This window comes from Pseudomonas sp. TH32, from assembly GCF_016650855.1.
Taxonomy (GTDB): domain Bacteria; phylum Pseudomonadota; class Gammaproteobacteria; order Pseudomonadales; family Pseudomonadaceae; genus Aquipseudomonas.
In genome coordinates this window covers 1,088,402-2,011,147 of sequence record NZ_JAEKFA010000002.1, presented here as the reverse complement: position 1 = coordinate 2,011,147, position 922,746 = coordinate 1,088,402, and the positions used below count along the sequence as shown (strand labels likewise).

Here is a 922,746-nt window from a genome sequence, read left to right as displayed (position 1 = left end):
TCTTACACAGGTGATGGGGACCGGTAAATTATTGCGCCCCACCCCTGCTGTGTATTTAGGATTGGTCCTAATGGCCTCTGGAAAAACTCCGTGTGCCAAACGGAAATTTCCGACACGAACAGGAAACGTCCGAAGGCTGACCCAAGGGCCCGTGACCCTGGGGTTTCATGGCAAGGCGATCAAGGCCGCTTTCAGTGCAAGCATGGCTTGCTCCAGGGCCAGGGTGGCGGCGGTCACTTCGCCGGGCTCCGCCTCCTCACAGGCCGTTTCCAGCTGCGCACAACGAATCAGCACGTTCTGTGCGCCGACAATCCGCCCGCCGCCCTTTATCCGGTGCGCCAGCGTGGCAAGGCCTTCGACGTCCATGTTTGCGTAGCATTGCATCAGCACGCACATGTCCTCTTCCAGGCTGAGCGCGAGGTTCTTGGTAATGGTGCTGACCGAGTCCTCGTCGCCCCGGGCCAACTGGATCAGTGAGGTCAGGTCGAGATTGATCCCCTGCCCCACCATGGCCAAGGGCGCTTCATGGGGATGTGCCAATGGCTCGATGATGGACATCCGGGCACTCAGCTCCCTGAGCCGGATGGGCTTGAACAGGCAGTCGTCCATGCCGGCATTCAGGCACCGCTGTTTTTCCTCGGGCTGGGCATTGGCGGTCAGGCCGACGATGACGCAGGGTTTCGAGCCTTTGCGCTGTTCTTCGTCGCGGATGGCGCGGGACAGCTCGTAGCCGTTCATGATCGGCATGTGACTGTCGGTGATCACCACGTCATACGTACCCTGGCGCCATGCCCTGAGGCCGTGTGCACCATCCTCCGCGTCGGCGACGTCATGCCCCAGGTACGTCAACTGTTGGGACAGCAGCAAACGGTTTGCCGGGTAATCGTCCACCACCAGCACACTCAGGCGCTTCGCTCGAAGCACCGGCGAGACTGAGTCGTGGGTGGTCGGGGCAAGGTTTTCAAGCACCGGCAGGCGCAAGCTCACGTCTATGCGGGTGCCCCGCCCCAGCTCACTCGACAAGGTCAAGCGCCCGCCCATCATTTCGCACAGCGTGCGAGAAATGGCCAGGCCCAGTCCCGACCCCGTACGCATCGCCTCAGCCGGCTGGCCGACCTGGGTGAAGGGGCTGAACAACAGGGCCTGGTCCTCTGGCGAGATGCCAATGCCGGTGTCGATGACGCTCAATGTCAGGTCCAGCTCGGAGCCATCCACCACCGGGGTGCAGCGCAGAAAAACCGTACCTGGCCTCTGACGGTAAACTTGATCGCGTTACTCAACAGGTTCGACAACACCTGCTTGACCCGCATGGCGTCGACCAGCACTTCACAGTCCGCCTGGGGGTCGAGATCAATCTGCAGTTCGAGAAATTTCTGCTGCGCGACGCCATCAAAGATACGGGCGACCTTGAGCACCTCGTCATACAGGTTGGCTCTTTTCGGCGCCAGGGTGAGTTGGCCGGACTCAATGCGCACGATATCCAGGATGTCACCCAGCAAATCCACCAGGCTGTTGGCGGCGCTGGAGGCGATGTCCAGTGACACCCGATCGATAATGCCTTGTTCGGCCCGTTTGCTGGCCATTTCGAGCATGCCCAGCACGGCGTTCATGGGCGTACGAATTTCATGGCTCATGGTTGCCAGGAACAAAGTCTTCGCGTTGTTGGCGTCGTCGGCCTCTTTTTGTGAGGCCTTCAACTGAATCATTAACTGTTCGCGGTCGCTGACATCCACCCATCCCGCAATCACCCCGACCGCCCGCCCGCGAGCATTGAAGCAGGGGAAAATCCAGTAGAACAGCGCCAGCGTTTCCCCGTACGGCGCGACGAGGCTGCCGCTGCCAATCAGCGGGACACCCTCGCGCACAACCCTGAGGTAATGCTCGTGGTATTGCCGGGATTCAGACAACGGCATCAGTTGCAGTTCGGTGATGGGCTTGCCCAGGACCTGGTTCAGGTCCATGGCCAGGAAATCCAGGTAGCTGTTGTTGCACGCGACCAGGCGGCCCTCATGGTCGCGAATGAACACCGGCCGGGGGACGTTATCGATCATCTCGCGCATGTTGGCGACAAATGTCGCCAGGACCCGACGCGGGTCATCGGCCTTGCGCCGCCACAGCAGCACCCCAAGGTTCCAACAGAGGATAGAACCCAGCCCTGCCAGCGCCATACCCCAATAGAGCGTGGATTGACCCTGGGTGCGCACCACCATGTCGAGTTCGAAATCGGGCGTGCCGGCAATGTGCGGTTCCGCCCGCGCCAGTAACGGCACCCCGGCGATCAGCAACGCGGCAACAATCGTTTTGGCGGCCTTCATCAGATAATACTGTTGCGCTTGGCCACTTCCGAAAGTGACACGACTGACGTCACTTCAAAGCGCTCCAACAAACGCGTCTTGTAAGTGCTGATGGTTTTATTGCTGAGCAGCATCGAGTCGCCGATTTCCTTGTTACTGCGCCCCTGCGCAAGATGCTTGAGGATCACCAGTTCGCGATCCGACAGGTTTTCGATCACCCGCGCTTCATTCATTTCGACGTCACTGCGCCGAACCGAACCAATTGCCAGGTTGGGGAAGTACGTGTAGCCGGACATCAGCACTTTGACGGCGCGACGCAGGTCGTCCAGGCCGTCGATCTTCGAGATAAAACCGGCAGCGCCCGCGCTCATGCAACGCTTGAGGTACAGACCGGCTTCCAGGGACGTGAGGACCAGAATTCGCGTGGCGATATTCAGGTCGATAATGCGCCGGATGACTTCCAGTCCGTCGAGCTTGGGCATCGAAATATCCAGCACTACCAGGTCCGGTGTCTCCTGACGCGCCTGTTGCACAGCGTCGGCACCGTCGCCCGCCTCTACTACTGTTTCGAAACCTTCCTGTTTCAAGACCATTTTGACCGTCGCCCGAACTATCGGGTGGTCATCCACTACCAGCGCCTTGCGCATATCTATCTCACTTATTGTGTTTATCTGGACACAGACCACGAAACGAGAAGGCGTAGAGGGAGGCAAGCGACTACACCGGCAGAGTCTAGTCCAACCGCACCTGAACAATGCGGGTTATTTTTGCCCTTCGCGCGTTGTCATTTTCAGATCGGCTGTGTCATTCCAGCCACTCTTTCAAGCGGCGTGCACTCATGGGTTTGGCCAGGTGAAAACCTTGTGCAAAGGTTCCACCCATGGCGAGGGCCTGGTCGCGTATTTCCTGGCTGCTGACACCTTCGATCACCAGGCTGATCTCAAGCGCGCGGGCCAACGCAATCGTGCTGATCATCATGGCCCTGCTGTGCAGGTCGGATAAATCCTGCACCACCGAACTGTCGAGTTTCAACTCCTGGAAAGGCAGCTGGCACAGCAACGTCAACGAAGAAAAACCGGTGCCAAAATCATCGATCGACAGGCCACACCCCAGCAGGCGCAAACACAGCAAACTTTTCTGGGTGGCCACCGGCATATCCAGCAGGCCGTTTTCGGCCAACTCGAACATCAATGCCGAGCCTGGAAGATCGTGCTCGATCAATGCGTTTTCGATGTACAGCGCCAAATCAAAACGGGCCAATTGCGACGCATGCAAATTGAACGCAACCTGCAGCGTAATATTGCGGCCTCGCAGGGCAACCAGCAGGTCAAGGCCTTGGGCAAACACCTGCTTGAACATGTCGTCGATCAGGTCGTACGCCAGCACCGCTGGCAGAAACTCACCGGGCAGCAGCAACCCACGGGTTGGGTGCTCCCAACGCGCCAACGCTTCCACGCCGCACAGGGCGCCGGTCCGCAAGTCGAACTTGGGCTGGAACCACGCCTTGAACTCCCGCGCCTCAAGGCCATTTCTGACCTCGGGCTCGGTAGGCAACTTGAAGGAATCCGTGACCAACAACGGTGAAAAGGTTTTGTGCTTGATGTAATCACGCAGGATCGTGCTCAGGTCTTGCACGGGCGCGACAACGCCCATCACACCAATCAACTTGAGCTGTGAAAACTGATTGATGCACTCCACTGCCCGTAAGAACTGAGGTTCAAGGGTCGCGCCTAAAATCAGCGCATTCACCAGGCGTGCCCGGCCCGCGAGCATCAGGAAGTCAAAATAGCCGAGCTTCTCGTTGCTCAAGTCGCAGATAACGATGTCCACGCCTTCTGCACGGGTGATCAGGTCCAGGGCTTTTTCACATTCCCCCGCCTGGAAAACCGCACGCACGCCCAGCACCGTCAAGGCCTGAGCAATGGCTTTGCGACGTGGCAGGCGATCCTCAAGTACGAGAATTCGTAAAGAAATCATGTTGGTACAGACCCTGTTTTCGTTGCCGCCATGCTGCCGTCTTTATTGGCGAATTACGAAAGCCGTTTTCCTGCATATCGCAGGGAAATTTCCGAGGAGATGGCAGAAGGCTTTTATTGGTTGAACGTGAAGCCTTGGCGGATGCCCCGACCTGTTGGAGGCGTCTATTGATAAACGAAGGTGACACCGATAACGGACTGCACATTTCCTGCGACGACCCGCCCACCGGTGCGGGCATAGGACGCCGTCATCCCTAGCTCTACGGGGCTGACGCCGACCGAGCCCAGCGAAATATTGTGGTTGGTCGCGATCACGCCGCTGGCGTTTGACAGCTGCACGCCAATACCGGAGGCGGGAGACGCGGAAGCCGTATTGCTAAAGGTGGTGTTGGCGCTGTCGGTGGTCGGACCCGTCAGGAAATAGGACAGGTTCTGGTTTTGCGCACAGTGCACGTTCAACGGCACTGCGGCCGATCCCGGGTAATCAGGCAGGGTTATGCTCACATTGCGTGAGGAGACATCGCAGCCACCCGTGGGAACAACCACGGTGTTATTGGCATAAATATTCCAAGTATATATTTCATTCGGGGTGGGAGCGGTGTTGTACTTCGTCATGGTGAGGACGGCTAGCATCTGCCCGGCATTAACAGCGATTCCAGCGGCGTTAGCGCCGATAACTTTCAAATAAAGTGTGGCATTCCATGGCACCGTCCCCTCCGGCCACGATTCAAAGATATCGGTGGCTGAGTTAATAGGGAAATTATAGGATTTTCCATAAAAGCTTATGCTGCCTGTAAGACTATTTAGTGGCCCAGTGTACTGGCCGGAAGTAATAGCTACAGGGTCGAGAAAGTGGGCAGGATCTAAGTTCTGGCACGTGATGCTTTCGCCGAGGTTGACGACGAGATTTCCTCCTACTTGAACGGACGGATCCAGGTTTACATAGACGTTGGAAGAGGTATTGTTGCCGACGGGAACTGGTTGAGTCCCGTTCACAAAGCACAAAAAAGCATTGGCACTGGTTGAAAGTCCCAAGGTCAGCAACAGCACTAGCACGGCGCTGATTTTCATCTTCATTGGTCACACCTTTACTAGGAGTATGTATACGTAACGTTAATCGTGGCTTGAATACTGCCTTGCTGTGCATTGCCATTAACGGATAACGCACGCACCTGCAGCGATAGGCTCGCTGACTGCGTCGACCCATCTACATGGACGGTAGTGGAGTTGCCATTATTCAAGTTGTTGCCGTTGGTGTCCTGCAACTCCAGCTGAAGATTGAGCGCGTCGCCCTGGTTCTGGTAGTAGCCGGTGTCGTCGGCAACGCCTGTAAATGTCGCTGTTACGCTTGATGTTCCCACCGGGCAATTAGTCAAACCCAGCGTCACCGGGTACCAGCCTGAACTTGATCCTGCCTGACTGAAATCGGCGGCAAACAGGTCTCCCAGAGCAACGGCTGCCGGTGGGGTTGAGACCGTACAAGGTTGCGCTACAACTCTCCCGTTGACCGTAATGGTCACGTCTGCCGCATGGGCATTGATGATTCCGGCAATCAGTAATAATCCTGCCAACAGGGTTGTCTTCATAGCGTTCATTCCCAGCCTCCTTTATTGAAACTCGAGCGTGAAATTGGCAGTCGCATTCACGACTCCCGCCGTCACAGGGGAATGGGTCGCCATCAGGCACGCATAAAAATTCAGGGTATTTGATTGGCCCGCGATCAGGTGCGTCCAGCTGAGGGATTGTTCAGCGGTGTTTAAAGGGATCGCCTGTTTTTCACTGTTCAGTATCTGTATGCCCATACCGCTGGCGGCATTAACGCCATCGTCAATTTTAAGCAGTGCGATATTGTCATTGTCTGATGTGCCACTGTAGCCAACCCGGACGCCAGTCGTTGAGCCACCGCACTTATCAAAGACTATCGTGAAGGGAACAGGAACAGTCGTCGTCCCAACATGATTGAGTTGTTTGGACGCATTGCTCATCAAGTCCACAGTAAAGTCTTTGGAGTCGACCGACACCGAACAGGAATTGTCTTTAAGGTAACCGGTGATAGAAATGCTGGTGTCCACTGCATAAGATTGATTCGCGAGGCACGGCATCAGGCACAGGATACAAAGGTACTTTTTCATGGCTGGAGCATCCTGTTTTGATTACTGGCACGTCGCCGAGGCATAACTCAAGGCCTGCGCCAGGCTGTCGGCCGGCAGGCTGTACGTTGCGGTACAGCGATCGTTCGTACCGTCCCCCACTTCACGCTTATTTGCCCTGTCAGCGACAGCCCGGTCAGATAGACTTGGCCACCTTCAGCAACAATGCTCCCCGCCAAGCCCTCGCCGTATGAGGCGATTGAGCCGAATGGCACCGGCTTGTCGTTGTGGGTCAGCGTCATCAGGACTTTCATCCCGACACGGGCTTTAAAATCAGCACGCACGACGGCCCCACGCGTCGGCACGACGCTTAATATCGGGTCTTCCAATTCAATGTTATTGGCCAGCGAGTTAGTGTTCAGGGCTATCCGGTTCTCACGATAATCCGTCGCATACGGAAGCACGGCATATCCCCTCCAGTCCGTGCGTATGCCGGTCTGGTTTTCGACGGCGACATGCTCTGCCCCCGGTACTTTTATCAGCACCATGGTGTCGTTCAACGGCTGACTGAAGGTCACGCCATCCGCGTGCGCCAATACGCCACCGCTGACGCCGTAATACACCTGGCTGTAGTCTTCACTGGTGCTGTACCCGATATTGGAATTGCCGTAGGGGCCGCGATAGTTCAGAGAGGTGTTGCCGGTTTTCGAAGCGTCTTCGATACCACCACTGGCGTATCCGGTTTGTACGCTGTAACTGAGGTTGTGCTCATCAAGCAGCGTGCCATAGAGCCCTGCCGTGCTGGTGTCCCGACCTTTTAAATCACTGGATGTATTGAAACTGGCATTGGTGTTTTTAAAGGATGAGTGACTGTCTGAACGCATCCAGTGGCTAAACGGAATACTGATATTGATCGCCAGCAACTGATCTTTATTGTCCGCCCAGGCGCTCTTTGTCAGGCTGTAGTTCACCCCCCAACTGATGTCTCCGATTGTACTGTTGTACCCGAGTTGGAGTTGTTCGTCCGACTGCCCCGTTCCCCAATAGCTCTGTTGGCTACCGGTTAAATACACCGTAGACGTCTTGCCCACCTGTTGCGTCAACGTGGCCTGGAAGCGACCCCGCTTGCTGTAGTTCAGATTGTAGGCATCCGTGATTTGCGGCGTTATTTGAACCGGTTGATCCTGGCTGACCAGCGTGAAGCCACTCATCTGGCTCCATGCCGTGTCAGCCAGGGTGTAGAAATTTTTCGTCGAGTAGCGGTAGCCCAACAGTTGCAGGTTGGTCCCCCACTGGTTGATGGACTTGTTGTAAAGAAACCGCAGGGACTGCCCTTGGTGTTGAGTGTCGTCAGGCAATGTCGCCCGGGCCTCCGTCAGGTCGGCCGATATCGCACCGAGGTCGCCCAGATTCTTGCCCAAGCCAATGTCCAGGGCGTGATAATTGTTCGAGACCTGCGTGCCTCCGAAGACTGTCCAGTCATGAGGCAAACCCCAGAATGCAGTGCCCTGAAGAAACTCCGGCACGTCTTGCTGCGCATTGCCGCTGCGATACTGCCCCCCCGTCAGCGAATACTTCAGTTGGCCTTCACGCTCCAGCATCGGCACAGATGAATAAGGCACCGTGAACGATTGCGTTGAACCGTTAGCCTCTACAACCGTGACCTGTAAATCGCCGCTGGTGCCTGGCGCATAGATGTCGTTGATGGTGAAAGCACCGGGGGGCACGGTGGCCTGATAGATTTCATACCCATTCTGTTTCACCGAAACCTTGGCTGTGCTTCGCGCGATGCCGCGCACAACGGGTGCAAAGCCTCGCTGACTGTCCGGGAGCATGTTGTCGTCCGACGCAATTTGAGCGCCCCGGTAGTTAATGCCATCGAAAATATCGCTAGCGGTGAAACCGTCACCCAGGGTCAATCGGCTGTGCCACGAGGAAATGCCCCGCTCCACATAGGTGTTGGTGTGTTGCCACTGGTTCTGCGTCACGCCCGCGCCGTGGCTGTAGCTCCACGTGGTGGTGTCCCTTAATCGCCAGGCGCCCAGGTTGAGGCCGCTTTGCAGGCTGAGGTATGAATAGTTGGACACCCCGCCCTGCTCGCTGCGCACTTCGCTGCCGGTGTAGTTGTAATTGAGCAATCCCGCGGTAATGCCGTCATCCCATAGTTCCGGCGCAATGTACCCGCGCGCCTGGCTGCCCATGAGTGCCTGGGGAACGCTGAGGGAAAGGCGCTGCAGGCCAACGTCGAATGTGCTGGTGGCGTCGTTGATGAGTCGCGTAAACGGTACACACGCCGTGCTCTTCATGGCCATGATCTCGGGCACGGCTAACGTGTTGATGCCGAAGGACGCGAGTTGAGCGCGGGTCAGGCACGGTTCCAGCTTCTGCCCATCGGGGCTTTTGGCGAAGGTAACGTCCCGGGTCGCCATATAGCCATCGTTCATGTAGATGTCCACACGGTAGGTGCCGGGAGGCGCCTCCAGGCCTTTTTCAAAGGCAGAGAGATCCGCCACTGATGCAGGGTCATCGGCAAGGAATCGCGGGTTGAAATAGTTGTCTGCACGCGCCGAATAAAAGGGGACTACGAGAACCAACGCCAAGGGTGATAACAGTGATCTTTTACGTGCTGACTCCCAGGTTCCATTTTTCATGTGTGTGTTACCGCCAGCTCCATAACCCGGGATTGATTCGCTCAACACTATTACTGCTCGGTTCCTTTCATCACTGGCGTCAGCGCGCCGTAGTCGTTGATGGTTCGATAGCTGATCGCCCCGGCCGTGTCCCCAGGCAGGCCCACTGTCACGGAGCCCATAGGCGGCGCCATCGCGTTCTCCAGCGTCCGAGTACCGGCAGCAAGTTCCGTGATGGTCAGGAAGTAAGGGCTGGGATTGGTAATAAGCAGGGTTTTCCCACTGCGCTTGAAGGTCAACTTTGCCGGTGCGTCTTCCGGGGAAATACTCAGATCCCGTGGGCGATACAGCAGTTTTATCCGGCTGGTGATTGCCAGTTGCAGCGTATTGTCTTTCTGTTGGGCCTTGTCTACAGACGGAATGGCCTTGACGTTGATCCAGAATAAACTTTCCCGGTCTTTCGCCAGGCTACTGTTGCTGGCATCGACAATACGCAGCGTGTTGTCCTTTTTTCCCTGCATCACAAACAAGGGCGGTGTAATGACAAACCGACCGTCTTTCTTGCCTTCACTGTTCTCAACCCAGGACTGGATAAGAAAGGTGTCCTTGTTATTGTTGTTACTTAATCCCAGCGCTGTTTGTTTCTGATCGGCAGGGTAAATAACGCGCGTTGCACCGAGGGCCACGCCCGCTTCCGCGGGGCTGGCGAGAACAGCCACTGCCAATGCGAGCAGGGTTGGAATTGTCTTTGCGGTTATCATGATTTTTTTCACATCAATCTTGTCGGCGAACACAAACTTATTACAACAGGAAGGCCTTCCTGGCCTGAGCACATCCTTGTCAGTTACGGGTTACTGGTATTGCACTTTGAAGTTCGCGTTGGCGTTGGCAGTACCCGCTGTGGCTACACCCGTCGCGATGTAACGTGCCTGGAACGGCAAGGTGTTGGTGCCATCATTGAGGGTCAACGGGTTGCTGAACGTGGCGCCGTCAAACGTCAAGGGGTGCCTACGCGGTCCAGAACCTGAACGCCGACGTTGGTTGCAGCACCGGCAGCAGAGCTTTCCAGGGCCAGCGCTTCGGTATTGGTGGGATCAGTGACACCCGTGAACGCGACAGACGCTTGAGATGAAACCGAGGTGTCGCAGTCATTCAGCTGGATATTAAAACCAACAGCCGTACTGGTCTGACCGGCCGCGCTCAGTGCCGCGGTTCTCACCTGGCCCAGTTGTACGGTCTGGTCAGTAGAGCCCGTATCAACTGCGCAAGCTGCGTTAACAACTTCACCCTGAAAGTGAATGGTGCCGCCATTGACTGTTGTAATGTCTGCGTGAGCCACGCCTACAGACAGCAGTGAGGCTGCAATCACGCTGTTAATCAGATTAATTTTCCGCATAACTCTAAACTCCATATCTTTTGGGATTCCAGTACTTGGTATAAGGCAACTCAAGCACCCGAACTATAAGTAGCTCTTTAAGGAATAAGAATGGAGCAGGTTCCCGCCGGGTTTTATGAAACCTCTTGGGTTTAGAGCGATAATTCCGTACCCCGGAGAAATTTCCTCCACCGAACCGTTTCATTGGCGATGCCGTGCACGCATCCACCGCCACATCTGTCATTCGACTGCAATACAACCCTGCCTAAGATCCGCCCAAGGATCTCCACCATCGGCCTTTGAGGTTTACCCCGGGCCGATTTTCAAGGTCAGTTATCTACGCGCGTAGATACCTGTAGAAGCAGAACAAACACACCCATTGGTCATGTCCGGGCCTTCCTTGGATCAGGAGTTTTTTGATGTCGACAGTTGCAAGTGCTGCTCAACCCGATGCGCCTATCGCATGGGGCGCAGCGGATGAAAGCTTGATAACCCCGCAAGGACGCCGGGAGTTGTATCGCGCCACCCTCGCCTGTTGGCTGGGCACGGCAATGGAGTACGCAGACTTCGCCCTGTATGGCCTGGCGGCGGGCCTTATCTTTGGCGATGTGTTTTTCCCCAATGTGTCGCCTGCGATGGCGTTGCTTTCCACCTTCGCGACCTGGTCGGTGGGTTTTGTGGCGCGGCCGATCGGCGCGCTGTTCTTCGGATGGCTAGGTGATCGTAAAGGCCGCAAGGTGGTCATGGTCTCGACCGTCGTGTTGATGGGTGCTTCCACCACGTTGATCGGCTTGATCCCCAGCTATGCATCGATCGGTATCTGGGCGCCGGCATGCCTGGTACTGCTGCGCTTTACCCAGGGCTTTGGTGCCGGCGCCGAATTGGCCGCGGGCACGGTGATGCTGGGCGAGTTCGCGCCCGCCAGACAACGAGGCCTGGTGTCTTCGGTGATTGCCCTGGGCTCCAACAGTGGGACCTTGCTGGCTTCACTGGTGTGGCTTGCCGTGGTGCAAATGGATCAACAGCAATTGCAGGAGTGGGGCTGGCGCATTCCGTTCCTGTGCAGTTCGCTGATTGCCCTGGCCGCCCTGTGGCTGCGGCGCAACCTGCGGGAAACGCCGGTGTTCGAACTTCGAAAGGCCCAATTGCAAGCGCAGCGCGATAACGCCCTCACTGCCCCTGTACAGCCGGTTGGTTTCTGGAAAGGCAGCCGGGCATTTCTGACCATGGTGGGCCTGCGCATTGGCGAGAACGGCCCGTCTTACCTGGCCCAGGGGTTTATCGTCGGCTATGTGGTGAAGGTGCTTGCGGTGGACAAATCTGTCGCGACCCAGTCCGTGTTGATCGCGTCGATCCTCGGCTTCTTGATCATCCCCTTGGCAGGCTGGCTGTCTGACCGGTTCGGTCGACGCATCGTGTACCGCTGTTTCTGCCTGCTGCTGATGCTCTACGCCTTCCCGGCGTTCATGCTGCTGGATTCCCGCGACCCGGCCATTGTGATGACCACCATCGTGGTCGGCATGGGCCTCGCTTCCCTCGGTATTTTCGGCGTACAGGCGGCCTGGAGCGTTGAGATATTCGGCGTAAAAAACCGCTACACCAAACTCGCCCTGGCCAAGGAACTGGGCTCGATTCTCTCCGGCGGTACCGCGCCTCTGGTGGCTGCCGCGCTGCTGACCTGGACCGGCCACTGGTGGGCGATTGCCGGGTACTTTGTCGCCATGGCCGGGATCGGTTTCGTGACGACCTTTGTCGCCCCGGAAACCCGTGGGCGCGACCTCAACGCGCTGGAAGATGCTATCTAGTTTCATCCCCCTGAAAAACCACTGACGCCTCGCAGAAAGGCGCAAACCCGCACGACGGTTCAACCACCAGTCGGGCGAAGCCATGCCTGTAAATCGGCAATCCATAGGAGCATTGACATGAAACGGTCCACCCTCGCACTGGCAGTGACTACCAGTATCCTTGCGCAACAAGCACTGGCCGCAGGCTTTATCGACGACAGCACGGCGTCGGTCAACGCGCGCACTTTTTACCTTCGCAGTGATAACCCGAACACCCCGGGCGTCGATCAGAACGAACTGACCCAGGGTTTCAAACTCGACTATCTCTCCGGGTTTACCCAAGGCACGGTCGGCTTCGGTCTCGACGTTCAAGCCATGCAGGCATTCAACCTTTCCGGTGGTACCCAACACCCGAGCGCCAGCACCTCGAACTCACTCGCACCGGTCGATTCGGACGGCACGCCGGTGGACAGCTGGAGCCGCCTCGGGGCCAACGCCAAGCTTCGCGTGTCCAAGACCGAGTTCCATGCCGGCAGCGCGCTGCAGCCTAACCTGCCGATCCTGGTGGCCAACGACGGGCGGTTGCTGCCGCAAACCTTTGAAGGCGTGACGGTAACGTCCAAAGACATCGATAACCTGACGGTCAATGCCGGGCAACTCAACCGCTCCACGGGGCGTGCGTCGTCCAACTCCACAGGGTTGGCCATTGCCGGTGGCACCCAGGACAGCAACTCATTCACCTACGCCGGCGCCGACTGGAAAATCACCCCCACCACCACCCTGCAGTACTACCGCGCCGACCTGAAGGACTATTACACCCAGGATTTCCTTGGCCTGTTGAACACCACGCCGCTGGGTGAAAACTCCCGCTTTAAAACCGACCTGCGCTACTTCAACAGCAAATCCCAGGGTCAAAACGGCACCACCGGCTACCTCTTCAACAACAACGGCGGCTACGCCAGCGAGCCGGGCAAAGTGGATAACACCACCTGGAGTGCGGCGTTCACCTACTACCTGGGCGGCAACGCGTTCATGCTCGGCCGCCAGCAGGTGTCTGACTCCGGCGGCACCGTGTACTTGAACCAGGGCAACGTAGTGGGCGGCGCCGGCAACAGCGAAGGCAACGGCGGCGCCAGCGTCTACCTGATTACCGACGTGATGGATAACTCGTTCATCCGTGCAGGCGAAAACACCAACTTTGCCCAGTACTCCTCCGATTTCGCCGCGCTGGGCGTGCCCGGTCTCTCGGCCTCGGCGCTGTACCTGCATGGCGACAACATCCGCTCGGTCGACGGCGCCAGCCGCTACTCGGAGTGGGAACGTGACATGCGTATCGACTACGTGGTGCAGAGCGGTCCGTTGAAAGGGTTTGGCACCTCGTTGCGCGAAGGCAGTTTCCGCAGCGGCATTCCCAACGTGGGTGCGGTGGACCAGGCGCGTGTGATCTTCAGCTACACCTACGCGATCTTCTGACCCCGAAGGGGCTGCGGGTGTCTAAGCGAAGCCGTACACAGGTCATCAAACTGAAATAAACCAGCAGTGATAATGCCGCCCATCTCAGCCCCTTCTCTTGCCGTAAACATCTACGCGGGTAGACCTGTTATCGGGTACCGCCCCGCGTGTCCATCGACTCACAGGAAATGGCAGGTCGCTTTGACAAAACAGTATCCCACCCGGGCCACACGCGATGATGTGGCCCGCGAAGCAGGAACCTCGGTCGCGGTCGTCAGCTATGTGATCAACGACGGCCCAAGGCCCGTCGCCAAGGCGACGCGCCAGCGTGTCCTGGATGCCATAAAACACACCGGTTACCGGCCCAATGGCGTCGCCCAGGCGCTGGCCTCGGGCAAAACCCGCACCTATGGGCTGGTTGTGCCGAATATCTCGAATACCTTCATCGCCTCTTTCGCCCATGCACTGCAACAGGAAGCATTGGACAACGGCCTGGTCATCCTGCTGGGCGATTCCGGTGACTGCCGCAAGCGTGAGCTGAACCTGATCAACAACCTCCTGAGCCAGCGAGTGGATGGCCTGTTCTACACCAGCGTCGACCGCCACCCGCATATCGAGCTGATCCAGGCCAGCGGCACGCCTTTTGTGATGCTCGACCGGGTCAACCCCAGCCTGGCCGTCAATATGCTGCGGGTCGACGAGCGCGGCGCTGCACGTCAAGTCACCGCGCATTTGCTGAGCCATGGTTACCGCGAGGTAGGCATCATTTGTGGCCCCCTGGAAATGCTCAACGCCCAGGACCGCTTGAACGGCTGGCGTGACGCGCTGGCGGACGACGGGATTGAGGAGCGCGCCGAATGGATATTGCCCGCCAGCTACACGCGACAAGGCGGGTATGACGCGACGCAGCGCATGTTGGCCGCCGGCCCCCGGCCCGCGCGCTGTTTTGCTCCAACGAAGCGCAAGCCATCGGCTGTATTCGGGCCCTGTCGGAACACGGCATAAAAGTCCCCGAACAGGTAGCCCTGGTGTGCTTCAACGGTACCGAGGAGTCGGCGTTTTATGCGCCGTCACTGACTACCGTGTGCCAGCCCGTGCGGGAGATGGCCAAAGCCGCCATTGCCATGCTGCTGGCCTGGAATGGCGAGGTGAAGCTGCAAGAGTTTTCTCACCGTCTGGTGATTGGTGAGTCCTGCGGATGCGGCGCTGTGCAAACACCGCGAGTCTAAAAAAAAGAAGGTGAAATGAAACGTTTAATTATTGATTGCGATCCCGGAAACGGGATTGCAGGCGCCAATGTTGACGACGGTCTGGCATTGGCGCTGGCACTGGCTGCACCCGAATTGTCGCTTGAACTGGTCACCACGGTGGCAGGCAACACCCCCAGCGCCGTGGGTTACAACGTCGCCAAAGACCTGATGGCCCGAACCGGCCGCTCGCTACCCGTGGTCAGGGGCAGCACCCAGGCACTGCAGGAACCCGGCGGGCCCTGGCGCGATGCGCTGGACAACACCGTCCATAAACGCCAGCTCGCGCATTTATGGAATGGCGTGCGCCCTCCCCTGAATTTCGAGGCCCCGGCCCAGGAAGCGGCCGACGCCATAGGCCAGTTGATTTGCGCGAACCCCGGGGAAATCACCCTGGTGGCGATCGGGCCGCTGACCAACGTGGCGCTGGCGATTGAACGCTACCCGGACATGATCAAGGCGGTCAGGCAAATCGTGATCATGGGCGGTGTTTTCGCCCTGGATGACTTCATCAAGGACACCAACTTCGGCTTCGATCCGGAAGCGGCGGACCGTGTCCTCGGTTGTGGCGCCAATATCACCCTGGTGCCCCTGGACGTCACCACGCAAACCCTGATGACGCACCACGACCTGGACCGTATCCAGCAACTCGATACGCCCCTCGCCCGTTTTATCTGCGAGACGTTCAGGCCCTGGATCGACTATTCAATGGCCACCCGCAGCCTGGCCGGTTGCTGGGTCCATGACGCCCTGGTGATTGCCTGGTTGCTGGATCCGCGCGTTGCCACCGCCACGCAGTACTACACGGAAGTAGAACTGCGCGCCGGCCGTACGCGGGGCAAAACCTGGCGCTATAAGCAGCCACTGCGGCTGGACGTTGGCATCACACCGCCTACCACTGGCCTGGTGAACGTATTGCAGACCGTGGACAACCGCTTGCTGCTGGAAATCATCGAACGGTACTTGTCGATGCAGCCGCTCAAAGCATCGGCGAGCTACTGACCACCCGCAGCGCCAAGCCTTCATACGCATCCAGCGTAATGGTGAAGTCCCCCTCGGGCGTCAAATCACCCTCTACCCGCTCATTGATGATGTCCACCACCGGCCCGGGCGCAATATCGGGCAGGTGCAGGGTTTCGGTGATGGGTGTGGAGCCGAAGTTCAGTGCGGTGATCTGGGTGCCTTTGCCCGCCGGCAGCTCGTGAACCATGATCAACAGCCCTGGGTGCTGCACGTCCGGCACCAGGATCTGGCGACTGGCGGCGATGTCGTAGGCACGGCGCACTGCGAGGATTCTTTGCAGTTGGGAGGCAAACGAGTCCGGGTCGGTCAACTGGCGGGTCAGGCTGCCGTACAGGGTTTTAGGGCGCGGCATGTGCCCGGCGGACTGCGGCGCGTCCGGGTTCAGGTCTACCAGGTCGTAGGCGCCGCGGTGAATCCAGCGCGTGTCGCCATCCAGCATCAAATGGGCAACGTCCTCTGCCGGCAATGGCAGTGCGCCGACCAGGTCCCAACCGGAGAGTGCGAACACCCCTGGTTGCATCGCGTTGTACATCACCAGCAGCAGGTGAATCTGGCGGATCTGCTGGATATCTGCGGGGGTGATTGCCTCAAGGTCGCGAATCCCCAGCGCCGCCGTGATGATGCTGGCGGTGGTGCAGGACACCCCGTTGGTCACGAACTTCAGGTTATACGGCGCGTGCTCGCCCGCCAGGCGTTCGTACATCTGCTCACGAATGTGCTCGCGCAGGATGCCGCCGGGGAAGGTCTGCCCCTGGTACAGGTAGGTGTCATGGGCGTGCAGCGTCCAGAAGTGCACCAGCTCCAGGGTCAGTTCGTCATGGTTCTGCAAGGCATGGATCAGTGAGCCAGGGTCGATGCCGAGGGTATGCATCTCCCGGAGCATCAGGCGCAGGAATTCGGTGTCCCCCATCAACAGCGCGTGCTGGTACGCCGGGCGGGTGATGAAGTCATAGGACAGATCGGCGCCGCCGTGGGACATGGCGGCAATGTCGTCCACCGTCAGGTTCAGCTCCTGGAAGCTGAAGCCGCCCGCCTTGCGAATCGCGCCGCCCAGCAATTGGTTGCCGGTGATGGACAGCGGATGGCTTTCAGACCAGGCGTTACCTTCAAGTTTGCGCTCCACGCCGAGGAATCCGTTGGCGTCCAGGCGCAGGATTTTCGCGCCCATCACGTCGATGGCGTGCAGTGCGTCACCAATGATCATCTGCTGCGCGGCGAAGGTCGGGTCCAGCCAGTTCAGCGACGGTTGGCCTTCCTTGAAGTAATGCAAGTACACCCAGCGCCGGGGCTTGCCGTCCACGCCGATGACCACGTCGGTGGCGCTCCAGTCGGTTTCCTTGACCCCGGGCTCGAAGAAAATCACCCGCTGCAACTGGCCGACGATGTAGTGCTTGTCTCTGAGGGCGTCGACCTGCGTCGGGCTGAGGTTCTGTGCATCGCGGCCTTCGGTAATCTCGGGCAGCAATGGCCAGTCTTCCTCGCGGATTTCCACCATGTGGTAGAGCCCGGGGTAGTCTTCGTAGGCCATCTCGGCCAAGCGGAAGTCCGCGCCCTTGCCGGTGTGGGACGGAATCACGTCGTCAATGATCACCGCGTTATGCGCGGCGGCCATGCGGGCCAGGGATTGAAGCTGCGCTTCTGTACCCAGTTGCGGGTCGATGTCGAAACTGATGCGGTCAAAGTTGCCGTCAATGGTCGGCGTGTGCTCGGTGCCCGTCAGGCCGCCCGAGCGTTTCAGCGGGCCGTTATGAATGCCCTGGATGCCGATTTTCGACAGCGCGTGCCACAAGGTTTCATCACCCAGGGCCTCCAGTACGCTGCCGTTTTCGCGAGTAACGATAGACGCCGGGTACGCCGTGAACCACACCGACGCCAGGGCTGAAGCATCACGGGGCCGCGTGTGTGCATAGGGCTGTTGCCACAGCCTGCCTTGCCCCGAGTAGAGTTTGGCCCGCTGTTTAGCGGCGTGCAGCATCGATTGTTCCACCAGCCAGGCCACATGATTCTTCTCGGCATCCGTCATAAATCGATCACCTGCGCTCATTAAGTATTCGATTCCGGCGCCTGCATTTGAGCTTGCATCGCCGCACCGTTGGTTATTGTATGAGGCCCTGAGCGACCATTCGTTGCATTGGCCGTCACCCATCATCAAGACCGAGGGCTGCACGTGGACTACTTCGCAGCGTTAACCGCCTTTGTGGAAGCGGCCGAGGGGAATAACTTCTCCCGCGCTGCCGACCGGCTGGGCATCAAGGCGTCTACGGTTTCACGCTACGTGAAAGACCTGGAGCAGGACCTGGGCATCGCCCTGTTCAACCGCTCGACCCGCACGCTGCGCCTGACCGAGGGCGGCCAGACCTTCCTGATGCACGCACGCCGGGTGCTGGACGAACTGGAGCAGGCCAAGGCGGCCACCTCGGCGCTGAACGAACAGCCCCGTGGCGTGCTCAAGCTCAACCTGCCGCCCGCCTTTGCCCGCCACCATGTGCTGCCCACCTTGAACGCGTTCCTGGCCCGCTACCCGCAGATCAAGCTGGAACTGGTGCTGGATGACCGCCACGTCAACCTGATCCACGCCGGCGCGGACCTCGCGATCCGGATTGGCACCCTGGCGGATTCCACGTTGAAGGCCCGCAAGATTTGCGATGAAAACTACCGGCTGGTGGCCAGCCCGGGGTTTTGCCGGGAGCACCCGGCACCGTCCAGACCTGCCGACCTGGCGGCACTGCCCGGGATTCTGGGGGCGGCTGAGATTGCTTTCGCCAACGGGCATGAAGTGTCGCCGCTGGTGCATCAAGACTGCCTCCGGATCAACGACCTGGACGCGCAGATGATCGCCGTACAGCAAGGCCTGGGGTTTGCCTTGCTGCCCGACTGGCTGGTGGCCGAGCGCATTGACGCCGGCGAGTTGGTGGTGTGGTTGCCTGAGTGGAGTATCCGGATCGCCGGCCGCGAATCGGCGGTGTGGTTCGTCTATCCACCCAAGCGCATCGTGTCTTCCAAGGTGCGGTGTTTCATCGACTTTATCGTCGAGCAACTCGGCGAAACGCCGCACTGGAAGCGCGTCAGCTGAAGCGTATATCCAGCGAGCGCAGGTAGGTTTGCAGCCCGGCGTCCTGGATCGGAATCAGGAACGCCTCGGTGTCGGACTCGTTGAAATGGGCATGCCAGTAACCCGGCGGTGTGACAAACGCCAGCCCCGGCGACCAGTCGACCCGCACCGGGTTGCGGATTTGCCCGTCGGCGTCCAGCTCGGTGCCCACCAGCGAGTAGCAGCCCTTTGGGCAATCGATGATGAAATCCAGCGCAATCGACTGGTGCCGATGGGGTTTTTGAATCGATCCGGCAGGCAGGATGCCGTACATCGCCCACAGCACATGGGTCACGGTGCGGGTTTGCGGGAAATGCCGATTGCCCAGCAGGATGCTGATGCGGCTGCGGTCCTGGGCGCGAGGATCATCGGCGGCTTCACGCAGCTTGGCGTTGGCCAGGTCCGCCGGGTACAGCGTCGGCACGAAGCGGTCGGCACTGCGGGTCACGCCCAGATAACGCAACAGCGGCTCGTCATGCACGTAGTACAGTCGCGCATCCGCGGTTGCGCTGAAGTGCGCTGGCTGCAGGCCCGGCAGCGCCAGGAAGCACCCCTTGGACCATTCGATCCGATGCTCACCCTGAACCACACTGCCCTGCCCCGCGATCACATAAAACACCTGTGAGGTGGCGTTGGGTTGCAGGTCCAGCGTGTCGCCGGCGTTCAAGCGAATGAAGTTCGCACACAGCCCCGGGCCGGTGGCCGGGCCTTCGCAGCCCAGTGCCTCGCTGAGGTCCAGCGGCACAACCCGGGACGGGCCGCTGTCGTACAGCGAGGCCGGGAAGCTGTGGTAGGGAATGCGGGTGATCAGGTTGGCACTGATGGGGTTGGCGGCTTTGCTGTATTCGAAGTATTCGGCGTCGAGCAGGTGCAGCGGCTGGGTATCGGTCACGTCAGGCTTGGATTCACGGTTCATTATGATCACCAATCTACGGCTGGATTTCGCGACGCCTGGTGGGACGTTGCGGCGGTGAAAACACTATAGGCACTGCGCGACGGCGGATTAATCCCCCCTGCCGCACAGCAGTTGTGCGACAGGGGGCAGGAACGTTCCCTAGAAGTAGTACTTGGCCACCAGCTCGTACTCATCCTGCCCGGTGTAGTCGCCTTGTTTGTTCCTGGCCATTTCGAACTTTCGCTCCAGGCCAATCGCCAGGGTGTCATGCAGGGTGATCAGGGCAAAACCGGCTACTGAATAGCCGCTGCGCCCCGAACTGTTTTTGTCCGAGAACAGGTTTACCCCGCCATACGCCTTGAAGAATCCCAGCTCGCCCATTTCTGGAAACGAATAGCTGCTATAGGACTCCAGCGCCTTTGCCTCGCGATAGCCACTGGAGGTGGGTGCCGACGCGTTCAGGTTGCGATACTCGCCATAGACCACGGCGTGGTACCAGGGCGCGTTGGTGTAAGTGACGCCGGACAACCAGCCTTCGACATTCGGGTGCCGGGTGTTGAGTTGGGCCTGGGCGTCCAGTGAACGCTCACTCATTTCGGTGTAACCGTAGGCCAGGCGCAGCGACCAATGCTCCGCCGGGCGCCAGACCGCGCCGACCTGATACAGGGCATCGCGGGAACTGTCGACAAACTTGCCGGCGCCCACACTGCTCGGGTTGACGGAATTGTGCACCGGGCCGGTGCCCAGGCCATACATGACGCCAAATTCGAAATCGTCGCTTCTGACCCGGTAGTACAGGGTTTTGTTCGGCCGTGAAAAGCCCAGCAACTGGTTGCCGCCATAACCATTGAAGGTGCCCTGGCCTTTGGTGCCATAACCCAGGTACCAGTCAGTGATCGAGCCGACCATGTCGAAAGTCAGGGACTTTTGCTGCCCATAACTGAGTTGGCCCCAGCGCGCATTGCGCACGAATACATACTGGAAACGCTTGGTCTGGGCGGCGGTGCCGTCATAGTAGAACGGGTCGTAGGCCCACTCCTGACGCATGCCCACGGCCCACTGCGTGTTGAGCTGGTGGGTGTAGATCATGTTGATGCGGTGGCCAATGCTGCCGGTGTGACGGCCCTGGATGTAAACCTTGTCGTTGGAGGCGAAAATGCCCTGGGCATGCAGCTCCAGGCGATCACTGTCGGTTTTGATCAGGTCAATGGCCATGGCCGTTTGGGCACTGCCCAGGGCCAAAAGACCCGCCAGGATAAAACGATGACGCACGCAAAAGCCTTGTCCAACACGACGAACAGGGGAAATCATGGATGAGTGCTCCCGCTGCGCCACCAGGCAATGGCGCAGACGTTCAAGAGGTAGGTGACGCTAAAGCCTGGATATTTTTATTTTTATGGGGTGTAACGGTCAGAACGAGACGGCTTGGCTGGCCCTCACGTTGTCCGACGCACTGGCCAGTTTCAGGGTGCGCTGGCCTCGTGGCAGCGCCCAGGATTGAGTCTTCACGGCCCAATACTGAAGCTTGCGCAGCGGCACTATGATGGACACGTCGCGTGTCTCCCCGGCCTTGAGGCTGACGCGATCAAACCCGACCAATGTCTGCGGCGCGAACTCGGCGCCCTCGATCGCCCGTTGCGGTGCACTCAGGTACAGCTGCGGCACTTCATCGCCGGCAACGTGGCCACTGTTGGTCAGCGTGAAGTCGACCTTCAGGTCGCCGTTGCCCAGGCGCCGGGTTTGCAATCCGCTGTAATCGAAGCGGCTATAGGACAGCCCGTAGCCAAACGCGAACAGCGGTGTCTTGTGCTGTGCTTCAAACCAGCGGTAGCCGATATTGACGCCCTCGGTGTAGCTGACCACGCCATCCAGTTGCTGGCCGCGCTCGGGGTGCTGCGGGTCAGTGGCCGGGTAGTCCTGCAGGCTGCGGGCCCACGTAAACGGCAAGCGGCCTGCGGGGTTGCTGCGCCCGGTGAGGATATTCGCGGTCGCCGGGCCGCCTTCATCGCCGGTCCACCACATCTGCACCAGGCCCTTGACCTTGCCCAGCCAGGGCATGGCCACCGGTGTGCTGGTGTTGAGCACCACCACGACGTTGGGATTGATCGCGGCGACTTCTTCGATCAGCTTGTCCTGGTCTCCCGGCAAGCCAAACTGCGGGTCGGTGCGCGCCCAGGCGAAAAACACCACCTTCTTCGCACTGCGCGCCGCCGCGAGTGCCTGGGCCCGGTTGGCTTCGCGCATGGCCGGCGTGACCCACGCCAGGCGTACTTGAACCGGCGCACCTGAGGTGTCGTTGTAGGTGCTGACTTCGATCAAGTGCTCGCCACGACTGAGCTTGACCATGCGCCGCACGTTGTTGAGGCCGTCGGTGGTCGGCATCAAGGCGTCCTGCCCCGGATGCACCACGTCACCGTGCAGCGCATTTTTCAGCGAGCTGCTTTCGCCGATGATTTTCCCGTCGACTTTCAGCACTGCACCGGCGCCGAGTATCTGCAGGTTGAGGTTGTAATCCCCTTCCTGGTCGATCGTCAGTTGGGTTTTCCAACTCGGCAAGGAGCTGGCCGCCAGGGCATTGGCACCGGTGAATGCCAGTTGGTTGTCGCGCTGGCCCTGCCCTTCGCCCGCTCTGATCCACCCCGGCTTGCCATCAAACGAAACCCGGTCTGCCGGAATCGCGACGCCGGTCATGTCATTGGCGACTGCCACGCTGATCACGGCGCTTGGCTCGAGGGCTTTCAGTGCATAGGCCGGCCCGACTTGCAGCTCCGGCATGCCGATCGCGTGTTCGGCGGAAACCCCCAGCGCCACCGGCTGCACGGCGCCCGGGCCAATCATCGCAAGGCCCTTGAGGTCGTCTTTCGACAGCGGCAGCACGTCGTCCTGGTTTTTCAGCAATACCGCAGAATGCTCGCTGGTGCGGCGCACGATGGCAGACAACCCTGCGACCATTGGGGTCGATTGCGGCTGATGACTGCCCTTGTCCAGCAGGCCAAAGCGCTCCATCTGCCCGAGCACGCGCCTGGCGGCCTTGTCGATGTCCTGTTCCTTGACGGTTTTATCCCGCAGGGCTTCAAACAGGTTGCTCGGCTTCTCGTCATTGGGGAATTGGCCCAGCAGCACGTTAGGCCGCTGGCCGACCATCCACTCCTCCGGCATCGGCCGGGCGAACACCTTTTTCATGCTGCCCATGGAGGTGTGCAACGCTGGCTGTTGCTGCTCGGTGTTGTCGTAGTAAGAACGCATGATGTCCCAGAACGGGTGCTTTTCATCGATGCGTCCGGGCATCTCCATGTCCATGCCGCGCTTGATGTATTGGGCGCTGTGCACGCCGCCCCAGTCAGAGGTGACAAAACCCTTGAAGCCCATCTGCTTGCGTAATACCTGCTCCAGCAGTTGCTCGTTGCCGCAGGCAAACTCGCCATTGAGCTTGTTGTAGGAACACATGATCGAGGCCACGCCTGCGTCCACGGCGTCCTGGAACGGCGCCAGATAGACCTCGTGCAAGGCCTGCTCGGGAATGCTCACGGCATACCCGGTCATGTCGTAGCCCACCAGGTGCTTGGCCTGGGCCATCACGCCCTGGCCCTGGATGCCCTTGATCACCTCGGCGCCCAGGCTGCCGGTCAACAGCGGGTCTTCACCATAAGTATTCCAGCCACGCCGAAAGCCCGAGTCACGAAACAGGTTGATGAAGGGCTCCAGCGCCACGTCGATGCCCAGGCGCTTGGCCTCTTCGCCGATCACCGTGCCGTTGTCAAAGGCATCCTGTTTGCTGAAGGTGGCGGCCAGGCCCATGGTGGCGGTGGGAATGATCGAGGCCTTGCGGGTCAGGATGCCCGGCGGACCGTCGGCCATACGCAGGGCCGGCACGCCGAGGCGCGGTACTCCCGGCAGGTAACCGGCCTGGCCCTGGTTGGTGGCGTCGGCTTCGGTCATGCCACGGATCAGGTTGAATTTTTCGTCCAGCGTCATCTTTTTCAGCAGGGCATCCACTCGGGCCTGGTCGGTCTCCCTCGCCATGGACTGCCCTGCCAAGGTTGAACACAACACCGCCGCCGTCAGTATCGACAGTCGGAAAAAACCAGGGCAAACACGCCCGTACCGCGTAAATGAGGTGGTCATAGGTAGCTCCGTTACTTCTGGGTTAACGTTGAGTGGGTTCTTTGACAAGCATCAGGCCCAACAGGGAAACCAGCCCACACACAATCAGGTAGAACGCCGGCGCATTGGGGTTGCCGGTAAGTGAGATCAGCAGCGTGCAGAAGAACTGCGCAAAACCACCGAAAACGATGCTGGCCAGGGCGTAGGTCACCGAGAGGCCGGTGGCCCGGACTTGGGCGGGGAAGATCTCTGCCAGCAGCACCAGCGATGGCACGGTGTTGCACACCAACAGCGCTGCGAGAATGCTCGCCACGATCACCAGTGCGGGCAACGTGGGCGAATGCTGCAACAGCACGAACGCCGGGTAGATCAGCAGCAGCAAGGCCAGCCGCGACCAGATGATCATGCGCTTGCGCCCCCAGCGGTCACAGGCGCGGCCGGAAGCCACTGCCAGTGCGACCTGCACGGCGCCCGCCGCGCAGCCGGTCCAGATTCCCGCCGACAGTGGCAGATGCAACTGCGCCACGGCAAAATTCGACAGGTAATGCAAAATCACATAGGAACCGGACGTGCCGCCGATGGCGATGAGGATCCCGGCGACCAGCGCACGTTTATGCTCGCCCCAGCTCAAGCGATGGCTGACGCCGCGCTTTACCTGGTCACTTTCCTGCAGGTGCCGGCGCATGTACGAGCCCACCGGAATTACCAGCAGACCGATCACGAACGGCAGGCGCCAGCCCCAGGCCATCACCTGTTCTTCGCTCAGGGCGTAGTTCACGCTCAAGCCCACCACCGCACCGAGCAACACGCTCAAGCCTTGGCTGAAGAACTGCCAACTGGTGAAGTAGCCGCGTTCATGACTGCCGGCTTTTTCCATCAGGTAGGTGGTCGAGGCACCGACTTCGCCACCAATCGCAAAACCTTGCAGCAGCCGGGCAAACACGATCAGCAGAGGTGCTGCGATACCGATCTGCCCGTAGGTGGGCGTCAGCACAAATATCAGCGAACCGATGGCCATCAACCAAAGGGTCAGTACCATTGCGGCCTTGCGCCCTACCCGGTCGGCATACTGGCCGAGCAAGATACTGCCCAGCGGGCGCATGAAAAAGCCGATGCCGTAGGTGGCGAACGCCAACAGCAGCTGGTTTGAGCTTTCCATGGGAAAGAATTGCTTACCGATGACCGTGGCAAAAAAGCTGTAGACCGTGAAGTCGTAGAACTCCAGACCGTTGCCAATGGTGACGGCCGCGATGTTGTTTTTCCTGCGGGGCTGGACCGGCGCCGACGAATACGCCGGCACGGCAGACGCTTCAGATGAAGTAGTTTCCATGATCGGGTCAGGGCCTCAATTAACAGCAGGAGTGTGCTTGAGCATTTTTTCCACCAGCTTCACCCAATACGACGCCCCGACCAAAAGGCACTGGTCGTTGAAATCGAACTTGGGATGGTGACACATCACGTTCTGCGCACTGTCGCCATTGCCGATGATCAGGTACGAGCCCGGACACTTCGCCAACATGAAGGCGAAGTCTTCGCTGCCGGTGAGCGGGCGCATGTTTTCGATCAGGCCCTTCTCGCCGAACCATTCCAGCGCCGCACCGCGGGCCAGTTCGGTTTCGTGCTCATCATTGACCAGTACCGGATAACGGCGGTTGTAATGCACGTCTGCGTTACCGCCGTAACTCTGCGCGATGTTCTGCGCCAGGGTCGTAATGCGGGTTTGCAGCAGGTCGCGCGTGTCGGCACGCAACGAGCGCACGCTGACTTGCAGCTTGGCCGATGCGGGGATCACATTGGCAGCAGAACCTGCATGAATGGAGCCAACACTGACAATCGCAGTGTCCAGTGGGTCGATATTGCGCGACACCACGCTTTGCAGGCACAGGGTCAAGGTAGCCGCCATCACGACCGGGTCCACGGTTTTGTGGGGCACCGCGCCGTGGCCGCCGACTCCGTTCAGGGTGATCGTTGCGGTGTCGGACGAGGCCATGAACGGCCCTGCGAGAAAGCCCAGCTTGCCCTGGGGGAAGCCCGGCATGTTGTGCATGGCGAAGATTGCATCGCACGGAAACAGCTCGAACAAGCCCTGCTCGACCATCTCGCGGGCTCCGCCCAGGCCTTCTTCCGCCGGCTGGAAGATCACATTCAAGGTGCCGCTGAAGCGTCGGGTGCTGGCCAAGACTTTGGCCGCTGCCAGCAGTGTGGCGGTGTGACCATCATGGCCGCAGGCGTGCATTTTGCCGGGCTGGGTGCTGGCGTATTCCAGGCCCGTCTCCTCGGCAATCGGCAGCGCGTCCATGTCGGCCCGCAAGCCTATGCGCGGTCCGTCACCGTTGCGCAACTGCCCTACTACGCCGGTGCCGGCCAGGCCGCGATGCACCTCGAAGCCCCATTCCTCAAGTTTTTGCGCCACCAGGTCACTGGTTGCAAACTCCTCGAAGCCCAATTCCGGATGAGCGTGGATAGCGCGCCTGATGGCTATCATCTCGTCCTGAATCTGTTCGATCTCTGCCAGAATCTTCATTTTTGTTGTCTCCTCAGACTCGATATGGGCTTGATTCTGACCCGTATTGACAGAATGAAAAGACAACCTTTAGGCTCGATGACAACATTTAGTTGTCATCAGGGGCAGCATGAAAACCAACCAGTTCACCGCTTTGGTGGCGGTCGCCGAAGCCGGGAGCATCCGCAGTGCGGCCAAATCCGTCGGCCTGACCCAGGCCGCAATCACCCGCACCTTGCGTGATCTGGAGCAGCAACAAGGGGTGGAATTGCTGGAGCGTACCCACACCGGCGTGCGTTTTACCGAGGCTGGCAAAAGCCTGCTGCACCACGCGCGCCTGATACTCAGCGAGATTGAAAAGGCCAAGGCCGACCTGAATCTGATTCGCAGCGGGCAGGCCGAACGCCTGCGTATTGCCGTCTCTCCGTTTATCAACTTCAGCTTTCTGCCGGAGTGCCTGAGCCTCTACCAGCAAGAGTACCCCCACGTATTCCTGGAGGTGTTCGAGGGGCTGCACGGCATTTCGGTGCCGCAGCTTCGGGACGGCTATCTGGATTTCGCGGTGATCCAGGCCAGTAATTTCATTACCGAAAACGAGTTCTCCATCGAACCGCTGTTTTCCTATCAGGCCCATGTGGTGGGGCGTAAAGACCATCCGCTACGGCACTCCAGTTCCATTGATGAACTGAATGCCATGAAGTGGCTGGCGAACTACCCTCCTTCGCTGCACAACACGTTTATCAGCGATCTGAACCGGGAGTTTCGCCTGTCACCCCCGCCCAGTCATGTGGTGAGCGTGCACTCGGCGGGGATTTTGCTGCCGGTGCTGTTGCAGACGGACTCGCTGACTGTTCTGCCTGACTTATTGCTCAAATCCGAGTGTTTTGCCGGTGCGGTCGCGCCGTTGAGTGCGTTCAAAGGCTCCAAATCAAGGATCCTCGGCGTGGTCAGTCGCCGGGGTAACGTGCGCAGCAAGGCTGCAACTGCCTTCATCGGTGTGTTGAAGCAGGTAATCAAGCAATATGCCAGGAATCACGGCTCACCGTTCAGCGAGATGCTGTCGCCGAAGGATTTGTTCTTTTGAGTGCCGTCTTAACAAGCTTTTAATCCGCCTAAAAATTTCTTAAATCCTCCCCGACATACTCCGCCTCAGACCCCCATCTGAGAAAACATACATGTCACCCATCGAAGCTAAATCACCGCCCGTGAACGCGTTGACCTCGTTTGCCGGGACACTGTTCCTGGCCAGCCTGTCACTAATGCCCGTCACCACCCTCGCGGCGTCAGAGAGCGATAAAGCGTTTGGCTGGGGCCTGGGGCTGGGGGCCGCTGTGACGAATTCCCCCTACCGTGGCCATGACGACGACAGCCAGCTCCTGCCGGCCGTGTCCTATGAAAGTCGCTGGATCAGCGTGATGGGCCCTGGCATCGACTTCAAGATACCCAGCGACAGCGCGCTGTCATTTCGTTTGCAGGCCCGGTACGGGCTGGATGAAGGCTATGACGCATCCGATTCCGATGACCTGGACGGCATGCGTGACCGCGACCCGGGTATCTGGCTGGGGGCCAAGGCCATCTGGCAGAGCCCTGTCGCGCAGTTCTCCGCGCAATGGGCTGGCGATGCATCAGGCAACAGCGACGGGCAAATCATCCGGCTGGCCGTCGAGCGACGCTTTACAGCGGGTCACTTCGACTTCACCCCGCGCCTGGCGGCGGTGCACCTGGATGAAGACTACGTCGCTTACTACTACGGCGTACGCGCCAGCGAAGCCAGGGCGACGCGTCGGGCTTACGCCGGTGACGCCACCGTCAATATCGAGGCGGGGGTACGCGTTGGCTACCCGTTAGAGACTAACCAGCACGTCTATCTGGACCTGAGCGCCACACGCCTGGGCAGTGAGATTGAAGACAGCCCGATCGTGGACCGATCCACCCTCGGCTCGGCAAGGCTTTGGTACATGTACCGTTTTTGACTGACACGGCCGCCGCTCGCCCTGCCTGCGGCGGCTTCACGGTACTGGCTCACTCCCACGGAGGCCCCATGAGATCACTCGGGACGCTGTTGTTGTCCTGCATCGCTGGCTGCGCCGAGCTGCCGGTCAGCCCTGTATCGCCGGCCCCGGAGAATTTTGCCGACTATCGCCAGAAAACCCTCTTGCTGCTGGAGCGTAACCGACGGTTTCAGAGCGCGGACCATGCCCTGGAGCTGGCCTGGAACGCCCCTCGGGAATGGCAGCCTGAGCACCCCAACGGCAAAGGGATACTGCTGGTGCACGGCCTGGGGGACTCGCCGGGCTCCTTCATTGATATTGCACCGCAGCTCGCCGGCCAGGGTTATCGGGTACGCACGCTGTTGCTGCCCGGGCACGGGACTCAACCCGCCGACATGCTGGGCGTCGACGTCACCGATTGGCAGCACACTGTGGCCCGGCAAGTGGCGCTGCTGCGCCAGGACGCCGACGAGGTTTACCTGGGCGGTTTCTCCACTGGGGCCAACCTGGTGCTGGAATACGCCATGGACGACCCGGCGATCGCTGGCTTGCTGCTGTTTTCACCCGCGTTCAAGGCCCGCCTGCCCTTCGATTGGTTGTTGCCGTGGCTGTCCAAGGTCAAGCCCTGGTTGCGCCAACCTGACGGCCCTGCCCCCCAGCAGACAGCGTTGCGCTATCAAAACGTACCCACCAACGGCTTTGCCCAGTTCTACTTCACCAGTACCGTCGTACGCAGCAGGCTGGCGATGCAGACCTATGACCGGCCAGTGCTGATCGTCAGCGCCGCCCATGACTCAGTGGTGGATGTCGGGTTTGTGCGGGAGACGTTCAGCCAGCGCTTTCCGAACCCGGCGTCACGGATGATCTGGTATGGCGACCTGGTTCCCGGGCAGCGCCATCCACGGATGCTGGTGCGCAGTGACCGGTTTCCCGCCGAACACATCAGCCAGTTTTCCCATATGAGTGTGCTGTTCTCGCCGGACAACCCCCAGTACGGTCGTCAAGGCAAGCAGCCGATGTGTTCCAACGGGCAGAACGCCGAGGGCTACCGCCAATGCCTGGCGGGGGCCACCGTGTGGTATTCCGATTGGGGCTATCGGGAAGCAGGCAAGGTGCATGCGCGTCTCACCTACAACCCTTATTTTGAATGGCAGGCCCAGGTTATGGCGCAGGTGCTGGAGGCGGCACAATCCCAGGAAAATACACACTGATGGACAATCCCTTGCCGGCCAGGCCGCTGCTTGTGACGATGCTTGCATGGTGCCCTTGAACGATATTTTTCACCAGCGACAGGCCGATCCCACTGCCCTGCCCGCCGCTGCCGGGGACACGGTAAAAACGCTCGAAGATCGACTCTCTCTCGGCGGCGGCCACCCCCGGCCCGTCATCGGCGACTTGCAGGCAAGGCCCTTGGGGCGATGGGCCACAGCTGATTTTCACGTGGTCGCCCGGCCCGGTGTAGCGCAGGGCGTTGTCGATCAGGTTGCGCAGAAGAATGCCCATGGCGTCGACATCACAGTCGATCAGACACGGTTGGGTCTCAAGCAGCAGCGTGCGTTGTGCCTGCGCGGCCTGCACCTCAAATTCATCGGTGACATAGCCGATGAGTTCGCTCAGGTCGACCTGGGTGCGATGGGGTTTATGCACCGCCTCCAGGCTCGCCAGGTCCAACAATTGCTCAGACAAACGCGTGCTGCGTGCCACCACCGCCAGCAGCTTGTGCAAGGTCGCGTCCTTTTCAGCAAGGGTCGTGGCCCGCAGGGCAATTTGCGCATGGGCCTGCAAGGCCGAGAGCGGCGTGCGTAACTCGTGGGCCGCATTGGCGATAAAACGCCGTTCACCTTCCAGTGCCTGGTCGAGTTGCCGCAGCAAGTGATTGAATCCCTCCACAAGCGGGCGTAGCTCGACCGGCAGCGCGCCCACCCACAACGGCGTAAGGTCAAAGCGGTGCCTGCCCCGCAGGGCATTTTCGATCACCAGAACGGGCCGTAGCGCACGCCGCAACACCTGCCACATCAACAGCCCTACCAGCGCCAACAGCGATGAGGCGATACACAGCGCAACGAAGGCTTTTCGACGCATGTCCGCGCTGATCACACTGTGCAGGTAGCCGACCTGGACGGTCAGTTGCCGGTTGCTGTCGGATATTGAATACACCCGCCACTTGCGCCCATCGATCATCGGGCTCGAAAAACCGTCCAGGAAACTCCCCTGCAACGCCGTCGACGGGGCGCCCGGTGCACCGGCCAGCAAACGGTCGTGGCCCGCCCACACCTGATAAGTCAACAGCCCGGCTTCGGCCAGCCCGGCGCTGCGTAATAGCGGGCTCGCGTCCTTGCCCGGGAGCTGCTCATTATTCTGCGGGATGGCCAGCAACAGCTGAGTCGCGATGGCTTGCAGCTTGCTGTCCCAGATGCTGCTGGAGCTGACCTGGGTGTAAATCAGCAATGCCGTCAAGGCCAGCGCCCAGCAGATACCGATGGTCAGGAACAGCACACGCATCATGCGTTGGCGCAGGGATTTCATTGACGGGCCCCGGCGATCATATAGCCCTGGCCATGGACCGTGGTGATCAGCTCATCGCCCAATTTGCGCCGCAATTGGTGGATATACACGGCAATGGTATTGCTCTCGATGTTGCTGGCATGGCCATAGACCACTGCCTGCAAATGATCACGCGCAAGCACGTGACCGGGGCGCTCCAGCAGCGCGAGCAGCGTGCGGTATTCATACGCGCTCAATGCCACCCGCCGGCCACCTCGGGTTACCACGTGACGGCTGCGGTCCAGCACGATATCCCCCAGGGTCAGCAGTGAGATCACCCGCCCTTCACTGCGCCGGCTCACGGCCCGCAAGCGCGCCCACAGTTCGTCGAGCTGGAACGGCTTGACCAGATAATCATCGGCCCCGGCATCCAGGCCGACGATGCGCGCACTCAACTGCCCGCTGGCCGTGAGGATCACCACCGGTGTGGGGTCGTGTTGTTTGCGCAGGGCCTTGAGCACGCTCAAGCCGGATTCACCTGGCAGGCCAAGGTCAAGCAGGACCGCGTTGTAGGTATGTTCGACCAACGCCAGGCGCGCTTGGGAGGCGTCCTTGACATGGTCAATGTTCCAGCTGTTTTGCCGTGCGCCATCGCAGATGGCTTCGGCCAGCATGGCGTCGTCTTCCACCAATAATAAATACACAGCAGGCCCTCGTGTGCTGCTTGGAATGGGGCAACACAATCCACACATACGGGATGATGAGCAAGGGCCGGAACCATAGACCGATTTTTTAAGAAAGTATTAAAACGGGGGGTGATGAAATCACGTGCTGTTGCGCCAATAAAATCGCTGACAATTAGTTGCGGCCATTAATAGAAAAAAGCACTCATGGCGATTTTATTAAACCAATGCTAAATAAGTTTACATGCTGTTTTTATAAAAAATCCGCCGCAGAGACTGCGGCGGCAAACCAAAGGATTTTGTCGAAGCAGAGCGGCTAAGACACGACCAAAACTACAGCAGCACGCGCAGCGGCATAGTGAATTTTAATTAATCGAGTTTAACCATCCCTTCACTGGTCCTTTACCGCAAACCGGTTAAAAATCCCCCATCGCGCAAAGGCCAGCGCCGCCCGCCAAGGGGTGCCCGGCTAAAACTACAACACGCGAAACCCGGCTTGAATGCCCGTCTTAATATCGCCTGCCCAAAAGTTATATACGCCATAAAAAATAAGGCCGTGCATCTGCGCACGCAACTATTAGCGATTAATCTATCCGGGGTAGCTATAACCATGGTTAAACAGTGGAGCCTATTAGCGCTGGTCATTTCCAGCAGCCTGAGCCAGGTGGCTTTGGCAGAATCAGTAACGGATCAGGCAGATGCCAAGGGTTTTGTCGATGGCAGCACTCTCACCGGCGTCGCGCGCAACTACTACTTGAACCGTAACCGGGAAGAAGGCCGCGCCGATCAGCGTGACTGGACCCAAGGGGTCATGGCCAACTACATCTCCGGTTTCACCCAGGGCACTATCGGGTTCGGCGTCGACGCCTATGCCTACGGCGGGCTGAAACTCGACTCACAGCGCAAATACGCGAACACCGGCAACCTGCCGCTTGATCGCAACGGCGACCCTCAGGACGCCTACGGCTCGCTGGGTGGTGCGTTGAAACTGCGGATCTCCAGGACGCAGCTCAAATACGGTGAAATGCAGCCCACCGCGCCGGTGTTTGCCGTCGGTGGTGTCGGGTTGCTCGACCAGACCGCCACAGGCTTTGACCTGACCAGCAACGAAATCGCCGGCCTGAACCTGGAAGCCGGTCACTTCACCGCGACCAACGGTGGCGATACCACCAACCATGAGCACGATATCTTTGCCACCTACGCCAACGTAGCGACCAAGAGTGCCAGTTTTGTCGGTGGCAAATACACCTTCACCCCGGACTTGAGCGCGACGGTGTACGCCGGCGAATTGCAGGACGTCTGGCGCCAGTACTACACCAACCTCAATTACGTGATGCCCCTGAGCAATGGCCAGTCGGTGACCCTGGACGGCAACCTGTACCGCACCCTCGATACCGGGAGTGCCAATGCGGGCACGATCAACACCACGGCGTACTCGCTGGCGGCGGCCTATTCGTTCCTGCAGGCCCACACGCTGACGCTGTCGTTCCAGAAGATCGATGGCAATGAGCCGTTCGACTATATCGGCGCGGGTGACAACGGTGCCGCCGCGGCCGGCGACTCGATCCTGCTGGCCAACTCGGTGCAATGGTCTGACTTCAACGGCCCAGGCGAAGCCTCCTGGGCCCTGCGGTACGACTTGAACATGGCGCCCTACGGTGTGCCGGGGCTTAGCTTCATGAGCCGCTACATCAACGGCTCCGACATTGACGGCAGCCACACCCCCGCCAACAGCGCCTATCTCGGCGCCTACGGCGATGGCGCCAAGGAGCACGAAACCGACGTAGAAGTTAAGTACGTGGTCCAGAGCGGGCCGGCGAAAAACCTTGCGTTCCGCCTGCGCCAGGCCTACCACACCGGCAGTTCCGAGTCGGGCAGTGGCGGCGACGTCAACGATACGCGCCTGATCGTCAATTACCCGTTCAGCATCCTGTAAGCCCTTCCCGGGACGTGCCGGCGACGTCGGTCGCTGGCACGGTGATCGGCTATTTGGGTTGGCAGTTCTGCTGGAGGCGTTAAACTGCGCGGCCTCACTCTGCAGCAAAACGAGACCTCCATGTCCAACCACGACCTCGCCTTCACCCCCGATCTCGACCCGGACTCCATCTCCTCCGACGTCATCGGCTTCAACGGCATCCTCGTCTCCACGCAAATCCCCACTCGCGCCGACGGCAGCCTGGAACTGGGCGACATCACCCTGCAAAGCGAATGCACCCTGCAAGCCCTGAAAGTGGCCTTGGAACGTGCCGGCAGCTCGATTGACCGGGTCATGCACTTGACCATTTATCTGACCGACATGGCCGATCGCGCCGCTTTCAACGAAGTCTACAAACGCTATTTCGCCAAGCCCTGGCCCGTGCGTGCAGCGGTTGGCGTGGCCGCCCTGGCGGTGGAAGGCATGCGGGTTGAAGTCACGGCGATGGCTGCCAAGGCCTGATGACTAAGGGGGTCGACGCTCCAATGTGGGAGCTGTCGAGCCCCAGCGAGGCTGCGATGGGATCGCCTCGGTGTAACGGATACACCGTGGTGCCTGCATCGCGGGCAAGCCCGGCTCCCACAGTTGACTGCATTCCACTGTGGGAGCGCACGTAGGCCCTGATAGATGTCGATAAGGCATTTCGCAGCTACAATGCCCGCCTCCGTGACAAGCCTGACTAAAAAAACTATGTCCTTGCCCAAGCATCACCTGGAATTGCTCAGCCCTGCGCGCGATGTTGCCATCGCTCGCGAGGCTATCCTGCATGGCGCCGACGCCGTGTACATCGGCGGCCCGAGTTTCGGCGCGCGCCATAACGCCTGCAACGACGTGAGCGATATCGCGCAGTTGGTGGAGTTCGCCCGGCGCTACCACGCGCGGGTGTTCACCACCATCAACACGATCCTGCACGATAACGAGCTGGAACCGGCCCGCAAGCTGATCCACCAGCTCTACGACGCCGGCGTCGACGCGCTGATCGTCCAGGACCTGGGGGTGATGGAGCTGGATATTCCGCCCATCGAGCTGCACGCCAGCACCCAGACCGACATCCGTACCCTGGGCCGGGCAAAGTTTCTCGACCAGGCGGGTTTCTCGCAGTTGGTATTGGCCCGCGAGCTGAACCTGCAAGAGATCCGTGCGATTGCCGACGAAACCGATGCGGCCATCGAGTTCTTCATCCACGGCGCCCTGTGCGTGGCCTTCTCCGGCCAGTGCAATATCTCCCACGCCCAGAATGGCCGCAGCGCCAACCGTGGCGATTGCTCCCAGGCGTGCCGCCTGCCCTACACCCTGAAAGACGACCAGGGCCGCGTGGTTGCTTTTGAAAAGCACCTGCTGTCGATGAAAGACAACAACCAGAGCGCCAACCTGCGTGCCCTGGTGGATGCCGGCGTGCGTTCGTTCAAGATCGAAGGCCGCTACAAGGACATGGGCTATGTGAAGAACATCACCGCCTATTACCGTCAGCGCCTCGACGAGATTCTCGAAGACCGCCCCGACCTGGCCCGCGCGTCCAGCGGCCGTACTGCGCATTTCTTCCTGCCCGACCCGGAAAAGACCTTCCACCGTGGCAGCACCGACTACTTCGTCACCGACCGCAAGGTCGACATCGGCGCCTTCGACACCCCGACCTTTACCGGCCTGCCGGTGGGTGTGGTGGAAAAAGCCGGCAAGCGCGACTTGCAAGTGGTCACCCATGAGCCGCTGTCCAACGGTGACGGCCTCAACGTGCTGATCAAGCGCGAAGTGGTGGGCTTCCGCGCTAACATTGCCGAGCCAAAAGGTGAGTTTGAAGAGGACGGCGAAAAGCGCTATCGCTACCGCGTCGAGCCCAACGAGATGCCGGCCGGCCTGCATCAACTGCGTCCGAATCATCCGCTGAACCGTAACCTGGACCATAACTGGCAGCAGGCATTGCTCAAGACCTCCGCCGAGCGCCGTATCGGCGTGTCGTGGGCGGCCCGCCTGCTGGAAGATCGCCTGGACCTGACCGTCACCAGCGAGGAAGGCATCAGCGCCAGCGTCGCCCTGCCCGGTCCGTTCGGCGTGGCCAACAAGCCGGAACAGGCGCTGGAAACCCTGCGCGACCTTCTGGGCCAACTGGGCACCACCCAGTACCACGCCACGTCAATCGAGCTGGATGCACCGCAGGCGTTCTTCATCCCGAACTCGCAGCTCAAGGCATTGCGCCGTGAAGTGATCGAGGCGCTGACCGAGGCGCGTATCCAGGCTCATCCACGGGGCGGTCGCAAGGCAGAAACCACGCCGCCGCCGGTGTACCCGGAATCGCACCTGTCGTTCCTGGCCAACGTCTACAACCAGAAGGCCCGCGACTTCTATCACCGTCACGGCGTGCAACTGATCGACGCGGCGTATGAAGCCCACGAAGAAACCGGCGAAGTGCCGGTGATGATCACCAAGCACTGCCTGCGGTTCTCGTTCAACCTGTGCCCGAAACAGGCCAAGGGTGTGACGGGCGTGAAGACCAAGGTGGCACCGATGCAGTTGATCCACGGCGATGAAGTGCTGACGCTGAAGTTCGACTGCAAGCCGTGCGAGATGCACGTGATCGGCAAGATCAAGGGCCACATCCTCGGCCTTCCGCAACCGGGCAGCGTGGTGGGTTACATCAGCCCGGACGACCTGCTCAAGACCATCCCTCGCGCGCCGCACTGATCCCTTTGCGCCTGCGTACCCGCAGGCACCACAGCGGAAACGGCAAGGTCACCAGCAGCAGCAACCACAACAGGGCGTAGACACTGTCTACGCCTTCGTTCTGCAGGTTGACGAACAGCTTGACCGGAATCCCCTGCGGGAAATACGCAAACACCATCACAATCCCGAACTCACCAATCACCCGCACCCAGACAATCGCCAAGGCGTTGGCCAGGGCCCGCCGGGTGACGGGCAAGGTCACCTGCAAAAACACCTCGACCGGTGTGCAACCCAATCCCCGAGCGGCTTCTTCCAGTGAGCGCGGCACCGCCTCGAATGCCGTGCGTGCGCACAGGATGTAATAGGCCTGCCCGCCATAGAGTTGCGCGAGGATAAACGCCGGCAGGTTGTTGCTCAGGGAAATGCCCAGCCGGCCCAGTGCCTCGCCCAAGGTGGCGTAGGGTCCGTAGGCGGTGACCAGCAGAATCCCCATGGCCAAAGGCGGCGTCAGCAGCGAGATCAGCAATAACGCCTCGACCCCGCCGCGCAACGGCGACGCGGTGCGCGCGAGCCACAAGGCCAGTGGCGTGCCCAGCAGCACAATCAACAGCGTCGAGACACTGCTCAGCCCCAGGGAAACGCCCACCGCCGACCAGTCGCCATAGGCCAAGTGCAACTGGCCCCAGGACGTTGCACCCGCCAGGGCTACAAACGGAATGATCAGCAGCACCGCCGCCGGCAGGCTCAACCACATTGAGCGTGAGCCTTTCAGCACATCAAAGCGCTCCGCCTTTCGGCTGGCCGTAGCCATTGGCTTCAAACACCTTCTGGCCTTCAGGCGACTGCAGGTAACTCACAAACGCCTGGGCTTTTTGCGGGTTGGGCGCGTTTTTCAGCACGGCTGCGTAGAACACCAACGGCTGCGGCTTGAGGGTTTGCATCTGGCCGTTCTTGTCCGGCAATTGCAGGCTGACGGTGTCGTACCAGTCTTGAGTGAAGGTCGGGTTGCTCAAGTTGATCTCGTCGGGCAGCGCGATGTACGGCAGCTTGGCCGAGATCGTCGCGCTCTCGTAGCCGGAAGCGGCATCAATCTGGCCGGCTTGCAGGCGAGTCAACAGGCCGCCCTCAGCAAACACCTGCTGCGGGTTTTGTACGTCGCCAAGGATGTGTTGGGCCAGGCCCGGCTGCCGGTAATACTTCTCGGCCAGTTGCACCGCAAAAATGATGTTCTGCCCTTGCGGGTCGGTGGCGGCGTCCGTGCGACCAAAGCGCAGGCCGGGGCTTTGCAGCACCTTCCACCAGGCCGGCGAGTTGGCGTTCCTGCTCGCTTCCAGTGCCGGCGCGAACGCGCTCTTGGGGTTGTAGGCAATCACCATGCGGGTGCTGGCCACCGGCACCGCCTGCCCGACCAGCCCGGCTTTTTGCAGCACCTCAATCGGCCCCGGGGTGATGGACACGAACACGTCGGCCACCACCTTCTTCGACGCCAGCAACCGCGCCATCCCATAGGCGCCTTCGCCCTGCCCCAGATACGTCAGGTGTTCACGTTCGGCAAAGGCCGGGCCGAGGGCCTTGTCCATCACCACGCCCATGGAGCCGGCGTAGGTCACATGGATTGCGCTTTCGGCATGGGCCGATAACGCCACGGACAGCACCAGGCCGCTGAGCAGCCAGGCACGGGTTTTCTTTAACATGAGCAGTTCCGCTGTAAAGGTAGATATACAGCGAAACATAGTAACCAAGGTGCTATCACTGCTTCATGAAACATGCCCCGCCAACGCCTTCGGGCGCCACCACCAACCCCGCTGCAGCCCCGCCGCCGCGAGCAGAATCGCCGCCACGCCGAGCCATTGCAGCCAGCCGAGGCGATGCCCAAACGCAATCCAATCGACAAAAATAGCCGCGATTGGGTAGATAAACGACAGCGCCCCGGTGATTGCCGTGGGCAACTTCTGGATCGCCCCATACAGCAACACGTACATCAGGCCGGTATGCACCACGCCCAGGGTCAGCAGTGCCGCCCACGAATCCATCGAGGCGGACAGGCTCTGCCACTGCATCAGCGGCGCCAGCAGCACGGCGCCCGTGGTCACCTGGATCAACGCCATCAAATGCGGCGGCACGTCCTTCAAGCGCTTGATGATCAGCGCCGCAATCGCATACAGAAACGCCGCCCCCAGCGCCAATGCCACGCCCACCAGATAGTCATCCCCGGCGTTTTGCTGATCGCCATGGGCGGTGACAATCGCCAGCATCCCGACGAACGCCACGCTCAGCCAGGCAAGCTTCTGCACGGTGATTTTCTCGCCCAGGAACACCGCGGCCAGCATCACCAGCATGAACGGCTGCACGTTATACACCGCCGTACTGATGGAGATTGAAGCCCTGGCGTAGGACTCAAACAGCAACAACCAATTGCCCACGATCGCCACGCCGCTGAGCATCGCCAGCCCCAATTTGGCGTAGCTCAGCAGGTCAAGTCGCAGATAGCCCATCAGCCAGCAGACCACCAGCAACGTCACTGCGCCGATCACGCAGCGCCAGAACACCACCTCGACAACGGGCACACCCGACACCAGTACAAACCAGCCGATGGTGCCGGATATCAGCATGGCGGCGACCATTTCCCATGAACCGCGACGTATGGATTTGTCCATGATTGAGCTCCTCAAGTGAGGCTCAATTATGGCAATCTGAGTTGAAGCGACTCCAGATTCTAAATAAGGCGAACCGTGTGTTTCGCCTATTCTTATTAGGCAAACCCGCGCAATGGCTTTCGGAGCGACCATGATTGACAGCATTGACCAGCAACTGATCGCCGCACTGATGGATGATTCACGCCTGTCCCTCAAGGCCTTGGCGGGCATCACCGGCCTCTCCTCCCCCAGTGTCGGCGAGCGACTGCGCCGCCTGGAAGAGCGCGGCGTGTTGAAAAACTACACCGTGGACATCGACCCCAAGTATTTTGGCTATCTGCTGCAAGCCATCGTGCGTATTCGCCCGCTGCCCGGGAAACTGCAGGAAGTGGAACGGCAGATCCAGGCGATCCCGGAGTTCACCGAATGCGACAAGGTGACCGGCGATGACTGCTTCATTGCGCGCCTGCACGTGCGCACCATGGATCAGTTGGACACCCTGCTGGACCGGCTCAACGCGTACGCCGAAACCAACACCGCCATCGTCAAGAAAACCCCGGTAAAACGCCGGTTGCCGCCACTTGGCGACTCGTGACTTTGAGTCACTGATGCAGTGACGGGATCGCTATTCTGTGCATCGAGTGCGGTGTTTATGCTTGATCCACACATTGGAACAACAGGCGTAAACACCATGTATGTCATTACCGGAATCACAGGCAAAGTCGGCGGCGCCCTGGCGCGGTTTCTCCTCAATGATCATCAACCGGTGCGCGCGGTGATCCGCGATGCCGCCAAAGGCGCCGAATGGGCCGCGCTGGGTTGCGAGGTCGCCATCGCGAACATGGACGACGCCGCCGCACTTACCGAAGCGTTCAAGGGCGCCACCGGCGTGTTCATCCTGCCGCCGTCGGACTTCGACCCGGCGCCCGGTTTTCCCGAGGCGCGCAAGGTGATTGCCGCCGTCGCCCAGGCCATCGAGGCTGCAGCACCGCAAAAGGTGGTGTGCCTGTCGACCATCGGCGCCCAGGCCGAGCACGTTAACCTGCTGAGTCAGCGCACCTTGATGGAACAGGCGTTGAGCGCGCTGAACGTACCGGTGACCTTCCTGCGTCCGGGCTGGTTTATGGAAAACGCGGCCTATGACGTGGTCGCCGCCCGTGAACACGGGGTGATCAACAGCTTCCTGCAACCGCTGGACAAAGCCGTACCGATGATCGCCACCGCTGACGTCGGCCGCCTCGCCGCGCAACTGTTGCAGCAACACTGGAGCGGGCACCGGGTGGTTGAGCTGGAAGGCCAGTGGGTCAGCCCGAACGACATTGCCCGCACCTTGACCGAAGTGCTCGGTCGCGGCGTGATCGCGCAGGTGGTGCCTCGGGATACCTGGGAACCGATGTTTCGTGAGCAAGGTGCGCAGAATCCGTTGCCGCGCATGCGCATGATCGATGGGTTCAATGAAGGCTGGATCTGCTTTGAGCATGCCGGGGTGGTCAAGGGTGAGACCACGTTGCTCAAGGTGCTGCGCGAACTGGCTGCCAAAGCCTGAATCGTCTCTGTGGCGAGGGGGCTTGTCCCCGTTGGAGTGCGAAGCGCTCCCGTTTTTTGGGGCTGCTTCGCAGCCCAGCGGGGACAAGCCCCTCACCACAAGAGCCCTGGCCACAGGTTTAAGGCCAGGCCGGGTTGCCCAGTCAGTTACGGCCCGCAGTCACGCCACCATCGACAGGCAACACCGTACCGGTAATCCACGAAGCCTCGCTCGACGCCAGGAACAGGATTGCCTGGGCAATATCCGCCGGCTGGCCATTACGGCCCAACGGGTGAAAGGCGTTGAACGTCGGCAGCACTGCCTTGACCTGGTTTTCGTCCATGAACGTGCCATACACCGGGGTTTCCACTACGGCCGGGGCCACGGTGTTGATCCGGATATTGGACGAGGCCAGCTCAATCGCAAGGTTGCGGGTCAGCGCATGCACCCCGGCGTTGGCCGCCGAGTACGCCGCCGACGGTGTAGCGCCAATGGCCTGGATCGCCCACAGGGAACCGGTCTGCACAATCGCACCGCCACCGCGTTGCAGCATGGCTTTTGCCGCAGCCTGGGCCATGAAGAATTTGCCTTTGAGGATGGTGTCGAGAAACCAGTCATATTCCGTGGCATCCACTTCAGGAACGGCTTGGGACGGAACACGCCCGCGTTGTTTACCAGGATATCCACCCCGCCGAACGCCTTCACCGCCTCGTCTACCAGGGCCTGGGCCGTGGCCGGGTTGGCGATGTCGCCGGCCAGTGCGCGAATCGAGGTGCCGCTTGGGTCGATTGTTTCAGCAACACGCTGCAGTTTGGCGGCGTCTCGACCGCCAATCACCACGTTGGCGCCCTCCTCCACAAAACGGCGTGCGACTTCTTTGCCGATACCCGAACCGCCACCGGTAACGATCACAACCTTGGAAGAAAATCTTTGCATGGCAAATAACCTCTGAGTGTAGGGTTTCCAGCGCCTGTTACTGTTATCGCCGGGTTGCCTGCTATTCTTGCGGCTTGGCGTAAGGCCAACAAACCAGATCTCTTTCGCCATCATTAAAGAAATTCTTTAGATGAACTCACTCGGATACCTCAACGCCCTGCGCGCGTTCGAAGCCGCGGCCCGGCATCAAAGCTTCTCTGCGGCAGCTGAAGAGCTGAACGTCACTTCAGCCGCCGTCGGCCAGCAAGTGCGCAGTTTGGAGGCGTGGCTCGGGGTGCCGTTATTCACCCGGGCCAGCAGCGGCAATACGCGGTTGCTGCTGACGGACGTGGCCCGGTCGGCGTTGCCGGATATCCGCGAGGGTTTTGATCGGTTGCGGGTGGGGTTGGCGCGGTTGAAGGAAGCCTCACAGAGCGCCGACCTGACCGTGACGGTCAGCCCGGCGTTTGCCGGCAAGTGGTTGTTGCCCAGGCTGGAGCGGTTTCAGCAGCTGCATCCGGAGATCGATGTACTGCTGAACACCAACCTCAAGACCCTGGATTTTCTCGCAGAGAGTATCGACATCGGCGTGCGCTATGGCGCCGGCAGCTGGCTCGGATTAACCGCGATCAAGTTGATGGACGAGGACCTGTTTCCCGTCTGCTCCCCCAACTATCCAGCCCTCGCTGACGGCACGCTCAGCCTGGAACAACTCGCGCAATGCACGCTGATCCATGACCTTTCCATGGCCGGAGACCCCGGCTTTCCCACCTGGCGAACCTGGCTGGATGCCATGGGGCAAACGGGTACGGATGCCAGCCACGGGTTGCGCATCAACAACTCGGCGGCCGTGGTGCAGGCGGCGATCGAAGGGCAAGGCATCGCGTTGGGCCGCAGCGTAATGGTGCACGACGACCTGGCTTCCGGGCGCCTGATCCGCCCGTTTGGCCAGGTCAAAAGCGCCGTGGCCCTCGCCTACTACGTGGTGTACCGGCCAGATTGCGGCGAGCTGGCGAAAGTGCAGGCGTTTCGTGACTGGTTACTGGCCCAGTAGGAGTTTAATCGTGCAACGCCTTGGCGGCGCCCAACAGCCCCTGGAACTTGTGATACCGCGCGTGCAGCACAGTTGCCTGCGCACTATCCGGGAAAAACCGGGCCTTCACCGGCATCCCCGCCCTCAGCAGTGCCGCGCCCTGCCCGTTCGCCACAAACCCCAGCTTCGCCGCCCCCATACACGCACCCAGTTCACTGCCGTGCAAGGTGTAGATCTCCCGCTCAAGAATATTGGCCAGCAACTGCGCCCAATATTCACTGCGCGCGCCACCGCCCACCAGTGCGCAGGGGCCCACCGTGGCTCCGGCTGACTGCACCGCATTCAGTGCATCCAGCAGCCCGAACCCGACCCCCTCCATCACCGCATAACCCAGCATCGCCGGCGTGCAGTCATGCCCCAGGTTCATGAAACCACCGCGCAGCAACGGGTCGTTATGGGGCGTACGTTCGCCCGCCAGGTACGGCAAGAACAACGGATTGGAAACCGCCACAGCCTGCCCGAGCGGCAACTCGGCCTGCACGCGATCCAGCAACGCCTGCTCATCGACAGCGCCCGTCAACCGTGTCACCCAGCGCAAGCAACTGGCTCCGGCCAGCATGGCGCCCATGGTGTACCAGCGATTGGGCAGTGCATGACAGAAGCTATGCACGGCACTCGCCGGATTGCCCGCCGCGTGGTCGGTGATGGCAACAATGGCCGCGCTGGTACCAAGGGTGATAAACGCATCCCCCGCATTCACCGCGCCGATGCCCACCGCCGCCACCGGGTTGTCCCCGCCACCGCCGGCAATCACCAGGCCCTCGGCCAGGCCCAGGCGCCGCGCTGCCGCAGCGTTCAAATGAGCACTGGCCGCCCCGCCTTCCACCAGCCTTGGCATTTGGGCCAATCGCAAACCCGTTGCACGCAGCATGGGCTCGAACCATTGCCGGTTGGCCACGTCCAGCCACAACGTGCCGGCACCGTCGGACACATCGCTCACACGCTCACCACTCAAGCGCAGGCGCAGGTAATCCTTCGGCGACAGTACGCAGTCAATTGCCTCGAATACATCGGGTTCGTGCTGCTGCAGCCACAGCAGTTTCGGAGCGGTGAGGCCGGCCATCGGCAAGCTGCCGGTGACCTCGGCAAACTCGCGGCCCAGGGCTTCGGCCTGGGCCATGGCGCGGGAGTCATCCCAGAGGATGGCCGGGTACAACACCCGGTCGTCATCCCCCAGCAATACGGCGCCGTGCATCTGCCCGGACAAGCCAATGCAGCTCACGCGGCCATAAGCCTGCGGCTGATCCGCGCGCAACTGGTCCAGGGCGCTGAGGCATGCGTGCCACCAATCCTCCGGCGCCTGCTCGGACCAGCCCGTGTGCCGGCGCGATATCGTCAGGCGCGCACCGGCATGGGCGAGGACGCTGCCGTGCTCGTCCATCAGGATCGCCTTGAGTTCCGAGGTGCCAAGATCAATGCCAAGGGAAACCGGGTTGTTCATATCAGGGGCAGCCGCATGAATTACGAATCTTCAGGGTGGGCGCAAGCCGCACGCTGTGTTTTTTACGCTTGGGCGACGCCATGCGCTCAAGCAGCAGGTTGACCGCACGGGCGCCGAGTTCCTGCACCGGTTGTGCGATCAGGGTCAGGCGCGGTACGAAGAAGTCCGCCCAGTCAAAATCATCAAAGCCCACCAGGGCCATTTGCCCGGGCACCTCGATACGCGCATCGCGCAAGGCATGCATTGCACCGAGGGTCATCAGGTTGTTGCCCGCCATGATTGCCGTGGGCGGTGTCTCCAGGGCCAGCAATTGCGTGGTGGCGTGGCGCGCCGGCTCACTGCTGGAGCCGCCATTGACCAGCAACTGTGGATCAAGCGGCAATCCAGCCGCCTGCAACGCAGCGTGATAACCGGCCACGCGCTCATCGGAAGTGCCCAGCCCCGCCCGCCCGGAAATAAAACCGATGCGCCGGTGGCCATGCTCGATCAAGTGCGTCACCAGGGCCTGGGTGGACAGCGTATTTTCCACCCCGACCTGATCGAAACGGTCGCTCATCATCCGGTCCACCAACACCGCCGGTACTTCATTGGCCTGCAAGTATTCCAGGGCCAGCGAACCGGTGGACGGCGCCAGCAGAATGCCGTCCACCCGCCGGTGGTGCAGCGCAGTAACCACGCGCAGTTCCTGCTCGGGATCGTCGTGGGTATCGACAAACAGCATCATGTAGCCGTGCTTGGCGCACTCGGTTTCAATCGCGTGCACCGTTTCACTGAAGTAATGGTTGGACAGCGCCGAGATCGCCACGCCAATCGTGTTAGTGGTGGACCTCGCCAGGGAGCGCGCCAGCGTATTGGGGATGTAGCCCAACTGGCTGATCGCGCTCTGCACCGCTTGCACCGTGTCCGGGCTGACCTTGCGGGTGCCGTTCAAGACGTGAGAAACCGTCGACGTCGACACCCCTGCAATTCTTGCCACATCCTCCATGGTTGCCACGGTACTCACTCCTGCGCGCGCTTAATGTTTGCTTGACCAGCCGCTGTAGGAACCGACGTTGTCGCGGGTGATCAGTTTTGGGGTCAGCAGGGTAACCGCTTCGGCGGGTTGTTTGTCATTGAGAATGTCATTGCCGACGTTGACCGCCGTCTGAGCCATGGCCCATGGGTCCTGGCTGGCGGAGGCCTGGATCAGGGTGTCAGTCTTCAAGGCATTCTCGATGTCCGGCGCACCGTCCACGGAGGTGATGATGATGCCGCTGCGTTTCAACTGCTTGGCGGCCAGGTCGCTGCCGATGGCCTGGGGATCGTTGATCGCAAACAGGCCGTCGATTTTCTGGAAGCGCGTCAGGTAGCCCTGCATCACGTTCAAGCCGCCTTCGCGCGAGCCTTTGCCGTCCTGGTCGTCCGACAGCACCTTGATATCCGGTGCGCTGGCCAGGGCCGCTTTACAGCCTTTGACGCGATCGGTCACCGCGGTCACTTGCGGACCGTTCTGGATAATCACGTTGCCCTTGCCCGAGAGCTTGTCGACGATGAACTGACAGGCGAGCTTGCCGGCTTCGACGTTGTCGGTCTGCACCGTGGCATTTACGCCCTTGGCGTCGACGTCCACCGCCACCACCACGATCCCGGCGTCACGGGCTTTCTTGATCGCCGAGGCCATGGCCGACGGGTCGACGGCGTTGAGCAGGATCAGGTCGACCTTGGACGAGATGAAGTTGTCGATCTGCGAGAACTGCTTGCTCAGGTCATAGTCGGCCGACACCGAGGTCACCTTGACCGCCGGGTTCAGCTCCTTGGCCCGGGCCGTGGCGCCATCGGCCAGGGTCACGAAATACGGGTTACCCAGGGAGCCCATGCTGATGCCGATGGCTTTCAGCTCACGGGCCTCTACGGCGTGGGACATCAACACGGCAACGCCCAGGGAGGCGACAACAGGAAACATGCGTTTGAAGTTCATGATGACTCTCTTGTGATTGTTGTTTGAGTGAAATCAGGTCCGTGCACGGGACTGGCGATAACGATCCAGCGCCACCGCGCCAATGATCACGATGCCCTTGATGATGTATTGCCAGATATCCGACACGCCCAGCAGCACCAGGCCGTTGGTCAATACCGCGATGATCAGCGCGCCAATCAGCGTGCCGCCAATGGTGCCGACGCCGCCGGTAAAACTGGTGCCGCCGAGAATCACCGCCGCGATGGCATCCAGTTCATAGGATTGCCCCAGTTGCAGGCCATTGGCGGCGAACAGGCGCGACGCGCTCATCACCGCGCCGAGACCGGCCAAAGCGCCGGACATGGCATAGACGAACAGCAGGACTTTCCACACCTTGATCCCCGACAGACGCGCCGCTTCCGGGTTGCCGCCCACGGAGTAGATCTGCACCCCCATCACCGTGCGCCGCAGGATGAACCACGACAGCGCGATCACGGCCACGGCGATGATCACCAGCCATGGCACACCGAGCACTGAATCGTTGCCGATAAAGGCGAACGGCAAGTCAGGGTTGAACACGGTTTTATCGTCGGCCAACAGGCGCGCCAAACCGCGCATGGCGGTCAGCGCACCCAGGGTGACGATAAACGGCGGCAGGCGCATGAAGGCGATCAGGCCGCCGTTGACCAGGCCGAGCAACAGCCCGAAGCCGATCCCGGCAGCAATCCCGAACATGCCGAATTGCGGCGACATCGAGGCTTGCAGCGCAACCACCGCCGAGGCGGCGAGAATCGCGCCTACCGACAGGTCGATGCCCGCCGTGAGGATCACAAAGGTCATGCCCGCCGCCAGCACCACGTTGACCGACGCCTGCTGGGTGATGATCGACAGGTTCTGCACGGTCATGAAGTTTTCGCTGGCCAGGGCAAAGCCCACCAGCAGCAACACCAGCACCGGCAACATGCCCACCGTGCGCATCAGTTCCCGAATACGCTCAGCCTTGCCGATCGTTGCCACAGTCATGGTGTTGCTCCCGCTCGTGTTTGAATTAGCCATGGGCCGGCACCTGCTCGCTGCCGGTGGCGAGGTCGATAATCGCCTCCTGGGAAATATCCAGCCCGGATGCCCCGCCCACTTCGGCCACCAGTTGCCCTTCGCGCATGATCAGCACGCGGTCGCAGGTGCCGATGATTTCCGGCAGCTCGCTGGAGATCACCACGATGCCCACGCCGGCCTTGGCCAGTTGATTGATGATGCGGTAGATCTCGGATTTGGAGCCGATGTCCACGCCCCGTGTAGGTTCGTCGAGGATCAGCACATGGGGCTTGACCTCCAGCAGCCGCGCCAACAGCACCTTCTGCTGGTTGCCGCCGGACAACGCCCCGACATTGACCTTGCCCGACGCCACGCGGATCGACAGCGACTTGATTGCATCACGTGCCCGCTGCGCACCGTGGCCACGGTCGAGCACGCCGCCGGCATGGGCATCCGGCACACAGGCGCACACGTTGATGTTGTCGGCCACGCTCATGTCGAGAAACAGGCCCTGGGCCTTGCGGTCTTCGGTGAGGTACACCACGCCGGCGCGAATCGCGTCCGCCGGGTTGCGCAGCTGGGTCACGGTCTTGCCGACCACCTCAAGGGTGCCGGAGGTACGTGGGTCGGCCGCAAATATCAGCCGCGCCAGTTCGGTACGGCCGGCGCCCACCAGCCCGGCGATGCCCAGCACTTCACCGGCGTGCAGGTCGAAGCTGCAGTGGCGCACGCGCTTGCCGTCGGCCATGTCACGTACGCGCATCACCACCTGGCCCGGGTCGTAGGCGGCATGTTCTTTCTTGTAGAAACCGGAAAGGTCGCGGCCCACCATCATCTTCACCAGCACCTCGGCCGACAGCACGTCCCGCGCCAGTTCGCCGACGTACTCGCCGTCCCGCAGCACCGAAACCCGGTCCGACAGCTCGTAGATTTCGGCCATTCGGTGGCTGATGTAGATGATCGCCAGGCCCTGGCTGCGCAGCTGTTTGATCAGCGCGAACAGACGGTCGGTCTCCCGGGATGAAAGCGGCGTGGTGGGTTCGTCCATCACCAGGATTTTCGCGTGGGCATGCAAGGCCCGGGCGATTTCCACCAGTTGGCGCTCGGCGATGGACAGGCTGGCGACGCGCGTGGTGGGCAGGAACTCCGCACCGAGCCGCGCCAGTACCTCGGCCACCCCGGCCTCCATGCCCTTGCGGTCGATGGTCCAGCCACGGCGCAGTTCACGGCCCAGGTAGATGTTCTCGGCCACCGTGAGGTTCGGGCACAGGCTGAGTTCCTGGTAGATCACGGCAATGCCGAGGGCTTTGGCGGAGGCAGGGTTGTAACTGGCGACGGGCTGGCCATCGATGCGGATGCTGCCGCCGTCATCGGCCTGGTAGGCACCGGAGAGGATCTTCATCAACGTCGATTTGCCGGCGCCGTTCTCACCCATCAAGGCGTGAATTTCACCGGGATAGACTTTCAGGCTGACGTTCTTGAGCACCCGCAGGCCATTGAAGGTCTTGCTGATGCCCTGCATTTCAAGCAAGGGGTCAAGGCTCATGACTGAGCTCCTGGTTTTATTATTTTTGTGTTCAAGCGTGTGCCGATGACAGCCATCGGCAGACCTGATTGCTGCCGACTCTAATCAGATACATTTGTTTACGCAAGCGCTTGCGTAGGCCTTTTATCGGTTGATTAAACGTTTCATCAGATGAAGAAACCTTCATTTGGTTAACGCCTGACCACTATCCGTAAATCAAATAGTGTGAATAAACAGATACGCCTTCTCCGTTCCCCGCCCACTCATGAATGATCCGCACAAACTTCCTCCCACCACCTGCAGGTCGCACCATGACTACCGTTAACCAAAACCTCACCTTGCTGTTTGGCCGTGCCTTGCTGGTCGCGCTGTTTCTTTTCAGCGGTATCGGCAAACTGATGGCACCGTCGGCCACCCTCACGTATATCGCGGCTTCCGGCGCGCCCTTCCCGTCCCTCGCCTACGGCATTGCGCTGGTGGTGGAGTTGGGATTGGCCACGGCGTTGCTGCTGGGCTATCGCGTGCGCCCGGTGGCGCTGTTGATGGCGGCCTTTACGTTGATGACGGCGTTGCTGTTCCACAATCACTTCGGTGACAAGGGCCAGTTGATCAACTTCCAGAAAAACCTGGCGATTTGCGGCGGGTTCCTGCAAATCGCGGTGTTTGGTGCGGGTAGCTTCAGCCTCGACCACCTGCGCTCACAGCGTGCGGTATTGAGCTGAATCTATTCATTTGAGGGCTGAAAGCTTCCGGGGGATGTTTTCAGCCATCAAATCGCTCAACGACTATGATCAGATCCGGGGTTATCTGTTCAGTCGACCTGTGCCGATGAAAAAGCTGGAGCGCTAGCTACTGGACGATTAGCTCCGGCGGTACATCCCCCTTGATATAAAAAACTTCTTTTTCATAGTTGAGAATTTCGTCGGTGGCTTTCAATAGTGTTGCCTTGGTGATCTTCCCTTCCCTCACCAACCTTTCACCATCCTTGAGAATAATGTCGGGAATTGTCCGAAATGCCTGTGGATCTCTTGTAGTGTCGATTGTATAAACTGGAGCTGATTTTCCGTCCTTAAGGTATTGCGTGGAGAAACTCTGTGCTTTTGCCTTGCTCGCACTGAAAGACATGACTTCTCCACCGCTTCCACCTTGTCGAGCCGTATGCTTGATAATAGCGGCCAAGTAGTCGTCCCCGGATAGCTCGGTTCCGGCAGCACGCCGAAGACCGCTATCTTTGCTTTCCGCTCCAGTATGGGCCCGGTATATTTTCTCCGGAATGGGGAAGTCCGCTTTCTTAATGTCGGCTACGGATCTTACTCTAGGGTAGGCACCAGGCGTTTCGTTACGCTGTTTAAGCAGACCCTCCATAAAGCCCTCGGGGCTGTTAGCATTCAGTGTGTTGTTATTTGGCTCTTTGGTTTTTCTTGGCCAGCCACCGCCTTTGACTCCTCTTTTTTGCCATACACCGGTTTCATCAGGCTTGGCGATAATACCAGAGCTCACTAGTTTAGAAGGATCATTGGGGTCTTCCACGCGCAATAGATAATGTTCGCCGTCACCGGCGTCGGGGGTGTCAGCGACATAATATTTCTTACTCCCGTTATACTCGATTTTAACCATTCCCGGATGCTCAGCACCTGTCGGCGGTAAAGCCGTAGTACGTTCAGGTTCTGACTTAGTGCTTGGTTTTTCTACAGGCTTATTCTCATCAAACGGGGATTTTTTTAAGCTGGATTTAACTTCAGATGATGGCGGCTGCAAATTTCTCCTTGCCTGACTGCCCGGTTTTAATGCCATCGCATCAGCCATGTCTCTTTTTTCTTCGTCGGTAAGTGGTTCATTTCTGAGTGCCTTGGCCGTAGGAGAGCCCAACACTCTGGCTTGCCCGTAGTAAGGAATAAAACCCTGGGCAGTTCCACCAACCATCGTCAAGTCTTTATCCATCGTTTCCTTGTCAACACCGAATAGTTTGCCAAACATATTATTTTTATTCAGGTCAAGGAGCAATGCAGTAAAGGGGTTATCCAGATAGCGCTCGACGGTATTGGCCGCATCCTTATTTATTCCTAAGCTCTGAAGTGCGTCACTTATTCCATACGCGGGATTTTCCAAATGATGAAGAAATTCCTGATAAAGCCCTTTTACATCGTTGGCGCCCACATTGTCCTGCGCGACACTGGTTATTTTGGCCCTGAACTGTCCGGCGGTAAGTGGAGAAAGCATCTCGGGACGATTCAGACCATTCTTCACAAAGTAAAAATTACCCTTGCGGTCTTCACCTTGAAAATTACCGTAGGCATCGTACTCGTAATACACCGTTTCACCACTTGGACGTTTGCCCGAAAAGAGGAGGCGTCCGTCTGCACCTTCTTTCTCCAGGCGCAGGTCAGTCAGGCCGTTAACAGGGGCTGGCGGAGCGCTATATGCATTATCCAGTCGAGAGAAAACATCATCGCCCTCATAGGCATAAGGCCCAACTACTGCGTTGACATCATTTTTTTCGAACTTTATCAAGCTGTCTTTTATCTGGCTGTGCAAGTGCGGCGGAAAGTGACTTAATAAAGTTTCCAGCTTATTCGGATCAGTGATGAGGTGTTTTAACCAATCATTCATCTCTTGGCCGTTTTTAAAACTAAAAAATGAATCGCCGTCATTCTGAGGCAAATACAGTAGGTGATTTGTGCCGTTCGGTGTAGGAGGAACACGCTCAATAAGTATGATGTTGTTGGCTTGAATACCATTAACGGCAAATGTCTTGACTTGCACTTTTTGGGTGTTGGGCTTGTCTGTAGTCAGCAACGCATCCACCAACTCTTTGGCTTCAGGGGTTAAACTTCCGTTGTTCATGTCCCTCACAATCGCTTCGACGTACTTTTCTTTTGTCGACGACAGGGTGTAGGTATCGTTGGATTGGTCCCAGTTTTTTTCTGATACTGCCACGGAGGAGCTGCCGGCGGGCGCGGCATTCGGGCCCAATGATCCCGATGGTCCGGGGATGTGATTTAAGGGATAGTTACCGGCGTTGATCAGCATGCTTAGTCGTCCGTTCAAGGGGGGGAATGAATGAATTCTCTTCATGAGGCGCAAGACCTCACCAGGTTATCCGTCATCCTTGCGTGGCCAGAGCGTAGGAATCTGTTCCTCCGAAGGCATTACTTTTTATGTCGCGTCGTTGATGGAGGCGACAGATAGAACCCAAATGAATTGATTCATGCTTTAAGGCACTCAAATGGATTTCATTCGGCGTGACTAATACCTGCTATTGTCAAAAGACCTCATCTCCTCCTCATCGCACCCGTGCGATCTTCTGTGAGCATGCTCTGCGGCACGGCCTTCGGCGGTGTCGGGCCTGAAGTTCACGGAATGCCCTGCGATGGAAAAACCTGCTCTCGACAACTCGCCCGAACCCCAATCCCGGGCCGAAAAAATCGTCGAATTCAAACGCCAGAAAACCCTGCTCAAGACCGGCGCCCTGCAAGACGCGATCTTCAACAGCGCCTACTTTTCCAGCATCGCCACCGACGAAAAAGGCGTGATCCAGATCTTCAACGTCGGCGCCGAACGCATGCTCGGGTATGCCGCCGCCGATGTGCTGAACCGCGTCACACCGGCCGACATCTCCGACCCCGCCGAACTGATCACCCGCGCCGCCGCCCTCAGCCTGGAACTGGACACGCCGATCACGCCGGGCTTTGAAGCCCTGGTGTTCAAGGCGTCCCGGGGCATCGAAGACATCTACGAGCTGACCTATATCCGCAAGGACAACAGTCGCCTGTCGGCGATGGTCTCGGTGACGGCCCTGCGCAATAAAAGCGACGCGATCATCGGCTATCTGCTGATCGGCACCGACAACACCGCGCGCAAGCAGGAAGAAGCCGAACGCAAAGGCTTTGAGCGCGCCCTGGAAGAAAAGAACCTGGAACTGGAACACGCCAGCCACATGAAGTCCGAGTTCCTGGCCACCATGTCCCACGAGCTGCGCACGCCGCTGAACGCCGTGATCGGTTTTTCCGAGGCGCTCAAGGACGGCCTGGTGGGCGACATGAGCGATATCCAGCGCGAATACATCGGCGACATCTTCACCAGTGGCCAGCACTTGCTGTCGCTGATCAACGACATCCTCGACTTGTCCAAGGTCGAGGCCGGGATGATGGACCTCGAGCTGGAAGCCGTGGAGTTGGCGGGCTTGTTGGCCAACAGCCTGCTGATCGTGCGGGAAAAGGCCGCCTTGCAACGCATCCAGTTGAAGCTTGAAAGCCCGGACGACTTCGGCACCCTTGAGCTGGACCTGCGCAAGACCAAGCAAATCATCTACAACCTGCTGGCCAATGCGGTGAAGTTCAGCGAGCACGGCGGCTCCGTGACCCTGTCGGTGCGTGAAGTGAGTCGCTTGCAAGTCGGGCAGATTCCCGGCGACTGGCCCACCCACGGCTTTGCCCTGCAGCCCAGTGCGCATCAACAGTTCCTGGAGCTGAGCGTCAGCGACAGCGGAATCGGGATCGCCCGCGACGACATGAGCAAGTTGTTCAAGGCCTTCAGCCAGATCGACAGCAGCCTGGCGCGCAAATTCGAAGGCACGGGCCTGGGCCTGGCGATGGTCAAGCAACTGACCGACCTGCACGGCGGCAGCGTCGCCGTGGCCAGCCGCGAAGGTGCCGGCGCCCGCTTTGTGGTGTGGCTGCCGCTGCACCGCGCCGCGGATACGGAGGCCCCATGGCCGAAATCCTGATCGTGGAAGACAACGAGGCGAATATGCGCCTCGCCCGCCTGCTGCTGGTGAACGCCGGCCACAGCGTGTTGTGGGCCGCCGATGCCGAGACCGGGCTGACCCTGGCCCGGGAAAAACAACCGGCGCTGATCCTGATGGACATTCAGTTGCCCGGCATGGATGGCCTGGCGGCCACGTCGTTGCTCAAGCAGGACCCGCACACTGCGCACATCCCGGTGATCGCCCTGACCGCCATGGCCATGAAGGAAGACCGCGATAAAACCCTGCGGGCCGGCTGCGACGCCTACATCATCAAGCCGCTGCGCTACAAAGAGCTGTACCAGGTGATCGACACGCTGCTGCAACAAAACATTACTCCTCTGACGTGAGTCCTCTCCATGGCCAGCCAACCCGCAACGCTGTTGATCGTTGATGATGAAATCCAGGTGCGCAAGCTGCTGGAAACCCTGCTGCGCCACGAGGGTTACCAGACCTTGAGCGCCGCCAGTGGTGAAGAAGCCTTGCAGCTGGTGGCGCGACGGCCGCCGGACTTGATCCTGCTGGACATCATGATGCCGGGTATGGACGGTTACGAAGTGGCCAACCAGCTCAAGCAGGACCCGACCACCGCGAACATCCCGATCATCATGCTCTCGGCCCTGAGTGAGCCCAGCGCCCGCCTGAGCGGACTGGAAAACGGTGCCGAAGAGTTCATCAGCAAGCCGGTGGAACGGGTCGAGTTGTGGTTGCGGGTGCGTAACTTGCTGCGGCTCAAGGCCCATGGCGACCGGCTGAAAAATCACAGCCTGATGCTGGAGCAGCAACTGCAACATCACCAGCATGCCGCCGCCCGGTTGAACATCCGAGACCTGGCTCGCCTGGAGCTGGAAAAAGCCCTGGGCCTGGCCGTCGAACGTGAAGAATTCGTATTGCACTACCAGCCCAAGGTCGAGCTGGCCGGCGGTCAGGTATGTGCCCTTGAAGCCTTGCTGCGCTGGGACCGGCCCGGTTATGGCGCGGTGTCTCCGGCGGTATTCATTCCGATCCTGGAGAGCCTGGGGTTGATCGTGGTGCTCGGTCGCTGGGTGATCGACAACGTGTGCCGCCAGATCGCCGAGTGGCAATCCAGTGCGGTGGGTGCCGTCGAAGTGTCGGTCAACGTGTCGGGGCATCAATTGATCGAAGGTGACTTGATTGCCGACATCACACAGTCCCTCGCCAGCGTTAACGTAGAACCGCATTGGCTGGAGGTTGAGATCACCGAAGGCTCGCTGATGGAAAACACTGAGCACACCATCGCCAGCCTGCACCGGCTGCGGGCGATGGGGGTAAAGATTTCCATCGATGACTTCGGCACCGGTTATTCAAGCCTGGCTTACTTGCGGCGATTTCCGATTGATACGCTGAAAATCGATATCGCGTTTATCCGCGAAGTCACCAGCAACCCCCAGGACGCGGCGATCACCCGCACCATCATCGAACTGGCCCACAGCCTGAAGCTGCGGGTGGTGGCCGAGGGCGTGGAAACCCAGGCGCAGCTGGAGTTCCTGCGGGAAGCCGGCTGCGATCAGATCCAGGGCTATCTGTTCAGCCGGCCGTTGCCGATGCAGGAACTGGAGCGCCTGTTGCTGGAGAAACGTGGCCTGGTCAGGCCGCAGCCCCACTGACCTCAAACAAGCCCACCAGCTTCTGCAACTTGTTGGCATTCACCCGCACGGTTTCCGCGCTGGTCTGCAACACCCCCACGGTCAGGCGCATTTGCTCCGAAGAGTGGCTGACCTGCTTGATCGTCTTGCCATAGTCGAGGCTGCGGGCGTTGAGCTGCTGGATGATGCTGAACATGCTCTCCACCGCCTGGTGCAGGTGCACGTTTTCCGACGACGCATCCTCGGCCAGGCGCAGGCTGCTGTCGACATTGGTCACGCCGTTTTCCATGAAGCCTACGGCTTTGCGGGTCTCGCTCTGCAAGCCTTCGACCATCTGGCGAATGTCTTCGGCGGCCTTGGAGGTGCGCGACGCCAGGGTGCGAACTTCGTCGGCCACTACCGCAAAACCGCGGCCATGCTCGCCGGCACGGGCCGCCTCAATCGCCGCGTTCAGGGCCAGCAGGTTGGTCTGGTTGGTGATGTCGCTGATCAACCCGGTGATGTTGCTGATCTGCGCCATGCGGCTGTCCAGCAGTTGCACGCTTTCGGAGGAGCGCTGCACCACATCGCGAATCGACTGGGTGCCGACCTGCACCGCGAGGAATTGCTCGCGGGCGCGGCTGACCACCTCGTCCATGGCCTGCTTCATTTGCTCGGCGCTCACCGAGGCTTGCTGGATTTCCCCCAGTTGCTCTTCAACGATGATCATCATGCGGTGGGTGGCGTCTGCCACTTCATGGGACATCAACCCGGCCGCCTCGCTGCGGCCCAGCATCAACTGATTGGTGTTGCCGACGCTGTGGCTGGCTTTGACCACTTGGCCGACCACCGAATCCAGGCGGTCGATAAAGCTGTTGATCCAGCGGCTCATGTCGCCTGTCTCGTCGTTGACCATGCGCCCGCTGTCCAGGCGCTGGCGCAGGTTGCCTTCGCCCTCGGCGATGGTGCGGATCACTTCGGTCATTTCATTCAGGCGTGCGGCCAGGCGCTTGGGCCCCAGGCGGCTGAACAGCATGGCCGCCACGACCATGCTCAATACTTCGCACGCATCGGTCCAGGCGGCGGGCAAGCCGCTGTAGTGGCGGACCAGGAAATTGCAGGCAAACAGACCGGCCATGGTCGCCATGTAGGGTTTCATCAAGCCGTGGCTCAGGGAGCGCCGGCGGTAGACCTCTTCCAGGTCGGCCTCGCACATCATGCCCCAGCGGTCCGGCGAGCCCGGCAGTTCAAAGGTCACGCCCTTGCCCACCACCGGGATGTGGCGGTAGTCGGAGTAGCCGGGATAGGTGACAAACAGGTTCGAGCCCTTGCGGATGGTCTCGCGTACACCGGGGTGCAGTTGTTGGGTGGCCGGGTCGATAAAGCGCAATTCCAGTTCGGTATGGCGCTGGATCTGCACGGTTTTCCAAGGCGTGTGCACGCCGCTCTTGAGGTTTTCGCCGTGGGTGAAGGCGCCGTCCTCGAAGCGCGAACGGGACAATGCGATACCGGGTTGAAGCGCCGGGTCGAAGCGCGATTGCACCATGAACAGGTAGTTGTCGCCGGACTCCGGGAAAATATGCCCGGCCTCGCGCTGGATCAAATCCCCGAGGATGTCGTTGGGCACTCGCCCGCACAGGCAGCCAAGCACCCTGCCCTCACGGGTCAGCGGTTGGTAGAACATCAGGGTCACTTCGTCATGGAAGCGCGAGGACGAAGGGCCGATCTGCAAGGTCAGCGGGTCGCTGTAGGGGCCATGAAGGAACGGCGCCTTGAGACCGGCGGCCAGGGCTTGATGGTTCAGGGTGCGGTGCGCGGACGGGTTCCAGGTGGTGGTCAGCACCTCGCCCTTGAGGTCGACGATAAACAGTTCGGAGAAGTCGCCAGCCTGTTGCAGTTTGTCCAGCAGCAGGCTGTTGTCGGTGAGCACGGTGTCGCGGGTGAGCACACTGGCCAGTTCGCTGAGGTGTTCCCACTGTTCCCGGGTCCAGGTTTGCAAAAGCTTGACCCGGGTTTCGGCGATGGCCTCGAAGGTTTGCTCCATCACCGGGTACACGCTGCGGTTGAGGCGGCAGGACCAGCCCATGGCGAACTTGCCGGTCTTGCCCCACCAGGGCAGCCAGCTTTTTCGGCGGAAGATAACTGCATCGTGCTGCTCGACAGGCTGCTCATGGCGGACTCCGGGAGTGATGTCTAATTGCCATAACTCAAGGCAATTAACACGCCAATTAGCTAGCCTGCTATTTATTAGGGTGCTGGGCCTGTTGCGCAGCCCAACGGGAGCGCGCTCCCTCGCCACAAAAAGTTGCATGCAATCAATAAGATGCACCAGTGTGTGGCAGTGAAATCTCTTCCCGCAGGAATTCGATCAGGCCTTGGTGCGTCGGGCCCAGGCGTTCGGCGCCACTGACCAGTGCCAGTTCCGAGGGCGGCACCGGCGGCAGTTCGGTACAGACGCGATGGCTGGCGAGCACCGCGCTGACCGGCAAAATGCTCAGCCCCAAACCGGAGGTCACCGCCGCCTGAATCCCGGTCAGGCTGTGGCTGCCGAACGCCACCCGCCAACTGCGCCGGGCCTTGTCCAGGGCACGGGTGGCACGTTGGCGGTAGATGCAGCCTTGGGGGAACAGCGCCAATGGCAGGGTCTCGAGGTCAAGGTCCTGGCCTTGCCCGCTCACCCACACCAGCGGCTCGGGCCAACTGGCGTGGCAGTCGCCGCTGCCGGTTTCACGCTTGACCAGGGCGATGTCGATTTCGCCGGCGTCCAGTTGCCGGCGCAGGTCGGTGCTCATGCCGCTGACGGTTTCCAGCCGCGCTTCGGGACGCGCCCGCACAAACCCGCTGAGCATCGAGGCCATGCGCACGGCGTCGAAATCTTCCGGCACGCCCAGGCGCACGGGCACCACGCTGGCTTCGGTGCTCAGGGCGTCCCGCGCTTCCCTGGACAGGTTCAGCAACCGGCGTGCGTAGTGGGTGAGCAACTCGCCCTGCTCGGTGGGGCTGACTTGCTGCCCGGAGCGGTCGCGTACCAACAACGTCTGCCCGGCGCTCTCTTCGAGCTTGCGAATCTGCTGGCTGACCGTGGACTGAGTGCGGTGCACGCGCTCGGCAGCGCGGGTGAAGCTGCCTTCATCCACGACGCAGACCAGGGTGTGCAGCAGTTCGAGATCAAACATGGCGCGACCTTCATATCGACAATTCAACTGAGTTGTAGAGGGTAATTTAATTTCCAACTGACGGGTACTGTTCCTATGCTTCAGTCATCACTGACTTCCCTGAACAGGTGCCCCATGTCCCTTGAACACTCCCCTCGCCCGCTCTGGCTGACCTTTGACTGCTACGGCACGTTGATCCAGTGGGATGAAGGCTTGCGTGCGGCGATCGACCAGATTCTCACCGCCAAGGGGGCGCACAGGGTCGATACGGAGACGTTGATCAGCGTGTATGACCGCCATGAACATGCGCTGGAGCAAACGCCACCGCATCGCAGCTTTCGGACGTTGGCGGGGCTTGGGTTACGGCAGGCGCTGCAGGAGTTGGGTTTGCCAGCCGATGCGCGCGACGCTGCGATCCTGACGGACCGCATCAGTGCGATGCCGCCGTTCCCGGAGGTGGTCCGGACGCTCAAGCAACTGAAGGCCATGGGCTACAAGCTGTGCATCGTCTCCAACACGGATGACGATGTGATTGCCGGCAACGTTGCCCAACTGGGCGGGACCATTGACCGGGTGATCACAGCCCAGCAGGCCGGGGCCTACAAGCCGGATCGGCGGTTGTTTGACCATGCCCATGCGCAGTTGGGGGTGAGTCTTGAGGAGGTGGTGCATATTTGCGCCAGCCCGCATCTGGATCACGCGGCGGCGCGGGATATCGGGTTTCGCTGCGTGTGGATCGACCGGGGAACGGGTCGCACATTGCTGCCCGACTACCGGCCGGATGCGATTTTGCCGACGCTGGAGGGGGTGCCTGGGTTGTTTGAGTCGTTGGGGTGGTGAGGTGGTTTTGGGTACATATCCGTTAGTTGGGTAACGGCGGCTTAGGGTTTCGCTCTTACAGCGAGTCACTTTGCAAAAGCGGCAAAGTAACCAAAACGCTCTGCCCCGCCTGTCGGCACCTCGCTAAGGCTCGGTGTTCCCTCACTCCGGCGATGCTCCGCGGGCCGCCGCGATGGGCCATCCTTGGCCCAGCGCGGCTAAACCGGCGTCCTGCTGGTTTACCCGCTCCGCACCACCTGCGTTCGGCCTCGGGCTTATTGGGGCAGTCAGAGCCAGATCAAAATCAAAAGCAAGAGCACAGCGGCCTACAGGCCGGCTTGAGTGGTAGAAGCCACAGCAAAAGCCAAAGCGAAAGCAGAGCTGCTTTTCTGTAGGAGCCGGCTTGCCGGCGAAAAACCTGAGAGCGCCGCGTTGAATCAGTATGCCCGCGTCATCGTTAGCGACCATCGCCGGCAAGCCAGCTCCTACAGGGGGATCGTGCTCGCTTTTGATTTTGATTTTGCCTTTGCTTCACACCACTCAAGCCGGCCTGTAGGCCGCTGTGTTCTTGATCTGCTTTTGATCTTGATCTTGATCTTAGGCGCCCCGTTAAACCACGCTGGCCGAACGCAGGTAGTACGGAGCGGGTAAACCGGCAGGACGCCGGTTTAGCCGCGACGGGGCAGGGACGCCCCGTCGCGGCGGCCCGCGTAGTAATACCGGAGTGAGGGCACACCGAGCATTAGCGAGGTGCCGAGTGGTGGGGCAAGAGCCTTTTGGTTACTTTTGGGCTCCTTTCAAAAGTGACCCGCTGTAAGAGCGGAACCCATCGAAGCCATCACAAAAAAACGGATATGTACACCTCTACTAAGGATCCAACACCCCACCGCTGTAGCTGTCAGACAACCGCGAACCGGTAAACTTGGCCACCACAGAACCCTGAGACACCAGGCGCTCCCGATGCCCCGTCACCATGCGCCCGGTTTGCGCCGCATGCAGCACCACTTCAGACGCCGGGTCCCCGGGCCGCCGGATAATCCGCGCAAACCGTTCGCCCTCCTCGACCTGTTCACCGAGGCGTTTTTCAAACACCAACACCCCGGGGCACGGCGCCAGGATGGTCTCCATGCACCCCATGTCCACCACCTGCCCCTGCCAATCGGCAATCACGGGGGCTTCGTCGATCACCCCGCTTGCACAGAGCCAGGCCCAGATACCATCGCCATCCTGCCCGGCCAGGGCGTCACTCACATCCGCCTGCCCGCGCAATTCAATGGTCGCAGCCATTCGCGGGTTGGCGTGATTGATGATGGTTTCCTCAAACGACCCGTCGCCGCCCTCGTCCCAGACAATCACCACGTCCACCTGCAACGCCGCCGCCAATGCCCGACCCTCGGGCCAAAAGCTGCGGTGGATATACAGGTACGGCAGCGCTTCATCATCCGTGTGCAGGTCCAGCACCAACTCGGCATCGGCCGCCAGTTGCACCAGGCTTTTCTGCCATTGCGCCAGGTTGCTGGCCGGGCGCTCCATCGCCAATGAATGATCGAACGCCCGGTTAAAATTCTGCCCGGTGGCTTCATGAAAGCGCCCCAGCAACCGCCCCTGGCGAAACTGGCCAATGCCGAACGGGTTGGCCTGGGGCACCACTGTCACCGTGCCCTTGAGCCGCCCCTGGTCCTGGCACGCCTGTAAACGTGGCAGCAGTTGGTGCAACACCAGCATCCCGGCGATTTCATCGGCGTGCACGCCGGCTTGCAGGTGCACCCGCGGGCCGCTGCCATCCCCCTCAAAGCGCCAGGCGCCGATGTGCAGGGTGTTCCCCGAATCGCCCGGGACTTGCCACGAAAGGTCTTTTGCCATGCCGCTGCCCTCCTCTTGTTGGAGCTGTGGGTATATATTGAACACACGTTCAACCATGTATTTTTACCAAGGGTGTGCCTGTGACCGAAGACCGTCGCGACCTGTTGATTGCCGCCACCCTCACCAGCCTCGCCCGGGACGGGCATGCCGGTATCTCCGTGCGGCGCATCGCCGCTGAAGCCGGGGTTTCGGTGGGGTTGCTCAATCACCATTTCGGCAGCATCGATGCACTGATCGCCGAGACCTACCACAAGCTCGCCAGCGAACTGACCACCGCCCTGTGGCAGGAAGTCGACCAGGCCCAGGGCCCTGCCGCACGGCTGGATGCGTTCCTCGCCGGCTCGTTTTCCTCACGGGTCATGGACCCGAAACTGCTGGGTGTGTGGGTGGTGTTCTGGAGCCTGATCCGCCATTCGGACCCCGTGAACGACTCCCATGAAAAAAGCTACCGCGCCTACCTCGAACTGATTCGCCAACTGCTCGACGACCTGGCCGCGAGCGAAGGCTTCGTGATCCACGACACGCGCCTGGCGGCCATCGGCTTATCGGCGATGCTCGACGGACTCTGGCTCGAGTGGTGCCTCAACCCCGGCACCTTCAGCCCCGCCGACGGGCTGCACATCTGCCGCTGCTGGATACAAGGGCTGCGTCACGGAGCATTCAGCGCCGACCACGTCTTGTGACACAGGGTGCCGGGCGCTGAGCATGGCCAGGGTGCCGCTGATGGCGATCAGTACGGCGCCGAAGATCAGCGATACGTCCATCAGCGTGCCCCACACCAGGCTCGACAGCAGGAACGCCCAGATCAACCCGGTGTACTCGAACGGCGCCAACAGCGTTGCCGTGGCCCGGCGGAAACTCGCAAACAACAGGAACTGGCCAATACCGCCCACCAGCCCGGCGCCGAGCATGCCCAGCCATGCCGGTGTCGGTGAGGGTGTGTGCGTCCAGGGCAATGTCACCGCCATGCAAATCACGAACACCACGTTGGTGATCAGCATCTGTTCGAGCACCGAGGTGTTGTCGTCTACCTGGCGCAGCTGGATATAGGTAAACGCCCAGCACAGCGCGGCGGCCAGCGTCAGGCCAATGGGCAGCGGGTCGACCATGCTGCTGGGGCGACAGGCGATCACCACGCCCACAAAGCCAATGATCAGCGAAACCCACTGGCCACGGCTGGCGCGCTCCTTGAGGATCAGCGCGGCCAGCAACGTGACCATGATCGGCGCGGAAAAATACAGGGTGGTCATTTCCGCCAGGGTCAGGTCCTTGGCGGCGGTGTAGTACAGCAGCCAGGCCAGCAGCGACAACAGGCCGCGGATGATCAACAGTCTGCGGCTGACCGAGTGCCAGGCACGCTTGAGCAGGCCCAGGCGCCCGGCGATCACGCAGGCGGCGACCACCACCAGGCTGCGCCAGAACAGGATGGTGAACACCGAATAGTCGGCCACCAGCCATTTGATCCCGGCGTCCTGCAACGCCAGGAACGCATAGGCCAGTGAGCACAGGGCAATCCCTTGCAACGAGCGATCGGTTTTCATCCGGCAGACCTGCGCAACGGTGTGCCACGCCGCTCGGCAATCGCGTACAGGGCTTCAATCAAAAAGGTCAGGCACAGGTAAACCCCGGCCACCAGCAGCAGCGGCTGGTAGATCTGCAGGGTCTGGGCGCGCACCACGTTGGCGGCGCCGAGCAGGTCGACCACCGCGATGGTGGAGGCCAGTGCCGTGGACTTGAGCAACATCACCGTTTCCCCCGCCAGTGTGGGCAGCAACAGGCGCATGGCCCGTGGCAGGCGCACGCGCAATAGCGCCTGGCGAGGCGTCATGCCAAACGCCGAGGCGGCTTCCATTTCGCCCTTGGGCACCGCCAGCAGGCCGCCGCGAATCACTTCGCCGACGTACGCCCCCACCGATAACACCAGGGCAAACACGATGTACCAGTAACCGTCCCGCAGGAACGGCCAGAAAAAGCTGCCACGAATCATCGGAAACTGGGCAAACAGGCTGCCCAGGCCGTAGTAGAAAATGTAGATCTGGATCAGCAGCGGTGTGCCCCGCAGCACGCTGGTGTAACCCAGTGCGCAACGGGCCAGCCACTTGCGCCGGGACAGCCGTGCCAGCGCCACCAGCACCGCCAGGGCGAAACCCAGCAGCGCCGAGATCACCAGCAACGACAGGGTCGTCTGCAAGCCCTTGGCGATCAGTCCTGCGTAATAACTTATCCACTCAGGCATGTGCGGCTCACTCGACAACCGGCATCCAGCGACGAATACGTCGTTCCAGGCGCCCGGACAGGTAGTTGGAGGCCAGTGTCACCAGGTAATACAAGGCGGCGGCCGTGAGGTAGAACAACAGGTATTGCCGGGTCGAGCCCGCCGCCTGCTTGGCGGTGTACAGCAGTTCGTTGGTGCCCACCACGCTGATCAGCGCGCTGTCCTTGATCAGGTTGATCCACAGGTTGGACATGCCGGCCAGCGCGTACGGCGCCATGATCGGCAGGGTCACCCGGCGAAACAGACCCAGGCCGCTCAAGCCGAAGGCCCGCGCCGCTTCGATCTGCCCGTGGGGAATCGCCAGGATCGCCGCGCGGAAAATCTCCGAGGCGTACGCGCCCTGCACCAGCCCCAATACCAGGATCGCAACCAGCGGCCCGCTGATGTTGAACTGCTCGAACCCCAGCCACAGCATCAGCGCATTGAGGGCCATGGAGCCTGCGTAATACAGCAACAGGATCAGCAGCAACTCGGGCACCGCGCGGAACACCGTGGTGTAGCCGCGCATCAGCATGGCAATCGGGCGCGGCGCACTGAGCTTGGCACAGGCCACCACCAGGCCGATCAGCAGCCCCACCGCAAACGAACCGGCGGAGATCTGCAGGGTCATCCATAACCCTTTGAGCAATGCGTTGCCCCAGCCTTGCTCGCTGAAGTTGAGTAGATCGAACATCGGCGCTCCCTATTTCAATGATGCGCAATGACCCTTGTGGCGAGGGGGCTTGTCCCCCGTTGGGCTGCGGGGCAGCCCCAAAAAAGCGGGAGCGCTGCGCACTCCAACGGGGGACAAGCCCCCTCGCCACAGGACAAGCCCCTTCACCACAGGAAGATCACAGGTCAGTTTGTGTAGGGACTGTCACATACCTTGCTGACGTAGGCTGGCGTGTCGGCGCGCTTGCAAGGGCTCACCGACACACCAAACACACTCTGCGAGAGGTCAGCGTAGTCCTTGCTCACCAGCAGCTCGCCGATGGCCTTATCGAGGCGGGCCTTGAGTTCAGTGTCTTCCTTGCGCAGGCCCGCGCCCACGCCACGGCCGATGATGGGGTCGTAAGGCACTTCGGCGATCTCGGCCAGGCCCTGGGCTTCAGGCGTTTTCACCATCATGGCGATGGCGACACCGTCGGCCATCATCAGGTCGGTGCGCCCGGCAATCAGGTCGGCGTTGGCCGATTCCTGGGTGTCGTAGTACTTCAGGTCAGCAATTTTCTCGTAGTACTTCTTCAGGTAGTTGGCGCTGACGGTGGAGATCTGCACGCCGATGATCTTGCCTTTCAGGCCCGCCGGCGAGACGTCGACGGTGGTGCCCTTGGGACCGGCAATGCCCAGCAGCGAATCGTAGTAGGCGCGGCTGAACGCGATCTGTTTTTCACGCTCCTCGGTGACCGACATCGAGGAGAAAATCACGTCGATTTTCTTCGCCAGCAACGACGGGATGATCCCATCCCACGCCACTTCCTTGATCTGGCACTCAGCTTTCATCAAGTCGCAGAGCTTGTGGATCAGGTCCACCTCAAACCCCGTCCATTCGCCGTTGCCGCCCTTCACCGTGAACGGTGGGTAGGGCTCCGCCGCCACCGCGAACACGATGGGTTTCTCCGCCGCCAACGCAGTACCTGCCGCCAGCATCAACACTGCACTGCTCAACCACTTTGCCAATCGTTTGGATTTCATGATCTTGCCCCGTCTTTTTTGGAGTTAGCGAGTTTGATGCGCGTTGACGAACTGCCGGCAACGTTCACTGCGTGGGTCGATAAACACCGAGTCCGGCGAGCCGGTTTCCTCGATCAAGCCTTGGTGCAAAAACGCGACTTTGGATGACACGTCCCGGGCGAACGCCATTTCATGGGTCACCAGGATCATGGTGCGGCCTTCTTCGGCCAGGGAACGAATCACCCGCAGCACTTCGCCCACCAGCTCCGGGTCGAGGGCCGAGGTGGGTTCGTCGAACAACATGACTTTGGGGCGCATGGCCAACGCACGGGCGATGGCCACCCGCTGTTGCTGGCCGCCGGAAAGGAACGCCGGGTATTCGTTGCGCTTGGCGGCCAGGCCAACCCGGTCGAGCAAGGCTTCGGCGCGCTCAATGGCTTCGGCACGGCTTTCGCGCAGGACCTGGATCGGCGCTTCGATAAGGTTTTCCAGCACGGTGCGATGGGGCCACAGGTTGAAGTTCTGGAACACCATGCCCAGCGTCGAGCGAATCCGTACCAGCTGTTTGGCGTCGGCCACCAGCGGTGCGCCGGGGCGGCCGTAGTTGAGCTTGATGCTCTCGCCGTCGACATGAATGCTGCCCTGGTCCGGCACTTCGAGCATGTTGATGCAACGCAGCAAGGTGCTTTTACCCGAGCCGCTGGCGCCGATCAGCGAGATGACTTCGCCTTCGTGCGCAGTCAGGGAGATGCCCTTGAGCACTTCGATATTGCCGAAGCGTTTGTGCAGGTCGAGCACCTCGATCATCTTCTTCGCGGCCGCCGGCTGCACGCTGATGATTTTCGCAGCAGGCTCTATTCGCGGCTCGCCGGCGAGCTTGGCGACGAAGCGGCTGATGCGCTCGCAGGCCTCGGCCAGTCGCGCTTCACCCAGGGTGAACGACAGCCGCACAAAGCCCTGGGCCGGTTCACCGAAAGCGGCGGCATCCAATACGGAAACGCCCGCTTCGCGGAACAGCCGCCAGGCAAAATCCAGGGAACTGAGGCCGGTGTCCCGCACATCCACCAGCACGAACATGCCGGCTTGGGGGGCGCGTACGTGAATGCCCGGGCAATCGCTCAGGCCGGCGACCACCAGGTCGCGGCGTCGCCGGTAGGTTTCACGCATGCCCTGGGTGACTTCATCGTGGGCCAATACGGCGGCGGTGGCGGCTTCCATCACAAACCCCGGCAAGCCGTACAGCATGCTCAACACCAGGGTTTCGGCGTGGGCCACCATGGCAGGCTCGGCAACGATCCAGCCGATGCGCCAGCCGGTCATGGCGTGGGATTTCGAGAGGCTGCCGATCACGATGCAGCGGTCGGCCATGCCCGGCAGCGCGGCGAGGCTGTGGTACTCACCGTCGAACACCAGGCTTTCGTAGACTTCGTCTACCACCACCCACAGTTCATGCTCGATCGCCAGGTCGGCAATTGCCTGCAGCTCCTGGGGGTTGAGCACCACGCCGGTGGGGTTGTTGGGGTTGGAGAAGAAAATCGCCCGGGTGCGCGGCGTGATGGCGGCGGCCAGCAGCGCCGGGTCGAGGCGAAAGCCCGAATCGGCAGCACACGGCACCCGCACCAGCGTCGCGCCGCTGGCCTTGAGCGTGGCTTCGTAGGTGACGTACATCGGGTCGAGGACAATCACTTCATCACCGGCCTGCAACAGGCACAGCGAGGTGACGAACAAAGCGTTCTGCGCGCCGGCCACGGTGATGACGTTTTCAGCGTTTAACGGGCGAGCCAGGGACTGGCTGTAACGGGCGGCGATCGCATCCCGCAGTGCCGGGCGGCCGGGGATTTCGGTGTAGTGGGTATCGCCCTGGCGCAGGGCTTCGACGGCGGCGTCGGTGATGAACGAGGGGTGGCGAAATCCGGGTCGCCGACGCTCAGGATAATGATGTCTTCGCCCTTGCTGCTGGCCTGGAACGCGGCGTGGTGGATGTCCCAGGCGGCTACGCCCTGCCCTGCAATTCGCTCAACAAAGGGTGAAAACCGCATGCCAGTGCCTCTCGTTCAATCAGAAAAAGCGCAAGCCCGCTGGTTGCCCAGCGGGGGTTGCAGCCAACATAATTGAAACTGAACACTCGTTCAACGGATAGCGTCGCGGATGTCGTAAACAGTTAAAACAGGTCGTTGTGGTGGATATCTTCAGGTAGGTATGAATTCAGCCGGCAGTCTGGGTCATCAGCTTGCACTGGTGGTCTTGCAGCTCCTCGGCAGACGCCAGGTTCCACTCCTTGAGCGTCAAGCGGGTGGCCAGCAGCACGAAGTTGCCATCCGCCTCGGGTGCCAGCAGCAGGCTGTAGCTGGCCATGGCGTCGCCCTGGGCCTGCACGTAATCATTCAGGATCGCCAGTGGGTCACGCAGGTCGAAGTCGGCTGCCGACAAGGTGCGGGCGCTGTAGGTATGCCCCTGCAGTTTGACCGGCAGGGTTTGCCATTGCTCGTTAAGGGTGGCGGCGCGTTCGGTGAGGGTGTTGAACACGTCGGGGCGCAGGCAGGCAATATGGATATGCAACTGGTTCTGCGAGCGGCCGTAACGCGAGTTGATCGCCAGCGACACATAGCGGTCGGCAATCGGCGTTTGCAGGCCGGTGGAGAGCACGTCGTGGTTTTTCCAGGCCTGGGCAAAGTAATGCGGCAGCAGGTTGCGGGTCAGTGCGACGTCTTCGATGCCGGTGACTTTGTCGGTGGGGATCAGCAGGTCCTGATACGGGCCATTGAGGTCCTTGAGCAACACGAAACCCTTGTCCGGGTCGACCTTGAGGCAGGGGCTGGGGTTTTGATGCTGGCGCTGGTCGGGCACGCATTGGCGGCTGACGATCTGCCACAACACATCGGGATTGCCCCGCCATTTCCAGGCGCCCGCCAACGCCACCACACACAGCAAACCACCGATGCTCTTGAATACGGTACCGCGCTTCATGCCAAAAACCTCAACGCCAAAGGGATGTCTTTTGTTGTTTTACAACTGCCAGACATCCCTGTCGCAAAGGTTAACGTTTGGCCGGAGCCATAAATTCCGGGCCTACCGGATCTTTTATCGTGTTGGCCAGAATACGGTCGATATGTTGCAGGTCATCGGCGCTGAGTTGCCAGCCGAATGCGTCCTCGATGCCTTTCAATTGTTCCGGGCGACGGGCGCCCCACAACGCCACCGTCGGGCCCTGGTCCAGCACCCAGCGCAATGCCAGGGCCAGCACGGACTTGCCGTGGCATTCGCGGGCATACACATCCAGCGCCGCGACCGCCGCCAGGTATTGCTCAAAGCGTGGCGCCTTGAATTTCGGGTCGAGCTTGCGCACATCATCACCGGTAAAGCGTGTGGCGGCGTGCATGCTGCCGGTCAACAGGCCCCGGCACAGCGAGCCATAGGCCAGGACCACCAGGGCGTTCTGTCTGGCGTACGGCAGGATGTCGCTGTCGATCGCCCGTTCGAACAGGTTGTAGGGTGGTTGCACCGTGTCCAGGTGGGTGTACTGGCGGAAGTCGTCCATCTGCGCGGGGGAATAATTGCTCACGCCCACCGCCAGGATCTTGCCTTCGCGGCGCAGTTTTTCCAGCTCGCCGGCGGTTTCTTCCTGGGCCACCAGCGGGTCGGGCCAGTGGATCTGGTAGAGGTCGATGTAGTCGGTTTCCAGGCGCAGCAGCGAGTCTTCGACTTCCTTGCGGATGCGCTGGGCCGTGGCGTTGCGGCGCACGGTGCCGTCGTCCCATTGCAGGCCGGCCTTGGTCGCGATCACCGCCGTATGGCGCACGCCGCGCAGGGCCCGGCCGATCAGCTCTTCAGACAAACCGAGGCCGTAGACCGGCGCACTGTCAATAAAATTGATGCCGCTGGCCAGCGCATGGCGAATGGTCTTGATCGACACTTCATTATCGGCGCCGCCCCACATCGAACCGCCCATGGACCAGGTACCCAGGGCAATCCGCGAGACGGCCTTGTCGATCCCCGGGATCTTGATGGTTTCGATACTCATTAAAAAGCCTCCGCCAGAAACATTCAGTAAAAAAACGATTACTCTAGATCATCCGTGGTTGAATCGGGCTCAACGCCGCGTGAAACCCAAACCGTACAAAAGGTGCTTGATATGGCTGCGTTCAACCGCTCCGAGTTGGCCGACCTGAATGTGTTCATGGCGATCATCCGTCGCCGCAGTTTCCGGCATGCCGCCCATGAACTGGGTGTCACCACCTCGGCCCTGAGCCACACCATGCGCAACCTGGAAACCCGCCTGGGGGTCAAGTTGCTCTACCGCACCAGCCGTGCGGTGGAGCCCACCGACGCCGGTGTGGTGCTGGCGGAAAAACTCAGTGCGGGCTTTGCGACGATCCAGGATGGCCTCGACACCCTGGAGCTGTACCGCGAGGCACCGATTGGCCGGCTGCGCCTGAACGTTCCCCGGGACGCCGCGGTGCTGCTGATCTCGCCACTGTTGGGCGAGTTCACCCGCACCTATCCGCAACTGCGCCTGGACGTGATGATCGAAGACCGCATGCTCGACATCGTCGCCGAAGGCTACGACGCGGGTATCCGCTATGGCGCCACCGTGCCCCAGGACATGGTGGCCGTGCCGCTGACCGGCGAGCTGCGCTGGATCATGGTCGCCTCCCCGGCCTACCTTGCAAAGGCCGGAACGCCTGCCGTGCCCAAGGACCTGCTCGCACACGCTTGCATACGCATGTACCTGGGCGACAAGACCACCTACAAGTGGGAGCTGGGCAACGGCACCCGCCAACAGCGCCTGGATGTGCCCGGCCACTTCAGCGCGGCCGACACACAAACCATCGTCGACGCCGCCCTGCAAGGTGTGGGCATCGCCTACTGCCTGGAGAATCGCGTGTTATCGGAACTGGCAGACGGCCGCCTGGTGGAAGTGCTGCCCGACTGGGCCTGCATCGGCGCGCCACTGTGCATGTATTACCCCAGCCGGCGTCAGTCTCATCCGGGGTTGCGGCAGTTGATAGACATGATCCGTGTGAAAACCATCGGTTCGCAGTTGTTGGAATCACATTGAACCTGGGCCCGGCCGTGGTCCTCAAACCTGGACAGACCACGGCCCGGTGCACACCCGATGACTTTTATTCTATGGATGGCCGTACTGGGCGCGGTGTTGCTCACCCTCGCCCTCACCTCCTCCTACCTGCGCTGGATGCCGGTCACCACCTCGGCGGTGTGCCTGTTGCTTGGCGTGGGTATTGGCCCGCTGGGCGCGGACCTGCTGCACCTGGACATCAAGGACTCCGCCCGCTGGATGGAACACCTGACGGAGGTCGCGGTGCTGTTTTCGCTGTTTGTCAGCGGCTTGAAGCTGCGCCTGCCCCTCAAGCATCGAACCTGGCGCATTGCGTTTGGCATGGCCGGTCCGGTCATGCTCCTGACCATACTCGGGACGTGCCTGGTACTGCATTGGCTGCTGGGGTTGTCGTGGGGCGTTTCGCTGTTGGTGGGGGCGATTCTCGCGCCCACCGATCCGGTGCTCGCGGGCCTGGTGCAGGTCAATAACGCTCAGGACTATGACGCACTGCGCTTCGGCCTCTCCGGTGAGGCCGGCTTGAACGATGGCACCGCCTTCCCGTTTGTGATCTTCGCGCTGATGTTCATGCAGCATGGTGGGTTCGACGGTGACTGGCTTGGCGGGTGGGTCCTGAAAAACCTGCTGTGGGCGGTGCCGGCCGGCTTGTTGACCGGTTATTGGATGGCCCGGGGCATCGGCCGGCTGACCCTCAAGATGCGCATCACCAATGCCGACAGCACCCTCTCCCCGAATGACTACCTGACGCTGGCCCTGATCGCCCTGGCCTACGTGGTGGCCGAGGCCATCGGCGGCTACGGCTTTCTATCGGTATTTGCCGCCGGCCTCGGGCTGCGCCAGGCGGAGTTCAAGTCCACCGGCAACTCACAAACCCCTGCCGAGCATCTGGCAAAACCGTTAGTGGGCCACATGGAAGTGGAACCGGAGCACGCATTGCACGGTGACGTCGGGCAGTTGCAAGACACGCAGATCGCTGCCGGCGTGATGATGGGCGACATGCTCGCGTTTGGCGGCCTGGTGGAGCGTTCGATGGAAGTGTTTCTGGTGACCCTGCTGGGCGTGGTGCTGGTCAGCCACTGGGACTGGCGGGCGCTGGCGGTGGGCGCCTTGCTGTTTTGCGTGATTCGCCCGCTCAGCGTGGTGTCGATGCCATGGGGCAGCCTGCTGGATCGTAATCAGCGCGGGCTGGTGGGCTGGTTCGGAATTCGCGGGATCGGCAGCATCTACTACCTGTTCTATGCCATCAACCATGGGTTGGTGGGCACCAGCAGCACCGTTGCGGTAAACCTGACGCTGTCAGTCATTGCCCTGAGCATCATCGTTCATGGCCTCAGCACACAGCCGATGCTGGCGTGGTATGAACGACGCGCCCAGGCACAACAATGACGGTTATTCCTGGTTTTCGGTGTTGCCGACGTCGGCGGCATCATCCAGGTCGTTAAGCGGAACTTCGGCATCATCCATCAGTGAGCCCGGGTCTTCATTGCCCGGGTCATTGAGTTCATCGTCTTCGTCTATTTCAACTGACATGACCGTCTCCTCTAACCGCCTTGAGTATCGATATCGGCATCGGTTTCAGGCTTGGGCTCGCGCTCGGGCTTGAAGTCTGGACTGTAGTCGTTTTCTGCCGCCTTGGGGTCGGCGGCAGGCGTTGGGTCTTTCGGCGCGTCGGCCGCTGTCCCCGGTGCCGGCTCACCGCCGTCGATGGCGGGGTCATTGCGGCCGCTGACTTGCGGGTCGTCTTTATCGGTTGCGTTCATGGTCACCTCTTCGCAGATCTTGGGAAACGTGCCCTGCGTAAAGGTAAGGCGCCGCACGCCGGGTGGAAGTTCATTCCGATTCCCTAGGAGCCCGGGTTGTCGACCTGGATATAGAACGCATAGGCCCCCAGGATCACCCAGAACACCATGAACAACCAGGGTGCACGCATCGAGAACAACAGCGACTTGCGATAGCCCTTGTGGGACGACTCCGTCTCGCTGAACAGCGGCGACTCGTCATACGCCAGGCCCATCACCGGCTCACTGCGCAGCAGTTCGCTTTGCTTGTAATGCCAGTGATCAATGATGTCGTAGGCGGCCCGAATGCCTGGCCAGGCGTTGAGGGAACTGAGGATGCCCAGCATCGCCAGGAACACCGGCACCACCAGGGTGAACAGCTTGCCCCATTCCGGGTTGAGGTTGCCCATGCCGGACACAAAGGCGATCACCAGGAATGACTGCGCCGTGAGGTAGGCGTCGGTGCGGTTGGCCAGGATGCTGGTTTCGTACTGGATCTCGCGCCGGTAGAAGTCGAGGCGGTCCTTGGGTGAACCGAACATCTTCGCGGAGTGTTCGCTATGGTCGGTCACGGCCGACTCAGGGTTCTGTGGGGAAATGATTCTGGGCACGATCAGTGCTCCACGCAGGTATTTGAAGCCCGTTAGAAGAACCGCGCTGGTGCAAAGTTCAAGTAATCGATGCACCGTTTTGAGGCAATCGAGTTCTCTATGTGGCGAGGGCGCTTGCTCGCGCTGGACTGCGTAGCCGGCCTGCTTCCTGGGGGCGCTTCGCACCCCAGCGGGAGCAAGCTCCCTCGCCACAGGAGAGTCGCTACGGGTGGATGGCACAGGCATTGCTTTATTCCTTCAATCATCCACCTGCCCCGCCTGAATACAGGAGCAATCGTTACCCCCGACCCAGAGCCCACCCCAAAAGAAAGTAAGGACCAGGCCTGTTGGCACCATCAGCCACGGGCTCATAAAAAATGCGTTTTCTAAAGCGGCAGTGCCAAAGCGCAGTTAGTCCCGGCACTGACAAGGTAATTGGAATGGCTCGATCTTTCTTTGATGAAATGAATGACGCACAAGGCGTTTGCCGTGCGCACTATCAGGAATTCTCCCGCTGGCTGGCCAATACGCCGCCAGAACTGCTGGCCCAGCGCCGCCGTGAAGCCGACCTGCTGTTTCACCGCGCCGGGATCACCTTCACCCTGTATGGCGACGAGCAAGACACCGAGCGCCTTATCCCCTTCGATATCATCCCCCGCAGCATCCCCGCCAGTGAGTGGAGCGTCATCGAGCGCGGCTGTATCCAGCGGGTCAATGCATTGAACATGTTCCTTGCCGACATCTACCACGACCAACGCATCATCAAGGCCGGAATCATCCCCGCCGATCAGGTGCTCGGTAACGAGGGTTACCAGAAGGCCATGGTCGGCCTGGACCTGCACCGCGATATCTACTCGCACATTTCCGGGGTCGACCTGGTTCGCGATGGCGACGGCACTTACTACGTGCTCGAAGACAACCTGCGCACCCCCAGCGGCGTGAGCTACATGCTCGAAGACCGCAAGATGATGATGCGCCTGTTCCCCGAGGTGTTCGCCAAGCAGCGCATCGCCCCGGTGGACCACTACCCCAACCTGCTGCTCAAGACCCTGAAAAGCTCCAGCCGCCTCGACAACCCGAATGTGGTGGTGCTGACGCCGGGCCGCTTCAACAGCGCGTTTTTTGAGCATGCGTTCCTGGCCCGGGAAATGGGCGTCGAACTGGTGGAAGGCGCCGACCTGTTCGTGCACGACCTCAAGGTGTTCATGCGCACCACCGATGGCCCCAAGGCCGTTGATGTGATCTACCGCCGCATCGACGACGCCTTCCTTGACCCGCAAGCGTTCAACCCCGACTCGATGCTCGGCGTCCCGGGGCTGGTGGCGGCCTATTGTGCGGGCAACGTGGTGCTGGCGAACGCCATCGGCACTGGCGTGGCGGACGACAAGTCGATCTACCCGTATGTGCCGGAGATGATCCGTTTCTACCTGGATGAAGAGCCGATCCTGCAAAACGTGCCGACGTTCCAGTGCCGCAAGCCGGACGAGTTGTCCCACGTCCTCGCGCACCTGCCGGAACTGGTGGTCAAGGAAACCCAGGGCTCCGGCGGTTACGGCATGCTGGTGGGCCCCGCTTCCAGCGCCGCCGAGATCGAGGACTTCCGTCAACGCATCAAGGCCCGCCCCCACGCCTACATCGCCCAACCGACCTTGAGCCTGTCCACCTGCCCGACCTTTGTCGAAAACGGCATCGCGCCCCGGCACATCGACCTGCGGCCATTTGTGCTTTCAGGCAAGGAAACCCGCCTGGTACCCGGTGGCTTGACCCGCGTGGCACTGCGCGAAGGCTCATTGATCGTCAACTCGTCGCAAGGCGGCGGAACCAAGGACACCTGGGTGGTGGAGGGCTGAGTATGCTGAGTAGAACCGCCGCAGATTTGTATTGGATGTCCCGTTACCTGGAGCGTGCCGAGAACCTGGCGCGCATGCTGGAAGTCAGTTATTCGCTGTCGCTGATGCCCCAGGCCGGGCGCAGTGACGGGCTGGACGAGTTGGCCATGTCGTTGCTCAGCAGCGGCACCCTGGACAGTTACCTTGAGCGCCATCAACAGCTGGACGCCGAGCGCATGCTGCACTTCTTTGCCCTCGACGAGGAAAACCCGGCCAGTATCTACAACTGCCTGCGGGCCGCTCGCGGGAATGCCCACGCGGTGCGCGGGCGGATCACCGCCGACATGTGGGAAAACCTCAACGCCACCTGGCTGGAGATGCGCAGCATCGCGGCCGGCGGGTTGGCGCGCCACGGCATCAGCCACTTTTGTGACTGGGTGAAGCAGCGTTCGCACCTGTTTCGCGGGGCCACTTCCGGGACGATCATGCGTAATGACGCGTATCGGTTTATCCGGCTGGGCACGTTTGTCGAGCGAGCGGATAACACCCTGCGCCTGCTGGATGCACGGTATGAGATGTTTGGCGAAGAGTCCGAAGAGGTCAGCGACCTGTCGGCACGCGGGTATTACCAGTGGAGCGCGTTGCTGCGGGCGTTGTCGTCGTTTGAGGCGTACACCGAGCTGTACCCGAATGCGTTGAATGCGCGGTCAGTGTCGGAGCTGTTGCTGTTGCGCAGTGATGTGCCCCGCTCATTGCATGCGTGTATCGAGGAGTTGAGCCACATCCTGGCGGATTTGCCCGGGAGTTATGGGCGCACGGCCCAGCGCCTGGCGGCCGAGTTTGAAGCGCGGCTGAGGTATACGGGGATTGACGAGATTCTGGAGGACGGGCTGCACAGGCGGCTGACGGAGTTTATCGACACCGTGCGCGAGCTGGCGCGGGCGATTCATAGCTCGTACCTGGAAGTGGTCTGATGTGCGGCTCAATCATATAACTGTCAATTTGGATCATTGATCGGCCTTGGTGCCGCTCTTATGTTGGTGGGGTGCAACGCCCCGCCAATCATAAGAACAGGTGCCCGACATGTCCGAACAACTGAACCTATCGCCCCAGGCCGCCCACAGCCTCAAGCGCTGGCACGCCATGCTGGTTGCCGGTGATTTGAAAGCCCTCCCCGAATTGCTGGCCCCCGACGCGGTATTCCGCTCGCCCATGGCCCACACGCCCTACCCGGGCGCGCCGGTGGTGTCGATGATCCTCAACACCGTGTTCAACGTCTTTGAAGACTTCACCTATCACCGCGAGCTGGCCACCGCCGACGGTCAAAGCGTGGTGCTGGAGTTCAGCGCACGGGTGGGTGACAAGCAGCTCAAGGGCATCGACCTGATTCGCTTTAACGAGCAAGGGCAGATCATCGAGTTTGAAGTGATGATCCGCCCCTTGAGCGGGCTGCAAGCCCTGGGTGAGGAAATGGGCCGGCGCCTGGCGCCCTACCTGGCAAAAGCCAAGGGCTGAGAGCCTACTGGTTTTTCACCAGCACCGGCTCTGCCCGGTATTGATCGGGGAACAGTTTTTTCAGCTGGGCCACCTTGGGCAGATCGTTGATCACGATGTACGGGTAGGACGGGTTTTCCGTCAGGAAGTCCTGGTGATAGGACTCCGCCGGGTAGAACGCCTTGCCCATTTCGATCCTGGTCACGATCGGCTTGTCGAAGGATTTGGCGGCGTCGAGCTGGTCGATGTAGGCCTGGGCGACTTTTTGCTGTTCGGCATTCTGGGCAAAGATCGCCGAGCGGTACTGGGTGCCGCTGTCCGGCCCCTGGCGATTGAGTTCCGTGGGGTTGTGGGCCACCGAGAAGTAGATCTGCAGCAGCTTGCCGTAGCTGACCTTGCTCGGGTCGTAGGTCACGGAGACGGATTCGGCGTGGCCGGTATCACCGCCGCTGACGCTTTCGTACTGGGCGGTGCTGGCCGCGCCGCCGTCATAGCCGGAGACGGCGTTTTTCACCCCTGCACGTGTTGGAACACGCCCTGCACGCCCCAGAAGCAGCCGCCGGCGAACACCGCGGTTTGCAGATTGCTACCGTTTGCCGGCAGGTCCATGGCCGGTGGTGCGATGGCCACGGCGTCGTCGGACGGGCCGAAAGAGAACGCCGAGGCGTGGCCGACGAAGGCAGCAAACGCGAGGGCCGGTAAGTAATTAAGCAGTTTCATCTCATTCACTCCAAGACATCAGAATAAACACGGTCAACGGTGGGAGCTGGCTTGCCTGCGATGGCGGTGGTGAATTCAACATCGCTATCGCAGGCAAGCCAGCTCCCACATTGATTGGGTTTTCAGTTCAAGCGTTACGTCGCCGGGTTAGCCGAAGGTGAAGGCGTAAGCCGCCACGTGTGGGTCAAGAAACTCGATGCTGAACGTACGATCCTTGACCGCGCCCGGCTGACGAACAAGCTGGTACAAGCGTTGTTCGGTCACGGTGCCGCTGCCGTCCGGTGCGACGTCGGTGCCGTGGGCATCACCCGGCGCCTGGCCGTCGACGGTGACCTTGAAGCGCACCGGCTTGCCGTCGGCGCCAGGGCCCAGCACCAGGTGCAAATCACGGGCGTGGAAGCGGTAGACGATCTTGCCGTTGGCCGCCGCGAGGGTGGCTTGCTGCCCACCGACGTTCCACTGGCCTTCCAGGGTCCAGTCATTCAGGGCCAGGTTGCCGGCTGCCGGGTAGTTGGCGACCTTGTCAGTGGCCAAGGTGCCGGTGGACACAAAGTTCTCGGCGCGCTGGAAGCCCAGGTAGGTTTCCGGCGATTGCACTTCGTTCATGTCCGGTGCGGCCTGGATGCCCTTGGCGTCGGCTTCGATCAAACCGCCCGCCACCTGGGTGGCGCCCGCTTCACGCAGCAGTTGCTGGATAACCCGCTCGGACTCGGCGTAATCACCCTCGCCAAAATGGTGGTAGCGGATCTGGCCCTTGGCGTCGGCAAAGTAATGCGCCGGCCAGTACTGGTTGTTGAACGCGCGCCAGATTTTGTAGTTGTTGTCGATCGCCACCGGGTAGGTAATGCCCAGGTCCTTCATGGCCTTGGTGACGTTGTTGACGTCGCGCTCAAAGGCAAATTCCGGGGCGTGCACACCGATCACCACCAGGCCCTGGTCGCGGTACTTCTCGGCCCAGGCTTTCACGTACGGCAAGGTGCGCAGGCAGTTGATGCAGGAGTAGGTCCAGAAATCCACCAGCACCACCTTGCCTTTCAACGCCTCGGCGGTCAGCGGCTCGGAGTTGAGCCATTGCACGGCGCCGTCCAGCGGCGGCAACTGGCCTTCCACCGGCAGCGTGTCGCTGTGGTTGGCCGACATCATCATCGCGCCACCGGCCATCATCGCCCCGCTCTTCTGTTCAGGCTTGGCGCTGAGTTTTTCCACCAGGCTCTGTTCCAGGCCGCCGGTGGAGGCCGTCGACAAGCGTGCGAGGATCCCGGTGTCCAGGCCCAGGGCAATCGCCGCCACACCCGCCAGCATCAGCGCGCCCAAGCCGCGACGCAGCCATTCACCGGCACCGAGCGAGCGCTTCATGAAGCCAAAGACTTTACCGCCGACCAGCAGCGCCAAGGCCAGGGAGGTGGCAGCCCCGGCCGCGTAGGCCAGCAAGAGCAAGGTAGTGCCGATACTGGCGCCCTGCAGCGCGGCGCCCGTCAGCACCAGCCCCAGGATGGGCCCGGCGCACGGTGCCCACAGCAGCCCGGTGGCCACGCCGATCAGGAACGATGCGCCGGGACGCGGCCGCGAATCGGCCCCGGCGGCTTCCGACAGGCGACTGCCCGCGGCCACCAGTGGCCGGGTCAGGCGCTCGGACAGGCTGGGCAGCAGCAGCGTCAGCCCGAATAGCGCAACAAACAGCAACGCGAGCCAGCGACCGTACTGATTGACTTGCACCACCCAACCGCCGCCCACCGCCGCGAGCGACGCGACCAGGGCGAAGGTCATCGCCATCCCCAGCAACAGCGGCAAGCCACTGCGCAAAAACGGCTGCCCGGTGCGAGCGAAGACAAAAGGCAGAACCGGCAGGATGCAGGGGCTGACAATTGTCAGCACGCCGCCCAGGTACGCGAGAACCAAAAGCCACATGGGGTATTCCCTTATAAGAAGACATTGAATTAAGCCGCGGTGAACGTCATGGCTGCGCCGTTCATGCAGTAGCGCAGGCCGGTGGGTGCGGGGCCGTCGTCGAATACGTGGCCCTGATGGCCACCACAGCGCCGGCAGTGGATTTCCTTGCGCACCACGCCAAAGGAGGTGTCGACGTGGCTGGCCACGGCGTTTTCCAGGGGTTGCCAGAAGCTGGGCCAGCCGGTGTGGCTTTCAAATTTGGTGGTCGAGGAATAAAGAGGCAGTGCGCAACCGGCGCAGGCGAAGGTGCCATTGCGGTGTTCACTGTTGAGCGCGCTGCTGTAGGGGCGTTCGGTGCCCTCCTCGCGCAGGATCGCGTATTGCTCGGCGGTCAGCAGGGTGCGCCATTCGGCGTCGGTGTGACTGACTTCGAAGTCTTCGGCGGCCTCGGCTTCGGCGATCAGCCCGGGGCCGGCGTTGATTTTTTGCAGCAGGCCACCGGCGATGACCGCGAGCCCAAGGCCGCCGCCGGCCAGCAAGATCTGTCGACGTGAATACATGACCTTCTCCTAAGTTCCAACGCTATACGGCCGGCAAATAACCCTGTGGCGAGGGGGCTTGTCCCCCGTTGGAGTGCGCAGCGCTCCCGCTTTTTTTGGGGCCGCTACGCAGCCCAACGGGGGACAAGCCCCCTCGCCACAATTTTTGCCATTGCGATGAGTGAAGGTTAGGCCCGGGGTGGTCGCGGAATCCTCACGCAGAGTTAAACAATTCGTGATAACTACACTGTTGCAAAAGCCGCACAATGCGCGAATTACGAAGACAGGTTTCTATCAATGGATCAGCCCAAACGTGTCCTGGTGGTCGAGGACGATGCCCATATTGCCGATTTGATCTGCCTGCACTTGCGGGACGAGCAGTTCGAGGTGGTCCACAGCGCCGACGGTGACGAAGGCCTGCGCCTGCTGGAGCAAGGCGGTTGGGATGCGCTGATCCTCGACTTGATGCTGCCCGGCGTCGACGGCCTGGAAATCTGCCGGCGGGCGCGGGCCATGACGCGCTACACGCCGATCATTATCACCAGTGCCCGCTCCAGTGAGCTGCACCGCATCCTGGGCCTGGAACTGGGGGCCGACGACTACCTGGCCAAGCCGTTTTCCATGCCGGAGCTGGTGGCGCGGGTCAAGGCACTGCTGCGGCGGGTCGACGCCATGGCGCGCAACCTGAAGATGGACGCCGGCAGCCTCGACCTCGGCCAGTTGTTCATCAACCCGCTGACCCGCGACGCCACCCTGCAAGGCCAGCGGCTGGACCTCACGCCCCGGGAATTCGACCTGCTGTACTTTTTCGCCCGCCAGCCGGGCAAGGTGTTTTCGCGCATGGACCTGCTCAACGCCGTGTGGGGCTACAGCCACGAAGGCTATGAACACACGGTCAACACCCATATCAACCGCCTGCGGGCCAAGGTCGAGGCTGACCCGGCCAACCCGGCGCGCATCCTCACGGTGTGGGGCCGTGGCTACAAATTTGCCGAGCAGTCCGCATGAGGCTGACCCTGACCCAGCGCCTTTCCCTGGTGTTCGCCCTGTTGCTGTTGATTTGCAGCGGCACCTCGGCGTGGCTGCAAGTGCGCTCCAACCACATGCATGAGCTGGAAGTGGTGCAAGGCCTGTCCCGCGACCTCGCCGCGCACATCGCCCGCGACACCCAATTGATGGACGCCGACGGCCTGAAGCCGGAGGCGGTGCGCAACCTGTTCAGCCAATTGATGCTGGTGAACCCGAGCGTAGAGGTGTACCTGCTGGACATCAACGGCCGCGTGGTCGGCAATGCGGCGCCCAGCGGCCACCTGCGCCGCGACCAGGTCAACCTGGAGCCGGTGCGGCGGTTCCTCAGCGGTGCAATGTTGCCGATCCTCGGCGATGACCCGCGCAGCGTCGACGGCCTCAAGGTGTTCAGCGCCGCGCCGCTGCGGGTCAATGGCCAGCAGGCCGGCTACCTGTATGTGGTGCTGTTGGGCGAGGCCCATGATGTATTCGACGCCCGGGACGCCACCGGCATGGCCCTGAATATCGCCCTGTGGTCCATCGCGCTGGTGGCGTTGCTGTGCCTGTTGGCGGGTTTGACCGCGTTTGCATGGATCACCCGGCCCCTGCGGCAGTTAACCGAAAAGGTTGGCCAGTTCGATATCAACGGCGCACCGAAAGTCCCGCAAGCCGTGGCCCCCGAGGTGGCCAGCCAGGATGAGATTGCGGTGCTCGACCACGCCTTCGTGCAGATGGAAAACCGCCTGGGTGAACAGTGGCGGGCCATCACTCATCAAGAGCAGGAACGCCGGGAGATGGTCGCGAATATCTCCCACGACCTGCGCACGCCCCTGGCCTCCTTGCATGGCTACCTGGAAACGCTGTCCCTGAAAGACGCCAGCCTGACCCCGCAGGAACGCCGGCGCTACCTGGGTATCGCCCTGGACCAGAGTCGCAAGGTCGGTGGGCTTGCCCAGTCGCTGCTGGAGCTGGTGCGCCTGGAACACGGGTTTGTGCAGCCGGTCATCGAAGGTTTTTCGTTGCCCGACCTGGTGCAGGACATCTTCCAGAAGTTCGAACTCACGGCCGAAGCCCGCAGCATCACCCTCACCGCCAGCCTGCCGCCGGTAGTGCCGACCGTATTGGCGGATTTGGGCCTGATCGAACGGGTGCTCACCAACCTGCTGGACAATGCCTTGCGCCATACGCCGCTCAATGGCGAAATTGAAGTGACCCTGGCGCCCAGGGCCGGCGTTGTTGAAGTGACGGTGAGCGACAGCGGCCCGGGGATTGCGGCGGATTTGCGCGAAGGTCTGTTCCTGCGTGCGTTCACCATTGGCGGTGCCCGACGCGATGGCGGCCTGGGCTTGCGCATCGTGCACCGGATCCTGCAGTTGCACGGTCAGGAAATCCGCCTGATCGACGTGCCAGGACGCGGCGCGACGTTCACGTTCGCCCTAGAAACCCGACCAGCAACTCGTTGACCCTGGCCCCCTGCTCGTTCTGAATCCAGTGGCCGCAGTTGGCCAGGACCGCTTGCTGCAGGTTGGGCACCACCTCAGGCATGCGCTTGAGGGTGTGAGCTTCGAACACGCCCACCGGGTCGCGGTCGCCGATCAGGAACAGCGTCGGTTGCAGCACCTGTTTGCCGGCCAGGAACTCGGTGCGCTGCCAGTTACGCTCGAAGTTGCGGTACCAGTTCAACGGGCCGCGAAAGCCGTCATTGGCGAAGGTCTGCACATACACATCGAGATCCTGCTGGCTGCACCAGGCCGGAAGCTTGCCCGGCAGCGGGACACCTTCCAGCAGTTTCGCGCTGGCGGGTTTCTGCTGCAGGAACACGTCCTGGTCCTGCATGAACAGGCGCAGGGTTCGCTCAATGTCGGCATCCAGCTCCTTTTCGGCCACGCCCGGGGCCTGGAAGTACAGGATGTAATTGAAGCGATCGGCGTACAGCTCGCGCATGATCTCGATCACCGGCCTGCGCGAGCGCCCGGCGAACGGCACCGACATCGTTACCAGCCGGGTGACCCGCTCAGGCTCCAGCAACGCCAGGTGCCAGGCCACCACTGCGCCCCAGTCGTGGCCGACCATGACGACCTGGCGATGCCCGAACAGGTCCATGGCGCCCTGGATATCGGCGCACAGGGTCAGCAGCTCATAGTCGGCCACCTCCGGCGGCGCGCTGGACTGTCCATAACCGCGCATTTGCGGCACAAACACCCGATAACCCAGCGCGACAAGCGCCGGAATCTGCTCGCGCCAGGAGTACCAGCACTCGGGAAACCCATGCAGCAGCCACACCGGCGGACCGTTCTCGGGCCCGGCGATGTGCACGTTCAATTCAATGCCGTTGACCTTGACCTTCTGCTGCTGGATCTCGCTCATCACTGGGTTCCTTGTGTGGGGTTCGCTCGCGGTATTCCCGGGGAGAGCAGGCCATCACCCGCTTGAAAGCATTGCTGAACGCGCTGTCTGACTGATAACCCAGGGACTGGCCGATCGTGGACACGCTGTTATCGCTGGCTTTCAAGGCCTGCACCGCCAGGTGCATGCGCCAGCGGGTCAGGTATTCCTGCGGTGCCAGTCCTACCCGTTGCTTGAAGTGCAAGGCAAAGGTAGAGCGGGATTGACTCGCCACGGCGGCCATTTCATTCAATGTCCAGCGCCGGGCAGGTGCCGCGTGAATTTCCCGCAGCACCGGAGCCAGCCTTGGATCGGTCAATGCCCCCAACCAGCCAGTGGCGTTCGCGCCCATGGAAGATTGATAGAGCCGCAGGATTTGCACCAGCATCATTTGCGCCAAATGCTCGGTCATCAGCGCCGCACCTTGTAGCGGGCTGGCATATTCCCGGGCCAGGCGGTCCAGGCACCAGCGCAATACGGCGGCCTGTTCGGAGTGGGCGCTCACCCGCAGCACCGGCGGCAGGCTGTCCAGCAACAGCCGAGCGTCATCCCCGTAGATAAAGCGCCCGGCAATCAAAAACAGATCCACCGTGTCCCCCAGTGTGGCGATACCGCCCACCGCATCGGCATACACCTCCCGTGCATCAACGCCTTCACCCGACAGATGACTGGACAGCCTCCACGGGCGTGCCTGGGTCAACAGGAAACAATCACCCTCATACAAGCGCATCGGCACCACCAGCCCTTCCACCTCCAGCCAGCAACTGCCCTCCACCACCGCGTTGAACTTGATGCCGTCCGGCGCCGCAAAGTTAATGGCCCATGTGCCTCCGGCCTTCAGGCCGGCGAAGGTCGAGCGATGGCTTTTTAACAGTGCCAGCACATCGGAAAGGGTATCCATAAAAGCTCCGGACGATCGCGACAGAAAAACGGACTCTAGGGCATTCCGCGTCCGGGTTCCAGCGGGGAACCTAGGCCTCCCTTAAGGAGATCTTTCATGACTGAAAAACAAATCCCGGTTGGCAGCGGCTTCAACGCCTGCACTACCGCCCTGCAAGCCTTGGCGGCCTGCGACTTGCTTGGCAAGACTGTGATCGTCACTGGCGGCTATTCCGGCATTGGCCTGGAAACTGTTCGCGTGCTGTCCAACGCCGGTGCACAGGTGATCGTTCCCGCACGGGATCCTCAAAAGGCCGAACGCAATCTTGCGGGCATTATCGGCGTTGAACATACCAGCCTCGATTTACTCGACCCGACCTCAATTGATCGCTTTGCCGAAAACTTTCTATCCAGCGGGCGGGCATTGGACCTGCTGATCAATAGCGCCGGAATCATGGCCACGCCACTGCAACGGGATGCACGAGGCCTCGAAGCTCAGTTCGCTACCAACCACCTGGGCCACTTCCAGCTCACCGCAAGGCTGTGGCCGGCGCTGTGCCAGGCCCGCGGGGCACGGGTGGTTTCGGTGTCGTCCCTCGGCCATCGGCTCAGCCCTGTGCACTTCGAGGACCCGCAATTCGAGCGCCGCCCCTATGACAAGTGGCTCGCCTATGGCCAATCAAAAACCGCCAACGCGCTGTTCGCGGTAGCGCTCGACCGACGCGGTATAGCTGATGGTGTGCGCGCATTCTCCGTGCATCCTGGGGAAATTCTCACTGACTTGATCCGCTATTTGAACAAGGACGACCTGGCGTTCGTCGGTGCCCTGGATGACCAAGGCAATATCCGTCGCGCCAGTCACTACAAGAGCCCCGAGCAAGGCGCCGCAACGTCGGTATGGTGCGCCGTCAGCCCGCAACTAGAGGGTCTGGGCGGAGTCTACTGCGAAGATTGCGATGTGGCTGCGCCGTCGCAGGATGACTCCCGGCGTAACGGAGTACGGGCTTGGGCCGTCGACCCGGAGCAAGCCGAACGTTTGTGGGGACTGAGTCAGCAACTGTGCAGTGTCTCGTTGTAGTTTGGGGCCCTTGTGTTCATATTTGTTGGTCATGCACTACCGATGAGAGAGCCTGACCCATGCAGCCGTCTACCAGACACCTTGTGGCCTTCGCCGCCTCGCTTTGCACTACCCTCGCCTGCGCCGACAGCCAGGACCCGCTGCTCGCGCAACGGGTGGATGCGGTAGTCGACAGCGCCATTGCCGACAAGCGCCTGGTGGGCACAGTGGTGCTGGTGCTGCGGGATGGGCAGTTGGTTTACCACCGTGCTGCCGGGTTGGCGGACCGGGAAGCCGGGCGGCCGATGACGGAGGACACGATCTTTCGCCTGGCATCGGTCACCAAGCCGCTGGTCTCCGCCGCCGCGATGCACCTGGTGGAACAAGGCCGCCTGGGCCTGGACGATCCGGTCAGCCGCTGGCTGCCCGACTTCAATCCCAAGCTGGCGGATGGCACCACCCCGGTGATCACCGTCAGCCAATTGCTCAACCACACCGCCGGCCTCAGCTACGGTTTTCTGGAAAGCCCGCACGGACCCTACCGCACCGCCGGGGTTTCCGATGGTTTGGGCGAGCCGGAAATCAGCTTTGCCGAGAACCTGAAGCGCATCGCCAGCGTGCCCTTGAGTTACCCGCCGGGTACCGGCTGGCAGTATTCGATGGCCACCGATGTGCTGGGTGCGGTGCTGGAAAAAGCGTCGGGCCAGCGCTTGCCGGAATTGCTCCATGAGTCGGTGACCGGGCCTCTGGGCCTGCGCGATACCGGGTTTGCCGTGACCGACCTCACGCGGCTGGCCGCCGCGTATCAGGATGGATCACCGCAGCCGTTGCGTATGGTCGACAAGGCCACCATCACCTCGGGCAACAGCACCGCGCTGTTTGATGTGCGGCGGATTCTTGATCCCCGTGCCTACCCTTCCGGCGGCGCCGGCATGGCCGGGACGGCAAGTGATATTGCGCGGTTCCTGGAAACCATTCGCCAGGGCGGCGCACCGATCCTGTCCGCGCACAGCGTGCAGTTGATGGTCACCGATCAGGTCGGCGCCATGGCGCAAACCCAGGGCCCGGGTTGGGGGTTCGGTTACGGTTGGGCGGTGCTGAATGACCCGGCGCTGACGGGCACGCCGCAATCCCGTGGCACCTTTGAATGGGGCGGTGCCTACGGTCACAGCTGGTTTGTCGACCCGCAGCAAAAGCTCACAGTGGTCGCATTGACCAATACCGCGTACGAAGGCATGTCCGGGCTGTTCACCCACCAGTTGCGGGACGCGGTGTATCCGCCGCAGTGATCGACCACCAGCGTGGCAACAACTGCCGCACTCGGGCTTCGCCAAAACGGTCATCGATCAGCATCACCACGCCGCGGTCCTGCTGGCTGCGAATCACCCGGCCCGCGGCCTGCACCACCTTCTGAATGCCCGGGTACAGGTAGGTGTAGTCGTAACCGGCGCCGAAAATCGCGCCCATCCGCACTTTGAGCTGCTCATTCACCGGGTTCAGTTGTGCCAGGCCCAGGGTGGCGATAAACGCACCGATCAGTCGCGTTCCCGGCAGGTCAATGCCTTCGCCGAATGCACCGCCCAGTACGGCAAAACCGATGCCCTGGCTGTGCTGGGTGAACTGGTCGAGAAACGCCTGGCGCTCGGCCTCGGCCATGCCCCGTGATTGCTGCCACAGCGGGATGTGCGGGTGCCGTTCGGCCAACAATTGCGCCACTTGCTGCAAATAATCGAAGCTGCTGAAAAACGCCAGGTAGTTGCCCGGCGCCTGCGCAAACTGTGTGGCGATCAGCTCGACGATGGGTTCCAGGGACGCCTGGCGATGCACGAACCGGGTGGAGATCCGGTCGACGATATGCACCTGCAATTGCTCGGCCTTGAACGGCGACTCCACATCGACCCAGGCCGTGTCGGGCGGCATTCCGAGCAAGTCCGCGTAGTAATGCCGCGGGCTCAGGGTGGCGGAAAACAGCACGCTGCTGCGGGCCGCCGTCAATCGCGGGCGAATGAACTCGGCGGGCACTACGTTGCGCAGGCACAGATTGGATGAGCTGCGTTTGCCGCTGAGTTCGCGCTTGCTGATGTCGAAAATGAAGTGTTCGTTGAACAGTTCGGCGACCTTGGCGAACTGCAACGCCTCGAAGTAAAAGGCCTGCAGGTCGCCATTAAGCGCTTCGGGGTGATCGTTGAAATACTCGCCCATGGCGCTGGTGCACAGGCTCAACGCTTGCAGCAGTTTCTCGGGTTTGCGGGCATAGGCCTGATACGGCGCGACTTGTTCTTTGTGCAAGGCGTTCCACTCTCGGTTCAGGCGCTGCAAGGACTTCTTGAGCGGTTCCGGGGCGGTGTCACGCAACGTCTTGAGGCTGTACTGATCGAGGGCGGCGCTGTACATCGAACGGCCGCGTTCCACCAGGTTATGGGCTTCATCCACCAGCACCGTCACCCGCCACTGGTTGAGCTGGGCCAGGCCGAACAGCATGGCGCCGAAATCGAAGTAGTAGTTGTAGTCGGCAACCACCACGTCGGTCCAGCGCGCCATTTCCTGGCTCAGGTAATAGGGGCACACGTCATGGGCCAGGGCGACGTCCCGCAGGTTGCGCTGGTCCAGCAGGCGCACCTGCGAAGCGGCCTGGCGGGCGGCGGGCAGGCGGTCGTAAAAGCCCTTGGCCAAAGGGCATGAGTCACCGTGACAGGCTTTGTCGAGGTGTTCGCAGGCCTTGTCCCGCGCGACCAGTTCCAGCACCCGCAGCGGCAGCTCCGGGCTGCTGTCATAGAGCACTTGCGCGGCGTCCAGCGCCAATTTGCGGCCGGGGGTCTTGGCCGTGAGAAAGAACACCTTGTCCAGTTGCTGCGGCGCCAGGGCCTTGAGCATCGGAAAAATCGTGCCGACGGTCTTGCCAATCCCGGTAGGCGCCTGGGCCATCAGGCAACGGCCGGTGCTGACGGCCTTGTAGACCGTTTCTGCCAGGGAGCGCTGGCCCGGGCGAAACGCCGCATGGGGAAAGCCCAGGGCCGCCGCTGCGGCGTTGCGGGCTTCGCGCTGACGCATTTCCTGTTCGGCCCACCCGAGGAACAACGCGCATTGCTGGTTGAAGAAGTGTTCCAGGTCGGCGGCCTGGAAGGGTTGGCTCAAGAGGGTTTCGTGCTCGCCAACGATGTCGAAGTACACCAGCGCCAGCACAATCTCCGATAACCCGAGCTTCTGGCACATCAGCCAGCCGTACACCTTGACCTGGGCCCAGTGCAGTTGGCGGTGGTTGGCCGGCTGCTTGTCCAGGTCGCCGCGATAGGTTTTCACTTCTTCCAGCTGGTTGCGGTCCGGGTCGTAGCCATCTGCCCTGCCCCGGACTTTCAACTGCCGGTATTCGCCCTCCAGCGCAACTTCGTTCTGGTAGTGGGCGCTGCGCCGCGACGCCACGGTGCGGTGGCCGACAATGCCCTCCTGGGCGCTGGGGGACGGGGTAAACCGCAAGTCGAGGTCGCCGACCTTGGCGGTGAACTCACATAGCGCACGCACTGCGACGCTGTAGCTCAAGCTTGCTGCTCCGCCCAGCGCACATAACACACCGTCACGGGCATCTGGTGCTCGCCGCAGAACTCCAGCCAGCGCAATTGGTTGTCCTGCAGGCGATCACCGGGGCCTTTGACTTCGATCATGCGGTAGGTTTTTTCCTCGGGCCAGAACTGGATCAGGTCGGGCATGCCGGCACGATTGGCGCGGATATCCAGCAGCAGGCGCTCGAACCAGTGACGCAGGTGCGCGGCGGGCAGGCAGTCGAGTGCCTGGTCCAGCAGCTCTTCGCTGAGAACGTTCCAGAACACGAAGGGTGACTGGATGCCCCATTTGTCGATGTACCGCTGGCGGATGGTGGTCTTGTAGCGCTCATCGCCCAGTTGATCCAGGCATGCGGCAAACAGCTCGGCACGCCGCTGATGAAAATCCTCGCTGTGCAGGTCCACCGGGCCGCGCTGGAACGGGTGGAAAAAGAGCCCGGCAACGGCGCAAAAATCGCCGGCCAGCACAGCAGGCCGAACAACGAATTGATCAGGCTGTTCTCGACGTAATGCACCGGCGCGCCGTGGTCGCTCAGGTGCGCCTGCACGCAATACTCCACCGACATCAGCGGCTCCGGGGCCGGCAGCTCAAGGTCCAGGCGCACGATCTCGCGGGGCTTTGCCTTGGGTATCGCCGGTTCGCCGAGTTTGCGCCGCAGCCTGGGGATCACTCGCAACAGATGCTGCTGCTCGGCGGCGCTCTCGGGTGCCACCTGCGCCTCACGGGCCAGCAGCATCGCCTGGGCGTAGTCTTCCTGGCGTTCCAGCACCCGAATCAATCGGGCTCGGGCGCCAGGATAAGCGCAGCCCCGGTAGATCGCCTCGGCCACGGCCAGCTCGGCACTGCGCTCGCAGTACTGGCCCACCTGAAACAACAGCTTGGCCCGGCGCTTTTCCAGCCAGGGGTTGTCAGTGTGCAGGGTGGTGATGTTTTCCAGTACCACGTCCAACGCCTCACCCGCTTCAAAAGCCTGCTGGCATTGGTGCAGGAACAGGAAACCTTGCACATCGTCACGGCTGCGCAAGCCGCGGGACTCGTCGCAGAACTCGACTTTCTCGTAAGTGAAAATCCCCAGGTCTGCCAGCACAAACTCCGACCAGTCCTGGTACAGATTGCCAAAGAACATCAGGCGCAGGCGGTCGCACAGGTCCATCACCGTCAGGCTGTAGAGTTGATCGGCTACGTCCGGGCACCAATCCTGGAAGCAGCGCGCTTCGCAGAACTGCGCTGACAGCACCGCCAGCCAGTCAGACTTCCTGGCCTTGGGTTGCTCGATCCAGGGTTTGAACGCCACGAGGATTTCGGCTTTCTGCAACAGGCCGAACAGCTCTTCAAACGACACCAGGCACTGATCGCTCACCCAGCCCTGCTCGAGCAACGGCACCACCGCCTCCTGCACTGCGCCGATCTCGACATAGTTGAGCTTGCCAGCGCGAAAATGCACGCCCTTGCGCATCACCATACGCACCAGCAAGGCCTGGGACGCTTGCGGCAAGCTGTCAAATTGCTGAATGAAATGCTCTTCGTCAGGGGCCAGCAAATCGGCATAACGCTGCCCCAGCCAGTCGAGCACTTGGCGGAAGTTATGCAGGTAATAGAGCGGATCTTCTAGGGGATTGGACATTTCAGGCACTTCAGGCGCTGGATCAAACACTGGTTATGCATACAGAGTGCCGTCCCCGGCCGGCTGTTGCAATCGGTAATAGATCAAAGGCACACGCAACTTTTTGCGTAATAATGATCAGATGGCTGTCAGCCACATTAAATGTGTCTCCCCCGACCGCTCAGGCGCGGGGTTTTCGAAGGGTCAGGGTAAGGGTTATGAGCATGAAGAATTTGGGTCTGGCACTGGGTATGTTGACGATGCTGGTATTGGCCGGTTGCTCCACGCAAACCGTAGTGACGTTGCAGAACGGCACCCAATATTTGACCAGGGATGTGCCGAACGCGAAGACTGCGGATGGTTTCTACGAATTCACCGACATCGCCGGCAAGCACGTGCGGGTCAAGGCCGCCGACGTCGCGACCGTGATCAAGGAGAAGTAAAGAAAACCGCGCAAATGCGCGGTTTTTTTTGGCTTGGGCAAAATAAACAAAATTTTACCGAAGGATTTCCCCCGCTCCCGCGTTTAACCGATCAACCGCCTTCATCTTCGAAAGCGGTACGACGGAGAACCATGGCCATGGCATTCATGTCCCGAGCGGTGCGCGCTCTGCTACTCATTCCCGTGATGTGGGCTGCGCTGGCGAGTACGCCGGTGTTTGCCGACACCCTCATCATCCGCCAGGCGCCAGCGCGCGTGGTGATCGTGCAACCGCCTCCTCCCGGCTACTACGGCCACTGGGGTTATGGCTACGGCCCGCGAGGCTACTGGCCACGCGGTCATTACTACGGCTACGGCTATGGCCAACCCCATCGCCCGTACTGGAACCACGGCCACTACTGGAGATAACCCCTCCCCAGACGCTGATTAACCCCGTGGCGAGGGAGCTTGCTCCCGCTGGGCCGCGAAGCGGACCCAAAATCGGCCTGCTGCGCAGTCCAGCGGGAGCAAGCTCCCTCGCCACAACAGCAGCGCTATTTAGCTGATGGAAATTCCATCGCCCCACAACCCGGCCAGTCCAACCCCCACCAGCGTTACCGAGTCCGCGCCAAAACTCAGCACCGTATCGCCCCCACCACCTTGGCGTGATCACGCCAGTCAGCACTGCCCTCCACATCCCGGAACACCAGCTTGTCGGTGGGCTGATAGCCGATCACCCGGTCCTGCCCAAACTGCCCTCCGAACAGAAAGGTGTTATGCCCACTGTTGTCGCGGATCGTGTCATTGCCCTTGCCGCCCTCGATGAAGTCCACGCCCTTGCCGCCCTGAATCAGGTCATCACCGTCACTGCCGATGATGAACGTGTTGCCCTTGTGGGGCTCGGCGTTGCGGTTAAGGTCCTGCACCCAGGTATTGGCGCGGGCCGGGTCCGACAGGTTGGCCACGATAATCGTCGAGTCCCGGCTGGTCAGGTCGTAGAACTGCGAGTCCAGCACCCGCGTCAAGCCATCCCCATACGCCGTGGGCAAATGGGAGATCCAGGTCGGCACATTGACGATGGAAAACGGCAGGACATTCCACAGCGTCGACGCATAGTGATCGTTGAAGCTGACGATATTGTCGGTGGTCGACTCATGGGGCTTGTCGTGCACGCCCAGGGACGAGAAATTGAACGACGAACCGTCCAGGGCACGAAATACCGGGTCATTTTCATACCCGATGTTCAGCACCTTGTCGCCGGCACTCTGGGTCGGCGAGGCGTAGGCCACGTAGTTGGAATCCTTGTAGAACCCCGACCATTTATTGCCGCTCAAGTCGGCCATGCTGTTGACCGCCAGGCCACCCAGGCTATGGCCGCTGACCACCACGTCCTTGCCCGTCAACCCATGGCTGCCGGCATACGCCGCGACATCCTTGAGCAAGGTGCCAAAGGCTTCGCCCGCGTAGTTTTTCGCGTAATCCTTCGGCCCCAGCGCCGCCAGCAGGTCACTGACCAAATCGCCGATGGAATCACTGATCAGGGTTTCCCGGGGGCCGGAAGTGCCGCGAAAACCGATGCCGATTTCCAGCAACTTGCCGTCACCATCGTACTTGCCCAGCACTTCCACCTGAGCGGTGGTATAGCCGGCTTTTTCACCGAAGAACGTGCCCCGGGCATCCACCTTGCCGCCGTAGCCCAGGGTGCTGGCGCTGATGGGCGTCCAGCCGGCCTTGTGCACCGCATCAAGGGCGGCCTTTTCCGAGTCGGGGTTCCAGGGAATCCCCGGAATCACCCCTTGGGAATCGGTACTGCCCAGCAACGCGCCCACCAGGGTCGCCGGCAGCCCCAGGCCAAAACCGTTGTGCTGGTAGCCCACGGCGAAGCCGTTATCCAGGTTGTGGTAGGAGTACAACGTGATCGCCATGGCATCGGCGAACAACGCTTTGGAGCCCTCGGTCCCGAGGTTTTTATAGTCAAAGACACCCATGGTATTGCCTCTCTTTTGTTGGAATTGTCGAGAAAGCCAAACAACGGTATTTCAGAACGCCCAGTCGAGGCTCAAGCCGACGCCATGGACTTTCTCCTTGCTGGCCAGCAGGCCGTTGTAATCAAGATTCACCTTCGCGTCCTTGCTCAGCGCCAGGCTGACCCGTGCGCCCACCAGCGCCGCATCACGCACCATCGGCGAACTTTCCACGGAGAACGACGGGCTGCCCGACGCAAACGCCAGGTGGCGTTCGGAGTCGACGCTGCTCAGGTTGTGCTGCCAGCCCAGCGTGCCGGAAAGCTCCAGTTGCTGGTGATCGCTCACGTTCAAGGTTTTCAGCGCCCTTACGCCCAGGGTGCTCAACACCAGGTCGCGGCTGTCATCCCCGCCCTTCAACGCCGCCGCATCACCCTTCTCGGTAAACCCGTCGGCATCCAGGTGCACATACGCCAGGCTGGCGAACGGTTCCAGGGCAAGGGGTTGCAAGTTCAGGCGATACGCCGCTTCGGTAAACACCTGGGTACTGCGGGCATCGACCTTGGCTTTTTGCTTGCCGGCGACTTCACCGTATTGCAGCTCGCGCTTCACATCGGCGCGGTGCCAGCTGTAGGTTGCGCCCCCGCTCAAACGCAAGGCGCCGATCTCGTGCCCGGCATAGGCACCCAGGTGATAGCTGTCGACCGATGCGCGGGAGTGGGTGTCACTGCCCATGTTCAGCGACGTGTCGCTGTAGCCCGCCACCAGGCCCAAACGGGTGTCTTCGTCCAGCGCGCCGTCCACACCCGCCAGCATGCCGCCGATGGAGGTGGTGTAGCCTGCCGTGTCGCTGCGGCTGTCGGTCTTGCCCCAGGCGCCGAGGGCCTTGACCCAAACGTTGCCGCGACTGTCGATAGTCTCGGTCAATGCGCCCATTTCGCCTTGCTGCAAACGCTCGCCCACGGCTTCGCGCAGGTAGCGGTTGTCATTGACCAGCGCGGTCTCCAGCGCCGGGTAGATTTCCCCGGACAGCTGCTGGAATGCACCCTGGGCCGACGCCGCATTCGGCGCCGACAACAGGCTTTCATACACAGCGTTACCGGCGCCCAACTGTTCGGCAGCAGCTGCCACCGAGCGTTGATTCGGGGTGGCCGCCACGCTGGCGAAGGTGTTGGCGTTGCGCGCCACATCCAGTTGCACACCGTTGGCGGCATAGTTCAGGGTGCCGCCGAGAAACAGGTAGTTGGGCAGCACCGAACCGAAGCTGCCAGTAATGCCGCCGGCGGCCTGAAGGATGTTGTACTGGCGCCCGATCAGGCTTTCGGCCTGGGTCTGGGTCAGCAATGTCGGGCTGTTTTCCAGGGCCAGGGTCACCGTGCCGCCGCTGAGGGTGGCCTTGCCACCGGCGACAATGCGATCACTGTTGGTGGCCGACAGCTCCACCGCATAGGTGGAGCCGGCTGCGAAGCTCACATCCCCCGCCACGTTCAGCGTGCCAATGGAATTGCCCGGCGCCACGGTACCGCCGCTGTTGGCGATGAGTGAACCGATGTGCCCGGAACCACCCACTACCCCGCTGCTGCCCACGGTGACGTTCGAGGTGATCGAACCATTGATTGCCAGCAACCCCTGGTTGACCAGGGTCGGGCCGCTGTAGGTGCTGGTGCCGGTCAGCACCAGCGCGCCAATGCCCTGCTTGGTCAGGCCGCCATGCCCGGCGATGTCGTTGCTCCACACGTCCAGCCCGCAATGCACATCGGTGCAAAGGCGCTGGGTCGGTTTACCGGCATCCACCACGGCGCCCATCCCTGGCAGCTCCGCGACGAATTGGCCGGAGCCGTAGGCGCCGTCGATTCGAAACTCGGCCGGAATATCCTCAGCCGTCACAAACATCCCCGGGCCGTTGATGGCCTTGCCCAGGTTGATCATGCCCCAGCCGTACAGCGAGTCGATGCCCGGTGCGCCGAGGTCGGTCGCGGTGGTCTTGAGCAGCGTGGAAATCTGGTCGCCGCTCATGTACGGGAAGCGCTCCATCAACACCGCCGCACTGCCGGCCACATGGGGCGCCGCCATGGAGGTGCCGTTGAAGTTGGCGTAGTCGGTGGTCAGGTTTTCCAGGGTGGTGCCGTTGATCACCGAGCTGTAGATCTTGGTGCCGGGCGCCGCGACGCAAAAGCTCGCGGCATAACCGCAGCGAGAGGAGAAGGTGCTGATCACGTACGGGTCGGCACTGGCGGTGTCGGGGTTCTGCTGCAAGGCCGCCACCGACAACCAGTTGGGTGCGATCTCCGGCACGAAGTAGGCCAGGCCCGAAATCGCGTCCGGGTTATTGCGGTTGTAGTCGTTACCGGCGGCGAAGATCGTCAGCACACCGCTGCGGGCCGCATCGATCGCTCCCTGATAGGCACCGCCGGCGATCGTCCCGAGGATCGGCCGGATGTTATTGAACTGGGCCTGGGCCTCATTGACCGTGAAGTTGGGGAACGCCGGATCACGCCCGCCCTTGGCGTACTGGTCACCAATCCCAATGCCCCAGCTGTTGTTGATAATGCGCGCACCGCTGGCCACCAACGCGTCCCAACCGGCTTTGTAGACCGCGCCGTCGTTGCCCAGGATGATCCCGTCTTCGGGGCCCGGGTCACCGTTTTCGGCACTGATGATTTGCGCATCGAACGCCACGCCATGCATCGGCCCGCCATCGCGATTACCCGCCGCAATGCCGCCGACGTGGGTGCCGTGGTTGCCGAGCTTGCCGTTGGAGCCCAGGGACGGCGTGCCGTCGTAGCGAAAGGCATCCCCGGCCTTCACCGGGATGTACGGGTCGGTGTATTGGCGGATGCCCTCGGTCACGATCGTGACCACTTTGCCGGGGCTGGCGAATTCCGGGTGCTGGGCGTACACGGGCTGGTCGAAGATCCCCAGCTTCACGCCCTTGCCGGTGTAGCCGGCGGCGTAGGCAGCGTCTGCATGCACGGCGCCCAGGCCCCAATCGGCCTTGAACTCATTGCTGCGCCAACTGGCAGCGTCCCCCAGTTTCCCGGTTTCGACGTAGGGTGCGGCCTGGGCGGTACCCAGGCTGGCCAGGCAACACAGCAACGCGCCGTATGGCACGCCACTCAGGGCCTTGAGCGGGTAGCCCGGGCCTGTCGGGATGGCGGATTGAAACCCTCGTTTTGTTGTTTTCACGGTGACCTTCCTTAGTTTTTATTGCACTTGTGTAAATCACATGTCTTCCAGGCGTCGCCGACCCAATGTGGGAGCGGGCTTGCTCGCGAATGCGGTGGCTCAGTTAAAGGTGAGTCGACTGACACACCGCATTCGCGAGCAAGCCCGCTCCCACAGTTGACTTGCGTCGGGTTCAGAACTGCCAGTTCAGGCTCAACCCCACGCCCTGGATTTTCTCCCGACCAGCCAACTGGCCCGTGTAGTCGAGGTTGACCCGCGTGCTTTTGCTCAACGCCAGGCTGGCCTGCACCCCTACCAGCGCCGCATCGCGCATCAGCGGCGAGCTTTGCACCGCGAACGACGGCCCACCGGCGACAAACGCCAGGTGCTCCTCGGATTCGACGGCGCTCAGGCTGTGCTGCCAGCCCAACGAACCCGAAACGTCCAGTTGCTGCCGGTCATTGAGGGCCAGGGTTTTCGACGCCCGCAGGCCCAGGGTGCTCAGCACCGCGTCGCGGCTGTCACTGCCACGCGCCAGTGCGGCGGCGTCGCCTTTCTCGTGAAAGCGTTCGTTGTCCAGGTGCACGTAAGCCAGGTTGGCGAACGGCTCCAGCGCTACCGCTGGCACGTTCAAGCGGTAGGCTGCCTCGGTAAATACCTGGGCGCTGCGTGCATCCAGCTTGGCCTTCTGCTTGCCGCTGACCTCGCCGTACTGCAAGTCGCGTTTCACATCCCCGCGATGCCAGCTGTAGGCGCCACCGACGCTCAGGCGCCAGTTGCCCAGCTCATGCCCGGCATAAGCGCCGAGGTGGTAGCTGTCGATGGACGCCGAGGAATGGGTGCCGCTGCCCATGTTCAGGGAGCTGTCGCTGTAACCGGCCACCAGGCCAACGCGGGTCTGCTCGTCCAGGGCGCCGTCGACACCGGCCAGCATGCCGCCCAGGGAGCTGGTGTAGCCCGCGGTTTCGCTGCGGCTGTCGGTCTTGCCCCAACTGCCGAGCGCCTTGACCCACACGTTGCTTTCACCGGCCAGCGGCGTATGGCGCAGGCGCTCGCCCACGGCGTCACGTACCTGGCGGCTGTCATTGATCAACATCGTGCCGATGGCCGGGTAGATTTCCCCGGAGAGTTGCTGGAAGCCCTGTTGTGCTGTGGCCAGTGAGTCCGAGCGCAGGATGCTTTCATACACCGGGTTGCCGGCGCCCAATTGCTCGGCGGCGGCCGCCACCGAGCGCTGGTTACGGCTGGCGCCGACACTGGCAAAACTCGCGTCACTGCGGGCAATGGCCAGTTGCACGCCGTTGGCGGCATAGTCCAGCGTGCCGCCCAGGAACAGGTAGTTGGGCAACACGGCACCGAACTGGCCCTGGATTCCGCCCGCCGCCTGCAGGATGGTGTACTGACGCCCCACCAGGCGCTCGGCCTCCTGCTGGCTGAGCAGGGTCGGGCTGTTTTCCAGGGCCAGGGTCACGGTGCCGCCGCCGAGGGTAGCCTTGCCGGTGGCGACGATCTGGTCGCTGCGGGTGGGTGTGAGTTCGACTGCGTAGGTGGAGCCGGCGGCGAGGTTCACATCCCCGGCCACCTGCAAGGTGCCCACGGAATTGCCCGGCGCCACGGTGCCGCCGTTATTCACCTGCAACGCGGCGATGCGACCGGAGCCGCCCAAGGTGCCGCTCTCATTGACCGTCACCGCAGAGGTCAGTGAGCCGTTCACCGCCAACCGGCCGCCATTCACGGTGGTGGGGCCACGGTAGGTATTGTCACCCGTCAGGATCAGGCTGCCCACGCCGGATTTGGTCAGGCTGCCTTCGTAGATACGCTGGGCCGCTGCCGCCGCCCGGGCGGTGCCAACGGCGTAGTCGGTCTGGTCCTGCTGACTGGCACCGGCTCCCACGCCGTTTTCCCAGCCCTTGTCGCGCAGGGTTTGCTGCCAGGCCAGGGTTTCGGCGCTGTCTTCGGCCTGACGCTGGATCAACGCCTTGTCGGAGATCGCGTTACTCCACACATCGCCCTGCCCGGCCGCCAGCGTGACCGTCATGGGGCCCAGCAACTGCCCAGGCCCGTGCATCGCCCGGCCCAGGTCCGGCACGCCCCAGCCGACCTGTGTGGTGGGTGCGTCAGTGACCGCGCCATTAAGCTGGGTGGCCGTGGTCAACAACACCTGCAAGGCCTGCTCGTTGTTCAGGTATGGGTAGCGTTCCATCACCAGTGCCAGTGCGCCGGTGGCGTGGGGTGCCGACATCGAGGTGCCGGATTTCACCCCGTAGCCGCCCTCGGGAATGGTGCTGTTGATCAACGCTCCCGGCGTGGAAATGCACCAGTACTTGGCGATGCCACACTGGTTGTATTTCTGGTTATTCGCCTTGTCCAGGCCCGACACCGCCAGCCAGTGGCCTTCCAGCCCAGGCTGGAAATACGGCAAGGCCGAACGCACGCTGGCATTGGCATAGCCGCTGTTGCCGGCGCTGAACACGTTGATCACCCCGGCCTTGGCCACATCGGCGGCGGCGTCGAGCCAGGTGTTCTGGTTGTAGTGCTGGGCATAGGCCGCGTGCAGGTCGCCCAGGGTCTGGTAGCTGACATCCTTGGGTTGGCTGCCCCAGCTGTTGTTGATCGCACGCACGCCGGAATCCACCAGGGCGCTGTACACCGCCTTGAAGTACTGGGGGTCCGGTGTGGGGCCAAACAGGAAACTGTCGTTGGCGTTGGTGTTGCCGACGTAGATCTGCGCGTTGTACGCCACGCCGTGCATGCCCACGCCATCACGGGCCGCGCCCATGGTGCCGGTCACATGGGTGCCGTGGGAGTCGTTGTTGGGGTTGAGGGCGCCGGTGGTGTTGAACGGGCGGCCATCGACGTAGGTTCCGCTGGCGGTGACCGCGTGATAACGGTCTTTTGAGGCTTCGGGATGGTTGGGGTCAAAACCCGAGTCCAGCGCGCCGATCTTGACGCCACTGCCGGTGATGCCGGCCGCGTAGGCCTCGTTGGCTTTCATCCGGTCCAGGCCCCAGTCGCTCTGGAACTCGGCCGAACGCCAACTGGCGGGATCGCCCGGTTTGCCGGCTTCGAGGTACTGCCCGTGGGCCGCCACGGACAGCAGCAGCAAGGAGCCTGCGGTGAAGGGTTTGAAGCGAGGTGAATCGGTGATCATGAAGAGTCCTTTTTCTTATTGTTGAAATACCTGTAGCGAGGCTGCCTCCTGTGGCGAGGGAGCTTCGGTGGCGAGGGAGCTTGCTCCCGCTGGGCTGCGTAGCGGCCCCAAAAAAAGCGGGAGCGCTGCGCACTCCAGCGGGAGCAAGCTCCCTCGCCACAGCAAGCTCCCTCCACCACAACAAGCTCCCTGCACCCAGCAATACTCATCCAGGCATCAGCGGCTCATAGGGCCAAACGCCTCATCCACCTTGGCCAGGTCGGTGTCGCGCAAGTTGCCTGCGTAGTAATGCAATTTGGTCCAGGCCATCAGGTAGTCGTAGCGCGCCTGGGCCAGGTCGCGACGGGTGCTGTACAGCTGCTGTTCGGCGTTCAGCGCATCGAGGTTGACCCGCTCGCCGCCGAGGATGCTTTGCTTGGTCGACACCACCAGCGCTTCGGCCGAGGTCAGGGCCTTCTGGTAGGCGCGCAGCTTGCTGACGCCCGACAGGCACGCACTGAACTGGCGACGCAGTTCGATCAGGGTTTCGCGGGTCTTGCCTTCCAGCTCGTACTCGGCCTGTTCCATGGCGCGGCTGGCCTGGCGGGTGGAGGCCGAGACCCCGCCACCGGCATACAGCGGCATGCTGATCTCCACGCCAATGGTGTTGGTGTCGTAGCGCTGGTTGTAGGTGTTGCCGCTGTCGGATTCCTGCTGCCGCGAACTGGCATAGGCCGTTACCCGTGGCATATGCCCGGCCCGGTTGCGCTCCACTTCATAGCGCGCCACTTCCAGGGATTGGCGTTGCGAGGCCAGGGTCGGGTTGTTGGTCAGGGCGAGTTCGTGCCAGGTGTCGTAGTTGGCCGGCGTCAGGGTGAAGGCGGCAAACCCCGGGTTCAGTGGCGCCAGGTCGTTGATGTTGACGCTCTGCACGCCGATCAGCGCACCCAGCTCCCGCAGCGAGGCGTCCTGCTCATCCAGCGCCTGGATTTCTTCGGCGGTGGCCAGCTCATAACGGGATTCGGCTTCGAGGATATCGGTACGGGTGCCTTCGCCTTGTTGGAACAAATGCTGGTTCTGCTGGAACTGCTGCTCGTACGCCTTCTTTTTGGCGCGGGCAATGTCGATCTGGTCCTGGGCAAACAAGGCCTGGGTGTAATAGGTCAGCACCCGCACCAGCAACGCCTGGCTCTTGTCGCGAAAACTCTCGTCGGCAAACAGCGCCTGGGCCACACCCTTGCGGTAGTTGGCATAGGCTTCGTAGTCGAACAGCGGCTGTTGCAGGGTGAAGGTAGAGCCGTAGCTGTTGTAGTTGCGGTCGTCGTGATAATTGCCGCCGCGCCCGTCCGGCAAGGTGGCCTGGGAGTTGTTGCGGCCCTTGTTGTAGTTGTACGACAGCTTGGGCAGCAGGCCGGCGCGGCCAATGGTGCGGTTTTCCAGGCCGGCGTCACGTTCCTTGATGGCGCCGAGGAACACCGGGTCGTTGCGCAGGGCCTGTTCGTAGACATCAAACGGACCCATGGCGGCCTGGGCGCTGCTGCAGGCGAGTAGCAAGGCGATGAACATCGGTTTCATGTTCATTCCTCGGTCAACGCCGAGCCGGCGCGGTCCAGCAGCGGCTTGAACAGGTAGTTGAGCAAGGAGCGCTCGCCGGTGCGGATAAACATCTCGGCGGGCATGCCTGGCTTGATCACCAGGCCATGGAGTTTCTCCAGGGCGCTGCTGCTGACGGTGGTACGCAGCACGTAGTACGGCATGCCGGTTTTTTCGTCGAGCATCTGGTCGGCAGAGATCAGGCTCACCTCCCCGGCACCCGGGGCGTGCGGCTCTGGTTGAAGGCGGTGAACAGGATGTCCACTGGCAAATGGGTGCCGACCTTGTCCACCAGGTGCACCGGCAAGCGCCCTTCCACTTCCAGTCGGGTGTCCTGGGGCACGATTTCCAGCAGGGTTTCACCGGCACGCACCACGGCGCCTTCGGTGTGCACGCTCAGGTTGACCGCGATGCCATCGGCCGGGGCGTTGATCTCGCTGTGCTGCAGGTCGAACCCCGCGGAGGTCAGTTGCTGCTCCAGGGTCAGGCTGCGCAGTTGCGCGTCGGCCAGTTGGCTGCGGACTTCCTTCTGGTACTCCTCGCTGTGCTGCTGCAGCTTGAGCCGCGATTCAAGAATGCCCTGCTCCACCCGCCCGCTTTCGCCGGTGTTCTGCGCCAGGTCCTGTTGCACCTGGGACAGCTGCCGCTGGTACTCCATCAGCCGGTTGCGCGGGATGTAGCCGTTGTCGGCCAAGGGTTGCAGGTTGTTCAACTGGTCGCGCAGGGATTGGGCCTGGGCGGTCAGGTCACTGCGGGCGCGGCGCATGCCGTTGAGTTGGGCGGTGGCGCCCTCGATATTCGCGCGAATCCCGGCCTGTTCCCGGGCAAAGGCTTCGCGGCGGCTGCTGAACAATTGGCGCTGGCCTTCCAGAACCAAGGCCAGGGCTTGATCCGGGTTGCCACTCAGTTCCGCCGGAAAGGTGATCGTCGACTGGTTATCACGCTCACTCTGCCACCGCGCCACGCTGGCCCAGGCCATGCGGTACTGGGCTTGCAGGGAGTGCACGTCAGCCTGGTTTTGCGTCTGGTCGAGGCGGAACAGCGGCTGGCCCTGCTTCACTGCCTCGCCTTCACGCACCAGGATCCGGCTGACCACACCGGGGCTCAGGGTTTGCACGGCCTTGCGCTTGCCCGAGACCACCACGGTGCCCTGCACCGGAATGCCCTGGTCCAGCGGCGCCAGGCTGGCCCACAGGAAGAAACCACCGGCGCCGACCACCGTCAGCAGCCAGCCCATGCGGGCAAAGAAACGTGCGCCATGTTCGGGGTGAGCCTGTTCGTAATTGCGGTTGATTTGAATGCTGCTGTCGCTGCTCATGCGCCTGGATTCCTTCCGGCTTGATACTGACGGCTGAGGCTGACCCCGGCCTTTTCTCGCGGTGCTTCCTGCTGGCCGGACAGAGCCCGCAGCACGTCCTGGCTGGGTCCGAACGCCTGCAAGCGGCCCTCGTTGAGCACCAGCAGTTTGTCGGCCTGGGCCAACGCCGAGGAGCGGTGCGTCACCAGCACCACCGTGCTGCCCTGGGCCTTCATCTGCATGATCGCGCTGGCCAGGGCGGCTTCGCCCACGGTGTCGAGGTTGGAGTTGGGCTCATCCAGTACGATCAGCCGCGGGCCGCCATACAACGCGCGGGCCAGGGCGACCCGTTGTTTCTGGCCACCGGACAGGCCGCTGCCTTCGTCGCCGAGCACGGTGTCGTAGCCGTGGGGCAAACGCAGGATCAGTTCGTGCACGCCGGCTTGCTGGGCGGCCTGCACCACTAACTGCGGGTCGGCTTCGCGAAAGCGTGCGATGTTGTCGGCGATGCTGCCGCTGAACAGCTCGATGTCCTGGGGCAGATAGCCGATATGCGGGCCGAGGTCGTCACGGTCCCAGCGATGGATGTCAGCACCGTCCAGGCGCACGGTGCCCGCCAGGGTGGGCCACACGCCCACCAGCACACGGGCCAGGGTCGACTTGCCGGAGCCCGAGGCGCCCAGCACGCCGAGCACTTCACCGGCCGCCAGGTTGAAGCTGACCTGATGCAAGGTCGGCACACGCCGCCCGGGCGGGCCGGCGCTGACCTGCTCGAAACTCACCTGGCCCTTGGGCGCCGGCAAGGCCATCTGTTCGCCCTGGGGCGGGAACTCGCGCATCAGGTTGTCGAGGCGCTGGTAGGCCAGCTTGGCCGAGCTCCATTGCTTCCACACGGCAATCAACTGGTCGATGGGGCTCAATACCCGGCCCATCAGGATCGAACCGGCGATCATCATCCCGGCGGTCATGTCGCCCTTGATCACCAGCAATGCGCCCAGGCCCAGCACCAGTGATTGCAGGCACAGGCGCAGGGATTTACTCAGGGAGCTGATGATCGAGCCGGTGTCGCTGGCCTTGTTTTGCAAGCCCAGAAACTGCGAATGCACCTTGAACCAGCGCTTGCGCAACGCCCCCAGCATGCCCATGGCCTGGATGGTTTCGGCGTTGTGCAGGTGGCTGGTAGCCAATTGCGTGGATTGCTGGGAATACCCGCTGGCTTCGCCCAGGGGCTTTTTGGTCAGGTACTCGTTGAGGCACGCCAGCCCGATCAGCAGCACGGCCCCGGCGCTGGCCAACACCCCTAGCCACACGTTGAACAGGAAGATCACAAACAGATAAATCGGAAACCACGGCGCATCGAAAAACGCGAACAGTGCAGGCCCGGTGATGAACTGGCGGATGTGGGTCAAATCCCCCAGGGATTGGCCGCCGTGGCCCTCGCCCCGTTGCAGGTTGCGCTCGAAGGCGGCCTTGTACACCCGCAGGTTGAAACGCCGTTCCAACTGGCTACCGATGCGAATCACGATAAAGCTGCGGATCACCTCCAGCACGCCGATAAACGCGAAGAAGCCCACCACCATCAGCGTCAACATCACCAGGGTGGTTTCGTTCTGGGACGACAGCACGCGGTCGTAGACTTGCAACATATAAATCGACGGCACCAGCATCAATACGTTAATCAATGCAGTGAAGCAGCCAATACTGATCAGAATACTTTTGTAATCACCGAGTGCTTTAAACAGTGGTGCAACGGGAGTGGTCTTCGCCATGTTGCCTGATCTTCCCTGAGCCGAATGACGCGCAATAGTTTGCCCGGCGCCCCATTAAAGGGCGGGCAAACATTAAAGTCGGGTTATATCGTTATAACGAACTATTAAGGTGCGCGTTGTAATAACAACACCGCGCCAGATTTGGAGCGTCCTTCATATTCGCCTTCTTTCTGGCGATTCAAATGTGTAATGCCCGTGCCTTCGGCATTCATCAACCAAATACCGTCGGGAGTCGGCGTCCAACTAACGGGCGCTTCCCCAGCCATTGTCCGGCGCACGCTACATCACCGCCGAGCGCGTTGGCTTGTTCGATCAAATCCAGCGCGCACACCTGTTCCTGCTGGTGCAGCGCCCAATGCCCGGCCAGTTGCGCCGATGTAGGTAAAACCAGACTGCTTGCCATTGCTGAGGCTCCTGCCGACATAAGCAATGCCTGGAAACACCAGGCCACTGTAGTGCGAAATAACGTCATCACCATCGCCCGTTCAAGGGGTGGATGCAAGGGCAGAGGGCAGCGCATGCGCGCCGCCCTCCTTTACCCGTGTATCAGGCCACGATGTCGCTGACCGCTGCCTGGCCGACGGTGGTGACGAGGAAATCCGCCACTCCGTGCCCGGAGAAGTCCACGGCCAAGGTGCCCAGGTTGGTGCCCGAGGCGTAGGACAGCACCGCATCGCCAGCGTGACCGGTGAAGGCATTGACGAAGGTCAGGCCTGCACCTTTGGTGATGCCGGTGAGGTCGATCTTGTCCGAACCCGAGGTGAAGTCGAAGATCTTGTCGGCCGCACCCGGCTTGGAATCCGAGCTGGAACCGAACACGAAAGTGTCCGAACCTGCGCCGCCCCACAACTGGTCTGCCCCGCCACCGCCGTAGATGATGTCGTTGCCGGCACCGCCCTTGAGGATGTTGGCGGCGGCGTTACCGATCAGCAGGTCGTTGCCCGAGCCGCCGAAAGCGTTCTCCACGGTCACGCCCTTGGCGATGGAAACGTTGCCCACCAGGCCGCCAACGTCGGAGAACGAGGTCTCATTGAGGTTGATCTTCTGGTTTTGGGTAAAACCGGAGAAGTCCAGGGTGTCGTTGCCACCACCGTCCCACACCGAGAACACCAGCTTGTCGGCCGATGAAGTGGCGCTGAGGAAATCACGCCCGGTGTTGGAGTTGAAGCCGTAGGTGGTGTCGCCGGCGCGGGTGTTGTAGTTGGCGCCGTAGAGCTTCTGGATCGCGGCGATGTCGTCGATCAGCGGGCCGGACGAGTAAGCCTCTACCCCGCCTTTGCTGAAGTTCTGGTTGGTGTTGCTCTCGCTCCAGTAACTCATGACGCTGTAGCCACGCGTGTCCTGTCCATAGTCCGCGTCTTTGTACGAAGGGTTGCCGGTCCCGGCGTTGTAGTCGCCAGGGTGGTCCAGGCCCAGGGTGTGGCCGATTTCGTGGGTCAGGGTCTGCCGGCCATAGTTGTTCAGGTCCGGGGTTTTGTTCGGCGTGTAGCTGCTGTTGGTCAGGTACCAGGAGGTGCCATCAAGGCCGCTTTCGTTGTACTTGGCGTTAGTGCCCGGCAGGTAGGCAAAGGCTGCTGCGCCGTCCTGGCCGCCGCTGTAGTTGCCGAAGGTCATGTGGAAATCACCGCCCGAGGCTTTCTCGGTGAAGGTGACATTGGCCACATCCGCCCAGGATTGCATGGCCAGTACGGCCTGTGCTTTCTGCTGGGTGTTGAACTGGCTGAACCCGGTGATCCCATGTTTGTTCATGGTCGCGTTGGAAGCCGAAGTCAGGAAGGTGTAGGTGAGGTCGATCTTGCCGTTGCCATCCACGTCCCGATACGCGGCGTTCTCACGCAGCAGGTGGTCTGCGGCCTGGTCAACGGTGAACGAGGGTTTGCCATTGACCGTGAGGTTACCGCCGCGGTCATATTGATGGCTAAAGCTATCGATTTGCGTATAGGCAGTACTTGCTTGAGCCGCCGATACAATAGCTTTGTCTTTTACTTTTGACATAAACGTACTTCCTTGTTTGCAAGTGGAACAGTTTTTGTCCGATAGAACCCACTCTGGCGAGTAAGTCCTATCACTCGCCCCTTTTGAAGGCGAAAGAAAACTGACACAACTTGAAATCATTCGTCCAGCGCTATTTTTGCAGGGCAAAACATGGCGCGGTGAACAATTCCTGCAAACGCTGGCTAGTAGCGACTTATAAAAAGACAACTATTTAAATATTAAATACCGCTAAAGTGGTTTTGCGAGAAATGGATCCAAAGTATTGATTGAGGTGCACTAAGAAAGTGTCACCGTGTCATTGTTAGTAGTGAATGGCCACCATCTAAGTACTTGTCCCGTATTACCGGGACAAGACTTAATCTATTTATTGATCGCGCCAGCCTGTTTGGCGCAGTGCCTGCAGGAGTGTCTGCGCATCCAGTGCCGGTACCCGCACACCGTGGTCGGTGGTCATTTCTTCGCCGGCCAGAATCGCATTAATGATCGCTTCCTCCACCGCCTCGGCCGCCGCGCTGAACAACGGCGAAATGTGGTCGTTATTGACCATGTCCAACCGCGTGCTGAGGGGCAGCCCCTTGCGCCCGTAATCGGCCACCGGCAAATCCTGATTGCCGGTGGCGAACGCCAGGAACAGGTCCCCGCTGGAATCTTCGGTGCCGCCGCCGGTGCGTGCAATGCCGATGGACGCGCGCTGCGCCAGGCGTTGGCATTGATGGGGCAACAACGGCGCATCGGTGGCGATGATCACCACGATGGAGCCCATGCCGGGTGTACCGCGATCGGCAAACGGTGACGGGATGTCCATCAACTGCCGGCCCACCGGGTAACCGTCCACCCGCAACTCCTGGCGTTTGCCATGGTTGGCCTGCACCAGCACGCCCACGGTCCAGCCGCCCTGCTCCGCCGACAGCCGCCGCGACGCGGTGCCAATGCCGCCCTTGAACTCGTGGCAGATCATCCCGGTGCCACCGCCCACGGCGCCCTCCGCCACCGGCCCGGTTTCAGCGTTGGCCAACGCCTCGCGCACATGCTCCGGGCCGACGTGCTGGCCCCAGATGTCGTTGAGCAAACCGTCGTAGGTTTCCATCACCACCGGCATGCACCAGTACACCGCCGGGTCTGCCAGGCTTTCGCGCTCCAGGGCGATCAATGTGTCGCGCACGATGCCGATGCTATGGGTGTTGGTGATAGCCAGCGGCGTGGTCAACAACCCCGACTCGTTGATCCACTCAAGGCCGGTGGCATCGCCGTTGCCGTTGAGCACGTGGTAGCCGGCAAAACAGGGCTGGTGCCGTGCAGCGCCGGCCCGCGGCTGGATCGCCGTCACGCCGGTACGGACCTGTTTGCCGTCGATACGGGTCTTGAGCGTGCTGTGGCCGACCCGTACCCCTGGAACGTCGGTGATGGCATTCAACTCACCGGGCGTGCCCAGTCCCAACGTAATGCCCATTTGACGTGCGCGCATAACCACTCCTTACAATTTCTGAAACGCCGGACTCAACCGGCCACTGATGCAATACAGGATCACCGACAGCGCCAGCAGGCCGATGATAATCATGATGTCGCGAACCGAGGCGGCAATCGCCAGGGTCACCAACAGGTAGCCGGCGCCCAGCACCGCCAGCAAGGCCGGCACCGGCCACAACGGCATGCGATACGGGTGCTCACGGTCACGCAGCACGACCCGGCTCATCAGCGCACTCAGCGCGACGATCAGGTACACCAGCATGATCAGCAGCACACTGAAGGACGTCAGGTCCGCCAGGTTGGAACTGAAGCTGAGCAACGCCGAAGGAATCGCCAGGAACAGCGTAGCCAACCACGGCGAATCCCAGCGCGGATGAATCCGGGTAAACAGTTTGTTGATGGTGGGCGTCCACAGCGCATCGCGGCCGCTGCTGAACACCACCCGGCCAATCTGGATCACGATGGCGACGATGGCGTTGAACACCGACAGGAAGATCCCGGCACTCACCAGCCGCGACAGGGTTTCATTGCCGTGGCTGGTCAACAGGTAGCCAATCGGGTCGGGGCTGCTGATCATCGCGCTGAGGGATGGTGCCCCGATCAGCAGCGCGGTGATCGGCACCAGTTCGATGACCACCACCAGCCCCAGGGACCACAACACCGCCTTGTGCACGCCCTTGCCGCCGCACTTCATGTCTTCCGCCAGCAACACCGCCGGGCCGTAGCCATTGAACGAAAACAGGCCGATGCCGACCGCGCCAATCACCAGCGCCCAGGGCGCCAGGTGCAACACGCCGTTTTCGACGATTTGCGGTTGCAACAACACGCTGACCGGCTGCACCGCGTTGCCGAAGCCGATAAACACAATCACCAGCAACGCCGCCACTTCCAGCAGCAGACAGGTGCCGGTGATCCAGGCATTCAGCTTGATATTCAGGATACCCAGGGCGTAGCTGCACACCACGATGACCAGGGCCACGGTTTGTGAGTCGAAGGTGGTGCCCAGGGCGTTATTCAGGTACGTCGCCGCGCCAGTGGCCAGCACCGGAGGGATAAACAGCAACATCACCAATACAGTGAGAAACGTCGCGTAGCCAGCCATGCCGCCGAACACCCGCTTGGCGTACACGTACTCGCCGCCTGCGCTGTTGTGGGCGCGGCCGAGTTCGGCGTAGCAAAAGGCGAACATCAGCGCGAGCAACGCGGCCATCACAAAGGCCAGGAACACCCCGCTGCCGGCCTGCTGGATCGCAAACGGCGCAATCACGAATACCGAACTGGCCGGCGTCACCGCCGAGACAGTGATGGCCACCACATCGAACACACTGAGGGTGGGTTTCAGCACGCCGTCGGGCGTGGAAGGAGCACTCATATCGTTATCCTCTTGATTGTTCTTGGTTTGAGGCAGAAACGAAAAGGCAAAGCGACGCGGGGTATGTTCCCCGCTGACTGACGGCCAACTTAAACGCTCTGCATAAGGCGGCCAATTCCCCTATTGGAGTACTCCCCTTGACGCCGCCGGGCAAAAGTCGAACCCTTGCGGCCTCATTCTTTGCGGGGAGCGGCACATGAGCCTGTTCAGGGAAGTCGGCATGCACGCGGGCCTGGGCCGTACCGTCGCACAGATCGGCACCGAGCGATTCTGGAAACAGCTGGTGCTGTTGTTGCACCAATGCGTGCCTTTCGACAATGCCCTGGCGATTTTCTACCCCGCCGACGGCCCGCCCCAGGCCCTGGAGGAATACGACGCGCAGCCGAGCAGCAAACCGGCATCGATGCTGGTGTACCTCAATGGCTTGTACTTGCTCGACCCGTTCTTCCAGGCCTGCCGGGAAGGCTACGCCAGTGGCGTGTACCGCCTTGAAGAAGTGGCGCCGGATCACTTTCGCCAGAGTGAATACTTCCTCAATTATTTCCACGACAACGTGCTGGAAGACGAGGTGCAGTTCATCCTGCAGCTGCCGGGCGCGGGGACGTTATCGCTGTCGTTGGGCATGCAGCGGCTGTTTACCGGGGAGGAAACCGGGTTGATGACGACGTTGGCGGCCTGGGTGTTGCCGTTGATGCAGCAGCATTGGCAGCAGAGTACCCAGCGGGTGGCGGCGCCTGCGCAAATGGCCAGCCAGATTCGCGATGCGCTGAGTCATTTTGGTTGCGGGGTGTTGTCGGAGCGGGAACTGGAGATTGCGCGGCTGGTGTTGCGCGGGTTTTCGTCAAAAGCCATGGCCGAGCGGCTGAGTATCTCGCCGGACACGGTCAAGGTGCATCGTCGGCACCTGTACGCCAAGCTGGATATCTCGTCGCAGCCGGAGTTGTTTTCGTTGTTTATCCAGTCGTTGGGGCATGACTTGGAGAATCCCTGACTCGAAAAGCGCTCACGGCATGTCACCCTTGAGCGCCTACAGCACCGAGCCAGGGCTATTTGGGTTTATTGAATAGCTTGATATTTTTTCCGTTAAGTGAACGCCATCGACGTGCACAGCAAAGTTCTCGCCTTCGGGCGTCACCTTAATTGTCAGAACGCCGATTTCCTGAGGACGCAAATAAGCCAACTGCATATCCCCAACCTGCTGGGGAGGTCCTTCCGTCAATTTGACTTCCGTTATATTCAACTTTTTCAGCATCCTGGACACATCGATCCTGTCGTCCTTCGGATTGAAATTAGTAATCCGGTCCGCATCACTTTCAAGCGAGTCGGTGGGCTTTTCATACTTGAAACTGTTACGGCCCACATGCCCGACGAGTTGATCGCCACCGCCACCGCCGATAATGACGGAATCCTGGCCACGAATGGCCTCCAGTCGTTCGCTTGCGTCTGTGCCGCGCAAGGTTGGGCGTGCTGTACTGGGGGATTCGGGGTACGTCCAGGTTCCGCCTGCGGGGAGACTCTCTACTAACATATGAATGACCTTTTATATAAAAGTGAAGGTTACTGACGAAGCCAGAAGCAATAATCACCGTGCAAAACCGGCTGCCTTATATCAATAAACCAGCCAGTCAATATTGCGATTAAAACCCAGCTTCGGCTGTGAACCTTCCCCGCTAATAAAAGTATTTTCCAGCTTGCTTGTATAACAGTGTGTGACGAATAACTAATGAAACTCTCCGAATCAAAATATCGGGAACTCACTCATACTCGTCACACACTATTATTTAATCGTGGCGCGGAGCGTCACAGGATGCATTCCCACGCAGAGCGTGGGAACGATCATCAGCGACCGGTACGAATGGTGTTCCACACCCGCGTACGAATCCGGTCGATGTTCAGCGGCATCGCTTCCAGCGCAAACAACTTGCCCATCATTTCCGGGCTTGGGTACACCTTGGTGTCGCTCTTGATCGCCGGGTCCACCAGGCTGTCTGCCGCCGCGTTGCCGTTGGCGTAGTGCACGTAGTTGGTGATGCTGGCCATCACTTCCGGGCGCAGCAGGTAGTTCATGAACGCGTAGCCGGCTTTTTCATCCGGGGCATCGGCGGGCATGGCGACCATGTCGAACCAGATGGCGGCGCCTTCCTTGGGAATGTTGTAGCCGATGTTCACGCCGTTCTTGGCTTCCTTGGCGCGGCTTTCGGCCTGGAGGATGTCGCCGGAGAAGCCCACGGCCACGCAGATGTCGCCGTTGGCCAGGTCTGCGGTGTATTTCGAGGAGTGGAAGTACGCCACGTACGGCCGTACTTTCATCAGCAGGTCCTCGGCCTTTTTGTAGTCTTCCGCCTTCTTGCTGTGGTGCGGCAGCCCCAGGTAGTTGAGCGCTGCCGGCAGCAGTTCCGGGCCGTTGTCGAGGATCGCCACGCCACATTTCTGCAGCTTTTGCATGTTTTCGGGCTTGAAGATCAGGTCCCAGGAATCCACTGGGGCGTTGTCCCCCAGTACGGCCTTGACCTTGTCGATGTTGTAGCCGATGCCGGTGCTGCCCCACAGGTAAGGGAAGCCGTGGGCGTTGCCCGGGTCGTTGTTTTCCAGGGCCTTGAGCAGCACCGGATTGAGGTTCTTCCAGTTGGGCAACTGGCTCTTGTCGAGTTTCTTCAGCGCCCCGCCCTGGATCTGCCGCGCCATGAAGTGGTTGGAAGGAAACACCACGTCGTAGCCGGATTTGCCGGTCATCAACTTGCCGTCGAGGGTTTCGTTGCTGTCGTACACGTCGTAGGTGAAGCCGATCCCGGTTTCTTTCTGGAAGTTCTTGGTGGTGTCGGGGGCGATGTAGTCCGACCAGTTGTAGATCTTTACCGTCTCGGCGGCTTGGCTGAGGGTGGCGACAAATACCAGCGGCAACAGGGCAATGGGTCTCATGGTTCGATTTCCTGGCGGTTTTAGGGCTGTTTTTATGGCAGGCGATCAAAGATCAAAGAATCAGAGGATCAATACATAGGTCTTGCGTACGGTTTCATGGATGTCCCAGATACCCGTGCTGTTGGCCGGCAACATCAGTGCGTCGCCGGCTTCGATGTGGAGCATTTCCCCGTTGTCGGGGGTGAAGGTGCAACGTCCCTGGATAAAGTGGCAAAACTCCTGGGCCACAATCTGCCGGCGCCAGCGCCCGGGCGTGCATTCCCAGATGCCGGTTTCGACGCCGTCGTTGCGCTCCACGCTCAGGGTGGAGGCCACTGCCACCGGCGTGCCCAATGGCACGGCAACCGGCGAAGAGTCGGGCAAATGGGCGCTCAGTGTGTTTTTGAACTGGGTAATGCTCATGTTCATACCTGTGGTGATTGAAACGACTTAGTGCATGAAACCTTCCATGAACCCGGCAACCCCGCTGGCCAACTTGCGACGCCACGGCGCGGTGTTGGGGTTGGCCAGCACCTGGTCCTCGTGGACAAAGCTGCGAATGATCGCGTTGTAGCCCAGCCAGCGGCACGGTTCCGGCTCCCAGGCCTTGAGCCCGTCCAGCCGGCCCGGCTGGATCACCCATGGCTGCTGCACCAGCGGCGTGTCGAGCCCCAGGATCAGGTCGGCCAAAGTGCGGCCGCCCAGGTTGCTGGCTCCTACGCCCTCGCCGCCGTAACCACCGGCCAGGGCGATGCCTGCCGCGTGGTCACAGAGCATGTGCGGCTTGAAGCGTCGGGACATGCCGAGGTTGCCGCCCCACGCGTGGGTGATGCGGACTTTCTTGAGCTGCGGGAAGAGTTCACCGAACAGGTAGCGACGCAGTTCGATTTCGCTGTCGGTAAGGTCGAAGTTGTGCCGCAGCTTGCCGGCAAACTGATAGCCGCCACGGGCACCGAACACCAGGCGGTTATCGGCTGAACGCTGGCCGTAGGTGACTTGCCGGCTGCTTTCGCCGAACGCCTGGCCGCGGTTCAGGCCGATCTCATCCCAGGTGCTGGCCGGCAACGGCTCGGTGGCGACGATCAGGCTTTGCACCGGCAACTGATAGCGCCCCAGCGGCGCCAATGTCGTGGCATACCCCTCCACCGCCGGCACCACCCATGAGGCGCGCACCGACGCTTTGGCCGTGCGCAGGCTGCCGGATTGCCAGTGGGTCACGGGGCTGTTTTCGTAGATCGTGACGCCCATCTGTTCGACCGCCCGCGCCAGGCCACGCACCAGCCTGGCCGGGTGAATCGTGGCGACGTGGGGAGCAAAGATGCCGCCGTAGGGCTTGGCGATGCGGATGTGCTCGGCCAACTGCTGCGGGCCGAGCCAGCGGTAATCGTCGTCGGTCAGGCCCTGGGCGTGGAGTTTGGCCAGGTAGGCCCGCAGGCTGGCTTCCTGTTCGGGGTAGCGCGCGGCGCAATACAGCACGCCGCCCTTGCGGTAGTCACAGTCGATGCCTTCGCGCTCAATCACCTGCGCCACTTCATCAGGGATTGCATGCAGCAGGTCGAACGAGGCCCGGCGCTGCTCCGGGGACAACCCTGCCAGCAGCCGGTCTTCCCCCAGCAGGTTGCCCATCAACCAGCCGCCGTTACGCCCCGAGGCTCCGAAGCCGGCGGTTTGCGCTTCGATGATTGCGATCTTCAGCTCGGGCGCCTGGCGCTTCAGGTAATACGCGGTCCAGAGCCCAGTGTAGCCGGCGCCGATAATGGCCACGTTGACGTCCAGGTCGTGCTCCAGGGACGGGCGCGCCACCAGCGGCTCGTCCAACTGGTCCATCCATAAACTGATATTGCGCCATGCAGGCATGCCAAGCTCCACCACCACACTTCGATGGCAGTGATCCTAGAGCCTGGCCTCAGGGGTTGTCTTGCGCGCGTGCACGCAGGGAAATTTGTTTGACGTAGGCCTTGGGGGACTGGCCGGTGTGCTGGCGGAAGCAGCTATAGAACGCCGATGTCGAATTGAAACCGGCGGCAAATGCCAGTTCGTCGATGCGTATCGGTGGCGTTGCGTTATCCAGTGCGGCCAGCAAATGCTGGAGGCGCGCCTGGTTGACGTAGCGGTAAAAGCTTTGGCCCAGCACCTGGTTCAACAGGTAGGAAATCTGGTTGCGGCTGTACCCGCACTCCTTCGCTACCCGTTGCAGGTCCAGTTCAGGGTCCAGGTACGGTTGCTGGCGCTGGAAATACTGTTGCAGGTCGTTGGCCATGTAGCTCAGTTGCTGGGGCGACAGACCCAGGCGGCTGACGGTCGGGCGTGTGGTCTCGCTACGGCTGGCGGACTGTTCGTGCACCAGGGACGCGTATTCGTTGACCCGCCAGATCAGGCCGTCGCGCACGGTAATGGCTTCGCTGGTGCGAAACGACACCAGCCCCTGGCCGCCGCGCAAAGTGATGCGGTATTGAATGAACGCTGTGTCACCGTCGGCCCGGATGCGGTCGGTGTGCTCGATGGCTTCATCGGCGCCACGGGGCATGCTGGCTTGCAGGTACTCGCGCAGGTCTTCTGCCCCCACGACGCGGTTCTGGAAGAAATCGTGGTACTGGATGTCCGGGTGGTAGTAGGAGATCACCCCATCCAGGTCCCGATCCCTCCAACACAGATGGTGACGCAGCACCAACTTGGCCGTGGCTTGGGTTTTCTGGTGGTCATCCGGAATGATGTCTTGCATGGCAAACTCTAAGCCAACTTAAAAACGAAGCTTGCCGAACTCCAGGCACCGGCTCAATGACCAATTGGCACTTCCGACCAGTGGCCTTTCGCCCATTGCCGTGCAGGACATGACCCACATCAAACTTCCTGAAAACAACTGCCGAACGGGGCCAAAAAACTCCCCTGCCGGATGCGAACGAATGCTATTTTTAGGGCTCACGACGGCCAGGACCAGTGACGGTCATGGCGCCCCTGCAGCGAGCTAAAGGAAGCGCTCAATGAACAAGGTGGGCAACATGAATAAAGTGACGTTCCCCAACGCCTGCCAGTTGATGCGCTGGCATTTTCATCCCATGGGCTTTGAGGCGAGCATGGACGCTCCCGGCAGCATGATCGCCCGCCTGTTCGACCGCGCCAGCGGAGAAACCCTGATTGCGATTGCCGGCATTCCCTGCGCCACGGTAATGAATGCCGCCGACGTGGAGCGGATCATTGAAGCCGTCGAGGATGAGCTGGAGTCGTTTGTGCCGCCGCTGTCGTTGCGGGCTTAGTCGCTGCGGGCATAAAAAAGGGCCACCCTGGGGTGGCCCTTTTTCATTTTCGCTGATCATCAAAAAACGCTTTGTCCTCGGCCACCCGGTCCGATGCTTTCGGCACGTTTACCCCTTGGCCGTCCTGCGCTTCGACATACCAGTAGCAATGGCTCACCGCCCGGGTAATCCCCACATAGGCCAGGCGCAGCACTTCGTCTTTTTGCGCGCTGTCGTAAGGCTCGGTATCGCCGTCCTTGCCCAGGCCTGCCATGCGGTAGACCTGATTCTTGTACGGCGAACTGGTCAAATGCTGGCAATCTCCCAACAGGAACACCGTATCCGCCTGCAAGCCCTTGGCGCTGTGATAGGTCAGTTGCTTGAGCCGACGAGCATCGTACGGCAAGCTAGAATCCAGATTAACTACAGACTGAATATGCTCTTGTATCAATAGTTTATCGCTGCTTTTTCGATACAGCATTAATATCGAATCACCCTTTTGATAGTGCGCCAGCAGTTGCTGGCCCAGGGCCGCGTCATCCCGATCACGCACGGTCACCGGCACCAGCGCCTTCGGGCTTCCGCTCGCCCTGGCTTTCTTGCCGCTGATGGCCGGGGCGGCCCGTACGATGTGTTCGGCGGCATCGATAACGTGCTGATGGCTGCGGTAGTTCTCGCCCAGCATTACCCGTGTGGTCGCCGGAGACGGGAATTCCTTGTTGAATTCCATGAAGTACTTGGGCGAACTGCCCCGCCAGCCGTAGATCGACTGCCAGTCATCCCCCACGCACAGCAGCGAAGAACGCTGGGCGCCACGCCCTACGTGCATGGCCGGGCCACGGCTGCGAATCTCCCGCAGGCTGGCGCGGATCCACGAGACAATCTGCGGCGACACGTCCTGGAACTCGTCGATCATCAGGTGCGACATCGGTCGCAGCAGGCCGTCGCTCAGCAGCTTGAGGTTTTCCGGGGTGTTTTCGCCAAACAGCGAGAACATCCGGTTATAGGTCATGACCGGTGGCGACTGGTCCAGCAGATGATCTTCCAGGGCTTTCCAGAAGATGCTCAGGGCCTCGAAGTAAAAGCGGTCCGGGTCATCCTTGGCAAAACTCATCTTGCCCACGGCCGTGGGCACGTCCAGCCCCAGGTTTTCGATAAACCCGGCGGCGGCGATAAAGCTGTCCAGCAGTGGCGCGGAACTCAGCTCGCCCTTGACCTTGTAATCGAAGCCCGGGCCCGCTGTTGCGTCGCCCGCCAGACTGCTCAAAAGCCGCTTGGATGAATCGTAGCTTTCAAGCCATATCAATGGCTTACGGCAGAAAGCTTGAAACAGCGTGCGCTTGACCGCCCACTCTGCGCGTACCGACAGCTTTGAGCCCGGGCGGCTGACCTGGGCGTTTTCCCGAGGGTCGAAGCCGAGTACCACCCAGGCATCGAGTTCGGCGATGTAGCCGTGGCAGTGAAACTGCGCGCCGTTGATATCGAAAGTCTGGCGATTGGGCTCAATGCCCTTGATCGGCCAGGCGCCCGCTCGAAACCACAGGTCTTCGATCACGTCGCAGAGTTCTTCATCGCGCTTGGCCGCCAGTTCGGTCACGGCCACGCGTTTTTGCACGTCCGGATGGTCGCGCTCCAGCTCCTTGAGCTGCAGGGCATGGCGCGCCAACGGGGCAATCAGCTCGCGGAAGCGTTCGTGACGGCCGTGCAGCTGGTGATAGCAGGCGTTCAACTGCTGGCGCTGAGCGTCGTTGATGCGCAGTTCGAACGGATTGCTGTCGGCTTCGTCAAACCCCGCTTCGGTGCGGGCGTTGAGGTTCTCAAAGGCTTGCAGGCGCTCAAGGCCCGGCAGGCTGCGCACCATCGGCAGAATGCGCGAGTGAAAGGTGCGCACCACCGCTTGCGCCTCTTTCATCCCAAGGGGTTGGCCCCACAAGGCGAGAATGTCCATGAGCTTGTTGATGAAGTCTTTGCGCGACTCGCGGGTGAAGGTCACCACCGTCATCGAGCTGAGTTCAAAGCCCAGGTAATGGGTCAGCAGCAGGATACGCAGCACCAGCGAAGTGGATTTGCCGGCGCCGGCACCGGCAATCACCGAAGTGGACGGCGTATCACTGAAAATCATCTTCCATTGGGCCGCGCTTGGCTGGGCATGCGCCGGCAGCAGGCGCGCCACATCGGCCTTGATGCGTTTTTTCAGCTCGGCGGTCAGCGGCAGGCGCCAGTCGTCGAACAAGTCGTCGTCGACGCCCGGCGCGGTGTGTTCATCCGGGCGGAAGTCGCGAATCAGCAAGACCTGGCGGCCCTCTTCAATGCCATCCGCCTTGCCTTCCTGGTAACCGTACTCCACACCAGCCGTGTGGCCGCTGCGAAAGCCATCGGCCTGGCCATGCAGCCATGAAAAACGGTGCTGAGCGCGCAGCCGCGTCAGGCCGTGACCGAATAATCGGGCGGCAAGCCGTTTCAACAGGGGCATTTCGGCCAGAGGCCGCAGTTCGGGAGGCAGATCGGGGGTGTGTTGCGGCACGCGGACTCCTGCGATGCTTTAACTCGGACAAGAGCCCTATGTTCGCCGCAAATGCCCCTCAGTTCCAGCCAATTACTTTGCGCTCAGGCAGTTAGGCGATGAAGTGAAGACAAGCCCTGAGCATCGGCATCGAAGCATTCGATAGGAATCCTGCATTTTTTACGCTTTTTATCGATCTGGCGCTGATGGATCATGGCCCCATCCACAGGAGACGATCATGCTTGAACTTCGACCTTTCAACACGCTGGGCGGCGCCAATCACGGCTGGCTGGACGCTCACCACCACTTTTCCTTTGCCGAATACCACGACCCCAAGCGTATGCACTGGGGCAACCTGCGGGTATGGAACGATGACCTCATTGCACCGGGCACCGGCTTCCCGCAGCACCCGCACCGCGACATGGAAATCATCACCTACGTGCGGGAAGGCGCCATCAGCCATGCCGACAACCTGGGTAACAAGGGCCGTACCGAGGCCGGCGATGTTCAGGTAATGAGCGCAGGCACCGGGATCGCCCACAGCGAATACAACCTGGAAGCCACGCCGACGAAGATTTTCCAGATCTGGATTATTCCCAACGAGGCGGGTTTACCGCCGTCGTGGGGCGCCAAGCCGTTTCCGAAAGGTGATCGCGAAGGGTTTGTGACCCTGGCCAGCGGCAAGGCCGGAGACAGCGAAAGCCTGCGCATTCGTGCCGATGCTCGCCTGGTGGCGGCCAACTTGAAAGCCGGTGAAAGTGCCGAGTATCGGCTGGACAACGGGCGTCGGGCGTACCTGGTGCCGGCGACCGGGGTGATTGAAGTCAATGGCTTGCGTGCACACGCTCGAGACGGTGTGGCGATTGAGGATGAACAGGTGTTGCGGGTGACGGCGGTTGAAGACAGCGAGATCGTGTTGGTCGACCTGGCTTGACTGAATTTAAATGTGGCGAGGGAGCTTGCTCCCGCTGGGGTGCGAAGCGGCCCCAAAATCTTGGGAGCGCTACGCGCTCCAGCGGGAGCAAGCTCCCTCGCCACAGGTTAATCAGTCACAGGTGCAATTGGGGTGTCAGTTAGACGAGATCGCCCCGTCCACCAACACCTGCGCCTCTTCCACCAGTTGCTTGAGGTGGTCTTCACCGATAAAGCTCTCGGCGTAGATCTTGTAGATGTCCTCGGTGCCCGAAGGCCGCGCGGCGAACCAGCCGTTTTCGGTCATGACTTTCAGCCCGCCAATCGCCTGGTCGTTACCCGGCGCGTGGCTGAGAATCTGCTGGATGCTTTCCCCTGCCAGTTGCGTGGACGTCACCTGGTCCGGCGACAACTTGCCCAGCAAGGCTTTCTGCGCCGGTGTCGCCTTGGCGTCCACCCGGATGGCGAACGGCTCGCCCAGCGCGTCAGTCAAGCCGCGGTAGATCTGGCTCGGGTCCTGGCCTTTGCGTGAAGTCATCTCTGCGGCCAGCAGTGCCGGGATCAAACCGTCCTTGTCGGTGCTCCAGACGCTGCCGTCCTTGCGCAGGAACGAGGCGCCGGCGCTTTCTTCGCCGCCAAAGCCGAGGGAGCCGTCGAACAGGCCGTCGGCAAACCACTTGAAGCCCACCGGCACTTCGTACAGGCGGCGGCCGATGCGTTTGGCCACGCGATCGATCAAGCCGCTGCTGACCACGGTCTTGCCCACGGCGGCATCCGCGCGCCACTCAGGACGGTTCTGGAACAGGTAGTCGATGGACACCGCGAGGTAGTTGTTCGGCGCCAGCAGGCCGCCGGTTGGCGTCACGATGCCGTGGCGGTCGTGGTCCGGGTCGCAGGCGAAGGCCACGTCGTAACGGTCCTTGAGGCCGATCAGGCCTTGCATGGCGTAGCTGGAGGATGGGTCCATGCGGATCTGGCCATCCCAGTCGACGCTCATGAAGCGGAAGGTCGAATCGACTTCGGTGTTCACCACGTCCAGGTTCAGGCGGTGATGCTCGGCGATGGCCGACCAGTAGCGCACCCCTGCGCCGCCCAGCGGATCCACGCCCAGGCGCAGGCCGGCGTTGCGGATCGCGTCAAAGTCGATGACGTTGACCAAGTCGGCCACGTAGGTGTTGAGGTAGTCGTGACGATGGGTGGTGTCAGCCTTCAGCGCCTGGGCGTGAGTGATGCGTTTGACCCCGGCCAGTTTATTGGCCAGCAGTTCGTTGGCCTTGGCTTCGATCCATTTGGTGATGTGAGTATCGGCCGGGCCACCGTTAGGCGGGTTGTACTTGTAGCCGCCGCTTTGTGGCGGGTTATGGGACGGCGTGATCACGACGCCGTCGGCCAGGCCGCTGGTACGGCCACGGTTGTAGCAAATAATGGCGTGGGAAATCGCCGGTGTCGGGGTGTACTCATCGCCTTCGGCAAGCATCACGTGCACGCCGTTGGCCGCCAGCACTTCCAGGGCGCTGGCGCCCGCCGGGGTGGACAGCGCATGGGTGTCCAGGCCAACGAACAACGGACCGTTGATGCCTTGGGCCTCACGGTAAAGGCAGATGGCCTGGCTGATGGCAAGCACGTGCCATTCGTTGAAGCTCAGGTCGAACGAGCTGCCCCGGTGCCCGGAGGTACCAAAGGCGACGCGCTGGGTGGAGATCGCTGCATCAGGCTGGCCGGTGTAATAGGCCGTTACCAGTCGCGGGATGTCTACCAGCAGTTGAGCTGGTGCCGGCTTGCCCGCAAAAGGACTGAGAGTCATGCATAAACCTCTGAAAAAGAAGGATTCGGAAAAAGAGTGCAGTTTACTGGGAGTTTGACTGCTCCGCGACGTTATAAATCCTACAACAATCAGCGATATTTCATTCTCATTCGGTCTGCGCCTGCGTCAATGCCAGGGCCAGGTCGCTCAGGGCGTTCCCCAGGTTGTACGCCCCGTCGAACGTGTGACTGAGCCGCAGGTGCTGGCGATGCAGGCCACTGATGCTGAACAGCTCGCCTGGCGCTATCACCACCTGCCGGCCGAGCAGCCGTTGAAACACCTGGCGCATGTCCACCGCCGCCCGGGAGCGCAACCAGAAGGTCGCGCCCGCCGCCGGCATTTGGTAAGTCACGTGATCCGCCAGGTGCTCGTCCAGGCGCTGGCTCATTCGCCAGGCCTGGTCTTTGAGCTGGGGTCGCAACTCCCGCAGATGCTGGTCGATCCGCCCGCTCTGATAGAGCCGGGCAATGGCGCGCTGGCGGATGGACGACAGCCGGAACGCACGCAGCAGGAACTGGCGCTGCAACTCGCTGCCGAGGTGGCGCGACAGCAAATATCCAAAGGGCGCTTCCGGCCCGAGCACTTTCTCGAAGGTGGAAAACACCATCAGTCGCTCGGGGTTGGCCAGGTCCCGCAGCGCAGTGATCGGCTGTTCGAAGCCAAGGTCGCCATGGCTGTCATTTTCTAACAACCAGCACCCATGCCGGTCCAGCAGCCGTACCAATTGCATGCGGTCATGGTTGGACAAGAGGACGCCCGACGGCAGGCTGACGCCTGATGACAGCAGCGCCAGTTGCACCGGTTCATTGTTGAGCAACTGCTCCAGCAGCGTCAGGTCCAGGCCGTCGTCCGCCGTGAACGGCAATTCGATGATCCTCACCCCCGCCCCCTGCAACAACCGCAGAATCAGCCAGTCACAGGGTGATTCCACGATAACGGCGGCGCCCTTGAGCCCCAGCACCTCAATCAGGATCTCCAGCACCCCGCGCAGGTCGGCGCCGATGTACACCTCGTCCGCCTGCCAACAACGGGTGGGCGACGAGGTATAGCGCGCCGCCAGGGCTGCACGCAGTTCCCAGACGCCGCACGGCTGCGACCATGGCTGCAAATGGCGCGGGTAATGACGCAACAGTTCGCGTTCCAGCAGCAGCAGCGCCCCGTCCAGAGACACCCCAAGCGCCGGTTCGTCGGCGCTGAGGACCAGCATGCCCGGGCGCCGTGCATTCGCATAAAGCCTTTCCAGCAGGTCACCACCACTGCTGCCGGGCGGTTTATTCAGCACTGGCCAGGCGTAATAGCCAGACTTGGCCACCGAATAGACCCGGCCTTCCTTCTCCAGCAATGAATACGCGTATTGAATGGTCGAGATCGACACGTTCAGGCGCTCCGACAGTTGCCGCAACGACGGCAACTTCACCCGGGCATCGGTGCCGACCTCGTTGATGAGGTTGATCATGTAGCGATACACCGCCTGGTAGGCGAAGTCGGTTTGCCTGTCATCCTTGAAGCTCATCGCCGTCCACCCACCGTCACCCATGGCGCCACCCGCTTAACGCCCGGACAGTTGGCAGGTTGCAATGGCGGGCGCGACTTGTTGCGGCGCCGTGGCCATGCACGGAACTTCCGTGGCAGGCCGCTTGCGATAAAGGTGTTGCAGCAAGTCGATCGGTAACCCGCTGATGTCGGTAGCCCATTGCCCGAGCATCTCGGCCACCGGTTTGCCTTGCAGTGCCTTGTGCAGCTCAGGGAGTGCCACCAGCATGCCGGGGTGGCATTGGCGCAAAAAGCTGTCGAGGCGTTCGCCATGACGGATAAACGGCGAAAACATCAGGCAGTTCAGTTGATTTTCGTCCAGGCCAAACAGCTCCTGGGTGTAGCCGGCTGCCAAGGCACGCCCTTCCTGGGTCGCCGCCTGGGCAATCAGCTGTTCGGGCATCTGCTTGCGCCGCATGAACGGCATGGCCTGCTGCACAAAGCCCGCTACGCCCTCCGCATAGTCCAGTTCCCGCAGGCACTCGGCTTGCAGGCCGCGCAGATGGGCCATCAGCAACGGATTCACGTAGGCCGGATGACTGTGATGAAAGCCGAACTCGTCCGGCTGGTAGGCCAGAAACTGGCGCACCAAAGGCCCGGACGAGTATTCGACCGCTTCCACGAGGTCGGCAATGCCGATATAGGCGATGTGGCGGTGGTCGTCCTTCTCGGCCATTTCGGCGACTTCGTGGTGCTCGCCGTACAGGTCGCAGTAATAGCCGTTACTCCACTCGTCCATGCGCGCGAACAACCCGCTGAGCACCAGGGGTTGCCGCGCGGGAACCGCTACGCCGGCCGACAGCGCAGCCTTCTTCAGCCACGCCAGGTACGCGCGCTGCTTGCGTGTGGAGTCACCGCTGACCAGTGCATGCACGCCGCCATTCCAGGTGCTCACGCGCTGGTAAAAGTCACCGAGGGCCAGGTAGCCGTCATTGCACAGCGTCTGGCGAAGATCCCCGGAGGTCAGGTGGCCCACCATCAACAGGTTGCGCCGGCTGGTGTCGCGCGCTACGCCGGAGGCCGGCCGCAGATGATTGAACGGCAACACCTCCTGATTCTCCACCATCAGCAGTTCGACACGCGGATCGTCATGCAGAAACAGCGCGCTGTAGCCGCGATGCAGGGTGTCCAGCGCGGTTTGCGTCATCCCGGCATGGCGCAAGGTGGCGACGCGCAATTGAAAGGTGCGCGGCGTGCGGCCCGCGAGGGTCAACTGCGCCGCACGCAGCAACGCCAGTGCATAGCTGCTGCCGGCGCCTGTGCCATGGGCGACCAATACCTTGTACTCACCGATCCGCTCCATGCCACCTGCTGCCACGACGATGCGTTGAATCAACAACTGAAGCGAGGTGCGTTCTGTTCGAGAAAAATGCCCTACCAAGCGTTGCAATACTTGTTGATAGACATAGTTCATGGCTTGCTCGTGAATAGCGCTCATAGTTCTACTACCTGAGTTGAAATATCAGTTTCGGGCAACCGTTAACGGCACTTGCCGGACCTGTTGTTTCTGTAGGGGGCGTTGTCTATTGCAACATGTGACATTCAATGAAGATTAGCACCGGGCCATACCCGCCGAGGGGCACTTCGAGGGGCTTCCAGCCCCGGAAACGCCCGGCATCGCGGCGCGCAGCTCAACCGGGCAGCCCTAGGAATGCTCTTACAACTTCCTACGCTGTTTTAACTTGGAAACTAAAGAAGCATCCGACACAAGCAACTTTAATAATGGTTTTCCGCCGGGACAGGCACACGGAACGTTATTGGGTTTAACGGATGCACAGGGTGATTTCAGATATTCAATCATTGCTCAATCCTTGAGATGAAAGTGACCGGGCAATTATCAGCGCTTGAATAATGATTAACAGATACAGAACCCGAGCTAAAACCAGTTCAGATGGGCGCATGCAGTGGGTCTGGAGCGTCCAGACACGACAACGCCGCGCTGGGATTCAGGGCGGCGTCAGGGGGAGGCAGCTGATTTACCGGGCTGAAACGCTTAAGTCCCGGTTTAAACGGCGAGCAGGTTAAATCCTGTCAAATGGCGCATTTGCCCCATGCGCCCGGAGGCAGGAATACTCGCTTGAGAATATTCCCACAGATCAAACAGCTTCTACCTGCAAGGCAACACGCTCGCGGCATGGACATTCATCCATATAGCGGTGCGCTTCGACGAATTGGCTGAAGGGAAATACCGTGGTTTTCAGCGGTATCAGCACCTTGTCGGCCGTCAGTTGGTTGATATCACGCAGGGCGCGCTGCAAGGCTACCTGGTCCTGGATGATGCCCAGTTCCGGTTTGCCAGTGAAGTTGCCGATACAGTGCACAAAGAACTGAATGTTCTTCTGGAACGCCGCACAGGCCGGGAATGGCGTCTGGTTGCCACCTTGCAGGCCATACAGCACCAGGCTGCCACGGGGCGCCAATACGTCGCCCAGCAGCGACATCTGCGGGCCACCCAAGCCATCGAACACCACGTCAACGCCGCGGTTATCGGTGAACTTGTTGACTTGCATCAGCAGGTCCTGTTCTTCGGTGACGATGACCTTCTCTGCCCCGAGGGACAGCAGGTACTCACGCTCGTCGCTGGTCTTGGTCGCGGCAATCACCCGTACACCCAGGGCTTTGCCCAGTTGCACGAACGACGGGCCGGCACAGTGGCTGGCGTCTGTCACCAGGGCGAATTGCCCGGGTTTGACCCGCGCCAGGTCCATGTACGCAAAATAGGCAATCAGCAGCGGCGTGTAGTGCACGCTGGCTTCAATCGGGCTCAAGACATCCGGGTAACGGGTCAGGGCCGAACGGGGCAGGACGATCTGTTCGCCATACACCGGGTAATCATTGGGGCTTTCGGCCGGGAAGCTGGCGACCTTGTCACCCACTGCCAGGTCGTCGACACCCTCGCCAACCGCCACGACCACACCGGCCATTTCATGGCCCAGGCCTGATGGCAGGCGGGCATGGGACGACGCCAGGTTCTGGCGCCACAGGATGTCGTACCAACTGATGCCAATCGCCTCGACGCGCACCTGCACTTCGCCCGGTGCGGGCTTAGCGGCTGCATGCTCTTCGCATTTGAGCACCTCGGCCGGACCAAACTTGTGAAAACGGATCGTGCGGGACATCGCAAACCTCGTCAAAGTAACCTCTATTGCCATGAACTCTATCTGGGCTTTCGGAGCAAGACCACCGGTCGCCGTTAATAGTCGACATGCCTGTCATTGATTCCGCACGTACGGAAAACGTACCAAGCCATGTAGGAAAACTGAATTAGCCGGTGCAGAGTACCAGCCTTTCCCCGTAAGATTCATGCCGGTCATTGTTCTTATATGACCGCTCCCGTCAAGTTTACTGACGCCGCCTGGGACACAAGATGAACCGTAACGACCTGCGTCGTGTCGACCTCAACCTGTTAATCGTATTCGAAACCTTGATGCATGAGCGCAGTGTGACCCGCGCTGCCGAGAAATTGTTCCTTGGCCAGCCGGCCATCAGCGCGGCGTTGTCGCGCCTGCGCGGCCTGTTCGACGACCCGCTGTTCGTGCGTACCGGGCGCAGCATGGAGCCGTCGGCCCGTGCGGTGGAAATCTTCGCCCTGCTCTCCCCGGCCCTGGACTCGATTTCCACGGCCGTCAGCCGCGCGTCCGAATTCGACCCGGCCACCAGCACCGCCGTATTCCGCATCGGCCTGTCCGACGACGTCGAATTCGCCCTGCTGCCCCTGCTGCTCAAACGCCTGCGGGCCGAAGCCCCTGGCATCGTGCTGGTGGTGCGTCGGGTCAACTACATCTTGATGCCCGGCCTGCTGGCCTCCGGGGAAATCTCCATCGGCGTGAGCTACACCACCGATTTACCGGCCAACGCCAAGCGCAAGGTCCTGCGCCGCAGCAAACCGATGCTGCTGCGGGCCGACAGCATGCCGGGCTCCATGAGCCTGGACGACTTCTGCGCCCGCCCCCACGCCCTGGTGTCATTCGCCGGGGACTTGAGCGGTTTTCTGGATGAAGAACTGGAGAAACTCGGTCGCAAGCGCCACGTGGTGCTCGCGGTGCCGCAGTTCAATGGGCTGGGGACTTTGCTGGCGGGGACCGATATTGTCGCGACCGTGCCGGACTATGCCGCTGAAGCGTTGACTTCAGCCGGTGGCTTGCGGGCTGAGGAGCCCCCATTGCCGGTGCGCACGTTTGAATTGCACATGGCGTGGCGCGGCTCCCAGGACAATGATCCGGGGGAACGTTGGTTGAGGTCGCGGATTCAGATGTTCTTTGGGGATCCGGATAGTCTTTAAGGCCCCCCCTCACTGCGGTTGCTGGTGATGTATTCCTTGCCGAGGGCGTTTTTCGGATGGTGTCGGACGTGTAGCCCAGGCGCAGTTCCTGGCTGAACATGTCGCCAGCCTGGTTAAGCCGCAGCTAAAAAAGTGCAAAAAAAGGCGCCTTTTCAGGCGCCAAAAGGGCTACCGCACAATTTCATCATGCACCGGGCATCGGCAGGCCCGGCAGAACGGTCGTGGTACTACGCCGGCCGGAGCGTTTTCTGGAAGCGCGCCGGCTTGCGAAACAGTCGGAAATCATCGAATTTCTGCCCATAGATAAACGGCAGGTAAGCCTCCCCATCCGGCAGCACCTCCAGCCGTGGCACCGTCCAGCTAGACTCACCTTCGGTGTAATAAGCCGTGCCAACTGACACCACGGGAATGGTGTGAAGGGGGTCCAGCGCCGTTCCGCTGAGTTTCAAGGTCCCTGCCCCGACACGTTTTACCCGCAGGTTTTCCTGGTTCTTCATGCAATTCAAAATCGGCTCGTGCTGCAGGCCGTAACCCGAGGAGTGAGGCACCGCCTTGATTTCAAAATCGTAGGCTTCACTGCTTGAAGGACCGAGGTTTTCGCCAAACTCGGCCTCGATCTCGATCAAGCGTGCACCGTTACGCTCACAGAACCCATAGGCTTCGTGGCCATCGAGATAGACCTGGGCAATACCGGTTTTCTTCGCCTCCCCCACATCTCCCGACCGATCGTGACGGGCATGTCGCCACTCACAATCAACACCAGCATGGTGGTGCCTTCAAGCTCCTTGTACCGGCACTTGAGGGAAATGATGCCGCAGTCAAATTCACCGCACAGCTCGCTCTGCCAACGGGAAACGCTGGCAATCGCGGTGGGTGTTTCTGGCAGGTCGAAACACGGTGGCAGCACCGCACGCAAGAACTCGAATGTGGTTTCGAACTCTATCGACAGCGCCTCAATGGTGCAGCGCCCCTCAGACAGAATACGTTGAATTTCTTGAAGTTCTTCTTTGGTTTTGACAAAGCTCATGGCCGTCAATCTCCCTGGATTCAGGCTTTCAATTGTTGGATAACCGCTTCGGCCACGCCTTGCGAAGACGCCGGGTTCTGCCCGGTAATCAACGCACCGCTGACCACCACGTGGCGCTCCCAATCAAGGGTCTTGGAATACACCGCGCCACGCGCTTTCAAGTCCGTTTCGACGAGGTAGGGAACGGCTTTTTCCAGGCCTACGGCGGCCTCCTCACTGTCACTGAACGCCGTCACCTGCACACCTTCGACCAGCGGCCGGCCATCGCGCTTACGTGCGTCGAGCAGCGCGCAGCCTGCATGGCAGATGGTTGCAACCGGCTTGCCTTGGGCCAGAAGTGACTCGATAAGCGCAATGGAGTCGGGCTGATTACGCAGGTCCCACAACGGGCCGTGCCCACCGGGATAAACCGCGGCGCTGACCTGCGAATCGATAATCGCCGACAGTTTGATGGTAGAGCCCAGACGCTCCCTGAGAATGCCATCCGCCCCATAGCGTTTATACAAAGGGTGATCCTTGAAGGCGTCAATCGACAGCGGATCCACTGGCGCGCGCCCACCTTTTGGTGACGCCAGCCGGACCGAGAAACCCGCGTCGACAAAGGTGTAATACGGCACCAGAAACTCCTCGAGCCACAGCCCGGTGTCGCGGCCCGTATCGCCAAAGGAAGCATGCGAAGTCAAAACAAACAAAATACTCATCGAGCGCACCCCACAACGTAGTCATTGAAGACCGGGAATCAGGCAGCGGTCTGCTGTTCCCAAAGAGCCTGAGCACTGGACCAGGTCTGGTTCACGTCCTGACCGTCGGCGGTTCTCCAGGTGATGGGCCCCACCATTTGCAGAATGAATGTGGTGTCGGCAAGCATTTTGGTTTCTTCGTGTTCAGCGCCGGTCGCTTCATACAAGAACCCATGCTGGACACACAGCGCCCCACCCTTTTCCGGGCCTCCCCGCAGTTCGAGAATGCCTTCGAACACGTAGCCTTCTGCGGGGCCATGGTGAATGTGCGGCAACAGAATGGAGCCGTTGGGGCAGTAAAACATGACGGTCCAAATACCGAACTCAGGCGACACGTGCAGCAGTTTCCACTTCACCCCACCGGTATGGAATTGCTCGGGAAACGCCTGCCATTCGACTTGGTCAACCTGTACATAAGCGTCTTGTGGTTTTTGGATAAGGTTCATTTCAGGCCTCACGGTTTGTGTCTATCGGTGGGCACACGCTACAGGCAGGGTTCGGTTGGCCCTATCCAGAATCGGCAATGCACACGCCAGGCACCGTCCCGAAACACACCACCGTGGAGTTGCCAAAAATGGCTATCGACTTGGGGGTTCAGCCCTTAGCTTTCAGGGCGTAGATAACCCGGCGAGTGCGCCTCGCCCCTTCGAGGAATAAGAAGATGACTAAAACAATATCGGTTATAGGCACCGGCCTGATGGGCTCCGGATTAGCCAGCACGCTGCTTGCGGCGGGTCGCAAGGTCACTGTGTGGGACGGTCGCGCGCAGGCCGCCCAACCGCTGGAGGCAAAGGGCGCCGTCCTTGCACCCTCGTTCGAAGATGCCGTTCATGCCAGTGAGCTGATCATCATGATTATCAGCAGTGCGGCGGGCGGAGCCGCGCTTATTGAAAGCCACAGCGAGAGGCTGGACTTGAAGGGGCGCTTTGTGGCCAATCTCAGCACCTCCATGCCGGAAGACGGGCCTCGCTTTCGCGCCGTGGTTGAACGCTGCGGCGGTACCTTTATCAATGCGGCCATCTCCTCCTACCCTGACTTGATTGGCGGGCCTTACACGGCGATCCAATACGCCTGTGCGCCTTGCGCCTGGGATGAGATTGCGCAAACCGTTACGCCGATGGCACCGCAGGGCACCCTTTACACGGGTGAGGACCTCTCGGTGCCACCGATCGTCGATGCAGCCATGACCGGCAGTTTTTACGCGGTCGGCTTGGCAGGTTTCCTGGAGGCTGCGGCCTACGCCAAAACCCAGGGTGTGAGTGCCGGCCAACTGGCAGAGTTCGCAGACAAGATGCTCGACCTGCTGCGCTACAAGGTGCAAAAAGCATCAAGGAGATCGAGGCCAACGACTTCAGCACCATTCAGGCAACGGTGGACGTGTACCTGGATGCGGTCCTGCAATGGCGCGACGCACTCCAGGCCAACGGCCTGCGGGCCAGCCACATATCGGCCCTCGCCGACGACCTGAAGATTGCCCAGGACGCCGGCCATGGTGCCTTGGGCTTCAACTCGCAATACTTGGTAGCCGGTGCATAAGCCCCGGAACCGCTAAAAAGCCGGCCTCGAAAGGGCCGGCTTTTTCATGGCCGCCGCTTTAATGATGACGTCGACTCGCCCCCAAACGGCTGACCGTCTCGGAAGGCAACTCGCCAAAAAAATCCTGGTAGTACTTTGAGAAACGCCCCAAATGGCTGAAGCCGGAATCCAGGGCTGCGCCCTGGATGGTGTCTTGGGGTGAAGACATCAACAGCTTGCGGGCCATATTCAACCGTACCGACCTCAAGTAGTTCAGCGGCGTCATGCCCAACACGTCCTCGAAACTGTATTGAAGCGTACGGCGACTGATCCGTAGGTGATTGCAGAGGTCCAGCACGCCGATGTCTTCATCCTGGACACGCTGGGCAAAAAACTCACAGCTCTTTTCCACGATGTATGTCCGGGTGGACGGTGGAATCACCAGCCGGCTTGAACGATCGAAGTCAAGAATCTCCTGAACGCAGCCGAACACCCTCTCCAGGCTGGTGCTGAACGGTGTCAGCCCGATGCCTGCGTGAACGTCACTCAGATGCGATTTGAGGTTCACTTCGAAATCGACCTGGGTCGCCGGGGCAGGTTGAACGAATCGCTCGAACGGCTTGGACTCGCCGCCCAGGAATGTCTCCGTGTTGAAGCGCTCAAAAAAAGCCGCTTTGCTGACCGTCAACATCAGCGCTTCGATGGGCGCCTTGGCGACCGCATGGAATGAGCGCCCCGATGAGACATGGAAGGTGTTCGCATTGACGTACCGGCCATTGAGCAACACATCCTCAGCTGAGCGTACGTTGACGATGACGATCGAATCCAGCGGCACATGGCAGATCTGCTCCACACAGGGACTGTCCATCGTCTCGCGCGTGATCAGCACCTTCCCGGCAATGGAGTGGCTGGCGATGGCGCCGTGAAAAGGTGCCTTTTTCTCCAGCTGGTGGTAGCGGTTGTCATCCCATTCGCTCAGGCATCCCGCGTGCTCGAAGGCATCGTGGCTTTCCATAAAGCGGAACTGGTTAGCGTTGGGTGGGGTAAGAGTGGCCATGGTGCGATCTCGCAGTGTCTCAGGTGACGCCTGCCTGTATGCAAGCCTTGCGCCGTTTCACTATCACCCACTCCGAAATTTCGACTCATGGCAGAGGAAAGTGTCTAGAGCGCACCTTCCAGCCAGAGCACGAAACCCCCAGCGCATCCGAAGCCAGGGGCGGTGTGTGTCATCGCTCGACGCACTGACCACAAACTGGGTCGCCCGACCCATACAGGTGCGAATTTACTCAACCCCTATCGGTTGAACCGGGAACAAACTACCCACGCGGGCAGGCGGCCGGCTGTCGCCACTATCGGCAGACGGATTGCCAAAAACGGATACGAGGCGCCGGCTGGCCCGGCGTAGGCTGAAAACCGGTCGCATTAACCGGCGCCCGGCAACACTGAATACCGCTGCCATAATAATTCTCTAAAACAGCCAAAGCGGACGGCCTCGCAAGCACACGTCCAGAGAGCAACCACATGAGCAAAACTGATGTTGGACACGGCACAGGAATGATGACTACAAGCGAAAGCTTGAACACGGATCTGTTGAAACAACTGGAGGCCATGAACCAGCCTGAGCATACGCATTCCGAATGTTGGAGCAGCGCTGCCCCGCTCGTTAGAGAAGCTTCGTTGTGGATTCTCCTTGGTGCGACCCTGTGGATCGGCACCTTGATGGCGGTGGGAGCAACGGCATGAGCACGTCACAGAGTGTCGAACAAGAAGCGCTCGCGGGTCGGCTGCCGGTGCTGTCGGGCAACCGCGTGTACAAATCCTATGGCTCGTTCCTGTGGACCTGTTGTGCATTCAGCGCCGCCACCTGGGCCTTCCTGATTGGCAGTTACCTGCCGTATGTCGGGGATTGGCGGCTCGGGGTCATGGGCTACGTGATTGGCCTGATTATCGGCATGGCGCTGGTGTCGCTCGCGTCTGGCGTCCCCAGCTACAAATACGGCACCGACCCGATCGATACGGCCAAGGCATCGTTCGGCTATCGCGGCATCGTGGTGCCGTTGTTCGGTCTGATGGCCACCTTGATCGGCTGGTCTTATGTGGTCGAGGCGCTGACCGCCAGGGGTGCGGCAAACGTCGCAGCGACCGTCACAGGCACCCAGGTCACTGGCGACTCACATGAGCATCTGGTCATCGGTGTGGCGCTGCTGGCGTTGTTCGTTGTCTGGATCATCGCCTGCAAGGGGCCGAAATTCTTTGAGCGCCTCAATGGCTATATCGGCCCGTTGCACATGCTGATCACCTTGGTGATGTTCGGCATCCTAGTGCACAAGTTCGGCCTCGACAGCCTGTGGCACAACCAGGTGCCGCAGGACCAGATGCTCTCCCATGATCCCGTACAGGGCTTGGCACTTGCGGTCGAATTTGGCGTCTCCAACTCCATGACGTGGTGGCCGATCATGGGTGGCCTGACGCGACTGGTCAAAAGCAAACACCATGTCATGGGCCCCTCGATCATTGGCGTTGGCATCCTCGGTGCAGCCGTTGTCTCAACGGTCGCGGCCCTTGCGGCGATCAGCGCAGGCACCTATGACCCGACGATCTGGATGATTGCCGTTGGTGGGCCGGTGTTCGGATCCATTGTGATGAGCGTGGTTCTCACGGCCAACATTGCGACCATGGTGGTGATGATGTACCTGGCCGGGGTTTCCATTCAGCAGGTGAAGTTCTTCGCGCGATTGAAATGGGAACTGCTGCTCGCGCTGCTCCTGCTGCCCGGCGTGTACTTTGCCTTCGAAACCGAATGGCTGCTGTCCAAGGTGATGAGTTGGCTGTCGTACAACGGCGTGATGTTCGTCGGCATCTCAGGCATCACCTTGGTGGACTACTTCATTCTGCGACGCGAACAACTGGACGCGCCCAGCCTGTTCGCCACACGTAACAGCCATTACGCCTACTGGGGCGGGGTCAACTGGATCGCCGTCGGCATCAGCATCGTGGCCGTGGTGGGCTACCTGGCGATGTACGATCCGGTGACGGTGGCGATGAACGGGTGGTTCCGCTACCTCGGCGCGTCCATTCCGGTCATCGCCCTCTCGGGCGCCGCGTATTACCTGGCGGTAAGGCTCATCGTGGCGCCATTGGGCAAAGGTCACTACACAAAAGGAACGGCGCTCAGTAGCCGCCCCACACTTGACCCTATCCCAGGGCCCGGCGCCATGAAGGTCAGCCTCTAACGCCCTGCTGCAATCCAGCCCATGCCCAGCTTCCGCTGACCCGGCATATGGTTCCCTTTCGGGGCGTCTTATTGGCGCCCTTTTTTTTGCGGTGCACATAGTTACCTATACCCAAAGAAGGCGCTGCGCATGCCATCGATTTATTCAATAAAATTCAGGATGCTCGCCCTGACGGGCCTTTGCCTGCTAACCATGCTGGCAAGCGTCATAGCCATCAACCTCTATCAAGGCAAAATCTCCTCCAAAGAGATCAGAAAGCAAAGCGCCGAACTTTTGGAAATTGCCGCGCGCGACCAATTGATCGGTACCGGTAAAGCCCAGCAATTACGTATCGAACACAAGTTCAGCAACGCCAACCAGATGGCGCAGCTTGTGGCGCTGCAAATGAGCACGCTGCGGGACCAGTACGCCGAGGGCAGTATCAACGCTGAAAACTTGCGCCGCAACATGGTTAAAAGTATCCATCAAGCGATCGTCTCCAACCCCGCCTTCCTGGGGTTGTACGTCGCGTTCGAACCCGGCCAGGCGGGCGGAGAGGATCTGGACTTCAAGGGCAAGGCTGAGTTCGGTTCAAACGAAACCGGACGTTTTTCAACCTACTACTCGCGTTACGGCAGCATTGACTTCGAACTGACTGCCCTGGACGAAAAAGCCATCAATGGCGACCAGCTCAACACCAGTGGCCAACCGATGAACTATTGGTACAGTTGTTCGAAAAGCACACTCAAGCCTTGCATCACCGCGCCTTACTTCGACACCTTGAATGGGCACACCGAAGGGCTGGTCTCGCTGGCTTTGCCTTATATGGAAAAGGGTAAATACATTGGGGTGCTGGTGGTGGATTTGAGCCTGAACGACCTTCAGGAACAAAGTGTGGAACTGGCTCGGGGCATCTACAACGGACACTCCACAGTGAGTGTCGTCAGCGATACCGGGATCATCGCCGCCAACAGCGCTTCAGCGAAAACAATGGGCAAGCCCGCTTCAGAAATCTGGCCGGATTATGGTGCCCGACTTGAGCGTGGAACTTTCGAATCGGGTGTGGTGCTGGCGCGTGAACAAGACAATTACCAACTGTCACTGCCCTTCTCGCCTATTGAAAATTCCGCCCCCTGGGCCGTAAAGATCGATGTGCCTTGGGATACGCTCATGGCCCCCTCCGAGAAACTGGCAGACCAGCTCGATACCAGACGGCATCTGAGTACGTGGCATATGCTGGTTTCGGCCTCCGTGCTGGGGGCCTTTGGACTGGCACTGTGTGCGCTGGTCATTCACAAATCGTTGCGGCCGCTTCATCTGATCACACAAATGATCAAGGACATCGCCAGCGGCGACGGCGACCTGACTCGGCGGATCAACTATTACCAGCCCAACGAACTGGGTGAGCTTTCAAACGGCTTCAACCGCTTTCTGGACCAGTTGCATCATTTGATCAAAGAGATCCATGCCGCTACGGGGCAAACGCGTGAGGCCACTCAGCATGCGGCAACGATTGCGCACGCCACCCGCAGCCAGTTGCGCGCACAGGCCAGCGAGGTTGACCAGGTTGCTACAGCGTCGAATGAAATGGCCGCAACGGCCCAGGAAATGGCGCGAAACACAGGCTACGCCGCCGACTCTGCACAAGACAGCCACCGAGCTGGATCACGAGCAGACCAAATCATTATCAGCGCCAGCCAAACCATCCAGAAGCTGTCCCTTGGCATGGCGCAAAACATGTCGGAGGTCAGAACGCTCGCTGACAGCAGCACCGAAATCAGTTCGGTGCTGGAAGTCATACGGGGAATCGCCGAGCAAACTAACCTGCTCGCCTTGAATGCCGCCATCGAGGCTGCGCGAGCAGGTGAGGCAGGCCGTGGTTTTGCGGTCGTTGCAGACGAAGTTCGCACGCTGGCACGACGCACCCAAGAATCTGTCGCCAGGAGCCAGTTCGTCATCGAAACGCTCCAGCACAATACCGACAATGTCGTTGCGGCGATGAGTGTGAGCCATGCATTGACCAGCACTACGGTCGAAGAGTTTGCCAAGGTAGGCCACGCACTGGGGCAAATGAGCGTCGGGGTAGAGAAAATCAGCGATTTGACGCTGCAGATTGCCACGGCTACCGAAGAGCAGAGCAATGTGGCGGATGAAGTCAGCACCAACGTCAGCAACATCAGGGACTTTACTCGGACACTGGCACAGAATGCAGAAATACTGGAAACCGTCAGTGTCCGCCTGGACCAACTGGCTAAAATCCTTGAACAGAAAGTCGGCCACTTCAAAATCTGAGTCGCCGGGTGGTTATAGGAGGTCAGCCTTCGCGGGCATTAGAATGGTCGTCCATAAAGCGATCGCCGTTTCGACCATTTGCTCGCGAACGCCGGATGTCGGATTTAGCTGGTCCTGATAAAAGAAGATCCCATCGATTTGCGTCGCGATCAGTGCGGCGTAAGTACGCACCTGATCGTTTGGCAATTGGGGGCTGATCTCAGTAATCAACCGGCAAAAGCCCATAAGAAACTGATCGTACTGTTCAACCATCAATGCTTTGATAGACGCGTCGTGACTGGCCAGCGCACCCATCTGGAAAAAGAATTTGCCGGTGGCGCAGTCCAGCGTGGCTGCGGAGTTTTCGCGGATAGCCACCGCCAACTTTTCAATTGGCGTCTCGGCGCGGGCTTGTTCGACCAACTGGTTCACCGACGCGACATAGTGGCCCAGCTTTGCCGCAATCATCTGGCGACAAAGATTCTCGGTATTGCCACAGTAGTGCTGAAGGTTGTTCAGGCTGATCCCCAACTCCTTGGCGACCTTGCGGGCGGAGAACTGCGCATAGCCGTCGCGGACGAAGACCATCGCGGCGGCATCGTTGATGTCTTCAATCTTCTTGAGCCGCTTGCCGGCACGACTGTAGGGGCTGGCGTCCCCATCTTTGATTCCACCGCGTTCTGATAGCACGCCCTGGCTGCTCCTTTATCGCGTTACCGCATCTTACGCCCATCCGAACTGCTCACTACAGGTGCGCGTAGGCCGCACCCGTCGAGTTGCCAATTTCGGATAAGCCGTATTAGCGCTGAAGCGTACATTTCGGTGCAGGCGACATCAATGCGATTACCTCAGGGGAATATCATGGCTCAACAACTCACGCTGCTTGGTACAGGCCTGATGGGTTCTGCTTTAGCGAGTTGCTATCTGAATCGCGGCGTGGCGGTGACGGTATGGAACCGCTCCCCTGGGAGGTGCGCTGCGCTAGTCAAAAACGGGGCACAAGCAGCGCCCAGCCTGGTGTCGGCGCTGGAGGCCAACTCTCTGGTGCTGGTCGTACTGCTGGATTACAGCGTTTTCAGAAGCGTCATGGAGGGACATGAACATTTGATCGCAGGCCGCGACTTTATCAATTTCATGACCGGTTCGGCGAAAGACGCCACCGAGCTCCAGGCCTACATCAATTCTCAGGGAGGGCATTATCTTGAGGCGGCAATAGAGGCCTACCCTGACGATATTGGCCGGGATAGCACGTTGATCCACTATTCGGGGCCCAAGGATATCTGGTCGCGGCATAAACCTCTGCTGCAATTGCCCGGCGCTGCTTCGCGCTGGATAGGCGAGTTAGCCAGCGCGGCCAATGTGTTGGACGCTGCCATGGCCGGTGCATTTTACAACACCGGTATTGGTGCTTTTCTGGAGGCCTTGGACTTCGCAGGGAAAGCTGGCGTCGGTATCGAACCACTCGAAGACTGCCTAGATTACTTTCTTGAACTGCTCAAGACTGAACTGACCGCGGTCATTAAACACCACAAGTCTAATGACTATCGAACAGACCAGGCGACCCTTTCAATCTATGTGGCGGCAGTGAAGTCCTGGCGCCAGACCATGCTCGATTGCGGGCAGCGCGCCAGCCTCTTCACCGCCAATCTTCACTGTATGGAAATGGCCGTGGCTGAGGGCCGCGGCCATCTCGGGATAGCCGCCACCTACGCCAGCCACCTTCAAGCCGCAGGTCAAACACGATGAACAGGCTTCAGGGCAAAGTCGCGCTGATTTCCGGCGCAGCATCGGGTATAGGCGCCGCCAGCGCTATCCGTTTTGCAGAAGAAGGCGCCAGGATTGCCTTGTGCGATATTGATAGTGCGAGGGCTGGCGGCGTTCTTGAGGCCATACACGAAATGGGTGGCGAAGCGCTGTTTATTCCACTGGATGTACGCGTTGAAGACAAGTGGGTAAGCGCGTTCGAAGCGACCGTGGCGCGCTTCGGATTCGTCAATGTTGTGATGAACAGTGCCGGCATAGCATTGCCGGGTAGCGTCGAAACCATGAGCTTTGAAGATTGGAACAAAGAACTTTCGGTAAACCTGCACGGCACTTTCTTCGGCATAAAGCACGGGTTCAAGTACCTGAGAAACAGTGGAGGCTCGATCATCAATCTGTCTTCGATAGAAGGTATCGTCGGCCATCCGGAATATGCCGCTTACTGCGCCGGCAAGGGAGCCATCCGCAACCTCACCAAATCAGCGGCTTTGCATGCGGGTCGAAGTGGCTACAGGATTCGGGTCAACAGTATTCATCCTGGGTACATCGTGACGCCAATGATCGGGAATGACACAGTCGAACTGGAACGGCTGGCGAAGTTGCACCCCATCGGCTTTTGGGCGAAGCGATCGACATCGCCAATATGGCGCTGTTTCTCGCTTCGGAAGAGTCGCGGTTTGCGACAGGGGCTGAATTTGTAGTCGACGGAGGGTTTATCGCACAGTAAAAAGCCCTGGCGAGCGTGTCCCCTTTACCTAGAGGGCTCACTTGGAGATTACAGATTAGAAACTACTCAATCAGGGCCTGGTTCAGAGTTTTTTGGAGATGCCTCGTAACGAGGTTCACGTAGACCGGTAACATCATCACCAAAAACCCACTGTTTGCTTCCTACGTGGTCAAGATCATCAAAATGTGGCGCAAGCCAATGGGGGCAAAATCGGGGGCATGTATAAAATTATTCTGCCTGAAAATATTGTTTTAGAGCCCAGAAAAATGTTTTTCGGGGATCCGGATAGCCTGTAATGGAATCCCCGCGACGGCGTCATCATCTTCGTTTGCCGGAAACAGCGCCGGCATGGTTCTGCGATGACAACGTTAGCTTGCCGAGTTGAAACGACGTCGGTACTCCGTGGGCGTGAGGCCAACGACTCTCCGGAACCGTGAACGGAAGGTCACCGCAGACCCGAATCCGGAAAGAAATGCCGTTTGATCAATCGATGTCTCGCTCTCCTCAAGCAATGCACGCGCTCGATCAATGCGGGCGGTGAGAAGCCACTGTAGAGGTGTAGTCCCGGTCTGTTCTTGAAATCGCCGAGCGAAGGTGCGAGAGCTCATGTTGGCACGCGCCGCAAGATTGTCGACCGTGTGCGAACTGTTCAGATTGTCCCGTATCCATTCGATCAAGGGCATTAAGCTCGTTGAAGAGCCTGGAAGCTCCTGACGAATGAACTGCGCCTGACCACCGTCACGGTACAGTGGCGCGACCGCTAGGCGGGCAGTGTTTGCCGCAACAGACTGACCATAATCGCGTCGCACGAGATGCAAACACATATCTAATCCTGCTGACGCGCCGGCCGAAGTCACGATGCTTCCTTCATCGACGAATAGAACATTAGGTTCTACTTGTATCTCTGGGTGAAGCTTGGCCAAGTCCTCGGCGAAACGCCAATGGGTGGTAGCGCGTTTTCCATCAAGAAGACCGCTCGCGGCAAGGATAAAAGCCCCCGTGCAGATTGACACCAATCTTGCACCACGAACATATGCCTCGCGAAGGGCGATGCTTACTGCCTCTGGAACCTCTCCAAACGGGTCTTCACACCCTGGAACGACAATAGTGTGGGCGAGCTCAAGACGGTCGAGGCCGTACCGCACCTGCATATCAAAACCAGCAGACCGAATTGTCCGCTCGGGTGCGCACACCTCAACCTCGTATGCGTTGCTGCCATCGACCTGGGAAGCCAACGCGAAAACCTGATAGGCGATACCAAAGTCCAACGGCACTACGTCATTCAATACCAGAACCGCAATTTTATGCACGACGTTGGCCTCCGCTCTCACACTCAAAACAATTGGCAGTAAACGATCGCTTGATGTCATTTAAGCCACTCACCTGTAGCGTCCAGCAGGAATACTCTTTCGTCAACCACGACGCGAGGAGACGGTAATGCCTGATGAGATGAGCAATACGATTGAAGACCGCCAACTGCAGATTGGCATGGTGATTTTTCCTGGTTTCACTCTGCAGGACTTGGCTGGCCCACAGACGGCGTTCGGCCTTCATGCCAGGACCCACATCATCTGGAAGACGCTGGAGCCCGTTCCCACGGATATGGGCGTCACCCTGAACCCCACGATCACGATTGATGACGTTCCAGATAACCTGGACGTGCTGTTTGTCGCAGGTGGCGGAGGAACGCCTGAAATCATGAAGGACCAGGAGCTGCTCGATTTTATTGCTCGCGCAGGAAAGACGGCCACCTATGTAACCGCCGTGTGCACAGGCTCTGTACTTCTTGCTATGGCGGGACTACTGGAGGGCTACCGTGCAGCGACCTATTGGCCTTTCTACGCACCCCTCATCGCACTGGGTATCGAACCGAGCTACGAACGGGTATGCGTCGACAGGAACCGAATCACAGGTGGCGGTGTAACGGCAGGTATCGACTTTGCGCTGAAGGTCATCGCCGAGCTCAAAGGTCGGGACGCGGCTGAGTTTACGCAACTCGTGCTCGAGTACGACCCGCAGCCGACAATGCGCTCGGGCAACCCACGTACCGCGCGGCCAGAGATCGTCGCACAGATAACGGGGTTGTGGGGGCGAACTGACGAGGCGGTAAGAGTCGCGAATGAGCATATGGAGCGTCGAGCGCAGTTATCAAAACGGGTTCCCGCCTGATCGTAGCTCCGTAACGTTGTTCTCGCCGAACCTCGATCAGTAAACCCGGACAGCCGCTGATCCACCGCTCAACCATCCGTAGACCGCGTGAGTGCCTCCCACTGATCGATATCCCGCAGGGACTGCGCGAGTTTTTCCCGCACATAACCCAGCGCATCACTGCCCAGCAGCAGATGCGCCGGTGGGTTGTCGCTGGCAATCAGCGTCAACATCGCCTGTGCGGCTTTTTGCGGGTCACCCAGTTGGTGGCCGCTTTTCTCCTCCCGCGCCTGGCGCACCGGATCAAAGCTGGCGTCGTAGTCGGCAATGCTGCGGGGCGTACGCTGCATCGAGCGGCCCGCCCAATCGGTGCGAAACGAGCCCGGCGCCACCGCGGTGACAAAAATATTGAATGGCTTGAGTTCCTTGCTCAGGGTGTCGGAAATTCCTCCAGGGCGAACTTGCTACCGCAGTAGTAGGCAATGCCCGGCATGGTAATCGTGCCGCCCATGGACGTGATGTTGATGATGTGACCGCTGCGGCGCTGGCGCAAGTACGGCACGAAGGCCTTGGTCACGGCCACGGCGCCGAACACGTTGACGTCGAACTGACGACGCATGTCTTCCAGCGGCGACTCTTCGAAAATGCCCTCGTGCCCGTAACCTGCGTTGTTCACCAGGACATCCACCGGCCCGAAGCGGGTCTCGACCTCGGCAACGACACTGTCGATGCGTTCAAAGTCCGTGACATCGAGGATTACCCCGTGGGCACGCTCCGCGGACAACGCCTCAAAGGCTTGCAGCGCTTCTTCGTTACGCACGGTACCGATGACACGGTGGCCGGCGGCCAACGCCTCTGCCGCCAGCGCCTTGCCGAAGCCGCTGCTGATGCCGGTGATAAACAGGGTTTTGTGAATACTCATGGGAGATACCTCTCGGTTGACGTGCACCCATGGTAGTCACGTAATCACCGTCGACCTATGCCGGTAAATCTATGAGCGTTGCCTATTCCTATCAGCTTCGCCAGGTGCCGGATGCTGCTCGCCCGCCCGACGCTCAGTGCGCTTTTTTGCTCTTGCCTGAATTGCTGCTGCCAGCGCGCCAGCGCCTCAGCCCCGTCCGATGCCTGCACCGCGACTGGTGCAGACATGATCATCCCGAACAGCGTCCAGACTAGGAGTTGCTTCATTTCATCTCACCTTCGTTGTGTTGGCTGAAACCTGTGTGTAGTGGTCGAGCAACCCCGCCAAATCCTGGTAGCAAGCCGCCAGGTCGTGGGCGCCCAGCCGGGTCAATGACCTTGATGTTCGTCGGGCCTGGGCCGCGCTGATCGCTGAATGGGAGGCATGCCTGGAAATGCGCCGGTTGCCGGTTTGCACGCACCTTGCGATGGATGAGTCGGGGTCCAGGTCGCGTGTCTTGCGGTGCAGCAACCTCAACTGCCGGCCCAATTGAAGCGACACCAAGCCGGCCTCATCGGCGCCCGACAGCGCCTGCAAGGCAACCATCCGGTGCTGTTGCGTTGCCTGCCACTTGAGCAGGTCGATGCGGTGCCCATGGCGAAGTAACCGGCGCGTGTCCTTGTGCAGGGCCTTCCTCAGGACGTGAGCGTGGCTGGCGGTTTTCCCCGGTATGAGCTGGAAGGCCAGCAGGCAGATAGCGATCGTCACCATCCAGGCGAGTGCCTGATTGGCGAAGTCGGTGAAGTCGTATTGGGCGGTCCCGCCGGTGCCGACGAGGGTATTAAAGGTAATCAGGTAGGCGATGCCTTGCAGGGCATGGCGCGGCCGGGTGGTGGCATGAATCCCGACCGACCAAAACGCAATCAGCACCACCGTGAGCAACCCGAATCCGCTGACATGGGGCAACAGCAGGAACTTGCACCCCGCCGCTGCCAGTATTCCGTAGAAGATTCCCCTGGCAAAGCTTGCGATGCCTTGCTCGGGCGCCGGGCTGATGGCCAGCAAGGTGCAGAACGGCCCCAGTACGGCCAGCAAGGTTGGCCCCTGGTCCCAGCCGGTGAGGTACCAGACAGCCCCAGTCGCCAGCGTGGCCAGCAAGGCCCGCACACCGTTACGCACTGCTGCGCCGTAATGCCGGTGGAAGCCCACGGCGCGGGCCGGCGGTTGAGGCGCGCGCTCAAGGCAGGCAAAACTCGACAAGGCGCTGGCCAGGTCGGTCAGTTGTTCATTCAGGCGTTGTTGGCCCGCACTGCTTTCAAGGCTGGATTGCAGCGCCCGGACGCGGTCGGCCGCCACGGCAAACCCGGGCATGGCTTGCGCCAGTTGTTGCAGGTCCGCGCCGATTCGAGCCTGCGAAGGCAGCACACACTCGTCCAGCACCACGGCATGTAAGTACGCAAGCCCGGCCTGCAGGGTCACCCGCCTTGTGCGGATCAGGAATGACTCACCTCGACCCATCCCGAGCAGTTCGTCTACCTTGCTGATATCAAGGATGAGCGGGCCCGGCGCACTCGTCGTTTCTGCGTTAACCCGCGCGGCCAGCACACCCAGGGTCCGGGACGAGACGTCCTGAAGCGCCGTGTGCAGTGTGCGCTCCACGGTCTTGCGGCTGAACAGCGTGGCCACCAGGCTCAGGCTCAACACCCCGAGTACCACGGCGGTGCCCCGCCCGACGAGATGCTCGAAACCTTGCTGCGGCGCGACAATGGCCGGCCCCAGGGCAAGGCAAACGGTGTAGCCGGCAACCACCGCCGCCGTGGCCTGGTAGTGCCGAAGCACGGTCATGGCACCGACACAAAGGCCGAGCCACACCCCGATCCCGAGGATAAACAGCAGCATTTTCTGGGCGAACAGGCTGATCAGCACCAGCGCGACAGCCAACCCCACCAGGGTGCCCAGCACCCGGTTGAACCCCTTGCCGACCACCGCGCCCTGTAGCGGGTGGATCAGCAGCAACACCGTTGAAGCCGCCGAGAACGGCGAGTCCAGGTGCAATTGGAACCCCAGCCACAGCGCCAATGAGGCCGCCATCAGACTGCGCACCACGTAGCCAGATGTAGCCGGTTCCCATGCCCCAAGCATGCGCAGCGCCCGGACCCTCACATGAATGCCTGGAGCCATTGCACAAGCCTCCAGCGCGGTGCGGTCCCTGCCTCCGCGACCTCGACGCTGGCGGTCATCCCGGCTGCCAGCTCTACGTCCTGCGGCACGGTGTCCAGTTCAATCCGCACCGGCACGCGCTGGGCCAGGCGTATCCAGCTGAACGTCGGCGCCACTTGGGGCAAGCCGCTGTTACTGCGCAACTCGTTACCGTCGGCAATGCCCCGGCCCATGCTCGCCACATGCCCCTCGAGCAGCGGTGCAAACCCCATGAGTTTGATTGACGCCCTGGCACCCACCCGGATACCGGCCAGCTTGGTCTCCTCGAAGTAACCGGTGACCCAGAAGCTATGGCTATCGACCACGAAGATATTGGTCTCGCCCGCCGCCGCGTAGTCACCCGGCTGCAGGCGCAATTGGGTCACATACCCGTCGACCGGCGAACGAATGGTGGTGCGGTCCAGGTCAAGCCGTGCATGGGCCAATTGGCTCTGCGCAGCCTCCAGGCGCGCCCTGGCTACGGCGAAGTCCCGGGCCGCATTGTCGGTTTCCTCCCGCGCGATGGCATCGCCGAGCTGATTGCGGCGTTTGAGCTGTGCGCTGCGCTGCTCGAACACACTGCGCGCCTCGGCAAGCTCGGCCATGCGCTGTTGCTGGGCCAGCAGGTAGCTGCTGCGGTCGATCTGGTACAGCAAGGCGCCCTTGGCCACCCACTGGTTGTCGCCCACCTGCAGTTGTTCCACCTGGCCGGACACCTCGGGGGCAATCCGGATGACTTGCGCGCTGACACGCCCGTCCCGCGTCCAGGGTGCCAATTCATAGGCGCGCCACAACTGGGTGCAGAACAGCAACGCCGTCAGCCCAAGCACCAGGGTGACGAGGGTCTTGAGGATGTGCTTGAGGGTCATTGCGGCGCCCTCAACACGTCAGGACAAGGGTCGAGAGCACGATCAGCGACACAAAGAAGCGCGCCAGGCTCGGGTGCCAGGCCCAGTCCAGCCAGCGTCGCAGGGTCCGCTCCAGCAGCCCGTACACCAGGGCGGCTACCCCCACGTAGAGCAGGAACGGAGGCAGGTAGAGGTGGGCAATCGTAATTTCGCTGAGCATCGGTTGAATCTCGCAGTCGGCAATCACCTTGATCGCCTTGGTGACGATGGTAGGGACTGCAAGGTCGTGCCGATATTGAGTATGCTGCCAGCATATAATCAAATTCGGACAATCGAGGCGACAGGGCGTGGGCGAGATGAAGCTTCAAGGAATTGATCAATTCGAGCTGGACAGTTTCGCCCAGCCCGCCGTCGCGCTGATGCTCGGCAGCCAGCGCAACGACACCGAATTCCCCGTGCACAGCCACCGCAAAGGCCAGTTGGTGGTGGCGTATCACGGCGGCATCGTGTGCACCGTAGAGGATGGCGTGTGGATGGTGCCGTCGGGCTTCGGAGTATGGATTCCCGGCGGTGTTGCCCACAGCAACCGGGTGACCGCCAACGGCAGGATCGGCTTTCTGTTTGTCGAGCCGGGCGCCGCCGCGTTACCGGAGAAATGCTGCACGCTGGTGCTTTCCCCGCTGATCCTGGAGCTGATCCTGCACCTGAGCGCCCAGGCCCAGGATTATCCGCCCGCGAGTGCCAATGCCCGCGTGGCGAGCGTGCTCCTGGAACAATTGGAGTTGGCCCCCTCGGAGCAGTTGTACCTGCCGCTTCCCGCCACCACGCAGCTGCGTTTTATCGCGCGCGGCCTGGCCCAGGACCCGGCCAATCGTTGCACCATGGCCCAATGGGCACGTCAGGTCGCCATGAGCGAGCGATCCCTGGCGCGCCTGGTCAAGAACGAAACAGGGCTGACATTTGGCCAGTGGCGCAAGCAATGGCAAATCATCGTGGCCTTGCAGAGCCTGGCCGAAGGCGAGTCGGTGCAACGAACCGCCGAGGCGCTGGGGTACGAGTCGGTCAGTTCGTTCATCAGTATGTTTCGCAAGACCCTGGGTTCGTCGCCGGCGCGCTACATCCGCGGTACCGCAACGCGCTAGCCCCACACCTGTTCAGCCAGCAACGCCGGCAGATGCGCCTGCAAGAACGCTACCCACGTCCGCACCTTGGCGTCCAGAAAGCGCCTCGACGGGTACACCGCAAAAATGCTCCGTTCCCTTAGCCGATAGGCGGGCATCAGCCGCACCAGCGAGCCGTCGCGCAACGCCGGGGCTGCGCTGAAAAACGGCAACAGGCTGATGCCCATGCCCTCCTGCGTCGCCTTGACCATCGCATCCGCGACATTGGTCCTGAAGGTGTCACCCGGCGCAATCGCAATCTCGCCCTCCTCGCCCTTGAACAGCCACGCATCCTCCTGGAAATCCTGGAGATGCAAGCGTCGATGTTGCATCAACTGCTGCGGCTGCTCGGGCACGCCGTACCTGGCCAAGTACCCCGGCGCCGCACAGGGCACGCTGAACAACTGCCCCACCGTTTGGCTGACCAGCGCCGAATCCGGCAATGAATGGGCGATGGAAATCACCACGTCGTGGCCCTCTTCCAGCGGGTCCGGGTTGTGCTGTGACAGGGTCAATTCCATGCAAACGTCCGGGCAGTGCTCGCTGTAGCGGGCAATCAACGGCGTGATCAGCACCCCCAAGCCGCTCATGCAATGCACCCGCAACCGCCCGCGCGGGTTGAGGTGGGCGCCACTGGCTTCTGCCGTGGCTTCTCTCACGTCTTCAAGAATGTCGCGACAGCGCAACAGGAACCGCTCGCCGGAATCGGTAAGGCTCAGGCGCCGGGTGGTGCGCTGCAACAGGCGGGTCTCTAGGTGTTTTTCCAGCTCGGCGATCAACCGCGACACGTGCGCCCCGGACATGTCCAGCGCCTGCGCCGCCGCCGCAAAGCTGCCCGTGTCGACAACCCGGGCAAACACCTGCATGCCATTGAGCAGGTCCATCAGCGCTGCCCCTCGATTGCTACCTGATCCGTACGAGTCATTCACCTGTTCCTGTCTTTATCCCGGCGGGGCAATCACTAAAATGAACCCTACTCACAGAGGGATTCATCATGAATATCAAATGGCTCAGTCTGATCATGCTGTTCACCGCCACCGGCGCCATGGCGGCCGGCAGCAATGAAGCGCCGGACATCCAGCGCATCGTTTCAATCACACCCGTGCCCGGCAGTTGCCAGGTGGAACCGGCGACGATGGTTTATCTCGACAGCCAGGGCGTGCGCCACACCGTCAACTACCAGGTCATGGGTACTTGCCAGGGCGGCGTTTAAAGCAGCTTCCAGGTGTAACTGAGGATCAGCCGGTTCTCGTCGATATCACTGCGGTAGTTCGAGCGGGCCATGACGTTGCGCACCCGAATACCCAGGCCACTCAACGTGCCGCTTTGCACCACATACCCGATATCCAGGTCGCGCTCGCGGTCCTTGCCCTCGTAACCGGCGCCGGTGGTCACGTTGTTACCGGTGATATAGCGCACGGTGGTGGTCAGCCCGGGAATGCCCAGCGCAGCGAAGTCGTAGTCATAGCGCGCTTGCCAGGAGCGTTCGTCGGTGTAGGCGAACTCGTAGGTGGGCACCTCATTGCCCAATGGCGAGATGTTGGCGAAGACCCGTGGGAACGCGCTGTCGCCGTACATGGCCTGGTAACCGACGTAGAAGATATGGCCGCCATGCTTCGCCGACAGCAGCGAGAAAAACGCCTGGTTGTCGATCTTGCCGAGCAGTTTGTCGCCGTCTTCCCGGGCATCGTAGTAACCCAGGTTGGCGCCGAGTACCCAGTCGCCCATTGGCTGGCTGTGCTTGAGCCCGACAAAGTCCTGGCGATAGATGTCTTTCAACTGGCCGCGCCAGTAGCTGAGCGTGGTGCGGTTGGTGTTGAAGGCGTAGTCGCCGCCGACGTAGTTGAACGCATCACTTTCAGCGCCGCGCTGCGGCACGTGGCCGAGCATGGCGATCATCTTCTCGTCGCCGGCCTCGTTGCGCAGGCTGGTGGTGGTCAAGTGCCCGGCCTGCAGCGTAAGGCCGGCGATTTCACCGGAGCTGACACTCACGCCCTGATAGCTCGGCGGCAGCAGGCGGATATCGCTGAACGCCAGCACCGGCAGGTTGGGTTGCAGTTCGCCGACCTTCAACTCCGTCTTGGAGAACCTGGCCTTGAACGTCAGCCCCAAACGGCTGTAATCGTCCGGCGCGCTGCCATCGCCCTTGACCGGGAGCAAGCCGGTATTGGTGCGGTCCGGGCTGCTGTCGAGCTTGAGGCCCAGGGTGCCCAGTGCATCCAAACCAAAACCGACGGGCCCTGGGGTGTAGCCGGATTTGTAGGTCAGGATAAAACCCTGGCCCCACTCCTCGGCCTTCGACTGCTTGTTGGCGCCGACGATGTCCGAGAAGTCGCGGCTGAAGTAGTAATTACGGGCCTGCAAGGTGGCCGTGGAACCTTCGATAAAACCACCCTCGGCCGCCGTCGCCGCAAGGGGCATGCCCAGCAGGGACAGCCAGATACGTTGTGTCTTCATGTCGTTGCTCTTCGTTATTGTTATCGACAGTTACTGCGCCGGGGCGGCGATCACCCCAAGCCGGCCTCGACGCTCATTCAGCGCATACGCCGTCATCGCCAGCACGGCGATGGCCCCGGGGATGGCAAAGGCCATGAAGTTCAGGTGCAGCGGCAGTTCAATCCCCATCAGCGCGCCGCCCAGCAGCGGGCCGACAATGGCGCCGGTGCGGCCGATGCCGGAAGCCCAGCCCAGGCCGGTGGCTCGAATGTTCAAGCCATAGAGTTGTGCAGCGCCGGCGTACAGCAGGATTTGCGTGCCGATGGTGGTGGCGCCTGCAAAAAGATCAGCAGGTACAGCACCGGCATCGGGCTCTTGATCCCCAGCAGGCTGATGGAGACCAGCGCGGCGATAAAGAAGCCGATCACCACCTTCACCAGGTTAAGCCGGTCACACAGCCAGCCACCGACAAGCGCCCCGGCGATGCCGCCAAAATTCAGCGCCAGCAGGAACGACAGGCTCGACCCCAGGCTGTAACCGGCACCCGCCATCAGCTTGGGCAGCCAGGAACTCAGGGCATAGACCATCAACAGGCAGCAGAAAAACGCGACCCAGATCGCCGCCGTCCTCAAGGCCAGGCCGTGGCGGAACAACTCCAGCACCGAGGCGCCCTTGCCCTTGCCGGCACTGACGTGCAGCTCATCGTCCGGGTCGATCCGGTTATCAGGCGACAGTCGTTTGAGCAGCTCACGCGCCTGTTCCTTGCGGCCCTGGCGAATCAGGAAGCCGATGGATTCGGGCAGCCAATACACAATCAGCGGCATCAGCAGCAGCGGGATCGCTGCGGCGAAGAACATGGACGGCCAGCCAAAACGCGGCAGCATGAAAATCCCCACACCGGCCGAAAGCATGCCGCCCAGCGAGTAACCGCCGAACATCACCGCCATCAGGATGCTGCGCATTTTCTTCGGTGCGTATTCGGTAATCAGTGCGGCCGCGTTGGGCATCAGGCCGCCACAGCCAAGCCCGGCAATAAACCGGCAGATCCCGAACTCAGTCGGGTTGCTGGCAAAGCCGTTGATCACCGTGGCGACGCTGAACAAGGCAAAGCAGATGGCGATGCCTTTGCGGCGACCGAACTTGTCGGCAAGGCTGCCGAAGACCAGCGCCCCGAACATCATGCCAAACAGCGCATAACTGCCCAGCGCACCGGCCTGCAAGGGCGTCAGGCCCCATTCCTTCATGATCGACGGCAAGACCACGCCGTAGATGAACAAGTCATAGCCGTCAAAGATCAACAGCAAGGCACACAGGCTGACCACCAGCCAGTGGAAACGGTTGAAACGGGCGTTATCGATAATCGAATTGACGTCATGGGTACGCATGGCAGTGCTCTCATTATTGTTGTTGTGAGTCAGTGTCTGCAGGTACAGCGGTGGGTCAGCCGAGGTCGCCGCCTCCTACCGGCAACGTGACGCCGGTGATGTAGGAAGCCTCATCGGAGGCAAGAAACAGAATCGCGCCGGCCTGTTCGTCGATGCTGCCGTAGCGTTTCATCGGGCTGCTGTCGAGGGTCTGGTCGACAATCTGTTGGTACCAGACGCGCTCCTGGTCGCTCTGGGGCTGGCTGTTGCGCGGGATGCGCCGTGGCGGCGCTTCCGTGCCGCCCGGTGCGGTGGCGTTGACCCGAATGCCGCTGCCGGCGGTCTCCAGGGCCAGGCACGCGGTCAGGGCATTGACGCCGCCCTTGGCGGCGCCGTAGGGCACGCGATTCACCCCGCGCGTGGCCACGGACGAGACATTGACGATGGCGCCACTGCCCTGCTCCAGCATGTAGGGCAACACGCAATGGCAGCACCACAGCGTCGGGAACAGCGAGCGGCGCACTTCAGCCTCGATTTCATTCTCGGCGTAGTGCTCGAACGGTTTGGCCCAGATGGTGCCGCCCACATTGTTGACCAGAATGTCGATACGCCCGAAGCGCGCCTTCGCGGCGGCCATCACCCGGGCGCACTCGGCGTGCTGTTCCAGGTCGGCGGTGAGGATCAGCGCCCGCTCATGCTGCAATTCATGCACGAGTTCCGAGCGATCGACCGCCACCAGCCAGGCGCCCTCTTCCAGCAACCGCTCGGCAACACGCCGGCCGATGCCTTGGGCGGCGCCGGTGACCAATGCAACCTGGGTGTTAAAACGTAGACTCATGGGGACTCCTCAGGCGGCATCGCCGGTGACGATGGCGTTGGGGGTGAACTTCTCGTAGTGGAAACTCGCGGGGGTGACGCCCTGCTGCTTGAAGTGCTGGCGCACCGCGTCGACCATCGGTGGCGGGCCGCACAGGTACACGTCCACGTCGCCGTCGTTCAGCACATCGGCAGCCATGTGCTGGGTGACATAGCCCTGGCGGGGGTGCGCGGTCTGTGGGTCCGCCACGCAGGTGGCAAAACTGAAGGTGGGCAGGCGTTTGGCGAAGGCTTCCAGCACCTCGACCATTACCAGGTCCTGGTCCCGGGTCACGCCGTAGATCAGCGTGACCGGCGGGGTTTCCCGACGTTCGACCAGCACTTCCAGCATCGACAGGAACGGTGCCAACCCGGTGCCGCCCGCCAGCAGCAACAAGGGCCGCACCACTTCACGCAGGTAAAAACTGCCCAGCGGCCCGGTCATCGGCACGGCGTCCCCCGGCTGGGCACGTTCCAGCCAGCCACTCATCAAACCGCCGGGCACATGCTTGATCAGGAAGCTGGCGCGTTTGTCGCCAGGACGGCTGCTGAAGGAATACGAGCGCGTCTGCCCACTGTCGGGCACGCCGATATTCACGTACTGGCCCGGCAGAAATACCGGCGCCTGGTCCAGTTCGAAACTCACCTCCAGGGCCGCATCGGCGTGCCGGGTAATGCTCGCCACTGTCGCGGCAAACTGCGCGGTGCCGGTCTTGCAGGCGCCGGACGCCACCGGCACGGCAATCACACAGTCCGATTGCGGCACCATCTGGCAGGTCAGTACCTGGCGTTCACTGGCTTCATCCTCGCTCAGGGCGTCTTCGATGTAGTCGTCACCCAAGTCGTAGGCACCGGTTTCGCAGTGGCACTTGCAGGTGCCACACACCCCGTCCGAGCAGTCCATGGGCAGGTTGATACGTTGGCGAAAGGCCGCGTCGAGGACCTTTTCACCCACCTTGCAGTCGATGAAACGGGTCACCCCGTCCTCGAAGTTCAGGGCAATGGAGTACGTCATGGGCGCGTCCTCAGATGTGGTAGATGTCGATGACCTGGTGGATGTAGTCGTTCTTCAGCACGACCTTCTTGCGTGTGATCAGCGGTTGGTCGGCGCTGATGTCCAGGCGGTAGAACGAGGTGCCGAAATACGTATCCGTGGTCTTGTAGCGATGACTGAGCGTCTGCCAGTTGAAACGCAGTTCCACGTTCTGGCCGTCATCGGCCAGCACTTCGAGGTTGGTGATGAGGTGTGCGGTGCGCGGCTCCGGGGTACTGGCGCTGGAACGCTCGGTCTTGATCCGGAACACGCGGTCTTCCAGGCCGTCGCGGCTGGGGTAATAGATCAGCGAGATTTCGCTCTGGGGGTCTTCGGTCAGGGTGTCGTGGTCGTCCCACGCGGGCATCCAGTACTCGACCTTGGGTGAGTAACATTCGAGCCATTCGTCCCACTGGCGGTCGTCCAGCAGGCGGGCTTCGCGGTACAGAAAGTCCAGCAGGCGGTCACGGGAAGCGCTCATGACAGCACCTCCTTGTCCGTGGCGATCAGGCCTTGTTGCTCCCGCTGGATCGCACGTTGCAGGCTTTGCGCCCAATGGGCGTGCTGGCGAACAAACAGGCCTTCATCTTCGGTTTTCACGCCGCTGAGCTGCGGGTTCATGCCCATGGCCCGGGCGTTTTCGTCAGGGCCTTCGACCCACTGTTTCGCGCCGCGACTGAGGTCATTCCACAGGGTGGTCGCGCCCTGGTAGCCGGTCTGGCAGGCGCGGAATTCTTCCAGGTCGTCTGGGGTACCCATGCCGCTGACGTTAAAGAAGTCTTCGTACTGGCGAATCCGCGTGGTGCGTTCCTCGGCACTTTCGCCCTTGGGCGCCATGCAGTAGATGGTGACTTCGGTCTTGTCGACCGCAATCGGCCGCACCACACGGATCTGCGTGGAGAACTGGTCCATCAGGTACACGTTCGGGTAGAGGCACAGGTTGCGGGTTTGATCGACGATAAAATCGGCACGCGCCTGGCCCAGGCGCTCGGCCAGCGCCTCACGGTGGGCATGCACCGGGCGCACTTCAGGGTTAAGCAGGCGCGTCCACAGCAGGATATGGCCGTGCTCATAGGCGTACACGCCGCCCAGGCTTTTCGACCAGCCATTGGCGTCCACGGTACGGGTGCCCTCGGCTTCGTAGTTGCGCCGGCCCATGGTCGCTGAGTAGTTCCAGTGCACAGAACTGACGTGATAGCCGTCGGCGCCGTTCTCGATCTGCAGCTTCCAGTTGCCGTCGTAGACATACGACGAACTGCCCCGCAGCACCTCCAGGCCCAGCGGTGCCTGATCGACCATCTGGTCGATGATCACCCGGGTTTCCCCCAGGTAATCGCTCAGTTCCGGTACTGTCTCGCTGAGGCTGCCGAACAGAAAGCCGCGGTAGTTTTCGAAGCGGCCGAGGCGCTTGAGGTCGTGGGAGCCGTCACAGTCAAAACTGTCGGGATAGGCGCCGGTCTTGGCGTCTTTCACTTTGAGCAGCTTGCCGGCGTTGCTGAAGGTCCAGCCGTGGAACGGGCAGGTAAACGAGCCTTTGTTGCCTTGTTTACGGCGGCAGAGCATGGCGCCACGGTGGGCACAGGCGTTGACCAGGCCGTGCAGCGTGCCTTGTTTATCACGGGTGATGACCACGGGTTGGCGGCCGATCCAGGTGGTGAAGTAATCGTTGATCTCTGGCACCTGGCTTTCATGGGCCAGGTAGATCCAACCCCCTTCGAAAATGTGCTTGATCTCCAGGTCGAACAGGTCCGGGTCGGTGAAGATGTCGCGGCGGCAACGGAACACCCCGGTGGCGGGATCTTCCTGGACGGAGTCGCGCAATTGTCGGGCGAGTCGGTCGAATGTGCTGATCATGGGGTAGGCCCTCGGTTGTTCTTGTATCAGGCCCCTCCACCTTATGTGCTTGCCCTACCCGTCAATATCCGCTGGCTGCAATTCGTTATCCGCCTGGCGCAAGTCGGCGCTTCCAGGTGTAGGAAGGCAGCTCGCCAAAGCGTTTGCGATAGGCCTCGGAGAAGCGTCCCAGGTGCACGAACCCGTGGTCCAGCGCCACCTCGGTGACGCTGCGCGCGCTGCCCCGCAGCAATACCGCGTGCACCCGCTCCAGTTTGCGTTGGCGAATATAGTCACGTGGCGAAACGCCGACCTGGCGTTCAAACAAGGTATACAACGAGCGCTCGCTGACCTTGGCGATGGCCATCAGTTGTTCGATGCTGATGTCTGCAGTCAGATGTTCCTCGATAAACTCGCGCACCGCTTCAAAGCCGACGCGTTGATCCGGCCGGGGCATCACACGCAGCACATTGCTGCCTAGCAGCGCCAGCAGCTTGTTGGCCACGACACGTTCATACAGGCCTTGCAGTTCGGGCTCTGCGGCATTTTCGGCTTCGTGGCAGATCAACCCCAGCAACGGCAGGAATCCGCCCATTTCGGTCAGCACATGGCGCGTCGCCGCGAACCGGATGCCATCCTGGGGCAGCGTCCAGTGCTGCTCCAGGCAGGCGTTTTCCAGCAGGCGAACCGGCAGCTTGATGATGAATTTTTCGCAGTCCGCGGAATAGGTCAGGTCCACCGGGTCATCCGGGTTGATCAGCAGGATTTCCCCCGGCCCGAATACCTGCTCCTCGCCACGGGCGGCCGAGCGGCAATGGCCGTTGAGCAGGATCTGCAGGTGATAAATCGTTTGCAGCGCGACCGACGTCACCCTGACTGGAGCGCCGTAGCTGATACGGCACAGGTCCAGGCTGGAAAAGGTCCGGTGGCTGATACTGGCCTGCGGGCGCCCCTTCGGGGGCAAGCGGATGCGGTGGCTGCCCACATGCTGGTTGACATAATCCGACACCACATAGGCATCGGCACGATCAAATATCTGGCTGCGCTCACTCAATAGCACGGTCATGGTTGCGCCTCTTTTATTATTATTGGCCCCTAAAGCCCTACTTCAACGCAGGGTGATGCCGGGGATGCAGGCCGTCCAATATTCAATAGGTGTGGCTTCATACCCCGAAGGTATCGTGGTTCACTTTCGCTGCAGCACCGACTCACCCGCCCGGGGCGGCAGCCGCAGGTTATCCAGCAACGCCACGCCCGCGATCACCGCCACCCACAGAAACGTCAGCTGGAAATCGGCGGTCGCGGCCTGCCCGGTGTTGCCGTGTAAATTCATGGCAAAACGTAACAACAGTGCGCCAATCGCCACGCCCATGGCCATGCTCAGCTGGAAGAACATGCTGAACAAGGTTGAAGCGTCGCTCATCTGCGCCTTGGGAATATCGGCAAACCCCAGGGTGTTGAACAAGGTGAACTGCATCGAGCGTGACAGGCCGCCCACGAACAGAATGAACAGGATCAGCGCCCAGCTCATGCGCTCATCCAGCCATGCACACGCCGCAATCGCCAGTACGCCAAGGATGCCGTTGATCATCAGCACCGGGCGGAAGCCCCAACGTTGCATGACCGAGGTGGTGAAGGGTTTCATCGCCAGGTTGCCCGCGAAGACCGCCAGCACCAGCAACCCCGCATCGAAGGCAGACAGCCCGAAGGCCAGTTGAAACATCAACGGCAGCAGGAACGGCAAAGTGCTGATGGCCACCCGGAAAATCGACCCGCCGCACAGGCACACACTGAAGGTGCGCACGCTCACCACACCCAGCGCCATCAACGGCTGGGCATGCCGGCGCATATGGCGCCAGGCAAAGGCACCGAGCATCACGCCCGCACCGCTGAGTAACAGGCCCTGTAACAAGCTGCCACGGCTTTGACCGAGCAGTTCGACACCGTACAGCAGCGCCGCACTGGCCACGCCCACCAGCAGGAAGCCCCTGAAATCGAACGCCCTGGAATCGACCTCGTCATGCTTGGGGATCAACATCCGCGTGGCGATCAATGCCAGCAGGCCCAGCGGCAGGTTGAGGTAGAAAATCCACGGCCAAGATGCGTGAGTGACGATAAAACCGCCTACCGGCGGCCCGAGTATAGGGGCCACCAGACCAGGCCAGGTGATAAATGAAATCGCCCGTACCAGGTCTTTTTTCTCGGTAGCCCGCAACACCGCCAGGCGCCCTACCGGCACCATCATCGCCCCGCTGATGCCCTGCAACACGCGCGCGGCGACGAAGGTCTGCAGGCTGTCGCTCAAGCCGCACAACAATGAAGACAGGCTGAACAGCACGATCGCCCAACCGAACACCAGGCGCGAGCCAAAGCGGTCCGCCAGCCAGCCGCTGATGGGAATGAACACCGCGACGGCGAGCATGTAGGCGCTCATGCCGATGTTCACGTCCACCGCGCCCACGCCGAAGGTCTTGGCGATGTCCGGCAATGCGGTGGCGATCACCGTGGCATCGAGGTTCTCCATGAAGAAGGTGACGGCGACCAGCAAGGCAATCAAGGTTGAGCGGCGTTGGGACATCGACGTCATTGCGGGTCACTCACGATTTTGAATCGGCACTTTATCAATAAGTGCGTCCTTTATGGTCCGCGAAATGCCTGCCTCACAACGTGGCGCCCGGTAACGAATTGCCCCGAATTGGTGTGCGCGTTTACAAAAAACGGCTCTCTCACGCGTCAAAACCCATCAAAAACCTCGCAAGACTCTTGGTTGGCACGATAACCGCTTACTAGCTAATACAGGATTGTTGAACAATCCAAATCACCCCCTGTATCCAGCAACCGAGGCGACGAACATGCAAAAAGGTCTGACGGGCAAGAACACCATGCGCACCCTGGGGCTAGCGATCACCCTGGCGTGTGTGGCGCCGCTAGTGTCGGCGGCCGAGATCAAAGGCACCCTGAAACCGGGCGAGCTGTCGATCGGCTCTGACCTCACCTACCCGCCTTACACCTACCTTGAGCAAAAAACTCCCGCCGGTTTCGACCCGGAGTTCATGCAGTTGATGGGCAAGCAGTTGGGGGTGAAACCGCGTTTTCTCGACACCCGTTTCGCCAACCTGATCCTCGGCGTCAACGCGCAACGTTTCGACGTGGTGGCCTCGGCGCTGTATGTCACGCCCGAACGCGCCAAGCAGGTGGATTTCCTCAGCTACCTGAAGACCGGTTCTTCACTGATGGTGCTCAGCGCCGGCGACTTCAAGCCCCAGCGCCCGGAAGACTTGTGCGGCAAGCGCGTCGGCTCGATCAAGGGCGCCTCCTGGGTGCCGAAACTGAACAAAGTCTCGGCTGAATACTGCCTCCCAGCGGGCAAGCCGGCGATTGAGTCCCGCGAGTTCCCGACCTCGCCGGAAGCCGCCCAGGCCCTGCTGGCCCAGGCGGTCGATGTGCAGATGGAAGACGCGGCGGTGGCCAAGATCACCGTGGAAAAACTGCTAGGCAAGACCGTGATCAGCTCCAACGAGTTGATCTACCCGGTGGTGGTCGGCCTGGCCGTGCGCAAGGAAAACCCAGCGCTGCTCCAGGAACTCACCGGAGCCCTGAGCCAGATCAAGCAGGACGGCAGCTACGGCAAGCTGCTGGCGCGCTACAACCTGGCCGAGCCGAACGCCGCCGAGATCAGCGCGGCACTGGGTAACTGAAACACGGAGCACACGTATGCAATTCGATTGGCACTACACCCTGGGCCTGTTATGGAACGGCGACTTCTGGCGAGCCGTCGGCACTGTGGTTGAACTGAGCCTGGAAACCTGGCTGCTGGGCATTGTGCTGGGGTTTTTCCTGGCGCTGGCCCGGCAGTCGGAACGCCGTTGGCTGCGGGACTCCGCCGGCGTCTACATCTGGTTCTTCCGCAGCCTGCCGTTGCTGGTCCTGCTGATCTTCGTCTACAACCTGCCGCAGGTGTTTCCGTCCACCAGCGTGGTGCTGTCCAACCCTTACTCGGCGGGCCTGATCGCCCTGGTGCTGAGTGAGGCGGCCTACATTGCCGAGATCCATCGCGGCGGCCTGCTGGCGGTGGTCAAGGGCCAGCGCGAAGCCGGCAAGGCGCTGGGCGTCGGTTATCGCGGCGTGCAGCGCTTGATTGTGGTGCCCCAGGCGCTGCGGGTGGCACTGCCGACCCTGGCCAACGAGTACATCACCATCGTCAAGCTCACCTCGCTGGTGTCGGTGATTTCGCTCTCGGAAATCCTGCTGGTGGGCCAACAACTCTACACCCAGAACTTCCTGGTGATGGAGACCATGCTGGCCGTGGCGTTCTATTACGTGTTCATCGTGACGGTGTTCAGCTGGCTGTTGCGCGTGCTGGAAAACCACCTGGACGTGACCCGCCGAAAACCCAAGGCCATCGCCCCCGCCGAACTCGACGGGGTGGCGACACGGCGCGCAGCCGGCCAGGCCGAACCCGGCGAGTTCGCCTTGCAGGCCCGCGCCGTGCGCAAGGCCTATGGCGGCCTGGAAGTGCTCAAGGGCGTTGAACTGAACGTACGCTGGGGCGAGGTGGTGTCGATCATCGGCCCGTCGGGCTCAGGCAAGACCACGCTGATTCGCACAATGAACGGCCTCGAAAGCCTGGACCGGGGCGAAATCACCCTGCAAGGTCAGCCCTTCCTGCGCGGTACCCGGGAGCCGCAAGGCGCACTGGGCCACAAGGTGCATATGCGCGGCATCGTGCAGGTGGGCATGGTGTTCCAGGGGTTCAACCTGTTCCCGCACAAAACCGCGCTTGAGAACGTGATGCTGGCGCCCGTCTACCATGCCCATGGCGGCGGCGAAGAACTGCGCCTGTTGAGCCTCGCCCTGCTGCGCAAGGTGGGCATGCTGGAGCACGCCGGCAAATACCCGCACCAGTTGTCCGGCGGCCAACAGCAGCGCGTGGCAATTGCCCGGGCCCTGGCGATGCGGCCTTCGGTGATGCTGTTTGATGAGCCCACCTCGGCCCTCGACCCGGAACTGGTGGGTGACGTGCTGGCGGTGATCGAAGAACTGGCCCGCGAAGGCATGACCATGGTCATCGTCACCCATGAAATGAACTTCGCGTTCAGGCTTTCCGATCGCGTGGTGTTCATGGAAGGCGGCGAGATTATCCAGGACGCCGCACCCCGTGACATGCTCGAACAACGCAGCGAACGCATGACCAAGTTCCTCAAAGACGTCCAACTGGCGTGAGCCCAAGGAGCCCCACCGTGAGTCAAGCCAAGGAACCCAGCCTGTCGCTGGCCGACCAGGTTGCCATCGAACTGCGCGAAGACATCATCGGCGGCCGCCTGCTGCCCGGCATGCCGCTGGTGGAGAGCGAGCTGGTCAACGCCTACAACGCTTCGCGCAACACCGTGCGCGAAGCCTTGCACCACCTGGGCCGTGAAGGCCTGACCAGTTACGTGCGCAATAAAGGCGTGATCGTGCGCCGCCTGGGGGTGGATGAAGTGCGCGACATCTTCAAGGTGCGGCGCACCCTGGAGTTGCAGGCGATTGCCGCCAGCAAGCCGCTGCGCGAGTACCAGTCCGACCTGATGCTGGAAGCCATCGAGGCCGCGCAACTGGCCCAGGACCGCGAGAACTGGCAAGCCTTCGGTACCCACAGCCTGCGGTTTCACCAACACATCGTCGGGCTGATGCGCAGCCCGTTGCTGGACGAGTTTTTCACCCATATTGCGGCCCAGATGCGCCTGGTGTTCTCCAACGCGCCCAGCGAGGAAACCTTCCAGAGACCCTGGCTGGAACGCGACCGGCAGATCCACGACCTGTTGGTGGACGGCCACAAACAAGCCGCCGGCGAAGCCCTCGCCAGCTACCTCAACGACTCCGAATCGCTGCTGCTGGACATCCTCAGCAGCCACCCAAAACCCTGAAGCGAGGACCCACCATGTACAAGGACTACCCAGCCGCCTACCAAGTCAGCAAAGGTGCTGCCTTGCAGGTCGACAAGGCTTTCTATGACCGCGTGCGCGAGTCCCGGGATGGCCGCACCCTGATCGAGCAGTTCGAAGTGCCGATCCGCACCGGCCGCGCCTGGAAAGTCCCGGCGGGCCATGTGGTCCGCGTGACCACACCGGTTGGCCCGCAGGTCGGCGACTTCAACGTGTGGAGCGCCAACGACCCCCGCGAACGCATGTGGGCGGCGCGTACCCGCCAACTGCAAGGCGCCCACGTCACGACCTACGACCGCCTGTGGTCGAACCTGCCGTTTTTGCGGCCGATGGTCACCATCACCGACGACAGCCTGGCCGACTACGGCATCGACGAGCACGGCGGGCGCCTGCACGACTTGCTGGGCACGCGCTGCGACCCTTACGTGAACAAGATGCTCACCGGCGAAGACTTCCACCACCACTGCCACTCCAACCTGACCCGTGCGGTGCTGCCCCACGGCCTGACCGAGTTCGACGTGCACGACGTGCTGAACATTTTCCAGTGCACCGGCCTCAATCACGACGACATGTACTTCATGAAAGCCTGCCCGGCCAAGCAGGGTGACTACCTCGAGTTCTTTGCCGAAATCGACCTGCTGTGCGCCCTCTCTACCTGCCCCGGTGGCGACCTGTCGCTGCCGATGTGGGGGCCGGACGCCGAAGACCCGCTGAAGGTCTGCCGGCCGCTGGGGGTTGAGATCTACCGCCTCGACGACGCGCTGCTGGAGGGCTGGAAACAACCCGAGCGCGCCGCCTATAACGGCAACCACGGCCTGTTGATTCCCAAGGCTGACTGGGAGAAATAAGCGCCGTAAGAAAAGAGGCACCCGGGGGCGCCTGCCCCGGGTGTCTTGCCCTCACTCCCCCTCAAGAACCGCCCCGCCCTGCCGAAAGCCTTTGTTCATCGAGATTTCGTCTATCGCAAGGAAGGTTCATGAAACGCATCGCGGTTGTTGTCACCCTTGGCCTGCTCAGTGGTTGCAGCCTTCAGCCCTCAAGCACCGTCAGCCATGGCCAGGCACTCTTTGGCGACATGCTCAAACAGCCGCCGCTGGCGGATTCGGTCATGCGCGATGGCGACCAACTGAGCTACCAGGCGCAAATCGTGTCAGCCAAAACCGCAACCACCCCTGATATTGCGCAGATTCGGGCCTCGTGCAGCACGCCAGCGGCAAACCTGCTGTTCGTCGAGTCTCCCGGCACCCTGACCGCCAGCGGTCAGCCCGAACGGTTCACGGTGATGCGCGACCTGACGGCGGCGGTGGTCGTTAATCTGCAACAGAACCCCGGCTTTATCGAAGCCTGTGCCCGCACGCCCCGGCCGGACTGGCGCGTGGTCAGAGGGGCAGCGAATGAGCGCTGGTTGTTGATCGACCGTGCCAGCCTGAAATCCACCGGTGATCAGTTGCAGTTCTGGGGCGCGTTCGACGAGCCGCATATTCTGATCAACAAGCAAAAGAAGATGCCGTACGTCCAGCAGCGCATGCGTTTGCAGGCCAGTTGCAGTCGCCAGAGCTATCGCACCCTCGCCACCTTCGGGCTCACGACCGACAATCTGGTGACGTTCGGCCAGACGCAAACGGCGCCCCAGGACCAACCGTTCAGCGCCGCCGACGCCGATACGCAGGCCCTCTTGAACGCCGCCTGTACGCCCTCAACGGCACTCGAGCAGCTACCGGTTGCAACGTCCCGCACCCAGGTCCCCCTGACCGTAACGCCGCCCGCCATCCCGGCGCCGGTGCTCGACGCCATCACCGCACTGGGCCTGCCCAACGCCAACAAGCCCTTGCATCACCTGGTGCAGCGCAGCGAATTCGGCGTCGGCAACGTGCAATCCGAGTTGTTCATTGAACCGGATACCCGAAGCGCACAAGTGCATGTTCGTGAAGTGGGCAAATACTCCACCACCCAAAAAGTGATGTTTCGCGGGCTGTTCAATCTGAATTACCAGGCCGAATCCAAAAGGGATGGCCTGACTATCTCGTACGCCAGCAACGTTGAAGCACTCAGTTTCACGGGTGACTGGAAACAGATGCCGGTGGGCGCCACCCTGGGCTTCAGTCTGAAAGAGCTGAACCGCAATACGGCCGAAGAAGACCGGGTACTGCCGCGTACCGATTCCTGCGTGGTCAAGCGCGAACTGCCGGCCAGTAAGATCAACGCAGACCTGAGTGGCTCCGCCAAGGAACTGAGCTGTACCAGCACCGGCGCAAAACTCATCACCACCAGCACGGTGGTTTACCTGCAGGACTACGGCTACTTCTTTACCAGCAAGAACGACCTTGCCGGCCTGGTCAAAACCAGCATGACCCTGCTCAGGGCTGAATAAACCCTAGGCGCACTGGGCCATCCTTCGGCTCACGAAGCTGAAGGCCAGCACCACAAAAATCAGCACACCGGTGGCCACCTGCTGCCAGTAGAAATTCCAGCCGATCAGCAGCAGGCCATTGGCGATCACGTTGATAAACAACACCCCCAGCAGCGTGCCCGGGATATTCGCCCGGCCCTGGCGATTCAGCGTGGTGCCGATAAACACCGCGCCGATCGCGTTCAGCAGGAACGCATTGCCCGACAACGGCACATACGCGCTCACCGTCGAACTGAGCAGAATCCCCGCCACCGCGCACGCCAGCGCCGCCGCCAGCACCGTGGTGGTGACGATGCGCCGCACCGACAGCCCCGAGTAATACGCCAGCAACGGCTGGGTGCCCTGGGCCAGCAGTTCGCGCCCCAGGCGTCCACGGGCCAGCAACAAGCCGTAGACCACGGCCAATACCAGCACGATCAATAACGGCAAGGGCACGCCCAACAGGCTGAAGCTCGCCAGCTCCGGCTTGAAGCCTTGGGCGATGTAGATCGGCTGGCCGCCGTCCGAGAGCAACTGCTGGGCACTGGTGCCGATAAACAAGGTGCCCAGGGTTGCCAGGAACGGACTGATCCGCAGCCCCGCGATCAACCCGGCATTGAACAGCCCGACCAACAACCCGGCGGCCAACGCGCCAGCAATCGCCACACCCACCCCGTGCCCGGCATTCAGCAACACCACGAAGCTGAAACTGGCGAAATCCAGCGCGGTGCCTACCGACAAATCAATGCCGCCCGCCGCCACCGCGTAGGTCATGCCGATGGCGACAATCCCCAGCAGCACGAAGTTGTTCAGCACCAGGCTTTTCAGGTTGCCGCCACTGAGGAATGCGGGCGCCTGCCAGGCAAACACCAGCACGATTGCCACGAATACCAGCGGCAACGTCAGGGGCAACAGCGAACGCCAGCCGCCTTGCACCTTTAACGCTGTGACCCGACTCATGACCGCTCTCCCCGGTTCAATGCGCTGGAGGCCGCGACCACCAGCAAAATCAGCACGCCCTGCACACCGTTGACCCAGAAGCTCGACAGGTTGAGCAACTGAAATCCGTTGATCAAAAAACCGATCAACAAGGTCGCCAGCAAGGTCCCGGGAATGCTCGCCACCAGTCGCCGGGAAAACACCACCCCGAGAAAAGCGATCGCCACCACCGACAACAGCATGTCGCCGGAGCCCGTGGTGCTGCCGCTGAAAAAGGCGGCTGAACACAAGGCCGCCACCGCTGCACACAGCCCCGACAGCAAATAGCTGGAAAGCACATAGGCCGGCACCCGAATCCCGGCGGCCTCGGCAGCGTGTGGATATTCGCCGACGGCATGCAGGCGCAACCCGTAGGCGGTGTGCTGGATCAGCAACGTCAGCAGGAAGGCTGTTACCAGCAACACCCAGGCGAGCGCCGGCACGGCCAGCCAGGTCCCGCCGCTGAGCAGGTCGAGCAACGGCGAGTCGGTGGAAACCACGGTGTTTTCGGTCAGGACCAGCTCCAGCCCGGCCAGCACGTTCATGCTTGCCAGGGTCGCGAGCAAGGGTGGCAGGCGCAGCACCACCACGGCCAGGCCATTGAGCAGGCCGACCGTCAGGCCGCAGGCCAGGGTCAGCAACAGGCTGGCCCAAAGGTCGAGCCCGGCGTTGTTGAGCCGGCTGAACACCGCCGCACACAGGCCCAGGTTTGCCGCCAGCGACAGGTCGAGGCCGCCGGCCACCACGTTGGAGCCGCCGCCGATAATCACGCAGGTCAGGCCGAAGGCAAGTACACCGAGGATCGCCGACTGGCTGAACACATTGGCGATATTGCCCACCGACAGGAAGTTCGGCGCAGAGACGGCAAACCCCAACAAGATCGCGAGGAACACCCCCGCCGAACCACGGCGCAACAGCAGCACCCATAATCGCTGGGACAAACCCGGGGTAGCCGTTTCAAGCAGGGACATGCGCCACCTCCTGTTTCACCGATACGGATGCGGTGGGTAGCACCGCGCCCGTCGCACACGCCAGCAGTTGATCGCTGTCCGCCTCACCGGCCTGGAATTCGCCGGCAATCTCGCCTCGGTGCAACACCAGGATGCGGTCGCAAATGCCCAGCAGCTCCGGCAGGTCCGAGGACAACACCAGCACCGCAGCGCCCTCTTCCACCAGACGCCCGATCAGGCGATAAATTTCGACTTTGGCGCCGACATCCACCCCCACGCACGGCTCATCCAGCAGGTACACCGCCGAGCGCCGGCTCAGCCATTTGCCCAGGGCAACCTTCTGCTGGTTGCCGCCGCTCAACTGGCTGACCGCTGCCTGCGGGCCCGGCGCCTTGATTGCCAATTCATGGATCAGCCGCAGGCTTTCGGCCTGTTCCTGGCGTTTGCTCAGCACACCCCAGCGACTGAAGCGCTCAAGGCCAGCAAGCGTGAGGTTTTCCAGCACCGAGAGCAGCGGCGAAATCCCCTGGCTGCGGCGTTCTTCCGGCACCAGGGCAATCCCCTGGGCGATGGCGTCGCCAGGGGAACGCAGGCGCAACAAACGACCCTCCAGATGAATGCTGCCGCTGTCGGCACGCACCACGCCAAACAGGGTCTTGAGCAAATCCTTGGCACCCGAGCCGACCAGCCCGGTCAGGCCGACGATTTCGCCCCGGCGCAGTTCCAGGTCGACCTGCCGGTAGCGCCGGGCCAGGTTCAGCCCGCGCACTTGCAGCAACGGCTCGCCGGGTTCGACCTGCGCCTTGGGGTACATCTCCTGGACGTCGCGATTGACCATCAACCGCGCAATCTGCGCGCTGGAGGTGTGCCGCGGCTGCACCACCGCCACATCGCGGCCATTGCGCAATACCGTCACCTCATCGCACAGGCTGTCGATTTCCTGCAGATAGTGGGAGATGTAGAGGATCGACAAACCCTGGTCCCGCAAACGCTTGACGATCCGCAGCAATTGATCGACTTCACGCTTGACCAGGGCCACGCTGGGCTCGTCGAACACCAGGATCTTCGGCTGGCGAATCAATGCCCGGGTGATTTGCAGCACCTGGCGTTCAGCGCTGTTCAGCTCGCCGACCAGTGCGCCGGCCGGCAGTTGCAGTTCAAAATAGTCGGCCAGCAAGCGCTCGGCTTCGCGCTGTTGCCGCCGCCGATCGACAAACGGGCCCCGGCGCAACTCGTGCCCGAAGAACAGCGCTTCGCCCACGGTGAAACTCGCCGGCAACAGCCGCTCCTGATGAATGAACTGCACACCCAGCGCGTCCACCTGGCGCGGCGAGAGCGAGGCGTACGACTGGCCGTCAATGCTCACCTGCCCCGAATCCGCCTTATGGATTCCCGCCAACACCTTGATCAAGGTCGACTTGCCGGCACCGTTCTCGCCCACCAGGCCGTGAATGGTGCCGCGCTCGACTTTCAGGCTCGCATCATCCAGCGCCAGGGTGGCGCCGAAGCGTTTGCGCAGATGCTGCAGGTGCAACGCCGCCATCAATCACCCCGCAATTGCTGGACCTGCGCCAGGTTGGCAGCGGTAGTCAGCAACGTCGGTACATGGGTTTCCTTGGGCAGGTCGCGCTGCCCGGCCAGGTAACGGGCGACGTTCTGCACTGCGGTCTTGCCGATCAGCGCCGGTTGCTGGGCCACCACCGCGCCCACCGGCGAGTTCGCCTGGCCAAGCAGTTCCAGCACTTCAGGCGTGCCGTCCACCCCGTAGGTCTTGATCTCGGTGCGCTTGGCATCGATCAACGCCTTGCTCGCGCCGAGTTGCGGAATGTCCCACGCCGCCCAGATCGCCGAGACGCTGCCGGCCGGGTACTTGTTGAGCAAGGCGGACACTTGTGAATAGGCATCCTGCACCGTGTTGGGGATCACATCCCGCAGCTCCGGCTGGATGATCTCCAGTTGCGGGTGATCCTTGAGCGCCAGCTTCAGCTGGTCGTAGCGAATCGCGCACACCGGCACGCCATAGAAGCCGTTGAACACCAGGATCTTGCCCTTGCCACCGGCGTCCTTGATCAACTGGTCGGCCAGGGCCTTGCCGGTGGCGACGTTATCGGAGGTGGTGTTGTTGAGGCTGTACTGCGAAGGCGCATCGATGGTGAACAGCGGGATGCCGGCCTTGCTGATGCGCTTGAGCCACGGGTCGATCACGCTGAGGGTGCCGAGGGTCTGGATCACGGCATCGGGTTTCTGGGTGACCACGGTTTGCAACTGGGTCACCAGATTCTTGTCATTGCGCCCGGCATCCAGGGTGATGGGCGTGCCACCCAGACGCTTGATCTCGTCGACCTGTGCCTGGAAGGCCTTGATATCGAAATAGTGACTGGTGCCGGTCATGCTCACGGCAATGCGCTTGCCGGCCAGGGACGGCACCGCGTCATCGCCCTCGGCGGCCTGGGAGATGGCGGCGTGGCCCAGCAAGAGCGCTGCGCCCAGCCAGATAAAACGTGAACGCGAGAAAAAGGTGCAAGGCATACAAGGCTCCGCTGAGCGACGGGTGAAAGGGTTCACCTGTGTGTATTGCAGAGCCCGTGCCACAAATAAATATCAATAAAATCAATCGGATGAAAACAACACTCGGTATTGCGCTGTCCCGCGCAAACCACAACTGTCCGACTGCTGTTGCCCAGCCAACAGTTGCGTCCACACCCCAGCGTTGCGCGCTGCACGATCATTCAATATCCGGCGGGACCGATGCGCCTAACTTAGGGCTCCGACCTAATGAAACCCTGGAACCTCCAATGCCTGCCACCTCCACCTCGACGAATTACACACCGATCAACTTCGCCAGCAAATACGCCCTGTTCAGCGAGCAATGGGCGCCCAAGGTCGTCGCGCAAATGAACGACTACCAGTTCAAGGTGGTGAAGATTGAAGGTGACTTCATCTGGCACGACCATGCCGACACCGATGAAACCTTTATCGTGCTGGAAGGCACGCTGCGCATCGACTTTCGCGATGGCGCCGTGACGATCGGCCAAGGGGAAATGTACGTGGTGCCCAAAGGCGTCGAGCACAAGCCGCACGCATTGGGTGAGGTGAAGTTGCTGTTGATCGAGCCCTGCGGTGTGTTGAACACCGGCACGGAAGGTGGGGAGCGCACCGCGATCAACGACGTGTGGATTTAACAGCGTCCGGCGTTACCTGTTTGGGCTAGTCTTCACGTGACTGTTTCTCAAGATCAGGAGCACGCGTGATGAATAGGCAGCTCAAGAAAACCTCAGCCCTCGTGATTACCCTGATGGCGTTGGTGGGCAACGCCTATGCTGGGGCTGGCGCCTGCCCGCCCACCAATGCCCTTAACGATGCTTTCAAAAAGACGCCGTCCGGCGAAGTGGTTGCCTACACCGCGTCCGGCCCGGGCGGTCAGCAATGGACCGGGCAAAACCCGATGACAGAGCAGACGGACCTGCACCAGGTCCAGTTCGAAAAGGCGGTGATCCAAAGCAGTCAGGGTCAGTCGTCTGTGGCATGCCACTACCTCGATCAGAACCATGAGCCGGTGAGCATGACCCTGAAAAACCAAGCCAACGCCAAGCCTGTTGGCAGCGCCTGGACAGGAAACGAATGCAAGGCAACCAACCCCACGCTGTGCACATTCGAATAGCAACCACCCTCGACAGTTTGCACGGCGCGCTGTTCCTTGCATCTTGCGCAACAGTCCTTTGTCATCAACGCTATTGATAGCTCCCTAACGAAACCCCCATCCTAGAGGGCTCGCTTTACGCTTATATCATTCCGAATGATAGTTACCTTTGTTTCATTCGATTTCTGAGATAGCACCCCGCCGAGCATGATCCGCCCATCTTAAATACATTGGCGGATGCACCTCATGGAACAGTCACTCAAACATTTGCGCTATCCCCTGGCCATTTTGGCCGTGATGGTGATGAGCGCGTGCGGCAAGACCCCAGAACAAGCGGCCGCCATGCCACCGAGCCACGTCAGCGTGGCCAAGGTGCTGGAACAACCGGTCAACGAGTGGGACGAGTTCACCGGCCGCCTCGAAGCACCGGAAACCGTGCAGATTCGTCCGCGCGTGTCGGGCCAGATCGATCAGGTAGCCTTTACCGAAGGCGCACTGGTCAAGAAAGGCGACCTGCTGTTCCAGATCGACCCGCGTCCGTTCCAGGCTGAAGTGCGCCGCCTCGAAGCACAACTTGCCCAAACCAAGGCCGCCGCCACCCGCAGCGATAACGAAGCCCAGCGCGGCGAACGCCTGCGCCAGAGCAATGCGATCTCCGCCGAACTGGCCGACTCGCGCACCACCGCCGCCCAGGAAGCCCACGCCACAGTGGCCGGGATCCAGGCGCAGTTGGACCTGGCCAAGCTGAACCTGAGCTTCACCCGCGTCACCTCGCCCATCAGCGGCCGTGTCAGCCGTGCCGAGATCACCGCCGGCAACCTGGTGACCGCCGATGTCACCGCGCTGACCAGCGTGGTGTCCACCGACAAGGTCTACGCCTACTTCGATGCCGATGAGCGCGTGTACCTCAAGTACACCGAACTCGCACGCCAGGGTCGCCGTGGCGCTACCACTCCGGTGTACCTGGGCCTGTCCAATGAAGACGGCAACCCGCACCTGGGCCAGATGAACTTCGTCGACAACCAGGTCAACCCGGCCACCGGCACCATTCGCGGTCGCGCCGTGTTCGACAACAGCAAGGGTGAATACACCCCTGGCCTGTATGCCCGCTTGAAGCTGGTCGGCAGCGGCACCTACTCCGCCGTACTGATCAACGATGAAGCCGTGGGCACTGACCTTGGCAAGAAGTTCGTACTGGTGATGGACGGCGACAAGCCCGCCTATCGCGCTGTGGAACTGGGGCCGAAGATCGAAGGCTTGCGCATCGTGCGCAGCGGCCTGAACAAGGACGACACGATCATCGTCAAGGGCTTGCAGCGCGTTCGCCCGGGGTCGCCGGTTGCGCCGGAAACCATCCCGATGGCCAGCAAGGAAACCCTCGCCGCCTTGGCACAACAACGACAAGCGCTTGAAGCCAGCAACCTGGAGCAAGTGGCGCCGGATAAAGCCGCGCCCAAGCTCGCCAGTGTCGCGACTCCACGCGGTTAAGGGATACAACTCAAGATGAATTTTTCCAAGTTCTTCATTTCGCGGCCGATCTTCGCAGCGGTGCTCTCGCTGCTGATCCTGATCGCGGGTGCGATCTCGCTGTTCCAGCTGCCGATCAGCGAATACCCGGAAGTGGTGCCGCCGACCGTCGTGGTACGTGCGAACTTCCCGGGCGCCAACCCCAAGGTCATCGGTGAAACCGTAGCCGCCCCGCTGGAGCAAGCGATCACCGGCGTCGAGAACATGCTGTACATGTCCTCGCAGTCGACCGCCGACGGCAAGCTGACCCTGACCATCACCTTCGCCCTGGGCACCGACCTGGACAACGCGCAGGTGCAGGTACAGAACCGTGTCACCCGGACTCAGCCAAAGCTGCCTGAGGAAGTGACGCGTATCGGTATTACCGTGGACAAGGCCTCCCCCGACCTGACCATGGTTGTGCACTTGACCTCCCCGGACAAGCGCTACGACATGCTCTACCTGTCCAACTATGCCTTGCTCAACGTAAAGGATGAGCTGGCACGCCTGGGCGGCGTGGGTGACGTGCAACTGTTCGGCATGGGCGACTACTCCCTGCGTGTTTGGCTGGACCCGAACAAGACCGCTTCGCGCAACCTGACCGCCACGGATGTGGTGACCGCGATTCGCGAGCAGAACCGTCAAGTGGCCGCCGGTGCCCTGGGTGCGCAACCTGCACCGAATGCCACCAGCTTCCAGTTGTCGGTGAACACCCAGGGTCGCCTGGTCACCGAGGAAGAGTTCGAGAACATCGTTATTCGCGCAGGCGACAACGGTGAAATCACCCGCCTCAAAGACATCGCACGGGTTGAGCTGGGTTCCAGCCAATACGCCCTGCGTTCGCTGCTCAACAACCAACCGGCGGTGGCAATCCCGATCTTCCAGCGCCCGGGTTCCAACGCGATCGAGATCTCCAACGAAGTACGCGACAAGATGGCGGAGCTGAAAAAGAGCTTCCCGGAAGGCATGGACTTCAGCATCGTCTATGACCCGACCATCTTCGTGCGTGGCTCCATCGAGGCGGTGGTACATACGCTGTTCGAAGCCCTGATCCTCGTGGTGCTGGTGGTGATCCTGTTCCTGCAAACCTGGCGCGCCTCGATCATTCCGTTGGTGGCGGTGCCGGTATCGTTGATCGGTACGTTTGCGGTGATGCACCTGTTCGGCTTCTCACTCAACGCGCTGTCACTGTTCGGCCTGGTACTCGCCATTGGTATCGTGGTGGACGACGCCATCGTGGTGGTGGAGAACGTCGAGCGGAACATTGAATTGGGACTGGAACCGTTCCAGGCCACCGAAAAAGCCATGAGCGAAGTGACCGGCCCGATCATCGCGACCGCGTTGGTGCTGTGTGCGGTGTTCATTCCAGCGGCCTTTATCAGCGGCTTGACCGGGCAGTTCTATAAGCAGTTCGCCTTGACCATTGCGATCTCGACGGTGATTTCGGCGTTCAACTCGCTGACCTTGTCGCCGGCACTGGCCGCGGTATTGCTTAAAGGTCACAACGCACCGAAAGACGGCTTCTCCAAGTTCCTCGACAAGTTGCTGGGCGGCTGGTTGTTCAAACCGTTCAACCGCTTCTTCGACAAGGCCAGCCATGGTTACGTCGGCACTGTGCGCCGAGTGATTCGCGGCAGTGGTATCGCCCTGTTCCTGTACGCCGGCCTGATGGTCCTGACGTGGCTGGGCTTTGCCCACACACCTACCGGTTTCGTACCGGCCCAGGACAAGCAATACCTGGTGGCCTTCGCGCAATTGCCGGACGCCGCGAGCCTGGACCGTACCGAAGACGTGATCAAGCGCATGTCCGACATCGCGCTGAAACAGCCAGGCGTGGACAGCGCCGTGGCGTTCCCCGGCCTGTCGATCAACGGGTTCACCAACAGCCCGAACAGCGGCATCGTGTTCGTGACCTTGAAGCCGTTCGACGAGCGTAAAGACCCGAGCATGTCGGCCGGCGCGATTGCCGGCGCACTGAACGGCAAGTACGCCGGCATCCAGGAAGCCTACATGGCGATCTTCCCGCCGCCGCCGGTACAGGGCCTGGGGACGATCGGCGGGTTCCGCCTGCAGATCGAAGACCGTGGCAACCTCGGGTATGAAGAACTGTACAAAGAAGTGCAGAACATCATCACCAAGAGCCGCACCACCCCTGAGTTGTTCGGCCTGTTCACCAGCTACACGGTCAACGTGCCCCAGGTCGATGCTGCCATCGACCGCGAAAAGGCCAAGACCCACGGCGTGGCGATCAGCGACATCTTCGACACCCTGCAGATCTACCTGGGTTCGTTGTATGCCAACGACTTCAACCGCTTCGGCCGGACTTACCAGGTCAACGTGCAGGCTGATCAACAGTTCCGCCTGGATGAAGACCAGATCGGTCAGTTGAAAGTACGTAACAACAAAGGCGAGATGATCCCGCTGGCGACCTTCATCAAGGTCAGCGACACCTCGGGCCCGGACCGCGTGATGCACTACAACGGCTTCATCACAGCAGAGATCAACGGCAACGCCGCACCGGGCTACAGCTCCGGCCAGGCCCAGGCGGCGATCGAGAAACTGTTGAAAGATGAACTGCCCAACGGCATGACCTACGAGTGGACCGACCTGACCTATCAGCAAATCCTCTCGGGCAACACCGCGCTGTTCGTGTTCCCGCTCTGCGTACTGCTGGCGTTCCTGGTGCTGGCCGCCCAATACGAAAGCTGGAGCCTGCCACTGGCGGTGATCCTGATCGTACCGATGACCCTGCTGTCGGCCATTACCGGGGTGATTATCTCCGGTGGCGACAACAACATCTTTACCCAGATTGGCCTGATCGTACTGGTGGGCCTGGCCTGTAAGAACGCGATTCTGATCGTCGAGTTCGCCAAGGATAAACAGCAGGAAGGCCTCGACCCGCTCGCCGCGGTACTGGAAGCCTGCCGTCTGCGTCTGCGGCCGATCCTGATGACCTCGTTCGCCTTCATCATGGGTGTGGTGCCTCTGGTGTTGTCCAGCGGTGCCGGTGCCGAGATGCGTCATGCCATGGGTGTGGCGGTGTTCTCCGGGATGATCGGTGTGACCTTCTTCGGTCTGCTGCTGACGCCAGTGTTCTATGTACTGATCCGCCGGTTTGTTGAGCGCGGTGAGGCCCGCAAAGCGGCCAAGGCCTTGAAGCTGGAGACACAGCAATGAGCGTGAAAGTATTTCTGCCGAGCTTGCTGGTACTGGCGCTGAGCGCCTGTGCCGTGGGCCCGGACTATAAAACCCAGCCACTGGAGGCGGCCAACGTAACGGCCGCCGCCGACGCCAAGCAGTACGACCACGCGAAGTACGAAGGCATCTGGTGGCAGCAGTTCGACGACCCGACCCTCAACCAGTTGGTGACTCAATCCCTGAACGGCAACCGTGACCTGCGGGTGGCATTTGCCCGCCTGCGGGCGGCCCGGGCGATTCGTGATGATGCCGCCAACGACGTGATGCCGGTGATCACCAGCCGCGTCAGCAGCGACGTGGGCAAAGGCCAGATTCCCGGCCAGACCACCAACCGCGTCAACAGCGAGCGGTATGACCTGGGCCTGGATATGGCCTGGGAAGTGGATTTGTTCGGGCGCATCCGCCGCAACCTGGAAGCCAGCGACGCTGACCAACAGGCAGCCGAAGCCGATCTGTATCAGTTGCAAGTCACCATGATTGCCGAGCTGGTGGATGCCTACGGTCAACTGCGGGGCGCGCAACTGCGCGAGAAAATTGCCGTTGCCAACCTGAAGAACCAGGAAGATTCACGGGGCATCACCGTCAGCCTGCGGGATGCCGGTGTGGGCGATCAGCTCGACGTGGTGCGTGCCGATGCGCGTCTGGCCGCTGTAGAAGCCAGCGTGCCGCAACTGCAGGCCGAGGAAGTGCGCGAGCGTAACCGCATCGCCACCCTGCTCGGCGAGCGCCCGGACAAGTTGACCGTGGACCTGAGCCCGAAAGACTTGCCGGCGATTGCCAAGGCATTGCCGATTGGGGACCCGGGGCAACTGCTGCAACGTCGCCCGGACATCCTCAGTGCCGAGCGTAAATTGGCAGCAGCCACCGCGCGGATTGGGGTGGCCAAGGCTGATCTGTTTCCACGGGTGAGCCTCAGTGGTTTCCTTGGCTTTACTGCCGGGCGCGGTTCGCAGATTGGTTCGGCGGCGGCCAATGCCTGGTCGCTGGGCCCGAGCATTACCTGGGCGGCGTTTGACCTGGGCAGCGTGAGGGCGCGGTTGCGGGGCGCGGATGCCGAGGCTGATGGTGCCCTGGCGACGTATGAGCAGCAGGTGTTGCTGGCGCTGGAAGAATCGGAAAATGCCTTCAGTGATTACGGCAAACGCCAGCAGCGCCTGGTCTCGCTGATTCGTCAGAGTGAGTCGAGCCGCGCCGCTGCCGATCTGGCGGAGATTCGCTACCGCGAAGGGACCGTGGACTTCCTGGTGTTGCTGGACGCACAGCGTGAGCGTCTGGCCGCCGAGGACTCCCAGGCTCAGGCCGAGGTGGATCTGTATCGCGGCATCGTGGCGATCTACAAGGCGTTGGGGGGTGGCTGGCAGCCGAGTACCACCATCGCCAGTGCCAAGTGATGTGATTTAAAGAGCTCCTTTGGTTGGTCGCATCCAGCCAATTTTTTGCCCCGTGCCCTCATTCGGTCGCGGGGCTTTTTTTTGGGCTGGGGGTTTGTGTGTATATCCGTTATTTGGGTTATGGCGGCTATTGGTTCCGCTCTTACAGCGGGTCACTTTTGAAAGGAGCCCAAAAGTAACCAAAAGGCTCTTGCCCCACCACTCGGCACCTCGCCTAGGCTCGGTGTGCCCTCACTCCGGCATTACTCCGCGGGCCGCCGCGACGGGGCGTCCCTGCCCCGTCGCGGCTAAACCGGCGTCCTGCCGGTTTACCCGCTCCGCACCACCTGCGTTCGGCCAGCGTGGTTTAACGGGGCGCCTAAGATCAAGATCAAAAGCAGATCAACAGCACAGCGGCCTACAGGCCGGCTTGAGTGGTAGAAGCAAAAGCAAAATCAAAAGCTAAAGTGGGCACGATCCCCTGTAGGAGCTGGCTTGCCGGCGATGGTCGTTAACGATGACGTTGGCGTCCTGAATGAACGCGGCGCTCTCAGGTTTTTCGCCGGCAAGCCGGCTCCTACAGAAAAACAGCTTTGCTTTCGCTTTGACTTTTGCTCTGGCTTCTACCACTCAAGCCGGCCTGTAGGCCGCTGTGCTGTAGATTTTGATCTTGATCTGGCTCTGACTGCCCCAATAAGCCCGAGGCCGAACGCAGGTGGTGCGGAGCGGGTGAACCGGCAGGACGCCGGTTTAGCCGCGCTGGGCCAAGGATGGCCCATCGCGGCGGCCCGCGGAGCATCGCCGGAGTGAGGGAACACCGAGCCCTAGCGAGGTGCCGACAGGCGGGGCAGAGCGTTTTGGTTACTTTGCCGCTTTTGCAAAGTGACTCGCTGTAAGAGCGAAACCATAGGTAGCCGTTACCTAAATAATGGATATGCCCCCTCAAACCGCTACCGCGCAAGCACCATGGCAAAATACCCAAACACAGTGAGCAAAATCCCCGACACCGCATACGCCACAGGAAACCCAATCCACGGCACAGTACTGTCGATTTCCTTGGCCGCCTCACGCGCCGGCCCCGAGTGGCTGCGCGCCCCTGCGACACCGCCCATGAGAATCGCCGGGTTGATCTTGAACAGATGAAACCCCACCGCCCAAACAATAAACGGCGGAATCGTGCACGCCACAAACCCCAGCAAAAAGATCTTCAACGCAATAATCGCGCTGATCTGCGAAACCAGATTCGCCCCCGCATTCACCCCCACAATCGCAACAAAGAAAATCAGCCCCATGTCTTCGAGGATGTTGCGTGCCGCGTTCGGCGTATTACCAAAAACCGCACCCGGGATACCAGCGACGAAACAATAATCCCCGACACCAGCAACCCACCGGCATTCCCCAGCCCAACCGCCGCACCGAACGCCGGCACTTGAATCAGCCCGATCAGCAAGCCCAGCACCATGCCCAGGGACAACGTGAGCAAATCAGTCGCGGTACTCGGCCGCCCCGCCTTGCCCAACAACGCCGTGGCCTTGTCGATAGCACTGCGCAGGCCAATCAGGTGCATCACATCCAGGCGTTGCAGACGGGTTTCCAACCCCATGGGAATCGGCGCCCCACCCCGCTCAATCCCCACCAACTGCACCTGCCCGGCAATCGGCGACTGGCTGAATTCCTTGAGTGCCTTGCCCACGGCATCCTTGTGGGTCACCAGAATCACCGCTTCATCCAGCGGTATATTCAGCGCCCGGGCATCCGGCACTTCCGGACCGATCAGGCCCATGTGATCGGTCAGTGCGTCCAGGCTCCCACCCAGCGCAATCACGTCGCCCAGTTGCAACACCAATGTCGGATCGGCTCCCAGCAACTGGTCACCGCGCTCGACGTTCTCGATCTGGTACAGCGCAAACCGCTCGCGAAACTGCGCGATGCTCTGCCCCACCAGCTCCGGATTCACCAGCCGATAAGCCCGCAGGTCAAACGGTCGATAACCGCTGAGCCCCGCATCATCGACGTTCGGCACGCCGTGCTCGACTTCATATTGCTTGGCCGCCTTGCGCGCATCCACACCCCACCAGCGCGGCAGGTATTTGCAGATCAGGATGATGCCGACCGTGCCCCAGATATAAGTGATGCCGTAGGACAGCGCGATCATCGCCGTGGCCGCTGCCGCCGTGGTGCCCGGCGGCAGTGGCACCACGCCCGAGGTGATGGCCTGTTCGGCGGAACCAATGGCCGCCGACATGGTTTGCGAACCGGCAAGAATCCCGCCCGCCGCGCCTACCGGCAGCGATAACAGGCGCACGCCAAGCACCACGATGCCGAGCCCGAGGAACGAGGACAGAATCGCCAGGAAGGTGAACTTCAGGCCATCGCCCTTAAGGCTGTTGATGAACGAAGGCCCGACCCGCAACCCGACGCCGTACATGAACAGGTAATAAAACAGGCTCTTGGTGAAGTTATCGAGTTCGAAATGCACGCCGTAATACGACGCCCAGGTCGCAATCGCGCAGCCGATCACGATGGCCCCGGCCACCGCGCCCAGGCCATAGCCCTTGATGGTACCGCGCCCGACCCAGACGGACAGGCCGACCACCAGGAACAGCAGGATGTAAGGGTTGTCGTGCAGGAAACTGAAGAAGGCAATCACGATGATGCGTACCTGGCGATGCAACGCTAAAGGCACCGGGCTTCGAGGCCCGGTGAGTGTTCAGTGCGTTCAGTCGAGGTTCGGGGTGTCGGCCGGCACGACCGGGTCGGCAATGGCGCCATGGCTGAAGCTTGGGCCCGCGTCGGAATGCTCCACGGGGTTTTTCTGCAGGTAGGCAACTGCCTTGCGCAAGTCTTCCAGCAACAGCGCTACAAGGTCACGGCTCACGCCATGCCGTACCAGGATGCGCTGCACCACGATGTTCTGGCGATCGGACGGCAACGGGTAAGACGCAATCTGCCAGCCGCGCATGCGCACGCGCTCCGACAGGTCATAGAGGCTGAAACCGTGATCAACGCCTTCCTTGAGCTTGTAGCAAACCGCCGGCAGCCCGTCCTTGCCGTCGTACACCAGTTCCAGCGGGGCGAATTTGGTAATTTCCGACGCCAGCCATTGCGCCGTATCCGAGCACGCTTGTTGAATCCGCGTGTAGCCATCGCGCCCCAGCCGCAGGAAGTTGTAGTACTGGGCGATGATTTCACCGCCGGGCCGGCTGAAGTTGAGGGCAAAGGTGGCCATGTTGCCGCCCAGGTAATCGACGTAGAAGATCAGCTCTTCCGGCAGGTCTTCGGTGGAGCGCCAGATCACCCAGCCCACACCCAGCGGTGCCAGGCCGTACTTGTGGCCCGAGGCGTTGATCGATTTGACACGCTCGATCATGAAGTCCCATTGCAGTTCCTGCTGGATGAACGGGGCGATAAACCCGCCGCTGGCGGCGTCGACATGGATCGGGATATCCAGGCCCAGGTCACGTTGCATCGAATCCAGCTCGGCCGCCAGGGCGGCGACCGGTTCGTAGATCCCGGTAAAGGTCACGCCCAAGGTCGCCACCACGCCGATGGTGTTTTCGTCGCAATATTCCCGCAGGTCGGCCGGGCGCAGGCCCAGGGCGTCGCCGCGCAATGGCACTTCGCGAATCCCCACGTCGAAATAGCGGGCGAATTTCTTCCAGCAAATCTGTACCGGCCCGCACACGAAGTTCGGTTTGTCGGTGGGCAAGCCTGCGGCTTCGCGGCGCTTCTTCCAGCTCCATTTAAGGGCCAGACCTCCGAGCATCGCCGCTTCGCTGGAGCCGGTGGTGGAGCAGCCGACGGTTTGCCACGACTTCGGTGCGTGCCACAGGTCGGCAATGATGTGCACGCAACGGTTTTCGATTTCGGCCGTTTGCGGGTATTCATCCTTGTCGATCATGTTTTTGTCGAGGGCATCGGCCATCAACTGCTGCACTTCGGGCTCGACCCAGGTGGTGCAGAAGGTCGCCAGGTTTTGCCGGGAGTTACCGTCCAGCAGCAGTTCGTCACGCACCAGGTTGTAGGCGGCCGAGGGTGTGGTCGAGTGGTCCGGGAGGCGGTACTTGGGGAGCTTGTGCTGGGCAGAGCCACTCGAATAGACGTCTTCGATGGCTTGGTCCTGGGTCTCTACGGTTCTGTGAAGTGCCATGAAATCCTGCTCTTGAATGAGGGAAATGGCGTAGACGTTGATCGCGACAAATGCCGATCAGGCTGCGTCAGGAAACAAACGATGGAGTGGTGGCGCCGAATATCACACGCATTGCGGCACAGGAAAGTGACCCAGATCATCAAAGCCGTGGATAAGCAGTCCAGCCTGGCAGTGACCTATTGGCTCATCGCTTCGTTCAATATCAGGCTGCGATAGTGCCCCGGGTTTGAGCCCGACCACTTGCGAAACGCCTTGTAGAACGAGCTGGCGTCGGCAAACCCCAGACGGGTGGCGATTTCGGAAAAGCTGATGTCGGCATCGGCCAGCCACACAATCGCCAGTTCCTTGCGCACGCTGTCCTTGAGGCCCTGGTAGGTCTGCCCTTCTTCCGCCAGGCGCCGGCGCAGGGTCGACGCCGAGATGCACAGGGACGCCGCCAGCCCTTCGGTTTCCGGCCAGGTGTCAGCGGGCATTTGCCGCAGGTCGGTCTTGATGCGGGTGGCGAGGCTGTCGGGGTCGCGGTATTTGACCAGGATATTGGCCGGGGCATGGGCCAGGAAGCGCTTGAGCTCTTCCGGGCTGCGCTTGATCGGCAGCTCGAGGCAGTCGGCGGAGAAAATCATCCGGGTGCGGGGCCGGTCGAAACGCAGGTTGTCGGAGAACATCACCTGGTAGTCGTCGCAAAAGTCCGGTTGCGGGCAGCGCAATTCAATCGCCAGGATCGGGATGCGCCGCCCCGCCAGCCAGCAGGCAACGCCATGGACGATCATCCAGTAGGCGAAATAGGTGAAGGCCCGCTTGGGTTCCGGCTCCGGCTCCCACAATACGATTTCTGCCAGGCTCTGCTGGTGTACCAGTTGTGCAGGCATGCGCTCGAACATCAGCGACAGAAAGCCCAGGCCGGTTTCCAGCGCTGCGGCCAGGGTCGGTTGCGCCATCGAGGCGCGACAAAGGAATTCCAGGCTGCCGGATTTGAGCTTGCGCGGGTCCATGCCGAAAAATTCATCGTCCATGCGCCGTGCCAGCAGGCGCCACAGACGCGCGTAAGCCGTCGCCGGGACGCGTGCGGCTGGCTGTTCCAGCAGCGCCGGATCAATCCCGACCTTGGTCAGCACTTCGTGGGTCGCCGCACCCGGCGCGCAGCTCTGCAACAGGGCTTCGCGCACCAGATGGATGGAGATCGTGTCTTTTTCCGACATGGGGTATGGCGCAGTCCGGTGGCTGGAACGATGCCGCGCATTCTAGTGGCGGTTGCGGTTTGCCACCACCGTTCAGTCAAGGTTCAGTAAAGGTCAATATTTACTGTTTAGTAATGAGTATCATTATGTTACAACTTAGCATCCTATCTAATGATGATTCGGTGCCGAATGCTTGTTCCATTTTTAATCATGCTGCGTGAAGGCATAGAAGCGGCCTTGATCGTTGGTATTATTGCCAGTTATCTCAAGCAGACCGGCCGTGGCCAGTACATGCCAGCAGTGTGGATCGGCGTTTTTCTGGCAGCCGCCCTGGCGCTGCTGGTGGGCGGTGGCCTGGAGCTGGTCAGTGCCGAATTCCCGCAAAAACAACAGGAACTGTTTGAAGGCATCGTCGGCCTGGTAGCCGTGGGCATTCTCAGTTCCATGGTGTTCTGGATGCGCAAGGTGGCGCGCTCCATCAAGCATTCCCTGCATGAATCCCTCGATCACGCCCTGGCCGGGTCCAAACACCAGGTCACCGCGCTGATCGCCATGGTGTTTTTCGCCGTGGCCCGCGAAGGCCTGGAAACCGTGTTCTTCCTGCTGGCCGTGTTCCAGCAGAGCGAAGGCCCGGGCGCGCCGATTGGCGCCCTGCTCGGCCTGATCCTGGCGATCATCGTCGGCTTCCTGATCTACACCGGCAGCATGCGCCTGAACCTCGGTGCGTTCTTCCGCTGGACCGGCCTGTTCATCCTGGTGGTGGCCGCCGGCATCCTGGCCAACTCGGTACAAGCCCTGCACGAAGCCGGGGTGTGGAACCACCTGCAAACCGTCCTGTTCGATTTCAGCGCGACGCTGCCGATGGATGGCCCGCTGGGCTCGGTGCTGGCCGGCATGTTCGGCTACCAGGACGCCCCGACCGTCAGCACCCTCGGGGCCTACCTGATTTACCTGGTGGTGGCCCTGGTGATGTTCTTCTTGCCGGCGCCGCCGAGCAAGCCGGCCACCCGTACAACCTCTTCCGTTTCCAGCCAGTAAGGACCGCCTCTTGTCCAACCAAACCCCTCAACCGGCTCCGCCCTCCCGCGCCTTGCGCTGGGCGGTGGGCGGCTCGGTGGTCGTGATGATCGCCGCCGGTGGCCTGTTCTACTACGCCTCGCAACTGGCAGCCTCCAAGCGCCAGGCCAACCACAATGAAATTGCCGTGACCATCCACGCCCACAGCTGCGAGCCGAACGCGCTGACGGTGCCGGCCGGCCACGCCAGTTTTCGCATCATCAACCGCTCGGACCGTGCCGTGGAGTGGGAAATCCTCGACGGCGTGCTGGTGGTCGAAGAACGCGAAAACATCGCCCCGGGCCTGAGCCAGGTGATCAACGCCAACCTGCTGCCCGGCGACTACCAGATCACCTGCGGCCTGCTGAGCAACCCGCGTGGCACCTTGAAGGTCACGCCAACAGCCGAGTCCGATGCCCAAGCCAAGGCCAAACCGTCGATGGTGGCGTTTATCGGCCCGCTGTCGGAATTCCGCGTGTACCTGAGCAGCCAGGGCAGCGCCCTGGTCAAGGCCGTTACCGCGCTTGAACAAGCCATCGAAGCCGGCGACCTTACCCAGGCCCAGGCACTCTACGTGCCGGCCCGCGAGGCTTACCAGCGCCTGGCCCCGGCCTCGCAACGCCTGGCGGAACTGGACAACGCGATCAACGCCCGCGCCGACTACTTTGAAAAACGCGAGCAGGACCCGGCCTTCAGCGGCTTCCACCGCCTTGAATACGGCCTGTTCCAGCAGCGCAACCTCGACGGCCTGACCCCGGTCGCCCAGCGCCTGGTCACCGACGTCACCAGCCTCAAGCAACAATTGCTGGCCCAGTCGCTGCCGCCGGAACAACTGGTGAGCATTGTGGTGCGCAACCTCAACAGCCTGGCTGACGTCCGCGCCGCCAGTGGCGAGGAAGAACGCTACAGCCATATCGACCTGAACGGTTTCGCCGCCAACCTGGACGCCGCCCGCAAGGTGGTCGACCTGATGCGCCCACTGTTGACCAAATCGGCCGAGCCATTGCTGCCAGGCATCGACAGTGCGATCACCGCCCTCGACGCCCAGCTCAACGGCTTGAAAGTCGATGGCCGCTACGCCACGTATGACAGCGTTACCGCCGATCAGCGCAAGCAGATCGCCGACAAGGCCAAGGCTCTGGCCGTTGCACTCGATGGAATCGACCCCGCCCTTGGCCTTTCCGGCCTGAAGTGAAGACGACCGTAGACATGAGTGATTCAGAACAATTTTCCGCCCAGCGTCGTCGTGTATTGCTGGGCATGGCTGCCACCGGCGCCGCCATTGCCGGCAGCAGCCTGAGCTGCCCGGCGATGGCCGCCAACGCGGCTGCGCAAGTGACCACCGCGCCAAGCAGTGAAAAGACCCAGGACCACCACGATTTCCATGGCAAGCACCAGACCGGCATCGTCACCCCGCGCCCGGCCTGCGGCATGCTGGTGTCGTTTGACGTACTGGCCAGCGACCGCGAAGACCTGGAGCGGCTGTTCCGCACCCTCAACGAGCGCATCGCGTTCCTGATGACCGGCGGCACCGTGGTGCAAGTCGACCCGAAACTGCCGCCTACCGATTCCGGCATCCTCGGCCCGGTGGTGACGCCGGATAACCTGACCATCACCGTCTCGGTCGGCGAGTCGCTGTTCGACGAGCGTTTCGGCCTGGCCGCCGTCAAGCCCAAGCGCCTGATCCGCATGGTCGGTTTCCCCAACGATGCGCTGGAACCGGCGCAGTGCCACGGCGACCTGAGCCTGCAGTTCAGCTCCAACACCCCGGACACCAACATCCACGCCCTGCGCGACATCGTGAAGAACATGCCGGACCTGTTGCTGGTGCGCTGGAAACAGGAAGGCAGCGTGCCGCCCCAGGCCCCTGCCCGCCCGGGTGAGCCGGCACAAAGTGCGCGCAACTTCCTCGGTTTTCGCGACGGTTCGGCCAACCCGAACTCCAACGACAACAAGGCAATGGACCAGATTGTGTGGGTTCAACCCGGCAGTGACGAACCGGCCTGGGCCGCCAATGGCAGCTACCAGGCGGTGCGGATCATCCGCAACTTCGTCGAACGCTGGGACCGCACGCCCCTGCAAGAGCAAGAAAGCATCATTGGCCGGATCAAGACCAGTGGCGCGCCCATGGACGGCCAGAAAGAAACCCAGGTCCCGGACTACAGCAAGGACCCGGAAGGCAAGTTGACCAAGCTCGATGCGCACATCCGCCTGGCCAACCCGCGTACCCCGCAGACCCAGGCCAACCTGATCCTGCGCCGGCCGTTCAACTACTCCAACGGCGTCAATAAAAACGGTCAGCTGGACATGGGGCTGCTGTTCATCTGCTACCAGGCTGACCTGGAGAAAGGCTTTATCAGCGTACAAACCCGGCTCAACGGCGAGCCCCTGGAGGAATACCTGAAGCCGGTCGGCGGCGGTTATTTCTTCACCTTGCCAGGCGTCACCGGGCCCCAGGATTTCATCGGGCGCACGCTGCTTGATGCGACACATCCACAAACCACTGCCAATACCTAAAACAAACCCCAGAGCGGAAATCGTCCCATGAAGAAGTCGTCTCTCGCATTGTCGTTGTTAATGAGCCTTTCGCCGCTGGCCGCCTTTGCCGCCACCGCGCCACTGGATCTGGTAGGGCCGGTGTCGGACTACAAAATCTACGTCACCGAAGAAATCGGTGAGCTGGTCACCCAGACCCAGGCGTTCACCGATGCGGTGAAAAAAGGCGACCTGGCGACGGCCAAGAAGCTGTACGCGCCAACCCGCGTTCACTATGAGTCCATCGAGCCGATCGCCGAGCTGTTCAGCGACCTCGACGCCTCCATCGACTCACGCGTAGACGACCACGAAAAAGGCGTGAAAGCCGAAGACTTCACCGGCTTCCACCGCATCGAGTACACCCTGTTCTCCGAGAACACCACCAAAGGCCTGGACGCCCTGGCTGACAAGCTCAACAGCGACGTACAAGACCTGAAAACCCGCGTGGACGGCCTGACCTTCCCGCCGGAAAAAGTCGTAGGCGGTGCTGCTGCCCTGCTTGAAGAAGTCGCCGCGACCAAAATCTCCGGTGAGGAAGACCGTTACAGCCACACCGACCTGTATGACTTCCAGGGCAACATCGACGGCGCGAAGAAAATCGTCGACCTGTTCCGTCCGCAGATCGAGAAGCAAGACAAGGCGTTCGTTGCCAAAGTCGACAAAAACTTCGCCACCGTGGACAAGATCCTGGCCAAGTACAAAACCAAGGATGGCGGTTTTGAGACCTACGACAAGGTCAAGGAAGCCGACCGTAAAGCCCTGGTTGGCCCGGTTAACACCCTGGCAGAAGACCTGTCCACGCTGCGTGGCAAGCTTGGCCTGAACTGATCAACACCCGTCATACTCTCGCCCGGCCTGCCGGGCGAGAAGCTTCTTCAGGCTGATGCCACCTGTGCCACTCCCGAGGGCCGCAAGGCATCGCGGATGGTCCGCAGTTTCAGGCAGGTTTCCTCGTACTCACTCTGCGGGTCCGACTCGGCGACAATGCCGCAGCCGGCGAACAAGTGCGCCTCACAGCCACGGATCAGCGCCGAACGCAATGCCACGGCGAATTCACCGTCCCCCTCCGCATTCATCCAGCCCACCGGCGCGGCGTACCAGCCCCGATCGAGTTGCTCGTGTTCGCGGATATACGCCATTGCCTCACGGCGTGGCAGGCCGCCCACCGCCGGCGTCGGATGCAGCGCCTGAACCAGTTGCAGCAGTTGCACGTGGGGATGCAAGCGGCCCATCACCGGCGTCAACAAGTGCTGCACGTTAGCCAGCCGGTGCAACTGCGGTTGGCTGGCAATGTCGAGCATCGCGCAATACGGCTGCAAGGCGTCGCGCAGGGTTTGCACCACCAGGGCGTGTTCGTGGCGGTCCTTGGGGCTGTCCATCAGGACCTGGCCCAGCTCGGCGTCCTGTTGCTCATGGCGACCACGGGGACAGGTGCCCGCCAGGGCCACCGTGTTCAGTGTGCCACGGGCCACGCGCACCAGCCGCTCGGGGGTGGCGCCCAGAAAGCAGCTGTCACCCCGGCTGAACGCAAAGAGGTAGGCCTGGGGATAGGCCGCCTTGAGGTTTTCCAGCAGCGGGCCGCAGGGAATGGTGCGCTCGGTACACAGCCGTACTTCGCGGGCCAGCACCACCTTGCGCAGGTCACCGGCGTTGATGCGCTGCACGGCCATCGCCACGCTGTCCTGCCACTGCCGGGCACTGATGACGTTTTCGTCATTGGGGATGCCGAGGGGAATCTCCTGGCGGGGTGCACTGGCGTAGCGCGACAACAGCAGGGCCCACTGGGCTTCCAGGCTCCGGGCGCAACGCTCGGCGTCGGCCCCCGGCTCCAGCCATTGGCTGAAGATCACATGGTGTTGCTCGGCCTCGCGCAGCAGCAGGATGCGTGGCAGCACCAGGGACGTTGCGGCAAACGACTGCCATTTGAGCGAACGCGGCCCCTGCGGGTCGAAGGCAAAACCGCCGCACAGCAACGGTTGGCGCGGCCCCACCCGGTGGGCCTGGCTCAGCAGCGCTTGCCACGCCAGGGCGCTCGCGTTGAATCGATCATCCACCCCGGGGCTGATTTCTTCGGTGCAGCCAAACCCGGCCACGCCCATGGCGCCCCGGTCGCTGGACCAGAACAGGCTCTGCCCGAGCACCTGGCGGTTGGCGGCGAACAGCCGCAGCGGGTCCAGGCGCTCCCAGGCCAGGCTGAAGACCACCAGCACCGCGGCGCCCTTATCGCGCGCCAGGGTTTCGCCCTGGGTCAGCGCCTGAAGCAATCCCGGCAGACGCTCACTCATGCTCGGCTCCTTGATGCTGCTGGCGCCAATGGCGCACTTGCTGGTCGATATTCCACTGGATGATCTGCGCGAACAGCGGCACCACAAACATCGGGTCCAGCCCTTCGCGCTCCGCCCAGCGACGGCGATGGGGCAGCATGGCGGCGACCCGTTCGGGGGCGGCGATGCTGGCTTCGGTCGGTTTGAATTGCGCCGCGGCCTTCACATAGGCCAATCGCTGACCGAGGGCGCGGATGATGTGCTCGTCCAGGGTGTCGATACCCAGGCGGACGTCTTCCAGTCCGGTGCACTGCTCAGGTGTTTTCATAGGATTCTCTGCTCATGGGGTCGACGGCCAGCACTGCCAGGCCGGTTCGGCGGGATTGCCCAGCAACAACTCCAGGTGCTCGATCAGGTCGACCTGGCTGTCGCGCAGGTAAAAATGCCCGCCGTCGAAGGTTCGAAAGTCGGTGACCTGGCGCGTGACCTCCGACCAGGCGTGGGCTTCTTCCTGATCCACTTCGCGGTCGGTGGTGCCCAGGCACACGCTCACAGGCACGTCCAGCAGCTCGCCGATATCGCCGCGATAGGTTTCGATCAGGCGGTAATCATTGCGCAGCGCGGGCAGATAAAGTGCCTGCATCTCGGGGTCATCCAATGGCGAAGGCGCCCCCCGACAGGCGTCGCACATCCGCCAGCAACCCGGCATCCGGCCCCTGGTGCAATTGGCTGTGGCGTTGTCGGTGAGGCGCCGGATGGGCGGAAACAATCAGCCGTTGCAGGGCCTTGCCCTGACGGTGCAGGCGCCGCGTCACCTCATAGGCCAAGGCAGCGCCCATGCTGTGGCCGAACAGCACCAACGGCCGGTCGGACAGGTCCCAGAGCGCCCGGGTAATGGTGCCTGCCATCCATTCCAGGCTGCCGGGCCAGGTCTCGGCCAGACGCTCTTCGCGGCCGGGGTATTGCACGCTGACCACTTCAATGTCGACCGGCAACAGCGCCTGCCAACCACTGAAAAATCCGGCGCTGCCGCCCGCGTGGGGCAGACAGACCAATCGGCAACGCGGGGTGTGAGGCTGCGGGTAACGCCGCAGCCACGGGCTGGCGACTTTTTTCATAGCACGCCCTCCTCCAGCTCAGTGGTGACGTGGATCCGGGTGTGCGGCAACCAGCGCAGCACCTGGCGCAGGCAGTCGTCGGCGTCCATCACCTGAGCGGCGTAGTGCGTGCCTTCGGGCAACCGGGCCCATTGCAGCGCGCAGATGGCCGCCACCGTGCCGGTCAACGCCGAACCATCACCGGCACGCAGCCAGGCGCTGGCCTGCTGAGGTTCGCCGTGTTGCAGGCCTTCCATTTCCACCGCGAGCAACTGGTAGGGCGTGCGCCCTGCCAGGTCGAGGGCACTGGCCTGCACCAGGCTGGCGACGTTTTCTGCCGAGTGCCTGAGTGCCGGCGGCGAACCCTGGATACGCCCCAGTGCCGCTCGCAGGTGCCCGCCGTCGAACAGGTTGTAGCCCTCCGCTTGCGGCACCCGCAACGCCGTAAACAGGCGCTGCTGTTCGGTGGTGAGGTAGGGATAGGCCGTCACCGCACCGCCCACCAGCCAGGGCCGCTCGAAGTGTTCATCGGCGGGCACGGCGGACTTGACTGCACGGCCCTCGGCCCAACCCATCGAGGCCTGGCCGTAGCCGTTGCCCAGGCTCAACAGAAAATCCTCGGCGGCCGTTGTCGACAGCCGCCCCAGCCCGACGGAATAGCAACGCACGGTGTCGACACGTTCAAAGGACGCCGCCAACACCTTGGGAAACAGACCGGACAACCCCGGCAACATGCCGGCCGACAACACCACGCGACGACCGGGTGGCAACTGCGCGGGCAACACATGGTGCAGCGGGTCATCGCCGCCCACATCGAGGTAATCGGCGCCGCTGGCCAAGGCCGCCAGTGCCACCCGGTCGAGCACCTTGTAGCTGGGCCCTGCGCAATTGATCACCAACTCGCAGCCGCTGCAAAACGCTGCCAGGCTGCGGGCGTCCCACAGGTCCAGTTCACGGACCTCGGCCCGCCCGTTCAACTCCCGGTGGTTAAAACGCTGGCCTTGCCCGGGGTCACGACCGCCCAGGAGCAGGCGGTAGTGACCCACCAGCACCCGGGCGACCTGCCGACCGACATGCCCATACCCGCCTACAATCCCGACGTTCATGCCGCCACCTGCGCCAGCCGCTCGAACGCCCGGGCCACGGCTTCGACCTGCGGGCTCTGCATGCAGCTGAAGTGGTCGCCCGGCACGTCGACAACCTGCAACTCCCCGAGGCACAGGGCTTGCCAGTATTGGCTCATGTCCCGGTGCATGCCCGGCAGTACCTGAACCTCGCCGCACTGGCGGATAAACACCATGTCGCCGTCGTAAGGCGTGGCCTGGTGCAACGCGACGGCGGCGAGGCTGTGGCGCAACACCTGCAATTGCTCCCGCAGCCAGTCCAGGTCGCTCAGTTGCGAGCCCGCATGGCGCATCGCGTCGGCAATCGCCTGCAAACGCTGGTCAGCCGACTTGCGTCCCAGGGCCCGCAGGCAAGCCAGGGCCGTGGCGCAATCAGGCTCGTCCTCCAGCGCCAGCAATGCACCCTGGGGCACGCGGCCGGGTGTCTGGCGCAGCACCTTGGCAATCGCCCGTTCCATGGCCTGTTCATCCAGCGGGTAACCCAGTGTGTGCGGGTCGGCCTGCATGACGCGGGCGAACACGTACTCGGCCAGCAGGTCATCCTCGATCATGAACGGCACGCGGTAGCTGCTGATCACCGTCAGTTGGAGCACCTCGATGCCCCTGGCCGCGAGGCACGAGGCGAGTTCCGTCGCCAGCAATCCGCCGAGGCAATAGCCGACGATGCTCACCTGGCGCCGGCCTTCGGCGTGCAAGGTGTCGGCATAACGTTCGGCCAGTTCACGAATCGCCGTGGCCGGCGCCAGGGCCAGGTAACCCGGTACGTCATTGAGCACCAGCCCTTCCAGTGGCGCTTCTTCCCCCAGCGCGGCAAACAGCGCGCGATACGGTGCCAGGGTGCCGCTGCCGTCATGGACAAAGATTCGCGCCGGGCCTTGCACCTCATCACGAATACGCACCAGCGGCGAAAGACTCTCGCTGCCCTGCCCCCGCAGGTAATCCGCCAGGGAGGCCACCGTCGGTTGGTTGATCAACTGCCGCAGTAAATCCCCCCACGGCACGTTTCGGGCCTGGGGCAGGCTTTCCCGCAGGCGGCCAACCACCTGGGCCACCAGCAATGAATCGCCACCCAGTTCAAAGAAGCCCTGCTCACGGCCCACGCTCGGCACCCGCAGCAGGGTTTGCCAGACCTCGGCGATGCTGCGTTCCAGCGCATCCAGCGGCGCGGCGCCGCTGTTGGCCTGTTGCGTGGCCTGGGCAATGCCCAGGTTGGCGAGGGCCTGGCGGTCGACCTTGCCGTTGGCCGTCAACGGCATTTCATCCAGCACCCGCCATTCGGTGGGCACCATGTAGTCCGGCAAACGCTGGCCCAGATGCGCGCGCAACGCCTCGGGTTCGAGGGTGTGGCGGTCGGTCTTGAAGCGCGTGATAAACAAGTGCTGGCCGATCTGCGACATGGCATCGTCTGCCGCAGGCAGGCACAGCGGCGTCTGCGCGCCGGCCTCCTGCAACAGCTGGTGCCACTGCTCGCGGCGGATGAACGTGGTGTCCTGTTCGGCGCGGAAATCCTCGAACGCGGTCAGGCCCTCCTTGAACTCCATGGACGCCATGATCTGGTAGGTGTCGCGCGTGGCCTCGATAAAGATCAGCCAGCCGCCGGGTGCAAGCATTTCCCGCAACCGGGCCAGGACCCGGCTGGCGTGCCGCGAGTTGTGCAGCACGTTGGCACACAGGATCACATCCAGGGAATTGGCGGCGATGCCTTGGCCCCAATGATCGAGGTTCAGGTCAAACAGCCCGTAGCTGACCCACGGAAACTCGACAAAATGCTCCCGTGCTTCGTTGAGGAAGAACTGCGACAGGTCGGTGAACCGGTAGTCCACCGCCAAGCCGTCCAGGGCCGGAATCAGGTCGGCGCTGGTGCCGCCCACGCCGGCGCCGATTTCCAACAGGCGCAGGCGCTGGCCCGCCGGTTGCAGCGCGGCGATTTCCTGCACGGCTGCGCACACCGCCTGGTTCAGGTACTGGCTGATCAGGTTCTTGCGGTAGGCACCTTCGGCGGTGTCGGTGCGGCCTTCGGGGAACAGCAGGTGCAACGGGTCGAGCCGGTCGCTCATCAGTGCCGGCAGTTGCTCCTGGCTCTCGCGCAGGTAACGCAGCACTTCAGCGCCCCAGCCCACACTGGGTTCAAGGGCCTCGATGCGTTGCCACAGTTGACGGTACTCGGCGCCCGAGACCCGCAGTGACGAATAGGCGCCGGTGTGTGGATTCTGGTCCACCAGTTGCTCGCGGTGCAGGGCTTGCAGCCAGCGACGGATCAGCCGTTCATTGCGGGGCGCGACCTCGCATGCCGTCATGACCTGCGCCAGGTCATGCTCGACGCCCGGTTGATCAAACAGCCCCGGCCGTTGTAGGGCCAGGCCCATGGACAGCAGCGCGGCACGCTCGACGCAATCGGACATTTGCGTGATCAGCACTTCGGTCAATTGGCCTTTCACCCCGTTGGCCGCCGCCAGGGCGTTGGGTGCCAACCGGGCAGGCCAAGGCAATGGCGTATCGCGCAGCGTGCCGCGCACACAGGCCTGCAAACGCCGCTCGAACGCGCCTTCGCCCGCGGCGACTACCACGGCCGACTCCACATTGGGATGGCTGAGCAACGCACTCTCGACTTCCGCCAACTCGATGCGATGGCCGCGCACCTTGACCTGGAAATCCTCACGGCCAAGGAATTCGATCAGCCCGTTTTCCAGGTACCGACCCAGATCGCCGGTGCGGTACAGACGCTCGCCACTGTGGGCGTGCTCGATAAAGCGCTCGGCGGTTTTCTCAGCGTCCCCCAGGTACCCCATGGCCAGGCCGCTGCCGGCGATAAACAGCTCACCCGCAACGCCCTGCGGACGGTCACGTCCCTGCTCGTCGAGCACCATGAAACGTTGGTTGGCCAGCGGCGCGCCGTAGGGAATGCTGCGCCATTGCGCGTCCACCTCGGTGATCGGATAGGCAATCGACCAGATCGCCGCCTCCGTCGCGCCGCCCAGGCTGATCAGTTGCAGCGTGGGCAGCAACGCACCGATCTCGGCGGGCAGATTCAGCGGGATCCAGTCGCCGGACAACAGCGCCAGGCGCAGGCTGTGCGGTGCCGCTGCGGGGACCGCTTGCAGGTAATGGGTCAGCATCTGCAACTGCGCGGGCACCGAGTTCCACAGGGTCACGCCATGCTCGCGGGCGCACGCCGCCCAGTGGGACGGATCAGCCCGGCGGCCGGCGTCGGGCAGCACCAGCGCGCCCCCACCGCCAGCAGGCCGAAGATGTCGTACACCGACAGATCGAACCCCAGGCTGGCCAGGGCGAGCACCCGGTCTTCGGCGCCGATGGCGAAGCGCTGGTTGATATCGACCACGGTGTTGAGGGCCGCCTGGTGGTTGATCATCACGCCTTTGGGAATGCCGGTGGAGCCGGAGGTGTAGATCACGTAGGCCAGCTGTTGCGGTGTCACGCTTGGCGTGGGCAGCTCACGGGTGGCGGCAGTGCCCGCCTGGTCGACTTGCAGGCACTGAGTCACCTGGGCAGGCCACATCAGGTCCGCGCTCAACCACGACTGGCTGAGCACCCGGCTGACGTCGGCATTTTCAATAATCAGCGCGCGGCGTGCCGCAGGCTGGTTGGTGTCCAGCGGCAGGTAGGCCGCGCCGGCGCGCAAAATTCCGAGCACGGCCACCACTTGGTCGATGCCCTTGTCCATGCACACCGCCACCCGCTCACCGGGCTGGCAGCCGGCGTCCAGCAACTGCTCGGCAATCGCTTCGGCGCGGCCTGCCAGTTGCGCGTAGGTGAGTGGCCGTGAACCCTGGATCAGGGCGATGCGGTGTGGTGCTACCTGGGCCTGGCGAAAGAACGGTTCATGCAGCAAACCCGGCGGAATCGGCTGCGCGGTCTGGTTGATCAGCTCCCGCACCAGCCGTTGGGGCGCCGGCAGTTCCAGGCAGTCGTCCAGGGTCCAGGCCGAGGGTTCACGGGCCAGGCGCTTGAGCAGGCGTTCGAAGGTGTCGAACATCGCCTCCAGCATCTCGTCATTGAACACGCCCTGGCGAATGTCCCAATTGATGTACAGGCCACTGTCGCGCTCGCTGACCTGGCAGTCGATCAGCACCTGCGGGGTCTGGCTGATGCCATGTACCAGGCGTGAGCCGGGCATGAACGCCCCGCCGCCACTTTCACCGCCGGCGCCGAGGGTGCTGGTGAAGGCATAGGGCATCAAGGCCGCCTCACGGCCTTTGCGCCGCGCCAGTTCGCGCAGTACTTCGATGCCGGAACACAGGCGGTGGTCCATGTCCTGCCACAGGCGCTCCTGCAACTGCTGGCTGCGTTCGCCGAAACTGCCGCCTTGCAAGGTCTGGACTTCCAGCAGTTCCACCGAGCTGAAATCCCCCACCAGCCGGTCGACCTGCGGGTGCAGCGACAGGCGATTGAGCAAGGTCAGGCTCAGGCAGAAATGCCCCTTGCGGCTCCAGCGCCCCAGGGTCTCGGCATAGCAGGCGAGAATCGCGGCCGACACCCCCACACCGGCGGCCGCCGCATTCAGGCGCAGGGCGTTGAAATCCCGGGCCTCCAGGCTCAGGGCGCGACGCTCGAAACGCGGGCCGCTGGGTGCGCCCATCATCGGCAATTCCGGGGCGCCGGGCAGGCTGTCGACCCGCGCCCACCAATACTGGCGGTCACGCTGGTAGCGCGGCTGCTCGCGCAGGCGGCGTTCACCCAACACGTAGTCGCGAAAACTGATGGGGGCTGCCGACGGCAAGGCTTCGCCCCGGTAAACCTGCTGCAACTCGGCCAGCAGCATGCGCACGCTCTGGTAGTCGCATACCAGCAAGTCCACTGACAGGTGCAGACGCGCATGCTCACGGCCCTGGCTCACGCACAACTCGATCAGCGGCCACTGCCGGGGCGAGGCCTGGCGGATTTCCATGCGCTCGCGCAACGCCGCCAACCCCTGGCCATCGTCGTCGCGCAGGTCGTGCCGGGCGATCAGGTAATGCGGCACCTGGGGCAGGATTTGTTGGTAGCCGTCTTCCAGCACCACCGCCCGCAGCATGTCGTGACGGGCTACCAGATGGTTCCACGCCTGCTCCAGGCGCGCCGGGTCGAGTTCCTCGAGCTCAAATTCCAGGTACCCATGACAGGCCACCCCGCCATAGCTGAACGCCTGGGTGCGGCCCATCAGGTAGGCAGCCTGCACGTCGGTCAGCGGGAACGGTTCGCTGCGGGCGGCCAGGTCCGCCGAGACGGTGGGCATCGCCGGTTCCATCAGCTGTTGCAACAGCGCATCCTTGTGCTCGCGCAGTTGTTGCAAGCGGTCTTCGTCCATCACCCCGGCCGGCGCCCGATAGCGCAGGCGGCCCTGCTCTTCCCAGAGTTCCACACCCAGTGCCTCGAGTTCCTGTTGCAGTTGCTGCAGTGTCATAGCGCACCCTCCACCATTGCGTTCCGGTTGACGTGGTCCTGTTCCCGTCGGGCGGCCAGCCATTGGGCCTGGCGGGCGACGGTGGCCGCGTTGAAAAAGTCTTTCAGCGACAGTTCGACGTCGAACTGCCGGGCAATCCGTTCGATCAGGCGCGCCGCCAACAAGCTGTTGCCGCCGAGGGCGAAGAAGCCCTGATGGCGCCCCACCAGCGGAATGTCGAGCAGCTCGCGCCAAAGCCCGGCCAGCAGTTGCTCGGCTTCGCCTTGAGGCGCGTCTTCACTCTCGGGTTTGGCGCCCTGGCGTTGCTCCTGCACCAGCCACAACAGGGCGGCGCGGTCGACCTTGCCGTTGGCGCTCAGGGGCAGTTCGCTGAGGTTCAGCCAGTGGTCCGGCAGCATGTGTTCCGGCAGCCATTGGCACAGCCACTGGTGCATGGCGTCGGCATCCGGCACCGCGTCGCCCGTCAGGGCCGCTGCCAGTTGCGGGTCGGCACCCGGCAGTACCAGGGTGACCGCGCGACTGACGGCCGGATGGCGCTCCAGGGCTATGTCGATTTCACTGAGTTCGATGCGGAAACCCCGGACCTTCACCTGGTGGTCCATGCGCCCGAGAAATTCGAGGGTGCCGTCGGGCCAGTAGCGGCCCTGATCACCGGTGCGGTACCAGCGCTGCCCGGCCTGCTCGACGAACCGCTGGGCGCTGAGGTGCGCCAGGCCGCGGTAGCCTTGGGCAACCCCGGCCCCGCCGATCCACAATTCCCCCGCCACCCAATCCGGGCAATCGCGGCCCTGGCTGTCGACCACCCGGAAGCACTGGTTATCCAGGGGCTTGCCGTAGGGGATCGAGCGCCAGTGCGCGGGCACGTCGTCGACGTCCTGGACGTTGGACCAGATTGCCGCTTCGGTGGCGCCTCCGAGGGCGGCAAACCGGGTGCTTTCGCCGGCAGCCACGCGCAAGCGGCGCGGCAGGTCCAGCCCGACCCAATCGCCCGAGACCATCGCCAGCCGCAGTCCGGCCAGGGCATTCGGCTCGCGGGCCTTGAGGGTCAGCATGTCGAGCAGGGCCGGTACCGAGTTCCACAGGGTTACCCGTTGCTGGCGCACCAGGCGCAGCCATTCAGACGGTTCCTTGCGGCAGGCATCCGCCGGCAGCACCACCGCGCCACCGACGCTCAACAGGCCAAACAGGTCGTACACCGACAGGTCGAAATCGAGGGCGGACACGCCGAGCACGCGGTCCTGCGCGCACACCTGATAACGCCGGTTGATCGCCTCGACGGTGTTCAGCGCCGCTTGATGGGACACCTCCACGCCCTTGGGTTCGCCGGTGGTGCCGGAGGTGAAAATCACATAGGCCAGCGCCTCCGGTGAGACCTCGACCGGCTGCTTCAGGGGCGTGGCCGAGCGGGCCTGGGCCAGGTCCACCACTTGCAGGTCTGCCAGCCAAACACCGCGATCGCGGTGGGCCGCATCGGTGATCACCACCTTGGCCCCGGCTCGCTGATAAATCATGTCGCGACGGGCTGCGGGCTGTTCGATGCCCACCGGTACATACACCGCGCCCGCTGCCAATACGCCGAGCACCGCAATGATTTGCGCCTGGCCCTTGGGCAAGGTAATCGCCACCGCATCGCCCGTTTCGATCCCCCACTGGCCGAGGGCTCCCGCCACGTGCAAGGCCTCGGTTGCCAGCTCGGCGTAGCTCAGTTCACCTTCCTCGGTGATCAGCGCTACCCGTTGCGGGTGCAGGCGCGCCTGCTGGAAAAAGCCTGCGTGCAGCAGCCCTTCGTCATAGGCCCAGGGCGTGTGATTGACCGCGGTGCGCACCTGTTGCTGGGCGTGCGGCAACGGCAGCGGCGCGGGTTGGCGCCAGTCACCGGTGCACAACCACGCCAGCAGGTCGCCATAGGCAGCGAACATTTCATCCAGCAGGCCTTCGGGGAACAGCGCGTCCACCGCGTCCCAGTTCAGCAGCAGGCCGTCGGGCAGCGGGTAGCTCTGGTGATCGAGCCACACCTGGGGTGTTTGCGACAACGCCCAACCCGGTTCCCCCAGGTGTTCTCGGCAGGTGGCGTCGACAAATGCTTCGCCGAGGTTGCAGGCAAACACCACCGGTGCGCCGCCTTGCCGGGTGCGGGACAACTCACGCAGCACCTCCACACCGGGCCAGGCACTGTGGGCAATATCGCGGTGCAACTGGCGTTGCAGGGTTTGCGCCTGTTGCGCGAAAGAACCTGCCTGGCGCTGGTCGACCTCCAGCAGCACCAGGTTGGAAAAGTCGGCCAGCAGGTGCGGCACGCAGGGGTGCAGTTCCTGGCGATTGAACAGCGGCACGTTCAACAGGAAATGCTGGCTGGCGCTCCAACGGGCCAGCACTTGGGCATAGGCGCAGCACAATACGCTGGCCAGGGTCAGACCGTGTTGCCGCGCCTGGTCTTCGAGGGCATGCAACTGGGCACGGCCGAGGCGCATCGCCAGGCGACGAAAGCGCGGCGCGCCGAGTGACTGCGGCTCCTGCGCCAGGGGCAGTTGCGGGCCGTCGGGCAAATCATCGAGGCGCTGCAACCAGTAGTCACGTGCGCCCGCATCGGTGGTTCGGGTGGCACTCAGGTAGTGCGCAAAATCCCATTCGAGGCGTGGCAGTTGCGCTTCCTGCCCGCTGTAGATCAGCGCGAGATCCCGCAGCAGCACGCTGATACTCAACACGTCCGCCACCAGCAAATCGATGTTCAAGTGCACCCGGCTGCGGCCGTTGGGCAAGTGGCTCAGTTGCACATCGAACACTTCGCCCCGCCGCACCTCCAGGCAACGGTGGGCCAGGCGCTCGCGCAGGGCCAGCGCATCCGGCAATTCATGCACGGTCAACCCGGGCCATGGGCTCACCGGCAGGATGCGTTGGCAGGTGGCCGTGGGGAAACAGGCGCGCAGCATCGGATGGCGTTGGGTCAGGCGCACCACCGCGTGCTCAAGGCGTTGCGCATCAACCTGAGGCCCGTCCAGCTCCTGATACAGGTGGCAGCCGACGCCGCCCAACGGCATGGCCGGGTCGCGGCCAAACCAGTAGGCCTGCTGCAAGGGCGTGAGCGGGAAATCGCTGTCAGTGGCAACGGGCTTGAGGTGGGCCGGCGGGCCGCGACGGCCATCGATCAGGGCCCACCAGGCCTCAAGGGTAGGCTGCTCAATCAGTTCGGCAAAGCTCACCTGCACACCTTCGCGGGCGAGCAACGCCGGCAGGCGCATCATGCTCACCGAATCCAGGCCTTGCTCGATCAGCGAGGCGTCGGGCTCCAGGTCCTGGGGGCATAGTTGAGCAACTGCGCGACACCGGCGCACAGCGCCTCGGGGCTGTGTGCGAGGCCGCCGGGTGAAGGATGAACGCATGCCAGTGCTGGGTTATCGGTCATGGGGGACGGTCCTTTGGGGAACGGTAGGGTCTGGACGCAAGCGCCAGCGATTGATCGCTTCGCGCTCGTGGAACAACTCGCGGTAACGGCCGGGCACGGCCATCAACGCGTCATGGCGGCCGACCTGGGCCAATTGGCCGTGGTCGAGCAGCAGAATCTGGTCGGCATGGGGCGCCAGCGTCGGCTTGTGGGTGACCAGCACCACGGTGTGCTGGCGGGCCAGTTGCAACAGGGTGCGATTGACCCGGGCCTCGCTGATGGCGTCGAGGGCCACCGTCGGCTCATCCAGCAGGATCAGCGACGCGTCCTTGAGCAGCACCCGCGACAACGCCAGGCATTGGCGTTCGCCCCCGGACAGGCTCACGCCCTGATCTCCCAGCAGGGTCTGCCAGCCCTGGGGCAGGCGTTCGGCGAGGCGGTCCAGCCCCGTGGCGCGGGCGGCGTGCTGCCATTGCTCTTCGCGGGCGTCGGGGCGCCCCAGCAGCAGGTTGTCCAGCAGGCTGGCCGGCAATGGCGGGCTGTCCTGGAACATCAGGGCGACCTGGGTATCCCGGGCCAGTGCCGACTGTTGCCGCAGGTCGACACCACCCAGGCAGATCGCCCCGCTGCTGACATCGCTGAAGCGCGCCAACACGCGCAACAGGCTGGACTTGCCGGAGCCGGACGCGCCCACCACCAGGTTCAGCGAACGCTCTTGCAGCGTGAACGTGATGCCCTGCAACACCGGCTGCCCGTGGCGTACCAGGCCGACGTCTTGCACCTGCACGTCGAAACCTTTGGCAGATTGAGGCTCAAGCGGCTCAGGCAAACCCGGCATTTGCAGCAGATGGCGCAGGCGATTCAACGCGTGGCGGGTCTGGCGCAAGGTGGTACCGAGATTGACCAGCGCGCCCATCGGCTCCACCAGGCAGGTGGCGAGAATCGCCAGCGCGAGGAACTTCGCCGGGTCGAGGGTGCCACCCAACACGGCATACAGGCCGCCTAACAGAATGGCGCTGTAGCCGGCCTGCAACACCACGGCCAGGCCCAACGCAGCAGGAAAGGTTCGCCAGTGGGCGTGACGCTGGGCCTGTTGCTGCTGGGCCAGGGCCTCGGTGAGCAAGTCGAACCCTTGCCCGGTGCGCCCGCTGGAACGCAGCAACGGTTGCTGGCGCAGAAACTCCATCACCCGCGCTGCCGCTTCATTGGCTGCGGCTTCGCTCAGCGCTTCGGCCTGCCCGCCCCACCGCACGCCCCAGTGGTACACCAGCACCAACAAGGGCAACGCAGCCAGTGCGGCCAGCGCCATGGAGCGGTCGTAGAAAAACAGCGCCAGCAGCAGCGCCAGGGGCGTTAACAGCGCATTGGCCATGGGTTGCAGCAGGTGTGCCGGGGTGCTCATGATTTGCAGCACGGTGTGGGTCACCAGCCGATTCAGCTCCGCGCTGCGCCGTTCCACAAACCATTCCAGCGGCAGTTGCACCAGCTTTTCACCGATACGCCGGTTCAACGCCTGGGCCGCCTCGGCACCGGCGCTATAGCCCGCCAGTTGGGCATACCGGCGCAACCACAGGCACAGCACTGCCATGCCGGTGAAGCCAAGGGCCCAGGCCCAGGCCCAGGGCGTGGCGGTGCCGAACCATTGGGCAAAGGCCATCGGCAACAGGGCCAGTGCCGCGCCCTGGGCCAGCGCACTCAACGCCATTGCCATCAGCGCGCGCTGCACCAGGCCGGCTTCACGGGGTTGCAGGCTGCGTAACAGGGCGCGAATCATGCCCGTGCCCTCTTCAGCGCTGTCGCCGAGAACTGTTCGGCCGCCCATAGCCCGGCGTAGGCGCCCTGCTGGTCCAGCAAGCCATGATGGGTGCCGCGCTCGACAATCCGCCCGCCTTGCAGCACCACGATCTGGTCGGCGTCCTGGATGCTGCTCAAGCGGTGGGCGATCACCAGCACCGTGCGCCCACGGGCGAGGCGTGACAGGGCCTGCTGGATCGCGGCTTCGGATTCCGGGTCACTGGCGGCGGTGGCTTCATCGAGGATCAGGATCGGCGCTTCACTGAGCATGGCCCGGGCAATGACCAGGCGCTGCACTTCCCCGCCGGACAGTTGCACGCCGGCACCGAGCACCGTGTGATACCCCTTGGGCAACGCGAGGATGCGCTGGTGAATCTGCGCGGCCCGGGCGGCGGTTTCCACCTCGGGCAGCGTGGCTTCGGGGCGTGCCAGGCGCAGGTTGTCGAGGACGCTGGTGCGCAGCAGGCGCACGTCCTGGAACACAAAGGCGACCTGGCGGTACAGCGCCGCACTGTGCATGTCCCGCAGGTCGACGCCGCCGATGCGAATCGACCCGGCGCTCACGTCGGCAAAGCGTGCCAGCAAGGTGGCAAGGGTGGATTTGCCGGCACCCGAATCACCCACCAGGGCGGTCAGCGTGCCGGGTGGCAAATCCAGGTCAATGCCCTGCAGCACCTGGGTGCCATCGGGATAACCAAAGTCCACCCGCTCAAAGCTGACCTGCCGCCCTTGAGGTTCGCGAGACTCGCGGGGTTGCGGCAACGTCGCACTGTTCAGCACCGCAGCGATCCGGCTGGCGGCCATGCGGCCTTGCACCAGCGCGTCCGCACCATGCCCGAGGGCCGCGACCGGCGCCGCCAGCGCTGGGCCCAGCAACAGGAATGGCAGCAATTGCACCGGCAGCAGCCAGCCGCTCCCTACCAACAGCGCACCGCCCAGCAGCACCAGGGCCAACACCAGCAACGGCGAAAGCAGCACCTCGACACTCGCCCCAAGCCCGGCCCAGCGCTGGGCCCAGCAGGAAAAGAAACCGGCAAAACGTTCGACCGCCGCGAAAAACTTCGACTGCACCCGATCAGCCCGGCCGAACGACTTGACCATGGCGATGCTCTGCACGAACTGCTGGGTGGCCTGGGACAGGTTGCCCAGCGCCGCGCCGAGTGCTTTCTGGTCATCCCGATAAGCCCGGGAGCGCAACGCCCGCAGGCGCCATAGCGCAACCACCGGTGGCAGCAGCACCACAACGGTCATCGGCACACTCACCGTCAGCAGGTACAGCAGGCAGGCCAGTGGCGCCACCAGTGCGGCGGCGAGGTTGTTCGGCAGGTGCGCCACCAGTTGATGCAGGGCGCCTACATCATCGAGCAATACGCGGTCGACTTTTTGCCCGCCACGGGCACTGAACCAGGCCAGTGGCACCCGCGACAAATGCGCCGCCAGGCGCTGGCGAATCTGGCGTTGCAGGTCGCTGTCGGCCAAGTGGGTCATCTGCAAGGCCGCCGCCAACCCGAGCATGCGCAACAGCAAGGCGCCCGCGCCGGCCAGCAACCACCAGAACCCGTCCTGCAGGTCGAGCTTGCCCTCCAGCAACGACGGCGCCAGCTCCGCCACCGCGATCAACGGCAGCAAGCCGATCAAGGTCGCCAGGGCCTGCAGCAGCATGGCGCCGATCAGCCGGCCACGTACGGGGGCAAGCAGCGTGTGCAGCGGATTGTTATCAGCCACGGGCGGCACTTCCCTCAGGGGTTTTCGCCCCGAAATACAGCTGTTGGATGGCCTCCCGCAGGTGCTTGCGACTGACCTTGCCCACGCCGGTCTGCGGGAACCCCGGGATAAACTCGAAGCGGTCCGGCAGCTTGAAGGCGGCAAGCCCTTGCTCACGCAAATGGCGCAGCAGCTCCGGCGGGCGCGGTGCGGTGCCACGGGGAATCACGAAGGCGCAGGTGCGCTCGCCGAGGTAGGCGTCGGGCATCGCCACCAATGCCACATCGGCCACGGCGGGATGGCTGAGCAGGAGGTTTTCCACCTCTTCGGCGGCAATCTTTTCGCCGCCCCGGTTGATCACGTCCTTGTCACGACCTTCGACCATCAGGTAGCCGTCGGCGGTGAGCATCACCCGGTCACCGGTGCGGTAGAAACCGTCGGTGGTGAAGGCCTGGGCGTTGTGCGTCGGGTGGCGGTAGTAACCGCGAATCGTGTACGGGCCACGGGTGAGCAACTGGCCAACCTGGCCCTGGGGCACGTCCTGTTCGTTGTCGTCCACCACCCGGATTTCATCGGCCGGGGACAGCGGTTTGCCCTGGGTGTGCAAGGCCCGTTGCGGCGGGTCGTTGGGGTCGGTGTAGCAAATCAGCCCTTCGGCCATGCCGAACACTTGCTGCAGGCGGCAGCCGAGAGTGGGCTCCACACGCCGGGCTGCCTCGAAGCTCAGCTTGGCACCGCCCACCTGCAACAGTTGCAGGCCCGGCAAGCCCTGCCCCCGGGCCTGGGCAGCGTCCAGCCAGACCAGTACCAGTGGCGGCACCAATGCGGTGTGGGTCACGCGTTCCTGTTCGATCAGCGCAAAGCAGGTTTCGGCGCTGGGTGAGGGGCTCAAGACCACGCGGCCGCCCATCAGCAAGGTGCCCATAAACCCCGGGCAGCACATGGGAAAGTTGTGGGCCATCGGCAATGCGGCGAGGTACACCGTGGCCTCGGTCAGGCCGCAACGCTCGGCGCTGGCCCGTACGTTGTAGAGGTATTCGTGGTGGCGCCGAGGGATCAGTTTCGGCACGCCCGTAGAGCCGCCGGACAATTGGAAACAGGCCACTGCGTCGGCCGCCGGTGCGCAAAAGGATAGGTGTGGGGTGTCCAGATAGAGGTCTTCGAGTGCGGTGAACTCTTCGGCTTCGCCCGCCACAATCACCCACGCAAGATCCGCATGGGCAGCCTTCAAACCCCGCGCCATGGCGCGATAATCAAAGCCCGCCGTGACATCGGCGCACAGGTACGCCCTGGCCTGGGCAAACTCGCAGAAGCGGCCGATTTCCAGATGACGGTGGGCCGGCAAGGCGAAGATTGGCCGTACGCCAAGGCGATACAGAGCGAAGCACACTTCGACAAATCCCACGCAGTTCGGCAGTTGCACCACCACGTTGTCCCCCGCCACCAACCCCAGCCGGGACAACCCGTTGGCCAGTTGATCGACGCGTTGATCGAGTTGGCGATAGCTCACCCGCAGCGCTCCGTCGGTGATCGCTTCACGGTCGCCAAAGGCCTGGGCAGCGTTGCGCAGCAGATCGCCAAAGGTCTCGTCGCGCCAGTAGCCGGCGTCGCGGTAACGCTTCGCAAATGCCTGGGGCCAATCGGGGCAGTCATCGTTGAAAGTCATGGGGTCTCCAGAGTTTTTTTCGGCAATAAGGGGCCGTTGCCGTGAACAAAAGGCCTGCGGGGCAAGGGTGAAAAAGGCTAGGGAGAATGGGGCATTGAGCGGTTCATCCATGAGTCGCCAAGGGCTGCGGAAATGAGAGTGATTATTAATAGGCAAAAGCCGCAGCACGGCAACCGGCAGGACATTCGTTTGCGCGGCTTTTTCTTTTGATTGCGCAACAGCGCCGTTTTCAGCGGCTTGCAGCGATGAGACGGGATCGGTGCTTTTCGCTAAAGGATAATCATTCTTAATTACAGGTAAGAAATTTCCTGCTAGCGTATGGCCCTCTTTTCCGGTTCACAGGGAGTCCGCCATGCTCAGCCCTCACGCTGCGCCGCTACCGACCCAAAGGGATTTCACCCTCAATTTTCCCAACACCTTGAACACCGGTGCCGCTACCGTCGTGCCGGAAATCACTCTGTCCGCCGGGACGGTGTTGATGGACAGCCAGATGTGGATGCAGGAACCCCTGTGGCAGGGTTTGAAGATCATCCTGGTGCTCAGCGGCCAGCTCAATTGCCGGGTCGAAGGCCAGCAGGAAGTCGAGATTCGCGGGCCTACCCTGTGCGCCGTGGCCAACCAGGGTGAACATTGTGGCGACCACCTGTTCGCCAGTGGCGTGCCGGTGCGCTACACCACCGTGCAGCTGGATTTCCCGTCGATTCGCAGCGTCGGCCTCGAGCCGGAACGCCTGCTGGATAAACGCGGGGGTGGGCCGATGATGTTTTGCCAGCCCGCCAGCAAACCATTGCTGGCCCTCGCCCAACAGATTTTCACCTGCCCGTTGCAGGGCCCTGCCCGCTCCTTCTATCTGGGTGGCAAGGCGCTGGAACTGACGGCACTCGGGGTGGAAGGCATCCTCGCCCAAACCGAGTCGCGCCCGGTGCAGGAATCCCATTGCAATTCGGCCGATATCGAACGCATTCATGCGGCGCGCGACCTGTTGCTCGGTTCGCTGCAGGCTTCGCCGTCACTGGCCGAGTTGTCTCGCGCAGTCGGCCTTAACCCGCGCAAATTGACTGCGGGCTTTCGTCAGGTATTCGGCACCAGTGTCTACGTGTACTTGCAGGAACAGCGCCTGGCCGAAGCCTATCGGCTGCTGGCCAGTGGCGAGACCAATGTCTCCAGCGCAGCCTACCGCGTAGGTTACAGCCCGGCGCATTTCTCCACGGCGTTTCGCAAGCGCTTCGGGGTTTCGCCCAAGGCGTTGCGCTGAGGATTTTGTAAAAGTTCCTGCCCCGCCTCGCAAACGAAAGAAATGGTCGCTCGACCCAAAGCAATAGCCCTGCGTCATACCGCCTAGATGAGATAAGTTTGCATTCGCATTAAACACCTCATCATGGAGTGAAGCATGGGCACCCGCGTTCTGTACCGAGACACCCCAGGTTTGCCAGTCGATATCGCAGTCCCGCTCTTGAAGTCCAATCGCAAGCCCTTGGCAACCCTGATCCATGGCGTGGCCCTGGGCCTGTCGCTGACCCAGATGAGCCACGTGCTGGCCGCCGAGGCCGACACCGATCACGCCGTGGTGCTCGACAGCAGCGTGGTCACCGGCACCCAGGCCGACAGCCCTACCGGGCAACAGACCGGTTACGTGGCCAAGCGCAGCCTCAGCGGGACCAAGACCGACACGGCCCTGAATGAAATCCCTCAGTCGATTTCAGTGGTCACCCGTGACCAGATGGACGCGCAGCAGGTGCAATCGGTCAGCGAAGCGTTGCGCTACACCGCCGGCGTGCAAGCCAACACCACCGCCGCCAGCCAGCGCTTCGACAACCTCTCGATTCGCGGCTTTGACGTGACCAGCACCGGCATGCTGCGTGACGGTTTGCGCGGCACCACCACCCAGGCGTGGCCGAAAGCCGAAGCGTATGGCCTGGAACGCATCGACGTGCTCAAGGGCCCGGCCTCGGTGTTGTTCGGCCAGAACGCGCCGGGCGGCGTGGTCAACCAGATCAGCAAGCGGCCCCTGGACCAGCCGTTCCATGAAGTGCAGATCCAGGGCGGCAGCTTCGACCGTGCCCAGGGCCAGTTCGATTTCAGCGGGCCGCTGGATGACCAGGGCCAGTTCCTCTATCGCCTGGTGGGCCTGGAACGCAGCAGTGGCACCCAGTTCGATCACATCAAGGACGACAAGACCTTCATCGCACCGTCCTTTACCTGGCGACCGAATGACGACACCAGCCTGACCGTGCTGGCCGACTACACCGAGGATGAATTCGGCGCGCCACGGGTGTTTTTACCCACCGTGGGCACCCTCAAACCCAACCCGAATGGCAAGGTCAAACACAACGTCTTCCTCGACGAGCCTGGCCTGGACAATGGCCGCACCCAATACTCCCTGGGTTATTTGCTGGAACATCGCATCAACGATGTGTGGAGCCTGAACTCCAGCGCACGTTATGGCCACGTCAACCTGCTGACCAATACCGCCAGCGGCATGTCCCTGGCACCGGACCTGCGCACCTTGAACCGCGCCGCCTACCGTTTCCGCATCGTCGGCGACGTGTACTCCCTGGACAACAATGCCCAGGCCCGCTGGAACCTCGGCGAGGTGCAGATGCTGTCGCTGCTGGGGGTCGATTACCGGCGTACCCGTGAGGACTATTACCTCAACGCCGGCCGGGCGTCTTCGATCGACGTCTACAACCCGGTGCATGGCGGCGTGTTCGCACCGAACACGCCATTCGCCAGCACCTTGCAACGCGCCGACCAGACCGGGCTCTACGCCCAGCAACAGATGACGTTCAACGACCGCTGGGTACTGACCGTCGGCGGTCGCCAGGATCACTCCAGCGCACGCACCGACAACCGCCTGACCGACACCGGGCAGAAGCAGGACGACAACAAGTTCACCTACCGTGCGGGCCTGGTTTACCTGGCCGATAACGGCCTGTCGCCGTACATCAGCTACGCCACCTCGTTCGACCCCGTGCTGGGCACCGACTTCTACGGCACCACGTTCAAACCGAGCACCGCCAAACAGTCGGAAGTCGGCATCAAGTACCAGCCGCCCGGTATCGACAGCTACATCACCCTGTCGCTGTTCGACCTGACCCAGCAGAACGTCAAGACCACCGACCCCACCAACCCGCTCAATAGCGTGCAGACCGGTGAAGTCAACGTGCGCGGGGTGGAACTGGAGGGCAAGGCCAGCCTCGCCAAGGGCCTCGACCTGCTGGCGACCCTGACCTACAACGACGCCGAAGTCAGCAAGAGCAACAACCCGCTGGAAAAAGGCAACCGCCCCACCGACACCCCGGAAAAAATGGCGTCGTTATGGGCTGACTACACCCTGCCGTTCGGCCCGCTGACCGGGCTCGGATTTGGCGTCGGCGTGCGCTATATCGGCTCCACCGAAGCCGACGCCGCCAACACCTTGAGCGTGCCCTCCTACACCTTGCTCGACGCGGCGGTGCACTACGATTTCGACACGTTGATCCCGGCGGCCAAGGGCCTGCGCCTGGCAGTGAACGCCACCAACCTGACCGACAAGCACTATTACGAAGGCTGCTCCCTCTCCAGTTGCAGTGCCGGGTATGACCGCAGTGTCATCGCCAGCCTGCGTTATCGCTGGTAACCGCCATGCGTTGGTGGTGGCTTCGTGTGCATCGCTGGCTGGCGCTGAGCGTCGGCCTGTTGCTGGCGCTGATCGGCTTGAGTGGCGCGCTGCTGGAACTCAAGGGGCCGATCCTGCGCTGGGAAGTCGGCAGCCAGGCCCTGGACCTGGCCCCGGGTGAGCACGGCCCGGGGCTGGACGACGGGCAGTGGATCAGCGCGGCGATGAGCGCGTACCCGCAGTTCCAGAAAGTCTTTGGCGCCGCAAAGCCGCGCCAGGGCTTCCTCGAATCGGACAACGCGATTGTGTTCGGTGCGCTCAAGGATCGGCCCGGCATCGGCATCGCCATGATCGATCCCTACAGCGCCGAGCCTCGCGCGTTCTTTGTCTTCGATGACCTGTGGCTGGCAAAACTGGTGGCGTTGCACCGGGCACTCCTGTTGCCGCCGCCGCTTGGCGCCATCGCTCTGTTTGCCTGTGGCCTGGTGCTCCTGGGTTCGGTGGGCAGCGGCCTGTACCTGTGGTGGCCGGGGCGGCGCAGTTGGTGGAAAGCCGCCAGCCTGCGCCCCGGCAGCCAGGGCCAACGCCGGCTGCGGGAATGGCACAACGTCGCGGCAGCCTGGCTGTGCCTGCCATTGGCGGTGATTGCCGGCAGCGGCGCCTGGCTGGCCCGGCCCGACTGGTTTGTCGCCAACCCCCTCGCGCTCAAGCCGTTGTTCTCTGCGGCCCACGGGCACCTGCTGCTGGGGTTGCCCGGTGCGGCCCTGGCGTTTCTCTGCGGCCTGGCATTGCCGCTGCTCTATCTCACCGGGCTGTTGTTGTGGTGGCGCAAACGCGTCCGCCGCCTGCACCCCACCGTTCAAGGAAACCTTTGATGAAACACCTCCCGTTGTTGCAACGCAGCCTGCTGCTGGGCCTCGGCCTGTTGATGAGCGGCCTGGCCTGCGCCCACACCGTCACAGACCTGGCAGGTCGCAAGGTCGACGTGCCGGACAAGGTCTCGCATATCCTGCTGGGCGAAGGCCGGATGATCTACTCGTTGTCATTGCTGGAAGGCAAGAACCCGTTTACCCGCATCGCCGGCTGGCAAGGGGATTTTCGCGGGCTGGATGTGCAGGGTTACGCCGCCTTCCAGAAGCACTTTCCCGAAGCCGACAAGGTACCCCTGGTAGGCGGTACTTCTGCCGAGACCTTCAGCGTGGAAAAAGCCCTGGCGGTGCACCCGGACCTGGCGATCATGGCCTTGAGCGGCGGCCATGGCCCGAGCCCCGACAGTGAAGCGGTCAAGCAGTTGGAAGCGGCCGGCGTGGCGGTGATCTTCGTCGACTTCAGCGACCATCCGTTGAGCAACACCGTGCCGAGCATGCGCCTGCTGGGCCAGGCCCTGGACCGTAATCAGCAGGCCGAGGACTACATCGCGTTTTACCAGGCCGCGCTGGCGAAGGTCACCGACACCCTGGCCAAGGCCGGGACGGTAAAACGGCCGAAGATCTTTATCGACATGCTGGCCGGCCTGCAGGATTGCTGCGGTTCACCGGGCACCGGCAACTTCGGGGAAATGATCAAGCTCGCCGGCGGCCAGAACATTGCCGACGGGCGCATTCCCGGCCCGATCGGCACGCTGAACGCCGAGTACATCCTGTCCAGTGACCCGGATGTGTACGTCGCCACCGGCGTGTTCGGCCACGGCCAGGGCGGCGTGACCCTCGGTTATTCGGCCACGCCGCAGCAGGCCAACGACAGCCTCAGGCAAGTGGCCCATCGCGCGCCGCTGAATGAACTGCGGGCGGTGCGCGAAGGCAATGTGCATGGCCTGTGGCATATCTTCTACGACTCGCCGGAGCACCTGATCGCGGTGCAGGCCCTGGCCAAGTGGCTGCACCCGGACCTGTTCGCCGACCTTGATCCGGAAAAGACCCGGGCCGAACTGTACCGGCGCTTTATGCCGATCCCGGCCAGCGGCGTGTTCACCACGAGCCTCGTGCCGTGACGCAGGTGCAGGCCTGTGAAAGTGCCAATAACGCAGGTGAGCGCTATCGCCATCGCCATGGACGGCGGGTGTTGCTGCTGTCGGCACTGGCGTTGGCGCTGGTGGTTTCCCTGGCGGTGGACATCACCACCGGCCCTTCCGGCATGAGCCTGACGCGCCTGCTGCAGGTGCTGTGGGACCCGGCCTCCATGCCTCGGGTGGAAGCGGTGATCGTATGGAACGTACGCCTGCCCTACGCGCTGATGGCGGTGCTGGTGGGCGCGGCCCTGGCGCTGGCGGGGGCGGAAATGCAGACGGTGCTGGATAACCCGCTGGCCAGCCCGTTCACCCTCGGTGTTTCGGCGGCGGCAGCCTTTGGGGCGGCCCTGGCCATTGTGCTGGGGCTGGGCATTCCTGGCGTGCCGGCGCAGTACCTGATTTCGGCCAACGCTTTTCTGTTCGCCCTGGCCTCGGTGGCGCTGTTGTACCTGTTGGCACGCTGGCGTGGGTTTGGCGTAGAAAGCCTGGTGCTGTTCGGGATTGCCCTGGTGTTTGCGTTCAACGCGCTGGTGGCGCTGCTGCAGTTTGTGGCGAGCCAGGACAGCCTTCAGCAACTGGTGTTCTGGACCCTGGGCAGCCTGGCCCGGGCATCCTGGGAAAAGCTCGCGATTCTCGCCGCCGCGTTGCTGCTGTGCCTGCCGTTTTCCCTGCGTCAGAGCTGGGCGTTGACCGCCCTGACCCTGGGAGAAGAGCGCGCCCGCAGCTTCGGGATTGATGTGGGCCGCCTGCGGGTGCTGTCGCTGCTGCGCATCAGCCTGCTGTCGGCACTGGCGGTGTCGTTTGTCGGCACCATCGGTTTTATCGGGCTGATTGCCCCGCATATCGCGCGGCTGCTGGTGGGGGAAGATCATCGCTTGTTTTTGCCTGCCAGCGTGCTCAGTGGCGGCTTGATCCTGTCGATGGCGTCGATCGCCAGCAAGGCGCTGATGCCCGGCGTGCTGATCCCCGTGGGGATTGTCACCGCGCTGGTGGGGATTCCGTTTTTCATGGCGATTGTGATGCGTAACCGCCGAGGTGTTCTGTGACCGGACTAAGCACACGTGAGTTGAGCATGCACTACGGCAGCCGCAGTGTGCTCCACGACATCCACCTGCCGGCCCTGCTGCCTGGCAGCATCACCGCGCTGATCGGCCCCAACGCCGCCGGCAAGTCGACCTTGTTGCGGGGTATCGCCGGGCTGCACAAGGCCCGTGGCCAGATCTGGCTGGACGGCACCGACCTCAACCGCCTGCCGCAAGTCGAGCGCGCGCAACAGGTGGTGTACCTGCCCCAGAGCCTGCCGGAACGCACGCGCTTGTGCGCCTTCGAAGCGGTGTTGAGTGCGGCCATGGCCGGGCACCGTGGCGCCGGTTTTGCGCCAGGGCGACCGAGCCCGGCGGTGCTCAAGGGCGTTGAAAAAATCCTCGCCGACCTCGACCTGACCGCCCTTGCCGACCGCCCGATCGATGCGCTTTCCGGTGGCCAGCGCCAACTCGTGGGGCTGGCCCAGGCCCTGGTGCGTCAGCCTAAAGTGCTGCTGTTGGACGAACCCACCAGCGCCCTCGACCTGTATCACCAGTGCCAAGTGGTGGAAGCCATCACCCAGGCGACGCGCGAACTCAACCTGATCACCCTGGTGGTGGTGCACGACATCAACCTCGCCCTGGGCTTCAGTGACCAGGTGGTGGTGTTGCACAATGGCCAACTGGCCGCTGCCGGGCCACCGCAAGCGGTGATCAACCAGGCGTTGCTCAAAGACGTCTATGGTGTGAGTGGCCGCCTTGAACAGGTGCATGGCCGCCCGCTGGTGATGGTCGACGCACGACTGCCCTTTTCCCCTGCCCTTGGATAACCCATGAACAGCTCCCAAGACGCTGCACTTGCGACGTTGCACACTGACCGCCCGTTCAACCTGCGCCCGCTGCTGTTGGCCAACATGGCCTGCACCATGGCGATGATGGCGTTTGTTTCGCTGATTGGTCCGATCGCACGGATTCTCGGCCTGGCCACCTGGCAGGCGGGCGCGGCGGTCACCGTGTCCGGGGTGATCTGGATGCTCCTGGCCCGCCCGTGGGGCCAGGCCAGTGACCGCCTCGGCCGACGCCGCGTGCTGTTGCTCGGCACCGGCGGTTTTACCCTGGCGTACTGGGCGCTCTGCGTATTTATCGATGCGTCACTGCAGCTGCTGCCGTCGGCCATGCTGGCGTTTATCGGGCTGATTCTGGGGCGCGGCCTGATCGGCGTGTTCTACGCCGCGATTCCGGTGGGCGGGTATGCGCTGGTGGCCGACAACATCGAGCCCGAGCACCGGGCCAAGGCCATGGCCTCTCTGGGCGCGGCCAACGCCTGCGGCCTGGTGCTGGGCCCGGCGATTGCCGCGCTGTTGGCGCGTCACAGCCTGAGCCTGCCGTTTTACGTGATGGCGGTGCTGCCCATGCTGGGCTTTCTGGTGCTGCTGGCCAAACTGCCACGCCAGGAGTTACACCTCAAGCAGCCGCCCAAGCCGGTCAACCTGTCGGACCCACGGCTGCGTCGCCCGCTGGTGGTGGCGTTTGTCGCGATGCTGTGTGTGTCGATTGCACAGATAACCGTGGGCTTTTTCGCGCTGGACCGCCTGAAGATGAACCCGGCCGATGCCGCACAGACCGCCGGCATTGCCCTGACCATGGTCGGGCTGGCGCTGATCTGCTCGCAACTGCTGGTGCGCAAACTGGAGTGGCCGCCGCTGCGGATGATTCGCGTGGGCGCCGTGGTGTCGGCCCTGGGCTTTGCCGGCAGCCTGTTCGCCGACACGGCCTGGATCCTGTGGTTGTGCTTCTTTGTGTCTGCCGCCGGCATGGGTTGGATCTTCCCGTCCTTTGCGGCATTGGCGGCGAATGCCGTGGATGCCTCGGAACAGGGCGCCACGGCCGGCTCGGTGGGTGCAGCCCAAGGCCTGGGCGTGGTGGTCGGGCCGCTGGCCGGGACCTTGATCTACGCGGTCGAGCCGCGCCTGCCCTATCTGGTGGCGGCCGCGCTGCTGCTGTTGATCGCGTGCTGGCCGGCTGCACGGCAACCGGCCTGAGGCTTACAGAATGCGGTAGAGCAACCGCTCGATTCGCACCCGGCTGACCCGACGCAGAAACTTGCCGACGGCCGCCGGGTACTCCACCAGGGTTTCCAGTTGCTGGTAGCGTTCGATACGCGAGGTGTGCTGGAAAATCTGCGCCAGTTCAGTACGCCGAGGCACCACCCATTCACCCTTGGGATCGTCAATCAGCAAGGCGTTTTCCAGGTCGAGGCGAAACGCGCGCGGGTTGATGTTGTTGCCGGTCAGCAACGTATAGCGCTGGTCGACCCACATGCCCTTGAGGTGGTAGGTGTTGTCGCCGTCGCGCCACAGGTGCAGGTTCAACTGGCCGCTGTCGATCATGCGCTGGTGGCGCTTGGCAAAGCGTCGCAGGCTGATTTCATAGAGATACGGCAACGCGGCGATAACCTTGAACGGCTCGCTCGGCGGGATGTAGAAGTCGTTGGCGGTCTTGTCGCCGACAATGATGTCGATCTTCACCCCGCGCGCCAGGGCGCGGTTGATTTCCCGCGTCACCGGCAGCGGCAGGTTGAAGTACGGCGTGCAGATGGTCAGCTGGTGCTGGGCGCTCGCGATCAGCTCGCAGATCACCCGGCTCAGGGGGTTGTTCTTGCACACGCCCAGCAAGGGGCTGACCGACAGGTTGCCGTTGGGCAACTGCCCCGCCGTGGTGTCGTACACCGCGTGTTTGAGGCGGCTGCGCAGGTCGCCGATGTCGTTGCGCAGGCTGCGGGTGGTCGGCGGGTTGGGCAGGTCCAGGCGATGCACCGCCTTGGCGGCGACCAGGCCGTGTTCCACCAGGTGCTGCATCGAGTCGGCCAGGGCCTTGTTGTGGATCAGGTGGTAGCGGTCATAACGGTATTTGTCGAACTTGTGAAGGTACACGTTGTTCAGGCTGGCGCCGCTGTACAGCACGCTGTCGTCGATCACAAAGCCCTTGAGGTGCAGCACGCCGAACAGTTCGCGGGTTTGCACCGGCACGCCGTACACCGGCACTTCGGTGCTGTGGGACTGGGTCATGGCCTGGTACCAGGCACTGTTGCCCGGTTGCTTGCCGGCCCCGATCAGGCCGCGCTGGGCACGCAGCGAGTCAACCACCACCACGATGTCCAGTCCGGGCCGCCGGGCCTTGGCAGCGTGCAATGCGTCGTAGATCTCTTGCCCGGCTTCATCCTGCTGCAGGTACAGCGCCACGATGTAGATACGCTGGGTGGCCTGGGAAATTTTCTCCAGCAGGCAGCGGCGGTATTCGGCCGCGCCGGACAGCACGTCGATCGCCTCGGGTGTGAGGGGAAAACCGCGCAGCTTGGGCAACAGGGAGCGTTTGAATAACGACGGCATAGGGCTCGCAATGGGTCGAATCCGAAGGACTCGAGAGCTTACACCATGGGCTGGCTCAGGTCTTCCCGCCCAGGGTTAAAAATAATTAATTGACCAAGGAGAACGATCGTTCTACTGTAGTTCACATGAACGATATTACTCGCGACATTATTCTCGACGTTACCGAAAAGTTGATCTACCGAAACGGCATCGCTGCCACCGGCATGGATCTTCTGGTGAAAACCGCCGGCGTCTCCAGAAAGAGCGTCTACCGCTATTTTGCCAATAAGGACGAACTGGTGATCGCCGCCTTGCAGCGCCGTGACGAGCGCTGGATGCACTGGCTGCGCAGCGAAGTGGAACGCCACGCCACCACGGGAGAGCGCCTGCTGGGCGTGTTCAGTGCGCTGAAGACCTGGTTCGGTTCCGACGACTTTCGCGGTTGCGCCTTCATCAACACCAGCGGCGAAACCGGCGACCCGCAAGACCCGGTGCGCCTGCTGGCCAAGGCCCACAAACAGAAACTGTTCGAGTACGCCCTCGAACTGTGTCAAGCACATGGCACCCCCGACCCGGAACGCCAGGCCGCGCACCTGCTGATCCTGATTGATGGCGCCATTACCGTTGCCCTGGTGATGGGCGACACAACCGCTGCCGATAATGCGCAATCCATGGCGCGAACCTTATTGGCACTTTGACCCAACGTTCATTTGAACCTGCCCAGGAGCCGTCCCATGTCCTCCACCCCTGAAATACGCCCGCCGTTGCCGCCGTTCACCCGCGAATCGGCGATTGAAAAGGTTCGCCTGGCCGAAGACGGCTGGAACTCCCGTGACCCGCAACGGGTGTCCCTGGCGTATACCCTGGATACCCAATGGCGCAACCGCGCCGAGTTCGCCCACAACCGCGAAGAAGCCAAGGGCTTCCTGACCCGTAAATGGGCCAAGGAACTGGATTACCGGTTGATCAAGGAACTGTGGGCGTTTACCGGCAACCGCATTGCGGTGCGCTATGCCTATGAATGGCGCGACGACTCCGGCAACTGGTTCCGCTCCTACGGCAACGAGAACTGGGAGTTTGATGAGAATGGCTTGATGGCGAACCGGTTTGCCTGCATCAACGACCTGCCGATCAAGGAAAGCGAGCGCAAGTTCCACTGGCCGCTGGGCCGGCGTCCGGATGAGCACCCGGGGTTGTCGCAGCTGGGGCTCTAAACGGTAAGCCGCAAGCTTGAAGCTTCAAGCTTGCGGCTGATGACTCAATCCTGATTCAACCCCACCCGATACAACACACCCTTGTCTTCATCCGTCAGTACATACAGGTAGCCGTCCGGCCCCTGGCGCACGTCGCGGATGCGCGCTTTCAAGCCGCCCAGCAGGCGCTCTTCGTGGATGACCTTGTCTCCATCGAACTGCAAACGAATCAGCTCCTGGCTGACCAGTGCGCCAATAAACACGTTGTGCTGCCAGGCCTTGAACCGGTCGGCATCGTAGAACGCCATGCCACTCACACCCGGGGACTTTTCCCATACGTGGTGCGGCGGAACGGTGCCTTCGGCCGTCTTGCCCTTGGCTTCGGGAATCGGCGTCAGGGAATAGTTGATGCCATGGGTTGCCAGTGGCCAGCCGTAGTTTTTCCCGCGCTCGATGATGTTGATTTCATCCCCGCCACGCGGACCGTGTTCGTTTTCCCACAGCGTGCCGCTCCACGGGTTCAGTGCCGCGCCCTGGGGGTTGCGCTGGCCATAGGACCAGATTTCCGGTCGCACGCCTTCCTGCCCCACAAAGGGGTTGTCTTCCGGCACACGGCCGTCAGGGAAGATCCGCACCACCTTGCCTTGCAGCTTGTCGAGGTCCTGGGCGGTGGGGCGATCGTTGTTCTCCCCCAAGGTCACGAACAGGTAGCCGTCGCGGTCAAACACCAGCCGCGAACCGAAGTGATTGCCCGTGGACAGCTTGGGCTCCTGGCGCAGGATTACCTTGAAGTCTTGCAGGCCAGTGAGGTCGTCGCTCAAGCGCCCGCGCCCGACTGCCGTGCCGGCCGTGCCGTTCTTGCCGCCGCCTTCGGCGTAAGACAGGTAGACCAGGCGGTCCTCCTTGAAGTCGGGCGACAGCACCACGTCGAGCAGGCCGCCCTGCCCCTTGGCAAACACCTTCGGCACGCCACTCAACGGCGCGGACAGTTTGCCGTCCGGGCTGACGAAGCGCAGGTTGCCGGGGCGTTCGGTGACCAGGAAGCCTTGTTTGTCCGGCAGGAACGCCACCGCCCACGGGTGATCCAGGCCCTTGGCAACCGGGGTGACCGTGATACTCCCCTGCTCGCTGGGGAACTGTTGGGTATCGGCCGCCGAAACGGGCAGCGCCAGGGGCAGCAAGGCAGCGGCGCAGAAGGTCGCTAGAAGGGTTTTGCGTAGAAACATACGGTGGGTTTCCTTGTCGTCTTTACACACTCAATCGCCGCGATTGCCATTGGCGTCGCGCGTGGGGGCTTTGGGCTGGATGGCCGGTGGGGTCTGCGCGCCGTCGCGGCGCTGGACACTGTTGCCGATGCCGCCGTTTTGCAGGGTGGGCGGCCGTTGGGCCGGCGGGATAAAGGTGCCCCGCGCAGCCGGCGCGTTGGGCTGGGTGCCCTGCATGCTGTTGGGGTTGGCCTGATGGATAGGGCCGTTGTAGGGGTTATTGCTCCTGCCGGGCAGGTTTTGCGCCTGTGCCAGCGAGCTCAAGGCCAGGCCCAACGCCAACACGGCAAGGTTAAACAAACGGGTGTTCATGACAAAGCCTCTCTGGGCGCGAGGAGTACGTGCTTTCGATAACACGCTACGCCTTGGGTTCGGCTTTGGTAACTAAATAGTTTCTCATCAGGTGTAACACGATCTGTCTGAAACACCGCTGCCAGCCGGCTGGCCGGGGAAACTTTTGCCGAATCCACCGTGTCACCTGAAGACCCCCACACTTTCAGGAATACCGACATGCCACGGGCTATCTGGAAAGGCGCAATCAGTTTCGGCTTGGTGCACATCCCGGTGTCGCTGGTCTCGGCAACGTCCTCCCAGGGCGTCGACTTCGACTGGCTGGACAAGCGCAGCATGGACCCGGTGGGTTACAAGCGCGTCAACAAGGCCACCGGCAAAGAGGTCACCAAGGACAACATCGTCAAGGGCGTGGCCTACGAGAAAGGCCGCTACGTGATCCTCAGCGAAGACGAAATCCGCTCGGCCCACCCCAAGTCGACCCAGACCATCGAAATCATCGCGTTTGTAGCCAGCGATCAAATCCCGCTGCAGAACATCGACACGCCCTACTTCCTGGCACCCGACAAGCGCGGCGGCAAGGTCTACGCGCTGTTGCGCGAAACCCTGAAGAAAACCCGCAAGGTCGCCCTGGCCAACGTGGTGCTGCACACCAAGCAGCACCTGGCAGCGTTGATGCCACTGGAGTCGGCCCTGGTACTGGTGATGCTGCGCTGGCCCGCCGAAGTGCGCGGCCTGGACGAGCTGGAACTGGGCAGCGATGTGACCAAGCCAACCCTGGCCAAGGGCGAGCTGGACATGGCCAAGCGCTTGGTGGAAGACATGAGTGCCGACTGGCAGCCTGACGAATACCGCGACAGCTTCAGGACAAGATCATGGCGTTGGTGGCGAAGAAGGCCAAGGCCGGCAAGATCGAAGACGTGGAGTCCAGCGAGGGCGTGGATGAGCGCAAATCTGCCGACGTGATTGATTTGACGGAACTGCTCAAACGCAGCCTGGCCGGCAAGAGTCCGGCGAAGAAACCGGCCGCGAAAAAAACCCGCAAGGCTTCGTGAGGTAGACCGCCATGGCCAAGCCCCTGAGTGAATACAACGCCAAGCGCGACTTTGATGTAACCGCCGAACCTGCCGGCAGCGCGCCACGCGGCCGGAACCGGGCGCAGGCCCTGTCGTTTGTGATTCAGAAGCACGACGCGCGCAACCTGCATTATGACTTCCGCCTGGAACTCGATGGCGTGCTCAAAAGCTGGGCGGTGCCCAAGGGCCCGAGCCTTGACCCGAGCCAGAAGCGCCTCGCGGTGCACGTGGAAGACCACCCGTTGGGCTACGGCAGTTTCGAGGGCAGCATTCCGGCCGGCCAATACGGGGCCGGCGATGTGATCGTGTGGGATCGCGGCGTGTGGCAGCCTCACGACGATCCGCGCCAAGCCTACGCGGCAGGCAAGCTTAAATTCACCCTGATCGGCGAAAAGCTCGCGGGCGACTGGACGCTGGTGCGTACCCGCCTCAAGGGCAGCGGCGACAAGGAACAATGGCTGCTGATCAAGGAAAACGACCAGCAGGCGCGCCCGGTGGCTGACTACGACGTGGTCCGGGCCGAACCGAAAAGCGTGCTGAGCGATGCGACCGTGGGGCGTGCGAAAAAGCCGGCAGCGCCAAAGAAAAAACCACCCGCAAAACGTCAACCGCCCTGCCCGACCAGTTCGCGCCACAGTTGGCGACACTGGTGGACCGTGCGCCGGACGGCGACTGGGTGTACGAGATCAAGTTCGACGGCTACCGGATCCTCGCGCGCATTCAAGGGGGAGGTGCGGCTGTTCACCCGCAATGGCCATGACTGGACCGATCGCCTGCCGCGCCAGGCCAAGGCCCTGCAGGCCCTGAAACTCAAGGACAGCTGGCTCGACGGCGAGGTCGTCAGCCTGAACGCCGAGGGTTTGCCGGACTTCCAGGCGCTGCAGAACGCCTTTGATATCGGCCGCAGCCTGGACATCGTCTATTACCTGTTTGATGCGCCGTTTCTGGAAGGCCGTGACCAGCGGGAAGCTGGCGTTGAAACCCGGCGTGCCGCGTTGAAGGACGTGCTGAGCCGCAGCAGAAGCAAGCTGCTGCGTTTCTCCGAATCCTTTGCCGCCCACCACCGGGACATCTTCGAAAGCGCCTGTGACCTGGCCCTGGAGGGCGTGATCGGAAAACGGGCCGGCAGCCCTTACCTCTCCAAGCGCAGCCCGGACTGGATCAAGCTCAAGTGCCGGCTGCGCCAAGAGTTCGTGATCATCGGCTTCACTCGCCCGCAGGGCTCACGCAGCGGGTTTGGCGCGCTGTTGCTGGCCGTCAATGACGACACCGGCCTGGTGTATGCCGGGCGCGTGGGAACGGGCTTTGATCAAGCCACGCTGAAAAAGATCAGCGCACAGCTGAAGGCGCTGGAGCGCGAGGCTTCACCGCTGGCCAAACCGCTGACCAGTGCCCAGGCGCGCGGCGTGCATTGGGTGGAACCGCAGTTGGTGGGCGAAGTGCAATTTGCCGAATGGACCCGCGAAGGCGTGGTGCGCCAGGCAGCATTTGTCGGGCTGCGCAGCGACAAGCCGGCGGAGCAGATCGTTCACGAGCAGCCGCGGGCGGCCAAGTCGCTGAAGGAAAAACCCCGCAAAAAGACCGCTGAAACCAGCTCGGTCGCAGGCGTCAGGATTACCCATCCCGACCGAGTCATCGACGTTCAAAGCGGCACCCAAAAACTTCAGTTGGCGCAGTTCTACGAGGGCATCAGCACGTGGATCCTGCCCTTTTTACGCCACCGCCCCGTGTCCTTGCTGAGGGCGCCGGAAGGTATCGCGGGCGAGCAGTTTTTCCAGAAGCATTCCGAGCGCCTGGCAATTCCGAATATCAAGCAATTGGATCAGGCCCTGGACCCGGGCCATGCACGGCTGATGGAAATCGACAGCCCCGCCGCACTGGTCGGTGCGGTGCAAATGGGCACCGTGGAGTTACATACCTGGGGCGCCACTGCTGACAAGATCGAAACCCCCGACCTGTTTGTGCTCGACCTTGACCCGGACCCGGCGCTGCCGTGGAAAAGCATGGTGGAGGCCGCGCAACTGACCTTGTCGGTGCTGGATGAGTTGGGGCTGGATGCGTTCGTCAAGACCAGTGGTGGCAAAGGCCTGCACCTGGTGGTGCCGCTGGCACGCCGGGATGACTGGGACACGGTAAAAGCCTTCGCCAAGGCGATCGCCCAGTTCATGACGGAGCAACTGCCGGAGCGTTTCACCGCCACCTCAGGCCCGAAAAACCGCGTCGGCAAGATCTTTATCGACTACCTGCGCAACGCCCGGGGCGCCAGCACGGTCGCGGCCTACTCGGTGCGCGCACGGCCGGGCCTGCCGGTGTCGGTACCGGTGAGTCGCGATGAGTTGAAGGGGTTGCACGGCGCCCAGCAGTGGACGGTGGCGAATCTGCATGAACGCTTGCAGGGTTTGAAGAAGGACCCGTGGGCGGGTTATGCCAACCGGCAGAAGATCAGTAAGAAAATGTGGGACAAGTTGGGAGCGCACCCGCCAGGCTGATGCGCTCCGCGGCCCGATTCAGATCAGGATGAAGATCAACGCCAAACCGGCGAAGATCGCCCACTTTTCCAGGTAGTAACGGGTGCGGTTGCGCTTCTTCAGCTCCTTGCCCCGCAGGCGAATCTTGTACAGGCGGGTAAACGCGCGGTTCAGGCCACCGGTCTTGTCACCGGCATCGTTGGGCGACCCGGCTGCCGCCATCACGTTACGGCTGAACCAGCGGTTGAAGGCTGCCGCCCAGCGGTACTTCATCGGGCGCTCGATATCGCAGAACAGAATGATCCGGTTCTGATCCGTGGTGTTTTCGGCGTAGTGGATAAACGTCTCGTCAAACATCACCGGCTCACCATCGCGCCAGTAGTAGTTTTCACCATCCACGTTGATGTAGCAGCCCGGGTCGTTCGGGGTGTCGAGGCCCAGGTGGTAGCGGTAGGAACCGGCGTACGGGTCACGATGGCGTACCAGTTTGGAGCCCGGTGGCAGCTCGGCAAACATCGCGGCCTTGATCGAACCAATGCTTTGCACCAGCTCCGTGGTGCGCGGGCACAGCTTCATCGCCGAAGGATGGCTGTCGCCGTACCATTTCAAATAGAAACGCTTCCAGCCCGACTTGAAGAACGAGTTGAAACCCACGTCGTTGTATTGCTCGGAGCGTTTGATCTCGCCTGCGCGCAGCAGGTTCTGGCCCTCCTGGCGGATCTCTTCCCAATGCTCCTGGAGCGGGCTCAGGTCAGGAAAGTCGCTGGGGGACAGGTACGGTCGGCTGGGCAGTTTGGAGAAGAGGTAGAGAAAGCAGTTCACCGGAGCCAGGAAGGTCGAGTGATCGCTGAGCTGGCGGCCCAGCTTGTGTCGCACCCGGCCACGCAGGTGAACATACGCAATGGAGAGAACGTAGAGAGCAACAATGATGAGTTTCAAGGTATTCGTCACAAGTCAGAAGAGAACAGGCTGCTCCTGCGTGCCCACGACGGCCGAGGATTGAAGATGCAGCACCTGAAATCACAATTCACAAACAGGCGGCACGACGGGCTGGGTGACAATCCGGTCATGGCCATTGGCAGCTATTTTAGCCACACTTTGTAACCAAAGGTTAATCAAGAATTGTGAAAAGGTGTCCATTGAGTGTGCTTGCGGGGGCGTTACCCCGGCGCTGCGGCGCGCAGAGGCCGACCACGCCGGCCATCCGTTCTTGCGACATGGTTTTCACATGGCCTTCACTTATCGACCTATAGGGTGAAGGCTACCTACTCCAGTGAACACCTTGGCCCGCCCTCCTCGCGGGCTTTTTTTGCCTGCCCGGCAGCCAGTCAGGCCGGGCGTTTGATGGCGGTCAGGGTGTAGCACAACGGCAGTTGCGCGGGCTGGTGTTCATACTGGTCGTAGAGTTCCTCGCGATTGGAATGCGCGAACTCTTGCAGATGGCTGATCTGCAACCCGGCGGCGATGGCGCCGCTGACGATCGACCCCAATGTGTGCACAAACCAGTAGGAGGCCGCCGCAACAGCTTCGGTATCGCCCTCGTAGACGATGGCCTCCTGTTGCACGAAAGGCTCGCGCTGAAAGTACGAACTCACCGGCAGCATCGGGTTGGGCGCCGTCGGGTCGAACACTTCCAGGAACGGGTGAGTTTCGTAAATCACCAGGCTGCCGCCCGGCTTCAGGATGCTGGCGACATGGGCCATGAACAGCGTAATGTCCGGCATCCAGTTCAGTACGCCGATGGTGATCAAGGCAACATCGAAGCGCGCGGTCAAGCCACGGGGCAAATGGTGAATGTCGGCCTCGATGAATTCAGCCTCGTACGGCGAAGCCTCGGCCAACTCGCGGGCTTGTTGCAGAAAGGCTTCCGACTGATCGATCCCCACCACCGTGCGTGCACCCAGCCCGAACAACGACAGGCTTTCCCGCCCGTTGTTGCAGCCCAGTTGCACCACGTCCTTGCCCTCCACGCCGACCTTGAGCAGCAATGCGGTCAAGGTCGGGTCCAGCCGCGAGAAGCTGGGCTTGGCCACGTCCTCTAGCAAGGCTTTCCAGTGGGCGGTGTTTTTATGCAGCCTGGCGGATTCGTTCCAGGCGTCCTTGTTGCTGGAAATGGCCTCTTGGGCCGACACCATGTCCATTGCGTCTCCAAAACGTTCGAGTCATTGCGACAAAAAGAGGTTCGCCCTACAACAAAAGCCTCGCCATCCCTGAACCGGTAAAGAGCCTTCACTGTAGGGCGAACGGACGGAAAATAAGCCAGGCTTATGGGATGTTCAACTGTTAACCATAAATTTCCCTGAAAAAACGCCTTTCCGCGCTATTTTTCGATGCAATTGGCTCCACTTTGTAAATGTTTGTGCTTGTGCAGCCGCGCAGGCACGACGCCGGGGCCGGAAACTATCCGTTCATGCCCGAGGTCACTATCGCTACCGACCCCGTCCATGAAGACCCTGCCGTGGCCACTCGCTCCGACCTGCGCAACACCCTGTCCCTGGACAGCCTGAACTTCTTCCTGGCGGATGTCCGTGACGGGCTGGGGCCGTACCTGGCGATTTATCTGCTGGCCGTGCATCACTGGGACCCCGCCAGTATCGGCGTGGTGATGACCCTCGCCGGCATCGCGGCACTGCTGACCCAGACCCCGGCAGGCGCATTGATTGACCGAACCCGCAGCAAACGGGCGGTGATCGTCATTGCAGCGCTGTTGGTGACTGCCAGTTGCCTGCTGCTGCCCTTCGTCAGTTCCTTCAGCCTGGTGGCGCTGACCCAGGCGGCCAGCGCAGCCGCGGCCTCGGTGTTCGCACCGGCCATCTCGGCGATATCCCTGGGCATCACCGGGCCGCGCGCCTTCACCTGCCGCACGGGTCGCAATGAAACCTTTAACCACGCCGGTAACGCGGTAGCGGCCCTCCTCGCCGGCGGGTTCGCCTACCTGTTTGGCCCGGTGGCCGTGTTTTATCTGATGGCGGTCATGGCGGTGGCCAGCGTGATCGCCGTCAGTTGCGTGTCAGCCGAGGCGATCGACCACGAGGTCGCGCGGGGCTTCGACCCTGCACACAGCGCGGAACACGAACAGCCGTCGGGGATGGCCGTGCTTCTGGCGAACAAACCCTTACTGCTATTCGCCATCTGCTGCGCTTTGTTTCACCTGGCCAATGCGGCGATGTTGCCGCTGGTCAGCCAGAAGCTGTCGCAGATCAACCTGCAAATGGCCACGCCGCTGACCTCGGCCTGCATTGTCGCGGCTCAGTTGGTGATGGTGCCGGTGGCCTGGCTGGTGGGCGTGAAGGCCGACGTGTGGGGACGCAAGCCGCTGTTGCTTGCCGGCTTCATGATCCTGCCGCTGCGGGGCGTGCTGTATACGCTGTCGAATGATCCCTACTGGCTGGTCGCGGTGCAGATGCTCGACGGCGTCGGCGCCGGGGTGTTTGGCGCGCTGTTTCCGGTCATCGTCAAAGACCTCACCCTGGGCACCGGGCGCTTCAATGTGAGCCTGGGCGCGCTGTCCACGGCATTCGGCCTGGGGGCGGCGCTGAGCAGCAGCCTGGCGGGTTTTGTCGTGCAATGGGCCGGATACAACGCGGCTTTCCTGACCCTGGCGGGTGTGGCCGCCGTCGCATTGGTGCTGTTATGGGTGGCGATGCCGGAGACTCGGGTGAATCCATCCTTGAACCGCCATACAACTCCCGCCTGACATATGCGACAATGCGCGCCAAATTCCAACATGCACCCCATTTTTCTGCTCAGCGACTGGGCCTCAAGCCTTGATGTCGCTGCTGACGTATGCCCGTTAGCCTGGGCCACAAAATGGGCCCGGCCAAATTAGCGCACTCCAAGCTATTGATAGGTAAAGTAATTGATCTCCACAGCTAACATCACCATGCAGTTCGGCGCCAAGCCGCTATTTGAGAACGTTTCGGTCAAGTTCGGCGCAGGCAACCGTTATGGCCTGATCGGTGCCAACGGTTGCGGCAAGTCGACCTTCATGAAAATCCTCGGTGGCGACCTCGACCCGTCGGGCGGCCAGGTCATGCTGGAGCCGAACGTGCGCCTGGGTAAACTGCGCCAGGACCAGTTCGCCTACGAAGAATTCACCGTACTCGACACCGTGATCATGGGTCACGAAGAGCTGTGGAAGGTCAAGGCCGAGCGCGACCGCATCTATTCGCTGCCGGAAATGAGCGAAGAGGACGGCATGGCCGTCGCCGAGCTGGAAACAGAATTCGCCGAAATGGACGGCTACACCGCCGAATCCCGCGCCGGCGAGCTGCTGCTGGGCCTGGGCATCCCCTGGAACAGCATTTCGGTCCGATGAGCGAAGTCTCCCCAGGCTGGAAACTGCGTGTGTTGCTGGCCCAGGCACTGTTTTCCGATCCGGAAGTACTGTTGCTCGACGAACCGACCAACCACCTGGACATCAACACCATTCGCTGGCTGGAAAACATCCTGACCCAGCGTAACAGCCTGATGATCATCATCTCTCACGACCGTCACTTCCTGAACAGCGTCTGCACCCACATGGCCGACCTGGACTACGGCGAGCTGCGTCTGTTCCCGGGCAACTACGACGAATACATGACCGTGGCGACCCAGTCCCGCGAGCAATTGCTGTCGGACAACGCCAAGAAGAAAGCCCAGATTTCCGAGCTGCAATCGTTCGTCAGCCGCTTCTCGGCCAACGCCTCGAAAGCCAAGCAAGCCACCTCCCGCGCCAAGGCGATCGACAAGATCCAGTTGGCCGAGGTCAAGCCTTCCAGCCGTGTCAGCCCGTTCATCCGCTTTGAACAGACCAAGAAGCTGCACCGTCAGGCGGTCATGGTCGAAAAAATGGCCAAGGGTTTCGACGGCAAGCCTCTGTTCAAAGACTTCAGCTTCCAGGTTGAAGCCGGCGAGCGCGTGGCGATCATCGGCCCGAACGGTATCGGCAAGACCACCCTGCTGCGCACCCTGGTCAACGAACTGACCCCGGACGCCGGTACGGTGAAATGGACCGACGCGGCCGAGCTGGGCTACTACGCCCAGGACCACGCCCACGACTTCGAAGACGACATGAGCCTGTTCGACTGGATGGGCCAATGGACTCAAGGCGAACAAGTGATTCGCGGCACCCTGGGCCGCATGCTGTTCTCCAACGACGAGATCCTGAAGTCGGTGAAGGTGATTTCCGGTGGTGAGCAAGGCCGCATGTTGTTCGGCAAGCTGATCCTGCAAAAGCCGAACGTGCTGATCATGGACGAACCGACCAACCACTTGGACATGGAATCCATCGAGGCGCTGAACCTGGCGCTGGAGAACTACCCGGGCACGCTGATCTTCGTCAGCCATGACCGTGAGTTCGTATCGTCCCTGGCGACCCGGATTATTGAGCTGAGCCCAAGTGGGGTGATCGACTTCAGCGGTACTTATGACGATTACCTGCGTAGTCAGGGTGTGGTTTTCTAAGCACTGCGATTGAGTTGGAATGTGAAAGCCCCGTCCGGTGTGATGGGGCTTTTTTTTTGGGGTTGGGTTGGGTTGGGGTGTGTACATATCCGTTATTTAGGTAACGGCGACTTAGGGTTCCGCTCTTACAGCGGGTCACTTTTGGAAAAGAGCCCCAAAAGTAACCAAAAGGGCTCTTGCCCCACCACTCGGTGCCTCGCCTAGGCTCGGCATGCCCGCACTCCGGCACGCTTCCGCGGGCCGCCGCGATGGGCCATCCCTGGCCCATCGCGGCTAAATCGGCATCCTTGCCGATTTACCCGCTCCACCGTGCCTGCTTGCGGCCATCGTGGTTAACGGGGCGCCTAAGATCAAAAGCCAGATCAAAAGCAATAGCACAGCGGCCTACCGGCCGGCTTGAGTGTGGTGAAGCAACAGCAAGTGCAACGACAACGGCAACGGCAACAGCAACAGCAACAGCAACAGCAAAATCAGAAGCGGGCACGGTCCAAATGTGGGAGCGGGCTTGCTCGCGAATGCGGTGTGTCAGTCACCGAATGCATCAACTGAAAGACTGCATTCGCGAGCAAGCCCGCTCCCACATTTTTGACCGAGTTCGCTTTGGCCTTTCCTCTGCCTGAAAGCCGACCCCAGTGGTAGAAGCCAAGATAAAGGCCGCCGCGAAAGCCAAATCTGAAGCTGAAGCAGCTCTGCTTTTTTGTGGGAGCTGGCTTGCCTGCGATGCAGGCAACTCGGTCTTCCAGACACACCGAGGTGATGCCATCGCGGGCAAGCCAGCTCCTACAGTTGACCGTGCCCGCTTTGGCTTTTGATTGTGCTTTTGCTTCACCACACTCAAGCCGGCCGGTAGGCCGCTGTGCTCTTGCTTTTGATCTTAGGCGCCCCGTTAACCACGATGGCCGCACGCAGGTATTGAGGAGCGGGTAAACCGGCAGGACGCCGGTTTAGCCGCGACGGGGCAGGGACGCCCCGTCGCGGCGGCCCGCGGAGCAATGCCGGAGTGCGGGCACACCGAGCCTAAGCGAGGTGCCGAGTGGTGGGGCAAGAGCCCTTTTGGTTACTTTTGGGGCTCTTTTCCAAAAGTGACCCGCCGTAAGGGCGGAACCCATAGCCGCCGTTACCGCAGCAACGGATATGCCCCCGCCCTCAAATACACCCAATATAGTTAGCCTGCTTCCTTTTACCCCAAGCCCTTGCCATGATGCGCCTACCGCCCGCCCGCGAACGAGTCCCCATGTCTGCCCCACAGCCCGCCGCCCCAAGTTCCTTGTCGATCACCCTGCAGATCGTCTCCATCGTCTTCTACACCTTTATCGCGTTCATCTGCATCGGCCTGCCGATTGCGGTGATCCCCGGCTACGTCCACGGCGAACTGGGCTTCAGCGCGGTGATCGCCGGGATCACCATCGGCTCGCAATACCTGGCAACGTTACTCAGCCGCCCGATGGCCGGACGCATGTCCGACAACGTGGGCACCAAGCGCGCCATTGTGCTGGGCCTGAGCGGTATCTTGCTGAGCGGCGTGCTGACGTTTATCGCGACGCTGGTGCAAAGCCTGCCGCTGCTGAGCCTCGGCATATTGATCGTGGGCCGCCTGTTGCTGGGCGTGGCCCAGGGCTTGATCGGGGTGGGCACCATCAGTTGGTGCATGGGCGCGGTCGGGGCCGAGCACACTGCGCGCTCGATCTCGTGGAACGGTATCGCCTCCTACGGCGCGATTGCGATTGGCGCGCCGCTGGGCGTGGTGATGGTTGCCGATTACGGCTACACCAGCCTCGGAATCGCCCTCACGGTGCTTTCCGCCCTGGGCCTGTTGCTGATCCGCAATAAACCCTCGGTGCCCGTGGTGCGCGGTGAACGCCTGCCATTCTGGGCCGTGTTCGGACGCATTGCGCCGTTTGGGGCCAGCCTCTGCCTGGCGTCGATTGGCTACGGCACCCTCACCACGTTTATCACCCTGTATTACCTGAGCCGTGGCTGGGTCGGCGCGGCGTGGTGCCTGACGGTATTCGGGGTGTGTTTTATCCTCTCGCGCCTGGTGTTTATCTCCGCCATCAACCGCTTCGGCGGGTTCACGGCGGCGATTGCCTGCATGACCATCGAAACCCTCGGCCTCACGCTGCTGTGGCTGGCACCGTCCACCGGTGTGGCATTGATCGGCGCCGGGCTCACTGGCTTTGGGTTGTCGCTGGTGTACCCGGCGCTGGGCGTGGAGGCGATCAAGCAGGTGCCCAACAGCAGCCGTGGCGCCGGGTTGAGTGCATATGCGGTGTTTTTTGACCTGGCGCTGGCGATTGCCGGGCCGGTGATGGGCGCAGTGGCGTTGAATCTGGGCTATTCGTGGATCTTCTTCTGCGCCGCCCTGCTCTCGGTCACCGGCCTGGGCCTGACCTTGATGCTCAAGCGCCGCGCTTACTGATCAGCCGTCTGCAAGCCCGCCCGGGTGGATTGGCCCAGGGTGTGATTGAAGAACCGCCCGGCCTCGGAAATCAGGTCGCGATGGATACTTTCACGGTCAACCCCGTCGGCATCGGTGCACATGGCCGGCATTGCGGCCAGTTGGCTTTCATCGCAAGGCGCCATGAACACAAAGTGCCCTGCCCCGGCCAACAGCTTGAAATCCGGCGGTTGCGGCAGTTTGCGCGCCAGGGCCTCGGCGTTCTTGTCCACCGCCACCAGCTTGTCACCGTCGCCGCTGTAGAGCAGCACCGGCACATGCACGTCTGCCAGGGTGTGACGGCCAAACATCAGGCTCAGCGGCGCCATCAACATCAAGGCATGGATGCGCGGGTCGGCCTGAGGCTGCAGGTCGTCACGGTCGACGATCAACTCACCCTTGGTGGTGCAGGCATCACGGTCTTCAGGACGTTGCTGGCAGTAACGGCGCAGGCGGTCCAGGTCCGGCTTGGCACCGGCCAGAATCAGCGCGGTCTCGCCGCCGGCCGAATAGCCGATGACCCCCACCTGATCGACGTTGACGAACGGCGACAGCATCGGGTCGCCCAGGGTGGCGGTGATGGCTTCGGAAATCTGGATCGGGCGCCCATACAAGTTGCTCAAGGTGCCCAGGCGGCTGTGGTCCTTGTAGTTGTCGCCCGGGTGCAGCACCGCCACCACCACAAACCCTTTGCGTGCCAGGGAGGTTGCCAGGTCGTGCAGGGCCAGCGGTGTGCCGGTATTGCCGTGGGACAGCATCAACATCGGAAAGCGGCCGATGGCGATTTTCGAATCTTCAGTGGCGGCGATGTGATAAGCGCCCACCTGGGTGGTGTGTTCCAGGCCCGTGGACGGATAGAACGCGACGGCTTTCATCGGCTGCAGGTCCAGCGGGTCGAGAAAGGTCATGCGATGGAAGCCCACACTCCAATGAGGGTGCGGCGCCGGCGCGGCTTGCACTGAAATCAGGCCGCCGAGCAGAGAAATGACCAAGACTGCACAAAGACGCATCATGGGGATGTCCACCTTTGCTGCGTAAGCCCGCGTAGCTATTGAAATATCCATGGTTCAGGCGCTCGGACTGGCAGGGTTCTACCCATGCGTGCATAACCTGGGCCAAAGTAGTGACAGCGGGTAAACGAAAAAACTCCGTACTCCGTTCGCTTTTCAGGCGAGCAGAATACAGAGTTTAGGCGCCTCGACTCAGATTGATATCGAGGAACTGCAAAATTTACATAAGTCTTACGCAGCCGCGAACAATTGTTCGTTGATGACTACGTTGGCGTCGCTGATCGCCTTGCTGCGAACTTCTTCGCCGTAGCCCAAACCGTGGGCGCGGACGATTTCGATGTCGGTGATGCCAAGGAAGCCCAGCAGCACTTTCAAGTAGTCTTCGTGAGCCACGCCGGTCGGCTGGCCAACATGCAGGCCGCCGGACGTCGACACGATGATGACTTTCTTGCCACCGGCCAGGCCTTCAGGGCCGTTTTCGGTGTAGCGGAAAGTCTGGCCGGCGACGGCGATACGGTCGATCCAGGCTTTGAGCTGGGTCGGGATGGTGAAGTTGTACATCGGCGCCGCCAATACAATCGCGTCGGCCGCGAGGAATTCAGCGAGGGTGTTGGCGCTCAACTCGGCTTCGTGTTTCTGCACGGCATCACGCAGCTCGGCAGCGGTGCCCAGTGCACCCAGGGTCACGCCGGAGAAATGGTTGATGCCTTCACCGGCCAGGTCACGGTAGGTCACTTCAACGCCTGGCTCGGCCGCCTGCCAGGTCTTGACGACGCCGGCGCTCAACTGACGGGAAACCGAGTTGTCGCCGAGGATGCTGGAATCGATATGCAACAGTTTCATGGGTTATCTCCAAGTAAGCATCGCCAGGGGCGACGGAATGGAAATAAGCCTACAGATGAAACCAATCATGTATTAGTCGGGCAAAATGCGATTGTTCGTCCCACTGGCAGGACAGTGTTCTTAATGTGAAGAAACGTAGATGGACGCGCTCGTGGGCGCCGGCAACGCGTAGGTGCGTTTCATCCAGTCAATCTCTTCAAGGGGCGTGCGACCAAAAACCGCTTGAACTCACGGCTGAACTGCGAGGCGCTCTCGTAACCGACCTTGATGCAGGCCGTGGCGGCGGTGATATCACTCCTCAGCATCAGCAGTCGCGCCTGATGCAAGCGTGTCGACTTCAAGTACTGCATGGGCGAGGTGTCGGTCACCGTACGAAAGTGCGCATGAAAACTCGGCACGCTCATCATGGCTTCTTTAGCCAGCTGCTCCACGTCCAGGCGTTGTTCGTAACACGCATGAATCTTGCGAATCGCCCGGGCCACCTTGCCAAACTGGCCCTGGCGATTCAGCGCCGCACGCATCGAACCGCCCTGCTCGCCCGTGATGATGCGGTAGTAGATTTCCCGCATCAGAGTCGGCCCCAGCACGCGCGCTTCCACCGGCACACTCATCACTTCCAGAAAGCGCAACAATGACTCACTGAGCTTGTCGTCCATCGGCGAGGAATACATGCCTTTGGGCCTGGCTTCGGGCGACGGGGCCAACTCATCCAGTTCCAGCATCAGTTCGGCAGCCAAGTTGAAATCCAGGCGCAGGTAAACCGCCAGCATCGGCTCTGCTTCGCTGGCCTCGGTTTCCATGGTGAACGGCACCGGCACCGACACCACCAGGTAGTGCTGGGCGTCGTAGACATAGATGTCTTCTCCCAGGTAACCGCGTTTGCGGCCCTGGCACACGATCACGATACCCGGGTCGTAAAGCACCGGAATCCGCGTCAGCGACCGGTTGGAGCGCAGGAAGCGCACGTCATCCAGCGGCGTCAGGTTGTAGCCCTCAACGGGCGCCAACCGCCCCATCAACTCGATGATTCTGCGGGTGCGCGGGTGCTCAAGGCTCATTGGAAAGTACGTGCAGGGGAAAACCAGAAGGTAACCCGCCGATGCGTGACTGGCCAGCCAACTCTTGCTCGCGCCTGCAGTTGGGGGTGGATTTGCCGACGTCAGACGCGGATAGTTCGTCCCATTGACAGGACAATAGGCCGACCATGCAAGATCTGAATGACCTCTACTATTTCGCCAAAGTAGTGGAAGCCGGCGGTTTCGCCGCCGCCGGGCGGCTGCTGGGGATTCCCAAGTCACGGCTGTCGCGGCGCATCGCCGAGCTGGAAGAGCGCCTCGGCGCACGTTTGCTGCAACGCACCACCCGCCAGTTGACCCTGACCGCCGTAGGCGAACGTTACCTGCGCCACTGCCAGGCGATGCTGCTGGAAGCGGAAATGGCCGATGAGGCCGTGGCCAGCATGTCCAGCGAGCCCCGTGGCCGGTTGCGGGTCAGCAGCCCGGTGGGCCTGGCTCACCAGTTCCTGCAAACCGTGGTGGCAGAGTTTCTCAGCGCCAACCCGCTGGTGCAGTTGGAGATGAACCTGGTCAACCGTCGCGTTGACCTGGTAGCCGAAGGCATCGATGTGGCCCTGCGCGTGCGCGAGCTCGGGGACGAAGACCCGTTGCTGGTGACCAAGCGCCTGCGTCAGGCACAGACCGCCATTGTCGCCAGCCCCGCCTTTGTGCGAGACCGGCAGATCACCACCCTGGAAGACCTCAAGCAACTGCCGGTGCTGGGCGCCCTGGAGGCAGACCGCATGGTGCACTTCCGCATGCTGAGCCCGGAGGGCATTAGCCATGACCTGGTCATGGAAGCCCGGCTGGGCATCGACGATTTCCTGGTACGCAAGGCGTGCGCCCTTGCCAGCCTGGGGTTTACGGTGTTGCCGATGATGTATTGCGAGGAGGAGTTGGCCAGCGGCCAGTTGGTGCAGCTCTTGCCGGAATGGTCCTTGCCGGGCGGCTGGTTGCAGGCGGTTTACCCACACCGGCGTGGCGTGCTGCCGGCCGTGCGGGCCTGGATCGACCACCTGGATAACGCCTTCAAAGGCTGCGGAGACCGTTTGCTATGAGAATGACCGAAGACCAAGTCGCCGAGTTTTGCCTGGGGTTGCCCGGTGCGCGGGAGGATTACAAATGGGGCGGCGTTCGGGTGTTCTCGATTGCCGGCAACAAGATGTTCGCCTTGCAGAACCTGCGGGGTGATTCGCTCGCCTTCAAGGTCGACAAGGAGCTGTTCCTGGGCCACGTAGACCGCCCGGGCATCCATCCGGCGCCGTACCTGGCGCGGGCCCAATGGATCATCATGGAAACGCCCTACCCGCTGGGCGCTGAAGAACTGCGTGGCTTGTTGCAGCGTTCCCACCAGTTGGTGGTGAGCAAGCTGCCCAAGCGTACGCAGATTGGTTTGCTGCTAGAAAATCGAGAGTAGCGTGCCGCCGAGGAACAACTGGTCAATCCAGAACACCTCGTGCAGCAACACAATCACCCAGAACAGCACCTGATACGACACCTTGCGCGTCTTGTGGCGGAACACCTGCTGGGCGATCAGCGCGCCCGGCCAACCGCCTGCCAGCTCCACGGCGTGCAGGATGTTTTCCGGGGTGCGCCAGCCGTCTTCGCGGGCCTGGCGCTTGTCGCGCCAGTACAGCAAGAACGCGATAACGCTGACCACGCCATAGGCCACCAGCGGGATCATAGAAACCCCGCGATACCCCAGCAGCGCCGAACCCAACAGCGGCGCGGCGCACACCAGTGCAAACACCAGCGCCTTGAGGCGCGGATGCTGGATGCTCATGGCTTGACGGCCGACCAGTCGATCCAGCCGAACTGCCAGGTCGCCAGGATCACCAGGCCGAAGGCGATCCGGTACCAGGCAAACGCCGCGTAGCTGTGGCTGGCGATGAACTTGAGCAGCGCCTTGACCGCAATCATCGCGAAGATGAACGAGGTGACAAACCCGATGGCAAACACCGGCAAGTCATCCGGCTGGAACAGGTGGCGGTACTTGTAGCCCGAATACACCGCCGCACCGACCATGGTCGGCATCGCCAGGAAGAACGAGAACTCGGTGGCGGTCTTGCGTGACAGGCCGAACAGCAGGCCGCCAATGATGGTGGCACCGGAACGCGAGGTGCCCGGGATCATCGCCAGGCACTGGGCGAAGCCGACTTTGACGGCGTCCTTCCAGGTGATCTGGTCGACGGTTTCGGCGTGCACTTCATGTTGGCGACGCTCGGCCCACAACATGATGATGCCGCCGATCACCAGCGCCGTGGCCACGGTGATCGGGTTGAACAGGTAGTGTTTGATCAGGTCGGCGAAAATCACCCCCAGCACGACTGCGGGCAATACCGCGATGATCAGGTTGATCGTGAAGCGCTGGGCGTTGCGCTGGGTCGGCAAGCCGATCACCACGTCGAGGATCTTGCGTCGAAACTCCCACACCACCGCCAGGATCGCGCCCAGCTGGATGATGATGTTGAACGCTTCAAAGCGCTCGCCACCGAAGTTGATCAAGTCGGCGACGATAATCTGGTGCCCGGTACTGGAGATCGGCAAAAACTCCGTCAGCCCTTCTACAACCCCGAGTATCAGCGCCTGAGCGGCGGTCCAAAGATCCATCAATTCCCCCAAAGGTCATGCTCGCGGCATGCCTCGTTCATATTTTTTAGACGTTCACTAACGATGAGTACGCGGCGAAAGCAGCGCAAACAATCAACACCAGGCTGCGAAAATTCCGTGAAAAATCAGGCAGGACTCAGGTTTTTTGATTCTGGGCCGAAAGCCTATCAGACAAGCCGGAAATGTCGATGCAGCACCCAAAATTATAAGAACACGGAGTGACAGGACCATGAACAGTTTGCGCAGTATGTCGATCAGCCGGCGCCTCTGGCTGATCCTGATTGTCGCGGTGCTGATGCTGCTAACCCTCGGCCTGCTTATGCTCAAGCAGATTCATGGCGACCTTTACCTGGCCAAGAGTGAGCAGACCCAGCGCGTGGTTCAGACCGCCAACGGGATCCTGACTTATTATCACAACCTCGAAACCAGCGGCGTCCTGACCCGCGACGCGGCCCAGAAGCAAGCCTTGAGTGTGGTCCGCGGCCTGCGGTACGGGCATGACGATTACTTCTGGATCAACGACCTCACGCCCGTGATGATCATGCACGCGGCCAACCCCAAGCTTGATGGCCAAAACCTGTCGGCGATTCGCGACCCGGACGGCTTTGCGGTGTTCAACGAGTTCGTGATCCTTGCCAAGGCCAAGGGCGCCGGGATGGTGAACTACCGCTGGCCCAAACCCGGGGCCGATGCGCCGGTGGCCAAGACCTCGTATATCCAGCTGTTTGAACCCTGGGGCTGGATCATTGGTTCCGGCGTGTATGTCGATGACGTGCAGGGCGAGTTCCGGGGCCAGGTGTGGAAGGCCTCGATGGTGGGTCTGGTGATTGCCGTGATCATGGCGCTGCTGGTGGTGTTGATTGCCCGTAGCATCGTGCGCCCGTTGCAACAAGCGGTGAACGCCATGGCCAATATCGCCAGCGGCGAAAGCGACCTGACCCGCACCCTCGACACCCATGGCCAGGACGAAGTCACCCAACTGTCCCGGCACTTCAACAGTTTTACCGCCAAGCTGCGGCAGGTGGTCGGCCAGTTGCAGACCTGTGCCAATGCACTGGGCCAGTCGTCCACCGAGTTGGGCAGCAATGCCAGCGACGCCCATGACCGCAGCCAGCAGCAATCCCAACAGATGGAGTTAGTGGCAACGGCGATCAACGAAGTCACCTACGGCGTGCAGGACGTGGCCAGGAATGCCGAGCACGCTGCCAGCGAAATGCGTGACGCCCAGGTACAGGCCGAACAAGGCCAGCTCAATATCGACGGCAGCCTGCAACGGATCGACCAGCTCTCCACCACCATCAGCCAGGCCGTGGAAGTGATCCGCACCCTGTCGACGGAAAGCACGCAGATTGGCGGCGTGCTGGAAGTGATCCGCTCCATCGCCGACCAGACCAACCTGCTGGCCCTGAATGCTGCGATCGAGGCCGCGCGCGCCGGGGAGCAAGGGCGGGGCTTTGCGGTGGTGGCCGATGAAGTAAGGCTGCTGGCCCAGCGCACGCAAAAATCCACGGCTGAAATCCAGAGCATGATCGAGCGCCTGCAAGGCCATTCGGAAGCGGCGGTCAAGGTCATCAGCGACAGCCACCAGGCGTCGCAACTGACCATCGAACAAGCCGGCCAGGCCGGCGCGAGTTTGACGGCCATCGGCCAGGCGTTGCGTAATCTCAATGGGCTGAATGCGTCGATTGCCAGCGCCACGTTGCAGCAGGCGCATGTGGTGGAGGACATCAACCAGAACGTTACCCAGGCGGCCGGGTTGTCCCACAGCACGGCGTTGGCGGCAGAGCAGTCCAGCGTGGCGAGTGCACACTTAAAAGGCTTGAGCGAACAACTCGACGGGCTTCTGCGCCAGTTCAAGGTCTGACTCGATCTCTGCCAAAAGGGCTTTCTGTGGTGAGGGGGCTTGTCCCCTCACCACAGAGGAGCTCTACCCCGCGCCCACCACTCTGGTTACAATCACCGCCCTCTTCGACTCCCCCAAGGAACCGCCATGTCCGGGCTTGAACTGTTTGCCGCCGCCCTGGGGGTGATCGCTGTCTGGTTGACGGTTAAACAGAACCCCTGGTGCTGGCCCATCGGCCTGGTGATGGTGCTGCTGTACACCTGGATCTTCTTCGATGTGAAGCTCTACTCCGACATGCTGCTGCAAGTGATCTATGCCGCCCTGCAACTCTACGGCTGGTGGCAGTGGACCCGCGCCGGCGAGGTCAGGCAAGGCCGCCAGGTCACCAGCCTGGGGCTGCAACCGATCCTGCAAGGCCTGGCCGTGGGTGCCCTCGGCAGCCTGTTGCTGGGTGCGGCCATGGCCCATTGGACCGACGCCGCCCAACCCTGGCTGGACGCGGCCCTGACCGGCTTCAGCCTGGTGGCGCAAATGTGGATGGCACAAAAACGCGTGCAGTGCTGGCCGCTGTGGATCACCGTGGATGTGATCTTTGTCGGGCTGTTCCTCTATAAAGGCCTGTACCTGACCGCCGCGCTCTACGCCTTGTTCACCGTGATCGCGGTGCAGGGCTGGCGCGAATGGCGCGCCGACCCGGCGTTGCACGCATGAAAGTCGTGGTACTGGCCGGCCCGGAATCCAGTGGCAAAAGCTGGCTGGCCGCACAGTTGCAGGCGCATTTTGGCGGGCTGATGGTGGGCGAGTACGTGCGCCATTTCATCGACCAGCACCAGCGCGATACCACCCTGGCCGATATTCCGGACATCGCCCGTGGCCAACTGGCCTGGGAAGATGCCGCCCGTGCCGCACAGCCGGGGTTGCTGATCCTGGACACCAACCTGCTGACCAACAAGCTGTGGAGCCAGACCCTGTTCGGCGACTGCCCGGCATGGCTCGACAGCGAACTGCTGGCCCGCCACTACGACCTGCACCTGCTGCTGTCGCCCGAGGATGTGGAATGGACCGCTGACGGCCAACGCTGCCAGCCGGAGTTCTCCGACCGCCTCGTATTCTTTCAGGCCAGCCGTGACTGGCTGGAGCAACATCATCAGCCGCTACGGATAATCCGTGGGGATTGGCACGCCCGCCGAGCGCAGGCGTTTTCAGCTGTGGAGCAACTGCTGGATTAACCGGCAAGGACACGTGTGCATGAACCGCTCATTACGCATCGCCATTGTCGGTGGCGGCCCCGCCGGGCTGACCCTGGCACGGATTCTTGTGGTCAACGGTTTTACCGTCAGCGTATTCGAGCGTGAGCGCGGGCCGCTGGAACGCCCTCAGGGCGGCACCCTGGACCTGCACGCGGAATCCGGCCAGCTTGCGCTGAAACGCGCGGGCCTGGAGGACGCCTTCCGCAGCATCGCCCGCTATGAAGACCAGGGCTCACGCCTGATGGACAAGCACGCCCGGCTGCTGCTGGAAGACCCCGACCCGGGGGCCGGCGATCGCCCGGAAGTCGACCGCACCGCCTTGCGCCAGATCCTGCTGGACTCGCTGCCTGCCGATTGTGTGAAGTGGGACGCCAGCGTCAGCGAGATCCGTCAGGCGGGCGACGCACGCTGGACCGTGCATCAGGGCGACTCCGTCCATGGGCCGTTTGACCTGATCGTCGGCGCCGACGGTGCCTGGTCGAAAGTGCGCCCGTTGCTGTCGCGCTATCAGCCGCAATACAGCGGGCTGACGTTTATCGAGTTCGGGATTGATGATGTTGATCGCCGCCATCCCGCCCTCGCCCTACTGGTCGGCCGTGGCAAACTGGACGTTTCGGGTGATGCCAGGGCGCTGGTGGTGCAACGCAATGCCAACGCGCACCTGCGCGGCTATGGGATCTTTCGCGTTCCCATGGACTGGGCCGCCCGGCAGCTCGACTGGTCATCACCGCAAGCGACCCGGCAATCGCTGCTCGCTCAGTTCGAAGGCTGGCACCCGGATATCCTGGCGCTGCTGCACGCCGCAAACGAGCGGTTCCTGTCCCGGGCAATTCATGCGCTTCCCGTCGGCCATCACTGGGCGCACCGCCCAGGCCTGACGCTGATCGGCGACGCGGCGCACCTGATGTCACCGTTTGGTGGCGAAGGCGTGAATGCCGCGATGCTCGACGCGGCGGAGCTGGCCCGGCACTTGATCGAAAACACCTCATGCTCCGAAGCGGTACAAGCCTTCGAAGCCGAGATGTTTGAACGCATTGAGCCCATTGCCCGTGACAGCGCTGAAGCGGCTGCCACCCAGCTTTCCCATGACGATATCGCCCTCTCCCTGGCGCATTTTCTCAGCCACCAGGGAGAGCACGACGGGGCGACGCCTCAGTAGCCCAGCGACAGCCCGGTATTGCGCCGTGGGTCGTTGGCCCCGTAGAAGCGGTTGTTGCCGACCGGCTTGCCATCCAGGGACGGCGCGCCCACCAGGATCGCCGCCAGGTGGTTGGCGTCCTGTGGGCCGGCAAACTTGTGGCCCCAGCCTTCGAGGATTTTCTGGGTATCGGGGCTCAGGGCAAAGCGCTCGATATTGGTCGCCTCAGGCAACCATTGCTGGTGGAAACGCGGCGCGTCCACGGCTTCCTGAATGTTCATCTTGTAGTCGATCACATTGAGGATGGTCAGCAAAGTGGCCGTGATGATGCGACTGCCACCCGGCGTACCCACCACCATCACCGCCTTGCCATCCTTGGTGACGATGGTCGGGCTCATGGACGACAGCGGCGTCTTGCCCGGGGCGATGGCGTTGGCTTCGCCCTGGACCAGGCCGTACATGTTCGGCACGCCGATCTTGGAGGTGAAGTCGTCCATTTCGTCGTTGAGGATCACGCCGGTCTTGCTGGCCATCACGCCGGCACCAAACCAGTCATTGAGGGTGTAGGTCACCGAGACCGCGTTGCCCCATTTGTCGACGATGGAGTAATGGGTGGTGTTATTGCCCTCGTGAGGCGAAACGCCCGGCTTGATGTCCTGGGAGATGCCGGCCTTTTGCGGGTCGATGGCGGCGCGCAGTTTGGCGGCGTAGTCCTTGTCCAGCAGATGGTCGACCGGGTTCTGTACGAAGTCCGGGTCGCCGAGGTAGCTGTTGCGGTCGACGTAGGCGTGGCGCATCGCCTCGATCTGGTAGTGCAAACCCTGGGCCGAGTGATAGCCAAGTTCGGCCATCGGGTAGCCTTCGAGGATGTTCATGATCTCGCAGATAACCACCCCGCCGGAGCTCGGTGGTGGCGCAGACACCACGTGGTAGCCGCGGTAGTCGCATTCCACGGGCGCCAGTTCGCGGGTCTTGTACTTGTCCAGGTCGGCCTGGGTGATGATGCCTTTGCCCGACTGGCTGGAATCGACAATCGCCTTGGCGACCCAACCTTTATAGAAACCGTCGGTACCCTTGGCGGAGATTTCCCGCAGGGTTTTCGCCAGGTCTTTCTGCACCAGCTTCTGGCCCAACAGCATGGGTTCGCCACCGTGCAGGAAGATGCCGCGCAGGTCTTTGTCTTTCTTGAATTCGTCGGTGGCGGTGTGCAGCAGGTCGATATCGCCCTGCTCCAGGGCAAAGCCCTCTTCAGCCAGCTTGATGGCCGGGGCGATTACCTGGGCGCGCTTGAGGGTGCCGTATTTGCTCAGCGCCAGTTCCATGCCCGACACGGTGCCGGGGACGCCCACGGCCAGATGGCCCTTGGAGCTGAGGTCCGGGACGACGTTGCCGTCCTTGTCCAGGTACATGTCGGCGGTGGCTGCCAACGGCGCTTTTTCGCGGAAGTCCAGGAAGGTCTTGCGCCCGTCGGCCAGTTGCACGGTCATGAAGCCGCCACCGCCCAAGTTGCCGGCCGCCGGGTACACCACCGCCAGGGCATAACCCACCGCCACCGCCGCATCCACGGCATTACCACCAGCCTTGAGCACATCCACGCCCACATGGGTGGCCAGGTGTTGGGCGGTGACCACCATGCCATTTTCGCCAGCCACCGGGGCCTGGGAGGCCGCCTGTACACCGCTGACGCTCAGCACCAGCGCCGTGGCAATCAATGTTCGGGTAAACGGTTGGTATTTCATCCCTGGCTACTCTGTTTATTAGAAGAACTAGAAAGTAATACGTTTCGGATCCAAGCCCCAGCGTGATGCCGCGTTTGTGACAGAGCCTGTCGGTAACGGAATAATGCCCATGCTATATTCCGGGCCTTTACGCTGTGCAGCAGAGGCTTTTCGATGGTGATCAAGAAGACCGGTATCCGCGCCCAGCAGGCCGACCAGACTCGTGCGCGGATTCTCCAGGCGGCGGTCAAGGTCTTCACCCGCGACGGCTATTCCGGCGGGCGCGTCGAGAGCATTTCCCGGGAGGCCGACTCCAACGACCGCATGCTGTATTACTACTTCGGCAGCAAGGAACACCTGTTCGTGTGCGTGCTGGAACACACCTATGAACAGTTCAACAAGGCCGAGAGCAAACTCAAGCTCGACCTGAGTGCGCCGGTGCAAGCGTTGCAGGCGCTGGTGGCGTTTATCTGGAACTACTACGTCAAGCATCCCGAGTTTGTGGCGATCTTGAGTATCGAGAACCTGCACAAGGGCAAGCATGCCAAGCAGTCCGGCGAATTGCGCCGGCTGTCCGGGGAGGCGGTCGGGGTGTTGCGGCCGATCATCGAAGCGGGCCAGGCACAGGGGCTGTTTCGTGAGGATGTGGACATCAAGCATGTGTACTTGATGATTGCTTCGTTGTGCTACTTCTACAACTCCAACCAGCACACCCTCAGTTCGTTTCTGGGGGAAGATCTGGCGGACAAAGGGCAGCAGCGGGATTGGCTGGGGTTTATCAGTGATCTGGTGTTGCGTGGTGTACGGTAGAAACCGAATCAAAATGTGGGAGCTGGCTTGCCTGCGATTGCGGTGGATCAGCTAATAATTCAGTGACTGACGCACCGCTATCGCAGGCAAGCCAGCTCCCACATTTGATCTCCATATGGCTTGAATTTGTCAGTGAGTGCCGGGGTTGGCTCGTAGATGGGCAACCTTTTGCTCCAAGCTATTCCACTGCGGTGCATCGGGTGCAAAGCGGCTGCGCAGGTATGACGCCAGCTCCGCCACCTGGGTGTTGGACAGGCTGTCCTTGAACGCGGGCATATAGCCCAGGTCCTTGGTCGCCGGGGTGCTGATGCCTTGCAGGATTACCTTGATCAGGTTGTCCGGCTGGTCGCTGTGCACATTGGTATTGGTCGCCAGTGACGGGCTGACGCCGAACAGCTTCGGCCCCTGCCCGTCGGCATGGCAGGCCATGCATGAACCTTCGAATACCCGTCGTCCATTCGCATTGGGCAGCGTTGCGGCGGCTACCACCTGCGCTTCGGCGGCGCTGCTGTCGTTCAGTGAGGCCAGGTACACCGCCATCGCGCGGATATCGGTCTTGGGCAGTTTCGCCAGCTCGGTCACCACCGGCCCCATTGGGCCTGTTGCCACGCCGTGGGCATCGGAATAGCCGGTGCTGAGATAGGTGAACAGTTGGTCTTCAGTCCACGGCGTCGGCGCCTTGGACAAACCATTCAACGCCGGCGCCTCCCAGCCGTCCACCGTGCCGCCTGAAAGGAACGCCTTGCCGCCCTTCTCCGCCCCCATCAAGTTACGCGGCGAATGGCACGCCGCGCAGTGCCCCAGGCCATTGACCAGATAGGCCCCGCGATTCCATTGCTCGCTGCGCTGGGGTTGCACGGTGATTTCCCCCCGGCGCAAAAACAGCGCATTCCAGCCGGCCATCAACGGCCGGATATTGAACGGAAAACTCATGGCATTCGGCACGGGTGCCTGGCTCACCGGGGCCTGGGACATCAGGTAGGCATACAACGCCTGCATGTCGGCATCGTTGATATTGCGAAACGCGGTATAGGGAAACGCCGGGTACAGGTTGCGCCCGTCGCGGCCAATGCCGTCGCGCATCGCCCGCTCGAACGCCGGGTAGGACCAGTTGCCAATCCCGGTCTTCTCATCCGGGGTGATGTTGCTGCTGTACAGCGTGCCGAACGGCGTGTGCATCGCCAGCCCGCCGGCGTTGGTCGCCCCGCCCGGTGCTGTGTGGCACACCGCGCAATCCCCTGCCGCCGCCAACAAACGCCCGCGCTCCAGCGTGGCCTTGGACCAGGTGCCGGCGCTGGGCGGCGCAATCGGGGCGATTTCACCGTGGAACGGCCAGGCCGTAGCCGCCATCCCCAGCACCGCACCCAAAGCAGCGAACAATGAGCCGAATAGCCATTTGCGACGCTTCTGCGGGGACTTTTCCGGCTCGCCCAATGTGCCCGCATTCAGCGCCGCCAGCACGCGCTCGGGGGTAATCGGCAATTCGCGAAAACGAATGCCGGTGGCGTCATAGATCGCGTTGGCAATCGCTGCCGCACTGGGCACCGAGGCGGACTCGCCGGCGCCCATTGGCGGCTGGTCCTGGCGCGGCATCATCAGCACGTCGATCTGCGGCACTTCAGGGAAGGTCAGGATCGGATAACCGCCCCACTCCTTGCTCGCCACGGTCGACTCTTCAAAGGTCACGCGCTCCTTGAGCACGCGGCTGGTGGACTGGATCACATTGCCGTGGATCTGATGCTGCACCCCCGCCGGGTTGATCATCATCCCCGAGTCATGCCCGATCACCACGCGGGTCACCGAGACATCACCGGTGTGTTTGTCGATGGCCACGTCCGCCACCCAGGCCGCCCACGCCGCGCCGAAGCCGGGGAACTTGCTGTGGATGTAGCGCGCGTAGGCAAAGCCTCGGCCTCGCAGCAGGTGGTCCTCATTCGCGGTTTGCATCGGCGCGGTGCGCGGTGCCCAGTTGGCTCGCTCGGCGGTGGATTTGACCAGGTCGATGGCGCGCTCGTCCTTCAGGTAACGCAGGCGGTATTCCACCGGATCGACCCCGGCGGCAAACGCCAGTTCGTCGATATAGGATTCGTGGGCGAAGGTGTTGGGCAGTGCCGACACCCCGCGCATCCACGAGGCGCGCACGATCGGCGCCATGTCGTTGATGGTGACGCGCATGTGGTCGATGTCGTAAGGCGGGATCGAGGTGCGGTCGCCCATCTCGAACATCGCGGCCACCGGCTCGACCCGCCCGGTCAACAGCAGCGCCAGGGTGGGCGCGCCGTTGGACGGGTAGCTGGTTTCAAAGTCATAGGCGGCGATGCTGCCGTCGGCGTTCAGGCCGCCATCCACATCCATCAGCTGTGCGGTGCCCTTGGGCTCCCACAGGTGTTCCTGTTCGCGGGTCAGTTGCACCCGCACCGGCTTGCCCACGGCGCGGGACAACAGCAAGGCATCGGCGCACACATCGTCGGCGCAATTGCGGCCATAACAGCCGGCGGCTTCCATACGGATCACGTCGATGGCGTCTTCTGCGCACTCCAGCAGCCAGGCCAGATCCGCCCGCAGCAGGTGCGGGTTCTGGCTGCCCGACCAGACCCGGCTGACCCCGGGCTGATAATCCGCCACGCCACAGGACGGGCCAATGGAGCCGTGCATCTGGTACGGCCACAAGTAGGTGCGCGGCATGCGCTGGCTGGCGGCGGCCAGGGCTTCGTCGACGTTGCCCTGGTCGAGCACCGTGCGCCGTACCCGAGGGTTATCACGAATCGCCTGCTCCACATCGCTCATGTCCGGCAACGGGTGGTTCCAGGGTTTCCAGTGAACCTGCAGTTCCTGGGCGGCCTTGATCGCCTGCTCTTCGCGCAAGGCGACCACGCCGACAAAGTCACGGATCACCACCACCGCGATAATGCCCGGAATGTGGGCGATGGAGGATTCATCCACCTTCAACAGGCTATTGCCGACAAAGTCACCACAATCCAGGCCCGCATACGGCGGGCGAATCACCCGGCCGTGGAGCATGTCCGGCACGCGCATGTCGTGGACGTAAGTCAGCTCGCCAGTGGCCTTGCCGGGGATATCCACCCGGGCAGCGCCCTTGCCCACCAGGCGGTAATCGGCGGCCGCCTTCAGCGGTGCATCGCCGCTGATCCGCAGTTGGTCATGCTCGCCCGTCACCAGCTCGCCGTAGGTGGTGGTGCGTCCGTCTTCGGCGCTGATAACCCCTGCGTCGATCTTCAGGCTGTGTGCATCGACCGACCAGCGTTGCGCCGCCCGCGCCAGCAGGAAACGCCGGGCTTCGGCGGCGGCGTTGCGCAGCGGGATCGCGGAGATCTGCAAGGTCGCACTGGCGATGGTCGCGCCCTGGTTCGGCACACGCTCCGTATCACCCAGCACCATGCGCACCTGCTTCATGGTCAGGTCCAGCTCTTCGGCCACGATCTGCGCCAGCGAGGTGCGAATGCCGGTGCCCAGGTCCACGTGCCCGTTGAAGGCGTACACCAACCCGTCATCGTTCACGGCGATAAACAGCCCCAGTTCCTTGGGTTTGACCGTCGGTGTGCCGCCCTTGGCCACCGGCCCCGAAGGCGGCAACACGTCGTCGACGATCAGCAGGACGCCGGCCTTGGCCAGCCATTGGTCACGGGAAGGGATTGCGTCAGTCATGGTCATCGATCCACGTTCAAGGCGTTTGGCGGGCGGCACGCAGCACCGCGCGGAGGATTTCGATATGGGTGCCGCAGCGGCACAGGTTGCCCGACAGTTCGGTGCGCACCTCGGCTTCGCTGGGGTTGGGATTGCGGTCGAGCAAGGCCTTGGCGGTCATGATCATGCCGTTGAGGCAGTAGCCGCACTGGGCGGCCTGCTCGTCGATAAAGGCTTGTTGCACGCGGTGCGGGGTTTGGCGGGTGCCGAGGCCTTCGAGGGTGACGATGTCGCGGCCCACTGCACCCGACAGCGGGAATACGCAGGCCCTTGCGGCCACGCCGTCGATGATCACTGTGCACGCACCGCACTCCCCCAGGCCGCAGCCGTACTTGGGGCCGTTGAGTTGCAGGTCATTGCGCAGGATCAGCAATAGCGGTGTGTCCGCCATTGCGCTGACTTCCGTGGTGTGGCCGTTGACCTCAAGCGTTACCGTGATGTGCTGGCTGATCATTCGCTTCGCCCGTTGGCTTTGGTGAAGTGTCCACTACATCAAATAGTCAAAAAAAGCGTCGCGTACCTGGGGTCTCGCGACACACTTGACGGGTGAAGTGGTTACTACACGAATGCAGAGCAAAAACAGTGCCAGCCAGGATTTAGTCCTGGGGGTCGTCGATCATCTTGCGCAGCAGGAACAGCACCGCCACGCGCTCGGCGGGGTTGAGGTTGCTCAGGGTCAGCTCGGTAATGGTCGCGGCGCAGGGTACGGTTTGCTGCACCAGGGCGGCGCCGGATGCGGACAGGTTGACCACCACTTTGCGTTTGTCCTGGGGGTCGGGTTCCAGGGTGATCAGTTCGCGGGCCTTGAGGCGTTCGACGATGCCGCGGATGGTCGCCTGGTCGACGGCGGTGGCCTTGACCAGTTCGGTGAGCGAGCTTGCACCGTGATCGCGCAGGGCACACAGGGTGACGAACTGCACGGCGGTGAGTTGGGAGTCGCCCACGTTCTGCTGGAAGATCGCCAGGTGGCGCTGGTAGGCCTTGCGCAGCAGGTGGCCAACTTGCTCGGAGAAAACGTAGGAATCAGGCACGGCGGGCTCGGAAAGGCGGCGGTCGATGGGGTGGCATGATGGCGGGGTTGTGGGTTGGACTCAAGCATCAGCCACTGAAGGAATCAAATCGAATGTGGGAGCTGGCTTGCCTGCGATTGCGGTGGATCAGCCAGCTCGCTGTTGTCTGACACTCCGCTATCGCAGGCAAGCCAGCTCCTACAGGGGATGTTTAGCGTGCCAGGGAGGCTTGGGGCGCCACTACATCGCCGGCGATGACTACGGCCTCATCATCGAGGTAGACATCGCAGTTTCGCAGCGGAATGTCCATGTGGCACGGGGTCTTGCGGGTGCCGCCGACTTCGGTATTCGGGCCGGTGGAGAACAGGAAGTTGCCGTAGAACGCGCGGGCATCCATGCACATGCCGTCGTTCTTGTCGTGCAGGCCCATCGCCGTCCATTGCGCCCGCGGCTGCAGGCCCCAGCCGATGTGGGAGATGCCGTAGACCTCGGGGTCGTTGAAGTATTTCATGTAGTCGCGCAGGTATTCGGCCTCGAAACCACCGTGAATCCGGGTGATGAAGCCCTTCTCGATCTCCAGGGTGATTTTCTCCCGGGTGTAGGTCTTGAACGGCAGCAGGATGTCGCCGATATCCAGCACCAGCACGCCCTCGGCGGTTTCTTCGTTGGGCCAGGAGAACAGGAAGCCGCTGGGCCAGTGGTCCCAGCGCCCGGGCTCATCGGCAAAACCGTACTCGGTGACGGACGGGTATTGCCCCAGCGCGGCGCGAAAATCACTGCCGGCGCGGGATTTGACGTGGATCGAGCGAGCCTTTTTCAGCAACTCTTCAGCCGCCAGCACGCGCACCTTGTCTTCCTCGGTCGGCAGCATGCGCGCCAGCACTTCCGGGGGCTCCACCGCCAGCAGGATGCGCGTGCCGGTCTTGAGGATCTGTTCCTGCTCCGGCGAGTGCAACAGCATCATGGTGTCGACGATCAGGTCGGCCGCCTCCAGCGCCCGCTGGGCCGCAATATTGCCAGTCAGCGCGGTGTCGCCGCAGTAGGCGGTCATGTCATTGCCCATCGCCCGGGGATGGTTGAACGACGGCAATTCCACCGCGTACACCTTGGCCCCCAGGCGCTGCGCAGCGTCCATCGCGGCACGCACGGTGCGCGGGTCGGAGTAATGGCTCTTGAGCACGGCGACGCTCTGGGTCGGATCGACCTTCGAAAGCTTCAACACGTGTTCAAACATCTGGGTCAGTTCGCAATCACTTACCGGCATTTCCTGTCTCCTCAGCGGCTGCACCAAGATCTGGCAGCGCGCTTCACTCTAGTGCGTTTTTATAGCGTATACGCCATTTAATAACGATAAGAACTGATTTACGCATGGACTGCAAGCGCCACGCCAAAACGTTACAAATCCACACATAGCCAATGAAATATGGAGATAGTCGGTTACAGGGGATCGATATGGCCAAAAAAACAATTTTTAAGGCACGGGCTTTTCATTTGAAAAAATGAGCGTATACACTTTAAAAACCTTGCGGCAAGACACCGCCGGCCATCATTCGAAAAAGAGGACCACGCCCCATGGGAAGCACACAAAAAATCGCAATCGTCGGCGCCGGCCTTGGCGGTGCCGCCGCTGCCACCCTGCTGCAACAGGCCGGGTTTGACGTGGACATCTACGAGCAGGCGCCGGAATTTTCCCGCCTGGGTGCCGGGATCCACATGGGCCCCAACATCATGAAAATCTTCCGGCGCATGGGCATCGAAAAGCAGCTGGACCTGATGGGCTCGCACCCCGAGCACTGGTTCAGCCGCGACGGCGAAACCGGCGATTACCTGTCACGCATCCCCCTGACCGGCTATGGCGCGTCCTACATCACCGTGCACCGCGGCGACCTGCACGCGCTGCAGATGTCCACCCTCAAGCCCGGCACCCTGCACTTCAACAAGCGCCTGGAAACCCTCGAAGAAACCGACACCCAGGTACGCCTGACCTTCGCCGACGGTGAAGTGACCTACGCCGACATCGTGATCGGTGCCGACGGCATCAACTCGCGCATTCGTGAAGAGCTGCTGGGTGCGGAAAAACCGCTGTACAGCGGCTGGGTCGCCCACCGCGCGCTGATCCGGGGCGATCAACTGGCCAAGTACGACCTGAAGTTCGAAGACTGCATCAAGTGGTGGACCGAGGACCGGCACATGATGGTCTACTACACCACCGGCAAGCGCGACGAGTACTACTACGTCACCGGCGTGCCGCACCCGGAATGGGACTTCCAGGGCGCCTTTGTCGACAGCAGCCGCGAAGAGATGTTCGACGCGTTCAAGGGCTATCACCCCACCGTCCAGGCCCTGATCGAATCCACCGAAAGCGTGACCAAATGGCCGTTGCGCAACCGCAACCCGCTGCCGTTGTGGAGCCGTGGCCGCCTGGTGTTGCTGGGCGATGCCTGCCACCCGATGAAGCCGCACATGGCCCAGGGTGCCGGCATGGCCATCGAAGACGCGGCGATGCTGACCCGCTGCCTGCAGGAAACCGGCATCAGCGACTACCGCACCGCCTTCGAACTGTATGAGGCCAACCGCAAGGAGCGCGCCTCCCGGGTCCAGGCGGTGTCCAACGCCAACACTTGGCTGCGTACCCAGGAAGATCCGGACTGGGTCTATGGCTACGACCTCTATGCCCAGCAACTGAAATCGGGGGTGGCCGCGTGAGCAGCTTTCTCTATGGCGGCAACGTCCAGGCCAACGGCATTCGCCAGCATTACCTGCGCTACGGCGGCAAGGGCCCGGCACTGATCCTGATTCCCGGCATCACCAGCCCGGCGATTACCTGGGGTTTTGTCGCGGAACGCCTGGGCCTGCATTTCGACACGTATGTGCTGGATGTGCGCGGTCGCGGCCTGTCGTCCACCGGCCCGGAACTGGACTACAGCACCGACACCTGCGCCGATGACATTGGCGCGTTTGCCGACGCGCTGAAGCTCGACAGCTATCACCTGGTGGGCCATTCCATGGGCGCGCGGTTCGCCGTGCGCAGCGCGGTGCGCCATCCCCGGGGCGTCAACCGCGTGGTGTTGATCGACCCGCCGGTGTCCGGCCCCGGTCGCCGTGAATACCCGAGCAAACTGTCGTGGTACGTCGACTCGATTCGCCAATCTCAGGAGGGCATGGACGCTGAGGCCATGCGCGCGTTCTGCGCCACCTGGACCGACGAGCAACTGCAACTGCGCGCCGAATGGCTGCACACCTGTTACGAGCCGGCGATCGTGCGCGCGTTCAATGACTTCCACACCGTGGACTTCCATCAGGACCTGCCGCACCTGGAGGCGCCTGCCCTGCTGATTGTTGCCGGACGCGGCGGTGTAATTCAGCCCGAAGATGTCGCGCAAGTCCGGCAGTTACAGCCAAGCCTGCAGGTGGCCCACGTGCCGAATGCCGGACACATGATCCCTTGGGACGACCTTGAAGGCTTTTTCACAGCCTTCGGCGACTTCCTCGGCCAGCCCCTGACTGCCTAACGGAGACCACCATGCTCAAGCCTTACCGCATCGGCCAGATCGTGCCGAGCTCCAACACCACCATGGAAACCGAGATCCCGGCGATGCTCAACGCGCGCCAGGCAATTCGTCCGGAACGTTTCACCTTTCACTCCAGCCGCATGCGCATGAAGCAAGTGCGCAAGGAAGAACTGGCGGCGATGGACGGCGAGTCCGACCGTTGCGCCATCGAGCTGTCCGACGCCAAGGTCGACGTGCTGGGCTACGCCTGTCTGGTGGCGATCATGGCCATGGGGCTGGGCTACCACCGCAATTCCGAACAGCGCCTGCGCAAGGCCACCGCCGACAACGACGCCAGCGCCCCGGTGATTACCAGTGCCGGCGCCTTGATCGAAGGCCTGAAAGTGATGGGCGCCAAGCGCATCGCCATCGTCGCGCCCTACATGAAACCGCTGACCGAACTGGTGGTGAACTACATCCGCGAAGAAGGCTTTGACGTAGTGGACTGGCGCGCCCTGGAAATCCCCGACAACCTCGAAGTGGCCCGCCACGACCCGGCCAACCTGCCGGCCATCGTCGCCGGAATGAACCTGGAAGGCGTCGACGTGATCGTGCTGTCGGCCTGCGTGCAAATGCAGTCGCTGCCCGTGGTGGCCAAGGTCGAAGCGCAAACCGGCCTGCCGGTGCTCACCGCTGCGATCGCTACCACCTACGCCATGCTCAAGGCCCTGGACCTGGAACCCATCGTCCCCGGCGCCGGCGCCCTGCTGTCAGGAGCCTACTGATGAGCGAACAATCCGCCGACGCCAACTACCAGGGCGTCTGGGGCAACCGCATCGGCTTCGGCAAAAAATCCGCCCTGCTGATGATCGATTTCATGCAAGGCTACACCACCGAAGGCGCCCCGTTGTTTGCACCGGGCGTGGTCAGTGCCGTCGCCGAAAGCGTTGAGCTGCTGGCCAGCGCACGGCATCACGGGATCAGCGTGGTGCACACCAATATCCGTTACCATCCGGGCCATTTCGCCGACGGCGGTATCTGGGTAAAAAAAGCCCCGGTGATGAAAGACATGGTCGAGGGTAACCCCCTGGCCGCGTTCTGCACCGAGGTCCTGCCCCTGGCCAATGAAGTGGTGATCACCAAACAATACGCCAGCGCGTTTTTCGGCAGCAGCCTGGCCCCGATGCTGCACGCCATGGGCGTCGACACCGTGGTGCTCGCCGGCTGCTCCACCAGTGGCTGCATCCGCGCCACCGCAGTGGATGCGGTGCAACACGGGTTTCGCACCATCGTCGTGCGCGAATGCGTCGGCGACCGCCACCCGGCGCCCCACGAAGCCAACTTGTTTGATATCGACAGCAAGTACGGCGACGTGGTCAGCAAGCGGGAGGCCATGAGCAAGTTCAAGGAGCAATAAGGTTTCATTAAGAACCGCGCCACAGAGCGCGGTCTTGCACTCTTCTGACACTGCCTTTGGACGTCGCTTCTACAGCACTCCGAAGTGCTGGAAAAAAAGCGGCTGTATAAAAACCATAAGTCACCGCCAGGAGACACCCAATGCCCATTGCGAATGCAGCGCCCGCGACTACGGTCGCCGATCCGGTCCACACGCTCTACCACAAGATCACCTGGAAGCTGATTCCGTTCCTGTGTTTCTGCTACCTCGCCGCCTACCTGGACCGCATCAATATCGGCTTCGCCAAATTGCAGATGCTCGACCAGTTGCACTTCAGCGAAACCGCGTTCGGCCTCGGCGCCGGGCTGTTTTTTGTCGGCTATATCATTTTTGAAGTACCCAGCAACCTGATCCTGGAAAAGGTCGGCGCGAAGATCTGGATCGCCCGCATCATGATCACCTGGGGCCTGCTCTCGGCCTGCACCATGCTGGTCACCTCCACCACCCAGTTCTACATCCTGCGGTTCCTGCTGGGCGCCGCCGAGGCCGGGTTCCTGCCGGGCGTGCTGTATTACCTGACCACCTGGTTTCCCACCCATCGCCGGGGGCGGATCATCGCCCTGTTCATGATCGGCCTGCCGCTGTCCAGCGTGATCGGCGGCCCGTTGTCCGGCTGGATCATGGGCCACTTCGACAACATGGCCGGCCTGCGCGGCTGGCAGTGGCTGTTCCTGATCGAAGCGGTGCCCAGCGTGCTGCTGGGTGTGTGGACCTTCTGGGCACTGCCCAATACCTATCAGCAAGCCAAGTGGCTGTCCCCTGAAGAAAAGACCCTGCTGGAAAGCGAACTGCGCAAGGACGACGCCGACGGTGCCGGCAGCAAGCACAGCTTCCGCGACGGCTTCTTCAACCTCAAGGTGTGGATGCTCGGCGGTATCGACTTCTCGATCCTGCTCAGCGCCTACGCCATGGGCTTCTGGATGCCGACGTTTATCCGCAACGCAGGCATCACCGACACGTTCCACATCGGCATCCTCACTGCCTTGCCCAGCGTGGCGGCGTTGCTGGGCATGCTGCTGATCGGCGCCAGCTCCGACAAACACCGTGAACGCCGCTGGCACATCATCGTGCCGTTTTTCATCGGCGCGGCAGCGATGGCCACGAGCACCTTCTTCACCCATAACGTGGTCGCCACCGTGGCCCTGTTTGCGATTGCGTCAGCCGCGATCATCGGGGCGGTGCCGGTGTTTTTCAGCCTGCCGGCGACCTTTCTCAAAGGTACCGCGGCGGCCACCGGCTTTGCCCTGGCCTGTTCACTGGCGAACATCGCAGGCCTGGTGAGCAACTCGTTGATGGGGGTTGCGATTGACGTCACAGGCAGCAGTGCCGGAGCCTTGTGGTTTTTTGCCGGCTGCCTGATTCTCAGCAGCTTCCTGGTCATCGCCTTGCCGGCGAAACTGGTGAACCGTTAATAACAACAACTCTTCGGGTGAGTCTCCATGCAAGGTTTCATCAAGCGCTGTGCCCTGCTTGTCGCCGTCGGCCTGTGTGCCGGTACGGCGCAGGCCGCAGAAAAGGTCATCTTCGACACCGACTTCAACGTGCTCAACGATGACGGCCAGGCCTTTATCATGCTCGCCCAGTTGCATGCGCAAAAACGCATCGACCTGCTGGGCATGACCCTGGTCAGCGGCAACGCCTGGGTCGACCAGGAACAGGTGGACGCCCTCAAGGCCGTGGAACGCATGGGGGTGGAAAGGGAAGTCGGTGTCTATTCCGGCGCCGCCTACCCGCTGCTGCATGACTACGCCACTTATGAGGCCGAAAAAGCCCTGTTCGGCTCCGGCTGGCCGGGTGCGTTCAAGCACCCGCGCCCAACGAATGCATCACAACTGGTAGCACCCCCGGATGGCCTGGCGACCCACACCACGCTGCGCAAGGAAACCGCCGCCCAGTTCATCGTCGACAGCGTGCGGGCCAATCCCCACTCAGGTGACGATTCTGGCGGTAGGCCCGCTGACCAACATCGCCCTGGCGATTCGCTCGGCGCCGGACATCGTGCCGCTGATCAAGCGCATCGTGTACATGGGTGGCGCCCTGGAGATTCCGGGCAATACCACGCCGGCAGCGGAGTTCAACTGGTGGTTCGACCCGGAGGCCGCAAAAATCGTATTGCGCTCGCCGATCGAACACGTGATTTTCCCCAATGATGTCTGTGAGAAAGTCACCTTCGACAAGTCGGTGTACCAGCGGGTGATCGCCCATAAAGGCCCGATTGCCGACCTTTACAAGCACGAGTTCGGGCCACTGTTCGACAAAGATCCGGCCTACCACAGCTTCACCTGGGACAGCCTGCCTGCGCTGTTTCTGGTAAGCCCCGACATCGTCACCGAATCCCGCGAACTATGGGTGGACGTGGACGCCACCTTCGGCGCCGACTACGGCCGGGCACTGGGCTACAAAAAGGTGCGCCGGTGGGCACGCAGAAGGCCAAGGTGGTGTTCGCCGTGGACCAGAAGAAGTTCTGGGACGGCTATGTCGGGCTGGTGACACTGCCAACGCCGGTAAAATAACGCCATAAATATACTCACCCGTTGCGCCTGCAGAGGCCAGGCCAACGGGCACCTTACCGCTTTTGGGTGTTTCTCCTTGAAATACCCCGCCAAACTCCCTCGGTTATTTCTCGGAACGCCTACGGCGCGCGACTCGACACAGGCGGGTAAGTTCGGTCATTCCTGATCCGGCCTCCCTAGTTCAAGGAGCTTCCATGAGAAGTGTCGAATCCCATTTCCCTGCTTCCACCAGACAGATGCCGGCGGACGATAGCACCGGCATCCGGCCCCTCGGCTCACCCGACACGCTGCAGCCACTCACCACGCCCCCCGTGATGCGCCGCCCGAACCGGGTGACAAAGAAGTCGCGCCGCCTCCTAAACGCTCGGGGTTCGGGCTGGTGCGCCAGGCATTGGAAGACGCACCAGCCTCTGCGCCGTCAATGCCATTCACCAGGCAACACAGTCTTTCAGAGTCCAGCGTCAGCGGTGATCCGAACACATCAACCCGCGCCGAGGCCGACGCGCAGGTGGCGCAAACCCTGGCGCAAACGGACGATCAGCAGACCGCACCTCTTCACGTGCCGCCCTTGTCGACCCTTGGACAATGGTTAACCCAATTGCGCACTGCACTGAACAGCCCTGCATTTCAGGCTTTTATCCAAGAAACCGGCTTTGATGCATCCAGCATTAAGTTTCTGCCTTCTATGTCGAGCCTCAACGGCATGATCAACGGGAGATTGGTGAGGGTCTCAATCGAAAGCGAAGGTGCTTCGAATAACGCGATCCGGAACCTGGCAATCGCAGAAGCTGTCGTCATCGGCAGCGGGCTGCCAACGCCCCTGTCCTACGCTGAGGTAATGAGCGGTGCGCTAAACGCCTCGATGGTAAAAGCGTTCTACGACGATAGTTTCAAATCCATCCTCAAATCGGAGAAAGCGCGCGGTCCACAGACGCTGGCAATTCATCGCCAAATCGTTGGCGATATCTATGATAGAGATAACCTCGCGCAGGAACTGAAGTTCATCAGTGCCCGCCTGGGCGCGGGCCGAATGACGCCGGCAACGCTCCCGCATGTATTGGCCAACACCCAGGTAGATATCCAGACGGGCTCAACCTACAGCCAACTGCACGCAACCGAGCCAGGAGGCTCTGCCAACCTCGCGAGCTTCCTGAAAACCCTGGGCAAGCCACTGCCGGAAAGCCGGGAGCAAGTCGACCAGCTTGTCACCTTCCTCACCGGTAACGCCGATCTCTTTTCCGAAGAGACAATCCTGACGATGGCCTATTCCAGCGCACTGAGACAAGCCGCCGAAGGTCAATCAGAGGGGCTCGTCACAGTGCCACGCCACTCGCTGCTGGGCCGCTGGCTCGAACGTTACCGCGGCTTGCTCGACCACGAGGTGATCCAGACATGGCTGGTCCGGCAAAACGTTGATCCAGGTACGTTCACGGTTATTCCCGCGACCGGGCAAGCGACAGCCACGGTGAACGGCGCGCTGAAAACCTTTGAGCTACCAGACGATTCAGGCTGGGCACAGATCGCCGGCCCACTCCTGGCGATAGGCAAACTCATCGCATCAGGTTCTGAACAGTCGTTACAGATGCCGCGCTTGAGCCAGTTTATCGACGTGCCATTGAGCATGGTCGCCGGCTTTTACAATGAGCCGCCCACTGACACGGCCGTTCAAGCCCAGGAGCGGGCCGACTATCTTGAACATACAGGGGCTTTCGATTCCTCGCCGGCAACTGCGGAGCATTCGATCCCGTCCCTTGAAACGCATAAGCAGCAAGCGGATACCTATTACGACAACCTTGCCCGCGCCATGGCTGAAAAAAGCAAGTTTGAAAACATTGCCAGCACCACCGCCGCGGCACTGCCCAACGCACGTGCTGAAGCGAAGAAATCTGCCGAGGCGATCATTTTTAAGCTCACGGGTAAGACGGTGGATGCCGACACGATTTACCACAACCGGTTTGACACGGCCCGCACGTCCGAAGAACTGTCCCACCGGCGGATCAAAAGCTCACTGCGCTTGCCGGATGCCTTATTGAAGAACTTCAGTGAGGCCGACTGGGTTCCTGGCATGCTCGACGCCACCTCGGGCCTGTACACCGACCCTGAGGGTTATGGAGAACACCACAAGTTTGCACTTGCCCCCTCAGAGGTGATGAACGAAAGCTGGAAAACGGATCTCCAGACGATCATGACTACCAAGCTGGATAACTTCTGGGATCAGCACCGTGACGATTTTCGCTCGATCCTCAAGGGCCGGTTCATTGCCCAGGCCCGCCAGCAATTGCTGGCCTATGAAGCGCTTTCCCCGACAGAGCAGGCAGCGCTTGCCGACGAGCATAAATTCACACGCGAGGACTACCTGCTGGTCATGGGGGCGACGTCGAATGTTTCTGTGAATGAGCGTGCCCCGATCACCGTAGCGCAGTTGCAGGCATCCACATCGACACGCGGCGTTGTCCGGGCCCACCCCCTGGATATCAATGGCTATGGTTCCGATATTGTGCGTTTCACCGCCCAGGACGATGGGCAATACCTCTACTCCAATGGCCGGCGTGATGGCAGACAGGTGCTTTACGTGCCGGGAGGCGACCCGGATTTTGTTCGCTTCGACTCCCTGGAAAAAATGGACCAGTGGATCGTCGACCAGGCCCGGGATCCGAAGAAGCGCAAGGACCTGGCGTCGCACTTCTCTGTGTACGACCGGCAGGACGGTATCAGCTATTACGGCGTCGAGACTTCGCTGGCCATGCTCGGGACAAAGCAGTGGGATCTTGAGGAAGGCATCACCATTGATCGTGCCAACATCAGTATTCACGGCGATGTCTTCCAGCACATCACGCAGGTCACCAAAAACGCACGAGCAGTGATGCGGACTTGGCGATCAAATCAAACAGCGAGGCCATTCGCGACGCTTGGCTTAACGACATCACCGTTGGGACAGGACTGCTGGCAAAGTTGGCCCCCACGGGCATCATCGCCACGGGGGTGGCTACGGCCGCCGCGATCGCTGAAACAGCCCTTGGCGTAGAAAAATCGGTTTCAGGTGACACCTTGGCCGAGCGCAGTGATGGCGCACTCAAAGCTGCGGATGGCGCCCTCAACGCCCTGTTTTCCGTGGGTGCAAGCGTTCCTGAAGATCCCTTCATCCTGCCAGCCGCCCGAACCCCATCAACGCTCCCACTGCAAAGTGAAACCTTCTTTGACGGCACCCAGGCGTTGGTCACCGGGCAATCATTGGCAGAAGATGCCTATGTCATCCCACGCTCGGACGGCTTTGACGTGGTGGATGGCGAGAAGGTCTATCGCTACAACGCCAGACAACCCGGCCAACTGACGGACCTGGAGTCTGCCGGGCGCGAGGCGGAGCTGGAGAACTACGAAGCCTTTTGCCCGGTGCCCGCAGCGCCGGTCGGGAGAGTGAAACGCGGCGCCAACGATGAGTGCTTCTCCAGAATCATCGTCAACACTGGCGACGAGCTGCAGTTGGAGTTACAGGCGCTGGAGCACGAGCGCCTGCTGCCTTCCCCGCGCAAACTGTTCAACAGTGACCGGTTCGTGGTGCGGGAAAGACGCCTGCACAAGATGATCGATACTGAAATGGGCACCAAGCTCGTACCGCTTCCTACCCAAAATCCTATCGAATACAAAACACTTATCGACGGAAAAATAATCGACGATCCACACTTCGGCCTCCCTTCTGAAACCACCAACACGTTCCTTGAAGCAGAAACACGCGTGGTGAAGCTCGGCAGCATCAGCCATGGCGTCAACGATCAGCGCGAGATGCGCGGTATTGTGGTGCCCAGCTCCAGAGCAGGTGACCCCTCCCAGTTCCTGGTAGTTGAGGCAGATACCGCTGAATTCTATTACGTGAAGCTCAGCACGCCGCCGGCAACGGAGGTGACATTCATCAAATGCGGCGCGACAGAATTTGACTTGGAGCTGGCAAAAGAATATCGATCAAAATTTTACATACGCCAGGGCAATTCGGCCCATCCGAATGACGCCAACTTCATTGCCTTGCCTAAATTGAAGGATGCTTACAAGTCACTGGAGAGAAATGGCTACTCAAAAGCGGACATCGCTGAACTCAAAAACAAGGTCGCCACGATGAATGTCGAGCAGCAGCGTGAGGTGGTGTTCCAGCTACAAACACGAGGCGCGCTTGGCAGCGCCACTATTTCCATGATGCCAAACAAGATATCGGCCCTGACAACACCCGATAACTTCGCCGGGCTGACCGAGGCACAAAAAAACCGATTTTATGCGCAGAAGGCAAAAGAGACGGTGGACCGTGCGATGAAAGCCACCGGGCTGGGCCCCAGCAACCAGGTACATTCAATCGCCGATATAAAACGAGCCGATGCTGCCAGCCAAACCATTGGATGGTTGCGCAAAACCGCGAATCCAGGGACCCATGACCTCGGGGCTCAGGCCCTGAAAAGCGGCGCCGGAAACTGTGGCGAAATGAGCCTGCTCGCCAGGGATATCATCACGAAAAGCGGGGGCACGGCCTATACCTGCGGGCGCGGGCACCGCTCACGCGTTCACCGTCGTTGGCGGTCCATCGATATTGCCTGGCGATACCGTCGACTTCTCGCAAGCCGAATGGGCTGATGCCTGGATCGTTGATCCGTGGGCCGAAATAGCCTGCCCCGCCCGGCAATACAATGCCGAGCTGGAGGCGACAATGAAACGATGGGATGCCTTGGGATGGAAGATCAGGGAGGGCAAGAACCCCAACATGAGCCCCCTCGATAACAACTGGACGAATACCCTGTTCAATTTACCGAAAAGCCCGAATAGCTATGGGTACGTCGAGCAGGCCTTGAGCGCCTGATCCGCCGATACGCCATCACGGCGGCGCGATACCAGGCCAATTGTGGTTTAATCGCGCCGTTTTTTTGCCCACAGGAACGCCCTGCTCATGAACCCGTCCGCCACCAAAGTCCTGGTCATTGGTTACGTCTGGCCCGAGCCCCGCTCTTCAGCGGCCGGCGGGCACATGATGCAGATTCTGGAGAGTTTTCTGGCCCAGGGCTGGGACATCACCTTCAGCAGCCCGGCCGTCACCGGCGAACACAAGGCCGACTTGCCCGCCCTGGGCATTCGCGAATGTGCGATCGAGCTGAACAACAGCAGTTTCGACGAATTTATCCAGCAACTGTCCCCGGATATCGTGCTGTTCGACCGCTTCATGATGGAAGAGCAGTTCGGCTGGCGTGTGGAAAAAGCCTGCCCGGGTGCCCTGCGCGTCCTGGAAACCTGCGACCTGCAAAGCCTGCGGGACGCCCGCCACCAGCGCCTCAAGGATGTCCTGAAGGCTGAACCCGGCGCTGACGACTTCAGCCCTCTGTTCAATGCGGACCTGGCCGCCGAATTCGATGACATGGCTGACACCGACGTGGCCAAGCGCGAGATGGCGGCGATCTACCGTTGCGACATCAGCCTGATGATCTCCGACGTGGAAAGCCGCTTGCTGACCGAGCACTTCAAAGTGCCCGCCGCCCTGCTCCACTGGTGCCCATTGATGCTGACGCCGCCCACCGAAGCGTTTGCGCCGTTTGAAGACCGCGCGCACTTCCTGAGCATCGGCAACTTTCGCCACGCGCCCAACTGGGATGCGGTGTTGTGGATGAAGAACAGCGTGTGGCCGCTGATCCGCCAGCAACTGCCCGGCGCTCAACTTCACGTGTATGGCGCCTACACGCCGCCCAAGGCCACCGCCCTGCACAACCCGGCCCAGGGCTTTCATGTGATGAACTGGGCCGAAGACGCCTTAGAGGTCATGACGGCGGCGCGTATCTGCCTGGCGCCGTTGCGGTTTGGCGCCGGCATCAAGGGCAAGCTGGCCGACGCAATGCTCTGTGGCACACCGAGCGTCACCACACCGATTGGCGCCGAGGCCATGGGTGAACCGTGGCCCGGCGCGGTCGAGCACAGCGCCAGCGCCCTGGCCAACGCAGCCGTGGCCCTGTACCAGGACCGCGAGCGTTGGGTCCACGCCCAGGAAACGGGACGCGCATTGCTGGCCAGCCGTTATGCCCAAGGCACTCACGGCCCGGCACTGGTGGCGCGCCTGGAGCAGTGCCGCAGCGAACTGGCCGAGCACCGCCGGCGCAATTTCACCGGCAGCATGCTGCGCCATCACCTGCACAAAAGTACCCAGTACATGGCGCAGTGGATCGAGGCGAAAAACCGCAACCTTTAAACAGCGGCGCTGGCGAGGTGGCGCGCAAGGGGGCATTATCCTTTTCGCAACCACAATAAAGCGACTGCAGCATGACCCGAGCAGCGAGAATCACCGACCCTTCCTACGAGCTGATGGACGATCACAACGGTCTGTCCATCATCTATCGCCAACACGGCTTCCCGTGCCCTTTGGTGCGCTGGCATTTCCACAAGGAATACGAGCTGCACCTGATCGTCGCCAGCTCCGGCAAGGTGTTCATCGGCGACTACATTGGCAACTTCTACCCGGAAAGCCTGTTCCTCACCGGCCCCAACCTGCCCCACAACTGGATCAGCCAGGTGGCCGAGGACGAAGTGGTGCCCAAGCGCGACATGCTGGTGAACTTCACCGATGAGCTGTTCGAAGGCGGCAGTCATGTGTTCGCCGAACTCAAGACCCTTGCGCCGTTGCTGGAACGGGCGCAATACGGCATCGAATTTCGCTGCAAAAAGACCATCGCCCAGGCGATGACCCTGATGCAACGTATCGAGGACGCCCACGGCATGGCGCGCCTGGGGCACTTCTTCATCCTGATGGAGGTGCTCAGTGCCTGCGAGGACTACCAACTGCTGTCCGGCGTGACCACCCCGCAACTGGCGGACGAACACAGCATCGACCGCACCAACCGGGCGGTGGACTACATTTTTGCCCACTACGCGCGGGAACTGTCCCTGGAAGAAGTCGCCGAATACCTCGGCATGAAGCCCACTTACTTCTCCCGTGTGTTTAAACAGGCCACCGGGCGCACCTTCATTGAATTCGTCAATCGCCTGCGCATCAGCAAATCCTGCGAGCTGCTGGCCGACGGTGACAAAGCCGTGACCGATGTATGCTTCGAGTCGGGCTTCAACAATATTTCCAACTTCAACCGCCGGTTCCAGCAGCTCAAAGGCATGACGCCGTCGCACTACCGGCGTTTGGCGGTGCAACGTTTGACCGAGCAGAATTTAGCTTAATCATTTCAGCGCCTTTCCGATGGAGTGCAAAAAAGTATCAGTAGAAGTGCTCCCAAGGATTTGTCACCACGCCAATTGAAGGCTGTAATCAACGCACACTCTTCCAGCTGTCGTGGAAGACACAACAACAATAACTGTCCTTCTGTAGCCCCTGGGCGCAGAAATGGAGTGCGCGATGAAGTTCACAGCTAAAGCTCTGCTTGCCTGCACCTGCATGACCCTGAGCGCCGTCAGTCTTGGCGCGCAAACCCTGACCATTGCCACCGTCAACAACAGCGACATGATTCGCATGCAAAAGCTCTCGAAAACCTTCGAGACCGAGCATCCGGAGATCAAGCTGAACTGGGTGGTACTTGAAGAAAACGTCCTGCGCCAACGTCTCACCACCGACATCGCCACCCAGGGCGGACAGTTCGACGTGTTGACCATTGGCATGTACGAAGCTGCACTCTGGGGCGCCAAGGGCTGGCTGGAACCGATGAAGGACCTGCCTGCTTCCTACGACCTGGACGACGTTTTCCCTTCCGTGCGTGACGGCCTTTCCGTCAAGGGCTCGCTGTACGCCCTGCCGTTCTACGCCGAAAGCTCCATCACCTACTACCGCACCGACCTGTTCAAGGACGCCGGGCTGACCATGCCCGAGCACCCGACCTGGACGCAGATCGGCGAATTCGCCGCCAAGCTCACCAACAAGGACAAGGAACAGTACGGCCTGTGCCTGCGCGGCAAAGCCGGTTGGGGCGAGAACATGGCGCTGATCACCACCCTGGCCAACGGTTACGGGGCACGCTGGTTCGATGAGAAGTGGCAGCCGGAATTCAACGGTCCCGAGTGGAAAGACGCGCTGAATTTCTACGTCGACAACATGAAAAAATCCGGCCCGCCGGGCGCCTCCAGCAACGGTTTCAACGAAAACCTGGCGCTGTTCAACAGCGGCAAGTGCGCGATCTGGGTCGACGCCAGCGTCGCCGGCTCGTTCGTGACCGACAAGACCCAAAGCAAAGTGGCTGACCACGTCGGCTTCACCTTTGCGCCCCATGAGAAAACCGACAAAGGTACGTCGTGGCTGTACTCGTGGTCCCTGGGGATTCCGACCAGCTCCAAAGCCAAGGACGCCGCCAAGGTCTTCACCACCTGGGCCACTTCCGAGGAATACAGCCAGTTGGTCGCCAAGACCGACGGGATTGCCAACGTACCGCCAGGTACCCGCAAGTCGACCTACAGCGACGAATACATGAAGGCGGCACCGTTTGCCAAGGTGACGCTGGAATCGCTGAAAGTCGCCGACCCGAAAGACCCGTCGGCCAAGCCGGTGCCGTATGTGGGCATCCAGTTGGTGACCATTCCTGAATTCCAGGCAATTGGTACCCAGGTCGGCAAGTTCTTCTCCAGTGCACTGACCGGTGGCTCGACCGCCGAAAAAGCCCTGGCGGATGCACAGACCTTCACCGAACGCGAAATGAAGCGGGCCGGTTATCCCAAGTAACCCCCAATACCTGTAGGCGCTGGCTATGTGGTGAGCGGGCTTGCCCCGCGCTGGGCTGCGAAGCAGCCCCATCAATCTGTGGTGAACCCGGAGGGGGACAAGCCCCCTCACCCCATAGCCCGCTCCCACACGCATGTACCTGACTGGTCCTGATCACCATGAATACCACCACTGCCCAAGTGCAAACCGCTACGCCGGACAAGCCGCGCAAAAGCCGCTTGATCAACCCCGGCTGGTTCCTCGTCAGCCCCTCGGTGGCCCTGTTGCTGCTGTGGATGATCGTGCCGCTGGGCATGACCCTGTACTTCTCGCTGATTCGCTACAACCTGCTCTACCCCGGCGAAAACCAATTCGTGGGCCTGGAAAACTTCACCTACTTCATCACCGACTCGGGCTTCCTGCCCGGTGCCACCAACACCCTGTTGCTGGTGGGCAGCGTGCTGCTGATCAGCGTGGTGTTTGGCGTACTGATCAGCGCCCTGCTGGAGGCCAGCGAGTTTTTCGGTCGCGGGCTGGTGCGGGTGTTGCTGATTTCACCGTTCTTCATCATGCCCACCGTCGGTGCGCTGATCTGGAAGAACCTGATTTTCCATCCGGTGTCGGGGATTCTCGCCTACGTGTGGAAGCTGTTCGGCGCCCAGCCCGTGGACTGGCTGGCCCATTACCCGTTGCTGTCGATCATCATCATCGTGTCGTGGCAGTGGTTGCCCTTCGCGATCCTGCTGCTGATGACCGCCATGCAGTCCCTCGACCAGGAACAAAAGGAAGCCGCCCGCCTGGACGGTGCCGGCGCCATCGCGATCTTCTGGCACCTGACCCTGCCGCACCTGGCACGCCCGATTGCCGTGGTGGTGATGATCGAAACCATCTTCCTGCTCTCGGTGTTCGCGGAAATCTTCACCACCACCAACGGTGGCCCCGGCTACGCGTCGACCAACCTCGCCTACCTGATCTACAACCAGGCGCTGGTGCAGTTCGATGTGGGCATGGCCTCAGCCGGCGGCTTGATTGCCGTGGTCATCGCCAATATCGCGGCGATCATCCTGGTGCGGATGATCGGCAAAAACCTGACTGACAAGCCTTGAGGGCCGCGCCATGACGCTCCAACAATCCCGCCGCCTGCAAAGCGTGTTGCTCGGCACCCTGGCCTGGGCCATCGCGATCCTGATTTTCTTCCCGATCTTCTGGATGGTGCTGACCAGCTTCAAGACCGAAATCGATGCGTTCGCCACCCCGCCGCAGTTCATCTTCACGCCGACGCTGGAGAACTACCTGCACATCAACGAGCGTAGCAACTACTTCAGCTACGCCTGGAACTCGGTGCTGATTTCCTTCAGCGCCACCGCCCTGTGCCTGCTGATCTCGGTGCCGGCCGCCTACTCCATGGCCTTCTACGAGACCAAGCGCACCAAGGGCACGCTGCTGTGGATGCTCTCTACCAAGATGCTGCCGCCGGTGGGCGTGCTGATGCCGATCTACCTGCTGGCCAAGAGCTTCGGCCTGCTGGACACGCGCATTGCGCTGATCATCATCTACACCCTGATCAACCTGCCGATCGTGGTCTGGATGGTTTACACCTACTTCAAGGACATCCCGAAAGACATCCTCGAAGCCGCCCGCCTGGACGGTGCCACCCTGTGGCAGGAAATGGTCCGGGTACTGCTGCCGATCGCCAAGGGTGGCCTGGCTTCCACGGTGTTGCTGTCGCTGATCCTGTGCTGGAACGAAGCGTTCTGGTCACTGAACCTGACCTCGTCCAACGCCGCGCCGCTGACCGCTTTGATCGCCTCGTACTCCAGCCCCGAAGGCTTGTTCTGGGCCAAATTGTCTGCCGTGTCGACCCTGGCCTGTGCGCCGATCCTGATCTTTGGCTGGATCAGCCAGAAACAGCTGGTCCGCGGTTTGTCCTTCGGCGCCGTGAAATAACGGCACCTTCAAACAACAACGAATTTAGAAGCGGAGGCCCATCATGGCCAACCTGAAAATCAAGAATCTGCAAAAAGGCTTCGAAGGTTTCTCCATCATCAAGGGCATCGACCTTGAGGTGAACGACAAGGAATTCGTGGTGTTCGTCGGCCCGTCGGGCTGCGGCAAATCCACCCTGCTGCGCTTGATTGCGGGCCTGGAAGAAGTCACCGAAGGCACCATCGAGCTGGATGGCCGCGACATCACCGAAGTCACCCCGGCCAAGCGCGACCTGGCGATGGTGTTCCAGACCTACGCCCTGTACCCGCACATGAGCGTGCGCAAGAACATGTCGTTTGCCCTGGACCTGGCAGGCGTCGACAAGAAGATTGTCGAGAGCAAGGTCAACGAAGCGGCGCGCATCCTGGAGCTGGGCCCGTTGCTGGAGCGCAAGCCCAAGCAGTTGTCCGGCGGCCAGCGTCAGCGTGTCGCCATTGGCCGCGCGATTGTGCGCAACCCAAAGATCTTCCTGTTCGACGAGCCGCTGTCCAACCTCGATGCCGCCCTGCGCGTGCAAATGCGCCTGGAGCTGTCGCGCCTGCACAAAGAGCTGCAAGCCACCATGATCTACGTGACCCACGACCAGGTCGAAGCCATGACCCTGGCGGACAAGGTGGTTGTGCTGAACAGCGGCCGCGTGGAACAGGTGGGCTCGCCGCTGGAGCTGTATCACCAGCCGGCCAACCTGTTTGTCGCAGGCTTTCTGGGTACGCCGAAAATGGGTTTCCTCAAAGGCAAGGTCACCCGCGTTGACGCGCAGGGTTGCGAAGTCGAGCTGGATGCCGGCGGCCGCATCAGCCTGCCCCTGAGCAGCGCGACCTTGAGTGTCGGCAGTGCGGTGACCCTGGGCATTCGTCCGGAACACCTGGAAATCGCCTCGCCGGGGCAAGCCACCCTGACCGTTACCGCCGACGTCGGCGAGCGCCTGGGCAGCGACACCTTCTGCCACGTCATCACCGCCAGCAAAGAGCCGCTGACCCTGCGTATCCGCGGCGACATGGCCAGCCAATACGGCGAAACCCTGCAGCTGTACCTGGACCCGACCCAATGCCATCTGTTCGACGCTGACGGCGTTGCCGTGGCCCGCCCCCTGCGCGCCGCCGCCTGATTTCGCGAGACTTACCCATGAAACTGAACAAGCAAAACCTCACGCAACTGGCCCCTGAAGTGCAGTTGCCAACCTATGCGATCGCCGATACCCGCCAGGGCATCGCGCACATTGGCGTTGGTGGGTTCCACCGCGCCCACCAGGCGTATTACACCGATGCACTGATGAACACTGGCACCGGCCTGGACTGGAGCATTTGCGGGGTCGGCCTGCGTGCCGAAGACCGCAAGGCCCGGGACGACCTGGCCGGCCAGGACTATCTGTTCACCCTGTATGAACTGGGCGACACCGACGACACCGAAGTGCGGGTTATCGGTTCCATCAGCGACATGCTGCTGGCCGAAGACGGTGCCCAGGCGCTGATCGACAAACTGGCCAGCCCGGAAATCCGCATCGTCTCGCTGACCATCACCGAAGGCGGCTACTGCATCGACGACAGCAACGGCGAGTTCATGGCCAACCTGCCGCAGATCCAGCACGACCTGGCCAACCCGGGCTCGCCGAAAACCGTGTTCGGGTTTATCTGCGCCGCGTTGACCCAGCGCCGTGCCGCCGGGGTTGCGGCCTTTACCGTGATGTCCTGCGATAACCTGCCCCACAACGGCGCCGTGACCCGCAAGGCCTTGCTGGCCTTTGCCGCGCTGCATAACCCTGACCTGCATGAGTGGATCAAAGCCAACGTGAGCTTCCCGAATGCCATGGTCGACCGCATCACGCCGATGACCAGCACCGCGCACCGCCTGCAACTGCACGACGAGCACGGCATCGACGACGCCTGGCCGGTGGTCTGCGAACCGTTTGTGCAATGGGTGCTGGAAGACAAGTTCGTCAACGGCCGCCCGGCCTGGGAGACGGTGGGCGTGCAGTTCACCGATGACGTCACGCCGTACGAAGAAATGAAGATCGGCCTGCTCAACGGCAGCCACCTGGCGCTGACGTACCTGGGCTTTCTGAAGGGTTATCGCTTCGTCCACGAGACCATGAACGATCCGCTGTTCGTGGCGTATATGCGCGCCTACATGGACCTGGACGTCACGCCGAACCTGGCGCCGGTGCCGGGCATCGACCTGACCGAGTACAAGCAGACCCTGGTGGACCGCTTCTCCAACCAGGCGATTGCCGACCAGCTGGAGCGCGTGTGTTCCGATGGCTCCTCGAAGTTTCCCAAGTTCACCGTACCCACCATCAACCGCCTGATCGCCGATGGCCGCGAGACCGAGCGCGCCGCGCTGGTGGTGGCGGCGTGGGCGTTGTACTTGAAAGGCGTGGATGAGAATGGCGTGATCTACCGGATTCCGGATCCTCGTGCCGACTTTTGCCAGGGGCTGGTGACGGATGATGCGCTGATCAGCCAGCGACTGCTGGGGGTGGAAGAGATTTTTGGTACGGCTATTCCCAACTCACCTGCGTTTGTGGCAGCGTTTGAGCGGTGTTTCGAGAGCCTGCAGGATGTGGGTGTGAGTAAAACGCTGGAGCGGCTGCTCGCCAATCTCAACTGACAGAACCGAATCAAAATGTGGGAGCTGGCTTGCCTGCGATAGCGGTGTATCAGCTACATAGTTGCTGGCTGAAGGACCGCCATCGCAGGCAAGCCAGCTCCCACGTTGATCGCATTCTCACTCCAAAAACAACACTGCTGAGCGACGATCATGACCCAGCAAAACCTCTACCTCGGCATCGACTGCGGCACCCAGGGCACCAAGGCGATCGTCCTCGACGCTACCAGCGGCAAAGTCCTGGGCCTGGGCGCTGCCAGCCACACCCTGATCAGCGGCGCCAACGGGCGCCGCGAACAGCACACCCAGGAATGGCTGGACGCGTTCACCGAAGCCACTCACCGCGCCTTGCAACAGGCCGGTGTGGACGGCCAGGACATCCTCGCCATCGGCGTCTCCGGCCAGCAACATGGCCTGGTGCTGCTGGATGACCAGGGCCAGGTATTGCGCCCGGCCAAGCTGTGGTGCGACACCGAAACCACGCCGGAAAACGATCGCCTGCTGCAGCATCTGGGCGGAGAAAGCGGCTCCCTGGAGCGCCTCGGCGTGGCCATCGCACCCGGCTATACCGTGTCCAAGCTGTTGTGGACCCGCGAACAGCACCCGGAAATTTTCGCGCGCATCGCCCATGTCCTGCTGCCCCACGATTACCTCAACTACTGGCTCACCGGCCGCGCCTGCGCCGAGTACGGCGATGCCTCGGGCACCGGTTATTTCAACGTGCGCACCCGGGAATGGGACCTGGCGCTGTTGCGCCACATCGACCCCGAAGGGCGCCTCGAAGCCGCGCTGCCCGAGTTGATCGAGGCCAACCAGACAGTGGGCATCATCCTGCCAGCCATCGCCGAGCGCCTGGGCATCAACCCGAATGCGCAGGTGTCCAGTGGCGGCGGCGACAACATGATGGGCGCCATCGGCACCGGCAATATCGCCCCCGGCGTGATCACCATGAGCCTGGGTTCATCCGGCACCGTGTATGCCTTTGCCGATCAGGCCAACGTCAGCCCCCAGGCGTCGGTGGCAACGTTCTGCTCGTCCAGCGGCGGCTGGCTGCCGTTGATCTGCACCATGAACCTGACCAATGCCACCGGGGTCATCCGCGAACTGTTCGACCTCGACCTGGCGGCTTTCAACACCCTGGTGGCCGAGGCCCCGATTGGCGCCGACGGCGTGAGCATGCTGCCGTTCCTCAACGGCGAACGGGTGCCCGCCCTGCCCCACGCCACCGGCAGCCTGCACGGTCTGACCATGACCAACCTGACCCGCGCCAACCTGTGCCGCGCGGTGGTCGAAGGCACCACCTTCGGCCTGCGCTACGGCCTGGACCTGCTGCGCCAGACCGGCCTGCAAAGCCAGAGCATCCGGCTGATCGGCGGCGGCTCGAAAAGCCCGGTGTGGCGCCAGATGGTTGCCGATATCATGAACACCGAAGTCATCTGCACCGAACAGAGCGAAGCCGCTGCCCTGGGCGCGGCGATCCAGGCGGCGTGGTGCCAGTCGGGTGAGAGCCTGGCGCAGCTGTGCGAGCGCTGCGTCAGCGTCGACGCGGCCAGCCGTACGCTGCCGGATGCCGGCAGTGTCAGCGCCTACCAGCAAGCTTATGAGCGTTACCAACAGCACGTGGCATCCCTTTAAGAGCGAACGAATATGTATTTGGTATGTGGCGAAGCGCTGTTTGATTTTTTCAGCGAGGACGATGCCAGCGGCAAGGCGTCGAGGGTCAACTACAAGGCAATCGCTGGCGGCTCGCCGTTCAACGTTGCCGTCGGTTTGCGTCGCCTGGGAATCGATGCGGGCTTTTTCGCCGGGATCTCCGACGACTACCTGGGCCGGCGCTTGTTGCAGGTGCTCAAGGACGAAGGCGTGCGCGAGGATTTCCTGCTGGAGTTCGCCGCGCCCACCACCCTGGCAATGGTCGCCGTGGGGGCCAATGGCTCACCCCAGTACAGCTTTCGCGGTGAGGATTGCGCCGACCGCCAGCTGCAACTTGAACACCTGCCGGTTTTGGGCGACGAGGTGCGTGGCGTGCACATCGGATCGTTCTCACTGGTGGTGCAGCCGATTGGCGACACCTTGCTGGCCCTGGTCCGCCGGGAAAGTGGCAAGCGCCTGATCAGCCTCGACCCCAACGTGCGCCTTAACCCGCAGCCGAACATTGAGCTGTGGCGCGAGCGGGTGGCCGAGTTGGTCAAGCACGCCGACCTGATCAAGGTCAGCGATGAAGACCTGCACCTGCTCTACCCTGGCCAGGCACCGGAAAGCATTCTGCAAGGCTGGTTGCAGCACCGTTGCCAGTTGGTGTTCCTGACCCGTGGCGGCGACGGCGCAACCGTGTTCAGCCGTCAGCATGGCAGTTGGTCCGCGCCCGCCGTCAAGGTGGTGATGGCCGATACCGTAGGGGCCGGGGACACTTTCCAGGCTGCCTTGATTGCCTGGCTCACGGAACACCAACTGGACTCCGTCGAGGGCCTGCAACAGCTGTCCCGCGAGCAGATCAGCGGCATGCTCACCTTCGCCATCCGCGCGGCCGCGCTGACCTGCAGCAAGACCGGCCCGGACTTGCCCTACCGTCATCAGCTGGACTGAAAAGCGTCCCACAAAAACCAATGTGCCATCATGAAAGCCACGTATTACGTGGCTTTCAGCCCTGCTGCCACCGGTCCAAAAAATCTGCACTGTGTCAAAAACTGTACTAGACCGAAAGGCACGTGCAGTTTTTATAACAAAAGCAGGACAGATCCATGGGCAATAGACGGACCTTTCGCAATCGCGCCGTTTTGACTGTCGGCATCCTCTCACTGCATTACATCACGCCCCAACAAGCCCACGCGGCTTGCGTGCTCACCCCGGGCCCGGGCAACGACACCTATACCTGCGACAGCGGCAGCAGCGCCGGCCTCACCGACCTGCTGGGCAACAACACCCTGATTCTGCCGGCAGGCGGCTCCGGCACCATCAATGGCGGCGTCACCTTTGGCGCAGGCCGGGACGCGGTGCAAATCCGCTCGGGGCTGATTACCGGCGCGGTCCAGCAAGGCGCCGGCATCGACGACTTCGTGATGAGTGGCGGGCAGATCCAGTCCCTTGCCCAGGGCGACGGCCGCGACACCTTTTTCATGAGTGGCGGCACCATCGTCGGCGCGTTTGAAGACGGCGACGTCGCGCAACAGACCGGTGGCACCATCGGCCGCGTCGACATGAAGCTGGACAACAACATTTATGACATGTCCGGCGGGGCGATCCTCGGCAACCTGGTGACCGGTTTCGGCACCGATACCATCATCGTTTCCGGCGGCTCCATTGGCGGCAATATCAGCACCAGCGGCGGTGATGACAGCATTAGCGTGAGTGGCGGCGTGATCAATGGCGAGATCCGCGCCAGTGTCGGCAATGACACCTTCAATTGGGTCAATGGCGGCCAGATCAAATCGGCCGTACTGATGGGCGATGGCAACGACACCGCCCTGCTCAGTGGCCTCAACGAAACCCTGCTCGGCGCCACGCCTTCGATTGACGGCGGCCTGGGCAACGACCAGTTGACCTTCGACAACACCACCTCCAGCACCGCCGCGCGTTATATCGGTTGGGAGACGGTGAACCTCAACAACAACTCGCGGTTTGACCTCGCCGGGGACTTTTTCCTTGGTGACAGCGCCAGCAATACCGGCACCTTCAACATCGACGGCAGCAGCACGCTGGGCGTGACCCAAGGCAGTATCCGCCCCTACACCGCAGGCGCGCTGGCGACCCTCAATAACGCTGGCACCCTCGACATGACCAGCCGCAGCAACAGCGCCACGGATACGTTGACGGTGTATGGCAATTACGTCGGCAACAATGGCCAGCTGTGGCTGCAGTCGGTGCTCGGTGACGACAGCTCCGCCAGCGACAAGCTGGTGGTGTCCGACGGGACCATCAGCGGCCATACGCAAATGACCGTGAGCAACCTGGGCGGCCTGGGCGGCCTCACGCAAAACAACGGGATCGAGGTGGTGCAGGCCCTCAACGGCGCCACCAGCAGCACCGACGCCTTCGCCCTGAAAGGCTCGGTGTCGGCCGGGGCCTACGAATACCTGCTGTTCAAGGGCGGCGTCACCGCAGGCACGGAAAACAACTGGTACCTGCGCTCGTCAGTCGTCGCCGTGCAACCACCGGCGGTTCCGCCGGTACCGCCAACGCCTCCGGTGGTGGTGCCGGTGCCCCCGTCCCGCCCGTGCCGCCGGTGGTTGCCCCGGATGAACCCCCGTGGAACCGCCGACGTCACAGCCTGTTGCGCCGGTCGAGCCCCCTGCTCCACCGCCCAGCCAGGTCGCGGCGGCCAACTCGCCCGAGTCGGCGGCGAGCAATCCGGTGTTGCCAACCGCCATCGCCGGTGCCGAGGCGATCCCGCTGTATCGCCTCGAAGTGCCGGTGTACTCGGTCGTCGTCCCGGCCGCGCAATTAATGACGCTGCAAGCACTGGGCACCTTCCATGACCGCCAGGGCGAACAGAGCCTGCTCGGCGAGACCGGAGCCGTGCCGGCAGGCTGGGGCCGCGCCTATGGCAGTGACTTCAACAAAAGCTGGACCGGCACCGTGTCGCCGAGTTTCGACGGCTCCATCAAAGGCTATCAGGTGGGCCATGACCTCTACGCCTCCGAGACCAGCGGCGGCCAGACTCAACGCTTCGGCCTGTTCATCGGGCAAAGCCGCCTGCAAGGTGACATCAAAGGTTTTGCGATGGGGTTTGAGGACACCCGCTCCGGGCGAGTGAAGCTGGATGGCGACAACTTCGGTGCCTACTGGACCCTGACAGACCCCAAAGGCTGGTACGTGGACCTGGTCGCCATGGGCACGCGCTTTGACGGTGACAGCAAATCCGAGCGTGACGTGAAGATCGACAACAAGGGCCATGCACTGGCGTTGTCGGCCGAGGCCGGTTATCCCATTGCCGTGTCCGATCACTGGGTGGTGGAACCGCAGGTGCAGGTGATCAATCAACACATAGATATGGACAGCCAGCACGACGGCATCTCCAAGGTCTCGTTCGATTCCCAGGACTACTGGACCGGCCGCCTGGGTGCACGCCTGAAGGGGCGTTACCTGGTGCAGAACACTCCCATAGAACCGTATGTGCGAGTCAACGCCTGGCGCACCTTTGGCGGCAGCGACACCGTGACCTACGACGATGTCGACCGGATTAAAACCGATCACAAGTCATCAACTGCCGACCTGGGCGTAGGGGTTGTCGCCAAGTTGTCGTCCACCGTCAGCGTGTACCTGGCGGCGGACTACAACACCCAACTGGACAGCAATGCGTTTGAAGGCGTCAGCGGCAATGCCGGGGTGCGGGTCAGTTGGTAGGGATGGCTCTTACAGGCCGGCTACTCTCTTTTTGCTGCCGCCACAACCTGTCAACTCTGACAGTTGTCATTTCTTTTTTTGTGCCATAACTCAGGCATGAGAAAGGAGGAGCGAATATGTTATCCGCCATGCAACCCAACAGTCGGCGCACTCAACCAACAGATTCCAGGCCGGGTAGTAGAACGGTCTTTGCAATAACGGTTATAGCTACACTGTTTGCTTGTGGGGGCGTTTTGGCGCAACCGCTCAATCTAGGCGACGCTCAAAATACATTCGGGGCTTTTCGTCTGGATGGTATCAGTACCAACAGCAATATTATTGTTGTCGAGTGGGGCGCTCTCAGTACCGGAGACAACAGCGAGAGCGCTTTGTTTTTGCAGGGAACCAACGGGACCGAAACCCTCGGAGGCGCGCTCCTTCAATTCTCACTGCCCTGAAGATCCCGCTTGGCTTGCCGTCCCTGGCCCGAAACGGAGGGAGTCGGCAAGCAACATCCACGTGCCCCCCCCTCTCGTCGACTTACGCTTCCTTTGGACAGGTCACCGCCCTCGCCACCACAGCTCCCACCACCGCACCGACCATCGGTGCCAGCCAGAACGCCCACAGTTGCATCAGGTATTCCCCTCCCGCAAATAGCGCCGGCCCGGTGCTGCGTGCCGGGTTGACCGAGGTGTTGGTCACGGGAATGGCCACCAGGTGGATCAGGGTCAGGGTCAGGCCAATCGCAATCGGCGCAAACCCCGCAGCCGAACCGGGACCGGTGACGCGCATGATGATGAACACAAAAAAGAACGTCGCCACCGCCTCAACCACCAGCGCAGCCAGCAAGCTGTATTGCCCCGGGCTCAACTCGCCATAACCGTTGGCGGCGAAAGCGCCCATTTCAAAGCCTGGCCGACCGCTGGCAATCAGCGCCAACACGGCGGCAGCGACAATTGCCCCCGCGACCTGGGCAATGATGTACGGCACCACATCGACGCCCGGCACGCGGCGGCCGACCCACAGGCCGATGGTCACCGCCGGGTTGAAGTGCGCGCCCGAAATGCCGCCCACCGCGTATGCCATGGTCAGCACCGTAAGGCCAAAGGCCAGGGCAACACCGGCAAAACCAATACCCAACTCCGGAAACGCCGCGGCAAGTATCGCGCTGCCACAGCCACCGAACGTCAGCCAGAACGTCCCCAAAAACTCTGCTGCGATTTTCTTTTGCAAACCCAACTCCACCTGATACCAACGCCATCCGATTGATGGACCCGGTGGCGACGGTAGCAAGAGGGATTAACCCGCCTGTATCAGACTTATCTGGTTAACAGGAAAGCTTAGTGTCTATGGCAGCGTTGCAACGACAGCGTCGTCAGTACCAACGCTATCCTCAGCACCTCCCGCCGCGTAGGTGCCATTCGACGATATCGCCGTCAGCCGGCTTTCCTGACCGCCGCTGAATTGTGGAATAGCCACGGTGCCAGTCGTAGAAGTCCAGGTAGCGGCCTGAGCATGCTCACCGGCGTTTTCGCTGGTGAGTGCGACCGTGTTGTTATCACTCAAGCCCACAAAGCCTATGTGCGTACCGCCCGCAAGCACCGGGATCAATTGGGTGATACCCGTCGAGGGGGTCCAAAAAGCCAATTGGCCGTGGCCATTACTGTCTTGGTAAGACACAACGGCATTCCCGTTATTGTTCAACCGACGCCCGGCGATTCGAGGTGTACCCGGCACGCCGCTGATACTGCTCAGTTGAACCGGAGTGGCGCTTGGGCTTGCCCAGTAAACGGCATGGGGCACATCCGGAGCCGAGAAGTGACAGGTGCCGACAAACTGCACAACATCATTGACGCTACTTACGCTGCAACCCGTGCTGCCGGCCGGTATGGGCAACGTCGTAGTAACCAGCGTGCCGAGCAGTCCGGTTTTTTGCACGACTTTGGCGACGGCGTTACTGGACCCAGGATTCGGGCAGTTGAGAGCAACGCTAGGCACTCCATTTATAGGTGTGTTGTTAACGTCGGCGACAATGCAGTTGTCATGCAGCGCGGATACTTGAAGCGGCGCCGTGCTCCCCGAGAACCACAGGACTGCTGTCGCAACATTAGTACCACTTAAACTCGCCCCCCCTAACACATCGCTCTGGTTGAAGGCGGTGATGGCAGTGCGGACTTCGGGCAGCAATCCTGTGCCGAGTACCGAGACCGCTTGCAATGCGGCAGGTGCAGCACTTGGTGTTGAGCTGTTCCAAATTACAGCGGTGGACCGGTTGTCCGCCATTTTGCAGGTCCCGGCTATTTGTCCATTATTGTCGATAGCCAAGGCAGTACAGCCTTGGCCGCTTACCAGCGGCTGCAACGGGACTTCAGTGCCGGCAGTGATCGCGACCCACGCCACCGATGGCCCGGAAGAATTGCCCGGTGTGCAGGTGCCCACCACAACGCCCGAATTATTGACACCCTGGGAAACACATTGCGCCCCGGCGGCCGTTCCTTCCCCGACAAATGTGGCCGCGCTGACCAGCCCCGTATGGGCGATAGCGCCCACCATAGAGAGGGCAAGCGTACTTTTGATCAACTTGTTCATGGCTGTTCTTTCCCTGGGGCCGAATTTCATGGCCGGCGAATGACACTTTTCAAGCGCCGGGGCACCTAAGTTATGGCATAGATTCCAGGGCCAACAACTGTCAAAGTTGACAGGTTGTGCGACGAGAAAAAAAGGCGTAATTGGTTGACTTCGAGCGATCACGGCAATGTCGCGAGCAGCAAATGCGTAGCCGAAATCGCGCTGGATGGGACGCAAGCAGCCGTTGACGCGTCATAACCCGATAGGAGTCTTCCGTGAAAAATGCAATGGTCTGGTTAGTGTGGGGCATGGCGCTGGCGACATCTGCGGTACATGGCGAGCACCTTGATACTGAGGCCCCACTCGGGCTTGTTCCCTTTGAGTCCACCGCTTTTACATTTGATACGCATGTTTTTGACGATGTGCTGCTTAAGGCCGACTTATTTCCCGTCGCAGCAGACTCATATACATCGCCTGCCCTACTGCCCAATTGATAGGCAAGATGAAGCTTTTGTCAGTAAAGCCTCAATTAATCCATGGTTAATCCGCCGGGACGAGAGTTGAATCGACCGCACTCGCACGGCTCCGGCCGTTGCCCAGGGCGGCCGCGGCTTATCACGTTGATAGGCCCGCGAACGACTTGCGGAGAAACACCATGAAACTGCGTACGTTAATGCTCGGTGGCGCCTTTGCCCTGACAGCTGTAACGGGGATGGCGCAGGCTGATACAGCCCCTGTCATCACGCCCTATCACTACGGCGAGAAGATGGATGTGAAGAAGGTACTTGCCATGCACGAAACCGATACCAATGTCTGCAAAGTGATCAACGCTGATATCAAGTACCTGGACAGTGCCGGGAAAGTCCAGGACGTGAGCTATCGCAAAATGTCGGAAGCCTGTGACTTCCAGAACTGATCCAGAGGCAGCGAATAGTGGGCCTGGCGTTTATCCAGGCCCGCAAGTCTTCACTGACTGAAACTCGGCCGTGCGTTTATTTAATAGAAGGGACGCGCTCCGGCTCTCTTGAGTGCCGGGGTATGGGTGTGCTTGAGGTCTTCGCGCAACTCGGTAATCAAGTTGCAGATCGCCCGACTGCTGTCGAGTTTGTTGGCGCAAATGCCGGTGACCACCAGGTCTACCCGGTCATGGTCGATCTCGTGATAAACCTTGACCGTCAACGAGGCGTCTGAGGCCTTGGTGACTTCACAACGTTTAGGCAGGAAACTTCCTTCAATAATGCCGCGTAGTTCCAGATCCGAAAGCATGGCCGACCTCTCCTTTTATGAGATTGCCAATCGATTGTTATCAATATTCCTACTGCCGGCGTCCGCGGTGACACGATCGCCTTTTGCGCCTTACCAGCCCTGGAAGGCGGCTTCACTTACCCAGCCTACTAGGCTCGTTCGAAACGCGTTGGATCCTTTCCTCATAAGCGACAGCGTTACTTATATAAGTTACGTGGCAGACCGCCATTGACCCATCCGTTCGAGGTGTCAGTGGCCGTATGTGTTGCTCATTCAGAGTTGTAACAAGATCTTATCAAGCATTAAACATGCCGCCGGGCGCACCCGGTTGCGTCCCAGTAAAATCACGGCTTGCGGATAAAAAACATCCCGCCGTTTCATGCATCCTGCAAGAAGCTCCATTGGGCTTCATGCAAATTGAAAGGCTGCGACTTATAAGTGCCTGCACCGCACTTTTGCCCGCCTTTTAAAGGGCTATCCAAACGAGTGACCAGCACTCAATTAAACATTCGTTAGGTTAAACGTTTAACCCGCCTGCGCCGCCACTCGTTCTGCAACATGTCGCAAACTATCGAAGTTGATATTGGCTCCCGAATTGATCGCCACCCATGTTTGGCCCTGGATACCGGTCTTCGCGACTTGCTTGCAGATGCCGGCCACGGCCAGCGCGCCGGAAGGCTCGGTGATCGAGCGAGTATCGTCGTAGATCAGCTTGATGGCGCTGCACAGTTCGTCATTGCTGACGGTGATCACCTCATCAACGTGGTGCCGACAGATTTCAAAACCGTAGGCGCCGATCTGGGCGACGGCGGTGCCATCGGCAAAGCTGTCGACACTCGGCAACACCACACGCTCGCCGGCACGCAAGGCCGCCAGCAGGCAACTGGAGCCTTCGGGCTCGACACCGATGATGCGCACTTCCGGGCGCAGGTATTTGACGTAGGCGGCGATGCCCGCGATCAGCCCGCCACCGCCCACCGGCACAAAGATCGCGTCCAGCGCGCCCTGCTGCTGGCGCAATATTTCCATGGCCACGGTGCCCTGCCCGGCAATCACCTCCGAGTCGTCAAATGGCGAGACAAAGGTGCTGCCCGTGGCCTCAGCCAACTGCAACGCATGGGCCAGCGCAAAGGGAAAACTTTCCCCGTGCAACACCGCCTCGCCGCCTCGGGAACGCACACCCAGTACTTTCAGCTCCGGGGTGCTGCACGGCATGACGATGGTCGCCTTGATCCCCAGTTCCCGAGCGGCCAGCGCCACGCCCTGGGCATGATTGCCTGCCGAGGCGGTGACCACGCCCCGGGCTTTCTGCTCGGCGCTGAGCTGCACCAGCTTGTTGTAGGCGCCGCGAATCTTGAAGGAAAAGGTCGGTTGCAGGTCCTCACGCTTGAGCAGGATCTGATTGCCCAGCAGCGCCGATAGCGCTGGCGCCGCCTGCAACGGCGTGCGCACCGCCAGGTCGTAGACCGGGGCAGCAAGGATCTTTTTCACGTAGTGCTCAAGCAGCCCCGAATCGTGGGTGTGGCGCGCCGGACGGGTACTCATGGATGTCTCCTGGGTGTTTACAGGGCCCTGGAGACGGAAAAACAAAACCCGCCTCTAGGGCGGGTTTGGGTACAGCCGTGCGCTATCCCGCCAAATGAGGAATGGCGGTAATAATGCTTGGCTGGCAACGAAAGGTTTGAAATGTCATGAATCAAAATTAACCGGGGCCACCGGGCAAGTCAATGGCGAAACGCCAGGCTTTACTCGGAGCATACGAAACGTATACGCTTTGTATATCAACCCTGCACAGTGAAGCTCATGGGCATCGTCAAGATCACCGACCAATTGCACGAACAACTCCGCCTGGCCAGCGCCACCATGGACCGTTCCATCAACGCCCAGGCCGAGTTCTGGATCAAGATCGGCCTGCTCGCGGAACTCAATCCGCACCTGGCCTATAACGACCTGATCAACAAACTGCTGCTGGACAAGCCAGACCTCATCCGGGGGCGCAGCCAATGATCAAGACCGCCGACCAACTCGTGCTCATGCGCGAAGCCGGCCGCCTGTTGGCCAAGGTATTCACCCGGCTCGATGGCTATGTCGCCGCCGGCCAGTCGACGCTTGAGATCGACAGCGCCGTGGAAGCCTTCATTCGTAACGACCTGCAGTCGCGGCCCGCGAGTCTGGGCCAGTACGACTACCCCTTCTGCATCAACACCTCGATCAACGAGGTGGTGTGCCACGGCATGCCGAGCGCCAAGGACGTGCTCAAGGATGGCGATATCGTCAACATCGACATCACCCTGGAGAAAGGCGGCTATATCGCCGACTCCAGCAAGATGTACATGATTGGCAACGTCGCGCCCAAGGCCCGGCGCCTGGTGAAAATGACCTTTGAAGCCATGTGGGCCGGCATCCGCCAGGTCAAGCCCGGCGCACGCCTGGGGGATATCGGCTACGCCATCCAGAGCCATGCCCAGAGCAACGGTTACAGCGTGGTGCGTGAATATTGCGGGCACGGCATTGGCCGCGAGATGCACGAAGACCCGCAGATCCTGCACTTCGGCCGCCCCGGTACCGGGATGGAACTGCGCGAAGGCATGGTGTTTACCATTGAGCCGATGCTCAACCAGGGCAGCGCCAAGGTGCGCAGCTTGAAAGATGGCTGGACGGTAGTGACGCGGGATAACAGCTTGTCGGCGCAGTGGGAGCATACCGTGGCGGTGACGCGGGACGGGTTTGAGGTGTTGACGTTGCAACACAGCGCCGGCGAATGACCTGTGGCGAGGGAGCTTGCTGTGGCGAGGGAGCTTGCTCCCGCTGGAGTGCGCAGCGCTCCTGTTCTTTTGGGGGCGGCTGCGCAGCCCAGCGGGAGCAAGCTCCCTCGCCACAGCAAGCTCCTTTGCCACAGCAAGCTCCCTCGCCACAACAAGCCCCCTCACCACAAAAACTTCCCGAATAGAGTCACACCGCCTTGTCGCCATTCCCCGCAATCCGCTTCAACCCCAACACCATCAACCCCGCCCCCAAGCCCATCGCCGCCATAAACAACGGATACGAAATCCACCACGGCGTGCCCGCCGTCATCATGCTGAACTCCGACATCCCGCCCACGCTGGCGATCAGGTTCAACGGCAGGAACACCACGTTGATCAACGTCAGCTTGCGCAACAGGTTGTTCATGCTGTTGTTCATCAGGTTGCCCCGGGCATCGATCAGCCCGGAGAACACGTTGGAGTAGATCTCCGCCTGCTTGTAGCACTGGTTGTTCTCGATGATCAGGTCATCGATCAGGCCCAGTGTTTCAGCGCTGAAATGTTCCTTCTCCCCATGGTTGCGCAGGCGCGTCAGTACCGCGCCGTTGCTGTGCAGGGCGTTGATGTAATAGATCAGGCTTTCGCTGAGGTTGAACATCTGCATCAGGTGGCGGTTGCTCATCGACGCGTTGAACTGCTGCTGCAATTCCCGGGCGACCATCTTGATCACCTTGAGGTGGCCCAGGTAGTGGTGGATGTTGTTGAGCAGCAGGTCCAGCAACACATCCAGCGGCGTGCGCAATGGCCGGCGTGCCCCCAGCCCGGAAAGCTGGCTGTCGTCGGTGGCGATCACCAGCAACTGGTCCCCGGAAAACAGCAAGCCGCAGGACGACACTTCAAACACCAGGTTGCCGCCGCCGGAGTAGTTCTCCGGGCGCTTCCAGATCAGGAACAGGTTATCGGGGTGGAACTCGATGCGGGACACTTCGTCCGGGTCCAGCGCCGAGGCCAGGGCATGTTCATCGAGCTTGTAGCAATCGCGCAGGTACTTGCGCTCGTGGGGGTCCGGATTGCTGAACAGCAGTACATTCGCGTCGTCCCCCAGGCTGTTGTACAACTTGCCATCGGCTAATTCAAAGCGCTGCATCATCGCGCGTCACCACACCTGGCCTTGACGCTTCAGCTCCAGGCGTCGCACGAACTCCTCCAGTACCAGGGAATACAAATCGTCTTGCAGGTAGGCGTCTTCGATGCCGGCGTCCATGTTGGGGTTGTCGTTGACCTCGATCACCACCACTTTGTCGCCGGATTGCTTGAGGTCCACGCCGTACAGGCCGTCGCCGATCAGGTTGGCGGTTTTGACCGCCAGTTCCACCACGGCCTTGGGCGCCTCGTGGACCGCCAGGGTGCGGCATTCGCCGTTGATGTCCTGGCCGATGGCCTTGTGGTTGTAGATCTGCCAATGGCCCTTGGACATGAAGTACTGGCAGGCAAAGATCGGTTTGCGGTTGAGAACGCCGATGCGCCAGTCGTACTCGGTGTAGAAAAATTCCTGGGCCAGCAGCAACACAGAATGCTCAAACAGTTCGGCGGTGGCCGTCAGCAGCGCTTGCTGGCTTTCGACCTTGATCACCCCGCGGGAGAAACACCCGTCGGGGATCTTCAGCACCAGCGGGAAGCCGAGGCGCTCGCCCACCCGTTCGAAATCTTCGGGTCGCTCCTTGTAGAGAATTTCCGTGGCGGGCATGCCCAGTTGGTGGCTTTTCAGCAGGTCGGTGAGGTAGACCTTGTTGGTGCAGCGCAGGATCGACGCCGGGTCGTCCATCACCACCAGCCCTTCGCTCTCGGCCTTTTTGGCGAAGCGGTAGGTGTGGTTGTCAACGCTGGTGGTCTCGCGGATCAGCAAGGCGTCGTATTCGGCCAGGCGGGCGTAGTCCTTGCGCTCGATCAGTTCCACATCGATGCCCAGCCCCTTGCCGACCCGTACGAAATTTTCCAGGGCACGGGCGTTGGACGGCGGCAATTGTTCCTGCGGATCGTGCAGGATTGCCAGGTCATAGCGGGCCAACCGTCGGGAGCGCGGTTGACGCCAGATCTTGCGGCTGAAGTTATCCAGCGCATTTGCAAATTGATCTTCCTGGTCATCGCGTAACTTGTGCAATACGCCCGACTTGATGCCTTCGATGTGCCAGCCGTTATTCTTGCGGAACTCAACTAACAGGATCGGACAGGGAAACGCTTCAAACAACTGGCGGGCCAAATCCTGCAAGGGTTCAATATTGGTTCGGCCAAAATAAAGTGTCAGGGTAAAGCCTTCGGTGTTGCTGTAGAGATGATGACTCAAGGCTTTATCGAGGGTTTTATCCAGGTCATCCAGGGCCAGGCCGTAGAGGGATTTCCTGGTCAGTTCGCTGATGGTGCGCACCGACGGAATCACCTTGTGCCCCCGCGCCTCGGCCAGCAGCGAGCAGTAGTAGCCGTGGCCCAGGTACTTGTAGCTGCGGCACAGGTTGATCACCTGCACCCGCTTGCCCGTCTCGTTTTCCCGGGTTTGCTCAAGGTATTCCTGGGCGGTGACGATGTCTTCGCTGGGGAAGTACGACGCCCAGTCTTCCTTGCGTTCGACAATGATCACGACTTGACTTGCACTCTTGGGAGGGCTGGAAAAATAACCGCTGGAAGTTATTGTCGCCGCCACTGTTTGCTCGGATACTTCACGCCAATGACCTTGTACCGCTGACATATTGATTGATCCGCTTTAGAGAACTAGACCTTTTCTATTAAGCACGATCTTTTAGAGAAGTCCCGTTTCGTTACGCAACTTTTACGGCGGTCACATGGCTCTTTCCTTTCGCGTTGCAACTCCCGATGACGTGCCTGCATTGGTGGCATTGGAACAGCACTGTTTCACCACGGACCGGCTCTCCACCCGCAGCTTCCAGTGGATGGTCAGCCGCGCCCACGGGCACCTGTTGGTGGCAGAAAACGGCGGCGATTTGCTCGGCTACGCCCTGGTGCTGTTCCACCGGGGGACCTCCCTGGCGCGCCTGTATTCCATCGCCATCGCCGAGTCCTCCCGCGGCCTGGGATTGGGCAAGCAATTGCTGACGCGCATCGAAGCCTGCGCCGTGGAACATGACTGCGCCTACCTGCGCCTGGAAGTGCGCACCGACAACCCCGGCGCCATTGCCCTGTACGAGCGCAATGGCTACCGGCGCTTTGCCTTGATCAACGACTATTACGAAGACCACGCCCCTGCCCTGCGCCTGGAAAAACGCATCCTCCAGCACCAGGACGCGCGGGCCTTGAGCGTGCCCTATTACCAGCAGACCACCGACTTCACCTGTGGCGCCGCGAGCCTGCTGATGGCCATGGGCGCCCTGGAACCTGCGCGTGTGGCCCAGCGCCGCGAAGAACTGCAGATCTGGCGCGAGGCAACCACCGTATTCATGACGGCCGGCCATGGCGGTTGCAGCCCACAAGGCCTGGCACTGGCCGCCTGGCGCCGGGGCTTTCGGGTGCGCATGCAGGTGAATGTGCGCGGGCCGTTATTTCTCGATGGTGTTCGCGACCAGCATAAAAAGACGTCATGCGCCTGGTGCATGAGGCTTTCGAGGAAGAGTTGGCATTGAGTGATGTTGAGCAAGTGCTCGGCGGCCCGCTGGATTTGCCCCAGGTGCTGCGCGACGGCGGGCAGCCGCTGGTGCTGATCAGCAGCTACCGACTGACCCGCTCCAAGTCGCCCCACTGGGTGATCGTCACCGACTGCGACGAAGACTTTGTGTACCTGCACGACCCGGACGTCGACCACAGCCAGCATCGCCACCCCATGGACTGCCAGCATTTGCCGGTCAGCCACGGGGAGTTCGAGCGAATGTGCCGCTTCGGCAACAGCAAATTGCGCGCGGCGGTGGTGGTCTTCAGGCGACTTGCCTGATCCCGGCCTTGGCTTCCAGTTCGCGCACCAGCGGCAGCACGCGCTGGCCGAAGTACTCGACTTCTTCCTGGAAGTGCAGGAAGCCGGCCAGTACCAGGTCCACGCCCACGGCCTTCAAGGCGACGATGCGCTCGGCGATCTGTTGCGGGGTGCCGATCAGGTTGGTCTTGAAGCCGTCGTTGTATTGCACCAGGTCCTCAAAGGTGGACTTGGCCCAGTTGCCCTCGCCTTCCGGTGAAGCCTTGCCTGCCTGTTTTGCGGCGTCGCCAAACGCATTCACGGCTTCCGGGTCGGCCTGCTCGATGATTTGCGCGAGCACGGCGCGAGCTTCTTCCTCGGTGTCACGGGCGATCACAAACGCGTTGACGCCGACTTTCACCGAGTGATTGTTGGCTGCCGCCTTGGCACGAATATCATCGACCTGGGCCTTGATGCCTTCCGGGGTGTTGCCATTGGTGAAGTACCAATCCGACACCCGCGCCGCCATGTCCCGCGCCGCCCTCGAACTGCCGCCCTGGAAGATTTCCGGGTGCGGTTCGCCCAGAGGTTTCGGTTTGAGGCTGTAGTTGTTGAACCGGTAGAAGTCGCCCTTGAAGGTGAAATTGTCCTGGGTCCAGATGCCTTTCAGGGCGCGGATGAATTCCTCGGAGCGCCGATAACGCTCGTCGTGCTCCAGCCAGTGTTCGCCGATGGCCTGGAACTCGCCCTTGAACCAGCCGCTGACGATATTCACCGCAACGCGGCCATTGGTGAGTTGGTCGATGGTTGCCAATTGCTTGGCCGCCAGGGCCGGTTGCCATGGCCCAGGCAGGATCGCCGCAATCACCTTGAGTTTGGTGGTGGCCGCCAGCAACGCATGGCTGAACGCGACGGACTCATGCTGGTATTCGGCGCCGTAACCGGCAGTGAAACGAATCTGCGTGAGGGCGTATTCAAAGCCGGCTTCTTCGGCCAGTTGCGCCAGCTTGCGGTTGTAGTCGATGCCCCAATGGGTGCGCTGTTCGATCTTGCTGACCACCAGCCCTCCGCTGACGTTGGGCACCCAGTAGGCAAATTTGACGGCTTGCTGACTCATTGGACTGTACCTCGCGGATTGGCATGTACGAGGTGTGGAGCAGCAAGTGTGCCAGTGACCGTGAGAGGCCCGCGCGACAGGCCTTCGAGCGCGGAAACAGACGAAAAGCAGCCTGCTCCGAGCTGTCACCGATTGCAGCGGTTTGTCGATTTGCTGTTGCAGGGCCAACAGTTGAATCGGCACCCACCCCGTAAATACGCGCCTTCGCGCCCGGCATGGACCGTGCAATAGCTCACCTATCTCACTGCCCAGGAACCGTCCCCATGACCGAACATCACGTGATCAATCCGCTGTCCACCGGCGTCGATTATCAAGCCTTGGCCGAACGCTTCCGGCCGATTTTCCAGCGCATCGCCGAGGGAGCCGTAGAGCGCGAACACACCCGCGTCCTGCCCCATGAGCCCATCCGGTGGCTCAAGCAGGCCGGCTTCGGCGCCGTGCGTGTGCCGGTGGAATACGGTGGCGGCGGTGCCTCGCTGCCGCAGTTGTTTGAACTGCTGATCGAACTGGCCGAAGCCGACTCCAACGTGCCCCAGGCCCTGCGCGGGCATTTCGCGTTTGCCGAAGACCGCCTGAACGCCGCCCCGGGTGCCGCGCGGGACATCTGGTTCAAGCGCTTTGTCGACGGCGACATCGTCGGCTGTGCCTGGACCGAAATCGGCAGCGTGGCCATCGGCGATGTCGTCACCAAGGTCAGTCCGGACGGCGATAAATGGAAACTCAACGGTGAAAAGTTCTACAGCACCGGCAGCCTGTTTTCGGACTGGATCGACGTGTACGCCCAACGCAGCGACACCGGCGGCGACGTGATTGCTGCCACCCGCACCCGTCAGCCTGGCGTGGTGCAAAGTGATGACTGGGACGGCTTTGGCCAACGCACCACCGGCAGCGGCACCTCACGCTTTACCAATGCGGTCGTGGAGGCTGAAAACGTCATCGACTTTGCCACCCGCTTCAAATACCAGACCGCGTTCTACCAACTGGTGCTGCTCGCCACCCTGGCCGGCATCGGCCGCGCGGCCCTCAAGGATGTGGCGCATCAGGTACGCAGCCGCAAGCGCATCTACAGCCACGGCAACGCGGCTCATGTGAGCCAGGACTCGCAGATTCAGCAGGTGGTGGGTGAAGTCGCGGCGCTGGTGTATGCCGCCGAAGCCAGTGCACTGAAGGCTACCCTCCCGGCGCAACGGGCTTACGTGGCAAGGTTCGGCGGGGATGATGCCGTGGAGCGCGAAGCCAATGTGGCCGCTGAAATCGAATCAGCCACGGCGCAGGTGGCGGTCTCGGAACTGATCCAGCGCGCCACCACTGAGCTGTTCAACGCGCTGGGCGCCTCAGATGTGCGCCAGGGCAAAGCCCTCGACCGGCACTGGCGCAACGCCCGCACGGTGTCGTCCCACAACCCGGTGATCTACAAGGCGCGAATCGTTGGCGACTGGGTGATCAACGGCACCGAGCCGCCGTTTGTGTGGCAGATCGGCAATGGCCCGGCGCGTTAGAACGCCAGCTTGAAGCCAATCATCACCAGCATGAACGCCAGGCAAGGGCGCAGTATCCCGTCCGGAACCTTGCCGGCCATGTGGCTGCCAACGTAAATCCCCGGCAGCGATCCCAGCAACAGGAAGCCCAGCAGCGTCCAGTCCATGTTGCCCATGCTCGCGTGGCCGAGGCCCGCGACCAGGGTCAGCGGCACGGCGTGGGCGATTTCCGTGCCCACCAGGCGCTTGGTGGCCAGGAACGGGTACAGGATAAACAGCGCCACGGTGCCCAGGGCGCCGGCGCCGATGGAGGTCAGGGCCACCATGGTGCCGAGGATCGCGCCGGTGATGATGGTCAGTGCATTGAGGTTGCGCGGCGCCATCTTGTAGTCATCGCCGGCATGCCGCTGGGCGAAGGCCAACAGCTTGTTCTTGAACAGGATTGCCGTGGCCGTCAGCAGCAACACCACGCCCAGGGACTGCTTGATCACCGCGTTCAGGGCGGCGGGATCAGTGTCCAGGCTCTTGAGGAACCACAAGGTCAGCAACACGGCAGGCACACTGCCCAGGGTCAGCCAGCCGGTGATGGTCCAGTCGATGTTGCGATTCTTGCTGTGAACCAGCACCCCACCGGACTTGGTGATGGCGGCGTACAACAGGTCGGTGCCCACGGCGGTGGCCGGGTTGATGCCGAACCACAGCAGGATCGGCGTCATCAACGAGCCACCGCCTACACCGGTCATTCCCACGATAAATCCAACAATCAGGCCAGCAATCGAGAAACCAAAATTACCTACATCCATTACCACTACCTGCGGCCTTATAAAATTCTGGCCGCAGCATAGCGATTTTTCTTATAACCACTTATATCAAAACGATCTGACTTTATTCCTTTCCTGTCAGCCGCTGGCTGCGATAGGCCTGAGTCTGGTACGGGAACGCCACCGTCTCACGGCCGCGCAACGCCGGATGCGTGTTGATCAGCGACTGCAACTGTTCAGTGACAAGCGCCTTTTCCGCCGGCGGCAATGCGGCGATAAAGCTCACCGAAAGGAAGCGATCCATGATCACTTCCTGAGGGCTGCCGACATGGCTGTAAGGGAAGCAGGTCATTTCGGGGGCGGAAAAATACTCGCCGGTGAACGCCTCGCGCCAACGCCCGGTGTGAAAACGCGGGGTGTCGCCCTCGTAGGGCGTGATGATTTCGGTGATCGCCGCGACCCAGTCCACGGATTCGTCCCGCACGTTCCAGATCAAACCCAGGCGGCCATCCGGCTTCAGCACCCGGTGAATTTCCGCCAGCGCGGCGTGCGTGGAGAACCAGTGGAACGCCTGGGCGCACACCAGCGCATCGGCAGTGCCCGCTTCAAGAGGAATGGCCTCGGCGGTGCCTGACAGCAGGCGCACATCGGGCAGCTGTTTCTTCAACTGCGCGCCCATCGCCTCTACCGGCTCGACCGCGATCAACGTCGGCGCCACGCTGCTGAGCAGCCGAGTGAACTTGCCGGTGCCGGCGCCCAGGTCGATGACCGTGGAGTGCGGGTTGATCTGCAGGGCGTCGGTGAGCCAGCCCGTGAGTTGTCGTGGGTAGTCAGGCCGGCCTTGGGCGTACGTGACGGCCTGGGTAGAGAATCCCTGTTGAGCAGACTTGTGAACACCGGTCATCGCCAATCTCTCCTCTGGTAGTGCGGGGGCCACAGTGTGCGCCCTTGCCGATTTATTTTCTAATCGCTGCATCCGTTTGCGCGTGTCGCGGGTAGTACCGGTAGCAGCGCCTTGCTGCCCTTATGGAGAGACACCCATGAACGCCAAAGCCTTGTTCTGCCTGACCTGCCTGTTCGCCGCTGCACCGAGCGCCTTTGCCCAGACCGGTTTACCCGACAGCATCAAAGTGCCGGACGGTCACAAGGTGGCAATGGAAACCACCGGAGTCGGCGAAATCACCTATGAATGCCGGGACAAGGCCAACGCAGTCGGCCAGACCGAATGGTTCTTTGTCGGGCCCAAGGCCGTGCTCAATGACCGCAGCGGCCAGCAGGTCGGCAGCTACTTCGGCCCGCCCGCCACCTGGCAGGCCAAGGACGGTTCGAAAGTCACCGGTACGCAGTTGGCCGTTGCGCCGTCCAGCCCCGGCAACCTGCCCTATCAACTGGTCAAGGCCAACCCCGCCGAAGGCAAGGGCGCGATGAGTGGCGTCGCGTACATTCAACGGGTAGCCCTCAAGGGCGGCGTGGCGCCGAGCACCGAATGCACGACGGCCAACAAGGGCAAGCAGGAAGTGGTGAAGTACCAGGCCGACTACATCTTCTGGGCGGCCAACTGACCAAAGTCGTCTACGCTGCTGCGAAAGCGCCCCGGGCTCACCACCGGGGCATCGACCTGGAAGCCTTGTCCTTGCCTGACGCCGTTTTTGACTATGAAACCTGCCTGCTGGCCTGCGCCCGGGGCGAACAACCGGCCTTGCGCCGCCTGTATCAACAGGAAAGCAGCCGGCTGCTCGGGGTCGCGTTGCGCATCGTGCGCGACAAGGCCGTGGCCGAAGACATCGTGCATGACGCCTTTATCAAGATCTGGAACGGCGCTGCCGGTTTTGACCCGCAAAAAGGCTCGGCCCGTGGCTGGGTGTACAGCGTGACCCGGCACCTGGCGCTTAACGCCGTGCGCAGTAATGCCCGCGAAGTGCCCCTTGGCGAAGAACATGAAACGGGCGAGCACACCGACACCTTCGAGTATCAGGCACGCTCGGGGCGAATCTACAGCTGCCTCGAACAACTGGACCCGGCCCGCCGCAACTGCATCCTGCATGCGTATGTAGACGGTTATTCCCACAGCGAAATCGCGCACAGACTCGGCACCCCGCTGGGCACCGTGAAAGCGTGGATCAAACGCAGCCTCGCGGCATTGCGTGAGTGCATGGCATGAACAGCATCGACGAACTGGCCAGCGAATACGTGCTGGGCACCCTGCCCGCCGAGCAACGCGCCGAGGTGGAACAGCGCCTGACAACCGACGCCGCGTTGCGCAGCGCGGTGGACGCCTGGGAACAGCGTCTGCTGCCGTTGACCGAACAGGTCGAGCCCGAGACGCCTTCGGTGTATTTATGGCGACGCATCGAGCGCAGCCTGGGGCATTCAGCCCTTCAGGACTCACCCGTCTCGTGGTGGAACAGGCTGGCCCTGTGGCGTGGGCTGGCAGGGGCAGGCATCGCGGCGAGCCTTGTTCTGGCGACGCTGCTGCTCACCCGTACGGCGGCCATCAACCCGACCGCCTATGTGGTGGTGCTGGTCGCCCCGCAAAACCAGGCACCGGGCTGGGTGATTCAGGCGAGTCATGATCAGGCAATCCAGCTGATTCCCCTGGGCATCATGGAAGTCCCGGCAGACAAGACCTTGCAGTTCTGGACCAAGGGCGAAGACTGGCAAGGTCCGGTGTCGCTGGGGTTGGTCAAGCCGGGACAATCGCTGTCGGTGCCCCTCGACAAACTGCCGCCGCTGGCCCCAAACCAACTGTTTGAGCTGACCCTGGAAAACCCCGGCGGATCGAAAACCGGCAAGCCGACAGGTCCGATTCAGGCAATCGGCCGGGCCGTTAAAGTAATCTGAACGTAATGCAATGTTGTGAAACGCCCGTTCGCGTATTTGCATTACACCTCGGGGCTATAACGTCATCATTGCGCTATAGAATCGGCGTCGAAAACCCGGCTCACTGGACCCTCCATGCCCTCAAAGACCCGTTCGCTGCTGATTCTCGCCCTCGTCGTCATCTTCACCGGCATCGGTGCCGGCCTGGGCGGCATGCTCCTGGCCTTGCTGCTGCACGGCATCCAGCACCTGGCGTACGGTTACAGCCTCGACAGCCTGATCAGCCATGAAACCTTTTTGCTCGGCGTCACCGCCGCCTCGCCTGAACGCCGGGTGTGGGTGCTGATCACCTGCGGCCTGGTGGCGGGCGTGGGCTGGTGGCTGATCTACCGCTACGGCCGCCCGTTGGTGAGCATCAAGCAAGCGGTTTCGGCGGACGCGCCGATCATGCCACCCAAGACCACCCTCGCCCACGCCGTGCTGCAAATCATCACCGTGGCCCTCGGCTCGCCCCTGGGCCGTGAAGTGGCGCCCCGGGAAGTCGGCGCGCTGGCCGCCACCTGGTTGTCACAGCGCGCACGCCTGGCGCCGGACATGCACCGGTTGATCGTTGCCTGCGGCGCAGGTGCCGGGTTGGCGGCGGTGTACAACGTGCCGCTGGGGGGCGCGGTGTTTGTGCTCGAAGTGCTGGTGGGTGTGTTCAGTTGGCCGGCCGCGGTAATTGCGTTGGGCACCTCGGCCATCGGCGCCTCGGTAGCCTGGATCGGCCTGGGGGCGGAGTCGCAATACGTGGTGCCGCACTTTGTGCTCAGCCCCGGGTTGATCGCCTGGGCGCTGGCCTGCGGGCCGGTGTTTGGGCTGGCCGCCTACGGGTTCACTCGCCTGACCGGCGCGGCCCGCAGCAACGCCGCCCGTGGCTGGCGGTTACCGGTGCTGTCGTTGATCAACTTCACGATCATCGGGGCCCTGGCGATTTTCCTGCCGCAAATCCTCGGCAACGGCAAGGGCCCGGCGCAGTTGGGCTTCGACAATGAGCTGACCATCGGCCTCGCCGCCGTGCTGCTGGTGGTCAAGGTGCTGATCACCGCCAGCAGCCTGCGGGCCGGTGCCGAAGGCGGCCTGTTGACCCCGGCGCTGGCCAACGGCGCCTTGTTGGCGATCATCCTCGGCGGCGCCTGGAGCCTGCTGTGGCCCGGCGTGCCGCTGGGGGCGTTCGCGATCATTGGCGCGGCGGCATTCCTGGCGTCGAGCATGAGCATGCCGCTGACGGCGATTGTGCTGGTGGCGGAATTTACCCGCATCGACCACGACTTCCTGGTGCCGATCATCCTCGCCGTGGCGGGTTCGATGTGCATGAGCAAGCTGTGCGTCGTGTGGGAAAAGCGTTGAAGAAGCTGGATTAAAACCCCGACACGCGCCATCCTCCGCGCTTTAAGCCGCCCCATCAGCGGCGTTCCACGCACAAAGGATATGCCCATGCACGACCAACCCCTTGCTCCCGCCGATTTCGAGTTCATCGACGAAACCCTGCTCAAGTACGGCGACGACCATTCGGTGCTGAACCTGGCCGAGCTCGACGGCTACTTCACGGCCCTGGTCTCAAGCCCCGCGCAGGTGGATGTGGCCGAATGGTTCCCCGGCATCTTTGGTGGGCAGAACCCGGATTGGGAAAGCCCGGAAGAAGCCAAGCGGTTTCTTGAACTGAGCGTGCGCCATATGAACGCTATCGCCACGCAACTGGCGACCGACGCCCAGGGTTTCAAGGCACGTTTCGAAGAAACCGAGCATCAGGGCCAGCCATTGACCCTGGCGGAAGAATGGTGCTTTGGTTATATCCGTGGCGCCGCTATTGGCAACTGGCCAGAGCTGCCTGCCGAACAGGCCGGGCAGTTTGAGAAAATTTCCTGGTGTGCCGAGCAGGACAACTTTGAACTGCCGGCAGACCTGGATGTAAATGCCCATCAGCAACGGGTCGCCGCGATTGAACCGGCGGCCCGTGCGTTGCACGATTACTGGTTGGCCCAGCGCTGATTAAACGCAACACCTGTGGCGAGGGAGCTTGCTCCCTCGCCACATTATGTTTTGCCTCCAGGTTCAGTTGCCGCTATTTGAAATCGACGTCAAACGCCTGATAGAACGCATTGCCGGTGTTGGCCACGATCCACATCAACACCAGCACATGCCGGCCCTTCTTGCCCTTGGGCAATGTCACTTGATGCTCTACCTTGGCCTTCAGTTCAGCCGAGTGCTGGTAGTACGGCACCTGGGTGTAGAAGTCCTCGAAGAACGGCTTGGGCTCCAGTTGAGCACGGCTGATGCGCTGCTTGGGGTCCCAGCCGTCCCGGGTGATCAACCAGCGATAACCACGGGTCACGTGCGCAGCGGTGTAGTCCCACTGCACCTTGAACACCTGGCCGGCTTCAACATTCAGCAGCGGCCAGTTAAACGGGGTGTTGAGCTTCTTGCTCATTTCCTCGTCGGTGAAGTTCACGCAGTCCCGGGCATCGGTCTTGCCGCCGCTGAGGATGTGCCCATCGGCGGGCGGCGTGACACTTTGATCATCGGTTTCATAAGGCGCCGGAAACGGCCCGGCGCCGAGGGCCGGGAAGTTCTTGCCGCCTTCCATTTCGTTGACTTGCCAGTTCTCCAGCAGGCCGCGTTCTACCGCCACCGAGCCACGGCTCGCCGGGGTCACGACGCGACCATGCCTGAGTTGAGTCTGGGGTTTGTTCATTTCAGTCACTCCTTGATTGAAGACTTCCCGTCATGGGAAGCGCCTTGAACTTAGCCCACCCCGCCGGGTTGTCTACCCGACGGTTCTGTCAGACAAATCGCGCCATATCCTTGTTTTGCGGGGTTTTCGCCGCAGTCCTGCGCCGGACTTGTCGTTGGTCCTACCCTGTAACAGGCGATCGGACTACAGCTGTCGTCCGTGAACACCCTGCTTCAGGTGTTGAGGATCATCTCAAAGCCGCCATAAATCATGCGTTGCCCATCAAACGGCATCGGGTTGGCGTCCGGCTTCAGGCGCGGGTCCTCCATCACCTTGCGCATCCCGCTGTCACGCACCTGCCGTGACGGCCACACGATCCAGGAAAACACCACGGTTTCATCGTCCTTGAGCTTCACCGCCATGGGCAGCGACGTCACCTGCCCCTGGGGCACATCGTCGCCCCAGCACTCGACGATATTCAGCGCACCGTGCTCCTTGAACACCACGGCCGCGGCCTTGGCGTGCTTGATGAATTGTTCGCGGTTTGCGGTGGGTACCGCGATCACACAGCCATCTACGTAAGACATGGTCATTCTCCTGATGCGACGGGTTGTTGTGCCTGTAGTCGATCAATCAGGCGCGCAATCGACATCGACGTGGGAAATGTCGACCAGTGGTGGTTTAACCATTGCGAGGCCGGGACGATTCTTGATATGACAGGCGCCTTCCATAATAAAACCCGCTCAAAGGACTGACCCGCCATGACCGCCCACGCCGCTGCCTTCCACGCCATGCACCACGCCCACTTGTTGATCCTGCCCAACGTCGCCGATGCAGGCGGTGCACGCCTGGTGGCACAACTGGGCAGCCAGGCCGTCGCCACCAGCAGCGCGGCCGTTGCCTGGACCCACGGTTACAAGGACGGCAATCAACTGCCGCTGCCTTTGCTGGTGAGCACCGTGCACTCAATCGCCCGAGTGATTGACGTGCCGCTGAGCGTAGATATCGAGGCCGGTTATTCCGACGACCCGGAGCACGTGGGCCGGGTGATCAAGGCCGTGATCGACGCGGGTGCCGTCGGCATTAACATCGAGGACGGTGCCGGCACGCCTGAACTGCTGGCGCGCAAGATCGAAGTCGCCCGCCGTGTGGCAGACAGTTGTGGGGTGAAGCTGTTTATCAACGCCCGCAGCGACGTGTATTTGAAAGGCCTGGCGCCGGAGCCAGAGCGTCTTGAGGAACTCCTCAAGCGCGCCGCGTTGTACCAGGGTGCAGGTGCCGACGGGCTGTTTGCCGCCGGTATCCACCTGGAACACGAGATCCGCCAGCTCTGCCAGGCGACTCCATTGCCGGTCAACGTTCTGGCGTGGGCCGGCCTGCCCGCACCCGAGACGCTGCAAGCCTTGGGCGTGCGTCGCCTGACGGCGGGTTCAAGCATCGCCGAATTCCTGTATGGCGCCATGCACAGCCTGGCCGAAGGCTTCCTGCGTACCGGGCAACTGGATACGCACGCGCTCAAGGCGTTCACCTATGGCGACCTGAATGGTCGCATGGCGCCATAACCCGCGACTCTCAACGATCCCCGCTCGACAACGGTAGCGTGTTTGGCCGATTATTCGTGTCCGCCAAACGCCACCCGCCCTGAAGCAGGAGCCTTGTACCTTGAGTTCGCAGAAAACCGTGACCGTTACACCGCCCAACTTTCCACTGAACGGCAAGGTAGCGCCCCCGGCTCCAAATCCATTACCAACCGTGCCCTGCTGCTGGCTGCCCTGGCCAAGGGCACCAGCCGTTTGAGCGGCGCGTTGAAAAGCGATGACACCCGCCACATGTCGGTGGCCCTGCGGCAGATGGGCGTGGTGATTGATGAACCGGACGACACCACGTTCGTCGTCACCAGCGTTGGCAAACTGCAATTGCCGGCGCAACCGCTGTTCCTCGGCAACGCCGGCACCGCTATGCGCTTCCTCACCGCCGCCGTGGCCACCGTTCAAGGCACCGTGGTGCTGGACGGCGACGCCTACATGCAAAAACGCCCGATCGGCCCGCTGCTCGCGACCCTCGGCCAGAATGGCATCAAGGTCGACAGCCCAACCGGTTGCCCGCCGGTGACCGTGCACGGCACCGGCCGTGTGCAGGCCAAGCGTTTCGAGATCGACGGCGGCCTGTCGAGCCAGTACGTGTCGGCACTGTTGATGCTGGCAGCATGCGGCGAAGCCCCGATTGAAGTGGCCCTGACCGGCAAGGACATCGGCGCCCGTGGCTATGTCGACCTGACCCTGGACTGCATGCGCGCCTTCGGTGCCCAGGTGGACATCGTCGACGAAAGCACCTGGCGCGTGGGCCCCACCGGCTACACCGCCCATGACTACCTGATCGAGCCTGACGCTTCCGCCGCCACCTATTTGTGGGCCGCCGAAGTGCTGACCGGTGGCCGCATCGACCTCGGTGTCGCCCCGCAGGATTTCACCCAGCCCGACGCAAAAGCCCAGGCAGTGATCGCACAATTCCCGCACATGCAGCCAGTGGTCATCGGCTCGCAAATGCAGGATGCGATTCCGACCCTCGCCGTACTGGCCGCGTTCAACAACACGCCGGTACGCTTCACCGAACTGGCCAACCTGCGGGTCAAGGAATGTGACCGGGTGCAGGCCCTGCATGACGGCCTGAATGAAATCCGTGCGGGTTTGGCGACCATTGAAGGTGATGATCTGCTGGTGGCCAGCGATCCGGCCCTGGCGGGCACCTCGTGCAACGCGCTGATCGACACCCACGCCGACCACCGCATCGCCATGTGCTTTGCCCTGGCAGGCTTGAAGGTGTCGGGGATCAGGATTCAGGACCCGGACTGCGTCGGCAAGACCTATCCTGAGTACTGGAACGCGCTGGAAAGCCTTGGGGTTCATCTGACCTGGTAAGCCAACGGCGCCGGTAACGGGAGGGAGACTTCATGACGATTCGCCAACCCTGCCCACCCGGCGCCTGCGACTGCAATCGCGAGCAACTGCTCGAGCTTCCCGGCGCCGATGCACGCATCCTGCACCTGACGCGCCAGGAAGAAAAACGCCTGCTTGAACGCCTCGAAAACCTGCTAAGCCTGCCTGACCTTGAGCGCATGCAACAGCTGATGCACCAGCAACTGGGCATCCGCGTGCACATCGCGCCGGGTCATACGGAAGTCAAAAGCATGCGCGGGATCCAGATCGTTATCGATGAGCTGCCGGGGCTGTGTCGCAAGACCCGGCAGTCGATTCCGGCAGCGATTCGCAAGGGCATGGAGAAGCGACCCGAGATTGCGTATCGGTTGCTGGATGCCCATGACCTGTTTCGCGAAGGCTGATTCAGTTACCTCTTCCCCCCGCAAACGACCAGTCATCCGCCGCCGTCGTGGTAATCACCACCATCACGTCCTCAGGGCTCAGCCCAATAGCGGCCTCCAGCCGCGCCACCAACACCTGGTAAAACCGTCGTTTGGTCTCGGTATCCCGGGGTTTGCCGCCGGTGATCGCGATCAGTACATAGTCGTGGCTCCGCGGGCCGCCCAAGTAGTTGGGGTCGATGATCATCTCGCCCACTTCGTGCTGGTGGATTACATGAAAGCGGTCGGCCACAGGAATCTTGAAGCTTTCCACCAGCGCGTCATGCAGTCCCTGGGAAAGGGCTTGCAGATATTCAGGGGATTTCCCGCGATGCAGGGAGATTCGGGCGTAAGGCATGGGGGTTACTCCGCAGGATCGATGGCGGCCAACAGGTTCAACGCCGAAGCCGCCGTCGGCCAGCCGGAATAAAACGCCAGGTGGGTGATGACTTCGCCCAGCTCATCGACGCTTACACTGTTGCCCATCGCCCGCTGCAAATGAAACGGCAATTGCTCCAGGCGATACATCGCCACCAATGCCGCCACGGTGATCAGGCTGCGCTCCCGGCGCGACAGGCCATCACGCTCCCAGATATCGGCGAACAGCACGTCGCGGGTCAGCTCGGTAAATTTGTTGCTCATGGACTCTCGCTCCGACAATTCAGTTGACGGGCAAAAACTAGCAAGCCAGGATCATTCCGAATATCAGATTTAACAGCAACAACCATCCCGCTTTTATGGACTATTAAATGCGTCGCCCGACCTTTGACCTGGATGTATTGCGCACCTTCGTCACCGGCGTTGAGCTGAACAGCTTCGCCAAAGCCGCGGACCGTCTGGGGCGCTCGACCTCCGCCGTCAGCGCACAATTGAAGAAACTCGAAGAACAGGTGGGTACGCCCGTGCTGAGCAAATCCGGCCGCGGCCTGGTGCTGACACCCGTGGGCGAAACGCTGCTCAGCCACGCCAGGCGATTGCTGGACCTCAACGACGCCGTCTTCAGCAGCCTTCATGAAACCCAGACCGCAGGCACCTTGCGCCTCGGCTTGCAGGAGGATTTTGGCGAGCATGTGCTCAGTGACATCCTGCGGCGCTTCGCCAGGCTGTACCCGATGATCAGCCTTGAGGTGCGGATTGGCCGCAATGCCGAACTGCTGGCACTGATCGACAGCGCCAGCCTGGACCTGGCGCTGACCTGGGAAACCGGCCACACCTCGTCCGGCGCTAAACGCCTGGGGCAAACCCCGATGCACTGGATTGGGCCCCGGGACCAACCGCAACTGCCACGCGCCGAGGATGCGCCGCTGCCACTGGTGATGTTCGAGGCGCCCTGCGTATTGCGTAGCGCGGCCACCGAGGCGCTGGACCGCGCCGGCATTGCCTGGCGCATTGCCTTGACCAGCCCCAGCGTCGGCGGGATCTGGGCGGCGGTCGATGCCGGGCTGGGGGTGACCTTGCGGACCCGGATCGGTTTGCCGGCGCACCTGCGTGTGCTCGACGGGCTGCCGCCGGTGCCGTCCCTGGGCTATGAACTGCATTGCAGCCATCCGGCGCCAGGCGCTGCGGTAGCACAGCTGGCAACGCTCATACAGAGCAGCCTGGTTTAGGCGGTTTCGCAAGGTTCCAGGGTGACGAACAGTTGTCGCCCCAACTTCGCCACCGTCTCCAGGTGCTGCTCGGCGGCGCCGCTCTCCGAGTCCAGCAACAGCTCGGAGGTCAGCACCTTGGCGCCACAGTAATCAAATATCCCATGGTCGATTTGCGTGCGCATCGCGTCGGCATAGCCATGGCGTTCAAACACACCTTCATCCGCCCCGCCGACGCCCAGCAAGTGCACCTGAAGATGGCCGAGTTTTTTACCACCTTGGTTTCAAGGCTGTAGTCGATCGCCCAACCGTTGACGAACACCCGGTCGATCCAGCCCTTGAGCAAGGCCGGCATCGACCACCAGAAGATCGGGAACACCAGCACCAGCGCGTCGGCGCGGTCGAGCCGGGCCTGCTCGGCCAGCACATCGGCCGGCGGCGTGGCGCGGGTGCGATGCACTTTATGGTCGGCAGCGCTGTAGCGCGGGTCGAAACCTTCGGCGGCGAGGTCGGCGATTTCGACGGTGTGGCCGGCGGCCGTAATGCCGACGGCGGCCTGTTGGGCGAGGCTGTGGGTCAGGGATTGCGGGTCGTGGTGCGCAATAACGATCAGGGCGTGCATGGCAGTGACTCCTTCGGGGGTGGCGACGGGACGGCAAATTGAGTAGGCTTGAGCTAAGTTACCGTTGGTAAGTTACTTTTGGTATATAAGCATGTCAAGCGATCAATCCCCTGCCCCTCGCCGTCGCCTGTCCCGGGATGACCGGCTACGCCAGTTGCTCGACGTGGCCTGGCAACTGGTTCGCGAAGAAGGCACTGACGCCCTGACGCTGGGGCATCTGGCTGAGTTGGCCGGCGTTACAAAGCCGGTGGTGTATGACCATTTCGGCGATCGCGCGGGGCTGTTGGCCGCGCTGTATGAAGATTTCGATGCCCGTCAGAATCAGGTGTTTGCGACTGCCATCGAGACCAGCGAACCCACCCTGGATGACCGCGCCTGGGTGATCGCCTCGTGTTATGTCGACTGTGTGTTGCTGCAGGGGCGAGAAATTCCGGGGTGATTGCGGCGCTGGCCGGCAGCCCTGAGCTGGAAGCCATCAAGCGCGAGTACGACGTGATTTTCCTCGGCAAGTGCCGGGACGCCCTCGCCCCGTTTGCGCTGGACGGTGTGATCGGCCAGGCCGCTTTACGCGGCATGCTGGGCGCGGCAGATGCCCTGTCCCAGGCCGCCGCCAGCGGCGAAATCAGCCCGCTGGAGGCGCAGGAGGAGCTGTTTGCGAGCATCAAGGCAATGGTCAATCGCGCACGCGTTCAAAAGAATTAAACAAGGGCGGGGAATAAACCGGCGCGACGGGTGTTTACCTGAGTACGCCTTGTGAATACAGCACAAGGCCAGTACTCAAACCAAGAAAAACCCCCAGGAGTTCGTCATGCTGAAAAAATTCTCCCTTGCTGCCGCTGTCGTGATTGCGTGTGCTTCGACCATGGCCTTCGCCGCCCCTGCCCACATCGCCGACAGTGCCAAGGGCAAAGTCCTGGTGGATGGCAAGGGCATGACCCTGTACACCTTCGCCAAGGACAGCGCCGGCAAATCCGCCTGCAACGGCCAATGCCTGGCCAACTGGCCGGCGCTGACCGCCTCGGCAGGTGCCAAGGATGCCGACGGCTACACCGTGATCAGCCGTGACGACGGCAGCAAACAGTGGGCCTACAAAGGCCAGCCGCTGTACACCTGGGTCAAGGACAGCAAGCCGGGCGACATCACCGGTGACGGCGTTGGCGGCAACTGGAACCTGGCCAAGCCATAAAAGACATACCCATCAAAATGTGGGAGCGGGTTTGCTCGCTCCCACATTGTTCTGCGTTATCCCAGCCTTGCGTGCACAAACATCCGGGCTTTATGGGTCATCTGGTCGAAGTGACGATCACGCTGTTTCTCTGCATCGATCATCGCCCGCTTGCCGTGCTTTTGCAGCAGGTAGGTATGGATCTGCCGCACCTCCAGCGAGCTGTAGATCGACGCCACATCCAGCAACCCCATCAAGCCGTCGGTGCTGTAGTCGCGGGTGTTCATCAACACCTGAGTGCCACGCACACCGCGCAGTTGAAAGCCCATGGACTCGAACGCCGGCACCTTCTCCACCGCGCAGGTCAGTTCAGCGTGAGGGTAGCGAGCCAGCATGTCCTGCATCATCGCCCGCGCCACGCCTTTGCGCCGATGGCTGGCGTGCACCGCCATGTAGGCCACGCCGCACGCCTCGGGGTCGTCCTTCACCGGCAGGTACAGCAGGAAGCCAATCACCTGCTCCTGCGCATCCAGCGCGACGATCAATTCAACCGCAATGCCCTTCGACCCGCCCAGCGCTTCCAGGTACAGGTGCACCTCATAGCCGATCGCATACTGGTACACGTTGTACAGCAGGTTGCTCGGGGGGATGGCGACCATGCTGATGTCGGTCAGGTAGTCGACCACCATCTGCAGGATCTGCGCGTTGATCGGCTCGGGGCATGGGGTTTCGTAACGGGTAAGGCTGAACATTCGAATTCCTGGTGTTTCGTGTCAAGGCTGGGCGGATTGTACCTGTTGAAGGGCCGCAGCGGGCCCGGAGCGACTTGCTTCAGTCCTATTGTTGAAGGCGCTTGCTGTGGCGAGGGAGCTTGCTCCCGCTGGGCTGCGTAACAGCCCCAATCAAACACACCGCGTTCTTTCAGCTAGAAACAGGATGCAGGTTTTGGGGCCGCTTCGCAGCCCAGCGGGAGCAAGCTCCCTCGCCACAGCAAGAGCGTCGCGTTCAAGACCGGCATTCCAAACGCCGTTCATTGCGCACACACCTCCCGCAGGCAACCGCGCAGCCAGCGATGGGCCAGGTCGGCGTCCAGGCGCGGGTGCCAGAGCATCGACACGGTGAAGTCCGGGAACGCGAACGGCAGCGCAAAGCGGTAAAGGTCGCTGTGCAGGTTGGCGGTATGGCGCTCGGGTACGCTGGCGATCAGGTCGGTGCTGCGAGCGAGCGCCAGGGCGGTGGAGAACCCGGCAACGATGATCACCACGTCCCGTGTCAGCCCCAGCGCTTCCAGGGCTTGATGAATCTGGCCCTGGTCATGGCCGCGCCGGGACACGTAGAGATGCTGGCCGCCGGCAAACCGCTGCGGTGTGACTTCGCCTTCACTCAACGGGTGCCCTTTGCGCACCACTCCAATAAACCGGTCGCGGAACAGCGCCTGGGTCAGTACTTCGGGGCTGGCGCTGCTGTCGACCACGCCGGTTTCCAGGTCGACGCTGCCATCGCGCAGCGGCGTGCTGGCCTTGTCCGGTTTGTGCACGAAACGCAACCGCACGCCCGGCGCTTCCCGGGCGATACGTGCGAGCAACGCCGGGCCGAAGTTTTCAACAAAACCGTCGCTGGTGCGCAAGGTGAAGGTGCGCACCAGTTGGCTCAGGTCCAGCTTCGCCGCCGGGCGCAACACGGCTTCGGCGTCCTGCACCAACTGGCTGACCTGCTCGCGCAGCTCCAAGGCGCGCGGCGTTGGCACCAGGCCACGGCCGGCGCGCACCAATAACGGATCCCCCGTGGTTGCCCGCAGTCGTGCCAGGGCCCGGCTCATTGCCGAAGGGCTCAGGCGCAGGCGTTGGGCGGCGCGGGCGACGCTGCCTTCAGCGAGCAACACATCCAGGGTGACCAGCAAATTCAGATCAGGTGTCGACACGGCAAACCTCATAGGGCGTTTGGCGCACGTATACAGTGCAAATGCTGCGCCTTCCGCCATGTTAGGTGACGGCGTAGATTTCTGACAGCGGTCAAATTCAGGAGCCTGTTGATGAAATCACCTACACCCCGTGGCGCCCTCGTCGCCCTGTCACTGTCCATGCTGCTGGCGTCGCTGGGCACCAGCATCGCCAATGTCGGCTTGCCGAGCCTGGTGCAGGCGTTTGATGCCTCCTTTCAGACGGTGCAGTGGGTGGTGCTCGCGTATTTGCTGGCGATCACCGCCGTGATCGTCAGCGTCGGGCGACTGGGCGACCTGCTGGGCCGCAGCCGCCTGCTGTTGGCGGGATTGTTACTCTTCACGATTGCCTCGGCGTTGTGCGGCATGGCCCCGTCCCTCGGCCTGTTGATTGCAGCCCGCGCCCTGCAAGGCCTGGGCGCCGCGATCATGATGGCGATGACCATGGCGTTGGTGGGCGAGACCGTCGCCAGGGAACGTACCGGCCGTGTCATGGGTTTGCTGGGCACGATGTCGGCCATGGGCACTGCGCTGGGGCCAAGCATGGGTGGCGTATTGATTGCCGGGTTTGGCTGGCGCGCGCTGTTCTTCATCACCGTGCCGCTGGGGTTGCTGACCTTTGCCCTCGCCCGCAGCTCTCTGCGCGTCGACCGCCGCGAACAGCAGCCCACGTCATCCGGGTTCAGTTTCTGGTCGACATTGCGGGATTCATCCCTGAGCACCGGCCTGGCCATGAGCGCACTGGTGTCGGCGGTGATGATGGCGACGTTGGTGGTCGGGCCGTTCTACCTGACCCACGGCGCCGGCCTCGACCCCGCGTGGATGGGCCTGACGATGGCCGTCGGCCCCTGCGTTTCGGCAGTGATGGGCGTACCGGCGGGCCGCTTGACCGACCGTTTCGGCAGCGGCCCGATGACCGTCGCCGGGCTGCTGGCGATGGTGACCGGCTGCCTGTTGCTCTCACTGACGCCGCTCAACCTCGGGGTTGCCGGGTACATCGCCCCGCTGATCATCCTCACCCTCGGCTACGCCCAGTTTCAGGCTGCCAACAACACCGCCGTGATGAGCGATGTACTGGCGGACCGTCGCGGCGTGGTCGCCGGCCTGCTCAACCTCTCACGCAATCTGGGGCTGATCGCGGGCGCCTCGGCATTGGGCGCGGTATTTGCGCAGGTGTCCGGTGACCTCGCCACGGCCAGTCCCGGCAACGTAGGAAGTGGGATGCAAGCCACGTTCGGCGTGGCATTGGCACTGATTGGCGTCGGCCTTTTCCTGGCACTGCGCACGCGGCTCGGCGCCACACGAATCTTGACAAGGTAAAATCGTAACGACTATTGTCTGACAACCTGATTACCAAGGTTGTCCCATGCTTGAGCTCCAGCGCCCTGATTCGCTCGTTATGCGCGTTGTCAGCGCCATTCGTGCAGAAATCGATTCCGGCCACCTGGCGCCCGAAGCGCGCCTGCCCACCGAACAGCAACTGGCTGAACAGCTGAACGTCAGCCGCTCGGTGGTGCGCGAAGCGATTGCCCAGCTCAAGGCCGATGGCGTACTCACCGCCCGCCGTGGCCTGGGCTCATTTATCTCCCAGACCCCGGCCGGCACGGTGTTCCGCTTTCCGGAAAAAAACGGCCGCCGCCCGGACCTGGCACAAATGTTCGAAGTGCGCCTGTGGATCGAAACCCAGGCCGCCTCGATTGCCGCCCAACGCCGCGACGCTGCAGACCTGCAGCGCATGAAAAGCGCCCTGCAGGAAATGCACGACAAACGCGCCGACTTCGAAGCCGCCGCCCTGGCTGATGTGGAATTCCATCGCGCCATCGCCGAGGCCAGCAAGAACGACTATTTCGTGGCCTTCCATGACTTCCTCAGAAGCCAACTGGCAAGCGCCCGCAAGACCGCCTGGGAAAACTCTGCCACCCGCTTTGTCAGCGGCTCGGCCGACGCCACCCAGGAACACACCGCGCTGTACCAGGCCATTGTCGACGGTGACGCCCAAGGCGCCGCCGCCTGTGCCGAGGCCCACTTGCGTGCCGCAGCAAGGCGCCTGCACCTGGAGCTGCCGGCCATCAACTGACGGATCCAGGCTCATTTGAAGCGTGCCGCTGGCGCGCTGTTTTTTTAATAAAACCATTAGTCTGACAACCTGATAAGCAGACTGAAATGCGTAGGTAACCCACACAATGATTTATGACTTTTGCATCATCGGCGGCGGCATCGTCGGCCTGGCCACCGCGATGGAGCTGCTCAAGCGCCAGCCCGACGCGTCCCTGGTGATCCTGGAAAAGGAAAGCCTGCTGGCCAAACACCAGACCGGCCACAACAGCGGCGTGATCCATGCCGGCATCTACTACGCGCCGGGCAGCCTCAAGGCCGATTTGTGCAAGCGTGGCGCCGAAGCCACCAAGCAGTTCTGCACCGAGCACGGGATCAAGTTCGAGGTGTGCGGCAAGCTGCTGGTGGCCTCCACGCCGCTGGAAGTGCAGCGAATGGAAGCGCTCTACGCCCGCTCGCAGCTCAACGGGATGAAAGTCGAACGCCTGGACGCCGACCAGTTACGCCAGCGCGAACCGAACATCGTCGGGCTGGGGGGGCTGTTTCTCGACGCCACCGGCATCGTCGATTACCGCGAAGTCTGCGAAACCATGGCCCGGGTGATCCGCCGCGCTGGCGGCGAAATCTGCCTGGAACGCACCGTCACCGACATCGTCGAGGACACCGACAAGGTCACCGTCAGCACCCGTGGCGAAAGCTGGCAGGCCAAACACCTGGTGGTGTGCGCGGGCTTGCAATCGGACCGCCTGGCGGTGATGGCCGGGGTCAAGATCGACCACCAGATCATCCCGTTCCGTGGCGAATACTTCCGCCTGCCGGCCTCGAAAAACAACATCGTCAACCACCTGATCTACCCGATTCCCGACCCGGAGCTGCCGTTCCTCGGCGTGCACCTGACCCGCATGATCGACGGCAGCGTCACCGTCGGCCCGAATGCCGTACTGGGCCTGGGCCGCGAAAACTACCGCAAATTCTCGGTGAACTGGCGCGACGTGGCGCAGTACGCGAGCTTCCCGGGCTTCTGGAAAACCATCTGGCAGAACCTCGGTTCCGGCAGCGTCGAGATGAAGAACTCGCTGTTCAAGTCCGGCTACCTGGAGCAGTGCCGCAAGTACTGCCCCTCGCTGAACATCGAAGACCTGCTGCCCTACGAAGCCGGTATCCGCGCCCAGGCCGTGATGCGCGACGGCACCCTGGTGCACGACTTCCTGTTCGCCCAGACCCCGCGAATGCTCCACGTGTGCAATGCGCCCTCACCCGCTGCCACCTCCGCGATTCCCATCGGCGCGATGATCGCCGACCGCATGTTCACGCCCCACTGATACCCGCGACACGCCGCACTTTGACAATAAATATAATGACCAGGAAGGAACAACAGCATGACGGCAACAGCCCGCACTCCGGACTCTGAAACCCCCGAGCAAACCAGGAAACGCCTGCGCAAAGTCGCGGCCGCAACGATCTTCGGCTCGATGCTGGAGTGGTATGACTTTTACCTGTACGCCACCATGGCGGCCATTGTGTTCTCGAAGATCTTCTTCGATAACAGCGACCCGAAAGCCGCCACGCTGATGGCGTTTTCCACCTTTGCCATCGGCTTTATCGCACGCCCGTTTGGCGGCATTCTGTTCGGCTACCTGGGCGACAAGTTCGGGCGCAAGCAAGTGCTGGTGCTGACCTTCTGCATGATGGGCGTGTGCACCACGCTGATCGGGCTGATCCCCAGCTACGCCACCATCGGCATCTGGGCGCCAATCGTGCTGGTGTTTATCCGCATCATCCAGGGCCTGGGTGCCGGAGCGGAACTATCCGGTGCGGCAGTCACCTCCTACGAGCACGCCAGCGAAGGCAAGCGCGGCAGCCAGGGCGCATGGCCCGCGCTGGGTTTGAACCTGGGGTTGCTGCTGTCGTCGCTGACCGTGTACCTGCTGACCATCAACGGCAACGAGTTCCTGCTGGCCGGCGGCTGGCGGATTCCGTTCATTTGCAGCATCGCCCTGGTGGGCGTGGGCCTGTGGGTGCGCAACAGCATCCCGGAAACCCCGGAGTTCAAGGAACTGAGCAAGGAAACCGCGAAAGCCAAGGCCTCGCCGCTCAAGGCGCTGTTCAAGAACGACCTCAAGGGGTTGGCGGTAGTGTTCTTCGTGGCGATTGGCTACAACGCGCTGAGCTACATCTTCAAGACGTTTTCCCTGGCGTACCTGACCCAGTTCAAGGGCGTCGATGTGCACGTCACCTCGCTGTCGGTGACCATCGCCAGCCTGATCGCCATCGTCGCCGTGCCGTGCTTCGGCTGGTTGTGCGACAAGTGGAGCAGCAAGACCGTGCTGATGCTCGGCGGCCTGCTCTCGCTGCTGTTCGCCTACCCGTTCCTTGCGCTGCTGAATACTGGCGAGAGCCTGATGATCTACGTCGCCATCGGCGTGGGCACCGGCATCCTCGCCCCGATGATGTTTGCGCCCCAGGGCTCGTTCCTGAGCCGCCAGTTCCCGACCCAAACCCGCTCTTCAGGCTTTGGTACCGGACGGGAAATCGGCACCGCCATCGCAGGTGGCCTGGCGCCATTAGGGGCGTTGTCGATGGTGGCGGCGTCGGCCACCCACTCCACTGATGGCGTTGTGATAATCCTCGCGATCTCGTCCCTGCTGGTGGTGGTGTTCGCCTTGTGCGATCAGGGCCGTAAACACTCGGCATTCAAGAACTGAGGCAAAAAGTTCGGACCAACGGGTGCATGGATGCCCCTTCATCGCGCATCATGGGCACTTTCAAGCTCAAGGGAAACGTCCATGCGCGTTCTGTCATTGATGATGGGTCTTACGACGCTGGCCGCCAGCCTGGTGTTCAGCGCCCAGGCGCAGGCGGGTGAAGAAAGCCTGTTGGTCGACTCGATCAATCAATACCGCAGCCAGGTTCAACGCTGCGGCAACCAGGGTTCCCAGGAATTGCCACCGCTGGCCAGCGACACCCGGCTGGTATTGCCCGTCAACAGCGTCGGCGACTTGCAACAGGCGCTGGCGCGGGCGGCCTACCCGATGGTCAACGTCCAGGCCATCAGCCTGTCCGGGCCAAAAACGCCGAAGCGGCGATGAAAGCCGTGCGCGAAAGTTTTTGCCGGGTGGTGCTCGACCCGCAATTCATTGATATCGGCGTGAGCAACAGCGGCCAGGACTGGCGCATCGTGCTCGCCCGCCCGCTGCTGACCAGCGGCCTGGGTGAGACCCAGACCGAAGGCAAGAAGGTGCTCGACCTGATCAACGCCGCCCGCCAGCAACCCCATCAGTGCGGCGGCCAGGCGTTTGCCGCCACCACGCCCCTGAGCTGGAACGAAGCGCTCGCCACCGCCGCCGCCGGCCACGCGCGCAACATGGCCAACGGCAACTTCTTCGATCACCTGGACCACGATGGCCGCACCCCGGGCGACCGGGCTGAACTGGCAGGCTATATCGGCCAGCAGATCGGCGAGAACATCGCCGCCGGCATGGATACCCCGCGCAAGGTGGTGGACGGCTGGCTGGCCAGCCCCGGGCACTGCGCCAACCTGATGAACCCGCAGTTCCGCGAAATGGGCGCCGCCTACGCCATGGACCCGAAGAGTGACGCGGGCATCTACTGGACGGGGTTGTTTGGCGTGCAGCAGCAATAACGGTTTGTATCCCAACGTATCTTCCCGGTGCGGCGACACACTGCGAGGTGCACGCCCCTGGCGATGACACATTGCGGATACGCCGGCGCGGTTTCCTGTGCACACCGGCCCATCCCGGGCCACCTGCAAGGAAACCGTCATGTCCCAGAACAGCACCGTGCTCTACACCGGCAAAACCCACACCACTGGCGGGCGTGAAGGCGCGTCCCACAGTGATGACCTGCAACTGGACATCAAGCTGTCGCCGCCCGGCTCAAAGGCGCCCGGCACCAACCCCGAGCAACTGTTCGGTGCCGGCTGGTCCGCCTGCTTTATCGGCGCGATGGGCAAGGCCGCACAAAGCCTGCAGATCCGCCTGCCAGCCGACACGGCCGTGAGCGCCGAAGTGGACCTGGTGAACAGCCCCGAAAATGGCTATTACCTGCAAGCCCGCCTGCGGGTCAGCCTGCCGGGTATCGAACACGCGGCGGCCCTCGCGCTGGTGGAACGTGCCCACCAGACGTGCCCGTATTCCAAGGCAACCCGCGGCAACATCGAGGTGGATATCACCGTGGTCTGAACGAGGTTTGCCGGGTGATTATTTGGCGGCGACATTAGATTGCCATCTAGTGGATAATCCCGCTGAACTGGCTGAATCCTGGGGTGTCTGTAGCTTGGCATCCCTACTCAGCAAACCGTGGCAAAGAAGGCGTTCACCGAATGACAAACTGGCTGCAAGGCGGCGGCGAACTGGGCGAAAGGGTCCGGCATCACGACTGGGCGAGTACGCCGCTGGGGCCGCTGGATCAATGGCCGGACGTGTTGAAGACCACTGTTGCCCTGTGCCTTGCCTCCAGTTTCCCCCAGGCGATCGTCTGGGGACCTTCGCTGATCACGCTGTACAACGACGGCTTCATCCCGATTCTTGGCGACAAACCCGACGCGCTCGGGCGACCTTTCAGCGAGATCTGGCAGGAAGCGTGGCCCGAGATCAGCCCGATCGCCAACGCCGCCTTCGCGGGTGAAGCCACCTTTATCGAAAATTTCCCGTTGCGCGTCGAACGCGGCGGCGCACCGGAGCAGGCGTACTTCACCTTTTGCTACAGCCCGATTCGCGACGTGCAAGGCAACGTGGTCGGCATGCTCGACACCGTGACCGAAACCACCGCCACCGTCGTACTGTCCCGGCGGCTGGCCGAGTTGAATGCGAGCCTGGAGCAGCGCGTCAACGAACGAACCACCCTGTTGACCCAGACCGAAGCCGCCTTGCGCCAATCGCAAAAACTCGAAGCCATCGGCCAGTTGACCGGTGGCGTGGCGCACGACTTCAACAACCTGCTGACCATCATTCGCTCCTCCGTCGACTTCCTGCGCATGCCTGCCTTGTCCGAAGAACGTCGCCAGCGCTACATGAGCGCCGTCAGCGACACCGTGGAGCGGGCCGGCAAATTGACCAGCCAGTTGCTCGCATTTGCGCGCCGCCAGCCACTGAACCCGGAAGTGTTCGATGCCGGGCAGCGGGTGAACAACATTGGCGAGATGCTCGAAACCGTCACCGGCGCGCGGATCAAGGTGCGGGTCGAGTTGCCCGGGCTGCCGTGTTACATCCGCGCCGACTCCAGCCAGTTCGAAACCGCGTTGATCAACATCGCCCTCAACGCCCGGGACGCCATGAACAGCCAAGGCACCCTGACCCTGAGCGTGGTCGCCGACCAAGCGCTGCCGAGCATCCGGGGTGACGCCGGTTCGCGCCAGGCGTTTATCGCAATTTCACTCACCGACACCGGCAGCGGAATTCCCGGCGAGACTTTCGAGCGCATCTTCGAACCCTTCTTCACCACCAAGGAAGTCGGCAAGGGCACGGGCCTCGGGCTGTCCCAGGTGTTTGGCTTCGCCAAGCAATCGGGCGGTAACGTCGATGTGGCCAGCAAGGTTGGCCAGGGCACGGTGTTCACCCTGTACCTGCCGCAGGTGGTGCCTGAAGAAGGCGTTGAAAACCCCGCGCAGGAGGTTTGCGGGCTGGTCGCAGAGAGTGCTCAGCGCCACATTCTGGTGGTGGAAGACAACCTGGAAGTGGGCCGCTTTGCCAACCAGATTCTCCAGGACCTGGGGTACCAGACCACCTGGGCGACCAACGCCGAACAGGCGCTGGAACTGGCCGGTGCGGATGCAATGGGGTTCGACGCGGTGTTTTCCGATGTGGTGATGCCCGGCATCACCGGCGTGGCACTGGCCAGGGAACTGCGCCGGCGCAGGCCTGGCCTGCCGGTGGTGCTGACTTCCGGCTACAGCGAGGAACTGGCGGAAAGCGGCTACGAAGGCCTGGTGTTCCTGCCCAAACCCTACTCGGCCGACCAGGTTTCACAGGTGCTGGCCAGGGCGTTGTTCAAGGGCTGAGCCCTACTCGGCCACGGCCACCTGATTGCGACCGAGGGCTTTGGCGCGGTACAGGGCCTTGTCGGCGGTATTCATCAACCCGTGCAGGTCTTGATCCACCGCGCGGGCCCAGGCCACGCCAAGGCTGGCGGTGAGCCCATGGACCGGCTCGCTGGCCAGCCCGGCAATCGCCTTGATCAACTGCTCGGCAATGTCCCGCCCGGTCTCCAGGGACGTGTCCGGCAACAGCACCGCAAACTCCTCGCCGCCCAGCCGCCCGTACACGTCGGCCTGGCGAAACGACGCGCTGATCACCCCGCCGATCTGCCGCAGCACCTGGTCCCCGGCCTGGTGGCCGTAGGTGTCATTGATGTCCTTGAAGTGGTCCATGTCCATCATCAGCGCGCACAACGGCTGCTGATTATGCCGGCACTGCTCGTAGAGCAACTGCGCATGCTCGAAGAACGCCCGGCGGTTCATCAGGCCGGTGAGCTCGTCGGTTTGTGCGGCGCGGGTAGAGATATTGTGGGCACGTTCCATTTGCCGGGTCAGGCGAAAGGCCTTTTCCAGGGCGTCGGACAGCTTGCGCGTGGCGCCACCGACAAACGAGGAGAACACCAGCACCGCCAGCGCCATGCCGACCTGCATCGACGACGGTTGAAACAGCAGCCACACGGTGCACGGCAGCAAGACCAGGCCCATGGAGACCAGGGTCATGTAGCGATAGGCCGAATAACAGGAGACGGCGCTGACCGACATGCCTACGGTGAACAACATCACCAAGGCCTGGGAGAGTCGGTCATCAGTGGGCATCAGCGCCAGTGCGCCAAGCCCCCACACGCCGGCAGACAACATCAGCGTCACCCAGTAGCGCCGCTCCCAGCGTGCAGGGGTGCGATCACTGTTGGGGCAGCGAAACCAGGCCATGAACATCCAGACCCGCAGCAGTGACGTCCCCGCCAGCACCACCAGCCAGACCAGCATTACCCGGTGATCAAAACGCTCCCAGCACAGCCAGCACAGCATGGCGGCCGCCATATAACTGCCGAAAACCGCCGAAAATGACTGGCGAAACAGCTGATGCAATCGATCTGTTCGTACCTGCTCCTCGATGAAGCAATCCTGGTCCTGCCCACGCCCAAGGCCATTCATTTGGTCCGCCTGATCATACTGCTGCGACAAAGTGCCATTGTGGCATCCTGCCAGTAGCCCTAACAACTGAATCGAGCGTGCTAGAGCGCCGAAAGCAGGATAAATATAGGTGAACACCTTTTGTCTCGCCCCAAGGATCAAACGCCATCCATGAATACCCGCCCAATCACCACCCCACGCCTGATGCTCAGGCCCGTCACGGTCGACGATGCGGCCAGTGTATTCGCCATCTATGGCGATCCCGAGACCAACCGCTACAACCCGTCCGGTCCCTTGACCGACCCGGGTCAAGCCAGCGCCGCCCTGGATCGCTGGCTGAAACACTGGGCAGAACACGGTTTTGGCCAATGGGCGATTGCTACACAACAGGCGCCGGAGTGCGTGATCGGCTTTGGGGGCATCACCTTGTACCCCTACAACGACGTTGAGCGAATCAACCTGGGCTACCGCTTTGCCGTCAGCGCCTGGGGCCAGGGCTTTGCAACAGAGCTTGCCAGGGCTGCGTTGCAATTTGGTTTTGTCGAACTGGACCAGCCGCAGGTGTACGGCGTGGTGCGTCCGGCGCATACAGCGTCCATCAAGGTGCTGGAGAAAATCGGCATGCAGCACATTGATGAACTGGACGATGTGCCCGGGCAGGCGCCGAGCCTGGTGTACGTGGCCACCCGGCCCCTCTGAATCGTGTATCGCAGTGTGTCCAAACACCCCTGCGATACAAAACCTTTAACCCAACCGTTTTCTCGAAACAGACGGGATACACAACTACGTTCAACTGTGAGCCAGGCACACAACCCGCCGCCGGAGACTCACCATGCACACACAGTTGAACACCCCACCCCGCCGCCTGATGGGCGCGTCGCTGCTGGCCTTTGCGCTGTTGCAGTTCGGTGCCTTCGGCGTAGCCCATGCACAGGACACGCAAGCACCTGCGGTTGCCAGCGCCAGTGCCCACGCCACGCTCGGCCCGTTGAAGCAGGTGAAGGCCGGCTTGCTGGAGGTGGCCTACGCCGAAGTCGGCCCGGCCGATGGCCCGGTGGTGATCCTGCTGCATGGCTGGCCCTACGACATTGACAGCTATTCCGAGGTAGCGCCGCTGCTGGCCGCCCAGGGCTACCGCGTGCTGGTGCCTTACGCCCGTGGCTACGGCGACACCCGTTTCCTCTCGGCAAAGACCCTGCGCAACGGCCAGCCGGCCGCACTTGCGGTCGACCTGATCGACTTCATGGACGCACTGAACATCAAGCAGGCCGTGCTTGGCGGCTACGACTGGGGCGCCCGCACCGCCGACATCGTCTCGGCGTTGTGGCCTGAGCGGGTCAAGGCGCTGGTGTCGGTCAGCGGCTACCTGATCGGCAACCAGGCCGCCGGAAAGAACCCCTTGCCGCCCAAGGCTGAGTTGCAGTGGTGGTACCAGTTCTACTTCGCCACCGATCGCGGCGCCGCCGGTTATGCAAAAAACACCCACGACTTCGCCAAGCTGATCTGGCAGATCGCCTCACCGAAATGGGCGTTTGACGACGCCACCTTCGACCGCAGCGCCAAAGGCCTGGACAACCCCGACCACGTCGCGGTGTCGATCTTCAACTATCGCTGGCGTCTGGGCCTGGTCCAGGGCGAGAAGAAATACGCTGCGCTGGAACAGAAACTCGCCACCGCCCCGTCCATCAGCGTGCCCACCATCACGATGGAAGGCGACGCCAATGGCGCACCGCACCCGGCGGCGGAAGACTACGCCAAGCGCTTTACCGGCAAGTACGAGTACCGGCTGATCACCGGCGGCATTGGCCACAACCTGCCACAGGAAGCGCCCCAAGCCTTTGCCAAGGCTGTGATTGATGCGGACCACTTGTGATGAAGCGCCTGCACCTTGCTGCACTCATCGCTGCGACAGCCGCCGTCGTCGCCACCGCTACCGGGGCCGCTTTTGGCGGCCCTGGTGGCACGAGCGAGCCTTCGCCGATCTACGGCGTGACGATTCCCGACGGCTACCGCCAATGGGAGCTGATCGCCCCGGCCCAGGAAGCCGACCCGCTGAATGAACTGCGGGTGGTGCTGGGCAACCAGGTCGCGCTCAAGGCTTACCGCGACGGTACGCTGCCTTTCCCTGACGGCACCGTGCTGGCCAAACTGGCCTGGAAACATGTGCAGTCGCCCGAGTTCAAGACCGCCTCGATTCCCGGCGCGGCAACCACCGTGCAGTTCATGGTCAAGGATTCGAAGAAATACGCAGCGACGGGAGGCTGGGGGTTTGGGCGGTTCATCAACGGGAAGCCGGCGGACCAGGCGCAGCATGAGACGTGCTTCGCCTGCCATCAGGCGTTGGTGAAGAACCATGATTATGTGTTCACGCGGCTGGCGCCCTGAAGCAATCCATTGCGGCGAGGGAAACGCGGTTTGATCTGCCTACCGTTTCCCTGTCATCCTGCGGCGCGATCTACTTGCCACTCAACACTTACGCCGCATGGAAGCCCGTCTATGTTTGTTTATCGCTGGAGCGCCCTGTTCCTCGGCTGCCTGCTGTCGCAGCTGTGTATTGCCAGCACACTGCCTATCGACCCTCGCGGCGAGAGCCTGTATCAACAGGCCCTCCCGTACCTGCAACAAGCGAACGCCAGGATGGAGGCGGTGCCCGCCAACTTCCCCACGGCAGGTGCGCAGGAAAGAGAACGGGCGATGGTGCTGATGCAGGAAGCCGGCGAGTTACTCAAGCCAGCCGTTGCCCTGCTTGAGCAAGCAGCAGCGCTTGATCACCCGGTGGCGCAGCATCGCCTCGCGATGATCTACATCCTCTTGCTTTCGCCGACCGAGGTGATCAAGGAAAAGGCTTGCCCGCTGATGGAAAGAAGCCTGGCTCAAGGCTTCGCACCGCCGGCACTGGGAATATCCTCCTTTTGTTGGGAATTCACCGATACACCCCAGTACAAAACTGCGCTGCTGGCGATTGAAGCCAGCGCGCCCCTGTATGAGGCGTACTTTCCACAACCGGTTGTGAAGCTCGAGTGCAAAAACGAAATGCCCCAAGGCATGGCGATGCAATGGGGCAGCAGTCGCGATGATCAGGCTGAAACGTATCGACTGCTGGGAGACTACGACCGCGCAAGGCGCACGGAGTATTACCAGAAGGCGATTGAGATCAACGACTGCTACAAGGCGAAAAGACGCCTGGCGATGCGTTCGTAATCGGGGGCGCGGAGGCTTATCAGGCCGGCACACCCAAAATGATATGGGACGCCTTGATCACCGCCGTGGCACTCACGCCCGGCTTCAGGCCCAACTCGGCCACCGCATCGCGGGTCACGATGGAAAACACCTTTGAGCCGCCCGCCAATTCGATCACAACCTCAGCATTCACCGCGCCGTCATTCACGCTCAGCACTTTGCCTTCCAGGCAGTTGCGGGCCGAGAGGCGGATGTCGCTGGACTCGGTCATCAACATCACCCACGGCGCCTTGATCAGCGCGACCGCTTCCTTGCCCACGGCGATGCCGAGGTTGCGGATGCTTTCCAGGGTCACCACGGCTACCAACTGCTCGCCGCCTGGCAGGGTCAACACGACTTCAGCGTTGACCGCACCTTCCTGGACCTGGCTGACCTGGCCTTTGAATACGTTGCGTGCACTGACTTTCATGGGAACGGTCCTTTTCTTGACTTATAGGTTAGGAATTGCCGGGCATGATTAAACGCCGCGTTATGTAAAAACAACTATAGCGCCCTGCTCTGCCGGCAAGCCGCTGAAAAAGTCCTGCCCAAAAAAAGGCCGCCCAACAGGCGGCCTTCATTTGGAGCATTTACCCGCGACTGATCAAAACAGCGCGTAGGTGTAGTTGAAGATCAGGCGGGTTTGATCCTGGTCGGCCGTGCCGGTGTTGTGGCCGTGGTAACTACCGGTACGGAAGGTAGTACCGAAGCCTTTCAGCGGGCCTTCTTGCACGACGTAATCAAGACGGAAATCGGTTTCGCGTTCCGACTGATCGCTGCCACCGGCAACCTTGGCCTTGATGTCGCTGCCGTTGAGGTAAGCAACGGAGGCTTTCAGGCCTGGCACCAGGGTTCTGAAGTCATACAGGTACTGACCGAAATTGACTTGCTCGCCCGCGCGGGAGAACTGGCCAACCACCGCATCCGTGAACAGGTAGAAGTCGGAACCGGCCGCGCCCTGTGCAGTAGGGTCGGCGATGCTGCCCTGGTTGACCCACACGAAGCCACCGTCGTCACTCACGCCAATGTGGCCGAGCATCAACTGGCTGCCACCCAACTGGTAGGTGAATGCAGCACTGTAGGTTTTGTTGTCGACTTCACCGGCGTGCTTGGCATAGCCGCCGTTGTTGTTGAACGCGTAGCCGGCCGAACCGTTTTTGCCGTCGCTGGTGCTGTCGAAATAGCGCAGGTCGGTCTTGAACGATTGGTCATTGCCCAACGGCAGTACGTGCACCAGGCCGAAGTAGTTCTGTTTGTAGAAGTCTTCCAGGTCAGCGTAGTAGTACTGCAACGTCAGGTTTTTAGCGATGGCGTTGTCGGAAGAACCAAACGGCTGGTAGTCAACGCCGCCGAACCGGAAGCTGTCGCTGTCACGCGTGGCGCCGGCGACGCTCAGGCCAGTGGAGTTACTCGATGCACGCCCTTCAGCCTTGTTCAACTCGCCGCCGGTGAAGGTGACGTTGGGAATGTCCTTGGAGGTCAGGATGCCGCCGTCAAAGGTTTGCGGCGCGGCACGGCTGTCGTTGGACACCAGGATCGGCAGGATCGGGGCCAGGCCACCGCCTACGTGCAATTCAGTCTGGGAAATACGGAATTTAACGTTGCCGGCTGCGCGACCAAAGCTGTCAGCAGGCTCGGTGCCGTTGTTCTTGACCGGAAAGAAACTGTTGCCGTTACCCGACAGGCCATTGCCCGCGGCGTGGCCATCGCCACCGTCCAGGCGCAAGGCGCCGAACGCCATCACGTCGAACCCGATGCCTACGGTGCCTTGGGTGTAACCGGATTTGTAGTCGAAACGCAGTACTTGAGCCGCTTCGCGCAGGTCGTTCGCGGTGCCGGAGTGAACGTCGGCGTTGTAGTACATGGTGCGCGAACTGATCGATGAGTGGCTGTCTTCAAGAAAGCCACTGTGACCGTTACCCGTGCCGAGTGAGCCAAGACCAAAATCATCTGCGCAGGCTTGTTGTGCGAGGACAGCCGCGGTGATGGCCAAAGCTAATGTAGAGAGTTTCATTTACTGCGCCCCTATGAACATTATTTTTTTACTGTCCTTCGAGCGAATACCGTTGCGGCCCTGCAAACGCTGCGGATTGTGGCATGGGGCCTAGGGCGCAGAATGTGAAATTTTTGTCATGTAGCGATGAAAAAACCGTCACATAAAGGCCGTACAAGCCGGCCTTTTTTGAGGGCTGATTGCCGTTGAGTTGTATGACGACTGCTAGATCGCCGTGCGCTGATCAGGCTGGAGTCGGCTGCGAAAATGCGAGAAATGGTAGGCAACTGCCAGCCATATAAACCAGGCTGGCATCACGCAAAGTGCCAGGCGGGTGTCTGGGCGAAGTGCCAGTAGGCAAAGTACAAACGCCAGGAACCCAAGTGAAACCCAGGCCATCGGCACACCACCGGGCATTTTGTAGAGCGATTTTTCATGTAGCTGCGGGCACTTTTTCCGATAGGCGATGTAGGACGCCAAGATCGTCGACCAGGTAAAGATCACCAGAATTGCCGACACGGTTGAGACGATGGTAAAGGCCGTCATCACTTCCGGGACTATAAAGAGCAGCAACAAGCCGAGCAGCATCAGGAAGGTGGTAAACGCCAGGCTGATAAACGGCACGCTGTTGTTTGACAGTCGCCGAAAGATCCCCGGCGCATCCCCCAGGTCCGCCAGGCCGAACAACATGCGGCTGGCCGAGAACACCCCACTGTTGGCCGACGAGGCCGCCGAGGTCAGCACCACGAAGTTCACGATCCCGGCGGCAGCGGGAAACCCGGCCACCAGGAACAGCTCGACAAACGGACTCTTGCTGGGCGACACCTGCTGCCACGACGTCACGGCGATGATGCACGCCAGGGCCAGCACGTAAAACAGGATGATCCGCAGCGGAATCGAGTTGATCGCCTTGGGCAACGTCTTCTCCGGCGAGCGGGTTTCTGCGGCCGCCGTGCCGATCAGTTCCGTACCGGCGAACGAGAAGATCGCCATCTGGAACCCGGCAAAGAAGCCGAACAACCCATTGGGAAACGCCGCCTGTTTATCCAGCAAATGGTTCAGGGAGGCCGTGACGCCGGTGGGTGACACAAACGAACTGGCAATCAGCACCACGCTCACGCCGATCAAGGTCACCACGGCGATGATCTTGATGATCGCAAACCAGAACTCCACCTCACCAAACAGCCGCACCGTGAGCACATTCAAGGCAAACAGGGTCAGCAGCATCGCAATCGCCGGGATCCAGGCCGGCACGTCCGGGAACCAGTACTGGAAAAAACCGCCGACCACCACCGCGTCCCCCACCACCGCAACGCTCCAGCTCAGCCAATACGACCAGCCGAGAAAAAACGCCGCACGCGGCCCCAGGTACGCACCGGCGAAGTCGGCGAAGCTTTTGAAGTTCAGGTTGGATAACAGCAGCTCGCCCATGGCGCGCATCACGAAATACACAAACAGCCCGATGATCATGTAGATCAGGATGATCGAGGTGCCGGACAGCGCAATGATCTTGCCCGAGCCCATGAACAGGCCGGTGCCAATCGCACCGCCCATGGCCATCAGTTGAATGTGTCGGTTGTTGAGGGTGCGTTGCAAAGCGGGCTTTTCAATAAGCCCGGGCGCGGTTGTTTTCATCACAAAACCTCTTGTTATGTTTTTGAGTTTTGGCAGAAAAAAGTCAGGCGGCTTTTATTGTTGGAGTGGCGTCGGGATCAGGCGTGTTTGTTCTCGAAACCATGCAGCACATTGACGGCGTTGATGCCGATTTCATCGACCATGTAGCCGCCCTCCATCACAAACAGGGTGGGCACACCGACGCTGGCGATGATCTCGCCGATGCCCAGGAAGTCGCGGCTCTCGAGCAGGAAATGGCTGATGGGGTCGTCCTTGAAGGTGTCGACACCGAGGGAAATCACCAGCACTTGCGGCGAGAACTTTCTGAGTTGATTGCAGGCGTCAAGCAACGCTTCTTTATAGGTGGCCCAGCCAGTGTTTTTCGCCAGCGGGTAATTCAGGTTGAACCCCTCGCCTGCCCCGGCGCCGCGCTCGTCCCTGAAGCCCGAATAGTAGGGATACGACACGGACGGATCGCCATGCAGCGAGACAAACATCACGTCGCTGCGGTCGTAGAAAATGTTCTGCGTGCCATTGCCGTGGTGGAAGTCTACGTCCAGCACCGCGACACGCCTGGCCCCTTGGGTGATCGCCTGTTGCGCGGCGATGGCCGCGTTATTCAGGTAGCAATAACCGCCCATGTATTCCCGCGCCGCATGGTGGCCCGGTGGCCGGCACAGGGCGAAAGCACTGCTGTGGCCCTCGTCAATGACCGCCAGGCCGGTGAGGGCGATGTCGGCGCTGGTCTTCACCGCTTCCCAGGTGGTGCGGGTGATGGGCGAACCGGCGTCCATCGCGAAAAAGCCGAGTTTGCCGTCGATGAATGCCGGCACCTGGTCATTGGCCAAATCACGCACCGGCCACACCAGCGGCAACGCATCATGGGCACGGCCGATCGCGGTCCATTCGGCCCAGGCGGTTTCGAGGAAGGACACGTAGCGTTCGCTGTGGGCGTTGACGTAACAAGCCCGGTCGAACGTGCGCGGCACGATGATATCGCCCAGCCCCACGTGCTTGACCCGGTCACGCACCGTGTCGGCGCGGCTGGGTTGTTCGAAGGACGGCTTGAGCACGCCATCCTTGAGTTCGGTGCCATGGTGCAAACGATGAGAGTCGCTAAAAACAGTCAGCATGAAAGACATCCACCCGTAAAAGACAGGTGATTATTTTGTTCTGGCTGCGGTGGGCTTTCTTTGCTTTTACGTGCGCCGATGCTAGCGTAATCGGGCATTTTTACCCCAACGAGCTGCCATGAAGAAAAATAAAACCAAACAGGTCGCACTTGACGACACCGACCTCGCCATCCTCGCGTTGCTGCAGGAAGACGCGAGTATTTCCAACGCCGAACTCAGTGAGCGGCTGTCCCTCAGCCTCACCCCATGCTGGCGTCGGCGTAAACGTCTGGAGGAAGAAGGCGTGATCAAGGACTATCAGGCCAACCTGGATCGCAAGATGCTAGGCCTGGAAATCATGGCGTTTGTGCATGTGCGGTTTGCGGTGCATTCCGACCATACGCCGGAGGATTTTGAAGCGGTGATCAAGGAACTGCCGCAGGTGCAGTCCTGCCACAAGATCACCGGCGATGCGGATTATCTGCTGCAGGTACTGGCGGAGGATCTGGATGCTTACAGTGATTTTGTGGAGAGCGTATTGCGGCGGCAGTTAGGGATTGCGTCGATCCAGTCGAGTTTGGCGTTGCGGGAGGTGAAGGCGACGAGTCGGGTAGCGATTCCGGGGCGGGTGGGGAAGTGATCCCTGGCCACAGGTAAAGCCATACCCCTGTAGTGTTTCCTACAAACAGCCGAAATCTGCCTTTACATGTAGCATTTACTACCAATACACTCATTCTCGCCAAGCCGTAGCAAAAACAACAAGGCGAGATATGACCAACCTACGCGACAAACTCACCGACGCCGCACTCAGCCCTACGCCTTCCGAGCGCAAGGTGATCCGTGCCCTGCTCGATCATTATCCGCGCAGCGGCCTCGGTTCCATGGCGCGCTTGGCGGAACACGCCGGGGTCAGCGACCCGACCATCATGCGGCTGGTGAAGAAGCTCGGTTTCGGAGGCTACGCCGAATTCCAGGACGCGCTGCTCAGCGAAATGGACCACCGCCTGCGCTCGCCGATCACGCTGCTGCAACCCCGGGCGCACTCGTCGCAGGATGACGCCTGGACCACCTACCTGGATGACTGCAATCGCGCCCTTCAGGACACCCAGGCCCTGACCCAACCCGAAGACGTGCGGGTGCTGACCGAATGGGTGCTGGATACCAAACATCAGGTGTTCGGCTTCGGCGGCCGGCTCAGCAGTTTTCTCGCCGGCTATCTGGTGAATCACTTGCGCCTGTTGCGCCCGGGTTGTCATGCCCTCGAAGACAACGCCCAGTTGCCCGACCGAATCCATGACATCCAGCGCCAGGACCTGGTGCTGCTCTTCGACTATCGCCGCTACCAAACCCAGGCCTTGCGCGTGGCCGCCGCCGCCAAGGCCCGGGGCGCGCGGGTGGTGTTGTTCACTGATATCTACGCCTCGCCGCTGCGGGAATTGGCCGACCTGATCATCAGTTCTCCGGTGGAGTCGGTGTCGGCCTTCGACACCATGGTGCCCGCCCTCGCACAGGTGGAGGCCCTGATCGCCACCCTCACCCAACACAGCAATGGCCTGGATGCCCGCCTGGAAGGGATCGACGCCCTTCGCACGGAATTCGCCGCTCACCTTTTGGAGGAAAAATAACCATGTTCACGCTCCCCCATCATTCGCCCCGCGACATTCCCTTCACGCGGGACACTACCGCCTTGCTGCTGGTGGACATGCAACGCGCCTGGCTCGACCCGGCGCTCGACCCACACCTGCATGGACCGCAGGCGGCGTACTTCCTGAACCGCGCCCGGGACACGGTAATTCCCAATCAGGTCAAGCTGTTGAATGCGGTGCGTGTAGCCAAACAGAACGTGCTGCACACCATCATCGAAAGCCTGACGGCAGATGGCCGTGATCGCTCGCTGGATCACAAGCTGTCAGACATGCATCTGCCCAAGGGCAGCTATCAGGCCGGCGTGATTGACGAGCTGACGCCGGTGGAGAATGAAATCGTGTTGCCCAAGACGTCGTCCGGGGTCTTCAACTCCACCAACATCGACTACGTGCTGCGCAACCTGGAAACCCGGCACCTGATCATCGCCGGCATCGTCACCGACCAATGCGTCGACATGGCAGTGCGTGACGCGGCGGACCGGGGTTATCTGGTGACGTTGATTGAAGACGCCTGCGCGACGTACACCCCGGAGCGTCATCACGCCTGCCTGGAAGCGATCAAGGGTTATTGCTGGATCACCGACACTCAAACCGTGATCAACCGTTTGCAGGAGTGGCGCCCGTGAGCCTGATCCAGCCAACGCCCATGACCACCATCGTCACCACCGACCTGATTGGTGTGACGCGCGGACGCTCGTTTCCCGCTGACGAGCTTGAGAGTTATCAGCAGGCCGGTGTGGGCTGGGTGCCGGCCAACAGCGCACTGACGCCACAAGACCGGGTGGCCGAGAATAATCCATGGGGTTCCTGCGGCGATTTGCGCCTGATCCCCGACATGACCACCCGCGTGCAGGTGCCCAACGGACCGGACGCCACGGCACCCGCGCTGGACTTTATTCACGCCGACATTTGCGAGACCGATGGCCAGCCCTGGGCCGCCTGCCCACGCACCCTGCTGCGTAACGAGATCCAGCGGTATCGCGACGAACTGGGGCTTGAAGTCACGGCGGCGTTCGAGCACGAGTTCAACCTGGGCTACAAAGACCCGAATAACGCGCACCATGCCTTTTCGCTCTCGGCCCAGCATCACGCCGCGTCATTTGGTGGCTGGTTGTTAAGCGCGCTGAAAGCTGCCGGTGTCGAACCGGAGATGTTTTTGCCCGAATACGGCAAGGCGCAATACGAAGTCACCTGCCGCCCCACTCAGGGTGTGGCCGCTGCGGATCGTGCGGTGAATGTGCGGGAGATCACCCGGGAAATCGCCCGGCAGATGGGGCTGGATATCAGCTTCTCGCCCAAGCTGGAAGCCGACGGTGTGAGCAACGGTGTGCACCTGCATATCAGCCTGCAGGACCCGGCTGGCAACGCGGTGATGTACGACGGGCAAAGCAGCAACGGGCTGTCCGAAACAGGCCGGCAATGGGCCGCAGGCGTGTTGAAATTCCTGCCGGCGTTGTGCGCCTTCAGTGCGCCCACGCCGATTTCCTATCTGCGTCTGAAGCCGCATCACTGGAGTGCGTCCTACGCCAACCTCGGCCAGCGCAATCGCGAAGCGTCACTGCGGATCTGCCCGACGGTCACCCTCGGCGGCAAGTCCCCGGCCAAGCAATACAACCTGGAATTCCGTCCGCTGGATGCAACCGCCTCGCCGCACCTGAGCATGGCCACCGTGCTGATCGCCGGCCGGCTCGGCATCCAGCAAAAGCTCACGCTGGACAGTTCCTCCGATGAAGACCCGGAGTCCATGAGCGAAGCACAACGCCAGGCACGCAACATCCGCGCCCTGCCCGGCACCCTCGCCGATGCACTGGCCAGTCTGCGCAATAACCCGCAACTGCTGGAACAACTGCCGCCCTTGATGATGGAGGCCTACTTCGCGCTGAAAGCCGAAGAGCTCAACTCCACCGAGAAACTGACGCCTGCCGAATTGTGTGATCACTATGCCCGCCTCTACTGAAACCGCCGAACACGGCCTGTACAAGAAGCCCGTGTACCGGGTCAGCCGGGAAGATTCCGAACACCCGGTGATTCTGGTGTGCGAACACGCCAGCTCCTATATCCCGGATCAGTTGAATGCCCTGGGGTTGAGCCCCGAGGCGGCAAAGGAACACATCGCCTGGGACATCGGCGCGCTGAAACTGGCGGAGCGGCTGTCAAAAACCCTCGGTGCAACGTTGATCTCGGCGGCCTATTCGCGGCTTTTGATCGACCTCAACCGCCCGCTGGAAGCCCCGGACAGCATTCCGCCGCGCAGTGAGATCTACGACGTACCGGGCAACCGGGAGCTGCCCGAGAGCGTTCGCCGGTACCGCCAGCAAACCTTGTTCACGCCCTTTCACCAGCGCCTGGATGAACTGATCGACGCCCGCCTGGCCGCGGGCCGCGAAGTGCGCATCGTCGCGGTTCACAGCTTCACCCCGGTGTACCACGGCCAGCCACGCCGCCTGGAAGCCGGTGTGTTGTATGCCCGGGCCGCCACCTACGCCCACGGCATGCTCGATGGCCTGGCCGCTCACGGCCTGAACGTCGCGGCCAATCAACCTTATGAAATCGATGTGCTGGGCGACATGACGGTGCCGTTCCATGGCGACCGGCGCGGCATCGACGCGGTACTGCTTGAGGTGCGCAACGACTTGCTGCGCACACCCGAAGCACTTGAGTCATGGACCGACTATTTGGCACCCCTGCTGTAACTGCTGCTGTTGGCTGGACCGGTCTTACAACTATAAAAAAACCGCCTGGGCGTCTTTTAACCTGCCGGGTTCAAGAACATGTTCGGCCGCTTTGGCGGCTGCGCATTCGCCTTACTTCATACGGAAGTACCCCATCATGGCAATTGAAGAGTTTGGCTATAAACAAGAATTGAAGCGCAGCTTGTCCCTCACGGATCTGGTGATCTACGGGATGATCTTCATGATCCCCATCGCGCCCTTCGGTGTGTATGGCTACGTGAACAGCGAGGCGCCCGGCATGGTGCCGCTGGCCTACATCATCGGCATGGTCGCGATGCTGTTCACCGCCTTGAGCTACGGCAGCATGGCGCGGGCGTTTCCGATTGCGGGCTCGGTGTATTCCTATGCCCAGCGCGGGTTGAATCCCGGTGTCGGTTTTATTGCCGGCTGGTTGCTGTTGCTCGACTACTTGCTGATTCCGCCGCTGCTGTACATCTATGCGGCGATTGCGCTGAACCACTTGTACCCCGAGATTCCAAAAACGGTGTTTATCCTGGCGTTCCTGATCAGCGCCACGCTGGTCAACCTGCGCGGCATGACGTTCACCGCACGCATGAACATTGTCTTCCTGCTGGCGCAACTGGTGGTGCTGGGGATTTTCCTGGTGTGTGCCTGGAAGGCCCTGCACGGTGGTGCCGGCAATGGCCACCTGACGCTGGCGCCGCTGTACAACCCCGGCGGATTCAACCTGGGGTTGCTGATGCAGGGCGTTTCAATCGCGGTGCTGTCGTTCCTGGGCTTTGATGCGATTTCCACCCTGGCGGAAGAAACCAAAGGCGATGCCGGGCGCAGTGTGGGCCGGGCGGCGCTGATCAGTTTGCTGGTGATGGGCGCGATCTTTGTGGCGCAAACCTGGCTGGCCACCGACCTCGCGGCGGGCATGGGCTTCACCTCCGCCGACTCGGCGTTCTATGAAATTGCCGCGATCGCCGGAGGCAACTGGCTGGCGTCACTGACGGCGATTGCCACGGCGTTGGCGTGGGGTGTGGCGGTGTCCATCACCTCACAGGCCGCGGTCTCGCGGTTGCTGTACGGCATGGCCCGGGATGGCAAGCTACCGGGGATTTTGGCCCGGGTTCATCCGACATACAGCACGCCGTACCTGAGCATTTACCTGGTGGGCGTGCTGTCGCTGATCATCTGCTACTTCTTCATCGACACCGTGGACACCCTCACCTCGCTGGTGAACTTCGGCGCCCTCAGCGGCTTCATGATCCTGCACATCACGGTGATCAACTACTTCTGGCGGCGCATGAAGTCACGCAATGTGTGGCGGCACCTGATCACGCCAGTGCTGGGGTTTGTCATCACCTTCGCGATCATGTTCAACATGGGCTTGCAGGCACAGAAACTCGGGATTGCCTGGGTAGTCATCGGGCTGGTCTACCTGTGGTTCCTGAGCCGCAAGGGCGCGAACCTGGTGTTGTCCAAGGACATCTGACGGCTAGTGCAGGGACTGCTGCAGAAACTCACTGATCAACGTGAGGACCTGCTGCTGGATCTGCGGTTTGGGACGGGCGCCCTTGGCATCCAGGCAGATGAAGCCTTCGCCGGGGTCGCTCTGTTCAATCCGCTCCACCGCGCCGGGCTTGCAGATGGGCAGGAAAGTGAAGTGGGTGGCGTCGCTGATTTCCACGTAGCGTGAAGTCTTCTGTGGCAGGCGTTTGGCCAAGTCAGCCGACTCCAGTTTTGCCGGCAACTCCGGCGACGGCGTGCCCGCCGCAATCACCAGCGTGGGCCGATGCAGCGCCGCCAGGCTGTCGTCGCTGAAGCCACGGGCGAAGCCCAGGTCCAGGGAAACAATGGCGGCCACGCGCGGGTCGCTCACGTCCTCGGCCAGGCGTTGCTTTGCCTGCTCGGTACGGCCGGCCTCGATCAGTTCATACGCCTTGCACGGCGCAATCTCGGAATGCACCTTGCAGTCCTCGGTAAAGCGCTGCGGATCAAAACGGGCACCGCCGACTTCCAGTGCGGTCCAGCCACCGAGCGAGTGCCCCACTACGGCGATCTTGTGCGGGGCCACCGCGCCAAAGCGCTTGGGCTGGGCGATCACGGCATCAATCACCCGATGGATATCGAGGGGGCGCTTCCAGAGCTCGGAGGCGGCGGGCTGCGTGCGGTCCTTGCTGGTGGTGCCTGGGTGGTTGGGCGAGGCGACGATATAACCCTGCCCGGCCAACGCACTGGCGAGCCACGACTGGTTGATCCAGTTACCGAAGATACCGTGGGAAATCACCACCAACGGATGCTCGCCGGCAGCCGGCGCGGCGTCTTTCAAGGCCGGCGCACCGAAAAAAACCGGATTGTCGGCGATCAGTTGCGGCGTGCCGGCGGCATGGGTCGGGTACCACACCGCCACCTGCAACGGCCTGCCGTGTTCTGCGTCGGGAATTACTATTTCCTGGAATCCGATCTGCACGTCATCGGCCTGGGGCAGGCCGGACACAACCATCAACAACAGAGCAGCACACAGCGTTTTCATCCTTGAGATCCCTAAGTGGCTAAGCGCCATATTCTGGCATGGCCGAGGAGGGAAAGCAGGTGTGTAATGAATGCGCGGCTAAACCTTCAGGCTATGGCAGCCATTCGAATGGTACGACTACCCGGTGCTCCTTGGCGTGGTGATGGCTTTACGTATCATCCTGACGGCCAACCACCCAGGAAACAGCGGTACTCTTTCAGACCCAAACCATGCTGGTAATGATATTTAATCTCATTATAATGCCCAGCTTTCGCGCATAGGACGGTGTGGGGCGTTATGGATAACGGGGACAGTCAGCACAAACTGAGCGCGCTATTTATCGGCCAGCGCCCTGCACTGGTTCGCATGCTCGCCCGAGTCACCGGCTGCGCCAGCCTGGCTGAAGACCTCGCCCAGGACACCTACCTCAAGGTGGCCAAGGCCCTGAGCGCCAGGCCCATCGAACATATCCGTCCATTCCTGTACCAGACCGCGCAGTACCTGGCGTTTGATCACTTGCGCAGCCAGCGCAGCAAGCGGCGCTTCGAGTGCCAGGTCGCGGATGAAAGCTACCTCGCGCAGATACCTACATCCGCCCCGGGTCCGGACAACCATGCGCAAAGCCAGCAGCAACTCAAGCGCTTCGAGCAGGTGCTTGCGACCCTGCCCAAGCGCCAGCAGCAAATATTGATCCTCGATAAGCTGCGGGGGTTTTCCAAAGCGCAGATTGCACAGCAACTGGACGTATCCTTGAGTACCGTCGAAAAAGACCTGCGCAGTGCGCTCGATGCCTGTACCAGAGCCACTCAGGAGCAGGCTTGCGATGACTGATTCACGTGAAGCGGCGCGCCAACAGGCCACCGACTGGTTTGCCCGACGCGATGAAGTGGCCGGCAATCCGTTGCTGCGCCATCAGTTCGAGCAATGGCGTAACGCGTCAAACGCTCACGCACAGGCGTATCAAACCCTCGAAACAATGTGGAACGACCTCGCCTTCGAACAAGCCCTGCGTAATCTTGAGACAGGCCTGGACATCCCGGAGCGCCCGCCTGCCAAACGCAGGCGGTCGCGGCTTTTCGCGGTGGCTGCCTCGTTATTGATCATGCTGACCGGCGGCTGGATCGCCGATGTGCCCATGCGCTTGCGCGCCGACCACATGACCTCGGTTGCCGAGGTCCAGCGCCTGACCCTGGAGGACGGCTCGCAGATCGTCCTCGGCAGCGACAGCGCCATCAGCACTCACATGAAGGGTCCGCAGCGACAGATCCGTCTGTTGCGCGGCGAGGTGTTTATCGAGGCGTTCCATGACGCATCTCGCCCGATGATTGTTGAAAGTGCAGGTGCCAAAGTCACCGTCGTCGGCACTCAATTCAGTGTGGCGCTGAACGATCAGGACGTCACCGTGGCGGTGCGTGAAGGCCGGGTCAACGTTGCCGACACCCGCGGCAAGCAAACCCTGTTGCTGGCGGGTAGCTGGCAGCAACTCAGGCAGGATCATCTGCAGGCCGCCCACACCGAAGGTGCAGAGCGGCAAATGGCCTGGGTCAACGGGCGCCTGTCGTTTCAGGACGCGCCGCTGGCCGAAGTGCTCGACACCCTCAAACGCTACTACCCTGCCCCGATCTGGCTGCTCGACGCCGAGGCGGCAAAGGTGCGGGTCAGCGGCAATTATCGGCTGGATGATCCGTTGGCCATCGTCCAGGCATTGAGCAAGGTCGCCGCGACCCACGTCACCCAACTACCCGGAAAAGTGCTGGTCATCCACTAAGCCGGAAAGCCCGTGGCGTTTTATGAAAAAAGTTTTACGGGTTTCAAAGTCTCAACCCGTCTGGGATTTGTTATTGCAAACAATTCCTATTCGTTACGGGGCTCGTATGTACTTTCCAACTCTCCACTCGACGCACGCTCGCAGCGCGCTGGCGCTCGCGGTTTTCCTGGCATGCGCGCAGGCAACGGCGGCCGAACCCAACACCACGCCCGCCGCAAACGACCCGTCGAAAACCTACGCGCTGGCCATCCCCCGGCAGTCCCTGGCCAACGCGCTGGATCAGTTGAGCGAGCAGAGCGGCCTGCAGATCGTCTACTCCTCGGACCTCGCCGCCGGCATCGAGTCCCCCGCCATCAACGGCACCATGACCACGCGCCAGGCCTTGGCCAAACTGCTGGCCGGTACACGCCTGCGGGTTGAGCAGCACGGCGAAAATGCGGTGATGCTCGAGGCATTGCCGGCCACTGGTGCCCTGGAGTTGGGCGCCACCCACGTGGTCAGCAACCAGCTCGGCACCGTTACCGAAGGCTCCGGCTCCTACACGCCGGGCACTATCGCCACCGCCACGCGCCTGGTGCTGACACCCCGGGAGACGCCGCAGTCGATTTCCGTGGTGACGCGCCAGGCCATGGACGACTTCGGCCTCAAGTCCATCGACGACGTGATGCGCCATACCCCGGGCATCACCGTGGCAACCTATGACAGCGACCGCACCAGCTACTATTCCCGTGGTTTCGCGATCCAGAACTTCCAGTACGACGGCATTCCGATTCTCCAGGATGCGCAATACTCCTCCGGCCATACCCTCACCGACACTGTCATCTACGACCGGGTGGAAGTGCTCAAGGGTGCCACGGGATTGTTGACCGGCGCCGGCGGCCCCGGCGGCACCATCAACATGGTGCGCAAGAAGCCCACCGCCGAGTTCAAGGGCTACGTGGACCTGGGTGCGGGCTCATGGGACAACTACCGCTCGGAAATCGACGTCAGCGGGCCCCTGACCGAGACCGGCAATGTGCGCGGGCGCGCCGTCGCGGCGTATCAGGACAAGCACTCGTTTATCGACCACTACCAGCGCCAGACGAGTGTCTACTACGGGATTCTGGAGTTCGACCTGGCACCGGACACCTTGCTGACCGTCGGCGCCGATTATCAGGACAGTGATCCGCAGGGCTCCAGTTGGTCAGGCAGCGCCTCGCTGTTCAATTCCAAGGGCGAACCCATCAGCAACTCCCGCTCGTTCAACAACGGGGCCAAGTTCAGCAGCTGGGAGCAGTACACCCGCACCGTGTTCTCGACCCTGGAACATAACTTCGACAATGGCTGGATGGTCAAAGGCCAATACAATCACCAGATCAACGGCTACCACGCGCCGCTGGCCGCATTGCTCGACCCTGACGCCGTCACCGGCAAGGCGCAGATGCTGACGCGCAAGTACACCGGCGAGACCACCAGCGACACCGGTGACCTGTATGCCAGCGGGCCCTTCAGCCTCTTTGGCCGCGAACACCAACTGGTGCTGGGCACCTCGGTATCGCGCTCGCGCTGGCTGGGCCGTGACTACACCAACGCCACCAACCTCAACAACAGCTACGACTACTTTGGCTGGGACGGTGATGCGCCCGAACCGGATTGGGGCCCGCAGACCAAACGCAACGATGAAACCACCCGCCAGAGCGCCAACTACGCCACCGGCCGTTTCAGCCTGGCGGACGACCTGACCGTGCTGCTCGGTGCCCGCGTCAACAACTACGAAGTCAGCGGCACCAGCCAGATCAAGGACACCGGCAAAGTCGTGCCCTACGCCGGCGTGGTGTACGACCTCAACGATAATTTCTCGGCCTATGCCAGCTATACCGAAATCTACCTGCCCCAGGACGACTACCGGGATCGCAACGACAAGCCGCTCAAGCCGGACGAAGGCAAGAACTACGAGATCGGCCTCAAGGGTGAGTTCTTCGACGGGGGCCTGAACGCCAGCCTCGCCTACTTCGAGGTGCATGAGGAAAACAAGCCGGTGGACGATCTCGACTATGTCGCCAACAGCTACCCGGGGCTTGACTACGCGTCCAAGGGCGTCAAGGCCAAGACCAAGGGCTATGAAGCGGAGATCACCGGGGAAGTGGCGCCGGGCTGGCAACTGGCGGCGGGCTACACCCACAAGATCATGCGTGATCAGGCGGGCGACAAACTCTCCACCTGGGAACCGGAGGATCAGGTCAACCTCTACACCACCTATAAGCTCACGGGGCCGCTGGACAAGCTGACCCTCGGCAGCGGCGTGCGCTGGCAGGGCACGGGCTGGAAGATCCTCGAACACAATGGCATCAAGGAAAAGTTTTCCCAGGATCCGTTGTGGCTGGTGGACGTGATGGCGCGCTACCAGATCACTGACCAACTGTCGGCCACCCTCAACGTCAACAACGTGTTCGACAAGTCCTACTACACCAACATCGGTTTTTATAACTCGTCGTATTACGGTGACCCGCGCAACGTGATGCTGAGCACCCGCTGGAGTTTCTGACAGAGGGCCTGTTAACGTGGGCGGGTCCCCACTTCGACGTGCCCCGCCCATGTCCATCGCCGATAACCTGCTCGCCTTCACCTTCGCCGCCACGCTGTTAACCCTCACACCCGGGCTGGACACGGCCCTGGTGTTGCGCACCGCAACGGTCGAAGGCAAACAACAGGCGTTGCGCGCCACCTTGGGCATCAACGCCGGCTGTTTGCTGTGGGGCGCGGCGGTGGCCTTTGGGCTGGGCGCTCTGATTGCCGTGTCCGAGGTGGCCTTCAACGTCTTGAAGTATTGCGGCGCGGCCTACCTGGCGTGGCTGGGCCTGAACATGCTGGTGCGCCCGCGTCGCTCATTAGCGTCTGTCGAGGCCGACGGAAAACCCGGCGCCAACTGGTTCCTGAAAGGCATGCTGGGCAACGTCCTGAACCCCAAGATCGGGATTTTCTACGTGTCTTTCCTGCCGCAGTTCATCCCCCAAGGCCACTCTATGGTGGGGTGGACATTCGGGCTGGTGAGCATCCACGTGGTCATCAGCCTGATCTGGGCGCTGGTGTTGATCGGTGCCACGCAGCCACTGGCCGGCGTGCTGCGGCGCGAAAAGGTGATCCAGTGGATGGACCGCACCACCGGCCTGATCTTTGTGCTGTTTGCGGCCCGTCTGGCGTTCAGCAAGCGCTGAGGTCAGCGTCGGTCTCGGTGCCGGACCAGCCCTTCCAGGGTAAACCGTGCCTGTGTCAGCACCACGTCGCGCACCAGTTCCATTTCCTTCTGGTTCACTTCAGTCCAGTTCAGGGCCGAGAGCAGCTTGGGTTTCTGTACCCGAAAGGCCAGCCCTTGGGTGAACAGCGCCATCGAATGAATCACCGTGCGATCGTCCTCGACGGCAAGGCCCGACAATCGCGCGATCAGCAGCCGGATGACATTGGCAATGCGCGCCTTGAAGCGTTCTTCGAACGCCATGGTCGCGCTTTCAGGGCAGAGTCCCGCCTGGTGACGGTCAAGAAACGCCCGCCACGCCGTGGTTTGCGGGCTGTCCTGGATCGTTGAAACCACCGCACCGAGAATGCCCAATGAGGCTTCGATCAGCGCCTGATCGTTAGCGCCCTCCCCGGCCAATGCGCTTTCTGCCGCTTCAACGGTGGGCGCCATTTTGCGCCACAGCAGCGTGATCAAGTGCTCCACGCACGCCAGGTACACGCCTTCCTTGCCATCGAAGTAATACTGGATCGCCGGTGCATTGACCCCGGCCGCGTTCGCGATGTCCCGGGTAGACGCGCCGTCGTAGCCACGCTCGCCAAATACCCCGACGGCCGCCTCGACAATACGTGCGCGGGTTTCTTCGCCCCGCTGATAACCCCCTTCGGCGGCTGGTTTGTGTCGTGCCATGTGCAACTCCATTTTTTTAACGTAACCAAAATATACCAGTTGACAAAAATTCGCGAAAAAACGAATTTATTCCAACTGATATAAAACTGGAGTGACTTGATGTCTGCTGCACCTCCCTCTTCTCAGGTCATTCCTGAAACCACCGTCAACGGCCAACGTGGCAAAGCCCGACGGATTCTACTGTCACTCGCCGGCGTGGCGCTGTTGGCCGGGCTGGCGTGGGGCGCCTGGTGGTGGCTCACCGGGCGCTTTATCGAGACCACCGACGACGCCTATCTGCAAGCCGACAGCATCAGCGTGGCGCCGAAAATCAACGGTTACGTCGCCGACGTACTGGTGGCCGATAACCAGAACGTCAAGCGCGGCGACGTGCTGGTACGCCTGGACGCTCGCAAATACCAGGCAGTGAGTGATGAAGCCTCGGCGACGATTGCCGCCCGCGAGGCCGACTTTGCCAAGGCCCAGGCCGACCTCGTGCAACAGGACTCGACCATCGCCGAAGCCCGCGCCCAACTGCAAGGCGCCCAGGCCGACGCCCAACACGCGCAAACTGAAGTCGCGCGTTATGCACCGCTGGCGCGTTCCGGGGCCGAACCGGAAGAACGTCTCGCGCAACTCAACAATCAGCTGGCGCAAGCCCGCAGCACCGTGGCCGCCAAGCAGGCGGCGTTGCGCTCCAGCCAGACCCGCTACGGCACCCTGGAAGCCCAGCTCAAGCAGGCCCAGGCGCAACTCGGCGTGGCCAAGGCCAGCGAAGCGCAAAGCCAGCTGGATGTGGACGACGCAGTCATCCGCAGCCCCCTCGACGGCCGCGTGGCCGACCGTGGCGTGCGTGTCGGGCAATACGTGCAGCCGGGCACACGCCTGCTGACCGTGGTGCCGGTGAGCGCGATCTACCTGACCGCCAACTACAAGGAAACCCAGATCGGCGAGATGCGCGCCGGGCAGACCGTCACCGTGCACGTGGACGCGCTGCCGGGCCATGACATACAAGGCCATATCGACAGCCTGTCACCCGGCACCGGTGCGCAATTCGCGCTGCTGCCGCCATCGAACGCCACCGGTAACTTCACCAAGATCGTGCAGCGGGTGCCCGTGCGGATTTCCCTGGACCTGTCGGATGACGACGTTCGCCAGGCCCTGGTGCCCGGCTTGTCCGCCACCGTGGAAGTCGACACCCGTACCCATAAGGCAGATGCCAACCATGGCTGAAGCAATCCTGGCCGAGGTGCCCGCGGAGAAACCGCGCAACGCCTCGCTGACGGACTGGATCGCGGTCGCCGCCGGCTCGCTCGGCGCGTTACTGGCGACCCTGGACATCTCGATCACCAACTCGGCGCTTCCGCAAATCCAGGGCCAGATCGGCGCAACCGGCACCGAAGGCACGTGGATCGCCACCGGTTACCTGATGTCGGAAATCGTGATGATTCCCCTCGCCGCCTGGTTGACCCGGGTGTTCGGCCTGCGCCGGTTCCTGATCGGCACCGCGTTGATGTTCACGTTTTTCTCGATGTTCTGCGGGTTGTCTTCAAGCCTCGGCGCGATGATCGCCGGGCGCATCGGTCAGGGTTTTGCCGGCGGCGCGATGATCCCGACCGCCCAGACCATCGTGCGTACCCGCCTGCCCGCTCACCAGCTGGCAATCGGCACCACGATGTTCGGCATGACGGTGATTCTCGGCCCGCTGCTGGGCCCGGTGATCGGTGGCTGGCTCACGGAAAACATCAACTGGCGCTGGTGTTTCTTTATCAACCTGCCCGTCAGCATTACCTTGATCACCCTGCTGATCACCGGCCTGCCAAGCGAGCGCATGAACCTTCAACAGTTCATCAAGGCCGACTGGCTCGGCATCCTCGGCCTGGCGATGGGCCTGAGTTCGCTCACCGTGGTGCTGGAAGAAGGCCAGCGTGAACACTGGTTTGATTCGCAATTGATCATCTGGCTGAGCATCACGATGGTCGTCGGTTTCTTCCTGATTGCCGTTGGGCAGGTCCGGTCGAGTACGCCGATCCTGCGCCTGCAACTGGTGCTCAACCGCAGCTTTGGCAGCGTGCTGCTGATTGCCACGGCCGTGGGCGCCGGGTTGTACGGCACGGCCTATCTGGTGCCGCAGTTCCTCGGCATCCTGTCGGGCTATAACGCGCAGCAGTCGGGTTCGATCATGCTTCTGTCGGGCATCCCGGCGTTCCTGCTGATGCCGATCCTGCCGAGAATGCTTGGCCGCCTGGACCTGCGGATGATGGTCGGCGTGGGTCTGTTGATGTATTGGGCCAGCTGTTTTCTCGACACCCAACTCACCGCCCAGAGTGTCGGCCATGATTTCTACTGGTCGCAGATTCTGCGGGGCTTCGGGCAGATCCTGGTGATGATGCCCCTCAGCCAGCTGTCGATGCGCTCGGTGGAGGCGCGAGATGCCGGTGACGCGGCCGGGCTCTACAACATGTCACGCAACCTCGGTGGCACCCTGGGGCTGGCACTGCTGGGCGTACTGATGGATCGGCGCAGCCACTTTCATGACGACATGCTCCGCGAAGGCATCCAGGCCAACACCCAACTGACCCAGGACCAGATGGCGAGCGACACCGCCAGCTACCTGGCGCAAACCGGCGACCCTTCCACGGCGTCGTTGCAGTCGCTCAGTCACCTGGCCAACGACATCGCCCAGCAAGCGGCGGTGATGGCCTACAACGACGCGTTCTACGTGCTGGGACTCGCCATGCTGGCGTGCCTTCCCCTGATCTTCATCCTGAAAAAGCGCGCGGCGCAGGCAGGCCAACGAACATGATTTATCGCTCTCTTCCCCTGCTCTTCACCGTCGGCCTGCTGGCGGCCTGCACCGTGGGGCCGGACTACCACGGCGCGCCGGATGCCGCGCCAAAAACCCTGGCGGCCGGACGCTTGCCTCACGCCGGCAGCGAGTCGAGTACGCCGGGTGTCGCCCAATGGTGGCAAACCCTGGGCGACCCGCAACTCAACCAACTGGTGGCCCAGGCGCTGCAAAACAGCCCGGACATGGCGACCGCCCAGGCCCGGCTCAAGCAATCACGCGCCAGCCTGAGTGGCGCCAACGCCAACGCCATGCCCAAAATCACCGGCGATGCGGCGATGCTCAAACTGCGCTCACCCGACACCTCGGCGCTGGGTGGCAGCAGTGGCGGTGGACGCGGGCCACTGAGTCTTTACCTCGCCGGCTTTGATGCCAGCTGGGAAGCCGACCTGTTTGGCGGCACCCGCCGTGCGATCGAGGCGGCGCAGGCGGAAAACGACGCGTCACAGGCGCAGTTGGCCGATGCCCAGGTGCAACTGGCCGCCGAGGTGGTACAGACCTATGCCGACCTGCGCGACCAGCAGGCGCGACTGGCGCTGGTGGACGCCAGTGTCGACATCGAGCAGCAGGCGCTGGACCTGACCCAACAGCGGCGCAGCCGTGGCGTGGCCTCGCAGTTGCAACTGGAACAGGTACTGACCCAGGCGGAAAACACCCGTGCCCAGCGTCTGCCGCTGCAAGCCTCCATTGTCGAAGCCGTGGATCAACTGAACTTGCTGTGCGGCCTGGAGCCGGGCGAGCTGGATGCGAGCCTCAATACGCCCCGCGCCCTGCCCGCTATCCCGAGCCAGGTGCCGTTTGCCGACCCGGCAGCCATATTGAAAGCCCGTCCGGATATCCGCGTGGCCGAGCGCCAACTGGCGTCCAGCAACGCGCAGATCGGCGAGAAAACCGCCGACTGGTTTCCCAAACTCAGCCTGATGGGCGACCTGTCATTCTCGGCAGCCGATCCCGGGCACCTCGCGCGCAAGGACAGCGGCACCTGGCTGTTGTTGCCGCGGCTGACCTGGAACGCACTGGATTTCGGCCGGGTGGCGGCCAGCGTCAAAGGCGCGGAAGCCGGGCGCGACGAGGCCCTGGCCCATTACAAAAGCGTGGTGCTGAGTGCGTTGCGTGACGCGGATGTGGCATTGGCCCGGTATGGCAACCAGCGGCAGAACGTGGTGTTGCTGAGGAATGTGGAATCGTCGGCGGTGCGGGCTGCGGACCTGACGCGCCAGCGTTACAAAGCAGGCACGGCAAGTACGCTGGACTGGCTGGACGCGGAGCGTACGCGGTACCAGGCGCAGGAAAGCCGGATTTCCGGGGATGCGGCGCTGCTCAAGGACTTTGCGTCGTTGCACAAGGCGCTGGGGTTGGGTTGGACGTTGTAAACGCTAGAGCAGGCAACCAATAACCTGTGGCGAGGGGGCTTGTCCCCTGTTGGGCTGCGCAGCGGCCCCAAAAACGGGACTGCTACGCAGTCCAACGGGGACAAGCCCCCTCGCCACAAGTACGGTGTTGGCTTTTAACTGACGGAGTTGGCCCGCGCCGAATGCAGCTTCTTGTAGCTGTCAATCAACCGCAGGTGCCGATCCAGCCCTTCCAGCTTCATGCTCGTCGGCGTCAACCCGTAGAACCGCACACTGCCGTTCACCGACCCGATCGCCGCGTCCATCCGCTCGTTGCCGAACATCCGGCGGAAGTTCACTTCGTAGTCCGCCAGTTCCAGGTCTTCGTCCAGTTCCATCTCCAGCACCGCATTCACGGCCTGGTAGAACAAGCCGCGCTCGACGGTGTTGTCGTTGTACTGCTGGAACATCTCCACCAGCTCCTTGGCTTCTTCGAACTGCTGCAAGGCCAGATAAATCAGCAGCTTCAGTTCCAGAATGGTCAACTGCCCCCACGCCGTATTGTCGTCAAACTCGATGCCGATCAATGTGGTGATGTCGGTGTAGTCGTCCAGCTCACTTTCCACCAGACGCTCAACCAGGCCCTTCAACTCGGTTTCGTCGAGGCGGTGCAGGTTGAGGATGTCTTCGCGGAAAAACAGCGCCTTGTTGGTGTTGTCCCAGATCAGATCGTCGATCGGATAGATCTCCGAATAGTCCGGCACCAGGATACGGCAGGCGGTAGCGCCGATGTGTTCGTACACCGCCATGTAGACTTCCTTGCCCATGCCTTCGAGGATGCCGAACAACGTCGCGGCCTCTTCAGCGTTGGAGTTTTCGTCCTGACCGGAGAAGTCCCATTCGACGAACTCGTAATCCGACCGGGAACTGAAGAAGCGCCACGACACCACACCACTGGAGTCGATGAAGTGCTCGACAAAGTTGTTCGGCTCGGTCACCGCGTGGCCTTCAAACGTCGGCTGCGGCAAGTCGTTCAGGCCCTCGAAGCTGCGGCCTTGCAGCAGCTCGGTCAGGCTGCGCTCCAGCGCCACTTCCAGGCTCGGGTGTGCGCCGAACGAGGCGAATACACCGCCGGTGCGCGGGTTCATCAAGGTCACGCACATCACCGGGAATTCACCGCCCAGCGACGCATCCTTCACCAGTACCGGGAAGCCTTGGGCTTCCAGGCCCTGGATACCGGCCAGGATGCCAGGGAATTTCGCCAGCACTTCCTGGGGCACATCCGGCAGCGCGAATTCACCCTCGATGATTTCGCGTTTTACCGCCCGCTCGAAGATCTCCGACAGGCACTGCACCTGGGCTTCAGCCAGGGTGTTGCCAGCGCTCATGCCGTTGCTGAGGTACAGGTTCTCGATCAGGTTGGACGGGAAATACACCACCTCGCCATCGGACTGGCGCACGAACGGCAGCGAAACAATGCCGCGCTCTTCGTTGCCGGAATTGGTGTCGTACAGGTGCGAACCACGCAGCTCGCCGTCACGGTTGTAGATATGCAGGCAGTGCGCGTCGAGGATTTGCGGCGGCAGTTCGTCTTTACGGCCGGGCTTGAACCAGCGCTCGTCCGGGTAATGCACAAACGCCGCGTTGGCGATGTCTTCACCCCAGAACTGGTCGTTGTAGAAGAAGTTGCAGTTCAGCCGCTCGATAAACTCGCCCAACGCCGACGCCAGCGCGCCCTCTTTGGTCGCGCCTTTACCGTTGGTAAAGCACATCGGCGAGTGCGCATCGCGGATATGCAGCGACCACACGTTGGGCACGATATTGCGCCACGACGCGATTTCGATCTTCATGCCCAGGCCCGCCAGAATGGCCGACATGTTGGCGATGGTTTTTTCCAGCGGCAGGTCCTTGCCCGCGATGTAAGTGCCCGCATCGGACGCCGCGCCCGGCATCAACAACGCCTGGGCATCGGCATCCAGGTTTTCGACTTCCTCGATCACAAACTCCGGCCCGGCCTGCACCACTTTTTTCACGGTGCAACGGTCGATTGACCGCAGGATGCCCTGGCGGTCCTTGTCGGAGATGTCCGCCGGCAACTCGACCTGGATCTTGAAGATCTGGTTGTAGCGGTTTTCCGGATCGACAATGTTGTTCTGGGACAGGCGAATGTTGTCGGTGGGGATGTTGCGGGTTTCGCAGTACAACTTCACAAAGTAAGCCGCACACAACGCCGACGACGCCAGGAAGTAATCGAACGGACCGGGGGCCGAGCCGTCGCCCTTGTAGCGAATAGGCTGGTCGGCCACCACGGTGAAGTCGTCGAACTTGGCTTCAAGTCGAAGGTTGTCGAGAAAATTGACCTTGATTTCCATGCGGGATTACCAGAATAGCGAGCAAAATATGGCCGCCATTATCCGGGTTTCGAGGCGTAAGTCTTGTGCTTTCGGGCCTGGCCGATCGCTGGCGGTGGAGATCAACCGCGCTGAAAGTCCGCAATCTGTTGCCACATCGCGATCGGGTTGGAGTACATCGGGAAGTGCCCGCACTGGGCAATCGGCGCCAGTCGCACACCTTGCGCCTGGATATGCGCCAGGTACGACAGGTGAGCATTCTGCTCGCCATACATGAACATCCGCGGGCATTCCAGGCCGAGGAACTTGCCCATCAGGTCGCCATTGTCGGACAGCTCTACCATCGACTGGAAAATCCCCCGCACCGCACCGGCGCGCACCTTGTGCCTCAGGTTCGCCGAGTACAGCGCGCTGGCGTTGGCCGGTGCCTGGCGGGTGCGCTCGATGAAGGCGCTGAAAAATGCCTCGGGATCCTCTGCCGGGTAGTCGACAATCTGCCGGCTGAGGAAGCAGTCTTCCGGGGCAATATTGCCTTCGATATCGACAAAGCTCAGCACCCGGCCCGGAAATCGGTGCGCCAACATCAGCGCGGTCAAACCGCCCATGGAGTGGCCCACCAGGTGGAACTGCTCGACACCGAAATGCTCCAGCACCTGCACGGCGGTCTGCAGCAGGAACGGGATGGAAATTTTCGACAGGTCGCTGCACTGGCTTTCACCGCAACCGGGGGCGTCGTAGGCAACAAACGGGTGACCATCAAACGCTGGCTGCAGGACGATGTCGGCGTAGTCTTCCTTGGTGGAGCCGAAGCCATGCAGGAACACAATGGGTGCCAGGGTGCCGGCGCGGTGGATTGTTGCGATGTTCAACGGCACACCGTCGACGGTCATGGGGAGTTGGGTATGGGTGAACGATTCGAGTGATGACATATAGAATTCCTTGAGAGAAACGACCGCAGAGAACGGATTAGCGGCCAAAAACCGCCAATTTCAAGGATATTCAGGCCGCTGTAAATTCCTGATCCGGGAATGTATTCATAGGCCTATCGTATGAAAGCATGGCATTGCAGCGCGGTACCGGCAGTGCAGACAACCACCACAAGGAAGAACGGCACGATGATTCACGCGATAATGGTAGATGTCGACGGTGTACTCGTTAATGGACGGCCTGCGGATGGCAGGCCTTGGGCGTCTGATATTGAAACGGATCTTGGCATCAGTAACGTCGCGTTGAACCGTGAGTTTTTCGGCCCTTACTGGAACGATATTGTCGTTGGACGTCATGGGCTTGCCGAGCAACTGAAACCGGTACTGGCTCGAATTGCGCCGTCCGTGCCCCACGAAAGCTTGATTGCCTATTGGTTTGAAAGTGACGCCAGGCTAAACCGACCGTTGCTTGAAGCTCTCAGCCAACTGCGCAAAACGGGTACGAAGGTTTATCTGGCGACTAACCAGGAGCACCTGCGTGCTGCCTATCTGATGGATCGACTTGACCTGGCCCTGCACGTAGACGGCATCTATTATTCGGCAGCGCTGGGTAGCCGCAAGCCGGACCTGGATTTCTTTAAACAGGCAGCCGCTCACTCGGGCTTCGCTCCAGAGCAATTGCTGCTGATAGACGACACCCCTGCGAACGTCGTCGCGGCAAGGCAACTGGGCTGGAATGCGGTGCAATGGATGGAGGGCTGCTGCCTCTCTGCCGAGCTGGCCAAACTCCAGACCGAGGGTGTGCACCTCGCACCGTCCTCATAAGCCTGCTGCCGTCTTACTCAATCACCGCCACCGCCTCGGCAAACTGCGCATCACTGACATCATCGTTACCGCCCGTGCTGCGAAAACTCAGTAGCGCCTGTTCGAAATACGCGCCACGAATCTCGCCGTCGGACCCTACAAACGCCAATGCGTCATTCTTGGCCGAAAGAAAGCTGCCAGGGCGCGTCGTCAGTTCCGACGTCAGCAAGGTGAAGGTGGAGAACCTCAGGCATGACCAACCCAGCGGATCGTCGGCAAAGGAAATACCGTCTTTGGCCTGGGCGGAAGTGGTGATGAGCAAGGCGAAGATGAACGCGAAGATTCTCAACGATCAGCCGCCCAGTTCGCAGACAGCGGTGCCCTTCATACCCGAGGCTTGCACGCTGACGTGCCGCACGGAAAAGCCGGGTTGCGTCACGGTTTTCTTTTCGGACCATTGCCCACCACTGGCGACCTGGTAACTGATGGAGCCATCGTCGGCCCAAGCCAGGCGCAGTGAGTAGACCCCGTTGTGATCGGCAGTGGTCAGCACCAGGCTATCAGTGACCCGCTGTGCCTTGTTGAACAGCCGCAGCTGGAAAGCCCTTTGATCGTCAGTACCTAGCGGGTAGCTGGAGAGAAACAGGATATTGTCCTGGGCATCATCTTCACCCGCCCCGAGAATGACCGAAGACACCCATTCCTCACCGAGATTGTTTTTTTCAGTGGTCACGTTGCAGGTCAACTGCCCGTGATTCCCGACCTTCTGCTTGAGGTAGGTGCCGTAAAAGCCGTGGGGCACATTGAACTTCAGCGTTTGCACCGGCCCAGTGCTGCAGCCGAACAGCAAGCTCAATAGCGATAGCCCGATCACTCCTTGAAAAACCTTCACACGCGCTTCCTTGCTTGAAATGGCTGATGACATCGGGGCGCAAGGCTAACCGTCTTGCCCCAGGCATACAATCGTCGCCCTACCCCGCACTCAACCCCCACAACACCTCCAGCACGTGCTGCGTCGGCCGTTCGACGTCTCCGGCACGATGCGCGATACCCAACTGGCGCCACAACAACGGCTGCAATGGGCGCATCACAATCCGGCTGTCGGTCAACGGTGTGGACGCTTCATGGGGCAACAACGTCGCGCCATAACCGGCGGCCACCAGGCTTTTGATCGCATCGTTGTAGTTCAGTTGAATGCGCGGCGTGGGCTGCAATCCTTCACTGGCAAACCACTCGGCGGTCAGGCGCGAAAGCCGGGTGGTGTTGTCATTCAGGATTAACGGCTGGGCAGCCAGCCAGGCGGGTGTTACCACCTCCGGGCATTCCCGGCGCGCCGGTAAAAAAGCCATGACCGGGTCGCGACGCCAGGGCTCGATGCGCAAGCCCTTCACCGGTGCCTGCGGCAGCGCCACCAGGCCGATCTCCAAAGCACCCTCGGCGAGCTTCTTCAAGGTGTCCTGGGAGGTGAGCACCGCGACCTGTACATCGATCGCGGGATGGTGCTGGCTCAAGGTCTCCAGGGCTTGCGGCAGCAACTGGGCGATGGCCCCGGTGGACGCGCCCAAACGCACACGCCCGGCCAGGCCCTGCACCTGGCGCTCCACGTCCTCCAGCGCCTGTTCCGCATCCGCCAACAATCGACGCGCGCGCTCCACCAGGGTTTCGCCAATCGCCGAAGGCTGCACGCGCCCACGGGTACGCGACAATAACTGCCCGCCTACCCGGGCTTCCAGGTCGGCAATGTGCAAGCTGACCGTAGGGGGCGCCAGGTTCAACATGCGCGCCGCTTCGGCGAAGGAACCGAGGTCGGCAATCGCCACCAACGTGCGCAGGCGGTCAAGGCTGATTTCGCGCATGGGTCGATCCTCATTCAGAAAACCTGAATATCATCGTTATGAAATTCAACTTTTCCTATCCTAGCCGCTCATTGAAGATTGGGACATCTGATTTCCTACCGAGCGCATTCCATGGCAACTCCTCTTGTATTTATCGACGGCGACCAGGGCACCACCGGGTTGCAGATCCATCAACGCCTGCGGGACCGCACCGACCTGCAACTGGTCACCCTCAGCCCCGAACACCGCAAAGACCCGCAGCATCGCGCCGAGATGATCAACGCCTGTGACATCGCGATCCTGTGCTTGCCCGATGACGCCGCGCGGGATGCGGTGGCAAGCATCGAAAACCCTGCCGTGCGGGTGATCGACGCGAGTTCCGCGCACCGTACTCATCCCGACTGGACCTACGGTTTTGCCGAGATGAACCCGCAACAGGCTCACCGCATCGCCACGGCGCAGCGCGTCAGCAACCCCGGTTGCTATCCCACCGGTGCGATCGGGCTGTTGCGCCCCTTGCTTGAAGCCGGGCTGCTGCCAAAGGATTACCCGGCGACGATTCATGCCGTGTCGGGCTATTCCGGCAAGGGCCGCGCCGGGGTGCAGGAGCATGAGGGCCCCGACGCCTCACAGGCGCCCGCCTTCCTGGTCTATGGCCTGGGGTTGGCGCACAAGCATGTCCCGGAGATTCAACGGCAAAGCGGGCTGACGGAGCGTCCCGTGTTTGTGCCGTCCTACGGGGCGTTCCGCCAGGGCATCGTACTGACCATCCCGCTGCAACGGCGGCTGTTGGCACCGGGGGTGGATGGGGTGCTGTTGCATGACTGCCTGACGCAGCATTACCGCGACGCCAATCACGTCGAGGTGCTGTCGATGCAGGCCGCCAACGAGCTGACCTGCCTGGACCCTCAAGCGCTGAACGGCACGGATGACTTGCGTTTGATCGTGCGTGAAAACCACGAGACGGGCCAGGTCTTGCTGGCAGCGGTCTTCGACAACCTCGGCAAAGGCGCCGCAGGGGCTGCCGTGCAAAACCTGGACCTGATGCTCAAGCCGAAACAGTAGCGATAAAGGCTCTAAAATCCGCCAGCATCAACGCCGGCTGCTCCCAGGCCGCAAAGTGACCGCCGGCAGGCATTTCGCTCCAGTGCACGATGTTGAAGGTTTTCTCGACCAATGAGCGCGGCGGCGGCACGAACACCGGGTCGCGAAAGGCGGCGAACCCGGTCGGCACCTGGATGCGGGTGCCGGCCGGAAACTTCGACGAGCCCTCCAGGCGTTTGCCGTGATACATCCAGGTTGCGGTGACCATGGAAGACGGTGCGAGATACAGCATGATGTTGGTCAGCACTTGCTCTTCGGTAAACCGGCTCCAGAGGTCCGGACTGCCGTCGGTGGTCTTGGGCAGGTCGGCCCAGGTGCCGATTTTTTCCAGAATCCAGCCGGCGGCCCCTACCGGGCTGTCGGCCAGCGCAACACCTAACGTCTGTGGGCGGGTTTCCTGCAGGTGGTTGTAGCCGGTCTCCCAGTCGATCAGCACGTCGCGCCGGGCCACAAATTCTTTCTCTTGCGGCGTGGTAGCGACAGTGCCCTGGGCCACCAGGTCGGCCATGTTCAGGTGAATCCCGAGTAATCCGTCAGGCCGATCATGGGCCATCCAGCCCGCAATACCGGAGCCCCAGTCGCCGCCCTGGACGATGAAACGGGTTTGCCCGAACAACCGAGCCATCAGCCCGTGCATCAGCTCGGCAGCCCGACGCGGGCCAATCACCCCGGTGATCGGCTTGGAGAACGCAAAGCCCGGCAGCGATGGCACGATCACATCGTGTCCGTCAGCCGCCAGCGGTTCAAGCAGTGCCTCAAACTCAAGGTACGACCCTGGCCAGCCGTGCAGCAGCAACACCGGCGGCTTGGAACCGTCGCCCCGTACGTGGACGAAATGCAGGTGCTCGCCCTCGATCTCGGTGATGAAGTTGGGCAGTTGGTTAAGGTGTTTTTCCACCTTGCGCCAGTCGTAGGCGTCCAGCCAGTAACGCGCCAGGCGCTTGAGGTCAGTGACGCCCACGCCCGAGTGCCACCCGCCCAAATCGGGAAGTTGGGTCCAGTCGTAGGTGGCGACTTTGTCGCGGATCGCAGCAAGGCGGTCATCGGGGATGTTGATGGTGTAAGGCAAGATCATGGGATTCTCCGGTGAGTTTCCGTATTACATTGCTTTACGCAATACTGGACGCCATAAAACCGGATGTGAACCCCATTACACCGCTCAAGGCCTTTGCGCCAAACGCATAAGTGAGTGTCCCGTGGACATAACGGACGAACTGGAAATCTTCACCCTGGTGGCCGAGACTGCGAGCTTCTCGGCGGCGGCGCGTCGCCTGAACCTTGCGCCGTCCTCCATTGCCCGGGTGCTCGACCGCATGGAAGCGCGCCTTGGCGTGCGCCTTTTGCTGCGAACCACGCGGTCACTGACCGTGACCCCGGAGGGCGCGGCCTACCTGTCGTGCGCCCGGCGCATCCTCGTCGACCTGCGGGAAACCGAGCAGCAGATAACCGACCAGAGTTCACCCCGTGGTCGCCTGCGTGTGAGCAGTTCGCTGCTGTATGGCAGGACCTTCGTGATCCCGCTGTTGGCCGAGTTCATCCAGCGCTACCCGGATATCCTGGTGGACATCAACCTGACCGACACCGTGGTCGACATCGCCGCCGGCCAGGCCGACGTCGCGGTGCGATTGGGCCCGTTGCCCGACAGCGCCCTGACCTCCCGCCGGCTCGGCGCTACCCACAAGGTCATCATCGCCTCACCTGGCTACCTCGCGCGGCGCGGTACACCGCAGGTGCCGGAAGACCTGCTGAATCACGACTGCATCGGGTTCAACTTCAAACGCGCCGCGCCCACCTGGCCGTTTCGCAAGGATGGCCACGACTACTCACTGCCGATAAAGGGTCATGTGGAAACCAATAACGGCGACACCCAGGGCCAGTTGGCGGCCGAAGGCATCGGCATCGCGCGGGTCTGCGCCGAGACCGTTGAAGACGCGATCAAGGCGGGCCGACTGGTGCCACTGCTGGAGGCCTTCAACCCCGGCGACGGGGAAGAGATTCATGCCGTGTTCCTCGGTGGCACCCACACGCCGGCGCGGGTGCGTTGCTTTGTCGATTACCTGGTTGAGCGGTTCAAGTAAGCGTTAAACCGTATGGCTGCTCAGTTCAACATAGCTCGACTCCCCGCCGCCCTCCGCACCCGACAACCAGCCCCACACGAAGGCCAACGTGGTACGTCCGGCGTCATCCACGCCTACCGTGCCCCGTGACCATCCGGCCAGAATCTCGCCCTCGGTGGTCAGGCACTGATACAGCAACTCGATGGTGTCCGTGCCGGTGGCGCGCCCGACTTGATTACCCATGCGGATCCGGCCGCCCTGGTACGTGCCCCAGATGGCATTTGCATCGACGTGGTACTCAAACACAGTGCCCGTACCCGACAGCCCATGGGTGTTGCCCGCCACGATAAATCGGCGATTGTTCAGCCGTTCGCTGATTTGGGAAAAGGCGGTTTGCATATAAAGCACTTCCTTGATCGACAGGGTCCGTTCCGGGCAATAAACCTACCTCATAAGTCTTTAACCGGTCATTTAAAAGCTGCACAATTGCCGGCTTTTCCGCGACAGGACGTCCTCATGCAACGCATCGTGATTCTCGGCAATGCCGGCAGCGGAAAATCCACCCTCGCCCGCACTCTCGGCGAACGCCTGGGCCTGCCCGTGGTGCACCTGGACCGCCTGTTCTGGTCCCCCGGCTGGGTCGAGCCCGACGCCGAGCAGTTCCGCACGAGGGTGCGTGAAGCGGTCGCAACGGATACCTGGGTGTGCGAAGGCAACTACGCCCGGCGTACCTTCGACCTGCGCCTGCCCCGTGCCGACCTGATCATCTGGCTCGATACGCCTCGGCTCACCTGCTTTACCCGGGTGATCCTGCGCAGTGCACTGAAACGCCCGCGCCCGGACATGGCGGCAGGCTGTACCGATAGAATCGACCGGGCGTTCCTGACCTTCCTGAAGTTTGTGTGGACGTTTGATCGCAGCTACCGGCCGGGAATCGAGGCGGTGCGCCTGGCGGTAGGGCCGCAGATTCCGGTGGTGCACTTGCGGGGTAGTCGGGAGATTGAGGAGTTTCTCGTTCACGGACCAAACTGCATAGAAGGAGCACTATGATTGTTTGCCTGGATCAACCGTTCCCCGAACAGCAACTCGCTGAAAACGATGAGCTTGACCTTCGGAACGTTTCAGCAAAGGTATGGCCAACGGTGCTGTCCCGGTGCACCGCCACGGAGCTGCGCCTCTACAACCTCAAGCTCTCCTCGCTCGAGGGACTCGATACCTTGACCCACACACGCAAATTGAAGCTTGAGCGGGCGACAAGGATCGAAGTGCTGGACCCTGTTTTCAACCTGAATGCGTTGACCGATCTGTCAGTGGGAGACTTCCCGAAACTGCGTCGACTCGACGGCATCGAGGCGCTGGGTGAGCTGAGCGAACTGCGCTTGATGGGTAACCTGGGTGGCGGGTCGTCACCTCTGCACCTCAGCTCAATCGAACCGGTATCCCGCCTACCCACACTCACCAGCCTCTCGTTGGCGTTTGTAAAGTTTGAACTCGACGATATCACCAGCCTGGCTCGTTGCTCGCACTTGCGCCATTTGAGCCTGACCAATCAGTTTGATCGGGCGCAGGTGGCTTTTCTTGCAAGTCGGTTAAACCCTCAACTTGTAGAGCCTCTTACGGCGTCTATCACGACACATCTGCGCTGCAAGCAGTGCGATGGCCACACGTCGATGTTCACCGGACGACGAATGCCTTTCCTCTGCCCGGCCTGTGATGCGTTGCGGTTTGAAAAGCTGACCCTGCAGTTCGAGCAGATGGTGGCGAACGCGTAATGGAACCTCTCAGTGCGATGGAGGGGGGGGACCGGAACATTCGAGCAACCGTTCAACACCAGGGCCAGGGTATGGCTGCTTCAACTCAGCAACGGGCCAAGCGGGGTTAGTTTATTTATAGATAAATTCATACCTTACGATATAAGAGCCCAGTTTGTTTGAGTGAGCAGTCACCCACAGGGCATTCATGCCTCTTTTCCTTCGTTCCGACAATTCCAGATTATCAGTGCACAGCACAATCCAGCGATTGGTGTTTAGATCCTTAAATCCCAAACCTGCCTCACAACGGTTAGTCCTTCCAAGGGAAGGGCCTGGAAATCTCAACTCATACGCCGCTTCATACTGAACAAGGTCACCAGGCAATAGGTAAACACAGACTTGATACACATTCAGAGAAAGAACAAAACTAAGGCAAAAGCCACCAAAGAAAGACTCTGCGAGACGTTTCAGGCTTTTCCCCTCAGGGCGAGAGTAGAATGTTCTGCCCGCAAACACGAGTCCAACAAGAGAGGCGAACGCTATATAGGTACCCAACTCTGGAATCCACGGCATTAAAACTGTTTGTCTCGCAATGCGAGCCCCCTTGGACATATAAAAAAACATAGCCCAAGCAACAAAAGTACAATCATCAAAGCCATTGCTTTTTTAAACTTGCTGCTAAATGGGGACTCTTTCACTTCTTGCACACTCTATTTATTTTAATTCCGGCACGAGTCGAAAGCAGCGCGACCTTGCGGGCTTATATCTAACCAGGGTAACCGCCAGCATCAATGAATAACTGGCGAAGCTTCTTTTGGGCGGTCGCTGAAAGGCGCAGTGAATAGCGTTGAAACTCCTCCTCCGCGGCATCAGGCTTGCCATTCATGGCCAACACAAAGGCATATGCAAGAGGGTGCTGTGTGTAGTTGTAGAAACCCAGCCCCCCTTTCGACAGATGCTGCCTGACCCGCTCGAAGGCGCCAGGCAAGTTGGCTATCGAACGAGCCGCGTTCCAGAACGACTCAGCATCTGCAATGGCCGCCCTGAGGATATCGGGTGCACACCTCGCTATGGTTTCAGGTCCATAACTGTAGGAAATATCAAACGCACGATCTCGCACATCGAATATCAGGTCAGGTCGCGCTGACTTGGGCGTTCTGTGCCATTTGAAGTCATTTCCGGAGAGGTGCGGGACAAAATCCAACGACAGCCCCCATGACGGTGCCAGCTTGCCGCCTTTCCACTGCGCAAGGCGAAAGACCTGGCGAATGGGGGCATCAGCGCTGCGAATCCAAGTCAACGGGCCTTGAACCTCGAAACCCAGCGGCTGCAACAGGGACTCCACGGTGGGCGAGACTATTTCGTGGATTTGATCTATTCGGACTATCTGGAACGCTGTTCCTTGCATTGCCAACTCCATGCTCATGAGGACGGATCCATGGGTGCGCAAGGTTACGTGATGCAATCCGGCACCTCAAATTGTGCTGCCCCCTTAAACCCCTTATCCTCGTGATCTTACCTGCCACCGCCCGCCGGAGCCCACATGGACGTCGCCACTCTCACCCTGTTCCTCCCCGCCTGTTTCGCCCTGAACATGGCGCCCGGCCCGAACAACTTGCTTTCCGTGAGCAATTCCACCCGCTACGGCTACCGCACTTCCTGCCTGGCGGGCATCGGGCGTTTGTTGGCCTTCGCCGGGATGATCGCCCTCGCCTCCGCCGGGCTGGCGGTGGTGCTGCAAACCTCGGAGTTGTTGTTCTACGGGGTCAAGATCCTGGGCGCGGCGTATCTGTTTTATCTGGCGTATCAATTGTGGCGTGCCAACCCGCAGGCGGAAGTTGAATCGACGGTGGCTAGGGCGGGGTTGTGGGCACTGGCGCGGCAGGAGTTCCTGGTGGCCGCCGGCAATCCCAAGGCGATCCTGATTTTCACCGCCTTCCTGCCGCAATTCGTCGACCCGGGCCAGCCGATCACCCCGCAATTCGCCCTGCTGGGTGCGATGTTCCTGGCGCTGGAGTGGATCGCCATCAGCGCCTACGCCTACATGGGTTTGCATATGCGCCGCTGGTTTGCGCTGCCTCGGGGCAAGCGGATTTTCAATCGCTGCTGCGCCGGGTTGTTGTCGGCGGCGGCGACGGTATTGCTGATGGCGCGCCGGGCCTGAACAAGAGGATGAACGATGAGCTTCGCAGGCAATATCAGAGTAGCAGCCACCGCAGATGCCCCAGCCATCCAGGCGATTTACGCACCGATGGTGGAGCGCACCGCGATCTCTTTCGAGCAGCAAGCGCCGAGCGTCGAGGAGATGGCCCAGCGGATCAGTACCACGCTGAATCTCTACCCTTACCTTGTGGCCGAACGGGATGGACAGGTCGTGGGCTACGCCTATGCCAGCCAGCATCGGGCTCGGGAAGCCTATCGCTGGTCGGTCGATGTTACGGTGTATATCGATCCGGTGGCGCACGGCATCGGAATCGGCCGGGCACTGTACGAGCGGCTGTTACCCCTGCTTATGCGCCAGGGCTACCACGCCGCTTATGCCGGGATCGCCCAGCCGAACGCCGGGAGCGTAGCGTTGCATGAGGCGCTGGGGTTCACGCATATCGGCACGTACTCTGAGGTGGGATTCAAGCATGGCCAGTGGCATGACGTAGGCTACTGGCGCAAGGCATTGGATGGATCGACGCCGCCCAGGCCGATCATTCCATTCCGCGAGTTGCAGGTTGATACGAGCCTTTAAAAAACGCGAAAGTTGATCAATACAGCCAGCGGTGAGCGCTGCGAAAAAGCCACCCGAACGCTTACAATCGCCGTCTCACCGCAACTCAGGCAGGCCAGTCCATCCATGGCGCTCGACCCCATTACCATTCTGGTCCTCACCATCGCCCTCGCAGGCGCCGCCGCGCTGTACCTGGCGGTCGAGTGGCGCAATGTCCGCGAGCCTTCGCTGCTGTACTGGACCGCTGGTTTCGCCATCATCAGCGTGGGCAGTACCTTGGCCTTGCTGCGAGCCAGCGGTCTGCTGTTGATTGGCATCTGGTTCGCCAACGGGCTGCTGATCACCGCGCACTGGTTTTTCCTGCTGGGCGTCGCGCGTTTCACTCAGGTGCGGCTGTCTCGCGGCTGGTACCTGATCTTCGTCGCCTGGTTTGCCATGCTGCTGTTGCCGGAAGGACAGTCGTGGTCCAAAGCCATGCTGCTGGCCAATTCACTGCTGGTCGCGCTGCCGACCTTGCGCGCAAGTTTCCTGCTGCGCCCCCATGGCCGCTCGCTCAGTGTGGGCGCGGTACAACTGCGTTATGTGCTGCTGGCCCACGGGCTGTTTTATCTGGCCAAGGCGCTGTCGGCGGTCGTGCCGGGTACGCTGATCGACCTGACGGCGTTTCGTGGCGAAATCATTCAGGTGTCGCTGGTGGAGGGTGCGATGGCGATCATGCTGATTGCACTGTCGATGACCGGCACCGAGCGCTACCGGCGTGAAGAGCAAATCGCACGGCTGGCCGCCCGCGATCCCTTGACGGCCTTGTACAATCGCCGCGCCCTGGAGCTGCGGGCACCGAGCCTTCTGAACGAGGTTTCGTACGCCCGGCCAGGCGCGCTGCTGGTGATCGACATCGACAACTTCAAACTGATTAACGACCTGTACGGCCATACCGCAGGCGATCGGCTGCTGGTGGCGCTGAGCGAGATGATCCGTGCCCAATTGCCCGATGATGCGCTGGCGGCGAGGCTGGGCGGTGACGAGTTTGTGATCCTGCTGAACAACACCTCGAGCGAGCGGATCGTCGCGCTGGGCAGCGCCCTGCGTGAACAGTTTCACCACGCCGCCTCCCAAGCATTCGTCACGCCCGAAGCGGTGACCCTGAGCATCGGCGCCTGCCTGTTCGACACGCCGCCCGCGAGCCTGGCGGCGTTGATTGAGCAAGGCGATGCGGCGCTGTATGAATCCAAGCGTGGCGGACGCAACAGTGTTCGTCTGGTTGACCACACGGCAGTGGGCGCCCATGCACTGCCGACCGATTGATTCAGTCGGCCGAGTCACTGCGTCGCTTCAATCACTGCTATATCGATCCTGGTCATCCCCATCATGGCATCAAACGCCCGCTTGGCGGCTGCCCGGTCGGGGTTGGTGATCGCCGCCGACAACACCCTCGGGGTGATCTGCCACGAGATGCCCCATTTGTCCTGGCACCAGCCGCAGACGTTTTCCTGGCCGCCATGGCTGACAATCGCGTGCCACAAGCGGTCGGTTTCCGCCTGGTCGTCGGTGGCCACCTGGAACGAAAACGCCTCGTTGTGCTTCACACCAGAGCCGCCGTTCAGCCCGAGACACGGGATGCCCATCACCGTGAATTCCACGGTCAAAACGTCGCCCTGCTTGCCCGCCGGATAATCCCCGGGGGCGTGATGAACTGCCGTTACGGCACTGTTCGGGAAGGTCCTGGCGTAGAAGTTCGCCGCATCCAGTGCATCGCCGTCGTACCAAAGGCAAATCGTGTTTTTGCTCATCATGACGATTCCCCTGAAGGGAGGTTTGGACTTGCAGTGTAGTACCGGTAACGACAAAAATGTGCTCGCGTATCGGCGCGCCTCCCGCCTTCCCCAACGGTGCAGATCATGAGTAACGGCGTAAAAATCGACCTCCGAATCATCCCGGTTCCCCAGTCCATCAGCCCCGAAGCCCAGGCGGCGTTACAGCGCCTGGTGAATGAAGATGGCGTGCCGTTGAACAGCCTGTACACCCTCCCCGCCGCCGACGACCACGACGGCTGGCGCCGCATGCAGGCCGCTGTCGCCCAGCAGTACGCTGCGTCACAGGCGGGGCAGGCCGCGAACCTGCGAGCCCGTATAGAGACGCTCACGCTGGAAAGCGCCACGGTGTACCGGGCCACGCCAGCCGACGGGGCCGAGTTCGCCTACATCGACCTGCACGGCGGTGCGCTGGTGTTCGGCGGCGGCGAAAACGCCCGTCTCGCTGCCGGCAAACACGCCGACCTGCACGGCGTGACCTGCTACGGCGTGGACTACCGCATGCCACCGGACCATCCGTATCCGGCAGCACTCGATGACTGCATGGCCACCTACCGGAACGTGCTCGCCCATCACACCTCGGACAAGATCGTGATCGGCGGCCGATCAGCGGGCGGCAACCTGGCCGCTGCCACCGTGCTGCGAGCCCGCGACGAAGGCTTGCCGTTGCCGGCGGCGCTGGTGTTGCTGTCGCCCGAAGTGGACCTGACCGAATCGGGCGACAGCTTCCAGGTCAACCGCACCGTCGACCTGGTGCTGCCCAACCCGCTGATGAGCGTCAACCTGCTGTACGCCGCCGGCGCCGATTTGGCTCACCCGTACCTCTCGCCGCTGTTCGGGGATTTCACGCAGGGCTTCCCGCCGACATTCGTGCAAAGCGGCACCCGGGACCTGTTCCTGTCCAATGCCGTGCGCCTGCATCGGGCGCTGCGACGGGCCGACGTCCCGGTGGAGCTGCACATTTTTGAAGCCATGCCCCACGGCGGTTTCATGGGAACACCGGAGGATGCGGAACTCTCGGCGGAAGTGCTGCGTTTTGTGCGCCACTGGCTGAAGCGCGACTGATCTCTGCGAGTTGACACACCCTGTAATAATCCATAAAGATGAGCGTCTTCTTCAGGGTGTGTCCTCAATGTCTGCAACGACCTTCAACTTTTCCGTCATTGGCTTGATTGCCAAGGCGCAAGGTTGCGTTGCGCACGCCCTCAAATCGAAGAAACAGTCGCTCATGTGACCGGGGCGCGCTGTCCCGTCAGATGAGCTGACAGGACATTGAGCGCGAAGGCCCCCTCCTCTTGCTTACCTCCCTCTGCCCTTCTGACGGTGACGAAATCGGTCAACCATCAGGAGAAAGCGCATGTCATCGTTTCAAGGTATCTGGGTTCCCGTCGTCACACCGTTTCATAACGGCGCCATCGACTTCATCGGCTTGCGCCGCCTGGTCTGCCATCTGCTGGAAAAGGGCGTGGCCGGGATCATGGTCTGCACCACCACCGGCGAAGCTGCCTCGCTGAGTCGCCAGGAGCAACTGGCGGTGCTGGATGCCGTACTGGAGCTGGTGCCGCCGCAGCACGTGGTGATGGGCCTGGCGGGGTATAACCAGATTGAGCTGTTGCAGTTCCAGGCCCAGATTCTAAAGCGCCCGGTGGCCGGTTTACTGGTGCCGCCGCCGAGCTACATCCGCCCGTCCCAGGCTGGCCTTGAGGCGTTCTTCCGCAGCGTGGCCGATGCGTCCAGTGTGCCGATTATCCTGTATGACATTCCCTACCGCACCGGCATTGCGTTCGAACAGGCGACGCTGCTGAACATTGTTGCCCATGAGCGAATCGTCGCGATCAAGGATTGCGGCGGCAACCTGGCCAACACCCTGGCGCTGTTGGCCAGCGGGAAGGTCGATGTGTTGTGTGGCGAGGACGTGCAGATATTCAACGCGTTGTGCCTGGGAGCGACCGGCGCGATTGCCGCGTCGGCGCATGTGCGTACCGAGGCGTTTGTGAGGCTGCATCGACAGGTTCGTGATAACCAATTGATGGCGGCTCGTCAGACGTTTTTCGAGCTGCTGCCGTTGATTCACACGATGTTCGTGGAACCCAACCCCGCGCTGGTGAAGGCCGCGCTGGCAATGGAGGGGTTGATTGGCAGTGAGTTGCGCGCGCCGATGCTGGGGGCGAGTGAGACAGTGGTGAATCAATTGCAGCAAGTCTTGGCCACGCTGGAATAACCTGTGGCGAGGGAGCTTGCTCCCGCTGGGGTGCGAAGCGCCCCCAAAACCGGACACCTCATTTTATCGGGTGAAAAGAGGTGTCTGGATTGGGGCTGCTGCGCAGCCCAGCGGGAGCAAGCTCCCTCGCCACAGGGATTGGGGCCAGCCAACTTTTCAGTGTGAAGGGCTTATCCCCTTGCCACCGCCAACCGGTGCAATGTGATCTTGCGCACCTCCTGCTTGCTCACCTCAATATGGGCCTTGAGCAGTTGCTGCGCCTGATCGCTTTGCCGCTGCAGGATCGCCCCGAGGATCAACCCGTGCTCCTCATACGTCGCGGCAATACGCGATTGCCGGGTGAAATCCAGCCGCCGAATAATGCGGATTTTCTCGGTGATCTCGTAATGCATCCGCGCCATTTCGGCGTTGCCCGTGGCCTGTACCAGCCCGCAGTGAAACGCCTCATCCAGTGCCGAGACGACCTGGGCGTCATCCAGCCGTGCACTTTCGTCCACCCGCCAAATCGCCTCAAGCGGTTCAAGCCCCTGCTGCGCCAGGCCACACAAGCGGCTGACGGCGGCTAACTCAAGCACGATCCGAACGTCGTACAGCTCTTCGAAGTAGTTGAAGTCGAACGGACGCACCTGCCAGCCACTCCGGAAAAACACCTCCAGGTACCCTTCCCGCTGCAGTCGGTAAAGCGCCTGGCGCACCGGCGTGCGGCTGGCCTGCATGCGCTCGGCTATGTCGCCTTCGCTGAAGCGATCACCCGGCAGCAGGCGAAAGTCGAAGATGTCAGCCTTCAACCGCTGGTAGACCTGCTCCGCCAGGCTGTCCGGCCGCTCGCTGGAGGTGCTCGTAGTCGAGAGCTGCATGCCTACGCCCTGCTCGCCATGTAGGCGCGCCAGCCGCCGAACTCGGTGATGTCGGTGGCGCCTGCCAGGGCCCAGGGTTCGCAGATAAACCCCTTCACGCTGCGCCCGTCAGCCAGGGTCAAATTGCCGATGCCCAGCGGGGCCGGAATCTCGGCGACAAACTCGCCAAAGCGCGCGACAGGCATGTCCCACAACTCAACGATGATCGAGCCGCCCGAGTCATCCTTGACCAACCCGGGCTTGGGCGGCACGGTGCCCTGCAGCGCATGCAGGCGGTACTGGCTTGCTGTCAGGGTTTGTTCCACCAGCACTGCATTGCGGCTGGTCAACTGGAAGTTCAGCGGCATCCCGGTGAGGTGCGCGCCCACCACTGCCACCCGCACACTGCCGGGCGCCTGTCGTGCAACTGCGGGTGGCGGCAGATAGCGTTCGGTAGCCCCCAACGGCAGGTCGAGGCCGGTCTGCCAGCGTTTGCCCAGATGGGTCAGCGCCGCGTCATGCCAGGCAGGCGCGATCAGGGTGATGCCGCATGGCAGGCCATCGCTGCGCAGCCCGGCGGGAACGGCCAGCGCCGAAAGGTCCGCCAGGTTGGTGAAGTTGGTGTAGAAGCCAAACTGCGAGTTGTAGAGCACCGGCTCCACGGCCATTTCCGCCAGGGTACGAATCGTCGGCGAGGTCGGCACCAGCAAGGCGTCGAAACCGATGAGGGTGTCGTTGATACGCCGGCTCAGTTCGGCCCGCAGGTATTCGGCCTTATAGGCATCGCAGGCGCTGTACTTGAAGCCGTTTTCAACGATGCCGCGCACCACCGGGTTGATCGCTGCGGGGCGGCTGGCGAGCATGCCTTCCAGCGCGACCGTGCGCTCCGCCACCCAGGAACCGAAATACAGTTGCTCGGCGAGCTGCTGAAACGGGCTGAAATCCACTGGGGTGATGTCGGCGCCGAGGGCCTTGAACCTGAGCAGCGCCTGTTCAAACACCGCCTGGTTCTGCGCGTCGCCAAAAAATTCCAGGTCGGCCGGCACCGCCAGCTTGATCGTGGCGCCAACCGCGACCGGCGCGGTGTTGGGATTGACGCGGGAATACGCATCGCTGGCGTCGTACGCCGCGGCCACACCGGCAACCCGTTCGGCATCTTCGACGGTCAATGCAAACACCGAAATGCAGTCCACCGTGCGACAGGCCGGCACCAACCCTGTGTTGGACAGGCGGCCCTTGGTCGGCTTCAACCCGACAATATTGTTGAAGCCCGCCGGTACCCGCCCGGAACCTGCGGTGTCGGTGCCCAGGGAGAACGCCACCAGGCCACGGGCAACCACCGAGGCCGAACCCGAGCTGGAGCCACCGCTGACATAGTCCGGGTTGAAGCTGTTGCCGACTGCACCGTAGGGCGAGCGGGTGCCCACCAGCCCCGTGGCGAACTGATCAAGATTGGTCTTGCCCATCAGGATCGCCCCCGCCGCCCGCAGCCGGGCCACCACCGACGCATCGGTCTGCGCGGTGTAGGCAAATTCAGGGCACGCAGCCGTGGTCTCCCAACCCGCTGCGTCGATGTTGTCCTTGATGGCGAACGGCACGCCATACAGCGGCAGCTTGTCGATATCGCCGTCGACCGCCGCAAGCCGCTCGGCCAGTTGCGCCAACTGTGCACTCAACTGCTGCGGCTGCACCCGGCTGATCCAGGCGGTGTCCTGGTCGGGAAAGGTGCTTGCCAGGGTCAACAGAATATCGGGGGTCAGCGCCTGGCTGCGGTAAGCGGCCTGCCATTCACCCAGGGTCCAGCCGAGTTGTTCGTTGCGCATTGGGGATTCCATCTTGTATCCAAGTTTGGATTTCTTTTAGCAAGCGCTGGGCCAATTCGCTGCAAGCCAATGAACACGTGGCCTCGGCAAAAAAGGCGGTTTGGCCGCCCTCAACCGTGCTCCGTGATGAAGCAGCAATGCGCCAAAAAAAGACATTCAGGCGGCCGCACGGTTGCGAGCGGCTCGATACCGGCCTATGTTCGAAACCATGCTGCAAAAGCTGCTGTCCATCCCATACGCCCCTTCCGTAGCCAGGTGACGACATGCCCACCGCTTCTCGCCCCGCCGTGCTCGAACTGATCGGCAATACCCCGCTGGTGCGGGTCAGCCGTTTCGATACCGGCCCGTGCACGCTGTTCCTCAAGCTTGAATCCCAGAATCCCGGCGGCTCCATCAAGGACCGCATCGGCCTCGCCATGATCGACGCCGCCGAACGCGACGGCCGCCTGCGCCCCGGTGGCACCATCATCGAAGCCACCGCCGGCAATACCGGCCTCGGCCTGGCGCTGGTAGGCCGCGCCAAAGGGTATCGGGTGGTGCTGGTGGTGCCGGACAAGATGTCCACCGAAAAGGTCTTGCACCTGAAAGCCATGGGCGCCGAGGTGCACATCACCCGCTCCGATGTCGGCAAGGGCCACCCCGAGTATTACCAGGACGTCGCCGCCCGGCTGGCCAAGGACATTCCCGATTCCTTCTTCGCCGACCAGTTCAACAACCCGGCCAATCCCCTGGCCCACGAAACCAGCACCGCGCCGGAAATCTGGGCCCAGACCCAACATGACCTGGACGCCATCGTGGTCGGCGTCGGCTCGGCCGGCACCCTTACCGGCCTGACCCGTTTCTTCAAGCGCGTGCAACCCGACCTGGCCATGGTGCTGGCCGACCCCGTGGGGTCGGTGATGGCGGAATACAGCCGCAGCGGCACCATGACCGAACCCGGATCGTGGGCGGTGGAAGGCATCGGCGAAGATTTCATCCCCTCGATCGCCGACCTCTCCAGCGTGCGCCACGCCTATTCCATCAGCGACGAAGAAAGCTTCGACCACGCCCGCCAACTGCTGCGGGCCGAAGGCATTCTCGGCGGTTCCTCCACTGGCACCCTCCTCGCCGCCGCCCTGCGCTATTGCCGCGAGCAGACCGAACCCAAGCGCGTCGTGACCTTCGTTTGCGACACCGGCACGCGCTACTTGTCGAAGGTCTACAACGACCAATGGATGAACGACGCCGGCCTGCTGCAATACAAACACTACGGTGACCTGCGCGACCTGATCGCCCGGCGGTTCGAGGACGGCCGCGTGATCAGCGTCGGCCCAGACGACAGCCTGCTCACCGCCTTCCAGCGCATGCGCCTGGCGGACGTCTCGCAACTGCCGGTACTGGTGGACGGCCAGCAACTGGTGGGGGTGCTCGACGAATCGGACGTGTTGCTCGGCCTGCATCAGGACGCCGCGCATTTCTCCATGACCGTGGCCAGCGCCATGACCAACGCCCTTCACACCCTTGCGCCCAGCGCCAGCCTTGCGCAATTGCAGGCCGAGCTGGATCGCGGATTGGTCGCAATCATTGCCGACGCGTCGGGCTTTCACGGCCTGATCACCCGCGTCGACCTGCTTAATCACTTACGGAGATCCCTTGCATGACCCAGCACGATAAAAGCGCCTTCGCCACCCGCGTGATCCATGCCGGGCAATCCCCGGACCCGACCACCGGGGCGCTGATGCCGCCGATCTACGCCAACTCCACGTACCTGCAGGACAGCCCCGGCGTTCACAAAGGCTTTGACTACGGGCGCTCCCACAACCCGACGCGCTTTGCCCTGGAACGCTGCGTGGCCGACCTTGAAGGTGGCACCCAGGCCTTCGCGTTTGCCTCCGGGCTGGCGGCGATCTCCACCGTGCTGGAACTGCTCGACGCCGGCGCCCACGTGGTCTCCGGCAACGACCTGTACGGCGGCACCTTCCGCCTGTTCGACAAAGTGCGCCAACGCAGCGCCGGGCATCGCTTCAGCTTCGTCGACCTGACCGACCTATCGGCCTTCGAAGCGGCGTTGCAGGACGACACGCGGATGGTCTGGGTCGAAACCCCAAGCAACCCGCTGCTGAGCCTGACCGACCTCGCCGCCATCTCACGCATCTGCCGGGCGCGCGGCATCATCTGCGTGGCCGACAACACCTTCGCCAGCCCATGGATCCAGCGCCCGCTGGAGCTGGGATTCGACATCGTGGTGCACTCCACCACCAAGTACCTCAACGGCCACTCCGACGTGATCGGCGGCATTGCAGTGGTGGGCCAGAATCCCCAGTTGGCCGAGCGCCTGGGCTTCCTGCAAAACTCCGTCGGTGCGATTGCCGGGCCGTTCGACGCCTTCCTGACCCTGCGCGGGGTGAAGACCCTGGCGCTGCGCATGGAGCGCCATTGCAGCAACGCACTGGAACTGGCGACGTGGCTGGAGCAACAGCCGCAGGTGGCGCGGGTTTACTACCCGGGGCTGGCCTCGCACCCGCAACATGAACTGGCCCGCCGGCAGATGCGCGGGTTTGGCGGGATGATTTCGGTGGACCTGAAAAGCGACCTGGCGGGGGCGACACGCTTCCTGGAAAACGTGAAGATTTTTGCGTTGGCGGAGAGTTTGGGCGGTGTGGAAAGCTTGATCGAACACCCGGCAATCATGACCCACGCGAGCATTCCGGCGGCGACCCGGGCGCAGTTGGGGATTGGGGATGGGCTGGTGCGATTGTCGGTGGGGGTTGAGGATGTGGAGGATCTGCGGGCGGATCTGGCGCAGGCGTTGTCCACGATCTAAATAACAACGCAGAACACTGTGGCGAGGGAGCTTGCTCCCGCTGGGCTGCGTAGCGGCCCCAAAATTCCGGGAGCGCTGCGCACTCCAGCGGGAGCAAGCTCCCTCGCCACAGGTTACTCGGTGAGGCTAAGGCCGAGCAGACCGGCCAGCCCGCACAGGCAAGCCACTCCCACGCAGTAAGCGACCGTACGCCACGGCTGGCGGCCACTCAGGTACATCAGCGTATGCATCACCCGGGCGACGGTAAACGTGCAAAACAACCAGGTCGTGGCAACGCTGGTCGCCTCCAATGCGACGCACAACCCGCCCAGGACAAAGAACAACGGGATATTCTCCAGGTCATTCGCCCAGGCTCTGGCACCTCGGCTGACTTGCGGCAGTTCCTGCGAATTAGCCGCCCGCTTGAAGAAGCCGGCATCCTCACTGTTGATGAACGCAAGGTGCCTGAGGCGGAAATAGCCTTGATAGCAAGAGATCGCCAACATCTTGATGAACAGTACCAACACGCACAGGGCATACACCGTCATCGTCGGCTCCCCGAACAGCGGCGGAACCCGTTGACCACGAGATACAACAGCGGCCCCACGGACACAAAAACCGCCGTTATCAACCAATACGGCAGCACCGACGCCAGTGACTTTCCTCTGGCCCGCGCATCCCGGTACATCCACACGCACGCCATCAGCGCCATCAGGTACAGGTCAATCACCACCTGGGCAGTGTCCGGCCTCGCCATCAATTCACGCCCGAACGCCATGAGCGACTGCTCGGCCATCAGCATCGTGATCACGGTGTACAGCGCAAACGCCAACAACCCGACAAGGGCGATCCAGGGTCTGTGCATGTTCTCCTCCTTGGAGACAACGGTTCGGGAAGCTGCACATTAGTGATAACGTCCGTCCCTTCTCAATGACCTCACAGGTCATCGACATCACCGACCCGCACGGCCAGAGTCAGCCCATGAGCAGCCCACCGTTCCCCCGCGCAAACCCCGACACCACCGCTGGCTCGCAACTGCGCGCGCTGCGTAGGCAAGCCAGATTGAGCCAGCTGGAACTGGCGCTGATCACCGGGGTTTCCCAGCGCCATTTGAGCTGTGTCGAGACCGGCCGTGCCAAGCCCAGCCCGGGCACGTTGCATAATCTGTTGATGGCCCTGGAGGCCCCGCTGGAGCAGTGCAACAACGTGTTCCTGGCCGCCGGCTTCGCCCCACGCTATGAGGCGACTCCGCTCGCGTCACCGTCGATGGAAGCCATTCGCGAGGCCATCAACCATGTGCTGCACGCGAATAATCCTGCACCGGCCATCGTGCTGGGCAGCCATTGGGAAGTGCTCGCCGCCAATGCCAGTACCCAGGTGCTGTTCGATCTGGTAGGGATCAAGCCGGAGGCGGCTGAGGGGCTGAATTTACTGGTCACCCTGCTGCAGCCTGGCGGCCTGGGTGATCATCTGGTCAACGCCGAAGAAATCCGCACCGTCGCCTGGCAACGGGCATCCCGCGAGGCGCTTGGCAACCCGGAACTTGCCAGGATTCTGGACAGCCTGCCGGCCCCGCAGAGCCCCGGGGCCTTGGCCAATGAACTGCCGCCACTGGTGCTGACACGCCTCCACTCCCGGGAAGGTGAGCTGAACTTCATGTCGACCTTCACCACCTTCGGCATGCCGCAGGACATCACCGTGACGTCCCTGCGCATCGAGCATTTGATTCCGGCGGATGCACAGACATGGCAGGTGATGACTGCGGCGTATGAACGGTCGAAATAGGCAATGCCTTGCCGGATCCGGCAACCCATGACCACTCTCCTGTTCCCGCGCGCCCCGCAGCACAAGGCTTGCAGCACATGGCCTGACTCTTGCTGCGCTCCCGTTACCAACCAGGGAGCCGCATCATGATCGGAAGCACCAGCCTTATCGCACTGGCCCAGAAGAGCCTGACTCAGTCCATGGAAAACGGCACGCTTCGGGCCGGGAGGATTGAGGTCATCAACGCCACACCCGAGATCAAGGCCAAGCTGGAAGCCAGCTATCAGGAGCAAGTGCTCTCGACCGCGCAAACCGTTGCCACCGCCAGAGCCAATCCGTCGTGGGCGACCTTCGACGATAAAAGCAATGCCGTCGAATTGCCTGATGTGCAGTCCCTCAGCAAAAGCGACGCGACCCACGTTGCCAACGGTCTGCAGTACCTGCTCGATATCGGGCGCCTGGACGGCAAGACCGTCACCGCGAAAAACGGCGACCAGTCGACGGACAACATCGCGGTTTACAAGGACTGGCTGCAGGCGCACATCGGCGTTGATATGCAAGCCTGAAGCGGCTCACACCATCGGTACGGCAATCAGCACAATCGCCGTGCCATGGGTCGCCGTCGCCGCCACCACGCCGTAGCGCAGGCGCACCAGCCCGCAGGCCAGCAGCAGGATAACGATGCGCACGCCCGGCACTGTTTTCGGCGTGAGGACAAACCACAGGCCAAACAGGATCAGCCCGGGAAGCAGATACACCCCATAGTGGACCAGTACCGCAAAGGCCTCGGCGATCACCCGGCGTCAGCCCTGTGCCACGGCGACCATGTCGATTTCCACCGCTGCGCCCTTGGGCAGTTGCAGCACGCCCACCGAGGTGCGTGTGTGGGCCCCAGCCGCGCCCAGAATCTCGTTCAGCAGGTCGGACGCGCCGTTGGCCACTTCGCTTTGCTGGTCAAAGTCCTCCGCGCTGCGCACGTACACATTGATCTTCAGAATCGCCTTGACCTGATCCAGCGAGCCCAGCGCCTGCTTGAGCAGCCCCAGGCAACGCAACGCGCTGACGCCCGCCGCAAGCTGTGCGTCGGCCAGGCTGAGGCTTTCACCGACCTTGCCCGGCAGCACGATGGCGTCGCCCACCCGCGGGATCTGGCCGCTGATGTAAACGTGATTGCCATCCCTTAACAGCGGCGTGTAGTTGCCGCCGATCTTGAACTCGTTGAGTTGGTAACCCAGGCGCACCATGGCGGCCGCGTACTTTTGATCCGGTGTCATGTGTGGTTGTCCTTATTGGCTGTTGCGGCGCTGGCATTCATCCACCGCATCGCCCAGGGTCTTGGGGATATGGGTGTTCCGGCCACAGCATAGCCATGTGCCATTTGCTCTGGAAGTACTGCCGAGCATTTCATCAGTGATACGACAACCAACAGTATTCGATAGCGCCTATATACGGGCCCACGAGAAATTTCACTTTCCTTGACGACCTGAAATACGGCATGGTTGTACGACGACTACAAAATCTCTCCTGTGTCGTACCAGTACCCCACAACAACAAGGAAACACCCATGCAAAACGTCAAGGTTCTGATTGGTTTTCTGTGCCTGTTCAGCGGCTACGCGGCCGCCGCCCCTGCTGCGAGTGACAAGGATGTAGCCGCTGCGGTCGATCACCTGACCCAGGCCATGCTGCACAAGGACATCCCGCAACTGCAGGCCCTCACTGCGAACAACCTCACCTACGGCCACTCCAGCGGCAAGATCCAGAACAAGCAGGAATTTATCGCGGACATTGAAACCGGCAGAAGCGGTTTCAAGACCCTGGAAATGCAGAAACAGACCATCACCCTGAATGGCGACACCGCCCTGGTGCGCAACCACTTTTCCGCCCAGGCGGTGAACAGTGGCGTTGAGGTGCCTACCGAAATTGAGAACTTCCAGGTCTGGCAGAAACAGAAAGGCAAGTGGCTGCTGATTGGGCGCCAGGCCTACAAGTTCTGATAACAGCCGGATGCTTTCCTGTGAGGAAGGAGCTTGCTGTGGTGAGGGGGCTTGCTGTGGTGAGGGGGCTTGCTGTGGCGAGGGAGCTTGCTCCCGCTGGGCTGCGTAGCGGCCCCAAAAAAAGCGGGAGCGCTGCGCACTCCAGCGGGAGCAAGCTCCCTCGCCACCGGGGCTCCCGGGCCACACTCAAAAAGGGGTAGGATCGCGCTTTAACCAGACGCCGAGCCTGAACATGGACTTTCACTCCCTACTCGCCTACACCCTCGTCGCCGCCATTGCCATCGCCAGCCCGGGCCCGGCGATCCTGATGGCGCTGAACAACAGCCTGGCCTATGGCGCACGCTCAACGCTGTGGTCTTCGCTGGGTAATGTCAGCGGCGTGTTCTGCGTATCCGCTGCGGCGATGCTGGGGCTGGGTGCGTTGATCCTCAGCTCCGAATGGGTGTTCAACGGGGTAAAAATCCTCGGTGCCGGCTACCTGTTTTATCTGGGTGCCAAAAGCCTGTTCAAGAAGAACCCATTGCTGGCCACCAACTCCCAGGCACCGACGCGGGTCAACGCCCCTTCGCCCTGGAAACTCTACAAACTGGCGTTCCTGACCGCCGTCACCAACCCCAAGGCCGTGTTGTTTTTTACCGCACTGTTCCCGCAGTTCATCAACCAGCACGGCGCACTGCTCCCACAATTCATGGTGCTGACCCTGATTTTCATGGCGCTGTCGGCATTGTCGCTGACCCTGTACGCCCTGCTCGCCGCACAGGCCAAGGGCTTGCTTGCGCGGCCAACATTTTCCAAGTGGGTGGACCGGGTAGTGGGCTCGACCTTTATCGCGTTCGGCACACTGCTGCTGACGATGCGTCGGCAAACGGCCTAGTACGCCTCCACCGCCCAGCGCACTTTCACCAGCGCCTCGCGCAGCACCTGCCGATCCACCGACCCCAGCGCCACGCGCAAGGCATGGGGTACGTGGGCCGAGACGGCAAACGGCTCGGCGGTGGACACCGAGATATTTTCCCGCGCCAGCGCCATGGTGATCTGGTCGGCGCGGGCGTCTTCCGGCAAGGGCAGCCACAAGAAATACGAGGACGGATGGCGGATCACATTGAGCCCCGCCAACACCTCATCGGCCACCGCCTGGCGCGCCCGGGCATCCTCGCGTTTTTGCGCTTCCAGTTGTTGCACGGTGCCGTCGTCAAGCCACGCCGCCGCGACGGCAGTCATCACCCCGGGGTGTTCCAGGTGGTGGCCATGACCGTACGCTCCAGCGCCGCCATCCACGGCTGGGGCGCGGCGACGAAACCCACCCGCAGCCCGGTGGCGACACTCTTGGACAACCCCGACACATACACCGTGCGCTCCGGCGCCAGTTCGGCCAAGGGTGGTGGCGCGTCCTCGGCTAGAAACGCGTAGGCGGCGTCCTCGATCAGGGTCAACTCATGCCGACGGGCAATCGCCACCAGGTGCTCGCGCTGCTCCATGCTCATCACCCAACCCAACGGGTTATGCAAGGTCGGCATGCTGTACACCGCACGTACCGGGCGCCGCGCACAGAGTTTTTCGAGGAAGGTCAGGTCCGGCCCGGTCGCGGTTACCGGGATCGCGACGATTTCCAGGTGCAGCGTCTCGGCCAGTACCTTGAACCCGGAATAGGTCAGCGCATCCACCGCCACCACATCACCGGGCTTCAACAGCGACATCAGGGTCACCGCCAGCCCGTGCTGGGCCCCGCTGACAATCAGCACCTGCTCGGCTTGCACCGTCAGGCCACGGCTCGCCAGGTGCCGCGCCACCGCCGCCCGCTCATGCAGGCGGCCGGCGTGGGGCTGGTAGCGCAGCAGTGCGGCCAGGTCGCCGGACAGCGCCAATTGGCGCAACGCCGTGCGCAGCAGGTCGGTCTGGCTCGGCAGCGACGGGTAATTGAAGTTGAGGTCGATCATGCCCGCGGCCACCGCGATCTGACCGACGCCCTGCCCCGGCGACAACGCGATTTCCCGCACAAAGGTCCCGCGCCCGGTCTCGCCACTGACCAGGCCCATGGCCTCCAGCTCGGTGTACACCCGGCTGGCCGTGACCAGCGCCAGGCCGTGGCTGGCGGCCAACTGGCGGTGGGTCGGCAAACGGGTGCCCGCCGCCAGTGTGCCGGAGCGGATATCCCGCGCGAACGTATCCACCAGGGTCTTGTAGCGGGCGCGAGGCATAGGCGATGTATCCATGACAATTTTTTGATTGTCTTAAGGGTGAATCATAGGATGCGAAGGACGCAACTTATCCTTTCATCGAGCCCTACGCCCATGGAACGCACCACCCACCTCAACACACGGGAACACAACGCCAGCGGCTGGATCAATGGCTTTATCGGCGTGGTGATCTTCAGCGGTTCACTGCCCGCCACGCGCCTGGCGGTGCTGGAATTTGATCCGGTTTTCCTGACCGTCGCCCGCGCCACCATCGCCGCGCTGCTCGGCCTGTGCCTGCTGTGGCTGTTCAAGGAAAAGCGCCCGGCCCGCCACCAGTTACTGCCCCTGGCAATCGTCGCGCTGGGCGTTGTGATCGGCTTCCCGCTGCTCACCGCATTGGCCTTGCAGTACGTCACCAGCGCCCACTCCATTGTGTTTGTCGGCCTGCTGCCGTTGGCCACTGCGGTGTTCGGCGTGTTGCGTGGCGGCGAGCGGCCCAAGCCGGTGTTCTGGCTGTTCTCGATCCTCGGCAGCCTGCTGGTGGTGGGCTACGCCGTGTCCCAAGGACTGAGCGCCGCGCCACTCGGGGATGTGCTGATGCTGCTCGCGATTGTGGTGTGCGGCCTGGGTTATGCCGAAGGCGCCAAACTCTCGCGCACCCTGGGCGGCTGGCAGGTGATCTGCTGGGCACTGGTGGTCTCGCTGCCGATCGTCGCGCCACTGACGGCGATTTTCGCCCCGCAGTCTTTCACCGGCATCAGCCTGCCCGCCTGGCTCTGCCTGGCCTATGTGTCGCTGTTCAGCATGCTGATCGGGTTTGTGTTCTGGTATCGCGGGCTGGCCCAGGGCGGCATCGCCGCCGTGGGCCAGTTGCAGTTGCTGCAACCGTTCTTTGGCCTGGCACTGGCGGCCACGCTGCTGCATGAGCAGGTGAGCCTGGGCATGCTGGTGGTGACGGTCGCGGTGATTGCCTGTGTGGCGGGCGCGAAGAAGTTCGCGCGCTAGGCGGCCTTCCTCAACGTCAACAACGCGATAAACAGTCCACCGGCCACGCCGACACTGATCATCAAGCCATGAGGGCTGACGTAAGACACCGTCGCCCCCGTGGCAATCGGCCCGAGCACGCTGCCCAGGGTGTAGAACAGCGCAATCGCAGTCATCGCGGTAGACACCTGATGCTCGGCCACCCGGTCTCCCGCCTCGATCACCGCCAGGGTGTTCATGCCGCCAATCGCGCCGCCCCACACAAACACGATCAGCGTCGACAACCACGGCAGCGATTGGCTGAAGGGAATCGCCAGGGTGCCCAGCAGCACCACCAGGCCGCAGACCAACTGGCCGGTCTTGTACGAGCTTCTGTCCGCCATCCAGCCGATGGGCAGTTGCAGCACGGTACCGCCGATGCCGAATACCGAGATCAGCAACGTCGCCGCCGTCAGCACATAGCCCGTCGAGAGACTGTAGGCACCGAGGAAGGACACCGATGAGGTCTCCGAGAACCCGGCGATAAACGCGCCGCACAACGCCACCGGGATCACGCTGAACAGTTTGCCGTGGCGTTTCTCCGCCGGTGTTTTCGGCCGCGAATCGTGCCCTTTCAAGCTCAACGCAATGCCACCGGACAGCAGCACGATGGCCGCACAGGCGTAATAGGGAATCGCACTGTCGACCCCGAACACCACCAGCAGCAAGGGCCCGACGGCAATTCCCAGGCCCATCAGGGTTTCGTGCACGCCAATGGCCCGGCCGCGTTCGCTGTCGGTGGCCACGGAGACGATCCAGGTATCACAAGCGATCCAGCGCAGGATCAAGCCAATGCCCAGCACAAAGTTCAACGTGAACAGCAGCGCCAGTTCACTGGTCAGCGTCATGCCGATCAGCCCCAGCACAGTCAGGACCACACTGAGCAGATTGGCCCTGACCAACCCCAGGTGCCCCAACAACGGTGGCACGACCTTGTACAGCAGCAGGATCGCGATCCACGAGGCGCTGACGATCACCCCGATTTTCGCCGCGTCCACGCCCTTCTGTTCCAGGGACAACGACAGCAACGGCGTGATGGTGCCGATTTGCACAATCTGGGACAGCACCGACAGGGTGTTGATGCGGGTCAGGGCCAGCCAGCGTTGTTTGTCGCTGTAAGCAATATCGTCCATGACGTTACCGGGGGGTTATTCAGAGTCGCCAGAGTCTCAGCTCTCAGCGTTCAGGCGCAACCATCTTGAACTTGATGAGGATCTCGTTCGATACCACGCTGTCGGCCCACTCGCCCGCGCCGATCTTGAAGTCGTCGCGCTTGAGCACAAATTCGCCGTCGAACACGCCAATGCCGCTTTGCTCCTTCAGGGCCACCTTGACCTCCACCGGCCTGGTCTGGCCCTTGAGGGTCAGGTTGCCGCTGAACAGGTAGCGGTTGTCGCCCAGGTCGGTGATATGGGTGGAGGTAAAGGTGCCCACCGGGTAGGTGGTCATGTCGAACCAGCCGGGCTTGGGCAGTTCGGTGTTGGCGTCGTCGCTGCCGGCATTGATGCTCGGCAGTTGGATGGTCAGCACGGTGCTGGCGGCAGCGGGGTTTTGCGTATCGAAACGCAGGGTGGCCGAATACGTGCCGAAGGTGCCGTACACCTGCTGGCCCATCTGGTCATAGGTGAAGCTGATGGTGCTCGCCGCCGGGTTGACGTCGGTGTATTCCACGGCATACGCGCTGGACAAGGTGCCGAGGGTAAGGAAGGCGGCTAGCAATCGACGTTTCATGGGGTACTCAACTGGAAATGAACACGCTGTGCAGTAGTAACAGCGTAGGTGCTGGATTTATTCCCGCGCCTGGCATTAGGCTCGTGCCCCGACGGAACTCAAACAACAAGGAGCCACGATGCCCGCGCTTTCCCTGCAAGACACCACCGCCCCCGAAGGCGTCTGTTACGGTTGCGGCAGCAGCAACCCCCACGGCCTGCACATCAAGAGCCGCTGGGACGCCGACGGCATCCACGTGATCGCCGAGCACCAGCCCGACGCCCAATACTGCGGCTGGCCAGACCTGGTCTACGGCGGGTTGATCGCGATGCTGGTGGACTGCCATTCGAACTGGACCGCCATGGCCTATCACTACCAGGCCGAACAGCGTGAACCGGGGACCCTGCCGCGTATCGACTGCGTCACCGGTAACCTGGGCATAAAATTTATCAAGCCCACGCCGATGGGCGTGCCGCTGACCTTGCGCGCGAAAGTCGAGGGTGAGGTCGGCCGCAAGACCCGCGTGGTGTGCGAGGTGTACGCCGATGGCGTGCTGACGGCAATTGGCGACTCGGTGTTCGTGCGGGTCGACACCGGGCGATTGGCCGCCGCGGCCCATGGCCGGGAAGCCTGATACTGGTCTACATTCAGTCACACCGCTAATCGAGGACGCCACCGATGACTCGCCTGACCGCCAAAGACTTCGCCCCTGAACTGCTGGAGCTTTACGACGGCTACGCCCACGGCAAGATCAACCGCCGGGAATTTCTCGACCGCGCGGCGCTGTTCACCTTTGGCGGGCTGACGGCGTCGGCCCTGCTCGCCGCCCTGAGCCCCAACTATGCCTTGGCCGAGCAAGTGAAATTCACCGACCCGGAGATCGTCGCCGACTACATCACCTACCCGTCACCCAAGGGCAACGGTACCGTCCGGGGCTACCTGGTGCGCCCGGCCAAGGCCACCGGCAAGGTGCCGGCGGTGGTGGTGGTGCACGAGAACCGTGGGCTGAACCCATACATCGAAGACGTCGCCCGCCGGCTGGCCAAGGCCGGGTTTATTGCCCTGGCGCCAGACGGCTTGACCTCGGTCGGTGGCTATCCCGGCAACGATGAGAAAGGCGTGGAACTGCAGCAGAAAGTCGACCCCGAGAAGCTGATGAACGACTTCTTCGCCGCCATCGAATGGCTGATGCACCACGACGCCAGCACCGGCAAGGTGGGGATCACCGGGTTCTGCTACGGCGGCGGCGTGACCAATGCGGCAGCGGTGGCGTATCCGGAACTGGGCGCGGCGGTGTCGTTTTACGGGCGCCAGCCGCAAGACAAGGACGTGCCACGGATCAAGGCGCCGATCATGCTGCATTACGGTGAACTGGATACGCGAATCAACGAGGGCTGGCCGGCGTATGAGAAGGCGTTGAAGGCGGCGGGTACGACGTATGAGGCGTTTATCTACAAGGGCGCCAATCATGGGTTCCACAACGATTCGACGCCGAGGTATGACGAGGCGGCGGCGAATCTGGCGTGGGAGCGGACGTTGGGTTGGTTCAAGAAATACCTGGCCTGAAACCGATCATGTAGGAGCTGGCTTGCCTGCGATGGCATCACCTCGGTGTGTCAGATGCACCGCGGTGATGCCATCGCAGGCAAGCCAGCTCCTACAGTGATTCAGGTGTTTCCCGGGTCAGTGCTCCAGCGCATACCGCCGGCAATGATTCAAATACCCTTCCTCGTGGCTCCCCACCAACTGCACCACGCTGGTCCACAGCCACGAAGGCGCATCCAGCCGCTTCGAGCGGTTCTCCTGCAACATCGCCATCCAGTCCTTGCGCGTGTCCCGGTCCATCTGCCGTGCATGCGCGACGCCGACCACCCGCGCCAGGTACCCGGCCGCGTGCATCGCATCTATTTCGCTGAGTTCATCCAGTTCCAGTTTCATGTCCTGGGGCAGCAATTCACGGATGAAAAACCCGTGGTCCAGAAACCGCGTCGCCAGCATCCGTTCTCCCAACGCCGGTGACAAATGCCGTGCGCCCTCCACTACCCGCCGGCCGTTATCCCGAGGCATCTTCGCCCGCGCCGCACGCGGCGCCGCAGCGCCAACCGCTTCCTTGATATCGATCAGGCAATACTCCTGATCAGACCCATCCCCTACCCCCAACAACACCGCATACCGCAATAACCCAAGGGAGCTGCAACCCTTGACCCAATACGCCGAGTCCAGCAACTCAACCTGGTCATCGTTGGACCGGCCTTTAAGGGAGGTGACCAGCCGGTGGATTTCATCCGAGGCGCACAACGTCTCCAGGGCTGACTTTTCCGCCCGGGACAACGACCAGAAATGCTTGCCCAACGGAATCGTCGGCCGGGTGCTTTCAATACGCTCCCGGGCCAGATTTTTCCAGGTGCGCTCCACCGCACTGCGCATCCCGGCCTTGACCTGGGACGGGCGCGGCGGTGCTTCGTCGGGCTTGTCCTTAAACGCCTGGGCGTACCCCACCATCATCTCTTCGAGCATGCGGGCGGTGGTCACCCCCGGCAAATCCGAACCCCGGGCAGCAGTGGCCAAAGACAACGCCAGGCGCACCAGGTCATGGGCCGGGTTACCGATCACCGCCTGGTCAAGGTCACGGATATGCATGTCGATCCGGCCCTTGGTGTCGCCCGTGGGCCCGAGGTTGCCAGCGTGGCAGTCGCCACAGATCCAGATCGCCGGCCCGTGAGGCAAGCGCCGGCCGTGCTGGCTGTGCAGCCACTCATAAAACTGAACCGTACTGCCCCGCACATAAGCGTGGGCGGAGCGCGCCATCTTCAAGTTGCGCAGTTGCGTGAGGTGGGGCATTCGCGAAGAGGGACGCGGGATTTTCATAGGGGCACTCGTCATGGGGATACGGTAGAGGGTAGCCCGCCGCGAATGTTTCATTTTGTTTCAGCGGATTTTATTAATAAGCCACACCAAATAATCCCACTGCAATCGGTCTTTCTATTCCTCCCGCCCCCGGGACTAGCATCGGGTCAACTCGATGCAGCGAGTCACAACCCTAACTGCACACATCCCCAAACACTGCCGCCCTAACAAAAGAGATAAAGCAGATGAATGAAGTGATGAACACCCCACCCGCCAAGATCAACCTGGTCAAGGCCCGAGGCTCGCTGGTATGGGACGACCAGGGCAAGGAATACATCGACTGCACCGCCCAGGCCTGGTCCAACAATTTGGGGGCGAATGACCCGCGGGTGGTGGAAGCCGCCGTCGCGCAATTGCGCGAAATAACCCACATCCGCCCCAACTTCGGTTCGCCCGCCCACACCCGGCTGGTGAAGAAGCTACGGGAAGTCTCCCCGGCGCCCTCAACCAGATGGGTTTCGCCCTGCATGGCAGCCTCGCCGGTGAAATGGCAATGAAACTGGCCTTCAAGAACCGCCCCGGCGCGCAAAACCTGCTGGTGCTGCAAGACGGCTACCACGGCCGCTCCCTCGCCACCCTCGGCGCCAGTTGGCCCCATCCGAACAACCCGTTTTTGCCGATTCAACCGCGCTTCACCCGTGTGCCCCATCCCAACCCCTACCGCACTCGCCTGGGCATGGACCCGGAAACCGAGTCGCAGCTGTGCCTCGGCCTGCTGGAAGAAACCATCCTCAAGGGCGTCGACGGTGGCGTGGCGGCGGTGATGATGGAACCGATCCAGGGCAATGGCGGGCACATCGAATTCCCGCGCTCCTACTACAAGGGCGTACGCGAGCTCTGCGACCGCCTCGGTGTACTGCTGATTTTTGACGAGGTCCAAACCGGCTTCGGCCGCATGGGTACGATGTTTGCTGCGGACTATTACGACGTGCTGCCCGACATCATCGTATTCGGCAAGGGCGTCGGCGGTGGCTTCCCCCTGGCCGGGATCCTGGCCGATGACAAGCTCAAGTGGTTCGACGAAGGCGAAGAAGCCCTGACCTTCGGCCACTTCCCGGTCTCGCTGGCCGCCGGCTACGCCACGGTGGAAGCCATCGTCGCCGACAACCTCTGCGAAAAAGCGCGGGACTCCGGCGACTACATCACCGCCCGCCTCAAGGACATGCAAACCCGCCACCCGTTGATTGGCGACGTGCGCTGCCCGGGGCTGATGGCTTCCATTGAGCTGGTCAAGGACCGCACCACCAAGGAGCCGGCCTGCCGGGAATCCCAGGAGGTGTATCGCCTTGGAGTGGAGCGCGGCGTATTGTTTGGCGAAAGCCGTTACGCAGGGCTGGGCAACCTGATCAAGGTCAAGCCGCCGCTGGATATCGAACGCCCGTTGCTGGCCAAGGCCCTCGACGTGCTGGACGAGGTGATCGGCATCATCGAGGAGCAACGGCCATGAGCACATTTGTCGAAAACACCGTGACCGCCCCGCCGAATGCCCAGGCACCGTTGTCCAGCGACGACGCCGACCTCGCGAGCCTCGGCTACGAGCAAAAGATGCACCGCACCATGAGTTCGTTTACTTCGTTTGCCCTGGCCTTTTCCATGGTCTCGATCAACACCGGGGTGGTCACGCTGTTCGCCGACCCGTTCAACCGGGTCGGCGGTATCGGCATTCTCCTGTGGCTGCTGGTAATCCCGCTGGTGTGCTGCATCGTCATGGTCTACTGCCACCTGGCCGGGCGCATTCCGCTTACCGGCTACGCCTACCAATGGTCCAGCCGGCTGGCGGGCAATCACTTCGGCTGGTTTACCGGCTGGGTCGCGTTCACCTCGTTTGTGGCGGGTACTGCAGCCACCTCGGCGGCCATCGGCACGGTGTTCGCACCGGAGATCTGGGCCAACCCGACACAGGGCCAGATCCAGGGCCTGAGCATCGGCGCGACCCTGGTGGTAGGCCTGCTGAACATCTGCGGGATACGCCTGGCCACACGCATCAACGACATCGGCGCAATCATCGAAATCATCGGCACCGTGCTGCTGGCGATTGCGTTGTTCTTCGGGGTGTTTTTCTTCTTCGAGCACACCCAGGGCGTGGCGATCCTGACCTCGGCGCAGCCGGTGAGCGGCGCCGGCATCAGCTTTACCACCATTGCCCTCGCCACCCTGCTGCCGGTCTCGGTGCTGCTGGGTTGGGAAGGCGCCGCCGACCTTTCGGAGGAAACCAAAGACCCACGCCGCGCCGCGCCCCGGGCGATGATTCGCGCGGTGCTGGTGTCCAGCGTATTGGGCTTCGTGGTGTTCGCCTTGCTGAGCATTGCGATCCCGGGCTCGGTCAGCGAGTTGCTCAGCCACAGCGAAAACCCGGTGATCAATATCGTGCGCCTGCAACTGGGCAACGCCGCCGGCATGGGCATGATCGTGATCGCGTTTGCCTCGATCCTCGCCTGCCTGATCGCCAATATGGCCGTGGCCACGCGCATGACCTTCGCCCTGTCCCGGGACAACATGCTGCCCGGCTCCAAAGTGCTGGCGAAGATCAACCCGCACTTCGGTACGCCGGTCGCTGCCATTGTGCTGATCACCGCCATCGCCGTACTGCTGAACCTGGCGAGCGGCGGGTTTGTCACCGCGATCTACTCGATGGTCGGCCTGACCTACTACTGCACCTACCTGCTGACGTTGATTGCCGCATACCTGGCCTATAAAAACGGCAGGATGCCCGGGGCGCCCGACGGTGTATTCAGCCTGGGTCGCTGGTTGTTGCCCATGATCATCCTCGGCGGCCTGTGGGCCATCGCGGTGATCCTGACCCTGAGCGTGCCGGAAGAAAGCCACACCGGCGCCGTTACCACCGGGGTTACACTCGGCGTCGGTGTGCTGTGGTGGTGGTTCTCGCTGCGCACGCGCCTTAACAATGGCACCGCCGGGCCGAGCAGCAAATTGCTCGATCACTAGTCGCTGATTGCAGCCAAACAACAAAACCCCGAACGCCGGGGTTTTGTCTTGTCACCCACAAGGAGCTTCCCGATGTTTGAACAGGCCAGTTGGCTCAATCAACCCCGGCACTGGAGCCGAGAAGGCGAACGCCTCAAGGTCCGCACCGATGCCAGCACCGATTTCTGGCGCGAAACCCATTATGGTTTTGTGCGCGACAACGGGCATTTCCTGTTTGTCGAAACCGACGGCGACTTCACCGCCCAGGTCAAAATCCACAGCGAATTTACCCACCTGTATGACCAGGCCGGCCTGATGGTGCGGGTCGATGAAGCGCATTGGGTGAAGATCGGCGCAGAGCTGTCCGACGGCGTGACGCTGCTGAGCAGTGTGTTGACCAATAGCGTGTCGGACTGGGCCACCGGTGTGTTCCCGGGGGACCCCGAAGCGTTCTGGATTCGCGTCACGGTGGCCAAGGGCGTACTGCGCGTGCAGGTGTCGGTAGACGGCGTGAGCTGGCCGTTGGTGCGTCTGGCGCCGTTCCCCGTGGCCGCGTCCTATCAGGTCGGGCCTTACTGCTGCACACCGGAACGTGGCGGGCTGGAGGTGGAGTTTTCCGAACTGCAGGTCAGTGCGCCCAATGGCAAATCCCTGCACGACCTGTCCTGACTAACGCCGGCTGCTCGCCACTTCCATCGCCAGCTCGGCAAAATTGCGCGCCGCCACACTCGGGTGTGGCGGCAAGGCCACAGCCACTTCACACATCGGCATATCGCTGATCACCGGGAATGCCAGGCCAGGGCGTGCATAGAAGCGTGCAGTGGACAGCGCGGTGATGCTGATCCCGCGCTCGGACGCTACTGCCTGCAACTCGGTTTCCACCGTCGAGGCTTCATGGACGATCCGTGCCGGCTGACCGTCGCGGTAAGCGTCGGCGGTCCAGAAACTGCGCCACACGCCGGCACCCGGTGCGGCAATGATCGGTTCCTGCAGTACATCGTAGATGCTCACGCTGCTCTGCCCGGCCAACCGGTGGCTGGACGCCAGGCACGCCACGCACGGTTCGGTCACCAGGGTGTGCAACTCGATATCGGCCAGTCCCAGTGGCGGGCGCAGCACCGAGACGTCCATGCCTTCATCGATCCCGGCATGGGGCGAGCCGAAGTCATACTCGCGCACCACCAGCTCGATCTCCGGGTAGCGCCTGGCAAACACACTGAGGATCTGTGGCATCAGGTCCACGCCGGCGCCGATCAGGAAACCGATGTTCAACGAGCCGCGCACCCCGCGTGCATGCTCCTGGGCGGTGCGCACCAGACGGGTCACGCCATTGACGATTTCCCGGGCCTCTACCAGCAATGCCTGGCCGGCTTCGGTCAGCGTCACGTTGCGGGTATTGCGCAGGAACAGCTGCACATCCAGCAGCGCTTCAAACTGGCGGATGGTCTGGGACAGCGCCGGTTGCGAGACATGCAGGCGAGTTGCCGCGCGCACAAAGCTGAGCTCCTCGGCGACTACCACGAAGGCCTTGAGTTGACGGATGTCCACGCCGGAAGTTTGCATCAGGGCTCCTTATGAGAACGATCATTTACACCGGTGCTGCCACTTCGCGCAACCAAGCCTTGAATGCCGCCATCGCCGGTGTCTCGGCCCGCGACTGCAACCGGGTCAGCCAATAGCTGCCGGTGGTGATGCCCACCTCGAACGGCTGGCGAATCACATCCGTCGCCAGTTGCCGGCTGAACATCATCGCCGGGGCCAACGCCACACCTGCACCTTGCAGCGCGGCTTCCATCATTGCCAGGGACGAGTCAAACACAATGCTGCGCGGCACCAGCGTGTCAGCCGGCAGCCCGGCGGCCTGGAACCACTGGGTCCATTCATCAGCGCGGTAAGAACGCAGCAATGTGTGTTTCAACAGGTCTGCCGGGGCCTGCAATTGACGGGCAATCTGTGGCACGCACAGCACCGTCAGCGGCGCTTCCAGCAACTGGCACGCCTCGGTGCCGTGCCACGCACCCGCGCCAAAGCGGATCGCGTAATCCAGGCCTTCAGCAGCCACGTCAACGCGGTTGTTGTTGGTGGACAGCCGCAAGTCGATAAACGGGTAGCGCGCCTGGAAATCCGCAAGCCTGGGCAACAACCAACCCACGGCAAAGGTGCCCACCGCGCCCACCGTCAACACTTCGCGGTAATGCCCGGCTTCAAACTGGCCTAAGGTTTGAGCGATCCGGTCAAAGGATTCCCGCAGCACCGGCAGCAAGCTTTCGCCTTCGCTGGTGAGCATCAGGCCGCGAGGCAAGCGTTTGAACAACGTGACATTGAGCTGGGCCTCCAGGCTTTTCACCTGGTGACTGACCGCCGCCTGGGTGACGCACAACTCGATGGCCGCCCGGGTAAAACTCAAATGCCGCGCGGAGGCTTCGAAGGCCCGCAGCGCGTTGAGGGGCAAATGGGAGCGGAGCATGGCTTGACCTTAAATTTTCTAATGGCTGCTGCGAGATATCATCGTTTGTCGAAGTCGTACAATCTGCCTAAATTTGCGGCGCCCGCGCAGGTATTGGTCATCAACACATCACTTTATGGAAGCCGGATCATCATGCACGAACGTTCTTCAACAGCAGCAAGAGTCAGCATACTCGCCTTATTGCTCGGCGCGGGCAACTGCATGGCGGCCACAGACCTGCGCCAGGTCGTGGACAGCACCATCGAACCCCTGATGCAGCAGCAGGATATTGCCGGCCTGTCGGTCGCGGTGATTCAGGACGGCAAGGCGCAATACTTTAACTACGGCGTCGCCAACAAGGACGGCAAACAACCGGTCACCGAAAACACCCTGTTTGAAATCGGCTCGGTGAGCAAGACCTTCACCGCCACCCTCGCCGGCTACGCGCTGGCCAACGGCAAGCTGAAACTCTCGGACCCGGCCAGCCAGTACCTGCCGACGCTGCGGGGCGACACGTTTGACCACATCAGCCTGCTCAATCTCGGCACCTACACCGCCGGTGGCTTGCCGCTGCAATTCCCGGATGAGTCCGATAACGCCAGCAAGATGATCAGCTACTACCAGCACTGGAAGCCGGATTTCGCCCCCGGCACCCAACGCCTGTATTCCAACCCGAGCATCGGCCTGTTCGGCCACCTCGCCGCCCAAAGCCTGGGCCAGCCGTTTGACCGGCTGATGGAGCACACCCTGCTGCCGAAACTCGGCCTCAAGCACACCTTCATCACCGTGCCCAAGGCGCAGATGAACCTGTACGCCCAGGGTTACGACAAGGCCGGCAAACCGGTGCGTGTCGGTCCTGGCGCCCTGGACGCCGAGGCCTACGGCATCAAGACCAGCACCTCGGACCTGATTCAGTACGTTGAAGTGAACATGCACCCGGCGAAGCTGGAAAAGCCGCTGCAACAGGCAATTGCCGCGACCCACACCGGCTATTACACGGTTGATGGCATGACCCAGGGCCTCGGCTGGGAGATGTACCCCTACCCGATCACGCTGGACGCCCTGACTGCAGGCAACTCGGCGCAAATGGCCTTCCAGCCTCACAAGGTCAGCTGGTTGACACCACCGCAAGCGCCCCATGCCGACACGCTGGTAAACAAGACTGGCGCCACCGGTGGCTTTGGCGCCTACGTGGCGTACGTGCCGAGCAAAGGCCTGGGGGTGGTGATCCTGGCGAACAAGAACTACCCGAACGCCGAACGGGTGAAAGCGGCCCATGCCATTTTGAGTGCGATGGATAAATAAGCAAAAAAATGGGAGCCCAAGGCTCCCATTTTGTTTTCGGTGTGGCTTACATCCCCAGCCAGTGCGGCAATGCCAGCGAGATGAACGGCAGGTAGGTGACCATGATCAGGAACACCAGCAGGATCATCAGCCACGGCAATGCCGCGCGGATGGTCTGCCCCAGGGTCAGCCCGGTCACTGCCGAGGTCACAAACAGGTTCAACCCCACCGGCGGATGCACCAGGCCAATCTCCATGTTGACCACCATCACGATCCCCAGGTGAATCGGGTCGATCCCCAGTTTCATCGCGATCGGGAAGAAGATCGGTGCCAGGATCAATACGATCGCCGACGGCTCCATAAAGCTGCCCGCCACCAGCAGCACCACGTTGACCATGATCAGGAAGCCAATCGGCGTCAGGCCTTCAGAGATCACCCACGCGGTGATTTCCTGGGGATTTGTTCAGTGGTCAGCACGTGGGCAAAGAGCATGGCGTTGGCGATGATAAACATCAGCATGATCGCCAGGCGCCCGGACTCCAGCAGGACTTTGGGGCAGTCCTTGATCTTCATGTCCTTGTAGACGAACAGCGCGACAAACGCCGAATACACCGCCGCCACCGCCGCCGCTTCAGTCGGCGTAAACATGCCGCTGTAGATGCCGCCCAGGATGATCACCAACAGCAGCAAGCCCCAGAATGCCCGGCGGGCACAGGTCAGCCACTCGCGGAAGGTCGCCCGAGGCTGAGCCGGCAGCTTCTTGATGCGCGCGACGATGTAGATCGCGACCATCAGCATCAAGCCCAGCAGCAGGCCCGGAATCACCCCGGCCATGAACAGCTTGCCCACCGATGTTTCGGTGGCCGCCGAATACACCACCATCACAATCGATGGCGGAATCAGGATGCCCAGGGTACCGGCGTTGCAGATGATCCCGGCGCCGAATTCCTTCGGGTAGCCCGAGCGCACCATGCCCGCCACGGCAATCGAGCCCACCGCGGCCACCGTCGCAGGCGATGACCCCGACAGCGCGGCAAACAGCATGCAGGCCAACACGGCGGCAATCGCCAGGCCGCCCCGGATGTGCCCGACGCAGGCGTTGGCAAAGTCGATCAGCCGTTGCGCCACTCCGCCGGTGGTCATGAACGCACCCGACAGCAGGAAGAACGGGATCGCCAGGAAGGTGTAGGCGTCCGAGGTTTCAAACAGCTTGATCGCCAGCGAACTCACCGAGTCCGGGCTGAACATCAGGATCGACACCGCGCCCGACAAACCCAGGGAAATCGCAATGGGCACGCCGAGGAACATGAACACGAACAGCAGCAAAAACAGACACAGAACGGCCATCAGTGACGCTCCTCATGGCTGCCGGCCAACTTGCTGGCTTCACCGGCTTCGTCGGCCAGGCCCAGCCCGGTTTGGCGGTGAGTGAAGATGCGGTAGAAGATTTCGAGGTAGCGGATGAACACCAGCGCAAAGCCAATCGGCACGATCACCACAATGTCGCTGACATCGATGCCGAACTTGTCGAGGTCTTCGGCGCCGATGTGCGCGGTCGTCACCGCCGTCAGCCACTTGTAGCTGGCGACCATGAACAGCCCGGCGTAGGCCAGGCAGCACAGGCAGGCCAGCATGCCCAGCACGCGCTGCACCCGGCGTGGCGTCAGCTTGACCAGCGCATCCACCCCCAGGTGGCCGGCGGTACGTACGCCGTAGGAGATACCGAAGAAAATCAGCCAGCCGAACATGGCCTTGGTCAGCGCCACGCTCCAGGTCATGTCCTGGGCCCAGCCCATGGTGTGGTCACCCAGGGCGTTAAAGAATCCGCTGCTCCACGCCCATTTATCGGCAAGGGAAAAGAACAGCGTGTAGATGTTGTTGAGCATGACGTAGACAAAAGTCACCAGGGTCATGGCGGCCAGCAGGATGGCGATAAAGCCTTCCTCCAGGTGCTCCCAGACGCGCCTTAGCGTTTGCATGGCAAAACCTCGCGAAACTGGACGGGGATATTCACGACAAGTCACTGACGAAACCGGATCAATGTGGGAGCTGGCTTGCCTGCGATGCGCGCGACTCGGTCTTTCAGGAACACCGAGGTGACGCCATCGCGGGCAAGCCCGCTCCCACAGGAGTCGGTTTTTTTTCAGCAATCGATTACTGGTTCGACGCATCCGCCGCCTTGATCAGGTCGGCACCGATTTCACCTTCGAACTTCTGCCATACCGGGCGCATGGCTTCGCGCCAGAGCTGGCGTTGCTCAGGCGTCAGTTCGATGATTTCGCTGGTCTTGGCGTCGATGATCTTCTGCTTGGCCGACTGGTTCAGCGCTTCGGCCTGTTTGTTCACCTCGACGGTGACTTCCACCATGATCTGGTCCAGGGTGGTGCGCACGTCCGGCGGCAGGCCGTTCCAGAACTTGGCGTTGGTGATCACCATGTAGTCGATCAGGCCATGGTTGGACTCGGTGAAGTACTTCTGCACTTCGTTGACCTTCTGACTTTCATAGTTCGACCAGGTGTTCTCGGTGCCATTGACGGTGCCGGTCTGCAAGCCCTGGTACACCTCGGCAAAGCTCATCTTGCGCGGGTTGGCGCGGATCGCCTTGAACTGTTCTTCGAGCACGCTGGAAGCCTGCACGCGGAACTTCAGGCCACGGGCATCCTTGGGTTCATGCAGGGCCTTGTTCGATGACAGTTGCTTGAGGCCGTTGTGCCAATAGGCCAGGCCGAGGATGTTCTTGTCTTGCATCGAGGTCAGCAGCGCCTTGCCCTGGGCGGCCTGGAAGCGGTCGACCGCCGCCAGGTCGTTGAACAGGAACGGCAGGTCGTAGATCTGTACTTGCTTGGTGTATTGCTCAAACTTGGCCAGGGACGGCGCCAGCATCTGCACGTCCCCCAGCAGCAGCGCCTCCATTTCCTTGCCGTCGCCGAACAGCGAGGAGTTGGGGTACACCTCGACTTTTACCCGGCCAGGCAGGCGTTCTTCAGCGAGCTTCTTGAACAGCAACGCGCCCTGGCCTTTCGGGGTGTTCTCAGCGACAACGTGGGCGAACTTGATCACGATGGGGTCGGCCGCCTGGGCCAGGCCCGCGGCAAACAAGGTGGCGGCGCAGAGCAGCGCCCGAGAAAGCTTGAGCATGGAAAATCACCTTCTTATTGTTGTGTGATGAGGGCAAGGTGCCTGATGTCACGCGTATAGAGAATTTCGAATTTTAGATACCTGCGTTCGGCGTGGACGAACGCCGACCTGGCTGACAACCGAGATCAACTGTAGGAGCTGGCTTGCCTGCGATGCAGGCACCTCGGTGCTTCAGACAAACCGAATTGATCCCATCGCGGGCAAGCCCGGCTCCCACACAAGCCCGTTCCCACATGTTTACGGTTGTGCGGCCAATAATCTTTGGGCCCGCAACAACACCGGTGCGTCGACCATTTGCCCGTCCAGTTGATAGGCCCCTGCCCCATGGGCACCGGCTTCCACCACCCGTTTCGCCCACGCCAGATCCTCGGCGCTGGGGGCCAACGCCTGATGAATCACCGCCACCTGCTTGGGATGGATACACAGCGCGCCGGCAAAGCCCATTTCATAGGCATGCCGAATCGAGCGGCGCAGGCCCTCGGGGTCGTCGATGGCCGGGTGCACACCGTCCAGCGGCGCCACCAGCCCGGCGGCGCGGGAATGCACGATCAAGGCCAGGCGCGCCTGGTCCAGGGCAAATTGAGCGGCCGGGGAGTTGCTGCTCAGGTTCAGGTCCAGCGCCAGGTCCAGGCCGCCGAATGATAGGCGTTCCACCGACGGCGCGTGGGCGATTTCCGCCACCGCCAGCAAGCCACGTGCACTCTCGATGATCGGCCAGATCGCCTTGCCCGTGGCGGCCACCACGGCCACCTGGGCCGCGCTTTCAACCTTGGGCAGCAACACCCCCGCGACCCCGGCATGGGCCTGACAGAACGCCACATCGGCAAAATGCTCAGGATGCTCAGGCGCATTGATCCGCACCCACACCCGCGCCGCCGGCGTCGCCTGCAAAAACACCCCGAGGTTGTCCCGGGCCTGACGCTTGAGCGGCTCTTCCACCGCGTCTTCAAAATCCACAATCACCGCATCGGCGCCACTGGCCAGGGCCTTGGCAAACCGTTCCGGTCGGCTGCCGGGTACAAACAGCGCAGAACGCACAAGAGAGGTTGGCATCGTTCAATTCCTTATCAGATAACGCCGCGTGCACGCAGGCTGTCGATGGCTTCAGCGGAATAACCCAACTGGTCGAGAATCCCCTGGCTGTGCTGTCCCAGCCCCGGCACCGCGTCCATCCTTGGGGTAAACGCGGCATTGCGCGCCGGTGGCAGCAACGACGGCAACTTGCCCGCCGGGCTGTCGACTTCGCGCCAGCTGTCCCGGGCCTTGAGCTGCGGGTGATCCCACACGCCTTGCATGTCGTTGACCCGGGCGCTGGCGATTTGCGCGTCTTCCAGACGCTGGATCACACCTTCGGCGCTCATTTGCGCGAAGCTGTCGACGATGATCTGGCGCAGCACGTCGCGATTTTCCGAACGCTTGAAGTTGGCCGAGAAACGCTCGTCAGTGGCCAACCCAGGCGTGAGCAGCACCTTGTCGCAGAACGCCGCCCATTCGCGTTCGTTCTGCAACCCGAGCATCACCGTGCCGCCGTCGCCAGTGGGAAATGGTCCGTACGGGTAGATCGTCGAATGCGCCGCACCCGCCCGCGGTGGCTGGGGTGCGCCGTCGAAGGCGTAGTACATCGGGTAGCCCATCCACTCCACCAGGCTTTCCAGCATGCTGACGTCGATGCGGCTGCCCTGCCCGGTCTTGCCCCGCAGCAGCAACGCCGAGAGGATGCCGCTGTAGGCATACATCCCGGCGGAAATGTCGGCGATCGAACAGCCGGCCTTGGCCATCTGGTCCTCGCCCGGGCCACCGGTCACAGAGAGGAAGCCGCCTTCGCTCTGGATCAGCAGGTCGTAGGCCTTTTTCTTCTCATACGGCCCGCCCTCCCCATAGCCGGAGATGTCGCACACGATCAGCCGTGGGAAGCGTTCATGCAGCGCCTCGAATGACAGCCCCATGCGTGCCGCAGCACCCGGTGCGAGGTTCTGCACCAGCACGTCGGCGTCGGCCAGCAGAGTTTCCAGGATGTCCCCGGCCTCATCGTGCTTGAGGTCCAGGGTCAGGCTTTCCTTGGAGCGGTTGGTCCACACGAAATGCGAGGCCAGCCCGCGCACGCGCTCGTCGTAGCCACGGGCAAAGTCACCGGCGCCCGGGCGTTCGATCTTGATCACACGGGCCCCAAGGTCGGCCAACTGGCGGGTACAGAACGGCGCGGCAATCGCGTGTTCCAGGCTGACGACGGTGATGCCGTCCAGCGGTCGTTGATTAGCAGTCATGACGATTCCTTAAAGCCAGTGAGCGAGGGACACGGCGTTGCGCAGGTCCCAGACTTTTTCGATCAGCCCGCCGGTTTGCGCGGGCGTGCGGGCGCCGCTGAATTGGGTCAGGCGCTGGAATTTATCGGCCAGTTCTGCACGGTTCAGGGTGTTGCCGGGGTCGCCCTTGGGTTCGTCGATGGCGCCGTGCAAGGTACGGCCATCGGCCGTGGTCACGATCACCCGGCCCAGCCAGCGCTGGGGATAGGCACCGTCGACCTCGGCGTCGAGGGTCATGCTGACCTTGTCGCGAAACGCCGACACAGCCCCGTCGTTAAGCGGCAACTCGTGAAACTCAGTCAGCCCGGCCTTGCCATGCACGGCAATCAGACCCAGCACGGTGCCCATGGAGAACTTGGCCTGGTGCACGGTCTGCGGCAGCGTCACCCGGCCCAGCACGTCGATGGCGCCCTGGTGAACCCGGGTTTCCACGTGGGTGATGTGGTGATGGCTGAGGCCTTCACGCTGCATCAGGTCCAGCAACGCATCGGCGGCCGGATGGGTGTGGCGGCACGAGGCGTGGAACTTGAACGAGGTTTCCAGCAGCGCCCAGCGGCTGCCGAGGCGATCCGACAGTTTGCTCGGGTCCGCGTCGGTGGACATGCCGGCGGCCATGCCCTGGTCGCCTTCCAGAATATTGCGCGCACCGGTCAGCCCGTCCGCCGTCAAATAGGCGGCCAGCAAACCATCGGCCGCCGCCTTGGCGGTGTGCAATTGCTTGGAGTCGGCGGCATCCCGCAGGAACTCCCACAAACCGGCCGCCTGAGTGCCGGCACTGCCCAGCAGGTTGATGAATTGCTCTTGGTTGAAATCCAGCAGCTTGCCCACCGCGACAGCCGCCGCGAGGGTGCCGACGGTGGCCGTGGTATGGAAGATCCGGTAGTGGGAACGGCCCATGAATTCGCCGATGCGAATCCCGGCTTCGTAACCGGCCACCGACGCCAGCAGCAGTTCGCGACCGGACTTGCCGAGGTCTTGCGCTGCCGCGAATGCCGCCGGAAACACCACCGTCGCCGGGTGCAACACCGAGCTGTTGTGCAGGTCATCCTGCTCCACCAGGTGCGACGACGCGCCGTTCACCAGCGCAGCGAAATAGGCGCTGCTGCTGCCGCCGTTGACGATCACCTGCGCCGGGCCATTGGCCGGGCCCATCGTGCGCGCATAACGCTCGAACAACGGGATCGGATGGGCGCCCTTGCTGGCCAGCGCCGAGGCGAGCCAGTCGAGGAACAGGTCTTCGGTGCGGGCGAGCACCTCGTCCGGCAATTGTTCGTACGTCAACTCGGCGAGGAACCGGCACAGCGCTTGGGTATGGCTCATGGTCGGCGCCTCAGAAGCTGCGTGGCAGTTCGAGCAAATGCTCGGCCACGTAGGACAGGATCAGGTTGGTGGAGATCGGCGCGACCTGGTACAGGCGGGTCTCGCGGAACTTGCGCTCCACGTCGTATTCGCAGGCAAACCCGAAGCCGCCGTGGGTTTGCAGGCAGGCGTTGGCGGCCTCCCAGGACGCCTTGGCCGCCAGGTACTTGGCCATGTTCGCACTGGCCCCGGCATTGGCGCCGCTGTCGTATTCCTCACAGGCACGCCAGCGCATCAGGTCGGCGGCTTCGATCTCGATATGCGCTTCGGCAATCGGGAACTGCACGCCCTGGTTCTGCCCGATGGGCCGGCCGAACACCACGCGGTCGCGGGCATAGGCGCTGGCTTTCTCGATAAACCAGCGACCGTCACCAATGCACTCGGCGGCGATCAGGGTACGTTCGGCATTCAGCCCGTCGAGGATGTAGCGGAAGCCCTTGCCCTCCTCGCCAATCAGGCTGTCGAGGGGCAACTCCAGGTTGTCGAAGAACAGCTCATTGGTCTCGTGATTGACCATATTGGCGATGGGCTGCACGGTCAGGCCGTTGCCGATGGCTTCCCGCAGGTCGACCAGGAAGATCGACATGCCTTCGGATTTTTTCTTCACCTCGGCCAGCGGCGTGGTGCGGGCCAGCAGGATCATCAGGTCGGAATGCTGCACCCGCGAGATCCACACCTTCTGGCCGTTGATCACGTACTTGTCGCCACGCTTGACCGCGGTGGTCTTGATCTTGGTGGTGTCGGTGCCGGTGGTGGGCTCGGTCACGGCCATCGATTGCAGGCGCAGTTCGCCGTTGGCGAGCTTGGGCAGGTAGAAGCTTTTCTGCGCTTCGCTGCCGTGGCGCAGCAAAGTGAACATGTTGTACATCTGGCCGTGGACGGTGCCGGAGTTGCCGCCGCAGCGGTTCACTTCTTCCAGAATCACCGAGGCTTCCGCCAGCCCGAGGCCGGAGCCGCCGTAGGCTTCCGGGATCATTGCCGACAGCCATCCGGCGTCGGTCAGGGCCTTGACGAAGGCTTCGGGGAAGCCTTTTTCTTCGTCGACCTTGCGCCAGTAAGCAGCGTCGAATTCGGCGCACAGGGCGCGCACGCCTTCGCGGATGGCATTCAGTTCTTCGTTGTCATTCGGGTTCATTAACGGCTCTCCGCCTGTTGTTCTTGGAGGTTTATTCGAAATGCAGTTCGGCGCGCTGGGCCAGGCCGTCAGCGTTGCCCGCCCAGAGTTCAGCCACACCAGGCCCGGTGATGCGCCCGCCGACTTCAAAGGGTTGCGGGGCAATCAATGGGCGCACACCGCGATACGAAAAACGGCGCAACGTGGCCTCGGGATTTGCGCGGCAAAAGGCGCGCAGACTCAGGGTGGCGATCAGCGGCCCGTGCACCACCAGCCCCGAGTAACCTTCGGTGCCGGTGACGTAGGGGTAGTCGTAATGGATGCGGTGGCCGTTGAAGGTCACGGCGCTGTAGCGAAACAACAGGGTGGGCGTCGGGTCGACCGCTTCGCGCCAGGCGCCTTCAGGCAGCACATCACCACTGCCCTGCTTGGGCGGCGTGGGTTCGCGGTAGACGATGTCCTGTTCTTCGCGCAGGGCCAGGCGACCGTCCTGGGAATAGTCGTGGCGCACGGTGACGAACAGCAACGAACCGGTGCGGCCGGTTTTTCTTCCACCTGGGTGATGGTCGACACCCGGGTGGCGGACTCACCGGCCCGCAACGCATGGAAGAACTCGATACGCCCACCGGCCCACATGCGATTGCGGTTATCGGCCGGCGGCAGGAAGCCGCCACGGGCTGGATGGCCATCGCCGCCCAGGGCGGACTCGGGCAGCGGGTCCTGGAAAAAGCACCATTGCCACAGGGGCGGCACCGCTTCGCCGTCCGCCGGTACTGCTTCGCCAAAGGTGGCGGCGATGCGTTTGAGCAGGTTGTGGCTCAAGTGGTCGTGGGCTGTTTCGCTACGGCCGATCCAGTCTGTGGCGCTCATCAGGTGCATGTCCTCGGGCAGGGAATCTGAACCGGATCATGCTGGGCCGTAGCCGTTCTGAGAATTTGCATTTCAATAAAGCAGCGTTCGGCTATGCTGAACGCCGCTGACCGCAACCGGAGCCTTCCATGCACTTTGATCTGGCGGACTTACGCCTGTTTATCCATATCGCCGAATCCCCCAGCCTGACCCAGGGTGCCAAGCGCGCGTTCCTCTCGCCCGCCGCCGCCAGCGCGCGGATCAAGGCCCTGGAAGGCCAACTCGACACCCGACTGCTGTACCGCGACAGCCGTGGCGTGGAAATCACCCCGGCGGGCGAACGCCTGCTGCACCACGCGCGGTTGATCATGCGCCAGGTGGATTACCTGAAAAGCGAGTTCACCCAATACGGCATCGATTCGGCCGGGCACATCCGCATCTTCGCGAACACCACGGCGGTGACCGAGTTTCTCCCGGAAGTGCTGGCAGGCTTCCTGTCCCAGCGCCCCGGCGTGACCGTGGACCTGCAGGAGCGGTTGTCCCGTGACATCGTGCGCGGCGTACTCGACGGCACCAGCGACATGGGCATCATCGCCGGCCCGGTGGAGGCGTCGGGCTTGCAGGTGTTGCATTTCAGCACCGACCACCTGGTGCTCACGGTGCCGGTGGGGCATCCCCTGGCGGGCCTGCCTTCGGTGACGCTGGAGCAAACCCTGGCCTATCAGCATATCGGCCTGCATGACGGCAGCACGTTGCTGAGTTTCCTGCGGGAGCACGTGGAACGGCTGGGCAAACACTTGTCGTTGCGCATCCAGATGTCGAGCTTCGAGGCGATCTGCCGGATGGTCGAGGCTGGCGTCGGGATCGGCATCATTCCCGAGTCGGCGGCGGTGCGGCACAGTCGGACCATGCAGTTGGTGACGGTCAGGCTGGATGAGGTCTGGGCCGTGCGCGAGCGCAGCATCCTGGTGCGGGAGCTGGAGGCGTTGCCGGGGACCATTCGAGCGTTGATCGCGACCTTGATGCCGGAGATGGAACCGCCTCGGCTGCCGGGCGCCTAAGCTAACGTTCATCTTTTGCGAAGGAGATCAGGTCATGCAGCTTGAAGGTTCCTGCCATTGCGGCGCGGTTACGTTCAGTCTTGAGAGTGCGCATCCGTATCCCTATCAGCGGTGTTACTGCTCGATTTGTCGCAAGACCCAGGGGGGTGGCGGGTATGCGATCAACCTTGGGGGCGACGCTAAAAGCCTGAAGGTGCGGGGGCGCAAGTTGATTTCGGTTTATCACGCGCGGATGAAGGGACCGGGGGATAGCCGGGCGCATGCGAGCACGGCCGAGCGGCATTTTTGTTCGCAGTGTGGGTCGGGGTTGTGGTTGTTCAGTCCGGAGTGGCCGGAGTTGATTCATCCGTTTGCTTCGGCGATTGATACGCCGTTGCCGGTGCCGCCGGAGCATACGCATTTGATGCTGGGGTCGAAGGCGCCCTGGGTTGAGGTGAGTGTTCGGCCGGGGGATTTGCGGTTTGATGAGTATCCGAAGGAGTCGATTGCCGAGTGGCATGAGCGGTTGGGGCTGGGTTGATTGATTGAGTGAGTGAATATCCGTTATTTGGGTGATGGCTGATATGGGTTCCGCTCTTACAGCGGGTCACTTTTGAAAGGAGCCCAAAAGTAACCAAAAGGCTCTTGCCCCACCACTCGGCACCTCGCCTAGGCTCGGTGTGCCCGAACGCAGGCATTACTCCGCGGGCCGCCGCGACGGGGCGTCCCTGCCCCGTCGCGGCTAAACCGGCGTCCTGCCGGTTTACCCGCTCCGTACTACCTGCGTTCGGCCAGCGTGGTTTAACGGGGCGCCCAAGATCAAGATCAAAAGCAGATCAACAGCACAGCGGCCTACAGGCCGGCTTGAGTGGTAGAAGCAAAATCAAAATCTAAAGCGGGCACGATCCCCTGTAGGAGCTGGCTTGCCGGCGATGGTCGTTAACGATGACGTGGGCATCCTGATTCAACGCGGCGTTCTCAGGTTTTTCGCCGGCAAGCCGGCTCCTACAGAAAAGCGGCTCTGCTTTGGCTTTTGATCTGGCTTCTACCACTCAAGCCGGCCTGTAGGCCGCTGTGCTCTTGCTTTTGATCTTGATCTGGCTCTGACTGCCCCAATAAGCCCGAGGCCGAACGCAGGTGGTGCGGAGCGGGTAAACCGGCAGGACGCCGGTTTAGCCGCGCTGGGCCAGGGATGGCCCATCGCGGCGGCCCGCGGAGCAGCGCCGGAGTGAGGGAACGCCGAGCCTAGGCGAGGCGCCGACAGGCGGGGCAGAGCCCTTTGGTTACTTTGGGGCTTTTCCAAAGTGACCCGCTGTAAGAGCGGAACCATAGGCGGCCGTTACCTAAATAACGGATATGTACACAATCAAACAGCCGCCAAAGAAGGCTCCAACTGCCGCTGAGCCAACCAGATCTCCTCCTGCAACCACTGCCCAAACACCTGCAACTGCGGCGAGTCAGTCTGCTCCGGCCGGGTCACCAACCAATACGACTGGTGCCCCTCCACATGCACATTCAACACCTGCGTCAACTGCCCACTGGCCAACTCCGAAGCCACCATATGCCAGTCCGCAATGGTAATCCCCAACCCATCGATCGCCGCCCGAATCGCCAGATCCAGCAGGTCAAACTCATACCCACCCTCGATATCAACCCCACTGATTCGCGCCGCATCCAGCCAATGCTTCCACGTCAGATACCGCTGATCCTCCCGCGCCAACACATGCAGCAACGTCATGCGATTCAGGTCAATCCCGTCACTCCACTCCCGGGCATACAACGACGGTGCACACACCGCGATATGCCGCTCCTGAATCAACAACGAACTGTCCAACCCATCCCACTCCCCATCCCCAAACCGAATCGCACAATCCAGCGTGCTGGTCTCCGCCAGGCTGTCCTGCAACCGCGTGGTGATGCTCAACTCCAACTCCGGATGCTGCTCACGCAACCGCCCCAAACGCGGCATCAACCAGCGATTGGTAAACGTCGGCGGCGCGTTGATATGCAGCCGATTGGCATGGGACTTCTGCTGAATACTGCGCACCGTCAGCTCGATCTTGTCGAACGACTGATGCAACGCCCGCAGCAACACCCGCCCGGCGCTGGTCAATTCCAGGTGATGATGCCGACGCTCCAGCAGGGCCTCGCCCAACTGTTCTTCCAGCTGGCGCACCTGGCGGCTGACCGCACTCTGCGTCACGTTCAACAGCTCGGCAGCCCGGGTAAAACTGCCGGTACTGCCGGCGACTTCGAAAGCTTTAAGGGCGTTGAGACCGGGCATTTTGCGTTTCATGGACGACACTCGGGAGCACAGGGGAAATAACCTGCACAACATACCTTTTTGTATTGGGTCAGCGGTAGCGCCCCGCGCCGACAGACGATTAATCGCTCCACGCACTGAAAGTGTCGTTTATCGACGCAGACCGTCGCTCACGCATAAATAGCCTGCGTATAACGCATGCACACTAAGACAATTAAGCATTGGTCGCCGCCGCGCTATAAACGCTAGTCTGCCGATGCACTTCTTATTACTTCGCCCTTCTCTTTCGCGATTAACTTATCGAGCCATCGCCATGTCGAACGCACCCGTTTCATCCCGGCGAAGTATTGGCTTGCTGGCACTTGTGTTTACCGCGTGCAACGCCACTACCCACGGTTTCAGTGTGTTCCTGTACTCGGCGTTGTTGCCGCAGATCCGCCTGGGGTTTGACCTGAGTTACAGCCAGGCCGCGCTGATTGCCGCGTTGTTGCAGCTGTTCTACATGGGCGCCTCGATTGCCAGCGGCCTGGCGGCGGCGTGGATCAGCCCGCGCAATATGGTGCGCCTGACCATCGTCCTCAGTCCCGCCCTGCTGGCCCTGGCCGTTGCCACGCCGTGGGTGCTGCCCTTCGCCCTGTGCCTGGCGCTGGTGTCGGCCTGTGCAGTGTCGAACTGGAACGCGATTTCGGCCCTGGCCCAGGACGTTATCCCGGCCACGCACCGCAGCCGTGTACTGGGGCTGGCGTCGTCAGGGTCGGCGTTTGCGCTGTGCTTGAACGGGCTGTTGATCGCACTGTTGCAAGGATTGTCCCTGCGGCAGTTCTGGTTGATCTGCGCCGGATTGACGTTGCTGGTGACGCTGCTGACCCTGTGGGCACTGGCCCCGCTCAAGGAGCCAGCACCGCGCGATACCAAGGCACCCAAGCTGAGTCAGGTGCTGCGCCAATGGCTGAAATTGTGTGTGGCGCAACCGGTGGCGACGCAGATTGTGTTGCTCAGCGCGTTTATCGGGGCGATCAGCGGGCCCTTTCTGAATTTCCTGTCGGCGTTCGTCAGCGAGCAGCTACAGGCCAGCGCCTCCGTCACCGGTTCGATGTGGACGCTGATCGGCATTGGCGGTGTCGTCGGCGGCTTGCTGCTGGGCACACTGGCAGACCGCTGGGGCGCGTTGCGGGTGATGGCCCTGAGTATCGGCGTGTTTGGTCTGAGCATGCTCGGTTTGCTGGGGCATCCCAGCCAGGTGCTGAGCTGGCTGGCGGCCGGGCTGTTCGCGCTGTTTTATTTCCCGTGCTGGGGCTTGATGGCGGCCTACGTCGGCGCCCGACTCACCCCGGTGCAGAGCCTGCAGGTGGTGAGCCTGAGCATGGTCAGCTACGGCCTGGCCAGTGCCACCGGCAATGCGCTGTGCGGATGGCTGCTGCAAGTAACCGGCGAGTTTGCCGTGGTCCACGGCTGGATCGTGGCCTGGGTGCTGGCCAGCCTGTTATTGCTGAAGCGCATGGCCCATCGACAAACCGCCGAGGCGCTGGCTGCCCAGGTGCCCTGAGTGGCCCAATTGCCGGCGCAGTATCTCCACCAGTGCATCCACCTCCGGCACCTGGCAACCGGCTGAGCGCCAGAACATCAGGCGCGCCGGGGCGATCGGCGGGAATCCCTGGCGCTCGTCCAGAATCTGCCAGTCAGGCGGCACCAGGCGCCGCGCCATCACGCCCACCGACAGCCCCTGCTCAATCGCGATCGCAATGCCCCGAGGGCTCTGGCTGGTGTACACCACCTGCCACGAGCGGCCGGACTGGGCCAGCGCCTGCACCGCATTCGCACGAAACGCACAGCCCTCGGCGTACACCGCCAACGGCACCGACTGACGCCCCACACAGCTCCAGCTGGGCGCCGCCACCCACACCAGCGGCTCGTCGCACAGGTATTCCCCCGCCTGCAAACCGGCGTGTTCCACCCCCAGCACCAGGTCCAGTTCACCCCGTTGCAAACGCCCCACCAAGGCCGTGGACATCTCGCAGCACACGTCCGGGCGTACCTGGGCGAATTGCGCCTGAAAGTCCTTGAGCATCCCGCCCAGGCAATATTCGGCGTAGTCCTCGGGCATGCCGAGGTGGATGCATACCTGCTCGTTGGGCAATTGCGCGGCGCTGACGGCCTCGCTGTGCAGCTTGAGGATCTGCCGGGCGTAGATCAAAAAGGTTTCGCCACTGGGGGTCAGGCCCACCGAGCGGCTGGTGCGGCGGATCAGCGGCGTGCCGACGATGTCTTCCAGGCGTTGCAGGCTCTGGCTGACCGTGGATTGGGTTTTGTGCAGGCGCTCGGCGGCGGCCGAGAAACCCTGGCATTCAATAATTGCCACAAACACTTTAAGCAGCGTGCCATCCAGTTCGCCCGACATAACTATCGCCCTCCCCGATGGATTCGATCACAACTTGTAATTTCCACTTTGCACCTCGTTCAGCAACTATCGGTTCAGCCAGAAAACACCAACTGATAGTTCCGGGAGTCTTGCATGAGCCTTCAACTTGCTGACGCTGAAGTGGGCGATATCAGCGACATTATTAATACCGAGCTGTACCCCATACATGATTCGGGCCATGTTCAATTACAGGCCCTGATCGATCACGCGCGGGCCGAACTGGCCGAAGACGGTTGCTGCCTGCTGAAGAACTTCCTGCGCCCCGAGGCACTGGAACAGGCACGTCTGGAAGGTTTGGCGCTGTCGGGCAAGACGTTTTATTCAGTGCGCAAGGTCAACGCCTACTTCACCGAAGACGACACCTCCCTGCCCCAGGATGATCCGCGCCGCACGTTCATGGAGCGCACCAGCGGCTTTGTGACCCGCGACATGATTGCCCCGGACGCCATCATTCACCGGCTGTACGTGTCGCCGATGATGAAACGCTTTATCGGTGCGTGCCTCAACGAACCGGAAATCTTCGAGTACGCCGACCCGTTCGCCGGGCTGGTGATCAACGTGATGCCCGACGGTACCGAGCAGCCCTGGCACTTCGATACCAACGAATTCATCGTCAGCATGATGACCCAGAAGCCCGAGGCCGGCGGCCTGTTCGAGTACGCGCCGATGATTCGCTCGCGCACCCAGGAAAACCTCGGCGCCGTGGGCAAAGTAGTACGTGGCGAAGACCGTTCGCGGGTGCAGGAACTGGAACTCAACCCCGGCGACCTGCAGATCTTCAAAGGGCGTTTCTCGGTGCACCGCGTGACCCGCGTCGAAGGCGCCACCGAGCGCAACACGGCGATCTTCGCCTACTCCGAAAAGCCCGGAATCATCGGCCGTGCCCAGCGCACCAAGCAGCTTTACGGACGCCTGTCCGAAGCCCATCTGCAAGCCGAACGCAACCTGGTCCGCAGCGACCAGTTGCTCGACTGATTCACCCCCTCAAAAAACTAAAAACCGTATTTGCCCTGCGAGGAACACCCCATGAGTCTGTCCGGCCCCAACCGCAACCCCGCCGATTGCGAACCTACCTATGACGAGATCCAGCAGATCCAACTGGACCGCCTGCAACGGGTACGCAACGAACTGAAAAAACGCGACTACGCCGCCTGCGTGCTGTTCGACCCCACCCACATGCGCTACGCCACCGGCTCGCGCAACATGCAGGTGTACTCGGCGCGCAACCCCGCCCGCTATGCGTTTATCCCGGCAGAAGGCCCGGTGGTGGTGTTTGAGTTCGGCGGCTGCCTGCACCTGGCCGAAACCCTCAACACCGTCGACGAAGTGCGCCCGGCCAAGGCCATCTCGTATTACTTCTGCGAAAGTTTCCTGGGCAACGTCACCGCCGAATGGGCCGCCGAAATCGATGAGCTGGTGCGCCAATGCGGCGGTGGCAAACGCATCGCCATTGAAAGCGCCACCTCGGCCGCGGCCTTCGAATTGCAAAAACTCGGCTATCAGATATTCGATGCCCAGGAACCCCTGGAACGCGCGCGCTGCATCAAGGTGCCCAACGAACTCAAGATGATCCGCGCCAGCCTGCGTGCCACCGAAGCCGGCGTGCGCCTGATGGAAAGCAAACTCACCCCCGGCATCAGCGAGAACGAGCTGTGGTCCCACCTGCACCAGCATGTGATCGCCACCGACGGGGACTACGTCGAGACCCGCCTGTTGTCCTCCGGCCCACGCACCAACCCGTGGTTCCAGGAATGCAGCACCCGACCCATCGAAGCCGGCGACCTGGTGGCGCTGGACACCGACGTGGTCGGGCGTTTCGGCTACTACGCGGACTTCTCGCGGACCTTTCTCTGCGGCGAACAGGCCGCCACCGCCAAGCAGCAGGAGCTGTACAAGCTGGCCTACGAGCAGGTGCAAACCAACATGGAAATGCTCAAGGCCGGGCGCAGTTTCAAGGAGTACGCGGAACTGGCCTGGAAGATTCCCGAGCATTACAAAAACAACCGTTACTTCGCCCTGGTGCACGGGGTTGGCATGACCGGTGAATACCCCTACGTGGTGCACCGCGAAGACATTGATGCCCTGGGCTACGACGGCGTGTTCGAAGCCGGCATGACCATCTGCGTGGAAAGCTACATCGGCCACGACGACGGCGGCGAAGGGGTGAAGCTGGAAGAACAGATCTACATCCACGAACACGGCATCGAGCTGCTCTCCGATTACCCGTTCGACCCGCGCTTGTTGTCGCGCTAGACGCGTCCCGCACCAGAGGTCGCCATGGGAAGGACATGTAACATGCATTTATAGAACGTTCCAACGCAGAATTTGTCGTTTGTCGATCTTTGCGCAAATGACAAAACTGCGGGCATCTCTAATAAAAACAACATGAGAGCTGCCCTATGTCCTATCCCATTGCCACCCTCCCGACTTCGTTGCGCCTTGTTCTTCTGCCGGCTTCACAGAGGTCCCGGCTGCGCCTTAGCGGCGCTTGCCACTGACCCTTGCGGTTCAACAAAAACGCATATTCGCAAGTACCGGAGAGGCTTATGAAAGAGTTGACTACCCTGGACGGCGCCGCGCCGCATCCAGCCGTAAATGATCTGTGTGCCCAAGTCCAAAGCGGCGAAATCAATCGCCGCCAATTCTTGCGCACGGCCGCGCTGCTGGGCATTACCGTCGCCAGCGCCAGCACTTTCCTCGGCTCCGCACTGCTGGGTAACAACGCCCAGGCCGCCGAGCCGCGCCAGGGCGGCAGCCTGCGGTTTGCCTGCGCCATCCAGGAAATCCAGGACCCGATGCTGATCACTTGGATCGAAGCCTCGAACCTGCTGCGCAACTCGGTGGAATACCTGACCTGGGTCGACGCCGACAACATCACCCACCCGTACCTCGCCGAGAGCTGGAGCCCGTCGGAAGACCTCGCCACCTGGACCTTCAACCTGCGCCAGAACGTGAAGTGGAGCAACGGCGACACCTTCAACGTCGACGACGTGCAGCACAACATCGAACGCTGGATTGCGGCCGACTCCAAGTCGGTGAACCGCACCGCGTTCCAGGACATCAAGGCCTTCGAGAAAGTCAGTGAGTTCCAGTTCCGCCTGGTGCTCAAGCGCCCGATCCTGGCGATCCCGGAAATGCTCAACGCCTTCACCTGCGCCATCGTGCACCGCAGCTTCAAGGCCGGTGACGACTGGGCGAAAAACCCGCTGGGCACCGGGCCGTTCAAGCTGACGTCATTCGCCGTGAACAAGCAGGCGACCTTCGCCAAGCGCGCCGACTACTGGGGCAAGCCGGCGAATCTCGACGAGCTGCGCTACGTGGACATGGGCACCGATGTGTCCACCCACCTCGCCGCCCTGCAAGCCGGGCAAGTGGACGTGCTGTACCGCGTGACCGTGGCCGAACTGGACCTGGCCAAGCGTTTGCCCGGCGCGCAGTTGCTCACCTGCAAATCCGCGCAAACCGTGGTGATGCGCATGGCCTGCGACCAGAAGCCGTTCACCGACCTGCGCATCCGCAAGGCGGTGGTGCTGTGCGCCGACAACGCGCAGATGCTGAAGATCGCCTATCGCGGCATGGGCACCCTTGGCGAAGACCACCATGTGGCGCCCTCCCACCCCGAATATTTCCCGCTGCCCAAGCGCAACCGCGACGTGGCGGCGGCGAAGAAGCTGCTGGCCGAGGCTGGTTTCCCGAACGGCATCGACATCGACCTGATCGTCGGCAATACCCAGGGCCGGTATGAGCAGGACTGCGCGCAGATCCTGCAACAGAACTGCCTGGAAGCCGGGATCCGCATCAACCTCAAAGTGATCCCCGCCGCGCAGTACTGGCCGATCTGGGACAAGGCCGCCTTCAGCCTCACCTACTGGGCCCATCGCCCGCTGGGAGTGATGTCCCTGGAGCTGGCCTACCGTGGCGGTGGTGCCTGGAACGAAAGCCATTACAGCGACCCGGCGTTCGATGCCGCGCTGGACAAGGCCATGGGCATTATCGACCCGAAACAGCGTGCGCTGGCGATGGAAAACGTCGAGCGCATCCTGCAGGACGCGTGCGTGATCGTGCAGCCGTTCTGGGGCGACAAGTTCACCGCCGTGAGCAAAAAGGTCCAGGGCTTCCAGGTGCACCCGTCCGACTTCTACCCCATGGACAGTGTGTGGATGAGCGCTTGAGTTAGCCGCGCCCTCCTCCCTGCCCGTACGCGGGCAGGCATCCCTTGAACAGTCGGAGCATGCACCCATGGCTCATTTTCTTATGCGCAAGTTATTGGCGCTGGTGGCGACCCTGCTGTCGGTGTCACTGATCGTGTTCCTGGCCCTGGAACTGAATATCGAAGACGTGGCCATCAACGTCCTCGGCCCCTACTCCGCCGCCGACCAGCGTGCGGCGTGGCTGGTGGAACATGGCTACAACCAACCCTTTGTGTGGCGCTACCTGGTTTGGCTCAAGGACTTTGTCAGCGGTGACTGGGGCACCTCGGTGTACTTTCGCGAATCGGTGATCAAGCTGCTGCTGCCGAACCTCGCGCAAACCCTGACCCTGGCCGGCCTGGCCTTGCTGGTGATGGTGCCGGTGGCGTTGACCCTGGGCGTGCTCGCCGGAATTCGCCAGGGCTCGGCGCTGGACCGCCTGGTATCGTTCCTGTCGATCGTCACCACCTCGATTCCCGACTTTGCCAGCGCGGTCTTCGTCTCGGCGATCTTTGTGTTCTGGCTCAACTGGCTGCCCGGCGTGAGCAGCATGAGCGACGGCTTCAGCGCCGTGCAATTGGTGCTGCCACTGATGGTGCTGTGCCTGTTCGGCATCGGCTATCTGGCGCGGATTACCCGGGCCTCGATGGTGGAAGTGATGCAGGCGCCCTATATCCGCACCGCGCGGCTCAAGGGTGCGTCGACCTCACGCATCGTGCTGCGTCACGCCCTGCGCAATGTACTGATCGCGCCGGTCACAGTGATCATGCTGTACATCCCGTGGTTGCTGTCCAACGTGATCGTGGTGGAGGTGTTCTTCGCCTATAAGGGCTTCGGCTCGCTGCTGTACACCGCCTCGTTGAACCATGATGTGTACCTGATCGAAGCCTGCGCGATGGTCAGTGCGGTGGTGGTGGGCATCACCAAGATCTTCTCGGACCTGGCCTACACCTGGCTCAACCCGCGCATCACCCTGCGCAGTCTCGGCGGAGGTGCCCAATGAACCTGCTGCATTCCTTCAAACATCCGTTGGCCTTGCTGGGTTTGCTGCTGGTGGGCGGCTGGGTGCTGATCGCGCTGTTCGCCCCGTGGATCGCGCCCCATGACCCGCTGGAAAGCTTCACGCCCTTGCTCACCCCAATGACCGCCGGCGACAACGGCCAGAGCTTTCTGCTGGGCACCGACATGATTGGCCGCGACATTCTTTCGCGGCTGATCTGGGGCACCCGCACCGTGTTGTTCTGGTCGATCCTTGCCACCCTCACCGCCTTTGCCGTCGGCATCGCCATGGGCCTGTGCGCCGGTTACTTCAACGGCTGGGTCGACAGCCTGCTGTCGTATGTGGCGGACACGGTGCTGTCTTTCCCGGTGCTGGTGTTGTACATCGTGATCATCATCGCCCTCGGTGCTTCGGCCCTGAATATCCTGATTGCGGTGACCTTCACCAGCGCGCCGGCGATCTTCCGGATCATGCGCGCCCTGACCATCGACATTCGTTCCCGGGACTACGTGCTCAGCGCCATCACCCAGGGCGAAGGTTCGCTGCGGATCATGCTGGTGGAAATCCTGCCCAACTGCGGCGGGCCGCTGATCGTCGATTTCTGCCTGCGCATCGGCTACACCGCGATCATGATCGGCGCCCTGGGCTTCCTCGGCCTCGGCCTGCCGCCACCGACACCCGACTGGGGCGGCATGATCAACGATGGCCGCGCCATGGCTATCGCCTTCCCGCACCTGGTGATCTTTCCGTGCATCGCCATCTCCACCCTGATGCTGGGCCTGAGCCTGTTGGCGGACGGCCTGGATGAACACGCCCAGAAAGGCGCAAGGACTTGAGCATGAACCACACACAAGTGCTGCGGGTAGAGAACCTGTCCATCGAACTGCCCGCCGGCGCCGACCGCAGCCATGCGGTGCAAGGCATCAGCCTGGAGGTGCGCAAGGGCGAAATCCTCTGCGTGATCGGTGAGTCCGGCTCCGGTAAATCGGTGCTGTCGGCGGCAATCATGGGCGACTACGCCAAGGGGTTGCGGCATACCGAAGGCGTGATCGACTTTCTCGGCGATGATATTTGCACCCTCGATGAGGAACGGTTGCGCCAGTTGCGGGGCAACCGCATCGCGATGATTTTCCAGGAGCCCATGGCCGCGCTGAACCCGGCGATCCGCATCGGCAAGCAAGTGGAAGAGATCTTCGACATTCACGCACCGCAGATGCCGGCAGCCGAACGCCGCGAGCGCATGCTGGCGTTGCTCGAATCGACCCAGCTGCCGGACCCGCCGCGCATCGCCAACAGCTTTCCCCACCAGTTGTCGGGTGGCCAATGCCAGCGGGTGGTGATTGCCATGGCGCTGGCGATGAACCCGGATTTGCTGATCGCCGACGAACCCACCACCGCCCTGGACGTGACCACTCAGGCTCAGGTGCTGAAACTGGTGCGTGAGCTGCGCGGTCGCGGGCAGCACGGCATTCTGTTTATCACCCATGACTTCGGCGTGGTCGCGCAGATCGCCGACCGTATCGCGGTGATGGAAGGCGGGCGGCTGGTGGAAATCGGCGAGCGCGACCAGGTGCTGAATGCCCCGGCCCACGCCTACACCCGCAAGCTGATCGCCGCCGTGCCGGCGCTGCATCCGGAGTTGCACACGCCGAGTGCCGACGGCGAGATGGCACTGCGCATCGAGCACCTGACCAAGACCTACACCGTCGGCGGCAGCTCGGTGGCCGCGTTGCGCAACGTCTCGCTGCAACTGCCACGGGGCAAGACCCTGGCGATTGTCGGTGAGTCGGGCTCGGGCAAAAGCACCTTGGTCAAAGCCGCGATCCGCCTGGTGGACAGCGACAGCGGCCATGTGTGGGTTGGCGACACCGATTTCCTGGCCCTGCGCGGCTCGGCGCTGGCGGCCAATCGGCGGCGTATCCAGATGATTTTCCAGGACCCCTACGGTTCCCTCAATCCCCGGCACAGGGTGGGCGACATCATCGCCCGTGCAGCCCAACTGCGCGGCTTGTCGGCCAAGGATGCGTGGGCCGAAGCCGGTGACCTGCTGGAACAGGTGGGCCTCAAGCGCGACGCCCTCAAACGCAAGCCCCGGCAGTTCTCCGGCGGCCAGCGCCAGCGTATCGGCATCGCCCGCGCCCTGGCGATGCGCCCGGAAGTGTTGATCGCCGATGAGAGCGTGTCGGCCCTGGATGTGTCGGTGCAAAAACAGGTGCTGGAACTGTTGGCCGAACTGCAGCAGCGGCTGAACCTGAGCATCCTGTTTATCACCCACGACCTGCGGGTGGCGGCGCAGATCAGCGACTACATCGCGGTGATGCGCCAGGGCGAAGTCGTGGAGTACGGCACCGCCGAACAGGTACTGCTGCGGCCGCAAAACACCTACACCCAGACCTTGCTGGCCGCCGCCCCCGGCGCCTCGGAGCTGCCCGCCGCCGGCCCGCCGCTGCGGCTGATTCGCCCCCAGGCCCAGTGAGTCAACCCTTTACCCCGCGTCGCAGCGTTCGTTGCGGCAAGGGGCTGCTGTTGCCAAAAAATAACCAATAACGAGAGCAAAACCATGCGACCAACCCTTCAATACATCGCTCTGGTCCCTGTACTCGGCGCCCTTGCGGCACCGGCCATGGCCATTCAAGTCACCGACAACCTGGACCTCGGTGGCGCCGTGCGCGCCCGTTGGGACTACGACCCGGATCGCGGCATCCAGAAGTTCGGCCTCGACACCGCGTTCCTCAGCGCCAAGTACAACTCCGACACCTGGATCGGCGAGGCGCAGTACCGGTTCTACGGGCGCTCCTACCCGTACCAGTACACCAAGAACTACGGCGATATCCAGTTCGCCAAGTTCGCGTGGGTCGGCTACAAGTTCAACCCCGACCAGCAGGTGCAGGTGGGCCTGAACACCGTGCCGTTTGGCCTGCAGCCGTACTTCGGCAGCACCTTCTACGAAACCCTCGGCAACGTCATCGGCCTGGAAGATGTGCAGCAGGTCGGCGCCAAGTACATCCAGCAGAGCGGCGACTGGAACATCCAGGCCGGTTACTACCTGCGCCCGGCGTGGCAAGGCAAAGGTACGAGCAAGGGCGTGACCTATTCCAGCGTAATCTCCGAAGCCGACAGCTACGTGGGCGACGGCAGCAACAACCAGGAACGCAACACCGTGGTGGTACGGGTGGCCAAGGCCATGGACCTGGGTAACTGGAAGTCGGAAGTCGGGCTGTCCGGCCTGACCTCCACCCTGGAAAACAAAGACACCAACAACGATGGCCGGCGCAACGCGGTGGCCATCCACTACCTGGGCAAGAACGGACCGTGGGGCGTGCAATTGCAGGCGGCACGGCAGCAGATGTCACCGCGTAACCCGGGCACCGACAGCGTGGTGACGCTGGGCGGTTATGACGGCACGTTCAACGTGGCCAGCCGGGGCAATTTGTATGTGGCAGACCTGAGCTATGACGTGGGCGGCAAGTACCTGTTTGACCAGATCAGCGGCGTGAAGCTGTATGCCAACTACAGTGCGTTTGACAAGTCCGAGGATCAGTTCAAGACCTCGCAACGGGTGATCCTGGGTACGTCGTTTTCCGTCAGCAAATTGTGGGTAGCGACAGAGTGGTTGATCGGCAAGAACGATCCGTATATTGGTGGGAGCAGCTATACCGAGAGTCTGGGGGCTGGGGGGAGTAACCAGTGGGAGAATCAGTTGTATATGAACATTGGGTACTACTTCTGACTTAAGCTCTGTAGCGCTTTAACTGGCCTCATCGCAGGCAAGCCAGCTCCCACATTTGATCGGCGCCGCGGTCAAAATGTGGGAGCTGGCTTGCCTGCGATAGCGTCAGTACCAACACTATAAAAACAACAGGTGTGGAATCCCTTTCATGCGCCAACTGCCCGCCCTCAACATGCTCCGGGTCTTCGAAGAAGTCGCCCGCCACCGCAGCTTCAGCCAGGCGGCGGTGGGCCTCAACGTCACCCAGGGCGCCGTCAGCCGCCAGATCAAACAACTGGAAGACTACCTCGGCGTCGCCCTCTTCATCCGCACGCCCCAGGGCCTGTCCCTGACCGAAGCCGGCTTCGCCCTTTCCCCGCACCTGAGCGACGCCTTCGACCATATCGAACGCGCCTTGCAGGCCGTGCGCGTGCCCAACCTGCGCCAGCGCCTGCGCATCGTCGCCCCGCCGACCTGGGCCACCCGCTGGCTGTCCGCCCACCTGCGCCGATTTTGCGAACGCTACCCGGACATCAACCTCAGCGTCACCCACCAGAACAACCACGCGAGCCTCGCGGAAATCGACTGCCAGATCCGCTTCGGCCTGGAACCGGCGCCTCATTGCAGCAGTGAGTTGTTGGTGATGGAGCGCCACATCGCCGTCGCCAGCCCGGAACTGTTCAGCGACGGCCAGCCGCCTGACCTGCGGCGCTTTCCGCTGCTGCACATCCTGCACGACGGCAAGCGCTTGAAGGTCTGGGAAAACTGGCTGGCGGCCATGGGCCGTGAGGATATCGATGCGGACCAGGGCCTGGAATTCAGCACCCTGGACCAGGTGATCCACACCGCCCTGGCAGGCGGTGGGCTGGCGGTGATCGACCGGCAGATGATCGAGCGCGAACTGGCGAATGGCAGCCTGTTGCCGATCACCCCGGTGGAGGTGATCGGCCCGTATGGCTATTGGCTGGATGTGGCGAGTGACAAGCAGGGGTTATCCAAGGTGCGCTTGTTTACGCAGTGGTTGAACCGGGTGAGTAATCCCTGAACGTGCCGTCATCAGGCAATGTGACTCGCATGTACTGAAGCTTCAATCCGAACTCAGTGTTCAATCGCTGAATAAATTGGTTAGTGCCCGGATCGAGTTCGGGCTCGGCGACAATGAACATCTTTTCCGGTTCAAGCCCCTTTGGGCGATACGCGTATTCAAGCAATTGCCCGAGCGCATCTCTAACCGCTCGGGCCGCGGTCGACGCCACTTTGATCTCGTACAAAAAGCACCGATTGTCACTGAAGCGGACCAGCGCATCGGCATAACCGCCGGAACCCGATGACTGCTCGGTTCCCACAAGCCCTTTAAACTCGTGATCCAACATCCGAAACAACTCGGTTTGTAGCTTGTTGTGCCGTAACCACACTTTCCTCTGAGCAGCGGATAAGTCGTAATAGGCTTCATCAGGCCGTTTTGTATGCCCGGCCTTGAATGGAACTTCTTGTTTTTTATTGCATAACTGCTCGAACACAAACCAGGGGAACATATTACGTTCCAGGATTTTATCGCTGAAGATTGCTAACGAGCCTAGATGCTTTGTCAACGCTTGAGCCTTATGAGCCCAATTGCCCTCCGGCGCAGAAAACCCAGTGTTCTCAGACAGCCATTGAGAAACCTTGTCCTGCATATGAGGTGCAACCAGCGTGTGATAAAGCTCTGGATGGAGGGTCGCGAACGCGCGACCTATCAACAGCCTAGGGAGCTTTTTAGTTAGCTTGTCATCGCGCCATTTCGTTAGTCTAAGCAGAACCTGCTGATACTTCTCAGGACTGCCGTCGGCTGCGATCTCAAGCGTCAACGCCTTGAATTCATCACGTAAAACGTTGACGGACTCCGCTCCCAATCCACCCTGCCCGATATTACATACGCCATTGTTCGGAGTAAGCCAGATCCTATCGACAATATCGCTCACACGGCCTTCGTTAATCGCGGCCTTCACCTTATCTACTGTTTCCCTGTAATCCGGTTTCCATGAACTCTGATAACGATTTTTAGGCTCCATGAACCTATCGATCATCATCGTTACATCGTTGTTGGCATTGATTCGATAAGTGATCTCGTCCATGACTTGACTCCACTCAATGGCAGGCTAATGAAATTTGGCGTGTAAGGTACGCCCTTCATGCCGCCCTTCATAGACGAGACCACGACGATTATTAACCGCCGGTTTCATATCGGCGCTACAACCTTAACTCTCCCCTTCACAGACAGGTTTTCCTCCACGGGACTCTGCGCCTTGCACGCCTGGCTCAACGTCAACGCCTTGGTCTCCGGCGCCCAGGCCCAGGAGATGATGGCGCCCAACACCAGGATTGCGGCGAGGATGCCCATGGTCGGGCTCAGGCCGATCCCGGCCACGCTCACCGGCAGCAGGAAGGTACTCACCGCCGAACCCAGGCGGCTGACGGCCGTGGCCAGGCCAATCCCGCTGCCCCGCACTTCAGTCGGAAAGCTCTCCGCCGGGAAGACGCCCACCAGGTTGCTCACCGCCGACAGCACCAGGGTGAATACTCCAAACGTCAGCACCATCAGCCACGCCATGCTGCCCGGCAACACCGCCAGCAGGAACAGCGCCGCCGCAAGGATGATGAACGAGTTGATCAGGAACCCGCGCCGGGAGAATTTCACGGTGCACCAGATGCCGATCAGGGCGCCGATGATCAGCAGCAGGTTGAGCATCAGTTCCGTACCAAAGCCTTCGGCCAGGCCCATTTTCTGCAGGATCGACGGCAGGAAGGTGTAGATCGCGAAGTACGGCATCACGATGCACACGAAGAACAGGCAATTGAACGCGGTGCGCTTGCGGTATTCGCGGCTGAACAGCACGCCGTAGCCCGAGCGGGTTTGCGTCGAGGGTTCTTCGTCGAGTACCACATGTTCGCCGAGGTGCTTTTTGACGATGGCACGAGCCTCGGCAATCCGGCCTTGATTGACCAGCCAGCGCGGCGATTCGGGGTGCCGATGCGGGCGATCAGAATCAGCCCGGCGGGAATCGCCGACGACGCCAGCATCCAGCGCCAGGCGTCATCACCGAGGCTGAGCATGGCAGTGCCAACGAAGGTGGCGGCCACGTAGCCGACGGTCCACACCACGCTGAACGAGCCGAGCAGCACGCCACGATGTTTCTTCGGCGAGAACTCGGCGAGCATGGCGTGGCCGACGCTGAAATCGCCGCCCAGGCCGATGCCGATCAGCACCCGACAGAGGAACAGGCCCATGGCGGTTTCGGCATAGAACTGCATCACCGAGGCGACGGTAATCAGGACGAAGCTGACCAGGAAGATTTTCTGCCGGCCGAGGGTGTCGGAGATCCAGCCGAAAAACAGGCTGCCCAAAAACAACCCGATCAGGGCCGAGGCGCCGATCAGGCCTTGCCAGAAGGCGTCCAGCTGCATCTGGGGGCTGAGCAAGGTGAAGGCGATGCCGATCAAGCCAAGGATATAGCCATCGGTGAAGTGTGCGCCGAAGGTCAGGCCGGCGATTTTAAGGTGGAAGCGACCGATGGGCAGGTCGTCGATTTTGATGGATTGAGTGGACATGGTGTTCTCCATATTTTTGTTTTTGACGGAGTAACAGCGGGCAAGCCGAGGGTAATGGTGTGTGGGCTTTTTTTGTGGGAGCTGGCTTGCCTGCGATAGCGGTGGGTCAGGTTGATCATGGGACGCTGACAGACCGCTATCGCAGGCAAGCCAGCTCCCACAGGGATTTGTGTTGTTTGGTTGACCGTATTTAGAGACCGCCCATCAACAGGTATTTGATCTCCAGGTAATCCTCCAGCCCGTACCTGGAACCTTCTCGACCCAGGCCCGATTCCTTGATCCCGCCAAAGGGTGCGACTTCAGTGGAGATGATCCCTTCGTTGATCCCTACCATGCCCGCTTCCAGGCCTTCGGCCATGCGCCATACCCGGCCGATGTCGCGGCTATAGAAGTAGGCAGACAAACCGAACGGCGTGTCATTGGCCTGCTGCAGCACTTCGGCTTCATCGGTGAAGCGGAAGCAGGCCGCCACCGGGCCGAAGGTTTCTTCCTGGGCGATCAGCATTTCGCCGTGGGCTTCGGTGAGGATGGTCGGTTCAAAGAACGTGCCGCCCAAGGCGTGTCGACGGCCGCCGCACAGCAGCTTGGCGCCTTTCTCCAGGGCGTCGCCGACGTGGGCTTCAACCTTGGCCAACGCGGCAGCGTTGATCAGCGGGCCTTGTTCGGTTTCGCCGTCCAGGGCACTGCCGACGCGCATCGCAGAGACCGCTTCAGCCAGTTTGCGGGTGAACGCGTCGTACACACCGTCCTGGATAAAGAAGCGGTTGACGCAGACGCAAGTCTGGCCGGTGTTGCGGAACTTGGAGGCCATGGCGCCTTTGACGGCGGCGTCCAGGTCGGCATCGTCGAACACGATAAAGGGCGCGTTGCCCCCAGTTCCAGGGAGACCTTTTTCAACGTGTCCGCAGCCTGGCGCATCAGCAGTTTGCCGGTGCGGGTGGAGCCGGTGAACGACAGCTTGCGTACCACGCTGGAGGCTTGCAACGCGCCGCCGATGGCCACGGCATCGCCGGACACGATGTTGAACACGCCGGCGGGAATTCCGGCCTGCTCCGCCAACACCGCCAGGGCGAAGGCCGACAACGGGGTTTCTTCCGACGGTTTGAGGATCATCGTGCACCCCGCCGCCAGCGCCGGGCCAACCTTGCGGGTGACCATGGCCAGCGGGAAGTTCCACGGGGTGATCGCCGCGACCACGCCGATGGCTTCCTTGGTCACGATGATCCGCGCATCGGCCTTGTGGCTCGGGATCACGTCGCCATAGGCACGCTTGGCTTCTTCGGCGAACCACTCCAGGAAGCTCGCCGCGTAGACCACTTCGCCCATGGCTTCGGCCAGCGGCTTGCCCTGCTCCAGGCTGAGCAGGTGCGCCAGGTCCTTCTGGTTGCTCAGCATCAAGTCGCTCCAGCGCTTGAGGCGCTGGCTGCGTTCCTTGGCGGTGAGTTTGCGCCAGGCCGGCAACGCACGGTTGGCGGCGGCAATGGCCAGGTTGGTTTCTTCAGCACCGGCGCGTTGTACTTCGGCGATCTGTGCGCCATTGGCCGGGTTGAGCACCGGGTAAACCGGCCCACCGCTGGACCATTGGCCATCGATGAAATTGCCTGTGCGAATCAGCGGGTTCATGCCACGGCCTCTATCAGGTTAAAGCGGTCCAGGCCCGGACGGGCGCTGCGCAGGATGCGTTTGCCGGCGGTGTAGTCGTTGATCACGTCGCACGGTGTGTAGTTGCGTTCCAGCTCATGCAGTTCTTCGGCGTCGAGTTGGGTGTCGAGGGCGGCGAGCGCGCTGTCAAACTGTTCGGTGGTGTCGGCGCCCACCAGCATCACGTCCACACCCGGGTGACGGGCGACCCACGCCTGGGCGACCTGCGCATTCGACACGCCACGGGCACGGGCCACACGTTGCACTGAGTGGGCGATGTCGAAGGACGCCTGGTCGCTGTACATCTGTTGGGTGAAGAAGTCGGTCTGGTTGCGGGTCGACTGCACTTCACCGGTGAGCAGGCCACGGGCCAGCGGGCTGAACACCGAGACGCCCAGGCCCTGGTCGCGGCAGAACGGGATCATCTCGCGCTCTTCTTCGCGGTAGGCGCAGTTCAGTTGCAGCTGCATGTTGATCGGTTTGACCCAGCCATTGCGCTCGCAGGCCATGAGGATTTTTGCCAGTTGCCCGGTGAGCATGGTGGACACGCCGATGTAGCGGGCCTTGCCGGAACGCACGATGTCGTTGAGGGCGCCCATGGTTTCTTCCACCGGGGTGTTCACGTCGAAGTAATGCAGCATGAACACGTCGACGTAATCCATGCCCAGGCGGCTCAGGGACGCATCGATGCTGTCCATGATGTGTTTGCGTGAATGGCCGCTGGCGTTGATGCCGCTGCGGGTGCCATAGCCGACCTTGGTGGTGACCACTATGTCTTCACGGCGCGCAACGCGCTTGAGGATGCGCCCCACCACTTCCTCGCCGACGCCTGCGGAGTAGAAGTCGGCCAGGTCAATGAAGTTGACGCCGTTGGCCAGGGCGTGGGCGACGATGGGTTCGCTTTGTTTCTCATCGAAGATCCACGGCTTCCAGTCCGGGGTGCCCATGTTCATGGTGCCCAGGCACAGGCGGGAGACTTGCAGGCCAGAGTTGCCCAAACGAATGTATTGCATGGGGATGTCCTCAGGCTTTTGGCGTGTAGAAAGGGTTGCTGATGTGGTTGACCACGTCCGCCAGTTGCGCGGTGTGCGGCAGGCCGGTCAGGGCGGCGCGGATCGCCGTGCGGCAGGCGTTGTAGTTGTTGAGGTAGACCGCATCCAGGTCATCGCAGGCCGGGTTGACCCAGTTCGCGGTGACGATGGCCCACTCGTCTTCGGCTTCCGGCGGCAGGGTGCCGTCGAGCAAGGCTTCGAGCACCGCCTTGGCGATCCCGGCCTGGGACGCACCCCAGGTGGCATTGCCGTGCAGGTCGCTGCCAATGGCGGCCTTGTTGACGTAGAGGGTCATGGGTTTGACCGGGATGTTCGGCTGGGCAATCACCATGAACGGGCAATGGCCCTGGCTTGGGGATGCCAGGCTGGTGGCGAACGCCTGGCCGGCCGGGCCGTTGCGCGGGCCGATGAGGATGTTGATGTGGGCAGCATTGACGCCTGGGCCTTCGAAGCCTTCGCCGATGTACAGATCAAGTGCTTTCATTTCGCAAACGCTCTTTTTTGTTATGGGGAGCTGGTTGGCGATTTTTTAGCACTGGCGCAGGCGGCGGCCGTAACCATTAAAAGTCATGGGGGTGTGAGTTTTGGTCATGGCCCTGCGACCATCAGACCCGTCCTACGCGTTGACCATCGTTAACACACACCATATAGTGTGCCCACAAACACAGACAACCACTACATAGTGTGCAGTAACGCAGTATCTCGACCACACTATGCGCAGTATTTCAATGCCTTGAAGCCTGCAAAACGCACATTTTTGAACGCGGTCACGCCGTCAAACGGACCAGGAAGGAGCAATTCAATGCTGAGTTGGGATGAAGCAGATCAACCAGACACCGGTGACGTAGTCATACGAGGCGCCAACGCCGGCCACGCCACCGAAGCCAACATGGACCGCCTCGACGGCGCCGGCGCTGCCGCCGCCCTTGAAGCCCGCAACGTGACCGCCAGCGACTCCGCCGCGATCATCCGCGCCAAGGCCGCCCTCGACAAACTCGACGTCGCCGAAGGCCTCGCCGAGCTCGAAGGCTCTGCCGCCCGCGTCGCCGTAGACGAAAAGCGCATGATCAACTGCCGCGCCGACCTCAACCAACTCGTGCCGTTCAAGTACGACTGGGCCTGGCAGAAATACCTCGACGGCTGCGCCAACCACTGGATGCCGCAAGAGGTCAACATGACCGCCGACATCGCCCTGTGGAAAAACCCCGAAGGCCTGACCGACGACGAACGTCGCATCGTCATGCGCAACCTCGGCTTCTTCTCCACTGCGGATTCGTTGGTCGCGAACAACCTGGTCCTGGCCGTGTACCGCCTGATCACCAACCCGGAGTGCCGCCAGTACATCCTGCGCCAGGCCTTCGAAGAAGCGATCCACACCCACGCCTACCAGTACTGCATCGAATCCCTGGCCATGGATGAAGGCGAGATCTTCAACATGTACCACGAGATTCCATCGGTCGCCAAAAAGGCCGCCTGGGGCTTGAAGTACACCCGCTCGATCTCCGATCCGAAGTTCGAAACCGGTACCGTCGAGACTGATAAAGAGCTGCTGCGTAACCTGGTCGCGTACTACTGCGTACTGGAAGGCATCTTCTTCTACTGCGGCTTCACCCAGATTTTGTCCATGGGCCGTCGCAACAAAATGACCGGCGTGGCCGAGCAGTTCCAGTACATCCTGCGGGATGAGTCGATGCACCTGAACTTCGGTATCGATGTGATCAACCAGATCAAAATCGAAAACCCGCACCTGTGGGATGCCGAGATGAAGGAAGAAGCGACCCAGATGATCCTGCAAGGGACTCAGCTGGAGATTGAATACGCGCGTGACACCATGCCACGCGGTGTACTCGGCATGAACGCGGCGATGATGGAGGACTACCTCAAGTTCATCGCGAACCGTCGTCTGTCGCAGATTGGGTTGAAGGAAGAGTATCCAGGGACGACCAACCCGTTCCCGTGGATGAGCGAGATCATGGACTTGAAGAAAGAGAAGAACTTCTTCGAGACCCGTGTGATCGAGTACCAGACTGGCGGCGCGCTGAGCTGGGATTGATTTAAAGCGGCCCCTTCGGGGGCCGTGTTGTTTCACCTGTCGATGTTTTTTTATGCCCAATCAAACCATCAAGACACCCTGCGTCGGCCTGTGCTCCACCGTTTACGGAGACCTGGTGTGCCGGGGCTGCAAGCGCTATCACCATGAGGTGATTCAGTGGAATGGCTACAACGCCGAGGAGAAACAGGCGGTGTGGCTGCGCCTGGAACAACTGCTGGTGCAGGTGATGACCAGCAAGCTGCAGGTGCTGGACCCGCAACGCCTGCGCCAGCAACTGGAAGACCGCAAGATCCGGTTTGTGCCCCACCAGTCGCCGTATTGCTGGGCCTATCAGTTGATCGCCCGGGGCGCGCGGGTGATTTCCAAGTTGGATGCGTATGGCTTGGCGCTGCTGCCGGAGTTTCGCGAGCGCAATCTGGCGGATTTGCGGGATGCGATTGATCGGGAGTTTTTCCTGTTGTCCGAGGCGCATTACGAGCGGTATATCGCACCGGGGTTTCTGCGGGAGTCTTTTGGGGCGCCGTTGATAGCCAGTATTTAGGCAACCACACGGAACCAGTGTGGGAGCGGGCTTGCTGTGGCGAGCGGGCTTGCCCCGCGTTGGGCTGCGAAGCAGCCCCATCAATCTGTGGTGAACCCGACGGGGGACAAGCCCCCTCACCACAGCAAGCCCGCTCCCACATTTAGATCTTTGTCGCTCAGAAGGTCCAGGACGGCTCGCGATCGGTCTGCACCCCATAACGCTCTATCGCCTCTTGGCAAACCTGCCTGTCCAGACTCCCCTGCTCCACCAACGCCGTCAGCGCCGCCAGCACGACGTGATAGCGATCCACCTCAAAGAAATCCCGCAACGCCGCCCGGGTGTCGCTACGGCCAAAACCATCCGTACCCAGCACGGTATAAGCCGAATCCACGTATGACCCAATCATCTGCGGCACCGCCCGCACATAGTCAGAGACCGCCACCACCGGCGCGCCCTTGGGCAAGCACTCCGCCAGGTGGCTGCGCCGCGCCGGCTGCTGCGGATGCAGGCGATTCCAGCGTTCCACCTCGCGTGCGTCCCGGGCCAGTTCGCTGAAGCTGGTGACACTGAACACCTCAGCTTCAACCTTCCAATCGTCTGCCAGCAACTGCGCCGCCGCCTGGGCTTCACGCACCAGCGTGCCGGCACCGAGCAAGCGCACCTTGCCGTCGGGCTGCCCGCTCAGCCGGTACAGGCCTTTGATGATCGCCGCGTCGACGCCTTCCGGCAGGCTCGGCTGCGGGTAGTTTTCGTTCATCAGGGTCACGTAGTAGAACTCGTCGACGTCGTGCTCCAGCATCTGGCGCATGCCATGGTCGAGGATGACCGCAAACTCGCCGGCAAACGCCGGGTCGTAGGCGCGGCAGTTGGGTACGGTGGCGGCCATCAGGTGGCTGCTGCCGTCCTGGTGCTGCAAGCCTTCGCCACCGAGGGTGGTGCGCCCGGCCGTCGCGCCCAGCAGGAAGCCACGGGCGCGCTGGTCGGCAGCGGCCCAGATCAGGTCGCCGACACGCTGGAAACCGAACATCGAGTAGTAGATGTAGAACGGCAGCATCCGCAGGCCATGCACCGAATAACTGGTGGCCGCCGCCACCCAGGAGCTGATGGCGCTGGCTTCGCTGATGCCTTCTTCCAGGATCTGCCCGTCGGTGGCCTCGCGGTAGCTGAGGATCGAACCAATGTCTTCCGGCTCGTAGCGCTGGCCCACGCTGGAATAGATACCGATCTGCTTGAACAGGTTGGCCATGCCAAACGTGCGCGCCTCGTCGGCGACGATGGGCACGATGCGTGGGCCGAGGGCCTTGTCCTTGAGCAGATTGGTGAGCATGCGCACAAAGGCCATGGTGGTGGACATTTCCTTGCCGTCCGCCTGGGTGGCAAACGCACCGTAGCCCGACACCGGCGGCACGCTGACGGCGGGCGCCTGCTGGCCACGGCTCGGGACATACCCGCCGAGGTCGGCGCGGCGCTGGTGCAGGTAACGCATTTCGAGGCTGTCTGGCGCCGGTTTGTAGAAACTCAGGGACTCGGTCTGCTCATCCGTCAGCGGCAATTGGAAGCGATTGCGGAAGGCGATCAAAGCCTCGCGGTCGAGCTTCTTCTGCTGGTGAGTGGTCATCTTGCCCTGCCCGGCCTCGCCCATGCCAAAACCCTTTTTGGTCTGGGCCAGGATCACCGTGGGCTTGCCGCTGACCCGGCGTGCAGCGTGATAGGCCGCATGGATCTTGACCATGTCATGGCCGCCGCGCTTGAGGCGGTCGATCTGCTCGTCGCTCATGCCTTCGACCAACTTGGACAGCGCCTCGCTTTGGCCGAAGAAATGTTCACGGTTATAGGCACCGTCCTTGGCGGCGAAGGTCTGGAATTGCCCGTCCACCGTCTGCGACAGGGTGCGGGCCAGTTCGCCGTCGGTATCCTTGGCCAGCAAGGCGTCCCAGTCCGAGCCCCACACCAGCTTGATCACGTTCCAGCCGGCGCCGGCGAACAAGGCTTCCAGCTCGTCGATGATGCGCCCGTTGCCGCGCACCGGGCCGTCGAGGCGTTGCAGGTTGCAGTTGACCACCCAGGTCAGGTTGTCCAGGCCTTCGCGGGCGGCCAGGGTCAGGGCCGACATGCTTTCCGGCTCGTCCATCTCGCCGTCGCCGAACACGCCCCAGACGTGGCGGTCCGTGGTGTCCTGCAAGCCACGGTGCTGCAAGTAGCGCATGAACCGCGCCTGGAAAATCGAGCTGATGGGGCCAATGCCCATGGAGCCGGTGGGAAACTGCCAGAAGTCCGGCATCAACCACGGGTGCGGATAGCTGGAGAGGCCCCGGGCGCCCGCCTTGCCGGCGCCGATTTCCTGGCGATAGTGGGCCAGGTCGGCCTCGCTCAGACGGCCCTCAAGGAAGGCTCGGGCATAGATGCCGGGGGCGGAGTGTGGCTGGTAGAACACCAGGTCGCCGCCAAAACTGTCGCTGCGGGCGCGGAAAAAGTGGTTGAAGCCCACTTCAAACAAATCCGCCGCGCTGGCGTAGCTGGCGATATGCCCACCCAGTTCGCCGTAGGCCTGGTTGGCGCGCACCACCATGGCCAGGGCGTTCCAGCGCACCACAGAGGCCAGGCGTTCTTCGGTGGCCAGGTCGCCGGGAAACGGCGGTTGCTGGTCCACGGCGATGCTATTGATGTAAGGCGTGCCATGCCGGGGTTTCCAGGCGATGTGCGGCGCGCCGCCGGCATCCGCCAGCATGTCGAGGATCTCCCGGGCCCGCGCCGCGCCGGCGTTGGCCACCAGGGAGGCCAGGGCATCGCGCCATTCGGCCAGTTCTTCCTGGTCCATCGCTGTCTGACTCACTGCACTCGCGAAACCGTTCATGGGCACCTCCGGGCTTTTTTCCAGTTTATGTCGGTGCCAGGGGATTTTTTGACTGTTGTAAGCGGCCGCGCGCGCTGTTTTGAGCACAAATCACTGCCAATCGACAGATTCAGAGCACGTTGTGCTTCAACTCCCGGACAGCCCGCAATTGTGTTTAAAATGCCGCCCGCTCAATGACCGACGTTGCCCGATGAACCCAGACGCACTCGCTACCCTGCACGCCCATTTGCTGACCGCCCTGCATACCGTTCCCACGGAGACCCGGCGCCTGTTTCACGGGCGTGGCCGCTGCTGGCCGGGCCTGGAACAGCTGACGGTGGACTGGCTGCAAGGTGTGGTGCTGGTCTCGCTGTTCAAGGAACCCGAAGCTTCGGGACTTGAGGCGTTAAAACAGATGCTGGTGCAGTTCGATTGGTCGTCATATGGCGCCCATACCGTGGCGCTGCAACACCGCTACCTGCCGCAAAGCACCACCGAATGGCTGTTGGGCGAGGCGGTCGACGAACTGACCATCACCGAAGGCGGCCTGCGCTACCTGATCGACCTGGGCAAAAAGCAGAACAGCGGGCTGTTCCTCGACATGCGCTACGGCCGCAACTGGGTACGCGAACAGGCTCAAGGCCAGCGCGTACTGAACCTGTTTGCCTACACCTGCGGGTTCTCCGTCGCCGCCATCGAAGGCGGCGCCGAGCACGTGGTGAACCTGGACATGGCCCGGGGTGCCTTGAGCCGTGGCCGCGACAATCACCGCCTGAATGGCCATGACCTGAGCCAGGTGACCTTCCTCGGCCACGACCTGTTCAAGTCCTGGGCCAAAGTCACCCATAGCGGCCCGTATGACCTGGTGATCATCGACCCGCCTTCCTTCCAGAAAGGCAGCTTCCTGCTGACCAAGGACTACCAGCGAGTGCTGCGCCGCCTGCCGGATCTGCTCACGGCACAGGGCACGGTGCTGGCGTGCATGAATGACCCGGCCTTCGGCGAAGACTTCCTGATCGACGGCGTAACCCGCGAAGCGCCTGGCCTGCGCTTTGACCGGCGGCTGGAAAACCCGCCGGAATTTCCCGATATTGATCCTCAAAGCGGATTAAAGGCTCTGGTGTTCCGTCAAGGCTGATGCCGAAACGTCTTACGCTTGCTACGCTTAACCTACGCCGGGTGGTGAACCTTATCCCACCCTTCCCGGTCGATACTTGCACACTCTGGCCAGATTCGACGGTGTTACCCCGTCGGCTGCCCTGTTTCACCATTTGGAGAACGCCCCTGTGATATCGACCCTGCATGTAGCCCGTCTCAAGGCCTGGGGCGCCCATGGTTTTACCGCCACCGGCGTGGTGCTGGCCTTCCTGGCCACTCTGGCACTGCTGGAAAACTCACCCAAGGCCTGCCTGCTGTGGCTGGGCCTGGCGCTGGTGGTGGATGGTGTCGACGGCTCACTGGCGCGACGGGTGAATGTCAGCACGGTATTGCCAAGCTTTGACGGTTCGGTGCTGGACCTGGTGATCGATTACCTCACCTACGTGTTCATTCCGGCACTGTTCATCTATCGCTATATCGATCTGCCGGACTTTACCCACCTGTTTACGGTGTCGGTGATTCTGGTGTCGTCGCTGTTCTGTTTCTGCAACGTGAACATGAAGAGCAAGGACAACTACTTCGTCGGCTTCCCCGCCGCGTGGAACGTGGTGGCGCTGTGCGTCTATATTATCCAGCCGGAAGCCTGGGTCACCTTGCTCACTGTGATCGGCCTGGCGTTGCTGACCGTGACGCCGATGAAGTTCCTGCACCCGTTCCGGGTGAAGCGTTTCATGCCGATCAATATCGCCGTAACCACCATCTGGTTGCTGTGCAGCTTTTTGATGGTGGTGGATTACCCGAATACCAACCCGTGGACATTTGGGTTGTGGTCGCTGATGTCGGCGTACTTTCTGGGAATATGCATCTGGCGTACGGTCCTGGAGTGGGTCGGGACACACAAATAATCAAGCAAACCCGCTCCTACATTTGGATCGCCTCGACCCAGGGTTATGGGTAAGATACCGGCCTTTCGCGCAGCCCTTTCTGCGCCTTGCCGACTAAGTCTTGCCCATGCCCTTCGAACTCAGCGTTGACCTCACCACCCTGGCGATCCTCGCCGTTGTTGCCTTCATCGCCGGTTTCATCGACGCCATCGCCGGCGGTGGCGGCCTGCTGACCACGCCTGCCCTGCTGACCGCCGGCATGCCGCCCCACCTGGTGCTGGGCACCAACAAACTCAGTTCCACCTTCGGCTCGGCCACCGCCAGCTTTACCTTCTATCGCCGCAAGCTGTTCCATCCACGCCAGTGGGTGCATGCCATCGTCGGCACGCTGATCGGCGCACTCACCGGCGCAGTCGTCGCCCATTACCTGCCCGCCGAAACCCTGAACAAGATGCTCCCGGTGATTGTGTTCGGCTGCGGTTTGTATTTGCTGTTCGGCGGCACGCCCAAGGCGGCGCTGGATAACGACGCGCCGATCAAGAAGAAATGGCAATCCACCCAGGGCTTTGGCCTGGGCTTCTACGACGGCGTGGCCGGCCCGGGCACCGGGGCGTTCTGGACCGTGAGTACCATGCTGCTGCACCCCATCGACCTGGTAAAAGCCAGCGGCGTGGCGCGCAGCATGAACTTCGTCAGCAACGCGGCGGCGCTGACGGTGTTCATCTTCAATGGTTCGGTGGACTGGATTGTCGGCCTGTGCATGGGCGTGTCGGTGATGTGCGGTGCATTCTTTGGCGCACGCAGCGCAATCAGCGGCGGCGCCAAGTTCATTCGCCCGGTGTTCATCACCGTGGTGCTTGGCCTGACGGTGCGCCTAGCCTGGCAGCACTGGTTCAGCGTGGCCTAAACGACGGGCCAGGTAGAGGTCGATCAGGTAGCGCGCAATCGAGCGGGACGCCGGCAACGGCGGCAGCTCATGGATGTTGAACCACTGCGCGTCTTCGATCTCGTCGGCCTGGGGCACGATATCGCCACCGGCGTACTCGGCGTGAAAGCCCAGCATCATCGAGTGCGGGAACGGCCAGCACTGGCTGCCCATGTACTGGATGTTCTTGACCTCCACCTGCACTTCTTCACGCACCTCGCGAATCAGGCAGTCTTCGGCCGACTCACCCGGTTCGGCAAACCCTGCCAGGGTGCTGTAGACCCCCGTGACAAAGCGCGGCGAACGGGCCAGCAGGATCTCGTCGCCACGGGTCACCAGCACGATCATGCTCGGCGAGATACGCGGGTAGCTGCGCAGGTCACAGGCCTGGCAGAACATCGCCCGCTCCCGTGGCACCTGCACCATCGCCTGGCCGCAACTGCCGCAAAACCGGTGTTCCCGGGCCCATGTGCCGATTTGCGCGGCATAGCCCAGCACTTTGTACAGGGTGTGGTCGCCTTGCAGCATGAACGCCCGCAGGCCCTGCCAGCCGCAGCCCGGCACATCGGCGGGGCTGTTGAGTTCCAGCAGGTACACCGGTTCGCCGTCCAGATGGCCGATGCCATGCTCGGCAAACACCGACAGGTCCTGGCGCTTGAGCCATTCCCGGGGGAACAGCGGGCCGTTCTGGTCGTGCAAAAAGCCTTCGCGGCTGCGGGCCACGGCCCAGCCGCCCGGGGCGTCGTTGTCCAGCAGCGTTGTGGTAATCCAGCCTGGGGTCATGTTCAGTCAATCCACGAATTCGGGTTTCTGCTTGCTCATATGGGCCGCGATGGCCACGCGCAGGTCGTTGGATTGCAACATAGCTGAGTTCCAGGTGGCAACGTATTCCAGACCATCATTGATGCTGTGGTCACGCATGTAGCTGATCATCGCCTTGGTGCCGGTGACCGCGATCGGGGATTTGGCGGCGATTTCCCGAGCGATCTCCATCACGCCGGCCAGCAGGCTCTCGTGATCGCTGTACACCCGATTCACCAGGCCGATGCTGCGCGCCTCTTCTGCGCCGAACTGGCGGCCGGTGTAGGCCAGCTCACGGAGCATGCCGTCGCCGACGATGCGCGGCAGGCGTTGCAGGGTGCCGACGTCGGCGGCCATGCCGATGTCGATTTCCTTGATGGAGAATTGCGCATCTTCGGCGGCATAACGCATGTCACAGGCGCTGATCAGGTCGATGGCACCGCCGATGCAGTAACCGTGGATCGCCGCGAGTACCGGCTTGCGGCAGTTGTCGACGGCGTTGAACGAGGCTTGCAGTTCGAGGATCTTGCGCCGCAGCAGGCGCGCGTTGCGGCCTACGTCCTTGCCGAATTCATTGGCCACCGAGGCCAGCATCATCAGGTCGATGCCGGAGGAGAAATGCTTGCCGGCGCCGCTGATGACCACCGCGCGTACGGCGTCGGTGTCTTCGACCCACTGGAAGATGTCGATGATCTCGGTCCAGAACGCCGCGTTCATGGCGTTGATCTTTTCCGGGCGGTTGAGCTGCACATGGGCGACGTTGCCGCTGAGTTCGACGACAAAGGCTTGGTATTCGGACATGGCAGTGATCCTTGACTGGCAGCTGGGATAAGGGCCGAACTATATCAAGGGTGTGTGACGGCGGGTAAGGCTGTGCATCGGCCAAAAACAGGACTGAAGAACAGTGAAGATCAAATGTGGGAGCTGGCTTGCCTGCGATGGCGGTGTATCAGTCAACAAAGATGCAAGCTGACCCACCGCTATCGCAGGCAAGCCAGCTCCCACAATGGTTTTGTGGTGTCCTTCAGCTCGGCAGCCACAGCCGGAACCGTGCGCCGCCCAATGGCGAGCCCTGGGCCGTCAATGTTCCGCCCTGGGCTTCAAGCGCCCGGCGGCTGATGGCCAGTCCCAGGCCAAAACCGCCGGTGGCCCGGTCACGGCTGCGATCCAGCCGGTAGAACGGCTCGAAAATCCGCTCCCGCTGGTCAACCGGAATGCCGATGCCGTCATCGTCCACCCAAATCTCGCAGCCCTTGGGGCACACCTTCACCCCCACCTGAATTCGTCGCTCGCAATACCGCATGGCGTTGCGCAGCAGGTTTTGCAGGGCCCGGGCGGTCAGGCGCGGGTCCAGGGTGAAGCGCTCCACGGCGCAGTCGAGCACCACATCCATGACGATATCGGGGTTTTCCAGTTCATCGTCGACGCTGCCGAGGATGCTGTCGATAAACTCATCCAGCACCACTTCCACCCGCTCCGGCGTCTGTGCCGGGTTTTGCAGGCGGCTGTAGGACAGCAGCTCCAGCACCAGTTCATCCAGTTCACGAATGTGTGCCACCAGGCCTTGCAGGCGTTCGCGGCTGGCGGCCGGCAGGTCGTCGGAGAGTGCCAGGGCCAGGCCGAAATCCAGGCGCGTCAATGGCGTGCGCAGTTCATGGGAGACCGCGTTGAGCAAGTCCCGTTGCTGGTTGAGCAGTTGCTCGATGTCATTGGCCATGGTGTCGAACACCGCAGCCAGGCTGCCGATGTTGGAGCTGGAGGGAATCTTCGTGCGGGCCGCAAGGTTGCCCTGGCCGAGTTGCGCCGCCGTGCTTTTCAGGCGTTCCAGGTCGCGCCAGTGGGGCCGTAGCCAGACCAGCAGACACGCCAGCAGCGCCGCGCCGATCAGCACGTTCATGCTCCAGTACAGCAGGTTCATGTCCAACGGGTCCGGCGGTACCGAGACCTTGACCACCAACTGGTCGTCCAGGGGCGAGCTGACGTCGTCCGCCCAGCCCCACTCGCCCAGGCGAATCACCATCTGGTCTTTTTTCAGCAGGCGCTGTTCTTCCGGGGTGTAGCTGGCGTCCTGGATGCGCAGCAGTTGCACCTTGAGCGGCGCGAAATCCGCCGCCAGGCGCACGGTGACGTTGGCCCACTGCTCCATCGGCACCCGTTGGTACTCCTTGACGATCAGGCTCTGCATGCCTCGGGACTGCTCGATGTTGTAGCTCATGTAACGGTGTTCAAACAGCTGGATCACCGCCCGCGGCACCAAGTAGATCGCGGCGGCGAAGGTGACGATGGTGATCAGGTACAGGCGAATCAGGACGCGAAACATGGCTCAGCATTCCCACTCGGAACGGCTGAACAGGTAGCCCTTGCCCCACACGGTCTTGATCTTGCGCGCTTCACCGGCGTGGTCGTCGAACTTGCGCCGCAGCTTGGAAATCGCCACGTCCACCGAGCGGTCGGTACCGTTGAATTCGATGCCCCGCAGGCGTTGCAGGATCTGGTCGCGGCTGAGCACTTCGCCGGCATGCCGGGCCAGCACCACCAGCAGGTTGTATTCACCGCTGGACAGCTCCACCGCCTGGTCGCGCCAGGTCACGGTGCGCTCCGACAGGTCGATGCACAGGTTGCCCATCAGGATCTGGTCGTTGGCCACCTGGGGTTCGGTGAGGCTGCTGCGCCGTAGCAAGGTGCGCACGCGGGCCAGCAATACCCGGGGCTCACAGGGTTTGGTGACGTAATCGTCGGCGCCCATTTCCAGGCCCAGCACCTGGTCGTGGCTGTCGTCGCGAGCGGTGAGCATCAGGATCGGCAGCGTGGCCGAATCGGCCCGCAGCAACCGGCAGACTTGCAGGCCGTCGAGGCCCGGCAGCATCAGGTCGAGGATGACCAGGTCCGGCGGGTTGAGTCGCGCGCGCTCACGCACGTGGTCGCCTCGGCTGAGCACACTGACGTGATAGCCGTTGCGTTCCAGATAACTGGCGATCAATTCGGAGAGCGCTGCGTCGTCTTCCACCAGGAGAATGTTGGGCATGGTATTTCCAAATAATACAATTTCTAAGTCGTACACAAATCCAATGTGGGAGCGGGCTTGCTCGCGAATGCGGTGTGTCAGCCACCAGATGTATCAACTGAAACAGCGCATTCGCGAGCAAGCCCGTTCCCACATTTGATCTTCGGTGTCTGGAAGATCGTGTAAGGTTCGGCGGTTATGAAGGATATACGCCCCTGTGCATCTGTGGGCCGCACCTTACATTTCTTCACACACCACCTACAGAGCTTCACAGCACTGTGGCGGGGGCGCCCGTAGGATGCGCCAGTCAATATTGGGATATGAGCATGTCGAAGAATCTGTTTGCGCCGTTTTGCCTGTTGGCCCTGACACTGGCGCTGAGCGCGTGTGGCAAGTCCGCGGACGAAGCCGCCGAGGCACCCTTGGCCAAGGTGCGGATCGAAACCCTGAAAGCCAAGCCCCTGTCCATCACCAGCGAGCTGAGCGGGCGGATTGCCGCGCCGCGCATCGCCGAAGTGCGCGCCCGAGTGGCCGGCGTGGTGTTACAGCGGGTGTTCAAGGAAGGTCACGACGTGAAACAGGGCGATGTGCTGTTCCGGATTGACCCGGCGCCGTTCAAGGCCGACCTCGACAGCGCCCAGGCCAGCCTGCGCAAGGCCGAGGCCAATGCGTTCCAGGCGCGCCTGCAAGAGCAGCGCTACAGCCAATTGGTGGAAGGCAACGCCATCAGCGGCCAGGAATACGACAACGCCCGCGCCGCCGCCCGGCAAACCGCCGCCGACGTCGCCGCCAACCAGGCCGCGGTGCAGCGCGCCAAACTGAACCTGGGTTATGCCACCGTCACCGCGCCGATTTCCGGGCGCATCGGCCGCGCGCTGGTGACCGAAGGCGCACTGGTGGGGCAGAACGAAGCCACGCCGATGGCGCTGATCCAGCAACTGGACCCGATCCACGCCGACCTGACCCAATCCACCCGCGAGCTGAATGACCTTCGCCGGGCCTTCCGCGCCGGGCACTTGAAGCAGGTCGGCCAGGACCAGGCCAAGGCCACGCTGATTCAGGATGACGGCAGCCTGTACCCGTTGCCGGGCAAGCTGCTGTTCGCCGAGATCAGCGTCGACCCGGGCACCGGGCAGATCATCTTGCGCAGCGAGTTCCCCAACCCGGACCTCGACCTGCTGCCCGGCAGCTTTATTCGTGTACGCCTGGAGCAAGCCGTCGACCAGCAAGGCATCAGCGTGCCGCAACGGGCGATCACCCGCGACAGCGCCGGGATTCCCATGGTGTTGCTGCTGGACGCCGAGCAAACCGTGAGCCAGCAACCGGTGGAATTGGGTTCGGTGGTGAATGACCGCTGGGTCGTGACCCGCGGCCTCAAGGCCGGTGACCGTATCGTCGTCGAAGGCCTGCAACACGCCCGCCCCGGCGAGAAAGTCCAGGTTGACGACAGCACCGCGCCTCTCGCCCAGGCATCCGGCCAGTAACAAAGGGATAGTTCACAATGCCGCAGTTCTTTATTGACCGCCCGATATTCGCCTGGGTGGTCGCCCTGTTTATCCTGCTGGCTGGCGCCCTCGCCATCCCGCAGTTGCCCGTGGCGCAATACCCCAACGTCGCGCCGCCGAAAGTCGAGATCTACGCGGTGTACCCGGGCGCCTCGGCGCAGACCCTGGACGAAAGTGTGGTCAGCCTGATCGAGCAGGAGCTTAACGGCGCCGATCACTTGCTGTATTTCGAGTCCCAGAGCAGCCTCGGTTCGGCCACCATTACTGCAACCTTCCAGCCGGGCACCGACCCGGAGATGGCCCAGGTGGACGTGCAAAACCGTCTCAAGGCGGTGGAGCCGCGCCTGCCTCAGGCGGTGACGCAGCAAGGCTTGCAGGTGGAGAAAGTCTCCGCCGGCTTCCTGCTGCTGGTGACCCTGACCTCCAGCGACGGCAAGCTGGATGACGTGGCGCTCAGCGATTACCTGGCGCGCAACGTGATGAACGAACTCAAGCGCCTGGACGGTGTGGGCAAGGCCCAGCTATACGGCGCCGAGCGTGCGATGCGGATCTGGATCGACCCGCAGAAGCTGATCGGTTTCAACCTGACCCCGGCCGACGTCAATGCCGCCATCGCCGCGCAGAACGCCCAGGTGTCGGCAGGCAGCATCGGTGATTTGCCGGGCACCAAGACCCAGGAAATCACCGCCTCGATTCTGGTGAAAGGCCAGCTCTCGACGCCGGCCGAATTCGCCGACATCGTGCTCAAGGCCAATCCGGACGGTTCTACCGTGCGCGTCGGTGACGTGGCACGGGTGGAAATCGGTAGCCAGGAATACCAGTTCTCTACCCGCCTGAACGGCAAGCCCTCCACCGCCGTCAGCGTGCAGCTGTCACCCGGCGCCAACGCCTTGAGCACCGCGACCCTGGTGCGGGCGAAGATGGACGAACTGGCGCGCTACTTCCCGGCCAACGTCGAATACAAGATCCCATACGACACTTCGCCGTTCGTGAAGGTCTCGATCACCAAGGTGGTGTACACCCTGGGCGAGGCGATGTTGCTGGTGTTTGCGGTGATGTTCCTGTTCCTGCAAAACATCCGCTACACGCTGATCCCGACGCTGGTGGTGCCGATCGCGTTGATGGGCACCTTCGCCACCATGCTGTTGCTGGGCTTCTCGATCAACGTGCTGACCATGTTCGGCATGGTGTTGGCCATCGGCATCCTGGTGGACGATGCGATTGTGGTGGTGGAGAACGTCGAGCGGATCATGGTCACCGAGGGCCTGTCGCCCAAGGAAGCCACGCGAAAGGCCATGGGCCAGATCACCGGGGCGATTGTCGGCATCACCCTGGTGCTGGTGGCGGTGTTCCTGCCGATGGCGTTCATGCCGGGTTCGGTGGGTGTGATCTACCAGCAGTTCTCGCTGTCGATGGCCACCTCGATCCTGTTCTCGGCGTTCCTCGCCCTGACCTTGACTCCGGCGCTGTGCGCCACCTTGCTCAAGCCGATTGCCAAGGGCGAGCACCATGAGAAAGGCGGGTTCTTTGGCTGGTTCAACCGGCGCTTCGAGCAGTTCACCGACCGCTATGAAGGCTGGGTGGCGTATGCCCTCAAGCGCAGCGGCCGCTACCTGCTGATCTACCTGGTGCTGGTGGTCGGCCTGGGGGTGTTGTTCAGCCGCCTGCCCTCCTCGTTCCTGCCGGTGGAAGACCAGGGTTACACCATCACCGATATCCAGTTGCCGCCGGGTGCGAGCAAGAACCGCACGGTGCAGGTGGCCGAGCAGATCGAGGCGCACAACGCCGGCGAACCCGGTGTGGGCGATACCACGATGATCATGGGCTTCAGCTTTTCCGGCTCCGGGCAGAACGCCGCACTGGCGTTTACCACGCTCAAGGATTGGTCTGAACGCAGCAGCCAGGATTCCGCCGCCGCGATTGCAGACCGGGCCAACGCGGCCTTCAGCGAGCTGAAGGACGCAATTGCCTATGCGATCCTGCCGCCGCCGGTGGACGGCCTGGGCACCTCCAGTGGTTTCGAGTTCCGCCTGCAAGACCGTGGCGGCGTCGGCCATGCCGCACTGATGGAAGCCCGTACCGAACTGCTGGCCGCCGCCGAGAAAAGCCCGATCCTGGCCAACGTGCGTGAAAGCGCCCTGGCCGAGGCGCCTCAGGTGCAACTGGAAGTGGACCGCAAGCAAGCCAACGCCTTGGGCATTTCCTTTGCCGACATCGGCAATGTGCTGTCCTCGGCCATCGGGTCGGCCTATATCAATGACTTCCCCAACCAGGGCCGCATGCAGCGGGTGGTGGTGCAGGCCGAAGGCGATCAGCGCAGCCAGGTGGCCGACCTGATGAAGATCCATGTGCGCAACAACGCCGGGAAGATGGTGCCGCTGTCGGCCTTCGTTGAAGCGCGCTGGATCCAGGGCCCGGCCCAGTTGACCCGCTACAACGGTTACCCGGCCATCGCGATTTCCGGTGAGTCGGCGCCCGGCCACAGCACCGGCGAGGCGATGGAGGAGATCCAGCGGCTGGTCAGCCAACTGCCCGCCGGCCTGGGCCAGGAGTGGACCGGCCTGTCGTTGCAGGAACGCTTGTCCGGTTCCCAGGCGCCGCTGTTGCTCGGCTTGTCGCTGTTGATCGTGTTCCTGTGCCTGGCGGCGCTGTACGAGAGCTGGTCGATTCCAACCTCGGTGTTGCTGGTGGTGCCGCTTGGCGTACTCGGTGCGGTATTGGCCGTGAGTTTGCGCGGGATGCCCAACGACGTGTTCTTCAAGGTCGGCCTGATTACGATTATTGGCCTGTCGGCGAAGAACGCGATCCTGATCATCGAGTTTGCCAAGGACCTGTATGACCAGGGCGAAGACCTGATCGATGCAACGCTCAAGGCGGCACGCCTGCGTCTGCGGCCGATCATCATGACGTCCCTGGCGTTTATCCTCGGCGTGGTGCCCTTGGCGATTGCCACAGGTGCCAGCTCGGCCAGCCAGCAGGCCATCGGCACCGGGGTGATCGGCGGGATGATTACCGCGACGCTGGCGGTGGTGTTTGTGCCGGTGTTCTTCGTGGTGGTGATGAAGCTGGTGAAGAAGCGCCACAAAGACAGCTGAACAAAGGACTCAGGTGGGCTAAGGTAATGCAAACCCTGGCCCATCGAGTTCCCATGCCCTTCCTCGCCCGCACCCACCCTCGCCTGTCCTGCGCCGCCGTATTGGGCCTGGCGGTGGGCCTCCTGGCTCCGGCCGATACACTCATCAGCAAAATCCTTATCGGCTGGAATGCCGGGGTCTGGACCTACCTGGTGCTGATGCTGTGGCTCACCAGCCATTCCCGCGCCGACGACGTAAAGCGTATCGCCGAGATCGAGGACGAGAACGCCAGCCTGGTGCTGTTCATGGTGTGCATCGCGGCGATTGCCAGCCTGGCGACCATTACCTTTGAACTGGTGGGCAGCAAGGACCTGAGCAGTACCGAGCGCCTGTTGCACTACGGATTTACCGGCCTGACGGTGATCGGTTCATGGTTGCTGATCGGGGTAATTTTCAGCGTGCATTACGCGCGCCTGTATTACACCTGGGACGGCCCCGAGCCGGCGCTGCGCTTTGCCGAGGATTTGCGCACGCCCAACTATTGGGACTTTCTGTACTTCTCGTTCACCATCGGTGTGGCGGTGCAAACCGCGGACGTCGGCGTGGCCACCCGCGGCCTGCGCAAGGTGGTGCTGGGGCAATCGTTGATCGGCTTCCTGTTCAACACCGCGATCCTGGGGTTCTCGATCAACATCGCCGCCGGGCTGTTCGGCTGAGGTTGCACAAAACTTCTAGACGCCAGCCGGCGCCCCGGCGCTAACTGGCGACAACCTCCCCGCCCTCGGTGTTTTATGGCCGCGCACAATTGGATCGACCTGGCTCAAGACGCCGACACCGGCATCGAGACCCTGCGCGCGCATTTCGAGGGCCACGCCTACGACCCGCACTGGCACGACAGTTTCCTGGTGGGCGTTACCGAGCAAGGCGTGCAGCAATTCAACTGTCGCCGGGCCCGCCATCACAGCACACCCGGGCAAGTGTTTTTGCTGGAACCGGGGGAAATCCATGACGGCAACGCCCCCACGCCCGAGGGTTTCACCTACCGCATGCTGTACCTCGACCCGCATTGGCTGGAGCGGGAAGTGTCGGCCGTGTTCGAGGAAGCGCCGGTCAACAGTCAACTGAGCTTTGCCAGCACCCTGACCACTGATCCGCGCCTGGCACTGGCCACCAGCCTCGCCTTTCAAAGCCTGCACCACGGCGAGCTGCGCATCGTGCGCCAAAGCACCCTCGACCAACTGCTGGAGCGCCTGACCGACCAGCTGCAGTGGCGCCAACGCTACCGCGAAGACCCACGCATGCCGCTGGTAGCCCACAAGGCCCGGGAATACCTGCACGCCCATCTGCAACAGGACGTCGGGATGGACGAGTTGGCCCTGGCGACCGGTGTTGATCGCTTCCGCCTGACCCGCGCCTTCAAAAGCGCGTTCGGATTGCCGCCTCACGCTTACCTGGTGCAACTGCGCCTGGCCCGCGCCCGGCATTTACTAGCCCGGGGCGCCCAACCCGCCGACGTCGCAACAGACCTGGGCTTTGCCGATCAAAGTCATTTGGGCCGCTGGTTCGTGCGGGCCTATGGCCTCACACCCGCTGCCTACCGCAAGCGCTGCTCAAATCTTCCAGACAGGTAACGGCCAGGCTTGTGAAGATCGACTTCATTGATCTGCTGATTGGAGTCGCGTTGCCATGTTCCCTACCCTGCTGCCTTTTCTGTTGTTCGCCTTCGTCGCCTCCATCACCCCCGGCCCCACCAATATCCTGGTGCTGAGCAACAGCGCCCGCCATGGTTTCAAAGCGGCCTTGCCCATCGTGCTGGGCGCCTGTGCCGGCGCGGCGGGGATTGTATTAGTGGTGGGCTCGGGGTTCGGCCAGTCCCTCGCACAGCTGCCGAAGGTGCAAACCGCCCTGCAATGGACCGGCGTGGCCTGGCTGAGCTATTTGTCGTGGCAGATATTCAGCGCCCCCGCGATGGCGATCACCCCGGACGCGACACAAAAACCCATGGGCCTGGTGGGTGGCGCAAGCCTGCAACTGGTGAACCCCAAAACCTGGATGATGGCGCTGGCGGTCATCAGTGTGTTCGCGGGTGCTGGCGACGAGCGGCAAGCTCACGTGCTGTACCTGTCCCTGGCGTTCTTTTTGATTTCCCTGCCCTGCCTGGGCGCCTGGGCCTTGCTGGGTGCCGGGTCAACCCGACTGTTTCGTTCCGCCAGGGCCATGCAGCGGTTCAACCGCTGCATGGCGGTGTTGCTACTGGGGTCGACGTGGTTGAGCGTCATTGTGTAAGGGCGATGGACCTACGACGCTTAGCATCAAAGGGAGTTAAAAAACAGTTCTTAGACTGTCATTTATGCCAGTAGACAGCACGCGGGAACGGCGTCTAATAACCCCAAGTCTTTCAACATTGCGGTGGGTCAGTCACTCGCAGAAGACAGGCTTTGTAAACTGTTACTTTTGACAGTTTACAGGCCGGGCAACCTTGCTATTTCATAGCCTGACCAGAATGACTTGCACCCTGGTTTTCGCACAATCATCGACGATGGAGAAGCGATCATGTCAGCACAAGCGCAACAGTTAACCCCCGCCCAACAAAAACGGCTGCAGCCCAGGGCGCTTACCGCCGAAGGCCTCTACACGGTGAGTGTCAATTCAGTTTTTCTGTACCCCCAGACCAAGACGGTAGTACGCGACTTCGACCAAGGCATATACGTCATCAACGGCCGTCACGCGGACAACTCGGTCACGATCAAGGAGTTTTATGTCCAAGTCCCTGATGATATCGAAGTGGATAAAATCATACGGCTGGAAGACTCCGAGTTCACAAAAGTCAGGGTCTGGTATTCCGTAAAGTCTCCCACGGAGCATTACGCAGTGCGTTGCATCCAGGGAGAATTGGTTATCCTGGGTCTGGTGGAGGGCATTATTAAAATCAAGGGGCAGGTTATTGGAGAGACCGAGACAGATCCCCATGGCAACCCGCATTCGTTAGCAATCATCTTTGACCTTTTAAGCTGACCCCAAGCAAACGCAAAAAAGCCCGTATCTTTCGATACGGGCTTTTTTATCTGCGACGACTTACCAGGAGTAACGAACGCCTACGTTGGCACCCCAAGGCTGGTCAATTTTCTGACCACTGCTGTGTTCAAAGTCCGCATGCAACTGCAGGTTCTGCGACAGTTTCACCGCAACACCGGCCCCAAACTCGTTACGCGAACCGGACAAGTCATTGTTGAACACGTTGTTGTTCACGGCGACTTTGTTGTTGTTGGCAAACTCATGCACCCTGGCTGCGCGCAGGTACGGCTGAACAACACTGCCGCTGTCGAGCTGGATATTGCGCCCAACGGTAGCACCGGCTTTGGCCAGGATCGAACGGGTTTTTTCACCCTTCGCTTGCAGCCCATTATCCAGGCTGTAATTGGCCCCCTGAATGACCACCGTCGACAGTTGAGCGTAAGGCTCAACAAAGAAGTCGTCGTCCAGTTTGATGTTACGCCCGAACTCTGCCGACAGACCGCCACCGGTGTTGGCGTACTTGCCCTTGGAGCCGGTGCCGTCACTCAAGCCAACCTTGGACTCGTTGTGGAAACGGTTGAGCTTGGCCACCGCATCAAAATACAGGCCACTCTCCTCGTCCAGCCAGGTTGCATAACCGCCTACGTAGTAGCTCTTGACGTTGCCCGAGGTACCGCGCTTGAGGTTCAGGTCGGAGCTGCTGTGACCGACCATGGCGCCGATCAGCCACTGGCTGTCGGCCAACGGCATGTCGGCCCCCAGGGAGAAACCTTGCTGGTTCTGGGTGTAGCCGACCCCGTTGCCGTCGGCCACGTTGTACTTGTTGCCATAGCCGCGAACCCACAAACCTGCCTGGCCCGGCTCAAAGCGCAACTCACCCATACGCGTGCGCAACGAGGTGGCTTCGCCGTACCACACGGTCGGTGCGGTGTTGAACAATGCCAGCACTGAACGGGTGCTCGGGCTGATGGAGCGGTTGTTCGGGTCGAGGAACCAGTCGGTCCCGTCTTTTTTCAGGCCGTAGGAATAGGCACCCACATCCACCTTGTCGCCCACCAGGGAGAACTCGGCGTCACCGCCGCCAGTGTGCACGACACGAATCTCTTCGGGGCTGACCGGCTCCGCACCGCTGGCCGCAAGCAACAGGCTGTGATTGCCGGAGGCCTCTCCCGTAATGTTCAGGAAGTCGGTCACGCCCCGGGCAAAATCGGTGCCCATGACAAAGGTACCGTTACCCTCAAGGCTATCCAGGTCGAGCTGGTAGAACGCATCGGTAGTACCGAACTTCACGATGCCGCCGGCCAGGCTCAAGGCTCCCACTTGACTGTCACCGGTCAACTCCCAGAACGAACGGTCGCCTACGCTCAAGCTGCTGACGTTCTGCAACTGGCCAGTCAGGCCGGCATTGTTCTGCAGGCTCAGGCGCGCCGTGCTGCCGTCTTCGACGATGACGTTACCATTCAAACGGCTGTTGTCGACGTTCATGCTGGCCACGCCCCCACCGGTGACTTCCAGCAACGTGCCGTTGCCGCCGGTCAGGGTGGAGCCGTTGCGCACATCGATTTCAGCTTCCGGGGTCGAACCGAACTCGCCTTGAACGACAATGGCAGAACCGCTGCGACCTTCGACGCTGGCGTTATCCAGGACCAGTTTGCCCACGGCACCGCCATGGGAAGAGTCGATGAATGCTACCCCGTTCTTGCCGCCGACAATGCTGCTTTCGCTGGCAGTGACCGTCGCGACATCAATCAATACGCCAAAGCTGTCGGCGCCAGTACCTTCCACCAGGGTGTTCCGGTTGAAGTTCAGCTCACTGTTGCCAATGGCCATGGCTCCAGCGAGGGCGCCGCGGATAGTGCTGTTGAATACGTGCGCAATCCCGCCCTGGGCCGAGCCCAGGTACTCGAAAGCTTGCAGGCCAACCGTGGCATTGCTGGTGATCGTGCTGTTGCTGATAACGGCAGAGCTGTCGTCCAGGCGTACGGCGCCAAACAGTGCGTGGTTCGACTCCACTGTGGCCCCGTCGAGGCTGACCGTGGAACCCTGGATCGCCTGAATGTCATCAACCCGGCTGCCGGCGTTGACGATCAGTGCCGAGTCGTTGACAAGGATATGTTGTGCCCGCGCACCGTTAAGTGTCAGGTCGGACTTCTGGTCCAGGTGCCAGTTATTTTTCTCCTCACTGGCATCGATGATTTTTGATTCGCCAATCAGCTGACCGGCTTGGGCCGTCGTTTGAACGGCGGCAAACATAAGAAAGGTAATGGTTGGAACTTTCATCATCTTGCTCAAGGGATTGAGCTCGAAGTTGGCTAACACTGACATTGGGGATCACTCTCTGTAATTGAGCCTTTGAAAACGGTTTGGCTCGTTCTCTCGGAATGGAGCCTCACCCTGTGCGGCGCAGAGATTACGCAGCAGAGATACCCATTGATGTAGGACTAATCCGAACAGAAAAAGTGATTGGCAATAGGAGGAGTAGGAAAAAGGTTTCGCAGCAGTCAGACGCACAAAAGGGAAGCCATGCTTCCCTTTTGTGGTTTCATCACTGGGTTGAGTTACGGAAGTGGAAGAGAGGGTTCTCCGTCGCAGAAGTGGTTAGGGCTCGAGAACACGGTATCAATCCCGGCCAGTTGGCCGCGCCCTGTTGCTCCTGTGTCTACTACCGTGGTGTAAGTGACCTCGGCAGGCCCGTATACCGACTGGACTACGATGGGACGGTAATCCACCTCAACAATAAGACCATTGTCCACATCATTCTGCGTCAGCGGGGGAGTGGTAATCGTCACCTCGAAAGGACCCGGCAGATACGGCGGAACCGGAATGAATGGGCCGTTCCACAACGTGAGCATCACGGTCACGGTATTCCCCACTACCAGCCTTGGGTCGGCGGGTATGAAAAGCTCGGTATAGAGCACAGGCCTAGTACCGGGTGTCCGGACAAGCAACGACTCGCACGACCACCGGCCGTTAGCATCAAGGTGCCTGAATGTTGCAGGCAACAGCACCACCGTGACAGCGTCGATCACGTTGACGCGCGTAATCCCTGATGGGTTTTCGTTGGTGGTACCGGGGCCGATCACGACATAGCTAACCTCCTGAAAGCCATTGCCATGCCGGGCAACCACCTCCCAGGGAATTTCAAACGTAGCGGTGTCACCAGGCGCCGTCGTGCTTAAGGAAAAAGGCCCGACACGCTCTTTGGACGTCCCCCAGAACAAGAAGAATTGATGGTTGGCATTGGGCAATGCAGCAATCGTCCAAAGTGGAATATCGATCCTGACGGGCAGGTCCGCGTCTTCGATATGCAGTTCGTTCAACACAGGCGTGGGGCCCGTACCAAACACTTGTGCCAGATTCAGTGCCGGGTTCACAGAGCCAGGCTCGAGGGTGGGATCCAGTACGGGGCCTTCCACCGACAAGTCAAGCCGCACCGTTTTAACCGGAGAAGGGTAAAAGATGCCATTGCGTTCAATCCGGTAATGCACCCTCACCGTCTGCGGGCCAAGCGTTGCCGTATACGCAGCCTTGATCGCGTCGTTCATATTGTACGTATTATCGTCGAAGACCACCGGGAACGTGGACAATGGACGTGACTGCGGGCTATAGGGCTCCATTTCCCACTGCATTTCGAACTGGTCGAGCCCTGGTGCATTGCCCATGTACTCTTCGATATAGGCTTCGATCCCTCGCTGGTAATCCACTATATCGAGCAAATCGTCTGTGCTGCCTCCTCTGGGCGCAGGAGCCAAGGGGAGAAACGGCTCCTCGGGAACCGGATCATCCAGCAATGCCAAAGTGCGGAAAGCAATGTTCGACGGGCTACTTTCGTTACCAGCCCGGTCAGTCATGGTGTAGAACGCATAGCACAAGCCCCCCAGGAGGAGGCGGATATCTGCCGCAACCACGAAAAAAGTAGCGCCCGCCGCCGTCATCGGCAAGCCTGCGCCAGTCAGCAAATCCCCTGGTGTTGGAAACATTTCCCGACTTAAATAGAAATTGACGACGTCGCCAACTTCAAACTGCCCAGTCTGGCCGCTGTAGGTATTGGGCGGGATGGTAAACTCCACCCCTCCATTAGCAACGAGAAATACATCGTCGATGACCGTGTCCGGTGGCACATTCGCGAAGATAGGAGCATCCGGCTTTTCACGGGTGTTCGCGACCGCATAGGGCGCAATGGTGTCGACCCTGAAGGGAGCGATGAACGATTCGTCGAAGACCGGGCCGGGCAACCCGAGAGAGTCACGAGCCTGGGTGTTTTTGATTTCATAAAAACCATGGGTAAATTGAGGGGGGAAGACCGGAATAAACCGGGTGATCGGCCGCGTCAGAACCTGGAAGGGGCCATCGACCGTGACAAAGGGTGTCTCCGGAAAAGTGATAAGGCGCATTTGGACAGACATCCAGTCGGTTGGCAGTGTGATCCCGCCCCCGGTGAGGTTGAGTGTTATTCCCACACGCGCAACTCTGGCGGGAATAAGGCCTGTTGCATCATCCAGCGCCTCTCGAATAGTGGGTGCCGCGAAAGACAAAGGCGCTGGCGTATTACTGACATTAGGGTTGCTGCTCATTTCGGTTTCTCCTTGCTACTTAAGGTAGGCGCCGCGTTGATACTCACAAAGTCACCAGGCCGAATTCACCCTCGGGGACTGAAACCTGGGCACAGCCTCTCCGGCCGAAGGACGTTCGGCCAATAAATGCGCTTCAAAAAAGCCTTCAGACATCCCTGAAGCCGAGGACTCAAGGCTCTGGGTTATTACCGTCAATCCAGCAAAAAAGCGGGTCTGGCCGCGGCGGCGAGCTAGGCACGAGTCGATCGAACTGCACAAACCTGGAAAAAGACCGCCCCATATCGACACCTCTCCTGATCACCCTGTACTTAGCCTCGCCTCCCGCATTCTTTTTCAACGGACGAATCAAACGCTCGACATCAAGAATCCAGAAGCTGTACCCCGATGCCTCATCGGCGCTATCCCAATAATGGTCGAGGGTCTCAATGATGGCGGGGTCTGGATCGACATCAGGGTTTTGGCCGTACCCCTGAAACCGCATCGTCACCAGATCTCCCTCTTGGATATCCGGGTGAGGGGCTACGTACACCTCAACCCCAAGCCAGATGGGCGGTAGGTTGTCGCAGGTCATGGTCCCTCTGACACTTGTTGGCGCCTGAGGGTAACTCGGCCGAGGATAAGTGGCGGGTGGAAGACTGGTTTGCAGCCCTACCCGAGCCACCTGCGAGAACAGTGGGTTGACGTTTTCGGCACGATCTTCCAATCGGTAGAAGCAAAAAAGAAACAGAGCTCCCGGGTAACGGCGGAACACGTCACTGGGCACGTCGACAAATATCCGGCCAGTTGCGCTGGTCAGCGGCAACGAAACAAGGGTGGGTGCGCCGGTAGGCAGCAAATCCATATCAGAAAAGTAGAGCAGCACCTTGTCACCCACCTCACGCCCCAGGTACCCCCGGGATTTCCATGGGCACCTGAGGATTGGCAATCAGGTAGGCTTCGGTAATCGGGTCGATGGGGAAAATGGCCGGTGGCAGCAACGCGCCTCCGCCAGGCGCGTCACGGTCGATTCTGATGGTCACGATGTCGGATACGGCGAAGCTTGGACCGTTTGGGGTGAAATCATGCACGCGATATCTGAGATCGACGATTGCGCTGCTGAGCAGGAATGACTGAGGTATTTGTGCGCGGTAGGGAAAGTCTGCCGCGGTCATTGGATTTGGCAGCAAGATAGGTGGCCCGTCGGTGGGACGGGCCCCCCGCACATTCCACTCAAATACAAGATACTGGTCTCTGCCGGGGACGGGTAAAAATCCCCACGGTGTTGGAATATCGACTTCCAGGTCGGCGAAATAAAACCTTGCCGGCACCAACCCGTCCGGCAATGCATCAATCACGATGGGTTCATCCAGTGCAAGGACGCCACCTGGACCCGCCGGCCCATTTCCACCGGTTTGCCCCGTTTTACGGATGCTCATAGAAACCTCCATGACTCAGACAACCGCCACATGCCGGTGCGTTAGTCGATGGCTGCGCACCCGTTCTGTTGGGCCAATTGAACACCTCCCTCCACGCTGCGGATACTGTCAGATCTAACAGGTATTCCCTCCGCTCGTCGGATATTAGCGGCGGGAAGAACGAAGATTTCCTTGACGAAGTGGCCTGGCTGGTGTTTTCTGAAACCGGTTTCAGTGCAACATCAACTCCAATAAGAAAGGCGCTACCGTGACTCCATTTTCCGCCGCCCAGCGCAGCCGCGTAACCATGCTCGACGTGGCCGAGCGTGCCGGGGTTTCCAAAGCCAGCGTCTCGCGCTTTATCGGCGACGACCGCGCGCTGCTCTCCGACGCCATTGCCCTGCGCATCGAACAGGCCATCGACGAACTCGGCTACCGCCCGAACCAAATGGCCCGTGGCCTGAAACGCGGGCGCACCCGCCTGATCGGCATGCTGGTGGCCGATATCCGCAACCCCTATTCAATTGCCGTGATGCACGGTGTGGAAACCGCCTGCCGCCAACACGGCTACAGCCTGGTGGTGTGCAACACCGACCGCGACGACGAGCAGGAGCGCCAGCACCTGGCCGCCCTGCGCGCCTACAACATCGAAGGGTTGATCGTGAATACCCTGGGCCATCACCTTGACCAGTTGCTGGAACTGCAACGGGAAATGCCCCTGGTGCTGGTAGACCGCAAGGTCGAGCCACTGCACAGCGACCTGGTGGGGCTGGATAACTCGGTGGCAGTGCGCATGGCGGTTGAGCACCTTGAACAGCAAGGCTACCGCGACCTGTTATTGGTCAGCGAAGCGCCCGATGGCACCAGCTCACGGCTGGAACGCCTGGACAGTTTCAACGCCGAGATCAGCCAACGCAGTGCGTTAAGCGGCGCCGTGCTGGAGATCGACAGCCACCTGAATGCCCGCCTGCAAGCCTTCCTCGCCACGCCTCAAGCTGGCCCCAAGGCCCTGTTTTGCGCCAACGGCGTCGCCGCGCTGGCGTGCACCCGTGCGCTGAAAGAACTGGGCTGCAACCTGTTTGAAGATGTCGGCCTGATCGCCCTGGATGACCTGGACTGGTACCCGTTGGTGGGCAGCGGCATCACCGCCCTCGCCCAGCCCACAGAAGCTATCGGCGCCAGTGCGTTTGACTGTTTGCTCAAGCGGTTGCGCGGGGACACAGCGCCGACACGCACCCTGGATTTTCTGCCGCAATTGATTATCCGAGGCTCGACCCAATCCCTTGTGGGAGCTGGCTTGCCTGCGATGACGGCTTCTCAGGCGAAACAGTAGTCGACCGACACGCCGCCATCGCAGGCAAGCCAGCTCCCACATGTTTATTTTGCGTACAAAAATGAAACCGGTTTCAGAGGTAAACAACAATGCACAAATACCCCGTTTCCATCAGTCTTTCCAGCTACGGTGCCGACGTGGTCCGCGATCGTGGCCAGCTGAATTTCGTTGAAGTGCTGGCCCGGGCCGGCGCGCAACGCATCGAATGGCGTGAAGAGCTGCTGACCACCGAACAGCCCGCTGAACTGGCCCAAGCCGCGGCGGATCACGGCCTGGAATGCGTGTTTTCCTCGCCCCTGGAACTCTGGGTTGCCGGCCGCTCCCAACCCAACGCCGAACTCGCCGCCACCCTCGACCGCGCCCGGGCGTTCGGCGCCCGCTGGCTGAAAGTCTCCCTGGGTTATTTCACCGACACCAACGACCTGGACAGCTTGAGCGCCTTGCTCAACCGTCATCCGGTGAAGCTGCTGGTGGAAAACGACCAGACCCTGCACGGCGGGCGCATCGAGCCGATGCAGCGGTTTTTCAACGAAGTCGAACGCCTGGCGGTACCGGTGAAAATGACCTTCGATATCGGCAACTGGCAATGGCAGGACCAATCCGCGACCACCGCCGCACGCCTGCTGGGCCGGCATGTGGATTACCTGCACTGCAAAGCCGTGGCCCGGCGCGCCGACGGCAAGCTGGTGGCGCTACCGCCGGGCGCCGCCGACCTGCATCTGTGGGAACAACTGCTGAAGCACATGACTCAAGGTATTACCCGGGCCGTGGAATTTCCCCTGCAAGGTGATGACCTGGTACAGGTCACTGCGCAACAAGTCGCCGCCCTCGCCGTCCTTGGCCAGCCCCGCGTGGAGAATGCCCATGTCTGAGATCGATATTCTGTCGTTTGGTGAAACCATGGCGATGTTTGTCGCCGAGCAGACCGGCGACCTGGCTCAGGTTGCGCAGTTTCACAAGCGCATTGCCGGAGCCGACAGCAATGTCGCCATCGGCCTGTCGCGCCTGGGTTTCAACGTGGCGTGGCTGAGCCGCGTGGGCGCCGATTCACTCGGCCGTTTTGTGGTGGACACCCTGCAGAACGAAGGCCTGGACTGCGGTCATGTGGCGGTCGACCCGCTGCACCCCACCGGCTTCCAACTCAAGTCCCGTGAAGAAGCCGGCGATGACCCGCAGGTGGAATACTTCCGCCGTGGCTCGGCGGCCAGCCATTTGTCGGTGGAGGCGATCAGGCCCGAGCTGTTGCAAGCCCGGCACCTGCACGCCACCGGCATTCCGCCGGCGCTGTCGGACGCCACCCGCGAGCTGTCGCGCCAGTTGATGACGCAAATGCGCGAGGCGGGCCGCAGCGTGTCCTTCGACCCGAACCTGCGCCCGTCCCTGTGGGCCAATGAGCAACGCATGATCCGCGAAATCAACGCCCTCGCCTGCCTGGCGGACTGGGTGTTGCCGGGCCTGAGCGAAGGCCGCTTGCTCACCGGTTTTGAAGACCCGGCCGACATCGCCGCGTTTTACCTGGACCAGGGCGTGGAAGCCGTGGCTATCAAGCTCGGCCCTCATGGCGCGTATTACCGCACGCAGCTGGACCAGGGTTTCGTCGCCGCCGTGCCGGTGGCCAAGGTGGTCGACACCGTAGGCGCCGGCGATGGGTTTGCGGTCGGCATGATCAGCGCGCTGTTGGAAAACCTCAGTTTTGTCGAGGCCGTGCAGCGCGGCAACTGGATCGGCAGCCGGGCGGTGCAGAGCCGTGGCGACATGGAAGGCTTGCCGTTCAGGACCGACCTGCCCCACACCCAGAAAGCCGGCTAATCAGCATCACCCCGTTACCTGTTGCCACAACTACAACAAGCTCAGGAGCAACTTTATGGAACCGTTGAAACTCGCCACCCGCCGTTGGTGGTACATCATGCCCATCGTGTTTATCACCTACAGCCTGGCGTACCTGGACCGCGCCAACTACGGCTTTGCCGCCGCCTCCGGGATGGCCGAAGACCTGATGATCACCCCCGGCATGTCGTCATTGCTCGGCGCGCTGTTCTTCCTCGGCTACTTTTTCTTCCAGGTGCCGGGGGCGATCTATGCGCAAAAGCGCAGCGTTAAAAAACTGATTTTTGTCAGCCTGATCCTCTGGGGCGGCCTGGCCACCCTGACCGGCATGGTCTCCAACGCCTACATGCTGATCGTGATCCGCTTCATGCTCGGGGTGGTCGAAGCCGCCGTGATGCCGGCGATGCTGGTGTACCTGTGCCACTGGTTCACCCGCGCCGAACGCTCCCGGGCCAACACCTTCCTGATCCTCGGCAACCCGGTGACCATGATGTGGATGTCGGTGGTCTCGGGCTATCTGGTGCAGCATTTCAGCTGGCGCTGGATGTTTATCATCGAAGGCTTGCCGGCCGTGCTGTGGGCGTTTATCTGGTGGAAGCTGGCGGACGAAAAACCCGCCGACGCCAAGTGGCTGAGCGCCCAGCACAAAAAGACCTGGAAACCGCCCTCGCCGAAGAACAGGTGGGCATCAAGGCGGTGAAAAACTACGCCGAAGCCTTCCGCTCGCCCAAGGTGATCATCCTGGCGCTGCAGTTTTTCTGCTGGAGCATTGGCGTATACGGCTTCGTGCTGTGGCTGCCGTCGATCCTCAAGGCCGGCCTGAAGATGGACATGGTCGAGGCCGGCTGGTTGTCGGCGCTGCCGTATCTTGCGGCGGTGATCGGCATGCTGGTGGTGTCCTGGGGTTCGGACAAGCTGCAAAAACGTAAACGCTTTGTGTGGCCGCCGCTGCTGATCGCCTCCATCGCGTTTTATGCGTCCTACGTGCTCGGCGCCGAACATTTCTGGTGGTCGTACACCCTGCTGGTGATCGCCGGGGCTTGCATGTATGCGCCTTACGGGCCGTTTTTTGCGATCGTCCCGGAGATCCTCCCGGCCAACGTCGCCGGCGGCGCCATGGCGCTGATCAACAGCATGGGCGCCCTCGGTTCATTCGGCGGCTCCTACCTGGTGGGTTACCTCAACAGCAGCACCGGTTCGCCCGGCGCGTCATACCTGCTGATGAGCGGTGCGCTGCTGGTGTCGGTGGTGTTGACGATCTTTCTCAAGCCCGGCGCCAGTGACCGCGAACGCGCCCCGCTGCATTCCCTTGAATTGAAGGTAAAGACCTGATGAAAAAGTCTGTCGTGCTCTACAAAAAACTCTCTGCGCCCCTGATGGCCCGCCTGCATGAGCAGGCCGAGGTCACGCTGATCGAATCACTGGATGACAGCGGCCTGGCAATACTGCGTGAGGCCTTGCCGACGGCCCAAGGGTTGCTCGGTGCCAGCCTGCGCCTGGATGCCAAACTGCTGGATCTGGCGCCGAACCTTGAGGCCGTGGCCAGCGTGTCGGTCGGTGTCGACAACTACGATATCGACTACCTGACCGAGCGCGGCATCTTGCTCAGCAACACCCCTGACGTGCTCACCGAAACCACTGCCGATACCGGCTTCGCCCTGATCCTGGCAACCGCTCGCCGGGTAGTCGAGTTGGCCAATATGGTGCGCGCCGGCAACTGGAACCAGAACATCGGCCCGCTGCATTTTGGCAGCGATGTGCACGGCAAGACCCTGGGCATTATCGGCATGGGCCGCATTGGCGAAGCGTTGGCCCAGCGCGGACACTTCGGTTTTGGCATGCCGGTGATCTACCACAGCCACTCGCCAAAGCCTGCGGTAGAGCAGCGTTTCGGCGCCGAATACCGCAGCCTGCCAGACCTGCTCCAGCAAGCCGACTTTGTCTGCCTGACGTTGCCGTTGACCGCAGAAACCGAAGGTTTGATTGGCGCCAAAGAGTTCGCCCTGATGGGCCCGGAGACGATCTTTATCAACATCTCCCGGGGCAAGGTGGTGGACGAGGCGGCGCTGATCGAGGCGCTGCAACAACGCACGATTCGCGCGGCGGGGCTGGATGTGTTCGTACGCGAACCGCTGCAGCATGACTCGCCGTTGCTGCGCCTGAACAACGTGGTGGCCACGCCGCATATCGGTTCGGCCACCCACGAGACGCGGGAAGCAATGGCGCGGTGTGCGGTGGACAATCTGCTGGCGGCGCTGGCGGGTGAAAAACCGAAGAACCTGGTGAACCCGGCTGCCTGGAAACACTGACTGAAAACGCCGCAGGACCAATGTGGGAGAGGGCTTGCTGTGGTGAGGGGGCTTCACTCCAGATTGATGGGGCTGCTTCGCAGCCCAGCGCGGGGCAAGCCCGCTCACCACAGCAAGCCAGCTCCCACATTTTTGATCGCATTTCAGGTCAGATGACGAACCGCGCCACCATCCCGTTCAAATCCACCGCCAGGCGCGACAGTTCGTGGCTGGCGGCGCTGGTCTGGTTGGCACCCGCTGCCGACTGGGTCGCCAGGTCGCGGATGTTCACCAGGTTGCGGTCAACCTCGCGGGACACCTGGGCCTGCTCTTCCGAGGCGCTGGCGATCACCAGGTTGCGTTCGTTGATCAGGCTGATGGACTGGGTGATCTGCTCCAGCGCCACACCGGCAGCCCGCGCCATTTCCAGGGTGCTTTGAGTGCGCTGGTTGCTCTGCTGCATGGACTGCACGGCTTCACCGGTGCCGCTCTGGATGCCGGCGACCATTTTTTCGATTTCCTGGGTCGACTGCGCAGTGCGATGGGCCAGGGCCCGTACTTCGTCCGCCACCACCGCGAAACCACGACCGGCTTCACCGGCACGCGCCGCTTCAATCGCCGCGTTGAGGGCCAGCAGGTTGGTCTGCTCGGCAATTGCGCGAATCACGTCCAGTACCTTGCCAATATCACGGCCCTGAGTGGCCAGGCCTTCAATCAGCACGGCGGTGTTTTGCACGTCCTGGGTCATGGTCTGGATCGCACCCACGGTTTCCACCACCCGGTCGCGCCCTTCCCGCGCGGCCTGGTTGGACTGGCTGGACGCCTCGGAGGTGGACACCGCATTGCGCGCCACTTCTTCCACTGCGGCGGTCATCTCATTCACTGCCGTGGCGGCCTGGTCGATTTCGTTGTTCTGTTGTTGCAAGCCTTTGGAGGCTTCTTCGGTAACGGCGCTGAGTTCTTCTGCGGCTGACGCAAGCTGCGTGGCCGAGCCGGCGATGTGCTGGATGGTCTGGCGCAGGTTGCTTTGCATCGCGGCCAAGGCGCCGATCAGGCGGGCGGGCTCGTCCTTGCCGTCGTCCTCGATCACTGTGCTCAGGTTACCGCCAGCGATGGTTTCGGCAACTTCCAGGGCTTTGCGCAACGGGGTCACGATACTGCGGGTCAGCAGCCATGCCAGCGACACGGTCATCAACGCTGCAATCACCGAGACAGCGATGATCCCGGTGATGGCGTCCTGATAACTTTTCCCGGCCTCGTCACCGGCCTGCTTGGCATCTGCTGCATTGATGGCGATCAACTTATTCAGTTGCTCGCCCATCTGGTCGGTACCGTCCTTGATGCGGCTGTTGATCAAGGCGCGCATCTCTTCCACTTTGTTCTGCCGCGAGAAGCTCACCATCTCAGCCTGAGCCTTGAGGTAATTATCGAGCGTGAGGGCGAACGTCTTGTACAGCGCAGCCTCTTCATCGCCGGCCGGCATGGCGGCGTAGGCAGCCTGGGCGGTCTTGACCTTGCCTTCCAGCACCCCCATACGGGTCTGTGCCTCCTCCAGCGCTGCCGGCTCACGATTCACCAGGACGCGAAACGACAATATCCGCAGGCGCAGGACGTTTTCGGTCATGGTGGCCAGATAGCCGACGCTGGGCAGTTGGTTCGCGCCCATGTCCACCGAGGCCTGGCGGATCAGGGTCATGCGGTTGGCCGCAAACACCCCCAGGACGATGACAAGCAACGCAATAAACGCAAAACCGAGGAAAGCTCGAGGGGCGATATTCAGCTGACGGAGGGACATAGGGGGCGCTCTCAGAAGTAGTGGCTGCGAGCATCCCTGCCGCGACACGGTCAGTGTGCGTCAACGCGCCTTTCTGACCGGTTGGCACCACTGTTGTAATAGGTATGTGGGCCTATAAGAGATATCGGCAGGCTTGAGGATTTAATGGGGGATGTTTCGAAATATTTTTTCACACTTCTGACAACTGGCACTTTCTGGCATCCTGCGCCTCCTTTTTCCTACCCGGGCCCGTATTTTGTCTGACGCTCAAACCCCTCGCCCCCGTTATAAATCCGACCTGATCTACGGCCTCGACGACCGCCCGCACTTCAGCGCCGCGATATTCGCCGCCCTGCAGCATGTGCTGGCGAGCTTTGTCGGCATCATCACCCCGACGCTGATCGTCGGTGGCGTGCTGGGCCTTGAAAGCGAGGTGCCGTACCTGGTGAGCATGGCGTTGTTTGTGTCGGGGCTCGGCACCTTTGTGCAGGCCCGCACGTTCGGCCCGGTGGGTTCAGGCCTGCTGTGCCTGCAAGGCACCAGTTTTTCGTTTATCAGCGTAATCCTGAGCGCCGGGTTCATGGTCAAGGCGCGGGGCGGCGGCACTGATGAAATCCTGTCGACGATCTTCGGCATCTGCTTCTTCGCGGCGTTTATCGAAGTGGTGCTCAGCCAGTTCATCGGCAAACTGCGCAAACTGATCACCCCGGTGGTCACCGGCACCATCATCACCTTGATGGGCCTGTCGCTGATCAAGGTGGCCGTCACCGACATGGCCGGCGGTTATGGCGCCAGCGACCTGGGCGCTGCCGGCAACATGGGCCTGGCAGCCCTGGTATTGCTGACCATCGTGGTGCTCAACCGCTTCAACAACCCGTTCCTGCGCCTGGGCTCGATCGTGATCGGCCTGACACTCGGCTTTGCCGTGGCCTGGTGGATGGGCCGCGTCGACCTGGCCGCCCTGCCCCAGTTGCCACTGATCAGCGTGCCGGTGCCGTTCAAGTACGGTTTCTCGTTCGACTGGGTGGCGTTTATCCCGGTGGCGGTGATCTTCCTGATCTCGCCCCTGGAAGCGGCCGGGGACCTGACGGCCAACTCGATGATTTCCCAACAGCCGGTCAAGGGCCCGCTGTACATCAAGCGCATCAAGTCCGGCTTGCTGGCTGACGGCCTCAACTCGGTGATGGCCGCCACTTTCAACAGCCTGCCCATGGTGACCTTCGCCCAGAACAACGGCGTGATCCAGTTGACCGGCGTGGCCAGCCGGTATGTGGCGTATTTCATTGCCGGGCTGCTGGTACTGCTGGGGCTGTTCCCGATGATTGGCGCGGTGTTGCAGCTGATGCCCAAGCCGGTACTGGGCGGCGCGACCCTGATCATGTTCGGCACCGTCGCGGTGGCCGGGATCAAAATCCTCGCCGAGGCCGGCCTGCACCGGCGCAACGTGCTGATCGTGGCCATCTCCCTGGGGATGGGCCTGGGGGTGGCGGCCGTGCCGGAAGTGCTGCGCGAACTGCCCAAGGCGCTGCACAACATCTTCGAGTCGCCGATCACCGTGGGTGCGTTCTGCGCTATCGTGCTGAACATCTTCCTGCCTGAGGAGTTCATAGAACTGGAAGAAGATGAATTTGATCCGGAAGCCTCCACCCTCAAGGTGATGCAGGACCCGGACGTCACGAAATAGGAGAACCCGTTTTATGCGCAAGCTCATGGTCCTGTCACTGCTGCTACTCAGCCTGAGCGCCTGCGCGCTGTTCCCCAACCGCGACCCGGTGAACATCAACGTGGTGGGCATCGAGCCGTTGCAAAGCCAGGACCTTGAGGTGCGGTTCGCGGTCAAGCTGCGGGTGCAGAACCCGAACGAGACCGCGATCGACTACAGCGGCGTGGCCCTGGACCTGGAGGTCAATGGCCGGCCCCTGGCGTCGGGGGTGAGTGACCAGGGTGGTTCCATCCCACGCTTTTCGGAGACCGTGCTGACGGTGCCGGTGAGTGTTTCGGCGTTTTCCGTGCTGCGTCAGACCCTGGGCTTGAGCCAGACCCAGAGTTTGAATAACCTGCCTTATGTGTTGCGCGGGAAACTGGCGGGTGGGCTGTTCGGCACCATGCGCTTTGTGGATCGCGGCACTCTGGACCTGCCCAACACCGCCACCTGGTAACGATCACGGAGAGCCTCGCCACATGGACGCGATACCCACGCTGTATACCGAACGCCTGATTCTGCGGCCGCTGACGCTGGAGGATGCCGAGGGCGTGCAGCAGCAGTTTCCCCATTGGGAAGTGGTGCGTTACCTCAATGCCCAGGTGCCCTGGCCGTACCCGGCGGATGGGGCGCGCAGCTATCTGGAACACGTTGCGTTGCCAGCCATGGCGCGCGGTGTGGAGTGGCATTGGTCGATCCGCCTGAAAAGCGCGCCAGAGGTTTTGATTGGGAATGTCAGCCTGATGGATGAGGTGGACAACAACCGGGGCTTTTGGCTGGGCTTGCAATGGCAGGGCCAGGGGTTGATGGCCGAGGCCAGTGCGGCGGTGACCGAGTATTGGTTTGAGGTGCTGGGGCGGCCGTTGATGCGGGTGCCCAAAGCGACGCCGAACGTTGCGTCGCGCAGGATTTCCGAGCGGACGGGGATGCGGTTGGTCAGGACCGATGAGGGGCGGTTTGTCGCTGGAAGTTTCCCCAAGGACATTTGGGAGATTACTCGTGAGGAATGGCTGGGGGGCGCGGTTTCTGAGTCGGGGTATGGGGTGTATATCCGTTGTTTGGGTGATGGCTTCGATTGGTTCCGCTCTTACAGCGGGTCACTTTTGGAAAAGAGCCCCAAAAGTAACCAAAAGGGCTCTTGCCCCACCACTCGGCACCTCGCCTAGGCTCGGTGTGCCCTCACTCCGGCTTTGGACCGTGGGCCGCCGCGATGGGCCATCCTTGGCCCAGCGCGGCTAACCCGGCGTCCTGCCGGGTTACCCACGCTCCAAAGCCTGCGTTCGGCCAGCGTGGTTTAACGGGGCGCCCAAGATCAAGATCAAAAGCAGATCAACAGCACAGCGGCCTACAGGCCGGCTTGAGTGGTGTGAAGCAAAGGCAACATCAAGATCAAAATCTAAAGCGGGCACGATCCCCTGTAGGAGCTGGCTTGCCGGCGATGCAGACAACTCGGTACATCAGACACACCGAGGTGATGCCATCGCCGGCAAGCCGGCTCCTACAGAAAAGCAGCTCTGCTTTCGCTTTGGCTTTTGCTGTGGCTTCTACCACTCAAGCCGGCCTGTAGGCCGCTGTGCTGTAGATTTTGATTTTGATCTGGCTCTGACTGCCCCAATAAGCCCGAGGCCGAACGCAGGTGGTGCGGAGCGGGTAAACCGGCAGGACGCCGGTTTAGCCGCGCTGGGCCAAGGATGGCCCATCGCGGCGGCCCGCGGAGCAGCGCCGGAGTGAGGGAACACCGAGCCTGGGCGAGGTGCCGACAGGCGGGGCAGAGCCCTTTGCTTACTTTGGGGCTTTTCCAAAGTGAGTCGCTGTAAGAGCGAAACCCTAAGCCGCCGTTACCCAAATAACGGATATGTACTCAGTCAGCAATAAACCGCACCCCCGGCTTACCCCGCTCATCCACGATCAACTCAAAAATGTCAGGCCGGGCATAATGCCCAACCACATCATAGTCATACCGCGCCCGCACCAGATCATCGGTATCAATCCGCGCCACCAGCAACCCCGCCCCATCCAGCAACGGCCCCGCAAGAATGTCCCCCATGGGCCCGACGATCACGCTGCCACCGGCAATCAACGGCCGATCCCCAGGCCAGTTCGCCACCTCCACGCCCAACGCCTGGGGCGACGCCTGCACCTGACACGCACTCACCACAAAACACCGCCCCTCATGCGCAACATGCCGCATGCTCACCTGCCACATCTCCCGCTCGTCCACCGTCGGCGCACACCACACCTCCACGCCCTTGGCGTACATCGCCGTACGCAACAACGGCATCATGTTCTCCCAGCACACCGCGCCACCAATGCGCCCCACCGCCGTATCAACCACCGGCAATGTCGAGCCGTCGCCCTTGCCCCAAATCAGCCGCTCGGTCCCGGTAGGCATCAACTTGCGATGCTTGGCCACCAACCCGCCCACCGGCTCGATATACAACACAGTGCAATACAGGGTGCTACCACTGCGCTCAATCACACCCAGCACCAAACTCGCCCCGGTACGCGCGGACAACCCGGCCAACGCCTCGGTCTCCGCCCCCGGCACATCAATCGCATTGGCAAAATAACGGGCAAAGGCCTCGCGGCCTTCCGGCAGGCGATAACCCAGCTGTGTGCCAAAGCCTTCACCCTTGGGATATCCCCCGAGCAAGGCTTCAGGCATTACCACCAGTTGCGCACCGCTGCGCAGGATTTCGTCCTCGTAAGACAGGATCTGTTCCAGGGTCTCGGCCTTGCCACCCGGCAGGGAACCGATTTGCAGCGCAGCCACGGTAGAAATGGGCATCACGATCACTCCGAATCAATGGGGTTACCCATTCTCCAGTCAGGAGCATTCATGAATAAAGCCCACTTCACTGCTAACTGATATGAGCCAAATAAATATCCACTCCCATCAGTTAACGTCTTTCAGGGATCCGATAAGGGTTTCGATAAAAAGCTCAAGCGCCGCCGGCAATGCGCGTTTGGGCATCGTCAGCACCTGGATTGTGCGGTCTGAAAATTGTGGGTTCGACAGCGCAACCGATATCAAATCATCGCTTCCATTCGCCCGATGACTGATCGCCCCGCCAAACGCAATGGTGTCCGTGTTGCGAACAAATTCATGGATGGCGCCCGAATAGTTGCACGTCATGACGTGATTGAATGACAGCCCTTCCATCTGGCAAACGAGGTCAAACAACTGCCGTTGAGTGGAGCCCTTTGGCGTCAGCGCCAATGGGTAATGTGAGAGTGATCGAAGGGGCACCTGCTTGAGCGTCGCCAATGGATGCCCCACACGCATCACGGCGCGGATCGCCGAGCGGCTTGAATGCAGAACCTCGACACCGTCGATAGGCTCGGTACTGAAGACCAGCCCCACATCCGCCTCGCCGCGCCTCACTTTATCCGCACATTCGTGAGGCGACATCACCTCCAGCACATACTGGAACGCCGGATGTTGCTGGTAATGCCGGATCAGTACCTGAGGCAGGAAGTAACGGGAAAGCCCCTCGGTTGACACCAGCCGAACCACTTTCGCGCCTGGGTAATCCCCGCCCGCAACTCCGACAGCAGGCTTTGCTCCTCCAGCGAGGCACGTCGTGCATGATCAGCCAAGGCGCTGCCGGCAGCCGTCGGCTGCATGCCCCGTGGCCGTCGCTCGAACAACGGCACCCCGATACTTTCTTCCAACAGGGAGATCTGGCGACTGACGGCGCTGGGCGCGATATGCAAGCGTTCACCGGCAGCAGCAAGCGACCCCGAGTCGATCACGGCCAGAAAATAGCGATAGTCCACGGTTTGGTTCCTTTAGCAAGGCATCTATTTATTAGAAGTCAAACGTCAAAAAACAGCAATATACAGAGCGATACGTGACTTCTATATTGGATTGAACCCAAGCACACACCGGAACTGTCATGTCCAAGCAACAAGCGCTCGCGAATGTTCGCCAGTACCTGGACGACGGCCATTTTGAAGCCGATCTGCGCCGACGGATTGCCATTCGCAGCGAAAGCCAGAATCCCGGCCAAGCCCACGAACTGACGCGGTATCTGCAACAGGAAATACAGCCTGCGCTGGCAGGTATGGGTTTTGAATGCCAACTGCTCGATAACCCGTCCGGCGCCGGGCCTTTGCTGTTCGCATCACGTCATGAAGCGGACGACCTGCCGACAGTACTGACGTACGGGCATGGCGACGTGGTACTCGGTTATGACGAGCAATGGCGCGAGGGCCTCAACCCTTGGACGCTGACCGTCGAAGGCGATCGTTGGTACGGCCGTGGGACCGCGGATAACAAAGGCCAGCACAGCATCAACCTGACGGCCCTCGAACACGTCATCAAACAACGGGACGGACGCTTGGGCTTCAACGTCAAAGTGCTGTTTGAAACCGGTGAAGAATGCGGCTCTCCCGGGCTGCGCGAGGTGTGCACGACGCACCAGGCGTTGTTGCAAGCCGATGTGTTCATAGCCTCCGACGGCCCGCGCTTGAACGACAGCCGCCCGACGATATTTCTCGGTTCGAGGGGTTCCGCGCTGTTTTCCCTGAGCGTCAAGGCGCGGGACAAGGGCCTGCACTCGGGGAACTGGGGCGGCGTGATGTCCAACCCCGCCGTGGTGCTGGCCAATGCATTGGCCAGTCTGGTGGACCAGAACGGTCGTATTCGCTGCCGAACGCTGGTGCCGGGCGCCATCCCCGAGTCGGTGCGCGAAGCCATCCGTGAACTGGGCATTGATCAGCATTCGCTGGGCCGTCCGTTGGATATGCAATGGGGCGAGCCCGGCTTGACCTTGGGTGAGCGACTGTTCGGCTGGAACACCCTGGAGGTGCTGGCGTTTACCGCCGGTAATCCATCCAAACCGGTGAATGCCATTCCACCCGGCGCCACCGCTCATTGCCAGTTGCGCTTCGTGGTAGGCACCGACTGGCAACACTTGGAGCAGCTGCTGCGCCAGCACCTGGATGCCGAGGGCTTTCAACAGGTCAATATCGTGATGGATCGTTGTACACCTGCCAGCCGGCTGGACCCTGACAACCCGTGGGTGCACTTCGCCAGACAGTCGATTGCCGACGCCACCCACCGGCCTGTCGCCGTGTTACCGAACCTTGCGGGCACCCTGCCCAACGATATTTTCGCAGACATATTGGGCCTGCCTACGTTGTGGATACCGCACTCCTACCCCGGCTGTTCACAGCATGCTCCGGATGAACACCTGTTGGGCTCGGTAGCCCTTGAGGGGCTGCAAATCATGACCTCGCTGTTCTGGGACCTGGGTCACCTCACGCCCCCCCAACCACAATAAAAAATCGGGGTCAGCCCGACCCTTTTTATCTGCCGCTCACCCCCTTATAAAATCAGGAGCGTCAAGCATGACAGCGTTATCGTCCCCCACCGTTTCACCCGCGGTCGCAACTGCGACGCCCCTCTGGAAGCCCGTGGGCGCCGCCTTGATCGGTAACACGCTTGAATGGTTTGACCTGTCGGTGTACGCCTATTTTGCGCTGACCATCAGCAAGGTATTTTTCCCGGCCGCAGACCCGGCGGTCTCGCTGTTTCTGGCCTTTGCGACCTTCGGGCTGTCGTTTCTGATCCGTCCGTTGGGCGCCGCCGTGCTGGGTTCCTATGCCGACCGGCAGGGCCGCAAGAAAGCGTTGACGCTGTCGATCATGCTGATGCTGATCGGCACGGCGATGATCGCGGTCATGCCCGGCTATGCCGCCATCGGGATTATCGCGCCGATTGGCATTCTGCTGGCCCGTCTGCTCCAGGGCTTCTCGGCAGGCGGTGAGTTCGGCAGCTCCACCGCCTTCATGATGGAACATGCCCCGCAAAAGACCCGCAACTTTGTCGCGAGCCTGCAGTTTGCTAGCCAGGGGTTTGGCGTGGTCATCGCCTCGTTGTTCGGCTACTTTTTGACCACCAGCCTGAACGACCAGCAGATGTTCGACTGGGGTTGGCGCGTGCCGTTTTTCTTTGGCTTGATCCTCGGCCCGGTGGGCCTGTACATCCGCCGCACGGTGGATGAGTCCCCCGACTTCAAGGAAAGTGAAGCGGGCTCCCGGCCGCTGCGGGAGGTGCTGTTCTCGCAGAAGACCTTGTTGCTGGTGGCCATGGGCGTGCTGATCGTGTCGACGGCGTCCAACTTCATGATCAAGTACATGCCGTCCTATGCCGCGACCACCTTGAACATTCCCCAGTCCACAGGCTTTTTGGCCACGCTGTCAGGTGGGCTCATCCTGACCGTGGTCACGCCGGTGGTCGGGTTCATCACCGGTTATGTCAGCCGGATCAAAATCATGCTCTGGGCCTCGGCCGTCTACATCCTCGCGATCTTTCCGGCATTCGTCTGGCTCAACACAGTACCCAGCGCAACCTCGTTGTTGCTGGTGGTGTCCATGATGGCCTTGATCAAGGCGGTCTACTTCGCACCGCTGGCATCCCTCATGGCCGATGTGTTTCCTGTGCGCACCCGGGTGACCGGCATGTCGCTGAGCTACAACCTGGCCGTGACCATTTTCGGTGGCTTTGCCCCCGTGATCGCAACCGGGCTGATCGCGCTGACCGGCTCGCAACTGGCGCCGAGCTTTTACCTGATTGCGGCAGCCGCGCTGAGTATCAGTGCGCTGTGGGTGGCCAAGAGAAAATTGCAGCTGGTGTAGGGGCGTTATACATTCGGGACATATCCAGCCACGCACTATGAACCCGATGAATATCGCCAACGTCGACCTCAACCTGCTGAAAACCTTCGAAGCCTTGCACGACGAATCCAGCGCCAGCCGCGCCGCCCTGCGCCTTGGGGTCACGCAGTCGGCCATCAGTGCCGCACTGCGCCGCTTGCGCGATGTGTATGGCGATCAATTGTTCGTGCGCACCGGCCGGGGCCTGGCGCCGACCTTGCGGGCCAACCAGTTGAAACCGGTGATCAGCGAAGCACTCGACCGTTGCCGCCAGAGCCTGGCCATGGTCGACCCGCAGGGCAGCCATTATCAGGGCCGTTCGGTGGTGTTGGGGTTGTCGGATGATTTCGAAATTGCCTACGGCCGCCGGCTGATCGATGAGATCGCCCGGCGGGCGCCGAAGCTGCGGCTGATTTTCCGCCAGACCCACAGCCAGATCGTCGCCGGTGCCCTGCTCGACCGCAGCCTGGACCTGGCGATCACCGCCGGCGGTTTTGCCGAGCGCCGGCTGAGCCGCCAGGTACTCGGGGAAGGCCATTATGCGTGCCTGGTGGACCCCGCCAGCCTGGCGCCGGGACAACAGGCCATCGACCTCGACGAGTTCGTGAGGCGTGAACATGTGTTGGTATCGTCTGGGGGATTTATCGGGATTACCGACGAGGGCCTGGCCGCGCAGGGCTTGAGCCGGCACGTGGGCGCTTCCACCACCCATTTTGCCGCGCTACCGTTTCTGCTCAAGGGCAGCCAGGCGGTGGCGACCATCCCCGGTCACGCGGCCCAGGCCATCGCACGCATGACCGAGCTGACGGTGCTGCCCTGCCCGCTGACCTTGCCGCGCTACCCGGTGGAGCTGGGCTGGCGCACCCAGGCACAGCTCGATCCCTTGCAGCGCCTGGTGCGTGAGGCGATTGAGGCGTGTTTTACTTCGCCGCCATCAACCGATTGACTTCACTGCGCACCATGTTGGAAAACTCCGGCGGCGACATGCCGTCCAGTTCCGCACGCACCCATTCGGCCCATTTGCCCTTGCGCTTGGCACGTTCGCCAAACAGGCGGGCGGCTTCGCCCTTGGCCTTGCCCAGGTTGCTTTGCCACAGGTCATAGAGACGGGACTTTTCATCTTCCAGCGCGGCGCGCTCGGCGAGGGGCTTGTTGGCCAGATTGAAGCTCATGTTGAATTACCTGCTGCACAAATAGGTGACATCTTACACTGTAGGTCGAATTTTCTTGGCCTGGATTTCACCTAAGCTGACCTCAGGAAAAAAACCTGCAACTTTTGCCAGCTTCAAACACTCCATTCTTCATCGAGCGCATTTATTGCCACATTCACCTGCAAGGAGTTAACCCAATGGCCCGCAAATCTGCCGCCCAAGCCGTCGAAGAGCAAATCAAGGATCAAGCGTTCAGTGAGCTGACCGCGCTGATCGAAGAATCGGACAAGCTGCTCAAAAGCAGTGCGTCACTGGTGGGAGAAGAAGGTGAAACCCTGCGCGAACAGGTCGCTATCAAGCTCAAGCAGGCCCTGGACTCGGTGTCCAATGTGCGCGAGCGCAGCAAGCCGGTGGTAGACGCCACCGAGACTTACATCGGTGGCCATCCATGGCAGACCGTGGCGATTTCCGCCGGGTTTGGCCTGGTGGTCGGCCTGTTGCTGGGTCGCCGCAACTGACCTGACAAAACGCCTGCGCCCTCCCCGGGCGCAGCGCGCTTCACACCTGTGCCAGCACCCGCAACCGCTTCAATTCCTGCGTATCCAGCTCAATTCCGTCTGCCAGGGCCTTCGCCCGTGTGCGATGGCGCCGATCCCCCGGCAAACGCCGCAACCCCGCCGCATGCATCTGCCGCACCAGCTCCTGGCTGCGCTCGGCGAAGCTCTGCCCGGCGGTCTTGCTCGGGTCGATCACGATCAGCAACTGGCCGGTCCACGGCGTGCGGGCACCCGGGTGATCGGACCAGTTGAACTCAAACGAGAAATTACCGCCCGTGAGGGCCGCTGCCAGCAACTCGACCATCATCGACAACGCCGAGCCCTTGTGCCCGCCAAACGGCAGCAGCGCGCCGCCTTCGAGAATTGCCTTGGGGTCCTGGGTCGGCTGGCCGAGGCTGTCCACGCCGATGCCCGGCGGCAGGCGTTCGCCTTTGCGCGCGGCAATCTGGACGTCGCCGTGGGCGATGGCGCTGGTGGCCAGGTCAAAGACGATCGGCAAGCCATCGGCACGGGGCGCCGCGAAGGCAATGGGGTTGGTGCCGAACAGCGGCCGGTCTGCCCCGTGGGGCACTACGCAGGTCATGCTGTTGACCACGCTCAAGGCCACCAGGCCTTCTTCGGCGAAGGGCTCGACATCCGGCCAAAGGGCCGCGAAGTGATGGGAATTGTGAATCGCCAGCAAGGCGATCCCGGCGCTTCGGGCCTTCTCCACCAACAGCGGGCGGGCGGCTTGCAGCGCGGGCTGGGCGAAGCCATTGGCGGCATCGACGCGAATGAAACCACTGGCGACGTCCTCTACCACCGGCACGGCCTTGCCGTTGACCCAGCCACTGGCCAGGGTGGAAACATAACCGGGAATGCGAAACACGCCGTGACTGTGGGCGCCATCACGTTCGGCGCTGGCACAGTTCTCGGCAAGCACCCGGGCCACGTCGGCCGATGTGCCGTGGCGCACGAAGACCTGGCGCAGCAGGTCGGTCAATTGGGCGTAAGTGAGTCGCTCTGATGAAGACTCGACATCCAAGGGCGATGCAGACATCTGAAGCTCCCGTTTAATTATTGGAAAGGGCAACAGCGTACAAAGAATCGGTCTGACGATTAGACAGGGTTTGCCCCATGGCTGTCGACAGGGAACGCCAGACATATCTAGCGCCTTGGGCGCTCGCGGGTGCGTAGGGTCGACGCCCTCACTTTGTCCAAGGATCAGGTACATGAGCCACAGCTCCCTACCCTATTTTTTCCCGGAAGCCCTGCGCGATGGCTGGAACGTTTTGGAGCGTGAACGCCGCCTGGGCCTCGACCGCAAGGACCACGAGTTTCTCGGCAAGGTGTTTTTCGCCACCGACACCGCGCGTCGCCAGCAGTCGCCGCCGATGATTGCGCAACGCCTCTGGCTCGACAAAAACACACCCAACGCCGCCGAACTGGCCGGCAGCTTCATGATGAGTTCCAACGCCGTTTACCCTCACGCGTTCCTCTACACCCCCTACGGCGGCCTGGAAAAATTCGATAACCGCGCGCAAGCCCTGGCGGCGTTGAGCGAACGTTTGAAAAATCCGGCGCAGGCCGCGCTACTCCTGCGTTTCCTACCTTTGCAACAACAGGCCATACGGGCAGCGGACAACACCCCCGTACTGACCACCGAAGCCATCCTTGGGGGGTTTTTGAGGAACAGGAAAAACCCTCAACGCCTATCAGGATAAAAACCGCCAGGCGATGCTGGCCGAATTAAAACAGCTCCCCACGCTGGGCACCTTGCTGTCGCAGTTGCTCAACGTGGTGTGTCGACCCGCGTTCCCGGGACTGGATGCCAGCGCCGCCCATGTAAGCTTTTTCGCCCGCCAGCCTGTGCAAGGCAACACGCCCCGCTGGCTTGACTCACTGCACATCAATGATGCCGTGTTGTTGTTTTACCGCGAGCAAAACTGGCCTGTGGGGCAGACCCGGGAATTTTTCCATCCCGGGCGCCCAAAGGACCCGGCAGATGCACCACGCTGGGAAACCGCGATTCAGCAAGCGGCCGGGCAACTGGTTCCGTTCCTGCAGAGCGCCCTGGTAACGTTCTGGAACACCGAAATATCACCCAGTCTCTCTCGCCGGACCTTTTTCACACAGGCCATGGCGGCAAATGCCCGGCTGGACATACTGCTCAAGCGCCAAAAGTCGATCATCAGTGCCTCGCAAAGCCAGGCGCTGGCCCTGCTGTACGAGCCAGAAGAGACCTTGGTCGGGAATAACACCCATACGTTGCGTTTCGAAAACGTGCTGATCTGGGAACATCCCGCCAATACCGTTTCATTGGCCAGCACCTTGATGATCGGTAACGCCAAGACGTTTTTCTACACGCCGGGATTGGGCCTGCAGGTGCTCGGAAGCTACGAGGACCTGATGAAGACACTCGAGGCGATGGTCAAGGCGCCAGGGTATGACAATAACCTCTATAACCTGATGTCCCTGCAAGAGCGCGCATTGTTTGTCGGCTTCAAGGCCCCCCGGTTTTCCGGCATACAACTGCAAGACAACCTGTTTGAACAATTGTTCGAAGAGGTCATCGCCAAACAGCAGCAGAACCTCGGTTATGCCCTGGACCTGTACCGTCGTACCCGGTCCGGTATAGAACCATCGGCCCTGGTGGACCATGCACTGGACGTGCGCTACATGATTGACAGCCAACTTCCGGGCCTGGATAGCGAGGGACGCTGGACCCCGCACTCAGTACTCGCCGACCCCACGCGCCCGGTCTCGCTCACCGCCGAACGCGTTGCCCTGCTGCAAAAACAGATGGCCAGTATCGAGCAATCCCTGGCCGTGCAGATCCGCGCGCAACCTGCATTGGCGAGCAAGGTCCGGGAAGTATTGATCGCGCAGTTCAACCTTCACCGCCTGCCGGATCTCGACCCGGAGGGTATTTACGTCAACCGATACGCCAGTACCGCAAGCGATGCAGCCGTGGCACCGCTCCTGGAAAGCCAAAGCCTCAGCAGCTATTTCATCGGGCGCCTGACCCGTGGCCTGGGACCTATTCCCCAGCCCCCCGACTACGGTCTGTACCATGCCCCGGAAAAGGGACTTGCAAAAAAACTGACCACGCTCGATATCACCCGGGCCAACGCCATTCTCGATGCCGCACTGACCCAATTTCGCAGCCGCGACATCGCCAACATGCCCCGTGAGCACCTGGAAACCCTCAAGGCGCCCATGGCCCATGCCATGTCAGTGGCCATTCAGGGAGAGGCCCGGCTCAGGCGCCTGAACAACAGCCTCGACGCCCGTGACGAGGCGCTGATCAATACCGTGTTTGATCATCAGCGCCCTGATCGGCGCCGGCGCCAGGGGCTCAACGGCTTCATTCCAGACGCCTTCGCGCTGACCGTCGAACCGCAGAACCAGAAGCAAAGGGTGCCATTGGCGCATTGCCTGGTGCTCACCGAACGTGGCGGCCTGGACCCTTCCCATTCCGGCCGGGCGATTCTGTGGACCCCGGCACGGGGCCTTGAAAGCTTCACCCACGTCGCCCAACTGCAAACCGAGCTCAAGCGCCGGCTCGCCGCCCCCGAGCAGCGCATGATGCTTCTGCAGAACCTCGACCCCCGCCAGTTCAAGCCCCACCAGTCTTACGCCCTGGGCAGCTTCATGCAGATCAACGACGCCGTGGCGCAACACCGCCAACAGTCGTGGATTGAGCATTACATCGGGCAACGCGCCCACTGCCTGGCGCTGAGCTTATCGAGCGGTGCCTTGTTGAGCCGTTTTGCTGCGCTGGAACAGACACTACCCGCCACCGACCTGGACCACACGTCACGGATCGCCCAGACCCTGATGGCGCAACAGTCGTTACCCGCCTGGCTGGGGATGGCACCGATCAAGGAGCAACAGCGCCATATCGAAATCCTTGAGCAATACCGCCAGAGCCTCAGCGACGACAAAGACTACCTGCATGATTTTTTCTCCCTCTCGCAGTATGCCCACGACAAACTCACCGGCTTGTTGATAGCCTACGCCGTGTCCCCGAAAAACGTGTACATCACCCCCAAGCTGGTGCTCGCCGGCCAGCGGCAGAACCTGGTGGACTACGCCCTGAATCACGTTACACAACAGGCCGCCACCTTTGAAGTCGACTCCGCGGCCGTTGGCCTGACGCCCACGGTCATACGTCAGATACTTGCCCGCTTGACACTCAAGCAAGACAACCAGGCTTACCTGACCGAAAAACTCACCCCAGGCAACCCCGGTGCCGGGGAGCGAGAGCAACGGTTTATCCGTCAGCTACCCTGGCAACTGCTGCAACATGCCCATGCACTGAAGCTGCAGGAGCGGCTCTCGGTCACCGGATTGGGCCTGATCGAACAGATACTCGATATGCCGGACGCCACCGCCCGCGCTACCGTCGAGGGCGCGACCGCGAGTATCCGCCCGTTGGAGTTGATTGCGACGGCGGGCGCCCGCGCCGTCAAGGCGCTGGGGGTCTACTTGATCAGTGCCGCCGGAAAGAACCCGCTGGTGATGTATACGCCGTACGGTCCGCAACAGACGTTCCAGGAGTTTGAAAACGAGGCCAGTTTGCTGCTTCGGCTCAACATACCCGGCCTGCTGCAGGACTGGATCATTGGCCATCTGCCGGCCAGCAATCAAGCCACCTATAAAAACCTGTGGGCCACCACCGCAGGGAAACTGTCTGAAATCACCCTGGCAGCAACGCCCATCATGGGCAATGCACTCAAGCAGTTGTACCGGGATAACACCGCGCTGATGTTGCACATGCTCGAACAGCAGAATCAGCCCGACGGCCAGTCGTCCTGGGACACCATCAAAGCGCTGTTTACCGGCGGCCTCCAACAGTCACTCGGGTTACTGCCCGGCAAACTGATGGTGCCGATCGTGATATGGCAGAGCTACCGGCTGTTCAAGGCCTCCGCCGAAGCCTTGCAGCAACACCAGTGGCGTGAAGCGTTGGAGTCGTTTATCGCGGGCGTCGGGCAAATGGTCTCGTTGCGCCAGTTGATGCAGGCGCCTGTGGCTCCAGACGACCCTCAGCCGGCACCTGAACCGACGGAAACCGCCCCGGCCTGGCCAGGCATCGACATAACGGCTCAAGAACGCACCCGGCTGCAGGCCTATGAGGTGCACGAACCCAGCCTGGAACAATTGAGTGCCGGCGCCTCCGGGGTCTACACATCGGAGAATAACCACCATTACGTTCCCTGCGCGGGCAAGGTCTATCGCGCCGAAAAACAGGGCAGTCACTGGCGGCTGTTCAGTGCACAGTCCAAAGGCCCTCGCTTGCGCCTGGATACCGGACGCAAATGGCGGGTCGATACCCGTCCGCCCATCCGCCGCTTCGGCCCCGGGCTCAGCAGAATGCTCGAGCAGCGAGAAGTCAGGGCAGCAGCCCGCAGGATCATGAACATCGAAGCCCGTGGCATGGCCAATATCCGGCGCCTCTCTCCACACAGGGCCCAGGCGATCGTCGACGCACTGGACCTGGCAACGTTTTACCTGCACAACTGCCAACAAAATCTCAAGCTGCTGGACCCCAAGTACCCGCCCGTCACACGGGTGCATCGCTTCGTCAATCGCTTCTTTGGTATCCCGGCAGATCGCGATACGGGGCCCGCGCGGTTTCCCGAGGCGCTCGCAAAAAAACTGCTGGAAACCGTTACCGCTATCTTGGACGAGGTCCTGGAACCGTCGCTTTACTCACTCAACTCGACGCGATTCGTTTCCGGAGCGCATATCGTCGAGCCCGAGCGGCATTGGGCCTTTACCATCGACGACGACCCCGACCGACGCATCTACCTTTCCGACAACTTCTTCGATCCCCCTGCGTCGCTGTATGACAGCCACTTGATCGGCTACTTCGACCAACCGGTCCATGCTCGCGCCACGACGCTTATCCACGAACTGACCCACATCGTGCGCAACACCGTCGACGCTGTGTACCTCAATACGGTATCGCCGTTTTCCGACCTGATCGAAGTCCAGACCCAGACCGGTCGCGACCTGCGGGACTGGCTGCAAGACGTGCAAGAAAACTCCTACTCGGTGAGCACGCCCATCGGGCACTTGTTCAAATCAATGGATGCCATGGGCGTGATCGGCCCTGACGTAGGCACAGATCCCGACGACGACTACATCAAGGAGCAGATTCTGCAGACCACCGGAGGCGTGGACTTGAGCAATGCGAGGGGGATTTTCAAAACCAACCTGACCCGGCGTTTCAATACCCAGATGGACAACGCCGACTCATTGACCCTGCTGATTACCACCCTGGGACGTCAGCTGGATCCGATACCGTCGATGGCGCACCAAACGCCCTGAAACACAGGCCTGCGCAGGCCCGGACCGGGTCTGCGCAGGTTCATTTACCGCGTATCAGTCTTTCTGGTCCCGCAACACGTTGCCTGAGGCGCCGTCGATGCGGAACTCATAGACGATGCCATCAGACTTGCGCCCTTCCCCTTCCCAGTAGCCATCGTTGTCGGCTTCGATCTTGTAGATCTCGATATAACCGGCCTTGGTCTTGGCGGTCTCGATGGCTTTTTCGATGGTGATCCAGCCCGCACCGGGCTTGTCGGCCAAGGCAGCACCGGCAGTGAGCAAGGCAGAGGTTGCAACGAGGGCGGCTAAGGTTTTCTTCAACATTTTCGTACTCCATTGAGGGAAAGAATGTGACCTGTCCTGATTTTTAGGGCCTTGCAGACGAGAATTAGTTCCAATTGATGTTCATTCGCCATGATGGCTGTTCTCCCGGTCCTGCTGTGGAGGTTAGAATGTGGGAAATCAGGATGAGTTAATGACAGATAAGTCCCTTTCAGAAGCCGAATACGACGCCATCACCGATGCCGCTGCGCACTGGTGCATGCGCATGCATGCGGGTGACTGCACGACGGTCGAGCGCCAGGCCTTCGAGCAGTGGCACGATGCGCACCCACTGCACGCCTTCGAATATGCGGCCATGCTGGAAATCTGGGACGTTGCCGATCACCTGCCACGCAGTGCGCCGGCGCCTGTGGTGATGCAGTTGAAGCCTCGCAGCCGTTTAAACCATTACGCGGTGGCCGCAGCAATCTGCCTGGTGGCGTTGCCACTGGCGGCCTTCACCGGCTGGGAAGCCGGTTGGCTGCCCAGCTCATACAAACATTACGAAGCCGAAAACACCCTGCGCCAGGTCACCCTGGACGATGGCAGCCAGGTGGAGCTGAACCTGGGCACCGAACTGGTCTACAGCAATTACAAGGACCAGCGCCGGGTCATCCTGAAAAAGGGCGAGGCGTTTTTCAAGGTCAGCCATGACCCGCAACACCCGTTTATCGTGCACGCCGGCGACGGCCAGGTTCGGGTGACCGGCACCCAGTTCAACGTCTGGAAATACGAAGACCACGTACGGGTCATGCTGCTGCAAGGCTCGGTGCTGGTGAGCAGTGACGACGTCCACAGCGGCCTGCGCCTGTCCCCCGGGATGCAGGCCAGTTACAGCCACGGTGACGCCAGCCCCCAGGCCCAGCCGATTGCCCCGGGCGACACCGCCCTGGCCTGGCGTGACGGCAAACTGATCCTCGACAACCTGGCCCTGGCCGACGCGTTGCCGCTGATCAACCGCTACCTGAGCAAACCCGTGATGTTGGCCGACGCCGGCACCGGCGCGATTCGCATTGGTGGTATCTACAACATCAACGAAGTGTCCAACCTCGTCCCCTCCCTGCCCAAGGTGCTGCCGGTCTACCTGACCCAGAACCAGGACGGCAACCCCGTGCTCAATTCCATTCCGCGTAAAACCCCGAAAAGCTGACCTTCGGTCCAGGCGACTGCGCCCTCCTCCCTGGCACCCTGCGCCTGTAACTGTCCACTTTTGAAACACTTGCACCGGCTGAGCTGACAGCCGGCTGCGGACTGCCGGGTTTGTGACGCCCGCTGTTTCATCCCTGAGACACCTGCCGGGCGGGTTGCACGCGTGCCGGCTGTCTCACTTCTGGAACACCTCCTGCCTGCGCGGCGCTCGTCGCGCTCATAACGCCTTGAATCCGTTCATAAAATAAAAAGCGGCACAGCTCCTGCTCTCTTCCTGACAGCGCTGTTTAGGGTCAGCGCCAAGAATAAGGAACGCCGTCGTGAAGACACTTAATCCAGGCTCATTGAGCCTTCTGCTGATCAGCTGCGTATTGAGTACCAGCGTGAGCCCTCCAGTGCTCGCGGCAGGCGACGGTGTGATCGTGATTCAGCGCACCGTCCAGGGCCACATGGCAGGCCGCACTGCCGGCGTCGATCCCAACCCCGTCACCGTCAATGCCAATGCGGCGCCACAGATTCTGCGTGCCACCAATGAGCTGAGCGATAACGACTACGCGAACATCAGCAGCGGCTCCAGTATCACTCGCGCCATTTTGCCTGGCGGCAACCTTCCCGGCTTGACCAACAACGGCGGCGGCGTGGGCCTCGGTGCAGGCGCAGCAGCCGGCCATGGTGGCGGCTCCAGCCTCTCGGGCCAGATCAACGGCTCAATCTCCCGCGGCATGGCTCCCTTGAACAATATCGGCGCCATGATGGGAGGCCAGTGAGATGAACCATTCCTGGTTGTTCCTCGCGATCCTGGCCAGCTCAGCAGCCATGGCTGACAACAGCGCAGTGATCGACAACTCCGGCACCCAATACAACGGAATTATCTCGATCAACCAGGCAGCCGGTGATCAGCAGCAGCAAATCAACAGCCGCGCGATTTCAGCCGGCACCAACACCCAGGCTGGCGGCTCCATCAGCCAGACCATCGGCGGCGCACCTGCCGACCGCTCCCAGAACGCCAAGGTGGCGATCCAGGGCAACTCTTTCAGCAATGGCAACGGTGTACTGGGCGTCAACCAGTCGGCCGGGGCCAACAACCAGATGATCAATGCGGTGCGGATCAGCGTGAATGCTGGCCCGCAAAGCATCGACGACAGCGTCATGTCGCAACAGAACGTGGCGCTGTCACCAAACTCAGGGTTCACCTCTACCACTGGCAGCCGCCAGGTCGTCACAAGCGACCAGGCCTTCACCGGCAGCCGTGGAGTGGTACAGGTGAATCAGAGTGCCGGGGTGGGGAACCGCATGGCTAACGCCCTGAATGTGCAAATCCAATGATTCATTGGAGCTAGAAGCTGGACCGTACCAACACTTAACCAACTAATTAGAAGCAAGGGGAAATACCATGAAAACTACAATGGCTCTTAAACCACTGGCGTTCGCTCTCGCTGCAATCATGGCTGCCGCCGCACATGCCAACCCACCTACTCATCAGCCTACCGCTGTGGTAGCCGCCGTTTCCGACGCGCAATCGAGCAACCACAACGGCGTGCTCAACCTGGGCACCCAGAACAACGCATCGGCCAACAACTCGTTGAACGGCAGCAGCGGCAACGCCCAGGCCAACATCGCAGCCGGTGATGGCAACCAACAAGACAACCAGACCGCCATTGCGGCCGGTGACGCAGATGCCGTGTTTGCCCTGGGTACCATTACCCAAGACAACCACAACAACATCTCGGTGCAAGTGGCTACCCACAACAACGCTTCGCTCAACAACTCGGCCAACGGCAGCTCCGGCAACCTGGGCGTGAACGCGACCGCGGGCAACTTCAACCAACAGAAAAACCAACTGGCTATTTCCTCGGCCAAGGGTGCTGCTGCTGCCGCATCGAGCAACACCACGCAAACCAGCGTGGACAACGCCTACCTGAACACCGTGGCCACTCAGTCTGGCCCATGGGGCAGCCACACCTACCTGCCTGTCGTGAACAACGCCAGCGCCAACAACTCGCTTAATGGCTCTTCGGGCAACCTGGGCGCCAACATTTCTGCAGGCGTGGGCAATCAGCAAGGCAACACCACTGTGATCTCCTCTGGCGTGCGCTTCTGATCCAACGGGGCCTTGGCAACAAGGCCCCTTTTTATTCCAGTGTCCTCCAGGCCATTCGATCATGCGGATCATCGCGCTCACCTTCCTGTTACTGCTCACCGGCCCGACTTGGGCAGGGCAAATGGCGATTGCTGCCATGCCCGGCGGTGGCGTGATCTTCAAGAAGGTCGAGAGCATCCGTGAACGCAAGTTCGCCAACCTGGTGGAACAGAAAACCGATTTCAGCTGCGGTGCCGCCGCCCTGGCCACCATCCTGCGCCAGGCCTACTGGATGGATGTGGATGAAGACCACATCATCAAGGGCATGCTGGTCAACGCCGATCAGGACCTGGTACGCACCCAGGGCTTCTCCATGCTGGACATGAAGCGCTACCTGGAAAGCATCGGCATGCGCGCCCGGGGTTACCGGATTAACGCAGACACCCTGCTCACGGTGAAAATCCCGGTGGTGGTGCTGCTGGAGATCCGCGGCTACAAGCACTTCGTGGTGATGCAGCGCGCCGACAAAGACTGGGTCTACATCGGCGATCCGGTACTGGGCCACAAGCGTTACGCCCGTGATGACTTCGTCAAAGGCTGGAATGGCATCGTCTTCGCCGTACTGGGCGAAGGCTACGACAAGACCAACGTGCTGCTTGATCCGCCCACCCCGCTGACCGCGAAAAACAGGATCAATGAGTTCAGTCCGGTCCGGGACAGTGAATTGATGGATTTCGGTTTTATCCAGAGCGACTTCTTCTAGAAGCGCAATAAGGGGCAGGATGCTCCAGGAGCAAACGATGAACACTTACCGTTGGCTGACGGTCATGTGCCTGGCAGCCTCAATGCCCGCTTATGCGTCATCGGTGTTCAAGCCGATTGAAATAAAGGACTCGGAACTGGCTGACTTGCGTGGTCGCTATGTGATGCCGGGCCGGATCATCAGTTTCGGGATTGTAATGAGCAGTACCTGGACCAATGCCGCCGGCGACAGCGTCACCGGCTCGGCCAGCATGAACGTCAACGCCTCGACCGTCACTCCGCAGTTTTATGTGCAGGTCACCGACAGCCCCACTAAAGTCTCGCCCAACCAGCCCAATGGCACGGGCACCGTCGTCGGTGGTGCCGGCCTGGGCTCTGGCCAGGGCGTGACACAAAGTGTGCGCGCTGCCGGCGACGGCAACACCGCCAGCAACAACGTCAATATCAACGTGAACCAGAACGGTTTGTCACCGGCCAACGTCGTGCAATCCGGGCAAGCGCTGGTGGCAGGCCAACCGATTACCGGCAGCACCGGTGCCGGTCAGGTTACCGTTTCGGCGGCCAATGGCGGGCTGCAAATGGCGATCCTGGCCAACAACAACCAGGGCAATGCCTTGCAGCAGATTGGCGGCGGGAATGTTCTGCAGGGCACGGTTTTGCAGGGTAACAGCAACTTTGTCAGCAACATGACGCAGCTCAACGTGGTACTGGGCAATAACGGTTTGAACAATTTGGGGCAGAACCTCAACCTGAATCAACTCAGGGGCCTACGCGCTAACGGTTATTGAACTACGCTGTGCCTCGACACTAGTGCAATAGAAAGGGACGGCTTATTTCATGCATCGATCGCTATCGTTACGTGCCGTAATTTGTTTAAGCACGCTCCTGCCCGCATCTATGTTGTATGCCGCGCCGGACACCGATATAGACACATTGAAAAAGGAATTGCTGGAGCTCAAGCAACGCTACGAAGTGCAGCAAAAAGCACTGGCGGTGCTGGAACAACGGGTGCGCCAGGTTGAGGAGCAGCCGGTGGCCCCGCCCCCCAAACGCCTGGCCAAATCCCCGGCGGACTTCCAGAAAGGTGGCACGACCGTGGCCGGCAACACGCCGCGTACCGGCGCCGCTGCGGCCTCGGGCGGTGCGGCCGGTGGCGCGTCCTACGGCCAATCCCTCAAGGATGATTCGGCCCCGGCGCAAAGCGTGAGCAACCTGTACAACGAGGCCAGCGGCTTCTTTGGCAACGGCAAGTTCAGCTTTGAAACCGGCGTCACCTATTCGCGCTACGACGCGCGCCAGTTGACCCTCAACGGTTTTCTGGCACTGGACTCGATCTTCCTTGGCAACATCAACCTGGACCGGATCAAGTCGGATAACTGGACCCTCGACCTCACGGGCCGCTACAACCTCGACAACCGCTGGCAATTCGACGTGAACGTGCCGGTGGTGTACCGCGAGTCGACTTACCAGTCCGGCGGCGCCAACGGTGGCAGCGGCACGGCGACCTCGGAACAGTCGGTCACCCGCGACCCGACTATCGGGGACATCAACTTCGGGATTGCCTACAAGTTCCTCGACGAAAGCGTCAACCTGCCGGATGCGGTGGTGTCGGTGCGGGTCAAGGCGCCCACCGGCGAAGACCCATTCGGCATCAAGCTGGTCCAGTCATCAAGCAATACCAACCTCTTCGTACCGGAAAGCCTGCCGACCGGCAACGGCGTATGGTCGATCACGCCGGGGATCTCGCTGGTCAAGACTTTCGACCCGGCGGTACTGTTTGGCTCGCTGTCGTATACCCACAACTTCGAGGACTCGTTCAGCGATATCAGCTCTCAGGTCGGCCAGAAAACCCCCGGCAAAGTGCAGTTGGGCGACAGCTTCCAGATCGGCGCAGGCGTGGCGTTTGCGTTGAACGAGAAGATGAGTATGTCGTTCTCGGTGTCCGACCTGGTGCAACGCAGGAGCAAGCTCAAGCCGGATGGCGGCGACTGGCAGTCGGTGGTTTCCAGCGACGCCAACGCGGGTTACTTCAACGTCGGCATGACGATTGCGGCATCCGACAACCTGACGATCGTGCCGAACCTGGCGATCGGGATCACGCCGGATGCACCGTCGTTCAGCTTCAGCCTGAAGTTCCCGTATTACTTTTAAGGCATGACAACGGGAAAAGCCCCGCAACGATAAGGGTCGTTGCGGGGCTTTTCGGTTTACCCGCCCTAGCGGATCTGGTGTTTGTGCAGCAACCGGTAGAACGTCGGCCGGGAAACCCCCAGCACACGGGCCGCGACACTCAGGTTGTCGCTGTGCCGGTTGAGCACATCGCACAGCGCCTGGCGTTCGGCGCGGTGCTTGTAATCTTCCAGTGTAGCCATCGGCAGCGCGATTGCCTGCTGGCTTTGCAGTCCCAGATCAACGGCCTCGATCTGCCGCCCTTCAGCCAGTACCAGGCCACGGCGTACGCGGTTGGCCAATTCCCGCACATTGCCCGGCCAGCCGTGCTCGCCCATGGCCACCAGCGCGTCTTCGCTGAAGCTGCGCGGGCGGCGGCCGGTTTCCTGGCTGTAGAAGTGTGAGAAATGGTTGGCCAGCATCGCCACATCGCCATGGCGCTCGCGCAACGGCGCGGTCACCACTTGCAGGACGTTGAGCCGGTAATACAAGTCTTCACGAAAGGTGCCCTTTTCAACCGCAGCTTCCAGGTCCACGTGGGTGGCGGCCAGCACCCGTACGTCCACGGGAATCGGTTGGCTGCCGCCAACGCGCTCGATCTGTTTCTCCTGGAGAAAGCGCAGCAGGTTGGCTTGCAGCTCCATGGGCAGGTCGCCGATTTCATCGAGAAACAACGTGCCGCCATGCGCCGCCTCGATCCGCCCGACCTTGCGCTGATGGGCGCCGGTAAAGGCGCCTTTCTCATGGCCAAACAGTTCGGACTGGATCAGGTGCTCGGGGATCGCCCCGCAATTGATCGCCACAAACGGCTTGGCGTGGCGCTGGGACTGGCGGTGCAAGGTGCGGGCAACCAATTCCTTGCCGGTGCCGCTGTCGCCACGAATCAACACCGGGGATTCAGTGGGCGCCAGTTTGGCGAGCAGTTTGCGCAGTTCGCGGATGGGGCGGCTGTCGCCCAGCAGTTCGTGTTCCGGCTGGCCGGCAGGCGCGTTGTTGCCTTTGCCCCGCAGGCGCGCCATGCCGAAAGCGCGGCCGAGGGTGACCTGCACCCGTGACACATCAAACGGCAGGGTATGGAAATCGAAAAACCATTCGCAGACAAAATCGCCGACATTCTGCAGGCGCAGCACTTCCTGGTTAAGTACGGCAATCCACTCGGTGCCGCTGCGGCTGATCAGCTCCTTGACCGCTTCGGGGCGCTCCAGGTGAAACGGCTGCAGACGCAACAATCCCACGTCACAGGAGCGTTCACCCACGGCCTCCAGGGCACAGCTGTCCACGTCCCACCCCGCCGCGCGCAAACCGGGCAACAGCCGATGGCAGTCATCACAGGGATCGACCACAAGCAGGCGGCGCTGGGCAGGTGTAACAATCATGACTATTCCTTGGCGTCAAAATCGTTAAAGTTATTTAAAAACAGCTATTTGGGAAGTCTGTTGGTAACCCTAGCAAGATCTTGACGCGGCCTTTGTACCGATTCGCTATAAGTCGTGGGCAAACCGCGCTTTTCCGTTACGGCCCTGCGGTCAATTGTCGCGGCGTAACTTTCGTGAAGCTTTCAAAATAGCCCCTTACATGACATTAATCAGGGAAAGTTGAAAAATCTTCTTCTAACATGTGACCCGTACCCGGTGATCGTGCATCAGTACAAGTAACCAGTCGTCAGGCACGCCCAACCAACGACTTCACTTGAATGGGCATTTAGAGAGAAGACCCCATGAACGCCCCGCTCCGCATCAACGAAGCTCTTTTGATCGCAGACCGTGCCTTCCAGCCCTTTCAATGTGTGGCCTGGCACGACGGCAACGGCGCCCTGAGCCTGAGCGTCATCGACCGCACCAATACCCGCATCGGCAGCAAGCAGCTGTCTTCCAGCACTTATTCCGACCCGGCGCAGCTTGAGAACTTGCTGTTGCAAGCCCGCGCCGAACTCGACAAAGATGGCTATCAGTTGCAATCCTGGGCGATGCCCAAGTAACTGAAACTGGCGTTGGGCGGCACAAGAAAGTGTGCCGCCCGACGACGCAGTATATTGACTGGAAATAACATGGATGCGCAGCCAGCCATGCAAGTTGCAACTTTGCATAGCTGACTACTTATTACTGTGTTTGCCAATCAATAGGCCGAGAGAATAAACCGCTCTATGGCTTCCGCTGCGCCGTCATCGACATTGCTTCCGGTCACGACGCTGGCCTGGCGCTTGACCACTTCTTCGGCCTGGCCCATGGCAATCGACAGCCCGGCCACGTGAAACATCGCCGGGTCGTTGCCTCCATCACCAATCACCGCCGTCTGCTCAAGCGGTACACCCAGATGCGCCGCCAGGGTTCTCAAGGCTTCGCCTTTGTTGGCCTTCATCGCCGTCACGTCCAGAAATACCGGCTGCGAGCGTGAGACCTGCGCCAATCCTTCGACTCTCGGCTGCAACTGCGCTTCAAGCTCCATCAGCAGTTGGGTATTGGTACTGGCTGCCACAATCTTGTCGACCCGATCCAGAAACGGCTCGAAACTCTCCACAACAATCGCCCCGTAGCCCAGGCCGTGTTCCTCGCGAACCGCCATCGGTCCGCCAGGATCACGGCGCAGCCAGTCGCCGTCGGCAAACAGCCAGACTTCCACGTCCGGCTGCGGTGTAAACAAGGCCAATGCCACCAGCGCGGCTTCGGCCGGCAAGTGATGCGCCACCAGAATACTGCCGTCCGGATTGACCAGCGTGCCGCCATTAAAGCCGGCAATGGGCACATCGACACCCAGCGCCTCGACCTGCTGACGCATGGCCTTCGGCGGCCGCCCGCTGGCCAGGCTGAAAAACACCCCGGCTGCGCGCAAGGCGCGAACCGTATCGATGGTACGTTGGCTGAGGCTGTGATCGGGATGCAGCAACGTGCCGTCCATATCACTCAGGACAAACCGGATGGGTTGGCTCGGCAAGTCACTCATCCGAGGCTGTGCCACGTTCGGCCATCGCGGGCCAGCAACGCATCAGCCGCCGCCGGGCCGTCTTCACCCGCCTTGTAGGCCTGGATACCGTCATCCTGCTTCCACGCATCGAGGAATGGCTGCACCGCACGCCAGCCGTTTTCGATGTTGTCGGCGCGCTGGAACAAGGTCTGATCGCCGGTCATGCAGTCGTAGATCAGGGTTTCGTAACCCGTCGACGGCTGCATCTCGAAGAAGTCCTTGTAGGCAAAACCCAGCTCGACGTTGGCCATGTCCAGGGTCGGCCCGGGCTTTTTCGCCAACAGGTCGAACCACATGCCTTCATTGGGCTGGATCTGGATCTTCAGGTACGTCGGCTTGAGCTCATCGACCTCGGTATCCCGGAACTGCGCGTAAGGCGCCGGCTTGAAGCAGATGATGATCTCAGTGTCGCGGATGCTCATCCGTTTGCCGGTGCGCAGGTAGAACGGCACGCCGACCCAGCGCCAGTTGTCGATCAGTACCTTGAGGGCGACGAAGGTCTCGGTGCTGCTGTCTGGCGCGACGTTGGCCTCTTCACGGTACCCCGGCAGTTGCTTGCCGGCGACTTCACCGGCGGTGTACTGGCCGCGAACCGAGTTGGCGCGTGCGTCTTCCAGCGACCAGGGCCGTATCGCCCCGATCACCTTGGCCTTCTCGCCCCGCACCGCATCGGCGCCAAAGGCGGCCGGCGGTTCCATGGCGATCATCGCCAGCAACTGGAACAGGTGGTTGGGCACCATGTCCCGCAAGGTGCCGGTGTGTTCGAAGAAGCTGCCCCGGGTTTCCACGCCAACGGTTTCGGCAGCGGTAATCTGCACGTGGTCGATGTAGTGGTTGTTCCAGAACGCCTCGAACAGCACGTTGGAAAAACGGCTGATCAGGATGTTCTGGACGGTTTCCTTGCCCAGGTAATGGTCGATGCGATAGATCTGCTTCTCGCTCATCACCTTGAGCAGGCAGGCGTTCAGCGCTTCGGCGGTGGCAAGGTCCGAGCCGAACGGCTTTTCGATCACCACCCGGCGGAACGCCTCCGGGGTTTCTTCCAGCAAGCCGGCCGCGCCGAGGCGCTGCACCACTTCGGCGAAGAAGCGCGGCGCCGTGGCGAGGTAGAACACCGCGTTGCCGGTGCCGCTGTCGGCAATCTTCTTGCCGATATCGGCGTAGGTGCCGTCGTCGAGAAAATCGCCCTCGACGTAGCTGATGCCTTTGGCCAACTGGTCCCACAACACGGGGTCCAGGGCGTTCTCGGCATTGCCCTTGACCTTGCTGGCGGCCTCGGTGCGAATGAAGTCCTCGAGTTTCTTGGCGAAATCGGCGTCGCTGATAGCGTTGTGATCAACGCCCACAATACGCAAACCGTTGCCCAGCAGCCCGTCGCGACTGAGGTTGTACAGCGCCGGCATCAGCAGGCGCTTGACCAAATCACCATGGGCACCAAACAGAAACAGTGTGGTGGGCGGAGCAGGTTCGGCCTTGGGTTTCTTGCCGTTAGCGGTCATTTTTTGGGAGTCTCCACATGGCCGCCAAAGCCGAAGCGCATGGCAGAAAGCATTTTGTCACCGTAGGTGCTTTGCTGGCGCGAGCGGAAACGCGCGAACAGCGAGTTCGACAGCACCGGTACCGGCACCGATTGCTCCATCGCGGCTTCGATGGTCCAGCGGCCTTCGCCACTGTCGGCAACCGAGCCGGAATAACCGTCGAGCTTCGGATCGGTAGCCAGTGCATCGGCGGTCAGGTCCAGCAGCCAGGACGACACCACGCTGCCACGGCGCCAGACTTCGGCGATATCGGCAACGTTGAGGTCGAACCGCTGGTCTTCCGGCAGGTTTTCCGAATTCTTGGTCTTGAGGATGTCGAAGCCTTCGGCGAAGGCCTGCATCATCCCGTATTCGATGCCGTTATGGATCATCTTGACGAAGTGCCCGGAACCGGCTGGGCCCGCGTGGATGTAACCACGCTCGGCCCGGCTGTCCGCAGTGGCAGAACGGTCCTTGGTGCGCGGGATGTTGCCCAGGCCAGGTGCCAGGCTTTCGAAGATCGGGTCCAGGCGCTGAACGGTCTCGGCGTCGCCACCGATCATCATGCAGTAGCCGCGCTCCAGGCCCCAGACACCGCCGGACGTGCCGACGTCGACATAGTGCAGGCCTTTTTCCGACAAGGTCTTGGCGCGGCGGATGTCATCCTTATAGAAGGTGTTGCCGCCGTCGATGATCACGTCACCGTCTTCCAGCAGTTGGCTCAGTTCTTCAATGGTGTGCTCGGTCGGGTCGCCCGCCGGAAGCATCACCCAGATCGCCCGGGGTTTCTGCAGCCCGGCCACCAGGCCCTTCAGGTCGGCAACGCCCGTGGCGCCCTCGCCTGCCAACCCTTTTACGAATGCTTCATTGCGGTCGTAAACCACGGTGGTATGCCCATTGAGCATCAGGCGCCGCGCAATGTTGCCACCCATGCGGCCTAGTCCAATAATCCCCAGTTGCATGTGCTGATGCTCCTTACTACGAATAAATGTGTGTCACAGTTTATAGCGCAATGAGGCTAATGAGGGTTAGTCCAGAGCGGATTGGCATAGTTTCATGACAAAAAGTGGCCATGCTTTAGCCTTCACCCCTGAAAAAGTCACAGCGACCACCAAAAATAAAAAAGTTCCCTTTGTTTAAAAAAGAATTCAGAATTGCGCCGACTGTTGCCGAGAGCCTCGAATCAAGCGCTCTGGCAGCGCGATACACCCGCCATTTGCGAGGTAAGCAATGAGCACTGCACACATGACCCGCCCACCACAGACCCTCTATGTCAGCATCCGCCGCGATGAATTGCGCCAGTTGAAAGACGAACGCGACCAACTGCAACAGGAAGTCATGCGTCTGCGCTCGCACCTGCAAGGGCAGCTCAATCAGCCGTCCGGCACCCAGCCCGCCCTTTGCTGAACGTGAGCTGAACGAACCGTTCAGGAATAACTCACGAAGTTTTCACATCCCCATCCCGATACTCCCGCCGAATAGGGCCGCGCCACGTGCGCAGGCCCTCTGTTGCGTGCGTCCCTGCGCGTCGACTGAAATTTACCGGGTTGGAGCGCTGGATGGCGATGTTCAAACGCAGCACTACGTCTGCGAAAGGTTTTGATTGGGCCGGCCTTGGCTGGATGTTCCTGTTCTTCTGGTACTTCTCGGGTATTACCCAACTGCTGATCCAACTGACCGGCACCTCCGGCTTCAGTGGTTTCCGCCAGGCATTTTTCATGAGCGCCCTGTGGCTGGCGCCGATGCTGTTGTTCCCCGTCGCGCGCGCCTGGTGGCCGCGGTGATTGGCGTGGTGCTGTGGGCCTGCTCCATGGCCAGCCTGGGTTATTTCTTCATCTACCAGCAGGAATTCTCCCAAAGCGTCATCTTCATCATGTTCGAGTCGAACATCTCTGAAGCCGGCGAATACGCCACCCAATACTTTGCCTGGTGGATCGTGTTGGCGTTCATTGCCCACACCGCCATGGCCGTTTTCCTGTGGACCCGCGTACGCCCGGTGTACCTGCCGCGCGGCCAGGCGATGCTCGCGGCCACGGCGATTGTGATTGCCATCGTCGGTTACCCGTTGGTCAAGCAGATCGCCAAGAGCGAGACCATGGAACTGGCCATCGACCGCTTCGAAACCCGTATCGAGCCGGCCGTGCCATGGCAGATGATCGTCGCCTACCGCCGCTACACCGAACAACTGGACAACATGCAAGGCATGCTGACCAGCGCCAGCAAGATCCCGCCCCTGACCAACCTCAAGGACAGCATGGCCGGCCAGCCATCGACCCTGGTGCTGGTGATCGGTGAGTCCACCAACCGTCAGCGCATGAGCCTGTACGGCTATCCGCGCAACACCACGCCGGAACTGGACAAACTGCGCGACCAACTGGCGGTGTTCGACAATGTCATCACCCCGCGCCCCTACACCATCGAAGCGCTGCAACAGGTGCTGACTTTCGCCGACGAAGAAAACCCGGACCTGTACCTCAAGACTCCGTCCATCGTCAGCGTGATGAAGCAGGCCGGCTACAAGACCTTCTGGATCACCAACCAGCAGACCATGACCAAGCGCAACACCATGCTCACGACCTTTTCCGAACAGGCCGACGAACAGGTGTACCTCAACAACAACCGCAACCAGAATGCGCGCCAGTACGACGGCGACGTGCTGGAGCCGTTCGCCAAGGCGATGTCTGACACCGCCGAACGCAAATTCATCGTGGTGCACCTGCTGGGCACCCACATGAGCTACCAGTACCGCTACCCGCCGACCTTCGACAAGTTCACCGATCGCCAGGGCGTGCCTGACGGGGTCAGCGACGCGCAGTTGCCGACCTACAACAGCTACGACAATGCGGTGCTGTACAACGATTTCGTGGTGTCGAGCCTGATCAAGGACTACGCCAAGACTGACCCTAACGGCTTCCTGCTGTACCTCTCCGACCACGGTGAAGACGTGTTCGACTCGGCCGGCCACAGCACCCTGGGCCGCAACGAAGCCAAGCCGACAGCGCCGATGTACACCATTCCGTTCATGGCCTACGCCTCGCCCAAGTGGCGCGAAAGCCATGACTGGAGTTTTGCCGGTGACTTGCAGCGGCCTTACAGCAGCTCGCAGCTGATTCATACCTGGGCCGACATGGCAGGCTTGAGCTTCGATGAACTGGACCCCAGCAAGAGCCTGGTCAGTGACAGCTTCAAGCCTCGACCCCGGTTGATTGGCGATCCGTATGCGCGCCAGCAAAAGCCCCTGATTGATTTCAGCCTGATCAAGCCCAAGCAAACGGACGCCGCCAACGTGGTCGTCAAGTAGCTTGAATAGCCCCGGGTTTCATCCGTGCAACGCGGTGAAACCCGACTTGCCAGCAGCGCCAAGATAATAATTATTCTCGTTTAGCGCTAAACTTCCTCGCCTCTTTTCGTCTTTGAGCCAATGGCATTTTTCATAGACGACAAGGAGTTCGCCGCGATGTTTGCGCCTATTACCCGTTCCATGACCTTGACCCTGGGCCTTTTCAGCGTGGTGCTGAGCCCGGACCTGCTGGCTGAAAACGATCCCGAACAGGAATCACACACACCGGCCAAAGCCCTGGAGCTGGGCAGCACCAGCATCACCGCCCAGGGCCTGGGCGCCACCACCGAGCACACCGGTGCCTACACCACCGGCGCGATGAGCACGGCCACCAAGTTGAACCTGTCCATCAAGGAAACACCGCAGTCGGTCTCGGTGATCACCCGCCAACAGATGGATGATTTCAACCTCAACACCCTGACCGAGGTCATGCGCCAGACCACCGGCGTGGCGGTACAGCACCTGGACTCCGACCGGGTCAGCTACTCCTCCCGCGGCTACGAGATCAACAATTTCCAGGTTGACGGCATGCTTAACACCTTCGGCCGTATGAAGTCCGACGCCGACACCATCATCTATGACCGGGTCGAGGTGGTACGCGGCGCCACCGGCCTGACGACCGGCGCCGGCGATCCCTCGGCCACCGTGAACATGGTGCGCAAACGCCCGACCGCCCAGTGGCAGGCCAAGGCGGGTGTCAGTGGTGCCTCCCATGACGATTACTACAGCTACCTGGACGTTGGCGGGCCCCTGGCGTTTGATGGGCGCCTGCGGGGCCGTACGGTGCTCGCCTACCGCGACAGCCAGTCCTATCGCGACAACTACGCGCTGCAACGGGAAGTCGGCTACGGCATCCTCGAGGGCGACCTCACCGACGACACGGTGCTGGCGGTGGGCTTCGATTACCAGAACAAACACGTGCAGGGCACCGCGTGGGGCACCTTGCCCTACTGGAACAGCGATGGCAGCAAAGCCAAGTTGCCCCGCTCCGCCAACATCGCGGCCAACTGGAGTTCCTGGCCGCTGAAAGATGAAACCACCTTCGCCACCCTCGACCACCGGCTGGCCGGCGACTGGCACCTGAAGGCCGCCTACACCCACCGCGAAAGCGACACCGACGGCAAGGTCTACTACGGCGGCTCAGGCTTTCCCAACGCCGACCGCAGTGGCATGACTGCCTGGACCAGCCACATGCTGGGCACTTCGAAAATGGACGTGGTGGACGTGAACCTGGCGGGTTCCTATTCCCTGCTGGGCCGTGAACACGAGTTGATGGTGGGTTACGGCGAATCCGAGCAACGTGATTCTTCGCCACACCTGCGCGACGGGCCGGTGCCCAAGGGCTACACCAGCATCGACGACTGGAAGCACCTGGGCGGGATCGGCAAATTCCCTGACTCCAATACCGGCCTCAAGGGCGAACAAGGCAGCACCCGGCAAAAGGCCGGTTACTTGGCCACCCGCCTGAGCCTGACCGACCGCTTGCATGCCGTACTGGGCAGTCGCTATGGCAGTTGGGAGATTGAAAGCACCACGTATAACTATGACAAGGACACCGACCAGTACCTCGGCGCGACAAAGTCCAGCCAGACCCATAACGACATGTGGACCCCTTACGCCGGCCTGCTCTACGACCTGACCCCGGAGTACACCGTCTACGCCAGCTACACCGATATCTTCAACCCGCAAAGCGAACGCGACGCCAGCAAGAAATACCTGGAGCCGGTGGTGGGCAGCAACTACGAGGTGGGCCTCAAGGGCAGCCTGCTGGAGGAACGCCTGAACCTGGCGGCCGCGTACTTCTGGAGCAAACAAGACAACGTCGCGGAACTGGACAGCACCGCGCAACCGGACACGGAGACCGGCGAGCAGTTTTACAAATCCGGCGGCAAAGGCAACAAAGTGCAAGGCTTCGAGGTAGAAGTCTCCGGAGAGGTGCGCCCCGACTGGAACCTGACCGCCGGCTACACCTACACCCACTCGCTGAATGGCGAGAAACAGCGCAACAATACCAACCTGCCGATGAACCTGCTACGCGTTTCCACGGCCTATCGCCTGCCCGGCGAATGGCACGCCCTCACCGTCGGCGGCGCGGTGAACTGGCAGAGCGACTTCTACGACTTTGCCTACCGCCCGGTGGGCCGGGACACCAGTGGAACACTGATCAGGGAGCGCACACGGATCACCCAGCAGGCCTATACCGTGGTCAACTTGATGTCCCGCTACCAGTTCGACGACCATTTGTCGGCGTCACTTAATATCAACAACCTATTTGATAAAAAATATTACGAGCGCGTCGGCTTTTACAATGGCGTGTATTGGGGAGACCCGCGTTCCATCAGCGTTGCACTGGATTGGAAGCTCTGATTTCATCACTGCGTCAGATTGGAAGTTAACGAAATCGTTAACTTCCGGTCAGCCCGAGGTTAACCCTTACTTAATATTATTGGCCCACAGTCTCCCCATCCCGCCGCTGACCACAACGCGCGGAACCCAACACACTTAAATGAGACACTGCCATGAAAATTTCGACTGTTATCCTTGCCGGCCTGATGACCATGACTTCCGTAGCCGCCTTCGCAGAGGGCGGTTCCGAGCGCTCGAAGGAGTTTTACAACAACTTCACCTTCGTCCAGGAACAAGTCCACGGTGCTGCCCAGCAAACAGCAATGGCTGACGGCAAGACTGCAAAGCCCGCAACTGCCGATCAAACTACCAACACGCCGAACAGCTGATTTACCCGTAATACCCTGTGCTATTCCGCTCTGATAGCTAAGGTCAACTTGGCGCCACTTGCTGGCGCCTTTTTTTCGCCTTTAATTAAACAAATATTAATTAAAGCGGCTTATTCCAAAACAACATCCGGCCATGCTCCGGATCAAACACCGAATCATCAAAACCAAACTTGCGATAAGCCGACTGTGCCACCGCATTGCCTTCGAGCACCTCAAGGGTAATTTTGCAGCAGCCACGCTGGCGAGCGATTTCCTCGACCTTTTGCAGCATCTTCTGGCTCAGCCCCAGGCCACGGAATTTATCCATCACCACCACGTCGTGCACATTGACCAGCGGGCGGCAGGCAAAGGTGGAAAACCCTTCAAAGCAATTCACCAGCCCGGCAGGCGCACCGCCGACAAACGCCAGCACGCTGAATGCATGCGCACGCTTGGCCAGCTCCGCCGGCAGTTGTTCCAGGCGATCGGCCGGCAGGCTGTGGCCACCGCCCATCGGGTCTTCAGCGTAATGGTTGAGCACCAGGCCAATGGCCTCGGCGTGAACCGGATTGGTGTAGCTGGCTTGCAGCACCAGGATGTCTGCGCTGTCCATTTCCTTCCTCATTAACGGTGCAACAGGGACTCGGTCCCCGTAAAAGGGCTCGATTGTAAGCGTGGAGCGGGCATTATCTGAAGGAGATTAACTACATTTCCCCGCGTGAAAGCGCGCCAGGCTCACCAAAGCGCGCCAGTTGCATCTCCTGCAAACGGCTCAGGGTGCGGCGAAATGGAAACTCCAGGTAACCCTCGGTGTAGAGGCTCTCCAATGGCACCTTGGCCTCGATGTACAACGGCACCTTGCGGTCGTAGCACTCGTCCACCAGCGCGATGAAGCGCCGGACGCTGTCGTCATGCACCGACAGCTCCGGCAGTTCCCGGTCACCGGCATCTACCCGCTGGGCGGCGTCTTCCGTGCCGCGGGCAATGCGCCCCGGACGCTTTTGCGCGCTGAGGTTGGGCACCTCCCCCAGCAAGATGGCCTTGAAACGATCACACAGCAGCATGAAATCCATGGCGGCCAGGGGCTGTTCGCACAGCTCGGCATAGCGGCACCACAGCACCGTTTCACTGGACTGCACCGCGACGATGGAGCGATAGCCGACCGCAACAGATGCACTGCTGACCGCTTGCCCGCCGCTCAACTGGCGAAACACCTCGGCCAGCGCACCCGGCTGATCAACCCAGTAGCGCTGCAGCGCGGTTCCTGGATGCAGGCGGTGATCTTCCCCACCGTCAACCGCCACCACGCGCATATGCTGCTTGATGGCCTCAATGCCCGGCAGGAAGCGATCACGGTTGAAACCGTCCGCATACAGTTGATCCGGAGGTTGATTGGACGTGCAGACCATCACCACGCCTTCCTCGAACATCACCTGGAACAGCCGGCCAAGGATGATGGCGTCACCGATGTCATTGACGAACAACTCGTCAAAACACAGCACCCGCACTTCCCGGCTCAGTTCCCGAGCGAGGGCCTGCAAGGGGTCGTGGGTGCCGGTCAGCTGGAACGAGCGCTGATGCACCCACCCCATGAAATGATGGAAATGCTGGCGCCGCGCAGGCACCCGCAGGCTCTGGTAGAACAGGTCCATCAGCCAGGTCTTGCCGCGCCCGACCGACCCCCACAGGTACACGCCGGTGATCGGCCTGTCACCGTGGTGCAGCGCCTGGTGGCAGTCTTGCAGGGCTTGCACCGCCTCGCGCTGGGCGTCGTCGGGGACGAAACCCTGTTCGGTGATGGCGTGCTGGTAGGCGGCGAGTGGCGAGTCGAAAGTCATGCCCGGCAGTATGCCATGACGGCTACAGGGAAATGTCCAATCGGGAAATCTTGCCCTGCTCATTGAGGCGGAAGGTATAGCGCAACTCCAGCGGGCTGCCGGGAAAGCTGCCGGTGATCAGGTTGCTGACCAGTACCTTGCCCGTGCGGTGCTGCACATTGAGCACCTGGACCTTGGGCTGATAACGGCGCCCGGTGTCTTCCATCCAGCGGGCAATGGCGGCGGTGCCGACCTGGTGCTCACCTTCGTCGAACACGTTGGCATCCTCGGCAAAGCAGTCGACCACCAGCGAGGTGTCGCCGGTATTCGCGGCGGCAATGTAGGTCGCGATCGCCGGGGCCAGTTCAGGGATGGGTTGGGACATGGTGACAGCTCCTTGTTAGTGATTTATGGAGCCATGCTAAAGCAGCGTTGTGTCAGTTCTTGTCAGGAGTGAATGGCCCGGATTCGTTCTGTTCCATCAGCTTGCGCCAGCCCCGCAACCAGTCACTGCGCCGCCCCGGATAACGCTCGCCTTGCAGGCGCGCGGCTGCCACACGGTCGGTGCGGAAGGTGCGATAGGCACCGCGCAACTCGCACCACGCGACGATCACCCGCACTTCGTTGAGAAAGCCCAGGGCCAGGGGCCAGATCAAGCGTTGGCTGGCGGTCTGGCTCGCATCCGCGTAGTCGATATGCAGTTTGGCCTGGCCGCGAATGGCTTCGCGAAACACATTCAGCGGCACGCGATTTTCCGGGTAGCCGAAGCCTGGCGGGCCCGGCAGCAACGTGGGATTGCGCAACGCTTCCTGCGCCGCCGGGTCGAGCACATCCGCAATCTTAGCGAGCGCGTTGGCGGCCGCCTGGCTCAACACTTCGTCGCCACGCTGATCGACATACCGCAAGCCCAGCACGATGGCCTCGGTCTCGTCGGCATTGAGCATCAGCGGCGGCAGGAACAGCCCTGCACGCAGCACGTAGCCCACGCCCGCCTCGCCGTAGATCGGCGCGCCCAAGGCGGTCAGCTCGGCCATGTCGCGGTACAGGGTGCGTTCGGAGATCTCCAGCTCCGCCGCCAGCACGGCGGCGGTCACCGGGCGTTTTTTGCCCCGCAGGACTTGCAACAAGGTCAGCAGACGACTGGTACGCGACACGTTGATCACGCTCGAAAGAGGAAAGTCGCGCAGCTTAGCAGAGGCCTCTGTCAGAAAGTGTCAGGAGCCGGCGCCCTTCCCCTCAGCCCGCAAAAAAGCCGCTTGACGAAAAATATGACTCACATCATATTAAATAGATGTTTCCAAACATTTAAATCAATCACAGCGTCAGGAGTTCTCGTATGCGCAATAAAGTCTTCGGCCGTCGTAGCGGCCTGCGGGTTTCAGAGCTGGCCTTGGGCACCGCCAACTTCGGCACGGGTTGGGGCCATGGCGCCGAGCGCGAAGAGTCCAAGCGGATCTACGACGGTTACCTGGAAGCCGGCGGTAATTTCCTGGATACGGCCAACGGCTACCAGTTCGGCCAATCGGAAGTGCTGCTGGGCGAGTTCATTGCCTCGGAACGGGACCGCCTGGTGATCGCGACCAAGTACACCCTGCGCACCCAGCCGCAAGACGAAGGCACCCTCAAGCTTGGCAATAACCGCAAGAACATGGTGCGCGCCGTCGAAGAAAGCCTGAAACGCCTGAACACCGATCACATCGACCTGTTCTGGGCCCATATCAGCGACAACGTCACGCCGATGGAAGAAATCCTGCGGGGCTTTGATGACCTGGTGCGTGCCGGCAAGATCCACTACGCCGGCTTGTCGAACTTCCCGGCCTGGCGCATTGCCCGCGCCGACCTGCTCGCCGAAGTGCGCGGCTTTGCGCCGCTGGTGGCGATCCAGACGGAATACAGCCTGGCCGAACGCACTGCCGACCGTGAGCTGCTGCCCATGGCCGAAGCGCTGGGCCTGGCCGCCACGTTATGGTCGCCCCTGGGCGGTGGCTTCCTCACCGGCAAGTACCGCAACAGCCAGGACGATACCCGTGCCAGCAAGCTGGGGATTTTGGTTCACGCCGAGAAAAGTGCACGGGAAACCGCCGTGCTCGACACCCTGCTGGCGGTTGCCGGCGAACTGAATGCCACGCCGACTCACATCGCCATCGCCTGGCTGCGGGAAAAAGCCCGTCGTTCGACCACCGCGCTGATCCCGATCCTGGGGCCGCGCACCCGCGAGCAACTGGATGGCACCCTGGGCGCGCTGACGGTGCAACTTTCGGCCGAGCAAGTGGCCCGCCTGGACGCTGCCAGTGCGATTGCGCTGGGTGTGCCCCACGAGATGATCGCCGAGCGCTTCCCGCGATACGCTGGTGATGACGCCCAAGACTTGCGCTGGCCGCCGGTTATCTAAGGCCAGATGTGGTGAGGGGGCTTATCCCCCGTTGGGCTGCGTAGCGGCCCCAAAATCCTGGGAGCGCTGCGCACTCCAGCGGGGGACAAGCCCTCTCACCACGGACAAGCCCCCTCACCACAGACAAGCCCCCTCACCACAGACAAGCCCTCTCACCACAGACAAGCCCTCTCACCACAGGCAAGCCCTCTCACCACAGGCAAGCCCCCTCACCAGAGGCAAGCACCCTCATTACAGGACGGTGTTCGGCCTTGAGTCAACAATCGCCTCCGTTACGCGAGGCTCTTGCTCACCACTTCAAACACATCACTGGACAGCTCGCCCGAAGCGCGAATTCGCTCCAGCTCACCTTTCATCAGCGCCTGCCGGGCGCTGTCGTATTTGCGCCAGCGGGTCAACGGCGCCAACTGCCGCGAGGCAATTTGCGGGTTGAAGCCGTTCAGCTGGATCACCAGGTCCGCCAGGAAGCGATAACCCGAGCCATCGGCCGCGTGGAAGTTGATCAGGTTCTGGCCGGCAAACGCGCCCACCAATGCCCGCACCTTGTTCGGGTTCTTGATGTTGAACGCCGGGTGCTGCATCAACGACTTGACCCGCTCCAGCGCGCCCGGCAAACCGCTGCCGGCCTGCACGCTGAACCACTGGTCCATGACCAGCGGGTTGTCCTTGAAGTTTTCGGCAAACACCGCCAGGGCCTTGGCCTTCTCTTCTTCGAACGGCGAGTTGACCAACACCGCCAGGGCGGTGAGGCGCTCGGTCATGTTGTCGCACGCGTCAAACTGCTCAAGGGTCGCCGCCAGCACTTCGGGCTTGCCGCTGAGCATCAGGTACGACAGCGCGATGTTCTGCAGGGCGCGACGGGCAAAGTGTTCCGCCTCGGCCACGTACGGGGTTTTCTTCGACAGGTCGCGATTGGCCTGATAACGCAGCCACAGGCCTTCGAACAGATGATCCGCCAGTTGCTCGCGGGCAAACTCGCGGGCCGCGTGGATGGCGTCGACATCCGCGACTTCGCTGATTTCAGTCAGGTAGGCCTCGCTCGGCAGCGAGAGCATCTCGGCAACCATCGCCTGGTCCAGGCTCTGGTCGCTGAGCACCGTGCGCAGCGCGGTGATCAGGCGTTGATCCAGCGCCAGCACCTCGCCCCGCTGATGCTGGGCGATCAGCTCCTGCAACACCTGCACCGACAGTTGCTGGCCGGCGTCCCAGCGATTGAAACCATCGCTGTCGTGCTGCATCAGGAACATCAGTTGGTCGCGGTTGTACGGGAAGCTCAGCTTCACCGGCGCCGAGAAGCCACGCAGCAGCGAAGGCAGCGGGTGTTCGGCGATGTCGACAAAGGTGAAGGTCTGTTCAGCTTCGGTCACCGAGATCACCCGGGACGTGGCGCCGGCCGTCGCTTCACCGGCCAGGCGCAGGGTGATACCCGCGCCCTTCCCGTCCAGCAGGCCCATTTCAACCGGAATCACGAACGGCAGCTTTTGCACTTTGTCCGGGGTTTCCGGGCAGCTTTGACGGAAGGTCAGGCTGTAGGTTTTTGCGGCTGCGTCGTAGGACTCGCTCACCGCCAGGCGTGGCGTGCCGGCTTGGCTGTACCAGCGCTTGAACTGGGTCAGGTCGGCGCCGTTAGCGTCTTCCATGGCCTTGATAAAGTCATCGCAGGTCACGGCCTGGCCGTCGTGGCGTTCGAAGTACAGGTCGCTGCCTTTGCGGAAGCCTTCGGCGCCGAGCAGGGTTTGGATCATGCGGACGACTTCCGAGCCCTTTTCGTACACGGTCAGGGTGTAGAAGTTGGAGATTTCGATAAAGCCGTCCGGACGTACCGCGTGAGCCATGGGACCGGCGTCTTCGGCGAACTGGTGCGTGCGCAAGTAGGCCACGTCCTGGATACGCTTGACCGTCGCCGAGTTCATGTCGGCAGAGAATTGCGAGTCACGGAACACCGTGAAGCCTTCCTTCAGCGACAGCTGGAACCAGTCGCGGCAGGTCACGCGGTTGCCCGACCAGTTGTGGAAGTATTCGTGGGCGACGATCGCCTCGACCCGCTGGTGAGCGGCGTCGGTGGCGGTTTCGGCACGGGCCAGCACGGCGCTGGAGTTGAAGATGTTGAGGCCCTTGTTCTCCATGGCGCCCATGTTGAAGTCGTTGACCGCGACGATCATGAAAATGTCGAGGTCGTACTCACGGCCATAGACTTCTTCGTCCCAGCGCATGGACTTCTTCAGGCTGTTCATGGCGTGCTGGCACTTGTCGATGTTTTCCGGCTCGACATAGATGCGCAGCGCCACGGTGCGCTGGGTCATGGTGGTGAAGGTGTCTTCGACGCACCACAAATCACCGGCTACCAGTGCGAACAGGTAAGCCGGTTTCTTGAACGGGTCTTCCCAGGTCGCCCAGTGCCGGCCGTCTTCGCCGGGGCCGGACGCAATCGGGTTGCCATTGGACAGCAGCACCGGGTAGCTGTGTTGTTCGGCGATCACCGTGGTGGTGAAGACGCTCATCACGTCCGGGCGGTCGAGGTAATAGGTGATCTTGCGGAAGCCTTCGGCCTCGCACTGGGTGCAGAACATGCCGCCGGATTTGTACAGGCCTTCCAGGGCGGTGTTGGTTTCCGGGTGGATCTTCACCGTGGTGTCGAGGGTGAAGGTCGCGCTGGTGGGGTGCACGGTCAGGTGGCTGTCGCTCAGTTGGTAGTCCGCGTCGGTCAGTTCCTGATCGGCGAGGTTTACCGACACCAGCTCAAGCTGTTGCCCGTCCAGCACCAGCGGCGGCAAGCCGGCGCCGCGCTCGGGGTTGCGGCGCATCACCAGTTGCGCGTGGACCAGGCTGTGGTCCTCGAACAACTCGAAGGTCAGGTGCGTCTCGTCGATCAGGTAGTCCGGCGCCTGATAGTCCTTCAGGTAAATCATCTTCGGCTGTTCGGTGCGCATGTCTGTCGTCCTTCTACTGATGCACGGCGAGCTGGTAGGCCGTGTATTTACGAATGTTGATCACGCCGGTATCGAAGATCAGGTATTGGCCCTTGATCCCCATCAGCGTGCCTTCGGCAATCGGGTTCTTGTCCAGGTTGAAGCTGACGATCTTGGTCGGGTACTGCTCGATCGGGTAACGGATTTCGATCGGTTCGATGTCGGTCACCGGTTGGATGGCCTGCAGGCCAAAGCGTTCCTGCAAACCGAGCAAGCCTTCGGCACAGTTGGCGAACAGTTCATCGCGCACCTGCGCAAGGTCGACTGCCTGGGCATCGCCCTTGAGCAGCGCACGCCAGTTGGTCTTGTCGGCCACCTGGCTGCGGAACAGATCTTCGACGAAGCCCGACTGCTGGCGCGTGGCAACCCGCATGATCGGCAGCGCCTGGCTGGCGCCCTGGTCCAACCAACGGGTAGGCAGCTGGCTGGCGCGGGTAATGCCGACCTTGATCCCCGACGAATTCGCCAGATAAACCACGTGATCGGTCATGCAGAATTTTTCACCCCAGGCCGGATCGCGGCAAGTACCTGCGTCGTAATGGCAACGCTCGGGGCTCATGATGCACAGGTCGCACTGGGCCAGCTTGGTCATGCACGGGTAGCAGTAACCCTGGCTGAAACTGGTCTTGGTCTTGCGACCGCAATGGGTGCAATGAATCGCACCGAGGTATTCCAGGCGCACGGTGGTGCCGATCAACGGGTTGACCGGTACCTCGATATCGCCGAGGCGAAACGCGTATTGAACGGTCGGCTCACCCAACTGCGCCGACATTTTGCTGACTGCACCACGGCCAATCTCAATCAATGGATGGCATCCGACTTGAACAGGATGTTCGGCACCGGTGCCGACTTCGAGGCGCATTCCTGCGGGCCCATGTAGCCGGTGCGCTGGTCTTCCGGCAGGTTCTGCAGTTCCCAGGCGATCACCGCCTGCAACGACAGTTCACGCTGCTCGGCGGTGAGCTTGCGGCCATCGGACCATTTGCCGATTTCCACGGCGAGCTTGAGGCTCTCGTAGATGTCCGGGGTGATGTTTTCGATCATTTCGACAAAAGAGGACATAAGACTCTTCCTTAACTAAATAGGAGACATTTTGCGGCGGCTATACAAGCCACCCAGCAAGCCGGTCAGGCACCCAATCACCAGGCCGCCCACGTGGGCCGCGTTGGCGATTTCGCCAAAGCCGATCATCGAGACCAGGCCCGACAGGCACAGCACCAGCCACACCAGCATCATCACCAACACCCCGCGAGGCAGGCGATACACCGGATTGGGCGACAACAATTGATAGATCCAGCAATGCCCGAGCAAGCCGTACAGCACGCCGGACAACCCGCCAAACAGGCCGGGACCACCAAAATAATATTGAGCGTAGTTGGACACCAGGCTGAACAACAGCGTCAGGCCCAGCAGGTTGATACTGCCCTGGCGCAGCTCGATACGCCGCCCCAGCTCCCAGTACCACATGCCGTTCATGGCCAGGTGCAGGATGCCGAAGTGGATCAGCATCGGCGTGACCAACCGCCACCACTGTCCCGACGCCAGACTGTCGGTCAATGGCGTAAAACGGATGTACTCACCGACCACGCTGAACGGCAGAAAAGTCAGCCAGCTCATCGCCTGCAGGTTATCCCCCAGCAGCGTGACCGCACCGACAATGATGCTCAGCAGCAGCACCAGCCCGGTGACCGGGCTGTGGCGCAACTGCTGGACAAACCCGGGGCGCCGGGCCGGCGGTGCCTGGTCCGGAATATCCAGTTGCTGGTCCGGGTCGCCGGCAGGAAAACGCTGGTACAAGACCTTCACGTCTTCACTGATGGCATCAGGCACCCACAGCACCTGCTCCCCGGCTTCCTCGCTCACGCGATGGGGCACTTGCATGCGTTGCAGCAGTTTGACGAAACCACTCAAATCCACCGCCAGCGGCAAACGTAAAACAGCCACGGTACTCATGAAATAACCTCAGGGCGCTCGACGTCGACCCAAACAAATTTACGCGGGTCCAGGCGGGTTTCCTGATCCAGCCGGTAGGCCACCAGCTTGCCGTACAGCACCGCGCTGTAGTCCAGGCAGGCCAGGTTGGGGCGGATCGGTGCCGGTTTGCCGCTGCGCCAGTAGTGGCCGACGAACAGCAACGGTTCGTCGACGCCATAGCGCAGCAGGGAATTTTTCTCGCTGGACGACAGTGGCGTGGCGGCCACCGGCTCCGGCAGCGCATCGGGCTGGAACACGATGTCGCCGTAGGTCTTCGGGTCGTCTTCCCAGAATTTGGTGCGGAAGAACGAACGCGTCAGGCCGTCGCCACCGGTCAGGGTCAGGCCGTCCGGCAGCCGCATGTCGGTGCCGCGCAACAGGCGGTCGAAGGCGTTGCTGGCGAAACTGCCGGGCACGGCGGCGGCTTGCAGGAAGTGCTGGTCGATGCAGCCGTCCGGAAAATGCGCGCGCAGGGGTTCGATAAAGCCGTTGTCCCAGCACGCGTGCACCACGCGGAACCGCCCGGCATCGACAAACAGCGGCATCTCGTAGAACCAGCCGAGGAAGTCGTGCCAGTCCGCCGGGTGCTGTTCGAACTGGGTCAGGGTTTCCTGGATCAACCGCGCATGGCGTGGGGTGTGCTCGCGCACGAATTGCTTGCCGCTGCCCGGGGTGGCCGGCGTACTCCAGCCCAGCGCGTTGAACTCATGGTTACCCATGATGCACAGCGCCTGGCCGGCCTCGGTCATGTCGTGGACGATGTGCAGCGCCTCGCGAATACGCGGCCCGCGGTCGATGATATCGCCGAGGAACACGGCCATTCGCGACGGGTGGCGCCAGGTGCCGCCCTGCTTGTGGTAACCCAATTGGTCGAGCAAGTGCTCAAGGGTATGAGCGCAACCGTGCACGTCACCAATCAGGTCGTAGCTACGCGCGGGATCGAGCATCAGTCGCCTCCACCCCCCAAGCGGCTGCCCCAGCCCAGCTTGGTCCGGCACACTTCGTAGTAGTTGTGGTCCAGCGGATGGATCAACCGCAGCTTCTGCGCCTTTTTGCTCACGGTGATGGTGTCACCGGGGGCGCAGGTGAAATGGTTCTGCCCGTCGCAGGAGACTTGCGGGTAGATCTGCATGTCTTTGGAGACCACGATTTTCAGCTCACTGTTGCCGTCGACCACAATCGGTCTGCTGGACAACATATGGGGGTACATCGGCACGATCACAATGGCATCCAGCTTGGGATGCATGATCGGCCCGCCGGCAGACAGCGCGTACGCGGTAGAGCCGGTCGGTGTGGCGACGATCAGGCCGTCGGCCTTCTGGCTGCACACGAACTGGCCGTCGATGTACAGCTCGAACTCGATCATCCGCGTCGATTTGCCAGGGTGCAGCACCACGTCGTTGAGGGCGTCGCCCTGGCCGATGGCTTCACCGTGGCGGCGCACTTCAGCCTGCAGCAGGAAGCGGTTTTCCACCAGGTAATGACCGTCCAGCACCTTGGCCACTTCGACTTCCAGCTCGTCGGGGCGAATATCGGTGAGGAACCCCAGGCTCCCGCGGTTGATCCCCAGCACCGGCACGTTATGCCGCGCCAGCGCACGAGCGGCGCCCAGCAGGCTGCCGTCGCCACCCACCACGATCACCATGTCGCAGACTTCACCGAGCATTTTGCGCGACGAGGTTTGCAGGCCGTGGCCCGGGAGGATTTCAGCGATGGTGTCTTCGAGGATCACATGCAGGTGGCGCTCGAGCAGAAACTTTTTCAGCCGGCGGACGGTGTCCAACACCTGGGTACTGCCCAGGCGACCGATAATGCCGATATTGCGAAATTGCTCCATGGGGCTCCTGCGGGGTTCGGGTTCTGCAAAAAAGAACGATTATGGGCGAAAGCCGGCGTTACACAAAATCCTTTGTCGCCGCAAACCCCAGACGACAACGGTTCTCAGCCCCCTTCCCGGCTGTAAAAGGCTATGCTCGGACCATGACCCTGTTCCCTGATTTACAGCACCTGCCCCGCCAACTGCGTCACCCCGAGGTGCGCGACCTCGCGTGGGTGATGCTCGCCCCGCCGATGCTCGCGCAAACGCCGTGGCCGCAACGCCACCCGCTGACCGGCAGCGACTGGGTGCAGGCCCCGCATTTGCTGGAGCACTGGCTACGCCAACTGGACCAGGACAGCAGCGCCCTGCTGCACTGGCTGAGCCAGGCACGGACCCGGCGGCTGGGGTTGTATTACGAACGATTGTGGCAATTTGCTGTGCAGCATGCGCCGGGCGTGGAATTGCTCGCGGCCAACCTGCCGATCCGCCAGGCCGGGCATACCCTGGGCGAGCTCGACATGCTGCTGCGTGACCGAGACGGCGTGCACCATCTGGAACTGGCGATCAAACTCTACCTCGGCCCCCAGGACGGCGACGGCCGGGACGCCGCGCAATGGCTGGGCCCGGGCTGCCACGACCGGCTGGACCGCAAGCTGGCCCATCTGGCCCAGCATCAACTGCCGATCTCCGCCCGGCCGGAAAGCCGGGAAGTGCTGGCCGCCCTGGACATTCAAGCCTTTGATGCCCATCTATGGCTGGGCGGGTATCTGCTCTACCCATGGCCCGGCATGGCACACGCGCCGGTGGGCGCACATCCGCAGCATCTGAATGGCCGCTGGCTGCATCAGCGCGACTGGTCGAGGTTTATCGAACAGAGCCCCGCCGGTCGCTGGCAACCGCTGCCCCGCCACGCGTGGCTGGCGCCGGCACACTACCCGGCGGACGAAGCCTGGGGCGCGGCCCGGATGCAGCACTGGCTAACCGAGCTGGACCCGATGGCGCCCGCACAATTGCTGGTGCGCCTGGTGGAAAACAGCGAAGGCGAGTGGGAAGAGGCTGAACGGTTGTTCCTGGTGGCGGATCTTTGGCCGAACGTGCCGGCGCTTACAGGTTATCGATATGCCGATAATCAATCTGTAACTCCGTAGCCAGCTGCCTCGCGCGCCCCAACCGAATCGGGCCGCGCTCGATGTCCACCAGCAAACCCGGGCAGCCCAGTGGCGGCAGCCCCGTCACATCCTTCAGCCGTCCATCGGTGACCACCAGCAACCGCTGCTGCTCCGCCGGGTAACGCGTGCGTCGGGCCGCCAACCACTGCCCCGCTTCGTTCAGTGCTGCCAACAATGGGGTGCCGCCGCCTGCGCCGAGCCCTTCAAGCCAGTGATTGAGCCCTTTGGCTGCCTTTAATCCCTGCACCTGCCATTTCGGCGATTGCCCGCTCGCAGTGAGCAACGCCATGCGCGCCCGCTGCCGATAGGCATCGTCAAACAGCTGGGCCAGCAACCCCTTGGCATCGCTCAGCGCCTGATGCCGCCGGGTGGAAGCCGATGCATCGACAATCACCAGCCACAGCTCATGGGGCGTGCGGCTGCGCAGTTGATACAACAGGTCTTCACGGCGTTGCGGTCGCCCGCCGAGCAGCGTGCCCGGCCAATTGATCGAACCTTGCGCCGCGCTGCGCGCCTGGCCTCGCCGGCCCTTGTTCAGTCGACCCGCCTTGGGCCGCGCATCCGCCCCCGCCTCAGGCTTGGGGCGAATGCCTAGGGCTTTTTGGCCAGGTGGGCACGTCTCGGCGAGCACCTGTCGGCAGTGCGGGTGCGGGCATGTCGCCCCATTGGCCCTGGCCTTCAGGCGCATCATTGGCCTTGGGTGATTGACCGCCAGCGGGCGGCGTTGCAGGCGGGGATTGCTCCTGGCGACGATGGCGCAGGGCAAACTCCGCGACGGCTTCTATATCTTCTTCGCTGATGGCCGTAGCGCCCCGCCAAGCCGCATGGGCACGGGCGCCACGCAGCCAGACCAGATCGGCGCGCAAGCCATCGACGCCGGCGGCAAAGCAGCGCTCGGTAATCTGCGCCAGCGCCTGGTCATCCAGCGGGATGCTCTCCAACAGCGCCCGCGCCTGGGTGCAGCGCTCGCGCAACGCGGCCTGCCGATCGGCCCATTGCTCGCAGAAACCCTGGGGATCGCTGTCGAAATCCAGGCGGCGACGGATGATCTGCCCACGTTCGGCGGGCTGGGTGTGCCCGCTCAGCGCCACGTTGAAACCAAACCGGTCGAGCAATTGCGGGCGCAACTCGCCCTCTTCCGGGTTCATGGTGCCGATCAACACAAAGCGCGCCGAATGCCGGTGGGAAATCCCGTCGCGCTCGATCAGGTTGGTGCCGCTGGCGGCCACGTCCAGCAGCAGGTCCACCAGATGGTCGGGCAGCAGGTTGACTTCATCGACGTAGAGCACGCCACCGTCGGCCTTGGCCAGCACGCCGGGGAAAATTGTGCGCGGCCTTCGCCGAGCGCCGCGTCCAGATCGAGGGTGCCCACCAACCGTTCCTCGGTGGCGCCCAAGGGCAGCGTGACGAACTGACCACTGGCGAGCAGGTCTGCCAGGCCGCGCGCCAGGGTGGACTTGGCCATGCCGCGCGGGCCTTCGATCAGCACGCCGCCAATTTTCGGGTCGATGGCGGTCAGGCACAGGGCCAGTTTCAGGTCATCGGCGCCGACAACGGCAGACAGCGGGAAATGCGGGAGGTCGGTCATCAACTGCCTTCTTCTATATCCAACAACAGGTTTTCCAACGCCTCGCGGTACGCCCCGGGCTCCTGCCACAGGCCACGCTGCTGGGCTTCGAGCATGCGCTCGGTCATGTCCCGCAGGGCATCCGGGTTGTGCTGCTGCACAAAGGCCCGGGTGTCCGGGTCGAGCAAATAGGCGTCGGCCAGCAACGCGTACTGATGATCGTCGATCAGCGCCGTGGTGGCGTCGAACGCGAACAGATTGTCCACCGTCGCGGCCATCTCGAACGCGCCTTTGTAGCCGTGGCGCTTCACCCCTTCGATCCACTTCGGGTTGGCGGCCCGGGCACGGATCACCCGGTTCAACTCTTCCTTCAGCGTGCGGACCTTCGGCAGGTCCGGCTGGCTGTGGTCACCATGATAGCTGGCGGCCTTGTCGCCGCTCAGGGTTTCCACGGCGGCAAGCATACCGCCCTGGAATTGGTAGTAATCATTGGAGTCGAGCAGGTCGTGCTCGCGGTTATCCTGGTTCTGCAACACTGCCTGCACCTGGCTCAAGCGCTGGGCAAACTGTTCGCGGGCGGCAGTGCCTTCGTCGGAGCCGCCATAGGCGTAGCCGCCCCAGTTCAGGTAAACCTCGGCCAGGTCTTCGCGGCTCTGCCACAGGCGCCCGTCGATTGCGCCCTGCACGCCGGCACCGTAGGCACCGGGCTTGGCGCCGAAGATCCGCCAGCCCGCCTGCTTCGCCGCCGCCTCCTCATCCAGGCCCGACAGGCGCAAGGCCTCACGCTCGCTGCGCACCTTGGCCGCCAGGGGGTTCAGGTCGTCGGGCTCGTCCAGCGCAGCCACGGCTTGCACCGCCGCGTCGAACAGGCGGATCAGGTTGGCGAACGCATCGCGGAAGAACCCCGACACACGCAACGTCACATCCACTCGCGGCCGGTCCAGCAGGCTGATCGGCAGGATTTCAAAGTCATCCACCCGCTGGCTGCCCGTCGCCCACACCGGGCGCACGCCCATCAGCGCCATGGCCTGAGCGATGTCGTCGCCGCCCGTGCGCATGGTGGCGGTGCCCCACACCGACAGGCCGAGCTGACGCAGGTGGTCGCCGTGGTCTTGCAGGTGACGCTCAAGAATCAGGTTCGCCGACTGGAAGCCGATGCGCCAGGCGGTGGTGGTCGGCAGGTTGCGCACATCCACCGAGAAAAAGTTACGCCCGGTAGGCAACACGTCCAGGCGACCACGGCTCGGCGCGCCGCTGGGACCGGCTGGCACGAAGCGCCCGCTCAGTGCATCCAGCAAGCCACGCATTTCCGCCGGGCCGCAAGCATCCAGGCGCGGCGCGACGACGATGCGCAGGCTCTCGATCACCGACTTGACGTCTTCCCAGCCGGGCTCTTCAAGCTGTTCCACCGGCCCTTCCAGCGCCTGCTCGATCAGGCGGGCGGCATACAATTCGAGGCGTTCGCGGGTGTCGCCGGCGGTACGCCACAATTGCGGGTCGATATTCTGCAACACCAATGGACGGCGCCCGGTCCACGGCTCGGCCAGGGCACAATCCAGCGGGTCGAAGCCCAACTCAAAGGCCTTGGCCAGTACCCGCAGCAGGCTCGATTGCGGCCCGCGACCATCGCCACGCGGAATGCGCAGCAACGCCAGCAAGGTGTCGATGCGCAACCGGCCCTCGGGCGACTCACCGAAGATGTGCAGGCCATCGCGAATCTGCGACTCCTTCAAGTCACACAGGTAAGTGTCCAGGCGTGGCAGCCAGATGGCGGCGTCGGCATCGCTGTCGAGGTTTTCGTCGAGGGCCAGTTCCTGGTCGATACGGGTTTCCCGCACCAGCTTGAGGATGTCTTTTTGCAGCTCACGGGCGCGCCGTGGGTCGAGCAGTTGGGCTTCGTAATATTCGTCGGCCAACAGCTCCAGGTCGCGCAGCGGCCCGTAGGTTTCGGCGCGCGTCAGCGGCGGCATCAGGTGGTCGATGATCACCGCCTGGGTGCGCCGCTTGGCCTGGGCGCCCTCGCCCGGGTCGTTGACGATAAACGGGTAGATATTCGGCAACGGCCCCAGCAGTGCGTCAGGCCAGCAATTTTCCGAAAGCCCGACGCCCTTGCCCGGCAGCCACTCCAGGTTGCCGTGCTTGCCGACGTGGATCACGCCGTGGGCACCGTAGGTCTGGCGCAACCAGAAGTAGAACGCCAGGTAGCCATGGGGCGGCACCAGGTCGGGATCGTGATAGACCGCGCTGGCGTCCACTTGATAACCCCGGGCCGGCTGGATGCCGACGAAGGTCAGGCCAAAGCGCAGGCCGGCGATCATCATGCGGCCGTCGCGGAACACCGGGTCGTTATGGGGAGTGCCCCAGCGTGCCAACACCGCCTGGCGATTGGATTCGGGCAAGCGGTTGAACATCGCTTCATAGTCATCGAGCGCGAGGCTTTGGTGGCACGGACGCAGGTCAAGGCTGTCGAGGTCATTGCTGACGCCGCCCAACAGTTCCTGAATCAACGCCGTGCCGCTTTCCGGCAGGACGTCCGGCAACGGATAACCTTCGGTCTTTAATGCGCGCAAGATGTTCAGCGCAGCGGCTGGGGTGTCGAGTCCCACACCATTGCCGATACGTCCGTCCCGGGTCGGGTAGTTGGCGAGGATCAGCGCGATACGCTTTTCGCCATTCGGTACCCGCGCCAGATCGACCCAGCGCCGCGCAAGCTCGGCGACAAAGTCCATACGCTCAGGCTGCGCGCGGTAGCACACCACATCCGACTGGCTGCGCTCGCTGCGCCAGGCCAGGTCCTTGAAGCTGATGGGCCGGCTGATGATGCGCCCGTCCAGTTCCGGCAAGGCAATGTGCATCGCCAGGTCGCGCGGGCCGAGGCCTTGTTCGCTGGCCTGCCAGCCGGGCTCGTTGTCCTGCGCGCAAATCGCCTGGATTACCGGGATGTTGCGGCGAAACGGCCGCAGGTGCGGCGCTTCGGGGCTGGACTGGGCAAAGCCGGTGGTGTTGAGAATCACCGAGGCGTGCACTTCGTCCAGCAGGTCCTCGACCACCGTCAGGCAGCCGGGTTCTTTCAAACTGGCCACCGCCATCGGCAACGGATTAAGGCCCGCCGCCTGCAAGCGCTGGCAAAACACATCGATAAAACCGGTATTGGCCGCCTGCAAATGGGAGCGGTAGAACAGCACCGCCGCCACCGGAAAACCAGGTTGCCAGTCGGCTTGCCAATCGTTGAGACGGGCATTGGCTTTGTGCGGGTGATAAATCGCGGTACGCGGCAGGGTTTGCGGTTCGTCCCAGGCGTAATCGCGGCCCAGGTAGCCGGCCGCCAGGCAACGATAGAAATCCAGCGCATTACCCAGGCCGCCCTGGCGCAGAAAGTGCCAAAGCCGGTCACGCTCCTCCACGCCCACGGTGCTCAGGCCACTGAGTTCCGGGTCCGGGCGATCATCCCCCGGCACCAGGATCAGCTGCACACCGCGCTCGGCCAGCTCAACGAGGCGCTCGATACCGTACCGCCAATAGCCGATACCGCCGTGCAGCGAAATCAGGATGACCTTGGCGTGGCGCAGTACCTCGTCCACGTACAAGTCGACCGAGGCGTGGTTCTGCACCTGCATCGGGTTGGCCAGGCGCAGGCTCGGGTAATCCTCGGGCAACTGCTGGGCCGCTTCTGCCAGCAGCGCCAGGCTGGAGTCACCGCTGCACAGGATCACCAGCTCGGCGGGGGTTTGGCCAAGGTCGGCAATGTTGTCATCCGAGACGAAACCGCCGGGCTGGGTCCTGAGCAGGTGCATGGTTTAAACGCTGAGGGCAGCGCGCAATTGCGCTTCGAGCAAGGCGGCGTCCAGTTCCTGGCCGATCAGCACCAGGTGCGTGGCGCGCGGCTCATCGGCGCGCCAGGTGCGGTCGAAGTGCTTGTCGAAACGCGTGCCCACGCCCTGGATCAGCAGGCGCATCGGTTTGTTCGGGATCGCCGCGAAACCCTTGACCCGCAGGATGCCGTGCTGGACCACCAGTTGGGTCAGGGCGTCGAGCAGCAGGCTTTCGTCAGCCTGGGGCAGTTCGATGGAAATCGAATCGAAGGCGTCGTGGTCGTGGTCGTGGTCGTCTTCACCTTCGTGGTGATGATCATGGTGGCTGTGGCGACCGTCGATGTGCTCTTCGGAGCCGGCGCCCAAGCCGATCAGCACGTCCAGCGGCAGGCGACCGCTGCTGGCTTCGATGATTTTTACCGCGGGCGGCAGTTCTTCAGCCACTTCCAGGCGCACACGGGCCAGGTCTTCAGGGCTGATCAGGTCGCACTTGTTGAGGATCACCAGGTCGGCGCTGGCCAGTTGGTCGGCGAACAGCTCGTGCAGTGGGGATTCGTGGTCCAGGTTCGGGTCGAGTTTGCGCTGGGCGTCAACCTGGTCCGGGAAAGCGGCGAAAGTGCCAGCGGCCACGGCCGGGCTGTCGACCACGGTGATCACCGCGTCAACGGTGCAGGCACTGCGGATTTCCGGCCACTGGAAGGCCTGGACCAACGGTTTTGGCAGGGCCAGGCCTGAAGTTTCGATGAGGATATGGTCGAGGTCGCCGCGACGGGCCACCAGTTCGCGCATCACCGGGAAGAACTCTTCCTGGACGGTGCAGCACAGGCAGCCGTTGGCCAGCTCGTAGACGCGGCCGTTGGCTTCTTCTTCGGTGCAGCCGATGGAGCATTGCTTGAGGATTTCACCGTCAATGCCCAGCTCGCCGAACTCGTTGACGATCACCGCAATGCGGCGCCCCTGGGCGTTGTCCAGCATGTGGCGCAGCAAGGTGGTCTTGCCCGAGCCGAGAAAGCCGGTAACGATGGTGACGGGGAGTTTGGCCAGTGTTTTCATCGGATGCCCTTTGGGGCGGGCATACGGGACGAGTGGCCCTGCGCGGGTGCGCAGAAGCAGAATTCGCCACCGGATCACCCCGCCCGGTTGAAGTAGAAAATCGGTTGCGAGGCAGGTCTCCTGGCTTGGGGCTTGCCGACGGTGTGGCCGGCGCTGGCTGCGCCTTCCCGCCTTGTTCAGGCAGTGGCGTGGCAGTCAGATAAACCCTTTACAGTTGCGGGGGCAGCCGCGGCATCGACCGCGTTCCCTTCTTAGCTTCGGCCTGGGCCGAAGAACCTCGAACGTGCAAGGCTACGCAGTGCGCGGGGACGGGTCAATGTCCGAGCGCTTGGCGCGAAGCAGCGCCAGGCGCTCCAGCATGCCCTCGCTCGCTGCCGGCCCGGCTTGCACGCTGCATTGTTCAACGGGCACGCGCGCGCCGCTAGCGGCTTCCACCACCGCCACTTCCACTGGGCGCCGGGTTTCCCGGTCGACCAACTGCAAGCTTTCACCTTCGGTGGCGAAGTGGCGGTTGCCCCAGCCGATAAATGCCATGATCACCACCCGGAAATCCTCGCCCACCGGCGTCGGCACGTACTCGAAACGCGGCGGCCGCTCGCTGTATTGCCGGCGCTCCAGCAGGCCGGCGTCCACCAGGCTGTTAAGCCGGCGCGTGAGCATATTGGGGGCAATCTCCAGGCTCTGGGAGAACTCGTCAAAGCGCCGCAAGCCTTGCAGCGCATCGCGCATGATCAGGATGCTCCACCACTCGCCTACCCTTTCCACTCCACGGGCTACCGGGCATTCGGCATTTACCAGCGACTTACGTTGCATTGCAGTTCCTCTGTGGGGCGGCCCCGAAAATTTCCGCTATCCGGTGTTACTTTCATAATGATAGTTTCGTCGCAGCATTGCTACCAAACTGAAATTGCGGAGCTAAGCGATCATGAATAAGCGAATTGTTGTGACCGGCATGGGTGCAGTCACCCCGCTGGCAACCGGCGTGGAACAGACCTGGAAACGCCTGTTGGCAGGTGAATCCGGGATCCGCAGGCTACCCGAGGCCTTGGTCGGTGACTTGGCAATCAGCATTGGCGGCCAGGTGCTGGGCCGGGATCAGGACCCGCACGCCGGGTTTGACCCCGACAGCGTGATCGCCGCCAAAGAGCAACGCAAGATGGATCGGTTCATCGTGTTCGCCCTCGCCGCTGCGCAGGAAGCCCTGGCGCAGGCGGGCTGGGCGCCGCAAACCGCCTCCCAGCAAGAACGCACCGCGACAATTATTGCTTCCGGCGTCGGCGGGTTCCCGGCGATTGCGGAGGCGGTGCGCACCGCTGACAGCAAAGGGCCGCGCCGCCTGTCGCCGTTCACAATCCCGTCATTCCTCGGCAACATGGCCGCCGGGCATGTGTCGATCCAGCATCAGCTGAAAGGCCCGCTTGGCTCCCCCGTCACCGCGTGCGCCGCCGGCGTACAAGCCATTGGTGATGCCGCGCGCATGATCCGCGCCGGCGAAATCGACATCGCCGTGTGTGGCGGCGCCGAAGCCTGCATCCACCGCGTCAGCCTGGGCGGCTTTGCTGCGGCGCGGGCGCTGTCCAGCGATTACAACGACACGCCGGCGCTCGCTTCCCGCCCATTTGATCAAGGCCGCGACGGGTTTGTAATGGGCGAAGGTGCCGGGTTACTGGTGATCGAAGAGCTGGAGCATGCGCTGGCCCGGGGCGCGACGCCGATTGCGGAGTTGGTGGGATACGGCACCAGTGCCGATGCCTATCACATGACTTCAGGGCCCGAAGACGGCTCCGGCGCACGTCGTGCAATGGAGTTGGCGATTGCCCAAGCGGGGATCACCCCGGCACAGATCCAGCATTTGAACGCCCATGCCACCTCCACACCGGTCGGCGACAACGGTGAGCTGGCGGCGATCAATACGCTGTTCGGCGCCGATTCGAGTGTCGCTATCAGTGCCACAAAATCGGCGACCGGCCATCTGTTGGGCGCTGCGGGCGGGATTGAAGCGATTTTCACCGTGCTTGCCCTGCGTGACCAGATAGCCCCGGCCACCCTCAACCTGGACAACCCGGACCCGGCCGCCGCCGGGCTGAATCTGGTGCGTGGCCAGGCCCGGCCGCTGCCGATTGAATACGCGATTTCCAACGGGTTCGGGTTTGGTGGCGTGAATGCCAGTGTGCTGTTCAAGCGCTGGCAGTAAACCGGCGATTTGACGCCCATCGCCCGCCCATGCTCTCCTACACATCTTGTTTCGGGTGCCCTTCACAGGGTGAAACGGGAAACCGGTGAGTCATGTGCCTTTACTCAAGGGCGTGACGAGTCCGGTGCTGCCCCCGCAACGGTAAGCGAGTGAAACATCAAATCCACTGTGCCTGTACGGCATGGGAAGGTGATGTTTTTAAGGCCCAGGCCCCTCGCAAGCCCGGAGACCGGCCCGAAAAAATCAGATAACAAACCCGCGGTGGGCGGGCGCTGTTCAGAACCCTGCGTGCCTGGCTCGCGGGGTTTTCATGCGCTCGTGTCACCCTGAAACCCAGAAGGGACGCGCCATGTCGATCATCAGCAGCACTGCCTCTACCGCCAGCACCACTGCCACTTTGAGCCAACGCCTGACCGCCGCCATCGGTGCGTCGATTCTTGGCGCGTGCCTGGTGTATTTCGCCGGTTTCTCGCACATCGAAGCGGTGCACAACGCCGCCCACGATACCCGCCACAGCGCCGCGTTCCCGTGCCACTGAGACCTGCCGACATGATCAAGCGTATTGCTCAAACCGCAGGTTTCACCGGGCTTCTGGCCGCCTTGTTGCTGACGTTGCTGCAAAGCTTTTGGGTTGCCCCGCTGATTTTGCAGGCGGAAACCTACGAAAACGCCCCGGCCGCTACCGAAGTGCATGAACACGCCGGCGCTGCCGCTCACACCCACGACGCAGAAGCCTGGGAGCCGGAAGACGGCTGGCAGCGCGTGCTGTCCACCACGGGCGGCAATTTGGTGGTCGCGGTAGGTTTTGCCCTGATGCTTGCCGGCCTGTACACCCTGCGTGCCCCGACCCGCACGGCTCAAGGCCTGCTTTGGGGCCTGGCCGGTTACGCCACGTTCGTGCTCGCGCCAACCCTCGGTTTGCCGCCTGAATTGCCGGGGACCGCTGCGGCAGACCTGGCACAACGGCAAATCTGGTGGATCGGCACTGCGGCCTCCACCGCGGCCGGTATCGCGCTGATCGTGTTCGGTCGCAACTGGCTGCTGAAAGTGCTGGGCGTGGCGATCCTGGCGGTGCCCCACGTGATCGGCGCGCCACAGCCGGAAGTCCACTCGATGCTGGCGCCGCAAGCCCTGGAAGCTCAGTTCAAGATTGCCTCGCAACTGACCAACGTGGCCTTCTGGCTGGCGCTGGGCTTGATCAGTGCATGGTTGTTCCGCCGTAACCGTGATGATCAGTACGCGGCATGATCCTGGCAGTTGGCCTGGGTTGCCAGCGGGGTTGTCCTGTCGACGCCCTGCTCGACCTGTTCAATGCCGCCCTTGCCGAGGGTGGCATTGAGCGCCAGCAAATTACCGCGCTGGCCAGTCTTGATCGCAAGCAGGATGAGCCGGGGCTGCTCGCACTGGCCCAGGCACTGGAACTGCCTTTGACGTTTTTCAATGCGGCGCAACTGGTGCCTTACGAAGATCGATTGAGCCATAAGTCAGAGACTGTTTTTGCCCATACCGGCTGCTACGGCATCGCCGAAAGTGCTGCCTTGGCGTTGGCTGAACAGCTGACCCGACGCCCCGCCACCTTATTGGTCTCCCGCCAAAAAACCGCCCAAGCCACCTTTGCATTGGCTTGCGCCGGCTGAATTCCCGATAATCATCAGCTTCCATCATGAGCCATCTTCATCTGAAGCCCTGCTCGCGTGCTTTTTTTCCACAGGAACGTATCCATGACTGTCTTTTTCATCGGCGCAGGCCCAGGCGACCCGGAACTGATTACCGTCAAGGGCCAGCGGCTGATTCGCAGTTGCCCGGTGATCATCTATGCCGGCTCGCTGGTTCCGGCGGCGGTGCTTGAGGGCCATCAGGCGGAAGTCGTGGTCAACAGCGCTGAATTGCATCTGGAGCAGATCATCGAGCTGATCAAGACCGCCCACGGGAAAGGCCAGGATGTGGCGCGGGTGCATTCCGGAGACCCCAGCCTGTACGGGGCAATTGGCGAGCAGATTCGTTTGTTGCGGGAACTGGGGATTCCATTCCAGATCATTCCCGGCGTTACCGCCGTAGCGGCCTGTGCGGCGCTGCTGGAGGCTGAACTGACGCTGCCAGACATCGCTCAAAGCGTGATCCTGACCCGTTATGCCGACAAGACCGCGATGCCCGAGGGTGAGGCGTTCAGCAGCCTGGCGCAGCACGGGACGACGATGGCGATTCACCTGGGGGTGAATCATCTGGAGAAGATCGTGGCCGAATTGTTGCCTCACTATGGCGCGGACTGCCCGATTGCCGTGGTGCATCGGGCGACCTGGCCGGATCAGGATTGGGCAGTCGGCACCCTGGCCGATATTGCCGGGAAAGTCGCGGCCAAGGGCTTTCGGCGTACGGCGCTGATTCTGGTAGGCCGGGTGCTGGCCAGTGACAGCTTCAGCGAGTCATCGCTGTATCGCGCCGGCCATGCCCACCTCTACCGCCCCTGAATGAACATAGAACCCAATGTGGGAGCAAGCCCGCTCCCACACGTGATCTTCTTTGTTAAGAAGATTATGTAACTAACTGAATAACAAACATAAAAAAACGGCGCTCACGGGGCGCCGTTTTTTATGACCGCAGTGAACACCTTACTTAGTAGTAGGCGTTTTCTTTCTGCGTATGGTCAGTCACATCACGCACGCCCTTAAGCTCCGGAACGCGCTCCAGCAAGGTGCGCTCGATGCCTTCACGCAAGGTCACATCTGCCTGGCCGCAGCCCTGGCAACCGCCACCAAACTTCAGCACGGCAATCCCGTCATCCACCACATCGATCAGGCTTACCTGACCGCCGTGGCTGGCCAGCCCCGGGTTGATCTCGGTTTGCAGGTAGTAGTTGATGCGCTCGTTGATCGGGCTGTCCGCATTAACATTCGGTACCTTGGCGTTCGGCGCCTTGATGGTCAGTTGGCCACCCATGCGATCAGTGGCGTAATCCACCACGGCATCGTCAAGAAACGCTTCACTGAACGCATCGATATACGCCGTGAAGCTTTTCAGCCCCAGCGCCGTATCTTCAGGTTTTTCTTCACCCGGCTTGCAGTAGGCAATGCACGTCTCGGCGTACTGGGTGCCGGGCTGGGTGATAAAGACGCGGATGCCGATACCCGGGGTGTTCTGCTTCGACAGCAGGTCAGCCAGGTAATCGTGGGCGGCGTCGGTAATGGTTATGGCAGTCATGGAAACTCCTCACAGGCTTGCCGGCAGTTTACGCCAAATTATTACCGAGGTACAAAGTCCTAGTAATTTTGTCGGAAAAGACTTTCGCCCCCGATCAAAGGTTTTCATAACGGTTCATGTCCAGCACACCCTCTTCCACCGGCGTGGTTTCGCGGATGTACTTCGACAGGTCGTGGAAATACTGCCAGAACAACGGGTGACTGCGACGGATGCCCCAGCGGTCGACAATCTTCTCGAAACGATTGGCGTCCTTGGCGTTCTCCAGGGCGGCGACAAACTCCGGCACTTGCTCGGCGGGAATGTTGAACATGAAGTTCGGGTAGCTGCTCAGCACCCCGGGATAGACGGTCACCGTGTCCAGGCCCGGCTGGTAGCGGTAAGCCTCACCGAGCATGAAAGCCACGTTGCTGTGGGCGCGGTTGCGCAACAGGCTATAGACCTCGCGTTTGCCGCTGCGGGTTTCGATGCGCAGCATCGTGGCTTCCGGCAACTGGTCGATCACCTTGAGCCCCGCCGCCGGGCGGTTGGTCAGGCGGCTCAGGGCCTGCTCGGCGTCCTGCAACGCCGGGTCGACGCCAGGGCGCGAGCAATAGGCGCTGACGCAGCGGTTGATCGGGTCCGGGCTGGCGTTCAGGTCGCCGTAACGGGCCAGCAACTGGTTGGCAAAGTCACGCTTGGGGTCTTTTTCATCGAGCTTGAGCCCCGTGGGCTTGTCATCGTCGATGGCCTCATAGTCCAGCCACAGCTTGACCTTGCCGCTGTTCTGGTACCAATCGTCGAGGAAGTCATCGCGGGAATCGGCCGGCATCAACCGCAGGAAGTTCTGCTCGGCGCCATTGCGGATCAGGTCGAAATACAGGCGCGTCTGGGCCTGATGGGAGACGTTGCCGAACACATCGAAATTCACCGCCAACTGGTAATAGGTGCGCTCCAGCAACGGATAGTCGAACAGCCACATCGTCTGCGGCACTTCGCCGATCAAGCCCTTGGTCACCGACGCACTGTCAAAGTGGCGGAAGATAGTCAGCAGCGCGTTGTCATTGCCGGCCCACAGGCTCGACCAGCTCGGCGGCGGCACGTCGGCATAGCTGTCCCGACGCAACGCCTCGTACTCATTACGCTTGTCGCGGTATTTGATCCAGAGGCTGAGCACGCTGCCCACATCATCAATTTGCCCCGGCATCGCCAGCAACGGCGTGGCCTGGCCGCGGTAACGGGCATCGGTGATGTACAGGTCGTGGTCGGGGTCCTGGAACAGGGTCCAGAAGTTGTCACGGATCACGTCCGTGGCGATTTGGCCCCGGCACACCGGCCCGCGAATAAAGGTGCGCACGAAGTATTCGGCGTTATCCAGCATGAACTGGTAGCGCGCCTTGGCCGGAATCGCCTCGAAGGTCTCGAACGGGTTGGCCCGGCGGCCCGGCCCGTAACCCGGCAACGCGTGCACCTGCCAGTCATCGGTATAGAACAGCGACTTGATCCGGGCCATTTTCTCGGCGCTGAACGGATAGGTGATGTGGGTCTTGTGCACGATCACGCCCTGCACTGGCCACAGGCGGTAGTAAATCTGGGTGCCGGGGTCGTCGTTGGGACGGCGGGTGTTGATCAGGTCGATCGGCTGGCCACTGGGCGTGCGCGAGCGTACCCACTGGAAGAAATGCCCCGGCTCGCCGCCTTCAAAGTAGATGTGGGCGAGGAACAGGTGCTCGAACAACCAGCGCGCGACCAGGCTTTCCCGGGCGCCGGGCTGGTTGAACAGGTTTTCCCACTGCTGTACTTGCAGGGCTTCCTGGGCACTCGGCGCCAGGCCTTGTTCGTCGATCGGCGCACCGGAGGCCAGCCAGCGCTGCAAGGTCTGGTACTGCTGGTCGGTCAGGCCGGTGACCGCCAGCGGCATGCCTTCTTTGGGGTGCGAACCGGCGTAGGCATTGAATTCGCCCGGCATCGGGCACGTGTTTTCGCGGTTCAGACCCAGCACAATGTCATCCGGCAGCTTGGCGTTGGGCTGCAACGGCGCGTTATGCCCCAGCTCCAGCATCCGTGCCATCAGTGCGGCCTGGCTGCCCTGGGCATCCAGCACCGAGTAGAAGCCCTTCTGCTGCCAGGCGGCCTTGCCGAAGGCGTCATAGAACAGGCGCGTAGGTTGGCTGGCCTGGCTGCGCTCGCCGTCGTACACCGGCACTTTGGTGGCGCCGCGGGCCGCGCCTTCGGCACTGCCCAGGTTGAGCTGGCAGGCCGAGTCATAACAGGCGTGGCAGGCCACGCATTTCTCGGTGAAGATTGGCTGGATATCACGGGTATAAGAGATCGCCGGGGCGGGACCTTCTGCCTGTGCGGTGAGAGCGAACAGCGCAAACGCGGCGCTGGCGATAAGGCGAAGTGACATGTTCCCGGTCCCGATTCAATGCGTACAGTGAAAAATCCGGCGATTCTACCGATGTAACATCCTCGACAACATGAGCGATATTCATGCAAAACCGGTGCATGCTCTAAAAGCGCACAGGTTTGCTATGATCTTCGCCCTCCGTGATACCTGACCAGAGTAGTCCCATGCCCGATCGTAGCGCTCGTCTGCAAGCCCTCCACCAAGCCCTCAAGGAACGCATCCTGATCCTCGACGGCGGCATGGGCACGATGATCCAGAGCTATAAGCTGGAAGAGCAAGACTACCGTGGCAAACGCTTCGCTGACTGGCCGAGCGACGTCAAGGGCAATAACGACCTGCTGGTGATCACCCGTCCGGACGTGATCGGCGGCATCGAAAAAGCCTACCTGGATGCCGGCGCCGACATCCTGGAAACCAACACCTTCAACGCCACGCGCATTTCCATGGCCGACTATGGCATGGAGGAGCTGGCCTACGAGTTAAACGTAGAAGGCGCACGCCTGGCACGCAAGATCGCCGACGCCAAGACCCTGGAAAACCCGGCCAAGCCGCGTTTCGTCGCCGGCGTGCTCGGCCCGACCAGCCGTACCTGCTCGCTGTCGCCCGATGTGAACAACCCCGGCTACCGCAACGTGACCTTCGATGAGCTGGTGGAAAACTACACCGAGGCCACCAAGGGCCTGATCGAGGGCGGCGCCGACCTGATCCTGATCGAGACCATCTTCGATACCCTCAACGCCAAGGCCGCGATCTTCGCTGTGCAGGGTGTGTTCGAAGAATTGAACGTCGAACTGCCGATCATGATCTCCGGCACCATTACCGACGCCTCCGGCCGTACGTTGTCGGGCCAGACCACCGAAGCCTTCTGGAACTCGGTCAGCCACGCCAAGCCGCTGTCTGTGGGCCTGAACTGCGCCCTGGGCGCCAGCGAGTTGCGCCCGTACCTGGAAGAGTTGTCGAACAAGGCCAACACCCACGTTTCCGCGCACCCGAACGCCGGCCTGCCCAACGAATTCGGCGAGTACGACGAACTGCCGTCGCAAACTGCCAAGGTCATCGAAGAGTTCGCCCAGAGCGGCTTCCTCAACATCGTCGGCGGCTGCTGCGGTACCACGCCGGGCCACATCGAAGCCATCGCCAAGGCCGTGGCCGGTTACGCCCCGCGTCCGATCCCGGACATCCCCAAGGCGTGCCGCCTGTCTGGCCTGGAACCGTTCACGATTGATCGCAGTTCGTTGTTCGTCAACGTCGGCGAGCGCACCAATATCACCGGTTCCGCCCGCTTCGCCCGCCTGATCCGCGAAGACAACTACACCGAAGCCCTGGAAGTCGCCCTGCAGCAGGTGGAAGCCGGCGCCCAGGTGATCGACATCAACATGGACGAAGGCATGCTGGATTCGAAGAAGGCCATGGTGACCTTCCTCAACCTGATTGCCGGCGAACCGGACATCTCCCGCGTACCGATCATGATCGACTCCTCCAAGTGGGAAGTGATCGAGGCCGGCCTGAAATGCATCCAGGGCAAGGGCATCGTCAACTCCATCAGCATGAAGGAAGGCGTCGAGCAGTTCATTCACCACGCCAAGCTGTGCAAGCGCTACGGCGCTGCAGTGGTGGTGATGGCCTTCGACGAAGCCGGCCAGGCCGACACCGAAGCGCGCAAGAAAGAGATCTGCAAGCGCTCCTACGACATCCTGGTGAACGAAGTCGGCTTCCCGCCGGAAGACATCATCTTCGACCCGAACATCTTCGCGGTGGCCACCGGTATCGAAGAGCACAACAACTACGCCGTCGACTTCATCAACGCTTGTGCCTACATCCGCGACGAGCTGCCGTATGCACTGACCTCGGGCGGCGTGTCCAACGTGTCGTTCTCGTTCCGGGGCAACAACCCGGTGCGCGAGGCGATCCACTCGGTGTTCCTGCTGTATGCAATCCGCAATGGCCTGAGCATGGGTATCGTCAACGCCGGCCAGCTGGAAATCTACGACCAGATCCCGGTTGAACTGCGCGACGCCGTGGAAGACGTGGTGCTCAACCGCACGCCGGAAGGCACCGACGCCCTCCTCGCCATCGCCGACAAGTACAAGGGCGACGGCAGCGTCAAGGAAGCCGAGACCGAAGAGTGGCGTGGCTGGCCCGTGAACAAGCGCCTGGAACACGCGCTGGTCAAGGGCATCACCACCCACATCGTCGAAGACACCGAAGAATCCCGGCAGTCGTTCGCGCGCCCGATCGAGGTGATCGAAGGCCCGCTGATGTCCGGCATGAACATCGTCGGTGACCTGTTCGGCGCCGGCAAAATGTTCCTGCCCCAGGTGGTGAAATCCGCCCGGGTGATGAAGCAGGCCGTGGCCCACTTGATCCCGTTCATCGAGCTGGAAAAAGGCGACAAGCCGGAAGCCAAGGGCAAGATCCTGATGGCCACCGTCAAGGGCGACGTGCACGACATCGGCAAGAACATCGTCGGCGTGGTGCTGGGTTGCAACGGCTATGACATTGTCGACCTGGGCGTAATGGTGCCGGCCGAGAAGATCCTGCAAGTGGCCAAGGAACAGAAGTGCGACATCATCGGCCTGTCCGGCCTGATCACCCCGTCCCTGGACGAGATGGTGCACGTCGCCCGTGAGATGCAGCGCCAGGACTTCCACCTGCCGCTGATGATCGGTGGCGCCACCACCTCCAAGGCCCACACGGCGGTGAAGATCGAACCGAAGTACAGCAATGACGCCGTGATCTACGTCACCGACGCCTCCCGCGCCGTGGGCGTGGCCACCCAGTTGTTGTCCAAGGAATTGAAGGCCGGTTTTGTCGAGAAAACCCGCCTGGAATACATTGACGTGCGCGAGCGCACCTCCAACCGCAGCGCCCGCACCGAGCGACTGAGCTACCCGGCGGCGATTGCCAAGAAGCCGCAGTTCGACTGGAGCACGTACACGCCGGTCAAGCCGACTTTTACCGGTTCCAAAGTGCTGGACAATATCGACCTCAAGGTGCTGGCCGAGTATATCGACTGGACGCCGTTCTTTATCTCCTGGGACCTGGCCGGCAAGTTCCCGCGCATCCTTGAAGACGAAGTGGTCGGTGAAGCCGCCACCGCGCTGTACGCCGATGCCCAGGAAATGCTCAAGAAGCTGATCGACGAAAAGCTCATCAGCGCCCGCGCCGTGTTCGGCTTCTGGCCGACCAACCAGGTGCAGGAGGATGACCTGGAAGTCTACGGCGACGATGGCCAGCCGATTGCCAAGCTGCACCACCTGCGCCAGCAGATCATCAAGACCGACGGCAAGCCCAATTTCTCCCTGGCCGACTTCGTGGCGCCCAGGGACAGCGGCGTGACCGACTACATCGGTGGTTTCATCACCACCGCCGGCATCGGCGCCGAAGAAGTCGCCAAGGCCTACCAGGACGCTGGCGACGACTACAACTCGATCATGGTCAAGGCCCTGGCCGACCGCCTGGCCGAAGCCTGCGCCGAGTGGCTGCACCAGCAGGTGCGTAAAGAGCACTGGGGCTACGCCAAGGACGAGCAACTGGATAACGAAGCACTGATCAAGGAACAGTACAGCGGCATCCGCCCTGCTCCAGGCTACCCGGCGTGCCCGGATCACACCGAGAAGGCCCAGTTGTTCCAACTGCTGGACCCTGAAGCCCGCGAAATGCAGGCCGGCCGCAGCGGCGTGTTCCTCACCGAGCACTACGCGATGTTCCCGGCAGCGGCGGTCAGCGGCTGGTACTTCGCCCACCCGCAGGCGCAGTACTTCGCCGTGGGCAAGATCGACAAGGACCAGGTGGCGAGCTACACCGCGCGCAAGGATCAGGACTTGAGTGTGACCGAGCGCTGGCTGGCGCCAAACCTGGGTTACGACAACTGATCGATGCCGGAGCCAGTCTCGGACCGGCTCCGGCTTTCTTTACAGATTGAGCGCCGCGCGTTCGATTGCGCAAAGCCGTATGGCCAGCGCCGCCTGTTCAGCTTTGTACTGCGTGTCCAGTGCCGAAATCTCTTCCAGGTAGCCCGGGGTGATCTCGGAATGCCGCGTCTCCAGTGCGTCCAGGCGGACCTGCCGTTGCTGGGTCAAGGCGGAGAATTCAGCCGGGTAACGCCGCTTCAGGTAATCCACCCAGTACTCACGACCCACCAACTTCTCGACAAAGGCCGGTTGGGCCTCCTTGGCGATGATCGATGCATAAGCCGCATCGATATCGGCGTCGGAGACCCGGGATAGGTTGCGGTAGATCATGGTGGATGGCTGGCGAGGCAACGCCAGGCGCTGGGCCAGCCCGATACGGTAGGCCAGGCGAATCTCTGCCGGGTCGATACCCGGTCGCCGCAGGATCGCGGCTTCGGCCACGGCCTCCACTTCTTCCAGGCGGATGATGCCGGTGGCCAGCTTCAGCAACGCCGGGCCTTCCTGGCCCTCGGTACCGCTGTGGAGTGCCTTGAACTCATAGACCCGAACCTCCAGGTCGCTGAACAACAGGATCCAGCCATCACCACAGGTGACGCGGGAGATTGAGGCATGAGCCCTCACAAACAGGGTTGCCTGCAATTGCGGGTACTGGTCGGCAGCTTCCAGCACCTCCCAGACCCGACGGCTCAGCTCCGCTTTGTCCTGGACAAAGTCCTTGGCATGCCGCAATTGGGCCACAATGTAGAAAAAATCCCGGCTCTGCTCGTTCGCCTTGAGGTTTTCCCATACACGGTGCCGGGATGAGCCGTCGGGTATGCCGGCAAACCATTGCGCTTTCTGTTCGGCCTCCGTCAGTAATTCAGGGTGGGCCTCATCTTCGCTGCTGCCGGACTCCTCCGTTGTGGCGTAGCCCTCCAGCAGGCGGTCGATATCATTCTGGGAGAAGCCCAAACCATTGCCGGTTCGTGCCTGATATTCGCGCAACGCCTCCAGTTCCTGCTCGAGCAGCAGGTTGTCGGACAGATCAGTGTTTCGCATCAGCACCTCGTGCTCGTCATCCAGTGCCCCAAGTGGAATGGTTTCAATCTGGTTATTGCTCAGGTCAAGATTGCTCAGGTTACGCGCGTGCAACACCCCGGCCGGCCAGTCTTCGAGGATGTTGGCGTGCACATCCAGATGCCGCAGGTTGGGCAAGGCGCGGATGTCCAGGTTCGCCAGCGTGTTTTCACTCAGGTCCAGCCATTCAAGTGCCGGCCAGTGCGCCAGGCATTGCTCCAGCCCAGTGCTGTCGCGCAGATCGTTGTAAGCCGCTTCGAATCGAGTCAGCGCGCTGAACTCGTCGAGGGCTTCGGGCAAGCGGCTCAAACCGTTGTGGTTGAGTACCAGGCTGCGGGCCTGGGCAAATGCACGCAAAAACCCGTTGGAACCTTGTTCGGTGAGCCTGACCGCGTTCAAGTTCAATTCGGTGACGTGATTGAACTGCCTGGGCACCGCAGGTAGCTCCCCCAGATACAGCCCGGATAAGTCCAACCGGTGTCGACCATCGATCGCTGGCTTCCCGGGGTCGGCACGCAGGTTGTGCCGCCAGCTGTCCAGAATCCGGTCGGCCGCACGCCGACGGTCAATGGCGCTGATCCAGCCACCGTCCTCGCGGTAACCGCGAACGTCGATCCATTCGTTCAACATCATCACCAGTGCCTTGTGCTGCTGCGTCCACTGCCGCAGGCGCGCTTCGATATCCAGCGCCCCCAGGCCGCTTTCGCGCAAGCCATCGATCAGGCTCACCGCGCCACTGTCGCTCAGCTGGGGTGCCAGGCGGCGCAAGCGCTGCGCCGCAGTCAGCCGCGATTCAGCGCCCGCCGGGTCCAACGCCAGCGCAATCAACATGTCGGGGTCTTCCGACACTTCAAGAGGGAAATACTCCGGCTCACCGCCGGTCGAGCCTTCGGCCAGACCGGCCTTGGGAATGCCCATGGGACTGTCCAGGTAGGCGGCCTGAGCAAAGGCCTGTTGTGTCGAAACCAGATGCAGAGGATCGTCTCGATACAGGCGCCGGGAGAATTGCTCGATGTCGGCGCAGGCTTGCAGCGTCAGCGGACAACCCCGCAGGTTAGTCCTCAACATCAGCAGGTCGTGGCCGCTCAGGGCCTGCGGCGGAATGCGCGTGATCGCGCTGTGATTGAGCTTCAATTCACCCAGCTGCGGCAGTTCGAGAACGCCGGTCGGCCACTCACGCAGCGCGGTATGGCTCAGGTCCAGCTTTTGCAGTTTCGACAACATCCGCACATCCAGAACGCCCAGGCGGTTGAACGACATTGTCAGTTGCTGCAACTGCGTCATGGCGTTGAGTTGATGCTGGATGGCGGGCGTCACCGTCAGTTGGTTGCGGGACAGATCGAGGAACTGCAGGGCCTGCAGGTCGCTGAACGCCCTCGGTAATGTTGAAAGCTTGTTGCCGCTCAGCCCCAGGCGGCGCAGATTGGGCACCTTGCCCAACACGCTTTCCAGCGCCGGCAACGACAGACGGGCGCTGGCCAGTTGCAATTGGCTCACATGGGTAAAACCCTGTGCCGGAAGTTCGGGCAAATCACCCAGCATGCCGCCCGACAGGTCCAGGCTCACTGCGCTTTCCACCCGTGAAGAAGGTCCTGCTACTGCCGCACCCCCGCCATAGCGCTGCTCCAGACCCGCGCGCCAGCAGTCCAGAATACTTCTGGCCGCACGCTGACGATAAAAGACATCGACCAATTTCCCGCCTACCCGAAGCTCACGGGCCTGCCAGCTCTCCAGCTCTGCCGTCAAAACCCGGTGTTCTTCATGCAGGGTGTTGACCCGCACTACCTGTTCACGCGCGGACAGTCCCAGCCGGGTGAATTCGGCCAACGCATTTCGGGCGAACGCCGAATCCCCGGCGTTCAAGTTGGCCAGGCTGCCGGCGCAATACGTTTGTACCAGTTGCGCTTCGTCCATCAGGTGCGCCGCGTTACCGTGCACGTGGTCAAACACCGCCATAAATGCGGAGGGCTCGAAGGCCGACCATTTCATGGTCAAACCACGCCACACCCGCTCATGCCCGGCGAACAACTGCGGCGTAACGGTATTGATCCGTGTACCGGACAGGTTCAAGGCTTCCAGGTGTTCGAGGGCCAGCACGCCGGTCGGCCATTCGGCCAGAGAGCCGGAGACGCTGAGACTGCGCAGGTTTTTCAGGCCGCTGACGTCCAGGGCAGGAAGGTCGCCCGCCAGGCTCAAACGTTCAAGTTGCACCCGTTGGTTGAGGCCCTGGATAAACTCGGGCGTATAGCTCAACTGATACCCATCAATGGCCAACTCGGTCACGCCGGGTAACGCGCCCAGGCCATCGGCGATGGCGTTCAACTCGGCCTGCTCAACATAAAGGTCCACACGTTTGACATTGGGAAATTGCCGGAACAGCGCCGCCCGTGTCTGGCCGGCTACTGCCGCGCCAGACAATTTCAACCCACGTACGTGCGAGAAGTCGGCAACAAGCAGCGGTAACTCACTGATTTCCATCAGGTCCAGATAGGCATGCGCGTCAACCCCGCGAACCAGGCCTTATCGCCAGCCACCGATCAAAACGTCGGCTATGCGCTGGCGACCGGGGTTGCCTTGCGCCCACCCGTCCAGGATTGCCTTCAGCCCGTCCAGCTCGCGCTGGCGCGTGGCCAACAGATGCAGAACCTGCTGCTGCGTCTCGCCGCTGGCCAGCCGCATCAGCACAAAACGCTCGGCCTCTTCCTCGGAGAAGTTCGGATAAATGGCCCGCAGCCGGGTGGTCAGTGACGTCTCATGGGCAAAGCCATCACCTCGCCCACTCAGCGCGTATCCCACCGGCCCGGTCGTCGGTGCCATAGCGGGTCGGGAACGCGGCACGCGCTGCTTCAAAATGGCCGCCATGGCGTCGCGATGGGTCGTCGCATAGCGCGCCAGGGCCTGCTGCAGCTCGGCATCCTGGGTGACGGACGGCAGGCCCAATGACTGTCGCGCCTGATCGGGCAAGGCCTGCATGATCGACTCAAAGAAGTTGCGACCGTCGGGCGTGAGGCTGTTGAGGCTTTGACCCCGCTCGTCGAAGGCCTGATAGATATCGCCGGTCTTGACCAGGTATTTGCGTTCGACGGCATTTTGCGGGCCGATACTGTCGATCAGCGGGCCGGTGACGCTTTCGCCGCGCACTTCCAGGCGCAAAGTCGCAGGCCAGCCCGGCAACTGTTCCAGGCTATGCAACGCCAGGCGCTCGCTGTCGGCCGAGGCGATGGTCAGGCGATGCAGGCCGGTGATTGCCCGGCTCAGCCGCCCTTGTTGAGCGCGGATACGTGCAAGGTTATCCAGGCCTGCCGGGACCCGACCGGTGCGGGCCAATTCCGCGCGCTGGCGAACACTTGCCCGCGCCAGCACTTCACTGACTGCCCCACGGGGCAACGAGGCGAAGCGCTGCTCAAGCACCTGGGACACCACCTGTTTGGGCTCGCCGGAGAGATACAGGCTGTCGACCAGCGCCGGTTTGCGCTTCTGCGCAAAGTCCACCAGCCGGGTACGGAACACGTACTCCTGATCACCTTGTGCATGAGCCCCCAACAGGTCACTGCTGCCCTGCTCGCCCAGTTCGGCCAGCACTTGGCGAGGCAACTTGCCCGCCAGCATCTCGCCACGGGTGATTTTGATCGTGGCACGCATATCTGCGGCCGATAACGGTTTGCCATAGCGGCGAGACACGCCCCAGGGTTCCGGCCCCTGGAACAATTCCAGCACCCGTCCGGCGGGCCAGTTCGGCATTTGCACCAGCAACGGCAAAGCGTATTCATAACGGTCATCGATGCCGACACCGGTACGCCATTGTTCGATCACTTCGCTGGCGCCCCGGTCAGCGCGGAATTGGCGCAGGGTATCGGCCAGCAACGACGGCACCGGGCGGCCGTCCATGTGCACCTTGCGCAGTACATCATCTGGCACCGCGCTGATATCGCCGATGGTGTTCAGGGTCTCATCGGAAAACCCCTCGGCCTCGTGACCCAGGCGGCGCAGCAGCGTCGTGCGATTCCACAGCAGCGGGTTTTCATGGGTGTGGCGCCATGCCCCGGCATTGTTGTGCTCAAGGATGGGTTGGTAGGCATCGGGATTGGAGGGGTGTTTGAGCCGCCATTTGCCCTGGCGCGTATCAAAGCCCTTTTCAAACAGGTCCTCGCCCAGGCGTACGTAAATCTTGCCACCAGTCTCATACTGGCCTTGTGCGTTAGGCCGCAGGCTGGGGGCAGTACCACTTCGCTGCGATAAGGGGTCAGGTCCGGTTTCCACAGCCGGGCTTCACCGTTGGGCAACTTGACCGGCACCATCCCATCGACCCATTTGGACACCTGAATCACCGGTGCCTTGCCCGCCATCACACCGGCAACGCCCAAACTTGCCATAAAGGCAACGTTCAGCGCCACCGACTCCAAATGCCCCAAGGCCCCATCCATGTCGCCCTGTTGCCAGGATTCGATGCCGTGGTAGACCTCCATCCCCAGTTGAACGGCGGTCACCGCCATCATCAACTCGCCCACCCCAGGCACGACAAACGCCGCCACATTCAGCACATTCATGCCGATACTCAGCCAATAGTCGAGACGCTCCCTGGCGGCCTGGCGATCGGCTTCGGCCGTGGGTACTGCCACCGTCAGCGCGTTGTCTTTCAAGCGCTGCACATGCAGATCGTAAAGGGCGCCGAAGGGCTCGCCGATGACGGGTGTGTCGCGCAGGTTCAGATCGATATTCTCGTCGTACACCTGCTCGCGCAGCCCTTGGTTGTTCCATTTGTGGGTGTACAACTTGGCGTTCAAACGCTGCAAAAACTCCGCCGCCTTGTTCTGCGGCAGCAGGCTGGCGAACAGCTTCTGATAGGACGGTGCGCGCAAGTTGATCGCCAGGTCCTGGTTGAATTGCGCAATCGAATCGTATTCCTTGAGCGGGTACAGCGGCGCCCCTGGGATCCATACCACAAAGCGCCCGACCGGTACCTTGGGGGTCAACCAGTCGATCGCGCCCGGGAGCGGAAAGACCCAGTCGAACACCGTACGGCCCTGGGGTTTGAAGCCCGGGCCGATCAAGACGATTTCGCCAAGGGGCATACCGAAGATCGACAAGCGGCTGTAGGCCAATGGCTTGCCCTCCAGCGTGGCGTAGGGGGTGCCGGACAGGACAGCCAGCAGCGCCCGATAGAACGGTTGAGTGATTTCATTCTTCATGCGGGCGGCGTGTACCCGCACCGCCAATAGGTCTTTTTGCGCGGCAATCATCTGTGCCCGCACCGTTGCGGCTCGGTCAGGCGCCTCGAACACCTGTTTCAAGTGGTCCTGATATTGCCGCCCCAGATCCAGCGTGCGGCACAGCTGCGAGAAATCCTGTGGGGAAAGCGACAGTTTTTCGGTGTAGCGATAAGTCGCCGACCAGCCTCCTGCTGCGCGGTCGAACGCTCCATACTCAGTGACCAGCGCATCGATGGGTGCCAAGGCACTGGTTTCACCCAGCGACGTCTGGGAAAAGTCCTCATTGCCTTCGAAGTTCAACAACGCCGCCTGCAACAAGGTGTGTTGCTCCGTCGCCATGCGGTAGCGCAGGTAGAACAGCGCATTTTTATTCACATCCAGGGTCTGCCTCAAACGCTTCTTCAAGGCCTCGACCAGCAGCGGCTCGGCAAACTCACTCACCCCTTTTAATGTCGCCAGGGTCCTGGCCAGACGCTCTCGGGAGGTGCGACTGCTTGCCTGACTGGCGCTGAGGGCGCGCTGCAGTTCGCCGCTGGCGCTGATCAGCCATTGCGGTAGCGGGCCTGACGGGGAATGACCGGGAAACACTGCGGGCTTGAGGCGTTGAATATCGGTGAGCGTACTGTGAGCAATCCACGCCGGGAGGCTGGCTCTGATCTGTTTCGTATGCAAACCGTCGTCTGCGCGAGGGGGTATGGCTGGCATGTAGTGACTCCTGATGATGCGAGTTAAGGAGTCTCAGTACATCCAGTGCAGCGCCCTGCCAGGCAGTAGATAGCTATGGGGCCGCGTTTTACTGCAAGTTGACTATCCTTTGGGGAACATTGGGCTTATCCCGCCGTCGAGGACCACATGGACGACTCCAACAACAAGCCACCGACGTTCTGGCAAATGCTCCACAGCGTCATGGCCGCCGCCTTCGGCGTGCAAAGCGGCAAGAACCGCGCCCGCGACTTTACCCACGGCAAGCCCAGTCATTTTGTGGTGCTGGGCATTCTGTTCACCGCCGTCTTCGCCTTGACCCTGTTTGGCATCGTCAAGCTGGTGCTGCACCTGGCCGGGGTTTGAGCCCGGTCAGTGCATCAGCAATTGCAGGCTGAACGGGTAACGGTAGGTGGCTGGTTTGCCCAGGGCCGACAGCGCACGAAAATCCACACCGTAGTCCTCGCGCCCCTGCAACTGCAAAAGGCGCGTGGCGTGTGGTGGGTCAATCATTCGAAAGAGCCCGAGCTTGCGCTCACGCCCGCCGTACTGCGCCATGTCCAGCCCACGGGCATCGTCATGCAGCACCACCATCGCCCAGCCGCCGAGGGTAAAGTGCCCGGCCACCAGCACACTCAGGCGTCCGTCAAGGCGCGCCTGCAACGCTTCAGGCGAGCTGTTGACCGCGCTGAATAACACATCCCTGCCCGGCGCTCGCCCGGCCTCCTTGAGTGCGTCCATCGCCCCCAGTGCCATTTCATCATTGGCCGACCACACCAACGCTGTCTGCGGGTAACGTTTGAAGAGCTGCGTGGCCTGGTCAAAGGCCCGCTGGCGGCTCCACTCGCCATACACCAATTGGCGCAGGCGCACCTGCGGATGGTCGGCCAGGGCGCGTTGCAAACCCCGTTCACGCAGTTGAGCGGCAGGTGTGGTCTTGGCGCCGGAGAACGCAATCAGGTCAAGGGTCTGGCCAGGGGCGACAGGCCCATGCAGGCGCAACAGCTGCGTGAGCATCAGGTAGCCCGCCTCCTCGTCGTCGGCGACCATGCTGCCGATCCAGTTGGGGTACTTGCCCGCGCCGAGCAATTGGGTCTGATCGGCCGTCAGCGCATTATTGACGATCAGCAGCTTGACCCCACTGCCCTCGGACAGGCGCAGGATCTGCGGGGCGATGTATTGCTCGTTGACCAGCACCAGGTAGTCCGGCCGCTGACTGCCCTGCAACGCCTCGCGGGCTTGGGAAAGGGTGGTCTCGGGGTTGCGCTCGGAATAGCGCACACGCAAATCCAGGCCGAGGTCCCTGGCGGCGGCCTGCATGAATTGCGCGTAGCTGACCCAGAAGGTCTCGGTCGAATTGCCAGGGTTGAGAAACACCACCGACGTCGCCTGGGCAATGGCCCAGAACGGCATGCTCAGCACCAGCAAGCACTTGCAGAGAACCTTCAACATCGTTGCCTGAGCCCCTCGGAATGACAGCCCATGATAATGGCATCGGGCCGGTCAATCTCGGTTAATTGCCGATTGTCGGACAATCCAGCTCGGGTAACACCCCTTTATTGATGGCTGACCCAGAACACGGCAGTGGAAACCACCAGGATAATCAGGAACAAAATGGCCCAGGCATCGACACTGCTGTCACTTTTGCGGGCTTTGGTCGGATTGCTCATAGCATCGCCTCTTGTCGGTTTTATAGGTGATTGCACAAAGACACGAGCACAGTAAAGTTCATGATTGCCCGCATGACAAATGTGGGTATCGCGATAACGGTTCTCATTAGGCGTTTTGGTTATTTGCATATACTCAAACATCACTTTTGCGCATAAACGCAAACTGGTATCGTGCGCCGGCTCCGTTGGGAGTGCGCGGCCGTGCGCGCAGATTTGCCGAGAACAGGACCTATATGTACGTATACGACGAATACGATCAGCGCATCATCGAGGACCGCGTCAAGCAGTTCCGTGATCAGACCCGACGCTATCTGGCAGGTGAACTGAGCGAAGAAGAGTTCCGCCCTCTGCGCCTGCAAAATGGCCTTTATGTTCAGCGCTTTGCGCCGATGCTGCGGGTTGCCGTGCCTTATGGCCAACTGACTTCCCGTCAGACGCGCATGATGGCCAAGATTGCCCGCGACTTCGACAAAGGCTACGCCCACATCAGTACCCGCCAGAACGTCCAGTTCAACTGGCCGGCCCTGGAAGACGTGCCGGACATCCTGGCTGAATTGGCCACCGTGCAGATGCACGCCATTCAGACCAGCGGTAACTGCCTGCGCAACGTGACCACCGACCAATTCGCCGGCGTTGCCGCTGACGAACTGATCGACCCGCGCCCGTGGTGTGAAATCGTCCGTCAATGGACCACCTTCCACCCGGAATTCGCCTACCTGCCGCGCAAGTTCAAGATCGCCATCAATGGCTCGACCTCGGACCGCGCCGCCATCGAAGTGCACGACATCGGCCTGGAGCCGGTGCATAACGCCGCTGGCGAACTGGGCTTCCGTGTGCTCGTCGGCGGTGGCCTTGGCCGTACGCCGGTGGTCGGTGCCTTCATCAACGAATTCCTGCCGTGGCAGGACCTGTTGAGCTACCTCGACGCGATCCTGCGGGTGTACAACCGCTATGGCCGTCGTGACAACAAGTACAAGGCCCGGATCAAGATCCTGGTAAAAGCGCTGACCCCTGAGGTGTTCGCCCAGAAAGTCGACGCCGAGATGGAACACCTGCGCGGCGGCCAGACCACCCTGACCGACGCCGAAGTGCATCGCGTCGCCAAGCATTTCGTCGACCCGGACTACAAGGCGCTGAGCAATCAGGACGCCGAGTTGGCCGAACTCGACCAGCAGCACCCAGGTTTTGCCCGCTGGCGCACCCGCAACACCCTGGCCCACAAAAAGCCGGGCTATGTGGCCGTGACCCTGTCGTTGAAACCTACCGGCGTTGCACCGGGTGACATCACCGACAAGCAGCTGGACGGCGTCGCCGACCTGGCCGAGCGCTACAGCTTCGGCCAACTGCGCACCTCCCACGAGCAGAACATCATCCTCGCCGACGTTGAACAGTCTCAACTGTTCACCCTGTGGGGCGAGCTGCGCGAGCAGGGTTTTGCCACGCCGAACATCGGCCTGCTGACCGACATCATCTGCTGCCCGGGTGGCGACTTCTGCTCCCTGGCCAACGCCAAGTCGATCCCGATTGCCGAGTCGATCCAGCGCCGTTTCGACGACCTGGACTACCTGTTCGACATCGGCGAGCTGGACCTGAACATCTCCGGTTGCATGAACGCCTGTGGTCACCACCACGTCGGCCACATCGGCATCCTGGGCGTGGACAAGAAAGGCGAAGAATTCTACCAAGTGTCCCTGGGTGGCAGCGCCAGCCGCGATGCGAGCCTGGGCAAGATCCTCGGCCCGTCCTTCGCCCAGGAAGCCATGCCTGACGTGATCGGCAAGCTGATCGACGTGTACGTTGAACAGCGCACCGAAGATGAGCGTTTCATCGACACCTACCAGCGCATCGGCATTGACCTGTTCAAGGAGCGCGTCTATGCAGCGAATCATTAAGAACAACGAAGTCGTCGACGAAACCTGGCACCTGCTGCCCAAGGATGCGAGTTTCGATGGCATCTCCAACTGCGACGACCTGATCGTGCCGCTGGCCCTGTGGCGCGAGCACGCTCACGCCCTGAAAGCCCGCGACGGCGGCCTGGGCGTGTGGCTGGATGCCGATGAAGAAGCCGAAGAGATCGGTGATGACGTGGAGCATTTCCAGGTGATCGCCCTGAACTTCCCGGCCTTCACCGACGGTCGCAACTACTCCAACGCCCGCCTGCTGCGTGACCGCTACGGTTACAAGGCCGAGCTGCGGGCAATTGGCGACGTGCTGCGCGACCAACTGTTCTACCTGCGCCGCTGCGGGTTCGATGCCTTCGCCTTGCGCGCCGACAAAGACCCGTACGAAGCGCTGGAAAGCCTCAAGGATTTCTCGGTGACGTACCAGGCTGCAACGGATGAACCGTTGCCGTTGTTCCGCCGCCGGTAACCGCTGGAAGCCGTCTGAATACCCCTCATTGAGGGGTATTTTTTTGCCCGGGTTTTCTATTCGCTCTCCAGACTGAGCGTGACCAGCGCATCGTCGTTGAGGTCGGCGGCAAACTTGCCCATCAGCCGCACCAGGTGATCAATATCCTGCTGCTCCCAGTTGGCGAAGATAGCCATGCCCATGCGGGTCCGCGCCTCATCCACCCGATCCGTCATCGCCTTGCCCTCTGGGGTGATAACCGACTCGCGCACCCGGCGGTCCTTGGCGCTTTCCTGGCGGTCGACCAGGCCAAGGCTTTCCAGCTTCGCCACTTGGCGACTGACCGTGGTGTAGTCGCGCCCCACGCGGTCGGCCAACTCCACAACGCCAATCGGCCCCAACCGCTCCACCAGCACCACCAGCGGAAACAGGGCCCGATCGAGGGCTATCCCGGCCTCGCGGACCATCACTTCGTCGCGCTGGGGGCGGTTCATCGCCCCGACAATTTCAATCAGCGCCCCGTGAAGCTCGCGAATCTGACGACCAATAGGTGTATTTTGCACACTTTCTGTTGACACGGATTTTTCCTTGCTCAAATATATGTGCATATTACATATAAAGGCGATCCAGATGAAACAGCAATGCGCAGTCGACGTTCTGATTTGTGGTGCGGGTGCAGCCGGTTTGACCCTGGCAATCGAGCTGGCGCGACGGGGGGTGTCCTTCCGGCTGATCGAGAAAGCGCCCTCGCCGTTCCATGGCTCACGGGGCAAGGGCATTCAACCCCGGACCCAGGAAATATTCGAAGACCTCGGCATTCTCGACCGCATCATCGCAGCGGGCGACGTCTACCCGCCCGAGCGGCGATACAACGCAGACGGCAGCCATACAGGCGCCAAGGTGGTCGAGCAGTCCGAGCCGACGCCAGCGGAGCCCTATCAGCAGCCCTTGATGCTGGCGCAATTCCTGACCGAAGGGCTGATGCGCGACCGCCTGCTGGAACTGGGGCACCGCCCGGAGTTTGGCTGCGAGCTGGTAGGCTTCGATCAGGACAGCCAGGGCGTGACCGCACATCTGGCCGGCCATGACGGCGAACACACCCTTCACGCGCGTTGGCTCGTTGGCGCAGACGGTGGCCGCAGTGTGGTACGGCGCACGCTGGATATCGGATTTCCCGGGCAAACCCTCGGCGTTCGCGCCATCGTGGCCGACGTTGCAATGACCGGCCTATCACGGGACTACTGGCACCGGTTCAGCAATGAGTGCATGACAACGCAGATCGCAATCTGCCCATTGGCGGGAACCGAGCTGTTTCAGATACAGGCGCCGATTCCACTGGACGCAGACGTTGACCTCAGTGCTGAAGGGCTCATGACCATGGTGGCGCAGCGCACAGGTCGGCAGGACATTCACATCCAGTCCGTCTCCTGGGCGTCGGCCTACACGATGAATGCGCGGCTCGCTGACCGCTATCGCGTCGGGCAGGTGTTTCTCATCGGGGACGCCGCGCACATTCACCCGCCAACCGGGGGCCAGGGCCTCAACACCAGCGTGCAGGATGCCTACAACCTGGGCTGGAAGCTGGCAGCGGTCATTGCCGGTGCGCCCGACGCATTGCTCGACACCTATGAGGAAGAACGACGCCCGGTGGCTGCGTCGATGCTCGGCCTGTCGACCAAGCTGCTGGACGGGATGAAAAACGGCGACATGCGTCGTGGCCGCGAGGTGCACCAACTCGATATCGGGTATCCCCACTCCAGCCTTGCGCTGCAACCGGCAGAACGTGACGGCCGCTTGCTCGCCGGCGACCGGGCACCCGATGCAACGGTCCGGGACGCGGCGGGTCATTCGTCCCGGCTATTCAACCTGTTCCAGGGCACGCATTGGACGTTGCTGGGCTACGAGGTGAAGCGCGGGTCGTTGAAGCCTGGTCCTGGCCTGCATATCCATCGCTTCGGGCCAGGCGCCGACCTGGCGGATGATCAACGACAGTTCAATGACGCTTACAACCTCGACCATGGCGAATGGGTGCTGGTGCGCCCCGATGGCTATGTCGGTGCGATCGTCACGGACGACGACCTTGAGGCACTGCACGGCTACCTCGCCCAAGTGGGGATCAGCGCCGAGACGTTTTAGTTTCGAACTCAAGCAGTTGGCTGCAAGGCCAACTGCACCGCGCCATCCACACTCAACCCGCTGATCAGCACCTGGGGCGCGCACGCTTCAGGCAACGTCTGCAACACTTCCTGCGCCTCATGCCTTACGCGGGCCAGCACCAGGCACTTGCCCTCGCCTTGCACCTGCACGAAAAACGCCTGCAGCGCCTCGATACTGGTGCCGTCCAGGTCCGGCGATTCTTCCAGGCTCAGCACCACGGTATGAACCGGCGACGACACCCGCCGCATCAGATGCAACACGGCGCCCAGCACGCGCTCGGCATTCGCGAAAAACAGCGCTTCGCTGGGCCTTACGATCAGCACGCCCGAAATCCGTTCGGCGCCGGGATGATGTTGCAGGTCGACAAAATCATGCCCGCCATCGATGCGCCCCAGCTCACGGACATCCGCCGACGACATCTGGCGCAGCATCAACACCACGCTGATCCCGACCGCCACCAACAGGCCGTCCAGCACGCCAAGCACCAATACCGCGGCCACCGCGCAGATCACCAGCAATCGGTCGCGGCGCCACGAAAAATAGCGGCCCAGGGGTTGCAGGCTCAAGCCACGGCCCAAGGCATAGATGACGATGGCCGCGAGTACCGGCTCCGGCGTCAATGCCACCAGCGGCAGCACCGTCAGCACAATGGCCAACACCACCAGCGCCGCCACCGCTCCCGCCAGCCGGGAGTTGGCGCCTGCCGCTTCATTGGCCGATGTCGCCGAATAACCGGCTCCGGTGGGCATGCCCTGAAACAACCCGGACAGCAGGTTAGCCGCCCCCAGCGCCAGCAAGTCGCGGTTGGACGACACCCGGTCGCCATGCTTGAGGGCGAACGAGCTGATGGAGCCGTAGGACTCGGCGTAAAGAATCATCACCATGGCAAACGCCAGCTCGCCCAGGCGCAGCCAGTCGGCAAACGACAACACCGGCAGGCTTGCCAGTTCCAGACGCAGGTCGATCACGCCGATCAACGCCACGCCATGGGCTTGCAAGTCCAGCCACTGGCCGGCGGCAATCCCGAGGACCACCACCAGCAACCCGCCCGGCAAGCGCCGGACACGCGCGCACAGCCACAGCAGCAGCAAGGCGACACCCGCCACGGCAGCCGCTGCCCAGTTCCAGTGAGGCAGTTGTTCCAGTAGCTGGGGCAGGAAGCGAATCAGGTTGTTGTCGGTCAGGTGTACACCGACCACGCTGGCCAATTGCTTGAGGATGATCGTCAGCGCCAGGCCGAAGGCAAAGCCACGCAGCACCGGCTTGGCGATAAACGAGGTCAGGCCGCCCAGCTTGAGCAACCCGGCCAGCAGGAAAAAGGCTCCGGTCACCAGCACCAGGCCCATCGCCAGGCTTAGCCGCAGCGTCGGATTATCCCCGGCCAACGTCGCGGTGGCCGCCGCCAGAACCGCTGCCGAAGACGATGTGGCAGAGACAATCGCAAAACGGCTGGTGCCAAACAGGCCGTAGCACAGCAACCCGGCAAACAAGGCGATCACGCCCGCCTGGGGCGGCAACGCAGCGATGCTGGAATAGGCCACGGCCTCGGGCAGCAGCAGGCCGGCGATGGACAGGCCGGCCAGCAAGTCTTGTGCGCGGTTAGGCGCGGTGTTGCTCTCAGGCGTGGTGATCAATCCTTAATTCCCTGGCAAAAAAAACGGCCAATCCGCAGTCTGCGAATTGGCCGTGATCATTGCATTGAAACGGGGTGCTGTCAGGACACCAACGAGTAAATCAGCGCGGTAATCGCCACCAGGCCCACCGCCGTCACAAACACGTTGGACGCCTGGCCACGGTACTTGGCCATGGCCGGTACCTTGCGGATCGCATACATCGGCATCAGGAACAGGATCGACGCAATGATCGGCCCGCCCAGGGTCTCGATCATGCCGAGGATGCTCGGGTTCAGGGTAGCGACGATCCAGCACACCACCAGCATGAACGCGGCGGTCATGCGGTCCAGGGTCTTGGCCGCCGGGCGACGGCCACTTTTGAGCACCAGGCCCTTGAGGCCTTCACTGGCGCCGATGTAATGGCCCAGGAACGACTTGGCAATCGCGACAAAGGCGATCAGCGGCGCGGCGAACGCGATGGTCGGGTTGCTGAAGTGGTTGGCCAGGTACGACAGGATCGACAGGTTCTGCGCCTTGGCTTCGGCCAATTGTGCGGGCGACAGGGTCAACACGCAGCTGAACACGAAGAACAGCACCATCACCACCATCAGGATGTGCGCCCGGGACAGGATCTGCGAGCTGCGCTCCTCGGCGTGTTCGCCGTACTGGCGCTTCTGGTCCACCGCAAAGGCCGAGATGATGGGCGAGTGGTTGAACGAGAACACCATTACCGGAATCGCCAGCCACAGGGTGTGCAGCAGTGCCGAAGGCGCCGGCACGGTACTGGCGGTGCTGAGGATGCCACCGTTCCAGTGCGGCACCAGGTACACGGCGAGGAACAGCAAGGCAACGATAAACGGATACACCATCAGGCTCATGGCCTTGACGATCACCTGCTCGCCGCAACGCACCACGGCCAGCAGGCCGAGGATCAGCACCAGCGACAGGATCGCCCGGGGCGGCGGCGCAATGTGCAGTTGATGCTCCATGAAGCTGCCGACGGTGTTGGTCAGCGCCACGCTGTAGATCAGCAGGATCGGGAAGATCGCGAAGAAGTACAGCAAGGTGATCGCGGCACCGGCCTTGAGGCCGAAATGTTCCTCGACCACGTCGGTGATGTCCGAACCTTCACGGCCCGAGAGTACAAAGCGGGTCAGGCCACGGTGAGCGAAAAACGTCATCGGGAACGCCAGCACCGCCAGGATCAGCAGCGGCCAGAAACCGCCAAGGCCCGCGTTGATAGGCAGGAACAAGGTGCCGGCGCCGATGGCCGTACCGAACAGGCCGAGCATCCAGGTGGTGTCCTGGCGGCTCCAGCTTGTGAGGGTTGCAGGTGTCGTTGCGTAGCGTTCGTCGACGCTATTGGCCTGATCATTCATCCGTTCGGATCTCCGCATTCACTCGGTCGGGACGAGTCAGAAAAACCTGACAGGCAGCGCCCAGACCGAAACAGGGGCGCGATTGTCCGGGATTCGCTTGAATAAGCAAAGACTTAGCTGAGGAATGGTTGTGCGGTGCAGAGGGTTGAAGGTGATTTTTACGCCTTGATTTTTACATTTCATAAGAAATCTATTTTATAAATGCCTGACGTCATGTATTTTTAAGCCACGCCTCTCACTGGAATCACTGCCATGCCAATCGTGCGCATCGACCTGCGGAAAAACCCCGACGTCACCTACGCCAAACGCGTCGGTGTGCTGATCTATAACGCCATGCACACGGCGATCGGCGTGCCTGAACACGATAACTTCCAGATCCTCACCGAGCACGATGAACACCACTTCATCTATGACCCTGAGTACCTGGGCATCCAGCGCACCGACAACCTGGTGATCATCCAGATCACCCTGAACGAAGGCCGCAGCACCGAGCAGAAAAACTGCTGTACAAGACCATCGCCGACAGTCTGAACCGTGAACTGGCGGTACGCCTGGAAGACGTATTTATCAGCCTGGTGGAGGTCAAGAAGGAAAACTGGTCGTTCGGCAACGGGATTGCGCAGTACGCCAGCTAAACGTTTTATGATGCCGCCCATTCCTGCCACAACCTGATCCAGAGAGCCTTCGATGCCACGCGTGTCCCGCAAACAAGCCGAACTCAATCGCGAAATCATCGTCGAGGCTGCCACGCGGCTGTTTCGTGAACGGGGCATCCATGGCATCAGCGTGTCCGACGTGATGGCGGCGGCCGGCCTGACCCATGGCGGTTTCTACGGGCACTTCGAGTCCCGCGAGGCGCTGGCCACGGAAGCCTGCAGCCGGGCGTTCGAACAATCGAGCCTGCGCTGGCAGGCCAGGGTCGAGCAAAGCCCTGACCCCGAGACTGCGCGCCTGGCGCTGATCGATCCGTACCTTACGGCCACCAACCGTGACAACCCCGGGTCCAGTTGCCCGGTGGCAGCGTTTGCCGGGGAAATGTGCCACGAGGCGCCCGACAGCGCGCTGCAGCGCAGCTTTATCCAGGGCTTTGAAGCGTCCATGGGGATCCTGGCCGCGACCCAGGCGACCGGAACACCCGAAGGTGACCGGCAGGCTGCCATTGCCCAGTACACGATGATGGTCGGCGCCCTGACCCTGGCCCGTGCGACCAAAGGCAACAGCCTGTCTGATGAATTCCTGGATGCTGCAAGAAATCTCCTGGTCCCGGAAAAAAACCTCGGCTGACGCGTTGACAGCCAAACGCCAACGCCAGCATGATCGGCCCATGAACCTTATTCAGCAGGCCCTCACCCGCACCACCACCACGACCGCTTATGGCGGGTCGTGTGGTAGCTGTGAGTGGCGCGCAAACTAAGCCACCCGGATTTACCCAAGGCCCCGCCAGCAATGGACGGGGCCTTTTTATTGCTCCGCCCGTCTGGCAACTACAAGGAGCAACACCATGCCTGAAGCCAAGCGCCCCGCCCTGCTGGTCATCGACATGCAGACAGGTCTGTACGATGGCCCGGAAAAACCCTACGAGCGCCAACGCGTACTCGACACCATCAACTCATTGATTCAACGAGCCCGCCTCGGCGGTGTACCGATTTTCGCCGCGCGTCACACCGGCCCGGCGGGTTCACCCATCGAGTCGGGCAGCCCGTTCTGGCAGCTATGGCCGGCACTGGAGGTCGATGAAGCCCGCGACACGGTGTTCGATAAATCCAGGCCCAGTTGTTTCCTCGACACCGGGCTGGCGCAACAACTGGCGGCGGCACAGGTGAATGAGCTGGTGATCGTCGGGATGAAAACCCAGTACTGCATCGACACAACGTGCCGGGTTGCCGTCGAACTGGGGTTCTCGGTGGTACTGCCGGAAGATGGCCACACGTGCATGGACACGCCGGCGTTACCGGCCGAGGCGATTATTGAGCATCACAACGCCACGTTGGCCGGGGCGTTTGTGAAGCGTGTGAAGGCGGTAGATATCTGCTTCTAACGTCCACCCTATTATCTAAGCCGTGGTTCTCAATACGTTGCGCAGTTCGCCATTGATCGCGCCCTGCGCAACAACCAATTGTTCGACCAAATCAGCGGTCGCATGCGCCGTTAACGCTATCACCGGGCAATCCCAGTCGTAATTTTTTATTACATTTATGTGAAACCCGCCGTGGGTATCAAAAGACGGATACCAGCCGACGTCCAATAAAAGTCCACCGGCGTACTCAACCTGAAGCATGTCTTCTTTCAACAGGTGGGCCTGCTTCTCCATCGCCACATCCTGCAGGATGGAAAGGTCGTCATGGGTGACGTTTCCGTCAATAAAACCTAATGAGATCAACTTGTTAACCTCCTGAATTCCTGTTCGGAAATCGGATGACCATGTATGACACCCGCGCTTAACTCAATTCGGACCCAGTAACTGAGCTTGCCATCGCTGGCACCTATGGCTTGCGGGTACTCCCTGAGTTTCCAGGGTTTTGCATGAGTGCTTGGCATTCCATTTTTATAGGCTTCTCTTTCAAGCTTTTCAATATTTATACCGGGCTTGTATTTGGCCGGGCCGGATCGGGTACTGCTGACAATTTCTTCCCAAGGGAGATTTTTTGAGGGGCTGTGCTTGTAGCCATAAGGGGTCCATTCGACGGTTTCGGGCGTGGCAGGAACCTGCATCCATGACGTCTCTGCAAGGGAAAGTCGTCCAAGTCTGCGTCGGCAAAAAAGGCTGGGACGAACGGTCTGTAAAATCAGATTCCGCTGGTGAAATATGAAATTTTTCTGCGGTAAAGAAACGATCGGTACTACAAATCCCGCATAATCCAGGGCTCTAATTCTTCAGGAAGAGCCTTCCGATGCCCGTTACCGTTCTGGTCCTGGTTGAAACCATCAACGACTACCTGCCGATCATCGAAGGCAACGGCTTTCACGTGATCCTCGCGCCAACTCCGGCCGAACGCGCCAAGGCGATCAAGACCCACGGCGGGCAGATCCAGGCAGTGCTGACCCGTGGCCCATTGGGCCTGTACGCCGAGGAAATCGCCGCGCTGCCGGTGCTGGAGATCATCTGTGTGATCGGCGCCGGTTATGAACACGTAGACCTGCAAGCCGCCAGCAACCGAGGCATTGTGGTCACCAATGGCGCCGGCGTGAATGCGCCGTCGGTGGCCGACCATGCCATGGCCCTGTTGCTCTCGCTGGTGCGTGACATTCCTCGGGCAGACGCGGCGATACGGCGCAGCGAATGGCCCAAGGTGATGCGCCCTTCCCTGGCCGGCAAACAGTTGGGCATTCTCGGGCTGGGCGCCGTGGGCCTGGAGATCGCCAAACGTGCGGCCCTGGGGTTTGGCATGGAGGTGAGTTATCACAACCGCCAGCCTCGCGATGATGTGGACTACACCTACTGCGCCACCGCCGTAGAACTGGCGCGGGCCTCGGACTTTCTGATCCTGGCCACGCCGGGCGGCGCCAGCACGCGCCATTTGATCGACCGCCAGGCCCTCGACGCGCTGGGGCCCAACGGCTTCCTGGTGAACATTGGCCGCGGCAGCGTGGTGGTTACCGCCGACTTGATTACCGCGTTGGAGCAACGCCGTATCGGCGGCGCGGCACTGGATGTGTTCGACGATGAACCCAAGGTGCCAGACGCGCTCAAGCACCTCAGCAACACCGTGCTCACGCCCCACGTCGCCGGCCTGTCACCGGAGGCGGCCCATGACACTGTGCAGCGCGTAGCGGACAACCTGCTGGAATACTTTGCTGGCCGCCCCGTGCTGACGCCCGTGATATTGCCGCCGAAAAAATAATGGCCATTAGCCAGCAATTTTCCGAATCCTGACTACACTGCCTGCGGGGATGCTCAGGACGCCGGTACTGGACCGGCGAAGGAACGCAGGATGGTTTGCCATGGACCCGGCCCGGCGCGCCAACGCGGCGCGATAGGACTGATGGGCGCGATGACCCTCGGCATCGCGCTGTTGTTCCTGTTGCTGGTGGTCGACAGCGGCCGGCTGTACCTGGAAAAGCGCAAGTTGCAACGCGTGGCCGACACCGCGGCGCTCGAGGTGGTGACTCGCGGCGGCGCTTGCATCACGCCGAATACCAACGCCGCACAATTCGCCATCCAAAGCGCGGCCCGCAATGACTTCCCGATCGACAACAACCGTTCCCTCAGCACCGCCTGTGGCACCCTGGTGACCGGGGCTGACTTCATGCGTGCCTTCAGCCCCAACCCCTCCAAGGCCGATGCGATCCAGGTGATCGCCACCCATCGTGTGGCCACCAGTATCGCCAACGGCCTCTTCATGTTGTTCTCCCCGGGGGCGTTCGACCCGACGATCCAGTTGCGCGCCGTGGCCGTGGCCGCAGTACCCGCGCCACCGGTGGCCGTGCTGACCATCCGCAGCACGCTATTGACCGTGGACAGCACCAAGTCCGCAGCGCTCAACGCCTTGATCGGTGGGCTGCTGGGGGGCAAGTTGCAGCTCGATGCATTGGGCTGGGAGGGTTTGATCAAGGCCAATATCAACCTGCTCGGTTACCTGGACGCCCTGGCGATTCGGCTTAACGTCAGCGCGGGCAATTACGACGAACTGCTCAAGACCGACGCCAGCGTCGGCGATTTGATCCAGGCCGCGATTGATGTGCTCAAGCTGGGGGGCGATGCGGTCAAGGTGGTGATCAATAACCTGGAAGCGATCAAGCTGATTGCCCCCGGCACGAAGATCCTGCACCTGGGCGACCTGCTGACCATCCAGAACGGCACCGACAAGAGCGCCCTGGACGTCAACCTGCAACTGTTCAATCTGATTCAGGGGTTTGTGCAACTGTCGAACAAGTACAACGCCGTGGCGGTGGAGTTGCCGGTAGATGTGCTGGGACTGCTGAACATCACGGTCAAGACCAAGGTGATTGAACCGGCGCAGGTCTCCGCCATTGGCAACCCGAAGCTGATCGCCACCCAGCCGATTTACGTCAGGACCGCGCAAGTCAGGACGTTGATCTCGGTGAACTTGCCCGTGGTCGGCGTGCTGAACGATGTGGTAGGCGGGGTGACAGGCCTGCTGGGGCTGTTATTGGGCAGCTCCCTGGACGCAAAAATCGGTACCAAGCTCGACGTGGCCCTGGAAGCAGCCAGCGGCAGCAGCGAGGTGACTGGCTATCGCTGCAATGGGCCTGCGGACAAATCGTTGTCGGTGGTGGGCACTACTTCTGCCGTTCGGTTGATGGTCGGCCAGATCGACCCGAAAAACCTGTTCTCCTCCAGCGTCCCGCTAAGCGTCGACGAGTTTCCATTGCTCGACCTGGGCATACAAACCTGCAGCAAGGGCGTCTGCGACCCTCGGCAACCCTATGCCGTCGGCGGCATCAGCCTGAGAGTCGACAGCAGCGTGGCCAAGACCACCCGCAACCACACCTACGCGTCGCCACCCGAAGTGAAGCAGCCCCCCGCCTACTTCAGTTTCAGTTCCAGCAACGTGGTCGGCAGCTTGAGCAACACCCTCAGTGGCATCCAGCTGATCAACCATCCACCCACGCAGGGCGGGCTTTTGGGGTTGGTACTGAACCCTGGTGGTCGGCCTGGTGACGGGCGTACTCAATCTCCTCACCGGCATTATCTCCGGCGTGCTCAGCCCACTCCTCGACCCGCTGGTCAACAACCTACTCGCCGGCCTGGGCATCGACCTGGCAAAAGTCGAGATCGGTGCCAACCTGTCCTGCAACCCCAGCGGGCGTGCAATTCTGGTGATCTGAGCACATCAAGCCCGCTGATCATCGGCCAACACGCTAACCTATTAAGCCGCCCCAACCTTGTGGCATGGCGGCTGCGCGCATTAGATTAACCAATAGTCCAAGGCCTTAAGAATAAGCAGAAGGGATAAGCATGGCGCTTAATGACCAATCGACCCAGATTCGCCCCGGCGAAGAACTTGATGCCAGCCTCATCGATCCCTACCTCAAGGCCCATATTCCGGGCTTGAGCGGCAGCGTCAAGATCAGCCAGTTCCCGGGAGGCGCCTCCAACCTCACGTACCTGCTGGAATACCCCGGCCAGGAATTCGTGCTGCGTCGCCCACCCTTTGGCCACAAGGCCAAGTCCGCCCACGACATGGGCCGCGAATACCGGATTCTCAACCAGCTCAAGGACGGTTTCCCGTACTGCCCCAAGGCCTATGTGCACTGCACCGACGAGTCGGTGATCGGTGCCGAGTTCTACGTGATGGAGCGCGTCAACGGCATCATCCTGCGCTCGGACCTGCCGCCGGAGCTGGGCCTGGATGCGACGAAAACCGAAGCCCTGTGCAAAAGCTTTATCGACAAGTTCGTCGAGCTGCACCAGGTGGACTACACCGCCTGCGGCCTGGCCGACCTGGGCAAGCCTGAAGGTTACGTGGAACGGCAGATTCGCGGCTGGAGCGACCGCTACGAAAAAGCCCTTACCCCCGACGCGCCAAGCTGGGAAGCGGTACGTGCCTGGCTCAACGACAAGATGCCGGCCGACCACCCCACGTCGAGCATCGTCCACAACGACTACCGCTTCGACAACGTGATCCTCGACCCGCATAACCCGATGCAGATCATCGGTGTGCTGGACTGGGAACTGACCACCCTCGGCGACCCGCTGATGGACCTGGGCAACACCCTCGCCTATTGGATCGAAGCGGCCGACCCGGCGCCGGTACAACTGATGCGTCGCCAGCCAAGCAACGCCCCCGGCATGCTCACCCGCCGCCAGTTCGTCGACTACTACGCCGAGCGCTCCGGGATCCGGATCGACAACTTCGACTTCTACTACACCTACGGCCTGTTCCGCCTGGCCGGCATCGTGCAGCAGATCTACTACCGCTTCTTCCATGGCCAGACCCAGGACAAACGCTTTGCACAGTTCATTCACATGAACAAGCTGCTGGAGCAGATGAGCCTGAACGTCATCAAACAGTCTTCCCTCTGACCCTCTTCAAGGAAAAACCATGTCCAAGACTCAACTGTTCGACCTCGACGGCAAGATCGCTTTCGTTTCCGGCGCCAGCCGCGGTATCGGTGAGGCCATCGCCAAGTTGCTGGCCCGGCAAGGCGCCCACGTGATCGTGTCGAGCCGCAAGATCGATGGCTGCCAGCACGTGGCCGACGCGATCATCGCCGAGGGCGGCAAGGCCACGGCCATTGCGTGCCACATTGGTGAAATGGAGCAGATCACCAGCGTGTTTGCCGCGATCCGCGAACAGTTCGGCCGCCTGGATATCCTGGTCAACAACGCCGCCACCAACCCGCAGTTCTGCAATGTACTGGACACCGACCTCGGCGCGTTCCAGAAGACCGTCGACGTGAACATTCGCGGCTACTTCTTCATGTCGGTGGAAGCCGGCAAGCTGATGCGCGAGAACGGCGGCGGCAGCATCATCAACGTGGCGTCGATCAACGGGATTTCGCCGGGCGTGTTCCAGGGCATCTACTCGGTGACCAAAGCCGCCGTGATCAACATGACCAAGGTCTTCGCCAAGGAATGCGCGCCGTTCGGCATTCGTTGCAACGCGCTGCTGCCGGGCCTGACCGACACCAAGTTCGCCTCGGCGCTGGTGAAAAACGACTCGATCCTGAAAATGGCCCTGGCCCAGATTCCCCTCAAGCGCGTGGCCGATCCGAGCGAAATGGCTGGCGCGGTGCTGTACCTGGCCAGTGACGCATCAAGCTACACCACGGGCATTTCGCTGAACGTGGACGGTGGTTTCCTGTCCTGATCATTCGTTCGGCGGTTGCTGGCGAAACCCTACGGCCAGGCGGTTCCAGGCACTGATACTGGACACCGCCATGGTCAGGTCCACCAGCTCCTGCTCGCTGAATTCCACGCGCATCGCCGCGAATAATTCGTCCGGCACACTGGAGGTCGGCAGCGTAGCCACCGACTCGCTCCAGGCCAGGGCAGCCTTCTCCCTCGGGTTAAAAAACGGCGAGTCTCGCCACACGCACAAGGCGAACAGCCGCCGCTCGCTCTCGCCGCGCTGGCGAGCCGCCATCGAGTGCATGTCCGTGCAGAATCCGCATTGATTGAGCTGCGAAACCCGGATCCTGATCAGCTCCAGCAAGGGCTTTTCGATGGACAAGCCAAAGGTCGCCGCTTCCAGCATCAGCATGCCCTTAAGCGCTTGTGGCGAGGCGGTGTAGTAATCCAGGCGAGCTTCCATCGGTATGGCCCCAGTGGCAAATGCAATCACGGCCCAGCCTAAAGGCCGCGCGGCATAAGGCCTATAGCCAAATGACCGGTTTATGAGGGGACCATTTTGGCGATACCGGGCCGCGACGGTTACGGGTAACCTTGCCAGGGATCGATCGCCTCTGGATGAAACATGGAACTGCACGTCGTCATCAACGGCCGCAAGGATCTGGCCGAACAGCTTTACCAGCAACTGCGCGCGGCCATTGAGTCGGGACAACTGGCGGCCGGCGCGCAGCTGCCACCCAGCCGGCTATTGGCCGAGCAATTGGGCGTGTCGCGCAAGACGGTGTCCGACACCTACGCCACCCTGACCTACGAAGGCCTGCTGGTGGGCAAGATCGGCCGTGGCACCTTCGTCAACGCCCGGGCGCCGCGCTCCGAGCGTTTGCAAACCGCTACAGACCTGGCCTGCGCCGCCAACCTCGCCAAGTGGCAATCACTGCCCTCCCCATGCGCCACCCGACCCGGGACGGCACCTTGCGTTGCGAGTTTATCGGGGGCGCCACCACCCGCAGCCAGTTCCCCCAGGAAGAATGGCGCCGCTGCACCCAGGACGCCTTGCGCCGCATCGCCCAGAACAGCGGTTACTACAGCCAGCCTGAGGGTTTGCCGGCCTTGCGCAATGCGATCGCCGGGCATATTGCGTTTTCCCGCGGGGTTAAATGCCGGGATGCCGACATCGTGGTCACCAACGGCGCCCAGCAGGCGCTGGACCTGATCGCCCGCGTGGTACTCGAACCGGGCAGCATCGTAGCCATGGAAGATCCCGGCTACACCCCGGCGCGGCTGATGTTCAACGCCGTGGGCGCCACGGTAGTCGGCGTGCCGGTCGACGAACAGGGCATTCAGGTTGAACGGATTCCCGACGGTACCCGGCTGATCTATGTGACGCCGTCCCACCAGTTTCCCCTCGGCATGCCCATGAGCCTGGCGCGTCGCGAGGCGTTGCTGGCGCGGGCGTTCGAGCTGGGCGCGATCATCATCGAAGACGACTACGACAGCGAATTCCGCTACGAGGGCCGCCCTACCGACTCGCTGCAAAGCATGGACACCCGGGGGTGGTCACCTACGTCGGGACCTTCTCGAAAACCCTGTTGCCGGAACTGCGCCTGGGCTACGCCGTGCTGCCTCCGGCGATTTTTGGCGCGGTGCTCAAGGCCAAGCAACTCACCGACCAACACAGCTCCACCCTGCCGCAATGGGCCCTGGCCAAGTTCATCAGCGAAGGTTATCTGCTCAAGCATATTCGTCGCTGCCATACCGTGTACGCGGGGCGCCGGGAGCGCATTCTCAAGCGCCTGGCCGGTGACCTGTCGCCGTGGTTCGAAGCGGTGCCCACCGTGGCCGGGTTCCATATGGCCGCGCTGTGCAAGGTGCCGGTGAATATCCCGCTACTGATGGAGTTGGCCCGCAAGGTCGAAGTCGGCCTGTACCCGTTGAGTGTGTTCTTCCATGACGCCCCGGTGCGCGACGGGTTGATCATTGGTTTCGGCGCCATTGAAACCCTGGATATCGACCCGGCGCTGGACAAGGTGCGCGACATCCTGCAAGAGATTGGCTGAGGGATTTTCGGGCGGATTGGTTATTGGTGTTTGCCCGCCGCGGCTCTAGCCTGCTTGCTGACACCACACCCCGGAGACCCGCGCCATGACCGCCTGTGCCTTTAACACTGTTCACGTCCGCGCCGCACCCGGTCGCTCGCCGGAGCTTGGCGAGCGCCTGCAGCAGATTGCCGAGGCCATCCGCACCGCGCCCGGCTGCCTGGACTACGCCGTGCACCGCAGCCCGATCGACCCGAACCTGTGGACCGTCAATGGCCGCTGGGCCTGCGCCGAACAACGCACGGCCCACTTCCAGTTGCCGGCGCTGCAAGGCTTTATCGAGCTGACCAGCCAGCGCCTGGCCAGCCGCCTGGATTTCGATCACTGAGGGATTGGTCTCCTGCCCTTCCCCGGGATTGGTTATTGGTCGCTCCGTGGCCTGCGCGTAGGGTGAAGAGGTCTAACACTTCCCGGAAACATCGCCATGAAAGTACTGCTCGGCATCACCCTGCTGCTGGCCTCGTTAAGCGCCTTTGCCCACGACCCGGTGTACAACCAGGAGAAAATCAACGTATTGCAAGAGCGCGCCCTGACCAACGTTCCGGGCAAGAAAACCATCATGCTCACCGTGGACTACGCCCCGGGCCAGGCCACCGTGCCCCATAGCCACACCGGCACGGCCGTGGCCTATGTGCTGGAAGGTGCAATCACCTCGCGGGTCAACGATGAAAAGGCAATCACCTACACGGTCGGCCAGTCGTTCTATGAACCCGCCGGCTCGCGGCACTTTGAATCCAGCAATGCCAGCCAGACCCAACCGGCGAAATTGCTGGTGGTGATGGTGATGGATGACAAGGCCGACGTGCTCACGCCGCTGCCCCACTAAGGCCGCTTGAATTGCCGGCGCCGGTCCTCGATCTGCTGCCGGCAGACGCACCCTTCAAGGTGGTCGTTGACCATGCCCATCGCCTGCATGAACGCATACATCGTGGTCGGGCCCACGTAGCTCCAGCCGCGTTTCTTAAGGGCCTTGGACAAACGTGTTGACGCAGCTGACGTGGGGTTGGCCGTCCAGTACGCCAGGTCGACCCGCGCCGGACGTTCATCGGCGCCCGGTTCAAATGACCACAGCCACGCCGCCAGCGAGCCGGTTTCATCCACCAGCTCACAGGCGCGCCGGGCGTTGTTGATGGTGGACACAATTTTGGCGCGATTGCGCACGATGCCCGGGTCAGCCATCAGTCGCTCGATGTCCTCCTCGGTGTACTGCGCCACCCGGCGAAAATCAAAGCCCTCGAACGCCCGGCGAAACGCCTCGCGCTTGCGCAGGATGGTGATCCACGCCATGCCCGCCTGAAAGCCTTCCAGGCAAATTTTCTCGTACAGCGCCATGTCGTCGGCCACCGGCACGCCCCACTCGTGGTCGTGGTAATGCGGGTACTCCGGCGCCGCCGTGCGCCACGTGCAGCTCGTGATACCCGCCGCGTCCGTAATCAATCCTGGAATATCCATAACTCACCTTGTGAACCGAGCCCGGGATGATAAGCGAAAAAATTCCGGGCCGCCAACCGCTCAAGCACCGACCTTGCGAACCAACTGGTCAGACCGGAACCCGCCATCCCGGTAATATTTACTTGCAGCTGGAAAAAAACCGAGCGTAGACTGGCCCCGCACTGGACATACCGGTCAGACCACAACAATTAAGCCCTGGACCCACCAGGGCACCGAATAGAGATCCTTCCCATGCTCAGATGGTGCTCGCGTTCGATTTTCCTGCAAGTCGTGATTGGCCTGGTGATCGGCATAATCTGCGGCCTCGCCCTTCCCGAATTCTCCTCGCAACTCAAACCCCTGGGTGACGGCTTTATCAAGCTGATCAAGATGCTGATTGGCCTGATCGTGTTCTGCGTGGTGGTCAGCGGTATTTCCGGCGCCGGCGACTTGAAGAAAGTCGGGCGCATCGGCCTCAAGTCGGTGATCTACTTCGAAGCGCTGACCACCGTGGCCCTGGTGATTGGCCTGATCATGGCTTTCAGCACCGGGATCGGCACTGGCGCCAATATCCACCTGGAACAGCTCTCCTCCGCCGGCTTGAATGAACTGGCCGACAAAGGCCAACACATCAAGGGCACCAGCCAGTTCCTGATGGACCTGATCCCCAATTCGGTGATCGGCGCCTTCGCTGACAACAACGTGCTGCAAGTACTGTTGTTCTCCGTGTTGTTCGGCAGCGCCCTGAACCTGGTCGGCGAAGCCGCCTCCGGCATCTCGCGGTTGATCAACGAGCTGAGCCACGTGATCTTTCGCATCATGGGCATGATCGTGCGCCTGGCGCCCATCGGCGTGTTCGGCGCGATCGCCTTCACCACCAGCACCTACGGCCTGGACTCCCTGCAACACCTGGGCAGCCTGGTGGGCCTGTTCTACCTCACCTGCTTCCTGTTCGTCGCGGTGATTCTCGGCCTGGTGATGCGCCTGTCGGGCCTGCGGATGCTACCGCTGCTCAAGTACCTGCGCGAAGAACTATTGATCGTGATGGGCACGGCGTCCTCCGATGCGGTGTTGCCACAGATCATGCGTAAACTGGAGCACCTCGGCATCGGCAGCTCGACCGTGGGGCTGGTGATTCCGACGGGGTACTCGTTCAACCTCGACGGTTTCTCCATCTACCTGACCCTGGCCATCGTGTTTATCGCCAACGCCACCGGCACGCCACTGTCGATGACCGACCTGCTGACCATCCTGCTGGTGTCGCTGATCACCTCCAAGGGCGCCCACGGGATTCCCGGCTCGGCGCTGGTGATCCTGGCGGCGACACTGACCGCGATCCCGGCGATTCCGGTGGTGGGCCTGGTACTGGTGTTGGCAGTGGACTGGTTCATGGGGATTGGCCGGGCGCTGACCAACCTGATTGGCAACTGCGTCGCCACCGTGGCCATCGCCCGTTGGGAAAAAGACATCGATATCCAGCGCGCCAACAAGGTGCTGGAAGGGCAACACGGGTATGCCTTTCAGGCCAAGAAACCGGTGCTGCCGGCGCACCAGGAGTTCTAAGACAACACACATCCAATGTGGGAGCTGGCTTGCCTGCGATGGCGGTGTATCAGTAGATGATGGGTTGGCTGACACATCGCCATCGCAGGCAAGCCAGCTCCCACAATAGATCTTCGCCGGATTCACTACCGTATTTGCAACTTCAAGGAGACGTAGACGTGATCAGCACCTCAACCGTCGTCAATTCAGTGGTAGAAAAACTGCGTGCCGCCCTGGCGAGGGGCCAGTGGCGGCGCGGCGAGATGCTGCCCGGCCAGCGTGAACTGGCGGAGCAACTGGGCATCAGCCGCCCGAGCCTGCGCGAAGCGGTGATCGTGCTCGAAACCCTCGGCCTGGTGCGCTCCATGCCCGGCAAGGGCGTGGTGGTGCTGGAAACCACCCTCAACGAATCCCAGGCCCAGGACAGCGGCGTGGCCGAGGCCAGCCTCGAAGACATCCTGCAACTGCGCTACACCCTCGAACCCTTTATCGTCGGCCTGGTGGCCCAATCCATCAGCAGCAAGGAAGTCGGGCAACTGCGCCTGACCCTGATGGACATGCGCGAAGCCCTCGATGCCGGCGACAGCGAAGCCGGGATGAACGCCTACATCGCGTTCCACGAAGAACTGTTCGCCCTGACCTCCAACCCGATCTTCCAGAACGTGGTGCAACAGACCAGCAACGCCCTCAAGCAAAGTGCCCAGGTACTTCGTAATTCCCCCGAACACCTGGCGGAACGCCTGCAGGAAAACGACGCCGTGGTGCGCGCGATCCGCAACAAGAACAGCGCCCTGGCCAGCGCCGAAATGCGCCGGCACATCCTGCAGGAAGGCTTGCGCATGGGCATTCGCTTGAACATCCCGGACGACCATCTGGGTAGCTGACTTTTTGGAGACCGCCCATGACCGCTCACGCCCTGCACACCCCGTTCCCATTCACGCCGTTGCGCCTGGTGGGCAAGCCGAAGCTCTCGGTGGACGACATCTACCCGGCCCTGTTCGACGCCATTCTCGAGCAACGCATCGCCCCCGCCAGCCGTTTTACCGAGGAGAGCCTCGGCCAGAGTTTTGGTGTCAGCCGCAGCGTTATTCGCCGGGTGCTGGCGCGGCTGTCGCACCAGCAAGTGATCATCCTGCGGCCCAACCACCGGGCCCAGGTAGCGGCGCCCGATGCCCAGCAAACCCGGCAAATTCTTGAGGCCCGACGCCTGACGGAAATCACCGTGGTGCAGTTGGCATGTGCCAATGCGAAACCAGCACAGGTGCGGCAGTTACGTGAGTTGATTGCGCGGGAGCGGGAATGCATCGAGCGGGACCAACGCGGGCCGGCGATTCGGCTTTCCGGAGAGTTTCACCTGCAACTGGCGGCGATTGCCGGTAACGCACCGCTGGCGCAGTTTCTCAATAGCCTGGTGCCGTTGACCTCGTTGGCGATTGCGCAGTTTGAGGCCAAGGCCTGCACGTATTGCGCGTGGCAGGAGCACATGGCGATTGTGGATGCGGTGGAGCAAGGCGATGCCGGTACCGCCGTCACCTTGATGACCCGACACCTGGACCACCTGGAAGCCAAGTTGCTACACAGCAATTGAGCCAACCACTCGATGATCAAGCACAAAAAAGCCCGGCATCTTTCGATACCGGGCTTTTTGCTTTACCGCTCAATCAGTCCCGTTACAGCACCGACTGACCGCTCAACGCCAAATCCAGCAACTCACGGTTGGCCACCGCGTACATGGCGTAGTCCGTGCCCACCGCAGCACGAATCTCCACCATCATCGCGCGCCAGCGCTCCACCATGCTCGCGTTCTGCTCAAGCCACAGGGCCACGCGGGCTTCCATGTTTTCTGGCGCATCGGCCATTTGCAGAACCTTGATGGTGATCGCCCGTTGCTGCCAGTCCACGTCATCGCGGAAGGCTTCACGCGCCTGGGCCTGCCAGTTGTTGCCCACCGGCAGATCGCTGATCTGCTGCAGGTACCACGGCAAGTCCAGGGCGCTACCGACGGCGAAGTACGCCTTGGCCACATCAGCAGCGCTCTGACCGGTGACGTCAGCCGCTTCGATGATCGGCAGCAAGGTGTACAGGTGCGTGGTGCCCGCCACCATGCGCGCCAACAGCTCCGGTACACCGGCTTCGACATACGCCTGATAACGGTTCTGCCAGCCTTCGCGGGTCGGGCCTTCCAGCAGTTCGTCGAGCTTGAGGCCCAACGCCGCCAGGTGCGGACCGAAGTGCGCGACGTCACGGGCAGCATCCTGCTCGTTGCGACGGCTGCGCAGGAACCAGCGGGTGGCACGACGGCCCAGGCGCATCAGTTCGTCCATCAATGCCAGCTGCACTTCAGCCGAGACCTGGTGGTCCAGGGCTTCGATCTGACGGAACCAGTGCGGGAGGTGGAAGATGTCACGCACGATCACGTAGGCACCGGCCACGTTCGCCGGGCTCATGCCGGTGGACTCTTTGAGTCGCTGAACGAAGGTGATGCCCATGTGGTTGACCAGGTCGTTGGCGATCTGGGTGCTGACGATCTCGCGCTTCAGACGGTGGCGACGCATGGCTTCGGAGAACTTGGCCACCAGGCTCGGCGGGAACGCGGTCTCCATGTCACGGGTCAGGTAGTCGTCATCCGGTACCAGGGACTTGAGCAGCGCTTCCTTGAGGTCGATCTTGCTGTAGGAGATCAGTACCGACAGTTCCGGCCGGGTCAGGCCCTTACCGGTGGCGGCACGCTCGGTCAGTTGATCTTCCGAAGGCAGGTACTCGATGGCGCGGTCCAGCTTGCCACGGCCTTCCAGGTCGCTCATCAGGCGCTTGTACTCGGCTGCTCGCTCGAAAGCTTTGCGGGCGGCCAGGGACAGGGCCTGGGTTTGCTTGTAGTTGTTGCCCAACACCAGGCTGCCGACTTCGTCGGTCATGCTCGCCAGCAACTGGTTGCGCTGCTTGTCGGTCATGTCACCGGCCTGCACCACTTCGTTGAGCAAGATCTTGATGTTCACTTCATGGTCGGAGCAGTCCACACCGCCGGCGTTGTCGATGAAGTCGGTGTTCGAACCGCCGCCATTGAGGCCGAATTCCACACGACCCAATTGGGTCATGCCGAGGTTACCGCCCTCGCCCACCACCTTGCAGCGCAGCTCGTTGCCATTCACGCGCAGGGCGTCGTTGGCCTTGTCGCCCACGTCGGCATGGCTCTCGGTGCTGGCCTTGACGTAGGTACCGATACCGCCGTTCCACAACAGGTCCACCGGTGCCTTGAGCAAGGCGTTCAGCAGTTCGGTCGGGGTCAGCTTGTCGGCCTGGATGTCGAAGCGTTCTTTCATCTGTGGCGAGATGGCAATGCTCTTCGCGCTGCGCGAGAAGATACCGCCGCCTTCCGACATGATGCTGGTGTCGTAGTCGGTCCAGGCCGAGCGCGGCAGGTCGAACAGGCGCTGACGTTCAGCGAAGCTGTTGGCCGGGGTCGGGTTTGGATCGATGAAGATGTGCAGGTGGTTGAAGGCCGCGACCAGTTGCAGCTTGTCGGACATCAACAGGCCGTTGCCGAACACATCGCCGGCCATGTCGCCGACGCCCACCACGGTGATGCTGTCTTGCTGGACGTTGATGCCGCGCTCACGGAAGTGACGCTGCACGCCCACCCATGCGCCCTTGGCGGTGATGCCCATTTTCTTGTGGTCGTAACCGGCAGAACCACCGGACGCAAACGCGTCACCCAGCCAGAAGCCGTAGTCGATGGCGATGCCGTTGGCAATGTCGGAGAAGGTCGCAGTGCCCTTGTCCGCGGCCACCACCAGGTACGGGTCATCGTTGTCGTGGCGCACCACGTTCAACGGTGGCACCAGGGCGCCGTCTTTCAGGTTGTCGGTGATGTCCAGCAGGCCGGAAATGAAGATGCGGTAGCAGGCGATGCCCTCGGCCGCGATCTCGTCCCGGCTGCCGCCCAATGGCAGGCGACGAGGCAGGAAGCCGCCCTTGGCGCCCACCGGCACGATGACCGAGTTCTTCACCTGCTGGGCTTTTACCAGGCCCAGCACTTCAGTACGGAAGTCTTCTTCACGATCGGACCAGCGCAGGCCGCCGCGAGCGACGTTACCAAAGCGCAGGTGCACGCCTTCAACCCGTGGCGAGTAGACGAAGATTTCAAACTTCGGCACCGGCTTCGGCAATTCAGGAATCGCGTGCGGGTTGAACTTGAAGCTGAAGTACGACTTGTTCTGACCGTTGGCATCCGCCTGGTAGAAGTTGGTCCGCAGGGTGGCCTTGATCAGGTCCAGGTAGCGACGCAGGATGCGGTCTTCGTTGAGCACCTGAACGTCGTCCAGGGCCGTCAGAATGGCCTGTTCCAGGCGTTGCTGCTTGTCTTCCAGGTCTTCGGCGGTCAGCTTGCGCGCCAGGTAGAAACGGGTCTTGAACAACCGGGTCAACTCGCGGGCGATGTCGGTGTGGTTGTTCAGGGTGCTGGCGATGTAACCCAGGTCGAAGCCCAGGCGAATCTGCTTCAGGTAGCGGGCGTAGGCACGCAGCAACGCCACGTCGCGCCATGGCAGGCCGGCGGTCAGTACCAGGCGGTTGAACGCATCGTTCTCGGCATCGCCGTTGACGATGTGCACGAACGCGTCCTGCAGGGTGTCGTTGAGCTGCTGGATGTCGAGGTTCAGGCCTTCGGCGGCGGTGAACGCGAAATCGTGAATCCAGAACTCGCGGCCATTGGCATGACGCAGGCGGTACGGGAATTCACCCAGTACACGCAAGCCGAGGTTTTCCAGGATCGGCAACACATCGGACAGCGCCAGCGGGGTGTCGGCGTGATACAGCTTGCAGTGCAGCTCGCGCTGGCCGGAAACCTGGCCCAGCGGCTGGTAGAAGCTCATCACCAGCGGGTTGGCTTCGGTCAGGCTGAGCAAGTGCTGCATGTCGACCACAGCCGAATGCGCGGCGAAGCGCTCACGGTAGCCGGCCGGGAAGCCTTTCGGGAAGTCTGCCAGCACGTTGGTGCCATGGGCCTCGCCAAAGCTTTCCACCACCAGGCTGGAGTAGTCGTCCTGCCAGCTGCGGCAGGCCTGCACCACTTCTTTTTCCAGTTGCAGCGGGTCGATGTCCAGGCGGTTCTTCGGGTCTACCCGTAGAATCAGCTGGACGCGAGCCAGTACGGATTCGGAGAAGAAGGTCCAGAACTCGCAGTCCGAGGCTTTCAGGCGATCCATCAGCACTTGCTGGATCTTCTGGCGCACTTCGGTGGAATAGATGTCGCGTGGCACGTAGGCCAGGCAGTAGCAGAAGCGGCCGTAGGGGTCTTTGCGCAGGAACACGCGGATCTTGTTGCGCTCCTGGATCTGCACGATCGACATCACGGTGCTGAACAGTTCGTCCACCGGGGTCTGGAACAGATCGTCACGGGGTAGAACCTCGACCACCTGGGCCAGTTCCTTGCCCAAATGCGCCTTGGCCTGGAAGCCCGAGCGACGCTCGATTTCCGTGACCTTGCGGCGGATATACGGGATCACCCGCACGCTTTCGCCGTACACCGAAGAGGTGTAGAGGCCCATGAAGCGGCATTCCTTGATGACCTTGCCGTCGGCATCGATCTGGCGGATCGACACGTAGTCCGGGTAGGCCGGGCGGTGCACGCGGCTTGGGTGAGCGGCCTTGGCGAACGACAGCACGGCCGGTTCACGCAGGTAGTTCACCGCGTAGTCCTCGATGCGCAGGTCGTCGGCGGTGAGGCCTGGGCGCAGCAGTTTGGTCAGACCGAGGAACGAGTTGGCGTCATATTCGATATGACCGCCATCCGCCTCGTCACGTACCACAAACTCTTCATAGCCCAGGAAGGTGAAGTGGTTGCCCACCAGCCATTCCAGGAAGCTCTTGATCTCGGCTTTTTCTTCGCCGTCGATCACGTAGGAGCTGGCGTCGATACCGGCCAGCAGTTCCTGGACCTTGGCTTTCATCGGTTCGAAATCGGCGACAGCAACGCGCACTTCGCCCAGTACCTGCTCAAGTTCCTTGCTCAGGACATTCAGCTCGGCGGCGTTGGCGCAGCGGTCGATTTCCAGGTACATCAGCGATTCTTGCTGAACGTCTTCGCCCTGGGTGCCTTTGGGCAGGATTTCCAGCAGCTCGCCCTTCTTGCCACGACGCACGCTGAGCACAGTGGTTTGCAGGGTGTGGATGCTGTAGCCACGGCGATTCAGCTCGGTACGCACCGAGTCCACCAGGAAGGGCAGGTCGTGGTGCAGCACTTCGACCGCCGTGTGGGTCGATTGCCAGCCGTGACGTTCGTAATCGGGGTTGTAGACCCGCACTTGCGGTTGGGTGTGATCAAAGCGCTCAAGCAGGCGCCAGGCAGACAGGGTGCAACCGGCCAGGTCGGACAAGCGACGCTGGGTCAGTTCATCCAGGGAAATGATGCCGAAGAATTGTTCAGCGAACAGCGCCACTTGTGGCAGTGCCTGTTCACTGATGTGCTGCGCCAGTGCCGCTTGCAGTTGGTGCTGGAAGTCGGCTTTGCTGGCTGCGGTGAAGAACGCCATCTGTGGTACTCCGCTTGGGCTTGTTATTGATGGAAGCGTCGCGTGTTATCCCCTTGCGGGGAGACCGTCAGCTCTGTTCGCGGTCTACAGTAACGAATTCAGAGTGACAGGTGGGTGAAGCTGGACAAGACAATGAGGTCACATTCAACTTCCATAAGATGTGCTGCCAGCCAGGCGACGGTACGACGGGCAGGTCAGACTCCTGGCGAGGCACATCCGTTGCGCAGCTTAACGAGTGTAGGAAGCGTGCTGCTTGCGACGCTGCGACATATTCGGTCATCGGCACGCTGCTGGCGGGTTGCGACTTGGGCAACCGGGTGTTTTCGGAGAAATCCCGAGGCGCCGAGTACCGGAAATGACTGATATAGCCCGTCAGGTCATGCCACAAGGTCTGACACACGATGCAGCACAAAATTCGCCGCAATGGCACAATTGCCCTGCTTCGCCCTCCCCCAGACAGGATTAACCATGCCACTGCAACTGACCACCGCCCACCTGATCGTCAACCCGTGCGATGACGAAGAAGACAACATGGCCATGCTCTGCTGCCACGGCGACAAGGGCGAGATGTTCATGGTCACTCGTTATCCGGATGAGGACGAGGTGGAAATCACCTGGGATTACGAGCCGTCGACCCTGGACGGGCTGAAGATCACGCTGAGTGCCACGACGTTGTTGGTAGAGATTGGCGCAGCGGACGCCGATGCCTTGGGCGGCAGTGATCATCTGGAAATCACCCACGGCACGGCGGAGTCGGATCTGGCCGAAGTGGAAGAAACCTTGCAGAACATTCTCAAGGGCACCGGGACCTATATCCGGATCTAGAAGCCAAGACGGCTCAATGTGGCGAGGGAGCTTGCTCCCGCTGGGCTGCGAAGCGGCCCCAAACCAGTCAGCTGCGCTCTGTCTGGAAAAACTCGGCCGCCTTATTGGGGCTGCTGCGCAACCCAGCGGGAGCAAGCTCCCTCGCCACAAAGGTAGGTGCCAGCCGGAAAAACCTCGGACATTTCCCACAATTCCCAAAAAATACCCCCTGCGCCGTTAGTCGCCGCACCCTCTGATGCATTAAAGTAAGCCCCCAGGCCCTGGCGTTTTTAACAACGCCCGGGGCTCACCTCTCCAGTAACCGTCATCGATGGAACATCGTGAAGCGCTGCTTGCGCTGCGAACCTTTCTTTCAACGCAGATTCTCGGCCAGGAAAAACTCATCGAGCGCTTGCTCATTGCCCTGCTCGCCGATGGTCATATGCTGGTTGAAGGCGCTCCCGGGCTGGCCAAGACCAAGGCCATCAAGGAGCTTGCCGAAGGGATCGAAGCACAGTTCCATCGCATCCAGTTCACCCCCGACCTGCTGCCCGCCGACATCACCGGCACCGAGATCTATCGTCCGGAAACCGGCAGCTTCGTGTTCCAGCAAGGCCCGATCTTCCACAACCTGGTGCTGGCGGACGAAATCAACCGTGCCCCGGCCAAGGTGCAGTCGGCCTTGCTTGAAGCCATGGCCGAGCGCCAGGTCAGCGTGGGGCGCAGTACCTATGAACTGTCGCCACTGTTTCTGGTAATGGCCACGCAAAACCCGATCGAGCAGGAAGGCACCTACCCGTTGCCCGAAGCCCAGCTCGACCGCTTCCTGATGCACGTGAAAATCGGCTTCCCCGATGCCGCCGTCGAGCGCCGCATCCTGCAGCAGGCCCGTGGCGAAGCCCTCAATGGCGAAACCAAGCCCGAGCGCCGGGTCAGCCAGCAGGCGATCTTCGCCGCCCGCAAGGAAATCCTCGGCCTGTACATGGCCGACGCGGTGGAGGAATACCTGGTGCAACTGGTCATGGCCACCCGCACCCCCGCCAAGTTCGACCCGGAAATGGCCGAGTGGATTGCCTATGGCGCCAGCCCCCGTGGCTCGATTGCGCTGGACCGCTGCGCCCGGGCCCACGCCTGGCTGGCCGGTCGCGACTTCGTCAGCCCGGAAGACATCCAGGCGGTGCTGTTCGACGTGCTGCGTCACCGCATCATTCTGTCGTTCGAGGCTGAAGCAGCCGGTATCGACCAGGACCGCGTGGTGCAGCGCATTCTCGACGTCGTTGCCGTCGCTTGACGCCCATGAACGCTGGCGATGGAACCCGTGTCACCCTGAGCGAATTGATCGAGATGCGCCATCGCGTGCGGGAAGTGCAGCTGTTTTCCACGCCAAGCCAGCGCAGCCCGCTGATCGGCCTGCACCACTCGAAACTGCGCGGGCGCGGGGTCGACTTCGACCAGGTGCGGGTTTACCAGGCCGGCGACGACGTACGCACCATCGACTGGCGCGTCACCGCACGCACCCAGGAACCCCATACCAAGCTGTTCCATGAAGAGCGCGAACGGCCGATCTTCATCATGGTGGAACAAAGCTGCCGGCTGTTTTTCGGCTCGGGCCAGATGTTCAAGTCGGTGCTGGCAGCCCAGGCGGCGAGCCTGATCGGTTGGGCTGCCCTGGGTCACAACGACCGCGTCGGCGGCCTGGTGTTCGGCGACAGTGAGCACTACGAAATCAAACCCCGGCGCAGCAAACAAAGCCTGCTGCAATTGCTCAACCGTCTGGTGCGGGTCAACCAGAGCCTCAACACCGAGCGTCGCCCGGAAGCCGACGCCCTCGGCATGGCCTTGCGCCGGGCCCGGGAAGTCCTGCGCCCGGGCAGCCTGGTGATTGTGATCTGCGACGAACGCGCGTTGACCGAAGGCGCCGAGCAACAGCTGAGCCTGCTGTCGCGGCATTGCGACCTGCTGCTGTTGCCGGTCTCCGACCCGCTGGACCACGCCCTGCCCGCCGCCGGGCTGCTGCGCTTCGCCGAGCGCGGCGCACAGCTGGAACTGGACACCCTGAATTTTGACCTGCGCCAGGCCTACAAGGCCCAGGCCGAAGCCCGCAGCGCCCGCTGGGAACTGCTCGCGCAAAAGCTGCGAGTGCTGTTGATGCCCTTGAGCACACAGGGTGAAATGGTCGAGCAACTGCGCGAATACCTGAACCCGCAACGCCCGGTTAAAAAGCAATGAGCAGCCTCGACCAACTGCAACCCTTGATCGCCCCGCCGGTGATCGGCTTCTGGCCGCCGGCGCCGGGCTGGTGGCTGTTGCTGCTGATTCTCCCGCTGGCGAGCTGGGGCTTGTGGTCGCTGCGGCGTTTCCTGCCGGCCAAGCGCCCGCTGGCCCGCGCCGAACAACCCCTGGACCCGCTGCGCATCGCCGCCCTCGCCGAGCTGGCCCTGATGCCCAAACCCTACGACGGCGCGCCGGCCGGTGCCTGGCTGCAACAACTCAACGGCCTGCTCAAACGCCTGTGCCGCAACGACTACCCCTACAGCCAGAGCCACACCCTCAACGGCCGCAAATGGCTGGCGTTCCTCGACAACCGCTGCCCCGCCGCCGGCCTGACCCGTTGGATGGTGCTGGTGGAAGGCGCCTACAAGCCCGAATGCAAACTCGACGACAAGGCCATCGCCGGTCTGACCCAGGCCGTCGACACCTGGATTCGCAAACATGTTTGAATTCGCCTGGCCGTGGATCTTTGCCCTGTTGCCATTGCCGTGGTTGCTGCGGCTCATCTTGCCGGTGGCCGACAGCGGCGAGCCGGCACTGAAAGTCAGTTTCCTCAGCGATCTCGAAGGCCTGGCCCGCCGCCGCGCGCGGGTCAACCTGCCGGGCTGGCGCCAGCAAGCGCCGTTCGTGTTCCTGTGGCTGTTGCTGCTTACCGCTGCCGCCCGCCCGGAATGGCTCGGCGAGCCGCTGCCCATTGCTGCCAGTGGCCGCGATTTGCTGGTGGCGGTGGACGTCTCCGGCTCGATGGACTTCCCCGACATGCAGTGGCAGGACGAGGACGTCAGCCGCCTGAGCCTGGTCAAGCACCTGCTGGGGGACTTCCTGGAAAGCCGCGAAGGTGATCGCGTAGGCTTGATCCTGTTCGGCAGCCAGGCTTATCTGCAAGCGCCGCTGACCTTCGACCGGCGCACCGTGCGCACCTGGCTCGATGAAGCAAAAATCGGTATTGCCGGGAAGAACACCGCGATTGGCGACGCCATCGGCCTGGCCCTCAAGCGCCTGCGTCAGCGCCCTGCGCAAAGCCGGGTGCTGATCCTGGTCACCGACGGCGCCAACAATGCCGGCGAAATCGACCCGCTGACCGCCGCCCGCCTGGCCGCCGAAGAAGGCGTGAAAATCTACCCGATCGGCATCGGTGCCGACCCCGAGCAAACCGGCTCCCTGGGCATACTCGGGGTCAACCCGAGCCTGGACCTCGACGAACCGGCGCTCAAGGCCATCGCCGAGGCCACCGGCGGCCGCTACTTCCGCGCCCGCGACGGCAACGAACTGCTGAAGATCAAGGAAACCCTCGACCAGCTCGAACCCGTGGCCCAGCAACCGACCCAGGCCCGCCCCGCCCAGGCGCTGTACAGCGCGCCGCTGGCGTTGGCACTGATCCTCAGCATGCTGCTGGTGATCCAGGAACGCTGGCCGGATAACGCCCTGCAACGCCTGTTCAACAAACTCTCGAGCAAGGGCCGTTTCCTGCAACCCAACCCGGAATGGCGCGAGCGCCTGAAACGCCTGCGTTTGCGGAGGCGTCGATGATCGCCCTGTGGCCGCACTGGTTCCGTCCCTGGTGGCTGTTGCTACTGCCGCTGCTCGGCTGGTTGCTGTGGCAGTTGTGGCACCGGCAGAAACGCGCCGGGCGCTGGCAGATGATTCTGCCGCCAGCCTTCCATGCCGCGTTGCTCAGCGGCGGCAGTGGCCGCGAAAGCAAATCGCCGTGGGTGGTGCTCGGGATTGCCTGGCTGCTGGCCGTGCTGGCGTTGCTCGGCCCAAGCTGGGAGCGCGTGGAACAGTCCAGTCAGAAACCCGCCGACCCGCTGGTGGTGCTGCTGGAACTGACCCCGGAAATGCTCGCCACCGACAGCCCGCCCAGCCGCCTCGAACAGGCGCGGCGCAAGCTGTTCGACCTGCTCCAGGCCCGCAGCGATGCGCAGACCGCCATCGTGGTCTACGCCGGCAGCGCCCACACCCTGGTGCCGCTCTCGGACGATCTGGCCACCAGCCATAACCTGCTGGAGGCCCTGCGCCCCTCGATCATGCCCGAGCCCGGCCATCGCGCCGACCTGGCCGTGGAAAAAGCCCTGAGCCTGCTCAAGCATGGCGGCCTCGGCCAGGGCCGACTGCTGCTGATTGGCTCGTCGCTGTCCAAGCAGGAACGCCAGGGCATCCGCCTGCAGTTACAAGGTAGCCAGGCGCCGAGCCTGTCGATCCTCGGCATCGGCAGCCGCGAAGGCACGCCAGTGACCCAGGAGAGCGGCGAATTCCTCAAGGACGCCCAGGGCGCGATCCTCGTGCCGCGCCTCGACAGTCCGACCCTCAAGGCTTTCGCCAGCGAAATGGGCGGCCGTTACCGCCAGGCCCGCCTGGACGACAAGGACCTGCGCCACCTCGGCCTGCTGGACGGCCCGCAAAGCCTGCGCAATGACGGCCAACTGCTGCACCTCGACACCTGGGCCGACCAGGGTTATTGGCTGCTCTTGCCGCTGTTGCTGCTGGCCGCCTGCGCCGGGCGCCGCGGCTGGCTGTTCTTCTTGCCGTTACTGCTGTTGGGCGCGCCGCAGCCCAGCTATGCCTTTGACTTCCAGGACCTGTGGCTGCGCCCGGACCAACAAGGCCAATTGCTGCTGAAGAAAAAACGCCCGGCCGAGGCTGCCGAACATTTTGAAGACCCGCAATGGCAAGGCGTCGCGCTGTATGAAGCCGGCAACTACGCCGAAGCGGCCAAGCGTTTTGCCGAAGGCAGCGACGCCTATTCCCACTACAATCGAGGCAACGCCCTGGCCAAAAGCGGCGAGCTGGAAGCGGCGATCGACGCCTACGAGCAAGCCCTGGAAGCCCAGCCCGACTTGCAGCCGGCGCTGAAGAACAAAGCCCTGGTGGAAAGCCTGATGCAGCAGGAACCGGAAAAAACCGAGCCGGCCAAGCCTGCAAAAAACGAGGATGACGAAACCACGCAACCCGGCCAGACTGCGCAACCGGGCGCCAGCAGCCAGACCGCCACCGGTGGCGAGCAGACGTCCCAGGGCCAGGGCCAACCCGGTGCAACCGATACACAAACGGGCGCCACGCCCCACGCCGGCAGCAACGAGGTGCCCGGCAGCGAGTTGGGTGACGAGCAAACCACCACGCCGCCCCTGCGCCCCGCCAGCGGCACGATCGAAGGCGAACAGCGCCAGGCCCTGGAACAATGGCTGCGGCAGATCCCGGACAACCCCGGCGAGCTGCTGCGACGCAAATTCTGGTACGAACAGCAACAACATCAGGACAAGACTCGATGAACCGCTGCACCGCCCTTCTTCTCACCCTCGCGTTGTGGGCCAGCCAGGCCCAGGCCGCCGGCCTGGTGGCCAGTGTCGACCGCAGCCGCATCAATTCCGGGGAGACGGTGGAACTGACGGTGGAGTCCAACGACGTCACGCTGTTCGGCAAACCGGACCTGGCGCCACTGGACCCGCTGTTTGAAGTGAGCGGCACCCGCCAGATCAACCAGCTCACCACGCTGGCAGGCGACAACCACGCCACCACCCGCTGGATCATCACCCTGCTGCCCAAAGAGACCGGCACCGTAGTGATTCCGCCGTTGCAGATCGGCGAACTCAAGACCCAACCGATCACCCTGCAAGTGGTGGAAACCGTCAGCCAGAACACCGAGACCCAGTTGGCTCCGGTATTTATCGAAACCAACCTCGACCAGGACAGCGTCTACGTCCAGGCCCAGGCGCTGCTGACCGTGCGCGTCTACCACTCGGTGTCGCTGTACGACGACAGCAGCCTGACGCCATTGCAGATCGCCGATACGCGCATCGAGCAACTCGGTGAATCACGCACCTACGAAAAAGTCATCAACGGCATCCGCCATGGTGTGATCGAAACGCGGTATGCGATTTACCCGCAGCACAGCGGCAGCTTGACGATCCCGGCGCAGATTTTCAGCGCCACGCTGGTGGAGCCTCGGCCCGCCCAGGACAATAACCCCCAAGGCTCCAAACCCGGCAAGCTGATCCACGTCAGCTCGCCGGAGCTGTCGCTGGCCGTCAAGGCCAAGCCGGCGGTGTACCCGGCAGACGCCCCCTGGCTACCGGCGCGCAGCCTGACCCTGACTGAAAGTTGGAACCCCGAGCCGGATCACGTGCAGGTCGGCGACTCCCTGACCCGCAGCCTGACCCTGAAAGCCGAAGGCCTGGCCGCCGCACAACTGCCGCCCCTGGCGCTGAGCGACATCCCTGGCCTGCGCCGCTACCCGGACCAACCGGTGCTGAGCAACCAGAACAACGACCGCGGCCTGATCGGCAGCCGTGAAGACCGCGAAGCCCTGGTGCCCAACCGCGTTGGCGCACTCGAACTGCCACCGGTGGAAGTGGTGTGGTGGAACACCCACGAAGACCACCTGGAACGCACCAGCCTGCCGGCCCGCACCCTGCAAGTGGCGACCAACCCGAGCCTGATCGTGGACACGCCGGCCAGCCCCACCGTGATCACTGCACCGGACAACGACAGCCTGTGGATCTGGCAACTGACCAGCCTGATCCTGGCCTGCACCACCCTGCTGGGCTTTGGTCTGTGGTGGCGTGCGCGCTGGCAGCCGGCGATCCTGCGTGCCGCGCAAACCGGCCCGAGCCCGCGTACCTTGCTGGACGACCTCAAGCGGGCGAGCCAGGCCAATGACCCGCAAGCCACACGCCAGGCACTGGATGCCTGGGCGCGGCAACAGCCGGAGACCCTGGCAGATATGGCCGCGCGGTTTGTGCCGTTGTCGGATGCGTTGGACGGGTTGAATGGCGCGCTGTACAGCGAAAGTGGCCAGTATTGGCAGGGTGAGGAATTGTGGCGGGCGGTGAAGGCGATTCCGATGGCGGAGCGCGAGCAGGACCCTGCGGGGGATAGCACCAGCTTGCCGCCGTTGTATCCCAAGTAGCCCTACCGTATGGAAATCTGGGGAAAGCTACTTGGGATATCTAACTGACTGTATCAACCGGCGTTCTCTTGGAGCTTGAGAATATGGTCGAACGCAGCTTCTTCGTTATCCTCATCGTCCTCATAACCAAATATGTCACCTAAGGACGGACGTTCATCCTGCTCGTCCTCGTCCTCGTCCTCGTCCTGATCCTCGTCATCGACGTCTTCAACCTCAGACTCATCCACAACATCTGCAGGCTCGGGAAGAGCATGCACAATGGGTCGAAGGATTGCATCAACGACGGCGGTTGCTTGAGCTGTCGCAATTTGGCTTTCTGACTCAAGATCAAGATGACCTTTGATCGAAGCCTCATTGATCTGATGCCACCCATCGACTTGCTCTACTGAGACCTGCACGTTGCTGCGGGACAGGTTCTTTTGAGTCAGTACAGCCGCGACTTCAGGAGAGTATTCATCGCTGAGCTTGTTGTACTCGGCGTGCTGGTGAAGCAAATTTGCAGTTCCTTTAGGGTCCACCATGAGATTAGCTCCGTCTGCTAATTGAGGGATATGTGTCATAACGACCAACCTTCGTCCAATTCGGACTTGACAGCGGCATCGCTACTTTAGCGCCCACTCGATGAAGGTCGAGTACGATCAGCTAGCACGCTGAATGAGAGCAACAGCCGGTCCCTAAAGACCACTAGCGACGTGACATCATACGATGGTACTTCATTCGCTACCAATGATTGGATCCAGTCCGAATCGCCATCGAGTAGATACACATGAACCGTCAAAACCATTACCGGTCACACATAAACTCTTTTCGTTGTCGATTAGCTAGAGGAGCTTGAACGCATTCCGTAAGCCACGCCATCTCAAAGAAATTCACTCAACCCGTCATAGATTGTTAAAGGCCAGCAAGGCAAATCGCTTTAACTTGCGGGACGTTTCCTAGAGAATCTTTCGGCCTTGTGCCTACTGGAACCACTGGCTAGTCTTCGCTCCGTCGCTGCACATCAGCGATCGGGTGTGGAAACCTGGAAATTCAGTGGGCGCCAAGCGTCAGCACCATAATCGTTGTCGGCGTTTTTTCGTCAGCGCTCTATGGCGGCTGTACGTGGGCAGACTTCGGTCTGGCCGGGTCCTACTGTCCGGTTTTCCACCCCGCGTATAGCTGCCACCCCCTGTCGTGTGGAAACGACATGAGGTGGATTCCACTCAGTAGGAGCTTATGCATGGACAAGATCGTTCCAGACCCACCTCGTTCCACCCGAGACCGCGAAGCCTTTGATCGCGCTTTAAGTCACTACGTAAAACCCGACCCCCTCTCTCATCCAATATTCACCGTTCACCACGACGTCAGCTTTGAAGACGCAATCGCCCAGCTCTCTGAGCTACTGCGCTGTGCAGCCGCAACGGCAGGAGGTTCAGCGCAGAACGCAACTGGGGAAAGCCGCGATATGGCGCACTCCACCGTGCACCTCATCGAGATGGCCCGTACCTTGGCTGATCAGGCGCTGGATTGTCTGAAACCACACTAAATTCGAAAACACCGCAAACCCAATGTGGGAGCGGGCTTGCTCGCGAAAGCGGTCTGTCAGTCACATATCTGCTGACTGATCCATCGCATTCGCGAGCAAGCCCGCTCCCACATTTTTGATCTGCTGCGTTTGGATTACTTGCGCGCGTCCTCCCATGATTTGAGCAACTGGTTGTAGCTGACCGTCTCGCCTTGCGGCTTCTCATTCGCCAGCTTCGGCTTCGGTGCACCCGGCTGGTCAAACCAGTACTGCGCGTCCCTTTCCTCGTTCATCTTCGGCCCGCAAATCGGCTGCACCTTGGAGCGTTCCAGGCGCGTCATGATCGCATCCTGGTCCTTGGCCAACCCATCCAGCGCCTGTTGCGGGGTTTTCTCGCCGCTGGCCGCTTCCGAAATATGGCTCCACCACAACTGCGCCAACCGTGGATAGTCCGGCACGTTGGTGCCGGTCGGGGTCCACTCCACCCGGGCCGGGCTGCGGTAGAACTCCACCAGGCCACCGAGTTTCGGCGCTAGGTCGGTCATGGCCTGGGAGTTGATGTCGGATTCACGAATCGGCGTCAGGCCCACGATGGTTTTCTTCAGCGACACGGTTTTCGAGGTCACGAACTGCGCGTACAGCCAGGCCGCGAGTTTCTGCTTCTCGGGCGTCGACTTGAGGAAGGTCCAGGAACCCACGTCCTGATAGCCCTTCTTCATGCCTTTTTCCCAATACGGTCCGACCGGCGATGGGGCCATGCGCCATTTCGGCGTGCCGTCGGCGTTCACCACCGGCAGGCCCGGCTTGGTCATGTCGGCGGTAAACGCGGTGTACCAGAAGATCTGCTGGGCGATGTTGCCCTGGGACGGCACCGGGCCGGATTCGGAGAAGGTCATGCCCGCCGCTTCCGGTGGCGCGTAGGCTTTCATCCAGTCCACGTATTTCTGCGTGGCATACACCGCCGCCGGGCCGTTGGTGTCGCCACCACGGGTCACACTGGAGCCCACCGGGTGGCAGTCCTCCACGCGAATGCCCCACTCGTCCACCGGCAATCCGTTGGGCAGGCCCTTGTCGCCGCCACCGGCCATGGAGAACCAGGCATCGGTGAAACGCCAGCCCAGGGAGGGGTCTTTCTTGCCGTAGTCCATGTGCCCGTAGACGCGCTTGCCATCGATTTCCTTGACGTCTTCGCTGAAGAATTTGGCGATGTCTTCATAGGCTGACCAGTTCACCGGCACGCCCAGTTCATAACCGTACTTCTCTTTGAACTTGGCTTTCAGGTCCGCCCGTTCGAACCAGTCGGCGCGGAACCAGTAAAGGTTGGCGAACTGCTGGTCGGGCAATTGGTAGATCTTGCCGTCCGGTGCGGTGGTGAACGAGATCCCGATGAAGTCCTTGATGTCCAGGGTGGGCGACGTGAAGTTCTTGCCTTCGTTGGCCATCAGGTCGGTGATGGATTCGGTCTTGCCATAGCGAAAGTGCGTACCGATCAAGTCGGAATCGTTGACCCAGCCGTCATAGATATTCTTGTCGGACTGCATCTGGGTTTGCAGCTTTTCCACCACGTCGCCTTCCTGCAGCAGGTCGTGGGTCAGCTTGATCCCGGTGATTTCACTGAAGGCCTTGGCCAGCACCTTGGACTCATACTCGTGGGTGGTGAGGGTTTCCGACACCACGTTGATCTTCATCCCGCGAAACGGCTCCGCGGCCTTGATAAACCACTTCAGTTCTTCGAGCTGTTGGGCTTCGGTAAGGGTCGACGGTTTGAACTCACTGCCGATCCATTTTTTTGCAGCGTCTTCATAGGCATCCGCCCAGGCCGCAGCACTGAGCCCGCTGAGCGCCAGCACGGCCGCCAATGAAATGCTATGTCGCAGCTTATTGTTTTTATCGAACATAGAGACCTCCTGGTTTTGGGGTTCAAAAGGGGCAACTAGCCCCAGCGCATCACAGACAACAGCCACACCAGAGACAGCGCGGACGCCACCCAGATGCTCCAGCCGGTTACGCCGATCACCAACAAATGCAGGTAGGCGCTGCCGAGAAGACCGATAAACAAGCGATCACCACGGGTGGTGCTGATCGGTAACAAGCCGCGCCGGGGGATACTCGGCGAACGCAATTCCCAGGTCGTCATGCCCACCAGCAGCAGGCCGATCGCGGCGAAGAACAGTGCAGTCGGGGTGGTCCAGGCCATCCATTCCATCATCGACTCCTCAGACCCGGCCCAGGGCAAAGCCCTTGGCCACGTGGTTGCGAACAAACCAGATCACCAGCATGCCCGGCAGGATGGTCAACACCCCCGCCGCCGCCAGCACGCCCCAGTCGATGCCGGACGCCGACACCGTGCGGGTCATCACGGCAGCGATGGGCTTGGCGTTCACCGACGTCAACGTGCGTGCCAGCAAGAGTTCGACCCAGGAAAACATGAAGCAGAAAAACGCCGTGACGCCGATCCCCGAGCCAATCAGCGGGATGAAAATCTTCACGAAAAACTTGGGGAAGCTGTACCCGTCGATGTAGGCGGTTTCGTCGATTTCCTTGGGCACACCCGACATGAAGCCTTCGAGAATCCACACCGCCAGCGGCACGTTGAACAGGCAGTGGGCCAGGGCCACCGCGATATGCGTATCGAACAGGCCAATGGACGAATACAGCTGGAAAAACGGCAGTAAAAACACCGCTGGCGGCGCCATGCGGTTGGTCAGCAGCCAGAAGAACAGGTGCTTGTCGCCGAGGAAGCGGTAGCGCGAGAACGCGTAGGCCGCAGGCAGCGCCACACTCAGGGAAATCACCGTGTTGAGGCTGACGTAGTACAGCGAGTTGAGGTAGCCGGTGTACCAGCTCGGGTCGGTGAAAATCACCTTGTAGTTGGCGAAGGTAAAGTCCTGGGGAAACAGGGTCAGGCCACCTAGGATTTCGGTGTTGCTCTTGAACGACATGTTCAGCAGCCAGTAGATCGGCACCAGCAGGAACAGGATGTAGACCAGCAGCGGGATAACCTTGCGCTTGCTCATGTTGGCGGCCTCAACGGTTGGCGTCGGAGTGGGTCATGGCGGTGTAGAACAGCCAGGACACCAACAGGATGATCAGGAAGTACACCAGGGAAAATGCCGCCGCCGGGCCCAGGTCGAATTGGCCTACGGCCATTTGAGTAAGGGTCTGACTGAGGAAGGTGGTGGCATTTCCCGGCCCGCCCCCCGTCAGTACAAACGGCTCGGTGTAGATCATGAAACTGTCCATGAACCGCAGCATCACCGCGATCAACAGCACGCTTTTCAGCTTCGGCAGCTGGATATGTCGGAATACCGCCCAACTGGACGCGCGATCAATCCGCGCCGCCTGGTAGTACACATCCGGGATCGCCCGCAGCCCCGAGAAACACAGGAGTGCCACCAGGGACGTCCAGTGCCATACGTCCATCACCAGCACGGTGACCCAGGCGTCCATGGTGTTGGCCGCATAGTTGTAGCTGATACCCATCGCGTTGAGCGTTGAACCCAGCAGGCCGATGTCGGCGCGGCCAAAAATCTGCCAGATGGTGCCCACCACGTTCCACGGAATCAGCAGCGGAATCGCCATCACGATCAACACCAACGAGGACCAGCGGCCCTTGGTGGGCATCGTCAGGGCGATGGCGATACCCAGGGGAATTTCGATCAGCAGCACGCACGCCGAATAGATGAACTGGCGCAACAGCGAGTCGTGCAGGCGCGGGTCCAGCAGCACCTGCTTGTACCAATCGGCGCCGACAAAGTAGCGGCTGGACTGATCGAAGATGTCCTGCACCGAATAGTTGACCACGGTCATCATCGGGATCACCGCACTGAAGGCCACCAGCAGGAACACCGGCAACACCAGCCACCATGCCTTGTTGTTCTGCACCTTGTTCATGGCTGTGCCTCCAGCAGGTAGTCGTCGGCATACACCATCAGCCATTGGCCCGGAAAGCTGATGGACGCGTGCCCCTCGGGCACCGGTTTGTCTTCGGCCAGGCGCACCTTCAACAGGGCGCCGTCGAGGTTGAGGGTCATGATCTTGTAGGTGCCGAGGTCTTCCACATGAGTGACTTGGGCCTGTAGCGCGTCAGCATTGTGCTCATCCCACACATGGATAAATTCCGGGCGGATACCCACCTGCAGTTTCTTGTAGGGCGTTTCGCCAATGCGCTGCTGCAACGCCTCGGGCAACGCCAGATGCGTGCCGGCAAAGCGCACACCGCCCGCCTCGGCCTGCACTTCAATCAGATTCATCCCCGGGCTGCCGATGAAATAGCCGACAAAGGTATGGCTCGGCCGCTCGAACAATTCCCGTGGCGTGCCGAACTGCACGATCTGCCCGCCGTACATCACCGCGATCTTGTCGGCGAAGGTCGAGGCCTCCAGTTGATCGTGGGTGACGTAGACCATGGTGATGTTGAACTGCTCGTGGATCTGCTTGAGCTTGCGCCGCAGCTTCCACTTCAGGTGCGGGTCGATCACCGTCAGCGGTTCGTCGAACAGGATCGCCGACACGTCATCACGCACCAGCCCGCGGCCCATGGAGACTTTCTGTTTTTCGTCGGCGGTGAGGTTGCGGGCTTTTTTGTCCAGCAGGTTTTGCAGGTCGAGCACCTCGGCAATTTCCTGCACCTTGCTGTGAATCTTCGCCTCGGCCATGCCCTGGTTTCGCAGTGGAAACGCCAGGTTATCGAACACCGTCATGGTGTCGTACACCACCGGGAACTGGAACACCTGGGCGATGTTGCGTTTTTCCGGGGTCAGCTCGTTGACCACCTTGGTGTCGAACAACACCTGGCCTTCGGAAGGGCTGAGCAGGCCGGAGATGATATTCAGCAACGTCGACTTGCCGCAGCCCGAGGGGCCAAGCAACGCGTAGGCGCCGCCCTGCTCCCAGACGTGGTTCATTTCGCGAATCGCGTAGTCCTCGGGGCCGGCGGGCTTTGCGCTGTAGCTGTGGGCCAGGTTCTGCAAATGGATCTCGGCCATCAGGCAACCCTCGCGACACGTCGGCCCGGGGCCTGGACCAGACGTCCCTGGCCATCGAACACAAACAATTTGTGGGTAGGGATATAGATGCGGATCGGCGCGTCGACGTCGTACTCATGCACGCCGGGCAAATGCAGCACCAGCAGGAAGTGCTCGCTGCGCACGTGCAGGAAGGTTTCCGAGCCGCTGATTTCGGCGACTTCCACGGTCACCGCCAGCTCCAGGTCGTCATCGTTGCTGGGCACCAGGCTGATATGGCTGGGCCGCACGCCAAAGCGGAACTCGCCTTCGCCGATGGGCCGCAGGTCGACGTTGAGCGGGAAGTGCACAAAGTTGGCAAAGCTCACTTCATTGCCGCTGATGCGCCCGGGCATCAGGTTGATCGGCGGCTCGGAAAACAGCTCGGCCGCCAGCACGGTTTGCGGCTGGTGATAGACCTCGGCGGCCTTGCCGCTCTGGATCACCCGGCCCTCATGGAGAATGGTAGTGGTGCCGCCCAGGGCCAGGGCTTCGTTGGGTTCGGTGGTGGCGTAGATGGCGATGGTGTGGCGGGCCTTGAACAGCTCGCGCATTTCCTGACGCAGTTCTTCGCGCAGCTTGTAGTCCAGGTTCACCAGGGGCTCGTCGAACAGGATCAGCTCGGCGTCCTTGACCAGCGCCCGGGCCATGGCGGTGCGCTGCTGCTGGCCGCCGGAAAGCTCCAGCGGGTGACGCTGGAGGAATTTCTCGATGCGCAGCATTTTCGCGGTTTCGAGGACCTTGCTCTGGATCTGCTCGGCCGACACACCGGCCTGGCGCAGCGGCGAGGCGATGTTCTCGAACACGGTCATGGTCGGGTAATTGATGAACTGCTGATAGACCATCGACACGTTGCGCAAACGCACCGGCTTTTGGGTGACGTCGACGCCGTTCATCAGGATGCGCCCACTGTCAGGCTTGTCCAGGCCGGCCATCAGGCGCATCAGGCTGGTCTTGCCGGACAGCGTGCGGCCCAGCAATACATTGAAGGAACCGGCTTCGAAACGCAGGTTGGCGTCGTCGATCCAGGTCTGGCCTTCAACAACGCGAGTGACGTGCTCCAGGGTCAATGACATGACACGACCTTTTTATTATTGGAATGGTTCTGGCAAGCACACAGAGCGAGTTCCGTGCCAAAAACCCAAAACCCAGGCCGGTCAACGGGTTAGGCAAAACGGCCGTTCACCTCTGAACAGAAATGAACAGACCGGCCTGAACAACTGAACACCTGGCGGGTTGACAATGAACAGTTCTGAACAACACTGAATGAGCCTTTCGAACCCAGAACAACAATAAAACAAGGGTCACCGCCATGAGCACACCGCTGGCGCACGATGCCATCATCCAGGACTCCTGGCGCCGCTGCCGCGCCTATGGCCTGGATCACCAGAGCACGCCGAGTTTCGATCAACTGCCTGCAGACGGCGTGCGCCAATTGCTGGAGAGCCAGCATTCCCTCGTGCAAACCACCCACCAGGAAGTGCTGCCCTACTACGAAAACATCCTGAGCAATTCCAACTGCCTGATCATGCTCGCCGACAACCAGGGCCAGGTGCTGACCTCCTGGGGCACCCAGCGTTTTATCGAACCGACATTGGCCCGTGGCTTCAGCGCCGGCGCCAGCTGGATGGAGCGCGCAAGCGGCACCAACGCCATCGGCACCGCCCTGGCCTGTGCCCAGGCGGTGCACATCGAGCACGACGAGCACTTCCTCAAGGCCAACCGTTTCATGACCGGCTCGGCGGCGCCGATCTTCGATGCCCAGCGGGAAATCATCGCGGTGCTGGATGTGTCCAGCGACAGCTACCTGCCGCCCTCCCACACCCTCGGCATGGTCAAGATGATGAGCCAGACGGTAGAGAACCGGCTGATCCTCAACCTGTTTCGCGGCGAACATTTCCAGCTGACGTTCAACACCGGGTTGAACAACCTTGATAGCCAGTGGGCCGGGTTACTGATTTTTGATGAAAGTGGCCAGGTGCTGTCGGCCAACCGCCGGGCAGACAACCTGCTGGGCATCAGCCTGTCGCGGGTGCTGATCGACAGCCTCTTCAAGGTCTCGCTCCTGGAGTTGCTCAACCAGCCCGAAGGCCTGCCCTTCTCGCTGCAAGCCGCCGGGCGCAACCGTTTCCAATGCCTGTTGAAACGCCCGAAGCAGGCGCCGGTGCAGGCTCGCGTGTTTGTCGAGACAAAGAAACCGAGCGAGCCTGCGCCCACGGCCATCAACCTCAAGACCCTGCACTTTGGCGACGCCCGGGTGGAAAAGGCGGTACGCCAGGCCGAGCGCTTGCTGGAAAAGGACATCCCATTGCTGATCCACGGTGAAACCGGCGTGGGCAAGGAAGTCTTCGTCAAAGCCCTGCACCAGGCCAGCTCCCGCAGCCAACAGGCGTTTATCGCGGTCAACTGCGCGGCGATCCCCGCCGAACTGGTGGAATCGGAACTGTTCGGCTACGAAAAAGGCGCGTTTACCGGCGCCAACCAGAAAGGCAGCATCGGCCTGATCCGCAAGGCAGACAAAGGCACTTTGTTCCTCGACGAGATCGGCGACATGCCGCTGCCGACCCAGGCCCGGCTGCTGCGGGTGTTGCAGGAACGCTGTGTGCAGCCTGTGGGCAGCAGCGAGTTGTTCCCGGTGGATTTGCGGATCATCTCCGCCACCAACCGCTCGCTGCGGGAACAGGTGCAGCTCGGACGTTTTCGCGAAGACCTGTATTACCGCATCGGTGGCCTGACCCTGGAACTGCCGCCGCTACGGGAACGCACCGATAAACAGGCGCTGTTCAAGCAACTGTGGCAACAGCATCGCGAGCCGACCCAGTGGGCCGGGTTGAGTAACGAAGTGCTGGCGCTGTTTGAGCAGCACCCATGGCCGGGGAATTTGCGCCAGGTGAGCAGCGTGTTGCAGGTGGCGCTGGCGATGGCGGAAGAGCAGCCAATCCGGGCGGAGCATTTGCCGGATGATTTTTTTGTGGATTTGAATGGGGTGGTACCGGAGCCAAGCGCTGAACGGTTGGATGACAGCATGGACCTGGCCCAACGCCTGAAAGCAGCGGGCGGCAATATCTCGCACCTGGCGCGGGAGTTGGGGGTTAGCCGTAATACGCTGTACAAGCGCCTTAAGCAAAACGGGGATTCTGGTCAGGGACACGGTTAAACCTGTGGGAGCTGGCTTGCCTGCGATGGCGGAGTGTCAGTCAACATCTCTGTCACTGATACACCGCTATCGCAGGCAAGCCAGCTCCCACACTTGAACTACGTCGGGTTTGAAATTTGGGCTCAGTTCAGAACCGGCGTCGCCCCCATCGGCACTTTGCGACCCGGTGCTGCCATCTCGAACAGTTGCTCAACCCGGGCACTTTCTTCCGCACTCGGCTTGATCGCCCACGCACACACCACAAAAATCCCCGCATTGACCACCAACCCGACGATCCCGCTGGTCAACGACCCCAGCCCGGGGATGTCATCCGGGTACATCGTCGTCAGCACAATCGCCACCACAATCCCGGCCAGCATCCCGGCAATCGCGCCTTCCTTGTTGCCGCGACGGCTGAAGATTCCGAAAAACAGCGGCACCGCCAACTGGATAATCCCCTGGTAGGAAATCTGTGCCAGCAATTGCAGCCGCGCGTAATCAAAGGTCAGGTACGCCAGCACCGAGGCGGCGACGATAAACACCACCATCCCGGACTTGGCCAGCAGCGTCAGTTGGCGATCGGTACGCGAGGTGTTCCAGGTGGCCAGGTCATTGGCGAACTGCGTACCGCAGACCTGCACGCAACCGTCCACGTGGCCGATGCTCGCCGCCAGCACGATGACGATCGCCAGCGCCAGCATCCACGGCCCGCCGATGTCGAACAGCGACAGGAACCAGCCTTGTTGCGGGTGCGCAATGACGTTCGGGTCCTGGCTGATAGCGGCGGCAAACAGCATAAGGATGCCGTAGAAACCACCCACCAACAGGATCGTGTACAGCGTGCCTTTCTTCACCGCCTTGACGCCGCTGGCGGTGTAGATGCGCTGAAAACTCATGGGCCAGCACATCGAGCCGATCACCCCGGTAAAAATCAGGCTGAACATGTACATCGGGCCATAACCGGTGCCGCTGGCGCCAGGGATCAGCAGCATCTTGGCCGGCAAGTGCGACAGGTTGGAGAACGACGCCTGGTCGCCAAACAACAGGAACACACACAGCGCCGCACACAACACGTAGGCAATCAGGCCCTGGAACATGTCGGTCATGATCAGCCCGCGCATGCCCATGCTCACGGTCCAGTACTGGCGCACCAGCACCACCACCACGCCGGCGATCAGGCAGGTGGTGACGCCCCAGCGGCCAAAACTGGCGAACTGGAACAGCATCGCCAAGGCCTGGATGCCCATCACCACCCACGGGAATACCGAGATGATGCCGATGATCGAGGCCACGCGTTTGACCACTGGGCTGTTGAAGCGCATGCCGAGCAAGTCTGGCTGGGTGCGCAGGTTGAAGCGCTGGCCCCAGGTCCAGGCGCGGCGCGCCATCAGGTACATCGCGGTCACGCCCAGGGTCGCGTAGACCATGCCGTAGAAGCCCAGGGCGCCGCCGATGGTCAGGGCAAAAAACGCGGTAAAGGTCGAGCCCGGCCACCACGAGTTGGTGTAACACATGGCGATGTACCAAGGCCCGTAGGAACGCCCGCCTACGGCGTAATCGGAAAAGCTCGTGCTCTCGCGGTTGGTGGCGTACAGCACGGCAATCATCCCGGCCAGGAACAGGCCGATCACGCCGAAGGTGATAAAGAGGTGGGCATCGCTGGTGGTGCTGATCATGGCGCATCCCCCTCTTCGGGAATTTCACCGGCTTTCAGCTCGGCGACATACAGCGCCCACAGGCCCAGGCCGGCGAGAACCGCGATGGCGATCCAGTAGAAGATCGGCAACGGAATGCCCAGTACCAATGCGGTACTGCCGCTCACGCTCAAATAGAACGGCGGGAATAAAGCGAGCATCAGCAACAGGAAGAAGTACACGCCGAAGAGTTGGCTCTTCAGGCGTCCGGGTGGTGCGGTATCGGATTTCATGAGTCGGGTGCTCCTTGAATTTCTGGATCGGTTTGTTATGTGATCAAACAAAAAATCAAGCAGTGAAACGTCAGCGCAAACCAGCGCCAAAGGCGGAACCTGAGGTGTCGTCGTTATTGTTATGGCGCAGGCTCAAGCCTGTCTTAGCCAGGTTTCCCATTGCGAATCGTTGATGATGCTGCGGGCGCGCATGTGCTTCCACGTGCCGTATTTGTAGAAGTCGAAATCCAGCTGCGACACCGCGTGCTGCACCATCGCCCAGGTCGACCATTTGATGTCCGCCAGGGCCTTGTGCAACTTGATGCGCGCCAGGTTCTGCGGGGTGACCTGGCCGAAGTAGTCTTCGATCAGGGCCAGCTCCATCTCGTCGGTAAAAAACATCTCGCCGAACCACAGCGCCAGCTCGTAATGCCGGTCGTTGTTGGAGGCGTATTCGAAGTCCACCAGGCGAATCTGCCGACGGTCGTTGAGCATGAAATTACCCGCCAGGGTGTCGTTCATGCACGGCGCCAGGTCGATACCGGAAGCTTGCAGCACACCCCGCGCGCGATCGCATTGGCGGCGCAGCCAGGCGTCATCGTCGGGTTTGCAGCCGTTGAGTTGCTCCACCTGGCGCTGGTGCTCGGCGATCATGTCGAACACGGTTTTGGTCTGCACCAGCGGCGGCTGGTCGTTGAAGGCCTTGAGGGCGTGCAACGCGTTGTGGCGCACGTCGCGGTCAAGAAAATCGTGGTTGGACGAGGCGCGCCAACCTTCCATGAACTCGAAGACTTCCACGCCGAATTCCTCAAGGAAGGCAAACACCGGCGCGCCGTAGCCGGTTTGCGCCGCCTTGAGGCTGGCGTCGTGGGCGGTGCGGCGGTCGATAAACATTTCGGTGCCCACACCGGGCACCTTGAAGAAATACGCCGTATCGATGCCGGCCACTTCCACCCGCCAGTTTGTGTTGGAAATCCCGCCGCTGACCGGCTCATAACGAATTCCGGTGCCGCCCCAACTGGCGACCCCGCGCACCGCCGCTTCCAGCTGACACTCTTGTGGCGTACACGCCTCACCTAACGCTTTCATGCCTGCCCCTCCTGTACCTGACGTAGCCAACTTTCAAACCGTGGGTCTTGCAGGCTCTGGCGGCAGCGCAGCAACGTCCACTGCCCGACTTTGGAGAACTCCAGCGGCCGCGCCGAGGTGGCGCCGACCCACAGGCCCCAAAGGGTCCAGTACCAATCGTTGATCAGGGCGTACAAACGGCAGCGGGCGTAGTCGCTTTCGCGGCATTGGCCGGCCCAGGCAGTGATGCCTTCACGCCAGTCGCTTTCGAAGACATACAGCTCGTTAAGGCTGATGGCCACGTCGTACCAGGGGTCACCGCAGCCGCCGTAGTCGAAGTCGATCAGTTGCAAGGCGCCCTCCGGGCCAATCATCACGTTGCTGGCCACGCCGTCGCCGTGCAGCGGCACCGACGCGCTGGTGTTCAGTTGCAGGGAAGTCCAGGCCAGGTCAATGCAGGTACTGATCCAGGCGTGGTCGAGGGGCAAGGCCACGCTGTAGCGCACGCACAACTCGCGCACGTGCTGGATGTCTTGCAGCGGCGAGCGGGTGAAACCCGGGGAAGTGCCGGCGTGCAGTTGTTTCTTCAGTGCCCAGAGCGCCTGCAAGCGCTGGGGCTGCATCAATTCGTCGAGGCGGGCCCAGCGCCATTCACTGGCGGGCAACGCATCCAGCAGCAACACCCCCGCCGCTGCATCCACCAGGCGCACACCCGGCGTCACGTCGCAATCGGCCGCCAGTTGGGTGGCGCGGGCGGTGCGTTCGATGTCGATCAGCGCGCGCATGTCGTCATGCAAGACCTTGGCGTAACACTGGCCCCACGGCGCGGTGACGGTATAACCGGTCCACTCGGTGGCCAGCCGCACCGGCGAGGCAATCCCGGCGGTGCCCTCTTCGACCACCACATGGGCGGACAGGCCGGCGGCCTCAAGGGCGCCCAGCAGCCGCGACTTAGCTTGCAAACGACTCGACATGGCAGACCTCAGCGGTAGGCGTTGGGGGTGGAACAGGCGCGGTGCAGCAACGCGGTCAGCATGTGCAAACCGTTGCGCATGTCCTGCTCGCTGGTGAACTCCGCTTCGTTATGGGACACGCCGTTGCTGCTCGGAATAAACAGCAGGCACACCGGGTAATGCCGGCTCAGGCTGATGGCGTCGTGGCCCGAGACGGTGACGCTGTTGCCGATGGGCAAGCCCAGTTGCTGGCCGACGCTGTAGGCCAACTCGGAGAAGCCGTGGTGCAGGTGAGTCGGCTCACGCAGGGCGCGGCTTTCGATGGTGTAGTCCGTCGCCGTGGCAGCGGCGGTGGCCTTGAGCGTGGCGTCCAGGCGCGCGCCGGCGGCGGCCAGCAACTCGGTGTCTGGCGAACGGTACTCGACGTGCAGTGTCACGCTGGAGGGCACCACGTTCGGAGAGTTGGGGTAGATCTCCAGGCGCCCCACCGAGCTGTGCAGTTGCGTACCGTGCAGGTCGGCCTCGGCCCGCACGGCGGTGATCGCATGGGCGGCGGCCAGCAAGGCGTCCTTGCGCGCAGCCATGGGCGTGGGGCCGGTGTGGTTCTGTTCGCCGATAAACCGAATCCTTTGTTTGAGGGCGGCCCAAGTGTCGCGGACCACGCCGATGGCCAGGCCGTCGCGCTCAAGGCCGTCGCCTTGCTCAACGTGGATTTCCACATAACCGGCCACGTCCAGTTCGACCCGGCCCTCCCCCAAGTAGCCAATCTGTTGCAGCGCATGCTTGAGGCTGATCCCGTCGCCATCGCGGCACGCCCAGGCGTCTTGCAGGGCGAGGTCGCCAGTGAATACGCTGCTGCCGATCAGGCTGGGCTGGAAGCGAGCGCCCTCCTCGTTGGTCCAGTTCACCACCGCCAGATTGCACGCCGGCACTTCGCCACGTTCACGCAGTTGGCGGGCCAGGCTGGCCACCGCGACCGCGCCGGCCAGCACTCCGTAGACACCATCGAAACGCCCGGCACTGGGCTGGCTGTCCAGGTGCGAGCCGCACAGCACGTAGGGGGCGTCTGGGTTAAAGGTGATCAAACCGAACAGATTACCCACCGCATCCACCCGCACTTCAAAGCCGCGTTCGGTCAGCCAGGCGGCGAACAGGTCGCGCACGGCGCCATCCTCTGCCGAGGCTGCCAGGCGGTGCAGCCCGCCGGCCCGGGTCGCGCCGATGGCTGAAGAGTCGCGGAACAGCGCCTCGAAGGTTTCAAGGTCCTGGTCACTGGGCGCCAGCAACTCAGGGGTAAAGGATGTCGACATGGGCTTGCTCCAGGCGGGTCGCAAAATCGTCGGACGGCGCACGATTGGTGACCAGGGTCGTGATGGCGCTGAATGGCAGCGTATTGATGAACGTGCGATGGCCGAACTTGGCGTCGTCGGCCAGGATCACGCTGCGCAGGCTGTGTTTGGTCAGTTCCCGGCGCAGCAGCGCCTCGGGTTCCTGGTAGTCCATGAGCCCCAGTTCCAGGTCGACGGCGCCGATGCCCATGAAGGCAATGTCGTAATGGAACTGTCGGACGAATTCCAGGGTGTGGGCGCCAATCAGCGCGTTGTCGTTGCGGCGTACATCGCCGGGCACCACCAGCACCTGGTTGGCGCTTTGTTCGGTGATCAGGCGGGCGATGTCCAGGGAGTTGGTGATGATGCGCAACTGGCTGAACCCGATCAGTTGCTGGGCCAGGGCCAGGGTCGAGGTACCGGTGTCGAGGAACAGCACCATGCCTTCGCTCACCAGCTTCGCCGCACACACTGCAATGCGTGTCTTGGCCTGGGGCTTGATGCGGCTGCGCACTTGCAGCGGCTGTTCTTCGTTGAGCCGAGGCAATATCGCACCACCGTGGATGCGCCGCAGCTTGCCGGCTTCTTCCAGGTACTTGAAGTCGCGGCGGATGGTTTCTTCGGAGACGAACAACGCCTGCGCCAGGTCCGAGGCCTTGACGCGCTGGTGTTGGGTGAGCAGGAGCATGATTTCGTCGAGACGTGGCTGATTCAGCATAAAAGAGGTATTCCAGGGCAGGTTCAGGCGGCCGGTATTGCGCGGCCCACGGCGAGACGCGGCGCGAGCCGGTCCAGCAGGGAGCATAGAGCGTAATACGGCCATGGACAGGGTCACGGGTACCTCTCACTCATCAGGGTGTGAAAGGGCAGGACAACACAAAGCGTTTATCACGGGCGGACTTCTGGCGAGCCCACTCCGGGTGCAATCAATCAGGGCATCAGCATCGGGGGAAGGTGCTGATCCCAAGGGGCGATGGCTTCCACGGCTGCGCAGAACTGCAGCACCTGGGCGTCGGCAAACCGTGGGCCGATCACCTGCAAGCCAATCGGCAAACCGCTCGGGCTGAAGCCACAGGGCAGGCTGGCCGCGGGGTTGCCGGTGATATTGAACGGGTAGGTAAACGGCGTCCAGCGCGCCCACGGCACTGCGCCCTCCTCGCCTGGCCAGTCTTCGGGGGCCACGCGGTCGGCGGCGAACGGCAGGATCGGCATCGTCGGCATCAGCAACACGTCGTAGTCGTTAAACAAGGCGTGTACCTGATTGGCGAACAGTGCACGTTGCTGCACGGCCTTGAGGTAAGCCGCCAGATCGTAATCGGCGGAACGCTTGATCAGCGCGGCGAAGCCGGGGTCCAGTTGGTCGAGGCGATCGGCCAGGGATTTACCGTAGGCAATCCCGCGCCCGCCGACCCACAGGGTTTCGAAGGTGGAGAGCGGATCTTGCCAGTCCAGGGTCAGGGTGGTGACGGTGACCGGCAGCTCTTCCGCGAGGTAATGCACCGCCGCTTCGACGGTGGCGGCGATGACCGGGTCCACCGGCGTTTCGAACAAGGTCGGGCAGTACGCCACGCGCAACGGGCCCAACGGCCGGTCGCAGCGCGCCAGGTAGGATTCGGTGGGTGCGGGCAAGGCCTGGTGGTCCAGCGGGTCGGGGCCGGAGAGGATATCGAACAACAACGCGCTGTCGCGCACGGTGCGGGTGATCGGGCCGGCGTGGCTGAGCATCTCAGTGGCGGACCACGGCCAGGTGGGGATTCGCCCCAGGGAGCCTTTAAGGGCGAATGCACCGCAGAAGGCGCCCGGAATACGCACCGAACCGCCGCCGTCGGAGCCCAGCGTGGCCGGGACCATCCGCGCCGCCACCGCGATGGCCGAGCCGGAGCTGGAACCGCCGCTGGTGAGTTGCGGGTTCCACGGGTTGCGGCCATTGCCGAAGACGCGGGAGGTGCTGGCGCCGGTCCAGCCGAATTCAGTGGTGGCGGTCTTGCCGAGGATGATCGCGCCGGCGTCTTTGAGACGGCGGATGATCGGCGCGTCTTGTGTTGGGACGTTGTCCAGCCCAGTGAGCGAGCCGCGGGTGGTGCGCAGGTTGGCGGTGGAGAACAGGTCTTTGATGCCGAAGGGGATACCGTGGAGGGGGCCTTTTATCTGCCCGGCCTCGGCGGCCACCGTCATGGCATGCGCCTGCTCAAGCGCGGCCTCGGTGTAGACGTCGCCAAACGCATTCAGTGTGGAATTGTGGGTTTTGATGGATTCGAGGCTTTGCTCCACCAGTTGCACGGGGGTGAGTGTGCCTTGGCGGATGCTTTCGGCTGCGTGCAGGACGCTGGGCATATCGGTCAGTGAGGTATCAGTCTTCATTGAGCATCCTGGGACATCTGCGAAATGGTCCAGCGGGTACGTCAATAGACGCCAAGGGAATGGCGGCTGTCAAGTTGGATTTGTTGTGTATGTGGGTTTTGTGGGTTTTATTTTGTCGGAGATTTGGCTTACGAAAACGGGCCGGATTAGCCGGGGATTTGGCGAAACGTCCTATCAGTAGCAGTGGATAGCTCTGACTTCTTTCTCTCACAAACCGCTGCAAAGTCCCTCGCCTGATCACACAGCGCGAGGGAACGCCGATGTTTTTCCGATTAATGCCCTGCCCGAATGGGCTGCCTCTTGAATCCCGCCATTGGCAGATTGGCCCTGGCCCCGATGAATGCGGAGACGAGGGACGTTGAGGCCGTCCTCCGCGACTTCAGGGAGTGCCTTAACACCTTTGATGATTGGGCTGAAAACTTCTGGAGCTTTTCGGCGCTGGAAGTCGAGCAAGTGTTCAAGGTCGGGGATGAGGTGGCGCTGATCGCACCTGTTTCCTCGAAAGCCCCAAGTACCACGGTTGCAATGTGCAAATCGAACGGCGCACTCACCTTGGTGCATATGTTTGAGAGCAGGCGGTTTGTGCCGATCGGCAACACGCCGGTCATGCTCCAGGCCATCGCCGAGGACGGCAGTCCGATCGGTCCTCCTGTCCATAAAACCATCGGCCCCAGCGGCATTCTCGAAGTCACCGACTGCACCCGCGACCAGCAGTATCAGGTCAGCTTTTATCCCAATGTTTCCAAAGATCACGTCAAGGCGCTCTACGCCTCCTATCAGTCGGTAATCAGCTCGCTGGAAAGCAGCTTGCGCAGCGAATGGACGAACACGTTCGAAGCGCAGTGGAACCATTATTCAAATGCCAGCCCCCTCGACCGTCGCAAGTTGATGGACGCAGCGTTTGTGCGAGGGATTGCGAACACGCTGTACAGCCTTTGGGACGGAATTCCCAACCTGTACGACTTGCTGGCGGACATCAAACCCAATAGCGAAAAGTTGCTGCACTACATCTCCCAAGGCGAACTTGAAGAGCTGTTGAAGCTTAGCAATGAGGCCATTGCCAACGGTCTTTTGATACTGAGTGACGAACCGCTGTTGTTCATCTATTTGTCGGCGATGTTCAGTTGGGCGTAATTGCTTCCGCCGCCGGATATGAACGAGCTGCTGGGAGAAATAACGCTCGAGGTGCTGCTCAACCTGTTGTTGCTGTGGGCCACCGGCGGGATGGGTGTGGCGGTGCGCTTGGGGGCGCAGGTGCTGGGAAAGGTCAGGTCCGGCCGAGCGCGGGACTGGCTGGAGCAGATGGCCAAGTTGGGCGGCACCCTGCGGATGGATGGGCATGCCGAGGCGGTCAAGCCGATGTTGCTGGCGAGCCAGGCGGTACCGGCCAAGGCGGCGGCGGTGCCGTTGAAAGCCGGACAGCATGAAGTGCCAAATCCGATGCCGCTGGCCAGGGATAAGAGGCAGCCGACGACCGCGTTGGTCAGGCAAGACCCTGTCGACGATGTGCCCTCCTCCGCCAGGAACCCCGGCGGCGATGCGGCCGCTCCCGCAGACAAGACCGCAACCAATGGCTGCCCGGTGTCGATGGTCACCGGTGAGGAACTGCTGACCCTCACGGATGGCTCGTTGGATGGGGTGTTGCCCTTTGCCTGGACGCGGTTGTATCGCAGCAGTGCGGTGGAAGTGGATTGCGGGTTGGGGTTTGGCTGGAGTCATTCGCTGGCTCAGCGGTTGGTGGTTAGCGGTGAAACGGTGGTCTGGATCGATCACGAAAACCGCAGCACTACGTTTCCCCTGCCCTCTGCTACGCGGCCAGCCATCACCAATAGCCTGGCGGAAGCCGCGATTTATCTGGGCGCTTTGCCTGATGAATTGGTACTGGCTCAAACCTCCCTTTTCTATCACTTCCGCGACGGTGTGCTGACGTCGATCAGCGATGCGTATGACAGCCGGCTGCGCATTTCCCGCGATTATTCCGGACGGATTCAGCGGATTGATAACGGCGTCGGCCAGGGATTGCTGCTGCGGTATGACCGTGGACATATCGTTGCCGTCGACTATCAGGTGCAGCGGGAGCTGGACTGGGTTACCGAGCAGAACGTTGTTTCCTACCGGTACGACGAAGCGTGGCGGTTGATTGAAGCGACCAACGCTGTCGGCGAAAGCGAGCGTTATCGGTACGACGATCAGCAGGTGATTCTGGAGCGGCAACTGGCCGGTGGGGCAAGTTTCTTCTGGGAGTGGGAACGGTCCGGCAAGGCGGCGCGATGCGTCCGGCATTGGGCCAGTTTTTCCCAGATGAACACACGGTATGTGTGGGATGACAACGGCACTGTCACCGTCCACAACGCCGATGGCAGCCAGGAAGTCTACGTCCACGACCAGCGCGCGCGGCTGGTCCAACGGATTGATCCGGACGGTGCCGAGCACTTCAAATCCTACGATGAAAAAGGCCGGCTGACGGTCGAGCAGGATCCGTTGGGGGCGATAACGGCCTATCAATACGACGAAGCCGGTCGGTTGATTGCGCTGTTTCCCGGGGACGATGCACCCACATCCTACGAGCATGACAACGGTTTCGTCCGAGTCGTACGCCGTGGTGAGGCGGTCTGGAAATACCAGCGTAACGATCAAGGCGATATCACCCGCAAGACTGATCCGGACGGCAATTACACCGAATACACCTACACCCAACACGGAAAACTCTCCGGCGTCTGGCACCCGGACAACAGCAGTCAGCGCTTTATCTGGAATGAGCGTGGCCAGCTCACCGAAGAGAAATTGGCCAATGGCGGCGTGCGGCGTTTTCGCTATGGCGACCTGGGACGCCAGGTGGCTTGCGAGGATGAGCACGGTGCGCTGACCCAGTATCAGTGGGACGCCGTAGGGCGTTTGCTGAAGGTGATTCAGCCGGGCGGTGCCTCTCGCGAATTCAGCTACAACCCGTACGGAAAAATCACCGCCGAGCGCGACGAACTGGGGCGGGTCATCCGCTACGAATATGCCGACGGCCTGCACCTGATCAGCCGTCGCATCAACCCCGATGGCACACAGCTCAAATACCGCTACGACAATGCCCGGTTGTTACTGACCGAGATTGAAAACGAGGTCGGGGAAACCTATCGGCTCGACTATCACGCCAACGGCCTGATCCAGCAGGAGACCGGCTTTGATGGCCGCCGCACGGCTTATGTCTACGACCTCGCCGGCCATCTGCTGGAAAAGACCGAATACGGCGACGATGGCAGCCAGCTGGTTACCGGCTATCAGCGAGACAGCGCCGGTCGCCTTGTACGAAAAACCCTGCCCGACCGCAGCATTGTCGATTACACCTACGACCGCCTCGGCAATCTCCTCAGTGTCGACGACGGCCATTGGCCGCTGCACTACGAATACGACCTGCAAAACCGCCTCACCGCCGAACACCAAGGCTGGGGCACCCTGCGCTACCGCTACGACGAATGCGGCCAACTCAACCACCTGCGCCTGCCCGACAACAACCGCCTGGCCTTCCATCACGACAAAGGTGGCGACCTGGCCACCATCGAGCTGAATGGCAACCCACTCACCTCACACCTGTTCAAATCCGGCCGCGAACACCAGCGCCAGCAGGGCCAGCTTCTCAGCCACTACCACTACGACGACCAGGGCCGCCTGCATGCCCATGCCATTACCCAACAGGAACAGCGCCATCAGCGCCGCCAATACGACTACGACCAGCGCGGCAACCTGACCCGCATCCTCGATACCCGCAAAGGCCAGCACGACTACCACTACGACCCACTCGACCGCCTGACCCGCGCCAACCACTCGCAAGACCTGCAGGAACGCTTCTTCCACGACCCGGCGGGCAACCTGCTGATGCAAGACCGCGTCGGGCCGAGTGTGATCAAAGGCAACCGCCTGCTGATGCAAGGCGACCGTCATTACGACTACGACGCCTTCGGCAATCTCCTGCGCGAACGCCGGGGCCGTGCACAGCAGTTGGTCACCGAATACCGCTACGACTGTCAGCACCGCCTGATCGCCGTCAGCCAACCCGACGGCACCCACGCCAGCTACCGCTACGACCCGTTCGGTAGGCGCATCACCAAAACGATAAAAGGCCAAACCACTGAGTTTTTCTGGCAAGGCGACATGTTGGTCGCCGAGCACAGCGCCGATCACCACCAAAGCTACCTCTACGAACCCAACAGCTTCCGTCCATTAGCACTGCTACAAGGCTACGGCCCGGAAGCCGTAAAACCTTTCCACTACCAACTCGACCACCTCGGCACCCCACAAGAACTCACAGCACCCGATGGCGAAATCGTCTGGTCCGCGCACTACCGCGCCTACGGCCAAATCGCGAAACTGGACGTCAATACCGTCACCAACCCGCTGCGCTTCCAGGGTCAATACTTCGACCCGGAAAGCGGGCTGCACTACAACCGCCATCGCTACTACAATCCGGACGTTGGCCGCTATCTAACGCCAGATCCGGTGAAACTGGCGGGCGGGCTGAACGGATACCAGTACGTGCCCAACCCTACGGGGTGGGTGGATCCGTTAGGATTGAGCGCCAATTGCCCACCCGGAGGACGAAGTAACCCGAACTGCGGTGTTCCGGTTGAACCCGACGCTCCTGAGGTCTCTCGCAAAGGAGCTTTCAGACAAGCAAAAAGAGCTGCCAAGATACCGATGCGCCAAGACCCAGATATGGTAGTGGACCCAAGGACTGGAGCTGTAAAACAATATGAAATAGTAAAAATGACAGACAAAAATGGTGAAAGTATTTTGAATGACGCGGGCAAACCGATAAAGACCAGGGTATATAAATATACAAAGAGCGATGGTTCTGAAGTACTGATTCAAGACCATTCTGCCGGGCACCGATTCGGCAGCAAAGGCGGAACAGGTGACCAAGGCGCACATTTCAACTTACGGCCCATAGAAAAACCAAGGAACGGTAACGTACCAGGCGCGAAGGAACATTACTTTTTCAAGGAGAAAAAATGAAATATTGGAATGAATTAGATGAAAGCATATTTTTCTGTAAGCTTTTTAGTCACCCAATCGAAATTGGCCGAATTTCTCTTTTTTCATTACAAATAGAGAACGACCAGCCCTCGCTAGGGCTGGGATTTGACATACCGGAATTCCCAGATAACTTACCAGAGAAATGGCAAAACAAAGGGTTCAACACCTGCAGACTCGGGCTTACCTGCTCGAACATCAGCGATTTGAAAATCACCAACATCCCAACCAAAGAAATTTTTTCCGCAACTATCGCGGAAGAAAACGGAATTCTTATATTCCAAGCCGCCGCAAAAAAATCTTCAATCGAATTCAAAGCACAATTCATATCTCTGAATGGTCCTTCGGTTTACATAAACGGCCCTGAGGATGATAAATTTTTAGCTAATCCCAAGCACACCTAATTTGGATTATCCAATTTACGTAAAGATCGGCCACATTTCCTGAGAACAAATACTCGCCCCCTTAACTGAAGAAAATGTGATCATAAAAAACCAATATATATTCAGAGAATCACGATTTGCAGGTGAATTGACGTGAGTTTTCACTGACTCTCCAAGAAAAAGACAAAACACAAATTGATTTACTTAACTCGTTATTCAAAACTGAAAATCTGGATGGGGACGATTTACCGAGCTTATGCCCACAAACTACTTCCTAAGCCCTTGATTTTTGAGGGCCACCTTACGTTCTATCACCAAGAGGGCTTGTAGTTTATACAGCGCAAGCCTCACTCTATTCCGGCAATCGCTCCCCCTCAACTCCACGCCACCACCAACAACCCCGCCCCCAACACCAGACACAGCGGCGAGTAAAAAAACGTATCCAGCCGCGCAAACCGCGACCCACCGACCTTCTTGAAAAACCCCACCAGCTCTGAATCCCCAATCGCCCGGGCAAACATCACCAGCGCCACCGCACTGATCCCCCATTGCAAGGCATGGTTGGACACCGGCTCGAAATACAGCCCGGCCCGCAAACACACCAGCACCGCAATCGCCACCAATCCCACGCCCACCAGCAACGTGCCCAGCGCCGAAGGCTTGAACGCCGGCCGTGGCCCACTGGCGAATTCACCCGGCAGCTGCGGAATCGCCGCGGCAACCCCCAATTTGCCACCGGCCGCCCAGTACAAATGCACCAGGCTGATAAAGCCAAACACCCCGACGATCCATCGCGCGACTAAAAAGCTCATGGCTGGATATCCTTGGAAAAGTCCGAAAGAGGATAGACCTCTTGAGATTTTTGCAGGCAATTCGTCGGCGGCTGATGGTAAAGTGCCGCCCCATGAAACTCGCCCGTACCGACCGCTCGCTCATTGCCTGGATGCTCTATTGCTGCGTCCTGTTCAATGTGTTCGCCTGCAGCATTGGCCACGGGCAAATGATCGGGATGCAGCTCAACGGCATCGGCGGCCAGTTCTGTACGGTGGACCCGCGCACCCAGGCGCCAGCGCCTTACAAGTCCACCGATGAATCCCTGCCCACGCTCTCGAAAGCCTTCGGTTGCCCGCTGTGCTCAACCGGCGGCATGGGCCCGGCGCTCAGCTCCAGCCTCAACGTAGTCGTCCTGCCACAACCCCATGCGCCGCCGCCGGCCATCGTTGCCAGCGCCGACATTCCTGCCCGCTTCACCTGGCCTGCGGCTAATCCGCGCGCCCCACCTGCCTTCGCCTGATACCTGCGCTTTTTTGATTGGCACGTGTTGCCGTCTCCCTCGGGAGTACGGGTGGCTGTGCGTTGTTTTCAAGCCATGTTTTTCAGGATTCAACCATGAAACATCTACCTCTTTTGGCGGGCCTGTTCGGCTGCCTCCCTGTCAGCACCTGGGCGATTGAGCTGGCACCGACCACCATTGATGGCGAACAAACCGGCGAGCCCGGCCTGGCTCTGGACCAATCCAGTGGCATGGCCTCGCGCCTCGGGCTGAGCGTGCGGGAAACCCCGGCGTCCATCGCCATTGCCAATCGCAACGACATCGAACGTCAAGGCGCCAAGACGTTCCGGGACGCGGCCAATACCTTGCCCGGGGTCAACGCCAGCGCGCCGCCGGGGTTTGGCGGTTTTATTTCCTATCGGGGTTTTACCAGCAGCCAGATTACCCAGATGTTCAATGGCGTCGCCGTGTCGGGCGGCCTGGCGCGGCCGGTGGATGCGTGGATCTATGATCGGGTCGAACTGGTGGGCGGCCCCTCCTCGCTGATCAACGGCGCCGGTTCCGTCGGCGGTTCGCTGAACTACGTGACCAAACTGGCCACCCGCGAAGAACAGGCCGCCGAAGGGCAACTGACGTATGGCAGCTACGACACCGCCGGGATGGCCTTCGGCCTCAACCATGCGCTGACCGAACCGGGTGCCGAGGTGCAGCATTACGCACGCCTGGACGTGAGCCGCAACACCAACCACACCTATATCGATCGTCAACAGCGCGATGCCTGGAGCGTGGCATTTTCCCTGTTGAGTGATTTCACGCCGAACCTGTCCCACACCCTGGCGCTGGAATACCAGGACGAGCACGAAGACAGCCCCTATTGGGGCACGCCGGTGCTCAACCCGAAGTCGGGCGAGTTGAAGATCGACAAACACAACCGCTTCAACAACTACAACGTGGCCGACGGCCGTTATGAGCAACGCACGATCTGGGTACGGTCGATCATCGACTACCGGATCAACGACAGCACTACCCTGAAAAACACCCTCTATCACCTCGACAGCCAGCGCGACTATCGCAACCTGGAAACCTACCAGTACAACGCCGACAACAGCGCGGTGAATCGCTCCACGGCCTATCAGGTACGCCATCAGGGCGAGCAGAACGGCAACCAGTTCGAGCTGCGCCATGACGACACATTCTTCGGCTTGAGCACCACGTGGTCGGGTGGCTTTGAGTACAAGGTCAACAGCACCACCAACAACCCACTTAACGTGGCGGGTAAAAGTACGGTGGATCCGAACAACTACGATCCGGGGCACTTCTATGACATCCCCGGCACCAGGCCCGGCTTCGATCCGGACAAGACCAACGCCGTCACCACCCAGGCATTGTTCGTCGAAAACCGCCTGGGGCTGACCGACAAACTGTCACTGCTCACCGGCCTGCGCTATGACGCGATCGACCTTGAGGTCACCAATCACCGAGACATCACCGCCAGCAATCCGCGGCACGTCAAGCGCAGCTGGGAACCGGTCACCGGGCGTATTGGCCTGACGTATCAGTTCATTCCCCAAGCCAATGTCTATCTGCAATACAGCACCGCCGCCGAACAGCCGAGCAGCACCACCCAGGTGTTCGACGTGTCTACCGGCAAGCAGTGGGAAGTGGGCAGCAAGTTCGACTACCTGGACGGTCGCGGCTCGGCCACCGTCGCCGCCTATAAAATTGAGCGCAAGGACTTCGCCGTGACCGACCCGCAGGACCCGACCAACAGCATTCCCGTGGGCGCGCAGTCGTCCAAGGGTATCGAGTTGGCCAGTTCGTTGCGGGTTACGCCCAAATTATTGGTGGAGGGCAACTACGCCTGGGTCGATGCCGAGTACGAGGACTTCAATGAGAAAACCGCCAGTGGGGCCGTGGTGTCGCGCAAGGGCAACACGCCGACCAACGTGCCCAGGCAGGTGGGTAATCTGTGGCTGACCTATGACTTTGCCGAAGATTGGCAAGGTGGCGTGGATGCGCGATATGTGGCGTCGGTGTATGCCGATAACGCCAACACCCTGACGGTGCCGGCGTATACCTTGTTCGGCACATTTTTGACTTACAAGGTGGATCAGCACACCTCTGTGACGGGTCGGGTACGCAACCTGACCAATGAGGTGTATGCCGAATTTGCCCATGTGTCGCCGGCGTATTACCTCGGGTCGCCGAGGACGTTTGAGCTGGCGGTGCAGACGAAGTTCTGACACAAACCCTGTAGGAGCCCGGCTTGCCGGCGATGGCAGCCTCAAGGGCGCCATCGCCGGCAAGCCGGGCTCCTACAGGTATCTTCTATTTCAGGCTAGTCTCCACCTTCTGCGCCACATCCTCAGTCAACCATGCCTTCCAGATCTGCGGATGATCCTTGAGGAACGCCTGGGCGACTTCACGTGGCGGGCTGTGCTTCTCGCTCATCTCGGCCAGCGCCTTGTTCAACGGCTCGATAGGAAAGTCGACCTTGCCAAAGAACTCGGCGATCTGCGGATGCTCCTTCTGGAACGGCGTGGACACACCGATGCTCAGCTTGGAGGCCAGGGAACGTGTGGGTTTTGGGTCAGGATTGTCTGCATCGGTCAACGTTTTCCAGGCCTCGGCGTCAAACGGTGGCTCTTCGAGCTGGATCAGCTTGTAGCGCCCCATCAGCGGGGTGGGTGACCAGTAATAGAACAGCACCGGCTTGCCCCGGCGGATCGACGAGGCAATCTCGGCGTCCAGCGCGGCACCCGAGCCACTGCGGAAATTCACGTAGCTGTCGTCAAGCCCATACGCCTTGAGTTTTTGCTTGTTGACCACTTCCGAGGTCCAGCCGATCGGGCTGTTGAGGAAACGGCCCTTGCCCGGTGCTTCGGGGTCCTTGAACACGTCCTTGTAGCGCGCCAGGTCTTTCACGCTGCGCAGTTCCGGCGCCAGGGGCTTGATGCCTTTGGCCGGGTCGCCCTTGACCACGTATTCCGGCACCCACCAGCCTTCGGTGGCACCCTTGACGATATCCCCCAGGCCCACCACTTTGCCTTCAGCCTCGGCCTTGACCCACACCGGACTGCGGCCGGCCCATTCTTCACCGATCACCTGGATATCGTTTTTCGCCAGGGCGGTTTCCAGGGTAATGGTGGTGCCGGGCAACGTGTCGGTGGGCAAGTCATAGCCCTTTTCGACAATCACCCGCAGCACCTCGGTGATCAGGCTGCCACTTTCCCAGTTCAGGTCCGCAAAATGAATCGGCGCCTGGGCGGCCGATACCGGCAGCGACACCACCGACAGACTCAGGGTCGTCAGTGACGCGGCCAACAGTGCTCGAATTCCTTTCATGCTTTGCACCTCATGCCTACAGCAATAGCGAACGGCTTTGCTGTAACACCGCGAAGCCTCTGAATACTTAAGTCAACTCAACTGTAGTAGAGGTTCCGGGGAACACGGCATGTAACGGCGTTACTCGCTGGCCTTGAAGGTCACGAGTTCACCCTTGCGCCATTTGGCGGCCTTGCCGGTGACAGCCTTCAGGGTCTTGGTCAGGCCCTCTACCAGTTGCTCATTGGCGGCGAATACCAACATCACGCTGTGGCCTTCCTTGAACACGATGCCCTGGCCTTCGGCCGAGGAAACAAAGGCGTAGTCGCCCAGTCCATACACCGTCAACTTGATATCGCGAAACTTCAGTTCGAACTTGCCGCCTTCGCGACTGGGCAATACAGCGGCCCGGAAATGATCACCGACCTTGAGTTCCAGTCGCGGCTTGTCATCCACCACCAGCGCCGTTTCGGTATCGATCTCGGCGATGTAGATACCTTCAGGTGTCTGCTCAGTGATGTAGACGAAACGGGACTGAAACTGCTTGACCAACTTTGCGCGCAAATCACCCAGCACGAACAACGCGTGCATATCCAGATTACTGACTGCCAAGGAAACGCCCCCACATCAAAAAGGTGCTGACCGCCAGGCGGGCAGCACAAAAACGGCCGAAACGGCACGATCACACGACAAATCCACTGAAAAAACTGAAGAAGGCCCACGCTGCAAAGCCATAAGACTAGTACAGGCGTGCCCGACGTACCTTACGCAAGGTCGCCGAGCGTTGCAGGAAATCACAGGTTTAATGGCCGGAGAATACTGGCCGCCCTACTTCAGACAATAACCCTTAAAAAAATGCAGTTTTCCGACATCCAACACAGAAACTAATGCTTTGGATGGAACCGGACGCCGGATGCTGACAACAATACTAAAACAGCAACACGGGTCAAAACCACCCGAAATATTGCAAGCGGGTCCGCAGGATCGATCGACAGGAGCTGATTATGCAACGACCTCAACCGATTGCCACACCCTCGAACACAGGTTCATCTTTTATGGATGACGGCCAATTCTACTCCCTATACACCCAGGGCAGTTGCCTGCATTCGGTTCTCTATCGCGTAGTACCCGCCGGAAGAAACTTCTTTCATATCCTTGAAGTGCCCAGCGGGCGGATCAAAGGTTTTCGCAGCGGCCATCGCCAGGCGTGCGAACTGGCCAAACAACTTGAAGCCATCCTGCAAGCGCCCCACGGCTGAACCTCGGCGCTGTCGTTTCGTCATCTGGTTGACTTTACTGCGCCGCCCGCGCGTAACAACTGCCATACTGGTCCGTCCATTGAGATTTGTCCCCTTGCGGTTCAGGTTTCATCAGCGCAATTACCTCCAAGGGAAGGCTATACGTGACGGAATTTGATATAGGCGAATTTTTCATCCATGGCGAAGCCAGGGAAGTAGACGGTGAATTTCAAGCCGTGATCGTGATGCGGGCCAAGGCGCCCCTGACCACCGTGACGATCCATCAGGTAGAAAAGGACCGCTGGTTCAAAACCGTAGACGCCGCCCACACAGCAGCAAAGGAAGCCGCCAAAGCGCTTAAAGCCGCCGTCGACTCAGGCGCACTGACCTCCTGATTACCCGGCGCGACAATCCGATCGAACTCTGCCCCGCTACAACCCTCCCATGCATACGATGATCAGCCTGCATGGAGAACGATATGGAAGCGCCGACTTACACCCTCGAAGACCTGTTTGAACAACTTGGACTGGAATCGTCCCCCGAGGCGATTGACGCCTTCATCGGCGAACATACCCTGGCCAATGACGTAAAGCTGATCGATGCGGACTTCTGGTCACCGCAACAAGCCCAGTTCCTGAAAGATGAACTGCGTGAAGACGCGGTGTGGGCCATCGCGGTCGACGAACTGAACCAGCGCCTGCACCAGCCACGCTGATTCCCTCAATGCAGGCTGTCTGACTGTTCCAGGCGCAGCAGCGCCTCCCAGGCAGCCCTGCACTCCTCAGCTTCATCGCGACTGGCGAAGGCTGTGCCACGCTGCTCGCCGTTAAGCAGTACCACCCAACAGGCCTTGCGCCCCAGCGCACGCAGGGTTGGCGGTACGCCACTGCCAATCATCACGGCGACATCGACTTTGGTTTGCATGGGGAGCCTCCAGAGAATTAGTTAGCTGGCTAACAATGTTCGCCATGCTACGGTTTTCCTCCAGTTGGAAAAAGCTATCCCCGGAATAGCTCCCTTGCATAACCTGCAACAATCGACCCGCTGGGTTAACGTCCCTCGGGTTTATAGCCCAGCCGCAAACCACCCCAGTGCCTGCCATTCACCGTGATCGGCACCGAAAGGTCGTGCATCAACTCGCCGGTATCGCGGGTGTAGGTTTGCAGCAACACTGCCTGCTGGTGGCTGCCACAGCGGATCCCGGTGCGGTCTTCAAATTTGCGTTTGGTGCGGTTCTGTAGCGCGTCCACCTGGGCATCGCCGGTCAATGTCTGGGAAAACGCCTTGTTGTGGGTCGGTACATAACCCTGTGGCGTGCAGGCAATTGCAAACACCAGGCCCTCGTGCCGAGGCAACAAGGCCTCCTGGATCGCCGGCAGCACCTGGTCGGTGTAGCTGTCGAAACGGGTGTGGTACTTGCTTGGCCGGGTGTTGGGAATCGGGGTGTAACTGCGGTCGAACAGGTCGTCCAGGCTGATGCGGTTTTGCAGCACGTCGGCTTCAAACTGCGCGGCGATCCGGCTCGCGCCTTCGCGGGCGAGGTCGTAGATGCGTTGGTGGTAGTCGTCCAGGCCGACCTCGGCGAGGCGCTCGCTGATGGTTTCGGCCTGCCCTTCCATTTGCACCGCAGCGGCGGCCAGTTGTTGGGTCTGCTGGTCGCTGACGGTCAAATCGCTGCGCATCTGCTCCACCGCATGGAACAGGCTGTCGAGTTGGGCGCGGTTGGTGTCGGTGCCCTGGGCGATTTCATTGACCTGGCCTTCCACGTCCGCTGCCAGGGTGGCAATGCTGTCCAACTGCTCACCGGCGTGCTCCACCTGTTCGACACCGGATTGCAAATCCGCCGACAATTGCCGGATCTGCTCCACCACCTGGGCGGTACGCTGCTGGATATCCGCCACCATCACCCCGACTTCATCCGTCGCGGTGGCGGTTCGCCCGGCCAGGCCGCGTACTTCGTCGGCGACCACCGCAAAGCCGCGACCATGCTCACCTGCCCGGGCGGCTTCGATCGCCGCGTTCAGCGCCAGCAGGTTGGTCTGGCTGGCGATCGACTGGATCACCAGGGTAACGCGCTGGATTTCTTCGCTGCGCTGGCTCAAGGCCTCGATCAATTGACGGCTGTCGTTGGCGCGCTGGCTGAGCTGATGCATGCGGGTGATGGATTGCGCCAGCACTTCGCGCCCTTCGGTGCTGCGCTGATGAGCCTGGCTGGCCGCGCCGAGCGCCTGGCGACTTAGCGCCGAGGTGACCTTCTCGGTGCCAATCATCACTTCGGCACTGCTGACAATCTGCCTGGCCGCGCCCAATTGCGATTGCAGCCTGGCCGCCAGTTGCTTGACCGAATAGGCCACGCCCGCCGCAGACAACGCGTTATGACTGGTGGTGTAGGACAGGTCGCGGGTCAGCTCGCCGATCGCATCGGTGGCTTCGGACGGTGCAGCGCTGGGGGTGCGATGTTTCAGGCGGGGCAGCCAGATCAGCAACAGGGCCACCGGCACGCACAGGTAAATCGAGAGTTGGGCAAACGCCAGGCCCAGCAGCAACAGCACCAGGGCGGTACTTTGCAGGAGCGGCGTCAACCAGCCGGGCAACTGACGCACCACCGCGGGTGGTGACGCTGCTGCGCCCATGAGAGATCCGTCTCCAGCCATGTTCGTTACCCCACTGCTTGTCGTTATTGTGACTGCATTAGACGCCACTATGTGGCCATTATCCATGGGCCTTTAGTGGGGGGCTTGCAGCAGATCAATAAACGGGGGGTACAGGCTGTTTTCTGCTGGGAACCGGGCAACCCGGCTCCAGCAGTTCACCGCATCAGGCTTGACGCTGGTGCTTGTCGATTTGCTCGTGGCGCTCTTGCGCTTCGATGCAGTACTTGGTGGTAGGGCTGATCAGCAGGCGCTTGAGGCCGATAGGCTCGCCGCTGTCGTCACACCAGCCGAAGGAATCTTCCTTGATACGGCCCAGGGCCTGCTCAAGTTGCGGCAGCATGCGCTGGTCGCGGTCGATGGCATTCACCAGCCAGGTGCGCTCTTCTTCGACAGAAGCAGCGTCAGCCGGGTCAGCCGGGGTGTCCAGGCTTTCGATGGCGATGCGGTTCTGTTCAATGCGCTCGTGGTGTTCCACTTTCATGTCTTGCAACAACTGCTCAAAAAAGCGTGCTGCTCGGCATTCATGTAGTCATCCGCCGGCATGGCCAGCAACTTTTCCTTTGTCATTGATTTCTCTATAAAAAATACGTGCATCAAGGCGAATAAGGGAGCGTTCCGGCAGGCCTCTGCAGGTCTCGGAAAGGCGCCATCCATTTCAAGCGCCACCCGGCACTCAATTTACGAGGGGCGGCAGTCTAAGGCCGACTTGAGGGCTCAGCAACTGAAATGACAGGCATTTTTTCCAAGATAACCCGCAAAGGCACCAGGACGGGCTCGGCGAACGGTCATCGGAGTGCGTTTATAGCAAGAAATTCAGTGTTGTGGAGCTATATAGAAGACAAACGGTTAAACGTTGATGGCAAAACGCTCATGTGGGAGCCGGGCTTGCCCGCGATGCAGACGACTCGGTCTGTCAGCGAAACCAAGTTGATGCTATCGCAGGCAAGCCAGCTCCCACATGTTGATTGATGTAGCCCTGAGGACCGTGTTAGCGCTTGAGCTTGCGCTTGTTGCGATACTGGTCGATCACCACCGCCACCACGATGATCAACCCCTTGATGATGTCCTGGATGTACGCATCCACGCCGACGAAGGTAAACCCGCTGGCCATCACCCCGAGGATCAGCGCGCCGATCACGGTACCGGTGATGCGCCCTACCCCGCCCGCCAGGCTGGTGCCGCCGATCACCGCGGCGGCAATCGCGTCCAGCTCATACGACATGCCCATGCCCGCTTGCCCGGTGGCGGCCCGTGCCGAGGCCACCACGCCCGCCAGGCCTGCCAGCAAGCCGGCGATGCTGTAGACGATGATCAAGTGGCGCTTGACGTTGATCCCCGAGGTGCGCGCCGCCTGCATGTTGCCGCCGATGGCGTAGGTGTATTTGCCGTACTTGGTGTAGCGCAGCGCGATATGGAAGATCACCGCCACCACCAGGAAGATCACCACCGGCATCGCGCCATGGCCGATCGCGGTGTAGGAGTCCGAGAGCATGCTCACCGGCTGGCCTTCAGTGTAGTAACGCGCCAGGCCACGGGCCGAAACCATCATGCCGAGGGTCGCAATAAACGGCGGGATCCCGGTAACCGCAATGATGCTGCCGTTGATAGCCCCCGCCAGCAACCCCACGCCCAGGCCCATCGCCACCGGTATCCACACCGGCAGGTCCGTCAGGGAGGGGAACACCGCCCGGGAAAAGTCGGAAGTCTGCGCCAGACTGGCGGCGATCATCGCCGACAACGCCAGCACCGAGCCCGACGACAGATCGATACCCGTGGTGATGATCACCTGGGTGACGCCAATCGCCAGCAGGCCGATGATCGACACTTGCAGGATCATCAACACCAGGCGCTGGGAGTTCATCAGGAAGCTCTGGTCCCGCACGATCCAGCCGAACAGCTCGAACACCAGGCCGATGCCAATCAGCACCAGCAGGATGCTCAGCTCGGTGGGCATGCGTCGACGGTGCTTGACCGGCGCCGCAGCGGGCTTCTTTTCCTCGGGTTTGCTTTCCAGTATCGCGTTCATAACCACTCACCTTTTTTTATCGCATTGCGCCGGCCGCAACGGGCCGGCGCCGTCTGTTCGTTAGTGGACCGCCGTCATACCGGAAGCCAGTTGCATGACTTTTTCCTGGGTCGCTTCGCTGCGGTCCAGGGTGCCCATCAGGTCGCCTTCGTGCATCACCATCACCCGGTCGCTCATGCCCAGCACTTCCGGCAACTCCGAAGAAATCATGATCACCGCCATGCCTTCGCTGGCCAGGTAGGAAATCAGCCGGTAGATCTCGGCCTTGGCGCCGACGTCGATACCGCGGGTGGGCTCGTCGAGGATCAGCAGACGCGGGTTGGTCATCAGCCAGCGGGCCAGCAGGGCTTTTTGCTGGTTGCCGCCGGACAAGGTGTCGATGCACTGCTCCAGCGACGGGGTTTTCACCCGCAGCTTGGTGCACATGTCCTCACACAGGGCCCGCAGGGCTTTCTGCTGGATAAACCCGTTGCCGGTGTAATGCGGCAGCACGGCCATTTCCATGTTTTCGAGCACCGACAGGCAGGGGAACAGGCCACTGAGCTTGCGGTCTTCGGTCAGCAGCGCGAAGCCCTTCTCGATGGCCATGTGCGGGTCGGTGATACGTACGGTCTTGCCGTCCAGCTGGATCTCGCCGCCGGAGCTTGGGGTAATGCCAAAAATGGTTTCGGCCACGTTGGTACGGCCAGAGCCCATCAACCCGGCGATGCCCAGAATCTCCCCGGCGTGCAGGTCAAACGAGACGCCCTGGAATACCCCGTCCAGGCGCAGGTCACGCACCGACAGCAGCAGCTTGCCGATAGGCTTGTCGCGCACCGGGAACAGCTGGCTCAGCTCACGCCCCACCATCATCGAAATGAGGCTGTCGCTGTCCATGCTGTCGGCCCGCTGCAGGCCGATATAGGCGCCGTCGCGGAACACCGCCACTTCATCGGCGATGGCGAACACTTCGTTCATTTTATGGGTGATGTAGATGATGCCTTTGCCCTGGGACTTGAGGTCGGCAATGATCGAAAACAGGTGGGCCACTTCTTTGTCGGTAATGGCTGACGTCGGTTCATCCATGATCAGGATGTCGGAGTCATAGGACACCGCCTTGGCAATCTCGACCATCTGCCGCTCGGCGATGCTCAGGTTGCCGACGTGTTCTTCCGGGTCGAGGTTGATCCGCAGCCGCTCCAGCAATTGCGCGGTGCAGCGGTGCATTTCCCGGTGGTTGACCATGTGCAGGCCGTTGAGCTGCTCACGGCCGATCCAGATGTTCTCGGCGATGCTCATGTGCGGCATCAGGTTGAGTTCCTGGTGGATCATCGCGATCCCGGCCTTTTGCGCCGCCAACGGCGTTTCGAATTTGATCGGCTTGCCACGCAAGCGGATTTCACCCGCGTCGGGCTGATAGATACCGGCGATGATTTTCATCAGCGTCGACTTGCCCGCGCCGTTTTCGCCCATCAGCGCCAACACCGAGCCCGGGCGCACCCGCAGCTGCACATCGGCCAGGGCCACGACGCCGGGAAAGCCTTTGCTGATGTTGGAAATTTCCAGCAGGTAGGGCTCGCTCGGCCCGTCGGGCTGAGGGCCCGGCAGCGGGGCTTGCGAAGCAGTGGCTTGAGCAAACATATCGGGTACTCCGTCAGCAGGGCCGCCGTGGCTGCCCTGCCGGTTTATTGTTGTTATTAAGGGCTACTTGAAGTCTTTAACGTTGTCCGGGGTGATCAGCTTGAACGGGATCACCACGTTCTGCTCCACCGGCTCGTGCCTGGCCATCTTGCGTGCGGCTTCCACCGAACCCACGGCCTGGCCGTTGGCGTCCTGGAAGGCGGACGCGGCCATGTCGCCCTTGGTGATCGCGTTCAGACCGTCCGGCGTGCCATCAACCCCGGCAATCAGCACGGTGCCCGGCTTGGTACCTGCCGATTTCAACGCCATGGACGCGCCAATCGCCATCTCGTCGTTGTTGGCCAGCACCGCGTTGAATTCGCGGCCCTGGGTCAGCCAGTCGTTGACCAGGGTCATGCCCTTGTCACGCAGCCAGATGCCGGTCTGCTCCTGCTCGATCTTGATGTCCGGGTATTTGGCCAGGACTTCCTTGACGCCCTTGGTACGGTTGGTGGTGGAGTTGTTCGCCAGGTCTCCCAGCAGGATCACGATCTTGCCCTTGCCGCCGAGCTTTTCGGCGATGTACTGCATTTGCAGCCGGCCGGCCTCGACATCGTTGGAAGTCACCGCCACGATGCCCTTGGGCAAATCTGTCTGGTCGGGACGGCGGTTGACGTACACCAGCGGAATGCCTGCCGCGAGCGCCGCTTTACTGATATTGGCGGTAGACGCGGTGTCGACCGGGTTGACGATGATGGCGTCGACTTTCTGGCTGATAAAGTTCTCGACCTGGCTCAGTTGCTTGACCACGTCGGCGCGGGCGTCTTCGAACTGCAGCTGTACGCCGTCACCCTTGGGGTAGGACTTGGCTTGCTTGTCCATGTCCTCACGCAGGTAGGTCAGGAAGGTGTCGTCGAATGCCGACATGCTCACGCCCACCTTGATATCGGCGGCCGTGGCGAAACCACTGGCGAGCATCATGGACAGGGCCAGTGCGGTAAAACGGATCGGGGTCTTCATGAACGGTCTGTCTCCAATTTCTTGTTGGTTTTGTGGACGTTGCGTTTTTCAGAGCGAAGCTGTCGGCAGTCGAACGATCGGCGCCCCCGGAATGCAGCACACCAGGGAACCCTTGCTTTCGACGCACAGGACATTCAGGAGGGAGAAGTAAAACGGCCGGGCGCGGGGCAGACCGCGTGGCGTGAGGGCAGGACGTAAAACTCGCAGTACAGCGTTGAAGATTTTCATCTGACGGTACCTTGGTTGTTTTGATCTTGTTTTTGTCGAGTCGCCCGAATCGAGTCCGAACGTACTTTATGCAACCTGGAAATGACTTTATTGGAAAATAATTTCCATATCAACTTATTTTAGAATTTTATTCTATTTTTCATTTATGGCTTTCCAAAGCGGCCATTTCCACCACCTGTTGGCGTTCGGAACTGAGGCGTGCCGCGTCCAGTACACGGGTGGTTTCCAGTGCATCCCGGGCATCCACCGGCAGCGGGCCATGACCTTCCACCGCGCTTTGCAGCTGGCTATAGAACTGATTCCAGCGACCCTTTTCCGACGGGACACGCTCGCGCTCCTCGCCTTGCTCGAACCAGCCCCAGCGTCGATGCTCCTCGGCGCCCCAGTGCTCGCCTTCGGTTTTCGGCGTCTTGCCGGCCATCAGCAACGCTTCCTGACCGTCCAGCCCTTCCACGGTGTAGCAACCTGCGGTGCCATTCACCCGGAAACGCGGCGCCTGGCTGTTCTGCAAGGCACTGCCCCACAGGTGGGAAATCACCCCGCTGGCATGGGTCATGGACACGAAGAAACCGTGATCCACAGTGGGCTCCTGTCCGGTGTAGTGCAATTGCGCGAACACCCGATCCACCGGGCCGAACAGTTGCAGGGCCTGGTCCACCAGATGGCTGCCCAGGTCCCGCAGGAATCCGCCGCCGCTGGCATTGCCCACGGAGCCCGGGTTGTAGCGTTCCACCCGGGATTCGAAGCGGGTGACGGTGCCCAATGCGCCGGCGTCGATCAGCTTGCGCAGGGTCAGGAAGTCCGAGTCCCAGCGCCGGTTCTGGTAGACGCTGAGCAACACGCCCTGGCGCTCGGCGGCGGTAATCAACGCCTGGGCTTGTTCGGCATTGCTGGCAAAAGGTTTGTCACTGACCACCGCCACGCCGTGCTCGATGGCTTCCAGCACCAGCGCGGGGCGGCCCTTGAGGGTGGTGGAGATCACCAGCGCATCGATGCCCGCCTCGACGATCTGGCCGATGCTATCGAAGGCTTTTACGCCGGGATGCTCCTTTGCCAACTGTTGGCGGCGTTCAGGTGAACGGGTGACCACGCCGACAAAGGTCGCCCCCGGCAGGCTGGCAATCAGCGGTGCGTGAAAAAAGCGGCCACCGTGGCCGTATCCAACCAGTCCGATTCGCATACAAATACTCCTTGGTTAATAGTGGCGAGGGAGCTTGCTCCCAGGCCACAGAGCAAGCCACAACGGTCTAAGAACACAGCTCTCGGGTGACCCGCTCCAGCATCATCCGGTTGGACTCATCCGGCCGGTCTTCCCAGGCAAACACCGACACCGTGGCGATGCCGTCGAACTTGATTTCCCGCAGGGTGCCGAAAAACGCCTCCCAGTTGACCTCGCCCTGGCCGATGTCCAGGTGCTGATGCACGGTGGCCGTGACGCCCGGCGGGTTGACGATGTAGCGCAGGTTGGAGGACGCCCGGTGGTTGTAGGTGTCGGCGATGATCAAGTGGCTGAGCTTGGCGCCTGCGTACTTGAGCATCGAGGCGATATCGCCCTTGCCGTCGTCATAGAAGAAGGTGTGGGGCGCGGCGTAGAGGTAGTTGATCCAGTCGCGGTCGAGGCCGCGAATGATGTCCACCGACTCGTTGTTGCGCTCGCAGAAGTCGTACGGGTGCGCCTGGATATCCAGCTTCACGCCTTCGCGCTCGAACTCCGGCATCAGCTCGTCCATGGAGCGCATGAACTGGTTTTCGCACACCAGCGGGTTGTCGGACTGGCCGGTGAATTCGGTGTTGACCAGCTCGCAATCCATTTCCACCGCGATCTGGATCGCGCGCTTCCAGTTGCGTACGGCGGCAACCCGCAGGCCTTCGTCGGCGGCGGCCCAGTGGTACATGGGCAATAGGGACGAGAGCTGCACACCGGCGTCGCTCAGGGCCTTGCGAAATTCCTTGATGCGCGCCCGGTCGACCCGGGCGGCCTTGTAGAACGGCAGGAAGTCTTCCCGGGGCGAGAGTTCGATGTGCTGGTAGCCGAGCTCGGCGGCCTTGTCGACCATTTGGCCGAGGGGCAGGTGGCGGTACATGTAGGGGTCTAGGGCGATGCGCATGATAGAAACGCTCCCAAATCTGATGTTGGAACCCGATCAAATGTGGGAGCTGGCTTGCCTGCGATAGCGGTGTATCAGGCGACAGTCTTGTTGAATGTGCCGCCGTCATCGCAGGCAAGCCAGCTCCCACACTGGTCGGGTTCCTCCAGTGGAATAGGTGTCAGCCGTAAAAACGTGGACGCTCTGGCAGCCCCACTTTCACAATCTGCCCACTGTTCTGCGCCTCGATGCACGCATCCGCCGCCACCGCCGCCGCAAAACCATCCCACGCCGACGGCCCACCCACCTGCCCTGCCCTTACACCGTCGATAAACGCCTGCAGCTCAACGTCATAAGCCGCGATGAACCGGTCTTTCCAATCCATCAGAATCGCGTTCGACAGTTTGGCCCCGCTGCGCATCTGCACCTGGGACGGTTCCGGCAATTTCGCAATGCCGGTCTCACCCACCACTTCACACTGAATGTCATAGCCGTACTGGCAGTTCACAAACACTTCCACATCGATGCGCGTGCCCTTGGCGGTTTCCAGCAGCACGATCTGCGGGTCACGCAAGTGCGCCAGCGCCTTGCTCGATTTACGCGGGAACACCACCTGCACCGACACATAGTCATCGGCCAGCAACCAGCGCAACACATCCAGCTCATGGATCAGGGTGTCGGTGATCGCCATGTCGGTCTTGTAGTTCTCACCCACCCTCGGGTTACGGTGAGCACAGTGCAGCATCAACGGCTCGCCGATCTGGCCGCTGTCGATCACGGCTTTGAGGGCGCGATAGCCGTGGTCATAAGGCCGCATGAAGCCCACTTGCACCAGGCGCTTGCCGTGGGCCACTTCGGCTTCGACGATCTTGCGGCAGCCTTCGGCGGTCACGGCCAACGGCTTCTCGCAGAACACCGGTTTGCCGGCAGCAATCGCCGCCAGCACGAATTCTTCGTGGCTCGGGCCCCAGGAGGTCACCAGGATCGCTTCGACTTGCGGCGAGTTGATCAGCGCATGGCCGTCCGGGTAAACCTCGGCGGTGAGTTTCAGGTCAGCGACGACCTTGGCAGCTTGCTCAAGGTTGATGTCCGTCACGGCGACTACCTGGCTGTTGAGCAAGGTCTGGCTGCAACGACGAATATGATCCTGGCCGATGGCGCCAGTACCGATAACACCCAACTTCAAAGACATGAAAACACTCCTCTTGTTATTAGTACTGCCGGGCCTTGGCCAGGCGTTCATTGAGTTGTTTGGCCACCGCATCGGTGCGCGCGCTGGTGGACACTTGCGCCACACCGACTCGCCACCACGACAGGTACTTGTGGATCATGGTCTTGGGCAGAACCTTGATATCAATCAGCGTCGACACCGTTTGCGTGCGCGCATCGGCCAGCGCCGCCTGCAGCTGCTCCACGGTGTTGACCTTGTAGGTCTTGCAGCCATAGGCCGCCGCGCTCATGGCGAAGTCCACCGGCACAAAACCGCCGTCGAGCTTGCCGGTTTCAGGGTTACGGAACCGGAACTCGGTGCCGAAGCTGTCCATGCCGTGTTCCATCTGCAGGTTGTTGATGCAGCCGAAGGTCATGTTGTCCAGCAGCACCACGTTGATCTTGCGCCGCTCCTGGATCGAGGTCGCCAGCTCCGAGTGCAGCATCATGTAGGAGCCGTCACCCACCAGCGCGTACACCTCGCGCTCAGGCTCGGCCAGCTTGACGCCCAGGGCCGCATTGACCTCATAACCCATGCACGAATAACCGTACTCGACGTGGTACGTGTTGACGCCCTTGCTGCGCCAGCTGCGCTGCAAGTCACCGGGCAGGCTGCCGGCGGCGGCGACGATGATCGCGTCGTCGGCCAGGGTTTCATTGAGCACCCCGAGCACGCGGCTTTGGGTCAGGCAGGAGCCGGTCAATTCGATGAATTCACGCAGCACCGCCGGGTCCATGTGGTCGTTGATTTCCGGCACGAAGTTTTCAGTCTGGTAGTCGGCCTGGTAGATGCGGTCGACTTCGGCGTCCAACTGTACCTTGGCGTCCCGTGGTTGATCGCCCCAGCTGGAGCGGTAGTCACCCAGGGCCTCGGCCAGCGCTTCCAGGCCCACCTTGGCATCCGCCAACAGTTGCACGGCGTCCAGTTTCAGCACATCGCACGGGCTGATATTGAGGTTGAGAAACCGCACCTCGGGATGCTTGAACAGGGATTTGGATGAGGTGGTGAAGTCGGTATAACGCGTGCCGATACCAATGATCAGATCAGCCTCCGGCGCCAGCAGGTTCGCCGCCAGGCAGCCGGTTTCACCGAGGCCGCCGAGGTTCAGCGGATGGCTGGACACCACCGCGCTCTTGCCCGCCTGGGTTTCCGCGAAAGGAATGTCGAAGCGTTCGGCAAAGGCTTGCAGCGCGGCATTCGCGCCGGAGTATTTGACCCCGCCGCCGCACACGATCAGCGGTTTGCGCTTGCCTTTGAACGCCGCCACGGCATCGCCCAGCATCGCTTCGGTCGCCGGGCGGCGGTCGATACGGTGCACGCGTTTTTGCAGGAAGTAATCCGGGTAATCCCATGCCTCGCCCTGCACATCCTGCGGCAAAGCCAGGGTCACCGCGCCGGTTTCGGCGGGGTCGGTGAGCACGCGCATGGCGTGGATCGCCGCCGTCATCAGTTGTTCCGGGCGATTGATACGGTCCCAGTATTTGCTCACCGCACGAAAGGCGTCGTTGGTGCTGATGCTCAAATCGTGGAACTGTTCGATCTGTTGCAGCACCGGGTCCGGCTGGCGGCTGGCGTAGACATCGCCGGGCAACAGCAGCAACGGAATGCGGTTGGCGGTCGCGGTCGCCGCGGCGGTCAACATGTTCGCCGCGCCCGGCCCGACCGAAGAGGTGCAGGCGTAGATCTTGCGGCGCAGGTGCTGCTTGGCAAAACCAATCGCCGCGTGGGCCATGCCTTGTTCGTTGCGGCCCTGATGCACCACCAGGTCGCCGCTGTCCTGCTCCAGGGCCTGCCCCAGGCCCAGCACATTGCCGTGGCCGAAAATCGTGAAGATGCCCGCGACAAACTTGCTCTGCACACCGTCGACTTCGATGTACTGGTTATCCAGAAACTTCACCAGGGCCTGGGCCATGGTCAATCGGGTTGTGGTCATGGGGTGCCCCTTATCGTTTTTGCAGGTGGGCGATGCTCGCCCCCAGCGCCTGCTTGATGTCGGCCAGGCCGTGCACGCTTTCGGCGAACGGCTCGAACGACAGGTAGCCGCTGTAGCCGGTGCTGAGCAAGGTGTCGATCTGCGCGGCGTTGCCGAGGATGTCCGCCTCGCCCACCAGCACGCGGTGGCCGTCGCGGATCGAGTTCAGCGGCGCCTCGGCATCTTCCACACCGGAGATGTGCACCAACCCGGTCAGATCGGGGAAGAACTCATGTTCGCTGGCCAGGTGGTGGTGGAAGGTGTCGTGCACCACGCGGAACACATCCAGCCCGCCGATGGCCTTGATCGCGTCCACCGCCACGCGTTTGCGGCGCAGGGAGCATTCTTCAAAGCCCAGGGGCTCGACAAACCCGAGAATCCCGTACTCCCGCAGGATCGGCGCCAGCTCGCTCAAGGCCGTGCGCAAACCGGCGGCACGCTGGGCTTCGTTGCGCGGGTCGGCGCGGTCGTTCAACGGGCACATGACCAACGCCTGCGCGCCGCTTTCGCGGGCATAGGCGGCCAGCTTGATCGCCTGGGCACGGCGCTCGTCATTCCACACGTCGAACGGGTACAGCGCGTTGATCGACAGCACGGTGATGCCGTGCACCGCGCACAATTCGCGCACGCGGCTGGCGGGGGTGCCGTCTTCAATCTCGATGCCCTTGAGGTCGTTGCGGATCTCGATGGCATCGCATTTGAGAGTCACCGCCAGCTGGATGAAATCCGGCAGGGAAAGGCTGGGGGCGACCATGCGGTTGAGGGCAAAACGTAGAGGCGACTTCATTATTGTTGTGCTCCACACTCGAAAAAATTACTTGGCGGTTGGCATGCTGAATTCAGGGCCCTTGGCAATGCTGTCGGGCCAGCGTTGCATGACGCTTTTGTAGCGGCTGTAGAAACGAATGCCTTCTTCGCCGTAGGCATGGTGGTCGCCGAACAGCGAGCGCTTCCAGCCACCAAACGAATGCCAGGCCATGGGCACCGGAATCGGCACGTTGATGCCGACCATGCCGACCTTGATGGTGCGGGCAAACGCGCGGGCAATGCCGCCGTCGCTGGTAAAGCACGACACGCCGTTGCCGAACTCGTGGGCATTGATCAAGGCCACCGCACTGGCAAAATCCGCCACCCGCACGATGCCCAGCACCGGCCCGAAGATCTCTTGCTGGTAGATGCTCATCTCGGTCGTGACGTTATCGAACAGGGTCGCACCGACGAAGAAACCACCCTCCGCCCCCGGCACCTTGAAGCCACGGCCATCGACGATCAGCTTCGCGCCCTGGGCCACGCCCTGGTCGATAAAGCCCTCGACCTTGGCCTTGTGTTCGGCGGTGACCAACGGGCCCATCTCGCTGTCTTTCTGCATGCCGTTGCCGACCTTCAACTGGTCAATGCGCGGCAGCAGTTTTTCGATCAGCTTGTCGCCGACATCACCGACAACCACCGCAATCGAGATCGCCATGCAACGCTCACCGGCAGAGCCGTAGGCCGCACCGATCAAGGCGTCGGCCGCCTGGTCGAGGTCGGCATCGGGCATTACGATCATATGGTTCTTCGCCCCGCCCAACGCCTGCACACGCTTGCCGCGCTGGGTGGCCTGCTGGTGGATGTACTCGGCAATCGGCGTGGAACCGACAAATGAAATCGCTTCGATGTCCGGGTGCTGCAACAGGCCGTCCACCGCGCTCTTGTCGCCCTGCACCACGTTGAACACACCGTCGGGCAGCCCGGCTTCGGTCAGCAGGCGGGCCATCAGCAAACTGGCGGACGGGTCACGCTCGGACGGTTTGAGGATGAAGCAGTTACCGGTGGCCAGGGCCAGCGGGATCATCCACAGCGGCACCATCACCGGAAAGTTGAACGGGGTGATGCCGGCGCACACGCCCAGGGGCTGGCGCAGGTTCCAGTTGTCGATGCCGCCGCCGATGTTGTCGCTGAAATCGGTTTTCAGCAGGTTGGGCGCGCCACAGGCGTACTCGACGATCTCGATGCCGCGGGTGACTTCGCCCTTGGCGTCGGAGAACACCTTGCCGTGCTCGCGGCTGATGATTTCGGCCAGTTCATCGTGGTGCTGGTCGAGCAATTCCTTGAATTTGAACAGCACCCGCGAACGGCGCAGGGACGATTGTTCGGACCACGCCGGGAAGGCGTTCAGTGCCGAGGCCACGGCTTCATCGACGGTCTTCTGGCTGGCCAGCCCGACGCGGGCCTGGACTTCGCCGGTGGCCGGGTTGAACACAGGGCTGAAACGCTCACTGTCGCTGTCCTGCACCTGGCCGTTGATGTAATGGCCGATTACCGGGGCGTTGCTCATTGTTCTTGTTCTCCGTCGAAAGTGCTTAAAGATCCAGCAGCCAGCTGTGCTGCGGGTCGTTATGGAAATGCCAGGCGCGCTTGGGGCCGGCCATCACGTTCAGGTAGTAGGACTCGTAGCCATACGGCACGCTGACCGGGTGATACCCCTTGGGCACCACCACCAGGTCGCTGTTTTCCACGGCCATGGCCTGGTCGATGCTGCGGTCGTCGGTGTAGACGCGCTGGAACACAAAGCCCTGGGGCGGGTTGATCTGGTGGTAATAGGTTTCTTCAAGAAAGCTCTGGTGCGGCAAATCGTCAGTGTCGTGCTTGTGGGGCGGGTAGCTCGACGAGTGACCGGACGGCGTGCGCACCTCCACCACCAGCAGCGAATGGGCGGGCTCGCTGTCGGGCAGGATGTCGCACACGTAGCGGGTGTTGGCGCCCTTGCCGCGTACGCTGCGTTTGCATTGCTCGGGGCGGATCAATCGAGGCGCAAGGCCTGCGTCAGTCGAGCCGGGAGCCGCGCAGACCGCGATTTGCACGTCGCTCAGCGCGGTGACCTGGGCGTCGGTGCCCGGTGGCAGGTAGGCAGCAAAGGGGGATTTGTCTTCGAACACCGAGTGGCGATCGCCGAGGTTTTCCCAGTTGAAGCCTTCGCCCTGAATGGTCACCCGGCCGCTGAGCAGCACCAGGCACAGTTCTTTATCACCGGCGGTGACCGGCAAGCTTTCACCCAGGCTCAGGCGGTAGGCGGCGAAGCCCACGTATTCCAGGCGCCCTTCTTCCAGCGCGACCATGGTCTGCCCGCGTTTGCTGCTTTTGACCAACAGGCTCATTGTCCAGTCCTCTCGCTCAACAGTGCGCGCAGGGTGTCGTAACCCTTCTTCGCGTAGATGTAGCTGGGCGCCACCGCCGGATCCTGCTCGGCTTCCACCACCAGCCAGCCGTGGTAGTCGGCGGCCAGCAGCACGTCCAGCAGCGCGGCGAAGTCGATATCACCGTCGCCGGGCACAGTGAAGGTGCCGTTGACGATGCAGTCCGGGAAGCTCCACATCTGGTTGCGCGCCAGTTGCACCACCGGTTTGCGCACGTCCTTGAAGTGCACGTGGCAGATGCGGTCGATGTGTTTGCGCAGCACCTCGATAGGTTCGCCGCCGCCCATGTAGCAGTGGCCCGAATCGAACAGCAGGCCGACTTCCGGGCCGGTGCGGCGCATCAGTTGGTCAATGTCTTCCGGGGATTCGACGTAGGCACCCATATGGTGGTGGTACGCCAGGCGCACGCCCTGGGACAGGGTGAAGCGTGCCAGTTCGGTGAGTTTGTCGGCGTATGCCTGCCAGGCCTGTTCGCTGTGGAAACGCGGGCGTTCCATCAGGCGCACCGGCGAACCCTGGATCGAGTCGGCGACTTCGCCGTACACCAGCACGCTGGCGCCGTTCTCGCGCAGCAGTTCGAGGTGACCGGCGATGGCCTCGATCTCTTCCGCCACCGAGCGCCGGGCCAGGCGGCTGGAGTACCAGCCGGAGACCAGTGCCAGGTCATACGGGCGCAGTACATCGCCTACGCCTTTGGCGTCCTTGGGGAACTTGCCGTTGAGTTCGAAGCCTTCGTAGCCGATGTCCTTGCCTTCACTGAGGGCTGTGCTCAACGGCGTTTCGCCGCCCAGGGCCGGCAGGTCGTCGTTGCTCCAGGAGATCGGGTTGATGCCAATTCGGATAGCGGGCATGGCTGCACCTATTATTGTTTTTTCAGAGTTGCCTGAGATCTGCTTTATGTGGGAGCTGGCTTGCCTGCGATGCGGGCGACTCGGTCTAACAGGTGTACCGAGGTGATGCCATCGCAGGCAAGCCAGCTCCCACATTTCATTGCATTCCAATTCAACGACCGGGGTTTAACTTCGGGCGCTGCGCCAGGCATTGATCAGTTGTTCAAAGATGCCCTGGGCTTGTTGAATCAACCCCTCATCGTCAATCTCCCCGGCCAGCCAGGCACGGCTTGGCTTCTGGAAGATCGTGCGGCCCACGGCGAAACCACGGCAGGTCTGGCTCTGGCTGGCTTGCCGGAAGCCATCGGCCAGGCATTCGGCCGAGGCGTTCAGCCCCAGCAGCACCACGCCACGGCAATAGGGATCACGCTCCTGAATCAGTTCGTCGAGCTTTTTCCAGTCTTCGGCCGACTGCGCTTCAATCTTCCACCACGCCGGGTAGATACCCAGGTTGTACAGGCGTTTGAGGCTGCGATAGAGCACATCGGGATAGGTGGACGGGTGATCCTTGGGCGGCACCACTTCCAGCAACAGCTCATGGCCGCTGACCAGGGACGCCTGGTACAGGCTCTTGAGTTGCGCTTCCTGTTCCAGGCGCAGCAGCGGTTCGTCGTCGGGGTGAAATTGCACCAGGCACTTGATGATCTGTTCCTGAGGCCAGGCAATCAGGTTGCTGCCCACCGAGCGACCGTGCTCAAAGACCAATGGCCGGGAGTTCTGGACTTCCACGGGGCGGGCGATCCACCAGCCGCGACCGCTGGCGGCGTTCAGTGCATCCTGGCCGAAGCGCTGGTCGGCCAGAATCCCCACATCGGCCTCGACGCCCTGCTCCGCCAGCTTGCTTTCAACCCGTTCCACAGCCTGGATAAACAGCTGCTTGAGGGCGCTGATGCGCGCCGGGTCCTGGCCGCCCTTTTGTGCCAGCTCCACTAACTGCCAGCGATGGTCGAAGGCAAACACAAAGAGCTGCTTCCAGACTTTGCGCGGCACGCTGACCTGGTGCAGGCGTTGTAGCACCGCGTCCTGGTCCGGGCGGGTAATCGGCACCGGGCTGTTGAACAGGTAATCGAGTTCGGCACGGGTCGGCATGGCCGGGGCGCAGGCATGGCGGGACACCACCAGGCCGCCGCAGGCATTGGCCAACTGGCAGCAGCGCTCGTCGCTGGCGTCTTCAAGCCAGCCGCTGAGGAAGCCGGACATGAACGCGTCACCGGCGCCCAAGACGTTGAGCACTTCCACCCGTACACCAGGGTAGATCGCGCCGTCCTCGAGGCGGGCCGGGATGTCGCCGTGGATTACCGTGCAGCCTTGCGGGCCGAGCTTGACCACCAGGGTGGCCGAGGTCAGGCCGCGCACGGTACGCAAAGCCGTCAGCAAGTCTTCGCTGCCGCCGGCAATCAGGAATTCTTCTTCGGTGCCGACGATCAAGTCAAACCGCGGGAGGATTTTTTGCACGTGCTGGCTGACATTCTGGTCGGCCACAAACCGGGTTTCACCGTCGGCCTTGCCGGCCAGGCCCCAGAGCACCGGGCGGTAGTCGATGTCGAGCACGCGCTTGACGTTGTGCTTCTCGGCATAGTCCAGCGCCTGGATGCTGGCCTTGTACACGCCGTCGGTGGAGAAGTGAGTGCCGGTGATCAGCAGCGCCTTGCTGGAAGCAATGAACGCTTCGCTGATGTCTTCGGCGCGCAGGGCCATGTCGGCGCAATTCTCGCGGTAGAACACCAGCGGGAAGGTTTCACGGTCCTTGAGGCCCAGCAGCACCATGGCGGTGAGGCGTTCCGGGTCGACCTTGATGCCGCTGACGTCACAGCCTTCGCGAGCCAGGGACTCCAGCAGGAAACGCCCCATATGGTCGTCACCCACCCGGCTCAACATCGCCGACTTGAGCCCCAGCCGCGCGGTGCCGAACGCGATGTTGGCGGAAGAACCGCCGAGGTACTTGGCGAAGCTTGAGACATCCTCCAGCCGTGCACCCACTTGTTGTGCGTAAAGGTCGACGCCCAGGCGTCCCAGGCAAATCAGATCCAATTGACGCCCACTGGCAAAACGAGTCTGGCCCATGCTGGCTCCTGTTATTTTTATCAGCCTGCGTCTGCCGTCGTGGTGGCGGCATACGCTCTTGGTGCAAGCAGACTAGAACGTCTGGGGACGCCAATCAATATTTATTCTATAAATATTTTTTGTGGAATATATTTTCCAATACGCCATCATCGGTGTGTTCCAGCCACGGTGCATCGTTTCAGCCGCACCGGGTGGCGGGATGCCGAGGTATTTTTTGCGCCTACCCTGTAGACTTGCGCACATCGATTTATTGTCAGGGGCGGCTCACCGCGCCCTATAAGAACAAGCCAGAAGGATTCCCTATGTCCCAGAGCGCCCCGGAAGACGCACTCGCCAGCCCGCCGATCAACGCCGAGCGGCTGTTGCAGCTGATCACCGATGAATACGAGAGCCTGCCGCGCCAGCTCAAGCGCATCGCCAGCTACATGAGCCAGCAGAGCGACCGGATCATGGTCGACCGCATCAGCGACATCGCCCGTGAATGCGAAGTGCACCCGTCGGCCATCGTGCGGTTTTCCCAGCGTTTCGGTTTCAGTGGTTTCAGTGAGATGCAGGCGTTGTTCCGCGAGGCCTACACCCACAAGACCACGCCGGTGCAGAACTACCAGCAGCGCATCCGCAGCATGATCGCCAACAAGTCGCAGAAAGCCAGCGGCGGCGACCTGGCGCGTGAGTGCGTGAATGCCACGCTGTCCGGCATCGAGCGCCTGGGCCTGGAGCTGGACGACGTGGCCTTCGACAAGGCCGTGGACCTGGTGGTGAATGCCGACAACATCTATGTGGTCGGCGTGCGCCGCTCGTTCGCCGTGGCGGATTACCTGGTGTACAACCTGCAGCACACCAACAAGCGCATTCACTTGGTCTCGGGGTTGGGCGGCAGTTATCGCGAGCAGATGCGCAGTGTGCGGGCGAATGATTTGGTGATCGCCATCAGCTTCACGCCGTACGGCAAGGAAACCCAGCACTGCCTGCGGATTGCCCAGCATCATCAGGCCAAGACGCTGATCATTACCGACAGCAACCTGTCGCCCCTGGCCAAGCGGGCGAGCACGGTGTTGCTGGTGAATGAAGGCTCGTCGTTTGCGTTCAGGTCACTGAGTGCGACGCTGTGCCTGTGCCAGGCGTTGTTTATTGCCGTGGCGTATCGGCTGGAGTTGAAGGTCGATGAGATTCATGAACAGGTGGGTTTCGACGACTGACGGCGAGCTTTCAGCCATCCTGGATCATATGTGGGAGCTGGCTTGCCAGCTCCCACATTTTTGACCGCGTTCACTCGGGATTAGCGCAGGGCGCGGCGCAACACCTTGCCCACCGTCGTCTTGGGCAACTCCTCGGTACGAAACTCCACAAACCGCGGCACTTTGTACCCCGTCAGGTATTCCCGGCAATGCGCCAGAATCTGCTCCTGGGTCAGACCCGGGTCCTTGCGCACCACGATGATTTTCACCCGCTCGCCGGTCACGCCATCCTCCACCCCAATCGCCGCCACTTCCGCCACGCCGGGGTGCAGCGCCACCACGTCTTCGATCTCGTTGGGATACACGTTGAACCCCGACACCAGGATCATGTCCTTCTTGCGGTCCACCAGGCGAATGAAGCCCTGCTCATTCATCACCCCGATATCCCCGGTCGACAGCCAGCCTTCGGCATCCAGCACCTCGGCCGTTTCCGCCGGGCGTTTCCAGTAACCCTGCATCACCTGCGGCCCGCGCACTTGCAGTTCGCCCTGCTCGCCCAGTTCCGCCAGCTCTCCGTCCTCGCGGATAAACCGCACCCAGGTCGACGGCAGCGGCACGCCGATGCTGCCGGTGAATTCCATTTCGCGCATGCGTGAGACGTCGATGGGGCTGATGCTGACTACCGGCGAGCACTCGGTGAGGCCGTAGCCTTCAATGATCGGCAAGCCGGTGACCTCCTTCCAGCGCTTGGCCACGGCGGTGTGGGTGGCCATGCCGCCGGCGATCACCATGCGCAGGTCGGAGAAATCCCGGGCGCAGAATTCCTTGTTTTCCAGCAAACCGTTGAACAGCGTATTCACCCCGGCAATCCCGTTGAAACGCTCCTTGCGCAGGATCATCTGCACCCGTTTCACGTCCCGCGGGTTGGCGATCAGGATGTTGCGCCCGCCCAGGCACATGAACATCAGGCAGTTCACCGTGAGGGAAAAGATGTGGTACAGCGGCAGCAAGGTGACGTTGGTTTCCTGCTGGTTCTGATCCAGTTGATCACCGACCCACGCCTTGGCCTGCAACAGGTTGGCGATGATGTTGCGATGGCTGAGCATCACGCCTTTGGCATCGCCGGTGGTGCCGCCGGTGTATTGCAGGAAGGCCAGGTCTTCGCGGTTCATCGGCACGGCCAGATGGGTTTGCCCACGTCCCTGTTTCAACACCTGGTTGAAACGCACGGCCCCCGGCAAATTGAAACGCGGCACCTGCTTCTGCACGCTGCGCAGGATGAAGTTCATCGCCGCCCCCTTGAACATACCAAGCAAGTCGCCGATGGCCGCAATCACCACGCGTTTGACGGTACTGGCGGCAACCACCTTCTCCAGGGTGTGGGCGAAGTTTTCGAAGATCACAAGGGTCTCCGCTCCGCTGTCCTTGAGCAAATGCTGCAGCTCCCGGGCGGTGTACAACGGGTTGACGTTGACCACCACCGCGCCCGCCAGGATCGTGCCCAGCAGGCAGATCGGGTACTGCAAGCAGTTGGGCATCATCAACGCCACCCGGTCGCCCTTCTTCACGCCCTGGGCCTGCAGCCAGGCGGCAAAGGCAATGCCCTGGATCTCCCAGTCGGCGTAGGTCATTTCGGTGCCGATGCTGACGTAGGCCACGCGGTCGCGGAACTTGTGCAGGTGCTCCAGGAACACCTCGCGCAACGACGGGTAATCCTCGATGCCGGCGTCGATGTCGGCCGGCACACCGGGCAGGTAAGCGTTCAACCAGAGGCGTTCGGTCTGTTCCAGGCTTACAGCGTTCATGGCAGTCTCCTTGTTGTTTTTATGGCGGGAACTACTTTTCGACGATAGCGGTAATGCCCAGCCCACCGGCCGCGCAAATCGAAATCAAGCCACGCCCGCCGCCCCGCTGGTGGATGGCCTTGGCCAGCGCCGCCAGTTGCCGGCCACCGGTGGCCGCGAACGGGTGACCGCAGCCGAGGGAACCACCGTTGACGTTCATTTTGGCGCGGTCGATGCTGCCCAGCGGCGCATCGAGGCCCAGGCGGTCGCGGCAGTAATCCGGGTCTTCCCAGGCCTTGAGGGTGCACAGCACCTGGGCGGCGAAGGCTTCGTGGATTTCGAACAGATCGAAGTCGGCGAACGTCAGGCCTTCGCGCTGGAGCATGCGCGGCACGGCGTAGGCCGGGGCCATCAGCAGGCCTTCGGTGCCGTCGACGAAATTCACCGCCGCGGTTTCGCCGGTTCTTAAATAGGCCAATACGGGCAGGCCACGTTCGGCGGCCCACGCTTCGCTGGCCAGCAGCACCACTGAAGCGCCATCGGTCAGGGGCGTGGAATTGCCGGCGGTGAGCGTGCCGTTCTGGCGATCGTAGGCCGGCGACAGGCCGGCGAGTTTCTCCAGACTGGCGTCGGGCCGCAGGTTGTTGTCGCGGGCCAGGCCACGATACGGGCTGATCAAATCGTCGAAGAATCCCCGCTTGTACGCCGCGTCCAGCCGCTGGTGGCTGGTGAGGGTGAGTTCGTCCTGGGCCAGGCGCTTGATCTGCCAACGCTTGGCCATTTCTTCGCAGTGTTCGCCCATGGACAAGCCGGTGCGCGGCTCACCATTGCGCGGCAGCAGCGGCTTGAAAAACATCGACGGGCGCACGCCCATCAAGGCTTTTAACTTTGCGCCGGTGCCCTTGGCGCGGTTGGCTGACAGCAAGGTTCGACGCAGGGATTCGTTAATGCCAATGGGCGCGTCGGACGTGGTGTCGGCGCCACCGGCAATGCCCACTTCAATTTGCCCGAGGGCGATTTTATTCGCCACCAGCAGCGCCGCTTCAAGGCCGGTGCCGCAGGCTTGTTGCAGGTCGTAGGCCGGGGTTTCGGGCGACAGCGTGGTGGACAGCAGGCTTTCCCGGGCCAGGTTGAAATCCCGGGAATGCTTGATCACCGCACCGGCGGCAAACTCCCCCAGGCGCAGGCCGTGGAGATTGTAGCGGTCCACTAAACCTTGCAAGGCAGCGACCATCAAATCCTGATTACTGTCATGGGCGTACACGGTGTTGGAGCGGGCGAACGGAATGCGGTTGCCGCCGATAATCGCCACGCGGCGGGTCGGTGCCGGGCTAAAACTGTAGTCACTCATCAATGGCTCTCTTTCCAGATAAACAGCCCACGCATATGGGGTTTGTCACCGGTGACATTGCGCACTTCAAACTCACGGCGCGGGCCGGTTGGCGGGGCGTTCCACAGGGCGACCTGGCCGGGCAGGAAGATCGGCAGCTTGAAGTCGCAATGGGCTTCGGCCTGGTCCAGTCCGCCGGGCGGTTGCTGGGCCGCCAGGGCGCGGCCCAGGGTCCACATGCCGTGGGCGATGGCCCGGCGAAAACCGAACAGTCTGGCGCCAATCATCGAGGTATGAATCGGGTTGAAATCCCCCGAGACCTTGGCGAAACGCCGCCCCAGATCCGCCGGCAGCACCCAGCGTTGGGTACGCAGCAAGCCGTCTTCCTGCAACGGCAGCACGTCGCTCCAGGGCTCGCCGACCGGGGCGTTTACGTCACGGCGCAGGTACAGGCTGTCGCTCTCCCACACCAGGGTGCCGGCGCTGTAGGCCCGGGTGGCGATGCTCAGGGCCTGGCCCTTGGGATGGGCCACCCAGCGCTCGCAATACACCTCCAGGCGCAGGGCCTGGCCCTCCTCCAGGCGTCGATGCTGACGGATGCGATTGGCCAAATGCACCATGCCGCTGGCCGGGTACGGGAAACTCGGGCGCGTCAGCAACATCAGGTGCAAGGGGAACGCCAGCACATGAGGATAAGACAGTGGCACGCCTTGCTCACGGCGAAAACCACAGGCCCGGCCGTAGGCGGCGATACCTTGGGCAGACAGCTCCACGGCCAAACGCACCAGACGTTCTTTGGGCAACGTGGGTGCGCCTTCTGGCTTGGGTTTGCGCAGGCCCAACACGCCATCCAGCAACAGCCGCCTACGTGAGAGCGGCGGATCAATAATCTGCGTCACATAGTCCATGTGTCAGGCTCCCAACAGGCTTTGGCCGCAGACCCGCACCACCTGGCCATTGACCCCGCCCGAAGCCGGATGCGCCAGCCAGGCGATGGTTTCCGCCACGTCCACGGGCTGCCCGCCCTGGGACATGGAATTCATCCGCCGCCCCGCTTCGCGAATCATCAGAGGGATCTTTGCGGTCATCTGGGTTTCGATAAAGCCCGGTGCCACCGCATTCACCGTCACCTGCTGCGCCGCCGCCTGCGGTGCCAGGCCTTGTACCAGGCCGATTACCCCGGCCTTGGAGGTGGCGTAATTGCTTTGGCCGAGGTTGCCGGCGATGCCGGAAATCGACGAGACACACACAATCCGCCCACCCGGCTTCAGGCCCTGGTTTTCCAGCAACGCGGTGCTCAGGTGCAACGGCGCTTCGAGATTCACCGCCAGTACGCTGCGCCATGCGGCTTCGGTCATCTTGGCGATGGTTTTGTCGCGGGTGATCCCGGCGTTGTGCACCACCACATCGAAGGCACCGTGTTGACTGATATGGGCTTGCAACTGTTGCGCGGCATCAGTGGCGGTGATGTCCAGGGCCAGTGCAGTGCCGCCGACACTGCTGGCGGCTTGTTGCAACGAGTCCTGGGCCTGGGGCACATCCACGCAGACCACTTGCGCACCGTCGCGGGCCAGCACCTGAGCGATCGCCAGCCCGATGCCACGGGAAGCGCCGGTGACCAGGGCGCGGCGACCGCTGAGGGGGTTGTCCCAGTTGATCTCCGCTTGGGTGTCCACCGGGTTTTCCAGGCGCACTACCTGCCCCGAGACATAGGCCGAGCGCCGCGACAGGAAGAACCGCAGACTGCTCTCCAGCGCGTCTTCGGCACCCGGTGCGACGTAGATCAACTGCACCGTGATCGCCCGGCGCAGTTCCTTGGCCAGTGAGCGCACCAAACCTTCAAGGGCGCGCTGGGCGATGGCCTGGGGCAGGTCCTTGCACAACTCCGGCGCGGTGCCGAGCACCACCACCCGGGCGTGTTGCCCCAGACGCTTGGCATTGATGTGGAAGAACTCGTAGAGCTCGTCCAGTTGCTTGAGGTCGGCGACGTCGCTGGCGTCGAACACCGCGCCCTGGACCTTGACCGTGGAAGGCGCCTTGAGGGTCGCAGCGGTGGCGGTCACTGTATCGGTGGCGGTGAAGATGCGCTGGATTTCCGCCCCCAGGCGCCCTGCCCCGGCGACGATTACCGGGTTGGCCAGGCCTTGTTGGCCGCTGCGGTGGCGTTGCAGTGCCAGGGGTTGGGGCAACCCGGCAGTGCGGGCCAGCCAGGCTCCCCAGGGGGAATTGACGAAAGAAAGGTAGCTGTCACTCATGGGTAAACTCACTCACAACACGGTGTTGCCATGGAAACCCGACCCCCTGTGGGAGCTGGCTTGCCTGCTCCCACATTGACCGTGTTCCTCCAGTTCCAGTCAGTTGACCGGCGCGTTTTCGCCTTGGCTGGCGCGGCGTCTTGCGCTCGGTTTGGCGGCCTGCTCCAGCGCCTGCTGGCGCTGTTGCAGGGCCTCCAGTAAGCCGAAGTCCTGCGGGAAGTCGTCCACCTGAATCGCGTGATCGCCGTATTCCACGTAGCGCGCCAGCAAGCTGTCGTCGTCCTCGCTGATCAGGTCCAGCGCCCGCGCCTTGACCCGCCACGGAGTAAACGCCGCGCCGGAAATCGGCATTGGTTCGATCAAGCCTTGCTTGATCGCGCCCTTGAGCCGCGCCTCGATCAGCTCCACTTGCGGCAGCAGGCGCAAAGCCAATTCACCATAGGCGAGCTTGTCGATTTCCGGCCGCGGGATATAGGAGTTGCCCAGCAAGCGGTCGCGAGTCTCGCCCGGGATCTGCACCAGCTCCGCCACTTGGGCCAGCAGGCGATCCGATGGTTTGCGCTGCGGGATACCGAACGGGAACGTCAGGCCACGCACCACGGCCGAGGCGGCTTTCGACGGGTAGTTATCGAGCACTTCAGCCAGGGCTTCATGAGCGCGCAACAACGCGTCCTGCGCCGCCCAGTGCACCAGCGGCAAATCGGCCTGGGGCCGGCCATCATCCTCAAAACGCTTGAGCACGCAGGACAGGATGTACAGCTGGGACAGAATGTCCCCCAACCGCCCGGTGATACTTTCCTTGCGCTTGAGGGCACCGCCCAGCACGCCCATGGAAATGTCCGAGATCAGGGCCAGCACCACCGACAGCCGATTGGCCTGGCGGTAGTAGGACGCCAGCGCCGGGTCGGTCTTGCCCGGCACGGAAATCAGCCGTCCGCCCGTCAGCGAATGCACCGCTGCACGTACGGTATTGGCCAGCACAAAGCTCAGGTGACCGAACATCGCGCTGTCGAAGTCCACCAGGGCCTTGCGCCGGTCCGTGTTGCGCGCCGCTTCCATCTCGCGGAACACATAGGGATGGCAACGGATCAGGCCCTGGCCGTAGATGATCAGGCAGCGGGTCATGATGTTCGCACCCTCCACCGTGATCGCGATGGGGCTTTGCTGGTAGGCCCGGGCGAGGAAATTGTTGGGCCCCATGCAGATGCCCTTGCCGGCCACAATGTCCATACCGTCGTTGACGATGATGCGTGCCCGCTCGGTGACGTGATATTTGGCAATGGCCGAAATCACCGACGGTTTTTCACCGGCATCCAGTGAAGCCACCGAGACCTTGCGCACTGCGTCGCAGGCATACAGATGCCCGGCCATGCGCGCCAGGGGCGCCTGCACGCCTTCGAACTTGCCGATCGGCAGGCCGAACTGCTTGCGCATTGCCGCATACGCCGTAGTGCCGCGCACGGCCACCTTGCCCAGGCCGACGTTGGCCGATGGCAGGGAAATCGCCCGGCCGGCTGCCAGGCATTCCATCAGCATGCGCCAGCCGTTGCCGACTTGCTTGCGGCCACCAATCACCCATTCCAGCGGGATAAACACGTCCTTGCCGGTGGTCGGGCCGTTCTGGAACACGGCGTTGAGTGGCCAGTGACGCCGGCCGCTGTTTACGCCCGGATGGGACGTGGGGATCAACGCACAGGTGATGCCCAGGGAGCCAGGCTGGCCGAGCAAACCGTCCGGGTCTTCGGCGCGGAAGGCCAGGCCGAGCACCGTGGCAATCGGGCCGAGGGTGATGTAGCGCTTGTCCCAGGTCACGCGAAAACCCAGCACTTCCTCGCCTTCATGCTGGCCTTTGCAGACGATGCCCAGGTCCGGAATTGCCCCCGCGTCGGAGCCGGCATACGGGCTGGTCAGGGCGAAGCACGGGATGTCTTCGCCACGGGCCAGGCGTGGCAGGTAGTAGTTGCGCTGGGCGTCGGTGCCGTAGTGCAGCAACAGTTCGGCCGGGCCGAGGGAGTTGGGGACCATCACCGAAATCGCCGCCGCCGAGCAACGGGTAGACAGCTTCATCACCACCTGGGAATGGGCATAGTGGGAGAAGCCTTTGCCGCCGTATTCCTTGGGAATGATCATGCCGAGGAAACCGGCGTCCTTGGTGTACTGCCAGCCTTCGGGGGACATGTCTTGCCAGATCTGGGTGGTTTCCCAGTCGTTGGACATGTCGCACAAGGTCTCGACTTCATTGTCGAGGAACGCCTGTTCTTCAGCGCTGAGGCTCGCCGGTGCCGCTTGCAGCAGGCGTTCCCAGCGGGGTTTGCCGCTGAACAGCTCGGCGTCCCACCACACGGTGCCGGATTCGATCGCGGCGCGCTCGGTGTCGGACATCGCCGGCATGATGCTGCGGAAAAGGCCCAGGGCCTTGCTGGTCAACAGGGCGCGGCGCAGGGGTTTGATCGTCAGCAGCAGCGTGGGCAACAGCACCAGCACCGCCACCACACTGGCGCCGAAACCGGCGACCACGTTGAACAGGTAACCGACCGCCAGCCAGACCAGGCCGGCACCCAGCCAGAGGGTGGCGGCGGCTTGTCGATACGCCAGGGCAATCGCTGCTGCGAGTCCCGCCAATAACCAGATAACCATGGGGATACCTCTACTCAATTCAGGGTACGGCCAACGCCCAAGCAGATCGGAATGACCTGTGACGTAAAGCCACACTACAAACTTGAAAAGATAAATTCAAATTTTGTTTTGAAATTTTTATTTAATGCTTGGACGAAAAAATCAAGGGCTGAGGAAGTCAGCCTGATGGATCAAAGGGAAAACGGGAGAAATGCCGGAAGAGCAGCAAGATGCGCTTGCCGCCCTCCTTTATCGGCTAGTCAATACACTTCACTACACGCGATCAGAACGCGTAAGTCGCTGATAGGCTGACCACCTCCCCTTTGCTGTCGACCTTGCCATCCAGGCGTGCGCCGCCGAGACGATCGACGTTCTGCGTCTTCAATTTGACCTCTTCCACAAACTGCCGGGAGTACGCACCGTCCAGGGTCAGCCCCGGAATAGCTCTTACGGCGTAGCTCAGGCCCAGGGAAGCAAACCAGCGGTCACCGTCAGGAATACGTGGGTCACGTGTGGAGTTACGGGTTGGAGTCTGGTCATTGGCGACACCGGCACGCACGGTCCAGTCGTCGGTGAGCTTGTAGTCACCGCCCACCGACAGCATCCAGACGTCACGGTACTTGTAAGGAATCGACACAATGGTGCTGCCGTCGGACTTCAGGGTCAGGTCCTTGAACGAAGACCATTGCGTCCACATGGCGCTGACACCCAGGGTGAAGCGGTCGTTGAACACGTGCACCCAATCAATCGCGGCATTGGCCGGGATATCCAGCTGGGTTGAGGCGTTGGCGCCATCAGGGTACAGATGCAGGCCCGGGTACGCCTGCTCTACCAGGGTTTTGCCGAAAGCAGGGTTGATATCGGTCATCAGGCTTCTGGAGCCGTCATCGGCATAGATATTGTAGTTGCCCTCCAGCTTGTTCTTGATCTTGGCGTGGTAGTTCAGGCCAACAGTATCCTGCAGCGTTGGCTTCCAAACCACGCCGGCGAACCAGCCGACAGAGGTGTTATCTACCTTGACCCGCATCAAGGCGTGCCCAACCCCCGAAGGAAAGGGTGCACCGCCCAATCCTGGCGACAAGGCCGCCGCTGCCAGCAGGTCGACGTTCTGGCTGACGAAGCCACTACTGTGCTGCACGATGGCGCCACCACCAATGGAGAACTGGTCGTTGACCTTGAACGACAGAGAGCCCGTCACACCCACCGTTTCGATCTTGGTGTCGACGGCGAAGTCGCGACCCTTCCAGTCCGGGTCCCAGGTACTTTTCATGCCTTGAGGGACAACAGCGCTCAAGCCGAGCGCAAAACGGTCATTGAGCGGAATCACTGCGAAGCCGGTAGGCAGCCAAGCGGTGAAGCCTGCTTCACCGCCGTTGCCTGTGCGCGGGGTTGAGGTAGGTATACCTGTCAAGGGATCAATGACGCTGGAACTGCTCGGATCTCCCTTGTAGTCGTAAGCATTGCCCTTGTACTTGATATTGACGCGGGCGTAGTCGACGGTTTGCTGCACGATGGTGTGATCAATAAATGCCATGGCAGCCGGGTTGTTATACGCAGCTGAAGGGTCATCCTTGAACAGCGAACCACCACCAAAGGCACGGCCCCAGCCCTGCGCGCCATAGGTCGGGGTAGCAAAACCACCTGCCTGCGCCGGAGCGGTAATCATCAGCCCCCCCAGTAATGCGAGCCCCAATACAGCCTGCACCTGTTGTTTTTTATTATTCATGCGGCACTCCTTATTGTTATCAAACTGAACCTGCTCGAGCCGGCTCGTCTTGCTGCTTCGTTTGCCCGTTCAGGGGCATATTTCAACCTTTGATCTGACGATCAAGTTCAAGGGCTAATCGTGAGGACTGGCGAAGGCTTGAAACTGAATGCCGTGATTCGGCAGCTGTCGCTTACGGTGTGAGGGCTAAGGAGGCTAAAGGTGTTATCAGCAGCACTCCATTGCGTGGTCAACGTACTTGGAGACGCGCAAGTGTCGGAGAAGAACTTCTCGGCGAAACCTGAAAGTGTTGCGGTGTTGGCATTCGTCGGTACGAGCGTCCACGGCAGATTAAGCGGCGCGGAAACTCCGCACAGTGCGTTACCCGTAAAAGTGGCACCGGTGATGGTCGCACTCGAACCGTCGGAAGCGACCTGTCCGGTCAGCGCGACAGTGCAGGGGACGGGTGTCCATACCAAAAGCTTTACTGCGGTAGATATCGAGCCAGTGGCAGTAAATGCGGCGCCCGCTTGGGCAAACGATGCCGCGTGGGTCATTGAGGATGTGAATGCCAGGCCAAGCAGCAGCGCAGTTAGAGAAACACGTGTGGTAAGGCTTTGCATTGTCTTAGTCCCCAGACTTTTTATTTTTATCCACCGGCTCCGCCGGCATCAGTTACATGGCCAAACACCTCGCCTGAGGCGCAAGCCGATCAAAATGCGTTTATCAAGGATTAATCATCAGGTATGGAATTGCGAAGCGCATCGACACAACTTCACAGCTACCGGGAAGTACCTGATTTATTGCATTAAGATTTAAGCCATCGGTGTTATTGAAGAGAGAAACGCTAATAGTTGCAGGACCGCAGTTAGTAACAGGAGTGATTGGCGGAAGGCCCGCCACAGTGAAACTGACATTAGATAATGCCCCGAAAGCACCGGCTGTTGGATTCAATACCCATGGCAAGTTACTGACACGATACATGGCACACAGGGCGTTGCTGCCGGCGATATAAACACTGGTCAGACTTGCAGTGGAACCATCGTGGGATACCCGCCCAACAAACTGGATATTACACGTTACAGGTGCCCTCATCGAAGACGGCGACTTCAGCGTCAGGGCGCCGTTAACGGTGGTAAATGATTGGTCGGCAGGAATGAAAGACGCCGCGTTGGCCATCGAAGCCGTACAAATGCACATTGCAAAAGCAGTAGCACCCACGAACGTTTTCAAGCTTTCCATGTTTTTCCACCTATCTGGTGACGTATTCACCAAGCGCAATGAACGGTGTTGTCAGCCGATCCGTTGGCTATCCATCCCTGAACAAGCGCCTCTCGCGAGGCGCCTGCCTTCCATCGGGGTGATCAACCCTTTTTACGGAGTACGCCTATCAAGGAATTACCACGGCACCCGGTGCGGTGAGGCTCAGCGACACCACGGTGCAACTGCCGGTCAGCGTCTGGTTGGTTGCAGTGATCGTGCTGGAAGCTGGGCTAGCAGTTGACGCCAGGCCCACGGCAATAGTGGTCGGGCCGCAGTTGGTGGCAGGAATGATTGGCGGTGCACCTGCGATGGTGTAGCCAACGTTGGTCACGGTACCCGCAGTAACGGAGGTAGCCGACAGTTTCCATGGCAGGTTAGTCATCTTGGGCAATGCGCACAGGCTGTTGGAGCCCGATACGGTGGCGCTATTGATATTGGCAGTACCATCGGAGTTAACAACACCCTGGAAAAGGATGTTGCAAGTCACTGGCTGCTGAAACGACGACGGCGATTTGACCGTAATGCTGCCGTTAGCGGTGATGCTTGCACCAATAGGGCTGAAAGACGCCGCACTGGCCATCGAAGCAGCACCCATGCAAACAGTCAAAGCAGTCAAAGACACGAGGGTTTTCAAGCTTTTCATTATTTTTCCTCACATGTTATGGCGAGTCATTTCGCCAGGGGTAATGGCCATGATCGAGAGGTCACGGTGAATCTGCAGAACTTCCCTTTCCAGCCAAATTTCAATTCAATTACCGCTACAACATCCAACTGTTACTCAACAACTTTGAAACTTGGCGGCATCTTGATCGACACCGTCTTGATCTTGCAGTCTTCGCCGATCGGCACATTGACAGCTTCCAACTTGCCGGTGGCGTTATCCCAGGTACCGTCGGCGGTAGAGGGCCCGCATTTGCCGCCCAGGCCAAAGGCGTGCACATCCACGGCAATCTTCGACATCGAGCCGCTCTTGGTGTCTTTGGCCACTAATACCCACGGCAAGTTGATCGCTTCCACCCGGCTGCACTTGAGGCCGCCGTCGAATTCAACTTTGTCGACATTCACCGACGAGCCATCCGCCGCGACCTTGCCGGCGACCTTGATGGTGCAATCCGCGCTGATCAGCGCGCCCTTGGAAAAGCTGATGGGCCCCTGGGCAGTAAACGCACTGCCGGCGGGTTCGATACGGGCAGCCTGGGCCTGGTGGTAAACGATCAGGCCCAGGGCGGCCAATACAATATGCGTCGTAAACTTGGCAGGGGTTTGCATGGTGTACGTCCTTCCCTTAATTTTATTTTTGTTCGGGTCAAACAAACTTTTTGCAACTAATCCGTACTCGAAACCGGTTATTCAGGGCGATAAAAACCTGCGCGACACACAGATCCCGAGTACGCCTTACAACTGACTGCTTTACATTAGAAGGGCCTGGCGGTGTTGCTGTACTTCTCCAGATACTTCAAACGCTGTGAAGGTTGAAGATTGGTCAGGGTGATATCCCCGGCATAATGATTAAGTACCCGATGGTCCATGCGTCGTCGCCATAAGTACGGTACATACGCCCAGACAATCATGCTGGCATAACCGTATGGCAGTTGCGGCGATTCATCAAAGTGACGCAGGGACTGATAACTTCTGGTTGGATTGGCGTGATGGTCGGAATGACGCTGTAGTTGGAACAGAAAGATATTGGTCACAATCCGATTACTGTTCCAGGAATGGCGTGGCGAGCAGCGTTCATAACGACCGTTGGGCAACTTCTGGCGCTTCAGGCCGTAATGTTCGACGTAGTTCACCACTTCCAGCAGCGAGAAACCGTAGATGCCCTGGATGATCAGGAACGGAATCACGGCCGCCCCCAGCCATGCAATCATCGCGCCCCACAACACCACGCTGTACATCCACGCGCTGAGTACGCCGTTCTTCCAGTGCCAGGCCGGCAGGCCGAGTTTGCGCAGGCGTTCACGTTCCAGGTTCCACGCCGAGCGGGCGCTGAACCACACCGAGCGTGGCAGAAAGGCCCAGAAGCTCTCCCCCAACCGCGAGCTGGCCGGGTCTTCCGGGGTGGCGACGCGTACGTGGTGGCCCCGGTTGTGTTCAGTGTAGAAGTGCCCGTAGAAGGTCGGCGCCAGGGTGATCTTGGCCAGGACGACTTCCAGCAGGCGCGGCTTGTGCCCCAGCTCATGGGCGGTGTTGATGGCGATACCGGTGGCGGCGCCGGTGGACATCGCCATGCCCAGGTAGGTGAACCAGTTGATCTCGCCATGCAGCTGGGTACGGGCGGTGATGAAGGCGGCGGTCTTGGCGAGCCAGCTCGATGGGTCCAGGGTGGCGGTGGCATTCAACAGGCCGCCGCTGATGATCCAGTCGATGCCGCCTGCGGCCAGCCACCCGGTGATCACCACCGAGGAGATGACAAACAGCACGCCGGTGTAGACGATCCAGCGGTAGTAGCTTTGGGATTCGAGGTTGCTGACGGCGGATTCCGGCGGGTTGCTGACGTCTTCACCCAGCAGGCCGTCGATCAACGGGATCAGGCCGAAGATCACCAGTACGCCGACCCACCACAGTTGTTGTACGCCCGTGGTGATGGCCAGGGCGCCGGAAAGCAATGGGGTTGCCAGGGGCATGATGCCGAGCCACCACAGGTGGCGCTTGCCGTCGGTCCAGACATTCGGGGCAGCCAGGGTCTGATTCATGGCAGCCTCCGCACGAGGCAGGTGGGCAGGGAGCAAAAATCAACACTGAACAGGTACACGGAGCGGTGACTGCTCCGAGAATTCAACCATGCGATAAAAGGCGTTTTTTTCATTATTTTATTCGCTCTTAGGCATTTCAAAAATTATTTCAAATTAGACATTGAAATATTTTTTTAAATAAATAGCGCGGAATCGTTAGGTCGTCAACTAAATTTTTGAACCCTTTTGAACGTGACCGGGCAGTCTGTTTTTCAGCCGTTTGGTCAGGTGTCTAGGGCAAGCATTGACGGGGTCGAACCGCGAGTTCGGTAGCACAATTATTTGCTCGCCAACGCAAACGGCGGATGCAAAACCGTGGCGCTTTCGGGAGGCCGGACGCGCTTGGCCACCTGTTCGACCACCGCTGCGACACGCTCGCTGGCGGTAATCGGCAACATGTGCCCGCGCCCTTCCACCAACTGCAGCTTCAGGCCCGGCACCCGGCTGGCCAGGGCCTGGCCGTGTTTGCGGAAGTCCAGCACCTTGTCCTGCGCGCCATAGATCAGCCCGATCGGCAAGGTCAGCTGCGGGTAGCGCTTGACCATGTCCGGCAGGAAATCGTTGACCAGGTTGATCTCGGTGGAGGCGGCATAGAAGTTATCGGGCCGCATGCCCAGCAACCCGCCACCGCGGGTGGCAAAGTCTTCGGGGGCCGGGTCGGGGGCGAACACGCCTTTGACGGTCGCCTCCTTGGTCAACATCCCAAGGGGCATGGTCAGGGTGTGCGAGATGAAGCGCCGCAACCATCCGGGGCGTATCGCCAACGACATAAACACCAAAGGCAGCATGCGCTGGGGATGGGTGAGCGGCGCCACCAGGATCAATCCGGACACCGCGTGGGGATGGTCCAGTGCCAACGCCAGGGAAATCGCCCCGCCGAGGGAATGTCCCAGCACCAGCGGCTTATCCAGGTCCAGCGTCTTGATAAAGCTGGCGACTTGCCGGGCCTGGCTAGGCAGGTCGGCGGCGGTGCCGGCATGCCGGGTGGAATAACCCGAACCCGGACGATCCAGGGTGATCACCCGAAAGTGCTCACGCAATTGGGCAGACAAGGCATAGGTCAGGTTACGACTGCTGCCCATCAGCCCGTGGATCATCACCAGCGGCGGCCCCTTGCCCTCGTCTACATAATGAAAGCGCTCGCCATTGATCTCCAGAAAGCGCCCGTTGATCGGAACAGCAGCTTCTATACGCCGTGTCATCCGGGCACTGAAGGCCCACAACACTACGCTCAGCCCTACACACACACCCGCAGCGACAACCCACTCGACAGCCATAGCTCGGTCCTCTGCATCCCTGCGTTGCTGGCGGCCCGACCGGTATTGGTCAAGGCCTCAGCCATCGTCCACCCCTGGACCTTAACTGCGTGCGTAAAGCTCTCGTCCGTCGGATAAGTCGCACTTGAGGAACTGGGTCGTAGCCTAGACGATATTTTCAGGTAGATTATTTAAAATCTTTTTTAAAATAAATAATTCAATTTTTCTTTGCAATGGTGTTCTATCTAAAAAGACAAAACAAAAACAAGGAGCACATCCGATGTCGAAACCCGTAAGGCGCCAGCAGCCCACGAGGGACAGCCTATGAATGCCCATGACACCGTCGACATCGCCATCATCGGTTCCGGATTTGCCGGGCTGTGCATGGCGATCAAACTCAAGGAAGCCGGCTTCAGCGACTTCTTTATTGCCGAGCAGGCCGATTGCCTCGGCGGCACCTGGCGGGACAACCACTACCCCGGTTGCGCCTGCGACGTGCAATCCCATGTCTATTCGTTTTCCTTTGCGCCCAACCCGGACTGGACGCGGCAATTCGCGCCCCAGGCGGAGATTCGCGCCTACCTGGAACAGTGCTCGCAGCGCTTCGGTCTGGCGCCGTTCCTGCGCTTTGGCATGGGCCTGCAGAAGGCCGTGTTTGATGAGGCGCAGCAGCGCTGGAGCCTGAGTTTCAGCAATGGCCGCCAGGTCAGCGCGCGGGTGTTGGTGTCGGGGATGGGCGGCCTGTCACGCCCGGCGCTGCCGGACATTCCCGGGCTGGACAGCTTCAAGGGCAAACGCTTCCACTCCCAGCAGTGGGACCACGAGTACTCGTTGAAAGGCAAACGCGTGGCGGTGATCGGCACCGGCGCCAGTGCCATTCAGTTCGTGCCGCAGATCGCGCCGCAGGTGGCCCACCTGGACCTGTTCCAGCGCACGCCGCCGTGGATCATGCCCAAGCCCGACCGGCCGATTTCACGCCTCGAACGCTGGGCCTTCAAGCACCTGCCCTTCACCCAGCGCCTGGTGCGCGGGGCGTTCTACTGGGCATTGGAAGGTCGCGTGGTGGGCTTTGCCCGGCACCCGGGCCTGATGAAAATGGTGCAGAAAATCGCCGTGCGCCACCTGCACAAACAAGTGGCCCGCCCTTCCCTGCGCGCGACCCTGACGCCCGACTACACCATCGGCTGCAAGCGTGTGCTGATCTCCAACGACTACTACCCGGCGCTGTCGCGCAGCAACGTGCAGGTGGTGACCGACAACGTGCTGCGCATCGAGGCCGACGGAGTGATCACCGCCGACGGCATCAAGCACCCGGCCGACTGCATCATTTTCGGCACCGGCTTCCAGGCCACCGATCCCCTGCCCCGCAACTGCATCATCGGCCGGCATGGCATCGACCTGATGGACACCTGGCAAGACGGCGCCCACGCCTACCTGGGCACCACAGTGCCGGGCTATCCGAACCTGTTCCTGATCGTCGGGCCCAACACCGGGCTGGGGCATAACTCAATGATTCTGATGATCGAGGCCCAGGTCACCTACATCCTTGACGCCCTGCAGCACATGCAGCGCCATCGCATCGCCACGGTCGACGTCAAGCCGACGGTGGAGCTGGCCTACAACGCCAGGCTGCAGGACAGACTCAAGGGCACCATCTGGTCCACCGGCGGCTGCAAGAGCTGGTACCTCGACCCGCGCACCGGCAAGAACACCACGCTGTGGCCCGGCTCGACCTGGCGCTTCAAGCAGGTCACCCGGCATTTCGCCCTCAAGGACTACGTCGCCAGCCTGGCGCCGCTGCCGTCCACACCGCGCCCTGCTGAGGCGCCGCCCCACACCACCCCTGAAGGGAGCCTGTCATGAAGTCATTCAACGGCCGCGTGGCGGCGATTACCGGTGCGGCCTCGGGCATGGGCCGCGCGTTGGCACTGGCGTTGGCGCGTGAAGGCTGCCACTTGGCGCTGGCCGATAAAAACAGCCAGGGCCTGGAGCAGACGGTCGAGTTGATCAAGGCCCAGGTGCTTGCGCCGGTGCTGGTCACCTCGCAGGTGCTGGACGTCTCCGACCGCCAGGCCATGGAGGACTGGGCCGCCCGGTGCGCCATCGACCATGGCCAAATCAATCTGATCTTCAACAACGCCGGGGTGGCCCTGTCGAGCACCGTCGAGGGCGTGGACTACGCCGACCTGGAGTGGATCGTCGGGATCAATTTTTGGGGCGTGGTGTACGGCACCAAAGCCTTTTTGCCGTACCTCAAGGCCAGCGGCGACGGCCATGTGGTCAACACCTCCAGCGTATTCGGCCTGTTCGCCCAGCCCGGCATGAGCGGCTACAACGCCACCAAGTTCGCCGTGCGCGGCTTTACCGAATCCCTGCGCCAGGAACTCGACCTGCAAAAAAGCGGGGTCTCGGCCACTTGCGTGCACCCCGGCGGGATCCGTACCGACATCTGCCGCAGCAGCCGGATCGACGCGAACATGACCGGCTTCCTGATCCACAGCGAACAGCAGGCCCGGGCCGACTTTGAAAAGCTGTTCATCACCGACGCCGACCAGGCCGCCAAGGTCATTCTGCACGGCGTACGCAACAACAAACGCCGCGTGCTGATTGGCCGCGATGCTTACTTTCTGGACCTGCTCGCCCGCTGCCTGCCGGCGGCCTATCAAGCGCTGGTGGTGTTCGCCAGCAAACGCATGGCGCCCAAGCAACGCAGCGCGCCGTCACCCGTCCTTGAAACCAACGAAGAGCACCGTCTCTGACCTGGAGTACCGATCATGTTGCCGATTCGCCGCGATATTCGTTTTGCCCTGCCGGCCGAACGCATCAAGAACTGGCATGAACAAGGCCCGTTCATCACCCACTTTTTCAACGCGTTATCGTTGCTGTTTCCCCAGGGCGAACTGTTCTTCATGGACAGCGTGCGCCATTACCGCCAGCGCATCGAAGAGCCGGAACTGAAGAAAGAAATCCAGGGGTTCATCGGCCAGGAGGCCATGCACAGCCGCGAGCACGTGGCCTACAACGACCTGCTGCAAGCCGCCGGGCTGCCGGCGCATACCCTGGATCGTCGGCTGAAGATGATCCTCGACGCGCAAAAAAGTACATGCCCGCCTCGTTCAACCTGGCGGTGACCATTGCCCTGGAGCATTACACCGCGATGCTCGCGGAAATCCTCCTCAGCGACCCGTCACGGTTTGGTGATTCGGTCAAGGGATACCAACAGATGTGGTACTGGCATGCCCTGGAGGAAACCGAGCACAAGGCCGTGGCGTTTGATGTGTGGAACCGTGTGATCAAGCCTGGGCCCAAGCGGTATTTGCTGCGCACCGGGACCATGCTCGTCACCACGCTGCTCTTCTGGCTGGTGATCTTTGATTTCCACCTGCGCCTGCTGTTTGCCGACCGCCGTTCGGGCGGGCATTTGAAGGGCTTCTGGCGGATGCTCAAGTTTCTCTACGGACCCAAGGGCGTGTTCCCGCGCATGGCGTTGCCCTGGTTGCATTACTTCAAGCCAGGGTTTCATCCCTGGGACCATGACAACCGGGCGCGCCTGGCGGGCATTGACCGATTGGTGGAGGAAATCGAGCAGACCCATAACGGTTATGGGTCCGCGTGAATCCGCTCAGCGTTGGGTCGGGATACGAATCTCGCCGTCCCGGCACTGGCTCTTGACGCTGCGCGGGCAGCCGGCAAAGGCCAGGTCCTTGGTCAGGCACACCCGCACCTCGGTCAACACCGCGCCCTTGCAGATCACGGCCAGCCCGTGGTTGCCCATGGCCGGGTTGCTCTCGCGAAACAGCGCTTCGATGTCCCGCGCAGCCAGGCCGCCACGGACATTGAAGGGCTCAAGCTGCTGCGGGATCTTGACCACGCCCAGCGCGGCATCGGTCTTGTCCAGATAGGCTGACGCCTCAAGCCCGCTGCAAGTGCCGTGCTTGGCCCACTCATGCCTGAGCAGCCTGGGCGACGGGAACAACGTCCTGCCCCGGGCGAAGTCGGCATCCGACAACCGCGACTGCGGCTCACACGACGCCGGCCAGCCGCCCTTCGCGTACTGCGGCCACAGGCCATGCAGGACAAACCCGTAGCCCTTGCCCGAACACTGCTGGTCGTCCGGATGCGTCAGGCAGAAGGTCGGCGACCAGGACAACGACAACACATAAAAATCAAACTCCCCCGCCTGCCCCTGCGCCCGCGGTGCTGCCGTGGCAGCGCTCGCCAGCACCAGAAACAACCCCATCCAGGCTGCGTTCCATTTCATCTGTTCATTCCTTTAAAAGAGAACATTCCAGCACGGTTAAACAGCCAGGTTGGGGTTACGCTGTAGCACCCGGTCCATGACCCGGTCGGTCTTCAACGCCTCGATCGCCAGCGCCGGGTGTTTGCTCTCGCCGCGAATGTGCGCGTTCATCCCCAGCACGTGATGCCACTGGATATGCGCGTGATTGGGCACCTCCACTTCCTCGCGGGTCTCGGCCTCAAGGCGCAACGGTGCTTCATCGAATACCGAGAAGGTGATGCGGCCCTTGCTGCCGATCAGTTCCACCAAATCCTCGCGACGGTCGGCAACAAAGTTCCAGCAGCCCATGCCCAGCGCGCCCGAGGCGAAGGTCCAGCAGGCGGTCACGGCGTCTTCAGCGGCATAACGCCCGGCCTGGCGCGCGGTAAACCCGGCCACATCGACGATATCCCCGGCCAGGTACTGGAACAGGTCAAAACCGTGGCTCGCCAGGTCCGCAAAATAACCGCCGCCGGCAATCGCCGGGTCGGTGCGCCAGTTGCTGCTGCTGGCGTCGTCCTCGGAAGGCGGCTTGCACAAGGTCCAGGTCAGGTGGCGCAACTCACCGATGCGCCCGTCCTGCAGCCAATCCCGCACTTGCTGGAAGCGCGGCAGGGAACGCCGGTAATAGGAGACAAACAGGTGCAGCCCGGCCTGTTCAAAGGTGCGCTGCATCAGCGCACTTTGCTCGGCATTCAGCGACATGGGTTTCTCGACGCAGCAATGCTTGCCCGCGGCGGCCACCATCAGGCTGTACTCCAGGTGACTGTCGGGCGGTGTGGCGATGTAGACCGCGTCCACTTCAGGGTCGTCGATCAGCGCCTGGGCGTCGGTGTAGAACCGGGCGATGCCATGGCGTGCCGCATAATCGCGCACGGCCTCCTCGCGGCGCCCCATCACGGCCACCAGCGCGGAACCTGGCGCTTTGTAGAAGGCGGGTCCACTCTTGAGTTCAGTGACACTGCCACAGCCGATCATGCCCCAGCGTACGGTGTTCATCTGTATCTCCTTGCAGTGAGTTTTTTCGATGGGGCAGTATCGGTGTTTTCCAGCGCCCTCTCCACCCTGCCGGTTAAAGACTGAGCATGGCAATTGCATTACACTTTTATGACATTCATCCAACTGCAGGGGCACAGACGATGAAAATAAGGGCCACGGTGATTTGCGAGCACAACGGGCACATCCTGCTCGTGCGTAAAGCCCGATCGAAATGGGCACTGCCCGGTGGCAAGGTCGAGCGCGACGAGCGCCCGGCAGGCGCCGCCGCGCGGGAACTGGAAGAAGAAACCGGGCTGAACGTGGACGGTTTGCTGTTATTGCAGGAGTTGAAGGCCAGCGACACGCTGCACCATGTGTTCGAGGCGTCGGTGGTGAATATCGACGAAGCCCGGCCCCTGAGTGAAATCAAGGAATGCCAGTGGCATCCCTTCACCCGCCTGGAAGACCTGGACACGACCCAGGCCACCCAGCAAATCGTCAAATCCTTCCTGCGCCGCCTCTAAGGCGCCGCCAGTTCCGGGCTTTGCCCGCTGCGCGACAACGCCTGTTTTACCCAACCATTGGCTTTCTGCCGTTCGACAAAGGACTTGACGAACGCGGCAGCGGCTGCGTGCGCCACCGGTACCGCGACGGCCTGGCTGATGCTCATGAAGTCATCCTCCAGCAAGCGCCAGCGCTCATCCACTCGGGTTCGCAGGTAATCCCGAACCCCGGCCGCCGCATTCAGGTCTTGCTCGATAAACAGGTCCACGGCCCCTGCCGAGGTCGGCGCGCGCACCAGTTCGGCGTGCTGCACCGTGCGGCTCAGGTACAGGTCATACGCCGCGCCCTGGCCGACGGCGATGCGTTGGCCCGGAGCATCCAGTTGCGACACGCTGCTCAAGGGTGAATCCACCGCCACCAGGTACGTGCCCTTGATGATCACGTAGGGCGCACTGAAAGCGATTTCCTGCTCGCGCACCGGTTCGATGGCCAGGAATGCCACGCGCCAGAGGTCATCGGCCAATGCGGCGAAGACCTTGCCCGCCGCTTCAAAGGTGATCAACTCAAGCCGCACGCCCAACTCATCGGCCAGGGCCCTGGCCAGCGCCACCGACACGCCTTGGGGCTCGCCACCTTCACCGCGCTGGGCCAGCACCGGGTTGCCAAAGTTGATGGCAGCCCGAAGCACACCCTCGGGGGCCAGTTGTTGCAGTACCTGCGGGTCAATCATTACGCGCTCCTTGAACAGTTCTTTGCACGGTCTTGCGAATAACGAAGGGCAAGACGCCACCGTGTTCAAGGTAACCAACCTCCTGCAACGAGTCGAGGCGCAAGGTCAGTGCGGCGCGCGTGGTTTCACCGTGGGGGCGGTCAATCTGCAAGGTGATCCGGTTCTCGCCGACCTGCAGGTGATCCAGGCCGAGGAAGCTCAGGGACTCGCGGCCATCGAGGTGCAAATCCTGCACCGTCGCGCCTTCATCGAAGACCAGCGGCAGCACGCCCATGCCAATCAGGTTGCTGCGATGAATCCGTTCGATGCTGCGGGCCACCACCACCTTGACCCCCAGCAGGCTCAGGACCTTCGCCGCCCAGTCGCGGCTGGAGCCGGCTCCGTAGTTGATCCCGGCGAACACGACCGTCGGCGTCCCGGTGTAGCTTTGCGCGGCGAGGTACAGCGGCAGGTAGTCGCTGCGGTCGGCGTTCCAGGCCCAGACGCCCTGGCGCGGGGGTTGGTCGGGCGTCAGCAGGTTGTTCAGGCGCGGGTTGGTGAACGCGCCGCGCACCATCACTTCGTGGTTACTGCGCCGGGTCGAATACTGATTGAGGTCCGCCAGCGCTTCGCCGCGCTCCTGCAGCCAGTGCCCGGCCAGGCTGTCGGCCGGAATCGTGCCCGCCGGGGAGATATGGTCAGTGGTGACGTTATCGCCCAACACCACCAGGGCCCGCGCACGGCTGATAGACAAGGAACCGGGCGGCACCGGCGCGACGTCGGCGAGGTACTGCGGGCGGCGCAGGTAGGTGGAGTCGGGGTGCCAGGCAAACTGCACGCTGCCGTCGGCTTCCAGCGCTTGCCAATGGTGAGTGCCTTGCCACAGCAGTTGCTGGCGCTGCCGGAACAGCGCCGGGCGCACCACCGCCGCCACTTGCGCGGCCACCTCGGCTTCGCTGGGCATCAGCTCATGCAGGAACACCGGCTGCCTGTGAGCGTCCATCGCCAGCGGTTGGGCCGACAGGTCAATGTCGATGCTGCCGGCAATCGCATAGGCCACGCACAACGCGGGCGATGCGAGGTAGCCGGCCGGGACTTTCGGGTTGACCCGGCCTTCGAAATTGCGATTGCCCGAAAGCACCACCACGCCTTTCAAGCCCTGTTCGGCGAAGGTCTCGACATGGCGCTCAAGGCTGCCGGAGTTGCCGATGCAGGTCATGCAGCCAAAGCCCGCCAGGTCGAACCCCAGCGCGGCAAAATCCTCCAGCAAGCCTGCGGCTTCAAGGTAATCGGCCACCACCCGCGAGCCCGGTGACAGCGACGTCTTGACCCACGGTTTGCGCGTCAGCCCACGGGCGCGGGCGTTACGGGCGAAGAGCCCGGCCTGGACCATCTGCGCCGGGTTGGCGGTGTTGGTGCAACTGGTGATGGCCGACATCACCACCGCGCCATGGGTAATCGGCACCTGGAATGACGGTTCGAAAAACACCTGTTTGTCGGCGCTCACGTGCTGATGAAACGAAGCCCCGGCGTCTGCCAGGGACTGGCGCTGATGTGGCTGATGAGGGCCGGCGACACTGGGTTCAACCCGCGCCAGATCCAGCTCGATCCATTCATCAAACACTGGCTCGGGGTCGCCCTCCCGGCGCCACAGCGGCTGCGCCGCCATATAGGCCGAGACCTTGTTGATCAAGGCTTGTGGCCGCGCACTCAGGTTCAGGTACGCCAGCGTCTCGTCATCAAACGGGAAAAACACCACGGTGGCACCGTATTCCGGCGCCATGTTGGCCACGGTGCCCCGTGCCGCCCAACTCAGGGACGCCAGGCCCGGCCCGGTGAACTCGACAAACTTGCCGACCATGCTGCGCCGGCGCAGCAGTTCGGTCACCGTCAACGCCAGGTCCGTGGCGGTCACGCCGTCGCGCAAGGCGTTGGTGACGCGAATGCCCACCACCTGCGGGAAAGGAATCGGCACCGGCTCACCGAGCATCGCCGCCTGCCCTTCCAGCCCGCCGACGCCCCAGCCCAGCACCCCGATGGCATTGATCATCGGGGTGTGGCTGTCGGTGGCCACCATGCAGTCGGGGTGCAACAGCACGTGGCCGTTGCGCGGCGCGCTTTCCCACACCACCTGGGCGATGGACTCCATGTTCATCTGGTGGATGATCCCGGTGCCCGGCGGGATCACCTTGAAGTTGTCGAGGCTGGCCTGGGCCCACTTGATAAAGCGGTAACGCTCGCTGTTGCGGCGAAAGTCGATGTCCAGGTTGGCGTCCACCGCATTCGCCTCGGCGTAGTGCTCGACGATCACCGAATGGTCGATGGTCAGCACCGCCGGGATCGACGGGTTCACCGCCCGGGGATCACCGCCCAGTTCGGCCACCACATCGCGCATCCCGGCGAAATCCGCCAGGGCCGGCAGGCAGGTGGTGTCATGGAACATCAGCCGGTTGGGCTGGAACGGCACTTCGCAATCCGGCCCTTCGCCGAGGGCCCGCGCCAACACCTGGGGCAGCGACGCCGGGGCACAGCGGGCAATGTTTTCCAGGAGGATGCGCACGGAATACGGCAGCCGCTGGAGTTGCGCCGGGGTCAGCAGCTTGTGCAGGTCGATCCAGGCGAAGCGCTGGCCGTCGATGTCGAGGTGACTGAGATACGCGCTCATAGCTGCTTGAATACCCGCTCGATACGTTCAAGACCCCAGTCCAGTTCTTCACGGGTAATCGACAACGGCGGTGCGATGCGCAGCACGTTTTCGTGGGTTTCCTTGGTCAGCAATCCTTCGGCCAACAGCGCTTCGCAGATTGGCCGCGCATCGCGGTCCAGCTCGACGCCGACCCACAAGCCACGCCCGCGAATCTCGCGAATGGCCGGCGAGTTCATCGCCTTCAGGCGCTCCACCAGGTACTGGCCCAGTTGCGCGCTGTTATCGATCAAGCCCTCTTCTTCCAGCACCTTCAATGCTTCCAGGCCAATGGCCGCCGCCAACGGGTTGCCGCCAAAGGTCGAGCCGTGGCTGCCGGCGTCAAACAGGTCCATGATCGAATGATCCGCCACGAACGCCGACACCGGCATGATCCCGCCGCCCAAGGCTTTGCCAAGGATCAGCGCGTCGGGGCGAATGCCTTCGTGCTGGAAGGCGAACCACTTGCCGGTGCGGCCCAGCCCGGACTGGATCTCGTCGAGAATCAACAAGGTGTTGGTCTCGTCGCAGAGTTGGCGCAGCTCTCGCAGGAAACCCGCCGGTGGCACGCGAATGCCGGCCTCGCCCTGGATCGGTTCGATCAGTACCGCGCAGGTGTTGGCGGTGATCGCCTGGCGAAAACTCTCGATGTCACCGAAGCGCGCCTCGGTGAAACCGTTGCAGAACGGGCCGAAGTCGGCCTTGTAGTCAGGCTCGGAGGAGAAGCCGACGATGGTCGAGGTGCGACCGTGGAAGTTGTTGTCGGCCACCACGATGTTGGCCTGGTTCGCCGGGATGCCCTTGATTCGATAACCCCAGCGCCGGGCGGCCTTGATCGCGGTTTCCACGGCTTCGGCGCCGCTGTTCATTGGCAGGGCCGAGTCAAAGCCCGTGATGCGGCACAGGGTCTTGAGGAAATTGCCCAGGGGTTCGCTGTAGAACGCCCGGGAGACCACGCTGATCTTGTCGATCTGCGCCACGGCGGCGGCGCGAATGCGCGGGTGGACATGGCCGTGGCTGACGGCGGAATAGGCCGACATCATGTCCAGGTAGCGCTTGCCATCATCGCCAATGGCCCAGACGCCCTCGCCCTTGACGATCACCACCGGCAAGGGGGAATAGTTGTGGGCGCAGAATTGGTTTTCGAGGGTGATTGCCGGGTTGGAGTGCATGGTGGGAAGTCCTGCCGAATAAATAATAAATGAACAACGCAGCGCCACTGTGGGAGCTGGCTTGTGTGGGAGCGGGCTTGCTCGCGAATGCGATGGGTCAGTCACCGAATATATTGGCTGATACACCGCATTCGCGAGCAAGCCCGCTCCCACATTTCTGACCGTATTCCATAGCTGGCAAATCAGGCGCTGAGGAGCTTGCCGCTGCGAATCGGTGTAGCCCCGGACACCCGGCCTAGCGGATCACCCGGTTTCACAAATCGCACATCGCGGCGCATGTACAGCACGCCGGTGTTGTGGCTGTTTACGGTCGTGACCTGCCCACTGTGGGGATCAACGATATCGAACAACGCCTGCCCCGCCTCGATGCGGCTGCCCACTGCCGCCCGGTGTACCAGCACCCCGGCGCATGGCGCATAAAACTGTTCGCTGCCGGCCAGCGGCGTCGCCGGGTTGCGCAGGGCCGGCAATGGCCGTGGCGTGCCTTCAATCGCGCCCAGGTGGGTCAGGTAATCAATGATCGCCGTGGCGTCATGCTGCGCCAGTTCATAGGACACATCCCGCTGGCCGCGATGCTCAACGGTCACTGCCACGCTGCTGTCCGGGATCGGGAAACGCGCACCAAACCGCTCACGCAGGTTGACCCACAGCAGGTACAGCGCCTCATCGAAGGAGTTGGCCTGGGAGTCGGTGGCCAGCAACGAGGCTTCGGAGCCGATGTAGCGCGCCAACGGTTCCACGGTCGCCCACACGGCTTCACCGGTGTACACGTGCATCGAGGCCTCACGGGAGCAATGCAGGTCCAGCACGATATCCGCGTCGTGGGCCAGCAGCATCAGGGTACGTTGCAGCGACTGGAATTCATCCAGCGGTTGCGAGTCCAGCAGGCATTCGCCCCAGGCCTGGCGGATCAGTTGGCGGTTGGCGTCAATGTCCTGGCCCAGCAGGTGTTCGATCTTGTCGGCGATTGCCTGATACGGCACCGGGAAACCCCGGTTGTAATTACGCCCGCTGCCCAGCTCGAAACGTCCGCTGGGCGCGCCCATGATGTACTGGCTCAGCCCGGTGGGGTTGGCCACGGCCACCAGCGCGATTTCAGCCTTCAGGCGGTTGGCATTTTCCAGTTCCACCAGGTGCCGGCGCAGTTGCGCGGCCACCAGCAGCGCCGGGGTTTCGTCGGCATGCAGCGCCGCCTGGATATAGATTTTTCGACCTGCACCCATTGCACCGTAATGCTCACTGTCCACGTGCCTGTGGGTGCCTTGTGTCGCTTGCAGCAAGGGGTGTGATTTAAGTTTCATAAACCGGAAATCTCGATATTCGAGTGATGAACGCTGAAGAAATATTAACGAGCCGGCGTGATCGTCTGTAAGGGCGGCCAGGGCTATCTCGATCTGTAAATCCGATCAGCCCTGGCCTTCCCGGACCTACCAGAGCGCCAGGGTGTAACCCAGCATCACGCGGTTCTCGTTAACGTCGTTGAAGTAGTTGCCTTTGCTCAGCGCGTTGCGCCAGCGCATCGACACGCCCTTGAAAGGCCCGTTCTGCACCACGTAGCCCAGGTCCAGGTCGCGCTCCCACTCGCGGCCTTCGCGGTTGAAGCCGAGCACCTCGGCCGAATCACCCTTGGCGTACTTGATGCCGAACAGCAGGCCCGGCAAGCCGAGGTCGGCGAAGTTGTAGTCATAACGGGCGTGCCAGGCTCGCTCCTTGGTCTGGGTGAAGTTGCTGAACTGGTACTCGGTGAACAGGTAGGTGATGGAGCCATCCAGGTAGGTAAACGGCGTGGTGCCGTATTGCTGCTGGAAGCCGCCGCCGATGCTGTGGCCGCCGTACTGGTAAGTCAGGCGGCTGCTCAAGGCGCTGTTGTCGACCTTGCCCGCCAGGCCCGCGCCGTCCTTGTCGGACTTGAAGTAGCGCACGTCGGTTTTCAACGTGCCCGGCCCCAGGCCGAAGTTGTTCTTGAAGCCTACGTATTGCTGCTGGTAGATGCTGTCCAGCGCCGCGAAGTGGTAGCTGAGCAAGGTGTTGGGGGTCAGCGAATAGTCGCCACCGGCAAAGCGGAACTGGTCGCTCAGGGCGGTGCTTTTGTAGACCTTGCTCACCGTGGTCAGCTTCATGTCTTCGTAGTTGGTGGAGTCGCGGTCCTTGGCCTGGTCGATCTGCCCGAGGGTGATTTTCAGGTTGCTGATGTCGTTGGACACCAACTGGGTGCCGCTGAACGATTGCGGGAACAGACGGCTGGTGTTGGGTTGCAGGATTGGAAGGTCCGGCACCAGGTAGCCCACACGCAGCTCGCTTTGGGCGAAGCGGGCCTTGGCGGTCACCCCCAGCTTGGAGTACTCGTCGGAGACATTCTTATCGCTGTCACGCTGCAGCAAGCCGGTACCGGACAGCCCCGGGCTGGAGTCGAGTTTCACCCCCAGCATGCCGGTCAGGTCCAGGCCGAAGCCCACGGTGCCTTCGGTGAAACCGGACTTGATACCGAGGATAAAACCTTGGGCCCACTCGGCGCGCATCGACTGGGAAGCCGCCTCGCGGTAGTCACGGTTGAAGTAGTAGTTCTTCAAGTCCAGCGTACCGCTGCTGTCCTTGATGAAGTCTGCATGGGCCAGTGACGGGACCAGCCCGCTGCTGACAACGCCGACGCCGGTGATGAGTTGAGTCAGGGATTTTTTCATTTTTTTAGCTCCTGGCAGTGGGGTGGGGGTTGGTGTTTTTATTGTTCTTCGGGCATGGCTTCGCCGTTCGCGCAAATCAGCGATTTGCGCGGCGGGTGACGTCAGTCGTGGGTTACAGCGCTAGCGGTACGGGGCCCTGGCGGATGCGGTAGCCTCCGTTTTCAAGTTTCTCCAAGGGGCTGGCGGCGGCCAGCAGCTTGCGGGTGTAAGGGTGTTGCGGGCGGTCGAAAATCTCTTCGCGGGCGCCCATTTCCACCACCCTGCCCTCGCTCATCACCGCCACCCGGTGGGCGATGCGTTCCACCGCCGCCAGGTCGTGGGAGATGAACAGGCACGCAAAGCCGTACTGCGCCTGCAGGCGTTCGAACAGCTCAAGGATCTGCTTCTGGATGGTCATGTCCAACGCCGAGATCGGCTCATCGGCGATCACCAGGCGCGGGTGACGCACCAGCGCCCGGCCGATGGCCACGCGTTGGCGCTGGCCACCGGACAACTGGTGCGGGAAACGGTCGACAAACTGCTCGGCCAGGCCGATGTCCAGCAGGGTTTTCGCCACCCGCTCACGCCGTTGCGCAGGCGTCATGCCGGGCACATGGCGCAGGGGTTCGGCGAGGATGTCGCCGATTTTCATGCGCGGGTCGAGGGACGAATACGGGTCCTGGAAAATCATCTGGCATTGCAGCCGATGCTCGCGGTTGCCGGCCTTGAGAATGTCCACGCCTTCAAATTCGATGGCGCCGGAACACGGGCTGTTCAGGCCGACAATCGCCCGGCCCAGGGTGGTCTTGCCGGAGCCACTGCCGCCCACCAGCGCCAGCGTTTCCCCGGGAGCGATGGACAGGTTGGCCGAATGCACCACCCGTTTTAACTGGCTGCGACCCCACAGGCTGCGCGGCCCCGGGTGCTCGATGCACACGTCCTTGACTGTCAGCAACGGCCGGTCTGCCTTGGGCAAGGCCGCCAGGGTGCCGCGCCGAGGCAACGCCTCCAGCAGTTGCCGGGTGTACTCGGCCTTGGGCGCCAGCAGGATCTGCTCGATGGTGCCCTGCTCCACCGCGCGGCCTTCGCGCATCACCACCACTTTGTCGGCGTAGCGCGCCACCAGCGACAGGTCGTGGCTGATAAACAGGATCGCCGTGCCCTGCTCGCGTGTCAGGTCGAGCATCAGTTTCAACACGTCCAGTTGCGCCAGGCAATCCAGGGCCGTGGTGGGCTCGTCGGCAATCAGCAACGCCGGGCGCAGCAGCATCACCGAGGCCAGCATGATGCGCTGGCGCATGCCGCCGGAGAACTCGTGGGGAAACGCCGCCAGGCAACGCTCGGCGTCCTTGATGCCGATATGCCCGAGCATTTCCAGGCTGCGCTCACGGATCTGCGCATCGCTCAGCTTGGTGTGCAGGCGCAGGCCCTCGGCCATTTGCTCGCCGATGCTCATGGACGGGTTGAGGGACACCATGGGTTCCTGGAACACCATGCCGATCTTCGCCCCGCGCAACTGGCGCAGTTGCTCCGGCGCGAGGCTGCCCAGGTCATGGCCCTGGAAGCGCACCTGGCCGCTGCATTGCTCAAGCGGCGGTGGCAACAGGCCGATGGCGGCGCGGGCGGCCATGGTCTTGCCGCTGCCGGACTCGCCCACCAGCGCCACGATTTCGCCGGGCGCGATGGTGAAGCTCAGGTCGTTGACCGCCAGCGGGCCGTTGGCCCCCACGCGGATTTTCAGCTGGTCGACTGCCAGAAGGATGTCAGTCATGGTCATTTACTCATCCGCGGGTCGAGACGATCGCGCAAGGCATCGCCGCACAGGTTGAACGCCAGCAACGCCATGGCGATGCAGACACCGGGAAACAGCCCCAGCCAACTGGCCGTGGCGATATACGGCCGGCTGGCGGCGAGCATGTTGCCCCAGGTGGCGGCCGGCGGCGGGACGCCCAGGCCGAGGAAACTCAGGGAGCTTTCCGCGAGGATCGCCCAGCCGAACATGCTGGTGGCCAGCACGCACACCGGTGCCACGCAGTTCGGCGCAATGTGCCGCAGCATGGTGTACAGCTCGGAGTTGCCGATCACCCGCGAGGCTTCGACAAACTCTTTCTCGCGCAGCGACAACACCGTGCCGCGCACCACCCGCACCACCGACGGCGTGTAGGCCAGGCTCAAGGCGAAGACAATGCCGTACAGGCTCGGGCCGATGATTGCCATCAAGCCCAGGGCCAGCAGGATGCCGGGGAACGCCAGCAATGCGTCGTTGACCATCATCAGGCCACGGTCGACCCAGCCCCGCAGGAACCCGGCCAGCAGGCCGAGCACCGTGCCGGCGGTGATCGCCAGCGTCACCGTCAACACACTCACCCACAGGCTGGTGTGCGCGCCGATCATCAGGCGGCTCAGCACATCGCGGCCGTATTCATCAGTGCCCAGCCAGTGCGCGGCCGTGGGCGCCTGCAAACGCGCCAACAGGTTCAGGGCCAACGGGTCATGGGGCGTCCAGACCAGGCCCAGCAAGGCCATGATCAACAACAAGGCCAGCAGCAGCGCACCGATCAGCGCGTTCAGCGGCGGCACACGCCAGGCCCTGGGGGCACGCGCCGGTGCCGGCAACAGCACCTCGGGTGCGGCAGGTAGAGGCTTATTCATAACTTAACCCTGGGGTCGAAGAGCGGGTACAGCAGGTCCACCAACAGGTTGACCAGCACATAAACAAAGGTCACCAGCAGCAGGCAGCCTTGCAGCACCGGGTAGTCCCGGGCGTAGATCGCGTCGACCATCAGCCGGCCGATGCCTGGCAGGGTGAACACGGTCTCCAGCACCGCGATGCCGCTGAGCAGGTTGCCGAGGATCAGGCCGATCAGGGTCAGGGTCGGCGCAAACGAGTTGCGCAGCGCATGCCGCCACAACACCGCCCGTTCCGACAGGCCCTTGGCCCGGGCGTGGGTGATGTACTCCAGGCGCAGCACTTCAATCGCACTGGCCCGGGCCATGCGGGTGATCGCGCCAAGTTCGACCAACGTCAGGGTGACAATCGGCAGCACGATAAAACTCAAGGCCTGCCACGGCGACTGGCCGAACGACACATACCCCACCACCGGCAACCAGCCCAGCTTGATACCGAACGCGTAGAGCAACAGCAGGCCCAGCCAGAAGCTCGGGATCGACAACAACAGGGTCGCGGTGGAGACCACGCCAAAGTCCAGGGAGCTGTTCTGTTTCCAGGCCGAGAGCAAACCGGCCGGTACCGCAATCAACGCCGCGAGCAACACCGAGACCAGCACGATCCCGGCACTCACCTGGAACCGGTCAAGGATCAGCGGCAACACCGCCTCATTGGTGGTGATGGAATGCCCAAGGTCGCCACTGAGCACCGCCTTGAGCCAGATCACAAACTGCAGCGGCAACGGCTGGTCCAGGCCCAGGGACGCACGCGCGACCTCCAGGCTGTGGGCATCGGCCATGTCGCCGAGCATCAGCAGCGCCGGATCGCCGGGCACCAGCCGGATGATCGCGAACACCATCAGCGAGATCAGCAGCAAGGTCGGGATCGACATCGCCAGCCGTTGGAAGATGAAACGCAACATCCTCAGTTACTCCCGGTCGCAGGCACGCTGACGGTCCACAAGCGCGGCTTGGACACCGGCCAGGTACGCAGCCCATGCACGTAGTCACGGCTGGCGGCGATGGCGTTGCCGTTGTACATCGGGATCAGCGGCACGTCCTTGAGCATCTGCTGGTGCAGTTGATCGAACAGCGCCTGGCGCTTGGTGATGTCGCCTTCGCGCTGGGCTTCACGCAGCCATTCCTGAGCCTGGGGGTTGTCCCAGACCTTGCGGGCTTCCTTGTCCTTGTCGCCGGTCATGGAGTCAAAACTCAGGGCCGGGTCGAGGCGCTCTGAATACGGGAACGCCATCATCTGGTAGTTGCCGGTCTGGTAGCGCTCCAGCTGAGTGCCCCACTCCAGGGTTTCCAGTTCCAGGTTGAGGCCACTGGCCTTGGCCATGGCTTGCACGAACACGCCCATGTCGAAGATCGCGGCGTAGCGCTTGTTGACGATCAGCTTGATCGGCTGGCCTTTATAGCCGGCTTCGCGCAGCAGTTGGGCGGTCTTGGCCGGGTCGAAGTCGAAGCCCTGGTTCTCGATGGCCTGGTGGTAGTGGCTGCCGCTGGCGACCATCGAGTTGTTGGCCTGGGAGCGGCCACCGGTCAAGGCGGCGACGATTTGTGCGGTGTCCAGCGAGTGGGCGATGGCCTGGCGCAGGCGCACATCTTTGAGCAACGGGTCGCGGGTCTGGAACAACAGTGCGTTGACCGACATGGTGCCGCTGGAGGTGACCTTGATGCCGGGGTTGGCGGCCAGTTCGGTGGCGTCCAGCGGCGTGACGTCAATCAGCAGGTCGACGTTCTTCGACAGCAAGGCCGCCTTGGCCGCCGCCGGGTCGGGGATCACCAGCAGGCGCACGCGGTCCAGGGTGGTGGTTTTATTGCCGGTGTAGCCGTCCGGCTCTTTCTCGTCACGCGGGGTGTAGTCGGCGTTGCGCAGCAGGTCGACGTACTGGCCGGGCTTCCACTCGCCCAGGCGGAACGGGCCGGTACCGATCGGGGCTTTCCATTGGCCGTTGACTACCGAGTCGGGGTGCAGGATGCCGCTGCCGCCGCATTCGGGCAGTGCCGTACTGGTGAGGAACAGGCCGTTGGGCTTGTCCAGGGTGAACACCACGGTGAGCGGGTCCGGGGCGCTCATGTCGACGATTTTGGCGCCGCCATGGCCGTCGAATTCGGGGGCGCAGCGCCATTGGGTTTTCGGGTCGAGGTAGTGTTTCCAGGTCCACAGCACTTCGGCGGAGGTCAACGGCGCACCGTTCTGGAACTTCACCCCGCTGCGCAAGTGGAAGGTGTAGCGCAGGCCGTCGTCGGACACCTGCACGTCCTTGGCCAGCAGCGGGCCGACGGTGGCATCTTCACGGAAGGCCACCAGTCCTTCGGTAATGTGCAAGATGACGGCGTCGGAGTTGGTGTCACGGTTGACGCCTGGCTCGGTGCTGCGAATGTCGGCGTTCAACGCGACCTTCAGCAGATTCTCGGCGTGGGCAGTGCCCACCAGCGCGGCGGACAAGGCGCCAGCCAGGATTAAAGTCTTGTTCATGATAAATGCACCTTGAATGATCCTTACGCTTGGGTTCGGACGCTGGCAGGACCCAAAAAGAGGCACGGCCGAACACCTGAATAGTTGTTGTTGTTTTAGTCGCTGACTACGGTTTGCGAATGTTCCTGGACCGATCTTATTCGCCACCCAATGAACTTGAGAAGAACGCTCCGAGTGATCGGGCTCGGTTTATCCGATCATCAACCGTCCGTGTGTTGCCCTGGCCTTACCGTATCGAGAAATCAGGGCCTTGAGCCGGAAAAGATGCGGTTTTAACGATCAAAAATAATGATCGTGATCGTAAATACCGATCTGTGCGCACCTGGAGTCATCAGATAAGCTGGCTGACATTCAATGGTTTAAATGCAGCACTGACTGAGCCAACCGCCATGACCCTCACCCATCTTCGTGCGTTCTGCTCCGTGGTTGAAAAAGGCAGCTTCCGCTCTGCCGCGCGTCAATTGGATGTGGCGCAAAGCACCCTGACCCAGTCGATCCAGACCCTGGAAAAAGAACTCGGGGTGGTGCTGCTGCAACGTTCCAACCAGGGCATCAACCTGACGCCGGCCGGCGAGGTGTTCCTGGCCCGCGCCCGCTCCATCACCCTCGACTGCGAACGCGCCCTGCTCGACCTGCAACCCTGGAAAGGCGAACCCGAAGGCCATATCGCCCTGGGTGTGACCTCCGAACCCTTGGCCGAATTGCTGCTGCCGGTACTGAGCAACTTCACCCAGCGCTTCCCGCGCATGCAGGTGCACGTGGCCAGCGGCACCACCAAGGGGCTGGTGGAGAAGGTCCGCGATGGCCGCCTGGATTTCGTCTTGTGCCCGCTGGCGCCCAACGTCGCCGATATCGACCTGGCCATCGACCGCCTCTACAGCTCCAACGCCGGCATCATTGCGCGCAAGGGCCACCCCCAGGCGCACGCAAAATCCGTGCAAGCCCTCACCGACTGCCAGTGGATCAGCGTGCGCCCGGCCGGCGTGGTAGGCGGCGCGGAGAACCGCTTGATCGAGCTGTTCCGCACCCAGGGCCTGGCGCCGCCGAAGATCGCGATCACCACCGATTCGTTGCTGGAAACCCTGCACATCGTCTCGGAAACCGATTACCTGACCATCGAGCCGCGCATGCTGCCGGGGATGAAGCTGTTTTCCAGCGCCCTGACCACCATCGCCATCGAAGAACCGCTGGCCACCCGCGATGTGTGCCTGATCAGCCGCCGCTCATCGCCGCTCACCAGCGTCAGCCAGGAACTGACCAGCATGCTGATTTCCTATTCGCGGCTGGTGCACCGCAGCCGTTGACTCTCCTCCCCCCACGAGCCTGTTTATGCCCATGTCCTACGATGGTTTGTCCCGCGCCAGCGCCAGCAGCGTCGGCGTTGATCCCGAGCACCTGATTGCCTTTCTCGATGAGGTGAAAGCCGCCGGTCTCGACCTGCAAGGCCTGATGCTGCATCGCCACGGCCAGGTGGTCGCCGAAGGCTGGAGCTGGCCGGTGGACCCCAACGAACCCCGGGTATTGCACTCGGTGGCCAAGAGCTTTACCGCTTGCGCCATTGGCCTGGCCCTGGATGAAGGGTTGCTGAAGCTGGATGACCGGCTCGTTGAATTCTTCCCCGAGTTCGTACCGGCGGCCGCTGACCCGCGCGTGGCGGACATGACCGTGGAACACCTGCTGAGCATGCGCACCGGCCACGCCGCCAATACCTCGGGCTCGGTGTGGCGCGGAATCGAGACCAGCTGGATTGCCGAATTCTTCAAGATCCCGCTGGCCTATGCGCCGGGCACCACCTACGTCTATACCAGTGCGGCGAGTTACATGCTCTCGGCGCTGATCAACAAGGTCAGTGGGCAAACCTTGCACGCGTACCTCAAGCCCCGGCTGTTTGTGCCGCTGGACATCCATAATGAAAGCTGGGACATCGGCCCCGATGGGGTGAATCCCGGCGGCAACGGGCTGAAAGCACCGACGTCGGCCATGCTCAAGCTGGCCGTGCTGCATGCACAAGGCGGAGTCTGGAATGGCCAGCAGATTCTGCCGGCCGCCTGGGTTGCTGCGGCCACCCGGCCACAAGGCGGGTCGGACAGCCGTTACGGTTATCACTGGATGATGAAACCGGCTCAAGCATTCAGTGCCGTTGGCGTGTTTGTGCAAATGGCGATGGTGTTCCGCGAATACGGCGCAACGCTGGTGGTGATCGGCGGGATGAAGAATTCGGCGGAGCTGATCCCGTTTGTAGAGCGGCATTTTCCGGCGGCGTTCGGCAGTGATTGCAACGTCAAGCCTGACGCGGATGCGCGGTTGGAGCAACGTCTGGCGAGCATGGCGCTGCGGCCTGATTTGCTTTCAGCGTGTGCCGGGCTGGCGGATTTCACCGGTGTCTATCAGGTAGAACCGAATGGGCTGGATGTGCAGCAAGTGGCGTTTGCCGTTGAGGGCAATGTACTGCGCTTCCAGCTGACCGACAGCAAGGCTGGGCATGCCCTGGAAATCGGGATTGATCACTGGGTCAGCGGCACCACCAGCATGCCGGGTCGGGCGTTGCACCACGGTTATGAGTTCAAGGACGCGCAGATTATTGCCGGCGCGCGCTGGCTGGATACCCGGACGCTGGAGATGACCTGGATCTATCCGCAGACGGCGTTTCGAGATCGGGTGGTGTGTGAGTTTGACGGTGACCGCGTGCGTGTGGCGCGTACGGTCAACGTCAACAGTGCGGGGAAGGAGCAGGAAGTCTTAGTCGGCATGAAGCTCTAGTGTGAGAGCCGGGCTTGCCCGCAATGCGGGCGACTCGGTACCTCGGTCACACCGCGATAATCCCGTCGCAGCCTCGCTAAGGCTCGACAGCGCCCACCACCATCGCGGCCAGTTCTTCCCGGCTGCGGCTGATCATCACGCCGATTTGTGCAAGATGGTCAACCGCTGCCACACCTCCCTCCTCGCTGATGCCACGGCACGCCGGCAGGTGCAGGATGACCTCGAAACCGGCCTTGAACAGCTGCAACACGGTAGTCTTGACGCAGTAGTCCAGCGCCAGGCCGCCGACGATTACGCGCCGGATACCCTGGGCATTGAGGTACTCGATGACCCCGGTGGAGAGTTTGTCGTGAAGGTCGTGGTAGCAGGCGCCGTAGGGATGCAGGTCGGGCTCGACGCCTTTCCAGATGAAGTAGTCGTAGTCATAGGGCGCAGGCAATTCGTCAAGCAGGGTGAAACCCACGGTGCCGGGCACGCAGTGGGCCACCCAGGTGACATCGGCGTGCACCAGGCCGGTGGGTTGCAGCATCTCGCTGTGCTGCGAGACCACCCAGGGCGCGTGCGGGGTGTGGGCGTCCTTGCTGCCCACACGGCGCCCGGCGAGGCTGGCCATATAGTTGAGCTCGGCGCCGATCTGGTCGCCGCCGGCCACCGGCAGTTCAGCGGGGCACAGCGGCGTGAAGCTCTTCTGGGCATCGACATCAAATGAGGCAACAGCGTTTTTCGGGACGGTCATTTTGGCGTTCTCCTCTGGCATGCGCACAAAAGCACAAGGCCAGGTACAGGAGCAAGTGCCGTCAGTTCATCCAGTTCCCGCCGTCGACGTTGTAGGTCTGGGCAACCACGTAGTCGGCCTCTTTTGAAGCGAGGAAAATCGCCATGCCGGTGAGGTCTTCCGCCGTGCCCATGCGCCCGTAAGGCACCTCGGCCCCGACGCGTTTTTTCTTCTCCCCCAGCGGCAGCCCTTCATGCCGGGCGAACATCGCATCCACCCCGTCCCAATGCTCACCGTCCACCACGCCCGGGGCGATGGCATTCACGTTGATGCCCTGCTTGATCAGATTCAACCCCGCCGACTGCGTGAGGCTGATCACCGCGGCCTTGGTCGCGCAGTACACCGCCACCAGCGGCTCCCCCCGACGCCCGGCCTGGCTGGCCATGTTGATGATCTTGCCGCCGTGCCCCTGCTTGATCATCTGCTTGGCTGCCGCCTGCAAGGTGAACAGCGTACCGGCGAAGTTGATTGAGAACAGCCGGTCAAAGCTGTCGCGGGTGATCTCGATGATCGGTGCCAGGTCGAACAAGGCCGCGTTGTTGATCAGGATATCGAGCTTGCCGGCCTGCGCCACCACGGCAGCAATCGCCGCGTCGATGGAGGCCTGGTCGGTGACGTCCATCGCTACCGCGTAGGCCTTCGGGCCCAATTCGGCGGCGGTGGCCCGGGCCCGCTCCAGATTGATGTCGGCGATGGCGACCGTGGCGCCTTCGTTGATGTAGGCCTGGGCAAACGCCCGGCCAATGCCCCGGGCGCTGCCGGTGACCAGCGCGCTTTTACCTTCCAGTCGTTTCATGAATGCAGTGTCCCTAAGGTGATTATTTCGGGTAGCCGGCGCGTTTCATTTCGCGCGTCGTGGTGGCCTGCGCCTCGGCCAGTGCCTTGTCGACGGTCATGCCACCGGTGAGCGCTGCCGAAAACAGCTTGCCCACCGAGGTGCCGATGGCCTGGAACTCGGGGATGGTCACGTATTGGATGCCCACGTACGGCACAGGCTTGGCCGACGGATGCGCCGGGTCGGCGTGTTGCATCATCTGCAAGGTCACCTGGGCGAACGGCGCCGCAGCCAGGTACGCCGCGTTGTAAGTGGACTGGCGTGTGCCCGGCGGCACGTTGGTAATGCCGTCCTTGTCCGCCACCAACTGGATGTATTCCTTGGAGGTGGCCCAGGTGATGAAGGCTTTGGCGGCGTCCTTGTGTTTGGAGGTGGCCGGAATCGCCAGGGACCAGGCGTAGAGCCACGACGAGCCCTTGTCGGTAAACTCGGTGGGGGCGGCGGCAAAGCCCACGCTGTCGGCGACCTTGCTTTGGGTTTTGTCGGTGGTGAACGAGCCCGCGACGCTGGCATCCACCCAGATTGCGCATTTGCCACTGTTGAACAGCGCCAGGGTTTCGTTGAAACCGTTGCTGGAGACGCCCGGCGGGCCGTAGTTTTTCAGGGTATTGACGTAGAAGTTCGCCGCGGCGGTCCACTCGGGGCTCGTCAGCTCGGGCTTCCATTGTTCGTCAAACCAGCGGGCGCCAAAGGCGTTGGCCATGGTGCTCAGCAGCGCGATGTTTTCACCCCAGCCAGCCTTGCCCCGCAGGCACATGCCGTATTGGTCCTTGGCGGGTTGGTTGAGTCTGGCGGCGAACTCGCCCAGTTGGGTCCAGGTCGGGTGCTCGGGCATCGTCAGGCCCGCCTGCTTGAACAGGTCGGTGCGGTAATAGGTGACGGTGCTTTCGCCATAGAACGGCAAGGCGTAGAGGGTGTTGTTCACCGACAGGCCCTGGCGCACGGCCGGGAAGATGTCGTCCACGTCGTAGTCGGCGGGCAGGGGCGTGATCGGTTCCAGCCAGTGCTTGGCGCCCCACAACGGGGTTTCGTAGGTGCCGATGGTCAGCACGTCGAACTGGCCGCCCTGGGTGGCGATGTCGGTAGTGAGGCGTTGGCGCAGGACGTTTTCTTCGAGCACCACCCAATTGAGCTTCACCTCGGGGTGTTGTTGTTCGAACACCTTGGACAGGCGTTGCATGCGGATCATGTCACTGTTGTTGACCGTGGCGATGGTCACGGTTTCGGCCGCGTGCGCGGCGATTGCCAGCGTGAGGCCGGAGAGCAGGAACAGCGCTTTCGAAATCTTGAACATGGCGGTTTCCACTTATTGTTTTTGTTGTTGACGGGCCGATTACAGCAGCTTGCCCGGGGCTCGACAAACGCATGGCGGATGCCTGACTGATACTTTTTTAACCGCCACCACGAAATCAAAAAAGTATCAGTGGCGGGCAAAACCCGAGGTAGCGGCTGCCTGGGCAAAGGGCGTATTTTGGTTCCATTCCAAAAAGCCCAGAAGGGCCAAGCCCATGCCTGCAAGCCGCTCCGCCCTTTTCGAGCAACGCCCCGCCGAGCTGGAAGTGATTCTGGCCGAGCCCGAGCATGCCTTTCGCTGGTACGAACATGACTATCCGTTCGAACTCGCCCGCTGGAACCATCACCCGGAATTCGAGATTCACCTGATCCGCCAAGGCAGCGGCAAGCTGGTGGCAGGTGACTATATCGGTGCGTTTGGCGCCGGCCACGTCGCGCTGATCGGCCCCGACCTGCCCCACGACTGGATCGGCGACCTGGCGCCCGGCGACTACCTGACCGGGCGCGATGTGGTGCTGCAGTTCGACGGCGCCGCACTGCTGGCCCTGCGCACCACCCTGCCGGAGCTGGGTGACCTGCAACCCCTGTTTGACCGGGCCCGCCGCGGCCTGGAATTCACCGGCGAAACCGCCCTGAAGGCCGCGCATCTGCTGGAATCCATCGGCCCTGCCCAAGGCCTGGCGCGCCTGATCCTGTTCATCCAGTTGCTGCACACCTTGATGCAGGCGCCCGACCGCGAAACCCACTGCCTGGCCAGCGCCTGCTACACGCCAAGCCTGGATGCCCGCAGCTCGGAGCGTATCCACAAGGCCTTCGAATACTTGATGACGGAACTGACTGGCGATTTAAGGCTGTCGGTCATCGCCCAGCGCCTGGACATGAGCGAGCCGGGGTTTTCGCGCTTTTTCAAGCGCGTCACCGGCCACGGTTTTATCGACCTGATGCGCAAGTTCCGGGTGCAGCGCGCCTGCCGCCTGTTGCTGCAAAGCGACATGTCGGTGGCAGATATCTGCTTTGAAGTGGGCTACGCCAACCTCTCCAACTTCAACCGGCACTTTCGCATCGAGATGAACCAGACGCCCAGCGAGTATCGCCGGGAAACCGCGACGTACCTGTTCAACCGCAACGGTGATCAGGCACTGCCGTTTACCAAGGCCCACTGAGCGAGGCGGGCCACTTCCAGGTCTACATCGGCCCGGTGCCGCTCGTTATCCTCCAGAAACCAGGCCGCGGACAAACCGGCATGGGCCATCACCCATTGCAACAGACGCTGGCGCTCCAGGCCCGCTGCCCGGGCGATGACCTCGACCTGGCGTGCAAATCGCACAGGGTCGGTACACGTGGGCAAATCCGGATTGCAGATCAGGTTCGCGTAGTCATAGCCGCGCTCGCCGGTCACCCGCTTGGGGTCGATCGCCAGCCAGCCCCGTGGGCCGAAGTCTAGGATGTTGTCGTGGTGCACGTCACCGTGCAGTACCACCTGTTCCTGGGGCGACGCCAGCAGGTTGCGCGCCGTGGTGGCGCACTCGCGTATCAGCCCGCCTTTGCGCTCAGCGGCGAGCCACAGGGACTCAAACCATTGCTCCAATGAATGCAAACCCTCCGGCGGCGACGGGCGCGGGGCATGCAATAAAGCCACGGTGGCACAGGCAATGCGGCTGGCTTCATCGTCGTGGCCATTGAGGGCCATATGCATCAGTGAACGCGGGCCGGTCGCGCGCTCCATCACCACGGCATCGTCGTCATGGAGAAATACCCGTGCGGCGCCCTCGCCCGCCCACCAGGTCATCAACACACCGCCGAGTTTTTCCTCGGGCTCGCGGGCGATCTTGAGCATCGCCGGCTGGCCGTCCCAGCGTACCGGCAGCAGATCGCTGCTGTGGGTGATGATCGCGTCACCCTCGGGGGTGAGTTTCCAGCGTTTCAAATAATGATCGAACATCGGATGACTCCCAGTGCGAGGCCCTTCAGGATGCCACAAGCGTGTTTACCCGACCCCTCCGGTTTCTGACCAAAAGGCCGACTATTTCCCACTTTTCTCAATTCCTTCATGCAATTGACACAAATTGGTACAACCTGTGCAAACGTTTGCGGAACGAACTTGGCAGCCAAGTTCACCTCAACCCGAAGAATCGGGCCCAAACCGCGTACGAACAGGGATTTTCAATGCACCCCACTTCCAGACGAACCGCGTCGGCTACTCCTTTTGCTGTTTCCCTGCTACTGGCTGCCGTTACGGGAGTACTCAGCGCACCCATTTTGGCGCAGGAAAAACCCTCCGATGACTCAGCACAGGGCGAAACCCTGGCCCCGGAAGCCAGCCCCTCGAAAAAAGGCGTGTACCTGTCGGACTGGTTCAACCAGGACCTGACGGTCATCGGCAGCAAAGACATCAGCTTCGGCCCCAAACCCGCCGATGACGTTTACCTGGAGTACGAATACTTCGGCCGCAAGGGCCCGTTCGAACTGTATGGCTACGTCGATATCCCGAAGATCTTCGGCATCGGCAACAGCAATGACAAAGGTGCCTGGGACCACGGTTCCCCAGTGTTCATGGAACACGAACCGCGTATCTCCATCGACTACCTGGCCGGTCGCAGCCTGGCCATCGGGCCGTTCAAGGAATGGTACGTGGCGTTTGACTGGATCTACGACCACGGCAGCAACAAGGCCAACCGCGCCAACACCTTGTACAGCGGCCTGGGCACCGACATCGAGACCCACTCGCGGGTGAACCTGTCGGCGAACTTCTATGGCCGCTACCAGTGGGAAAACTACGGCGCCAGCAACGAATACTCGTGGGACGGCTACCGGGCGCAGATGAAGTACATCGTGCCCATCGGCAGCTTCGACAATGGTGCTTCGCTGACCTATATCGGCTTCACCAACTACGATTTCGGCTCGGACCTGCACAAAGACAACCCCGCGCGCACCGCCAACTCCTGGTTGCAACAAACGTGTTGTTGTATTCGTTCACTCACTTGCGTTTCACCCTGGTCGGCCGTTACTTCCACAACGGCGGCAACTGGGAAGACGGCAGCGAGCTGAACTTTGGCGACGGTAATTTCCGCGCCCGCTCCAACGGCTGGGGTTACTACGCCGGTGTGGGCTATCAATTCTGAGTGTGAACAAGGAGCAGTAGATGAAGACCTTTACCCGCCTTTCTATCGCCATCGGCCTGGCCGCCGGGGCGCTGTTGCCGCAGGTCGCGTTGGCCGATACGCCGGCCCCGATAAAGCCCAAGGTGATGCTGATCACCATGTTCGCCCCCGAGGCGCAGAACTGGATCGACCGCCTGGAGCTTAAACAGGAAGTACGCGTGCCGGGCTTGTCGGCCGAGTACCCGGTGATCCGCTGCAACACCCAGGACGTGTGCCTGCTGGTAACCGGCATGGGCCAGACCAACGCAGCGGCCTCGACCCTGGCGCTGGCGTTGTCGCCCAAGTTCGACCTGCGCCAGAGCTACTTCCTGATCGCCGGGATTGCCGGGATCAACCCGCACCACGGCACCATCGGCACCGCCGCGTGGGCCCATTACCTGGTGGAGTTCGGCACCCAGTGGGAGCTGGACTCACGGGATGCGCCGAAGGATTGGCCGACCGGTTACATCGGCATCAACACCAAAGGGCCGAACGAGAAGCCGCCGCTGGACTACAAGACCGAAGTGTTTGAGCTCAATCCCAAGCTGCAGGCCAAGGCGTTTGCGCTGTCGCAGAAAGTCGAACTCAGCGAAAGCAAGGAGTCCACGGCCTGGCGCAAACACTACCCGTATGCGCCGGCGAATCAGCCGCCACAAGTTACTCAGTGTGACACCCTGGCGGGCAATACCTGGTTCTCCGGGACTCGCCTGAGTGAGCGCGCCGAAGTCTGGACCAAGTTGCTGACGGACAATAAAGGCGTGTATTGCACCACCCAGCAGGAAGACAACTCCACCTATGAGGCGTTGCTGCGAGCCAGCCGCGAAGGCTTGGTGGATATCAAGCGTTTGGCCGTCGTGCGGGCCGGCTCCGACTTTGATCGGCCATACCCGGGCTACAGCGAAGTGGACAACCTGTTGAAGTACGCGGACCAGGGCGGTTTTGTACCGGCGCTGGAGAACCTGTACCGCACCGGTAACCCGCTGGTGCAGGCGATTCTGAAGAACTGGTCGGCGTGGGAGAAAGGCGTTCCCGACGCCTGAACCGGATGAGGGGCTTGCCCCCTCTCCCTTGGTGATCAGGGCAGGAAGATAATCTTGTCTGCACTGCCCTGGTTCACTTCCTCAAAGCACTTCACACCGTCGGCCAGCGACACTTCCCGCAAGCCGGTCGGCAGCGGTAACAAGCCTTCATCGAAGAACCGCCCGAACTGCTCCAGCATCACCGCGCATTGCTCGCAGTTGTAGAGCAACGAATTGATCCCCACCACCGAACCGCCCTTGCGGTACAACGCCAGGGCCGGCAGTTGTACGTGCCCGTCCACCGGTGCGGCAATGATTGCGATCCGGCCAAAGGGTGCCAGCGCCGCCACGGCTGCCGGCAGCCAGAAACCCGTGGTGTCGAAAATCACATCGGCGCCCGCACCAAACAGCGCATTGACCTGCCCGCCCAGCGCTTCTGGCTGGCCCAGTAACAGCCCCTCGAAACCCTGCTCGCGCAATGCCTCGACCTGTTCCGGCCGACGCACCGCCCCGAGCACCTGGGCCCCACGAATTTTCGCCAGGGCCAGGGCCGCACTGCCTACGGCTCCATTGGCGCCAATTACCAGCAAACGCGTGCCTTTGCCAACACCGCTGCGCTCAAGTGCATCCCACGCCGTGGTGTACGGCACGCCGAGACTGGCAGCCTGGGCAAAGCTCAGATGGCTAGGCTTGTGGGCCACGCCCTTGGCCGACACGGTGAGGTACTGGGCGTGGGAACCGTCGGCAAAAAGCCCAGGTCGCGGCCGGTGCCCCAGACTTCCTGGCCTACCAGCTCCTGCGGGCCCTCCACCACCACCCCGGCAAAGTCCCGGCCGGGGATGCGTGGCAAGGTGGTGTAGGGGAAGCGCCCGAGTACGTTCTTCACGTCGCTGGGGTTCAGCCCGGCGGCCTTGATGTGTACCAGGACTTCACCGGCCGCCGGCACCGGAGTAGTGACGTCAACGTAAGCGAGGGCAGCGAGATCGCCGGTGGCGGAAAATTGCAATGCTTTCATGGCCAATATCCATCGAGGTTAAAAAGGGTTTCAGGACAACCAGGCGCTGACCAGCTGCCGGCCCATGGGCCAGAGCTTTTCCCCCAGCAACATGCCCGTCAGCCCTACCAGGGCAATGGCCGGAGGCGCGGGCGAACGAAAGTCCAGGGCACCGTAAATCACGCCGACCAACAGGCCGATGGCCAAGGAAATCAGGTAATTCATGGAACACTCCGCAGCAAGGGTTGATGCGGTCAGTGTAGGGGCCCCAAATCCGAAGCATCGGCCAACTGCTTCAGAATTTCGGCCAAGCCTCAGACGGGGTACTGCGACGGTGCCATTCCCAGTTCGCGACGAAACATGTCGCTGAAACTGCTGGGTGAATAGCCCAGGGAGCGGGCGATAGCGCTGACCGACTGGCCCTGGATCAGCTCGGCCACTGCGGTGGCCAACTGCACCTGGCGGCGCCACTCGGCAAAGCCCATGCCCAGGCTGTTCTGGAACAGCCGGGCCAGGGTGCGCACGCTGGCGCCGGAGGCTTCGGCGTGCTGTTCGAAGGGAATGTCCAGGGAAGGCGACGCCATGACTGCCTGGCAGGCACTCATCAGGCGGCGGTCGGCACCCACGGGCAAGGCAATGCGGATCGGCGAACGCCGGGCCCGCTGCAGCTCCAGCAGGGCCAGGCCGACCACTGCCTCGTAGTAGGCCTGATCACCCTTGTCGCCCTGTTCGACCAACGCCACGATCAGTTCGCGCAGCAACCCGCCCACCTCGATCACTTGCACCTGGCTGTCCAGGGTCGCAGCCAGCGCCGGGCGCAGGTAGATGTTGCGCATCTGCAAGTCGGACACCACGCGAATCCCGTGCTCGACACCCGGCGGCAGCCACACCGCGCGCTGAGGCGGCACCACCAGCGCTTCCTGCGGCGTCTCGACCCACATCACACCGCTCATCGCATAAAGCAACTGGCCCCAATCGTGTTGATGAGGCTCAACGTACAACCCACGCGGGTAGGTACGCGCCAAGGGTTGCACGGGGACGGCGTGATCACTGAGGTCGGGAGGTGCGGCCAGGGCCATGGAAGGCACATCGGTCAAGGATGGACAGTCATGGTAATGACCCGTGCCGGATAATCCGAGTGAATTTTTACCGCCTGGGGAGGGTCACTTAAAGACACAAGGAGGGTTAACGGATCCATGACTAACGCAAAACTTTTCGTAATCGACTACACGCTGCATGGCCAGCCCAAGTCATTCATCATCCGCCTGGAAAAACTCGACAACGCCGAAGCCTGGCATTGGGCAAGCTGCGACGCGGGCGTGGGTCGTATCGGACGCTTTGCCCGGGAGCAGGTGAAGAAGACCAGCCAGCCCCAGGCCGAGAAATTCGGCATCGAAAACGTGCAATGGCGCCGCTCGGATGCGCGCCCCACCGCGTGAAACTGTAGGAGCGAGCTTGCTCGCTCCTACAGGCGGCAGCCCGCGTTAGCCGTGCGCCGACTTGGCACACTCGCACCCGGTCGCCGAAGCACAAGGCTCACCATGGGCATGATGCTCGGCGCAGCCTTGGCAGCAATAGCCCTTGCCATCCTTCATCACCGCGTTTTTCCCCAACTGGCAGTTGCAGTGGGGGCAGGCGCATGTTTTCTCTTGCATGGTCAGACTCCTTTTTCGTGGTCGTCCCGGTGCGGCGAACGCCGGCACCTCAACGAATGACTATAGGCAATCATGCAAGGTTCAAAGGCCCGTCAGTCAGCCCGACGAGCGTTGCTGCGGTACATGAACACCAGGGCCAGCGCCAGGCAGAGCATCGCCACAATCCGGCTGCCGGATAACTCGATGGCCGGGTTGCCGAGCCAGCCGAAGTTGTCGATCAGCATGCCCATGCCCAACTGGCCGACAATCACCGCCACCGTGGCCACCGCAGTGCCCACAATCGGTACCGCGCCAACCATCACCATCATGTACACCACGCCAAACAACGCCCCGGTCAATTGCCATTTCGGCACATCCAGCAGGCTGACCGCATGGGCCGGTTCGAAAAACAGAATCAGCAACCCGGTGCTGATCGCCCCCACCACGAACGTCAGCAGGCTGCTGCGCAATACACCCACCGCCTGGCCGAGGCGGCCGTTGATGGCGGCCTGCACACTCAACACCGCACCGGCGGCCACGACCACTACCAACAACAGAATCAGATTCATCGCCTTAACCCCGCGCAATCAAAACAAGTGCCACCACAATCAACCCCAATGCGATCCAGCGCTTCACGTTGACCCGCTTGCGGGCAGTGCCGAACCAGCCAAAGTGATCAATCAGCACGCTCTTGCCCACCTGGCCCGACAAAATCGCAATCATGGTCATCGCGATGCCGATGTGCGGCGTTGCCAGGGTCAGCACGACCACGTACATCGGCCCCAGAAACCCACCCACCAGTTGCCAGCGCGGCAGATCGGTCAACGCCGGACCCTTTTGCGGGCCGCTGAACAGCAGCAGCAGAAACAAAATCGCCGAGCCAACGCCGAAGATGCTCAAGGTCGCCCACAAGTGCCCGACCTGCACACCCAGCGGGCCCAGCAACCCGGCCTCTACCGACAAACCCATGCCGGCGAAAATCACCAGCGGCAGCAACAGTAATCGAAGAAATGTCTTGGGCCGGGCCTGAGCCACAGCCGCCGTTGAAGAAGCCTGCATACATCACCTGCGCGTTAGGGAGAGGAACAATGGCGCGCATTATCCGGTGGCACTGCTGTGCGATAAATGGGAGCATGCCGACAACACCTTTGCGTAACTCGCACAGCACGGAGTCATGATGCAGGGCTTGAACGAACTGAGTTTCAAGGCGCTTCGCCTGTTTGTCGCCGTGCTGGACTACGGCAGTTTCTCTGAAGTCGCACGCCGCGAGGGCTTGGCGCCCTCCTCCATTTCCCGGCAAATCCAGTTGATGGAACAGGCCCTGGGCCAACAGCTGTTGTATCGGCATACCCGTGCGGTCAGCCCTACGGAAGCCGGGCGCCTGTTGGGCCGCCATGCACGGCTGATGCTGGAGCAGCTGGAAGCCGCCGGCCAGGCGCTGCAGGAACAGGAAAGCGAACCCAGCGGCCTGGTGCGCATCAATGCGCCGATGGTATTCGGCCAGCGCCATCTGTCGCCGTGGCTGGGGGAGTTGTGCCGGCGTTATCCGAAGCTGCAACTGGATATCCAGCAAACCGACACCTATGTCGACCCGTTGCAAGACGGTACAGACCTGCTGTTTCGCATTGGCGTGCTGAACGATTCCGGCATGCAGGCGAGAATCTTCGCACCCCAGCGCTTTCGACTCGCCGCCAGCCCCGCCTACCTGGAGCGTTTCGGTAGCCCTCAACATCCCGACGAGCTGGCCAACCACCAATGCCTCGCCTACAAGGGCGTGACGGGCCAGCAGCGCTGGTTCTTCCGCCGCGACCAGGGTGACTGGACGTCCTACAGCGTCAAGGGCCCGATCACCGGCAACCACGCAGACACCCTGACCCACGCTGCCGAACAAGGCCTGGGGCTGGTGGTGTTTCCATCGTGGTTGATCGGCGAAGGCCTGCGCGCCGGCACGCTGCAGGCGGTGCTGACCGACTATGAAGTGGCGACGACCCTGGAACCGCAACAGATTGCAGCGCTATGGCCGGGCAGCCGGCGGTTGTCGTTGAAGGTACGCACGGTGATCGACTACTTCGTCGAGTGTTTTGGGACGGTGCCGTACTGGGACCGTTGAGGTGTCAGGAAAAATCCCCCTCCCCGTAAGGCCTGTCTGTTTTTATGAAACACAGGTCCAATTCCACTTGCACTCCGGCAGACTCCGACAACTTCCTTCAGGAGAGACGTCATGGATGCCAGTCATTACCCGTTCGGAAACACACAACAACTCCCGCAAAAATCATCCTCAACCAGCAGTCGGCTAATCTTTGCCTGCCTACGAAGTTTTGGCTATATTTGGCCAAAATCCGGGGAAGACCACATGATTACCGTACCGTTGGGCGAAGCAAAAAATAACCTGTCAAAACTGGTCGATGATGCCGCCTCCGGCCAAATCATCACCATCGCCAAACATGGGCGCGCCATGGCTCGCCTTGTCCCCGTCGGGAAACCGACAGGCCGGCGTATCGGCGCCATGAAAGGAAAACTGGTGGTGCCGGACGACTTTGATGCGCCATTGCCAGACGACATGCTGGACGCGTTCGAGGGAAATCACCCATGAGGGTATTGCTGGATACCCATATCCTGCTTTGGGCCCTGAGCGATGATCCGAAACTGTCTGCCAGGGCCAGGAAGCTGATCGAGAACGCGGCAGAAATCTACGTCAGCGCCGCCACATTCTGGGAGCTGGCAATAAAGGTCGGTCTCGGAAAGCTCAACGTAAACCTGGAGGAAATCCGAGAGTACTGCCTTGAAAGCGGCTACGTGGAATTACCCATCACCTCCGAACACGCCATCGCGGTCAAGGACCTTGAGGCCCATCACAGGGACCCGTTTGATCGACTCATCATCGCGACGGCCATCATCGAACCGATGAAGCTGTTAACGGCGGACCCGATAGTGGCGAAATACACATCGCTGGCTGTGTTGGCGTAAGCCGCCTCGTTCAGAACAACCACTGCCCGATCAGCCAGGCATTCGCCCCGCTGATCACCACAAACAAGCCCCAGGCCAGCAGTCGCGTTGGCAAACGGTTAACGAACGGTCCCATCAGGCGCTTGTCGCCCGTCATGCGGATCAACGGGTACAGCGCAAACGGCAACTGCAGGCTCAACACCACCTGGCTGAGAATCAGCAACTTGCCGATGGCATCGTCCCCCATCAGCCACACCCCGAGGAACGCCGGGATCAGCGCCAGGCCACGGGTGATCAGGCGCCGCTGCCAGCAGGGAATACGCAGGTTGAGGTAGCCCTCCATGATCACTTGCCCGGCGATGGTGCCGGTGAATGTAGAGCTCTGGCCGGACGCCAGCAGCGCGACACCAAACAGCACACTGGCGAAGGCGCCGCCCACCAGCGGGTCCAGCAAGTGATAGGCGTCCTGGATTTCGACCACGTCCGTGTGACCGGTCTGGTGGAACGCCGCGGCGGCCAGTATCAGGATGGCCGCGTTGACCAGCAGCGCCAGGGCCAGGGAACCAATGGTGTCGATACGTGCCAGCTTGACCGCGTCCTGGCGGCTCGCCAGGTCCTTGCCGAACATCCGGGTTTGCACAATGGAGGTATGCAGGTACAGGTTATGGGGCATCACCGTGGCGCCCAGGATGCCAATGGCCAGGTACAACGGTGCTGCATCGCTGATGACCGACAGCGAGGGCGTGAAGCCACGAAACACGTCGGGCCAGTAAGGTTTGATCAGCACCAGCTCAATGAAAAAACACACGCCGATGGTTGCCACCAGCGCCAGCATGATCGCTTCCAGTCGGCGGAAACCGCGGTTTTGCAGGGCCAGGATCAACAACGTATCGAAGGCGGTGATGACGATCCCGGTGGTCAGGGACACGCCCAGCAACAGGTGAAACGCCAGGGCGCAGCCGAGGACTTCGGCGAGGTCGGTGGCGATGATCGAGATTTCCGCGAGAACCCACTGCACGAACGACGAGCGCCGGCTGTAGCGCTCGCGGCTCAATTGCGCCAGGTCCTTGCCGGTGGCAATGCCCAGCCGGGAGCACAGGCACTGCACCGCCATCCCCGCCAGGCTGGCCAGCAGCACCACAAACAACAAGTTGTAGCCGTACCGCGAGCCGGCTTCGATGGCCGTGGCCCAGTTGCCCGGGTCCATGTAACCGATGGAGATCAGCAAGCCTGGGCCGGCAAATTTCAACACGCGCTTGAAAAACGAAGCCCTGGGGTCGACGGCGATGGTGCCGGCGACTTCCGGCGGGCAGAACGGGGCGGTAGCGATTTTGGGCAGGCTGAATTTCACGCGGGGTACCAGGCTTTCACACAAGACGTTTACGCAGCTTATCAGTCAGACGTCACGGTACGCATCACCGTCTCCCGAGGCAGATCAAATGCCTCTACCACCTGGACCACCAGATCCAGCTCCTGGTTCAGCGCCTCGCGCTCCATGCGCTCGCGAATCACCCCGATCACCAGCACCGCCAGGGTGGTGATGGAATACGCAGGGCCGGAAAATGCCCGCACCCCGGTCACCAGCAGCATCGCCGCCGCCAACGCCTGCCCTACCACCGGAATCGCCGTGGCCGCGCCCCGGCGCAGGATAAACCCGGTGAGCCCGGCCAGCGCCGTGCCGCTCAGGGCTGTAGTGGCTGAACGCCCGACATCGAAACGATTGAAAAAACCTTGTTCCTTCTGTGCCGCAGCCTTCAACTCTGCCTCGAACACTTGGCGGTCGGCCTGGCTGAGTTTGTCCTTGTATTGCTCGATCAGCCGCTCGGCGACTTGCAGTTCCAGATCCGCGAGGGCGACTTGCTCAATCGGCTCATCGAACTTGATGCCCACCCGCTGCGCCACATCCTGGGCGATTTCGCGGTAGCTCACGCCATGGCCGCGTGCCAGGTTCATAAAGGTGTCGCCACCCATGCGTTGCAGTTCGATGGCCAGTTTCAAGGGCTCGCGCACCGTGGCGTCGATCGAGGCGCTGCGCTTCTGCGCCATCAATTCGGCGAAGAACTTCAACTCTTCCGGGCGCGCCTGAACCAACAGCGGGAACAGGTCGACATCCTCTTCGGCAAACCGAACTTCGCTGCTGCGCTGATCGGCGCGGATCATGCCCCGGCGCTCCTGCAGCAAGTCGGTGTACTGCACCACCGTTTTCAACTGCGGCCAGTAAGCGGCATGGTCGAACGTGGCCAGGTGCACATTGGCAACCTTGGCCTTGAGCGCGGGTGTCAGGGGGATGGCATAACGACCAATACAGCGCTCGGTGTCGGGCTTGAGCGCCAGGGCCCAATCCTTGCTGGAGTGGCAGTTGATCACCCGGCCCTTGAGCGGCGCCGACACCAGGTCCCACGGGCTGGACGTACAAATGGCACCGCCCATCAGCAACAGGTTGTTCAGCGGCAGCTCACGGGCCACTTCGGGGCTTGCGAGCACGCTCTTGACCAGAATCCGCGCGCCCAGGGAGTGGCCGATCAGGTTGATCTGGCGCACCTTGATCGACTCGCCGTGCAGGTAGTTGGCCAGTTCGGGCAACAGGCTTTTGGCGACCTCATCCACCCGCGCCTCGACGCTTTTGTAGTGGTCAAGGAAATAGGCAATCGCCTTGCCCACCCCGATGGTCGCCGCGCCCAGGCTACCGCCGCCGAGCATTGAGGTGATCACATCCTTGAACGGCGCAAACAGGTTTTCCAGGAAATGCCCCGCCGGCCAGAACAGCATCAGGTTGGTCGAGCCTTCGATGGTTGCCAGTTGCTGCGAGAAATTGCCCAGTTGCTGCTGGTTGAAGAATGCCGAATAACCATGGACATAGAGATTGAGCACATCCCCTTGGGGTTCGCCACACAACACAAACGTGGGCTTGCGGGTGCGGTGCATTTCATCCCACTGGTGTTGCATGTGGCGGTGACTCCTGGTGACGACGGAGGGCGATAGTAACAAAGGGTGAGGCCCGGGAATGTGGAAAACTGATACCCGGACTGTCCACAGCCATGCACAGTGATGACAGAAAACACGGATTTTGTTCGGTCTTTCAGTCCATTAGCCTTTGCTCGGTCAACCACTGAAACCGAGGAACACCATGAGCAAGCCCGAATTTTTCATCACTCCCGGCTATGGCGACATCGCACGCGACACCCTGCATTACGCCCAGGCCGTCAAAATCGGAAACCGCGTTGAGACCTCAGGCCAGGGCGGCTGGGACGACGAGTTCCGGATTCCCGAATCCCTCACCGACGAAATCGCACTGGCTTTTCAGAACCTGGAACGCACCCTGGCACACGCCGGCGCCGGCTGGGAGCACGTGATCCACGTCAACTCCTACCACGTGGGCGGTTTTCCTCCCGAAGTGAACGAGCAGATGGTCAAGTGGTACCGCCATTACATGCCCAACCACACGCCGATCTGGACCGAACTGGGGGTGGAGGCCCTGGGATTGCCGGCGATGCGCATTGAGATCCGCGTGACGGCAATTATTGCCTGACGCCAAACCGCTCGATCACCCAGTCGATAAACACCTTCAACCGTGCATTTTGATGGCGGTTGGGTGGGTAGATGATGTGCAACGGCGTGGCCGGCCGAGTCCAGTCCGCCAGTACCGGGACTAACTGGCCGGCCTCCACGTAGTAGTCGACGATGGTCTTGAAATGCTGTCCGACGCCCAGGCCGGCGAGCAGCATTTCCTTGAGGCCATTACCTTCGTTGGTCGAAAACGCACAGTTGCCTATTTCATGACGGACCGCGCCTTTCTCGAAAATCAAAGGCTCCGGCTTGCCCGACCCGGCAAAGAAATAGCCGGCCTTGAGGTGATTGTGTTCAAGGTCTTCCGGCGACACGGGCGTGCCCATGCGCTCCAGGTAACCCGGCGCGGCGCAGGTGACGTACTCAAGGTCCACGACTTTGCGCCCGATCATCGCCATGTCATCCAGCTTGCCAACCCGCAGCACACAATCCACCCCCTCCCCTACGATATTCACGGCACGGTCGCTGATGCCCAGGGCAATGGTGATATCGGGATACTCACGATGAAAATCCACCAGCGCCGGGATCAGCAGGCAATTGCCGAAGGACGCCGGAGCATCCACCTTCAGGTGCCCACCGGGTTTGAGCTTCTGCCCGCGCAGGGCGTTGTCCAGTTCGTCCAGTTCGGCCACCAGGCACAGCGCGTGATTGTAGTACTCCAACCCTTCCGGTGTAGCCGCCAGCGCACGGGTGGTGCGATGCATCAGCTTGACGCCAAGGTGCTTCTCCAGGTCGGTGATGAGCTTGCTGACAGTAGAGCGTGGCAGCGCCAGTTGGTCGGATGCGCGGCTGAAGGAGCCGGTTTCGACGACACGGACGAAGGCGCGCATGGCAAGGAGTTGGTTCACGGTGATGTCCGACGGATAGAGAATTCCAATTATTGTGCATAAAACTGCACAATAGCGACAGCCAATCAAATAACAAAAAGCCCGGCGCATGGCCGGGCTTTGATGGAAAGAATGACTCAGTTGGCAAAGTTCTCAATCTTTACCTGGCCATCAGGAAACGTGGCGACGATCTCCAGTTCCCCTCCCATGGCGCGAATGTAATTACGCAGCGTGCTGATATACATGTCTGTGCGCCGCTCCATTTTGGACACCGCCGCCTGGTTGATATTCAGCGCCTTGGCCAAGGTGTCCTGGCTCATCTGTTGCGCCTTGCGCAGTTCATGCAGAGGCATTTCTTTCAGATGCTGCTGGAGGATTTGCTCCGCATCGGCCCGGGCTTGCGGTGTCATGCGAGCCTGGAGCTCGCTAAATTTTTTAGCCATGGTTACGGCCCTCTATACGCAGTGTTTCCAAATGTTCGTCATACAACTTCTCAGCCAGCGGGACGTATTCGTCATACCAACGGCCTCGTCCGGTTTTGTTCCCGCCTATCAACAATAAGGCACACCGGCGTGGATCAAATGCATACAGAACACGATAAGGTCGCCCCGCGTGCTGTACCCGCAGCTCTCGCAGGCTGCCATGCCGCGAACCCTTGATATCACTGCAGTGAGGAAACCCAAGGCCTGGCCCCAAGAGGCCCAGCAAATCCACACTGGCCGATACTGAGGATTGCTCCCTTGCATCCAGACCGCCCCACCAGTCTCCAAACTCGTCCGTGTATTCAACGTCCCAACTCATGCAAATATGCCATCCATGGAATATAAACTCAAGGACATAACTGTAGAGGCTTGGGAGGCACACAACCTCCCGTTCTTCCCGGGAAAGTGTTTGTAGATTATTCCCGCATGATTATTGGCGGAGCGGAGCGGGACGCAGAGCATCCCAGGCTGCATTCCTGCGCAGAGCGCAGGAAAGATCAAAAAAAACCGCCCTCTCGGGCGGTTGAAGGGACCCGGCCTTGATCAGAAGCCGAGGGAGAAACTGATGGTCATCGCGTGGTCCTTGTCGTTGCGCGAGACTTGTCCGGAGTAGCCCAGGCCTAGCTTGCCGTTGGGGCTGATCTGATAGTCGATGCCTGCTTCCAGTACGGCGCTGTCCTTGGCAATCGGTACGCCTTGGGTGCTGAATGAAGTTCCACCGCCGTTGATAAAGCTCAGGTCGGCATCCGGCTTGGTATCGCCGAAGGCATGACGCCAGCCGATGCTGCCCCGCGGGGTGATCTTCGAGCCGTTGCCCAGGGTGAGGGTCTGGCCGACACGCAGGCCCAACGTGGAGAAGGTAATGTCTTGATCGGCATCACCGCGCAGCGCCGCCGAACCACCCTTCTCTTTGATGGTGTCGCTGTCGTAGTTGACGTAGGCCAGGCCTGCGAACGGTTCCAGGACAACGCTGGCGGTTTGAAGGGTGTAGCCGACTTCACCAAACACTTGCGCACTGCGGGCCTTGTAGTCGGCCTTCAGGCGTTGACCCACACCGCCCACTGCCACGTCGCGCTTGCTGTCGATGTCATGCCAGCTGTAGGCAACGCCCATGCGTGCGGCGAACGCTTCCTGCTGGTACGCGGTGTAGGCCATCAGGTGATAGCTGTCGACATCGGCGCTGGAGTTGCGGTGCTTGGCGTCAAGGTCGCTGCGGGTGTAGCCGGCAGCAACGCCGGCGCGCCAGGCGTCGTCGAGTTGCTTGTCGGTGCCCAGCAGGAAGCCACTGAGGTTGCGGTCCAGGTTGGCGGTGTTGCTGTCGCCGCCCATATGGCCCCAGGTGCCCAGGACACGTGCCCAGCCGACCATTTCGCCTTGGCAACCGGCGCTGCTCAACTGGTTTTCGCTCGGTGCCAGGCTGCTGCGTGGATCGTCCTGGCGGTAGCAACCGGGTTGGCGCAGGCGCTCATTGACTGCATCACGGATGTAACGCGAGTCTTCGAGCAAAGCACTGGCGGTGCTGGCGTGGATTTCCCCCGAGAGGTTATCGAACGCGGCGCGGGCACTGGCTGTACTGCCGTTAAGCAGCGCGTTTTGCACCGCTGCACCGCCCACGGCTGCCCCACTGCCCAGTGCCGCCGCGACCGCCCGCTGATTGCCGGTGGCTGCCACGCTGGCGTAGCTGACGTTATTGCGGCTGACCGCCAGAGCGACCTCATTCGGGCTGTAGCTGAGGGCGGTATTGAGGAACGCCAGGTTCTCAAGGTTGGTGCTGGCAAACGTACCCGTGACCCCGCCACCCGCCGTCAACAAGGTGTAGGTGGTGGGCCCGGCATAAGGTGCCAGGTTAACCACGTTCAGCGTGCCCGCCAGGTTTGCCGTGCCGCCCACCGCCAGGGCACCGGCGGCCGACGGGGTGATGACCAGGTTCAGCGCGCCATCGGCGGCGTTGCTGAAGTTGCCGGCAACACTCAGTTTGCCGCTGTCGGGCGTCACCACACCGTGGTTGACCAGCGAGCCGACACTGCCATTACCTGTCAGCCCGGCACCGTTGGCCACGGTGACCTGCCCGCCCAGGATGGCGTTGGGATTGGCCGCGTTGCCGACTTGCAACACGCCCTGATCCACCGCCACCGTCCCGCTGAACGACTGGTTGCCGGTGAGCAGCAGCGTACCCGAGCCCTGCTTGACCAGCGCACCGGTGCCGCTCAGCACACCGTTGAATTGGCCACTGCTCAGTTGTGTGAACAGCAACCGCGCGTTGTTGAGGATATTGCCCCGCAGGCTGGTGGTGTTACCGGCCAGGGTCCCGCCACTGACAGTGGTGCCGCCGGTGTAGGTGTTGGCGCCCGTCAGCACCAGGGTGCCCGCATCCAGTTTGTTGATACCGCCCGCGCCCACCAGTGGCGCATCAATCTGGGTGGTCACGCCGGCATTCACCCGCGCTGTGGCCAGGCTGCCGTCTGGTGCATTGGTCGGGCTCAGGCTGCCGCCTGCACCGGCCACCAGCGAGTAGCCCGGGTCGAGGAACTGCACGCCGGTAAAGCTCTGGTTGCCCGCCACTGTCACGGTTCCGCCCTGGCCGCCAAACACGGCGAACTGGTTGGTCGACACCTGGCCCTGGGTGCCGTTCGGATCGGTCCAGTTGGTGCCTGGGCCCCACGTGCCACTGCCGCCAGTGATGGTGCCGTCAGGATGGGTGGTGCCGCCGTTCCAGAACTGGATTTGCCCCGGCGTGGTTTGCACCAACAGATTGACCTGATTGGCCAGTGCCGTTTGCAAGGTCAGCGCGCCCGGCAGGATGCCCGACGGCAACGTGCCGTACGCCAGGCCGTTGTCGGTCAGGCTGCCGCCGTAGCGGAACAGCTGGTAAACCCCGGTACCAAAACCGCCGGCGTCGGTAATGTTGAGTGTGCCGTCCAGGGTCAGGTTGCCCGCAACGTTCACCACCGAGGTAGCAGCCCCCGGCGCGCCGAGGCTGAAGTCCAGGTGAGTGCCCGAGGACAGGTTGAGGCCGCCGACCGACAACGGTGTACCGCCGGCGCCTGCGGTCAGGGTCGAGCCGCTTGCCAGGGTGACCGTGCCCGCCAGTTGGCCTGAACCACCCAGGGACGCGCCGCTGCCGACCAGCACATTGGCACTGTTCAGGGTGCCGTTGACCAGCAGGCCGCCAGCATTGACGTTGGTATCGCCGGTAAAGGCATTGTTGCCACTGAGCAGCAGGTCGCCCGTACCGTTTTTGTTCAGCACCCCGGCGCCGGTGAGGTTGCCGGTGTAGGTGCCATCGGCCGCCTGTTCGAAGGTCAGGGTCGCATTGTTGGCGATCGCGCCCTGCAAGCTGCTGGTGTCACCCGTGGTGGTGCCACCATTCAAGGTGGTGCCGCCGCTGTAGGTGTTCGCGCCGGTCAGCAGCAGTGCGCCAGTGCCGTTTTTCACCAGGCTGCCGGTGCCACTGATAACACCACCGAGGGTAGTGTCTTGAGTCCCCGCGAGGGCCAGTTGCGCACCGAGGTTGATCGCGTTGTTGAGTTGCAACGCCGCCGTGCTGTCGAGCGTCCCATTGCCGGTAACGCCCAGTGCGCCGCTGCCCAGGGCATTGTTATTGCCGAGCACCAGCGTACCTGCCGCCAGCTGCGTCCCGCCGCTGTAGGTATTGTTGCCATTGAGGGTCAGGCTGGCCGCGCCGCTCTTGACCAGGCTGCCGCTGCCACTGACCACGCCGCCCAGGGTCAAGGCGTTGGAACCTGCGACATTCAACGCCCCGTTCAGCACCACCGCATTGGCCAGGTTGACGGCGGTATTGCTGTCCAGCGCGGTGCCGTTGGCCGTGGTCAATACGCCGGTACCCAGCGCACTGTCGTTGCCCACCACCAGCTTGCCGCCGTTGAGGGCAGTGCCGCCGGTGTAGCCATTGGCGCCATTGAGGACCAGGGTGCCGGTGTCGTATTTGCCCAGCGTACCGGCGCCGTTGATGGCCACGCCGATCGTGGCGGTGTTGTTGGGGTCGACGCGAATTGCCGCGTTCCCCGTGCCGCCATTGACCAGGTTCAACGCGCCTGCCGTGCCGTTCACCAGGCTGTAGCCGTCGGTGGCGAACTGCAGGCCGGTGATGCTTTGCGTACCGTTGACCGTGACGGTGCCCGCCGTGCCCTGGAACACCGCGAAACTGTTGCCCCACGCCTGGTTGACGGTGCCATCCACGCTGGTCCAGTTGGTGGTGCCGGTGCCCCAGGTGCCGCTGCCGCCGTTGATGCTGCCGTCGCCCACCAGTTGGCTGCCATCCCAGAACTGCACGGTGGTGTTCGGCGCCGTCACCAGCAGGTTGACTTGATTGGCAAGCGCCGTTTGCACTTGCAGATCCCCCGGCGTCACGCTGCCAGGCACGCTGCCGACCACCAGGCCGTTATCGGTCAAGCCGCCGGTGTAGTTGATGATGCGATACACGCCGCTGCCAAAGCCGCCGATATCGCTGACATTGAGGTTGCCGTCGAGGGTCAGGTTGCCGCCGACATTGATCAGCGCGTTGCCACCGCCGACGACCGGTGTGCCCAGCCCGACATCCAGGTTGGAATTACCCGACAGCACCAGCGAGCCCACCGACAAGGTGCTGCCGGTCGCGCCTGCGAGGTGACCGCCATCAGCCACCGTGACGGCGCCTCCCAGGCTGCCAGTGCCCGTCAGCGTCGCACCGTTGTTGACCGCGACGTTGCCGCTGGCCAGGGAGCCGCTGACGTTCAGGGTACCGCCGTTGATGCTGGTGTCGCCGGCCAGGGTATTGATACCGCTGAGGGTCAAGGTGCCGCTGCCGAGTTTGCTCAGTTGCCCGGCACCGTCGAGTACACCGGCGAAGGTGCTGCTCAGGTTGCCACCGCCCAGGCTGAGGGTGTTCCCGGCGCCGATCAGTGCCGTGCCACTGCCGGTGAGGCTACCGAGGCTGTTGGAAGCGCCGAGGTTGAGTTGGCTACCGGCACCGAGGTTCAAGCCGGCGTTATTGCCGAGCGCCGTGGCACTGGCGGTGGTCAGGCTACCGCCCAGTACGTTGAAGTTGCCGCTGAAGCTGTTGTTGCCACCGAGCGTCAGGTCGGACGCGCCATTTTTAGTCAGGGTGCCCGCGCCATCCAGTGCGCCGGTAAAAGTCAGGTTGTTGTTTCCGGCCACACTCAAGTTGTCGTTGACCGTGACGTTGTTGGCCAGCACCAGCGCCGAACTGTTGTCGAGTGTCGAAGGCCCCGCCACCGTCAGTGCACCGGAGCCCAGTGCCGTGGCAGTGCCGAGGGTCAGGGTGCCGGCGTTCAGCGTGGTGCCGCCGGTGTAGGTGTTGACGCCATTGAGCGTCAGGTTGGCGCTGCCGTTCTTGGCCAAGCCCCCTGCGCCACTGACGACGCCCGCGAGGGTCAGGTCATTGCTGCCGGTGACCGCCAGGTTGGCATTCAGGACGACATTATTGCCCAGGCTCACCGCGGTGTTGCTGTCCAGGTTCGAGGCGCCGGCCACCGTCAGGTTGCCCAGGCCCAACGCCGTGGCGCTCCCCGCCGTCACAGTCCCGCTGTTCAAGGCAATCCCGCCGAGGAAGCCATTGGTGCCATTGAGGACCAGATTGGCCGCGCCGTTTTTGGTCAGGCTGCCTGCGCCGTTGAGGGCGCCACCGAGGGTCAGGTCAGCAGTGCCGCCAATCCCGAGATTGCCAGCCAGGTTGATCCCGTTGTTGACGCTCACCGCCGTGGCCGCATCCAGCGTAGTGCCGTTCGCGGCGTTGAGCGCGCCACTGCCGAGCGCCGAATTGGACGCCAGGATCAGCCCGCCGGCATTCAGGGCAACCGGGCCGAGGAAGGCATTGTTGCCGCCGAGGGTCAGGTTGGCCGCACCGTTCTTGATCAGGCCCCCTGTGCCGCCGATCACACCGTTGAGGGTCAGCGCATTGCTGCCACCCACCGTCAGGTTGCCGAGCAGGCTAACCCCGTTAGTCAGGGTGACGGCGGCGTTGCTGTCCAGCGTGGTGCCGGACGACGCGCTCAGTTGGCCGGTGCCAAGGGCGGTGTTGCTGCCCACCACCAAGGTACCGCCTTGCAGCTCGGTGCCTCCGGTGAAGGTGTTGGCGCCGTTGAGTACCAGGATGCCGCTGTCGAGTTTGGCCAGGGTGCCACTGCCGTTAATGCCCACGCCGAGGGTGGCGGTGGAACCCGGATCGACGCGAATCGCAGTGTTGCCGCCGGTGCCGTTCACCGCCGTCAACTGCCCCGCCGCTCCCGTCACCAGGTTGTAGCCATCAGTGACAAACTGCAGGCCGGTGAACGCTTGCGTGCCCGCCACCGTGACGGTGCCCGCCGCCCCCTGGAACACGCCGAAGTCGGCGGCCCACGGCTGGTTGACCAGGCCGTCGACCGACGTCCAGTTGGTACCGACCGCCGTCCAGGTGCCCGTGCCGCCGTCCACCACGCCGTTGGCGATGGTCTGGCTGCCGTCCCAGAAGCGAATGTTGGCGTTCGGTGCCGACACCAGCACGTTGACCTGATTGCCCACCGAGGTCTGCACCACCAGGTCGCCAAGGCCGAAGCCCACCGGCACACCCGTCACATTCAGGCCAAGATCGGTCAGTGAGCCGGTGTAGTTGATCAGGCGATACACCCCGACACCAAACCCGCCGGCATCGGTGACGTTCAGGTTGCCGTCGAGGGTCAGGTTGCCGCCGACATTGAGCAGTGAGCTGGTGGAGGGTGCGCCGAGCGCCACGTCCAGGTTGCCGTTGCCGGCCATCACCAGCGAGCCGGCCGACAGCGTATTGCCGCTGCTCAGGGCCAGGTGGCCGCCGTTGTTGACGTTCAGCGTGCCGAGCACCGAACCGGTACCGGTGAAGGTCGCGCCGGTATTGACGTTGACGTTGGCACTGCCCAGCGAGCCGCTGAGGTTCAGGGTGCCGGCATTCACGTTGGTGTCACCGGTGAGGCCATTGATGCCGGTGAGGTTGAGGGTACCGGTGCCGACCTTGGCCAGGCCACCGCTGCCGCTCAGGCCGCCGTCGAAGGTGCTGGTGGAATTGAGGCCACCTACCGACAGCGTGTTGCTCCCGCTGACCAGCACATCACCGCTGCCGGCAAGAGTCGCGAGGCTGGCATCACTGCCCATGATCAGCGACGCACCGGCGCTGACATTCGCGCCCGAGGTATTGCCCAGCGCGCCCGCACTGGCGGTGGTGACACTGCCGGACAGGATATTCAAGGCGCCGGTAAAGGTGTTGGGGCCGCTGAGCGTCAGGTCGGCCAGGCCATTTTTATTCAGCGCCCCGGCGCCGCTGATGACGCCGCCGAGCACCAGGTTGTTGTTGCCGGCCACGCTCAAGCCGGCATTGAGCACGATCCCGTTGTTCACGGTCATCGCCGCGCTGTTGTCCAGCGTCGAGGTGCCCCCTACCGTCAGGCTGCCGCTGCCCAGCGCTGCGCCATTGCCCAGCGTCAGGGTACCGGCGTTGAGGGTGCTGCCGCCGCTGTAGGTATTGATGCCATTAAGGGTCAGGTTGGCCGTACCGTTCTTGATCAACTGGCCGCTGCCGCCAATCAGGCCGCCCAGCGTCAGGTCTTGAGTGCCGCCGACGGTGAGGTCGGCGTTGAGGACGATGCTGTTGGCCAGCGCCACCGGGGCATTGCTGTCCAGCGTCGCCGCGCCGTTGACCGCCAGGCCGCCGGTGCCGAGGGCAGTGTTGCTGCCGACGGTCAGCGTGCCCGCGTTCAAGACGGTGCCGTCGATAAACGTGTTGGCACCGTTGAGGATCAGGTTCGCCGCTCCGTTTTTCACCAGGTTGCCGTTGCCGCTGATTGCGCCGCCCAAGGTCAGATTCGCGCTACCGCCGATAGTCAGCGGGCCGGTCATGCTTATTTGATTGCTCAGGCTGACGGAGGTATTGGCGTCCAGGGCGGTGTTGACCGCCGTGCTCAATGTACCGTTGCCCAAGGCGTTATTGGCACCGACGATAATCTTGCCGGTGTTGAGCGTTGTATTGCCCAGGTAGTTATTGGTGCCATTGAGCGTCAGGTCAGCCGCACCGTTCTTGATCAAGCCACCGATACCGCTGACGCTGCCGCCGAGGGTCAACGCATTGCTGCCGCCGACGGTCAGGGTGCCGCCGAGGTTGAGGGCATTGGCCAGGGTGATGGCAGCGTTGGCATCCAGAGTGCTGCCGTTGGCCGCGTTCAGCGCGCCCGTGCCCAGCGCGGTATTGGAACCGACAATCAAGGTCCCGGCATTGAGCGCCGTGGTGCCGGTATAGGTGTTGTTGCCATTGAGGGTCAGGCTCGAAGGGCCGGTCTTGATCAGGCCGCCGGTGCCGGCGATCACCCCGCCGAGGGTCAACGGGTTGGCCCCGCCGGCGCTCAGGTTGGCGTTCAGGTTGATCGCATTGCTCAACACTAGCGCACCGGTGCCGTTGAGGCTGCTGGCGCCGCCCACGGTCAATGCTCCGGTGCCCAGCGCTCCGCCATTGCCCAACGTCAGGGCACCGGCGTTAAGGGTGCTGCCGCCGCTGTAGGTGTTCACGCCGTTGAGGGTCAGGTTGGCCGCGCCGTTCTTGATCAACTGACCAGTGCCGGCCAGCACTCCACCCAGGGTCAGGGCGTTGCTGCCCGCCACGCTCAAGTCGGCGTTCAGCGCAACGTCATTGCCCAGGATCACATTGGCGCTGCTGTCGAGGGTCGCGGCGCCGCTGACGGTCAGGTTACCGACGCCCAGGGCGGCGTTATTGCCAGCGGTGAGCGTACCCGCGTTGAGTGTGACGCCGCTGAGGAAGGTATTGGCGCCGTTGAGGATCAACTTGGCGGTGCCGTTCTTGGTCAGGCCGCCGCTGCCCCCGACCAGGCCGCCAAGGGTCAGGTCAGCGGTCCCACCGATGTTCAGGTTGCCGGTGATGTTGGCCGCATTGGCCAGGGTAACGGCAGTGCTTGCGTCCAGCGTGGTGCCGGCGGCGGTGTTCAAGGTTCCGCCCACGCCCAGTGCGGTGTTGGACCCCACAATCAGCGAACCGGCGTTGAGCGAGGTATTGCCGGTGTACGTATTGGCGCCACCGAGGCTCAGTGCGGCCGCACCGTTCTTGATCAGGCCGGCAGCACCGCTGATCACACCCGTCAGGCCCAGTGCCTGGGTCCCGCCAATGGTCAAATCGGCAGTCATCGCCACAGCGTTGGCCAGCGTCACCGCCGTGGTCGCATCGAGGGTAACGCCGGCAGCGGTAGTCAGGGCCCCGGTACCCAGCGCATTGTTATTGCCCACCAGCAGCGTGCCGGCGTTGAGCGCGGTATTCCCGCTCTGAGAGTTGTTGCCGGTCACCGTCAGGGTCGAGGCGCCATTCTTGAGGATGCCGCCCACCCCCGAAATGGCGCCCGCAAGGGTCAGCGCGTTGCTACCGACCGTGGTCAGATTGGCGTTGAGGACCATGGCGTTGTTCAGGGTGACATTGGCGCTGGTGTCAAGGTTGGCGCCGCCATTGACGCTCAGTACGCCGGTACCCAAGGCATTGTTATTGCCGGCTATCAGCGTGCCGGTGTTCAGGTTAGTGGCGCCTGTATAGGCAGTGTTGCTGCCATTGAGGGTCAGGCTACCGCTGCCACTCTTGCTGATACCACCTGCCCCATTGATCACGCCTGCCAGGGTCAAGGCCCCGGATCCGGTCACCGTCATTCCACCGGTGACGGTGATGAGATTGTCCAGGCTGACAGTGCCCGGCGCACTCAAAGTCGCCGCACCCGCGAACGTCATAGAGCCGGTGCTGAAGGCTTGATTATTGAGGACCTGAACCGAACCGTCATTGAGCGTGGTATTGCCGGCAAACGTATTCGCACCACTGAGGCTCAACTGCCCGGTGCCGGACTTGGTCAAGCCGCCGGTCCCGGAGATCACGCCTCCCAGCGTCGTGTCGTTGGCCCCCTGTACGGCCAGGCCACCACTGCCAAGGGTGATCAGATTATTGAGGGTCAACCCGGCGTTACTGGCCTGAATCGTCCCGCCGTTGGAGGTCAGCACACCCGTGCCGAATGACTGAGCGTTGTTGTACGACGCAATGCCGCCATTGAGGGTTGTGCTGCCGCTGACGAGCGGCCCTTGCAGGGTCCAGGTACCGCTGTTGAGCGTCAGGTTGTTGAAGTTGACGTAGTTGGCGCTGGACACCGTGCCCACACCACTGGTGCCGCCGCCGATGCCAATGGAGTTTTGCAGGATCAACGAGTTGACGCCGCCTGCGCCGCCATCAATCTGGCCGGTCGGGGCGAAGGTCAGGTTGACGCCAATCAGGCCACCCAGCGAAAGCCCTATACCGCCGCCGCTGGAGATCGTCGAACCGGTGATGGCGGTGAAGGTGTTGGTGCTGCCGGCCCCCATGGAGACGCCGCCGGAAATCGTACCGGAGTTGACGAAGGTATTACCCGTGGTGGAACTTTCAAAGGCTACCCGCCCGTTGATCGTGCCCGCGTTGATCACGTTGACTTGTGAGCCTCCGCGAATCGCCACCACCGGCGCGTCCGCGGCGAACAACGTCACGTTGAGCAATGCGGTCGAACCGATGGTGCCATTGTTCACGATGTTGGTGCTGCCACCGGCACCATTTTGGATGTTAAGTGCCATACCATTGAGACCGGAGAGATTGACCCCCAGCAGGTCTGCGGTCCCTCGGATGATCCCGGTGGCGGCGTTGGTGACGTTCACCACACTCGCCCCCGCGTTACCCACCACGACACCGCCACTCAAGAGTGTGACAAGCCCGAGCAACGCCGGGTCGATTAGACCCGCGTTGTTCAAGGTAACGTTGTTGCCCGCAAGATTCAGCGCCACGCCACCCAGCGTCGCGTTCAACTGGGCAGCCGAGCCCACATTGACGGTCAGGTCGTTCACCGCACTGGAAAAGGTGTTCAAGAACAACGGCAGCGAAGGCACGCCGGTGCAGGTGACCGTGGCGCCAGCCGCAGGACTTGCCGGCGTACAAGCAGCCATCGCCTCCGGGCTCGCCAGGCCAAGAACCAGGCCGGCAATACCGAGGCGAATAGCAAGGTTCAGAGGAGAAATACGAGGTATGGCGGCAGTAGCAAGTCTTCTTTCCACGTGAAACTCCTTGTGGTCAAAGCCTTTCATCCATGAATGCGCAGAAGCCCCTAATACAGATCCAAACACGCATCGACTTCGAAATACCTGACCGTGGTGACAACTGATCCTGTTTGTCAAAACGTTAGCCGGATACATAAAAGTCATTGAAATAAATGGTATTAATACTTTCGCGAGTACCTCGTAAGAACCGGGCGCCCTCCAGTGAACGCTGAAGCGAAAGCGTTGGCCCCTGCAAAAATTCAGATTTCAAAACGTAAAAAAGCGCTCTAATAGCGCCCTGTGTTACCCCTGTAGGCGCGAGCTTGCCCGCGAAAAACGCTCAGGCATCGCGTGTAGTCACGCCCATCAGCGTCATCGTTAACGATCATCGCGAGCTAGCCTGCTCCTACGGTAAAACCTGTTGATTCAGCAAAAAGATCCTGGAGTCCCCAATGCCCCATGAAGGCAACCTGTTACAAGCGGCGGTTGTGTTCCTGCTTGCCGCCGTACTGACCGTGCCCCTGGCCAAGCGCCTGCAACTGGGCGCCGTGCTGGGTTACTTGCTGGCCGGGGTGATCATCGGCCCGTCAGTGCTGGGCCTGGTGGGTAATCCGCAAAGCGTCAGCCAGTTTTCCGAGCTGGGGGTGGTGTTGCTGCTGTTCATCATTGGCCTGGAGTTGTCACCGAAACGCTTGTGGGTGATGCGCAAGGCGGTGTTCGGCGTGGGCCTGGCGCAGGTGATGCTGACGGGTACAGTGATCGGCGTGGTGGCGCTGTTTGTGTTTGGCCAATCCTGGAACAGTGCGATTGTGCTGGGCCTTGGCCTGGCGCTTTCCTCCACCGCGTTTGGCCTGCAGAGCCTGGCCGAGCGCAAGGAACTCAACCAGCCCCACGGGCGCCTGGCCTTTGCCATTCTGTTGTTCCAGGACATCGCGGCCATCCCGCTGATCGCCATGGTGCCGTTGCTCGCGGGCAGCGATCACCCCACCACCGCCTCCCAGGGGCTGGAGCACGGCCTGCAGGTGCTGGCCAGCATCGCGGTGGTGATCATCGGCGGGCGTTATCTGTTGCGTCCGGTCTTTCGCATCGTGGCCAAGACCGGCCTGCGGGAAGTGTCCACCGCCACCGCGTTGCTGGTAGTGATTGGCACGGCCTGGCTGATGGAACTGGTGGGCGTCTCCATGGCCCTCGGCGCGTTCCTTGCCGGGCTGCTGCTGGCAGACTCCGAATACCGGCATGAGCTGGAGTCGCAAATCGAACCGTTCAAGGGCCTGCTGCTCGGCCTGTTTTTTATCAGCGTGGGCATGGGCGCCAATATCAGCCTGCTGTTCAGCGCGCCGGTGATCGTGCTGGGGCTGACCCTGCTGCTGATCGCCATCAAGCTGCCGCTGCTGTTTTGCGTGGGGCGTCTTGCCGGTGACCTGAACCGTGAAAACGCATTGCGCCTGGGCGTGGTGCTGGCAGCCGGCGGTGAGTTCGCCTTCGTGGTGTTCAAGATCGGCCGCGACCAGGGCCTGTTCGAGCCGCACCTCTACGACATCCTGGTGCTGACCATCACCTTGTCCATGGCCGTTACGCCGTTACTGCTGTTGCTCTGCCCGAAGCTGTTCAAGCCCAAGGTCAAGCCTGTGGAAGTGCCCGAGGAATACCGCGCCATCGAAAGCGATTCGCCACGGGTGGTGATCGCCGGGATGGGCCGTATGGGGCAGATCGTGGCGCGAATCCTGCGGGCACAAAACATCTCGTTTATCGCCCTCGACACCTCGGTGGAAACCATCGAGCTGACCCGCAGTTTCGGCGGCATGCCGGTGTTCTATGGCGACCCCCAGCGCCCGGAAATCCTCCACGCGGCGAAGGTCGACCAGGCCGAGTTTTTCGTCATCGCCATGGACGACCCCGAAATCAACATCAAGACCGCCGAGCTGGTGCGCAACCTCTACCCGCACATGAAAATCATCGCCCGCGCCCGTAACCGCCAGCACGTGCACCGCCTGGTGGACCTCGACGCGTCACCGGTGCGCGAGACGTTTTACTCCAGCCTGGAAATGAGCCGCCGCACCCTGGTGGGCCTTGGCTTGACCCAAGCCCAGGCCGACGCGCGCATCAGCCGCTTCAAAAACCATGACCTGCAGCTGCTGGCAGCGCAACACGCGGTGTATGACGACGCGGCCAAGGTGATGCAGTCGGCCCAGGAAGCCCGGACGGAATTGGCGCGGTTGTTTGAGATGGACCGACTCGAGGAGGAGTCCGACAAGGTGTAAGGACGGAGATGAACGATCTTGCGAAAATTCTGACAGAATACGGCGCAATTTCGTTCATCCCTGGAGAGCTTCATGGCCACCCTCAGCAAGACCGCAGCCCTCTTGGCCCTCGCGCTGGCCGCCGGCTTCGGCGCCAGCCAAGTCCTCGCCGCCAGCAAGCCGGCCGCGCAGAAAACCGCCACCCAGACCGTCTCCACCCTGGACGGCAAGTTCAGCTTCAACCTGCCCAAGTCCTACCTGGCCGACCCACTGCCGGCCGGTGATGCCGAGCACGGCACCGCAGGCGCCACCGGTACGATGTACAGCGACCAGGCCACTAAAAGCGTGATCTTTGTCGTCGAAAAACCGAGCGCTGCCGGCCTGATCAAGGACAATGACCCGCAGTTCCTCGACGGTGCCGTGGCGGATTTCGTCAAGGAGCAAAGCGCTGCCCTGCCAGACTTCAAGAAAGGCGCCGAGAAGAAACTCACCGTCAAGGGCCTGGCCCTGCGCCAGGTCGACAGCACCGCGACCATGGGCGGCGGCAAGACCCTGAGCTCCACATTCCTCACGGGCTCCGGCAGCCACCAGTTGGTGGTGCAGGCCATTTCCCGGGCGGATGACGAGAAAGGCCATGCACTGTTGGTGAAGCAGATTATCGGCGGTAAATGAATCGCGGGACTCAGCGCAGGCTGTTTTCCAGCCACTGCTTCAAGTCCAGCAATTCCGCCTCACCGACGGTATGAATCATTCCCGGGTAGCCGTGGAATTCCGGCGTGAGGCCAATCCCCCGCAGCGCCTCATTGGCCTGCGTGGCCGAGTAGTAAGGCAGCGCCTGGTCCAGCGTCCCGTGGCCGATGAAAATCGCCAGCTTGCCCAGACGCTCGTCCGGCTTTAGCTCAGCCTTGAGCACCGGCAGCACGCTGCCACTCAACGCCGCAATCCCGCGCAGGGTTTCGGGATGCCGTAGCCCCACTTCGTAAGACATGATCGCCCCCTGGCTGAAGCCCACCAGAAACACCCGCTCAGGTTGGGTGTGGTACTTGGTGGTGGCCCGGGCGACGAAGTCTTCGATCAGCTTGGCGCTGCTCTGCAAATCGGCGATCTCGCCATCAAAATCGCCATCGCCCGGCTTCTTGCGAAACCAGCGATAACCACCGCCCTCTACCGGCATCGGTGCCCGCGCAGACAGGTAGGTCCAGGTCGACGGCAAGCGGTCCTTGAGCCCGAACAAGTCCGCCTCGTCACTGCCATAACCATGCAGGAAGATCACCAGCGGCTCGTTGCGCGCATCGCTTTGGGTCTGTTCCAGATACGGCAGCGGCAAGTCCGTGTGCAATTCAGCTTCGGCATGGGCAGCGCTGGTAAACAGCGCCAAGGTGAGGGCGATCAGTTTGAGCATGGGCATCAACCTTCAGGGTTTGCGCAACAAATAAGTATCCATGATCCAGCCATTGGCCTGGCGCGCCGCCTTGCGCACCCGTTCGATTTCTTCGGCCACCTCGGCCACTTTGCCGCTGATCAGGATTTCGTCCGGTGTGCCCAGGTAGGCGCCCCAGTAGATATCCAGGTCCTGGTCGGCCACGGTGCGGTAGGAATCTTCGGCATCGAGCATGACAACCAGGGTGTCGGCATCACTCGCCTGCCCCGCCGCCAACCGGCGCCCGGTGGTGATTTCGATGGAGCGGCCGATGCGGTTCAACGGCACTTTGTGCTGCGCTGCCAGGGCCTGGACGCTGGTAATCCCGGGGATCACCTCAAACTCGAACACACAACTGCCACTGGCCAGAATCGCCTGCAGGATACGGATGGTGCTGTCGTACAGCGCCGGGTCGCCCCAGGCCAGGAAGGCGCCGACTTCGCCGTCAGCCATTTCTTCATTGATCATCCGCTCGAAGGTCTGCTGCTTGTCGCGGTTCAGGTCCTTGACGGCGGTGGTGTAGTCGATGTCACCGCGCACCCGCTCGGGGCAATCGGCCTCGACAAAGCGGTAGGCATGATCGGTGATGTAGGTCTCGCAGATTTCCCGGCGCAGGTCGATCAGCTTGTCCTTGCTCTGGCCCTTGTCCATCAGGAAAAACACGTCGGTGCGGTTGAGCGCCTTGACCGCCTGCATCGTGATGTAGTCGGGGTTGCCGGCGCCAATGCCGATGATCAGGATGCGTTTCATGGGAAAGTCTTCATGGGTGTTCTCGGTGCGGGGAGCGGATTTTGCCATGTTCGGAGCGTCAGGCGTGAGTTTCCAGGCGCAGGCGCCAACGACCGTTGAAGCGCAACTCGGTGGATGACAGCGGCTCGACGTCGATCAGGTTGAACTGCGACGGCGGGCATTGCATCACGTGCAACAGCGCTGCGCGGATGACAAACGGATGGGTCACGGCCAGCACATGCCCCGGCGTTTGCTCAAGGGACTGCAACCACTGCCCTACCCGTTCACACAGCTGCGCCACTGATTCGCCGCCATGGGGCGCCGAGGTGCTGTCGGTCAACCAGGCCTGCAGTGCCTCGGGTTCGGCCTGCTGGACTTCATCAATGGCAAGCCCTTGCCAACGACCGAAATCGCAATCGCGCAGGGCTGTTTCAACCGACGCATCGGCCGCAAACAGCGTCGCCGTCTGCCGGGTTCGCGCCTCCGGGCCACACAGCACCTGGGGCGCACGCTTGAAGCGCTGCGCGAGGGACAACGGCGCCTGCTGCCAGTCCATCTCCACCGACTCATCCAGCGCAAAGCGTGCCTGTTTCTGGGCGCGGGTGCTGGCGTGGGCAATAAGGGTCAAACGGGTAGCCTGCATGACAAATCGCTCTGGTTTTAAGGTGCAGTCAGCGTAGACTTGCGAAATTGTTTCAATATGTTTCAAAAATTCTGCAACAGGAAGCCGGTTCAATGCCGGCGCGGTCGCGCCACTGTATTCGGCCTTATAGCCGTAAGCCAGACCCTGTTTCAGCCAACTCGCTATCCATTTCGGGACGCGTCATCCCTGGAGGTTTTCATGGCTTATACCGCTGCAACTGATTCCGACGTTTCCATCCCGTCCATTCCCCTGGGCGAAATCCTGCCTTGGGCGATCTTCGGCGGGCTGCTGCTGTTGCTGGCGATTTACTTCGTTGGCGCCGAGCAAGGCGCAACCGCCGTGTTCAAGGGCATGTACGTGCATGAGTTTGTGCATGACGGTCGTCACCTGCTGGGTTTCCCCTGCCATTGATTGGAGCGTGACGACATGACAGGGCATTTACTCGTTCGCGGGATGCTGGTGGGCTTGCTGGCCGGGATCCTGGCGTTTGGTTTCGCCAAGACCTTTGGTGAACCGCAGATCGACAAGGCCATCGCCTTCGAAGATCAGATGGCACAGATGCACGGCGACGCGCCGGAAGAAGAGCTGGTGAGTCGCGACGTACAAAGCACCTTCGGCCTGTTCACCGGTGTGGTGGTGTACAGCGTCTCCCTGGGCGGCATTTTCGCCCTGGTGTTCGCCTACTCCCTGGGCCGCATTGGCCGGGTCGGCCCCCGTGGCCTGGCGGCGCTGCTGGCGTTGGCGGCGTTTGTGACGATCATCGTGGTGCCGGGGCTGAAGTACCCGGCCAACCCGCCGTCGGTGGGCGACCCGGCGACCATCGCGCAACGTACCAAACTGTTCTTCCTGATGCTGCTGGTGTCGGTGGCGACCGCCGTGATTGCGATCAACGCCGCACGCAAGTTGATTGCCAGCCGTGGCGTGTGGGCCGGCGCCATTCTGGGTGTGGCACTGTACGTCGTGATCGTGTCGGTGGCCGGCAGTGTGTTCCCGACCATCAATGAAGTGCCTGAGCAGTTCTCGGCGGTGTTGCTGTGGAAATTCCGCGTGGCCTCCCTGGGGATTCAACTGGTGCTGTGGACCACCCTGGGCCTGGTGTTCGGCGCCGTGGCCGAGCGCACGTTGAGCCAGCCTCAGGCGCGTCTCAACTCCTGATGGCACCAGTAGCCGCCGACGGATCGGCGGCTACCGGCAATCACACCCCTGGTCGTGCCAGGTAAAACACCTCGTAGCCACTGCCCGGATGGCTCACATCCAGCGCCTTGCCCGACAAGGTGATCCGCACCAGTTTCCACGCCTGTACATCAAGCGCGAGGAACACCGCGAAGTTATCGCCGCTGTCTGCGATCTGCTGATTGCGGGCCTTTTCTGCGGCCAGGACTTGCCCACGGTCCGCCCCCGGCGCCAGCGCCCATTCCTCCCGATACAGGCTCAAGGCGTTGTGCGCCGGCCCACGCTGCACATCCAGCGGCAGCCAGGACTCAATGTGTGGCTGGCCAAAACTGTCGAGGACTTTCTGAAAACGCTCGCCGAGCAGAAAGTCCGCGGCCTGCAACGGGTCCGACCAGAGATAGACCGACGAATACAGGTTGCCCTTGCCCGGCGCCTGCCCCCGGGTCTGGGCGATAAACGCCTTGAACAGCAAACCCTCGGCGTGATCCCACAACGGCCCCAGGCGGGCGGCCCGCTCACGGATGACACCCATGTCGTAATCGGCTGGCAAGCGGTGTGAATACTGTTTGGCAAACATCATGGCGCTCCTGTTCAGATGAGTGGCCAGCTTGCGCAACGGCCATGATTTCATCAAGATATCACCGGATATAAGTGTGATAAGGATTTGAAATGACCGACGCACTAAAGCCCCTGGATATCGACACGGTGCACGCCTTTGTACTGGTGGCCGATTTCGCCAGTTTCACCCGCGCGGCCCAGGCCCTGGACACCTCACAGGCAGCCATCAGCCTCAAGCTCAAGCGCCTGGAAGACCGCCTCGGTTACCGCCTGTTGGTGCGTACGCCCCGGCACGTGAAGCTGTCGCCCCAGGGCGAGCAGTTCATCGTGGCCGCCCGTGCGCTGCTCAATGCGCATGAGCGCGCCTTGGGCGACATGGGCAACGGTGCACCGCGACGGCTGGTGATCGGCATCAGCGACCATGTGGCCGGACCGGACCTGCCGCTGTGGCTCAGCCGCCTGGCGGCGTATGACCCGCTGGTGATTCTGGAGGTGCGGATTGCCTCCTCCCGGGACCTGGTCGCGGCGTTTGACCGCAACGAACTGGACGCAGTGATCGTGCGCAACGAAGGCGATCGCCAGGACGCTGAAGTGTTGGTGGTGGAACGTTTTGGCTGGTTTGCCGCACCCATCTGGCAGCACACACCCGGCACACCGTTGCGCATGGCAACCATGGCCTCGCCCTGCGGCGTGCGGCACCTGGCAGTACGCGCACTGGATGAGGCGCGCATTGACTGGACCGAAGTGTTTGTCGGCGGTGGGGTCATGGCCGTGGGGGCAGCAGTCAGCGCCGGCTTGGGCGTGGCGGCGCTGGCCCGGCGGGTGGCGCCGGCGGGCGCTGTGGATGTGAGTGAACAGTATGGATTACCGGCATTGCCCGTCAGTGAAATCGTGCTGCACAGCCGGATCAGTGATGGCCGCTCCCGCGAGACATTGCGGGCCTTGAGTGCAACCTTCAGAGGGGTTCTGGAGCGCTAGACTGCATCTGGGTGTACCGCCCGCGCACGAACTGCTCCAGTTCATCTCCCGGCAGCGCCTTGCTGAAATACCAGCCCTGGATGATCAACTCCGAGCCCGACTGCAGAAACGCCAACTGCTCGGCCGTTTCCACACCTTCGACCACCACGCCGAGGTTCAGCGCCTCACAAAACCGCAACATCCCGGTTAACACCTGGGCGCCCTTTGGATCATGCTGGGCCACCACAAAACTGCGGTCGATCTTGATGAAATCCACCGGAAACTGGTGCAAATAACTCAACGCCGAAAACCCGGTGCCGAAGTCATCGATGTACACCTTGGCGCCAATCGCCTGCAGCTTCTCGATCATCTGCCGCGTGCCCTGGATATCCCCCACCAACGCATCCTCGGTGATTTCCACCGACACCTGCCCGTGGGCCTGGGCCAGTATCTCCACCAGCCGGTCACCGTACGCCGGGGTGGTGAGGGTGGCGCTGGAAATATTGATCGTCATCGGCAACCCGAAGCCGACCTTCTGCCACTTCTGGTACTGGCGCACCGCCTGGGACGCCACCCACACATCCACGTCGGGCATCAGCCTGGCGTGGGCCAGCCATTGCAGGAACTCCCAGGGCGAATGCACCGTACCTTCGGCGTCCCGGGCACGCATCAACGCCTCGCAACCGGTGCAGAGCCCGGTCCGGGTCGAAACCTGCGGCTGGAATTCGAGGTAAAACTCATAGTCGCAGATCTGCTGGATATGGCTCAACTCGCTAATCTGGCGCGCCTGGGCCTTATGGGAGGCCATCACCGGGTCCAGTTCCAGCAAGCGGCCTTTTTCTTCCAGGCCGCGAAAGGTCATGTCCAGCGACTTCAAATACACCGTGCCACCTTCCGTGGCCTGACGATGAATCGCCCGCACATAGGGCGCGTAAATCAGCGTGCCAACCCCCAGCAACAGCACCTGCAGCACGACCGCCGCCAGGTCGCCATGGGTACTCAGGTAAGCGTTGAGCAACACCGGCGCAGTAAACGGCACACTGACCACCGCCGGCGACACCCAGCCCAGTTGCACCACCGTGATCGCCAGCATCGCGTTGAACGCCGGCACCAGCAGGAAGGGAATGAACAGGCGTGGGTTGAGGATAATCGGCAGGCCAAACAACAGCACTTCACTGACATTGAACAAGGACAGCGGCAGGCTGGCTATCGCCACCAATCGCATGGACTGGCTCCTGGAAACACCAGGATCGCCAGCAGCAGGCTCAACGCACCGCCGGAGCCACCGATAAACGCGAAGCTGCCCAGCAAGCCGCCGTTCAACACATATTTGATCGGTTCGCCCGCCGCCATCGCCGCATTGTTGAGCGCCACGGCCTGGTCCAACACATCAAACAACGGCTGCATGGCGTAGACACCATGGATGCCAAAAAACCACAGCAGCGAATTCATCAGGGTCACAAACAAGCCGGTGCCATAGGGCGACTGCAGTGCGTCAAGCACCTGCGGGCCCTGAAGTTGCGCCACCTGGGGAATCTGCAACAGCAACGACAGCACGATCACCAGCCCGAGCGCCGTAATCGCCCCCGGCACCACCATATTGATGGTGCCCTTGAGGTTGTGCCCCACCAGGTCTTCGTTGACCAACCGGGTCCAGCGCCGCCGGTGCAGCCAGGCGATAACCGGCACATTGAGCAGCGGCGAGGCAATCGCGATAAACAACACAAAGGTCGCGGAGGCGCGGGGGAAATCCCGCAACACAAACGTGGCGATCACTACATGGGCCAGGCAGAGGAACGCTACCGGCAACTGCGGCAGGCGGTATTGAATCGCGAGCATGTAACCGATGGAAGCGGCCACCAGCAACGGGATCACCGAACTGATCTTGTTGTGAAGGCCCGCCAGGAAAGCCACCACCTGCGGGTCGAAACCCAGCACCCGGGCGCATTCGGACAGGATCAGGAAACCCGCCGATACCAGCAGGCATGGCAGGATCCACAACAGCCCCTCGCGTATGGCCCGCAACGACTCGGTGCTGGCCAGGGCTGCCAGCCGCTGGGTGAAGAAAAGCTTGAACAGCGTTTGCGCCATCACCTGTCCCTCGGTCGCCGGTGCCAGGTTCGAAAAATAACACCTGGCTGTCGCCTTATCACGGGGTAACGCTACACGCCCTGACACCGCGAGCGAAAGGTTTTTGCCACCCCAGGGGCAATTATTCAGAATCGCCGTATAGGCCTGCTGCTTGTCGATTGGCTCGGGTTGGCCCATCCTTCGGCGCATTGGTTGTCGTAAAAAACGACGCTTTCTTCGAACGGACTCGACTGATGCTGCGATTCTCTCCCCTCATGGCCTGCGCGCTGTTCGGCCTGATCAGCCCGTTGGCCGGCGCCGCCACCCCGACCTTCCCGGATGCCCAGGCCAGCGACCCGGCCCGGCTGCAATGGATGGTCGGCTCACCACCGCCGGCAGACCGCACCCTGCGCTTTGAAGACGGCAGCTATTTCCGCTTCCCGGCCATGCGCTGGAGTGTCGCCCACTTTCGCCAATTGATGCCCACGGTGAATGTCTCCCGAGGGCTGGGGGCGCCGCTGGTGTTGCCGCGCAAATTCGACCCCGGGCTCGACGCACTTCCCGTACAGCCCGCCGGTGCCGCCAAGCCGCTGACGTGGCGCCAGACCCTGGACGCCACCTACACCGATGGCATCGTGGTGATGCATCGCGGCACGGTGGTGTATGAGCGCTACTTCGGAGTGCTCAAGGACGACGGCCAACACGCGGCCATGTCAGTCACCAAATCGGTGATCGGTACCCTGGGCGCGATGCTGGTGGCCGATGGCACCCTTGATCCACAGAAAAACATCGTCGACTACGTGCCCGAACTGGGACATTCCGCGTTTGGCAGCGCCACCCTGCGCCAGGTGTTGGACATGACCACTGCCCTGGACTACAGCGAAGATTACGCCGACCCCAACGCCGAAGTCTGGGCCCACGCCCAGGCCGGCAACCCGCTGCCCAAACCCAAGGATTACACTGGGCCGCGCAGCTACTACGAGTTCCTGCAAACCGTGAAACAGCGTGGCGAACATGGCCGCGCCTTCGGCTACAAGACCGTCAATACCGACGTGCTGGGCTGGGTGATCGCCCGCGCGACCGGGCGCAACGTGGCGCAGTTGCTCAGCGAGCGGATCTGGAGCCGGCTCGGCGCCGAACAGGACGCCTACTTCACCGTCGACTCCATCGGCACACCGTTTGCCGGTGGCGGCCTGAACACCGGGCTGCGGGACCTCGCCCGGTTTGCCGAGATGCTGCGCAATGGCGGGCGCTTCAATGGCCAGCAAATCGTGCCCGAAAGCGTGGTGAAGGATATTCGCCAGGGCGGCGACAAGCAGGCGTTCGCCCAAGCCGGCTATGCTCAATTGAAGGGCTGGAGCTATCGCAACATGTGGTGGGTGACCCACAATCCGGACGGCGCCATCATGGCCCGTGGGGTACATGGCCAGAGCATCTACATTGACCCCAAGGCTGAAATGGTGATTGTTCGCTATGCATCACATCCTGTGGCGGGCAATGCGGCCAATGACGGGGTGACCTTGCCGGCCTATGCGGCCATGGCGGCTTTTTTGATGACCCAACCAGACTGACCTCTCTTATCCTGGAGTAAACCTTTGTCCCAACCCGGCGAAAACCACCAGCTAGCCCTGGACCGATTCCTGAACGAGCACCCGGCCCTGGCCGCAGAACTGAATACGTTGAACCCCCTGGCGGCCCAGGCCAAGGGGGAAACCATCGAGCAGTACCGCGCCGAGCGCCTGCATGAAGCGTTTGAGGCTGAAGCCGAGCAGCAAGGCTTGTTTGCGTGGGAGCTGACGCTGAAACTGACGGCGCACTCCCCTGCGGAGTTCGAGGCCCAGCGCCTTGAGGTGCACAAGGAAGTGGCGCAAATGGCAGGCCTGAGTTGGACGGAATATTGCCAACTGCATGACCTGCCCGGCTAGAACCAGCGGCTCAGTCCCTCGCGGGTATCGCCAAGCACCTCGTGTAACTCATCAAGGGTGATGGCCCGCCTTTCGGGGTCGACCGCCAACGCCGTGCGTAATGCCGGCCAGCAACGGCGGGGTAATTGCCGGGGCCGGGGCGGACGTTCAGCGGGCTGGCGTCGGCCGTGTGCCAACTCATACAGCACACACGCCGCGGCATACAGGTCGGCACTGGCCGACAACGCTCCTCCGGCCAGCAACTCCGGCGCGGCGTATGCGGGCGTCCAGGCGTTGAAACGACTGCGACTCAAGCCGGGCGCCCCCGTTGAAGCCTGCCCGCAAGCCTGGCCCAGGCCGAAATCAAACAAACGCAAGCCACCATCGCCCACCATGATATTGCCGGGCTTCACATCCCCGTGCAGTACGCCGTGCTGATGGCTATGGCGCAGCGCATCCAGTAACTGCACGGCGATGCTTTGCAGCTCTCGCCAGGGCAAGCCACCAGGACACTCCAGCAGCAACCGATCCAGGGTCATGCCCTGGAGCAACTCCATGGTGAAGAAGGCGATCTGGCAGGGAGCGTCCACTTCAAACGAAAACACACGCACCACTTGCTCATGCCGCAGGCTACGGGTCAGGGCGAACTCGCTGTAAAGCAGCACATGGGCATCTGCAGACTCGCGGATGGCTTCACCCAGCACCTTGATCGCCACACGGGAGCGCGGCTCGCCAAACTCTTCGTGCAGCAGGTCCCGTGCGCGATAGACCACCCCCATGCCGCCAGCCCCCAGCACACGTTCGATAAGGTAGCGCCCGGCCAGCAATTCGGGTGTGCCGTCACGCGGCGGGGTAGCCTGTGGCCCGGAAAAGGCAAAGTGGGTCACATCGCTCACGACTGCACCACCACAGCGGTCAGGTTGTCAGCGGCGGCCCCCGTAATACACCGGCGAACAATTGGTCCAGCGCCTGCTGCGGGCTTCCCAGGCTCAATGCCTGGCCCAACTCGTAATGGCTAAGCGCCTGGTACAGGCCATCACTGCACACCAGAAAAACATCCCCCGCCATGGTTCCGAGTTCCAATACCTGTGGATTCAGAGGAGCCCGCGAGCCGATGGCCCGGGTCAAGGCCCGCGCATCAGGATGAGCCCTGGCCTGTTCCAGGCTCACTCGCTGATCAACCAACTGCTCGCACAGCGAATGATCCCGCGACAGCTGGTACAACGTCTGCCCGCGCCACAAGTAGCAACGGCTGTCACCCGCCCAGACACACGCGGCGCGGTCGCCCTGAAGCAGCAACGCCACTACCGTGCTGCCCATGATGCAGTCGGCGCCCTGGCCGGCCAACGTTAACTCCTCGCCCAGCCGCCGGTTGAGCCATTGCAGGCAACGGAGGGTTGCCTCGACGCGTTCGTCCAGGCTGCCCTGGCCTGGCAACGACGCCAGGCTATCGACCACCATCTGGCTGGCAATATCCCCCGCCTGATGCCCGCCCATCCCGTCCGCGACGGCCCAGCACCCGTTCCGGGGGCAATCGAGAAAGGCATCCTCATTGCGCAGCCGGACCTTTCCACGGTCCGTTCGGCCTGCGCTGTGCCAGCGGTCGAGAGGCCGGCTCACAACTGCTCCGGCAGGCGGAAGGTACGCCACTGCGCCATCTGAAACGGATTGGGTGTACGCCGGCTGGTCAGCAGGTAGTTGGCGCGCAAGCCCGCAAGGTCCGCCTTGAGGACCAGCACATCCTGCCCGCTGGAGGGTTCGCTCTGCATCAGGTCGAACAGACGGAACAGGGACCAGGCCCCGGTATTTTTTCGAGGCCCAACGCCCGCTCACTGGCCCGCTCCAGCACCAGGCTGCTGCGACCATTTTCAACCTCGGTTGGCCATTGCATCGCCATGGGCACAATCGGCCCGTGCCGGTACTCCATCTGCTGATCACCGAAACGCAACACCGCGCGGCTCACCGACGAATCCAGGCTGTAGGGCGCCAGCGTGAAACGAACCTGCAAATCACCCGGCTCATCCGCAAAAAAACCGCGCCTGATCACCTGCACCTTCGCTTGCTGGTCGAGCAATGCCCGTGATATCGGCAAGCTGCGCCCATCCAGGCTACGCAGCCTGTAGCGCCCTGCCTCACCGCTGACAAACGGCCTCAGGTAGCTGTCAAAAAAACGCGCCATCACCCCTTCCGGCTTGAAGAACTCCTGAAAATCGTTGAGGGAAACGTCGCTGCTGGCATGGGCATCGAACGGAAAACGCTGCTTGATCGCCTTGGCGTAAAACCCATACACCTCGCTCTGATAACGCTGGTTCACATGGCGATAGGCCTGGTCGAGCAACCGGCGCCAATGTTCGTCGGCCAGGCTTTCGAACCAGCCCGCCAACGGCAATGGCAAACGTGCGGCAACGTTACGCAGGTTACCCAGGGCGTCCTGCTGCCCCTGGATCCGCCGCTTGACCATTTCGAAGGCCACCGGCTCCGGCGCCCCTTCGCGATTCAAGGCCGCCAACTGCAGGTGCAAGTCGTTGAGTGCCTGCAGCATCCCGGTCAACTCGGTGCCCGGGTTTTGCTGACTGTCCAGCAATTGGTGCAAGGCCTCGAAGCGGCGTTGCATGGCACGCCGGGCGGTATCGGGCAACGTATTGGCCAGCCCGGCAGCGGTCTGTACCCGCTCTGCCACAGCGCCCGGCAGTTTGGCAGCCAGCTCGTCCAGGCGCTCACTGGCCGACGGTAAGCGCGTGTTGTCACGCACCTGTTGCAACAACTGCAACAACGGTGACTGGGCCGACGTCAAACTGGCGAGCTGCTCGGTACCTTGCCTGGAACTGTCAGTTTCACGCAGGCTAATCTGCCCAAGTGCCTCGCCCCAGGCATCCGCATACTCGCTGAAGTAGCGCTGTTCGAGTTCCACCATCAACCGTTGCAGGTCCATGGCGCTCAGGTCGGCGCCCTCTCCCAGTACCCAGTTGTCCTGAACAATGGCGTTCACCAGTCGCCCGCCCTGCTCTTCGAAATGCCGCAAGTACTTGCGGGTATAAAACCCCGGAATGGGACGGTCGCCGCCGTCAAATACCCGCCCGTGGGCAAGGCGCACAGGTTCAAGGTCGCGGGCTTGTTCCCGCAGCACGCGGTACACCACATCGACCAGTGACTCGCCCCGCAACACGTGCCGCGCGTGGGCCACCAGTTCGTCATCGAGCGGCTGCACGAAGGGCTGTTCCAGCAAGCGCGCGAAGTGCCCATTCAAACGACTTTGCACAGAGGGCTCGCCGGCAAACCGTACCGACCAATGCCCCGCCACCCGCTCACGCAGCCAGCCGACATCCCGGCGCTCTCGCAGGTTGAGCATCAGGTACGCACGAAGGTTGTCCACCAACCGCTCACGATCGTCCAGGCTGCCCCGAACCTGCTCTTGCAGCATCTCGCTGACCTGGGACAGCAGTAACTGACCCAGCGCCTGCTCATAGGCCTGTTCCAGTACGGGGCGGGTGATATTGCCCTGATACAAACCCATCCGCTCAGCCAGCCAGGCCTCACCCTGGGCAGGGAAAACCTGTGTGGCCGCCAGGCGGCTGTCCAGCAGAGGCAAGAGTGCCAGGGTAGCGTCCAGGCCGGGCTGCGCGGTCGTGGGTGGGTGCACCAGACCCTGCAGTTGTTCCAGACGTTGATGATTGGAGGAGTAACTGTGGCTCCAAAGCAGTCCCGCCGTCCCGACAACCACTAACGCACTCAGCGCCATCAGCCCCTGGCGCCAGCGAATCCGACGCCGCTCCAGGCTGTCGAGGCCCGCCAGATCCGCTTCAGCCAGAATCACCCGGCTGAACAGGCCCTGGATAAAACGCAGCCGAGGTTCCAGCGCCTGTGGGCTACCGCCCGCACTGGTGAAGTAGAAGCCACGAAATCCGTTGGTGCGCTGATAACCCGGGCCGCAAAAGGCCAATTCGATATACAGGCTGAGACGCTCACCAATCCGGGCCGCCTGATGAGGGAAATCGAGCATTCGGCCGCGCCGGTCGCTGTTACGCTCCTGGTGCAGACGCTGTACAAGTTCACCGCTCAAACGCTGCAGCAGCGCCTCGAACGCCTGGCGGACCTGGCCGTTCTCAATACCGGCTTTGCCCGGGACGATATATTCGCCGAGCACCGCGTCACTGCCCTCCCCCAGTGGATGCTCGAAGAACTCCGCAAACCCCGGCAGACGGTCGGCCTGGGTCACCACCAGATAGATCGGCAAATCCACATGCAACGTGTGCCGGATTTCCTGCAGCCGACTTTGGACCGCCCGCGCCTCCTTCTCCAGATCACGCTCGCTGCCATGGAGCAGTGTGTCCATGGACAGCGCCACCACCACGCCATTCAGCGGGCGCGTTCGGCGACGCGCCTTGAGCAGGCCCAGCAGGGTCGACCAGCCTGCGCCATCCACACTGCCGTCGGGCTGGGTGAGGTAGCGGCCAGCAGTGTCGAGCAACACGCCGTCTTCGGTGAAATGCCACTCACCGTAACCGGTGCCACCGACGTCTGTCGTCGCCGTCGACCCGCCCCGATCCGGGAGCAATTGCAATCCACTGGCGGCCAACATTCGGGATTTGCCGCTGCCTTCCTTGCCGATCAGCAGGTACCACGGCAACGCATTGCGCCAACGCGGGCTGCGCTCGCCGTAAATGCTCGAGTTTTTCAGGGTGTACAGCGCGTCCTTGAAAAGACCGCGCAGATGCCGCTGCTCGCTCTCGACCAGCCCTTTACGCGGGCGCAGTTCAACATTGTCGACGGTTCCTTGCCGGGCCGTGCTGCGCCAATTGGCATACACCATCCCCAGGCCCCATAGCAAAAACAGCGCGCTGAGCGTCAGCAGGCGCGCCGCTGCCGTTTGCCAGAATCGATAATCATCGACCGCCAGCAATGGCCCGAAGAACCACACGATCATCGCGACCGCGAGCACCAGCAACAGGCTCCAGACCCAAATCCTGCCCAGCACGGTGCCCGCGTTCCGGAAGAATGCGTTCATGAGTTGCTCCCTGCGTTAGAGGGGCGTCCGGGTAATATCCGGCGCCAATAGTTGATACGGTTGCAGCGCCGTCTCGCGCTGCTGGCCCAGCACCCAGGCAAACCCCGAATACAGGGTCAACAGGCAGGCCACGACACCCACAGCGACCCAGGTGGCAGGCACCACCCTCAGCCGCCTCTGACGTGGCTGCCCCGTCCTGGGCGGCGGTACGCATGCAGGAGGCGAGTCGCCCCGTACATGCCGGATCTGCCGATAGAGCGCGTCCCGAACCTGTTCAAGCTGCAACAACCCGCGCTCCATCACCCGGTACTTGCCCTCAAATCCGAGTGACAGGCACAGGTACATCAGCTCCAGCATCGCCAGGTGCTTGACGGGGTCTCTCGACATCCGCTCAAGCAGTTGGAAAAACTTCTCGCCGCCAAAGGTTTCGTTGTGAAAGCTGCTCAGCAGGCTCATCTTCGACCAATCGCTCTGGCTGCCCCATGAAGTAGTGACCACGGCCTCGTCGATCACACTGCACAGCACATACCGCGCCGCCATGACCTCGCTGCCCTGCGCTCCGTCATGTCGAGCCCTGGTCTCGAAAAGCGTGACCGCGGATGACAACCGTTCGTTGAGTGCCCGCAGGCTTTCCTCGGCATTGCTGCGCTTGAGCTTCACCACCTCGGACAACAACTCCCAGGCAGGCGCTACCAAACCATTCAGGCCAACGTTGAAGTGCTCCGCGCCCTGCAATCGGGCGGCGTAAATCATCCGGTCTTCCAGGTGTTCGAAATGGGGCGGCGAAGCGAAGTCGGTTATCGGCCCTTGCGCCGGCCCGCGCCCCTGTCGATCGAGCAGGACGGTTTTTTCATCCTGCGGGTGTTCCCTGTCCATGGTCTCAGTTCCTGATGGCCCAGAATTTCAGTTCCAGTTCGGCAAATTCGCCGCTGACGTGGAAGGCAAACCCTCCCGAATGCTTCAACTGCTCGATGTCGCGGGCATCGAGTTCAAGCAAGAAATAGGTTTTTTCGGCATGGAACGGGATCTGCCGGGGAGCCACCGGCAGCGGTTTGACCTTGATGCCCGCCAAATGCAGGTTGACCAGCTCGCGAATCCGCTCCACAGGGCCAACCTTGAGGTGCGCCGGAAGCCGGTGGCGCAGTTCCTCGGAGTCACAATGTGCACTGGCGGTCAGAATGAAAGTCGCCGAGCCCAACAGGTTGAGGTCGCTTACCGGGCACACCAATACCCCGTACTGGCGAGGTTGCAGCCCAAGCTCAACGGCATGCTGTTCAAGCACCCTCGACAACAGGCTGCGAATCGGCTCCATCAACCCACGAAAACTGGCGCCCTGATCGCTGTGCCGGTAATGCCCCTCAAAATGCGCACGCTTGCTGTCGCTGGCAAACGTCGCCAGCTCACCCAGGACCGACAGCAGTGTTCGATACAACGTTTCAGGGCTGACCTGGCTCAGGCCCAGGTAGTGACGCAAGACCAGTTCGGTGCGATTAATCAATTGCAACATCAGGAAGTCACCGACCTCCGCGCCGGCGGCAGTGCCGTTGGCGCGAATCCGCCCGGCGATGGCGTCTCCCCGGTAAGCGAGCAGGCTGATCACCTCCTTGAGGCAAGACAACAGGTACCCGGAGCCCTGCAGGTGAATGAAGGTCGGAATAAAATCGGCATCCAGGCGGATACCCTCCTCGGTGCAACCGAGCACCTGCGCAACCTTGAGTTTCACGTAATGTTGGTCGCTGTGCTGCTCCCCCAGCAGCAGGCGAAAATCCAGCTGCCCGCAATTGACCTGACGGCGAGAGTCTTCCCCGGCGTTGGAGTCACTGACGTCTACCGCAAGGGTCTTGTAGCGCGCCACTACCTCAAGCTGTTCGGGTAGACGGGCTTCCACACAGTTACTCGTGGTCAGCGGCAACGCCAGGTACACCGCCTGTTTTCCGGTATTTGCCGGCACCTCCAGCACCAGTGACTCCATGGCCCCGCCCAGCTCGAACAGGCTGCCATCCGGCAATACCCCACTGGCCTGGCTGACAACGATCTTGCCCATATTGAGGTACTGCACATCGATGTCCAGGGCCAGGAAACCCCAGGCATGGCGGCACAACAACTGGGTGCGACGCTTGAGTTGCTGATCGTGATACCGATCGTTTTGCTGAAAATGCTGAGGGCGCAGCAACATGCCTTCCTGCCAGATGACTTTTTGACTGTGCATGTCAGTCCCCCGCCCTGGCCGAGTGTGGGCTCGCTGACCGAATACCGGTTTGATCAAGTACCAGTTCGGCGCGCGTCAATTGCAGCACCGTCACCGGCAACACATAGCGCCATTGCGCGTGGGGCAAATCACGGTAAGCCGCCAGCACGCCGACATAGCGACTGCCCGGCTCCAGACTGAGTTTGAGGGTGGTGTGCTCGCCGGGGCGCAACTCGAGTTCTTCGAGGTTCACCAGGTCTTTGGGCAGCGCCTGCGCTCCATGGCCGTAAAGGCTGAAAAAGTCCGCATGCTCGAAAGCCACTGGGTGTCGAAGCTCCATCAGCCGCACCACAATCGGCGATGGCCGGCCATGGATATCCGGGTTGACCCGCTCGCTGGCCGTCAGTGTCAGGTCCAGCTTGGTCAGCGTCGAAAAGGGCGACAGCGAACACCCCCCCAGCAAGCCGATTACGGCGCACAACAATGCAGCGGTGACTCGGGACATGACGATCATCCTGGATAACGGTGAAGGGTTGAGATCAGACGAATCTGCTCCTCGTAGGCCTTGCTGAAGTCACTGCCCAGCAGGCGCTCACTGAGATGTTCATCTTCGATCAGCGCCTGGTAATGGCGTTGATACGCCCGCCAGTGGGTGCTACTCCGGGGAATCAGCGCAGGCTTCGCCTGACGCTCGAAGCACAGGAGCAGATGACCCGGTGCAAAGGCCGCCAGAGCCCCGCGCACGGCTGCGCGGCAGGCCACCAGTAAAGCCACCTGGTGAGCCTGCATGTCGCGGTAGGCGCGCATGACCACCCTCTCGGCCGGCACCTGTCCCAACTGCCCGGTGCCCAGCAGCAACCCCAAGGCCTCACTGGCGTCAGAGCTGTCTTTGAAAGGATTGGGGCTCTGGAGCGCCGTGTGGGTGGGCGCCAGTTTCAGCTCATGCTTGAGTTCGTTGCGGGTGCCCAGGTTCTGTTGCAATCCTTCAGTCATTTGCCTGAGCAACCCGGCCGCCTTGATCGCAAGCACCTCTCTTCCCGGCCCATCAAGGGTGTCCAGGTCGATTCCAAGTGCCTGCGCAAACGCCGACCAAAATGGCTCTGAACCCTGGCTTGGCTGCGGCGCCTCCACGCTCATGGCAGCGTTGTGCCCCGGCTCCACAAGCTCAGGAACCGTCAGATGATTCCTGTCCGCGGCTGCATGATCTGTCCACTGCAATGCCTCATGGGGTGTCATGACCAGAGCGGCCAACTCTTGCGACTCGTCCTCCAGCTGACGTTCGCAGGCCAGTGCCCGCACCGGATCCAGGTCAAGAAATGCATCATCGGGTATCAGCGTGTGCAATCCATCCGGGCCTGACGCCGTCGCCGGACTGACCAGCCATGCGCGGATATTCAGCGGCCCGAATTGAAAGACCGTGCCGTCGTCTATCGGTCGTTCCAGCCCCTCCCGCAAACGCTCACCGCTGCCTGCCAGGCGGGTTCCATTACTGCTGACGTCCGTCAGAAAGTACCGGCCGTCACGATAGCTAACCACCGCGTGACGGCTGGAAACCTGGCGGCTGGGGTCAGGAAGCGTCCAGTCACAACTGGCTCCCCGGCCTATGACACCGCCAACACGGTCAAAGGTTTTACGCAGGGCCGGCGCTGAACCTGCGTGCCCCACAGGACACACCTCAAACACTAGTTGCATGGTTGAACTCCCCTGCGCTCAACGGCCACGACTGATGGGCTGCGGGTCACCCAGCGGGCGGTAGTCACCGTCGTCAAAGACGTGATTGGTGTTACAGCCACCCAGCACAAACAACACAAGCACCAGGGCTTGCCACTGACAAACAGCCATGAGGTATCTCCCATTGGGGTGGGTCCCGCTTTCAAGCGGGCCATTGCAGAATTTGAAGGGGGCACCATTCAGCACTCTCCCCTGGCGTCGCCAAAGGGAATGTCCAGGCGTGCAAGGCGGTACAGCAGCGTGCGCCGCGCGAGGCCCAACTCACGGGCAGTGCGGGTGCGATTGCCGCGGTTCTTGCGCAGGCAGTCGATCAAAACAACGCGCTCGACCCGCTCCATCCGCTGGCGAAACGTCGCGTCAACCGCTGGTGCAGCGAGGCCGGACGACAGCAATAAATGCGTGGGCAGGATGACGTCGTCATCACAAAGCAGGACTGCTCGCTCCACCATGCATTTAAGCTCGCGAACATTGCCGGGGAAGCTGTGGCTGGACAGTTGGTCCAGGGCCGCACTCGACCAGCCTACCGGCGCCCGACCCAGCATCGCGCAGGCCTTATCGGCGAAATGCCGGGCCAGTTGCAGCACGTCACCGTCTCGCTGGCGCAGCGCCGGTAACTCGATAGGGAACTGCGCCAAGCGGTAATAAAGATCCTCGCGAAAGCTGCCCTCAGCCACCATGCCAGTGAGGTCCCGATGGGTCGCCGCGAGGATCCGTACATCGACCTTGTGGGCCGTATTGGCGCCCAACGGCCGGATCTCGCCTTCCTGCAGCACCCGCAGTAACTTGGCCTGCAGTGACAGCGGCATGTCACCGATTTCGTCGAGCAGCAGCGTGCCGCCGTGGGCGGTGTCAAACAGACCGGCGTAATCTCTTTCAGCCCCCGTGAAAGCACCCTTGCGGTAGCCGAACAACTCGCTTTCCAGCAAGCCCTCGGGAAATGCGGCGCAGTTTTGCACCACAAATGCCTTGTTGCTGCGCGGCCCGGCCGCATGAATGGCCCGTGCGACCACTTCTTTTCCGGTGCCGGTCTCTCCCCGCAGCAAAACGGTGTAGGGGCTGTGCACCACCTTGCCAATCAAGCGACACGTTTCGTCCATCGCCGTGCTGTTACCGATCAAGCCGTAGGCGCTGGCGACAGGGGTACTGCGCACCACCTTCAAAGCGCCGCTGCTCCGGCGCATTCGCCGCAACATGGCCAACTGGTTCACGACAAAGCACCCCAATTGCACGAGGGAGGCACCGTAACCAGCCAGCTCCATCGCTCGCTGACTGGCACACAACAACACCCCGGACATCTGCTTGCCCTGCCCCGGCAATGGCACACACAACAGGGATTGCCAAGGCAATGTGGCTGCCGGTAGAAACCCCGTGTCATACACACTGCTGTCCAGCTCAATGAGGTTGAGTACGCGGCTCTGTCCCAGAACGTACTGCAACAGTTGCTCGTTCTTGAAGTCCGTTGCCGGGTTTGCACCATCACCGGATGGTGGCCGTTCCGGAAAATACTGGGCAGCCAGATCGAGGCGGCCGGTGGCCTGATCCAGCAGGTACAACTGGCTGAGTTCGCACGCACTCAACTGTGCGACGGCTGCCGCAAAATCCTCGGCCAATGTCGATTCGTCGCCAGCAACACCTAATCGGGCGAACCATCCCAGCAAGGCAGCGGCGTAATCCAGCGGGCTTGGCAGGTGGGTAAACAGGTCGTCCGTCATCAGCTGAACTCACAGACAACAGTGCCGTTGGGATCCAGCCTGGCGTGGGCAAACTCCAGGGACTTGCCAGCGGCCATCGCCTCCAGCAGTCGGTCCACCACCTGTGGCAACAGGTTCACCTCGATCCATTGATCGACAAACCTCGCGCCACTCTCACTGTGGCTGCAGCGCTCGGCCATGTGGGTGACCAACGCCTCCGTGTGACTGAATGTCAGCTTGCGTTGAAGCAGCCGGTGCGCCAGGCGTTGAAGCTTGTTTTCAACCAGCTGATGCAGCACTGCGCCCGCAATCGGGTAATACGGGACTACACGCATACGAGCCAACAACGCCGGTTTGAAATGAGCATTCAGGGCCGGCCGGATAGCGGCATGCAGCACCTCGATATCCGGGCGTTGCCCGTCGGTGCACAGCTCGGTGATACGTTCGCTGCCCAGGTTGGAAGTCATCAGGATCAGGGTGTTGCGAAAATCGATTTCACGCCCTTCGCCGTCATTGGCCACCCCTTTGTCGAACACCTGATAAAACAGGTTCAACACATCCGGGTCGGCCTTCTCGACCTCATCGAGCAGCACAACGGAATAGGGCTTCTGTCGCACCGCCTCAGTCAGCACCCCGCCCTCCCCGTAGCCGACGTAACCCGGCGGTGCACCGATCAACCGGGACAGGGAATGTTTCTCCTGGTACTCCGACATATTGATCGTGGTGACAAAACGCTCGCCGCCATACAACAGGTCGGCCAGAACGTGTGCAGTTTCTGTCTTGCCCACGCCGCTGGGGCCCACCAGCAGGAATACACCTACCGGCGCATCAGGCCTGTTCACGCCGGCCGCGACAGCGCGCAGGCAACGATCCAGGACCTGCACAGCGTACGCCTGGCCGAGAATGCGGCCACGCAGATCCTCGGCAACGCTCAGGACCTTCGCACTGTGTTCACGGGCAAGCTGTTCCAGCGGGATACCGGTCCAGGCACTGATCACCTGTGCCACCAACCGCGGGCACACTTCGAAGCTGACCAATCGTTGCTCGTGCTGCGCAGCCTGCAACGCTTGCCGGTTTTCAGCGAGGCTCTGTTCAAGGGCCTCAATCCGTTCGCCTCTGCCGCGGGATTCGGCCAGTTGCTGGCGCAGCGAGAGCACCTTCTCGGCCAGGTCGCGCTGGCAGGCCCAGCGTTGTTCAAGCTGTAGCTGTGCGACCTTTACTTCTTCCAGTCGCCGTGTGAGTTGCTGCAACGCCGGTTCATCGATGGTCAATCCTGCGTCGGCATCCCGGTGCACGGCGGCCTGCTGACGCGTGCCTTCGGCCAGCTCGGCGCGCAGACGTTGCAGTTCGTCCGGTGCCGTCACCAGGCTGATACGCACACGGGCACAAGCGGTGTCCAATACGTCCACAGCCTTGTCCGGCAACTGGCGGCCCGTCAGGTAACGGGCACTCAACTGCGCGGCGGCGACCACGGCATCATCGCGCACGTAAACGCCGTGACTGGCCTCATATACCGGGGCCAGCCCACGCAAAATCGTCACCGCATCCTCAATCACCGGCTCGCGCACGAGTACCGGTTGGAAACGCCGCGCCAACGCCGGGTCTTTCTCGAAGTATTTCTTGTACTCCGACCAGGTCGTGGCGGCGATGGTGCGCAACTCGCCACGGGCCAGCGCCGGCTTGAGCAGGTTGGAAGCATCGGAAGCGCCTGCCTGGCCGCCTGCGCCCACCAGGGTATGGGCCTCGTCGATAAACAGGACGATCGGTTGCAAAGAGGCACCGACCTCGTCGATCAAGCCTTTCAAGCGTCGTTCGAACTCGCCCTTGATACTGGCGCCGGCTTGCAGCAAGCCCATGTCCAACGTGAGCAGACGCACGTTCCTGAGCACCTCTGGCACTTGCCCACTCACGATCTGCAGAGCCAGGCCCTCGACTATCGCGGTTTTCCCCACACCCGCTTCGCCTACAAGGATCGGGTTGTTCTTGCGCCGCCGCGCAAGGGTATCGATCATTTGCCGGATTTCGTTATCGCGACAAAGTACCGGGTCGAGTTTTCCGTCCCGAGCCTGGCGAGTCAGGTCATGGGTAAAACGCTCCAGCAATGAATGCCCTCCTTCAGGTGAAGGTGTCTGCGGGCTTTCACTCAAGACAAAACCGAGCACACGCTGCACATCCAGCTTGCTCAACACCGCCTGGTATCGGCTGCCTGCGTGCTGCAACGGGTTGCGCAACACCGCCAGCAACAAGGCACCGTGTTCCACTTCGATTCGGCCCAACTCCAGGCGGGCAACCAGCACCGCTTGTTGCAACCATTGCACCAACGCAGGTGAAAACACCGGGTTTCGGGAGGCGCTCTGGTCGATCCTTGGTTGCAGCACGGCGTGCAGTTCGCCGGCATCCACGCCCGCGTCCTGCAGCGCACGCATCAACAGGCCTTCTGGATGTTCCAGGAGGGTCAACAGCAGGTCTTCCACCAAGACCTCGCCGCCGCCCCGAGTGACACAACGTTCCGCGCAGCGTTCCAGATCGCGCCGTGTGGGCGCCGTCAATGCCTGGATAAGTTGTTGCAGATCCACATTCATCATATTCATCCGTCCCTAATGAGATTTACTGGTCAGGGTGACCATGCCGTCAGCCCGCTCATGCCCCAGCCAACTGGTCCAGCCCAAGCGGCAGACGTTGTGTTCACCGATGTGCAATGGCCGAACCTCACCCTCTGCCAACACCAGCCGAACGTCGTATTCCAAGGGGTCCCGGGCGGCGAAACGCACCAGCGCACACAGCGGCTCATAACCCGTCCCGGTGGGCAAAAACTCGTGAAAACGCTCCCAGTCGAGTGCCAGCACATGGACCCTGAACATGCCACTGCGGTCGAGGATGGAATCCCCCAGCACCAGATCGGAACCCAACGAGCTATAGCTGCGGCCAAGGTCATTGCGCTGCTCGTGGGCAATCACTACCGTGCGCTTGACCCACTGCTCTATAACCAGCCGGCTGTGCTTGAAGTAATAACGCAGCACGGTCTCGATCAGCGCGGCAGAGTGCGCCCGCAGACTCAGCAGCCCGAGGTAGGGCAACAGGCGCTTCCAGTTCAGTCGAGCGGTGCTTCGAATCACGCTGCCGCCGAGGCCCACCAGCGCAAACATCTGCTCGGAAAATGGATCGCTGGCGCCGGTTCGAAAACTCGCCTGATAACGATATTTTCGCCAGATCGGCACTATCAGCCGCTGCAGGCGATGGTGAAAAAGATCCAGGAAATCACGCGTCGTATTGCCGCCCGAGACCTCGGCAAAGGCTTGCTCGCCATAGAACGCCGGCAGCGGCGACCCTGTTCCAAACAGGCCCAGCACGTTGAGACGAACCCGCGCCCGCAAATGGCCGTGCTCGACAAAAAACTCCACACGGTCAATATCGTTGCCGGGAAACCCAAAGCCTGGATTGGCCTGGAACTCCAATTGGTCGTACAACCCCTCTTCGTCCAGAGAGGGGTGCGCCTCGCGCAAGCGCTCGATGATCTGCGCGACAGCCTGAAACACCGAGTACTCGCGAATCACTCGGGATAATGCGTTTAAAGCAGGGGCTGCTGGCCCATCCGGGGTGGCCATAGGTACACGTCTCCTTGTGTGCTGATGACTCGCAGTTCGTGGTATGAGTTGAGGCTGGCGTACAGCGCGAAGAACTCATTCAGTACCGAGGCAAAGACAAACACGTCGCCCTCCCCCAGGTAGCCTTCGGGATCGATGGTGAGGTCAACACGCAAGCCGCGAAATGGCAGGCCCCGGTGCAGCCGGTCCACAGGCTGATGGCTGATCGACTGGAGTGCGCCAAGCCTTCTCCGGCTGACCTTCTCCACCTGCCGGTCGTGATAGCGCGGCAGGTCGTAGGTTTCGAGGATGACTCTCAGGGCGCTGATATCGGTCAGCGACAAATAGTTGAGCGACATATTGCTGATCAGTCGCCACAGGAAGTCGCTGTCCAGGGGCGGCGCAAAACTCGGGGTTGCCGCCGTGATGTCGCGGAACGAAACAAACTCGGGTGTCTGCTCGCAAGCCTGGTTGATGTCTCCCACCTGCAGTTGGCGTGGCAGGTTGTGGTTGGTGCAGGTCAGCTCAACCGACAGGGTTTCCTGATCATGTTCCCGGCGCGGGTCGAAACTCAGCCAAGTATCCAGGCCGGTATGGTGCAGCGATGGCCGCTGGCGAACGCCATAGCTGGGCGAGGCGCCGCCAAAATCGTGTTCAAACGACTCGAAGGGCACATATTCCTGGTACCCCAGGCCCCCCGGCCGCCATCCCGTGACTTTGTCGACTGAAAACACACCGCAGTTTCCCCGAGTGTATTCGCCAGGCAACAACAGGTATTCGTCCTGCTTGCCATCCAAACGAATCGGCACGCCATCGTGCTTGAACAGATTGACGATGGGCGTGCAGTACAGCTTCACGTTGTCCAGGGTCGGCTTCAGTCGCTCAAGACCCCGGCCACGCAGGTTGAAGCACAGCACCAGCCCATGGACCTGTTTGAGCAGGTCAATGGGCAACCTGTTCAACACGTCAAGGCCACCCACATCGACAAACAGGTATTTATCGGGAAAGGCGAAGTACTCCTGCAAATGGCGATAGCCACGAAAGGTATTCAACGGATAAGGGATCAGTGCCTCATGCTCGGAAAACCCACTGGACTGATCTGGCTACTGGACAGACGCAGCGACACAGCCTCACCGTCGCTGCCGATTACCGGCCGTCCATCACGGCCCAAGGGTTGCAACTCGAACCCATCCAAGTGCCGCAAAAGGCCCAGGTACAGCGCCTGACTGACGGGTTGCTCCCCCGCAAGATGCAGACGCAGGCAGCCCAGTGCCAACTCGCTGAAGTCGCCCTCGGCTGTCATTTCCAGGCGAAGGCACAGCAGCGTCCCCTCGCCCTTTACCGAGTATTCCAGGGCGGCCAGTTGCAGCGGTAAAACCTGCGTCGGGTAACAGGTACGAAAACGGCAACGCTCACCGTTGATCGCAACACTTTCCACCGGGGTGTCCCGCTCGACGTTGATGGCAGGCCCCGCCTGCTTGAGGGGGTCGAATTGCAGCATGCTGAACGAAGGCAGCGGCCGCATATAGTTGGGCCACAGCAAATGCATCAACGAGTGACTCAGCTCCGGCAACTGGTCATCGAGCTTCTGACGCAAGCGACCGGTGAGGAATGCAAAGCCTTCAAGCAAGCGCTCTACATCCGGGTCCTGGCCGGCGCCCCCAAGAAACGGCGCAAGTGCCGGGTTGCGCTCGCAGAAGCGCCGCCCCAACTGTCGCAGTGCACCCAGCTCGCTTTGGTAGTAGCGGTTAAAGGACATCAGGCGTGACCTCAACCTGTGCGCCCTGGGCCAGGTTTGCGCAGAAGGCGACTGTTTGCTTCACGCCATCGATTTCCATGACGCCCTCGATGGAAAAAGCCAGCACCAACGGATCACGGTCCTGGGGCAATGCCTTGACACGTACATCCTTCAGCCGTGGTTCATAGGACTGGATAAAACGCTCAATGAGCAAGCGTGCCTGGCTCAACGCGTCATGCAGGCTGAAGCGCATGTCGTTCAGGTCAGGCAAACCGTAATCCGGTAGCGTGTGCACACTACCCACACGGGTGCTGAGCATTTTCGCCAAATGGCTCGCCACGGACTCCACGACGCTGCCCTGCGGACGGCGACTCGCGCCGGACTCCAGGCGTTCGAAAAGGCTACGGTTCTGGAGGGTCACGTGGCTGCGACTCATTCTTTATCGAGCTTGCCGACGAGCGACAACGTGAAGTCCGCCCCCATGTACTTGAAATGCGGGCGAACGCTCAGGTTGACGCGATACCAGCCGGGCTCCCCGTCGACATCGCTGACCACAATGCGCGCCGCCCTGAGTGGGCGTCGTCCACGCACTTCGGCACTGGGGTTATCCTGGTCAGCTACGTATTGGCGAATCCACTTGTTGAGTTCCAGCTCCAGGTCGGTACGTTCCTTCCACGATCCCAATTGCTCACGCTGCAAAACCTTGAGGTAATGAGCCAGGCGATTGACGATCATCATGTAGGGCAACTGGGCGCCCAGCCGGTAATTCAGTTCGGCAACCTTGCCCTCCGCACTGATTCCAAAGGACTTGGGCTTCTGCACCGAGCTTGCAGAAAAGAACGCCGCGTTGTCGCTGCCCTTGCGCATGGTCAGGGCAATGAAACCCTCTTGCGCCAGTTCGTATTCACGTCGGTCGGATACCAGCACCTCGGTAGGAATCTTGGTTTCGATCTCGCCCATGCTGTGAAAGTGATGCAGCGGCAAGTCCTCCACTGCGCCCCCACTTTGCGGGCCGATAATGTTCGGGCACCAGCGAAAGCGGGCGAAGCTGTCCGTCAGGCGCGTAGCAAAGGCAAACGCCGTGTTGCCCCACAGATAGTGCTCGTGGCTGTTGACCACATTTTCCTGGTAGGCGAACGTCTTGACCGGGCAATCCACGGGATCGTAAGGCGTACGCAGTAGAAAGCGCGGTACGGTGAGACCGACGTAACGGGCATCTTCGCTCTGGCGAAAACTCTGCCATTTGGCAAACTGCGGCCCCTCGAAATGGTCTTTCAGGTCCTTGAGGTCAGGCAGGCCGGTGAAGCTCTCCAGGCCGAAGAACCCCGGACCAGCCGCCGCAATGAACGGTGCATGGGCCATGCAGGCCACGCTGGAGACGTACTGCATCAGCCTGACGTCGGGAGCACTGGGCGACAGGAAATAATTGGCGATGATTGCCCCTACGGGCTGACCGCCGAACTGACCGTATTCGGCACTGTAGATATGCTTGTAGAGCCCGGACTGAGTTACCTCAGGTGAGTCCTCAAAGTCATCCAGCAAGTCCTGGCGGGAGACGCTCAGCAATTCGATCTTGATGTTTTCACGGAAATTGGTGCGGTCGACCAGCAACTGCAGGCCACGCCAGGATGACTCCAGGGCCTGGAATTCCGGGTGGTGAAGAATTTCATCCATTTGCTGGCTGAGCCTTGCGTCAATCTCGGCGATCATCCGGTCAACCAGGCGCTTTTTGACCGGCTCGCCCCTGTTCTGTGGCTTGATCAGCTCCTCGATAAATGCCGATACCCCGCGTTTCGCGATGCCATAGGCCTCGTCGTCAGCACTGAGGCGGGTTTGGGCAATGATGTTGTCGAGAATGCTGTATTCATCGGTTTTCGGAGCGTGCAGCGGGCTTTGGCGGGTTGTCATGGCGTCAGTGTCCTTTTACTGAAAGAGTCATACGGCGGAGCTGTCCAGCCCCAGTTCAGCCAAGACCCGGGTGCGGGACTCGTCATCGCCGAGGGCGTCTTCAATGGCTTTTCGAAAGCTGGGTGTGTTGCCCAGCGGTCCCTTGAGCGCAACAAGTGCATCACGCAATTCCATGAGCTTTTTCAGCTCGGGAATTTGCTCAATCAGGTGTGCAGGGTTGAAATCCTTCATCGCATTGATCCTGACCTGGATCGCCAACTCATCAGGTTCGGCAGCGTCCTGGAGCCGATTGGCAACGTTTAACGTCAGGCTCAAGGCTTGCTTGGCCAGCACTTCGTCAAGGCTGTTCTTGTCGATACCGATGGGCTTGCGATCTTCCAGCTTGCGCAGGTCTTCACGCTGGGTGAAGTCGCCGAGCACCAGCAGTTTCAACGGCAGCTCGACCTCTTCCTGCGCAGTGCCGACGGCGGGTTTGAACGTGATATTGATGCGTTCCTTGGGGGCTACCGAACCTTCTTTCGCCATGGTGTTTCTCCTTTTTCGGGTGGCTCGAAAGCCTATTCAAGTACCGCTTCAAGATCGAAGTGGCACAGCCTGCGATGGACTTCTTCCTTGCGCTCACGCACGGAATGGCTTTGCGGCAACACATCACAACAGCCATACAAGAGTTGCAGCACTTCAACCGCCAGCTCGGGCTCCCAGCGCTGCAAGCCTGATTGCTGCAGTTCGTGGTCCAGATGGTCGAGCTGGACTTTGGCGAGGTCATGCTTGCCCGCCAGGACACACAACCGGGCCAGGCCAAGTCGCCAATGAAACCGGGCACGCTCACCTGCAGCGCTTTGCATGCCTTGCTTGAGCGACCGAACGGCCGCCTTGAACCCGTCCTTGCGCAATACGGGCATAACGTCATGCAACGCTTTGTCCCAGGGCGCTGCCTGGGCATCAGGCACCGACTTGGGGGTCACCGTGGCTTGCAAATGGCGGGTAACCTGGGTGTTGATCCAGCCTCGGGTAACGGAGTCGGCGAAGGGAGTTCCATCGTGGAAGCGCAGCTGTAGGAGCCACGGCAATCGCTGGAGCAACAGGGCGAAGTGCACTTCCAGCTCGGTCATGGCCAGATCGGCCTGAAGTGCCTGCAGGCACTCCCACACCCGATACAAACCGTCAAACCAGAAAGGTGCGCACGCCAGACTGGCCTCAAGCTCCAACAACAGGTCGGCGTGCTGCCCCAGGGCGAAGCGCTCCTGGTAACGTTTGAGCTTGTCCGGCGCAGGGCCTCGCAAAGGCGTGACCTGCTCGCTGTTGCAATCCGGGAGGCTGGTGATCGTCAGCCAGGTCAAGGTTCGGTTCAGGCGCAGCGCACGCAGGTCCGTGGCATTCTGGCGCTGCCACCAGGCCGACAGAGGCCGGGCACTCTCCTGCAACGTGCGCAGCAGCTTATGAGCGTCCTTTTCGTTATCCACGACCGGCTCGGGCGCCAGCAGCTGAGTGGCCACCTGCTTGATCTGGGCGATCACCGCGGCCGTACCGCCTGGAGGGGGGTCACTCTCGGTGGCCTGCTGCAGCCTGTCCGACAGTTGCCTGCGAACAGGCAGTAACAGCGGCGCGTCTTCAGAGAGATGTTCGGTCCATAGCTCATCCAGCCGGACCAGGTGTTCGAGCATGCAATGGAACAGGGGGCGCTGGTCCTTGAACGAAAGATTTTGCGCAAGCACCTGCCCAAGGCGCGGCACCAGCCAGCCAAATGCGGCGCTGCGGGTGCGCAGCTTGCCTGGATATACGACCGCCCAATGATGCTCACAGAGGTAGCGCAACAATCCGAGGCCGGCGAGAAGGCCGGCGAAGGACTCGCGCTGATGCAATGCCCAGGTCAACCAGACGGCAACCCGCAAGTCCTTGGATTGATGACGTAACAGGGCCTCACTTTTTTCCACCACCCACTGCCAGTCAGGCTGACTGTTACCGTGCAGGGAATGCGCCTTGCCGAGCTCGGTTTCAAGGGCCTCATACTCGGTCGAAAAACGCATATCGACGCCCGCAAAACTCGCTTTTGAGTTGGGTGCCTGCGCAAGTTCGAGGTAATAATCGGAAAGCCTGTCTGAATAAACCATCATTGGCCGCACTTTACTTCCCTGGATATATTCAGCGAACTAATGGCAATTCAAGCGCCCACCAGAACGCTGTTTAAAGTTCGTCTTCCCGGCGGGAAGAGCACGAACCTTATCCGTGCAAAAAACAATGTTCAAGCCACGAAACGATGGTTAAGGAATTTCCTACGAAAATATATAATTCGACGATGCGCAACAATTTGCGCAGCCAAAACAACAACTAACACCATTAATCAAGCAGACCCTGCGAACGAAACCCTGTATCGACATGAGCAACTAACTGCACACCTATGCGCAAATAAATACAATTAACGCCAGCTACAAATCAGCACTCTCCGTCGAAACAAGACCCGATAAAATCTTAACTCCCTGTTTTCATTACCTCCTTAACTTTCCGGCACGCTTCTTGATATCGAGCATTACCCAGTCGGCAAATCAGTCGGCTGGGGCGACCTCATTTATCAGGCAAGGAAACCCGTCATGCCAACACCCGCGTATCTCTCCATCACCGGCACCAAGCAAGGCTTGATCACGGCAGGCACATTCACCCAGGACTCGGTCGGCAACATTTATCAGGAAGGCCACGAAGACCAGATCCTGGTGGAAGCATTCCAGCATCAGGTGATCATTCCCCGAGACCCGCAATCCGGCCAGCCGACCGGTCAGCGCGTGCACAAACCCCTGATGATCAGCAAGGTGTTCGATAAGTCTTCACCGCTGCTGTTCAGCGCCCTGACCTCCGGGGAAATGGTCAAGTGCCGCCTTGAGTGGTACCGCACCTCTTCAGCCGGCACGCAGGAGCACTACTTCACCATCGAGTTGGAGGACGCGATCCTGGTAGACATCCAGTCACGGATGCCTAACTGCCAGGACCCGAACAACGCGCACTTCACGCACCTGGAGGATGTGTATTTCACTTACCGGAAAATCGTCTGGACCCACGAAGTGTCCGGCACCTCGGGCTCTGATGATTGGCGCAGCCCGGTAGCTGGCTAAGCACAACCCGAAACAGAAACGGCAACGCCATGGACGGCGCCGTTTCTGTCGGGCACTAGACCATCGCCAGCGGATGCTTGCGTTTGGGCGCACCGAAAACCCGGTCAATTGCGTCCAGGTCGTGCTCATCCAGCACAAGCTTCGCCGCCACAGCATTGAGCCGCACATGCTCGGGCGTCACGGCCTTGGGAATCGCGATCACACCGTCCTGGCGCAAGACCCAAGCCAGGGAAACCTGGGCGGGTGTGACCTCGTGGCGACGGGCAATTTGTTTGAGGGTCGGGCTGGTCAACAGCTCGCCACCCTGGGCGATGGGACAGTAGGCCATCAAGGGCAAATTGTGTTGCTGCCACCAGGGCAGCAGGTCGAACTCGATACCGCGCTCTTCGATGTTGTAGAGCACCTGATTGGTGGCACAGGCCGGGGACGCCAGTTCCTGCAGGTCGGCCACATCAAAGTTGGACACGCCCCAACGACCGATTTTGCCAGCCTCACGCAAGCGCTCGAAGGCTTCCACCGTTTCTTCAAGGGGATACTGCCCACGCCAATGCAGCAGATACAGATCGATGTAGTCGGTGCCCAGGCGCTGGAGACTGGCCTCGCAGGCCTGCGGAACACCTTTGCGGCTGGCATTGTGCGGGTACACCTTGCTGACCAGGAACACCTGGTCGCGCCTGCCGCGAATCGCCTCGCCGACGACTTCTTCGGCGCCGCCTTCGCCGTACATTTCAGCGGTATCGATCAGGGTCATGCCCTCATCAATCCCCAGTTGCAAAGCGGATACCTCAGCGCTGCGTTGGTCGGGATTTTCGCCCATGCGCCAGGTCCCCTGGCCGATGACAGGGACGGGAACGCCGGCCAGATCAATGGTACGCATGACAACCTCCTGATGAATTCGCGAATTAACAGTGTGGCACTGACTGGACAAAAGGGTTCAATCGAAGGATGGTGGCACTTTCCATCCTAGCCTTAGAAAGGACGTGCAATGCTGTTTGTGGTCATGCTCGGGGGCAAGCATCCCCGGGCGAAAATCGAAGTGCACGACGTAGTGTTTGCCGTTGCCGACACCCTGGAAGCCGCCTATCCGCAACTGCGCGATGGCTGGTTCGGCAGCCAGAAAGGTGTGCATATCGATTCCTGGATGACGGTCGACGGGATTGACGGCTGGAAACTCCAGCTCAGCCACCTGGCGCCTAACGCCGGGGCACCGCGCCTGTACTTCATCAACCTGGGCGGTTATGAAGCCAATAGCTTTGGCGAAGCCCACCACTACCTGCTGGTGGTTGCCCGCACGGCCAGGGAAGCTGCAGCCCAGGGCAAACAGCAGATGCTCAGCCACTGGACGCAGTCCCATACCGACGGCGTGCTGGATATCGACGATTGCCTGCCCATCGACCTGGTAGACGGGCGTTATATCCATCTGGAACCCGGCGCACACCGCCCGATCATCACGCAAAACGACTACATCGTCTTGCCCTGACGGCCTCCTACCCGAACGGGGTATGGCGCCCACCCGCTACCTGCCTGAAAGTGCAATCAGCCCCTCGGCCTGACAACAAGCACAACTTCAAGGTGGGTCCGCCATGCATAAAGCCGTTATCGCCCTGTTCAGCGCTGTCTTGCTTGCATCAACGTCCCTCAGCCAGGCCGCTGACGACCCGGGCAACACCTTGCGCATCTACAACTGGGCCGATTACATCGGGGAACACACCCTCGCCGACTTCGAAAAAGCCACCGGCATCAAGGTGATCTACGACACCTATGATTCCTACGAAACCGTACAGGGCAAGTTGCTCTCCGGGCGCTCGGGTTATGACCTGGTGGTGCTCAACGCTTCACTGGTCCCGCTGCTGATCAAGGCCAAGGCGTTCCAGCCCCTCAACAAAGCGCTGCTGCCCGACTGGAATAACCTCGACCCTCAAGTGCTGAAAAGCCTGGAAACCCATGACCCGGGCGTGACCTATTCCGCGCCCTACACCTGGGGCAGCAATGGCGTGACCTACAACATCGACAAGATCAAGGAACGCATGCCGGACGCCCCCATCGGCTCCCTGGCGATGATCTTCGACCCCAAGATCATTTCGCGTTTCGCCGACTGCGGCATCACCTTTATCGACTCTCCCACCGACATGATCCCGCTGGCCCTGACCTACCTCGGCCTGGACCCCAACAGCGTGGCGCCCAAAGACCTCAAGGCTGCCCAGGATGTGTTGATGGCAGTACGGCCCTACATCCGTAAATTCGACTCCAGCGGCTTTATCAACGGCCTGGCCAACGGTGAGCTGTGCATGGCCACCACCTGGTCCGGCGATTACGCCACGTCCCAGGCCCGGGCGGCGGAAGCCGGGGCCAAGGTCAACCTGGGTTACTTCATCCCCAAGGAAGGCTCGCTGATCTGGTTCGATAATTTCTACATCCCGGCTGATGCACCCCATGTGGCGAATGCCCACAAGTTCATCGAGTTCCTCCTGCAGCCCGAAGTCATCGCCGGCGTCAGCAACACCATTCACTACGCCAACAGCAACCTGGCCTCCAAGCCCCTGGTCAACGCAGACATTCGCGACAACCCGGCCATCTACCCGGACGCGGCAACGATGCAGCGCTTGTTCACCCAGAAAAGCCAGTCCCAAGCCGCCGTGCGCCTGATCACCCGTACCTGGAATGCCGTGAAGACCGGCAAGTGAAACCCAGCCATTGAAGGTAAATGCCATGACTCTGCCAAATCCTGCTTTTTTCGCCCAGTTCGACCATGACCAACTGGACGCCGCCGACAAGGCCCATTACATGCACGGCTTCCACATGTTCGACGAGCACCGCGAACAAGGCTCGCTGAACATCGCGGCCGGCGACGGCGCCTACATCTACGACACCGCCGGCAACCGCTACCTGGATGCGGTCGGCGGCATGTGGTGCACGAATATCGGCCTGGGGCGCGAGGAAATGGCCGACGCCATCGCCAACCAGGTTCGCCAGTTGGCGTACTCCAACCCGTTTTGCGACATGGCCAACGTCACCGCCATCGAACTGTGCGCCAAGCTTGCCAGCCTGGCCCCCGGCGACCTTGACCATGTATTCCTGACCACCGGCGGGTCCACGGCGGTCGATACCGCCTACCGCCTGGTGCAGTTCTATCAGAACAGTCGCGGCAAGCACGAGAAGAAGCACATCATCTCGCGATTCAGCGCGTACCACGGCTCCACGTTCCTGACGATGTCCATCGGCAATAAGGCCGCCGACCGCGCGCCGGAATTCGATTTCATGAGCGACCTGTTCCACCACGTTTCATGCCCCAACTATTACCGGGCGCCTGCGGGGATGAGCGAGGCGCAATTTCTCGATTTCCTGGTGGACGAATTCGAAGACAAGATCCTCACGATTGGCGCCGACAAGGTGGCGGCGTTCTTTGCCGAACCGATCATGGGCTCGGGCGGTGTGATCATTCCGCCGAAGGGTTACCACCGGCGCATGTGGGAAATCTGCCAACGTTATGACCTGCTGTACGTGGCGGATGAAGTAGTGACGTCCTTCGGCCGGCTGGGAAAATTCTTCGCCTCCCAGGAGGTGTTCGACATGCAGCCAGACATCATCACCACCGCCAAGGGCCTGACCTCCGGCTACCTGCCCCTGGGCGCGTGTATTTTCTCGGACCGCATCTGGCAAGTGATCGGCGAGCCGGGCAAGGGCCGCTGCTTTACCCACGGTTTCACCTACAGCGGCCATCCTGTGAGTTGCGTGGCGGCGCTGAAGAACATCGAGATCATCGAGCGGGAAAACCTGCTGGCCCATGTCGAAGACGTCGGCGTGTACCTGGAACAGCGCCTGCAAACCCTGGCCAATCTGCCGCTGGTGGGTGACGTGCGTTGCCAGCGGTTGATGGCCTGCATCGAGTTTGTCGCCGACAAACACACCAAGGCGCTGCTGCCGGACGCGGTGAACATCGGCGAGAAAATCCACCTGCGGGCCCAGGCCAAAGGCTTGCTGGTGCGGCCCATCGGCCATCTGAATGTGATGTCGCCGCCGTTGATCATCACCCATGCCCAGGTGGATCAAGTGGTGGAGATCCTGCGCCAGTGCATTCTGGACACCGCCGAAGAGCTGCGCCAAAGCGGCGAGTATCAAGGCCGATGAATCCCGCCGCCTCGGTGCTTTTGCCGGGGCCGTGGCCGGCGGGTAGACTGGCCGGCATGAGCCAAAATGCCGATCACTGCCCTGCCCCGTCCTTCCAGGTTCTTGAAGCCTGGAATGGCGCGTTGGCCCACGCCTTCGTCAGCGTTGACGAGGCGTCATTCCTTGAACACCTGGCCTGCGCCCTCAGCGCCCTGACCCCCATCGAATCGATGATGATCAGCCTGGAGCGCCAGGGCCAGGCGCCGCACTTGCTCTACCAGCAAGGCATCCCCCGGCCGCACTACGAAGAAATCATCAACCGCTACTTTTCCCGGGGCTACCTGCTGGACCCGTTCTGCCTCGCAGTGGACAAGGGCCTGGCCGAAGGTTTCTACCACCTGGCACAAATCGCCCCGGACGACTTCTTCAGCAGCGAGTACTACAAGACCTACTACCTGCGCAGCGGCGGCGCCCAGGAGAGCTACTACATCGTCGACCTGTGCCCCAACAGCAAAATCTCCCTGTGCATGTTCCAGGGCCTGAGTGCCGGGCAGTTCAGTGACGAACAACTGGCGCTGCTGCGAACCGCCCAACCCATCGTGCGTGAACTGCTGCGCCGCTTCGGCACCACGGGCGGGTTGTGCAAGGTGATCAGCGACGAAGCCTTCACCCAGACCCAGGTGCATCAGCAGATTGAAGCCGCGTTCATGCATTTTGGCAGCGGCGTATTGACCGTGCGCGAGCGGGAAATTGCCCACCTGATCCTGCGCGGACACTCGGTGAAATCCACCGCGCAGGTGCTGGGCATCTCCCCGGAAACCGTACGCATGCACCGCAAGCATTTGTATACCAAGCTTGAGATCAACTCCCAGGCGGAGCTGTTTGCGCTGTTTATCGATTGGCTGACCCACAGCGGTGTGATGGCCCGATCCTGAGCCGTCCGGGCAACCCGGGGGAACTTTGCCAGGAAATAACCACCTGAATCCGGTACGCTCAGCATTTTTACCCAAGGAGATACCCCTCATGGCCAAAGCCACCGCCCGTCACATCCTCGTTGCCACCGAAGACAAGTGCAACGAACTGAAAGCACAAATCGAAGGCGGCGCCGATTTCGCCGAAGTTGCCAAAGCCAACTCGTCCTGCCCGTCCAGCCGTCAAGGCGGCGACCTGGGTTCGTTCGGCCCGGGCCAAATGGTTAAAGAATTCGACACCGTCGTATTCAGCGCCCCGGTCAACACTGTGCAAGGCCCGGTGAAAACCCAGTTCGGTTATCACCTGCTGGAAGTGACCAGCCGCCAGGACTGATCCGGTCCGCGCTAATGCTTGAAACAACGGCCCGCCCTTTGGTGGGCCGTTGTGCATCTGTGACAGTGTGATGACTGGCGATGCGTACGCGCTTAGCGTACAAATCCCTTTACCTCTTCACCCGGCGCCCAAGGCTGATAATGCGAGTCGCTTTTTCTACCCTGTTTTGCTCCACCCTGGCCCTGCTGCTGGCCAGCACCGCCGTGATCGCCGCGCCGCAATCGGCGCTGACCGTGTACGGCGAACCGGCCAAATACCAACCCGGCTTCACCCACTTCGACTATGTCAACCCGAATGCCCCCAAGGGCGGCAGCCTGCGGCGCTCGGCGATCGAGATTGGCCGCTACGACCATGTGCTGCCCTACGGCGACAAAGGCATCGGCGTGAGCCAGGTCGACGGTTGGCTGTATTCGCCCCTGGCCCTGCGCTCGCTGGACGAGCCCTATACGGTCTACGGCCTGGTGGCGGAAAAGATGGAGCGGTCAGACGACGGTCTGTCCCTGCGTTTTTACCTGAACCCCAAGGCGCGCTTCGCCGATGGCCAGCCGATCACCGCCGAAGACGTGCGCTACAGCTTCGACCTGCTGATGACCCAGGGCAGCCTGCGCTACCGCACGCTGTTCGCCGACGTCAAACACGTGGAAGTCGAAGGCCCGCGCCATGTGCGATTCGATTTCGCAAGCAATGAAAACCGCACCCTGCCCCTGGACGTCGCCACCCTGCCGGTATTTCCCGAGCACTGGTGGAAGACCCGCGACTTCGCCAACGGCGGCGGCTACGAGATTCCCCTCGGCAGCGGCCCCTACACCATCAGCAAGGTGGATGCCGGCAACACCATTACCTTCAAGCGCGACCCGAACTGGTGGGGCAAAGACCTGCCCATCAGCCGTGGCCTGTACAACTTCGATCACCTGAGCCTCGAATACTTCGGCGACACCGAAGTGGCGCGCCAGGTCCTGCGGGGCGGTGCCTACGACTTCAACCGCGAATTCTCCGCCACCGGCTACTCCATCGGCTACAACGGCCCGGCCCTTGACGATGGCCGCCTGCAACGCGCGCACCTGGCCAAGGAAGCACCGCAACCGGCCCAGGGCTACGTGTTCAACGTGCAAAAACCGATGTTCAAGGACCGCCGCGTGCGCCAGGCCCTGGCCATGCTATGGGACTTCGAATGGGCCAACAGGCAGATGATGCGCAATATGTACATCCGCCAGCAGAGCTTCTTCTCCAACAGCCCGCTGGCAGCGACCCAACTGCCGGACGCCCAGGAGCTGGCGATTCTGGAACCCCTGCGCGGGCAAATTCCCGATGAAGTCTTCACCCAGGTGTTCAAGGCCCCCACCACCGATGGCACGGGGATGATTCGCGACAAGCAGCTGCAAGCCCTGGCGCTGCTGGAACAGGCCGGCTGGAAGCCCGACGGCGACAAACTGGTAAACGCCGCCGGCGAGCCGCTGGAGTTCACCTTCCTCAATGCCCAGAACGGCATGGAACGCCTGTTGTTGCCGTACAAACGCAACCTGGCGCAGATCGGCATCACCCTCAACATCCGCCGTATCGACTCCTCGCAATACGTCAATCGCCTGATGGCCCGGGACTACGACATGATCGTCACCGGCTTCCCGGTCACCACTTCGCCGGGGATGGAGCTGTACAACTACTTCGGTTCCGCCGCCGCGTTTGATACCGGCGCCAACAACTACATGGTGCTGAAAGACCCGGCCGTCGACAGCCTGATCAACGGCCTGGTCAAGGCCAACACCCAGTCGCAGATGCTCAGTTACGCCCACGCCCTGGACCGCGTACTGCAATGGAATTACCTGTGGATTCCCAACTACTACCCGCCGGGCACCTCCGCCGCGTGGTGGAACCGCTTCGGCCGCCCGGCGGTGGAAGCCAAAACCGACGAAGCCCTGGAAACCTGGTGGGAAATCAGCCCCACGCCGCTGACCAATGAACAGATGAAAGCCGAACTGACCAAACGCCCGGGAGCCCGCTGATGTTTGCCTATATCGTGCGGCGCTTGCTGCTGATCATTCCGACCCTGGTGATTATCCTGCTGGTGAACTTCGTTATCGTGCAGGCCGCGCCCGGCGGGCCGGTGGAGCAGGCCATCGCCCACCTGCAAGGCATCGGGGGCGGTAGTGTCGGCGGCTCGTCTGCCGAAAGCCTCAGCAGTGGTTCACGGGCCAGCCGTGGCCTGGACCCGAAACTGATCAAGGACATCGAAAAACAATACGGCTTCGACAAACCCGCGCCGGAACGCCTGTGGCTGATGCTCAAGAGCTACGCCCAGCTGGACTTCGGCAACAGTTTCTTTCGCGGTAAAAGCGTGACCGACCTGATCCTCGAAAAGATGCCGGTGACCATTTCCCTCGGGCTGTGGGCCACCTTGATCACCTACCTGGTGTCGATCCCGCTGGGGATTCGCAAGGCGGTGCGCCATGGCAGCAGTTTTGATGTGTGGAGCAGCACCGCCATCGTGATTGGCTATGCGATGCCGGCGTTCCTGTTTGCGATGTTCCTGATCGTGGTATTCGCCGGCGGCACCTCGCTGAACTGGTTCCCGGTGCGCGGGCTGGTCTCGGAAAACTTCGACCAGTTGAGCACCGTGGGCAAGATCGCCGATTACTTCTGGCACCTGGTCTTGCCGGTCAGCGCCCTGGTGATCGGCGGTTTCGCCACCTTGACCATCCTCACCAAAAACTCGTTCCTCAATGAAATCACCCGCCAGTACGTGGTCACCGCACGGGCCAAAGGCTTGAGCGAACGCCGGGTGCTGTACGGCCATGTGTTTCGCAACGCCATGCTGCTGGTGATCTCGGGGATTCCCCAGGCGTTTATCGCCGTGTTCTTCGCCGGTTCGCTGCTGATCGAGGTGATTTTCTCCCTTGATGGCCTGGGCCGCATGAGCTACGAAGCGGCGGTTTCACGGGACTATCCGGTGGTATTCGGTTCATTGTTTATCTTCACGTTGTTTGGCCTCTTGATAAAACTCATCGGTGACCTCTGCTACACGCTGGTGGACCCGCGTATCGACTTCGCCGCGAGGAACGCCTGATGCTCAAGCTCTCTCCCGTGGCCCGCCGGCGCTTTGAACGCTTCAAGAAAAACCGTCGCGGCTGGTGGTCGCTGTGGCTGTTTATCGGCCTGTTTATCCTGACCCTCGGCGGCGAACTGATCGCCAACGACAAACCCCTGGTGCTCAGCTACCAGAACGAGCTGTATTTCCCGGTGTTCAAACGCTACACCGAGCAGGAGTTCGGCGGGCAGCTGCCGTTCCAGGCGGATTACCGCAGTGAATACGTGCAGAACCTGATCAAGAAGGACGGCGGCTGGATGCTGTTCCCGCCGATCCCGTTCAGCGACGACACCCCCAACTATGAACTGACCCGCCCTGCCCCCAGCCCGCCCTCGAGCGTGAACTGGCTGGGCACCGACGACCAGTCCCGCGACGTGCTGGCGCGGGTGATCTTCGGCGCCCGGGTGTCGATCCTGTTTGCCCTGGCCCTCACCGCCATCAGCGCCGCCATCGGCATCGCCGCCGGGGCCTTGCAGGGTTACTACGGTGGCTGGGTCGACCTGCTCGGGCAACGCATCCTGGAAGTGTGGTCCGGGCTGCCGGTGCTGTACTTGCTGATCATTCTGTCGGGGTTTGTCGAGCCGAATTTCTGGTGGTTGCTGGGCATCATGGCGCTGTTTTCGTGGCTGGCCCTGGTGGACGTGGTGCGCGCCGAGTTCCTGCGGGGGCGCAACCTGGAGTACGTCAAGGCCGCGCGGGCGCTGGGCCTGGGGGACGGCAAGATCATCCGCCGGCATATCCTGCCGAACGCGATGACCGCCACCCTGAGCTACTTGCCGTTCATTTTGACCGGGGCGATTTCCACCTTGAGCGCCCTGGATTTCCTCGGCTTCGGCATGCCCGCCGGCAGCGCCTCCTTGGGCGAACTGATCGCCCAGGGCAAGCAGAACCTGCAAGCGCCGTGGCTGGGGCTGACTGCGTTTTTCACCCTGGCGCTGATCCTGTCGTTGCTGGTGTTTATCGGCGAGGCGTTGCGTGACGCCTTCGACCCACGCTCATGAAGGCCGTTGAGATGACTGAAAACCTGATCGAGATTCGCGACCTGAGCGTCGCCTTCAACGGCCAGACCGTGGTGCGCAAGCTGTGCCTGGATGTACGCCCCGGCGAGTGCCTGGCGCTGGTGGGCGAGTCGGGTTCGGGCAAGTCGGTGACTGCCCATTCGATCCTGCAACTGCTGCCCGAAGCCGGCACCGAGACCACCGGTTCAGTGCGCTATCGCGGCCAGGAACTGCTCGGCGCCTCGCCCGCCACCCTGCAAAAACTGCGGGGCAACCGGATTGCGATGATCTTTCAGGAGCCAATGACCTCCCTGAACCCGCTGCACAGCATCGAGAAACAGATCGGCGAAACCCTGCTGCTGCACAAGGGCCTGGGCGGCAAGCAAGCCCAGGCGCGCATCCTTGAACTGCTCGAACTGGTGGGCATCCAGAAACCCCGGGAGCGCCTCAAGGCCTACCCCCATCAACTCTCCGGCGGCCAGCGCCAGCGGGTGATGATCGCCATGGCCCTGGCCTGCGAGCCGGAACTGTTGATCGCCGACGAGCCGACCACCGCACTGGACGTGACGGTGCAGCGCAAGATCCTGCTGCTGCTCAAGTCCCTGCAACAGCGCCTGGGCATGTCGCTGCTGCTGATCAGCCACGACCTCAACCTGGTGCGCAGCATTGCCCAGCGGGTGTGCGTGATGAAGGCCGGGGAGATTGTCGAGCAGGCGGATTGCGAAACCTTGTTCTGCGCGCCCAAGCACCCTTACAGCCGCCTGCTGCTGGATGCAGAACCGGCAGGCATCGTCTTGAATCACGAGGTGCGCGACACGGTGTTGCAGGTGGATGACTTGAGCGTGCAGTTCCCGCTGGGCGGCGGCCTGTTCCGGCGCAAGCAGTACCTGCAAGCCGTGGATGGCATCAGCCTGACGGTGCAGCGCGGCAAAACCTTGGGCATTGTCGGCGAGTCCGGCTCGGGCAAATCCACCCTGGGCCAGGCGATTTTGCGGCTGCTGGATTCCAGCGGCGCGATTCGCTTCCAGGGCGAGGCCCTCGAAGGCCTGACGCAAAAGCAGATGCAGCCGTGGCGCAAGCAGATGCAGGTGGTGTTCCAGGACCCGTTCGGCAGCCTCAGCCCACGGATGTCGGTGGCGCAGATCATCAGCGAAGGCCTGGAAGTGCATGCCCCATGCAGCCTCAAGGACCGCGAAGCCCAGGTGATCCGCGTGCTGGAAGATGTGGGCCTGGACCCCGCCAGCCGGCATCGCTACCCCCATGAATTCTCCGGCGGCCAGCGCCAGCGCATCGCCATTGCGCGCGCCCTGGTGCTCAAGCCGGCGTTGATCCTGCTGGACGAACCCACCTCGGCGCTGGACCGTACCGTGCAGAAACAGGTGGTGGCATTGCTGCTTGAGCTACAGGAAAAGTACGGCCTGACCTACCTGTTTATCAGCCATGACCTCGCCGTAGTGCGGGCCCTGGCCCACGACATGATCGTGATCAAGGACGGCAAGGTGGTGGAACGCGGGCCGAGCGATGAAGTGTTTGCCGCGCCTCAACACCCCTACACCCGGGAACTCCTCGCGGCGGCGCACCCATGAGCACCACCGGCAGCCTCAAGGATTACCAATACGTTCGCGGCCTGGCGATCCAATCATTGTTCGAGATCATCGAGCAGTCCAGCGAAGGCACCGTGATTGTCGACGGCGACGCGAATATCGTCTGGATGAACGAGCGCTACGCCAAGCGCTTCGGCCTGAAAAACGCCGACGACGCCATCGGCCAACCCTGTGAGCAGGTGATTTCCAACAGCCTGCTGCGCCAGGTGGTGCGCAATGACCAGCCGATTTTGCTGGACATCCAGGACACCCCCAAAGGCCCGCTGGTGGTGATGCGCCTGCCGATCCATGACGATGCGGGCAAGGTGATCGGAGCGATCGGGTTTGCACTGTTTGATGAGCTGCGCAACCTGTCGCCGCTGATCGAGCGCTACCTGAGCATGCAGCAGGAACTGGCGTCTACCCGGTCACTGCTGAGGTCGCGGCAGAGCAAGTACAACTTCGCGCACTTTATCGGCACCAGCGCGGCCAGCCTGGAAGTCAAACGCCGAGCGCGGCGCAGTGCGAGCGCGGAGTCGCCGGTGTTGCTGCTGGGGAAACCGGCACCGGCAAGGAGCTGCTGGCCCAGGCGATTCACGGTGCCTCGCCCCGGGCACACAAGGCGTTTGTCAGCATCAACAGCGCGGCCATTCCTCATGATTTGCTGGAAGCTGAGTTCTTCGGCACCGCACCGGGCGCGTTTACCGGCGCCGACCGCAAGGGCCGTCCCGGCAAGTTGCAAATTGCCCAGGGCGGCACGCTGTTCCTTGATGAGATCGGCGACATGCCCCTACCGCTCCAAAGCAAATTGCTGCGGGTGTTGCAGGAGAAAGAGTTCGAGCCGGTGGGCTCCAACGAGATGATCCACAGCGATGTGCGGGTGATTGCCGCCACGTCGATGGACCTGGAAGCGGCGATCAAGCGCGGCGAATTTCGGGCGGACCTGTATTACCGGCTGAATGTGCTGCCGATCCAGGTGCCGCCATTGCGCGCGCGGCTGGATGATTTGCCGGCGCTGAGCGAGGCGATTCTGGAGGAGTTGCGCAGCCAGCATGAGCTGGATCGCGAGGCCCTGGCGTTATTGGCACAGCATGCATGGCCGGGGAATATCCGCGAACTGCGCAATGTGCTGGAACGGGCGGCGTTGTTGAGTGATGACCTGGTGTTGAATGCCAGCGAAATTCGCGCAGCCATCGGGACGTTCAGCCCGGTGGAGCACAGTTCGGTAGAGACGGTTGAGGGCGAGCGTTTCAGCGCGGCCCGGGAGCGGTTTGATCGGCAGGTGATTGGGGCGGCGTTGAAGGCCTGTGAGGGGAATGTGGTGGAGGCGGCGAAGCGACTGGGGCTGGGCCGGTCGACCTTGTACAAGAAGATGGTTGCCTTGGGCATCGCCTAGTCTCCAAAAAGAGACACAATTCCAAATACAGAGAAAATCCAATGTGGGAGCGGGCTTGCTGTGGCGAGCGGGCTTGCCCCGCGCTGGGCTGCGAAGCAGCCCCATCAATCTGTGGTGAACCCGACGGGGGACAAGCCCCCTCACCACAGCAAGCCAGCTCCCACATTTGATCAGCGCCAGTCTCAATTCAGAGACAAATTCCGGAATCCAAGCATCCAAAGACAATTTTACCCTTACATTTCAACAAGTTAACCACTTGGCACACATCTCGCTATAGCCCCTCCCCACAGCCTCACCCCCACAAAAATAACAATCAGATGGAGACACACCATGAGTGTGATCATTGCCCTCGCAGCCCTGGCGTTGCTGATGCTGGCCGCTTACCGTGGCTACAGCGTCATCCTGTTTGCCCCCATCGCCGCCCTCGGCGCCGTGCTGCTCACCGACCCTTCCGCCGTCGCTCCCGCTTTTACCGGGGTGTTCATGGAGAAAATGGTCGGCTTCCTCAAACTGTATTTCCCGGTGTTCCTGCTCGGCGCGGTGTTCGGCAAGCTGATCGAGATTTCCGGCTTCTCACGCTCCATCGTCGCCGCGGCGATCCAGTTGCTCGGCACCCGCCAGGCGATGCTGGTGATCGTGCTGGTGTGCGCCCTGCTGACCTACGGCGGCGTGTCGCTGTTCGTGGTGGTATTCGCGGTGTACCCGTTTGCCGCCGAGATGTTCCGCCAGAGCAATATCCCCAAGCGCCTGTTGCCGGCGACCATCGCCCTCGGTGCGTTCTCGTTCACCATGGACGCCCTGCCCGGCACGCCGCAGATCCAGAACATCATCCCCAGCACCTTCTTCAACACCACCGCCTGGGCCGCGCCGTGGCTGGGATTGATCGGCACGATCTTCGTGTTCTGCGTCGGCATGCTGTACCTGGCCCGCCAGCGCAACAAGGCCCAGCGCGCCGGTGAAGGCTATGGCACCAACCTGCGCAACGAGCCGGAAACCGCCGAAGACATCAAGCTGCCCAACCCGTGGATCGCCCTGTCGCCGCTGTTGCTGGTGGGCATCATGAACCTGCTGTTCACCCACTGGATTCCGCTGTGGTACGGCAAGACCCACACCCTCAGCCTGCCGGGCATGAGCGCGCCGGTACAAACCGAAGTCGCCAAGCTGACGGCGATCTGGGCGGTGCAGGCGGCCTTGCTGGTGGGGATCATCGTAGTGCTGGTGTTCGGTTTCTCGGCGATCCGCAGCAAGCTTGCCGAAGGCAGCAAGAGCGCGGTCAGCGGTGCCCTGCTGGCGGCGATGAACACCGCGTCGGAATATGGGTTTGGTGCGGTGATCGCCTCCTTGCCGGGCTTCCTGGTGCTGGCGGACTGGCTCAAGGGCATCCCCAACCCGCTGGTCAACGAAGCGATTACCGTGACCCTGCTGGCCGGCATCACCGGTTCTGCCTCGGGCGGTATGAGCATCGCGCTGGCGGCCATGTCGGAGAGCTTTATTTCAGCGGCCCATGCGGCCAATATCCCCCTTGAAGTACTGCACCGGGTCGCGGCCATGGCCAGCGGCGGCATGGACACCCTGCCCCACAACGGCGCCGTGATCACGCTGCTGGCGGTGACCGGGCTGACCCACCGAGAAGCCTATAAAGATATTTTCGGCATCACGATCATCAAGACCCTCGCGGTGTTCGTGGTGATTGGTACTTTCTACGCCACCGGCATTGTGTGAGGTTGATATGACGACATTGAACGGCAAGACCGCCCTGGTCACAGGCTCCACCAGCGGCATCGGCCTGGGCATTGCCCTGAGCCTGGCCAAGGCCGGCGCCAACCTGATCCTCAACGGTTTCGGCGACGCCAGCGCGGTGATCGCCCAGGTGCAGGCCTTCGGCGGCAAGGTCGGGCATCACCCTGCCGACGTCAGCGACCCGGCGCAGATCGCCGAGATGATCGCCTACGCCGAGCGCGAGTTTGGCGGCATCGACATCCTGGTGAACAACGCCGGGATCCAGCACGTGGCGCCAGTGGATGAGTTTCCGGTAGAGCGCTGGGACTCGATCATTGCGATCAACCTGTCGTCGGTGTTCCACAGCACGCGCCTGAGCCTGCCGGGCATGAAGGCCAGGGGCTGGGGGCGGATCGTGAATATCGCTTCGGTGCATGGTCTGGTGGGTTCGGTGGGCAAGGCGGCCTATGTGGCGGCCAAGCACGGGGTGATCGGCCTGACCAAAGTGGTGGGCCTGGAAACGGCCCAGAGTAATGTCACCTGCAATGCCATTTGCCCGGGTTGGGTGTTGACGCCGCTGGTGCAGAAGCAGATTGATGATCGCATCGCGACCGGGGTGGACCCGCAACAGGCGCAGCATGATTTGCTGGCGGAGAAGCAGCCGTCGCTGGAATTCGTGACGCCGCCACAACTGGGGGAACTGGTACTGTTCCTGTGCAGCGAAGCCGGCAGCCAGGTGCGCGGCGCGGCGTGGAATATCGACGGTGGCTGGCTGGCCCAATAAACGACGATCCCCAAAGACACCGGAGATCAAATGTGGGAGCTGGCTTGCCTGCGATAGCGGTGAGTCAGCTTGCATCACTGGCACCTGACACACCGCTATCGCAGGCAAGCCAGCTCCCACATTTTGACCTGTGTTGTTTGGCAGATTTGACACAAGAACAAGAGATTTCCTTATGTCCGAAATACTCTGGCAACCCTCCCCCGAACGCATCCACGCCACCCGGATGGACCAGTTCCGGCGCTTCATCAATGATCGCCATGCCTTGCAGATCAGCGACTACCCGGCCATGCACCAGTGGAGCATCGACCAGCGCCCGGACTTCTGGCGGGCGATTGTCGAGTTCTTCGATGTGCAGTTCCGTACACCGCCCAGCGCAGTGCTGATTGAAGACGCCGAGATGCCCAGCGCCCAGTGGTTTCCCGGCGCCACCCTGAACTTTGCCGAACACTTGCTGCGCCGCCGCGATGATCACCCCGCCGTGGTCGCCCTCGGCGAAGACGGCCAGCGCGAGCAACTGACCTACGCCGAACTGGCCCGCCACGTCGCCGGCCTGCAACGCAGCCTGCGGGCCGCCGGTGTGGGCATGGGTGACCGGGTGGCCGCGTGCATGCCCAACACCTGGCAAACCCTGGTGGGCATGCTCGCCACCACCAGCCTCGGGGCCATCTGGTCGTGCTCTTCACCCGACTTCGGCACCCAGGGCGTGATCGACCGCTTCGGCCAGATCGAACCCAAGGTGCTGATCACCTGCGCCGGCTACCGCTACGCCGGCAAGGTCATCGACCAAAGCAGCAAGCTCAATGAAATCCTCGAACGGCTGCCGTCCCTGCAACAACTGATCATCGTGCCGTATGCCCGCCCGCAAGCGCGCCCCGAGGACTATCAAACCCAAGCCAGCGTCGCACTCTGGAGCGACTTCTACACCCCCGGCGGCGAGCCCGACTTCGTCGCCGTGCCTTTCGACCACCCGCTGTACATCCTGTATTCCAGCGGCACCACCGGCGTGCCCAAGTGCATCATCCATGGTACCGGCGGCGTGCTGCTCACCCACCTCAAGGAACACGGCCTGCACGCCGACCTGTCCCGGGACGACTGCCTGTTCTACTACACCACCTGCGGCTGGATGATGTGGAACTGGCTGGTGTCGGTATTGGCCATCGGTGCCACGGCGGTGCTCTATGACGGTTCACCGTTTCACCCCGGGCCGGAACGCCTGATGGACCTGATCGATCAGGAGAAAATCAGCGTATTCGGCACCAGCCCGAAATTCCTCGCGACCCTGGAAAAAGCCGGGCTGCAACCGCGCCTGAGCCATGACCTGGGCAGCCTCAAGGGCTTGATCTCCACCGGCTCGCCGCTGTCGCCCCAGAGCTACGATTACGTGTACCGCGAGATCAAGCCCGAACTGTGCCTGTCGTCGATGTCGGGCGGTACCGACATCGTCTCCTGCTTTGTGATCGGCAACCCGGTGCTGCCGGTGCGCCGTGGCGAGATGCAGTGCAAGAGCCTGGCGATGGCCATCGAAGTGTGGGACGACCAGGGCCACCCGCTGGTGGGCGAAAAAGGCGAGTTGGTGTGCACCCGACACTTCCCGGCGATGCCCATCGGCCTGTGGAATGACCCTGATCAGAAAAAACTGCGGGCCTCGTATTTCAGCCAGTTCCCCGGCGTGTGGGCCCAGGGCGACTACGCCGAACAACGGCCCAATGGCAGCCTGCTGATCCATGGCCGTTCAGACGCCGTGCTCAACCCCGGCGGTGTGCGCATCGGCACTGCGGAGATTTATCGCCAGGTGGAAAAGGTACCCCAGGTCCTGGAAAGCCTGGCCATCGGCCAACGCTGGCAGGACGACGTGCGAGTGGTGCTGTTTGTGCGTCTCAACGATGGCATCGAACTGGATGACGCCCTCGAGCAGCAGATCCGCCAGGTGATCCGCGCCAACACCACGCCACGCCATGTGCCGGCGAAGATTCTGGCGGTGACGGATATCCCGCGCACCATCAGCGGCAAGATCGTTGAATTGGCGGTGCGCAATGTGGTGCACGGCGAGGCGGTCAAGAACACCGACGCACTGGCCAACCCCGAAGCCCTGGAGCAATTCCGTGACCGTCGGGAGCTGGCAGAAAGATGAAACGTTTTAGCCCTTAAGCACTCATTTGAAGACAAAGCCCTCAAGCATGCTATTTTTCGAGGGTGGAAAGCCGATCCCCGCTCGCGGGATAATCGGCTTTTGTCATTCTTCAAGCGTTACGCGCAGGGCATTTACATGAACGTATCACCCACCGGCAGCGAGGCCGCGGCACTGATTGCGCGGCTGGACTGGGCACGAAGCCCCCTCGGTGACGCCATTGATTGGCCGCAAAGCCTCCGTACAGCCGTCGACATCGTGATTCATTCGCCGATGCCGATGCTGTTGCTGTGGGGCGCCGAACTCACCCAGATTTACAACGACGGCTTCGCCCTGCTGGCCGGCAACAAGCACCCGGCTGCCTTCGGCCAGCCCGCCGACCTGATCTGGCCGGAACTCAAGCCGTTCACCGACCCGATCTACAGCGCCGTCCTCACGGGCCAGGTGCGCACCTTCACCGAACAGCGTTTCGTGCTGCAACGCAACCACCGTGACACCGAGATCTGGCTCGACCTGACCTACAGCCCGATTCGTGACGAACGCGGCCAGGTCGCCGGGATCCTGATCACCGCGATCGAAACCAACGAGCGCCGGCGCATCGCCCTGGAACTCCAGCAGCGTACCGAAAACAGCCTCAAGGCCCAGCGCAACACCGAGCAGCGCCTGCAACTGGCCCTGGCCGCCACCGACGCCGTGGGCACCTGGGACTGGGACATCGGCGAAGACCGGTTTATCGCCGACGCGCATTTCGCCCAGTTGCACGGCGTTGATCCTTGCGATGCCGGCCTGCTGCCCATCAGCGATTACCTGCAAGGCGTGCACCCCGAAGACCGTGGCATGGTGGCCCGCAGCATCAAGCATTGCATCACCCACGGCACCGAATACGCCGAGGAATACCGCCTGCTGCAAGCCGGTGGCGAAGTGCGCTGGGTGTTTGCCCGGGGTCGCTGCTACAAGGACCACCATGGCCGCCCGGCGCGCTTTCTCGGCGCCGCCCTCGACCTGACCGAACGCAAGCACACCGAACAGGCCCTGCGCCAAAGCCAGACCGAGCTGCAGTTGATCATCAACGCCATGCCGGTGCTGATCGGCTATGTCGACCATGAGCAACGCTTTCGCCTGAACAACAGCGCCTACCTGGACTGGTACGGCATGACCCCGCAGGAGCTGTACGGCAAGTCCATCCGCGAGGTGCTGGGGGATGAAGTCTATGCCGGGCGCGTCGACAAAATCGAAGCGGCGCTCAAGGGCAAGGCCTGCAGTTTTGTCACCGTCACGCCGCACCATGACGGGCGGCCGCGCCACGCGCTGATGAAATACCTGCCGCGTTTCAGCGCCGACGGTTCGGTCAACGGTTTCTACATTTTTGTGATCGACGAGACCGAGCGCAAGCTCACCGAAGAAGCCCTGCGTCAGCTGAACGAAAACCTCGAAGAGCGCGTCAGCCAGCGCACCCAGGCCCTGGCCGAAGCCAACCAGCGCCTGCAAAACGAGATGTTCGAGCGCGAGCGTGCCGAAGACGCCCTGCGCCATGCCCAGAAGATGGAAGCGGTCGGCCAGCTCACCGGCGGCATCGCCCATGACTTCAACAACATGCTCACCGGGATCATCGGCAGCCTGGACCTGATGCAACGCTACATCGCCGCCGGGCGCAGCGACGAGATCGGCCGCTTCACCGACGCCGCCGTGTCCTCGGCCCATCGCGCCGCCGCGCTGACCCACCGCCTGCTGGCCTTCTCGCGCCGCCAGTCGCTGGACCGCAAGCCGGTGGACCCGAACCAATTGGTGGCGTCCCTGGAAGACCTGTTCCGCCGCACCAAGGGCGCGCACATCGAACTCAAGGTGAACCTGGGCGCCGACGTGTGGCCGGTGAACACCGACGCCAGCCAGCTGGAAAACGCCCTGCTCAACCTGGTGATCAACGCCCGCGATGCGATGCCCGACGGCGGGCAATTGTGCATCGAGACCGCCAACAGCTACCTCGACGGCACCGACATCAGCACCCTGGAGCCGGTCAAGGCCGGCGACTATGTGATGCTCGGCGTGAGCGACAACGGCGCCGGCATGACCGCCAAGATCCTCGCCAAGGCCTTCGACCCGTTCTTCACCACCAAGCCCATCGGCCAGGGCACCGGCCTTGGGTTGTCGATGATCTATGGCTTTGCCCAGCAGTCCGGCGGCCACGTCACCATTGAAAGCCAGCCTGGCCAGGGCACCTGCGTGCGCCTGTACCTGCCCCGCCTGCATGGCACCGCGCTGGAAAGAACCGCGCCCGCCAGCCAGGCCGAAGCCCCGGTGGCGCTGGCGGGTGAAGCGGTGGTGGTGGTCGAGGACGACCCGGCAGTGCGGATGCTGGTGGTGAATGTACTGGATGAACTGGGCTACACCGCCCATCAGGCGGCGGATGCACGGGCGGCGCTGCCGTTGCTGGAGTCCGATCTGCGCGTGGACTTGCTGGTGACCGATGTGGGCCTGCCCGGGATGAATGGCCGGCAACTGGCGGAGATTGCACGGCAGCACCGGCCCGAACTCAAGGTGCTGTTCATGACCGGTTACGCCGAGAAAGCCGCCGAGCGCCAGGGGTTCCTGGAGGAAGGCATGGACATGGTGGCCAAGCCGTTTTCGATTGACCTGCTGGCTAACAAAATCCGCAGCATGATCAGCTCAGAGGCCTGACTTCAGGCATAATCGCGCGCCGTTTCACATCAGGACCGATCAATGAAAGCCCAAGCCCGTCACATTCTGGTGAAAACCAGCGAGGAAGCCGAACAGCTCAAGCAGCGTATTGCCAAGGGCGAAGCGTTTGATGTGTTGGCCAAGAAGTATTCCACCTGCCCTTCCGCCAAGCGCGGCGGTGATCTGGGTGAAGTGCGGCCGGGGCAGATGGTGGGGGTGATTGATGCGGTGATCTTCAAAAAGCCCGTGAAGGTGGTTCACGGGCCGATCAAGAGCAAGTTCGGGTATCACCTGGTGCAGGTGTTTTACCGGGATTGAGGGGCTGGTTGTGGCGTTAGTCTCGGGGGATCAGTGCACCCGGTACTTGAATGACCCGGCTCGCCAGGCGATGCCCGGCCAAGGCTGCATCCTGCGGCGAGCCGCCCTTGAGCCGGCTGGCCAGGTACGCCGCACTGAATGAATCCCCCGCCGCCGTGGTGTCGACCACCTTCTCCACCACCAGCGCCGGCACCTCGAATCGCTTGTCTTCACAACGAATCAGGCAAGCATCCGCGCCCCGCTTGAGCACCACCTCGGCAATCGTCGGGTACGCCGCAAATACCTGTTCGCTGTCCTCATAGCCAAACAACGCCCGCTCGTCATCTTCGGTCAACAGGGCGATATCCACCTCGGCCAACACCGTGTGATACGCCGCACGCGCCGCTTCTACACTGGCCCACAAGCGCGGTCGGTAGTTGTTGTCGAACACCACTTTGCCGCCGCGCTTACGGGTTTCGATCAGGGTTTTCAGCAACCGCTCACGGCCCACTTCTCCCAACACCGCCAGGGTGATGCCGCTGAAATACACCACGTCATACCCCGGCAACGCCGCCAGAATCGGCTCGGCCGCCGGTGTGGTGAAGCAGTCGCGTACCGCCGCTTCGTTGCGCCAGTAGAGGAATTTGCGCTCGCCCTTGGCGTCGGTCTGGATGCAGTACAAACCCGGCAAGCGCCCGGGCAAGCGCTGGACCATACCCAGGCCCAGGCCTTCCTCAGCCCAGTGCTTGCACATGGCGTCGCTGAAGCTGTCATCGCCCAGGGCGGTGACGTAGTCGACGGTGCTCGGCTCACCCAGTTCGCGGCGCAGGTAGACGGCGGCGTTCAGGGTGTCGCCGCCGAAGCTTTGTTGCAGGCTGCCGTCGGCGCGGTGTTGCAGTTCGATCATGCATTCGCCGATGAGGGCGATGCGGGGTTTTGTGTTCATGCCTGGGGTCTCTCGATGTACTTGAGGGCCTCATCGCGGGCAAGCCCGGCTCCCACAGTTGACCGTGTTGTACCTGAAGGAACACGGTCGATGTGGGAGCGGGTTTGCTCGCGATGGGCGCGACTCGGTCTAGAAGCAGGTATGCAGGCTTTCGATCACTTGCAGTTGCTCATCCACCAAATTACCCACTTGCCACTTGTCGAACGTCAGGCACGGGTGGGATGTGCCGAAGGAGATGATGTCGCCAATGCGCAGCTCAACCCCCGGTGCGACGACCATGAACGCATGCTGGTCCATCACGGCGGTGACCTTGCACGCGGTCACGTCATCACCCTCGGCTGGCAGCACGCCAGCCTTGTAGCGCTTGAGCGGCACCGGCAGGCCGGCGTCGTAGGCGACGTCGCGCTTGCCCAGGGCGATCACCGCGAAGCCTGGCTCCGGTAAGGATTGCACATGGGCCCAGACTTCCAGCGCGGGGCGCAGGCCTTCGTTGAGGTCGCTGCGACGGTCGAGTACGCAGCATTGCGCTTCTTTGTAGATACCGTGGTCGTGGGCCACGTAGCTGCCCGGGCGCAATACGCTGAGGAAGCGGCCGGCGGCGTTCTGGGCTTCGAAGGACTCGGCGATCAGGTCGTACCAGGCCGAGCCCGAAGCGGTGATGATCGGCTTGCCGAGGTCGAAGGCGCCGCTGTTTTGCAGGTCGACGGCCAGGCGCACCAGGGAAGCGGCGAATTCGCGGATGCCACTGATGGCGTGATCGCCGTGGATCACCCCTTCGTAACCTTCAATGCCGGTGAGGGCCAGCGCAGGCTGGGCCTTGATCGCCCTGGCCAGGTCGAGCACCTCCTGTTCGCTGCGGCAACCGCAACGCCCGCCGACCACACCGTATTCGATCATCACGTTCAGGCGCAGGCCACGGGCGGCGAAGAATGCGCCCAGGTCGGCGACGTTGTCCGGGTGATCGACCATGCAGTGAAAGTCGAATTCCGGGTCGGCCAGCAGGTCGGCAATCAGCGCCATGTTCGGCGCGCCCACCAGCTGGTTGGCCATCAATACCCGGCGAACACCACCGGCATACGCGGCGCGGGTCTGCACGGCATTGGCCAGGGTGATGCCCCAGGCGCCCTGTTCGATCTGACGCTGGAACAGTGCCGGCATCATGCTGGTCTTGCCATGGGGCGCCAGTTGCGCGCCGCTGTTGCTGACGAATGCCTGCATCCAGCGGATGTTGTGTTCCAGGGCATCACGGTGCAGCACCAGGGCCGGCAGGCTGACGTCACGCACCAGATGCGCACCGACTTCGGCGGCGCCTTTTTCAACGGCATTGAAGGCAGACATAAGGGTTTCCTATTCGTTGATGCGACGGGCCAGGTTGTTCGCGCTGTCGATCAGCACCCGGCGATAGTCGTTGTAGTTTTTGATGGCATCGGCCCGTGGGGCCACGATGCACAGGGTCGCAATACTGATGCCTTGGGCGTCCCGCACCGGGGCGGCAAAGCAATGGGTAAAGGTGTCGGCAACGCTGTCGAAGGAGAAAAATCCGTCGAGGGTGGCCTGACGAATTTGCCCGAGGAAGGTTTCCAGAGGCAGACGCTGACCGTCCGGGAGGATGAAATCGTCGTAGTCGATCAGGTCGATGATTTGCTGGTCGCTCAGGTGGCCCAACAGCAGGCGGCCGGAGGCGGTCCAGGGGATTGGGGCGTTCTCGCCGATGTCGGAGGAAATGCGGAAATGCCGCTCGCCTTCGCGCATCAGCGCCACGGTGTATTTGCGCCCGTTGAGCAGGCACATCTGGGCGGTTTCGTGGGTCTGGCTGACGATTTCCTGCAGGGCGTGGTCGGCTTCGCGGGTCAGGTCGAAATGACGCAGGTGGGCCTGGCCGAGGAAGTACAGCTGACGGCCGAGGTAGACGTGACCGTCCTTGCCCACGGTTTCGAGGATGCGCCGCTCCAGCAGCGAGGCCACCAGTTCGTAGACCGTGGACTTGGGGCTGCCAATGCCGCTGGCGATATCATTCGGGCGCAGGGGCTGGCCGATTTCCTTGAGGAAATCGAGGATATCGAACGCCCGGTCGAGGCCCTTGGCGCGGCGTTTGATGGTGTCTTCGGTCATGGCAGTTTCGGGTCCCGTCAAAGGCTTAAAATCGCAGCAGATGAGTCCTCTGTGGCGAGGGAGCTTGCTCCCGCTGGGCTGCGAAGCGGCCCCAAAAAACGGGAGCGCTTCGCACTCCAGCGGGAGCAAGCTCCCTCGCCACAACGAGTTTCATCACTGCAAGTTGCGGTCGGGCATTTAGCCTTTTTTCTTGTAGGCCACGCAATCGATCTCCACCTTGCAGTCGACCATCATGTTCGCCTGCACACACGCCCGCGCCGGGGCATGTTCCGGGTTGAAGTATTCGCCGAACACTTTGTTGAAGCTCCAGAAGTCCCGTGGGTCTTCCAGCCACACACCTACACGCACCACATCTTCGAGCGCATAGCCGGCCTCTTCGAGGATCGCCACCACGTTCTTCATGGTCTGGTGCGTCTGCTCGACGATCCCGCCGGTGATGATTTCACCGTCCACCGCCGGCACCTGGCCCGACACGTACAACCAGCCGTCCGCTTCCACCGCGCGGGCGAAAGGACGAGGCTGGCCACCGCCTGCGGTGGCGCCGGTGCCGTAACGAGTAATGCTCATAATGGATCTCCTGAAACGAGTGAATTAAAAACGAATGTTCTTGAGAAATTCCGCCAGTCGCGGCGATTGCGGGCGTTCGAAGATGTCTTTCGGCGGCCCCTGTTCTTCAATGCGGCCCTGGTTCATGAAGACGATCTTGTCCGAGACTTCATAGGCAAAGCGCATTTCGTGGGTGACCAGCAACATGGTCATGCCCTCTTCTGCCAACCCCTTGATCACGCTGAGCACTTCACCCACCAGTTCCGGGTCGAGGGCCGAGGTGACTTCGTCGAACAGCATCAGGCTCGGGTTCATCGCAATCGCCCGGGCAATCGCCACACGCTGTTGCTGGCCGCCCGACAATTGGCCCGGGAAGTGATTGCGCCGCTCCAGCAGGCCGACACGGTCCAGCCATTTTTCCGCCAGTGCAACCGCCTCGTCCTTGCCCATCTTCTTGACCTTGAGCAGGCCCAGGGTGACGTTCTGCAACGCGGTCAAATGCGGGAACAGGTTGAACTGCTGGAACGCCATGCCCGTCATCGCGCGATGCTGGGAAATCACCCGTTCCGGATGGCGCACGCGCTTGCCGCCGACGTCGCTGTAGCCGATGGATTCGCCGTCGAGGGTGATCTGGCCGCCCTGGAATTCTTCCAGCAGGTTGACGCAGCGCAGCAGCGTGGTCTTGCCCGAACCGCTGGAGCCGATCAACGTCACGACGTTGCCGCGCTGCAGGGTCAGATCGACGCCCTTGAGCACTTCCACCGGGCCGTACTGTTTACGCAGGCCGCGAATGTTCAGCAGTGGCTGGCTTTCTTTTGAGAGTTGGTTCATGGCAATGCCACCCGCTTTTCAATGTAACGCCCCAACAATTCGATGGCGTAGTTGATGACAAAAAACATAAAGCCTGCGAACAGGTAGAACTCCAGGGTCATGAACGTCCGGGCGATGACCTGTTGGGTGCTGAGCAGCAATTCGGCCACGCCGATCACCGACAGCAAGGTGGACGCCTTGACGATTTCCGTGGACGAGTTGACCCAGGTCGGCAGGATCTGCCGCAACGCCTGAGGCAGCAGCACATAGCCCAGGGACTGGTAGAACGTCAGGCCGATGGCCTTGCCCGCTTCCAGTTGCCCTTTGGGAATGGCTTGCAACGCACCGCGCACGATTTCCGAAACGTGAGAGCCGCAGAACAGCGTCAGGCCCACGGCACCGGCCTGGAACGCGCTGATCTGCCAGCCAAGCGCCGGCAGCATGTAGAAGCATGCCAACACCAGCACAAACACCGGCGTACCGCGGATCAGGTCGACGTACAGGCGAAACGGTGCACGCATCCAGAATTTGCCGTAGGTCAGGATCAACCCGGCAACGATGCCGATCAGGGTGCCGAAGATAATGGCCAGGGCCGAGCAATAGACGCTGGTCTGGAACCCCGCCCAGAGGGTTTCCCGGGCGATCCACAACTCATGCAGCCAGCTGGGGGATTCGTACATGGGCGCTCCTTAGCGGCGAATCGCCAAACGCTGTTCCAGGTAACGGAGCAGCATGGCAATGAGGTAACAGGCAGCCACGTAGAGCGCGGTCGTGACCATCCAGGTTTCAATCACCCGGTAGCTTTCGACGTTGATCTTGCGGGCGTAATAGGTCAGCTCCGGCACCGCGATCGCGGCCGCCAGGGAGGTGTCCTTGAACAGCGAGATGAAGTTGTTCGACAGCGCCGGCAGCACGTTGCGCAGCATCACCGGCACCGTGATGTACGCGCGGATGCGCCATTCGCCCAGGCCGATGGCCAGGCCCGCTTCACGCAACCCCTTGGGAATATTCAAGAGGCCAGCGCGGAATACTTCGGTCAGGTAGGCACCGGCGTACAGCGACAGCGTGATGATGAACGAGGGGATCTTGTCCAGCCGGATACCGAGGCTCGGCAAGGCGAAGTAGATCAACAGGATCAGCACCAGGATCGGGGTGTTGCGGATCACCGTCACATACACCGAGGCCACGATGCGCAACGCACGGTGTTTGGACAACATGGCAAACGCCATCAACAGGCCGATCACGCAACCGATGGCGATGGACAGCAGTGCCAGTTCAAGGCCGAGGCCGAGCCCCGCCAGCAGGCTGGGGAAGTCGCGCCACACAGCGGCAAAGTTCAACTGATAGTTCATGGTCGGCAGTACCTGATTGGGGCGCCGTCAGCGACGCCCCAGTGTTTACGAATTACTTGAACTCAACCGGGAAACCGATCGCAGGCTCTGGCAGATCCACACCGAACCATTGCTTGAACGAGGCCTTGTACATCGGGAATTCCACGCCGGTCATGGCTTCGTGCAGCGCGGTGTTGACGAAGTTCAGCCAGTCCTGGTCGCCACGCTTGACGGCGCACGCGTAGGTCTGCGGGCTCCAGGCATAGCTCGGGCTGCGGTAGCGACCCGGGTTTTGCACCATCAGGTACTTGACCGAAGACTGGTCGGTGGCGGCGGTGTCGGCACGGCCGGAGTTCACGGCCTGGTACATCAGGTCGACGCTGTCGTACTGGTCGACCTTGGCTTTAGGCAATGCCTGGTGCACCAGCTCTTCGGCGTAGACGTTCTGCAGCACGGCCACGGTGACGTCGCTGCCTGCGGCTTGCAGGTCTTCGATTTCCTTGTACTTGCTGTTGGCCGGCAGCAACAGGCCCACGCCTTCGCGGTAGTACGGCAGGGTGAAGGCCACTTGCTGCGCACGGCTGGCGGTGACGGTGATGAACTGGCAGCTCATGTCGACCTTGTCGGTCAACAGGTTGGGAATCCGGGCGTCGGAGGACTGCACCACGTACTCGACTTTGCTCGGGTCGTTGAACAGCCCCTTGGCGACGATGTGGCCGATGTCGATATCAAAACCCTGCAACTTGCCATCCGCTCCCTGGAAGTGCCACGGCGCATTGGTACTGCCTGTACCCACGATCAGGTGCCCACGCTTGAGCACCGTATCGAGCTTGCTGTCCGCCGCTTGCACTACGCTTGCGAGGGAAGCCGATGCGGCGAAGAGAAAAACACACGCTTTAAACACGGAAGGTCGGTGATGCATGACAAGCACTCCAGGAGTTGTGTATTCCGCTATACCGGAACTTAGTATGTAACAACGGAATAGACAGCAGAAAGTGTGCCACACGCAGTAACAGAAAAATATTGCGGGATTAATTTCCTTTAAAATCAACTAGATAAATTTGTATCGGCGATGAGGCGTCAGACCCGTCGTTGCAATCAGATTGCTACCGTTGGCTACACACCGGGGTGACAGGCCACATTTGGGTGCGGGAGCAGCGCGTTACCGTGCACGAAAGCGGTGCGATGGCCGAATGGAAATATCCCGTGGCTGGGCTAGCCTTTGCAGGTGATCCGCCCCCAAGGAATGCGCTCAGATGAAGATCAGTCTTGTGCTTATGGTGTTGTCGCTGGTGTTTGCCAGCCAGGTGTTTGCCAAGGATGACCGGCGCGAATGCAAGGCCGAACTGGTCAAGCTCAAGGCGGCGTTCAGTACGAACTACACCACCCAGAATCATCATGGTTATCGCCGGGCGAAGGACGCCAAGGAACAGGGCGACTACAAGCAGTGCGTGGGGTTGGCGAAGAAGGCTCGGGAACGGGCGCAGCGTTGAAAGCCTTGGGGCTGCTGCGCAGCCCAACGGGGGACAAGCCCCCTCACCACAAAAGCGGCTTGCTGCAGGGTACCTGTTAGTTTTGACAGTAGACCGTTTTGATCGCCGGGCTTAGCGTGGGGCATGCCCTTTTGCCTAGGAGATCATCATGGGAATTGCAACGGCGGTGATTGCCAATGCCGAGGAATATCAGCAAGTGCTCGCGTCGCATGAGACGGTGTTCATGTTGTTTGTCTCGCAGCGTTGCCCGGCCTGCGGGGAAGCCGGGCCACTGTTTGAGCGGATTGCCGGGAAATTCGCCAACCGGGTAAAAAGCCTGGTACTCGACACAGCTCAAACCCCCAGGCATCCGGAGGTGACTGGCACACCTACCCTGCTGATATTCCAAAACGGCCAGATGGTCGAGAAGCTGAAAGGGTTTGGGCGCTGGGAGGAACAGGAGCACACCGTCATGGAGACGTTCAGCCGCTACGCCAGGTTCAGTCCTCCAGCATCAACCGCGCCGTGCCGGAAACACGAATCGAAGCACCCTTCTCATCGGTGATCTGCGCTTGCAAGCGTGAGCGACTGCCCATGTCCTCGCCCTGGATGATGTCGATACGGCCGTTGTGCGGCCAGCCCAGGTCCCGCAGGTAGCCGGCAAATGCGGCGGCAGCGGAGCCCGTGGCCGGGTCTTCGTACACACCGCCCACCGCGAACGGGTTACGGGTGTGGAACAGTGTCGGGCTTTCGGCAAACACCAGTACCACAGTGCCCAGGCGGCCCTCTGTCATGTAGCGGCGACCGGCCTCCAGTTCATAGTGCATCTGGCTGAGCTTCGCGCGGCTGTCGAGGGCCAGCACCAGGTGGTCGATACCGCCATGGATGATTGCCGGTGGGATGCTCGGGTCCAGGTCATTGCGGGTGTAGCCGAACAACCTCAGGCCCGCGTCCACCAGCGCATCGTTTGCCGGTGCACTGCGGGTTGGCGGGGATTGCAGCGCGGCTTCGATCAGGTCGCCTTCGCTGCGGCCGCTGACGGAAATATCGCCGTTGTTCAACGTCAGGTGGAATTCGCCATCGCCCAGCGCCAGGCTCAAGGCCGCGCCAAGGGCGATGGTGGCGTGCCCGCAGAAGGCGACTTCGGCCTGCGGCGCGAAGTACCGCACGCGCCAGCCATCGTCCTGCGGACAGGCGAATACGGTTTCCGAAAACCCGACTTCGTGAGCGATACGCTGCATCTCTGCGGCTTCCGGCAAGTTGTCACCGATCCATACGCCGGCCGGGTTACCGCCCTGGTTGCCATCACAGAATGCAGAAATCTTAAGCACGTCCAAAGTCATTCGGGTAACCCTTCCTTAACGGTTCAGTGAGCGGCGATGCTATCCAAAGGCCAGCCCAGCGTCGAATGAAATCCACCCGCTACAGCGGTGCCAGCAGCACCTGCGTAACTCGCCGTTCCTCCACTGCGGCCACGGTCAGGCGCCAGCCCTCGTGTTCCAGGCTATCGCCCACCACCGGCAGGCGATCCAGCAGGCTCATCACCAGCCCGGCCAGGGTCTGGTAATCCTCCGTGGCCACGGCCTTGAAACCGGTACGCTGGCGGATCAGGTTGAGGTTCAAGGCACCGTTGACCCGGAAACCACCCTCCTCCTCGACGATATCCGGCCCTTCGACTTCACTCGCATCCGGCAACTCACCGGCGATGGATTCCAGGATGTCGGTCATGCTCAACACCCCGATAAAATCGCCGAATTCGTTGATCACGAAGGCAATGTGGGTCGACTCCTGGCGCATCTGCTCCAGGGCGTTGAGGATCGAAAAACTCTCCAGCAGGTTGATCGCCCGGCGTGCCAGGTGCTCCAGGTTCGGCTCGTTACCGGCCAGGTATTCCTTGAGCAACTCCTTCTTGTGCACAAAACCCAATGGCTCGTCGATATTACCGTTGCGGATCAAGGGCAGACGCGAGTAAGACGAATGCATCAGTTTCAGGCGGATAGTGTCGGGATCGTCCGACAGATCTATAGAGTCCACCTTGGCCCGGGGCGTCATCAGCGTACGGATCGGGCGTTCAGCCAGTTGCAGCACCCCGCTGATCATCACCCGCTCACGCCGGTCAAACAGCGGCCCGCCGCTGGCATCGGGGTTGTCCAGCAGGTCGGCGACCTCTTCGTCTACCTCCTCCACTGCCAAATTACGCCCGCCGAGCAAACGCATCACCGCATGGGCCGTACGCTCACGCCTCGGCAGCGTGCCCTGGGCCGACTTCTTGCGGCGCGACCGGGCGATCTGGTTGAACAGCTCGATCAGGATCGAGAAGCCGATGGCCGCGTACAGATAGCCTTTGGGGATGTGGAAGCCCAGGCCTTCGGCCGTCAGAGCAAAACCGATCATCATCAAAAAGCCCAGGCACAGCATGATCACCGTCGGGTGGGCGTTGACGAAACGGGTCAGCGGCTTGCTGGCAATGATCATCAGGCCGATGGAAATGATCACCGCGATCATCATCACTGCCAGCTCATCCACCATGCCCACGGCGGTAATCACCGCATCCAGGGAGAACACCGCATCCAGCACCACAATCTGCGCAACGATCGGCCAGAACATCGCATAAGCCACGTTGCCGGTACGTTGGGCGACATGCCCCTCAAGCCGCTCATGCAATTCCATGGTGGCCTTGAACAACAGGAACACACCACCAAACAGCATGATCAGGTCACGGCCCGAGAAACTCTTGTCGAACACCTCGAACAGCGGTTGGGTCAGGGTCACCAACCACGAAATACTTGCCAACAGGCCCAGGCGCATCAGCAATGCCAGGGACAAACCGATCAGACGCGCACGGTCACGCTGCTCCGGCGGCAGCTTGTCCGCCAGGATCGCGATAAACACCAGGTTGTCGATGCCCAGCACCAGCTCCAGCACAATCAAAGTCAACAGGCCGAGCCAGGCCGTTGGATCCGCTAACCATTCCATTTTTCAGTATCTCTTCAAGTTTTTCAGAATGCCGGGCACGGCAACGCACGGTCGAGGGACCGGGTAAGGGTAGGCAATCGGAATAAGGGGTGCTTGGCGTTGAGGCAGGCGATCAGCGGGAACGGCGGCAGTGAATGTCTTGGGGAAAGACGACTGGGAGGCTCCGAGAGGGTGTTCATGTAGGTCCTGTTATGGAAAAAGTACTTGAATCGTACAGGCGAAACGGTAATTTCCTACAATCTAAAATTATTACAAGATCTGTAATAGATAGCGTGTCGACGATTGCCTTGGCTGCCGCTTACCGCATCAACGCCGTGACCCAACTGCTGGAAAATATCGCCTTCCGCGAAGAAATCAGCAGCGACGCCGTCGTGCTTCACGACTTTGCACGCCTGCTCGCCATTCCGCTACGCGATGGCTGTGACCTGATGGATGTAATAGGCCGCCGGATCCAACCTAGCGACGCCTGAACAAAGCACACCCTGCTTCTGTAGGAGCAAGCTTGCTCGCGATGGACGTCAACGATAACTCGGGAAGCCTGACACTCAACGACGCTCTCAGGTTTTTCGCGAGCAAGCTCGCCCCTACAGTAAGCGGCCGTTCAGAACGGCCCCTTCGTCATCACCCGCTCATCAATAAAGCTACGCAACATCGCAATACGCTGCGTATAGGCTTTGCTCAGGCAACTGACTTGGGCGCCGCACGTATGCCGTTGCTTGAGCCACGCAGCCTGATCATCCATCAACGAACCGCGCCCGCCCATGGCCATGAAGTGCCGGTTGAGGTCATAAAGCAGCGCCATGGTCACGTCCTGATCATTGAGGGAGCGCGTGGCACAGATGGTTTTCTCGTCAGGCGCCTTCGCCCGGTCACAGTCAAAACTGGCCGCCAGGCTTGCAGGGCTGAGCCACAACACGGAAAACCCGGCGAGCACTGCAAATACCGCCGGTTTAATCAAACGAACTACCATGGAAATACCTCCTGTAGGAGCAAGCAGTAAGCGGCGCCATCAGTGAGTTGAGGTTTTAAACTTTGCAAACGCATCCAGATAAGCCGCCTTCAACCCCACACTGACGGCATCGAGGGTAGCTGAATTGAAAGCCACTTTATCCCGCTGAATAAGCGTCTGGCCTGCGCCTTTTATCTTGATTCGTGAATGCCCGGCATATTTGACACCGCCGATATAGACCGAAAGTTCTACATCAGTTGCATAGTATTCGGGATCACTCCAGGTTTTTACGAAAACCCGATCAATCTCGACCCGGGCTTTAATGGACGATGCCGAATCAGACCCTATAGCCCGCCTGGTAAAGTCAACCCAATCATCAACAGGGACATTGGCCATCCCCTCGTAGAGGCTGACGATTTCGTGGTTCGCGGCATGCCATACAATCTTGCTTCGTTCAGTACAGGGCCCACAACGCTCGTAGCCTGAAACCCCGACAATATCCGACTGAACAGCACTGTTCTTAATGCTGGCCAACTCCGCGTCAGAGGTATAAGAAGCGAAGTGCAACTGGTTGGTGACGCAACCACCCAGCATCAATAAAACAACGATCAGCAACCCTGCTTTCATACTAAATCCCTAGAAAAAATCACTGCATCAAGAATGTCGCGCCTAAAGAGGGCCGCGAGCCACACCCTGCCCAAATCGATAAATCGCCAGGCAATACCCAATCAACGCCACTGCCGCCAACAACCCGCCCGCCGCACCTATCCAGGCAAACCCAAAGTGGCTGCCCACCCAACTGCCCATCAGCGCCCCACCGCCAATGCCGATGTTGTAGATCCCGGAAAACATCGCCATCGCCACATCCGTCGCATCCGGCGCCAGCACCAATACTTTGGATTGCAGCGCCAGGCCAAAGCCCATGATGGCCATGCCCCAGAACACGCTCAGGGTCACCAGGTACGACACCTCGCCACTCAACGGCAGCAACAACGCCAGGCACAGCGCGAGGATGGTCACGGCGCTGATCAGGAAACGATGGGGGTTAAAGCGGTGCACCAGGCTGAACAACAACGAACCAATGATCCCCGCGCCGCCAAACACCAGCAGGATCAGGGTCACGGTGTTGCCACTCATACCGGCAACGCCTTCAACGAAGGGTTCGACATAGCTGTAGGCGGTGAACTGCGCCGTCACCACCATCGCCGTCAACACATACAACGCCACCAGCGCCGGGCGCTTGAACAGCAGCGGCAGGCTGCGCAACGAACCGGAGTTCTGGCTCGGCAGCAGCGGCAAGGTCCGCGCCAGCCAGAACACCAGCCCGGCCGCAAACGCGCCGATCACCAGAAACGTGGTGCGCCAGCCCATGGCTTCGCCCAGCAAGCGGCCGAGCGGGATACCCAGCACCATCGCCAGCGAAGTACCAGTAGCCAGCAGCCCAAGGGCCTGCACCTGCTTGCCCTCCGGCGCCAGGCGCACCGCGAGGGACGCCGTGATCGACCAGAACAGCGCATGGGACAACGCAATACCCACCCGGCTGAGCATCAAAATGCCAAAACTGGTGGCCACACTGGACAGGATATGGCTGGCGATAAACATGCCGAACAGCACGATCAGCAGCTTGCGCCGCTCGACGTTGCGGGTCAGCAGCATCACCGGCAGCGAGGTCAGGGACACGATCCACGCATAGATGGTGAGCATCAGGCCGACGCTGGCGATGGGCATGTCGAAGCTCGCGCCGATGGCACTCAGCAGGCCGACCGGCACAAATTCGGTGGTATTGAAAACGAAGGCGGCCAACGCGAGGGCGAAGACCGGTTGCCAGTTGGCTTGAGGTGTTGCGGCGGAAATGCTCATTTACAGGTCGTCGTACTCGTTTGCGCGCAGATCAAGCCGGCCCGATGCCGGCCCTTGAGCCGCGCGCAAAAAATAGTAACACGACGGTTCAGGGATCGACCTGCCCCATCAGCTCCGGAATCGATTCCGGACGCTTGGCATAACGCTGGGCCAAGGCGGCACACACCATCAACTGGATCTGGTGAAACAGCATCAGCGGCAGGATCAGCACGCCCATGGTCGCCCCGGCGAACAGCACCTGGGCCATGGGTACACCGGTGGCCAGGCTCTTCTTGGAGCCGCAGAACAAAATGGTGATGCGATCTTCCTGGCTGAACCCGAACGCCTTGCCCAGCACGGTGGACGCCACCAGCACCAGCCCCAGCAACACACAGCAGGCCACCACGAGGCCACCCAGCTCCCACAGCGGAATCTGGTGCCAGATGCCTTCGTTGACCGCTTCGCTGAACGCGCCGTAGACCACCAGCAGGATCGAGCCCTGGTCGACGAACTTCAGCCAGGATTTGTTGCGCCCTACCCACTCGCCGATCCAGCGGCGGGCGATTTGCCCGGCGACGAACGGCAGCAGCAGTTGCACGCTGATCTTCAGAATCGCGTCGACCGTCGAACCGCCGTCGCCGTGCACGTTAAGCAACAAGGTCACCAGCAACGGCGTGAGGAAGATCCCGAACAGGCTCGATGCCGCCGCACTGCAGATCGCCGCCGGGATGTTGCCCCGGGCCAGGGACGTAAAGGCAATCGCCGACTGCACCGTGGCAGGCAATGCACACAGATAGAGCATGCCCATGTACAGGTCTTTGCCGATCAGCGGCGACAGCACCGGCTTGAGCGCCAGGCCCAGCAACGGAAACAGCACGAAGGTCAGGCTGAACACCAGCAGGTGCAGGCGCCAGTGGCCGGCACCGGCGACGATGGCCTGGCGCGACAGTTTGGCGCCGTGCAGGAAAAACAGCAGCGCGATGGCCAGGTTGGTCACCCAGCCGAAGGCCACGGCGGTCTGGCCGCTGGCGGGCAGCAGGGACGCGAGGATCACCGTCGCGACCAGGGTCAGGGTGAAGTTGTCAGGTAAAAAACGTGGGCGGGTCATAGGCCAATCTTCCAGGGGTTGCCAAGAGCATCCTCGCGACTCTAACGTAACGGCTTGTTACCGACTAACGCCAATGAGCCAGTAAATGCCGCCTAAAGGACATGACAAAACCGTGCGCCGCAGCGTGCCCGGGCTTTCCAGCCTGCCGAGGCCGGTGTATGGCCGTACCGAATCCCTGCCCAACCGCGCGCTGACCCGTCGCCACAGTCACCCGTGGGTGCAGTTGTCCTATGCGATTTCCGGGGTGCTGGAGATCCAGACCAGCGCAGGACGCTTCGTCGCGCCACCCCAGCGCGCGGTGTGGATTCCGGCCGGCATGCCGCACCGAGTGTTCAGTTCGCCCCATACCGAGATGCGCAGCCTGTACCTGGATTGCAGCGTCACCGGCTGGGCGGCCGACCGCTGCCAGGTGCTCGCGGTGAGCAGCCTGTTGCGGGAGTTGATCCGCAGCTTCAGTGAATTGCCGGTGGAATATGCCGAGGACGGCCCGGACGGGCGACTGGCCCAGGTGGTGCTGGACCAGTTGGCCGCCGCGCCCCAGGTCGATTTGATGCTGCCACTACCCGCCGACAGCCGCTTGCGCCAGATTTACCGCAGCCTGAACCTGCACCCCGAGCAGCAGACCACCCTGGGGCAGTGGAGCCAGAAACTGGCGGTGAGCGAAAAAACCCTCAGCCGGCTGTTCCTGAGCGACACCGGCCTGACCTTCCGCGCCTGGCGCCAGCGCTTGCGCCTGCTGAGCGCCCTGCCCGCGCTGGAGCAAGGCGAACGGGTGACCGATGTGGCGCTGGCCTGCGGCTACGAATCCACCTCGGCCTTCATCAACGCCTTCCGCCAGCAATTCGACGCCACACCCGGCGAATTCTTCCGCTGATCCCCAGACAACGAAGCTCCAGAGCGGGAACTCGGCCCCCTGTGGGAATCCAGTTGAACAGTTACACCTCGCTCACTCCTGCGCCTTGGCCAGCACCGCCTGCAACAACACATCCGCCCCCGCCGTCGACCATTGCGGATAAATCTCCTCCGCCTCGTTATGGCTCAGCCCATCCACACACGGCACAAAAATCATCGCCGTCGGCGCCACCCGGTTCAGGTAGCAGGCGTCATGCCCGGCCCCGGAAATCATGTCGCGATGGCTGTACCCCAACGCTTGCGCCGAAGCCCGCACCACGTCCACACACCCGCTGTCGAAGGCAATCGGCGCGTACTGGAAGATCTGCTTCACGCTGTGTTGCAGGCCAATCCCCTCGGCAATCCGCGCCACCGCCGCCTGCAACTGCTGGTCCTGATGCGCCAGCACCGCTTCATCCGGGTGCCGGAACTCGACACTGAAAAACACCCGCCCCGGCACCACGTTGCGTGAGTTGGGGAAGATATTCGCCATGCCCACCGTCGCCCGCCCTTCGGCGCCCTGCTCCAGGCCAATCTGGTTGACCGCCTCCACCACCCGGGCAAACCCGAGCAGCGCATCCAGGCGGTGATCCATCGGCGTGGTACCGGCATGTGCGCTGCGCCCGCTCAGTTCCACTTCATACCAGCGCTGACCCTGGGCGCCAGTCACCACGCCGATGGTCAAGTCCTGGGCTTCAAGAATCGGCCCCTGTTCGATGTGCAGCTCAAACGCGGCATGCACCGCCTGGCCACCCACCGGGTGCGCACCGGCATAACCAATCTGCTGCAACGCCTGGCCGATGGTGACGCCAGCCTTGTCTTCCCGGGACAGGCCGTACTCCAGGTCAAACACCCCGGCAAACACCCCGGAAGAAATCATCGCCGGGGCAAACCGCGAGCCTTCTTCGTTGGTCCAGTTGACCACTTCTATAGGCCGCTCGGTCTCGATCCCGAGGTCATTCAAGGTGCGCACCACTTCCAGCCCCGCCAGCACCCCATAGATGCCATCGTACTTGCCGCCCGCCGGCTGGGAGTCGCCGTGGGAACCGGTCAGCACCGGTGCCAGGTGATCCTGGCGCCCGGCGCGACGGGCAAAGATATTGCCCATGGCATCCACCCGGATGCTGCAACCCGCCGCCTCGCACCAGCGCACAAACAGGTCACGACCGCGGCGGTCCTCATCGGTGAGGGCCAGGCGTGAAACCCCACCCTTTTGCGTGCCGCCGATCTGCGCCATTTCCATCAGCGAGCCCCACAGGCGCTCGCCGTTGACCCGTGCCAAGTCACTCATGAGCGGGGCTCCTGAGGCTTGGCCCGGTAGCGGAAGTCACAGTGATGGGCGCCGCCCATGATGGTTTGGGTGCGGGTCAGCTTGATGTCCGGGTTGTAGCCGACGATAAACAGTTCGTCGCGGTTGCAGGACAGCAAGTGGCCGATCTCGCCCAGGCCCATCTCCTGGTACATCTCGGCGTAGCGGCAGCGCTTCACGTCGTAGTCATAGTGCTCGGCGTCGCTGGCGATGATCTCGACCTTGAGCGCATCGTCCTTTTCCCAGAGCACTTGCAGCTCGACGAAACTCTTGAGGTCGGCACCCTGCTCTTCCAGTTCGGCAAAGTGCTTGCCGGCCTGGATCGCCGCATTGCCCACCGCCTCGCCGATCACCGCCGCCGCAAACTCCTTGCCCTGCTCGCGCACCAGGATCTCGTAGATCGGCTTGATGATTTCGGCCTCGATCCGCCGCCGGGCCAGGATGCCCAGTTCACCTTCCAGCTTGCTCATTGTGTGCCTCCGTCAGCTCCACATAATTCGTTTACTTGCCGCCCGCCACACTCACTGGCTGCCACTGATTGCCCTTGACCTGATACACCGTGAACGACGGCTTCTTCAGATTGCCCTCGGCATCAAACGCGATAGTCCCGGTCACACCCTGATAGCTGATGGAGCGCAGCACCGGCAGGTACTTTTGCGGGTCCACCGAGTCGGCTTTCTCGATCGCCGCCACCAACACCCCGACACCGTCATAGGCGAACGGCGCGTGCAGTTCGATCGGCGCCTTGTAGCGATCCTTGTAAGCCTGTTCAAACGCCTTGCCACCGGGCATCTGCGCCACCGCCAGGCCCGGCTCCAGGGCAATCACGCCCTCGCCTTCGTTCTGCGCCAGTTGCAGGAAGGTCTGGCTGACAAACCCGCCCGCGCCCATCAACGGCGCCTTGATCCCCAACTGTTTGATGCGCCGCGCCAACGGTGCCGCCTGGGAATCAACGCCGCCGAAGAAAATCAGGTCCGGGTTCTGACTACGGATGTTGGTCAGCACCGCGCTGAAGTCGATGGTCTTGTCGTCGACGTATTCACGAGACACCACCTTGGCGCCACCGGCCTCGATGGATTTGACGAACTGGTCCGCCAGGCCCTGGCCGAACGCGGTACGGTCGTCGATCACCGCAATGCGCCGGGCCTTGAGGGTGTTCAAAGCATAGTCGCCGGCCACCTGGCCGCCATCGTCGTCATGGCCCATGATCCGGAAGCTGGTGTCGAAACCCTGCTGGGTGTAGGCGTGCCCGGTGGCCACCGGTGCGACCTGGGCGATACCTGCGTCGTGGTAAACCCGGGCGGCAGGAATGCTGGTGCCCGTGTTCCAGTGGCCGACCACCCCCACCACGCCTTCGTCCACCAGGCGCTGGGCCACGGTCACGGCGGTGCGCGGGTCGGACTGGTCATCCTCGGACAGCAGCTTGAACGTCACCGCCTCGCCGTTGATTTTCGGGTGCTTGGCGTTGGCCGCCTCGATGGCCAGTTGCGCGCCGTTTTCCAGGTCTTTGCCGATACGCGCCGACGGGCCGGTCAGAGGGCCGGCCAGGCCGATCAGTACGGTCTGGTCGGCCTGGGCCACGGCACTCGCCAGGCTGCTCAGGGCCAGGCCGATCACTAGGGTGTGTTTGAAAGTCTTCATCAGTAGTTCCTGCTTGTTTACGGGCGGGTCGGAACACGCCGGGCGTCCGGTAGCGTCAGGGTTAATTCATTCACCGAGGTAGGCACTGCGCACCTCGGGGTGGTCGAGCAATTCATGGGACGGGCCGCTGAGGCTGATGCGCCCGGTGTCCATCACATAGGCGCGGTCGGTGACCTGCAGCGCGAGCCGGGCGTTCTGCTCCACCAGCAGCAGGGTCATGCCCTGGCGGCACACGTCGTCGATCACCTGGAAGATCTTCTCCACCATGATCGGCGCCAGGCCCATGGACGGTTCGTCCAGCACCAGCAAGCGCGGTTTGGACAGCAGTGCCCGGGCCAGGGCGAGCATTTGTTGCTCGCCACCGGACAGCAGGCCGGCGGACTGTTGCAGGCGCTCTTCAAGGCGCGGGAAGTGCTCGAACAACTGGCGGATCTCGCGGTTGACCTGTTCGGTGTCGCGGCGCAAAAAGGCCCCGGCCTGGAGGTTTTCCAGCACGCTCATGCGCGCAAAAATGCCGCGCCCTTCCGGCACCATCGCAATGCCCTGGCGCAGCAGTTGGTCCGGCGCCTGGCCGAGGATCGAGCGCCCGGCAAAGCGGATCTGCCCCGCCGCGGCCGGCAGCAATCCGGTCAAGGCCTTGAGGCTGGAGGTCTTGCCGGCACCGTTGGCGCCGATCAAGGTCACGCGCTCGCCTTCACCGATGTGCAAATCCAGGGACTTGACCGCTTCGATGGCGCCGTAGCGCACCTGCAAGCCGTCGACTTTCAATAGCGGTTCAGACATGGGCGCTGGCTCCCAGATAGGCCTGGATCACGGCCGGGTCGCGGCGCACCTCAGCGGGCGCGCCCACGGCGATCACTTGCCCGTAATCGAGCACGCTGATGCGGTCGCAAACGCCCATCACCAGCTTTACGTCGTGCTCGATCAGCAACAGCGTGTGGCCGTCATCGCGGATCTTTTCCAGCAGGCCGCGCAACTGCACTTTCTCGCTGGCGTTCATCCCGGCTGCGGGCTCGTCGAGGGCGAGCAAGCGTGGTTCGGTGGCCAGGGCGCGGGCGATTTCCAGGCGGCGTTGATGGCCGTAAGACAGGCTGTCGGCGCGGTAATTGGCGAACCCCGCCAGCCCCACATACGCCAGCAGGCGATGGGCATGGGCGCGGGTTTGCGCTTCCTCTTCCTGCGCCCGGCGATGGCGACTCAAGGCGGCCCATAAGCCATTGCGGGTGCGCACATGGCGGCCGACCATGACGTTTTCCAGGGCACTCATGGCGTTGAACAGGCGGATATTCTGGAAGGTCCGGGCAATGCCGGCCTGGGCCACCTGGTGCACGCTGGCCGGTTTGTAGTCCTGGCCGTCGAGCTGGAAGCGCCCGGAATCCGGGGTGTAGAGGCCGGTCATCACGTTAAAGAAGGTGGTTTTACCGGCGCCATTCGGGCCGATCAATCCATAGATTTCCCCGGGTTGGATACTCAGGCTCACGTCGGTGAGCGCCGCCACGCCGCCGAAGTGCTTGTTCACCTGGTCGATCTGCAACAACGGCTGGTTCATCGCGCCACTCCTTTTGGCCACAGGCCTGCCGGGCGATAGAGCATCGCCAGGATCAGCGCGAGCCCGTAAAACAACTGACGAATGATTTCCGGGTCCACCAGCACCTGGCCAAACAGCGCCTGCTGCAACGGGCCCATGCTTGCGCGCAGTGCCTCCGGCAACGCGGCCAGCAATACGCAGCCGAGAATCACCCCCGGGATATGGCCCATGCCGCCGAGCACCACCATCGCCAATACGGCAATGGACTCGTTGAGGGTGAAGGACTCCGGCGAGACAAAGCCCTGGAACGAAGCGAACAACGCCCCGCTCACCCCGCCAAACCCGGCACCGATGGCAAACGCCAGCAGCTTCAGACGCAAGGTGTTGACGCCCATCGCCCGGGCCGCTTCTTCGTCCTCACGGATCGCCACCCAGGCCCGGCCGATGCGCGAACGCTCCAGGCGGATGCAGGCAAACAGGATCAGCACCACCAGCGCGGCGAACAGGTAGTAATACAGATAGACCGAAGGCAGGCGCAGGCCGAACAGCTCCTGGGTGCGCCCGAGGTTGATCCCCAGCAGGTTGACCGGATCGACCTGGGCAATGCCTTTGGGGCCGTTGGTGATGTTTACCGGGCGATCGAGATTGCGCAGCAGGATGCGGATGATTTCGCCGAAGCCCAGGGTGACGATGGCCAGGTAGTCCCCGCGCAGGCGCAAGGTCGGCGCGCCCAGCAACACCCCAAAGCCTGCCGCCAGCAGCGCGGCCAACGGCAAAATCAACCAGATCGAGGTGTGCATGCCCGCCGGCAGCAGCGCCATCAGCGCCGGGAATTGCTGCAGCAGGTGCGGTGAAGACAGCAACGCCGCGAGGTAGGCGCCCACCGCGTAGAACGCGATAAAGCCCATGTCCAGCAAGCCGGCGTAGCCCACGACAATGTTCAGGCCCAGGGCCAGCATGATGTACAGCAAGGCAAAGTCGAGGGTGCGCACCCAGGTATTGCCACCGGCGTGCCCGACAATCCACGGCGCCAACACCAGCGCCACGGCAAACAGCACAAGGCCGAGACTGGCGCGCTGGCTGGAAGCGTTCAAGAAAGTCATGCGCGGGTCGCCAGTCGTTCGCCCAACAGCCCCGAAGGACGAAACACCAGCACCGCGATCAACACGATAAAGGCAAACACATCCTGGTAATTGCTGCCGAACACACCGTTAGTGGCCGCGCCCAGGTAACCGGTGCCCAGGGCTTCGATCAGCCCCAGCAGCAGGCCGCCCAGCATCGCGCCCTTGAGGTTGCCGATGCCGCCCAGCACCGCCGCGGTAAAGGCTTTGATGCCCGGCAGGAAGCCCATGTAGAAATGCGCACTGCCGTAGTTGCTCGCCATCATGATCCCGGCCAGTGCCGCCAGGGCGCCGCCGATGGCGAAGGTCAGCACGATGATGCGATTCGGGTTGATGCCCATCAGGCTCGCCACTTGCGGGTTCTCGGCCACGGCGCGCATGGCCCGGCCAAAGCGGGTGCGTTCCACCAGCACCAGCAGCGCGACCATCACCGACAGCGCGACGGCAATGGTGGTCAGGGCGGTGGCGTTGGTGATCGCCGGATGGGCCGAAGCGCCGGCGAGCACTTCAATCGGCTCCAGTGGCAGCAGTTGCGGGAACATCTGCGGGTTGCGTGTCCACACCAGCATCGCGACGGTTTGCAGCAACAACGACACCCCGATGCCGCTGATCAAGGGTGCCAGGCGCGGCGCATTGCGCAGGCGTCGATAAGCGACCCGCTCAATCAGCACCGCGAGTGCCGCGCAGAACGCCATGGCGATCACGGTGGCCACCAGCAGCACCAGCACCGGCGGCATTGCCGGCCATGTCGCCTGCAACAGGCGAATCACCGAGAGGCCCACCAGGGCGCCAATCATCAACACGTCGCCATGGGCGAAGTTGATGATCCGCAAAATGCCGTAGACCATGGTGTAACCCAAGGCCACTAGCGCGTAGAGACTGCCCGTCATCAAGCCATTGAGCAGTTGCTGGATAAACGCATCCATGAACACCATCGACCTCACTACTTACGAGGGCGGCACACTAAGCATCTATTCTATTTTTATCAAATATCAGAAATTCATATGTTTATGCCAAACGCATAAAGCGCTATAACCGCCATAAATACGGCACTTATGGCTCTTTATTTGCCATCTCACTTAGTATTTAATTCAACACATGAATAATTTAGAACAGTTAGCCAATGACCCGCCGCTGCGTGCCGTGCGCACCTTCGAAGCGTTTGCCCGCCACGGCGGGGTAAATTCCGCCGCCCGCGAGCTGGATGTGTCGCCCTCCGCCGTCAGCCATCAACTGCACCTGCTGGAAAGCTTCCTGCAGCAACCGCTGACCTTGCGCCAGGGCCGCAACCTGGTGCTCACCGAAGAAGGCCGCGAGTACTACCGCGCGATTCGCTCGGCCTTCGCCGTGCTGCGCAGCGCCACCGAACACGTGCGGGAAAAAAGCGCCACGCGCCAGGTCACCATCAGCCTGATCCCGCTGTTCGGCATCAACCTGTTCATCCCGCGCCTGGCGCAGTTCCTCAAGGACCATCCGGCGCTGGACATCAACGTCACCTACGCCAACCACCGCAGCTACCCCAGCGACGCGGCCGACCTGTCGATCCGCTTTGGCACCGGGCACTGGCCGGGGTATCACAGCGAGCCGTTGATCTCCGGGGCGGTAACGCCCTATTGCAGCCGGGCATTCCTGGAGCAACACGGCCCGATCGACACACCCGAGGCCCTGAGCGAGTTGCCGTTGCTGCACGACGAAGAGCGCGGCACCTGGAGCCAATGGTTCCAGGCTGCCGACGTGCATCACGGCACGGCGCTGAATGGTTTGCTGCTGGAGGATGGTCAGTTGGCGCTGACGGCGACGCTGACCGGGCTGGGCTGCTCACTGCTGCGCGAGCCACTGGTGGCGCCGCATGTGGCGAACGGGGAATTGGTGAAACTGTTTGATCTACAGGTCGACGATGGCCGCCAGTACTACCTGTGCCGGCGGGCCAACAGCGAGTTGTCGAGTGAGGGGAATCACTTGTATGACTGGATCAAAACCAGTCTTGCGGGGACTTGAAAACACCGCAGATCCAATGTGGGAGCGGGCTTGCCTGCTCCCACATTTTGTACTCATTTCAATTCGAAACGGTGTCAGCTCCCGTCACCGCCATGCGCCTCTTCAAAGAAGTAATCCTTCCAGCTCCCCGCCTTGTTTTTCAGCACGCCCAACTCCTGCAGTTTCTCGGCATAGATGTACGTACGCTGGGGCACGATGGTGAAGTCGATTTCCGGGTCCTGGACGATCTTCTCCACCAGCGCCAGCGGTAGCTTCGACTGCTCTACACGAATATAAGCCTGGGCCGCTGCCGGCTTGTCGGCCTTGATGATTTTCTCGGCCTCGGCCAACGCGTCATAGAACGCCTTGTAGGTCCTGGGGTTTTCGTCGTGGAATTTCTCGGTGGTGTACAGCACGTTGAACGTGGCCGGGCCACCGAGAATGTCGTAGGAACTCAGCACCTTGTGCACCTTGGGATTCAACAGCTCCTGGTACTGGAACGGCGGGCTGGAAAAGTGCGCGTTGATCTCCGAACCGCCGGCAATCAGCGCCGCAGTGGCGTCCGGGTGAGCCAGGCTGATGGAGATGTCATCGAACTTCTTGTAGTTGTCGTTTCCGAATTGCTTGGCGGTTTCAATCTGCAAGGTGCGCGACTGGAAACCCACACCTGCGGCCGGTACGGCGATGCGGTCTTTTTCGCTGAAGTCCTTGAGGGTCTTCACGTCCGGGTTATTGGTCAGCAAATAGTTGGGCATCGACCCCAGCGAGGCGATGGCCTTGACGTTCTGCTTGCCCTTGGTGCGGTCCCACAGCGTGAGCATGGGCGGCACACCCGCCGACACCACGTCCAGCGCACCGGCCAGCAACGACTCGTTCATCGCGGTGGCGCCGGAAATGCTGTTCCACTCCACCTTGATGTCCAGGCCCTGCTCCTTGCCGTGTTTCTCGATCAGGTGCTGGTCGCGAACCACGTCGAGGATCAAGTAGCCGATGCCGAATTGCTGGGCAATGCTGATCTTGCCTTCGGCCTGGGCGCCTGGGCTGAGCAGTGCAGTGGCGGCCGCCAGAGATGCGGCGAGCACGGTGAACGAGGGACGAATGCGCATGAAGATACCTCCTTGTGGATGGGGTTAAAGCGTCTTGTGCCGGGGGTTGAAACACACCAGGTCTATCTCCACCAATGCCTGGCGACCCAAGCGGGTAACGCCGACGGTGGTGCGTGACGGAAGCTTTTTCGGGTTGTTGAAGTGCTGCACGTACACGCTATTGAACGCGGCGAAATCGTTGTCGTAGTCGCTCAGGTAGATGCGCACGAACAGCGTGTCATCCAGGCTGTAACCGGCGTGGTCGACGATGCGCCGCAGGTTCTCGAAGCACAGTCGGGCCTGAGCCTCGATGCCCTCGCGCAGCTCGGCGGTGGGCGCATCCGGGTCGGTGGGCAGTTGCCCGGTGACGTACAGCCAGCCATCGGCCTGGACCGCATGGGAATACATGGCCGAAGGCGGCGGCGGGCTGGCATTCGGCACAAAGTGATGCACGGTGTCTTGGGACATCGGGAAAATCCTCGAACAGAAAATTAGAGCGCTGCGAGCGCCTTCTGGAAACATTCCACCGGCGCCAGGGCTACGCCGATGCCGACCCAGCCGGTCACACCATCGCGGTGGGCAATGCCGGTGTGAATCCGGACCGGCTCGCCAGCTGCCACCACCGCGCGAGCATCCAGCCCCGCGCCAACCCCACGGGCACCCGCAAGGGCCGGGGCAATCAACGGGTGCTGCGCCACAAACAATTCACGCATGCGCCGCCCGGCAGCCCTGGCCTGCGACCAATCCTGAACCATCAGTTGCGCCAGCTCAGGCGCCGCATGCGCGACCGTGCCGCCCAGGCCGTAGGCTTCAACGATGGCGCTGTCACCCAGGTCTGCCTGGCCATCGCTGGGCAGGTGAGGTGGGAAAAAGTAGCCCTGTGGCGCAGTGGCCGCGTGGGTAAACCAGCGCTGCCCTGCCCCGGCAATCCGCACGCCGCAGTGCACGCCGTTGCGCGCAATCGCGGTGATGATCGACGAGCCTTTCACACCACTGGCGCGGTCCAAAGCCAGCTTGGCGGCGGCCATGGCGTAGTTCAGAAAGTGCTGCGGGTTGCCCAGCAGCCACTGGCGTACCTCGGTTTCAAGGGCCGGCAACTGCCGCGTAAACGCGTACATCCCGCCGACATTGCGCTGGTGGGTGTCATCCCCCAACGCCACGCCTTGGGCAATCAGCGGCAATAGCGGCACACCGGCGGCGGGCAGTGCCTTGACGATGCTCGGGCCGATCACCCGGTCCAGGTAGTCGAGCTGCTCGGCGATCGATCCGTCGTAACAGCCGAAGCGCAGCGCCCGGCGTCCGGATTCAGCGAGCGTAGCGTGCACCACTTCATTGCCCGCACGGTTCTCGATGCGCATCAGCAACTGCCCGGGGCGTACCACACCTGCCATGGGTGAAACGGTGCCGAGGTCATGGTTGGCGTGCAGGGTGATTTCGCCATCGAGAATCAGCCGTCGGGCACCGTCAAGATCGCCCGCCCAGCCTTCGTGCAAGGCCGCCCCCGCCAGGGCGTTGAGCACCACGCCCGGGATCTCGCCGGCATGAGCGAACGGAGGGCCGGCATGCCCCAAGTGCCCGGCCTCAAGCCCGAGAGCCGAAGACGCCGTTTGCGCACCGACCAGCATCGGCTCGGTGGCGAGAATGCGCTCCACCGCCAGCGTATTGGGATGACCTTCAGACATGTTGGGCGACCGCCTCCGGGTGGCGATGGGAAAGAAATTCCTGGGCCCGACGGGTTTGCGGGGCGCTGAAAAACGCCGCCGGGCTAGCCGTCTCGACGATCCGCCCATGGTCCATGAACACAATGCGGTCGGCGCTGCGCCGGGCGAACTCCATCTCGTGAGTGACCACGACCATGGTCATGCCCGCCTGGGCGAGGGATTGCATGATCGACAGCACCTCGCTGACGCGCTCCGGGTCGAGGGCGCTGGTGGGCTCGTCGAACAACAGCAGTTGAGGGCGGCTGGCCAGCGCCCGGGCAATGCCCACCCGTTGTTTTTGCCCGCCGGACAAGGTCGCCGGGTACACGTCCGCCTTGTCGCTCAAACCGACCTTCGCCAGCAATTCCAGGGCTTCGGCCTGCACTTCGAGTTTGGGCCGGCGCTGCACATGCAGCGGGGCTTCCATGATGTTTTGCAACACCGTCAAGTGCGGCCACAAGGCGAAGTTCTGGAACACCATGCCGGTTTGCGTGCGGATAGTGGCGATGCTGCGCTCCGACATTTTGCTGCCGTCGGCATTCAAACCGATGCGCTGCCCCGCGATGTGGATGCTGCCGCTGTCGGGCACTTCCAGCCAGTTCAGGCAGCGCAACAGGGTCGATTTACCGGCACCCGAAGGGCCGAGCAAACACACGGTCTCACCCACTGCCACGTGCAGGTCAACGCCATGCAACACCGGGCGCCCGGCGAAGCTTTTGTTCAGCCCTGCCACCTGCAGGGCAACCGGGGTCGGGCTACTCAGGGAAGTCATTGGAAACGCTCCGCCTTGCGCCGCAGCATCGACACGCCAAGCTCGATGACAACGCAAATCAGCCAGTAGAAAAACACCGCCGAGAACAACGCGGCGAAGGGAATGTAATAGTTCGATTGCAGACTGTTGGCCGCCGAGGTCAGCTCGGGCACCGCGATGATGGTCAGGAACGAGGTGTCCTTGACCACCTGGATCATCTGGTTGCCCAGGGCCGGCGCGCAGCTGGTCCACAGGTTCGGCAGGATCAGCCGCCGCGCCAGCAACACACCGCGGAACCCGAACGCCAAGCCGGCCTCGATTTCCTCACGGGGCCGCGCCAGCCAACCGGCTCGCAGGATCTCCGCGACATACGCGCCGTGGTACAGCAGCAACGCCAGCAACCCGGACTGGATATTGCTCAGGCGCAGCCCGAAGGACGGCAGGCCGTAGTACACCAGGTAGGCCAGTAAAAGGAACGGCGTGCAGCGCATCAGCTCGATAAAGCCGCGCAGCACCGATGCCAGGCGGCGCTGGCGACTCATCAGCACCAGGGTCAGGCCGCAGCCCAGCAGCAATGACGAGACGCCCGCCGCCACCGACAACACCACCGTCAGCGCGGCGCCATCAAGCAGGTCACCGATATGCTCCCAGGCCACTGCCAGTTCATGGGCGATCATGCGAGGCGCGCCTTGTAGTGACGTTCGAGATAACGCTGCGCCGCCACCACCAGCCAGATAATCAGGATGTACAGCACCAGTGCCGCGATCAGCGGCGGCAAGGGCCGATAGGTATTTGCGCCGATACGCACAGCGGTGCGGGTCAGCTCCACAATGCCGATCACCGCCACGGCCGGGCTGTTCTTGATCAGGATGGTCATTTCATTCACCAGTAACGGCAACACCTGGCGGCCGACCTGAGGCAGCACGATGCGCCGCAGCCGCAACGTCGCCCCCATGCCGCCCGCCTTCGCCGCATCGAGCTGATCCCGGGGAAATTGCGCAAAACCACCGCGCCAGATTTCGCAATTGAACGCCGAGGTGTTGATAGTCATGGCCAGGATGGCTGCCGCCGGCGCCGAGATGTCATACCCCAACGCAGGCGTGATAAAGAACACCGCCAGGGCCAGGGTCAGCAATGGCGTAGCGCGGATCACGCTGATGTACGCCGCCAACAGCGGGCCCAGCAACGGCCACTGCTGGCGCCGCAACAATGCCAGCCCAAGGCCGACCACCTGGCCCAGGGCAATCGAGATTGCCGTCAACCCAAGCGTCACCAGCGCGCCCAGCAACAAGGGGCCCGGTTCGAGGCCCCATTGAGTGAAGTTCATGTGGGTTCAATCAATATTCGGAGACGAAATGCGCCGGTGGCTCGGGGAATACCGTGCCAAACCATTTTTGCTGGAGTTGCGCGATATCGCCGCTCTTGCGTTCCTGGGCGAGGAAGTTGTTCAGGTAATCCAGCACGCTTTGGTTACCCTTGGCCACGCCCCAGGCGACATACGTCTTGCTCGACACTGCCTGGCCCAGTTCAAACACACCCGGTTTTTCCTTGAGCAGGGCGTTCAGCCCGACGATGTTATTGACCACGTAATCGGTGCGGCCAAGCGCCAGGTCCTGATAGGCCTCGGGGTAGGAGGTGTACTGGACGATCTTGCCGAGTTTGCCGCCGCTGGCAGCCAGCAACTTCTCAAGCTCCGGCAAGCGCTGATACATCGCACTGCCCGCCTGAATACCCAGGGTCAGGCCGTTGAGATCGGCCACGCTTTTGATCCGGTCATCGCCCTGGCGCTTGAGGTAAAACACCGTGGCCTCGGCAATCGGCGTGGTGAAATCCAGCGACTGCTGGCGCTCACGGGTGATCAGCAAACCGGTAATGGCCGCGTCGTACTTGCCACTGACCACACCCGCCAGAAGCCCGGTGAACGGCATGATTTGCTGGCGCACATCCAGCGGGCCGGCAGCCTTGAGCTTCTGTACCAGCTCGTTATCGAAACCGCTGGGCTTGCCGTCGTCGACGAACTCGAAAGGGCGGAATTCATCTTCAGTGGCCACCGACAGGTAACCGCGTTGCTTGACCTCATCCAGGGTCGCCGCGTGCGTCAGCAACGGGGCCAGAAGAGTGGTGAGCGCCAAAGCCATGCGCAAGGAACGTCCATGACCAGGCTTGCGGCCTGCGTGAGCGAAAGAGAACACTGTCATGAGGGGTCGACCTGTGGAGGGTGCTGCCATGTTGGGGAATGGCAGCGAGCGTAGCGGTGATTTCTAAGTCCGGAAAAGAATATCGGGATCTATTGATATTCGAAAAAAGCTGATCAAAGACGCGCCTGCCGGGATGTAGCCGGATGCGCCACGCCTTCCAGTAGCCGCACTGTTATATTGCCCGCCCTGCCCCTTTCCCTGTGTCCGGAGCTCTGTGCATGCTGCGCACCAACCTCAACGAGATGCTGATTTTCATGGCGGTGGTCGATGGCGCCAGCTTCGTCGCCGGCGGCCAGGCGATGGGCCTGACGCGCTCGGCCGCCGGCAAAGCCGTGGCGCGCCTGGAAGACAGCCTGGGCGTGCGCCTGCTGAACCGCACCACCCGCACCTTGAGCCTCACCGATGAGGGCCGCGCGTTGTATGACCAGGGGCTGGAGATCCTCGCGGCGGTGGACAACGCCCAAAGCCGTATCGGCCAGCCCACCGGCGTGCCACGCGGGTTGCTGCGGCTCACCGTGCCGGACGCCTTCGGGCGCAAGGTGCTGCTGCCATTGTTGAAAAAGTACCTGCAGGCGTGGCCCGAGGTGCAGGCGGAAGTCAGCTTCAGCGACCGCACCGCTGATATCGTCGAGGACGGCTTCGACCTGGCCATCCGCATCGGCAGCGCGAACACCGACCGCCAGCTGGTTTCCCGCGTGGTCGCCCGTTATCAGGCGCTGCTCTGCGCCGCGCCGGGCTACCTCGCCGAGCACGGCATGCCCCGGGACATGGACGCCCTCGCCCACCACGACTGCCTGTACTTCAGCAGCCGCACGCGCAAACAAAGCTGGCGTTTTCGCGAGGCGGACGGTACCTGGGTCAAGGCTTACGGGCGCAGCCGCCTGCGCCTGGACAGCGGCGAAGCGCTGCGTGACGCCGCCGTGTCCGGGCTGGGCATCGCCTTGCTGCCGGATTTCTTGGTGGCCGAGGACCTGGCCGCCGGGCGCCTGGTGACCGTGTTGCCCAACCTGGACGCGGGAGACGTGGAGATTCTGGCGATGTACCCGAGCAAACGCTTCCTGGAGCCCCGGGTACGGCGCTTTATCGACCTGATGGTGGATGAACTGGCGGGCTGATCAGTGGGCGTGGGCAATCACCTTGATCTCGACGATCTGCGCGTCCGACGCCAGGTAATTCACGCCGACCAGGGTCGCCGCCGGGCGATGGTCGCCGATGTATTCCTTCCACACCTTGACCACCGCCTCAAAGTCGCGCTTGGCGTGCACCAGGAAGAAATCCACCGCCGCAATGTTCGACCGGCTGACGCCAAAGCCTGCCAACACGTGATCAAGATTCTCCAGGGCCTGGCGTGTCTGGACGGCCGCATCACCGTCGACGAACTCGCCGTCGAGGGTGTGAGAAAACTGCCCGGCAATATAGATCGTGCCGTTGACGCGGTAGCCCTGGCTGACGCTGTTGCCCTCTTCCCATGAAACGCCGTGGTTGTAGATCGTGGGTGTGCTGCTCATGCCGGTTTCCTCCGAGGGTGATTTAAGGAAACTCTAACAAGGGCATTGGCGAATGGACGTCCCCACTGAAGCGACCAAAAACTACCCGCCCATGCCCTTCGGCTGGTATCGTGCCGCCCTTGAAAAAACCGCTGCGAGGAAATGGACCTTGAACACTGACGAAAAAATGACCGGCGACCTGTTCGAGGTGGACAAGCGCCTGTCACTCAAGCCCGTGGTGGACTTCAACACCTACCTGCGCAGCGCTTTCGGCGATGGCCCCTGCACCTGCATCCGCTGCGTCGCCAGCGAAGGCAACGAGGCGGGTTACGAGTTCCAGCACACCTTCGATTTCGACGGCAGGAAAGTCCACCGCCGCTTCGCCTCCACCGCCGGCAGCGACGTGCTGTTGATGCTGAAAAAGGCCTGGCTGTCCTACACCAAGGCCGAGCTGCCGCTGAGCGGCGCGCTGGCCCTGGACACGGTGAAAGAGTTTGTCGAGCCGCAGTTGCACAAACGCCTGGCGCCGCTGTTTGTGGCCAGTGGGTTGGTCAAGGATGTGGACGGTGAGTGGCGGATGCAGCCGCAGGCCGCGGGCTGATCGCCACCCTCTCCGACAGCTGCTACGACTGGGCGTGCTGCCAGTTCTTGTAGACGAATTCCAGGCTGTAGCCGTCCGGGTCCAGCACATTGGCGGCGTAGTAGTTGGGGTCGTAGTGCAAACGCGCGCCCGGGGCGCCGTTGTCGACGGCGCCGGCATTCATCGCCGCCTGGTAGGCCGCATCAACCTCGGCGCGGCTACTGGCGACGAAACCCACATGCACCGCCCTGCCCTCAACCACGCCCTCGCGCAGCCAGAAGAATATCCGCCCGTTGGCGCCAAAACCCTTGAGGTCCGGATGGCCCGGCGGGCCGTCCTTGCCGTCGTAGTCATGGCGCGTGGTGATGCCCAGCGGTGTCAGTGCGGCGCGGTAGAAATCAATCGAGCGTTGTAGGTCGCTGACCGACAAAAACAGATGATCCAGCATGGTTCAGCCTCGCTTTTCAGATGATGTAACCGCCCGCGACCTCGATCGTCTGGGCATTGATCCAGCGGCCTTCTTCCGAGAGCAACAGGGCGATCACACGTGCCACATCCTCAGGTTCGCCCACTCGGCCGAGGGCGGTTTGTGAAGCCAGCAGCGCTTCGAACTCATCATTGAGCCCGCCGCCCAGCTCGGTGCGAATGGCGCCCGGAGACACGGCGTTCGCACGGATCTGAAGCTCGCCGAACTCCTTGGCCATGTAGCGGGTGAGCACATCCAGTGCGCCCTTGAAGGCCGCGTAAGGCGCTACGCCGGCGGTGGCCACGCGGGTGGTCGCGCTGGTCAGGTTGACGATGCAGGCATGGGCTTGCAGCAACGGCAGCAAGGCTTGCGTCAGGAAGAACGGGCCTTTGAGGTGCACATTCAACAGCCCGTCGAACTGCGCCTCGGTGACCGAGGCCAGGGGATTGAATAGGCCGAAACCTGCGTTATTCACCAGGCCACTCAAACCGCCCACGCCCCAGGTTGCCGATAACGTCCGTTTTACCGTCTCGCCAAACCCCTCAAACGAGCGGACGTCAGCCACATCCAGTGGCAGCGCAACCGCCTGGCCGCCCGCCGACTCGATCCGCTGCACCACCGCCTGGGCGGCGTCTGGATGACTGTTGTAGGTCAGGATCACACCCATGCCTTTACGGGCACACAACTCTGCAGTGCTGGCACCAATGCCACGGCTGCCGCCGGTGATGAGGATAACGCCCATGTGGGACTCCATTGCTTGTTCAAAGAAGTGACCACAGTAGGCGTGTGCGCCTGCGCCGACGCAGCTGTTCGTACTCGAAACCTGCCTGTTTCTGCTTTTCGCTTGCACAAGTCACACCCGGACGCTCAGCATGCCCGGCATGAACACACAACTGATCGAACTGCGCACCCTGGCCGCCAAGGCCGAAAACCGCCGCACTGAAACGGGTATCCCGCGCGTGGCCATGGTTCAGGGGGCGATTCCCGAGCACATGCTGGCCGCGGTGTATGAGCCGATGATCAACCTGATCCTGCAGGGCAGCAAATCCATGACCGTGGGTGATCGCACACTGCGCTACGACCCGGCGACGTATTTTGTGATGTCCATCGAGCTGCCCGCCGTGGGCACTGTCCACCCGGCGGCCTCCGGTGAACCGTACCTGGCGGTCAGCCTGACACTGGACCCGACGGTACTTGCGACGCTGCTCGGCGACTTGCCCAAACCTGCCGGACGCTACGACCGGGAGGCGGGGTTTTCAGTGGCCGCCGTGACCCCTGAACTGATGGATGCCTGGCTGCGCCTGCTGCGGCTGATGGGCAACCCTGAGGCCATAACGGCCCTCGCGCCGGTGTACGAACGCGAGATTCTCTATCGCGTGCTGCAAGGGCCCCACGGCTGGATGCTGCGGGAAATAGCAGCGCCCGACACGGCCATGGCCCGAGTAAGCCAGGCCATCCAGTGGATCCGCCGGGACTTCGCCGAACCGATCCGGGTGGAAGCCCTGGCGCAGAAAGCCGCGATGAGCGTGTCGGCCTTTCACCGGCACTTCAAGGCCGTCACCAACCTGAGCCCGTTGCAGTACCAGAAGCGCGTGCGCTTGCTGCAGGCCCGCACCCTGATGGTGGCCAGCGCCAAAAACGTCACCAGCGCCGCCTTTGAAGTCGGCTATGAAAGCCCGACCCAGTTCAGCCGCGATTACGCCCGGGTATTCGGCCTGCCACCGGCACGGGATGCGGCGCGGATCCTGGGAGAAAGCCGGACCCCGAAGGCGAAGTGAGCACAACGTGCTAGCCTGCCATCGCACGCCCCAAGACAAGGAGTTGCCGATGGCCGAGCCAAGCAAGAAGATGAGCCTGATGGGCCTGACCACCCTGGTGGCGATCAATATGATGGGCTCGGGCATCATCATGCTGCCTTCCAGCATGGCGCAATTGGGCGCGATTTCGTTGCTGTCGTGGGTGATCACCGCCGTGGGCTCGATGGCGATCGCGTATTGCTTCGCCCAATGCGGCCTCTTCTGTACACGCACGGGCGGCATGTCGGCCTACACCGAAGAGGCCCACGGCAAGTCGGGGTTCTTCCTCTGTTCGTTTCTGTACTTCCTGTCGCTGATCATCGCCAATGTGGCGATTGCAATTTCGGCGGTGGGCTACCTGTCGTCCTTTATCCCGTGGCTGGGCAGCGGGCCGATCCCGTTGTTTATCGGCACCCTGGGGCTGATCTGGCTGACCACCGTGGCCAACTTCGGCGGCCCGCGCCTGACTGGCCGGATCGGTGTGATCACGGTGTGGGGCGTGATCATTCCCGTGGCGGGGCTGAGTGTGATCGGCTGGTTCTATTTCAAGGCCGAGGTGTTCAGCGACGCCTGGAACCCCAACCAACTGCAACTGTGGGACGCCATTGGCGCGAGCATCCCGCTGACGCTCTGGGCGTTCCTTGGCATGGAGTCCGCCGCCCAGGGCTATGACGCCGTGGAAGACCCCAAGCGCACCGTGCCGCTCGCCTGCCTGTTGGGCACCCTCGGTGCGGCGCTGGTGTATGTGCTGTCCACCAGCGTGATCCAGGGCATCGTGCCCAACGCCGAACTGGCCGAGTCTTCAGCGCCGTTTGCCCTGGTGTACGCGCAGATCTTCACGCCGCTGGTGGGCGACATCATCATGGCCCTGGCGGTGGTGGCATGCATCGGTTCGCTGCTGGGCTGGCAATTCACCCTGGCGCAAACGGCCAAGATGTCGGCAGACCAACGCCTGTTTCCGCGCTTCTTCAGCCGGGTCACCCGCGCCCATGCGCCGGTAGTGGGAATGGTTGCCTGTGCGGCGTTGCAGAGCCTGATTGCCTTGTCGACCATCTCGCCCACTGCCAGCGCCCAGTTCAGCAAGCTGGTGAACCTGGCGGTGGTGACCAATCTGATCCCCTACGTCACGGCACTCACCGGGTTGCTGGTGATGATGCACAAGGCGCGGGTGACAGCGGCGGTTTACGCGCGCAACACCACGGTGCTGCTGATCGCCGTGGGGTACTCGCTTTATGCGATTTATGCCTGCGGTGAAGAGGCCGTGTTTGGCGCGACGCTGGTGCTTGCGTTTGGTTATCTGCTGTATGGGTTTCTGGCCCGTCGATTTATCACCGCGGCTGATATGGGCTGATAACGCCGCCTGCAGCCTGGCAGGTATAGGCTAAGGCGTTCATCTCCCTTGTGCGCGAGGCCGTCATGGCGCTGCTTGAATATCACGATCTTCAGGTGCAGGACATTCCCACCTGCCTCGGCCGCTTGCGCGTGCGCAGTGTCGGCGAGGGCCCGGCGATGGTGTTCTGGTCCAGCCTGTTGATGGATGCGCGCATGTGGATGGCCCAGGCGCGACATTTCAGCCCGCGCTATCGGGTGGTGCTGATCAACCCGCCGGGGCATGGTGACAGTGAGGCGCTGAGCCGCGGGTTTACCTTTGCCGAGTGTGCGCAGTGTGTGAGTGAGGTGTTGGATGGGTTGGGGATTGAGCGCTGTACCTTCGTGGGGAATTCCTGGGGCGGGATGATTGGCGGGACGTTTGCGGCCATGCATCCGACGCGGGTCGAGGCGGCGGTGTTGATGAACTGTACGGCCTCGCCGGCGGGGTTGCGGCATCGGCTGGAGTTTCCGCTGCTGGCGCTGGTGATTCGGCTGTTGGGTGGGTTCAGGTTGGGCATGGTGGGGACGGCGACCCGTGCGTTTGTGGGGCCGACTACCGAGCGGGAACGGCCTGAGGCGATCGCCCGGATTCATCAGGCATTGGCTGTGTGCGATGTCGATTCGATCGCTTGGGCGGTGGACAGTGTGGTGCCCAAGCGGCCGGATCAGAGGGCCTTGCTGGCGGCGATTCGTGCGCCGGTACTGGTGGTGGCGGGTGAAGAGGATCGCACGTTTGCCGTGGTGGAAACCCGTGCCATGGCACAGGTGATTCCCGGGGCGGAGTTTGTGGTGATGGCGCGGACTGCGCATCTCGCAGCGCTGGAGAATCCCGAGGAGGTGAATGGGTTGATTGAGGGGTTTTTGGGGCGGGTGCGGTGATTGGGGGCATATCCATTTTTTCGGTGATGGCCTCTATTGGTTCCGCTCTTACAGCGGGTCACTTTTGAAAGGAGCCCAAAAGTAACCAAAAGGCTCTTGCCCCACCACTCGGCACCTCGCTCAGGCTCGGTGTGCCCTCACTCCGGCTTTGGACCGTGGGCCGCCGCGATGGGCCATCCTTGGCCCAGCGCGGCTAACCCGGCGTCCTGCCGGGTTACCCACGCTCCAAAGCCTGCGTTCGGCCAGCGTGGTTTAACGGGGCGCCTAAGATCAAGATCAAAAGCAGATCAACAGCACAGCGGCCTACAGGCCGGCTTGAGTGGTGTGAAGCAAAAGCAAAATCAAAATCTAAAGCGAGCACGATCCCCTGTAGGAGCTGGCTTGCCGGCGATAGTCGTTAACGATGACGCGGGCATCCTGATTCAACGCGGCGACCTCAGGTTTTTCGCCGGCAAGCCGGCTCCTACAGAAAAGCGGCTCTGCTTTGGCTTTTGATCTGGCTTCTACCACTCAAGCCGGCCTGTAGGCCGCTGTGCTCTTGCTTTTGATTTTGATCTGGCTCTGACTGCCCCATTCAGCCCGAGGCCGAACGCAGGGATTGAGGAGCGGGTAAACCGGCAGGACGCCGGTTTAGCCGCGACGGGGCAGGGACGCCCCGTCGCGGCGGCCCGCGGAGCAATGCCGGAGTGAGGGAACACCGAGCCACAGCGAGGTGCCGACAGGCGGGGCAGAGCCCTTTGCTTACTTTGGGGCTTTTCCAAAGTGAGTCGCTGTAAGAGCGAAACCATAGGTGGCCGTTACCAAAAAATGGATATGCCCCCAATCAATCAAACCACTCCCCCTCTCCCGAAACGTATTCCGAATCATCTCCACCACCCACCCCACCTCCTGCGGATGCCGCACCTCAGCATTCACCCCCATCCAGACCTGCCGCTGCATCCCCTCCAAAAACACCCCGTCCAACGCCGTCAACCCGCGATCAAAACACCCCATATACCGCGGCAACAACCCAATACACGCACTGCACCGAATCATCTCCAGCATCAACGGATAGGCCTGCACCTGCACCACCCCCGCCAACCGCTGCTCCACCAGGCTGTTCCAGGGCCGCAACGCCTCCACCTGCCGATCCGGCTGCCACTGCACCAGCATGTAATCCGCCAGGTCCTCGATACTGTCCGGCCGCACCGCCAACCGTGAATAACGCTTGGCAATGTGCGGCGAATAATCCAGCCGCGCCAACACCTGCGGCGCACCGATGGCAAAGCTCGGCCCGGGCCCCGGCGACTCCATCCCCGACAACCACACCACCACATCGGCCTCCAGGGCCTGCAACGCCAAATCGCTGTCGATGGAAATGATCTCCAGCCGCACACTCGCGTTGCGCCGCAACAGGGCAATCAGGTCGCGTCCCAAAATGTCATGCAGGATCGACTCGGCCACCGCCAGCCGAATCAGCGGTTGCTCCAGCACCGGCAGGCGTCGTTCATGGGCCAGGGCAATCAGTTGCGCCTGTAACTGCTGCCCTTCACGACTGAGGGCCAGGACATTGCCCTGGTAGCTGAACAGCGAGCGGCGCAGTTGCTCTTCCAGTTGAGCCAGGCGCTTGCGCAATTGCGTGGCCTTGATGTTGAGGCTGCGGGCGGCCTGCATGAAACAGCCACAGCGTGCGCTGATCAGGAAGTACTGCGCCACCTCGGGCTCGATGGTGGCGGCCAGCGCCAGCCAGGCCTCGCGGGACTCCGTCAGCCCGCGGTAAGGCATGGTGCCGTGGGGTACAACCGGGTCAAGAAATACCATGGGAGACTCCCTGTCTTGTGGGTACTGTGCATCCAATGCGGTGAGACGTTTTTTACTCCAGCACCTTGTTCAACTCGGCGCCATCGATACTCAAGGTGGCGGTGTTAAGCATGCCTTCGAGGTAGGCCTTGGCAATTTGCTCCTGACGCTGGGCACGCAGGGCCTCGGTCAGGCGCTCACGCAATTCATCCAGCGTCGCGGTGCGCGCCGGTTGTTGCCCGGTGAGTTTGAGCACGTGGAACCCCGCCGCACTCTGCACCGGCTCCGACACCGCGCCGGTCTTGAGCCGCGCCACCACGCCACGCATCTCGGGCACCAGTTGCTGCAACGGTTGCATCCCGGAATCACCACCGCGTTTGGCGCTGTCGGAGTCCTGGGAGTATTGGCTGGCCAACGCCGCAAACTCACCCGGCGCAGCCTGGGCCCGGCGGCTCAATTCCTGCGCCTGGCGGCGTACGGTGTCGAGGGTTTGCGGGTCGCTGGCGGCGAGGAAGATCTGGCTCACCCGGTACAACGGCGGCGTCACCCACTGCGCCTTGCCGTTGTCATAAGCTTGCTGCAACTCGGCCGCGCTGGGGTAGTCGGCCGGTACCTGGCTGACCGACAGCATGTAGTCGCGAAACACGATCTGCTCGGTGGCGGCACGGGTCTGCTGCTCTACTTCCGGGCGCTGGCGCCAGCCCTGGGCGTCGGCCTGTTCAAGCACGGCCTTTTGCGCCAGGCGCGAACGCAGCCAGGTTTCCAGGGCGCCACGGTTGCCGCGCAATTGCTCGCGGGTTTCCACCGGCAGCGCCGCCAGCACCGTCTTGAGTTCAAGCAGGTCGATTTGCTGGTTGCCCAGGCGAGCCACTGCCGGCCCGTCCTTCACGGCCACTGGCGCCGGCTGCTGGGCTGCGACCGGGTCACTGCCCGGTCGCAGGCTCAACCCCACCGCGACCGCCAGCACCACCAGGGCGCCGGCGCCGACCACAAGGGTTGGTTTCTTCACAGGGCAGGCGCCTCTTCGCGCGCGTCGACAGCCGGCGCGGCTTCGGCCTGGGCCTGAAGCTGGGCCGCTTGCTGGCTGTATTCTCGCAGGTAGACGATAAATTCCTGCAGCAGGCGGTCCCACAATTCCAGCTGGTTGCGCAGGTACGGGGCACCCACGCCGGCCGCCACCACATCCATCTCCATCAGCAGGAATTCACCCTGCAACGACAGCCGCGCAAAGCGGCGGGAGGCGTTCCACACTTGCGCCAGGCCGTCCGGCAATTCGCCCTGCACCCGCAGCGCGCAGCTGTAGGTGAAATCCACATAGCTGCCCTGCTCCACCGCCGGGTTGCCGAAGCGCACGGCAAAGCCGATGCCCTGGCTGGCGCTGAGCAATTGCACGATGCCGTTCTGCTCGGTCTGGTTGACCCGGTAGCCGGCTTCCTGCAGCAGCTCGGTCAAGGCCTGCGGGGTAACGCTGGTGATCAGTTGTACGTCGCTCATAGTGGTCTCTTCCTTGTTGATCAATGATTAGTGACGGTCTGTGGAGCATCGAACCGATTAAGGTATAGACCATCACCAAAACCCTGGGCGAGTTCCTCGAACTTGACCCGGGTGCTGCTGGCGAACGGTTGGCGGATGCTCATCACGTCGGCCACGTCGATTTTTTCGTAGGCCGTCAGCAACTGCTGGGCCACGCCGTACATCTGTTGATTCTTGACTGAACATTGCTGCACTTGTGTGTCACGTTCCGTGAGTTGCGCCTGCAAACGTGCGCGTTCGGTCTCTTTGCCACGGGCGATCACCAGCAGGTCTTCGTAGGCCTTCTTGAACTTGCCGACTTGCTCGTTGCTGGCCGCCACCTGGGCCTGGGCCTGGCTGTGCAGGTTCTGTTGCTGGCCCACCAGTTGCTCGGCCACGCCACGGTTCTTTTCCAGCTCGGCGGTCAGTTGCTTGATCTGCGCCTGGGCCTGTTTGGCCTGGGTTTCGGCAGCGATGCGCGCGGCACTGGCCTGGGCCTGCTCGCTTTGCAGCGCCTGCAACTGCTGGGTGGTGCTACGCAGTTGAGTGCGCAGGCGCTCTTCCATGCCTTCAGCCGAAGCGCCGGTGGTAACCAGCAGCAACAGCAGGCCGCAAATTCGCGTGTTCATGAGCTTTCTCCGGCGCATCAGAAGCGCGTGTTGAGTTCCAGTTGCATGACATCCACTTCAAACGGCGCGCCATACACTTCGGAGGCACTGAGCCAACGGGCGCTGGCATAGATATTCTTGTCGAGGCCGTAATTGGCGCCGATGAAATAGCCCTTGGCGTTGGTGCCGCCGAGGTGGAACGAGGAGTCGTTGAAGCCGTCCGGCAAGGCGTCCGGCTGGATGTACTTGTAGCCCGCCAGCACGTTCCAGTCGCCCTTCCTGCGCATCTCCAGCGCACTGCCGAGGGTGAACTGCACCAGCAACGCGTTGCCGCCACTTTCAAACTGGCCATCGCTGTTGATGTTGTTGACGATCTGGCCTTCGCTGCGCTTGAGCATCTCGCCCTTGTCGTAGGCCAGGTTGTGGATGAAGTTGGTCTGGCTGCGCAGCTTGAGGTCTTCCGGCAGCTCGCTGTCCCACGCCAGGTTGAGGTCCAGCACGTTGAACTTGGAGGCCAGGCCGACGAATTGCGGTTGCGGGGTCAGGCCGGGCGTTGCCGGGTTGGGGGCGATGTCACGCAGCAGGAACACGCTGTTGCCCTTTTGCATAAATGCCAGGCGTGTGCCGTCGGTGTCACAGGCCGGCTGGCCCGACCACGGCGAGCAAGGGCTGGAGCGTTCGCCCTGGATGTCGCCAAAGTGGTAGTAGGCCATCGAGCCTTTCAGGCTGTTGCTGCGGTTGATCTTCCAGTCGGCGCCGATCTGCCCGCCGAACATCCATTTGTTTTCGCTCTCGTCCTTGTCGAAACCGTTGGTGGTGGCCGTGTCGGGGCTGTACTCCACCGGGAATGCGCCGAGGGTGCCGAACAGGCCCCAGTCGCTGTTGAGCCTGTGGCTGAAGATCGCCGCCACGCCGTCGAAGTTGAGGTCGCCGGAATACATCATGTCGGTGGAATAGAACGGGTTGGCGAAGCGGCCCGCCGTCAGGGTCATGTAGTCGGTGGTTTTCCAGGTGAGGTAGCCCTGGTCGAGCCAGATGTCTTTCTTGCCAAAGCCGCCGCCCAGCGTCTGGGTGGTGGACACCGGGTTGTTGTCGTTGCCGGTGCCCAGGCGAATGCCGGCGGTCCAGTCGGGCGAGATCACGGCCTTCATGCCCAGGCGCGCGCGCAGGCGGAACAGGTTTTCGCGGTCCTCGCGGGTGTTGAGCAACGGCGGCAATTGGGTGTTGGTGTTCTTGTTGACGTCGTAGGGCCCGCTCTGGTTGAGCTTGGCGTAATCGACGATTTCATTGCTGTTGTTGCCCGAGAAGTAGCGCGACTCATCCCGCAGGCGAATGTCGCCGTCGAAGCTGATGCGCGAGACCCAGTCCGGAAAGGTGTTGGGCTGGGCCCAGTTTTCCTGCTTGGCGGTGGCCATGACCTCGGCCTTGACCTGGTCGCGAATCTGATCGCGCACCGCTGCCGGCACGTACTGCACCCGCACATCGCCAGGGGCGGCTGCCGGGCCGGTCGCCGCCACCGCAGTGGCCGCGTTGGCCTGGCGGGCTTGCTGGGCTTCTTTCTCGGCCTGGGCGATCAACCCGTCGGCCTGTTCCTGCTTGAGCACACCTTGCTGCACCAGCAGGCGGATCAGGTTGACCGTGGCGTTTTCCGAAGGTGCGGCAGTGGCTGCCGTCGCCTGGCCGACCAGGGTCGCAACGACCATGCCGACCGCCAGGGTCAATCGATTCACGTGGGAAATCATCTGCACACAACTCCTGTAGAAAACTGCAAAAAGGGTTCGATCAATCCGGGCGCCGGCCCTTGAGGGACAGGCGTACCGGCAGGGTCAACGACGCGGGTGTGCGTTCCTTCAGGCGTGGCGTGGCACGCAAGGCGGCCAGCACCTGGGCGTCGGTCTCGGCGTCGCCGCTGGACTTGGCCAGCTCCACGCGGGTCACCTCGCCATCGGCGCTCAGCCACAGGTCGGCCTGCAGCGTGTAGGCCTTCTTGCGCAGCTCCGGGTCTTCCCGCAGCAGGCGCTGGAATACACCGGCCAGGTACTGCTTGAACGTGCCGGTGCCCAGGCCGCCGCCACCGGAACCGGCCATGCCGCCGCCCTTGCCGGCGCCGATGTTGAAACCGTCGGTACCCGACTGCGCGTCGCCGTCGATCTGCATCGGGTTGGCCAGGTCGTCCGCCGGTGAAGGCGGTGCTTCTTCCTCGGGCTTGACCTCGTCCGGGGTCGGTGTGGGTTCCGGCTCCGGGATTTTTTCCTGCACGTCGGGCTCGGGCTCCTTGGGTTTTTCCGGCGGCGGTGGCGGTGGTGGCGGCAACGGGATAATCGTCGGCACCTTGGGCGCTTCCCGGCGCACGCCACTCATGTCATTGGCCCACTGCCAGAGAAACCAGGCGGCCACGGCGCCCAGCAGCAGGCCAACGCCCCACTTCAATGGACGCAGCGGCGGCCTGGTTTTTACCGGTGTCGGCGTGATCGGCATCTGTGCGGTCATGGGTCAGCCCTGGCTCGGTTTGCCGGTGACCAGCCCGACCTGGGACAGCTCCAGCCGGCGCAGCAAGTCGAGCACTTCGATGACCTTCTGGTACTGCACCATGGCGTCGCCGCGCACGATGACCGGGAAGTCCGGGTTCTGCGCTTTCTCGATGCGCAGGCGCTCTTCCAGCTCGGGCAAGGTCACCGGGTAAGCGTCGAGAAACACCTGGCCGCCATCGTTTACCGAGATCGCCTTGGTCTTGGCCTCCGACAGCGACACCGAGGCGCTGGCCTTGGGCAGGTGGATCTGGATCCCCGAGACCTGGGCGGTGGCGGTCAGGATAAACATCACCAACACCACCATCAGCACGTCCACCAGGGGCGTGATGTTGATGCTGTCGACGGGTGCGTCATCGTCATCGTCGTGGGAGGCATTCACGGAAGCCATGCTGATTCTCCTCAGGCCGGGACGGTGGCGTGGTGGTCGCGACGGTGCGCCGCTTCACTGTGCTGGCTCTCGCCGTGCATCTCCGCCAGGCGAGTGATGAACTCGTCGACGAACACGCGCATGTCGGCGCTGACTTCCTTGTTGCGGGTAATCAGGCGGTTGTAGCCAAACAGCGCGGGGATCGCGACAAACAGCCCCATGGCCGTGGCCAGCAGGGCCGCCGCCATGCCCGGGGCAATGGCGTTGATGTTCACGTCACCGGCCATTGCCGTGCCGAGGAACACCACCATGATCCCCAGCACCGTGCCCAGCAGGCCGATGTACGGGCCGCCGGCGATGGCGTTGGACAGGGTTGAAAGCTTGGCGCCGAGCAACTGGTTTTCCCGGGTGCGCACACCGTCCATGGAGCAGCGAATGGCTTCGATGGTCGCCGCCGAAACCGACGAGGTGTCGGCGCCCTGGGCGCGACGGGTACGGATTTCCTTGACCGCCACCAGGTACAGGCGCCACAGCGAGGAATGAGTCAGGCGTTCGGCCAACGGCTGGTCATCGGCGAACATTTCCAGGCGGGTGCCGATCTGCGCGAAGTGCTCACGGAAGATCTCGTTGGCCCCGCTGACGCGGCTGACCTGACGGTTCTTGCGGACCATGATGAACCACGACTGGAACATCATCCCCACCAGCACCAGGATGATCACCCAGGCATCCACCGGCACGGCCTTGAGCAGGAACCCCAGGCTGCCGAAACCGAAGCCCGACTGTTCTTCATCCACGCCGTAGGTCACCAGTTTCGACTCGGCGCCCTGGGCCGTGGCATCGGCCAGCAACAGGGCTGCCGGGCGCGCGACCTTGGACAGGCGCAGCTCGTCCATGGCACCGGCAAACGGCAGGTGCCCGCTGGTGGCTTCCGGCAAGTCCGCACCGATGGCCAGCTGGGAATTGAACGCCGGCATCGCTACCGCCAGGCTCGCGGTTTCGCGGCCATTGACGTAGAGCGAAACCTTGTCGCCCTCGGCGCTGAACGCCAGGTGCTGCCATTGGCCCGGGTTCAGCGGCTGGGTGGAGACCGCGCGCTGGCCGTCGATTTCGATAAACGGCATGCCCTGGTTCAAGCCCAGCAACAGGCTGTGGGCACCCTCGCGACGAGCCATCACCACTTGCTCACCGCTGGCCTGGTCCAGCCGCAACCAGGCACTGAAGGTAAACGCACTGCCCGCGCTGTGTTGCAGCGACGGACTGGCCGGCAGCAGCAACGGCTGGCCGCTGAACTGCAACGCGCGGCCGATGACCCCGTCGATGCTCGCACCGGTGGCATTCAGGGCGGTGTTGCCGTAGGCCGTGGTGTCCCGGGGCGGCGTGCCGTTGGCACCGTCAAAGTGGTAGAGCGCGGTGTAGTTCGGGTCGAAAGTCAACTGGCCGTTGGCGGTGGCCGGGGCCTTCTGGTTGCCGTAGTACATCCACAGGTCCTGGCGCTGGCCGCCTTCGACCTTGGGCACATCGACCCAGATCAGCGCCATGCCCATCAGCGGGTCGAAGCTTTCGATCTGGTGGTTGAACACGGTCTTGTCGTCGGCGCTGACAAAACGCAGGTCGGCGCCGTCGTCCTTGACCCCGTCAAAGGTGAAATTGCCGGTGTGCAGGCGCACCAACAGCGCCGTGCGGCCCAGGGCCTGGCTGATGGCCGCGCCTTGGGAGGTGGTGTCCACGGTGATCTGTTTACGGTAGTGCCAGTCGTCCTGCCACCAGGCATGGGCAGTGGCCGGGAGCGCGAAGCCCAGGCAGATCAACAGGCTCAGAAATAGGCGTTGCATGTCAGGAGTCTCCGAAAAAAAGGGTCAGAAAGTCGCCTGCACACTGAAGTGCAGTCGCGAGTCCTGTTTCTGGGTGTTTGGGCCATCGAGCAGCGGGTAGCCCCAATCCAGGCTGCCGGACAACCACTTGCTCAAACTGGCGCGGGTGCCCAGGCCGACACTGGCCAGGCTGTATTCGTCTTCCTGCTCGGGCAGCGGGTCATGCAGGCGCAGGCGCGCACCTTCGGCAAACGCGTAGAAGCGCCACTCCTGCACATAACTGCCGAGGAACTTGGCGAGCGACGGCGTGCGCAGTTCCTGGGACAGCAGGTAGCCTTCGTCACCGGTGCGCTCGGCGGCGAGGTAACCGCGTACCGAGGTGGCACCGCCGGCGGAATATTGCTCGTTGGACACCAGCGGCCCCGAGGCCAGCTGGAAGCCGGCCTTGGACGCCGATTGCCAGTCGTTGCCGAAGGTGTAGGTATAATTCAGGTCGCCCTTGAGCACGGCGAAACTCGGGCTGGCCTTGTCGCGTTTGTACTGGAACTCTTCGGCGTCGCTGCCGTAGCCAAAAAACGCGCGGGTGCCGACGATCAGGTTCAAGCCCAGGCCCAGCTGTGACTGCTCGGTGTAGCGGTAGCCGTTGTAGCCGAACGTCAGCGGTGCGTACTTGAGCGGGATATCGTCCGTGCTGCTGCCAAACTTCATCTGCTCCTTGAAGTCCTTGAAGTCCACACCCACCGAGAACGAGTTGGCCCAGCTGCCGCTGGCCGGCAGGCTGTAGATCGCCGCCACGCCGTAGGAATGGCCCTTGCCCAACACGTTGCTGCCGCCGATGGTGGCGATGTTGCTGTCGGACTGGTAACCGGAGAACTGCAGGCTCCAGCGCTCACTCAGCGGAGCGGTGTAGGAGCCGGACCAGACCTTGGCGTTGTCGCTGTCCTGGGGCGCCGTAAAGTAGGTCAGGGAAATGCTGTGGCCCAACTGCCAGAGGTTGTCGTAACCCAGCGTGGCCACGCTGCGCAGCTCCTTGGTGTCGGCGCTGTAGTCGTTGTTCAGGCCGAGGCTGGCGTGCCACGGGTTCTGGTCTTCCACCTGCAGGTCGACGTCCATGGTGCCGGGGCGCTGGCCTTCGCGAACCAGCGGCGTGACCTGGCGCCCGACGCCGCGGTTGAGGCCGGCGAGTTGGGTTTGCACGCGGGTGAAGTCCGGTACGGCGCCCTCCTTCAGGCCCGGCACTTCTTCGCGGATTTCCACTGGCGAATAATGCTTGGCGCCGACCACACGGACGCGGCCGACCTTGGTCTCGCTGACTTGCAGGTAGACGATGCCGTCGTCGACCTTCTGCTCCGGCAGCTCCACGAACACCGATTGGTAGCCGCGTTCCTGGTAGATCTTCTGCAAGGCATCCCGGGCGCCTTCGATATCGGCCAGGGTCTTTTGCGGGCCGAGAAACGGGTACACCGCTTCTTCGATCGCCCGGGCATCGAGCACGGTATTGCCGCGCACGAAGTACTCGTTGACGTCCACCCGCCGTGCCGGAGCCTCGGGCTCGGCGCCCTGCTCTTCGGCCTGCACCGGCTGCGCCAATGCGCCCAGCGTCAGCCAGCACAGCGCCAGCGTTGATTTGAACAGATGCTCCACACCGCCCCCTGGTTTACTCAAGATGATTGCCGTCGCCGTTTGCCCGGCGTTTGGCCTGTTCAATTGCTGGATATCGAGGTGTTGCCGTGCCGTGCGAGCCAGGTGTGCAGCAGGGCGAAGTTCAGGGAGAACTCCGGCATGTGCAGCAAGGCGCCACAGAACACTTCACCGATGATTTTCTGGATCAGTTGCACCGCCTGCGGGTTGCCGAGGAAGGTGGCGATGTCGCGTTGCAGGAGGTTGATGCCCCAGACTTTCTGGTTCAGGTCGAGGCCGACGAACCAGCGGAACAGCAGGTTGTAGTTGAGCTGTTCGTGCAGTTGCTGTTCGTTGGGGACCGAGTACAGGAGTTGCAGCAGCAGGATCTGCAAGACGGTCTGGGGGGCGATCCGGGTGCCGGGTTCGGCCTGGAGCAGGTCGCGGTGGTGGTCGAGGATGTCGTCGATCTGCGGGCGCAGCAGGACCAGTGAATGGCCTGCGGGGATATAGCTGGAGACTTCCTTGAGTGCGCCTTGCCAGTCGTCCTGGGAGACGATCCATACCCACGGTGCGCCATAGCGGTAGACCGAGACCGGCTTTTTGCGCGCGGCTTCGACGATCTTTGACAGGCGCTGGTCGAGCTCCTGCATGCCGACTTTCGAGTAACGTTCCATAGTTCCCATTCGCCCCACTCCTGGCACCCTGCTTGCGGCTCTGGCATCGCCTGTTTTGGCGTTCTTGAGCGCGTTACATAGCCAAGACCGGGGTCGCTGGGGACTACCGAACTTTTGTCATAAAAGCTTCTTTTTTGGGCGAGGGTTGGGGGGCATATCCGTTATTTGGATGATGGCTGGTATTGGTTCCGCTCTTACAGCGGGTCACTTTTGAAAGGAGCCCAAAAGTAACCAAAAGGCTCTTGCCCCACCACTCGGCACCTCGCTTAGGCTCGGTGTGCCCTCACTCCGGCTTTGGACCGTGGGCCGCCGCGATGGGCCATCCTTGGCCCAGCGCGGCTAACCCGGCGTCCTGCCGGGTTACCCACGCTCCAAAGCCTGCGTTCGGCCAGCGTGGTTTAACGGGGCGCCTAAGATCAAGATCAAAAGCAGATCAACAGCACAGCGGCCTACAGGCCGGCTTGAGTGGTGTGAAGCAAAAGCAAAATCAAAATCCAAAGCGAGCACGATCCCCTGTAGGAGCTGGCTTGCCGGCGAAGGTGGTTAACGATGACGTGGGCATCCTGATTCAACGCGGCGCTCTCAGGTTCTTCGCCGGCAAGCCGGCTCCTACAGAAAAGCAGCTTTGCTTTGGCTTTTGATCTGGCTTCTACCACTCAAGCCGGCCTGTAGGCCGCTGTGCTGTAGATTTTGATCTTGATCTGGCTCTGACTGCCCCAATAAGCCCGAGGCCGAACGCAGGTGGTGCGGAGCGGGTAAACCGGCAGGACGCCGGTTTAGCCGCGCTGGGCCAAGGATGGCCCATCGCGGCGGCCCGCGGAGCATCGCCGGAGTGAGGGAACACCGAGCCTGGGCGAGGTGCCGACAGGCGGGGCAGAGCCCTTTGCTTACTTTGGGGCTTTTCCAAAGTGAGTCGCTGTAAGAGCGAAACCATAAGCAGCCGTTACCCAAATAACGGATATGTACTCAAACCATAGAACCCGGCAACGGCAATTCATAAGACTTCTTGACCGTCCGCACCACCAACGTAGAAGAATAAGTACGAATCGGAATATCCCGGTAAATGTCTAAAAACCGATAGATATAATCCGTGTACTCCGTGGCATCCCGAAACTTCGCCACCATCACAAAATCAAACTCCCCGGTCAGCAGATAACAGTCCTGAATCTCCGGATGATTCGCCAGGATATGCTGCATCTTGCGGTCAATGTCATTGCTGTCCCTATCAAGCTTGATCAAAAAGAACGCCGTCACCTGAATCCCAAGCTTGCGCTCATCCAGCACCGCCACCTTCGCCTTGATAATCCCGACACTCTCCAGCCGCCTGATACGCCGGTAGCAGCTGGTCGAAGACAACCCCACACTGTCACTCAACAACTCCAGACTCTGGCTGCAATCCCTTTGCAACTTCCCCAGAATTTTCAAATCCATGGCATCTGTCATTTTTTCCATATCTTCCTTGAAAAAACTGCAATGAATCCACCGTAAAACCCCGCCAATTTGCACAAATCCTGCGCAGCGGCGCACTAACATCAATCCAGCTTAGCAGCCCAGCCAAATCAGGCACCGGGGCGGCATGAGAGGGATCTTATGATAGTCGCGAAACCGACATGGGCCACCGATATCCACGGCCTCTTCAGCGCCCCTTACTGGATACCGCCCGCACAACGCGCCGCCGTCGCCGCCTCCTGGGTGGGCTGCATGAACGCCTACTTCGTGTTCCTCGAAGACCCGGCGTCGGTCAAGGCCTGGTCCGAAACCATCTACCAGCACCTGGCCTCGCGCAGCATGCCGCTGACCCTCGACCCGCAGCAGTTCTGGCCCATAGACGCCCTGGAAACCTTCAGGCTGTGGGTCAACCAGGGCTGGCGCCTGACCCCCAGCTCACCGTTCGATATCGCCGAGCGCATTCCCCCACCCGACCTGCCCCACCCGGTCAAACGCGTGCGCCAGGACATTCGCGCCCTCAGCCCCGAACAACTGAACCTGTACCGCTCACGGCTGGATGACGTGATGCAGGTGGCCGACCCCGACAGCGGTTCGCCGTGGCAGCGCTACGCCTATATCCACACCAACTGGTGCCTGCATTACCAGGAAGCCTTTGCCCTGTGGCACCGGGCCTATCTGCTGTACCTGGAGGCGCTGATCGACTGCCCGATTCCCTATTGGGACTGGATGGCCGAAGACGCCAGTGTCGACGGCAGCCCCCAGGCCGGTTTGCCCCAGGCGTTTCTCGATGAAACCTACCTGCACCCGCACACCGGTGAAGTGCGGCCCAACCCGTTGCGTTACGCCGCCGCCAAGGACGGCACCTCGAAGGTGTGCGCCAGGGGCGCGGTCAACGGGGTGGATTGCCGCTTCGTGCAGCGCAACCCGCTGTTCTACACCCAGGGAGAACCGTTCCGGCATGAGCGCACGGAGCTGTATGCGATGAGCCGGATTTTCCAGCAGCAAGTGGTGGATGCGCTGCAGTTCACCTCGTTCAGCCAGCCCCAAGGCGTGCCGGGCTATCCGTGGGCGAACATTCCGGTGTTTGACCCGCCGCAGAAAGACGACCTGTACCCCAACCGCGCGCTGAATTTCGACGGGCTCTACGAGCAGCCCCACGACAACTATCACGGCTGGATCGGCGGCGACATGGCCGACAATGCCTACACCGCGTTCGACCCGGTGTTCAGCTCGTATCACGCCAATATCGACCGGATGCTCGAAGTCTGGATCCGCGCCAACCCGGCGGCGCAGTACACCACCCAGTGCCTGCTCCAGCCGTTTGCCGGGAGCGACGCCAGCACCGTCACCTTCACCAGCGCCGATGCCTGGCGCTACACCACCCTGGGTGATATGGCCCAGGACAGTCGGCATATCGGCTACGACTACGGCACGCCCGTGGCCCCGCAGTTTGGCGCGACCAAGGCGGCAAAGGCCTGCTGCCAACACCGTTCGGCGCCCGCCCCGGCGACGAACAACGCCGCCGGCCTTGGGCCGTGGGTGGTGTTCGACCACGTGCGCTGCACCCACGACACCTACCTGATCGACGTATTCCTCAACCAGCCCGACGCCACGCCACAGCAGGTGAGTGCCGACAATCCGCACTACGTCGGGCGCTTCAGTCGCATCGGCATGGGCCTGGTGGATGACAAGGGCCGCTGTATCACCCACGGCGTGTCCCGGGCATTGAATGCCGCACGCAATGCCAGGGCGCTGAACCTTGGCCCCACTGACGCCACGCAGTTGTCCGTGGTGGTGACCCATCTCGATAGTGCCCGGGTGTTGACGCCGCAAGAGTACGCGCCGCTGCCAGGCTTTATCGCCCAACTGGTGTGGGACGACCCGCGCCAGGCCATTGCCGGCCCTGCTCCCAGTGCCGGTTGCTGCTCTGCTTCCACTACCACAACACCTGGAGAACCGACATGAGCACACCCTTCAATCAATTCACCTCGCCCGCCGGGCAAGCCCCCAAGGACTACAACAAGCTGGGCCTGGAAAACCAGTTGCCGCAGTTTGAAACCGACTGGAACAACGACCTCACCGGCTGGACCCAGTCCGCGATCATCGGCAACCCGTGGTCGGGCCTCAATGACGCGCCGCGCTCGGGCTATTACAACCCGCTGGTGGAAGGCTACGGCCCCACCACGCCACCGGCGATCACCTGGGCGCCCTTCCCCAACCGACTGTGGACGTTCTTCTACAACAATGGCACCGCGGTGATTCCGCAATTGGGCGGCAAGGCCATGACGTTGCAGCAGGTGATGGAGCTGACCGACAACGGCCAGATCACCCTCAACAACACCCTGTACACGCTCTACGATCCGAACAAGCAAGGCACCCTGCTGCAACTGCCCGTGACCCGCTGCCCGAGCATTGACTGGCAAGGCAAGTACAAGGATTTCTCGCCCTCGGGGCCGCGCGGCTGGCTGGACGAATACTGCGAGTGGTCGATCGTGCGTGACCCCGGTACCCAGAACATGCGCAAGATCACCTTTACCTGCGAAAACCCGGCGTATTTCCTCGCCATGTGGCGCATCGACCCGAACGCGGTACTGGGCCTGTATCGCGACTACATCGACCCGCAGGTGCAACTCGAGGACCTGTACTTGCGCTACACCGCCGACGGCCCGACCGGCAACAAAGGCGATCCGGTCATGGACCCCACCACCGGCCAGCCAGCCTATGACACGGTGAACAAATGGAACGCCGGCACCGCCTGCGTGCCCGGCCAATACGGCGGTGCGATGCACCTGACCTCCGGCCCCAATACCCTGAGCGCCGAGGTGTACCTGGCCGCAGCCGCGACCATCCTGCGTCCACTGGCCAGCAGCCAGAATTCCCAGGCGTTGATCTGCTGCGCGCAATACGGGCAGAACTACCGCAACTCCGACCCGCATATCGGCTTTTCGGCCAACAGCGTGGCCGTGAATAACCGGCTGTCCCTGACCAACCCCATCGGCCTGTACTTGCAACAACCCACCGACTTCTCGGCATGGAAAGGTCCTCAGGGCCAGGACGTCAGCCAGTACTGGAAAATCACCCGGGGCACCGCAAAATCCGCGGCCAACGGCTCCGACCAGATCCTGCAGGCGGTGTTCGAAGTGCCGGTCAGCGCCGGATTCTCGATCAACGACATCACCATCAGCGGCCAGTCCATCGACTACGTGTGGGTGATTGCCCAGCAACTGCTGGTGGGGCTGAGCGTGACCACCACGCCCATCAGCCCGACACCGGATTCCTGCCCGTGCGTGACCGATCGGGTCAACGGTGTGCAACCCTGGCCGGTACAACTGCTGCCGCTGGATCTGTTCTACGGGCAGTCGCCCACCGACCTGCCGGCGTGGCTGGCACCCGGTACCAGCGGGCAGTTTGCCCTGGTGGTGCAAGGCGCCGATCTCAAGACCACCGCCGAGACGGCGCGGGTGCAGTTTTCCAATCCCGGCGTCACGGCGGTGGTCACGAAGTTCCTGCCCGACGCCTCGGCCATCCCCGGGCAAACCAACTCCGGCGGCACCCAGGGTTACCTGCTGACCATCACCGTGAGCCCCACCGCCGCACCGGGGCTGGTGACGGTACGCGCTCTCAACCCGGCCGAGGCCGCCAACCCCAGCGCGACGGAGCATCCATGGGAGTCCGGATTGGCGCTGGTGCCTGGCGCCTGACCGATATGCACCATCAGCCGCACCCGCCCAGGGTGCGGCTTACCTTCATGCAAGGAGCGCGATGATGTCCAGGTTACGCTTGAGTGTTTTATCGCTGCTGACCAGTGTGGTGCTGGGCCTGTTTGCGGTGCAGTCGGCCTATGCGACGCCACAATCCGATGCCGACGCCTGCGTCCAGCAACAGTTGGTGTTCAACCCGGCCAGCGGTGGATTCCTGCCGGTCAATAACTTCAACGCCACCGGCCAGAGCTTTATGAACTGCTTCGGCTGGCAGTTGTTCATTGCCCTGAACTGGCCGGTGAATCCCGGTTGGCCGGCCAAGCCCGCCCTCGCGGGTGAGCCGGACATGCACAGCAGCCTCGCCCAGTTCGGCGTGCCGCCCGCCTCCGGGCAGCCGATGACCGTGGCGCCGGTGTGGGCCAGCTACAAGGACGCCAACGATATCTTCCTGCCCGGCGCCCCCGTGCCCACCGGCTGGGGCGTGCAAACCCTGGTACCGTCCAATTGCAGCACCCAGGGCAGCCTCAAGGCGATGTCGGTGGGGGCGCGCAAGTTCATGACCGCCACCTCGGAAAGCGCGATCAACGCGCGGCACGGGTTTCACCTGTCCAGCGGCACCCTGGCCTCGATTCCGGACCCGATCATGGAAGCCTCCGGCGGCTGGCTGACGGACCAGTCGAAGAACCTGGTGTTTTTTGAACGCAAGGTCGGCAAGGCCGAGTTTGATTACATCGTCAGCAAAGGGCTGTACGACGCCGCCAACCAGCTGACAGTGGCGCAGAACCTCGACAACCAGAACCCGGGCGGGCTGTCCCTGCCCATTGGTGAACCCATGCGCTCGCTGCCGCCAGACCCGGTGCCGCAGGAGCAGCTCGGGGCCCTGGAGGTCAAGGCCGCGTGGCGGATCCTCACCGGTAAACCCGAGCTCTACGGGCGCTACCTGACCACCGTCGCCTGGCTCAAAAACCCGGCCACGTTGCAGTGCACCCAGCAAGTGGTGGGCCTGGTGGGCCTGCACGTCATCAACAAGACCCAGGCTTCGCCCAACTTCATCTGGACCACCTTCGAGCAGGTGGACAACGTGCCGGAACCCGACCAGGTGCCGCCACAGCAGACGCCGCCCGACAGCTTTGCCTTCAACAACCCGAACTGCGGCACCGGCCCCGAATGCACGCCGAACGTGGCGCGTATCCAGTGCAAACAGCATCATCCCGACCGCGACTGCACGGAGCCGTATCCACGGGACCAACCGGTGCAAACCACCCGGGAACATCCGCTGCCCACGGAGTTGCAAGCCCTGAACGGCGCGGTGCAGGCCAACTTCGCTCAGCAGAGCCAGGGCAAGTCGGTGTTCCAGTACTACAAACTGATCAACGTGCTCTGGACCCTCACGCCCAACCCGCCCACCCAGCCGGAGCCGGGCGTCAGCGCGCAGGTGCCGCTGTCCTACGGGCCGTTTATCAGCCAGGGCAATGTACCCGTGGCCAACACCACCCTGGAGACCTACGTCCAGGGCGACAACTGCAACGCCTGTCACCAGTACGCGACCATCGCCGGCAGCTCCACCCTGGCCTCGGACTTTTCGTTCCTGTTCAACAGCGCCGACTCGGCCAGCAAGAAAAGCCTGGTCAAGCGGGTGAAGGCGTTCGAGACCCTCAAGGACCAGCCCTGAAGAAACCGAAAAAAGGGGCGATCAATGATCGCCCCAAATACAACGAGAGGTCCTTTTCCGAAACTACAAGCTGATCTGCTGGCGCTCCTCATCCGTCAACTGCGCCCGCGCCTGGTCACTCAATGGTCCGGCACCCAGCACCTGCACCGGGCTGTTGGGGTTGTAGCCGGAGGTCTTCTGCCCGTCCTCAGGCTTGTGCTGCACCGGCTCGCTGCCAAAGCTCAACACTTCCACCGTGACAATCGACGCCCGGCCTTGTTTGGCCGCCGCCTGCTGGCTGCGGGCGGCATCTTCCGCCGCCTGTGACGCCGCCGCACCGGCCGCGCTCGCCGACGTCATGGCCCCGGTGTTCACCGCGGCCGACACCGGCACCCCGGACGATTTGCCCTGGGTCTGGATGTTCGCCGCGTTCACCACCCGCAACGCGGCGATGTTGATGTTGCCGGAGACGCGAATCCCCGCCTCGCCCGCATCGATGGTGCCCAGCGGCGCGATCAGGTCGATGTCGCCGGCCGGCACCTCCGGAATCGGGTTCAAGGTCGCGATGCCCGCACCGGTACTCGGCACCGCCGGCGACAGGCTCACGTTGCCCCAGTTGTCGTAGACACGCTTGGGTGGCGTGTACACCACGGTGGTCTTGGAACCGCGACCGGCGTTGATGTCGCCCTCGGCCGACCAGCCCATGATCGAGCCGCCGAAGGTCGTCATGATGCGGCTTTGGCCCAGCAGGATGCTGCCCAGGGAGTACAGCTGAATGTTGCCCGTGCCCTGGGTGATCACCCCCGCAGAAGCCGGGGGTGCCACGCCTTCGATACCGAAGGTCTGGCTACCGCCGGGGGTGAGCATCTGGATCGAGCCGCCGAAGTTGGTGTGTACACCTGCCCCGCCAAACAGGCGGATATCGCCCTGGTAGGTGATGGTGTTGCCGGCCACGTCTTTCTCCGGGAACAGTGCCGCAATCGCCGCCCGGCCACGGGCATAACTGCCTTGCCGTACACCGCCGCTCTCGTTGTACTCGCGACCGCCCGCCTCCAGCTCGGCAAAGTACACCTCACGGGCAAACACCCGTTGCTGCTCGGCCGGCAATTGCATGAAGTAAGCCACGGCCTGCTCGCTGTCACCGGCAAAACCGAAGCGCTCGGTCAGCCACGCCACCAGTTCGTTTTCGTAGGTCTTGGCCACCTTGCCGCCCGAGGCCGACAACGGTTCACCCGCGGCCAGCTGGTTGGCCGGGTTGAGGTAAGCCGCCACAAAGCGCTGGTAATCCCCGCCGTTGGCACCGACACCGGCCTGCATGACGATGCTTGCGCCTGGACGCAAGTCGCCGGCAAGGATCGGCCCGAGACTCGTCACGCTGACCTTGTCGTCCATCACGATATTGCGCCCGGCAGTGATCTCCAGCGCGCCAGGCCCTGCGATGTTAAAGCTGCTGTAGATAATGTCGCGTCCGGCAGAAACGATGGAAATGTCGGTGGCGTTGTTGTGAACGAACAGGTTGCCCGTGGTGAGCACGCCCGGATAAATCTCGCCATTGTCATTGGGGTTGGCACCGCTGCTGACGATATCGCGCCCGGCCATCATCCATACCGGCCGGCTGCCTTCGTACCAGGTCTCTCCGTTATGAGGCACATTGATGGTGTTGTAGCCGATGATCCGGCCGCTGCTGACGCCAACCAGATCCCCGGTCACGGCGTAGAAACGTGAAGGATCCGCCCTGTTGCTCAACGGCTCAGCGGCTGTGCCCGGGCCGAAAGCGAACAACGACAGCCCCTGATTGCCGTAGGTGTTGTAGTTGCCCGTGCTGGACGTGTTGCCGTAGTTGCTCGCTCCCAGGCTGGCAACAATGGCCGGATTCCAGGGGTCGCCATGCTGCTCGGCGCCGAACCGGACTGGGTGACGGTAAAACCACCGGCGTAAATCGAGTCCTGCGCCAGGAACTGCAGTTGCCCGTTTTTGCCAGGGGCCAGGAGCAGCGGGTAGGTGTAGCTGGGGAAATCACGAAATGTGGCGGCTTTGCCATAGTAAAGACTGCCGCTGGCCGCAGTCGCCCTGACGATCGATGGATAGACGACCGCCATATCCGTGTTAGCCGCAGCGCGGACAAAAGGCGTCAGGTTACCGCCCTCGGCATACAGATCGATGGCGGTGTTTGGGGTCCATAAGCTAAACCAACTGCTGGAGCCACCGTTCACGCCGTCACGGCTGAAGGCAGAGCGGTTGTACTGGTGCACACGCCCGGCATCTTCAACCGTCTGCACCACCAGGTCGCCCAAGGTCTGCAAGCTGAACGTAGAGTCGCCTGCCACCAGGGTCAGGCCACCTTGCGGCGCACTTCGGCTGGCCCGCAGCGGTTCCTGCGCACGGACCTCGCCAGGAACCTGGATCCCGACACCGTACTGCAAGTCGATGCGCCCGATGCTGGTGGCCTGCACTTGCACATTGCCGCGAGTATTCACCAGCACGCCATTACGACTGTCGGGAACCTCCAGGGTGGCGACAGGGTTGAACGCACCGCTGACGCGCACCCGCATGTCGCCGCCACCGGTCAGTTGCAGGCTGCCGTCGCTGTTTACCCGGCCGGTGCTGCCGACTGCCAGTACCAGGCCCTGGGTACGTTTGTTGGTGAGATCCCCAACGAAATTCGGGATGTTCAACGTGCCCGCATCGCCGCCCACATTGACATCCAGATCACCGCCACCCAACGTGCCGAAACCGGTGAAGCCAACCAGGTTGTCAGCGACGATATTGGTGTAGGTGCCAAAGTTGATCCACCACGCCGTGGGCTGGGCCTGCCCGCCGGTTGCGAAATTGCCACTGCCCTGTCGCCACAACCAAGGTGCCGACATCGGCCGTATTGCTGCCCCCGTCATAGGGGTCGGGGCGCGAAGGGACTGAGAGACCTCCGGCATCCAGGTGGCCTGTCAGGTTGCCACCGACGTTCAGCGTCAGGTTACCGCCCGCCTCCGGGTACCAGGCGCGGTACAGGCTCTGGCTGCCGCCATTGACGAACTGTTCGAAGTAGCTGTTGGGATCCTTGAGTACCGTGGTGCCGCCCGCCAGGGCGCGCGGCTGGTTGAAAGGGTCGCCCGCCTCAGTGGTGGTGGACGAGGTGCCGGCCGTGTACACCCCGTACGTCGAGTTCACAGTCAGGTTGCCCGCGCTCAACAATTGCAAGTCACCGGTGCCGGTACGGACCACGCTGAACAGCGAATTTGACGGGGTTGGCGCGTACTCCTTGCCGCCCATGGCCACACAATACGCCGGTGTGCCCTGGCAGAATTCCGCCACGGTCTGGCCTACCATTTCGAGCATCCAGGCGTCATCCATCGCACTTCCGGCCTGAACAATAATCCCCTGCTCAGCCAGTTCATCGGCGGCCTGTTTGCTCCAGGCAAAGGCCGCTTTGGCGCCACAGTAATCCGGGAAATTGTTGCAGAAATCAGCAATCGAACCCAGGCCGAACTCATCCAGAATGGATTGATCTACCGGGTCGCCCTCTTTGATCACCACCCCTGCGTCTCCCAGGTCGCTAACCGCATGGGCAGTCCAGACCAATACCCCTTTAGGCGGCAACTCTTTGGCGAACATGCCGTAGTGGCTGTCAGCCAGACGCAGCGTGCCGCTGCTCGGGTCCGGCTTGAGCAGCCGACTGTCCGCAGCCTCGGTGTCAGCCCCGGCGACCAGACGCAATGACCAGGATTGGGAACCTTCGGCCAGCATCGGGGAAATGGCCCAGAGTTGCCCCTGCCGCCCGGCCACTTCAGGGCGCAACTCGACCGAATCCACCCCGCCCACCAGCTTGACATCGGTGCCGACCGGAATCAGCGCGCCACGCGCCAGGGCGATATTGCCATCCAGGGTGACGACATTCTTGCCCCCGTCCAAAGCCCCGTTCAAGCCAGGCAATGGCACGCCTTTGGGCCAGATCATGGCTCGCAGTTGGGTGGGCTGGTTCAGCAAGGTGCCGGCTTCCAGTTGCACCCCGGCTTGCAGGGTATACGGCTGGTTCAACAGCGTGCCGGCCGCCAACAACACAGTGCCCGACGCATCCAGTACCGCGGCCGCGAGCACAGTGCCTGCCGGCAAGGTCAGGTCCTGGGCCAGCGTTGCCCGGGCTGGCAGGCGGGTGCCGGCCACCACGGTCATGCCTTTGATCGGCAAATCGTAGTTCAGCACCGAGCCGCCGATGTAGGTAGTGCCATCGGCCAGGACCACGCCATTGCCCGGCACGATGATCTCGCCGCCGGTGAAGTCCCGGCCCGCCAATAACAGCCAGCCCTTGTCATTCATCGTTTCCGGTGGCGGCGAGAAGCCGTCGTTGAGGCTGCCATAGATGTTCAGGTCGCCGCCGGCCCGCAACGTCAGGCTGCCGGACTCGCCCGAACCATACACCGAGGTTTTCTGAGTGTTGGGGTTGAGGCTGGCGTAGCGGTAGCCGGAAAGGTCGACATCCCCCTGCACCACCAGGTCGCCGTCCGGGGTCTTGCTGATGATCTCCACGCCCGGGCGCAGGTGGAACGCGTCGGCGTAAGTGGCGTTGTTCAAACCGGCCAGTTTGTTGTTCAACAGAGTGGTGTTTTGCAACGCGGCGTTGATAAACGCCGTGCTCAGCACGTGCTTGCCATCCAGGTACGCCTGATCGATGACCTGGTACGGCTTGCCGCTGGCGGTCGGGTCGATCATCAGCGGCGCATCGTCGTAAGTCGCCATGCCGTTGAGGGTGATCGCCCGTGCGCCTTGGATCGTCAGGTTGCCACGGGCATCAATGGCAATGTCATTGGTGTTGATGCGCGGTGCGTTCAACTCCAGGGTGCCGCGATTACGTCCGTCATTGCCTGCCGTGCCTGACGTGCCGTGACGCAGGTCGATCGTCGCGCCATCGCCCAGGGTCAGTTGCCCGGTGCCGGACCCCAGCACCACCATCGCCCGGTTCGGTGAGTCGATGATCTTGCCGTAGCTGTCGACCCGCACCTGGCTGCCGTGGGCATCCAGCACTGCACTGCCGTCGAGGGTCAGGCCTGTTTTGCCCGCCAGGTTGATGCTGCCGACGCGCTCACCGCTGGCATCCACCAAGCCGGTGACACGCAGGCTGCCGTTGTCCACCGAGACGTTGAGGGTGTTGGCCTTGAGGCCGTTGCCGATGGTCAGGTCGCCCTGCTTGAGCTGGAAGCTGCGCGCGCCGAACACTTCGCCCTGGTTCAGGCGCTGGTTGAGTTCAGCAAACTGCTGATCCAGCGAGCCACTGGCGCCCAGGCGCTGGGCCTGGATTTCCACGATGCCGCCTGCATACGGCACATAGGTGCCACCCGCGTTGTAGTAACCGCTGCTGCGCCCCAGGATCTTGCCTTGCAGGTCGACTGTCCCACCGGCCGCATTCACCGCCACGGCGCGCAATTTGCCGCCCTGGTTGTACTTGGCCGACAGGTCGATGGTCGAGCCCGCCGCCTGCCGGATATTGCCATTGCGGCTGTCGAGCAGCACATCGCCGCCTGCGCCATATTGGGTGATGTCGTTGAACACCACCGCACGACCGGCCACGTCGATCAACGCTTGATCGGTCAGCACCACATCGTCAGTGGCCTCCAGCGTGACCTTGCCGCTCGGCAAGACCACAGCGGTGGCCAGGCGAACGGTTTGACCTTTGAACGACAGTTCGCCGCCGTAGCCTGTGGCCGCACCACGGGTGTCGGCAGCCCCTGCGACATCAATCGTGCCGCCAGCGGTGATGCGGTTCAGCGAGCCGCCTTCACCGGTCATCAACGGCGTCACGATGTTGAGGTTGCCGCCGCTGTAGGCAAAACCGGTGACCGGGTCATACGCGCCCTGGCGTTGATACACCGACAGGCTGCCTTTGTAGTTGGCCGTAATCCGCTCGCTGGCATTCAGGTTGACGTTGGCAAAGCCCAGTACCAAACGGTCAAAGACCGTGTTGGTGTTTGCCTGGGCAAAAGGCCCATAACCGAACTCGATACGCTCGGCGTTGATATCCAGGCGTCCGCTGCCATTACCGGCACCGTTCTTGATGACCGCGCCAGGCCCGCCTGTGGCGCCTTGCCAAATCAGGTTGGCGGTGTGAATGCTCGCCACATCATCGGCATTGCCCGAACCGTAGATCGCCGGCGTCGACAGCACCAGATTGCTCAGCAACGACTTGCCGGTCACCGAATCATAAGTATCAAGGGTGGTGGTGCCGTAGAAGTTGAACGCCTGGCCGGCCGACAGTTGCAGGGTTTCCAGCGCCGGAGCACCGGCCTGGGTGTCTCCGCGCATCAAGCGTTCGAGCACTTGCTGGTTAAGGGTCAGGCCTGATGGCAACACATTGCGCGCAGCGGCATCGGCCAGCCCCGCCGCGCTGCCGACGTTGATGTTGCTCAGGGCCAGCGCCAGGTGGCGGGTTCCGTAGCGCACCTGGTCGTCCAGTTGCAGAGCGGTGTCGGTCGCCGCGATGATACTGCCCTCGGAATAAATCGAGGTCTGGCCCGAGCAATTGCCGCTCGGGCACACGCCGATCTTGATTCCGCCCGAGGGGTTATTGGTCAGGTTTACGTAAGGCAGCACATTGAGCAGGCCGTTGGACACGGCCAGCATGCTTGGCACGCCCTTATAAACAAAGCCGTCACGCGCGTCATAGGCCGCCGCACCGCGCCCAAGAGTACTGATCGAAGCGCCCTGCTCGACCACGATATCGCCGGTGCCCGACACCATGATCACTTCCGGCGCCGACAGGCTTGCACCGCTGCGCAGGGTGATCCCGTAACCCACGGTGTTAGCGCCGTAGGGGAATTGGATGATATTACCGTTACGGCCATATTCCACCTGGGGCAAACCGCCGATAATCAGGCGCTTGGCGCCCAGATTATTAAGGCTTTGGGCGGTGAGGGTCAGGCCCTCGTAGGCTGGCAAGGGACTGTTGGCATCAACGATCTGGGTCTCTCGGCTCTCGGCAGTGCTACCGCCCAGGTTGATCACACCCACCGTGCCGCCGTAGCCGCCTTTCGCCGCTTCAAAGTTGCCAACGCCCTGGAACGAGAACGTCTCTTTGCCCCCGCCGCCGTTAAACGCCAGCTTGAGGGTTTTGGCGTCCACTTCCAGCATTGGCCGTGGTACACCGAGCCTGGCGGCATCGGCAATGGCGAACTGAGCGTAGCTGGTTTCGTTGTACTGGGAGTAGCGGCGCAAGGTGTCGGCCGAGGTCAGGATCACCTGGCTGTTCACGCTGTTGTGAATGCCGGTGTTGATAATCGACAGTTGCCCGGCCGTCGACCACGAACCGTTGCGCATCAGCGTGGTGGCGCCGTCGCTGCCCTGTGCCGCGAGACCGTTGATCTCAACCCGGAAGGCCCCCGGTTTCAATGCGTAGGTGGACGGCATCAAGGTGTAGGTGCCTGCCGGCAATCCCGGCACGCCGGCACCGATGGTGATCTGCTGGCCCAGCAGCGGGGTACTGGCGCCGGCTTCGCCAGCCACCGGCGCATAGCCTGATTGCACGCCCGGCACGATGGCATAGACCGGGTTGGTGCTCAGCCCCGGCAAGGTGAAACCGCCATTGGCCCCGAACTGCACCAGCGGGTTGAAACGCGCATCGGTGGAACCGCCGCGCCCGGAAATAAAGCCAGCACCCAACAATTCGCCGCCACCGGACAGGTCCAGCGTGGCGTCGGGCAATACGTCCACCGACTTGCCGCCCAAAATCACCCCGACCGACAGCTCTCCACCGTTGGTCGCTCCGATCCCGCCCTGCCCGGTGAAGACCACGGTCTTGCCGTTATAGCGATAAACCTGGCCATCCACGGTGCCGCCATACGGCAACACCAGGCCCTTGGCGCTGACCGAGGTCAGGCTGCCGGGCAGCAATTCGACCTGGGTACTGCCCAGGTTGCCGAGTTCGATCAACCCCAGCGGCGCACGCAATACGCCGCCCTGCTTGATGGTGGCGGCACCCAGTTGCAGGCGCCCGAACACCGAGTCCGGTGCAACGCCATTGTCATCGCCGACCTTCTCAATCGTCAGGGTGCGCGTCGGGTCGAAGATCATTTGATTGCCATTGACGCCGATACCGCCCACCAGCACTTGGGCCTTGATCTCGGAGCCCGGGTAGATGCGCGCGGCGCGCAGGGTCATGTCGCCCGCCGAACTCAAGAGGGTACTGAAGCCGCTGGGCGTAGTGCCGCCGTCGCTCCCCGCCAGGAAGCGCAGGTCGCCACGGCTGTTGAGCCGGACCTGATCGAAGCCCTGATCGGCGCCAAAGGCGAAGCGGTCGCGGATGTCCAGCAAGTCGCTGTCGACGGTCAAAACGCCCTGGCTGCGGAAAGTCGGCGAGGTATCGCGGATATACGCCCGGGTCCACGCTTCCATCCCGGGCTTGTCCGGCTCAAGCAAGCCGCTGAGCAGCACATGGGGAGCACTGAGATTAATCTGCGAAGTCGGGTTCGCGTTACGGGTCAGGCCAATACCGCCGGAATACAGCTGCAGGCTTTGCCCCATGTGCAGCGAGGCATCACCGTCAACGTTCAACGCCCCCCGCACCAGCACTGTCAGGTTGTCAAAACCACCGGCCTGAATCTGGTCAATTCCGAGTGCGCCGTGACCGTAAATCAACGCGTCTGCCGCCGCTTCTGCGTTGTCGGGCAAGGCGCTGGCCTGATGTTGACGGTTGATCACCAGTTCACGGACCGGCAGCACACGGTCCTTGACGTGCAGCTTCAAGTAATACGGCGACTCCAGTGCCAGCGCCAGACGCCCGCCGGCCGCTCCGGCGCCACCGGCATTGGCCACGAAACTGCCGTCCAGGTACAACCCGTTGTTGGAAGCAAAAGCAATATTGCCGCCGTTGCTGGCCACCAGCGCGCGGCCCTGGCCCGGCAGATCGAGCAGCGCCTGGCTGCCGGACGCATCCAGGCGTGCACCTTCGCGCACCACCACAAACAGGTCGCTGGCCTTGGCTATGCCGGTGACCGGATCAACATCGCCACCGACGGTGATCTGGCCGCCATTACGCACCTGGCCATACATACCGCCACGATTGTCAACAGCGGTCACCGCCCGCGAGGCCACGTCAATCACCGCTGTTTCGCCGACCCAGATCGAGCGGCCATGGCCATTGCCTTCGACTTGTGTGGAGTCAGCGCTGCTCAAGCCCGCCAGGCTCACCGTGCCGCCCCAGGCATTGAGCGTGCCGTCGACGGTCAATTGGCCGATGCTGCGCAGGTTGATCCCCTGGCCGGGGTCGACGCTAATCACCGCGCCTTTGCCGACGGTCAGGGCGGTGGTCGCGGCCAGCGCGCCTGAAGCGATGGTGGTACCGGCGTTGAGGTTCAGGCTGGCGCCACGGCGTTGAGTCAGCACGCCTTTGACGGCGTCTTCCTGGTACAGCCCAGGTGTCCAGCGCTCCAGCGCCGTGGTCGGGTCGCTGCCGCTTGGGGTGGACAGAGCCTGTTCGCCCAAACGGTAGACCGGCATGGACACATCGACCCGGGTGCCGTCAGTGACCAGCAGCCCTTCGTTGCCGGTAATGTCGTAAGCCGAGAAGCCCTTGTTGAAGAAGTCCCCTGCCAGGTGCAGGGTGTCGTCGCCCGGCGAACCGGCGTTATCGCCAATCTGCACCTTGCGCGCCTGTACGGCCAGCGTGCCGCCGCCGCTGACACCGTAACCGCGAATCTCGCTGCCCAGCTCAAGCGCGTTCAAGGCCGCCAGGGTCGCGCTGCCGCCCTTGCCACCGATGACCTTGCCGTCCAGGCCAATGGTGGCCCCGGAGGACACGTCCACCACACTGCCTGGCGCCAGTTGCACATCGCCGGTGCTGCGCAGCGACACCTTGCCGCCATTCAGATACGCCGCGCCGGCGTTGTTGACGCCGTCCTGCGCCAGGTTGCTCCAGCGCCCGGAAGCATCCAGCCTGGCCCCTTCGGTCACCTTGACCCAAGCCTGGGTACCTGCCGTTGGCAGCAGGTACACATCGCCGACAACCATGTTGCGATCTCTGTCCGGCTGGTTAAGCAGGTTGCCCGCATTGAGGCTGCCACCGTGGGCAGTCAGGTTGGCGTTGACCGCCACCCGAGGCGCAAACAGGGTGATGTCGCCACCGTCGGCCACTTTAAGCGCACCGTTGACGTTGATCTGTTGCGTGGCGGCGGCTTTGATCGCGCCCAGTTCGAAGCCGTTGAGTTGGTCACTGTCAAGCATCACCTTGCCCTGGCGGTCAGCGGGCAAGGCCGTGTCCAGGTCCAGGCCATCGGCGATCTTTTGCGCGCCGGGCTCGAACAGAATCTCGCCGGTCACCGGGTTCAGGTTGTAGCGCAAGGTGCCGGTACTTTTATTGAACACCGGTGTGTAGCTGCCGATGATCAGTTGCGCGCGTTGCGCGGCAGCCTTTTGCGACTGTTGATAGCCATCGATGTTGATCGTCGGGGTGCTGCTCTGGCGATCGCCCTGGAACACGTCGCTGATCAATTGGCCTTCAAGCACCGCGCTGGTGGTGCCGATCACCAGCTTGCCCGCGTCGCGGCCTACGGTGTAACCCGCCTCGTAGCGTTGCTGCGCGGCAATCAGCGGGTTGTAGTAATGGTCGGTGCGGCCCCAGCGGGCGCTGGCGTCTTCAAAGCCCTTGTAGAAACCCGAGTAGAGAATGTCCCCCGGTGCTTTGGACAGCTCATAGAGGCGACCGTCCGGGCCCTTGAGCCAGCTTTGCCGGATGTAGCCGTCCTGCACATCAATCGTACCGCCCGACAGGTTGAACTGGGCGCCCTGCTCGGTCACCACTTCCTTGCCGGTAAACGTCAGCGTGCCGCCCTGGGCCATCCACTCGCTGACGGTATGCCCCTGGGTGCCGAGGTAACCGCCGACTTCCAGCAGGCCACCGGCGGTGTACCAGCGATCGGTGGCGTAGCCGTTGGTGCCCGCAGGCACAAACACCAAGTCACGCAGATCAACCCACACATCGTTGTTGATCAACTGGCCGCCGTCACGGTTGACCGGCGCATCGCGCTGTTCGTTACCCTGGACGTTGATCTTGATGTTGTTGGATTCCATCGACACCTTGACGCCAATCGCGCCGGACACATCGATCATCGCTCCGTCACGCACCAGGCTGCGCTGGCCCGCCGTCACCGCGACCTGGCCGCCGGTGGCCAGGGTGATCGAGCCGTCCTTGAACTCCACGGTGCCGCCGCTGACGATCTCCACCCGGGACTGATCGATACGGTCACTGACCGTGCTCAGGTTGTTGAAGCGCCCGGTGGCCATATTGACCGCGTCCGGGCGGCCATCGAGGTTGATCAGGCCGTTGTCGCGCTGGCTGTTAAGCGCCGTGTTGCCGGTGTTGTCGAGAAGGATTGCAGTGGTGCTGCCCTGCCCCAGGGTCACGCTGCCCGTGGTATCGGTGACCGAGTTGAGCAGGTGGACGGTGCCCCGGTTGTCCACCGAAGTGCTGGCCAGGGCCACGCCGTTTTGCTGCACCTGGTGCCCGGTCAGGGTGATATCGCCCGTAGCAGCCAATATCAGCCCATTGTTGCTCACCTTGCCCGCACCGCTGCCCGGCTTGAGGCTGGTGGCCACTTCGTTGCCACGGGTGGTGGAGTTCTGGTTACCCGAGGTGCCCACGCCACGGCGAATATAAAAGCTGTCGCCAGCGGCCAGGGTGGTCTGGCCCTTGGCGGTGATGATCGTGCCGGCGTTCTCGACCTCGGAGCCCAACAGCAAGGCGTAGCCGCCGGAGTCGGTGGACAGCGTCGGGGTGTGGGTCTGGATCAGCGCGCCACGTTGCACCTCGACCTTGCCCGCGGCATCAGTAAAGGTCGGCTGGGAGCCGTTGATGTCGACGTAAATCCCGCGCTGGGTGAACTGCTCATCGGTGATGTTGGCGGCGGCGGCCACCAGGTTGCGCACGTTGACCTGGCTGGTGCCGCTGAAGACCACGCCGTTACGGTTCATGATCATCACCGTCCCGGCGCCGGTGATCTGGCCCTGAATCTCGCTGGGCCGTGCGTTGGGATCGTTGACCCGGTTGAGCAAGGCCCAGTTGGACTGCTGCTGGAAATCCACCGTGGTGTTGCGCCCGACGTTGAAGGTTTCCCAGTTGAGGATCGCCTTGTCGGCGGTCTGCTCGATGGTCACCGTGGTCTTGCCGCCGGCCTGGCTTTGGGTCGGCCCTTTGGCATTGACCCAGCCTTGGGTCAGGCTATTGTCGACCTGCAGGCCACCTTTGCCCAGGCCATCGGGAATCGTCGAGACCTGGCCAAGCGCAGCCTGCCGGCCGGCCGCCTGAGCCGCCTGCTGGGCGGCAATCGCCGCGACGCTGTTGTTCAACGTGCTGATGGACCGTGCCAGTTGCTGATTGACCTTTGCCTGTTGATTCAACGCCGGGATCCCCGGCACCTGCCCGGCGCCGAGACGTGCCGCCGTGGTGGCCTGGGAGGCACCCTTGTCGGCAAACCAGCCGGAACTGAACGCCGCCGAAGCGGCATGGGCATTGCCCGCCACCATCAACAAGGCAATGGCCTGGGCCAGTGGCTTCAGGCGCAGGACTGTCTGGGCGCGCGGCGCCCGGGCATTCAGGTTAACCAGTGGTGTGCAGCGGACCATCAGGAATCTTCCTTATTTGTAATCGCCCGGGGGCAAGACACGCTCATGTATGAGGGTTAGGCGGTTGGCGAGGGACGGGACTGAACTTCTGTCATCGAAAGTTCATATGAGGCTGTTAACGAAAAAAAATCAGCAACGGCACAGGCCGTTGCTGATCGGTGTTGCGGGGTCGTGGAACGCTTGGGTTACAGCGGACGACCAATACCGTTGCAGATGTTCGACTTGCCGATGCTCAGGTCGCTGCCAGCGCTGAGGAAGGTGTCGTTGATTGCGGTTTTCCAGGTGGTTGGCAGTGGCACGAAGCGGTTGTTGCGGATAGCCGTATCGTTGCTGCTGAACGCGTTGGTGTTGTAATGACGGGTGAAGAACGTGCGGACCTGGGAGGTCTGGTCAGCGTTGGCGTAGCACTGGCTGAACACCACGTTGGTGAAGCCCAGGATTGGGTAACCGGTGCTTGGGTAGGCGACGACGCTTGGGTCGGTAGCGCTGGTGGTAGCCGCAAACACTGGGACCCAGTTGTTGGGCAGGGTACGGTTGGCGATGGCAGGTACAGCCACCGCGCCGATGGCCGCCGACACGTTGCCTGGAGCAGGCGAAACACCGGCGACGGTTGCCACCTTGGTGGCGTCATCCAGACCGGCCAGGGTAGCGGCCGCGTAATCCGGGCTCATGTAAGTGATGCGGCCGTCAGCAGCGTTCAGCGTGCTCATTACGCCAGCGCTGGTGTCGGCGTAGAAACCACCGGCCGGGTTGGCTTGTTGCAATGGGTTAAGTGCGCCGGCCGGCAAGCCGCCGGAGAAGCTGCTGCCGAAGGCCTGAGTCACGGCAAAGGTGCCGCCTTCCAGGGCCGGGCTGCACTTGGCGTTCAGGAAGCGCGTGAACAGCTCGGTGGTGCCGCTGTTTTCTTTGCGATAGATCACGGTGATCGGGCCGGTACGGCCGGAGTCCGGGATCAGGTCCCAGGTAGTCAGACGACCCGAGAATACACCGCACAGATCGTTGACACTGAGGTTGACGGTTTTACCCGCCACACCGGCCTTGTTGAACGGAATGGCAACCGAAGTGGCCACCGAAGGCACTTGGATCAGCGGGCCCCAGGCAGAGCCATGGGCAGACACGTAGTTGCTCAGCTCGGTAGAAGACAGCTTGGAATCGCTGCCTGCCCAGTGCACGTTCTTGCCGGTGACGGTGGCGTCCAGCTTGCTGTAGTCGTTGTTCAGGAAAGCAGCCTTGCCGTTGCCGCTGCCCACGCCGATGTACGGGGCGAAACCGGCAGTCAATACGCCGGCAGTCTGGTACAGCGGTTGTGGCAGGGTGGCGCCGCCGCCGTTGACGTCAGCCATTGCAGCCTGGGCCGAGCACAGTGCAGCGAGGGTCATGGATACCGCGAGAACGTTGCGCTTAAACATGAAGAAGCTCCTTTCGTCGTGTTTGTACGTTGGGGTAGATGACGCTATGGCTTCGGTCCCGGGCTGTGTTCCGGGGTCACCAGGGTGAGGCCATGGGTATGAAATCTCGCAGCATCCGATGACAGTCAAAGGAAAAAACCTCGGGAGGAACGGCTTGATTTTTAAAAAGATTCTCGGGTGTTTTGGTCACACTTTTGAACGGTTTGGGGGTGAGGTGACAGCGAGGTTTCAGCGCGGGTTTCGAGCACCGGGCTGGAGGCGTTACGGGCCGAGTGGTGGGGTTGGTCAGATGACAGAATGAGGAACCCGAGGTTGGGACCCGCGTGTCGGGCACTCGAAAATAGTGTTGAAGAAACGCAGTTCAAATGTGGGAGCGGGCTTCGTCAGCAGTCAGGTCACCAACTGGTTGATTTCGATGATCGGCAGCAGCACCGCCATGACGATGACCAGCACCACGGCGCCCATCACCACGATCATCAAAGGTTCTAGCAAGGCGGTCATGCCCATCGCCCGACGCTCGATGTCCCGCGACAGGGTTTGCGCCGCACGCTCCAGCATCGGCGGCAGCGAGCCGGTCTTTTCGCCGCTGGCGATCAGGTGGATCAGCACCGGCGGGAAGACCTTTTCCACCGCCAGCGCCGGGGCCAGGTTGACGCCCTCGCGCACCTTGGCGGTTGCGTCGGTGACGCACTGGCTCAGGCGGTCGTTGGACAGGGTCTGGCGCGCCGCTTCCAGGGCACGCAACAACGGCACACCGGCGCCGCCGAGAATCGCCAGGGTCGAGGCAAAACGCGCAGTGTTGAGCCCCAGCACAAAGCGCCCGATCAGCGGCAAACGCAGCACGCGACTGTGCCAGCCCAACCGTGCCACGGGGTTGCGCAGGTACAGGCGCCAGCCCCAGAAACCGCCCACGATCCCGGCAAAACACAACCAGCCCCAGGCGCGGATAAAGTCACTGGCATTGAGCATCGCCAGGGTCAGCCCCGGCAGGTCCTGACGGGCCTGGGAAAACGCACTGACCACCTGGGGCACCACATAGCTCAGCAGGAAAATCACGATGCCGATGGACACCAGCCCCACCACGCCCGGGTAGATAAACGCGGTGAGAATCTTGCCCCGCAGGTTGTTGCGTTCCTCGATGTAATCGGCCAGGCGCTCCATGATCTGGGCCAGGTCGCCGGACTCCTCCCCCGCCGCGATCAGCGCCCGGTAGATCGACGGAAAATCCCGCGGCCGCGCGGCCAATGCATCGGCCAGGCGCATGCCGCTGCGCACGTCGGCACGCACCGCGCTCAGGGTCTGGGCGATGTGTTTTTCTCGGCTTGCTCCACCGTGGCGCTCAACGCCGCCTCCAGTGGCAGGCTCGCACCCAGCAGGCTCGCCAGCTGCCGCGTGGCCCACGCCAGGTCGTTGTCCGAGAGCTTGGCGCTGAACAGACTGCTACCGCCGGCTGGCGGGGTGTTGTTCTCGACCTGCACCCGCAAGGCCGTGAGGCCACGGCTGCGCAGGTGGGCAAAGGCGCCGCTCTGGCTGTCTGCCTCAAGGTGCCCGGACTCCAGCTTGCCGGTGGCGTCGGCGGCTTCGTAGCGGTATCGGTTCATCAGGCGTCCCGTGTTACGCGCAGGATTTCTTCGGGGGCGGTGGCGCCGCTGCGCACCCAGCGCTCGCCGTCTTCGCGCATGCTGAACATGCCGGCCCGGCGGGCGGCGGCTCTCAAGTCCTGCTCGCCGGCGCCCTGGTGAATCAGGCTGCGCAGCTCGTCGTCGATACAGAACAATTCATGAATGCCGGTACGGCCGCTGTAGCCGATCTGGTTGCACTGCGCACACCCGACCGGCCGCCAGGTGCCGGGCGCTGCCGGGTCTTCCTGCTTGCAGTGCGGGCACAGACGGCGCACCAGGCGCTGGGCCAATACGCCGAGCAAAGAGGACGCCAGCAGAAACGGTTCGACGCCCATGTCGATCAGGCGGTTGACCGCTGAAACGGCATCGTTGGTGTGCAAGGTGGCGAGCACCAGGTGGCCGGTGAGCGAGGCTTGCACGGCAATTTGTGCGGTCTCCAGGCCGCGGATTTCGCCGATCATGATGATGTCCGGGTCCTGGCGCAGGATCGCCCGCAGGGCCAGGGCGAAGGTCATGTCGATCTTGGCGTTGACCTGGATCTGGCTGATGCCCGGCAGGTCGTATTCCACCGGGTCTTCGACGGTGAGGATATTGCTGGTGCTCGCGTCCAGCCTTGCCAGGGCGGCGTAGAGACTGGTGGTTTTGCCACTGCCGGTGGGGCCGGTGACCAGCACGATGCCGTGGGGCTGGCGGATCAGGCTGTCGAGTTTGCCGAGCACGGCGGGGTCCATGCCGAGGGTTTCCAGCTGCAGGCGCCCGGCTTGTTTGTCCAGCAGGCGCATCACCACGCGTTCGCCGTGGCCGGTGGGCACGGTGGACACGCGAATGTCGATGGGGCGACCGGCCACGCGCAGGGCGATGCGACCGTCCTGGGGCAGGCGTTTTTCGGCGATGTCGAGTTGGGCCATGATCTTGATGCGCGAGACCAGCGCGCCGTGCAGGGCCTTGCGCGGGGACACCACGTCACGCAGGGTGCCGTCGACGCGGTAGCGCACCACGGAGTGGGTTTCGTAGGGTTCGATATGGATGTCACTGGCTTCGTCGCGGGCGGCCTGGGTGAGCAAGGCGTTGATCATGCGGATCACCGGGGCGCCGTCCTGGGTGTCGAGCAGGTCGGTGATTTCGGGGATGTCTTGCATGAGGCGGTCGAGGTCCACCTCGTTTTCGGCGGCGCCCACGACGGCGGCGGCGCTGCCGGTGTCGGCATAGGCGGTGGCGAGGAGGCCGTCGAGTTCGTCGTCGCGCACCTGCACGAGCTGGGTCTGGCCGAACTGGCGATGGACTTCGCTGATGGACCAGCCCGGGGTTGAGGGGCAGATGGTCAGCGTCGGGCCCTGGGTTCCCGGGTGGAGGAGGATGCGCTGGGATTTGGCCCAGGCGTAGGGGAGTAGGCTCATGGCTGTGTCCGGTGGTTGGTGTACATATCCATTCCTTCGGTTATGGCTACTTAGGGTTCCGCTCTTACAGCGGCTCACTTTTGAACAGCGCAAAAGTAAGCAAAACGCTCTTGCCCCACCACTCGGCACCTCGCCTAGGCTCGGTGTGCCCGCACTCCGGCATTACTCCGCGGCGGCCCGCGGAGCAATGCCGGAGTGAGGGAACGCCGAGCCTTAGCGAGGTGCCGACAGGCGGGGCAGAGCCCTTTGGTTACTTTGGGGCTTTTCCAAAGTGACCCGCTGTAAGAGCGGAACCCTAAGCAGCCGTTACCGAAGAAACGGATATGTACACCATCCCGCCCCCAAAAAGCATCACCGCGGCACCGCCCGAATCACCGCCCTAACCCCCTGCGCCTCGGGAATCGCCTTATCCACCGAAGGCAACTGCGGCGCCTGCACATCCGGCATCGCCCAGCTGTGCTCCGGCTGCAACCCACCCTGAGCCCTGCGCATAAACTCATAGCGATTCAGCGTAATACTGCGCCCCGCCCCACTGTCGCGAATAATGTAGGGCCTCAAAAACACCATCAAATTCGTCTTCGTCACACTGCGCTTTTCATTCCTGAACAACGCCCCCAACCCCGGGATATCCGACAACCACGGCACCGCGTCATTGCTCTGGCTATAGCCATCCTGCAACAACCCGCCGAGCACCATGATCTGCCCGTCATCCAGCAAAATACTCGTATCAATCGCACGCTTGTTCGTCACCGTCCCTGCATCCACCGAGGCGCGCGTGTCGACACTGCTGACCTCCTGGTAGATATCCAGCTTCACCGTCCCCCCTCGGAAATCTGCGGCCGCACGTTCAGCTTCAACCCCACCTCCTCGCGCTGCACCGTCTGGAACGGGTTGTTGCTGGTGCCCCCGCCACCCGTCACATAACTACCGGTGACAAACGGAATCGTCTGCCCCACAAAAATGCTCGCCGCCTCGTTGTCCAGGGTCAGCAGGTTCGGTGTCGACAGCACATTGGTCCCGCCCTTGCTCTTCAACGCCCGGGCCAGCACCTTGAGGTCCAGCACCTTGCCAATCCCCGGGATATCCACTGTGCCGTCCACCAGCCCGATGTTCAAACCCTTGGGCAGCACGTCAATGCTGGTCTTGCTGGTGGGCGCGGCATTCAACCCGCTGCCCCCCAGGTTGACCCCGCCAAAGCCACCCTTCCCGCCCAGGTTCCCGGCCTGCCACTGCACACCAAACTCGCTGGCATCGTCCTCGCCAACCTCGACGATCAGGCTCTCGATCACCACCTGGGCGCGACGCTGGTCGAGCATGTCGATCACCTCCCGCAGGTTGCGATACAGCGGGTCCGGCGCCGAGATCAGCAAGGTGTTGGTGGTGGCGTCCGCCTGGATCGTCACGCCACCGGCGCTGAACGCGGTGTTCTGGTCGCTGGCGGAGGAAGTACCGGTAGCGCTGGCGTCCTGGCCATAACCGCTGGGCTGGGCAGTGCCGCTGCCGGTGGGGGTGCCGCTGCTGTTCTGGGTGCTGCCCTGGCCGGTCTGGGTGTTGCCGCCCATGCTGCTGAGTTTGCCGCGCGCATTGTCACTACTGCCGGTGTCGCTCTCGCCGGTCAGCAGGCCCCGCAGCGACTGCGCCAGTTTGCCGGCCTGGGCGTTGCGCAGGTACACCACGTGCATGTTGCTCGGGTTGCTCTGGGCGTTGTCCAGCTTGTAGATCAGGTTGCGCGCCAGCTCGGTGCGCTCCGGGCTGCCGGCGCGAATGATGATGGAATTGGAGCGCGGGTCACCGATCACGTTGATTTTCTGGGTCTGGTCGGCGCCCTGGGTTTCGAGGAGTTCCGAGACCATGGCGGCGATGTCCACGGCGATGCCGTTCTGCACTTTCACCACGTCGGTGTCGATAGCGCTCGGGGTGTCGATGCCGTCGATGATCTGCGCCACCCGCGCGAGGTTTTCCGCGTAGTCGGTGATCACGATGCTGTTGTTGCCGGGGTAGGCGTTGATCGGATTGTTCGGCGACACGATCGGACGCAGCACCGGGATCAGGTTCACGGCGTTTTCGTATTGCAGGCGGAAGGTGCGGGTCTGCATGCCCTGCCCGCCCGGGTTGGCGCCACTGTAGATCGGCCCGCCCAACAGCTTGGCATCCGCCTCCGGCACCACCTGGGCCACCCCGCCCACATCCACCACGCTGAAGCCCTGCATGCGCAGTGCTGCCAGCAGCATGTCGTAGGCCTGGTGCGCCGGTACCTGGCCTTCACTGACCAGGGTCAGGTTGCCTTTCACCCGCGGGTCTACCAGAAACTGCTGGCCGGTGGCACGGGACAAGGCGCGCACCACGGCCTGGATATCGGCGTCGACGAAGTTCAGTTGCACCGGTTGGTCACCCAGCGGGTTGCGCGCCTTGGTCGGTGCAGCGGCGTGGCTGCGGGCGCTGTTGCTCACCGGGTGCTGCACCCGTGGTGGCGGCAGCGGTTCGCGCTGGCGGTCCAGTGCGGTGTCGCCGCTGCGCCGGGTGTCGGCCAGGGGCTGGCCGAGTTCGCTGTCCACCAACAGCGGTTTGGAGGATTGAGGGTTGCTGCACGCGCCCAGCGCCAACAGGAGCAAAGGGGCGACCTTGCGAAAAGGCGCAGCATTGGGCAATGACCACTTCATGAAGCTTCCTTAGCGCCAGGCGCCTGATCCATGCGAACGGTCCCGGACAAGGTGCCGGCCGAGTGTGAAGGGGTGGCCTCGCCTGCGCGTTGCAGGCGGGCCTCGGAGACTTCCAGGGAAAAGGGCCGGGGGTTGGCCAGCAGCCAGTCGACCACGGCATCCGCCGGAGCGTCCTCAAAGGTCAGGCGCCAGCTCCCGGTTTCCTGCGGCTGCAATTGATAGCGGCCCTGTAGCCCGGCGTTGTCGAGGGACTGGTGCAAGGCGGTTTCCAGGTCACCGCTGCTCGGGGCAGTGGCGACACCTTGCAGCAGCACCTGCAACGCCTCGGCCTGGCTGCGCAGTTTTGGGGTTTCGGCCTGCCAGTAATCGATCTTCTTCAGCGGTGGCTGAATCAACAGCACCCCGATCAGCAAACCGGCCAGCACCAACCCGGCGCCCATCAGCATGCGTTTTTCCCGCAGGGCCAGGCCGCGCCAGAACACCTCGGCCTGGCGGCGCAGCAGCTGCCAGCGCTTATTCATCTTCGGCCTCTTCGTCCGCATCGGTTTCGACCTGCTCGGTGAGCGGGCCGAGGGTCCAACCCTGGTCGTCGCGGCTGGCGCTGAAACCGGCCTGGGCCAGCAGCGCTTGCGCGTCAGCCGCCAGCGCCGGGCTGCGGGCGTCGGGCTGCAGGCTCACCTGGAGACGGCCTTGGGCGTAGGTCAGGCTGTCGACGCTGCCCGCCAAAGACGGCAGGCTGCTGCCCGCCAGTGCCAGCAAGCCGGTGAAGCGCTGGCCGGGCTCGGCCGCCGCACCACTCTGGCGGGCGGCCAGTTGCTGACGGGCTTGTTGCAGCGGGTTGAGAATCACCGGCAGCTCGGGGAACGCCTGGCGTACCTGTTGACTCATCAGCGCCTTGAGGCGCTGGCCTTCGTCGACCTGGCGGGCGGCGTAGAGGTTCAGACCCAGGGTCCAGATCACCACCGCCAGCGCCGTACAGGCCAGCGCCCGGCCCCAGCCACCGGTTGCCGCTGGCTGAAGCCGACCGTGCAACCCCCAGCCCGGCAGCGCGCCGCTCCAGCGGGCGTCGCCCGCCACTTGCTGCACCTCGACGCCGGTGGCAAGCAGGTCATCCAGCGCCTGCTGTCCCAGGGGATGCACGGCGCCCTGTTGCACGCTGTGGCGCAGCAACAAATAACCCTCGCTGAAGGCTGCACTCGGTTGCCCGCCGACCGGCAACGCGTAGGGCGCCGGGTACAGGCCGCGCACTTTGATTTTCAACGGGGTCGTTACCCGGCCCAAGTATTCAAGGCTGCTTTTGGGCAACCAGCCAACCTGCACCAGGCCATTGCTTTCCCGTGGACCGTGAGCCACATGCATCAACTCCACCGGGCCGAGGATCAGCGCCTGCGCAGCACAGGTCACGGCATCGTCGATCTTGGCCGAGGCCAATTGCGGCAGCTCCAGGCTGGTCAGCAGGCTGTCCCGCGGATGCAGGAAAAACTCCGCCTGGGCATTCGCCCATTGCATCAGGCTGCCCTGCCCTTGCTGGCTGACCTGCCCGGCGCGGTCCAGCCAGGCGAACTGCACCGGGCTCTCGGCAGTGAGTTCATCCAGCGGCGGCAACGCAATGCGCAGACGTTTCATACGCCCACCCGCGCCCAGATCACCTGGGGCTGACGGTCTTCGGGGCGATACAGCAACGCCTCCAGGGTGACCCGACGCTGCTCACGGCGCGCCTGGCCCTGCACGCGGAACCACTCACTGGTAATCCCCACCTGCACCGTGTCCACCGCCACCTGGGGCATGCGCAACCGGTTGACGAAATCCCCGCGATTGATAAACCAGCGCCCGCCGTCGCGCTCGGCGACCAGTGCCTGGGCCTGCGACAGGCTGAGCCCCGGCACCACAGCACTGAGCACCTCGGCGCTGGCGGTATTGCCGTTGACCCAGGTGTTGCCGGGCAGCACGCTGACGTAGCTCGCCATGCGCCGCAACTGACGCGGGTCGAGGCCTTCAATCCCGCTGAGGTCGGTGAGGCTGCGCAACATCGGGTATTTGGCCGGAATCAAGGGCACTGCGGCACCGGGCGAGGTGTCGCGGCTGCTGTTGAAGCCCCCGGTGAATGAGGCCGTGCCCACGCGCTGGTCGTAGGAGTCGATCACGCGTCGGCTGATGCGCCGGCTCACGGCCGGGTCGATGCCGATCAATTGGCACAGGCGCTCGAAGCGCTGCAATTGCACGGCGTCCGGCTGTTGCTGGGTCACCAGATTGCGCAGGTTGAACTTGCCCTGCTCGTCTTCAATCCGTCCTTCGAACGCACCGCCGAAGGGCCGTGCCCATTGTTGATCGAGCCGGGTCAAGACGTCCTGGCGGCGCGCGTCCCAAAGGATCTGGCGGCTGGTTTCCAGGCCGCCGTTCAACAGCCATTGGCCCTGGATGCGGAGTTGTTCGGCTTCCAGGCTGCGGGTAAATACGGTCTGGCGTGTGAGCATGGCGCCGGCAATCACCGCGACCACGGCCGCGATCAGCAAGGCACTGATAATGGCCATGCCGCGCTGCTTCGCCACGGAGGGCGAATGACTGTTCATCGCCGGCCTTACAGCTGCCAGGAGCCGATATCGGCGTTCACGCCGTCGCCATCCGGTTTCCCGTCGGCGCCGAGGGAGAACACATCCACCTCGCCGTTGGCCCCCGGGTTGAGGTAGTGATACGGGTTGCCCCATGGGTCGTTGGGCAGGCGTTCGAGGTAGGCGCGCCAGTTGCTGTTTTTCGCATCGGCCGGGCGCTCCACCAGCACCTTCAGGCCCTGGTTCATGTTGGGGTACGAGCCATGGTCGAGGCGGTAGAGCTTCAGGGCCTGCATCAGCCCGCCAATGTCCTGTTTGGCCGCCGTGGCCCGTGCCTGGTCCGGGCGGTCCAGCACTTTGGGCACCACCAGCGCCGCCAGAATCCCCAGAATCACCACGACCACCATGATCTCGATCAGGGTGAAACCACGCTGCCTGCGCGGGGACGTGAAGTGTGCGATATCCATCTCGACATTCCTTGGCTTGAGTGCATTTCGTGGCGCAGTGTTGCAAGAACACATGTCAGTCACGTTGAAAATCCTCGGGAGCTTTGGTCGCCAATCGGTCAACTCCCGGGGCTAGTCTGCGGGCTTGTTTCCCGGTTTTGAGTACGCCATGGGCGGCCCCCGCAACGAGCAAGGTTTCACCCTGATTGAAGTGTTGGTGGCCCTGGCGATCATCGCCGTGGCCATGGCCGCGGCGGTGCGCGTGGCCGGGCTGATGACCACCAGCAACGGCCTGCTGCGGGACAAATCCATGGCGTTGCTGGCGGCCCAGAGTCGCCTGGCGGAACTGCGCCTGGAAGGTCGGTTGAGCCCGGGGCGCAAGACGTTCGACTGCGACCAGGGCCGGCTGAAACTGCGTTGCGAACAGACCATCAGCAACGGGCCGGATGGGCGCCTGTTCCAGGTCAGCGTGCACGTGCTGGACGCCACCCGTGAAGCGCCGCCCCTGGCACGCCTGGAGACGGTGCTGGGGCGCCCGCCCGTGAAGCGCGCGGTCACTGCCGAGTGAGGCTGGGCAAGGCCGGGCCGTCGGGCAACTTGTCGAGGGGCACGCGGATTTTCTCGGCGCCACGTTCGATCTCCACGCTGTCGCCTTCAATGGCCGTCAGGCGCACGCCGGGGCTTAAGCGTTCCCCCAACAGAAAGCTGCGGGGCGGGCCGTCGTTGAGGCTGAGGATCGCCACCGCGCCACGCGCCCCGGCAAGCACACCGGAGACCTTGATCTGCATGACCGCCGGGGTATTGGAAAACCATTGCAGCGCCGGGTTGTCGCTGCGGGCAGCCAACGCCTGGGGCGCGGCCTGCGGGGTGTGCGACTCGGCCGAGGTGAGCAGCAGCGGCGTCCAGGTCGCCACCCCCGCCAGCGCTGCCAGCAACGCCACAGCCTGCACGCCGTGGGCGGGTGAAAAACGATGGGTGAATGCCATGGGCGGGACCTCCTGTTTGTCCGTTGCTTCAGGCTACAGGGCAATTCACACCTTTTTATTTCAGCGGTCCGTCAGGGAGCAAAAAATGAAACAGCAGGGCTTCACGTTGATCGAGCTGATGGTGGTGCTGGTGATCATCGGCATCGCCAGTGCGGCCATCAGCCTGAGCATCAAGCCGGACCCGCTGCACCTGCTGCGCAAGGATGCTGAACGGTTGAGCCAACTGCTGCAGGTGGCCCAGGCCGAGGCACGTGCCGATGGTCGGGCGATTACCTGGAAGGCCGATGCCAAGGGGTTTCGCTTCAGCCGCGTTACGGATGACGGTCTGGGACTGGAGAACTTCAGCGGTGATCAGCAACTGCGTCCACGGGCCTGGGACAACACGCCGATGCAGGTGCGCATCGAGCCGGGGAAAACCCTGGTGCTGGATGCCGAATGGGTGAGCCCGCCGGTACGGGTGGTGCTGTCGGATGGGCAGCACAGCCTGAGTGTGCAACGGGATGCGGCAGGGTTGTTGCGGGTGGTGGCGCATGAATGATCAAAAGGGTTTTACGCTGATCGAGGTGATGGTGGCGATCATGTTGATGGCGGTGGTCAGCGTGATTGCCTGGCGCGGGCTGGACAGCGTGACCCGGGCTGATCAGCATTTGCAGGCCAGCAGCGAGCAGGTTGAGGGGCTGTTACGGGCGTTGAACCAGATGCAGCTGGATGTGAGCTTGCGCGCGGGGGTTGAGTTGGGGCCGCCGATTTTCGACGAGGCGCCCAGGCCTGGGGCGTTGGCGGCGGTATCGGTGAGGAGTTCGGACAGCAAGGGGTTTCGGCTGGAGGTGATCCGCAGTGCTCCGATTCCCGGGGACGGGTTGCAGCGGGTGCGGTGGTGGCTCAAGGGCGACACGCTGTACCGGGCGGCGGCACCGGCGCGGGATCGGTATCCGCTGCCTGCGCCCCGGGATGCGGTGGCGGTGCTTGGGCAGGTCAGGGATTTGCAGGTCCGCGTTTGGGATAAGGGGTGGCGGCAATTGAGCGGGAATCGGCAGGAGGATCCGCAGGGGATCGAGGTGGTTTTGGTGCGGGAGACGGGCCAGGGGGTGGAGCGGTATCGGCAGGTTTTGGGGCCCTTGCGGTAGGGCTTTTCTGGGTGGTGTACATATCCGTTATTTGGGTGATGGCTTCGATGGGTTCCGCTCTTACAGCGGGTCACTTTTGAAAGGAGCCCAAAAGTAACCAAAAGGCTCTTGCCCCACCACTCGGCACCTCGCTTGGGCTCGGTGTGCCCTCTCTCCGGTACTACTGCGCGGGCCGCCGCGACGGGGCGTCCCTGCCCCGTCGCGGCTAAACCGGCGTCCTGCCGGTTTACCCGCTCCGTACTACCTGCGTTCGGCCAGCGTGGTTTAACGGGGCGCCTAAGATCAAGATCAAAAGCAGATCAAGAACACAGCGGCCTACAGGCCGGCTTGAGTGGTGTGAAGCAAAGGCAACATCAAGATCAAAATCTACAGCGGGCACGGTCAAATGTGGGAGCTGGCTTGCCTGCGATGCAGACAACTCGGTACATCAGGCACACCGAGGTGATGCCATCGCCGGCAAGCCGGCTCCTACAGAAAAGCAGCTCTGCTTTCGCTCTGGCTTTTGATCTGGCTTCTACCACTCAAGCCGGCCTGTAGGCCGCTGTGCTCTTGCTTTTGATCTTGATCTGGCTCTGACTGCCCCAATAAGCCCGAGGCCGAACGCAGGTGGTGCGGAGCGGGTAAACCGGCAGGACGCCGGTTTAGCCGCGCTGGGCCAAGGATGGCCCATCGCGGCGGCCCGCGGAGCATCGCCGGAGTGAGGGAACACCGAGCCTAGGCGAGGTGCCGACAGGCGGGGCAGAGCCCTTTGCTTACTTTGGGGCTTTTCCAAAGTGAGTCGCTGTAAGAGCGAAACCATAGGCAGCCGTTACCCAAATAACGGATATGCACACCCATCTAACTCAACAAAACGACACCGCCAGGCAACTCCGTACACTTGGCCCCATAAGCATCGCGAATCAACAACGCCACCCCCGCCAGTTGATGCAAACTAAACCGCGCCTGCACCCGCCGCTTGCCCAGCTCAGCATTCATCAACAACAACATCCCCGGCCGATAGCGATTAATCTCATCCACCACCGTCGCCAGGGTCGCGTTATCAAACACCAACACCTGCTCCCGCCAGGCCACCACCGCCTGCGCATCCACCGCTACCGGCTCACCCACACCGCCAGCGTCATACGTCACCTGCCGCCCGCTTTCAAGCCGAACCGTACGCCCACCCACCGCCACCGCCACCGCGCCGTCAATGCACGTCACACACACACTGTGATCCGTATTACGCACATTGAACCGCGCCTGCGCCGTACTCAACCACCCACCACCCGCCTGAACCCGAAGCGGCATCGCCACATTGGCCAGCACCTCAACCTCCCCTCCAACAACTCAATCCCGTCATCACGCCGACTGATCCGCGTCTGGGTATTGAGCTCCAGCCGAACACCGTCATTCAACTCCACCCGCCGCTGCTCACCGACCTCCGTGCGGTAATCCGCCGTCAACCCGGCAAACCCACCCGGCACGGTAAACCGCACCATAAACACCGCCGCCGACGCCGCAATCGCGCCGCCCAAAAACGCGCGGCGCCCAAAATGCCGTGAGCGGGAAAACTGCTCGGCGGCCGGTGCCAAGTGCTGCCACACCACCTTGGCCTGCTCGAACGCCCGGGCATGTTCCGGGCTCTGGGCGCACCACAGGCGCAAGGCCTTCGCATCGGCGACGGTGGCCCGACCCGAGGTCAGCAGCACCAGCCAGTCACGCGCTTCGTTGTGCAGGGGGCTGTCTGGCGTATCCCGGGCAGTGGAGAGGTTAAAAATGTTCAAGCGCGCAGGTACTCACGGATTTTTCAGGGACTCAATCACTAAGACGGTTTTCCGGCCCCGGGACCGAACCGCTGGATCACTTTTCTTTCAAGGCGCTGTGCGCAATGCCCCAACCCGGCCTTGATTTCCTTTTCAACCATGCGCGTGGAAATCCCGAAACGCTTGGAGATTTCCAGGTGCGGCGCCTCTTCCAGGCGCGCGGCGATGAGGATCTGGCGCCGCCGCGCCGGCAGTTCGTAGAGGGCTTTGAGCAGGGACTGGATTTCGCGCTGGCCGCCCACCACCCGCGACGGGTCCTGGGCTTCATCCACCGTCTGCAACAGTTCTTCGACTTCGCTGCCGGTCAGCAGCCGGGCATCTGCCTGGCGACGGTCGGCGGCGATGTTCAAGGCCATGCGGTACAGGTACGCATTGGGTTGCGCCAGGTTCGGCGGCACGTCCATGCGGTCGACCCGCAGGTAGGTTTCGTGCAGCACGTCGTTGGCCAGGTCTTCTGATCCGAGGCGCTTGCGCAGGCGTACCTTGAAGTCCTCGTAGGACGCCAGGAACAGGCTGACCATCGTGCTGTGGCCGGTGTCTTTCATGCCCCGGAAACTCCTTCCCCTGCTGTGCATTCCATGCGTGTTCCTGTTGAGTCGGGCATCAAAAGTAAGGTCACCGGCAAGCGCAGTGAACTCGGCGCCGGCCGTTCGACCCGGGTGGAACCGAGGCCCAGGACCAGCGCTTCGTCACGCTGCAGGTCACCGGTGGAGCTGACCAGGCGGCTGTGTTCGATCACCCCGTCACCGTTGACCCACACCTGCACCAGCGCCCGGAAACTGCCGGGACGGGTCAGCGGCGACCGGCACAAACTGCGCTCGATCGCCTGCTGCAAGGCCGTGGCGTAGCTGTTGTTGATCCGAGCCGCGTTCGCCGCCTTCCGTCCTCGGGTCGCTGCCGGCTGGCTGACCTCGGGGACTTGCAGGGTGAACGCATCACTGCGGGCATATCGCGCCATCAAGCCACTCCCTGTCAGCAGCAGGCTCAGGGCTTGCTGCGCGCTGTAGCGGCCATGCACGCCGATGGAACGCCGGCCCCGGGTCAGTTCGCGATCCACCAGCACCGCCATGCCGGTGGCATGGCTGAACGCTTGGAGGGCGCTGTCCAGCGTCTGCGCAGGCAGGTCCAGGATCACGTCGGCCCGCACGCTCGACACCAGCCCCCATAGCAGGGCCAGGCAGCAGCCCGCGTGCCTCCAAGCGCTCCTGCTCAGCATCGCAACACGTCCGACATAGCCTACAAAACCGTCATCCTGAGGCCAGTTTATGAACCTGATGTTACGGTGCCAGCAAAAAAAACATCACGGTGACGGGCAGCCCGCTGCACTACACTTTTGCGCCATACCGGCCCATTTCCCAGGGCCCGCCAGGAGGCACCGATGAACCTGTTCCCAACCCTCGCCAGCCTGTTGCTGTGTGCAGCCCTGCCGTTGGCGGCCCACGCCGAAGGCAAGCCCGGTGGCTGCGCCGAGGTCAATGTGGATGGCTACAAGGCGCCGGACTACGGCTGCCTGAGCCAGCAGATGGGCAACAACCCGGACGCCGCCAAGGCGACGCAGAAGAACCAGGAGGCGCAACAAGTGCCCATCGAAAAGCGCAAGCCGAACCAGATCGGGCTTTCCACACCGGCGGCGACCAGCGTGCGCATGGGCAATACCTTTGGTACTTCGGTGAAACCCCAGCGGCCTTGATCGCCGCTTGTCCCCCCTGTGTACCCACTCGAAAAAAAGCCATTGTGTTATCGCGACAGCCGATGTTATGTTTCTAACAGAAATTAAAAACACGACATTCGAGTAACATCAATGACCGGTAGCCGCGAGAGTGTCATGGATAAAAACAGCTTCCAGCGCACGCTGGAACAGCAGTTCCCGACGCTGACCCCCACCGGCAAGCGCATCGCTACCTACCTGCTGGGCAACCTGCAGCAACTACCGTTCGAAACCGCCGACAGCATCGCCCAGCAAGCCGGCACCACCGGGATTTCGGTGGGCCGTTTTCTGCGCACCCTGGGCTATCGCAACCTCGATGATGTGAAACAAGGCCTGCGTGGCGACCCGCAAGCGTCCTGGCTGATCACCGACCGCCTCGGCGCCTTTCGCCAGGAGAACGACCAGGAAGATGCCCTCGACCGCTCGCTCAACCGCGAGATCGAGGCCATCCAGCACGTCTACGGCCTGGCCCGCAGCCAGGCGTTTGCCGACATCGTGCAGCACATCGTGGACGCCGACGCGGTGTTCATCCTCGGTATCCAGTCCACCCGGGGCATCCTCAATGCGTTCCACAGCCACTTGGAATACATTCGGCCCAAGGTCTATTACGTCGACGGCCTGTCGGGGATCTACGCCGAGACCCTGAACTCCGGCTTTGAAAAACCCTACGCCATTACCGCCGATTTTCGCGCCTATTCCAGCATCACGCCCACGTTCTGCGAGACCGCGAATGCCCATGGCCTGCCCCTGGCGCTGATCACCGACTTGCAATGCCCCTGGGCCCGGGACTACGACCTGGACCTGCTGCAACTGAAAACCGACGTCGGCCAGTTCTGGGACTCCATGGCGCCGCTGACGTGCCTGTTCAACCTGATGGTGTCTGCCGTCGCCGACCGATACGGCGAGCGCCTGGATGCCCGCCTGGCAAAAAACCGCGCCCTGCAACAGGCCTTCGGCCAGTTCGAATCCTGACCCTTGAAAGGAAATGCTTGAGTGAATACCAGCCCATTGGTAGAAATCGCCCCACCGGAGTACCCGGTACAGGTCGACCTGATCTACGCCAGTGCCGACAACCTGGCAGGCACCGTGATCTACCGCAACGCCCGTTGCCTGCTGCACACCGAAGCGGCCGCCTGCCTGCGCAAGGCCAGCCAACTGGCACGCCAGGCCGGCATGACCTTGCTGATCTACGACGCCTATCGCCCCGCCTACGCCCAGCAACTGCTGTGGCAAGCCCTGCCCAACCCGGACTACGTGCGCGACCCGCGCCTGGGTTCGCACCACACCCGTGGCGTGGCCGTCGACCTGACGCTGCTTGATGAACACGGTAGCCCGCTGGACATGGGCACGGCATTCGATGCCATGGAACCCAAGTCCCACCAGTTCTACCCCGACCTGCCCCCACAGGTGCAGCGCAATCGCCTGCTGCTGTTGGGGATCATGCTCGGTGCCGGCTTCAAGGCGATTGCTACCGAGTGGTGGCATTACGAATTGCCGGATGCCGAACTTTTCCCATTAATTGAGGAGTCGCACTGACCCCAGGGAACGTACCATCACAATAATTAGCTGCACCCTTTAGCTCCAACTGCCCGGTTATAGATTTCATAAAAAAAAACCAACCCGCTTTTTCCTCTAAATAATCAAGGAAACCGGCATGACCCCAAGCAACCGCAAGACCCTCGCACTCTCCCTGCTGTGCGCCGCCCTGAGCCTGGGCGCGTGGCAATCGGCAAGTGCCGCCGCCCCCAAAGACACCCTGATGATCGGCAAGGCCGCCGACCCGCAAACCCTCGACCCGGCCGTGACCATCGACAACAACGATTGGGCGGTGACATACCCGGCGTACCAGAAACTGGTGGCCTACAAAGTCGAAAACGGCAAGGGCAGCACCGAGGTCAAGGGCGACCTCGCCGACAGCTGGACCACCTCCGCCGACGGCCTGGTGTGGGACTTCAAGCTCAAGCCCGGCAACAAGTTCGATGACGGCGCCGACGTTGATGCCAATGCGGTGAAGTTCTCCTTCGACCGCGTGATGCAGCTCAAGCAAGGCCCGTCCGGCGCGTTCCCGGATGACATGAAGGTCACGGTGGTCGACCCACTGACCGTGCGTTTCACCCTGACCAAACCCTATGCGCCCTTCCTCTACACCCTCGCCCACAACGGCGCCGGCATCATCAACCCGGACGTGGTGAAACAGGGTGACGTCAACGCCTACCTTTCCACCCACACCGCCGGCTCCGGTGCGTTTCGCCTGACCAACTGGCAGAAGGGCCAGAGCCTGACCCTGGAGCCCAACACCTATTACGCCGGCACCAAGCCCGCGCTGAACAAGGTGGTGATCAAGATCATCAGCGAAGCCTCGGTGCGCCGCCTGCAACTGGAACGCGGTGACCTGGACATCGCCGAAGACATGCCCCAGGACCAACTGACCAACCTGGCCAAAAAGAAAGACGTGGTGATCAAGGAATTCCCGTCACTGCGGGTGACCTACCTGTACCTGAACAACCAGAAAGCCCCGCTGAACAACCAGAACGCCCGCCAGGCGATCGTTGATGCGGTGGACTACAAAGGCATCGTCGACGGCATCCTCAAGGGCCAGGCCAAGCTGATGAACGGGCCGATTCCCGCCGGCATGTGGGCCAACGACCCGAGCCTGCCAATGATGAAACAAGACCTGGACGGTGCCGGTGCCAACCTGAAGAAACTCCCGCAAAAAATCACCAACCTGAACTACATGTACTCCGACAAGGACCCTGACTGGGAATCCATCGGCCTGACCCTGCAAGCCAGCCTGGCGCCGCTGGGGATCAACCTGAAGATGGAAAAACTGGCCAACGCCACCATGCGCGAGCGCCTGGGCAAGGGTGACTTCGACGTGTCGATCGGCTCGTGGGCACCGGACTTCTCCGACCCCTACATGTACATGAACTTCTGGTTCGACTCTTCCCTGCAAGGGCTGCCGGGCAACCGTTCGTTCTACAGCAACCCGGTGGTGGACAAGCTGATCCGCGATGCAGCGGCCAACAACGACACGGCCAAACGCACCGAGTTGTACCAGGAAGCACAGAAGATCGTGCTCAAGGACAGCGTGTACGCCTACCTGTACCAGAAGAACTACACCCTGCCGATGCGTGATTCGGTGAAGGGTTATGTGTTCCATCCGATGCTGGAGCAGGTGTTTAACGTGGCTGAGATCAGCAAGTAAATACCGCTCCGGCGCCAATACACCCTGTGGTACGACCGCTGTTGTGGCGAGGGGGCTTGTCCCCCGTTGGGCTGCGCAGCAGCCCTAAGTTCGCCACCGGGTTATTGGCCGGGAAAATGCACTGATCTTGCTGGGGGCTGCTTCGCAGCCCAACGGGGGACAAGCCCCCTCGCCACAATGAGGTACCCATGGCCTTCCTGAATATGTTGCGCAAACGCCTGTTCGGCCTGATTTTGGTCGTCGTCGGCGTTTCGCTGATTACTTTCTGCATCTCCCACCTGATCCCGGGTGACCCGGCGCGCCTGATTGCCGGCGACCGGGCCAGCGACGCCATTGTCGAGAACATCCGCCATCAACTCGGCCTCGACCTGCCGCTGTATCAGCAATATGGCCGCTACATGAGCGACCTGCTCCACGGCGACCTCGGCACCTCGATCCGCACCAGCCGCCCGGTGCTGGAAGACCTGAAAGCCTTCTTCCCCGCGACCCTCGAACTGGCAGTGGCCGCCCTGCTGCTCTCGGTGCTGGTGGGCGTGCCGCTGGGCGTGCTGTCAGCGGTGTATCACAACCGCGCCATCGACCAGATCGCCCGAACGCTGGCGGTCACCGGCATTTCCACCCCGGCCTTCTGGCTCGGCCTGGGTTTGATCGTGTTGTTCTACGGCCAACTCGGCTGGCTGCCCGGCAGCGGTCGGCTGGACGAAGGCCTCGAACCTCCGCGCACGATGACCGGTTTCTACCTGATCGACTCGCTGCTGGCCGGCGATATCCCGCTGTTCCTGAATGCGCTGGAGCACCTGATCCTGCCCGCCGTGACCCTGGGTTTCGTCAACCTCGGCGTGGTCGCCCGGCAGATCCGCTCGGCGATGCTCGACCAGTTGGGCGAAGACTACATCCGCACCGCCCGCGCCTATGGTTTGTCGCGCTGGGCCGTCATCCTGCGCCACGCCTTGCCCAACGCGCTGATCCCGTCGATCACCGTACTCGGCCTGACCCTCGGCGACCTGCTCTACGGCGCGGTGCTCACCGAAACCGTGTTCGCCTGGCCGGGCATGGGCGCCTATGTGGTCAAGTCGATCCAGTCCCTGGACTTCCCGGCAGTGATGGGCTTCGCGATCCTGGTGTCGTTTATTTATGTACTGCTCAACATGCTGATCGACCTGCTCTACCGCGTGGTCGACCCGCGCATCGGCGAGGTGAATTGAGATGACCGCTCCCGTGACCATGCCCGTACCGGTGCCCCTGGAGCAGCGCCCCACCTGGCGCGCGCGACTGGAATACCTGGGGTATCAAATACGCCGCAGCCCGCTGACCATTGCCGGCCTGACCATCACCCTGATCGTGCTGATCTGCATGGCGTTCGCCCCCTGGCTGGCCAGCCATGACCCCAACGCCCTGAACCTGGCCCAACGTCTCGCCGAGCCGTCGGCTGAACACTGGTTTGGCACCGATGAAGTCGGCCGCGACCTGTTCAGCCGGGTGCTGTACGGCAGCCGCCAGTCGGTGGGCGTCGGCCTGTTCGTGGCGTTTTCATCCTGCCTGGTGGGTGGCCTGTTGGGCTGCCTGTCGGGGATTATCGGCGGGCGTTTCGACAGCCTGATCATGCGCCTGATGGACATCATGCTGTCGGTGCCGTCCCTGGTGCTGATCATGGCCCTGGCCGCGGCACTGGGCCCAAGCCTGTTCAACGCGATGCTGGCGATCACCGTGGTGCGTATTCCGTTCTACGTGCGCCTCGCCCGCGGCCAGGCCCTGAGCATTCGGCAGATGGGCTACGTCAAGGCGTCCCAGACCTTCGGCGCCGGGCGCTGGCACATCGTGTCGTGGCACGTGGGCCGCAATGCGATGCCACCGTTGCTGGTGCAACTGAGCCTGGACATCGGCAGCGCGATCCTGATGGCCTCGGCCCTGGGCTTCATCGGCCTCGGTGCGCAACAGCCCACCGCCGAATGGGGGGCGATGGTTGCCACCGGGCGCAATTTCATCCTCGACAACTGGTGGTACTCGACCTTTCCGGGGCTGGCGATCCTGATCACCGCGACCGGTTTCAACCTGCTGGGTGACGGTGTTCGTGACCTGCTCGACCCACGGCAACAGGGGAAATGACCATGTCCAGTTCGGCAGTCCTTGCCATCGACAACCTGAGCCTGGAATTTCCGGCTTACCGTAACAATGTGCAGGCGCTCAACGGCGTGTCCTTGCACGTCAACCCCGGCGAAGTCGTCGGCGTGGTGGGTGAGTCCGGCTCCGGCAAATCCGTGACCGCGATGCTCAGCCTGCGCCTGCTGCCGGAGCGCAGTTACCGCATCACCGCCGGCAGCCTGCAGATGCTGGGCCGCGACATGCTGGCTGCCAGCGAGAAAGAGCTGTTGCAGATTCGCGGGCGTGACGCGGCGATGATCTTCCAGGAGCCGATGACCGCGTTGAATCCGACCCGGCGCATCGGCCGGCAGATGCTCGACGTGATCATCCACCACCAGCGCCTGAGCAAGGCCGACGCCCGCGCCAAGGCCATCGCCCTGCTGCGGGACATGCACATCGCCGACCCCGAACAGGTGCTCGACAGCTACCCCTTCGAACTCTCCGGCGGCATGCGCCAGCGGGTGATGATCGCCCTGGCGTTTTCCTGCGACCCGCAGTTGCTGATCGCCGACGAACCCACCACTGCCCTCGACGTCACCGTGCAACGCCAGGTGCTGTTGCTGCTGCGGGAAAAAGCCCGGGAACGCGGCACCGCGATTTTGCTGATCACCCACGACATGGCCGTGGTCTCGCAGTTCTGCGACCGGGTGTACGTGATGTACACCGGCGCCGTGGTGGAAGAAGGCCCCACCGCCCAGGTCATGAGCGACCCGCGCCACCCCTACACCCAGGGCCTGCTCAGCGGTTTGCCGGAACAGGTGAAACCCGGTGACGACCTGCTGACCATCCCCGGCCAGGTGCCCAACCTCGCCGCCCTGCCCTCAGGCTGCACCTTCCGCGAACGCTGCCCACAGGCCATGAGCCAATGCATCGAGCGCCCGCGCCTGGATCTGATCAACCCTGTCGGTACCCGCAAAAGCGCGTGCTGGCTGACTGCCGGGGAGTCGGTGCAATGACAGTGTCCCAGGATTCACTGCTGGCCCTGCGAGATGTACGGGTCAAGTTCCCGGTAAAAACCGACTGGCTGGGCCGCCCGCGCGGTTACGCCCACGCCCTCAATGGCATCGACCTGCAAGTGCGCCGTGGGGAAACCCTGGGCATTGTCGGCGAATCCGGCTGCGGCAAAAGCACCCTCGCCCAACTGCTGATGGGCCTGGTCAAGCCCAGCGACGGCGAAGTCGACTGGGTCTACGAAAGCGCCCGGGAACGTCACCGCCACGTGCAGATTGTGTTCCAGGACCCGCAATCGTCCCTCGACCCGCGCCTGCCCATCTGGAAAATCATCACCGAACCGCTGTTCGCCCTCGGTGACACGCCCAAGAGCGAAATGCGCACCATCGCCGCCAGAGTCGCCGCCCAAGTGGGCATCCGCGCCGAATACCTGGACCGCTACCCGCACCAGTTCTCCGGTGGCCAACGGCAACGCATCGCCATCGCCCGCGCGCTCGCCTCCAACCCGAGCATCCTGGTGCTGGACGAACCCACCTCGGCGCTGGACATCTCGGTGCAGGCGCAAATCCTCAACCTGCTGGCCGAGCTGCAGCGCCGGCTGGGGCTGACCTACATCCTGATCTCTCACAACGTTTCGGTGGTGCGGCACATGGCCGACCGGGTGGCGGTGATGTACCTGGGGCAGATTGTGGAACTGGGGTGTGCCGAGCAGGTACTGGAGCAGCCGAAGCACCCGTATACCCAATTGCTATTGGAGGCGGTGCCCAAGCTTGGGGTGGCGCTGGATGATGCTTACGTCAGCGCGCCGACGGAGCTGCCGGGGAACCGCGTATTGCCGGCCGGGTGTTTCTTTCTCGACCGCTGCCCGAGGCGCACCAAAGGGTGTGAGCGGCCGCAGCGGTTGACGGGGGGCATGAGCCAGCAGGTGCGGTGCCATCTGGAGCACCCGTGATCACCCGTTAACAAAATTTTCATATGGCCAGGGCTATGATCCGCCACCTCGTTGGGGAGTAGCCTGCTTCGGATTCTCGAAGCGTTCGTATCAACATTCTCGGCAACATGCCGTGGTGCGAACACCATTTTGGTTGGTGAGACCAGCGACACATCCATGCCTGAAGTCGGGCGTGTGGTTGTGTCGTTGACTCATATAGCCCGACTGGAAATCTTGCCGTGAACCCCATTTCCCTGATCCTTCTCGCCCTTGCCATGTCCACGGACGCCTTTGCGGCGGCCATCGGCAAAGGCTCCAGCCTGCACAAACCACGCTTGACCGAAGCCCTGCGGGCCGGCCTGATCTTTGGTGTGATTGAAGCCATTACCCCGATTATCGGCTGGGCCATCGGCCAGGCCGCCACCCGCTGGGTGCAAAACTGGGACCACTGGATCGCCTTCACCCTGCTGGTCGGCCTGGGCCTGCACATGATCTACAACGGTTTGAAGGCCGATGATCCAGAGGAAGAGAAACCGAGCCAGCACTCCTTCATGATCCTTGCCGTTACGGCGTTTGCCACCAGCATTGATGCCCTGGCCGTGGGCGTGGGCCTGGCGTTTGTCGACGTGAATATCCTGGTGGCCGCCGCGGCTATCGGTCTGGCGACGATGACCATGGTGACCCTCGGCATGATGCTCGGCCGGGTGCTGGGCACGGTGGTGGGCAAGCGCGCCGAGATGGTCGGCGGCGTGGTGCTGATGCTGGTGGGTGCGACGATTTTGTATGAGCACCTGTCGGCCTGATCAATGCATACAAAAATGTGGGAGCTGGCTTGCCAGCTCCCACACTGGATCTGCTGCAACTTATCGAGCGTGCCTCAGGCCGCGTTTTTTTCTTTCTTCAGGCTGTCGATGTCGATCACGAACCGATACTTCACATCGCCCTTGAGCATCCGCTCATAGGCTTCATTGATGTTCTGGATGTCGATCATTTCGATGTCCGAGACAATCCCGTGCCTGGCGCAGAAATCCAGCATGTCCTGGGTTTCCTGGATGCCACCGATCAACGACCCGGCCAGGCTGCGGCGCTTGAAGATCAGGTTGAATACCGTCGGTGACGGGTGCGGGCTGTCCGGTGCACCCACCAGGGTCATGGTGCCGTCGCGCTTGAGCAGGTTGAGGAACGCATCCAGGTTGTGGGACGCGGCCACGGTGTTGAGGATGAAGTCCAGGGAGTTGGCGACCTTGGCCATTTCATCCGGGTTCTTCGACACCACCACTTCATCGGCGCCCAGGCGCAGGCCGTCTTCGCGCTTGTTCGGCGAGGTGGTGAACAGCACCACGTAGGCGCCCATGGCGTGGGCGATTTTCACCGCCATATGCCCCAGGCCACCCAGGCCGACGACACCGACGCGCTTGCCCGGCCCGACGTTCCAGTGATGCAGCGGCGAATAGGTGGTGATGCCGGCGCACAGCAAGGGCGCGACTGCCGCGAGGTTGCTCTCGTCATGGGAGATGCGCAGGACGAACTTCTCCTTGACCACAATATTGTCGGAGTAGCCGCCGAAGGTGTTTTCGCCGCCAAACGCCGGGCCGTTGTAGGTGCCGGTGAAACCGTTTTCGCAGTATTGCTCCTCGCCCTCGGCGCAAGATTCGCACTGCTGGCAGCTATCGACCATGCAGCCGACACCGGCCAGGTCGCCTACCTTGAATTTGCTCACGTTGGCGCCCACTGCGGTCACCCGGCCAACGATTTCATGGCCCGGCACCGAGGGGTACAGGGTGTTGTTCCATTCGTTGCGTACGGTGTGCAGGTCCGAGTGGCAGACGCCGCAGTAGAGAATGTCCATCTGCACGTCATCGGCCCCGGGGGCGCGACGTTCGAATGTGAAGGGTTTAAGTGAATCCTTGGAGTCACGAGCGGCGTAGCTGTAAGTCTTGGCCATTTCGTTCACCTGTGTGTTCAGACGTTGAAATCAGTGGACCCGCATAGACGCTGAACCGTTCAACCGAGCACGTCCATACAATCCGCCCGACAGACAGGCCCCTAAGCTGGCGACTTTTCGATCACGCTGAAAAGTGCTGGAGAGTGGGCATGTGCAAGAAAGTGACGACGATATCCCTGGCCTTGACGCTGTTGGCCGCACAGATGACGGGCAATGCGTTTGCCGCAACCCCGAATGTGGCCGTGGCGCCGCAATACGACACCAGCCACGTCTATGTCGCCCCGGCCGACGTGGACCGCTTTGCCCAGAGTTTTCTCGCCACCTTCGGCGGAAAAAGCACGCCCCAGGTGGTGGTGAATGTACTGCCAGTGCCCAGCAGTACTACCTCGCAACTGCTGCAGACGCCGGCGGGCACCGTGTCATTGTTCGGCTTCACCACGCCTGTCCCGCATCCATTCGGTCAGGAGCGTAACGGCTACCTGGTCAAGGACATGGACGTTGCCCTGAAGGCCGCCCGGGAAAACGGCGCGGCAGTGATCGTCAGTGATTTTCCCGACCCTATCGGCCGTGATGCGGTGATTCAATGGCCGGGGGGCGTGAATATGCAGCTCTATTGGCACACCAAAACGCCGGACTATGCGGCGTTCCAGACGGTTCCGGAAAACCGGGTATATGTCTCGGGTGATCGCGCCGACACCTTTATCAAGGCGTTCCTCGGATTTTCCCACGGCAAGGTCCTGGCGGATGACAAGCACGCTCCCGCCGTGGATATCGGGCAAGCCAGTGGCAACTACCGCCGTGTCGACATCGAGTCGCCGTTCGGACGCATGGCAGTGCTGGTCACCAACGGCCAACTGCCCTACCCCTTCGGCCATGAAACCACCGGCTACCAGGTGGCCGACCTGACCGTCACCCTGGGCAAAGCCACTGGCTCCGGTGCCAAGGTGCTGGTCCCGGCGTTTGACAGTAAGGGCCGGCGCAGCGCGCTGGTGGAATTCCCGGGCGGTTACGTCGCGGAGATCCACCAGCTCAGCGGGGCAAAATGATCCGCGGCACAGGCTGGGGCCTCGCGGTGCTGTGGCCGCTGCTGGCCGCCGGCGTCCACGCCGACGATCAACCGACGCGCCCGGCGATCAAAGCCAACCGCTGGCAGGAAGACTGGTCGGTGCTCAAAGACCCGGCGCTGCGTACGCAGCCGCTGGATAACCTCAAGTACATCTCGCTGTCCGATGCGAACCCGTTCACTTACCTGTCCCTGGGTGCGACCTTGCGGGAGCGCTTCGAGATGAACGACGCCGGCGGTTTCGGTGTGAAGAACGTGGCCCGCGACCGGTACCTGATCCAGCGGTTCCAGGTGCATGCCGACCTGCACCTGAACGAAAACTGGCGGGTATTCACCCAACTGGAGGACGCGCGGGCCTATGACAAAACCTCAATCGGTGGCGCCGACCAGAACCGTGTCGACCTGCGCCTGGCCTTTGCCGAGTACATCAACACCTTCCGTGCCGGCACGTTCAAGGGACGCATCGGCCGGCAGGACTTTGCCTTCGACTTGCAGCGCTTCATCTCGTCACGGGACGGGCCGAATGTTCGCCAGTCCTTTGATGCGCTGTGGGCCGACTGGGAAACCTCGAACTGGCGTTTTATCGGGATCGCCAGCCACCCGGTGCAATACCAGGATGAGCGGCACTTCGACGATAAATCCAACGCTGACGCGCAGTTTCACATGCTGCGGGTCGAGCGACTGGTGGGTGGCAAGAATGAGCTGTCAGCCTATTACGGGGTGTATGAACGCAGCGACGCCCACTACCTGGACGGCGACGGCGATGAGAAACGCCAGCTGTTCGACGCCCGGCTGGGCGGCGCGGCCCTGGGCTTCGACTGGGACATTGAAGCCATGCTGCAAGGGGGCTCGGTGGGCCACAAGGATATTCGCGCCTGGGGCGGCGGCAGCCGCGTGGGCTATACCTTCGACAACCTGGCCTGGGCACCGCGCCTGGGGCTGCAAATGGATATTGCCTCGGGCGATCGCCACGCCGGGGACGGCACAGTCGGCACGTTCAACCCGCTGTTTCCCAATGGTTACTACTTTTCCCTGGCGGGATATACGGGCTACAGCAACCTGATTCACGTCAAACCGTCGATCACCGTCAAGCCCATCCCCAAGCTGAGCGTGCAGACTGCCGTCGGCCTGCTCTGGCGGCAAACCACCGCGGACGCGGTCTACACTCAGCCAAACCTGCCGGTCGCGGGAACCGCAGGCCAGGGTGAGCGCTGGACCGGCGCCTATGCGCAAGTCCGCACCGACTATGGGTTTACCCCCAACCTCACCGGCGCCGTCGAGGCCGTGCACTACGCGGTCGGCCAGACGCTGCGGGATGCGGGCGGGCATGACAGCAATTACCTGGGGGTCGAACTCAAGTTCAGTTGGTAAACCCAACCAAGCACACCCGTACAAGCTCGCCCCGGGCTTTTCGGCAATAGTCAGCCTTTGTCTTTGATCCCCACCCATGCATGCCGATCAGGCGCGCACTCAAGGAGTTTCCATGAGCACCTTCCTCACCAAAGACGGTACCGAAATCTACTTCAAGGACTGGGGCAGCGGTAAGCCCGTGCTGTTCAGCCACGGCTGGCCGCTGGACGCCGACATGTGGGAATACCAGATGGAATACCTGAGCACCCGCGGCTACCGCACCCTCGCGTTTGACCGCCGCGGGTTTGGCCGGTCGGACCAGCCCTGGACCGGTAACGACTACGACACCTTCGCCGACGATATTGCCGAACTGATCAACCACCTGGACCTGCAAGACGTGACCCTGGTGGGCTTCTCCATGGGCGGTGGCGACGTCGCCCGCTATATTGCACGCCATGGCAGCGCGCGCGTGGCCGGCCTGGTGTTGCTGGGGGCAGTGACGCCACTGTTCGGCCAGAAAGCCGACTACCCGCAAGGCGTTCCCACGGCGGTGTTCGATGGCATCAAGGTCGGCCTGCTGAAGGACCGCGCGCAGTTCATCTCGGACTTCAACACCCCGTTCTATGGCATCAACAAGGGCCAGGAAGTCTCCGACGGCGTGCTGACCCAGACCTTGCAGATCGCCCTGCTCGCCTCGCTCAAGTCCACCGTGGATTGCGTCACCGTGTTCTCGGAAACCGACTTCCGCCCGGACATGGCCAGGATCGACGTGCCGACCCTGGTCATCCACGGCGATGGCGACCAGATCGTACCGTTCGAAACCACCGGCAAGGTGGCTGCCGAGATGATCAAGGGCGCTGAGCTGAAGGTTTACAAGGATGCGCCACACGGCTTCGCGGCCACTCACACCCAGCAGTTGAACGAAGACCTGCTGGCATTCCTGAGCCGCTGAAGCAGCTGGACCCTCCTCTCCTTATTTTGGCCGGGCTTGCCCGGCCTTTTTTTATTCAGCCAACACGCTGGCTGAGCACCAGACGCCCCGGCCCTGCGATCAGGATGCTGGTAAACAGGATCAACAACAGCCAGCCAAACTGCCCCTCAAATAACGACCACTCGGGATGCACCACCAGCAACGCCACCAGCAGTACGGCAAGAATCGGCAAGCACGCCAGGCGCACCAGCACCCCGGCAATAATCAACAGTGGGCAAAATACTTCAGCGAAGATCGCCAGCAACAGTGTCACGCTCGCCCCCACGTGAAAGGGATCCTCGATCACCTTCAACTGTTCGCCATAGTCCAGCAATTTGGGCAGGCCATGGACCCACAGCAGGAACAATCCCCCGCTGACCCGCAAAAACAGCAGCCCGAAATCCCGTGCCCGTTCATCCCGTTGTGATGCGTTCATAAGCGACCTGTGCCCGTGACTTACACCGGCCTTTTCAGGCCGGAACCTGCGCCGATTGTGCGGCCACGGACGCCACGGAAATTGCAGCGATGTGCTGACCTGACACCTTACTCGCCCATGCCGGCAAACCCGGCGACGATCTCGTCGATCACCACCCGCACCCGTGCTGTATGGCGCAAGTCGGCATGGGTCACCAGCCACACATCGTAGGGCAACGGCCGCGTGCGGTCCGGCCACAGACGTACCAGCCCGTCCCGCTCACCGGAAATCAGCGGAATTTCACCGATGCCGAGCCCGGCGGCAATGGACCGGCGCACCAGCAGGCTGGAACTCAAGGCCGCGACAATGCGCCCGCGCCCCAACGGTTCGGAAACCAGGGTCAGGTCTTTTTGACTGTGCAGATGCGGCTGATAGACCACCAGGTCGTGGCCCTCGAACAGGCTGCCCGGTTCCGGCTCGCCGTGGCGGTCGAGATAGCCCTGCGATGCAAACAACCCCACCGGCCAGCGCGCGATGCGCCGGGCGATCAGGTCCGGGTTGTCGGGGCGGGTGTTGCGCACAGCGATGTCGGCTTCGCGTTTGGCCAGGTTAAGGAACTGGGTCGAAGCATCCATCTGCACGCGCACGTCCGGGTGCGCGTCGTGCAGCCGGGCGATGGCCGGGATCAAAAAGTCGATGGCCAGGGAATCGGTGGTGGTCACCCGCACGGTGCCCGTCAGGCGGTCGTCCAGGCCCAGCACCTGACGCTCCAGGTCCAGCGCCGAGCGCTCCATGTTCTCCACCGATTGCAAGGCGGCTTCACCCACGGCCGTCAGCGCATAGCCCTCGGAGGTGCGCAGGAACAACGTCGCGTTCAAGGACTTTTCCAGGGCGTTGACCCGCCGCCCGACCGTGGCCTGATCCACACCCAGCACCCGCGCGGCCCCCCGTAATGTGGACTCGCGGCACACCGCGAGGAACACCCGCGCGTCATCCCAGTTCATGGCTTCCCCCTGTGATGCATTTATGCATCATCGTGACGTGTAATCGCAGCATTATTGCATCACTTTTCAGGGATATGCTGGGCACCACAGAAAGTCCTCAGGATCGCCAACGTGCTGAACCGCCCGGCACTGGGCGCGGTCCCAACCCATACGTTCATTGTTACAGGTGCACTCAAATGACTTTGCCCCACGAAATGACCCTGATCGAAATCACCACCCCCGGCGGCCCCGAGGTTCTGAAGCCTCGCCAGGAACCCATGCCCGTTGCCGGCCCCGGCGAAGTGCTGATCCGCGTACACGCCGCCGGCGTCAATCGCCCGGACGCCCTGCAACGCGCCGGCACCTACCCGATGAAACCCGGCATGAGCCCGATCCCCGGGCTGGAAGTGGCCGGTGTGGTGGTGGCGCTGGGCGAAGGCGTCAGCGAGTACGCATTGGGCGACAAGGTGTGCGCCCTGACCAATGGCGGCGGTTATGCGCAGTACTGCGCAGTGCCCGCCAGCCAGACCTTGCCGATTCCCGCCGGCATGGAGTGGATTCAGGCAGCAGCGATCCCGGAAACCTTCTTCACCGTGTGGGCCAACCTGTTTGGCATCGGCGGCGCGCACAAAGGCCAGCGCGTATTGATCCATGGCGGCACCAGCGGCATCGGCACCACCGCGCTGATGCTCTGCCGCGAGTTGGGTATCGAAGCGTTCGCCACCGCCGGCAGTGCAGAAAAATGCGCTGCCATCCGTGAGCTGGGGGCCGCACCGATCAACTACCGTGAACAGCATTTCGCCGAGGTCATCGCTGACAAAACCGCGGGCAAGGGCGTCGACGTGATCCTCGACATCATGGGTGGCTCCTACCTGAACGACAACATCAGCGCCCTGGCCATGGAAGGTCGACTGGTGATGCTGGGCTTCCTGGGCGGTGCCCGCGCCAAGGATATCGACCTGCTGGCGATCCTCGGCAAACGCGCAATCGTCACCGGCTCGCTGTTGCGCTCCCGCACCCGGGAAGAAAAAGCCGCGATTGCCGCGCAGTTGCGCGAACACGTGTGGCCGGTGTTGTCGGCCGGGCGTTGCCTGCCGATGATCGACAAGGTGTACGCCTACACCGACGCCGCGCAGGCCCATGCGCGGATGGAAGGTGGTGATCATATCGGCAAGATTGTGTTGCGGGTGGATTGAGAAACAGGGAGAAAAACGGTTTATAACCTCACCGGCGGTCCTCAGTCACCAAGCCGTCAACACCGCCCGACGCGTCCGCCTCGCCGGGCGGTGAATCGCCCGGCTGGACGCGTCGCACGCTCGTATGAATCAGCAGTTTGTTCTTCATGAACCAACCTTTGCCCGGCCAGGTAAACAGCAGCCACATGGCAAAAAACTGTAAAAGTGTCTGAAGGCTAAGGATCATGCCGATCAACGGTGAGCGCACGATCTGATCAGGAATACTTGAAAGGGTCGATATGGATCCGGCCACAATCATTATCGTAAAAATGATTCGCGCCCAGTCCCGGCCCTTGTAAACGTTGTAGAGAACAATCAGCGGAAAAATCGATACCAGCAACGCCGCCACAAACGCCATCCCGAGGGTGAGCCCTTGCATCTCCAGGCGGGGCAGGTCCATCAGGATCGATACAATCCCGAGTGCAAAACTAAGCAACATGCACTGAATGGCACGCTTTACTTCAATGGGTCTTTCCATGGTATTTACGTTCCTTGTAAGAGGCAGGTCTCAGTGCCGGCCTTAGGCCATAAAGCTAGTAATTAGCCATCATTCTGTCCAGTTTTCACGGGCACATCACGCAGGTAGGCCTCCACCTGGGCGAACACCCCCTCGGAAAATGCCCGCTGCTTGTTCGCCCAATGCTCCCGTGGCGGCCAGTGTCACACTCCCAAGCCTGGAGGTGGCTTCGAGACTGCGCAACGCGGTCAAGGGTGGGAAAACATTCATGTAAGCGTGGCTAACCTTTCATGATAAAAAAGATAGATATTACGAGGGTAAGTCGCCCGACAAAGTCATCTGGATTTAACACTGCGGTAAATGGAGGCTTCATGAAACTGGTCGGTATGCTGGACTCGCCCTACGTGCGCCGCGTGGCCATTTCCCTGGAACTGTACGGTGTCGCGTTTGAACACCAGGCACTGTCGGTGTTCAGCACCTTCGATGAGTTTTCCAGGCTCAACCCGGTGGTCAAGGCGCCGACGCTGGTGCTCGATGACGGCACGGTGCTGATGGATTCGGGCCTGATCCTCGACTACCTGGAAGCCCTGGCACCGGCCGGCAGCAAGCTGTTGCCCTCACAGGCAGCAGCGCTTGCCAAGGATCTGCAGGTGATCGGCCTGGCGCTGGCCGCGTGCGAAAAACCGTGCAAATCGTTTACGAGCATCACCTGCGACCCGCCGAAAAGCTGCATCAGCCGTGGATCGACCGCGTGACCGGGCAACTGCTGGCGGCTTATTCCCTATTGGAAGCGCGGGTGGCCGAGCGCGACAGCGAGGCGCCACTGAACCAGGCGAGCCTGACGGCGGCGGTCGCCTGGTCGTTCAACCAGCTCAAGATCGCGGACGTGGTCAAGGCCGACGCGTTCCCCACTTGCAGCGCCACGCGGCACTCGCCGAGCAGCATCCGGCGTTTCGCAGGTACCCGATCGAGTAAGCGAATAATTACCCGGCGTACACCGGGTAATCGGTGAAGCCCACTTCCGTGCCGCCATACAGGCCGGCAGCATTCAACGGGTTCAGTGGGCAACCGTTGAGAAGGCGCTGGGGCAAGTCGGGGTTGGCAATGTATGGCCGACCAAACGCAATCAGGTCTGCCAGCCCCGCCTCGACCAGCCGCACGCCGCGCTCTGCGGTGTAGCGGCCGGCGTAGATGATGCGACCGGTGAAGGAGTCGCGCACCGCGCGGCGGAACGACTCGGGCAGCTCCGGGGCGTTGTCCCAGTCGGCCTCGGCAATGGACACGTAGGCAATGCCGGCGGCTTCGAGCACTTTGATCGCCTCGATGTAGGTGTGATGCGGGTCTTCCTCAACCAGCCCGATGTAGACCCGGTCCTGATCGGTGCCGCTGAACAATGGCGCAAAACGCACACCCAGGCGTTCCGGGCCGACCACGTCGGCCACCGCCTCGACGATTTCCCGCAGGAACCGCAGGCGATTGTGCAGCGAGCCGCCGTACTCATCGTCGCGCTGGTTGGAATGCGCCGAGATGAACTGGTTGACCAGGTAGCCGTTGGCCGAATGAATTTCCACGCCATCAAACCCGGCGGCCAATGCATTTCTTGCAGCCTGGGCGTAAAGCCCCACCAGTTCCTTGACCTCAGCGGTCGCCAACGCGCGGGGCTGTGGCGGCTGTACCAACTCGCCGGCGCCCGGCCCGGTTTCAATGAACGCCTTGACTTGCTGTGGCTGGATCGCCGATGGCGCGACCGGGGCTGCGCCGTCGGGTTGCAGGTCCGGATGGGACACGCGGCCCACGTGCCAAAGCTGGGCGAAGATCACCCCGCCTTCGGCATGCACCGCATCGGTCACCGTGCGCCAGCCCTCGATCTGCGCCGGGGTGTAGATGCCCGGGGTCCAGGCATAACCCTGGCCGCGGGGCTCGATCTGCGTGCCCTCGCTGACCATGAAGCCGGCCGTGGCACGCTGGCGGTAATAGACCGCCATCAAGTCTGTGGCGATGTCGCCGGGCTGGGCGCTTCGCTGGCGCGTGAGCGGCGGCAGGACGATACGGTTTTTCAGGGTGTGGTGCCCCAGTTTGATCGGGGTACCTAAAGCGCGGTTACTCATGAGGGGAATTCCAGAGGTAAATGTCAGGCGAGCAGAAGCTGCCGGTTCCCGGTCAGGGGAGCCGCCAGCAACTTGCTTTTTTGGGGGGTTAGCGGGTTACGCGGTGAGCTTCAACAGCGCTTTGGCAACGTCGCTTGAACTGGCAGGATTCTGCCCGGTGACCAGCAGGCCATCTTCAATCACAAAGGACTGCCAGTCGGCACCCTTTTCGTACTTGCCGCCCAGTGCCTTGAAATCATCTTCGATCAGGAATGGCACCACGTCGGTCAGGCCAACCGCCGCCTCTTCGGAGTTGGAGAAGCCAGTGACGCGCCGGCCCTTGACCAATGGCTCGCCGTTGACCGCCTTGACGTGACGCAGTGCGCCCGGGGCGTGGCAGACAAAGCCGATGGGCTTGCCGGCTCGTTCGAAGGCTTCGATCAGGGCGATGGAGGTTTTCGACTCTGCCAGGTCCCACAGCGGGCCGTGGCCGCCTGGGTAGAACACGGTGTCGAAGTCGCCGGCGTTGACCGACTCCAGCTTCACGGTAGTCGCCAGGGCCTGTTGCGCCGCCGGGTCGGTGGCGAAGCGGCGAGTCTGGTCGGTTTGCGAATCCGGCAGGTCACTGACCGGGTCCAGCGGCGGTTGCCCACCGGCCGGCGAGGCCAGGGTCACGTCGGCCCCGGCGTCCTTGAACGCGTAGTACGGTGCAGCAAATTCTTCGAGCCAGAACCCGGTCTTGCGGCCGGTGTTGCCAAGCTGGTCGTGAGAAGTCAAAACCATCAATACTTTCATGTGCCAGTGCCTCGGGGTGATGTGGGTTGGAATGGAGTGAAGCTTAGGAGCCGGGCCAATACCGCACAATGTCATGTCCGCAAGGATTCCGGACATTGCGCCAAGCCGGTTGCCGTTTACCCGGTACACGCCGACAATCTCCGCTCCGCGCCCCCTGGAGAAATGAGATGCACAGCATTGCGCTGATGGTTTACCCGAACTTTCAATCCCTCAGCCTTAGCCTGGGCTCGGTGTTCGAGTGCGCGAATCTGCTGCGGGGCGAGCAGGCGTATGAGTTTCACCTGGTGTCGGAGAATGGCGGCCCGATCATGACGTCCCAGGGCTTCTCGGTGAACAGCACGCCGATCCGCCCCGAGGGCTATGACACATTGATCGTCAGCGGTTACCTGGAGTTCCAACTGCCTGACGCCAGCCTGCCGCAACTGGTCCAGGCGGCCTCGAAGCAGTCGCGGCGGATTGCTTCGCTGTGCATGGGCATCTTCGTACTGGCCGAGGCCGGGTTGCTGGAGGGCAAGCGCGCAACCACCCACTGGCTGCACGCACCGGCTTTTCGCAAGCGTTACCCGCAGATTCGGCTGGAGGAAGACAAGCTGTTTGTGGTCGACGGCCAGATCTGGACCGGCGCCGGGATGAGCGCCGGGGTTGACCTGGCACTGGCCATGGTCGAGAACGACCTGGGCAGCGACCTCGCCCGGCGCATCGCGCGCAAGCTGGTGATTGCCCAGCGGCGCGGCAGCGAGCAGTCGCAACTCTCAGCGCTGCTGGAACTGGACCCCAAATCTGACCGCGTGCAACTGGCCCTGGCCTACGCCCGGGAGAACCTGACCCACGACCTTTCCGTCGAAGCCCTCGCGGCTGTCGCCAGGCTCAGCCCGCGCCAGTTCAGCCGGGTGTTCCGCGAGGAAACCGGGCAAACCCCGGCCAAAGCCATCGAGTCCCTGCGGGTGGAAGCCGCCCGGGCGATGATGGAGACCAGCCGGCATCCGGTGGAAGTGGTCGCCCGCGAGACCGGGTTCGGTGATCGCGAGCGCATGCGCCAGGCATTTCTGCGGGCGTTCGGCCAGCCGCCACAGGCGATGCAGGCGGCGCTGTTCAGTGCAGGGGCTGGCGCAGCATTCAGCTGACGGATTAGTGCAGGGCGGCCCGGGTCACCAGGAAGCTCAGCAGGTTCGGCTCATCATCCAGCTCGATGGCCTGCACCGGGCGTGGCAGGTTCTCCAGCACCGTCCGCCAGAAGGCCTGGCTCACTTCATCCTGGTCATAGAACCGCACCAGCCAATTCGCCTCGCCACTGCTCAACACCTGGGTGGCGATGGCGCGGCCAATGCCCTTGCGGCGGTAGCGTTTCAAGATGAACAGGTCAGCCAGTTCCAGCGCGTCGATTCCCGGTAATTCGCTGCCTTCGATCAGCAGGAAGCCTGCGATAAAGCCGTCGACCAGCAGCAGGTTGGCGCTCCACTGCGGGTCTTCCCAGTAGCGGGCCAGGTGTTCTTCGTGAATGTAGAAGCGGCCGTCCACCTCGACGTCTTCCTGTTCCCAGTCCGAGGACTCGTAGGCGTAGAACTGGTAGAGGTTGGCGATCAGCGCGGCGTGTTCAGGGCCGGTCTCGATCAATTCGACGGTGGTATCGGGGATTGCAGGCATGGGCATCTCGGCAAAAAAACAGGGCGCCATTGTCAACAAAAGCCAGCGGCAATGCCAATACATCGGCCAAGCTTTCTGCTTGCTGAACCGATCGTGATTTTCTCTTGTCAACGACAAAACTATTACAAAGTTAGACTAAACTCCGCAGCACTTCCTCCCCCTTGTTTTCAGGATAAGTACTTTGACAAACGTCTGCACCAGCGGCCTCGATGTCGGCTTTGCGTCCCTGGATTACCTGCAAATCGGCTTCCTGGGCATCATTCAAGGCATCACCGAATTGTTGCCCGTTTCTTCCACCGCCCACATGCGCATCGTGCCCGCCCTGCTCGGCTGGCCGGACCCCGGCTCGGCGTTTTCCGCGGCGATGCAGTTGGCCGCACTGGCTGCGGTGGTCAGTTATTTCTGGAAGGATGTGCGCCAGGTCACGGTCGGCAGCATCAGCGCAGTGCGCCAGGGTGACTACAACAACCAGTGGTTCAAGCTGGCGGTGGCCATTGTATTGGCGACGATTCCGATTGGTATCGCCGGGATTGCCTTGTCGTCGACGCTCAACTCGTGCAACTCGCCGTTGCGCGGGCTGATGGTGATCGGGATTTCCTGCCTGGTGATGGCGGCGCTGTTGGCGGCGGCTGAACTCAGCGCCAGGCATAAGCGCACGGTGGGCAAAATGCGCCTGCGGGATGCACTGATCGTCGGAGTTGCGCAGATTGGCGCATTGATTCCGGGGGTTTCCCGCTCGGGCTCGACCCTGACCGCCGCCCTGTTCCTCAACTTCAAGCGTGAAGAAGCCGCGCGGTTTTCGTTCCTGCTGGGCTTGCCGGCGATCGCCCTGGCGGGCTTGAAGGAGCTGTGGGTGCTGTTCCACGCCGAACTGCCCGCCCACGCCTGGCCGCACCTGATCTTCGGCCTGGTGGTTGCCAGCGTCTCGGCGTTCTTCGCGATCTGGGGCCTGATGAAATTCCTGGAGCGGTTCTCCACCTGGCCGTTCGTGATTTACCGCGCGGTGCTGGGGGTGTTCCTGATTGTCGCGGTGAGCACCGGGTTCCTGTAGGAGCGAGCTTGCTCCTACGGTGCGCGGTCGGCCAGTTCTTCAAGCAAATCGGCTGACGGTATGAAGAACAGGCCGCCGGTGACCGCCGTGCTGAAGTCCAGCAGGCGGTCATAGTTGCCGGCAGGTCGACCGACAAACATGTTCTCCAGCATCAATTCCAAAGGCTCCGGCGACCGCGCGTAGCCAATGAAGTACGTCCCAAACTCCCCAGCACCCGGCCGGCCAAACGGCATGTTGTCCCGCAGGATCTTCACTTCCTCGCCGTCCTTGGTGATGGTGGTCAACGCACTGTGGGAGTTGGTCGGTTTGGCCGCATCGTCGAGTTCGATGTCCGACAGCTTCGTGCGCCCGATCACCCGCTCCTGCGCCTCGACCGACAATGCGTTCCAGGCCTGCATGTTGTGCAGGTACTTCTGCACCAGCACATAGCTGCCGCCGCTGAACGCCGGGTCCTCATCACCGACAATGGTGAAACCCACCGCCTTGCGCCCGACCGGATTCTCGGTACCGTCGACAAAACCGATAATGCTGCGCATGTCGAAGTAGCGGAAACCCTGGACCTCATCCACCACCGTCACCGCATCGCCCAGCGCGGCCATCAACTGCGTGGCCAATTCAAAACACAGGTCCATTTGATCGGCGCGAATGTGCAGCAGGATATCGCCCGGCGTGGCGGGTGCCAGCCGCCCGGCCACGCCCACTTCCTTGAACGGATGCAACGCCGCCGGACGCGGGCTGCCGAACAGCGCATCCCACGCCTTTGAGCCAAAACCTGCGACACACGACAGGTTGCCGGCCGGAACGCGCTTGCCGACCGAACGCACCAGGCCAGCAATATCGCCACACCAGTTGCGTACCGCTTCGGCTGAGTCGCTGCCGGGAGCCAGGGTGGCGACCATGAAAATGGCGCTGCTGGTGATCGGGCTGCAGACGGATTGGGGTTCAAGGTTCTGATCGGTTGGCGTTGTCATTGAGAGGTCCACGGGTGGCGGTCGAGATTTCAACGACGGCAGATTAGCAGACAGAAGACGGACGGTCGCGGCTCAGCGCTTAGAGAGCGGTCCCGTTGGCCGGGCTACAGCGCCCGGCATTCAATCCTCAGCAATTGAGGGCCGTGCTCGTGGCATTCAATAACCACCGGCAAAAACCGCTGGATCACCGCCATGTTGCTCTGCAAGTGCTCGGTCATCCGCAGCGTGGTGAAACTGCCGCCGCCGGCAAGCGCCATCGGCAGCAATAGCTGGTCGGCCAGATGCTCGGCAACGACCGCTTCACTGGCAAGCCACTCGAGCGCCTGCTCGATAGCCTGGTCGGCTACCGCCGCTGCTCGCAATCGCGCCTGGCCAAAGGCACTGAACACTTCGGTGACGTGCGCATGAGCATATTCCAACAACAGGACATTGCCCGGCCCGTGCTCCGGATCAAGATTCACCGCGCGCAACTGCTCCGGGCTGATGGACAACCGCTGACGAACACGTTCCAGCTCGCGCTCGGCGACGTGAACGGGCAGCCCGGCACTCAACGCGGTGGCACAGGCGCCCTTCAATTCACCCCGCTCAGTGAGGTGCAATGGCATCAAGGCGCCTGGATGTATAAATGCCACAAGCTCGCCACCGCCAGCCGGTACAAAGCCATGACGCACCAGCGTCAGCTCGACCCGGGCGCCCATCCGCCGCAGTTGCGGCAACCAGGCACGCTCAAGGAAATCCACCGGAGGCGCCATCGGGTTGTGGGTGCCGCCGCAAATGCTGACACGGCTGGGCTGCAGAGCCAGCAGCAATGCCGGCAGCAACGTCTGCAATACCAGGGTGCAACTGCCGGCCGTGCCGATCGAGAACGTATAGTCCCCACCCTGGATCCGCCCCGGCTCGAACAGCAACGCCTGGGAACCCAGTTCAGCACCTTCGACCCGCGCGCCACATAACTCGGCGGCGGCCAGCACTGCCGTCAAGTGCTGACGCAACAGCCCTGGCCGACTGCGCCTGGCGCGAATATTTTTAATCCGCAGCGTACGCCCGGTCACCATCGACAGGCTCAGGCCGCTGCGCAACACTTGGCCGCCGCCCATGGCGCCGTCCAACTCGATCACATCCTGGTTCATATCCATTCCTTATGCGTAGTGCTCCAACGTTTCTTTCAGTGCAGCCGCCTTGAAGTCCCAGGAGGCAGCAACTCACCGCCCTCTAATTGCTGGACCTGCATCAACAAGGCATCGCGTACTGCCTTGGGCGTTTGCGGATCGACCAGGGTGTATTGCTCATCACACCAGGCGCCCACCCTCTCCAGCCAGTAGGCCGAATCACTCGACGACCGCGCAAAACGCTCCAGCAAGTACTCAAGCTGCCTCCATAGCGGCTTGAGCCCTAACAGTGCTCGCCGACGATCGTCCGGCAACGCATGCCACTGACTATCCAGGAGCGCCTCCACCGCGCCATCGATAACCGCCCACGACTGCTGGCTCAGGAGCGCCACTGCACATCTGAAGACCTTCGCCGAGGAGTCGTCGAGGGCCCGGAGTTGCAACGCCAGGCCGCGATCACCCAGCGCTTCAAGCACCAGCTGCCGAACATGCGGCGATGGCGACATGAAAGCCGGCACTATCATCTCGTCAACCGAGACCTCGTTCAGGTCCTTGACCAGCCCGATCAGTCCCAGCCATTCGCGACGAGTCTGCGCAGGTTCTGCACTCAGCCGCGCCAACAGCACTTCACGACAATCCAGCTGCCAGCGATGGGCTGCCCATCTTGCCAGCGAGCGCATAGCCGGCGACGCCTCCAGCAGTGCATTGCGCAGGTATTCGCGCGGGTCCTGGAGCAACGTCAGCAACCTGCGCAGCACCATGACCCGTACGCTGGCGGCAGAGTCGCTCATCGCCTTTTCGAGCAAAGGCAACGCCTGAGCTGCCGGCAAACCAGCACTGGCATCAACGCCCCGCTGGCGAACCGACACATCGGCATGCTCCAGCGCCAACTCCACCAACTCCTGTGAGCCATCCTGCAGCAGCTCAAAGAGAAACCGTGCCGTCTTGCCACGACTGCCAACAAATGCGGCTTGCGCAGCCGGCCGCACCTGCTGCGCCACCAACAAACGGCGCACCTTGGACAATGTCAGGTCGTGGTCAGCACGGCCCTTTCCTGCCAACGCCAGCACCGCGCCCAATACCTGCAACCACAACTCGGCACGCGCCTCTACAAGGAAGCGTTCAACCCCCAGCACCGCTTGCTCGCGAACCTGCGGCACCCAATCATTCAGGCGCTCCAGCAGTGCCTCCAGGGCTTGCTGCGAGGCGTGCCCAGCCAGCGCGCGAACCGCTATTTCCCGGACATACCCATTACCGAACCTGCTAAGGGTGAGCCAGGCTTCATTTACGTCCTGGGTGGCCAGAACTTCCCGCACATACCTCTGAGCGTCATCAGCACGCTTGAGATCCAGCGCCCGATAACGCTCCAACGCCTGCATGCTGTTCATTGTCTTACCCTTTTACGCATACCACCTGACGCAACGTGTGCAGCACTTCCACCAGCTCGCGCTGGGCGTGCATCACTTGGTCGATGTCCTTGTAGGCCATCGGAATCTCATCGATTACCGCGGCGTCCTTGCGGCATTCCACGTGGGCCGTTGCGCGCACCTGATCGGCCACTGTGAAGGTGTTTTTAGCCTTGGTGCGGCTCATGGTCCGGCCAGCACCATGGCTGCAGGAGCAGAACGACTCTTCGTTACCCAGCCCGCGCACGATGAAGCTTTTTGCGCCCATCGAGCCCGGAATAATCCCCAACTCACCCTTCTTGGCCGACACCGCACCCTTGCGGGTAACCAGAATGTCTTCGCCGAAATGCCGCTCTTTTTGCACGTAGTTGTGATGGCAGTTCACCGCCTCCAGCGCTACTTCAAACGGTTTGTGGATCACCTTGCGTGTCGCCTGAACCACCGCCTGCATCATCAGCTCACGGTTCTGCCGGGCGAAGTCCTGGGCCCAGCCGACTGCTTCAACATAGTCATCGAAGTGCTCACTGCCCTCTTCGAAATACGCCAGGTCCCGATCCGGCAAGTTGGCGATGTGCTGACGCATGTCCTCTTGAGCCAACTGGATAAACAGGTTGCCGATGGCATTGCCGACGCCACGGGAACCGCTGTGCAACATGAACCAGACCCGGTCGGCTTCATCCAGGCAGACTTCGACAAAGTGATTGCCCGACCCCAGCGTCCCCAGGTGTTGGCGGTTGTTGGTTTTCAGCAGCTTCGGGTACTTGTCGGTGATCGTCTTGAACCGTGGATGCAATGCCGCCCAGGCAACATCGGCCTGCTGCGGAATACTGTCCCAGGCACCCTTGTCACGCCCGTTGCGGCCGCTGGTGCGACCATGGGGCACCGCCGCTTCAATCGCGCAGCGCAGGCCATGGAGGTTATCCGGCAGGTCAGCGGCAGTCAGCGAGGTGCGCGCGGCAATCATGCCGCAGCCGATATCCACGCCAACGGCGGCCGGGATAATCGCGCCCACGGTGGGTATCACGCTGCCAATGGTGGAGCCCTTGCCCAGATGCACATCCGGCATCACCGCAAGGTGCTTGAAAATGAACGGCATCTTCGCCGTGTTCATCAATTGCTGGCGAGCTTCCGGCTCCACCGGCACTCCTTGGGTCCAGAGTTTGATGGGCTTGCCGTTGGCAACTTCCAGCAGTTGAAAAGTAGGTGCTTGCATGTTCTCGACTCGTTTCCATTCGCCGCACTCAGGCGGCGTAGTCCTTGAATAAATGGGCCAGGCCCGTAGGCAGTGACAAGGGATCACGGATACGCTGCTCTACCAACTGAGCTACCCGTTGCCGGGGCAGGAATCGAACCTGCGACACGAAGGAGTACCCGTGGCATTCACTGCCAAAATCGTAAAAAGGTGGCACGACAAAAAGTGTGACTGAGCGCCGGAACATACCGGCTTACCAGAGATGTACAGCCACAGGCATTCGTGCCGTCACGGATGCTGACAAGGGTTGACGAGACGTCTTTTGATGTAGTCCCGTCGGCATTCAGCGCCAGTGAAAATCAAACTTCCATTGCTTCAATCGCCCGTACCCAATGTTGCGCACCGTAGCGCCCTTCGGCGAACTGTGCGATCACATCAAATACCGCATCACTGAAGCCTCCTACATTCAAAATGTCCTGGCGGTCCGCCGCCTGCGTCGTCGCGCCCGGCTGCATATCGATACACACCAACCGCGCTTGCGGGTTGATCTGTTTGATCAGCTCCCATTGGCGCATGGTTTCGGTACCGCGCTGGCGCCTTGCGTCAATCCACGACTCGTTGTCGGACACCAGTATCACCGTGTCCACTTTCATTTTGGCGCCGGCTATCTTGGCCAGCGGCGCCGAACAGTTGGTCCCGCCTCCGCCGATGGCTGCCAGTTTCTTCGCATTGCTCATCACACTGTCACGCGGGTTGAGCCGGATATCCACCACATGATTTTCAAACGGCATCAAGCGTGCGTCCGGCTGCTTGCGCAAGATCGCGGCGCCAATCAAGGCCGCCACATCGATGCAACGTACAGCGCTCGTGGCGCCCTCGCGGTAACCGGTCACCGGGCTGTGCATCGAGCCCGACACATCAGGGCAAACCACTACCGAACCCTGCAGCACCGGCACGTTGGCCAGGGACAACTCAAGAGCATCCTGCAAGGCCTCCCGCACACGCGCCGGTACGTCATGTCCCGCCATCCGATACGCCGCCAGCAGCTGGTACGGGTACACCCGCGCCTTGGCGATCGCCTCTGCATCAGCCAATCGCGCTGCCACGTGCCATGCAAACCCTGGCACCTCGAATGCGCCCTGGCGGGCAAAGGTGTTGAGGTTCATGCGCAGCGCCTGCCAGCCCATGTTATCGGCCTGGGCAGCCCACTGTTCCTTGCTGAGCTTCTCGTTTCCAAGCAACTGAAACGGTACCGCCGGTACTTCGGTGCTTGAACCGCTACGAAAGGCGAGCAAAGCCCGGGTCAACTCCGGCAAGGCCTGTACATCCACTGGCCGCCCGATCAACCAGGCGAAGAACGCTTCACGCCATGGTTCAGTGGGCTTGGGGTGAACCATTTTCACCACATCCGCCAACGACGGTTGATTCCCCACCGAGGCTTGCAACAACTGACGCTCCGTCGCGGTGTTCAACCAGTTCTGTACCAGGCGCTTGGGCTGCGAACCCAGGGATTTGCGTCCGGTCACTCCGCTGCGCAGGATTTGCACGAAGTTGCGCAACATCTTGCCGCTGTCCACCACCTGCTCGAACACCTGCGGCACCATCACCGAACGCTGGGCCACCAATGCAGCCAACAGCAACGCCGGCATGTCTTTCATGTGGCCCTGGCGGCGGGCATAACACGCAACCTTGGCGACATAACGGCTGTCCAGCTCGCCGGCCAGTTGCAACACGCTGTCCAGCTGGCTTTCAGCTGAGGCGTGGAAGGTCTGGTTCAAGCAACCGGTGACTGCCAACTGGGCCAGTTTGTGCTTGGCGCTGTAGGCATAAGCCGGTACCTGTGTAGCGTTCAAGGTGTCGCATGCAGGCAGTTTCGCCTGCTGGGTGTTGAAGACTTGGGAGTTGGCCATCGTGGCGTCTCGCTCTGTTGTGTATTTCGTTACGAGAGTTATTGCAGCTGCCATGCCAGTTTTATTTTTTGAACGTGAAAATTTTTTATCTATTTGTTTTATATAGTTATTTTTAATTCTGGTCATTTCACCGCTCAGCAGCGGTGACATTCGCATCACAAATTACTTATCCTTAGATATCGTCATATATATTTTGGTATCACCATGAGTCAAAAACGCACGGTTGCCATCGGTTTTATCGGCTCAACCCTCGACCGGGTCGGCAAAGGTGTCAACCGCTGGAACCATTGGCGTCCCAGCGTGGGCCTCTGCCAGCAGCAAGAGGTACTGATTAATCGCCTCGAACTGATTCACGGCATCGATGCCCGCGACGTCAGCCTGGCTCAGCGAGTCCGCGACGACATCCAGCAGGTATCGCCGGAAACCGAGGTGCGGCTGCACCCGATGCACCTGAAGAACCCCTGGGATTTCGAGGAGGTGTACGGCGCGCTGCACGATTTCACCGCCGCTTACCGCTTCGATACCGACCACGAGGACTACCTGGTCCACATCACGACCGGCACCCACGTCGCGCAAATCTGCTGGTTCCTGCTGACGGAAGCACGCTACCTGCCCGCCCGGTTGATCCAGACCTCCCCGGCTCGCCGTCGCAACGAAGAAGAGCGCGCCACCGGTACCCATGCCCTGATCGACCTCGACCTGTCACGCTACGACCGCATCGCATCGCGCTTCGCCCACAAGCGCCTGGAAAGCCTGGCCTTCCTCAAATCCGGAATCGCCACCCGCAACCCGGCCTTCAACCGCTCCATCGAACAAATCGAACGTGTGGCCGTACGCTCCAAGGCGCCGATGCTGCTGATCGGCCCCACCGGTGCCGGCAAGTCATTCCTCGCGCGGCGCATCTACGAACTCAAGCGCAGCCGGCATCAAGTCCAGGGGCGCTTTGTCGAAGTGAACTGCGCCACCTTGCGCGGCGATGGCGCGATGTCGGCGCTGTTCGGCCATATCAAAGGTGCCTTCACCGGCGCCCAGAACGCTCGCGATGGCTTGCTGCGCGCGGCGGATGGCGGCATGTTGTTCCTGGATGAGATCGGCGAACTGGGGCTCGACGAACAGGCGATGCTGCTCAAGGCCGTCGAAGAAAAACGCTTCTTCCCCTCGGCGGAGACCAGGAAGTCACCAGCGACTTCCTGATCATCGCCGGCACCCACCGCGACCTGCGCGGCCGCGTCGCCGAAGGGCTGTTCCGCGAAGACCTGTATGCCCGGATCAACCTCTGGACCTTCGACCTGCCGGGCCTGGCCGGGCGCCGCGAAGACATCGAGCCCAACATCGACTTCGAACTGGAGCGCCACGCCCGCGAACAAGGCCAGGTGGTGCGCTTCAACCTGGAAGCACGCCGGCGTTACCTCGCCTTTGCCTGCTCCAGCGAAGCGGCGTGGCTGGGCAACTTTCGCGAACTGTCGGCGTCCATCACGCGCATGGCCACCCTGGCGGACAGCGGGCGCATCGACGAAAGCCAGACCCAGGAAGAAATCGATCGACTGCGCTACGCCTGGGGCCTGGAGTCGCCGCAAAACGATTGGCTGTCACGCCTGGGCGTCGATACCGAACTGGACCTGTTCGACCAGTTGCAACTCAACGCCGTGATCGAAATCTGCCGCCAGTCCGACAGTATTTCCGATGCGGGAAGGCGCCTGTTCGGCGTCTCCCGACAAGCCAAGGCGCAACCGAACGATGCCGACCGCTTGCGCAAATACCTGGCGCGGTTTTCGATTGACTGGAAGCAGTTGGTGGAGTTGAAGGGCTGATGGACTGGCGAATAGCCATTAAGCGAAAGACGGCGGCTTAGAGATCCCGCAGATTCGCCGCCTCTTCGTTTGCGTAGGAAGATTCCAACAGCGGGGGCTCCCCTACCCCAGCCTCCCGATGGTAGTGTGTGAAATTGTTTCTGACCTTTCGATCAGACATTTCTCACTCACTCCCTGCAAAGGAATGCCCTCAGCAATGGACTTTTCCCTCAAGCAACTGGCCGTAGCCACCCTGATGGCCGCCAGTCTTTCGGTGTTTACCACCCAGGCTCAAGCCAACCTCACGCCACAACAGAACGCGATCATCCTGAAGACCTTCAGCGATGCTTCGGTCAAGGATTTCCGGCAGTTCCTCGCCAGCCTGGCCAAGAGCGATGTGGCCAAGAGCGACAACCTCGGCCCGGCCATCAGTGCCTTCCTCGACAACAAGAACCTGACCGCCGACCAGCAGAACGAAATCCATCGCCTGCTGGGCCTCTATGCGCGGGTGAAGTACGGCGCCGCCGCCACCGAAACCCTACGCGAGCTGGTGGAGATTCCGACCTTCCAGGTGGCCGGCGTAGCCCAGCATGACAACCCCGAGTTCACCAAGATCGCCGCCAAGATCAAAAGCCTGGCCGAGTCGTTCAACCTGAACTTCCGCAACATCGACAACCGTGTCTACGAGATTTCCCTGGAAGGCAGCGGCGATGAAGTCGTCGGCATCCACGCCCACGCCGATGTGGTGCCGGTAACCCCGGAAAACTGGGTACTGAAAGATGGCACCAAGCTTGATCCGTTCAAGGTCACGCTGATCGGCGACCGCATGTATGGCCGTGGCACCGAGGATGACAAGAACGGCATCGTGGTGGCGATGTACGCGATGAAGGTGATCAAGGAAGAGAAGCTGCCGCTGGCACGCAATTTCAAGCTGTTGGTGGACACCACCGAGGAAACCTCCGGCGACGCGATCCCGTACTATTTCGAACATAACCCAACGCCTAACTACAACCTGGCGCTGGATGGCGGCTACCCGGTGGTGATCGCCGAGAAAGGCTACGGCACGGTCATGGCCAAGTTCCCCAAGCGCAAGGCTGAAGGCAAAGGCGCAGAAATCATCTCGATGACCGGCGGCAAGGCCACCAATCAGATTCCTTCGGCCTCGGTGGTGACATTGCTCACTGACAAGCCCGCCGAACTGGCCGCCAGCCTGCAAAAGGCCGGCAGCGAGTACGCCAAGCGCAATGGCGGCGACTTCGAAGTGGCGGCCAAGGTGGTCGGCAAAGACGTTCAGTTGACCGTCACCGGTGTGTCCGCCCACTCCTCCGAGCCGGAGTCCGGGGTGAACCCGGTGGCCAGGGTGCTCGACTTCCTCAACAGCCTCGACGGCAAGGTGGCGCTCAAGCACAACCAGTTCACCGACGCCGCGCATTATGCCGCCAATAACTGGGGCCTGGATTACCTGGGCGGCAAGCTGGGCGTCGGTTTCTCCGATGCGTTCATGGGGCCGCTGACCACGTCGTTGACCTATGTGGGCGAGGATGACAACACCTTCAAACTGGCCGTCAACCTGCGAGTACCGAAGGGTAAGTCGCCGGAAGCGCTCAAGGCTGAAATCGCCGACAAGCTGGCCGCCTGGACCCAGAAGAACCACGTGGCCGTGAGCTTCGACTACTCCATCGCCGAACCGATGTACCGCAACCCTGAAGGCGAGTGGGTCAAGGCGCTGCTGGCGGTGGCCAGCGAAAACCTGGGGATGGAGCACAAGTACGGCACATCGGCCGGCGCGACCTCGGTGCACGAGCTACCGAATGGCGTGCAGTTTGGCCTAGCGCGGCCGGAGGTCAAGTACACCGGCCATACCGACAACGAGTTCAAGACCGTCGACCAGTTCCTGCTGGACCTGCAGATCGTCACTGAAATGATGGGCCGCATCGGGCAACTGCCGAAGCTCTGACCCACCCATCGGACCCGCCGTCCTGGCGGGTCCACTAGGCAATACGCCAGCCCTTCGACGCTCGCCGCTGCGCGAGGAACCGGGCATAGCGCCCCTGTCGCGCCGTCAACTGTTCAGGCGTGCCCTGCTCTACCACCCGCCCTTCATCCAGCACCACAATCTGGTCAGCCATCACCACCGTCGACAACTGATGCGCAATCACGATCAACGTGCACGTGCCGCGCAAGCGTGCCAGGGTCTCGGCGATCACCGCCTGGTTCTCGGCGTCCAGTGCCGCCGTGGCTTCGTCCACCAGCAGGATCGGCGCGCCCTTGATCAACGCACGGGCGATCGCGATACGCTGGCGCTCGCCGCCGGACAGGCGCGCCCCGCCCTCGCCGACACGGGTGGAAAGCCCCATGGGCAGGCGCTCGATAATCGACTGCACACCAGCCTGCCGCGCGGCCTCCAGCACTTGCGCATCGCTGGCGTCGGGCTTGCCGAGGCGAATGTTGTCGGCGACGCTGCCCTCGAACAGGTACGTATCCTGGAAAATCTGGCTGATCTGCGCGTTGAGTTGTTCGCCGGACATCTGCCGCACGTCAACGCCCCCCACACATACTTGCCCTTGGCTGACTTCGAAAAACCGCGCGACCAGCCGCAGCAGCGCGGTCTTGCCGGAACCCGAAGCGCCCACCAGCGCGGTCATGCTGCCAGGCTCTATCCGCAGGTTTACCCCGCGCAGCACGTCCCGAGGACCGCCCGGGTGGCGGAAGCTGACGTCGAACAATTCCACCGAGGCGTCCCGTGGAGAGTGCGGCGCGCCCGGCTCCTGCAGGGGTGATGCGGCCAGGATCTCCCGTACCGCCTCAAGCTGCACCCCGGCGCTGCGCAGGGTCTCGCCATAGCCGGCCACCTCCAGCAGCGGGTCAATGAAGCGGCTGACCAGCAACAGCGACACCATCACCGCAATCACCGAGCCCACGTGCAAGGCGTTCCCCAGGTAGGCGTCAAGCCACAACGCGGCAGTGATCAACAAGGCCGCAAACACCCCTTGCACCAGCCACATATTCAGCAGCACCGACGTCGCGGACAGCAGGATCAGGCGCGCCCCGGTTGCATGTTGCCGCTCAATCGCCCGTTGCAGGAACACCGCCCTGCCGCTGCCACTGAATGCGCGCAACACCGACTGCGACTGGGCGAATTCCAGCATGCGCTGGCTGGTCTGCGCCGAGCTGCGCTGGAACGCCCGGTCGGCACGCCGGCCCAGCCGCGCGCTGAACCAAAACGCTGCGCCGAGAATCGGCAGCGCCAACACCGCGATCAGCCCCAGCTTCCAGTGCAGCACACACAGCGCCAGCACCAGCACCAACGGCGTCACCACGCCGCTGAGCACCAGGGTAAACACATGGGCGGGAAGCTGGGCCACGGCCATCATGCCTTGGGTCACCACCTGGTTGAGCCGCGCCGTGTTATCGGGGGTAAACCAGCCGACAGGCAAGCCGGCCACGTGGTCGCCGATGCGCTGACGCCCGCCTTGCAGCACCGCTACGCCGACCGCCACGCCGGCCTTCTCGACTTCCCGGCGGGTGGCCCAACACGTGACCACCGCGGCGAGGAACACCACCAGCCACAACGCGGCCTCGGCAAGGTCACCGTTGAGCATATCGGTCAGCACCGGCACCAGCGCGGCGAGGGTCAGCCCGCACAGCACGCCGTAGAACACCACCTTACCAACGTAACGACGGAATACCGGGCCCTCGTCGCCCAGCAGTTCGATAAAGGTTTTCAGCATGTCGGCAGCGCCTGTTCCCGGGTCTGTTTGTAACCGCCCGACGCCCACAGGCGCGCGTAGCGGCCCTCCTGCGCGATCAGTCGAGGGTGGGTACCCTGTTCAACGATGCGGCCGTTTTCCAGCACGATGATGTGGTCGGCGTGCATCACGGTATCGAGGCGATGGGCGATCACCAGCAGCGTACGGCCCTGGGCAAAGCGCGACAGCGCCTCCTGGATCGCGACCTCGTTCCCCGCATCGGCGGCGGCCGTGGGTTCATCCAGCACCAGCACCGGCGGCGCCAGCAATACGGCGCGGGCGATGCTGATGCGCTGCTGCTCGCCACCGGACAGTTGCGCGTCCTCGCCGATCACCGAGGCGTAGCCCCGGGGCAAACCGATGATGCACTCATGAATATTCGCCGCCCGCGCGGCGGCCTCGATTTCCTTCTGGCTGGCGCTGGGCCGGCCGAGGGCGATGTTCTCGGCCACGCTGGCGTGGACCAGCCGCACCTCTTGCAGCACAAAACCGATCAGGCTGTAGAGCTGCGAGGCCTCTACCTGCCGCAGGTCGACGCCCCCCAGGGTGATACGCCCTTCGGTCGGGTCGAAAAAGCGCAGCAACAGGCGCGCCAGGGTCGACTTGCCCGAACCCGAGGCCCCGACAATGGCCGTCACCGTGCCGGGCTTGAGGGTAAAGCTGATGCCGGAAAGTACCGGGTTCTGTGGGTGGTAGGCATAGCCGAGGTTTTCGACACGCACCTCGGCGTCCTTGGGCAGCCGCTCGGAACCCGGTTCCACCTGCGCCAGTACCGGCGTTGCCAGCAGTGCCTGCACACGCTGGGCAGCACCGGCGGCGCTGTCCAGATCGTGAGCGATGTAACTCAGCAGCATCAGCGGCGCGCAGATGCCCGGCGCAACCAGGGCAAACGGCAGGACCTCCACGGCGCTGATCCAGCCAAGGCTGACAAACAGCATGCCGAACGTCAGCACCACCGCGAGCACCGTCACCGGGGCGATCATCGCGTTGGCGTTGGCCATCGTTCCTACCAGCGGCCGGGTGAACGCAACAAAGGCCTCGCTGAAATCATCCACTGCCTCCCGGTAACCCGCATGGGCCTTGCCGGTGGCGCCGAAAGCCTTGACTACGGGAATGCCGTTGACGAACTCGACCACCGCGTTATTGACCCGGGTCATGCGCTTGACAAAGGCCTGCATGTTGCTGCCGCTGGCGTTCATCGCCTGGGCAAAAAACAGGAAAAACCCCGGAAATGGCAGCAGCGAGACCAGCGCCATGCGCCAGTCCACCGTGAACAGATAGACCGTCGACAGCAGCACGGCCCCGGCGCAACGGCCCACGGTGGTGTAGAAATGCGCCGTGAGGCTGTGCAGGATGCCGATATCGTCCTGCATCGCCTGCTTGACCTCGCCAGACGCCCGCTCGGTGAACCAGCCCAGCGGCACCTGGCTCAGTCGCTGGGCGATCGCCAGCCGCAGGTGGCGAGTGAGGTGATTGTCGGCCAGGTGCGCAATGGTCTCGGCAAGCGTCAGCAGCAGCATGCCCGTGAACAGGCTCGCCAGGCTGACGCCGATCGTCAACCACACCTCACTCGAGGTCTGGGCCATCGACGGCCCGCCGAGGGCGATCCTCGCGATATGCACAATGCCGCCCAGCGGCACCAGCGTCAGCATGCTGCCCACACCGGCCAGCAGCGCTGCAACGACCAATCGCCCGCGTACCGGCCTCAACACCTGCGAGACCGCGCCCCGCCCCCCGGGTTTGGCCGCAGCCCTGTCCTTGTTACTCATGAAGTCTCCCTGACTGAATGAGCCTGTGCTCGCCCTTACCTTGTCTTCCGAACGAGCGGCCAAAACCCTCAATCGAACAGGCAAAAAATATTCAGGCAGGGGCGCTGACGGTCACCCAGTAGCGCGTCCGCCGCACCACGCGTATCGGCAACGCGGCGGCGAGGTTGTCCAGCGCCAGGTCGGTATTGTCCAGGTGCAACACCCCGCTGACCCGCAGCATTGCCACCTCCGGCGCGCAACGCAGTACACCGGGACGATAGCGTGCCAGCTCGGCGACCAGCTCATCGAGGCGCGTAGCGTCGGCCACCAGCAGGCCCTTGACCCAGGCGACGTTGCGGTCAGTCACCTGCGTGACGGGTTGTACCTGGTCCCTGGAGATCGTCGTGCCCTGGCCGGCCTCCACCCGCACACCGGCGCCGTGCGCGGGCTGGACGTGCACGGCGCCTTCCAGCACCGCCACCTGGCAGCTGTCATCGCATTGGCGCACGCTGAAACGTGTGCCCAGGGCCTGAAGCACGCCCTGGCGCGTCTGTACCCGAAACGGCCGGGGTGACGGCGCGGTAGTGATGAACACCTCGCCGGCCCGCAGCAGCACCAGGCGCTGATGGTCGTCGAACTGCACGTCAATCGCCGAGGCGGACGCCAGCACCACGCGGGTGCCGTCGGGCAATGCGACTTCGCGAACTTCGCCAGTGGCCGTGCTATGGCCGGCGCTTGCCAGTTGCCAGGCGTCGGTGCGGCGCACGCCGTAGGTAAGGCCACCCGCCGCGACCAGCAGGCCGAGCAACCGCAGGGTGCTCCGACGATTGAGGGCGTCAGGGGCGTCGGGTTCGGCCAGGCTGTGTTTGGCTACCGAGGCGGGCACGCTGTGAAGTTTTTGCTCGAAGCCCAGCAGGCGCGTCCAGGCCAGTTCGTGATGGGGGTGTTCGGCACGCCAGCTCAGGCAGTTGGCGTGGTCCGCCTCACTCGCGTCGTCGGCCCAGAGGCGCGCCATCCAGGCGGTGGCGCGTTCGATGATATCCGGGGAGATGGGCGGCTCGGTCGACATCGCGGCGGGTCAGCCGTGCAGGGTCTGGTAGCAGGCCATCAGGCCGGCGGCGATGTATTTTTCCACCGACGAGACGGACACCTGTAACTCGGCGGCGATCTCGCGGTAGCTCAGGCCGTCGAGCTTGCACAGCAACAGCGCCTGGCGCGCCTTGGGTGGCAGGCTGTGCAGGGCGGCGTCGATTTCGATCAGGGCCTCGATGGCCAGGGCTCGGGTTTCTTCGTCCGGTGCCGAGGGTTCGGGCAAGAGGGCCAGGGCTTGCAGGTAGGCGGATTCGATCTGGCGGCGGCGGTAGAGATCGATGACCAGGCCGTTGGCGATCTGAGTGAGATGCCGCCGGGACTCGCCGGTGGGCGGCAGTTGGCCCTTGCGCATGAGTTGCAGGTAGACGTCGTGGGCCAGGTCGGCGGCGTCGAACGCGTTGCCCAGCTTGCGTCGCAATACGGTACGTAGCCAGCCGTTGTGGTCGACGTATAGAGTTTCAACCTGGCGTTGAAAGGCGAACTGTCCGATGTTCACAAACCTCTCCTTTTACCCAATGGTCCCGGGAGTGCTGGGGCATTGGGTTGTTGGTAACAGTTTGCAAGACTATCGGCTCTGGGGCGTGGGTGCAATGCGGGGGTTGGGGGGCTGGGGTGTACATATCCGTTATTTTTGTAACGGTTGGTATGGGTTCCGCTCTTACAGCGGGTCACTTTTGAAAAGCCCAAAAGTAACCAAAAGGCTCTTGCCCCACCACTCGGCACCTCGCTAATGCTCGGTGTGCCCTCACTCCGGCATTACTCCGCGGGCCGCCGCGACGGGGCGTCCCTGCCCCGTCGCGGCTAAACCGGCGTCCTGCCGGTTTACCCGCTCCGTACTACCTGCGTTCGGCCAGCGTGGTTTAACGGGGCGCCTAAGATCAAGATCAAAAGCAGATCAACAGCACAGCGGCCTACAGGCCGGCTTGAGTGGTGTGAAGCAAAGGCAACATCAAGATCAAAATCTACAGCGGGCACGGTCAAATGTGGGGGCTGGCTTGCCTGCGATGCAGACAACTCGGTACATCAGACACACCGAGGTGATGCCATCGCAGGCAAGCCAGCTCCCACAGAAAAGCAGAGCTGCATCAGTTTCAGATTTGGCTTTGGCTTTTGATCTGGCTTCTACCACTCAAGCCGGCCTGTAGGCCGCTGTGCTGTAGATTTTGATCTTGATCTGACTGCCCCATTCAGCCCGAGGCCGAACGCAGGTGGTGCGGAGCGGGTAAACCGGCAGGACGCCGGTTTAGCCGCGCTGGGCCAAGGATGGCCCATCGCGGCGGCCCGCGGAGCATCGCCGGAGTGAGGGAACACCGAGCCTTAGCGAGGTGCCGACAGGCGGGGCAGAGCCCTTTGCTTACTTTGGGGCTTTTCCAAAGTGAGTCGCTGTAAGAGCGAAACCATAAGCGGCCGTTACCGCAGCAACGGATATACACCCGATCAATGCGCAATACACACCGACTTCAACTCGGTATAAGCCTCAATCACCGCCCGCCCAAACTCCCTCCCCATCCCCGACTGCTTCACCCCGCCAAACGGCATCGCCGGGTCCAGCAGCACATGCGCATTCACCCAAACCGTCCCCGCCTCGATCCGCGGCACTAAGGTTCATCGCCTTACCCAGATCATTGGTCCAAAGGCTCGCCGCCAACCCGTAACGATTGTCGTTGGCCAAAGCAATCACCGCATCCTCATCATCAAACGCCATCACCCCCAACACCGGCCCAAACACCTCCTCCCGGGCCACCGCCATCCCATGATCGATATCCGCCAAAATCGTCGGCCGCACATAAAACCCCTCACCCACGACCTCATCCCCACCGATCACCACGCGCGCCCCTTCAGCCCGAGCCTGCTCGATATGGCGCAGTACACCCTGCTGCTGCTTACGTGACACCAACGGATTAATCGCCGCCTCACCGTCCATCCCGGCCCCCAACGGCATCGCCGACACCGCCGCCGCCAACCCCTCGACAAACCGGTCATACACCGAACGATGCACATAGAAGCGCGAAGCCGCCGCACACACCTGCCCGTTGTTCAGCAACCCACCCAGGATCGCCCCCTGGATCGCCTTATCAATGTCCGCATCCGCCAACACGATCATCGGATTCTTGCCCCCCAATTCCAGGGCAAACCGCGTCATGTTTTCCATGCACGCCACACCCACGCTCTTGCCCACCGCAGTCGAGCCGGTAAACGACACCTTGCTCACCAGCGGATGCGCCGTCAGCACCCCACCCACCGACGCACCGCCACCGGTGACCACGTTGAACACCCCCGCCGGAATCCCCGCCTCCAACGCCAGCTCCGCCAGACGCATCGCCGTCAACGGTGTCTCCATCGCCGGCTTGATGATCACCGTGCACCCGGTGGCCAGGGCCGGCATCAGTTTCCAGGCCGCAATCAGCAGCGGGAAATTCCACGGCACGATACCCACCACCACGCCCACCGGCTCGCGCTTGGTAAACGCAGTGAACCTGGCCCCCGGCGGCAACGGGATCGACACGTCAAAGGTCTGCCCTTCGATCTTGGTGGCCCAACCCGACATGTAGCGCATGAACTCCACGGTGGCGTTCAAGTCCAGCCCCCGCGCCAGGTTGATCGACTTGCCCTGGCTCAAGGTTTCCAGCTGCGCCAGCTCTTCGGCATGGGCCTCTACCAACGCGGTGAAGTTGAGCAGGATCCGCTCGCGGTCAGCCGGGCGCAAACCCGACCACACACGGGATTTGAACGCCGCATGGGATGACTGCACCGCCTGCTCCACCACGTGCAGCGGCGCGTCCAGGGTTTCGCACAGGGTTTGCCCGGTGGCCGGGTTGACCACCTTGATGTGCTCGCCTTCGGCAAACACCCACTGGCCATCGATAAAGCAGCCATGACGACGGTCGAGGAATGCAGCCACCTGCGGCAGGATTTCAACGTTGCTCATGATTCACCTGTATTCACTGTTGTTCTTTGAGAAAGCAGGCGACCGCTTGGCGATCGTCGGCCGAAGCCAGGCCCATGTAGGGCATGTAGGTGCCGGGCACAAACGCCTGGGGTTGGGTGATGAATTGCGCGATGGTCTCGGCTTGCCACTCGACGTTTTTGTCACGCATCGCCTGGGAATAGCTGAAGCCTGCCAGGGAGCCGGATTTGCGCCCGTACACGCCGGCCAGGTTCGGCCCCATCATCGTCGCGCCGCCCTGGGTGACCGCGTGGCACACGCTGCATTCGTTGGCGAACACCTGGGCCCCACGGCTCTGGTCAGGGGCGCATTCGGCGGCGAAGGCGTTGTGGGCGAGGACCAGCGACAACACGCCGGCCAGGGACAATCTGTGTGCAGTGAACATAGAAAAGCGACCTTGGAAACCATCGAAGTTGCCGACGATTGTCAGGGCTCAAGGTCGCTCGGGTTTTGCCCTGCGTGCCAGTTGTGTTGGCGGGGCTGCCAAACCATGGATTCTGGCAAGCACAGTCAAGTCTTTGGCAACCAGACAAAAGGCACGTCACTTCGCCAGCATTAGTATCGCGGCAGACCCCAACCCTGTGGTCATGAACAAGAATGGATGCCACACCATGCTCAAGTCCCCCTTGCTTCGTCTCTCGACCCTCGCGCTGATGATCGGCGCCAACCAGGCCGGCGCTTATGAGTTGTACGCCGATGACAGCAGTCACCTGAACGCCACCCTGGAGGCGGTATTCGGTGCCTTCCACAGCCAGCAGAACTACGCCCCCTCCGGCCGCCTGGCCAAAGGTTCCTCGTCCTGGCGCGAGGGCTACGTCAAGTACGGCCTGAGCTTCGACAAGAGCTTCAGCGGCGCCGGCACCACCTACGGCGCGGCCAACCTGCTGAGCTCCGGCACCTGGGGCGACGGCGACGCTGCCGGCTTCAGCGACGGTTCGGAGCGCACCACCCAATTCGAAGACGCCTACCTCGGCTGGCGCTCGGGCAAGCTGTTTGACGCCCTGGGCGAGAATGGCGTGGACCTGTCCTTCGGCCGCCAGAACATCGTGGTCGGCGACGGCTTCCTGATCGACGGCGACGCCTTGAACTTCGGCAAGGGCGTGGCCGATGGCGATCTCAATCGCGGCGGCGGTTACTACATCGCTGCCCGCAAAGCCTTCGACGAGACCGCCGTGTTGCGCCTCGGCGGCAAGGAAGGCTGGCGCAGCGACCTGATGTGGCTCAAGTCCGATAATCGCGCCCAGGCCAAGACCGAAATGTACGTCGCCACCCTCGAACACGTGGCCACCGAAGGCACCGTGGGGCTGACCTACATCGACACCACCGATGTCGACAAGCAGTACGCCTCCCCCACCCAGCTGGAGCGTGACGGCATGAAGACCTACAGCCTGCGGGCCACGGGCAATGCCGGGGTGACCAACCTGTTCCTGTCCGGCGAGTACGCCTGGCAGGACAAACCTCACACCGGCAACGAAGACGCCTGGTACCTGGAAGCCGGCTGGACCTTTGCCGACGTGACCTGGACGCCGTATGTGAGCTACCGCTACAGCCGTTTCTCGGAAGGTTTCGACCCGCTGTTCTACGGATTCAGCCGTGGTTATGGCACCTGGTTCCAGGGTGAAGTGGCGGGCAACTACGCCGGGCCGTTCAACAACAATTCACGCATCCAGAACGTCACGTTCAAGGTCTCGCCCCTGGAAAACCTCAGCGTCGGCGCGGTGCTGTTCGACTTCAAGACCATCGACCGCAACCTCGGCAACAACGACGGCCACGAGCTGGACCTGTATGCCGAATGGCACGTCAACGAACACCTGACGGTGATGCCGCTGATTGGCCTGTACCAGCCGGACAAGAGCGCCGACCAGGGCGGCACGCAGCTGGGCAACCACGATAAAAACCTCTACAGCCAAGTGGTGTTCGCCACTAACTTCTAAGCCCGGCCGGGGCGGTGGCGCCGCCATCGCCCCGCCTGGCCAAGGCCTTCGCCATGCACAAGAAATTCCTCACGATCCAGAGCAAGATCGCCCTGCTCGCCGGCCTCTGCCTGTTGTTGGTAGTCGGCCTGCTGATGAGCCTGTCGCTGTACCAGACACACCAGAGCAGCCAGCACGTGGCCCAGGCCAGCAGCGAGATGCTCGCCGCGGCCGCCAGGGAACACATGCAGGCCCTGGGGCAAGTGCAGGCCATGCAGGTGCAACGCACCTTCATGCAAACCCACGAATACGGCCAGGGCTTGTCGCGCTATGTGCGGTACCTGCGGCAACTGCAACAGCAAGGCAAGCTGACCCGCCCGCAACTGCGCCAGGAGCTGAATACCCAACTGCACCAGGCCCTGATCGACAAGCCCGACCTGCTCGGGATTTATGTCATTTTTGAAGCCAATGCCCTGGACGGCGACGATGCACAGTTCATCGACCAGGCGGCCGTGGGCAGTAACGAAGCCGGGCGTTTCGCCCAGTACTGGGTGCAGGCCACACCGGGCGAGCTGACGGCGGTGGTCGGCGACGAAGCGCTGTTGGCCAATACCTCTCCCGGCCCCAGCGGCGCGCCGTACAACGCCTTCTACACCTGCGCCCGCGACACCGCCAAAGCCTGTGTGCTGGAGCCGTATTTCGACGAGGCGTCCGGCAGCCGCAAGCTGGTGACCAGCATTGCGTTCCCGCTGATGGAACACGGCAAGGTGATTGCGGTGGTCGGGCTGGACATCAACCTGGCGGCCTTGCAGCAGGCCAGCCAAACCAGCGCCGGGCAACTGTTCGACGGCCACGGGCAAGTCAGCATCGTCAGCCCCAAGGGGGTTATTTCCGCCTACAGCGAGGATGCCAGCCACCTGGGGCAGCCAATCAGCACCGTGATGCCGGACGGTGCCCAAATACTCGACGCGCTGCGCCAAGGGCAGCCACACACCTTTATCGATCAACAACAGATCAAACTGCTTGAGCCACTGGCACCGATCGCCGGTGCTGCGCCGTGGGGCGTGCTGGTGGGCGTGCCGCAGTCGGTGCTGTTGGCACCGGTCACCGCGCTGCAACAGCAACTGGATGCCCAAGGGGTGAAAAGCACCGCCCTGGAACTGCTGCTGGGCGGCGGCTCGGCCCTGCTCGGCTTGTTGTTGATCTGGTACGCGGCCTTGCGCATTACCCGCCCGCTGCAAACCCTGACCCGGGTGATGGAAGATATTTCCCGGGGCGAAGGCGACCTGACGCGGCGGCTGGAGGTGCAGTCCCGGGATGAGATCGGCCAACTCGCCAGTGCGTTCAACCGCTTTGTCGAACGTATCCACCAGTCGATCCGCGAAGTGTCGTCGGCAGGGCTTGGGGTCAACCAGGTGGTCAAGCGCGTGTTGTTAGCGTCGAACTCCTCGCTGAACAACTTCGACGAACAGGCCACCCGCACCAACAGCGTCGCGGCGGCGATCAATGAGCTGGGCGCCGCCGCCCAGGAAATCGCCCGCAATGCTTCCGACGCCTCGCAACAAGCCTCCGGCGCCCGACACCAGGCCGAGGACGGGCGCCAGGTGGTGGAGCGCACGATTGCGGTGATGAATGAACTGTCGGGCAAGATCAGTGCCTCGTGCGTGCATATCGATGCGCTGAATCACAAGACGGTGAACATCGGGCAGATCCTCGAAGTGATCAAGGGCATCTCCCAACAGACCAACCTGCTGGCGCTGAACGCCGCCATTGAAGCCGCCCGGGCCGGTGAAGCCGGACGCGGGTTTGCGGTGGTGGCCGATGAGGTGCGCAGCCTGGCCTATCGCACCCAGGAATCGGCGCTGGAGATTCAGCAGATGATCGAAGAGCTGCAAGTAGGCGCCCGGGAATCCGTCAGCACCATGACCGAGAGCCAACAGCACAGCGAGGAAAGCGTCAGCATTGCCAACCTGGCGGGCACGCGGCTGGCCAGTGTGACGTTGCGCATTGGCGAGATTGATAACGTCAACCAGTCGGTGGCGGCGGCGACCGAGGAGCAGACGTCGGTGGTGGAAGCGTTGAATGTGGACATTACCGAAATCAATATGCTGAACCAGGCCGGGGTGGAAAACCTGCAGTCGACGCTGCAGGCCTGTACCGAGCTTGAGCGTGAGGCGCAACGATTGAATCAACTGGTGGGCAGCTTCCGCATCTGACCCTGATCGTTCCCACGCTCCGCGTGGGAACGATCGAGTTGTCCTTCAGCAATGGGCGCCAGCATATTCAATCCGGTGAAACAGCCGATTGAAGTACACCAGGCTGTCGCCCTGCCCCCGCACCCCGACCCGCGACAACTCCACGAACATCACCGAATGCGAGCCCACTTCCTTGCATTCACTGATCCGCCCTTCCAGTTGCACCAGCGCATCCCGCAGCACCGGCACGCCTGCCTCGCCGCCGTCCCACAGGTCCCAGGCAAACCGTTCCGCCATGGGCACCTGGGTCATCCCGGCAAAATGCCGCGCCAGCTCTTCCTGCTCGCCGCACAGCACGTTCACGCACAACTGCCCATTGGTGCGGAACACATCATGGGTCGCGCTGCCTCGGTTCACGCACACCAGCACCGTGGGCGGCGAATCCGTCACCGAACACACGGCACTCGCCGTGATCCCGCAACGCCCGCCCGGGCCGTTGGTGGTGATGATGTTCACCGCGGCCGGCAGTTGCGCCATGGCGTTGCGAAAGTCGATTTGCTGCTGGCTCAGGTCGGCCATGTCGGTGCCCCTTTACGGTCCGTGGGTGATGCAACCAGACTAAGCCGCCCCGTGGGGTGCGGCCATTCAGACGATCCCCATGCCGACTAGGTGGTTTCTTTATCGTCAGGGCCGTTCACACTGGGTATTCTGCCTGCAAGGCTCCTTGGATGAGCCAATGTCCGCCGCTGCGTGCCTGCGTGCGAAAACAATAATTAGAAATTCTCGTGGCAGTCCCTGATGGAAAATCGCACACCGATCGTTTACATCGTTGATGACGACAAAGACCTGCGTACCTCACTGGCCTGGCTGCTGGAGTCAGTCAGCGTAAAGGCGCAATGCTTCGCCGGGGCCGAAGAGTTCCTCGAACACTACGACCCGCGCCAACCCGCATGCCTGGTGCTGGATGTGCGCATGCCGCAGACCAGCGGCTTCCAGTTGCAGGAGATCCTCAACCGGCGCGGGAGCACCCTGCCGACTATCTTCGTGTCGGCCCACGGCGACATCCCGATGTCGGTCACCGCGATGAAAAACGGCGCGCTGGACTTCGTCGAGAAGCCCTATAACCCGCAACAGATGATCGACCGCATCCAGGCCGCGCTGAAGACCGCCGTACAGGCCCAGGCCGACCAGGAACAGCGCGAGCACCTGCAAGGCAAGCTGGCGTTGCTGACGAGCCGGGAGCGGGAAGTGTTGATGCTGGTGGTGGATGGCAAGGCGAGCAAAGTGATTGCCCGCGAGCTGAACATCAGCGTGAAGACCGTTGACGTGCACCGCACCAAGATCAAGGAAAAGATGGGCGTGACCAGCATTGCCATGCTGGTCCGCGAGGTGTTGTATCCGTAGCGCGCGATGATTGAATGTGGGAGCTGTCGAGCCTTGGCGAGGCTGCGAAGGGATCGCTGCGGTGAGCCTGGGGTATCGAGTGGCCTGCATCGCAGGCAAGCCAGCTCCCACAGTTGACCTCATTCCAATGTGGGAGCTGTCGAGCTTTAGCGAGGCTGCGATGGGATCGCGGCGGTGTGCCTGTCAGACCGAGTGGCCTGCATCGCGGGCAAGCCCGGCTCCCACAGGAAAATGCATTCCAGGTCCGGGAGCGGCACGCATCAATGATGGCTATAGCGCTTGCGGTACTCCCCCGGCGACACGCCGAAGCGCGACTTGAACGCCGATGAGAAGTAGCTGGAATCGGAGAAGCCCCAGGCATAACACAGCGCCGAGAGCTTCTGCTCCGCCGGCGAATGGCGCAGGGTTTCGGCGCAGAAATCCAGGCGCCGGTGCTTGATGTATTGCGCCACCACCAGCCCGCGCTTGGAGAACATCCGGTACAACCCGCGCACCGACACCCCGACTTCCCGGGCGATCAGCTCGGGGCAGAGTTCTTCGGCACCGATGTGCGCGTCGATGTAGGCGATGGTTTTGCGAAACTGCCGTTCCTGGGTGTCCACGCCGTTGTCCCGGGCGCTGATCCCCGGCAGCAACAGGCTCACCAGCGCGTCCAGCACCGCTTCGCTTTCCTGCATGCCCAGGTCGTTTTGCTGGCGGGCGTCGAGCACCATCTGGCGGGCCATTACCGCCAACGGCGTGTGGGCCGAGATCCGCGTCGCGCAGTTGACGGCGTTGAAGTGCGAACCACGCTCCACCACCTGGCGCGGCAGGATCAGCGACAGTTGCCGGGCGTTGTCGTGGTAGGTCATGTCGCTGGGGCGGCAGGCGTCGATCAGGGCGATGTCGCCACAGCCCAGTTGCGCCCGGTTGTCGCCCTGCTCCAGTTGCGCGCTGCCCTGCAACTGGAACACCGCGTAGTAGTGCCCCTCGTTGCCGGTGCTGACTTCCTTGCTGCTGCGATACAGGTGCACATGGGCCATGTCGACCACACTGAGCTTGATCGCGCCGCTGCGGAACTCGCTCAATTCGCCATAGAAGTCCGTGCCCAGGGCACGGGCATCGAAGCGTCCACAGGCCTGATTGACCTGATGTAACCAACGCTCGAACGATTCGTTACGTTGCACCGTTGAACTCATCATGACCGCAAGGCCTCACGTTTTTTATTTTTTTGGTCCAAGCAATCTTACTGGCACTGCCGATCAAATATCCAATACCAGACGAGCGGAAACCGCCCGCGAAACACACGCGCAAATCTGCCGGTTGGCGGCCTTTTCCTTGGTCGACAGGCAGTGGTCACGATGCTCGGGCACGCCCTCCAGCACCTCGACAATGCAGGTGCCGCAGATGCCTTCGCGGCACTCGGTGTCGATGTCGCAACCGTGGGCCTGCAACACGTCCACCAGGCTGGTATTTGGCGGAATCTTCAGCACCACGCCGGAGCTGGCCAGCTGTACTTCAAAACCACCACTGGGCCCGGCGTTCGCCGCCGGGTCGGCCTGGAAGTGCTCCAGGTGAATCGCCTCCCCGGGACGGCTGCGCGCGGCGACTTCCACCACCTTGTTCATGAACGGCGCCGGGCCGCAGGTGTAGACGTGGGCCGCATCACCGGCCTGTTCCAGACAGCCGCTCAAGGCCGCATCCAGTGCGCCCGGTTCGACGCCATAGTGAAACTGCACATGCTCGCCGAACGTATCGGCCAGCAGTTGGGTAAACGCCGCGTACTGCGCCGAACGTGCAAAATAGTGCAGGCGCCACGGCTGGCCACTGTCGGCCAGTCGATAGGCCATGCTCAACAGCGGCGTCACCCCGATACCGGCGGCAAACAGCGCATGGGCCGGCGCTTCGGGGTCGAGGCGGAACAGGTTGCGCGGCGCGCCCATCTCCAGCTCCATGCCCTCTTGCACCTGCTCGTGCAGGGCCAGGGAGCCGCCCCGGGATTGCGCTTCCTTCTTCACTGCCACCAGGTACGCGCGGCCATCGTGGGGCGGGCTGCACAGGGAATATTGGCGGGTGACGCCGGTGGGCCCGGTGAGGTCCACATGAGCCCCCGGTTCATAACTGTCGAGGGGCTGGCCGTCACTGCGCACGAGGCGAAAGGAACGGATATCCAGCGCTTCGTCGACGATGCGTTCGATCTTCACCTTCATCATTGCAGCACCTGAATACAGTTGTTTCGGTTGAACGCTATTCCTGTGGCGAGGGAGCTTGCTCCCGTTGGCCTGCGCAGCAGGCCCACTCTCTTGGGGGCGCTTCGCACCCCAACGGGGGGCAAGCCCCCTCAACACAGGGGTGACTAGCGCATGAACAGGCCGCCGTTGATGTCCCAGCACGCACCCGTTACCGAAGCGGCATGGTCGGCAATCAACAGCAGCACGGTATCGGCGATGGTGTGCGGGTCGCCGAGGGTGCCCGTGGGGATGATCTTGAGGATCTGCTCCAGGCGCTCCGGGGCCACGGTTTCGTGCACCACTGGCAAGTCCAGCGGGCCTGGCGAGATGCTGTTGACCGTCACACCCCGGGGCGCCAGTTCACGGGCGAAGACCTTGGTAAGCGTGGCCACGCCGCCTTTGGCCGCCGCGTAATGCGCGCCGGTGGCGGTGCCGCCGTTCTGGCCGGCCAGGGAGGCGATGTTGACGATGCGCCCAAACCCCCGCTCGGCGAAGTGCGCGCCGAACACCTGGCAGGCCACGAACGTGCCCCGCAGGTTGATCGCCATCGACTCGTCGAACTCCTCGGGCGTGATGTCCATCAGCGCCGCGACTTTCGACACCCCGGCGTTGTTCACCAGGATATCGGTGCCGCCCCAACGCTCCGACAGCAGATCCCGGGCGCGGATAAAATCGGTTTTGCTGCGCACATCCAGCTCGATGGCGACGGCCGTTTCGCCGCTGGTGTCGAGTTCAGAAGCCAGCCGCTGCACGCCGTCCAGGCGCACATCTGCGAGGCCCACGCGGTAGCCGGCGGCGTGCAGGCGCCGGGCGATGCATTCGCCGAGGCCACGGGAGGCGCCAGTCACCAGTACAGTACGGTTCATCAGAATGTCCTCATCTCAACTGTGGGAGCGGGCTTGCTGTGGTGAGGGGGCTTGTCCCCCGTCGGGTTCACCACAGATTGATGGGGCTGCTTCGCAGCCCAGCGCGGGGCAAGCCCGCTCACCACAGTAAGCCCGCTCAACACAGCAAGCCCGCTCCCACATTGGTTTTGTGTCGTTGTTTGGATCTTGCTTACAACAGAAAGCCGAGTGCACTCAAGCTGTCGGTGGAGTTGATCAGCCGCACCACCTTGCGCTCCAGGGTCGCCGTGCCGGCGCTGAAGCGAATGCGGTAATTCAGGTCGGCCACGAACGGCGTGTGCACCCCGCGCTTGTAGGCATAGAGCAACTGCGCACAGTTGACCTCCACCACCTCTCCCGCCGCTTCCACCAGCGTGAATCGCGACACGCTGCGCACGGTTTTCGCCGCATCCACCGCCGACGGCGAATACCCCGCCGTCAGCCGTTCAATCCGCAAATCACGCAGGCGCGCGTCGTCGTAGGCGTAGTTGAGGCTGGCTTCAAAATCGTCGGTGTCCGGGTCGATCGGCACGACATAGCGCCCGCTCTCGCTCCACAACGCCGCCCATTGCACATAGTCCTTGTGGTCCAGCAGTTCGGCTTCACGCCAGATGAATTCGATGGCCTGGGCCAGCGGTGCAGTAAAACCAGTCAGCGTGTTCATTGGCTCATCATCCTTTTCCACATGTCATAGGCCCCGCGCATGCCGCCTTCATCGGTGGCGTGGGACACCTTGTCGCCGTTGTCGGCCAGCACTTCGCGGTTCAGGCCGCGGTTGACCAGGATCGGCGCGTCCACGCCGGCATACGAACCGCGTTGCACCCGGTCCCAGGCCTCGGCGTCATCGGGGCTGCCAAAGCCGAACGGGCCCTGGAAGTGTTCGTGGATGCGCAGGCGCTCACGGTTGGCAATCTGCGGGCCGCCGTCCATGCCGAGGGCGACGTGGCGGATTTCGGTCTCGGTGACCGACACCGGCCGCAGCACGCGGAAGAACGACATCGACATGGCGACGTTGGGAAACAGGTTCAGGTTGAACCCGGCGCCATGCAGTGAACGCACGATGCGCCGCACCTGGGCCGGCTCCATGGTTTTCGACAGTTCTTCGGTGACGTGGGCGAAGCGCTCCTGCAACTGCTCGGTACCGTCATCGTGGTCCAGGTCGACATGCTCGGGCACCATCACCATCACGCTGTGGCCATTGCCCAGGGAATGGGTGACGGCTTGCTCGTCGGTCATGAACGAAAGCATTTCCGAAGTTTCGGCATCCACCGACGACATGAACGACTTGTGCACGATGGGGAAGTGATAGCCGTCGGTGGTGTTTTCCAGCTGGATCTTCCAGTTGCCCTTGAAGCTGAATTTGTGTTCGCCCTGGGTCTTGATCGGGTAGCCGGCGCCCTGCTTCATGAACAGGTCCATCCAGTGTTTGGCGCCGCCGAGGAAGTCGGCCAATGGCTCGATGTCGTCGTTGTAGCTGGCAAATACCATCCCGGCGTAGCTGTCGACCCGCAGGCTGGTCAGGGGCAACTCGGATTTCTCCAGGATGCCTTCGTAGCCATCCGGGTACGGCAGCGCTCGCAGCTTGCCGTCCAAACCATAGGACCAGCTGTGATACGGGCAGGTGAAGCCGGTGGCGTTGCCCTTGTGCTTTTCGCAGACCGTGGCGCCACGGTGGCGGCAACGGTTCTCCAGCACGTTGATCGCGCCTTTCTTGTCGCGCACCACGATCACCGGGCGGCGGCCGATGGTGGCGGTCTTGAAGTCGCCGCTGTTGCGCACTTCGCTTTCATGGGCGACCCAGACCCAGGTGCGGTAGAAGATCTTTTCCAGTTCAGCTTCGAACAGCGCCGGGTCGTTGTACAGCGAGACATCGACGCGGTCGTGCCTGACCAGTTCGTCGAGGCTCTTGGATTTGGCAATCAGCCGGTATTCATGGGTACTCATGGAGCCCTCCTCAAGGCGTTGTTCTTATTGGTGAGCCGTGATGCTCTGCTGCAGTTGTGCGCCGAGGGCACACACCCATTCGTCCTGGCCCTTGCGGCCGACAATCTGCAGGCCCACCTTCAGCCCGCTGTCGACCAGGGTGACCGGCACCGTCAGCGCCGGGTGGCCGCTGAGGTTGAAGGGTCGCACCAGCGGCGTCATGCCGGCCACGGCCTGGCTGCCGTTGCGGGCTTCGGCCAGGGTCGGTGGCAGGTCTGGCAGGGTTGGCAACAGCAACACGGAAAACGTTTCGAGCGCGGCATCCACCTGGTGACTGAAACGGGTGCGTACGGCTTCGGCCTGGGCCAAATCAGCGGCGCTGGTGCGGCTGGCGGCGAGCAGGCGTTGTTCGACGTCGGCACCGATCAGGCCCTTGCCGGTGAGGTGACCGAAGGCCGCCCAGTTTTCGACATTGATCACCGTCAGGCCGGCGCCGAACGCCGCATCGAAATCGTCCAGGTGCAAGCGCTGTTGACGCCAGCCGGCAGCGTCGACGGCGGCCATCAGGCTCGCCTTCAGCCAGGGCTCACAGGCCACATCCAGAAAGCCCACATGAGCACTGCCAGTCGGTGCAGCCTGCGGCTCGAAGCCCGGGCAAATCACCTGCATCGCTTCAATCAGGTCCTGCATGTTCGCGGCAAACGGCCCGACACAGTCGAGGCTGGACATTGCCGGTTGGGCGCCCACCCGGCTGACTCGCCCGTAAGTCGGTTTCAACCCGGCAATCCCGCAGCACGCCGCCGGCACCCGCACCGAGCCGCCGGTGTCGGTGCCGATGGCGATATCCGCCAGGCCTGCCGCAACCGCCGCCGCCGAACCGCTGGACGAACCGCCCGGCACCCGGTCAGGCGCCTGGGGATTGATCGGCGTACCACTCCAGTCGTTGATACCGGTGACGCCAAATGCCAGTTCATGCAGGTTGGTCTTGCCGACGATCTGCCAGCCGGCGTCGAGCGCCAACTGCACCACATCCGCATGCCGGGTCGCGGGCGATGCGTCGGCAAAGGCGCGACTGCCGGAACGGGTCGGGTGCCCGGCGATGTCGATGGAGTCCTTGATGGCCACGCGTTTACCGCTGCCACCGAGTAAAAATTCGCTGACGAAGGTACTCATGGGTTTACCCCCAATACGGTATTGAACAGGCGCTGCGTGCGGAAATGCGCGATCAGCCAGGTGCCGTCCACACGACGAAAATCGATGTTCAGCCGCGTGCCGAACAACTCGCTGCGCTGGTCGGCGTAGGTGGAAATCTGCTGCATGATCCACTGCCCCTTAGCCGTGCTGCCGTCCACCTGGATCGACTCGCTGGTGAGGTAATGCAGGTTCAGCGCGAAGTGCTCGGACGGCGGCAGGTAGCTGCCGACAAACGCCGCCACCGCGTCACGCCCCCGGTGCTGGCCGAAGGTTTGCGCAGTTGCTGTGCCAATGCCTTCCCAGACCGCATCCACGGTGAACAACCCGGCCAACTCGCGGACGTTCGTCGCCGCCCGGGGCACGTCGCACAGGTCCATGTAGCGCGCCATCAAGCGCCGGACCTGGCTCTCCCCTTCAAGGGTCTCAAGACGCTGCAACAGGTCCATGGCTCACACCCTGGCCGCGTCGGGGATGGTCAGCGGCCGGCCGATACGCGCCTCGATCCTGGCGTAGCGCCACAGGCTGTATTCACCCACCGGCGTGGTGCGGAACAGGTTGCAGGCGTCAATCACCGACTGGTGGCAATCCACGTCGGCCATGATGTAGACGGTCCACGGCGAGGTGGTCGACGGGCCGACCATCAAGCGGTCGTCATCCATCGCCCCGAGCACGTTGATGCCCGGCATGGCGCCGAGGTCGCCCATCATCTGGCTGAAGCCTTTCCACACGCTCAGGCCTTCGCCGGTGGGCAGGTCGAAAAAGTTCTGGGTGATGCCGATGCAAAACACAACGCGCAGCGGTTCTTGAGTGGTTTGGGACATGGGTTGATCCTTGAAAGTCAGATGTAGCCAGGGAATGGCGGAACGCCGAGGAACACCGAGCCCGCGCCGTCGTACAGGCCTTCGCTGAGGAAGGCGTGCTGGGTGACCACCATGGCGTCGCGCAGGTAGCGTTGCAGCGGGTGGCACAGGTAAATCGCGGTGGTGCCCGCCAGGCTGTAGGCGCTCTGCACCACGGCGGCGCCGGCCTGGGACACATGTATGGCGGTCAGGCGCAGCAGGCTGGTTTGCTCGGGCGTGACCGGGTTGCCGGCGAGGATCGAGTTCCACACTTGTTCGGTGGCGCCGTAGAAGAAGCCACGGGCGGCGCTCAGCCGGGCTTCGGCCTTGGCGATTTCGATGCGCACGTAGGCGCGGTCCGCCAGCTTCGGCGCGCCGGTGATGCCGCTGCCGCTGGCCATGGCGCTGATTTCATCGAGGGCGGCCCGGGCCAGGCCCAGGTTGACCACCGCCAGCACCTGGGCGGCGTAGGCGATCGACGGGTAACGGAACAGCGGCTCATCGACGGTGGCGGCGCCACCACGGATGAACGTCCAGCGCTCGTCGACGTATTGGTCGGTGACGCGCAGGTCATGGCTGCCGGTGCCCTTGAGGCCGACCACGTCCCAGTTTTCGATGATTTCCACCTGGCCTGGCTTGAACACGGCGGTGCGTGGCTTGCCGCCCGCAGCACCGATGCCTACGCCTAGCAGATCGGCGCCTTTGCAGCCGCTGGCAAACTTCCAGGTGCCGTTGACCTGCCAGCCGCCGTCGACGGTTTCTGCCGGCTGCAACGGGAACAATCCACCGGCAAACACCAGGTCGGGGCTGTCGGCATACAGCTCGGCGAGGGTCTCCTTGGGCAAGGCTGCCAGGTACACCCCGGCGCTGCCGAAACTGGCGACCCAGCCGGCCGAACCGTCGGCTTCGGCAATACGCTCGATCATCTGCAAAAAAGTCGCCGGGGCCAGGGCATCGCCGCCGAAACAACGCGGCGTGGCGGCCCGGTAGATGCCCACCTGCTTGAAGCGTTCGATCATGTCCCGTGGCACATGGGAGCCGGCATCGAACTCATCGCGGCGCTGGCGCACCTCGTCCAGCACCTGCTGGAACAGCGCGGGCTGCACGTCGGGTAAAGCGTCTGGTTGCACGAGGGCCGAACGCAGCATGGGCTTTCTCCGTTGTCGTTGTTATGGACGCCGTGGCCGGCGTTGATGGGCCCAGTGTAAAAAGCCCATCCACCGTCAACTATTGGGGCGTGCAGCCCCCCGGCTAAAGAAATCCCCTAGTGCGCCCCCGATAACTTCTGAGCGTGCCCGCGCAGGCAAACCGGTATAACTTGCCACTGTAGTCGTCCCCTCCACCGCCAAGGGCTACGCGATGTATCAACCCAATCACCATGATTTCCACACCCTGATCGAAGCCATGCCGATCTGCACCATCCTTCATGATGCGCAGAGCAAGGACATCCTCTGGGCCAACACCGCCGCGCTGTCGGCACTGGGTTTTACCCTGGAAGAACTGATCCCGCTGAAAGCCCCGGACATGACCCGCGATGCGCCGAAGTACAAGCGGTCCATCGGCCTGCGCTGGCTGGAACGCGCGGCCCGCAGCGGCCAGCGCACCATCGAATGGTGTTACCGCTCCAAGGCCGGTGTGGAGATTCTTTCGGAAGCTGTTGCGACGCTGGTGCACCTGGACGGGCGCGATGTGCTGATGGTGCAGTTCCGCGATATTTCCCGGGAGGACAAGGTCAAGCGCGACCTGATCCGCGCTGAGGAAGCCCGGCGTGTCAGCGAGCAGCAGCTTGAATATCTGGCGCGCTATAACGCCATGGGCGAGATGGCCGTGGCGATTGCCCATGAGCTGAGCCAGCCGCTGGCGGCCACTCGCAATTTTATCGAAGGGGTGTTGATTCGCCTGGGTGATACCCACAGTGCCGACCAGGGGGTGAACTGGGGGCTGCAAAGTGCCGTGCGGCAGGTGGAGCACGCTTCATTGATCATCAAGAGTGTGCGTGATTATGTGGTCAAGCTGGAGCAGAGTGCCGAGTTGGTGGACTTGAATGAGTTGCTGCACGAGACCCGGTACTTCATCAGCCTGCGGGCCGAGCCCGGCCAGGTGCGGCTGGAGATCATCCCGAGCGCGGAGCCGCTGATGGTGCAGTGCGAGAGAGTGCTGATTGGACAGGTGATTCTGAACCTGGCGTTCAATGCCATCGAAGAGATGAGTGAGCTGCCCCTTGAGCGTCGGGTGCTGCGGTTGCATGCCTGTCGGGATGGAGGCGTGGCGCGGTTGAGTGTCGAGGATTGTGGGCGTGGGATTCAGGCGGTGGCGCGGGAGAAAATCTTTGACGGGTTCTTTTCGTCGAAGGTGGGTGGTAACGGGATTGGGTTGGCGTTGTGCAAGAATATTATTGGTCGGCATCATGGGGATATCTGGGCGCAGAATCTTGAGCCGTGTGGGGCGGTTTTCAGTTTTTCACTGCCGTTGGTGGGGGCGTGAGATTGGGGGCATATCCGTTATTTGGGTAACGGCGGCTTAGGGTTTCGCTCTTACAGCGAGTCACTTTGCAAAAGCGGCAAAGTAACCAAAGCGCTCTGCCCCGCCTGTCGGCACCTCGCTAAGGCTCGGTGTTCCCTCACTCCGGCATTGTTCCGCGGGCCGCCGCGACGGGGCGTCCCTGCCCCGTCGCGGCTAAACCGGCGTCCTGCCGGTTTACCCGCTCCTCAATCCCTGCGTTCGGCCTCGGGCTTATTGGGGCAGTCAGAGCCAGATCAAGATCAAAAGCAAGAGCACAGCGGCCTACAGGCCGGCTTGAGTGGTAGAAGCCAGATCAAAAGCGAAAACCAAATCTGAAACTAATGCAGCTCTGCTTTTCTGTGGGAGCTGGCTTGCCTGCGATGCAGACAACTCGGTTTTTCAGATGCACCGAGGTGATGCCATCGCAGGCAAGCCAGCTCCCACATTTGACCGTGCCCGCTTTAGATTTTGATTTTGCTTTTGCCTTTGCTTCACACCACTCAAGCCGGCCTGTAGGCCGCTGTGCTCTTGATCTGCTTTTGATCTTGATCTTGGGCGCCCCGTTAAACCACGCTGGCCGAACGCAGGCTTTGGAGCGTGGGTAACCCGGCAGGACGCCGGGTTAGCCGCGCTGGGCCAAGGATGGCCCATCGCGGCGGCCCACGGTCCAAAGCCGGAGTGAGGGAACACCGAGCCTAGGCGAGGTGCCGAGTGGTGGGGCAAGAGCCTTTTGGTTACTTTTGGGCTCCTTTCAAAAGTGAGCCGCTGTAAGAGCGGAACCCATCGAAGCCATCACCCAAATAACGGATATACACCCCACCCCAAACCATTGGCACAGACACACAACCACTTGGCAGCCACAACAATTCTTGCAATCCCCCCACAAGGCAGAATCCGCTTGCAAGAATCTGCCAAAGCACCCGCGATTAGCAAAACACAATAATTCAGGGAGTGCCCCTAATGCGAAGCAACAGGATCAACGTACAGTCAGCGCTGGGTCTGGGCCTGCTTGTACTCGGCTTGAACAGCGCCCAGGCGGATTTACCGCCAGACACCATCGGCCAGACCACCCTGGCCTTCCCGCCGGAAGCCCACCGCGCCTTCGTGGTAGACGTCGAGTTCGAAAGCTTCGTGGTCGGCCGTGTCACCGTCGTCGACCCCGACAAAAAGCGCGTCCTCGGCATGGTGCCCACCGGCTTCGCCGCCCCCTCGGCCCTGAGCCACGACCAGAAGACCCTGTACAGCGCCGATATCTACTATTCCCGCGGCACCCGTGGCGATCGCACCGACGTGCTGACCGCCTGGGACAGCTCCAGCCTGTCGCCGTCGTGGGAAGTGCTGATCCCGAACAAACGCGCCGAATCCCTGACCCAGCGCTACGGCCTGAAAACCAGCGGCGATGACCGTTTCGTCTACGTCTACAACTTCACCCCGTCGACGTCGGTCACCGTGGTCGACACCCAGTCCCGCGCCGTCACCGCCGAAATCGCGATCCCGGGCTGCGTGCTCAATTACCCGGTCGGCACTCGCCGCTTCGCCTCATTGTGCGGCGACGGCAGCCTGCAAGTGGTCACCCTCAACGACCAGGGCCAGGAAACCTCACGCAACCGCACGCACTTCTTCGACCCCAATGCCGAGAAGCTCAACGAACGCGCGGTGAATGTGGGTGACACCTACTACTTCACCACCACCACCGGCACCATCCGCCCTGTCGATTTCTCCGGCGACACCCCGAAAATCCTGCCATCGTGGTCACTCACCACCGACGCGGAAAAGAAAACCGGCTGGGCACCCGGCGGCTGGCAGTTGATGGCCGTGGCGCCAAAACTCAACCGCCTGTACGTACTGATGCACGACAACCACGAACCGATGAAGTGGGAAGACCCCAGCACTATCATCTGGGCCTACGACCTCAAGACCATGAAGAAGATAGCCACCCTGGAAGCCCCGACGCCGGTCTGGAGCATGCAGGCCACCGGCGACGACAAGCCCCTGTTGCTGGGCGCCGACGTCGAAGGCGGCTTGCAGATCTTCGACCTGAAGACCAACAAACTCACCGGTAGCATGGCCAAGGTTGCGAAGACCGCAACCCAGATCATGAGCTACTAAAGAGGTTCGGCCATGCATATCGACCCGATCTTCATCATTGCCAGCGCCCTCGCCATTGCGGTGTTGCTGGCCAGTGCCGCGACCCACAAGTTGCGCGCACCGGCACGCTTTGCCCGGCAACTGGCGGACTACCAACTACTGCCCGAGGCGGTGATCCGTCCCGGCGCCCGGGTGATTCCGGCACTGGAGCTGGTGATTGCCTTTGCGTTGCTGGTGCCGGCGACCCGTTCCTGGGCAGCCCTCAGTGCCGCCGGCCTGATTGCGCTGTACGCCGCGGCGATTGGCATCAACCTGTGGCGCGGTCGCCGGGACATCGACTGCGGTTGCGCCGGGCCCGACCAGGCGCAGCCGTTGCGACCGATCCTGCTGCTGCGCAACGGCGCACTGGTGGCCGTGGCCCTGCTGGCCAGCGTGTTGCCGATTGCCCGTGACCTGGGTTTTTTCGACGGCTTCGTCACTGTTGCCGCCAGCGCTGTCGCGCTGCTGATTTACGCCGCAGCCGATGGCCTGCTGGCGAACTCCCCTCTTCTGCTCAAACTGATTGGTAGGTGATCAATGGAAGGCCTGATTGTTTCCAACGTACTGCTGTGGGTCCTGCTGCTGGCACTGGCGTTTGCCGTAATGGGCCTGGTGCGCCAGATTGGTGTGCTGCACGGGCGCATCGCCCCGGCCGGCGCGCTGATGGTGGACAAGGGCGTGGCGGTGAATGAGCCGGCGCCGCAAGTCACTGCTTCCGACCGTAAGGGTCGCCCGGTGAACTTCGGCTATGCCGGTGAGAAGAACCAGTTGCTGTTCTTCCTCTCGCCGACCTGCCCGATCTGCAAATCCCTGTTGCCGGCGATCAAATCCATCGCCAAGGAGCAGGCTGACCGCCTTGATGTGGTGTTTATCAGTGACGGCGACATGGAAGCCCAGCAAGCGCTGATCACCGAGCACAAGCTGGACGACGTCACCTACGTGGTCGGCCCGGAAGTCGGCATGACCTACCAGATCGGCAAGCTGCCGTATGCCGCGCTGATCGACAAGAGCGGCACCTTGCGCGCCAAGGGCCTGGTCAATTCCCGCGAGCACCTGGACAGCCTGTTCGAAGTCGAACACCTGAAAAGCGCCACGCTGCAGGAATACCTCAACAGCCAGCCGCAGCCCCACGACCACAGCCACGGCCATAGCCACTGATTAAGGCAGGGAGACTCTCATGAAATTGCTGGATCTGTTATTCGAGCGCTCGACCCGTCGCCTGGCCGACACCACGTCACGGCGCAAACTGTTGGCCCGCATGGGTTCGCTGATGGTCGCAGGCGCCGCCTTGCCCCTGCTGCTGCCCCTGGACCGCACCAGCAAGGCGCTGGCCGCCGATAACCCGAAAGCCGGTGACCCGGGCGACCCGAACAGCTGCGACTACTGGCGCTACTGCTCCATCGACGGCTTCCTGTGCAGTTGCTGCGGCGGTTCGGTGACGTCCTGCCCACCCGGCACCGAGGCGTCCCAGGTGACCTGGATCGGCACCTGCCGCAACCCGGCGGATGGCAAGGACTACATCATTTCCTATAACGACTGCTGCGGTAAGCAAAGCTGCGCCCAGTGCGCGTGCACGCGTAACGACAGTGAAGAGCCGGCGTACCGACCGTTCAACAACAACGATGTGAACTGGTGCCTGGCGGCCAAATCCCACATCTACCACTGCACGGTCTCGATCATTCGCGGCGTCGCGGTTTAACTCACCCCTGTGGCGAGGGAGCTTGCTCCCGCTGGAGTGCGAAGCGCTCCCAAAGATCTTGGGGCCGCTGCGCAGCCCAACGGGAGCAAGCTCCCTCGCCACAGGTCAGTGCAAAGAGGCTTGTCATGCGTACGTTGTTTTTGCTGAGCTTGATGTGTGTCTTCGCCGCCCCGCTCGCCCAGGCTCGGGCGATTCCCAATCCGAACCAGAAGCACGCACCAGGTAATGAATCGCCGCAAACGCCCATCGCCCAGGCCGGGTACAGCGTGGCGACCAACTATCAGCTGCAATGTGCCGGCTGCCATCTGGGCAGCGGCATGGGCTCGGCGGCGAACGACACGCCGAGGATGACCGGGTTTGTCGGCAACTTTCTGAAGGTGCCGGGAGGCCGGGAATTTTTGGTCAGGGTGCCGGGGATGTCACAGTCGGCGCTGAACGATGGGCAACTGGCGGATTTGCTGAACTGGTTGATGCGCCCGGACGGGATGGCGGGCAAGAGCACGCCGGTGGATTACAAGCCCTATAGCGCCGAGGAAGTCACTGAGTTGCGGCACAAAGCGATGCTCAATCTGCCGGGCACAAGGGCGGGGTTGATCAAGGAGATGCGGGCGCAAGGGATTGCGATCGAAGACGGAATGCCCAACTGAACCCTGTGGGAGCTGGCTTGCCTGCGATAGCGGTGGGTCAGCCAGGAATGGGTAGCTGACACTCCGCTATCGCAGGCAAGCCAGCTCCTACCGTTCAGGTGTGTTGCTTGCGATACTCACCCGGCGCAATGCCGAACCGCGACTTGAACGCCGTCGAAAAGTAGCTGGAATCCGAAAACCCCCACGAGTACCCCAGCACCGAAAGCTTCTCCTCCACCCTGGACTGGCGCAGCGACTCGGCACACAAATCCAGCCGCCGGTTCTTGATGTACCGCGCCACCACCAAACCCTTGCGCGCAAAGATCCGGTACAGCCCGCGCACCGACATCCCCACCTCCCGCGCCAGCCATTCAGGGCACAGCTCTTCGGAGCGAATGTGCTGGTCAATGCACTCCAGGGTCTTGCGAAACACCCGTTCATGGGCGTCGCTACCTTCGCCCGCCTGGCTGATGGCCGGGCGCAACAAATTGATGATCGCCTCCAGCGTCGCTTCACTTTCCTGCAAGGTCAGGTTGTCCTGGCGGGTCGCTTCCAGAATCAGCTGCCGGGAGAGCATCGCCATCGGCGATGTCGCCTCGATGCGGTGCCCGCATTTGACCGGGTTGAAGCGCAAGGTCTGCTCCACCAGGTACGACGGCAGGATCAGCGACAACTGCCGCGAGTTCTCGCTGTAGGTGAAATCACTGGGGTGCGCGGCATCGATCAGGGTGATGTCGCCCGCACGCAACAGCGCCTTGCTGTCGCCCTGGGCCATGCCGGCCGTACCGTCGAGCTGGAACACCGCAAAGTACTTGCCGCCCTCGCCCGCTGCGATTTGCGTGGGGGTACGAAACAGCCGCGCCTGGCAGGCGTCGACAAAGCTGAGCTTCAGCGCGCCGCTCTGGTATTCGCGGATCTGCCCGGAAAAACCATCCCCCAGGATTTGCGCATCAAACGCGCCGCAGATCTGATTGATCTGATGGATCCATTGGTCGAACCCATCACAGCGCTGTGCAATTGAAGACATCATGTTCAGGCCTCACGCAGGCTTATTTTTATTCTCTACGCCACATCACTCCACCCGTTCTCCTGAACAGCGTCGCTCCTTATTTCAGGCCTCCGAACCGCCGGTAAAAACTCTCGCCAACGTCCGGCAACGGGCCGTCGGCAGTTTCCAGCGCGCTGTTCAGCCATTCCTCGGCCTTGGCGTAGATCAACCGGTAAATATTGCGGCACAACTGGCGGGCGGCGCGGCCTTCCCAATCGCCGGGGAGCAATTCATCGGGCAATTGCGGGTCGCGCAGCAGCAGTTTGCGGTATTCATGAATAAGCAGGACCCGTGCCAGGAAACAGTCGGCAGGCGCAAGCTGCTCCTGCTCGCGAAGCGCTTGCCAGAGCGGTCGGAACAGTTGGATGAACTCGCTGTAATGGGCCGCCAGCTCCTCGATGTTCCAGCTCTCGCGCACCTGCACCCGCAGGGCCTTGGACGCCAGTACATCCTGCGCCGTGGTCTCGAAGACGATGGTGTCTTCCTGGGCACCGAGGTCGAGCAACGTGGCGTTGACGTCGGCGCGGTCGCTGCGCGGGCAGGCCAGCACGGTCGGGGCAATCGCACCAAAACCTTGCCACTCCAGCTCTTCACGCACCTGTTTGCGCTTGTCCTGGGTCAGCTGTGTGAGCATCACCAGGCACCACGAACCATCCCACGCCGGCACGCTGGAGCTGTAGACCCGCTTGAAGGCCTTGTCGAAACGTCGACGCCCGGCACCGGTCAGGCTGTAGTAGCTGCGGCGCCCGACTTTCTCGGCGGTCAGCCAGCCTTCCTTGGTCAGGCGGAAGATCGAGGTGCGGATCAGCCGTTCATTGATGCCGATGGGTTCGAGCAACTGGATCAGGCTGCCCAGCCACACCGTCCCGCCGTGGGGCTCGATGGCGTCCCCGTACAAGGTGATGATCAGGGAGCTGGCGCGAATCGGCGTCTGCTCCTGGAAGCGGGTGATCAGTTGGTTCAGGGGTGTCAGTGACGACATGGGCGTACCGAGGCAAAAAGAGAAAATATACCGTTTTTAGCGGCGTCGGGATGCAGGCGATTCATGTGCCCTTGGGTCGCAGGCCGCTGTCGCTGATCCGTGGCCGGTCGGCTTCCGGTGCGCTCAGGGGGTCGCACTCGTGCATCTGCTCCAGGCAACGCTGGGCCAGGCGCTGGTATTCGCGGGTGCCGGTTTGCTTCCAGTGCACCTCTTCGTCGCTGAGGCTGCGCTTGACGCTGGCCGGTGTGCCCATCACCAACGACTGCTCGGGGCATTCGAAACCGGCTTTGACAAAGGCCGCCGCCGAGACGAACGAGCGAGCGCCAATGCGCGCGTTGTCCATCACCACCGCATTCATGCCCACCAATGCATCGGTGCCGATCCGGCAACCGTGCAGCACTGCGCCGTGGCCGATATGGCCGTTGCGCTCGACGACGGTGTCACTGTCCGGGAAGCCGTGCATCACGCAGGTGTCCTGCAGGTTGGCACCCTCTTCAAGGACGATGCGCCCGAAGTCGCCACGCAAACTCGCCAGCGGCCCCACATAGCAATGGGGGCCGATGATCACGTCGCCGATCAGTACGGCCGAGGGGTGAACGTAGGCCGTGGGGTCGACCACCGGAGTCAGGCCGTCGAGGCTGTAGCAGGTCATGAAGAATTCCTTATAGGGCGTATTCGCAAAGCGATGCCGATCTTGGCTTATTTTGTATCACATCATTTTTACAAGCACAAAGCCGAAAAAGCGTATCGCTTGAGATGACCGCCGAGGCGACCGTGCGCGACGCGTTTAAAAATCAGGTTTAAGCCAATGAAATATGGGATTTATCAGCTGCTCACAGACCGATATCGCGGGATATCAATTTTTACCAATCGCAAAACAAGACACACCAAATCAATTTTATCATTGCATTTATGTATCACGTTAAAGCTATACTCCGGCAAAACCGGCCGACCAGGCCGATCCAATAATGAGCCGGCTGACCGCCGAGCGTGCACCGTGAGGGCCTCACGACCATGAACTTCGAACACATCCTGTTTTCCATCGAGGCCGGCGTCGCCCTGCTCAGCCTCAATCGCCCCGACCAGCTCAACAGCTTCAACGCACAGATGCACGGCGAGGTTCAGCAAGCGCTGCAGCAGGTCCGGGAGAATCCCGACGTGCGGGTATTGCTGCTGACTGGCGAAGGGCGCGGCTTTTGCGCCGGGCAAGACCTCAGCGACCGCAACGTGGCGCCCGGCAGTGCGGTGCCGGACCTGGGGGAGTCCATCGAGAAGTTCTACAACCCGCTGATCCGCCAACTGCGCGACCTGCCCCTGCCGGTGATCTGCGCGGTGAACGGCGTGGCGGCCGGGGCCGGCGCCAATATCCCCCTGGCCTGCGGCCTGGTGCTGGCCGCGCGCTCGGCGAATTTCATTCAAGCGTTCTGCAAGATCGGCCTGATCCCCGACTCCGGCGGCACCTGGACCCTGCCGCGCCTGGTGGGCATGGCCCGGGCCAAGGCGCTGGCCTTGCTGGGCAACCGCCTGAGCGCCGAACAAGCCGAGCAATGGGGCCTGATTTACCGCTGCGTGGACGACGCCGAATTGCGCAACGAAGCCCTGACCCTCGCCCGCCACCTGGCCACCCAACCGACCTACGGCCTGGCGCTGATCAAGCGCAGCCTGAATGCCAGCCTGAGCAACAGCTTTGACGAACAGCTGGAGCTGGAGCGCGACCTGCAACGCCTGGCCGGGCGCAGCGAGGATTACCGCGAAGGCGTCGCCGCCTTCATGGAAAAACGCAGCCCGAGCTTCAAGGGCCGCTAAGGGAGCGCACGGCATGACCAACCATGAAGCCATGAACCTGGCGAACCAATGTGCCCAGGCGATGTTCAGCCGCGACGCCGCGAGCCAGGGCATGGGCATGCGCCTGCTCTCGGTGGCGCCGGGCTGCGCGCGACTGGGCATGAGCGTGCGCGCCGACATGATCCAGGGCCACGGCACCTGCCACGGCGGCTATCTGTTTGCGCTGGCGGACTCGGCCTTTGCCCTGGCCTGCAACAGCTACAACGACGCCACCGTGGCGCTGGGCTGCAGCATCGACTACATCGCTCCGGCGCACCTGGGCGACACCTTGAGTGCCGACTGTCGCGAGCAAAGCCGCTCGGGGCGCACCGGCAACTACGACGTCCGTATCGAAAACCAACCGGGCCAGCTGATTGCGCTGTTCCATGGCAAATCCTACAAAGTGCGCGGCACGGTGCTGGCGCAGGAGAATCCGAATGAATGACGCCTTGATCATCGACGCGGTACGCACCCCGATCGGCCGCTACGCCGGCGCCTTGAGCAGCGTGCGCGCCGACGACCTCGGTGCGGTGCCGCTGCGTGAACTGCTGCGCCGCCACCCGCAAGTGGACTGGAGCCGCGTCGACGATGTGATCTACGGCTGCGCCAACCAGGCCGGTGAGGACAACCGCAACGTGGCCCGCATGTCGGCACTGCTGGCCGGGTTGCCGGTGAGCGTGCCGGGCACCACCCTCAACCGTTTGTGCGGCTCGGGGCTGGACGCCATCGGCAGCGCGGCCCGGGCGATTCGCTGTGGCGAGGCAGGATTGATGCTGGTGGGCGGCGTCGAATCGATGTCCCGTGCGCCGCTGGTAATGGGCAAGGCCGAGCAGGCGTTTGCCCGCGACGCGCAACTGTACGACACCACCATCGGCTGGCGCTTCGTCAACCCGCTGATGAAAAAAGCCTACGGGATCGACTCGATGCCGGAGACCGCCGAAAACGTCGCCGAGCAGTTCAATATCTCCCGCGCCGACCAGGATGCATTTGCCCTGCGCAGCCAGCAACGTGCAGCGGCGGCCCAGGCCAGCGGGCGCCTGGCCAGGGAAATCGTCGCGGTGGAAATCCCCCAGCGCAAAGGCCCGGCCAGGGTGGTGGAACACGACGAACACCCGCGCGGCGACACCACCCTTGAGCAACTGCAGAAACTTGGCACGCCGTTCCGTGAAGGCGGCAGCATCACCGCCGGCAACGCGTCCGGGGTCAACGACGGCGCCTGCGCCCTGCTGCTGGCCAGCGCCGAAGTTGCCAAGCGTCACGGCCTGGTCGCCCGCGGCCGGGTGGTGGCAATGGCCACTGCCGGCGTGGAGCCACGGATCATGGGCATCGGCCCGGTGCCGGCGACCCGCAAGGTGCTGGAGCTGGCCAACCTGAGCCTGGCGGACATGGACGTGATCGAACTCAACGAAGCCTTCGCCGCCCAGGGTTTGGCGGTGCTGCGGGAGCTGGGCCTGGGGGACAACGACCCACGGGTCAACCCCAACGGCGGCGCCATCGCCCTCGGCCATCCGCTGGGGATGAGCGGCGCACGGCTGGTGACCACTGCCCTGCATGAACTGGAAGAACGTGGCGGCCGCTACGCCTTGTGCACCATGTGCATCGGCGTGGGCCAGGGCATCGCACTGATCATCGAGCGGTTGTCCGACTAAAGATTCGCGATTCCCGGGGAACCTAGCGGTATCCTTGGGGCATGCACTCAAAGCCCACGGTGTGCGGTGGGCTGATACACAAAAATAATTCGAGTGAACTCATGAACATGCCTATTCCAAACGCCGTGCTTAACCCTGTGCTGGACCCGCTGGAAACCGCCAGCGTCGACCAACTGCGCGCCCATCAACTGGAGCGCCTGCGCTGGAGCCTGCGCCACGCCTACCAGAATGTGCCGTTGTACCGTCAGCGTTTCGACGCGCTGGGGGTGCACCCCGACGACATCAAGTCACTGGACGACCTGGCCAGATTCCCGTTCACCACCAAGAGCGACCTGCGGGACAGCTACCCCTACGGCATGTTTGCCGTGCCGATGAACGAGGTGGTGCGCCTGCACGCCTCCAGCGGCACCACCGGCAAGCCGACGGTGGTGGGTTACACCCAGAACGACATCGACACCTGGGCCAATGTGGTGGCCCGCTCGATCCGCGCCGCCGGTGGCCGACGAGGTGACAAGGTACATATCTCCTATGGCTACGGGCTGTTCACCGGCGGCCTCGGCGCCCACTACGGCGCGGAACGCCTGGGTTGCACGGTGATTCCGATGTCCGGCGGGCAGACTGAAAAACAGGTGCAACTGATCAAGGATTTCCAGCCGGACATCATCATGGTCACACCCTCCTACATGCTCAACATCGCCGATGAAATCGAGCGCCAGGGGATTGATCCCCACAAGCTGGCATTGCGGTTGGGGATCTTCGGTGCCGAGCCGTGGACTGCCGAGCTGCGCAGCGCTATTGAGGCGCGGCTGGGGATTACGGCGCTGGATATCTACGGGCTCTCGGAAATCATGGGGCCGGGGGTGGCGATGGAGTGTGCGGAGACCAAGGATGGGCCGACGATCTGGGAGGACCATTTCTACCCCGAAATCATTGACCCGGTGACCGGTGAGGTGTTGCCGGATGGGCAGATGGGTGAGCTGGTGTTTACGTCCTTGAGCAAGGAGGCGTTGCCGATGATTCGCTATCGCACCCGGGACCTGACGCGGTTGCTGCCGGGGACTGCGCGGCCGATGCGGCGTATCGACAAGATCACCGGGCGCAGTGACGACATGCTGATCATTCGCGGGGTTAACGTGTTTCCCACGCAGATTGAGGAGCAGGTGCTTAAAGTAAAACAGCTTTCCGAGTGTTATGAGATTCATCTGTATCGTAATGGGAACCTGGACAGCGTGGATGTGCATGTGGAGCTCAAGGCTGAGCATCAGCATCTCAATGATGAGCAGCAGCGAGCGGTGTCCAGTGAGTTGAGCAAGCACATCAAGACGTATATCGGGATCAGCTCGCGTATCGTTTTGCAGCCACTGCATTCGATCAAGCGGTCTGAGGGCAAGGCTTGCCACGTGATGGACAGACGCCCTAAAGCATGACTGCTGCACCTTTTCAGCCCCGCCTTTGTGGGGCTTTTTTTTGCTCGTTTGGGTGGTGTACATATCCGTTATCCGGGCAACGGCCGCCTATGGTTCCGCTCTTACAGCGGCTCACTTTTGAACAGCCGGAATGCCGGCCCAGTCAAAAGTAAGCAAAACGCTCTTGCCCCACCACTCGGCACCTCGCCTAGGCTCGGTGTGCCCTCACTCCGGTACTACTCCGCGGGCCGCCGCGACGGGGCGTCCCTGCCCCGTCGCGGCTAAACCGGCGTCCTGCCGGTTTACCCGCTCCGTACTACCTGCGTTCGGCCAGCGTGGTTTAACGGGGCGCCTAAGATCAAGATCAAAAGCAGATCAACAGCACAGCGGCCTACAGGCCGGCTTGAGTGGTGTGAAGCAAAGGCAACATCAAGATCAAAATCTACAGCGGGCACGGTCAAATGTGGGAGCTGGCTTGCCTGCGATGGCCTCACCTCGGTGTACCTGAGAGACCGAGTTGTCTGCATCGCAGGCAAGCCAGCTCCTACAGAAAAGCAGCTCTGCTTTCGCTTTGGCTTTTGATCTGGCTTCTACCACTCAAGCCGGCCTGTAGGCCGCTGTGCTGTAGATTTTGATCTTGATCTGGCTCTGACTGCCCCAATAAGCCCGAGGCCGAACGCAGGGATTGAGGAGCGGGTAAACCGGCAGGACGCCGGTTTAGCCGCGACGGGGCAGGGACGCCCCGTCGCGGCGGCCCGCGGAGCAATGCCGGAGTGAGGGAACACCGAGCCTAGGCGAGGTGCCGACAGGCGGGGCAGAGCCCTTTGCTTACTTTGGGGCTTTTCCAAAGTGAGTCGCTGTAAGAGCGAAACCATAGGAAGCCGTTACCGAAGAAACGGATATACCCCCACCCAAAGCGATACAAAACCCAATACCGACACTAAATTTTGTGTTTGATATTAATTTCCGTATCGCTTATAAAGTCTTCCATGCCTACGACAAAACACAAGGCGGGAGACCCCCCATGTACGCACAGCTTGTAGAAACCGGAGTAAAGCGCATCAAGGACCTCTCGGAGATGTCCGACCAGGAGCGCGCCTTCCAGGAAAAGATCGACGCCGAAATCAAGATCGAAGCCAAGAACTGGATGCCCGACGCCTACCGTCAAACCCTGATCCGCCAGATCTCCCAGCACGCCCACTCGGAAATCGTCGGCATGCTGCCCGAAGGCAACTGGGTCACCCGCGCCCCTACCCTCAAACGCAAACTGCAACTGATGGCCAAGATCCAGGACGAAGCCGGCCACGGCCTGTACCTGTACAGCGCCATGGAAACCCTGGGCGCCGACCGCGACGAAGAAATCGCCAAGCTCCACAGCGGCAAGGCCAAGTACTCCAGCATCTTCAACTACCCAACCCTGAACTGGGCCGACATGGGCGCAGTGGGCTGGCTGGTAGACGGCGCCGCGATCGTCAACCAGGTGGTGCTGCAGCGCACCTCCTACGGCCCCTACTCCCGGGCCATGGTGCGCATCTGCAAGGAAGAAAGTTTTCACCAGCGCCAGGGCTATGAGCTGCTGCTGACCATGATGCGCCAGGGCACACAGGCGCAAAAAGACATGGTCCAGGACGCGATCAACCGCCTGTGGTGGCCGTCGCTGATGATGTTCGGCCCCAGCGACGAACACTCCCCCAACAGCGCCCAGTCCATGGCCTGGAAGATCAAGCGCCAGAGCAACGACGAGCTGCGCCAGCGCTTTATCGACCAGACCATCCCGCAGTTGGAGTTGCTGGGCTGCACCTGCCCCGACCCGGACCTGAAGTGGAACGCCGAGCGCGGCCATTACGATTTCGGCGAGATTCAGTGGAGCGAGTTCTACGAGGTGCTCAAGGGCAATGGCCCGTGCAACCAGGAACGCGTCGCCACCCGCCGCAAAGCCATTGAAGACGGTGCCTGGGTGCGCGAAGCCGCCGTCGCCCACGCCCGCAAAAAACAGAACAAGAACGCCGCCTGATCGGCCACCTGATGTGGAGTCACCGTTATGTCTGAATGGACCCTGTTTGAAGTTTTCGTGCGCAGCAAGCACGGCCTGAATCACAAGCATGTGGGCAGCGTGCATGCCGCCGACACCACCATGGCTATCGAAAACGCCCGGGAGTTGTACACCCGGCGCAGTGAAGGCGTGAGCCTGTGGGTGGTGCCTTCGGCGCTGATCACCGCTTCGTCGCCGGACGAGAAAGACCCGCTGTTCGACCCCGCCGACGACAAGGTCTACCGCCACGCCAGCTTCTATGAGTTGCCGGCTGAAGTCGGACACATGTGAGGTCGACCATGAACACTGAAACCGATCTGATCAAATACCTGCTGCGCCTCGGCGACAGCGCCCTGATCCAGGGCCAGCGCCTGTGCCAGTGGTGCGGCCACGCGCCGGCGCTGGAAGAAGAGTTGGCGCTGATGAACGTCGGCCTCGACCTGGTGGGCCAGGCGCGCAATTGGCTGGAGTACGCCGCCGAGTTGCTGGACGACGGGCGCGACGCCGATCACCTGGCCTTCCGCCGGGACGAGCGCGCCTATCGCAACCTGCTGCTGGTGGAACAACCCAACGGCGACTACGCGGTGACCATCCTCAAGCAATTCCTGTATGACGCCTGGCACTTGCCGGTGTTGAGCGGCCTGGCCCAATCCAGTGACGAACGTATCGCCGGCATCGCCGCCAAGGCTGTCAAGGAAGTCACCTATCACCTGCGCCGCTCCGGCGAATGGGTGGAGCGCCTGGGAGACGGCACCGACGAAAGCCACACGCGCATGCTCGCGGCGATCCCCGAGCTGTGGCGCTTCACCGTGGAACTGACCAGCGCCGACGACAGTGAACAGCGCCTGAGCGCCGCCGGCATCACGCCGGACTCCGCCCAGGTCGGCGCAGCGTGGCAGGCCAAAGTCAGCGAGGTCTTCACCAGCGCCACCCTGCCCCTGCCGCCTGCCGCGAGCTACTTCTACCTGGACGCCCGCCGTGGCTTGCACAGCGAGCACCTGGGGATTTTGCTGGCGGAAATGCAATTCCTGCCCCGAGCGTACCCCGATGCAACCTGGTGAGCTGATCGCCAGCGACCAGGGCGCACGGCCGGCGCAACCCACCGACCTGGCCGCCGCGTGGGCCACCCTCGCCCAGGTCATGGACCCGGAAGTGCCGGTGGTGAGCGTGGTCGACCTGGGGATAGTGCGCGACCTGGACTGGCAGGCCGGCCATCTGCACGTGGTGGTCACGCCGACCTACTCCGGCTGCCCGGCCACTGAGGTGATCGAGGGCGATATCCGCGATGCCCTGGAGCAAGCGGGTTTTCGTGCGCCGCAACTGGAACGCAAGTTGACCCCGGCCTGGACCACCGACTGGATCACCCACAGTGGCCGCGAACGCTTGCGGGCCTATGGCATCGCACCGCCCCAAGGCAGTAGCAGCAAGCGCAGCCTGCTCGGCGAAAGCCCGGTGATTGCCTGCCCGCAATGCGGCAGCTCTCACACCGAAGTGCTCAGCGAATTCGGCTCCACCGCCTGCAAGGCGCTGCACCGCTGCCGCGACTGCCTCGAACCGTTCGACTATTTCAAGTGCATCTGAGGGGCCAGTGGCCCGCTTGGTTGGAGAACAACAATGAGCAAATTTCACAGCCTGACCATCAAGGATGTGCGCAACGAGACCCGTGACGCGGTGTCCATCGCCTTCGAGATTCCGCAGCACCTGCAAGACAGTTTCCACTTCACCCAGGGCCAGCACCTGGTGATGCGCACCCGACTGGATGGCGAGGAAGTGCGCCGCTCCTATTCGATCTGCACCGGCGTCAATGACGGTGAACTGCGCATCGCCATCAAGCGCGTGGCCGGTGGGCGGTTTTCGGCGTTTGCCAATGAGCAGCTCAAGGCCGGGCAAAGCCTGGAAGTGATGCCGCCCGCCGGGCATTTCCATGTGGAGCTTGATCCCGCGCGCCATGGCAATTACTTGGCGGTGGCGGCCGGGAGCGGCATCACGCCGATCCTGTCGATCATCAAGACCACCCTGCAAACCGAGCCCCATAGCCGCGTGACGCTGCTGTACGGCAACCGTTCCAGCTCGGGAGCGCTGTTTCGCGAACAGCTCGAAGACCTGAAGAACCGCTACTTGCAGCGCCTGAACCTGATCTTCGTGTTCAGCCGCGAGCAGCAGGACGTGGACCTCTACAACGGCCGCATCAACGCCGACAAATGCGAGCAACTGTTCTCCCGCTGGCTCGACGTAAAAGCCCTCGACGCGGCTTTTATCTGCGGCCCCCAGGAAATGACCGAAACCGTGCGCGACAGCCTCAAGGCCAAGGGCATGGCGCCCGAGCGCATTCACTTCGAACTGTTCGCCGCCGCCGGCAGCCAGCACAAACGCGAGGCGCGTGAAGCGGCGCGGCAAGTGGATGCGGCGGTCAGCCAGATCACCGTGATCAGCGATGGCCGCGCCCTGGCCTTCGACCTGCCGCGCAACAGCCAGAGCATTCTTGACGCGGGCAACGCCCAGGGCGCCGAGCTGCCGTATTCGTGCAAGGCCGGCGTGTGCTCCACCTGCAAATGCAAGGTGATCGAAGGCGAAGTGGAGATGGACAGCAACCACGCCCTGGAAGACTACGAAGTAGCCGCCGGCTATGTGCTGTCGTGCCAGGCGTTCCCGGTCAGCGACAAGGTGGTACTGGATTTCGATCAGCTGTAACGCGTGCCGCAACACCACAACCACAACAATAAAAAGGAGCACACCGTCATGACCCCCGACGATATCGAACGCATCCGTCGACATCCCGATTTCATCCAGTTGGTACGCCGCAAACAGAACCTGTACTGGTCGCTGTCGCTGATCATGCTGGTGATCTATTTCGGATTTGTGCTGTTGGTGGCGTTCTCCCCGGCCACCCTCGGGCAGTCGTTGAGCGGCGGCGTGACCACCGTGGGCATGTTGGTGGGTGTGGTGATTGTGCTGCTGGCGTTCGCGCTGACCGGCTTTTATGTGTACCGCGCCAATCATGTGATCGACCCGCTGAACGACAAACTCAAGCAGGAGTGCGCAGCATGAGCCGGCTGGTGGCATGGTTTCTCCTGCCTTTGGCGTTGGCCACGGACTTGGCGGTGGCCGCCGATGGCGCGTCCCGGCCATTGAACTGGAACGCCATCGGCATGTTCCTGGTGTTCGTGCTGTTCACCCTTGGCGTCACCCGTTGGGCCGCCCTGCGCACCCGCTCCGCCAGCGACTTCTACACCGCCGGCGGTGGCATGAGCGGGTTCCAGAATGGCCTGGCGATTGCCGGCGACATGATCTCCGCCGCGTCATTCCTCGGCATCTCGGCGATGATGTTCCTCAACGGCTATGACGGTCTGCTCTACGCCCTGGGTGTGTTGGCCGGCTGGCCGATCATCCTGTTCCTGATCGCCGAACGCCTGCGCAACCTGGGCAAATACACCTTTGCCGATGTGGTGTCCTACCGGCTGGAGCAAACGCCGGTGCGCCTGACCTCGGCCTTCGGCACCCTGACCGTGGCACTGATGTACCTGGTGGCGCAGATGGTTGGTGCCGGCAAGCTGATCGAGCTGCTGTTCGGCATCGACTACCTGTATGCGGTAATGCTGGTGGGCGTGCTGATGGTGTTCTACGTGACCTTCGGCGGCATGCTCGCGACCACGTGGGTGCAGATCATCAAAGCGGTAATGCTGCTGTTCGGCACCACCTTCATGGCATTCATGGTGCTCAAGCACTTTGGTTTCAGCACCGAAGCGATGTTCGCCGGGGCCACCGCCGTGCATGCCAAGGGCAACGCGATCATGGCGCCGGGCGGCTTGCTGTCGAACCCGATCGATGCGATTTCCCTGGGCCTGGGCATGATGTTCGGCACCGCCGGGCTGCCGCATATCCTGATGCGCTTCTTTACCGTCAGCGATGCCAAGGAAGCGCGCAAAAGCGTGTTCTACGCCACCGGTTTCATTGGCTACTTCTACCTGCTGCTGATCATCGTCGGCTTCGGTGCCATCGTCATGGTGGGCACCGATCCAAGCTTTCGCGATGCCAATGGCGCAATCATCGGCGGCGGCAACATGATCGCCGTGCACCTCGCCCAGGCCGTGGGTGGCAACCTGTTCCTCGGGTTCATTTCAGCGGTGGCCTTCGCGACCATCCTGGCGGTGGTGGCCGGGCTGGCGTTGTCCGGCGCATCGGCGGTGTCCCACGACCTGTATGCCTGCGTGATCCGCAAGGGCCAGGCCAGCGAGCAGCAGGAAATCCGCGTGTCGCGCATCGCCACGCTGTGCATCGGCGTGTTGGCGATCATCCTCGGCCTGCTGTTTGAGTCGCAGAACATTGCGTTCCTGTCCGGCCTGGTACTGGCAATCGCCGCCTCGGTGAATTTCCCGGTGCTGTTCCTCTCGATGTACTGGAAGGGCCTGACCACCCGTGGCGCGGTGACCGGCAGCCTGGCGGGGCTGGTCTCGGCCATCGTGCTGCTGGTGCTGAGCCCGGCGGTGTGGGTCAACGTGCTGCATTACGAAAAGGCACTGTTCCCGTACTCCAACCCGGCCCTGTTCTCCATGAGCCTGGCGTTTTTCAGCGCCTGGGCCTTTTCCGTCACCGACCGTTCGCCCCGCGCCGCCATTGAGCGCGGCCGCTACCTGGCGCAGTTCATTCGCTCCATGACCGGCATTGGTGCCGCAGGCGCCAGCAAACACTAACTCTCTTTATCCAACCCGGAGGAATCGTGATGCCTCACGCCCCTACCCTGCAAAGTTTTATCGCTGGCCGCTGGATCGGCCAACACGGCGCCCAGGTGCTGCGCAGCGCCATCGACGGCCACGAACTGGCGCGCACTCATGAAGAACGTCCGGACTTCGCCGAAGCCATCGAGCACGGGCGCCGCCAGGGTGTCAGCGGGCTGATGGCCCTGGACTTCCAGCAACGGGCCCAGCGCCTCAAGGCTATAGCCCTGTACCTGAGCGAGCGCAAAGAGCAGCTCTACGCCCTCTCCCACCACAGCGGCGCGACCCGTGCCGACAGCTGGATCGATATCGAAGGCGGCAACAGCACGCTGTTCACCTACGCCAGCCTCGGTTCGCGGGAATTGCCGTCGGGCAATATCGTCCACGAAGGCCCGGCAATGCAGTTGAGCAAGCTGGGGAGTTTCGCCGGTACGCACATCCTGGTGCCCCGTGGCGGCCTGGTGGTGCACATCAACGCGTTCAACTTCCCGATCTGGGGCATGCTGGAAAAATTCGCCCCGAGCTTTCTGGCGGGTATGCCGTGCATCGTCAAGCCGGCCAGCGCCACCAGCTACCTGACCGAAGCCGTGGTGCGCCTGATGGACGAATCCGGCCTGCTGCCACCGGGCAGCCTGCAACTGGTGATCGGCAGCACCGGCGACCTGCTCGACCGCCTGCAAGGCCAGGACGTGGTGACCTTCACCGGCTCCGCCGACACCGCGGCCAAGCTGCGGGTCAACCCGAACCTGATCCGCAACTCGGTGCCGTTCAACGCCGAGGCCGACTCGCTGAACTGCGCGATCCTCGCTCCCGACGTCACCCCGGACGACGAAGAATTCGAGCTGTTCATCAAGGAAGTCGCCCGGGAAATGACCACCAAGGCCGGGCAGAAATGCACCGCCATTCGCCGCGCCATCGTGCCGGCCAAACACGTCGATGCGGTTGCCACTCGCCTGCGGGACCGCCTGAAAAAAGTCGTGGTGGGCGACCCGTCGGTGGAAGGCGTGCGCATGGGCGCGCTTGCCTCCCACGATCAACAGAAAGACGTGGCCGAGCGCCTGGAAAGCCTGTTGCAGAGCAGCGACATGCTGTTCGGCGCCCGCGACGGGTTTGAGCCGCGCGGTGAAAACGTTCGCCAGGGCGCGTTCTTCGCCCCGACCCTGCTGCAGGCACGCGACCCGCACGCTGAGGGTGGCGCCCACGACATCGAGGCCTTCGGCCCGGTCAGCACCCTGATGGCCTACGACGACCTGGACGAAGCCCTCGCCCTGGCCGCACGCGGCAAAGGCAGCCTCGTCGCCAGCCTGATCACCAAAGACCCGCAGATTGCCGCCAAAGCCATCCCGGTGGCAGCCGCCTGGCACGGCCGCCTGCTGGTGCTCGACCGCGAATCCGCCGCCGAGTCCACCGGTCACGGTTCCCCCTGCCCCAGCTCAAACACGGCGGCCCGGGGCGCGCCGGTGGCGGCGAAGAGCTCGGCGGCCTGCGCGCGGTGAAACACTACCTGCAACGCGCGGCGGTCCAGGGCTCGCCGACCATGCTGGCGGCCGTCACCGGCGAATACGTGCGCGGCGCCAAGGTCATCGAGACCGAAGTGCACCCGTTCCGCCGGTTCTTCCAGGACCTGCAGATCGGCGAATCGCTGCTGACCCACCGCCGCACCGTCACCGAGGCCGACCTGGTGAACTTTGGCTGCCTGTCGGGCGACCACTTCTACATGCACTTCGACGACATCGCGGCCAAGGAATCGCAGTTCGGCAAGCGCATCGCCCACGGTTACTTTGTGCTGTCGGCGGCGGCCGGTCTGTTTGTGTCCCCGGCGCCGGGCCCGGTGTTGGCGAACTACGGGCTCGACACCCTGCGCTTTATCAACCCGGTGGGCATTGGCGACACCATCCAGGCGCGACTGACGTGTAAACGCAAGATCGACCAGGGCAAGAAGAGCCCGCAGGGCATTCCCCAGGGCGTGGTGGCGTGGGATGTGGAGGTGACCAACCAGTTGGGTGAGTTGGTGGCCAGTTATGACATCTTGACGTTGGTGGTCAAACGCGAGGACTGATCGCTCGGACCAATGTGGGGCTCGACAGCTCCCACATTGGATCTCGGTTGATCAGGAGAGTGTGTTTGCCTCCCGCCTGATTGATTTTTTGCGCCGGACAACACACCGTAGGGATCGTTTTTCCAAAAGGTGACGCCCACCGTGTCCGACTTCCCCCTCATCAAAACCGAACGCCTGCGGCTCAGGGAACTGACACCGCAGGACGCAGCGGTGCTGTTTGCGATTCATGGCGATGCGGAGGCGATGAAGTGGTTCGGCACCGATCCGCTGACCGAGCCTCGGCAAGCGGAGCAATTGATCGAGCTGTTTGCCAGTTGGCGCACCTCGGCCAATCCGGGGTTCGCTGGGGGATTGAGGACACCGCCACGGCAGCGCTGATCGGCACCTGTGGATTCTTCAAATGGAATCGTGGGTGGCGAAGCTGCGCCATCGGGTTTGAATTAGCGCAATCGGCACAAGGCCGCGGGCTCATGACGGAGGCGGTTTAGGCCGCCGTTCAATGGGCGTTCCAGCACATGGCGCTCAACAGGATCGAAGCATTGGTCCACCCCGACAACACCCCGTCGCTGAACCTGCTTGAAAAAGCCGGGTTCGTGCGTGAAGGCACGCTGAGGCAGGCCGGTTACTGGAACGGAAGTCACCAAGACCTGGTACAGCTTTCGCTGCTGCGTGGGGAGTGTGAGTACCGTTAATAAAGGGGTCAGCCTGCGATCCGGCGGTAAACCAGCGTATCGCGCACTCCGAAGTACTCGCAGCGACGCGCGCCTTCAAGGGTTTCCACCCATTCAAATCCCGCAGCCTCAGCCAGTCGTTGGCTGGATAGGTTCGCCGAGGAAGTGGTCAGACGCAGTGTGTGCCCGGTCAACTGCGAAACCAGAGCAGCCAAAGCCTCCCTCATCAGCCCCAGGCCGGCGTGAGCCTGATTGCCCCAATAGCCAACTTCGAAGCTGTGAACCTCATCGGCCAGCGGCAGCAGGCCGATACAGCCCACCAATATCTGCGGATCGTCGCGAGATAACAGAAAATACCTTTTCTCCCCGGCAGGTTCATCGAAGTCTTTTTTCGCCCGCTGCAAGCTTTCCTGCGCGTCCTCCAGCGTCCAGTGCGGCTTGCTCCATACTAGAAACTGGCGGTGCAGTGCGTAGCTGGCGTTCAACGCATCGGCGAGTTTTTCAGCGAGCGCCACATCAGGCGCAACCAGGGTCATCCGGTCAGTTTGCAGGGTTGTGGGCAGCGGAGCTTGTTGTTCAATGGTTTGCACCCATACGAATCCTTCGTCTTCACTAGGCGTCTCAAGCATATTGAACACGCTTTTCAACGCCTCCTCCGGCACCCTCTTGTCAGCGCTGCGTTGTGCGTTTCGCGCTAACGCCAGCTCCAAGGGTGCGCTCACCAGGATGCCCGTTACCGGGATTGCATATTCCCTGATGATGGAAAGCAGCTCCTCCCGATGACGCCGCGCCGGCAAGGCTGCATCAAAGACGATCGCCCCGCGCCCCAATCGCTCAAGGTTCTCCGACACCCAGCGCGACTTGCCAGCCCCTTGCACGCCCATGACCACATACACATGAGCGCCCTCTGACGCTTCTGAGAGCACGAGCCTCAACCGCGCATACGCGAGCTGCCATGCCTGTCGATTTCGCTCAGGCGTGAATTCCCTGCCGAACTCGGTTTCCAGATAGTCGTCCGGGTTGATCACCAGGGGCAGGTCCATCGACTGATCCTCCATCAAAAAGGTACGTCACCCAAAATCGTCGCGCGGTGCATCACCCGCCTTTGCGGCCGGTAATCATCAATCGCGTAATGCTGGGTAATGCGGTTATCCCAAAACGCTACATCATTCGCCTTCCACCGCCAACGCACGGTAAATTCCGGGCGGCTCACGTGGCTGAACAACAGCCGCAGCAGCGCCTCGCTTTCTGCCGCCTCAAGCTCGTTGATTCGCGTGGTGAAGCCTTCATTCACAAACAATGCCTTGCGACCCGTAGCGGGATGGGTCCTGACCACCGGGTGTGACAGCGGCGGGTGATCCTTCCTGGCTTTTTCGTAGCGTTCCAATGCTTCGGGCGTGGTGCCAAACCGTTCGGTGGGAAAGGACTTGGTCAACTCGTGGGTAGCGGTCAGGCCATCAAGCAGGTGCCGGAGGGGGGCCGATAACGCTTCGAACGCCGCCACGCCATTGGCCCACAACGTATCCCCGCCGAAGGCCGGCACTTGCCTGGCCGCCAGCACGGAGCCCATCGCCGGCGCCGTGAGGAAGGTCACGTCGGTATGCCAGATGGCGTTGTCGCGTACATCGGTCACGGCGGTGTCGATCAGCAGCAGTTCCGGGTGCTGATCAACGTGCGGATAAATAGGATGCCGGTGCAAATCACCAAACCGCGCGGCAAACGCTACGTGCTGCGCGGGGGTAATGGCCTGGTTACGGAAGAACAACACCTGATGCTGCAGCAGTGCTTGCTCCACCCAGTAGCGCTGTTGGTCAGTCAGAGGCCGGGACATATCCAGCCCCTCAACCTCGGCGCCGATGGCAGGGCCAAGGGGATGAAGTGTCTGGCCCATGATTACTCTCCGACGAACTTGTCGCTGACAAAGGCTGAATAGTCCGGCAGGACCTTTTCGATTTTCCCCTGCTCCTTCAGAAATTCGGCGGTCTTGGCGATTTCCTTGGCAGTGCCGCCGGCGAGGTATTGGGCGCTTTTCTGTTCGGCGGCTGTCGGGAACGAAGAGCCTTCGAGCAGTTCGGGAATGTCCGCAGCGTTGGCCCCGGTGAGCCGGGCGATGCTCTTCACAGGGGCAGAGTCAGCGGTCCAGTCTTTTTATGCGCCGCATAATCGGCAATGGCTGCCAGGCTGACCTTGGCAAAGTCGGCCACGACCTTGGGGTTCTTTTCGGCGAAATCCTTGCGTGCGACCCACACTTCAAAGGTCGGCGCGCCCCAGTTTGAAACCTCGCCAGCGTCGGTCAGGATCTTGCCGGTCTTGCGGATTTCACCCAGGGCAGGCGACCAGGTAAATGCCCCGTCGATATCGCCACGGGCCCAGGCGGCGGTGATTTGCGCCGGTGTCAGGTTGACGATGTTGACCTTGCGCGGGTCCAGGTTCCAGTGCTTCAGCGCACCCAGCAGGCTGTAATGGGAGGTCGAGACAAACGGCACGGCGATGGTTTTGCCGATCAGGTCGTCAGGGTTCTTGATCCCGCTGCCGTCGCGCACCACCAGAGCCTCGGAACTGCGAATCTGTGCGCTGACAATGAACGCCACCAACGGCATGTTGCGCGAAGCTGCTGCGGCCAGCGGGCTAGAACCCAGGTTGCCGATCTGTACATCGCCGGACGCCATGGCCGCCAACACGGCCGGGCCCGCATCGAATGCGCGCCAATCGATTTTCTGGCCAATGCCCTGTTCATATTCGCCATCGGCAATCGCGCGTTTGATCGGGTCGATGCCGTTGATGTAGCCGAAGGTCAGCTCAGCGGATTGAGCACTTAGGGAAAGGACAGCGAGGCCCACAGCCGAGAAGAGATTCCGGGCCAGTTTCAGCGTTTTCATTTTTATAGATTCCTGAGCGGATAAGACTTGAGCAGCGCGGTTCCCGGCTCTCCAAGGGTCAACTCAGTTAGATGATATTGATCTATAAAAAATAAAATAAATAATTTTATGGAATTAGCTTAGAGCCTCTGCAGGAGCGAGCTTGCTCGCTCCTGCAGGGTTTCACTCTTGAACGTCCATGAACTCTTTGGCCCAGTTCACGTAGGTATCGGGGAACGTGTAGGTATGGGTCAATTCGCTGGCCGTCAGGTTTGACGTGCTGCGCGTAAGGTTGCGCTGCTCGCGAAGGCTGTCGTAGGTGGCCTTGATCGAGGCGAAGTAGGCGCTGTGGCCCGCCACCACGATCCGCACGCCCAGTTTCGCCAGGCGTTCATTGTCGTTGAGGTTCGGGTTGGCGTAGGTCACCAGCATCAGCGGCACCGTCAGGCCTTCAGCGATCTGTTCAAGGTGGTCGAAGTCACGGATGCCCACCATGCAGATACCGTCTGCACCGGCCTCTTGATACGCCTTGGTGCGATGGATAACGTCTTCCACCGGCAGCACGGCGGCGTTGGTCCGGGCGATGATCGAAAGCTGCGAGTCGACCCGCGCCTCCAGCGCCGCCTTGACCTTGCCCACGCCCTCTTCGGTGCTGATGAGGTCGGTGGATTTACGCCCGAACTGCGCGGGGAGCAAGGTATCTTCAATCGTCAGCGCCGAAACGCCCGCACGCTCCAGTTCCTGGACGGTGCGCATCACGTTCAGCGCATTGCCGTAGCCATGATCGGCGTCGGCAATCACTGGAAGTTGCGCCACCCGACCGATCCGGGTGGCCTGCTCGACGAATTCACTCAGGGTAATCAGCGCGAAGTCCGGTGCAGCCAGGACCTGCAGCGACGCCACCGAGCCTCCCAGGATACCGACTTCAAAGCCCAGGTCCGAGGCGATCCTGGCCGACATCGGGTCAAATACCGAGGCCGTGTGAAAGCAGTGTTGGGAGGCCAGCAACTCGCGAAACGAGCGCCGTAGATCCTGGTGGGAAATTTTCGACATGTTCACTCCTCACTGTCGCCGTATACGCGGGAACGACCAGTGCCAATTCAAAAGTAACGCTAGCGTATCACGCCGAAAAAAAATGGTTGATGACGTTTGAGAAACTTAGATATCACGGTTGGCACCGGCGTTTCAGACCCACCCCCATCCACAATAAAATTCTGCGCCGAACACATCGCCGACACATCAGACGCCAGAAACAGTGCCATGTTGGCGATATGCTCAGGCTGCACACTGCCCGGCAGGCACTGGCTGCGGCTGATCAGTTCCCGGGCTGCATCGTCCACCCACATCGCCAGTTGCTTTTCGGTCATCACCCAACCCGGCACCAGGGTATTGACCCGGATCCGTCCAGGCCCCAGTTCCCGTGCCAGTGCGCGGGTCATGCCGTGGGCGGCGGCTTTGCTGGCGGCGTACACCGGGTAGCCGCTGGAGGCCATCATCCAGCCGACGGACCCCAGGTTAATGATCGACCCGCCTCCCGCGGCCTTCATCATCGGTACCACGGCCCTGGTGGCAAAAAAAGCGTGCTTGAGGTTGACCGAAATCAGCTGGTCGAACAGCGCTGAGTCGATTTGATCCAGGGTGTGCCGAACGTCGTTGGCGGCATTGTTCACCAGCACGTTGATCGGCCCCAGGGTTTGCGCAAGGCGCCCGATCGCGGCCTTGTAGGCGATCTCGTCGGTGATGTCGCAATGGGCGAATTCGACGGCATGGCCCTCGGCCGACAATATCGCCGCCAACCGGTCGCCCTGCCCTTGTGCCCGGTCCACAAACGCCACCTTGGCGCCCTGGCGTGCAAAGGCACGCACCATGGACTCGCCAATCCCGGAGGCGCCACCGGAAATCAACACGGTTTTATCCCGCAGGTCCGGGTACGTCGCGTGGGCTACAGGCTGTTTCTCAGTGTTCATGTGACGGTCACTCCGATCTATTTAGTCTTATTTTATATTGCAAATTTCGCGTTTATGTCTATATATCAGCACTGCATGTGATCGAAACACAATAAATAGTCGAACTATTTAATCAACAACAATAAAAGGTAGCTCCGTCATGCGGCAATCCCGATTCCTGCTTACCAGCCTCGGCCTCTCCCTGGCGATGGCCAGCCTTGGCGCTCATGCCGCTGGCCGGTCCAGCGAACACAAACCCTTCGGCAAAACCAATGACGGCACCGCCGTCGAGCAGTACGTGTTGCGTAACAGCCATGGCATGCAAGCCACGGTCATCACCTACGGCGCTGTATTGCAGTCGCTCAAGGTACCGGACAAACACGGTCAGTTCGCCGACGTGGTACTGGGCTTCGATAACGTCCAGGGCTATCAGGCCGGCACCGCGTTCTTTGGTGCGACCATCGGCCGGTTTGGCAACCGCCTGGCCAAGGGCGCGTTCGAACTGGACGGCAAGCACTTCCAGGTGCCCCTCAACGACGGGCCGAACTCGTTGCATGGCGGCGCCCAGGGCTTCGACAAGCACGTGTGGAAAGCCCAGCCCGTCAAACAAAAGGACTCGGTGGGCGTGACCTTGAGCTACCTGTCGAAGGACGGCGAGATGGGGTTTCCCGGCAACCTTAAAGTCGACGTCACTTATAGTCTGAACGACAAAAACGAGCTGCACATCGACTACAAGGCCACCACCGACAAACCCACGGTGCTGAACCTCACCAACCACAGTTACTTCAACCTCGCCGGCGCCGGTAACGGTGACGTGCTCAAACAGCTGGCCACCCTGCATGCCAGCCATTACACCCCGGTCAACAGCACCTTGATTCCCACCGGCGAGCTGGCCCCGGTCGCCGGTACACCGATGGACTTTCTCAAACCCACCGCCATCGGCCAGCACATCAAGGACGATCATCCCCAGCTGAAATTCGCCGAACCGAAACAAGGAGGCTTTGACTTCAACTGGGTGCTGGATACCCAGGGCGATGTGGGCAAAGTGGCCGTCGAGGTGAGCGACCCGCAGTCCGGCCGCCGCTTGCAACTCTATACCAGCGAGCCGGGCGTGCAGTTCTATACCAGCAACTTCCTCGACGGCTCGCTCAAGGGCAAGGGTGGCAAGCCTTACGCCCACTGGAGCGCGTTTACCCTGGAAACCCAGCACTACCCCGACGCGCCCAACCAGCCGAACTTCCCTTCCACCCGCCTCGACCCTGGCCAGACCTACACCCATAACACCGTGCTGAAATTCTCCGCCGAGTAAACCGATGGGAGCTGCCGGGCTTCAGCGCGGCAGCTCCCACAGGGATCAACGTTGTTTCATGCGGTCGATCACCACGGCCAGCAGCAGGATCGAGCCCCGGATCACATACTGGTAGAAGGTATCGATGTTCTTCAGGTTCATCGCATTCTCGATGATCGCCAGGATCAGCACCCCGGCAATCACATGGCGAATCATGCCAACCCCGCCGCTCAACGACACCCCGCCCAGCACGCAGGCAGAAATCACCGTCAACTCAAAACCCTGGCCAATCATCGGCTGGCCGGAGGTCATGCGCGAGGCCAGGATCACGCCGGCCAGGGCGCCAATCACGCCGTGCACGGCGAAGATGATGATCTTGGTGCGATCCACGTTCACACCCGCCAGCAACGCCGCTTCCGGGTTGCCGCCGATGGCCATGGTGTTGCGCCCGTAGGTGGTGTAGTTGAGCAGCCAGCCGAAGAACAGGAAGCACACGATGGTGATCAGGATCGGCACCGGCACACCCAACAACTGGCCGTTGCCAAAGACAAAGAACGAATCCTGGGACACACCTACCGCCTTGCCATTGGCAAAGATATAGGCCAGCCCGCGCACGATCTGCATGGTCGCCAGCGTGGTAATCAGCGCATTCACCCGCAGCTTGGCGATCACGATTCCGTTGATCAACCCCACCACCAGGCCCATCAGCAGCGCTGCGCCGATACCCAGAAAAACGCTGTCGGTGTCGCGCATCACGATCGCCGCTACCACCCCGGCGCAGGCAATCACCGAGCCCACTGACAGGTCGAAATGCCCGGACGCCAGGCAATACAGCATGGTGCACGCGGCAATCCCGGTGGTGGAGATCGCCAGCCCCAGGCCGCGCATGTTGAGGGGCGACAGGAAGTTGTCGATCAGCAAGGTGCAGAGCACGAAGATCCCCACCGCTGCCAACAGCATCGCCCAGTTATCCAGCAGGCTGCGCAGGTCCAGGGGCTTGCGCGCCGTAGGCAAAGCAGTGTTTTGGCTTGTCATAGTCACCTCGTCAGTTCCCCTGGCCGTCGGCGCGTTGGCGCGGCAGGGCCATTTGCAGCAGGTTGGATTCATTCGCGTGTTCGCGCAGCATTTCGCCGCGCATTGCGCCTTCACACAGCACCAGGATCCGGTCGGAAATCCCCATCACTTCCATCAGGTCGCTGGACACCACAATCACCGCAATTCCGCGAGCCGCCAGGTCGTGGATGATCTGGTAAATCTCGGCCTTGGCGCCGATGTCGATGCCCCGGGTGGGCTCGTCCAGCAGCAGCACTTTCATCGGCATCGACAGCCACCGACCGAGAATGGCCTTCTGCTGATTGCCGCCGGAGAGGTACATGATTTTCTGCGCCGCCGTGGGCGTCTTGACCTTGAGCGCCTTGATCTGCGTGGAGGCGTTGTGCTTCTCCCAACGGCCGCGCAACAACCAGCCAAAGCGCGAATGTGCACCGCGCGCGCTGATATTGATGTTCTCGGCGACGCTGGACAGCGGCACGATGCCCTCCTTCTTGCGGTCCTCGGGGCACAGCAAGATGCCGGCATCGATGGCGTCACGGGGTGAGCGCAGGCGCAGGGTCGTGCCGCACAGGTCAAGGCCGCCTGCGGTCGTGCGCTCCAGGCCACCCAGCAGCCGCAACAACTCGGTGCGCCCGGCGCCCACCAGCCCGAACAGGCCGAGAATCTCGCCCTGGTGGGCCTCGAAACTCACGGGCTCACGCAAGCCCGGGCCCTGCAGGCCAGTGACCTTGAGCGCCACCGCACCCCGCGCGCGGGGGCGGTAATCGTAGATGTCCTGAATGTCGCGACCGACCATGCAGGTCACCAACTGATCGTGGGTCAGCGTGCTCATGTCCTCGAAGGTGCGTACGTAGCGACCGTCCTTGAACACCGTCACCGCGTTGCAGATACGGAACACCTCTTCCATGCGATGGGACACGTACAGCACCACTTTGCCCTCGTCCCGCAAGCGGCTGATGATTGCCATCAGGCGGTCGATCTCCCGCGCCGACAGGCTGCTGGTGGGTTCGTCGAAGGCAATCACATGAGCGCCACGAGACAGCGCCTTGGCGATTTCCACCAACTGGCGCTGGCCCAGGGACAGCCGCCCGACTTTCTCCTGGGGGTCGATTTCATCCGCAAGGCCCTTGAGGCACGCCAACGCCTGCTGGCGCAACGCACTGCGATTGATCAAGCCAAAGCTGGCCGGCAAATGCCCGAGGAACAGGTTTTCGGCCACGCTCATTTCCGGCACCAGGTGCAACTCCTGGTGGATCACCGCGACGCCATTGGCGATGCTGTCCGCCGCGCACTTGAAGGCCATGGTGTGTGCGCCGATCTGCACGCTGCCGCTGCTCGGTACGTACGCGCCGCCAAGGATTTTCAGCAGCGTGGATTTGCCGGCGCCGTTCTCGCCCATCAAGGCGTGGACCTGTCCGGGGTGGGCGCTGAAGCTGATGCCATCCAGCGCCTTGACCCCGGGAAACGTCTTGCCGATGGCGTTGAAGCACAGGCTGGCGCCGGCACTGTCGGGTTGTTTCAGTTGCGCGTGCATAAGCACCTCTTCACACAGGTCAGGCAGCCCTGTCAGCAGGGCCGCCGGGGAACGCCAGCGGTCTTCAGTTCCACAGACCGATCTTTTCCAACTCCTGCTTGAAGTTCTCGCGGGTGATCAGCGTCACCTCGTCCATCGCCGTGTACTTCGGGGGTTCCTTACCGGTGGTGACCCACTCGAACATCATGCTCGCGGTGTTGTAGCCCTCGATGTGCGGGCTGGGCAGCATGGAACCGAAGAAGCCGCTGTTGGCTTTCTTCAACTCGCCGATGGCGTCGGTGCCGTTGATGCCGATACCGATGACATTGGCGGCGGCAAAGCCCGCACTTTCAGTCGCACGCACGCCGCCAAGCACGGTGTTGTCATTCATGCCGCCGATGATCAGGTTTTTCGCGCCGCCGGGCAGTTTCACCAGCGCCGAGTTGGTAGCGTCCATGCTGCCGGGGACGTCGAGGGTCTTGAGGGCGGCGAACAGAATGTGGTCGTCCGGGATACCCGCCGCTTTCAGGGACTTGACCGAACCGTCGGTGCGTTTTTTGCCGGTGTCGAGTTCGTTGTAGGTGTTGATCACCGCGTAGGTGTCTTTCCAGTCCCAGCCGCGTTTTTTCGCTTCAGCGGCCATGGCGCTGCCCTGCTTCTCGCCGACTTCAAAAGCAGCCATGCCCAGGTAAGGCACGTCCTCCATGAAGTTGCCCTTGGCATCGACAAAACGGTCATCCACGGCGATCACTTTCAAGCCGTTGGCTTTGGCCTTGGCCATGATGGCCGGGCCGAGGGACACGTCCGGCGGGCAAATCACAAAGCCCTTGGCACCATTGGCGGCCAGGCTGTCGATGGCCGAGAGGGTTTTCTCGCCGTCGGGCACGGCGATCTTGATCACTTCAAAGCCTTTGTCCTTGCCGGCTTTTTCGGCGAAAGCCCATTCGGTCTGGAACCAGGGCTCTTCGGCCTGCTTGACCAGAAAACCGATCTTCACCGGTTCTGCAGCCAGCAACAGGCTGCTGAGGCTGACGGCGGAGACCGCCACAGCGGCGCAGCACAGGGAACGGATACCACGACGACGTTTCATAGGGTGACTCCTTGTTGTTGTTTTTGAGTACGTTAAACAGCGGTGTAGCCCGGGGGTTATCCTGCAAACCGGTGGCAGATTTTCCCCGGTACATCGACCTCGATCGCCAGTACCGCGCCGTCCAGCGGGTGATTCAGCGGGCTGGCGGCACTGGTGATGTACAAGGTCTTGAGGTCAGGGCCTGCGAACACGCAACTGGTGGGCCGGCTGACCGGCAGCTCGATCACGCGGTCGACTTCGCCACCCGGCGTCAACCGGAGCAGGCAACTGCCGTCCCAACGGGCGTTCCAGAGATAGCCTTCGGCGTCCATGGCCGAGCCGTCCGGGCCACCGCGCGGGTGAGGCCCAAACCAGGTTTGCGCGGGTGCGAGCTGCCCAGCGTCGGTGATCGCGTGTCGATACAGCGTGCCGTCCAGGCTGTCGCCAAAATGCACGTGGGTGGCTTCGTCGTTCCACAACAAGGTGTTGGGAATCCCCAGGCCTTGCAGCAACGGCGTGACCTGCCCATCGACATCCACCCGGAACAAGCCGCCGGAACGCCGCAGTACCGGCAGGTCTTCACCCTGTGCGCCGATATTGTTCTGCATGGTGCCCAACCACAGCCGGCCCCGGGCATCGCAACGGGCTTCGTTGGCACGGTTGCCCGGTTGCGGGTCGGCGACGCAGAGCAGGGTCAGGCGTGGATCGGTCGGCGCCGAATTGAGGTCGAGCCGATACACGCCGCTGCTCAGGGTCACCAGTGCGTCGCCGCTTGCACACGGGATAAAGGCCGAGACGGGCTCCGGCAGTTGCCAGGTGTTTAGTTGCCCGCCCTGCAGGCGCAACGCCTGCTGGCCGATGATATCCACCCAATACAGCGCCTGGTCCGGCACGTCCCAGAACGGGCCTTCGCCCAACCGGGCCCGGTGCGGTGTCACTGCGGTCCACGACATGAAACCTCCTGCGTTCTGGTTGTTTTCAGGCGGTAAGGGTTACAGCGCCTCGCGAGACGGCTGCCCATCCACCAGACGCTGAATGCGCAAGGGGTTGGCATTCTTCAGTGCGTCGGGAAGCAGGCTATCAGGGTAATTTTGAAAGCACACAGGTCGCAGGAAACGATCGATTGCCAAGCTGCCCACCGAGGTGCCGCGAGCATCTGAAGTCGCCGGGTAAGGTCCGCCATGGACCATCGCATCACACACCTCGACGCCCGTGGGGTAGCCGTTGAGCAGGATGCGGCCGACTTTCTGTTCCAGCAGCGGTGTCAATTCGCTGAACTGCGCGAAGTCTGCCGGCTCGCCAATGATTGTCGCCGTCAGTTGGCCGTGCAGGCCGTGCAACGCGGCACTCAGTTGCACCTGGTCGGCGACCGCCACGAAGACCGTGGTGGGGCCGAACACTTCCTCCTGCAGCACTTCATCGCCGTTGATCAGCAGGCTGGCATCCGCTTTAAACAGTTGGGGCTGCGCCTGGTTGCCGGCTTGCGCCTGGCCAGCCAGGTGTTCAATGCCAGGGTGGGCGTGAAGCTTTTGCAGGCCTTTGCCATAGCTGCTTAACGTGCCGGCGTTGAGCATGGTTTGTGCCGGTTGGCCGCCCATTAACTGAGCGACCTGATGGATGAATGCACGGAACGCAGGCGACGCAATCCCGATCACCAGGCCCGGGTTGGTGCAGAACTGGCCGCAGCCTTGTACCACTGAGGCGACCAGGTCGCGGGCCACGGTGCCTGCCCGGTCTTGGAGGGCCTGGGGCAGGACGATAACCGGGTTGATGCTGGACATCTCGGCAAACACCGGGATCGGTTGCGGGCGCGCGGCCGCCATATCACACAGGGCTCGGCCGCCCTTGAGCGAACCGGTAAACCCCACGGCCTGGATCGCCGGGTGCTTGACCAGCGCCTCCCCCACACCGGCGCCGAAGATCATGTTGAATACGCCATCGGGCATGCCGGTGGTGTGGGCCGCCCGCAGGATCGCATCGGCCACCCGCTCGGCGGTGGCCATATGGCCGCTGTGGGCCTTGAACACCACCGGGCAGCCGGCGGCCAGCGCGGCGGCGGTGTCGCCACCGGCCGTGGAAAAGGCCAAGGGAAAATTGCTCGCCCCAAACACCGCGACCGGCCCCAGACCGATGCGGTATTGGCGCAGATCCGGGCGTGGCAAAGGCTGCCGGTCCGGCAACGCCCGATCGATACGCGCACCGTAGAAATCACCGCGACGCAACACTTTGGCGAACAGCCGCATCTGGCCGCTGGTACGGCCGCGCTCACCCTGGATCCGCCCGGCGGGCAATGCCGTTTCGCGGCAGACCAGCGCGACGAAGTCATCGCCAAGGGCGTCCAGCTCATCGGCGATCGCCTCCAGGAACGACGCGCGATGCTGCGCGCTCAGGGTTCGATAGGCCGGGTAAGCCGCCGCCGCAGCGCTGGCCGCAGCGTCGACTTCCTGCGCCGTCGCCTGGTAGAAATCAAAGGGCAAGGCCTCACCCGTGGTGGCGTCGACACTCTGGAGCGTGACGCTGCCGGCAGCGCTGCGCTGGCCGCCGATGTAGTTGTGGCCGCTGATCCGGGTCATGCCTGTCTCCTTTAAAGAATGCCTACGCCGGCGGGGGCCACGACGCTATCGGCCACTGCGATGCCGTTGATCAGGGGCGCGCCGAATTCGGCCTGGCTGATTTCAAAAACATCCCCGGGCCGGGTACGAATGCCTTCGGCAAACGACAGGGTTGCCGTGCCAAAGAAGTGGATATGCACATCCCCCGGGCGCAGGAACTGGGTGTATTTGAAGTGGTGGTATTCAAGGTTTTCCAGGCTGTGGCACATGTTGGCCTCGCCGCTGAGGAATTCGCTCTGCCACAGCACCTCGCCGTTGCGCACGATGCGACTGGTGCCCGCCAGGTGCTGGGGCAGTTCACCCAAACGCAGCTCGGGCCCGTAGCTGCAACTGCGCAGTTTGGAGTGGGCCAGGTACAGGTAATTCTTGCGTTCCATCACATGGTCGGAAAACTCGTTGCCCACCGCGTAGCCCAGCCGGTAGGGCTTGCGGTCCTGGCCAATCACATACAGCCCGGCGATTTCCGGCTCTTCGCCGGCGTCTTCGGCAAATGCCGGCACCGGGAACGGCTGACCCGGGCGCACCACGACGCTGCCATCCCCCTTATAGAACCACTCCGGTTGCACACCCACCTCGCCAGAAGCGGGTTTGCCGCCCTCCACGCCCCATTTGAAGATGCGCATGCTGTCGGTCATCGCGCGCTCGTCACCGGCCTGCTGGTGCATTTTGTCCCGCGCCGACGCGCTGCCCAGGTGGGTCAGGCCGGTACCGCTGACCAGCATGTGCGCCGGGTCCGGGTGATCCAGTGGCGGCAGGATCCGCTGCCCGGCCAGCAACTCGGCATAGTCGTGGCTGGCCCCGAGCCCGAGGCGCTCCACCTGCTGGTGCAAGGTGACGCCGGCCTCGATGGCGGCGAGTGCCAGGTCGCGTACCGTGCGCGCGGTTTGCACCTCGCGTACCTGCCCGCCCTCGACCACGCCCACCCGGCGTTCGCCGTTGTTCAATTCAAACTGCACTAAACCCATGAGTGTTCTCCTGATTGCCAATTAAGTACGCGTGGCGCCGCGGGCGCTGGCGGCGAACTGGTCGGGCGGCAGCACGTGCTTGCGCTCCAGCAGCCGATAGACCACGCCGGTCAGCACCACCCCCAACACCATCACGCACGCCAGGAAGTACAAGCCCGACGCGAGATTGCCGGTGTACTCCTTGAGGGCGCCGATCACGAACGGGCCGATGTAGCCGCCGAGGTTGCCCACCGAGTTGATCAAGGCGATGCCCGCCGCCGCACTGGCGCCGGCAAAGAACCGTCCCGGCAAGGTCCAGAACACTGCCGTGCAAGAGAACAGCGCGAATGCCACCAGGCACAGCGCTGCCAGTTGCCACAGCGGCGCCGTCAGCCAGGCGCTGAAGAACAGGCCGATGGCGCCCAACACGTAAAGCACCGCGAGGTGGCCATAGCGATCATTCAGGCGGTCGGAACTGCGCGGGACGATCAGCAAACCGATGATCCCGAAGATGTAGGGCACTGCCGACACGAACCCGGTGGTCAGGTCGCTGCCGCCGAACTGTTTGATCAGGGTCGGCAACCACAGGCCCAGGCCATAAATACTCAAGGTCACCGGCAGGTAGAACAGCGCCAGCAGCAGCACGCGTTTGTCTTTCAGCGCGTGCAGCGGGTTGCCGTGCCGGGTCTGGCCGTAGGCTTGCAGGTCTTTGGCCAGCTCGCCGGTGAGCCAATCCTTCTCGGCCTGGTCCATCCACCGGACCTGCTGCGGGCCGTCCGGCAGGTAACGCAACACCGGCCAGGTCAGCAGGATCGCCGGGGTGCCGATGACGATGAATAACCACTGCCAGCCGTGCAGGCCGAGGATCCCGTCCATGCCGAGCAAACCGCCCGCCACGGGGCCGGTGATCATCATGGCGATGGGTTGGGACAGGATGAACAGCCCGAGGATCTTGCCGCGGTGGCGTACCGGGAACCATTGGGTGATGTAGTAGAGGACGCCCGGGAAGAACCCGGCTTCGGCCGCGCCCAGCAGAAAACGCATCACATAGAAACTGTGGGGCCCCTGGACGAACGCCATGCCAATGGTGATGGCGCCCCAGGTGACCATGATCCGCGCAAACCAGCGCCGAGCACCAAAACGGTCGAGCATCAGGTTGCTGGGGATTTCGAGAAGGAAGTAGCCAATAAAGAACAGCCCTGCCCCCAAGCCATACGCCGCATCACCGATGCCGACATCCGCACCCATGTGCAATTTGGCGAAGCCCACGGCCGAGCGGTCCACGTAGGCAATCAGGTACAGCAGGATCAGGAAGGGAATCAGTTTGAGCGTGATGCGACGTATCAGCCGCTGTTCCTGGCTCATGCGGGCAGTCTCCGATTGTTATTTTTATAGAGCGTTGCGGGTCGCCTCTCGCGGAAAACCGCCAGGGCCAGGCCTCGTTGAATCGGACTATATAGTATTACTATTTAATCAACAACACTTCCAAACCGGGGAATTTACGCCTATGTTAAGCCAAGATTAGATCAATATAGTCTTACAATAAGAGAACACATCATGTCCGAGAAAAAGCCCGTCCTGCGCTCCGCCAGCTGGTTTGGTACTGCCGATAAAAATGGCTTCATGTACCGCAGCTGGATGAAAAATCAGGGGATTGCCGATCATCAGTTCCATGGCAAGCCGATCATCGGGATCTGCAACACCTGGTCGGAGCTGACGCCCTGCAACGCGCACTTCCGCCAGATTGCCGAGCATGTGAAACGCGGGGTGATTGAAGCCGGTGGCTTTCCGGTGGAGTTCCCGGTGTTCTCCAACGGCGAATCGAACCTGCGCCCCACCGCCATGCTCACCCGCAACCTGGCCAGCATGGACGTGGAGGAAGCCATTCGCGGCAACCCCATCGACGGCGTCGTGCTGCTGACCGGCTGTGACAAAACCACCCCGGCGCTGCTGATGGGCGCGGCCAGTTGCGACGTGCCGGCGATCGTCGTCACCGGCGGGCCGATGCTCAACGGCAAGCACAAGGGCCAGGACATCGGCTCGGGCACCGTGGTGTGGCAGCTCAGCGAACAGGTCAAGGCAGGCACCATCACCCTGGACGATTTCCTCGCGGCCGAAGGCGGCATGTCGCGCTCGGCGGGTACCTGCAACACCATGGGCACCGCCTCGACCATGGCCTGCATGGCCGAAGCACTGGGCACTTCCCTGCCCCACAACGCGGCGATTCCGGCGGTGGATGCGCGCCGTTATGTGCTGGCGCACATGTCTGGCATGCGTGCGGTGGAGATGGTGCGCGAAGACCTCAAGCTGTCGAAGATCCTGACCAAGGAAGCCTTTGAAAATGCGATTCGCGTCAACGCAGCCATCGGCGGCTCGACCAACGCGGTGATTCACTTGAAAGCCATCGCCGGGCGCATCGGCGTCGAGCTCGACCTGGACGACTGGACCCGCATGGGCCGCGGCATGCCGACCATCGTCGACCTGCAACCGTCCGGGCGCTTCCTGATGGAAGAGTTCTACTACGCCGGCGGCCTGCCGGCGGTGCTGCGCCGCCTCGGGGAAGCCAACCTGATCCCGCATCCGAACGCCTTGACCGTCAACGGCAAGTCCCTCGGCGAAAACACCAGGGAGGCACCAATCTACGGACAGGACGAAGTGATCCGCACCCTCGACAACCCGATCCGCGCCGACGGCGGCATCTGCGTGCTGCGCGGCAACCTCGCTCCCCTGGGTGCGGTGCTCAAGCCTTCGGCGGCCAGCGCTGAACTGATGCAACATCGCGGGCGCGCGGTGGTGTTCGAGAACTTCGACATGTACAAGGCACGGATCAACGACCCGGAACTGGACGTGGATGCCAACTCGATCCTGGTGATGAAAAACTGCGGCCCCAAGGGTTACCCGGGCATGGCGGAAGTGGGCAACATGGGCTTGCCGGCCAAACTGCTGGCCCAGGGTGTGACGGACATGGTGCGTATTTCCGATGCGCGCATGAGCGGTACCGCCTACGGCACCGTGGTGCTGCACGTGGCGCCGGAGGCGGCGGCCGGCGGGCCGTTGGCCACGGTGAAAGAAGGCGACTGGATCGAACTCGATTGCGCCAACGGGCGCCTGCACCTGGACATCCCGGACGCCGAACTGGCAGCACGCATGGCTGACCTGGCGCCGCCACAGCAGTTGATTGTGGGCGGTTACCGGCAGCTGTACATCGACCACGTATTGCAGGCAGACCAGGGCTGCGACTTCGACTTCCTGGTGGGCTGCCGGGGTGCCGAAGTGCCGCGTCATTCCCACTAATTGGGACGGGAGGAATGCTATGATGCCGCCAATTTCGCCAGAGTAGCCTTCCTGTTATGGATCAGCAGCCGACCAAGCCGCGCAAGAGCATGCACGCCCAAATCGTTCAGGACTTGGGCATGCACATCGTTTCCGGACGCTTCAAGCCCGAAGAACGACTGCCCATGGAGGCAAGCCTGTGCGAGGAATACAAAGTCAGCCGGTCGGTCTTGCGTGAAGCGACTCGGGTGCTGAGCGCCAAGGGCCTGGTGATCTCCAAGCCGAAGGTCGGCGCAGTGGTAAGGCCACGGGCGCAGTGGCACTTGCTGGACCCGGACGTGCTGTCCTGGCTGATGCAGTCGACGCCCCACAGCGAGTTTTTCAACACCCTGGCCGGTGTTCGGCGGATTTTGGAGCCGGAAATCGCCGCCATGGCCGCGACGACCGCCACCGACGCCGACATCGCCACCATCGAAAAAGCCTACCTCGGCATGGAGACCGCGAACACCCACGACGCGCTGTTACAGGCCGACCTGGACTTCCACCGAGCGATTGCCGACGCGACCCGCAACGACCTGCTCGCCTACATGTGCAACATGCTGTCGCTGCCGCTGCGCGAATCGATCAACATCACCAACCGCCGCCCGGACATCCAGGGCCTGAGCCTGCCCCGGCACAAGGCGATCCTCACCGCGATCCAGAACCGCGACGCCCTCGGCGCCCGGCATGCGTCCCTGGTGCAGCTGGATGACACACGCGTGGCACTGGACACGGTGATGAATGTGCTGACCCCGCTGTAACGCGGGGCTTGGCCCCATCGCACCCTCCTGCCCTTCCCCGCTTAAACACCCCCTCCAGCCTCAAGTGCGCGCCCCCGCAGTCGATATACAGGGGGTACGCATGGCTAACACCGCCCCACCACAACACATGCGACGCTCGACCCAACTGTTTTCTCCTTGCCAAAAACTATAAATACCCGCGGGTGAAGTCATGAATATCAAGCAGAAGCTGACCTGGGCCTTTGCGGCCATCGCGTGCCTGCCGGTCATCCTGGTGGCCGTGCTCGTCGTACTGAATGTGCGCGACGGGGCCCTGGCCAATTTCCTCGACAGCAGTGGTCGCGAGATCCGCCAGATCGACAATGGCATGAAGCAGTTCTTCGACGGCATCAGCCAGAACGTCGACTATGTGGCCAAAGACCCGCGCGTTGTCGCGGCCAAGGACCTCAAGAGCTACGCCGGCGCCGACGCCGCGCAAATCCCGCTGACCCCAACCAACAAAGACCTGCTGGCGATTTTCGACCAGTTCGCCAAAAGCCATCCGAGCACCGCCTACCTGTCCCTGGGCCTGAGCGACGGCGGCTACGCCAGTTGGCCTGACGACACCAAACTGAACAACTACGACCCGCGTGTGCGCCCCTGGTACAAAGCCGCCATCGCCGCGCCCGGCACCACCGTGCGCACCGGCGCCTACTACTGGGCACCGGACGATGTGGTGTTGATCGGCACTGTGCACACCGTCGCCGACGCCACCGGCAATATCCTGGGGGTGGTTGGCCTGGATGTATCCCTCAAGCAACTCACTGAACTGGTGCGCAACATCAAGCTGGGCGACAGCGGCTACCTGATGCTGGTGGAGGCCAACGGCAACGTGCTGGTGGACCCGAGCGACGCCAAGCACAACTTCAAGCCCCTCGCCGACCTGGGCTCCAACTACGCCGAACTGGCCAAGCGCGGCGATGGCGTGACCCAGGTGGAGATTGACGGCGTGCCGTACATGGCCAACGTGGTCAGCTCCCAAGGCCTGGGCTGGCGCTTTATCGGGCTGATCAAGCGTGACGAAGTGATGGCCGGCGCGACGCGCCTGACCTGGCTGATCGTCGCCATCGCGGCGGCATTGGCGGTGGTCTTCGCCATCGTCGGCGCCAGCTTCGCCCGGGTGATCGTGCGCCCGATTCGTGGCGTGGCCGACGGCCTGCAGGAAATCGCCGAAGGTGAAGGCGACCTCACCCGCCAACTCAAGGTCCAGGGCAAGGACGAAACCGCCAGCCTGGCCGGCTGGTTCAACCAGTTCCTGAGCATGATCGCGCAGTTGGTGCAACGTATCGGCAACGCCTCGTCCGACTTGCAAACCGCGGCGGCCGACACCCGTGAAGTCGCACACAACATGAACCAGGCCGCCGGCCGTCAGCGCGAAGCCGTGGAGCTGGTGAGCACCGCGTTCAACGAAATGGTGGCCACCGCCAACGAAGTCGCCCGTTCGTGCAGCGCGGCGGCCTCGAGCGCCGACGAAGGTTATCGGGATGTGCACGATGGCCAGCAGCACATCGGCGAAGCCACCGGTAGCGTGCTCAAGCTGAGCGAAGACCTGCAAAAGTCGACCCAGACCATGCAGCTGCTCGAACAGGACAGCAAGAACATCAACACCATCCTCGACACGATTCGTTCGATTGCCGAGCAAACCAACCTGCTGGCCCTCAACGCGGCCATCGAAGCCGCACGGGCCGGTGACCAGGGCCGTGGGTTTGCGGTGGTGGCCGACGAAGTCCGTGCCCTCGCCCGACGCACCGCCGACTCCACCGGCGAGATCGACAGCCTGCTGGGCAACCTCGCCCGCCGCACCCAGGAAGTCACCCTGCAGATGCAAGGCAGCCTGCAGGTCTCCCACACCAGCGTGGAACGCATCCAGCAGGCCCGCGACAGCTTCGACAAGATCCGTGGCTCGGTGGACTCGATTCGCGACCAGAATACCCAGATCGCCACGGCCGCCGAGGAACAGCATCAGGTGGCCGAAGAGATCAACCGGCACATCGCGCAGATCCATGCCGATGCCCAGCTGGTGGAAGGCTTTGCTCATTCGGCGCAGACCGGCTCCGGGCGGTTGACGGATATTTCCGGCCAGCTCAAGGGCCTGGTAGGTCGATTCAAGTTCTAAGCATTTCGCTGCGGGTAATCCCTGAGCCGCACACCGCGCCGGCAAAAAAACGCCACTCAATGAGTGGCGTTTTTCATACCCTGTTCAACGTCAAGACCCAGGCCCGGCTCGAAGCGTTACCCCACCCAACTGATCGCAGTCTTTGGGATCACCTCGGACTCATCCAGCTTGGAAGCAAACATGCTCACCGCCTCGACCGCATCGCTGGTGCCATTGCGAATCTGCAAAATCACCGAGCCGGCTTGATCGGCCAGGGTAACGCCGCGCTGCGCGCCTTCCTGGGTGGCATTCATGCTGACGACGGCGTCGCGTGTCTCGGCGAGTATCTTGCTGATCATCTCGGAAATTTCCGCCGTCGAACGACTGGTGCGCCCCGCCAGTTGCCTGACCTCGTCGGCAACGACTGCAAACCCGCGCCCTTGATCCCCCGCGCGGGCGGCCTCAATGGCCGCGTTGAGTGCCAGCAGGTTGGTCTGGTCGGCGATCCCGCGAATGGTGTTGACGATCGCCGTAATCTGCTCGGAGCGATCGCCCAGTTGCCCCACCAACCGCGCAGACGCACCGATATTGTCGGCAATTCGGCGCATCTCGCTGGCCGTCTCTTGAATGACCTGAGTGCCCTGCTCGGCAAACTTCTCAGTCTCGGCAGAGATATGGTAAGCCCGAGAGGCTCCGCGGGAATCGGCCTCGAATTTCTCGACCCGCTCGGTGATATCGCTGGCGAACTTGACGACCTTGGTTAACTGGCCGTCGGCGTCATAGACCGGGTTATAGCTTGCCTCCAGCCACACGACGCGACCGTGCTTGCCGAGGCGCTTGAATTGCCCGCTGAAAAACTCACCCGCATTGAGGCGACGCCAGAAGTCCGAGTACTCACTGCTGTTAACAAGGCCGGGTTCGCAAAACAGGCGGTGATGCTTGCCCTGAAGTTCCGCCATCCCATAACCCATGACATTCAGAAAGTTTTCGTTGGCGACCAATACATTGCCGCTCAGGTCGAACTCGATCACCGCCATGGCTCGGTCCAGCGCCACGAGCTTGCTGCGGGTAGCGGCCTCCTGCGCCACTTTGTCGGTGACGACAAGCGCGTACTTGACGATCTTCAACACCTGGCCACGCTCATCCAGCACCGGGTTGTAACTGGCTTCCAGCCAGACCGTCTGCCCCTCTTTGTTGACCCGCTGAAACGTGCCGGAGACGAACTTGCCGGCCCGAAGCTCCGCCCAGAACTGGCTGTACGCCGCGCTGTTCGTCAACGCTGGCAAACAAAAGTCCCGGTGTGACTTTGCGCTCCATTCATCCGCGCGATATCCCAACGCCTGCAAGAAATTTTCGTTGGCGCGAAGCACCTTGCCGTTCAAGTCGAACTCGACCACGGCCATGGAGCGCTCAAGTGCAGCCATCAATCCTTTGTACCCTGCAACATCGGCCGTCCTGGCCGCCAGTTCCGTTTTTAACGTTTTATTGAACATGACGTACCCCTTCAGAGCAGTGGACTCTAAAGGCGCTATCGGCTGTCAGGCACGGAACTAAACACAGCCCGCTGACTTTTCATTTGACGTCAATTTAACGACTGCGCCACCAATGTTAAAATATGTTATTTGAAAAAATAACTTCACATAATCTGATCACTGGTGGATTATCAGGCCTACACGCAACACACCCTGACCACAGAACAGGAACCCCCATGAATAATAAAAACGTAGGCGTTATCGGACTGGGCGCGATGGGCCTGGGCATTGCCCGCTCGTTGCTGCGCAACGGCTTCAATGTGCATGCCTGTGACGTGCGCGAAGCCGTCACCCAACAGTTCGCCAGCGAGGGCGGCGTGGCCTGCAGTTCACCCGCCCATATGGCAGGTGAATGCGATGTGATCATCACCGTGGTGGTGAATGCCGAACAGACCGAGACCGTGTTGTTTGGCGAGCACTCCGCTGCCGCTGCATTGCGCCCGGGAAGCCTGGTGATTGGCTGCGCCACGGTGGCACCGACCTACGCCGTGGAGCTGGGCAAGCGCCTGGCCGATGCCGGGTTGCTGTACCTCGACGCCCCTATCTCCGGGGGTGCCGCTAAGGCCGCCGCCGGCGAAATGACCATGATGACGTCCGGCCCGACCGAGGCCTATGCCAAGGCTGACGACGTACTCGCGGGCATGGCCGGCAAGGTCTATCGCCTGGGCGACGTGCATGGCCTGGGCTCCAAGGTCAAGATCATCAACCAGTTGCTGGCGGGCGTGCACATTGCGGCCTCCGCCGAAGCGATGGCGCTGGGGCTGCGCGAAGGGGTCGACGCCGACGCCTTGTATGAGGTGATCACCCACAGCGCCGGCAATTCCTGGATGTTCGAGAACCGCGTGCCGCACATTCTCAAGGCCGATTACACGCCGTTGTCCGCCGTGGATATTTTCGTCAAGGACCTGGGCCTGGTGCTGGATACCGCACGCGCCAGCAAGTTTCCGCTGCCATTGTCGGCCACCGCTCACCAGATGTTCATGCAGGCCTCCAGCGCGGGGTTCGGGCGCGAGGACGATTCAGCCGTCATCAAGATTTTCCCGGGCATCGAACTGCCGGTTGCCAAGCCTGACTCCGTATAAGGACCGCTTCATGAACCGACCTGCCGCACGCCCTTTGCTGGGCTGCATCGCCGACGATTTCACCGGGGCCACCGACCTCGCCAACATGCTGGTGCGCGGCGGAATGCGTACCGTGCAGAGCATTGGCATCCCGAGCGACGAAGTCGCGGCCGGGCTGGACGCCGATGCCATCGTCATTGCCCTGAAATCCCGCACCCTGCCCGTTGCAGAGGCCGTCGCCGACTCATTGGCAGCCCTGCAATGGTTGCGCGCACAGGGTTGCGAGCAGATTTTCTTCAAGTACTGCTCCACGTTCGACTCAACCTCCGCTGGCAATATCGGCCAGGTCAGCGAAGCCCTGCTCAAGGCGCTGGGCGGTGATTTCACCCTCGCCTGCCCGGCGTTTCCGGAAAACGGCCGGACGATCTTCCGAGGCCACCTGTTCGTACACGACCAATTACTCAATGAGTCGGGCATGCAGCACCATCCGCTGACCCCGATGACCGATGCCAACCTGGTGCGCGTGCTGCAATCGCAAACCTCACGCACCGTCGGCCTGCTGCGCTACGACAGCATCGCCCAGGGCGTTGCGCAGGTGCGCGAGAAGATCGCCGAGCTGCGCGCCCAGGGTGTCGGCATGGCGGTTGCCGATGCCCTGTCCGACCAGGACCTTTATACCCTCGGCGCTGCCTGCGCCGACTTGCCGCTACTGACCGGCGGCTCGGGCCTGGCCCTGGGGCTTCCGGAAAACTTCCGCCGTGCCGGCAAGCTGCGCGACTTCGACCCGGCCTCGCTGCCAACGGTGGAAGGCGGCGAAGTGGTACTGGCTGGCAGTGCGTCGATCGCCACCAACGGTCAGGTAGCGGCCTGGATCGAAGCCGGGCGGCCGGCGCTGCGCATCGATCCACTGGCCCTGGCAGCCGGTGAGCCAGTGGTGGCAAACGCCGTGGCCTTTGCACGCCACCAGCCACACACCGTATTGATCTACGCCACCAGTACACCGGACGAGGTCAAGGCGGTCCAGCAGCAACTGGGCGTCGAGCGTGCCGGCGAGCTGGTGGAGAACGCTCTGGGCGCCATCGCCCAAGCCCTGCGCGACAGCGGTGTGCGGCGCTTTGTGGTGGCCGGCGGTGAAACCTCCGGCGCCGTGGTGAAAGCCCTCGGCGTGCACCTGTTGCAGATTGGCGCACAGATCGACCCCGGCGTGCCGGCCACGGTGAGCAACACTGCCGAGCCGCTGGCGCTGGCCCTCAAGTCCGGCAACTTCGGCGGCCGGGACTTTTTCGACAAGGCGCTGAAGCAATTGGCCGGAGGTGCGCAATGAGTCGCGAAAACGCTCTGCGCGAGGAGATTTGCACGGTCGGGCACAGCCTCTACCAGCGTGGGTTCACCGTGGGCAGCGCCGGCAATATCAGCGCCCGGCTCGATGACGGCTGGCTGATCACCCCCACCGACGCCTGCCTGGGGCGCCTGGACCCAACGACCATTGCCAAGGTCGACCTGGCGGGCAAATGGGTCTCGGGGGACAAGCCGTCGAAGACCCTGGCCCTGCATCGCCAGGTCTACGACCGCAACCCCGGGGTCGGTGGCGTGGTGCATACCCATTCCACCCACCTGGTGGCCCTGACCCTGGCCGGCGTGTGGAGCCAGGACGACATCCTGCCGCCGCTCACGCCGTATCAGGTGATGAAGGTCGGCCATATCCCGCTGATCAACTACCAACGTCCCGGCGCACCCAATGTCGCCGAACAGGTGGCCCAACTGGCCAACCGTGTGCGCGGCGTGATGCTCGAGCGACTGGGCCCGGTGGTCTGGGAAAGCTCCGTGTCCAGGGCCAGCTATGCCCTGGAAGAACTCGAAGAAACCGCACGACTCTGGCTGATGAGCAACCCGCGACCGGCGCCACTGGGCCAGGCCGCACTGGACGAACTGCGGGAGACGTTCGGCGCCCAGTGGTAGGCGCCGGGATTTACCCGCAACCCCTTGATGCACGCCTTCGCGACAAGGTTGCCACGCTGTCGCGACAACGTGCCTGAACAATAAAAACAACAGGACATTCCAGCATGACCCAGCCCTACTGCAGTGTTGACGCTTACCGTGTCGTTCACCCTTCACACGTTCGACGCGACGGGTGGATGCGATGAGCCCGCTTATTCTGATGGCAACCGCCGGTCTCGGGATCGCGCTCCTGCTGTTCCTGGTCCTCAAATACAAGTTCCAGCCGTTTGTGGCGTTGATGCTGGTGAGCATCCTGGTGGCTTTGGTCGCCGGGGTGAAACCGGCCGACCTGGTCGCCACCATCGAAGGCGGGATGGGCAAGACCCTCGGCCACATTGCAATCATCATCGCCCTGGGCGCCATGATCGGGCGCATCATCGAACTCTCCGGCGGCGCCGAGGCGCTGGCGAAAACCCTGATCGAACGCTTCGGCAACCGGCGCACACCGCTGGCGCTGACCATTGCCGGCTTCATCATCGGCGTGCCGGTGTTCTTCGAAGTGGGGGTGATCATCCTGATGCCGCTGGCGTACGGTGTCGCCCGCCGCGCGCGCAAACCGCTGCTGATGTTTGCCTTGCCGATGTGCGCGGCATTGCTCACGGTGCATGCGTTCCTGCCACCCCATCCGGGTGCCGTGGCGGCCGCCAGCCAATTGGGCGCCGACCTCGGCCGGGTACTGATGTTCGGGCTGCCGCTCACGGCATTCCTGTGCTACGTCGGCTACTGCGTGGCGGGGCGCATGACGCGGCGTTTCTACCCGATGTCCGATGATATCCGTGCAGAAGTGTACGGGCCGCACGTGACCAACGATGACCTGCGCGCCTGGCACGAAGGCAATGCCCGGAACGTCGAACAGGCTGCCGGTGCCGTCGCACACATGGGCCTGGAAGAATCCACCAGCAGCATCGTGGCCAAGCTGCCACCCGCCCCGGCGCCGGGTTTCGGGCTGATCGTCAGCCTGATCCTGTTGCCCATCATTCTGATTCTGCTGGGCACGCTGGCGACGTCATTGCTGCCCATCGAATCGACCCTGCGGGCGATCATGACCGTGCTCGGCGCACCGCTGGTGGCGCTTCTGCTCGACACCTTGCTGTGTGCCTGGTTACTCGGCTCCCGTCGCGGCTGGAGCCGTACCCAGGTGTCCGATGTGATCGGCTCGGCATTGCCCGGCGTGGCCATGGTGATCCTGATCGCGGGCGCCGGCGGTGTGTTCGGCAAGGTGCTGGTGGACACCGGGATTGGTGCAGTGGTCTCCGACCTGCTGCGCACCACCGGGCTGCCGGTGCTGGCGCTGGGCTTTTTGCTGACCATGCTGCTGCGCGCGGTGCAGGGTTCGACCACCGTGGCGCTGGTGACGACTGCGGGTATCATCAGCCCGTTGATCGCCACGCTCAACCTCACGCCCAACCATATGGCGCTGCTGTGCCTGGCCATGGGCGGTGGCGGGCTGGCGATGTCGCACATCAACGACGCGGGTTATTGGATTTTTACTAAACTGGCCGGGCTCAACGTGGCTGACGGCCTGCGCACCTGGACGGTGATCACCACCCTCCTGGGCACCCTGGGCTTCCTTATCACCCTGTTGATCTGGCCTTTTGTCTGATCGCTTTTACCAGGAGTTCACATGCCTCGCTTTGCTGCCAACCTGAGCATGCTCTACCCCGAACATCCGTTTCTGGAGCGCTTCGCCGCGGCCGCTGCCGATGGTTTTGAAGCGGTGGAATACCTCTTTCCCTATGAATACAGCCCACAGGAACTGCAACAACGCCTGACCGACAACGGCCTGGTACAAGCCCTGTTCAACGCGCCGCCCGGTGACTGGGCGGCGGGCGAGCGCGGCATCGTGACCTTGCCGGGGCGCGAGGACGAGTTTCGCGCCGGCTTCGACCAGGCGCTGGAATACGCGGCCGTGCTGGGCAATACCCGCGTCCACGTGATGGCCGGTTTGCTGCCGTCGGAAAGCGACCGTGCCCGTCACCATGGCGTGTACCTGGAGAACCTCGCCTACGCTGCCGCCCAGGCGCAGCAGGCCGGTATCACGGTACTGCTGGAACCGATCAACACCCGGGACATGCCGGGGTTTTTCCTCAACCGCCAGGACCAGGCACAGGCCATCTGCAAGGAAGTCGGCGCCAGCAACCTGAAAGTGCAGTTCGACTGCTATCACTGCCAGATCGTCGAGGGCGACCTGGCCGTCAAGCTGCGTCGCGACATGGGCGGCATCGGCCATATCCAGATTGCCGGTGTGCCTGACCGGCATGAGCCGAACCTTGGGGAGCTGAATTACCCTTACCTGTTCGAGCTGATCGACGAACTGGGGTATGACGGATGGATTGGCTGCGAATACCGACCGCGCGGCGACACCTCGGCCGGCCTGCAATGGCTGCGGGACTGGAAGGCACGTTAAGCCAATGCGACCCTCCCCTGCGCGCCGCTCGCGCAGGGGCTCCCAGAACAAAAACAACAGGACACTTCCCATGCAGCGCTTCGCTTCCCGGCCCGCTATCGGGCTGCTGTTTTCGCTGATCGTTACCGGTTCCACTGTGAGCGCCGCGCCGTTGCCGGCCGCGACCGAAGGTGACTGGGTAGCCCCCGAGTTCACCTTCCATACCGGTGAAAAGCTCGCCAACCTGAAACTGCACTACATCACCCTTGGCAACCCGAAGCACCCGGCCATCCTCTACCTGCACGGCACCTATCGGCCCGGCAGTGATGTGTTGAGCAAGGATTTCGGTGGCGAACTGTTCGGCCCCGGGCAGCCGCTGGACGCCAGCAAGTACTACATCATTTCCACCGACGGGATTGGTGTCGGCCAATCGAGCAAACCCTCGGACGGCCTGCGCGCCAAATTCCCCGAATACAACTACACGGACATGGTCCAGGCCCAGTACCGGCTGGTCACCGAGGGCCTGGGGGTCAAGCACCTGCGGCTGATCATCGGCAACTCCATGGGCGGCATGCAGACCTGGATGTGGGGGCAGACCTGGCCACAGATGATGGACGCCCTGGTGCCTATGGCCTCACAACCCACCGAGATGTCGTCACGCAATTGGATGATGCGCCGGCTGCTGGTGGAGTCGATCAAACAGGACCCGGCCTGGAACAACGGCAACTACAGCGTGCAACCACCGTCCTTGCGCCTGGCGAATGCACTGTTCAGTGTCGGCACCAGCGGTGGCACCCTGGCCTATCAGGCGGCGGCGCCTACCCGGGCCCTGGCCGACAAGTTGGTGGATGAGCGCCTCAACGCGCCGCAAACCGGCGACGCCAATGACTTTATCTACCAGTGGCAATCATCGGCCGACTACGACGCAACGCCAGGCCTGGGCAAAATCCAGGCTCCGGTGCTGGTCATCAACTCGGCGGACGACGAACGCAACCCACCGGAAACCGGTCGCCTGGAAGCCTCGCTGCGGGAACTCAAGGATGCTCGGTTGCTGCTGATTCCGGCCAGCGCCGAAACCCGCGGCCACGGCACCACCGGCATGGCGAAATTCTATGCGAACGCGTTGGGGCAGTTCATGCAGCAGACCGAAAAAGCGCGCTAGGCCTGCTCGGGGTCGGACGGCAACATCAGTTCGACCCCTTGCTTGCGGATGCCGTCTGCCGCGGCGGGCGCCAACGCTGCATCACTGATGACGATATCGAACTGCTCAAGCCCGGCGATCTTGTACATGCTGAAGGTGCCGTACTTGGAACTGCTGGCCACCAGCACCACTTGCGACGCCGACTGCATGGCAACCTGCTTGACCTCCACCTTCAGCGCCGAAGGGGTGGTGATTCCACGCCGCAAGTCCCAGGAGCTGGTGGAGATGAAGGCGATGTCGGTGACCACCTGGCGCAGGGTGGCCACCGCCAGCCCGCCGACACACGAATGGTTGGAGTGATCCAACTGCCCACCCGTGTGAATCACCGTGACTTGCGGGGCGTCCATCAGCGCCTGCACCACGCCGAAGTCGTTGGTCACCACCGTCATGCCGGCGAGTGCCTTGATGTAAGGCACGATCTCCAGCGTACTGGTGCCGGCGTCCAGGTAAACCGTCATGTCCGCACGCAGCAAACGCGCGGCAAGCCTGGCCATGGCTTGCTTTTGCGGCAACTCGACCACGGCCTTGAGCTGATGGCTCGGCTCGCTGTGAAGTTGACTGGCAATGCGCACCCCGCCGGTGACCGAATACGCCCGGCCTTCCTGTTCCAGCAACGCAATATCGCGCCGCACCGTCATGTGCGAGCAGTCGAACATCTCCATCAACTGATGAACACTCATCACTTGATGCTTGCGTAACTGACGCAGTATCAGCTCACGGCGCTGATCAGGAATCATCGGTGCGCCGCTCTCGGCGGTGATGTCCTTCTGGCTTGGCATTCAAGGCTCCAACGGATACGGCGGGTAGGGTTCGGGTGAACCACATAGTAGCGAATCCACTGCAGCCCGCGCGAGCCTGGCAGAAAAAGCAGTCGCCGCAAGACGCATGACCTGTGCTACTTCAACCGCCCCGCCTCACCCAGCCAGCCTGGCGCGCCGTTGTGCAACCACTCAGTGGCCGCGGGATTGTGTTTGATGCGGCTGTCCAGAAACGCCACGCCAATGGCCTGGATCGCAGCCACTTGCTTGGGGTCTGGCGCCGGCTCGCCTGCCATCGGGCTACCGCCACCGGGCCTGGAACCATGCTTGTGCCCTCGGCCTTTGGGGGCATCACCGGAGGCATCAGCGCCCTTGTCAGCCTTTTTTGCCGGTCGGCTGAACAGTTCGCTACCCGACAAGGTCTTGTGGGTCGCACTGTTCAACTCCAACTGGACACTGCCGGCCACCGTCACCGACTCGCCCAGCACTTCTCGCTGGCGATAAGAACTGACCCAGTTGAACGGGTCTTCATCCTGCTGCCCGGTCATCGACAGCACGGGCGCCGATATCCGGGCGAACCGGTCTGGCCGGGCATCGGCGTCCACATAAGGGCTGAGCAGCAACAGCGCCCGGGGCTGAATCGCGACGCCCGACGCAGCGCCAGGCTCCAGCGCGCCGGCGAGTGCTTCTGCGGTCTGTGTGCCTAAATCAAAGCCGGCCACCACCACCTGGTTCCAGTCGATGGCAGCCAGCTGCGGGTCACCTTTGGCGGCCCGCGCCCGAACCTCGGCCAGGACTTTCTGCAACGTAGACAGCCTGTCCCGCAAGGAGGCGGCGGAGTAATGACCGCTCGCCATCCCGCGAAAATCGCCATACAACGCCTGCTGCGAGGCGAACACCGACGGGTCATGGGCGTGCCCCTGAACCGACAGCACCCCATAGCCGGCCTGCGCCCACGCCTTGCGCCACGCCACCCCGCCCGAGGCCGACTCACCCAAACCGGGCAAGTAAATAATCAGCGGCAAGCGCTCATGGGTCACCGGCGCCAGCCACGCAACCTCCACCGCTTGCTGGTCGAACTGCCAGGTTGCGCCCCAGCCGGCGGTTTCGTAGCGGGACGGTTGATACGCGGTGCTCAGCTCTTTGTTGACCCGCTCGCTGAATGCGGCTCGCGGGTTTGGCGGGTCGCCCGCGCAACCCGCGATCAATCCCAGGCTACCCACCAGGGCGCCCACAGCCAGCCAGTACCGAGGTTGAAGGTTCATTCGATGCACACCGTCGTTCAGATCAAGATGACTGGCAGCCTAACCGAGCCGCTGGCGAAGAAAGCACTCGCTCAGGTAAAGAATGGGTAAAGCGTGACGGCACGATGGCCCTCCTCGCGGGTCTTTGTTTTTATGAGAGCCAGAAAAACTTCAAGGAGACGCCCGTGAGCATCAAAGACCACCCCGAGGACTACCAGGATCTCAAGCGGGCCGTCGGCTTGCTGGAGTCCCCCTCCCTGACGGCCAGGCTGTCCGGCATGATCGGCTCCCCCATCGAAAGTGCGGTAAAGGCACTGCCCGCCGTGGTTTCAAAAAGGATCAACGGCGCTGTGGCAGCGGCACTGCAATCCTCCGCTGATGCAGCGCTGTGGAGCCTGGAGAACAACCCGAAAAAGTCCGCCTCGACCCGCTGGCACAAGGTTTATGCGGCAACCTCGGGCGCCATTGGCGGAGCCTTCGGTGTTGCGGCGTTGTTTATCGAGCTGCCGATCTCCACCACCATCATGATGCGCTCGGTGGCCGACGTAGCGCGCAGCGAGGGATTTGACCTGGCAGACTTTGCCACCAAGCAGGCGTGCATCGAAGTGTTTGCCATGGGCGGCGCCAGCCAGGCCGACGATGCCACCGAGACGGGCTACTACATCACCCGCAGTTTCACCACCCAGGCCATGCAACAGCTGTCGAAGGAACTCGCGGGGATCGCCGCCAAGCAGGGCTCAAAGGCCATCGGCAGCCTGTCGCCTGGGCAAGCCGGAAAATGGCTGGCGATCCTGATCGACAAAGTCGCGACACGTTTCGGCTTTACCATCTCCAGCAAGTTCGCGGCGCAGGCCGTTCCCGTGATGGGCGCCTTTACCGGGGCGACGATCAATGCCCTGTTCACCCATTTCTATCAGGACATGGCGCGGGGGCACTTCATCGTCAAACGGCTTGAAGAGAAATATGGTTTTGAGCAGATCAAGGAAGCGTACATGGCCATCAAGGCGGTGCCTCGGGTCAGCTAGAGACCGGGCCACTGGAATAAAAAAGGCAAAAAAAAGCGCCACTCAATGAGTGGCGCTTTTTAATATTTGGAGCGGGAAACGAGACTCGAACTCGCGACCCCGACCTTGGCAAGGTCGTGCTCTACCAACTGAGCTATTCCCGCGTCTTGGTGATGCGCATTCTATAGAATCCTCATCACCCGTCAACCCCTTGATTCAAAAAAGTTTTATTTCTTTTCAACCTCGGTGCGCAGATGCGGCCAGGCGGCGCGCAAATATTGCAGCATGGACCACAAGGTCAGGCCTGCGGCAATCAGCAGCAAGGCGTAGCCCAGCAGTACCCAGAAGGAGAAGTCCGACGGGTTGGCCAGCAGGATCACCAGGGCGAGCATCTGCGCCGCGGTTTTCCATTTGCCCATGTTGGACACGGCCACATGGGCACGGGCGCCGATTTCGGCCATCCATTCCCGCAGGGCCGAAACGACGATCTCACGACCGATGATCACGGCCGCCGGCAAGGTCAGCCAGAGGTTGCCGTGTTCCTGCACCAGCAGCACCAGGGCTACCGCTACCATCAGTTTGTCGGCCACCGGGTCGAGGAACGCGCCAAACGGCGTGCTCTGTTCCAGGCGGCGGGCCAGGTAGCCGTCCAGCCAGTCGGTGGCAGCCGCGAAGGCGAAGACCGAACTGGATGCCATGTAGCTCCATTCGTACGGCAGGTAAAACAGCAAAATGAAAATTGGAATGAGCAGGACGCGTAGTACGGTGATCAGATTAGGGATATTCATCGGCACAACTGGCTACGAGGTGAGAAGGCATTCTACTCGCTGTGCAGATTTGCATAAATCAACTCTGCGAGCTTTTTACTGATACCGGGAGCTTTGGCTATTTCTTCGATGCTGGCACGGGACAGCTCCTGCAAGCCACCAAAATGTTTTAACAGGTCACGCCGCCGTGTCGGCCCGACCCCTGCCACCCCTTCCAGGGTTGAGGTGCGCCGGGTTTTGCCACGCCGGGCACGGTGGCCGGTGATGGCGAAACGGTGGGCTTCGTCGCGGATCTGCTGGATCAGGTGCAGTGCCGGAGAGTCGCCCTTCAAGGTGAACTCATGCGCCGCATCATTCAAGTACAAGGTTTCGAAACCGGCCTTGCGGGTCGCACCCTTGGCCACGCCGAGCAGGATCAGGTCGGGGACGGCCAGTTCGTTGAGCACGTCGCGGGCCATGGACAGCTGACCCTTGCCGCCGTCCACCAGCAGAATGTCCGGCAGCTTGCCCTCGCCGTCCTTCAGTTTGCTGAAGCGGCGGGTCAGGGCCTGGTGCATCGCAGCGTAGTCATCGCCCGGGGTGACGCCTTCGATGTTGTAACGGCGGTAATCGGACTTGATCGGCCCTTCCGGCCCGAACACCACGCAGGAGGCCACGGTGGCCTCGCCGCTGGAGTGGCTGATGTCGTAGCACTCCAGGCGCTGGGGCGGTTCGTCGAGCTTGAGCACTTCGGCCAAGGCATCAAACCGTGCAGCGACGTGCTGGCGGTTGGCCAGGCGTGCGCCCAGGGCCTGTTCGGCGTTGGTCACTGCCAGCTGCTGCCAGCGGGCACGGGTGCCGCGCACGCGGTGGCTGATGTCCAGCTCGCGGCCTCGCAGTTCGTGAATCGCCTCGATCAGCGCGGGGAAGTCCTCGTGCACCACGTTGACGATCAACTCGCTCGGCAGGTCGCGCTCGGGGCTGCTGACGTAGTACTGGCCCAGGAACGCCGCCATGACTTCGGCGACCTCCTCTTCTATACCGGTCTGGGGGAAGAAGTTCTTGCTGCCCAGCACCCGCCCGCCCCGCACGCTGATCAGGTGCACACAGGCGCCGCCTGGGTTGACGAAGGCCGCGATGACATCAACGTCGCCGGTGCCGCCTTCCATGCTCTGCTGGTCCTGGACGCGGCGCAGCAGGGAAATCTGGTCACGCAGTTCTGCGGCGCGCTCGAAATCCAGGGTGCTGGCCGCTTGCTCCATGGCGCCGGACAATTCATCGGCCAGGGCATTGCTGCGACCTTCAAGGAACATCACCGAGTGACGCACGTCCTCGGCGTATTCCGCCGGCTCAACCAGGCCCACGCACGGCGCCTTGCAGCGTTTGATCTGGTATTGCAGGCACGGGCGGTTGCGGTTCTTGTAGAAACTGTCTTCGCACTGGCGCACGAAAAACGCCTTTTGCAGCAGGCTCAGGCTCTCGCGGATGGCGCCGGCGCTGGGGTAAGGCCCGAAATATTTGCCCTTCTGCTTCTTGGCACCGCGATGGATGCTCAGGCGCGGAAAGTCGCCGTCCGAGAGAAACACGTACGGGTAGGACTTATCGTCACGCAGCAGGATGTTGTAGGGCGGCCGCCATTCCTTGATCAGCGTCTGCTCAAGCAGCAGCGCCTCGGTTTCATTGGCGGTGATGGTGGTTTCGACCTGGGCGATACGCGCCACCAGCGCCGCAGTCTTCGGCGCCAGGCCCGTCTTGCGGAAGTAACTCGCCAGGCGGCTCTTCAGGTTCTTGGCTTTACCGACGTAGAGCAGGCGCGCTTCGCTGTCGAACATGCGATACACGCCGGGGCGGCCACTGCAGGTTGCAAGAAACGCACTCGGATCGAACAGGAATTTTATTTCAGGGGCTGTCATTTCAGGCGCTGGCGTCAACCATGCCGTGGCGTACCGCCAGCAGGGTCAGTTCAACATCACTGCTGATGGAAAGCTTTTCGAAAATCCGGTAACGGTAGGTGTTCACGGTTTTCGGCGACAGGCACAGCTTGTCGGAGATCGACTGGACTTTTTGGCAGCCGACAATCATCAAGGCGATCTGGATTTCCCGCTCCGACAGCGCATCGAACGGCGAGTCGCTGGTGGGCTGGAACGACTTGATCGCCAACTGCTGGGCAATCTGCGGACTGATGTAGCGTTGACCGGCAAACACCAGGCGAATGGCCTGGACCATTTCCGCCAGGCCCGCACCTTTTGTCAGATAGCCGGCAGCGCCCGCTTGTAGAAGCCGTGTAGGAAACGGATCTTCTTCACACACGGTGACTACCACGACTTTGATATCCGGATGGCTGCGCAACAACTTCGTAGTGGCGCCAAGACCGCCGATCCCGGGCATCTTGACGTCCATCAAAACCACGTCGGGCTTCAACTCCCGGGCCTTGATCAGGGATTCCTCCCCTGATTCGGCCTGGCCGACTACTTGCAGGCCATCGATGTCAGCCAGCATTCGTGTAATGCCTGTACGAACGAGATCATGGTCATCGACTACTAGCACCCTAATCAAGCAGACACCTCGCGATATGGTCTTATAGGTTGCTGAACACCTTAGCAAAAAACCAAGGCGCAGACCTAGCTGCAAGCGTCATATATATAGAGTTTCAATGCACAACAGACCGTCGCCGAACGGCTCGCGGCTTGATTTCCTGGGTAAAAGGTCAGGAATCCTGGGCCGAAGACCTGTTTTTTCCGTTGCTCAAGGCTGAATGCTCGGCCAACGTAGAGGTCAAGCGATGGATTGCGTCCTGGTCTTCCTTGAACATCGCCCGGTAGTTGCCCAGCACTTTCTCTTCAACCTGGCTGAGGTTTTCAAGTTGGGTTGGTGTTGGCGTGCCGGTTAACACGTACAGGATATCGACACCTTTTTCTGCCACGCGAGACAGGTAATCTGCCTTGGGCGCGCGACCGCCACTTTCATATTTACCCTGTGCGTTCGCCTCTACACCTCCTATTTCACCAAAACTTTTCTGCGACAGGCCGAGTCGCTCTCTTTCTTGCCTTAACCGGGAACCGATTCCACTCATTTGGATGTATGATCCTATTTGGCACACCCCAAGAGGTGACACACTCATCTCGTTTTACACAAACTTGAACGGTTTTGAACTATGCCCGGTATTCGCACTGCTGCACAAGCCAAGGCCTGGCTGGAACATCAAGGTAAGTCTGTTCAAGCGTTCGCCCGGGAACATGGCGTAGACCCGGCAACCACTTATCAAGTGCTCGCTGGGCGCAAAAAGGGACGGCGTGGAGAAGCCCACAAGGTGGCGGTCCTGTTGGGCATGAAGGACGGCATCATTATTCCAGGTGATGATGAAATCGTGAGGCAGGCGCAGGAAGTCACGTCCTGAAGTCAGTATGCGCTTATTAAAACCAAGTGCCTGTTTTCCTGAAATCGGACAAATCCGCACCTGATCACGGGCGGCAATCGCGCTCCATGCGCCAGAAGCAATCCTCCGCACCCACGATTTCCAGGCCCTTGCGCTGATAGAGCCTTCGCGCCGGGTTGGTCTTGAAAACGGTCAACCGTAAAAGACCCAGCCCCTCGGCGCGCGCCTTATACACCATCTGCTCGATGACCCAGCCGCCCGCCCCTTGATGACGAAACGCCTCAAGGATGTGCAATTCGCGGATATACAGCGCCTTTGGGTCACGACTGACACTGATAAAACCCAGCACCTCGTTATCGCGACAGATCAGCCAATTCTCCCGACCGGCCCAGGCGGTATCAAACCCGGCATCAGACCACGAAAGATCGTATTGGCGATAATAGTTGCCCATGGCCTGATGGGTCAGGGTTCGGGCGAAGGCCAGGTGTTGGCTGGTCGCTGCCTGCAGTTGAAACGCCATGGGCCTGCGCTCCCTAAATCACCACCTGTTCCCCGTGCCACTGGCCGGCGGTGTTGCGACGTGCGATCACCAACGCATCGCCTACACCCGGGCTGGCGGCGATCAAACCGCCATCTGCGCCCCAGATTGCGCTGCGCCCGGCGCACGTCCAGCCACCGGATGGGCCGCCGTGATTGGCCATCAGTACCACCATCCCATGCTCGGCCGCGTAGCCCTGAAGCAAGGTTGTGTCCGCAGCGTAGCCGCCTTCGCTGATCAGCACACCGGCGGCGTAGATATTCGCCCCCGCCTCGGCCGCCTGCCGGGGATGGCTGGCGTGGGAGAAATCTGCGCATACCGCCAGGGCGATCCGGTCGCCACCCCATTCAAGGGCCGCACCGCCCTGCCCCGCGGTAAACGCTACTTCTTCGCCAGGGTGCAGATGCTGCTTGGTGTACACCGCCAGCGAGCCGTCCGGGCCCAGCACCAGCGCGCCGATCAACACCTCACTCACCGCCCCTTGGCGAATCGGCATGCCCACCACGGCGGTGATGCGCAGCTCACGCGCCATCTCCCGCAGCGGCGCCAGCACTTCATCGTGCGGCGCAATCGCCAGCCCGGCGGCCAACGCCGGTTCATAGCCGGTCAGGGACAGCTCCGGAAACACCAGCAATTGCACACCGTGCTCCGCCGCGATACGCATGAATGCCAGGTGATGCGCGATGTTGGCGGGCAAGTCGCCCGCAATGGAAACGGTTTGGGCAGCAGCAATCGTCAAGACAGTCATGGTCGCATCCAGGCAATCATCGTGAAGTCCGTGCAGCATATCGACACTTGGGTCATAGCCGTAAGTACCCCGCCTCGATAGAAATTACTGATTGAATCCGCCCACTCGCCTCAGTTAAGCTCCACCCATCATTTGGAGAAACACCATGTTGCAACTCACCCACACTCAGGTTTGCCCTGCTGCCAGCGCCCAGCGCTCGGTCGTGGCTACCCGTGTGAGCGGTTTGAGCGCACTGGTCAGCTTTTATTTTGGGTATTGGTTTAGCCACTGGCGCGCCTGATACCTGAAATCGGCGCCCACTACTCAAGGGGTCGCCTACCAGAGAAATCTAAACCCCCGGTCGGCTCCCCGACCGGGGGTTTTGTTTTTTCAGCCCTTATTATTTTTGCCACACACCGAACACTTAAAGGACTCACGACATGAACTACGCCACCTATTACCGCTACGACACCTCCACCGCCTGGCGATTTAGCAAGCTCCGTTCGGGACAGCCTGCCGCCTCCGATCGGTCACCTATTGGTGGCAAGCCAACACACGTAGCCAATACGGCCAATTGTCGAACACCCCAGTAGGGCCGAGCGTGCGGGAACAGCCCGCCGCTTGCCCAGGAAGCCAGAATATGAACTCTTCGATCGCCGCTCTGCCTGTTTCTACCCTGTCCTGCGCCAATGAAGCGCTGACCCAGCGTTTGCCCAGTTCTCTGGAGCTCAAGCACCAACTGCCCCTGAGCCCGTTCCTCAACGAACAAATCCACGCCCATCGCCAAGCCGTGCGCGCCATCCTCAAGGGCGAAGATTCACGCCTGCTGGTGATCGTCGGCCCGTGCTCGATCCACGACCCGGAATCGGCCATGGAATACGCCCGCAACCTGAAAAAACTGGCCCATGAAGTCAGTGACCAGATGCTGCTGGTGATCCGCGCCTACGTCGAAAAACCCCGCACCACCATCGGTTGGAAAGGCCTGGCCTACGACCCGCGCCTGGATGGCAGCGACGACATGGCCGCCGGCCTGAGCCTGTCCCGGGAACTGATGCGTGAAATGCTGCGCCTGGGCTTGCCGGTCGCCACCGAGTTGCTGCAACCGATGGCTGCCGGCTACTTCGATGACCTGCTGAGCTGGGTCGCCATTGGCGCACGCACCACCGAATCGCAGATCCACCGCGAAATGGCCAGCGGCCTCGGCATGCCGGTGGGCTTCAAGAACGGCACCGACGGCGGCGTCGCCATCGCCTGTGACGCCATGCGCTCCGCCGCTCACCCGCACCGCCACTTCGGTGTCGACAGCCAGGGGCATCCGGCGATCATTCAGACCCCGGGCAACCCCGACACACACCTGGTGTTGCGCGGCGGCCACCGTGGGCCGAACTACGATCGCCAGAGCGTGGCTCAGGTTCACGCCGACCTGGCCAAGAGCAAAGTCGCACCACGGATCATGGTCGACTGCAGCCACGCCAACAGCGGCAAAGACCCGTTGCGCCAACCGGCGGTGTTCAACGACGTGCTGGAGCAACGCTTGCAGGGGGACACCTCGCTGATCGGCATGATGATCGAAAGCCACCTGTTCGAAGGCTGCCAACCGTTGAGCCCGTCAATGAAATACGGCGTGTCGATCACCGACGGCTGCCTGGGCTGGGACGGCACCGAGCAGTTGCTGCGCAGTGCTGCCGAGCGGTTGCGGGCACAGAGTCCCGCCTGACAATGAAGATCAAATGTGGGAGCGGGCTTGCTCGCGAATGCGGTGGTTCAGCCAGCACATGCATCAACTGACACACCGCTTTCGCGAGCAAGCCCGGCTCCCACACTGGATCTTCACTGAGTCGAGGACAGTGGATACAGCGCCTCATCAAACTGCTCCAATTTGGGAAACACCAACGGCTGGTCATCCGCCAGCCCTTCCAGTCGCCGCTGGTAGCTGTGCAGGAATTCCTGCCGGGCCTCGGCGCTGATATACGGCACATGCCACGCCACAAACGGCTCCAGCACCTCAAACCCGACGTACGCCAGCGTGCCACGCAGAATCGGTCGAAGCATGTCCTCCAAAGGCCCATGAATCGCACCCTCGCCAAACATATGCTCGCGCCCGCCGAGGGTGACCGTGACCAGCGCTTTCTTGCCGGCGAGCCCACCCTGGTCATAAAACCGCTTGCCGCCGTAGCACACGCCGGACACCAGCACCCGGTCAATCCAGCCCTTGAGCATGGCCGGCGCCGAGAACCAGAAGATCGGGAAGTTGAGGATCAGCAGATCGGCCCACAGCAGCTTGTCCAACTCTTGCTGAATATCCGCCGCGATGGACTGGCTTTTCACCCCCAGTCGCTGCTCCAGCGCATACACCAGGTACTCGGGATTCTCCCGCGAGGTGAAGTCCGAGGCACTGGCCACCGGGTTCCAGTTCATCGCGTACAAATCGCTGACCTGCACCTCATGCCCCTGCGCCTGCAGGGTGGAAGTCGCCTGGTCACGCAAGGCCGCGGTAAACGACTGCGGCTCGGGATGGGCATGCACAATCAACACCTTCATAAAAACTCCTCAAGAAGTAAGCGCGGCCCGTTCGGCCAGCAAATGGTCGAGCCAGTCGGGATCCATTTCCGGCTCCGATGAAAACAGCAGGCCGGTGTAGTCCTGATACGGCGGGGTGAAGATCGCGCTGCGGCTGCCCTGGTCCACCACCCTTCCGCGCTGCATCACCACCACTTCGTCGGCGATGGCGCGCACGGTCGCCACGTCATGGGTGATAAACAGGTAGGCCACGCCCAACTGCTGCTGGATCCGGTTGAGCAGCTTCAGCACACCTTCGGCCACCAGTTGATCAAGGGCGGAGGTCACTTCATCGCAGATGATCAGTTGCGGGTCGGCCGCCAGAGCGCGGGCAATGCAAATCCGCTGCTTCTGGCCACCGGACAATTCACGTGGCTGACGCTCCATGAACGTGGCCGGGTCCAGCTCGATCATCTCCAGCAATTCAGCGACCCGGGCACGCATGGCCTTGCCCTTGAGGCCAAGGTAGAAGGTCAGCGGCCGGCCGATGATGTCGACGATGCGTTGGCGCGGGTTCAGCGCGGTGTCCGGGATCTGGTAGATCATCTGGATCCGCCGTAACTGCTCCTTGCTGCGCCGACGAAAATCCGCCGGCAACGCTTCACCGTCATACAGCACCTGCCCGGCGGTGGCTGGCAGCAGCCCGGTGATCAGCCGGGCCGTGGAGCTTTTGCCGCTGCCGGACTCACCGATCACCGCCAGCGTCTGGCCGCGATACAGGCTCATCGACACGTAGTGCAGCACCGGCTGATGCCCATAGCTGGCGCACACCTGGCGCACTTCCAGCAAAGGCACCTGCTGCTCGGGGCAGGCCTTGGGCTCGGTGCGAAAACTGCGCACCGCCCACAGGGATTTGGTGTAGTCCTGCTGCGGCGCGCTGAGCATGGTGCGGGTCTCGGCCTCCTCCACCAGCTTGCCGTGGCGCAACACCATGATGCGGTCGGCCATCTGCGCAACCACCGCCAGGTCATGGCTGATATACAGCGCGGCGCTGCCGAAGGTTTTCACCGCATCGCGGATCGCCGCCAGCACTTCGATCTGGGTGGTGACGTCGAGGGCCGTGGTGGGCTCGTCGAAGATGATCAGGTCGGGGTGACAGGCCATCGCCATGGCGGTCATCACCCGTTGCAGTTGCCCACCGGACACCTGATGGGGATACCGCTGGCCGATGGTTTCCGGATTGGGCAGGCGCAGCACACGGTACAACTCCACCGCCTCGCGTTCGGCCTCGGCACGGCTGATGCCACCGTTGATCACGGCGGTTTCCACATGCTGGTCAATCAGCCGGTGGGCCGGGTTGAACGACGCGGCAGCACTTTGCGCAACGTAGGCAATGCGCAGCCCCCGCAGCTTGCGCAAGGCTTCAGGCTTGGCCTGCAACAGTTGAATGCCGTCAAAGCACACCGAACCGCCGGTGATGCGGCAACCATCCCGGGCAAACCCCATGGCCGCCAGGCCCAAGGTTGATTTACCCGCGCCGGACTCTCCAATCAATCCCAGCACCTCGCCCCGCTGCAAGGTCAGGTCGATGCCCTTGATCAGCGGATGCCAGGCCTCTTCATAATGCCCTTCGATCTGCAGGTTGCGGATTTCCAGCAATGGCTTGTCCATCCTCAACACTCCTTCAGGCCGCTGGATTTGTGCAGCATCCAGTCGACGACAAAATTCACGCTGACGGTGATCAACGCCACCGCCAGCGCCGGCAGCAACGGGCTGATGTCGCCGAAGGTAATCAGCACCGCGTTGTCGCGGACCATGCTGCCCCAGTCAGCGGTGGGCGGTTGAATCCCCAGGCCGAGAAACGACAACGCGCTGATAAACAAAAACACGAAGCAAAAGCGCAGGCCGAATTCGGCAATCAATGGCGCGGCGGCGTTGGGCAGCACTTCGCGGGTGACCAGCCACCACAGCCCTTCCCCGCGCAAACGCGCGGCTTCGACGAAGTCCTGCACCACCACGTTCATCGCCACGGCCCGGGACAGGCGAAACACCCGGGTCGAGTCCAGCAGTGCAATTACCAACACGAGGGAGGTGGCGTTGGTGCCGACCACGCTGAGAATCAGCAAGGCGAAAATCAGTTGCGGGATCGCCATCAGGATGTCCACCACCCGCGACAATCCCTGGTCGACCCCGCCCCCCTTGATTGCCGCCACCAGGCCGCTCAAGCCACCCAGCAAAAACGCCAGCACCGTCGTCAGGAAGGCGATGCCCAGGGTGTTGCGCGCGCCATACACCAGGCGGCTGAACATATCCCGCCCGAGGTTATCGGTGCCCAGCAAAAACTGGCCGCTCCAGGGCGCAAACCCGTCGCCCACCACCTGGGTTTCGCCATAGGGTGCGAGCACCGGTGCAAACAGCGCCACCAGCACGTACAGCACAATGATCAGCAGGCCGAACTTCGCGCTCAATGGCGCCTTGGCCAGTTGTGTGAGAAAGCTCATGGTCTACCCCTTGGGATGCATCAGGCGTGGGTTGGTGGCGATGGACAGCACATCGGCACCGGTGTTGAGCAGGATGTAGGTGGCGGCGAAGATCAGGCTGCACGCCTGCACCACCGGGATATCGCGCTTGGACACCGAGTCCACCAGCAACTGCCCGAGCCCCGGATACACAAACACCACTTCGACCACCACCACGCCCACCACCAGATACGCCAGGTTGAGGGCGATCACGTTGACGATCGGCGCCAGCGCATTGGGCAGCGCGTGGCGCCAGATAATCCGCGACTGGCTGATGCCCTTGAGCCGGGCCATTTCGATATACGGGCTGGCCAGCAGGTTGATCAACGAGGCGCGGGTCATGCGCATCATCTGCGCGATCACCACCAGGCTCAGGGTGGCGACCGGCAGCACCGAGCGTTCGAGAATGGTGCCAAATGACGCGTCCGGCGCCAGGTTGGACAGGCTGGGAAACCAGCCGAGCTTGACCGAAAACACCAGGATCAGCAGGTAGGCAACGAAGAACTCGGGGAACGACACCGCACTCAGGGCCGAGGTGTTGAGCAGTCGGTCGAACCAGCTGTTGCGGTACAGCGCAGCCAGCATCCCCAGCACCAGCGCCAAAGGCACCGAGACCAGTGCGGCCAGTGCCGCCAGGCGCAAGGTGTTGCCCAACCGTGCGCCGATCAGCTCGGCGATGGGCCGCTGGTTGGCCAGGGAGGCGCCGAGGTCACCGTGCAGCAGGCGCAACAGCCATTGCACGAACCGGCTCAGGGGCGGCAGGTCCAGGCCCAGTTGTGCGCGAAAGGCCGCCACGGTTTCCGGCGTGGCGGACTGGCCGAGCATGGCCTGGGCGATATCACCGGGAAGCATGCCCACGGCCAGGAAGATGATCACCGACACGGCGAACAAAGACAGGAGGCCGAGGGCCAGGCGTTGGAGCACCAGTTTGAATAGGCTGTTCATCGTGCAGTTCCTTGAATCGGGCACGCTTGTGTAGGAGCTGGCTTGCCGGCGATGGCATCGCCTGGATATTCCCGAGACACCGAGGTGCCTGCATCGCTGGCAAGCCAGCTCCTACTGTTGATCTTCATTACCTGAGCCATAGCGCCCGGCACAAGAATCACGCCTGCCACCACCGCTCGATCAGCCGCAACCCATCCAGTTCCCCATACGGCGCCGTCAGCGGTCCATGGCTGACGCGGTTCGAGCGTGCCGCCACCGAACTGGCAAACAGCGGCACAATCGCCCCGCCATCGTCGCGGCACAGGCTCTGCATTTCGTTGTACATCTCCTGGCGCACCGGCGCGTTCATCTCGCCCCGTGCGGCGTTGAGCAACTGGTTGAAGCGCGCGTTATCCCAATGGGTTTCGTTCCACGCCGCGCCCTTGGCGTAGCCGATACTGAACATACGGTCGGCGGTCAGGCTGCTGTACCAGAACGAGGTGGTGAACGGCTGCTTCATCCAGACATTGGAGAAGAACCCGTCCGCGGGCTCGCGCACCACGTCGATATCAATCCCGGCCTGGCGTGCCTGTTCCTTGAACAGCACCGAGGCGTCCACCGCGCCGGTGTAGGCGGCGTCGGAGGCTTGCAGGCGCACCTTGAGCGACTCCACACCGGCCTTGCGCAGGTAGAAGCGCGACTTGTCCGGGTCGTAGGTGCGCTGCTCCAGCGCGGCGTTGATAAAACGGCTGCCGGGCTGGATCGGATGGTCATTGCCCACCAGGCCATAGCCATGCAGCACCGAGGCCAGCAGGGTTTCGCGGTTGATCGCATGCTTCATCGCCATGCGAATGTCGTTGTTCTTGAACTCGTTGCTGTCGCACAACATCGGGAAGGTGTAGTGCTGGGCGCCCTTGGTTTCTTCGATGACCAGCGCGGGGTTGCGCTTGAGCAGGGCCACGGTTTTCAGGTCGACCTTGTTGATCACATCCACTTGGCCGGTGACCAGCGCATTGACCCGCGCCGCGCCGTCGGCAATGGCGATCAGCTCGGCGCTGGCGAAATGTGCGCGGCCCTGTTTCCAGTAATCGGGGTTGCGTTCCAGGTCCATGCGCACGCCGGGTTCGAAGCTTTTCAGGCGATAACCGCTGGTGCCGACCCCGGCCTGCCAGTCGGCGACGCCGTCCTTGGCGGGCATGATCACCAGGTGATAATCGGCAACCACGTAGGCGAAATCGGCATTGCCCGAATGCAGTTCGAACACCACTGCATCGGTGCCCTTGGCGCTGACACTGGCCACATCGCCGATCACCGTCTTGGCGGCCGAGGTGGAATTGGCTGCCAGGTGGTGGTTGATCGAGGCCACCACGTCCTCGGCGGTCAGGCTTTTGCCGTTGTGGAAGGTCACGCCCTGGCGCAGTTTGAAGGTCCAGATGCGCGCATCGGGCGTCGACTCGAAACTTTCGGCCAGTTCGGGGATGGCGCTGCCGTCCACGGCAATTTCAGTGAGGGTGTTGTACACCGCCGAAAAGCCGACGAAGGTGAAGGTGTCGACCCAGGACCCGGGGTCGCGGGAGTCGGTGGTGCTGCCGCCGGCCAGGCCCATGCGCAGCACGCCACCCGGCTTGGGCACGGCCTCTTCGGCAAAGGCCGGCAGCGGCAGGCCCATGGAAAACGCGGCGGCCACCGCACCGGCGACGGCGCTGTGTTTGAGGAAATCCCGTCGGTGCATCGCTTGAGTCATTTTGTTGTTGTTTTCGCTCATGGTGTTGCTCCTCTAAAGGTTCACACAGGCATGCTTCAACTCGATCAAGGTCACGCCGTTGCGCTTGAAACCGTTACGCAAATCCGTCTGCAGCTCATCCAGGTTCTGTGGCTCGCTGACCGTGCAACCGAACGCCCGCGCCAGGGCGGCAAAGTCCGGGTTGCGCGGCAGTACGCCGATGGGTTCGATGTCCAGGTTCAGCATGTCGTCGCGAATTTGCCCCAGGGCGTCGTTGTTCCACAGCAACACCACCAGCGGGCTGTCCAGTTCTTCCACGGCCGTGGCGAGTTCCTGGGCGGTGTAGAGAAAACCGCCGTCGCCCACCAGCACCAGGCCAGGGCGTTCAGGCGCGCCGAACTTGGCGCCGATACCGGCCGGCAGGCCATAGCCCAGGGTGCCGTAGCCGGTGGGGTGCAACCAGCTACGGATGGCCTTGCTTGCGAAGGCGTAATTGCCGGTGTAGGCCAGTTGGGTCATGTCACTGCTGATGAAGGCGTTGGCCGGCAGCTCGGCGGCCACGCGGTCGAGAATGGCCTGGTGAATGCGCTGCAACGGGCCATGCCCGCTGCTGACCGCCTGGCGTAATGCCGCGACCGCTGTGGTCGCTGCATCGGCGTTGCGCGGGGCGGCTGGCAGGCGTTCCAGCAAGGCCTGCGCGGTGTATTGGGCGTCACCGTGCAAGGCCACGGCGCAGGGATAGAAATCGTTGAACTTGCGCGGGTCGATATCCACTCGCAGCAACTCGCCATTCACCGGCAGGCGCTCGCGCCAGAAGTCGGTATCGGCCATTTCGGTACCGATGGCCAACACCACATCCGCCTCGGCGATCAACTGCCAGCCGGGCTCCACACACAGGGTAGAACCGGCATTCAGCGGATGCTCCACCGGCAGCAACCCTTTGCCGGCCACACTGCTGAAAAACGGCGCGGCCAATTGCGTGCTCAAGCGCTCCAAGGCTTGCGCGGCCAACAACGCACCACCACCGCCGATGATCATCGGGCGCTTGGCCGCCGCCAGTTTCGCCACGGCTTGATCGAGGCTTTCAGCCGATGGCAAACCGCGCCCGGGACGCCGCACCACTTCATTGCTCCAATCCCGCTTGATCGGCGCCGAGAGCACATCCAGCGGCACCGAAATATGCACCGGCCGTGGCCGTTCACTGTCGAACACGGCATAGGCCCGCGCGATCAACTCCGGCAAATCCTCGGCACTCAACGCCACCGCCGAAAACGCGGTGATGGGCGCGGTCATCGCCCGCTGGTCCTGGGTTTCATGCAGGCAACCCCAGCCCTTGCCGAGGCTGGCGGTGTGGTTGACGCTGGAAATCACCAGCAGCGGAATCGAGTCGGCATACGCCTGGCCGATGGCCGTCGCCGCATTGGTCACCCCCGGCCCGGTGATGATGAAACACACCCCCGGCTTGCCGCTGACCCGCGCAAAACCGTCAGCCATGAAGCCGGCGCCCTGCTCATGGCGCGTCAGAATGTGACGGATGCCGCTGCCGGGCAGCCCCCGATACAGCTCCAGCGTGTGCACGCCGGGAATCCCGAACACGGTGTCGACGCCATAGTTGGCCAGCAATCGCACCAGGGCCTGGCCGCCCGTCAAGGTTTTGCTTTGCATCGTCATCTCCTTCACGCCTGGGCGAGACGGATCAATGCATCGACCGCCGTGGCGCCCCGGGCATTGACCAGCAATGGGTTTACATCCAGTTCCAGCAACTGCCCGGCGTTGGCGCAGGCGTAGTCGGCCACGGCACGAATCGCCGCCACCAGCGCCTCCATGTCGACCACTTCGCGCCCGCGAAAGCCTTGCAGCAATGCGGCGCTGCGCAGGCTGAGCAAGGCATTGCGGATCGCATCGTCGGTGGTCGGCAGCAACAGGCTGCGGCTGTCCTTGAGCAATTCCACGAGAATGCCACCCGCGCCGATCACCAGCGCCAGGCCGAAGTCGTTCTCGCGCTTGATGCCCACAATCAGCTCGGCCAATGGTGGCGTGGCCATGGATTCCAGCAGCAGGTGATCGAAGGGTACGTCCGGCGCATAGGCCGCGATTTGCTCGCGCATCTGGATTAGCGCGGCGCTCAAGGCGAGGCCGTCGCGCAGGTTGAGCGCCACCGCGCCGGCTTCGGTTTTATGCGGCAGGTCGGCGCTGACGGCCTTGAGCACCAACGGGTAACCCAGCACGCCGGCATCGGCAATAGCTCGCTCCGGTGTACTCAAGATACCTGCCGGCGTGGTCAGCCCGAACGCACGTAAAGCCTGTTTCGAATCCCACTCGTTAAGCGACTGCCCGTGTGCTTCAAGCGCCTGAGGACACAGAGGGACCAGTATCGACTCACCCCGCGCCAGGAGCGCCCGACGATTGTTCTGGTAGTCGGCAATCCGGCCCCAGGCCGCCAGCGCGTCTTCCACGCCTTGCAACGCCGCAACACCCTGGGCATGCAGGCGCTCGCGAGCGTGGGCCGGCAGCAATTCGGGGAATGCCGAGGTGACAAACCCGGTCTTGCCGTGACGGGCCAGCGCGCTGCAAAACAGCTCCAGCAACAGGTCGCACTCCTTGCGCTCGCCGGTAAATTCGGCCGGGTAGTCGAGCACCAGCATCGCCGCATCCGCGTCGGTGCGCAGTGCCGTGTCGAGCATGCTGTTGAGGGCGTCGCGATTGCCCCAGATGGCCGTGGTGAAATCCAGCGGGTTGACCAGGTTGGCGTAACTGGGCAGTACCTGCGCCAGCTCCGAACGCTGGCCTTCATCGAGTTTCGGCAGGCTCAGGTCGTTGCGTTCGGCGTAGTCGGCAATCAACCCGGCATCGCCACCGGAACAGGCCAGGGCGATCAGGCTGTTGCCCGCCGGCAAATTGCCGCAGGCCGCCGCTTTCAGGGTTTCGACAAAACTTACCGGCCCGCTCACCCGGATCACACCCAGGCGCGCAAACAGGCTGTCGTAGAGCGCATCGGAACCCGACAACGAACTGGTATGACTCAGGGCCAGCTCCGCGCCGATCTGCGACACGCCGGTTTTCAGGGCGATGATCGGAATGCCTTTTTCCAGCGCCTTGTGAGCTGCGCGGGCGAACCCAGGCACATTCTTCAAGCCTTCCAGGTGCAAGCCGATGGCCGTCACACGCGGCTCATCCAGCAGCACATCCATCAACTCGGCCACACCCAATTGCGCCTGGTTGCCCACCGACGCCATATAGGCCACCGGCAACGAACGGTCGCTCATGGAGAGGTTGTAGGCAAAGTTGCCGCTCTGGGTCAGCACCGCAACGCCCTTCTCGACCGGCTTGCCGCCATGCGCCACCGGCCACAGTGCAGAGCTGTGCAGGTAATCCAGCAAGCCGTAGCAATTGGGGCCGAGCAGTGCCATCTCGCCCGCCGCCTTGAGCAGTTGTTGCTGCAAGGCCTGGCCCTCGGCGCCGGTTTCGGCAAACCCAGAGGCGTAGCAGATGGCGCCACCGGTGCCGATGGCCGCCAGTTCGGCGACACAGGTCAACGTCAGCTCGCGATTGGTGGCGATGAACACTGCATCCGGGCCACACGGCAAATCGGCCACACGGCGCACGCAGGGAATGCCATCGAGGCTTTCATGTTGCGGGTTGACCAGCCACATCTGGCCGTCAAAGCCACCTTCGGCGCAGCGCTTGAGGGCGCGGGCCATGCTGCGCCCACCCACGAACGCCAGGTGACGGGGCGCCAGCAGGCGCTTGAGATTGTCGCGAATAGCCTGGGACATAAGCGTTCTCCCACCCGATCAGCGCAACAACGGCCGCAACAGTTCGCGGGCAATAATATGGCGCTGGATTTCCGAAGTGCCTTCCCAGATCCGCTCGATCCGCGCGTTGCGCCAGATGCGCTCAACCGGGCCTTCGTCCATCAAGCCCATGCCACCGTAAATCTGCACGGCCTCGTCGGCGACCTTGCCCAGTACCTCACTGGCAAACAGCTTGGCCATGCCGGCTTCGCCATCGGTCATGGTGCCCTGGTCCATCTTCCAGGCGGTGCTCAGGGTCAGCAGCTCAGCCGCGCGGATTTGCGTGGCCATGTCGGCGAGCTTGAACGAGATGCCTTGATAGGTGCCGATGGGCTGGCCGAACTGTTTGCGGTCTGCCGCCCATTGCAGGGAAACGTCCAGCGCACGCTGGGCCTGGCCGACGCAGTTGGCAGCCACCATCACCCGGCCTGCGGTCAGCCAGGCGTTGGCCACTTCCCAGCCCTTGCCGACTTCGCCGAGGACTTTGGAGGCCGGCACGCGGCAGTCGTCGAAGAACATTTCATAGGTGTGATAGCCGCGATTGCTGACGCACTTCGGGCCCCGGCGAATGGTCATGCCCGGCGTGCCGCGGTCCACCAGGAAGGAGGTCACGGCGTTGCGCGGGCGGCCGTTGTGTTCGTAGGTGTCGGTGACGGCAAACACGATGGCGAAATCCGCGTGGCCGGCGTGGCTGATGAAGTGCTTACTGCCGTTCAGCACAAAGTCATCGCCGCTGCGCACGGCGCGGGTCTTGATCGCGTTGGCGTCGGAACCGGCGCCCGGTTCGGTCAGGGCAAAACAGTCGATCTTCTTGCCCTGCACGCACGGCAACAGGTACTCGCCAATCTGCGCACCGGTGCAGGCCATGAGGATTTTCGACGGTCGGGCAACAAACACATGCAGTGCCCAGGAGACCTTCGACAACTCCCGCTCGATCAACGCCTGGGACAGGTAATCCAGGCCGCCACCGCCGACCTCTTCCGGCATGTTGAACGCATAGAAACCGGCCGCGATGGCCTTGTCACGAATCTGCGCGGCAAGTTCCGGCGAGACTTCATCGGCACGGTCCACCGCCTCCTCGTGGGGCAACAACTCCTTGGCAACAAAACTGCGTACCGCGTCCACCAACATGTCTTGTTCTTGGCTGGGCTGGAAATTCATGGCGCTACCTGTCGATCGTTCGAGGGTGTTTTGAGGAGGGACTATTTGCCGGAGAAATTCGCTGGGCGCTTTTCCATCGACGCGCGCAGGGCTTCAGCGCCGTCGGCACTGCGCCCGCAGAGCAAACCGGCGGCGAGTTCAGCCTGGAGCTGCTCGGCCAGGCTGCGCCCGGCGCCTTCGCGGATAAGGGTTTTGGTTTGGGCAAAGGCGAACGTCGGGCCGTTGGCGAGGCGCGTGGCCAGGTCGGTGACGTGGGCGTGCAATTGCTCATCGGCGACGACTTCACCCACCAGGCCGGCGGCCAGGGCGCGATCGGCGCTCCACAGTTCGTCGAGGAACAGCAAGCGTTTGGCCTGTTCGCTGCCGATCAAGCGTGGCAGGTGCCAGCTGGCACCGGCGTCCGGCGAGTAGGCCATGCTGGTGTAGCCGGCCTTGAAGCGCGCCGATTGCGCGGCCACACGCAGGTCGCAGCACAGGGTCAGGTCCATGCCGGCGCCGACCGCCGTGCCGTTGATGGCGGCGATGGTGGGTTTATCGAGGGTGTGCAGGCGGGTCATCAGGGCGTGGGCGGTTTCGGTCCAGCCGTAGGTTTCGAGGGCGCCACGGGCTTCGGCGTCGGCCCACTCAGCGAGGTCGGCACCGGCGCAGAAGCTGCGACCGCTGGCGGTCAGCACCACCACGCGCACGGCCGGGTCGCTGTTGAAACCGTCCAGCAACGCCTGCAGGTGCTTGAGGGTCGGGATGTCCAGGGCATTGCGCTGGGCGCCGCGATTGAGGGTGATCCAGGCAACGCCTGCTTGCACTTGAGTGAGCACGGACGGATCGGTAGTCATGGAATCCTCGAATTATTTTAATTGGCTTGAGGGGTGCGACATGGGGCGATACTAAACGAGTGTTCAGCAAGGAGGCAATCGGGTAACTGCAAATATTTTTCGAGGGGGAATGCCGGCCTGAACATTGCGTCCAGGCGGCGAGAAATCGTCAGTTCAGGGTTTGATCCGGAAGCGCTGGCGGCCGCCAGACTGCAAGCCATCGACCCACGCTTCGCAGATCTGGATGCCCTGCTCCGGGGTGAACGTACCGGGGTTGAGCCCCGATTCCAGCCACAAACCATCGAGCAAGGCGCTCAAGGCAATGGCGGCTAGGTCGGCGTCGAAACGCTCCCAGGCTTCTTCAGCAGCCATGTCCACCAGGGCCGAACGCATGATGGTGCGGTACTCGCCATAGGAATGTTCGTGGGCCTGATTGATCGCCGGGGCGGTCTTGACCGCGCCCCAGAACACCAGCCAGGCATCCAGCAGTTGCGGGTCCAGCAATTCGGGGGAAAACGAGCCGCGAAAGAACGCCGAGAGCCGCTCCCGCGGGCTGGGCGGTGCCTTGGCCATGGCATCACGCAGCAGGTCCATCACCTGCCGGGTGATCGACCGATAGGCCTCGGCCACCAGCTCATCCTTGCCCGAGTAGTGATGGCTGATCAGCCCCACCGACACCCCGGCCTCGGCGCTGATCTTGCGGATCGACGCGCCCTGGAAGCCGTCGCGCTTGAGGCAGGCCAATGTCGCCTGGACCAGATTGGCCTTGCGCAACTCCGGTTCCATGCGGGAGAAACGGGATTCCTGGGTCATGAGGCGGTGTCCTTGGGTTGAGTCGGCTGGACGACTCTACCTCACTCCCGGAACCCCGGCGACACCCGATCCAGCAACCGCAGCAATGCCGCCCATGCCAGCTGCATGGCATCCAGGTCCGCCAGCTCACCCTCTTCCAGTGGCCGGCCCGGGTCATTGAACTGGCGCTCGGTGTGTTCGCACACAGCCGCAGGCGGCAGGATCAACTTGCCGCAGGCCTGGGCGGCGATCTGGATATCGCAGGCCTTTTCCAGGTAATACATGCGCAGGAACGCCTGGCTGACCGTCTCCCCCACCGTCAACAGGCCATGGTTGCGCAGCATCAACACCGGCTTGTCACCGAGGTCGCGAACCAGGCGTTGTTGCTCGTCCATGTCCAGCGCCACGCCTTCGTAGTCGTGGTAGGCGACCTTGCCGTAGAACTCCATGGAAATCTGGTTCACCGGTAACAGCCCGCATTCCAGTGCCGCCACTGCACAGCCGGCGCGGGTGTGGGTGTGCAGCACGCACTGGGCGTCTTCGCGAGCCCCGTGAATGGCGCTGTGGATCACAAACCCCGCCGGGTTGACGCCATGGGCCGACGCCTCGACCGCGCGCCCGTCCAGGCCGATTTTTACCAGGCTGGAGGCGGTGATCTCCTCGAACATCAGCCCATAGGGGTTGATCAAAAAGTGGTGTTCGGGCCCCGGAATGCGCACCGAGATATGGGTGAAGATCAAATCGCTCATGCGAAAGTGCGCGATCAGCCGGTAGCAGGCGGCAAGCTCTTCGCGCAGGTGTTGTTCGGTGGCGCCAGTCATTTTTATTCTCCAGGCGGGTGGGTGATGTGGCTGACGCTAATCCAGTCACCAGTAAAAAAACAAGTTGATTTTTTACTGAGGCTGACCTCCTATAGAAAAATAATAACAACAGCGCCTGGAGTATCCGCACCATGTCGCCCCATGCCTTTCCGCATCTTTTTGAACCGTTGGTACTGCGCGGCAAACGCCTGAAAAACCGCATCATGTCCAGCGGGCACGATACCTCGATGCCCACCGACAACCGGGTCAACGAACAGCTGATCGCCTACCACCGGGCCCGCGCCGAGGGCGGCGTGGGGCTGATTGTGTTGCAGGTCGCCGGGGTGCACGACAGCGCCCGCTACACCTCCCATGTGCTGATGGCCACCGATGACAGCTGCATCGACGGCTACCGCCAACTGGCCGAGACCTGCCATGCCCACGGCACCGTGGTGCTGTCGCAGATTTTCCATCCGGGGCGGGAAATCATGGAGTCGGCTGACGGCTTGCTGGCGGTGGCCTACTCGGCTTCCGGGGTGCCCAACGAGCGATTCCGGGTGATGCCGCGCGCCCTTGACCAGGCGATGATCGACGAGATCGTCGCGGGCTACGGCGCTGCGGCGAAGCGCCTGTATCAGGCCGGGATTGATGGGGTGGAGGTGGTCGCCAGCCATGGTTATCTGCCGGCGCAGTTTCTCAACCCACGGGTGAACCGCCGCACCGACGGCTACAACGGCGAGCTGGAACAACGCCTGCGCTTCCTGCGGGAAATCATCGCCGCAGTACGGTCCGCAACCGACGAGCACTTCATCATCGGCCTGCGCATTTCCGCCGATGAGCGCGACCCCGAAGGCCTGACCGAAGAGGACTCCCTGGCGGCCGTGCAACGCCTTCAGTCAGCGCTGGATTACGTGCACATCGTCGCCGGCACCTCGGCCTCCCTTGGCGGCGCGATCCACATCGTACCGCCCATGGCCATTGCGCCGGCGTACCTGGCGGCAGAAGCGGCGACATTCAAGGCCAGCCTGTCGATTCCGCTGTTCGTCACCGGGCGCATCAACCAGCCCCAGGAGGCTGAACTGATGCTGCAACGGGGCCAGGCCGACGTGTGCGGCATGACCCGCGCGCTGATCTGCGACCCCCGAATGCCGGCCAAGACCTCAAGCGGCCATGCCGAAGATGTACGGGCGTGCATCGCCTGCAATCAAGCGTGTATCGGCCACTTCCACAAGGGTTTGCCGATCTCCTGCATCCAGCACCCCGAGACCGGCCGCGAATTGCAGTTTGGCCAGTTGCAACCGGCACTGCGACGCAAGCGGATCATGGTGGTCGGTGGCGGCCCGGCGGGAATGAAGGCAGCCGCGGTGGCGGCGCAACGCGGGCATGATGTGACCCTGTATGAAGCCAGTGCTCAGTTGGGCGGCCAGGTGCTGCTCGCGCAGTTGCTGCCACGTCGCAGCGAGTTCGGCGGCGCCAGTACCAACTTGCAGCGCGAGATGGAACTGGCCGGGGTCCGCGTGGTGCGCAATACCCGCGTCGACCGCGCGTTAGTGGCGCGCGAACAGCCCGATCAGGTAATCATCGCCACCGGCGCCGAGCCCTACTGGCCGCCCTTCGAACGCGGCGGCGAGTTGCAGGTGGTGGACGCCTGGCAAGTACTGCGCGATGAGGTTCCGCTGGGCCGTTCAGTGGTCGTGGTGGATTGGCGTTGCGACTGGATTGGCCCGGGCATCGCCGAACGCCTGACCCGCGCCGGCCATCAGGTACAACTGGCAGTGAACGGCACCCATTGCGGGGAAAACCTCCCGTTGTACGTACGCGATCAACTGGCCGGTGAACTGCATCGGCTGGGCATTCCGATCATCCCTTACGCCCGTTTGTACGGCTGCGACGACACCACCGTCTACCTGCAACACACCGCCAGCGGCGAGCCGATGTTGCTGGAAAATATCGACACCCTGGTGTTGTGCCAGGGCCATCAGCCGGTGGACACTCTGGGCGCAGAACTGCAAGGCCAGGTGGCGTTCACGCGCATCGGCGACTGCCTGGCGCCGCGTACCGCCGAAGAGGCGATTTATGAAGGATTGAAGGTAGCGTGGGACATTTGAACGACCAACCGCCACAGCTGTTTCTCGGCACCCGCATCCGGGGTTTGCGCAAGGCCCGGGGCATGACGCTCACCGAATTGGCACAGATGAGCGAATTGACCGCCGGCTACATCAGCCAGCTGGAACGCAACCTCGCCTACCCGTCGATCCCGGCACTGTTCAATATCGCCCGCAGCCTGGGCGTGACGATCCAGTGGTTTTTTGCCAGCGAGACCACGCCGGCCGCGGAGGACGAAGGCTTTGTGGTGCGCAAAAACAATCGCCAGAGCATTCACTATGAAGATGGCATCGTCGACCAGTTGCTGACACCCCTGCCCAATCACCAGCTGGAAATGCTCCATTCGCGCTTTCCGCCGGGGACCTATAGCCAGCAGAGTTATAGCCATGAGGGCGAAGAAGCGGGTTATGTGTTGAGCGGGAAATTCGAGCTATGGGTGGGTGAGCGGCATTTTCAGCTGGATGAAGGGGACAGTTTCAGCTTCCCCAGCAGTGAGCCCCATCGGTACGGCAACCCCGGGAAGGTGGATGCGGTGGTGATTTGGGTGATTACGCCGCCGACGTTTTAGGCCGCTGGAGTGAATGGAGACGTTTCCTACGGGAACTGGCGACGCTGGCACGTCGGCCATCAATGGCGGGCCCCACAGCCACTTGCTATAAAAACGACTGCATCTTCTCGAGGTCGTCGCCATGTTTGGATTGTATTCGTTGTTCGCCGGTAAACCGACTCAGGATGACTTGGATACCGTGGAAGCCATCAAGTCAAAAAGAACCATGAAAATTGAGGGGGAATGGGGTATCTCCGTCTCCGCCGAAGAAGTCATGGAGTCCGATGCCTACAAAGAAGCGATTCGCCAGGTCCGCAAAATGGAGGCCGATGATTCATGGGCCTGCTGATCATTTTGCCGTTACTGGTCAGCGGTTATCTGGTCTGTATAAAACATCCTTATTACTACTGCCGCCTTCACCGTTTTGAAGGGCAATTACTCTATCTGCATGTTGCGCGGCTGGGGCTGGTTTGCCTGGTCGTCGCCACGCTGATGAGTGCCTTGATTCTGGCCATGTCAAAACAGACGGTTCACGTCGCAGGTCATGAGGTTGCAACAGACTACAGCCGCTATCTTGGCGCCCTGTTGGTACAACTCGATATTGCTAACGAAAAGAATGCAGCACTCTGGGTTTTCCTGTTGCAGGCTGGTTTGACCGCCATGGTCATTCCCACTCTCTGGGCTAGACTTTTTGTCAACGCGAAGAAAAAAGAGCTGAAACTGAAATCCGATGAACAACTAAACTGCCGGCTCGCCCTGAACATCCTTGAAGGCACGCCTTTCAAATACCTGCTCAGAGAGTCCATCCAGAAGTACACACTTTGCATGTTCAGTTTGAAGGATCGAAAAGTGTATGTCGGTATTGTCTTATTCGTTGGCATGCCCACCGAATCCGAAGGAATGGACCATGCCTTCACCCTTCTTCCTCTGCTCAGCGGCTACCGTGACAAGGACACGCTGGAAGTTACCCTGGGCACGCGTTATTCAGATAAGAGTCCCCCGGCCCCCATCATGTTGATTCAGGAAAACGTGGTCTCCGTCACGCGCTTCGACTTCACCACCTGGAACACCTCCCACTGTCGAAAAAGCAGCCCGCCGCGACAGGAGCAGTTCTACAATCACCGCCCCATCCGTCCGGCGAAAGCCTCAGGCGCCTGCGCCTGAGGCCTTGCTACCGATCAATCAAACTTCCAGTTCAACCCCACCCGCAGCATCTGCCCGTCGTTCTTGAATTTCGAGTCATAACCCGTGCCCGCCCCACCGCTGCCCGGAATCACTGCCACGTTCAGCTTGTCTTCGCCCAGGTCGTAGTACAGGTATTCGGTCTTGATCGACAGGTTTTGCGTGATCGCCTGTTCGATACCTGCGCCCACTGTGTAGCCCATCTTGAAGTGACTTTGATCACCGCTGAACTGGGTATTGCCGGTAGGGCCAAACATATCCACGCTCTGGCTGGTTTCGCCATACGCCAGGCCCGCGGTGCCGTAGATCAACGTATGGTCAAAGGCGTAACCCAGGCGACCGCGCAGGGTGCCGAGGTATTTGATCTTCGACTCAAACGTGTTGTTCAGCGCCAGGTGCGTATTCAGTTGCGAGGTGCCGATGTTGCGGCTGTCTTGCAGGTCGGTGTGGGAGATATCGGCCTCGACGCCCGCCACCCATTGGCCGAACTGGTAGTTGTAGCCAATCTGCGCACCACCGACGAAGCCGTTACGGTCCAGGTCCACCCGACCCGGACGCGCGCCACCGTTGATATTGGCAATATTCGGTGCCGCCTGGCCTTGGGTATTGACGTCGCCGTCGCCCCCGAAGCCAACACCGGCGTTCAAGCCACCGTAGAAACCGGTCCAGTCAGTGGCACCGCTTTCAGCCGCCTGGGCACACGTCGAGGCAACAAGGGAAACCGCCGCGACAGCGAGTAAACGAGTGATCATGTAAAGCTCCTATCATTATTGGTTGAATTGCAGGCACAGCTTCGCCGCACACCGATGGCTACCGGCGCGAGGCAAGAAAACGTTCAGAGGGTGTTACGACCGAGCCGAGCGGCCCGGGGTGACGCGGTAGTGATTACTGGCCGAGAAAACGGTAGTCGGCGCGGTAAGGCTCTACGTGCAAATCGCCGTCGTGCTCACAACGGCCGCTGAACACGCCACCTTCGGTGTGCAGCCGTTGCACCGCCACCACCGGTGACAGCCCGCCAACGCCTTGATGGCTCACCACATCCAGGCGCAACAGCGAAATATCCCGCCCCGTTGCCCCCGGCGCCTGGGCAGCCACTTTGCCAACCACGGCGCTGCGATCATCCAGCTGCCAGGTCGGCCCCGCAAAGTGCCGGCCCACCGTCTTGCCATTGATCATCAGCGTCGCCAGCGGCTCGCGAAACTGCCAGGCCAGCTGGCCGTTGCCGTCCTTGGCGCAGTTGTAGATCTGCACACCTTCGGCCCGCACGGTCATCAGGATCGTCTTCGCGTCACCGCTCAACGGGTCGGGCAGGTCCTGCGCCTGTGCCCTCTGGGCATCGATGGCACAGGCGATCAACACGACCATGCCGATCACTTGCAACGCCAGCAGCGCCAGGCGATTACGGCGTGCCACAACATCAGGGTCGGTGCTGCTCATCACGCGCCTGCCAGGGAGAGTTTTAAGAAACGTCAGTGCAATCATCTTGAAGTCCGTCGAGGGTCAATTGTCAGCGTCTGCAGGATGAACAATCAGCCATCAGTTTTTATTCCCGATTATTTTTTCAACCGAGGCACTACCAGACTTCAACCTTGAGCTCGGTCAGCCGGCTGGCCGGCATCGGCAGGGCCTTGCCGCTGTGCACCACGCCATGGCGCGGCGACTCGCGCTTGAGGTTGGGCACCGGGATGCGCCCGCCACCGCGCACCGTTTGCGCGCCGTTCATTTGGAATTTGCCATAGGCAAAATTCAGCCCCACGCCGTTCTGGCGCTGGAAATAAATCCACCAGCGGCCTTCCTCGAATTTCATGAACGCAAAGCCCCGGGGATAGGCGTCCTCGCCATAGTCATCAAAGGTCATCGCCGTGGCGAAGCCCAGCCCGTGGCCGTCGAAGCGGCTGAGGTATTCCTTGTTCAGGTAATCGCTGCCGCCCTGCACGTGGAACACCCGGTAGGTGGTGTCGTCGATATGGTCGATCAGGATCGAACAGCCACTGAAATCCGGGGTGAACACGTAGCCCGTGGCGCCCGGGTTGGCGGGGATATCGCAAAAACTGCCCTGGGGTACCCAATGGCCCATCAGCGGCCGTTCGATCTTGCCGTACTCACCGGGTTTATCCAGGGTGGCCAGGCGGTAGCCACCGGCTTTGTGATCGTTCACGTCGAACACATTGATGCCCGCGATCAATCCCGAAGGAATGCGCTTGGCGGTCATGAAGTTCTGTTGCAGGAAGAGCTTGGTGGAGGAAAACGCGTTCATGCATTGGGTGGTCATAGGTGCTCCTGACGAGAGGAAAGTCATCGGTCTTGCGCCAGCAAAAAGCGGCTGCCTGAATCACGCGAAACCATGAGAAGAACACCCTCCTCCGGCGCTTTATTCCATGATTTTGCTCAATCGGATTGGGCCGGATCCATACGCAAAATTGCCTTATTGCCAAGGCCCCGCAACGGTTAGCCTGCGGCCCTGCGATGCCTTGCGCACGCAACCCCGACTCGCTCGATGACTGGCGCCCACGTGAAGAAACTTTCGATACTCCTATTGCTCGCCGGGCTGTTTCAGCTGCCGCACGTGCTTGCGGCCCCGGCCACTATCGCGGTGATTTCCTTTGCGGAAAAACCCCTGCACCTGATCCGTGCCACCACCCTTTACACCATAGGCGCCGGCACGCGCCTGCAAGGCGGCGACATTCTGCAAACCGGCGGCGCCGGCATCCAGATCGAAGGGCTGGCACCGGCCATCGTCGCCCTGGGGCCCGACACGCGAATCCTGATCGCCACCAACAGCAAGGCCGCGCAAATCAATCTGCTCAGCGGCTGGTTGAAGCTGCAACCAGTGGCTGCAAGCGCCCATGCCAGCCTCGCAGTCAACGCCGGTGGTCTGGCGTTCAACGTGACCAACAGCGCCAGTGTGATCCACGTCGGGCCACGCCAGAGCGAAATGTTCGTCGAAGACGGCAGCCAGCCTGTCACCGAACTGGACAACCACGGCAAGGCCGGTCGCACCCTCACCCTGAACCACGAAGACTTTGCCCAACGCGCCGGTGACGCCCCCTGAAAACCACCGCCCGCCCGGAACAGGCGTTTGTCGACGCCCTGCCCCGGCCCTTCCTCGATCCGTTGGTGGCGCTGGGTAAAAAATCCCCGCCGCCCCCGCGCTGAAAAAGGAACGCGACGTCACCTACGAAGACATCGCGCCCTGGGTCGTCAGCCCGCTGAACCTCAGCCAGCAAATGCTCGCCAGCCGTTTCGCCCCGCGCCTCACAGACCCGGCCTTTCGCCAGGCGGTGAAGACCAACCGCGGCGGCGTGCTGGAGTGGGAGATCGAACTGCTGCGCCTGGAGCGCCGGAAAAACCCTCATTAACGGCCTGCCCGTCGTTCAACCTTGCCTGCACCCAAGGGGCCTTATGAAATTGTCGCTCGCGGTAAAATTCAACGTGGTGTTCCTCGCCGTCTTCGTGGTCGGTTTCATTGCCACCAGCGTCGCCACCCACTACATGCTGCAACAAAGCGCACGCCGGGAGACCCTGGAAACCGCGCGCTTGCTGATGCGCTCGGCCACCGCCGCCAGCACCTACACCGCCGAGCAAATCGTGCCGCTGCTGGAAAACCGCCTGAAATTCCAGTTCCTGCCACAGTCGGTGCCCGACTTCGCCGCCATCTCGCACCTGCAGGAATTGCTCAAGTCCTACCCGGACTACGCCTACAAGGAAGCCACCCTCAACCCCACCAACCCCCGGGACCTGGCCGACGACTGGGAAAAAAGCCTGATCAACAACCTGCGCAGCCAGCCCACCACCGATGAACTGGTGGGCGAGCGCACCGACAAGGACGGCCCGTCGCTGTACATCGCGCGACCGATCCAGATCAAGGACGGTGCCTGCCTGGCCTGCCACAGCACCCCGGACGCGGCGCCCAAAACCATGGTCGACATCTACGGTGCGGTGAACGGCTTTGGCTGGAAACTCAACGACACGATCGGCGCACAACTGGTCTCGGTGCCGCTGGCCCTGCCGTTGCAGCGGGCCAACAGCATGCTCCACAGCTACATGCTGTCGATGCTGGGGATTTTCGCGGTGCTGCTGGTGGCCTTGAACGTGGCTGTGCACCTGTTTGTCACCCGGCGCCTGCGGCAGATGTCGGCCCTGGCCGATCGGGTCAGCCTGGGTGAAACCGACGTGCCGCCGATAGACGTAAGCGGCAACGATGAACTGGCACGCCTGGGCCAATCCTTCGGGCGCATGCGCACCAGCCTGGCCAGCGCCATGAAAATGCTTGAGGAGTAGGTGCACCGCCATGCTTGAACAACTCGGCAAATACCGCATCGACAGCGTGCTCGGCAAAGGGGCCATGGGCACGGTGTACAAGGCATTCGACCCGCACATCGCCCGCACCGTGGCGCTCAAGACCATCCGCAAAGAGCTGTTCGGCGACAGCCACCACGCCGAGCTGGTCAGCCGTTTCAAGAACGAAGCCCAGGCAGCGGGCCGACTGATGCACCCCAATATCGTCGCGGTCTACGACTACGGTGAAGACGAGGGCTCGGCCTACATCGCCATGGAATTTGTCGAAGGCACACCGCTCAACACCGTGCTCGCCGCGCAAACACCGCGCGAGCTGAGCCACAGCCTGGGCTGGATGCGCCAATTGCTGCTGGCCCTGGAATACGCGCACTCCAAGGGCGTGGTGCACCGCGACATCAAGCCGGCCAACCTGCTGATTACCGCCGACGATCAGGTCAAGGTCACCGACTTCGGCGTGGCCCGCCTGGACTCATCGACCCTGACCCAGACCGGCTCGATGATCGGCACCCCCAGCTACATGTCGCCGGAGCAATTCTGCGGCGAACTGATCGACGGGCGCTCGGACGTCTTCTCCGCCGGCATCGTGCTCTACCAACTGTTGACCGGCGAGCGACCGTTTTCCGGCTCGGCCACCATGGTCATGCAGCAGATCCTCAACCAGACACCAGTGGCACCGTCGAGCCTCAACCTGGCCCTCGACCCGGCGCTGGACAGCGTGATCGCACGCGCCCTGGCCAAGCGCCCGAGTGAACGCTACCCCTCGGCCCAGGCCTTTCTCGATGACCTGCAAGCCTTGATCGGCAGCACCACCACCGGCACCTGGATCAACGCCGAGATCGACGACGATCGCACCGTGCTCATGCGCCCCAACCAGAGCCTCGGCGTGCACACCCCGCCGACCACAGCGACCGTGGCCACCGAGCCTTTGGAAACCCTCACCCCGTGGAAACTCGCGGTGATGCCGGAACTGGAATCGCTGCTGTCCCACCAGATCGGCCCACTGGCGCGCTTTCTGGTGCGCAAGAGCCTGAACGCCTCGCAGGATTTCGAAGCGGTATGCGCCGCGCTGTTGCCGCACATTCCCTCAGAACGCGGCCGTGAACAGTTTGCCAGCGCCAGCCAGTCGCTGTTCCAGCGCTTGAACCCACCCACAGCGGCCCCGGCACCGGTCAGTGAACCGACGGTGGTGACGCTGATCCGCGAGCCCACCCATGCCCTCGAACCCGGGATCGACCCGGCCTTCAGCGAAATGGCCGAACGGCGCCTGGCCGTGCTGATCGGCCCCATCGCTCGCATCGTCGTCAGCCGTGCCGCACGCACCACGCCCCTGCGCCAGGCGTTCCTGCAACGCCTGGCCGAACACATCGAGAACGAGGCCCAGCGCCTCGCCTTCCTCCACAGCTTTGAGCCTACCCCATGACCGACTCCAGCCTCAGCCCCGCTGGCCCGCACCGCCTCGCCACGGCGATTGCCTGCGGCCTGAGCGACGTCGGCCCGGTACGCGAGAGCAACGAAGACAACTTTCTGCTGGATACCGACCTGCAACTGCTGGCGGTGGCCGACGGCATGGGCGGCCACGAAGCCGGTGCCCTGGCCAGTGCACTGGCCCTGACCTGCCTGCGGGAGCATCTCAGCGCCCACGGAACCGACGCACCGGCTTGCTCCAGCGACCCCGATGCCACCTGGTCCGACCCGGCGATGCACGCCGTGAGCGTGCTGCACGACGCCCTCGATCAGGTCAATGCCCAGGTGTACGCCCGCAACGTCGCCCGGCAGATGAGCGAAGGCAACGGCATGGGCACCACCCTGACCGGCCTGTGGCGCCCGCACCACCCAGGCCCGCTGCTGGTCTTCCATGTCGGCGACAGCCGCCTGTACCGTTACCGCGACGGCGAGTTGGCGCTGTTGACCCGGGACCAGACCTGGTACCAGCAGGCGCTGGAGGCTGGCAAGGTCGACCGCCTGCCGGCGCGCAACTTGCTGTTGCAGGCCATCGGGCCGGCGGCACGGGTCGAACCGCAGATACGCGTACAGCCGGTGCTGCCAGGCGACCTGCTGATGCTCTGCAGTGACGGCCTGCACGGCTGCGTGCCCCATCAGGAAATCGCCCAGGTCCTTGCCGCTGCCACCCGCCACACCCTGCAAACCGCCTGCGAACGCCTGCTGGACCTGAGCGTGGAATACGCCGGGCGGGACAACGTCACCGTGCTGTTGGCGCTTTACGACCACTAGCGGCACGCTGTCAGTGCACACAAAAACGCAACACTGAACTGCACCGATTGTGATGGCCGCGCCACACCCGGGTTTATATAGTCATGCCTACTGCAACCCGCCATGAGCCACCCGGCCCATCCCAAGGAAGCGTTCGATGACTGACCTGCACACCCTTACGGCCGCCGAACTGCTGGCGCAATTCGCCAGCCGGCAACTCGCGCCCATCGACTATTACGACCAGCTCCTGGCCCATATCGACCGCTGGGAGCCGCAGATCAACGCGCTCTACGCCTTCGACCCGCAGCAGGTGCGCCAGCAGGCCCAGGCCTCCACCGAACGCTGGAACAAGGGCCAACCCAACGGCGCCCTCGACGGCGTGCCGGTGACCCTCAAGGAATTGATCGCCACCGAAGGCGTGCCCATTCCCCTTGGCAGCGCCGCCACCCGCCTGACCCCGGCCCTCAAGGACGCACCGCCCGCCGCCCGCATGCGTGAAGCGGGCGCGATCATTCTGGCCAAGACCACCAACCCGGATTTCGGCATGCTGTCTTCCGGCCTGTCGAGCTTCCATGGCATCACCCGCAACCCGTGGAATACCGCCAACAACACCGGCGGCTCCAGCTCCGGTGCGGCCGCTGCGGCCGCCGCCGGCTATGGCCCGCTGCACGTGGGCACCGACATCGGCGGCTCGGTGCGCCTGCCCGCCGCCTGGTGTGGCCTGGTGGGGTTCAAGCCGACCCTGGGGCGCATCCCCATCGACCCGTACTACACCGGCCGCGCCGCCGGCCCCATGACCCGTACGGTCGACGACTGCGTGCTGCTGATGCAACACCTGGCCCGCCCCGATGCCCGCGACGCCACCAGCCTGCCGCCGCTCACCACTGCATGGAGCAACCAGCCGCTGTCGGTCAAGGGCCTGCGCGTCGGCCTGATGCTCGAACCCGGGGTGGGCATGCAGCCGGAAGGCTTCGTGTGTGAAGCCGTGGAGCAGGCAGCGCGATTGTTCGAAGCCCATGGCGCGAAGGTCACGCTGATCCCGCCGATCATGGACCGCAACCAACTCGACGGCCTCGACCACTTCTGGCGCGCTCGCCAGTGGGGCGACTTGTCGGCCCTGAGCAGCGAGCAGTTCGACAAGGTCTTGCCCTACATCCGCGACTGGGCCGCGCCGGGTGCCGAGATCAGTGGCGTACAGGCCGTGAAGGGCTTCAACCAGACGTTCGAAATGCGCCGCCGCGCCGCGCAGGTGTTCAACGAACTCGACCTGGTGCTGTCCCCCACCAATCAGGTCAACGCCTTCCCGGCCGAGTGGCCGTCACCGAGCAACGACCCGCAATTGCCGTTCGAGCACATCGTGTTCACCGTGCCCTGGAACATGGGCGAACAACCGGCGCTGTCGATCAACTGCGGTTTCGCCGCCGATGGCATGCCCATCGGCCTGCAGATGATCGCCCCGCGCTTCGCCGATCAATGGCTGCTGCAAATCGCTAAAACCTACGAGAGCTGGCGTGGCGCAATCCACCACTGGCCGAATCCTTCCTGACTTTGACGCTGTAAGAACTGCCCACCCACACGCCAGCTCCGGGCCGCACCGGCCGGGAGCTCGGACGACCTATAACTAAAATCGAGGGGCTGGTATGCACACTGAGCAATTGACACGATCCGATCCTGATCACGCACCCGAAACACCGTCCCCGGACGCCGGCAAAAAGAGCATCTTCGCCGTGGTCCTGGGTAACGCCGTGGAGTTTTTCGACTTTGGTGTGTACGCAACCTTTGCGGTGATGATCGGCCACACGTTTTTCCCGTCCGACAGCGCCTTCGTCAGCTTGATGCTGTCGGTCACGGCCTTCGGTATCGGCTTTATCGTCCGGCCCCTGGGCGCAGTACTGATCGGCGCCTACGCCGACCGTGTCGGGCGCAAACCGGCGATGCTGTTGACCCTGGTGATGATGGCCGTGGGCACCGGCAGCATCGCGATATTGCCCGGCTACGAGACCATCGGCATCGCCGCGCCGATCCTGCTGGTGGTCACCCGCATGATCCAGGGCCTGGCCTGGGGCGGTGAGGCCGGCCCCGCCACCACCTACATCCTCGAAGCTGCGCCACCGCACAAACGCGGCACCTATGCCTGCTGGCAAGTGGTTGCCCAGGGCGTGGCCGCCATGGTGGCCGGGCTGGTGGGGTTCACCCTGACC

General features: G+C 61.9%; 756 protein-coding genes, 1 tRNA gene, 68 pseudogenes and 3 riboswitches (1 of these 828 running past the window's edge). Of the genes and pseudogenes, 376 read left to right on the top strand and 449 right to left on the bottom strand.

Annotated features, from left to right (window positions below):
- Positions 1–165: 165 nt before the first annotated feature.
- The 10 genes and pseudogenes from JFV30_RS33165 to fimA all read right to left on the bottom strand — a co-directional run bounded on the left by JFV30_RS33165 (position 166) and on the right by fimA (position 10,386).
- Positions 166–1,188 (bottom strand): response regulator, encoded by a 1,023-nt coding sequence (locus tag JFV30_RS33165; protein ID WP_242487068.1) that lies wholly within the window; start codon positions 1,186–1,188, stop codon positions 166–168.
- A gap of 2 nt (positions 1,189–1,190) precedes the next feature.
- Complete coding sequence (locus JFV30_RS33160) at positions 1,191–2,315, bottom strand: sensor histidine kinase (RefSeq protein WP_242487067.1); 1,125 nt, start codon at positions 2,313–2,315, stop codon at positions 1,191–1,193.
- A complete protein-coding gene (locus tag JFV30_RS12735) occupies positions 2,315–2,941 on the bottom strand; it encodes a response regulator transcription factor (protein WP_201124099.1) in 627 nt (208 codons plus the stop codon). Before JFV30_RS12735 ends, JFV30_RS33160 begins: the two co-directional genes overlap by 1 nt.
- Positions 2,942–3,098: 157 nt before the next feature.
- Entirely contained in the window at positions 3,099–4,271 is a 1,173-nt protein-coding gene (locus tag JFV30_RS12730) for an EAL domain-containing response regulator (protein ID WP_201124097.1), read from the bottom strand.
- 164 nt (positions 4,272–4,435) lie between these two features.
- Positions 4,436–5,347, bottom strand: coding sequence for a fimbrial protein (locus JFV30_RS12725; RefSeq protein WP_201124094.1), 912 nt, complete (start codon positions 5,345–5,347; stop codon positions 4,436–4,438).
- 14 nt (positions 5,348–5,361) lie between these two features.
- Positions 5,362–5,865, bottom strand: coding sequence for a fimbrial protein (locus JFV30_RS12720; protein ID WP_201124092.1), 504 nt, complete (start codon positions 5,863–5,865; stop codon positions 5,362–5,364).
- 12 nt (positions 5,866–5,877) lie between these two features.
- The gene (locus JFV30_RS12715) at positions 5,878–6,402 is read right to left on the bottom strand and encodes a fimbrial protein (protein ID WP_201124090.1); all 525 of its coding nucleotides are present in this window, start codon (positions 6,400–6,402) and stop codon (positions 5,878–5,880) included.
- 47 nt (positions 6,403–6,449) lie between these two features.
- Entirely contained in the window at positions 6,450–9,011 is a 2,562-nt protein-coding gene (locus JFV30_RS12710) for a fimbrial biogenesis usher protein (RefSeq protein WP_274610275.1), read from the bottom strand.
- Between the two features lie 50 nt (positions 9,012–9,061).
- Positions 9,062–9,784 (bottom strand): fimbria/pilus periplasmic chaperone, encoded by a 723-nt coding sequence (locus JFV30_RS12705; protein WP_342215101.1) that lies wholly within the window; start codon positions 9,782–9,784, stop codon positions 9,062–9,064.
- A 57-nt stretch (positions 9,785–9,841) separates the two neighbouring features.
- Positions 9,842–10,386 (bottom strand): annotated as a pseudogene (gene fimA / locus JFV30_RS12700) (type 1 fimbrial major subunit FimA).
- A 398-nt stretch (positions 10,387–10,784) separates the two neighbouring features.
- On the opposite strand from fimA, the gene JFV30_RS12695 reads away from it, so the two are divergent.
- The 5 genes from JFV30_RS12695 (at position 10,785) to JFV30_RS12680 (ending at position 15,850) form a co-directional block, all read left to right on the top strand.
- On the top strand, positions 10,785–12,170 hold the full coding sequence (locus tag JFV30_RS12695) for an MFS transporter (RefSeq protein WP_201124088.1): 1,386 nt from the start codon (positions 10,785–10,787) through the stop codon (positions 12,168–12,170).
- 117 nt (positions 12,171–12,287) lie between these two features.
- On the top strand, positions 12,288–13,622 hold the full coding sequence (locus tag JFV30_RS12690) for an OprD family outer membrane porin (RefSeq protein ID WP_201124086.1): 1,335 nt from the start codon (positions 12,288–12,290) through the stop codon (positions 13,620–13,622).
- Positions 13,623–13,802: 180 nt separating this feature from the next.
- Positions 13,803–14,606 carry a LacI family DNA-binding transcriptional regulator gene (locus JFV30_RS12685; RefSeq protein WP_242487066.1) on the top strand — a complete coding sequence of 268 codons (804 nt, stop codon included), beginning with the start codon at positions 13,803–13,805 and terminating at the stop codon, positions 14,604–14,606.
- Positions 14,543–14,830, top strand: coding sequence for a substrate-binding domain-containing protein (locus JFV30_RS33155; protein WP_242487160.1), 288 nt, complete (start codon positions 14,543–14,545; stop codon positions 14,828–14,830). Before JFV30_RS12685 ends, JFV30_RS33155 begins: the two co-directional genes overlap by 64 nt.
- Before the next feature lie 15 nt (positions 14,831–14,845).
- Positions 14,846–15,850, top strand: coding sequence for a nucleoside hydrolase (locus JFV30_RS12680; RefSeq protein WP_201124084.1), 1,005 nt, complete (start codon positions 14,846–14,848; stop codon positions 15,848–15,850).
- On the opposite strand, the gene treS is transcribed toward JFV30_RS12680, so the two are convergent.
- Positions 15,828–17,894: a maltose alpha-D-glucosyltransferase gene (treS, locus tag JFV30_RS12675; RefSeq protein ID WP_201124082.1), complete on the bottom strand. Its 2,067-nt coding sequence runs from the start codon at positions 17,892–17,894 to the stop codon at positions 15,828–15,830. The genes JFV30_RS12680 and treS overlap by 23 nt on opposite strands.
- Positions 17,895–18,038: 144 nt before the next feature.
- Between treS and JFV30_RS12670 the strand changes: the two genes are divergently transcribed.
- Complete coding sequence (locus tag JFV30_RS12670) at positions 18,039–18,944, top strand: LysR substrate-binding domain-containing protein (RefSeq protein ID WP_201124080.1); 906 nt, start codon at positions 18,039–18,041, stop codon at positions 18,942–18,944.
- On the opposite strand, the gene JFV30_RS12665 is transcribed toward JFV30_RS12670, so the two are convergent.
- From JFV30_RS12665 to JFV30_RS12645, 5 genes are all read right to left on the bottom strand, one after another.
- Positions 18,937–19,878, bottom strand: a complete 942-nt coding sequence (locus JFV30_RS12665) for a cupin (protein WP_201124078.1) — start codon at positions 19,876–19,878, stop codon at positions 18,937–18,939. The genes JFV30_RS12670 and JFV30_RS12665 overlap by 8 nt on opposite strands.
- 138 nt (positions 19,879–20,016) lie before the next feature.
- Positions 20,017–21,168, bottom strand: coding sequence for a porin (locus JFV30_RS12660; protein WP_207201864.1), 1,152 nt, complete (start codon positions 21,166–21,168; stop codon positions 20,017–20,019).
- A 99-nt stretch (positions 21,169–21,267) separates the two neighbouring features.
- Positions 21,268–23,982, bottom strand: coding sequence for a beta-glucosidase (locus JFV30_RS12655; protein ID WP_242487065.1), 2,715 nt, complete (start codon positions 23,980–23,982; stop codon positions 21,268–21,270).
- Between the two features lie 22 nt (positions 23,983–24,004).
- The gene (locus tag JFV30_RS12650) at positions 24,005–25,291 is read right to left on the bottom strand and encodes an MFS transporter (RefSeq protein ID WP_207201863.1); all 1,287 of its coding nucleotides are present in this window, start codon (positions 25,289–25,291) and stop codon (positions 24,005–24,007) included.
- 15 nt (positions 25,292–25,306) lie between these two features.
- Positions 25,307–26,485, bottom strand: coding sequence for a M20 aminoacylase family protein (locus tag JFV30_RS12645; protein WP_201124077.1), 1,179 nt, complete (start codon positions 26,483–26,485; stop codon positions 25,307–25,309).
- A 109-nt stretch (positions 26,486–26,594) separates the two neighbouring features.
- Here JFV30_RS12645 and JFV30_RS12640 point away from each other — a divergent pair, with 109 nt between their 5' ends.
- From JFV30_RS12640 to JFV30_RS12630, 3 genes are all read left to right on the top strand, one after another.
- Positions 26,595–27,548, top strand: coding sequence for a LysR family transcriptional regulator (locus tag JFV30_RS12640; protein WP_201124075.1), 954 nt, complete (start codon positions 26,595–26,597; stop codon positions 27,546–27,548).
- Positions 27,549–27,639: 91 nt separating this feature from the next.
- Positions 27,640–28,437, top strand: a complete 798-nt coding sequence (locus tag JFV30_RS12635; RefSeq protein WP_201124074.1) for a MipA/OmpV family protein — start codon at positions 27,640–27,642, stop codon at positions 28,435–28,437.
- A gap of 68 nt (positions 28,438–28,505) precedes the next feature.
- Positions 28,506–29,666, top strand: a complete 1,161-nt coding sequence (locus JFV30_RS12630) for an alpha/beta hydrolase (RefSeq protein WP_242487064.1) — start codon at positions 28,506–28,508, stop codon at positions 29,664–29,666.
- Here JFV30_RS12630 and JFV30_RS12625 read toward each other — a convergent pair.
- A complete protein-coding gene (locus JFV30_RS12625; protein WP_201124073.1) occupies positions 29,617–30,981 on the bottom strand; it encodes a sensor histidine kinase in 1,365 nt (454 codons plus the stop codon). The two genes, JFV30_RS12630 and JFV30_RS12625, sit on opposite strands and share 50 nt — an antisense overlap.
- On the bottom strand, positions 30,978–31,643 hold the full coding sequence (locus JFV30_RS12620; protein ID WP_201124071.1) for a response regulator transcription factor: 666 nt from the start codon (positions 31,641–31,643) through the stop codon (positions 30,978–30,980). The genes JFV30_RS12625 and JFV30_RS12620 overlap by 4 nt, the downstream gene beginning before the upstream one ends.
- A gap of 589 nt (positions 31,644–32,232) precedes the next feature.
- Here JFV30_RS12620 and JFV30_RS12615 point away from each other — a divergent pair.
- From JFV30_RS12615 to JFV30_RS12605, 3 genes are all read left to right on the top strand, one after another.
- Complete coding sequence (locus tag JFV30_RS12615; RefSeq protein ID WP_201124069.1) at positions 32,233–33,558, top strand: OprD family porin; 1,326 nt, start codon at positions 32,233–32,235, stop codon at positions 33,556–33,558.
- Positions 33,559–33,678: 120 nt separating this feature from the next.
- On the top strand, positions 33,679–34,059 hold the full coding sequence (locus tag JFV30_RS12610; RefSeq protein ID WP_201124067.1) for a RidA family protein: 381 nt from the start codon (positions 33,679–33,681) through the stop codon (positions 34,057–34,059).
- A gap of 228 nt (positions 34,060–34,287) precedes the next feature.
- Positions 34,288–36,276: a peptidase U32 family protein gene (locus JFV30_RS12605; RefSeq protein ID WP_201124065.1), complete on the top strand. Its 1,989-nt coding sequence runs from the start codon at positions 34,288–34,290 to the stop codon at positions 36,274–36,276.
- Here the strand turns inward: JFV30_RS12605 and JFV30_RS12600 are convergent.
- The 3 genes from JFV30_RS12600 to JFV30_RS12590 form a co-directional block, all read right to left on the bottom strand.
- Complete coding sequence (locus JFV30_RS12600; protein ID WP_201124063.1) at positions 36,248–37,066, bottom strand: molybdate ABC transporter permease subunit; 819 nt, start codon at positions 37,064–37,066, stop codon at positions 36,248–36,250. The genes JFV30_RS12605 and JFV30_RS12600 overlap by 29 nt on opposite strands.
- Positions 37,032–37,949, bottom strand: coding sequence for an extracellular solute-binding protein (locus JFV30_RS12595; protein WP_201124061.1), 918 nt, complete (start codon positions 37,947–37,949; stop codon positions 37,032–37,034). The genes JFV30_RS12600 and JFV30_RS12595 overlap by 35 nt, the downstream gene beginning before the upstream one ends.
- A 63-nt stretch (positions 37,950–38,012) precedes the next feature.
- Positions 38,013–38,912 carry a DMT family transporter gene (locus JFV30_RS12590; RefSeq protein WP_201124059.1) on the bottom strand — a complete coding sequence of 300 codons (900 nt, stop codon included), beginning with the start codon at positions 38,910–38,912 and terminating at the stop codon, positions 38,013–38,015.
- Positions 38,913–39,042: 130 nt separating this feature from the next.
- Between JFV30_RS12590 and JFV30_RS12585 the strand changes: the two genes are divergently transcribed.
- Both JFV30_RS12585 and JFV30_RS12580 read left to right on the top strand, forming a co-directional pair.
- On the top strand, positions 39,043–39,486 hold the full coding sequence (locus tag JFV30_RS12585; RefSeq protein ID WP_201124057.1) for an Lrp/AsnC family transcriptional regulator: 444 nt from the start codon (positions 39,043–39,045) through the stop codon (positions 39,484–39,486).
- A 96-nt stretch (positions 39,487–39,582) separates the two neighbouring features.
- Positions 39,583–40,437: an NmrA family NAD(P)-binding protein gene (locus tag JFV30_RS12580; RefSeq protein ID WP_201124055.1), complete on the top strand. Its 855-nt coding sequence runs from the start codon at positions 39,583–39,585 to the stop codon at positions 40,435–40,437.
- 142 nt (positions 40,438–40,579) lie between these two features.
- On the opposite strand, the pseudogene JFV30_RS12575 reads toward JFV30_RS12580, so the two are convergent.
- Positions 40,580–41,352: pseudogene (locus JFV30_RS12575) on the bottom strand (SDR family NAD(P)-dependent oxidoreductase).
- A 130-nt stretch (positions 41,353–41,482) separates the two neighbouring features.
- Between JFV30_RS12575 and gcvA the strand changes: the two are divergent.
- Entirely contained in the window at positions 41,483–42,385 is a 903-nt protein-coding gene (gcvA, locus tag JFV30_RS12570) for a transcriptional regulator GcvA (protein ID WP_201124053.1), read from the top strand.
- Between the two features lie 4 nt (positions 42,386–42,389).
- Here gcvA and xylB (JFV30_RS12565) read toward each other — a convergent pair whose 3' ends face one another.
- The 5 genes from xylB (JFV30_RS12565) to JFV30_RS12545 are packed head-to-tail and all read right to left on the bottom strand — an operon-like array spanning position 42,390 to position 48,382.
- Positions 42,390–43,865, bottom strand: coding sequence for a xylulokinase (xylB, locus tag JFV30_RS12565; protein ID WP_201124051.1), 1,476 nt, complete (start codon positions 43,863–43,865; stop codon positions 42,390–42,392).
- Between the two features lies 1 nt (position 43,866).
- The gene (locus tag JFV30_RS12560) at positions 43,867–44,859 is read right to left on the bottom strand and encodes a substrate-binding domain-containing protein (RefSeq protein ID WP_201124049.1); all 993 of its coding nucleotides are present in this window, start codon (positions 44,857–44,859) and stop codon (positions 43,867–43,869) included.
- Positions 44,860–44,880: 21 nt separating this feature from the next.
- Positions 44,881–45,822: an ABC transporter substrate-binding protein gene (locus JFV30_RS12555; protein WP_010170799.1), complete on the bottom strand. Its 942-nt coding sequence runs from the start codon at positions 45,820–45,822 to the stop codon at positions 44,881–44,883.
- A 33-nt stretch (positions 45,823–45,855) separates the two neighbouring features.
- Positions 45,856–46,824 carry an ABC transporter permease subunit gene (locus JFV30_RS12550; RefSeq protein WP_201124047.1) on the bottom strand — a complete coding sequence of 323 codons (969 nt, stop codon included), beginning with the start codon at positions 46,822–46,824 and terminating at the stop codon, positions 45,856–45,858.
- A gap of 25 nt (positions 46,825–46,849) precedes the next feature.
- Positions 46,850–48,382 carry a sugar ABC transporter ATP-binding protein gene (locus JFV30_RS12545; RefSeq protein WP_201124045.1) on the bottom strand — a complete coding sequence of 511 codons (1,533 nt, stop codon included), beginning with the start codon at positions 48,380–48,382 and terminating at the stop codon, positions 46,850–46,852.
- A gap of 290 nt (positions 48,383–48,672) precedes the next feature.
- Here JFV30_RS12545 and JFV30_RS12540 point away from each other — a divergent pair, with 290 nt between their 5' ends.
- Positions 48,673–49,083, top strand: coding sequence for a DoxX family protein (locus tag JFV30_RS12540; protein ID WP_201124042.1), 411 nt, complete (start codon positions 48,673–48,675; stop codon positions 49,081–49,083).
- A 127-nt stretch (positions 49,084–49,210) separates the two neighbouring features.
- Here the strand turns inward: JFV30_RS12540 and JFV30_RS12535 are convergent, their stop codons facing one another.
- Positions 49,211–51,391 carry a dermonecrotic toxin domain-containing protein gene (locus tag JFV30_RS12535; protein WP_201124040.1) on the bottom strand — a complete coding sequence of 727 codons (2,181 nt, stop codon included), beginning with the start codon at positions 51,389–51,391 and terminating at the stop codon, positions 49,211–49,213.
- Positions 51,392–51,731: 340 nt separating this feature from the next.
- On the opposite strand from JFV30_RS12535, the gene JFV30_RS12530 reads away from it, so the two are divergent.
- The 3 genes from JFV30_RS12530 to JFV30_RS12520 are packed head-to-tail and all read left to right on the top strand — an operon-like array spanning position 51,732 to position 54,733.
- Complete coding sequence (locus JFV30_RS12530) at positions 51,732–53,087, top strand: sensor histidine kinase (protein WP_169388370.1); 1,356 nt, start codon at positions 51,732–51,734, stop codon at positions 53,085–53,087.
- Positions 53,072–53,455, top strand: coding sequence for a response regulator (locus JFV30_RS12525; protein ID WP_010170795.1), 384 nt, complete (start codon positions 53,072–53,074; stop codon positions 53,453–53,455). Before JFV30_RS12530 ends, JFV30_RS12525 begins: the two co-directional genes overlap by 16 nt.
- Positions 53,456–53,464: 9 nt before the next feature.
- Complete coding sequence (locus JFV30_RS12520; RefSeq protein ID WP_201124038.1) at positions 53,465–54,733, top strand: EAL domain-containing response regulator; 1,269 nt, start codon at positions 53,465–53,467, stop codon at positions 54,731–54,733.
- Here JFV30_RS12520 and JFV30_RS33660 read toward each other — a convergent pair.
- Both JFV30_RS33660 and JFV30_RS12510 read right to left on the bottom strand, forming a co-directional pair.
- On the bottom strand, positions 54,714–55,349 hold the full coding sequence (locus JFV30_RS33660) for a methyl-accepting chemotaxis protein (RefSeq protein WP_442962342.1): 636 nt from the start codon (positions 55,347–55,349) through the stop codon (positions 54,714–54,716). The genes JFV30_RS12520 and JFV30_RS33660 overlap by 20 nt on opposite strands.
- A gap of 1,657 nt (positions 55,350–57,006) precedes the next feature.
- Positions 57,007–57,867, bottom strand: coding sequence for a LysR family transcriptional regulator (locus tag JFV30_RS12510; protein ID WP_169388367.1), 861 nt, complete (start codon positions 57,865–57,867; stop codon positions 57,007–57,009).
- A 114-nt stretch (positions 57,868–57,981) separates the two neighbouring features.
- On the opposite strand from JFV30_RS12510, the gene JFV30_RS12505 reads away from it, so the two are divergent.
- Complete coding sequence (locus JFV30_RS12505) at positions 57,982–58,686, top strand: haloacid dehalogenase type II (RefSeq protein ID WP_201124034.1); 705 nt, start codon at positions 57,982–57,984, stop codon at positions 58,684–58,686.
- A gap of 846 nt (positions 58,687–59,532) precedes the next feature.
- Here JFV30_RS12505 and JFV30_RS12500 read toward each other — a convergent pair.
- Positions 59,533–60,528, bottom strand: coding sequence for a succinylglutamate desuccinylase/aspartoacylase domain-containing protein (locus tag JFV30_RS12500; RefSeq protein ID WP_201124032.1), 996 nt, complete (start codon positions 60,526–60,528; stop codon positions 59,533–59,535).
- 74 nt (positions 60,529–60,602) lie between these two features.
- On the opposite strand from JFV30_RS12500, the pseudogene JFV30_RS33150 reads away from it, so the two are divergent.
- A pseudogene (locus JFV30_RS33150) lies at positions 60,603–61,115 on the top strand (TetR family transcriptional regulator C-terminal domain-containing protein); the annotation flags it as partial.
- Here JFV30_RS33150 and JFV30_RS12495 read toward each other — a convergent pair.
- The 9 genes and pseudogenes from JFV30_RS12495 to JFV30_RS12465 form a co-directional block, all read right to left on the bottom strand.
- Entirely contained in the window at positions 61,071–62,069 is a 999-nt protein-coding gene (locus JFV30_RS12495) for a DMT family transporter (RefSeq protein ID WP_010169348.1), read from the bottom strand. The pseudogene JFV30_RS33150 and the gene JFV30_RS12495 overlap by 45 nt on opposite strands.
- Complete coding sequence (locus JFV30_RS12490) at positions 62,066–62,764, bottom strand: ABC transporter permease (RefSeq protein WP_169388363.1); 699 nt, start codon at positions 62,762–62,764, stop codon at positions 62,066–62,068. The genes JFV30_RS12495 and JFV30_RS12490 overlap by 4 nt, the downstream gene beginning before the upstream one ends.
- A 7-nt stretch (positions 62,765–62,771) precedes the next feature.
- On the bottom strand, positions 62,772–63,476 hold the full coding sequence (locus JFV30_RS12485) for an ABC transporter permease (protein ID WP_010169350.1): 705 nt from the start codon (positions 63,474–63,476) through the stop codon (positions 62,772–62,774).
- Positions 63,477–63,640: 164 nt separating this feature from the next.
- Positions 63,641–64,477 (bottom strand): transporter substrate-binding domain-containing protein, encoded by an 837-nt coding sequence (locus tag JFV30_RS12480; RefSeq protein ID WP_201124030.1) that lies wholly within the window; start codon positions 64,475–64,477, stop codon positions 63,641–63,643.
- A 24-nt stretch (positions 64,478–64,501) separates the two neighbouring features.
- Positions 64,502–65,263 carry an ATP-binding cassette domain-containing protein gene (locus JFV30_RS33655; protein ID WP_201140454.1) on the bottom strand — a complete coding sequence of 254 codons (762 nt, stop codon included), beginning with the start codon at positions 65,261–65,263 and terminating at the stop codon, positions 64,502–64,504.
- Between the two features lie 147 nt (positions 65,264–65,410).
- Positions 65,411–66,295, bottom strand: a pseudogene (locus JFV30_RS33650) (pyridoxal phosphate-dependent aminotransferase); the annotation flags it as partial.
- Positions 66,226–66,495, bottom strand: a complete 270-nt coding sequence (locus JFV30_RS33645) for a hypothetical protein (RefSeq protein WP_446739853.1) — start codon at positions 66,493–66,495, stop codon at positions 66,226–66,228. The gene JFV30_RS33645 and the pseudogene JFV30_RS33650, both read right to left, overlap by 70 nt.
- 166 nt (positions 66,496–66,661) lie before the next feature.
- Positions 66,662–67,423 (bottom strand): CDP-diacylglycerol diphosphatase, encoded by a 762-nt coding sequence (locus tag JFV30_RS12470; protein ID WP_201124029.1) that lies wholly within the window; start codon positions 67,421–67,423, stop codon positions 66,662–66,664.
- Between the two features lie 70 nt (positions 67,424–67,493).
- Positions 67,494–68,477, bottom strand: a complete 984-nt coding sequence (locus JFV30_RS12465) for an aldo/keto reductase (RefSeq protein WP_010169355.1) — start codon at positions 68,475–68,477, stop codon at positions 67,494–67,496.
- Between the two features lie 111 nt (positions 68,478–68,588).
- On the opposite strand from JFV30_RS12465, the gene JFV30_RS12460 reads away from it, so the two are divergent.
- Positions 68,589–69,515, top strand: coding sequence for a LysR family transcriptional regulator (locus JFV30_RS12460; RefSeq protein WP_010169357.1), 927 nt, complete (start codon positions 68,589–68,591; stop codon positions 69,513–69,515).
- Positions 69,516–69,572: 57 nt separating this feature from the next.
- Positions 69,573–70,919 (top strand): cation:proton antiporter, encoded by a 1,347-nt coding sequence (locus JFV30_RS12455; RefSeq protein ID WP_201124027.1) that lies wholly within the window; start codon positions 69,573–69,575, stop codon positions 70,917–70,919.
- 3 nt (positions 70,920–70,922) lie between these two features.
- On the opposite strand, the gene JFV30_RS12450 is transcribed toward JFV30_RS12455, so the two are convergent.
- From JFV30_RS12450 to JFV30_RS12440, 3 genes are all read right to left on the bottom strand, one after another.
- Complete coding sequence (locus tag JFV30_RS12450; protein WP_003217070.1) at positions 70,923–71,063, bottom strand: hypothetical protein; 141 nt, start codon at positions 71,061–71,063, stop codon at positions 70,923–70,925.
- An 11-nt stretch (positions 71,064–71,074) separates the two neighbouring features.
- Positions 71,075–71,293 (bottom strand): hypothetical protein, encoded by a 219-nt coding sequence (locus JFV30_RS12445; RefSeq protein WP_201124025.1) that lies wholly within the window; start codon positions 71,291–71,293, stop codon positions 71,075–71,077.
- 83 nt (positions 71,294–71,376) lie between these two features.
- A complete protein-coding gene (locus JFV30_RS12440; RefSeq protein ID WP_029615826.1) occupies positions 71,377–71,922 on the bottom strand; it encodes a hypothetical protein in 546 nt (181 codons plus the stop codon).
- Between the two features lie 419 nt (positions 71,923–72,341).
- Here JFV30_RS12440 and JFV30_RS12435 point away from each other — a divergent pair, with 419 nt between their 5' ends.
- From JFV30_RS12435 to JFV30_RS12425, 3 genes are all read left to right on the top strand, one after another.
- Positions 72,342–73,751, top strand: a complete 1,410-nt coding sequence (locus JFV30_RS12435) for a circularly permuted type 2 ATP-grasp protein (RefSeq protein ID WP_010169365.1) — start codon at positions 72,342–72,344, stop codon at positions 73,749–73,751.
- A gap of 2 nt (positions 73,752–73,753) precedes the next feature.
- On the top strand, positions 73,754–74,704 hold the full coding sequence (locus JFV30_RS12430; protein ID WP_201124023.1) for an alpha-E domain-containing protein: 951 nt from the start codon (positions 73,754–73,756) through the stop codon (positions 74,702–74,704).
- Between the two features lie 109 nt (positions 74,705–74,813).
- On the top strand, positions 74,814–75,245 hold the full coding sequence (locus JFV30_RS12425; RefSeq protein ID WP_010169367.1) for a nuclear transport factor 2 family protein: 432 nt from the start codon (positions 74,814–74,816) through the stop codon (positions 75,243–75,245).
- A 4-nt stretch (positions 75,246–75,249) separates the two neighbouring features.
- Here the strand turns inward: JFV30_RS12425 and msrA are convergent.
- The 3 genes and pseudogenes from msrA to msrB form a co-directional block, all read right to left on the bottom strand.
- Positions 75,250–75,944 (bottom strand): annotated as a pseudogene (msrA, locus tag JFV30_RS12420) (peptide-methionine (S)-S-oxide reductase MsrA).
- Positions 75,945–76,091: 147 nt separating this feature from the next.
- Positions 76,092–77,852 (bottom strand): cytochrome c biogenesis protein DipZ, encoded by a 1,761-nt coding sequence (locus JFV30_RS12415; RefSeq protein ID WP_201124021.1) that lies wholly within the window; start codon positions 77,850–77,852, stop codon positions 76,092–76,094.
- 29 nt (positions 77,853–77,881) lie between these two features.
- Positions 77,882–78,394 carry a peptide-methionine (R)-S-oxide reductase MsrB gene (gene msrB, locus JFV30_RS12410; RefSeq protein WP_201124019.1) on the bottom strand — a complete coding sequence of 171 codons (513 nt, stop codon included), beginning with the start codon at positions 78,392–78,394 and terminating at the stop codon, positions 77,882–77,884.
- A gap of 276 nt (positions 78,395–78,670) precedes the next feature.
- Here msrB and JFV30_RS12405 point away from each other — a divergent pair, with 276 nt between their 5' ends.
- The gene (locus JFV30_RS12405; protein WP_003217086.1) at positions 78,671–79,381 is read left to right on the top strand and encodes a response regulator transcription factor; all 711 of its coding nucleotides are present in this window, start codon (positions 78,671–78,673) and stop codon (positions 79,379–79,381) included.
- Positions 79,378–80,844 (top strand): sensor histidine kinase, encoded by a 1,467-nt coding sequence (locus tag JFV30_RS12400; protein ID WP_201124017.1) that lies wholly within the window; start codon positions 79,378–79,380, stop codon positions 80,842–80,844. The genes JFV30_RS12405 and JFV30_RS12400 overlap by 4 nt, the downstream gene beginning before the upstream one ends.
- Here the strand turns inward: JFV30_RS12400 and JFV30_RS12395 are convergent.
- On the bottom strand, positions 80,807–81,748 hold the full coding sequence (locus JFV30_RS12395) for an alpha/beta fold hydrolase (protein ID WP_201124015.1): 942 nt from the start codon (positions 81,746–81,748) through the stop codon (positions 80,807–80,809). The two genes, JFV30_RS12400 and JFV30_RS12395, sit on opposite strands and share 38 nt — an antisense overlap.
- On the bottom strand, positions 81,705–82,667 hold the full coding sequence (locus tag JFV30_RS12390; protein WP_201124013.1) for an AraC family transcriptional regulator: 963 nt from the start codon (positions 82,665–82,667) through the stop codon (positions 81,705–81,707). Before JFV30_RS12390 ends, JFV30_RS12395 begins: the two co-directional genes overlap by 44 nt.
- A gap of 96 nt (positions 82,668–82,763) precedes the next feature.
- Here JFV30_RS12390 and JFV30_RS12385 point away from each other — a divergent pair, with 96 nt between their 5' ends.
- Entirely contained in the window at positions 82,764–83,723 is a 960-nt protein-coding gene (locus JFV30_RS12385; protein WP_201124011.1) for an oxidoreductase, read from the top strand.
- Positions 83,724–83,782: 59 nt separating this feature from the next.
- Positions 83,783–84,991 carry a serine hydrolase domain-containing protein gene (locus JFV30_RS12380; RefSeq protein WP_201124009.1) on the top strand — a complete coding sequence of 403 codons (1,209 nt, stop codon included), beginning with the start codon at positions 83,783–83,785 and terminating at the stop codon, positions 84,989–84,991.
- Here JFV30_RS12380 and JFV30_RS12375 read toward each other — a convergent pair.
- Both JFV30_RS12375 and JFV30_RS12370 read right to left on the bottom strand, forming a co-directional pair.
- Positions 84,951–87,239 carry an ATP-dependent DNA helicase gene (locus JFV30_RS12375; RefSeq protein ID WP_201124007.1) on the bottom strand — a complete coding sequence of 763 codons (2,289 nt, stop codon included), beginning with the start codon at positions 87,237–87,239 and terminating at the stop codon, positions 84,951–84,953. The genes JFV30_RS12380 and JFV30_RS12375 overlap by 41 nt on opposite strands.
- Positions 87,236–88,884 (bottom strand): annotated as a pseudogene (locus JFV30_RS12370) (VRR-NUC domain-containing protein). The gene JFV30_RS12375 and the pseudogene JFV30_RS12370 overlap by 4 nt, the downstream one beginning before the upstream one ends.
- 197 nt (positions 88,885–89,081) lie before the next feature.
- Here JFV30_RS12370 and JFV30_RS12365 point away from each other — a divergent pair.
- Both JFV30_RS12365 and JFV30_RS12360 read left to right on the top strand, forming a co-directional pair.
- Complete coding sequence (locus JFV30_RS12365) at positions 89,082–89,306, top strand: YgdI/YgdR family lipoprotein (RefSeq protein ID WP_201124004.1); 225 nt, start codon at positions 89,082–89,084, stop codon at positions 89,304–89,306.
- A gap of 137 nt (positions 89,307–89,443) precedes the next feature.
- Entirely contained in the window at positions 89,444–89,713 is a 270-nt protein-coding gene (locus tag JFV30_RS12360) for a hypothetical protein (protein WP_169388349.1), read from the top strand.
- A 129-nt stretch (positions 89,714–89,842) separates the two neighbouring features.
- Here the strand turns inward: JFV30_RS12360 and JFV30_RS12355 are convergent.
- The 10 genes and pseudogenes from JFV30_RS12355 to JFV30_RS12310 form a co-directional block, all read right to left on the bottom strand.
- Positions 89,843–91,272 (bottom strand): annotated as a pseudogene (locus JFV30_RS12355) (polyurethane esterase).
- 51 nt (positions 91,273–91,323) lie between these two features.
- Positions 91,324–94,434: an autotransporter domain-containing protein gene (locus tag JFV30_RS12350; RefSeq protein ID WP_201124002.1), complete on the bottom strand. Its 3,111-nt coding sequence runs from the start codon at positions 94,432–94,434 to the stop codon at positions 91,324–91,326.
- A 172-nt stretch (positions 94,435–94,606) separates the two neighbouring features.
- On the bottom strand, positions 94,607–97,564 hold the full coding sequence (gene eprS, locus JFV30_RS12345) for an autotransporter serine peptidase EprS (protein WP_201124000.1): 2,958 nt from the start codon (positions 97,562–97,564) through the stop codon (positions 94,607–94,609).
- A gap of 216 nt (positions 97,565–97,780) precedes the next feature.
- On the bottom strand, positions 97,781–99,118 hold the full coding sequence (locus JFV30_RS12340) for a TolC family outer membrane protein (protein WP_010169390.1): 1,338 nt from the start codon (positions 99,116–99,118) through the stop codon (positions 97,781–97,783).
- A gap of 2 nt (positions 99,119–99,120) precedes the next feature.
- Positions 99,121–100,454, bottom strand: a pseudogene (locus JFV30_RS12335) (HlyD family type I secretion periplasmic adaptor subunit).
- Positions 100,451–102,202, bottom strand: a complete 1,752-nt coding sequence (locus JFV30_RS12330) for a type I secretion system permease/ATPase (protein ID WP_201123998.1) — start codon at positions 102,200–102,202, stop codon at positions 100,451–100,453. Before JFV30_RS12330 ends, JFV30_RS12335 begins: the two are co-directional and overlap by 4 nt.
- A gap of 104 nt (positions 102,203–102,306) precedes the next feature.
- Positions 102,307–102,674: pseudogene (locus tag JFV30_RS12325) on the bottom strand (AprI/Inh family metalloprotease inhibitor).
- A gap of 74 nt (positions 102,675–102,748) precedes the next feature.
- Positions 102,749–104,197, bottom strand: coding sequence for a serralysin family metalloprotease (locus tag JFV30_RS12320; protein WP_010169402.1), 1,449 nt, complete (start codon positions 104,195–104,197; stop codon positions 102,749–102,751).
- Positions 104,198–104,561: 364 nt separating this feature from the next.
- Entirely contained in the window at positions 104,562–105,662 is a 1,101-nt protein-coding gene (locus JFV30_RS12315; protein ID WP_201123995.1) for a DmpA family aminopeptidase, read from the bottom strand.
- A 9-nt stretch (positions 105,663–105,671) separates the two neighbouring features.
- Positions 105,672–107,036, bottom strand: coding sequence for an APC family permease (locus JFV30_RS12310; protein ID WP_201123993.1), 1,365 nt, complete (start codon positions 107,034–107,036; stop codon positions 105,672–105,674).
- A 196-nt stretch (positions 107,037–107,232) separates the two neighbouring features.
- Here JFV30_RS12310 and JFV30_RS12305 point away from each other — a divergent pair, with 196 nt between their 5' ends.
- Positions 107,233–108,027, top strand: coding sequence for a helix-turn-helix transcriptional regulator (locus JFV30_RS12305; protein ID WP_201123990.1), 795 nt, complete (start codon positions 107,233–107,235; stop codon positions 108,025–108,027).
- A gap of 36 nt (positions 108,028–108,063) precedes the next feature.
- On the opposite strand, the gene JFV30_RS12300 is transcribed toward JFV30_RS12305, so the two are convergent.
- The 5 genes from JFV30_RS12300 to JFV30_RS12280 form a co-directional block, all read right to left on the bottom strand.
- A complete protein-coding gene (locus JFV30_RS12300) occupies positions 108,064–108,492 on the bottom strand; it encodes a M10 family metallopeptidase C-terminal domain-containing protein (RefSeq protein ID WP_242487063.1) in 429 nt (142 codons plus the stop codon).
- Positions 108,493–108,875: 383 nt separating this feature from the next.
- Complete coding sequence (locus JFV30_RS12295; protein WP_010169417.1) at positions 108,876–109,955, bottom strand: polyamine ABC transporter substrate-binding protein; 1,080 nt, start codon at positions 109,953–109,955, stop codon at positions 108,876–108,878.
- A 60-nt stretch (positions 109,956–110,015) separates the two neighbouring features.
- Positions 110,016–110,357 (bottom strand): cupin domain-containing protein, encoded by a 342-nt coding sequence (locus JFV30_RS12290; RefSeq protein ID WP_201123984.1) that lies wholly within the window; start codon positions 110,355–110,357, stop codon positions 110,016–110,018.
- Between the two features lie 27 nt (positions 110,358–110,384).
- Entirely contained in the window at positions 110,385–111,791 is a 1,407-nt protein-coding gene (locus JFV30_RS12285) for an NAD(P)/FAD-dependent oxidoreductase (protein WP_201123982.1), read from the bottom strand.
- Between the two features lie 49 nt (positions 111,792–111,840).
- Positions 111,841–112,656, bottom strand: a complete 816-nt coding sequence (locus JFV30_RS12280; RefSeq protein ID WP_201123979.1) for a helix-turn-helix transcriptional regulator — start codon at positions 112,654–112,656, stop codon at positions 111,841–111,843.
- Positions 112,657–112,915: 259 nt separating this feature from the next.
- Here JFV30_RS12280 and JFV30_RS12275 point away from each other — a divergent pair, with 259 nt between their 5' ends.
- A complete protein-coding gene (locus JFV30_RS12275; protein ID WP_003217129.1) occupies positions 112,916–113,188 on the top strand; it encodes a DUF1652 domain-containing protein in 273 nt (90 codons plus the stop codon).
- A gap of 43 nt (positions 113,189–113,231) precedes the next feature.
- Here JFV30_RS12275 and JFV30_RS12270 read toward each other — a convergent pair whose 3' ends face one another.
- Complete coding sequence (locus tag JFV30_RS12270; protein ID WP_201123978.1) at positions 113,232–115,691, bottom strand: UvrD-helicase domain-containing protein; 2,460 nt, start codon at positions 115,689–115,691, stop codon at positions 113,232–113,234.
- 217 nt (positions 115,692–115,908) lie between these two features.
- Between JFV30_RS12270 and JFV30_RS12265 the strand changes: the two genes are divergently transcribed.
- Entirely contained in the window at positions 115,909–116,604 is a 696-nt protein-coding gene (locus tag JFV30_RS12265) for a pirin family protein (protein ID WP_201123975.1), read from the top strand.
- Between the two features lie 135 nt (positions 116,605–116,739).
- Here JFV30_RS12265 and pgm read toward each other — a convergent pair whose 3' ends face one another.
- The 4 genes from pgm to JFV30_RS12245 all read right to left on the bottom strand — a co-directional run bounded on the left by pgm (position 116,740) and on the right by JFV30_RS12245 (position 123,038).
- Complete coding sequence (pgm, locus tag JFV30_RS12260; RefSeq protein WP_201123972.1) at positions 116,740–118,386, bottom strand: phosphoglucomutase (alpha-D-glucose-1,6-bisphosphate-dependent); 1,647 nt, start codon at positions 118,384–118,386, stop codon at positions 116,740–116,742.
- 106 nt (positions 118,387–118,492) lie between these two features.
- The gene (locus JFV30_RS12255; protein WP_201126173.1) at positions 118,493–119,899 is read right to left on the bottom strand and encodes an aminotransferase-like domain-containing protein; all 1,407 of its coding nucleotides are present in this window, start codon (positions 119,897–119,899) and stop codon (positions 118,493–118,495) included.
- Between the two features lie 36 nt (positions 119,900–119,935).
- A complete protein-coding gene (locus JFV30_RS12250) occupies positions 119,936–121,357 on the bottom strand; it encodes a hypothetical protein (RefSeq protein WP_201123970.1) in 1,422 nt (473 codons plus the stop codon).
- Positions 121,358–122,015: 658 nt separating this feature from the next.
- Complete coding sequence (locus tag JFV30_RS12245) at positions 122,016–123,038, bottom strand: zinc-dependent alcohol dehydrogenase family protein (RefSeq protein ID WP_017479702.1); 1,023 nt, start codon at positions 123,036–123,038, stop codon at positions 122,016–122,018.
- 248 nt (positions 123,039–123,286) lie between these two features.
- On the opposite strand from JFV30_RS12245, the gene JFV30_RS12240 reads away from it, so the two are divergent.
- On the top strand, positions 123,287–124,201 hold the full coding sequence (locus JFV30_RS12240; protein ID WP_003217142.1) for a LysR family transcriptional regulator: 915 nt from the start codon (positions 123,287–123,289) through the stop codon (positions 124,199–124,201).
- A gap of 227 nt (positions 124,202–124,428) precedes the next feature.
- On the opposite strand, the pseudogene JFV30_RS12235 reads toward JFV30_RS12240, so the two are convergent.
- From JFV30_RS12235 to JFV30_RS12225, 3 genes and pseudogenes are all read right to left on the bottom strand, one after another.
- Positions 124,429–125,228, bottom strand: a pseudogene (locus JFV30_RS12235) (acetoacetate decarboxylase family protein).
- 20 nt (positions 125,229–125,248) lie between these two features.
- Positions 125,249–125,929 carry a type 1 glutamine amidotransferase domain-containing protein gene (locus JFV30_RS12230; RefSeq protein WP_201123968.1) on the bottom strand — a complete coding sequence of 227 codons (681 nt, stop codon included), beginning with the start codon at positions 125,927–125,929 and terminating at the stop codon, positions 125,249–125,251.
- Between the two features lie 38 nt (positions 125,930–125,967).
- Complete coding sequence (locus JFV30_RS12225) at positions 125,968–126,414, bottom strand: cupin domain-containing protein (protein WP_054046088.1); 447 nt, start codon at positions 126,412–126,414, stop codon at positions 125,968–125,970.
- A gap of 215 nt (positions 126,415–126,629) precedes the next feature.
- Here JFV30_RS12225 and JFV30_RS12220 point away from each other — a divergent pair, with 215 nt between their 5' ends.
- Positions 126,630–127,436 (top strand): NAD(P)-binding domain-containing protein, encoded by an 807-nt coding sequence (locus JFV30_RS12220; RefSeq protein ID WP_201123965.1) that lies wholly within the window; start codon positions 126,630–126,632, stop codon positions 127,434–127,436.
- 126 nt (positions 127,437–127,562) lie between these two features.
- Here the strand turns inward: JFV30_RS12220 and JFV30_RS12215 are convergent, their stop codons facing one another.
- On the bottom strand, positions 127,563–128,540 hold the full coding sequence (locus tag JFV30_RS12215; RefSeq protein WP_201123962.1) for a helix-turn-helix domain-containing protein: 978 nt from the start codon (positions 128,538–128,540) through the stop codon (positions 127,563–127,565).
- Between the two features lie 464 nt (positions 128,541–129,004).
- Here JFV30_RS12215 and JFV30_RS12210 point away from each other — a divergent pair, with 464 nt between their 5' ends.
- The 4 genes and pseudogenes from JFV30_RS12210 (at position 129,005) to JFV30_RS33635 (ending at position 132,987) form a co-directional block, all read left to right on the top strand.
- On the top strand, positions 129,005–129,226 hold the full coding sequence (locus tag JFV30_RS12210; protein WP_201123961.1) for a hypothetical protein: 222 nt from the start codon (positions 129,005–129,007) through the stop codon (positions 129,224–129,226).
- Entirely contained in the window at positions 129,223–130,716 is a 1,494-nt protein-coding gene (locus JFV30_RS12205) for a cytosine permease (RefSeq protein ID WP_242487062.1), read from the top strand. Before JFV30_RS12210 ends, JFV30_RS12205 begins: the two co-directional genes overlap by 4 nt.
- A gap of 129 nt (positions 130,717–130,845) precedes the next feature.
- A pseudogene (locus tag JFV30_RS33640) lies at positions 130,846–132,129 on the top strand (PDC sensor domain-containing protein); the annotation flags it as partial.
- A 153-nt stretch (positions 132,130–132,282) separates the two neighbouring features.
- On the top strand, positions 132,283–132,987 hold the full coding sequence (locus JFV30_RS33635) for a methyl-accepting chemotaxis protein (protein ID WP_446739874.1): 705 nt from the start codon (positions 132,283–132,285) through the stop codon (positions 132,985–132,987).
- A 12-nt stretch (positions 132,988–132,999) separates the two neighbouring features.
- On the opposite strand, the gene JFV30_RS12195 is transcribed toward JFV30_RS33635, so the two are convergent.
- Positions 133,000–133,656 (bottom strand): TetR family transcriptional regulator, encoded by a 657-nt coding sequence (locus JFV30_RS12195; protein WP_201123955.1) that lies wholly within the window; start codon positions 133,654–133,656, stop codon positions 133,000–133,002.
- A 171-nt stretch (positions 133,657–133,827) separates the two neighbouring features.
- On the opposite strand from JFV30_RS12195, the gene JFV30_RS12190 reads away from it, so the two are divergent.
- The 3 genes and pseudogenes from JFV30_RS12190 to JFV30_RS33630 all read left to right on the top strand — a co-directional run bounded on the left by JFV30_RS12190 (position 133,828) and on the right by JFV30_RS33630 (position 135,454).
- The gene (locus tag JFV30_RS12190) at positions 133,828–134,712 is read left to right on the top strand and encodes an NAD(P)-binding domain-containing protein (protein ID WP_201123953.1); all 885 of its coding nucleotides are present in this window, start codon (positions 133,828–133,830) and stop codon (positions 134,710–134,712) included.
- Positions 134,709–135,236, top strand: a pseudogene (locus tag JFV30_RS12185) (SDR family NAD(P)-dependent oxidoreductase); the annotation flags it as partial. The gene JFV30_RS12190 and the pseudogene JFV30_RS12185, both read left to right, overlap by 4 nt.
- Positions 135,237–135,370: 134 nt before the next feature.
- Positions 135,371–135,454, top strand: a complete 84-nt coding sequence (locus tag JFV30_RS33630; RefSeq protein ID WP_446739873.1) for a hypothetical protein — start codon at positions 135,371–135,373, stop codon at positions 135,452–135,454.
- 368 nt (positions 135,455–135,822) lie between these two features.
- Here the strand turns inward: JFV30_RS33630 and JFV30_RS12180 are convergent, their stop codons facing one another.
- Positions 135,823–136,824, bottom strand: coding sequence for a helix-turn-helix domain-containing protein (locus tag JFV30_RS12180; protein ID WP_201123949.1), 1,002 nt, complete (start codon positions 136,822–136,824; stop codon positions 135,823–135,825).
- 67 nt (positions 136,825–136,891) lie between these two features.
- Between JFV30_RS12180 and JFV30_RS12175 the strand changes: the two genes are divergently transcribed.
- A complete protein-coding gene (locus JFV30_RS12175) occupies positions 136,892–137,623 on the top strand; it encodes a DJ-1/PfpI family protein (RefSeq protein ID WP_201123946.1) in 732 nt (243 codons plus the stop codon).
- A gap of 68 nt (positions 137,624–137,691) precedes the next feature.
- Here JFV30_RS12175 and JFV30_RS12170 read toward each other — a convergent pair.
- The 5 genes and pseudogenes from JFV30_RS12170 to JFV30_RS12150 all read right to left on the bottom strand — a co-directional run bounded on the left by JFV30_RS12170 (position 137,692) and on the right by JFV30_RS12150 (position 141,797).
- A pseudogene (locus JFV30_RS12170) lies at positions 137,692–138,524 on the bottom strand (oxidoreductase).
- Between the two features lie 44 nt (positions 138,525–138,568).
- Positions 138,569–138,790 carry a hypothetical protein gene (locus tag JFV30_RS12165; RefSeq protein ID WP_201123944.1) on the bottom strand — a complete coding sequence of 74 codons (222 nt, stop codon included), beginning with the start codon at positions 138,788–138,790 and terminating at the stop codon, positions 138,569–138,571.
- Position 138,791: 1 nt separating this feature from the next.
- On the bottom strand, positions 138,792–140,645 hold the full coding sequence (locus JFV30_RS12160) for an FUSC family protein (protein ID WP_201126171.1): 1,854 nt from the start codon (positions 140,643–140,645) through the stop codon (positions 138,792–138,794).
- 17 nt (positions 140,646–140,662) lie between these two features.
- Positions 140,663–141,571, bottom strand: coding sequence for an efflux RND transporter periplasmic adaptor subunit (locus JFV30_RS12155; RefSeq protein WP_010169442.1), 909 nt, complete (start codon positions 141,569–141,571; stop codon positions 140,663–140,665).
- Between the two features lie 10 nt (positions 141,572–141,581).
- Positions 141,582–141,797, bottom strand: coding sequence for a DUF1656 domain-containing protein (locus tag JFV30_RS12150; RefSeq protein WP_275965210.1), 216 nt, complete (start codon positions 141,795–141,797; stop codon positions 141,582–141,584).
- Between the two features lie 109 nt (positions 141,798–141,906).
- Between JFV30_RS12150 and JFV30_RS12145 the strand changes: the two genes are divergently transcribed.
- A complete protein-coding gene (locus tag JFV30_RS12145) occupies positions 141,907–142,692 on the top strand; it encodes an AraC family transcriptional regulator (RefSeq protein WP_201123941.1) in 786 nt (261 codons plus the stop codon).
- Here JFV30_RS12145 and JFV30_RS12140 read toward each other — a convergent pair.
- Positions 142,689–143,594 (bottom strand): LysR family transcriptional regulator, encoded by a 906-nt coding sequence (locus JFV30_RS12140; RefSeq protein WP_201123938.1) that lies wholly within the window; start codon positions 143,592–143,594, stop codon positions 142,689–142,691. The genes JFV30_RS12145 and JFV30_RS12140 overlap by 4 nt on opposite strands.
- 110 nt (positions 143,595–143,704) lie before the next feature.
- Between JFV30_RS12140 and JFV30_RS12135 the strand changes: the two genes are divergently transcribed.
- Positions 143,705–143,923 carry a DUF2790 domain-containing protein gene (locus tag JFV30_RS12135; protein WP_169388324.1) on the top strand — a complete coding sequence of 73 codons (219 nt, stop codon included), beginning with the start codon at positions 143,705–143,707 and terminating at the stop codon, positions 143,921–143,923.
- On the opposite strand, the gene JFV30_RS12130 is transcribed toward JFV30_RS12135, so the two are convergent.
- From JFV30_RS12130 to JFV30_RS12095, 8 genes and pseudogenes are all read right to left on the bottom strand, one after another.
- Positions 143,920–145,167 carry an OprD family porin gene (locus JFV30_RS12130; protein WP_201123936.1) on the bottom strand — a complete coding sequence of 416 codons (1,248 nt, stop codon included), beginning with the start codon at positions 145,165–145,167 and terminating at the stop codon, positions 143,920–143,922. The genes JFV30_RS12135 and JFV30_RS12130 overlap by 4 nt on opposite strands.
- A gap of 30 nt (positions 145,168–145,197) precedes the next feature.
- A pseudogene (locus JFV30_RS12125) lies at positions 145,198–146,531 on the bottom strand (MFS transporter).
- Between the two features lie 55 nt (positions 146,532–146,586).
- Positions 146,587–147,348 carry a 1,6-dihydroxycyclohexa-2,4-diene-1-carboxylate dehydrogenase gene (locus JFV30_RS12120; protein ID WP_201123933.1) on the bottom strand — a complete coding sequence of 254 codons (762 nt, stop codon included), beginning with the start codon at positions 147,346–147,348 and terminating at the stop codon, positions 146,587–146,589.
- Between the two features lie 9 nt (positions 147,349–147,357).
- Complete coding sequence (gene benC, locus JFV30_RS12115) at positions 147,358–148,380, bottom strand: benzoate 1,2-dioxygenase electron transfer component BenC (RefSeq protein WP_201123931.1); 1,023 nt, start codon at positions 148,378–148,380, stop codon at positions 147,358–147,360.
- A 10-nt stretch (positions 148,381–148,390) separates the two neighbouring features.
- The gene (benB, locus tag JFV30_RS12110; protein ID WP_010169459.1) at positions 148,391–148,879 is read right to left on the bottom strand and encodes a benzoate 1,2-dioxygenase small subunit; all 489 of its coding nucleotides are present in this window, start codon (positions 148,877–148,879) and stop codon (positions 148,391–148,393) included.
- A complete protein-coding gene (locus tag JFV30_RS12105; RefSeq protein WP_201123930.1) occupies positions 148,876–150,252 on the bottom strand; it encodes a Rieske 2Fe-2S domain-containing protein in 1,377 nt (458 codons plus the stop codon). Before JFV30_RS12105 ends, benB begins: the two co-directional genes overlap by 4 nt.
- An 85-nt stretch (positions 150,253–150,337) precedes the next feature.
- Entirely contained in the window at positions 150,338–151,297 is a 960-nt protein-coding gene (locus tag JFV30_RS12100; RefSeq protein ID WP_201123928.1) for an AraC family transcriptional regulator, read from the bottom strand.
- A 120-nt stretch (positions 151,298–151,417) separates the two neighbouring features.
- Positions 151,418–152,818, bottom strand: coding sequence for a DHA2 family efflux MFS transporter permease subunit (locus tag JFV30_RS12095; protein ID WP_201123926.1), 1,401 nt, complete (start codon positions 152,816–152,818; stop codon positions 151,418–151,420).
- 265 nt (positions 152,819–153,083) lie between these two features.
- On the opposite strand from JFV30_RS12095, the gene JFV30_RS12090 reads away from it, so the two are divergent.
- The 5 genes from JFV30_RS12090 (at position 153,084) to JFV30_RS12070 (ending at position 158,526) form a co-directional block, all read left to right on the top strand.
- Positions 153,084–153,929: an ABC transporter substrate-binding protein gene (locus JFV30_RS12090; RefSeq protein WP_201123924.1), complete on the top strand. Its 846-nt coding sequence runs from the start codon at positions 153,084–153,086 to the stop codon at positions 153,927–153,929.
- A 16-nt stretch (positions 153,930–153,945) separates the two neighbouring features.
- Positions 153,946–155,454, top strand: coding sequence for an amino acid ABC transporter permease/ATP-binding protein (locus JFV30_RS33430; RefSeq protein WP_201123922.1), 1,509 nt, complete (start codon positions 153,946–153,948; stop codon positions 155,452–155,454).
- A gap of 17 nt (positions 155,455–155,471) precedes the next feature.
- Complete coding sequence (locus JFV30_RS12080; protein ID WP_201123920.1) at positions 155,472–156,137, top strand: GntR family transcriptional regulator; 666 nt, start codon at positions 155,472–155,474, stop codon at positions 156,135–156,137.
- Between the two features lie 14 nt (positions 156,138–156,151).
- Complete coding sequence (locus JFV30_RS12075) at positions 156,152–157,003, top strand: urea carboxylase-associated family protein (RefSeq protein WP_201123918.1); 852 nt, start codon at positions 156,152–156,154, stop codon at positions 157,001–157,003.
- 128 nt (positions 157,004–157,131) lie between these two features.
- Positions 157,132–158,526, top strand: a complete 1,395-nt coding sequence (locus tag JFV30_RS12070) for a hypothetical protein (protein ID WP_201123916.1) — start codon at positions 157,132–157,134, stop codon at positions 158,524–158,526.
- Between the two features lie 3 nt (positions 158,527–158,529).
- Here JFV30_RS12070 and JFV30_RS12065 read toward each other — a convergent pair whose 3' ends face one another.
- Genes JFV30_RS12065 through JFV30_RS12050 form a run of 4 tightly spaced genes read right to left on the bottom strand, consistent with a single transcriptional unit; the run spans position 158,530 to position 163,001 of the window.
- Positions 158,530–159,504 (bottom strand): ABC transporter permease, encoded by a 975-nt coding sequence (locus tag JFV30_RS12065; RefSeq protein ID WP_201123914.1) that lies wholly within the window; start codon positions 159,502–159,504, stop codon positions 158,530–158,532.
- A complete protein-coding gene (locus tag JFV30_RS12060) occupies positions 159,501–160,493 on the bottom strand; it encodes an ABC transporter permease (protein ID WP_201123912.1) in 993 nt (330 codons plus the stop codon). Before JFV30_RS12060 ends, JFV30_RS12065 begins: the two co-directional genes overlap by 4 nt.
- Entirely contained in the window at positions 160,480–162,015 is a 1,536-nt protein-coding gene (locus JFV30_RS12055) for a sugar ABC transporter ATP-binding protein (RefSeq protein ID WP_201123910.1), read from the bottom strand. Before JFV30_RS12055 ends, JFV30_RS12060 begins: the two co-directional genes overlap by 14 nt.
- A complete protein-coding gene (locus tag JFV30_RS12050) occupies positions 162,015–163,001 on the bottom strand; it encodes a sugar ABC transporter substrate-binding protein (RefSeq protein ID WP_169388312.1) in 987 nt (328 codons plus the stop codon). The genes JFV30_RS12055 and JFV30_RS12050 overlap by 1 nt, the downstream gene beginning before the upstream one ends.
- Before the next feature lie 266 nt (positions 163,002–163,267).
- Between JFV30_RS12050 and JFV30_RS12045 the strand changes: the two genes are divergently transcribed.
- The 5 genes from JFV30_RS12045 to JFV30_RS12025 all read left to right on the top strand — a co-directional run bounded on the left by JFV30_RS12045 (position 163,268) and on the right by JFV30_RS12025 (position 170,207).
- Complete coding sequence (locus JFV30_RS12045) at positions 163,268–163,654, top strand: cupin domain-containing protein (RefSeq protein WP_169388311.1); 387 nt, start codon at positions 163,268–163,270, stop codon at positions 163,652–163,654.
- A 68-nt stretch (positions 163,655–163,722) separates the two neighbouring features.
- Entirely contained in the window at positions 163,723–164,133 is a 411-nt protein-coding gene (locus JFV30_RS12040) for a DUF3757 domain-containing protein (RefSeq protein ID WP_201123908.1), read from the top strand.
- Between the two features lie 225 nt (positions 164,134–164,358).
- Positions 164,359–165,600: a multidrug efflux RND transporter periplasmic adaptor subunit MexE gene (gene mexE / locus JFV30_RS12035; RefSeq protein ID WP_010169483.1), complete on the top strand. Its 1,242-nt coding sequence runs from the start codon at positions 164,359–164,361 to the stop codon at positions 165,598–165,600.
- 15 nt (positions 165,601–165,615) lie between these two features.
- Positions 165,616–168,795 carry an efflux RND transporter permease subunit gene (locus JFV30_RS12030; RefSeq protein ID WP_201123906.1) on the top strand — a complete coding sequence of 1,060 codons (3,180 nt, stop codon included), beginning with the start codon at positions 165,616–165,618 and terminating at the stop codon, positions 168,793–168,795.
- Positions 168,792–170,207 (top strand): efflux transporter outer membrane subunit, encoded by a 1,416-nt coding sequence (locus JFV30_RS12025; protein ID WP_169388308.1) that lies wholly within the window; start codon positions 168,792–168,794, stop codon positions 170,205–170,207. Before JFV30_RS12030 ends, JFV30_RS12025 begins: the two co-directional genes overlap by 4 nt.
- Positions 170,208–171,136: 929 nt before the next feature.
- Here JFV30_RS12025 and JFV30_RS33125 read toward each other — a convergent pair.
- The 4 genes from JFV30_RS33125 to JFV30_RS12010 all read right to left on the bottom strand — a co-directional run bounded on the left by JFV30_RS33125 (position 171,137) and on the right by JFV30_RS12010 (position 175,535).
- Positions 171,137–171,478: an aspartate-alanine antiporter-like transporter gene (locus tag JFV30_RS33125; RefSeq protein WP_242487060.1), complete on the bottom strand. Its 342-nt coding sequence runs from the start codon at positions 171,476–171,478 to the stop codon at positions 171,137–171,139.
- Entirely contained in the window at positions 171,469–172,872 is a 1,404-nt protein-coding gene (locus JFV30_RS12020) for an aspartate-alanine antiporter-like transporter (RefSeq protein ID WP_342215098.1), read from the bottom strand. The genes JFV30_RS33125 and JFV30_RS12020 overlap by 10 nt, the downstream gene beginning before the upstream one ends.
- A 33-nt stretch (positions 172,873–172,905) precedes the next feature.
- Positions 172,906–174,336, bottom strand: a complete 1,431-nt coding sequence (locus JFV30_RS12015) for a glutamate decarboxylase (protein ID WP_201123904.1) — start codon at positions 174,334–174,336, stop codon at positions 172,906–172,908.
- A 176-nt stretch (positions 174,337–174,512) separates the two neighbouring features.
- Positions 174,513–175,535, bottom strand: a complete 1,023-nt coding sequence (locus JFV30_RS12010) for an AraC family transcriptional regulator (protein WP_201123902.1) — start codon at positions 175,533–175,535, stop codon at positions 174,513–174,515.
- A gap of 168 nt (positions 175,536–175,703) precedes the next feature.
- Here JFV30_RS12010 and efeU point away from each other — a divergent pair, with 168 nt between their 5' ends.
- From efeU to efeO (JFV30_RS11990), 4 genes are read left to right on the top strand one after another with little or no spacing between them, the layout of a single operon-like run.
- Positions 175,704–176,552 (top strand): iron uptake transporter permease EfeU, encoded by an 849-nt coding sequence (gene efeU, locus JFV30_RS12005; RefSeq protein ID WP_026078249.1) that lies wholly within the window; start codon positions 175,704–175,706, stop codon positions 176,550–176,552.
- A 10-nt stretch (positions 176,553–176,562) separates the two neighbouring features.
- On the top strand, positions 176,563–177,765 hold the full coding sequence (efeO, locus tag JFV30_RS12000; protein ID WP_169388306.1) for an iron uptake system protein EfeO: 1,203 nt from the start codon (positions 176,563–176,565) through the stop codon (positions 177,763–177,765).
- A gap of 14 nt (positions 177,766–177,779) precedes the next feature.
- Positions 177,780–179,087: an iron uptake transporter deferrochelatase/peroxidase subunit gene (efeB, locus tag JFV30_RS11995; RefSeq protein WP_010169495.1), complete on the top strand. Its 1,308-nt coding sequence runs from the start codon at positions 177,780–177,782 to the stop codon at positions 179,085–179,087.
- Positions 179,088–179,114: 27 nt separating this feature from the next.
- Positions 179,115–179,933, top strand: coding sequence for an iron uptake system protein EfeO (gene efeO / locus JFV30_RS11990; RefSeq protein ID WP_029615831.1), 819 nt, complete (start codon positions 179,115–179,117; stop codon positions 179,931–179,933).
- 47 nt (positions 179,934–179,980) lie between these two features.
- On the opposite strand, the gene JFV30_RS11985 is transcribed toward efeO (JFV30_RS11990), so the two are convergent.
- The 10 genes and pseudogenes from JFV30_RS11985 to JFV30_RS11945 all read right to left on the bottom strand — a co-directional run bounded on the left by JFV30_RS11985 (position 179,981) and on the right by JFV30_RS11945 (position 197,537).
- Positions 179,981–181,390, bottom strand: a complete 1,410-nt coding sequence (locus JFV30_RS11985) for an isochorismate synthase (RefSeq protein ID WP_201123900.1) — start codon at positions 181,388–181,390, stop codon at positions 179,981–179,983.
- On the bottom strand, positions 181,383–181,697 hold the full coding sequence (locus JFV30_RS11980; protein ID WP_010169498.1) for an isochorismate lyase: 315 nt from the start codon (positions 181,695–181,697) through the stop codon (positions 181,383–181,385). Before JFV30_RS11980 ends, JFV30_RS11985 begins: the two co-directional genes overlap by 8 nt.
- 12 nt (positions 181,698–181,709) lie before the next feature.
- Complete coding sequence (locus JFV30_RS33425; RefSeq protein WP_274610274.1) at positions 181,710–182,012, bottom strand: thioesterase II family protein; 303 nt, start codon at positions 182,010–182,012, stop codon at positions 181,710–181,712.
- 7 nt (positions 182,013–182,019) lie between these two features.
- Positions 182,020–182,487, bottom strand: a complete 468-nt coding sequence (locus tag JFV30_RS33420; RefSeq protein WP_274610273.1) for a thioesterase II family protein — start codon at positions 182,485–182,487, stop codon at positions 182,020–182,022.
- Positions 182,484–183,572, bottom strand: coding sequence for a saccharopine dehydrogenase NADP-binding domain-containing protein (locus JFV30_RS11970; protein WP_201123899.1), 1,089 nt, complete (start codon positions 183,570–183,572; stop codon positions 182,484–182,486). The genes JFV30_RS33420 and JFV30_RS11970 overlap by 4 nt, the downstream gene beginning before the upstream one ends.
- Positions 183,572–188,998: pseudogene (locus JFV30_RS33505) on the bottom strand (AMP-binding protein); the annotation flags it as partial. The pseudogene JFV30_RS33505 and the gene JFV30_RS11970, both read right to left, overlap by 1 nt.
- Positions 188,988–192,323: an amino acid adenylation domain-containing protein gene (locus JFV30_RS11960; protein ID WP_342215096.1), complete on the bottom strand. Its 3,336-nt coding sequence runs from the start codon at positions 192,321–192,323 to the stop codon at positions 188,988–188,990. The pseudogene JFV30_RS33505 and the gene JFV30_RS11960, both read right to left, overlap by 11 nt.
- A 60-nt stretch (positions 192,324–192,383) precedes the next feature.
- Positions 192,384–194,147: an ABC transporter ATP-binding protein gene (locus JFV30_RS11955; RefSeq protein WP_201123896.1), complete on the bottom strand. Its 1,764-nt coding sequence runs from the start codon at positions 194,145–194,147 to the stop codon at positions 192,384–192,386.
- Positions 194,144–195,892, bottom strand: a complete 1,749-nt coding sequence (locus tag JFV30_RS11950; protein ID WP_201123893.1) for an ATP-binding cassette domain-containing protein — start codon at positions 195,890–195,892, stop codon at positions 194,144–194,146. Before JFV30_RS11950 ends, JFV30_RS11955 begins: the two co-directional genes overlap by 4 nt.
- Positions 195,885–197,537: a (2,3-dihydroxybenzoyl)adenylate synthase gene (locus tag JFV30_RS11945; RefSeq protein WP_201123890.1), complete on the bottom strand. Its 1,653-nt coding sequence runs from the start codon at positions 197,535–197,537 to the stop codon at positions 195,885–195,887. Before JFV30_RS11945 ends, JFV30_RS11950 begins: the two co-directional genes overlap by 8 nt.
- A gap of 352 nt (positions 197,538–197,889) precedes the next feature.
- On the opposite strand from JFV30_RS11945, the gene JFV30_RS11940 reads away from it, so the two are divergent.
- From JFV30_RS11940 to JFV30_RS11910, 7 genes are all read left to right on the top strand, one after another.
- On the top strand, positions 197,890–198,792 hold the full coding sequence (locus JFV30_RS11940) for an AraC family transcriptional regulator (protein WP_010169525.1): 903 nt from the start codon (positions 197,890–197,892) through the stop codon (positions 198,790–198,792).
- A gap of 135 nt (positions 198,793–198,927) precedes the next feature.
- Positions 198,928–201,156, top strand: a complete 2,229-nt coding sequence (locus JFV30_RS11935) for a TonB-dependent siderophore receptor (RefSeq protein ID WP_010169527.1) — start codon at positions 198,928–198,930, stop codon at positions 201,154–201,156.
- A gap of 5 nt (positions 201,157–201,161) precedes the next feature.
- Positions 201,162–202,010, top strand: a complete 849-nt coding sequence (locus JFV30_RS11930; RefSeq protein ID WP_201123886.1) for a PepSY-associated TM helix domain-containing protein — start codon at positions 201,162–201,164, stop codon at positions 202,008–202,010.
- Positions 202,010–203,125, top strand: coding sequence for an ABC transporter substrate-binding protein (locus JFV30_RS11925; protein WP_201123883.1), 1,116 nt, complete (start codon positions 202,010–202,012; stop codon positions 203,123–203,125). Before JFV30_RS11930 ends, JFV30_RS11925 begins: the two co-directional genes overlap by 1 nt.
- On the top strand, positions 203,122–204,189 hold the full coding sequence (locus JFV30_RS11920; protein WP_446739852.1) for a FecCD family ABC transporter permease: 1,068 nt from the start codon (positions 203,122–203,124) through the stop codon (positions 204,187–204,189). The genes JFV30_RS11925 and JFV30_RS11920 overlap by 4 nt, the downstream gene beginning before the upstream one ends.
- Positions 204,190–204,215: 26 nt before the next feature.
- A complete protein-coding gene (locus JFV30_RS11915) occupies positions 204,216–204,995 on the top strand; it encodes an ABC transporter ATP-binding protein (protein ID WP_201123881.1) in 780 nt (259 codons plus the stop codon).
- A gap of 3 nt (positions 204,996–204,998) precedes the next feature.
- Entirely contained in the window at positions 204,999–206,207 is a 1,209-nt protein-coding gene (locus tag JFV30_RS11910; RefSeq protein ID WP_201123878.1) for an MFS transporter, read from the top strand.
- Positions 206,208–206,210: 3 nt separating this feature from the next.
- Here JFV30_RS11910 and pssA read toward each other — a convergent pair whose 3' ends face one another.
- Positions 206,211–207,554, bottom strand: coding sequence for a CDP-diacylglycerol--serine O-phosphatidyltransferase (gene pssA / locus JFV30_RS11905; protein WP_010169536.1), 1,344 nt, complete (start codon positions 207,552–207,554; stop codon positions 206,211–206,213).
- Between the two features lie 125 nt (positions 207,555–207,679).
- Between pssA and JFV30_RS11900 the strand changes: the two genes are divergently transcribed.
- On the top strand, positions 207,680–208,231 hold the full coding sequence (locus tag JFV30_RS11900) for a TetR/AcrR family transcriptional regulator (RefSeq protein WP_201123875.1): 552 nt from the start codon (positions 207,680–207,682) through the stop codon (positions 208,229–208,231).
- A 36-nt stretch (positions 208,232–208,267) separates the two neighbouring features.
- A complete protein-coding gene (locus tag JFV30_RS11895; RefSeq protein WP_201123872.1) occupies positions 208,268–208,747 on the top strand; it encodes a nuclear transport factor 2 family protein in 480 nt (159 codons plus the stop codon).
- Positions 208,748–208,791: 44 nt separating this feature from the next.
- Here JFV30_RS11895 and JFV30_RS11890 read toward each other — a convergent pair whose 3' ends face one another.
- Positions 208,792–209,952 (bottom strand): PQQ-dependent sugar dehydrogenase, encoded by a 1,161-nt coding sequence (locus JFV30_RS11890; protein ID WP_201123871.1) that lies wholly within the window; start codon positions 209,950–209,952, stop codon positions 208,792–208,794.
- A 30-nt stretch (positions 209,953–209,982) separates the two neighbouring features.
- Positions 209,983–210,303: a hypothetical protein gene (locus tag JFV30_RS11885; protein WP_201123869.1), complete on the bottom strand. Its 321-nt coding sequence runs from the start codon at positions 210,301–210,303 to the stop codon at positions 209,983–209,985.
- A 198-nt stretch (positions 210,304–210,501) separates the two neighbouring features.
- Between JFV30_RS11885 and ku the strand changes: the two are divergent.
- Positions 210,502–211,337 (top strand): annotated as a pseudogene (gene ku, locus JFV30_RS11880) (non-homologous end joining protein Ku).
- A gap of 11 nt (positions 211,338–211,348) precedes the next feature.
- Positions 211,349–213,847, top strand: a pseudogene (gene ligD / locus JFV30_RS11875) (DNA ligase D).
- A gap of 18 nt (positions 213,848–213,865) precedes the next feature.
- On the opposite strand, the gene lpxO reads toward ligD, so the two are convergent.
- Entirely contained in the window at positions 213,866–214,765 is a 900-nt protein-coding gene (gene lpxO, locus JFV30_RS11870; protein WP_201123867.1) for a lipid A hydroxylase LpxO, read from the bottom strand.
- A 389-nt stretch (positions 214,766–215,154) separates the two neighbouring features.
- On the bottom strand, positions 215,155–215,967 hold the full coding sequence (locus JFV30_RS11865) for a class I SAM-dependent methyltransferase (protein ID WP_201123858.1): 813 nt from the start codon (positions 215,965–215,967) through the stop codon (positions 215,155–215,157).
- Between the two features lie 317 nt (positions 215,968–216,284).
- Between JFV30_RS11865 and JFV30_RS11860 the strand changes: the two genes are divergently transcribed.
- The 3 genes and pseudogenes from JFV30_RS11860 (at position 216,285) to JFV30_RS11850 (ending at position 221,690) form a co-directional block, all read left to right on the top strand.
- Complete coding sequence (locus JFV30_RS11860; protein ID WP_201126168.1) at positions 216,285–217,523, top strand: MFS transporter; 1,239 nt, start codon at positions 216,285–216,287, stop codon at positions 217,521–217,523.
- A gap of 162 nt (positions 217,524–217,685) precedes the next feature.
- Positions 217,686–219,271: pseudogene (locus tag JFV30_RS11855) on the top strand (ABC-F family ATPase).
- A 1,234-nt stretch (positions 219,272–220,505) separates the two neighbouring features.
- On the top strand, positions 220,506–221,690 hold the full coding sequence (locus JFV30_RS11850) for an MFS transporter (protein ID WP_201123856.1): 1,185 nt from the start codon (positions 220,506–220,508) through the stop codon (positions 221,688–221,690).
- On the opposite strand, the gene JFV30_RS11845 is transcribed toward JFV30_RS11850, so the two are convergent.
- The 3 genes and pseudogenes from JFV30_RS11845 to JFV30_RS11835 all read right to left on the bottom strand — a co-directional run bounded on the left by JFV30_RS11845 (position 221,684) and on the right by JFV30_RS11835 (position 224,619).
- On the bottom strand, positions 221,684–222,721 hold the full coding sequence (locus JFV30_RS11845; protein WP_010169565.1) for an alpha/beta hydrolase family protein: 1,038 nt from the start codon (positions 222,719–222,721) through the stop codon (positions 221,684–221,686). The genes JFV30_RS11850 and JFV30_RS11845 overlap by 7 nt on opposite strands.
- Positions 222,722–222,949: 228 nt before the next feature.
- On the bottom strand, positions 222,950–223,561 hold the full coding sequence (locus tag JFV30_RS11840; protein ID WP_010169567.1) for an FMN-dependent NADH-azoreductase: 612 nt from the start codon (positions 223,559–223,561) through the stop codon (positions 222,950–222,952).
- A 120-nt stretch (positions 223,562–223,681) separates the two neighbouring features.
- Positions 223,682–224,619, bottom strand: a pseudogene (locus JFV30_RS11835) (AraC family transcriptional regulator N-terminal domain-containing protein).
- Positions 224,620–224,765: 146 nt separating this feature from the next.
- Between JFV30_RS11835 and JFV30_RS11830 the strand changes: the two are divergent.
- Together JFV30_RS11830 and JFV30_RS11825 are read left to right on the top strand one after the other, a co-directional pair.
- Complete coding sequence (locus JFV30_RS11830; RefSeq protein WP_201123854.1) at positions 224,766–225,674, top strand: LysR substrate-binding domain-containing protein; 909 nt, start codon at positions 224,766–224,768, stop codon at positions 225,672–225,674.
- Complete coding sequence (locus JFV30_RS11825) at positions 225,671–226,033, top strand: MmcQ/YjbR family DNA-binding protein (RefSeq protein ID WP_201123852.1); 363 nt, start codon at positions 225,671–225,673, stop codon at positions 226,031–226,033. The genes JFV30_RS11830 and JFV30_RS11825 overlap by 4 nt, the downstream gene beginning before the upstream one ends.
- On the opposite strand, the gene JFV30_RS11820 is transcribed toward JFV30_RS11825, so the two are convergent.
- Both JFV30_RS11820 and JFV30_RS11815 read right to left on the bottom strand, forming a co-directional pair.
- Positions 226,016–226,399: a DUF1294 domain-containing protein gene (locus JFV30_RS11820; protein ID WP_201123850.1), complete on the bottom strand. Its 384-nt coding sequence runs from the start codon at positions 226,397–226,399 to the stop codon at positions 226,016–226,018. The two genes, JFV30_RS11825 and JFV30_RS11820, sit on opposite strands and share 18 nt — an antisense overlap.
- The gene (locus JFV30_RS11815) at positions 226,396–227,226 is read right to left on the bottom strand and encodes an undecaprenyl-diphosphate phosphatase (protein WP_010169576.1); all 831 of its coding nucleotides are present in this window, start codon (positions 227,224–227,226) and stop codon (positions 226,396–226,398) included. The genes JFV30_RS11820 and JFV30_RS11815 overlap by 4 nt, the downstream gene beginning before the upstream one ends.
- Positions 227,227–227,455: 229 nt before the next feature.
- On the opposite strand from JFV30_RS11815, the gene JFV30_RS11810 reads away from it, so the two are divergent.
- The 4 genes from JFV30_RS11810 (at position 227,456) to JFV30_RS11795 (ending at position 231,478) form a co-directional block, all read left to right on the top strand.
- Positions 227,456–229,090 carry a methyl-accepting chemotaxis protein gene (locus JFV30_RS11810; protein ID WP_201123848.1) on the top strand — a complete coding sequence of 545 codons (1,635 nt, stop codon included), beginning with the start codon at positions 227,456–227,458 and terminating at the stop codon, positions 229,088–229,090.
- Positions 229,091–229,216: 126 nt separating this feature from the next.
- Positions 229,217–229,780, top strand: a complete 564-nt coding sequence (pnuC, locus tag JFV30_RS11805) for a nicotinamide riboside transporter PnuC (RefSeq protein ID WP_010169581.1) — start codon at positions 229,217–229,219, stop codon at positions 229,778–229,780.
- On the top strand, positions 229,777–230,298 hold the full coding sequence (locus JFV30_RS11800; RefSeq protein WP_201123846.1) for an AAA family ATPase: 522 nt from the start codon (positions 229,777–229,779) through the stop codon (positions 230,296–230,298). The genes pnuC and JFV30_RS11800 overlap by 4 nt, the downstream gene beginning before the upstream one ends.
- A 19-nt stretch (positions 230,299–230,317) precedes the next feature.
- On the top strand, positions 230,318–231,478 hold the full coding sequence (locus JFV30_RS11795) for an FAD-dependent oxidoreductase (protein ID WP_201123844.1): 1,161 nt from the start codon (positions 230,318–230,320) through the stop codon (positions 231,476–231,478).
- Here JFV30_RS11795 and ggt read toward each other — a convergent pair.
- Positions 231,472–233,196 (bottom strand): gamma-glutamyltransferase, encoded by a 1,725-nt coding sequence (gene ggt, locus JFV30_RS11790; protein ID WP_201123842.1) that lies wholly within the window; start codon positions 233,194–233,196, stop codon positions 231,472–231,474. The genes JFV30_RS11795 and ggt overlap by 7 nt on opposite strands.
- A 153-nt stretch (positions 233,197–233,349) precedes the next feature.
- On the opposite strand from ggt, the gene JFV30_RS11785 reads away from it, so the two are divergent.
- Positions 233,350–233,985 (top strand): TetR/AcrR family transcriptional regulator, encoded by a 636-nt coding sequence (locus JFV30_RS11785; protein WP_010169592.1) that lies wholly within the window; start codon positions 233,350–233,352, stop codon positions 233,983–233,985.
- 129 nt (positions 233,986–234,114) lie between these two features.
- On the opposite strand, the gene JFV30_RS11780 is transcribed toward JFV30_RS11785, so the two are convergent.
- The 4 genes from JFV30_RS11780 to JFV30_RS11765 all read right to left on the bottom strand — a co-directional run bounded on the left by JFV30_RS11780 (position 234,115) and on the right by JFV30_RS11765 (position 239,964).
- Positions 234,115–237,651 (bottom strand): molybdopterin cofactor-binding domain-containing protein, encoded by a 3,537-nt coding sequence (locus JFV30_RS11780; protein WP_201123840.1) that lies wholly within the window; start codon positions 237,649–237,651, stop codon positions 234,115–234,117.
- Between the two features lie 16 nt (positions 237,652–237,667).
- Complete coding sequence (locus JFV30_RS11775) at positions 237,668–238,144, bottom strand: (2Fe-2S)-binding protein (RefSeq protein WP_201123838.1); 477 nt, start codon at positions 238,142–238,144, stop codon at positions 237,668–237,670.
- 142 nt (positions 238,145–238,286) lie between these two features.
- Positions 238,287–238,721, bottom strand: coding sequence for a MarR family transcriptional regulator (locus tag JFV30_RS11770; RefSeq protein ID WP_201123835.1), 435 nt, complete (start codon positions 238,719–238,721; stop codon positions 238,287–238,289).
- A gap of 190 nt (positions 238,722–238,911) precedes the next feature.
- Complete coding sequence (locus JFV30_RS11765) at positions 238,912–239,964, bottom strand: 2,5-dihydroxypyridine 5,6-dioxygenase (protein ID WP_010169600.1); 1,053 nt, start codon at positions 239,962–239,964, stop codon at positions 238,912–238,914.
- Between the two features lie 308 nt (positions 239,965–240,272).
- Between JFV30_RS11765 and JFV30_RS11760 the strand changes: the two genes are divergently transcribed.
- The 19 genes and pseudogenes from JFV30_RS11760 (at position 240,273) to JFV30_RS11670 (ending at position 264,743) form a co-directional block, all read left to right on the top strand.
- Complete coding sequence (locus JFV30_RS11760; RefSeq protein WP_010169602.1) at positions 240,273–241,406, top strand: FAD-dependent monooxygenase; 1,134 nt, start codon at positions 240,273–240,275, stop codon at positions 241,404–241,406.
- Entirely contained in the window at positions 241,403–242,212 is an 810-nt protein-coding gene (locus JFV30_RS11755; protein ID WP_201123833.1) for an alpha/beta fold hydrolase, read from the top strand. The genes JFV30_RS11760 and JFV30_RS11755 overlap by 4 nt, the downstream gene beginning before the upstream one ends.
- Before the next feature lie 11 nt (positions 242,213–242,223).
- On the top strand, positions 242,224–242,976 hold the full coding sequence (locus tag JFV30_RS11750; protein ID WP_201123831.1) for a maleate cis-trans isomerase family protein: 753 nt from the start codon (positions 242,224–242,226) through the stop codon (positions 242,974–242,976).
- The gene (locus tag JFV30_RS11745) at positions 242,976–243,608 is read left to right on the top strand and encodes an N-carbamoylsarcosine amidohydrolase (RefSeq protein ID WP_201123829.1); all 633 of its coding nucleotides are present in this window, start codon (positions 242,976–242,978) and stop codon (positions 243,606–243,608) included. Before JFV30_RS11750 ends, JFV30_RS11745 begins: the two co-directional genes overlap by 1 nt.
- 140 nt (positions 243,609–243,748) lie before the next feature.
- Positions 243,749–245,059, top strand: a complete 1,311-nt coding sequence (locus JFV30_RS11740; protein ID WP_010169608.1) for an MFS transporter — start codon at positions 243,749–243,751, stop codon at positions 245,057–245,059.
- Positions 245,060–245,086: 27 nt separating this feature from the next.
- Positions 245,087–246,160: pseudogene (locus tag JFV30_RS11735) on the top strand (nucleoside hydrolase).
- A gap of 379 nt (positions 246,161–246,539) precedes the next feature.
- Positions 246,540–249,185: a dermonecrotic toxin domain-containing protein gene (locus JFV30_RS11730; protein WP_201123827.1), complete on the top strand. Its 2,646-nt coding sequence runs from the start codon at positions 246,540–246,542 to the stop codon at positions 249,183–249,185.
- A complete protein-coding gene (locus tag JFV30_RS11725) occupies positions 249,113–250,774 on the top strand; it encodes a hypothetical protein (RefSeq protein WP_201123825.1) in 1,662 nt (553 codons plus the stop codon). Before JFV30_RS11730 ends, JFV30_RS11725 begins: the two co-directional genes overlap by 73 nt.
- 73 nt (positions 250,775–250,847) lie before the next feature.
- Entirely contained in the window at positions 250,848–250,997 is a 150-nt protein-coding gene (locus tag JFV30_RS11720; RefSeq protein WP_201123823.1) for a hypothetical protein, read from the top strand.
- Positions 250,998–251,084: 87 nt separating this feature from the next.
- Positions 251,085–252,368 (top strand): glycosyltransferase, encoded by a 1,284-nt coding sequence (locus tag JFV30_RS11715; protein WP_201123821.1) that lies wholly within the window; start codon positions 251,085–251,087, stop codon positions 252,366–252,368.
- Positions 252,369–252,439: 71 nt separating this feature from the next.
- The gene (locus JFV30_RS11710) at positions 252,440–253,345 is read left to right on the top strand and encodes an AraC family transcriptional regulator (RefSeq protein ID WP_201123818.1); all 906 of its coding nucleotides are present in this window, start codon (positions 252,440–252,442) and stop codon (positions 253,343–253,345) included.
- 175 nt (positions 253,346–253,520) lie between these two features.
- Positions 253,521–254,831 carry an ABC transporter substrate-binding protein gene (locus JFV30_RS11705; RefSeq protein ID WP_201123816.1) on the top strand — a complete coding sequence of 437 codons (1,311 nt, stop codon included), beginning with the start codon at positions 253,521–253,523 and terminating at the stop codon, positions 254,829–254,831.
- Between the two features lie 158 nt (positions 254,832–254,989).
- Entirely contained in the window at positions 254,990–255,916 is a 927-nt protein-coding gene (locus tag JFV30_RS11700; RefSeq protein WP_003215314.1) for a carbohydrate ABC transporter permease, read from the top strand.
- Between the two features lie 10 nt (positions 255,917–255,926).
- A complete protein-coding gene (locus tag JFV30_RS11695; RefSeq protein WP_003215312.1) occupies positions 255,927–256,757 on the top strand; it encodes a carbohydrate ABC transporter permease in 831 nt (276 codons plus the stop codon).
- A gap of 43 nt (positions 256,758–256,800) precedes the next feature.
- The gene (locus JFV30_RS11690; RefSeq protein ID WP_010169614.1) at positions 256,801–257,904 is read left to right on the top strand and encodes an ABC transporter ATP-binding protein; all 1,104 of its coding nucleotides are present in this window, start codon (positions 256,801–256,803) and stop codon (positions 257,902–257,904) included.
- A 17-nt stretch (positions 257,905–257,921) separates the two neighbouring features.
- Positions 257,922–259,403 carry a mannitol dehydrogenase family protein gene (locus JFV30_RS11685; RefSeq protein ID WP_201123815.1) on the top strand — a complete coding sequence of 494 codons (1,482 nt, stop codon included), beginning with the start codon at positions 257,922–257,924 and terminating at the stop codon, positions 259,401–259,403.
- Positions 259,404–259,553: 150 nt separating this feature from the next.
- Positions 259,554–261,035 (top strand): xylulokinase, encoded by a 1,482-nt coding sequence (gene xylB / locus JFV30_RS11680; protein ID WP_201123813.1) that lies wholly within the window; start codon positions 259,554–259,556, stop codon positions 261,033–261,035.
- 12 nt (positions 261,036–261,047) lie between these two features.
- Positions 261,048–261,986: a carbohydrate kinase family protein gene (locus JFV30_RS11675; protein ID WP_169388273.1), complete on the top strand. Its 939-nt coding sequence runs from the start codon at positions 261,048–261,050 to the stop codon at positions 261,984–261,986.
- 155 nt (positions 261,987–262,141) lie between these two features.
- Positions 262,142–264,743 (top strand): annotated as a pseudogene (locus tag JFV30_RS11670) (autotransporter family protein).
- Positions 264,744–265,262: 519 nt separating this feature from the next.
- Here the strand turns inward: JFV30_RS11670 and aqpZ are convergent.
- Both aqpZ and JFV30_RS11660 read right to left on the bottom strand, forming a co-directional pair.
- Positions 265,263–265,955, bottom strand: coding sequence for an aquaporin Z (gene aqpZ / locus JFV30_RS11665; protein WP_201123811.1), 693 nt, complete (start codon positions 265,953–265,955; stop codon positions 265,263–265,265).
- A 114-nt stretch (positions 265,956–266,069) separates the two neighbouring features.
- Complete coding sequence (locus tag JFV30_RS11660) at positions 266,070–267,311, bottom strand: hypothetical protein (RefSeq protein WP_201123808.1); 1,242 nt, start codon at positions 267,309–267,311, stop codon at positions 266,070–266,072.
- 254 nt (positions 267,312–267,565) lie between these two features.
- Between JFV30_RS11660 and JFV30_RS11655 the strand changes: the two genes are divergently transcribed.
- Together JFV30_RS11655 and JFV30_RS11650 are read left to right on the top strand one after the other, a co-directional pair.
- Complete coding sequence (locus JFV30_RS11655; RefSeq protein ID WP_201123806.1) at positions 267,566–267,784, top strand: hypothetical protein; 219 nt, start codon at positions 267,566–267,568, stop codon at positions 267,782–267,784.
- Positions 267,785–267,945: 161 nt separating this feature from the next.
- Positions 267,946–268,206: a DUF2790 domain-containing protein gene (locus JFV30_RS11650; RefSeq protein ID WP_201123804.1), complete on the top strand. Its 261-nt coding sequence runs from the start codon at positions 267,946–267,948 to the stop codon at positions 268,204–268,206.
- 80 nt (positions 268,207–268,286) lie between these two features.
- Here JFV30_RS11650 and JFV30_RS11645 read toward each other — a convergent pair whose 3' ends face one another.
- Both JFV30_RS11645 and ilvA read right to left on the bottom strand, forming a co-directional pair.
- Positions 268,287–268,556 (bottom strand): DUF1652 domain-containing protein, encoded by a 270-nt coding sequence (locus JFV30_RS11645; protein WP_010169634.1) that lies wholly within the window; start codon positions 268,554–268,556, stop codon positions 268,287–268,289.
- Between the two features lie 525 nt (positions 268,557–269,081).
- Positions 269,082–270,080, bottom strand: a pseudogene (ilvA, locus tag JFV30_RS11640) (threonine ammonia-lyase, biosynthetic); the annotation flags it as partial.
- A 258-nt stretch (positions 270,081–270,338) separates the two neighbouring features.
- Here ilvA and JFV30_RS11635 point away from each other — a divergent pair.
- The gene (locus JFV30_RS11635; protein ID WP_010169638.1) at positions 270,339–270,542 is read left to right on the top strand and encodes a ParD-like family protein; all 204 of its coding nucleotides are present in this window, start codon (positions 270,339–270,341) and stop codon (positions 270,540–270,542) included.
- Positions 270,539–271,300, top strand: coding sequence for a type I methionyl aminopeptidase (map, locus tag JFV30_RS11630; RefSeq protein WP_201123800.1), 762 nt, complete (start codon positions 270,539–270,541; stop codon positions 271,298–271,300). The genes JFV30_RS11635 and map overlap by 4 nt, the downstream gene beginning before the upstream one ends.
- Before the next feature lie 187 nt (positions 271,301–271,487).
- On the opposite strand, the gene JFV30_RS11625 is transcribed toward map, so the two are convergent.
- Both JFV30_RS11625 and JFV30_RS11620 read right to left on the bottom strand, forming a co-directional pair.
- On the bottom strand, positions 271,488–272,429 hold the full coding sequence (locus tag JFV30_RS11625) for a magnesium transporter CorA family protein (protein ID WP_010169642.1): 942 nt from the start codon (positions 272,427–272,429) through the stop codon (positions 271,488–271,490).
- Positions 272,430–272,435: 6 nt separating this feature from the next.
- Entirely contained in the window at positions 272,436–274,022 is a 1,587-nt protein-coding gene (locus JFV30_RS11620; RefSeq protein ID WP_010169643.1) for a RimK family protein, read from the bottom strand.
- Positions 274,023–274,116: 94 nt separating this feature from the next.
- On the opposite strand from JFV30_RS11620, the pseudogene JFV30_RS11615 reads away from it, so the two are divergent.
- Positions 274,117–275,216 (top strand): annotated as a pseudogene (locus JFV30_RS11615) (peptidase C39 family protein).
- Here JFV30_RS11615 and sfnG read toward each other — a convergent pair.
- Positions 275,200–276,291, bottom strand: a complete 1,092-nt coding sequence (gene sfnG / locus JFV30_RS11610) for a dimethylsulfone monooxygenase SfnG (protein WP_010169645.1) — start codon at positions 276,289–276,291, stop codon at positions 275,200–275,202. The pseudogene JFV30_RS11615 and the gene sfnG overlap by 17 nt on opposite strands.
- Before the next feature lie 263 nt (positions 276,292–276,554).
- Between sfnG and JFV30_RS11605 the strand changes: the two genes are divergently transcribed.
- Complete coding sequence (locus tag JFV30_RS11605) at positions 276,555–277,790, top strand: acyl-CoA dehydrogenase family protein (protein ID WP_201123798.1); 1,236 nt, start codon at positions 276,555–276,557, stop codon at positions 277,788–277,790.
- Here JFV30_RS11605 and JFV30_RS11600 read toward each other — a convergent pair.
- Positions 277,787–278,572 (bottom strand): sulfite exporter TauE/SafE family protein, encoded by a 786-nt coding sequence (locus JFV30_RS11600; protein WP_201123796.1) that lies wholly within the window; start codon positions 278,570–278,572, stop codon positions 277,787–277,789. The two genes, JFV30_RS11605 and JFV30_RS11600, sit on opposite strands and share 4 nt — an antisense overlap.
- A gap of 82 nt (positions 278,573–278,654) precedes the next feature.
- A complete protein-coding gene (locus tag JFV30_RS11595) occupies positions 278,655–279,434 on the bottom strand; it encodes a class I SAM-dependent methyltransferase (protein WP_201123794.1) in 780 nt (259 codons plus the stop codon).
- Between the two features lie 136 nt (positions 279,435–279,570).
- On the opposite strand from JFV30_RS11595, the gene JFV30_RS11590 reads away from it, so the two are divergent.
- From JFV30_RS11590 to JFV30_RS11570, 5 genes are all read left to right on the top strand, one after another.
- Positions 279,571–280,092, top strand: coding sequence for a DUF3455 domain-containing protein (locus JFV30_RS11590; RefSeq protein WP_201123792.1), 522 nt, complete (start codon positions 279,571–279,573; stop codon positions 280,090–280,092).
- Positions 280,093–280,163: 71 nt separating this feature from the next.
- Entirely contained in the window at positions 280,164–280,691 is a 528-nt protein-coding gene (locus tag JFV30_RS11585) for a sigma-70 family RNA polymerase sigma factor (RefSeq protein WP_201123790.1), read from the top strand.
- Positions 280,688–281,371, top strand: coding sequence for an anti-sigma factor (locus JFV30_RS11580; RefSeq protein WP_201123788.1), 684 nt, complete (start codon positions 280,688–280,690; stop codon positions 281,369–281,371). Before JFV30_RS11585 ends, JFV30_RS11580 begins: the two co-directional genes overlap by 4 nt.
- 114 nt (positions 281,372–281,485) lie before the next feature.
- Positions 281,486–282,739, top strand: a complete 1,254-nt coding sequence (locus tag JFV30_RS11575; protein WP_201123787.1) for a chloride channel protein — start codon at positions 281,486–281,488, stop codon at positions 282,737–282,739.
- Positions 282,740–282,826: 87 nt separating this feature from the next.
- Positions 282,827–283,381, top strand: coding sequence for a UPF0149 family protein (locus JFV30_RS11570; protein ID WP_201123785.1), 555 nt, complete (start codon positions 282,827–282,829; stop codon positions 283,379–283,381).
- Between the two features lie 73 nt (positions 283,382–283,454).
- Here JFV30_RS11570 and JFV30_RS11565 read toward each other — a convergent pair whose 3' ends face one another.
- Both JFV30_RS11565 and JFV30_RS11560 read right to left on the bottom strand, forming a co-directional pair.
- Positions 283,455–284,084 (bottom strand): lytic polysaccharide monooxygenase auxiliary activity family 9 protein, encoded by a 630-nt coding sequence (locus tag JFV30_RS11565; RefSeq protein WP_201123783.1) that lies wholly within the window; start codon positions 284,082–284,084, stop codon positions 283,455–283,457.
- Positions 284,085–284,296: 212 nt separating this feature from the next.
- Positions 284,297–284,650, bottom strand: coding sequence for a DUF1428 domain-containing protein (locus JFV30_RS11560; protein WP_201123781.1), 354 nt, complete (start codon positions 284,648–284,650; stop codon positions 284,297–284,299).
- Between the two features lie 174 nt (positions 284,651–284,824).
- On the opposite strand from JFV30_RS11560, the gene JFV30_RS11555 reads away from it, so the two are divergent.
- The 3 genes and pseudogenes from JFV30_RS11555 to JFV30_RS11545 all read left to right on the top strand — a co-directional run bounded on the left by JFV30_RS11555 (position 284,825) and on the right by JFV30_RS11545 (position 287,403).
- On the top strand, positions 284,825–285,625 hold the full coding sequence (locus JFV30_RS11555; RefSeq protein WP_201123779.1) for an isocitrate lyase/PEP mutase family protein: 801 nt from the start codon (positions 284,825–284,827) through the stop codon (positions 285,623–285,625).
- A 100-nt stretch (positions 285,626–285,725) separates the two neighbouring features.
- A pseudogene (gene aroA / locus JFV30_RS11550) lies at positions 285,726–286,981 on the top strand (3-phosphoshikimate 1-carboxyvinyltransferase).
- Between the two features lie 32 nt (positions 286,982–287,013).
- Positions 287,014–287,403, top strand: a complete 390-nt coding sequence (locus JFV30_RS11545) for a hypothetical protein (RefSeq protein ID WP_201123777.1) — start codon at positions 287,014–287,016, stop codon at positions 287,401–287,403.
- 1 nt (position 287,404) lies between these two features.
- Here JFV30_RS11545 and JFV30_RS11540 read toward each other — a convergent pair whose 3' ends face one another.
- Both JFV30_RS11540 and JFV30_RS11535 read right to left on the bottom strand, forming a co-directional pair.
- A complete protein-coding gene (locus JFV30_RS11540) occupies positions 287,405–287,779 on the bottom strand; it encodes a tautomerase family protein (RefSeq protein WP_201123775.1) in 375 nt (124 codons plus the stop codon).
- A gap of 5 nt (positions 287,780–287,784) precedes the next feature.
- Positions 287,785–288,063, bottom strand: coding sequence for a carboxymuconolactone decarboxylase family protein (locus JFV30_RS11535; RefSeq protein ID WP_201123773.1), 279 nt, complete (start codon positions 288,061–288,063; stop codon positions 287,785–287,787).
- Positions 288,064–288,170: 107 nt separating this feature from the next.
- Between JFV30_RS11535 and JFV30_RS11530 the strand changes: the two genes are divergently transcribed.
- Entirely contained in the window at positions 288,171–289,028 is an 858-nt protein-coding gene (locus JFV30_RS11530) for a LysR substrate-binding domain-containing protein (RefSeq protein ID WP_201123770.1), read from the top strand.
- Here the strand turns inward: JFV30_RS11530 and JFV30_RS11525 are convergent.
- Positions 289,025–289,629 (bottom strand): annotated as a pseudogene (locus JFV30_RS11525) (NAD(P)H-dependent oxidoreductase). The gene JFV30_RS11530 and the pseudogene JFV30_RS11525 sit on opposite strands and share 4 nt — an antisense overlap.
- Before the next feature lie 91 nt (positions 289,630–289,720).
- On the opposite strand from JFV30_RS11525, the pseudogene JFV30_RS11520 reads away from it, so the two are divergent.
- Together JFV30_RS11520 and JFV30_RS11515 are read left to right on the top strand one after the other, a co-directional pair.
- Positions 289,721–290,331 (top strand): annotated as a pseudogene (locus tag JFV30_RS11520) (TetR/AcrR family transcriptional regulator).
- Positions 290,332–290,437: 106 nt separating this feature from the next.
- The gene (locus JFV30_RS11515) at positions 290,438–290,815 is read left to right on the top strand and encodes a COG4315 family predicted lipoprotein (RefSeq protein WP_201123769.1); all 378 of its coding nucleotides are present in this window, start codon (positions 290,438–290,440) and stop codon (positions 290,813–290,815) included.
- 56 nt (positions 290,816–290,871) lie between these two features.
- Here the strand turns inward: JFV30_RS11515 and JFV30_RS11510 are convergent, their stop codons facing one another.
- Positions 290,872–291,546, bottom strand: a complete 675-nt coding sequence (locus JFV30_RS11510; protein WP_010169668.1) for a GNAT family N-acetyltransferase — start codon at positions 291,544–291,546, stop codon at positions 290,872–290,874.
- Between the two features lie 278 nt (positions 291,547–291,824).
- Entirely contained in the window at positions 291,825–292,715 is an 891-nt protein-coding gene (locus JFV30_RS11505; RefSeq protein ID WP_201123756.1) for a LysR substrate-binding domain-containing protein, read from the bottom strand.
- Between the two features lie 111 nt (positions 292,716–292,826).
- Between JFV30_RS11505 and JFV30_RS11500 the strand changes: the two genes are divergently transcribed.
- The 7 genes and pseudogenes from JFV30_RS11500 to JFV30_RS11470 all read left to right on the top strand — a co-directional run bounded on the left by JFV30_RS11500 (position 292,827) and on the right by JFV30_RS11470 (position 300,807).
- The gene (locus JFV30_RS11500; protein ID WP_201123754.1) at positions 292,827–294,053 is read left to right on the top strand and encodes an MFS transporter; all 1,227 of its coding nucleotides are present in this window, start codon (positions 292,827–292,829) and stop codon (positions 294,051–294,053) included.
- 46 nt (positions 294,054–294,099) lie between these two features.
- Positions 294,100–294,810: a FadR/GntR family transcriptional regulator gene (locus JFV30_RS11495; protein ID WP_029615839.1), complete on the top strand. Its 711-nt coding sequence runs from the start codon at positions 294,100–294,102 to the stop codon at positions 294,808–294,810.
- A gap of 106 nt (positions 294,811–294,916) precedes the next feature.
- Positions 294,917–296,110, top strand: coding sequence for an L-2-hydroxyglutarate oxidase (gene lhgO, locus JFV30_RS11490; RefSeq protein ID WP_201123752.1), 1,194 nt, complete (start codon positions 294,917–294,919; stop codon positions 296,108–296,110).
- A gap of 57 nt (positions 296,111–296,167) precedes the next feature.
- Positions 296,168–297,493 carry an MFS transporter gene (locus JFV30_RS11485; RefSeq protein WP_201123750.1) on the top strand — a complete coding sequence of 442 codons (1,326 nt, stop codon included), beginning with the start codon at positions 296,168–296,170 and terminating at the stop codon, positions 297,491–297,493.
- An 81-nt stretch (positions 297,494–297,574) separates the two neighbouring features.
- A pseudogene (locus JFV30_RS11480) lies at positions 297,575–298,431 on the top strand (CAP domain-containing protein).
- A gap of 139 nt (positions 298,432–298,570) precedes the next feature.
- Positions 298,571–298,990 carry an organic hydroperoxide resistance protein gene (locus tag JFV30_RS11475; RefSeq protein ID WP_201123748.1) on the top strand — a complete coding sequence of 140 codons (420 nt, stop codon included), beginning with the start codon at positions 298,571–298,573 and terminating at the stop codon, positions 298,988–298,990.
- Positions 298,991–299,130: 140 nt separating this feature from the next.
- On the top strand, positions 299,131–300,807 hold the full coding sequence (locus JFV30_RS11470) for an ATP-binding protein (RefSeq protein ID WP_201123746.1): 1,677 nt from the start codon (positions 299,131–299,133) through the stop codon (positions 300,805–300,807).
- A gap of 3 nt (positions 300,808–300,810) precedes the next feature.
- Here the strand turns inward: JFV30_RS11470 and JFV30_RS11465 are convergent, their stop codons facing one another.
- Positions 300,811–301,938 (bottom strand): sensor domain-containing diguanylate cyclase, encoded by a 1,128-nt coding sequence (locus tag JFV30_RS11465; RefSeq protein ID WP_032881879.1) that lies wholly within the window; start codon positions 301,936–301,938, stop codon positions 300,811–300,813.
- Between the two features lie 150 nt (positions 301,939–302,088).
- Between JFV30_RS11465 and JFV30_RS11460 the strand changes: the two genes are divergently transcribed.
- The 4 genes from JFV30_RS11460 to JFV30_RS11445 all read left to right on the top strand — a co-directional run bounded on the left by JFV30_RS11460 (position 302,089) and on the right by JFV30_RS11445 (position 305,118).
- Entirely contained in the window at positions 302,089–302,616 is a 528-nt protein-coding gene (locus JFV30_RS11460; protein WP_201123744.1) for a GNAT family N-acetyltransferase, read from the top strand.
- 133 nt (positions 302,617–302,749) lie between these two features.
- Complete coding sequence (locus JFV30_RS11455) at positions 302,750–303,790, top strand: alpha/beta fold hydrolase (protein WP_201123742.1); 1,041 nt, start codon at positions 302,750–302,752, stop codon at positions 303,788–303,790.
- A complete protein-coding gene (locus JFV30_RS11450; protein WP_201123740.1) occupies positions 303,790–304,302 on the top strand; it encodes a cytochrome P460 family protein in 513 nt (170 codons plus the stop codon). The genes JFV30_RS11455 and JFV30_RS11450 overlap by 1 nt, the downstream gene beginning before the upstream one ends.
- Positions 304,303–304,413: 111 nt before the next feature.
- Entirely contained in the window at positions 304,414–305,118 is a 705-nt protein-coding gene (locus tag JFV30_RS11445; RefSeq protein WP_201123738.1) for a tetratricopeptide repeat protein, read from the top strand.
- Positions 305,119–305,137: 19 nt separating this feature from the next.
- Here JFV30_RS11445 and JFV30_RS11440 read toward each other — a convergent pair whose 3' ends face one another.
- The 4 genes from JFV30_RS11440 to JFV30_RS11425 form a co-directional block, all read right to left on the bottom strand.
- Positions 305,138–305,566, bottom strand: coding sequence for a TOBE domain-containing protein (locus tag JFV30_RS11440; protein WP_010169682.1), 429 nt, complete (start codon positions 305,564–305,566; stop codon positions 305,138–305,140).
- 174 nt (positions 305,567–305,740) lie between these two features.
- The gene (locus JFV30_RS11435; RefSeq protein WP_029615841.1) at positions 305,741–307,150 is read right to left on the bottom strand and encodes an OprD family outer membrane porin; all 1,410 of its coding nucleotides are present in this window, start codon (positions 307,148–307,150) and stop codon (positions 305,741–305,743) included.
- A gap of 204 nt (positions 307,151–307,354) precedes the next feature.
- A complete protein-coding gene (locus JFV30_RS11430) occupies positions 307,355–308,764 on the bottom strand; it encodes an amino acid permease (RefSeq protein ID WP_201123736.1) in 1,410 nt (469 codons plus the stop codon).
- A gap of 77 nt (positions 308,765–308,841) precedes the next feature.
- Positions 308,842–309,876: a histone deacetylase family protein gene (locus JFV30_RS11425; RefSeq protein ID WP_169388236.1), complete on the bottom strand. Its 1,035-nt coding sequence runs from the start codon at positions 309,874–309,876 to the stop codon at positions 308,842–308,844.
- A 118-nt stretch (positions 309,877–309,994) separates the two neighbouring features.
- Here JFV30_RS11425 and JFV30_RS11420 point away from each other — a divergent pair, with 118 nt between their 5' ends.
- The 6 genes from JFV30_RS11420 to JFV30_RS11395 all read left to right on the top strand — a co-directional run bounded on the left by JFV30_RS11420 (position 309,995) and on the right by JFV30_RS11395 (position 315,674).
- On the top strand, positions 309,995–310,495 hold the full coding sequence (locus tag JFV30_RS11420; RefSeq protein ID WP_010169686.1) for an Lrp/AsnC family transcriptional regulator: 501 nt from the start codon (positions 309,995–309,997) through the stop codon (positions 310,493–310,495).
- A 130-nt stretch (positions 310,496–310,625) separates the two neighbouring features.
- Positions 310,626–311,480, top strand: coding sequence for a MurR/RpiR family transcriptional regulator (locus JFV30_RS11415; RefSeq protein WP_201123734.1), 855 nt, complete (start codon positions 310,626–310,628; stop codon positions 311,478–311,480).
- 2 nt (positions 311,481–311,482) lie between these two features.
- Positions 311,483–312,127 carry an isochorismatase family cysteine hydrolase gene (locus tag JFV30_RS11410; RefSeq protein WP_201123732.1) on the top strand — a complete coding sequence of 215 codons (645 nt, stop codon included), beginning with the start codon at positions 311,483–311,485 and terminating at the stop codon, positions 312,125–312,127.
- Positions 312,124–313,458: a glutamine synthetase family protein gene (locus JFV30_RS11405; protein ID WP_342215092.1), complete on the top strand. Its 1,335-nt coding sequence runs from the start codon at positions 312,124–312,126 to the stop codon at positions 313,456–313,458. The genes JFV30_RS11410 and JFV30_RS11405 overlap by 4 nt, the downstream gene beginning before the upstream one ends.
- Positions 313,442–314,194, top strand: a complete 753-nt coding sequence (locus tag JFV30_RS11400; RefSeq protein ID WP_201123730.1) for an N-formylglutamate amidohydrolase — start codon at positions 313,442–313,444, stop codon at positions 314,192–314,194. Before JFV30_RS11405 ends, JFV30_RS11400 begins: the two co-directional genes overlap by 17 nt.
- Before the next feature lie 136 nt (positions 314,195–314,330).
- On the top strand, positions 314,331–315,674 hold the full coding sequence (locus JFV30_RS11395; protein WP_201123728.1) for an APC family permease: 1,344 nt from the start codon (positions 314,331–314,333) through the stop codon (positions 315,672–315,674).
- A gap of 3 nt (positions 315,675–315,677) precedes the next feature.
- On the opposite strand, the gene JFV30_RS11390 is transcribed toward JFV30_RS11395, so the two are convergent.
- Positions 315,678–316,715 carry an alpha/beta hydrolase family protein gene (locus tag JFV30_RS11390; protein WP_201123727.1) on the bottom strand — a complete coding sequence of 346 codons (1,038 nt, stop codon included), beginning with the start codon at positions 316,713–316,715 and terminating at the stop codon, positions 315,678–315,680.
- Positions 316,716–316,991: 276 nt separating this feature from the next.
- Here JFV30_RS11390 and JFV30_RS11385 point away from each other — a divergent pair, with 276 nt between their 5' ends.
- The 4 genes from JFV30_RS11385 to JFV30_RS11370 all read left to right on the top strand — a co-directional run bounded on the left by JFV30_RS11385 (position 316,992) and on the right by JFV30_RS11370 (position 321,656).
- Positions 316,992–317,525: an RNA polymerase sigma factor gene (locus JFV30_RS11385; RefSeq protein WP_010169693.1), complete on the top strand. Its 534-nt coding sequence runs from the start codon at positions 316,992–316,994 to the stop codon at positions 317,523–317,525.
- Positions 317,518–318,462: a FecR family protein gene (locus JFV30_RS11380; RefSeq protein WP_201123725.1), complete on the top strand. Its 945-nt coding sequence runs from the start codon at positions 317,518–317,520 to the stop codon at positions 318,460–318,462. The genes JFV30_RS11385 and JFV30_RS11380 overlap by 8 nt, the downstream gene beginning before the upstream one ends.
- Before the next feature lie 106 nt (positions 318,463–318,568).
- Complete coding sequence (locus JFV30_RS11375; RefSeq protein ID WP_201123723.1) at positions 318,569–320,986, top strand: TonB-dependent siderophore receptor; 2,418 nt, start codon at positions 318,569–318,571, stop codon at positions 320,984–320,986.
- A 49-nt stretch (positions 320,987–321,035) separates the two neighbouring features.
- The gene (locus JFV30_RS11370) at positions 321,036–321,656 is read left to right on the top strand and encodes a LysE family translocator (RefSeq protein WP_169388227.1); all 621 of its coding nucleotides are present in this window, start codon (positions 321,036–321,038) and stop codon (positions 321,654–321,656) included.
- Between the two features lie 2 nt (positions 321,657–321,658).
- On the opposite strand, the gene JFV30_RS11365 is transcribed toward JFV30_RS11370, so the two are convergent.
- Positions 321,659–322,363, bottom strand: coding sequence for a CerR family C-terminal domain-containing protein (locus JFV30_RS11365; RefSeq protein ID WP_010169697.1), 705 nt, complete (start codon positions 322,361–322,363; stop codon positions 321,659–321,661).
- Positions 322,364–322,462: 99 nt separating this feature from the next.
- Here JFV30_RS11365 and JFV30_RS11360 point away from each other — a divergent pair, with 99 nt between their 5' ends.
- From JFV30_RS11360 to JFV30_RS11350, 3 genes are read left to right on the top strand one after another with little or no spacing between them, the layout of a single operon-like run.
- Positions 322,463–323,575, top strand: a complete 1,113-nt coding sequence (locus JFV30_RS11360) for an HlyD family secretion protein (RefSeq protein ID WP_201123721.1) — start codon at positions 322,463–322,465, stop codon at positions 323,573–323,575.
- Complete coding sequence (locus tag JFV30_RS11355) at positions 323,568–325,148, top strand: DHA2 family efflux MFS transporter permease subunit (protein WP_201123719.1); 1,581 nt, start codon at positions 323,568–323,570, stop codon at positions 325,146–325,148. Before JFV30_RS11360 ends, JFV30_RS11355 begins: the two co-directional genes overlap by 8 nt.
- On the top strand, positions 325,145–326,563 hold the full coding sequence (locus JFV30_RS11350) for an efflux transporter outer membrane subunit (protein ID WP_010169700.1): 1,419 nt from the start codon (positions 325,145–325,147) through the stop codon (positions 326,561–326,563). The genes JFV30_RS11355 and JFV30_RS11350 overlap by 4 nt, the downstream gene beginning before the upstream one ends.
- Positions 326,564–326,697: 134 nt before the next feature.
- Here the strand turns inward: JFV30_RS11350 and JFV30_RS11345 are convergent, their stop codons facing one another.
- Positions 326,698–328,893, bottom strand: coding sequence for an OsmC domain/YcaO domain-containing protein (locus JFV30_RS11345; protein ID WP_201123717.1), 2,196 nt, complete (start codon positions 328,891–328,893; stop codon positions 326,698–326,700).
- A gap of 101 nt (positions 328,894–328,994) precedes the next feature.
- Positions 328,995–329,801, bottom strand: coding sequence for an alpha/beta fold hydrolase (locus JFV30_RS11340; RefSeq protein ID WP_201123715.1), 807 nt, complete (start codon positions 329,799–329,801; stop codon positions 328,995–328,997).
- 120 nt (positions 329,802–329,921) lie between these two features.
- On the opposite strand from JFV30_RS11340, the gene JFV30_RS11335 reads away from it, so the two are divergent.
- Positions 329,922–330,623, top strand: coding sequence for an HAD-IA family hydrolase (locus tag JFV30_RS11335; RefSeq protein ID WP_242487058.1), 702 nt, complete (start codon positions 329,922–329,924; stop codon positions 330,621–330,623).
- Between the two features lie 13 nt (positions 330,624–330,636).
- On the opposite strand, the gene JFV30_RS11330 is transcribed toward JFV30_RS11335, so the two are convergent.
- The 3 genes from JFV30_RS11330 to JFV30_RS11320 are packed head-to-tail and all read right to left on the bottom strand — an operon-like array spanning position 330,637 to position 332,458.
- Positions 330,637–330,951 (bottom strand): DUF2388 domain-containing protein, encoded by a 315-nt coding sequence (locus JFV30_RS11330; protein WP_201123713.1) that lies wholly within the window; start codon positions 330,949–330,951, stop codon positions 330,637–330,639.
- Between the two features lie 3 nt (positions 330,952–330,954).
- Entirely contained in the window at positions 330,955–331,527 is a 573-nt protein-coding gene (locus tag JFV30_RS11325; RefSeq protein WP_242487057.1) for a hypothetical protein, read from the bottom strand.
- A gap of 46 nt (positions 331,528–331,573) precedes the next feature.
- Positions 331,574–332,458 carry a LysR family transcriptional regulator gene (locus JFV30_RS11320; protein ID WP_201123711.1) on the bottom strand — a complete coding sequence of 295 codons (885 nt, stop codon included), beginning with the start codon at positions 332,456–332,458 and terminating at the stop codon, positions 331,574–331,576.
- A gap of 111 nt (positions 332,459–332,569) precedes the next feature.
- On the opposite strand from JFV30_RS11320, the gene argC reads away from it, so the two are divergent.
- A complete protein-coding gene (gene argC, locus JFV30_RS11315; protein WP_201123709.1) occupies positions 332,570–333,502 on the top strand; it encodes an N-acetyl-gamma-glutamyl-phosphate reductase in 933 nt (310 codons plus the stop codon).
- Here the strand turns inward: argC and JFV30_RS11310 are convergent.
- The gene (locus tag JFV30_RS11310; RefSeq protein ID WP_201123707.1) at positions 333,486–334,616 is read right to left on the bottom strand and encodes an epoxide hydrolase family protein; all 1,131 of its coding nucleotides are present in this window, start codon (positions 334,614–334,616) and stop codon (positions 333,486–333,488) included. The two genes, argC and JFV30_RS11310, sit on opposite strands and share 17 nt — an antisense overlap.
- A gap of 121 nt (positions 334,617–334,737) precedes the next feature.
- On the opposite strand from JFV30_RS11310, the gene JFV30_RS11305 reads away from it, so the two are divergent.
- On the top strand, positions 334,738–335,619 hold the full coding sequence (locus JFV30_RS11305; RefSeq protein WP_201123705.1) for a LysR family transcriptional regulator: 882 nt from the start codon (positions 334,738–334,740) through the stop codon (positions 335,617–335,619).
- Positions 335,620–335,622: 3 nt separating this feature from the next.
- Here the strand turns inward: JFV30_RS11305 and JFV30_RS11300 are convergent, their stop codons facing one another.
- Positions 335,623–335,997 (bottom strand): hypothetical protein, encoded by a 375-nt coding sequence (locus tag JFV30_RS11300; protein ID WP_010169716.1) that lies wholly within the window; start codon positions 335,995–335,997, stop codon positions 335,623–335,625.
- 117 nt (positions 335,998–336,114) lie between these two features.
- Between JFV30_RS11300 and JFV30_RS11295 the strand changes: the two genes are divergently transcribed.
- Positions 336,115–336,648 carry an AAA family ATPase gene (locus tag JFV30_RS11295; protein WP_201123703.1) on the top strand — a complete coding sequence of 178 codons (534 nt, stop codon included), beginning with the start codon at positions 336,115–336,117 and terminating at the stop codon, positions 336,646–336,648.
- A complete protein-coding gene (locus JFV30_RS11290; protein ID WP_201123701.1) occupies positions 336,645–337,370 on the top strand; it encodes a leucine-rich repeat domain-containing protein in 726 nt (241 codons plus the stop codon). Before JFV30_RS11295 ends, JFV30_RS11290 begins: the two co-directional genes overlap by 4 nt.
- Positions 337,371–338,115: 745 nt before the next feature.
- Here the strand turns inward: JFV30_RS11290 and JFV30_RS11285 are convergent.
- Complete coding sequence (locus tag JFV30_RS11285; protein ID WP_201123699.1) at positions 338,116–338,775, bottom strand: hypothetical protein; 660 nt, start codon at positions 338,773–338,775, stop codon at positions 338,116–338,118.
- A gap of 117 nt (positions 338,776–338,892) precedes the next feature.
- Here JFV30_RS11285 and JFV30_RS11280 point away from each other — a divergent pair, with 117 nt between their 5' ends.
- From JFV30_RS11280 to JFV30_RS11270, 3 genes are all read left to right on the top strand, one after another.
- Positions 338,893–339,513: a LysE family translocator gene (locus JFV30_RS11280; RefSeq protein WP_201123697.1), complete on the top strand. Its 621-nt coding sequence runs from the start codon at positions 338,893–338,895 to the stop codon at positions 339,511–339,513.
- A gap of 15 nt (positions 339,514–339,528) precedes the next feature.
- Entirely contained in the window at positions 339,529–340,089 is a 561-nt protein-coding gene (locus JFV30_RS11275) for an arsinothricin resistance N-acetyltransferase ArsN1 family B (RefSeq protein WP_201123694.1), read from the top strand.
- A 105-nt stretch (positions 340,090–340,194) separates the two neighbouring features.
- A complete protein-coding gene (locus JFV30_RS11270; protein ID WP_201123692.1) occupies positions 340,195–341,373 on the top strand; it encodes a GGDEF domain-containing protein in 1,179 nt (392 codons plus the stop codon).
- Between the two features lie 14 nt (positions 341,374–341,387).
- Here the strand turns inward: JFV30_RS11270 and JFV30_RS11265 are convergent, their stop codons facing one another.
- A complete protein-coding gene (locus tag JFV30_RS11265; RefSeq protein WP_201123690.1) occupies positions 341,388–341,861 on the bottom strand; it encodes a VOC family protein in 474 nt (157 codons plus the stop codon).
- A 105-nt stretch (positions 341,862–341,966) separates the two neighbouring features.
- Here JFV30_RS11265 and JFV30_RS11260 point away from each other — a divergent pair, with 105 nt between their 5' ends.
- Together JFV30_RS11260 and dapA are read left to right on the top strand one after the other, a co-directional pair.
- Positions 341,967–342,944 (top strand): alpha/beta hydrolase, encoded by a 978-nt coding sequence (locus JFV30_RS11260; RefSeq protein WP_201123689.1) that lies wholly within the window; start codon positions 341,967–341,969, stop codon positions 342,942–342,944.
- 292 nt (positions 342,945–343,236) lie between these two features.
- Entirely contained in the window at positions 343,237–344,100 is an 864-nt protein-coding gene (gene dapA / locus JFV30_RS11255; RefSeq protein WP_201123687.1) for a 4-hydroxy-tetrahydrodipicolinate synthase, read from the top strand.
- Between the two features lie 170 nt (positions 344,101–344,270).
- Here the strand turns inward: dapA and JFV30_RS11250 are convergent, their stop codons facing one another.
- Entirely contained in the window at positions 344,271–344,957 is a 687-nt protein-coding gene (locus JFV30_RS11250) for a GntR family transcriptional regulator (protein WP_201123685.1), read from the bottom strand.
- Between the two features lie 2 nt (positions 344,958–344,959).
- Complete coding sequence (gene atzF / locus JFV30_RS11245; protein WP_201123683.1) at positions 344,960–346,759, bottom strand: allophanate hydrolase; 1,800 nt, start codon at positions 346,757–346,759, stop codon at positions 344,960–344,962.
- A 263-nt stretch (positions 346,760–347,022) separates the two neighbouring features.
- Here atzF and JFV30_RS11240 point away from each other — a divergent pair, with 263 nt between their 5' ends.
- A complete protein-coding gene (locus JFV30_RS11240; RefSeq protein ID WP_010169729.1) occupies positions 347,023–348,399 on the top strand; it encodes a pyridoxal-phosphate dependent enzyme in 1,377 nt (458 codons plus the stop codon).
- Complete coding sequence (locus JFV30_RS11235) at positions 348,396–349,562, top strand: cystathionine gamma-synthase (RefSeq protein WP_201123681.1); 1,167 nt, start codon at positions 348,396–348,398, stop codon at positions 349,560–349,562. The genes JFV30_RS11240 and JFV30_RS11235 overlap by 4 nt, the downstream gene beginning before the upstream one ends.
- A 113-nt stretch (positions 349,563–349,675) precedes the next feature.
- On the opposite strand, the gene JFV30_RS11230 is transcribed toward JFV30_RS11235, so the two are convergent.
- A complete protein-coding gene (locus JFV30_RS11230; RefSeq protein WP_201123679.1) occupies positions 349,676–350,089 on the bottom strand; it encodes an MAPEG family protein in 414 nt (137 codons plus the stop codon).
- On the bottom strand, positions 350,086–350,406 hold the full coding sequence (locus tag JFV30_RS11225) for a DUF2834 domain-containing protein (protein ID WP_201123677.1): 321 nt from the start codon (positions 350,404–350,406) through the stop codon (positions 350,086–350,088). The genes JFV30_RS11230 and JFV30_RS11225 overlap by 4 nt, the downstream gene beginning before the upstream one ends.
- A 116-nt stretch (positions 350,407–350,522) precedes the next feature.
- Here JFV30_RS11225 and JFV30_RS11220 point away from each other — a divergent pair, with 116 nt between their 5' ends.
- Both JFV30_RS11220 and JFV30_RS11215 read left to right on the top strand, forming a co-directional pair.
- Positions 350,523–351,326, top strand: a complete 804-nt coding sequence (locus JFV30_RS11220; protein WP_201123675.1) for an MmyB family transcriptional regulator — start codon at positions 350,523–350,525, stop codon at positions 351,324–351,326.
- 125 nt (positions 351,327–351,451) lie between these two features.
- On the top strand, positions 351,452–351,871 hold the full coding sequence (locus JFV30_RS11215; protein WP_242487056.1) for a hypothetical protein: 420 nt from the start codon (positions 351,452–351,454) through the stop codon (positions 351,869–351,871).
- Positions 351,872–351,877: 6 nt separating this feature from the next.
- On the opposite strand, the pseudogene JFV30_RS33625 reads toward JFV30_RS11215, so the two are convergent.
- Positions 351,878–351,973 (bottom strand): annotated as a pseudogene (locus JFV30_RS33625) (CPBP family intramembrane glutamate endopeptidase); the annotation flags it as partial.
- A 135-nt stretch (positions 351,974–352,108) separates the two neighbouring features.
- Positions 352,109–352,579 carry a RidA family protein gene (locus JFV30_RS11205; protein WP_201123671.1) on the bottom strand — a complete coding sequence of 157 codons (471 nt, stop codon included), beginning with the start codon at positions 352,577–352,579 and terminating at the stop codon, positions 352,109–352,111.
- Positions 352,580–352,869: 290 nt separating this feature from the next.
- Between JFV30_RS11205 and JFV30_RS11200 the strand changes: the two genes are divergently transcribed.
- Entirely contained in the window at positions 352,870–353,301 is a 432-nt protein-coding gene (locus JFV30_RS11200; RefSeq protein ID WP_177078681.1) for a nuclear transport factor 2 family protein, read from the top strand.
- 232 nt (positions 353,302–353,533) lie between these two features.
- Positions 353,534–354,175 carry a LysE family translocator gene (locus tag JFV30_RS11195; RefSeq protein ID WP_010169738.1) on the top strand — a complete coding sequence of 214 codons (642 nt, stop codon included), beginning with the start codon at positions 353,534–353,536 and terminating at the stop codon, positions 354,173–354,175.
- Here JFV30_RS11195 and JFV30_RS11190 read toward each other — a convergent pair.
- Positions 354,172–355,499: pseudogene (locus tag JFV30_RS11190) on the bottom strand (aminotransferase-like domain-containing protein). The gene JFV30_RS11195 and the pseudogene JFV30_RS11190 overlap by 4 nt on opposite strands.
- A 93-nt stretch (positions 355,500–355,592) precedes the next feature.
- On the opposite strand from JFV30_RS11190, the gene JFV30_RS11185 reads away from it, so the two are divergent.
- Entirely contained in the window at positions 355,593–356,483 is an 891-nt protein-coding gene (locus tag JFV30_RS11185; RefSeq protein WP_201123669.1) for a DMT family transporter, read from the top strand.
- On the opposite strand, the gene JFV30_RS11180 is transcribed toward JFV30_RS11185, so the two are convergent.
- Together JFV30_RS11180 and JFV30_RS11175 are read right to left on the bottom strand one after the other, a co-directional pair.
- Positions 356,480–357,634 carry an MFS transporter gene (locus JFV30_RS11180; RefSeq protein ID WP_201123666.1) on the bottom strand — a complete coding sequence of 385 codons (1,155 nt, stop codon included), beginning with the start codon at positions 357,632–357,634 and terminating at the stop codon, positions 356,480–356,482. The two genes, JFV30_RS11185 and JFV30_RS11180, sit on opposite strands and share 4 nt — an antisense overlap.
- 43 nt (positions 357,635–357,677) lie before the next feature.
- Entirely contained in the window at positions 357,678–358,232 is a 555-nt protein-coding gene (locus JFV30_RS11175; RefSeq protein WP_201123664.1) for a YceI family protein, read from the bottom strand.
- Between the two features lie 118 nt (positions 358,233–358,350).
- Between JFV30_RS11175 and JFV30_RS11170 the strand changes: the two genes are divergently transcribed.
- Positions 358,351–358,845: a PaaI family thioesterase gene (locus tag JFV30_RS11170; RefSeq protein WP_010169743.1), complete on the top strand. Its 495-nt coding sequence runs from the start codon at positions 358,351–358,353 to the stop codon at positions 358,843–358,845.
- Between the two features lie 44 nt (positions 358,846–358,889).
- Positions 358,890–359,777 carry a YghX family hydrolase gene (gene yghX, locus JFV30_RS11165; RefSeq protein ID WP_010169744.1) on the top strand — a complete coding sequence of 296 codons (888 nt, stop codon included), beginning with the start codon at positions 358,890–358,892 and terminating at the stop codon, positions 359,775–359,777.
- 117 nt (positions 359,778–359,894) lie between these two features.
- Here the strand turns inward: yghX and JFV30_RS11160 are convergent, their stop codons facing one another.
- Positions 359,895–361,079: a DUF2252 domain-containing protein gene (locus JFV30_RS11160; protein WP_201123662.1), complete on the bottom strand. Its 1,185-nt coding sequence runs from the start codon at positions 361,077–361,079 to the stop codon at positions 359,895–359,897.
- A 224-nt stretch (positions 361,080–361,303) separates the two neighbouring features.
- Here JFV30_RS11160 and JFV30_RS11155 point away from each other — a divergent pair.
- The 3 genes and pseudogenes from JFV30_RS11155 to JFV30_RS11145 all read left to right on the top strand — a co-directional run bounded on the left by JFV30_RS11155 (position 361,304) and on the right by JFV30_RS11145 (position 364,712).
- Positions 361,304–362,565 (top strand): annotated as a pseudogene (locus JFV30_RS11155) (aspartate aminotransferase family protein).
- Positions 362,562–364,064 carry an APC family permease gene (locus tag JFV30_RS11150; RefSeq protein WP_201123660.1) on the top strand — a complete coding sequence of 501 codons (1,503 nt, stop codon included), beginning with the start codon at positions 362,562–362,564 and terminating at the stop codon, positions 364,062–364,064. Before JFV30_RS11155 ends, JFV30_RS11150 begins: the two are co-directional and overlap by 4 nt.
- Positions 364,065–364,136: 72 nt before the next feature.
- A complete protein-coding gene (locus JFV30_RS11145) occupies positions 364,137–364,712 on the top strand; it encodes a DUF1349 domain-containing protein (protein WP_201123658.1) in 576 nt (191 codons plus the stop codon).
- On the opposite strand, the gene JFV30_RS11140 is transcribed toward JFV30_RS11145, so the two are convergent.
- Positions 364,713–365,606 (bottom strand): LysR family transcriptional regulator, encoded by an 894-nt coding sequence (locus JFV30_RS11140; protein WP_169388196.1) that lies wholly within the window; start codon positions 365,604–365,606, stop codon positions 364,713–364,715. It abuts the gene before it with no gap.
- A 25-nt stretch (positions 365,607–365,631) separates the two neighbouring features.
- Positions 365,632–366,510, bottom strand: a complete 879-nt coding sequence (locus JFV30_RS11135; protein WP_201123656.1) for a LysR family transcriptional regulator — start codon at positions 366,508–366,510, stop codon at positions 365,632–365,634.
- 132 nt (positions 366,511–366,642) lie between these two features.
- On the opposite strand from JFV30_RS11135, the gene ampC reads away from it, so the two are divergent.
- Positions 366,643–367,794 (top strand): class C beta-lactamase, encoded by a 1,152-nt coding sequence (gene ampC / locus JFV30_RS11130; RefSeq protein WP_201123655.1) that lies wholly within the window; start codon positions 366,643–366,645, stop codon positions 367,792–367,794.
- Positions 367,795–367,840: 46 nt separating this feature from the next.
- On the opposite strand, the pseudogene dctM reads toward ampC, so the two are convergent.
- The 8 genes and pseudogenes from dctM to JFV30_RS11090 form a co-directional block, all read right to left on the bottom strand.
- Positions 367,841–369,120: pseudogene (gene dctM / locus JFV30_RS11125) on the bottom strand (C4-dicarboxylate TRAP transporter large permease protein DctM).
- Positions 369,120–369,752, bottom strand: a complete 633-nt coding sequence (locus tag JFV30_RS11120) for a TRAP transporter small permease (protein ID WP_010169753.1) — start codon at positions 369,750–369,752, stop codon at positions 369,120–369,122. The pseudogene dctM and the gene JFV30_RS11120 overlap by 1 nt, the downstream one beginning before the upstream one ends.
- A 175-nt stretch (positions 369,753–369,927) precedes the next feature.
- Positions 369,928–370,911: a TRAP transporter substrate-binding protein gene (locus JFV30_RS11115; RefSeq protein ID WP_010169754.1), complete on the bottom strand. Its 984-nt coding sequence runs from the start codon at positions 370,909–370,911 to the stop codon at positions 369,928–369,930.
- Positions 370,912–371,148: 237 nt separating this feature from the next.
- On the bottom strand, positions 371,149–371,964 hold the full coding sequence (locus JFV30_RS11110) for an HpcH/HpaI aldolase/citrate lyase family protein (protein ID WP_010169755.1): 816 nt from the start codon (positions 371,962–371,964) through the stop codon (positions 371,149–371,151).
- Positions 371,965–371,978: 14 nt separating this feature from the next.
- Positions 371,979–373,175 carry a CaiB/BaiF CoA transferase family protein gene (locus JFV30_RS11105; protein WP_169388192.1) on the bottom strand — a complete coding sequence of 399 codons (1,197 nt, stop codon included), beginning with the start codon at positions 373,173–373,175 and terminating at the stop codon, positions 371,979–371,981.
- Between the two features lie 9 nt (positions 373,176–373,184).
- Positions 373,185–374,534, bottom strand: a complete 1,350-nt coding sequence (locus tag JFV30_RS11100; RefSeq protein ID WP_201123653.1) for an MmgE/PrpD family protein — start codon at positions 374,532–374,534, stop codon at positions 373,185–373,187.
- Between the two features lie 10 nt (positions 374,535–374,544).
- Entirely contained in the window at positions 374,545–375,708 is a 1,164-nt protein-coding gene (locus tag JFV30_RS11095; RefSeq protein ID WP_169388190.1) for an acyl-CoA dehydrogenase family protein, read from the bottom strand.
- A gap of 31 nt (positions 375,709–375,739) precedes the next feature.
- Positions 375,740–376,557: pseudogene (locus JFV30_RS11090) on the bottom strand (FAS1-like dehydratase domain-containing protein).
- A gap of 128 nt (positions 376,558–376,685) precedes the next feature.
- Here JFV30_RS11090 and JFV30_RS11085 point away from each other — a divergent pair.
- On the top strand, positions 376,686–377,597 hold the full coding sequence (locus tag JFV30_RS11085) for a LysR family transcriptional regulator (RefSeq protein WP_177046744.1): 912 nt from the start codon (positions 376,686–376,688) through the stop codon (positions 377,595–377,597).
- Between the two features lie 34 nt (positions 377,598–377,631).
- Positions 377,632–378,117, top strand: coding sequence for a GFA family protein (locus JFV30_RS11080; RefSeq protein ID WP_201123651.1), 486 nt, complete (start codon positions 377,632–377,634; stop codon positions 378,115–378,117).
- 825 nt (positions 378,118–378,942) lie between these two features.
- Here the strand turns inward: JFV30_RS11080 and JFV30_RS11075 are convergent.
- Positions 378,943–379,872, bottom strand: a complete 930-nt coding sequence (locus JFV30_RS11075) for a LysR substrate-binding domain-containing protein (protein WP_169388187.1) — start codon at positions 379,870–379,872, stop codon at positions 378,943–378,945.
- 280 nt (positions 379,873–380,152) lie between these two features.
- Between JFV30_RS11075 and JFV30_RS11070 the strand changes: the two genes are divergently transcribed.
- Positions 380,153–381,385, top strand: coding sequence for an MFS transporter (locus tag JFV30_RS11070; RefSeq protein WP_201123649.1), 1,233 nt, complete (start codon positions 380,153–380,155; stop codon positions 381,383–381,385).
- Here JFV30_RS11070 and JFV30_RS11065 read toward each other — a convergent pair.
- On the bottom strand, positions 381,323–382,237 hold the full coding sequence (locus tag JFV30_RS11065; protein WP_010169764.1) for a LysR family transcriptional regulator: 915 nt from the start codon (positions 382,235–382,237) through the stop codon (positions 381,323–381,325). The two genes, JFV30_RS11070 and JFV30_RS11065, sit on opposite strands and share 63 nt — an antisense overlap.
- 114 nt (positions 382,238–382,351) lie before the next feature.
- On the opposite strand from JFV30_RS11065, the gene JFV30_RS11060 reads away from it, so the two are divergent.
- From JFV30_RS11060 to JFV30_RS11025, 8 genes are all read left to right on the top strand, one after another.
- Positions 382,352–383,233 (top strand): HalD/BesD family halogenase, encoded by an 882-nt coding sequence (locus JFV30_RS11060; protein WP_169388184.1) that lies wholly within the window; start codon positions 382,352–382,354, stop codon positions 383,231–383,233.
- Positions 383,234–383,284: 51 nt separating this feature from the next.
- The gene (locus JFV30_RS11055; RefSeq protein WP_201123647.1) at positions 383,285–384,511 is read left to right on the top strand and encodes a M24 family metallopeptidase; all 1,227 of its coding nucleotides are present in this window, start codon (positions 383,285–383,287) and stop codon (positions 384,509–384,511) included.
- Between the two features lie 293 nt (positions 384,512–384,804).
- On the top strand, positions 384,805–386,430 hold the full coding sequence (locus tag JFV30_RS11050) for an ABC transporter substrate-binding protein (RefSeq protein WP_201123646.1): 1,626 nt from the start codon (positions 384,805–384,807) through the stop codon (positions 386,428–386,430).
- A 67-nt stretch (positions 386,431–386,497) separates the two neighbouring features.
- Positions 386,498–387,451, top strand: a complete 954-nt coding sequence (locus tag JFV30_RS11045; protein WP_177047818.1) for an ABC transporter permease — start codon at positions 386,498–386,500, stop codon at positions 387,449–387,451.
- A complete protein-coding gene (locus tag JFV30_RS11040) occupies positions 387,448–388,284 on the top strand; it encodes an ABC transporter permease (protein WP_201123644.1) in 837 nt (278 codons plus the stop codon). The genes JFV30_RS11045 and JFV30_RS11040 overlap by 4 nt, the downstream gene beginning before the upstream one ends.
- A 2-nt stretch (positions 388,285–388,286) precedes the next feature.
- A complete protein-coding gene (locus JFV30_RS11035) occupies positions 388,287–389,924 on the top strand; it encodes a dipeptide ABC transporter ATP-binding protein (protein ID WP_201123642.1) in 1,638 nt (545 codons plus the stop codon).
- Positions 389,925–390,008: 84 nt separating this feature from the next.
- Entirely contained in the window at positions 390,009–391,178 is a 1,170-nt protein-coding gene (locus tag JFV30_RS11030; RefSeq protein WP_201123640.1) for a hypothetical protein, read from the top strand.
- 148 nt (positions 391,179–391,326) lie between these two features.
- Positions 391,327–392,202, top strand: a complete 876-nt coding sequence (locus JFV30_RS11025) for a LysR substrate-binding domain-containing protein (RefSeq protein WP_201123637.1) — start codon at positions 391,327–391,329, stop codon at positions 392,200–392,202.
- On the opposite strand, the gene JFV30_RS11020 is transcribed toward JFV30_RS11025, so the two are convergent.
- The 5 genes and pseudogenes from JFV30_RS11020 to fae all read right to left on the bottom strand — a co-directional run bounded on the left by JFV30_RS11020 (position 392,168) and on the right by fae (position 397,922).
- Positions 392,168–393,271 (bottom strand): hypothetical protein, encoded by a 1,104-nt coding sequence (locus JFV30_RS11020; RefSeq protein ID WP_201123635.1) that lies wholly within the window; start codon positions 393,269–393,271, stop codon positions 392,168–392,170. The two genes, JFV30_RS11025 and JFV30_RS11020, sit on opposite strands and share 35 nt — an antisense overlap.
- Before the next feature lie 104 nt (positions 393,272–393,375).
- Positions 393,376–394,745: pseudogene (locus tag JFV30_RS11015) on the bottom strand (MFS transporter).
- A 190-nt stretch (positions 394,746–394,935) separates the two neighbouring features.
- Positions 394,936–396,368: pseudogene (locus tag JFV30_RS11010) on the bottom strand (NAD-dependent succinate-semialdehyde dehydrogenase).
- On the bottom strand, positions 396,365–397,399 hold the full coding sequence (locus JFV30_RS11005; RefSeq protein ID WP_201123633.1) for an aldo/keto reductase: 1,035 nt from the start codon (positions 397,397–397,399) through the stop codon (positions 396,365–396,367). Before JFV30_RS11005 ends, JFV30_RS11010 begins: the two are co-directional and overlap by 4 nt.
- Before the next feature lie 10 nt (positions 397,400–397,409).
- Positions 397,410–397,922, bottom strand: a complete 513-nt coding sequence (gene fae / locus JFV30_RS11000; RefSeq protein ID WP_017477398.1) for a formaldehyde-activating enzyme — start codon at positions 397,920–397,922, stop codon at positions 397,410–397,412.
- Positions 397,923–398,240: 318 nt separating this feature from the next.
- Between fae and JFV30_RS10995 the strand changes: the two genes are divergently transcribed.
- Positions 398,241–399,491, top strand: a complete 1,251-nt coding sequence (locus tag JFV30_RS10995) for a ribonucleotide-diphosphate reductase subunit beta (RefSeq protein WP_008432895.1) — start codon at positions 398,241–398,243, stop codon at positions 399,489–399,491.
- A 52-nt stretch (positions 399,492–399,543) separates the two neighbouring features.
- A complete protein-coding gene (locus JFV30_RS10990; RefSeq protein WP_003208512.1) occupies positions 399,544–400,032 on the top strand; it encodes a DUF1289 domain-containing protein in 489 nt (162 codons plus the stop codon).
- A gap of 157 nt (positions 400,033–400,189) precedes the next feature.
- Here the strand turns inward: JFV30_RS10990 and mdeB are convergent, their stop codons facing one another.
- The gene (gene mdeB / locus JFV30_RS10985) at positions 400,190–402,868 is read right to left on the bottom strand and encodes an alpha-ketoglutarate dehydrogenase (RefSeq protein ID WP_201123632.1); all 2,679 of its coding nucleotides are present in this window, start codon (positions 402,866–402,868) and stop codon (positions 400,190–400,192) included.
- A 190-nt stretch (positions 402,869–403,058) separates the two neighbouring features.
- On the opposite strand from mdeB, the gene JFV30_RS10980 reads away from it, so the two are divergent.
- The 3 genes from JFV30_RS10980 (at position 403,059) to JFV30_RS10970 (ending at position 405,736) form a co-directional block, all read left to right on the top strand.
- Complete coding sequence (locus JFV30_RS10980) at positions 403,059–403,985, top strand: class I SAM-dependent methyltransferase (protein ID WP_201123630.1); 927 nt, start codon at positions 403,059–403,061, stop codon at positions 403,983–403,985.
- 148 nt (positions 403,986–404,133) lie between these two features.
- A complete protein-coding gene (pcsA, locus tag JFV30_RS10975; RefSeq protein ID WP_201123628.1) occupies positions 404,134–404,850 on the top strand; it encodes a phosphatidylcholine synthase in 717 nt (238 codons plus the stop codon).
- Positions 404,851–404,956: 106 nt separating this feature from the next.
- Complete coding sequence (locus tag JFV30_RS10970; protein ID WP_169388171.1) at positions 404,957–405,736, top strand: TSUP family transporter; 780 nt, start codon at positions 404,957–404,959, stop codon at positions 405,734–405,736.
- Here JFV30_RS10970 and nudC read toward each other — a convergent pair.
- The 4 genes from nudC to JFV30_RS10950 form a co-directional block, all read right to left on the bottom strand.
- Positions 405,704–406,537: an NAD(+) diphosphatase gene (gene nudC / locus JFV30_RS10965; RefSeq protein WP_008430294.1), complete on the bottom strand. Its 834-nt coding sequence runs from the start codon at positions 406,535–406,537 to the stop codon at positions 405,704–405,706. The genes JFV30_RS10970 and nudC overlap by 33 nt on opposite strands.
- Positions 406,538–406,543: 6 nt before the next feature.
- Positions 406,544–407,356, bottom strand: coding sequence for a crotonase/enoyl-CoA hydratase family protein (locus tag JFV30_RS10960; RefSeq protein WP_201123626.1), 813 nt, complete (start codon positions 407,354–407,356; stop codon positions 406,544–406,546).
- A 223-nt stretch (positions 407,357–407,579) separates the two neighbouring features.
- Positions 407,580–408,875, bottom strand: coding sequence for an ATP-binding protein (locus JFV30_RS10955; protein WP_201123625.1), 1,296 nt, complete (start codon positions 408,873–408,875; stop codon positions 407,580–407,582).
- 3 nt (positions 408,876–408,878) lie between these two features.
- Positions 408,879–409,580, bottom strand: a complete 702-nt coding sequence (locus tag JFV30_RS10950; protein WP_010165572.1) for a response regulator transcription factor — start codon at positions 409,578–409,580, stop codon at positions 408,879–408,881.
- Positions 409,581–409,885: 305 nt separating this feature from the next.
- On the opposite strand from JFV30_RS10950, the gene JFV30_RS10945 reads away from it, so the two are divergent.
- The 6 genes from JFV30_RS10945 to JFV30_RS10920 all read left to right on the top strand — a co-directional run bounded on the left by JFV30_RS10945 (position 409,886) and on the right by JFV30_RS10920 (position 417,153).
- Positions 409,886–411,043: an efflux RND transporter periplasmic adaptor subunit gene (locus JFV30_RS10945; RefSeq protein ID WP_201123622.1), complete on the top strand. Its 1,158-nt coding sequence runs from the start codon at positions 409,886–409,888 to the stop codon at positions 411,041–411,043.
- Positions 411,044–411,060: 17 nt separating this feature from the next.
- Positions 411,061–414,159, top strand: a complete 3,099-nt coding sequence (locus JFV30_RS10940; protein WP_010165570.1) for an efflux RND transporter permease subunit — start codon at positions 411,061–411,063, stop codon at positions 414,157–414,159.
- A 53-nt stretch (positions 414,160–414,212) separates the two neighbouring features.
- Positions 414,213–414,854 (top strand): DUF1345 domain-containing protein, encoded by a 642-nt coding sequence (locus tag JFV30_RS10935; protein ID WP_010165569.1) that lies wholly within the window; start codon positions 414,213–414,215, stop codon positions 414,852–414,854.
- 75 nt (positions 414,855–414,929) lie between these two features.
- On the top strand, positions 414,930–415,769 hold the full coding sequence (locus JFV30_RS10930; RefSeq protein ID WP_201123620.1) for an AraC family transcriptional regulator: 840 nt from the start codon (positions 414,930–414,932) through the stop codon (positions 415,767–415,769).
- 55 nt (positions 415,770–415,824) lie between these two features.
- Positions 415,825–416,424, top strand: a complete 600-nt coding sequence (locus JFV30_RS10925; RefSeq protein WP_201123618.1) for a LysE family translocator — start codon at positions 415,825–415,827, stop codon at positions 416,422–416,424.
- A 267-nt stretch (positions 416,425–416,691) separates the two neighbouring features.
- On the top strand, positions 416,692–417,153 hold the full coding sequence (locus JFV30_RS10920; protein WP_201123617.1) for a hypothetical protein: 462 nt from the start codon (positions 416,692–416,694) through the stop codon (positions 417,151–417,153).
- A gap of 60 nt (positions 417,154–417,213) precedes the next feature.
- On the opposite strand, the gene JFV30_RS10915 is transcribed toward JFV30_RS10920, so the two are convergent.
- The 4 genes from JFV30_RS10915 to JFV30_RS33095 all read right to left on the bottom strand — a co-directional run bounded on the left by JFV30_RS10915 (position 417,214) and on the right by JFV30_RS33095 (position 423,142).
- Positions 417,214–419,478, bottom strand: a complete 2,265-nt coding sequence (locus JFV30_RS10915; protein ID WP_201123615.1) for an autotransporter outer membrane beta-barrel domain-containing protein — start codon at positions 419,476–419,478, stop codon at positions 417,214–417,216.
- A gap of 233 nt (positions 419,479–419,711) precedes the next feature.
- Positions 419,712–421,727 (bottom strand): hypothetical protein, encoded by a 2,016-nt coding sequence (locus JFV30_RS10910; protein WP_201123613.1) that lies wholly within the window; start codon positions 421,725–421,727, stop codon positions 419,712–419,714.
- Positions 421,728–421,896: 169 nt separating this feature from the next.
- Positions 421,897–422,601: a hypothetical protein gene (locus JFV30_RS33100; protein ID WP_242487053.1), complete on the bottom strand. Its 705-nt coding sequence runs from the start codon at positions 422,599–422,601 to the stop codon at positions 421,897–421,899.
- Between the two features lies 1 nt (position 422,602).
- Positions 422,603–423,142, bottom strand: coding sequence for a hypothetical protein (locus JFV30_RS33095; RefSeq protein WP_242487052.1), 540 nt, complete (start codon positions 423,140–423,142; stop codon positions 422,603–422,605).
- Between the two features lie 247 nt (positions 423,143–423,389).
- On the opposite strand from JFV30_RS33095, the gene JFV30_RS10900 reads away from it, so the two are divergent.
- From JFV30_RS10900 to JFV30_RS10880, 6 genes are all read left to right on the top strand, one after another.
- Positions 423,390–424,454: a LacI family DNA-binding transcriptional regulator gene (locus JFV30_RS10900; protein ID WP_342215089.1), complete on the top strand. Its 1,065-nt coding sequence runs from the start codon at positions 423,390–423,392 to the stop codon at positions 424,452–424,454.
- Between the two features lie 89 nt (positions 424,455–424,543).
- Entirely contained in the window at positions 424,544–425,326 is a 783-nt protein-coding gene (locus JFV30_RS10895) for a sugar phosphate isomerase/epimerase family protein (protein ID WP_201123611.1), read from the top strand.
- The gene (locus JFV30_RS10890) at positions 425,319–426,263 is read left to right on the top strand and encodes a sugar kinase (RefSeq protein ID WP_201123609.1); all 945 of its coding nucleotides are present in this window, start codon (positions 425,319–425,321) and stop codon (positions 426,261–426,263) included. The genes JFV30_RS10895 and JFV30_RS10890 overlap by 8 nt, the downstream gene beginning before the upstream one ends.
- A 55-nt stretch (positions 426,264–426,318) precedes the next feature.
- Positions 426,319–426,981, top strand: a complete 663-nt coding sequence (locus JFV30_RS33090; protein WP_242487051.1) for an MFS transporter — start codon at positions 426,319–426,321, stop codon at positions 426,979–426,981.
- The gene (locus JFV30_RS33085) at positions 426,909–427,613 is read left to right on the top strand and encodes an MFS transporter (protein WP_342215088.1); all 705 of its coding nucleotides are present in this window, start codon (positions 426,909–426,911) and stop codon (positions 427,611–427,613) included. The genes JFV30_RS33090 and JFV30_RS33085 overlap by 73 nt, the downstream gene beginning before the upstream one ends.
- The gene (locus JFV30_RS10880; RefSeq protein WP_201123607.1) at positions 427,613–428,590 is read left to right on the top strand and encodes a 2-hydroxyacid dehydrogenase; all 978 of its coding nucleotides are present in this window, start codon (positions 427,613–427,615) and stop codon (positions 428,588–428,590) included. The genes JFV30_RS33085 and JFV30_RS10880 overlap by 1 nt, the downstream gene beginning before the upstream one ends.
- A 148-nt stretch (positions 428,591–428,738) precedes the next feature.
- Here JFV30_RS10880 and JFV30_RS10875 read toward each other — a convergent pair whose 3' ends face one another.
- Positions 428,739–430,364, bottom strand: a complete 1,626-nt coding sequence (locus JFV30_RS10875) for a methyl-accepting chemotaxis protein (RefSeq protein WP_201123605.1) — start codon at positions 430,362–430,364, stop codon at positions 428,739–428,741.
- 235 nt (positions 430,365–430,599) lie between these two features.
- Here JFV30_RS10875 and JFV30_RS10870 point away from each other — a divergent pair, with 235 nt between their 5' ends.
- The 3 genes and pseudogenes from JFV30_RS10870 to JFV30_RS10860 all read left to right on the top strand — a co-directional run.
- Entirely contained in the window at positions 430,600–432,027 is a 1,428-nt protein-coding gene (locus JFV30_RS10870; RefSeq protein WP_010165549.1) for a nucleobase:cation symporter-2 family protein, read from the top strand.
- A gap of 13 nt (positions 432,028–432,040) precedes the next feature.
- Positions 432,041–432,502: an LEA type 2 family protein gene (locus tag JFV30_RS10865; protein WP_201123603.1), complete on the top strand. Its 462-nt coding sequence runs from the start codon at positions 432,041–432,043 to the stop codon at positions 432,500–432,502.
- A gap of 22 nt (positions 432,503–432,524) precedes the next feature.
- Positions 432,525–433,058, top strand: a pseudogene (locus JFV30_RS10860) (GNAT family N-acetyltransferase); the annotation flags it as partial.
- Positions 433,059–433,906: 848 nt separating this feature from the next.
- Here JFV30_RS10860 and JFV30_RS10855 read toward each other — a convergent pair.
- The 3 genes from JFV30_RS10855 to JFV30_RS33080 form a co-directional block, all read right to left on the bottom strand.
- Positions 433,907–434,833 (bottom strand): carbon-nitrogen hydrolase family protein, encoded by a 927-nt coding sequence (locus JFV30_RS10855; protein ID WP_201123601.1) that lies wholly within the window; start codon positions 434,831–434,833, stop codon positions 433,907–433,909.
- Between the two features lie 108 nt (positions 434,834–434,941).
- A complete protein-coding gene (locus JFV30_RS10850) occupies positions 434,942–435,550 on the bottom strand; it encodes a LysR substrate-binding domain-containing protein (protein ID WP_342215087.1) in 609 nt (202 codons plus the stop codon).
- Complete coding sequence (locus JFV30_RS33080) at positions 435,505–435,825, bottom strand: LysR family transcriptional regulator (RefSeq protein ID WP_342215086.1); 321 nt, start codon at positions 435,823–435,825, stop codon at positions 435,505–435,507. Before JFV30_RS33080 ends, JFV30_RS10850 begins: the two co-directional genes overlap by 46 nt.
- Positions 435,826–435,944: 119 nt before the next feature.
- On the opposite strand from JFV30_RS33080, the gene JFV30_RS10845 reads away from it, so the two are divergent.
- The 3 genes from JFV30_RS10845 (at position 435,945) to JFV30_RS10835 (ending at position 439,654) form a co-directional block, all read left to right on the top strand.
- On the top strand, positions 435,945–437,333 hold the full coding sequence (locus JFV30_RS10845; RefSeq protein WP_201123599.1) for a M20 family metallopeptidase: 1,389 nt from the start codon (positions 435,945–435,947) through the stop codon (positions 437,331–437,333).
- 67 nt (positions 437,334–437,400) lie between these two features.
- Entirely contained in the window at positions 437,401–438,690 is a 1,290-nt protein-coding gene (locus tag JFV30_RS10840; protein WP_201123597.1) for an MFS transporter, read from the top strand.
- 46 nt (positions 438,691–438,736) lie between these two features.
- The gene (locus JFV30_RS10835) at positions 438,737–439,654 is read left to right on the top strand and encodes a LysR family transcriptional regulator (protein ID WP_201123595.1); all 918 of its coding nucleotides are present in this window, start codon (positions 438,737–438,739) and stop codon (positions 439,652–439,654) included.
- Here JFV30_RS10835 and JFV30_RS10830 read toward each other — a convergent pair.
- A complete protein-coding gene (locus tag JFV30_RS10830) occupies positions 439,629–439,880 on the bottom strand; it encodes a hypothetical protein (RefSeq protein WP_003217960.1) in 252 nt (83 codons plus the stop codon). The two genes, JFV30_RS10835 and JFV30_RS10830, sit on opposite strands and share 26 nt — an antisense overlap.
- Before the next feature lie 176 nt (positions 439,881–440,056).
- On the opposite strand from JFV30_RS10830, the gene JFV30_RS10825 reads away from it, so the two are divergent.
- The gene (locus JFV30_RS10825; RefSeq protein WP_010172915.1) at positions 440,057–440,377 is read left to right on the top strand and encodes a DUF883 family protein; all 321 of its coding nucleotides are present in this window, start codon (positions 440,057–440,059) and stop codon (positions 440,375–440,377) included.
- A gap of 40 nt (positions 440,378–440,417) precedes the next feature.
- Here JFV30_RS10825 and JFV30_RS10820 read toward each other — a convergent pair whose 3' ends face one another.
- Positions 440,418–441,455, bottom strand: a complete 1,038-nt coding sequence (locus JFV30_RS10820; RefSeq protein ID WP_169388150.1) for an Ldh family oxidoreductase — start codon at positions 441,453–441,455, stop codon at positions 440,418–440,420.
- Between the two features lie 172 nt (positions 441,456–441,627).
- Between JFV30_RS10820 and JFV30_RS33075 the strand changes: the two genes are divergently transcribed.
- Positions 441,628–442,119, top strand: coding sequence for a hypothetical protein (locus JFV30_RS33075; protein WP_242487050.1), 492 nt, complete (start codon positions 441,628–441,630; stop codon positions 442,117–442,119).
- 13 nt (positions 442,120–442,132) lie between these two features.
- Complete coding sequence (locus tag JFV30_RS10815; protein ID WP_242487049.1) at positions 442,133–446,734, top strand: M35 family metallopeptidase; 4,602 nt, start codon at positions 442,133–442,135, stop codon at positions 446,732–446,734.
- Positions 446,735–446,788: 54 nt separating this feature from the next.
- Here the strand turns inward: JFV30_RS10815 and JFV30_RS10810 are convergent, their stop codons facing one another.
- A complete protein-coding gene (locus tag JFV30_RS10810) occupies positions 446,789–447,058 on the bottom strand; it encodes a PepSY domain-containing protein (RefSeq protein WP_201123593.1) in 270 nt (89 codons plus the stop codon).
- A gap of 151 nt (positions 447,059–447,209) precedes the next feature.
- Between JFV30_RS10810 and JFV30_RS10805 the strand changes: the two genes are divergently transcribed.
- From JFV30_RS10805 to JFV30_RS10775, 7 genes are all read left to right on the top strand, one after another.
- Positions 447,210–448,205, top strand: coding sequence for a FecR family protein (locus tag JFV30_RS10805; protein ID WP_201123590.1), 996 nt, complete (start codon positions 447,210–447,212; stop codon positions 448,203–448,205).
- A 319-nt stretch (positions 448,206–448,524) separates the two neighbouring features.
- The gene (locus JFV30_RS10800; protein WP_201123589.1) at positions 448,525–448,971 is read left to right on the top strand and encodes a hypothetical protein; all 447 of its coding nucleotides are present in this window, start codon (positions 448,525–448,527) and stop codon (positions 448,969–448,971) included.
- A 1-nt stretch (position 448,972) separates the two neighbouring features.
- Positions 448,973–449,530 (top strand): adhesin, encoded by a 558-nt coding sequence (locus JFV30_RS10795; RefSeq protein WP_169388146.1) that lies wholly within the window; start codon positions 448,973–448,975, stop codon positions 449,528–449,530.
- A gap of 79 nt (positions 449,531–449,609) precedes the next feature.
- A complete protein-coding gene (locus JFV30_RS10790; RefSeq protein WP_201126162.1) occupies positions 449,610–450,305 on the top strand; it encodes a hypothetical protein in 696 nt (231 codons plus the stop codon).
- A 61-nt stretch (positions 450,306–450,366) separates the two neighbouring features.
- On the top strand, positions 450,367–451,047 hold the full coding sequence (locus JFV30_RS10785; protein ID WP_010172931.1) for a C39 family peptidase: 681 nt from the start codon (positions 450,367–450,369) through the stop codon (positions 451,045–451,047).
- A gap of 37 nt (positions 451,048–451,084) precedes the next feature.
- Positions 451,085–451,834 carry a hypothetical protein gene (locus tag JFV30_RS10780; RefSeq protein WP_201123587.1) on the top strand — a complete coding sequence of 250 codons (750 nt, stop codon included), beginning with the start codon at positions 451,085–451,087 and terminating at the stop codon, positions 451,832–451,834.
- 49 nt (positions 451,835–451,883) lie between these two features.
- Complete coding sequence (locus JFV30_RS10775) at positions 451,884–453,197, top strand: autotransporter domain-containing protein (RefSeq protein WP_010172936.1); 1,314 nt, start codon at positions 451,884–451,886, stop codon at positions 453,195–453,197.
- Between the two features lie 65 nt (positions 453,198–453,262).
- Here JFV30_RS10775 and JFV30_RS10770 read toward each other — a convergent pair whose 3' ends face one another.
- Positions 453,263–454,591, bottom strand: coding sequence for a sigma-54 dependent transcriptional regulator (locus tag JFV30_RS10770; RefSeq protein ID WP_010172939.1), 1,329 nt, complete (start codon positions 454,589–454,591; stop codon positions 453,263–453,265).
- 341 nt (positions 454,592–454,932) lie between these two features.
- Here JFV30_RS10770 and JFV30_RS10765 point away from each other — a divergent pair, with 341 nt between their 5' ends.
- Complete coding sequence (locus JFV30_RS10765; RefSeq protein WP_010172941.1) at positions 454,933–455,193, top strand: hypothetical protein; 261 nt, start codon at positions 454,933–454,935, stop codon at positions 455,191–455,193.
- 137 nt (positions 455,194–455,330) lie between these two features.
- Here the strand turns inward: JFV30_RS10765 and JFV30_RS10760 are convergent, their stop codons facing one another.
- Genes JFV30_RS10760 through gnd form a run of 3 tightly spaced genes read right to left on the bottom strand, consistent with a single transcriptional unit; the run spans position 455,331 to position 458,679 of the window.
- Positions 455,331–456,155 (bottom strand): HAD family hydrolase, encoded by an 825-nt coding sequence (locus JFV30_RS10760; RefSeq protein ID WP_201123584.1) that lies wholly within the window; start codon positions 456,153–456,155, stop codon positions 455,331–455,333.
- The gene (gene zwf / locus JFV30_RS10755; RefSeq protein ID WP_201123582.1) at positions 456,152–457,675 is read right to left on the bottom strand and encodes a glucose-6-phosphate dehydrogenase; all 1,524 of its coding nucleotides are present in this window, start codon (positions 457,673–457,675) and stop codon (positions 456,152–456,154) included. The genes JFV30_RS10760 and zwf overlap by 4 nt, the downstream gene beginning before the upstream one ends.
- Positions 457,672–458,679 (bottom strand): phosphogluconate dehydrogenase (NAD(+)-dependent, decarboxylating), encoded by a 1,008-nt coding sequence (gene gnd / locus JFV30_RS10750; protein ID WP_272903154.1) that lies wholly within the window; start codon positions 458,677–458,679, stop codon positions 457,672–457,674. The genes zwf and gnd overlap by 4 nt, the downstream gene beginning before the upstream one ends.
- A 244-nt stretch (positions 458,680–458,923) precedes the next feature.
- Here gnd and JFV30_RS10745 point away from each other — a divergent pair, with 244 nt between their 5' ends.
- The 4 genes and pseudogenes from JFV30_RS10745 (at position 458,924) to JFV30_RS10730 (ending at position 463,768) form a co-directional block, all read left to right on the top strand.
- Positions 458,924–459,100 carry a DUF6026 family protein gene (locus JFV30_RS10745; RefSeq protein ID WP_158000316.1) on the top strand — a complete coding sequence of 59 codons (177 nt, stop codon included), beginning with the start codon at positions 458,924–458,926 and terminating at the stop codon, positions 459,098–459,100.
- Between the two features lie 152 nt (positions 459,101–459,252).
- Positions 459,253–460,994: pseudogene (locus JFV30_RS10740) on the top strand (phosphoethanolamine transferase CptA).
- Positions 460,995–461,150: 156 nt separating this feature from the next.
- Complete coding sequence (locus JFV30_RS10735) at positions 461,151–463,400, top strand: TonB-dependent siderophore receptor (protein WP_201123580.1); 2,250 nt, start codon at positions 461,151–461,153, stop codon at positions 463,398–463,400.
- Positions 463,401–463,552: 152 nt separating this feature from the next.
- Entirely contained in the window at positions 463,553–463,768 is a 216-nt protein-coding gene (locus tag JFV30_RS10730) for a hypothetical protein (protein WP_010172949.1), read from the top strand.
- 100 nt (positions 463,769–463,868) lie between these two features.
- Here the strand turns inward: JFV30_RS10730 and JFV30_RS10725 are convergent, their stop codons facing one another.
- The 4 genes from JFV30_RS10725 to JFV30_RS10710 form a co-directional block, all read right to left on the bottom strand.
- Positions 463,869–464,360 carry a GNAT family N-acetyltransferase gene (locus tag JFV30_RS10725; RefSeq protein WP_010172950.1) on the bottom strand — a complete coding sequence of 164 codons (492 nt, stop codon included), beginning with the start codon at positions 464,358–464,360 and terminating at the stop codon, positions 463,869–463,871.
- 91 nt (positions 464,361–464,451) lie between these two features.
- A complete protein-coding gene (zapE, locus tag JFV30_RS10720; RefSeq protein WP_201123577.1) occupies positions 464,452–465,585 on the bottom strand; it encodes a cell division protein ZapE in 1,134 nt (377 codons plus the stop codon).
- Between the two features lie 22 nt (positions 465,586–465,607).
- On the bottom strand, positions 465,608–465,949 hold the full coding sequence (locus JFV30_RS10715) for a nuclear transport factor 2 family protein (protein ID WP_010172953.1): 342 nt from the start codon (positions 465,947–465,949) through the stop codon (positions 465,608–465,610).
- A gap of 52 nt (positions 465,950–466,001) precedes the next feature.
- Positions 466,002–466,718, bottom strand: a complete 717-nt coding sequence (locus tag JFV30_RS10710) for a helix-turn-helix transcriptional regulator (protein ID WP_029616002.1) — start codon at positions 466,716–466,718, stop codon at positions 466,002–466,004.
- 182 nt (positions 466,719–466,900) lie between these two features.
- Between JFV30_RS10710 and JFV30_RS10705 the strand changes: the two genes are divergently transcribed.
- Positions 466,901–467,956, top strand: a complete 1,056-nt coding sequence (locus JFV30_RS10705; RefSeq protein ID WP_169388141.1) for an aldo/keto reductase — start codon at positions 466,901–466,903, stop codon at positions 467,954–467,956.
- Between the two features lie 272 nt (positions 467,957–468,228).
- Here JFV30_RS10705 and pepN read toward each other — a convergent pair whose 3' ends face one another.
- From pepN to JFV30_RS10675, 6 genes are read right to left on the bottom strand one after another with little or no spacing between them, the layout of a single operon-like run.
- Positions 468,229–470,886, bottom strand: a complete 2,658-nt coding sequence (pepN, locus tag JFV30_RS10700; protein WP_201123575.1) for an aminopeptidase N — start codon at positions 470,884–470,886, stop codon at positions 468,229–468,231.
- A 13-nt stretch (positions 470,887–470,899) separates the two neighbouring features.
- Positions 470,900–471,730: a DUF2797 domain-containing protein gene (locus JFV30_RS10695; RefSeq protein WP_177088511.1), complete on the bottom strand. Its 831-nt coding sequence runs from the start codon at positions 471,728–471,730 to the stop codon at positions 470,900–470,902.
- Positions 471,727–471,987: a YeaC family protein gene (locus JFV30_RS10690; protein WP_003217900.1), complete on the bottom strand. Its 261-nt coding sequence runs from the start codon at positions 471,985–471,987 to the stop codon at positions 471,727–471,729. Before JFV30_RS10690 ends, JFV30_RS10695 begins: the two co-directional genes overlap by 4 nt.
- Positions 471,988–472,002: 15 nt before the next feature.
- Positions 472,003–472,878 carry a rhomboid family intramembrane serine protease gene (locus tag JFV30_RS10685; protein ID WP_010172965.1) on the bottom strand — a complete coding sequence of 292 codons (876 nt, stop codon included), beginning with the start codon at positions 472,876–472,878 and terminating at the stop codon, positions 472,003–472,005.
- On the bottom strand, positions 472,875–473,849 hold the full coding sequence (locus JFV30_RS10680; RefSeq protein ID WP_177088513.1) for a metallophosphoesterase: 975 nt from the start codon (positions 473,847–473,849) through the stop codon (positions 472,875–472,877). Before JFV30_RS10680 ends, JFV30_RS10685 begins: the two co-directional genes overlap by 4 nt.
- On the bottom strand, positions 473,846–474,736 hold the full coding sequence (locus JFV30_RS10675) for an NAD(+) kinase (RefSeq protein WP_003217892.1): 891 nt from the start codon (positions 474,734–474,736) through the stop codon (positions 473,846–473,848). The genes JFV30_RS10680 and JFV30_RS10675 overlap by 4 nt, the downstream gene beginning before the upstream one ends.
- A gap of 143 nt (positions 474,737–474,879) precedes the next feature.
- Here JFV30_RS10675 and JFV30_RS10670 point away from each other — a divergent pair, with 143 nt between their 5' ends.
- The gene (locus JFV30_RS10670; RefSeq protein ID WP_201123573.1) at positions 474,880–475,866 is read left to right on the top strand and encodes a DUF1853 family protein; all 987 of its coding nucleotides are present in this window, start codon (positions 474,880–474,882) and stop codon (positions 475,864–475,866) included.
- Here JFV30_RS10670 and JFV30_RS10665 read toward each other — a convergent pair.
- The 5 genes and pseudogenes from JFV30_RS10665 to JFV30_RS10645 all read right to left on the bottom strand — a co-directional run bounded on the left by JFV30_RS10665 (position 475,823) and on the right by JFV30_RS10645 (position 483,132).
- On the bottom strand, positions 475,823–476,425 hold the full coding sequence (locus JFV30_RS10665; RefSeq protein WP_201126161.1) for a vWA domain-containing protein: 603 nt from the start codon (positions 476,423–476,425) through the stop codon (positions 475,823–475,825). The genes JFV30_RS10670 and JFV30_RS10665 overlap by 44 nt on opposite strands.
- A 34-nt stretch (positions 476,426–476,459) precedes the next feature.
- Positions 476,460–477,475 (bottom strand): annotated as a pseudogene (locus tag JFV30_RS10660) (ATP-binding protein).
- Positions 477,475–481,248, bottom strand: a complete 3,774-nt coding sequence (gene cobN, locus JFV30_RS10655) for a cobaltochelatase subunit CobN (RefSeq protein ID WP_201123571.1) — start codon at positions 481,246–481,248, stop codon at positions 477,475–477,477. The pseudogene JFV30_RS10660 and the gene cobN overlap by 1 nt, the downstream one beginning before the upstream one ends.
- A gap of 3 nt (positions 481,249–481,251) precedes the next feature.
- On the bottom strand, positions 481,252–482,319 hold the full coding sequence (cobW, locus tag JFV30_RS10650; RefSeq protein WP_201123569.1) for a cobalamin biosynthesis protein CobW: 1,068 nt from the start codon (positions 482,317–482,319) through the stop codon (positions 481,252–481,254).
- A 93-nt stretch (positions 482,320–482,412) separates the two neighbouring features.
- A riboswitch (cobalamin riboswitch) is annotated at positions 482,413–482,614 on the bottom strand.
- Positions 482,611–483,132: a winged helix-turn-helix transcriptional regulator gene (locus tag JFV30_RS10645; protein WP_201123567.1), complete on the bottom strand. Its 522-nt coding sequence runs from the start codon at positions 483,130–483,132 to the stop codon at positions 482,611–482,613. Its footprint overlaps the riboswitch before it by 4 nt.
- Before the next feature lie 112 nt (positions 483,133–483,244).
- Here JFV30_RS10645 and fabF point away from each other — a divergent pair, with 112 nt between their 5' ends.
- The 5 genes from fabF (at position 483,245) to cobM (ending at position 486,981) form a co-directional block, all read left to right on the top strand.
- Positions 483,245–484,513 (top strand): beta-ketoacyl-ACP synthase II, encoded by a 1,269-nt coding sequence (fabF, locus tag JFV30_RS10640; RefSeq protein ID WP_201123565.1) that lies wholly within the window; start codon positions 483,245–483,247, stop codon positions 484,511–484,513.
- 36 nt (positions 484,514–484,549) lie between these two features.
- Positions 484,550–484,765, top strand: a riboswitch (cobalamin riboswitch).
- Positions 484,766–484,862: 97 nt separating this feature from the next.
- Positions 484,863–485,051 (top strand): CbtB domain-containing protein, encoded by a 189-nt coding sequence (locus tag JFV30_RS10635; protein WP_003217883.1) that lies wholly within the window; start codon positions 484,863–484,865, stop codon positions 485,049–485,051.
- 11 nt (positions 485,052–485,062) lie between these two features.
- A complete protein-coding gene (locus JFV30_RS10630; RefSeq protein ID WP_201123562.1) occupies positions 485,063–485,761 on the top strand; it encodes a CbtA family protein in 699 nt (232 codons plus the stop codon).
- The gene (locus JFV30_RS10625; RefSeq protein WP_201123560.1) at positions 485,758–486,150 is read left to right on the top strand and encodes a cobalamin biosynthesis protein; all 393 of its coding nucleotides are present in this window, start codon (positions 485,758–485,760) and stop codon (positions 486,148–486,150) included. The genes JFV30_RS10630 and JFV30_RS10625 overlap by 4 nt, the downstream gene beginning before the upstream one ends.
- Before the next feature lie 84 nt (positions 486,151–486,234).
- Positions 486,235–486,981: a precorrin-4 C(11)-methyltransferase gene (cobM, locus tag JFV30_RS10620; protein WP_201123558.1), complete on the top strand. Its 747-nt coding sequence runs from the start codon at positions 486,235–486,237 to the stop codon at positions 486,979–486,981.
- A 145-nt stretch (positions 486,982–487,126) separates the two neighbouring features.
- On the opposite strand, the gene nfuA is transcribed toward cobM, so the two are convergent.
- Together nfuA and JFV30_RS10610 are read right to left on the bottom strand one after the other, a co-directional pair.
- On the bottom strand, positions 487,127–487,711 hold the full coding sequence (gene nfuA, locus JFV30_RS10615; protein ID WP_003210817.1) for a Fe-S biogenesis protein NfuA: 585 nt from the start codon (positions 487,709–487,711) through the stop codon (positions 487,127–487,129).
- 94 nt (positions 487,712–487,805) lie between these two features.
- Complete coding sequence (locus tag JFV30_RS10610; protein ID WP_201123556.1) at positions 487,806–490,097, bottom strand: fatty acid cis/trans isomerase; 2,292 nt, start codon at positions 490,095–490,097, stop codon at positions 487,806–487,808.
- Positions 490,098–490,261: 164 nt separating this feature from the next.
- Here JFV30_RS10610 and metH point away from each other — a divergent pair, with 164 nt between their 5' ends.
- Positions 490,262–493,972 carry a methionine synthase gene (metH, locus tag JFV30_RS10605; protein ID WP_201123554.1) on the top strand — a complete coding sequence of 1,237 codons (3,711 nt, stop codon included), beginning with the start codon at positions 490,262–490,264 and terminating at the stop codon, positions 493,970–493,972.
- A gap of 39 nt (positions 493,973–494,011) precedes the next feature.
- Here the strand turns inward: metH and JFV30_RS10600 are convergent, their stop codons facing one another.
- The 3 genes from JFV30_RS10600 to JFV30_RS10590 are packed head-to-tail and all read right to left on the bottom strand — an operon-like array spanning position 494,012 to position 500,982.
- Complete coding sequence (locus JFV30_RS10600; RefSeq protein ID WP_201123552.1) at positions 494,012–497,545, bottom strand: NEL-type E3 ubiquitin ligase domain-containing protein; 3,534 nt, start codon at positions 497,543–497,545, stop codon at positions 494,012–494,014.
- Positions 497,546–497,587: 42 nt separating this feature from the next.
- Positions 497,588–498,985 (bottom strand): hypothetical protein, encoded by a 1,398-nt coding sequence (locus tag JFV30_RS10595; protein WP_201123550.1) that lies wholly within the window; start codon positions 498,983–498,985, stop codon positions 497,588–497,590.
- Positions 498,986–499,008: 23 nt separating this feature from the next.
- Complete coding sequence (locus tag JFV30_RS10590; protein ID WP_201123548.1) at positions 499,009–500,982, bottom strand: dermonecrotic toxin domain-containing protein; 1,974 nt, start codon at positions 500,980–500,982, stop codon at positions 499,009–499,011.
- A 147-nt stretch (positions 500,983–501,129) separates the two neighbouring features.
- On the opposite strand from JFV30_RS10590, the gene JFV30_RS10585 reads away from it, so the two are divergent.
- Positions 501,130–501,345, top strand: a complete 216-nt coding sequence (locus JFV30_RS10585) for a DUF2970 domain-containing protein (RefSeq protein ID WP_177088140.1) — start codon at positions 501,130–501,132, stop codon at positions 501,343–501,345.
- 6 nt (positions 501,346–501,351) lie between these two features.
- On the opposite strand, the gene JFV30_RS10580 is transcribed toward JFV30_RS10585, so the two are convergent.
- Positions 501,352–502,431 (bottom strand): ABC transporter substrate-binding protein, encoded by a 1,080-nt coding sequence (locus JFV30_RS10580; RefSeq protein ID WP_201123546.1) that lies wholly within the window; start codon positions 502,429–502,431, stop codon positions 501,352–501,354.
- A 451-nt stretch (positions 502,432–502,882) separates the two neighbouring features.
- On the opposite strand from JFV30_RS10580, the gene JFV30_RS10575 reads away from it, so the two are divergent.
- Positions 502,883–504,541 carry a nitrite/sulfite reductase gene (locus JFV30_RS10575; RefSeq protein WP_010173011.1) on the top strand — a complete coding sequence of 553 codons (1,659 nt, stop codon included), beginning with the start codon at positions 502,883–502,885 and terminating at the stop codon, positions 504,539–504,541.
- Positions 504,525–505,019: a DUF934 domain-containing protein gene (locus tag JFV30_RS10570; protein WP_010173013.1), complete on the top strand. Its 495-nt coding sequence runs from the start codon at positions 504,525–504,527 to the stop codon at positions 505,017–505,019. The genes JFV30_RS10575 and JFV30_RS10570 overlap by 17 nt, the downstream gene beginning before the upstream one ends.
- A 56-nt stretch (positions 505,020–505,075) precedes the next feature.
- Here JFV30_RS10570 and JFV30_RS10565 read toward each other — a convergent pair whose 3' ends face one another.
- Positions 505,076–505,576 carry a MarR family winged helix-turn-helix transcriptional regulator gene (locus JFV30_RS10565; RefSeq protein ID WP_275964343.1) on the bottom strand — a complete coding sequence of 167 codons (501 nt, stop codon included), beginning with the start codon at positions 505,574–505,576 and terminating at the stop codon, positions 505,076–505,078.
- 52 nt (positions 505,577–505,628) lie between these two features.
- Between JFV30_RS10565 and JFV30_RS10560 the strand changes: the two genes are divergently transcribed.
- Complete coding sequence (locus JFV30_RS10560) at positions 505,629–507,134, top strand: FAD-dependent oxidoreductase (RefSeq protein WP_201123544.1); 1,506 nt, start codon at positions 505,629–505,631, stop codon at positions 507,132–507,134.
- Positions 507,135–507,142: 8 nt separating this feature from the next.
- On the opposite strand, the gene JFV30_RS10555 is transcribed toward JFV30_RS10560, so the two are convergent.
- Both JFV30_RS10555 and JFV30_RS10550 read right to left on the bottom strand, forming a co-directional pair.
- Positions 507,143–508,789 carry a SulP family inorganic anion transporter gene (locus tag JFV30_RS10555; RefSeq protein WP_201123542.1) on the bottom strand — a complete coding sequence of 549 codons (1,647 nt, stop codon included), beginning with the start codon at positions 508,787–508,789 and terminating at the stop codon, positions 507,143–507,145.
- An 80-nt stretch (positions 508,790–508,869) separates the two neighbouring features.
- Positions 508,870–510,147: a serine/threonine transporter gene (locus tag JFV30_RS10550; protein ID WP_169388124.1), complete on the bottom strand. Its 1,278-nt coding sequence runs from the start codon at positions 510,145–510,147 to the stop codon at positions 508,870–508,872.
- Positions 510,148–510,399: 252 nt separating this feature from the next.
- Between JFV30_RS10550 and JFV30_RS10545 the strand changes: the two are divergent.
- The 3 genes and pseudogenes from JFV30_RS10545 (at position 510,400) to JFV30_RS10535 (ending at position 512,185) form a co-directional block, all read left to right on the top strand.
- A pseudogene (locus JFV30_RS10545) lies at positions 510,400–510,782 on the top strand (tautomerase family protein).
- Between the two features lie 52 nt (positions 510,783–510,834).
- Entirely contained in the window at positions 510,835–511,431 is a 597-nt protein-coding gene (locus JFV30_RS10540; protein ID WP_201123540.1) for a TetR/AcrR family transcriptional regulator, read from the top strand.
- A gap of 217 nt (positions 511,432–511,648) precedes the next feature.
- A complete protein-coding gene (locus JFV30_RS10535; RefSeq protein ID WP_201123538.1) occupies positions 511,649–512,185 on the top strand; it encodes a cysteine hydrolase family protein in 537 nt (178 codons plus the stop codon).
- Positions 512,186–512,200: 15 nt separating this feature from the next.
- Here the strand turns inward: JFV30_RS10535 and JFV30_RS10530 are convergent, their stop codons facing one another.
- Positions 512,201–512,527: a hypothetical protein gene (locus JFV30_RS10530; RefSeq protein ID WP_201123536.1), complete on the bottom strand. Its 327-nt coding sequence runs from the start codon at positions 512,525–512,527 to the stop codon at positions 512,201–512,203.
- A complete protein-coding gene (locus tag JFV30_RS10525) occupies positions 512,524–512,859 on the bottom strand; it encodes a hypothetical protein (RefSeq protein WP_201123534.1) in 336 nt (111 codons plus the stop codon). The genes JFV30_RS10530 and JFV30_RS10525 overlap by 4 nt, the downstream gene beginning before the upstream one ends.
- A gap of 179 nt (positions 512,860–513,038) precedes the next feature.
- Here JFV30_RS10525 and JFV30_RS10520 point away from each other — a divergent pair, with 179 nt between their 5' ends.
- The 4 genes from JFV30_RS10520 (at position 513,039) to JFV30_RS10505 (ending at position 517,922) form a co-directional block, all read left to right on the top strand.
- Complete coding sequence (locus JFV30_RS10520; protein ID WP_201123532.1) at positions 513,039–513,989, top strand: 2-hydroxyacid dehydrogenase; 951 nt, start codon at positions 513,039–513,041, stop codon at positions 513,987–513,989.
- 90 nt (positions 513,990–514,079) lie between these two features.
- On the top strand, positions 514,080–516,026 hold the full coding sequence (locus JFV30_RS10515; protein ID WP_342215083.1) for a pilus assembly protein TadG-related protein: 1,947 nt from the start codon (positions 514,080–514,082) through the stop codon (positions 516,024–516,026).
- Between the two features lie 41 nt (positions 516,027–516,067).
- A complete protein-coding gene (locus JFV30_RS10510; protein WP_010173032.1) occupies positions 516,068–517,135 on the top strand; it encodes a phosphotransferase family protein in 1,068 nt (355 codons plus the stop codon).
- A gap of 19 nt (positions 517,136–517,154) precedes the next feature.
- Positions 517,155–517,922: an SDR family oxidoreductase gene (locus JFV30_RS10505; protein WP_201123530.1), complete on the top strand. Its 768-nt coding sequence runs from the start codon at positions 517,155–517,157 to the stop codon at positions 517,920–517,922.
- Here JFV30_RS10505 and JFV30_RS10500 read toward each other — a convergent pair whose 3' ends face one another.
- The gene (locus tag JFV30_RS10500; protein ID WP_201123528.1) at positions 517,923–518,366 is read right to left on the bottom strand and encodes a carboxymuconolactone decarboxylase family protein; all 444 of its coding nucleotides are present in this window, start codon (positions 518,364–518,366) and stop codon (positions 517,923–517,925) included.
- Between the two features lie 162 nt (positions 518,367–518,528).
- On the opposite strand from JFV30_RS10500, the pseudogene pdxR reads away from it, so the two are divergent.
- The 3 genes and pseudogenes from pdxR to JFV30_RS10485 all read left to right on the top strand — a co-directional run bounded on the left by pdxR (position 518,529) and on the right by JFV30_RS10485 (position 520,825).
- Positions 518,529–519,960: pseudogene (gene pdxR, locus JFV30_RS10495) on the top strand (MocR-like pyridoxine biosynthesis transcription factor PdxR).
- Between the two features lie 85 nt (positions 519,961–520,045).
- The gene (locus tag JFV30_RS10490; protein WP_201123526.1) at positions 520,046–520,327 is read left to right on the top strand and encodes a putative quinol monooxygenase; all 282 of its coding nucleotides are present in this window, start codon (positions 520,046–520,048) and stop codon (positions 520,325–520,327) included.
- Positions 520,328–520,423: 96 nt separating this feature from the next.
- Positions 520,424–520,825 (top strand): cupin domain-containing protein, encoded by a 402-nt coding sequence (locus JFV30_RS10485; protein WP_201123524.1) that lies wholly within the window; start codon positions 520,424–520,426, stop codon positions 520,823–520,825.
- Here the strand turns inward: JFV30_RS10485 and JFV30_RS10480 are convergent.
- The gene (locus JFV30_RS10480) at positions 520,822–521,451 is read right to left on the bottom strand and encodes a DNA-3-methyladenine glycosylase I (protein ID WP_201123522.1); all 630 of its coding nucleotides are present in this window, start codon (positions 521,449–521,451) and stop codon (positions 520,822–520,824) included. The two genes, JFV30_RS10485 and JFV30_RS10480, sit on opposite strands and share 4 nt — an antisense overlap.
- Before the next feature lie 231 nt (positions 521,452–521,682).
- Here JFV30_RS10480 and JFV30_RS10475 point away from each other — a divergent pair, with 231 nt between their 5' ends.
- The 3 genes from JFV30_RS10475 (at position 521,683) to JFV30_RS10465 (ending at position 524,560) form a co-directional block, all read left to right on the top strand.
- On the top strand, positions 521,683–522,993 hold the full coding sequence (locus JFV30_RS10475) for a C4-dicarboxylate transporter DctA (RefSeq protein WP_201123520.1): 1,311 nt from the start codon (positions 521,683–521,685) through the stop codon (positions 522,991–522,993).
- 158 nt (positions 522,994–523,151) lie between these two features.
- On the top strand, positions 523,152–523,856 hold the full coding sequence (locus JFV30_RS10470; protein ID WP_169388116.1) for a FadR/GntR family transcriptional regulator: 705 nt from the start codon (positions 523,152–523,154) through the stop codon (positions 523,854–523,856).
- A 17-nt stretch (positions 523,857–523,873) separates the two neighbouring features.
- A complete protein-coding gene (locus tag JFV30_RS10465; protein ID WP_201123518.1) occupies positions 523,874–524,560 on the top strand; it encodes a GntR family transcriptional regulator in 687 nt (228 codons plus the stop codon).
- An 82-nt stretch (positions 524,561–524,642) separates the two neighbouring features.
- Here the strand turns inward: JFV30_RS10465 and JFV30_RS10460 are convergent, their stop codons facing one another.
- Positions 524,643–529,502 (bottom strand): NAD-glutamate dehydrogenase, encoded by a 4,860-nt coding sequence (locus JFV30_RS10460; protein ID WP_201123515.1) that lies wholly within the window; start codon positions 529,500–529,502, stop codon positions 524,643–524,645.
- A 468-nt stretch (positions 529,503–529,970) separates the two neighbouring features.
- Between JFV30_RS10460 and JFV30_RS10455 the strand changes: the two genes are divergently transcribed.
- From JFV30_RS10455 to JFV30_RS10425, 7 genes are all read left to right on the top strand, one after another.
- Positions 529,971–530,327 carry a hypothetical protein gene (locus tag JFV30_RS10455; RefSeq protein ID WP_169388113.1) on the top strand — a complete coding sequence of 119 codons (357 nt, stop codon included), beginning with the start codon at positions 529,971–529,973 and terminating at the stop codon, positions 530,325–530,327.
- 310 nt (positions 530,328–530,637) lie between these two features.
- Positions 530,638–531,597, top strand: a complete 960-nt coding sequence (locus JFV30_RS10450) for an AAA family ATPase (protein ID WP_003218556.1) — start codon at positions 530,638–530,640, stop codon at positions 531,595–531,597.
- A gap of 5 nt (positions 531,598–531,602) precedes the next feature.
- Positions 531,603–532,535, top strand: a complete 933-nt coding sequence (locus tag JFV30_RS10445) for a DUF58 domain-containing protein (protein ID WP_003218540.1) — start codon at positions 531,603–531,605, stop codon at positions 532,533–532,535.
- Positions 532,532–533,026, top strand: coding sequence for a DUF4381 domain-containing protein (locus JFV30_RS10440; RefSeq protein WP_201123513.1), 495 nt, complete (start codon positions 532,532–532,534; stop codon positions 533,024–533,026). The genes JFV30_RS10445 and JFV30_RS10440 overlap by 4 nt, the downstream gene beginning before the upstream one ends.
- Entirely contained in the window at positions 533,019–534,107 is a 1,089-nt protein-coding gene (locus JFV30_RS10435; RefSeq protein ID WP_010173076.1) for a vWA domain-containing protein, read from the top strand. The genes JFV30_RS10440 and JFV30_RS10435 overlap by 8 nt, the downstream gene beginning before the upstream one ends.
- Positions 534,104–535,846, top strand: coding sequence for a tetratricopeptide repeat protein (locus JFV30_RS10430; RefSeq protein ID WP_201123511.1), 1,743 nt, complete (start codon positions 534,104–534,106; stop codon positions 535,844–535,846). The genes JFV30_RS10435 and JFV30_RS10430 overlap by 4 nt, the downstream gene beginning before the upstream one ends.
- Complete coding sequence (locus JFV30_RS10425; protein ID WP_010173080.1) at positions 535,843–537,483, top strand: BatD family protein; 1,641 nt, start codon at positions 535,843–535,845, stop codon at positions 537,481–537,483. Before JFV30_RS10430 ends, JFV30_RS10425 begins: the two co-directional genes overlap by 4 nt.
- Positions 537,484–537,536: 53 nt before the next feature.
- Here JFV30_RS10425 and JFV30_RS10420 read toward each other — a convergent pair whose 3' ends face one another.
- Entirely contained in the window at positions 537,537–538,004 is a 468-nt protein-coding gene (locus JFV30_RS10420; protein ID WP_201123509.1) for a hypothetical protein, read from the bottom strand.
- A gap of 698 nt (positions 538,005–538,702) precedes the next feature.
- Between JFV30_RS10420 and JFV30_RS10415 the strand changes: the two genes are divergently transcribed.
- Positions 538,703–539,008, top strand: coding sequence for a DUF6124 family protein (locus JFV30_RS10415; RefSeq protein WP_201123507.1), 306 nt, complete (start codon positions 538,703–538,705; stop codon positions 539,006–539,008).
- A 134-nt stretch (positions 539,009–539,142) separates the two neighbouring features.
- On the opposite strand, the gene JFV30_RS10410 is transcribed toward JFV30_RS10415, so the two are convergent.
- From JFV30_RS10410 to JFV30_RS10385, 6 genes are read right to left on the bottom strand one after another with little or no spacing between them, the layout of a single operon-like run.
- A complete protein-coding gene (locus JFV30_RS10410) occupies positions 539,143–540,885 on the bottom strand; it encodes an ABC transporter substrate-binding protein (protein ID WP_201123506.1) in 1,743 nt (580 codons plus the stop codon).
- Between the two features lie 35 nt (positions 540,886–540,920).
- A complete protein-coding gene (locus tag JFV30_RS10405) occupies positions 540,921–541,193 on the bottom strand; it encodes a DUF2160 domain-containing protein (RefSeq protein ID WP_010173082.1) in 273 nt (90 codons plus the stop codon).
- A 10-nt stretch (positions 541,194–541,203) separates the two neighbouring features.
- The gene (locus JFV30_RS10400) at positions 541,204–542,004 is read right to left on the bottom strand and encodes a carbohydrate ABC transporter permease (protein ID WP_008433050.1); all 801 of its coding nucleotides are present in this window, start codon (positions 542,002–542,004) and stop codon (positions 541,204–541,206) included.
- A 10-nt stretch (positions 542,005–542,014) separates the two neighbouring features.
- Positions 542,015–542,881, bottom strand: coding sequence for a carbohydrate ABC transporter permease (locus tag JFV30_RS10395; protein ID WP_010173085.1), 867 nt, complete (start codon positions 542,879–542,881; stop codon positions 542,015–542,017).
- A complete protein-coding gene (locus JFV30_RS10390; protein WP_201123504.1) occupies positions 542,878–543,975 on the bottom strand; it encodes an ABC transporter ATP-binding protein in 1,098 nt (365 codons plus the stop codon). The genes JFV30_RS10395 and JFV30_RS10390 overlap by 4 nt, the downstream gene beginning before the upstream one ends.
- A complete protein-coding gene (locus JFV30_RS10385; protein ID WP_003218524.1) occupies positions 543,975–545,069 on the bottom strand; it encodes an ABC transporter ATP-binding protein in 1,095 nt (364 codons plus the stop codon). Before JFV30_RS10385 ends, JFV30_RS10390 begins: the two co-directional genes overlap by 1 nt.
- A 236-nt stretch (positions 545,070–545,305) precedes the next feature.
- Here JFV30_RS10385 and JFV30_RS10380 point away from each other — a divergent pair, with 236 nt between their 5' ends.
- On the top strand, positions 545,306–547,150 hold the full coding sequence (locus JFV30_RS10380; RefSeq protein WP_201123502.1) for a sigma-54-dependent Fis family transcriptional regulator: 1,845 nt from the start codon (positions 545,306–545,308) through the stop codon (positions 547,148–547,150).
- A gap of 122 nt (positions 547,151–547,272) precedes the next feature.
- Here JFV30_RS10380 and JFV30_RS10375 read toward each other — a convergent pair whose 3' ends face one another.
- From JFV30_RS10375 to JFV30_RS10345, 7 genes are all read right to left on the bottom strand, one after another.
- Entirely contained in the window at positions 547,273–548,805 is a 1,533-nt protein-coding gene (locus tag JFV30_RS10375) for a sodium:solute symporter family protein (RefSeq protein WP_201123500.1), read from the bottom strand.
- Positions 548,802–549,056, bottom strand: coding sequence for a hypothetical protein (locus tag JFV30_RS10370; RefSeq protein ID WP_010173095.1), 255 nt, complete (start codon positions 549,054–549,056; stop codon positions 548,802–548,804). Before JFV30_RS10370 ends, JFV30_RS10375 begins: the two co-directional genes overlap by 4 nt.
- A gap of 132 nt (positions 549,057–549,188) precedes the next feature.
- The gene (locus JFV30_RS10365) at positions 549,189–550,124 is read right to left on the bottom strand and encodes a choline kinase family protein (protein WP_201123498.1); all 936 of its coding nucleotides are present in this window, start codon (positions 550,122–550,124) and stop codon (positions 549,189–549,191) included.
- Positions 550,121–551,077 carry an aminoglycoside phosphotransferase family protein gene (locus JFV30_RS10360; protein ID WP_201123496.1) on the bottom strand — a complete coding sequence of 319 codons (957 nt, stop codon included), beginning with the start codon at positions 551,075–551,077 and terminating at the stop codon, positions 550,121–550,123. Before JFV30_RS10360 ends, JFV30_RS10365 begins: the two co-directional genes overlap by 4 nt.
- Positions 551,078–551,085: 8 nt before the next feature.
- A complete protein-coding gene (locus JFV30_RS10355) occupies positions 551,086–552,366 on the bottom strand; it encodes a M20 family metallo-hydrolase (protein WP_169388108.1) in 1,281 nt (426 codons plus the stop codon).
- The gene (locus tag JFV30_RS10350; protein WP_201123494.1) at positions 552,344–553,102 is read right to left on the bottom strand and encodes a DeoR/GlpR family DNA-binding transcription regulator; all 759 of its coding nucleotides are present in this window, start codon (positions 553,100–553,102) and stop codon (positions 552,344–552,346) included. Before JFV30_RS10350 ends, JFV30_RS10355 begins: the two co-directional genes overlap by 23 nt.
- Positions 553,103–553,314: 212 nt before the next feature.
- Entirely contained in the window at positions 553,315–554,745 is a 1,431-nt protein-coding gene (locus JFV30_RS10345; protein ID WP_201123492.1) for an amidase, read from the bottom strand.
- A 336-nt stretch (positions 554,746–555,081) separates the two neighbouring features.
- On the opposite strand from JFV30_RS10345, the pseudogene JFV30_RS10340 reads away from it, so the two are divergent.
- Together JFV30_RS10340 and JFV30_RS10335 are read left to right on the top strand one after the other, a co-directional pair.
- Positions 555,082–559,746 (top strand): annotated as a pseudogene (locus tag JFV30_RS10340) (RHS repeat-associated core domain-containing protein).
- Positions 559,743–560,168, top strand: coding sequence for an Imm50 family immunity protein (locus JFV30_RS10335; protein ID WP_201123490.1), 426 nt, complete (start codon positions 559,743–559,745; stop codon positions 560,166–560,168). The pseudogene JFV30_RS10340 and the gene JFV30_RS10335 overlap by 4 nt, the downstream one beginning before the upstream one ends.
- A 353-nt stretch (positions 560,169–560,521) precedes the next feature.
- Here JFV30_RS10335 and JFV30_RS10330 read toward each other — a convergent pair whose 3' ends face one another.
- Entirely contained in the window at positions 560,522–560,959 is a 438-nt protein-coding gene (locus JFV30_RS10330; RefSeq protein WP_169388104.1) for a DUF3995 domain-containing protein, read from the bottom strand.
- 92 nt (positions 560,960–561,051) lie between these two features.
- Between JFV30_RS10330 and JFV30_RS10325 the strand changes: the two genes are divergently transcribed.
- Together JFV30_RS10325 and JFV30_RS10320 are read left to right on the top strand one after the other, a co-directional pair.
- On the top strand, positions 561,052–561,441 hold the full coding sequence (locus JFV30_RS10325; RefSeq protein WP_201123488.1) for a DUF2946 domain-containing protein: 390 nt from the start codon (positions 561,052–561,054) through the stop codon (positions 561,439–561,441).
- A gap of 95 nt (positions 561,442–561,536) precedes the next feature.
- A complete protein-coding gene (locus JFV30_RS10320) occupies positions 561,537–563,663 on the top strand; it encodes a TonB-dependent receptor (RefSeq protein WP_201123486.1) in 2,127 nt (708 codons plus the stop codon).
- An 85-nt stretch (positions 563,664–563,748) separates the two neighbouring features.
- On the opposite strand, the gene JFV30_RS10315 is transcribed toward JFV30_RS10320, so the two are convergent.
- Both JFV30_RS10315 and JFV30_RS10310 read right to left on the bottom strand, forming a co-directional pair.
- Positions 563,749–564,765 carry an ABC transporter substrate-binding protein gene (locus JFV30_RS10315; protein WP_201123484.1) on the bottom strand — a complete coding sequence of 339 codons (1,017 nt, stop codon included), beginning with the start codon at positions 564,763–564,765 and terminating at the stop codon, positions 563,749–563,751.
- A gap of 120 nt (positions 564,766–564,885) precedes the next feature.
- A complete protein-coding gene (locus JFV30_RS10310) occupies positions 564,886–565,335 on the bottom strand; it encodes a hypothetical protein (protein ID WP_010173142.1) in 450 nt (149 codons plus the stop codon).
- A 464-nt stretch (positions 565,336–565,799) separates the two neighbouring features.
- Between JFV30_RS10310 and JFV30_RS10305 the strand changes: the two genes are divergently transcribed.
- The 3 genes from JFV30_RS10305 to JFV30_RS10295 all read left to right on the top strand — a co-directional run bounded on the left by JFV30_RS10305 (position 565,800) and on the right by JFV30_RS10295 (position 566,697).
- Positions 565,800–566,003: a hypothetical protein gene (locus JFV30_RS10305; protein ID WP_081480109.1), complete on the top strand. Its 204-nt coding sequence runs from the start codon at positions 565,800–565,802 to the stop codon at positions 566,001–566,003.
- 143 nt (positions 566,004–566,146) lie between these two features.
- Positions 566,147–566,377: a hypothetical protein gene (locus JFV30_RS10300; protein ID WP_201123482.1), complete on the top strand. Its 231-nt coding sequence runs from the start codon at positions 566,147–566,149 to the stop codon at positions 566,375–566,377.
- 83 nt (positions 566,378–566,460) lie between these two features.
- Positions 566,461–566,697 carry a DUF2789 domain-containing protein gene (locus JFV30_RS10295; RefSeq protein ID WP_010173147.1) on the top strand — a complete coding sequence of 79 codons (237 nt, stop codon included), beginning with the start codon at positions 566,461–566,463 and terminating at the stop codon, positions 566,695–566,697.
- Positions 566,698–566,702: 5 nt separating this feature from the next.
- Here JFV30_RS10295 and JFV30_RS10290 read toward each other — a convergent pair whose 3' ends face one another.
- The 15 genes and pseudogenes from JFV30_RS10290 to JFV30_RS10220 all read right to left on the bottom strand — a co-directional run bounded on the left by JFV30_RS10290 (position 566,703) and on the right by JFV30_RS10220 (position 584,908).
- Positions 566,703–566,906 (bottom strand): hypothetical protein, encoded by a 204-nt coding sequence (locus JFV30_RS10290; protein WP_201123480.1) that lies wholly within the window; start codon positions 566,904–566,906, stop codon positions 566,703–566,705.
- 125 nt (positions 566,907–567,031) lie between these two features.
- Positions 567,032–568,252, bottom strand: coding sequence for a methyl-accepting chemotaxis protein (locus JFV30_RS10285; protein WP_446739872.1), 1,221 nt, complete (start codon positions 568,250–568,252; stop codon positions 567,032–567,034).
- 547 nt (positions 568,253–568,799) lie between these two features.
- Positions 568,800–569,203: pseudogene (locus tag JFV30_RS10280) on the bottom strand (TraR/DksA family transcriptional regulator).
- A gap of 421 nt (positions 569,204–569,624) precedes the next feature.
- Positions 569,625–570,662 (bottom strand): ABC transporter permease, encoded by a 1,038-nt coding sequence (locus JFV30_RS10275; protein ID WP_003214704.1) that lies wholly within the window; start codon positions 570,660–570,662, stop codon positions 569,625–569,627.
- A gap of 60 nt (positions 570,663–570,722) precedes the next feature.
- Positions 570,723–572,282, bottom strand: a complete 1,560-nt coding sequence (locus tag JFV30_RS10270; RefSeq protein WP_010173155.1) for a sugar ABC transporter ATP-binding protein — start codon at positions 572,280–572,282, stop codon at positions 570,723–570,725.
- 63 nt (positions 572,283–572,345) lie between these two features.
- Positions 572,346–573,281, bottom strand: a complete 936-nt coding sequence (locus JFV30_RS10265) for a sugar ABC transporter substrate-binding protein (RefSeq protein ID WP_010173158.1) — start codon at positions 573,279–573,281, stop codon at positions 572,346–572,348.
- A 367-nt stretch (positions 573,282–573,648) separates the two neighbouring features.
- A complete protein-coding gene (locus JFV30_RS10260) occupies positions 573,649–574,689 on the bottom strand; it encodes a Gfo/Idh/MocA family protein (protein WP_201123476.1) in 1,041 nt (346 codons plus the stop codon).
- A gap of 67 nt (positions 574,690–574,756) precedes the next feature.
- Complete coding sequence (locus JFV30_RS10255; protein WP_169388100.1) at positions 574,757–575,617, bottom strand: sugar phosphate isomerase/epimerase family protein; 861 nt, start codon at positions 575,615–575,617, stop codon at positions 574,757–574,759.
- A 160-nt stretch (positions 575,618–575,777) separates the two neighbouring features.
- Complete coding sequence (locus JFV30_RS10250) at positions 575,778–576,788, bottom strand: Gfo/Idh/MocA family protein (RefSeq protein WP_201123474.1); 1,011 nt, start codon at positions 576,786–576,788, stop codon at positions 575,778–575,780.
- 19 nt (positions 576,789–576,807) lie between these two features.
- Complete coding sequence (iolD, locus tag JFV30_RS10245) at positions 576,808–578,739, bottom strand: 3D-(3,5/4)-trihydroxycyclohexane-1,2-dione acylhydrolase (decyclizing) (RefSeq protein ID WP_201123472.1); 1,932 nt, start codon at positions 578,737–578,739, stop codon at positions 576,808–576,810.
- Between the two features lie 10 nt (positions 578,740–578,749).
- Complete coding sequence (locus JFV30_RS10240; RefSeq protein ID WP_201123470.1) at positions 578,750–579,565, bottom strand: TIM barrel protein; 816 nt, start codon at positions 579,563–579,565, stop codon at positions 578,750–578,752.
- A 27-nt stretch (positions 579,566–579,592) separates the two neighbouring features.
- The gene (locus JFV30_RS10235) at positions 579,593–581,095 is read right to left on the bottom strand and encodes a CoA-acylating methylmalonate-semialdehyde dehydrogenase (protein ID WP_010173171.1); all 1,503 of its coding nucleotides are present in this window, start codon (positions 581,093–581,095) and stop codon (positions 579,593–579,595) included.
- Positions 581,096–581,120: 25 nt separating this feature from the next.
- Positions 581,121–581,915, bottom strand: coding sequence for a 5-deoxy-glucuronate isomerase (gene iolB, locus JFV30_RS10230; protein ID WP_201123468.1), 795 nt, complete (start codon positions 581,913–581,915; stop codon positions 581,121–581,123).
- Positions 581,912–582,805 (bottom strand): myo-inosose-2 dehydratase, encoded by an 894-nt coding sequence (iolE, locus tag JFV30_RS10225; protein ID WP_169388094.1) that lies wholly within the window; start codon positions 582,803–582,805, stop codon positions 581,912–581,914. Before iolE ends, iolB begins: the two co-directional genes overlap by 4 nt.
- Positions 582,806–582,970: 165 nt before the next feature.
- Entirely contained in the window at positions 582,971–584,908 is a 1,938-nt protein-coding gene (locus JFV30_RS10220) for a bifunctional 5-dehydro-2-deoxygluconokinase/5-dehydro-2-deoxyphosphogluconate aldolase (protein ID WP_201123466.1), read from the bottom strand.
- A gap of 302 nt (positions 584,909–585,210) precedes the next feature.
- Between JFV30_RS10220 and JFV30_RS10215 the strand changes: the two genes are divergently transcribed.
- Positions 585,211–586,107 (top strand): MurR/RpiR family transcriptional regulator, encoded by an 897-nt coding sequence (locus JFV30_RS10215; RefSeq protein ID WP_010173178.1) that lies wholly within the window; start codon positions 585,211–585,213, stop codon positions 586,105–586,107.
- 80 nt (positions 586,108–586,187) lie between these two features.
- Here JFV30_RS10215 and JFV30_RS10210 read toward each other — a convergent pair whose 3' ends face one another.
- The 12 genes from JFV30_RS10210 to JFV30_RS10160 form a co-directional block, all read right to left on the bottom strand.
- Positions 586,188–587,891 carry an AMP-binding protein gene (locus JFV30_RS10210; RefSeq protein WP_201123464.1) on the bottom strand — a complete coding sequence of 568 codons (1,704 nt, stop codon included), beginning with the start codon at positions 587,889–587,891 and terminating at the stop codon, positions 586,188–586,190.
- Between the two features lie 31 nt (positions 587,892–587,922).
- Positions 587,923–589,221, bottom strand: coding sequence for an acetyl-CoA C-acetyltransferase (locus tag JFV30_RS10205; protein WP_201123462.1), 1,299 nt, complete (start codon positions 589,219–589,221; stop codon positions 587,923–587,925).
- Positions 589,221–590,108 (bottom strand): MaoC/PaaZ C-terminal domain-containing protein, encoded by an 888-nt coding sequence (locus JFV30_RS10200; RefSeq protein ID WP_201123460.1) that lies wholly within the window; start codon positions 590,106–590,108, stop codon positions 589,221–589,223. Before JFV30_RS10200 ends, JFV30_RS10205 begins: the two co-directional genes overlap by 1 nt.
- Positions 590,109–590,111: 3 nt before the next feature.
- Complete coding sequence (locus JFV30_RS10195) at positions 590,112–591,455, bottom strand: 3-oxoacyl-ACP reductase (RefSeq protein WP_201123458.1); 1,344 nt, start codon at positions 591,453–591,455, stop codon at positions 590,112–590,114.
- A gap of 99 nt (positions 591,456–591,554) precedes the next feature.
- Complete coding sequence (locus JFV30_RS10190; RefSeq protein WP_201123456.1) at positions 591,555–594,092, bottom strand: acyl-CoA dehydrogenase; 2,538 nt, start codon at positions 594,090–594,092, stop codon at positions 591,555–591,557.
- 262 nt (positions 594,093–594,354) lie between these two features.
- Entirely contained in the window at positions 594,355–595,797 is a 1,443-nt protein-coding gene (locus JFV30_RS10185) for an outer membrane protein transport protein (RefSeq protein ID WP_201123454.1), read from the bottom strand.
- A 107-nt stretch (positions 595,798–595,904) separates the two neighbouring features.
- A complete protein-coding gene (gene praB, locus JFV30_RS33620) occupies positions 595,905–596,399 on the bottom strand; it encodes an alkane oxidation protein activator PraB (protein ID WP_446739851.1) in 495 nt (164 codons plus the stop codon).
- Positions 596,400–596,502: 103 nt separating this feature from the next.
- Positions 596,503–597,018 carry an alkane oxidation protein activator PraB gene (gene praB, locus JFV30_RS10180; protein ID WP_201123452.1) on the bottom strand — a complete coding sequence of 172 codons (516 nt, stop codon included), beginning with the start codon at positions 597,016–597,018 and terminating at the stop codon, positions 596,503–596,505.
- 148 nt (positions 597,019–597,166) lie between these two features.
- Complete coding sequence (gene praB / locus JFV30_RS10175; RefSeq protein WP_201123450.1) at positions 597,167–597,682, bottom strand: alkane oxidation protein activator PraB; 516 nt, start codon at positions 597,680–597,682, stop codon at positions 597,167–597,169.
- Positions 597,683–597,813: 131 nt separating this feature from the next.
- Positions 597,814–598,308, bottom strand: coding sequence for an alkane oxidation protein activator PraA (gene praA / locus JFV30_RS10170; protein ID WP_010173198.1), 495 nt, complete (start codon positions 598,306–598,308; stop codon positions 597,814–597,816).
- Between the two features lie 146 nt (positions 598,309–598,454).
- On the bottom strand, positions 598,455–599,735 hold the full coding sequence (locus JFV30_RS10165; protein ID WP_201123448.1) for an alkane 1-monooxygenase: 1,281 nt from the start codon (positions 599,733–599,735) through the stop codon (positions 598,455–598,457).
- Between the two features lie 317 nt (positions 599,736–600,052).
- On the bottom strand, positions 600,053–601,051 hold the full coding sequence (locus JFV30_RS10160; protein ID WP_201123446.1) for an alpha/beta fold hydrolase: 999 nt from the start codon (positions 601,049–601,051) through the stop codon (positions 600,053–600,055).
- Between the two features lie 303 nt (positions 601,052–601,354).
- Here JFV30_RS10160 and JFV30_RS10155 point away from each other — a divergent pair, with 303 nt between their 5' ends.
- From JFV30_RS10155 to JFV30_RS10145, 3 genes and pseudogenes are all read left to right on the top strand, one after another.
- The gene (locus tag JFV30_RS10155; protein WP_201123444.1) at positions 601,355–602,893 is read left to right on the top strand and encodes a flavin-containing monooxygenase; all 1,539 of its coding nucleotides are present in this window, start codon (positions 601,355–601,357) and stop codon (positions 602,891–602,893) included.
- On the top strand, positions 602,890–603,789 hold the full coding sequence (locus JFV30_RS10150) for an SDR family NAD(P)-dependent oxidoreductase (RefSeq protein ID WP_010173205.1): 900 nt from the start codon (positions 602,890–602,892) through the stop codon (positions 603,787–603,789). The genes JFV30_RS10155 and JFV30_RS10150 overlap by 4 nt, the downstream gene beginning before the upstream one ends.
- Positions 603,790–603,804: 15 nt before the next feature.
- Positions 603,805–604,646: pseudogene (locus JFV30_RS10145) on the top strand (metal-dependent hydrolase).
- Positions 604,647–604,652: 6 nt separating this feature from the next.
- On the opposite strand, the gene JFV30_RS10140 reads toward JFV30_RS10145, so the two are convergent.
- Together JFV30_RS10140 and JFV30_RS10135 are read right to left on the bottom strand one after the other, a co-directional pair.
- Positions 604,653–605,291 (bottom strand): ribonuclease T2 family protein, encoded by a 639-nt coding sequence (locus JFV30_RS10140; RefSeq protein ID WP_201123443.1) that lies wholly within the window; start codon positions 605,289–605,291, stop codon positions 604,653–604,655.
- A 36-nt stretch (positions 605,292–605,327) separates the two neighbouring features.
- A complete protein-coding gene (locus tag JFV30_RS10135) occupies positions 605,328–606,308 on the bottom strand; it encodes a Gfo/Idh/MocA family protein (RefSeq protein WP_010173210.1) in 981 nt (326 codons plus the stop codon).
- 140 nt (positions 606,309–606,448) lie between these two features.
- Between JFV30_RS10135 and JFV30_RS10130 the strand changes: the two genes are divergently transcribed.
- Entirely contained in the window at positions 606,449–606,811 is a 363-nt protein-coding gene (locus JFV30_RS10130; RefSeq protein ID WP_201123441.1) for an NUDIX hydrolase, read from the top strand.
- On the opposite strand, the gene JFV30_RS10125 is transcribed toward JFV30_RS10130, so the two are convergent.
- The 9 genes from JFV30_RS10125 to JFV30_RS10085 all read right to left on the bottom strand — a co-directional run bounded on the left by JFV30_RS10125 (position 606,808) and on the right by JFV30_RS10085 (position 619,167).
- A complete protein-coding gene (locus JFV30_RS10125; RefSeq protein ID WP_201123439.1) occupies positions 606,808–607,521 on the bottom strand; it encodes a transporter substrate-binding domain-containing protein in 714 nt (237 codons plus the stop codon). The genes JFV30_RS10130 and JFV30_RS10125 overlap by 4 nt on opposite strands.
- On the bottom strand, positions 607,514–610,165 hold the full coding sequence (gene acnA, locus JFV30_RS10120; protein WP_201123437.1) for an aconitate hydratase AcnA: 2,652 nt from the start codon (positions 610,163–610,165) through the stop codon (positions 607,514–607,516). The genes JFV30_RS10125 and acnA overlap by 8 nt, the downstream gene beginning before the upstream one ends.
- Positions 610,162–611,355 carry an ornithine--oxo-acid transaminase gene (gene rocD, locus JFV30_RS10115; protein WP_201123435.1) on the bottom strand — a complete coding sequence of 398 codons (1,194 nt, stop codon included), beginning with the start codon at positions 611,353–611,355 and terminating at the stop codon, positions 610,162–610,164. Before rocD ends, acnA begins: the two co-directional genes overlap by 4 nt.
- Positions 611,356–611,537: 182 nt before the next feature.
- Positions 611,538–612,656, bottom strand: a complete 1,119-nt coding sequence (locus JFV30_RS10110; RefSeq protein ID WP_201123433.1) for a succinylglutamate desuccinylase/aspartoacylase family protein — start codon at positions 612,654–612,656, stop codon at positions 611,538–611,540.
- Positions 612,657–612,782: 126 nt separating this feature from the next.
- Entirely contained in the window at positions 612,783–614,036 is a 1,254-nt protein-coding gene (locus JFV30_RS10105; RefSeq protein ID WP_010173219.1) for an OprD family porin, read from the bottom strand.
- A gap of 112 nt (positions 614,037–614,148) precedes the next feature.
- Positions 614,149–615,792 carry an ABC transporter ATP-binding protein gene (locus tag JFV30_RS10100; RefSeq protein ID WP_201123431.1) on the bottom strand — a complete coding sequence of 548 codons (1,644 nt, stop codon included), beginning with the start codon at positions 615,790–615,792 and terminating at the stop codon, positions 614,149–614,151.
- The gene (locus tag JFV30_RS10095; RefSeq protein ID WP_003208137.1) at positions 615,789–616,667 is read right to left on the bottom strand and encodes an ABC transporter permease; all 879 of its coding nucleotides are present in this window, start codon (positions 616,665–616,667) and stop codon (positions 615,789–615,791) included. Before JFV30_RS10095 ends, JFV30_RS10100 begins: the two co-directional genes overlap by 4 nt.
- The gene (locus JFV30_RS10090; protein ID WP_003208135.1) at positions 616,664–617,605 is read right to left on the bottom strand and encodes an ABC transporter permease; all 942 of its coding nucleotides are present in this window, start codon (positions 617,603–617,605) and stop codon (positions 616,664–616,666) included. Before JFV30_RS10090 ends, JFV30_RS10095 begins: the two co-directional genes overlap by 4 nt.
- A 2-nt stretch (positions 617,606–617,607) precedes the next feature.
- Entirely contained in the window at positions 617,608–619,167 is a 1,560-nt protein-coding gene (locus JFV30_RS10085) for an ABC transporter substrate-binding protein (RefSeq protein WP_201123429.1), read from the bottom strand.
- 389 nt (positions 619,168–619,556) lie between these two features.
- Here JFV30_RS10085 and JFV30_RS10080 point away from each other — a divergent pair, with 389 nt between their 5' ends.
- Both JFV30_RS10080 and JFV30_RS10075 read left to right on the top strand, forming a co-directional pair.
- Positions 619,557–620,471 (top strand): LysR substrate-binding domain-containing protein, encoded by a 915-nt coding sequence (locus tag JFV30_RS10080; protein ID WP_003208132.1) that lies wholly within the window; start codon positions 619,557–619,559, stop codon positions 620,469–620,471.
- Between the two features lie 25 nt (positions 620,472–620,496).
- Positions 620,497–621,927: a serine hydrolase domain-containing protein gene (locus tag JFV30_RS10075; protein WP_201123427.1), complete on the top strand. Its 1,431-nt coding sequence runs from the start codon at positions 620,497–620,499 to the stop codon at positions 621,925–621,927.
- Positions 621,928–622,003: 76 nt separating this feature from the next.
- Here the strand turns inward: JFV30_RS10075 and JFV30_RS10070 are convergent, their stop codons facing one another.
- The 3 genes from JFV30_RS10070 to JFV30_RS10060 form a co-directional block, all read right to left on the bottom strand.
- A complete protein-coding gene (locus JFV30_RS10070; protein WP_201123425.1) occupies positions 622,004–622,663 on the bottom strand; it encodes an isochorismatase family protein in 660 nt (219 codons plus the stop codon).
- Positions 622,664–622,724: 61 nt separating this feature from the next.
- Positions 622,725–623,498: an L-iditol 2-dehydrogenase gene (locus JFV30_RS10065; RefSeq protein WP_201123423.1), complete on the bottom strand. Its 774-nt coding sequence runs from the start codon at positions 623,496–623,498 to the stop codon at positions 622,725–622,727.
- 22 nt (positions 623,499–623,520) lie between these two features.
- A complete protein-coding gene (locus JFV30_RS10060; protein ID WP_201123421.1) occupies positions 623,521–624,831 on the bottom strand; it encodes an ABC transporter substrate-binding protein in 1,311 nt (436 codons plus the stop codon).
- A 214-nt stretch (positions 624,832–625,045) separates the two neighbouring features.
- On the opposite strand from JFV30_RS10060, the gene JFV30_RS10055 reads away from it, so the two are divergent.
- Positions 625,046–625,993, top strand: coding sequence for a helix-turn-helix domain-containing protein (locus JFV30_RS10055; protein ID WP_201123419.1), 948 nt, complete (start codon positions 625,046–625,048; stop codon positions 625,991–625,993).
- On the opposite strand, the gene JFV30_RS10050 is transcribed toward JFV30_RS10055, so the two are convergent.
- On the bottom strand, positions 625,963–626,772 hold the full coding sequence (locus JFV30_RS10050) for an aminoglycoside phosphotransferase family protein (protein WP_201123417.1): 810 nt from the start codon (positions 626,770–626,772) through the stop codon (positions 625,963–625,965). The two genes, JFV30_RS10055 and JFV30_RS10050, sit on opposite strands and share 31 nt — an antisense overlap.
- A gap of 224 nt (positions 626,773–626,996) precedes the next feature.
- Here JFV30_RS10050 and JFV30_RS10045 point away from each other — a divergent pair.
- Both JFV30_RS10045 and JFV30_RS10040 read left to right on the top strand, forming a co-directional pair.
- Positions 626,997–627,952: pseudogene (locus tag JFV30_RS10045) on the top strand (nucleoside-specific channel-forming protein Tsx).
- A gap of 20 nt (positions 627,953–627,972) precedes the next feature.
- A complete protein-coding gene (locus JFV30_RS10040) occupies positions 627,973–629,010 on the top strand; it encodes a purine-nucleoside phosphorylase (RefSeq protein WP_201123415.1) in 1,038 nt (345 codons plus the stop codon).
- Positions 629,011–629,045: 35 nt separating this feature from the next.
- Here JFV30_RS10040 and JFV30_RS10035 read toward each other — a convergent pair.
- The 3 genes and pseudogenes from JFV30_RS10035 to JFV30_RS10025 all read right to left on the bottom strand — a co-directional run bounded on the left by JFV30_RS10035 (position 629,046) and on the right by JFV30_RS10025 (position 631,062).
- Positions 629,046–630,004 (bottom strand): annotated as a pseudogene (locus JFV30_RS10035) (quinone oxidoreductase family protein).
- 30 nt (positions 630,005–630,034) lie between these two features.
- Entirely contained in the window at positions 630,035–630,208 is a 174-nt protein-coding gene (locus tag JFV30_RS10030; protein ID WP_201123413.1) for a DUF1427 family protein, read from the bottom strand.
- An 89-nt stretch (positions 630,209–630,297) separates the two neighbouring features.
- Positions 630,298–631,062, bottom strand: coding sequence for an AraC family transcriptional regulator (locus JFV30_RS10025; protein WP_010173246.1), 765 nt, complete (start codon positions 631,060–631,062; stop codon positions 630,298–630,300).
- A 117-nt stretch (positions 631,063–631,179) separates the two neighbouring features.
- On the opposite strand from JFV30_RS10025, the gene JFV30_RS10020 reads away from it, so the two are divergent.
- The gene (locus tag JFV30_RS10020; RefSeq protein ID WP_017479865.1) at positions 631,180–631,422 is read left to right on the top strand and encodes a DUF6555 family protein; all 243 of its coding nucleotides are present in this window, start codon (positions 631,180–631,182) and stop codon (positions 631,420–631,422) included.
- 45 nt (positions 631,423–631,467) lie between these two features.
- Here JFV30_RS10020 and JFV30_RS10015 read toward each other — a convergent pair whose 3' ends face one another.
- The 3 genes from JFV30_RS10015 to JFV30_RS10005 form a co-directional block, all read right to left on the bottom strand.
- A complete protein-coding gene (locus JFV30_RS10015) occupies positions 631,468–631,638 on the bottom strand; it encodes a metallothionein (protein ID WP_008437063.1) in 171 nt (56 codons plus the stop codon).
- Positions 631,639–631,730: 92 nt separating this feature from the next.
- Positions 631,731–632,186, bottom strand: coding sequence for a DMT family transporter (locus JFV30_RS10010; protein ID WP_088425290.1), 456 nt, complete (start codon positions 632,184–632,186; stop codon positions 631,731–631,733).
- A 4-nt stretch (positions 632,187–632,190) separates the two neighbouring features.
- Positions 632,191–632,676, bottom strand: coding sequence for a DMT family transporter (locus JFV30_RS10005; protein ID WP_201123412.1), 486 nt, complete (start codon positions 632,674–632,676; stop codon positions 632,191–632,193).
- 118 nt (positions 632,677–632,794) lie between these two features.
- Here JFV30_RS10005 and JFV30_RS10000 point away from each other — a divergent pair, with 118 nt between their 5' ends.
- From JFV30_RS10000 to JFV30_RS09990, 3 genes are all read left to right on the top strand, one after another.
- Positions 632,795–633,727: a LysR family transcriptional regulator gene (locus JFV30_RS10000; RefSeq protein WP_201123410.1), complete on the top strand. Its 933-nt coding sequence runs from the start codon at positions 632,795–632,797 to the stop codon at positions 633,725–633,727.
- A gap of 111 nt (positions 633,728–633,838) precedes the next feature.
- Positions 633,839–634,210, top strand: a complete 372-nt coding sequence (locus JFV30_RS33065; protein ID WP_242487048.1) for a type II toxin-antitoxin system Phd/YefM family antitoxin — start codon at positions 633,839–633,841, stop codon at positions 634,208–634,210.
- Positions 634,207–634,584, top strand: coding sequence for a type II toxin-antitoxin system VapC family toxin (locus JFV30_RS09990; protein ID WP_010173254.1), 378 nt, complete (start codon positions 634,207–634,209; stop codon positions 634,582–634,584). The genes JFV30_RS33065 and JFV30_RS09990 overlap by 4 nt, the downstream gene beginning before the upstream one ends.
- Before the next feature lie 10 nt (positions 634,585–634,594).
- Here the strand turns inward: JFV30_RS09990 and JFV30_RS09985 are convergent, their stop codons facing one another.
- Both JFV30_RS09985 and JFV30_RS09980 read right to left on the bottom strand, forming a co-directional pair.
- Positions 634,595–635,914 (bottom strand): Nramp family divalent metal transporter, encoded by a 1,320-nt coding sequence (locus tag JFV30_RS09985; RefSeq protein WP_201123408.1) that lies wholly within the window; start codon positions 635,912–635,914, stop codon positions 634,595–634,597.
- Between the two features lie 41 nt (positions 635,915–635,955).
- Positions 635,956–637,509 (bottom strand): DUF726 domain-containing protein, encoded by a 1,554-nt coding sequence (locus JFV30_RS09980; RefSeq protein WP_169388068.1) that lies wholly within the window; start codon positions 637,507–637,509, stop codon positions 635,956–635,958.
- A 181-nt stretch (positions 637,510–637,690) separates the two neighbouring features.
- Here JFV30_RS09980 and JFV30_RS09975 point away from each other — a divergent pair, with 181 nt between their 5' ends.
- Positions 637,691–638,092: a RidA family protein gene (locus tag JFV30_RS09975; RefSeq protein WP_201123406.1), complete on the top strand. Its 402-nt coding sequence runs from the start codon at positions 637,691–637,693 to the stop codon at positions 638,090–638,092.
- Here the strand turns inward: JFV30_RS09975 and JFV30_RS09970 are convergent.
- The 4 genes from JFV30_RS09970 to JFV30_RS09955 form a co-directional block, all read right to left on the bottom strand.
- A complete protein-coding gene (locus JFV30_RS09970; RefSeq protein WP_029616015.1) occupies positions 638,082–638,978 on the bottom strand; it encodes a LysR substrate-binding domain-containing protein in 897 nt (298 codons plus the stop codon). The two genes, JFV30_RS09975 and JFV30_RS09970, sit on opposite strands and share 11 nt — an antisense overlap.
- A gap of 116 nt (positions 638,979–639,094) precedes the next feature.
- Positions 639,095–639,400, bottom strand: coding sequence for an XRE family transcriptional regulator (locus tag JFV30_RS09965; protein WP_010173261.1), 306 nt, complete (start codon positions 639,398–639,400; stop codon positions 639,095–639,097).
- A complete protein-coding gene (locus JFV30_RS09960; protein ID WP_081480111.1) occupies positions 639,393–639,758 on the bottom strand; it encodes a type II toxin-antitoxin system RelE/ParE family toxin in 366 nt (121 codons plus the stop codon). Before JFV30_RS09960 ends, JFV30_RS09965 begins: the two co-directional genes overlap by 8 nt.
- Before the next feature lie 224 nt (positions 639,759–639,982).
- Positions 639,983–650,545, bottom strand: coding sequence for an autotransporter-associated beta strand repeat-containing protein (locus JFV30_RS09955; RefSeq protein WP_201123405.1), 10,563 nt, complete (start codon positions 650,543–650,545; stop codon positions 639,983–639,985).
- Positions 650,546–650,949: 404 nt separating this feature from the next.
- Between JFV30_RS09955 and JFV30_RS09950 the strand changes: the two genes are divergently transcribed.
- Complete coding sequence (locus JFV30_RS09950) at positions 650,950–652,758, top strand: monovalent cation:proton antiporter-2 (CPA2) family protein (RefSeq protein ID WP_201123403.1); 1,809 nt, start codon at positions 650,950–650,952, stop codon at positions 652,756–652,758.
- Between the two features lie 72 nt (positions 652,759–652,830).
- The gene (locus JFV30_RS09945; protein WP_201123401.1) at positions 652,831–653,409 is read left to right on the top strand and encodes a hypothetical protein; all 579 of its coding nucleotides are present in this window, start codon (positions 652,831–652,833) and stop codon (positions 653,407–653,409) included.
- 10 nt (positions 653,410–653,419) lie between these two features.
- Here JFV30_RS09945 and JFV30_RS09940 read toward each other — a convergent pair whose 3' ends face one another.
- From JFV30_RS09940 to JFV30_RS09930, 3 genes are read right to left on the bottom strand one after another with little or no spacing between them, the layout of a single operon-like run.
- Positions 653,420–654,139: an alpha/beta hydrolase gene (locus JFV30_RS09940; protein WP_201123399.1), complete on the bottom strand. Its 720-nt coding sequence runs from the start codon at positions 654,137–654,139 to the stop codon at positions 653,420–653,422.
- 12 nt (positions 654,140–654,151) lie between these two features.
- A complete protein-coding gene (gene cobF, locus JFV30_RS09935) occupies positions 654,152–654,907 on the bottom strand; it encodes a precorrin-6A synthase (deacetylating) (RefSeq protein WP_010173273.1) in 756 nt (251 codons plus the stop codon).
- A 58-nt stretch (positions 654,908–654,965) separates the two neighbouring features.
- A complete protein-coding gene (locus JFV30_RS09930) occupies positions 654,966–655,529 on the bottom strand; it encodes a histidine phosphatase family protein (protein WP_201123397.1) in 564 nt (187 codons plus the stop codon).
- Positions 655,530–655,727: 198 nt separating this feature from the next.
- Here JFV30_RS09930 and JFV30_RS09925 point away from each other — a divergent pair, with 198 nt between their 5' ends.
- Complete coding sequence (locus JFV30_RS09925) at positions 655,728–655,940, top strand: CbtB domain-containing protein (RefSeq protein WP_169388061.1); 213 nt, start codon at positions 655,728–655,730, stop codon at positions 655,938–655,940.
- A 15-nt stretch (positions 655,941–655,955) separates the two neighbouring features.
- Positions 655,956–656,684 carry a CbtA family protein gene (locus tag JFV30_RS09920; protein WP_201123395.1) on the top strand — a complete coding sequence of 243 codons (729 nt, stop codon included), beginning with the start codon at positions 655,956–655,958 and terminating at the stop codon, positions 656,682–656,684.
- A gap of 40 nt (positions 656,685–656,724) precedes the next feature.
- Here JFV30_RS09920 and JFV30_RS09915 read toward each other — a convergent pair whose 3' ends face one another.
- Positions 656,725–657,279, bottom strand: coding sequence for a DUF4865 family protein (locus tag JFV30_RS09915; RefSeq protein WP_201126159.1), 555 nt, complete (start codon positions 657,277–657,279; stop codon positions 656,725–656,727).
- Between the two features lie 92 nt (positions 657,280–657,371).
- Here JFV30_RS09915 and JFV30_RS09910 point away from each other — a divergent pair, with 92 nt between their 5' ends.
- Positions 657,372–658,238: a LysR family transcriptional regulator gene (locus JFV30_RS09910; protein ID WP_201123393.1), complete on the top strand. Its 867-nt coding sequence runs from the start codon at positions 657,372–657,374 to the stop codon at positions 658,236–658,238.
- Here JFV30_RS09910 and JFV30_RS09905 read toward each other — a convergent pair.
- A pseudogene (locus JFV30_RS09905) lies at positions 658,216–660,308 on the bottom strand (PTS sugar transporter subunit IIC/EAL domain-containing protein). The gene JFV30_RS09910 and the pseudogene JFV30_RS09905 sit on opposite strands and share 23 nt — an antisense overlap.
- Before the next feature lie 233 nt (positions 660,309–660,541).
- Between JFV30_RS09905 and JFV30_RS09900 the strand changes: the two are divergent.
- Together JFV30_RS09900 and JFV30_RS09895 are read left to right on the top strand one after the other, a co-directional pair.
- Positions 660,542–661,858, top strand: a complete 1,317-nt coding sequence (locus JFV30_RS09900; protein ID WP_201123391.1) for a serine hydrolase domain-containing protein — start codon at positions 660,542–660,544, stop codon at positions 661,856–661,858.
- A 24-nt stretch (positions 661,859–661,882) separates the two neighbouring features.
- Positions 661,883–662,212 (top strand): DUF6388 family protein, encoded by a 330-nt coding sequence (locus tag JFV30_RS09895; protein WP_010173290.1) that lies wholly within the window; start codon positions 661,883–661,885, stop codon positions 662,210–662,212.
- Here the strand turns inward: JFV30_RS09895 and JFV30_RS09890 are convergent.
- The 16 genes and pseudogenes from JFV30_RS09890 to tssA form a co-directional block, all read right to left on the bottom strand.
- Complete coding sequence (locus JFV30_RS09890) at positions 662,209–663,087, bottom strand: protein kinase domain-containing protein (protein WP_201123390.1); 879 nt, start codon at positions 663,085–663,087, stop codon at positions 662,209–662,211. The two genes, JFV30_RS09895 and JFV30_RS09890, sit on opposite strands and share 4 nt — an antisense overlap.
- A pseudogene (locus tag JFV30_RS09885) lies at positions 663,084–663,811 on the bottom strand (PP2C family protein-serine/threonine phosphatase). The gene JFV30_RS09890 and the pseudogene JFV30_RS09885 overlap by 4 nt, the downstream one beginning before the upstream one ends.
- Positions 663,808–667,196, bottom strand: a pseudogene (gene tssM / locus JFV30_RS09880) (type VI secretion system membrane subunit TssM). Before tssM ends, JFV30_RS09885 begins: the two co-directional pseudogenes overlap by 4 nt.
- A gap of 15 nt (positions 667,197–667,211) precedes the next feature.
- Positions 667,212–668,072, bottom strand: a complete 861-nt coding sequence (icmH, locus tag JFV30_RS09875; protein ID WP_201123387.1) for a type IVB secretion system protein IcmH/DotU — start codon at positions 668,070–668,072, stop codon at positions 667,212–667,214.
- 4 nt (positions 668,073–668,076) lie between these two features.
- On the bottom strand, positions 668,077–669,405 hold the full coding sequence (tssK, locus tag JFV30_RS09870; RefSeq protein ID WP_201123385.1) for a type VI secretion system baseplate subunit TssK: 1,329 nt from the start codon (positions 669,403–669,405) through the stop codon (positions 668,077–668,079).
- Position 669,406: 1 nt separating this feature from the next.
- A complete protein-coding gene (tssJ, locus tag JFV30_RS09865) occupies positions 669,407–669,889 on the bottom strand; it encodes a type VI secretion system lipoprotein TssJ (protein ID WP_201123383.1) in 483 nt (160 codons plus the stop codon).
- Positions 669,890–669,894: 5 nt separating this feature from the next.
- Positions 669,895–671,076: a type VI secretion system-associated FHA domain protein TagH gene (gene tagH, locus JFV30_RS09860; protein ID WP_201123381.1), complete on the bottom strand. Its 1,182-nt coding sequence runs from the start codon at positions 671,074–671,076 to the stop codon at positions 669,895–669,897.
- Between the two features lie 18 nt (positions 671,077–671,094).
- Positions 671,095–671,226 carry a hypothetical protein gene (locus JFV30_RS09855; RefSeq protein ID WP_010173304.1) on the bottom strand — a complete coding sequence of 44 codons (132 nt, stop codon included), beginning with the start codon at positions 671,224–671,226 and terminating at the stop codon, positions 671,095–671,097.
- Positions 671,227–671,294: 68 nt separating this feature from the next.
- On the bottom strand, positions 671,295–672,827 hold the full coding sequence (locus JFV30_RS09850) for a sigma-54 interaction domain-containing protein (RefSeq protein WP_201123379.1): 1,533 nt from the start codon (positions 672,825–672,827) through the stop codon (positions 671,295–671,297).
- The gene (gene tssH, locus JFV30_RS09845; protein WP_201123377.1) at positions 672,827–675,391 is read right to left on the bottom strand and encodes a type VI secretion system ATPase TssH; all 2,565 of its coding nucleotides are present in this window, start codon (positions 675,389–675,391) and stop codon (positions 672,827–672,829) included. Before tssH ends, JFV30_RS09850 begins: the two co-directional genes overlap by 1 nt.
- Positions 675,392–675,403: 12 nt before the next feature.
- Positions 675,404–676,411: a type VI secretion system baseplate subunit TssG gene (tssG, locus tag JFV30_RS09840; RefSeq protein ID WP_201123375.1), complete on the bottom strand. Its 1,008-nt coding sequence runs from the start codon at positions 676,409–676,411 to the stop codon at positions 675,404–675,406.
- Positions 676,375–678,149, bottom strand: a pseudogene (gene tssF / locus JFV30_RS09835) (type VI secretion system baseplate subunit TssF). Before tssF ends, tssG begins: the two are co-directional and overlap by 37 nt.
- Positions 678,139–678,564 carry a type VI secretion system baseplate subunit TssE gene (gene tssE / locus JFV30_RS09830; protein ID WP_201123373.1) on the bottom strand — a complete coding sequence of 142 codons (426 nt, stop codon included), beginning with the start codon at positions 678,562–678,564 and terminating at the stop codon, positions 678,139–678,141. The pseudogene tssF and the gene tssE overlap by 11 nt, the downstream one beginning before the upstream one ends.
- Positions 678,561–680,036, bottom strand: a complete 1,476-nt coding sequence (gene tssC, locus JFV30_RS09825) for a type VI secretion system contractile sheath large subunit (RefSeq protein WP_201123371.1) — start codon at positions 680,034–680,036, stop codon at positions 678,561–678,563. The genes tssE and tssC overlap by 4 nt, the downstream gene beginning before the upstream one ends.
- A gap of 27 nt (positions 680,037–680,063) precedes the next feature.
- Positions 680,064–680,561, bottom strand: a complete 498-nt coding sequence (gene tssB / locus JFV30_RS09820; protein ID WP_201123368.1) for a type VI secretion system contractile sheath small subunit — start codon at positions 680,559–680,561, stop codon at positions 680,064–680,066.
- Between the two features lie 32 nt (positions 680,562–680,593).
- Entirely contained in the window at positions 680,594–682,147 is a 1,554-nt protein-coding gene (tssA, locus tag JFV30_RS09815; RefSeq protein WP_201126158.1) for a type VI secretion system protein TssA, read from the bottom strand.
- 477 nt (positions 682,148–682,624) lie between these two features.
- On the opposite strand from tssA, the gene JFV30_RS09810 reads away from it, so the two are divergent.
- Positions 682,625–683,140 carry an Hcp family type VI secretion system effector gene (locus tag JFV30_RS09810; protein ID WP_003208034.1) on the top strand — a complete coding sequence of 172 codons (516 nt, stop codon included), beginning with the start codon at positions 682,625–682,627 and terminating at the stop codon, positions 683,138–683,140.
- A 55-nt stretch (positions 683,141–683,195) separates the two neighbouring features.
- On the opposite strand, the gene JFV30_RS09805 is transcribed toward JFV30_RS09810, so the two are convergent.
- Positions 683,196–684,017: an aldo/keto reductase gene (locus JFV30_RS09805; protein ID WP_201123366.1), complete on the bottom strand. Its 822-nt coding sequence runs from the start codon at positions 684,015–684,017 to the stop codon at positions 683,196–683,198.
- 108 nt (positions 684,018–684,125) lie between these two features.
- On the opposite strand from JFV30_RS09805, the gene JFV30_RS09800 reads away from it, so the two are divergent.
- From JFV30_RS09800 to JFV30_RS09730, 15 genes and pseudogenes are all read left to right on the top strand, one after another.
- Positions 684,126–684,620 (top strand): DUF1543 domain-containing protein, encoded by a 495-nt coding sequence (locus JFV30_RS09800; protein ID WP_201123364.1) that lies wholly within the window; start codon positions 684,126–684,128, stop codon positions 684,618–684,620.
- 103 nt (positions 684,621–684,723) lie between these two features.
- A complete protein-coding gene (locus JFV30_RS09795; RefSeq protein WP_201123362.1) occupies positions 684,724–685,824 on the top strand; it encodes a polyamine ABC transporter substrate-binding protein in 1,101 nt (366 codons plus the stop codon).
- A gap of 25 nt (positions 685,825–685,849) precedes the next feature.
- Entirely contained in the window at positions 685,850–687,268 is a 1,419-nt protein-coding gene (locus JFV30_RS09790; protein ID WP_201123360.1) for an aminotransferase, read from the top strand.
- A 56-nt stretch (positions 687,269–687,324) separates the two neighbouring features.
- Positions 687,325–688,182, top strand: coding sequence for a response regulator transcription factor (locus JFV30_RS09785; protein ID WP_242487047.1), 858 nt, complete (start codon positions 687,325–687,327; stop codon positions 688,180–688,182).
- Positions 688,183–688,270: 88 nt separating this feature from the next.
- The gene (locus tag JFV30_RS09780) at positions 688,271–688,552 is read left to right on the top strand and encodes a peptidylprolyl isomerase (RefSeq protein ID WP_003208024.1); all 282 of its coding nucleotides are present in this window, start codon (positions 688,271–688,273) and stop codon (positions 688,550–688,552) included.
- Positions 688,553–688,692: 140 nt separating this feature from the next.
- The gene (locus tag JFV30_RS09775) at positions 688,693–690,552 is read left to right on the top strand and encodes an extracellular solute-binding protein (protein WP_201123356.1); all 1,860 of its coding nucleotides are present in this window, start codon (positions 688,693–688,695) and stop codon (positions 690,550–690,552) included.
- A complete protein-coding gene (locus JFV30_RS09770; protein WP_201123355.1) occupies positions 690,552–691,613 on the top strand; it encodes a microcin C ABC transporter permease YejB in 1,062 nt (353 codons plus the stop codon). Before JFV30_RS09775 ends, JFV30_RS09770 begins: the two co-directional genes overlap by 1 nt.
- Positions 691,613–692,635, top strand: coding sequence for an ABC transporter permease (locus JFV30_RS09765; protein ID WP_003208019.1), 1,023 nt, complete (start codon positions 691,613–691,615; stop codon positions 692,633–692,635). Before JFV30_RS09770 ends, JFV30_RS09765 begins: the two co-directional genes overlap by 1 nt.
- Before the next feature lie 11 nt (positions 692,636–692,646).
- On the top strand, positions 692,647–694,218 hold the full coding sequence (locus JFV30_RS09760) for an ABC transporter ATP-binding protein (protein ID WP_201123353.1): 1,572 nt from the start codon (positions 692,647–692,649) through the stop codon (positions 694,216–694,218).
- Positions 694,215–695,611, top strand: a pseudogene (locus JFV30_RS09755) (sigma-54 interaction domain-containing protein). The gene JFV30_RS09760 and the pseudogene JFV30_RS09755 overlap by 4 nt, the downstream one beginning before the upstream one ends.
- A 330-nt stretch (positions 695,612–695,941) precedes the next feature.
- A complete protein-coding gene (locus tag JFV30_RS09750; protein WP_010173338.1) occupies positions 695,942–697,333 on the top strand; it encodes a GntP family permease in 1,392 nt (463 codons plus the stop codon).
- Between the two features lie 7 nt (positions 697,334–697,340).
- Complete coding sequence (locus JFV30_RS09745; RefSeq protein ID WP_169388038.1) at positions 697,341–698,114, top strand: 3-hydroxybutyrate dehydrogenase; 774 nt, start codon at positions 697,341–697,343, stop codon at positions 698,112–698,114.
- Positions 698,115–698,286: 172 nt separating this feature from the next.
- Positions 698,287–700,245 carry an acetoacetate--CoA ligase gene (locus JFV30_RS09740; RefSeq protein ID WP_201123351.1) on the top strand — a complete coding sequence of 653 codons (1,959 nt, stop codon included), beginning with the start codon at positions 698,287–698,289 and terminating at the stop codon, positions 700,243–700,245.
- Between the two features lie 135 nt (positions 700,246–700,380).
- A complete protein-coding gene (locus JFV30_RS09735) occupies positions 700,381–702,918 on the top strand; it encodes a PAS domain-containing hybrid sensor histidine kinase/response regulator (RefSeq protein ID WP_201123349.1) in 2,538 nt (845 codons plus the stop codon).
- Positions 702,919–702,945: 27 nt separating this feature from the next.
- Positions 702,946–703,236 (top strand): annotated as a pseudogene (locus JFV30_RS09730) (peptidylprolyl isomerase); the annotation flags it as partial.
- 16 nt (positions 703,237–703,252) lie between these two features.
- Here the strand turns inward: JFV30_RS09730 and JFV30_RS09725 are convergent.
- From JFV30_RS09725 to JFV30_RS09690, 8 genes are all read right to left on the bottom strand, one after another.
- On the bottom strand, positions 703,253–704,161 hold the full coding sequence (locus tag JFV30_RS09725) for a sugar kinase (RefSeq protein WP_201123346.1): 909 nt from the start codon (positions 704,159–704,161) through the stop codon (positions 703,253–703,255).
- A gap of 129 nt (positions 704,162–704,290) precedes the next feature.
- Positions 704,291–705,499, bottom strand: a complete 1,209-nt coding sequence (locus JFV30_RS09720) for an amino acid deaminase (RefSeq protein WP_201123344.1) — start codon at positions 705,497–705,499, stop codon at positions 704,291–704,293.
- 9 nt (positions 705,500–705,508) lie between these two features.
- Positions 705,509–706,273 carry an IclR family transcriptional regulator gene (locus JFV30_RS09715; protein ID WP_003208002.1) on the bottom strand — a complete coding sequence of 255 codons (765 nt, stop codon included), beginning with the start codon at positions 706,271–706,273 and terminating at the stop codon, positions 705,509–705,511.
- 177 nt (positions 706,274–706,450) lie between these two features.
- Positions 706,451–706,840 (bottom strand): RidA family protein, encoded by a 390-nt coding sequence (locus JFV30_RS09710; protein WP_010173353.1) that lies wholly within the window; start codon positions 706,838–706,840, stop codon positions 706,451–706,453.
- A gap of 24 nt (positions 706,841–706,864) precedes the next feature.
- Complete coding sequence (locus tag JFV30_RS09705) at positions 706,865–707,650, bottom strand: amino acid ABC transporter ATP-binding protein (RefSeq protein WP_201123342.1); 786 nt, start codon at positions 707,648–707,650, stop codon at positions 706,865–706,867.
- Positions 707,647–708,309 (bottom strand): amino acid ABC transporter permease, encoded by a 663-nt coding sequence (locus JFV30_RS09700; RefSeq protein WP_177088475.1) that lies wholly within the window; start codon positions 708,307–708,309, stop codon positions 707,647–707,649. The genes JFV30_RS09705 and JFV30_RS09700 overlap by 4 nt, the downstream gene beginning before the upstream one ends.
- Positions 708,310–708,318: 9 nt before the next feature.
- Complete coding sequence (locus JFV30_RS09695; protein WP_003207993.1) at positions 708,319–708,981, bottom strand: amino acid ABC transporter permease; 663 nt, start codon at positions 708,979–708,981, stop codon at positions 708,319–708,321.
- Positions 708,982–709,033: 52 nt separating this feature from the next.
- Positions 709,034–709,882 (bottom strand): transporter substrate-binding domain-containing protein, encoded by an 849-nt coding sequence (locus JFV30_RS09690; RefSeq protein WP_010173359.1) that lies wholly within the window; start codon positions 709,880–709,882, stop codon positions 709,034–709,036.
- A 334-nt stretch (positions 709,883–710,216) separates the two neighbouring features.
- On the opposite strand from JFV30_RS09690, the gene JFV30_RS09685 reads away from it, so the two are divergent.
- Together JFV30_RS09685 and JFV30_RS09680 are read left to right on the top strand one after the other, a co-directional pair.
- Positions 710,217–710,453 (top strand): hypothetical protein, encoded by a 237-nt coding sequence (locus JFV30_RS09685; protein WP_169388035.1) that lies wholly within the window; start codon positions 710,217–710,219, stop codon positions 710,451–710,453.
- Between the two features lie 148 nt (positions 710,454–710,601).
- Positions 710,602–710,997, top strand: a complete 396-nt coding sequence (locus tag JFV30_RS09680; protein WP_201123340.1) for a thioredoxin family protein — start codon at positions 710,602–710,604, stop codon at positions 710,995–710,997.
- On the opposite strand, the gene JFV30_RS09675 is transcribed toward JFV30_RS09680, so the two are convergent.
- Both JFV30_RS09675 and JFV30_RS09670 read right to left on the bottom strand, forming a co-directional pair.
- Positions 710,933–711,775, bottom strand: coding sequence for a PhzF family phenazine biosynthesis protein (locus tag JFV30_RS09675; protein ID WP_201123338.1), 843 nt, complete (start codon positions 711,773–711,775; stop codon positions 710,933–710,935). The two genes, JFV30_RS09680 and JFV30_RS09675, sit on opposite strands and share 65 nt — an antisense overlap.
- Before the next feature lie 79 nt (positions 711,776–711,854).
- Positions 711,855–713,408 carry a TerC family protein gene (locus tag JFV30_RS09670; protein ID WP_201123336.1) on the bottom strand — a complete coding sequence of 518 codons (1,554 nt, stop codon included), beginning with the start codon at positions 713,406–713,408 and terminating at the stop codon, positions 711,855–711,857.
- A 191-nt stretch (positions 713,409–713,599) separates the two neighbouring features.
- On the opposite strand from JFV30_RS09670, the gene JFV30_RS09665 reads away from it, so the two are divergent.
- Positions 713,600–713,878 (top strand): hypothetical protein, encoded by a 279-nt coding sequence (locus JFV30_RS09665; RefSeq protein ID WP_201126271.1) that lies wholly within the window; start codon positions 713,600–713,602, stop codon positions 713,876–713,878.
- A gap of 41 nt (positions 713,879–713,919) precedes the next feature.
- Positions 713,920–714,000, top strand: a pseudogene (locus JFV30_RS33060) (outer membrane lipoprotein carrier protein LolA); the annotation flags it as partial.
- Positions 714,001–714,009: 9 nt separating this feature from the next.
- Here JFV30_RS33060 and JFV30_RS09660 read toward each other — a convergent pair.
- From JFV30_RS09660 to JFV30_RS09645, 4 genes are all read right to left on the bottom strand, one after another.
- Positions 714,010–714,378 (bottom strand): lysozyme inhibitor LprI family protein, encoded by a 369-nt coding sequence (locus JFV30_RS09660; RefSeq protein ID WP_201123334.1) that lies wholly within the window; start codon positions 714,376–714,378, stop codon positions 714,010–714,012.
- Positions 714,379–714,417: 39 nt separating this feature from the next.
- Positions 714,418–714,984, bottom strand: a complete 567-nt coding sequence (locus JFV30_RS09655; RefSeq protein WP_201123332.1) for a hypothetical protein — start codon at positions 714,982–714,984, stop codon at positions 714,418–714,420.
- Between the two features lie 42 nt (positions 714,985–715,026).
- Positions 715,027–716,217: a sugar transporter gene (locus JFV30_RS09650; RefSeq protein WP_063029199.1), complete on the bottom strand. Its 1,191-nt coding sequence runs from the start codon at positions 716,215–716,217 to the stop codon at positions 715,027–715,029.
- An 88-nt stretch (positions 716,218–716,305) separates the two neighbouring features.
- Positions 716,306–717,304, bottom strand: a complete 999-nt coding sequence (locus tag JFV30_RS09645) for a bile acid:sodium symporter family protein (RefSeq protein WP_169388033.1) — start codon at positions 717,302–717,304, stop codon at positions 716,306–716,308.
- Between the two features lie 85 nt (positions 717,305–717,389).
- Here JFV30_RS09645 and JFV30_RS09640 point away from each other — a divergent pair, with 85 nt between their 5' ends.
- Entirely contained in the window at positions 717,390–718,178 is a 789-nt protein-coding gene (locus JFV30_RS09640) for an AraC family transcriptional regulator (RefSeq protein WP_201123330.1), read from the top strand.
- Positions 718,179–718,250: 72 nt separating this feature from the next.
- Here the strand turns inward: JFV30_RS09640 and JFV30_RS09635 are convergent, their stop codons facing one another.
- The 7 genes from JFV30_RS09635 to JFV30_RS09605 all read right to left on the bottom strand — a co-directional run bounded on the left by JFV30_RS09635 (position 718,251) and on the right by JFV30_RS09605 (position 724,720).
- Positions 718,251–719,486 carry a Zn-dependent hydrolase gene (locus JFV30_RS09635; RefSeq protein WP_201123328.1) on the bottom strand — a complete coding sequence of 412 codons (1,236 nt, stop codon included), beginning with the start codon at positions 719,484–719,486 and terminating at the stop codon, positions 718,251–718,253.
- Entirely contained in the window at positions 719,483–719,974 is a 492-nt protein-coding gene (locus tag JFV30_RS09630; protein ID WP_201123326.1) for an L-2-amino-thiazoline-4-carboxylic acid hydrolase, read from the bottom strand. Before JFV30_RS09630 ends, JFV30_RS09635 begins: the two co-directional genes overlap by 4 nt.
- A 31-nt stretch (positions 719,975–720,005) precedes the next feature.
- Positions 720,006–721,145, bottom strand: a complete 1,140-nt coding sequence (locus JFV30_RS09625; protein WP_201123324.1) for a branched-chain amino acid ABC transporter substrate-binding protein — start codon at positions 721,143–721,145, stop codon at positions 720,006–720,008.
- Positions 721,146–721,211: 66 nt separating this feature from the next.
- Entirely contained in the window at positions 721,212–721,928 is a 717-nt protein-coding gene (locus tag JFV30_RS09620; protein WP_010173381.1) for an ABC transporter ATP-binding protein, read from the bottom strand.
- On the bottom strand, positions 721,921–722,694 hold the full coding sequence (locus JFV30_RS09615; protein WP_201123321.1) for an ABC transporter ATP-binding protein: 774 nt from the start codon (positions 722,692–722,694) through the stop codon (positions 721,921–721,923). Before JFV30_RS09615 ends, JFV30_RS09620 begins: the two co-directional genes overlap by 8 nt.
- Positions 722,691–723,776 (bottom strand): ABC transporter permease subunit, encoded by a 1,086-nt coding sequence (locus tag JFV30_RS09610; protein WP_201123319.1) that lies wholly within the window; start codon positions 723,774–723,776, stop codon positions 722,691–722,693. The genes JFV30_RS09615 and JFV30_RS09610 overlap by 4 nt, the downstream gene beginning before the upstream one ends.
- The gene (locus JFV30_RS09605; RefSeq protein ID WP_201123317.1) at positions 723,773–724,720 is read right to left on the bottom strand and encodes a branched-chain amino acid ABC transporter permease; all 948 of its coding nucleotides are present in this window, start codon (positions 724,718–724,720) and stop codon (positions 723,773–723,775) included. The genes JFV30_RS09610 and JFV30_RS09605 overlap by 4 nt, the downstream gene beginning before the upstream one ends.
- 172 nt (positions 724,721–724,892) lie before the next feature.
- Here JFV30_RS09605 and JFV30_RS09600 point away from each other — a divergent pair, with 172 nt between their 5' ends.
- A complete protein-coding gene (locus tag JFV30_RS09600; RefSeq protein WP_169388026.1) occupies positions 724,893–725,792 on the top strand; it encodes a LysR substrate-binding domain-containing protein in 900 nt (299 codons plus the stop codon).
- Positions 725,793–725,866: 74 nt separating this feature from the next.
- Here JFV30_RS09600 and JFV30_RS09595 read toward each other — a convergent pair whose 3' ends face one another.
- From JFV30_RS09595 to JFV30_RS09565, 7 genes are read right to left on the bottom strand one after another with little or no spacing between them, the layout of a single operon-like run.
- Entirely contained in the window at positions 725,867–726,877 is a 1,011-nt protein-coding gene (locus JFV30_RS09595; RefSeq protein WP_201123314.1) for an ABC transporter substrate-binding protein, read from the bottom strand.
- Between the two features lie 24 nt (positions 726,878–726,901).
- The gene (locus tag JFV30_RS09590; RefSeq protein ID WP_201123312.1) at positions 726,902–727,324 is read right to left on the bottom strand and encodes a RidA family protein; all 423 of its coding nucleotides are present in this window, start codon (positions 727,322–727,324) and stop codon (positions 726,902–726,904) included.
- Between the two features lie 23 nt (positions 727,325–727,347).
- Positions 727,348–728,538 carry an oxamate carbamoyltransferase subunit AllG family protein gene (locus JFV30_RS09585; RefSeq protein ID WP_201123310.1) on the bottom strand — a complete coding sequence of 397 codons (1,191 nt, stop codon included), beginning with the start codon at positions 728,536–728,538 and terminating at the stop codon, positions 727,348–727,350.
- Positions 728,531–729,328 carry an amino acid ABC transporter ATP-binding protein gene (locus JFV30_RS09580; protein ID WP_201123308.1) on the bottom strand — a complete coding sequence of 266 codons (798 nt, stop codon included), beginning with the start codon at positions 729,326–729,328 and terminating at the stop codon, positions 728,531–728,533. The genes JFV30_RS09585 and JFV30_RS09580 overlap by 8 nt, the downstream gene beginning before the upstream one ends.
- Positions 729,325–729,984 (bottom strand): amino acid ABC transporter permease, encoded by a 660-nt coding sequence (locus tag JFV30_RS09575; RefSeq protein ID WP_201123306.1) that lies wholly within the window; start codon positions 729,982–729,984, stop codon positions 729,325–729,327. The genes JFV30_RS09580 and JFV30_RS09575 overlap by 4 nt, the downstream gene beginning before the upstream one ends.
- Positions 729,981–730,634 carry an amino acid ABC transporter permease gene (locus JFV30_RS09570; protein WP_201123304.1) on the bottom strand — a complete coding sequence of 218 codons (654 nt, stop codon included), beginning with the start codon at positions 730,632–730,634 and terminating at the stop codon, positions 729,981–729,983. The genes JFV30_RS09575 and JFV30_RS09570 overlap by 4 nt, the downstream gene beginning before the upstream one ends.
- Before the next feature lie 10 nt (positions 730,635–730,644).
- Positions 730,645–731,505, bottom strand: a complete 861-nt coding sequence (locus JFV30_RS09565) for a transporter substrate-binding domain-containing protein (protein ID WP_201123302.1) — start codon at positions 731,503–731,505, stop codon at positions 730,645–730,647.
- Between the two features lie 218 nt (positions 731,506–731,723).
- On the opposite strand from JFV30_RS09565, the gene JFV30_RS09560 reads away from it, so the two are divergent.
- A complete protein-coding gene (locus JFV30_RS09560; protein WP_201123300.1) occupies positions 731,724–732,620 on the top strand; it encodes a LysR family transcriptional regulator in 897 nt (298 codons plus the stop codon).
- Here the strand turns inward: JFV30_RS09560 and JFV30_RS09555 are convergent, their stop codons facing one another.
- A complete protein-coding gene (locus JFV30_RS09555; protein WP_201123298.1) occupies positions 732,621–733,013 on the bottom strand; it encodes a RidA family protein in 393 nt (130 codons plus the stop codon).
- A gap of 148 nt (positions 733,014–733,161) precedes the next feature.
- On the opposite strand from JFV30_RS09555, the gene JFV30_RS09550 reads away from it, so the two are divergent.
- Positions 733,162–733,593, top strand: a complete 432-nt coding sequence (locus JFV30_RS09550) for a hypothetical protein (RefSeq protein WP_201123296.1) — start codon at positions 733,162–733,164, stop codon at positions 733,591–733,593.
- Between the two features lie 22 nt (positions 733,594–733,615).
- On the opposite strand, the gene JFV30_RS09545 is transcribed toward JFV30_RS09550, so the two are convergent.
- Together JFV30_RS09545 and JFV30_RS09540 are read right to left on the bottom strand one after the other, a co-directional pair.
- On the bottom strand, positions 733,616–734,020 hold the full coding sequence (locus tag JFV30_RS09545) for a VOC family protein (RefSeq protein WP_201123294.1): 405 nt from the start codon (positions 734,018–734,020) through the stop codon (positions 733,616–733,618).
- Positions 734,021–734,036: 16 nt separating this feature from the next.
- On the bottom strand, positions 734,037–734,780 hold the full coding sequence (locus tag JFV30_RS09540; RefSeq protein WP_201123292.1) for an SDR family NAD(P)-dependent oxidoreductase: 744 nt from the start codon (positions 734,778–734,780) through the stop codon (positions 734,037–734,039).
- 139 nt (positions 734,781–734,919) lie between these two features.
- Here JFV30_RS09540 and JFV30_RS09535 point away from each other — a divergent pair, with 139 nt between their 5' ends.
- The 3 genes from JFV30_RS09535 to JFV30_RS09525 all read left to right on the top strand — a co-directional run bounded on the left by JFV30_RS09535 (position 734,920) and on the right by JFV30_RS09525 (position 738,084).
- Positions 734,920–735,816, top strand: a complete 897-nt coding sequence (locus JFV30_RS09535) for an AraC family transcriptional regulator (protein WP_201123290.1) — start codon at positions 734,920–734,922, stop codon at positions 735,814–735,816.
- A gap of 49 nt (positions 735,817–735,865) precedes the next feature.
- Positions 735,866–737,185 (top strand): putrescine-ornithine antiporter, encoded by a 1,320-nt coding sequence (potE, locus tag JFV30_RS09530; RefSeq protein WP_201123288.1) that lies wholly within the window; start codon positions 735,866–735,868, stop codon positions 737,183–737,185.
- A gap of 65 nt (positions 737,186–737,250) precedes the next feature.
- Positions 737,251–738,084 (top strand): alpha/beta fold hydrolase, encoded by an 834-nt coding sequence (locus tag JFV30_RS09525; RefSeq protein WP_207201857.1) that lies wholly within the window; start codon positions 737,251–737,253, stop codon positions 738,082–738,084.
- A gap of 823 nt (positions 738,085–738,907) precedes the next feature.
- Here JFV30_RS09525 and JFV30_RS09520 read toward each other — a convergent pair.
- The 11 genes and pseudogenes from JFV30_RS09520 to JFV30_RS09470 all read right to left on the bottom strand — a co-directional run bounded on the left by JFV30_RS09520 (position 738,908) and on the right by JFV30_RS09470 (position 750,420).
- Positions 738,908–739,884: pseudogene (locus JFV30_RS09520) on the bottom strand (LysR family transcriptional regulator).
- 52 nt (positions 739,885–739,936) lie between these two features.
- Complete coding sequence (locus tag JFV30_RS09515) at positions 739,937–740,872, bottom strand: peptidylprolyl isomerase (protein ID WP_201123284.1); 936 nt, start codon at positions 740,870–740,872, stop codon at positions 739,937–739,939.
- Positions 740,869–741,357, bottom strand: a complete 489-nt coding sequence (locus tag JFV30_RS09510) for a YbjN domain-containing protein (protein ID WP_177135162.1) — start codon at positions 741,355–741,357, stop codon at positions 740,869–740,871. Before JFV30_RS09510 ends, JFV30_RS09515 begins: the two co-directional genes overlap by 4 nt.
- A gap of 20 nt (positions 741,358–741,377) precedes the next feature.
- Entirely contained in the window at positions 741,378–742,004 is a 627-nt protein-coding gene (locus JFV30_RS09505; protein ID WP_201123282.1) for a DNA repair protein, read from the bottom strand.
- Between the two features lie 17 nt (positions 742,005–742,021).
- The gene (locus JFV30_RS09500) at positions 742,022–743,725 is read right to left on the bottom strand and encodes a putative porin (protein WP_201123280.1); all 1,704 of its coding nucleotides are present in this window, start codon (positions 743,723–743,725) and stop codon (positions 742,022–742,024) included.
- A gap of 40 nt (positions 743,726–743,765) precedes the next feature.
- Positions 743,766–744,473: an energy transducer TonB family protein gene (locus JFV30_RS09495; protein ID WP_201123278.1), complete on the bottom strand. Its 708-nt coding sequence runs from the start codon at positions 744,471–744,473 to the stop codon at positions 743,766–743,768.
- 3 nt (positions 744,474–744,476) lie between these two features.
- Positions 744,477–744,902, bottom strand: coding sequence for an ExbD/TolR family protein (locus tag JFV30_RS09490; RefSeq protein ID WP_010173416.1), 426 nt, complete (start codon positions 744,900–744,902; stop codon positions 744,477–744,479).
- 11 nt (positions 744,903–744,913) lie between these two features.
- Positions 744,914–746,713, bottom strand: a complete 1,800-nt coding sequence (locus JFV30_RS09485; protein WP_201123276.1) for a DUF2341 domain-containing protein — start codon at positions 746,711–746,713, stop codon at positions 744,914–744,916.
- Positions 746,714–746,737: 24 nt separating this feature from the next.
- Positions 746,738–748,336: a ShlB/FhaC/HecB family hemolysin secretion/activation protein gene (locus JFV30_RS09480; protein ID WP_201126157.1), complete on the bottom strand. Its 1,599-nt coding sequence runs from the start codon at positions 748,334–748,336 to the stop codon at positions 746,738–746,740.
- A gap of 59 nt (positions 748,337–748,395) precedes the next feature.
- Entirely contained in the window at positions 748,396–748,989 is a 594-nt protein-coding gene (locus tag JFV30_RS09475) for a transposase (RefSeq protein WP_010173422.1), read from the bottom strand.
- A 966-nt stretch (positions 748,990–749,955) separates the two neighbouring features.
- Entirely contained in the window at positions 749,956–750,420 is a 465-nt protein-coding gene (locus tag JFV30_RS09470) for an Lrp/AsnC family transcriptional regulator (RefSeq protein ID WP_242487146.1), read from the bottom strand.
- 159 nt (positions 750,421–750,579) lie between these two features.
- On the opposite strand from JFV30_RS09470, the gene JFV30_RS09465 reads away from it, so the two are divergent.
- The 3 genes from JFV30_RS09465 to JFV30_RS09455 all read left to right on the top strand — a co-directional run bounded on the left by JFV30_RS09465 (position 750,580) and on the right by JFV30_RS09455 (position 755,811).
- Complete coding sequence (locus tag JFV30_RS09465) at positions 750,580–752,403, top strand: tyrosinase family protein (protein ID WP_201123274.1); 1,824 nt, start codon at positions 750,580–750,582, stop codon at positions 752,401–752,403.
- Complete coding sequence (locus tag JFV30_RS09460) at positions 752,400–754,139, top strand: hypothetical protein (RefSeq protein ID WP_201123271.1); 1,740 nt, start codon at positions 752,400–752,402, stop codon at positions 754,137–754,139. The genes JFV30_RS09465 and JFV30_RS09460 overlap by 4 nt, the downstream gene beginning before the upstream one ends.
- Positions 754,140–754,203: 64 nt before the next feature.
- Positions 754,204–755,811, top strand: coding sequence for a hypothetical protein (locus JFV30_RS09455; protein ID WP_201123269.1), 1,608 nt, complete (start codon positions 754,204–754,206; stop codon positions 755,809–755,811).
- Between the two features lie 63 nt (positions 755,812–755,874).
- On the opposite strand, the pseudogene JFV30_RS33615 reads toward JFV30_RS09455, so the two are convergent.
- From JFV30_RS33615 to gspG, 11 genes and pseudogenes are all read right to left on the bottom strand, one after another.
- Positions 755,875–757,575 (bottom strand): annotated as a pseudogene (locus tag JFV30_RS33615) (filamentous hemagglutinin family protein); the annotation flags it as partial.
- Entirely contained in the window at positions 757,533–758,657 is a 1,125-nt protein-coding gene (locus JFV30_RS33610; protein WP_446739850.1) for a hypothetical protein, read from the bottom strand. The gene JFV30_RS33610 and the pseudogene JFV30_RS33615, both read right to left, overlap by 43 nt.
- Complete coding sequence (locus tag JFV30_RS09450) at positions 758,545–768,390, bottom strand: two-partner secretion domain-containing protein (protein WP_446739849.1); 9,846 nt, start codon at positions 768,388–768,390, stop codon at positions 758,545–758,547. The genes JFV30_RS33610 and JFV30_RS09450 overlap by 113 nt, the downstream gene beginning before the upstream one ends.
- 185 nt (positions 768,391–768,575) lie before the next feature.
- Entirely contained in the window at positions 768,576–769,799 is a 1,224-nt protein-coding gene (locus JFV30_RS09445; RefSeq protein ID WP_201123267.1) for a substrate-binding domain-containing protein, read from the bottom strand.
- 390 nt (positions 769,800–770,189) lie between these two features.
- A pseudogene (gene gspF / locus JFV30_RS09440) lies at positions 770,190–771,400 on the bottom strand (type II secretion system inner membrane protein GspF).
- Complete coding sequence (gene gspE, locus JFV30_RS09435) at positions 771,400–772,818, bottom strand: type II secretion system ATPase GspE (RefSeq protein ID WP_201123265.1); 1,419 nt, start codon at positions 772,816–772,818, stop codon at positions 771,400–771,402. Before gspE ends, gspF begins: the two are co-directional and overlap by 1 nt.
- A 351-nt stretch (positions 772,819–773,169) precedes the next feature.
- Positions 773,170–775,478 (bottom strand): annotated as a pseudogene (gene gspD / locus JFV30_RS09430) (type II secretion system secretin GspD).
- A complete protein-coding gene (gspM, locus tag JFV30_RS09425; RefSeq protein ID WP_201123263.1) occupies positions 775,475–775,999 on the bottom strand; it encodes a type II secretion system protein GspM in 525 nt (174 codons plus the stop codon). Before gspM ends, gspD begins: the two are co-directional and overlap by 4 nt.
- Entirely contained in the window at positions 775,992–777,104 is a 1,113-nt protein-coding gene (gene gspL / locus JFV30_RS09420) for a type II secretion system protein GspL (protein ID WP_201123261.1), read from the bottom strand. Before gspL ends, gspM begins: the two co-directional genes overlap by 8 nt.
- Entirely contained in the window at positions 777,101–778,048 is a 948-nt protein-coding gene (gene gspK / locus JFV30_RS09415) for a type II secretion system minor pseudopilin GspK (RefSeq protein WP_201123260.1), read from the bottom strand. The genes gspL and gspK overlap by 4 nt, the downstream gene beginning before the upstream one ends.
- Before the next feature lie 8 nt (positions 778,049–778,056).
- Entirely contained in the window at positions 778,057–778,494 is a 438-nt protein-coding gene (gene gspG, locus JFV30_RS09410; protein ID WP_201123258.1) for a type II secretion system major pseudopilin GspG, read from the bottom strand.
- Positions 778,495–778,642: 148 nt separating this feature from the next.
- On the opposite strand from gspG, the gene gspI reads away from it, so the two are divergent.
- Positions 778,643–779,041 (top strand): type II secretion system minor pseudopilin GspI, encoded by a 399-nt coding sequence (gene gspI / locus JFV30_RS09405; protein ID WP_010173461.1) that lies wholly within the window; start codon positions 778,643–778,645, stop codon positions 779,039–779,041.
- On the opposite strand, the gene JFV30_RS09400 is transcribed toward gspI, so the two are convergent.
- Complete coding sequence (locus JFV30_RS09400; RefSeq protein WP_010173463.1) at positions 779,028–779,459, bottom strand: type II secretion system protein N; 432 nt, start codon at positions 779,457–779,459, stop codon at positions 779,028–779,030. The genes gspI and JFV30_RS09400 overlap by 14 nt on opposite strands.
- Before the next feature lie 85 nt (positions 779,460–779,544).
- On the opposite strand from JFV30_RS09400, the gene gspH reads away from it, so the two are divergent.
- Together gspH and JFV30_RS09390 are read left to right on the top strand one after the other, a co-directional pair.
- Positions 779,545–779,997 carry a type II secretion system minor pseudopilin GspH gene (gene gspH / locus JFV30_RS09395; RefSeq protein WP_201123256.1) on the top strand — a complete coding sequence of 151 codons (453 nt, stop codon included), beginning with the start codon at positions 779,545–779,547 and terminating at the stop codon, positions 779,995–779,997.
- On the top strand, positions 779,990–780,586 hold the full coding sequence (locus JFV30_RS09390) for a type II secretion system protein GspJ (RefSeq protein WP_201123253.1): 597 nt from the start codon (positions 779,990–779,992) through the stop codon (positions 780,584–780,586). Before gspH ends, JFV30_RS09390 begins: the two co-directional genes overlap by 8 nt.
- Before the next feature lie 837 nt (positions 780,587–781,423).
- Here the strand turns inward: JFV30_RS09390 and JFV30_RS09385 are convergent.
- The 3 genes and pseudogenes from JFV30_RS09385 to JFV30_RS09375 all read right to left on the bottom strand — a co-directional run bounded on the left by JFV30_RS09385 (position 781,424) and on the right by JFV30_RS09375 (position 783,604).
- Positions 781,424–782,349: pseudogene (locus JFV30_RS09385) on the bottom strand (FecR family protein).
- A gap of 38 nt (positions 782,350–782,387) precedes the next feature.
- Positions 782,388–782,933: an RNA polymerase sigma factor gene (locus JFV30_RS09380; RefSeq protein ID WP_010173483.1), complete on the bottom strand. Its 546-nt coding sequence runs from the start codon at positions 782,931–782,933 to the stop codon at positions 782,388–782,390.
- Positions 782,930–783,604: a secretin and TonB N-terminal domain-containing protein gene (locus JFV30_RS09375; RefSeq protein WP_201123252.1), complete on the bottom strand. Its 675-nt coding sequence runs from the start codon at positions 783,602–783,604 to the stop codon at positions 782,930–782,932. Before JFV30_RS09375 ends, JFV30_RS09380 begins: the two co-directional genes overlap by 4 nt.
- Positions 783,605–783,766: 162 nt before the next feature.
- On the opposite strand from JFV30_RS09375, the gene JFV30_RS09370 reads away from it, so the two are divergent.
- The 9 genes from JFV30_RS09370 (at position 783,767) to mntP (ending at position 792,128) form a co-directional block, all read left to right on the top strand.
- Positions 783,767–784,078, top strand: coding sequence for a hypothetical protein (locus JFV30_RS09370; RefSeq protein WP_010173486.1), 312 nt, complete (start codon positions 783,767–783,769; stop codon positions 784,076–784,078).
- Between the two features lie 135 nt (positions 784,079–784,213).
- Complete coding sequence (locus tag JFV30_RS09365; RefSeq protein WP_201123249.1) at positions 784,214–785,068, top strand: MurR/RpiR family transcriptional regulator; 855 nt, start codon at positions 784,214–784,216, stop codon at positions 785,066–785,068.
- 21 nt (positions 785,069–785,089) lie between these two features.
- Complete coding sequence (gene ddpX, locus JFV30_RS09360; protein WP_201123247.1) at positions 785,090–785,632, top strand: D-alanyl-D-alanine dipeptidase; 543 nt, start codon at positions 785,090–785,092, stop codon at positions 785,630–785,632.
- 118 nt (positions 785,633–785,750) lie between these two features.
- Positions 785,751–787,301: an ABC transporter substrate-binding protein gene (locus JFV30_RS09355; protein ID WP_010173493.1), complete on the top strand. Its 1,551-nt coding sequence runs from the start codon at positions 785,751–785,753 to the stop codon at positions 787,299–787,301.
- Positions 787,302–787,489: 188 nt separating this feature from the next.
- A complete protein-coding gene (locus JFV30_RS09350; protein WP_177051361.1) occupies positions 787,490–788,506 on the top strand; it encodes an ABC transporter permease in 1,017 nt (338 codons plus the stop codon).
- A 1-nt stretch (position 788,507) separates the two neighbouring features.
- The gene (gene ddpC / locus JFV30_RS09345) at positions 788,508–789,407 is read left to right on the top strand and encodes a D,D-dipeptide ABC transporter permease (RefSeq protein WP_201123245.1); all 900 of its coding nucleotides are present in this window, start codon (positions 788,508–788,510) and stop codon (positions 789,405–789,407) included.
- Positions 789,404–790,399 carry an ABC transporter ATP-binding protein gene (locus JFV30_RS09340; RefSeq protein WP_010173499.1) on the top strand — a complete coding sequence of 332 codons (996 nt, stop codon included), beginning with the start codon at positions 789,404–789,406 and terminating at the stop codon, positions 790,397–790,399. The genes ddpC and JFV30_RS09340 overlap by 4 nt, the downstream gene beginning before the upstream one ends.
- Positions 790,396–791,346 carry an oligopeptide/dipeptide ABC transporter ATP-binding protein gene (locus JFV30_RS09335; RefSeq protein WP_010173501.1) on the top strand — a complete coding sequence of 317 codons (951 nt, stop codon included), beginning with the start codon at positions 790,396–790,398 and terminating at the stop codon, positions 791,344–791,346. The genes JFV30_RS09340 and JFV30_RS09335 overlap by 4 nt, the downstream gene beginning before the upstream one ends.
- A gap of 40 nt (positions 791,347–791,386) precedes the next feature.
- A riboswitch (yybP-ykoY riboswitch) is annotated at positions 791,387–791,559 on the top strand.
- A 5-nt stretch (positions 791,560–791,564) separates the two neighbouring features.
- Positions 791,565–792,128, top strand: a complete 564-nt coding sequence (gene mntP, locus JFV30_RS09330; RefSeq protein ID WP_201123243.1) for a manganese efflux pump MntP — start codon at positions 791,565–791,567, stop codon at positions 792,126–792,128.
- A 74-nt stretch (positions 792,129–792,202) separates the two neighbouring features.
- Here the strand turns inward: mntP and JFV30_RS09325 are convergent, their stop codons facing one another.
- Complete coding sequence (locus tag JFV30_RS09325) at positions 792,203–793,270, bottom strand: NAD(P)-dependent alcohol dehydrogenase (protein ID WP_201123241.1); 1,068 nt, start codon at positions 793,268–793,270, stop codon at positions 792,203–792,205.
- A gap of 149 nt (positions 793,271–793,419) precedes the next feature.
- Between JFV30_RS09325 and JFV30_RS09320 the strand changes: the two genes are divergently transcribed.
- From JFV30_RS09320 to JFV30_RS09310, 3 genes are all read left to right on the top strand, one after another.
- Entirely contained in the window at positions 793,420–794,316 is an 897-nt protein-coding gene (locus JFV30_RS09320; RefSeq protein ID WP_201123239.1) for a glyoxalase, read from the top strand.
- The gene (locus JFV30_RS09315) at positions 794,313–795,704 is read left to right on the top strand and encodes an alginate export family protein (protein ID WP_201123237.1); all 1,392 of its coding nucleotides are present in this window, start codon (positions 794,313–794,315) and stop codon (positions 795,702–795,704) included. The genes JFV30_RS09320 and JFV30_RS09315 overlap by 4 nt, the downstream gene beginning before the upstream one ends.
- 112 nt (positions 795,705–795,816) lie before the next feature.
- A complete protein-coding gene (locus tag JFV30_RS09310; RefSeq protein ID WP_201123234.1) occupies positions 795,817–796,635 on the top strand; it encodes an alpha/beta fold hydrolase in 819 nt (272 codons plus the stop codon).
- Between the two features lie 55 nt (positions 796,636–796,690).
- Here the strand turns inward: JFV30_RS09310 and JFV30_RS09305 are convergent, their stop codons facing one another.
- The gene (locus JFV30_RS09305; protein WP_201123232.1) at positions 796,691–797,089 is read right to left on the bottom strand and encodes a DoxX family protein; all 399 of its coding nucleotides are present in this window, start codon (positions 797,087–797,089) and stop codon (positions 796,691–796,693) included.
- 107 nt (positions 797,090–797,196) lie between these two features.
- Complete coding sequence (locus JFV30_RS09300) at positions 797,197–798,072, bottom strand: LysR family transcriptional regulator (protein ID WP_201123230.1); 876 nt, start codon at positions 798,070–798,072, stop codon at positions 797,197–797,199.
- A 176-nt stretch (positions 798,073–798,248) separates the two neighbouring features.
- Here JFV30_RS09300 and JFV30_RS09295 point away from each other — a divergent pair, with 176 nt between their 5' ends.
- On the top strand, positions 798,249–799,247 hold the full coding sequence (locus tag JFV30_RS09295; protein WP_201123228.1) for an NAD(P)H-quinone oxidoreductase: 999 nt from the start codon (positions 798,249–798,251) through the stop codon (positions 799,245–799,247).
- A gap of 28 nt (positions 799,248–799,275) precedes the next feature.
- Here JFV30_RS09295 and JFV30_RS09290 read toward each other — a convergent pair whose 3' ends face one another.
- Positions 799,276–799,764 (bottom strand): hypothetical protein, encoded by a 489-nt coding sequence (locus tag JFV30_RS09290; protein ID WP_201123226.1) that lies wholly within the window; start codon positions 799,762–799,764, stop codon positions 799,276–799,278.
- A gap of 350 nt (positions 799,765–800,114) precedes the next feature.
- Here JFV30_RS09290 and JFV30_RS09285 point away from each other — a divergent pair.
- Positions 800,115–800,718, top strand: a pseudogene (locus JFV30_RS09285) (glutathione S-transferase).
- A gap of 8 nt (positions 800,719–800,726) precedes the next feature.
- On the opposite strand, the gene JFV30_RS09280 reads toward JFV30_RS09285, so the two are convergent.
- Positions 800,727–801,851, bottom strand: coding sequence for an alkene reductase (locus JFV30_RS09280; RefSeq protein ID WP_201123224.1), 1,125 nt, complete (start codon positions 801,849–801,851; stop codon positions 800,727–800,729).
- 96 nt (positions 801,852–801,947) lie between these two features.
- The gene (locus JFV30_RS09275; RefSeq protein WP_169387990.1) at positions 801,948–802,625 is read right to left on the bottom strand and encodes a type 1 glutamine amidotransferase domain-containing protein; all 678 of its coding nucleotides are present in this window, start codon (positions 802,623–802,625) and stop codon (positions 801,948–801,950) included.
- Positions 802,626–802,792: 167 nt separating this feature from the next.
- Between JFV30_RS09275 and JFV30_RS09270 the strand changes: the two genes are divergently transcribed.
- Positions 802,793–803,749 carry a GlxA family transcriptional regulator gene (locus JFV30_RS09270; protein ID WP_201123222.1) on the top strand — a complete coding sequence of 319 codons (957 nt, stop codon included), beginning with the start codon at positions 802,793–802,795 and terminating at the stop codon, positions 803,747–803,749.
- Between the two features lie 4 nt (positions 803,750–803,753).
- Here the strand turns inward: JFV30_RS09270 and JFV30_RS09265 are convergent, their stop codons facing one another.
- Positions 803,754–804,260 (bottom strand): GNAT family N-acetyltransferase, encoded by a 507-nt coding sequence (locus tag JFV30_RS09265; protein WP_201126155.1) that lies wholly within the window; start codon positions 804,258–804,260, stop codon positions 803,754–803,756.
- Positions 804,261–804,450: 190 nt separating this feature from the next.
- Between JFV30_RS09265 and JFV30_RS09260 the strand changes: the two genes are divergently transcribed.
- Positions 804,451–805,320, top strand: a complete 870-nt coding sequence (locus tag JFV30_RS09260) for an undecaprenyl-diphosphate phosphatase (RefSeq protein WP_201123219.1) — start codon at positions 804,451–804,453, stop codon at positions 805,318–805,320.
- Between the two features lie 14 nt (positions 805,321–805,334).
- On the opposite strand, the gene JFV30_RS09255 is transcribed toward JFV30_RS09260, so the two are convergent.
- The 5 genes from JFV30_RS09255 to JFV30_RS09235 all read right to left on the bottom strand — a co-directional run bounded on the left by JFV30_RS09255 (position 805,335) and on the right by JFV30_RS09235 (position 811,908).
- Positions 805,335–806,291 (bottom strand): Dyp-type peroxidase, encoded by a 957-nt coding sequence (locus tag JFV30_RS09255; protein WP_201123217.1) that lies wholly within the window; start codon positions 806,289–806,291, stop codon positions 805,335–805,337.
- A gap of 104 nt (positions 806,292–806,395) precedes the next feature.
- The gene (rtcA, locus tag JFV30_RS09250) at positions 806,396–807,421 is read right to left on the bottom strand and encodes an RNA 3'-terminal phosphate cyclase (RefSeq protein WP_201123215.1); all 1,026 of its coding nucleotides are present in this window, start codon (positions 807,419–807,421) and stop codon (positions 806,396–806,398) included.
- Between the two features lie 35 nt (positions 807,422–807,456).
- Positions 807,457–808,788, bottom strand: coding sequence for a PBS lyase (locus tag JFV30_RS09245; protein ID WP_201123212.1), 1,332 nt, complete (start codon positions 808,786–808,788; stop codon positions 807,457–807,459).
- Positions 808,789–808,792: 4 nt separating this feature from the next.
- Positions 808,793–810,019, bottom strand: a complete 1,227-nt coding sequence (locus JFV30_RS09240; RefSeq protein WP_201123210.1) for an RtcB family protein — start codon at positions 810,017–810,019, stop codon at positions 808,793–808,795.
- A gap of 338 nt (positions 810,020–810,357) precedes the next feature.
- The gene (locus JFV30_RS09235; protein ID WP_201123208.1) at positions 810,358–811,908 is read right to left on the bottom strand and encodes a vWA domain-containing protein; all 1,551 of its coding nucleotides are present in this window, start codon (positions 811,906–811,908) and stop codon (positions 810,358–810,360) included.
- A gap of 204 nt (positions 811,909–812,112) precedes the next feature.
- Here JFV30_RS09235 and rtcR point away from each other — a divergent pair.
- Positions 812,113–813,719 (top strand): annotated as a pseudogene (gene rtcR / locus JFV30_RS09230) (RNA repair transcriptional activator RtcR).
- A 196-nt stretch (positions 813,720–813,915) separates the two neighbouring features.
- Complete coding sequence (locus tag JFV30_RS09225) at positions 813,916–815,655, top strand: dipeptidase (protein WP_169387984.1); 1,740 nt, start codon at positions 813,916–813,918, stop codon at positions 815,653–815,655.
- Positions 815,656–815,689: 34 nt separating this feature from the next.
- Here JFV30_RS09225 and JFV30_RS09220 read toward each other — a convergent pair whose 3' ends face one another.
- The 6 genes and pseudogenes from JFV30_RS09220 to JFV30_RS09195 all read right to left on the bottom strand — a co-directional run bounded on the left by JFV30_RS09220 (position 815,690) and on the right by JFV30_RS09195 (position 823,619).
- The gene (locus tag JFV30_RS09220; RefSeq protein WP_201123206.1) at positions 815,690–817,429 is read right to left on the bottom strand and encodes an ABC transporter ATP-binding protein; all 1,740 of its coding nucleotides are present in this window, start codon (positions 817,427–817,429) and stop codon (positions 815,690–815,692) included.
- Positions 817,423–819,216, bottom strand: a complete 1,794-nt coding sequence (locus JFV30_RS09215) for an ABC transporter ATP-binding protein (RefSeq protein ID WP_201123204.1) — start codon at positions 819,214–819,216, stop codon at positions 817,423–817,425. Before JFV30_RS09215 ends, JFV30_RS09220 begins: the two co-directional genes overlap by 7 nt.
- Before the next feature lie 91 nt (positions 819,217–819,307).
- A complete protein-coding gene (locus JFV30_RS09210; protein WP_201123202.1) occupies positions 819,308–820,264 on the bottom strand; it encodes a FecR domain-containing protein in 957 nt (318 codons plus the stop codon).
- A 9-nt stretch (positions 820,265–820,273) separates the two neighbouring features.
- On the bottom strand, positions 820,274–820,783 hold the full coding sequence (locus JFV30_RS09205; RefSeq protein WP_010173563.1) for a sigma-70 family RNA polymerase sigma factor: 510 nt from the start codon (positions 820,781–820,783) through the stop codon (positions 820,274–820,276).
- A 941-nt stretch (positions 820,784–821,724) separates the two neighbouring features.
- A pseudogene (locus JFV30_RS09200) lies at positions 821,725–823,216 on the bottom strand (aldehyde dehydrogenase family protein).
- Positions 823,217–823,229: 13 nt separating this feature from the next.
- Positions 823,230–823,619 (bottom strand): c-type cytochrome, encoded by a 390-nt coding sequence (locus JFV30_RS09195; protein WP_201123200.1) that lies wholly within the window; start codon positions 823,617–823,619, stop codon positions 823,230–823,232.
- Positions 823,620–823,845: 226 nt separating this feature from the next.
- Between JFV30_RS09195 and JFV30_RS09190 the strand changes: the two genes are divergently transcribed.
- The 3 genes and pseudogenes from JFV30_RS09190 (at position 823,846) to JFV30_RS33600 (ending at position 827,363) form a co-directional block, all read left to right on the top strand.
- Positions 823,846–825,168, top strand: coding sequence for a hypothetical protein (locus tag JFV30_RS09190; RefSeq protein WP_201123198.1), 1,323 nt, complete (start codon positions 823,846–823,848; stop codon positions 825,166–825,168).
- 53 nt (positions 825,169–825,221) lie between these two features.
- Positions 825,222–826,508, top strand: a pseudogene (locus JFV30_RS33605) (HAMP domain-containing protein); the annotation flags it as partial.
- 24 nt (positions 826,509–826,532) lie between these two features.
- On the top strand, positions 826,533–827,363 hold the full coding sequence (locus JFV30_RS33600; protein WP_442962339.1) for a methyl-accepting chemotaxis protein: 831 nt from the start codon (positions 826,533–826,535) through the stop codon (positions 827,361–827,363).
- A gap of 45 nt (positions 827,364–827,408) precedes the next feature.
- Here JFV30_RS33600 and hpaC read toward each other — a convergent pair whose 3' ends face one another.
- Positions 827,409–827,921: a 4-hydroxyphenylacetate 3-monooxygenase, reductase component gene (gene hpaC / locus JFV30_RS09180; protein WP_201123194.1), complete on the bottom strand. Its 513-nt coding sequence runs from the start codon at positions 827,919–827,921 to the stop codon at positions 827,409–827,411.
- A gap of 219 nt (positions 827,922–828,140) precedes the next feature.
- On the opposite strand from hpaC, the gene JFV30_RS09175 reads away from it, so the two are divergent.
- A complete protein-coding gene (locus JFV30_RS09175; RefSeq protein ID WP_010173591.1) occupies positions 828,141–828,746 on the top strand; it encodes a response regulator transcription factor in 606 nt (201 codons plus the stop codon).
- A gap of 260 nt (positions 828,747–829,006) precedes the next feature.
- Here the strand turns inward: JFV30_RS09175 and feaR (JFV30_RS09170) are convergent, their stop codons facing one another.
- The 9 genes from feaR (JFV30_RS09170) to JFV30_RS09130 all read right to left on the bottom strand — a co-directional run bounded on the left by feaR (JFV30_RS09170) (position 829,007) and on the right by JFV30_RS09130 (position 836,944).
- Complete coding sequence (gene feaR / locus JFV30_RS09170) at positions 829,007–829,927, bottom strand: transcriptional regulator FeaR (protein WP_169387973.1); 921 nt, start codon at positions 829,925–829,927, stop codon at positions 829,007–829,009.
- Positions 829,928–829,987: 60 nt separating this feature from the next.
- A complete protein-coding gene (locus JFV30_RS09165; RefSeq protein ID WP_201123192.1) occupies positions 829,988–830,938 on the bottom strand; it encodes a PDR/VanB family oxidoreductase in 951 nt (316 codons plus the stop codon).
- 143 nt (positions 830,939–831,081) lie between these two features.
- Positions 831,082–831,822 carry an SDR family NAD(P)-dependent oxidoreductase gene (locus JFV30_RS09160; RefSeq protein WP_201123190.1) on the bottom strand — a complete coding sequence of 247 codons (741 nt, stop codon included), beginning with the start codon at positions 831,820–831,822 and terminating at the stop codon, positions 831,082–831,084.
- A gap of 190 nt (positions 831,823–832,012) precedes the next feature.
- Positions 832,013–832,504: an aromatic-ring-hydroxylating dioxygenase subunit beta gene (locus tag JFV30_RS09155; RefSeq protein WP_010173600.1), complete on the bottom strand. Its 492-nt coding sequence runs from the start codon at positions 832,502–832,504 to the stop codon at positions 832,013–832,015.
- Positions 832,501–833,784, bottom strand: a complete 1,284-nt coding sequence (locus JFV30_RS09150; protein WP_201123189.1) for an aromatic ring-hydroxylating oxygenase subunit alpha — start codon at positions 833,782–833,784, stop codon at positions 832,501–832,503. Before JFV30_RS09150 ends, JFV30_RS09155 begins: the two co-directional genes overlap by 4 nt.
- A 24-nt stretch (positions 833,785–833,808) precedes the next feature.
- Entirely contained in the window at positions 833,809–834,936 is a 1,128-nt protein-coding gene (locus JFV30_RS09145; RefSeq protein WP_201123187.1) for an amidase, read from the bottom strand.
- Positions 834,933–835,403 carry a nuclear transport factor 2 family protein gene (locus JFV30_RS09140; RefSeq protein WP_201123185.1) on the bottom strand — a complete coding sequence of 157 codons (471 nt, stop codon included), beginning with the start codon at positions 835,401–835,403 and terminating at the stop codon, positions 834,933–834,935. The genes JFV30_RS09145 and JFV30_RS09140 overlap by 4 nt, the downstream gene beginning before the upstream one ends.
- A 3-nt stretch (positions 835,404–835,406) precedes the next feature.
- Positions 835,407–835,778: a hypothetical protein gene (locus JFV30_RS09135; protein ID WP_201123183.1), complete on the bottom strand. Its 372-nt coding sequence runs from the start codon at positions 835,776–835,778 to the stop codon at positions 835,407–835,409.
- Positions 835,779–835,795: 17 nt separating this feature from the next.
- Positions 835,796–836,944: an acyl-CoA dehydrogenase family protein gene (locus JFV30_RS09130; protein ID WP_201123182.1), complete on the bottom strand. Its 1,149-nt coding sequence runs from the start codon at positions 836,942–836,944 to the stop codon at positions 835,796–835,798.
- Between the two features lie 211 nt (positions 836,945–837,155).
- Here JFV30_RS09130 and JFV30_RS09125 point away from each other — a divergent pair, with 211 nt between their 5' ends.
- From JFV30_RS09125 to JFV30_RS09100, 6 genes are all read left to right on the top strand, one after another.
- Positions 837,156–838,280 (top strand): sensor histidine kinase, encoded by a 1,125-nt coding sequence (locus tag JFV30_RS09125; protein WP_201123180.1) that lies wholly within the window; start codon positions 837,156–837,158, stop codon positions 838,278–838,280.
- Positions 838,281–839,258: 978 nt separating this feature from the next.
- Positions 839,259–840,407: an amine dehydrogenase large subunit gene (locus JFV30_RS09120; protein ID WP_201123178.1), complete on the top strand. Its 1,149-nt coding sequence runs from the start codon at positions 839,259–839,261 to the stop codon at positions 840,405–840,407.
- A 12-nt stretch (positions 840,408–840,419) separates the two neighbouring features.
- Positions 840,420–840,959 carry a MauE/DoxX family redox-associated membrane protein gene (locus JFV30_RS09115; RefSeq protein ID WP_201123177.1) on the top strand — a complete coding sequence of 180 codons (540 nt, stop codon included), beginning with the start codon at positions 840,420–840,422 and terminating at the stop codon, positions 840,957–840,959.
- 3 nt (positions 840,960–840,962) lie between these two features.
- Positions 840,963–841,583, top strand: coding sequence for a methylamine dehydrogenase accessory protein MauD (gene mauD / locus JFV30_RS09110; protein ID WP_169387962.1), 621 nt, complete (start codon positions 840,963–840,965; stop codon positions 841,581–841,583).
- A gap of 19 nt (positions 841,584–841,602) precedes the next feature.
- Complete coding sequence (locus tag JFV30_RS09105) at positions 841,603–842,124, top strand: methylamine dehydrogenase light chain (protein WP_003208877.1); 522 nt, start codon at positions 841,603–841,605, stop codon at positions 842,122–842,124.
- A 125-nt stretch (positions 842,125–842,249) separates the two neighbouring features.
- On the top strand, positions 842,250–842,771 hold the full coding sequence (locus JFV30_RS09100) for a cytochrome C (RefSeq protein ID WP_201123175.1): 522 nt from the start codon (positions 842,250–842,252) through the stop codon (positions 842,769–842,771).
- Positions 842,772–842,865: 94 nt separating this feature from the next.
- Here JFV30_RS09100 and feaR (JFV30_RS09095) read toward each other — a convergent pair whose 3' ends face one another.
- The 3 genes from feaR (JFV30_RS09095) to paaY form a co-directional block, all read right to left on the bottom strand.
- Positions 842,866–843,780: a transcriptional regulator FeaR gene (gene feaR / locus JFV30_RS09095; protein WP_169387960.1), complete on the bottom strand. Its 915-nt coding sequence runs from the start codon at positions 843,778–843,780 to the stop codon at positions 842,866–842,868.
- A 76-nt stretch (positions 843,781–843,856) separates the two neighbouring features.
- Complete coding sequence (gene paaX, locus JFV30_RS09090) at positions 843,857–844,780, bottom strand: phenylacetic acid degradation operon negative regulatory protein PaaX (protein ID WP_010173615.1); 924 nt, start codon at positions 844,778–844,780, stop codon at positions 843,857–843,859.
- A 61-nt stretch (positions 844,781–844,841) separates the two neighbouring features.
- Positions 844,842–845,432 carry a phenylacetic acid degradation protein PaaY gene (gene paaY / locus JFV30_RS09085; RefSeq protein WP_201123173.1) on the bottom strand — a complete coding sequence of 197 codons (591 nt, stop codon included), beginning with the start codon at positions 845,430–845,432 and terminating at the stop codon, positions 844,842–844,844.
- Positions 845,433–845,794: 362 nt separating this feature from the next.
- On the opposite strand from paaY, the gene paaG reads away from it, so the two are divergent.
- The 13 genes and pseudogenes from paaG to JFV30_RS09020 all read left to right on the top strand — a co-directional run bounded on the left by paaG (position 845,795) and on the right by JFV30_RS09020 (position 859,157).
- The gene (gene paaG / locus JFV30_RS09080; RefSeq protein WP_201123171.1) at positions 845,795–846,586 is read left to right on the top strand and encodes a 2-(1,2-epoxy-1,2-dihydrophenyl)acetyl-CoA isomerase PaaG; all 792 of its coding nucleotides are present in this window, start codon (positions 845,795–845,797) and stop codon (positions 846,584–846,586) included.
- A 13-nt stretch (positions 846,587–846,599) separates the two neighbouring features.
- A complete protein-coding gene (gene paaI, locus JFV30_RS09075) occupies positions 846,600–847,049 on the top strand; it encodes a hydroxyphenylacetyl-CoA thioesterase PaaI (protein ID WP_201123169.1) in 450 nt (149 codons plus the stop codon).
- Positions 847,042–848,253 (top strand): 3-oxoadipyl-CoA thiolase, encoded by a 1,212-nt coding sequence (gene pcaF / locus JFV30_RS09070; protein WP_201123168.1) that lies wholly within the window; start codon positions 847,042–847,044, stop codon positions 848,251–848,253. The genes paaI and pcaF overlap by 8 nt, the downstream gene beginning before the upstream one ends.
- 101 nt (positions 848,254–848,354) lie before the next feature.
- On the top strand, positions 848,355–849,680 hold the full coding sequence (gene paaK / locus JFV30_RS09065; protein ID WP_010173628.1) for a phenylacetate--CoA ligase PaaK: 1,326 nt from the start codon (positions 848,355–848,357) through the stop codon (positions 849,678–849,680).
- Between the two features lie 1,003 nt (positions 849,681–850,683).
- Positions 850,684–851,673 (top strand): 1,2-phenylacetyl-CoA epoxidase subunit PaaA, encoded by a 990-nt coding sequence (gene paaA / locus JFV30_RS09060; RefSeq protein ID WP_003208897.1) that lies wholly within the window; start codon positions 850,684–850,686, stop codon positions 851,671–851,673.
- 27 nt (positions 851,674–851,700) lie between these two features.
- Positions 851,701–851,982, top strand: a complete 282-nt coding sequence (gene paaB / locus JFV30_RS09055; protein WP_003208899.1) for a 1,2-phenylacetyl-CoA epoxidase subunit PaaB — start codon at positions 851,701–851,703, stop codon at positions 851,980–851,982.
- Positions 851,983–851,990: 8 nt separating this feature from the next.
- Positions 851,991–852,752: a 1,2-phenylacetyl-CoA epoxidase subunit PaaC gene (paaC, locus tag JFV30_RS09050; protein WP_201123166.1), complete on the top strand. Its 762-nt coding sequence runs from the start codon at positions 851,991–851,993 to the stop codon at positions 852,750–852,752.
- Positions 852,739–853,272 (top strand): 1,2-phenylacetyl-CoA epoxidase subunit PaaD, encoded by a 534-nt coding sequence (paaD, locus tag JFV30_RS09045; RefSeq protein ID WP_201123164.1) that lies wholly within the window; start codon positions 852,739–852,741, stop codon positions 853,270–853,272. Before paaC ends, paaD begins: the two co-directional genes overlap by 14 nt.
- A gap of 33 nt (positions 853,273–853,305) precedes the next feature.
- Positions 853,306–854,382, top strand: a complete 1,077-nt coding sequence (gene paaE, locus JFV30_RS09040) for a 1,2-phenylacetyl-CoA epoxidase subunit PaaE (protein ID WP_201123163.1) — start codon at positions 853,306–853,308, stop codon at positions 854,380–854,382.
- Between the two features lie 48 nt (positions 854,383–854,430).
- Entirely contained in the window at positions 854,431–854,739 is a 309-nt protein-coding gene (locus JFV30_RS09035) for a DUF485 domain-containing protein (protein ID WP_010173637.1), read from the top strand.
- On the top strand, positions 854,736–856,382 hold the full coding sequence (locus JFV30_RS09030) for a cation acetate symporter (protein WP_201123161.1): 1,647 nt from the start codon (positions 854,736–854,738) through the stop codon (positions 856,380–856,382). The genes JFV30_RS09035 and JFV30_RS09030 overlap by 4 nt, the downstream gene beginning before the upstream one ends.
- Positions 856,383–856,411: 29 nt before the next feature.
- A pseudogene (gene paaZ / locus JFV30_RS09025) lies at positions 856,412–858,465 on the top strand (phenylacetic acid degradation bifunctional protein PaaZ).
- A gap of 129 nt (positions 858,466–858,594) precedes the next feature.
- A pseudogene (locus tag JFV30_RS09020) lies at positions 858,595–859,157 on the top strand (GNAT family N-acetyltransferase).
- Between the two features lie 8 nt (positions 859,158–859,165).
- Here the strand turns inward: JFV30_RS09020 and JFV30_RS09015 are convergent.
- From JFV30_RS09015 to JFV30_RS08995, 5 genes and pseudogenes are all read right to left on the bottom strand, one after another.
- Positions 859,166–860,179, bottom strand: a complete 1,014-nt coding sequence (locus JFV30_RS09015; RefSeq protein ID WP_201123154.1) for a GNAT family N-acetyltransferase — start codon at positions 860,177–860,179, stop codon at positions 859,166–859,168.
- A 14-nt stretch (positions 860,180–860,193) separates the two neighbouring features.
- A complete protein-coding gene (gene tauD, locus JFV30_RS09010) occupies positions 860,194–861,027 on the bottom strand; it encodes a taurine dioxygenase (protein ID WP_201123153.1) in 834 nt (277 codons plus the stop codon).
- Positions 861,028–861,029: 2 nt separating this feature from the next.
- Positions 861,030–862,015 (bottom strand): annotated as a pseudogene (tauA, locus tag JFV30_RS09005) (taurine ABC transporter substrate-binding protein).
- A gap of 162 nt (positions 862,016–862,177) precedes the next feature.
- Positions 862,178–863,047, bottom strand: coding sequence for an isocitrate lyase/PEP mutase family protein (locus JFV30_RS09000; protein ID WP_201123152.1), 870 nt, complete (start codon positions 863,045–863,047; stop codon positions 862,178–862,180).
- A gap of 140 nt (positions 863,048–863,187) precedes the next feature.
- A pseudogene (locus JFV30_RS08995) lies at positions 863,188–863,961 on the bottom strand (SDR family NAD(P)-dependent oxidoreductase); the annotation flags it as partial.
- Between the two features lie 139 nt (positions 863,962–864,100).
- Between JFV30_RS08995 and JFV30_RS08990 the strand changes: the two are divergent.
- Positions 864,101–865,249: an aldose epimerase family protein gene (locus JFV30_RS08990; protein WP_201123151.1), complete on the top strand. Its 1,149-nt coding sequence runs from the start codon at positions 864,101–864,103 to the stop codon at positions 865,247–865,249.
- Positions 865,250–865,294: 45 nt separating this feature from the next.
- Here the strand turns inward: JFV30_RS08990 and araH are convergent, their stop codons facing one another.
- The 7 genes from araH to JFV30_RS08955 all read right to left on the bottom strand — a co-directional run bounded on the left by araH (position 865,295) and on the right by JFV30_RS08955 (position 873,784).
- Positions 865,295–866,263, bottom strand: a complete 969-nt coding sequence (gene araH / locus JFV30_RS08985) for an L-arabinose ABC transporter permease AraH (RefSeq protein ID WP_169387952.1) — start codon at positions 866,261–866,263, stop codon at positions 865,295–865,297.
- A gap of 10 nt (positions 866,264–866,273) precedes the next feature.
- On the bottom strand, positions 866,274–867,815 hold the full coding sequence (gene araG / locus JFV30_RS08980) for an L-arabinose ABC transporter ATP-binding protein AraG (RefSeq protein ID WP_201123149.1): 1,542 nt from the start codon (positions 867,813–867,815) through the stop codon (positions 866,274–866,276).
- A 64-nt stretch (positions 867,816–867,879) separates the two neighbouring features.
- A complete protein-coding gene (locus JFV30_RS08975; RefSeq protein WP_201123147.1) occupies positions 867,880–868,884 on the bottom strand; it encodes a substrate-binding domain-containing protein in 1,005 nt (334 codons plus the stop codon).
- Between the two features lie 56 nt (positions 868,885–868,940).
- A complete protein-coding gene (locus JFV30_RS08970; protein ID WP_201123145.1) occupies positions 868,941–869,816 on the bottom strand; it encodes an SMP-30/gluconolactonase/LRE family protein in 876 nt (291 codons plus the stop codon).
- A gap of 39 nt (positions 869,817–869,855) precedes the next feature.
- Positions 869,856–871,436, bottom strand: coding sequence for an aldehyde dehydrogenase (NADP(+)) (locus tag JFV30_RS08965; RefSeq protein ID WP_201123143.1), 1,581 nt, complete (start codon positions 871,434–871,436; stop codon positions 869,856–869,858).
- An 11-nt stretch (positions 871,437–871,447) separates the two neighbouring features.
- Entirely contained in the window at positions 871,448–872,440 is a 993-nt protein-coding gene (gene araD1, locus JFV30_RS08960) for an AraD1 family protein (protein ID WP_201123141.1), read from the bottom strand.
- Between the two features lie 21 nt (positions 872,441–872,461).
- Positions 872,462–873,784, bottom strand: coding sequence for an MFS transporter (locus tag JFV30_RS08955; protein WP_010173666.1), 1,323 nt, complete (start codon positions 873,782–873,784; stop codon positions 872,462–872,464).
- 192 nt (positions 873,785–873,976) lie between these two features.
- On the opposite strand from JFV30_RS08955, the gene JFV30_RS08950 reads away from it, so the two are divergent.
- From JFV30_RS08950 to JFV30_RS33590, 4 genes and pseudogenes are all read left to right on the top strand, one after another.
- Positions 873,977–875,713, top strand: coding sequence for an IlvD/Edd family dehydratase (locus JFV30_RS08950; protein WP_010173667.1), 1,737 nt, complete (start codon positions 873,977–873,979; stop codon positions 875,711–875,713).
- 56 nt (positions 875,714–875,769) lie between these two features.
- Positions 875,770–876,492 (top strand): FadR/GntR family transcriptional regulator, encoded by a 723-nt coding sequence (locus JFV30_RS08945; RefSeq protein ID WP_010173668.1) that lies wholly within the window; start codon positions 875,770–875,772, stop codon positions 876,490–876,492.
- A gap of 190 nt (positions 876,493–876,682) precedes the next feature.
- A pseudogene (locus tag JFV30_RS33595) lies at positions 876,683–877,762 on the top strand (cache domain-containing protein); the annotation flags it as partial.
- Positions 877,763–878,089: 327 nt separating this feature from the next.
- Positions 878,090–878,626 (top strand): annotated as a pseudogene (locus JFV30_RS33590) (methyl-accepting chemotaxis protein); the annotation flags it as partial.
- A gap of 116 nt (positions 878,627–878,742) precedes the next feature.
- Here JFV30_RS33590 and JFV30_RS33585 read toward each other — a convergent pair.
- Both JFV30_RS33585 and JFV30_RS33580 read right to left on the bottom strand, forming a co-directional pair.
- A pseudogene (locus JFV30_RS33585) lies at positions 878,743–879,216 on the bottom strand (methyl-accepting chemotaxis protein); the annotation flags it as partial.
- A 117-nt stretch (positions 879,217–879,333) separates the two neighbouring features.
- A pseudogene (locus JFV30_RS33580) lies at positions 879,334–880,029 on the bottom strand (PAS domain-containing protein); the annotation flags it as partial.
- A gap of 191 nt (positions 880,030–880,220) precedes the next feature.
- Between JFV30_RS33580 and ltnD the strand changes: the two are divergent.
- From ltnD to JFV30_RS08905, 6 genes are all read left to right on the top strand, one after another.
- Complete coding sequence (gene ltnD, locus JFV30_RS08930; protein WP_274610272.1) at positions 880,221–881,219, top strand: L-threonate dehydrogenase; 999 nt, start codon at positions 880,221–880,223, stop codon at positions 881,217–881,219.
- 10 nt (positions 881,220–881,229) lie between these two features.
- Positions 881,230–882,522, top strand: coding sequence for a 3-oxo-tetronate kinase (gene otnK / locus JFV30_RS08925; RefSeq protein WP_201123135.1), 1,293 nt, complete (start codon positions 881,230–881,232; stop codon positions 882,520–882,522).
- Positions 882,519–883,157, top strand: a complete 639-nt coding sequence (gene otnC / locus JFV30_RS08920) for a 3-oxo-tetronate 4-phosphate decarboxylase (RefSeq protein ID WP_201123133.1) — start codon at positions 882,519–882,521, stop codon at positions 883,155–883,157. Before otnK ends, otnC begins: the two co-directional genes overlap by 4 nt.
- Positions 883,158–883,338: 181 nt before the next feature.
- Positions 883,339–884,799 carry a GntT/GntP/DsdX family permease gene (locus JFV30_RS08915; protein WP_201123131.1) on the top strand — a complete coding sequence of 487 codons (1,461 nt, stop codon included), beginning with the start codon at positions 883,339–883,341 and terminating at the stop codon, positions 884,797–884,799.
- A 21-nt stretch (positions 884,800–884,820) separates the two neighbouring features.
- Entirely contained in the window at positions 884,821–885,603 is a 783-nt protein-coding gene (gene otnI, locus JFV30_RS08910) for a 2-oxo-tetronate isomerase (RefSeq protein WP_201123129.1), read from the top strand.
- 70 nt (positions 885,604–885,673) lie between these two features.
- Positions 885,674–886,744 (top strand): alpha/beta fold hydrolase, encoded by a 1,071-nt coding sequence (locus JFV30_RS08905; protein WP_201123127.1) that lies wholly within the window; start codon positions 885,674–885,676, stop codon positions 886,742–886,744.
- Here JFV30_RS08905 and JFV30_RS08900 read toward each other — a convergent pair.
- Together JFV30_RS08900 and JFV30_RS08895 are read right to left on the bottom strand one after the other, a co-directional pair.
- Entirely contained in the window at positions 886,741–887,562 is an 822-nt protein-coding gene (locus JFV30_RS08900) for a DeoR/GlpR family DNA-binding transcription regulator (RefSeq protein ID WP_010173681.1), read from the bottom strand. The two genes, JFV30_RS08905 and JFV30_RS08900, sit on opposite strands and share 4 nt — an antisense overlap.
- A 116-nt stretch (positions 887,563–887,678) precedes the next feature.
- On the bottom strand, positions 887,679–888,806 hold the full coding sequence (locus tag JFV30_RS08895) for an alpha/beta hydrolase (protein WP_201123126.1): 1,128 nt from the start codon (positions 888,804–888,806) through the stop codon (positions 887,679–887,681).
- A 164-nt stretch (positions 888,807–888,970) separates the two neighbouring features.
- Here JFV30_RS08895 and JFV30_RS08890 point away from each other — a divergent pair, with 164 nt between their 5' ends.
- Positions 888,971–889,810, top strand: coding sequence for an EcsC family protein (locus JFV30_RS08890; protein ID WP_178120991.1), 840 nt, complete (start codon positions 888,971–888,973; stop codon positions 889,808–889,810).
- A 67-nt stretch (positions 889,811–889,877) separates the two neighbouring features.
- Here the strand turns inward: JFV30_RS08890 and JFV30_RS08885 are convergent.
- From JFV30_RS08885 to JFV30_RS08865, 5 genes are all read right to left on the bottom strand, one after another.
- Positions 889,878–889,953, bottom strand: a tRNA-Gly gene (locus JFV30_RS08885).
- 63 nt (positions 889,954–890,016) lie between these two features.
- The gene (gene pgsA, locus JFV30_RS08880) at positions 890,017–890,577 is read right to left on the bottom strand and encodes a CDP-diacylglycerol--glycerol-3-phosphate 3-phosphatidyltransferase (RefSeq protein ID WP_003208929.1); all 561 of its coding nucleotides are present in this window, start codon (positions 890,575–890,577) and stop codon (positions 890,017–890,019) included.
- Between the two features lie 32 nt (positions 890,578–890,609).
- Positions 890,610–892,448, bottom strand: coding sequence for an excinuclease ABC subunit UvrC (gene uvrC, locus JFV30_RS08875; protein ID WP_029616035.1), 1,839 nt, complete (start codon positions 892,446–892,448; stop codon positions 890,610–890,612).
- A 1-nt stretch (position 892,449) separates the two neighbouring features.
- On the bottom strand, positions 892,450–893,091 hold the full coding sequence (gene gacA, locus JFV30_RS08870) for a response regulator transcription factor GacA (RefSeq protein ID WP_008436066.1): 642 nt from the start codon (positions 893,089–893,091) through the stop codon (positions 892,450–892,452).
- Positions 893,092–893,242: 151 nt separating this feature from the next.
- Complete coding sequence (locus JFV30_RS08865) at positions 893,243–893,608, bottom strand: helix-turn-helix domain-containing protein (RefSeq protein WP_201123123.1); 366 nt, start codon at positions 893,606–893,608, stop codon at positions 893,243–893,245.
- A gap of 81 nt (positions 893,609–893,689) precedes the next feature.
- Between JFV30_RS08865 and JFV30_RS08860 the strand changes: the two genes are divergently transcribed.
- Complete coding sequence (locus JFV30_RS08860; protein ID WP_010173691.1) at positions 893,690–893,932, top strand: DNA-binding protein; 243 nt, start codon at positions 893,690–893,692, stop codon at positions 893,930–893,932.
- 64 nt (positions 893,933–893,996) lie between these two features.
- On the opposite strand, the gene JFV30_RS08855 is transcribed toward JFV30_RS08860, so the two are convergent.
- Entirely contained in the window at positions 893,997–894,431 is a 435-nt protein-coding gene (locus tag JFV30_RS08855) for a GNAT family N-acetyltransferase (RefSeq protein ID WP_201123121.1), read from the bottom strand.
- Between the two features lie 13 nt (positions 894,432–894,444).
- Positions 894,445–895,197, bottom strand: a complete 753-nt coding sequence (locus JFV30_RS08850; RefSeq protein WP_201123119.1) for a carbon-nitrogen hydrolase family protein — start codon at positions 895,195–895,197, stop codon at positions 894,445–894,447.
- A gap of 619 nt (positions 895,198–895,816) precedes the next feature.
- On the opposite strand from JFV30_RS08850, the gene JFV30_RS08845 reads away from it, so the two are divergent.
- Positions 895,817–896,893 (top strand): 3-deoxy-7-phosphoheptulonate synthase, encoded by a 1,077-nt coding sequence (locus tag JFV30_RS08845; RefSeq protein ID WP_201123117.1) that lies wholly within the window; start codon positions 895,817–895,819, stop codon positions 896,891–896,893.
- 113 nt (positions 896,894–897,006) lie between these two features.
- Here JFV30_RS08845 and JFV30_RS08840 read toward each other — a convergent pair whose 3' ends face one another.
- From JFV30_RS08840 to JFV30_RS08790, 11 genes are all read right to left on the bottom strand, one after another.
- Positions 897,007–897,717: an NAD(P)H-dependent oxidoreductase gene (locus tag JFV30_RS08840; protein WP_201123115.1), complete on the bottom strand. Its 711-nt coding sequence runs from the start codon at positions 897,715–897,717 to the stop codon at positions 897,007–897,009.
- 9 nt (positions 897,718–897,726) lie between these two features.
- Complete coding sequence (locus tag JFV30_RS08835) at positions 897,727–899,346, bottom strand: ABC transporter ATP-binding protein (RefSeq protein WP_201123113.1); 1,620 nt, start codon at positions 899,344–899,346, stop codon at positions 897,727–897,729.
- Positions 899,347–899,348: 2 nt separating this feature from the next.
- Positions 899,349–900,176, bottom strand: a complete 828-nt coding sequence (locus tag JFV30_RS08830; protein ID WP_201123111.1) for an ABC transporter permease — start codon at positions 900,174–900,176, stop codon at positions 899,349–899,351.
- Between the two features lie 3 nt (positions 900,177–900,179).
- Positions 900,180–901,139: an ABC transporter permease gene (locus JFV30_RS08825; RefSeq protein WP_010173705.1), complete on the bottom strand. Its 960-nt coding sequence runs from the start codon at positions 901,137–901,139 to the stop codon at positions 900,180–900,182.
- Positions 901,140–901,296: 157 nt separating this feature from the next.
- The gene (locus JFV30_RS08820) at positions 901,297–902,883 is read right to left on the bottom strand and encodes an ABC transporter substrate-binding protein (protein WP_201123109.1); all 1,587 of its coding nucleotides are present in this window, start codon (positions 902,881–902,883) and stop codon (positions 901,297–901,299) included.
- 12 nt (positions 902,884–902,895) lie between these two features.
- Positions 902,896–904,506, bottom strand: a complete 1,611-nt coding sequence (locus JFV30_RS08815; RefSeq protein WP_201123107.1) for a 5-guanidino-2-oxopentanoate decarboxylase — start codon at positions 904,504–904,506, stop codon at positions 902,896–902,898.
- A gap of 11 nt (positions 904,507–904,517) precedes the next feature.
- On the bottom strand, positions 904,518–906,617 hold the full coding sequence (locus JFV30_RS08810; protein WP_201123105.1) for an acetate--CoA ligase family protein: 2,100 nt from the start codon (positions 906,615–906,617) through the stop codon (positions 904,518–904,520).
- 18 nt (positions 906,618–906,635) lie between these two features.
- Positions 906,636–907,796, bottom strand: coding sequence for an acyl-CoA dehydrogenase family protein (locus JFV30_RS08805; RefSeq protein ID WP_201123102.1), 1,161 nt, complete (start codon positions 907,794–907,796; stop codon positions 906,636–906,638).
- Positions 907,797–907,837: 41 nt separating this feature from the next.
- Positions 907,838–908,629 (bottom strand): enoyl-CoA hydratase/isomerase family protein, encoded by a 792-nt coding sequence (locus tag JFV30_RS08800; protein WP_010173714.1) that lies wholly within the window; start codon positions 908,627–908,629, stop codon positions 907,838–907,840.
- 153 nt (positions 908,630–908,782) lie between these two features.
- Positions 908,783–909,421, bottom strand: a complete 639-nt coding sequence (locus JFV30_RS08795) for a TetR family transcriptional regulator C-terminal domain-containing protein (RefSeq protein WP_201123100.1) — start codon at positions 909,419–909,421, stop codon at positions 908,783–908,785.
- Positions 909,422–909,462: 41 nt separating this feature from the next.
- The gene (locus JFV30_RS08790) at positions 909,463–910,221 is read right to left on the bottom strand and encodes a class II aldolase/adducin family protein (protein WP_010173719.1); all 759 of its coding nucleotides are present in this window, start codon (positions 910,219–910,221) and stop codon (positions 909,463–909,465) included.
- A 131-nt stretch (positions 910,222–910,352) separates the two neighbouring features.
- Between JFV30_RS08790 and JFV30_RS08785 the strand changes: the two genes are divergently transcribed.
- From JFV30_RS08785 to JFV30_RS08770, 4 genes are all read left to right on the top strand, one after another.
- Positions 910,353–912,308, top strand: a complete 1,956-nt coding sequence (locus JFV30_RS08785) for an oxidoreductase (RefSeq protein WP_201123098.1) — start codon at positions 910,353–910,355, stop codon at positions 912,306–912,308.
- Positions 912,296–912,874, top strand: a complete 579-nt coding sequence (locus JFV30_RS08780) for a helix-turn-helix domain-containing protein (RefSeq protein WP_169387815.1) — start codon at positions 912,296–912,298, stop codon at positions 912,872–912,874. The genes JFV30_RS08785 and JFV30_RS08780 overlap by 13 nt, the downstream gene beginning before the upstream one ends.
- 121 nt (positions 912,875–912,995) lie before the next feature.
- On the top strand, positions 912,996–913,202 hold the full coding sequence (locus JFV30_RS08775) for a hypothetical protein (protein ID WP_169387814.1): 207 nt from the start codon (positions 912,996–912,998) through the stop codon (positions 913,200–913,202).
- A complete protein-coding gene (locus JFV30_RS08770; protein ID WP_201123096.1) occupies positions 913,190–914,017 on the top strand; it encodes a hypothetical protein in 828 nt (275 codons plus the stop codon). The genes JFV30_RS08775 and JFV30_RS08770 overlap by 13 nt, the downstream gene beginning before the upstream one ends.
- A 14-nt stretch (positions 914,018–914,031) precedes the next feature.
- Here JFV30_RS08770 and JFV30_RS08765 read toward each other — a convergent pair whose 3' ends face one another.
- The 3 genes from JFV30_RS08765 to JFV30_RS08755 form a co-directional block, all read right to left on the bottom strand.
- Positions 914,032–914,787 (bottom strand): outer membrane protein, encoded by a 756-nt coding sequence (locus JFV30_RS08765; RefSeq protein ID WP_201123094.1) that lies wholly within the window; start codon positions 914,785–914,787, stop codon positions 914,032–914,034.
- A 133-nt stretch (positions 914,788–914,920) separates the two neighbouring features.
- The gene (locus JFV30_RS08760; RefSeq protein ID WP_201123091.1) at positions 914,921–915,472 is read right to left on the bottom strand and encodes a DUF3455 domain-containing protein; all 552 of its coding nucleotides are present in this window, start codon (positions 915,470–915,472) and stop codon (positions 914,921–914,923) included.
- Between the two features lie 136 nt (positions 915,473–915,608).
- A complete protein-coding gene (locus tag JFV30_RS08755; RefSeq protein ID WP_010173726.1) occupies positions 915,609–916,307 on the bottom strand; it encodes a hypothetical protein in 699 nt (232 codons plus the stop codon).
- A 225-nt stretch (positions 916,308–916,532) separates the two neighbouring features.
- Here JFV30_RS08755 and JFV30_RS33050 point away from each other — a divergent pair, with 225 nt between their 5' ends.
- The 7 genes from JFV30_RS33050 to JFV30_RS08725 all read left to right on the top strand — a co-directional run.
- Positions 916,533–917,087 (top strand): hypothetical protein, encoded by a 555-nt coding sequence (locus JFV30_RS33050; RefSeq protein WP_242487045.1) that lies wholly within the window; start codon positions 916,533–916,535, stop codon positions 917,085–917,087.
- 175 nt (positions 917,088–917,262) lie between these two features.
- Complete coding sequence (locus JFV30_RS33415) at positions 917,263–917,394, top strand: hypothetical protein (RefSeq protein WP_274610271.1); 132 nt, start codon at positions 917,263–917,265, stop codon at positions 917,392–917,394.
- 43 nt (positions 917,395–917,437) lie between these two features.
- Positions 917,438–918,316 (top strand): c-type heme family protein, encoded by an 879-nt coding sequence (locus tag JFV30_RS08745; protein ID WP_169387809.1) that lies wholly within the window; start codon positions 917,438–917,440, stop codon positions 918,314–918,316.
- 10 nt (positions 918,317–918,326) lie between these two features.
- Positions 918,327–919,754, top strand: coding sequence for a serine/threonine-protein kinase (locus JFV30_RS08740; RefSeq protein ID WP_201123090.1), 1,428 nt, complete (start codon positions 918,327–918,329; stop codon positions 919,752–919,754).
- A complete protein-coding gene (locus JFV30_RS08735) occupies positions 919,751–920,566 on the top strand; it encodes a PP2C family protein-serine/threonine phosphatase (RefSeq protein WP_201123087.1) in 816 nt (271 codons plus the stop codon). The genes JFV30_RS08740 and JFV30_RS08735 overlap by 4 nt, the downstream gene beginning before the upstream one ends.
- Positions 920,567–920,702: 136 nt before the next feature.
- Positions 920,703–922,091: an amidase gene (locus JFV30_RS08730; RefSeq protein ID WP_010173735.1), complete on the top strand. Its 1,389-nt coding sequence runs from the start codon at positions 920,703–920,705 to the stop codon at positions 922,089–922,091.
- Between the two features lie 94 nt (positions 922,092–922,185).
- A protein-coding gene (locus JFV30_RS08725) for a citrate-proton symporter (RefSeq protein WP_237150971.1) crosses the window boundary here: on the top strand, positions 922,186–922,746 show its start. It continues 792 nt past the right edge of the window; the window shows 561 of its 1,353 coding nt (coding positions 1–561); its start codon is at positions 922,186–922,188; the stop codon falls past the right edge of the window.

Excerpts from the sequence above, each read along its gene's own strand:
- JFV30_RS33160 (WP_242487067.1), bottom strand. The coding sequence starts at position 2,315 with ATGAAGGCCGCCAAAACGATTGTTGCCGCGTTGCTGATCGCCGGGGTG.
- JFV30_RS12735 (WP_201124099.1), bottom strand. The coding sequence starts at position 2,941 with ATGCGCAAGGCGCTGGTAGTGGATGACCACCCGATAGTTCGGGCGACG.
- JFV30_RS12730 (WP_201124097.1), bottom strand. The coding sequence starts at position 4,271 with ATGATTTCTTTACGAATTCTCGTACTTGAGGATCGCCTGCCACGTCGC.
- JFV30_RS12725 (WP_201124094.1), bottom strand. The coding sequence starts at position 5,347 with ATGAAGATGAAAATCAGCGCCGTGCTAGTGCTGTTGCTGACCTTGGGA.
- JFV30_RS12720 (WP_201124092.1), bottom strand. The coding sequence starts at position 5,865 with ATGAACGCTATGAAGACAACCCTGTTGGCAGGATTATTACTGATTGCC.
- JFV30_RS12715 (WP_201124090.1), bottom strand. The coding sequence starts at position 6,402 with ATGAAAAAGTACCTTTGTATCCTGTGCCTGATGCCGTGCCTCGCGAAT.
- JFV30_RS12710 (WP_274610275.1), bottom strand. The coding sequence starts at position 9,011 with ATGAAAAATGGAACCTGGGAGTCAGCACGTAAAAGATCACTGTTATCA.
- JFV30_RS12695 (WP_201124088.1), top strand. The coding sequence starts at position 10,785 with ATGTCGACAGTTGCAAGTGCTGCTCAACCCGATGCGCCTATCGCATGG.
- JFV30_RS12690 (WP_201124086.1), top strand. The coding sequence starts at position 12,288 with ATGAAACGGTCCACCCTCGCACTGGCAGTGACTACCAGTATCCTTGCG.
- JFV30_RS12680 (WP_201124084.1), top strand. The coding sequence starts at position 14,846 with ATGAAACGTTTAATTATTGATTGCGATCCCGGAAACGGGATTGCAGGC.
- treS (WP_201124082.1), bottom strand. The coding sequence starts at position 17,894 with ATGACGGATGCCGAGAAGAATCATGTGGCCTGGCTGGTGGAACAATCG.
- JFV30_RS12665 (WP_201124078.1), bottom strand. The coding sequence starts at position 19,878 with ATGAACCGTGAATCCAAGCCTGACGTGACCGATACCCAGCCGCTGCAC.
- JFV30_RS12660 (WP_207201864.1), bottom strand. The coding sequence starts at position 21,168 with ATGATTTCCCCTGTTCGTCGTGTTGGACAAGGCTTTTGCGTGCGTCAT.
- JFV30_RS12655 (WP_242487065.1), bottom strand. The coding sequence starts at position 23,982 with ATGACCACCTCATTTACGCGGTACGGGCGTGTTTGCCCTGGTTTTTTC.
- JFV30_RS12650 (WP_207201863.1), bottom strand. The coding sequence starts at position 25,291 with ATGGAAACTACTTCATCTGAAGCGTCTGCCGTGCCGGCGTATTCGTCG.
- JFV30_RS12645 (WP_201124077.1), bottom strand. The coding sequence starts at position 26,485 with ATGAAGATTCTGGCAGAGATCGAACAGATTCAGGACGAGATGATAGCC.
- JFV30_RS12640 (WP_201124075.1), top strand. The coding sequence starts at position 26,595 with ATGAAAACCAACCAGTTCACCGCTTTGGTGGCGGTCGCCGAAGCCGGG.
- JFV30_RS12635 (WP_201124074.1), top strand. The coding sequence starts at position 27,640 with ATGTCACCCATCGAAGCTAAATCACCGCCCGTGAACGCGTTGACCTCG.
- JFV30_RS12630 (WP_242487064.1), top strand. The coding sequence starts at position 28,506 with ATGAGATCACTCGGGACGCTGTTGTTGTCCTGCATCGCTGGCTGCGCC.
- JFV30_RS12625 (WP_201124073.1), bottom strand. The coding sequence starts at position 30,981 with ATGAAATCCCTGCGCCAACGCATGATGCGTGTGCTGTTCCTGACCATC.
- JFV30_RS12615 (WP_201124069.1), top strand. The coding sequence starts at position 32,233 with ATGGTTAAACAGTGGAGCCTATTAGCGCTGGTCATTTCCAGCAGCCTG.
- JFV30_RS12610 (WP_201124067.1), top strand. The coding sequence starts at position 33,679 with ATGTCCAACCACGACCTCGCCTTCACCCCCGATCTCGACCCGGACTCC.
- JFV30_RS12605 (WP_201124065.1), top strand. The coding sequence starts at position 34,288 with ATGTCCTTGCCCAAGCATCACCTGGAATTGCTCAGCCCTGCGCGCGAT.
- JFV30_RS12600 (WP_201124063.1), bottom strand. The coding sequence starts at position 37,066 with ATGGCTACGGCCAGCCGAAAGGCGGAGCGCTTTGATGTGCTGAAAGGC.
- JFV30_RS12595 (WP_201124061.1), bottom strand. The coding sequence starts at position 37,949 with ATGTTAAAGAAAACCCGTGCCTGGCTGCTCAGCGGCCTGGTGCTGTCC.
- JFV30_RS12590 (WP_201124059.1), bottom strand. The coding sequence starts at position 38,912 with ATGGACAAATCCATACGTCGCGGTTCATGGGAAATGGTCGCCGCCATG.
- JFV30_RS12585 (WP_201124057.1), top strand. The coding sequence starts at position 39,043 with ATGATTGACAGCATTGACCAGCAACTGATCGCCGCACTGATGGATGAT.
- JFV30_RS12580 (WP_201124055.1), top strand. The coding sequence starts at position 39,583 with ATGTATGTCATTACCGGAATCACAGGCAAAGTCGGCGGCGCCCTGGCG.
- gcvA (WP_201124053.1), top strand. The coding sequence starts at position 41,483 with ATGAACTCACTCGGATACCTCAACGCCCTGCGCGCGTTCGAAGCCGCG.
- xylB (WP_201124051.1), bottom strand. The coding sequence starts at position 43,865 with ATGAACAACCCGGTTTCCCTTGGCATTGATCTTGGCACCTCGGAACTC.
- JFV30_RS12555 (WP_010170799.1), bottom strand. The coding sequence starts at position 45,822 with ATGAACTTCAAACGCATGTTTCCTGTTGTCGCCTCCCTGGGCGTTGCC.
- JFV30_RS12550 (WP_201124047.1), bottom strand. The coding sequence starts at position 46,824 with ATGACTGTGGCAACGATCGGCAAGGCTGAGCGTATTCGGGAACTGATG.
- JFV30_RS12545 (WP_201124045.1), bottom strand. The coding sequence starts at position 48,382 with ATGAGCCTTGACCCCTTGCTTGAAATGCAGGGCATCAGCAAGACCTTC.
- JFV30_RS12540 (WP_201124042.1), top strand. The coding sequence starts at position 48,673 with ATGACTACCGTTAACCAAAACCTCACCTTGCTGTTTGGCCGTGCCTTG.
- JFV30_RS12535 (WP_201124040.1), bottom strand. The coding sequence starts at position 51,391 with ATGCTGATCAACGCCGGTAACTATCCCTTAAATCACATCCCCGGACCA.
- JFV30_RS12530 (WP_169388370.1), top strand. The coding sequence starts at position 51,732 with ATGGAAAAACCTGCTCTCGACAACTCGCCCGAACCCCAATCCCGGGCC.
- JFV30_RS12525 (WP_010170795.1), top strand. The coding sequence starts at position 53,072 with ATGGCCGAAATCCTGATCGTGGAAGACAACGAGGCGAATATGCGCCTC.
- JFV30_RS12520 (WP_201124038.1), top strand. The coding sequence starts at position 53,465 with ATGGCCAGCCAACCCGCAACGCTGTTGATCGTTGATGATGAAATCCAG.
- JFV30_RS33660 (WP_442962342.1), bottom strand. The coding sequence starts at position 55,349 with ATGGACGAGGTGGTCAGCCGCGCCCGCGAGCAATTCCTCGCGGTGCAG.
- JFV30_RS12510 (WP_169388367.1), bottom strand. The coding sequence starts at position 57,867 with ATGTTTGATCTCGAACTGCTGCACACCCTGGTCTGCGTCGTGGATGAA.
- JFV30_RS12505 (WP_201124034.1), top strand. The coding sequence starts at position 57,982 with ATGTCCCTTGAACACTCCCCTCGCCCGCTCTGGCTGACCTTTGACTGC.
- JFV30_RS12500 (WP_201124032.1), bottom strand. The coding sequence starts at position 60,528 with ATGGCAAAAGACCTTTCGTGGCAAGTCCCGGGCGATTCGGGGAACACC.
- JFV30_RS12495 (WP_010169348.1), bottom strand. The coding sequence starts at position 62,069 with ATGAAAACCGATCGCTCGTTGCAAGGGATTGCCCTGTGCTCACTGGCC.
- JFV30_RS12490 (WP_169388363.1), bottom strand. The coding sequence starts at position 62,764 with ATGCCTGAGTGGATAAGTTATTACGCAGGACTGATCGCCAAGGGCTTG.
- JFV30_RS12485 (WP_010169350.1), bottom strand. The coding sequence starts at position 63,476 with ATGTTCGATCTACTCAACTTCAGCGAGCAAGGCTGGGGCAACGCATTG.
- JFV30_RS12480 (WP_201124030.1), bottom strand. The coding sequence starts at position 64,477 with ATGAAATCCAAACGATTGGCAAAGTGGTTGAGCAGTGCAGTGTTGATG.
- JFV30_RS33655 (WP_201140454.1), bottom strand. The coding sequence starts at position 65,263 with ATGATCGAGGTGCTCGACCTGCACAAACGCTTCGGCAATATCGAAGTG.
- JFV30_RS33645 (WP_446739853.1), bottom strand. The coding sequence starts at position 66,495 with ATGCGGTTTTCACCCTTTGTTGAGCGAATTGCAGGGCAGGGCGTAGCC.
- JFV30_RS12470 (WP_201124029.1), bottom strand. The coding sequence starts at position 67,423 with ATGAAGCGCGGTACCGTATTCAAGAGCATCGGTGGTTTGCTGTGTGTG.
- JFV30_RS12465 (WP_010169355.1), bottom strand. The coding sequence starts at position 68,477 with ATGAGTATCGAAACCATCAAGATCCCGGGGATCGACAAGGCCGTCTCG.
- JFV30_RS12460 (WP_010169357.1), top strand. The coding sequence starts at position 68,589 with ATGGCTGCGTTCAACCGCTCCGAGTTGGCCGACCTGAATGTGTTCATG.
- JFV30_RS12455 (WP_201124027.1), top strand. The coding sequence starts at position 69,573 with ATGACTTTTATTCTATGGATGGCCGTACTGGGCGCGGTGTTGCTCACC.
- JFV30_RS12450 (WP_003217070.1), bottom strand. The coding sequence starts at position 71,063 with ATGTCAGTTGAAATAGACGAAGACGATGAACTCAATGACCCGGGCAAT.
- JFV30_RS12445 (WP_201124025.1), bottom strand. The coding sequence starts at position 71,293 with ATGAACGCAACCGATAAAGACGACCCGCAAGTCAGCGGCCGCAATGAC.
- JFV30_RS12435 (WP_010169365.1), top strand. The coding sequence starts at position 72,342 with ATGGCTCGATCTTTCTTTGATGAAATGAATGACGCACAAGGCGTTTGC.
- JFV30_RS12430 (WP_201124023.1), top strand. The coding sequence starts at position 73,754 with ATGCTGAGTAGAACCGCCGCAGATTTGTATTGGATGTCCCGTTACCTG.
- JFV30_RS12425 (WP_010169367.1), top strand. The coding sequence starts at position 74,814 with ATGTCCGAACAACTGAACCTATCGCCCCAGGCCGCCCACAGCCTCAAG.
- JFV30_RS12415 (WP_201124021.1), bottom strand. The coding sequence starts at position 77,852 with ATGTGGCTTTTGGTTCTCGCGTACCTGGGCGGCGTGCTGACAATTGTC.
- msrB (WP_201124019.1), bottom strand. The coding sequence starts at position 78,394 with ATGTATTCACGTCGACAGATCTTGCTGGCCGGCGGCGGCCTTGGGCTC.
- JFV30_RS12405 (WP_003217086.1), top strand. The coding sequence starts at position 78,671 with ATGGATCAGCCCAAACGTGTCCTGGTGGTCGAGGACGATGCCCATATT.
- JFV30_RS12400 (WP_201124017.1), top strand. The coding sequence starts at position 79,378 with ATGAGGCTGACCCTGACCCAGCGCCTTTCCCTGGTGTTCGCCCTGTTG.
- JFV30_RS12395 (WP_201124015.1), bottom strand. The coding sequence starts at position 81,748 with ATGAGCGAGATCCAGCAGCAGAAGGTCAAGGTCAACGGCATTGAATTG.
- JFV30_RS12390 (WP_201124013.1), bottom strand. The coding sequence starts at position 82,667 with ATGGATACCCTTTCCGATGTGCTGGCACTGTTAAAAAGCCATCGCTCG.
- JFV30_RS12385 (WP_201124011.1), top strand. The coding sequence starts at position 82,764 with ATGACTGAAAAACAAATCCCGGTTGGCAGCGGCTTCAACGCCTGCACT.
- JFV30_RS12380 (WP_201124009.1), top strand. The coding sequence starts at position 83,783 with ATGCAGCCGTCTACCAGACACCTTGTGGCCTTCGCCGCCTCGCTTTGC.
- JFV30_RS12365 (WP_201124004.1), top strand. The coding sequence starts at position 89,082 with ATGAGCATGAAGAATTTGGGTCTGGCACTGGGTATGTTGACGATGCTG.
- JFV30_RS12360 (WP_169388349.1), top strand. The coding sequence starts at position 89,444 with ATGGCATTCATGTCCCGAGCGGTGCGCGCTCTGCTACTCATTCCCGTG.
- eprS (WP_201124000.1), bottom strand. The coding sequence starts at position 97,564 with ATGATCACCGATTCACCTCGCTTCAAACCCTTCACCGCAGGCTCCTTG.
- JFV30_RS12340 (WP_010169390.1), bottom strand. The coding sequence starts at position 99,118 with ATGAAACCGATGTTCATCGCCTTGCTACTCGCCTGCAGCAGCGCCCAG.
- JFV30_RS12330 (WP_201123998.1), bottom strand. The coding sequence starts at position 102,202 with ATGGCGAAGACCACTCCCGTTGCACCACTGTTTAAAGCACTCGGTGAT.
- JFV30_RS12320 (WP_010169402.1), bottom strand. The coding sequence starts at position 104,197 with ATGTCAAAAGTAAAAGACAAAGCTATTGTATCGGCGGCTCAAGCAAGT.
- JFV30_RS12315 (WP_201123995.1), bottom strand. The coding sequence starts at position 105,662 with ATGCGCGCACGTCAAATGGGCATTACGTTGGGACTGGGCACGCCCGGT.
- JFV30_RS12310 (WP_201123993.1), bottom strand. The coding sequence starts at position 107,036 with ATGAGTGCTCCTTCCACGCCCGACGGCGTGCTGAAACCCACCCTCAGT.
- JFV30_RS12305 (WP_201123990.1), top strand. The coding sequence starts at position 107,233 with ATGAGCCTGTTCAGGGAAGTCGGCATGCACGCGGGCCTGGGCCGTACC.
- JFV30_RS12295 (WP_010169417.1), bottom strand. The coding sequence starts at position 109,955 with ATGAGACCCATTGCCCTGTTGCCGCTGGTATTTGTCGCCACCCTCAGC.
- JFV30_RS12290 (WP_201123984.1), bottom strand. The coding sequence starts at position 110,357 with ATGAGCATTACCCAGTTCAAAAACACACTGAGCGCCCATTTGCCCGAC.
- JFV30_RS12285 (WP_201123982.1), bottom strand. The coding sequence starts at position 111,791 with ATGCCTGCATGGCGCAATATCAGTTTATGGATGGACCAGTTGGACGAG.
- JFV30_RS12280 (WP_201123979.1), bottom strand. The coding sequence starts at position 112,656 with ATGCAAGACATCATTCCGGATGACCACCAGAAAACCCAAGCCACGGCC.
- JFV30_RS12275 (WP_003217129.1), top strand. The coding sequence starts at position 112,916 with ATGAACAAGGTGGGCAACATGAATAAAGTGACGTTCCCCAACGCCTGC.
- JFV30_RS12265 (WP_201123975.1), top strand. The coding sequence starts at position 115,909 with ATGCTTGAACTTCGACCTTTCAACACGCTGGGCGGCGCCAATCACGGC.
- pgm (WP_201123972.1), bottom strand. The coding sequence starts at position 118,386 with ATGACTCTCAGTCCTTTTGCGGGCAAGCCGGCACCAGCTCAACTGCTG.
- JFV30_RS12255 (WP_201126173.1), bottom strand. The coding sequence starts at position 119,899 with ATGAGCTTCAAGGATGACAGGCAAACCGACTTCGCCTACCAGGCGGTG.
- JFV30_RS12250 (WP_201123970.1), bottom strand. The coding sequence starts at position 121,357 with ATGAGCGCTATTCACGAGCAAGCCATGAACTATGTCTATCAACAAGTA.
- JFV30_RS12245 (WP_017479702.1), bottom strand. The coding sequence starts at position 123,038 with ATGTCCCGCACGATCCGTTTTCACAAGTTTGGTCCGGCCGAGGTGCTC.
- JFV30_RS12240 (WP_003217142.1), top strand. The coding sequence starts at position 123,287 with ATGAACCGTAACGACCTGCGTCGTGTCGACCTCAACCTGTTAATCGTA.
- JFV30_RS12230 (WP_201123968.1), bottom strand. The coding sequence starts at position 125,929 with ATGAGTATTTTGTTTGTTTTGACTTCGCATGCTTCCTTTGGCGATACG.
- JFV30_RS12225 (WP_054046088.1), bottom strand. The coding sequence starts at position 126,414 with ATGAACCTTATCCAAAAACCACAAGACGCTTATGTACAGGTTGACCAA.
- JFV30_RS12220 (WP_201123965.1), top strand. The coding sequence starts at position 126,630 with ATGACTAAAACAATATCGGTTATAGGCACCGGCCTGATGGGCTCCGGA.
- JFV30_RS12215 (WP_201123962.1), bottom strand. The coding sequence starts at position 128,540 with ATGGCCACTCTTACCCCACCCAACGCTAACCAGTTCCGCTTTATGGAA.
- JFV30_RS12210 (WP_201123961.1), top strand. The coding sequence starts at position 129,005 with ATGAGCAAAACTGATGTTGGACACGGCACAGGAATGATGACTACAAGC.
- JFV30_RS12205 (WP_242487062.1), top strand. The coding sequence starts at position 129,223 with ATGAGCACGTCACAGAGTGTCGAACAAGAAGCGCTCGCGGGTCGGCTG.
- JFV30_RS33635 (WP_446739874.1), top strand. The coding sequence starts at position 132,283 with ATGGCCGCAACGGCCCAGGAAATGGCGCGAAACACAGGCTACGCCGCC.
- JFV30_RS12190 (WP_201123953.1), top strand. The coding sequence starts at position 133,828 with ATGGCTCAACAACTCACGCTGCTTGGTACAGGCCTGATGGGTTCTGCT.
- JFV30_RS33630 (WP_446739873.1), top strand. The coding sequence starts at position 135,371 with ATGGCGCTGTTTCTCGCTTCGGAAGAGTCGCGGTTTGCGACAGGGGCT.
- JFV30_RS12180 (WP_201123949.1), bottom strand. The coding sequence starts at position 136,824 with ATGACATCAAGCGATCGTTTACTGCCAATTGTTTTGAGTGTGAGAGCG.
- JFV30_RS12175 (WP_201123946.1), top strand. The coding sequence starts at position 136,892 with ATGCCTGATGAGATGAGCAATACGATTGAAGACCGCCAACTGCAGATT.
- JFV30_RS12165 (WP_201123944.1), bottom strand. The coding sequence starts at position 138,790 with ATGAAGCAACTCCTAGTCTGGACGCTGTTCGGGATGATCATGTCTGCA.
- JFV30_RS12160 (WP_201126171.1), bottom strand. The coding sequence starts at position 140,645 with ATGCTTGGGGCATGGGAACCGGCTACATCTGGCTACGTGGTGCGCAGT.
- JFV30_RS12155 (WP_010169442.1), bottom strand. The coding sequence starts at position 141,571 with ATGACCCTCAAGCACATCCTCAAGACCCTCGTCACCCTGGTGCTTGGG.
- JFV30_RS12145 (WP_201123941.1), top strand. The coding sequence starts at position 141,907 with ATGAAGCTTCAAGGAATTGATCAATTCGAGCTGGACAGTTTCGCCCAG.
- JFV30_RS12140 (WP_201123938.1), bottom strand. The coding sequence starts at position 143,594 with ATGGACCTGCTCAATGGCATGCAGGTGTTTGCCCGGGTTGTCGACACG.
- JFV30_RS12135 (WP_169388324.1), top strand. The coding sequence starts at position 143,705 with ATGAATATCAAATGGCTCAGTCTGATCATGCTGTTCACCGCCACCGGC.
- JFV30_RS12130 (WP_201123936.1), bottom strand. The coding sequence starts at position 145,167 with ATGAAGACACAACGTATCTGGCTGTCCCTGCTGGGCATGCCCCTTGCG.
- JFV30_RS12120 (WP_201123933.1), bottom strand. The coding sequence starts at position 147,348 with ATGAGTCTACGTTTTAACACCCAGGTTGCATTGGTCACCGGCGCCGCC.
- benC (WP_201123931.1), bottom strand. The coding sequence starts at position 148,380 with ATGACGTACTCCATTGCCCTGAACTTCGAGGACGGGGTGACCCGTTTC.
- benB (WP_010169459.1), bottom strand. The coding sequence starts at position 148,879 with ATGAGCGCTTCCCGTGACCGCCTGCTGGACTTTCTGTACCGCGAAGCC.
- JFV30_RS12105 (WP_201123930.1), bottom strand. The coding sequence starts at position 150,252 with ATGATCAGCACATTCGACCGACTCGCCCGACAATTGCGCGACTCCGTC.
- JFV30_RS12100 (WP_201123928.1), bottom strand. The coding sequence starts at position 151,297 with ATGACCGTGCTATTGAGTGAGCGCAGCCAGATATTTGATCGTGCCGAT.
- JFV30_RS12095 (WP_201123926.1), bottom strand. The coding sequence starts at position 152,818 with ATGACGTCGATGTCCCAACGCCGCTCAACCTTGATTGCCTTGCTGGTC.
- JFV30_RS12090 (WP_201123924.1), top strand. The coding sequence starts at position 153,084 with ATGCAAAAAGGTCTGACGGGCAAGAACACCATGCGCACCCTGGGGCTA.
- JFV30_RS33430 (WP_201123922.1), top strand. The coding sequence starts at position 153,946 with ATGCAATTCGATTGGCACTACACCCTGGGCCTGTTATGGAACGGCGAC.
- JFV30_RS12075 (WP_201123918.1), top strand. The coding sequence starts at position 156,152 with ATGTACAAGGACTACCCAGCCGCCTACCAAGTCAGCAAAGGTGCTGCC.
- JFV30_RS12070 (WP_201123916.1), top strand. The coding sequence starts at position 157,132 with ATGAAACGCATCGCGGTTGTTGTCACCCTTGGCCTGCTCAGTGGTTGC.
- JFV30_RS12065 (WP_201123914.1), bottom strand. The coding sequence starts at position 159,504 with ATGAGTCGGGTCACAGCGTTAAAGGTGCAAGGCGGCTGGCGTTCGCTG.
- JFV30_RS12060 (WP_201123912.1), bottom strand. The coding sequence starts at position 160,493 with ATGTCCCTGCTTGAAACGGCTACCCCGGGTTTGTCCCAGCGATTATGG.
- JFV30_RS12055 (WP_201123910.1), bottom strand. The coding sequence starts at position 162,015 with ATGGCGGCGTTGCACCTGCAGCATCTGCGCAAACGCTTCGGCGCCACC.
- JFV30_RS12050 (WP_169388312.1), bottom strand. The coding sequence starts at position 163,001 with ATGCCTTGCACCTTTTTCTCGCGTTCACGTTTTATCTGGCTGGGCGCA.
- JFV30_RS12045 (WP_169388311.1), top strand. The coding sequence starts at position 163,268 with ATGCCTGCCACCTCCACCTCGACGAATTACACACCGATCAACTTCGCC.
- JFV30_RS12040 (WP_201123908.1), top strand. The coding sequence starts at position 163,723 with ATGAATAGGCAGCTCAAGAAAACCTCAGCCCTCGTGATTACCCTGATG.
- mexE (WP_010169483.1), top strand. The coding sequence starts at position 164,359 with ATGGAACAGTCACTCAAACATTTGCGCTATCCCCTGGCCATTTTGGCC.
- JFV30_RS12030 (WP_201123906.1), top strand. The coding sequence starts at position 165,616 with ATGAATTTTTCCAAGTTCTTCATTTCGCGGCCGATCTTCGCAGCGGTG.
- JFV30_RS12025 (WP_169388308.1), top strand. The coding sequence starts at position 168,792 with ATGAGCGTGAAAGTATTTCTGCCGAGCTTGCTGGTACTGGCGCTGAGC.
- JFV30_RS33125 (WP_242487060.1), bottom strand. The coding sequence starts at position 171,478 with ATGGGGCTGATTTTCTTTGTTGCGATTGTGGGGGTGAATGCGGGGGCG.
- JFV30_RS12015 (WP_201123904.1), bottom strand. The coding sequence starts at position 174,336 with ATGGCACTTCACAGAACCGTAGAGACCCAGGACCAAGCCATCGAAGAC.
- JFV30_RS12010 (WP_201123902.1), bottom strand. The coding sequence starts at position 175,535 with ATGTCGGAAAAAGACACGATCTCCATCCATCTGGTGCGCGAAGCCCTG.
- efeU (WP_026078249.1), top strand. The coding sequence starts at position 175,704 with ATGCTTGTTCCATTTTTAATCATGCTGCGTGAAGGCATAGAAGCGGCC.
- efeB (WP_010169495.1), top strand. The coding sequence starts at position 177,780 with ATGAGTGATTCAGAACAATTTTCCGCCCAGCGTCGTCGTGTATTGCTG.
- efeO (WP_029615831.1), top strand. The coding sequence starts at position 179,115 with ATGAAGAAGTCGTCTCTCGCATTGTCGTTGTTAATGAGCCTTTCGCCG.
- JFV30_RS11985 (WP_201123900.1), bottom strand. The coding sequence starts at position 181,390 with ATGAGTGAGCGTCTGCCGGGATTGCTTCAGGCGCTGACCCAGGGCGAA.
- JFV30_RS11980 (WP_010169498.1), bottom strand. The coding sequence starts at position 181,697 with ATGAAAACACCTGAGCAGTGCACCGGACTGGAAGACGTCCGCCTGGGT.
- JFV30_RS33425 (WP_274610274.1), bottom strand. The coding sequence starts at position 182,012 with ATGCAGGCACTTTATCTGCCCGCGCTGCGCAATGATTACCGCCTGATC.
- JFV30_RS33420 (WP_274610273.1), bottom strand. The coding sequence starts at position 182,487 with ATGAAAAAAGTCGCCAGCCCGTGGCTGCGGCGTTACCCGCAGCCTCAC.
- JFV30_RS11970 (WP_201123899.1), bottom strand. The coding sequence starts at position 183,572 with ATGAACGTCGGGATTGTAGGCGGGTATGGGCATGTCGGTCGGCAGGTC.
- JFV30_RS11955 (WP_201123896.1), bottom strand. The coding sequence starts at position 194,147 with ATGATTCGCGCCCTGTTACGCAGCCTGCAACCCCGTGAAGCCGGCCTG.
- JFV30_RS11945 (WP_201123890.1), bottom strand. The coding sequence starts at position 197,537 with ATGACTTTCAACGATGACTGCCCCGATTGGCCCCAGGCATTTGCGAAG.
- JFV30_RS11940 (WP_010169525.1), top strand. The coding sequence starts at position 197,890 with ATGCTCAGCCCTCACGCTGCGCCGCTACCGACCCAAAGGGATTTCACC.
- JFV30_RS11935 (WP_010169527.1), top strand. The coding sequence starts at position 198,928 with ATGGGCACCCGCGTTCTGTACCGAGACACCCCAGGTTTGCCAGTCGAT.
- JFV30_RS11930 (WP_201123886.1), top strand. The coding sequence starts at position 201,162 with ATGCGTTGGTGGTGGCTTCGTGTGCATCGCTGGCTGGCGCTGAGCGTC.
- JFV30_RS11925 (WP_201123883.1), top strand. The coding sequence starts at position 202,010 with ATGAAACACCTCCCGTTGTTGCAACGCAGCCTGCTGCTGGGCCTCGGC.
- JFV30_RS11915 (WP_201123881.1), top strand. The coding sequence starts at position 204,216 with ATGCACTACGGCAGCCGCAGTGTGCTCCACGACATCCACCTGCCGGCC.
- JFV30_RS11910 (WP_201123878.1), top strand. The coding sequence starts at position 204,999 with ATGAACAGCTCCCAAGACGCTGCACTTGCGACGTTGCACACTGACCGC.
- pssA (WP_010169536.1), bottom strand. The coding sequence starts at position 207,554 with ATGCCGTCGTTATTCAAACGCTCCCTGTTGCCCAAGCTGCGCGGTTTT.
- JFV30_RS11900 (WP_201123875.1), top strand. The coding sequence starts at position 207,680 with ATGAACGATATTACTCGCGACATTATTCTCGACGTTACCGAAAAGTTG.
- JFV30_RS11895 (WP_201123872.1), top strand. The coding sequence starts at position 208,268 with ATGTCCTCCACCCCTGAAATACGCCCGCCGTTGCCGCCGTTCACCCGC.
- JFV30_RS11890 (WP_201123871.1), bottom strand. The coding sequence starts at position 209,952 with ATGTTTCTACGCAAAACCCTTCTAGCGACCTTCTGCGCCGCTGCCTTG.
- JFV30_RS11885 (WP_201123869.1), bottom strand. The coding sequence starts at position 210,303 with ATGAACACCCGTTTGTTTAACCTTGCCGTGTTGGCGTTGGGCCTGGCC.
- JFV30_RS11865 (WP_201123858.1), bottom strand. The coding sequence starts at position 215,967 with ATGGACATGGTGTCGGCCCAAGAGGCCATTTCCAGCAACAAGGACGCC.
- JFV30_RS11850 (WP_201123856.1), top strand. The coding sequence starts at position 220,506 with ATGTCTGCCCCACAGCCCGCCGCCCCAAGTTCCTTGTCGATCACCCTG.
- JFV30_RS11845 (WP_010169565.1), bottom strand. The coding sequence starts at position 222,721 with ATGATGCGTCTTTGTGCAGTCTTGGTCATTTCTCTGCTCGGCGGCCTG.
- JFV30_RS11840 (WP_010169567.1), bottom strand. The coding sequence starts at position 223,561 with ATGAAACTGTTGCATATCGATTCCAGCATCCTCGGCGACAACTCGGTT.
- JFV30_RS11830 (WP_201123854.1), top strand. The coding sequence starts at position 224,766 with ATGCAAGATCTGAATGACCTCTACTATTTCGCCAAAGTAGTGGAAGCC.
- JFV30_RS11825 (WP_201123852.1), top strand. The coding sequence starts at position 225,671 with ATGAGAATGACCGAAGACCAAGTCGCCGAGTTTTGCCTGGGGTTGCCC.
- JFV30_RS11820 (WP_201123850.1), bottom strand. The coding sequence starts at position 226,399 with ATGAGCATCCAGCATCCGCGCCTCAAGGCGCTGGTGTTTGCACTGGTG.
- JFV30_RS11815 (WP_010169576.1), bottom strand. The coding sequence starts at position 227,226 with ATGGATCTTTGGACCGCCGCTCAGGCGCTGATACTCGGGGTTGTAGAA.
- JFV30_RS11810 (WP_201123848.1), top strand. The coding sequence starts at position 227,456 with ATGAACAGTTTGCGCAGTATGTCGATCAGCCGGCGCCTCTGGCTGATC.
- pnuC (WP_010169581.1), top strand. The coding sequence starts at position 229,217 with ATGTCCGGGCTTGAACTGTTTGCCGCCGCCCTGGGGGTGATCGCTGTC.
- JFV30_RS11800 (WP_201123846.1), top strand. The coding sequence starts at position 229,777 with ATGAAAGTCGTGGTACTGGCCGGCCCGGAATCCAGTGGCAAAAGCTGG.
- JFV30_RS11795 (WP_201123844.1), top strand. The coding sequence starts at position 230,318 with ATGAACCGCTCATTACGCATCGCCATTGTCGGTGGCGGCCCCGCCGGG.
- ggt (WP_201123842.1), bottom strand. The coding sequence starts at position 233,196 with ATGAAATACCAACCGTTTACCCGAACATTGATTGCCACGGCGCTGGTG.
- JFV30_RS11785 (WP_010169592.1), top strand. The coding sequence starts at position 233,350 with ATGGTGATCAAGAAGACCGGTATCCGCGCCCAGCAGGCCGACCAGACT.
- JFV30_RS11780 (WP_201123840.1), bottom strand. The coding sequence starts at position 237,651 with ATGACTGACGCAATCCCTTCCCGTGACCAATGGCTGGCCAAGGCCGGC.
- JFV30_RS11775 (WP_201123838.1), bottom strand. The coding sequence starts at position 238,144 with ATGATCAGCCAGCACATCACGGTAACGCTTGAGGTCAACGGCCACACC.
- JFV30_RS11765 (WP_010169600.1), bottom strand. The coding sequence starts at position 239,964 with ATGCCGGTAAGTGATTGCGAACTGACCCAGATGTTTGAACACGTGTTG.
- JFV30_RS11760 (WP_010169602.1), top strand. The coding sequence starts at position 240,273 with ATGGGAAGCACACAAAAAATCGCAATCGTCGGCGCCGGCCTTGGCGGT.
- JFV30_RS11750 (WP_201123831.1), top strand. The coding sequence starts at position 242,224 with ATGCTCAAGCCTTACCGCATCGGCCAGATCGTGCCGAGCTCCAACACC.
- JFV30_RS11745 (WP_201123829.1), top strand. The coding sequence starts at position 242,976 with ATGAGCGAACAATCCGCCGACGCCAACTACCAGGGCGTCTGGGGCAAC.
- JFV30_RS11740 (WP_010169608.1), top strand. The coding sequence starts at position 243,749 with ATGCCCATTGCGAATGCAGCGCCCGCGACTACGGTCGCCGATCCGGTC.
- JFV30_RS11720 (WP_201123823.1), top strand. The coding sequence starts at position 250,848 with ATGAAACGATGGGATGCCTTGGGATGGAAGATCAGGGAGGGCAAGAAC.
- JFV30_RS11715 (WP_201123821.1), top strand. The coding sequence starts at position 251,085 with ATGAACCCGTCCGCCACCAAAGTCCTGGTCATTGGTTACGTCTGGCCC.
- JFV30_RS11710 (WP_201123818.1), top strand. The coding sequence starts at position 252,440 with ATGACCCGAGCAGCGAGAATCACCGACCCTTCCTACGAGCTGATGGAC.
- JFV30_RS11705 (WP_201123816.1), top strand. The coding sequence starts at position 253,521 with ATGAAGTTCACAGCTAAAGCTCTGCTTGCCTGCACCTGCATGACCCTG.
- JFV30_RS11700 (WP_003215314.1), top strand. The coding sequence starts at position 254,990 with ATGAATACCACCACTGCCCAAGTGCAAACCGCTACGCCGGACAAGCCG.
- JFV30_RS11695 (WP_003215312.1), top strand. The coding sequence starts at position 255,927 with ATGACGCTCCAACAATCCCGCCGCCTGCAAAGCGTGTTGCTCGGCACC.
- JFV30_RS11690 (WP_010169614.1), top strand. The coding sequence starts at position 256,801 with ATGGCCAACCTGAAAATCAAGAATCTGCAAAAAGGCTTCGAAGGTTTC.
- JFV30_RS11685 (WP_201123815.1), top strand. The coding sequence starts at position 257,922 with ATGAAACTGAACAAGCAAAACCTCACGCAACTGGCCCCTGAAGTGCAG.
- xylB (WP_201123813.1), top strand. The coding sequence starts at position 259,554 with ATGACCCAGCAAAACCTCTACCTCGGCATCGACTGCGGCACCCAGGGC.
- JFV30_RS11675 (WP_169388273.1), top strand. The coding sequence starts at position 261,048 with ATGTATTTGGTATGTGGCGAAGCGCTGTTTGATTTTTTCAGCGAGGAC.
- JFV30_RS11660 (WP_201123808.1), bottom strand. The coding sequence starts at position 267,311 with ATGAACAAGTTGATCAAAAGTACGCTTGCCCTCTCTATGGTGGGCGCT.
- JFV30_RS11650 (WP_201123804.1), top strand. The coding sequence starts at position 267,946 with ATGAAACTGCGTACGTTAATGCTCGGTGGCGCCTTTGCCCTGACAGCT.
- JFV30_RS11645 (WP_010169634.1), bottom strand. The coding sequence starts at position 268,556 with ATGCTTTCGGATCTGGAACTACGCGGCATTATTGAAGGAAGTTTCCTG.
- JFV30_RS11635 (WP_010169638.1), top strand. The coding sequence starts at position 270,339 with ATGGGCATCGTCAAGATCACCGACCAATTGCACGAACAACTCCGCCTG.
- map (WP_201123800.1), top strand. The coding sequence starts at position 270,539 with ATGATCAAGACCGCCGACCAACTCGTGCTCATGCGCGAAGCCGGCCGC.
- JFV30_RS11625 (WP_010169642.1), bottom strand. The coding sequence starts at position 272,429 with ATGATGCAGCGCTTTGAATTAGCCGATGGCAAGTTGTACAACAGCCTG.
- JFV30_RS11620 (WP_010169643.1), bottom strand. The coding sequence starts at position 274,022 with ATGTCAGCGGTACAAGGTCATTGGCGTGAAGTATCCGAGCAAACAGTG.
- sfnG (WP_010169645.1), bottom strand. The coding sequence starts at position 276,291 with ATGAGTCAGCAAGCCGTCAAATTTGCCTACTGGGTGCCCAACGTCAGC.
- JFV30_RS11605 (WP_201123798.1), top strand. The coding sequence starts at position 276,555 with ATGACCGAACATCACGTGATCAATCCGCTGTCCACCGGCGTCGATTAT.
- JFV30_RS11600 (WP_201123796.1), bottom strand. The coding sequence starts at position 278,572 with ATGGATGTAGGTAATTTTGGTTTCTCGATTGCTGGCCTGATTGTTGGA.
- JFV30_RS11595 (WP_201123794.1), bottom strand. The coding sequence starts at position 279,434 with ATGACCGGTGTTCACAAGTCTGCTCAACAGGGATTCTCTACCCAGGCC.
- JFV30_RS11590 (WP_201123792.1), top strand. The coding sequence starts at position 279,571 with ATGAACGCCAAAGCCTTGTTCTGCCTGACCTGCCTGTTCGCCGCTGCA.
- JFV30_RS11580 (WP_201123788.1), top strand. The coding sequence starts at position 280,688 with ATGAACAGCATCGACGAACTGGCCAGCGAATACGTGCTGGGCACCCTG.
- JFV30_RS11575 (WP_201123787.1), top strand. The coding sequence starts at position 281,486 with ATGCCCTCAAAGACCCGTTCGCTGCTGATTCTCGCCCTCGTCGTCATC.
- JFV30_RS11570 (WP_201123785.1), top strand. The coding sequence starts at position 282,827 with ATGCACGACCAACCCCTTGCTCCCGCCGATTTCGAGTTCATCGACGAA.
- JFV30_RS11565 (WP_201123783.1), bottom strand. The coding sequence starts at position 284,084 with ATGAACAAACCCCAGACTCAACTCAGGCATGGTCGCGTCGTGACCCCG.
- JFV30_RS11560 (WP_201123781.1), bottom strand. The coding sequence starts at position 284,650 with ATGTCTTACGTAGATGGCTGTGTGATCGCGGTACCCACCGCAAACCGC.
- JFV30_RS11555 (WP_201123779.1), top strand. The coding sequence starts at position 284,825 with ATGACCGCCCACGCCGCTGCCTTCCACGCCATGCACCACGCCCACTTG.
- JFV30_RS11545 (WP_201123777.1), top strand. The coding sequence starts at position 287,014 with ATGACGATTCGCCAACCCTGCCCACCCGGCGCCTGCGACTGCAATCGC.
- JFV30_RS11540 (WP_201123775.1), bottom strand. The coding sequence starts at position 287,779 with ATGCCTTACGCCCGAATCTCCCTGCATCGCGGGAAATCCCCTGAATAT.
- JFV30_RS11535 (WP_201123773.1), bottom strand. The coding sequence starts at position 288,063 with ATGAGCAACAAATTTACCGAGCTGACCCGCGACGTGCTGTTCGCCGAT.
- JFV30_RS11530 (WP_201123770.1), top strand. The coding sequence starts at position 288,171 with ATGCGTCGCCCGACCTTTGACCTGGATGTATTGCGCACCTTCGTCACC.
- JFV30_RS11515 (WP_201123769.1), top strand. The coding sequence starts at position 290,438 with ATGCTGAAAAAATTCTCCCTTGCTGCCGCTGTCGTGATTGCGTGTGCT.
- JFV30_RS11510 (WP_010169668.1), bottom strand. The coding sequence starts at position 291,546 with ATGTTCAGCCTTACCCGTTACGAAACCCCATGCCCCGAGCCGATCAAC.
- JFV30_RS11500 (WP_201123754.1), top strand. The coding sequence starts at position 292,827 with ATGAAATCACCTACACCCCGTGGCGCCCTCGTCGCCCTGTCACTGTCC.
- JFV30_RS11495 (WP_029615839.1), top strand. The coding sequence starts at position 294,100 with ATGCTTGAGCTCCAGCGCCCTGATTCGCTCGTTATGCGCGTTGTCAGC.
- lhgO (WP_201123752.1), top strand. The coding sequence starts at position 294,917 with ATGATTTATGACTTTTGCATCATCGGCGGCGGCATCGTCGGCCTGGCC.
- JFV30_RS11485 (WP_201123750.1), top strand. The coding sequence starts at position 296,168 with ATGACGGCAACAGCCCGCACTCCGGACTCTGAAACCCCCGAGCAAACC.
- JFV30_RS11475 (WP_201123748.1), top strand. The coding sequence starts at position 298,571 with ATGTCCCAGAACAGCACCGTGCTCTACACCGGCAAAACCCACACCACT.
- JFV30_RS11470 (WP_201123746.1), top strand. The coding sequence starts at position 299,131 with ATGACAAACTGGCTGCAAGGCGGCGGCGAACTGGGCGAAAGGGTCCGG.
- JFV30_RS11465 (WP_032881879.1), bottom strand. The coding sequence starts at position 301,938 with ATGAATGGCCTTGGGCGTGGGCAGGACCAGGATTGCTTCATCGAGGAG.
- JFV30_RS11460 (WP_201123744.1), top strand. The coding sequence starts at position 302,089 with ATGAATACCCGCCCAATCACCACCCCACGCCTGATGCTCAGGCCCGTC.
- JFV30_RS11455 (WP_201123742.1), top strand. The coding sequence starts at position 302,750 with ATGCACACACAGTTGAACACCCCACCCCGCCGCCTGATGGGCGCGTCG.
- JFV30_RS11450 (WP_201123740.1), top strand. The coding sequence starts at position 303,790 with ATGAAGCGCCTGCACCTTGCTGCACTCATCGCTGCGACAGCCGCCGTC.
- JFV30_RS11445 (WP_201123738.1), top strand. The coding sequence starts at position 304,414 with ATGTTTGTTTATCGCTGGAGCGCCCTGTTCCTCGGCTGCCTGCTGTCG.
- JFV30_RS11440 (WP_010169682.1), bottom strand. The coding sequence starts at position 305,566 with ATGAAAGTCAGTGCACGCAACGTATTCAAAGGCCAGGTCAGCCAGGTC.
- JFV30_RS11435 (WP_029615841.1), bottom strand. The coding sequence starts at position 307,150 with ATGAAACTCTCTACATTAGCTTTGGCCATCACCGCGGCTGTCCTCGCA.
- JFV30_RS11430 (WP_201123736.1), bottom strand. The coding sequence starts at position 308,764 with ATGAAAACAACCGCGCCCGGGCTTATTGAAAAGCCCGCTTTGCAACGC.
- JFV30_RS11425 (WP_169388236.1), bottom strand. The coding sequence starts at position 309,876 with ATGCTGACTGTTTTTAGCGACTCTCATCGTTTGCACCATGGCACCGAA.
- JFV30_RS11420 (WP_010169686.1), top strand. The coding sequence starts at position 309,995 with ATGAAGAAAAATAAAACCAAACAGGTCGCACTTGACGACACCGACCTC.
- JFV30_RS11415 (WP_201123734.1), top strand. The coding sequence starts at position 310,626 with ATGACCAACCTACGCGACAAACTCACCGACGCCGCACTCAGCCCTACG.
- JFV30_RS11410 (WP_201123732.1), top strand. The coding sequence starts at position 311,483 with ATGTTCACGCTCCCCCATCATTCGCCCCGCGACATTCCCTTCACGCGG.
- JFV30_RS11400 (WP_201123730.1), top strand. The coding sequence starts at position 313,442 with ATGCCCGCCTCTACTGAAACCGCCGAACACGGCCTGTACAAGAAGCCC.
- JFV30_RS11395 (WP_201123728.1), top strand. The coding sequence starts at position 314,331 with ATGGCAATTGAAGAGTTTGGCTATAAACAAGAATTGAAGCGCAGCTTG.
- JFV30_RS11390 (WP_201123727.1), bottom strand. The coding sequence starts at position 316,715 with ATGAAAACGCTGTGTGCTGCTCTGTTGTTGATGGTTGTGTCCGGCCTG.
- JFV30_RS11385 (WP_010169693.1), top strand. The coding sequence starts at position 316,992 with ATGGATAACGGGGACAGTCAGCACAAACTGAGCGCGCTATTTATCGGC.
- JFV30_RS11380 (WP_201123725.1), top strand. The coding sequence starts at position 317,518 with ATGACTGATTCACGTGAAGCGGCGCGCCAACAGGCCACCGACTGGTTT.
- JFV30_RS11375 (WP_201123723.1), top strand. The coding sequence starts at position 318,569 with ATGTACTTTCCAACTCTCCACTCGACGCACGCTCGCAGCGCGCTGGCG.
- JFV30_RS11370 (WP_169388227.1), top strand. The coding sequence starts at position 321,036 with ATGTCCATCGCCGATAACCTGCTCGCCTTCACCTTCGCCGCCACGCTG.
- JFV30_RS11365 (WP_010169697.1), bottom strand. The coding sequence starts at position 322,363 with ATGGCACGACACAAACCAGCCGCCGAAGGGGGTTATCAGCGGGGCGAA.
- JFV30_RS11360 (WP_201123721.1), top strand. The coding sequence starts at position 322,463 with ATGTCTGCTGCACCTCCCTCTTCTCAGGTCATTCCTGAAACCACCGTC.
- JFV30_RS11355 (WP_201123719.1), top strand. The coding sequence starts at position 323,568 with ATGGCTGAAGCAATCCTGGCCGAGGTGCCCGCGGAGAAACCGCGCAAC.
- JFV30_RS11350 (WP_010169700.1), top strand. The coding sequence starts at position 325,145 with ATGATTTATCGCTCTCTTCCCCTGCTCTTCACCGTCGGCCTGCTGGCG.
- JFV30_RS11345 (WP_201123717.1), bottom strand. The coding sequence starts at position 328,893 with ATGGAAATCAAGGTCAATTTTCTCGACAACCTTCGACTTGAAGCCAAG.
- JFV30_RS11340 (WP_201123715.1), bottom strand. The coding sequence starts at position 329,801 with ATGTCATCACTCGAATCGTTCACCCATACCCAACTCCCCATGACCGTC.
- JFV30_RS11335 (WP_242487058.1), top strand. The coding sequence starts at position 329,922 with ATGAAAGCATGGCATTGCAGCGCGGTACCGGCAGTGCAGACAACCACC.
- JFV30_RS11325 (WP_242487057.1), bottom strand. The coding sequence starts at position 331,527 with ATGTCATCAGCCATTTCAAGCAAGGAAGCGCGTGTGAAGGTTTTTCAA.
- JFV30_RS11320 (WP_201123711.1), bottom strand. The coding sequence starts at position 332,458 with ATGCGCGAAATCAGCCTTGACCGCCTGCGCACGTTGGTGGCGATTGCC.
- argC (WP_201123709.1), top strand. The coding sequence starts at position 332,570 with ATGGCAACTCCTCTTGTATTTATCGACGGCGACCAGGGCACCACCGGG.
- JFV30_RS11310 (WP_201123707.1), bottom strand. The coding sequence starts at position 334,616 with ATGATCTTGCCTTACACCATCAACATCCCCGATGACCGCCTTGCTGCG.
- JFV30_RS11300 (WP_010169716.1), bottom strand. The coding sequence starts at position 335,997 with ATGCAAACCGCCTTTTCCCAAATCAGCGAACGGCTGAACAATCGCCGA.
- JFV30_RS11295 (WP_201123703.1), top strand. The coding sequence starts at position 336,115 with ATGCAACGCATCGTGATTCTCGGCAATGCCGGCAGCGGAAAATCCACC.
- JFV30_RS11290 (WP_201123701.1), top strand. The coding sequence starts at position 336,645 with ATGATTGTTTGCCTGGATCAACCGTTCCCCGAACAGCAACTCGCTGAA.
- JFV30_RS11285 (WP_201123699.1), bottom strand. The coding sequence starts at position 338,775 with ATGAGCATGGAGTTGGCAATGCAAGGAACAGCGTTCCAGATAGTCCGA.
- JFV30_RS11280 (WP_201123697.1), top strand. The coding sequence starts at position 338,893 with ATGGACGTCGCCACTCTCACCCTGTTCCTCCCCGCCTGTTTCGCCCTG.
- JFV30_RS11275 (WP_201123694.1), top strand. The coding sequence starts at position 339,529 with ATGAGCTTCGCAGGCAATATCAGAGTAGCAGCCACCGCAGATGCCCCA.
- JFV30_RS11270 (WP_201123692.1), top strand. The coding sequence starts at position 340,195 with ATGGCGCTCGACCCCATTACCATTCTGGTCCTCACCATCGCCCTCGCA.
- JFV30_RS11265 (WP_201123690.1), bottom strand. The coding sequence starts at position 341,861 with ATGATGAGCAAAAACACGATTTGCCTTTGGTACGACGGCGATGCACTG.
- JFV30_RS11260 (WP_201123689.1), top strand. The coding sequence starts at position 341,967 with ATGAGTAACGGCGTAAAAATCGACCTCCGAATCATCCCGGTTCCCCAG.
- dapA (WP_201123687.1), top strand. The coding sequence starts at position 343,237 with ATGTCATCGTTTCAAGGTATCTGGGTTCCCGTCGTCACACCGTTTCAT.
- JFV30_RS11250 (WP_201123685.1), bottom strand. The coding sequence starts at position 344,957 with ATGCAGCTCTCGACTACGAGCACCTCCAGCGAGCGGCCGGACAGCCTG.
- atzF (WP_201123683.1), bottom strand. The coding sequence starts at position 346,759 with ATGCGCAACGAACAACTCGGCTGGACCCTGGGTGAATGGCAGGCCGCT.
- JFV30_RS11240 (WP_010169729.1), top strand. The coding sequence starts at position 347,023 with ATGCCCACCGCTTCTCGCCCCGCCGTGCTCGAACTGATCGGCAATACC.
- JFV30_RS11235 (WP_201123681.1), top strand. The coding sequence starts at position 348,396 with ATGACCCAGCACGATAAAAGCGCCTTCGCCACCCGCGTGATCCATGCC.
- JFV30_RS11230 (WP_201123679.1), bottom strand. The coding sequence starts at position 350,089 with ATGACGGTGTATGCCCTGTGCGTGTTGGTACTGTTCATCAAGATGTTG.
- JFV30_RS11225 (WP_201123677.1), bottom strand. The coding sequence starts at position 350,406 with ATGCACAGACCCTGGATCGCCCTTGTCGGGTTGTTGGCGTTTGCGCTG.
- JFV30_RS11220 (WP_201123675.1), top strand. The coding sequence starts at position 350,523 with ATGAGCAGCCCACCGTTCCCCCGCGCAAACCCCGACACCACCGCTGGC.
- JFV30_RS11215 (WP_242487056.1), top strand. The coding sequence starts at position 351,452 with ATGATCGGAAGCACCAGCCTTATCGCACTGGCCCAGAAGAGCCTGACT.
- JFV30_RS11205 (WP_201123671.1), bottom strand. The coding sequence starts at position 352,579 with ATGACACCGGATCAAAAGTACGCGGCCGCCATGGTGCGCCTGGGTTAC.
- JFV30_RS11200 (WP_177078681.1), top strand. The coding sequence starts at position 352,870 with ATGCAAAACGTCAAGGTTCTGATTGGTTTTCTGTGCCTGTTCAGCGGC.
- JFV30_RS11195 (WP_010169738.1), top strand. The coding sequence starts at position 353,534 with ATGGACTTTCACTCCCTACTCGCCTACACCCTCGTCGCCGCCATTGCC.
- JFV30_RS11185 (WP_201123669.1), top strand. The coding sequence starts at position 355,593 with ATGGAACGCACCACCCACCTCAACACACGGGAACACAACGCCAGCGGC.
- JFV30_RS11180 (WP_201123666.1), bottom strand. The coding sequence starts at position 357,634 with ATGGACGATATTGCTTACAGCGACAAACAACGCTGGCTGGCCCTGACC.
- JFV30_RS11175 (WP_201123664.1), bottom strand. The coding sequence starts at position 358,232 with ATGAAACGTCGATTGCTAGCCGCCTTCCTTACCCTCGGCACCTTGTCC.
- JFV30_RS11170 (WP_010169743.1), top strand. The coding sequence starts at position 358,351 with ATGCCCGCGCTTTCCCTGCAAGACACCACCGCCCCCGAAGGCGTCTGT.
- yghX (WP_010169744.1), top strand. The coding sequence starts at position 358,890 with ATGACTCGCCTGACCGCCAAAGACTTCGCCCCTGAACTGCTGGAGCTT.
- JFV30_RS11160 (WP_201123662.1), bottom strand. The coding sequence starts at position 361,079 with ATGAAAATCCCGCGTCCCTCTTCGCGAATGCCCCACCTCACGCAACTG.
- JFV30_RS11150 (WP_201123660.1), top strand. The coding sequence starts at position 362,562 with ATGAGCACATTTGTCGAAAACACCGTGACCGCCCCGCCGAATGCCCAG.
- JFV30_RS11145 (WP_201123658.1), top strand. The coding sequence starts at position 364,137 with ATGTTTGAACAGGCCAGTTGGCTCAATCAACCCCGGCACTGGAGCCGA.
- JFV30_RS11140 (WP_169388196.1), bottom strand. The coding sequence starts at position 365,606 with ATGCAAACTTCCGGCGTGGACATCCGTCAACTCAAGGCCTTCGTGGTA.
- JFV30_RS11135 (WP_201123656.1), bottom strand. The coding sequence starts at position 366,510 with ATGCTCCGCTCCCATTTGCCCCTCAACGCGCTGCGGGCCTTCGAAGCC.
- ampC (WP_201123655.1), top strand. The coding sequence starts at position 366,643 with ATGCACGAACGTTCTTCAACAGCAGCAAGAGTCAGCATACTCGCCTTA.
- JFV30_RS11120 (WP_010169753.1), bottom strand. The coding sequence starts at position 369,752 with ATGCAAACGCTAAGGCGCGTCTGGGAGCACCTGGAGGAAGGCTTTATC.
- JFV30_RS11115 (WP_010169754.1), bottom strand. The coding sequence starts at position 370,911 with ATGCTCAAGCTTTCTCGGGCGCTGCTCTGCGCCGCCACCTTGTTTGCC.
- JFV30_RS11110 (WP_010169755.1), bottom strand. The coding sequence starts at position 371,964 with ATGCCAACCTCTCTTGTGCGTTCTGCGCTGTTTGTACCCGGCAGCCGA.
- JFV30_RS11105 (WP_169388192.1), bottom strand. The coding sequence starts at position 373,175 with ATGACTGCTAATCAACGACCGCTGGACGGCATCACCGTCGTCAGCCTG.
- JFV30_RS11100 (WP_201123653.1), bottom strand. The coding sequence starts at position 374,534 with ATGAGCCATACCCAAGCGCTGTGCCGGTTCCTCGCCGAGTTGACGTAC.
- JFV30_RS11095 (WP_169388190.1), bottom strand. The coding sequence starts at position 375,708 with ATGAACCCGAATGACAACGAAGAACTGAATGCCATCCGCGAAGGCGTG.
- JFV30_RS11085 (WP_177046744.1), top strand. The coding sequence starts at position 376,686 with ATGCACTTTGATCTGGCGGACTTACGCCTGTTTATCCATATCGCCGAA.
- JFV30_RS11080 (WP_201123651.1), top strand. The coding sequence starts at position 377,632 with ATGCAGCTTGAAGGTTCCTGCCATTGCGGCGCGGTTACGTTCAGTCTT.
- JFV30_RS11075 (WP_169388187.1), bottom strand. The coding sequence starts at position 379,872 with ATGAAACGCAAAATGCCCGGTCTCAACGCCCTTAAAGCTTTCGAAGTC.
- JFV30_RS11070 (WP_201123649.1), top strand. The coding sequence starts at position 380,153 with ATGTCGAACGCACCCGTTTCATCCCGGCGAAGTATTGGCTTGCTGGCA.
- JFV30_RS11065 (WP_010169764.1), bottom strand. The coding sequence starts at position 382,237 with ATGTCGGGCGAACTGGATGGCACGCTGCTTAAAGTGTTTGTGGCAATT.
- JFV30_RS11060 (WP_169388184.1), top strand. The coding sequence starts at position 382,352 with ATGAGCCTTCAACTTGCTGACGCTGAAGTGGGCGATATCAGCGACATT.
- JFV30_RS11055 (WP_201123647.1), top strand. The coding sequence starts at position 383,285 with ATGAGTCTGTCCGGCCCCAACCGCAACCCCGCCGATTGCGAACCTACC.
- JFV30_RS11050 (WP_201123646.1), top strand. The coding sequence starts at position 384,805 with ATGAAAGAGTTGACTACCCTGGACGGCGCCGCGCCGCATCCAGCCGTA.
- JFV30_RS11045 (WP_177047818.1), top strand. The coding sequence starts at position 386,498 with ATGGCTCATTTTCTTATGCGCAAGTTATTGGCGCTGGTGGCGACCCTG.
- JFV30_RS11040 (WP_201123644.1), top strand. The coding sequence starts at position 387,448 with ATGAACCTGCTGCATTCCTTCAAACATCCGTTGGCCTTGCTGGGTTTG.
- JFV30_RS11035 (WP_201123642.1), top strand. The coding sequence starts at position 388,287 with ATGAACCACACACAAGTGCTGCGGGTAGAGAACCTGTCCATCGAACTG.
- JFV30_RS11030 (WP_201123640.1), top strand. The coding sequence starts at position 390,009 with ATGCGACCAACCCTTCAATACATCGCTCTGGTCCCTGTACTCGGCGCC.
- JFV30_RS11025 (WP_201123637.1), top strand. The coding sequence starts at position 391,327 with ATGCGCCAACTGCCCGCCCTCAACATGCTCCGGGTCTTCGAAGAAGTC.
- JFV30_RS11020 (WP_201123635.1), bottom strand. The coding sequence starts at position 393,271 with ATGGACGAGATCACTTATCGAATCAATGCCAACAACGATGTAACGATG.
- JFV30_RS11005 (WP_201123633.1), bottom strand. The coding sequence starts at position 397,399 with ATGCAATACATTCGTTTGGGCAACTCTGGCCTGCAAGTCTCCCGCCTG.
- fae (WP_017477398.1), bottom strand. The coding sequence starts at position 397,922 with ATGAAAGCACTTGATCTGTACATCGGCGAAGGCTTCGAAGGCCCAGGC.
- JFV30_RS10995 (WP_008432895.1), top strand. The coding sequence starts at position 398,241 with ATGCTGAGTTGGGATGAAGCAGATCAACCAGACACCGGTGACGTAGTC.
- JFV30_RS10990 (WP_003208512.1), top strand. The coding sequence starts at position 399,544 with ATGCCCAATCAAACCATCAAGACACCCTGCGTCGGCCTGTGCTCCACC.
- mdeB (WP_201123632.1), bottom strand. The coding sequence starts at position 402,868 with ATGAACGGTTTCGCGAGTGCAGTGAGTCAGACAGCGATGGACCAGGAA.
- JFV30_RS10980 (WP_201123630.1), top strand. The coding sequence starts at position 403,059 with ATGAACCCAGACGCACTCGCTACCCTGCACGCCCATTTGCTGACCGCC.
- JFV30_RS10970 (WP_169388171.1), top strand. The coding sequence starts at position 404,957 with ATGCCCTTCGAACTCAGCGTTGACCTCACCACCCTGGCGATCCTCGCC.
- nudC (WP_008430294.1), bottom strand. The coding sequence starts at position 406,537 with ATGACCCCAGGCTGGATTACCACAACGCTGCTGGACAACGACGCCCCG.
- JFV30_RS10960 (WP_201123626.1), bottom strand. The coding sequence starts at position 407,356 with ATGTCCGAATACCAAGCCTTTGTCGTCGAACTCAGCGGCAACGTCGCC.
- JFV30_RS10955 (WP_201123625.1), bottom strand. The coding sequence starts at position 408,875 with ATGTTTCGCGTCCTGATTCGCCTGTACCTGATCACCATCGTCACCTTC.
- JFV30_RS10950 (WP_010165572.1), bottom strand. The coding sequence starts at position 409,580 with ATGCCCAACATTCTCCTGGTGGAAGACGACGCAGCGCTCTCCGAATTG.
- JFV30_RS10945 (WP_201123622.1), top strand. The coding sequence starts at position 409,886 with ATGTCGAAGAATCTGTTTGCGCCGTTTTGCCTGTTGGCCCTGACACTG.
- JFV30_RS10940 (WP_010165570.1), top strand. The coding sequence starts at position 411,061 with ATGCCGCAGTTCTTTATTGACCGCCCGATATTCGCCTGGGTGGTCGCC.
- JFV30_RS10935 (WP_010165569.1), top strand. The coding sequence starts at position 414,213 with ATGCCCTTCCTCGCCCGCACCCACCCTCGCCTGTCCTGCGCCGCCGTA.
- JFV30_RS10930 (WP_201123620.1), top strand. The coding sequence starts at position 414,930 with ATGGCCGCGCACAATTGGATCGACCTGGCTCAAGACGCCGACACCGGC.
- JFV30_RS10925 (WP_201123618.1), top strand. The coding sequence starts at position 415,825 with ATGTTCCCTACCCTGCTGCCTTTTCTGTTGTTCGCCTTCGTCGCCTCC.
- JFV30_RS10920 (WP_201123617.1), top strand. The coding sequence starts at position 416,692 with ATGTCAGCACAAGCGCAACAGTTAACCCCCGCCCAACAAAAACGGCTG.
- JFV30_RS10915 (WP_201123615.1), bottom strand. The coding sequence starts at position 419,478 with ATGTCAGTGTTAGCCAACTTCGAGCTCAATCCCTTGAGCAAGATGATG.
- JFV30_RS10910 (WP_201123613.1), bottom strand. The coding sequence starts at position 421,727 with ATGAGCAGCAACCCTAATGTCAGTAATACGCCAGCGCCTTTGTCTTTC.
- JFV30_RS33095 (WP_242487052.1), bottom strand. The coding sequence starts at position 423,142 with ATGAGCATCCGTAAAACGGGGCAAACCGGTGGAAATGGGCCGGCGGGT.
- JFV30_RS10895 (WP_201123611.1), top strand. The coding sequence starts at position 424,544 with ATGCACAAATACCCCGTTTCCATCAGTCTTTCCAGCTACGGTGCCGAC.
- JFV30_RS10890 (WP_201123609.1), top strand. The coding sequence starts at position 425,319 with ATGTCTGAGATCGATATTCTGTCGTTTGGTGAAACCATGGCGATGTTT.
- JFV30_RS33090 (WP_242487051.1), top strand. The coding sequence starts at position 426,319 with ATGGAACCGTTGAAACTCGCCACCCGCCGTTGGTGGTACATCATGCCC.
- JFV30_RS10880 (WP_201123607.1), top strand. The coding sequence starts at position 427,613 with ATGAAAAAGTCTGTCGTGCTCTACAAAAAACTCTCTGCGCCCCTGATG.
- JFV30_RS10875 (WP_201123605.1), bottom strand. The coding sequence starts at position 430,364 with ATGTCCCTCCGTCAGCTGAATATCGCCCCTCGAGCTTTCCTCGGTTTT.
- JFV30_RS10865 (WP_201123603.1), top strand. The coding sequence starts at position 432,041 with ATGCGCAAGCTCATGGTCCTGTCACTGCTGCTACTCAGCCTGAGCGCC.
- JFV30_RS10855 (WP_201123601.1), bottom strand. The coding sequence starts at position 434,833 with ATGCCCATTTCTACCGTGGCTGCGCTGCAAATCGGTTCCCTGCCGGGT.
- JFV30_RS10845 (WP_201123599.1), top strand. The coding sequence starts at position 435,945 with ATGTCCAAGCAACAAGCGCTCGCGAATGTTCGCCAGTACCTGGACGAC.
- JFV30_RS10840 (WP_201123597.1), top strand. The coding sequence starts at position 437,401 with ATGACAGCGTTATCGTCCCCCACCGTTTCACCCGCGGTCGCAACTGCG.
- JFV30_RS10835 (WP_201123595.1), top strand. The coding sequence starts at position 438,737 with ATGAATATCGCCAACGTCGACCTCAACCTGCTGAAAACCTTCGAAGCC.
- JFV30_RS10830 (WP_003217960.1), bottom strand. The coding sequence starts at position 439,880 with ATGAGCTTCAATCTGGCCAACAAGCCCCTCGCCGAGCGCGCCGCGCTG.
- JFV30_RS10825 (WP_010172915.1), top strand. The coding sequence starts at position 440,057 with ATGGCCCGCAAATCTGCCGCCCAAGCCGTCGAAGAGCAAATCAAGGAT.
- JFV30_RS10820 (WP_169388150.1), bottom strand. The coding sequence starts at position 441,455 with ATGTCTGCATCGCCCTTGGATGTCGAGTCTTCATCAGAGCGACTCACT.
- JFV30_RS33075 (WP_242487050.1), top strand. The coding sequence starts at position 441,628 with ATGAGCCACAGCTCCCTACCCTATTTTTTCCCGGAAGCCCTGCGCGAT.
- JFV30_RS10815 (WP_242487049.1), top strand. The coding sequence starts at position 442,133 with ATGCTGGCCGAATTAAAACAGCTCCCCACGCTGGGCACCTTGCTGTCG.
- JFV30_RS10810 (WP_201123593.1), bottom strand. The coding sequence starts at position 447,058 with ATGTTGAAGAAAACCTTAGCCGCCCTCGTTGCAACCTCTGCCTTGCTC.
- JFV30_RS10805 (WP_201123590.1), top strand. The coding sequence starts at position 447,210 with ATGACAGATAAGTCCCTTTCAGAAGCCGAATACGACGCCATCACCGAT.
- JFV30_RS10795 (WP_169388146.1), top strand. The coding sequence starts at position 448,973 with ATGAACCATTCCTGGTTGTTCCTCGCGATCCTGGCCAGCTCAGCAGCC.
- JFV30_RS10790 (WP_201126162.1), top strand. The coding sequence starts at position 449,610 with ATGGCTCTTAAACCACTGGCGTTCGCTCTCGCTGCAATCATGGCTGCC.
- JFV30_RS10785 (WP_010172931.1), top strand. The coding sequence starts at position 450,367 with ATGCGGATCATCGCGCTCACCTTCCTGTTACTGCTCACCGGCCCGACT.
- JFV30_RS10780 (WP_201123587.1), top strand. The coding sequence starts at position 451,085 with ATGAACACTTACCGTTGGCTGACGGTCATGTGCCTGGCAGCCTCAATG.
- JFV30_RS10775 (WP_010172936.1), top strand. The coding sequence starts at position 451,884 with ATGCATCGATCGCTATCGTTACGTGCCGTAATTTGTTTAAGCACGCTC.
- JFV30_RS10770 (WP_010172939.1), bottom strand. The coding sequence starts at position 454,591 with ATGATTGTTACACCTGCCCAGCGCCGCCTGCTTGTGGTCGATCCCTGT.
- JFV30_RS10765 (WP_010172941.1), top strand. The coding sequence starts at position 454,933 with ATGAACGCCCCGCTCCGCATCAACGAAGCTCTTTTGATCGCAGACCGT.
- JFV30_RS10760 (WP_201123584.1), bottom strand. The coding sequence starts at position 456,155 with ATGAGTGACTTGCCGAGCCAACCCATCCGGTTTGTCCTGAGTGATATG.
- zwf (WP_201123582.1), bottom strand. The coding sequence starts at position 457,675 with ATGACCGCTAACGGCAAGAAACCCAAGGCCGAACCTGCTCCGCCCACC.
- JFV30_RS10745 (WP_158000316.1), top strand. The coding sequence starts at position 458,924 with ATGAGCACTGCACACATGACCCGCCCACCACAGACCCTCTATGTCAGC.
- JFV30_RS10735 (WP_201123580.1), top strand. The coding sequence starts at position 461,151 with ATGTTTGCGCCTATTACCCGTTCCATGACCTTGACCCTGGGCCTTTTC.
- JFV30_RS10730 (WP_010172949.1), top strand. The coding sequence starts at position 463,553 with ATGAAAATTTCGACTGTTATCCTTGCCGGCCTGATGACCATGACTTCC.
- JFV30_RS10725 (WP_010172950.1), bottom strand. The coding sequence starts at position 464,360 with ATGGACAGCGCAGACATCCTGGTGCTGCAAGCCAGCTACACCAATCCG.
- zapE (WP_201123577.1), bottom strand. The coding sequence starts at position 465,585 with ATGACTTTCGACTCGCCACTCGCCGCCTACCAGCACGCCATCACCGAA.
- JFV30_RS10715 (WP_010172953.1), bottom strand. The coding sequence starts at position 465,949 with ATGTCCCAACCCATCCCTGAACTGGCCCCGGCGATCGCGACCTACATT.
- JFV30_RS10705 (WP_169388141.1), top strand. The coding sequence starts at position 466,901 with ATGCGCAATAAAGTCTTCGGCCGTCGTAGCGGCCTGCGGGTTTCAGAG.
- pepN (WP_201123575.1), bottom strand. The coding sequence starts at position 470,886 with ATGCGCACCGAACAGCCGAAGATGATTTACCTGAAGGACTATCAGGCG.
- JFV30_RS10690 (WP_003217900.1), bottom strand. The coding sequence starts at position 471,987 with ATGTCCTCTTTTGTCGAAATGATCGAAAACATCACCCCGGACATCTAC.
- JFV30_RS10685 (WP_010172965.1), bottom strand. The coding sequence starts at position 472,878 with ATGAGTACCGTGGCTGTTTTACGTTTGCCGCTGGCGGTGGATTTGAGT.
- JFV30_RS10675 (WP_003217892.1), bottom strand. The coding sequence starts at position 474,736 with ATGGAGCAATTTCGCAATATCGGCATTATCGGTCGCCTGGGCAGTACC.
- JFV30_RS10670 (WP_201123573.1), top strand. The coding sequence starts at position 474,880 with ATGACCCTGTTCCCTGATTTACAGCACCTGCCCCGCCAACTGCGTCAC.
- cobN (WP_201123571.1), bottom strand. The coding sequence starts at position 481,248 with ATGCACCTGCTCAGGACCCAGCCCGGCGGTTTCGTCTCGGATGACAAC.
- cobW (WP_201123569.1), bottom strand. The coding sequence starts at position 482,319 with ATGAAAACACTGGCCAAACTCCCCGTCACCATCGTTACCGGCTTTCTC.
- JFV30_RS10645 (WP_201123567.1), bottom strand. The coding sequence starts at position 483,132 with ATGCAACGTAAGTCGCTGGTAAATGCCGAATGCCCGGTAGCCCGTGGA.
- fabF (WP_201123565.1), top strand. The coding sequence starts at position 483,245 with ATGAATAAGCGAATTGTTGTGACCGGCATGGGTGCAGTCACCCCGCTG.
- JFV30_RS10635 (WP_003217883.1), top strand. The coding sequence starts at position 484,863 with ATGTCGATCATCAGCAGCACTGCCTCTACCGCCAGCACCACTGCCACT.
- JFV30_RS10630 (WP_201123562.1), top strand. The coding sequence starts at position 485,063 with ATGATCAAGCGTATTGCTCAAACCGCAGGTTTCACCGGGCTTCTGGCC.
- JFV30_RS10625 (WP_201123560.1), top strand. The coding sequence starts at position 485,758 with ATGATCCTGGCAGTTGGCCTGGGTTGCCAGCGGGGTTGTCCTGTCGAC.
- cobM (WP_201123558.1), top strand. The coding sequence starts at position 486,235 with ATGACTGTCTTTTTCATCGGCGCAGGCCCAGGCGACCCGGAACTGATT.
- nfuA (WP_003210817.1), bottom strand. The coding sequence starts at position 487,711 with ATGACTGCCATAACCATTACCGACGCCGCCCACGATTACCTGGCTGAC.
- JFV30_RS10610 (WP_201123556.1), bottom strand. The coding sequence starts at position 490,097 with ATGTCACTTCGCCTTATCGCCAGCGCCGCGTTTGCGCTGTTCGCTCTC.
- metH (WP_201123554.1), top strand. The coding sequence starts at position 490,262 with ATGCCCGATCGTAGCGCTCGTCTGCAAGCCCTCCACCAAGCCCTCAAG.
- JFV30_RS10600 (WP_201123552.1), bottom strand. The coding sequence starts at position 497,545 with ATGGAAATCAGTGAGTTACCGCTGCTTGTTGCCGACTTCTCGCACGTA.
- JFV30_RS10590 (WP_201123548.1), bottom strand. The coding sequence starts at position 500,982 with ATGCCAGCCATACCCCCTCGCGCAGACGACGGTTTGCATACGAAACAG.
- JFV30_RS10585 (WP_177088140.1), top strand. The coding sequence starts at position 501,130 with ATGGACGACTCCAACAACAAGCCACCGACGTTCTGGCAAATGCTCCAC.
- JFV30_RS10580 (WP_201123546.1), bottom strand. The coding sequence starts at position 502,431 with ATGTTGAAGGTTCTCTGCAAGTGCTTGCTGGTGCTGAGCATGCCGTTC.
- JFV30_RS10575 (WP_010173011.1), top strand. The coding sequence starts at position 502,883 with ATGTACGTATACGACGAATACGATCAGCGCATCATCGAGGACCGCGTC.
- JFV30_RS10570 (WP_010173013.1), top strand. The coding sequence starts at position 504,525 with ATGCAGCGAATCATTAAGAACAACGAAGTCGTCGACGAAACCTGGCAC.
- JFV30_RS10560 (WP_201123544.1), top strand. The coding sequence starts at position 505,629 with ATGAAACAGCAATGCGCAGTCGACGTTCTGATTTGTGGTGCGGGTGCA.
- JFV30_RS10550 (WP_169388124.1), bottom strand. The coding sequence starts at position 510,147 with ATGAATGATCAGGCCAATAGCGTCGACGAACGCTACGCAACGACACCT.
- JFV30_RS10540 (WP_201123540.1), top strand. The coding sequence starts at position 510,835 with ATGCCACGCGTGTCCCGCAAACAAGCCGAACTCAATCGCGAAATCATC.
- JFV30_RS10535 (WP_201123538.1), top strand. The coding sequence starts at position 511,649 with ATGCCTGAAGCCAAGCGCCCCGCCCTGCTGGTCATCGACATGCAGACA.
- JFV30_RS10525 (WP_201123534.1), bottom strand. The coding sequence starts at position 512,859 with ATGCAGGTTCCTGCCACGCCCGAAACCGTCGAATGGACCCCTTATGGC.
- JFV30_RS10520 (WP_201123532.1), top strand. The coding sequence starts at position 513,039 with ATGCCCGTTACCGTTCTGGTCCTGGTTGAAACCATCAACGACTACCTG.
- JFV30_RS10515 (WP_342215083.1), top strand. The coding sequence starts at position 514,080 with ATGGTTTGCCATGGACCCGGCCCGGCGCGCCAACGCGGCGCGATAGGA.
- JFV30_RS10510 (WP_010173032.1), top strand. The coding sequence starts at position 516,068 with ATGGCGCTTAATGACCAATCGACCCAGATTCGCCCCGGCGAAGAACTT.
- JFV30_RS10505 (WP_201123530.1), top strand. The coding sequence starts at position 517,155 with ATGTCCAAGACTCAACTGTTCGACCTCGACGGCAAGATCGCTTTCGTT.
- JFV30_RS10500 (WP_201123528.1), bottom strand. The coding sequence starts at position 518,366 with ATGGAAGCTCGCCTGGATTACTACACCGCCTCGCCACAAGCGCTTAAG.
- JFV30_RS10490 (WP_201123526.1), top strand. The coding sequence starts at position 520,046 with ATGACCGCCTGTGCCTTTAACACTGTTCACGTCCGCGCCGCACCCGGT.
- JFV30_RS10485 (WP_201123524.1), top strand. The coding sequence starts at position 520,424 with ATGAAAGTACTGCTCGGCATCACCCTGCTGCTGGCCTCGTTAAGCGCC.
- JFV30_RS10480 (WP_201123522.1), bottom strand. The coding sequence starts at position 521,451 with ATGGATATTCCAGGATTGATTACGGACGCGGCGGGTATCACGAGCTGC.
- JFV30_RS10475 (WP_201123520.1), top strand. The coding sequence starts at position 521,683 with ATGCTCAGATGGTGCTCGCGTTCGATTTTCCTGCAAGTCGTGATTGGC.
- JFV30_RS10465 (WP_201123518.1), top strand. The coding sequence starts at position 523,874 with ATGACCGCTCACGCCCTGCACACCCCGTTCCCATTCACGCCGTTGCGC.
- JFV30_RS10460 (WP_201123515.1), bottom strand. The coding sequence starts at position 529,502 with ATGGCGTTCTTCACCGCAGCCAGCAAAGCCGACTTCCAGCACCAACTG.
- JFV30_RS10455 (WP_169388113.1), top strand. The coding sequence starts at position 529,971 with ATGCCACTGCAACTGACCACCGCCCACCTGATCGTCAACCCGTGCGAT.
- JFV30_RS10450 (WP_003218556.1), top strand. The coding sequence starts at position 530,638 with ATGGAACATCGTGAAGCGCTGCTTGCGCTGCGAACCTTTCTTTCAACG.
- JFV30_RS10445 (WP_003218540.1), top strand. The coding sequence starts at position 531,603 with ATGAACGCTGGCGATGGAACCCGTGTCACCCTGAGCGAATTGATCGAG.
- JFV30_RS10440 (WP_201123513.1), top strand. The coding sequence starts at position 532,532 with ATGAGCAGCCTCGACCAACTGCAACCCTTGATCGCCCCGCCGGTGATC.
- JFV30_RS10435 (WP_010173076.1), top strand. The coding sequence starts at position 533,019 with ATGTTTGAATTCGCCTGGCCGTGGATCTTTGCCCTGTTGCCATTGCCG.
- JFV30_RS10430 (WP_201123511.1), top strand. The coding sequence starts at position 534,104 with ATGATCGCCCTGTGGCCGCACTGGTTCCGTCCCTGGTGGCTGTTGCTA.
- JFV30_RS10425 (WP_010173080.1), top strand. The coding sequence starts at position 535,843 with ATGAACCGCTGCACCGCCCTTCTTCTCACCCTCGCGTTGTGGGCCAGC.
- JFV30_RS10420 (WP_201123509.1), bottom strand. The coding sequence starts at position 538,004 with ATGGTGGACCCTAAAGGAACTGCAAATTTGCTTCACCAGCACGCCGAG.
- JFV30_RS10415 (WP_201123507.1), top strand. The coding sequence starts at position 538,703 with ATGGACAAGATCGTTCCAGACCCACCTCGTTCCACCCGAGACCGCGAA.
- JFV30_RS10410 (WP_201123506.1), bottom strand. The coding sequence starts at position 540,885 with ATGTTCGATAAAAACAATAAGCTGCGACATAGCATTTCATTGGCGGCC.
- JFV30_RS10405 (WP_010173082.1), bottom strand. The coding sequence starts at position 541,193 with ATGGAATGGATGGCCTGGACCACCCCGACTGCACTGTTCTTCGCCGCG.
- JFV30_RS10400 (WP_008433050.1), bottom strand. The coding sequence starts at position 542,004 with ATGAGCAAGCGCAAGGTTATCCCGCTGCTGGTCTACATCCTGTTCCTG.
- JFV30_RS10395 (WP_010173085.1), bottom strand. The coding sequence starts at position 542,881 with ATGAACAAGGTGCAGAACAACAAGGCATGGTGGCTGGTGTTGCCGGTG.
- JFV30_RS10390 (WP_201123504.1), bottom strand. The coding sequence starts at position 543,975 with ATGGCCGAGATCCATTTGCAGAACCTGGCCCACAGCTACAGCGCAAAG.
- JFV30_RS10385 (WP_003218524.1), bottom strand. The coding sequence starts at position 545,069 with ATGTCATTGACCCTGGAGCACGTCACTCGCGTTGTTGAAGGCCAGACC.
- JFV30_RS10380 (WP_201123502.1), top strand. The coding sequence starts at position 545,306 with ATGAGCACACCGCTGGCGCACGATGCCATCATCCAGGACTCCTGGCGC.
- JFV30_RS10375 (WP_201123500.1), bottom strand. The coding sequence starts at position 548,805 with ATGATCAGCACCACCAGCGATGCCCACCTCTTTATCACCTTCGGCGTG.
- JFV30_RS10370 (WP_010173095.1), bottom strand. The coding sequence starts at position 549,056 with ATGAAATCCGATACCGCACCACCCGGACGCCTGAAGAGCCAACTCTTC.
- JFV30_RS10365 (WP_201123498.1), bottom strand. The coding sequence starts at position 550,124 with ATGAAAGCGTTAGGTGAGGCGTGTACGCCACAAGAGTGTCAGCTGGAA.
- JFV30_RS10360 (WP_201123496.1), bottom strand. The coding sequence starts at position 551,077 with ATGTCGAGTCGTTTGCAAGCTAAGTCGCGGCTGCTGGGCGCCCTTGAG.
- JFV30_RS10355 (WP_169388108.1), bottom strand. The coding sequence starts at position 552,366 with ATGTCGACATCCTTTACCCCTGAGTTGCTGGCGCCCAGTGACCAGGAC.
- JFV30_RS10350 (WP_201123494.1), bottom strand. The coding sequence starts at position 553,102 with ATGCTGAATCAGCCACGTCTCGACGAAATCATGCTCCTGCTCACCCAA.
- JFV30_RS10345 (WP_201123492.1), bottom strand. The coding sequence starts at position 554,745 with ATGAAGACTGATACCTCACTGACCGATATGCCCAGCGTCCTGCACGCA.
- JFV30_RS10335 (WP_201123490.1), top strand. The coding sequence starts at position 559,743 with ATGAAATATTGGAATGAATTAGATGAAAGCATATTTTTCTGTAAGCTT.
- JFV30_RS10330 (WP_169388104.1), bottom strand. The coding sequence starts at position 560,959 with ATGAGCTTTTTAGTCGCGCGATGGATCGTCGGGGTGTTTGGCTTTATC.
- JFV30_RS10325 (WP_201123488.1), top strand. The coding sequence starts at position 561,052 with ATGAAACTCGCCCGTACCGACCGCTCGCTCATTGCCTGGATGCTCTAT.
- JFV30_RS10320 (WP_201123486.1), top strand. The coding sequence starts at position 561,537 with ATGAAACATCTACCTCTTTTGGCGGGCCTGTTCGGCTGCCTCCCTGTC.
- JFV30_RS10315 (WP_201123484.1), bottom strand. The coding sequence starts at position 564,765 with ATGAAAGGAATTCGAGCACTGTTGGCCGCGTCACTGACGACCCTGAGT.
- JFV30_RS10310 (WP_010173142.1), bottom strand. The coding sequence starts at position 565,335 with ATGCACGCGTTGTTCGTGCTGGGTGATTTGCGCGCAAAGTTGGTCAAG.
- JFV30_RS10305 (WP_081480109.1), top strand. The coding sequence starts at position 565,800 with ATGGATGACGGCCAATTCTACTCCCTATACACCCAGGGCAGTTGCCTG.
- JFV30_RS10295 (WP_010173147.1), top strand. The coding sequence starts at position 566,461 with ATGGAAGCGCCGACTTACACCCTCGAAGACCTGTTTGAACAACTTGGA.
- JFV30_RS10290 (WP_201123480.1), bottom strand. The coding sequence starts at position 566,906 with ATGCAAACCAAAGTCGATGTCGCCGTGATGATTGGCAGTGGCGTACCG.
- JFV30_RS10285 (WP_446739872.1), bottom strand. The coding sequence starts at position 568,252 with ATGATTGGCACCGAGAAGGTCACCTCGGCGCTAAGTCGCCAGGCGCTC.
- JFV30_RS10275 (WP_003214704.1), bottom strand. The coding sequence starts at position 570,662 with ATGAACGCGATACTGGAAAGCAAACCCGAGGAAAAGAAGCCCGCTGCG.
- JFV30_RS10270 (WP_010173155.1), bottom strand. The coding sequence starts at position 572,282 with ATGTTTGCTCAAGCCACTGCTTCGCAAGCCCCGCTGCCGGGCCCTCAG.
- JFV30_RS10265 (WP_010173158.1), bottom strand. The coding sequence starts at position 573,281 with ATGAAGACCCCGATCCGTTTTACCGCACTGGCCCTGTCCATGATGCTC.
- JFV30_RS10260 (WP_201123476.1), bottom strand. The coding sequence starts at position 574,689 with ATGCGAATCGGACTGGTTGGATACGGCCACGGTGGCCGCTTTTTTCAC.
- JFV30_RS10255 (WP_169388100.1), bottom strand. The coding sequence starts at position 575,617 with ATGCGCATCGCCCTAGACCCCTACATGTACCGCCACCTGCCCCTCGGC.
- JFV30_RS10250 (WP_201123474.1), bottom strand. The coding sequence starts at position 576,788 with ATGTCTTTGAAGTTGGGTGTTATCGGTACTGGCGCCATCGGCCAGGAT.
- iolD (WP_201123472.1), bottom strand. The coding sequence starts at position 578,739 with ATGACCACAACCCGATTGACCATGGCCCAGGCCCTGGTGAAGTTTCTG.
- JFV30_RS10240 (WP_201123470.1), bottom strand. The coding sequence starts at position 579,565 with ATGAAGTCGCCTCTACGTTTTGCCCTCAACCGCATGGTCGCCCCCAGC.
- JFV30_RS10235 (WP_010173171.1), bottom strand. The coding sequence starts at position 581,095 with ATGAGCAACGCCCCGGTAATCGGCCATTACATCAACGGCCAGGTGCAG.
- iolB (WP_201123468.1), bottom strand. The coding sequence starts at position 581,915 with ATGAGCCTGTTGGTCAAAAGCAGCAAACGCGGGCAGACCATGGTCGCG.
- iolE (WP_169388094.1), bottom strand. The coding sequence starts at position 582,805 with ATGCCCGCTATCCGAATTGGCATCAACCCGATCTCCTGGAGCAACGAC.
- JFV30_RS10220 (WP_201123466.1), bottom strand. The coding sequence starts at position 584,908 with ATGGGCCAGACTCGTTTTGCCAGTGGGCGTCAATTGGATCTGATTTGC.
- JFV30_RS10215 (WP_010173178.1), top strand. The coding sequence starts at position 585,211 with ATGTCCCAGAGCGCCCCGGAAGACGCACTCGCCAGCCCGCCGATCAAC.
- JFV30_RS10210 (WP_201123464.1), bottom strand. The coding sequence starts at position 587,891 with ATGAACGCTGTAAGCCTGGAACAGACCGAACGCCTCTGGTTGAACGCT.
- JFV30_RS10205 (WP_201123462.1), bottom strand. The coding sequence starts at position 589,221 with ATGAGTGACTACAGTTTTAGCCCGGCACCGACCCGCCGCGTGGCGATT.
- JFV30_RS10200 (WP_201123460.1), bottom strand. The coding sequence starts at position 590,108 with ATGGACTATGTGACGCAGATTATTGATCCGCCGCTCTCACGTAGGCGG.
- JFV30_RS10195 (WP_201123458.1), bottom strand. The coding sequence starts at position 591,455 with ATGAGTGACAGCTACCTTTCTTTCGTCAATTCCCCCTGGGGAGCCTGG.
- JFV30_RS10190 (WP_201123456.1), bottom strand. The coding sequence starts at position 594,092 with ATGGTTATCTGGTTATTGGCGGGACTCGCAGCAGCGATTGCCCTGGCG.
- JFV30_RS10185 (WP_201123454.1), bottom strand. The coding sequence starts at position 595,797 with ATGAATAATAAAAAACAACAGGTGCAGGCTGTATTGGGGCTCGCATTA.
- praB (WP_446739851.1), bottom strand. The coding sequence starts at position 596,399 with ATGCAAAGCCTTACCACACGTGTTTCTCTAACTGCGCTGCTGCTTGGC.
- praB (WP_201123452.1), bottom strand. The coding sequence starts at position 597,018 with ATGGAAAGCTTGAAAACGTTCGTGGGTGCTACTGCTTTTGCAATGTGC.
- praB (WP_201123450.1), bottom strand. The coding sequence starts at position 597,682 with ATGAAAAGCTTGAAAACCCTCGTGTCTTTGACTGCTTTGACTGTTTGC.
- praA (WP_010173198.1), bottom strand. The coding sequence starts at position 598,308 with ATGCAAACCCCTGCCAAGTTTACGACGCATATTGTATTGGCCGCCCTG.
- JFV30_RS10165 (WP_201123448.1), bottom strand. The coding sequence starts at position 599,735 with ATGAATCAGACCCTGGCTGCCCCGAATGTCTGGACCGACGGCAAGCGC.
- JFV30_RS10160 (WP_201123446.1), bottom strand. The coding sequence starts at position 601,051 with ATGGCTGTCGAGTGGGTTGTCGCTGCGGGTGTGTGTGTAGGGCTGAGC.
- JFV30_RS10155 (WP_201123444.1), top strand. The coding sequence starts at position 601,355 with ATGAATGCCCATGACACCGTCGACATCGCCATCATCGGTTCCGGATTT.
- JFV30_RS10150 (WP_010173205.1), top strand. The coding sequence starts at position 602,890 with ATGAAGTCATTCAACGGCCGCGTGGCGGCGATTACCGGTGCGGCCTCG.
- JFV30_RS10140 (WP_201123443.1), bottom strand. The coding sequence starts at position 605,291 with ATGAAATGGAACGCAGCCTGGATGGGGTTGTTTCTGGTGCTGGCGAGC.
- JFV30_RS10135 (WP_010173210.1), bottom strand. The coding sequence starts at position 606,308 with ATGAACACCGTACGCTGGGGCATGATCGGCTGTGGCAGTGTCACTGAA.
- JFV30_RS10130 (WP_201123441.1), top strand. The coding sequence starts at position 606,449 with ATGAAAATAAGGGCCACGGTGATTTGCGAGCACAACGGGCACATCCTG.
- JFV30_RS10125 (WP_201123439.1), bottom strand. The coding sequence starts at position 607,521 with ATGATTGACCCGCAGGTACTGCAACAACTGGCCCCCGAGGGTGTGCTT.
- acnA (WP_201123437.1), bottom strand. The coding sequence starts at position 610,165 with ATGAGCGCGTATCTCAGTCACCTCGACATCGACGGCCAGCGCTTCGCC.
- rocD (WP_201123435.1), bottom strand. The coding sequence starts at position 611,355 with ATGCACTCCAACCCGGCAATCACCCTCGAAAACCAATTCTGCGCCCAC.
- JFV30_RS10110 (WP_201123433.1), bottom strand. The coding sequence starts at position 612,656 with ATGAAACTTAAATCACACCCCTTGCTGCAAGCGACACAAGGCACCCAC.
- JFV30_RS10105 (WP_010173219.1), bottom strand. The coding sequence starts at position 614,036 with ATGAAAAAATCCCTGACTCAACTCATCACCGGCGTCGGCGTTGTCAGC.
- JFV30_RS10100 (WP_201123431.1), bottom strand. The coding sequence starts at position 615,792 with ATGACCATGACTGACATCCTTCTGGCAGTCGACCAGCTGAAAATCCGC.
- JFV30_RS10095 (WP_003208137.1), bottom strand. The coding sequence starts at position 616,667 with ATGAATAAGCCTCTACCTGCCGCACCCGAGGTGCTGTTGCCGGCACCG.
- JFV30_RS10090 (WP_003208135.1), bottom strand. The coding sequence starts at position 617,605 with ATGTTGCGTTTCATCTTCCAACGGCTGGCGATGTCGATCCCGACCTTG.
- JFV30_RS10085 (WP_201123429.1), bottom strand. The coding sequence starts at position 619,167 with ATGAACAAGACTTTAATCCTGGCTGGCGCCTTGTCCGCCGCGCTGGTG.
- JFV30_RS10080 (WP_003208132.1), top strand. The coding sequence starts at position 619,557 with ATGACCCTCACCCATCTTCGTGCGTTCTGCTCCGTGGTTGAAAAAGGC.
- JFV30_RS10075 (WP_201123427.1), top strand. The coding sequence starts at position 620,497 with ATGCCCATGTCCTACGATGGTTTGTCCCGCGCCAGCGCCAGCAGCGTC.
- JFV30_RS10070 (WP_201123425.1), bottom strand. The coding sequence starts at position 622,663 with ATGACCGTCCCGAAAAACGCTGTTGCCTCATTTGATGTCGATGCCCAG.
- JFV30_RS10065 (WP_201123423.1), bottom strand. The coding sequence starts at position 623,498 with ATGAAACGACTGGAAGGTAAAAGCGCGCTGGTCACCGGCAGCGCCCGG.
- JFV30_RS10060 (WP_201123421.1), bottom strand. The coding sequence starts at position 624,831 with ATGTTCAAGATTTCGAAAGCGCTGTTCCTGCTCTCCGGCCTCACGCTG.
- JFV30_RS10055 (WP_201123419.1), top strand. The coding sequence starts at position 625,046 with ATGCCTGCAAGCCGCTCCGCCCTTTTCGAGCAACGCCCCGCCGAGCTG.
- JFV30_RS10050 (WP_201123417.1), bottom strand. The coding sequence starts at position 626,772 with ATGTTCGATCATTATTTGAAACGCTGGAAACTCACCCCCGAGGGTGAC.
- JFV30_RS10040 (WP_201123415.1), top strand. The coding sequence starts at position 627,973 with ATGAAGACCTTTACCCGCCTTTCTATCGCCATCGGCCTGGCCGCCGGG.
- JFV30_RS10030 (WP_201123413.1), bottom strand. The coding sequence starts at position 630,208 with ATGAATTACCTGATTTCCTTGGCCATCGGCCTGTTGGTCGGCGTGATT.
- JFV30_RS10025 (WP_010173246.1), bottom strand. The coding sequence starts at position 631,062 with ATGGCCCTGGCCGCACCTCCCGACCTCAGTGATCACGCCGTCCCCGTG.
- JFV30_RS10020 (WP_017479865.1), top strand. The coding sequence starts at position 631,180 with ATGACTAACGCAAAACTTTTCGTAATCGACTACACGCTGCATGGCCAG.
- JFV30_RS10015 (WP_008437063.1), bottom strand. The coding sequence starts at position 631,638 with ATGCAAGAGAAAACATGCGCCTGCCCCCACTGCAACTGCCAGTTGGGG.
- JFV30_RS10010 (WP_088425290.1), bottom strand. The coding sequence starts at position 632,186 with ATGAATCTGATTCTGTTGTTGGTAGTGGTCGTGGCCGCCGGTGCGGTG.
- JFV30_RS10005 (WP_201123412.1), bottom strand. The coding sequence starts at position 632,676 with ATGCAGGCTTCTTCAACGGCGGCTGTGGCTCAGGCCCGGCCCAAGACA.
- JFV30_RS10000 (WP_201123410.1), top strand. The coding sequence starts at position 632,795 with ATGCAGGGCTTGAACGAACTGAGTTTCAAGGCGCTTCGCCTGTTTGTC.
- JFV30_RS33065 (WP_242487048.1), top strand. The coding sequence starts at position 633,839 with ATGGATGCCAGTCATTACCCGTTCGGAAACACACAACAACTCCCGCAA.
- JFV30_RS09990 (WP_010173254.1), top strand. The coding sequence starts at position 634,207 with ATGAGGGTATTGCTGGATACCCATATCCTGCTTTGGGCCCTGAGCGAT.
- JFV30_RS09980 (WP_169388068.1), bottom strand. The coding sequence starts at position 637,509 with ATGCAACACCAGTGGGATGAAATGCACCGCACCCGCAAGCCCACGTTT.
- JFV30_RS09975 (WP_201123406.1), top strand. The coding sequence starts at position 637,691 with ATGAGCAAGCCCGAATTTTTCATCACTCCCGGCTATGGCGACATCGCA.
- JFV30_RS09965 (WP_010173261.1), bottom strand. The coding sequence starts at position 639,400 with ATGGCTAAAAAATTTAGCGAGCTCCAGGCTCGCATGACACCGCAAGCC.
- JFV30_RS09960 (WP_081480111.1), bottom strand. The coding sequence starts at position 639,758 with ATGAGTTGGGACGTTGAATACACGGACGAGTTTGGAGACTGGTGGGGC.
- JFV30_RS09955 (WP_201123405.1), bottom strand. The coding sequence starts at position 650,545 with ATGAAAGGCTTTGACCACAAGGAGTTTCACGTGGAAAGAAGACTTGCT.
- JFV30_RS09950 (WP_201123403.1), top strand. The coding sequence starts at position 650,950 with ATGCCCCATGAAGGCAACCTGTTACAAGCGGCGGTTGTGTTCCTGCTT.
- JFV30_RS09945 (WP_201123401.1), top strand. The coding sequence starts at position 652,831 with ATGGCCACCCTCAGCAAGACCGCAGCCCTCTTGGCCCTCGCGCTGGCC.
- JFV30_RS09940 (WP_201123399.1), bottom strand. The coding sequence starts at position 654,139 with ATGCTCAAACTGATCGCCCTCACCTTGGCGCTGTTTACCAGCGCTGCC.
- cobF (WP_010173273.1), bottom strand. The coding sequence starts at position 654,907 with ATGAAACGCATCCTGATCATCGGCATTGGCGCCGGCAACCCCGACTAC.
- JFV30_RS09930 (WP_201123397.1), bottom strand. The coding sequence starts at position 655,529 with ATGCAGGCTACCCGTTTGACCCTTATTGCCCACGCCAGCACCCGCGCC.
- JFV30_RS09925 (WP_169388061.1), top strand. The coding sequence starts at position 655,728 with ATGGCTTATACCGCTGCAACTGATTCCGACGTTTCCATCCCGTCCATT.
- JFV30_RS09920 (WP_201123395.1), top strand. The coding sequence starts at position 655,956 with ATGACAGGGCATTTACTCGTTCGCGGGATGCTGGTGGGCTTGCTGGCC.
- JFV30_RS09915 (WP_201126159.1), bottom strand. The coding sequence starts at position 657,279 with ATGTTTGCCAAACAGTATTCACACCGCTTGCCAGCCGATTACGACATG.
- JFV30_RS09910 (WP_201123393.1), top strand. The coding sequence starts at position 657,372 with ATGACCGACGCACTAAAGCCCCTGGATATCGACACGGTGCACGCCTTT.
- JFV30_RS09900 (WP_201123391.1), top strand. The coding sequence starts at position 660,542 with ATGCTGCGATTCTCTCCCCTCATGGCCTGCGCGCTGTTCGGCCTGATC.
- icmH (WP_201123387.1), bottom strand. The coding sequence starts at position 668,072 with ATGGACAGGGAACACCCGCAGGATGAAAAAACCGTCCTGCTCGATCGA.
- tssK (WP_201123385.1), bottom strand. The coding sequence starts at position 669,405 with ATGCACAGTCAAAAAGTCATCTGGCAGGAAGGCATGTTGCTGCGCCCT.
- tssJ (WP_201123383.1), bottom strand. The coding sequence starts at position 669,889 with ATGTCCCGAGTCACCGCTGCATTGTTGTGCGCCGTAATCGGCTTGCTG.
- tagH (WP_201123381.1), bottom strand. The coding sequence starts at position 671,076 with ATGCAACTAGTGTTTGAGGTGTGTCCTGTGGGGCACGCAGGTTCAGCG.
- JFV30_RS09855 (WP_010173304.1), bottom strand. The coding sequence starts at position 671,226 with ATGGCTGTTTGTCAGTGGCAAGCCCTGGTGCTTGTGTTGTTTGTGCTG.
- JFV30_RS09850 (WP_201123379.1), bottom strand. The coding sequence starts at position 672,827 with ATGACGGACGACCTGTTTACCCACCTGCCAAGCCCGCTGGATTACGCC.
- tssH (WP_201123377.1), bottom strand. The coding sequence starts at position 675,391 with ATGATGAATGTGGATCTGCAACAACTTATCCAGGCATTGACGGCGCCC.
- tssG (WP_201123375.1), bottom strand. The coding sequence starts at position 676,411 with ATGGCCACCCCGGATGGGCCAGCAGCCCCTGCTTTAAACGCATTATCC.
- tssE (WP_201123373.1), bottom strand. The coding sequence starts at position 678,564 with ATGAGTCGCAGCCACGTGACCCTCCAGAACCGTAGCCTTTTCGAACGC.
- tssC (WP_201123371.1), bottom strand. The coding sequence starts at position 680,036 with ATGACAACCCGCCAAAGCCCGCTGCACGCTCCGAAAACCGATGAATAC.
- tssB (WP_201123368.1), bottom strand. The coding sequence starts at position 680,561 with ATGGCGAAAGAAGGTTCGGTAGCCCCCAAGGAACGCATCAATATCACG.
- tssA (WP_201126158.1), bottom strand. The coding sequence starts at position 682,147 with ATGGTTTATTCAGACAGGCTTTCCGATTATTACCTCGAACTTGCGCAG.
- JFV30_RS09810 (WP_003208034.1), top strand. The coding sequence starts at position 682,625 with ATGCCAACACCCGCGTATCTCTCCATCACCGGCACCAAGCAAGGCTTG.
- JFV30_RS09805 (WP_201123366.1), bottom strand. The coding sequence starts at position 684,017 with ATGCGTACCATTGATCTGGCCGGCGTTCCCGTCCCTGTCATCGGCCAG.
- JFV30_RS09800 (WP_201123364.1), top strand. The coding sequence starts at position 684,126 with ATGCTGTTTGTGGTCATGCTCGGGGGCAAGCATCCCCGGGCGAAAATC.
- JFV30_RS09795 (WP_201123362.1), top strand. The coding sequence starts at position 684,724 with ATGCATAAAGCCGTTATCGCCCTGTTCAGCGCTGTCTTGCTTGCATCA.
- JFV30_RS09790 (WP_201123360.1), top strand. The coding sequence starts at position 685,850 with ATGACTCTGCCAAATCCTGCTTTTTTCGCCCAGTTCGACCATGACCAA.
- JFV30_RS09785 (WP_242487047.1), top strand. The coding sequence starts at position 687,325 with ATGAGCCAAAATGCCGATCACTGCCCTGCCCCGTCCTTCCAGGTTCTT.
- JFV30_RS09780 (WP_003208024.1), top strand. The coding sequence starts at position 688,271 with ATGGCCAAAGCCACCGCCCGTCACATCCTCGTTGCCACCGAAGACAAG.
- JFV30_RS09775 (WP_201123356.1), top strand. The coding sequence starts at position 688,693 with ATGCGAGTCGCTTTTTCTACCCTGTTTTGCTCCACCCTGGCCCTGCTG.
- JFV30_RS09770 (WP_201123355.1), top strand. The coding sequence starts at position 690,552 with ATGTTTGCCTATATCGTGCGGCGCTTGCTGCTGATCATTCCGACCCTG.
- JFV30_RS09765 (WP_003208019.1), top strand. The coding sequence starts at position 691,613 with ATGCTCAAGCTCTCTCCCGTGGCCCGCCGGCGCTTTGAACGCTTCAAG.
- JFV30_RS09760 (WP_201123353.1), top strand. The coding sequence starts at position 692,647 with ATGACTGAAAACCTGATCGAGATTCGCGACCTGAGCGTCGCCTTCAAC.
- JFV30_RS09750 (WP_010173338.1), top strand. The coding sequence starts at position 695,942 with ATGAGTGTGATCATTGCCCTCGCAGCCCTGGCGTTGCTGATGCTGGCC.
- JFV30_RS09745 (WP_169388038.1), top strand. The coding sequence starts at position 697,341 with ATGACGACATTGAACGGCAAGACCGCCCTGGTCACAGGCTCCACCAGC.
- JFV30_RS09740 (WP_201123351.1), top strand. The coding sequence starts at position 698,287 with ATGTCCGAAATACTCTGGCAACCCTCCCCCGAACGCATCCACGCCACC.
- JFV30_RS09735 (WP_201123349.1), top strand. The coding sequence starts at position 700,381 with ATGAACGTATCACCCACCGGCAGCGAGGCCGCGGCACTGATTGCGCGG.
- JFV30_RS09725 (WP_201123346.1), bottom strand. The coding sequence starts at position 704,161 with ATGAACACAAAACCCCGCATCGCCCTCATCGGCGAATGCATGATCGAA.
- JFV30_RS09720 (WP_201123344.1), bottom strand. The coding sequence starts at position 705,499 with ATGTCTGCCTTCAATGCCGTTGAAAAAGGCGCCGCCGAAGTCGGTGCG.
- JFV30_RS09715 (WP_003208002.1), bottom strand. The coding sequence starts at position 706,273 with ATGACCGAAGACACCATCAAACGCCGCGCCAAGGGCCTCGACCGGGCG.
- JFV30_RS09710 (WP_010173353.1), bottom strand. The coding sequence starts at position 706,840 with ATGAGCATTACTCGTTACGGCACCGGCGCCACCGCAGGCGGTGGCCAG.
- JFV30_RS09705 (WP_201123342.1), bottom strand. The coding sequence starts at position 707,650 with ATGAACCAACTCTCAAAAGAAAGCCAGCCACTGCTGAACATTCGCGGC.
- JFV30_RS09700 (WP_177088475.1), bottom strand. The coding sequence starts at position 708,309 with ATGTACGAATCCCCCAGCTGGCTGCATGAGTTGTGGATCGCCCGGGAA.
- JFV30_RS09695 (WP_003207993.1), bottom strand. The coding sequence starts at position 708,981 with ATGAACTATCAGTTGAACTTTGCCGCTGTGTGGCGCGACTTCCCCAGC.
- JFV30_RS09690 (WP_010173359.1), bottom strand. The coding sequence starts at position 709,882 with ATGCATCACCGACCTTCCGTGTTTAAAGCGTGTGTTTTTCTCTTCGCC.
- JFV30_RS09685 (WP_169388035.1), top strand. The coding sequence starts at position 710,217 with ATGAAGATCAGTCTTGTGCTTATGGTGTTGTCGCTGGTGTTTGCCAGC.
- JFV30_RS09680 (WP_201123340.1), top strand. The coding sequence starts at position 710,602 with ATGGGAATTGCAACGGCGGTGATTGCCAATGCCGAGGAATATCAGCAA.
- JFV30_RS09675 (WP_201123338.1), bottom strand. The coding sequence starts at position 711,775 with ATGACTTTGGACGTGCTTAAGATTTCTGCATTCTGTGATGGCAACCAG.
- JFV30_RS09670 (WP_201123336.1), bottom strand. The coding sequence starts at position 713,408 with ATGGAATGGTTAGCGGATCCAACGGCCTGGCTCGGCCTGTTGACTTTG.
- JFV30_RS09665 (WP_201126271.1), top strand. The coding sequence starts at position 713,600 with ATGGAAAAAGTACTTGAATCGTACAGGCGAAACGGTAATTTCCTACAA.
- JFV30_RS09660 (WP_201123334.1), bottom strand. The coding sequence starts at position 714,378 with ATGGTAGTTCGTTTGATTAAACCGGCGGTATTTGCAGTGCTCGCCGGG.
- JFV30_RS09655 (WP_201123332.1), bottom strand. The coding sequence starts at position 714,984 with ATGAAAGCAGGGTTGCTGATCGTTGTTTTATTGATGCTGGGTGGTTGC.
- JFV30_RS09650 (WP_063029199.1), bottom strand. The coding sequence starts at position 716,217 with ATGAGCATTTCCGCCGCAACACCTCAAGCCAACTGGCAACCGGTCTTC.
- JFV30_RS09645 (WP_169388033.1), bottom strand. The coding sequence starts at position 717,304 with ATGACCCGCCCACGTTTTTTACCTGACAACTTCACCCTGACCCTGGTC.
- JFV30_RS09640 (WP_201123330.1), top strand. The coding sequence starts at position 717,390 with ATGCCGCCTAAAGGACATGACAAAACCGTGCGCCGCAGCGTGCCCGGG.
- JFV30_RS09635 (WP_201123328.1), bottom strand. The coding sequence starts at position 719,486 with ATGAGTGACTTGGCACGGGTCAACGGCGAGCGCCTGTGGGGCTCGCTG.
- JFV30_RS09630 (WP_201123326.1), bottom strand. The coding sequence starts at position 719,974 with ATGAGCAAGCTGGAAGGTGAACTGGGCATCCTGGCCCGGCGGCGGATC.
- JFV30_RS09625 (WP_201123324.1), bottom strand. The coding sequence starts at position 721,145 with ATGAAGACTTTCAAACACACCCTAGTGATCGGCCTGGCCCTGAGCAGC.
- JFV30_RS09620 (WP_010173381.1), bottom strand. The coding sequence starts at position 721,928 with ATGTCTGAACCGCTATTGAAAGTCGACGGCTTGCAGGTGCGCTACGGC.
- JFV30_RS09615 (WP_201123321.1), bottom strand. The coding sequence starts at position 722,694 with ATGAACCAGCCGTTGTTGCAGATCGACCAGGTGAACAAGCACTTCGGC.
- JFV30_RS09610 (WP_201123319.1), bottom strand. The coding sequence starts at position 723,776 with ATGACTTTCTTGAACGCTTCCAGCCAGCGCGCCAGTCTCGGCCTTGTG.
- JFV30_RS09605 (WP_201123317.1), bottom strand. The coding sequence starts at position 724,720 with ATGGATGCGTTTATCCAGCAACTGCTCAATGGCTTGATGACGGGCAGT.
- JFV30_RS09600 (WP_169388026.1), top strand. The coding sequence starts at position 724,893 with ATGAATAATTTAGAACAGTTAGCCAATGACCCGCCGCTGCGTGCCGTG.
- JFV30_RS09595 (WP_201123314.1), bottom strand. The coding sequence starts at position 726,877 with ATGCGCATTCGTCCCTCGTTCACCGTGCTCGCCGCATCTCTGGCGGCC.
- JFV30_RS09590 (WP_201123312.1), bottom strand. The coding sequence starts at position 727,324 with ATGTCCCAAGACACCGTGCATCACTTTGTGCCGAATGCCAGCCCGCCG.
- JFV30_RS09585 (WP_201123310.1), bottom strand. The coding sequence starts at position 728,538 with ATGTCTGAAGGTCATCCCAATACGCTGGCGGTGGAGCGCATTCTCGCC.
- JFV30_RS09580 (WP_201123308.1), bottom strand. The coding sequence starts at position 729,328 with ATGACTTCCCTGAGTAGCCCGACCCCGGTTGCCCTGCAGGTGGCAGGG.
- JFV30_RS09575 (WP_201123306.1), bottom strand. The coding sequence starts at position 729,984 with ATGATCGCCCATGAACTGGCAGTGGCCTGGGAGCATATCGGTGACCTG.
- JFV30_RS09570 (WP_201123304.1), bottom strand. The coding sequence starts at position 730,634 with ATGAACTTCACTCAATGGGGCCTCGAACCGGGCCCCTTGTTGCTGGGC.
- JFV30_RS09565 (WP_201123302.1), bottom strand. The coding sequence starts at position 731,505 with ATGACAGTGTTCTCTTTCGCTCACGCAGGCCGCAAGCCTGGTCATGGA.
- JFV30_RS09560 (WP_201123300.1), top strand. The coding sequence starts at position 731,724 with ATGCTGCGCACCAACCTCAACGAGATGCTGATTTTCATGGCGGTGGTC.
- JFV30_RS09555 (WP_201123298.1), bottom strand. The coding sequence starts at position 733,013 with ATGAGCAGCACACCCACGATCTACAACCACGGCGTTTCATGGGAAGAG.
- JFV30_RS09545 (WP_201123294.1), bottom strand. The coding sequence starts at position 734,020 with ATGCTGGATCATCTGTTTTTGTCGGTCAGCGACCTACAACGCTCGATT.
- JFV30_RS09540 (WP_201123292.1), bottom strand. The coding sequence starts at position 734,780 with ATGGGCGTTATCCTCATCACCGGCGGCAGCCGTGGCATTGGTGCCAGC.
- JFV30_RS09535 (WP_201123290.1), top strand. The coding sequence starts at position 734,920 with ATGAACACACAACTGATCGAACTGCGCACCCTGGCCGCCAAGGCCGAA.
- potE (WP_201123288.1), top strand. The coding sequence starts at position 735,866 with ATGGCCGAGCCAAGCAAGAAGATGAGCCTGATGGGCCTGACCACCCTG.
- JFV30_RS09525 (WP_207201857.1), top strand. The coding sequence starts at position 737,251 with ATGGCGCTGCTTGAATATCACGATCTTCAGGTGCAGGACATTCCCACC.
- JFV30_RS09510 (WP_177135162.1), bottom strand. The coding sequence starts at position 741,357 with ATGAGCGACGTACAACTGATCACCAGCGTTACCCCGCAGGCCTTGACC.
- JFV30_RS09505 (WP_201123282.1), bottom strand. The coding sequence starts at position 742,004 with ATGAACACGCGAATTTGCGGCCTGCTGTTGCTGCTGGTTACCACCGGC.
- JFV30_RS09500 (WP_201123280.1), bottom strand. The coding sequence starts at position 743,725 with ATGATTTCCCACGTGAATCGATTGACCCTGGCGGTCGGCATGGTCGTT.
- JFV30_RS09495 (WP_201123278.1), bottom strand. The coding sequence starts at position 744,473 with ATGACCGCACAGATGCCGATCACGCCGACACCGGTAAAAACCAGGCCG.
- JFV30_RS09490 (WP_010173416.1), bottom strand. The coding sequence starts at position 744,902 with ATGGCTTCCGTGAATGCCTCCCACGACGATGACGATGACGCACCCGTC.
- JFV30_RS09485 (WP_201123276.1), bottom strand. The coding sequence starts at position 746,713 with ATGCAACGCCTATTTCTGAGCCTGTTGATCTGCCTGGGCTTCGCGCTC.
- JFV30_RS09475 (WP_010173422.1), bottom strand. The coding sequence starts at position 748,989 with ATGGAACGTTACTCGAAAGTCGGCATGCAGGAGCTCGACCAGCGCCTG.
- JFV30_RS09470 (WP_242487146.1), bottom strand. The coding sequence starts at position 750,420 with ATGGATTTGAAAATTCTGGGGAAGTTGCAAAGGGATTGCAGCCAGAGT.
- JFV30_RS09465 (WP_201123274.1), top strand. The coding sequence starts at position 750,580 with ATGATAGTCGCGAAACCGACATGGGCCACCGATATCCACGGCCTCTTC.
- JFV30_RS09460 (WP_201123271.1), top strand. The coding sequence starts at position 752,400 with ATGAGCACACCCTTCAATCAATTCACCTCGCCCGCCGGGCAAGCCCCC.
- JFV30_RS09455 (WP_201123269.1), top strand. The coding sequence starts at position 754,204 with ATGTCCAGGTTACGCTTGAGTGTTTTATCGCTGCTGACCAGTGTGGTG.
- JFV30_RS33610 (WP_446739850.1), bottom strand. The coding sequence starts at position 758,657 with ATGTCGGCACCTTGGTTGTGGCGACAGGGCAGTGGCAATTTCGCAACC.
- JFV30_RS09450 (WP_446739849.1), bottom strand. The coding sequence starts at position 768,390 with ATGGTCCGCTGCACACCACTGGTTAACCTGAATGCCCGGGCGCCGCGC.
- JFV30_RS09445 (WP_201123267.1), bottom strand. The coding sequence starts at position 769,799 with ATGTTTAAGCGCAACGTTCTCGCGGTATCCATGACCCTCGCTGCACTG.
- gspE (WP_201123265.1), bottom strand. The coding sequence starts at position 772,818 with ATGAGCCTACTCCCCTACGCCTGGGCCAAATCCCAGCGCATCCTCCTC.
- gspM (WP_201123263.1), bottom strand. The coding sequence starts at position 775,999 with ATGAATAAGCGCTGGCAGCTGCTGCGCCGCCAGGCCGAGGTGTTCTGG.
- gspL (WP_201123261.1), bottom strand. The coding sequence starts at position 777,104 with ATGAAACGTCTGCGCATTGCGTTGCCGCCGCTGGATGAACTCACTGCC.
- gspK (WP_201123260.1), bottom strand. The coding sequence starts at position 778,048 with ATGAACAGTCATTCGCCCTCCGTGGCGAAGCAGCGCGGCATGGCCATT.
- gspG (WP_201123258.1), bottom strand. The coding sequence starts at position 778,494 with ATGGATATCGCACACTTCACGTCCCCGCGCAGGCAGCGTGGTTTCACC.
- gspI (WP_010173461.1), top strand. The coding sequence starts at position 778,643 with ATGGGCGGCCCCCGCAACGAGCAAGGTTTCACCCTGATTGAAGTGTTG.
- JFV30_RS09400 (WP_010173463.1), bottom strand. The coding sequence starts at position 779,459 with ATGGCATTCACCCATCGTTTTTCACCCGCCCACGGCGTGCAGGCTGTG.
- gspH (WP_201123256.1), top strand. The coding sequence starts at position 779,545 with ATGAAACAGCAGGGCTTCACGTTGATCGAGCTGATGGTGGTGCTGGTG.
- JFV30_RS09390 (WP_201123253.1), top strand. The coding sequence starts at position 779,990 with ATGAATGATCAAAAGGGTTTTACGCTGATCGAGGTGATGGTGGCGATC.
- JFV30_RS09380 (WP_010173483.1), bottom strand. The coding sequence starts at position 782,933 with ATGAAAGACACCGGCCACAGCACGATGGTCAGCCTGTTCCTGGCGTCC.
- JFV30_RS09375 (WP_201123252.1), bottom strand. The coding sequence starts at position 783,604 with ATGCTGAGCAGGAGCGCTTGGAGGCACGCGGGCTGCTGCCTGGCCCTG.
- JFV30_RS09370 (WP_010173486.1), top strand. The coding sequence starts at position 783,767 with ATGAACCTGTTCCCAACCCTCGCCAGCCTGTTGCTGTGTGCAGCCCTG.
- JFV30_RS09365 (WP_201123249.1), top strand. The coding sequence starts at position 784,214 with ATGGATAAAAACAGCTTCCAGCGCACGCTGGAACAGCAGTTCCCGACG.
- JFV30_RS09355 (WP_010173493.1), top strand. The coding sequence starts at position 785,751 with ATGACCCCAAGCAACCGCAAGACCCTCGCACTCTCCCTGCTGTGCGCC.
- JFV30_RS09350 (WP_177051361.1), top strand. The coding sequence starts at position 787,490 with ATGGCCTTCCTGAATATGTTGCGCAAACGCCTGTTCGGCCTGATTTTG.
- ddpC (WP_201123245.1), top strand. The coding sequence starts at position 788,508 with ATGACCGCTCCCGTGACCATGCCCGTACCGGTGCCCCTGGAGCAGCGC.
- JFV30_RS09340 (WP_010173499.1), top strand. The coding sequence starts at position 789,404 with ATGACCATGTCCAGTTCGGCAGTCCTTGCCATCGACAACCTGAGCCTG.
- JFV30_RS09335 (WP_010173501.1), top strand. The coding sequence starts at position 790,396 with ATGACAGTGTCCCAGGATTCACTGCTGGCCCTGCGAGATGTACGGGTC.
- JFV30_RS09325 (WP_201123241.1), bottom strand. The coding sequence starts at position 793,270 with ATGGCCAAGACTTACAGCTACGCCGCTCGTGACTCCAAGGATTCACTT.
- JFV30_RS09320 (WP_201123239.1), top strand. The coding sequence starts at position 793,420 with ATGTGCAAGAAAGTGACGACGATATCCCTGGCCTTGACGCTGTTGGCC.
- JFV30_RS09315 (WP_201123237.1), top strand. The coding sequence starts at position 794,313 with ATGATCCGCGGCACAGGCTGGGGCCTCGCGGTGCTGTGGCCGCTGCTG.
- JFV30_RS09310 (WP_201123234.1), top strand. The coding sequence starts at position 795,817 with ATGAGCACCTTCCTCACCAAAGACGGTACCGAAATCTACTTCAAGGAC.
- JFV30_RS09305 (WP_201123232.1), bottom strand. The coding sequence starts at position 797,089 with ATGAACGCATCACAACGGGATGAACGGGCACGGGATTTCGGGCTGCTG.
- JFV30_RS09300 (WP_201123230.1), bottom strand. The coding sequence starts at position 798,072 with ATGAACTGGGATGACGCGCGGGTGTTCCTCGCGGTGTGCCGCGAGTCC.
- JFV30_RS09295 (WP_201123228.1), top strand. The coding sequence starts at position 798,249 with ATGACTTTGCCCCACGAAATGACCCTGATCGAAATCACCACCCCCGGC.
- JFV30_RS09290 (WP_201123226.1), bottom strand. The coding sequence starts at position 799,764 with ATGGAAAGACCCATTGAAGTAAAGCGTGCCATTCAGTGCATGTTGCTT.
- JFV30_RS09280 (WP_201123224.1), bottom strand. The coding sequence starts at position 801,851 with ATGAGTAACCGCGCTTTAGGTACCCCGATCAAACTGGGGCACCACACC.
- JFV30_RS09275 (WP_169387990.1), bottom strand. The coding sequence starts at position 802,625 with ATGAAAGTATTGATGGTTTTGACTTCTCACGACCAGCTTGGCAACACC.
- JFV30_RS09270 (WP_201123222.1), top strand. The coding sequence starts at position 802,793 with ATGCACAGCATTGCGCTGATGGTTTACCCGAACTTTCAATCCCTCAGC.
- JFV30_RS09255 (WP_201123217.1), bottom strand. The coding sequence starts at position 806,291 with ATGACAACGCCAACCGATCAGAACCTTGAACCCCAATCCGTCTGCAGC.
- rtcA (WP_201123215.1), bottom strand. The coding sequence starts at position 807,421 with ATGAACCAGGATGTGATCGAGTTGGACGGCGCCATGGGCGGCGGCCAA.
- JFV30_RS09245 (WP_201123212.1), bottom strand. The coding sequence starts at position 808,788 with ATGAACAGCATGCAGGCGTTGGAGCGTTATCGGGCGCTGGATCTCAAG.
- JFV30_RS09240 (WP_201123210.1), bottom strand. The coding sequence starts at position 810,019 with ATGCAAGCACCTACTTTTCAACTGCTGGAAGTTGCCAACGGCAAGCCC.
- JFV30_RS09235 (WP_201123208.1), bottom strand. The coding sequence starts at position 811,908 with ATGGCCAACTCCCAAGTCTTCAACACCCAGCAGGCGAAACTGCCTGCA.
- JFV30_RS09225 (WP_169387984.1), top strand. The coding sequence starts at position 813,916 with ATGGACTTTTCCCTCAAGCAACTGGCCGTAGCCACCCTGATGGCCGCC.
- JFV30_RS09220 (WP_201123206.1), bottom strand. The coding sequence starts at position 817,429 with ATGCTGAAAACCTTTATCGAACTGCTGGGCGACGAGGGCCCGGTATTC.
- JFV30_RS09215 (WP_201123204.1), bottom strand. The coding sequence starts at position 819,216 with ATGAGTAACAAGGACAGGGCTGCGGCCAAACCCGGGGGGCGGGGCGCG.
- JFV30_RS09210 (WP_201123202.1), bottom strand. The coding sequence starts at position 820,264 with ATGTCGACCGAGCCGCCCATCTCCCCGGATATCATCGAACGCGCCACC.
- JFV30_RS09195 (WP_201123200.1), bottom strand. The coding sequence starts at position 823,619 with ATGTTCACTGCACACAGATTGTCCCTGGCCGGCGTGTTGTCGCTGGTC.
- JFV30_RS09190 (WP_201123198.1), top strand. The coding sequence starts at position 823,846 with ATGCTCAAGTCCCCCTTGCTTCGTCTCTCGACCCTCGCGCTGATGATC.
- hpaC (WP_201123194.1), bottom strand. The coding sequence starts at position 827,921 with ATGGCCGACCTGAGCCAGCAGCAAATCGACTTTCGCAACGCCATGGCG.
- JFV30_RS09175 (WP_010173591.1), top strand. The coding sequence starts at position 828,141 with ATGGAAAATCGCACACCGATCGTTTACATCGTTGATGACGACAAAGAC.
- feaR (WP_169387973.1), bottom strand. The coding sequence starts at position 829,927 with ATGATGAGTTCAACGGTGCAACGTAACGAATCGTTCGAGCGTTGGTTA.
- JFV30_RS09165 (WP_201123192.1), bottom strand. The coding sequence starts at position 830,938 with ATGATGAAGGTGAAGATCGAACGCATCGTCGACGAAGCGCTGGATATC.
- JFV30_RS09160 (WP_201123190.1), bottom strand. The coding sequence starts at position 831,822 with ATGAACCGTACTGTACTGGTGACTGGCGCCTCCCGTGGCCTCGGCGAA.
- JFV30_RS09155 (WP_010173600.1), bottom strand. The coding sequence starts at position 832,504 with ATGAACACGCTGACTGGTTTTACTGCACCGCTGGCCCAGGCCATCGAA.
- JFV30_RS09150 (WP_201123189.1), bottom strand. The coding sequence starts at position 833,784 with ATGAGTACCCATGAATACCGGCTGATTGCCAAATCCAAGAGCCTCGAC.
- JFV30_RS09145 (WP_201123187.1), bottom strand. The coding sequence starts at position 834,936 with ATGAGTACCTTCGTCAGCGAATTTTTACTCGGTGGCAGCGGTAAACGC.
- JFV30_RS09140 (WP_201123185.1), bottom strand. The coding sequence starts at position 835,403 with ATGGACCTGTTGCAGCGTCTTGAGACCCTTGAAGGGGAGAGCCAGGTC.
- JFV30_RS09135 (WP_201123183.1), bottom strand. The coding sequence starts at position 835,778 with ATGTCCCAAACCACTCAAGAACCGCTGCGCGTTGTGTTTTGCATCGGC.
- JFV30_RS09130 (WP_201123182.1), bottom strand. The coding sequence starts at position 836,944 with ATGCTGCGTTCGGCCCTCGTGCAACCAGACGCTTTACCCGACGTGCAG.
- JFV30_RS09125 (WP_201123180.1), top strand. The coding sequence starts at position 837,156 with ATGTATCAACCCAATCACCATGATTTCCACACCCTGATCGAAGCCATG.
- JFV30_RS09120 (WP_201123178.1), top strand. The coding sequence starts at position 839,259 with ATGCGAAGCAACAGGATCAACGTACAGTCAGCGCTGGGTCTGGGCCTG.
- JFV30_RS09115 (WP_201123177.1), top strand. The coding sequence starts at position 840,420 with ATGCATATCGACCCGATCTTCATCATTGCCAGCGCCCTCGCCATTGCG.
- mauD (WP_169387962.1), top strand. The coding sequence starts at position 840,963 with ATGGAAGGCCTGATTGTTTCCAACGTACTGCTGTGGGTCCTGCTGCTG.
- JFV30_RS09105 (WP_003208877.1), top strand. The coding sequence starts at position 841,603 with ATGAAATTGCTGGATCTGTTATTCGAGCGCTCGACCCGTCGCCTGGCC.
- JFV30_RS09100 (WP_201123175.1), top strand. The coding sequence starts at position 842,250 with ATGCGTACGTTGTTTTTGCTGAGCTTGATGTGTGTCTTCGCCGCCCCG.
- feaR (WP_169387960.1), bottom strand. The coding sequence starts at position 843,780 with ATGATGTCTTCAATTGCACAGCGCTGTGATGGGTTCGACCAATGGATC.
- paaX (WP_010173615.1), bottom strand. The coding sequence starts at position 844,780 with ATGTCGTCACTGACACCCCTGAACCAACTGATCACCCGCTTCCAGGAG.
- paaY (WP_201123173.1), bottom strand. The coding sequence starts at position 845,432 with ATGACCTGCTACAGCCTCGACGGCCTGACTCCGGTGGTCGACCCCACG.
- paaG (WP_201123171.1), top strand. The coding sequence starts at position 845,795 with ATGAACTTCGAACACATCCTGTTTTCCATCGAGGCCGGCGTCGCCCTG.
- paaI (WP_201123169.1), top strand. The coding sequence starts at position 846,600 with ATGACCAACCATGAAGCCATGAACCTGGCGAACCAATGTGCCCAGGCG.
- pcaF (WP_201123168.1), top strand. The coding sequence starts at position 847,042 with ATGAATGACGCCTTGATCATCGACGCGGTACGCACCCCGATCGGCCGC.
- paaK (WP_010173628.1), top strand. The coding sequence starts at position 848,355 with ATGAACATGCCTATTCCAAACGCCGTGCTTAACCCTGTGCTGGACCCG.
- paaA (WP_003208897.1), top strand. The coding sequence starts at position 850,684 with ATGTACGCACAGCTTGTAGAAACCGGAGTAAAGCGCATCAAGGACCTC.
- paaB (WP_003208899.1), top strand. The coding sequence starts at position 851,701 with ATGTCTGAATGGACCCTGTTTGAAGTTTTCGTGCGCAGCAAGCACGGC.
- paaC (WP_201123166.1), top strand. The coding sequence starts at position 851,991 with ATGAACACTGAAACCGATCTGATCAAATACCTGCTGCGCCTCGGCGAC.
- paaD (WP_201123164.1), top strand. The coding sequence starts at position 852,739 with ATGCAACCTGGTGAGCTGATCGCCAGCGACCAGGGCGCACGGCCGGCG.
- paaE (WP_201123163.1), top strand. The coding sequence starts at position 853,306 with ATGAGCAAATTTCACAGCCTGACCATCAAGGATGTGCGCAACGAGACC.
- JFV30_RS09035 (WP_010173637.1), top strand. The coding sequence starts at position 854,431 with ATGACCCCCGACGATATCGAACGCATCCGTCGACATCCCGATTTCATC.
- JFV30_RS09030 (WP_201123161.1), top strand. The coding sequence starts at position 854,736 with ATGAGCCGGCTGGTGGCATGGTTTCTCCTGCCTTTGGCGTTGGCCACG.
- JFV30_RS09015 (WP_201123154.1), bottom strand. The coding sequence starts at position 860,179 with ATGGACCTGCCCCTGGTGATCAACCCGGACGACTATCTGGAAACCGAG.
- tauD (WP_201123153.1), bottom strand. The coding sequence starts at position 861,027 with ATGGGCCAGACACTTCATCCCCTTGGCCCTGCCATCGGCGCCGAGGTT.
- JFV30_RS09000 (WP_201123152.1), bottom strand. The coding sequence starts at position 863,047 with ATGTCGAAAATTTCCCACCAGGATCTACGGCGCTCGTTTCGCGAGTTG.
- JFV30_RS08990 (WP_201123151.1), top strand. The coding sequence starts at position 864,101 with ATGCGGCAATCCCGATTCCTGCTTACCAGCCTCGGCCTCTCCCTGGCG.
- araH (WP_169387952.1), bottom strand. The coding sequence starts at position 866,263 with ATGACAAGCCAAAACACTGCTTTGCCTACGGCGCGCAAGCCCCTGGAC.
- araG (WP_201123149.1), bottom strand. The coding sequence starts at position 867,815 with ATGCACGCGCAACTGAAACAACCCGACAGTGCCGGCGCCAGCCTGTGC.
- JFV30_RS08975 (WP_201123147.1), bottom strand. The coding sequence starts at position 868,884 with ATGAAACGTCGTCGTGGTATCCGTTCCCTGTGCTGCGCCGCTGTGGCG.
- JFV30_RS08970 (WP_201123145.1), bottom strand. The coding sequence starts at position 869,816 with ATGTCGTGGACCGCAGTGACACCGCACCGGGCCCGGTTGGGCGAAGGC.
- JFV30_RS08965 (WP_201123143.1), bottom strand. The coding sequence starts at position 871,436 with ATGACCCGGATCAGCGGCCACAACTACATCGGCGGCCAGCGCAGCGCT.
- araD1 (WP_201123141.1), bottom strand. The coding sequence starts at position 872,440 with ATGGGTTTAGTGCAGTTTGAATTGAACAACGGCGAACGCCGGGTGGGC.
- JFV30_RS08955 (WP_010173666.1), bottom strand. The coding sequence starts at position 873,784 with ATGAGCCAGGAACAGCGGCTGATACGTCGCATCACGCTCAAACTGATT.
- JFV30_RS08950 (WP_010173667.1), top strand. The coding sequence starts at position 873,977 with ATGTCCGAGAAAAAGCCCGTCCTGCGCTCCGCCAGCTGGTTTGGTACT.
- JFV30_RS08945 (WP_010173668.1), top strand. The coding sequence starts at position 875,770 with ATGGATCAGCAGCCGACCAAGCCGCGCAAGAGCATGCACGCCCAAATC.
- ltnD (WP_274610272.1), top strand. The coding sequence starts at position 880,221 with ATGTTATTTGAAAAAATAACTTCACATAATCTGATCACTGGTGGATTA.
- otnK (WP_201123135.1), top strand. The coding sequence starts at position 881,230 with ATGAACCGACCTGCCGCACGCCCTTTGCTGGGCTGCATCGCCGACGAT.
- otnC (WP_201123133.1), top strand. The coding sequence starts at position 882,519 with ATGAGTCGCGAAAACGCTCTGCGCGAGGAGATTTGCACGGTCGGGCAC.
- JFV30_RS08915 (WP_201123131.1), top strand. The coding sequence starts at position 883,339 with ATGAGCCCGCTTATTCTGATGGCAACCGCCGGTCTCGGGATCGCGCTC.
- otnI (WP_201123129.1), top strand. The coding sequence starts at position 884,821 with ATGCCTCGCTTTGCTGCCAACCTGAGCATGCTCTACCCCGAACATCCG.
- JFV30_RS08905 (WP_201123127.1), top strand. The coding sequence starts at position 885,674 with ATGCAGCGCTTCGCTTCCCGGCCCGCTATCGGGCTGCTGTTTTCGCTG.
- JFV30_RS08900 (WP_010173681.1), bottom strand. The coding sequence starts at position 887,562 with ATGCCAAGCCAGAAGGACATCACCGCCGAGAGCGGCGCACCGATGATT.
- JFV30_RS08895 (WP_201123126.1), bottom strand. The coding sequence starts at position 888,806 with ATGAACCTTCAACCTCGGTACTGGCTGGCTGTGGGCGCCCTGGTGGGT.
- pgsA (WP_003208929.1), bottom strand. The coding sequence starts at position 890,577 with ATGAATATCCCTAATCTGATCACCGTACTACGCGTCCTGCTCATTCCA.
- uvrC (WP_029616035.1), bottom strand. The coding sequence starts at position 892,448 with ATGACAGCCCCTGAAATAAAATTCCTGTTCGATCCGAGTGCGTTTCTT.
- JFV30_RS08865 (WP_201123123.1), bottom strand. The coding sequence starts at position 893,608 with ATGAGTGGAATCGGTTCCCGGTTAAGGCAAGAAAGAGAGCGACTCGGC.
- JFV30_RS08860 (WP_010173691.1), top strand. The coding sequence starts at position 893,690 with ATGCCCGGTATTCGCACTGCTGCACAAGCCAAGGCCTGGCTGGAACAT.
- JFV30_RS08855 (WP_201123121.1), bottom strand. The coding sequence starts at position 894,431 with ATGGCGTTTCAACTGCAGGCAGCGACCAGCCAACACCTGGCCTTCGCC.
- JFV30_RS08850 (WP_201123119.1), bottom strand. The coding sequence starts at position 895,197 with ATGACTGTCTTGACGATTGCTGCTGCCCAAACCGTTTCCATTGCGGGC.
- JFV30_RS08845 (WP_201123117.1), top strand. The coding sequence starts at position 895,817 with ATGAACTCTTCGATCGCCGCTCTGCCTGTTTCTACCCTGTCCTGCGCC.
- JFV30_RS08840 (WP_201123115.1), bottom strand. The coding sequence starts at position 897,717 with ATGAAGGTGTTGATTGTGCATGCCCATCCCGAGCCGCAGTCGTTTACC.
- JFV30_RS08835 (WP_201123113.1), bottom strand. The coding sequence starts at position 899,346 with ATGGACAAGCCATTGCTGGAAATCCGCAACCTGCAGATCGAAGGGCAT.
- JFV30_RS08830 (WP_201123111.1), bottom strand. The coding sequence starts at position 900,176 with ATGAGCTTTCTCACACAACTGGCCAAGGCGCCATTGAGCGCGAAGTTC.
- JFV30_RS08825 (WP_010173705.1), bottom strand. The coding sequence starts at position 901,139 with ATGAACAGCCTATTCAAACTGGTGCTCCAACGCCTGGCCCTCGGCCTC.
- JFV30_RS08820 (WP_201123109.1), bottom strand. The coding sequence starts at position 902,883 with ATGAGCGAAAACAACAACAAAATGACTCAAGCGATGCACCGACGGGAT.
- JFV30_RS08815 (WP_201123107.1), bottom strand. The coding sequence starts at position 904,506 with ATGCAAAGCAAAACCTTGACGGGCGGCCAGGCCCTGGTGCGATTGCTG.
- JFV30_RS08810 (WP_201123105.1), bottom strand. The coding sequence starts at position 906,617 with ATGTCCCAGGCTATTCGCGACAATCTCAAGCGCCTGCTGGCGCCCCGT.
- JFV30_RS08805 (WP_201123102.1), bottom strand. The coding sequence starts at position 907,796 with ATGAATTTCCAGCCCAGCCAAGAACAAGACATGTTGGTGGACGCGGTA.
- JFV30_RS08800 (WP_010173714.1), bottom strand. The coding sequence starts at position 908,629 with ATGACTACCGATCCGTCCGTGCTCACTCAAGTGCAAGCAGGCGTTGCC.
- JFV30_RS08795 (WP_201123100.1), bottom strand. The coding sequence starts at position 909,421 with ATGACCCAGGAATCCCGTTTCTCCCGCATGGAACCGGAGTTGCGCAAG.
- JFV30_RS08790 (WP_010173719.1), bottom strand. The coding sequence starts at position 910,221 with ATGACTGGCGCCACCGAACAACACCTGCGCGAAGAGCTTGCCGCCTGC.
- JFV30_RS08785 (WP_201123098.1), top strand. The coding sequence starts at position 910,353 with ATGTCGCCCCATGCCTTTCCGCATCTTTTTGAACCGTTGGTACTGCGC.
- JFV30_RS08775 (WP_169387814.1), top strand. The coding sequence starts at position 912,996 with ATGTTTGGATTGTATTCGTTGTTCGCCGGTAAACCGACTCAGGATGAC.
- JFV30_RS08770 (WP_201123096.1), top strand. The coding sequence starts at position 913,190 with ATGGGCCTGCTGATCATTTTGCCGTTACTGGTCAGCGGTTATCTGGTC.
- JFV30_RS08765 (WP_201123094.1), bottom strand. The coding sequence starts at position 914,787 with ATGATCACTCGTTTACTCGCTGTCGCGGCGGTTTCCCTTGTTGCCTCG.
- JFV30_RS08760 (WP_201123091.1), bottom strand. The coding sequence starts at position 915,472 with ATGAGCAGCACCGACCCTGATGTTGTGGCACGCCGTAATCGCCTGGCG.
- JFV30_RS08755 (WP_010173726.1), bottom strand. The coding sequence starts at position 916,307 with ATGACCACCCAATGCATGAACGCGTTTTCCTCCACCAAGCTCTTCCTG.
- JFV30_RS33050 (WP_242487045.1), top strand. The coding sequence starts at position 916,533 with ATGACTGGCGCCCACGTGAAGAAACTTTCGATACTCCTATTGCTCGCC.
- JFV30_RS33415 (WP_274610271.1), top strand. The coding sequence starts at position 917,263 with ATGCTCGCCAGCCGTTTCGCCCCGCGCCTCACAGACCCGGCCTTTCGC.
- JFV30_RS08745 (WP_169387809.1), top strand. The coding sequence starts at position 917,438 with ATGAAATTGTCGCTCGCGGTAAAATTCAACGTGGTGTTCCTCGCCGTC.
- JFV30_RS08740 (WP_201123090.1), top strand. The coding sequence starts at position 918,327 with ATGCTTGAACAACTCGGCAAATACCGCATCGACAGCGTGCTCGGCAAA.
- JFV30_RS08735 (WP_201123087.1), top strand. The coding sequence starts at position 919,751 with ATGACCGACTCCAGCCTCAGCCCCGCTGGCCCGCACCGCCTCGCCACG.
- JFV30_RS08730 (WP_010173735.1), top strand. The coding sequence starts at position 920,703 with ATGACTGACCTGCACACCCTTACGGCCGCCGAACTGCTGGCGCAATTC.